The organism is Venatorbacter sp. C2-1 (assembly GCF_022832715.1).
Lineage (GTDB): Bacteria > Pseudomonadota > Gammaproteobacteria > Pseudomonadales > Oceanobacteraceae > Venatoribacter > Venatoribacter alkanivorans.
Window position 1 is genome coordinate 2960001 of record NZ_CP094879.1, and the last position, 922746, is coordinate 3882746.

The window sequence follows — 922746 nt, forward strand, 5'->3', positions numbered from 1 at the left end:
GCGACAAAACAGAGATCCTTGCTGACGGTCTGAAGATGGGCCTGAATTACGGTAAGTCCTGGACCTGCTACAACGGTCGTGAGAAAGCCTGCGGCAAGTGCGGCTCCTGCGTCGAACGCCTGGAAGCCTTTGCCCATAACCATGCCACCGATCCACTGGCGTACGAGAACAGCTGATGGCCGACCGCTACCGCGTTAAGGAAGTTTTTTACACACTGCAGGGCGAAGGCGCGCAAGCCGGTCGCCCTTCTGTGTTTTGTCGCTTCAGTAAGTGCAATCTGTGGAATGGCCGCGAAGATTCACGCAGTACCGCCGTCTGCGATTTCTGCGACACCGATTTTATCGGCACCGATGGTGAAAATGGCGGAATCTACAGTGCAGCGGAACTGGTCAGCCTGATCAGCAGCCTGTGGCCAGACCCCGCTCAGGGAGTTCCCTATGTGGTCTGCACCGGCGGTGAACCTTTGCTGCAACTCGACGAACCTTTAATAGAAGCACTGCACAATGCGGGCTTCGAAATCGGCGTTGAAACCAACGGCACACTACCTGCACCGGCAGGCATCGACTGGCTTTGTCTGAGCCCCAAAGCCGATGCCGGGATTGTTATTACCGCGTGTGATGAACTGAAGCTGATCTATCCGCAGAGCAAAGCCATGCCGGAACGCTTTGCTTCTTTTAATGCGCGGCATTTCTATCTGCAGCCGATGGCCGATTATCAGGCCATGATTCTGGCAACGGATAAGAATGAAGGTGCGAAAGAAGGCTTATCAACCAGCAATATGCGCAAGGCCGTCGAATATTGTCTTGCTCACCCGCAATGGAAGCTGAGCCTGCAGACGCACAAATGGCTGGGGATCGACTGACCCCCGGCGGATGCTCCTTATGCCTGACTCCTGTTGATTCAGAAGTCGGGCAGCATCACCGCCTTAAACGGTAATTCTCCGGCTTCATAACGGGCATGAATCTGTGCCACTTCAGACATAGCAAAACGCCGCACAGGCAGACCTTTAAGCTCACCGGCTTCAATGCCGGCTGTCAGAGTTCTCAGGCACTCCCCATGGACCGCCATATTTTCCTGCCGCAACAGTGGCAACAGCATAAAAACAGCATGCAGGGTCAGCGCTTTGGCATGTGCCTTGGATAAATCGTACTGATTACGGGCATTGATCGTCGCCACCTGCGCATAAGGTGCTGCCAGTTCAAGAGCGGTTTGTAGACCCACCCCACCAAAGGTGTCCAGCACTCTGGCGAAACTCTCCCCCTGCGCCACCAGCTCACTGCACTGGGAATGCAGCCAGCCACGGCCACCAAAGGCTTCAACCTGAGCGATACGTTCGCGACTGCCGGCCGAGCCTTCAACCAGCGCACCCAACTGATGCGCAATCTGCGTCATCATCAGACCAACAGCACCGGAAGCGCCCACCACAAACAAGCGCTCTCCGGCCTGAAGCTGCAGGCGCTGTACTGCGTTGTAAGCCGTAATAGCAGCAATGGGCAGACCAGCGCAGTCTTCCAGCAGCAGATTATGAGGAGCAGGGGCCAGTAAATCGGCATCGGCGACCATATATTCAGCCAGCGCACCATGATGTCCTTTAACCCCGCCGGCGCAGCCATAAACAGCATCGCCCGGAGAAAATGCACTGACGCCTTCGCCTGTTGCTTCTATATAACCGCTGACATCACAGCCCAGCACACCAGACTGTGGCGCAATGGCCGCAAGCCCGGCGCGGATTTTGGTATCTACCGGATTGAAACCGGCAGCCACCACACGAATCAGTACCTGGCCGATGCCCGGTTCAGGTAATTCAATCTCAGCTTTCTGTATAACCTCAGGCCCACCGGTCTGTGTCATAACCCATGCCTGGCAACGGATACTCATCTGGATTCCCCCTGTGGCGATGCCAGTGCAGCCGCGGCAGTGACATTGGTTGCAATCTGTTCGATCACTTTATTAATCAGCTCTTCACGGCCACTGCTGGCATGAAAGCTGGCATAAACCGTACGGTTGATGACCGGCGCATCGGGCACAACATGCATTTGCCCGCTGTCGAGGTACGGCTGAATCAGACTCGAGGGCAAATACGCCGAGCCGCCATTGCTGAGAATACAATCCAGCGCAATCCGTCCGGTGTTGGTTTGTAATACCGGTGGTTTTGCCCCTTTGAATTCCTGCGCGTGCTGAATCTGAAACGACGTTCCCCAGTCCACCAGCACATAATCCTGCGCCAATGCATCCTGCCAGCTGTCACAGGGTTCAGCGGAAACCAGATACAGAGGGATGTTCATCACTTCAATGGTGGTCAGTTCGTCCACTTTGGGAGCATCGAAGACAAAGGCCAGATCCAGGGTGCGTTCAATAATCTGCCGCACCAGATTGCCACTGCTGTGCGCCATGGCGTTCAGGGCAATCCCCGGAGAGCTGCTCATAAACAGGCGCAGTTGCTCCTGCAGAAAGGCATCCCAAAGATTCGGGGTCGCTCCGAGTGACATCTGCTGGCTTTTGCCATCCGCCATCGCCACTTCCTGGCGGATACGCTGTTCCAGCAGAACGCTGCTTTCAGCCAATGGCATGAGTTTTTCACCTGCCGGGGTCAGCTGAATGTTATTGCGCTGGCGGGAGAACAGTTCCACCCCCAGAAGTCCTTCCAGCTGGCGCACCCGGAAGCTGACGGCAGACTGCGTCAGATACAGGTTTTCTGCCGCCCGTCCGAAGTGCCGCGTACGTGAGACTTCCATAAAAGTTTTAAGCAGTTCTGTGTCCATATCGACCAAAGAAAATTTTCGTTACGATAAGTTTTTTTTGTTTTACCGACGAATCATGGCTGACCATACTCCGCCCAAAATTACCTCATCGGGATAGTAGGTGCAGAATGGACAATAGCCAAGTGAAGAGTTTTGACTGCGATAAAAAGTTCTTTGACGACCGCAATTTTCCACGTGGTTTCCAGCGTTCAGGGGATTTCACCCGTATTCAGGCGCAGATTCTGGAAACAAAAGGTGTGGCCATGAAAGCGCTGCACGAAGGCAGCCGCGCGCCACAGAATGACGAAGAAGAGCGCTTTGTTGCCACCTGTCACGGTAACGAGAAGCCAGCCTCTGATGTCGAGAAAACCTGGGCCATTTACCTCAATGCATTACGCCGTAAGCAGATCTACTTCACGGCTTCTTCCGCTGCTGTGGCTGAAACCGGCTCGGACAGCATAGACAGCGATGATTAAGCCTGTACTCGGCTACATAGAACAAGTCTCTCTCCCCGACTTTGGCATTCAGTGTCTGGCCAAAGTCGATACCGGGGCCTGCACCAGCAGCCTGCATGCTGAACGCATTGAGCCCTTTAAACGGGACGGAAAATCCTGGGTTCGCTTCCATGTGTTGTTTGATAACGACACCGCAACCCTGGATCAAATCTGTGAAGCCGAGGTGGTCGACCGTCGTGTGATCGCCAGCTCCAATGGCCAGCGCAGCCATCGCTACATTATTAAAACTCAGCTTTTTGCTGCCGGGAAAACCTGGACCATCGAACTCAGCCTCAGCCACCGCGGCAGCATGAAATACCCCATGCTGATTGGCCGCCGGGCCATCAGCGGGCGTTTTCTGGTCGATGTCGAACGCCAGTATCCAGGAACAGATTCCCTATGAAGATTGCTATTCTGTCGCGTGACGCCAACCTCTACTCCACCCGTCGTCTGGTGGAAGCCGGCGAAGCGCGCGGACATGAAGTCAGTGTTCTGGATACCCTGCACTGCTATATGAATATCAACAGTCTGGATTCCAGCATTCATTATCAGGGCCACGAGCTGGATGATTTTGATGCTGTTATCCCGCGTATCGGTGCTTCCATTACCTTTTACGGCACTGCAGTACTGCGCCAGTTTGAGATGATGGGCGTCTATCCGCTGAACGAATCCGTCGCCATCAGCCGCTCACGCGACAAGCTGCGCTCTATGCAGTTAATGGCGCGTAAAGGCATTGGTCTGCCGGTTACCGGTTTTGCCCACAGCCCGGATGATATTCCCGACCTGATCCGTATGGTCGGTGGCGCCCCACTGGTGATCAAACTGCTGGAAGGCACTCAGGGCATCGGCGTGGTACTGGCGGAAACACGCAAAGCCGCCGAAAGCGTGATTGAGGCTTTTATGGGGTTAAAAGCCAACATAATGGTGCAGGAATACATTAAAGAAGCCGGCGGTGCTGATATCCGCTGTTTTGTGGTGGGCGATAAAGTCGTGGCCGCCATGAAACGTCAGGCGCAGGAAGGCGAATTCCGCTCTAACCTGCACCGTGGCGGCAGCGCTTCTTTAATCCGTATTACCCCGGAAGAACGTGCCACCGCGGTGCGCGCCGCACGCACCATGGGCCTGAACGTTGCCGGTGTGGATATTCTGCGCTCCAACCACGGCCCGGTGGTGATGGAAGTGAACTCATCTCCCGGCATTCAGGGCATTGAAGAAGCAACCGGTATCGACGTGGCCGCCAAAATCATGATCTTTATTGAGAAAAATGCCCGCGCTAACCGCACCCGTACCCGCGGACGCGGCTGACCACGGTTTACAGGCCGTATTGCTGCAGACATAAACGTACGTAATCGGCCCGGTCGGACCCTTCCAGCTCCATTGACGTCGCCTGGGATTCACATTCCTGCTGAATCTCACGGCGATAGGCTTCATCACCGTCATCCACAGTTGCCGCTACCGGCTCATCAGGGTCCTCTGCCGGTTCTTCAGCAACACATAGAGTGCCACTCAGTCCCCAAAGCACGGCTGTTATGTACAACCAGCTTCTCCCCTTGTTCAGTTTCTGCATACCAGCCTCCGTAAATAGTCACATTCTGCGAAGTGCGGTGGCCGTCAGCCAGCAAAGGATTTTTGTGGCGACGATCAGGGGTTCTGACCGATTCAGCTCAGCGGAGCTGCAATATCTCCTTCCAGTGAGCGCTCGGCAAAATCGGCGGTTTTCACCAGATGCGGATAAGCCGCTGCAACCTGAGCGACAATAAAATCAACCGGTACATCAGCAAAGGTGCCATGATCGTTCAGATATTCCATATGCGCCCGGCCCTGTTCATCAAACGGCTGAAACACCGAATCCTGCTCGCCATCGAACTCCAGCACACCCACGCCCATTCGCTCACACAATGCTTTATTGAAGGCCGGTGTCGCTTTTACCCAGCGCTCATTCAGCCACAGCTCGATATAGCCATGCATCACAAACACATCGGAACGCAGAAAAGCCAGCAATTGTGGGGAGGACAGGTGATTGCGCACATCCGCTAATCCCAGCCGGGAAGGAATACCCAGCGCCCGCGCCATAGTGCCGAGCAATACCGCCTTGGGAATACAGTATGACTGACCCGCAGCCAGACAATGACTGCCGCTGAAACTCTGCGGATCATCACTGAAGGTATAAGGGTTGTAGCGCACACCATCGCGCACCCCAAGATACAGGCGGCGGGCAATCTCCAGCGGATCAGATGCATCACCAGCCAGCGCGCGCGCCTGTGCCACAACCTGCGGATTGGCTGCGTCAAAATAGCGGGTGCTTTGCAGATACTGCTCCATACGGCGACCTTTCATTAAAAAGAGAAGCCTTCACCCTACTCAGCTCCCCCGGCACTGACAATGATCACAACGCCGCAGGCGATTGGCCAAAATGCTCAGCCGGAATGGGGATTAGCCTGTCAATCGGGCAACATTTACAAAGTTACGGCCCTTTCGTATGATGCTGACCCTTCCGGGGCAGCCAAGGCTGCCTTTTTGCGTTTCAGAGGATTTGAGTGATATGCAAGCCATCATGAATACCTACGGGCGGTTACCCGTGACGTTTGAAAGTGGACAAGGCAGCTGGGTTATTGATACTCAGGGCCGACGCTATCTGGATGCGCTCAGTGGTATTGCCGTATGCGGTCTGGGCCATGCCCACCCGGCGGTCACGGCGGCTATCCGTGAGCAGGCTGACAAGCTGATTCACACCTCAAACCTGTATGGCATCAGCAAGCAGCAGGCGCTGGCTGAAGCGCTGGTACGTGTCTCCGGTATGGAAAACGTGTTTTTCTCCAACTCCGGTGCCGAAGCCAACGAAGCGGCGATTAAAATTGCACGTAAATACGGTCACGACCGCGGCATCCATGAGCCCGTCATCATTGTTATGACCAAGGCCTTCCACGGCCGTACCATGGCCACCCTGACCGCTACCGGTAACACCAAGGTACAGGAAGGTTTTGGCCCGCTGCTCAATGGTTTTATCCGTGTGCCTTATCAGGATCTGGATGCCATTAAAGCCGTCGTCAAAGCCAACCCGAATGTCGTTGCGGTAATGCTGGAACCGGTACAGGGCGAAGGCGGTCTGGCGACTGCCAGCGCCGACTATCTGACCGGCGTACGTGCCCTGTGTAATGACCACCAGCTGCTGATGATGCTCGACGAAGTACAAACCGGTAACGGCCGGACCGGCACCTATTTCTGCTACCAGCACTTTGGTTTCCGCCCGGATGTCGTAACCACCGCCAAAGGTCTGGGTAACGGCGTGCCTATTGGTGCCTGTCTGGCTCAGGGCAAAGCGGCTCAGGTACTGCAGCCAGGCAATCATGGCTCAACCTATGGCGGTAACCCGCTGGCCTGTGCGGCAGCACTGGCGGTCGTTGAGACCATTGAACAAGAGAATCTGTGTGATCACGCCCGCACTATGGGCGATTACCTGCGTGACGGTTTCCGTGCGCGCCTGAACAACAGCGAGCGTCTGCTCGAAATCCGTGGCCACGGCCTGATGATCGGTCTGGTGCTGAACCAGGACTGCCCGTCACTGATGGCCACCGCTCTGGAACAGGGTCTGCTGCTGAATGTGACCTCCGGCAATGTGGTGCGTCTGCTGCCACCGCTGAATCTGTCACAGAGCGAAGCTGACCAGATCATCGAAACCGTGTCCGCCCTGATTGAGGCGCTCGGTTGAGTTTGAATAAGGAACTAACGTGAGACATTTTTTAACCCTGTTAGACCATTCTCCGGAAGAGCTGAACTGGCTTATCCAGCGCGCCATCGAGCTGAAGCAGATGCACAAACGCGGAGAAATCTACGAGCCTCTGCGCAACCGTGTACTGGGGATGATTTTTGAAAAATCCTCCACCCGCACCCGTGTTTCCTTTGAGGCCGGTATGGCACAACTGGGTGGCCATGCCATCTTCCTGTCGCCGCGCGATACCCAGCTGGGCCGTGGTGAGCCGGTTGAAGACAGCGCCCGTGTGCTGTCACGCATGGTCGATGTCGTCATGATCCGTACCTTCGAACACGAAACCGTCGAACGCTTTGCGGCGTTCTCCGAGGTACCGGTAATCAATGCCCTGACGGATGACTTTCATCCCTGTCAGCTGCTGGCCGATATCCAGACCTACGTCGAGCACCGTGGCTCCATTCAGGGCAAAACCGTGGCCTGGATCGGCGATGGCAACAATATGTGCCAGTCGTACATCAACGCGGCGCAGCAGTTTGATTTCAAACTGAACATTGCCACGCCGGAAGGCTTTGAACCGTCACAGTTCCTGGTTGATGAAGCCGCTGACCGTGTAACGCTGATGCGTGATCCGAAAGAAGCGGTACGCGGTGCCGATCTGGTGGCAACGGACGTCTGGGCGTCTATGGGTCAGGAAGATGAACAGGAACAGCGCCTGCGTAAATTCCGCGATTATCAGGTCTCACGCGAGCTGCTGGATCTGGCCAACAAAGACGTGCTCTTTATGCACTGCCTGCCGGCGCATCGTGGCGAAGAGGTAAGTGAAGACTTACTGGATGACCCGCGTTCGGTGGTGTGGGACGAAGCAGAAAACCGTCTGCATGCACAGAAGGCCCTGCTCGAATTCCTGCTCTGTCAGGAAGACTGAAAGATAACAGGCTCACTCTTGTAAGCCTGAACTTGTAGGCCTGAACAGCGCATCAGAAACAGCGCCTCAAAAGCCCCGTAACCTTCAGGTTCGACGGGGCTTTTTTTTGCTCAGGAAGACTGAGCTGAGGTTTGCTCCAGCGTTTCGGTGCGTACGCGGTTGCGTCCGGCGCGCTTTGCTTCATACAGCAAACGGTCAGCACGGTTGAGCAGCTCATCGCCCTCCTCACCGGCATGATATTGCGTCACACCGATGGATACCGTCAGCGGCAGAGAAGACTCGGAGAAATTTTCTTCCATCACGGCGATGCGGATACGGTTCAGCGCATTCTCAGCAGTAGCCAGCGTCAGGCCACTGAGCAGCAGCACAAACTCTTCACCACCATAACGTGCGGCAAGATCGACTTCCCGTACCGACAGCCGCAGCAATTGCGCCAGTTCCACCAGTACCTGATCACCGATACGGTGACCATGCTGATCGTTAATCTGTTTAAAGTGGTCAATATCGACAAAGGCCAGCACAAAGGGCAGCCCTTCACGATTTGCCAGAGCCCGTTGTTTTTCCAGCGTACGCAACAGATAACGGCGGTTGTATAAGCCGGTCAGTTCATCGGTAATGGCCAGCTCTTCTATACGCACCATCGCACGGCGCAACTCGCGGTTCTTCTGGCGGTAGGCTTCACGCAGCAAAGCCACTTCACGCCCAAGAAAACTGTATGCCAGCAGGCTGATAAAGAATGCAGCCCCCAACAAAGCCTCCTGGCTGGCTTGCCACTGACCGGCATTCTGGTGATGCAGCACCAGCATCACCAGGGTGTAAGACGCCATGGTAAACAGCGCAACACCGAGAAAACCGCGCCAGGTCAGGCGGAACACCCCATACGGCATCACCGCCAGATAGCCCAGCATCACCACGTTGCGGTTATCACTGCACAGATAAAGAATGATGGAGACAAAAGAAATGGCCCAGACCATAAAGAAAGCGGTCAGGCCGGGGTCCTGATAATTCAGGGTGCGGCCCGAACCAACCCAATACAACAGTAATGCCTGTCCAAACCAATAAACCGCAATGGCAGAATACAGAACAGCCGCATCCGCGGGGTCGCCCCGCAGTTGAAAGCCCGCCATAAAAAGCAGCGTAAACAGCAGCGCTCCACTGCTGGCCAGCCCATGACGGCGAAGAATGTCACGTTGTTGCTGTCTCATGGCGGCATCCCGTGCACTGAGAACAAAGCGCACGATTATAGAGACTATTTTTTCGCCGGCTATGTCAATTCGCGTAATCTTCGTAACAGAAACTGGCGTAACTGACATCCGCCAGTTCTGTTACCCGGCTACAGCTCAGGCGCCGCAGCGTACCCGCTGAACCGCATTCAGCCAGCCATCGTATAAATGCTGACGCTGACTTTCTTCCAGCTTGGGTTCATAAGCACGATCGTGTACCCAAAACGCTTCCACATCATCCAGGTTCTGATAAACCCCGGCCTGCAAACCCGCCAGAAACGCAGCGCCCAATGCTGTGGTTTCCGTGACTTTCGGGCAGGCGATAGGAATACCCAGAACATCGGCCAGAAACTGCACCAACCAGCCATTCACCACCATGCCGCCATCAACCCGCAGCTGCGCCGGCTCAACGCCATCCAGTGCCATAGCTTCGAGCAGATCACGGGTCTGATAACACACGGCCTGCAAGCCTGCCGTTACGATTTCTTTAATACCGGTATCACGTGTCAGCCCCATAATGGCGCCACGCGCCTGCGGGTCCCAGTACGGGGCGCCAAGACCGGTAAAGGCCGGCACCATATACACCGGGTTTTCGTAACCTGTCGCTTCCGCCAGTGACTGCGTCTCACAGGCGCTGGAAATCAGGTTCAGGCCGTCGCGAATCCACTGAATCGTGGCACCCGCCATAAAAATGGAACCTTCCAGTGCATAGGTGGTTTCGCCATTAATACGGTAGGCCACGGTGGTCAACAGACGGTGGGTGGACTTCAGCGCCTCGCGGCCGGTATTCATCACCATAAAACAACCGGTGCCGTAGGTGCTCTTGGCCATTCCCGGACGGAAGCAGGCCTGACCCACCAGCGCCGCCTGCTGATCACCGGCAACACCACCAATGGCAATCTCAGCACCAAACAGACTGGCATCAATACGGCCATAATCGGCAGCGCTGTCTTTAACCTCAGGCAGCAGTGCGGCCGGAATGCGGAACAGCTGCAACAGTTCCTCGTCCCATTGCTGGGTATGAATATTAAACAGTAAGGTGCGCGAGGCATTACTGGCGTCGGTCGCGTGTACTTTGCCGCCGGTCAGACGCCAGAGCAGAAAGGTATCGACCGTACCAAACGCCAATTCGCCGCGCTCTGCCCGCTCACGCGCACCATCGACGTTATCCAGAATCCAGGCCAGCTTGGTGGCAGAAAAATATGGGTCCAGCAGCAGGCCGGTTTTCTCGGCGATACGCGGCTCAAGCGCCGCATCTTCTTTCAGCTGCTGACACAGTGCCGACGTCCGGCGGTCCTGCCAGACAATAGCGTTATATACCGGCTTACCGCTGGCGCGTTCCCAGACAATGGTTGTCTCGCGCTGATTGGTAATGCCAGCCGCGACAATATCACTCAGCCCGCAGCCGGAAGCCGCCAGTGCCTCCCGGGTACTGACAAGGGTGGTTTCCCAGATTTCTTCCGGGTCATGCTCGACCCAACCCGGCTGTGGAAAATGTTGAGTAAACTCGCGCTGACCAGTGGCCAGAATATGACCTTCGGTAGAAAACAGAATGGCGCGGCTACTGGTGGTTCCCTGATCGAAGCTCAGCAAACAGCGTGGCATAGAATGTTATCCTCATTATTTTTTGCGGCAGTTTACTGACTGAAACGAAGATGACCAAGGCCCGAATGGAAATGTAGCGAAATCCGGCAGAATACGCTGACTGAACTATAGTTATCCAATTAACATAACAGCCTTGATAACAAAATGCGTAATAACCAACCGGTAACCCAACGTGAAGTAACTTTGTCCGCCGATAACCATCTGGTGTCGTCCACAAATCTCAAAGGGGTTATCACACACTGTAATGACCACTTCATCCGCATCAGTGGTTTCACCAAAGAAGAACTGAACGGCAGTCCGCACAATCTGGTCCGCCATCCTGATATGCCCACCGCCGCGTTTGCCGATTTGTGGAATACCGTAAAAGCCGGACAACACTGGATGGGCCTCGTTAAAAACCGCACCAAAAACGGTGATCACTACTGGGTCGATGCTTACGTCACACCTCTGTACGAAGGCGATCAGATTGTCGGCTATGAATCCGTGCGCATTGCTCCCAGCCGCGAGCAGATCAGTCGTGCTGAAAAAGCCTATAAACTGCTGAACAGTGGTAAGAATCCGCTGCAACGCTGGGGAGCTCTGCGGGCCATGCTGCCTCAGGCACTGCCCTGGCTGATTGCCGCAGGTGCTGCGTTGTACTGGTCTGATAATCTGATACTGCAGGGTATCGTTGGCCTGAGCGCCGCCTTCAGCCTGTTCCGTCAGTATCAACAGGAAGAAGCCTTCACCCGCTATGGTCAGGATGTTATCAACAACCGTCTGATGGCCTGGATTTACACCGGCCGTGACGATGCTCATGGCCAGCTCGCGTTTGCCCAGCATGCCATGCGCCGCCGCCTGCAGACCGTATTGGTGCGCATTGCCGACAATACCAGCTCACTGGTCAGCGCCACCAGCAATACCCTTAATCTGTCACAGAACACACTGGAGCGCGTCCGCCGTCAGCACAGCTATACCCAACAGGTCGAACAGGTCAGTACCGACATTCAGCATACCGCATTACAGCTCAATGAAAACAATCAGCAGTCACAACAGGCCAGTCAGCAGGCCGTTGGTAATGCCACTTCCGGTGAGAATGACATCAAAGTAATGATGACTCAGACCGAAGCCCTGCAGGTTGAACTGAAAGGTACGGCCGAAGCCATCAGCCGGCTGGCAAGCGAAACTCAGGGCGTTGACCGCTTTCTGCAGGCTATCAGCGATATTGCCGAGCAGACCAATTTGCTTGCCCTGAACGCCGCCATCGAGGCCGCACGCGCCGGGGAACAAGGGCGTGGGTTTGCAGTAGTCGCTGATGAAGTACGCAATCTGGCACAACGCACTCAGGAATCCGCTGCCGAAATTCAGCTGATCGTAACCGGCCTGAATGAGCACAGCGGTCAGGCTGTGGAGGCTATGAACAAGGGGCAGCATTCGACCGAGCAGACTCTGGAGCGGGCCCGTCAGGTGAATGGCGTCTTCTCCACCATCCGCCATGAGCTCAGTGAAATTCAGGCTATGACCAATGCTAATTCACGCTCAGCTTCCGAGCAGAACCTGGCGGCCGATCAGATCCGTGATCATCTGACACAACTGGAGAGTCTGGCTCAGGAAGCCGAGCAGCTGGCCGGCAGTATGAACAGCGAGTGCGAGCAACTGGCACAATTGATGGATGAGCAGAATCGCATCATTCAGCGCTTTCAACAAAGCCTATGAAAAGCTAACATTCAGAACTCAATGTCTATGAATTTCATTCATGCTCGATATCAAACATCTGCGCACCCTCGCCGCCCTGCGTGATGGCGGCACTCTGGTGGAAGCCGCCAGACGCATGCACCTGACCCAGTCTGCGCTCTCCCATCAGTTAAAAGATCTGGAAGAGCGCCTGGGCGTATCGTTGTTTCTGCGTAAAACCAAACCTTTGCGCTTTACCCGCGCCGGGCTGGAGTTGTTACAGCTGGCAGATGATGTGCTGCCGTTACTGCGTCAGTCTGAACGTAATCTGCAGAAAATGGCCGGTGGGCATAGTGGCCGCCTGCATATGGTGATCGAGTGCCACAGCTGCTTTGACTGGCTGATGCCAGCCATCAACAGCTTCCGTGATCACTGGCCTGAGGTTGAGATTGACCTCAGCACCAGTTTTCACTTCGAGCCCATCCCCGCCTTAATCCGCGGGGACGTAGATCTGGTGGTAACGTCCGATCCGGGACCGCATAACGAAATTTATTATCAACCACTATTCCGCTATCAGTCTGTTCTCGCGGTCGCTAACCAACATCCGCTGGCTCAGCAGGACTGCATACAGCCTGCCGACCTCAGCAGCGAAACCCTGATTCACTATCCGGTCGACCGCAACCGGCTGGATATATTTGAACACTTTCTGTCACCCAGCGGCATTGAGCCACGGGCGACCCGCCAAACCGAGTTAACGCTGATGATGGTGCAGCTGGTTGCCAGCGGACGGGGCGTCGCCTGCCTGCCAAACTGGGCACTGCAGCCCTATATTGATGCCAATCTGGTTGCTGCCCGGCCTTTGGGCAAAGAAGGGGTATGGCCAACACTGTATGCGGCTGTGCGTAAAGATCAGCAGGACAGTGCCTATATTCAGGATTTCTTTCAGCAAGCGCTGGAGACCTGTTTCCGCCACTTACCGGGAATTCTTCCGGTCAGCTAAAGGCCTGTCGCGGCCATTTCCCCGGATTTCAGGCAAAAAAAAGGGCTCTGAAAGAGCCCAAAAAAGCGAATAATTTCGCTACATTCTCACCACGTCTCCTAGGGATACGCGGGACATATAATGATCCTGCCATGCTTTTCAGTCTGTAGTGTAAAAGTGTCTTTGTGTAACGCTTTGTATACACTTTTGATATAAGGCCATCACGTTATTCGTGATGACGGCGCGGCCAGATCAGACTGAATTTTGCACCGCCAAGCGCCTCGCTGCGGCTGACCATTGCCCGCCCACCATGCCAATACGCAATACGGCGAACAATTGATAATCCCAGACCATAGCCACCGGAGCTGCGGGTACGGCTGTCATCCAGGCGGGCAAAGGCTGTGAATACGCGATCCCAATCCTCTTCCGGAATACCAGGACCATCATCTTCCACATCAACCCGGCAGGTATCCGTTCCAATGGTACAACTGACCCGGACACGGGAACTGGCGTAGCGCCCGGCATTACCCACCAGATTCTGAATGGCACGATGAATATAGCGCGGCTCCACCTCGGCATAGTGGGCATTCTCCGGCGAAGCGCCGGCATAGCTGACGCTGACATGGGCCGGTGGACGCGCTTCTTCAACCACCTGCACCGCCACATCGGCCACATTAACCTTCTGGAAGTCGAGCAGCGGCCCACCTTCCTCCAGACGCGCGTACGTCAGGATCTCATCAATAAGCTCATCCAGCTCCTGAATATCCGAATCCATGCCAGTCAGCTGCTTACTGACGTAAGCATCGTCGACGCTGTCTTCAATAATCTGTAAGCCAAAACGGATACGGGCTACCGGAGTACGTAATTCGTGGGACACGGCACGCACCATCTCGCGCTGAATAGAAATCAGGCGCTGGATGTGCTCTGCCATTTTGTTAAACGCCTGACCGAGGCGACTGACCGGGTCGGTACCGGAAATCGCTACCCGCGCACTCAGATGTCCCTGCGCCAGGCGACTGGTGGCCTGTTCCAGCTTACGCAAGCGGATCTCAAATGAGTTCACAACCCAGTAAACCCCAAGACCCAGCAACATGATGCCGATGGCTGTAATGACGAAGATAGCCTGCCAGGAGTAGGGGTTGAACGCATCAATAGGCCCGAGCCGCAACGCCCGTGGCTGACCTGGCAGCTTCGCCAGCGCTTCAGCCTGCTGACCTTCAATGGAAATTCTCACCAATACATCGCCGTACTGCATCCGGGCAAAATCGGAATCTGACAGGAAGAGTTTGTCGATATCCACCACCGACAACGGAAAACCAAAGCGCGGCTGCATGCGTTTGATAAAGACTTCGATGCTCTCTCCGGAACGCTGCCAGTCTTCGAGTAACAGATAGGCCGAGGCCTGCGCCTGAACCTCTGTCACCGTACTGAGCTGCACATCGAGTAATTCAGACTCAGACATCTGATACAACAGACGCGCGGTGCGTCCTTCATTGGTGGTATCGACCAGCAACTGCCCGCGAGCCAGACGGTTCTGCTGATATTCGTCCACCGGGCCTTCAGCCAATGGCAATATCCGGATATCAGCATCAAAACGTGCGGATAACTCAGATAAAGCACCAGGATCCTGACGCAGCCGCTGGGCAAGCAGCGCAACACTGCCGCCCACCATGTCTTCATTGAACTGCGCGCTGCGCACAAAGTTAACGAGCTGCAAAGCGACCGTGCAGATGATTCCCACCATCAGCAAAGCGCCCAGCAGCCCTGAATAAACCCGGATAAAAATGACGATGTCTCCTGACGTCAGATTTCTTTAACGAACAGGTAGCCTTTACTGCGTACGGTTTTGATACGCTTGGGATTCATCGGATCATCGCCCACCTTAGGACGGATACGTGACACCCTTACGTCAATAGAACGATCCTGGCCGTCATATTCAATACCCCGCAACTGATGGAAAATTTCTTCCCGGGTCAGTACACGTCCGGCGCTGCTGCTCAATAACCACAGCAGATCAAATTCGGCACTGGTCAGATCAATGCTCTTGCCTTCGAGCCAGGCTTCACGCATGGCGTTATCGACAACCAGATTGCCAAAGGTCAGACGGTTATCAGAACCGCCTTCAACAACCTGCTCTTCCGGTACTTCTTTAACCCGGCGCAATAAGGCGCGGATACGGGCCAGTAAGACACGCGGACGAACCGGTTTGGCAACATAATCATCTGCCCCCATTTCCAGCCCCAGTACCTGATCGAGATCTTCGGTACGGGCGGTCAGCATCAGAATCGGGCCTTTGTAGTAAGGACGGACAATACGGCATACCGCCAGGCCATCTTCACCCGGCAACATCAGATCCAGGACAACAAGGTCAGGCTGCTCCGTTTTAATACGTTCAATTGCACGGCTGCCGTCACCTTCAACCGCGACTTTCAGACCGTTACTTTCCAGATAATCCTTGGTAAGAGTCGCCAGGCGTTCGTCATCTTCAACGATGAGAATGCGCCAGTTTTCTTCAAGGCTTTGACCATTTTCTTGCTTCAACATGGTTCCTTACCATTCCTTAAACAGGTTCGTACCCCGGAACATTGCCACAGGCATCTGATATTAACTCTAGACCGAGTTACGCTTTGTTGCATAGTAACCAATCTATTCATTATTTGGTAAAAATCAGAGGGCATAACGACTTAGAAAAAACAGCCACATCCTGTCCACCAACTACACACAAGTTATCCACATGGCAAAACCGATAACCCACTATATCTTGGGGTTGAATTCATAGGTATACCGCATTATCTTGTGGATCGACTTAAAAATATGTCGGTAACTCAGTTACTTACACCGGCACCTACAGACTATCAGGCCAGCCGTCAAGCGTTTTACGGAACCCATACCGATCAAGGACAGATGGAGTAGTTTCCCTTGGATACAGGCACAGAAGAGATGAACAGCGAGCTAAAAGTCACCAAACGTGACGGCACCCAGGAACCTTTAAATCTGGATAAAATCCACAAAGTAGTCACCTGGGCTGCCGAGGGTCTTGATAACGTATCTGTGTCTGAAGTGGAGCTTAAGGCCCACCTGCAGTTTTTCGACGGCATCCAGACGTCTGAGATTCATGAAACCCTGATCAAAGCCGCCGCCGATCTGATTTCTGAAGAAACACCCGATTATCAGTATCTGGCCGCGCGCCTGAATATTTTCCATCTGCGCAAAAAAGCCTACGGCCGTTTTGAGCCACCGGCCCTGCTTGATCATGTGAAGCGCATGGTTGAGTCCGAGCGTTATGACCGCCATCTGCTCGAAGATTACACCGCTGAAGAAATCACAGCGATGGACGCCTTTATCGATCACAGCCGCGACCTGACCTTCAGCTATGCCGCGGTTAAGCAGCTGGAAGGCAAATATCTGGTACAGAACCGTGTGACCGGCGAAGTCTATGAAAGCGCCCAGTTCCTCTACGTGCTGATCGCCGCTTGCCTGTTTGCCGGCTACGACAAAGAGCGTCGCCTGGAATACATTCGTCGTTTCTACGATGCGGTATCTACATTCAAACTGTCACTGCCAACGCCAATCATGGCCGGTGTCCGTACTCCGACCCGTCAGTTCAGTTCCTGCGTACTGATCGAAGCCGGCGACAGCCTGGATTCCATCAACGCCACCGCCAGTGCCATTGTTAAATATGTTTCCCAGCGTGCCGGTATTGGCATCAATGGCGGCCGCATCCGTGCCCTCGGTAGCCCGATCCGCGGTGGTGAAGCTTTCCACACCGGTTGTATCCCGTTCTACAAACACTTCCAGACCGCCGTTAAATCCTGCTCACAGGGCGGTGTGCGCGGTGGCGCAGCTACCCTGTTCTACCCGATCTGGCACTACGAAGTTGAAAACCTGCTGGTTCTGAAAAACAACCGCGGTGTTGAAGAAAACCGTGTACGTCACCTCGACTACGGCGTACAGATCAACAAGCTGATGTACGAGCGTCTGATCAAGAACGGTAATATCACGCTGTTCTCACCATCCGATGTTCCGGGCCTGTATGACGCCTTCTTCGAAGATCAGGAGCTGTTTGAGCAGCTCTATGTTAAATACGAGCAGCAGGACGGTATCCGTAAGAAAACACTGAAAGCGGTCGACCTGTTCTCCAGCATGATGCAGGAACGCGCCAGCACCGGCCGTATCTACATTCAGAACGTTGACCACTGTAATACCCACAGCCCGTTCAATCCGAAACTGGCTCCGGTGCGTCAGTCCAACCTGTGTCTGGAAATTGCGCTGCCAACCAAGCCGCTGAAAGACGTGAACGATGATTCCGGTGAAATCGCGCTCTGTACTCTGGCCGCATTTAACCTCGGCACACTGAACAATCTGGATGAGCTGGAAGAACTGGCTGATCTGATCGTGCGTGCCCTCGACAGCCTGCTGAGCTATCAGGACTACCCGGTTCCGGCCGCCAAACGCGCCAGCCTGAGCCGCCGCACCCTGGGTGTGGGCGTGATCAACTATGCCTACTATCTGGCGAAAAACGGTGTGAAATATTCCGACGGCAGTGCCAACGGCCTGACCCACCGCGCTTTTGAAGCCATGCAGTACTGGTTGCTGAAAGCATCCAACAATCTGGCCAAAGAACAGGGTGCCTGCGAAGCATTCAGCGACACCACCTATGCCCAGGGTATCCTGCCGATCGACAGCTACAAGAAAGAAGTCGACAAGTTCTGTGAAGAACCGCTGCAGTACGACTGGGAAGCCCTGCGCAAAGATATTCTGGCCCACGGCCTGCGTAACTCCACGCTGTCTGCCCTGATGCCATCTGAAACATCCTCGCAGATCAGCAACGCGACCAACGGTATTGAACCGCCGCGCGGATATATCAGCGTGAAGCAGAGCAAAGATGGTATCCTCAAGCAGGTTGTTCCTGAGTTTGAACGCCTGAAGAAAAACTACGAGTTGTTATGGCAGATTCCGAACAACAATGGCTATCTGCAGCTGGTCGGTATCATGCAGAAATTCGTCGACCAGGCGATCTCCGCTAACACAAACTACGACCCGTCACGTTTTGACGGTGGCAAGGTACCGATGCAGCAGCTGCTGAAAGACCTGCTGACCGCGTACAAAAACGGCCTTAAGACGCTCTATTACCATAACACCCGCGATGGTATGGAAGATCCGCAGAAAGACGCTGTGATCGAAGAAGACGATGACTGCGCAGGCGGCGCGTGTAAGATTTAATTATTTCAGACCTGTCGCAGCCACCTCTCGGTGGCTGCTTTGAGAAAGAACCCCGTATGGCCTATACCACATTTAACCGCAACGAATTTGATACCTTTTCCCAGCCCATGTTCTTTGGCGAACAGGTCAACGTGGCGCGCTACGATCAGCAAAAACACAAGATTTTTGAAAATCTGATCGAAAAACAACTGTCTTTCTTCTGGCGTCCGGAAGAGGTCGACCTGACCAACGACCGCAAGGATTTCCTTGATCTGCCAGAACACGAGAAGCATATTTTCGTCAGCAACCTGAAGTATCAGACGCTGCTGGATTCCGTTCAGGGCCGTTCACCGAACATCGCCCTGTTGCCGGTTGTTTCTCTGCCGGAGCTGGAAACCTGGATTGAGACCTGGTCATTCAGCGAAACCATTCACAGCCGTTCGTACACTCATATCGTGCGTAATATCGTGCCTAATCCGGCGCAGATTTTTGACGATATCACCCGTAATGAGCACATCACCCGCCGTGCTATCTCGGTTACCGAGTACTACGACAGTTTTATCAATCTGAGCAATTACTACATCCAGCTGGGTGAAGGCACGCATCAGGTAAACGGCGAAACCATCGAAATCACTCTGCACGAACTGAAACGCCGCATGTACCTGATGATGGTGTCGGTGAACGTGCTCGAAGCGATTCGCTTTTACGTCAGCTTTGCCTGCTCTTTTGCCTTCGCCGAGCGCGCAAAAATGGAAGGTAACGCCAAGATCATCAAGCTGATTGCCCGTGACGAAGCTCTGCACCTGACCGGCACACAGCATATCCTGCAGATCATGGCGCGCGGTAAAGACGATCCGGAATTTGCCATCATCGCCGAAGAATGCCGCGATGACGTTGTACGCATTTTCAGCGAAGCCGCACAGCAGGAAAAAGAGTGGGCCGAATATCTGTTCAAAGACGGTTCCATGATCGGTCTGAACAAAGACATTTTGTGTCAGTACGTTGAGTACATCACCAATCAGCGTATTGCTGCTCTGGGTTTTGATCCTGTTTTCCCGCCGCGCAACAACCCGCTGCCTTGGATTAACGCCTGGCTGAACAGCGATAACGTTCAGGTAGCACCGCAGGAAGCTGAAATCAGCTCTTATCTGGTAGGCGCCATCGACAGTGAAGTGGATACCGCCGATCTGGGTGATTTTGACCTCTGATGTCTGCTGCTTTGAAAAAACTGCCTGACACCCCGGACAACGATTTCGAACTGACCGGGGACAATCAGCCCGACAGCAATTTCGAACTCGAAGCCCTGCAACCTGAAGCTGAGCAAGCTGCTCCGCTTCAGGCTGAGCTGTTTCTGCCGGAAAGCAATCCGGAGCAACCGGAAACCAGCCCGCAGATCGAATTCGATGGCATGCAAAAGCCACTGTTCAATGTATTGCTGGACGATGGCCGTGAAGTTCACTTCCAGCATGCAGCCACCCTGCTGGAGTCACTCGAAGCTCAGGACGTTGCCGTACATTATCAGTGCCGCGAAGGTTACTGTGGCAGTTGTCGTGTGCAGCTGCTGGAGGGCGATGTCCACTACGCAGAAGAGCCTATGGCCTGGCTTAACGAGGGCGATATTCTGCCCTGCTGCTGCATTCCTAAAAGCAATATCAAAATTAAGCTGTAAAACCTCCCTGTCCTGCGCTGAATCAACATTTTTGCCGCACGCCTCCCCTACTATCAGGTGGCAGTTATAACAATACGCAAGGTCAAGGAGTTCAGCGATGGCTTACATCTGTATTACCCCCAATGTTGCAATGGTACGCATGAATGCCGGCGATCATCTGGAAGAGATGCCCGGCGATTTTTACATCAACCTGGACACTCTGGTTGAAGCCCGGATGCGCAAAGTGCGTAAAGAACACGAAGGGGATTTCTGCTCTGACGTTCTGCTGGTACTGCAAAATAAAACCCATGAGTTTATTTTTCGTAACAGCCCGGCCGGCAATAAAGCCCGTGAAACACTGGAAAAGTACCTGTCCGAACGCAGTATTAATTGTTGAAGTGAAATCAACGTGGCTTGATTTATCAGGCCGCTGCGGTAGCCTTGGTGCTTTTGCACCGAGGCATAAACATGAGTCTGAATTTCCCCCCACTGGAGCAATCTGCTCCCGACTTTACCACCCCTGATCAAAACGGTAATAACGTTACGCTGAGTGCACTGAAAGGCAAAAACGTTGTACTGTACTTTTACCCGAAAGCCATGACCCCCGGCTGCACCGTTCAGGCCTGCGGCATCCGCGACACACGCAGCGAATACGAAGCACTGAATACTGTAGTACTCGGCATCAGCCCGGATGCTCCTTCACGCCTGCAGAAATTCATCGATAAATACGATCTGAATTTTGATCTGCTGTCGGATGAAGACCACAGCATTGCTGAACAATATGGCGTCTGGGGCCTGAAAAAATTTATGGGCAAAGAGTTTATGGGCATCCACCGCGTAACCTTTATTATTGATGCCACCGGGAAACTCCGGCATGTGATGGCTAAGGTCAAAACCAAAACCCATCATGATGATGTGATTAATATTCTGAAAACGCTCTGACGCCTGAAAAAGCCTCAATTCCTGTCCCGGGCGGCCGATACAGGCTGTATGAAAATCCCTGAATTTTTTCTGCTGATCAGCAGTATTCTTTCTGCCGCACCGGCCCTCGCCGGGGCCGGCCATTATGCCGGCTGCTCCGGCGGTTTTGTGCATGCGCCTTATGCCGGAATTCCTGCCCTGCAGGATGAGGGGGATCAGTATGCCGCTGTCGAATGCCACCTTCTGCCACAACCAGCCCAGCATGGGCGACACTGGCTGCCAGCGCTGCCACAACTGGAATGGACTCAGGGTCTGCGCACTGAAATGTCACGCAGCAAAGGCTATAGCGAATTCAGCGACTGGCGCATCAGCCTTCCCCTGTACCGGATCGATATGATGACGGTCGCCTTCAGCGCACAGCAGCAAAAACTGCAGCAATTACACCAGCTGCAGCAACCACTGATCATTTCTGCTCAGTCCTACCAGCAGGGACAGACTCTGTTGCTGAACAGTACGACAAAACAGTGGGGACTGGAGCTGGATACCCGCCGCAGCGGCAGCCCGATAAGCTCAACCGGGCTGGAACACATACAACAATGGCAACCACTCAGTGTCCATCTGCAGAACACTAACCTTGAGACCTTAATACCAGCACAGTTTGATTACTGGCAACTGAACATTAAACACCAGCCATTACTGCCTGGCTTGCGGGGGATCTGGGCATTCAGTCTCGGGCACGGTCAGGTATATGACGACGGTAACGCGGCATTACTGGATGAATCAGCGCTGGCCAATGATTTTATCAGCCTGAAACTACTGCTCGGCAGTGTATGGCGAGTGCGCATTACGCCCAATCTGCACTGGCAGAACAGCCTGTCCGCCGAAAGCCAGAACTTCCTGTTTGTCAGCCGCCGTGATGACGACAGCCTGCGTATTGAAGATATTAACCTGCTCAGTTACCGCTTTTTCAGCGGCATCGAATGGCGGTTTTAGGAGGTGGAGGATTTATACTGCTGGCGGTACTCCAGCGGTGCCACGCCTTCCCAGCGTTTAAAAGCCCGCGTAAAGGTGCTGCTTTCTGAAAAGCCCAGTTGCTCGCTGATCTGAGTCAGAGGCAGACTGGTTGTGGTTAACAGAATCAGAGCCCGCCGCTGACGTTCTGCATCCAACAACTGCTGAAAGCTTGTCTGATCCTCCTGCAATTTACGCTGCAGAGTCCGGCCGCTCATATGCAGACGCTGGGCCAGCTGATCACGATCAACCGATAAATCCGTGCTGTTACGCAGAAAGTGCTGGACCAGCCCGGCAGTATCGGGTTGTTGCAGCAAGGCCAACTGCTCTTCCAGCATCTGCTCATGCATTGCCGCCAGCTTTTCATCACCTAATGCCAGGGGTTCTGCCATAATTTCCGGCGCAAATACCAAGGCGTTCCGCGATGCCTCAAACTGCAAGGGGGCGGCAAAGATACGTTGGTAATTATCCAGATTTTCCGGCTGTTTATGCATAAACTCTGCACGCTGCAGAGCAACCGGTTTACAGGCCAGCCAACTGGCAAAACTGCGTAATAAAACCAGAACGGCATCTACCTGATGGCGGCTGAAATTATCGGCCTGAGGTTCGTAGCAAATCGCAGCTTCCTGCTCATTGAGTTGCAGAAAATAACGCCCGCCATCACTCAGAAGCCGGGTGTAACGGACAGACTTTTCGAACGCTGAACCAAGATCCGGACTGTGCATCAGTGTCAGGGCAAACAGCTGAAAATGTGCCGGTTTAACCAGTTCTCCCATCAGCAAACCAAAATCTTCGGCCGGACACAACGCTTCCGCTGCGCGCCATATTTTTAAGGTTTGTTGCAGAGATACCCGGGCGTAGGAAGTATTCAGTAACTCATGGCTGATGCCGGCCGCCTGCAGCAACGGGGCAGCAGCAATCCCCTGCTGTTCCGCGCCCTGCAGTAAGGCTTTTATCCAGAGAACAGATACTGTTTTTTCCGCGTTATTGTATGGTGTATTCATTAACTGACTTCTGCGGTTAAACCCGGTGTCCTGCGGGGACAATTTTTAATACCGGCATTTGCGCTACATTATGAGCATCTGACAACCGATAACAATAAAACAAAGAGAACTCCGCTATGAATAAAAAAACAGCCGATCAATGGTTTGAAGAGTATGGTGCCAGCCACCAGAACCCGCTGAACAAACTGATTCATTGGATCTGTGTCCCGCTTATTTTTATTGTCATCATGGGGTTGCTGTGGGAAATACCGGTACCGGCAACCTTCACGCAAGTACCCTACCTGAACTGGGCCACCCTGTCAGCCATTGTTGTAGTGGGGTTTTATGTACGGATGTCATTCAGCCTGTCGGTCGGCCTGACCGCTTTTACCATTGCAACCTATGCTCTTATTGCCTGGTTTGAGCAACTGAATCTGGCACCACTCTGGGCCATCTGCGCTGGCAGCTTTGTTGTATTGTGGATTCTTCAGTTTATTGGGCACTACATTGAAGGGAAAAAGCCGTCATTCTTTAAAGACATTCAGTTTCTGCTGATTGGCCCTGCATGGCTGATGGGATTTATCTATCGCAAACTGGGCATTCCGTACTCCTGATCACGTTATGGCGGTACTCAGTACCGCCATTTTCACTGCGCCCCCCCTGAGCAGATAATGCTGACGCTATTTCGGCACACTCCAACCTCGTGCAACCTCCGCTAACAAGCTAAAAATGCAGCGCAGCTTTTACAAGCTCTCTATTTCATCTGAATACAGGAAAGACTATGACTATCGGATATTGGTGCGTCCTGATCGCCGCTTTATTGCCTTATGTATTTACCGGGCTGGCCAAAGCTGGCGGACGTCGTTACAACAATTACTCGCCACGCGAGTTTCTGGAGAAGCAGGAAGGTTATCGCAAACGCGCACACTGGGTGCAACTCAACAGCTTTGAAGCATTTCCGGCATTTGCCGCAGCGGTAATTATTGCTCACCTGAGCGGTGGTAATCAGGAACGGATTGATATGCTGGCTATGGCTTTTATCGCGATCCGGGTGCTGTATGGCGTGTTATACCTCAGCAATCATGCAACCCTGCGCTCCCTGGTCTGGACGGCGGGCATTGGCTGCACCGTTGCCCTGTTTGTCAGCGGTGTTTAAACCGTCATCATATGTCCATTGCGTTTGTAGCAATAAGCTGAATTGCAGTAGATAACAATTTGCCGGCCTTTATCTGACGTCTGGATAATATAAAGGTCGGTAAATTCCGGCGTTTTCTCCATAAAAGTAGCATTACGGATCAGGCTGGCGTGAGCATCCTGCATATGATTGTTCTGTGCTGGCAGTTCTGCAGCAGGCAACAAACCCAGCAAAGTAAATAATCCGATAATCATGAGGTGCAGTGAAGGTTTCATAGCCCAACTCCTGACAACATACTTAAACCAAGTATAGGAAGAGGGAGGGATCGGAGATGGATTGTTTTGTTATAAAGAGTTACCTGCAGACAGGCTTGTTACTTCACACAGAAGATCCCTGCGCTGTATTGGCTGAACCATCACAGCCTGTTCAATACGACCGGCACCGGAGGCATAAAAAAACAGGCTCAGGGCCTGTTTTTTCAATCAATCAGTATTTTAATGCGCTGTCTGCCGTTTCAGCGAAACAATCAGCTCCGCTTCTCCCCGCGCGACGCCACAACTGTCAACCAGATCGCTGGCTGTTGCTCCGAGTCCAACCAGGCGTGATGCCTGCAAAAAGGTAGCCTCGTCTGTTGTAGGCAAAACTACCTTGCGTTCAGCCTGCTGCAGGCGTCCATCCATTTGTTTGAGCTTTCGTCCCATACCAATGGTGCTTTTGCTCATCGCCTGATGTGCCTGTTGTAAGCTGCCAACCGCCTGATCCAGCCGGCTGGCATCCTGATTTTGCTGCCGTTTAAGCGACCACATAAAAGCGCCGACCAATAACAGCAAACCCATATTACCTATCAATAACCAGTGCATCAGTGACAGAGACGCCATGACAGACTCCTATAAACCCTGGATTTCTGTCCACTCCTCGTCGGTCATCAGTTTCTCCAGATCCACCAGAATAAGCAGTTCATCATTTTTATGACAAACCCCCTGGATGAATTTGGCGCTTTCCTCATTGCCGACGTTCGGGGTGGTTTCAATTTCTGACTGACGCAGATACACCACTTCAGCCACCGCATCGACGAGGATACCAACCACCTGACCTTCCGCTTCGATAATAACGATACGCGTCTGATCAGTGGTGTCAGCTGTTGGCAGGCCAAAACGGAGTCGGGTATCGATCACCGTTACAACGTTGCCACGCAGGTTAATAATGCCAAGTACATACGGGGGAGCACCTGGAACCGGTGCAATCTCGCTGTAACGCAAGACTTCCTGCACCTGCATCACATTGATTCCGTACGTCTCGTTTTCCAGACGGAAGGTTACCCATTGTAAGACGGGATCTTCCGCACCTTTATTTCCGGCAATCGCTGACATAAAACATCCTCGCTAAGAAAGGCCGATGCCTGACTGTGTCAAAAAACATGACGAACCTTTCTTAACTATAGAACAGAGCACAAAGTGTACCAGTTAAAACAGGGAATTTTTTCCGGGGCTAAAAGCTGTAATCCATTGAACAGAAAGGATATTGCAACGCTGAAATACCGGAGGGCTTTACGCCTGACGCGCAACCCGGCGATTTTCTTCCAGCAGTTTTAATAACCCCGGTACATCCAGTAAAGCACACATTTCAGAGATCACCGTTCCTGCAAGCCACGGGCGCTTACTGCCATCCCCACGCCATTTAATGGAATCATGTACCAAGGTTACGGTATCGCAGATTTCCTGACACGCCAGCGCCCAGGGCGAGCGGTCCAGCTGAATAAAAAAGCTGTAGCCGTCGTCATTAAGACTGATACGCCTCTCAGGCATGATCAGTTGAGCGCTGTCGATGATAGTAAGCTTGGCCTTATCGCCCTGCCAGACGCCCAGCGACCAGCTGGCCTGGCCAAACAGCGGCGTCACCTTGTCTGTTACGTTATGCACACCGCCAAGCAGTGGCAACGGAATGGCGAGCTTAAGACCAGCGACTTTAAAAATAAGACAATCAATACCCTGGCTGGATTGCCAGTTTAATGAGAGCGTTTGCATTGCCTCGTTAGTCAATTCATTGACGTCATGAGCCCTGCTACTGCTCTCATCCTGGATATCTGACGGAGTTTCGACATCCGTTTCGATAGTAAATGCCGGCATTGGCTGCTGCGGTATAACCTCAGCAAAGGCGGCACGCGCAGGACTCACCGTGCGTGACGCTGTCTTTACCTCTGCTGGCGAAGAAGGCAGCTCTTCGCTGATGGCGACAGAAGGCGTTTCTGCAACAGGTTCAGTCACCTGAAGACTGGCAGATCCGGATTTAACAGAAGTAACAGGAGTCACTTCTGTGGCACTAACCAGAAGCTGATCAAGATAGTCCTGCAAGACAAAGTCGACCTGATTTACCAGATCTGTCTTAGAGTTAGCATCAGCCATTAAGCACGGTCTCCGCAGCAACGGGCAGACACGCCGCTAACATACAGCGACGCAGCGATGATTCCGGTAAATGGCGTATCAACCCCAGTGCAGTCAGCAGCTGGGTGCGCTGAGCTGCTTTACCTCCCTCACCTAACGGACGTAAGAGCACAGGGGCATAGCCACTTTGTAACGTGCTGCTGGCCAATGCTTCCTGCAGATGATGAGGACTGACGGCAGAACGCAGTAAGTCATCCCAGTTCACTCCCTGATCTGCTACTTCGCCATCAGCAGCCAGCAGATGATCAAAATAGTCGTCCAGCGGATGGCTGACATTGGCCGGTAACGGTGGAATATAACTAGCCACGACCCGGGTCCGCCACATCCAGTTCACTCAACAGGTGACGATATGCCCGCACCCCACGGCCCTGCTCATCCATCTGATGTGGAAACACACCTTCATGACTGGCATCACGCAGACGGGTATCCACCGGAATTGCCTCCTGCCACAGTGAATCCTGATACAGACGGCGCATTTCTTTCAGCGTGGTCACAGAGGCAAGCGTCCGACGATCAAATAACGTCGGTACGATCATAAAAGGCAGATTACGGTTCTGCGAGCGCATCACCATTTTCAGGGTATGGATCATTCTTTCCAGACCTTTCATTGCAAGATGCTCTGTCTGGGTAGGAATCACCAGGCGCTGACAGGCAGCCAGCGCATTGACCAGCAGCACGCCAAGAATGGGTGGCGTATCCAGTAAGGCGTAATCGTATTCATCCCACAACTGAGCGAGCGACCGTGCCAGAACCAATCCCATACCATCCTGCCCACTGACCTGACGTTCAAGTGTGGCCAACGATGTCGTCGCAGGCAGCAAAGATACATTGGGAAGACTGGTGGGCTTGATGACGGTCTGAATAAAAGCTTTGTCTTTGTAGCGTTGCTCAAAAAACAGATGATAAAGACTGCGTTCCAGATTATCGGGATTCTGCCGGAAGTAACTCGTCAGGGAACCATGAGGATCAAGGTCCACCAACAATACGCGTTTTCCCTGTTCAGCCAACAGACCTCCCAGAGCAACCACGCTGGTTGTTTTGCCAACCCCACCCTTTTGATTTGCTATCGACCAGATCCGCACTAGTTTCACCCTGTTCTCTGTGAGCACATGACCCGCAAGGGTCACTAAAAGTACTTTTTGCTGTAAAACATTGATTAAGCAAAAAGTATGTCAATTCTTTGCAGCAGGACGGGACCAGGGTGCAGCTTCGCTCGTTTGCGTCATAAAAATCACAACACGACGATTCTCTGCCCGTGCTTCTTCGGTATTTTCAGTATTCAACGGGTGGTAGTACGAAAGCCCCATAGCGGCCATACGCTGCGGTGCTACGCCATACAACACCAGATTCTGTACCACCGATGCTGCCCGTAACGCTGAAATTTCCCAGTTGGTAATGCCTTTTGCCGGTGTATCGTCCGAATGCCCCTGAACATTGATTGGAAACGGAAAATCCTTCAGTTCAGCGGCAATAGCCTGCATCAGCGGCAAAGCTTCGTCACGGATACGTGTTTCACCACGGGCAAATAAAAGATCGGCATTCAACGATACGGTAATCCAGTCTTTGTCCCCTTCTATTCTTATATCGTCCGATTCCGGAATAAATTGAGCAACCTGACGGATATCCGCCAATAAAGGTAATAATCCATTGCCCTTTTCCAGGGGCGTGGAAAGCGTTGGCGGAGTGACGGGCTCGGGGGGAAGTACCGTAGAAAAGACACCTTCAAGCTCGCTGCGGATTGCTGAGCCCTGCTCATCATCAATCAGTTGCACCGCATACAACATGATAAAAAAGACGCACAGCAGCGTCATATAGTCGGCATAAGAAACCAGCCAGCGATGCGGATCAGGACCATGCCGTCTCACAACACAATTCCCTGCATGCGATAACGCAGCGCCATCGGGTTAACCCCATTTCTTAATGCCACAACACCTAACATCAATGCTTCATAATACCGGCTGCGGATAGCCAGACGCTGACGCAACGTGCTGCTCAGGGGAATAACAATAAGATTCGCACTGGCAACGCCATAAAACGTTGCCACAAAAGCGGTGGCGATTCCTGCGGCAAGAGCTTCCGGCTGTTTGATACTCGACAAAACCTGCATCAAACCCAGTACCGCGCCGACAATTCCCAGAGTGGGTAAATAACCGGCAAAATTATCCAGTACAGACAATAAGTCCTGATCACGTTCTTCCCGGCTTTTCAGCTCCAGATGGAGTGCAGACTGCATGGCTTCAACATCATTACCGTCAGCCAGTAATAGCAACGCTTTACGGAAAACAGGGTCGGTTTCTGACCCTGCTACTTTTTCCAGAGCCAAAGGGCCATCACGGCGCAGAGCATTGCCGCTGACTGTTAACTTACTGATGAGTACATCAAAGGAGTATTGAGGCGGAGCAATCAGCCAAAACAGCAATTCACCCAAAGGGCGGTATTGGCTTACGGGAAGTTGGGCAAGAGTGGCCAGAATACCGCCACCAAAAACAATCAGAGCTGCCGGAGGATTCCACAACGCTGTGAGGTTTCCTCCTTCAAGGGAAAAGCCGGTTAATACTGCAATAACTGCCAGTAAAACAGTGACTAACGCCCAGCGATCCACTAGCCGACCTCTTCAACCAGCCTCGGTCCGATATCTTTAAGGGGTAATATATCGTCACTCAACCCTTCCTTGATAACGGCCAGCGGCATGCCAAAAATAACGCAGCTTTCCTCATCCTGGGCCCAGACAGTTGCCCCACCTTGCTTCAGCAGGCGGGCACCTTCACGACCGTCAGCTCCCATTCCGGTAAGGACAATCGCCAGTGTTTTATTACCGTAATGTTTAGCCGCTGAAGCAAACGCAATGTCAACGCTCGGGCGGTAGTTGACCCTTTCGTCGCTTTCCCGGATATGAATAACACCGCCGGCACGCCGATCCACCATCAGCTGCATACCACCAGGAGCAACATAAACATGACCTGCTTCAATTTTATCGCCATCAGCCGCTTCTTTAACAATCAGGGGACTGAGAGAATTCAAACGCTCAGCAAAAGCTTTGGTAAAAGATCCCGGCATATGCTGCACAATAATAATCGGTGTTTTGAAACTGCCGGGGATATTTTTAAACAATGTCTGCAGAGCTGCAGGTCCGCCGGTTGATGTGCCGATAACAACCAGCTCCGTCTGAGTCAGACGCCCGCGCACCGCAGGCCGGACAGCCTGAACCGTTGTCACTTTAGTCTGGCTGCGCGCAACGGCAGCAATTTTATCGGTCAGTGCCCGCTTAATCTGAACTGCATCTTTAGCAATCTGATCAAAATTCTTGGGCAAAAAATCTAATGCACCAGCATCCAGAGCATCCAGCGTAACCCGTGCGCCTTCGAACGTAAGTGAAGAAAACATCAAAACAGGTACCGGACGCCGCTGCATGATATTACGCACCGCGGTAATGCCATCCATGACCGGCATTTCATAATCCATGGTAATAACATCAGGCTTCAGAGATTCATTCATCTCAATGGCTTCAAGGCCATTAGATGCGACCCCGACAACTTCCATACGGCCGTCTGCATTAATGATGTCAGTTACACGGCGGCGAAAAAATCCGGAATCATCGACGACCAGAACACGGATACTCATGAAATCAACTCTTCCTTAGTCCTTGTAGACTTTATGCTGCACTGGAATGCCGGGAGGATGCATAGCGGGTAAGCATACTCGGTATATCCAGAATAAGTGCAATCCGACCGTCACCTGTAATCGTTGCTCCCGCCATACCTGCCGTACCGTGCAACATTTTACCCAAAGGTTTAATAACAACCTCTTCCTGGCCAATCAGCTGGTCAACTACAAAACCGACACGTTTCGTACCCACCGAAACCACAACAACATGCGCTGTTTCATCGGCTTTGGCATAGGCTTCACCTTTAATAAGCCAGCGTTTCAGATGAAATAACGGTATTGGTTTTTCGCGTACAACCACCACTTCCTGGCCATCAACAATATTTGTTTTAGTCAGATCGAGGTGGAAAATTTCGTTGACGCTAACCAGTGGGAAAGCAAAAGCCTGATTTTTCAGCATGACCATTAACGTCGGCATAATAGCCAGAGTCAGTGGTACTTTAATCCGGATTCCTGTACCTACACCGGGACGGGAATCAATATTAATAGTGCCATTCAGCTGAGAAATTTTTGTTTTAACAACATCCATACCGACACCACGGCCGGATACATCAGATATCTGCTCTTTGGTGGAAAAACCCGGCGCAAAAATCAGGTTAAAGCATTCGTTTTCGGTCAGACGATCAGCGGCATCCTGATCCATAACGCCTTTTTCTACCGCTTTCCGGCGCAGAACATCGGCATCCATACCGCCGCCATCGTCCTGAATAATCAGCAGAATATGGTCCCCTTCCTGCTCTGCAGAAAGAACAACAGTACCGACCCGTGGTTTACCATTCTTTTCACGCACGTCCGGCATTTCCACACCATGATCCACTGCATTTCGCACAAGGTGAACCAATGGATCGGCCAGAGCTTCGACCAGGTTTTTATCCAGATCCGTTTCTTCGCCGCGTAATTCCAGATTAATTTCTTTTTTCAGTTGGCGGGCAAGATCGCGGACAACCCGGGGAAAACGGCCAAATACTTTCTTGATTGGCTGCATCCGGGTTTTCATGACGGATGCCTGTAAATCACCGGTTACCACATCCAGATTAGCGACCGCCTTAGCCATCGACTCATCGGTACTTTTCAGTCCCAAACGAACCAGACGGTTACGAACCAGCACCAACTCGCCAACCATATTCATGATGTCGTCAAGACGTTTGGTATCCACACGTACCGTTGCTTCTGATGCGGCAGCATCTTTATCCTGACGCTTGCTTTCTTCAACCGCTGCCGGTGCCTTCGCAGCAGCCGGTTTTGCTTCTGCTTTTGGCGCAGGCTTAGCCTCTGCTTTTGCAGCTGGCTTGGTATCTGCAGCGGGCGTGACCGGAGGTTTTGCAGCTTCTGGTTTTTCCGCCGAGGCTGCAGGTGCTGACTCGGCTCCCGGGGCATTTGAATGCTTGCCTTTGCCATGCAGACGATCAAGTAATTCTTCAAACTCCGAATCACTGATCAGATCATCCCCACCTGCTGCATTAGCAGACGCAGCGACAGGCTCAGCCTCTGTTTTTTCTGGCTCTGCAGTTCCCGATGTCTGTGCACCAGCATGCTTACCTTTACCATGAATCTGATCAAGCAGTGCCTCAAATTCATCTTCGGTAATTTCGTCACTATTGTTATCTGTGCTGTCGGAGCCTATATCAAAGAAATCGTCATCTGCTGTTTCTGCCGCAGCTGCATTCGCTTTTTCTTCGTCCAGAGCATCCAGCAGTTGCTCGAATTCATCGTCTGTAATATCACCACTGTCTTCTGCGGGCGCTGCTTCTGCAGGGCCGGACTCGCTGACAGGCTCCTCTGCGACAGAGTCAGTAGCAGCAGGTTCCGGATCGCTGCTCTGAACTTCATCTTCTGATTCAGGTAATGCCAGTTTATGCAGCCGCTCAATGAGTTCCGGATCTGCTTCTTCAGGTGCAGCACCGGAGCGAACGCTTTCAAACATTTCATTAACGCTGTCTAACGCCTGGAGTACCACATCCATAAGATCTGAATTGACAGTACGATGGCCGTTGCGCAGCGTATCGAAGACGTTTTCCGCTGCATGGCAGCAGTTCACCAGAGGATTAAGTTGCAGAAATCCAGCCCCACCTTTAACGGTATGAAAACCGCGAAAGATAGCATTCAGCAGGTCTTTATCATGTGGGCGTTGTTCAAGATCGACCAGTTGTTCAGAGAGCAGCTCAAGAATTTCTCCGGCTTCAACCAAAAAATCCTGGAGAATCTCTTCATCAGCATCGAAACTCATCCGTTAGCTCCTTTAAAAACCAAGACTGGACAGTAAGTCATCAACATCATCCTGGCTGGCAACTACGTCTTCACTGGACTTATTAATCTGCGGTCCCTCCGCAGCGATATTGGCGCCTTCCGTCGGCTTCTCTGCCGATTCCATATCGGCATGAACAATTCCGGTAATCGAATCCACGTTGCCGGCCATGGCAACAAGCTGTACCAGCCGGCTTTCTACGTCTGTTACCAGCGCAGCCACTTTGTGAATGACCTGACCGGTTAAATCCTGAAAATCCTGAGCCAGTACGATATCGGATAACTGTCCCTGCAAGCGCTGGGACTGACTCGCACTGTCAATCAGAAACTGATTAATGTCTTTGGTTAAAGCACGGAATTCATCCGGCTTTAATTCTTTATTTAAAAACCGTTGCCACTCAACAGATAACGCTTTGGCCCGGTCATGAATGTCGGTTGCCAGCGGCATACCGGCATCAACCAGATCCATGGTGCGGTTGGCCGACTTATCGGTCATTTCCAACACGTAAGCCAGCTTATCCGTTGCATGGTCAATTTCCGATGCAGCACCGACAGAATCAACCCGCATATTTTTAATAGCTTCATGCAGGGCACGGGTCAGTCTGCCGATTTCGTTGTACAACGTGCGGTCTCTAACCTCATTGAGATTATTAACCAACGCTACCGCCTTACTGAGATCACCAAGCTCCAGCTGCTTGAGCATGCTTTCTGCTAGGTTTTTGATTTCAGTGCCGACAGCGCTGTTATCGGTATCCAGATTGATCCCGGCCATCAAGTTGTCTTCCTGGTTAACCTTCGACACGTTCAAAGATCTTATCGATCTTTTCTTTCAGTACCGCAGCAGTAAAAGGTTTCACGACATAGCCGTTAACCCCTGCCTGAGCAGCGGCAACAATCTGGTCGCGCTTGGCTTCCGCTGTCACCATCAGTACCGGCAGACTTTTCAGGCGATCATCGGCTCTCACTTTCTTCAGCAAGTCGAGACCTGTCATGCCAGGCATGTTCCAGTCCGTCACCAAGAAGTCGAAATCACCATTCTGCAACATGGGAAGTGCTGTTGTGCCGTCATCTGCTTCCTGAGTATTGGTAAACCCCAGATCACGCAACAGATTTTTGACGATTCGTCTCATCGTTGAGAAATCATCAACGATCAGAATTTTCATGTTTTTGTCCAAAACGACCTCCAGTAATCGACTCTCTATATTCCAAGTCGTTCCTAAGGTTTAGTGTAGACACAGTTATCGCTTTATCCAGAAACAAAGCGCTCAGAAAAGATTTTTTTCAATAACAGGAAGGAGTTAGGACAACCAGCCGCCAAGGCGGGCACGCAGACGATGAGCTGCCTGACTGTGCAGCTGACTGACCCTTGATTCGCTGACACCCAATACGGCGCCAATTTCTTTCAGGTTCAGTTCCTCGTCGTAGTACAGGGCGAGTACCAGCTGTTCCCTTTCGGGTAAATGACGGATAGCGTCGGCGAGTTGACGCTGAAAGGATTCACGTTCGATACCGTCCAGTGGATTGGGGGACTCTTCTTCAAAGACGTCGAAGCCTGACTCGCTCTTTTCAACAACTTCTTCAAAACTGAACAGCCGGCAGCCGGCGCTGTCTTTCAGGATGGCATGGTATTCATCCTGACTGATGCCCAGAAAACCGGCGACTTCGCTGTCTTCAGCATCACGGCCTTTTTCACTTTCAATCTGTTTAATAGCATCGCTGATACGACGGGAATTACGGTGTACCGAGCGTGGTGCCCAGTCACCTTTACGGATCTCGTCCAGCATCGCGCCACGAATGCGGATACCGGCGTAGGTTTCGAAGCTGGCACCTTTGCCACCATCGTATTTACGCGCGGCTTCCAGCAAGCCAATCATGCCGGCCTGAATAAGGTCATCAAGCTGCACACTGTCAGGCAGACGGCCAATAAGGTGGTGTGCAATGCGCTTTACCAGCGTCGCATGATCACGTACCAGCTGTTCATAATCGTGTTTTTGTACGTCGGAATACACCAGACAACTTCCTACTGACACTCGTTATGCCCCGGCTTCCTGAACCAACCGATCTACAAAAAACTCCAGATGCCCCCGGGGTGTTGAAGGCAGTGGCCATGAATCCACTTTTTTAGCCAGTGCACGGAATGCTGTCGCCGCTTTAGAGCGCGGGTAGGCATCGATCACCGCTTTCTGGCGCTGCACGGCACGCTTAAGCGCATCGTCCTGAGGTATAGCGCCAACATACTGCATAGCCACTTCCAGGAAACGATCTGTCACTTTGGTAAGTTTGGCAAATAAAGCGTTTCCTTCCTGTGGTGTGCGGACCATGTTGGCAACAATGCGGAAACGGAACAGCCCATAGTCACGATTCAGAAGTTTGATCTGCGCATAGGCGTCGGTGATTGAGGTTGGTTCATCAGTGACCACCATCAGTACTTCCTGCGCGGCACGGACAAAACTCATCACACTGTCGGAAATTCCGGCCGCGGTATCAATAATCAGCACATCGATATCATCACCGATATCACTGAAGGCCTGAATCAGGCCGGCATGTTCAAGTGCGTTCAGCTGCGATAATTTTTGCGTACCAGAAGATGCCGGCACTACGCGGATACCTCCCGGCCCTTTAACCATTACGTCACGCAGATCACATTCACCCGCCAGAACATTTTCAATGGTTTTATTAGAGCTGATACCCAGCAGAATATCGATATTTGCCAACCCCAGATCCGCGTCAAGAACCACTACTCTGCGCCCCATTTCGGCCAGAGCGATAGCCAGATTGACCGAGACATTGCTCTTGCCGACACCACCTTTACCGCCGGTGACCGCGATGACCTGCACAGGATGCCTTGCCATTAGTCGTTATACTCCGTGTTGAATACTGGAATGCTGAGTGGCGAAGCTCATGGCTTCGGCGGCCTGCCAGCGGGTACGCGCCATGCGCGCCATCTGCTCCGCCAGTTTCACCAGTTTTTCAGCATCCGGATAATGCACATCATCGGGGATGTGCGGTCCATCAGTCACCAGGGTGACCGGCAGCTGAGTCAGCGCCGAGACACTCATGGCAGGCCCAAGACTGAAACACTCATCCAGCTTGGTAAACACACAACCCGCCAAACCTGCCGCTTTAAAATGTTCATAGTTTTCCTGCAGGCAACGTCCCTGACTGGTCAGAGGTAATACCAGCAGCTTTTTCAGACGCGCTCCGGCCTGTTTAAGCATAGACAATTGCGCAGCAAAATGTGGATCCTGACTTGCCAGCCCGGCGCTATCAACCAACACCAGTTTTTTGTCACGAACACCATCAAGCGCCTTGTTCAGATCACCATTCACCGGCACAACATGCAGGGTTACCCCTAATATGCGGGCAAAGGTCCGCAGCTGATCATGCGCCGCTACGCGGTAATTATCGAGGGTGATCAAAGCCACCGATTCCGCTCCGTGGCGTATCACAAACTGTGCGGCCAGCTTGCCGATGGTGGTCGTTTTTCCCGCCCCGGTCGGGCCAACCAGTGCATAAATACCACCGCGATCAAGCAATCCATTCGGGGCTACCGGCAAGTCTGAAGCAATCAGCTTCAATGCTTTTTTCCAGGCGTCTTCGAGCGGTACATCGCCATCAATACGACTGGCTACACGATCCGCCCAGGCCGCCTCCAGCCCGACATCCTGACAGCGCTGCCACAATTGCGACTGCTGCCAGGTCAGTGGCCGGTGAGTATCCCAGGCACTGCCCTGATGGCTGACCATCCAGTCTTTCAGCTCACGTAATTCTCCGCTCATTTGCTGAATAACGTTGTTGTACCACTCGCCTTCCTGATCCGCGCGGCGACGCAACATGCTGTCTTCAGTGGCGTCGCGGCCGTTATCCGGGCCGGTTTTGCCCGAACCTGCCGGGGCGGCGCGACTGAAATCATCATTTTTCAGGCCACTCAATACCGCCGACAGCGATTCTGTGCTGGAAAGATCACTCTTTCCGGCAAACGCCATACGTTCTTCATAGCGCTCATCACGTTTTTTCAGCGCTGGCTGTGGTTCACGGGATGCCGCTTTCGCTTCCTCCAGTTCCTGCTGCAGGCGCAGCTGGCGTTCGATTTCCGCCCGTTCCTGCTCATGGCCCGGCTGATAGTCCAGAGCGGCGACCACTTCAAATCCGTCCGCTACTTTCTTGCTCGACAGAATGACCGCATCCGCTCCCAGTTCCTGGGAGACCAGACGCAGTGCCAGCTGCATATTGGCTGCGGTGAAGCGTTTAACTTTCATAGTCAGCACTCATGATTCGTAAGGGCCTATTTGCCGCCAATACTGGCGACAATGGTAATACTCTTGTTGTCCGGAACTTCCTGATACGCCAGCACCTGCAGTTGCTCGATGCTGTTGCGTACAAACTGGGCCATCGCCGCACGCAGCTGGCTGGTTACCAGCAGCACCGCCGGATTGCCTGCCATTTCCTGCGCCTGTACTGCTTCGGCCAGAGAGCGTTGCAGGGTATCGGCCATTCCCGGTTCCAGCACCAGACCATACTGTCCGGCCTGTTGTCCGCTTTGCTGAAGGGTTTTAAGCAACAACTGTTCCAGCCCCGGATCCAGCGTCATAACCACCAGCTCATCCGCATTACCAAAGATGTTCTGGACAATCATCCGGCTAAGGGCAAGGCGTGCAGAAGCTGTCATAGCGGCGGTATCTTGACTCTGACTGCCACTATTCGCCAAAGACTCGGCAATAGAGCGCATATCGCGGATAGGTACATGTTCACGCAAAAGATTCTGCAGAACCGCCAGTAACTGACTGATACTTAAAGTATTAGGTACCAGCTCTTCGGCCAGTTTCGGTGATGCTTTGGCCAGCATATCAACCAGCTGCTGAACATCTTCATGACCCAGCAACTCATGCGCATGGCGCTGTAATTTCTGATTCAGGTGGGTCGCGACTACTGTGCTGGCATCCACAACGGTGTAACCAAGGGTCTGCGCCCGGTCTTTCTGGGTTGCATCAATCCAGAAAGCATCCAGCCCAAAGGCCGGATCTTTGGCAGCCAGACCGTCTATTTTGCCGAACACCTGACCCGGATTAATCGCCATTTCACGCTCCGGATAAATTTCGGCTTCCGCCAGAGTGACGCCCATCAGAGTGATACGGTATTGATTGGGCAGCAGATCAAGGTTGTCGCGGATATGTACAGAAGGCATCAGGAAGCCCATTTCCTGCGACAGTTTGCGGCGAACGCCTTTAATCCGGTTCAGCAGCTGGCCGCCCTGATTTTTATCAACCAGAGGAATCAGGCGGTAGCCTACTTCTAGGCCGACACGGTCAACCGGCTCGACGTCATCCCAGCCAAGTTCTTTGACTTCCATTTGCTTGATTGCGGCTTCGGCTTTTTCTTTTGGCGCTGCCAATGCGTTACCACTGCCCGCTGGCAGCGCTTCTGCCGCCTTCGGCTGAGCGCCGATACGCTGGGCGATCGCATCTCCGAGCTTACCGCCGTCTTTGCGCCAGTGAATAAAGTAAGCAACGCTGGCAGCAATCAGGGCGGCGCCAAGAAATACGCCATGCGGCATACCAGGCACGATGCCCATCATAAACATCAGCCCGGCAGCAACCGCCAGAGCACGCGAAGACGCGAACATCTGGCCGAAGATCTGCTGCCCCATATCTTCGTCACCACCATTACGGGTCACCATAATGGCAGTTGCCGTTGACAGCAGCAGCGACGGAATCTGAGCAACCAGGCCGTCACCTATCGCCAGCAGGGTATAAGCGGACACAGCGTCACTGAAGCTCAGGCCATGCTGAGCCATACCGATGCCAAAACCACCGACAACGTTAATGATCAGAATCAGGATACCGGCGACCGCATCACCTTTTACGAATTTGCTGGCACCATCCATCGAACCATAAAAGTCTGCTTCTGCAGCAACATCCGCACGACGGATCTTCGCCTGATCCGCATCGATCAGACCGGCGTTCAGATCAGCATCAATCGCCATCTGTTTACCGGGCATCGCATCCAGGGTAAAGCGGGCGCTGACTTCCGATACCCGGCCGGCACCTTTGGTGACCACCACAAAGTTGATGATCATCAGAATCATAAAAACCACCAGACCCACGGCATAGTTACCGCCGATCAGCACTTCACCAAAAGCCTCGATCACCTTACCCGCAGAATCGCCACCTTCATGACCGTACAGCAATACCACCCGTGTCGACGCCACGTTCAGCGCAAGACGCAGTAATGTCGCGACCAGCAGAATGGTCGGAAAAATAGCAAAATCCAGCGGCCGGCGGGCGTAGACACTCACCAGCAGCACAACGATGGATAAAGCAATATTGAATGTAAAAAAGGTATCCAGCAGGAACGGCGGCAGCGGCAGCGTCATCATGCCCAGCAGTACCAGCAGCATCACGGGAATGCTTAAATTCCCCTGAGCCAGCAGCGACATACCGCCCTTAAGCTGACCCATTACCTGATTTTTTGAGGCTACTGCCATGACCACATCCGTCAGAAAAACATCATTGGCAGAGGGTATTGCAAAAACCTTTCCTATTTTTCCAAAGGCAGGAAAATAGCGATAAAAAAAGCCGGTATTGCCGGCTTTTAAAGGAATTATTGTGGCTCAGGGTCAACCCTGAGGTCGCGCGGAATCGGCATATCCGGTTTACGTTCGGGTCTGGGCCCACGCCCTTTGATATACAGATCCATCTGATAAATGTACGCCAGCACCTGAGCTACTGCTACATACAGACCTTCGGGAATTTCTTCACCGATTTTACCGTGGGTATAGAGCGCCCGTGCCAGTGGCGGTGCCTGCATCTGCGGCACGTTATTTTCTTTGGCGATTTCACGGATTTTCATCGCCACCTGATCAGAGCCTTTAGCTACTAAGGTTGGGGCACGCATCATGTCTGATTCGTATTTTAAAGCGACAGCGAAATGTGTCGGGTTGGTAATCACCACATCAGCTGTCGGTACGTCCGCCATCATACGGCGCTGCGATGCTTCCCGTTGCAACTGTCTGATACGCCCTTTCACTTCGGGACGACCTTCGCTCTCTTTATATTCGTCTTTAATTTCCTGCATTGTCATACGCAGTTTTTTGGTATGACTGTATATCTGCCAGGGAACGTCGGCGATGGCGATAACCACGGTAGAGAGGCAAAGAAAAATAACACTCCAGATAATAATATGAACGGCGCCACTCACCGCCGGCTCAGCTTCTTTATGCTGCAACAGCATTGCATCTTCAAAATAGGCCGACAGCACCAGCCAGGCCATAAGCCCGACCACCAGAACTTTGGCCCAGGATTTCACCAGCTCGACCAATGAATTCATAGAGAACATGCGCTTAAGACCACTTAACGGATTAAGGCGATCAAGCTTGGGGGCCAGTGCTTTAGTGGAAAAAATCCAGCCGCCAACACCGAGCGGTCCAAATAAGGCCGCCAGAAGAACCAGTATCAGCCAGGGGGTCAGCGCCAGTGTCGCCTGCCATAATGACGCGCCAAGATGAGCGTACATAATGCTCTGGTCAAAGGCTGCTTCACGTTCGAGAGAAAAACTGAAGCGGGCAATATGGTTAATATGCTCGGCCATCCAGGGACCAAAAGCCAATAATCCCAGAGCGCCCAATAACAAAACCATGGTGGTATTCAGCTCTTTCGAACGGGGAGCCTGACCTTCCTCACGGGCTTTGTCTAACCTTCGCGCCGTGGGCTCTTCACTTTTTTCCTGACCGGAATCTTCCGCCATATCAGGACATCTCCGTCAATTTTTTGATGAATTCAAACAGCGTGTCCATATAGACTTGAAAACTCTGTGCCATCTCTCCCATGCTGAGCCATAAAATAAATAAACCAACAATCATGGTGACCGGAAAACCCAGTGCAAAAATATTCAGCTGTGGTGCTGCACGGGTCATAACGCCAAATGCCAGGTTAACAATCAGCAGGGCTGTCATTGCCGGCAAAGCAATGACCAGCGCCGCCGCAAACATCCAACCGCTCCAGGTTACCACCAAACCCAGTTCTTTCTGCGTCCAACCATCAAAGCCTATCGGCATGGTATAAAAACTGTCGATCAGGATTTCGATAAGCACCAGATGCCCGTTCAGTGACAGAAACACCAGACTGATCATAAATAACAGCCATTGGCTGATAACAACCACCGATGCGCCCTGCGACGGATCGACCGTCGTCGCAATCCCCAGACCGGTTTGCATCGCAATCAGTTGTCCGGCGATAACAAAAACCTGCGTCAGTAATTCGACGACAAAACCGAGAAGAATCCCAATCAGCAGCTGCTGCAGAATAATAATCAGCGAAGCGAGTGACAGCGCATCGACTTTGATAAAAGGAGGCAGTACAGGAACAACCACCAGCGTGATGGTAATCGCCAGAATCAGACGTACGCGCTGCGATACCATACGCGTACCAATCAGCGGCATAACCATTAACAGTCCGGAAATCCGCGCGAACGGATAAACATAACGACTTATCCAGTGACTGACATCCAGCGCATCCAGTTCCAGCACAGGTTATCCGATAATAAAGGGAATATTGGTGTAAATTTCTTTGGTGAAATCCAGTACAGCATTCACCGCCCAGGGACCAAAAGCAATAATAGCCAGCAGCGTAACGACCAGGCGCGGCAGGAAGCTCAGGGTTTGTTCGTTGATCTGGGTAGCGGCCTGAAAGGTACTGACGATCAGACCAACAATCAGACTCGGAACAATGATTGCAACAACAATCGCCAGAACCAGATAAAGCGCATGGGTAAACAAATCCCCAATCTCTGATGGTGTCATAGCGCCTCCTAAACCGTTCCGAAACTGTTGGCCATGGTGCCCATAATCAGGACCCAGCCATCAATGAGTACAAACAACATTATCTTAAATGGCAGAGAGATAATAATGGGTGACAGCATCATCATACCCATCGCCATCAGAATACTGGCCACCACCAGATCGATAATAAGAAAGGGAATAAATATCAGAAAACCGATCTGGAAAGCCGTTTTCAGCTCACTGGTAATAAATGCAGGAATTAAAATATGGATCGGTGTTTCTTCCGGGCTGGCAATATCATCGCGACCACTGATTCGTATAAACATCTGCAGATCATTTTCCCGGGTTTGCATCAGCATAAATTCATGCAATGGTTTAATTGCCCGCTCTGCAGCTTCCAGTGGTGTAATCGTTTCGGCCAGATAGGGCTGTACGGCTTCCGCATTAATCGTCCGGAAGATAGGCATCATAATAAAAATAGTCAGAAACAAAGACAGCCCTAACAACACCTGATTTGACGGTGTTTGCTGCAAACCAATGGCCTGCCGGAGAATAGCCATTACGACGATAATACGGGTGAATGACGTCATCATAATCAGCAGAGACGGCAACACCGACAGCATGGTCATAATCGCCAGAATCTGAATGGTGACCGTATATTCGCCACCACTATCCGTCGATTTATACACAACCGCCGGAATGCCCAGATAAGATGGTTGCGGATCAGCCGCCATACTCAGCAACGGAAACATCAGCAGGCTGCTGCCCAACAGGATTCTGATCAGTGCTGTTATTTTCATGAGCGTATCGCTTTTTTCAGCAGATCCTGAAAACTGACAGAGCCAGCGCCCTCATCCAGCGTCAATGGCTCATCCAGTTCCGCCAGGGTGGTTATTTGTTGCGGTGTAATCCCCACCAACAGTTGCTTATTACCGACCTGAACAACCGCAATCTTTTCTTTCATTCCCAACGGCAGAACGGCAACCATTTTCAGTTTTGCATTGCCTCCCCCAAGCCGCTGCCCCTGAGTCTTATTGACCAGCCAGGCCAAAAGCAGAATCAAGCCCACAATAAGCAGCAAAAAAATGACGACCTTACCAACTGACGATAACGGATCGGGAGCTGCCGGCAAAGCCGGTTCAGCAACCGCAAGCGCTGTACTCAGAAATACCGGGGTCATTAAGCCCGCTTTAACGCAGGCGCTGAATACGTTCACTTTGGCTCACCACATCGGTCAGACGAATACCAAACTTATCGTTCACCATTACCACTTCACCGTGAGCGATCAATGTGCCGTTGACCATAACATCCAGAGGCTCCCCCGCCAGACGGTCAAGCTCTACCACTGAGCCCTGATTCAGCTGCAATAAATTACGGATCGGAATCTGTGTTGCGCCAACTTCCATTGAAATACGGACCGGAATATCCAGAATGACATCCAGTTCAGGGCCAATGCCGTTGTTATCGCCGGGTTTGCTGTCATCGTGCAGTTCATCCAGCTCAACCTGGCGAATATCGGAAGCGGCATCAGCGCCGTCATCCCCATCCAGTTCACCAGCCTCTTCCATCGCTGCCGCCCATTCATCCGCGAGTGCTTCTTCATCATCACCCGCATCGGAAACACCGGCCGCGACTTCATTCGCCAGAGCATCAGCATCAAGTTCAGAAGACTCTTCTTCTGGCAGGTCTTTTTCGTTGTCATCACTCATATTACTCTCCTGTCAGCGCCGTCTGCTTTTCAGCTGATCAATAATTTTGACCGCTAAATTTTCATCTGAAATACCCATTTTCCCGCGGAAAATCGGTACGCCATTGGCTTGCAAAATAAATTCTTCTGGTAAGTCCACGGGAATAACATCACCGGCTTTCAGTGCTGCAACCTCGCGCAGTGTGATATAGCGGTCTACCAGCGTGCCATGTATCGGAACACGGGCATCCAGAATATCTTCACGTAATGACTGCAGCCAGCGCTCATCGACGTCGTCCACATCACTCTGCACACCGGCATCCAGCACTTCGCGGATGGGCTCGATCATGGAATAAGGAATGGTCAGGTGCAGATCGCCGCCGCCGCCGTCCAGTTCAATATGAAATGTGCTGACCACGACCACTTCACTCGGGCTGACAATATTAGCCATTGCCGGGTTTACTTCGGAGCCGACATATTCAAATTCCAGTTTCATGACCGGCCCCCAGGCCTCGATCATATCACTGAACATCTGGCTCAGAACCAGCTGTACCACACGCACTTCCGTTGGTGTAAATTCGCGTCCTTCAATTTTGGCGTGACGGCCATCACCGCCAAAAAAGTTATCAACCAGTTTAAATACCAGCTTGGCATCCATAATAAATAATGCAGTACCACGTAACGGCCGCATTTTTACCAGATTAAGACTGGTTGGTACGTACAGGGTGTGTACGTACTCACCAAATTTCATAATCTGAACACCGCCGGATGCAACATCAGCACTGCGGCGTAAAAAGTTAAACATGCTGATGCGGGTATAGCGTGCAAAGCGTTCGTTGATCATTTCCAGCGTTGGCATACGACCGCGTACAATACGGTCGTTGCTGGTCAGGTCGTAGGCTTTGACCCCTGCAGCATCAATGTCATCTTCCGGCTCAATATCGCCTTCGTCGACACCGTGCAATAACGCATCAATTTCATCTTGCGACAGTAAATCTTGCACGCTCTGTGTTCCTTACTGCATTACAAAATTGGTAAATAAAAGAGCTTCTACGCCCTCTATACCCGATTCCCGCTGTACGATCTGACGAACCTGCTGCAGCAATAACTCCTGCAGTTCGACCCGCCCTTCCGCCGTCCGTAACCGGTCAAAATTCTGTTCGCCGATGACCCGGATAATATCGTTACGTATCATCGGTTCATGCAAATTCAGCGCATCAACAACTGCTGGTTTACGGGTCATAACATCAATACTGACCTGCAGGTAGCGCTGACGTGAGCCGACCTGAAAACTCACCACAAACTCTGGCTTCAGAATCACATACTGAGCCGGTAGCAACGGCTCTTCAGCAACGGTTTCTTCCGTGTCAGCACTGTTTTCATCTGTACTGCTGTCATCGCCGCCGACCAGAAAAAGCGTCACCCCAACCGCCACTGCAATCAACAGGACGGCAGCGGCAATAATCAGAATCAGCTTCTTTTTACTGCCCCCGGCAGGTGCTTCTGCTGCGGTATTGCCACCATCTAGTTTCAGATCTTGTTCTGCTGCCATGTCGGAAAATCTCCCAGTAAATGTCAATTTAGCAATAGCTGTGCCATAGATTTCCGTCAAAAATCCATCGCATCACGACCAATAACCCGTGAAAGCTGCTGTAAGTCTAGAAGGTTCTGCCGCAGGTGCCGGAATTACGGCGATATAGAAGAGGATTGTGCTCAGCACGGGTAATACGCTGAACTGTTTACACACTCAGCGCATTGCCTGAAAAATTCTGAGCCAATAAGCGGCGTGTTTATCAGTGTGTATAAAAACTGATTAAACACGCCTTAGGGCCACCAGGGCATCGATAGCCACCGGCGGGGAAAGATCAGGCAAAGGTATCCAGAAGATTATTGCTGCTTACCTGTGGCTGTGGCTTATCATCCACAACACCGTCTTCAGCAAACCAGTCATCACCGCCCTGTGCTCCCTGTCCATCGCCGGACTGACCAGAGCCCTCATTTCCCTGACCACGCTCACTGACATCAAAGCCATTCAGCGTAATCCCCTGGGCTGCCAGAGCATCGCGCAACCGGTGAGCATTCGCTTCCAGAACCTCTCTGACATGAGCATGCTGCGCCTGAACCTGCACACTGGCCTGATCCTGACTGACATGCAGTTTAATTTCCAGACTGCCCAGCTCCGGTGGATCAAGCTGGATTCTGGCTTTCTGCACATCTTCGGCCACCATGGTCATAATGCGGGCACCCAGTGCACCACCCCACTCGCGACGATCCTGGCCAAACTCAAGCTTCTCACGGCTACTGTGCAGCCGCTGCGCCTGCAGCTCGGTATCCGTCAGCGTATCTCCACTTTCACTGACAAAACTACTGGCGCTGCTGTTATCTTCCGTACTTGCAGCAGTCATTGCCGCAGTACTGGCTGGCGGAATAAGGGTGCTCCCACTGCTCGGTGATGGCTGAACCGCCCCTTGCTGCCCCTGCAGGCTTAGCCCCTGTCCCTGAAGGCTTTGCGCAACTGGCCGGTCTTCGCCCGGCAGTAAGAATCCAGCGCCTTCATCCGCGACCGTGGCGGTGTCATCAACAGTTGTCGCTACAGCGATGCCTGACAACGGCTCACTTGCCGGCTTTCTGGCATGATCTGTTTTCTGCGTCTGACCAGGCGCCATCATGCTGGCGACAGCGCCCGGCTGCGGCGCCCCCTCACTCTGTGGCACAGGCTTCATCGCTCCGGCTTCCGGATCACTGACAGGTACACTTGTCGCCAGCAGCATCGCGGCTGCCGATGCATCGGCATCCGGTGTTTCAGAATCGTCCTCCGGGTGACTGTCCGTTACAGATAATGCTTTCAGGCTGCCAGCCAGCACCTGAGCTGCAGGTACTGCATCAGCCCTGACGGCATCTGTATGAGCAGCCATTTCCAGACCCAGACCGATTTGTCCCAGCAGATCGTTAACATCTGCGCCACCGTCTACAGCAGCTGACGACAGCATAAGCGGCAAGGTTTGTTGCTCCGGCGGCAAGGTCTGTGCGCCATCAGCCGAGGGGAGCAGCAAAGCGTTCTGGCCTGCGCCAGCGCCCGGCATTAGTTGTGACAGTAAGGATGAAAAACCCTGATCCCCGGCCTCTCCGCCGAGGCCAGACAGCCCGCTGTCGCCGGTCATACCCAGCGACAGCAGAATACTTGTTGCGTTGGAGGTTGATCCCGTCGCGTTCATTCCAATCTCCGTTACTCAGGCCTGCAGAAGGCTTTACCTGTAGCTATAGGCAAAGCACGGGCCAAATTGCCGAAAAGAGGAAAGAAAAAGGAATGGTTGTTACGGAAGAGCGCTGTACATCAGACATAATTGGCACAGCGGCCACAACAGGCACTGCAGCCAGTAACCTACAGCATGTCCTGCAGCAAGGTTTCTACGGCGTAATACTCAGCTTCAATCTGCGCAATCAGCAAATCGGCTCCGGCAAGCTTATCCTCCCGGGCTGCCGTTTCCAGCTGATAACATAACTGCGCCAGAACATTAGCACTGATATTACTGCTGGCACCTTTAAAGCTGTGCGCCAGCTCACGCAGCTGCTGCGCATCCTGCTGCTGCAGCGCCTGTGCCAGCAATGGCAGACGTTGCCGGGAGTCGTCGATGTAGACCTGCATCAGATCTGAAAATTCATCGTCCATAACTTCCCGGAGCATATCCAGTGACTCGGGGTCAAAGTGCTCTGCCAGTGACATCATAGTCTCCCATCCAATATTTGCGGCCATCGTATCACCGCTTCGACGACATTGCCTCTGCCCTTATATTCCAGCGATTCACAGATTTGATCAACCAGAGGAATTCCCCGACCGCAATATTGGGCAGAAGCCGGATCTTTTGGCTCATCAAAAACAGGGGCGAAATCAAACCCCGGGCCACTATCTTCAACCGTCAGGACTAATCGTCCGCTGCGTCCGTCTCCCTGGTGTTTCATGCTGATAATGACATAGCCTTCATTCAGCCCTGCAAGCCGGGTTTCGCGTTCCTGATAGTACTGCATAAAGCCATCCGATGAGCGTTTCAGCTCAGATTTAAGCCCCAGTACGCCATGTTCAAACGCATTGGAAAACAGTTCTGCCATCACGGTATACAGCTGCCCGCCCATTACCCGTAGTCCGGGTACTTCCATCATGATATGAATCATCAGCGGCAACGGATTAAAGTTTCTCAGGGTTTCATGCCCAAGATAATAAGACATCTCCCAGTCTACCGGACCGGATAACGGCCCGGACGCCAGCTGCAGAGCAATATCTTCCAGCTCATGCTCAGCAATCATCCGCAGCTCAAGCAGCGTGGTGTCATCATCACGGGCACTGTCAGCAACAAACTCCGCTAACGCATGCTGAATATCATCAAATACGTGATGCGGATCTGAGGCCTTGCTGAAGACATTCTGCAGACGCTCTTCGCCAAACATCTCGCCTGCCGGATTACGGGCTTCAACGATGCCATCGGACCACAAAAACAGACGGTCGCCATCACTCATAGGATATTCCGTCAGGGTATCGCTGAACTGTTCGTTATTGAGCACGCCAAGTGGCAGATGTGTCGACTTCAGGCTTTCAACCCTGGCACCATCCTGGCGCAGCATATAGCAATCCGGTACGCCACCCATCCAGACACTTGCCGATTTACGGTCAAAATTCAGATCAACAACGACAGCACAGCAGAAAAAACCAACAGGAAGAATGCCTTTCAGCTTGAGATTAATTTCCCGCAGAATATCGCGCAGAGCAAAGCCCTTGGCCGTCATACCATAAAATATTTCTGCCAGTGGCATAGCACCAATCGCAGCGGGCAGACCATGCCCGGTAAAGTCCCCGAGCAAAACGTGCATGCCTCCCGCAGGTTTGCGCGCGGCCAGTAACACGTCGCCATTAAAGACGGCCAGTGGGGACAACATATAACGGATATTAGGTGCCGAAAGGCAGCCGGCATGAGCCACGTTATCAAACACGGCTTTGGCCACATGCTGTTCATGCAGGAGGTGTTCATTATTACTGGCAATCGTATCACGCTGATGCTGCACGGTTCGGTGCATCTCACGCATACGATAAAATGAGCTTATTTTTGCCTGCAGAATAATGTGATTGTAAGGCTTACTGAGAAAGTCATCGCCCCCCGACTCCAGACAGTCTGCAAGGCTTTGCGCATCAGTAAGAGAGGTCAGAAAGATAACCGGAACAAAATCCTCTCCAGCATCAGCTTTGATACGGCGGGCGGCCTCACGACCATCCATCACCGGCATCATAACATCCATCAGGATAATATCCGGACGGTGCAGGTCGAAAGCACGAACAGCCTCTACACCATTCTCAGCTTCCAGTACCTGATAGCCCTGATTGCGCACTATGCGTGACAGCACCATCCGGTCAATCTGATTATCATCCGCAATCAGAACTTTAATGGCATCCATGCAGTATTGGCTTACTGTATCTTGAACAACTGTTCGAAGTTAGAAATGGTCAGTATTTTCCGGACATCCTGATTACAGTTAACAATCCGGACATCGGCCCCATCGCCACCGGCGTGATCTCTCAGCAGCAGCAACATTCCCAATGCCGAACTATCAAGGTAAGAGGTTCCACCCAGATCCACAACGTAGCTCTGAACATCTGCAGCCATGCTTTCATAGGCATCGCGGAATTCCTGATGCGCACTGAAATCAAACCGCCCATCTACTTTAATCGTCAGTTCCCGCCCATTCCCTGCGAGAGATGCTTGTACAGTCATCTGTTCTTCTCCACCGGATAATAATTATTCCTTCAACCAAACGGGACGATTCCGTTTTTGGTCGTGCACCAAGAGAGTTTTCTCTGAGTGTCTGCAAACCTTACTTAACTACAATTTACAGGACTTTCTGATTCTGTCGTTATCCTGTCAGTCCTTCAATAGGTTTAGCACAAAGATGTCTTTTGTCATTGTTGCCATCTGCCCGCAATCTATCACACAGCAGCTTCCAGCATCAGCTCAGCAATCCGTCCCAAAGGAGCTATTTTATCAACCGCTCCAAGATCAACTGCTGCTTTCGGCATTCCCCAAACGACACTGCTGGCCTCATCCTGAGCCAGCGTATAAGCACCCGCATCATGTAATCGTTGCATAGCTCTGGCGCCATCTGCGCCCATACCGGTCAACATCACTGCAACCAGATGCTTGCTATCCAGCTTTTCTGCCAGATCATCAAACATCACTTCAACCGACGGCCGGTGCCGGTTTACTTTTTCTCCGTCATCCAGCACACAATAATAGCTCTGGCCTTCGCGGCGGAAACGCAGGTGATAGTCTCCATGGGCAATAATTGCGCGGCCAGGTCGGACCTCAAGACCGTTACAAGCCTCACGAACTTCAATTGCCAGAGTACGATCAAGACGCATCGCCAGTGAAGCACTGAATACTGCAGGTATGTGCTGGGTGATCACAATGGGCGGACAATGAGCCGGCAAGCGGCTCAGAACTTCTCTTATTGCTTCTGTTCCACCGGTCGAGGAGCCAATAGCAATCCAGCGGCGGTAACTGACCGAGGCCTCGACTACCGGTAAAGGCCGCAACATTTTCGTGCTTTTCAGAGGCTGCACTCTGGCATTAGCGGCCATCCGTACCTTTTCTGTCAGCGCTGCAGCAAAAGCCAGAAAACTTTGTTCATTCTGAGCCTGAGGTTTGGCGATGTAATCAACCGCTCCCATTTCCAAAGCATCCAATGTAGCCGGTGCTCCAGCCTCTGTCAGCGTTGACACCATGACAACCGGCATTGGCCGCAGCCGCATCAGATTATTCAGGAACTGCAGGCCATTCATGCGTGGCATTTCAACATCCAGTGTCAGTACATCCGGATTCAGCTGCTTAATTTTGTCCCGGGCAATAAAAGGGTCTGCTGCCATACCGATTACTTCAATGTCAGCGGTAGAGTCAAACACTTCCTTAAGCATTTTTCTGATGAGTACAGAATCATCAATGATTAACAATCTGATCTTAGCGCTCATAATTCCTCTCAGAACAGATCAATAGAACCAGCATCAGATACTGCTGGTTGAGATACCGCCTTTTGATACGCCTCTTCACGAGCAATCAATGTATCATTCTGCAACTGTTTAATGCGGCGAACTTTCACTGAACCGGTATCGGGGAAATAAAGCACCTTACGGGCGAATACATCACCGACATCCGCGGCTGCCACGGTGATTTTTTCATTGGCGAGATAACTGTAAGCAAACAATATATTACGCTGCCCAATGTCACTCATCGATGCAATCATCTGCCCGCCACCAAACAGTTTTACTTCCAGATTTTCACGCCGCCCCCCACGTTTCAGAATTTCGTTAATCAAATATTCCATTGCCCAGTTGCCATAACGTGAGGCATGAGTCGAGGGGTTGCTACCCCAGACATCGGATGAATGCTCGCCCTGCTCCGGCAACATGAAGTGGTTCATACCACCAATTCCGCGGACACGATCACGAATGCAGGCTGCAATGCAGGAGCCAAGTACGGTGACGATCATTTCCCCATGCGTGGAGACATAAAATTCTCCCGGCAAAATTTTTGCAGCCCAGGTCTGATGAACATTATCCCAGTAGCGGTTAACGTGTTCAAAACCTGAGCTGGGAGGGGGCTGTACAGGACGTCCAGGCTGGATAATGCTCATTTAACCTTCCTGTATATGGTATTTCCCAACGATTCAAACCGATCCGTTATTCCGGATATGTTTTCTGAATGCCCGATCATAAGATGTCCTCCGACAGGCAGAAGGTCGGCGTACCGGTCAAACAGAATCCGCTGTGTATCCTTGTTAAAGTAGATCACAACATTACGGCAGAAAATCACATCGAACGGACCTTTTAAAGGCCAGCTTTCTAACAGATTAAGACGTTTAAAATAGACAAGATCCCGGAGTTCATCCTTCACCTGAACAGAACGTTCATCACGGCTGCGCAAAAAGAAACGCTTCACTACTGACGGTTCCAGCCCCTCAACATGAGAGGCCGGATAAATTCCGGCCCGTCCGGTATCCAGAACACTGGAGTCCAGATCCGTAGCCAGGATTTTCACATCCCAATCGGATGGAAAACCGACCTGACGCAGAGTAATCGCAATCGAATATGCTTCCTGACCAATAGAACAGCCCGCCGACCATATACGTAGGCGCTTGCGGTCTTTATTGGCAAACCTCAGTTGCGGGAAGAGCGTATCCTTTAAAAAACTGAAGTGATGTCCTTCACGGAAAAACGAAGTCAGATTGGTTGTCAGTGAATTAATAAACTCGGTGGATTCCGCCTCCAGATTATTTTCAAGATAGTCCAGATACTGACGGAAGGTCGAGTAACCATGCGCCCGGACACGACGGGCGATACGGCTGTAAACCATATTCCGCTTATGATTCCCCAAAACGATGCCGGTCAGATCTCCTGCCAGATGAGCAATCTGTGCAAAATCTTCATCCGTCATCAAAAATTCGCGGACTTCACTATCTTTATCGGCCGATACCGTTGGAGTTGTCATATCGGTAGAAATCAGAACTCTGCCCATTCATCGTCGTCATCCTTCACCGATAAGCCGGTACTTTTCTGCCCGTGGCTGTGCCCACTGCTTTTCGCGGCAGGCTTAGCTGCAGGAACAGAGGAAAGCACAGGCGCAGACTGGCGCTGATGACCATCGATACTGAAAAACTCCATCATCTGCAGCATCGACTGAGCCTGCTCGGCCATTGCTTCCCCTGCTGCAGAGGCTTCTTCAACTAATGCGGCATTCTGCTGAGTCATTTCGTCCATTTGTGCAACAGCACTGTTAACCTGTTCAATACCGGACGATTGCTCTCTGGCTGCCGTGCTGATTTCCTGAATCATCACCGACACCCGATCCACAGCCTGGATAATTTCATTCAGTGTTTTCCCTGATTCGTTAACCAGCGATGTACCTGCATCAACTTTATCAACGCTGTCACGAATCAGATCCTTAATCTCTCTGGCAGCTCCGGCTGAGCGCTGAGCCAGATTACGGACTTCGCCTGCAACAACAGCAAACCCCCGGCCCTGCTCTCCGGCCCGGGCGGCCTCAACGGCAGCATTCAAGGCAAGCAGATTAGTCTGGAAGGCAATTTCATCAATCACACTGATAATGTCTGCAATCTTCTTACTGGCTGCGTTAATTTCGTCCATTGCAACCACGGCCTTGCTTACAACGTCGCCTCCCACCTGAGCTTTTTGTTTCGCAGAGCTGGCCAGCTCATTGGCATGCACTGAATTTTCGCTGGTTTGTTTTACCGCACTGGTCATCTCTTCCATGCTGGAAGCAGTTTCTTCCAGGCTGGATGCCTGCGATTCTGTCCGCTTACTCAGATCGGCATTCCCCTGAGCGATTTCACTGGCACCGGTTGAGACCGTTGATGCCGCTTCACGGATACGCGTAATAATATCGGTCAGACGATCAACCGTGGCGTTAGCATCCTGTTTGAGCTTATCGAATGCGCCCTGATAATCATCGTCAATTTTTCGCGTTAAATTACCGTGTGCAAGTGCATCAAATACACGGATTGTATCGCTGATAACACTATCGGCGATGGTCAGCAGACGATTCAGCCCCTGACCAAGATTCAGGAAGAACCCTTCTTTGCCGCTCAGATCAATACGCCGGGACAAATCACCGGAAGCTGCAGCTTCTACAATACGATCAATTTCCTGTTCCGCTGATACCTCATCAGTACGGTCTTTCCACTCAACAATTGTGCCGATGCGTTCTTTTTCATCATTGAAAATGGGGTTAGCGATGAGGCCAAAAGTGCGGCCACCAACAGTGATCTGGGTTTTATACGTATTCTGTAAGGCAGCCAGCATAGTGCGCTGGTGCTCTGGCCGTTTGTGGAATACATCAATATTCTGTCCTTCCAGACGGCTGGCATCAAAGCCGGGAATATCCCGGCGAAGGTCTGCCTCCGCGTGTTTCATCATGTCTTTCACGGCCTGGTTCATATACACGATGCGAAGATCATTATCTGCAATCATGGCATTGGTAGTGACGACATCAAGAGCCTGCTTAACCCTGGCATTAGCATTGCTGATATCACGTTCTCGTTTTTCATGAGCCAGTTCGTTAGTTTTATCAAACCATTCGACAACTGTACCAATCCGCTTTCCGGAAACGTCCAGCCAGGGAGTTGCAGTTAATGAAAACGTAAGATCAGAAACTTTGATATTGGTTTTATAAGGCTCATTCAGAGCAGCAATCATCTTACGCTGATGACCCGGCTTCTTGTGAAAGACATCAACATTAGTCCCGACCAGAGAACTCATATTAAAATCGGGAAGTTCCTTTCTGATTTCTTCCTCCCTTTCTTCAAGCATCTCTCTCAGGCTTTGATTAATGTACGTTATTTTCATATCGTTATCGGCCAACATAACATTTGCCTGGCATATCCCCAGTGCACCGGCCATGTTTGCATTAACTTTATTTTCCCGGTCTTTCTTAACACGCTCGGTTATATCAGTGGCATACTTAACGACTTTAAATGGTTTGCCACTATCGTCCATAACCGGGTTATAAGTGGCCTGAATCCAGACTTCACTGCCATCTTTCCTGATTCTCAGGTAATCTTCCTGGTGAAACTTCCCCTGATTCAAAATAGTCCAGAAGTCACGGTATTCATCACTTTCACGATACTCCGGAGTGACAAATATCCTGTGATGTTTACCAACAACTTCATCCAGCCGGTATCCGAGCAAATCAAGAAAGTTACTGTTAGCATTAAGAATAACACCATCCATAGAAAACTCGATTCTTGCCATACTGGAATCGAGCGCTTTTAGTGTTGATTCCATTTCACGCGCTCTTGCGGAGCTTCCGGAACTAAAGATATTATTCAAAATACTCATCTCACTCTCCTTTTCTGCACTGCCCGGACTCAGTCCTGACAATGAAGAATTATTATTGGTGGCCTGTTGATATTAATTAAACAGGCTCTGATTATCTGTAAAACCTGAATGATATTTATCTTCAGAAATATTCAGCAGATCATCCACATCAAGAAGAATGACCATTTTTTCGTTAACATTAACCAGCCCCTTAATAAATCCGGAGTTTTTATCTTCGGTAAGTTCCGGCGGTTTCCGTGTGGATGCATCGGCAATGGTATAAACATCAGAGACTGCATCAACTACAATCCCCATTACCCGCTCACCATTTTCGCGTTCTACCTTAAGAATAATAACAACGGTTACTGGGCTGTATTCAACACGTTTAAGGCCAAAGCGGATACGCAAGTCCATAATGGGAACAATAGTACCGCGAAGATTAATCACTCCCCGGATATAATCAGGAGCATTGGGTATCAAAGTCGACTCTTCCCAGCCACGGATTTCCTGTACAGCAAGAATATCGACCCCATATTCTTCATCAGACATCATAAATGTCAGATATTGCTGATCATCTGAACTACCCGGTTCTTTTTTTTCTTCAATTGCTAGAGCATCCATAAGATTTCCTATGCAGCCTGATCTGATCGGGACTGGCCTTTTGCAGATTTGTCCAGATTTTTACCAACATCTGAAACATCAATAATGAGTGCAACGGTTCCATCACCAAGAATAGTTGCGCCCGATATTCCGGTAACACGTTTATAGTTCTGTTCCAGACTTTTAATTACGACCTGCTGCTGGCCAAGAAGATCGTCAACAACGATGCCGACTTTTTCATTATCCCCTTCAACCACAACCAGCATTGGATTTTCAAATTCATCATCACTTGCACGCAGGTTAAACAGCTCGTCAAGACGGACAATAGGAATGTACTCGTCCCGCAATTTCATAACGTACTGGCTTCCCGTTACATGATTCAGTGAGCGTTTCTGCAGCTGAATGGATTCGACAATAGAAACCAGCGGGAAAATATAGGTTTCGTCCTTAACCTTAACCAACTGTCCATCGAGAATAGCCAGCGTCAGTGGCAGACGGATGATAAAAGTAGAACCTTTACCGCGTTTGGATTTAACTTCGATGCTGCCATTAAGTTCGGCAATATTACGGCGGACAACATCCATGCCTACACCGCGGCCGGAAATATCACTGACCACATCGGCGGTGGAAAATCCGGGAAGAAAAATCAGCTGGTGAATTTCTTCGCTGCTGAGTTCCTGAGTTTCAGGCACCAGGCCCTTTTGTCTGGCTTTATTCAGAATCCGTTCTTCATTGAGGCCGGCACCATCATCTTTAACTTCGATCACGATATTGCCGCCCTGATGATAGGCATTCAGAGTGATGGTTCCCTCACCCGGCTTACCTGCAGCCAGACGCTGTTCCGTTGTTTCCAGACCATGATCCAGAGAATTACGCACCAGGTGCACTAACGGATCACCGATTTTCTCCATCACAGTTTTATCCAGCTCGGTATTTTCACCCAGCATGACCAGATTTACCTGTTTGCCCAGCTGTCCTCCCAGATCCCGGACCAGACGAGGAAAACGACTGAAGGCAAAGCTGATCGGCATCATGCGGATTTTCATCACGCTTTCCTGCAGCTCGCGGGTATTCTGTTCTAACTGTGTCAGTCCTTCCTGCAAGCGGGCAAGACGACTCATATCAAAGTCCTGCCCAAGCTGGCCAAGCATGGATTGCGTAATTACTAATTCGCCAACCATATTGATCAGACTGTCGACTTTATCGATCGATACCCGGATAGAAGAGGGCTCGTTAGATTTTCCTGCTGTACGGGCAGCCGGCTTGGCTTGCTGCGCGGCCGATGCGCTGAGTGCTTCTGAAACTTTATCCGGTATAACAGCAGAAACCGGCTCGGTGCTGTCGGTGCTGACTGCAGACTCAGCCACCTCTGTCACTGCAGTATCAGCAGTCGGGATATCAGGAGCAGCAGCAACAGCTAATGGTTGATAATCGATATCACAATCGTCAGCTACCCACTCGAAAACAGCGGCAATATCATCACGATTCACATCACTGCGGACTTCCAGAACCCAGCTGAGATAACAGTTTTCAGGATGCAGGCTGGTAAATTCCGGAAGGTTATCGGTTAACGGGATAACGGTCAGGTTGTCAGCACCGACCAGTTCCTGCAGCTCTCGGAACATGCGGAATGGCTCGTTACCGGTTTGCAGAATATCTTCTGCCGGACGAAAGGTTATACGCCAGCCGTTACTGCAGCCCTCATCAGCAACAGTGGTTTTTTCTTCTGTCACCTGGAAATCGCTATCGGCTGATTGTTGCAGAATTTCTTCAAAGCTGGCTTTTAAGGTCGCCGCACGCTCACCATCAGGTTCTGAACCGGATTGCAGACTGCCAAGCATGGCTCTCAGACAATCAACAGATTGCAGAAACAGATCGATGTAGTTGCGTTGCATACTGCGGGTACCACTGCGGATTTCATCCAGCAGGGTTTCCACTACATGGGTAAATTCCGATACCTGCATAAAACCAAAGGTACCGGCACCGCCTTTGATTGAATGGGCAGCACGGAAAATAGTATTCACACTTTCTGCATCGACCTCCTGCGGCTGCAGGTCGAGTAACTGGCTCTCCATCACATCAAGGCCTTCGAAACTTTCTTCGAAGAATATCTGATGAAACTGCGAAAGATCGATGCTCATACCGGTTACCCCAGAACGCGTTTAATCGTGCTCAGAAGCTGCTCCGGATTAAAAGGCTTGACGATCCACCCTGTTGCTCCGGCCTGCTTTCCCTGTGCTTTTACATCGCCTGCAGATTCAGTTGTCAGCATAAGCACAGGCACAAACTTGTAATCGGCCAGTTGGCGCAATTCCTTAACTAATTCGATGCCATTCATGTTGGGCATGTTCACATCGGACAGTACAAGGTCGTATTTTTTTTGACCGGCAAATTCAAGGGCCTGAACGCCATCACAGGCCTCCTGTACATCATGCCCGGCACCACGCAGTGTGAAAGACACCATCTGTCGCATGGATGCAGAGTCATCGACAGCTAAAATACTCGCCATATTTACAGCTCCTGTTGTTTAAAATAGCTCGTTATCGGGCTGATTAATCTTGTTCACTAAGATTTAATGCTTGTGTCAGGCCAAGATAACCGGATATTTCCCGCACCGAATCACTGACACTTTGCCAGTAAATTCTGTGGCCGGTTTTTTCCAGTGTTTTTTGCAAAGCCAGAACCAGCTGCAGGCCGGCACTGTCACAATACTGAACCTGACCCGCGACCAGACTGATATCTCCTGCGGTGGCCAGCGCCTGCTCTGCACTGGCATATAGCTTTTCTACCTGCTCAATACTGAGCCGTTCTCCGCAGTCAATAATGACGTTATCAGTCATAGCAAAGCCCTGTTTAATGTCTGATAACTAAGATTAGACGCTGATTACAAAGCTGCTAGAGAATCTGTGAATAACAACCCGTTCAGCGTTTATATGTTGCGCGATTCAGGAATTGATTGGGGGCAAGTACGACAGGATGATTCGTATAAACCCGCAGGTAAAAACACCGGTCTGCAGGAACACGGAGAGGGGAATCGTAAAATTATCAGACTTTAGTATCAGTACGCGCCATTCATGCGCTTAAATGAAATTACTTCTGGTTGCTGCGGGAATTTTGAAAGGCTGCACGGTTAGCCCACTCATCAGACTGCTTCTGCAGTTCTTTATCAGCTTGCTGATCGTGCTCATGATCCAGCCGGTCCATCAATCCGGATAGTGCTTTAACCTTGCCATGATGCTCAAGATAATGACTACGGGCCGTCGCTACACGCTCCTGCAGCAATTTGATCTGCTCATTCTGAGTCTGCAGCGCAGCTTCTATCTGGCCAATAAAGCCCAACGTGTTATGCAGAAAGCCAGAACTCAGAGCCTTATCCGTGGGGGATGAAAGCTGCTGTTGGTATTCATTGGCATAACCCGTAAGTTGCGCCCGTTGCTGCTCTTCCTGTTGCAATTTCTGTTGCAGTTTTCCCCACTCCTGCAGCGCCTGTTGCTCGGCTTTTTCAGCCATATCCAGCAGTACCTGCAAACGGCGCGCACGCGGGTGCTTTCTCATGACTTAGCCTGGGGCGGGGACGGGAATAAATCGTTCAGCTGCTTTTCGCTCGACGCCATGTCAGCACCTTCGTGCAGACTCTGACGCAGCATCGCTTTGATTTTTGGCAGTCGTTCAATCGCCACATCCAGCAGGTTGTCGCTGCCGGGCTGATAGGCGCCGACACTGATCAGATCCTGGTTCTGGCGGTAATGCGACATCAGCTGTTTACACAATTGCGCCTTACGCAGCCATTGCTCACTGACAATCTGTGGCATAACCCGGCTGACCGATGCTTCAACATCAATGGCGGGATAATGGCCTTCTTCAGCCAGCTTACGCGACAGCACAATATGGCCGTCAAGAATTGCCCGGCTGGCATCGGCGATCGGGTCCTGCATATCATCGCCTTCGCTCAGTACGGTATAAAACGCAGTAATAGAACCGCCGCCTTCCTGACCATTACCAGTGCGTTCAACCAATTTAGGTAATTTATTAAACACCGACGGTGGATAGCCTTTGGTCGCTGGCGGCTCGCCTACCGCCAGGGCAATCTCACGTTGTGCCTGGGCATAGCGGGTAAGCGAATCCATCAGCAGCAGAACGTTCTGCCCCTGATCACGGAAGTATTCGGCAACGGAAGTGCAATACTGCGCGGCACGTAAGCGCATTAATGGCGAATCATCCGCCGGAGAAGCCACCACGACTGAGCGGCTCAGGCCTTCTTCACCAAGAATTTCGTCAATGAATTCTTTTACCTCACGGCCACGTTCACCGATCAGGCCGACCACAATAATGTCGGCCTGGGTAAAGCGCGTCATCATACCGAGCAACACGCTTTTACCGACGCCGGAACCGGCAAATAAACCGATACGCTGGCCGCGGCCAACGGTCAGCAAGGCGTTGATAGCACGGATGCCTACATCCAGGGTTTCGCGGATCGGGGCGCGGTGCAGAGGGTTTATCGGGCGGCCCTGCAGGTTGCCCTGATCAACATCCTGCAGCGGTCCTTTCTGATCCAGTGGCCGCCCTGTGCCATCCAGCACGCGGCCAAGCAGGTTAAAACCCACCGGAACATCAGCAGCAACCGACAGAGGCCATACCCGTGCTCCGGCACGCAGGCCATCGACCTGCTCAATCGGCATCAGAAAAATACGCTCACGGTCAAAGCCAACAACTTCGGCCTCGATATCCTCCGCCTGCTTGCGTTCGACCATACAGCGGTCACCCACCCGCACACTCAGCCCGACCGCTTCCAGGGTCAGGCCGACCATCCGGACAAGCCGTCCGGCGACTTTCGGCTGATAGGGTTTATCCGGTAACTGAATATGTTGCCAGCGCTCACTCAGGCTCATGTCCGTCGCCCTCAGGCCAAACGTTATCCGTCTCGTCCTTATCTATTGGAAGCGAATCGGGTGCCGGAGCTTCATTGTCAGACTCAGCAGGGACAAGTTCAGCCGCAAAATCTGCTGGCGAATCGATATCCATAACCGCAGCACTGACAACGGATTCGGGCTCCTGCCACCCGGCCTGCTCATCCTCATCCGGGAAACTGGCGGCCTGATGCATCAGTTGCGGCAGCACGCTATCCAACAACTGATTCAGATATTCGGCCGATGAATACTCGACCAGTGAGTGTTCACTCTCGATACGGCAATTACCCGCCGGAAGCTTATCGTCAACGCTGTAGTGCAATTCCTGACCGCTGACTTCCAGACTGGCCTGCAGATGGCGGGCATCATCCGGACCAACAAACACTTTGACCTCTTCCTCACCTGACGGTAATTCGGCGAGCGCATGCTGCACAAAGCGGTGAATATTCACGGCGCCATCGGCAAGCTGTGTACCGATGACCCGCTCACAGATTCCCGCGACTAACGCTGCCAGAACTTCCGGCAATTGCTGGTCACGTTCAATCAATCCGCTCTGCAGTTGTTTCACAACCCGTTCAAGACGCCCGACCACGGCATTGATATCCGCCTGACCTTTGCGTTTGCCATCGGCTTCACCGGCGCCGAACCCTTCTTCCCGGCCTTCGGTATGGCCCTGATCAAAAGCTGCTTTATAACCTTCGGCATGTCCGGCGTCATAACCTTCGCGCTGCCCCTGCTGGCGCCCCTCGATCAGCCCCTGCTCAAGACCCGCGTTATAGGCATCGCGGCGGATATTCTCCAGCTCTTCAGCCGTCGGCAGGCTGACATCAGCAATATCATCGCCCTCGTCAGAGGACTGTTCTGCCGCTGCTTTCTCAGCGGCTTCTTTCTCCACCAGCCAGGCCGGAGGCTCGGTCCAGAATGGCAGGCGCCAGGGTTTTACCTCCCTGGCTTCTTTCGCAGGAATGGGCGGCAGATGATGCTTCTGATGAAGTTCTGTCATGTTACATCATGGCCTCACCGCCACCGCCCAGCACGATTTCGCCGGCATCGGCCAGACGACGGGCGATGGTGAGAATTTCTTTCTGTGCGCCTTCCACTTCGCTGACTTTGACCGGCCCTTTAGCCTCAAGGTCATCACGCAGCAGCTCGGCCGCACGCTTCGACATATTTTTGAAGATTTTTTCCTGTACCAGCGGATCGGCGCCTTTCAGCGCGACCACCAACAGATCGGTAGAGACTTCGCGCATCAGCGCCTGGATACCACGGTCGTCGACATCCACCAGGTTGTCGAACACGAACATAAGGTCCTGAATCTGAATACCCAGATCTTCATCAACTTCTTTGATCTGCTCAAGCAGATCACTGGCCATAGTACTGTCGACGAAGTTGACGATATTGGCCGCCACTTTGACACCACCAATACTGGTGGTCTGTGCGCCCGCTTTGCCGGAGAACTGACGCTCAAGAATATCGTTCAGTTCGTGCAGCGCTGCTGGCTGTACCGCTTCCAGTGCGGCAACACGCATGATGATATCGAGACGTACTTTTTCATCAAAATTGGAGAGGATTTCTGCCGACTGATCGGCATCCAGATACGAGACAACAATGGCCTGAATCTGCGGGTGTTCGTGACGGATCAGGTCAGCCACCTGGCGCGGCTCCATCCATTTCAGGGAGTCCAGACCAGTGGTATTACCACCCAGCAGGATGCGGTCGATAAGCGCACCGGCTTTATCATTACCCAGTGCCTGAGTCAGCATATTGCGGATGTAATTATCAGAGCCCAGCCCCATACCGGTCTGGCCGCTCACCGCTTCGAGAAACTCGGCCACCACACCCTCTACCTGGGTCTGATTAATGTTATTCAGGGTCGCCATCGCGGTACCGACGCGCTGTACTTCTTTCGGCCCCATATGCTTCAGGATTTCGGCCGCATCTTTTTCACCCAGACTCATCAGCAATACGGCGGCACGTTCCAGCCGGCTGAGTTTGGTCAGGCCGCCATCAGCTTCCGCTGGTGTGTTCTCATTTGCCATGATCTTCGTTCACCCACTTGATTACGACCTGAGCTACCCGCGCCGGATCTTCGGCAATCAGCCCTTTCAGTGCATCCAGCTGGCGCTCAAAACTTTCTGACGCCCCCGGCAGCAGGAATTCATCCATACCCGCCAGGGTTACTTTGTCATCGTCCAGACCGGCTTCAGCGTCTTCCAGCTCATCCAGCAGGATCGAAGCTTCGTCGCGGCCACGGTTGGCAATACTCTTGATAGTAGGCCTGATCACACCAAAGATCAGCACCAGAATAAACAGGCCGGCAAGAATTTGTTTCATGATTTCCCAGAACCATGGCTGGGTCCAGAAATCCGGATCACCCAGTTCAATCTCGCCTTTGCCCATAAAGGGTGAGTTGATAACGTTGACGCTGTCGCCACGGGAGGCATTAAAACCAACGGCATCTTTTACCAGTACTTCCAGGCGTTGCAGGTCGTTATCCGTCCAGGGGGTATAGACCGTTTCGCCTTCGGCATTCACACTGGCGCGATCATTCACCACCACCGCAACGGTCAGACGGCGGATACGGCCAATCTGCTGTTGTTTATAACTCAGAGTGCGGTCAATTTCGTAATTACGGGTCGATTCCGAGCGGCGGTTAACACCTGCGCCAGCGCCTCCGGCACCACCGTTAGCCACTTCCGGTGCATTCGCCGCAGCCGGCGGCTGATTGGACAATGCTCCCGGAATTCCGCCATTGGTTTTATCGGCATTTTCTTCGTTGAGTAATTGCTCGCTGCGCAGGGCAATTAAGTCCGGGTTGTACAGTTCTTCACTCTGTTCCTGTACGGTGAAGTCGACATCGGCCGAGACTTCTGCCTTATAGTTTTCGCTGCCCAATACCGGTTTAAGAATATTATTCACGGCCTGGGTAATAGAACTCTGAACTTTTTCGGTATATTCGAGCTGTTTATGAGCCAGCATTTCGCCGCTCTGCTCTTCTATTTTTGACAGCAGATTACCCTGCTGATCAACCACCGACACATCAGCCCGGTCCATTTCGCTGACACTGGATGCCACCAGATTAATAATAGCTTCCACCTGATCGCGGGATAAATCACGGCCGGCATATAATTCAATAAAGACCGACGCCCGTGGCTTGCGCTGGTCGCGGACAAAAACCGATTGTTTGGGCAATGCCAGATGTACACGGGCATTACGCACCGATTTCACACTGGCAATAGTGCGCGCCAGCTCACCTTCCAGGCCACGGCGGTAACGGGCATTTTCAATAAACTGGCTGGTCCCCAGCGTGCTGTCTTTATCCAGCACTTCAAGACCAACGGTTTTATCGTCAATTAAGCTGGCGGCGGCCAGTTTCATTCTGGCTTCATGCAGATCGCCGGCCTGCACCATTAATATCTGGGTAGTGGGATCAATTTCGAAGGGAATACTTTCACGCTGCAGAACTTCGACAATATCCTGCGCATTGTGATCCTGCAGACGATGGATCAGTGGCTTATAGGTTGGTTCGCGCGACCACATTAAAATGGCAATCGCCAATGCGATAACCAAAGCAATACCGGCAATAACACCGATCTGACGAACGATGGACAGACGATTAAAACCTGATAAAACCGGATGCCCGGCTTCTGCTGTTTCCTGCTTTGCCGGCGGAGAAACTTCCAGATCGTCGGTCGTTGATGCGGCTGCGTTATCCATAAGTCAGTACCAGAATTAAACCGGCATATTCATAACGTCTTTATAGGCTTCGACCAGTTTATTACGTACCTGGGTCATAGCCTGAAAAGAGACGCTGGATTTTTGCAGAGCAATCATCACTTCCGGTAAATCAACGGAAGGATCACCCTGCTCAAAACGGGTTGCCAGGTCACCGGCAACTTTCTGGTTGGCATTGACGCTGTCGATGGCATTTTTAAACATGCTCTGAAAATCCGGTACAGTATTGTCACCCCGTACCGCAGTTTCATTCTCACTCAGCTTTGCCTGCCGTACCTGATTCAGAGTGGCTTGTGGATTGACTGACTGCGGTGCATTGGCACTCTGGCTGCGCAGCTGGCTTTTCACCTGCCGCATCTGCATCAGAACCGAATTAATATCTACGCGATCAACCATGTTTTTACCCTCAGCACTGCAATGATGGTCTGCCTGTTACTTCAGAAATTTGACGCTTTTAGTCACTTTTCTTACTCCTTTTACTGACACTGCAATAGCCTTGCCAGTTTACAAAGGAGAATCAGGAAACCAGCATGGCCTCGACATCCACACCTTCATCACGCAATTTCGCCATTTTATAACGCAGAGTACGCGGGCTGATTCCCAGGCGGTCGGCTGCTTCTTTACGGCTTGGCTCTTCTTTTAAAGCACGCACAATCAATTCCACTTCACGGTGGCGCAGATCATTCCCCAGCTCACCATCATCCACCATGACTTCCGTCATCACAGGAGTTGCCACACTGATATTTTCCTGACGGTTTTTCGGCACCGGAGTCAGAATAAAATCATTGGCGAATAATTGCGGGCCGGTTTGCATAATCAGTGCACGCTGCATGGTGTTATCCAGCTCACGGACGTTGCCCGGCCATGGATGCGCCAGCAGTTTCTGTTCGGCATCTGCCATCAGACGCGGCACCGGTCGTTTCATTTTACGCGCGTGGTGTGCCAGCAAGCGTCCGGCAAGTGGCAGGATATCGTCTTTACGTTCACGCAGTGGCAGCCACTGCAGTGGGAAGACACTCAGGCGGTAATATAAATCTTCGCGGAATTTTCCTTCGGCAACGTAGTCGGCCAGCTCACGGTTGGTGGTGGCGACAATACGCACATCCAGATCGAGCACTTTTTTTCCGCCAAGACGCTCAACCTGACGTTCCTGTAATACACGTAATAATTTGGCCTGCAGACCAAGGTCCATTTCCGTGATTTCATCAAGCAATAAGGTGCCACCTTCTGCCTGCTCGAATTTACCCGGCATGGCATTATAGGCGCCGGTAAACGCGCCCTTTTCATAACCAAACAGCATGGCTTCCAGCATGTTTTCCGGAATAGCCGCACAGTTAATGGCAATAAAAGGTTGGTGACGACGGTCTGATTGCTGGTGAATATAACGTGCCAGAACTTCTTTACCGGTTCCGCTTTCTCCACTGATTAATACTGTGGAATCGGTCTGCGCAACCCGCTGCGCCAGCTGGAATAACTGCTGCGATGCCAGCGCTTCACATACCGGTTCGGAGTCATCGGCCACCGGCGCATCGTTATTAAACGGACGCAGCAAAGCATCCAGTTCCTGTAATTCGAAGGGTTTCATTAAATAATCATTGGCCCCGCGCTGCATGGCTTTAACCGCCTGCCCAACATCTCCATAGGCCGTCATCAGTACCACCGGCAACCAGGGATGCTCCTGCTTAATGGTCTGCAGTAATTCCAGTCCATCCATGCCCGGCATATTGATATCCGACAGGACCAGGTCAAGATTCTGACTGCGGACAATGGCAATCGCCTCAACACCATTCGGCGCTTCACACACCTCGTGGCCTTTCAGCATCAGGGTATCAACAATGGCTTCGCGCAGACGCGGATCATCTTCCACTACCAATAAACGCATAATCATTTCCTCCGTTCTGACGGCTTAAACCGGCAAAATTAATTCCGCCGACACGCCACCGGCCGGACTGTCAGTTAATAAAAAGTCTGCCCGATGGGCACGGGCAACTGCCTGAACGACAGCCAGGCCAAGACCTGTACCATTGGCTTTAGTGGTATAAAAAGGCTCCATAATTTTCTGCTTCTGCTCCGCGCTCATACCCGGGCCGTTATCCATTACCTGAATACGGACACGGCCTTCGCGGGTGGCACTGACCAGAATTTCCAGATGCACAGGACTGCTGCTGGATTCCAGCGCGTTATTCACAAGGTTCATCAGCGAGCTGATTAATGCATCACGGTTGCAGATAATGCGGACATGCGGAATCTGATTGTCGATATGGCAGGTCGCAGCAAAATTCGCCAGCGGCACCTCCATCGCAGCGGAGACCCCCTGCATCAGTTGCTCAAGGGTCACTTCATCATTCAGCGGGGCTTCGCCACGGGCAAAAATCAGCATGTCGCGAACCTGATTTTCCAGGTGACGCAGACGCTCCTGCAGCTTTCCGGCAAAGCGGATACGGGTATCTTCGGCGATCTGCTCACCGGCCAGATGCCCGGCGTACAGCGTGGCTGCAGCCAGTGGCGTACGGATCTGATGGGCCAGCGATGCCACCATCTTTCCCATCGCCGACAAACGTTCATGCTGACTCAGCTGCGCCTGCAGGGCACGGGTTTCGGTCATATCCGTTAACAGAATCAATTGCCCCGGCTCATTGGCCATTGGTGCTGTACGCAGGTGTACACGGCGGCCATCAACCAGAGAAATCTCATGACCATCATCCCGGCGGGGCTTAAAGCACTTCTGAATTAACGTGCGCCAGCGCTGACCACACAGAGACTCGGCTCCGGAAGCGGCTAACAGCAGCTCGTCCGCGGCGGGATTGCTCTGACGGACATAGCCGTTTTTATCCAATAGCAGAACGCCGGCTGGCAATAACTGCAACAGGCTTTCCAGACGATGCGCGAGCCGTTCTTTTTCCGCCAACTCCTGCATACGCTGCGCCGAGACATTGGCTAATTCACCACTGAGCTGCTCAACTTTATTTTCCAGAAAGCTGTAAGAATCCGTCAGTTGCTGAGACATTTCACTGAACAGCACAAAGGCCTGGCGTAACTCTGCCTGATCCATATGCCCTGACGCTGGAGGAAGATGCTCTCTTACCTGACTCAATGCTGCATTTGCCATGTCCACCTCAGTTGTTTGTCGAAAAACCGACAAAAAAACAGTCTGAACAGGGGTTGAGCAATTAGCGTGCCGTTTTTCTAGCGCCAACCCCTAAGGAAAGCGTCAACAAAACAGACAGGAAAGCAGAACGGAATACAGAGAGAAAAAGAAACGCCGCGCAAAGCGCGGCGTTTCTGTGGGCGGATCAAAAAAGAAGACGCTCTCAGGCGAAATCTTTTTCTTTGCGCTGCAGATTATACTTGCGCATTTTTTCGACCAAAGTCGTACGCCGGATATTTAATTTCTCAGCGGCGCGGGCAACGATGCCGTTAGCATCATCCAGCGCCTGCTGAATTAATGAACACTCAAGATCCTGCAGATATTCACGTAAATCCAGACCATTAACCGGCAGTAATGCCGGAGAGTCGATACCCGCCAGGCGGCCATCATTCTGGGTTACATCAGCAATAACCGGCACCGACAGGCTTTCATCATTGTCATCCACATGGCGGAATTTCTTCGGCAGTTCATTAACCCCGATCACGCCATAGGGATGCAGAATCGCCAGCCGCTCCACCAGATTGGCCAGTTCCCGAACGTTACCGTGCCAGTCATGACGGCACAGAGACATAATGGCAGCAGAATTAAAGCGGATAGAACCGCGTTTTTCGTTTTCCAGGCGGGAAATCAGCTCATTCAGCAATAACGGCAGATCTTCGACACGTTCCCGCAGGGAAGGCATATCAATCGGGAATACATTGAGACGGTAGTACAAATCCTCGCGGAAAGTACCATCTTCAATCATCTGTTCGAGGTTTTTATGGGTAGCCGCAATGATGCGCACATTTGTCTCGATGGTTTTATTGCTGCCCACCCGCTCAAAGGTATGCTCCTGCAGAACACGCAGTATTTTTACCTGCATATTCAGCGGCATATCGCCGATTTCATCGAGAAAGAGCGTACCGCCTTCAGCCATCTCGAAACGCCCGGGGCGGCTGTTAATGGCTCCGGTAAAGGCGCCTTTTTCATGACCGAACAGTTCACTTTCCAGCAATTCAGCAGGAATAGCGCCACAGTTAACCGGCACAAAAGGTTTATTTCGACGATGGGAATGGTAATGCAGATTGCGCGCAACCACTTCTTTACCGGTGCCGGATTCACCCTGAATCATCACGCTGACGTCTTTATCCGCAACCTGCATAATCAGTTCACGGACATGCTGAACCTGACGGCTGGTGCCTACCAGACTGCGGAACAGCTGTACCTCTCGGCGCTCTCCGCGACTGCGGTTATGCGTATATTGTTCGCGATATACCTGGCAGCGATGCAGGCTGTCGAGCAATTTGTTGTAGCTCGGAGGCATCTCCACATTAGCTAATAAAGCACGGTGAATATGCTCAGGCATACTGTCTGGCAATGAGCTGTCGCCCATAAAAAGAATCGGGATGCCTTTATCCCAACTCAGTAAACCTTCTATTACATCTTCCAGCGCAATGGAACTACTGTCACCAAGAAGGACGGCGCTGATTTCTGTACTGTCTTCGATTTTACCTTCCACCTCCCTGCGCCAGTCGGTGGTCTGAGCAACAATTGCTTCTTCGCCAAGAAAATCAAGAATGACTTTCATGTCGTGTCGCCGCTGCGCATCATCGTCTACCAGCAGTACTTTAATTTCTCTCCACATGGTGGTCAGCCTTTCCTTCCCAATGTGACTATCGGTCAATTCTTCTTTTTATAACGTCATAAGATTGACTGGAACTACGTAAGTTAAGTAGCAATCCATAAGCAAGTCAAACTTCTGACGTTAAATAATAATTTGTTGTTAAGCATTCACGCTGGGGGCATTTATAGCTGAAGGTGTCGTCAAAAGACAAGGCACAATCTGTCCACCGTGAACAAATTGCGCCGGGATTCCGAAGGGAAATGATTAAATTTCAGACAGAAATATGGCTTTCCAGGCGAACATCGCTGACAGAATTAACAGAAGGTGATGCAGTTGTGCCATTCAGACTTTGCAGATATTCCTGACGGATACCATCCCAGCCCTGTTTAACTTCCAGTAACAGGCTCATCACTTCATCAATCATCGCCAGGTTGTTCTGACTGGTGGCTTCCAATAGTCGGCGATTCATATAGTCATAAAGACGGTCAAGATTCTGCGCCAGTTCACCGCCGGCCGAGTGGTCCAGACTGCCCTGCAGAGTCTGGATAATTTCCATTACCCGTCCCAGCAGATTGGCTTTGGTATCCATCTCTTTACGCTCAATCGCTCCTTTCGCCTGTGACATACGCGTCAGCGCTGCCTCCATCAGCAATTGAATCAGGCGATGAGGGTCTGCATCCAATACTTCGGAAGTCACATTAACCTGCTGATATTGCTTAGCACCGCTCTTATACATGTCACGTCTCCTGAATTCGCAAAAGCCTGTTACCAATGTTACGGCCGCATGGAGAATATCTTTAGCCTCTGTTTCATTCCTTACACACCAACAGAGCCACTCCAGTATTCCATAAAAACGGCAATGCCTCGCCGGACGGCAACCATAGCCACCCATTGTTGCCGCTATAAAAATAGACAAACCCCTTACTATTCAATCACTTACAAAATGGCACACATTATGCTGACAGAGAAATTGTCAGTGCATTTTTTAACGAGGCTTTATTATGGCTAGCGCACAACTACAGACCGTCGCCCGCAGTGGTACAGGGGAACACCGCCACCTGTACGAACTGGCGAGCAAGCTGTACAGCGATGCTGTTGCACAGCAGGATGAGCACCTGCTGCAGGAAGCCTGTGCTCTGGCTGAAGCAGCACAGCAGCTGCGGCCTGACAACCTTGCCGGATTAAACCTTCTTGCCCGTATCGAACTGCAGCGTCAGCATGTCAGCGCTGCAGAGTACTGGGTTAATCGCGGCCTGAGCATAAAGCCTGACAGTGCCAGCCTGCTGTACAGCGCTGGCCATATCGCTCTGAACCAACATCAGCTCGATAAAGCCGAAGATTATTTCACCCGCTCCTGTCGTATATCGCGGGTGGCCACTAAAGCAGCTAATTTCCTCGCCCACGTAAAATTACTGCAGGGAGATTATGTTGAAGCTTTCCGCCATTACCGTGAACTGATCAAAACCCAGTCACGCGACAAGCAGATCCGCAGTAAATTATTTGAGTCTGCTTCCCACGTTATAGCGGACTTTTATTCAGAGGAGCTGGAACAGGATCTGTTACGCTACTTCGATTTTACCGATAGTGATCACAGCCAGTTACGCAGTCTGACCACATCACTGCTGAAACATAAATTACGCTTATCTGAAGCCGGGTGCCCGCTTGAACTGGAAACCATTGCCAACGACAACCTATTACTACAGGCACTGACGCGCTTTTATTTTTGCGATCCATTAATTGAGCGCTTGCTGCTGACTCTGAGAAAGTCTTTGTTACTGTCCTGCAGCAGCAACCTTGCTATTAAAAAAGATCTGCTGCCACTGGTCTCAGCATTGGCATACCAATGCTCATTAAATGAATCTGTCTGGTATATAACCTCACAGGAAGAAGCTCTGGTACAGCAACTGGAAATACTGTGCACAAAGATGCTGAGTATTGATGAGCTGACAGCAGATGACATCTATCCGGCTCTGTTGCTGCTGCAAATGTATAAACCATTAATTCAGTGCGAATTTTTTCCGGCGTTAAGCAGTAAAAAACTGCAGTGGCCAAAAGTAATGGATAGCCTTATACGTCAGGCGATTACTGAGCAACAGAATCTGAACAGCATTATTAACAGTATTCCGGCGTTAGGGGAAAGTGCCGACAACACCTCACGAAAAGTGCAACAGCAGTACAATCAAAACCCCTATCCCCGCTGGACAGACATCGGGTACAGCCAACCGGGTAATTACCGGGCGGCTTTACAGGCAGCATTCCCTGAGCACGGACTGCTCGCTCAAGCTGACGGCGGCTCCCTTGATATTCTGGTTGCCGGCTGCGGCACTGGCCGCCATGCAATCCGTCTTGCACAATATTTCACGCAGGTAAAAGTCTGCGCACTGGATCTGAGTTACAGCGCACTGGCTTATGCGAAATATCAGGCAGAAAAGCGCCACAAACGTAATATTCAGTTTATTCAGGGGGATATTCTGCAGCTTGATAAGCTCCACGAAACCTTTGATGTAATTGAATGTTCCGGCGTTTTACATCATATGCACTCTCCTGTCACTGGCCTGCAGGCACTGACACAGAAACTGAAATCCGGTGGAGTTATTAAGCTTGCCCTTTACAGCGCAACTGCACGCCGTCAGATCAGTGAATTGCGCAAACTCTGGGGAAATAAACAACCAGGAAAACCTGCAGAAATGCGTCTGGTACGTGAAGCTTTATTACAAAGTTCGATTGAAGGTGACTGGACTGAGATCTATAACTCACCGGACTTTTACAGTCTGAGCGCCTGTCGCGACCTGCTGTTTCATGAGCAGGAGCATGTGTTTGATGTACTGGAATTAGAAGATTTTCTGGCCAGTGCCGGACTGGAATGGATTGGCATGCTGCCGCCCCCTGAATCGCAGGAATTACTCAGCCTTACAGGTAAACACAGCAGCCGGCTTACCGCCGCAGAATGGCACACACTGGAGCAGAATAATCCGCAGTTATTTGCCGGTATGTATCAGTTTTATGCGCGTAAACCATAAAAACGGCCAGATGACAGCAGAACCTGAGCTGCCATCTGGCCGCGCTCCCTAAATCCTGCGTTTTATTTTCCTGCGCTTAAAGCTGCCACTGTATCGGTGCTTCACCACGGGAAATAAGGTAATCGTTAATACGTGAGAACTGGCGATTACCAAAAAAGCCGCGGTGCGCAGATAACGGTGAAGGATGCACCGACTTCAGCACCAGGTGCTTTTGCGGATCAATCACGGCACCTTTTTTCTGCGCATAACTGCCCCAGAGGACAAATACCAGCCCTTCACGCTGCTCATTCAGCGCACGGATAGCAGCATCAGTAAACTGCTCCCAGCCCTTACCCTGATGTGAACCGGCATTGGCCTGTTCCACCGTCAGCGTTGCATTCAATAATAAAACGCCCTGATCAGCCCATGGTGTCAGATCACCACTGCCGCTCATACGCAGCCCCAGATCACCTTCAATTTCTTTAAAAATATTCACCAGTGACGGTGGAATTTTTACCCCGGGCTGTACCGAAAAACTTAAACCATGGGCCTGCCCCGGACCGTGGTACGGGTCCTGGCCAATAATCACCACACGCACCTGCTGAAACGGCGTGTGATTAAATGCATTAAAAATCTGTGGACCCGGAGGGAAGATAACCTTACCCGCCGCCTTCTCTGCCTTGAGAAATTCACGCAGATTATGCATATAAGGCTGCTCCAGTTCAGAACCAAGCACTGCCTGCCAGGATGGATGTAATTCTCCGGCTTTTCCCATGATTAATATCCTTAAAAACTGTCTGTTAACTGTCCGGGTTGTCTGTGGCAACAGGCCCTAACAAAACAGGCAGCCGAAGCTGCCTGTTGTTATCGTCTGCTCAGTGTTAATCCGCCAGAGGCTTCATGTGCGGGAACAGAATAACGTCTTTAATGGTGTGGCTGTTGGTAAACAGCATCACCAGACGGTCGATACCAATACCTTCACCGGCCGTTGGTGGCAGACCGTATTCCAGCGCGCGTACGTAGTCTTCGTCGTAGTGCATCGCTTCATCGTCGCCGGCGTCTTTTTCTTCAACCTGCTTACGGAAACGGGCAGCCTGATCTTCAGCATCGTTAAGCTCGGAGAAGCCATTGGCCAGCTCACGTCCGCCAACAAAGAATTCAAAGCGGTCGGTCACAAACGGGTTGTCGTCATTGCGACGCGCCAGTGGTGACACTTCCCACGGATATTCGGTAATAAAGGTCGGCTGATCCAGCTTCTCTTCGGCGGTGGCTTCAAAAATTTCACACACCAGCTTACCGGCACCCCAGCCTGCTTCTTTCGGCCCCAGATGGATACCCACGCTGCGGGCATACTCTTTCAGGATTTCGATGTTGTTTTCAGCATCGCGCAGAACAGCCGCGTCCATTTCCGGATTATATTTGAGAATGGCATCGACCATGCTCATACGGGTAAATGGCTGGGCAAAGTCGTAGGTCGCATCACCGTATTCCAGCGTGGTGGTACCGAGTACGCTTTCCGCCAGGAAGCGCAGCATGGCTTCGGTGGTATCCATCATGTCGCGGTAATCGGCATAGGCCTGATAGAACTCGATCATGGTGAATTCAGGATTATGACGGGTGCTCAGACCTTCGTTACGGAAGTTACGGTTAATCTCGAACACGCGGTCAAAACCGCCCACCACCAGACGTTTCAGGTACAGCTCCGGCGCAATACGCAGGAACATATCGATGCCCAGTGCATTGTGGTGAGTTTCAAACGGCTTGGCCGAAGCGCCACCGGGAATGGTTTGCAGCATCGGGGTTTCCACTTCCATAAAGCCGCGCTGCGACAGGAAGTAACGGATACCTTCAATAATTTTTGAGCGGATCAGGAAGGTACGACGGGTATCTTCGTTAATGATCAGGTCAACATAACGCTGACGGTATTTCATTTCCTGATCGGCCAGGCCGTGGAATTTATCCGGCAGCGGACGCAGTGCCTTGGTCAGGATGCGGAAGTTGCTGAGCTCGTCGATATCGACATACAGCTCGCCTTTACCGGACAGGTGTAATGTACCGGAGCCGGCAACGATGTCGCCCAGATCCAGAACCTGCCAGGCTTCGCTTTCTTTCTGCATGCCTTTGGCCATGTAAATCTGGATCGAGCCGGTGCTGTCCTGAATCCCCACAAAAGGACCACCGCGGCGCATCACTCGACCGGCAACAGCAACACGGATACCGGCAGCGGCCAGTTCTTCCTGACTCTTGCTGCCATGTTCGGCTTTCAGTTCACCGGCCAGATGTTCACGACGGAAATCGTTCGGGTGAGCATTCGATTTGCAGTTGCTGCGCAGCTGTTCGAGCTTGGCGCGGCGCTCGGCGATCAGTTTGTTCTCATCCTGAGCTGGCTGCTCGGTCACTTTGTTGTCTGTCATGGTGTTACCCTAAAAATTAGATGATACGAAGCGTGTGGTTACAGGCCTTTTTTCAGGCTGGCTTCGATAAACTGGTCAAGGTCGCCGTCCAGTACCGCCTGGGTATTGCGGGTTTCAACCCCGGTACGCAGGTCTTTGATACGGGCATCGTCAAGCACGTAAGAACGGATCTGGCTGCCCCAGCCGATATCCGACTTGGTATCTTCCAGCGCCTGAGCCTCAGCATTACGTTTCTGCATTTCCAGCTCATACAGCTTGGCTTTCAGCTGTTTCATCGCCTGGTCTTTGTTCTTGTGCTGCGAACGGTCGTTCTGACACTGAGTCACAATATTGGTCGGCAAGTGAGTAATACGCACTGCAGATTCTGTCCGGTTAACGTGCTGACCACCGGCACCGGAGGCGCGGTAAACGTCGATACGCAGGTCGGCCGGGTTAATCTCGATGTCAATGTTATCGTCCACTTCCGGAGATACGAACACCGATGAGAATGACGTATGGCGACGGTTGCCTGAGTCAAACGGGCTCTTACGCACCAGACGGTGTACACCGGTTTCGGTACGTAACCAGCCGTAGGCATACTCACCTTCGACGCGGATAGTGGCGCCTTTGATGCCCGCGACTTCGCCTTCAGACACTTCCATCAGCTCGCCTTTGAAGCCATGCGCTTCGATCCAGCGCAGGTACATACGCAGCATCATATTCGCCCAATCCTGGGCTTCAGTGCCGCCGGAGCCGGACTGGATTTCAACGTAGCAGTTGTTCGGGTCCAGTTCGCCGGAGAACATACGGCGGAATTCCAGCACTTCCAGTTCTTTCTGCAAGGCAGCAAGTTCGGCGCGGATATCTTCTACCGAGTTTTCGTCATTTTCCTCAACAGCCATGTCCAGCAGGTCACGGGCGTCACTCAGGCCGGTATCCAGGGTATCAATGGTTTTGACCACATTTTCCAGAGCTGAGCGTTCTTTGCCCAGCTCCTGCGCACGTTCCGGGTTATCCCAGACGTCGCCCTGTGACAGTTCCTGTTCTACTTCTTCCAGACGCTCAAGCTTGTTGGCGTAGTCAAAGATACCCCCTAAGCACGTCGGTGCGCGCTTTCAGGTCTTTGATGGTTTCGAGGATCGGATTAATTTCCAATGTAATACCCTGTTGTCATCCGGCAGACAGGCCGGTCGGAGTCAGTACGGCCGGCGCTCAGGGCGCTGGCGACAAAAAAGAGGCAGCATTTTACAGAAGTCAGGAGCCAGATGCGAGTGTGTTTCAGGCTGAGACCGCGCAGCAAGACAGCTCAGCCGGGGCCTGAAGAGCACAGCGGCTACAGGTGGTGATTGAAACCATGGCTGCTCTGGATGTTGCTACTGCTTATGACGTAGATAGGAAATATCTAATAAGGCTATTGCAAATCCTTCGCATTAAGATTAAATTACAAATCAAAGTGATTCGCATCCGGATTTGATTACCATGTACGTATGTTTGTGCAAAGCCGTTACCCAGCAACAGATTGAGCAGGCTGTCGAGCAAGGCGACAGTTATGCCCAGATCCGTCAGAAGCTGGGCGTTGGTACCGACTGCGGCTGCTGCGGTCAGAGCGCTAAGCAGATGATCCGTGAGCATACATCCCGCCTGCCACCCTGCGAGTTCGCAGTAGCCAGCTGAGAAAACAGCCATTCAGATGCAAAAAAAGAGCGCCCTGGGCGCTCTTTTTTATTGGCTGACAATCACGACACAAAGCTTTTATCCGGCTGCCCGTACCGGGCCGTTTCCCCAGTCCTGAGCCATCTGACGCTGCAGCCCGGCCAGATCGACCAGCGTATTCTGGCTGCAGACTCTTCCCCGGCGAATTTCCCAGGTAGACACCGCACTGAAGCCAATAACTTTATTATTTGGGGGAAAACCAAACAGTGGCTTCTGAAAAGATCCACTGAATGTCGATATCGTTATAACGCGATCACCTTCCGCCATGATTTCTTCAATGGAGACATCAAGATCGACGATGGAAGTGCGAATTTGTTTGACGTATTCGACGAAGGAATCAATGTTCTTAAACCCTTCAGCAAACGTCGTATGGTAAACAAAATCGGGGGTGGCAATCTGACGCAACAGACTGAAACGTCCGGTATTCCAGGACAGATTAATAAAATGCTCTACGAGTTGTTTATTATGGTCTGACATGGCACATCCCTGCCCTAAAAGTGGAACTCCTGCCGAACCGATGTGACCGGTTCAACTAAGTACTCAGGCATTCTGTACCAGGGTGGCGCAATTTGCCAATCTAATCTTATGTGCGATATATCTCACATTCAGGTATAGCCCGCGACGTCCCTGTCCGGGTCAGGGGTTATTTCTTGGAGTTATTCATTGCTTCAAACTGCTGCTTCACATAATCCAGCGTGGTATTGAGCGTCTGAATGATGGAATCGTTGTACAGGAACTGGGCTTTAAGTCTGGCTTCCTGCGCAGAAATACGTGCTTCCATCCGGTCACGGTCTTTATCCACCGCTTCCAGTTCATCATCCAGCCCCGACTGTTTAACCCCGATGACGCTTTTCTGGCCATTAAGGAAACTGTCCATAATATCTTTCAGCTGATCGCCAAAACCGGTGATATAGGTAACGCTACCGCGCTCGCCGATATTGCCACCGGTAATTTTCAGACGCAGACCGGAAGCATCATCGATCGTACCCACCTGATCTTTACCCGGCTCACCATCCCCGGCACCGCGAACAAAACCAAAAATGGCCGCCGCTTCATTGGAGAAATCCGTCATTTCAACAGATGACGATGCACCGGTTGAAGCTGAAATAATGCCGAATTTATTATTTGCAAAGGATGCCGGATCGCTGGTGAATTCCACTTTGACGGCAATGCTTTCATCTTTAAATGCCGCGGTATCATTAATCGCCTGTTGCAATGCCTGCGCCAGCGTTGCGCCACTGTTATAAGTCGCAGGCTGATTTAATGTCACCTCGGCTTCAACACCATCGATCTTGATCTTAAAAGTGTTATTGGTTGCATCGATATTCACCGGGGTCGAAAAGTCCGCCGCTTCATTACCGATGTAATAACCGTTACTGGCTTTCACATTACCATCAACGGCTCGCAGGAACTGGCCGTTACCCGTTGCTTCTATGCCGTTAATGGTACCGGCAACGTCTTTGCCTTTAGCCGTTGAGGGCGAGTACTGGCTGACATCCTGCAGACCGAGGAAAGCAATAGACGAACTGTCCAGTCCGGTAAAACCAACGGCTGTGCCCTGACCACCAATGGTGATATTCAGGGAGCCAAGATCTGATTCCGGATCGTAAACATAATCAACCACTGCATCCAGATCGTAGCCAAAGGTTCTGGAGGTGTCGGTCAGGCCAAGTCCATCATAACCATTGCTGACAGTTTCAGCCGCAAGACCCAGTGAGCTTACGGCGGTGCCACCCAGATTTTTAATTTCCAGAGCAGCTCCGGAGCCAAAGGTCGCCGCGGTTTTAACACCGTCTTTACTCTGGGTTTCAAAGTACAGCTGGCCACTGCCATCAACACGGGCTTTCACATCTCCGGCAGCAAATTGCCCGGTCGCAGCCAGTGCAGTATCCAGCGCCTGCTGGATAACGATCAGATTGGAGTCGGCATTATTACTGCCGGTTGTGCCATCGCCGTTTACATCCACATTGATATCGACGCCATCCAGCGTCAGGGTGAAGGTTGCATTCTGCCCGCCACTGAAATCAATACCGGCAGAAATATCAGCAAAGCTGCTGCTTTGCGCGCCGCGGCCGTCGCTGACAACTTCAATATATTCTTCGTGCCCGGTTGCTACCGTAGTTAATTTCAGCCCGGTTCCATCCAGACTGGCACTGACCACTCCAGCACCAAAAGCATTATCCAGTGCGGTCTGAATATCCACGATATTGTCACCGGAATCGCTGTTAACCAGCACATCTTTTTCCACACCCGACACATTCAGACGAAAGCCGGCATTAGTTGTGGAAAAATCAATATTGGTGCTGATATCACGGGTTGCCGTTGCGGTTTCCGCACCTTTAACCGCACCGGCAAAATTAGCATCACCGGCCAGCGTAATATTTAACTGATTCTGAATTTCTGCTGCTAAGGCATCGCCTGTCGCATAGGTACCGGCCGGCACAGAAACCTTGGTAGCACTTTCGATCCCATCGACCTGTACATTAAATTCAACCGGTGAGCCAAAGGTCAGGCCCGGATCTTTACCGTTAGTCTGTACGCCCTGAGTACCATTAAGACCCAGCTGTACATCCGTGGTATTACTGCCAACAGCTGTCAGCTCAATACTGCGTGCAGTGCCCTCAGCAACGGTCTCAAAAATCAGATAACCGTTATCATCAAACGACGCCGTTACCTGACCATTCAGAGCGGTTGCATCGATGGCAGTCTGGATAGCCTGCAGGGTATCTTTTCTGTCACCAAATACCCCGTCACCATTCAGATCCTGGCCATTGGCATTCTGATTAACCACCACTGCTACCGGACCATTTCCATCAACATCAAGAGAAAAGGTGGCGTTGCTGACCGAAAAATTGATTCCGGTACTGGCTGACACTGACGTATTGCCGATCTGAGTCGTGGCGCCTTTGCCATTAAAAGCTTCGGCATTCAGTGTGGTCAGTTCGACGCCTTTATAGGTCCCCTGACCGAGCTTATTAAAGCCCAGTGTGTTGGCCAGATTAGGATCGACAGCCGCAAAATACACCTGCGACTCAGAGCCGTATTTGTTTGAGGTAATGGAAAAATTTTTATCCGTGGCACTGTAATCAACAGAAACACTGTGCCCATATTTAGACAGGGTTTCACTGCTGTTAATCTGCAGCGCCAATTGCTTAGCCAGATCCTCACCAGAGCTGTAACTGCCATGGGTAAGTTCAATACTGGCTGTCTGGCCATTTACGTTAATACGGAAATTATCGTTGCTTTCGTCAATCACAACCGGTGAAGAAAAATCCAGCGAAGACAGTGATCCACCAACGTATTTAGCCTGACTCGCTAACTGAGTAATGTTGACGTCATAGGTGCCTGGCTTGGTATTGATAGAGTCGTTAACGTAGGTAATCTGGCTGTCGGTGGTGGTACCGGATTTAGCCAGCAGGCCCACAATAGACGCCCGGTCTTCGGCCATCGCTTTTTTGAATTTGGTGGTATTAAAATCCAGCTGGTAGTCATTATCCCGGTTAGTATCAACCCCAAGCTCAGTCAGCGAACGGTATTTACCGGTTAAGCCAACAATGGGCTCACTGATCATGGCGCGGATCTGCGACATCATGCTGCGAATTGTCGAATCCCCCAGCAACAGCCCCGCCTGTCGTTTATCAGCATCATAACCGGACAGATCATCGACAAAGCTTTTCAGCTCGTTATAGGCATCGACAAAGCCCTGAATACTTTCGGCCAGCTTATCGGTATCGGCACTGACTGTAACGCTTATGTTTTTACCGACATCGGCATTTTTAAGATTAAGGGTCACCCCTTTAATCACTTCATCTACGGAGTTACTGCTGCGGGTAATGGTCAGGCCGTTAACATTCAGCTGCGCGTCTTCGCCGCGGCTGGTCTGGCTCATATTGGCAGCAGTGTTCTGGTTTTCATTAAATGCCAGCGCTCCCAGCCCGCCACTGAGCATGGCGCCAGACTCGTCCAGCGCGACAATACGCATGGCATTTTCAGCCCCAGTTTCTTCCGAGGTCATCAGCAGACGATAGCCGCTTCCATCGTTGATGATACTGGCGGTTACACCCATATCGGCATTATTGATCGCGTCGCGGATACCACTGAGGGTGCGGTTGGAGTCGTCAATGGTAATGGTTTTGCCGAGACGATCCGGATTCAGGTCCTGGCTGACAAAATTTCCGCCGGCGCCATAGGTGATATCACCAAAGGTGAATACCAGTTTTCCGGTGCCAATAATTTCGTCAAAGCTGCTGTAGGTTTGTGTTGCCAGGGAATGGGATTTAGCCGTGTTCAGCACTTCGACGTTATAAGTGCCCGGCTCAGACAGACTGGAAGTTGTTGCGGTCAGAATATCTTCATCAGACGAAGTCGCCGTGGTTGAACTTACCAGACTCGGGCTGGATAAGCTGTTGGCCGCAGACTGTACCTTCGCCATCATCGACTGAATTTCACCATAGGCGGTGATTTTGGCTTCCACCAGCTGCTGACGGCTATCCAGACGCAGCGAGGTCGCTTCTTTCTCTGCACTGATGATTTTTTCCACCAGATCAGTGGTCAGAACTCCAGACCCTAATCCCAGTGATTCTATGGACGCCATACCTGTTCCCCCGTGTTACCGAACCATCCGGTCTGTATCAAGCGTAGATGGCCCTGAAACAAAAAACCCTGTACTGGCTTTATCGGCCAATGCAGGGTTTTCTGAAGGGTTGTTTACCTAACCCATACACTGATCACCTAAACTTGTGCGCTGAACAATAAAGATGGTTCTTCATCATTCAATTTCTGCGCCAGTTCCAGAGCCAGCTCACTGGGAATCTGTCGGATCAGTTCCGATGACGCCCGGTCATAGACGCGGATAATGGTCTTGCCGCTATCTTCGTCCAACTGGAAATCCAGTGTTCTTTCAGTTTGCTGTACATACTCATTGATACGGGAAATTGCTTCTCTGACCTGGTCCTTATTCAGTTCCGCAACTTTCTCAGTTCCAACCGGCAAAGACTTGCCGCTATCGGAACCTGCAACCGGATCACTTGCCGCCTTGGCGTAAGCTTTCTTTCCGGCTGTAGCTGAGGGTGATACAGCTGTATGGTCTACCACATTCAATTTCAGCTCGTTCATAAGTCACCTCTCAGGTTCTTGGTTAAGCAGCCTGGGGAAGGCTGGCCTTCCCCATCAGTCCGCTATTATCCCAGAAGAGACAGAACCTGCTGACCGGCAGCGTTCGCCTGAGCCAGAACCGAGATACCTGCCTGCTGCAGTACCTGAGTACGGGACAGCTCGGCGGTTTCAGCCGCGAAGTCCGCATCCTGAATCCGTGAGTTCGCGGAGTTCAGGTTCTCAGAGGTCACCTGCAGGTTACTTACAGTAGAGCTCATACGGTTCTGGATCGCACCGAGGTCGGCACGCTGGCTGGCCACCTGACCAATCGCGTTGTCGATCGCAGTGATCGCAGCAGTCGCACCTTCGAAGGTCGAAATATCGATCTCTGTCAGGAACTGACCGTTTTCGCCACCACCGTAAGTACCGGTGTTGAAGCCCAGAGCTTCAAGCTCGGTATTACCGTTGCTGCCGACGTTGACTTCAATTTCTTTCGCAGAAGTCAGTTTCACGGTTGAGTAAGTAGTTTCGTAAGTATCTGCTTCAACAGAAGACTTAGTACTTGTACCACCCTGACCAAAGGTCGCTTCACCGATACCCTCTACCGCAGAGTCCAGACCGAATACACGACCGATTGAAGATGAAGAACCAGACTTATCATCAATCGCGATCGAGATGTTGCGGCCATCGGCAGCGGTCAGAGAGATAGACTCACCGTTATCGATTGCAGTAACACCGGTCTGACCTGCGCTCTGATTGATCAGTGCAATCGCATCAGCACGGGATTTAGCGTAATCAATGTTACCGCCGGAATCAGTCTGCAGGGTTACCGAACCAAGAGACACACCGTTGATGTAGATACCAGCCTGATCACCATTCTCGAAGGCATTCGCCTCTGCCTGGGTCACCGCAGTACCACCAACAACTTCGGTTGGATTCACAGTCGCCTGCACACCAGTCTCATCCGATACTTCATTGATCGCGGCGGCGACAGCGATACCGGACAAGGTTTTGTTGGACGACAGGATACGGGAACCGTCAGATGCAAACTCGGCACTCGCCTTATCTTCGCTGGTTTCTGCAGCTTTGATACTGACGCCGTTAATGGTCAGGTCACCGTCTTTCAGACCATTCACACCATCATAAGCAGTGGTCACACTGGTGGTGCCTGATGCCAGTAACTGGCCGGCATCATCCGGATCAGACAGAGCAACAGTCACTTTAGTACCGTCGTCAGACTGGAAGGCCAGAGAGCCCTGTACAATATTGTTAGTACCGGAAGCCTGGAATGCAGCAGCAGCGTTAGTGCCCACCGCTACGTTACCAATCGCGCCTGAAGTATCGAATACCACCAGACCCGCAGAGCCTGCTGTGGTTGTGGAGAAGTTCTTCACATCCAGAACCAGTGCACCGGCAGAGTTTACGGTAGCGCTTACATCCAGATTCTCAGCAGAGAAGTCACGGGCGTTGATTGCATCAGCAGCATTCTGTGCAGCAACGGTTGCGGTTGAACCCGCAGTGAAGCTGATCATCGCACCACTGGTACCGGTACCCAGCTCAATGGCTGTCGCGGTAGTTGCCATAGTGACAGTCAGTTTGACGCTTTCATAAGCGGTCACACCGGCCACATTGGAGATGGCTGCTGCCAGGTTGTTCACGAAACCACCACTGGCCATAGTACCGATGGAAGTAGCACCGTTAACGGTTACTTCATAGCCAATAGAAGTGGTGGTATCGAAACCGGATGCTGCTGCGCTGGCAACACTGACGAAAGTACCGGCAGGGGTTGCGTTCGCGGCAGAGATATCCTGAGTCTGGGCATCGCTGACCACACTGGCCTGACCTGATTCATAAGTACCTGCAACCAGACCAGCATTGGACAGGTCGCCGTTACCGGTACCGTTACCACCTTCGATCACGATTTCTTTCACGTCACCATCGGCGATCAGAGTGAAACCACCTTCGTACACGCCGGTAGCAGCCAGACCAGTCTGAGCGGCACTCAGAGTGCCCAGGTTGATGTCAACGTTACGGCCATCAGCGGCAACCAGCTGCACACCACCTTTATCGAAGCCGGTATCAACCGCAACAACACCGGTCTGATCAGACACAGCGTTAATCGCTTCCAGTACCGAGGCACGGGTAGTAGAGCCATCGTTAGAGGTTTGAATATCAATGTTCACACCGTTCAGGCTGATGGTTCCGCTGGCAGCAGAAGCCGTCATTTCAGAACCGGAAACAGTGTTTTCATTCACCTGCGCAGACACACCGGTCTCTGCGGAGTGACGGTTTACTGCAGCCGCTTTGGAGATAGCGGAAGCATCCGCACCACTGGTGGAAGCAGAATCGTCTTCTGCACGGGAAGCGGTAATCGCTACACCGTTAATGATCAGGTCGCCGTTAGCCAGCGCGTTGTCAGTACCGATGGCACTGATACCGCTTTCTTTGCTGGAACCCAGCTTGCTGGCCGTCAGTTCGGCAATGGATACGTCCACAGTCTGACCAGCGTTAGCACCGATCTGGAAGGTTGCTTTGAAAGAACCGTCCAGCAGTTTACGGCCGTTGAAGTCGGTTTCATCAGCAGTACGTGAAATTTCAGCAACCAGCTGATCAACCTCAGCCTGAAGAGCTTCACGGTCAACGTCGGAGTTGGTGGCGTTAGCAGACTGTACCGCCAGTTCACGGATACGCTGCAGGTTGTCGTTCATAGAACCCAGCGCACCTTCAGCCGTCTGAGCCAGTGCGATACCGTCACCGGCGTTACGCACGGCCACATTCAGACCTTTGATCTGAGATGTGAAACGGGTAGAAATCGCCAGACCCGCGGCGTCATCTTTGGCACTGTTAATACGCAGACCAGAAGATAAACGTTGCAGAGCCTGTTGGTTGGCAGACTGGGATTTATCCAGATTGCGCTGCGCGTTAATAGAGGCAATGTTGGTATTAATAATTTGAGGCATGGTGTTTCTCCTGTACCTGCGTTACAGAGCCAGCGCTGTGCTGTAGTAGCAACGTTGCTGCACTCCCTCTGTCTTTGTCATACCTTTTAACGGCACACCCGGCAGGATCTTTAGAATTTTTTTTGCGCCAATATCACGACACAATTCCAACAAACACAGAACACTTAAACGCTTGAAACCATTGGAAATTATTCTGAATGTCAAAAAAACGACAAAAAATCAGCCAGAATAAAAACAGCGACACATCACTCCCGGAACGATGGCTCCCAGGGCTTCACAGGCATGTATATTGCTTTGTTCAATGAAAAGAGAGGCTTTTATGACGCACCCTGCCGAAATCAGATTCAACAAGAACATCGCTTACCTGCAGCAGCACTACCCCTATCTCTACAATCTGGCGCAGAACACGCCCCTGCGGAAGCTGACGCTGGATATGGACGATCATGGCCGGGTCGATATTCACAGCGGTAATGCTTACTTTTATAACGGTGATGCCAGAGCGTTCGCCCGGCAAGAGGCCGAACAGTTCAACACTATCGTCGCTCCGGGTAATGCCATCCATGGTCTCAGGCCCCATGGCGCGAACGCCTTTAAGGCACAACGCTATTTCTCCCGCTCAATCACCCGCCTGTACCAGGACACACAGGTTGATCAGAGCGAGGATTACCAGATCCCGGACTTCCTCGCTCTGGTGGCCATCATGGGGATTGGCGCCGGTTTCCATATAGAAGAGCTGGTCAACCGGCGGGAAATACTCGCCCTGATTATTTACGAAACCGATCCGGAAGAATTTGTCACCTCTCTGTACTGCATCGACTGGGAAGCCATTTTCCTGAAATTCAGCGAGCGCGGAAAATCCATCCAGCTGGTCATTGGTGACTTTAAGCTGGCCACCGATCAGTATGCGGTGCTCTGGAATCAGCTGATTGATCATCCGCCCAGCTTTTCTCTGTGTACCTATTTATATAATCACCGCAATCAGGATAAGTACCGCAAGGTCATCAAAAAAATCCAGAAAGATCTGAAAGTGTATCTCTCGCTCTGGGGTTATTACGACGACGAAATCAATCAGATGAATAACGCCCTGCATAATTTCCGCGCAGGGAACGAACTGCTGCCACTGGCCGATAAACAAGCCATGAACTGCCCGGCTTTTATCATAGGTTCGGGGCCATCCCTCGATGACCGCATCGAAGATATCCGCAAATATCAGGGCAAAGCCGTGCTCTATTCGGCCGGGACAGCACTGCGTGCATTATACAAACAGGGCATTAAGCCGGATTTCCATATCGAGATTGAATCCCACTATGAGCCTTTCCGGGTGATCAGTGAAATTAATGATCCGGAATATCTGCAGGACATCACCCTGATCTGCTCGGCGCAGACAACGCCGAAAATTCCGCCGATGTTTGGCAGGGTAATGCTTTTTACCAAAGACTCCACCGCCATTCACGAGCTGAGCAAAGACTTAACCGACCAGATCCGTGGCACAACCCCGACCTGCACTAACGCCGCGCTGGCTATCTGCTATCACCTGAACCACCAACAGGTATTCCTGTTTGGTACGGACTACGGTTTCCGTAATGCCGGTTCACACCACTCCAAGAATTCGATTTATTACAGTGAGCAGCGCTCTGATCTGGTGAAGCAATCCACCAATTACCAGCAGCAGGATCTGATTGAGATTGAATCGGTTGATGGCTTACCAATGCAGACAACCATGATTTATAACGCCTCCAGACGCCGGCTTGAATCAGACATCAGTTATTTCCTGAAAAACAGAACGATTGAAGTTTATAACTGCGCTAATGGTGCAAAAATCGAAAACGCTGAGTACATGGAGCAATCCCGATTCTGTTCGCTGATGGAGTCATCGGCAGCGAAAAAGGAAAACGATCTTCAGCTTATGTCAGACAGAAAAAGAGCTGTCTTTTCACCGGAATTCCTGCAGCAACGGACTGATGAACTGGAAAGTAATCTGAGAAAGATCGCCGATGATATTCTGAATATGATGGGCAGTGGCCAGAAAACCCTGACACAGCATTATCAGAATCTGCATATCGTCGGTCAGTATCTGTCCTTTGGCCTGAGCCGCTATGGTGCTCTGCAGTTCTTAATCCGCGGAGCCATATGGCATTACCTGCATGCCGGTGCCTCTGTTGCCCTTAAACTGCAGAATTCACCGGAAAAAATGGCGGAATATATAGAGCGCTGGGAAACCAATTTCCGTCACTTTATTAATACCGTACCGGATCATGTGCACAACGTCGTCAGCAAAGAATTTAACGACTCAGATCCATGGATTCATACTGCGATTGATGACCCGGATTGTCCGGAATATGAACCATAGCCACCGGGCTATGGTTCACAGCTGAACTATTCCAGCATAAGTATTAATAACGATAAGGATAAGTTGCATCGCCATGCCAGCCATAAGCCTGTAATGACTGTGCAATTTCATCATAGAAGGACGACGCGACCACCATAATCCACTGGCTGGCGTCGTCTTTATTCTGAGCAATCCATTCTTCGGCCGGCTGAATCCGGCATTGTTCATAACCGGCAAAAATTCTTTCTGATTTATTCGGGTTACCATCAAGAATAACGTCCGGGACAAAATCCAGAAAACTCATTAATGCCCGGCCGCCGGCACCCGCTCCCCACATTGCAATCTTCCGTCCGGAAATCTGCTCAGCCAGCCGTTGCTTCTGCGCATCAATACCCTGCTGAAAATGACCAATATTCTCTGGTACCGAAAAACTCAGTGCCTGCTCACGGTCACGGGTACAGAATGCAATCAGGTTACCAACATCGGAAACCTGATATTTCTGAATAAACCAGCCATGCCGGGCCAGCAGAACCTGCAGCGAATGCTTGCAAAACAGACTTACATGTTCAACATGAAAAGGCGCCCGGCTTTCATGTTCGATTGCCCAATCCAGACCCGGAGTTTCAATAAACATTGCCCCGTCGGGATTCAACAGCATGGATGCTGCAGCGATATAATCATCGAAGTCAAAGACGTGTTCGATCACATGGCGGCTGTAAATAATATCCACTTTCCGCCCCAGTGCTTCTGCAAATGAGCGGTTGAAAAAACTGTTATAAACGCAGAACCCCTGCCCCTCGGCTTGTTCCCGTGTTTCATCATTTGGCTCGATGCCCAGATACTCCATCTGCGGATACAGTGTGCGAATCTCACTCAGCACCTCTGCAGCAGAACAACCGATTTCCAGCACGCTCTGAAAGCGTTGCTCCTGCCCGGCGACACATTCCTTGAAAAAGCCGACAAAATCCTGAGTAAATTTTGTTCCTATATGGCCTGGTCGTGGCGTGTAGTAATGCTGTTTATACAGGTTTTCCAGCACAGATTTATCATAATGCCGCTGATAAGCCTGACCGCAATCACGGCATAATCCATATTCAATATCGACCTCAAAAGGTGGCTGCAGTGTTGCACCGACCGGAACCGGATGCTGATACACCGGAAATTTTTTCAGTGTTAACAGAGTTTCTGACTGTTCGCCGGCACACACCGGGCAGATAGTTTTTTGATCCGTCATACTCAGTTCTCCAGCCAACGTAAAATAGTTAATGCCTCTGCCCGCTCAACCCCCGCACTGGCTCCGCGCATCTGCGCCAGTGCATCGATCGCCTGATAGGAACGATAATGAGGATAAGCCCGCATTTCCGCATCGTAACATTGCAGAGCTTCCTGTTTTTTATTCCAGTCCTGCTCACTCAGCGCGATATAGCAATTGGGATTAAAAGCAGCACTGGCCGGATTCCAGCCGGTTGCGCTCACCACCTCGAAGCTGGCAATTCGCCGCACCGGATGATCGGGTAAAGGCCGGCAAGCTGTCAGCGTTGCCTCCAGTGCCCGGCGGTGATCAGCATTAAGATCGGCGGCAGAATGGGTCAGTACCGTATCCGGTGCATAAGCGGCAATATGGGGTTCAATTGCCTGCACAATATCCAGCAAAGGAACCTGGTCAAGCCGGTTATCGGGAAGGTTCAGCGTTGCCAGAATCTGATGACCCAGTACAGCAGCGGCCGCCTCTGCACCACAGGTCCGCTGGCCGATGCGCTCTTCGCCACCGGCACGCGATGTCTCACCATCAGCAAGAAATAAACAGCCAACGTCTTTACCTTCCCTGACCCAGCGATGGATTATTCCTCCGGCACCCAGCACTTCATCATCGGCATGGGCGGCGATAATCAGTATCCGTTTCATTCCAGTCATTCCAGAAGCTCCCAGCTCATAGCCGTACCACGCGCAATATCGGCGCGGGCTTTTTTACCGATCACATCAGGTAAATGCTTCGGCTTAAGGCCAAAACCCGGGCGAATGACGCGCACATTATCCGCGCTTATATACTCACCGGCTTTAATATCTTTAACACAATAAACCGAACGTGAATGCTGATTGCCCTGACGGGATGGGGCATCAATAATACGGTCGCTGCCCAGCGCCTGAAATAATGCCCGCGCCTGCACTGCCATCGATTTAAATTCCTCTGGCTCAAGAGAAAACTCCGCATCCGGGCCACCATCGCTGCGCTGCAGGGTAAAGTGCTTTTCAATGACTCTCGCCCCTAAAGCAACAGCACCGAGTACCGCAGTATTGCCCAGGCTGTGGTCAGATAAGCCGGTAATAACCGGTAAAGTGGCCAGACGCTTAAGAACATTCAGATTCATATCCGCTTCGCTGGCCGGGTAACTGCTGATGCAGTGCAGAAATACCAGATCCTGCGCCCCGGCCTGCCTGAGCCAAAGCAGCGTTTCCTGAATTTCATTCCAGTTGCTGACCCCGGACGATACCAGCACCGGTTTTCCGGTTCTGGCGACATGCCCGAGCAACTCAGGGTCCTGCGCCTCAAATGAGGCAATTTTATAGGCTGGGCAGTTAACCTCTTCAAGAATCCGCACGGCTTCTTTATCAAAAGGTGAGCTGAATAAGGTTACGCCCTGCTTCCGGGCGTAACGGAATAACTCCTGCGTCCAGGATTTTGGCGCAGCAATATTTTTATAAAGCTGATAATAACTCTGCCCGGCCCAAAGCGGATCTTTAATAATAAAATCATCCAGATCACACTCGATGGTCAGGCTATCGGCATCATAGGTCTGAATTTTTACCGCATCGGCACCGGCATTCATCGCCGCGTCAATAATGGCTTTGGCACGATCCATATCCTGCATATGATTATTGGACATTTCCGCAATGATATAGGGCGGATGGTCGGCACCAATGATCTGATTATTAATGTTCATAGGAATACTCAAAGCGGTAATAGTCGATGCCCGCATTACGGGCAAAACCACCGTCTATTGCCGGAGAATCTCCGACGTACAGCGGATGGCTGAACTGGTAATCCGCAAGCAGCCTGTCCCAGGCCCAGCGGGAAGGCTTCAGTTGCTCCGGACTGTGTTTATCACAATAAACAACTTTGCTGGCCAGAGAATCCAGACCAAGACACTTCACTTTATGCTGCTGTAGTGCCGTGTGTCCGTTGGTTACGATAAACAAAGGCCGCCCCTGTAAGTTAGCCCTGATCTGTGCAATCAGGTTATGTTTGCTGACGAAGGCCGGTCGCTCATCACGGTAAAACTCAATCGCCCGGCTGACAATATCCGGACTGAGATTAAAACCGGCGAAAACGTCATCGAAAAGATGCGGGTAGCTCGGCCCTAATCGTAATTTTTCGGCGGACATTTTTCTGGCCAGTCCGGAAACCGCCTCTCCCTGCTGCCTGAGCCAGTTCTCCAGCGCAGTAAAGATGCAATGGTCGTACTCCGCCTGCGCGTACAGGGTATTATCAAGATCAAACAACCATTCCTGATAAGGCTCCAAATGGATAAATAACTGCCTGATATTATCGGCAAGATCAGTAGACATACTCACTCCAGTAACGGCAGAAGGTTTTTTCGGAGAGAGTAAATGCCGGTGGTTGTTCATCATTCAGCCAGAGACGGATAGCAGCATCGGCCAAATCAGCGCCGGCCAGTATGGTAAACATCAGACTTCCGGATAAGCGCGGATTAATTTCGATCAGCTTAGGTCCTGCATCTGTCAGCATAATCTGAATATTCACCAGCCCACGGAAATTCAGTTTCTTACTGACAGCGGTCACTAATTCAAGTACCTGTGGATTCTGATCAATGCGGCCAATGGTCGATACACCGGCTGCCAGAAGACGCTGACGGGCAACCGCAGACAACAGTGCCGAGTCCTTGCCGAACAGACAATCAACAGTGTACTCAACGCCTTTAAGCTGCTGCTGCAGAATACCCTGCTCTTTTGCAGAAAGAAGTGCAAAAACAGCCTCATCATCAACCAGCATCACACCTTTTCCGCCACGACCGTTACGTGGCTTATATATCGCCGGAACACCAATGGCCCGCGGAGCAATGGCTAAATCATTATTCTCACAGAAAGTCTGAAAATTCAGTTTATCCAGACAAATGTTCATGCTCTGATCGGCAGACAGCATTATTTTGCTCTTCTGAATCCGTCCGGCGCCGGCATTGACAATCGCCAGCAGCTCTTCATCGATAAACGGCAGGAAAAGATCACAGTGATCAAGCTGCTTTGCCAGAAATGGCAGATAACCACTGTCTGTCGCCATGGGCGAAAGTACAAAATCATCGCACATAGCCGCCCCCAAAGGCGCAGCATATTCATTGGCATCCATTCCGATAATGTAATAGCCCTTTGAGCGCAGATGCTGCACCAGCGAGGCGGCGGCAGGTGAAGCGGCGGCACTGATCAGAATACGGGGTTTATTACTGATGTCTGACATACATTTCTTTTCCTGATGGCCGGAATCCGGCACGGCGAAAACTGCGGCGCGATGCATAATTGCCATTTTTTATAGCCGCATATAAACAGTGTTCTGAATGCATAGAGGCACAGAGATTCAGGGCAATTCCAGCCAGACCAAGTCCCTGAAACCTGCGCGTTACAAGTACCGATATTTCAGCATCCCGGCGATTATGAATATCCAGACGGATATAACCCGCCGCCATTCCGCACAGCATGATTTTATAAAGAATAACGGCGTGGCTGCGTAAAACATTCAGATACCATGAGCGGTGATCAGACCAGACCGGTACCTGTGGATTACGGAAAAAGCGTCTGGCACCGGGCTCTTTCTGCCACTGATAAAACAGAGTGCAATCCTGTGGCTGTGCTGCTGTTAATTGCAAATCCTGGCAGCTTTTACGCAACATTTCCCGCACAATGCGCTCTGGCCCACAGCCATCAAATAATGCAGCTGCACACTGACTCATATGCTGTAACTGCTGAGGATTTTTCAGAACGTCAGCCAGTGCAGAAAGGTCGAGCTTTGCTGAACAGGTAAAATCACCAATTTTGACTGCCATTCCCGCACTGACCGCAGCCTGTGCCGTTGCCTGCTGATTATCCGCGATGACAACCAGCGCTGCTGGTAAACCACGGCTTGCTCTCTCCCAGGTTGAACTGCCGCCGGCACCAATCGCCAGATCGACGCTGTCATAGAGCGAACACATATCCTGACAATAAGATTGCAATTGCACTGCGAAGGGGTAATACCCTGTGGTTATTTTTTCTGCGATCTGCGTATAGGAGACCGAGCGCTGATTGACCAGAACAACCAGCTGCAGATTCAGGCGTTGCGCCAGAGGCATCAATTGCTCAACGATGTCGGCGCTGTAACCCGGTAAATCGGCACCACCAAGGTTAATCAGGATTTTCAGCTGATTATTCTCTGAATAAATACGGTTTACTTTTTTGCGCATAAATTCCGGGCGCAGCAAAGAGAAACAGGCGCCGGTTAAGATCCGGCAAGTGTTGTCAGTCCAGGCTGAATAAGCCTCTGCATCGGCGGCCAGATTCTGATCCAGTAACAGATCACTCTGATGTTCCCTGTGCGGCCAGTCATCCAGAGCCAGCAAACGACAACCAATGCTTTTAAGCGCAGACTGCCACTCCGTATTCAGTTCATAATGATCAACAACGACCCAATGGGGTTGCCATAATCCTGCGAACTGCAGTGTAAGCTTTGCATCTTCTGCAATGGCTTCAGCAGAAGAAAGCTCAGAACCCGGAATCAGATTAACCGGGAAGCCATAGCGGCTGATTAACGCCTGAGCGTGCCCCGGTAGTTCGCGGCAGATAAAATGGCATTCAGCTCCGGCTTTGGCTAAAGCAGCGGCCAGAGTCAGACAGCGCATGATGTGCCCATGGCCTATGGCCTCAGAAGCATCGGCCCTGATTAATACTCTCATACGGCTCGTAACAGGCGTACTAATCGGCGGATTCATCAGCGTATTCAACCCTGCGTTCCGGAAAAAGTCTGCATTTCCTGCATGGCACGGAACAGGTACTCCGCTCTCTGCCAGTCTTCCTCGGTATCAATGTCCTGTACCCGGTAGCGGGGAATAACCAGTGGCACAGAATCGGTGGAAAAAATCATTTTTTCCTGCAGCCAGGCTTCTGCTTTTCCCCAGTAAAACTGAGCGGCATCATGATAAGCCTCTTCAAGTTCCTGCGAGCGCTTAACAAACAACTCCGGATTAAACATCTCACCCCGCCCGGAAGGCAGAATTCGGAGAGCACGCTGTACCGGAGAGGGAAAACTGGCAACAGGAAACACATAGCTGACGCTGCTATCGCGTAAAATAGTCTCCGCCTGCTGAATGTCAGTGGCAGAAATAAAAGGCGCGGTAGCATAAATACAGCAAACCTGTTCCGGCTCTTCACCCTGTTGCTTAAGCCAGTTAATAGCATGAGCGACTACCGGAATGGTCGCCGCCTGATCCGTTGCCAATTCCTCCGGGCGGGTAAAAGGCACTTCGGCGCCAAGAGCCCTGGCAACAGCCGCGATTTCCGCATCATCGGTCGACACAATAATGCGATCAAAGCAGCCACTGGCACGCGCCGCTTCAACAGACCAGGCCATTACCGGTTTTCCGAAAAATGGCCGGATATTTTTTTTAGCAATCCGCTTGCTGCCACCACGGGCAGGAATTACAGCTACCCTCATAGCAAAGCTTCAGAAACAGCCTGGATTACTTCATCCTGCTGTTCCTCGGTCAGAGTGTGATACATAGGCAAGCTGATTGCTTCCCTGTAATATTCTTCTGACAAAGGATAGTCCCCCGGGACAAATCCCATTTTTTGATAAAATGGTTGAAGATGCACTGGAATGTAATGTAAATTCACTCCAATTTCAGCGCGCTTAAGGTATTCAAACACTTCAAGATGAGTCTTTTTAATTTTTCCCAACTGAAGACGAATCACGTAGAGGTGATACCCTGAATAACTGTCAGGATGCTGCCAAGGTGTGATTACCGGAAGAGCTTTTAGTTTCTGATCATAACGCATGGCTATTTCATGACGGTGAGCAACGAAATAGTCCAATCTTTGCATCTGACTGACTCCCAATGCCGCCTGAAGATCGGTCATACGGTAATTAAAACCTAAACCAATCTGCTGGTAATACCAGGGGCCATCTGGCTTATGTGTCATCTGATCCGGATCGCGGGTAATACCATGACAGCGTAAAAGAATCATCTTCTCTGCTAGCTCTGAAGAGTTAGTCAGTGCCATCCCCCCCTCTCCAGTCGTAATTATTTTTACAGGATGAAAACTAAAAATTGTTATATCGCTGTATGTACAGCAACCAATAATTTTACCTTTATAACGACCACCAACAGCATGGGATGCATCTTCAATAACCCGGAAGCCATAACGTTCGGCCAGCCGGCTGATTGCAACCATATCACAGGGTTGACCGCAAAGATGAACAGCTACGACAACTTTAGGTAAGACGCCATTTTTTTCAGCCTGAATCAACTTTCGTTCCAACGCATCCGGACAAAGGTTGTATGTTCTTGGATCAATATCAACGAAATCAACCTGAGCACCGCAATATAAAGCACAGTTGGCCGAAGCAACGAAGGTAACGGGAGAAGTCCATAAATAGTCTCCTGGACCAAGCTCCAGAGCCAGACAAGCAATATGCAACGCCGAAGTCGCACTGTTAACGGCAATCGCATGAGAAGCTCCGGTATATTGTGTAAAAGCTTCTTCAAACAGTGGCACCTTAGGCCCTTGCGTCAGAAAATCTGATGTTAATACCTCCACAACGACATCGACATCTTGCTTATTTATATCCTGGCGGCCATATGGAATCATAATTATATACTCCCTATAATATCCCGGTGTTTATCAATCCAGTCAGAGAGTTCCTCATCCGTCATCCATTCCTGATTATTATCGCTGGCATAGACAAAACCTTCAGAAACTTTAACGCCATTTTTAATCCGGCTTGGGCAGTGATCCCAGTCGTTGATTGCCGGTAAAATTTTAAAGTGCTCATCATACTCATAGGTATGGTAAGAATCTTCAACACCAATCATCTGTTCATGCAGTTTCTCACCCGGACGAATGCCAACGAACTCAATATCGGCTTCCGGTGCTACTACTCTGGCAATATCAGTGACTTTCATTGACGGAATTTTTTTAACGTAAATTTCACCACCAATCATGTCTTCGAAGGCATGCCAAACCAGCTTTACCGCTTCATCCAGAGAAATCATAAAACGTGTCATGCGTTCGTCGGTAACCGGCAGCGTTCCCTTATCACGTATGGACATAAAGAATGGAATCACTGAGCCACGGGACCCCATTACGTTGCCATACCGGACCACGGAAAACCGCGTGCCATGCTCACCAGAGTAGGAATTGGATGCGACAAACAATTTATCGGATGCCAGTTTAGTCGCACCGTATAAATTAATCGGCGAACTGGCTTTATCGGTCGACAGAGCAACACATCCTTTAATATCATGATCGATACAGGCATCAATGACATTCATTGCGCCATTAATATTGGTCTTGATGCATTCAAAGGGGTTGTATTCAGCGGTTGGTACAATTTTCGTCGCAGCGGCATGAATCACATAATCAACACCATCCAGCGCCCTGTATAACCGGTCTTTATCCCGCACATCACCGATAAAAAAACGTACCCGCTTGTCACCGGCAAACATCTTTGCCATTTCCCATTGTTTCATTTCATCACGGGAAAAGATGATGATCTTTTTCGGGTTATATTTTTCCAGAGTCATCGGCACAAAAGCATGGCCAAACGACCCCGTTCCTCCGGTGACAAGCAATACCTTGTTATCAAACATTATGACTCTCCTGGAACGCTATAGCGGAACCGGTGACTATAAGTACCAAGCTACTACAGCTGATTGAACAATGACAACCTTGAGATGGTGGTATAGCTTTGCTGCGCCGCTTCCAACAGAAAGCTCTGCAGTGACAGGCGGCTTACCGCCTCAGCAAAATCAACATCCGACAGTTTTGACAGTACTTCTTTGTTAACCAGACCAACATCCGCCGACAGGTTGCGGGTGTTATCCACAACATTCAGCCGGGCGCCGACCTGACTGCGGATTTCTGACACCGATGACTGGGCAAATGCCAGGTTGGTCAGTGTATCTTCAATCAGAATATCCAGTGTTTCCGAATCCACCACATTATCTTCCAGCGTATTCAGACCAGCGGTCAGACGGAAGATAGTGTCAGTGATACTCTGTTTGGGCGTCGAATTAGCCAGCACTTCATCACCCGGTTCCGGGTCACCATTCAGGGTAATGGTGAGACCGGCAACCACCACATCGGTACCCGGGCTGTATGCCTGATTACTCATACCTTCAACAACCCGGTTATCAGAAGCGCGGCGCACGGTGTAATTGGGACCCGCTGGTGTAATAGCAGACTCCGGATTAAAAGTGATGATCAGGTCATCAGGATAAAACTCTGCATATTTTTCTTCATCAATCACAAATCCGGGACTGATGCGCATGGTGCCCTTATTGAGCGGATTCAGCTCAGCAGTAAAGGTATTTTTAGCTGCTTCCACATCGACAAAAAGACTTTTACCGTTATCCCCGGTTGCAACATTGGTAGAAGCGCCAATGGTCAGAAAGCGTTGTCCTTCATCACCTTTGTAGTCATAGCGTCCACTGTCGTTTTTAACAAAAGGCGCATTGCCGCCTTTAAAACCAGCAAACACATATTCACCATTGGCATCACGGGTATTGAATAAATCGACCAGACCTTCCTGAATCTGATAAACCTCAGCGGCAATCGCCTGACGGTCAGTCAGGGTCAGAGAGCCGCCACCGGCTTTAACCGTGAGTTCTTTCAGGCGGGTCAGGTTATCGGTAATAGACCCAAGGGTTGCATCCTCAAGTTTCAGGCGGTTATCGGCCGCTGTCATGTTGCGGTCATACTGATCCCGCAATGCCTGGTCCTGCTGTAGTTGAAGAATTTTTGTAGCAGCAATAGGGTCGTCGGCCGGCGTCAGTACGCGCCGGCCACTGGAAACCTGCTGCTGGGTTTTATTAACCGAAGACTGGTTATCCAGAATGCCATTAAGACCGGTATTAAAACTCTGCAATGTTGCTATACGCATCAGTAATCTCCTGCCAAAGCCTTAACGGAAGGTCGAAATCAAGGTATCAAAAATACTGCGTGCAACCTGAATTACCTGAGCACTGGCGTTATAGGCCAGTTCATATTTAATCAGGGCTGCCGCTTCTTCATCGAGGTTGACGCCAGACAGGCTGGTTACTGCTCCCTCAGAATTCCGCAACAATACCTCGCTGGAATCACGGTTAATCTGAGCGCGGCTGGTTACAGAGCCAATTTCTTCGACCAACCGGGAGTAAGATTCCGAATAACTGGTATTTCCGGCCACCGTGTCTTCATTCTGCAGTGCTGCCAGAGCCACACCATTACGGCTGTCTGAAGTACCATCAGTATTAAATCCAACGGTGAATTCGTCACCTCTTTGTGCCAGGCCACTGATTTCAACATCAAAACCAAAGTGTACTGGTTCGCCCACCGGATTCTCGGCGAACAAATTATTACCCGGTGGTTCGATATCCAGACTGTAACCGGGATCGGCAATCACTTTGATCTGTCCGCCCATGGATATTTTGGATGAGCCATGCACACCGGTGGCATTCATCGGCAGACGCGGCTGAAAACTGATGGTGCCACGCTCATCAATATCCACATCCAGATTGCCGGAAAAAGTAAAACCAGAATTTTCCAGCTGGGTACGGATAGCATCGACAACCTCAGCTCCCGTTGCATAGGTATCATTCAGCTCGATATTAAAGGTGCCCTGTCCCGGTACATCAAATTCGTAGGTGTAAGGGCCACCCTCACTGAAGTCATAGCCATCGTACTCAGTCAGTGGCGTAAATGGCGCTTCGCCGGTTTCACGCAGAATAATGTCCTGACCATTACTGACGTTGAACCCGTCGCCATTGTCACCGGATATTTCCAGATTAATATCGTCACCATTCAGTGCGGTGATCACGACTCTGCTGCCATCACTGCGCGCAACGATCCCCAAATCCTGCAGATCACGATTGCTGTTAATACGGTCGGCAATAAAATCCGGCGTTACCGGGTCGGGTACTTCTTCCGGGTAATTGGCATCGTATTTCGTCTGATTCGGGCCAAGGGTATCGGTCAGAACAATTCCGTTCAGGCTGAATGTCATAGGCTGAAAAGGATTCGCATCGCTGCTGAAATCACTCAGCTCAACCGTTGTCCGTGCCAGAGCTTCAATCCCTTCACGCTTGCTCAATTGCTCTGCAATTTCTTTTGCCGAGGCATTTGCCTTGGTAATTAATGTTGGCTGTGTAGTCACCTTGCCACTGACCGGGTCGGTATGGCTGATGACAATGCGTTCCGGGAAAAAGCCATTCTTCGGTGTCACATTAGTGGCCGGTGGTGGCGCCTGATAGGTTGTATTAACCGGCAGATAACCACCAAAGCTGGTAAAGGCTGTTTTGCCTTCATCAGCTGGCAGAATCGAATTACTGATACCCGGCACGTAAGTCTGATTCATCAGCGGCGGAAACAGCGGAATAGGCTTCCCCGGATCGGTGTTATCCAGCACATCGTAAGTGGTTGGCGAAGTGAAGCGGATCAACAGCGGTGGTGTCAGTTCACCTTCACGGGAAAAATAAGGCGTATTAATGTCATAAACACCACCCTGAGATATCGCTGCATTTCCCTGATTACCAATAGCGGAATCGGTCACAATCGGAGAAGCAACGGCAACCTGCTCGGGACGGGTGATATTAACCTGAACCTTAGTCGACTCATTACGCGTCGGCATGATGCGGAAGTCATCGCCCGCCTGAAAACTACCGGCTTCAAAGCGGATTTCAAATCCATCGACCTCTACGGAATCCGGAAAACTGCCGGTCAATGCTCCGCTGCTGACGATTTTATCGTCATCCAGGCGTTTAATACGGTAGGTGTAATCATCCGGACCGGGAAATTCCACCTGATACTCACTGGTGGTTAACGCTCCGGCATCTTTAATATGAACACTCAACAAGCGGTCATTCGGGCGGGCATTCTGACTGTCACCCAGAACACGTGTGTAGGTTTTTTCCGGTGCGTTAATATCGGCAAAAAAGTTCTCGCCCATTTTACCGTCGTAATCGATGCCCAGCTTGTGTTGTTCGTTAAAGGTCTGATTTATGACCAGCGCCAGACGTCCCAACCCACTGAGTACCGGATCCAGAACTTCATTACGGAACTCCAGTGTTCCCCCCAGCTGACCACCAACAATTTCGTCGGTGACATTCTGAATCACATCGCCTTTACGGAAGTACAGATCGGAGCGGGATGGATCAGAGCCGCCGGCATCGGCAAATACTTCGTTGTAGTCATTACCAATAACCAATGCCTGGCCATTGCCGATAAAAACGTTCCAGACCGAATCGTCTTGTTCTACAACATTTACTTTTACCAGTTCGGAAAGGTCTTTAACTAATTTATCACGGGCATCCAGTAAATCGCTGGGTTCGATACCATTGGCCGATGCGGTGGCAAACTGAATCTGCTCATTCAGCTCAGCGATGCCTTCTGCAATGGTGGTAATCTGCCCGGCCATGACATCCATCTGGCCATTAATAATATCGTTCTGTGCGTACAGGCGGTCACTGATCGAGGTAAAACGATCAACCAGACCATTACTCTCTGAAATTAATACTGCCCGTGCCGGCAATGAAGCCGGATCATCCACCACGGCCTGCAGGGATGAAAACATACGCTCCAGACCCGGCTGCACACCAGTGCCGGAATCGGCCAGTAAACTGTCAATCTGTTCTGCGTTTAAAGCCAGCGTATCGAAGCCATTAAAGGTTGAGGTATCACGCCAGAGTTGCTCAGTCAGAAACTGATCATAAACACGATTAACGGTATCGACATTAACGCCTGAACCTACCCAGACACCGCCTTTATTCTGCGGACTGACTGCACTCTGGCCAATCACCTGACGGCTGTAACCCTCTGTGCCGGCATTGGTAATATTGTGGCCGGTAATGGTTAATGCCGTCTGGCTTGCGCGCAGGCCGGAAATACCAATTTCAAGAATACTAGCCATCGTTGCGATCTCCGGTCAGCGGCGCTGACGAACGCAGTTGTTCCAGTGCAGAATTCAGGGTTGTACTTTGTGAAATACGCTGAATTTTTGCTCCATATTGTGGATCGGTGGCATAGCCGGCCTGCTGCAGGGCATAGCCATAATGTCCGGCGCCCAGATTCTGACCAATGGCCTGCTGATAACGCTCGGCGCCCTGCAGGAAGTCGGCATAGTCGCGCACACCTTCTTCCATCGACGAGTAAGAGCGGAACGGTGCCCGTTCCTTTACTGCCAGACCGTCGCGGTATTCGTGGGTAACCACGTCGACCCGCTCACCCTGCCAGCGGCTGTCGGCTTTAATACCAAAAAAATTAAAACTGTTACGACCCTGATCATCGCTGATCATATATTTTCCCCAGCCCGTTTCGAGCGCAGCCTGGGCAACGATGGCTTTTGGTTCGACCCCCAACTCAGCGCCGACTTTTTCTGCCAGCGGATAAAGAGCGGCAACGAACTCTGCCGGAGTGGCAAACTGTTGCCCTTTATTACCGCTGCCGCTGGCTGCTACAAGCGGTGTTGTATCCGCAGCAACAGAATGTTCACTGGCTGTGACCGCTGCCTGAGGCCGAGGACGAAGCTGATGCAGTTCAGCATCAACGGCATCCATCGTCGCATTGAGGGCAGTAACATGAGAGGGAGAAACCATCGGTAACGGTGAACGTGTGCGACGGTCAAATAATTTGCCCTGATCCAGCTCTTTGGCTTCGTTATTGTTGTCACCGTAGCTGGACATCAGCTGGCGATAGATAACCTGAGAAAGCCCCATGCCCTGCTGGCCGGAGAGCGACAGCGCCATCTGATCGTCATACATTTTGCGGTAGAAATCGGTTTCCGGAGAATTGAACATCGAGTCTTCTTCGAACACCTTGTTGGCGTCACGCATGGACGACATCATCATGTTCAGAAACATCGATTCAAACTGCTTGGCAACTTCCATCAGCGCGGCGTTTTTATCGTCTTTTCCCAACGAACGAATACCCTGCAGGGCATTCAGGTCGGTATAAATCTGGGCGCTCTGTGGTTGTGTCTGGATCATAGCAATCTCCTTTGTTAGGGAAACTGCAAGATGTTTGCCAATTGACTGATTAAGCGAGTGTAAAGAGAGAAGAAAAAATCCGGACAAAAGCCCGGATTTTGAGTTTGAATAACATCAGCATCTGAGCCATTTCTGCCAGTAAAGTCTGATGGGCTGAACAGGCATTGCCTCAGTGTGACAATTGTTCGTATTCAGAAGGTTTTTTCTTTTTCTCGTTCCCAGGCTCTGCGTGGGAATGCGACGGTGTCAGCAAAGACTACCACACAGCGTGGGAACGAGATGTACGCTTTCAATGCGGCAACTGTTCGTATTGGGAAAGCTTTTTCTTGCCGCTCTGACGGCTGGCAATGCTTTTCTGCTCCTGCTGCAGATCGGCCAGCAACTGCTGCTCTTCCTGCAGCAAACCTTCCAGAAACTCCTGCTGCTCATTGGTCATATCAATCAGCTCACTGATCTGGGCAAACCACTGCTGCAGTAATTCGTTGCGCCGCTGAATCCGCTCATCGACACCCTCACGAACCCCCTGACGAATCAGCGAGCGGAGTTCCAGGGACAGGTTTTTTACCTGCTCAAACAATTCAGCACTCATATTCGTGTTCTCTTATGTTTATTAGGGCCTGTTAACACTAATTAAACAGGTCTGTTATCGGCCAAAAATTCCTCAGACAAGGCGCTGAGAGTGTGGGATGTTCAGCACATCCCTGTGCTTCACCCCTTCTGGGTTGGCACGCCAATCTGTTCCAGACAGATTGGTAACGGGTTAAGCAAACGAACAGCAACGCAGGATGAGGGATTTTTAGCCATAACCCTTCGGGCTGAGGCCAGTTTTCCCCATTAACGTCGTCGTTCGTCATTCATTTAGCACACTACCCATCTGCCCGGAGCAGATGGGCGCGAAGCCCGAAGGGTCAGGAACATGGATGTTCCTGACAATATCACTCCTCTCTCCTTGTTCTGAGAAAAACTGGCTCTCAGCAGGCCCGATTCACTTAGTGTTAACAGGCCCTAGTATCAGATAACAATCAATTCAGCCTTTAACGCACCGGCCTGCTTCATTGCTTCAAGAATAGCCATTAAATCACCGGGCGCAGCCCCTACTTCATTAACGGCTTTAACAATACTGTCGAGGGATACACCAGGACCAAATTTAAACATGCGGTTATCGCCGCCGTTATCGATATTAATATTGGTCTGCGGTACGACGACGGTTTCGCCATCAGCAAGGGCATTGGGCTGGGAAACCTGAAAATCTTCGGTAATGGTTACCACCAGGCTGCCGTGGGTAACCGCCACCGGCTCAATCATTACATTCTGACCGATCACAATAGTACCGGTGCGGGAGTTGATAATAACCTTGGCCCGTTCTTTACCGGTTTCAATTTCCAGATTTTCAATGATGGATAAATAACTGACACGTTGACTGGTATCACGCGGTGCACTGACGCGGATCGACGTTGCGTCCAGCGCTTCAGCGGTTCCTGGTCCGAGTAAGGTATTGATGCGCTCAACCATCGCACGGGCCGTGGTAAAGTCCGGCTGGTCGAGGTTAAAAATCAGGCTGTCACCACGGGAAAAATTGCTGGGTACGGTTTGCTCCACAGAAGCACCGTTAGGAATACGGCCGACACTGGGTACATTCACGGTAATTTTTGAACCATCATTACCTTCAGCGCCAAAACCACCAACCACCAGATTACCCTGGGCAACCGCGTAAATATTTCCGTCGGCACCTTTGAGCGGCGTAAACATCAATGCGCCACCACGCAGGCTTTTGGCATTACCTAATGAGGCAACGGTGACATCCACCCGTTGTCCGGGCTTGGCAAAGGCCGGTAATTCTGCAGTAACCGATACCGCCGCCACATTTTTTAATTTCGGATCAACACCGGCCGGCAGGGTAATGCCGAATTCGGCCATCATGTTGCGGAAAGTCTGAGTGGTGAACGGTGCTTTATCACCGGTACCATCCAACCCCACCACCAGACCATACCCCACCAGCTGGTTGGTACGCACACCGGAAATACTGGTGATGTCTTTAATCCGTTCAGCCTGTACGGCCGGTGCCAGAAAAACCGACACCACAAACAGACAACTCAGAAAACGTAACATGGTTTTTCTCCTCGGCCGGCTTACAGTGGCCACCAGGGCGAATTAAGAATACGGTCAAACCAACCCTGCTTGGTGGCATTATTAAGATTACCGCGACCACCGAAGGAAATACGGGCATCGGCCACTTTACTTGATGAAACGGTATTGTCCGGCGTTATATCCTGCGGGCGGATCAGGCCACTGATGCGGATATATTCTTCCCCTTCACTCAGGGTCAGCCATTTTTCACCGCGGATGCGTAAAATACCGTTAGGCATAATTTCCGCGACCGATACCGATATCTGGCCACTCAGACTGTTAGAGCGATCAGCTTCGCCCTTGCCGTTAAATTTACGGTCAGCCGAGGTATCGGAATCCAGACCCAGATTTTTCCAGCCTGGCACCGTCCCCATCACACTGTTAGGCACAATACTGTTGCTGGAGGTTTTATCCGACTTGGTTTGCGCCGATTTTGATGACTGATACTGCTCATCAAAAATCACCGTAATAATATCGCCGACACGACGTGCCTGCTGATCGGTGTACAAACCAAAACTGTAGCGCGCCTGAAATAAAGAACCATTGGCCATTGGTGGTGGCTGCAGGCTTTCGGCGGATACCGGCGCGTAATCCGGATCATCCGGATAAACCTCAGGCTCCAAAGGTACTGAAGTACAGGCCTGCAATGTTATAAGCATCAGCGCGGCCAGAGATAAACGGGATGAAAACAGCGTATTCATAACAACCTCCTTACACGTTCTGCGTCAGGAACTGCAGCATCTGATCGGCGGCGGATACAACCTTCGAATTCATTTCGTAGGAACGTTGCACGGTAATCATTTTTACCAGCTCTTCCACCACTTCAACGTTAGAGTTTTCCAGTGCTCCCTGCTCCACCGTACCAAAGCCTTCTTCATTCGGTACGCCTACCTGCGGCGCACCACTGGCGGCGGTTTCATAGAACACGTTACCACCCACTGCCTGCAGACCGGCCGGGTTAATAAAGTCGACGGTTTCAATCTGGCCCAGCTCCTGCGGCGTCGGATCACCAAACAGGGTGGCCTGCACAATCCCGTCTTTACTGACGGTGAGTTTATTGGTCTGCTCAGGAATGGTTATCTGCGGCTCCAGCGGATAGCCGTTAACGTTCACCACCACCCCTTCATTATTGATATGAAAGGTACCGTCACGGGTATAACCGATGGTGCCGTCCGGCATTGTGATCTGAAAAAAACCACGGCCGTTAATGGCCATATCCAGTGGCTGATCGGTCAGCTGCAGAGAACCTGTGGTGAAAATCTTTTGCGTACCCGCAGTACGTACACCGGTACCCAGCTGCAGACCCGACGGCAAACGGCTGTCAGCCGAGGAGTTGGCACCGGGCTGGCGCTGGATCTGGTACAGCAGGTCTTCGAATACCGCGCGGTCCTTTTTAAAGCCGGTGGTTGATACGTTGGCCAGGTTGTTAGAAACCGTGGTTAACGCCAGATCCTGTGCTTCCAGTCCGGTTTTACTTACCCAAAGTGCATTTAACATAGGTCAGCTCCTGTTACTGGTTGGCCAGAATTTGTGTGGTTGCGGCGGTATTTTCATCCACCCGTTTCATCAGCTTTACCTGCATTTCGTACTGGCGGTTAAGGGCAATCAAACTGGTCAGCTCGCTCACGGCATTGACGTTACTGCCTTCAACAAAACCGTTAACCAGTGTGATATTGGGGTCGGCAACCGCTGGCGGTGTGGCCGGATCACGGAAACGGAACAGGCCGTCTTCGCCTTTTTCCAGCGCCTGCAGATCCGGGCGCACCAGCTTAAGCTGCACCGGTTCGGCGACCGCCGCCGGGTTTTCCCCCAAAGGCTGGATCGTCACGATACCGGCGCGGCTGACTTCAATACTCTGAAACTCTGGCAGCACCACAGGCCCGCCATCGCCAATCAACTGCAGACCACTGCCATTCACCAGACGACCATCAGCATCGACGCTCAGATCGCCGGCACGGGTGTAAGCTTCCTGGCCGTCGGGTCCCTGCACCGCAAACCAGCCATCGCCTTCAATGGTCACGTCCATACGGTTGCCGGTTTCCATCAGAGGGCCCTGACGAAAATCACTGGCCGGGCGTTCAGTCATGGCATAAGCACGGGTTGGAAAATGATCGCCAAATACGCCCATCGCCCGGCTCTGGGTGTAATCGGAGCGGAAGCCTGTGGTACTGGCATTGGCCAGATTGTTGGCGTGTGCGGCCTGCCCCAGCGTATTTTGCTTGGCACCTGACATGGCAATGTATAAAGCGCGGTCCATAGTTCTGCCTCTGTTCTTGCGGGTAAGACGGAAAATCCACCTTACCGAATGAGTTACAGGAAACATTGCAGAGGACGTGCCAAAACCATAAAAGTCATTATTTTCAATAACTTATGATTTTTTGACGGTATCAGACGGGAAAAAGCGCGGAAAAAACGGCAGCCTCTTCCGCCAGAGGGGAAGAGGCTTGCCGCCAGGCAGTCATCAGATATTCAGAATGGTCTGAGTGACCTGATCGGTAGTTTCAATGGTTTTGGCACTGGCCTGGAAGTTACGCTGGGCAATGATCAGCCCGACCAGCTCTTCCGATAAATCCACGTTAGAGTCTTCCAGTGCCGATGAGCGCACCTGACCAAAGGAAGCCGTGCGTGGAGAGCCAACCGTCGGATCACCCGATTCAAAAGACTCGGCCCAGGATGTGTCGCCCAGCGGGGTCAGACCTTCCGGGTTGCGGAAGTTGGCCAGAGCCACCTGCCCCAGCGTCTGTGCCTGACCGTTGGTAAAGCGGGCGAAGATAATCCCTTCCTGATCCACTTCCAGTCCGGTCAGACGGCCGGTGGTGTAACCATTCTGGCTCACTTCGTTAACCGCAAAAGCACTGCCGAACTGAGTAGAGCCACTCAGGTCAATCTGGAAGTTGGAGTTGCTTGGCGGATCGGACAGAGGCAGACCACCTTCCAGCACGTTCACCGAACTCAGGGCACCGGTCGGATTACCATCGGCATCCTTAGGGTCCCAGTTGGTAATGTAGATATCACCTGTCGATACCGGATCAAAGCTGCCGTCCTGATTAAAGAACAGTTCAAAACGTGCCGGCGTTGGCTCCAGATTCTGCGGGAATGGCAGAGTCGGATCAGGATCCCCCACATCGAAGCCATCCACCTGAACATACATTGCCCACAGGTTGGCCTCGTTCGGACGGCTCGGATCAACCGGTTCCTTAACGAAATACTGTGTCATGACATGGGTATTACCCAGACTGTCATAGATATTCATCGAGGTGGCGTGGTTGTAGGTGTCCTGATCTTTCGGATCAAAAGCATTCAGGGTGTAAGGGGTAAACTCATCCGGTGTCAGCGCACCGAAAATACCGGATACCACCGGATCAGGCTGACTCAGGGTGTAGTTCTCGTTCAGGATAAAGGTCACCACACCACCCACCGCCGCAGACAGGTCAGCACTGGTACTGCCGCCCAGTACCACCGGACCGGTGTTATCGGCGCCCTGCACCACCAGCGAATCGGAAGTGACCGGACTGGAAATACTGAGCTTGATATCGCGGCCAATTTCGTTGGTGATGACCAGATCACCGGCAGCGGTAATTTCGGCGTTGAAACCCGGCAATGTCGTGCCGCGGTAGGAGTTAATTTCGTCGGCAATATCTTCCAGCGAGGTAGAGGTTAATACCTGACCATTCAGCGTCAGCTTCATATCATTGCCAGGGCTGTTATAACCCGACAGCGGAATATTCATGGTGGTCAGTGCCGATGCCGTGACCCCCGGCTGCTTGTTGAACAGCGCAACAATGGCATTGGCCTCACTGCGTTCAGGAATAACGATTTCAGTTTCTTCACCGTCCGGATCAGTCAGTACGACCGTCTGGCGCGGATATTCATTATTCACACCCTCAATACCGGTGGTCAGCAGCGTACCGTCAGACGGGTTAGCCTGCAGCAGACCATAGAGATCGGCAGCGGTAATATCCGGGCCTGAGGCACTGATATTACTGATCGAAATAATCGACGCTTCACCGGCTTCAGTGGCACGCAGTTCCAGCTGATACTGTGGCGGCACCACATTCGGTTCGATTTCGACTGCGGCCGCCTGCACACCGATGTAACCATCGGCATCCTGGCTGTTCAGCTGGCGGTTAATACTGGCCGCCAGTTGCTGCACCGAACGATATTCTTCATCCAGCGTAATCAGCACAGAGCCACTGCGGTTTTCGTTATCCGGAGCCGGTACTGTCAGGTTAATACGGAAGCTGTTGGATTTATCCACCTCGTCTTCACCGGTAACCACAAACAGACTGTCAAAGCCCAGTGCTGCAACCGCCTGCGGTTCAGCTACGGTTGGTGTCACCGAGATACCTTCACCGGAGCCCACATTGGTGTTGGTAAACACCAGCTGACCGCCCACCGCATCCACGGTGACCTTACCGGCGATACCCGCAGCACCGATATACACATCAATCTGTTGCTGAATGGCCACTGCCAGATCGTCCAGCGAGGCATAATTCGCCGGCGGAATGGTAATGTTGAACGGACCGCCACCATTACCGGTTGTGCTGGTGACTTCCAATTGGAAAACGTTATTGGCCTGAACCGGTTCAACGCCATTGTCGAAGCGGTTACCTGTCAGGAAGCCAATGCTGTCCAGACTCAGACCCACAGAAGACACCGAGTTATTGGCAATCTGCAGATAGTCACCCTGTGTTGCCGGAGCCTGAACCTGAAACTCAATACGGCCGGCATTATTAACAGCCAATACTTCTTCGTTACCTGCCCCCGCAGTCGCAGTGATCTGCGTATTAATCTGCGCCACGGCATCAGCAATACTTAAAGTGGCATAACCCGAACCCGGAGCCGCGCCCTGCCAGGCTGCCTGACTCAGGTTAATCGGATAGGTAGCACCGGTTTCGGTAGCGATGGTAAAGGCCAGTACGTTACCGCTACCGGCACTGATATCCAGCGCGCCATAGAGGTTACTGGCGGTCAGCTGGGCAAATTGCCCGGGATCAGAAGCCACGATATTCAACGATGGTGTGGCGGTAGTACGGGTCGTCGTAGATGTGCCGGGAATGCTGCGGAAGTCAGCGGTCAATGCACCGGAACCTACAAAGAGCAGTGAGCCCTGAGTACCTGCGGTCACGGCACCGGCCGCACCAAAGGCCGCCATAGTGGCGGAGTTGGTAAAGGCAAAGCTGGAACCATCCGTTGCGCTGTAGCCAGCACGCTGGAACACCAGATTGCCGGTGCCATCAGTTGTCGCTGTCAGCTGCTGGGAACCCAGCACGGTATCAATCGACTGCTGAATCAGAGTCAGGGCTTCTGCCTGAGTAGAACCGGCCGGAATCGCCTGCAGCGTTATGGTCTGCACGCCGTTGCCGTCACCAAGGTCAACATCAAAGGTTTCACCACCGGCGGTACCGGCAGTGGCCACGTTGGCGACGGTATTACCACCACCCAGCGCACCATCAAAAGCCACCGCTGCCGGCGTGCCGCCGGTCGTTGGCTGACCGGCAGAATCCAGAATACTGCGGGTCGACTCGGCAATACCGGAATCTGCAGCACCGATTGCCAGACCATTGGATACCAGCTGCAGACCCTGCTCCTGCAATACCTTTTCACTGGCATTCAGGTTCAGAATGGCCGATGCCAGATTGGTCAGTCGCGGTGGCTGATTGGCAACCTGAATACGGATGTCGCCCAGTACACCATTAACCACACCATTCTCATTGGCAGCGTAGCCCTGTAAACGGGAGCCGTTATTGGCCACCACATAGCCATTTTTATCGAGAGAAAAAATCCCGGCACGGGTGTAAGACACACTGCCGCGATCTTCCAGAACAAAGAAGCCGTTACCGTCAATGGCCATATCCAACGCACTTTCAGTGCCGCTGATATTACCCTGGCTGAACTGCTGACGGACGTTATCCACCATAACCCCACTGCCAACCGGTTTAACACCGGTACCCAGCAATGTGGTGGTGTACACGTCGGAAAATTCCGCCCGTGATTGCTTAAAGCCGGTGGTGCTGGCGTTGGCAATGTTATTACCTGTTACCTCAAGGTCGGTCGAGGCAGCCCGAATACCACTTAAACCAATATTAAAAGCCATAATCTAGTCTCCGTTGCCCGTTCCGAACTACTCATCCAGAATCTGTTTAATCTGATCCAGCGAGGCACTGCGACCGCCCGCCAGATTCAGAGTGACCGTTCCACTGCCGCTCATGGTGACGCTGTCAACCCGTGAGCTCATCTGCATTCCTAACTCTTCTGATTTGCCACCCATAGTGCCAGTGACTTTGAACACGTACTCACCAGCCGGATAAGGCACAGGAATCTTGTTACCTTCAGCATCGAGGACCAGCTCACCGTCTTCGTCTTTGTAATATTCCTGACGGTTAAGCTTATTCACATCGATGTCGATAATTTCACCATCGACCATCATATTCAGACCGTCCCAGCGAACGGACATCGAGCCGGCGGTACGGTTACCCAGTGGAATCTGTTCCAGCAGAACGCCATTTTCGTCTTCGATGCTCAGCTGCAGATTGCTGGCACTTTCCGGCACCTCGGTGTAGCCACTGACCACCCCGCCACTGAGCAGCAGACCGGTTTCATTGCCTTCCACAATGACCGACTGGCCGACAAGGCTGGATGCCTGTAACGCCGAAGCCGAGTTAAAGCGCGACATCATGCTTTCGCTGGTGGTATTGAGTTTGTCGATCCCTTCTACCGTGGAAAACTGTGCCAGCTGTGCCACAAAGGCCTGGTTATCGGTCGGTTCCAGCGGGTTCTGATTGTTCAGCTGAGCAACCATCAGCTCCAGAAACGCATCACGTCCCAGTTCGTTATCTTTTGGCTCCGCACTGTTGCTGGGCTTGCGGTACTGATCCAGCGCAGCAGTGTTATTACCGACTTCATTAATTGCCATAACCTGCTCCTTACTGTCCCAGAGTCAACGTACGTTGCAGCATCTGTTTTGCGGTCTTCAGCACCTCTACATTCATCTGATAGCTGCGCGATGAAGACATCATATCGGTCATTTCTTCAACAATGTTCACGTTCGGGTAGTACACATAACCATCTTCATTTGCCATTGGGTGATCCGGCTGAAAACGCTGCTGCAGCGGCGCATCCTTCTCCACAATTCCCATCACCTGAACACCGGCTCCGGTGCCATCTTCAATGCTTTGAAACTCGTTATTAGCATTCACTTCCATAAAAGTTTTATGCATCACCGCAAACCAGGGCTTACGTGCACGGTAGGTTTCATCGACCGAGCTGGATGCACTTTCTGCGTTGGCGATATTACTGGCGGTCGTGTTAATCCGGATCGACTGAGCATTCATGCCGGAACCGGCGATATCAAATACGTTGGATAACGACATAATTATTCTCCCCGGATCGCACCTTTCATGCCTTTGAACTTGCCACTGAGAAATTCAAAGCTGGCGTTGTAATTCATGCTGTTACGGCCATACAGCGCCTGCTCCATCTGCGAGTCGACAGTGTTGCCATCAATGGAGGGCTGAATCGGATTGCGGTACAGCAATTCATCATCGCGCTGGCTGTGACCACCGAGATGACCGGAGTGAGTGCGCTCCAGCGCTACGCTGTTACGGGAGTTAATCTCTCCCGCCAGTACGGCCTGAAAATTGATGTCACGTGCTTTAAACCCCGGAGTGTCGGAGTTAGCCAGATTATTCGCCAGAATTTCTGCCCGCGCCGCGCGCAGCTGCAGTGCAGAAGGATGAACGCCGAGAGCGTTGGTGAAATTGATAGAGGCCATAATCTGATTCTCTTACGTGACTATGACTGGAAGATAGCAACCCCTGTGCCAAAAAAAATAATCCTTATTTTTCAATAGGTTGAAAATAAAAAGCCGCCCTTTAAGGCGGCAATGGAGCGGCAATTCAACGGCAACGGCAAACCTTTACCGACCGGCGGCAAACAGGTTATACACCTCCGATCTTCTTCGCCCGGTACACAATCCCCGGATGGCATTGCACCATTTCGAAATAATCGCTCAGGTTATTCATTGCCTCTGAAGCTCCCAGCATCAGGTAACCACCAGGATTCAGGCTGCCATGCATGCGTCTCAGAATGTCGTGCTTCAGATCGGCAGAAAAATAGATCAGTACGTTACGGCAGAAAATAATGTCGAATTTTCCCAGCAGAGAGAAACTCTGCTGCAGATTCTGGGCACGGAAATCCACCCGGCTGCGCACCTGGCTGTTGATACGCCAGCGATCTGAATCCACCTCATCGAAATACACTTTAAGATGCTGATCGTTCATACCACGGCGGATAGCCAATTGTTGATACACCCCCTCTTTAGCTGCAGCCAGAGAACTGGGGGAAATATCCGTTGCGGTAATACGCTCGCCGGTCATCAGCTGACCCGGATTCTTTTTTCTGAACTCTTCAATCTCAATACTGAGAGAATAAGGTTCCTGGCCGGTAGAACAGGCTGCCGACCAGATTTTCAGCGGACGCCGGTGTTGTGCCAGTTCTGGCAACAGCTTCTCACGAAAAATACGGTAAGGGTGTTCGTCACGGAACCACAGGGTTTCGTTGGTGGTCATCGCATCAATAACACTTTCCTGCAGGCTGCGGTTGCGCTCCATAGCAACCAGCAGGTCTGAAATACTGGCAACCGATTCCCGTTCCATCATGCGCCGCAAACGACTGGTAACCAGATATTCTTTGCCTTCGCCCAGCATAATACCGCTGCTTTTTTCCAACATCTGACGGAAGCGGTTATATTCATCCACTGACATGTCTTTGGTCATAATTTCATCCACATAGCCTAACCGGCTGCATTCACTTGTCGTACTACCCGTTCAGCCAGAATGTCCGGATCAAACTTGGCAATAAAATCGTTGGCTCCCACTTTTTCCACCATCGCCTTGTTAAAGACACCACTGAGAGAAGAGTGCAGCACAATGAAGAATCCTGCCATACGGCTGTCACCACGCACACGCGTGGTCAGGGTATAGCCGTCCATCTCCGGCATTTCGATGTCAGAAATCATCATCATGTAATGATCACTGATGTTTTCTCCGGCCTCGGCAATGGCATACAGATGCTCCCAGGCTTCACGCCCGTCATTCAGTGCAACGACTTCTACACCGACATTTTCCAGACAACGGCTTACCTGTTTACGGGCAATTTTAGAGTCATCAACAATCAGCACTTTTTTGGCTTTCGCCTTGGCATGAACATCCTCGCTGACCACCCCTTCACTGATCTGTTCATTAACCGGCGAAACTTCCGCCAGAATTTTTTCCACATCAATGATTTCGACCAACTGCTTATCCACTTCAGTAACCGCCGTCAGATAATGCTCACGACCGGTTCCCTTTGGTGGCGGATGAATATCTCCCCAGTTCATATTGATGATGCGTTCCACACCAGCCACCAGAAAGCCCTGAGTTTTCAGGTTGTATTCGGTAATGATGACGAAAGCATTTTTCAGATCCTGCAACGGCGTATTCCCCGTTGCCATGCTCATATCCATGATCGGAATCGTGCCCGAACGGATATGCGCCACACCACGGACCACCGGGTTACTGCCCGGCAGAATTGTCAGTTTCGGGCATTGCAGCACTTCTTTAACCTTAAAGACGTTGATGCCATAAACCTGCCGTCCATTGACGCGAAACAGCAGCAGCTCAAGCCGGTTTTCACCAACCAGCTGCGTGCGCTGATTCACTGTGTCTAACACACCTGCCATAACAAGCTCCCAAAAAATCGATCCGGCATGACCTTTGCTGTACCTGCTGAACCCACAGATTTAACGCCAGATAAATGACATTCAGTATTACGTGTTTATGAGCATAGTAGAGAACCAGCGCCGTTGTCGGATATTTGCTGCAATTTTCCTTGCTGCAATTCCGCTGCTGTACGCACCGGCGATCCAGGCTTCCGGTTGGCAACAGGATGTTGAACAACGCCTGCTTATTCGCTGGCAGGAAATCAGTGGTCATGAATCTGACAGTGCACTTTCCTTCCCGGGGCTGCCGGCAGACTACCAACTTCCCGATTGCGAGGGAGGCTTCGATCTGGCTCTGGTCAAACCTCTGCAGGCCGGGCGCAACGGACTTGAACTCAGCTGTAATACGCCCTACTGGAAGCAGCACCTGGCCGTACAACTGCACATTTACAAAGCGGTTGCCGTACTACGGAAACCCGTCAGCGCCGGCCAGCCCCTGACCGCAGATGATATTTCCATGGTGCGCCATGACACCGGAGAACTGACCAAAGGCTATTACCTCCATCCGGAAGATGTTCAGGAGCAGATCAGCCGCCGCAGCCTGCGCGCCGGCACCGTACTCAGTCCGGACATGCTCGATCCTCCCGTCATCATAAACCGTGGCGAGAGGGTCAAAATCCGCGTCAACCGCCCGGGTATCCGCATTGAAATGAACGGTACCGCGCTGGAAAATGGCCGGCAGGACGAACGAATCCGGGTGCGTAATGAGCAGTCACAGAAAATCGTTTATGGCCGGGTGGCCGGACGGGGCTTAGTACAGGTCGAATAAAATTTCAAAAAATTGCTAAAGTTCCAACTATGGCCGCCGATAACACCTATGCAGGAGTGTAAAATGCCTAACTGGCTCGGAGATTTGTCTATGAATATCAATAAGTTAACCGGTGGTGTAGATAACAGTTCACGCACCCGTAACGAACCGGTAAATAAAGACCCGGCACCAACCGCCAAAGCGCAGGAAAGCGCAGTCTTTACCGATCAGGTCAAGCTGAGCGCCAGCAGCAAAAGCATTCAGCAGGTTGAAGCGGAAATCCGTGAAATGCCTGACGTCGATGACGCAACCGTAGAACGCATTCGCGGAGCCATCGAAAAAGGCGAATACAAGATCGACTATGAAAAGCTGGCAGGAAAAATGCTTGATTTTGAGGATCGTCTCAACTGAAGCAGTGAACTCCCATGAGCACAGACATCGCGCAATTCGCAGCTTTCCTGCAAACCGAGCTGGAATTAACCACGGGAATCCACGCGATTCTTAAACAGGAACGGGATGCTCTGGCCAACAACGACCTGCAAGGCCTGCAAACACTCCAGCAGGAAAAAACACTCTGCCTCCGCCAGTTACAGGATCACGCCGAACAACGCCTTCTATGGATGAAAGCATCGGGCCTGCCACAATCTGCGCAATGCCTTCAGCATCCGGATATTGCCGCTGCGGCAAACATCCGCCTCCTATGGTCCAACCTTGAAAACCAGTACAAACAAAACCAGAAGCTATCGGTTCAGCTCTCCGATATCGTCCTTCACGCCCGTCATCGCACCCTGCAAAAACTTAAAATCTTGCGTGGTCAGCAGAATGATCCACACTTATATAACGATAAAGGGAAAGCAAGCAGCCTGAAGCAGGGACAAGGGTACATTCAGGTCTGATCATGTCTGGGAACCAAGGGCAATGTCTGAGGAAAAAAATCAAGAATACCTGCTCGATGAACCGGAAGATATTTACGGAGCATTGCGCAAAATCGTCCTGATGGGCACACCGGTTAAAGTACGGATTGACGGCAGCGACGAAGAGTTCACCTCCGCCATTCCACAAACAGACTTTAAAAGCCGCAGCTTTTTCATGGACAAAGTCATTCCGCAACATGGCAATGATCTTATCCGGGCGGGAAAACGCTTTCATATAGAATGCGACAGCCAGGGGGTGCGTATTGAATTCCGCATGACCGGCCGGCTGAAGTACCAGCCCCAGAAAGAACAATACCGTGCGGAGTTTCCTGAACAGGTTCTGTATCTGCAGCGCCGTACTGCCTATCGCGTCGCCGTTCCACCTGCGCACAACATTTTGCTGAAAATTAAAATGAACGATGGTGAAGGCGATTTGCTCGGTCGTCTGCTTGATCTGTCATCAAGCGGCTTCAAAGCTCACTTCAGCGCTAATGTTAAAAAACGCCTGGAAGAGCAGCGTGATTTTCCTATCGCGCGGGTAAGATTTAACAAAGAAAACACCATGGACTGCAGCCTGGAAGCCCGCCATATCATCAATGATGACGAAGGCAATACTATCTGCGGCTTTGCCTTCACCATGATATCGGCCATGGCACAGCGCTACCTCGACCGCCTGATCACCGAATTTCAGTGGGAAGAGCGCCACCATAAAGACCTCGAAGAAGAATCTCTGGGCGACGTTTAACAACAAAGGCTGACAGCACCGCTGTCAGCCGTTAAAATGCCCGCCTCTCCCTATAGTTCAACCGGATAGAACGGATGCCTCCTAAGCGTCAGATTCAGGTTCAAGTCCTGATGGGGAGGCCACAACCTGTTTTTGTATAACCTTTAAACATCCCCGCCTCGCCGCAACCCCACATAAAATCTAAGATCCACAGCCATTAACGTCCATAGCGACATTAGACAACCATTACTCTCTGGGAAGGGCTGCTATGAGGAAGGCAATCCCCGAAATCAGCTTTATAAATCGCTTGAAAATGAAAACCATCACCTGATCCCCCTCAACGATCAGCCCATTGACGTTCTTAAGTAACTTCGCACACTGACCTGCCATACCCGCTCTATTGTCAGAAGCCCCAACACTATCGACAAACCGCTGTCAGAAAACGCTTTTCTGGTGCTGATCAAGCGGATAGGCTTTCAGGAATACACCACCGCCCAAAGACTACGCGCAACAGTTTCTACTGTCCTGAATGAACATGGATTCAGGCCGGAAGTGATTGAAAAGCAGCTAGCCCATGAAGAACGCAATCAGGTACGCAAAGCCTACAACCGGGTGGATTATCTGGAAGAATGCAGGGAAATGTTGCAGTGGCGGGCGAATCAATTGGAGTCACAGGAATGACGGGGAAGGATGCTCAGAGCCATGATGAGTGGCTAGAAGAAAATTTTAGGCTCGCTAAAACTCAAACTTCCGAATGGGCCAAAAAAGAGAACGCGGAACTCAAATATCAGTCCCCTGATGGGAGTATAGAAATATATCAATTTGGAAAATCCAAAAGTCGAAGACTCCAGACATTCTATTACCGCAGTGCTATTGATACACACTGGCAAGGCATTGAACCCGAAAGTATTGAAAAAGAGGCCATCAAAGCAATTAATTTTGCATCTCGCAGACTGCTTGACGACTACAACATTTCCCCAGCTTCACATAAAGGATATTGTAATACCCTGTTTCGTTATCTTACTTCTACAGCCAAAGGTTTTCCTAGATATAAGAGCGATGACCCTCCAGCGCTTTTGGCAGAAATAATCATGTATGCTGAACAAATCCTTGATAAAAGTAATAGCGAAGAATTCAGGTTGTGGAGAGCCTTCTTGCTGGGCCAAAGAACAATGCTTCATGACTTCTATCGTCGCTCCAGCGAAGATAATCAGAAAAAGGCTCGACAACCAAGAAATCCCCTTATCACTGCAATCCTAGACAAACTTGCAAGAAAAGAAGATGCCAAAGCGGAAGAGTCATGGGAGGAATTCAAAAATCAGCTTCGTAACGATATCGAAGTAGATTTTGAGGATAAAACAACGAACCTACACAACAAGGAAACATGGGAAGTTGAATATAAGTATTCAGTCGACGGTATCAAGGAGACCAAATCTCACACGATGAAATACAGTACCTTCAAAGAAAAATTATCAAAAGCACGGAAGAAGTTTAAACGTTAGTGTACCCGCGGCTACGCTAACACCTGACGTTCACTGGGACTGTTCCTTTCAAAGACGCCCCAGGAGGCCTAGCATTGAACAGCACTAACCAGCAACCCTACACTACCGCCGCCAAATCGGTTCACCGTCCATCGGCGGGCCCCCAGACAAGAGAATTAACGCAATCTAATACACTCTGCTTAATGCGGCGCTGGCCTAAAGTCCACCACCTCACCGGCCTTTGCCGTTCTCATATTCACTCAATGGCCGCCACAGAGCTTTTCCCGAATCCTGTAAAGCACGGAGCGCGGGCCAGCGCTTGGCTGGAATCTGAGATCAGCTCATGGATAGCTGACCGTATTCAGGAAAGCCGATCCATCAATGTTAAACAGGAGAGCGAAGCATGATTCTCCCAGCATCGCTCAGTTCTGAAGAAACTTGCGTGTTATCTCAGAAGCGCTGCCAAAGTCAGTGCAACTACAACGCTGAAAAACAATGTTTAACCAATGTTAAACCTATTGCATGTCCAGCACTGGCTATATGGCTGTTATCCAAAAACACCAAAGGGAAAACACCATGAAAAGCAAAAAATGGCGCAAAGCTCTAAAATTTATCACCTATATAGTTTTGAGAGTTATTCTGGAGTTGATAGGGTATGAGAGAGATAACAACTGCTAGACCTGAGAAGCAACTATCAGTTGTAGTCGTTTCAAAACCAAACGACAGATCACTGAGAATACAGTAATTCCCGTGATATTCAGGCTTCCTCCCTGGAGGCCATTCTCCTTACTATTTCCTGCATCACCTTTAATTCTCCTGTGTCGTGTTACACTGCCGCCTGATTACAGGAGGTACAACATGAGCAAACAAATCCGTTCCCTGCTGCTGTTTACGTGCATGGTATGGCTGCTGTCTGGCTGCAGTAATCTGCAGAACATGGCCAAAGCACAGAAGCCCCAGGCGCAGATTTCATCGGTAACCGTCAGTCAACTGTCCTTAACAGAGGTTACTCTGCTGGCTAAAGTGACAGTTAAAAACCCTAATCCCATTAAGCTACCGGGGGTTGGCCTGACACTGGATCTTAATATTGGTGGCAAAAAGATCGTAACCGTCGCGCAGCCGGACAGCAGTATTTCGTTGCCTGCCAAAGGCCGTCGTGACATCACCTTACCGGTCACGCTTAAATTTACCGATTTATATAAAACGGTGTCGGGCATTAAAGATACATCATCCGTTGCTTATGAAATAACCGGGCGCATTAACATGAAGGTGCCATTACTGGGTGACGTCAGCCTGCCTCTGAGCCACAAAGATACACTGCCGATTCCGCAGTTACCGGATGTCAGCCTGCAAAAAATCAGCGTACAGGAAGCCAGTTTTACCTGCCTGCGTCTGACGGTCGATATTGCCATCAGCAATCCGAATGCTTTTGCGCTGAATATAAACACGCTGAATTATCAATTATCGGCTGCTGGTAAAACCCTGACCAGCAGCAGCATTAAACCGCTGAAGCTGAATACGGGTGAGCGTAAAATGCTGTCGGTGCCGTTGTCGCTGAGCTTGTCTGAGGCGGGCAGCAGTGTGCTGCGCTTGCTGACCGGAAAAGCCGCTGTCACGTACACACTGAACGGAGAAATGGGAATTGCACCGGATTTAAAGGCGTGGAAACCCAAACCGCTGACGTTTAAATCGGAGAAAAGCCTGAGCCTTTAACGCTCAGGTAATAGGATAAAACGGATATTCCTGTTTAAACAGCTCCAGCGAGAATTGCTCTCTGATCTGTTCAGAAAACTCCGCACGCCGTAAGCGGCGTGCGTCCACGCCCTGATATTGCAGCACAGACAAACACTCAAGGCATACGCCTTCGGTCTTTTTAGCCGACAGCGCTCCGGTGCCAATCTGTAAACGATCCTGATGATGGCGCAACGCCTGCACTTTCTGACAATAGGCAAGATGATAATCCTGCTCATAAAAAAGCCAGACACGGGTGTTTTTAAAGGCCAGGGTTTTATCTTTTAAGATACGTAATGCCTGCCCTTCGGCGGTCAGCATGCCGTTATCGAGCGCTTCACGCTCGGCATAGGTCAGCTGACGGGCGGGATCGAATAATTCAAAGTTGCCCAAGGCATCGGTTCCCATGCGTTCACGCAGACGGTTAAAGCCTTCATCCTGAAAAAAGTCGGTAATCTTCACGGCAATACCCGATCCAGAATGGTGGCAATCCGCCCTTCTGCATCAGTGCGGACTTTAAACTCCACCCGTCGTGAGCGCTCGTCATTTTCCACACCGTTATCGTCGCGCACAACTTTGGCTGATGACAGGCCATTCGCTGTCAGGTGAGATTTAAGCCAGTCTTTATTGGCGCTGACATCCGGTAATTCGAGCACGAAACCCAGAGCAGAACGCGTACGCTTTTGTGATAAATCCATATTGCGGATATAGGCATCATCATCACTCAGTGCACCGTACCAGGCGCTGGAGGTATGGCCCTCTATACGCACCTCGAGAATATCGTCACGGTATTTTTCACGGGTAATAATACCGATATAACGAGGAAAAAAGTCCGCCAGTATTGACTGAAATTCCGGCTTAAGATCAGCGGCACCTTTATCGAACAGCACTTCGGTATTGTTAAAACGGAAGGTCAGGTCTTTATCCAGTTCCGCTCCCCAACGCTGCATATCATCAGCAAATTCGCTTTTTAAATCTTCGTATAACTGCACACGCAGATGATCGTACAGAATGGCGACGTCGCGTATTTTATCGCGTTCCTGTTCGACATTAATCATGAAGACGATGGAAATCAGCATAAACACCATCATCAGGCCAGCCATTAAATCGGAAACGGCAACCCAGTGCCCTTCCTGCTCTTTCAGCTGCTCCAGTTCATTTTCATTCATCGATCTGTTCTGCCATTTGCACCAGTCGTTGCAGTTTCTCAGTCAGTGGTGAGTAATCACTGACAAATTTTTCGGACAACGCGGTCAGCTGCATACCAAAGGATTTCAGGGCTTTATTCAGCTCCTCTTCCATACTCTCATCCAGCACCACCACCTGACGTTCAACCCGCTCGCCGATACGCTGCAGTTGCTGCAGACTTTGTTGCTGCTGATCCTGTAAACGCTGGCCACTGTCAGTCAGATTCTGTTGCAGTTGCTGCTCAATGCTCTGCTGCATTTTACCCAGTTCATCAACCGCCCAGCGCTGCTGCATCTGCACGGCATCGGCCATTCCCTGAGTTAATGCAACAATACGGTCTTCAAGCTTCGGTAAACCATCGGCGGCGTGATTAACCAGATCGGCCAGACTGCCAAGCTGTGACTGAAGATTCGCGCGCTGGGCCTCCAGGCCGTTCAGCAGATCCTGCAACGACTCAGAAATACCATTGAACGCATTGGCATGTTTCACCATATATTCGAACGCCTGACTGGCTTCCTGCATAGAACCCGAGGTGCGCTCCTGCTCGGTAATCAGGGTATTTAACTGGTCTTTGTAATTCTGTTGCCACTCAAGCATGGCAATAACCGACTGGTTCAGGCGTTTGAAGTTATCGCCATACTGCTCATTAATTTTGGTATTGAATTCACGCATTACGGCTTCAATCGCATTAACCAATGCTTTAGCGTTGGCTTCTGCCATGCGTTCCTGATAACTGTCGAGGGCACCAATCACCTGATTCATACGCTCCAGAGTCTGCAGATGCTGACGCTGTAATAAATGCTGCAAACCGTTTTCCTGCTCCGGATTCATCTGGTCGGCAATATGCTTCAGTGAAGCATCCAGATCGTCGATGGTTGCCACCCGGGTCTGATTGACTTCACGCCGTCCGGTCTGTGCCAGAGCAGCGCGGATTTTCAGTGTCAGAGCACCCAGCAACCCCACAATGGATGACCAGAACGCGGTTTTCAGACCGTCCATCAGCTTCGGTACACTGCCCTGAATATCAGTCGTATCAAAATGCCATAAGCCAAGAGCCACACCGAGGAACGTGCCGAAAATACCAATACTGGTCAGAATATTGGGGGCAATTTCAGCGGTGCGGTTGGAATAACGGTAAAAGTGGAAGAACAGGGACAGCGCCGCTATTGCGATCATCAGCCCCAGTGTCCATCCGGAAAACTGCTCCATCATGAGTATCTGCTCTCTGGCCAGAGTGAGGTTTATTCCCAACAAGTCTAGTTCATGTTGGTTGTTTTGCTTCCCGGCTATAAAAACCGCCATATTCCCTTTTTCTGCCCCACAGGGCTTAATAAGGCGACCAAACACAAGGAGCCAGTATGCTGATCAGTAATATGGAAGTCGTCCCCGGTAAAAAAATCGCCACCCATCTCGGACTGGTACAGGGCAGCACCGTGCGTGCCAAGCATGCAGGCCGTGACATTATGGCAGGGCTGAAAAACATCTTTGGTGGTGAACTCAAAGGCTACACCGAGCTGTTATCCGAATCCCGCGATGAAGCCCTGCAGCGTCTGAGCGAACAGGCCCGCGCTCTGGGCGCCAATGCGGTAGTCAATGTGCGCTTTTCTACCTCATCCATCGCCGCCGGAGCATCCGAAATCTTCGTCTACGGTACGGCGGTGATTCTGGAGGATCGCTGATGGGTCAGCTGATTGTCTTTCTGACGCTGCTGGCGCTGGGCTATGGCTTTGGCCGGCTGGCAGAATCACGTCATTACCGCAGCATTATTGCCCGCGAAGACGCCCTGCGCAGTCTGCTGGTACTACCAGACCGCATGCCACCCATTCAGTTTCAGAACCATGCCAGCACGCTGGTCACCGGCTCAGTGGTTATTTCGGTGGATTACTTTAAAACCGTTGCTGCAGGCTTACGTGGTTTATTTGGTGGCCGTGTGGGCGCCTATGAAAGCCTGCTGGATCGCGCCCGCCGCGAAGCCATTCTGCGCATGCAGGAAGAAGCGCAGAGCCTGGGAGCTGAGGCGGTGTTTAACCTCAAGTTCGAAACCAGCCGCATCGGCCAGAATGCCGGACAGGGGTTAGGGTCAGTAGAGGTACTGGCATACGGAACGGCTCTTATTCCAACACCGGTTTCTGCTTCTGCTGCGTCGGCAGTGGCACGCTGAGATGAGCGTCCCTCCCTTACACAACCATGCGCCCAACCATGCGCCAAGGCAGAGCTCACCTCTGCCACAGGGCAACCCCAAACTGCCCGAACAGATCAATAACCGTAACGAACATCCGCTCAAGGACTTTCTGCTGCTGGCCGGCGCACTGCTGGCTTTGATGTTCGTGCTGACCCTGCTGCTGGGCTGGAGTGCCCAGTGGCTGGGGCCTAAGATTCCTTATTCCTGGGAAAGCCGCTGGTTCTCTTCCGCCCCGGAAGCCGTCTCCGACGCCCTGCAGCCCACCACTCAGGACGCGCACGCTGCTGATACAGAACGCCAGCAGGCACTGCAGCAATTGCTGGACAACCTGCTCAGCCAACAAAGCGCGCCATTAAAGGTGCGGCTGCACTGGTTAGCGAATGAAGACACACCCAACGCCTTTGCCACACTCGGTGGCCATATCTTCGTGACCCGTGGCCTGTTAACTCAGGTGTCGTCGGAAAATGCTCTGGCCATGGTGCTGGCCCATGAATATGCCCACGTGGAGCAGCGTCACCCAATGACTCTGGCGCTGGAACAACTGGCAATCACTCTGCTTGGCAGCGTCATCGGTGGTGAAGGGGCGGCCAGCATGATCGGCCAGCACACCAGTCTGCTGACGCTGTTAAGTTTCAGCCGGGATATGGAGCGCAGCGCCGATCAGCGCGCACTTGAAATACTGCAAAGCCATTATGGCCACAGTAGCGGAGCCGATGAGTTCTTCCGTAATATGTTCGCAGAACACGATGAAAGCCGCTGGGCGCTGATGTTCCAAACCCACCCATTAACCAGCGAACGCCTGCAACAGATCAGTCAGAGCGGTTCAGTCGCCGTGCCTGTAACGACCAGCCAGCTGACGCCACTACCGGCTCTGCTGCAGCTGAATAGCGCAGCAGGCAGCAAAGACGCTCAGATTCCGCAGCCATAAAAAAGCCCGGACAATGCCGGGCTTTTTTATTCGGTCAGAAACCAGAATTACTTCAGGTTATCCAGGTAACGCTCGGCATCCAGTGCGGCCATACAGCCGGTACCGGCCGAGGTAATGGCCTGACGGTAGATGTGGTCGGACACGTCACCGGCCGCAAACACACCTTCAACACTGGTTTGGGTTGCATTGCCGTTAGAACCGCTCTGCACGACCAGGTAGCCGTCTTTCATTTCCAGCTGGCCTGCGAAAATGCCGGTGTTTGGTGAGTGACCAATAGCCACGAAGATACCTTCGAGCTCAATATTCTGGGTCTCACCGGTTTCACGGTTTTTGATGCGCATACCGGTTACGCCCATGTCGTCACCCAGCACTTCGTCCAGTTCACTGTTCCAGTGAATAGTCACGTTACCGTTAGCCGCTTTTTCCATCAGTTTATCGGCCAGGATTTTCTCAGAGCGGAAGCCTTCACGACGGTGAATCACCACCACCTCAGAAGCGATGTTCGACAGGTACAGCGCTTCTTCCACGGCGGTGTTACCACCACCAATCACGGCGACGCGTTTTTTGCGGTAGAAGAAACCATCACAGGTCGCACAGGCAGAAACACCTTTACCTTTAAAGGCTTCTTCACTTTCCAGACCCAGATACTTGGCGCTGGCGCCGGTAGCAATGATCAATGCATCGCAGGTGTATTCACCGCTGTCGCCTTTCAGGCGGAAAGGACGCTGCTGCACATCAACTTCGCTGATCTGATCGAACACAATTTCAGTTTCAAAGCGCTCAGCATGGGCTTTCATACGCTCCATCAACTCTGGCCCCTGAACGCCCATGGCGTCACCCGGCCAGTTGTCCACTTCAGTGGTGGTGGTCAGCTGACCACCCATCTGCATGCCGGTGATGATCACCGGATTCAGGTTGGCGCGCGCGGCATAAACCGCAGCGGTGTAACCGGCAGGACCGGAACCCAGAATCAATAACTTAACGTGGCGTGCTGCGCTCATGCTGATGCGTCTCCAATGTCAGAATTCGGTGTCAATGGCGGCCATTATAGGGAGCAATGCCGCCGGGATAAATCGATGGACGATTTAAATGCCCGATAATGCCCGATACAGAGTGTTTATCCGGCAACAACAGCCTGCCGTTTACGGACCAGCCACGACAATTGCCCGCAGAGTAGCGGTAAAAAGCCCAGGGGGTAAATTAATATTGTCAATCTGCTCATCCATCCTGCCTATCACTGGGTTCCAGACCTGCAGCCCTGACATTCCTGTCTATACTCGCAGTGTGGGGAAAATATCCAGTCCCCGGCAACGTTCAGTTACAAATTGGCCTGCTTTTGTATTTCCGTTTAATTTCAATGAGTTAAAGAGGCCAGATGACAAATAAACGGTTTCCGTCAAAGTCCTTTTGTTGTTCCCTTTGCGCCACTGGGGCAGCATAACCGGACACGGAATAACAAGAACCCATAAAAGGTCGGCTAGCATGCAAAAGCGGCAAGAAATACAACAGCGCTCACGTCTGGGCACCCTGCTCATTCATAAAGGACTGATCACCCGCCAACAACTGGACGAAGCACTCACACTGCAGGCCCAAAGCGGCATGCGCCTTGGTGAAGTACTGGTTAACAACGGTTGGTTAACCGAACGTCAGCTCAGCAAAGCACTGAAGAAACAATCCCGTTATCGTCTGATTGCCGCCATCAGTGCCGTCCTGCTTGGCCCTATTCAGCCATTTATGGCCAACGCCAATGCCGCAACAGATAACAGCGCCATTGCAGAGCAGCAGATTACCGAGCGCAGTGGCATGCAGATGATGTCCGACAGCGCAATGTCTGATATTACCGCTCAGGGCGCAATGACCAACTATGAACGCCTGCTGGATATCGTAAACAGTGATCTCGACAGCGATGATGCAGCCATTACCACGCTGGAAAGCCTGGCGTCATCATTGATTCCCGGCACCAACCTGCTGGATGCTGAAATGGAAGTGTCCGGTGTTGAATACGAACCCGGTCCACGTACCACCATCAATGCCGACGGTTCACTGGAAGTACAGATGCCGACCACCATCAAGCAGATTGCCTTCCGCAACGTAAGAGTCGCTGGCTCTGAAGGTCAGCATATGGGCGATGTTATCATCCGCGATATCAGCTTTGGTGCCGGTACCAGCGTCAAAATTCAGCTGCGATGAATTACTGCTGCATTAGTGCACAGAGAAATAAAAACGCCGTATACACGGCGTTTTTTATGCCTGTTATCTGCATTACTGAGCAAGAAAGCGCTGAATTAACATCGCCTTATCGGCATCAGCGCTGTCGCTGGCGATCTGATCCAGCTGACCACGTTGTGTCTGACTGAGTTTACTCACATCCATATTGGCCAGAATAGCCTGACTCACCAGGTTGGAGGTTTCCCCCTTCAGGTGTTCCAGCAACAGCGGATAATGCTGCGGATTACGGCTCAGGGTCATCCCGGCGGCATAACGCTCACGACTCGACGATGAACCCAGATGAGCGATGATTTCAGGCTCCAGATTGGTCAGTCCGGCGTTATTGGCCGCCATAATGGCTGAGGCTGCCTGCGGGCCGTCCAGACGCTCACTTAACAGCTGTGTCAGTTGTTGCTCCTGACTGCTGTTATCGCTGCCCTGCCGTTCGAGCTGACGCACCATGCTGCCCATGCTGATCAGGGCATTAGCCTGAACGTTAACGCTTTCCTGTGTATTGCGCGCCAGTGCATCCAGTGCGGAATACGCCCGCGGCGTAACCTGCCCTGAGGCAGACAGGGCCACCATCAGGCGTACTTTCTGCATATCCACCGCTTCACCGGCGCCCTGTGGCAGGGTCTGCAATACGTCGAGCATAAAGTCCTCAGCCTCCGGCCGACCACTGATGCCGAGCGCAAAAATCAGATCACGCCCGGCCTCATCACTGAGTTCCATCCCCTGACCCTGCAGAGCGTCGGCCAGTTCATAAGGCGAGAGGTTATCCAGCAGATATTCCGCGGCACGGATCAGGCGGGCGGTATTACGTTCTTTGGCAAAACCGGCAAACACTGCCCACATATCAGCGGCAGAATTCACCGGTGAAGCAAACTCGGCGGTACTTACCTGACGCATCTGCCAGCGCTGTGCAGCATTGGCACCAGCATTAAAGGTGTAACGGCTCAGATCGGCATACGACGGAATAGCTTCAGCCTGGATACGGAATTCGATATAGCCCTGCTGCCCCGCCACCTGCAGCGCCTGACGCTCGGTGGATGTCAGCTGCTGCGGCAGACAACCACCATCGCTGACAATACGCCAGTCGCTGCGGTTAGCGGCAAAATCCCGGCTGAGCAGCGATAAATCGCTATCCGCGCGGAACACCGCCCGTTCACTGCCCGCGGCCGTCTGGCGGTAACGGTATAAGCGCTGCAGCGAGTCATAGGCATAACGGTAGGTTTCGCCTTCATGACCGACCGACAGTCCTTTCAGCAGCTGGCTGATCACCGCCAGCGGGTGCTGCTCCATCAGTCCCAGATCATTAAACGCCACAAACACTGCCCCCTGGGCACTTTGTACGCGGCTGAGATAGGGCAGATCCGGCAAGGTCTTCGCGCCATCGCCTTCATCAACCCGGATATCCGTGGCCACTGCGCGCACAAAATCACCATTGGCCTGCTGCAGCTGAGTGCGGAAACTCACATTAGAGGCATACACCTGCTGACCATTCAGGCGCGACAGCACCTCAACCCGCACCCGGTACGCAGCCTGCAGTGGCTGACCCGCCGCACATTGCAGTGGTTGTGCAGTCTGGCTCTCATCAAGATCGGCCGCACTGACAAAGGCCGGTGGTTTGGTTGGCAGGGTCTGCAGATAAAGATAAAAGCCTGCTCCGCTCAGCATCAGCAAAGCCAGCAGTGACAACAGAATTCGTAGCAACCAACGCATGATGATCAGGGCTCCGTTTTTGAGCAGTCTGTCTGTAAAAGCAAAAGGCCCTTCACAGGAAGGGCCTCGGGTTTACCGTTCAGGCAGCGTTACTCAGAAACTGAGCGGACGGCTGGCCTCTTTATCGAACAGTGTTTTGTCTTCGTGGTAACCGTCCCACTGCACATCGGCATTATCACCGAACGCGTTGGTTTCGATACCGAAAACACGCAGGAAAGTATCCACATAACCACGGCCGGAAGACAGCAGGCTGTGCAGGGATTCCTGCTTGTACATTTCGTAGCCTTCAGCACCGTTACGCATACCTTCTTCCAGCTGATAAGGCATTGCCAGTTCCAGAACCCAGACTTTGAATTCTGCGCCCAGCTGCAGCAGATCCGGAATAAAACTCAGGATGCTGGTAACACGCAGATAAGCTTCCGCCGACAGCCACAGATCCATGCCCGGAGTCACCGCCAGCGCGGTGCTGTTGGCATGCTGTTTACCATCGATAATCAGCGGTGGCATGCTGCGGTCAACCACAGAGGTCAGGGTCGCATCGGTGCTCATGGTGCTGCCCACAGTGCCGTACACACGGAACGGAATCAGCTCATAAACAGAGACGCTCATAATACCCAGATCCACACCGGCCATATTGTGCAGCACACTGTCGAACATGCGGGTGCTGGCTTTTACCGTTACGCTGGGCTTGAAATTCAGAGACGCTTTGGCCACTACGCCATCGTCTTCACAACCGGCCTGAGCCGAGAAATCCAGTACAACGGTCTGTGCCAGACTCGGTACAAACCAGGCGCCGCTGCTCACCGAATCCGAAATCGCGTTGAGGATGGCATCACCGGTCGCATCCACTGCCAGACCGCCAATGTTCACCGGGTCCGGTACCGGCAGACCGAAGGCACCTTCAACTGCTTCCAGGCCGCAGACAATCGGCGCAAAAGACATATCGGTCTTCAGCTGTGGCTGCTGACCTTCCGGCACCACAATGCCGCTTTCGCCCAGATTGGCCAGAACATCAGCCTGCTGTTCAGCGGCCTGCTGGCGGATACGCTCGGCACTGTCGTTATTGGCAAAACGGCCAAAGCACAGCGGGCCAACCCCGGTAAAGGTATCGGCACAAGGCTCGTAGCACAGACCAGCCTCATTCACGGAACCCGGCGCACACTGCATAGCGATGCGTGGCTGAATCCAGGATTGTTTGGCACGGGTTTCCGGCCACCATTTCCACTGGGTACACAGGGCACCACCATCCGACCAGCCTTCCGGGCACTGTTCCCAGCACACGCCGGCAACGGAATCAAAACCCGCCGGGCATTGCTCAGCACACAGGCCGGCATTGGCGTCATAGCCGGCCGGACAGGTATTGGGAATGGTACCGACACCACGGTTGTAGCTCCATTCAAAGAAGCTTGCCTGTACATCGGCAACGGTGGTGTTGATAGCCGCTTCAACCGCGCCAAACACATCGGCAGTTACCGACAGAAACTGGTTTCCGTCACTGCTCTGCCCGGTCACAGTCTGAATATTCATGGGGAATTGCACACCGGCATCGGCATCAGCCGCCAGTGTCATCGTTTCGGTCGCCGCCTGAACAGTCATAGCCGTCAGGAACAGCGGAGCCAGCAAACAGCGGATCCATTTCATTGTTATAGTCCTCAGGTGAGAGCGCCTGAGATTAGACAATACTGGAACCATAGTACAGCGTGAAAAGTGAACGATTCGCGCCGATGTGGTACTCAATTGCCAACTGGCCTGAAGAGCCACCTGAAGCGCAGAATCAGATGACAAAAGCGCGACTGACAGATGAATTTTTCATGGCTGTTTGCAGCCGGATTACCTGACCTGCGCAGACACAGGAGGATAAAAAACGGGAGCTGCTGCTCCCGTTTTTCTGTTCTTGATTATTTACAACTCACCCTCAGTCGTAACCAATAGCCAGCGGCACAAAGGCAACAATCGCCAGCGCAATAGCCATGGTGGTCAGCGGCAGAAGAATACGCTCATGGCGATACCAGAAGCTCATACCGGCGCTTTCTTCTTTCGCCAGACGAACCTCTTCTTCGCCAACCACCTGCCGGGTAAGCAGATGGTTAAGCGCCACCGGCGGACTGAGATAACCCAGCTCAAAGGCCACCAGCGTTACCATCCAGAAATGCACCGGATCAATGCCGCTGTCATAAGCGATAGTGGCAATGGTTGCGCTGACCAGAATCACCGCACCGTATGGGTCCATGACCATACCAATCACCACCAGAATCGCGACCAGCAAGGCCATTGCCAGCCAGATCGAATCGAAGGTTGTGGGCACCATGCTCATCAGTTCGGCACGTTCGACCACACCACCGATGCTCACCGACAAGCCCATCAGCATCAGTAACGCACCAATGTGACCGGTGGTTTCAGTGGTGGCTTCACGGATGGTTTTTTCGATGGAATCGTTACCGCGGCGCAGATCACTCCAGGATTGCTCCAGACGGTTTTCAACGTAATCAATATTCAGGTTTTCACGTTTCAGTGCGGCTTTTTCCTGCCCCAGACGTTCATAAACCAGAATCACCAGCAGCAGCACCGGCAGAATAAAAGGCGCAGAAAACTCATCCAGATACGCATTCAGAGCCACGGCATAAATCGCCAGCGTAATACCGATGATAAATACATAAGGAATCAGCGGCTTCAGTGCCCGTAAAAACTCAGGGAAAACATTGTCCGGTGTTTCCAGACGCATCGGACCCTGGCGTGTTGCCAGCGCCATCAGGGCAAACAGCAGCGTGGTCAGGAAGAAGACTTTAACGCCCCAGCCAAACAGCTGATCGGTGGTTACTTCGTTATTCAGTGCGGCGATGATCACCACCAACAGACAAGGACGCAGAACCACACCCAGCGAGCCCGACATCGCCGTGGCTGCCAGTGACAGCTGACGACGCGCGCCGGCGCGGCGCATCTCGTTATAAATCAGACCGCCAACAGCGATTACAAAAATACCCGAGGCACCGGTGTAAGCGGTCGGAATAGCCGCCACCGCAACCACCGCTACTGCCAGCATTTCCGGTGGCAGTTTGAACGGACGGAACAGGTTAAACACCACCTGAGCAAGTTCAGTACGCTTCAGCAGCATACCGATCCACACATACAGCCCCACATTCAGGAACAGCTGTGATAGTTCCATCATCTGGTTCAGGTAGATACCAATACCGGCACTGTGCCCCGCCGAAATAAAGTACACCCCGGAAATAATGCACATGGTGGCATACAGTGGTACAGCCAGCTGTGCCTTCAGGAAGCTGCCGCCGGGCTTGGCATCTTTAGGAATAAACAGGAACTGATAGAGACTCAGCAGCAGAATAAAGGCAAAACCGATAATCCACAGATGATGCAGAATACTGTGCTGGGTGGTGACTTCCACACCGGCAGAGAACGCGACTTCACGGAAGCTGTAGACCGAATAAAACAGAATCGCACTGGCCAGCAGCTGAGCACCGGAAGCAACGCGGTAATCCATCACCGTTTCCATCGGACGCAGCGCAATGTGATGGCGGCGGAATAACGCGGTCAGGCCGCAGATAAGCACCAGTACCGCCAGCATAATACGCTGGGCACTTAAGCCGAATTCGCCGAATTCGGCCACGCTTAATTCAATAGCACGGAATACACGGACGGCCGGTGTTACCCGGTCAACGGTGCTTTCATAAAGGGCATGTTTTTGCTGGCACTGTTCCTGCGCGGCCAGTAACGACTGACGCATAACCGCAGGATCGGCCGGCTCTTCTTCAAATAAATCCCACTCATCATCCTGCTGAGCATTGGCTTCTGCCACCAGACGCGCTAACTGCGCATCAATATCCATGGTCGGGTTACAGGAAGGCTGTACCGGGTCGGTGCGCAGCTGGAAATAACCATCCCAGACACCCTCACCCAATTGCAGCAACTGAGCATGCAATGCGTGACTGCTGTTGAGGATGACAACAAATACCAGCACCAGAAATGCGGGTAGAGCGGCGAGCCATTCGTACGCCGTGCGGTTGCCTACACGTACTGTCTGCTCCATGGAAGAATACCTCTGAAAATTACTGCTGCCGGCGCGCAGGGTATCCGCAACCGCAGCTCCGGACGGAACCGCGGTGTTGCCGGCTGTTTATTGTTATTCGAGTTTTTCGACACACTCTGCGGCGGCCGGTGTTTCGGCACAGCGCAGTTTACGCATCAGGCGCAGCATATTGCCGTCGTAAACGCCTTCATCACGCAGAGAGATGCGTACATTGCGCAGCATCTGGTTGTATTTATCATGATCATCCTGTGTCAGATCGACCCAGTATTTCTGATCAATTTCGGCAGTGTCTTTATCGATATATTCGCGCATGCGATCGAATACGCTGGCGATTTTCAAACGTGATTTCTGGCCGAATTCTGCCGGGAAACGGTCTTTATGCAGAATCAGCTGGAAGTCCAGATAGGCCAGATTAAAGCGCAGGATACCGCCCTTATTACCCAGGCCCTTGTACATTTCCAGTGGTTTGTAAGCCACCGCCGGCGCGTAAGCCGCATCCACACTGCCGTTATTGAACTTACCGGAGAAGTTAGCCGAGTTGGACGGTACCACCGAAGCACCGACATGATTGACCAGCTTCATCGATGGCTCATCGTATTCAATGGTGGCAATACGCTTACCCGACAGCTCTTCGACCGAATCGACGGTGCGGTCGCGCAGGAACAGATAAATAGGCCCAGCCGGCAGAATACCCGCTACTTCATAGCGGCCTTCAGTCATAAACTTCGCGGCTTTCGGTGAGGCAATGGTGTTCACCAGATTACGCATCACGTCATCACTCGGCACACCGCCAATGGCTTCAACCGTAGCGGTAAACTTGTTGAACGGACGCGCACGCGCGCCGGTCATCAGCACCGCGTCACATTGCTCGGCTTTAAAGTCATCGACCGCGATTTTTTCATCGGTATAGGCGCGCAGGTGGAAATCCACACCCCATTCCAGAGCAATGGTGCTGTAATCTTTGGTCATGCCATAGATTGAGCCATTGGCGCCCAGTGGGTCATACACACAGAATGTACGTTTTTCCAGTGCTCCGAAAGCCAGTTGACTGGTACCCAGAGCCATCAGCAGTAATGCCCGTAACATATTCAGTCCTCCAGCAGATCGTCGATATCCAGGGTGTTCGCTTTTGGCTGAACATCATCCCAGAAAGTACCCAGACCACCGGTCGGTGTGCGGGCGCCGGTTGCTTCCGTCCACAGACGGTCGGATACAGCCATAATCTGACGGCTGGCCATAATATCCATCATGCGGTAGTCCGGATTGCTGGAAGTGGTCTTCAGCGAAGCTGCATGGCGGCGAATAGCATCACGCAGCTGCTCGGTGTTGCCTGAACCGTCGGCAATCACCACTTCGATGGCATGGGCCATACGCACACCGGAGGCCGTGGCAATACGGCTGGCGTTAGCCATTTCCTGCCATGGGTCGGTGCCCTTCGGAGCGGTGTCCGGCATCATTACCCAGATACCAGCCTGCAACGCCTGCGGCAGGCCCCACCAGCGCACGTTATCCACACACTGCAGACCACGAACGGCTTTCATGGCGATGTCTTTCGGTACGTTAACGCTGCTCTGTGAACGCAGGTCACTCATTACCGACTGCATACCGGCAATAGAGCCCAGTACCCAGTAAATTTCTTCATCTTCACTCAGATCAGGACACTTATCGCCCGGCTCGCCAAACTCGGCCACCATGTGCTGATACGCCATGTACTGGCGGCTGGCTGCCACAGCAAAGGCGCGTTTTTCGCGGATACGGGCATCTTTGGCTTCGGCAATGTTCTGGCTCTTAAAGGCCCGTACGTAGGTCAGTGCTTCTTCATGGGCTTTTTCTTCGGCACAGGAGCCGGACATCATGTACATGGTCACCGCCGCGCGGTCCGGAGCAAAAGTGACTTCAGAGAACGACATCAGCGTCGGAGCCATAGCCGTGGTCATGCCGCAGGCCATCTCCGGGTCGCTGCTTTTCATGGTATAGGGAATCGCATACTCTTCGGTGTAATCGTATGCAAACCAGCCGGTTGTTTTGTAGATCATGCTGCAGCCGGACATGCTGCTGATCGCCAGCACTGCCAGCGAAATACGCGCGAGGAAAGACATGACGCCCCCATTTTCTGATGAGTAATTTTTTTTATTCTGTTCAGGATAACGGTCATCCTGATGGGTCTTACCTGAGTGTCTGGCACTGTGGTTAAGCCCGGCCCCAGTCTAACGCTTAAGCCGCCAAAAAGCTTGGCCCAGTAGTCATCGGGCCCGCGACAATAGAGTCAATCAAGGGTCTTAGAAAGGTTAAAATGCGCCAACAGCCAGCATCTCCGCACCGTCAAAAGCGTGCACAAAACGACACGTTACCGGCTTCAGAACACAGCCGGGCGCTGCAGCAACTGCTCGACCAGCATTTCGCGCTGGCCAGTCAGCGTGTGGATACGGTCTATCGCCGCCACTTTGCTCCGGCCAGAGCGGTTTTTGCCCGCCACTGGCGCCACCGCCGCGATATTCCCGGCGATCTTCTCGCCTTGCCGCGCACGCTGCTCGGTCTGCTGCACCGCCGTCCGGGAGGCATTGCCAGCCCCAGCGGCAAGCAACAGGAAATGCGCCGTATTCTGGAGCAGGAGCTGCTTGATCTGCCCGCTCTTGAAACCAGCCTGCAGCAATACTGTGAGCGTATCATCGAGCATTACCGTCATGATCTTGAAGACCAGCAGGCACTGACACCGGCACAACGGCAGGAATTCGAGCGCTATGTTGAACATCAGCTGGTACGCCTGCATCTGCCCAGCGAAGGGCTGCGCGAAGGCATGCTGGCACTGACCATCATGCTCACCGGCCGCTTACTGGGCGATAAAGCCATGCTCAGCAGCGCCGCCAGTCTTGGCGGCACCGTCGCCGGCAGCGTGTATCTGGGCCAGCAGAGTTGGTGGGGAGCGTTCTGGGCCGGCTGGTTCGGTGTACCGGCCTGGGTCAGCTGGGTCGGAATCGGCAGTGGTGTTCTCTCCGCCCTGCTGTTATCGCCATTACTGGCACCGGGAGTTGAATGGGGCATGAACCGCCTGCGTGCACGCCGGGTGCTGCAGCAGACCGTACAGCAGGCACAGGAAAAACTGACCAGCAAAGACGGTGTACTGCTGGCCAGCCGGCTCGGCGTTTATCTGCAGTTATTGCCGGATCTGGCACAGTTTCTGGCGCGGCTGAAAAGCTGACTCAGGCCAGATCCGCTGACCATTGCCGACAAAGCGTTGTCATAAAACAAACACTTGGCAAGGAGTCTGCGTAACGCCATAGTAACTGAAGGCGTGTTTTTGCTGTCGCATAAGTGACACATGCATAGCGGCGGCAAAGCGTACCGATCACCCACGGAGGGAGGGTAAGTTGCTACCCGAGAGCAGTATCAACCTGCCAGGATATGGCAGATTCAGAGTGCAGGCAGGCCACACAGACCTGTGCACACAGAGTATGCAACCACCGACGCTGAACCTCAGTTGCAACGTCCACTCCCCTTCCATCGTTGTTCACCCCCTTGTCGCTCAACCCGTTAACCCTTTCGTCGCAAAAACCATCGTACTGCAATCCGCTCGGCCACACCCAACCAGACCTCAACCCACCAGCCAAGCCATTGACGACCGCAAGCCCGACCCATTGCGCGCGCTGTGCGCACCGTGGCATTCCGCCATTTCTGTATCTGATCAGCCCAACCTGCAACCAGGAGAGTGCTTATATGGCCGCAAGTAAATCCGCAACCAAGCTGTACGTTCTGGACACCAATGTTCTGATTCATGATCCGGCCGCGATCCTGAATTTTGAAGAGCATCAGGTGGTGATCCCTATGACCGTTCTGGAGGAGCTGGATAAACTGAAAATGGGCAAAGCGTCCATTGCCACCGACTGCCGTGAGGCAATCCGCAAGATCGACCATATCATCGGCGATGCCACCCCTACCGAAATCGCCAAAGGCGTGCCCATTGCCCGCCCGGATGGCTCGGTGCAGGGTCATTTATCGATTCTGCTGGATAATTTCGAGGCGCCGAACCGCTCGCTGCCGCCCGACCTGAACGACAACAAGATCATTAACAGCCTCGTAGGGCTGCAGGAAAAATACCCGCGCCGGGAAGTTGTTCTGATTACCAAAGACATCAATATGCGTCTCAAGGCCCGCGGCTGTGGCGTCGGCGCACAGGACTACCAGAACGACCAGCTGCTGACCGACGTATCCCTGCTGGAAACCGGCTATCACGCCTTTGCCGATTCGTTCTGGGAAACCCAGTCACAGGTTGAAACCTTCCACGATGAAACCGGCACCTACCACCGCGTACCACTGGAAAACCTGCCCGACGAACTCTATGTGAACCGCTTTATCGTCGACGAGAAGGGCTTTATCGGCCGCGTGGTGCTGATTGAGGAAGGAACCGCCCTGCTGCAGGATCTGCCGGCCGAGCAGCTGTTATCGCAAAGTGCCTGGGGGCTGACACCGCGCGATATTCCGCAGGCACTGGCCCTGCATCTGCTGATGGACCCGGAGGTACATTTGGTCACCCTGACCGGCCAGGCCGGTTCCGGTAAGACCATTCTGGCACTGGCTGCAGCCATCGAAATGACCGTCGCCACCAAACAGTTCCGCCGCATTATTGCCACCCGCTCAACCCGCGGACTGGATGAAGATATCGGCTACCTGCCCGGCACCGAAGCGGAGAAAATGGAGCCCTGGCTGGGCGCCATCACCGATAACCTTGAGGCACTCCACAATGACGATGAGCACGCCACCAGCAGCGTTGACTACATTCTGCAGAAAGTGCCGCTGCAGTTTAAATCGCTGAACTACATCCGCGGACGCAGTTTTCAGCACAGCCTGATTCTGATTGATGAATGCCAGAACCTGACCCCGCATCAGATGAAAACCATCATCACCCGTGCCGGCGCCGGTTCAAAAGTGGTTTGTCTGGGAAATCTGGCGCAAATCGATACGCCTTATCTGAATCCGATCAGCTCAGGTCTGACCTATCTGATTGAGCGTTTTAAAGAATTCAGCAGCGGCGGCACCATTCATCTGGAAGGCTCACCAAGATCCATTCTGGCGGAATATGCAGAGACCCATTTATAACGGTTATTAAGGAGTTGCTGAGTATCAGATCTTTGACGATATAAGAAGTCTGAACTATATAACTAACAGGGCTTTGAACATGCCAGCATGATTCAAAGCCTTTTTTATCGCCCCTAAATTCACCATCCCGGAGAGATCCACGGAAGGTTCATATTATGAAAGCACTTGTATTCGCCGCCCTTACTGCCCTGTCCGCCAGCGTTGTTGCTGCGCCGGCAGAAGAAACAATCTACGAACTGGAATTTGAAACCGATTCCAACTGGACCAGTATTGAAATCCGCGACGATGCGGCCTTCGTTAATGCGCCCGCCGGCGAAAGCATGAATGTGACCGCCAAAGATGGTTTGCGCTCGTTTACGATTTCGCCGAAAAAAATCCACCTGCGCTCGCGCACCCGTGGTCTGGTAAACATGAATCTGTTTGTAAAATCCAAGAATAACGTGCTCGGCCTGACCATCTGTAAAGGCTCACCCAGCAGCTATACCTGGATCAAATCCGGCCAGTCAAAGCAGAAAAACGATCTGAAAGAAAAAGATCACTGCGAGCAGGCTGCACTGGTACTGCAGCTGTTCTGATAACAGCCATCCGGAAAATAGCCCCGCCACCTGAAACGCCAGACGTTTCTGCCAAGCTGCGGGGCTTTTTTATGCCCGTGCCCTGCCGTCAGTGTTCCAAAATATCGCGCCGGAAATCCCCTTTAAACATCGGGATCTCATGCAACTCCTGCTCCCCCTCCATGCTGAAGTACATCGCACTCTGCTCCGGCGGAAAGATTTTCACATTGCCCTGAGTACTGATCGGACGCGCTCCGTGCATCATATCTTTCAGCATCAGATAAATTTCTTCGTAACTGTCACCACGCAGCTCAACTTCTACTTCAGTGGTAAAACGGAATGACATCTTAGCCATGGCGCGGCCCTCCTCTTCAGGCTGTTTTCTGAGCCTAACCCAGAGACAGGAAAAAGCCGCGTGAAAGCCAGCACATAGACACATACAACCTAATCAACCCGGGCAAAAGAGCAGGAAGCTATAAAACAGCGCTGTTACACTTTGCAGGACAATGATGAGGAGAGGTTATGCAACGAATTGCCATTTACTGCGGTGCGCGCAGCGGTAACGACCCCAAATACGCTAAGGCTGCCAGGCATCTGGCGCGCTATCTGGCAAAACAGGGTATCGGTATTGTCTATGGTGGCAGTAACAGTGGTCTGATGGGCATTATTGCCGATACCGCCCTGGCCGAAGGTGGCGAAGTCATCGGTGTGATTCCCGACTCACTGCACAAGCGGGAAGTGGCCCACCGCGGCCTCACTACCCTGCATCACGTCGCCGGTATGCATGAACGTAAGGCGCTGATGGCTGATCTGGCCGATGCTTTTGTTGCCCTGCCCGGCGGTATAGGCACACTGGATGAGCTGATTGAAATCTGGTGCTGGGCCGGCATGGGTGCACACAGCAAACCCTGCGCCTGCTATGAGGTGGATAACTACTGGCAGCCACTGTTTGATCTGCTCAGCCATGTTCAGCAGGAAGGCTTTGCCCACGGCGAACGGCAACTGCTGCGCGCCAGCACTCCGGAGCAACTGCTGGCCAGCCTGCAGGCCGGCCACTGACTCTGACAACGATCCGGGCTTAAACCTGTTGCGCGACGTCCAGCGGCTCGCCTTCATTCAGCAGGTGACGGCTCTCTGCCGCAAAGCCCGCGCCAACCTCGGAGTAGTAGTTAAAAGCCACATCCACGCCGAGTTGTAACAGCTCGGCACGCTCATCTTCATAGCGCGCAACCGCAGCGACTTTGCCCTGATAACCGGCAAGCTTCAGCATTTCCAGCGTGCTGCGCATTTCGGTCTGGGAAGGCAGTGCCAGCATCACCAGACGCACGCCCTGAGTACTGACTTTCTGCCAGAATTCCATATCATCGGAGTCGCCGACCACCACATTGAAACCTTCGGTTTTCAGCGCAGCGACACGCTCAGCATCCGACTCCACCCCCCAGACCCGGCTGCCGTATTCACGTTCCAGTGCACAATAGGCACCTTTACCGACACGGCCCATACCAAGAATCAGTACTTTGGCTTCTTTCGGTTGCTCAAATCCCTGATGGGTTCCCGGCCGTTCGAAACGGTTAATGCTGTCTTTCCGCAACGCATAAATATGGTGCGCACGACGGTAAATAAAGCTGCTGAGAATAAACGACAGCGACATTACCAGCGCGATAATTACCAGCCAGTCTTCACTCAGCCAGCCACGGTTCACGCTGAGACTGGCCACAATCAGTCCGAATTCGCTGTAGTTGGTCAGCGCCAGTGCGCTCAGATAAGACGAACGGCCAGACACACTGAAGCGCGCCAGCAAGGCAAAAAACAGCACAAATTTCACCGCCAGCAGAGCGGTCAGAAGTAACGCCGTCATCGCCATATCAAGGCTCGGCAAGGCGGTAAAGCCAATGGACAAAAAGAAGCCGATCAGGAACAGGTCTTTGAAGTTCATCAGCACTTTATACAGCTCGGCTGATTTGGCATGGGACGCCAGTAACATGCCGACCAGCAAGGCGCCCAGGTCGCCCTTCATATTCACCAGGGTAAACAGTTCAGAGCCGCCCAACGCCAGGAAAAACCCCAGCAACGGCAGTAACTCGCCGTGTCCGGCCTGACTGACCAGACGATGTAACAGCGGTTTGATCAGAAACAGACCGAACAGGCCGAAAGCCCAGACCGATGGCGTTTTACCGGTTGAAGCCACCAGAAACACCACCGCCAGAATATCCTGAATCACCAGAATACCGACCGCGATCTTGCCATGACGGGTTTTCAGCTCGGAGGCTTCCTCCAGCATTTTCACCACACAGACCGTGGACGAAAAGCTCAGGGCAAAGGCCACCAGCAGCGCCGCTGTCAGCGGAATATCAAAATAATGGCTCAGTCCCAGCCAAGCTGCCAGCAACAATACACCCGCCAGTAACACCACCCAGACACCGGTATGCAGCACACTGGTCAGCCACACTTCCTTTTGCATCAGCGCACGGATATTCAGCTTCAGGCCGATGGTAAACAACATCAGGGTAATCCCCAGATCGGCCAGCGCCTGCAGGCTGCCAACCGGTTGCACGCCCATCGCATGCAAACCAAAACCGGCCAGCAGGTAGCCGACCAGGGGCGGCATTCCCAGTTGCTTGACGACGAAGCCACAAAGGAACGCCACTAATACCCACAAATAATCCATGCAAAATCCTGTTACTGATTAAGTCTCGCGCCCAGTATAGCGCGGGCGGAAAACCAGCAGCCTGACCGGTGTCAGGCCCTGTGTGCACAGTGCCAACTGTTTCCGGAAGGTAGCACGATGTCAGAAGAAGACGGCGGTACGCAGATAACCTTTGGTCTCCCCCAGATCCTCATCCAGACCGCGGGCTACCCCGAGAGAGACGGGTAACACCAGGTTGTAGCCCAGCACCACATCAATGCCAAGCTCAGCGCCAACGGCACTCAGCTCTGGCCGCTGCTGACCGCGGAACCAGGCACTGGCTGTCTGCGCCCAGGCGCCGAGGGAGATGTCACCCAATCCCAGCGGAATCATGCCCCAGTTACGTTCAACCCGGGTCAGGAAGCGGTTAACACGCAGCACGCCGTTGTAGTATTTATGGCCAATCTGCACATTGTCCTCATAGCCCGGCAAGGCAAACTGATCGCGGCCAAACAGCAGGGCTTCCTCGCCATTATTACCGCCCAGAGTAAAAGGCTCCGCCGTGCGTTCTGCCACACCACCGGCCAGACCCAGACTCAGCGTATTACGCCCGGGCAGGTCGAAGGTGTGCTTCACACTAGCCTGCCACTGATAACCGTCGTAATCGCTGTTCAGCACATCATTGGTTTCGTACACCAGATCGGCATAGGTTCCCCAGCCGATGCCCGGTACATTGCGGTACAGTTCGCGGTTATCGAAACTCAGCGCAACACCGGCGAGGGTTTCTTCATAGCCTTCACCACGATCAATTCCCGCGGGCGCCCGTTCGATTTTTTCATGATCGGCAACCAGCCCCAGATGCAGCTGCAACTGATCTTCAAAGGCATCCAATACATGGTCACGGCGGACGATCAGCAAATCTTCGCGCTTGGCATAATAATCATCGTCCAGCCCGGTATTCAGGTCGGTGTAGCTGTGAGTACGGTTCCAAAGCAGTGACCAGCGGTTGTCATACAAGTAGCTGGCGGATACATCCGCCCAGTCCTGTTTAAAATCCCATAAGGCGGCAATGCTGTAGGTATGACGGCCAACAGCATCATTGCCACTGGTGGCCAGGCCCAAAGCGGAAGAGTAATCGTCGAAGCTGAATAACGGCAGCCAGTACTTAGGCGCCAGCGTCGGCCAGGGGGAATAGTCACTGCGCTCAGAAGGCACCACGCCGCTGACCGCCGGCGGATAATCATAGCGCCCCTGCCGGCTGGCAATACTGAAACTGGCCAGCGCCCGCGGTGTCAGGATTTTCAGCTGATAACCTTCGCTGGTGTAATCCTGATAAGCCACCTGATCACTCAGCCAGCGCGGCTGAAACGCACCGCCGACCACCTGTGTCCATTGATCTACCATGCCGGTTGCCGGCTGCAGCACATAGAGGTTAAACACGCCGTCGTAGTCGGCGCTGTAGAGAATACGGCCATCGGGCAGAAACTCCGGCTGATGCTCAGTCGCCCGAGTGTCCGTTAACGCCTGCCAGCGCAATGTGCCCAGGTCGAGACGCTCCAGATTCCAGCCCTGCTGTGGCCGCTTGACCGACGCCACCAGTGATTGTCCGTCCGGCGCCACATCGAAGCTGCCCAGCACCGTCTGATCTCCGCCCTGCCATAACATGCTGGCATCACCATCGCGCTGCAATCGCCATAATTCACTCAGGCCATGCACCTTGCGGCTGCCAATCAGCTGCTGTCCGTCTGCCAGCCAGCGGATTTTACGCAGGCGCAGATCTTTGCTGATGCGCTTCCAGCCGCTGTCCGTCGACCAAAGGAAGACATCATTCAGGTCACGGCCACTGGCATGGCTGATCAGGCGTGAAACCGCCAATGTGCCATCGGCGGCGATATCGGCATCGGTTACGCCTTTTGTTGCTGTCAGCGGCTGTACAGACCAGCCATTACCAGCCGGGCCGTCCGGCTGCCAGCGGCTGATCTCCGCGCGGTCTTCACCGTTATCAATCACCTGCAGCAGCGAACCCTGTGCTGCGGCGGTCACCTGCTGCGTATTGCTCAGTACCGGCAAAGCATCGCCGGAGATTTCCCGCGCTCGCAGCGTTTCTGTGGCTGGAGTGAAGCTGGCCAGCAGCCACTGCCGGTAGTCATTCCACAGCGCCGGAAAGGATTTGCCAAACACCTTTTTGGCGACGTAGTTCTGCATCACATAAGGAATCAGCTGACCGCTGAACTGGTTGAGATAACGGCTCATCGTCTCTTCACCGTATGTTTCCGCCAGGTACTGCCAGAAATAGGCGCCGTATAAGTAGTGTTTGCCGCGTGGCCAGTCGCGCAGAGGCACCACCACCTGATTCAGGTCGTCGCCCTGATGACTGTCCAGTTCCATGCGCATCTGCATGGCATAGACACTGCCGTCGAGACGGCCATATCCCAGCTTGCGGTTGGTTTCCAGATAGACCGCCAGCCCTTCGGTAAACATCGACGGGGTAAACACATGCGGGAACAGCCAGAACAGACGGCCAAACACTTTACGGCCGCTGCGGGTCACGCCACGGCTCATATTCATATGCAGAATATGCACATACTCGTGACGGATCAGACCGTGCAGCCATTCATCCATATGTTCGAGCCCGGCAACATCCTCAGCCGGGCTGGCAAACAGGCGAATCTGCACAAAAGGAAACGGCGTGGCCCAACCGTTGGAATAGTCGTAATCATCCACCAGCACCATCTGCGTGCGCTCGTCCGGCTGCTGCTGAAAAAACGGCACCAGCTCATCGTGCACACGCTCGGCAATGGTCAGCGCGCGTTGCGCCATCTGATCGTAGCGGGCCGGATAATGCAGCTCGAAATGCGCTGACGTGCGGGTCTGCCAGTTGGTATCCGTGCGGTCCCAGGCGGCCGGAATAGCCAGTCCCTGACGACTCAGCAGAGTGAATAACAACAACAGTATTGCACGACAGATAACAGCTCCGTTCATGGCCCGGCTTCCCTGAAAAATGGTTGCCCGAAAATAGCGGATTCGTATGACAACAACAACCGCAACAACAGGCACAACAACAACCGTCCCACGCTGCTTGCCGCATGGTTCAGGCTGACATAGAGTAGAGATCTGCAGGCATTTACCAATGCGCCTGACAGCAGGGAAAAACCGGTCACCGATTGCGATAAAAAACCTGTTCACAGCCGGGAGAAATATCATGTCATGGTCAGACATTTATCGTCGCTACGCCCGTTATAACCGGACAATGAATCAGCAACTGCTTGAGGCCTGTATGCCCTTAAGCCGTGAACAACTGGAAAAATCCTGCGGTCTTTATTTTGACTCACTGCTTGGTACCTGGAATCACCTGCTGGTAACCGACATTCTCTGGCTCAAACGTTTATCTCTTATCTTTCCCATCCTTGAAGAGCTGCATGATCTGCCCACTCCGGGCGCATTAAACGTGATCCTCGCCCCCGATCTGAACAGCCTGCGTCCACTGCGCGAACGCCTCGACGATACCTATATCCGCTGGTGCGATCTGCTGCGTGCCGATGACGCCCGCGATGTATTGCAATACACCAACAGCCGCGGTGAAGAGATGGCCAAACCACTGGATCTGGTGCTGCAGCATATATTCAATCATCAGACTCACCACCGCGGTCAGATCACGGCTGAACTGAGCCGCCTGGGAGTGGACTTCGGTATTACCGACCTGCTGCTGACTGCGGATCTTAATGACTGAGTACCGGCGGAGCGGACCGGTGAAAATAATAACAATAATAAAAAGTTGCTAAGGAGCAGCCGTGCTTAACCCTAATATCTGGCGCAGTCAGCAACGTGATTTTCATTGGCAGGGACTGCGTGTCGGCTTTCACGATGAAGGGCAAGGTCCGGCACTATTGTTATTGCATGGTCTGCCAGGCAGCAGCTGGGACTGGCACCGTCTGTGGCCGATGCTGGCCGGACAGTTCCGCCTGATCTGCCCCGATCTGCCCGGCTGTGGTGACTCAGATAAACCCACCGAATACAGTTACCGCTTACAGGATCAGGCTCAGCTGGTGAGTGATTTACTCGGCCACCTTAATATCCGCCAGTGCCAGATTATCGGCCATGATTACGGCGCCAGCCTTGGCCGCCAGCTGCTTAAGTCCCCCGGCGATATCGAATTTGGCCGCTGCAGCTGGATTGCCGCTCGCCGCGGCGGCGAAGCGCGCTACTTTCTCTGGCGTGAACTCTGGCTCGCCGGACCGCTGGGCCCACTGCTCAGTCACTGCATCAGTGAAGGTCTGTATGGTCGTTATCTGGAAACCCTGAGTGGTCCTTTCACTCCGATAAGCAGTCAGACCCGGCAGGACCTGTGGCAATTATTATGTGCCCATCAGGGGCTGCAGGTTTTGCCGCAGCTGCTGCACTATCGTTATGAACTGCCACTCAGCAGCGAAACCAGTATGGCCTGCAGCAATACACAGCAGTACATCGACGGCGAATATGATCCACTGAGCAGACACAGCAAAAGCAACGGCGCGCTGCGGGTAAAAACCGGTCACTTTCCGCATCTGGAAGATGCTGAACATCTGGCCATGCTGTTAACGGACTTTCATCGTGATAATGATGCCGGCAGTCAGGCGGTCTTTCAGAACCTGCTCAAGGGTCAGTAACAGTAAGCAGCAGGAAATCAGAGAAAACGCAGACTTTCAGCGGCAATAATGGCCAGCAACGCCAATACAAACCAGCCCCAGTGACGGAACACCGGCTGCGGCAACGGATCGGTGATGGCATTGGCCTGATCGTATTCCAGCATCAGCCGCCGCCCCGCCTCGTAATCAACGTCGTTCACCAGAACCCGTACATAATTCTGCACCGGCAGCTCACCCAGACCACCCGTCAGGTGAGCCCCTTCGATAAATCCCTGAATACGGTGCTGCTCAAGCAGCCCGAGCACCAGATGGGCTTCCAGTGTATCCGCAGCCTGGTAAACACACTTCATTCATCGGCCTCATACGTCAGGGATTCAGATAGGATTCTGCCCTGCTCAGCGAAAAACGGTAAATCGGATAAGGTCCGGCAGCGAGAATCTCTTCACGACTGTGGCCGATCACCTGATGCAAAGCGGAACAGGTAACATAAAGATAGTCGCCCTGACGGCTGAAGCCATCCGGCCAGCGCAGATCCACACTGCGCAACAGCGTCTGTAATTCACCATCCGGCGTGCGGCGCACAATCGCTGAATGTTCCAGATCAGACAGATAGACATTACCGGCGGCATCCATTGCCATACCATCGGTCATGGTTTTCGCACCCAGGCTTTCCACGCGGGAGCTCAGCGTTGCATGGGGCAACTCTGTATCAACAAGATCCGCCACCCGGATACGGTACAGCTGGTCAGCCGCAACGGCGGCAAAGTACAGCCACTCATTGGCGTCATCCAGTGCGATGCCATCCACCCCCGGATTAACCGTAAAAAGCCCGTACAGGGTCATCGCCTGACCCTGCACCACGGGTTCAAACTCTCCGGCGCGAACGCTGACATCGCTCTGCAGCAGGCGGCGGCTGCTGTTGCTGATCCGGTCGTACACCACCAGAGCAGGGGTGCGCGCCAGCAGGCTGGCATCGGTGATAAAGAAATAGCGGCCATCGGCGCTGATGCGGAAATCATTGGCGTGGGCGCCCAGCGGAAACACATCGCGTGGAAAACGGTAGCTGTGCAGCAACTCGCGGCTGTTAATATCAAAGGCCAGCAGACGTACGCTGTTCAGCGCATGACGGCCATTATCCAGCAACCACAATTCATTGTTATGCAGACGCAGCGACAGTACTTCATTCAGCGCACCTTCTTCGCTGCCGCCGGGTTGCCATTGTAACGACGGGAAAGCACTGACTTCGCCATCCGCCCATAAAGCGACGTTGGTTTTTGGTGAGGCTTCCGGGTGAAAGGTGAAGAAGATCCGCTGATCAGCGGCCACTGCCAGATTTCCGGGAGGTTCAGGCAGGCTGGCGACCAGCTCCAGCTCGGTCGATGGCAGACGCGGTGCGCCACTGCGATCCGGGAATGAAGCACTTTCTACATACACCTGACGCAGCGTGCCAAACAGCAGGACCAACAACAGCAATACAGCAATAATCCAGCGACTGATCATGACGACTCCTTTGTTATTTTTAATCTGGACGGACAGTCATTCGCGGAGCACAAAGTAGCAAAGTTTGCCGCCCAATGGAAAACCTGCGCCATATAACCGCGCAAGACCACTCCCGGTAATCCAGCTGTGCTACCCGCACTGCAGCACATAGGGTAAAGTGCCGCGTTTTATCCGGGGGCCGGTGATCACGCCGGGCATGCAGTGGATCTCGATATTCTTTACCTCGATAACGAACTGGTCGTTATCAACAAACCCAGCGGCCTGCTGGTACACCGCAGCGAAATTGACCGCCATGAAACCCGTTTCGCCCTGCAGCTGCTGCGTAATCAACTGGGGCAACGGGTATACCCGGTACATCGTCTGGATAAACCCACATCCGGTGTTCTGGCTTTTGCCCTAAGCCAGGAAATGGCCAGCCTGATTACCGACCAGTGGCGCCAGCGCGCCGTAGATAAACGTTATCTCGCCATCGTCCGTGGCTGGATGCCCGACTTTATCCATCTCGATAAGCCCATGGCGCCACCAGTCGATAAATACGCCAAACATGAAAGAATCAAACCCGAGCAGGAAGCCATCACCGACTTCCGCTCGCTGGCCCATGCCGAAATTCCGGTCTTTATCGATAAATACCCGCAGTCGCGTTATTCACTGGTCGAGTGCATTCCACACACCGGACGTAAGCACCAGCTGCGCCGTCACCTGAAACACCTCAGCCATCCGATCATCGGTGACGCCCGTTATGGCAAAGGCCGCCACAGCCGCTATTTCCGCGATCAGTTGCAGGCGCCACGCTTACTGCTGCACGCCTCGCAGCTGACCATGAGCCACCCTATCAGCGGTGAAACGCTGGTGTTCAATGCCCCATTGGATGGCATCTGGCGACGTCTGGTTCAGCACTTTGACTGGTACGACGCCCTGCCAGAAGCATTGCGTTTCAATGAACAGGATACGCCGCATCCATCGCTGGATTGTTTCCTGAATGTCACGGATGAGGACGACGAGGAGAGCGTCTGAAAGGCCGGAAAAACCATCCACAACGGCGCAGGGTCGCGCCGTTTCTGGTTTTCTTTGGGTTATCAACAAAAACTGTGGATAATTCTCTGGGTAAGTTTCTGATAAGTGCCACAAATCCAGTATTCATGCGGCCTCAGGTCAGATTGGCTGAAATAACAACAACAGCCAAATCTTATATAATTCAATGGCTTATATACTCCCTCCCGATTTGTTTCAGTTTTTTGACTTTTGAATGTCCGTTCAAAAAGAGAGACCCAGCGATGTGCATAACCACTCGGAGGTATATTTTTTAAGTCAAGAGAAAAACAATGCCAGTTGCGCTGAAAATGTCCTCAGTGCCCAGCAGGAAGGGCTGCCAAAATGTCCACAATTTCTGTGTATAACTTTGTGAGTAAGCTCTTGGAAAGTATCCCTGTTTCGCATAAACAGAGGCCCCACCTTAGATTGATCACTTTTTAACCAATATTAAAAATCCTTATTTTTCAATGGCTTATAAAAATCAATAGTCATTTTGCCTATTTTCAGGCCAAATTTCTCCGGAATGAACAAGCCTATGGCCCAGTGTGCATAAGATGCATCATCTGAGTTCATCCTGCGCCAAAATAGAGCCCCCGGTTGCACCAGACCCGCCCCCGTCACTCAGCCTGAGAATAAAAGGCCTAGACGGTAAGTAATCACTTCCCTTAAAAATCTGTGGATAATTCAGGGGGTAAATTCTGAAAAAAGCCGCTGCCATCTGAGCGATGGAATGAAGAGTCAGCTCAGGGGCTGCAATCGGTCAGAAAATATCCATAGAAAACAGACTGTTATGGTTTTAATACAAAGGTATTAATTTAATAGACTGAATGTGAAGTAAATCGGTGCGCTGTGCATAACCTTGCAAAAAGGTATAAAAAAACCTCCCGCAGGAGGTTTTCAGGTATTCCAGTAAACGATACTGAAATTACATCACGCCGAGGCGACGGGCGAGATCATCTGCCGGCATATAACCGGGGAACAGACGGCCATCATCAACCACGATCGCCGGAGTACCGGTTACACCCACTTCCTGGCCAAGATCGTACTGGGCAGCAATAGGAGCACCACAGTCTTTGCTCTTGTCCATCATCGCCACAACCTGTCCCTGCAGGGCACGGTACTGGTCTTCCAGTTCTGCTGAACCACCAGACTGGCGCAGACGCTGACCCAGCATATTCATGTCACGCTGGGTGTTCTTCATGCTGGTCATTGCGGACTTGCGATCAGCCTGACACCAGACATAGTTAATCTTGCGATAGGAATCGGTCAGCTCGCCATTGCGCGGATCTTTGATACCGGCACGTGGATAAGCCAGATAACGCACAGTGATACCCAGCTCGTTCAGACGCGGGATTTCCTGATGCAGCTTCTGGCAATAGCCACAGTCAATATCGGTAAAGACGTTGATCAGGGCTTTCTGTTCGCCCTTGGCTTTGAATACAACCGTCTGACTGTCAGTGACGGCCGCCAGGCGCTCAGCACGCTTCGGATTGTTACGGTTCTGGGTGATGTTCTGCGGGCCTTCGGCACTCAGCTCATACAGCTCATCACGGTAAATAAAGTGGCTCAGATCCGGTGTCATATGCATCACAGAACCGTCAATCAGGACCACTTCCAGAATCTGGTTGCCAGCCAAAGGCGCAACTTCACGTACCTGCAGACGCGGACCGAAAGCCTGCACCAGTTTGGCTTCGACCTGCTTGTCGAGCGGCAGCGCTTTGTCAGCGGCGGCGCCCATTGCCGGTAACGTCAGGCTCAGGCCCAGCGCGGCGGCTAAAAGTGTTTTCTTCATTACTGCAACCTTTACGTCATCATTCAGGCTTGGAGGCCCAGAGCCCTTGTTTGTTCCGGGCCCTACCCTTTCAAATGCGCCTGCCAGTGTCAAGAAAGTAAGTGTCAAACCAGACAGCAGTATATCAGCCGGACGTGCTTTTCTGATGACAAACACTGCACAGATATAACAACAAACATAAAAACGGGCATAAAAAAACGGGCCAGAGGCCCGTTTTTTCTGCAAGAGAAGGATTAAACCTTTTCTTTGATACGTGCAGACTTACCGCTACGCTCACGCAGGTAGTACAGTTTCGCCTGACGCACGTCACCGCGACGTTTAACAGCCAGGCTGTCAATCATCGGGCTGTGAGTCTGGAAAGTACGCTCAACGCCCACACCGTGGGAGATTTTACGTACAGTGAATGCAGAGTTCAGGCCACGGTTACGCTTACCGATAACTACGCCTTCGAACGCCTGCAGACGCTCACGGTTACCTTCTTTTACTTTAACCTGCACAACAACGGTATCACCGGTGCTGAATGCAGGGATGTTGTCTTTCAGCTGCGCATTTTCAATCTGCTGAATGATTGGGTTCTTGTTGCTCATTGTTCGCTCCTTAACAGTCTGCTGAGTTCTGTTCTAGCTCTTGCAGATACTCTGTCAATAACCTTTGTTGCTCGTTTGTCAGTTCCAGCGCTTCCAGTAAATCCGGTCTGCGCTGCCAGGTTCTGCCCAGTGACTGCTTAAGGCGCCACTGGCGGATCTTTTCGTGGTTGCCACTCAGCAACACGTCCGGTACGGCCTGCCCTTCGTAAACTTCCGGGCGGGTGTAATGTGGACAATCCAGCAAGCCTTCCATAAAGGAGTCCTGCTGTGCCGACTGGTCATGCCCCAGCACGCCGGGTACCAATCGGATCACGGCATCCATCAGCGTCATGGCAGCCAGTTCGCCCCCACTGAGAACAAAGTCGCCAAGAGACCACTCTTCGTCGACTTCGCGCTCAATCAAACGCTCATCAATACCTTCGTACCGTCCGGCCACCAGAATCAGTTTGTCGCGCTGAGCAAGCTCTAACACGCCGGCCTGATCCAGCTTGCGTCCCTGAGGTGATAAATAAATCACCTTAGCGCCCTCCCCCGCGGCCGTTCTGGCTGCGTGGATGGCATCCTGCAGAGGCTGAATTTTCATCAGCATGCCGGGGCCGCCGCCGTATGGACGATCGTCCACGGTCTGGTAGTTATCGTAGGCAAAATCACGCGGATTCCAGCATTCGATACTCACTTTTTCCTGTTTGACTGCCCGCCCGCTGACACCATGGTCGGTGAGTGCGCGGAACATGTCAGGAAAGAGGGAAATAACCCCAAACCACATAATTACAACACCGGGCTTAAAAATCCGGGTCCCAGTCAACCTGGATTTCACCGTTATCCAGATCAACTTCAAGAACGATTGTTTCTGCGTATGGAATCAGACGTTCGCGCTTATCAATGCTGCCTTCGCAACCTTTTACGCTCATCACCTGATTGCCGCCGCCGGAATCAAACAGTTCTTTCACCTGGCCCAGCCACACGCCGTCGGTGTTAACCACCTTCAAGCCTTCGAGCTGGAACCAATAATGTTCGTCTTCTTCGAGTTCCGGTAACTCCGAAGTAGGTACACCGATTTCAATCTGGGATAACGCCAGAGCGGCATCCCGGTCGGTAATTCCTGCCAGAGCTACAGCCAACCCTTTTGGCTGGAGTTTGCTGTCGGTCACCTTGAATTCACGCCACTGTCCGTTAATACGTAACAGCCAGGTCGGGTAATCCAGGATGTTGGTCATGGGATCTGTGTACGAATACACCTTCACCCAGCCTTTAATACCAAATGCGGTGGTTACTTTACCGAGGACGGTGATTTCCTCACCCGCAATCTGGTCGTTCAACATCAGAACTCCGGTCGTCGCCAATTAAGCCTGAGCTTTTTTGGCTTGCTTCAGTAAGCTAGCTACGCGATCAGTTGGCTGAGCACCTTTGGCCAACCAGTATTCAACGCGTTCCGCATCGATGCGGAAAGCAACTTCCTGGCCGCGAGCAACAGGGTTAAAGAACCCAACGCGCTCGATAAAGCGACCGTCGCGAGGGCTACGCGCGTCAGCTACGTTAATGTGATAAAAAGGACGTTTTTTAGAGCCACCACGGGCCAAACGGATTACTACCATAGTTTCAGATCACTCCGATCGTTTATCAAGGGACAGGTTTTGGGATCGCCTGCCGTTCATCAACTCATCTGCCCCAACACCATTACAGCGGCATGTTATGCACGCAAACATGGCATCCAGCCAGACGAGACCTAATAAAAGGGCGCGTAGTGTATAAAATCTGCCCTGTCGCCACAAGCATTCATTCACGCCTCAGACAGCACTGTCTTTGAGTTTGTTACGGTACAACCACTGTTTAACCAACAGCGCGGTCAGCGGGAAGGTCAGAATGTACAGGGCCACCACCGTCCAGCTCAGATCCAGCCACCAGCCAAGTATCAGAGCAACGCCAACCGCCGAGTCGATCTGATCAAGGGCGATAAACCAGTAACGCTGATCCTCAGGCACCTGCCCCGGCGCAATGCCCAGCCGGCGCTTAAACCAGGAATTGGGCAATTCGCCGAGAATATAGCCAGCGCCTGCAACCGCACCGGCCAGCAGCAGTGAGTAACCACTCCACACGGTCGGCCAGCCCAGCGCCTGAAATATCAGTTCCAGTGGCCACAGACAGAGCGCGCCCAGCGCCGTCAGCAGCGGCACCAATAAAACGCCGCGCCAGGTTTTGTTGGCACCAAAGGCCGACTTCGACACCGGCCGGGCAAAAGAAGGCAGCACGTCATTGCTGACACACCACATATGCGCCACACCGCCAATCACCACCGGCACCTGCAGGTACAGCGCCATCAGCAGCGGATGCAACGGCGCCTGTGCGCCCTTAGCTGCCAGCGTGGTGGCGCACAGCAGTGAGAAACCACCCAGCGTAATCCACAGCATCTGCGCCAGTGAGGTGAACTTAAAGAACGGCCGGGCGCGCAGCATCTGCACAGAAAACCACAGCAACACCAGCACCAGCAGACCTTTGATAAAGGCAGTCCAACCCAGCCAATACTCCAGCAATACCAATGGCGCAATAATCAGCAGGCTCCAGAATACCGGCATGCCCAGATAGGCCGGACGGGCGCTGCCCTTACTCGCATCCTCGATATTGCCGGTCTGATTGAATACCGACAGACGGATACAACCCGCGGCGACCATAGTCACCAGCGCCACGGCATAAGCACCATCAAAACCCCACTGCAGTAAAATCAGCGCCGGACTGACCAGATAAATCAGCACGTCCATAAAACCATCGAGGTAACGACCAAACTCACGGGTCAGCCCCCAGCGCCGGGCCAGCAAGCCATCCAGCGCATCGGCGGTCATCGCCAGAAACAGCAACGCCAGCGCCGTCAGCAGCTCCTGTTGCAAGGTAAAAAACAAGGCCAGCAAGGTCAGCGGAACACTACTCAGGGTGATCAGATCAACCCGGTTCAGGCGGATAATCCAGCCACCGGCCGGTAAACTGCTCATATTGATGTACTCTCCGTTTTGTTCCAGGTAACCACCATGTCGGTACGGCCTGCAGCCGCCATCTGACGCAGCAGCGGACGGTCAATCTTGCTGTTGTGGCGACCATCCACCGGCATGTACTTCAGCCGGGCAACCTGCCATTCACCGGCCGGCAGCAAAGCCAGCAACGCACTTTTCAGGTTTTCCAGAGGCTCGTCACAGCACAGAAACAGCCAGCTCTGCTGTTCATAGCCAATCAGCGCGCTGCGCTGTACACCCGCCAGCGCATCCAGCTGTTGTTCCAGCCAGAGCGGCTGCAAACGGCGCTGGCTGCCAAGCTGCACAGCATCTTTTACCCGGCCACTGAGCCACAATCGGCCCTGTTCATCGAGCCAGCCGGTATCGCCGGTACGGTGCCAGACCAGGCCATCGGCGCGCGGGATTTTGTTTTCCGCATCGGCCTGAGGGTTGTGGTAATAACCACGCAGCACATGACGGCCGGCAACCAGAATTTCGCCCTCTTCGCCCACATCACAACGGCCATCCCGCACATGATGTTCATTAACAGGGCTTTCGTTAACCAGACTTTCATTGAGAAGGGCATCGTTGTTTGCAGGCAGATTGCAGATCAGCACATCGGTGTCTTCGGCAATGTCCCCCACCAGTAAACCGGCCACACCGGGCTGCTCGCCACTGTGCAGATAATCCTGCAGCAGCAACGAGGCAATGGGCTCAGCTTCGGTGGAACCATAGGCAATGCGCGCATAGGCATTGGGGAAAACCTGCAGCAGATCGCGCGCCAGCAGCTGGCTGACCGGCGCACCGCCAATTACCAGACTGGTGATCTGCGGTAAGGTCGTCTTACGCAGTAACAGCTCATCACAAAGGGCGCGGAAATAGGCCGGCGCACCACTAATGCGGGTAACACCCTGCTGCTGCCAGCGTGTCAGAACCGCTGCCGCATCCACCTGTGCCGGAGCGGCCAGATCCACCTCTGGCAAACAGCTGCTCATGCCGCAACTGAGGTTATGCAGCACCATCACCGGGAAACACGGGCTGTCACGCTCGCCATCGGCATCCGGCCAGTGATGACGGATCGCTGCATGCTGGGCATCCAGACTGGCATGAGTCCGGTCGGCGCCTTTCGGCCGCCCGGTACTGCCGGAGGTAAAGGAAATAAGACAGTGATCGCCTGTGGGAGGCGCCGCCAGCTGCGGCCATGTGCCGCTATCAACAGACGCCAGTTTGCCCTTAAACGCCGCCAGCGCTTTACTCAGCGAACGACTTCCTAACGTTGTCCGGTCAATACTGAAGCGCTTTAAAGACCAGAGTTCAGGGATCAGCCAGAACCAGCGCAACAGCACCTGCATACTGACAATCGCCACCGGGCGGGCATCGGCCAGTGCCATGCGGATTTTCTTGCGGCCCATGCCGGTATCGATAAACACCGCCACCAGACCGGAGGCCAGCAAACTCAGCACCACCGCATACAGATCAACCGACGGCCGGGCGATCACCACCACCCGCTCGCCGGGCTGCAATCCCTGCTGCTGCCACAGTAACTGCAACGCACTCACACGCTGCATCAGCTCACCATAGGTACATTGCTCAGCGCCCAGACAACGACGCCCCTGCATTAATGGAATATCCAGCGCCAACCGCTGCGGATTACGCCGTGCCTCCTCAAGCACATGACGGCAGAAATTCAGCCCGCTCATATCAGCCTTCCTGAGCAGCCGCGCTGCCTTCCTGAACAGCCGCGCTGACCAGCTGTTTGGTAAACAGACCATATACCCGCACTTCTTCGCCGTTGTGGGCATAACGCAGTGACGGGTTATCTTCACGCACCAGGGCTGCAGCCACACGCTGATAGTGTGGTGCCGCCCAGCAGGTCAGCTGCATCGACATCAGGGTGAACAGACCAGCCTGACGATAATCGGGATGAATAGCCCCGGTTTTCGCCAGCGCCAGACGCGGTTCAGGCAACAGTGCCGCATGCTGGGCGTAGCTGATATCCGCAGCCTTCATCAATGAGCCAGCAACCTGTAGCGGACTGTAATCCGGATAGCACAGGAAAAAGCCAGCAATAGCACCGCTTTTATGCCGTACCAGTACCGACGACTGCGGGCAGAGCTTGCGCGCAAAAGGCTCACCACAGGCGGCGACAAACTGTGCTTCGCTGATCGGGCTGTAGGCAAAGTTCTGGCGGAACATGCGGTCGATTAGCGGATACAGCTCCGGCAGATTATTCATCCAAGTGTCGCCATCCAGACGGCTGACAATAAATTCACCCTGCAATTGCTGTAACGCCTGCGCCAGTGGTTTTTCCATCTGTAGCGCCAGTGCCGGTAAATTATTATTAATGCGGGTGTAATAGCGGTAATGAATGTCGTAACCCAGCGCCTGTAATTGCTCGCCATAACTGAGCGGATTATAGGGTTCGCCGGCAAATACCGGCCCCGGCATACCGCCCTGCTCATCAGCTAAGCGCAAACGGTACGGGCCGTAGGTATTAAAATTAATCGGCCCGTAAATACGCTCCGCTCCCTGCTCCGCGGCCCAGCGCTCAAAGCGGGCGAATAAATCCCGCTGCGCATTCAGTACCGCGTCGGTGTCGCCGCTGTTTTCCCAGAAACCGAAATAGGCAACGGCTTCATCATTAATACGCTGCTCGGGATTAAAAAAACCGGCTAAACGACAACCTTCTGCGGTTTCTGCCCAGGCACGGCCAGTGCGGAAATAATCATTTTCCGTACTGAACTGACGGCGCACTGCGGCTTCGTCTTCACCCAGCCAGAAGGCATCGTCGCTGTAACGCTCACGGGCAATACGAAAAAAATCATCACTCAGTTCCGGGATACTGTTCATGCCACCGACTCCTCGGCCGCAGCCACAGACTCAGCGGCATTAAATTCCAGCCGTTCTACCCGGCCACTGGAACCATCCATGCGCACCAGCTCCTGGTCTGCCAGTAATTTGGTTAAGCCCGGAATGCCCACCACCGCAGGAATTCCCAGCTCACGGGCCACCACCGCCGAGTGACTGAGGGTTGAGCCACGCTCCACCAGAATACCGCCAGCGGTCGGGAATAACGGTGCCCAGCCCGGATCGGTACGTACGGTGCAGAGAATCTGACCATTTAAATTCAGCTCATCGTCCGGCGAGAAAATCAGCCGCACTTTCTGCTCAACAATACCCGGATAACAACCGGTGCCCTGCAGACTGCCATCGGCGGCTGCGGTTTCTTCCTGAGCATGCGGATATTCAAAGCGGTTATTGCAGTACAGTGGCCCACGGGTGTGGAAATGATGCGGCGGTTCATCCGCTTCGTAAGACGCAAACTCCGCACGACGGATTGCCACCAGCGGTTTTAAATCAGCGGTCACTGAACGTCCGTCGGCATAGGCGTAGATTTCTTCCAGAGTCAGATAAAAAATATCCCCGGCCTGCTCAAGCTGTGAATAAAACGCCAGCTGCTCACCGAGCTGACGGAAAATATCGCGGTACAGACCAAACATCCGGGTACGCGCCAGACGCATATTTTCGCGGTTGCGGATGGCATCGCGCAGACGGCTTAAATCACGCTGGAATTTTTTTAAGCCACGGCGACCAAATTGCTTCTGCAACGCTGGTAATACGGCCTGCTCTGCTTCGGCACGGAAACGGGCTTCGTTTTCGGCCAGTGTCGCCAGGGTCAGATCGTCACGGCTTAAAAAGTTTTTCAGCACCGCAAACATAAAGGATGCATCCTGACGCAGCGTTACCGACTCCAGTTTCAGCTCGCCCATGGTGCGGTCGCCGTACAGTTCAATGTACTGCAGACAGCGGCTGTGGAAATCCGGGAATTTTAATTGCAGCAGAACCAGAAGCTGATCGTTTGGCTGATCTTTTAAACACGCCAGCAATTCCGGCTGCGTGCGCGCTTCATCGCATAAACGCAGCAGGAATTTGGTAGGTTCAGTACTTTCGATGCCTTCTTCACCGGACAGCAGGTTGTTCTGTACCAGCGCCGGATTTTCTACGCCGAGTTTTTCCAGCCAGCGGTGTACCTTGCCATTCATCATCATTACGTAAAAATCGTTAACGATGGGCGTGGTCCAGTTATTCAGCAGGGTTTTATCCAGCGTACGGCTGAGGCTGATTAATGCATCCATGCTCAGGCTGTGCAATTTATTGCGCTCGACCCGGGCATATTCAGCGGCAAAGTGCGCGCGGAATTCAGCCACCAGATCATCCATACGGCGGAAACGGCTGAGCATGGCAAACAATGCGCGCAACATCTGCGGCAGGCGTGCCAGTTTTTCGCGGCCACTCAGTTCGCGATCCTGAATCAGATCTACCGGATCGGTCAGGCCCATCATGCGTTCCATATCGGCTTTATTGGTACGGAAAGATGGCAGGAATAATAAACCGCGATACCAGTTATTAATGTTGTAATACACCCGGCCACGAATCAGGCCGAGCATATTTTCCAGCATATCCTGATGCTGCTGTACCACATTTTCACGTACACCCAATAAACGCAGGGTCTGCTCGTATACGGTTTTATAAGCGCGGTTGGCAAAGCTGAAGGTCAGCGGTGTGGTTACCCCACAATAGGATTCCTGAATATTGGAATTATCCCAGACCTGCAAACGGTCGGTATCGGGGTTCTGTTCCGGTAAACGCGTCACCGGACGCGCCTGCAGAATATAAAACGCACCGTCTTTCAGACACCATTCAATATCCTGTGGTGCGCAATAGGCTTCCGCAATGCTGCGCCCCAGATCACGCAGGGCAAAAATCTGTGTGTCGGTTAAACAGGCAACCGCACGTTTATCGGCGGCCACTTCCTGTTCACGGGTACCACCCTGCTCAGCATCCTGCACCAGACACAGGTCTTTATCGTTGACCTGCACGCTGAGTTCATTGCTGTTTAAACGCACACTGATTTCATCGGCATTGCAATGGCCGGAAACCAGACCTTCGCCACAACCCCAGGTAGCCGAAATAAAGGCCTCGCCGCGATCACCATTGACCGGGTTGGCGGTGAACATCACACCGGCCACATCGGCATCAATCATGCGCTGAATAATCACTGCGGCATTAATATCGGTCAGGCCCAGACCTTTCTGGATGCGATAAGCCAGAGCGCGGGCATTAAAGGCACTCTGCATCACGGTAATAATGGCCGCGGCAATCTGCTCTTCACCACGCTGATATAAGCAGCTGTCCATCTGTCCGGCAAAAGACGCGCCTTCAGCATCTTCACCCACCACCGATGAGCGCACCGCCCACCAGCCATGTGCCAATGCATCGCTGCCAATGGCTGTGCGAACGTCGTCGGCAATGGCAATTAATAAACCGCCATCACGGATTTTCTGCTGAATTCCCTGGGCAACCTGTTCCAGCGCACTGCTGTCGGGCTTATCGCCCAGTGACGCCAGTTCGGTTTCAATCCACTGCTCAAGATTCAGCGAGCGTAACTGTGCACGGAAAGCCGCAACGGGTACCACCCACCATTGCGGCACCTGAAGACTATTAATCGCCAGAGTCTGGCGGCTTAAAAATGCCAGATTAAAGGCTTTGCCACCCACCTGATCAGCACTCAGCGCTGCGGCCTGCAGCGCATCCAGACAATAATTAGCCGGGCTGTTTACAGTGTCTTTTTTCACAGGCTTTGATCTCCGTTTTCCAGACGCTGAATTTCCAGATCCAGCAGACGACGGAAGGTACGCACCACCCGCTCCATAAACGGATAATGACGGAAGGTATGTGCCATCACATACATAGGTACACGGTTAACAACCAGATCCCACAGTGTCAGGGTAAAGCCATAACGCCATTGTGCAGCATCCAGCGTAACGCCAGCGGCCTGTTCCAGTTGCACACGGTGACGCTCAATTAAGGCTTCCACCAGCTGCGGATCAAAATCCGGATTCAGGGTAAATACCAGCAATTCAGCCAGATCGTGTTGCGGTGCCTGAACGGTCGCCAGTTCCCAGTCGTAAGCGCAGAGTGTCAGTTCACTACCCTGACGACGGAAGGCAATATTGCGCGGATTAAAATCGTTATGGATCAGGGTTTTCGGTAAGGCATCCAGCTGCGGATACCACTGCTCCATGCTGTACACGCGATCGCGGAAGCGCTCCATATCACCGGCACTGAACCACTCCGGGAATTCCTGCTGGGCGTGGGCACCAAGCATTTCCCACAGGCGGGTTTTTTCCAGCATATTGGCGGTATTCGGTGCGTCGCAGATCCAGTCCTGAGTCAGCAGTTCGTCTTCGCGGTTCAGCCAGATACTGTGCACCTGAGCAATGCCATCAACGGCGGCATTAAAGTGTTCGGTCGTCCAGCCGGAAGTGTCATCAGCGGAATCCATTAATTCCAGACCGTCGAGATATTCCTGCACCAGAACATAGGCTTCACGTGAGGCATCCGCCCAGGCCATATAGGTGGTCGGAGCAACGCGGCGGAAACGTTCATCCTGCTGCGCCATCACTTCCAGCTCACGCACATGACAGCCACGGAAACCAACATGCTTGCGGAATTCGTTATAGGCGTGCGCCAGACGGGCATCACACATCGACGCCATAGAGTTAAGCATCAGGATAACTTCATCATCCAGAGGCTTTACTTTGACCATTACATCCAGCGTCTGATCGGCATCGTCCAGTGTCAGGCGGAACGGATAATGACCAACCAGTTTATTGATTTTATGCGCCGTCAGTTCGGTAATAATACTGCTGCCTTTACCCGACAGGCTCAGGCTCTGCTGCGCACTGACCTGCACGTTGCGGTTTAAACCCTGTGATAATGCACGGCTGAAAAACTCCGGATTTAAATCACCGAGTTTTAACCATTCTACCGGGCGGTTACGGCCAAGTTTTTCGTGAGCGCGGGCAAACTGGTCGCTGGCAATGGCCGACAGCGTGGATAAATCCAGCGCCAGACAGTAACCGGCAATCACTTCAGCCAGTTTATGCGCACAGCCGGGGCCCGCACAGCCAATCATCTGCAGGCATTCTTTCTGCTGCGGCAGACTGGTGCCGCCGCCAACCGTACCGACCACCAGACTTGGCAGGCGCAGCGTGGCGTAAATCGCATTATCATCGGTCATTTCCATATGCAGCTGGCCGATGGCCGACTCGTGAACACAGGCGATGTCCTGACCGGTGGCAGTAAACATCGCACCGATCACGTTGGCGATATTAATATTCAGACCGACCATACCAGCCGCAATACTGCCGCCAACAAAATGGTTATAGGCGGTGAACAGTTCGCGCGCGCTGACTTTTAATACTTTACGGCAGACATCATCGCTGAGTACGGCTTCTGCCAGTACGCGCACACCACGGCCACGCAGGAAAGAGTTATAGGTAACTTTTTTATCGTTGGAGAGGTTGGCCTCAACCATAAAGTTTTCAAACTCAATCCCTTCGAAAGCACGCATTTCGGCCAGAATCCACTGGCACGCCTGCCAGGTGCAGGTGGTGGTCATATTCTGACCCGCAGCATCACCGGTTTCATACACAAACTGTACGTGCACCGTGCGGCCCATTAATTCGGTATGCACTTCCACCAGATTGGCATAGTTCGAATATTTACGGGTTTGGGCGGCAATTTCGTTCTGATGGTCTTTTACCCATTCGGCAAAAAATAACGCCGAAGATAAATCGCTTAATACGAACACCGGTACACGCAGCATACGCTGACCCAGTACCCGAACATTCACACCACCGGCACGGGAAATCGCTGTGGCACCACGGGTAGCCGATGCCACCAGTGCACCTTCAGAAGTTGCCATAGGTGCATAAAATAAACCGTTCGCGTGTTCGCCACGGATATGCAATGGCCCGGCCACACCCACCGGAATTTCGACCGTACCGATTAACGCTTCGATATTACTGACCAGCGCTTTCGGATCGAGAGTAATGTCCGCTACCCGCTCCATCGCCGCACCGGTTTCTGCGCGGACAAAACCCAGACGCTCCTGACGGGCCTCTTCGGTGTATAAACCACGCGCCGGTACTTTCGGCAACGTCAGTTCGTCGTATAAACGACCATCATCTTCTGCCGCACGCTGACGCAGTGCATAACTGATCTGCCACAGCTGCCGGCTGTTTTCGGCGGTGTTTTCACCATCGGTATCGTTACGCAATACCAGACGCCATAATTTAGAATTCTGCGCGACTTCCAGTTTGCTGATAATTAAATCGCGCAGCACATATTCTTTGTCGGCCAGAACCAGAGTCACCGTGGTAAAGGCAGCATCCAGCTGCCATTGTTCGCAGGGCTCAGCCAGCACGCATAAATGGCTTTTGGAAACATCCACGGCTTCGGCATTGCGCCAGTTATCACCGCACTGCAGACGTACGCTGGCGTTCTGTTCAGGGCTGAATTCATAACGGGCTTGAGTAGTATAAACGCGGGCCTTTTTCATACGGCAGCTCCCAGCAGGTGAATGTTTAATGCAGCGGCGATAATCACCACCAGATAGCCCAGCAACATCGTCAGGGCGACGGCTTTCTCGTTATTTTCACGGCCGCGTTCATGGGGGGATTGTTTGAATTTGAAAACAGCTTTAAGAGCCAGTACCAGAACCAGTACCAGCAATACGGCATAAACCACTAATACTGCGACATCCAGCAGCCACAGTAATACCAGCTGGTTCACCACCATGGCGCAGACCAGCGCAATGACCAGATTAGCGGCACCCTGCACGCCAAGGATGCGCGAGTAAGAATCGACCGTTTCGCGCTCTTCTTCCGGGCCACGAGTTTTACGGGTAATTTCAAAACAGAAGCCGCTGATAAACGCCAGGCTCATCATGGCCATTAAGGGTGCAGAATTCAGTAACTGCATCACCGGCAGTTGTGGTTGTGCCATCGCCGCCAGCCAGAGCACGATCAGCGGCATAATCGCCATATGACTCAGGGCATACAGCAGCAGACGTTTTTCCAGCCAGGCGCCACAAAAAAACTCGGCACCCATTAAACACAGATAAACAAACATCACGGCCCAGACGATCAGGGTATCGGTACCCAGAAACAGGCTCCACAGCAGCTGGGCAATGACCGCAATAATGCCCAGACCTTTCAGGTGCGTCAGAGTAATGCGGCCACTCTGCAGTACACGTTGCGGGTGGTTTTTAACATCCAGCTCGTAATCTTTATGTTCATCAAAAATACGGATGGTTAAAAACAACGACCAGGTAATCAGGCAGGAAACGATATCGCTCCAGTTAAAAAACCATTCGCCCTGACTGGCACGAACAACACTGGCGGTGACCAGATAAAGAATAAAAAACAGCAAGGCATTGGCGAACGGAAAACGTTCGTCCATCCAGGCGCGGATACGGCGCAGCAACGGCTCGCCGGCAATAACAGCAGAGTTAGTCATAGAGAGGTCTCATTAATTGAATAAATCAGAAAAATTCAGTCGCGATCCAACAGCATCAGCAACAAAGGTAAAAGAATAAGATCGGCCAGTAAGGCAACGATAACCGTCAGAGCCATCAGCCCACCCATGCCCCAGGTGGGCGAAAAAGGTGACAACAGCAACAGTGCAAAACCGGCGGCCAGTACCAGGCTGGTAATAATCATGGCCACGCCAACGGTAGAAAATGCGTATTCGATAGCCGCTTCGGTGCTTTCACCTCTGGCCCTGGCGCTGCGGTACTTGGCAAGAAAATGCACGGTGTCATCAACCACCAGACCAAGACTCATACAGGCAACAATACTCAACCCCAGATCAACATGGCCGCTGATATAACCCCAGATACCGTAGGCCAGCAGTGCCGGCAGTAAATTCGGCACCAGACTGATCAACCCGAGGCGTACCGAACGCAGTACCAGCATCATCACCGCCGAAATTAATACCAACGCCAGTAATGTGCCCTGAAACAGGCTGATGCTGTTACGGTCAGAAATCTGGGCGAACACCATATCCAGACCACTGCCCGGAGCGATACTCAGCGCCGGAGTATGTTCTGCCGCCCAGTCGAGTAACGCCTGATCAAAGGCCACTAATTCACGCGATGTACGCTTGAATAAGTGCACGGTAAAACGGCTGGCGGTCTGATCAATAGTAAGACGCTCATTCAGGCCCATGCCAAAAGGCAGAGACATTTCGTACAACAGCATTGCCTGAGCGACCTGCTCATCGGAAGCGGGAATGCGGTAGTAATCTTTATCGCCATCATGCAGTGCCTGATTCAGTGTCAGTAATGGCTGATGCAGACTGTCAACAAAACCGACTTCGGCAAAGGTTTCCAGATGCTCAGCCAGTTGCTGCAACTGTTGCATAGGTTCGGTACGGTACAGCGAGCCACCATCCTGTGCCGCGATGCGGTACTGAATAAAATTAACGCCGTTAAGTTTATCGTTCTGCAAATCCAGTGCCTGGCGAACCGCAAAGGATTCATCGTAATACTGATGCCACTGCTCATTGAATTTCAGGTGGCTGACACCTGCTGCCAGCATCGCTGAAACAATGACCGCCCCCAGCAGTAACGCCCGCGGATGCGGCTGTAATACCCGCTGCCAGAATGTCAGCAATAAACCACTGAGCCATTGTCCGGGATGCGCCAGCGTCCGGCCCGGCTGTATTTTTGGCTGTGGTAAAACACGCAATGCAGCAATAAACAGAGTCAGACTCAGCACCGCAGCTAACAGCGCGGCAAAAGCGACTAAATTGCCCAGGTCGCGATATGGCGGAGACTCACTGAAATTCAGGCACAACAAACCAAGCGCAGTAGTAATCGAAGTAATCCACACCGGACGGATATTGGATTTAACCGCTTCCGCCAGTGCAGGTACTTTGCTCATACCGGCACGCAGCCCATGCTGATAGGTCGCCAGAATATGCAGACAGTCAGCAATTACGATAATCATAATCATCGATGGCACAACACCCACCACCGGAGTCAGGCGTGCCGTTGTCAGTCCCAGCGCACCGGCCCACCCCAGAGCACCAAAGGTCGCCATTACACTCAGCAGCGTCAGGGTTAATGCCAGAAAAGTACCGGCCAGAGAGCGGGTCAGAAAAAAGATACCGGCGAAAATCAGTAAATAACTGGCCGGAATCAAGGCTCCCATATCGCGCTCTACGGCTTCAGCCAGCGCCAGATTAATAATCGCCGTACCAAACAGCTGCACATCCAGATACTGCAATTCTGTGGCGGCGAGTAATTCACGGGTATAGGCGACCAGTTCGGCGGTTGCTTTTTCGTCACCGTCCGGTAATGAAAGGCTGACAATAATTAATGCCAGATCGCCGTCTTTATTGACCAGACGATTCAGCAGATCGGGCTGAGTCCGGATATATTCCAACTCACCCGCAATATCCCAAGCAGACGCTTGCTCGGGCCGATAGAAATCATCGATATTAATATTGTCATCAGCAGACTGAATACGCTGATAATTGGTAAGAGAATCTACCCGACGGGCGTAGGGAATTTCCCAGGCGGCCTGGGTGAGTTGCGCAATTTCATTCAGCGCAAGGGGATCAAGCACAGTGGCTGACGATGACGGCTGCAACAGAAACGTCAGCGTATCCTGTTTATTAAAATCCTTTTCAAGCTGCTCAAAGCTCAGCAGCTGCGGATTATCAGCACTGAAATAAACCCGGAAGTCTGACACAAATGACAGCTTTGTCGCCCCTGTTGTCAGACTTATTATTAGTATCATGGCGGCAACAATAACCAGCCACGGATAACGCAGTGAGAATGACACGATAAAATCCTTTTAGCCTTGCTAAAAAAAACTGGCACATCGTTTGCCATCAGCGGCTTTAGAATAATCGTTGTAACAATGCCCGGAACGGCCGCGGATATTACCCAGAGCATTCCCTTAAGGCCAGAGACAGGAACAGAAAAAATAAGAATTAATGCAACTTATCCGACAATTTTTTACTGAGGACAAATAGCATCCGGAATGCAATCACGCATCCGGACAATATTACTCACCAATCAGGACAGCTGCGCAATATCTCAGACGTTGTTAACAAATTTATAAATCTAATAATAAAGAATTATATAAACAAATTCGGGATGGATAATTGACGCAAAACGGGCCGCAGGAAACTTTCGGAAGCGGGCAGGTTTACCGGCCAGTTGCAGAATCGGCAACAAAAAAGCCGCAGCCGGAAAACTCCGCCTGCGGCTTTAATAACAACCGGCAATATTAATGAACAGCGGCTTCAGCCCCTGCTGCCTGCTTATCAGCCGAACGGATTGCCAGCGATGCCAGGGCAGCAACCATCAGGGTCAGCCCGAGCACAAAGAAAGCCTCGTTATAAGACATCATCATGGCCTGCTGAGTTACTTCCTTCATCAAGACACCATAGCTCTGATCGGCACTGCCCCCGCCACTCTCCAGAGCGCCTCCGAGCAGGCGCAGGTATTCCGCCAAATTCTGACTGCCACTGACCAGCGTCTGCTTAAGCTCAGCCAGATGGTAATCGGTGCGTTCCGACAGCAGGGTTGCCAGCAGAGCAATCCCCACAGCGCCGCCCAGATTACGCATCACATTAAACAGCGTAGAAGCCGAGGGAGCATCTTTGGGGTCGAGATTCTGCGACGACATAATCGACAGCGGCACCATAATAAATGGCTGCCCCAGAGCACGAACCAGCAGTGCCGGAATAAGATAAGAGCCGTTGTAATCGATGCTCATATGCATATTCATCCACATACTGCCGCCAACCACAAAGAAGCCAAAAGCCACCAGATATTTGGCGTCAATAAATTTCAGCAGACGGGGAATCAGCGGAAAGAAAGGCAACTGTGGAAAGCCGACCCACATTAATACCAGGCCAATATCCAGCGCTGTATAGTCATGTACCGATGCCAGATATAACGGCACCAGATACACCGAGCCGAATAAACCTGCACCAAGAACAAAGTACGCCACACAGGCGAGAGAAAAATCGAGACTGCGGAACAGGCGCAGGTCCACCAGCGGATGTTCCGTAGTCAGCTGTTTGCGCACAAACAGAAACAGGCTCATGGCCGAAACCAGCCCCAGCCAGCGGATATATTCGGCGTCGAACCAATCGTCGCGCGCGCCTTCTTCCAGCATGATCTCCAGACAGCCCAGGCCGAGAGCCATGGTCAGCATGCCGAAAAGATCGATTTTTTTAAGCTGTTCCGGATCACCTTCTTCTTTATCCAGACCCGCCGCCAGCAACATTAATACGGCGATACCGGGAATAACATTCAGATAGAAGATGTAATGCCAGCTGAAGGCTTCGGTCAGCCAGCCGCCCAGCGTCGGGCCAATGGTTGGCGCGAAGGTCGCTGTAACACCAAACAACGCCATTCCCAGAGGACGCTTATCCAGCGGCAGCAGGGTAATAATCAGGGTAAAGGCCATCGGAATCAGCGCGCCGCCACTGAAGCCCTGCACGGCGCGGAAGACAATCATCGACTCCAGATTCCAGGCAAAAGAACAGGCCAGTGAGGCGAGAATAAATATCGTACCGTTCCACAGCAGATAACGCCGCGGCGATAGCCAGGCAGCAAAGAAACCACAGAGCGGAATAGCGATCATCTCGGCGACCAGATACGAGGTCGCAATCCAGGACGATTCTTCCAGCGTCGCACCCAGCGCCGCCTGAATATCCTTCAGCGATGAGTTGGTAATCTGGATATCGAGAATGGCCATAAAAGCGCCCAACAGAGCGCCACTGATGGCCAGCCAGTGCTTGGGAAAGCGCTCGCTCATTCAGTAAAAACCGTCACTTCCAGCGACATGCCCGGACGCACCGCGCTCAGATCCTGATCGTCATCAAACAGAATTTTTACCGGTAAACGCTGAATCACCTTGGTGAAATTGCCGGTCGCATTTTGTGGTGGCAGCAACGCAAATTCAGAGCCGGTGGCAGCAAAGAAGCTGTCAATATGGCCTTTCAGTACTTTGCCGCCCAACGCATCCACATGAATATCGACGGCCTGACCCACCACCATAGCGGCAACCTGGGTTTCTTTAAAATTGGCGTACACCCAGATCGGTTCAGTCACCAGACTGAGCAGACGAATACCCGGCTCAACACTCTGCCCCACCTGCACCTGACGACTGGTTACAATCCCCGCACGCGGCGCACGGATGGTGGTGTAATCCAGCTCCAGCTGCGCCCGCTGTACCGCCGCCGCAGCCTTGGCCACCTCGGCAGCCAGCTGTGGCTTTTCACCACTCAGCGTCACCAGGTTGGCCTGCTGTGCAGCCAGCTGAGCCTTGGCCTGATTGAGGCGCGCCTGCGCCGCTGCCTTATTCAGTTCGGCCGCATCCAGATCATCCTGCGACACATATTGTTTACCCATTAACTGCAACAGGCGATCAGCCTGCTGCACCGTACGGCGCCATTCGGCATCGGCGGCAGCCACGCTGGCACGGGCGGCGACAATCTGCGATTGCTGAGCGTTCTCACGGTCGGCCAGATGCACCAGACGCGCTTCCGCCTCAGCCTGCACAGCCTCCGCCTCCGCCAGCTTCGCCTGATACAACGCCGGGTCCAGCTGCAGCAGCACATCGCCTTCGGCTACCAGGCGGTTGGCCGGTGCGGGAGTCGCCGTTACCGTCCCCTGAATACGGCTCATGACCGGTACGATATCGGCTTTTACATAGGCGTTATCGGTATCTTCACGGCCCTGATGCCACCACCACCAATAACCACCGGCCAGCAGCAGAATGACCAGTAACACGCTTAGTTTTTGTTGTTTAGACATGTCAGACCCAGAAAATACTACGAAAATCGTAGCAGTCTAACGGTAATGTGTTCAGTGTAAACAGAGGTTTTGTAGCCAAACTGTTTCAATATTCCGACCAATTCTGGCGAATTAGACACCTCAGCGGATGAAATAAGACAATTCCGCGCAATATTCCAGCAAATAAGCCCACACCAACAGGATACTCCCCCTCCTTTAACTGGCGGCGCAGTCAGTTAAGCAGGTTAATATCGGCCATTTTTCTTGTATCTCGCCAATATTCTGCTATAAAGCGCCCCTCTGGAGTCTGACGGACGCCCGACTCCCGCTCTGTGAGCAATGAAATAATCCCGAGTACCAAAGGAAGGATCCATGAAAACACTCTTATTTATATCAGCCCTGATACTCCCGGCCTTGTCCCTTGCTGACGGCATAAACTGCAGTAATCTCAGCGAGTGGAGTACTCCAATAGAAGGCATGCAGGTTAACCAGCATCATATTTTTTGTGGTGAACCAGCAAAAAGCGGTAATGCCAAAGGCTTTCATTCCATGCCGCAAAACCAGCCGCCCAGTGACTACCTCAGCTCACAAAAAGGGGACTCCCCGAATGCCTCCGGCATCTACACCCTTAAAAAAATTGCCCTGAGTTTTAATAAAAGTACTCACATTAAATCTTTCAGCTCCATGTTCCCGGATCACTGCACCCAGGCTCAGGTCAATGCTTCTATCGTATTTGCACAGCAAAACGCCAGCGGCAACTGCGCCAATCCGAGCTGGGCAAAATGCGGCCCGAACGCACCGGATAACGATAGCGAAAATAAATACTGCAAAGGATTTCCGGCTAAGCACTTTGAAATTGCCACAGCGGTTCTGCCGGACGACAGCAGCAAAATCAACACGGGCTTCCCGATCTACACGACAAATACTTATCCGTGAGTACAGAAAATTTTCGCTGGAGCAGCTATGACGCCAGCCCCGCGCATCAGGCATTACAGGGTTTTCTGGTTCTGGACGTACAGCATTCAGCCACACAGGCAGAAGAACTGATTACTGGTATCCGGCGCTATACCACAGGAAACATTAAAGAATTTTCCGGCTGCGGTAACGGCTATGAATTCGAATGCAACGCAGAAGGCTTTCTGCTTGATTGCTTATATCCGGGTGACAACCTGACCCCGGTTACCCTGCCCTTTCCGCTGGTGCTGACAGCACTGGAGGAATGGGCAGCGTATTGCCGCCAATAGCTATTAACCCGCTAAAACAGATACTCCAGGCCAGCCATTGTCACTTTTGCAGGATTATGGCTGCCACTTCCATGAACAAAAGACGCGTACACAGACATCCGGTAGGTAAGATAGGCGCCACCCTGTAAAGCAATCCCCTGATTAAGACCACGGGAATACTCAGTCTTAATGTAGGAATAACGATTGGGGTACCAGGTTGCATAGTAACGCCAGAGCTCTTCGTCAGAGGATCGCTTTACCGACACTTTGTTGACTAAAGCACCCGGGAAATCCGGATCACTACCCAGCATTAATGGTACGAAATAATTCAGATCTGATATTTCCTCATTAATATCAGAAAAAACCAGGCTCATACCCGCCGAAAAATACGTTCCATCCGACATGCGGTCAGTATACATCACTGCCAGTTCATCAGATGTTTTCCTGCTATCCACCTGTAAGTAATAATGATCACCTGCAATGGGAGACAATCCAGAAATATGTATGCTCTCGCCATATTTGTACTTCAGCATTGAATCCAGCTCAGTGCGACTGAAACGCACAAAGAACTCATCAATATATATTCCCAGAGACTTAGTATCTGCCGCCTGATCCGCCATCGCATCCTGACGACCAGAGAAGCTTACCAGCGCATTTACATCGGCATCCTGCGTCTCCAGTTTTGACCAGCTGAATACAAGGGGGCTTTGCGCTGAAGCCAGTGTCAGTCCTTTACCAAGATGATGACTGCTGGCATTAATGACTGATTCCTGAGTGGCGGCGGTACGGCTCAGATACACCGAACTGCTGCGGTTAAAATACTCCTGCAGCTCCATAGGGTAGTCATTACGGGTATTCACTGGCGAAAAAAATAATTTCCCTCTCAGTTTGCGGCTATCGGTCTCCATACTGTCTGAGTCGGAAGAACGTATATCAAAACCAATAAGGGCACGGTATTCTGACAAGCCATCTGCAGTGGCAAAATGGGCGAATATAACGCTGCCCAGCAGGGCAATACGCAAAGCAGAACGGAAATCCTTCAATGTAGTGCGCTCCTTAGTCCTTCAAGTCGGCGCGCATTCTATAAGCAATCCATTGCAAAGAATACTATCAATGATTGCAGCACTGACCAGCCAAAGCCTCAGTGCCGTGCTGCAGTCATATAAATTACAGGTCCTTAAGAATATCCTGACGCTTTAACTGGTATTCCGTATCCGAAATCAGGCCTTTGGATTTCAGTGATTCCAGCACCAGTAAACGCTTCTCTACGGTGCTCCAGCCCTCAGAGTCTTTTACTACAGTTTCCGCAACAATTTCCGCAACACTGACCGCTGCAGCACAACGGTAATAATCTGCCGACACTTTGGTGGTAACCACGGTTTTCATACCGGTCAGCGAAGGCTTATTACGGCGCGAGTCTTCTGACCCACGAATCAGCAGGGCATCAGCACCGGCATCGGCTGCCTGCTTTTTATGCCAGGCCAGACATTCTTCGGCCGGATTCATACTGGTGGTTGAACACACCTGCTGGGATACCAGCTCACAGGATGCTTCATCCCCCACTGCCAGAACTCTGATTTTATCTGCCGCATAACCACTTAAAGGCAGCAGCAGAGCCAGCATCATTACACCTGGTCTGATCATGTTTATTTCCACCGTTAGAGAATCACTGGCAAAACTCTACCACAAATTGACAGGCAGATTGTTGGCTTCGTTAAGGTGTTTTTAACCGCGAAAAAATCAGGGCACCTTGTTTCCTGAAAGCTTATCGTCCGCTACAAAAAGCGGACAGACTCAAGGCGGTCAAACGACTCTCCCATACTGTAGGTAAAGGGCCGCCCCAGCTTCTCTGCAGCCATTTTCCGGCATGTGTCTTTAAGAGCAAAAATCGACATATTATTCATTTTGCCAAGCTGATGTTTCACTTCTTTTATCGGCCCTACCTGAATTTCCAGCGTTTTAATTTCACCACGGTTTAACGGCGACTGATCACTATTGGTCAGTTCAGTGGAAATAAGGGCTTCTTTATCATCGAGTTTTGTCTGTAACAGCGGATAATCCACATGGATATCCGCCGGAATATCGTAGCTGGCAAAGCCACGGTTCATCGGCTTAACCAAAGCAAATCCGGTAACCTGATTATCCTGCGACACAATCTTAATATCGCGAAAAGGCAGCAATGGCGACAGCGTCATACTGACGGTACATAATGCCTCACCGCTGCTTTCTCTGTTGCCCTGCAGCGCAGCCATATAGGTATCACTCAGGCTATATGCGATACCAATGATCACATCATCCAGTGTCAGCTCAGTATTATATTCTGCCTCAAGCGTGGCGACAGCCTCACGGTAGCTCTCGTTTTCTGTGTCCGCTATCTCACTGTCCGGCGCTTGCGGATGCAGGATAAAGCGTGCATTAAGGCTGTTGCTTCTGCCCGCGACTACGCTATCCAGTGCGGTTTTAATGGCTGTTTTCTGCTCTGTTGTAATACCACCAAACATCGGTGTGCTGAGCAATATGGTCTGGCCACGGTAATCATCTTTATCGTGGTGTATTTTTACCAGATCCGGATCGGCGCCGGCTGCGGTGAGAATACTCTCAATCTCCTGGCGGTATACCGGTCTGATCCAGCTGCCGTTACTGTAATCGACCTTATCGGCCACCACCGGGCTGCCGAATTTAAGCTCAGCAAAATCGCTGTCACAGCCGGTTAAAAGGACAACCAGTGCAATTAATGCAATCTCAGAAAGCCTGAACATTTGCTATCCCGTATTGATAAGTTCGCCCGGAGTTTAAAGGTTGCAACTGATAAAGGTAAAGATAAGATCAGGTAAACGCTGCACTCACCATGCAGTTTGCGATGGCCGTCGCACTTACTATCGACACCTGCTGGCATAATCACGCAGGCCTGTTAATACCCATTAAGCCAACCTGACAGCAAACCGGATTTTCCGTAGTTTCCTGTATATCCAGATCCGGTTTAAACGGCGTTCGGACAATACGACTAACATTCAGCCAAGAACACAACAATGAACAGCAAAGCCCCTGAGCCACAGAATCATCCGCAAGACCAGAACGGCACCGATTTGCGCATGCTCCCACCGGTCAGTTATATCACCGGCTTTTGCAACCGGGTGCTGGGCAGGATTTTTATGGCCATGCTTAATGCTCCGTGGGCCAGCCTGATCACTCTGCTCAGCCTTTATCTCTGTGCGCTGATTATTGTCAATATTCCGGCACTGGATATTGCCCGCGAAAATATTTTCCTGGTCGTTATCTCACCGCTGGCGATACCGGTGTTTTTATCACTGGCGTATCTCGGCATCAGCCTTGTTCTGCTCGCTCTTTTTGCACGCAACCCCGGTACCCGTGTCAGCTGCGCCGTCATTCTGGAAGTTCTGCTTATTGCTCCCATGCTGTTGATGGCAGTCAGCGACACACGCTTATTTTTGATGCTGGGCGATACGGTGTTATTTGTGCTGCTTGTTGGCAATATGGTCGCCGTTCCCTGGCTGGCTTTTCGTTATAGCAAAGCCGTATTGCACCATGCTTACCTGTGTTTGCCGCTGCTGGTGCTGTTAACCCTGTTTATCTGGTTTGAAAGTACCGCCGGGCTTTCATATGAAAAAATAAGCCATGAACATATCTCGGTGATCGACTGCGAATGGGTAAGAGCCAAAAGCAAAAGCGGCGCCCCCAGCGGCCCACCAATAAAAATATGTGATGTACTGGTGGCATACCGCGGTAGTGATCACCGCTTTTATGGTATGCCCGCGCCGAATGGAAATATTAACTATATGGAAGTGCGGCAGGCGCTGTTCAAACATTTCAGGCTGCAATAATGAATCTGCACTGTCGTATCGCCAGAAGCCAACAAATAAACAAACTGCAAACACACCCGGCCATCTGAAAAAGCAGGTCTGAGCACCTGCGCGGCGGCATGCAGCCACACACCAGAGCGCGCTATAGAGGTAGAATCTACTGTCAGAGTTCTCTTGCAACAAAACCAGGCAAGACGAGCAAACAGCACAGCCGTACATCACCCTGCCGCCCCGCACTGGAATAATGGTCCTTTCTGTGAAGCCTTTGTCATTGTTACAACGTAATTCTGTGAGCAAGGCCGCAATAATAGCTGAATGGCAGTTCAGCCAAGCTGCTAGTATTTTCCCATCAGCGGATAATTCCGAAAGATCCGTACCCGGGTAAAAATCCGTAAACAAAAGATACAAAGCGTTGCAAATAAGGAGTGCTCATGAGCATCGAAAACTGGCTTCACCTTCTGGCAAAACACGATGGCTCTGACCTCTACCTGAGCAAAGGTGCTCCACCTTGCGCGAAATTTCAGGGACAGTTAAAACCCATCAGCCGTGACGTGCTGGGGCCAGGCGACATTGAAAAAATTGCCTATTCCATTATGTCGGAGGCACAACGGCAGGAATTTGAAGAAGAAATGGAACTGAATATGGCCATGTCCAATTCATCCGGCCGCTTCCGTATTAACATATTCAAACAGCAGCACGAAGTGTCACTGGTGGCACGCAATATCAATACCGAAATTCCCGATATTGCCCAGCTGAATCTGCCACCGGTTCTGAAAGACGTCATTACTGCCAAGCGTGGTTTAATTCTGTTTGTTGGCGGTACCGGTTCTGGTAAATCCACTTCGCTGGCGGCACTGATTGATCACCGAAATGCCACCACTTACGGCCATATTATTACCATCGAAGATCCGATTGAATTTGTGCACAAGCACAAAAAGAGCGTGATTAACCAGCGCGAAGTTGGCACCGACACCAAGAGCTATGCCGCAGCATTAAAAAATACCCTGCGTCAGGCACCGGATGTCATTCTGATTGGTGAAATCCGCGACGCCGAAACCATGGAACATGCCCTCGCCTTTGCCGAAACCGGTCATCTGGCCATTTCCACTCTGCATGCGAACAATGCCAACCAGGCCTTTGAGCGTATTGTGAATATGTTTCCGGAAGAGCGCCGCAATCAGATTTTATTGGGCCTTGGCCAGAATGTACGCGCGATTATTTCTCAGCGTCTTATTCCCACTGTTGATGGTAAACGCGCTGCCGCCGTGGAAGTACTGTTGGGTAATAAAACCGTAGAAGATCTGATTATTAAAGGCGATTTCCCATCCATCAAAGAGATTATGAACAAGTCCGAAAACCTCGGCATGCAAACCTTTGATGGCGCACTCTACCATCTGTATAAACAGGGCAAGATTACCCTTGAACAGGCACTGAAAAACGCCGACTCAGAAAACAACCTGCGCCTGCGTATTAAACTGGGAGACAACAAACCAGAATCCAAGCCAGCAGCAATAAAACAAACAGCCCCAAAAGCCGCAGCTCCTGCAGCATCCGGGCTGGAACTCAGCCTGATGGATGACGGTGAGAAGAAAGAAGCGTACGCCTGATAAGGCGATGTTTCTGGAAATAAGAACGGGCCTTAAGGCCCGTTTTTATTGTTCGTTATTCAGACTGAAGAATCAGCCAGGCTCCCGCAAACATTGCAGCCAAAAAAAGAAAAATACGATATTCTCGACTCCCGCACATTTACAGGAGTTTACTATGCAAAGGATTCTGATTCTTCTGATCGCCGCCGGCGCTGCTTACTACGTGCTCAACCCTTCATCTTCCGGAACAACGCCATCAGCGGCGTCCGGCAGGGTGTATATCGAGCCCGGTGCCTACCGTAATGTTCAGGTTGAGCTGTATGCCACCGACTGGTGCCCTTACTGCAAGCAAGCGCGGGCCTTTATGGATAAAGAAGGCATCTCGTATATTGAGTACAACGTCGAGCAGGATGTGGCAGCACTGCAACGGCAAAAGGCTTTACTGGGTGAAAAATACAACCCGAGCAAAGCCAACGTTCCCTTTTTTGTTGCCAACGGTCACACCAAAAAAGGTTACAGCGAAGCACGTTTTATTAAATTTCTGCAAATCGCTGCCGCTGCGCCAAAATAAGCGCGCGGCAAGCTATGGCAGAAAAGGCAAACATTAAACGCTAAAACTCTCTCGATTTAATCATCCAGGCTGGTTCCGTTGCCTGACTCTCATGGTTCGAAGCCAAGCGACGCAGCCGTTTGGCTCATTTACAGGATCACTGAGGTGGCACTGAGGTGGCACTGAGGTGGATGTCCTATTAGAGCCCCCGGAACAGGGCCAGCCCTGTTCCGGGAGTCCGTCAGAACACATCAGCGGCGCGTACTACCGGAAAATCGATATCGGTTCTGGCTACCTCATTCAGATAATTGGTAAAAGTATTTTCGGCAACCAGCGCCACGATTTCGATGATCTGTGCATCGCTGAAACCAGCCGCCCGGACAGCCTCCAAATGAGACGGATTCACGTGCCCGCGCTCCCCGGCCACCAGTGCCGCAAAAGACACAGCAGCCGCGGCCTTGCTGTCATCTGACGTGCCCAGACGATTACGGGAAATCTCTTCCTGACTCAGCTTCGCCAGATTCAGCCCCAGATAAGCGTGCGCCGACAGGCAGTAATCACAGCGGTTAACCTGAGCAACCGCCAGGGCAATACGTTCACGGGTTTTCACGTCCAGAGTGCCGGACAGTGCCGCGTTAAAACCGCTGTAAGCCTGCAGTGCTGCGGGGCTGACACCGATCAGACGGAACAGGTTAGGCACCGAACCCAGTTGCCGGTTAACAGCCTCCAGCAGAGGGCGGGAATCGGCAGCGGAATTTTCCAGAGTGGGAATATCAATAAGGGACATAGCATTTTCCTCAGTTAAGTTCATCGGGCCCGTTGGGATACGGACCAGAACCAGTCTAAGGTCTTCCAATACCGACAATAACCAGACAATATTGACTAACACCCTCTCAGAAACTGGAAGAGTATATGGATCGCCTGGAAGCCATGGCCCTGTTTATCAAAGTGGCCGAGTGCGGCAGCTTTTCGGCTGCCAGCCGTGCACTTAAGGTACCGCTGGCCACAGTCAGCCGTAAGGTATCCGATCTTGAGAATCACCTGGGTACGCGTCTGCTGGTACGTACCACCCGTAAGCTGACGCTGACCGACAGCGGGCAGACGTATCTGGATTCCGCCTGCCGGATTCTGGAACAGGTCGACAGTGCCGAGCGCCTGGCAGCCGGTGAAAATGCTGAACCACGCGGTGAACTGGTGATTGCCGCACCGGTGATGTTTGGCAGCCGCCATATCACCCCGCTGGTGTCTGCGTTTCTGCAGCAACATCCGGCCATCACCGTCCGTCTGCTGCTGTCTGACCGCAACATTGATCTGGTGGATGAACATGCCGATCTCGCTATCCGCATCGGCAAACTGCCGGACAGCTCCATGATTGCCACTCAGGTCGGGGTTATGCGCACGGTCATCTGCGCCAGTCCGGCATTACTGCAACAGACCGGTGTTCCGCAGACAGCAGAAGCACTGGAAAAGCTGCCGGCAATACTGGTCGAATCCCCGTTTCAGTCTCCTTCCTGGCCGGTATTTATCGCTGGCGATGGCAGTTACCGCGAAATCCAACCATCCCCGAGACTCAGGGTCAGCACAACCGAGGCGGCACTGGCCGCGGCCTGTCTGGGAACCGGTGTCGTACGTCTGCTGCATTATCAGGTGGCCGATGCCGTCGCCGCCGGCCAGCTGAACATCCTGCTGGCCGGCGCTGAACCTGAACCTGTGCCGGTCAGTATCCTTTACACCTCGCGCCGCCACTTACCGGTTAAAGTCCGCTATTTCCTAGATTATGCCGTCCCCCAGCTACGCCAGTTACTGCAATTTAAGCGCCGCTGAATGCGCAGCACTTCCCGTCGGCGCTCAGCAGAACAGGCATGCAGTAACGGAATTATGCCAAAGGTAAACGCAGCAGCGGCAGCGATGCAGAACATCTACAAAATGTTAAGCCGCTGATCAGGCAGGAGCATTATCAGAGACTCCGGGAGTGGGTGTCCTTTTAGACTGGGTATCCTGTGCATCTCTTTATAAAAATCAATTAATCACAATAATTCTGGATATTTAAAATTTCCGACTTTCTATTTCATAAAAAATAATGGCTGAAGGAATTACAAAAACCAGAAAATTACCAACATTTATCTTCCAGTTACGTTTACACCTGAGAAAACCAGTAGCAACCAGAAATGTCTCACGATAAGTAAGATCATTTACTCTCCGTATATACAGAGAAAGAGCAATAACTTCTACAAAAAACACCACAACTGCAAGATCCATCATACAACACCTCCTGCACAAGAATTTCCAACCTATTCAATATTGAACAAGCCACATTCTATCAGTCAGAATCATCTATTAATCATAGTATGAACACATGAGAAATTTTCGCGGGGCCAGCACTGATCTGAGAATTCCCAGGATTAAGCACCATCACCCCTTACCCTTCCGACTACCAACAATATCGCCATACAATCGTTTAGTGATTGAAAAGTTTCCTTTCACTACACTTTCAGCATCCTTACCACAACTCCTGTACTTTTCCATTTTTGAGACCTGCTCACCATTTCTTTGCATGGTATAGAGGTGTGCGAGAGGAGCAATTTGTTCTTTTTGTGCAACCTTATTCAGCTCTCCCACATAGAACTCATATTCTCTTGTTTCTTCGTAAGACAAGATGAAACACTGACTATTTATAAACCAGGTAACTGTCATTGATTGGTAGTGATGGAGAAGAATCTTAAGCAGCTGCTTCCTATCGAAATCAGGATTTTCAACAGGTTTTTCTTCATCAGATACTGCTGAGAATGAAATCAGCGCTGTAGATAACAGGATAATATTTATTAATTTTTTCATGACATTCCATTGCAATCATATATCTGTTTTTTAAAACCTAATGAGCGACCGCGTTTAAATTTCAACCACAGAGTAGTCATATTGTAACCAGCCTCTACAATACTCATCTTTATACACTGAAAACCGTCAATATTGCTGACAATCATCCTTAAACGAGATATGCACAAAAACCGTATACTTCTCAGCCCGGTCAGCTTCTGCACCGATATACTTCACATTCATCCCCTTGACCAGGGTAAGCAAAAGCTGATCTGTATTGTCATCACCAATCGATTTATAAGTCACCGGATTCGTTACTTGTCCATCTGCTGTCAATGTGAATTCAACAGCCCCTTCACCTTCTTTATCTAACGTGACATAGCGCCCCCCCTGAAAATCAGGTGGCACGGACAGCGTAATATCCGGACTGGAGAAACCAAGGCCCAAAGACAGCGTACGCTGACAGACCTCGACTTTAGACTCAATGGTAACTCCCCCAGCTCCGGTAGTCCCACTCAGGCTGTCATCGGCGATCGGCTCAAGGGCATGCAGTGAACCGCTGATAAGACAGAACACCGACAAGATTAATCTGGCAAGCATCAAAACGTTCCTTGTGGCTTATATGTTATTTTTTAATGGCGAACGAAGTACCAATTCTAACATATTGAGCAGATCTGGCGCTCACCATAAACAGCAGATTGAGCAATGCTTCAGCACCTTTGCTGGTAAAGAAGATAAGTCTCGGTCGGCATACAAGAATAGATTGCCAAAGATCATCCGGTTTTGGGTCGATGTAAAGCAGCCTCTGGCCAGAACTGCGTCCTTATTTCAACAGCTGATCAGGCAAACCTGAGAAATAGATATATCTGAAATCCAGCCTTCAAATCAGAGAATCTAAGGGTAGGCGTCCTACTTATTGGACATATAAACGCCCGGAATCAAGGCATAGCTAGCCTATGACACCGGCGGGGTCTCTATACATGTCATATTATGCCCGTAAATTTAACAGCGAAAAGTCGATATTAATTCGGGTCGAGCTACTCCAGCCTGGGTTAGCTGACTTCATCAGGTAAGTATTCTCCACCTTCCCGCCAAGAGCCTTGTATACAATTAAATCTCCACTGGGGTGCATTGCTACAGGAATTGCGTTTGAGCAATACTCTCGAAATTTATGTGCGTGATACATATCCAAGGCCATCTCTGCACTGAATAACATTATGATATCAGAGCTATTGATATTAGGTGCTGCAATCCCATTCTCCTGAAGCAGAATGTCTTTCAGCTCTTCTGGCATTGCAACACTAAAGAAAGACTCCCATTCAGTTATTTCTAATTGAGTTACTGGCTTTTTCCTTTCTTCAAGTTTTTTCCAGGCATTCTTTCTTTCCTCTTCCTTCTTATACATTTTCTTAGCCAGACATGAGAAAAGATATGACATGCCGCAATGACGGCAATAAATTGTAAACTGCCCTATCTGAACCGAATCGCTACCGCACGCACTGCATATAAAAGGATTGGCAATTTTGTAGTTTACATACACAGCAATACAGAGTGATAGCGGCGGGATAGCAACCCAAATAATGTGATTATAGTGATCGCTCAGTATTTGACCAATAAACAAACCTGCCAAAAAGAGAGAAACAAGTATAGCGATGGCTGCAATATGCTTAACCCACCATTTAAAGTAAGCCTTTCTCCGAAAGCCTTTGTCAGTTTTATAAAGGGACTGTGCTTCGTCAGCTGTCAACGTCTTATGAATTTCCATCTTCTGATTCGCGATCCAGACTCTAAAAACTGCTGTCATCTTATTGCCACAGACAAACAGCATCTATTCGGAAATCCACCTTATCACAGCCATCGCCGATGGCAAACGCGCTGACTCCGTTGAAGTGTTACTGGGCGATAAAACCGTAGAAGATCTGATTATTCGCATTGACCTCCCATCTTAAAAAGATCATAAGTAAATCCGAGAAGCTCGGTATACAGACCTTTGATGGCGCGCTCTACCACTTGTAAAAATAGGGCGAGATCACACAGGAACAGGCGCTGAAAACACTGACTCAGAAGCAGTCTGCGTTGCACATTACACTGATCGATAACATGCGGTAAGCCAAACCGGCGACTTCGAAACAGGCCGCACCGGAAGAGACTGCGGCAACGACCGAGCTCCCACTGAACCTGGCGGGAGAAGGTTCTGCTGATAAAACGGGCCTGATGACCCGTTTATTTTCCAGACTAATCAACACAATCTGGGGAAGATATCCAAATTAAAACTTGCCTGTTTTTTCAACCGATATTAATCGGGTCAACTGATTGGATATATCCTCCATAGATAGAATATGATCGTGCTCCACACAAGTAATCACATCCCATCCTGAAGATATTGAAAGGCGCTTATATGCAGCATAGACTTTGGCCATATAAGTATGATCAGACTCATGAAGATCTTCGGCATCTGCTGTGTAGACGCGCTGTTTTTTTCTCAGGACCAAATCTTTAGATACACTAACAGGAACATCCAAAAATATAACTTTATCTGGCCTAGGAAGACCAAATATTTCATACTCTAATGTTTGAACCCATGTTGCAAAATCTTCAAAATCAGCATCCTTTAACTTGGCAGCTTGATGTGCAACATTGGAACCGACATAGCGATCACAAATAACATAAAAACCATTGGCTAAATCTTCCTCAATGCATTTTTTTAATTCCAAACGATCAGAAGCGAAAAGTAGCGCTGCCAGCTTAGGATGCACAGCATTTAATTGGCCATACTCCCCTCTCAAAAAAGCACCTATTTCTTTTCCAAAAAATGTGGAGTCATAGGCTGGAAAGCTATATAACTTTGCCTTAAATCCACTTTTATTCAGAGACGAAACCAGCATTTGAGATTGAGTACCCTTTCCGCTACCATCAATTCCCTCAATAGCTATCAACCTACCCATTAAGATCACCAATTATTTAAAATGTGATTATACAAATCTTCAGTAAGACCTATTTCACTTATTGCAGAATTTATTTCTCGCTCTCTCATGTCTTGCGGCAAATAGCAAAATGCAGAAAACTTAGTTTCTATCAAATAAAGGGCTCTATAAGTAACACTGAGTAAATCAACATAAGCCCCCCCACATTCAAAAGTTTTTAAATTTACAATAAGAACATTTTCTAATTTTCCCTCAATATGGCCAGCCCAAACATTAAGATTACCTACCTCAAAATTCGAACTAACATACGGAAAGCCATTCGCTTTTAAAAGCGCCCCAATACAATTGCACAAAACATCAACGTTACTAGACGCCAATCCAGCAAGCATAGCGTGAAAATCCACGTACTGCTGGGTTTGAAAAATTTCCTGTAACGCATTCTTTCCATCACGAACGTTCATTATACGAAACCTCACCTACGAATTTATGAAGCCTATAGCACTGCCCCATCTACTGACACGCCCCACACTTAACACAATAACCGTCCGGATCATGGTTAAAGTAATTAGCTGGATTATTTCGACTTAAAATATATGCGCTAACACAACTGGATTTTCTAAAAACTTTAACCCCATACCGACCCAGTTCTCGCTCAAAATTCACAAAGCCAGACTTATCAGCAACTTCATATTTATTCCCTCCGGAACAGTCAAGCGACTGCCGCCCCCCAGACGAACATAGAACACCAGGTAAGCGATTAGCCTTAAATACCCTAGAAACCCTACTATCAACAAGTAAGTCACCGACAACACAGCAATCAACTAGTGCTTCCTTCAAAGCAATAGCTATATCATGTGACTCACAATCTGTCACTCCAGACAAATAAGGCTTAATCATCACATTTACAGCAAGGCCGTTCATCTTCAATTGCTTTAATGATGACAATCTCATCGCAGGACTATCCGCAAATGGCTCGAGCTTACCTGAAGAAGCGACTGAAGTTATTGAGGTAGAGTAAAGTATGTGGCCAAAATATTTATTAGCCTTTGACAACGAATCAATAACATAATCTGAAAGTTTATATTTACTCATTATCTGAATAGGATTCCCTAATTCAGAGAGCTCCATAAGCCATTCCAAGGTATAATGACAGGCCTTTTCGTCATGGCTCGGAAATGGGTCCCCCCATGCACCTATTGCCAATATAGATCCATGAACTCCAGAGACAAAAGCTTTTGACTCTGTTAAGTAACCTACGCACCCTGAAGCGGGACGCTCATTCAGCTCGACATTCGTTGTCAATCCACAACCATATATATAGCAATAATGGCAACGAGCAGCACACCCCAAAATTGGACTAAAAAAGTATCTACCTTCGTAATATTCTGGAAGCCTACTCACTGGCAGAATTCCAATTTTTTTCAAAATATGCTTTCCAGTAATTCACCCCTTCACCACCTACGTATTCGTAGGAAATAGCATACTGGCTCTGCATATTTTTTAGATAAGGCCCAACAAAAACACGATCAGCCACGCGAAAATAAAACTCTAGCGGTAAGGAATCGTAATACCTGATACAAACTGCTTCACGACCAAGCTCTTTATTTATCTTATCCGCCCAAGACTTTAAATCTTCAATTGACTTTCTAGTCGCCCCCTCGACCAGGGACTCACTTTCATCAATATTCTTAAGCATTGCACTACCAGGCGCCAAGCTCAAAATCCTAAATGTTGCACCACGAGATAATAAAGCATTAATCTCTAATTCACGCGCCTGTCTAAATCCGCTAAGGCCAAATGCAATAATATCGACGCGGCCGCAGTAGTTTCTTAAAGCTTCATTTGTAGATTGGTTCATCTCAGCCCTTGTTCTATAAATGGCCTCCAACCCCCAGATATCAACAATCTGCTCTTTGATTACATTCCTAATAATATATTCAGATGTAATATAAATAATAAAAACACTCGAGACCAATGAACCCGACACACCTAGCAATACACTTTTAACATTTGCATAAGAATCAGATAAACACAGAGCAACCACGAATAAAGTAATCGTTACCAATGATGTTATGACTAGAACATTACGTGTATTCCAACGACTCCTATCCTTTATTATTGCCATTTTTCTTTTGTAATCATCCATAATCAGGACTCACTGTTTATCCACTCAAATATTGATTTAGAAAATTTATTAGTAGTTAAACAAGGCGCCCATATTCTTATAAGCGCCTTAGGTGTCTGTAATTTCAGCTGTTCTCCTCACACCACACCCGCGCATTGCGGAACATCCGCATCCACGCGCCATCTTCATCCCAGCTCTCCCCTTCAGGACCAGCTGGCACGTAGGAATTCTGAATCGCGCGGAATACCCGCTCTGGGTGCGGCATCATAATGGTCACACGACCATCGTTGGCGGTCAGACCGGTAATGCCCTGTGGTGAACCGTTCGGGTTCGCCGGGTATTGTTCGGTAACGTTGCCGTAGTTGTCGACGTAACGCAGGGCGATCTGGCCAGCCAGTTCGTCAATGGCGCTGTCGTCGGCAAATTCGGCGCGGCCTTCGCCGTGGGCGATGGCAATCGGCATACGTGAACCAGCCATACCAGCGAGGAATACCGAGTCGGATTCCTGCACTTCGACCATGGCAACACGGGCTTCAAACTGCTCGCTCATGTTACGCACAAAGTGCGGCCAGTGTTCGGCACCCGGAATCAGTTCATGCAGGTTTGACAGCATCTGACAGCCGTTACACACGCCGAGGGCGAAGGTGTCTTCACGTTTAAAGAAGGCTTCAAACTGGCTGCGCGCCTGGTCGTTAAACAGGATGGACTTGGCCCAGCCTTCACCGGCGCCCAGTACGTCACCGTAGGAGAAACCGCCACAGGCAACTAAGCCGCGGAAGCCTTCCAGGGTTACGCTGCCCGACAGAATGTCGCTCATATGCACGTCAACCGAGGTGAAACCGGCGCGGTCAAAGGCGGCGGCCATTTCGATCTGACCGTTCACACCCTGCTCACGCAGAATTGCGACTTTCGGGCTGTTTTCAGAACCGGAAGCCGGTAAATCGGCGGTGATATCGTCGTTAATATCGAAGGTCAGCTCAGCGTGCAGGCCCGGGTTTTCAGCGTCCAGCAGGGTGTCGAATTCCTGCTTGGCGCAGTCGGCGTTGTCACGCAGCGCCTGCATTTCGTAGCTGGTCTGGCTCCACAGGCGCTGCCAGTTCACACGGCTTTCGCTGAGGAATTCTTCGTCCTGGAAGCTGAAGGTAATCTGGTCGTCGAAGTTCGGCTTACCGATCACGGCGGTGCAATCGCCCAGACCGGCGGCTTCAAACTGGGTCAGCACTTCTTCCAGATCGTCGCGGCGAACCTGCAGCACCGCACCCAGTTCTTCGGCGAACAGTGCAGCGGCCAGACCGGCTTCGTCATCGGCCAGCAGATCCATGGAGATATCCACACCGCAATGCGCAGCAAAGGCCATTTCGGTCAGGGTGGCGAACAGACCACCGTCGGCACGGTCGTGGTAGGCCAGCAGTTTATTGTCGCTGTTTAAGCCCTGCACCACGGCGAAGAAGGCTTTCAGGTCTTCGGCGTCGTCGAGGTCGGCCGGTACATCAGCCACTTTGCCGAATACCTGAGCAAAACAGGAAGCACCAATACGGTTCTGGCCACGGCCAAGGTCAACCAGAATCAGGTCTGTTTCACCACTATCCAGTTTCAGCTGCGGCGTCAGTACACCACGGGCATCGGTTACCGGAGCAAAGCCGGTAATAATCAGCGACATCGGCGAGGTAACGGCTTTATCGGTACCGGCATCGTTCCAGCGGGTTTTCATCGACATCGAGTCTTTACCCACCGGAATGGTCACCTGCAGCTCAGGGCAGAGTTCCATACCCACGGCTTTTACCGTGGCGTAGAGTTTTTCGTCTTCACCGTCGTGGCCTGCCGCACACATCCAGTTAGCCGACAGTTTAATGTCAGCCAGTTTGGCAATCGGCGCCGCCGCCAGGTTGGTGATGGCTTCGGCCACCGCCAGACGACCGGACGCCGGAGCATCCAGCAAGGCGACCGGCGTACGCTCACCCATCGCCATGGCTTCGCCGGCATAGGTGTCATAAGAAGAGGTGGTTACGGCAACGTCAGCCACCGGCACCTGCCATGGGCCAACAAACTGATCACGCGCCACGGTACCGGTAATAGAACGGTCGCCGATGGTGATCAGGAAAGATTTGCTCGCCACGGTTGGCAGCTTGAGTACGCGCGCAGCGGCATCGGCCAGATCGACACCGGCACCATTAAAGGCATCGCCTGCGGCGTTGCGGCGGCTGGCTTCACGGTGCATACGCGGTGGCTTGCCGAGCAGTACCTGCAACGGCAGATCAACCGGCTTATTATCGAAGTGGCTGTCGGTGACGGTTAAATGCGGCTCTTCGGTGGCGTAACCCACTACCGCATAAGGTGCGCGCTCGCGGGCACAGATGGCATCAAAGGCCGCCATATCTTCCTGCGCCACGGCCAGTACATAACGTTCCTGGGATTCGTTTGACCAGATCGCCAGCGGGCTCATGCCCGGCTCATCGTTCGGTACGTTGCGCAGTTCAAACTTACCGCCACGGCCGCCATCGTTCACCAGCTCCGGGAAGGCGTTGGAAATACCGCCCGCGCCGACGTCGTGAATAAAGGCAATCGGGTTTTTATCGCCCAGCTGCCAGCAGCGGTCGATCACTTCCTGACAGCGGCGTTCCATTTCCGGGTTTTCACGCTGTACAGAAGCAAAGTCGAGGTCGGCATTCGACTGGCCAGAGGCCATAGAAGATGCCGCACCACCGCCCAGACCAATCTGCATGGCCGGGCCACCCAGAACGATCAGGCTGGCGCCTACCGGGATTTCGCCCTTCTGTACGTGTTCGCCACGGATGTTGCCGTAACCACCGGCAATCATGATTGGCTTGTGGTAACCGCGGACTTCACCGTCGTGCTGCAGTTCGAAAGTACGGAAGTAACCGCACAGGTTCGGACGGCCGAATTCGTTATTAAAGGCAGCGCCGCCCAACGGGCCGTCGATCATGATATCGAGGGCCGACACAATGCGGTCTGGCTTGCCGTACTGGCTTTCCCATGGCTGTTCAAAGCCCGGAATTTTAAGGTCGGATACGGTAAAACCGGTTAAGCCGGCTTTTGGCTTGGAACCACGACCAGTCGCGCCTTCGTCACGGATCTCACCACCGGAACCGGTAGCCGCACCGGAGTGTGGTGCAATGGCGGTCGGGTGGTTGTGGGTTTCGACCTTCATCAGGATGTGCATATCTTCCTGATGGTAGGTGTAGGCACGGCTGTCAGGATTCGGGAAGAAACGACCGGCTTTATGGCCAACAATCACCGAGGCGTTGTCTTTATAAGCCGACAGAATGTTTTCGTTGTAACACTCGTAGGTGTTTTTGATCATCTGGAACAGGGACTTGTCCTGATCCTCGCCATCCAGCGTCCAGGTGGCGTTAAAGATTTTGTGGCGACAATGCTCGGAGTTCGCCTGAGCGAACATCATCAGCTCTACGTCGGTCGGGTTACGGCCCAGAATGTTGTAGTTCTCGACCAGATAATCCACTTCGTCGTCAGCCAGTGCCAGACCCAGGTTCTTATCGGCTTCGATCAGCGCCTCACGGCCACCGCCCAGAATATCGACGGTGCTCAGCGGCGCAGGTTCTGCGTGGGAGAACAGGTCAGCCGCAGCCGAGCTGTTATCCAGCACCACTTCGACCATGCGATCGTGCAGCACAGCCGCAGCCGCTGCACGCTCAGCGGCACTGATGCCCTCTACATAGTAAGCAATACCACGCTCCAGACGCTGTACCTTGTTCAGGCCGCAGTTATGAGCGATGTCGGTAGCCTTGGAAGACCACGGCGAGATGGTGCCGAAACGCGGCACCACCAGAAAGAGTTCGCCCTTACCTTCTTTTACCTCGGCTTTCGGGCCGTAACGCAGGATACGCTGCAGTACCGCCAGCTCGTTATCGGCCAGAGCTTCGTGCAGCTCGGCAAAGTGCATAAATTCGGCATACACGCCGCTGACCTGTGGCAGCACTTGCTGCAGTTTGTTCAGGACTTTGTTCTGACGGAATTCGGAAAGCGCCGGTGCGCCACGCAGCTCGAGCATCGGGGGAAAACTCCAACGTAAGGAGGTGGGTCAAAATGAGCGCGAATGATACCGGAGAGTGCCTGTTCACACCAGATTTGTGCGGCCGACCGGCCAGAGTGGCACGCCGGGCAAAGGCACCACGCGGCCGCCGGGCAAACGGGTTGCTGTAAACATATCAGCGGCCACGAAAAAGCGCTTATCGTTGCAAAATCAGCAACAGTGCGTTGCTGACCAGCCCGGATTCCTGAGGCCTACAGAAAAAACAGAAGCGTTTCAACAGGTTAGGTCACTATAACGACACGAAATAGTCATCATTTTGCAAACATAGCCCGCCTTTCGGTTGTTTTTTAAGCGATCAGCACGCTACAATGACCCCAGATTTCAGAAAATGCACCATATTGGTGCGCATTTACGGAAAATTTGCATGCGATCTGGCATAACTCGTCTACTATCAACTACCGCGATGGCGGCCCTGTGCTTAACCGCACTGACCGGCAGCGTGCGTCCGAACAACCTGGAGCAGGTGCGGATGCATGGTGAGATTGTGATGGTAACGCGTAACAGCCCGACCAGCTTTTATGAAGACCGCAGTGGCCCGGCGGGCTACGAATTTGAACTGGCCCGCGCCTTTGCCGACCACCTTGGCGTTACCCTTAACGTTGTGGTGGCCGATAATCTGAATGACATTTTCAGCACCCTAGAGACAGGAAAGGCGGCCTTCGCGGCCGCCGGTCTCACTCATACCGCCGAGCGTGAACGCTGGTTCCGCTTCTCACAGCCTTATATGCAGGTTACCGAACAGGTTATCTACCGCCGTGGCGCCCTGCGCCCGCAGCAGATTAACGACCTGGCCAGTGGTCAGTTAGTGGTCGCTTCCGGCTCAAGCCACGCAGAACGCCTGCGCACTCTGCAGCACAGCCAGATTCCGGAACTCACCTGGAGTGAAACGCCCGATCTGGAAGTCGCCGATATGCTGCAGATGGTGGCCAGCGGCAATATCGATTTTACCGTGGTCGATTCCAACGAATTTGATGTGCTGCAGGCTTATTTCCCCAATCTGGCCATTGCCTTCGATTTAAGCGAGCAGCAGAACATTGCCTGGGCTTTCAGCCACAGCCGCGATGACAGCCTGCATCAGGCCGCGAATCAATTTTTCGGCAATAAAGAAAATGCCGCACTGCTGGCCGGTCTTGAAGAACGCTACTACGGCCATCTGGATAAGCTCGACTATGTTGGCGCCAAGCGCTTCCTGCGTCAGACCAGCAATAAACTCGATACCTACAAGCCGCATTTTGAAAAAGCCGGTGCCGATCACGGTTTCGACTGGCGCCTGCTGGCTGCCGTCGGCTATCAGGAAAGCCACTGGAACCCAACCGCCAAGAGCTTTACCGGCGTACGTGGCCTGATGATGCTGACCCGTAACACCGCACGCGAACTGGGTGTAAAAAACCGCCTCGATCCTAAGCAGAGTATTTTTGGCGGCAGCCGCTATCTGGCTAAACTGCGTGAACGTCTGGGCAGTGATGTGCAGGAGCCAGACCGCACCTGGCTGGCACTGGCCGCTTATAACGTCGGTTTTGGTCACCTGACCGATGCGCGTAAAATTACCGAACAGATGGGCGGTAACCCGAATTTATGGCTGGACGTTAAAGAAGCCCTGCCACTGCTGAGCCAGAAACGTTACTACCGTCACACCCGCCACGGTTTTGCCCGTGGTCAGGAGCCGGTTGATTACGTACAGAATATCCGCCGTTACTACGACGTCCTGGTCTGGAATGAAGAGCAGAGCCCAACCTTCAGCGACGACGAAAATGCTATGCAGTTATCGTCATCACTGATCACCGTTATTCCTCCACTCCTATAGCAATAGTGAGTTTCGCGGATAAGTTTTTATCCGCTTTTTTTATTCCCCGTTCTGAGCCGTCTGCGACGGTTGCAGGAGTTGCTGCTGAGGCGGCAATTCCTGCAGGAATGTGCGCACCACCTGTGCGCTGTCATCCGGCACTTCCAGCATCGGCGCATGGCCGACATTGGCAAAAATATGGCTCTGGCTGTGCGCCAGGTGCTGCTCAAACACGCCCACCGAACTGACATCCAGCACGCGGTCCTGCTCACCCCAGAGAATCAGTACCGGTTGCTGAATCTGCTGCAGTAAACGCAGGTTATCGTCACTGTGGCGTGCGGCTTCGGCCACCGCATGAATATCGGCAAAGATGTCGGTATTAATCGCATTGCGTGCCATCGCCCGGCGCGCCAGAACATCCGGCGCCGGCCACGGCAGGAACGGCTGCTGCACCATGGCAAAGTTACGCAGCGCGTCGTAGTCGTCCATGTTTTCGACCACCAGCGGATTGCGCCCGCCGTTATCAATAATCTGCTGGAATTCACTCAGATGCGGTGGGTACACACCAGCGGCATCAATCAGCGTAATAGAAGCCACCTGCTGCGGATGCGCAGCGCTGTACAGCAGGGCAATGCCACCGCCCATGGAATTCCCCAGTACATGTACGGGTTGCGGCAGTTTAAGCGCGTCGACAAACTCCGCCAGCCAGCCGGCCTGAGCAGCGAAATCGTAGGTCACCTGCGGGTTATAGGAGCTTTCACCATGGCCGGGTAAATCCGGCGCGATCACCCGGTAATCTTTAAAATGGCGGGCAAAACGCAGCCAGTTATCTTTATCGACGGCAAAGCCATGCAGCATCAGCAGCACCGGCGCATCGGCGGTTTCTGAATCGAGATACACCCAGTGATGACCCGCCACATCCAGCTCATGGCGGTTAAGCGCCGACATCGCGCGCTCGGCTTTCAGGCCGGTTTCAAAGAGGGTGTCCTGCATTTTGGCGCAGGCGAGTAATTGCAGTGACAGCAGTGCCAGAAGCACTGAACGTAAAACAGGCATAAACGTATTCCCGGTAAGCGTTTTAATTGTTCTTTTTGTTTCTTATTATTGGTACGGGTCGTCGTGATCAGGAATGGTTGGTCGTTTTTTTATTATTTTTGTTCTTACTTTTTATTATTTTTTGCCCAGACGATCAGTCTGCCGCCGGAGGCACCGCCTGCTTCAGACGCTTTTTCGCTTCGCGGCGCATGGCAAAGAAGGATGACATCATAGCGGAGCATTGCTCGGCAAGCACCCCACCCTCAATTTCCATCACATGATTATAAAAAGGCTGTGCCGGTAACTGCAGCGCGCTTTCAACAGCACCTGCTTTCGGTTCGGTCGCACCATAAACCAGCCGTGCAATGCGGCTGTGAATTAATAAACCGGTACACATGGTACAGGGCTCCACGGTGACATACAGCGTAGCGCCCGGCAGGCGGTAATTACCGATATTTCTGGCGGCATCACGCACGGCAACCATCTCAGCATGAGCACTCGGATCAAGGCTGGTAATGGGCTGATTAAACCCACGCCCTACCACCTCGCCATTCAGCACCACCACCGCACCCACCGGCACTTCACCGGCATCGTAGGCGCGCTGCGCTTCGGCCAGCGCCAGCCGCATGCCCTGCTCGTCGTTAACAATCTGTATGGCTGAATCTGGCAAAGTGGCCTCGTATTATCTGACTGAAATCGTGAATGGATGGCTCAGGGCGCCGGGCATCTTGTACTCTTTGCCATTTTATACTCTTTGCCAGTACCGCTGACAGACTCAGCAGGTACAATCAGTGACCTACTAATAACAGGAATAATATTATGTGGACGCACCACCTGAGCCCGCGCTTTGTTGAAACCGATGCCCTGGGTCATATCAACAACACCGTTTTACCGGTCTGGTTTGAAGATGCCCGCACGCCGCTGTTCCGCCTGTTTACTCCGGATCTGGATATCAACAACTGGCATCTGATCATCGCCAAAATCGAAGTCGAATTTGTCGGTGAACTGTTTTACGGCAAAGATGTGGAGATCCGCACTTACCTCACCAAGCTGGGCAACAGCTCGATGGTGATTGCCCACGAAGCCTGGCAGGAAGGCCGTATGGGCGCCCGCGGCTCGGCGGTGATGGTGCATTTTGATCACGACGCCAAGCAGTCGGTGACGATTCCGGAGCCTATCCGTGCCCAGCTGAGCGAGCACTTACAGGCGCTGTAAGCGCCTGTTTTATCGCGTCATTCAGATACAGCCTGAGATACAGGCTAGTCCCGATCCCAGGCCTGATCACCACTTTCGGCATCGACCTTCTGGTCGTTTTTCAGTACCTGTTCCAGATCGACGGCATGCTGGCGCGCGCGGTTAATAAAGGCCGATTCATCGTCCAGCACTTCGCCCAGCGAGCGCACATTCAGCTCATCATGGTGGCGGAACAGTTCCGCCGCACGCTGCGCCTGATAAGCGCGGAAGCCAAGCGAACGCAGTGCTTCGCGCCCCAGCGCCAGCGCTGAGTTAAAGGTTTCACGCTCCACATGATCAGCCCCGGCACGCAGCAGTTCCGCCGCCTGACGACGACCTCGGGCACGGGCAATAATGCGCAGCTGCGGGTAATGGCGGCGCACTACTTCGACGATTTGCAGACAGCGTTCATGATCGTCGATGGCGACGACCAGCAGCTCGGCGTCGGCCAGTCCGGCGGCTTCGAGCAGATCGAGGCGCGCGGCATCACCGTAAAATACCTTATGGCCAAAACGGCGCACGGTATCGACCTGAGTCGCGTCGTGCTCCAGAACCGTAATGGCAAAGCCGTTCATACGCAGCAGACGGCCAACAATCTGGCCGAAACGGCCAAAGCCGACAACGATAGCCCGCGCCTCTTCCGATTCGATCTGATCGTGCGGGCGCGTGCTGTTATTGCCCGACAGCCGCGGCAGAATCAGGCGCTCGTTAAGGATAATCAGCAGCGGTGTCGCCGCCATGCTCAGCGCGACCACCAGCACCAGCGGCTCAATCATCGTCGCCGGTAAAATCTGGTTATTACCGGCAAAGGTGAACAGCACAAAGGCAAACTCGCCACCCTGAGCGAGGGCAAAGGTAAAGATACCGTTGCTCTGCGCCGACAGACCAAACAGCCGCGCCAGCACAATCAGCACCAGCATTTTGATGATGATCAGCCCCAGCACCAGTTCCAGCACCAGCCAGGGGTTCGCCGCCAGCAAGGCGAAGTCGATGCTGGCACCAACGGAAATAAAGAACAGCGCCAGCAGCAGACCTTTGAAGGGCTCAATCTCCGCTTCCAGCTCGTGGCGGTATTCACTGTTGGCCAATACCACCCCGGCAACGAAGGTGCCCAGTGCCGGTGACAGGCCGACCAGCTCCATCAGCAGCGCAATGCCGACCACCAGCGCCAGTGCGGTGGCGGTAAAGGTTTCGCGCATACGGGTGTTGGCAATAATGCGGAACAGATGGCGGCTGACCCAGCGGCCAACAATCACAATGGAGGCCACCACCGCCAGTACCAGCAGGGTTTTCTGCCAGCCGGACAAACCGGTGTGCGAAGCCGCAGCCACCAGCGAGCTGTCCAGTGCCAGCAGCGGCAGAATGGCCAGCATCGGAATCACGGCAATATCCTGAAACAGCAGCACGGCAAAGGCCGATTGCCCGGCTTCGGTTTTCAGCAGTGATTTTTCATTCAGGGTCTGCAACACAATGGCGGTGGATGACATCGCCAGAATCATGCCCACCGCCAGACTCTGCTGCCAGGGAAAGCCCAGCTGCACACCGACCAGCAGAATCAGCACACTGGTGACCACCACCTGCAGGCCGCCGAGTCCTAAAATAGGCACGCGCATACGCCACAGCAGCGATGGGTCGAGTTCAAGACCGACCAGAAACAGCATCATTACCACGCCGAATTCGGCAAAGGCCATCACTCCTTCAACGTCGTTACCGATTAAACCCAGCGCAAAGGGGCCGATCACCGCACCGGCACAGAGATAACCCAGTACCGAACCAAGACCAAGCCGCTTGGCCAGCGGCACCGCCACCACCGCCGACAGCAGAAAAACAAAAGCCTGCTGCATTAAGCCACTGTCATGCATCGGCATTCTCCTGTGACGGGCGGTTGCTGAGGTCGCGCAGGTGCTGCAACAGCGCCGCACGGTATTCTTCGGCGCGTTCCTGCAGATAAGGTTTGGTCAGCTTGCGGATGCGGTACACAGCAAACGGCTCCAGATAACGCATATCGCACAGTGCGGCACTCTGCTCAAAAGGCAGCAGATAGTCGCTCAGCGGACGGCGGCTGATGCCTTCTTCGCGGAAGGAGTTCACCGGCCCACCGGCGGTAACCGCCAGCCACAGCGCCTTACCCGCCAGCGCCTGAGATTGCTGTTCCTGCTGCACGTTCTGGCCATAGGCAAAGCCAAAGTCGAACACCCGGTCCTGCCATTCTTTCAGTAAGGCCGGGGCGCTGTACCAGTACAGCGGAAACTGAAAAATAATCAGGTCGTGGGACAGCAGCAGCGCCTGCTCGCGCGCCACGTCGATATGAAAATCGGGATACTCTTCATACAGGTCATGCACGGTGACCTGCTCCAGCCCCTGCACGGCCGCCAGTAATTCGCGGTTGCCGTAGGAATGCTGATGCTGGGGATGGGCGTAAACGATCAGCGCACGCGGTGCTGCGGAGTCTTTCTGAGCGCCAGCAGAAGTGGCCTGCATCTCAGCCACCTGCTTTTTTAACGGTGAAACCGCGCTTGCTCAGCTCGCTGACCAGCAGGTCACGCTGATCGCCCTGAATTTCAATCAGACCGTCTTTTAACGCACCGCCGACGCCGCATTTCTGCTTCAGCTCTTTCGCCAGCGTCTTCAGCTCGGCGCCTGCCAAAGGCACACCGCTGACAATGGTCACCACTTTGCCGCCACGGCCTTTGCTCTCGCGGCTGACACGCACAATACCGTCTCCGGCGGGTACTTCTGGTTCGCCGCAACGACACTGACCCTGGGGTTCGCGACACTCAGGACAGGCACGGCCAAACTCGGTTGAATACACCAGACCACCGGAAGAAGATTTTTTTGCCATGGGAACACTCACACTGCTATGCGACAGAACTGGCCAATAATGACCGTAAAGAAGCGGCAAACTAAACCATCCACCGCCCTGACGCAATCACGGATTTCAGCGTGCCGGAGCGGATTCCACCGTGCTTTTCTGCCTGCAGGTTGCTGCTTTCAGCAGAGGTGAATCCGCCGCCAGTAACAGGCCATACCCCAGCAGTAACTGAGCGCTGATATAGATGCTGACGATCACCGGTGTGGAGTGCTCAAACGGCAGCCAGAAGCGGTTTACGCCGATCAGACTGTCAGCCAGCATAAAGAGCACACCGCCGCCGGCAATCCAGCGGTTGCCACTGCGTAACGCCAGCACCGCCATGCCCCATAAACACAGCACATAGATCAGCACCGGCCACCACAGCGCGCCGGTATTAGGGTAAAACTGACACAGCAGAAAGGCCGCAAACAGCGCCGGCAAGCCGGCCCTCAGCGCATCCCCACGGCGGCTCTGCCGCAGTGGCCACAGCAGCGCGATATAACTCAGCTGCGCCAGTAAAAACGCCGCCAGCGCCTGCTTTAAATACAGGCTGCGGTCGAAGTCGAGAAACACATCCCCCGCGGCTGAGGTCAGCATCGCCAGCGCGTACAGCCAGGCTGCCCGTAAACTGATTTCAGCGTTCCTGTACTGCAGCCAGGCAACAACCGCCAGCAGCAATACCGGGCTGGCTTTCAGGACATAGCTGAGCGGATAGGGATGCAGCGGCCACAGCAGGATATAGAGCGCGCCGAGAATCACGGCCAGGCCAAACAGTGTCTGTTTCATCGGTTTTTCTCCCCGGATGTCGCCCGATTGCCCGGTGCGCGCCAGTACAGTGTGCCCAGCAGCCAGTCGAATAACGGCAGGGTGATATTGAAATTGCACTGCGCCATACGCTCGCGTTCATGATGCAACTGATGCAGATGCCGTAGCCGCCACCAAATCGGCGTGCGCTCAACAAAACTGCCTGCCGGCAGGTGGTAACTGAAGTGCATCACCTCATAAAACAGATAACCACACAGTGCCGCAGCGGCATAAATCCAGCCGGCGTTATCCGACCACAGCCATTGCAGCAGCAAAGTACCGGGAATAATCAGAAATACTAAAAACACATAAATAAGCCAGGCCGGAAACAGCACCACGCGCCAGTCGCGCACACTTTCAAAGGGCATCGCCGACTCAATAAAAAAGCTGTGGTGATCGCCGGTATGGCGCGAATAAAACAGCCGGCCAATACGGGTTTTACGGTGCCCGAGCCAGCGATGGGTCGCGTATTCGCCGAAATTCACCAGCACCATGGTCAGCGGTAATAACAGCCACTCAGCGACAGTGCCCTGCTCAACCTGACTGAAGCTGTACAGGATCACCCCCAGCCCGGTAGCCGCCACCACCAGCGCATGCAGACCACCGGAATAAAAACGTGCAATGGAGGCACGGTAACGGGCGCGGAAGGCCAGATGATCAAAGGCCATAAGCATCTCCTGTCGTTATTACAGTTGTTATTATTTTTAAGTTGTCTCCACTCTATCGCCGGCGGCTAAATAAAGGCCAATCAATAATTAAAAAATGTATTATCACCATTATGAATAATGCGTGAGAAAGCCATGAGCCTGCGTTCCCTCGATCTGAATCTGCTACCGCTGTTTACCGCCTTAATGGAAGAACAGCACCTGACCCGTGCCGCCGCACGTCTGCACCTCAGTCAGCCGGCGGTCAGTAACGCCCTGAAACGGCTGCGTCTGCAGCTGGGTGATGATCTGTTTGTGCGCACCGCCAGCGGCCTGAAACCGACCCCGCGAGCACTGCAGTTGTACGCCAAAGTGCGTGACGGGCTGGAACTGATTGAACAGGGCTGGGCCGATCAGCAAAGCTTCGATGCCGCCACCAGCCGCCGGCATTTCCGTCTGTGTGCCAATGGCGCAGTGGAATATCTGGCTGCGCCCTGGCTGATGCAGCAGCTGCGCCAGCGCGCGCCGGGTGTGGCATTGCAGATAGAAACCGACCAAAGCCCGGATATTGTGCAGCGCCTGCAGGATGGCCGCCTCGATCTGGCCATCGATTATGTCGACCAGCCGCAACCGGGTCTGTGCCATGCGCCGCTGCTGCAGGAATCGTTGGTGGTGATTGCCGCGCGTAACCATCCGCAGTTCCACTCCGATCTCAGCTACGACGAGTTTATCCACCTGCAACATGTCAGCCTGTCGCCACGCAACCGTCAGGGCACGCCGATTGAGCAGTTGCTGGGACATAAAGACCTGCCACGTCAGGTGCAGCTCTGGGTCAGCAGTTTTGTATCGATTCCGCCGGTGGTCGCCAGTACCGACCTGATTGCCGTGGTACCGCAACAGCTGGTCAGCCACAGTCTCTGGCAGCAATTACTGCAGACCGCCCCCCTGCCCTTTGCCTGCCCACCGGTTGAACTGCAGCTGATCTGGCATCAGAGCCGTGAGCGCGATCAGGCACACCGCTGGTTACGGGAATTATTGAAGGAATTGGTAAATCTGACGGGAGCATAAAGCCCCGCAAAGAAAGAACGGGAGGATATTCAGAGCCTGCTCAGTGCCTGTTAACAGGCACTGGCGACAGGCTCTGTCAGCTGCGTGGAAAACGCAGGGTAACCACGGTGCCCTTACCCGGAGAGCTGTCGATCAGCAGCTCACCGCCATGATTGACCATCACGTTGTACGCCACGGTCAGACCAAGGCCGGTACCCTGACCGATTTCCTTGCGGGTAAAGAAGGGATTAACCGCACAGCTCAGGTCTTCTTCGCTCATACCTGTGCCGGAATCTTTGACCATGACCGCTACCCAGTCATCCTGCAGATCGCCGGCAATTTCAATGGTGCCGCCATCGGGCATCGCATCGGCGGCGTTGTGCAGAATATTGTTAAACACCAGCCGCACCTGTTCCGGGATGCACGACACCTGCGGCAATTGCTGCAAATAGCTGTAAACCCGTAAATCGTTACGCGCACTGATGTTTTGCTCGGCCAGCGCCTGCTGCATCAGCTCATCCAGTGCGGTGATTTCTTTATGCTGATGCTCGGTATCGGCAAAGGTACGCAGCTCGCTGACAATATTACGCACGCGCTCCAGACTCTGCTTGGAAGTACGCACCAGATCCGGGGCGTCGTCGCGTACAAAATCCAGATCAATAGCGGTGCGCATCTGCACCAGCGCCTGTGTCAGGGCTTTATCGGCAATACCATGTTCGGCGGCCTGATACTGATCGGCCAGGCCAATCAGCTCGGTCAGATACTCGCTCAGCGTGGCGATATTGGAGTACACCACCGCGATGGGATTGTTGATTTCATGGGCCATACCCGCCGCCAGATGACCCAGCGACGCCATACGCTGCGCCTGCAGTAACAGATCCTGCGTGCGCTGTAATTCGTTCAGGCTGCTCTGCAGCTGGCTGTTGCTGTCATGCAATGCCTGAGTACGGGCTTTTACCTTTTCTTCAAGTTGTTCATTCAGCTGACGGATACGGTTTTCGGCCTGCTGGCGCTGGCTGATTTCGCCTTCCATTGCGCGTAAAACATCGTTCATTTTGTGCGCCAGATCGTCCAGTTCACTGTTGCGCAGCGAGCCTTCCACCACCAGCGGTGCGGTTATTGGCTGGCGCGGGTCAATGGCCATCAGGCGTTCCATCAGACGTTTCAGCGGGCTGGTCAGACGCGCACGGAACACCAGAATCAGCACCACCGCCAGCGTGATATTGCGCAGCACATCCAGCAATAACGTAATACCGGCGCGGCGTTCAAAGCCCTGGCGGGTCAGACGCTCATCCGACCAGACTGTCAGATGGCCAATCACCCGTGGATTTTTGGAATAGATCGCCGGTTCCAGCAGTTCGACATCGTGGGCACGGTAATAAAAGGAATTAGCGGTATCGCTCAGCTCGCGCTTGCTCAGACCGGCACGTTTCTCGAAGCCGGTCTCGTTTTCCACAATCACGCTGGCCACCACCGCCGGGTTCATCAGCAGACTGTCGAGAATACTCTGCATCGAACTGCCATCGTAGTTATAGAGTGTCAGCGCCGCCGGGCCACTCTGTCGCTCCAGCAGTTGCGCAGTAAGCTCATGATAACGGCGACTCTCGGCGGTATAGTCAAAACCAATCTGCGCGGCACTGAACAGCACCCCCAGAAAAATACTGAAGCTCAGCACATAAAAGGTCAGCTTACTTTCTATCGATGACAGACGACTGGTCAAAGTTGGCCCCTGTTGGTTGGCAACGCAGCGGTCCGGCTGCGATGGAGATAGGCTCTGATCATTATAGCGAAGATCCTCCTGCCGGCATGACAACACTGGCCGGTTGACGCAAAACCCGGCGGCCAATCAGCAGCAGTGCCGGTATATTCATCAGGATGCCATAAAACAACGCCACCAGTGCCAGGTCCGGCCGCTGCAGGATGGTCGCGCTGATCAGCATGGCGGTACCGGCATTCTGGATACCCACTTCGATCATCAGCGTCAGCGTATGCCGTTCGCTCAGGCGCAGCAAACGACTGATTAAAGCGGTCGCTGCCATCGCCAGCACACACAGCCCCAGACACACCAGTGTCGCCTGCGACCATAATTGCGGCAGGCGCTCGCTGTTGGCCACGGCCATGGCGATCACCAGAATAATAAACAGCAACAATGACAAACGGTTAAACCAGGGTAACGCCCGTAATACCGGCTGCGGATAACGCGCTGCCAGCACCATTCCCAGCAACAGCGGTACTACCGTCACCAGTAATAAAGGCATTAATGTCGGCAGCCAGGGCAGATACAGTTCAAGCTGATCGAGGCTCAGCCAGTGCAGCTGGGTATTCACCCACAACGGTAACGTCAAAGGTGCCAGCAAGGTAATAAGAGCCGTCAGGGTGACCGACAGCGACGCATCGCCACCACTTAAATGGCTGATAATATTTGAGGTGGCACCACCGGGACAGGCCGCCAGAATAATCAGGCCGATGGCCAGCGTGGCTGGCAAAGAAAGCATCATAACCAGCATCAGCGCCAGCGCCGGTAACAATAATAATTGCAGCGCCAGACCAAGCAGAATCAGCTTCGGCTCACGCGCCACCGCGATAAAGTGCACCGGGCGCAGGCTCAGCCCCATCACCAGCATCATCATGGCCAGAGCCAGTGGTAAAGCAACCTGGGTTAACACATCATCTCCTTACAGAAAAATCATCCCATCAGCGCGTTGCTAATGGCAGCGCCGTGCGGTCGATGACTTTACGCATTACAAAGCTGGAATGCACTCCGCTGACGCCTTCAATACGGGTCAGGGTGCCAAGCAGAAACTGCTGGTAGGCATTCATATCACGCACGATCACTTTTAATACATAGTCGGCCGACTGGCCGGTAATCAGGTAGCACTCCAGCACTTCCGGACAGGCCGCGACCTGCGATTCGAAGTTATCAAAACGCTCCGGCGTATGGCGATCCATGCTGATCGAAATCAGCGCCAGCAGATCCAGCCCCAGACGCCGGGCATCCAGATGGGCACGGTAGCCCTGAATCATACCGCTTTCTTCCAGCGCTTTTACCCGGCGCGAGCACGGCGAGGGCGACAAGCCGACTTTATCGGCCAGCTCCAGATTGCTGAGACTGCCATCCTGCTGCAGTAATTCGAGAATGCGCTGGTCAATACGATCAAGCCGGGCCATACCATCGGGCATATCTGAGTTCATAAAACGACCTTCTGTTGAGCTGATACAAGTCGTTGCCGGTCAGGGCAATCCGTGCCACGAACAGACATTGGCACAAATCGCCAAAGACAATAAACATCGCGCAATATTGTATCAAAATTAAGGGTTATCAATAGCAACTTTGCAATCATAAATGCCAGCATGCCGCATATACTGTGCACATACTGTTAACCAGATCTCTTCCTTACCGGAAGGCATCTGAACGCGCTGTTCACAAGACACCGCGTCCGCCCAGCCACCAAAAGTGGCCAGGGCCAGAGAGGACTCACAAGGTCTGAGCAAAGACAGTCAGAAAGGAAACACGAACAAGCTCAAAAGGCTTAAAACACGCAATCAATGACCAGTTTTTATAAAATCTGAGCAAGGACCGGATATGAATACCCCGACCACCGCCCGCTTTAACCATCGTAAGTACCGCCCTGCAACCGTTATCGCCAAAACCGATCGCCGCTGGCCGGACCAGACTCTGACCACCGCGCCGCTGTGGTGTTCAGTTGATCTGCGTGATGGTAACCAGGCGCTGATCGAGCCCATGTCCGTTGCGCAGAAACAGCAGATGTGGGCGTTGTTGGTCAACATGGGCTTCAAAGAGATTGAAGTTGGTTTTCCTGCCGCCTCACAGCCGGATTTCGACTTTGTACGCTGGCTGATCGAAGCCAACCAGATTCCGGAAGACGTTACCATTCAGGTATTGGTGCAGGCGCGTGATGAATTAATCGAACGCACCTACGAAGCCCTTGCCGGCGTACGCCGCGCGGTGGTGCATGTGTATAACTCCACCTCACCGGTACAGCGTCAGCGTGTCTTTAATCTCGACAAACAGGGCATTATCGACATCGCCGTGAACGGTGCGCGTAAAGTTGCCAGCGAAGCCAAACGCCATCCGCAGACCGAGTGGGTATTCCAGTATTCACCGGAAAGCTTCTCAACCACCGAAGTCGATTTTGCCGTTGAAGTCTGTAACGCCGTGATCGATGTATGGCAACCGACTGCAGAGAAAAAAGCCATCATCAATTTACCGGCCACCGTCGAAAGCAGCATGCCCAACGTGTTCGCCGACCAGATTGAATGGTTCTGCGACCATGTGAACAAACGCGACAGCCTGATCATCAGCATTCATACCCACAATGATCGTGGTTGTGGAGTAGCCGCCGCCGAGCTGGCGATGCTCGCCGGTGCCGACCGTATCGAAGGCACCCTGCTCGGCAATGGCGAGCGCACCGGCAATATGGACATCGTGACCATGGCGATGAACCTGTACAGCCAGGGCGTTGATCCTGAGCTGGATATCAGCATGGCCGATGACATCATCGCCACCGTAGAAGCCTGTACCAACATCAAGACTCATCCGCGCCATCCGTGGCTCGGCGAGCTGGTGTATACCGCCTTCTCCGGCAGCCATCAGGATGCCATCCGCAAGTGTCTGAGCAAGCAACAGGACGACGAGCCATGGGATGTGGCTTATCTGCCAATCGACCCGCGCGACCTTGGCCGCAATTACCAGTCGGTGATCCGCGTCAACAGCCAGTCGGGTAAAGGCGGTGCTGCTTATCTGCTCGAGCAACAGATCGGCGCCACATTGCCACGCTGGATGCAGATCGAACTGGCGCAGCCGATTCAGCGCCGCGCCGAAATGCAGGAAGGCGAACTCAGCCCGGAACAAATTCTGAGCGTATTCCGCACAGAGTTTATGAACAGCGATGGTCGCTACTCGCTGGCCGGTTACCAGATCGACAAACAGGGCAGCCAGTATCATGTGCAAGCGTCTATTAATGACGGCAGCCAGTTAATGCTGATTCATGGTCATGGCAACGGTGCCATCAGCGCCTTTGCTGACGCCATGCACAAAGCCACCGGCGTGGACGTGCAGATTGTCCAGTTTGACGAGCAGGCCATCAGTGAAGGTTCCGATGCCACCGCCATGGCCTTTGTGCAGGCCAGCATCCGCGGCAGCCGTTATACCGCGGTCGCTCAGGATGGTGACACCCTCTCGGCCAGCCTTAATGCCATCCTGTTTACTATTAACAAGGCAATCATTGACAGCCGGGCCGTCGCCTGAGAACCAAGAAAAGCAGCGCGGCAAAAAAACCGCTCTGCTAGTCTGAAGGTAATCCAATGCAACGGAACTGCACCGCCGGCACGATGCCGGCGGATGCATTTATGCCGTTGTCTTTACTGACACGACGGGGGAATTTCTTATGACGTTACTGGCTATGCGTTTTGAAAACCACGAAATCCGTATTGCACTGCGCCGCACCCCAACTGCTCAGGCCATTCTTAAGGCAGTGCCTTTTACCGCCACGGTACAAACCTGGGGGCAGGAAGTTATTTTCGACTGCCCGGTACGGGTAAGCTATGAAGATAATGCGGTGAATATCGTGCAACCCGGCGATATTGCCTTCTGGGCCGATGGCAGCAGCATTGTCATTGGTTTCGGGCCAACACCTATTTCCCGCCACGGTGAAATCCGCCTGTCCAATGCCTGTAATATCTGGGGCGATGCCCTTGATGAAGTCAGCGCACTGGCCGATGTAAAAGCCGGTACCGTCGTTGAAGTGGATATTGCCGAACCACTGGATCTGAAAAAAGCCAGCGGACAATAACCAGCCGTTATTTTTTAAGCAGAAATAAATATCCGCAAAAATAAATTAAAAATGCATAAAAAAAGCCGGCGATAAGCCGGCTTTTTATTAAGTATTTTACCCTTGGGCAAATACTCAGTGGTGATGACCGCCTTCACCGTGAACATGGCCATGAGCCAGTTCTTCTTCGCTGGCGTCACGGATAGATTCAACTTTAACGCTGAAGCTCAGAGACTTACCGGCCAGAGGGTGGTTGGCATCAACAGTAACGATGGCTTCATCAACTTCGGTCACGATCAGGTTGATCGGGCCGTGTTCAGTCTGAGCGGTAAAGGCCATACCAGGCTCAACTTTTTCGACGCCTTCGAACGCTTCCATTGGTACCTGCTGTACGCGCTCTTCGCTGTACTCGCCGTACGCATCGGCAGGAGCAACAGTGACTTCAAATTCATCACCAACCTGCTTGCCTTCCAGAGCCTGTTCCAGACCCGGAATAATATTCTGTGCGCCATGCAGGTAAGTCATTGGCTGACCACCTTCAGATGAATCGATAACTTCGCCGCTGGCAACATCAACAACTTTGTAGTGAATGGTTACGATTTTGTGTTGTGCAATGGTCATAAGGTGTTGTCCTTGTTGGGCCCGGCATCACCGGACTGAAATATAACCGCCCTGTCTGAACAAGGCGTTGTGGCGTTACGCAAAGGCGACCCGGATAAACCTGTACGACCGATCTCTACGAAAGCGCTCAGTATAACAACTGGCTATCTGAGTACCACCCCCTGCCGCGCACCCAATCCTGTCATCAGTAATAGTGCGTGGTGAAATGCCCGTCCTGTAACCAGCGGGCGTAGCGCCCGTTTACCGCCGCCAGCCCACCGGGGTAGGCCTGATTAAAGAATTGTGACGGTATAAAAGGTGCACAGGGATGCTGCGCATAATGGCCCAGAGTCTGCCGCAACCAGCGCTTACCATCGTCATGGTCAATCAGAAAAAACACCATCGCTGCCGCACGGGCGTAATTCTCATCCTGCGCCATGCCGTTAAACTCAGCATGGCTGCGCCCGGCCAGCTCGCTGAAACCGGTCAGTCCCTGGGCGCTCAGCCGGTTAAAACCTGCGGCATCGGCTTTTATCTGGCCGGCATTCATCTGCCACTGCAGACCTTCAAGATATTGTGCCATCCCTTCGCTGAGCCAGATCGGTGTTGTGCCCAGCATGCCGGTCATCATCGCGTGGGTCATTTCATGGCGGGCAATACGCAGTGTCCATTCGTCACGCTGCTGGCGGGCAAGATATGCCTGATTATGGCCGCCACTGTAATACGCCATCCAGCCACTGTTTGCCCCCTGCTGCTGGCGGAATTCATCAAAGGCGCTCTGACTGGCAAACAGCACCAGATTCAGGTTGATCTGACGCCAGGCTTTCTGCGGAATAAAGCGCGTTAATACCCGGTAGAGTAAATCGGCTTCACGGCGCAGCTGAAATTCGAGCTGGGCGTCACCGGCCCAGCCCGGGTATTCCATCACCAGACGCACACCCTGAGTCGCCGCGGCGTATTTTTTACTGAGATCTTCCGCGCCGTTCTGTTGTGGCCGATCACCAAAGTGAACCTTGCCTTCGCTATCGGTCCAGCGATAGACCGCACCGCGTTCAACATCACGGATATCCTGTGTCGGTGGACGCACACATTCCGCGCCACCATGATTGCGGTAACCTGTGGGCATGCTGTCCGCCAGACTTTTGGCCGGCGCGGCGCTGGATGAGGAAGCCGCTGGGGCAGTATCAGACCAAGACTCATAACGGCCCGGAGCGCGCTCAGAAGCGACACCCGGCCCCGTCGTCACAGAAGCCGCTGTATGTGCATTGAATAATTGCGGTAACAGCCAGCCGTTGGGCTTAATGTCCAGTGGCTGCGGACTTAAACTCAGCCAGTGCTGACGCTGCTCAGGCGTGCTGTTCAGCCAGAACAGTTCCAGCGCCAGCGCTGCTATAAAGGTAACAAACAGCGTGGTCAGCATAATGCGCAGCAATGACTTCATGTCTCTTTTCTCCTGCAGCTTGTCGGCCTGTTTCAAGGGCTATAAACCGATCAGGCCGGTTATTCATTTTCCATAAAAGCACTGGCAGTTTTTTTATCCAGCGTACGCGCCTGAGCTTCGCCATCGAAACGGATTTTAATATAACGCTCATCTTCCGCCAGCACGACCCCTGCCCCGAGTGTGTCATGGCGGATACGGCGCTGTTCTTCTGCGGCCGAATATTTACGTTCGATAATATAATCCGCCGGCGCTTTGGGATAACCCGGTGCCGCCCGCCGCGGTGTACGTTCTGCCGATGCAGGCGCAGAAGTATCCAGGGTAAACGTCAGGTTAATATCCAGCTGGCGGCAATAATCCTGCAACCAGGATGCGGGGCTGCCATGGGGTATTTTTAACGCAACAGAGTCCGATTTCGTTTCAATAGCGCGGGCAATATCAACGCTGCGTTCAACCATCAGCTCCTGCTGAAAGCGGCTGCTCCAGTCGCGGGCGGAAGTTTGCCCGCCACCACGTTTCTGATCTTTAAACGGATCTGGCGCAATTAAGTGCAGTTGCTGTTTGGCGCGGGTCATCGCCACATAGAGCAGACGCCGCTCACTTTCTTCGCTGGCTGGCGTGGTGAATTCACCTTCGGGGGTATAAGGATAATAGTGGGCATTTAAACCGGGAATAATCACCACCGGCCACTCCAGACCTTTGCTCTTATGTATCGAGGTTAAATGCACACCGCCTTTTTTCTCACGGCTTTGCTGCAGACGCTGCGCCTTTAATTGCTGCAGATAATCCAGCGCGTTGCGGCTGTTCTGTTCCGACTCACGCATAAAATGAACAAAGGCTTTAATGGTTTGCAGCCGGTCTTCAATCTGCTGCGCCGAGAAAGCACTGTCGGCAATGCCGTCTTCCAGACCCGACTGATCAATATACTGCTGTAATAACCGGTGCGCCGGCATCGCCACATGTTCAGCACTGGCCAGCACTTCAGCACGGGCATCCAGCTGCTGACGCTGCCATTTACTCATATCGTCCGGCACCGCCGCCTGCAGCGCCTCACCAAAGTCGGCATCGGCCTGCGCCATCGTGCGTGCAATCTGCTCCAGCGTTGAGCGTTTAATCTTCGGGTATGGTGTGGTCAGTAACTGCAGCCAGGCATCGGTACGCTGTTCGGTATTACGCGCAGCAAAACGCCCGGCCGATATTTCCAGCAATATCCAGAAAATCTGCAATTCCCAGCGATCCAGTACCGACTGTGAATTATGCAGCTGATAAGGTATACCGGCCTGCAGAAGCCCCAGCTCAATCGGCGCACATAGCGCCCATAAGCGGTTAATAACGGCGATATTTTCCAGCGGCTGCTTTTCTGCCTCGCTTTTAATCAGGGTTAAAATCAGCGCTGGTTCATAACGGGCAAAATGCAGTCTGGCTTTCGTCTGCGGCGTGGACGGATGCGACAGGCACAGCACCGGCTCACGCTCTTTATTATGGGTAATCAGATGATTGGCCAGCAGCGACAGCGCATGACCATAGCGAAAGGTGTGCGGCAATTGGTAAGTGCTGACCTGCTGCATCTGCTGATCAAATTTCTGCACAATAAATTCCGGCTTCGAACCACGGAATTCATAAATCGTCTGATCCGGATCACCGATTACCATCACCGAACCGCGGCCACCGTACAGCACTTCCAGCAGATGCTGCTGAATGGCATTAATATCCTGATATTCATCGACCAGAATCCACTGCATATGACCGCCAAACTGTGCGGCGATTTCCGGCTGATAAATAAAGGCCATTACCGGATCGTGAAGCATATCGGCATAACTGATGCGCCGTTGCTGACGGCGCCAGTCTTCAAACAGATCAAACAGGTCGATAAAAATTTTGCAGCTGTCGGGCAGTTCCAGCGCGGCAAACACCTCAGCCGGCGGCTGCAGACCGGATTTCACCAGATCAATAAAGGCCAGTGCCGGTTCGACCCATTTTTTCCGCTGTGACAGAATTTCCTGACGGGTATCGTCATCCGCCAGCTGCTGCAGTAAACGCCAGACAATGGGCTCCATTTCGCCATCGGATAACGGTTTACCCTGAAACGGCGGCAAGACACCCTGAGCAATTAAGCGCTGATAAATACGCAGCCCCAACGAATGAAAGGTACGTACTTCCGGCAACGCCTGACGAGGCAATAAGCGACCTAATTTGGCCTCAAAATCCTCCCGTGCGGCGCGGTTATACATCAGCACCAGCAGACGCCGTGGGCTTACGCCCTCGCTCAGACGGGCAGCAATAAAGTGCGTCAGCGTCGTGGTTTTACCCGCACCCGCCACCGCCACCACCTTGGCATGACCCTGCTGATGCGCAATCACCTGTGCCTGCTGCGGTGTCAGCTGCGCCTGCTGCGGTGCCCGGCTTACCTGCGCCGTTTGCTGTTCCTGTGCAGAAGACACAGCAAGCGCATGGCTGGGGGGCGTATTGGGAGGTAAGTTACTGTTGGTCAAAGCGGGCACGGGCCTCTGGAGTTCAGTCGCCGGATTCTAACAGATTGGCGACACAGATTGATGCAGAGAGTGCCGCTCTTCGGCCAGACACGGTTCTCTGGTAACGGAACCTATCCATAATCCGGATAAAGAAACGCAGAACCGGCATACCTGCAAGCACCCCGCAGGTTCAATCCAGCCCAGCCTCTCCTCCCACGCATTGACTACCCACTCAACAACAGACAATATGGGCAGCGATAAACACGCCTGATAATGGTGTAAAAGGGGCGACTGACTGTTTGTGCGATGAAACCGGCCCGGCATTAAATGACCAACTGTCAGAGGGAATTTAAACGTGCTTAGCGTTATTTCTTACACGGGAATCATTGCTTCCATCTGGATCGTAGCAGGCGTTATTATTGCCTCATTGTTCTATCCGAACTACAGCCATTCCAGGCAATTTTGCAGCGAGCTGGGTGCTGCTGGCAGTCCAACCCAGAAACTCTCACCACTTATTAACAATTACCCTTTAGGCCTCTTATTTATCCTGTTTGGATATTACCTGATCAGCACCCACGCCGAGAGCACAGCAACCGTTGCTATCGGCATTATGGTTGTCATTCATGGATTAAGTACGTGGATTTGTGGCCTTTTTCCTATGGATGCAGATCCATATACAACGACCCCGACCATGCCTTGCCAGATTCATTCATGGTCGGGAATGGTTATGCTGATTTCGTTTATTGTTGCCCCGGCAATTGCTGTATTTTCAGATACCTACCCGACAGCCATCCGGGTCTTTTCATTTATCTGCTTGCTCGGCTGCTTTTATTTTTCATACCGGCTGAGCGTATCCTTTAAAGAAAGAACCAACCCGGGCACTCACCAGCGGCTGAGTTACGGATTCCAGATTCTCTGGCTGTTTGTTTACTCTGCCTTCATGATCGCATGAACATTAAAGCCTTAACGCTGTTCGTACTGCTCATCTCTCAGGCGCTGTACTCCCGAAGCTTACCTGCTGCGGAATCATTTAAAATAGCCAGAAGCGATGGTACAAACATCACCTACTATCTGCTTACTCAGGATAATCCGGAGAAGACACTGCTGGTATTAATACAGGGTTCCGATTGCAACAGCGTCCGCCACAATAAGCGGATTAACAGCGAGTTCCCGGATGTAGTGCCGCAAGCCAGTATTTTAACGGTTGAGAAATATGGCATTACCGCCGAATTCCCCTGGAGCAACACTTCTGAAGGGGATGACTGCCCTGTGGCCTATATCAAAAATGACTCACCAAAGCAGAGGGTGAAAGACTACACCCAGGTGTTAAGCACCTTACGAAAAGAAAGAAAATATAAAAGAATCGTCCTGCTCGGAGGGAGTGAAGGTGCTGTCGTAGCCAACCTGCTCGCGTCAGAATTGAGTTACATTAATGCCACCGTATCACTCAACGGTGGTGCCCCAAGATTTATAGACGATGTTCTGCACAATATAAAATCCCAGTCACCATCCGCTGAGGCATACCAGGAAGCCGAAAATGGCTTTACCGGCTTTTATAAACATATCCTCAACAGCGAACCCTTTGAGCTTAGTATGAGCGGGCATGGTTACCAGTGGTGGCGAAACATGTTTGAAATTGACCAAAGGGCAATACTTTCCAGAGTAGAAACTCCACTGTTACTCATTCAGTCGGGGCTGGATAAAAATGTTTCCGTACGTCTGGCTCAGGAGCAAGCAGCAGAACTCGCTAAAGACCAGCCCAATATTGAATTTAAGATGTATAACAACCTTGATCATTCATTTAATATGCCCGACGGAAGCAGCAGGGTTGACGACGTTATACAGGATATAAGGTTATGGCTGGACGGTTCTCATAAACAGCTTAACAGCGATTTTTAATAAAAACTGAAGTGTGGTACCAAATTGACGATTCAGAGCAGGGAAGAACTCATTGACCATATCGGTCACGGTAACCCTGTGACCTATGTTTTCTTTTGGGGCCACCAAAAGCCCAAAACAGGTGTCTCAAAATCCTGTTTCAGTCAGTGGTACGAGTCACCATTTGTCGATGAACAGCAGACATACCTGACGGCAGAACACTATATGATGGCCAAAAAGGCTGAGCTTTTCAGCGATAACAGTGCGCTGAAAGTAGTGCTTGCCAGCAAGACACCGAACGAAGCAAAAAAAGCGGGACGTGGCATACCTGGCTTCGACGAGGATAAATGGCTACAACACCGCTTTGAAATCGTGGTATCAGCTAACTTTGCTAAATTTTCGCAAAACCCGGAGCTGAAGGAATTTCTGCTCAATACCGGGGACAGTATTCTGGTAGAGGCCAGCCCTGTGGATTCGATATGGGGAATTGGCCTGACGGCCGACGATCCGGCAGCCTCTGAGCCACATAACTGGCAGGGCCAGAATTTGCTGGGTTTTGCCCTGATGCGGGTACGTGACCAGCTGAAATGCTAAACCACTACCATTCCAGCCTATTACAATGCCAGGCCACTACAATTCCAGACACTAAAAAGCCTTGCTAACCGTTGCCATCTTATCCCTCCGGCATCCCTCACCTATACCTATACCCTGCCCCCGGCCAGACCGTTCCGGATAGCGGAAGCCAGTTGTGACTATTTCTATCAATTATTGAACCCATCCTAAAACTTCAGTACTCTCAAACCACAGCAGGGATGCCGCCATATCGTACGAACACACCGTCCAAACAACCGCCCTCCCCGCTAACAATCCCGAATGATAAAGCCACGCGATTCCTGCCCTGCGTATATAAGGATGGGCGGCAGCGTGTCTGGAATACAAGCAGACTTGAGTGATTTTCACGGCCGGAAAAGCACTGAAAATGACCAGAGAAAATAATGCCACAAACAACCAGTATATTTTACTGTTTACAGAATCTGATGCGCGTTTACGCTCCGGTAGCAAAACACGCATGCGCGGATTGACACTTTCGGCCTAGGAAGAATGTAAGAAAATCAATCACTTAGGATTCTACAAAAAGTGATAACGCGCAAAATGTAAAGAACACTTCAGGGTAAAAGCGCGCATGCGCGTTTATATCCTGACAAGAAAGAAAATAACGATGATTTTTACAGCCCGGACAATGGGTTAGGCTGGAAATCTGAATAAAGGCTTAGGTGTGTTAATGAGCATGCCTACTAAGAAACTGTTAGGCTCCATTAAATTCACAACTCATGGTTAAAGGGAAGCTAAAAAGTGAGTAGAAAAAATCCATGGGATGTACCTGAATGGCACGCTCTTGGCCGAGAAGCGTCATTAGTTAGGCATTTAATTGGCTCTGGTGCAACGGCTATAGGCAGGGCAAATTATGCAGATAAGATGGGCGAATATTACACGGCTTTTTTTGGCCTATCGGTTGGGTTAGAAAGACTTTCAAAGCTAATACTGGTTGCGCATTATGCTATCGAAAATAGCGGGAAGATGCCTGATGAGAAAGTGGTTAGGAAATTTGGTCATAAGTTAATTGACCTAGCCAATGAGGTTGAGAGTATTTCCGAAAGGATGCAGCTATCGCTTCGCTATTCTCGTCCTACACAAGAAATTCCACAAAAAATTCTTGAGTGCTTAGATTCATTTGCTGACGCTAGACGAGGTAGGTATGCAAATTTTGCTTCACTAGACAATCCTAATTTAACTGCAGATGAACCAATAAATAAGTGGTGGGGCGAGGTAGCTGAGTGCATATTAGAAAAGCACTATTACGGAAAGGCTGCGCAAAGGCGAGTTGAAAGTAGAGCAAAATTAATAGATTCGATGATTTCACCATTTACGATGGTAATACATACGAATGAAAGTGGGCATACCATGCAGGACGTTGAGTCTGCCTCTATACGTACCGGCCAGAATGAAATCGTGCAAAAGTGGGGTAGGTATCATTCTTTGGCTATCTCTAGGTGGCTTTCAACTGTTCTGTCTGAACTTTCTCATGTCGCTTGCTATACACATGGCATAGATGGTTTTTTTGGCCTGAATGAATATTTTTATAGTTACACTGTCGACGATAGTTTTCTAAAGACGAGAAAAGTATGGCCTTTGTAGCAGTGAAAAGCCTAACAAATCAATCAACTTCGCGCCTACGGCGCCGGACGCAGCAAAGCTGCGCCGGTTATTGAGGCGTTATGTTTTAGGAGATAGCGAATAACTATGGAAATACAGCCAAGGCATGTTGTTTGTATCCTGAACAATGATCAGGATGTCATTAGAAATCTGTGCAAGGAATACCCGGGGTTTGAATATGACGAGGAATATTCTCATGGTAATTTCCAAGAAGGAATGAGTACAGCTTTTGCGGCCTCTATGGAGTGCTTAATACCGTCCTTTGTACTTGAAGATCAGGAATCTATATACAAGCATACAGCTGTAAACTACGTCCTTTCTCCGAGAATGCATAAACAAGATGCGGTAGATATATCACAAAAAATGCTGTCATTTGTTGCGGAGGCATTTAAATTGGGGGCACTAGCTGTCAAAGGAGAGAGTTCAGGTATAGCGCATGGGAAGTTACGGTGGCTGGAGCTTTCAGAGCGCTCAAAAGAACCTGAAAACCAATTAAGTTCCCTATACCGAGCATGGGTACGATTACCAATTTCTGACGATAGTAAACTCTATTCCGTTGGAATGCATTTAATCGGAATGAAAGATGTTGAAATAAACAACTGCGATTCCGCAATTGATGATTTGGATATGTTCCTATTGTACCTAGTCGTAGATCGGGCTGAACCTAATATCAAGAACGGGCAAACGTTTAGTAAAGACAATGAATCAATGGTTTATACAATTAATGGCATTGACTGTAATCGATATGAAAGCGATGACTTTTTCTATAATCCATATGGATTGTGGTCACTTACAAGTAAATAAACATAACAAAAACAGCCAAGGCGACGCCAAAAAACGGCGCGCTTGCTGTTGGCGTTATGTGTCAGTCTAATAAGTGAGTACAGTGAACGATAAAGTAAATGAAAACCCTGAGTGGGTTACTCGTGGAAAGACAATCAAGCAGCTAATTAAAGAGCTGCAAACATTCGAAAACCAAGATCTCGAAGTTAAAGTGTCTACTGACGGTGGTGAAACATTTAAGTGTATTAGTCTGGTCGGCAAACACAATGATAATGGCACACCAATATGTGGGCTAGAGAACTGTGAGTAAACACATAACAAGCAAAGGCAGCATCGCCCTGCGGGCTGGACGCGCTAACGCGCGCCGCTGCTTTGGGCGTTAAAAGGCACCCACGGAAATGAGTAAGTTCAAGCATCATAGTAACTTTCCAAAGGAGAAACATATACAAAGCTACCTCTTTCCAAACTTGTGCTTTGAATGCTGCAAGAGCTTTAAAAAACCGCAAGCGCCGGAATTAAGAAAGTGTCCTGAGTGCGGTGGGGTTCTAATTGAGGTGGGTCAAAAATTTTCTGCGCCCAAAGCCACTGATAAGGCTCAGTGGGAGAAAGTTAGATTTTTAGTGGAGCATGGTTTCCTGTTCCAATCAGTCTACGAACAAAGGGAAGATGGTGGCTTTTATCATGTCGCATACCCAGCGTCGCTCAAGGAGGCAAAAGAGTTTGTAGTAAAGTATAAGGAGCAGGCCGTTGACTCTACCTTTTAACAAGTCAATCAACTTCGCGCCTACGGCACCGGATGCAGCAAAGCTGCGCCGGTTATTGAAACGTTAAATTTACGAGAAAATGATGAGCTACGACTTAAATTTCTGGAATGAACCGGCAGGTTTTAAAGCCGCACCTGTGGATGTTTATCGCAGCCTGTCAGAGGGAGTTCCTTTTGATGGCCTATCCCAGATTGATGTTACTGGCTTCTATAAGAGAATCATTCAAGAATTTCCAGGTACTGAAGAAGCTAACGGGGTTCTAAATTGGGAAGGTGAAGAGAATTCTTTTCAAGCTTCTTCAAGCGCGCAACATGTCAGAATTGATTGTTATGGTCAGCCCGGAGAGTGGATGAACGTATTCATAGACATAGGTAAAGAGTTCGGGTGTCGATTGTATGATCCACAGACTAATGAACGATTTACCGGATAAAAAGTTAACAAGGCCATCATAGAGCCTCAACACGAGTCTTTTTACCCATGACCTTCGGCCCGAAACCTGCCGGTACCTGGACCGGCCATAAAGCAGCAAACTGCGGTGATAATCATAATTTTCTGCGCGCCGGTGAGCGTTATGAGGTTATTCAGGAATTTTCCGATTACGATCAGCATCTGCACGCCGTTGGGGAAAGCTGGGTATTTCTGGGTTATTCATTTCTGCCGTACGACGACGGCATGTCATTTTTCGTGTCGTTCGACGGCGAACAGGAGTGGCATATCCGTCTGCAGTGGCGCCCGGAGGAACAGGGCCAGCTGCTGGACAACTTAGAGCAGTATATCCGCGCTCTTTAGTCCGTGCGCTCTAGTCCGTCCGTGAACTCTAGTCCGCACGTTGTCAGCGGGCAGTCGGCCTGTATGTGTTACGACATACCGTTAGAAAAGTCCGCCAGTCCTGCACACAATCTGTCGCGTACCGGTTTCAGGGCTTCGGTGTAGGTCATCAGTAAGTCCAGCGCGTAACGGGTGCGCTTTTCCAGATAAACATCACTCATACGCCCTTCCTGGCCCATCCAGAGGTCATTCACATCACGCAGCAGCAGATGCTCAGGCAGATATAACAGGCGCGAGTTTTTATAGCCGCTGTGGCGTAACTCGGCAATCACAAAAGCGCCACCGGCCGAAGCCGATACACCAACCAGTAATACCGGTTTATGCGCCAGTTCTTTCATCCCGCACCAGAGCAGAAAATTTTTCAGTCCTGCCGGCACCATGCCGTGCCATTCGGGCACGATAAATACAAAAGCATCGGCGGCTGCAGCACGGGCTTTTACCTGAGCCACGTCCTGCTCTTCTGTACTGCCTGCGGCCAATGGCTCGCCATCCCAGAGTGGCAGCTTACTCTGATACAGGTCGATCAGACTCGCCTTACCGGCCAGAAAATGCTGATTCATATAATCGGCAATACGGCGACTTTGTGAATTGGCACGATGGCTGGCCACCACCAGACAAATATTAAGATCGGTATTCATAACAACCTCCCTGCGCAATGGTAATCCGCCAGGCGGCTGCCCGGCGGACTGAGACTGTTATGCAGTATAGGACGGACGCGCTTTCATTTGCGCGTGCCAGCGCTGAATAGCCGGAAAATCTTCGGTAATACGCAACTGAATCACCTTACCGAACTCCAGCGAGCAAAGAGCCGTGATGTCTGCCACAGAGAAGTGATCACCCGCCACAAATTCATGCTTTTGCAGCTGCTGTTCCAGAATGGGTAAGAACGCAGCCGCCAGCTTACCGGCTTCTTCGCCCCAGGCGGCAACCGGTGTCATACGGTCTTTGAAAAAGCCGGTCGTATGCTGGAAGCAATGGCCAATCGGCATTAATAAGGCGTTGTCGAGGCGGCGATCCCACATCTCAATCAGCGCTTTCTCTTTGGCATCGCGCCCCATCAGATTCGGTTCCGGCTGAATTTCTTCCAGATAACGGTATATGGCTGCGGTTTCAGCAATACAGGTGCCGTCATCAAGCTCCAGTACCGGTACTTTCGCCAGACGGTTACGCTCGCGGAATTCAGGCTTGAGGTTCTCGCCTCCGGCAAGATCGATATTAATCACCTCGACACCGGTAATACCCTTTTCTGCCAGAGCCATACGGCTGCGACGCGGATTGGGTGCCATATTGGCGCTGTACAGTTTCATACGGATTCCTTGATTGACGGGTTAGCGGATCAGACTCTTTTATTTTCAGAATGACCATTCTGGATTACACTAGCCAATATCAGAATGATCAGTCAAGAAAGAATTCGCTTAGCTGCCTGATCCTGCCGGCAATCTTCAGAACATACAGGTAATTCAATGGCCAGAACCAAGTCATTCGATCCCGCTCAGGTACTGCATCAGGCCATGCTGCTGTTCTGGCGCGAAGGATTCCGCCAGCTATCGATGGAAAATCTGGTGCAGAAACTCGGGGTTAACCGCTACAGCCTGTATCAGACCTTTGGCAATAAACAGGATTTTTTCCATCAGGCACTGGTGCTCTATACCGATAATATTTTTAACCGTATGCTGCGGCCACTGCAGGAACAGCAGGGAAAAACCGCCATAATTGCTTACTTCCGCCTGATACAGCAGCAGCTGCAGCACGATCAGGCCAGCGCCGGTTGTATGCTGCTGAACGCCAGCCTGAATGCGGGACAATTACATGAAGAAAGTCTGAACCTGATTAAAAACGGCCTGCGTCGCCAGGAAGAAAGCCTGAAGAAAGCCCTGCAGCAGGCAATTGATAATAACGAGCTCAGCCGCCCGCGTGACCCGCTGACCGCCTCACGTTTTCTCGCCAGCCAGGTACATGCCATGGTGCTGTTACGTCAGAATGCCGGAAAAAAACGCGTGCATGACGTACTGGAATTTATGCTGGCCGAGCTCGAAGCCTGGTAACAACTCAGGGCCTGTTAATTCACGCTCTAACAGGCCGTTGATTTTCGTTTTCGAGGCAGTCAATGCAAGGCAAAAACCGGCGAAAAAGCGCAGTTTACAGGTCGTAAATGAGCATTTTGAGTCGGTTTTTAACACTGCAGTGGCAACGCAGATAGGAAATCAACAGCCTGCTAATGGTTAACCGCCAGTACGCCAAGGCTGACTGCTGCCGCCGAGGTGCGGTTTTCTACTCCCAGCTTACGGAATACCTGCTCCAGATGTTTATTCACCGTACGCGGGCTCATGGTCAGAATCTGGCCAATATCCTGATTGCTTTTTCCCCGCGCCAGCCACAAAAGTACTTCTGATTCACGCTCGGTAAGGCCAAACTGCTGACGTAAGTCCTGACACAGCAAGGTATCATCCTCCTCCATCAGGCGCAGTAAAAATTCTCCCGGATAAGGCTGCCCCAGCAAGCGTAAGGTCAGCGTCTGTTCACCCAGCTGTAATTTAAACTGGCTGTGTTTTTGTGGCGCGCGACTCAGCCAGCCAATTGCCTGCTGCTGCAATGCCTGCGCTAAGGCATCACCGTTGTAATTCAGTGCCGCCAGTAATTCCTGCGCACGGTTGGTAGACCACAGTATTTCGCCATGCAGTGAGCAGGAAAATGCCGGCTGTGCCAATTCATTTAATGCGCCGCGGGCACTCTGGGTTTTACGGGCATTATTAATATGTACCTGCGCACGGGCGAGTAACTCATTCAGCCTTACCGGCTTGGTAAGGTAATCCACACCGCCACATTCCAATCCGCGGATAACATGTTCGCTGTCACTCAGACCTGTCATAAAAATAACGGGAATATCCTGCAAATCGACGTTGTCCTTTAACGCTTTACAGGCTTCAAAGCCATCCATATTCGGCATAATGGCATCCAGCAGAATTAAATCCGGTGCCATTCGTTCGGCAATATTCAGTGCCTGTATGCCATCCATCGCCACCAATACGGTGTAACCGGCAGTGCTTAATGCCTCATTCAGCATGGTTAACGATTCGGCGGTATCATCGGCGATTAATACCAGCCCTTTGCTTTCAGCCCGGATCATTGGCAAGTACCTTCTGGCTGATGGAAATAACGGATGCAAACTGATAGTTACGCACATATTCACGCAACTGATTAATACAACGCTCATCGGCGCCTGCACTGGCCATACGCTGTAATACCAGCTCTATTCCGCCGACATAACCGATCTCGGCCATTGCCTTAAGTTCACGCGCCTCTGCTGGCGGAATATTCTGCCAGTTAAGGCTGTCGCTCGTGGCGGCTATAAAACGCTCGCCGCTGGTCGTTTCACTGTGGTAATACCATTCCAGTTCCAGCACGGTGGCAATTTTATCCAGCAGCGCCTGATCACGGATGGGTTTAATCAGGTAGGCATCGTTTAATTGTCCGGACGCCGGGATGGCACCGCCCTGATTCGCTGCCGATTGGCGATCTTCGGCATCCGCTGACACCATAATAACCGGCGCTTTAACACCACGGCTGCGCAATTGCCGCAATAATTCCCAACCGGTCATTCCCGGCATGGAAATATCCAGCAGAAAAACATCCACCCCGGCACCGGCAAATGACTGCAGGCAGGAAAAGCCATCCGGCGCTTCCAGCACCACAAAACCGAGCGGCATTAATATCTCGCTGATAAGGCCACGATGAGAAGCATCATCATCAACCACCATGACTGTTTTTTGCGCACCTTTTAAGCCACTGATTTGCCGGGCCGGTGATGATCGTTTAGAGGATCTGGCAAGGCTGGAAAGCATCATCGACAGGCGGAACACACTGCCCTTACCCGGCTCGCTGCTGAGAGTAATTTCTCCCCCCATAATATCGGCCAATAACTGACTGATGGTCAGCCCAAGGCCCGTCCCCGGCATTTGCGGCAAGCCGGGTTTGCGGATGCGCTCAAAGGGCTGAAATATGCGTTGGCACTCAGCTTCTTCAATCCCGACACCGGTATCAATGATGGTAAATTCGGCAACCTGACTGCGATAACGCACCGCCAGTGTCACCGAGCCCTGCTGAGTAAATTTAACCGCATTGGATAGCAGATTAATCAGAATCTGGCGCAGGTGTTTTTCATCGGTGGCGACCATTTCCGGTAAATGAGCACAGGACAGATAAATAAACTCCACACCTTTGCTTTCTGCCTGCAGGCGGAACATATCCACCAGTTCCTGTAATAAATGGCCGATGGCGACTTCATCGCGGCGGATTTCCAGACGCCCAGCTTCAATTCTGGAAATATCCAATAAGCCTTCAATCAGATCCGCCAGATGATCACCACTGCGACGGATAAGGCTGATTTTATTACGCTGACCCGGCAGTAGCTGACTGTCTTTTTCCAGCAGCTGTGCATACCCCAGAATAGAATTCAGCGGGCTGCGTAATTCATGACTGATTCCACCAAGATAACGGCTCTTGGCCTGATTCGCAGCCTCAGCCAGTTCTTTGGCCTGCTGCAATGCCCGATCGGTTGCTTCGTGGGCAGCGATCTCGCGGGTTAATAACTCTGTCTGCCGCACCGACTCGTCCAGAGCAAACTGGCGGCTTTCGTTGGCCAGAACAAACAGCCAGATTAAAACGCCGACAATAATCAGTAATAACAGGTACACCTGTATTAATGTTGCCCCGACCAGATGCTGACCGGAATCGGCAGCCGGTACCTGCACATACACCAGCCAGAACAACACCGCGACAATACCGGCAATTAATAACAATAAACCGCTGAACTGCATCAGACGCGGATTCATTTTCTGTACCAGCCAGACAGGCAACAGGGTTTCCAGCAGGGTCTGCATCTGCTCGCTTAAGCGCGACCTGTCTTTGCACTGATCATGGCAGCGGGATTCCAGCGTACAGCATAAAGAGCAGATATGGCCTTTATAGGCCGGACAGCTGGCAATATCTTCACTGTCAAAATGGTTATCACACACCACGCACTGCAGCGGTGCGGCGGCCACAGCAGATGCCGCTGTCTCTGAATTTTCCTCTGCTGTTTCTTCTGCCGCTTTTTCTGCCAGGGGAATAATATCGCGCGCCAGATAAAAGCGGCCACGGGTAATAATGGCCAATAAAGGCGATGTAATAAAAGCCGTCGCCAATGCCAGATAAGGTGACAAAGCCTGCGGTAGCTCGCCTAAAACGCCGACATAACAGACGATACCAATCAGCGATGCCAACAACATAGCGCCGAAGCCGACCGGATTAATGTCGTATAAATAGGCTCGTTTAAACTCAATATGCTTAGGGCTTAAGCCCAGAGGTTTATTAATGATCAGATCGGCGACCAGAGCCCCCACCCAGGCCACGGCAACATTGGAGTAAATACCCAGAATATGTTCCAGCGACTGATAAACCCCCAGCACCATTAACAGCAGTGCAATCATCACGTTAAACACCAGCCAGACCACCCGGCCCGGATGACTGTGCGTTAAGCGCGAAAAGAAATTCGACCAGGCAATAGAACCGGCATAAGCATTGGTTACGTTAATTTTTACCTGACAGAGAATGACGAAAATACCGGTCAATGCCAGCACAGCCATAGGCGAATCGCTGATATAACCAAAAGCTACACGGTACATCTGGGTTGGGTCTGCGGCATCGAGCACAGATAAACCATGCTGCACCGCGAGCACCGCCAGAAAAGAACCCGCGAGAATTTTCAGTGCTCCCACCAGAATCCAGCCCGGACCGCCACCAATCAGGGCCAGCCACCAGCGCAGTTTATGCCGGGGTTCTGGCTCCGGCAGAAAGCGTAAAAAATCGACCTGCTCACCGATTTGCGCAATCAGTGAAAAAACCACCGCTGAGGCTGCACCAAAGTAGATCAGATTAAATTTTCCGCCACTTTCCGGTGCATCTTCTGTGCGGTTGCCAATACCGGGAAACGCAATCCACTGCTCTGCAGCGGACCACTCGTGCCAGAGAATAAAGATAAACGGCAGCAACTGCAGAATCAGCCACAACGGCTGACTCCAGAGCTGAAAGCGGCTGATAAAAGTAATGCCATGGGTCACCAGCGGAATCACAATCAGTGCGCTGAGCAGGTAACCTGCGGCCAGGGGCAGGCCGAATAATATCTCCATCGCCGAGGCCATAATGGCTGATTCAAGGGCAAAAAAGATAAAGGTAAACGAGGCATAAATCAGCGAGGTAATGGTTGATCCGATATAGCCGAAGCCGGCACCGCGACTGAGCAGATCAATATCAACACCATAGCGTGCAGCGTAGTAACTGATGGGAATCGCGGTCAGAAAAATAATGGCTGACACCACCATAATGGCGCTGACGGCGCTGTTAAAACCGTACATCAGCGTAATTGCCGCACCGATGGCTTCGAGCGCTAAAAAAGAAATGGCTCCCAGCGCCGTATTGGAAACACGCGCGGCCGACCAGCGCCGCGCCTTTTTGGCGGTAAAGCGCAGGGCGTAATCTTCCAGTGTCTGGTTTGCTACCCAGCGGTTGTAACTGCGCCGGGTTTTGTACACCACTTGCTCAGACATAGTCTGTTCTGCCTCTCTCAGCTTATTGTCAGCTGACCTGTCGCCACCGCGGTGACGCCGATAGAAAGACATCCTGTCCACAACACCTGCTTAAGCGCAGAAAAATCCATCTTGTGCCGGCCCGCAGGCTCTTCCTCTCAGGCCTCAGGACTCTAATCACATCCCATGCCAACTGCTATGCGTCAAATGACGTAGGTGACTGGAGCAATTGGCGAATTCTTACAGGAAGCCCACTGACGCATTCTGAGCAGGCTTAAGTTCAACTCAAAAACGTACTCAATCAGTCATCAAGAGGCCTGACTATGCACTCCAAATCCAAACCTTTTAACGGCAGCGTCCGCCGTCGTTTTTTACAGAACCTGCTGGCAATACCTGCAGCCGTTATGCTCGCCAATGCCAGCCTGCCAGCTTATGCCGACAGTGCTAACAGCACAGGTCTGGCCGTTACCGATAAAACTGTAAAGGTCGGTATTCTGCACTCAGTAACCGGCACCATGGCCATCAGTGAGACCGGTTCGGTGCAGGCAGAAAAGCTGGCCATCGAACAAATCAACGCCATGGGCGGTGTGCTGGGCCGTAAAATCGAATTTATTCAGGAAGATGGCGCCAGTGACTGGCCGACCTTTGCTGAGAAATCAAAGAAACTGCTGATTAACGATAAAGTCGCGGCAGTATTTGGCTGCTGGACCTCAGCATCACGTAAAGCCGTACTGCCGATTTTCGAACAGTATAACGGCATGCTGTATTACCCGACCTTTTATGAAGGTCTGGAACAATCCCCTAACGTTATTTATACCGGCCAGGAAGCAACCCAGCAGATTCTTGCCGGTATCGACTGGGTAGTAAAAGAAAAAGGCGCTAAATCTTTCTTCCTGCTCGGCTCAGATTACATCTGGCCACGTACCTCCAACAAAATCGCGCGTAAGCATATCGACAAACTCGGCCTGAAAGTCAGTGGCGAAGAGTATTACCCGCTGGGTCACACCCAGTTCAACTCGGTCATCAACAAGATCAAGCTGAAAAAACCGGACGTGATCTTTGCCTCAGTTGTGGGTGGTTCCAACGTTGCGTTTTATAAGCAGCTGAAAGCCGCCGGTATTGATATGACCAAAGAAAAACCACTGGTACTGACTATCTCCGTTACCGAAGACGAGATTCTGGGTATTGGTGGTGAAAACATCGAAGGTGCTTACGCCTCGATGAAATACTTCCAGAGCCTGACCAACGACAACAACAAAAACTTTGTTAAAGCCTTTAAAGAACGCTGGGGCAAAGACATCGTTATTGGTGACGTAACCCAGGCAGCTTACCTTGGCCCATGGCTGTGGAAAGCCGCCGTTGAAAAAGCCGGTTCCTTTGATATCGACAAAGTTCGTGCGGCCTCTCCGGGCATTGAACTGAAAACCGCTCCGGAAGGTTATGTACGGGTTCATGAAAACCATCACTTATGGTCAAAAACCCGTATTGGTAATGCCCAGGCTGATGGTCAGTACAAAATTGTGTACGAAACCAAAGACCTGATCGAACCAGACCCATTCCCAGCCGGTTACAAGTAAGACATTAAGCGGCCTGCGGGCCGCTGCTTACCCGCTTTATTCACCGGAGAATTCATTATGTTTGCTGATTACACCATGACCGAGCTGACCTCGATCTTTGCCATGCAGGGGTTTGCCGGGCTGATTTTATTTTCTGTATTTGTACTGATGGCGCTGGGTCTTGCCATTATTTTCGGCCAGATGGGCGTTATTAATATGGCGCACGGCGAATTTATGATTCTCGGTGCCTACGTTACCTACCTTACCTCAACCCTGTTTGCCGAATATCTGCCATCCATTTATGGCAGTTACTTTTTTATCGCAATGATATTTGCCTTTATCGTCACCGCGGCCCTTGGCGCCCTGGTCGAATGGGCGATTATCCGCCACCTGTATAAGCGTCCGCTGGATACCCTGCTGGCTACCTGGGGTCTGAGCCTGATTTTGCAGCAATTGTATCGCAGCGTATTTGGTGCCCGTGAGGTCGGTGTCACCCTGCCTGACTGGCTGATGGGTTCTTACGCACTGAACGACAGCATTGAAATTCCGATTAACGGTTTATTCGTTATGGGCCTGACCATTGTCATCACCGTTGGTGTTGCCTTAATGATGCAGAAATCCCGCCTCGGCAAACAAACCCGCGCGGTCGTACAGAATCGCCCGATGGCCGCCGCAGTCGGTATTAATACCGAAAAAGTCGATCGCATGACCTTCGCTCTCGGTTGCGGTATTGCCGGTATCGCCGGTTCTGCCTTCACCATGATCGGTTCGACCGGCCCAACCTCCGGTCAGCTTTATATTGTCGATACATTCCTGGTCGTTGTGTTCGGTGGTGCATCCAGCCTGATTGGTACTGTTGCCTCCGCATTTACCATTTCACAGGCGCAGTCGACGATGGAATTTTTCCTCAGCGGCTCGACAGCCAAAGTTCTTACCCTTCTGACCGTGGTTGGCATTCTGATGCTGCGTCCACAGGGTCTGTTCTCTCTGAAAATCCGCCGCTAGGAGTTTGTTATGACAAAAATCAAAGATTTTATCGGGCGTTATCAGCTCAGTCATTTACTGATTCTCGCCGTTATATTGTTAGTCGTTATGCCACTGGCGATGGATATTTTCCGCCTGAATCTGGTAGGTAAATATTTAACCTACGCCTTTGTCGCACTGGGTCTGGTTTTATGCTGGGGTTATGGCGGCATTCTCAGCCTGGGTCAGGGTGTATTCTTTGGCCTGGGTGGTTATTGCATGGCGATGTTTCTGAAGCTGGAAGCATCTTCACCTGAGCATACGGCTATTCAGTCAACACCGGGAATTCCTGATTTTATGGACTGGAATCAGCTGACTGCTTTGCCATGGTTCTGGGAACCTTTCCACAGTTTTGGTTTTACTTTACTGGCCGTTGTTCTGGTGCCAGCCCTGTTCGCATTTATCATTGGCGTGGCAATGTTTAAGCGCCGGGTCAGCGGTGTGTACTTTGCCATTATTACTCAGGCCATTGCCGCTATTCTGACAATTTTAATTATCGGTCAGCAGGGCTATACCGGCGGCGTTAACGGCATTACCGATTTACGCACACTGCACGGCTGGGATATCCGCACCGACAGCGCCAAATACATTCTGTATTTTATTAATGCGTTCCTGCTGATCGGCTGCCTGATTGCTGCACGCTACATTATCAAAAGCAAACTTGGACGGTTACTGGTTGCCATGCGTGAACGTGAAGACCGCGTGCGTTTTTCCGGTTACGACGTGTCCAGCTTTAAGATTTTTATCTACTGCGTTGCCGCTGTGTTTTCTGCCATTGGCGGAGCCATGTTTACCCTGCAGGTTGGCTTTATGTCACCTTCGTTTGTCGGCATCGTGCCTTCCATTGAAATGGTTATCTTCTGCGCCGTTGGTGGCCGCCTGTCGATTCTGGGTGCGGTTTACGGAACCTTACTGGTGAACTGGGCCAAAACCAGCTTTTCAGAATCTTTCCCCGAGTTATGGCTGTTTGCCATGGGCGCGCTGTTTATCGGCGTAGTAATGGCTTTCCCTAATGGCCTGGCAGGTCTGTATCAGACCTACGTTGAACCACGCCTGCAGCGTTTCAGAAAACCCGCACCGGCTGCCAGCCAGTCTCAGGTCGTCAGTCTTGAAGCCGGCAAAACCGCAACCACAACCAATTCTGCAGACAAGGAGTACAGCCATGCTGGAAACCAATAAATCCATTCCGCAAAAAGAATTTGTGCTGAGTATTGAAGGTCTGACAGTTTCTTTCGACGGTTTTAAAGCAGTAAACGATTTATCGCTGTATGTCGAAGAACAGGAAATCCGCGTCATTATCGGCCCAAACGGGGCCGGTAAAACCACGGTACTGGACCTAATCTGCGGACGTACAAAAGCCACTGAAGGCTCAATTAAATTCAAGGGCACGGAGCTGACCCGCCTGAATGAACACCAGATCGTGCATGCCGGTGTCGGGCGTAAATTCCAGAACCCGTCTATTTATGAAGACCTTACGGTATTCGAAAACCTCGAACTGTCTTTTCCCCGCGGTCGTAATGTCTGGGGGGCACTGACCTTTCGCCGCGACACTGAAGTAGTCGCCAAGGTTAAAGAAATTGCCGACATGATTTTCCTGGGTGACAAGCTCGATATGAACGCCGACCTGCTCAGCCACGGCCAGAAGCAATGGCTGGAAATCGGCATGCTGCTGATTCAGGACCCGGAGCTGTTAATGCTGGATGAACCTGTAGCCGGTATGTCGGTATCGGAACGCAAACAGACCGCCGAATTATTGCAGCGTATTACCAAAGACCGCTCGGTGCTGGTTATTGAACACGACATGCAGTTTGTCGCCGATATCGCCGACCGGGTAACGGTACTGCATCAGGGCCAGGTTCTGTCAGAAGGTTCCATGGAGCGGGTGCAATCCGATCCTAAAGTCATCGAAGTTTACCTCGGTCACTGATCTTAAAAGCGGAGTTATTTTATGTTCCAAGTATCCGATTACAGCGTTGCCTATGGTCAGAGTGATGTTATCCGCAATCTGAACCTGAGTATTAAACCCAAAGAAATTGTTGCCATTCTTGGCCGTAACGGCATGGGTAAAACCACGCTGATGAAATCATTAATCGGCATGATTCCCAGTAAAGAAGGCAGCCTGACACTGGCGGGCAAAGAATTATCCGGCCTGAAAAGTCACGAGCGCGTTGGTGCCGGTATTGGTTTTGTGCCGCAGGGGCGGATGATTTTCTCCACCATGACGGTATCAGAAAATATCGAAACCGGATTGACCAGCACAGGTGAACGCAAGATTCCTTCCGATCTGTACAGTTTATTTCCCGTTCTGGACGAAATGAAAAACCGTCGTGGCGGTAATTTATCCGGCGGACAACAGCAGCAGCTTGCCATTGCCCGCGCTCTGGCAAGCAATCCCAGCGTGTTACTGCTCGACGAACCGACTGAAGGTATCCAGCCATCCATTATTAAAGAAATGGCACGCACGCTGAAACAGATCCGCACTCAGCGCAATTTATCCATTCTGGTATCCGAGCAGGTGCTGAGCTTCGCCCTTGATATTGCCGACCGCATTCTGGTGATTGAAAAAGGCGCCATTGTGCTCGACGTTCCGGTCGCCGAGGCCGACCAGGCAACCATCAGCCGTTATTTATCCGTTTAAAAGAATATGCATGACGCCTGTTCAGCACATCACTGACAGGCATAAAAACTTTAACCGGCGTTTTCCAATTTGCGGTAATACGCTGAACCAAGAGGCTGTTAAGGCCACTCAAGGAGCAAACCATGACTGATACCATCATCAAGATTGATCTGAATAAATCCGCTTATGAGCACGACAATGTGCACAACCGCTGGCACCCGGATATTCCGATGGTTGCTACGGTAAAACCGGGCGATGATTTTATTGTTGAGTGTTTCGACTGGACCGGCGGACAAATTGAAAATAACGATGACGCCTCCGATGTCCGTGACGTTGACCTGACCAAGGTGCATTTTCTTTCGGGTCCGATTGCCGTAGAAGGCGCCGAACCCGGCGATCTTCTGGAGGTCGATATTCTCGATATTGGCGCCTTTGCTGAACAGCAATGGGGCTTTAACGGCTTCTTCTCCAAACAGAACGGCGGCGGTTTTCTGGATAATCATTTTCCGGAAGCGCAGAAATCCATCTGGGATTTTAACGGTATTTATACCAAGTCCCGTCATGTTCCCGGTGTCGAGTTCGCCGGTATTCTGCATCCCGGCCTGATTGGTTGCCTGCCATCCCGTGACATGCTGGATATGTGGAACACACGGGAAAAAGAACTGTTTGATACCGACCCGGAAAGAACACCGCAACTCGCCTGCCTGCCGTATGCAGAAACCGCACATATGGGCCGAATGAAAGGCGACGAGCGTAATTCCGCTGCGGCAGAAGGTGCCCGTACCGTACCTCCGCGTGAACACGGTGGTAACTGCGACATTAAAGATTTAACCCGCGGAGCCAAAGTGTACTTCCCGGTGTATGTTGACGGTGCCGGTTTATCCGTTGGCGATCTGCACTTCAGCCAGGGTGATGGTGAAATCACTTTCTGTGGTGCCATCGAAATGGCCGGCTGGATTCACATGCGGGTTAATCTGATTAAAGACGGTATGGCCAAATATCAGATTAAGAATCCGATTTTCAAACCGAGCCCGATGGTACCGAAATACGATGACTACCTGATCTTTGAAGGTATTTCGGTGGATGAAAATGGCAAACAGCATTATCTGGATACCAGTATTGCTTACCGCCAGGCCTGTCTGAATGCGATTAAATACCTCACCCAGTTTGGCTACAGCGAAGCACAGGGGTACGCGATTATTGGCTGTGCGCCGATTCAGGGCCATATCAGTGGGGTGGTGGATATTCCGAACTCCTGCGCCACCCTGTGGTTGCCGACGGATATTTTTGAATTTGATATCCAGCCGAATGCCAACGGGCCGGTTAAACATCTGGATGGTTCGGTTGATATTCCGAAAGCTCCGGATCTTAAATAAGGAGGAAGCCGCATATGCCACTGTATGACTACAAATGTCCGCAGCATGGTGTGTTTCAGGAACTGGCGAGCATGGAAAAGCATGATCAGCCAGCCGCCTGTCCACACTGCCAGACGCTGTCGGCGCGCATTATTATGCTGCCGCCACAGCTGGCCAGAATGCTGAAAGAAACCAAAGAAGCCATGGAGCGTAACGAAAAAGCGCAGCATGCACCGGAGGTTATGACCAGCAGCCAGTATCACGAACGTGAACAGGAAAAGCTGGCGCGCCATCAGCATAAACATCGTAATGGTTGCGGCTGCGAGCCTAAACGCCGCAGTAATCTGATGTATACCGCTGACGGCAATAAGATGTTCCCCGGCATGCGGCCATGGATGATCAGCCACTGATAATCCGCACACTTTCGTCTGTCCTTTTCCCCGGCTTTGCCGGGGCTTTTTATTTCTACGGGGAAAATATTGGTGTGGGGAAAAATACTGGCGCAGGAAATATTGGCAGATATAAAAAAACCGGCCAGTGGCCGGTTTTTTTATTAACGTTGCGCAGTCTTAATTAAGCTTCGCGACGCTTACGTGGAGCACGGGTACCCGGTGCCGGAGCGCCGTTATCGCGTGGCTTGCCACGGTGTGGTTTCTTGGCGAAACCGTCTTTCTGGCCTTCGGTACGACGCGGAGCACGGCGTGGAGCACCAGCACCACCCTGCGGTACTTCAGACTCTTTGTAGACTTTAATTTCCAGCGGACGACCACAAACGCGTGCTTTACGCAGTTTACCCATGGTCGGGGCCGGCATACCTTCCGGTAAATCGATCACGGCGAAATTATCAAAAATTTCGATATGGCCGATGTAATCACTGTCGAGGTCAGCTTCGTTAGCAACCGCGCCAACCAGGTTACCCGGCTTCAGACCGTCGTCATAACCAATGCCAACCATATAACGGGTCATTTCCACTTCCGGATGACCTTTTAATGGCTTCGGACGCTCTTCCGGCAGAGCCTTGCTGCGCGGACCACGCTCGCGTGAATCACCACGGGAATCACGGTCGCGGGACGGACGCTCACTGCGGCTTTCGTTACGCAGTTCACGCTCACGGGCGTCGGCCATACGGGCATCAGTCTGTTCATTAATAAACAGTGATTTTTCACCCTGCAGCAGAGCGGCCAGTGCGGCAGCAACGTCCAGTGCATCGACCGGGTTCTGACTGAGAATGGTCTCAATCATTTCGCGGTACTGGTTATTACGCTCAGGATGAATGGCATCCAGAATCTGTGCCTGGAAGCGTTCACGGCGTTTTTCGTTAACCATTTTGGCGGTCGGCAGTGGCATTTCTTCAATGCTCTGACGGGTCGCTTTTTCGATATCGCGCAGCATGCGTTTTTCACGGCCACGAACAAACACAATGGCTTCACCATTACGGCCCGCACGACCGGTACGGCCAATACGGTGAACGTAGGATTCGGTATCCTGCGGAATATCGTAGTTGATTACGTGGCTGATACGTTCAACGTCCAGACCACGGGCAGCAACGTCTGTCGCAACAATAATATCGAGCTGACCGGCTTTCAGTTTTTCTACCGCTTTTTCACGCAGCGCCTGTGGAATGTCACCGTTTAGTGGTGAACATTTAAAGCCGTTAGCCTGCATAAAATCAGCGACTTCTTCAGTTGCCTGTTTGGTGCGGACAAACACCATCATGGCGTCAAATTCTTCGGTTTCGGCAATACGCAGCAGTGCATCATTTTTATGAGCACCGGCAACAAACCAGTAACGCTGACGAATTTTATCGTTGGTGGTGGTTTTGGTCTGAATTTTTACTTCAACCGGATCTTTCAGGTGTGTTTCAGCAACGCGCTGAATTTCACGCGGCATAGTCGCGGAGAACAGAGCCACCTGACGGGTACGCGGCGTGTGTTCCAGAATCCAGTTCACGTCGTCGATAAAGCCCATGCGCAGCATTTCGTCGGCTTCGTCCAGAACCACGGCTTTAATATCGGCCAGGTTCAGGGTGCCGCGACGCAGGTGATCCATGACACGACCCGGAGTACCCACAACCCACTGCGGACCACGCTTCAGTTCACGCAGCTGGCTGCCGTAATCGGAACCACCATAAATAGCAGTAACACCAATACCCGGAATGTATTTGCTGTAGGTTTTGATGGCTTCAGCCACCTGTTGTGCCAGCTCACGGGTAGGCGCCAGACACAGAACCTGTGGCGAATTAAAATCAGCCTGGGTGCGGCTCAGCAGTGGCAGTGCGAAGGCAGCGGTTTTACCGGTACCGGTCTGAGCCATGCCCAGAACGTCTTTGCCTTCCAGCAGTGGGGGAATACTTTCGGCCTGAATCGGAGACGGAGCTTCGTAGCCCAGCTCTTCCAGAGTACGAAGAATAGAAAAAGGTAAACCCAGGCTCGCAAAGCCTGTAGGAGTAGAATCGGTCATATTGTACCTGTGTAGTAGAGGAAGGGCTTGGCCGTTCTGGTTCGCACTCTACTGCTCACACGGCTAGGCCCGACTCGTCGGTTTTCTTAAGGGGGGCGTACTATATAGGAAACCCTGCCCGCTCGCCTTAATTATTTTGTCCCGGTGTAACAATTGTCTGGTTGTAAAGGGAGCAATTGTTCCTCTTCTGCAGCAGCCGGACACAGGTTCAGATGTGGCCACACGTGCCAGTTATCTGCATGCGGCTGAATTTAAAGCCCTTTCAGTGCTGACGGGCGGGCATCTTATTGTGAATAGTGTCAGAATTGACGCTACGCAAGCCGCACAGTTACTGCTAGTCTGGCTTTAGCGCTGATTCAACAGGCTCAGGTGTCAGCAGGCCCAAGATTGGTATCAAGATGTAAAACATGAATATCAAAAACCGTATTCTTCTGTGTGTCATCATTCTGCAGATTGCAGGCTTTACTGCCCTGCTGCTGCATTACAACAGCCGCGCCAGCAACTCCGTTCTGGAGTTCAACCGTCAGCAGATAATGTCAGCCGTTGTGGCCAGTGTTCACCATCTGGATGCAACCGCCGCACAAATGGAGCGCACCGCTCTCGGGCTGGCACGCAGCGGCGAGCATCACCAACAGCAGCATCACCGTACACATCCGGCAGAGGTTCGCGCTGTCCTGCAAAAATTACTGGTGCGCACCTTTCAGTCATTCGATCAGGCACTGGGTGGCGGCATCTGGTTTGAGCCTTACACCATTGATCCGGATGCCCGCTACTTTGGCCCTTACGCCTACCATAACGGCCAGGATGTTATGGCCACCTGGGATCTGAGCAGCGAGCGTTACGATTACCTTAACCAACCCTGGTACAGACTGGCGATTCCTGCCGACTGGCCGCGCGACCAGCCACGTAATGCCGATCTTTTCTGGAGCCCGCCTTACGTAGATAACGCCGGCACTGAAGCTCTGATCATGACCGTGGATGCGCTGATGTACGACAACCAGCAACAGCTGATCGGCATTGCCACCGTCGACTGGGCTATGGATGAACTGCGTCAGCAGGTACGTGAACTCAAACTGACGCCGGGCACGCGCCCTTTTCTGCTGCATCAGAGCAGCGGCCGCTATCTGGTTGGCCCGGAGCAAAACAGCGAATTAAACACCATCGTTAACAACAGCAATCTGCTGAACCTGAAGACCAGTAACGCCAGTGAGCTGCAGGAAAAAGACGGCGAATATCTGTTTGCCGCCCGCAGTCAGACCGGTCTGGTGCTGGGCGTGCGCATCCCCTATGCCGACCTGGCCCTGGCCGTACAACAACGGCTGGCTGACGGTATGACCATCAACATCGGCATCGCCGTGCTGTTTATTTCCATTATGGCGCTGGTACTGGAAGTGCTGTTCCGTCCGTTCGAACAGATTCTGAACCGCCTGCAAAGTACAGTGGCCTACAACCGTGAGGCCAGTCAGCCGTCGTTCCGTCCGCTGCAATACGATGCCGACAACGAGTTCACACCAATCGTTAACGCCTTTAACACCCTGGTCGGCCAGGTTGATCAGTTCACCCGCCGTCTGTCAGACAGCAACAATCAGCTGCAGGCTGAGCAACAGCGGGTTGAAGAGCTGAACACCACCCTCGAATCCAAAGTAGAAGAACGTACGCGCGAACTGGAGCAGAAAAATGCCGAGGCCAATGAATCGCTGCGTAAATTGAAGCTGACGCAGCAACAGCTGGTGAATCTGGAAAAACACGCGGCATTAGGCGAAGTCGTCGCCGGTCTGGCGCATGAAATCAACACCCCGCTGGGTATCAGTGTTACTGCGGTCAGCGCACTGGAAGACCAGCTGAAAGAGATTGCCCAGCAGTTCCGCAACGGACAACTGAATAAAGCAACCTTTGATGATTTTATTCAGTTCTCGGAAGAAGGCGTGCAGATTACCGCCGATAACCTGCGTCGTGCTGCTGATCTGGTGGCACGCTTCAAACAGGTGGCCGTCGACCAGTCAAGCGAACAGCGGCGGGATTTTGAGCTGGGCGATTATCTGCAGAGCATCATTGTCTCTCTGCGGCCGAATTATAAATACCGCCCGATTGATGTCAGTGTTGAATGCCCACAGCGTATTTTTATCAGCGGTTATCCCGGTGCTGTGGCGCAGATATTCACCAATCTGATGATGAACTCACTGACCCACGCGTTTGATGACAACAGCTCAGAGCGTGGCCAGATTCATATAGAAGCACAGCAGCGCGATCAGCAGGTAGAAATCACCTTCAGTGATAATGGCCGCGGTATGGATGAAGACACCCTGAAGCAATTGTTTGATCCGTTCTTTACCACCAAGCGCAATCAGGGCGGCAGCGGTATAGGTGCCTATATTATTCAGGATCTGGTCAGCCACCAGCTGCATGGCTCGCTCGAAGTCAGCAGTGCTCCCGGACAGGGTACACGCTTTGTTATCCGCTTCCCGCTGAGCCGGCAGAGCGCCGACTGAGCAGAGCGCTGATTGCCGCCCGGCAGCGGATGCGTATAATCGCCACTCCAATTCACGAGGAGTGCTTAACTGTGCTGAAAGTAAACGAATATTTTGATGGCAAGGTAAAGTCTATTGCCCTGCAAACCGCGACTCTGCCAGCGACTGTTGGCGCAATGGAAGCCGGTGAATACGAATTTGGCACCAGCCAGAAAGAAGTGATGACTGTCGTTTCCGGCAGCATGGACGTACTGCTGCCAGGCGCCAGCGAATGGCAGACCTTCGCTCAGGGCGAATCTTTCGAAGTGCCGGCCAACGTTAAATTCCAGGTAAAAATGGCGACTCAGACCGCCTATTTCTGTACCTACGAATAAGCGACTGGCACGCAAGCGGCCAGCCCTGCTGGCCGCTTCAGTGCTGTAACAACAGTGCCAGTTCAGCCAGCGGCAATGGCCGGCTGAAATAAAACCCCTGATAGGTTTCACAACCGTTACTGCGTAAAAACTCCAGCTGCGGTGCCGTTTCCACCCCTTCTGCCAGAATCTGCAAACCCAGCCCGCGCGCCATATTAATAATGGTGCTGGTGATCACCCGCCCTTCTTCTTCACGCTCAACACTGTTAATAAAACTGCGGTCAATTTTCAGTTTATCGACCCGATAACGGTGCAGATACGCCAGCGACGAATAGCCGGTGCCGAAGTCATCCACCGCCAGCATCACCCCCAGCGCTTTAAGTCCGGCAATGGTCGACAGCACCTGCGCGGTCGGTTCCAGCAAAGCCCCTTCGGTGATTTCCAGTTCCAGCCAGCTGGGATCAAGCTGATAGATATCCAGCAAGGCTTTAAGGCGCTCCACCAGTCCACCGGCAACAAAGGTCGGCTGAGTAATGTTGACCGCCAGAATCAGCGGAGCAATCCCCTGCTGCTGCCAGAGAGCAAGCTGCCGGCAGGCTTTATTCAGCACCCAGCTGTCCAGTTCCGGCATCAGGCCGTTGTCTTCTGCTACCGGCAGAAAACGTCCCGGCTGAATCATGCCTTCCTGTTCGTGCTGCCAGCGGATTAAAGCTTCAACACCGGTCACCCGGCCGCTGCGGATACAGACCTGTGGCTGATAATGCAGCTGCAGCTCGTCATCGCGCTGTAACGCATGACGCAGTTCATTACCCAGCTCCAGCCGGTCAGTCGCCGCCTGAGTCAGGTCATTGGTATAAAACTGATAATGGTTACGGCCTTTGCTCTTGGCCTGATACATCGCCACATCGGCATTACTGATCAGCTGGGTAACATCACGGCCATGATCGGGAAACAGCGTGATACCCAGGCTGGCGCCAATAAACAGTTCGCGGCCGATACCCACATCAAAAGCACTGGCGAACAACTGCTGAATAATCTCAGCCACGCGTCTGACCTGATCCTCGCTGACGATATTTTCCAGCACCACCACAAACTCATCACCGCCCTGCCGTACCACGGTATCAGAGTCACGCAGGCGTTCACGCAACCGCCGGGCACACTCCTGCAGCAGACGGTCGCCGGCCGGATGGCCAAGGCTGTCATTAATGTGTTTGAAATGATCCAGATCGATGGTGATCACGGCGACTTTACGCCGTTTCTGAGTTGCCAGATCAATGGCAGTCTGCAGCTTAACCAGCAGCGAGCTGCGGTTGGGCAGACCGGTGAGTGAATCGTAATGGGCCAGATAATCCAGCTGCTGCTCGGATTCTTTCTGACGTGAAATATCGGCAAACACCGCCACATAATGGCTGATTGCCTGACGCTCATCACGGACACTGGTTACCGTTAAAAACTGCGGAAACACCTCGCCGTTCTTACGCCGGTTCCACACCTCGTCACGCCAGAATCCCTTTTCCTGCACTTCACGGCGGATATCCTGCAAAACGTTACGCTGTCGCCGCTCGGGGTTGAGCATATCCACAGACCGGCCACGAACTTCCTCTTCACTGTAACCGGTAATGGTGCTGAAGGCCGGATTGACCGCTTCAATCAGACCATCCGGATTGGTAATCACCACCCCTTCCATGGTGGATTCAAATACCCGCGCCGACTGCTGCAACCGCTGCTCACGGGCATGAGCCTCGGTAATATCCTGCACGGTACCGACCCGTGCCACAGCAATGCCGTTTTCGTTTACCAGAATTTCGCCGATGCCGTGAATCACTTTGACCAGCCCTGACGGCGTGCAGATGCGATAAGTCATATCAGAGGGTTGCAGCGTTTTCAGGCTGTGCTGCAACGTGCTGATAACCCGGTCCTTATCTTCCGGATGCAGATAGGCAATGTAATGTTCAAGGCTGACCTGAGTGATCTGTGGGCTGAGCTCAAAAATTTCGCCCGCCTGAGGGGTAAAGGTGATGCAGTTGTTGAGTACGTCATCGTACCAGCTGCCGATTCTGGCCAGACGTTCAGTCTGCAGCAATGAGCGCTCACGCTGCTCAAGATGATTCATAACCGCCAGACGGTCGACCACCAGAAAACAAAGCTGGGTAAAGGTTGAAAGCAGCGAGCGCTCACCTTCACCCGGTACCGGCGTGGCAGCATTAAAGCCCAGCAACATACAGCCAGCGGCATTATGACCGCCGGTAACCGGCAACAGCAGCACCTGATCACAAGCCATCGCCTGCAGCACCAGGCGTTCATCCTCACCCGGCGCTTGCGCTGCTGACAGCAACCGTGGCTGCTGGCCATTAACCAGCCCACACCATTGCTCCCGCTGCGCGACAAGCCCGTGTAATTTTCCTGTGCTGGCTTCATCCTGACTGGCCAGAATGCACAACGGCTGCGTATGAACACCTTGCGGGCATAACAACAGAGCGATCTGAGAAGCCTGTAAATGGGCAGCAATCCGCTGTAAAGAGGATTGCAGATCGGCGCTTAAGGTAGCGGAGCGACTGTGTAAAAAACGCTGCGCACTGCTTTCCAGCAACGACTCCAGCCGCGCACTGACAACCAGGGCCGGTTTCTGCAACCCGTTATCAGGCGCTTTGCCGCTGATCAGATCTTTCCAGATCTGACTCCAGTGGTCCTGCCGGTCGGCAGAAAATGACATACCAGTCATGCAACTACTCCAGAACTGGAAAACGGCTACTGCCGGTGGATATTGGAAAGCACGTAAGCGTGCAATGTGATGCGATCAGAATCACTCATAGCCTGAAACTGCAGCCCAACGCCGACGCCGCCGGTTTCTTTCGTAATCGCGCGGACAATAGCGTCGAGCTTAATAATGCGTTCAATACCACTGACCGCCACCTGCGCCGTGAGCTGAACATTTTCACCAACCTCGACCGGCAGCATCTTTGCTTCCAGACGCGCACCACCCAGGCTCAGGTCTTTAATCATGGCTGAACATTTCTGCGCGAAGTTATCGCCGTAATGTACCGACGTAATCAGCGCGACCTTGGCCCGGACCGAGCTGCGTACTTCACCCAGCACCAGAGAAGATGGCATTGCCAGATGCAGGTGCGGATAAGGTGCACGGGAAATATGCGTAATTTCGGTACGGAAGGCACAGGCACAATTCATTTGCGTGGCAAATAAACGCACAGCCAGTGGTGCTCCGAGCTTAAGCACCATGGGTGAGCCATTAACAAGTGGTGTGGTAACAACAATGCTTTGTCCGGCGCGATAGCCAATAAGAACGGACCTGTCACGTTCCGTGGTATAGCCCTCAAAATCCAGCTGCAACGGCTGGCCCGGCGTCAGCCGCAGATCCTCAAATCGTGTATTTTTTTCTTCCATGCCCGGTACATCTGGCCAAAGTGGTTATTGATACTTTAGTGTAGACCAGAAAAATGCCTGACAAAGTGCCCAAGCGTTTTGCAGCACTTGCAGGCTGCGCGACCACCGCTCATCATGTCGATGGTCACACCACAAACTGATGGGAATGGCCCCTTTTAACAGCATTCTGAGGTAGCCTGTGTTTGATAAATCCGACCTGCTCCGTCTGGTCACCATGACCATGCCCTTTGGCAAATATCAGGGGCGGGTGCTGATCGATATTCCCGAAGAATACCTGTTGTGGCTGAATAACAAGGGCATGCCGGCCGGCCAGCTGGGCATGCTGCTGGCATTAGCGCTGGAAATTAAAATCAACGGTCTGGAAGATATTCTCAAACCGTTACGCGGCCAGTCAGCGACTGTACTGGTCAACCCTGCTTCCGACACTCTGCACTGACGACACACGCTATGAAAACGCTGGGCCTGCTGGAAACCGATACCCTCTACCCCGATTTGCTGGACGAATACCGTTCGTACGGCAATATGTTCACGCAATTTTTTTCCCGTCTGGGCATTCCCCTCGAATACCGCTTTTATCAGGTACAACAAGGGGAATTACCGCAGGATATAAAAGAATGCGACGCTTACCTGATTACCGGCTCCAAAGCCGGTGTCTATGACGACCTGCCGTGGATTGCACCGCTGCAGGACTGGATCAGACAAGCCTACGCCCAGCACAGCAAAATGATTGGTATCTGCTTTGGTCACCAGCTGCTGGCGCACACCCTCGGCGGTTATGCTGCGCGCAGCGATAAAGGCTGGGGCATCGGCGTGCACACCACCCGTATTGAACAGCGTCCGAGCTGGCTCAACGATGACCTGTCGCATTTACGTCTGATATACAGCCACCGTGATCAGGTACTGACCCTGCCGCCTGAAGCACGGCGTCTGGCCAGCAGTGAATTCTGCGAAAATGCGGCGTTTTATATCGACCAGCGGGTGCTGACCTTTCAGGGGCACCCTGAATTTACGGTGGACTACACCCAGAAATTACTGCCACGGCGGGAAAACTGCATCGGCCCGGAGCTGTTCCGCGAAGGGATGAATACCCTCGCCCAACCTACCGATGCCGATAGCGTTGGACGCTGGCTGGCAGAATTTATCCGCCTATAAATTTATTCGCCGTTAAAAAAATTCTGAAAAATATCTGCTGGCCAGAACAGCCATCAGAGAAACTTACGCACATACCAGCAGCTGGCCTGAATGTCATACCCCTGACCCTTTGCCCAGGCCAGCCCTTCTTTTACCAGCTCTTCGGCCAGACCTTTACCGCGCAGACGGAAAGGCACATAGGTGTGGGTAAAATCAATCTGTTTGCCTTCAACCACATAGTCCAGCACACATTCGTGGCCGTCCTGTTCAATAATAAAACGCTGCTGCTCTGCCTGATGAATAACCATACAACCTCCGCCTATCAATAACCCGGCTTTAAATCTCCTGATCCTGAAATACCTGTCAGTACATTCCCGGATCAGTGAATACGATGCGCCTGTAACTCCAGCTTTGCCACCCGCCGGCCAATCAGCGTCAGCAGTCCCTGATAACGTTCATCACCGGTAGAAGAAAATTCGAAACGGTAAGTCCTTACCAACCGCCAGCCGCCGGGCTGACTGCGGCCCTCGCCTTTTACCAGCTGCAAAGATGGAATGCGGCGGATGCGTATCCGCTCCAGCACCAGGGTATCGTCCAGCAGCTGTACATCTTCCTGCTGACAATGACGACGCACCGACTGCAGCGCCAGAAGCCGCGCCTGCTGTTGCCGGTTCCAGAAAAGATACGCCAGCGCTACGCAGGCAAAAAAGAAAATCCAGCCAAGCATCATAATGTCCGCCTTTAATTCCGCCCTTGCGGACATAAATTACCGATGGGCAGAATATGGAGGCAAAGCGGGCAAATTAAAAGCCCGGATCAGCACCACTGTTGTCCCACGGCTTGGAATGAGATCGTGTCACTCCAGGCTGCAGCTTCATCGATTATTGTTTTTCAATCTGAAACGCCTTTCCGGGGCTCCGCCCCTGGCCCCCTGTAAGGAGAGGTATCTCCTTACGATCCTCTCTTTTCGGCGCGTCCGGCTTTATCCAGCCAACGGCAATAATTATGCGGCACGCAAAACAATTCGCCCCGGAACGACATTTTAAAATACCAATAATTTGTATCGTTCCGGGGCAGGGTTTTGCTCTGAAGGCCGCAGAATCATCTGGTTGTCTGGCGCCGCACGATCGCCGGTTACAGTAACCCGCTCAGCCGTATTTCATAGGAAACCGTGTTTGAGACATGATATTTAAAAGAATGCGTTTGATTTGAAAAACGGCATTGCGGTGACGGTTTTCTGCGCCTCTGGGGCCGCCGCAGAAACCGCTGAGATGTCTGGCCTGTCCGCAGGGATGCGGACAAGCGGCTCCGGCCATGGATGGCCGATGAGGCGCGCGGCCAGTAAATATCAAGGTTTCAAGGGTGACGGCCCAGAAAGCGCGAAGCTGGGGTCGGCCCGCCGGCAAGGGGATAAGTTCCCCTGGGAGGCATCGGCCTGGATGTTAAAAAATGCTGTTTTTATCAGTTATGGTGCTGATTAAAAACGGTGGGACGGTTGTGAGACAGCGACATAAAAAAGGCGGAAACCCACAAAAGGTTTCCGCCTTATTGGCCGCACGCATCAGCGCGGCGGCTTACACCTATGGTTCCTTACTGACTACGCCTCTGGCTCTTCCGGCATTTTACCCAGAAAACGGTACAGCACCGGCACCACTATCAGGGTCAGCAGGGTCGAAACCAGCAGGCCACCAATGATGGCCCAACCCATCGGCGACCACATGCTGGAGCCGGATAAGGTCAGCGGCAATAAACCACCAATAGTGGTCAGCGTGGTTAACACAATAGGTACAAAACGGGTTTGCGCCGCAGCGGCAATGGCTGCCAGTTGTTCCATACCTTCGCGCCGCATCTGGTTGGCATAATCCACCAGAATAATGGAGTTATTCACCACGATACCCACCAGCGAGGTCAGGCCGATAAAGGCGGTAAAACTGAAGGTATAGCCGGTAATAAACAACGCCAGCAAAGCGCCGATTAAGGCAAAAGGAATGGCGGCAAAAACAATTAATGGCTGCACAAAAGAACGGAACTGCAGCACCAGTACGGCAAAAATCCCGAATACCGCCAGAATCAGAGCCTGGGCCATACCGCCGAAAGCTTCTTTGCGGTTGGCCTGCTCACCGCCAATAGTAAAGTGCACACCTTCCGGCCAGGCATATTGCTGCAGTTGTTCAACCACGGCGTTAGTCACGGCTTCGGTGGTAAAACCCGGTAACACATCCGAGGTTACCCGTGCCATACGCTCGGTATCAAAATGCTGGAAGCGGGCAATGCTGGTTTCCAGTTCCAGACTGGCAACCTGCAAAAGCGGCACTAGTTTTCCCTGCGCGGTGGTGATCTGAATATCGTCAAAGGTCGCCAGCTCCGGACGCGGATATTCCGATAAACGCAGCACTAAATTGTATTCTTCACCGTCATCATCGCGGTAAACACCCATAGGTAAACCCACCAGTGCGGTACGGATGGTACGGTCGATGGTGCTGAGCGGAATACCCAGCATGGCGGCTTTATCACGGTTAATCTGCACATGCAGATCCACCTTATATTTGCCGACCGGATTATCCACACCAACGACGCCCGGGGTCTGCTCCATAATACTGGCGACATCCAGCGACACCCGCTGAATCTGCTTCAGCTCTTCACCCATAATGCGGATTTCAACCGGCGCCTCGACGGGAGGCCCCTGCATAAATTCCTTAACCGTAATCTGTGCACCGGCAATCCGGCCCAGCTCATCACGCAGGGATGAAACCAAAGGTTCGACCTGTGCCAGCTCATGCGCACTTAAGGTGACAAATAATTGCGCAAAATTCACCGTCTGCCGCGATGGCATAATGTTGTAATAAATCCGCGGATTACCGCGGCCAACGTTCTGCGCAATATCCACCACTAAAGGCTGTTTACGCACCAGCGCTTCAACCCGTTGTGCCATGGCTTCGGTCTGTTCAAAGCCACTGCCTTCCGGCATATCAATATTCACCAGAATCATTGGTTTTTCGGCTTTCGGAAACAGGCTGACACCGATTAACGGAAACAGCGACAACGAACCGATTAATAACGCCAGAGAAATACCCAGCACCCGCTTAGGTTTGGCCAGCGCGCGGTTCAGCCAGCGCAGATAAAAACCATCGGCGATTGCTTCCAGTTTTTTCTGGCTGCGGGTGGTGGTTTTTGCGGCTTTACCTAATTTACTCGCCAGTAACGGCGTTAAAGTCAGGGCAATTAATAACGATGCAAACAGGGTTAATACCACGGTAACCGGCATAGCGCGCATAAAAGTGCCGGAGCCATTCTGCATCAATAACATGGGTAAAAAAGACAGTACGGTGGTCAGCGTACCTGAAGCCACAGCCCAGGCTACCTGTGAACTGCCTTTAACCGCGGCTTCGGTCGGACTGTCGCCGTCACGTAAATGACGGGCAACGTTTTCCACCACCACGATGGCGTTATCCACCAGTAAGCCCAGCGCAATCACCAGCCCGACAATGGACATCTGCTGCAGACCAAAGCCGGCTAAATCGACCCAGCCAATGGCAATAAAAATCGATAATGGAATCGCCGCGACCACCACCAGCGCCGGACGCAGGCCCAGCACGATCAGTGACAATACAGCGACCAGAATCAGGCCCTGATTTAAATTATCAAAAAAACCGTCAATCTGACGCTCAACACTGAGCGACTGATCCATGACGGTTTTTAACGCAATATGCTGCGGCAGACGCTTATCAGTGTAGGTATCCAGCACCTTCTGAATGCCCTCGCGTACCTGAAAAATCTGGCTGCCTTTACGCTGCACCACAGAAATAAATACCGCTTTTTCGCCATTTAAACGCGCACGGTAACTGGGCAGACTTTCGGTTAACGAAATCTGCGCAATATCACGCAGATAAATCAGACGCTGGCCCTGACCGCGCACGGCTGTATCGCCGATAGCATCCAGCGATTCATAATCGCCACTGGTACGCACGGTAAAGCGCCGCTCACCGGCATTGGCGTGACCACCGGGTAAATTCTGCGCGGCACTGGCTACCGCCGCCTGAATTTCATTCAGGCTGATGCCCAGACCATTTACCTTGCGCTGATCGACCTGAATCTGCACTTCCAGTGTTGGCAGTGCGGCAATATCCACCCGCTTAACACCGCTGACGCGCTCCAGTTTTTGTTCCAGGGTTTCAGCGTGCTTTTTTAATTCCGGATAATCCGCCTGCTCTGATACCAGTGCCAATTGCAGAATACTGACATCGGCCGGGGATATTTTGTCGATATCCAGATCGACAATACTGGCCGGCAGCTGATCGCGTACCTGCGATACCGCGCCAACCACATCATCGTATTTATCATCAGGATCGGTGCCGTATAAAAACTCCACACGGATCACCACCAGACCATCTTCCACGCTGGTTTTAATTTCGCGCAGGTCATCCAGTTCATTCAGTGCTGCTTCCAGCGGATCAACCACCAGCTTTTCCATATCCAGCGGCGTTGTTCCCGGATTCACCACTTTGATTACGGCGGCAGAAAAATCGAATTGCGGGTCTTCTGAGCGCGGCATGGTAAAAAATGACACCACGCCAAGCAGCACCAGCAATAAAAACATTACCCAGGTGAACTGGTGATTGCGGATCGCGAGTTGAGGTAATTGCATAACCCGCTCCTTATTCAGCCACAGCCGGTACCGGCACAGCAGGTGCCGCTTCCACCAGCGCAGACTCCGGCAGCGTCACCACACGGCCATGGCTCAGATAAGACGCACCCGCCACCACAACCTGTTCACCATCCTGTAAACCACCGGTAATCACCAGCTGATCATGATCCAGCGCCAGAAGCGGCAGACGGCGTAACTGCGCCTGATACTCACCGTCGTTGTTCTGCACCACAAACACTTCCACTTCGGCGCGAGCCCCCTGATGACCGCCCTGATGAGCACTCTGGGCCGCAGGCTGTTTGTTATAGGTCCGGACCATAGCACCAACCGGCAGCAACACCGCCGGACGGGTCTGTGCCGGCATAATCACCGCATGGCCAACAAAACCGGCCAGCAACGGCTGCTCAGGTTTAGCGCTCACACGTAATTCGATCTCAAAGGTCTGACTGGCATCGGCGCGTCCGGCCAGCTCGCTCAGCTCCGCCTGAAATATTTCACCGGGGTAAGCATCAAAGGTTACTTCGGCGTGATCCTGCAGACGCAGACGAACGATATCTTTGTCGGTCACTCCGGCACGCAGCACCCAGCCACTGGTGCGGGCGGCAAACAGAAACACCGGCTTGCCATTGCTGACCATTTCATTGGCTTCTACCGAACGCTTCAGCACCCGGCCATCAGCCGGTGCACGGATAACCGCATGGCGCTGATTAAAACGCGCAACGGTCAGATCGGAACGGGCAACATCCACCTGGGTTTCGGCACTCTGTAACTGCTCCACCGACAAGGCATCCAGCCCCTGTAATGACTGAAAACGTGCCAGATTACGCTCGGCATTGGCCAGCACCGATTCGGCCTTGGCCACCTGCGCGTCGATTTCTTCCAGATCAAGGGCCGCCAGCACCTGTCCGGCTTTTACCCACTGGCCTTCATCCACAGCGACGCGGCGTACCAGGCCATTGATTTTAAACGCCAGATTCTGTTCAGACTTATTTTCCAGCACACCGCTGATACGTAGCGGCCGGGCATATTCCTGCCATTGCACACTGACGGTTTCGACCGGTAAGGCCGGTTGTGCCAGAGCAGATCCGGCCAGAAAAAGGCCAATTAAGGTAAAAAGAAAACGGCCGGAATGACGACCTTGCAGACGCAGAAAAAACATAGGGCGCTCCTGTTGTAATTATGCAAACCCATTGATCACGACGAACACCGCCGGGCGCATTAACAACACCGGCATGTTTACAGTGAAAACATACTATGACGACAATGTGAGCATCGTCAACACAACAAAAATGTCCCATCCGGAAAATCTTTGGGTGGTTACAGGCCATTTCTGGGTAGATGTCTGCCAGATAACACATTGTTAAACGTTTGTTTTGCCGTACAGTTCTGCACTCTCACCACATAAAAAAAAGACACACCATGGGCCCTTTAAACTGTACTGCTAACTCACTGCATATTTTGCTGCGCCTGTTGGCCAGCAAAGGCATTAAAAATCAGCAACTGCCGCCAATGGATTTGCCGGCCGATGCATTGTTTAACAGCCGCAGCCGCGTTGCGGTCAGCCAGATCCTGAACCTGCTCGACTGGGCACAGGAACAGCTGCCGCAACAGAATCTGGCACTCGACTACGGTCTGGCGCTGGCACTGCATCAGGAAACGCTGTTTAACACTCTGGCGCAGGGCTGCGCACTGCTGCGTGAAGACAACCTGCTGACGCGACTGTTTGGTCTGTATCAGGAAGACGATGGCGAAACCTGCCATATCGAGCTGCGCTGGCGCGCCAATCCGACGGTGGCCGAGCAACTGCCGGCCAGTGTGCTGGATGTACTGGTTGCCTGGCTGCACGCCACCTGCCTGCCACTGACCGCCACCAGCCACAGCGATATTCAGCTGTTCCTGCCGCAAGGCTGCGAACAACCACAGCGTTACGCCGCTTATGTGCCGCTGAAGATTCATTTCAACGCACCGTACCTGGCCATCCGCCTGCCGACACGCCTGCTGCACAACGAGGCTGACCCGCATAATCTGCCGCAACTGCAGCGCGAACTGCCACCGCGGCCGAGCATGCTGGTCGCCAGCAAAGCGGCCAATCTGCTGCGCGCTGAACTGCCGGAGCCGCCATCACTGGAGCAGCTGTCACAGGCGCTCAGCCTGAGTGAACGCACCTGTAAACGGCGCCTGCAGGACAGTGGCACGCACTACCAGAAGCTGCTGTCCGAACTGCGCCTGATTCAGGCCCGCGACTGGCTGCAACGACGGGTTTATAACGTCACGCAACTGTCCGCTGAACTGGGCTATTCCAGCGTTGCCAACTTCTCCAAAGCGTTTAAAAAATGGTGTGGGTACTCTCCCAGCCAGGCGCATCTGGCGAAAAACGGCAGCGTCAGCGGCACGCCGGCGGAACAGAATAAACAGCTCAGTGAAGTTGACGCTTAAGGCGTAACTGGTTTGAATAGCGGGAATCTTTTATGGATCTCCCGATGACCAGCGTCGCCTCAAACCAGAACAACGCCAGCACCAGCTACCACCACGGTAATCTGCGTGAGGCTTTGCTGAGCGCAGCGGTCGACAGCATCCGTGAACAGGGCGCCGAGAATCTCAGCCTGCGCGCCCTGGCACGGGTGGTCGGCGTTTCACAAACCGCCCCCTACCGCCACTTTGCCGATAAAAATGGCCTGCTGGTCGAACTGGCACGCCAGACCTTCGATGAACTCAGCGGTATTACCAGCGACTGTATAGACCCCAGCCTGAGCAGTGCCGATAACCTGCTGCGGGCCGGCGAGGCCTACCTGCGTTATGCCATTGCCAACCCGGAAAAGTACCGTCTTATTTTCGGCAGCAGCATCACCAACCGCGAACAATATCCGCAACTACGCACATCCGCCCACAGTGCCTTTAATGTGTTGCTGCAGCTGATGGCTGAAGGGGCGCAGCGCGGCGAATTCCTCAACACAGAGCCGATGATTCTGGCCAATAACTGCTGGTCGTCGATCCACGGTTTTGCCCTGCTGACCATCGACGGCGTGTTTGCCCGCAAGGAACAACCGCTGGGCTTTGACGATATGCTGCGCACACACCTGCAGCTGACCCTGCGCGCAATTCAGTACGCCCCACAGCACATCCCGCAAAACCTGCCCGGTGCCATACCTTTTTCTGACTGAACAGTCAGATTTCCACCATTTAAGGTAACAGCATCAACCCAGCGGCCATGCGGCCCGCAGGCTTAAACAGGCCAATATTTACAAAATGGAACCATAGTCCAGCTATTTACAGATTGGAGGGTGCCTAAGTCCGTTTTAGGCGCTATACTGCCGCCCTTTTTTACGATCTGAAACAAAGCATTCGTCCGCTTTTACAGCAGACAAAGCACCCTCCGCCAGAGCGCTGGCGGGGCAGAATAAAGACAGCAAACGATCACATCACGACTGACTACAGCAGGACATAACATGGCCAAGCAAACCGCTCTGTACGCCAAGCACCTCGAAGCCAACGGCAAAATCGTCGACTTTGGTGGTTGGGATATGCCCATCCATTACGGCTCGCAGATTCAGGAACACAAAGCTGTGCGCGAGCAGGCCGGTATGTTCGACGTATCGCATATGACCATCGTCGATGTGCGCGGCCCGGATGCCACCGCCTACCTGCAGAAACTGCTGGCCAACGATGTCGCCAAGCTGCAGGAAACCGGCAAAGCCCTGTACTCCGGCATGCTGAATAACGAAGGCGGTGTGATCGACGACTTAATCGTCTACAAGATGGATGGCTGGTACCGCACCGTGGTGAACTGCTCCACCCGCGAAAAAGATCTGGAGTGGATGTCACGTCAGAGCAAAGGCTTTGAAGTCAGCCTGACCGAACGCCCGGAACTGGCGATGGTTGCCGTGCAGGGCCCGAAAGCTATTGAGCTGGTAAAACAGGTAAAAGCCGACGCCGCCGAACTGATCGACAGCCTGAAAATTTTCCAGGGCAAAGGCAAAGGCGAGTGGTTCTACGCCCGCACCGGTTACACCGGTGAAGACGGTCTGGAAATCATGGTGCCGGAAGCCGAAGTGGCTGATTTCTGGCAGCAGCTGCTGGATGCCGGCGTTGCTCCGGCCGGTCTGGGCGCACGTGATACCCTGCGTCTGGAAGCCGGTATGAACCTGTACGGCAACGATATGGACGAAAGCATTTCGCCACTGCAGGCCGGCATGGGCTGGACCATTGCCTGGGAACCGGCAGAGCGTGATTTTATCGGCCGTGCCGCACTGGAAGCCGAAAAAGCTGAGCGCGCAGCTAACCCACAGCAGGCGCTGAAGCAGGTTGGCCTGGTACTCGAAGAGCGCGGCGTGATGCGTTCGCACCAGAAGGTTGTGGTTGAGGGCGTTGGCGAAGGTGAAATCACCTCCGGTACCTTCTCCCCGAGTCTGGAGTATTCCATTGCCATGGCGCGCGTACCGGTTGGCACCGCAGACAAGTGTCTGGTGGAAATGCGTGGTAAATTAGTGCCCGCACGCGTGGTTAAGCTGCCATTCGTCCGTAACGGCAAGCAGCAGTTCTGATACCTTAACGAATTCGTTTTACGCTTTTTATTTTTGAGTGGAGATCAACATGAGCAATATCCCAGCCGAACTGAAATACGTGACTTCCCATGAGTGGATCCGTCTCGAAGCCGACGGCACCGTAACCATCGGTATTACCGATTTTGCCCAGGCTCAGCTGGGTGACGTGGTATTCGTTGAACTGCCGGAAGCCGGTACCGAAGTGGAAGCCGAGCAGGACATCGCCGTGGTTGAATCGGTGAAAGCCGCTTCCGACATCTACGCGCCACTGGCCGGTAAAATCATCGCCGTTAACGACGCGCTGGTTGATACTCCGGAAATGGTTAACGAAGATCCGTACGGCAACGCCTGGTTCTTCAAAATGGAACTGGCTAACGCCGACGACCTGAACAACCTGCTCGACGCCGACGCTTACGCGGCTGCCTGCGAGTAAGACGACACCACTGGCGCCTGCCGCAGCGCAGGCACAGTGATTAAGAAGTGCCGTTAAGACGTGCTGTTAACTCCGTTAGCAGCACTGCCTCACCAGCTTAACTTTTTTGAGTTCTCCCATGACCACACTGTCTCTTAAAGATCTGGAACAACGCGATAATTTTATCGGCCGTCACATTGCCTCCAATGGCGCAGGCCCGGACAGCAACGAAGAAGCCGCTCTGCTGGCTGCCGTTGGTGCCGACTCGCTGGAAGCCCTGAGTGCCGAAATCGTGCCTGCTGATATTCTGCGCCCGCCTTTCCTCGACATTGCCGACGGTAAAAGCGAATACGATGCGCTGAATTATTTAAAGTCGCTGGCGGCGAAAAATAAGATCTTTAAGAGCTACATCGGTCTGGGTTACCACGACACCATTATTCCGCCGGTGATTCTGCGCAACGTGCTGGAAAATCCGGGCTGGTACACCGCCTACACCCCTTACCAGCCGGAAATTGCCCAGGGCCGCCTCGAAGCCCTGCTCAACTTCCAGCAAATGGTGATCGACTTTACCGGCATGGAACTGGCCAACGCCTCGCTGCTGGACGAAGGCACCGCCGCTGCCGAAGCCATGGCGATGGCCAAGCGCTCGGTGAAGAAAAACAAATCCAACACCTTCTACATCGATGAAAACTGCCTGCCGCAGACCATCGACGTGGTGAAAACCCGCGCCGAAGCCTTTGGCTGGGACGTACTGGTTGGCCCGGCGGATGCCGCTGCCGACGCCGATGTATTCGGTGCCCTGTTCCAGTACCCGGGTAAAAACGGTGATGTACGTGACTTCACCGATGTGATTACCGCCCTGCACGCCAAAGACGCACTGGCTGCGGTGGCCACCGACCTGATGGCGCTGGTGATGCTGAAAGCACCGGGCGAAATGGGTGCCGACATCGTTCTGGGTAACGCCCAGCACTTCGGCGTGCCGATGGGCTTTGGTGGCCCGCACGCGGCGTTCTTCGCCACCCGCGATGCTTACAAGCGTAATATTCCCGGCCGTATTATCGGTGTTTCTATCGACGCTCAGGGCAAACCTGCGCTGCGTATGGCACTGCAGACCCGTGAACAGCATATCCGCCGCGAGAAGGCCAACTCCAACATCTGTACTGCGCAGGTGCTGCTGGCCAACTTAAGCTCGTTCTACGCCGTATACCACGGCCCGCAGGGTCTGAAGACCATTGCCGGCCGTATTCACCGTTTAACCGATATTCTCGCTGCAGGTCTGCAGGCTAACGGTATTGAACTGGTCAACAACCACTGGTTCGACACCCTGACCTTTAACGCCAGCGACAAAGCCGCGGTTCTGGCCCGTGCCGAAGCGCGTGAAGTGAACCTGCGCGACGACGCCGCTCTGGGTATGGCAGCAAACACTCTGGGGGTCAGCCTGCATGAGAAAACCTCCGCCGCCGACGTTCAGGAACTGTTCGATATTATTCTTGGCGAAGGTCACGGTCTGGACGTGTACGCACTGGATGCGCAGATTGTTGCCAACGGCTCCAACAGCATCGACGCCGGTCAGGCACGTAACACCGCCTTCCTGACCCACCCGACCTTCAGCCGCTACCATACCGAGCATGAAATGCTGCGTTATATGAAGCGTCTGGAGTCGAAAGACCTGGCCATGAACCACAGCATGATCACGCTGGGTTCCTGCACCATGAAACTGAACGCCACCACCGAAATGATTCCGGTCACCTGGCCTGAGTTCTCCAATATTCACCCGTTCGCGCCTAAGTCACAGACCGTTGGCTACGAACAGATGATTGCCGAGCTGGACGACTACCTCAAAGCCGTTACCGGTTTTGACGCCATCTGTATGCAACCGAACTCCGGTGCGCAGGGCGAATACGCCGGTCTGCTGGCGATCAAGAAATACCACGAGAGCCGTGGCGAAGGTCACCGTAACGTCTGTCTGATTCCGCGCTCTGCCCACGGTACTAACCCGGCGTCGGCGCAAATGGCCTCGATGCGCGTTGTGGTCACCAACTGCGATGACGAAGGTAACGTCGACTTTGACGACCTGAAGAAAAAAGCCGAAGAAATCGGCGACCAGCTGTCATGCCTGATGCTGACCTACCCGTCGACCCACGGTATTTACGAACAGGGCGTGCGTGAAATCTGCGATCTGGTACACAGCCTCGGCGGCCAAGTGTATATGGACGGCGCCAACCTCAACGCACAGGTGGGCATTACCCAGCCGGCCTTTATCGGTGCCGACGTATCGCACATGAACCTGCACAAAACCTTCGCTATTCCACACGGCGGCGGCGGCCCGGGCATGGGCCCTATCGGCGTCGCCAAACACCTGGCGCCATTCGTGGCCAACCACGCGGTACGCCCGCTGGAGAACGAAGCCAAAGGCAATGGTGCGGTATCGGCTGCACCATACGGCTCCGCCAGCATTCTCACCATCAGCTGGATGTACATCACCCTGATGGGCGGCAAAGGCCTGCGCCGTGCGACCCAGAACGCACTGCTGAAAGCCAACTACCTGGCTAAGCGTTTATCGGCCCACTACCCGATTCTGTACTCCGGCCAGAACGGTCGCGTAGCGCACGAATGTATCGTTGACCTGCGTCCGCTGAAAGCCGAAAGCGGCATTACCGAAGTGGATATCGCCAAGCGCTTAATGGACTACGGTTTCCACGCGCCGACCATGTCGTTCCCGGTTGCGGGCACCTTTATGATCGAGCCGACCGAATCCGAATCCAAAGCCGAAATCGACCGCTTTGCCGACGCCATGATCAGCATTAAAGGTGAAATCGACGCGGTACTGCGCGGTGAACTGGATGCGGAAAATAACCCGCTGAAAAACGCTCCGCACACCGCACCGGTCATTGCCGGCGAATGGGATCGTCCGTACAGCCGCGAACTGGCCGCTTACCCGGTTAAAGAACTTGGCGCACATAAATTCTGGCCAACCGTTGGCCGTATTGATGACGTGTACGGCGACCGGAACCTGATTTGCTCTTGTCCGGCGATTGAGAATTACGAAGAGTAATTCGTAGGGTGCGCACTGCGCACCATCTCCTCGTTCCCACGCTCTGTTTCTCGTTCCCACGCTCCGCGTGGGAATGCAGTGGACGATATAAAACATCAAAGCCCGCAATTGCGGGCTTTTTATTGCTCAAGAATTTAACGCCAAATTCAAATAGATGATTCTTTAATCACCGAGACAAAATGCTCACGGTCCTTACCACGTTTCAACTCAATATTTAAAAGTTTATTTAAATTATTTTTATCTAGAAACCTTCTACAATAACCAATAGCAACTTCAGCTTTCTCAAAAAGCTCTTCAATCTTTCCCGACCACAACGCCATATCTTTCAACTCTTTAGACGTAGCAGAATCAATATCCATTTCACGTAATCGAGAAAAATTCACTTTCAAATCGCTAATAAGTATTTTTTTGAGATCACTATCTCCATGCAAAGATTCAATCCCATCAACTACACATATAGGCTCACTAACATAATATGGGCGTTGAACACGCCTTCCGATTAGAGCCTCCTCTATGGCAACCTCATCAGCAGTAGCAACCCTACTGTGGTAAATCACCGAGTCTCTAGTTCTAACTGCACTCCTTAAGAAATCTCCCACCTCCCTAGGAATCCGATAGTTAGATCCTTTAAATGCTCTCAATTTCCTTTCAAGCGCTACCGCGCCCGCATTCCCATCGAGAACTCCAGCCAACCTTTCATCATATCCATCCAGCTGGTTTCTTATTAACCATAATTTCTCTCTATTACCAGAATCAGCCAAATCCCTATCAAATATTTTTTTCTTCTCCTTAAATTCAACGTTAAATATCTTACGACCACAAACATTTCCAATATTAGTAACAGAGCCGCTAACTGTTTTGACAATATAACCTTTATTATGCTGTTGATGACATGTAGATATCCCACATCTAATTTTAAGAGGAAAATCATAAACACCAATGACTTCACTGAGTTTTTCATCGTCTGAAATATGCAGATCTTCGGTATATCCAGGGATAGATTCAATATCATCCCAGCTATCAACCCTAACAAATCCAATGCCGTCAACATTAAGCTGTATCATGCATTCTCCATTTTAAAATCCCTACCGAGACACCCACTATATTTGAGCATGGACTATCTGGAAATCCACTTTAATGTACGACCTGTACTATCGGGCACCCACATTAATGATCAATTGATAACAGAAAACTCAACTTCACCATCTAGATATAAGGTACTGGTTTTCGCAAAAATGGGGAAGGAGCATGGTGATTTATTATTCCCACGTACTAGCGTGGGCTAGCACACGAAGCATGGAAGCCAGCTACGCTACAACTTCTTCTGCTTCACGCGTAATCGCCAAACTCTCCCGATACTCCGCTGCTTCCGCCTTCATAGTCCAGTGCACTTCTTTCATGCCCATCTGATCGACTTTCTGCCGGATAACTGGTAGCGATACGCCAAAGAATTCTTTGCGCGGATTCACTTTGTTAACGGAATCCTTATCGAAATGGCGGTGGAGTTCTTTTTCCAGTTTTGGCGCATCTTCACTGAAGATCATGGCATGCACATCAAATTCAAACGGTACTGAGGCATCACCCAGCTCTTTCACCCGATCCAGCGGCTCTAAGCGGCGGGTCATTCCGATTTTAAAGACGTTTTCGCCAAAGCTGCCGATATTGGAGATCACATAAACATGACCCCGACGGGTTTGCTCGGCCATGGAAATGGCACGCTGGCCACGTTCTTCTGCCGCCAGCAACTTATCCTGCAGTTCAGCCAGCTTGGCTTCATACTCCGCTTTCTCATCACCATGTGCAGCCGCCAACTGGGCTTTTGCTTCTTTCAGCGCTTTTGCTAACAACCGCTCTTCTTTTTCAGCCTCTTTGATGGCTTTTTCGATTTCACGGCGGGCTTTTTCTTCTTCGCGCATTTGTTCACGAATGGCCCGCTGCTCTTCCTGTTCAAGACGCTTCAGCTCCTGCACTGCTACAGCCCAGCGCAGTTCCTCCAGACGGGTTTTAAGATATACAGCTTCAATGCGGGCATTACGGAAAGCGCCGCCATTATTGTTAACCAGAGCAAAGGCATCTTTAATTTCCTGCTCCAGCTTGCCGTAGTTATCGTGTTTAACTCTGGACAGTGCCGAATCCACTTTGCCGTTAAAGGCATCCAGCACAAAGTGAATGGCTGTTGTACGGCGATTGATCTCCGCATAGTCACAGGTTGCCGCCTGCTGTTCTTTCACCAGCATTTTTACTGTCTGGCGGGTTTCTTTGAGTTTTTCACCGGCTTCTTTATGGCTGAATTCTTCGGCCAGATCATCAACCGCAGTGTGATTGGGGATTATGTAATCATCGCGATAACCTTCGATCTGATTACGCATTGCAGTAATTGCTGCTTTATAGGTATCGGCTTTTTCTTTGGCTTCTAAGGCATCGCCAGCAATACGCTGAGCTTCTTCACGGGCATTACGCAGCAAACTATCAGCCTGATCTTTGGCGAGCGTAATAATTGAGTCGCGTTTTTCTTCTGTTTTCTGAGCAAATTCATCTGCTTTGCGCTTGCGCTCTTTTGCTTCTCCTACAATGGCAGCGGCGGTTTGCTCAGCTTCCTGACGGCTGGTCTGTAAAATTCCTTCACGGGCATCAACCGTCTGCTGCGCAAAGTGGTCGGCTTCCTGCCGCAAGCGCTGGGCATCCGCCAGAATGGATGCGGCATGCCCCTCGACATCGAGGATGGGGCCATATTTGGTTTTGAGTTCATTCGCTTCGGCAACGGCAGCATCACGTTCGCGCTGCATGCGAATACGGCGTACACGGGAAATAAACGCCAGCAAAAGTGGCAGGCCAAAAACGACCGCAACTATGATCAGCGGCCAAAGGCTGCTTTCCTGTTCCATCAGACATCCCTGTTGATATTAAAAAAGTTATTAACGCATCCTAACGGAAAGGCGTTGATTGTCCAGCCTAATAACAGGCCAAACCCTCGCCAAGAGGACTACCACGCAGAGCGTGGGAGCCAGAGGTAAAGACGGAGTGACTTCTCGTTCCCACGCTCCGCGTGGGAATGCAACGGTGCCAGCAAGGGCTACCACGCAGGACGTGGGAGCCAGAGGTAAAGACGGAATAACTTCTCGTTCCCATGCTCCGTGTGGGAATGCAACTGTGCCACCAAGGGCTACCACGCAGAGCGTGGGAGCCAGAGGTAAAGGCGGAGTAACTTCTCGTTCCTATGCTCTGCGCGAGAATGCAACTGTGCCAGCAAGGGCTACCACGCAGAGCGTGGGAGCCAGATGAACGTGGAGCCGGATGAGCGTGAGAGCCAGTCAGACCTATTCTGACCACCAGCTTTTATCCACCGCCAGCAATCCTTCGCTACCTGCGTAGTCTCTGGCACTGGAGTAACGCCAGTGTTCGGCGTGATCAACATAACCCCGCTTGACCGGGTTCTGATGAATATATTCGATCTTTTGTCTCATCATGTCCGAACTGCCGCTCCATTCAGGATGAACACCTTCTTGCCAGAACTGCCATTGACGGTCGGTTTTATGGGCCAATTTCAGTTGCTGAAGTTGGTTCAGCAACGTCGTGGCTTTTCGCTGCTGTAAGTAACCCAGAAGCTGACGGGCGGTGAAGGATTTGAACCGGGCGATGTCATTATCAAGCTGCTGACTTTGGGCTATCAGGTGCAGGTGGTTTTCAAGAATAACCCAGGCGTGAATGCGCAGACCTTCATTCATCAGAAAGCGAAACGATTGCAGCAGAATGTCCACAGACTCAGGTCGGGTAAAGACAGGCAACCACCCCTGCACCGTCAGGGTCATAAAATGCGGTTGATCGGGATAAATAAATTTGTAACGACTGCGGCCCATGAAACACTCCTTGTTTCTTGCTTACTCCCACGCTCCGTTTGGGAATGCAACTGGCTCAGCAAGACTACCACGCAGAGCGTGGGAGCCAGATGTTAAGTAAAGACTACCGCGCAGAAAGTGGGAGACAGATGTTCATCACAATTTATAGCTTATTGTGCATTACGGTTTATAGCTTATTGTGCTGCTCGCTGTTTTTCTCGTTCCCATGCTCCGCGTGGTAATGCAACTGTGCCAGCCCGGGCTACCACGCAGAGCGTGGGAGCCAGATGAGAGCGTGGGAGCCAGATGCTCAGCCTTCCACCCGTCGCCACAGATTAAACACCGCATTATCTGCGGAGCCCATAGCCATAATAAACGTCTGAAAATCGATACCGGCAAAGTGCTTTTCCAGCACGAGCAGTATCTGCTCTTCCCCTTTAATGCCCTGCGGTAAATACACCGGCTTCTCTTCATTGCTCAGGTAAAAACACCACCAGACATCTTCCCGCCACGGGCCCTGATCAGTGGTGATAATGTCGATCTGTTCTACGGCGCTGTAAGCAATATCCCGCTCACCGCAATTGCCCTGGGTTATATGCATACTGCTGTCAGTGAACTGCACGCTCTCCTGCGCACTCTTCGGCACTATCTCCTGTAAACCAGACTCGCTCACCGCTTTACCATTAACCGCGCGCTGCCAGCCGTTGCTGATTTTTTTAAAAAGGCTCATAACCATTCCTCCAGTTCCCAGTGAATATTGGCGCGGGCAACCTGCTCGCTGTGCTGTCTGAAATACGGGCTGGAGAAGATCCATTCACGCTCTAAAAATTCCTGCAGAAAGCGCCGGCGGCCAAAGCGGTAAACAAAGTCGGGCAGAAAATATTCTTTGCGGCACTGGCTGGCATAAGCACGGTAAGCCGCAGGTTCCGCGGCCAGTATCGACAGGTCGATATCCATAAACAGCTGCACATCACTGTCAGCCTGATACTGATGAGTTCGGGTTGCCAGAATCAGTTGTTCGGCTTTGGCGATCACCGCTTCAGGAACCGCCAGTGGCTGCAGATATTCACGCGCCAGTGCCGCACTCAGCTCTTCGTTATTGCCTTTGTTCTGCTGAATCAGATCGTGAAACCAGATGGCAAAGAAGAACGCGGGCCAGTCTGCTATCGCCGCGCGCTGTTGCTGCGCCAGCTCCAGCATCTGCCGGATATGGCCAATGCCGTGGTAGAAGCGCTGCGCGCCGCTGTAGCTGCTCTGCAGCAGGTTAAACACCTGCTGGCAGGCCTGACTGTCGGCCCCCCACTGCTGCGCCTGTTGCTGCCATTGCTCGCTGAGTTGTTGCATCGCTGTTCTCCTTACCATTCTCTCTGGCGTGTTCTCTCTGGCGCTTTCGCTCTGCCAGTCACACCTTATAAATTGGTTGGTCAACCAACTTAAGTCCAAGATAGGTTATCCACTTCCCTGTCGTCAAGTATTTTGGTTGAATAACCAAAATACTTATCCGGGACCCACCATGGCCAGACCTTCCAATACCGGGCACCGCCGCCAGGAAATCGTCAACGGCCTGATGCAGGCCATGGCCGACAAGGGCTACGAAAAGGCCTCCATTCAGAGCATTGCCAAAGCGGCGGGCTTATCGCCGGGGCTGATTCATTATCACTTCAAAACCAAGCAGGAGATTCTGATTGCGCTGATTCATCAGATCAGCGAGCAGGCCGCGCAGCGTTTTACCCTGCTGGCAGACGCCGCCGGGAATGCCCAACAACAGCTCGATGCCTATATCGACGCCGCACTGGCGTTAGGTGATGGCAGCAACCCGGAGGCGGTAACCGCCTGGGTCATTATTGGCGCAGAGGCTGTGCGTATTGAGGAAGTGCGCGCGCTGTATCAGCAGATTATCCGCCAGCACAGCCAGCAGCTCAGCGAATTATTACAGCAGGCGGCGGCAGAGAATGGCGTAACGCTTAGCCCGTCACAAACGGCAGATATCGCCACCTTTGTGATCGCCAGTATCGAGGGCAGTTACCAGCTGGCCACCACAGCCCCGGCAGCTAACCCGGGTTATGCGGCCCGTTTACTGAAACAGGCGCTCACAGGTATGTTGCAGGCAAATAATTCATAAGCCGAACCACTCAGCGTACGGATGCGCCAATATACGCCTGAAGTTATATTGCAGTAATATGCACTGCGGCGTTTTATTGCAGAAAATCTGCGAAAAATACTGTTCCGGAATTTTGCATGCTTTTTATTAATATCATCATCAACCCTTAACAATCAGGTGATTTCCAGTAAAAAAACGGCCATTAATGACCGGATTGAAATACTACCGACCCGCTCAATAAAAAAACCATCTGCTTAGAAATAATAGCAAGCCATTAACGGAGCCATTCTGAAACCATTTGAAACCTGAAGAAAACATTATTTCGCTGAGATTTTGTTTATATTAAAACTGTCACGCCATATTAATAAACAAGCCTCTCAATGCGTCCTTCAATTAAGAAGGAGTCCACCTGTGAAATCACCCCACTTACTTATCCCGCTGGCGCTGATAGGCAGCAGTTTGCTGACTGGCTGTAATGACGATTCATCCAATAAACCGGACACCACCGCCGTCGTTGTCGATGAAAAACACTACCAACCTTTTACCATTGGCCTGCTGCCTGACACTCAGGGTGGCAGTGATGCCTCCGGCCAGGCCCATGTAGCCCTGCACCCATTGCGTGAAGTATTAAAGCATCAGTCAGCGGCAGGCGCTGATATGGTTATTGCGTTAGGTGATCTGACCGATAAAGGATCGGCCGTTGAATGGCAGGAATGGACATCCGTAGCCAAAACCTATCGTGATCAGGGTATGGAGTTTTTACCGGTTATGGGTAATCACGAAATGAACTACAGCTACACCCACGCCTGGGTGGAAACAATGCGGGATTATATTCCTGAAGATGCGGTTCATATGCCAGGCTACGAGTGGATCAATTATTATGTCGTGCGCGAAAATGTTCTGGTTATCGGCCTTGCTTATTACAACCTGCCGATTGCTATCGACTGGATTGAAGAAACATTAGAAAAAACCGCCGGGCAAGTCGACCACGTGGTGGTTGCCAGCCACGATGGTCTGATTGGTGCAAAATACGGCCTCACCCGCGAACAGATTGTTGAAGGCACCAAAGACGATGACTGGGTATATGCTGTTGCTGATCAGATCCGTGCGCTGTTTTCACAACACGATGTTATTTATGTACAAGGGCATGAGCATCAATATCAGCGCTCATTAATTGCCAAAGATACAGCGCAAACCACTTTTCCGTCCGGCTCAACACCTTCCGGTGGTAATTACCGGATGAACGCTTACACGCAGATCATGGCGGGCAATGCATCCTATAAAGGCTACGAATTCCGCTATGGCGAACGTGAATTGGTGCAGATGATTATTGCGCAGAAAAATGCAACCCAAAGCGGTGGTTCAACCCACTTTGACGTAAATTCCGGGCTGCTGCATTTTGATAACGACCGGGTTAATTATCAGGGATATTTTGCCGAACATACCGCCACCAGCAATAACAGTGATCAGGCCTTTACCGCCGACTGGCAATTGCATGATCAGTTCACCCGCACCGGCAACCGCTGTGAAACCGTGGTGTATCCAAACAGCATTCCTGACGGCACCCGCTCGGTAATGGTTTTCCAGCCAGATTACATCACGGATATTTGTCTGGCAGATGACGGCTCTGTGGCACGCCTCGCCGGTGGTGTGAATAACACCTTTAACCGTACCGATACCCGTGGCCGGGATATGGAATATATGCCCGGTTTTTCACGCGCAGAAACGCTGACCGATCTTACCCGCCTGGCGTATCAGTGGATGTATCAGTTTCATGAGAGCTGGACTCCTAACCTGAACGGTGAACAGCGGATTATTCCTAATACCGTTGATAATGTGCTGGATATCCCGGAAACCACTATTGATCTGAAAGAGCATGTAACCCTGAGCTGGACACCGGCAACCGCTGATACCCTGTCCGATATTCTGATTGTCAGTGGTACGCAAAACCAGACCGGCGTTTATCAGGGCGATTATGGTGAAACCAAAGATATCCTCACAGACGCAGGCCTGCCCGGTTCGACCACCGATGCATCATCCGCTAAAACACCGGTTGTTCTGCCAGCGACGGCAACCCGTAGCTGGAATATCAGCGATGCCGTTGCCGACGCTTACGCGGTTGAATTTAAAGGGGCAGAAAATCTGACCGCTGATAATGCTCAGCTTGCCAGCCTGAAAGCCAGCCAATGGCAACCCCTGACCAGCGGCAATTGTGTAACCGCTGGCCGTTGGCTGAAAAGCTACCTGCAAACGCCACCGGTCCGCCCGGCAGAATGCGCCAATCAACCACTGGTAGGCTACGATGCCGGCGAAAATACCTGGTGGACGGTTCTGAACCGGGATGCCGAACTGGCACTGATCACTCTCTGATATCTGTATCTTGCACAATACAGAAACAGATCTCAGCGGCCCGCCGCTGAGGTCTTTTTTTTAATTCGTTTCCATGCTCCGCGTAGCTCGTTTCCATGCTCCGTATAACTCGTTCCCATGCTCCGTATAACTCGTTCCCATGCTCCGCGTGGGAATGCACTCCGGGCAAAGACTACCACGCAGAGCGTGGGAGCCAGGTGATACTCCGCGTGGGAGCCAGGTTATGTATTTTTCGCTGTATTATCTGACACCTGTTTTATAGGCTGGCAAAAAATACCCCATCCGCTAACATGGCCGATTGTTTAATCACTGCGCTGTTTTATGTCTTCGTTACGCCCCGCTCTCATAACCGATATTCCGGAAATTCTGCGCATTCAGGCGCTGTGCTACACCAGCATCGAACCTGAGAGAGCCGAATCTTTTATTAATAAATTACAGCAGGCACCCGGCTGTGCTTTTGTTGTTGAAGATAAAAACGACATTATTAAAGATACGGGCAACAATAGTGATGCAGAGATAAAAGAAAACAGAAAATTACTGGCCTATTTATTTGCCCTGCCAATCCGCACAGAACAGCCACCCGCGCTGGATGCCGATGATTTTATCGTGCCACCGGAGGCTGATTGTTTGTATCTGCATGATTTAGCCATTGATCCCTCCGCGCGCGGCCTGGGTTTAAGTTCACCACTGCTGGAGGCATTTTTTAATACTGCCAGAGCGCGGTGTTTTACCCAGACCAGCCTGATTGCCATTCAGAATTCGGTGCCGTTCTGGCAGCGTTATGGTTTTCATAACCGCCATCCGCTGTCACAGCAGCCGGAGCTGCAGGCCAGAATCAGCGTCTATGGCGAAGCCGCTTATCTGACCTGCGCGCTTTGATATAACCGATACCGGATTAAGCCGGATTAAGCCGGATTAAGCCGGATTTACGCTTCGGCTTTAAGGGTCGGTTTGCGGTTCGGTTTGCGGATCAGAGTGACACTCGGAACAGGATTCCTGCAGCCAGACATCATCCGTCTGCTGATCCTTGTCAGATACCGGCTGATCGTTATCTGCACCGGGAAATGCAACCCCATACAACGCCTGCAGCACAGAGAAATCCATAAACATATCCGAGCGGTTACTGCTGACTGAGCGCCGGCTCTGCGAGCGCATGGAATATTCCTCGCCTCTTACCACCAGTGGCAGCCAGTGCGCCTGCTTACCATCAGAAATAACCCTGTTGCGCTGCAGATCAAAAATCTGTGCCTGCCCCTGCTCATCCTGAACCCAGTAAATATCGCTGCCGGCAAACGGCAGGCTGAGCGGAAACGCCCAGCCGCCATTATCATGATTAATCAGGCTGTGTAATTCATTCACCGTCGGCAGGCGCCACTGATCCTGGCCACAGAAATGCTGCTGCGATAATGCATCCAGACGCTGCTGCAGCGCATTCAGAGTCAGCGCGGTGGCCGATTCTTCACTGACCAGCCAGCGCTGTCCCAGCTGCAGGTAATCGACACAGCCCCAGGCCTGCTCCTGATACGGGCGGTGCTGCCAGCGCAGTGGGGTGCCCCAGCGGTCGAGGCGCACCATACGTTGCTGTTCAGATAAATCGCCATGGCCAAAATCCGGCCGCTGATGCAGCAAGGCAAAACTGTCGGCCAGTGCCTGCTGATGACGCAGCTGAAAACCAATACGGTGTACCGGGCTGCGCGCCAGCACCTGTGCCAGTTGCCAGCTGCTCTGATAGTGCGTCAGCAGCGGTCCGGCAGGATGAGCCGCCGCTGTATCCGCACCGTCACTGATACCCTCCAGCAAGACGGCATGCAGAATATTATGCAGAGGTTCCAGCTGTGGATTGGCCGGTTCGGCACGGCTGCCATTACTGAGGGCCGCACGGGCAGTGCTCAGAGCACTGAGCTGCAACTGCCCGTGCTCGTCCGGGCGACCACGTAAACGGTAAGCGCCGGACCAGGCTTCAGCCCAGAGTCCGGCCGGAGCATCCTGTACTGGTCGCGGCAGGCGGAAGTGGCCGTCAGCTGCAACGCTTACCGCCTCACCCACAGGTTCATCATCAAACAGCCACTGCACCCGAAAACCAGACCAGTCGACCGTTGTTGCCGTCAGTATCAGCTGTCCTTCAACCAGTGCACGCTCATGCAGTTGCGGAATCGGCGGCAGGGCCGAGAAGCCCAGACGCGGTTCAGCAGCGGATTTTACCTGCGGGGTTTTATCGGCCCGAGTGTCACTATCGCAACCTGTCAGCCCCGGCAGAGAAAGGGCACACACAGCCATAACAGCCGGAAACCGGACAGAAGATGAAGGAAAATAACGACTGAACATAAGAAAACAACGACTTATGGAAAGCGCGCATTATTGCACGAATAAAAACCAATATTGCAGAACTGACTCTCGCTTACGGGTAGTGAAGACCATTTTACGGTTATCAGATCAGCGGGCCTGAAAGCGCCTGCTCACCCAGCCTTCCAGCTGCAGTATCAGTAACAGTACGATGCCACAGCCCGCCGCCACCAGCAGCGCTGCAATATCCGGCGCGCTGCTGTTAAAGGTACGCTGAAACAGCGGCAGCCAGTTAAATAAAGACTGCATCACAATCAGCGCCGCAATGGCCGCCCAGATCACCCGCGTACCTTTAAAACCCTGTAAGCTGATGGCCTGCCCCGGCGGGTAACGCACCGCAAACAGATAGAATAACTCCATCGCCACCAGCGCATTTACCGCCACGGTACTGGCAAAGGCTTCGCTGCCGGAATGCGCCATCCCCCAGTGCCAGGCGGCAAAAATACCGGCCAGAAACAGCAACGACACCTTCAGTACCTGCCAGGCAAGACGCCGGCTGAGCAGAGGCTCGAAGCGGGCACGGGGTGGCTGCTGCATCATGCCGGGTAAGGCCGGTTCAAACGCCAGAGTCATGGCCAGAATCACCGAGCTGATCATATTTACCCACAGAATCTGCAGCGCTGAAATCGGCAGGGTATGCCCCAGCAACAGCGCCACCACCAGGCTGATGGATTCACCGCCGTTAATCGGCAGCATAAAGGCGATGCCTTTTTTCAGGTTCTGATAAACCGTGCGGCCTTCCTTAACCGCAGCCACCAGACTGGCAAAGTTGTCGTCCAGCAACACCACCGCCGAGGCTTCACGCGCCGCCTGTGAGCCTTTGTGTCCCATGGCAATGCCTACGTCGGCGGCTTTCAGTGCCGGCGCATCGTTCACGCCATCGCCGGTCATCGCCACCACGGCGCCGCCCTGATCATTAGCGCGCTGATTGCCACGGTCATTCCCGCGATCATTGCCAAGATCAGTGCTGCTCTGCAGCGCCTGCACCAGCCGCAGCTTATGTTCCGGGCTGGTGCGGGCATAAACATTCACCCGCCCGACGCAATCCTGCAGCGCCTGATCATCCAGCTCGTCCAGTTGTTTGCCGGTCAGTACCTCACCGCTGTTACTCAGCCCCAGCCTTGCCGCAATGGCACTGGCGGTCAGCGCGTGATCACCGGTGATCATTTTCACCGCAATACCGGCAGCATGGCATTCAGCCACGGCGACGATGGCTTCGGCGCGTGGCGGGTCCATTAAACCGACCAGACCGATCAGCTGCAGCTCATTCAGGTCGGACATTTCCAGCTCACTGCCGCTGTATTCTTTGCAGGCCAGAGCCAGCACCCGCTGGCCATCGGCGGCCAGCCGCTCAATCATTTCAAGCCAGTATCCGGTTTGCAGAGCCACGCTGTTACCGGCGTCATCCAGCTGCTGGCGGCAACGCTGCAGCAGCGCTTCCGGCGCGCCTTTTACCCACAGCACATGCCGCCCCTGATGGTTGTGATTCAGCGTCGCCATCAGGCGGTATTCGGCATCAAAGGGAATTTCGTCACGCCGTGGCCAGTGCTGCGCCAGACGAACCGGGTCACCATCCAGCCGGTGCACCAGTACCTGTAACGCGGCTTCCATCGGGTCGCCGTGAATTTTTACCGCGCCTTCGGCGGCCTGCAGACTGGCATCGTTACACAGTGCCGCCGCCAGCATCAGGGGGGTCTGCAGCGCTTCCGGTAAGGGTTTATCCAGTCCGCCATCGAGGGCGTAGCCATCGCCACGCACCTGGCGGTAATGAGCGCCACAGGCCAGGGCCGCCACCATCATTTCGTTGCGTGTCAGGGTGCCGGTTTTATCCGAGCAGATCACCGACACCGCACCAATGGTTTCAATCGCCGGCATGCGCCGCACCACTGCCTGACGTTTGGCCATACGCCGCACCCCCACGGCCAGGGTAATCGACAGAATGGCGGGTAACCCTTCCGGAATAGCCGCCACCGTCAGACCGACAACGGCAATAAATAAATCGGCAAATGGCAGCCCGCTGAGCCAGTGGCCAAGCAGCAGAATCAGTAAGCCACCGGCCAGCACCAGCGTTGCCATCAGCCGCGCAAAGCGATCCATCTGTGCCAGTAACGGGGTTTGTAAGCCGGTTGTTTGCTGCAATAAGCCTGAAATGCGGCCGATTTCTGAACGGCTGCCGGTCGCCACCACCACGCCGCGGCCGGTACCGCGCACCACCAGCGTGCCGGAAAAGGCCATATTGGTCTGATCCCCCAGCGCACTAGCAGCGGCCAGAGCCTCTGGCTGTTTTTCCACCGCCAGCGATTCGCCGGTCAGAATGGCCTCATCCAGACTCAGACTGTGGCAACGTTCCAGACGGATATCCGCCGGCACCCGGTCGCCGGGCTCAAGCAGCACCGTATCGCCGGGCACCAGATCGGCGGCGGCAATGCGCTGGCTGTGACCATCGCGGATCACACTGGCCGCCGGTGCCAGCATATGGCGGATAGCCGCCAGCGCCTGTTCTGCACGGCCTTCCTGCACCAGCCCGATCAGCGCCTGGGAAATCACCACCGCCAGAATCACCACACTGTCGAGGGTGTGGCCAAGCAGCGCGGTAATCACCACCGCCGACAGCAGCACCAGAATCAGCAGATTACTGATCTGTGCCCATAAGCGCTGCCACCACGAACGTCCGCGTGCCTGCGGCAGACTGTTGCTGCCCAGTTGCTGTAACCGTGTTGCGGCTTCGCTGCTGCTAAGACCCTCTTCCGGTGCCTGCAGCCGGGCGCGAATCTCGGCCACAGCAAGCTGACTGGCCGCCATAGTAGTGGGGTCATCAACAAGCCGATCGGCGGTTTTGCGGTCGCGGGCAAGGGTCATAGCTTCGTCCTGAAATTAGGCTGTTCAGTGTGCCGTTTCTGCAGGCAGGAGGGGTTGCGGCGGGTCAAGATTAAGGCGGGCAAGTTACGCCAGCGGCGATTACGGGCCTGCACAGGCCAGAAACCGCCGCGGCAGCGGATAACTCAGGCGCGGCTCATCGCCAGTGCGGTATCCAGCATACGGTGGGCAAAGCCCCATTCATTGTCGTACCAGGCCATCACATGCAGCAGATGGCCCTGTGCATGGGTATGGTTAGCATCAAAGATGGAAGACGCCGGATTGCCGTTAAAGTCGACCGATACCAGCGCACGGTCGTTATAGTCCAGTACGCTGCTGGCCGCTGCGGCAGCGCGCATCACCGCGTTCACTTCATCGCGCGACGGCGTGTCGTGTACGCGCAGCACCAGATCCACCAGCGACACATTAGCGGTCGGCACGCGCACCGCCATACCGGCAATTTTGCCATCCAGCCCCGGCAGTACCAGACCAATGGCTTTGGCCGCACCGGTACGGGTCGGGATCATCGACAATGCAGCCGCACGCGCACGATACAGATCATCATGCCCCAGATCGAGCAGGTGCTGATCGTTGGTGTAGGCATGGATGGTGGTCATGCTGCCTTCTTCAATGCCGAACTGCTCGTGCAGTACCCGCGCCACCGGCGCCAGGCAGTTGGTGGTGCAGGAAGCGTTGGAGACAATGCGGTCGCTGGCCTGCAGCACGTTATCGTTAACGCCGAACACCACCGTGGCATCGACATCTTCCGCCGGCGCTGAAATCAGCACTTTGCCGGCACCGGCATCCAGATGCGCCATGGATTTCACCGCACTGGTCATACGCCCTGAGCATTCCAGCACGATGTCGATATCCAGCTCGCCCCAGGGCAGCTTCAGCGGTTCGGCTTCGCGCAGCAGAATAATGGCGTCGTCCCCCAGCGCCAGCAGGCCGTCTTCGAGACGGATACCGGCATTAAAATGACCATGCACTGAGTCGAACTCCAGCAGGTGCGCACAGGTTTCGGCATCGCCCAGATCGTTGATCGCCACCACCTGTATCTGCTCGCGGAAACCCGACTGATACAGCGCCCGTAAAACATTGCGGCCAATACGGCCAAACCCGTTAATTGCTATCCGCAGCATAGTGACTCCGCACTGATGTATGTTCTGTCAGTGTAGTTGCTGCGGCGTAAATGCCCGCTTGATCTGGCACAAAAGAACAACCTGTTGCAGGATCAATGGTTTGACCATGCAGGCCGTTTCCGGTATTTTTCGCGGCCTTAAACGTCGCTGTGTTTGTGGTAAGACCGAGGTCTTCCGGAAACTGACATTCCTGCTGAAACACCTTGCCCTATGCGGCAACCAATCTGTTTCAGCCAGTCAGCGGAAGCCGGCCCCGGCACAGCCACTCCTTACCCCGCCATCCGTTGTTCTGCCGCCCGCTTCTCCGGCGGTGACCGTCATACCCAGCTATGGCCGGATTGGTAACTGATTTTGTGCATGACGATGCCTGCTACCAGTGCTCAGCCAGTACGGAAAGTCACGGGATAAACCCGCGCAGCGCTTGAAAGTTAGCGCCCCGGCGACTGGAATATACATTAGTAGTAGCTGTCTCATTAGCGGTTGTAAGCCGTTAGGGCGCTGTGTATAAAGCGTCGATTTATCCTTCCCCGCTGCCCCGGCCACAAGTCCCGGCAGAGTTCAGGCCATAAGGCTATAAGCCGATGCCCATGGGGACGCCAGTTGTCTGGCATGCACGCAGATTTTGATTTTCTGATTTAAAGGCGAAATCCATGACTATACAAAAGGTCGATGTGCTCCTCGTCGGAGGCGGGGTCATGAGTGCTACTCTGGGAACCCTGCTTACCAAGCTGGACCCATCACTCAAAATCACCATGGTCGAACGTCTGGACCATGTGGCTCACGAAAGTACCGACGGCTGGAACAACGCCGGTACCGGTCACGCAGGTTACTGCGAACTCAACTACACCGCCGAAGATGCTCAGGGCAACGTTGCCATTGACCGCGCGCTGGTGATCAACGCCAACTTCGAAGTGTCGCTGCAGCTGTGGGCGCACATGGTGGAAAACGGCGTATTGCCGGAACCTACCCAGTTCATCAACCCGACACCGCATATGAGCTTTGTCTGGGGCGAAGACAACGTTGCTTTCCTGCGTCAGCGTCATGCCAAAATGAGCGCTCACCATCTGTTTAAAGAGATGGAATACAGCGAAGACCCGGCGGTGCTGCGTGAGTGGATGCCACTGGTGATGGACGGACGCGATCCGTCCGAAAAAGTGGCGGCTACCCGTGTGCTGCACGGTGCCGATGTCGACTTCGGCTCACTGACCCGCAATCTGGTAAAACGCCTGCAGGAAAAAGAAAGCTTCACCCTGCTGCTGAACCATGAAGTGGATGATTTTGACCATTCCCACGACGGCAGCTGGTTTGTCCGCATTAATGACCGCAAGAGCGGCAAAGCTTCAACAATTAATGCCAAATTCGTCTTCCTCGGTGCCGGCGGTGGCGCTCTGCCACTGCTGCAGGCTTCCGGTATTGACGAAGCCAACGGCTATGGCGGCTTCCCGGTTTCCGGCCAGTGGCTGGTGTGTAAAGACCCGGCCATCGTCAGCCAACACCACGCCAAAGTGTATGGTAAAGCCGCTATCGGTGCGCCCCCGATGTCGGTTCCGCATCTGGATACCCGCATCATCAATGGCGAGCCTGCCCTGCTGTTCGGACCTTATGCCGGTTTTACCACCAAGTTCCTGAAAGCAGGCTCCAAGCTCGACCTGCTGAAATCGGTCAGCATCAGCAACCTGTTGCCGATGATGTCGGTTGGCATTAACAACATGGATCTGACCAAATACCTGATCAGCGAAGTGATGCAGTCACACGAAGACCGCGTAGCAACCCTGCGTGGTTACTTCCCGAGCTGCAAAGATGAAGACTGGACCCTGGCCGAAGCCGGTCAGCGTGTACAGGTCATCAAGAAAGATGCAGAAGGCCGCGGTAAGCTGGAATTCGGCACCGAACTGGTCGCCGCCAAAGACGGCAGCTTAGCCGCTCTGCTGGGGGCTTCTCCGGGGGCATCGGTATCGGTACAGGCGATGATCGAAGTACTGGAACGCTGCTTTAAAGACAAAATGCAGAGTGAGTGGAAAGCCCGGTTAAAAGAGATTATTCCGTCCTATGGCGAAGATCTGAAAACCAACGAAGGCCTGCTTAACAGCATCCGCGAACATACGCTAAGCACGCTGAAGCTGAAGTAATTTCAGCTTCAGTCAGCAGGAATAAAAAAACGGCGTCTGTGCAAACACAGACGCCGTTTTTTTATGGCTGAATAATGTTAAATCATCAGAATTTAAAGACCTGACTCAGGCATAAGCTCCGATATACTGTCGTCACCAGAACAAGGAGTTATCTGATGCATACTATTCAGCTGCTGGCGCTGTGTGGCAGCCTGCGCCGGCAATCCTATAACCGCGCGGTGATTGAAGCCTTACAACAACTGGCACCGGCGCATATTCAGATTGTTAGCGCCGACATGATGGCTGATTTACCGCTGTTTAATCCCGACCTTGAAGACAGCGGCATTGCAGCTGTGGATGCTTTTAAACAGGCAACGGCACAAGCCGATGGTTTTATTATTGCCAGCCCCGAGTACGCCCACGGCATCAGCGGCGTATTAAAAAACGCACTCGACTGGCTGGTCAGTGGCCCTGAATTTGTCGATATGCCGGTGATGCTGGTGAATACCTCGCCACGCGCTTCCCACGCACAGGCAGCCCTGCGTGAAGTCATTACCACGATGTCAGGTCATCTGGCTGAGGAGGCCTGTTTGGCCGTGCCATTACTGGGCAGCGACCTAGACAGCAGCGGCATTGTTGCCCGGCCGGATCTGGCCGAACGTCTGCACAGTGCACTGCAGGCGTTTTATCTGAGCATTGGCACCCGCACGGCAACGGTATAAATACCCGTTAAACCCGTTCATAAAAAAACAGGCATAAAAAACAGGCATAAAAAAAACGGCATCTGTGTAGCACAGACGCCGTTTTTTATTGGCTGCATATGGCGGGCAAAGCCCGCAATAATGCTTAGCCGAAGTAGGAAATCATCACCCCGGCAGCCACCGCCGAACCGATAACACCAGCCACGTTCGGGCCCATTGCGTGCATCAGCAGGAAGTTCTGCGGGTTGGATTCCAGACCCACTTTATTGGATACGCGGGCGGCCATTGGTACAGCCGATACACCAGCAGAACCAATCAGCGGGTTGATAGGTTCTTTGCTCAGCTTGTTCATCAGTTTGGCCATCAGAACACCGGCTGCAGTACCCACACAGAAAGCCACCAGACCCAGCGCAATAATGGCCAGCGTGCTGCCATTCAGGAAGGCATCGGCACTCATTTTGTAACCAACAGACAGACCGAGGAAGATGGTCACAATGTTGATCAGCGCGTTTTGCGAAGTATCGCTCAGACGCTCAACCACACCGGATTCTTTCATCAGGTTACCGAAGCAGAACATACCCAGCAGCGGTGCTGCAGAAGGCAGCAACAGTGCCACCAGAACCAGTACCGCAATCGGGAAGATAATCTTCTCGGCTTTGCTCACAGTACGCAGCTGGCTCATGGCAATCTTACGCTCGCTCTCTGAGGTCAGCGCCCGCATGATTGGTGGCTGAATCAGCGGCACCAGTGCCATGTAAGAGTACGCCGCAACCGCAATTGCACCCAGCAGTTCAGGCGCCAGCTTGGAAGCAATAAAGATCGAGGTCGGGCCGTCAGCACCACCGATGATGCCAATCGCCGCCGCCTGCTGCATGGTGAAGTCCATCAGGCCGATATCGGTCATCCACACGGCACCGAACAGCGTACCGAAAATACCAAACTGTGCGGCAGCGCCGAGCAGCAGGGTTTTAGGGTTTGCCAGTAACGGACCAAAGTCGGTCATAGCGCCCACACCCATAAAGATCAGCAGCGGTGCAACACCACTGGCAATAGTGACCTTATAGAAGGTGTACAGCATGCCGTGTTCAAAACCGGCCGCCGCGCCCATGCTCAGCGCTTTGTTGTATTCGGCCACACCAGCGTGGTGATAAGCCTCCAGCATCGCGCCGATGTCGGCATTTGCCGCCAGGCCAAACAGCTCGCGGAATTGCGCCAGCAGCGCCGCATCACCACCACGGATAGCGGCTTCGGCTGCAGACCAGCCCATACCCGCACCCGGAATGTTTACCATCAGCGTACCAACGGCAATCGGCAGCAGCAGCAAAGGCTCAAAGCCTTTCTTAATGGCCAGGAATAACATAACGAAGCCAACCAGCATCATAATGATCTGGCCCAGCTCGATATGATAAAGCCCTGTATCGTGCCACAGGTTAATCAGACTATGCATGACAGCTCCTTACCCGATTGTGTACAGAGTGTCGCCCACTTTGACAGCGCTGCCTTCTTTAGCGCTTACGCTGCCAATGGTGCCTGCCTTCGGTGCACGGATTTCGGTTTCCATTTTCATGGCTTCAAGGATGATCACCAGATCACCTTCAGCAACCTGATCACCAGGCTGAACCATCACTTTGAAAATGTTACCCGCCAGTGGAGAACCCACCGGATCACCGCCACCGGCTGCAACCGGAGCAGCACCAGCGGCTGGCGCAGCACCACCCAGTGAAGTTGGTGCGCCGTTAACAGCCGCCAGCTGAGTGACATCGCCGCCCTCATCGACTTTAACAACGTATTCGTTGCCATCGACGGTGATGGTGAAGGTATCTTCAGCGTCGCCTTTCGGAGCCGGTTCAAAGGCATCCGGGTTGCCACGGTTGGCCAGGAACTTAGGCGCAACCTGCGGGAACATGGCGAAGGTCAGGGCGTCGTCGATCTTGTCAGTAGCCAGCTTGAAGCCTTTTTCGGCCGCCAGTTTTTCAACATCAGCAATCACTTTGTCCAGCTCGTTTTCGAGCAGGTCTGCCGGACGGCAGGTAATTACTTCAGCGCCATCCAGAACACGGGCCTGCAGTTCGGCGTTCATTGGCGCAGGGGCTGCACCGTATTCGCCTTTCAGGATGCCCTGGGTTTCTTTCGAGATAGACTTATAACGCTCGCCGCTCAGTACGTTCAGCACCGCCTGGGTACCCACGATCTGAGAGGTAGGAGTAACCAGTGGGATAAAGCCCAGATCTTCACGCACACGCGGGATCTCTTTCAGTACTTCATCAAACTTGTCAGAAGCACCCTGCTCGCGCAGCTGGTTTTCCATGTTGGTCAGCATACCGCCAGGAACCTGAGCCACCAGAATGCGGCTGTCGGTGCCTTTCAGGGCGCCTTCAAACTTGGCGTACTTCTTACGTACGTTACGGAAGTAAGCAGCAATCTCCTCCAGCAGCAGCAGATCCAGACCGGTATCGCGCTCAGTACCTGCCAGTGCAGCAACCACAGACTCAGTGGCGGTGTGGCCGTAAGTCATGGACATAGAAGAAATAGCGGTATCCACACGGTCAATACCGGCTTCTACAGCTTTCAGAATGGTCATATCCGACAGACCAGCGGTCGCGTGAGCGTGCAGCTGAACTTCAAGGTCGGTTTGTGCTTTTAAGCGGGAAACCAGTTCAAAAGCAGCATAAGGGGTCAGCACACCGGCCATATCTTTAATGGCGATAGAGTCTGCGCCCATATCTTCGATCTGCTTGGCCAGGCTTACCCAGGCTTCCAGTGTATGTACCGGACTGGTGGTGTAAGACAGAGTGGCCTGCGCGTGTTTACCCTGTTTTTTAACCGCTTTTAACGCGGTTTCCAGGTTGCGCGGATCGTTCATCGCGTCGAATACGCGGAATACATCAACACCGTTGGTGGCAGCGCGTTCAACAAATTTTTCAACCACGTCATCGGCGTAGTGGCGGTAGCCCAGCAGATTCTGACCACGCAGCAGCATCTGGTGCTTGGTGTTCGGCATGGCTTTTTTGAATTCGCGGATACGGTCCCACGGATCTTCACCGAGGAAACGAATGCAGGAGTCGAACGTAGCGCCGCCCCAGGATTCGAGAGACCAGTAACCAACCTGATCAAGTTTTGCAGCGATTGGCAGCATGTCATCAATGCGCATGCGGGTAGCCAGAATGGACTGATGGGCGTCGCGCAGAACGACGTCGGTAATTCCTAAAGCTTTCTTAGAATCGGACATGGGTGATGGCCTTTTCTTCCGTTAACGTTGTAAACGTTTGGGTTGTTATTATATCGCTCGCTACTTTTGGCGCGCGCGATGCTCTTTTACCGCTGCTGACAGTACTTTCAGCAATTGCGGGTCCACACCCTGAGGCTTGGCGGCACGCACGGGGGCGGCGACAACTTCCTGCTCAGGCGCGAGTTTATTTACCAGCTTGGACATGAATCCGGTTACGAACACCAGCATCGTCAGGAAGACGAATACCACGCCCATACCGAAAATCATCAGCTCCAAACCCTGTGATACGAGACTAGGCTCTGACATCAGGGGCTCCTTTGAATGATTGGTTCTGTGCTCCCCACCCGCCACACGGCTACAAAATCACCTTCCGGGCTGGGCGGCAAAACCGACGTAGATTACTGAAAAGGCTATACCAGCGCAACCAGATCCCCCCCAATCCTGACCCGCGTCAGGTATTGCAGCCCTCCAGACTTAAGCCCAGATCTGGTGCAGCCTGAGCTGACCATCCGGTCAGAAAATGATCTGCCGCAGGGCCCCGCGCTGGAGCTGCCACAGCGCCACCGCTATAATGCCGGCCCGATCACCAAGACCCGCCGCCATGTTTACAGGCCAACTGCCTTTCAGCACCCACGCAGACCGTCCATATATTGCCCTCGCACCGATGGAAGGGCTGATGGATCACCACCTGCGCGACCTGTTAACCCGCGTCGGCGGCATCGACCACTGCGTGACCGAATTTATCCGCGTAACCCAACAGGTGTACCCGGCCAAAGTATTCCGCCGTTATTGCCCGGAACTGCTTAATGGCGGCAAAACTCCCGCCGGCACACCGGTGCATGTGCAGTTATTAGGCTCCGATCCGGAATTAATGGCCGCCAACGCACGCAAAGCCGCCATGCTGGGCGCCCCCGCCATCGACCTGAATTTTGGCTGCCCGGCAAAAACCGTTAATAAAAGCCAGGGCGGCGCCGTACTGCTGCAATACCCGGATTTACTCGCGCGCATTACCAGCGCCGTACGCGCGGCCGTGCCCGCGCATATTCCGGTCAGCGCGAAAATGCGCCTCGGTTTTGCCGATAAAGAACTGGCGCTGGACAACGCCCGTGCGCTGGCCTCCGGCGGCATACAGTGGCTGACCGTTCATGCCCGCACCAAAACCGAAGGCTATAAACCACCGGCCTACTGGGACTGGATTGCACGAATAAAAGAAACAACCGACATCCCAGTGATTGCCAACGGTGAAATCTGGACGCCACAGCAGGCGCGTCAGTGCATGGCCGAAAGCCACTCCGACCTTATTATGATTGGCCGTGGTTTAGTCGCCGTGCCCGATTTAGCGCTGCAGATTAAAGCTGACCATGGCTTACTTAGTCACAACGCCCACCACTGGCAGCAGCATCTGGAGATGATGCAGGCATTAATACCCTGCCTCGCACACCTGCCGGAAAAAGCCCAGACCGACCGCTTAAAACAGTGGCTGCATTATTTCTCACTGCAATCGCTCGAAATCCGCGCCGTGTTTGAACAGGTAAAACGCCAGCGCAGCCTGCAGGACTTTTTCAACAGCCTGGCCGAAACCAGCGCCGACGTTGCCGCTAATCCACCAAATGCCTCCGACTACAAGGCTTACCAGCATCAGGGATTCTGATAGTCTGGTCAGCAGTTAGGGCCTGTCACACTAATTAAATAGGTCCTGCTGAGAGCTAGTTTTTCTCAGAACAAGGAGAGAGGAGTGATATTAGCGGGCTAAATGAATGACGAACGACGAAGTTAATGAGGAAAACTGGCCTCAGCCCGAAGAGTTATGGCTAAAAATCCCTCATCCTGCGTTGCTGTTCGTTCGCTTAACCCGTTACCAATCTGTCTGGAACAGATTGGCGTGCCAACCCGAAGGGGTGAGGCACAGGGATGTGCTGAACATCCCACACTCTCAGCGCCTTGTCTGAGAAATTTTTAGCCAATAACAGGCCTGTTTAATTAGTGTCGACAGGCCCTGGTAAGGAGGATAACCATGACCACATCGTATAAAGGCTCCTGCCTGTGCGGCGCCGTACAATTCACCGTAACCGGCGACTTCCAGAGTTTTTTCCTGTGCCACTGCCAGCACTGCCAGAAAGACACCGGCTCGGCCCATGCCGCCAACCTGTTCTCCACCAGTGCCACCCTGAACTGGGATCGCGGCGCAGAACAGGTAAAGGTGTTTAACCTGCCCAACAGCCGCCATTGCAAAAGTTTTTGCCGCGAATGTGGCTCTGCCCTGCCCACCCAGCAGATGGACGGCCAGTTACTGGTGGTGCCCGCCGGCAGTCTGGATAACAGCCTGAGCATGCGCCCCAATGCGCATTTATTTATGGCGAGTAAGGCCGACTGGGATCACGATTTAGAGGATGTGGCCAAACTGGATGGTTTGCCGGGGTGATGGGCAGCCTTACCGATACGACTGAGTAGGAACGGGCAATGCCCGAGAGGCTGCAGAAACAGCTTTCAGTTGTGAAGCGGCTTTCTGTCGTGGCAGCGACTTTCAGTTGTGGGAGCAGCTTTCAGCCGCGATATTGCTCGTCCTGAGCCGCGAGCCATTCGATAAACTCAAGAGAGTGTGTCGAAAGGCTTATTGCCGCTACGCGGGCTGGCTTTTGTAGTTGAATTAAAGCCAATGCGGGGCGAGCCCCTGCGCCCCATGCAAGGAGAAGTATCTCCTTCCGATTCTCTCTTGCGGCTGTCCGGTGCTGTTCAGCCAACTGCGTGGCCAATCCGGTCCGCACAGCAATGACTTCGGGCGTCCTGCCCTTCGCCCTACGGGCCTGCCTGCGGCTGTTGAAATGGCTCCTGCCATTTAGCTCGCCCGGAGCTTGATACTGTAAAACATTGAGAAGAAAAAGCTCCGGGCCGTACTGTGCTTTCCACCGGATTGCCTGCCTGGTTGACTGGCACCGCACAAATGCCGCGTTCATTCAGACGCAACGCCGGATTTAAAAACAAACTCCGAATGGTAGGAGCGGATCTTATCCGCGACCTGAATCAGCAAGTACGTTTTTATTAAGACGCAAAGCGGTTTTTCAGAATAAATATTTCACTTATGAAAAACCGCTTCCCTTTATGCGTATGTAAATAAATACGGCAACAACGCTGTTATTACTCTCGCTGCAACTGCATGGTCGCGACATATAAACCGCTGCTGCGGTGTACGCCGTTATTAAAATCGGTATCGCTGACATCACTGCTTAACAGACGGATAATGCCATCGCCACCGTCACTGTCGGCACTGGTAAAGGCAACACCAAGATCGGTGCCGGCATCGTACAGCGCCAGATTAAATGTCGCCGACTCAAGCCACTCACCACCCTCACGCAGATTCACATCACGCAGGCCAACAAACCAATCCGGGCTCGGTGCGATCATGCTGATAATCGACAACAGCGGAAATTGCTCGCTGGCACGGAAGCGCAGCACGGTTTCGCCCGGACTGCCCACACCACCACCGGCCAGCAGAATATTCTGCACATAGCCCTGGGTTTTACGCTCCTGTAACTCAGCCCGGAACAGCGAAGTACCACCGGTTTCCGCAACCTGCTCAATGCCTGCGCTTGATTGCTGATCCAGCGGTCGCCAGATCACCGTTTGCTCATTATGAGTGGCGCCGACCAAAGGCGAAAAATGCGGATTGGATGGAAAGCCCTGTGGAAAATCCTCTGCATTCCACAATGTGGTAAAGGTCAGTTTGTACTGCACCTCACCCTGACCCTGCGGGTCATTATCTGAAGAGTCAGAGTCGTTTCCGCCACAGCCCGAGAGAGCCAATGCCAGAAGTGCTGCAGAAAATGAAGTCGTGAGAAAGCGGTTCATAGCGTTATCCTTTTTTTGAGATAACCCGGTAGTCGTGTGGAGGGGAGGTTTCTTACAGAGCACAGCTCGCTACTACAGCTCACTACGACGCTCTGCGTAGTAGCGCCTGCCGCTTTGTTGGTTCAGGAAAGAATTGCGCTCTGAGTTGCAGCCGCTGGGCGGGCTGGCTTTTTGGGCTGCCACCCGGCCCAATGATTTCTTCTGTTCGCGATAAAGCTGGGACCTGTGGGAGCGGCTTTCAGCCGCGATAGCTGGTTTGTTTTGTGGCCGCTGGGCGGGCTGGCTTTTTAGGCTGCCGCCCGGCCCTATGACCTCTTTGAGGGGTCTTACCCCTCACGCCGGTCGGGCAAACTCCCCGCTTCTCGCTGTGCAGGACTTCATCCGCCCTGAATAATCCTGCGGTCGCGGTAGCGCGAATAATGGGCCGTCCATGGCCCTATTCGCTCGCCCGGCATCCATGCCGGGACGTACCGGCGCAGCATTATTCAAACCGGCGTCCTGCAGGCGCACAAACCATCAATCACGCAAGGCCTTATATAAAAGCAAACGCCCAACTGTGGGAGCGGATTTTATCCGCGATACCGTGAACTGCAGACGCAGAAACTCAGACGCAAAGCCGAATATGAAACAAACGCCGAATTGTAGGAGCGGGCCATGCCCGCGAGACTGCAGGAACAGCTATCTGTTGTGGGAGCGGCTTTAAGCCGCGGTAACACCGTGACCACCACCATCATGCGAGGCAATCAACCTAAGCTATCCACAGCCATTTAAAGAGATTTCCGCGTCGCTGCGACTCCTCGCAATACAGCACTTATAAAAACACCGCACTGTAGGAGCGGATCTTATCCGCGACATCAGATGAACATAAATTCAGGCTGAAATGCCGATAGGTAGGCTGGGCACCGCCCACAGACCACCGCTTTCATTATCAGGAAGAGCCAAAGCAATACCTGTCGCCATTTGCCACTTGTAACCAAATTTATCAACAGATTGAACCCAACTCCGAACTTCAGTAATCTCAAACCATCGCAGGGATGCCACCATATCGTACGAACACACCGTCCGGACACACGCCCTCCCCGCTTACAATCCCGAATAAGAAAACCACGCTATTCCTGACCCGCGCTTATAAGGACGGGCGGTAGCGTGTCTGGAATACAAGCAGACCTGAGCGATTTTCACCGCCGAAAAAGCACTGAAAATGAACAGAGAAAACAATGTACAAACAACCAGTATATTTTACTGTTTGTGGAATCTGATGCGCGTTTACGCTCCGGCAACAAAACGCGCATGCGCGGATTGACACCTTCGATCCAGAAAGAGGGCAAGAAAATCAATCACTTAGGATTCTGCGAAAAGTGATAACGCGCAAAATGTAAAGAACGGTTCAGGGTAAACGTGCGCATGCGCGTTTATATTCTGACAAAAAAGAAAATAACGATGACGTTTCCAGCCCGGACAATGGGTTAGGCTGGAAATCTAAATAAGGGCTTAGGTGTGTTAATGAGCATGCCTACGAATAAACTGTTATGTGCACTAGTGAGACTTGGCCTTAAGTCGGGAGTTATAGTGAAGATAAAAGAAGTCAAATTAAATCGATTTAAACGGTTTACAAACCTTACCCTAAAGGGGATGCCTGAAACCGCGAAGCTTATAGTTTTAGTCGGGCCGAATGGGAGTGGAAAAACATCTCTTTTTGAGGCGTTAAACCACTGGTATAAGTTCAGGGGCTTTAATAATCTAGGTGCTCAGGACTATTTGGAAAAGAACGACGGTGAGATATCCAGTCCGCAAAACTGGCGCCATATTTCACAAAATAAAGTAGAAATTTCATTCCATAATAATCAACAGTTAAACCAAGAACAAATTAAAGGTAAGTTCTATTTTCGTACTGCCTACAGAAATGAGGCAGACTTTACTGTTTCCAATCTAAATAAGCAGAATAACCCCGTGGAAACAATTAAGCTTCAAAATTTAATGCAGAACGACCAAACTGTTTCTGAAAACTATCAGCGACTAGTCGCTCAAACTTTAGCTGGTGTTTATCAACCTTCAAACAATACGAAGACAGTTGAACAGCTAAGAAATGAACTTGTTGGAAAGATAAAAAGTTCACTGTCTAATATTTTCGATGATTTAAATTTAAGCTCTATAGGTGATCCACTTTCAAACGGAAGCTTCTATTTCGAAAAAGGGTCAGCCAAAGATTTTCATTATAAAAACCTATCAGCCGGCGAAAAGTCAGTTTTCGATTTGGTGCTTGATATGATAATTAAGTCGAGCTTTTATTCAGATGCGATATTCTGTATTGATGAGCCAGAAGCGCATATGCATACAAGGCTTCAGTCTAAGGTGCTGAGAGAACTCTACAATTTAACCCCAGAAAATTCTCAACTTTGGGTTTCAACCCACTCAATCGGAATGCTCAAAGAAGCAGAGGATATTGAAGATGAAAATCCTGGTACTGTAGTTTTCCTTGATTTCGATAATAGAGATTTTGATCTTACAGAAGTTATTCAACCAACGCAGATCAGTAAAGCTATTTGGGATCGATTCTTTGATTTGGCATTTGCTGATTTCTCAAAACTAATTTCTCCTCAAAAAATCGTTTTCTGTGAAGGCACCAGCCAAGGTAGGAAATACAAGGATTTTGATGCATTTATTTATGGAAAAGTCTTAGGTGAGAAATATCATAGCGCATCATTTGTTTCCGTGGGATCGTGTTCAGAAATAGAAAATTTAGAAAATACATCTGTCAAGATTGTTTCCAGCATTTTGAAGTCTTCAGAAATTATCAAGTTTGTAGATAGAGATGATAAAAGCGACGCTGAAGTAAAGGAACTTTTGGAAAAGGGAATCAAGACCTCTATTAGAAGACACATTGAATGCTACTTACTCGATGATGAAATAATTCGCAAACTATGTATTAGTTCAGGGATGGAAGATCGTATAGATGAGTGTATAGAAGCTAAGACTTTAGCTATTCAGGAAAGTGTAGAGCGTGGTAATCCAAGAGATGATATTAAGTCAGCAAGCGGAAAGATATTCACTGAAGTCAAAAGAATTCTTGGTTTAACTCAATGCGGTAATAATAAGTGTGCATTTCTTAGGGACACTGTAGCGCCGCTAATTACCGAGGATACTCAGGTATATAAAGAAATCGAGAATGAGATATTTGGTTAGTATGAAAACACATAACAAGCGGCAGCAGACGGAATCGGCAAAACTGTCACCTTTTGTGCTTTTCGCACAAAAGCCGCCATTTTTACCTCGCCGCTGTGCCGGGCGTTAGGCATTCCAATAGACATCGAGATGGAAATTAAAGAACAATTTTGGGCTCTATGTGATCGAGTCCAGATAGAGGATGATAAGGATTACGGAATAACACCGGAGTTCGGTGAATTGCTATTTGAGATTCTTGATTTCGTAATGTCAAACCCAGAGAGTGAGGAAATCTTCAAAGAGTGTTTTGTTGAACTTGGTTTGCATCCAGAAAGATATACTGAATGGATTCTTTTGTATTGTATGAGGGATTTGCGCTATCCCGAGGTACAGATGGCAATAAACAAGAACTTTGATGACCTGGGTGGAGTCAATGGTGCGCCCCGTTTAATGAATTTTGTCAGCCATGTAAACTGGGCATACGACAATACTCCCTGGGAAGATGCGGATTTTTTTAAATACCATTGGGAAAAAGAGCATCCAGGTGAGCCGTGGCCATTGGAGCCAAAAAATGCCTAACAAAGCCAACCAAGATAACCCCAGCAAGCTGGGGTCGGACCTCCGTTCCGGTGCTTCGCGCCTACACTACGGCCCGTGTTGGCGACGTTAAATGCTCATGAACTATGTAGCTAATATCGAAGAAAAGATTGAGTTCATTCGTAACCAGTTTTCGCCGTTGATTGGCAGAAAGGTGCGTGGGTACGAGCTAGCACAGTTGTGGTGCGAGGATGAATGCGGGTGGGATTTCTGGATGGATCTCCCAGTTTTTCTATCATTTGATGACGCAACACTTTCAATCTCTTGGAAGAATTTTGATGAATTGGCGATTGCGTATGATAGATGTCTTCCATTTTCTCTAGAAGGCTCAACTGTTCGCTGGGTATGTGAAGGAGTGTCGTCGCTTGATAGCGCAATTGGAAAAACATTGTCGTTTGTTTCCATTGGCAGAGGCGAGATGAGTATTGAAGAAAAAGAAGTTGAAATATGGACCCGGCTTCTCATTGGTTTTGAAGGCGGCAATGTATTGGAGATATACAATGCCCTTGATGAGAACGGCATCGAATTTCACCAAAAGGGAGTTTTGGGAGAGTCGCGAAAATGCATTTAACAAGCCCAAGCAAGGGACCAAACTACGCTCCACTAATTTGTGGTTCGCTGCGCTCACTCTACCACAAAATTAGTTCCACTACGTTTGGCCCCTATTGGGGGCGTTATGCGTAAGGACCCTCTGACTCAAAGGCATAGAGAGAAATATGGCTATACATACTAGAACACCGGAAGTAAAAAAATCCCATGGGGAGTCTTTGGTGAAATTAGGTGAAAGACTTCAAGAGAGTGTCATATACTCTTGTTTCCTAACACCTTTTCTTTATTTTGGTAAGGCGCTCTTTGAGGGAGATAATGAAAAAATTTCAAACTATATAGCGGTAGTTGTTGATGGTTCTGATTTTCTAATAGTGTTGCTAATCCTAATGGCAGTCGCAATTTGTTTTGGAATTTGGTTTAAAAATAAAGGCTACGACCTAATTGAGGCTGCAAACCGTGAATTACTCAGATAACAAGGCCATTAAATTCGCTCCCTACGGTCGCTGGACGCTCGCAAGCTCGCGCCATTTATGGCGGCGTTAGGCAAACAGGATAATTTATGGGCAAACGCACCCAAGTGTTCGTTAGTTATAGCCACGCTGATAGTGAGCATCTTCTTCGGCTAAAAGTTCACCTGAGGCCCTATGAGCGAAATGGGCAGGTTGACCTTTGGGTCGACACCAAGATCAAAACAGGCCAAAAATGGCGCACAGAAATTGAAGGGGCCTTAGAACGCACCGCGGTAGCTGTGCTACTAGTATCAGCGGACTTTCTTGCGTCTGACTTTGTAGTGGAAAACGAACTTCCTCCACTGCTCTTAGCAGCACAAGAAGAAGGCGTCACCATTTTACCGGTTATCTTGAAACCATGCGCCTTTAACGCGACGAAAGAAATTTCGTAGTTTCAAGCCGCAAATGCACCGTCGAGCCCGCTGATATCTTGTAGCGAAGCAGAGCGAGAAGCTATTTGGGTTAAGGTCGCTGAAGCTGTAGGTGAGGCTGTGGATAGGCTTAGCCTAGTGCCCGACGAAGAAGATAAACCTGTAATCCCATACTTTGAGACGTTCGACTGGGCAACTGAAATCATCCGTTCGGAAATAAGCGATCCATCTGTCATTGATGAGTATTCAGTTTACGAGTACCAACATATTGATTGCTTGGAATTCATGCCTGCCGCTGCTGCGGTTCTCCAAGGTATTCCTAATCAAAGCGAAGTTTTGAAAGCAGTTCGAGCCAAGTTTCTATCCTCTGGCTGGGAAGGTGATGGAGAAATTCAAATCATGTGGATTCCTCCTTTCATGGGAGCAGGAGTTGAAGACACGTGGGGACTTGCGGTCTGGTTTGTAAAGCAAGCGAACAACGGAACTGCTTTCTTGGCGTCGCCAGTCAAGTTGCCGTTCTCACGACTCCTGGATCAGCAATGGTAAGTTCGCCTAACAAGTCAATCAACCGGAAGCTGCTAAAGCGAGCCGGTTATTTCCAGCGTTAGCTGCCGAAGGAAGATATGACCGTAAATTGGATTACCGCATATAACCGACTATTTAAAATCATCAATACTGATGGTGATTACTACTATAGCGGTTCTGCGTTCATACAAATGGCGCAGCAAGTTGATGATAGCGTCCCAAGCTACAATCAATATATACAGCTTAGAAATCAGCAAGGGAAAAGTACTTCACGTAAAGATTTCTACTGGGACAGTATAAATAGCTTGGAAGAGCCGCAGAAGTATCAGCTATTCCGAATTTTCATAGAGGCATTGGAGCCTTACGTTAAAGATGAAGTTGAAGGTGTTCGTTCAGTTATTTTCGGCGGAGGCTCTGCGGTACCAACAACAGTTATTCCACAGAAACTGTGGAGCTCAGAGAAACTTAACTTATCTCTGAAAGATATTGATAAGGCCATTGATGCTCAGCAATTTAACCGAGCAGTTACATTGGCATATACATGCCTGGAAGGCTTATACAAAGCTTACGTCCGTGAGAACATCCCTGACCAAGCGCACGTAACCAGTTTAATTCCTCTGTCAAAGCTGGTGAAAAATGATATTTCAGAAAAGCTGAAGGCAAAGGGTAATTTCCCGGAAGAAATTGTTAATACCATACCAACATTAACTAATGGCATCGCTAATTCTCGGAATAGCTTTAGTGAGTCACATTTCGCTAAAGATGCGAACAAATGGCTTGCCATTTATGCCAGAGACTTAACTAATTCAATAGGTAGGCTGTTATTGCACTTCGTATAGCAGCTAACAAGACAAGGCAAAATCGCCCTGCGGGCTGGACGCGCTAACGCGCGCCTTTGCTTGCGGCGTTACCAAAAACCAAAAAGCCTGCCGGTTTCCCGGCAGGCTTTTTTATTTCACGCTTAATCTAACAACCATCTCAGGCGTAGAAGGATTTTCCTTCAGCCGCCATTTCCCGCAGCATTCCCGGGATTTTGTAGCGGTCGCCAACATTGGCGGCCAGCTGGTCGGCATTGGCGATAAAGGTATCGATGCCTTCCATGGTTTCTACAAAGGAGATTACGCCGCCGGTCTGTGGCGCAAAGCCCCAGCCGAAAATGGAGCCGATATCGACTTCATGGGCGCGGGTAATTACGCCTTCGGCCACACAGTGCAGGGTTTCTACCGCCTGTGCGTACAGCAGACGCTGTTTTACGTATTCCACCGATGGCTGTTCAGCCGCCAGCGGGAAGCGTTCTGCCAGTCCGCTCCACAGGGATTTTTTGCCTTGTGGGTCTGCGGGGTAATCGTAGAAACCAACACCGGCTTTTTTACCAATGCGCTTGGCTTCGTGCACCATGTACTGCACCACTTCGTCAGCCGGGTGCGATACATAGGCGTCGCCCAGGTCTTTCTGGGTCTGGCGGCCAATGCGGTCCATCAGTTCCAGCGTAACTTCGTCGCTCAGCGCCAGCGGGCCGACCGGCATACCGGCCAGTTTGCCTACGTTTTCGATCAGCGCCGGTGATACGCCTTCTTTCAGCAGGGCCATACCTTCGAGCACGTAGGTTTTAAATACACGCGAGGTGTAGAAACCACGGCTGTCGTTAACGGTAATCGGGGTTTTCTTCAGTTGCTGCACATAATCCAGCGCCCAGGCCAGGGTATGCTGCGAGGTTTTTTCGCCCATAATAATTTCCACCAGCGGCATTTTGTCGACCGGTGAGAAAAAGTGCAGACCAATAAACTGCTCAGGGCGTTTGCTGGCTTCGGCCAGACCGGTAATCGGCAGGGTCGAGGTGTTGGAAGCAAAAATAGCATCATCACCCAGCACGGCTTCGGCTTTGGCAGTAACGTCGGCTTTAATAGCGCGGTCTTCGAATACCGCTTCGATCACCAGATCACAACCTTTCAGGTCGTTATAATCAGTGGTGGCAAGAATGCGTGCCAGTGTGGCATCGGCTTTTTCCTGCGCCATTTTGCCGCGTGATACACGTTTTTTCAGCAGGCCTTCAGAATAGCTTTTGCCTTTATCGGCGGATTCCTGCGCGGTATCCAGCAGCACCACTTCCATACCGCTCATGGCGGAAGAATAGGCAATACCGGCACCCATCATACCGGCACCTAAAATACCGACTTTGTTAAACTGTTTTTTCTCCACTCCTTTGGGGCGGTTTTTCAGTTTATTGGCATCCTGCAGCGCCACAAAGAAGGTGCGGATCATGGCTTTTGCCTGATCAGACAGCAGCAGCTCGGTAAAGTAACGCGCTTCAACATCCAGAGCCTGATCAATTGGCAGCTGACAGCCTTCAAACAAGGCCTGCAGAATACGCTGTGGTGCGAGGTAATTACCCATGGTTTTCTTGCGCAGCATGGCTTCTGCGCCCATAAATACCTGCGCTACCTTTGGTGACTGTACTTCGCCACCCGGTAATTTAAATTTCTTCTCATCCCACGGCTGTACACAGGCTTTCGGGTTATCCAGCAGCCATTGTTTGGCCGCTGCAATCAGTTCTTCCGCGGCAACCACGTCGTTAATCAGACCGGCAGCTTTGGCTTCTTTCGCTTTGGCCTGAGTCGCCTGCAGCAACCACGGCATCGCCGCCTGAATACCCAGCATACGTGCCAGACGCTGAGTACCACCGCCACCCGGCAGCAGACCCAGATTCACTTCCGGAAAACCGAACACGGCTTTTGGATTATCGGCAGCAATGCGGTGATGACAGGCCAGCGCGATTTCCATACCGCCACCCAGTGCGGTGCCGTTTAATGCAGCCACAATCGGCTTACCGCCCTGTTCCATACGGCGCATAATCTGATGCAGGCTGCGCACAAAGCCGATAATGGTTTCGGCATTTTGCGGCATGGTCTGAATTTCTTTTAAATTCGCGCCGACAACAAAATCGGATTTACCTGAGGTTAATACAATGCCTTTTACCGCATCGTTGGCCAGCAAAGTTTCGAGTGCTTCGTTCAGTGCAATTACTGCACTCTGTGCCAGTGAGTTTACCGGCCCGTTCTGATCGTCCCAGGTTAAAACCGCAATACCTTGAGCGTCGATTTCATGCGTAAATGTAGTCATAACATATCCTTTAATCTGTCAAAGCCTGCGCTTTTAAACCCGTTCGATAATGGTGGCAGTCCCCATACCGCCGCCCACGCACAGATTGATTAATGCGGTGTTCAGGTCGCGACGCTCCAGTTCATCCAGCACAGTGCCAAGAATCATGGCACCAGTTGCCCCCAGCGGATGGCCCATGGCAATGGCACCGCCGTTGACGTTGATTTTGCTGTGGTCAATATTCATATCTTTCATAAACAGCAGAACAACCGAGGCAAAGGCTTCGTTCAGTTCCCACAGGTCAATATCGCTAGCCTGCATCATGCCGTTTTTCAGCGCTTTACGCGCAGACGGCGCCGGACCGGTAAGCATGATGGTTGGTTCAGAACCAATAGACGCTGCCGAGCGGATACGGGCACGTGGTTTTAATCCCAGCGCCTGACCCATTTCTTTGGTACCGATTAATATCGCCGAAGCACCGTCAACAATACCGGAGGAGTTACCGGCGTGGTGCACGTGATTAATGCGCTCAACCTGCGGATACACCTGCTGGGCAATGGCGTTAAAACCCAGACCGCCGTGCATTTCGAACGATGGCTTCAGACCCGCCAGCGATTCAACCGTCGCTTCCGGGCGCATATGTTCGTCACGGTCGAGCAGGGTTAAACCGAGCTGGTCTTTCACCGGAATAATGGAATTTTTAAAGTAGCCATTATCCCAGGCGTGTTTGGCGCGACGCTGTGATTCCACCGCGTAGGCGTCCACATCGGCACGGGAAAAACCATTCAGGGTGGCAATTAAATCAGCGGAAATACCCTGAGGTACAAACGACAATTTATTGGTTACCGCAGGGTCGGTGTAATAAGCGCCACCACCGGCACCCATCGGAATGCGTGACATACATTCCACACCACCACCGATGGTCATCTGTGCTTCACCGGCTTTAACTTTGGCGGCAGCCATATTCACCGCTTCGAGGCCTGAAGCACAGAAACGGCTGACCACAGTACCGGCACAGGTTTGTGCATAGTCGGCCATTAATACCGCGGTACGGGCAATATCGGCACCCTGTTCCATCACCGGTTCCACACAACCCAGTACCACATCGTCAATCTGAGAAGTATCCAGATCGTGGCGTTCCTGCAGGCCACGCAATAAACCCGACATCAGGCTGACCGGTGTTACTGTGTGCAGGCCGCCGTCTTTTTTACCACGACCGCGCGGTGTGCGTACCGCGTCGAAAATATAGGCATCAGTCATTTAAAAACTCCTTGTGCGCACAGGCTTAAATAGTACGCGAAATAATTTCTTTCATAATTTCAGAAGTACCGGCGTAAATACGCTGTACTCGCGAGTCGGCGTAAGCACGGGCAACCGGGTATTCCCACATATAGCCGTAACCGCCGTGCAGCTGCACACACTCGTCGATAATGCGGCACTGTGCTTCGGTGGCCCAGAGTTTGACCGAGGCCGCAGCGTCGATGCTCAGTTTGCCTTCGCAATGCAGTTCCAGACAGCGGTCAACGTAGCACTGGGTTACTTCCAGTTCGGTGCGGATTTCGGCCAGTTTAAAGCGGGTGTTCTGGAAAGAAGCCACCGGCTTACCGAAGGCTTTACGCTCTTTCACGTAGGTAACAGTAGCGTCGTAGCAGGCACGCGCCGCCGCGGCGCCAATAATGGCCACGCTCAGACGTTCCTGTGCCAGTTCCTGCATCAGATAAATAAAACCGGCGTTACGCTGGCCGAGCAGGTTTTCTTTCGGAATGCGTACGTTGTCGAAAAACAGCTCAGAGGTATCCTGCGCTTTCATACCGACTTTTTTCAGGTTCTGACCGCGGCTGAAACCGGCACGGTCGGCTTCGACCAGAAACAGGCTCACGCCTTTGGCGCCGGCGCTGGTATCGGTTTTTGCGACCACAATATAGAGGTCGGCCATCTGACCGTTGGTGATAAAGGTTTTGGAACCGTTAATCACATAATGATCGCCGTCTTCGGTGGCGGTGGTACGCACACCGGCAAGGTCGGAACCGGTGCCCGGCTCGGTCATGGCGATGGCGGTAATCACTTCACCGGTACACATTTTTGGCAGCCATTTCTGTTTCTGCTCTTCGCTGCCGTAATGCAGGATATACGGGGCAACAATATCGGAGTGCAGGGAGAAACCCGGGCCTGAAGCAAACACATAACCCTGCTCTTCGATGGCAATAGCCGAATAACGGAAATCCACACCGGCACCGCCGTATTCTTCCGGAATATGGGTGCATAAAATGCCGGCTTCACCGGCTTTCAGCCAGGCTTCACGGGAAATATGACCCTGTGCTTCCCACTCTTCCCAGTGTGGCTGAATTTCGCGCTGCATAAATTTGCGCACGCTGTCGCGGAACATGTTGTGCTCTTCGGTAAATACACTGCGTGGGATCATACCGTGGTCTCCTTGGTGCTTGGTGTCGATGATTTGTTATTACTGTTATCGGTGGATGTGGCCATTTCGTGTCCGGCCTGACGGATTACTCCGCGGCTCAGCAGTTGCTGAATATCGGCCTCGGCCAATGCCAGCTCCTGCAGAACGCTGAGTGTGTGTTCGCCCTGCTCCGGGCCGGGTTTATCGGTGATGTGTTTTTGTTCGCCAAACTGAATGGCCGGTGCCGGACAACGGATTTTCTGCCCCTGGGCGGTGGTTAATACCTGCACCATTTCCCGCGCCAGTAACTGCGGATGCTCGAACGCCTGCTGTGGGCTTAAAATCGGCGTGACGCAGCAATCGGTATCGGCAAACACTTCGCGCCAGTGGCTTTGTGGCTCAGAGGCAAAAACCTCTGCCACTTCAGCACGTAATAATTCGGCTTTGGCGCCCATATCCCAGTACCGGTTTTGCCACTCCGGATGACCCAGAACTTCGCAGACCTGATTCCAGAATTTTTGCTCCAGCGAGCCCACCGCCATATACAGATCGTCGGCGGTTTTATAAATGCCATAACAGGGGCGCGCACCGGTCAGCATGTCCTGTCCGCGCGGTAATGATTTACCCATTAAATTCATGGTCGCCAGCGGAATCACATTGTGCGCAAAGGTGCAGTCGGTCATGGAAATATCGAGGTAACAGCCTTCGCCCGCGCCGCCATTTAATTGCGAATTCAGGCGGCCAACCACGCCGCCTAAAATAGCCATGGCGGCACTGAGTGAGCCACCGGCCAGATCGGCAATCTGGAAATTACTTAAGGTCGGCGCACCACCGGCTTCACCGACCTGATCGAGCACACCGGCGGTGGCGCAGTAATTCATATCGTGACCGGCTTTTTCAGCCCAGGGGCCGGTCTGGCCGAAACCGGAAATGGAACACACCACCAGCCGCGGGTTAACCGCTTTCAGTTGTTCATAAGCCAGACCAAGTTTTTTCATCACGCCGGGGCGGAAACTCTCAAGCAGGATGTCGGCTTTGGCCACCAGCTTCATCAGCAGTTCATGACCTTCTGCCGTGGTGAGGTCGAGGCTGATGGATTCTTTACCACGGTTAAGAATATGAAACGCCGGGCTGACAAAGCCTTTTGGCATGCCCAGTGAGCGGGTGTAATCGCCGGCGCCGGTGTCTTCCACCTTAATAACGCGCGCGCCCATATCGTGCAGGTGCATCGAGCACATGGGTCCTGGCAATAAACGCGACAGATCCAGCACCAGCATGCCGGACAGGGGTAAAGTCATGTTGCGCCCTCATTATTGTTATCTGCAGGCTTGTGCCCGTTTTACGGCGGTGCTGTTGTCCATTAACCGCCGTTCGTCGTGAGCTTGCAAGGTATTCCGGCCGGGCCGGAACAGGGGCTAGTGCCGCTGAGTTACCTTAACGTAACTCAGACTACCGGGGGGAGCTGTGGGGGGTCAATGTGCAAATCGCTCAAGCGGATTGACAGATTTGCACTTATGAGAGGAAAAATCGTGACGAAAAAGATCAGCCTGGCTGGTCGTCTGACAATGGCAGGCGCTGCAGAAACTGCTGGTACGCCTCTTCCGGCGCAATATCGAGCTGGCTGAGATCGGCACCGGCGGCCTGCTCGACGTTCTGCAGCTCGGCGATGGTGGCATCGAGATCGCGGCGCTGGTCTTCCAGCTCCTGCAAACGCGTGCGGCACTGATGCATTAAGCCCAGCAGACGTTCCGGATTGGAGCGGTCGGCGTCATACAGATCGAGGTAGGATTTGGTGTCTTCCAGCGAGAAGCCCACACGTTTGGAGCGCAGCACAATTTTCAGCCGCGCGCGCTGGCGGTGATCGTAAATCATGGTGCGTCCGACGCGGCGCGAGGTAATAAGCCCCTTGCTCTCGTACAGACGGATGGCACGGGGGGTAATGCCGAACTCAGCGGCCAGATCGGCAACGGTGTAATAGTTATCGCTCATGTGCATCGGCAACAGGGAAAACGCGCAGTCTACCACTGCGTGAACGGATTCCCAGCATCTGCCCCAGAATCAAGCCCACCATCACCCCCACCATCAGCGGATAACACGGCCTCATGCTATCGGCGTATAATCGGGCGGATTTTTATGTTTCGCCTGCGCTAATAGGTCAATACGGGACAAAAACTGACTATAATCTGACCGTCTGTTTACCCTCTGTCCCGGCTGCAGTTCTGGTTTTCAGCAAGGCCGCGGCGAACAAACAACCCCCTTTTCAACATTTCAGGAGTTCTGTATGGATCTGCAAAACAAAGTGGTCGCCATTACCGGCGCGGGCCAGGGTCTGGGTCGTGCGATGGCGGTTTATCTGGCAGCAAAAGGGGCACGGATTGCCATTATCGACCTCGATCAGGGTCACATGGATGAAACAAAACGCCAGGTCGAAGCGGCCGGCAGCAACGGCAACACTTACCTGTGTAACGTTGCCAATGAAGAACAGGTAGAAAGCACCTTCGCCGCCATTGCTGCAGATATGGGCGGTCTGCACGGTCTGGTGAATAACGCCGGCATTCTGCGCGACGGTCTGATGGTGAAAGTAAAAGACGGCGAAGTCAGCAAGATGAGCCTGGCGCAGTGGCAGAGCGTGATCGACGTGAACCTGACCGGCGTGTTCCTGTGCGGACGCGAAGCGGCGGTACAGATGATTAACGGCGGCGAAGGCGGCTGCATCATCAATATCTCCAGTATTTCCCGCGCCGGTAACATGGGTCAGAGCAACTACTCTGCCGCCAAAGCCGGTGTTGCCAGCATGGCCGTTGTCTGGGGTAAAGAACTGGCGCGCTACGGCATCCGTGCCAACGCCATTGCACCGGGCTTTATCGCCACCGAAATGACCGCCAGCATGAAACCGGAAGCACTGGAAAAAATGACCGCAGGCATTCCGGCCAAGCGTATGGGACAGCCGGAAGAAATCGCCTCGGCCGTCGCTTTCCTGCTGGAAAACGATTATATGTCGGGCCGTATTATTGAAGTGGACGGTGGTCTGCGTCTGTAATCCGCCAACCCGGGTTACTCCGGGGATATTTCCGCAAAATAAAAAACGGCAGCTTTGGCTGCCGTTTTTTATGGCGGCTGAGTGTAATAAAACAGAAATATTTCTGCGGCCATGAATTGGCTGCTTAACAACAACGTATTGTTGCAATAAAGGCTCTGGTTATCGGCAGCGGAGTATTTATTCTGGATCATCTTATTTCATGGATGATGCAGTTTACTTATGCCGACATTAACAGAACGTGCCTCTGCTTTTATGGTTCTGGCAGCCAGCCTTTTACTCACCGCCTGCGCCACCAACACCACGCCCTACTCTTATGTGTCGCTGGAAGATGAATATCGCAGCGATGCTTTTTTTACTTCTACCTTCAATAATAAAAGAGTACTGATTGCCGGTTATCACAAAGGAGACGATGCGGACGAGGCTGAATTAATCCGTTTAATTTCCACCTCGCTGGCCGACCAGCTTAAACGCAGCCGCAATGTCGCCAATGCCACGTCTTTTATTCTCACTAAACCAGCAGCTGCAGCTGACACCACCACAGTATCAGACAGCGAACAACAGGAAGCGCTCAGCGCCGATAAGGAGATTAAAACCACGGAGATGCCTGCGCGCTCTGCCGTCGTCAATAACCTGCTGGTAAATCAGCAACAGCAGTTTGATTATCTGATCGACTTCCGCGTTCTTGACTGGCAACGAATGAAACACGCCGAGCGTACCAGCAGCCGCTGTCAGCATGCCGGAACCAACCTGCAACTGAACATGGTGCTGTGGGATATGTCACAACGGACGATGCTGTGGAGCAGCACCCCGGTTGGAAAAATCGGCGTACATAAATGCGTTGAAGAGCAGGACTCCAACAGTACCCATGAATATCAGTCGGATAATCCCGTCGGTCTGATTGCCGAAGGGTTAATGTATATTCTGATTGATTCCACCACCGATGCCATTGCCACCGGCATCAGTTATAACAGCATGTCACCGGTAAGAGCGCCGCAGATGCGCGAATTAGTCGAACAACTGACCGGCATGATCGCCTTACAGATGAACCGCTACTGACGCTGCTTCACTAACTTCCACGACGGCACCGGGCAGGCATCAGCCTGCTCCCATGGCCTGTACCGCCAGATACTGCTGATTCTCGTGCTGGGCAATGGCTTCACCACCGCCCTGCACCTTCCCACCTTTCCAGCTCAGATTACTTTCCTCGGCCGTTACCGCTTTGGTGGCATTTACCAGCCATTGATTGGCCGTCTCTTCGGGCATACCCGCCGCCAGTTTCTGCAGCCACTGATCATGCAGGGCGCCAATTTTCCCGAAGGTCTGCGCCATCTGCGCCCGCACCAACCCCTGCTGTAACTCGCGCTCGGCAAACAAAGCTTCGATGCGCTCTTTCTGCGGGTGATCATTTGCGACCGTCACACTGCCATCGCTTTCTATCTGCAATTCAATTTCCTGGCTGTTGTCGATACCGGCCTCTGCCAGAGCCTGATTAAACTGCTTTTCAAAACTGCGGATATCGCCCGGCCCCGGCAGCTTCAGCAGCCCAAGATCCAGACTCTGTAAAGTGGCTATCAGTTGCTCATCACGGGCTTCGGCCTGCTGCTGAATTTCGGCGGAGGGCGTATAGCCATCGGCCGGCAATGCCTTGCCACTGGCGGCAACGGCTGTTGTCTGTGGCTGCTGACTCAGTAACGGGCTGACGCTGCCGGACTGGGGATGAATGCGCATATCCATAGGTTTCTGCTCCTTCATGTGACTCTGCGTTCTTGCTGAGAGTTTTGGTTATGAGCAGATGTATCAGCAAAAAGCTTTCCACTTTTCCGGTTCTGCTCCCACGTATAAAGCGAGACTGTTATTATCTGCCCATGCAATCGGATTCCTACGAACGACTCTACACCGCACTGGCAGGCATTCCTGCCGGAAGCGTCGTGACTTACGGCCAACTGGCGGCGCTGGCGGGTATGCCCGGACGGGCGCGCTGGGTCGGGCGGGTGTTGTCACAACTGCCGGAAGGCTCTCAGTTGCCCTGGTACCGGGTTATTAACGCTCAGGGGCGGCTCAGTTTTCCGCCAGGCAGCGCTGCTGCTGCACGCCAGCAGGCGCTGCTGAACGGTGAAGGCGTTGAATTCAGTGCCAGCGGGCGTATCAATCTGAAACGCTTTGGCCTGAACTAACCCCCTTACCTCCGTCATATACGCCCCCGTAAGCCAGATGGCAGGGTTTCACCCGCTGTTCCCCTGTTTACTGCTCCTGCCTCTGCCTTACCCGGCTAAAAGCCCATGCCAACAGGCTTTACAGCTTCGCCGGGACTGATGTTTCCTGCGGTGATCTGGCGCCTGACAGCATTACTTTCCGATCAGGCCAAAGACTGCGACATTACCGCCGGAGCACCACCCAACCCCGAATAAGTGAAAATAAAAGCCGCAAACATGACAGGGGATCACCTGTTTTTTTACACGCCGATAAGAGAAAGTGATCATCAGAACAACGAATAACAATAACGATCACCTCTGAAAAGCGGAAATCACCATGGCTACTGAATATTTTGATGTACTGATTATTGGCGCAGGCCTGTCTGGTATCGGCGCCGGCTGTCACCTGAAAAAAGAATGTCCGGGCAAATCCTTTGCAATCCTTGAAGGGCGTGACGCCAGCGGTGGTACCTGGGATCTGTTCCGTTACCCTGGCATCCGTTCCGACTCCGATATGTTCACCCTGGGTTATGAATTCAAACCCTGGACCAATAAAAAAGGCATCGCCGACGGTGCCGATATCCGTAATTACATCCGTGAAGCATCAGCCGAAAATAACGTTGATCCGCATATCCGTTATGGCCACAAAGTAAAAGCTGCACGCTGGAGCAGTGCTAACGCGACCTGGACTCTGGATGTTGAGCTGGCCGACGGCAGTAAAAAAGAATACTGCTGTAATTTCCTGCTGAGCTGTACCGGTTATTACAGCTATGAAGAAGGCTTTACACCGGAATTTGAAGGCCGTGATGATTTTAAAGGTCAGGTGATCCATCCACAGCAATGGCCGGAAGATCTGGATTACAGCGGCAAGCGCGTTGTTGTTATCGGCAGTGGTGCCACTGCAGTTACGCTGGTACCTGCGATGACCGATAAAGCCGCTCATGTCACCATGCTGCAGCGTTCACCCTCTTATGTATTAAGCGTTCCGCAACAGGATGCGATGGTTGCCCTGCTGCGCAAAATTCTGCCGCAAAAACTGGCTTACCGCATTATCCGCGGCCGTAACGTTTCTATTACTCTTGGTCTGTACCGCTTCTGTAAGCGCTTCCCGAATGCGGCCCGTAAACTGCTGCAGTGGACAGTAAAAAAACAGTTACCGGCTGATTTCGATATGACGCATTTCACGCCGAAATACGCGCCATGGGATGAGCGTCTGTGCGCCGTACCCGAAGGCGATATGTTCAAGGTGATTAAACAGGGTAAAGCCTCTGTTGTGACCGATCATATTGAGCGTTTTGCTGAAGATGGAATTCAGCTGAAGTCCGGTAAAAAACTGGAAGCCGATATCATCATTACCGCTACCGGCCTGAAAGTGCAGATGCTGGGTAATATGCAGGTAACCATTGACGGTGAACCGCTGAAGCCAAATACAAAAATGAGTTACCGTGGCGTGATGTTCGAAGACCTGCCGAATATGGGCATGGTATTCGGTTACACCAACGCATCCTGGACATTAAAAGCCGATCTGATTTCCAGCTATGTTTGCCGTCTGCTCAAGCATATGGATGACAAAGGTGTGCGCCAGGTTACCCCGCGCAACCATAACCTGACCATTAAACGCCTGCCGTTTATTGATATGCAGTCGGGTTATATTTCCCGGGTTAAAGATCAGATTCCGCAACAGGGTGATGAACGTCCATGGAAGCTGTATCAGAACTACTTCCTGGATATGACACTGCTGAAAATGGCCAGCCTGGATGATCCGTCACTGGAATACGCCAACCCGGTCATTGAAGAGAATACAGCTACCAGCGGAGCCGTTTAAGCAATCACGATAACGCTACTCTCACTCCGAACTCCGGATTCATTTTAAGGAGATCGTTTGCGCCGCTACTGCGGCGCTTTTTTTTGCCCGCCGTTTAGTACTGCAACATAAAAGCCCCTCACAACCGGCAATATTCTGTATCGACAAAGGCATCACTTGCCGCCACAGCCCGGTAAGGGCAAAGTAGCTGCCATTGCAATTGTTAATAAGAGTATTATTTTATGAACGCGCGCTCCACGCTGCTGAACATCAGCACCATGGCACTGGCTTTTTCTCTCAGCGCCTGTACCACTCCCACCACCGTCAACCAAGAACCCCGTTTTGTCTGGGATTTACCGGTCAGCGAGTTTTCCCGCTACCACGAATACCACTATCTGTTCGAATTACCCGTGGGCAAAGCAGCACCACTGGATATGTTTGTCAGCTTCTGCACCAATGACGAGGGCCTGCTGATGATTGGCGGTATGTCCGGCATCGGTGAAGGAAACATGCTGGTTCGTCGGACAGACGAACAGAGTGTGGATATTGCTGCCGACGACGTTGAAGAACTGATGGAAATGCTGGTAATGAGTAACGCGCATTTAAGCTGCGACTGGCAGATTGCGCCGGGCAGTAAAACTATTCCGCGTGAAGCCTTGTATTATGTGCGCCATATTAATGGTAAACGCAGTGTGCGTGAGCTGGGTGAGAGTCTGAAAAAAGCAAAATAGTCGTCATTAAAAAAGGGAAGCTATGCTTCCCTTTTTATTACGGATACGGATGCTTAATCACATCGTACGGATCACCTTCGCCACGAATAGCGGCCCACTCTTCTGCACTTAGCCATTCCAGCGGATCACGCTGACTCAGTCTGGCCAGCGCTGCCAGGGCATCGGCCCAGGTGCAGCGGTTGGCAAACAGCAGGCCTTCGGTATCCAGCGTGCCGCCCTGATTAACATAACCCAGTGCAACAGTGCGCTGCGGTCCCAGATCCAGCATACGGCAATGCCCCAGAATAACTTCCGGACGGGTATGCACCATAAACACCCGCTGCTGTACCCGCGCCGGGAATAATGAATCCAGAACCTGCGGGTCGGCCTGCATATTCTGCTCAAATTCATCACGCGCAATACGGAAGCGGCCCGGCTCCAGCAGATAAATCAGCGAGTGAGCCACGCCTTTTTCTTTTAACCGGTCAGACGCTTTTAATGCCTGCTGTAACTGGAATGCACCACAGGCCACCAGCTGCAGATCTGAAGCACAATTTCCACGTACACAGATGGCTCCGTCCTGTACCAGAGCGGCGGCCTGTTTGCCATCAAACACGGCTGGCATGGTGGATTTGGGAACTACCAGATTCCAGATAGTACCCAGATCGCCATAGCAGGCTTTTAAACAGGCCATCGCAGAATTACCGTCGGCCGGGAAAACCACACGCGCCATGTCGGCCATTTCTCCCAGCAGGCTTTCGGCCAGGCTAGGGTCCTGATGGCTCTGTTCGTTTTTACCGTTTTCCCAGACATGCGAAGTCGAAATAACCGGAATACCCAACCACGAAGCGGGCTCATCCGCTTCTTTCTGATGACGGGAAAAAATAATACTCTGACGTAAGGCACCCAGCATTTTGGTGGCAAAGGCTTCGTAAGAAACCACCATATTCAGACCCGACTGATTGGCCAGACAGGCACTGACCACAGCCTCTTCATTGAGTGCGGTAATAACACAACCGTCGACCGCTTCGGCGACGCCTTCTTCCGGATCGGTGACGCGGTGTTTTAATAAATCCAGCGTCTGGTTCATACGGTTGGAACGCAATTCATCCGGATTTCCGACACGCACCCGTAAGTGCGGATTCACTTCCACCAGATCGACAAAGTAATTATCGATGGCAGCCATTGGTGCCAGTGATTCTTTTAACCAGTGCGGGTCATGGCGGTTAATGGTTACGGCAACCGGTTGCAGCGGTGTTTTTGGCTGGGTTAATTCGGCCACCGCAGCACGCCATTGATTTTCTTCCTGCCACAATGCTTTGGCACCACGGTGGAAAAAATTCAGTGCTTCGTTATCACGGCGCGGATTGCTGCCCAATGGTAAACCGTGGGCGGCGTTGGTTCCGGCTCCGGGAAAACCGTAGCCTTTAATAGTTTCGGCAATACAATAAGGCAGAGGCAGCGGATAGCTCGCGGCACCACTGGCAACGGTAGCAGCAGCATGGCTTAAATGCTGTTCCATAAAATAAATGGCACAGACAAAGGCAGCCGGATCGCGGCCATCAATAATAAAAGGCGCAAATCCCTGATTACTCAGGTGCTCCATAAACCAGGCACTGCCGCCCTGCTGCGCCACCGTTGTGCGCTGATCAATACGGCGGCCATTGGCGATCATCACCGGGCTGACCAGACCACTGTCTTCTGCCCGCCACCAGCGTGCCGCCCAGTCGCTGCCGCGCTGTTCTTCAAAGGCACCGTCACTTAAAAAAGCGACCAGGCGCTCGCCCGGTAATGGCTGATGCACATACTGCAAACCGGCAAAACCTAAATAACCACCTTCGATTTTTGCCCCGGCAGTATTAACGTTAACGTGGCTGCCCAGTGGTGATAAAGGTTTGCCATCGGCGCGTACACGGTAATTATAAAAATCCTGTGCGAAACGGCTTAAGCCTTCATCGGTTAACGGATATTGTTTTTTCCGTTCCGGCAAGGCAGTACCGGATAACAACTGCACGGCATCAATGGCCGCGACACAGTGACCCTGCCCCATCAGCCAGTCACGGTGCTGACCGGTTAAACTGTTAACAGCCAGCAACGCAGCATAAGCCGGAACCATATTCAGCGAGCCACCGGTATGTCCTTGCGGATCACGTTTAAAATCATCGGCGGTTAAGTCACGGCCGTCGAGAAAAACATGTTTGGCGTAGGTCATATGCACAACCAGCCACATTGCCTGATTGGTCAGCTGATCAAGAGCCGTCAGTTTGCGGTAGCATTCTGCTTTATGTTCAATCAGACCGGCTTCCAGCAGGGTGGTCGCCAGCTCAAATACCTGTAACTGGGTAGCTGCGGTATGTTTAATAACACCACACCCGGCGGCCCAGGCGGCAAAGTCTTTATCGTATTCACGATGACTGCGTGCTTCCGCTTCGATTTCCTGAGTTTTATAGCGTTCACTCAGTTTCTGATACAGATTCAGACTCATAATGTCTCTCCTGAAGCAGCCGCAACAGTCAGCATATTCTGAATGGCCGGCACGAGTAACGGGCTGATATCAATGCCGTTGGTCGCATGAGGAATGCAGTTGCAGGTAACAATGCCGGCGATAGGACCGGCGCGCATTTCTTCATCGGCCGACGGAACACCAGGCCCGCCTTCGGCAAACACCGCATGCACGCCAATGCACAGTGGCTTATTCAATCCCTGCGCAATCAGTTCATCGGCGGTACGCAGCATGGTACGACCGGTTGAAATAATATCGTCCACCAGAACCGGCTGATGACCGGCATAGGTTTGTACATCCGGTATATGAATGGCGACATCACGGTCACCACTGCGGGTTTTACGCAGTACCAGATAATCACATCCGGCTATATGGGCAACGTCTTTTGCCCATTGCTCACTCTCTTCATCCGGGCCGATCACCAGTGGTTTATTCACATTCTGTTTCAGGTACTGGCCGATGCTGTCGGTGGCATGCAGGGCCTGCGCCGGAATGGAATAAATTTCACTCAGGCTGTGGTAACGATGCAGATGCGGATCAATGGTAATTAAGTAATCAAAATTCTGATTAATAAGCTCAGCAAAGTATTTTGAAGTTAAACACTCACCCGGCTGAAAGCGGATATCCTGACGCATATAAGCGAGATAAGGCGCTACCAGACCAATTCGGCGCGCGCCGAATTCGCGCAGATGGCGTGCCATAAACCACAGCGCCAGAGCCTTATCGCTGGGCTGGTGCAGCTGACAAAGTACGATAACATCGTCACCCTGAATAATATCCGGCAAATTAAAATAGAGTTCACCATCGGGAAAATGCCGGCTTTCCAGAGCCAGCAGCCGGGTTTCTGTACCTGCCTTGCTGAGTTGTTGCGCCAGCGACTCCGCCAGCGACTCATGCCCGTCAAGGCAGAGGAGATGTGTTGTCATAATATTTCTGCCTGTCGTTTTATTATCAGGAAACCGGTGAACGCTGAGGTTCTCCGGCTCCTTTGTTTTTTTAAACCATTTGCTCTTCGATGCGGATAACATCGGTATGGCCATCAAGAAAATCCAGCGCATACGCCAGCTCACCCGGCGCCTCTGCATGCAGGGTAAATAACGGTGCTCCGGCTTCCACCTCATCACCCAGCGTCACATGCAATTCAATACCAGCGGCCTTGGCATTCGGTGCTCCGGCAAGGGATGCCAGACGGGCAATAAAGCGGTTATTGAAGTAGGCAACCACACCGCTGTGCGGGGCGCGGATACAATGGGTAAATTCGGCGACCGGTGGTTCGCTGAAACCGCCCTGCGCCATACAGATGGCTTCGAACTTTTTCATCGCGCTGCCATCCAGCAGCGTGCGTTGCGCCAGAGCATAACCCTGACCGGCAGCGGCTTTTTCGCCCATTTCCAGCAGAATACCGGCCAGTTGCAGGGATTTTTCCCGCAGGTCCTGCGGTGCATGGCCGTCATTGCGCAGCACCTGCAGAATATCCCGCGCTTCCAGCGCAGGACCTATACCACGACCAATAGGCTGATTACCGTCGGTAATAACCGTGCGCACATCCAGTCCCAGTGCCGCGCCGGTTTTTTCCAGCAATTGCTTCAAGGTCTGCGCCATGGATTGCGAACGCACCTTGGCGGTTGGGCCAACAGGAATGTCGATCAGCACCTGTCTGGAACCCGCTGCGACTTTCTTGGAAATGACTGAAGCCACCAGCTGGCCTTCGCTGTCGAGATCCAGTGCCCGCTCTACGCGGATAACAATATCGTCGGTCGGGCTGAGGCTGACCGAACCGCCCCATGCCAGACAGCCACCTTCCTGCTCAACCACTTCACGCATATGCCCGAAGCTCATCGCTACCGTGGTCATGCTCTCCATGGTGTCGGCGGTTCCTGCCGGTGAAGTAATGGCACGGCTGGAGGTTTTTGGCATCAGCAGCCCATTGGCAGCCACAATGGCGACTACAATCGGCGTGGTACGGTTACCTGGCAGACCGCCCACGCAATGTTTATCCATCACTTTGTCGGATGACCAGTCAAAGCGCTGGCCACTGCCAACCATTGCGCGGGTAATGGCAATGGTTTCATCAAGGTCAAGGCGGTCGCCGGCGCAGGCGGTAACAAAGGCTGACAGCTGAATATCGCTGTAGTGGCCGGCTTTGATATCTTCGATAATGGCTTTTGCAGACTCGTCATTGAAGCGCTGGCCGTAGAGCTTCCCACGTACAAAAGACATGGACTCGACCGGACGGGCATGATGAAAGCGCGCTGGCACGCCATCGGCAGGGCAATCCAGCCGGTGCCATGCGGCTTCCGACAGGCCGGCTTCTTCGTGGGATAATAAATCGCTGCACACCAGAACCAGAGTGGCGATAACGCTCTGTTCGCCACAGTGCACTTCTACCCGGCTATGCGCATAAAATCCCTCTGAAATTGCCACCTGACAATCCTGACGCATATAAACCACCGGCTCCTGATGCGTGTTAATTCCGAGCCGTCGCAGATGTAAGAAGTCGAGCTGAGTATCCATAAATACACCCTATTTAGCAGTATGCAGTGTAGGCCCGTGCGCAGCCCATCACCTTGCGGTAAATCAACGATTGCTCTGACAGCGTTTCCCATGCTTCGTTGTATCTGCCAGAATGATTTTTCACTTCACTCATGATAAAGGAAACACTGAGAAATTCGTGGGTAAAAAACCGTCACTGCGGTGCCTTGCCTGTTAAAGAATGACCTCGTGTTCCGCAAGGAATATCCCTATGCAGAGTCCGTTTCAGGTTCAGTTTATCGGCGCTACCGGTACCGTTACCGGTTCCAAGTATCTGGTTAAATATGATCGCTACAAAATTCTGATCGACTGCGGTTTATTTCAGGGAATAAAAAATGTCCGCCGCCGTAACTGGAATGAGCTGCCTTTTCCGGCCGACCAGGTTGATGCCGTATTACTTACCCATGCTCATATCGATCACTCCGGTTTTTTACCGGCATTGATGAAGCGCGGTTTTCACGGCCCGGTTTATTCATCCGAAGCTACTCATGCACTTTGCAAAGTACTGCTTCCGGATGCCGGTTTTCTGCAGGAAGAAGATGCGCGTTATGCCAACAAAAAGAAATTTTCAAAGCATGATCCGGCAGAACCGCTTTACACCGAAGAAGACGCACGCAAAGTTCTGAAGCAATTTAAAGATGTTCCTCAGGGAGAAACCCTGACTCTTCCCGGCGGTATGACCGCACAGTTTATTCCCGCCGGACATATTCTTGGCGCGACCTCTATCCGTCTGGAATTTCAGGGAAAAAGCATTACCTTTACCGGTGATGTCGGCCGCAGTAACGATGCCATTATGTATCCGCCACAGCCACTTCCGGCAACCGATTATCTGGTGGTGGAATCAACCTATGGCGACCGCCGCCACGAAGAAATTGATGCCGAGGAAGCCATTGCCGATGTAATTAACCGCACCTATAAGCGCGGCGGTATTGTATTAATGCCGGCTTTTGCCGTGGGTCGTGCACAGCTGGTTTTACATTACCTGCAGCGCCTGCGTGATCAGCAACGTATTCCATCATTGCCGGTGTATCTGAACAGCCCGATGGCAATCCGTGCGACCTCTATTTTCTTCAGCCATCACGATCTGCACAAGCTGACAGAAGACGACTGCAGCCGTATGGATGATATGACCATCTATGTAAAAACCACCGAAGAATCCATCGCTCTGGTGGAAAAGAAAACACCGGCCATTATTATTTCCGCCAGCGGTATGGCCAGCGGTGGGCGTGTTCTTCACCATCTGAAGGCTCTGGTATCTGATCCGCGTAACAGTATTCTGTTTCTTGGTTATCAGGCAGCCGGTACCCGTGGCGACAGTCTGACCAAGGGGGCGGACCATATTAAAATTCATGGCCAGTACTGTCAGGTTCAGGCTGAGATAGCCAACCTCCAGGCTTTATCCAGCCATGGGGATTATGTGGAAATATCGGACTGGCTGAAGAAAATGCCCGGCAAACCACGCAAAGTCTTTATTACCCACGGTGAAAGCTGTGCCGCCGACGCCATGCGCCGGCATTTAAAAGACGAGTTTAACTGGGAGGTGGAAGTACCTGAATATCTGGATATTGCCTTGCTGGATTAATCCCTGATAAAGCAGCCGGGAAAACCGGCTGCTTGCCATTATTTTATAGCAACTTGTCTCTCCCATATCGCTGATACGCCTGTTACTATCGGTAATACACTCATCGCCGGTAAGCCTCCATGCGTTATTCTGTTTACAAAATTGATGCCTTTATCCGCCAATCTGTTAACGGTTTCAGTGGCAACCCTGCCGCCATCGTACCGCTGGAAGAGTGGCTGAATGAGGAGCAGATGCAGGCCATTGCGGCCGAAAACAATCTGTCTGAAACCGCGTTCTTCGTTAAAAACAGCGACGGTATTTACCATATCCGCTGGTTCACTCCGACGACAGAAGTGGATCTTTGTGGACATGCGACACTGGCGGCCGCCTGGGTTATCCGTAATGAACTGCAGGATTTGCGCGAGATTATCCCATTCTCGACTCAGGAAGCCGGCAATCTGACCGTGCGCGCACTGCGCAGTAATGGCGGCGACAATACTGTGCTACAGCTGGATTTTCCGGCGCGCCCGGGAGAGATGATTAACAATCCGCTGCTGCAGCAACAGCTGGAACAAGCCCTTGGTCAGAAGGTGGTCGCCATCTGTAATGCCCGCGATATGTTGGTTGAGCTGGAAAGTGAGCAGGCTCTGCGCAACTGCCGCCCCAACCAGGCACTGCTCAGCCAGTTAGAAACCTTTGCCGTCATGGTAACCGCCCGCAGTGACAGCGAAGGCTATGATTTTGTCAGCCGCTTCTTTGCTCCGCGTCAGGGTCTGGATGAAGATCCGGTAACCGGTTCCTCGTTCTGTACACTGACCCCTTACTGGAGCGAAAAGCTGGGCAAAACCCAGCTCAACGGCTGGCAGTGCTCAGCCCGTGGCGGAGATGCCATGCTACAGCTGGAACACGATCGGGTGCTGATTGCCGGACGTTGCTTTGCCTATATGAAAGGTGAGTTCTGCCTGCCGGATGAAACCGCCTGAGGCGATAAAAGAACGGGTTAATGACGCTTTTATAAGGTGATAATCCGGCATATTTTTGTCACGATCCGGTAGCGCTACGCTCACAGGGGATCGTGACAGGATATTCCGCCGATTAAATCAGCCACACATCTGACGCTGCATAAATCTGCCGCTATAGTAGCTCTTACGCGCTCAGAATCTGTGAGATTTCCTGCATGAACATCCTGCCTTCATCCGGCTTAACTGGCTATAACAGCAGCCCTGTCAGTCCGCTGAAGGCTTCTGGCACTTCTGCACCTGCCCTGGCGAAAAAGCCGGACAGTCTGGCAGCGGAGGCTGTTGAAAAGACAGCAAGAATTAACAGCCGGGATGACAGTCAGCGTTCCCGCACTCAGGCTGACAGCAATCCGCCTAACCCTGCCGCTGAAGCAGCAGCAATAACAACCGCAACAACTACAGCAACAACTACAGCCACAGCGGAATATCTGCCTGTGCGTGACGAGTACAGCGAGAGTCCCGGCATCAGCACACGCAGTCTGGTCAGTGATCCGCAGCGCCCCGAAATACAGGCATTCCTGAATACCTCAGCAAGCGACGGCACATCCCGTCGCGGTCGCTTTATTGATATTCAGGCCTGAGCTGAGCCCCGCAAAGAACTCAGTTTTCTGACTTAGGCCTGCCCTTAGCCAGAGCCTCAGCTGTACGCCCGCCCTCTATAATGGTTGCTCCTTTTGAAATAATGGTTGAGGTCGTTTGCAGACCAACCGCCACTGCCGTCATAACAGCTCCGGAAATAACCTCACCTTTTATCAGATTACTGGCAATGATCACACAGATCGTTGCCGCGACAGAAATCAGGCTGCCAACCCCCGAAGCAGCTTCAAGGCCAATTCCCCACAAATGCTCATCGTTGCCATTGTTACCATGGGAAATCGCATGCTCGACGATGTTATAGACAGCGTATCCCAGCAAGCCAACACCGGCGATAATCGATAATACATTCAGTATCGTATTCACAACGTAGCCTGGTATTTTGAGTATTATTTTGACGACAACACCGATAATAGCGATCAGCATTGCAACGGCGATAATGGCAAATATCAATATTACCAGACCAGTATTTTTAGCCTTCTCATCCGCATTTAAAGACTCGCCAGATGGAATACGTATTCCCTCATATATTTCATAAAACAGCGTAACAATTTTCTGTGTAAGAACGAGCAATACCGGTATCAGTGTCATAATCATAACAACGACTCCTGCCGGACCGGAACTTGTGGTGGTAATCTCTGCAACCGTTGCAACAGGCTGGGCCGTCATTCCAACCAGAATACCGGCAAGTGCAGCAATAATAGTCAGTGCGGCCATTATCTCCAGAAAACCATAGATATTCTTAAAACTGTCCGAAGGATCTGTGGATTCATCAGAAACAGCGGCAGCACCAAGCGATCTGTGTTTAACTTTCTTCCTGGGTCCCCCGACTGAAGAAAAATCCATTACAGCAGGAAGGTTATCGACCCACGGTATATATTCCTCGTTCATTTCGGATGTCACAATTGCTTTTCCTGAAACAATTTTCCAGATAGCAGTACCGATAAAAGCAAATGGTAAGGTAATAATGTCAAAGTAAGAAAGCTTCCGTTCATTATCGCCAGACCAAAGCTGGACCAGCGTATTCAGAACGGGGATATCAATTTTACTTTCAAATGCTTCAAACAAACGGGAAAGAAGAATATCAATCAGTTTAACAGCCGCTTCAAGAACGTCTCCTGCAAGCTTAGCGATCGTTTTTATAACACCTTTTAATAACCGGATAATCTCCAGTGGCATGGAACTCAGCTTTTCAAGAAACGAGCTGTCCGAGCTGAGTTTATCGCCGATATCACGAATCACTCCAGCCACATCTTTTTCATAGTTTGAGCGGAGTTTCTTCAGTAAATTATTGATTACATCCGCTTCAGTTTTCTCTGCACTGACATCAGGACTCGCTTCATCAAACTTACCCTGATTTCCGCCCATAATGTCACTACCCGCTCTGTTGGTTTTAACCAGAGCTGAAGGTGCAGGAATATCAACCCCGCCAAAAGACATCCCCTGCTCAGCACTTGCTGAGCGTACATTTTTTGCTTTTTGCGACTGATCGATCAATGAATCAAGGTGTTCATCAATAATATCAATATGCCTTTGATACTCCGAGTTCATCCTCGTCCCAAGCTTCACAAGATTGGAAGAAGTTGTCATAAATCCGGATTTGATAGTACTTTGTAAAGCATCGTTGGCAGCAAAGACGTCTTTGCCACCAAAAACAAAACTGACGGCATCAAGGATTTTTTTCCCTATATCCTTTACCACGTCGCCCAGTTTTTCGAACACCTCTGAGAGAAAGTCTGCCAGAGCTTCAAAACCATCTACGATGCTGTCAAACACACTGTTGGTAAATTTCAGGATTTCATTACCGGTCTGAATCAGGAATTCAACACTGGCATCAAAAACCCGAACCACCATTTGCTTAATATCATTAAATCCCTGGCGGATATGATTCAGTATATCTCCGGCAAACCCTTCCAGCGGTACGGCGCTCAGTGTATTTCCGGCTGAGGTTTCATCGACAAACAAACCATTCCCCTGCGAGCTGAGCCGATACTGTTTCCGCAGCGTTCCGTCACAGTTCACTCCCCGCTTCGATTTACTGGCTGCATCACCATAGCTCTTAATCAGTTGATTAACTGCCGTGCGATGCTCCGCCGGAGCAAGCTCGGCGATACTTTTACTGACATTAAAGCCTTTGGCATTACCGGCAAGGCGTTCACTGAGACGGCCATTAGGATAAACCCTGATGGCCGCAGCATCCGCCGTATTCACTGTAAATACCGGCGCTTTTAAACCATCAGCCGGAATAACGCCGCGGATACGACCATAACCATTACTGGTAAGAGTTAACGGCAGTCTTGGTCCCACGCGATAGGTCACACCATCGATATACAGCAGACAAGGGGTATCGCTGGTTAATGTAATTTCCCGGTGTGGACAGGGAATAAAGTTCGCATCTGTAACCTCAATATCAACGACGTGCGCATTTATCGGGGTTACTCCTGCTAAATCGGAGGTTGCTACCGCAAGCTCATTGGTCGTCCAGCTGTAAGTCTGGGGATGCTGACGCTTGAACTCTATTTTTCCGGCCTGCGGCGAAACCTGAAACAGCTCCGCACCGTCAGGCATAATTCTCGGACAGGCAATGTCGCTGACCTGATCACCCAGACATACCCAGGAGCTCTGAGACGCATGGGCATCCAGACGTAACAGCCACAGCGTATTCTGACCTGCCGGTGTCGCAAAAATGGCAAGGCTGGCATCAGTGCTCCCCGGATGCCCTACGACACCGATACTTAAGCGGTCAATGTCAGCGGGGCCTGCCTCCTGCAGAAGCGAACGATAACCCGGTTGGGCTGAGTGAATGTTTTCCAGAATCCCCAGATCACCAGAAGGCTGATGAACCAGCAGGGCATCCTCAGGTCCGGCAGGAACAGAAAAAATTCGGGCTGAAGATAAATCGACACCCTGACTGTCAACCAGTACAGAACCACGGTCAAAACTTAAACGTGGCTGCGCATAAAAGCGGCTGACAGGTAATACTCTGGTAGTGTGGAATTCAATTTTCCCGTTACGCAACCGCAGCAATGTGTAGCGGTTTTCATCACGATCAGCTTCACCGTCCAATGGTGTTGCCAGCTGATAGATACTGGCATTTTCAATACCATCCCAATTCGGAATTTCATGATCGCTGTCGTGCAGGGTATCAAAGGCAATATCCTGATGAGTGATTGCCGACAGATCAGCCGGTTTCCGCGGAATAATCATGAAGAATTCTTCTTCTCCGCGCGCTAACTCCGGATCGCCAAATCCGCGGGTAACTCCGTACAGAATGTGCTGTCCGTCATTGCGGCGATGAATGGACAGCTGACGAACCGAGGACAGTACGGAACGTGCATCATCTCCTCTGTGATCCCATTTTTTTTCCTGCCAGACGGGCCGACCATTCTCCATAACTGACCAGAGGATTTTAACGCTGTAGCTGTTCTGCGATGACGGTGACTGATACTGAACAAATAAATAGGTAATGCCATTCTGATGAAAACCGCTCAGCTCACGCACACCGCTGAGCAGCTTTTCTTTACTGCCCGGATCATAAACGTCTTCCAGCGGAGTTTCTTCATGTGACCAGCCTGAGGCGCTGGTATCATCTTCAAAGTAATGCATCAGAATAGTCTGAGTGGCATTTTTTAAATCCGGATGAGGCTGCTGGCGTACACCGATAAGATCGGTTTTATGGCGAATGTCATTATCCTGAGAACGGTGAATAGCAATAAGCTTATTACGCGAGTCGGCAGCTACCGGAGTCCGCTTGATAGCAAGATGCTCCATCATGGTATCGACGCTGGCATTAATAGATAGCGGTAATTTATAAACTGAATGTGCGGGATTCATAGGCTTGGCTCCTTGCAGGGGCCTGCTGCAACAGGCCCTGATTATGTGGGTAATATCCGTTTATTCCTGAACCTTGCAAAACTTAAGCTGTACATAAGAGAAAATCATCGACGCGTATTCGGTCTTTCCTTCTACTTTCGAAGAGCCTTTGCTCAGTCCCTTCAAATGATCTTTGTAGGGCAGAAAAGTCGAGGTATCCATATCCCAGGTATTCAGGGAAACAGGAATATCAACTCGGTGGAAATGCTCCGGCTTTCCTTCTGACTTTAATGGCTCAGCTCCGAATGCTGTGCCACTTAGAGGTTTTTCTGAACCCGGCTTTTGCTCAGGCAATCCGACAAGAAAACGACCGGCGGAAGACGCGACATTGTATAGTCCCGTTGGGCAGGAAAAGCTCTTTGAAAATACTCCCATACCGGCCGGAAGTTCAGCCACATTAACGGTATTGCTTTCTTTATGACAGGGACGCAGATAGACATAGGGCATCAGAATTTCAAACGATTTTGCGGGAACATCGGTGCGGACCGCATCATCGCTCAGGCGCTCAATTTCCCGCAGAGATGACTTGGCCACATCGGTTTTATGAAAGGGGTTTAAAAAATAAGGATCATCCGTGTGGTTAACTTCAAGGCTGATGTTGTTTTCTTTACCCGGCATATTAAAAAATAATTTATGCGCATGGTTAACCCAGTTCGGGTCTTCATCAACCACAGCAGCAACACTGGTTGCCACTGCATCCCTTGGCAAGGGCAACGCAGTACGTCCTTTATTGCCAATCAAAGGTTCATACAGTGCCCAGCCTGTAGGACAAGAACCACCGGTAAACCACTGCACGGTGTTGCGCGGGAGGAAAATACTCTGCGATGGTTCTCCGGCTTTGGGAACGTCTTCCTGACAAATAAGGTACTGGATATAGGGCATCGCACCGTCAGAGGTATCACTCCAGCCATTAACATTAACGCTACTGTTGTCTACCCTCGCGTGGGGACCACTGATTAAACCCAGCCCTTCTCTTGCCAGAGGGAGATCAGCCTGTATTTTATGACGATGAAGGGGGGCTTTGGCGTCAGCAATAGCATCACCTTTGCGGGTTCCGATCAGTTTTGTATTGTCGGTGCCACGAATCAGATAGCCTTTGGCTGGTTTATATTCACTCCAACCAGTAGGACAGACTTCAGATTCAACAGGAAAAAATGCGACCATCCGTGCGTCACTGGCATTAGCCGACGCGATAACCGGATTAATAAAGAAAAGTACAGTCAGTATTCCTGGCAGGATATATTTCATTTACAGCTCCATTTGTAATCCTTTACGGTAAAAACCATAAAGAGGTAACCACGGGGCTTTAGAAATACACCAATATCGCTCCCCTAACATCCTCCAAAAGGATGGAGCGATTGATCATTTAAAGACAATGACAATGAACATTATCTATCCGGGTCAGTGAGCGGATTTTCAGTCTATAAATATCAGAAATATGGCTTAGATTCTGATTGGTAATTAAACGACTGAAACACAGAGCAACGTATATTCTTTACGGAATCTAAAGCATTAGTGCTTAAGATAAAAAAGGAATGATATTGAATATAACTGGCCGGCTTCGGCTCAGAAAATAATTTTATTATTCAGAAACGCCAACCCAGACCCAGCCAGTATTCCTGCTCATGACTCTGCGTTTCCGGCTCGTGCAGGCTGATGATGTTCAGGCCATTACTCTGTTTTGTGGCCTTGCTACGGGGAAAGTAACGATACCGCTGACTGTGACCCAGCTGTATAAAGCTGATCTCATTCAAAGCAAAACGATAACTCAGTAATAACCCATACTCATAGCCGGCAGGCAGTACAAGAGCCGGGCGACCAAACCCTGAATTCCGCAAATCAACTATCAGCTCACTATCCTGCCAATATCCGGCTTCCGTAGCCAAAGCAAGTTCACCGCGCGATAAAGCCCAGCGGTAACCGAGCTGAGCAACCGGCCCGGACCAGCGGTAATATTCGTTCAAACCCGAAACGGTATTATGGGGCTGAATACGCCGCTGCCAGTCATGCTGCTGCCAGGCCAGCGAGGCTTGCAATCCCTGTTCTGAAGACCATTGCCCGCCAAGCCGGTAACGCTGACGAGCCTCATCGGTTTTTGTCGTGTGAGGCTGACCGGTTTGGGTATAACCGATATATGACAATTCCCCCTGCTGCTGCCCATATTCCAGCAGCACAGAATACCGGGCAGATATATTCAGATCTGCCCGGATTTCAAATGCAGGAAGATAACCCTGCTCCCGATCCAGCTCAGAGCCATCCTGCGAAAATTCCTGATAAAACCAGCGGCTGGTACCTGCCTGGAAATAAACTTCGTGGGCAGACAGCAGCTGAGGAGAGGCAATAAGGAATACACATAAAAAACCGGATACCGCGAAGCGGTATCCGGAGTTTTTTATATAACAATAGCTTGGCATAAAGCGGTTAATTCTGAACTTCCAAAGCCTCAGCAACACCGGAGAACTCGATTGTTGCATCAATACCACAACCACTGAAAGTTACAGTCAGAGCCTGCTCATTTTCATCAGTCAGTGTAATAACACCTGAAGCAATGTTGCCATCATCACACAGGGTTATGTCTTCGGCATTTAATGACACATAGCCGTAGTCTGGATGATAAAAGTTTGCTGTTACATCATAACCACTACCATCATCTGAAACCGACAGGCTACCTGTTTGGTAGATAGTTCCATCAGAGCCAGAAAACTGACCCAGATATTCACAGTTATCTATAGACGTGCATACCAGTCTACCAGCCCAGCTACTGCTAATACCATTTACCGTAAGAGTATAATTCCAGCTGCTTTCTGTAATGACAAAGGTACCAGTGTTAATGGTAGTAACCTGCGTCCCATTCAACACGCTCGTTTCATCATCAGTACTCATGCTGAAGTTTGTGTATTTCATCGTAATGGTTTGCAGGTTAGCATTAGTACTAATGCTAACGCTGACTGTACCATTGAACACAATTTCTCCGCCGTCGAGATTGAGGCAGTAGTTTGAGTACTTAATTGTAGAATTCTTTTCAGTGCCAGAAAACGATGCCGATCCTCCACAACTGACAGAATCAACCTGAGATTCATCGATTGCCACACCTGTCGGAATTTGTCCTATCTGATCCATGACTGTGTCAATGGCCTGCTGCGCCCACAGAGCCTGCTCTGGTTTATCAGAAGCAATGGTAATGCCTCGTGGTAGGTTGCCTACTGCATCTTGAGATTCATCAGAGGTAATAGCTAATGCAACAACCTCTGCGGAACCCGAAGCAAAATCAGCTTTGTTGCTGTCACTCAGAACTGCTGCTCCAGACTTTCCCTTATAAGTCGGAATATCATTTCCTCCTGAACTGCTTCCTGAACCACCACCACAAGCAGTAAGCGAAGCAATCAGAATACAAGATGAGATAAAAGTAACTGGTTTAATCATTTCCACTGTCCTATGAGAAGTTCCTGCCAGACACACTGATATGTGCAAACTCACATACTAATAAACAGACTTCCTTTTGAGCAAATCCAGACCACGAAATTGCTACTTATTTCATAAAATATAAGTGCTATTGAAGAAATCGTGACAGAACATAAATAGAAAACAGTTATATCTACGGATAAATGTCCACAAAAAAAACCGCCGCGGCTTGCACCGGGGCGGTTTTTTTTTAACTCAGAAAGAATTAAGCAGGCTGCTCAATACCTTTCATGGTCAGCTTGATACGGCCTTTAGGATCAACGTCGGCAACGTGTACGTTCACGATCTGACCTTCGGTCAGGAAGTCAGACACGTTCTCTACGCGATCTTCGCTGATCTGGGAGATATGCAGCAGACCATCTTTACCAGGCAGAACGGTAATAAAGGCACCGAAATCAACGATCTTGCTTACTTTACCGGTGTAGGTGGTACCTACTTCGATTTCAGCAGTGATGGCTTCGATCATCTGACGGGCAGCATCAGACGCTTCTTTGCCAGCAGCGAAGATCTTGATTTCGCCGTTGTCGTTGATGTCGATAGAAGCACCGGTCTTCTCGGTGATATCACGGATGGTCGCGCCACCTTTACCAATCACGTCACGGATCTTGTCAGACGGGATCTTCATGGTAGACATGGTCGGAGCATTTTCCGCCAGTTCTTTACGTGGCTCAGCAATCACGGTGTTCATCTGCTCAAGGATGGTAAAGCGCGCAGCTTTGGCCTTCTCCAGAGCGATTTCCATGATTTCTTCAGTGATACCTTCGATCTTGATATCCATCTGCAGAGCAGTGATACCTTCGTCAGTACCGGCCACTTTAAAGTCCATATCGCCGAGGTGATCTTCGTCACCCAGGATATCGGTCAGAACGGCAAACTTGTCGCCCTCCTTGATCAGACCCATAGCGATACCGGCAACCGGCGCCTTGATCGGTACACCGGCGTCCATCAGAGACAGGGAAGCACCACACACAGAAGCCATGGAAGAAGAACCATTAGATTCAGTGATTTCCGATACCACACGAATGGTGTACGGGAATTCATCATGGCTTGGCATCATCGCCTGGATACCACGACGGGCTAAACGGCCATGACCGATTTCACGACGGCCAGGAGCGCCCAGACGGCCAGCTTCACCCACAGAGTATGGAGGGAAGTTGTACTGGAACAGGAACGGATCGTCTTTGGCACCGTGCAGGAAGTCGATCATCTGCGCATCACGGGTTGAACCCAGAGTGGTGACAACGATGGCCTGAGTCTCACCACGGGTGAAGATGGCTGAACCGTGAGTGGTTTTCAGCACACCGGTTTCAATGGTCAGCGGGCGCACGGTGTCGTTATCACGACCGTCGATACGCGGCTGGCCTTCGATCACGCGGTTACGCACTACTTCATACTTCAGCTCGCCAACCATTTCAGCGATTTCGTCAGCGGAGAAACCTTCTTCGCCTTCACCAGCAGCCAGTTTTTCAACGGCGGCTTTTTTCACTTCGTCCAGACGGGCGTAACGGGCCATTTTGTCGGAGATGGTGTAAGCCTCACCGATACCAGCGGCCGCTTCGGCTTTAACCGCTTCGTACAGCGCGGTGTTTTTGGCTTCTGCAGTCCAGTCCCACTTCTGTACACCCAGCTCTTCAACCCACTCGTTGATGGCGGTGATGGCAGACTGGAAGCCGGTGTGGGCGAACAATACGGCACCCAGCATTTCGTCTTCGGTCAGTTCCTGAGCTTCGGATTCAACCATCAGCACAGCGTCTTTGGTACCGGCCACAACCATGTCCAGCAGGGAATCCTGCATCTGGGTCTGGGTTGGGTTCAGCATGTAGCCGTCTTCTTCAGTGAAGCCAACGCGGGCGCCACCGATAGGACCATTGAACGGCACACCGGATACTGCCAGAGCAGCAGAGGTGGCGATCATGGCGCAGATATCCGGGTCCACTTCTTTTTCAGAAGACATAACGGTCAGGATAACCTGAACTTCGTTCATGAAACCTTCCGGAAACAGCGGACGAATAGGACGGTCAATCAGACGGGAAGTCAGGGTTTCTTTTTCTGAAGGGCGGCTTTCGCGCTTCAGGAAGCCACCAGGAATACGGCCGGCGGCGTACATTTTTTCCTGATAGTGAACAGACAGCGGGAAGAAATCCTGGCCTGGTTTAGTGCTTTTGGCAGCAACAACAGTGGCCAGCACCTGGGTTTTACCCATGGTTGCCAGTACTGCGCCATCGGCCTGACGGGCTACACGGCCGGTTTCCAGGGTGATGGTGTCGTTACCGAATTGAAAGGTTTTGGTCTTAGCAACAGGTTTTGTGCTCATGTATTCGTATTTCCTTAAATTTACCGATAAACCTGCTGACTGCCGGTACTTCTAAATATTAACTCTGCTCTGACAGACGCTGTCTTGCCGGAGCAGAACGATGCGTGTGCAAAGCCAATATTTAGAAGCACCACCACATTCCTGTGAATAGTGGGGTTGGCACCACAGCTTGGCAGGTAGTTGTTATTCCGCAGAAGCAGAACAGAATAGCCTGACTGGCCAGATACAACAAAAGCCCCGTAGGGCTTTTGCTGCAAGCTTGAGATCTTAGCGACGCAGACCCAGACGACCGATCAATGCGGTGTAACGGGCAGCATCTTTACGCTTCAGGTAGTCCAGCAGCTTACGACGCTGGTTAACCATGCGGATCAGACCACGACGTGAGTGGTGATCTTTACCGTGTTCTTTGAAGTGGCTCTGCAGACCAACGATGTTGTGGGTCAGCAGTGCAACCTGAACTTCAGGAGAACCGGTATCGCCTTCAGCAGTTTGATACTCTTTTACAATCTCAGCTTTAGTAGCAGCAGTTAATGCCATCTTTACTTACTCCATGAATGTGCGCGGACATCTGTAGAAGTCCGGGATTATATGATCATCGTCACCGTGCACATTAACAGTGAGATGCGTGCCGCCTGATGGCGACGGTTGAAGCAAAACTTCCGGTTAGTGCAGAGTTACCTGCAGCAAACGCTGTGGTTTTACCTTGCCTTCTTCAATGCGGCCAATGCCAAGCAATTGCCGGACGCCTGATTCAACGGCCCACAATTGTACAGAAGGACTGGCGGGCAGGCCAGTACTGACTGGCTGTCCATGCAGGATTTTATCCGCTTCCGCCAGTGTCAGAGCCACTTCCGGCCAGTCGGGCAAAGCGGTTTCGGTCGGCAGCAGTAACGCATCCAGTGCGTCATGCCCCTGCTCGGCCGCTTCCTGCACCTGCTCCAGCGTGACCATCTGCCCGGCGTGGTAAGGCCCGCAGAGAGTACGGTGCAGCTTACTGACATAAGCACCGCAACCAATCGCCTGACCGATATCTTCCACCAGTGTGCGGATATAGGTGCCTTTCGAGCAGCGCACCGACAGATCCAGCTCGGTGGCGCGCTGCTCGCGCAGCAGCAGTTCATAGATGGTGATGATACGGCGCTTTTTCTCAGCGACCGCACGGATATCTTCTTCACTCATACCCTGACGCGCCAGCTCATACAGCGGCTTGCCATCGAGCTTCAGCGCTGAAAACATCGGCGGCACCTGCTCGACAGCGCCACGGAAGCGATCGAGCACCGCTTCCACTTCAGCATGGGTCAGCAGCGGCACTTCGGCGGTCGCAATCACCTCGCCTTCGCCGTCACCACTGGAGCGGATTTCGCCCAGCAGCGCGGTGGTGTCGTAGCCTTTGTCAGACTCCAGCAACAGCTGTGAAAACTTGGTGGCCTCGCCCAGGCAGATCGGCAGTACGCCGGTTGCCAGCGGGTCCAGCGCGCCGGTATGCCCGGCTTTCTGGGCGCCGAACAGGAATTTCACCCGTTGCAGCACCTGATTGGAAGACAGTCCCAGCGGCTTATTGACCACCAGAATGCCGCTGACCGCACGGCCTTTTTTTCCACGCGCCATGTATCAGCCCTGATTGTCAGATGAGTCGGCATCATCCTGATGATGGGCTTTATCTTCTTCCAGCGCTTTCTTGATCAGGCCGGTCAGGTGGTGACCACGGTCCATGCTCTCATCGTAATGAAAACGCAGGTGCGGCGTAATGCGGGTGCGCATGATACGCGCCAGCTCGTTACGCAGGTAACCGGCCGCATCGTTCAGAATGGCTGAAGTCTGTTTGCGGATTTCGGCATCGGTTTCGCCTTTGGCGCCCATCACAGTGAAGTAGATGTCGGCATAGCCCAGGTCTTTGGCAACTTTTACGTAGTTCAGTGTGACCATACCCAGACGCGGGTCTTTCATCTCAAACTGAATCATATGAGCCAGGTCGCGCTGAATCTGTTCACCCAGGCGCGAGGTACGGCTGTAATCTTTTGGCATATTTAAATCCTCTGTTACCCAGCGTCAGGCATGTGTACAGCTCTGGCGCTGGTCTGTCAGAGACAGCAAAGCCCGACACGGAGCCGGGCTTTGCTGTCGGGGCCCGGAGGCCCGTTACAGGTGCTGGTGCAGATCAGAGTGTACGGGCAATTTCACGTACATCGAACACTTCGATCTGGTCGCCCGGACGGACGTCCTGATAGTTCTTCACACCGATACCACATTCCATACCCTGACGTACTTCGGCAACGTCATCTTTGAAGCGGCGCAGGGATTCCAGCTCGCCTTCATAGACCACAACGTTGTCGCGCAGTACGCGAATCTTCTTGTGACGGTAGACAACACCATCAATCACCATACAGCCGGCAATCTGGCCGAATTTCGGTGAGTTGAAGACATCACGGACTTCAGCAATACCGGTGATTTCTTCACGCAGTTCCGGCGCCAGCAGACCAGCCATGGCCTGTTTAACGTCGTCCAGCAGATCGTAAATCACGCTGTAGTAGCGCATATCCACGCCGTTATTCTCGACCACTTTCTTCGCTGCGTTATCCGCACGAACGTTGAAGCCGAACATAACCGCACCGGAGGCAACCGCCAGGGTCGCGTCAGTTTCGGTGATACCACCAACACCGGAAGATACGACGTTTACGCGTACTTCGTCGGTCGCCAGTTTCTGCAGGGAGGCCACAATGGCTTCCAGCGAACCACGCACGTCGGTTTTAACAACCACGTTGAGGTTAGCAACCTGACCTTCACCCATACCGCTGAACAGAGCATCCAGTTTGGCTGCCTGCTGACGCTGCTGTACCAGTTCTTTCATTTTGTTTTCACGGAATTCAGCCACTTCACGGGCTTTCTTCTCGCTTTCAACAACCATGAAGTTGTCACCGGCTTCCGGTGTACCGTTCAGGCCGAGAATCTCAACCGGAATGGACGGACCAGCATCGTTCACCTGCTGACCATTTTCATCCAGCAGTGCACGGGCGCGACCGTAACAGGTACCCGCCAGAACGATGTCGCCTTTTTTCAGCGTGCCGTTCTGTACCAGCAGGGTTGCAACCGGACCACGTCCTTTATCCAGACGGGACTCAACCACAACGCCCTGACCAGGACCGGTGAAGTGCGCTTTAAGCTCCAGAATTTCAGCCTGCAGCAGAACCGCTTCAAGCAGATCATCAATACCCTGACCGGTGTGCGCAGATACCGGGATAAACGGAACGGTACCGCCCCAGTCTTCCGGCAGTACGTCACGGGCGGACAGTTCGCTCTTCACACGCTCAGGGTCGGCGGCTTCTTTATCCATTTTGTTGATGGCAACCACGATCGGCACATCAGCGGCTTTCGCGTGCTGGATGGCTTCTTCGGTTTGCGGCATCACACCATCGTCCGCAGCCACCACCAGGATGACAACGTCGGTAGATTGAGCACCACGGGCACGCATCGAAGTAAACGCGGCGTGTCCCGGAGTATCCAGGAAGGACACCATGCCGTGATCGGTTTCTACGTGGTAAGCACCGATGTGCTGAGTGATACCACCGGCCTCACCGGATACCACGCGGGTACGACGGATATAGTCGAGCAGCGAGGTTTTACCATGGTCAACGTGACCCATTACGGTAACCACCGGTGCACGTGGCTGTTCATCACCTTCGTAAGAAACGGATTCGGTAACGGCCACTTCCAGCGCGTTATCGGCAATCAGCTTGGTCACTTTGTGACCCATTTCTTCAACCACCAGGGTGGCTGTGTCCTGATCCAGAATCTGGTTAATGGTCGCCATAACGCCCATTTTCATCAGGGTCTTGATCACTTCCCCGGCTTTAACCGCCATTTTCGATGCCAGATCGGCAACGGTAATGGCTTCCGGCAGTTCAACTTCGTGAACAACAGGCGCGGTAGGACGGGTAAACGCGTGCTCATTGGCAGACTGCTGACGGCCACGGCCACCTTTCATCTTGCCTTTGCCGCCACGACGTGAACGGTTGCGGTCGTCTTCACCACCATCGGTGAAGCGGCTGTTTTCACGCAGATCAACACGTTTTTTGTCGACGGTTTTATTCGACTTTTTACGGTTTTCTTCCTGACGAGCCTGAGCAGCTTCAGCTTCAGCACGTTTCTGTGCTGCGTCTTCTTCGACGGTCGCAGGCTTGGCCTTAGCGGCAGGCTTGGCATTAGCGGCTGGCTTTTCAGCAACAGCAGCGTCTGCGGCCGGCGCTTCTGCTGCGGCAGGGGCCTCAGCAACAACGGCTGCCGGAGCTTCTTCTGCAACCGGAGCGGCAGGAGCTTCTGCAGCAACCTGAGCGGCGGCTTCAACACGTGCAGCTTCTTCTTTCGCTTTTTCAGCTTCCAGATCCAGCTCTTCGCGTTTTACATACGTGCGTTTTTTACGAACTTCAATGGCGACGGCTTTCTTGCCACCCTGACCCGTTTTCAGGGTCGTGGTGACTTTACGCTTCAGCGTAATTTTGTTCGGCGTTGCCGCTGCTTCACCATGGCTTTTCTTCAGAAAAAGCAGCAAAGACTGTTTCTGATCATCAGAAACAGACTGACTGGCTGCGGTTTGTGGCAACCCCGCTTCTTTCATTTGGGACAATAAGCGCTCAACGCTTGTCCCTACCACGTCGGCGAGTTCTTTAACTGTTACATCTGCCATACGTTTCTCCTATGCCGAGCAGTGGTTAGTCGTTGCCCTCAAACCAGGGCTTGCGTGCGGTCATAATCAATTCCGCCGCTTTTTCTTCAGTCATCTGTTCAATGTCCAACAGGTCATCGATGGATTGCTCGGCCAGATCTTCCATCGTACAAATGCCTTTACTTGCCAGAACCAGTGCCAGGTGTTTCTCCATTCCTTCCATGTTCAGCAGATCGTCCGCCGGCTGGGAATTTTCCAGTTTTTCTTCGGAAGCAATGGCCTGAGTCAGCAGTACGTCTTTCGCGCGGTTGCGCAGTTCGGTAACCACTTCTTCATCCAGACCGTCGATGCTCAGCATCTCTTCCATTGGCACGTAAGCCACTTCTTCCAGCGTGGTGAAACCTTCTTCAACCAGCAGGGTGGCGAAGTCTTCGTCCAGATCGAGGGATTTCATAAATCCTTCGATAAAGCCGGAGGCTTCTTCATTCTGTTTCTCGGATGCTTCTTCTTCGGTCATAACGTTGATTTCCCAGCCGGTAAGCTCGGAAGCCAGACGTACGTTCTGACCGCCACGACCAATGGCCTGGGCCAGATTGTCGGAGGCAACAGCAACATCCATAGTGTTGGTTTCTTCATCCATAATGATCGACGCTACATCGGCCGGAGCCATGGCGTTAATCACCAGCTGTGCCGGATTGTCATCCCACAGCACGATGTCGATACGCTCGTTTCCACCCAGTTCGTTGGTCACTGCCTGAACACGCGCACCGCGCATACCCACACAAGCACCAACCGGGTCGATACGTTTGTCGTTGGTTTTTACCGCAATTTTTGCACGGGAACCCGGATCACGGGCCGCACCTTTAATTTCGATAACTTCTTCGGCAATTTCCGGTACTTCAATGCGGAACAGTTCGATCAGCATTTCCGGAATGGTGCGGCTCAGCATCAGCTGCGGACCACGGTTTTCCGGACGTACGGCATGCAGGATGGCACGCACACGATCACCCATACGCATAATTTCGCGACCAATCAGCTGATCTTTCGGCAGCAGACCTTCAGCGTTATTACCCAGATCGACGATAACGTTATCGCGTGTCACTTTTTTAACAGTACCGTTAATCAGTTCACCAACGCGGTGCTGGTACTGATCAACAATCTGCGCACGTTCTGCTTCGCGGACTTTCTGTACGATAATCTGCTTCGCAGCCTGAGCGGCGATACGGCCGAAGTCAGGGTTGTCGATTTCGATTTCGTAAGTGTCGCCAGGTTGCAGATTGGTATCGATTTCGTGGGCTTCCTGCAGGGTCAGCTCATCGCCCAGCCCCGGAACCACATCATTGCTGACCACCAACCAACTGCGGAAGGTTTGGTAATCACCGGTTTTACGGTCAATATCCACACGGATAGTGGCTTCTTCATCTTCGTAGCGCTTCTTGGCGGCCGCTGCCAGGGCTGACTCAATTGCTTCAAAAATAATTTCTTTTGAAACGCCCTTTTCGTTGGATACCGCTTCCGCGACCAGGAGAATTTCTTTGCTCATCTTCTAGCCTCGCTCTGCAACCTTAGTCCTTGAATTGTGGAACAACATTGGCTTTATCAATCAGTTCAATCGGCAGTAAATATTCGTGATCGTCAACGACGAGTACGACATCTTGCTGCTCGACACCAATTAACTGGCCTTTGTATTTTCGGCGCCCTTCAAAGGGCATACGCAGACGCACATCAATAATGTGGCCGGCATATTGTTGGAATTGTTCGAGTGTGAATAGCGGACGATCCATCCCCGGGGACGAAACTTCCAGCGTGTAATCCTGCGCGATCGGATCTTCTACATCGAGTACGGCGCCCAGCTGTCGGCTGACTTCCGCACAATGGTCGACAAGAATGCCATCGGCATGGTCGATGAAAACACGCAACAGGGAATGACGTCCCTGGGAAATAAACTCCAGCCCCCAATAGGTAAACCCCATGGATTCCACTACCGGTGCCAACAGCTCTGCTAATTGCGTATCTTTTGCCAAAAACTACCCCCACCACAAACAAAAACTGGGCAACGTTGTGCCCAGTCCGCTACTGCTTTATGCAGACCGGAATCCACGTTTACCGCAGATTCCTGTGAGACTCACACATGGCATTGCCGGCGTGAATCGCTTCTGAAAAGCAACTACTAAAAAGCCCCTGACTCGAGGGGCTTTTTAGTAGTGCTCTCTAAAAGCACGCGCATTATAGGCGCTTTAAACAGAAAAAGCGAACCATGTTCGCTTTCCCGGAATAAATTGGTGCGGATGGCGAGACTCGAACTCGCACGAGCTAGGCTCACCACCCCCTCAAGATGGCGTGTCTACCAATTCCACCACATCCGCACTAAAACTGATTTACCTTAATTACCAGTGGTTTCCACGGCAGGTTCATCAGAGGTTGATGCATCCAGTTCAGGTGCATCAGAGGAAGGCGCGTATTCTTCCACAAGTGGGGTATCTTTCTCAAGCTTTTCAATCACTTCCTGACTAGGAATTCCTAAATCAGTGAAACCTTCAGCTTTTTGCTTGGCATAAATACCCAGACCAAGACTGGTTACGAAGAATAATGTCGCCAGAATTGCGGTGGTACGACTGAGGAAGTTACCTGAGCCACTGCTGCCAAAGACAGTCTGGGAAGCACCGCTACCGAATGATGCGCCGGCGTCGGCACCTTTACCCTGCTGCAGCATCACAAAACCAATGATGCCAAGAGCCAGCACGATATGAACGATCAGAATAATGGATTCCATAATTTACCTTATGCCCGACAAATACCCAGAAATTCAGTGGCGTCGAGCGATGCACCGCCGACCAGACCACCATCAATATCAGGCTGCGAAAAAAGCTCCGCAGCATTAGCAGCTTTTACGCTGCCGCCATACAAAATTCGTGTCGCCTGTGCGACGTCCGCACCCAGCACCTGCAGCTGCGAACGGATAAACGCATGAATCGCCTGCGCCTGTTCCGGCGTAGCGGTTTCACCCGTACCGATGGCCCACACCGGCTCATAGGCAAGAATAATACGTTGCCACTGAGCAGTATTCAGTTGCTCCAGTAACAGCTTCAGCTGCTGAGCAACCACAGCCTCGGCCTGACCCGCCTGACGCTCAGCCAGCGTCTCACCCACGCAGACAACTGCCGTCATGCTGTTATCCAGCAGTTGCCGGGTTTTGGCCAGCACAGTGTCGTCAGTCTCACCATATAAAGTGCGGCGCTCTGAGTGACCGACCAGCGCCATGGCGCAGCCTACATCGGCCAGCATCGGCGCGGAAACTTCGCCGGTAAAAGCACCGGACTCTTCAGCTGCACAGTTCTGCGCACCCAAAGCGATGTCACTGCCTGACAACAGTTCGCCAGCCTGTGTCAGATAAGGAAACGGCGGAAATACCGCAACATCACACTGGTCAATCTGAGCGGCGCGGAGTTCCGACAACAGACTCTGGGTCATCGCCACAGAGGCATTCATCTTCCAGTTTCCGGCAACCAACAAACGACGCATGACGTCTCCCTAAATTCAAAGAGCGCAGATACTATCTAAGAAGCCCCGGCGAGACAAGCAACAGCACGCCTGCCGGGCAATTCAGCAGACTTATGCCAGGGCCTGTTCAACCACTGCAGCCAACTCTTCAGCCAGTGTCTGTACCAGTACCGCGTCTTCGCCTTCGACCATTACCCGCACCACCGGCTCAGTGCCCGACGGACGCAGCAGGACACGACCGCGACTGGCGAGCTTTTCTTCGGTAGCAGCAATAGCCTGAATAATTTCCGGCAAACTCATGACATCAGCCTGACGGCTGCGTTGTACATTAATCATTACCTGCGGCATTTTACTCATGCGTTTCTGCCATTCATGCAGAGAGGTGCCACTGTCTTTCAGTGCCTGCAGCACCTGCAATGCGGCAACAATACCGTCACCGGTCGTGTTGGCATCCAGACACAACAGATGGCCGGATGATTCTCCACCGAAGCGCCAGCCGTTTTCGTTCAGCATCTGCATCACATAACGGTCACCGACTTTGGCACGCAGAAAATCGACACCCAGATCTTTCAGCCCAAGTTCCAGCCCCAGATTGCTCATCAGCGTACCGACCACTCCACCATTCAGGCGGCCCTGATTTTTGGCGTGGGTCGCGATAATAAACAGCAGCTGATCACCATCAACCAGTTCACCACGGTGATCCACCATCATTACCCGGTCACCATCGCCATCAAAGGCAATCCCAAGATCAGCCTGTTCCTGCAGCACCCGCGCCTGCAGCGCTTCAGGCTCAGTAGAACCAACGCCTTCGTTGATATTCAGACCATCCGGTTGGGCACCAATAGTAACAACTGTCGCACCAAGTTCAGCAAAAACCGCGGGCGCAATCTGGTAGGTCGCACCATGAGCGCAATCAAGTACGATTTTCAGACCACGCAGATTCAGTGAGCTGACCGTGCCTTTGCAGAATTCAATATAACGGCCGGCGGCATCATTAATACGCACCGCTTTACCCAGCTGAGCAGATTCAACACAGCTCATGGGTTTATCCAGCCAGGATTCAATTGCCAGCTCGGTTTCATCCGGCAGTTTTTCGCCATTGCCGGAAAAGAATTTAATGCCATTATCGTAATACGGATTATGTGAGGCACTGATAACGATACCCGCCTGAGCGCGGAATGTCCGGGTCAGATAAGCAATGCCCGGCGTAGGGATAGGCCCCAGCAGACCAATATCAACACCCGCCGAAGACAAACCGGCCTCCAGTGCGGACTCAAACATATAGCCTGAAATACGGGTGTCTTTACCAATTAAAATACGGCTTTTCCCCTGCTGGGCGAAAACCTTCCCGGCCGCCCAGCCTAATTTCATAACAAACTCCGGGGTAATAGGGTATGCACCCACCCGGCCACGGACACCATCAGTGCCGAAATATTTTCTAGACATGCCCTTCCCTCTGTGTGGCAATCACTACACGCAATGCTTCTGTTGTTTGTTTTACGTCGTGTACGCGGAGTATTTTCGCACCTTTTAAAGCACAGATCACGGCACCGCTCACGCTTCCTGCAATCCGTTCGTCCGCAACCGAATTTCCCGTTGCTTCACCAATCATACGTTTACGCGACAACCCGGTCAGCAGTGGCAGTCCCAGTTCATGCAAACGCTCCAGCCGGTTCAATAGCCGGAAGTTATGCTCAAAGGTTTTGCCAAAACCAAAGCCCGGGTCCAGCAGCAATTTCTCCCGACCAATGCCTGCATGCTCACAGGCTGTAATACGCTGAGCCAGATACTCAACCACTGCATCCTCAATCGGACGATCATAACGTGGGGCCGCCTGCATCACCTGTGGCTCACCATTCATATGCATCAGACATACAGGCAAACCAGAAGCCGCTGCAGCCGCCAACGCTCCGGGCCTTGTCAGTGCACGCACATCATTAATCAGATGAGCACCTGCCTGAGCACTGGCGCGAATAACTTCCGCGTTACTGGTATCAACGGAAACCGCCACATCCAGACGCTGCACGATGGCTTCGATCACCGGAACGACCCGCTCAAGCTCTTCAGCTTCGCTTACCGGTGCAGCACCCGGACGGGTCGACTCACCACCAACATCAACCAAGGCTGCACCTTCATTCAGCATCTGCTCGGCATGACGCAATGCATTATCCAGCACAGTAAAACGGCCACCGTCGGAGAACGAGTCAGGAGTAACATTAAGAATCCCCATCACCCGGGGAACAGAAAGATCAAGCTGGCGATTACCGCAAACAAATTTCACGCAGAGATCCTGTAGACAAATGGAAATACGAACAGAAACAAAAAGGCGGCTTGCGCCGCCTTTTTGTTATGCATAAGCCAAGCGAATCAGTTGCGCTCGCCGGCCGGATCACCCACCGCATCATCATCGGCATCGCGGGCCATATCGCGGCTTTCTTCTGCCGGTGCCGCAGGACCAGAGCCATTATCCCCCCAGGACTTTGGCGGACGTGGCTTTTTACCAGCCATAATATCGTCGATCTGATCCGCATCAATGGTTTCATATTCCATCAGCGCGTCTTTCATCAGTTCGAGTTTATCGCGGTTTTCTTCCAGAATTTTCGCCGCACGCTGATAACAGCTATCCAGCAAGCCCTTTACCTCGGCATCAATAACACGTGCAGTGTCATCCGACAGATGCGACATCTGACCGCCACCGGAAGAACCCAGATAACCATTCTGCTCCTCTTCGGTATATAACTGCGCGCCCAGTTTTTCCGATAAGCCCCACTTGGTGACATAGTTGCGGGCATATTTGGTCGCACGCTCAATATCGTTGGAAGCACCGGTTGTCACACCATCTTTACCCAGCGTCATCTCTTCGGCGATACGACCACCATAGAGCGAGCAGATATTACTTTCGATACCACGCTTACTGATGGAATGACGATCTTCTTCCGGCAGGAACATGGTGACCCCCAAAGCACGGCCACGGGGAATGATCGATACCTTGTAAACCGGATCATGTTCCGGCACCAAGCGGCCGACAATAGCATGACCCGCTTCGTGATAAGCCGTGTTGGTCTTTTCTTTTTCAGACATCACCATGGTCTTACGTTCGGCGCCCATCAGGATCTTATCCTTGGCTTTCTCGAACTCTTCCATAGTGACCAGATTACGGTTTGAACGGGCCGCGAAGAGTGCCGCTTCGTTTACCAGGTTAGCCAGATCAGCACCGGAAAACCCCGGGGTGCCACGGGCAATAATGGATGCATTCACATCATCTGCCAGCGGTACTTTACGCATATGCACATTCAGAATCTGCTCACGACCACGGATATCCGGCAGGCCAACAACAACCTGGCGGTCAAAACGACCAGGACGCAGTAACGCCGGGTCCAGTACATCCGGACGGTTGGTTGCAGCAATAACAATGATGCCATCGTTAACTTCAAAGCCGTCCATCTCAACCAGCAACTGGTTCAGAGTCTGCTCGCGCTCATCATTACCACCGCCGATACCCACACCACGGGAACGGCCAACCGCATCAATCTCGTCAATGAAGATGATACAAGGCGCCTGCTTCTTCGCCTGATCAAACATGTCACGTACACGTGATGCACCAACACCGACAAACATCTCAACGAAATCCGAACCGGAAATGGAGAAGAAAGGCACACGCGCTTCACCGGCAATGGCTTTTGCCAGCAGGGTTTTACCGGTACCTGGCTGACCAACCATCAGTACGCCACGTGGAATTTTTCCGCCCAGACGCTGGTATTTGCCCGGATCACGCAAGAACTCAACCAGTTCTTTTACGTCTTCTTTAGCTTCATCACAGCCGGCGACGTCTTCAAAAGTGGTTTTAATCTGATCTTCGCTGAGCAGCTTGGCTTTGCTTTTACCAAAAGCCATCGGGCCGCCTTTACCGCCACCACCGCCCTGCATCTGGCGCATAAACAGCATAAACACGGCAATGATGATCAGAATCGGCAATGACGCCAGCAACAACTGCGTGAAGAAACCCTGTTTCTCAGGTTTTTCACCCAACACCTGAACGTGGTTATTCAGCAGGGTATCCATCAGCTTGTCATCATAGACAGGCAGAATAGTTTCAAAAGCTTCGCCACCGCTGTTAACACCGGAAATGGTCTGACCAGAGATAGTAACTTTTTCCACCTGCCCGCTTTCCACGGCAGTAATGAACTCAGAGTAGGAATATTCCTTACCCCGGCCCACACTCTGGAAATTGTTGAACACCATCATCAGAACGGCTGCAATCACCGCCCATAATATGAAATTCTTCGCCATACCCGGCACCACCTCATTGGCTGCGGAGTCGGGCCATATCCCGACTTCCCATCTTTTAACTGTCTAGCTTAGCAAGCAATGGCTAAGCGCGGAAACCTTTCCCAACGACGTAAACCTCACGTGAGCGCGGACGCGACGCCTTGGGCTTACGAATCAAAACTTTTGTAAAGGATTGTCTTACATCCTTTACGTACTCATCAAAACCATCACCCTGGAACACTTTGGCGACAAACTGACCGTTAGGGCGTAACACCTGTCGCGCCATATCCAGCGCCAGCTCTACCAAATACATGGAACCGGGCTGATCAATGGAAGCTACTCCACTCATATTGGGGGCCATATCGGAGATTACAAGGTCCACAGGGCGGCCATCGACAATTGCCATCAATTCGTTAAAAACGGCCTCTTCAGTGAAGTCACCCTGAATAAACTCGACGTCAGCAATCGGATCCATAGGCAGAATATCGGAGGCAATGACAACGCCTTTGCCATTCAGCTTGCGCCCGACCACCTGTGACCAGCCACCCGGGGCCGACCCCAGGTCAATAATGGTCATACCGGGCTTTATGAGCTGGTCTTTTTCATCAAGTTCAATCAGCTTGTAACTGGCACGCGTGCGGTAGCCATCCTGTTGTGCTTTCTGCACATAAATGTCATCAACATGCTCTTTCAGCCAATCGGCACTGGTTTTTGAACGCGCCATGCAGGTACTTGCTCCAAGGTCAGGTATACTAGGGTCTGTTTAACTCGTGGAAACAAGCCCAAGGGTCTACGCCGTATAAAACGGTAAGTTTACCACCGAACCACTTTACTACCGAACTACAGAGCTTCCGAACCTATATGGCATTATCAAACGAACAGAAAAAGGCCTATCGTGCCATCGGCCACACACTGAATCCGATTGTCACCGTTGCGGCCAATGGCCTGACCGAAGGCGTTATTGACGAGCTGAACCGCGCCCTGAACGATCACGAACTGATCAAAATCAAAGTGTCGGTCGGTGACCGCGATGTAAAAAAAGAAGTTCTGGCCGAAATTCTGCGCATCACCGGTGCAGAAATGCCGCAACAGATAGGTAACACCGCGTTGTTACTGCGTCGCAACCCCAAAGCGAATCCAAAGCTGTCCAACCTGAAGCGCTGATCGTTTTATCGTTCCGCCGGCGTAACATCCCGGCGGATAACCGTTAGCGGCGCAATCAGCAGCCAGACCAATCCTAAAAGTGATATGGCATGTACCAGTATCATTTGCAGCTTCCACCATGGCATAAATGCGAAATACACCAGTGACAGAAACGTCATAATCAATACCAGCTGCACAGGTAACTGACGCCAGCTGAGAGCACGAAACAATAATCCCAACAACAGAATAAGCCCTCCGCTGACCGCGCCAAGCCCTACCATTACATGCATGACATCCATACCGTGCTGCGGAAAAAAGCCGCGGTGTTCCAGCAATGGCCTGACCACATACGCACAAGCCCATAACCCACCCAACCAGAACGTGCGGAATAAAATCAGATAATGCCGGACCATGTTAATGACTCCGTCCGGATACTCCGGATAAGTGCAGGGGAAAGATAAATCCGTGGCCTGACTGCCCATATCAGACCTGTGTTAACAAGCTTACACCAAAGGGGAGTTGGAAGACCGGACCGTTCCGGTGATAATAGCGAAAAAAGTAAGGTTTCAATGCTCATGTCCGATATCGTAATTTCCGGCTCCGGCCTGTTCATCCCGCCTTTTACCATCACCAACGATGAACTGGTAGAAGCCTACAATGCCTACGCAAACCGCTTTAACGAAGAGCACGCGGACGCCATTGCCAGCGGCGAAACTGAAGCACTGCCACTGTCCAGCAGCGAATTTATTGAGAAGGCTTCCGGTATCAAAGCACGCTACGCCATGTACAAAGATGGCATCGTCAACCCGGACATCATGCACCCTGTATTTCCGATGACACAGGAAGGCGCCACCCCGGAAATGGTTACCATGGGTGTTGCTGCTGCACGTGAAGCCATGGAACAGGCCGGTAAAACCGCTGACGATATTGATATGGTCATTGTATCCAGCACCTTCCGCCAGCGTGACTACCCGGGTATGTCGGTTGAAATTCAACGCGAACTGGGAATTAAAGGTTTTGCTTATGACATGGGCATTGCCTGCTCATCCGCAACCTTCGGGCTGATCAATGCTTACACCGCGTTAAAAGCCGGCACCGCCAAATGTGTGTTATTTGTAAATCCGGAATTCACCACCCCGGGACTGGATTTCAAAGATCGCGACAGCCATTTTATTTTTGGCGACGTTGCTACCGCAGCGATTCTGGAGCCTGCCGAGACGGCAACTTCAGAACATACTTTCCGCATTCTGAGCACCAAACAATTTACCCAATACTCGGATAATATCCGTTGCGATGCCTCTTACGCCGATTACTGCTTTGAAAACGTACCGGCCAACCGCTACGCCTTCAAACAACAGGGCCGCAAAGTATTCAAAGAACTGCTGCCTCTGGTCACTAATTTTATTGAAAATCTGCTGACCGAAAACCAACTGGAAGCTTCTTCACTGAAACGTATGTGGCTGCATCAGGCAAACGTTAATATGAACCTGTTTGCCGTTAAAAAACTCCTCGGCCGCCTGCCTGAAGGTAATGAAGCACCAGTGGTACTGGACGAATTTGCCAACACAGCGTCATCCGGCTCAGTGATTGCTTTCCACCGCTATAAAGATGATTTCAAGGCTGGCGATAAAGGCCTGATCTGTTCTTTTGGCGCCGGTTATTCCATCGGCAGTCTGCTGGTCGAAAAACTCTGATCAGAAACCGGTTTCCCGGCGCAGCCTGCGCCGGAAATACTACCCATTAATTCCTTTTATTCAAAAAACCTTCATTGGCTATCATGCTGTAAATATGTCAGTGTACCGGCATACTTATAATGACCCTAAAGACCAAGACCAGAAGAGGAAACTGCATGACTCACCCAAACTCCTTTAACCGTGAACAACTGCTGGCCTGCGGCCACGGTGAACTGTTTGGTGAAGGCAATGCACGGCTGCCACTGCCTAACATGCTGATGATGGATCGCATCGCGCACATCAGCAGCGAAGGTGGCGCTTACGGTAAAGGCGAAATTATTGCCGAACTGGATATTGATCCATCGCTGTGGTTTTTTGACTGCCACTTTGAAACTGACCCGGTAATGCCTGGCTGTCTGGGCCTGGATGCCATGTGGCAGCTGGTTGGTTTCTTCCTTGGCTGGCGCGGTAACCCTGGCCGTGGCCGTGCACTGGGCTGTGGCGAAGTGAAATTCCGTGGCCAGGTGTTACCAACCGCGAAAAAAGTGACTTACCGTATCGACATCAAGCGCGTGATGGAACAGAAACTGGTGATGGGTATCGCCGACGCATCCATGGAAGTTGATGGCCGTGAAATTTACACCGCCAAAGATCTGCGTGTAGGGCTTTTCACCTCCACCGAAAATTTCTGATTTTCTTCTCCCGTTCAAATAATTAGTGATCAGACTCTGTCATTGTTGACAGAGTCTGATCCTGAACATATTCCCCCGTTCTCTCTGCACCGATTTCCGTTAAACTGGCTTTATCATTCAGTGAGGAATCTTTGTGGGACAGATCATACAAACCGAGATGACCGTACTCGTCACTCCGGATATGGCTAACTTTTCCGGCAATATGCACGGCGGCGAATTACTCAAGCTGCTGGACAAGGTTGCCTACACCTGTGCCATGCGTTACAGCGGTCATTATGCTGTGACCCTCTCCGTTGATAACGTTCTGTTCAAACAACCCATTCTGATCGGCGAGCTCATCACCTGCCTTGCTACGGTAAATTATACCGGTCGCACCTCTATGGAAATCGGCATTAAAGTAGTCGCCGAAGATATTAAGCAACGCACTGTGCGCCATACTCATACCTGTTTTTTCACTATGGTTGCCATGGATGACAACAACAAACCAACCCCGGTACCGGAACTGGAATTAAAAAATGAAGTTCAGATCCGCCGCTGGAACAAAGCACTGAAACGCCGAGAAGCGCAGAAGAAACTGCAGGCAATGATGCGTGCGATTGAGCGGGATGATGGCTCAGATGATTTTGACGATTTACCGCTGATCCCCTGCCCCTGATCAGCTACCAATCGGGCATAAAAAAACCGCGTATAGCGCGGTTTTTTTATGGACTGAAAAGCAGAAATCAGGCGTGTCTTACTTCGTCAATTTCATACTCAACGGTACCGCTCGGAATCTGAACCGTAACCACATCCCCTTCTTCCTTACCGATCAGCGCACGCGCAATCGGTGAAGAAATAGAGATACGGTTAGCTTTAATATCCGCTTCGTCTTCACCAACAATGCGGTATTCCACTTCTGCATCAGTATCCACATTAATGATACGCACCGTAGTACCGAACAAAACCTTTCCGCTATGCGGAATGGTTTTAATATCGATAACCTGAGCATTAGACAGCTTACCTTCAATATCCTGAATACGGCCTTCAATAAAGCCCTGCTGTTCGCGGGCGGCGTGGTATTCAGCGTTTTCTTTCAGGTCGCCGTGCTCACGCGCCTCTGCAATCGCCGCAATAACGCGCGGACGATCAACTGTTTTCAGGCGCTGAAGCTCTTCACGCAGTGAGGCTTCGCCTTCAACAGTCATTGGATACTTTTGCATATATTCTGACTCCCTAATTGAATGCGACCATTAAATGGTCGCATGCAGTTCCTGCAGACGACGAACTTCTTTCAGACCTTCTGAACGCAGCGCTTCAACCACCGCTTCAGCACCGGCCAGAGTCGTTGTGTAATACACCTTGTGCTGCAGCGCGCTGCGACGGATGTCGGCAGAATCTGCAATGGCCTGTGGACCATCGGTGGTATTCACAATCAGAGAAATCTCGTCATTTTTAATCATATCCACAATATGTGGACGACCTTCGGTCACCTTGCTCACGCGTTCAACGGCTACACCAGCAGCCTGCAGCACTTTGCAGGTACCTTCGGTAGAGACCAGTTTAAAGCCGCGCTCGATCAGACCTTCAGCAACGGCAACCACACCGGCTTTATCGGCATCACGTACCGATACAAAAGCCACACCGCTGTCCGGCAGTTTGGCACCGGCACCCAGCTGTGCTTTAAAGAAGGCTTCGCCGAAGGTTTTACCGGCACCCATTACTTCACCGGTGGATTTCATTTCCGGCCCAAGAATCGGGTCAACACCCTGGAATTTATTGAACGGGAATACCGCTTCTTTTACCGAGAAATACGGTGGAATAATTTCCTTGGTAAAGCCCAGTTCAGACAGTTTCTTGCCGGTCATAACTTTGGCCGCAACCGCCGCCAGAGAGGTACCAATACACTTGGACACAAACGGCACGGTACGGGAAGCACGCGGGTTAACTTCGATCACGTAGATCTCGCCATCCTGCCATGCCAGCTGCGTATTCATCAGGCCAACAACGCCCAGCTCCAGCGCCATCGCTGCAACCTGCTTGCGCATTTCATCCTGAACATCAGCCGGCAGGCTGTATGGCGGCAGAGAACAGGCTGAGTCACCGGAGTGAATACCGGCCTGCTCGATGTGCTGCATGATACCGCCAATCACAACCTGCTCACCGTCACAGATCGCGTCGATATCCACCTCAACCGCACGATCCAGGAAGTAATCCAGCAGTACCGGAGAATCGTTGGATACTTTTACCGCTTCAGTCATGTAACGACGCAGCGAGGCTTCGTTGTTGACGATTTCCATCGCACGGCCACCCAGAACATAAGATGGACGAACCACCAGCGGGTAACCGATTTCTGCAGCTTTAATTACCGCTTCTTCAGCCGAAGTAACAGTGGCGTTAACCGGCTGTTTCAGACCCAGACGCTGGATCATCTGCTGGAAACGCTCACGGTCTTCGGCACGGTCGATCGCTTCCGGAGAAGTACCGATGATCGGTACACCCGCAGCTTCCAGCTCGTCGGCCAGTTTCAGCGGAGTCTGACCACCGTACTGTACGATTACGCCTTTTGGCTTTTCACGGTCAACGATTTCCAGTACGTCTTCCAGAGTCACAGGCTCAAAGTACAGACGGTCGGACGTGTCATAGTCGGTAGAAACGGTTTCCGGGTTACAGTTAACCATGATGGCTTCGTAACCTTCTTCTTTCGCTGCCAGTGCGGCGTGCACACAGCAGTAATCGAATTCGATACCCTGACCAATACGGTTCGGACCACCACCGAGAACAATGATTTTCTCGCGATCAGACGGATTCGCTTCACACTCTTCTTCGTACGTGGAGTACATATAAGCCGTGTCGGTGGCGAATTCAGCCGCACAGGTATCCACACGCTTGTACACCGGACGGATACCCAGTTTCTGGCGCTGTTTGCGGAAGGTTTTTTCGGTCACGCCCAGCAGTGCTGACAGGCGCGCATCGGAGAAACCTTTACGCTTCAGACGGAAGATGCGGTCGGCATCCATTGACGTCAGACTGCTCTGCGCAACATTGCCTTCTTCTTTGATCAGATCTTCAATCTGCACCAGGAACCACGGATCGATACCGGAGTGCTGATAAATTTCGTCAACGCTCATACCGGCACGGAAGGCATCGCCCACGTACCAGATACGGTCGGCGCCAGGTACACGCAGTTCAGAGATAATTTTGTCTTTGCTGCCGGCATCGTTCAGATCCACTTTCGGATCAAAACCGGTAGAACCGACTTCCAGGCCGCGCAGTGCTTTCTGCAGAGATTCCTGCTGAGTACGGCCAATCGCCATCACCTCACCGACAGATTTCATCTGCGTAGTCAGACGACCATCGGCTTGTGGGAATTTTTCGAAGGTGAAACGTGGAATTTTGGTAACCACGTAGTCGATCGACGGCTCAAACGATGCCGGCGTGCGACCACCGGTAATATCGTTCTGCAGTTCATCCAGGGTGTAACCCACAGCCAGTTTGGCCGCCACTTTAGCAATCGGGAAACCGGTTGCTTTGGAAGCCAGTGCCGAAGAACGGGATACACGCGGGTTCATCTCGATCACGACCATACGGCCGGTTTTCGGATCCATACCGAACTGCACGTTAGAACCACCGGTTTCCACACCGATTTCACGCAGTACCGCCAGAGAGGCGTCACGCATGATCTGATATTCTTTATCGGTCAGGGTCTGTGCCGGAGCAACGGTGATAGAGTCACCGGTGTGCACACCCATGGCGTCGAAGTTTTCGATAGAACAGATGATGATGCAGTTGTCGTTTTTATCACGCACAACTTCCATCTCATATTCTTTCCAGCCGATCAGGGATTCGTCGATCAGCAGCTCGTTGGTTGGCGACAGGTCCAGACCACGGGTACAGATTTCTTCGAATTCTTCTTTGTTGTAAGCAATACCGCCACCGGTGCCGCCCATGGTAAAGGACGGACGGATGATGCACGGGAAGCCCAGAGTTTTCTGTACTTCGCGGGCTTCTTCCATACTGTGCGCAATACCGGCGCGCGGACACTCAAGACCGATCTTTTTCATCGCCTTATCAAAGCGGTTACGGTCTTCAGCTTTGTCGATGGTGTCGGCGTTTGCACCGATCATTTCCACGCCGAATTTTTCCAGTACACCAGCCGCTTCCAGACCCAGCGCACAGTTCAGTGCGGTCTGGCCACCCATGGTTGGCAGCAGTGCATCCGGACGCTCTTTCTCGATGATTTTGGCAACCGCTTCAACGGTAATCGGCTCGATATAGGTTGCATCAGCCATCGACGGATCGGTCATGATGGTCGCCGGGTTAGAGTTCACCAGAATTACACGGTAGCCCTCTTCACGCAGAGCCTTACAGGCCTGAGCGCCGGAGTAGTCAAATTCACAGGCCTGGCCGATAACGATAGGGCCGGCGCCAATGATCAAAATACTTTTTATATCAGTACGTTTTGGCATAACTCAGTCTGTCCTGTTATTGGGCGGCCTTGGCAGCAACAATCAAATCAATAAAGTGGTCGAACAACGGCGCGACATCGCGCGGGCCAGGACTGGCTTCCGGGTGACCCTGGAAACTGAAGGCAGGCTTATCAGTGCGGGCGATACCCTGCAGCGTGCCATCGAACAGCGACTTATGGGTCGCCTTCAGGTTGGCTGGCAGAGTGCTCTCTTCTACCGCAAAACCATGGTTCTGTGAGGTAATCATCACCTTGCCGGATTCAAGATCCTGCACCGGGTGGTTACCACCGTGGTGACCATGACCCATCTTCATGGTCTTGGCACCGGAGGCCAGAGCCAGCAGCTGGTGACCCAGACAGATACCGAACACCGGGATATTGGTTTCCAGAATCTCCTGAATCGCTTTGATGGCGTAATCACAAGGCTCCGGATCGCCAGGGCCGTTGGACAGGAAAACACCGTCCGGATTCATTGCCAGCACTTCAGAAGCCGGAGTCTGTGCCGGAACAACAGTCAGCTCACAACCACGCTCAGCCAGCAGACGCAGGATATTGCGCTTAACGCCGAAGTCGTACGCCACGACTTTGAATTTTGGTTCGCTCAGCTCGCCATAACCCTTGCCCAGCGTCCAGTCAGTCTGAGTCCAGCTGTAAGCTTCTTTAACAGTCACTTCTTTCGCCAGATCCATACCTTTCAGGCCCGGGAAAGCTTTGGCTTCGGCCAGCGCCTTCGCCACATTCTCTTCAGAATGCGCATCTGCAGCCGCCAGAATGCAGCCATTAAGGGAGCCTTTTTCACGCAGAATACGGGTCAGGCGGCGGGTATCGATATCGGCAATGCCCAGCACATTGCGCTCTTTCAGGTAAACATCCAGTGCCTGTTCACTGCGGAAGTTGGATGCGATCAGCGGCAGGTCGCGGATCACCAGACCTTTGGCATAAATGCCATTGGATTCTTCATCTTCGCTGTTGGTACCGTAGTTACCAATGTGTGGATAGGTCAGAGTGACGATCTGGTTGGCGTAGGAAGGGTCGGTCAGAATCTCCTGATAACCGGTCATGGAGGTGTTGAAAACAACTTCTCCCACTGACAGGCCTTCGGCACCGATGCTGGTACCTTTGAAGATACTGCCGTCCTCAAGAGCTAGAATGGCTGGCGTAGACAAGGCTAAATCCCCGAACAAAGAATAAACTTGCAGACTACCGCACCGGGCCGGAGGAGGTCAGAACCAGAATCTGCAGTCGTAAAAAAGCGGAATGGCGACAAATTGACTCCATCCCGCTTATGACTCGCTATGGACTGATAGCGGATTCCGGCGACAAAAAACGATCACCGCAGTGCGTGTATAAACTAACCCTAAATGATACTGAAAACAGGGTCTTGTGTCCATTAAAGGTGGTGGATTGTACGTTAACAGTGCACCAGCCGGCTGCATTCCGTATTTCCCCCATCCCTCACCTGCAAGCTGAGCCAAAAGCAAGCCAGACCGAGTACTCCCCGAAGGTCAGCAACACCAGGCAAGGCCCCTGAAATTTACTGATAACTCTGGTACTAAATAGCGAGTTACATAAGATTACATTCTGTAACATACAAATATACACTTAATATTACTTCACTCAGAATCAAATGAGTCATTTCATTGTTATCTATTGAGAGGGAAAACTACTGCCTGGCTTATTAACAGTTAAAGATATTTTTAAACAATTAAATATCTGACTGATAAGTCAAAAAATAAGGACAACAACAATTAAAACCAAAATGAAGAGGTCTGCCCCATGCCTGTAGCCGTAGATGGTCGTCGTCGTCTGCAACCGGAAGAGCGTAAGCGCTTATTATTAACCAATGCTGTTGAAGTATTTGCCCGCCGCGGAATCGGCCGGGGCGGTCATACAGAGATTGCCGAGATCGGTGGAGTATCCGTAGCAACGGTATTTAATTACTTTAAAACCCGCGAAGCTCTGGTTGAAGCCGTTCTGGAAGAAGTAGAAAACTTTCTGCTGAATCTGGCCGAGTCCGTTTACGCAGAAGAAGACAACCCTCTGGAAGCCATCCGTTCACACGTTAAAGCATTCCTGAATGCCTGCGAAGAAAACCCGGATTACATTAAAGTCTGGCTGGAATGGAGCGCTTCGGTACGTGATGAAATCTGGCCACAGTATTTGGAATTCCAGAATAAATTACTGGAGCTGATTGCCAAGCAAATCGACAAAGGCATCAAGAAAGGTATCCTGGAGCAGGGGCTGGCGCCGAAAGAACGTGCCCGCTGGGCGCTTGGTAATGCCCAGATGCTGGTATCGATGGTATTTGATCCGAACGGCAAACCGCGCGGCATGGAAAAAATGGTCGAGCGAGGTTTCGATCATATGCTGGGCGTTAAAGCCTGAGGCCTGCCCCCCAGCCATAAAAAAGCCGCTCATTGAGCGGCTTTTTTATATTCAGAAAGGTATCAGAAGCCCAATACATCCTGCATGTCGTACAGACCATTTGGCTGAGTGCTGACCCACTTAGCGGCACGCACTGCACCTTTGGCAAAGGTCATACGGCTTTGTGCTTTGTGCGTCACTTCCACACGCTCACCTTCGGTAGCAAACATCACGGTATGATCACCGACCACATCGCCGCCACGGATGGTTTCAAAACCAATCTGCTTCTGCGGACGGGCACCGGTGTAACCTTCACGACCATAAACCGCGACTTCTTTTAAATCCCAGCCGAGGGTTTCTGCGACCACTTCGCCCATACGCAATGCGGTACCGGATGGTGCATCCACTTTGTGACGGTGATGCATTTCCACCACTTCGATATCGCTGTCTTCACCCATAACTGAAGCAGCCATGCGCAGCAGATTAAGACACAGATTCACACCAACCGAATAATTTGGCGCAAAGACAATGCTCATATCCGCTGCTGCAACTTTCATCTCAGCTTTCTGTTCGTCACTCAGACCGGTGGTGCCAATCACAATACTTTTACCGGCCTTACGGCACAGTTCGATATTGGCCATGGTGGCCGCTGGTGCGGTAAAGTCGATCAGCACATCAAACTGATCCAGCACGGCTTCAACAGAAGTTGCCGCAGCAACATTAAGCGTAACGCCCAAACCAGCAATAGCACCGGCATCAACACCCGCCAGCGGATCATCAGCCAGAACGATGGCTGCTCCAAGTTCTGCGTCGTCAGCATTACGGACTGCTTCGATCAGCACCCGTCCCATACGTCCGGCAGCACCGGTAATTGCAATGCGTGTCATGTAAAAATACCCAGACAGAATTTCAGAATGGCGCTAAGGATATAGCGATTCGGCAGGAGATGCGAGGCGCAGCCCGAAGGCCACGCCTGCAGGGTTTAAAGCCGCTCAGATTTCTTCAAAGAACTTCTTCACGCCTTCAAACCAGCTCTTCTTCTGCGGCGAGTGTTTCTCACCGGTCAGAGAAGCCTGGAACTTCATCAGCAGATCTTTCTGCTCAGTATTGAGGCTGACCGGAGTTTCGACCTGCACACGGCAGAGCAGATCACCCGCCGGGCCACCGCGTACCGGCAGCACACCTTTGCCGCGCAGACGAAACTGTTTGCCACTCTGGGTCTCTGCCGGGATTTTCAGTTTTACCCGGCCATCCAGCGTTGGTACTTCCAGTTCAGCACCCAGTGCCGCATCGACAATACTGATCGGTACTTCGCAATACAGGTTACGCCCATCACGATGGAACAGCTTATGCTCCAGCACACTGACCTGCACATACAGATCACCGGCCGGACCACCCATGGCTCCCGCTTCACCTTCACCGGACAAACGGATACGGTCGCCGGTATCAACACCAGCAGGAATTTTCACCGACAGGGTCTTGGTTTCTTCTTTTACGCCACGGCCATGACAGCTGGTGCAGGGATCATCAATCTGCGTACCCTGACCACGACAGCTCGGACAGGTCTGCTGTACCGAGAAGAAGCCCTGCTGCATACGCACCTGACCGGCACCATGACAGGTATTACAGGTTTTGGGTTTAGTGCCTGGCTTGGCGCCACTGCCGTCACAGGTGGTACAGGCGGTCAGGGTTGGAATGCGGATCTTCTTCTCCACACCACGCACCGCTTCTTCCAGTGTCAGCTCCATGGTGTAACGCAGGTCAGAACCACGCTGCGGACCACCACGCGGGCCACGGCCACCGCCGCCAAAAATATCGCCAAATACATCACCGAAAATATCGCTGAAGTTAGCACCGCCACCGCCAAAGCCGCCGCCAGCCTGACCATCAACTCCGGCATGACCGTACTGGTCATAGGCACGGCGCTTCTGCTCATCGCCCAGCACTTCGTAAGCTTCGGTTGCTTCTTTAAATTTGGCATCCGCATCTTTATCGTCCGGATTGCGGTCCGGGTGATATTTCATCGCCAGCTTACGGTAAGCTTTTTTCAGTGTTGGCCCATCGACGTCCTTACTGACGCCCAGAACCTCGTAATAATCTCGCTTAGACATACTTCACCTGTTTTTTTGTCTGCCGCCACAAGCTGATTAACGCTGGCGACAGGAACAAACCCAGCACGCGCACAGGCGTTTCTGAGGTGTGATAACAAAGCAAAACGCGACAGCTTCCGAAAGAAAACTGCCGCGTCCGCTTAACGACTGATGCAGCCGTTAATTACTTGTCTTTAACTTCTTCGAACTCGGCGTCAACAACGTCATCGTCCTGATTACCGGACTGAGCTTCCGCACCACCCTGCTGGGCCTGAGCCTGCTCGGCATACAGACGCTGAGCCAGAGAGCTGGATGCTTCAGTCAGAGCCTGAGTCTTGGCTTCGATTTCTTCTTTATCGGTGCCTTTGATCACAGCTTCCAGATCGGCGATGGCTTTTTCGATGGCGGTTTTCTCGTCATCGGTTACCTTGTCTTTCGCGTCTTCCAGAGTTTTCTTGGTTGCGTGAATCAGACCATCGGCAGTGTTACGTGCCTGCACCAGCTCTTCGAACTGACGGTCAGCATCCGCATTCGCTTCTGCATCAGCAACCATTTTTTCGATCTCTTCATCGCTCAGACCAGAAGAAGCCTTAATGACGATCGACTGCTCTTTACCGGTAGCCTTGTCTTTCGCACTCACGTTCAGAATACCGTTAGCGTCGATATCAAAGGTTACTTCGATCTGTGGCATACCGCGTGGTGCCGGCGGAATATCGGCCAGGTCAAAACGACCCAGTGATTTATTCTGCGCAGCCTGCTTACGCTCGCCCTGAACCACGTGAATGGTTACCGCAGTCTGGTTGTCATCGGCGGTTGAGAACACCTGAGATTTCTTGGTCGGAATCGTGGTGTTTTTCTCAATAACCGCAGTCGCAACGCCACCCATGGTTTCAATACCCAGAGTCAGCGGCGTTACGTCGAGCAGCAGAACGTCTTTAACATCACCGGACAGAACCGCGCCCTGAATCGCAGCACCAACAGCCACCGCTTCATCCGGGTTCACGTCTTTACGTGGTTCTTTACCGAAGAAGTCAGCAACGCTCTTCTGCACCAGAGGCATACGGGTCTGACCGCCCACCAGAATTACTTCGTCAATTTCACCAGAGCTCAGGCCGGCATCTTTCAGTGCGATACGGCAAGGCTCCAGCGAGCGGGTTACCAGCTCTTCAACCAGAGACTCCAGCTTGGCGCGGGTCACTTTCACGTTTAAGTGCTTAGGACCAGTCGCATCGGCCGTGATGTACGGCAGGTTAACGTCAGTCTGCTGAGAAGAAGACAGCTCAACCTTGGCTTTTTCTGCGGCTTCTTTCAGACGCTGCAGAGCCAGTGGATCGTTGTGCAGATCGATGCCGCTTTCTTTCTTGAATTCAGCCGCTAAATATTCGATCAGACGCAGGTCAAAGTCTTCACCACCAAGGAAAGTGTCACCGTTAGTTGCCAGTACTTCGAACTGTTTTTCACCGTCAACGTCAGCCACTTCGATAATGGAAATATCGAAGGTACCACCACCCAGGTCGTATACTGCGATGGTGCGGTCGCCGCCTTCTTTATCCATACCATAAGCCAGAGCCGCAGCGGTTGGCTCGTTGATGATACGCTTAACTTCCAGACCAGCGATTTTACCGGCGTCTTTGGTTGCCTGACGCTGAGAGTCGTTAAAGTAAGCCGGTACGGTAATAACCGCTTCGGTTACTTTCTCGCCCAGATAATCTTCTGCGGTTTTCTTCATTTTCTTCAGAATTTCAGCAGAGATTTGTGGTGGCGCATATCTTTCGCCTTTTACTTCTACCCAGGCATCACCGTTATCGGCTTCCATGATTTTGTAAGGAACCATGGAGATATCTTTCTGTACTACGTCGTCTTTGAAACGACGACCGATCAGACGCTTAACCGCAAACAGGGTGTTGTTCGGGTTGGTGACGGCCTGACGCTTGGCTGACTGGCCAACCAGCACTTCGTCGTCAGCATAAGCAACGACGGAAGGAGTGGTGCGATCGCCTTCAGCGTTTTCAATCACTTTGGTTTTGTCGCCATCCAGGATTGCCACACAGGAGTTGGTGGTGCCCAGGTCGATACCGATAATCTTACCCATTTTTCAATTCTCCATTCATGGCAGCTTACGCTGCGTGAACTATTAACCGTTGTATTTGTGTTGCTTTCTATATAAGTCCGGGAAACAGGCTTTCAAGGCCCCCGGTAACAATAAAATCAGGCGCTTTCGTCGATTTGTGGTGCGCCTTTACTCACCACCACCATTGCCGGACGCAACAGACGTCCCTGCAGGGTGTAACCTTTCTGCATCACCGCAATAACGGTATTCGGTGCGGCATCCGGATTCTCAACCATGGCCATTGCCTGATGGAATTCCGGATTAAACGCAGAACCAACCGGATCTACACTTTCCACCTTGAATTTTTCCAGACCGGCAACCAGGCCGCTCAGGGTCATTTCCACTCCTTTGCGAATCGCTTTTGTCGCTTCATCATCGGCAACAGCCGCAGCCAGCGCGCGTTCCAGATTATCGACGGTCGCCAGCATTTCGTTGGCAAACTTCTCAACGCCAAACTTATGGGCCTTTTCCACATCCAGCTCAGCACGACGGCGTACGTTCTGCATTTCCGCCTGAACACGCAACACCTGTTCTTTCAGCTCGGCCACTTCCTGCAGTGCGCCGGCAAGCTGATCATCAGCAGATTCTGTGGCAGTGGCATCCGCCGCATCCACCGGAGTTTCAGTGTCCAGTTGTTCCTGGAGTTCTTCTTGAACCTTCTGCTCTTCCGACATCTATCTTTCCTCGGTCACTATTTTCGAAACTGTCGGCTATATGGGGGACGAACGGATGAGATTCAAGGGCAGAGCTGCAACATTCTCTTGACAGAATCTTATACTGTATATAAAAACACTGTATATCCATTCAGATACGGAGCATGACCATGCTGGCTCATCTGTCCATTCATCAGTTTGCGTTAGTCGATCAGCTGGAACTTGAACTGCAACCCGGTATGTCGGTGATTACCGGCGAAACCGGTGCGGGTAAATCGATTCTGCTTGATGCGCTCGGGCTAACGCTCGGCGAGCGGGCCGACGCCGGCTGTGTGCGTAACAATGCCGAAAAAGCCGAAGTGTCCGCCTCATTCACACTGAACGAACAGGCGCGGTTATGGCTGCAACAGCGGGATATTCCCGCCGATGATGACTGGGTAATCCTGCGCCGTATTATTTCCGCCGAAGGCCGTTCACGCGGCTATATCAATGGTCGCCCCGCATCCGCCAACGACCTGAAAGACATCGGTCAGTATCTGATCGAAATTCACTCCCAGCATGCCCATCAGCGCCTGCTGCAGAAAGACACCCCGCGCCAGCTGCTGGATGCCTTTGGCGGGCTGCAGCTGCAGGCAACCGAGGTCGCCCTGGTCTGGTCCGAGTGGCAGCAACACGCCAAACGCCTTGCCATGCTGCAGGAAGAAAGTGCCGAAGTAACCGCCCAGCGCCAGCTGCTGACCTATCAGGTTGAAGAGCTGCGCCAGCTGGCACCGGGAGAGACCGAGCTGGACGAGCTGGAAGCCGAACATAAACGTCTGGCCAATGCCGAAAGTATGCTGCTTAACGGCCAGTATGCGATGGCTGCCTGTTATGGTGACGACAACGGCGAGCTGGCTGCAACCCAGCTGACCTATCAGGCCATTACCCGCCTCGATAATATCGACGACCAGCATCCGCTGCTGAACGAAGCCCGGGATTTGCTGCAACAGGCGCAAATCCAGCTGGAAGAAGCCGGTCGTTCGCTGCAGCACTACCTTGAGCTGGTCGATATCAATCCGCACCGGCTGCAACAGGTAGAAAGCCGCCTCAGTGACCTGTACAGCATGGCGCGCAAGCATCAGATTCAGCCACAACAACTGCACTCTTACTGGCAGGAGCAGGAAGAAGCGCTCGCCAGCCTGAATCTCAGCGACGAAGATCTGGCCGAACTGGAACAGCAGGTACAGGAACTGCAGGCAGAATACAGCACACTGGCACAACAGCTCAGCAGTGCCCGTCAGACCGCCGCTGCGCGCATGGACAGAGAAGTTGAATCACACTTTGAAGCACTGGCTCTGGGTCGCGCCCGCTTTATCACTCAGGTTGAAGCCGGCAGTACCGAGCACGGCAACAAACATGGCATCGACCAGATCGGCTTTTTTGTACAGACCAACCCGGGCATGCCCGGCGGCCCACTGGCCAAAGTCGCCTCTGGCGGTGAGCTGGCCCGTATCAGTCTGGCCATTCAGGTGGTAACCGCTGCCGTCAGCGAAACACCTTGTCTGATTTTTGATGAGGTCGATGTGGGTATCGGTGGCGGTACCGCCGAGCGCGTTGGCCGCCTGCTACGGACACTGGGCAAAGACAGCCAGGTGCTCTGTGTCACCCACCAGCCGCAGGTCGCCGCTCAGGCACATCAGCATTATCAGGTAAGCAAAATCAGTGGTGACAGCGCCACCCACACCCAGCTACGTGAACTGAGTGAGAAACAGCGCTCAGAGGAAATTGCGCGGATGCTGGGCGGCGTCGATATCACCAAACAAACCCTGGCGCATGCGCAGGAGATGCTGGCACTGGTCAGATAGACCGGTGCCAGCACGGCGATACTGATACGCAGAAGCGGTAACCGACAGACATAAAAAAAGCAGCCAATGGCTGCTTTTTTTATGTCTGTCGCGCAGGATTATTTTTTCTTGCGTACGTACAGCACCAGACTGTGCTCAACCAGATCAAAGCCGTGTTCTTCGGCAATTTCATGCTGCAGGCGCTCAATCTGCGCATTGGTAAACTCAATCACGGTGCCGTCATCAACGTTTACCATATGATCGTGATGCTCGCCACGCGCCAGCTCAAACACCGAGTGACCGCCATCAAAATTATGGCGTGTTACCAGACCCGCACTTTCAAACTGGGTCAGTACGCGGTAAACCGTCGCCAGACCAACATCTTCGCCTGCTTCGATCAGAGATTTATAGACATCTTCAGCACTCATATGTGCGTCGATATTGGTTTCCAGAATGCTCAGGATTTTCACTCGTGGCAAAGTGACTTTAAGGCCTGCTTTACGCAACTCCACGTTCTGATCGGACATTGCTTTCCTCGAATATTTCACAGCAACTTGAATTATCGGGTATTATCGCGGGTCTAAGTCACAACGCAACAACTATGCAACTACAAACGCACTCAGAGACAACACCAATTATTATGCGAATCCCAATTCTGACCCTTTTACTCGGTTTTGCAACCCTTTCCGGCTGTGTCTTCCCTGGCGTCTATAAACTGAACGTGCAGCAAGGCAACATTGTGACTGCGGATATGCTGGAACAACTGAAACCCGGCATGAATTCCCGTCAGGTGGCTTATGTGATGGGCAATCCGGTGGTTCGGAATCCTTTTGAGCAACAGCGCTGGGACTATCTGTATACCCTTGAACAGCGCGATAAGGTTATCAAAAATTACACCATCAGCGTTTACTTCGATGCTCAGGGAAACTACACCCATTACACCGGCACTCTGCCAGAGCAGGCTTTCAAAGAAGAAGATCAGCTGAAAACCCTGCCGACAGAGGAAAAATCGGTTAACACCGTGCCAACCGATATCTGAGATACACTCTCTTAAGCACAAAAAAGCCAGGCATCGCCTGGCTTTTTTGTGCTCTGTTTCTGCACTCTCTGGCGTGGCGAGTAAAGCGCTTACTTCTGTGCCTTGGCCGCCCGGTTAGCCCGCGCCTGCTTGGGGTCAATCAGCAGCGGACGATAAATTTCTATACGATCACCATCCCGCACGACATCCGTTTCCGGTGCACGCGATGCTTTGCCAAAGATACCGAACTTCGCCTCCGCCAATACTAACTCCGGGAACTCAACTTCAATTCCCGACTGGCGAGCCGCATCAATCATGCTCGTACCTTCTTCAACCTCAACACTGAGGATTTTTTGCTTATGTGGTAAGGCGTACGCTACTTCTACACGAATCATGTCAGCCATAAATTTCTTTTGCTCGCTTAACAAAGGCATCCACCATCATATTGGCAACCTGTTTAAAAACTGCCCCCAGGGCCACACCCGCCAGTTTATTACCGACATCAAAATCCATATCCAAAGACACCTTGCAGGCTTCATCGGATAACGGATAAAAATGCCAGACGCCATGAAAGTGCGTAAATGGCCCATCCACCAACCGCATTTCCATTCGTTCCGGACGTTGCAGTGTGTTGCGGGTACTGAAGCTCTGATTAACACCCGCCTTGGCAATGGTCAGCCGGGCTTCAATAAAATCCTCACCTTCAGCCAGCACTTCTGTTGCCTGACAACCCTGAAGAAATTCAGGGTAGCGGCGCACATCATTTACCAGATCAAACATCTGCTCTGCGGTATGCATCACCAACGCACTGCGCGTAATACTGGTCATTCGCACTCACTCTCTGCCGTCTCAGGAAAGGCCTTCAACAAAGATAATAAAGATCGCAACCGGCGAAATATAACGCACCATAAATCGCCAGATATTAAACAGCAGTGGGCTTTTTACCCGGGCTTCGGCAGCCACCGACTCACGCGACATAAACCAGCCGACAAAGATGGCGATAAAGACGCCACCCAGCGGCATCATGACGTTGGCAGTAATAAAGTCGAGCAGGTCGAAGAACGTCTTGCCCTTCACGCTGCGCTCAGCCCCGTCCGCCAGCGGCTCAGCATTCAGTTCTGTCGTGTTGGCGTACAGGTGGAATACAGATTCACTGCTCTGGATTTCTTCGCCGGTACTCGCGTCAGCCACGGTCGTGGCGATGGTTTCGGTTACGAAGAACTGTTCATCGCCCCAATCATTGAATGACAATACCGAACCAATCCCCAGCAACCAGGCCAGAAAGCAAACACCAAAGGTTGCCTTGGCGCGGCTGAAACCATTCTCTACTGCCCAGGCTACCGCCGGTTCGGCAATAGAAATCGCCGAACTCCAGGCCGCAATGACGACCAGAACAAAGAATACAGTGCCAATTAACGTCCCGCCCGGTAATGCGCCAAAGGCGATAGGCAGTGTCTGGAATATCAGGCCAGGGCCGGATGCCGGCTCCAGTCCATGCGAAAATACGATAGGAAAAATAATCAGACCAGCGACCAGAGCGACCAGAGTATCCAGAAACGCAACCGCCAGAATAGTTTTACCCAGCGAGGCCTGAGCCGGCATATAAGCGCCGTATGCCATGATCGCGCCCATCCCCAGACTCAGGGTAAAAAATGCATGACCCAGAGCAACCACAACACTGTGGGTCGTCAGTTTGCTGAAATCAAAGGTAAAGAGAAAATCCCAGCCCTGTACAAAACCCGGCGTCGTGATGCTGTAGCCCAGCAGCAGAATCAGCATCAGGAACAGCATAGGCATGAGCAGGCGAACACTGTCTTCAAGTCCGTGCTTAACGCCACGGGCAATAACAAAGCCGGTCATCAGCATAAAAAAGGTATGCAATCCGAGCAGCATCCACGGATCACTCAACAATCCACCAAAGGACGCCTTTGCCACTTCCCCCGTTGCTCCGGCAAACTCGCCCGAGGCTAACTTACCGACGTAAGCGAGCGTCCAGCCAGCAATGACACTGTAAAACGACAGAATAAAGAAACCGGATACTGCCCCCATCCAGCCAATACCGGAAAACAGCCGTGGGGCATTATTCTCGCGCGCCAGCGCCTGCATGGTATGAATAGGGCTCATCCGGCCTTTGCGGCCCAGCAATACCTCGGCCATCATCACCGGAACACCAGCAATCAGAATACAGACCAGATACATCAGAACAAAAGCGCCGCCGCCGTTTTCACCCGTGATATATGGAAACTTCCAGATATTCCCCAACCCGACAGCCGATCCGGTGGCGGCCAGAATAAATGTCCAGCGGCTACCCCAAATACCGTGCATTCCGCGTTTGTCTGCGCTCATCGTTCTTTTTACCCAATCTTCAGTTCGGCGTATTGTCCGGGATTTGCCCCCTCGCCTCAACCCAAAGCAGCGCTACAGCTACTGCCTTTTCTACACTTCGTCAGTTATACTCGCGGCCATGAGTACCAAGAAAAAACCCAAAACAAATGGCGGCACGATCGCCCTCAACAAAAAAGCCCGTCACGATTACTTCCTGGAAGACAAACTGGAAGTAGGACTGGTGCTGACTGGTTGGGAAGTAAAAGCGCTGCGCGAAGGTAAATGTCAGCTGGTCGATTCCTATATCGTCATGCATAAAGGCGAAGCCTGGCTGAGTGGCGCCCTGATCACACCGCTGAAGCAGGCGTCTACCCATATCGTTACCGAACCGCGGCGTGAGCGTAAACTGCTGATGCACCGCCGTGAAATCGACCGCCTGAATCAAAAAATCCAGGCCAAAGGTTACACCTGCGTCTGCACTGCAATTTACTGGAAAGGCCCCAACGTCAAAGCAGAAATTGCTCTGGCCAAAGGTAAGCAAAGCCACGATAAGCGCGATGCATCCAAAGACCGCGACTGGGCCAAGCAGAAAGAACGGATCATGAAGCACACCACACGCTGACAGATGTCAGACAACTGTGGTAAGCTGACTCATCTTGTTTGCGGGCAGACAGGGGTTGAAAAACACCAGACTGCCCTCATATAAGACACTAAGACCTGAGCAAGTAGCAGGCGACGAATTCGGGGATGATTAGGATTCGACGTTGATTACAAAGCTATGGGTGCATGCCGAGAGTGTATAGCGATCTCGTAAATAAACGTTATACATAGTTATAGTCGCAAACGACGAAACTTACGCACTAGCGGCTTAAGCCCGCTTACCTCCGAACTCGGGTTCCTGTAGCCGGGGGACGAGGGCGACGTCTTACAGGATCGCCCGGATGCTTCGCTCGGAGCTGAAAGGTTAAACTTAATCGAGCTCGTTCTGAACGGCCTGCCCCTCGGCCCGTGACGAACTAAATCAATAGAGACGGCTAAGCATGTAGATCCTCTAGTGGAGGATTGGCGGACGCGGGTTCAAATCCCGCCATCTCCACCATACAAATAGAGAAGGCCCGACGCGAAAGCGCCGGGCCTTTTTTACTTGCTGAAGCGGGGATTCTGCACCTGCCACAGTTGGGTTCCAAAAAAGGCTGGACAGCCGTTTTGCACTGCGAAGCAGCCCGAAGGGCGAGGTACATTGATATACCGAGTGCAATCCCCCATAGAACTCGCACCAGGGGCTTTTTATTTTCTTGATTATATTTATGAAATCTAGCAAATGAATAGAACCTGACGAGTCAAACTTGATGATAATTTTTAATTTAAATATCTCGATGCAGCCCCAATAACTCTCCTGCCCAATTGCGAATCTAAGCGAGCTGACGCATCATCCTTGTTTAAAAGAAAATGCGAATACAGTACCGCAAAAGGGATAGTTGATGCCTTTCAAAATTTTCCAACGCGTTTCTGCTGCCCCCACCAATCCGCAACGAGTCACCCGACCGAAGCAGTTTGATGTGGCGGATCTCTATCAGGGCCCTTTGCAATCCGAGTTTGATCCGGCACCAACTGCCATCGCTCTGGATGAGAAGCTGCGTCAGGCGTATTTCTGGATTGTGAACAGTGCGATCATCAGTCCGCACTACGACATTGAATATAACCTCACTCCACCACAGAGTTTCATTGTCGGTGACAGCAAAAGACGCCTTACACTGCCGTCAGCACAGAGCTATTCAAGTTACGTGTTACTCCCTCTGCTTACCTTCGCTACCCGGCGTAAGTGTTTGTTTGTCGGCGGTCCGGGGCGCGGTAAAACAGCCAGTGCCATTCTCATGGGCATACTCGCCGGATACCCGGTAAAAGAAGTACGCAGGGCCATGCAGCACGGCCATCCACAAATGACTATCGCGGATCTGCTGGGAAATCCTCTACCCGCGGATCTCGTCGGTGCCCAGCGTATGGAAGACATCCGTATCGCCTGGCGCAACTGGCTGGGCATGCGGGTCAAGATCATCGACGAATATAACCGCATCCCAACCCGCACTCAGAGCGCGCTGCTAACGGTCATGGGCGACAACTACGCCGAAGTGCTGAACCATGTTTTCGAATGCCCGGATTCCGCCTGGTATCTAACCGCAAACGACGATCAGGGTGGCGGCACCTATCAGGTAATTGAGGCACTGCGCGACCGTATTGACGTGATAGTACAGGCACTGGCGTTCAATCCACGCTTTCTTGGCGAACTACTGGTGCGAATAGAAGAAGGATTGCGACCAGAAGAAGTGGTTCCGAAAGACATTGTGTTCACTGAAGCCGAAATTGATCAGATGAACGCGGATATTCTTAAGATCGAACTGCCGCCACCGCTGCGCCGCCGTCTGGAATTTTTCTCCAGTCAGTTTGAATTGTCAGAAGCCGCCGGTGCTCAGTTCGAGTACATGACCAAAGACACTGCCCGATTAGCGGCCATCGATTGGGCACAACTGGTCGCGGCCGATAACGGTCGTGACCGTCTCAAAGACCTCGGCTGCCAGACCCTGAATGGCCTGTCGGTGCGCAATCTGATGACGCTTATTATTTACGCTAAGTCGCTGGCCTATTTCCGCGGCAACACCTCTGTCGAGCTCGAAGATCTGCGTCAGATTCTGCCGTTCGTTTTGAACGACAAATTGACGCCCGACCTGGATGCACCGTTTTTCGCGTTACCTCAAAATGCCGCCTTCCGTTCAGACAGCATAAGCTGGCTACGCCATCTGTTTGATCTCTCCAATGCAGAATTTGAACGTCTGGGCCTGGATCACGATGATCCGGTGCAACAACTTGATCTCGAGTTTTCTGCTGGGTTAGATGGGCTCACGGAAAGTGAAGTCCGGACAAGAATAGGCAGAATCGAGCGACTGGTCGGAGAATGGTGTAAAGGCCGGAAGCTCTATGGCCATATCTACGATGACTTACTCAAACTGAAATATCTGCACCAGCGTTACACCAATTATCTGCATTGGCTGCAGTTGCAACGATGAGTATTTCTACCGAATTTGCTGAACTGCTGCGTGCTGGCAGGCCGCAGTTTAATGCCCGGGTCGCCGAAGCTCGCCACCGCTACCGCGGTTTTAATACCGATGTATTCAGCCTGTTTCTGCAAGAGTGCGTCGATCCGGTGATCGTCAGTATCGACGCGGCAAACCGCGGTGCTTTTGCCAGCTCGGCGTTCGACATTGCGCTGGATCTCGTGGGCCGCGAACTGACAGGCGCTCACCCCCGGGGGAAGTTACTCGCAGCGTTATGGCAAGACACCCTACCAACCCTGACATCGGCTATGGCTGACCGCCCTTCGAGATTGATCAGCGCCTTGTGCAATGCACTGCTCAATCTCGAAGCTCTGCCCGCTGCCCGCCCTAATCAATGGCTGGAACTACTCAAAAAATACGGTAGTAGCCTTACCGCTCCCGATGATCTGCTGCAACTCGGAGTGCTCGCGGCCTGGCGCGCTGGTGCAGCTCACTTCCGCTTGCCTGCATTACAAGCGGCAGCACGTCTTCCACATATCGGTTGCACGCTGCTTGATTTGGCGCCAGAGCGTGACGTGCAGGAACAACTGCGACTTGCAGAACAGAATCCCTGGCTGATAGCGCGCTCAGACAAGGCTCTTGAGGTAGGCGCGTTCACCGGGCTTGGAGGACAGTTTGCAGAGCCACCCGAAGTACGTGCAAACCACGATGGCTTTATCGTCAAAAGCAGCGACCGTTGTTTCCAGCTGATCGCCGATGGCTTTGGTGCTGTATTGCTACCGGCGACCCTGGCTGAATTTGTCAGTGCCGGACATGCGGCAAGGGAAGGCAGATCACCCAAGCTAAGTGCCAATACTCTGATCTATGCGAATTCTTCGATTGTCATTCCGCTACCTGCCGATGGGTTACAACTGGCCTGGAATGCATACACTGCTGCACTGACTTCGCCCTACAGTTTTTCCATCAGTATCGTGCCCTTATTATGACTGGATCTGCAAAGCCCCTTTCACTGTTGGAACGTTGGCAATCAGCATGGCCGCAGGCTCTGGCCGTCTGGAGTCAATTCACGCGCTTGTCTGATCCTAACCTCTGTCAATCGTCCGTAACTGCAGCCAAAGAAGGATTAACCAGCAGTTTCGCCATGATCCGGCTATCCGATCAGAGTGTGGTCGTCGATCTCGAAGGCATAGAAAGGCTGAAACTGGAAGATTATGCAGTAGAGGTTCTGGCCCACGAAATCGGCCACCATGTATTAGCTCCGGCCAACGCCAGTGATCACTATCGACTGCTGGCACGAATCCGCCAGGGCCTGCCAACACTTGAGCAACACGCGCCAATGGTGGCGAACCTCTATACCGACCTGCTGATCAACGATCGCCTGCAACGACAAAGCGGGCTGCGTATGCACGCCATCTATCAACGCCTGGTCGATCATGACGATCCTATACGGAAGCCAGGTGTATGGGCCCTCTACCTGCGGATTTACGAAGTTTTATGGCAACTTGATCGCGGTGCGCTCGGCGTAATGGTCGAAAACAGTCTGTTCAATACTCATGCGTGGCTGGGAGCGCGTCTGGTGCGGGTGTACGCCAATGACTGGTTGACCGGTGGAGCGCGATTTGCCGCGTTACTGCTGCCCTATCTACATGCGGCAGAGCAGGAAAAAGAAGCGCAGGAAAAAGCTCTTCAACAACTCATGGATACTCAATCAGCAGGTCAGGACTGCGAACCCACAGGTCTGATTGATTTTGACGATGATGAAAAGGTGCCGCAGTTACACCCGTCGGAAGACCCTCTGATCACAGGCATTGAACCCGATGAAGAAGCAGCATCAGACACTCCACGGGATGAACAGATAATTCCCGGCCGGGGACAACGCCGGGAACCGTTCGAATATGGCGAAATTCTGCGTGCAGCAGGCCTGAAGCTCACCGACCATGAACTGGCTGTCCGCTACTACCGCGAAGCCGCTTTACCCTATCTGATCCCATTTCCTAAACGTGCGGCACCACAGACTCTGGAGCCACTGATGGAAGGACTCGATGTATGGGAGATGGGTGACGCTCTGGACGAAATCGACTGGCTACAGAGCCTCAGCTATTCACCACAGCCAGTGCCAGGAATTACCACATTGAAACGCCGGTATGGCATGGTGGCGGGTGCAGAACCTGCGACACGCCCAGTGGATCTGGATATCTATGTCGACAGCTCAGGCTCTATGCCAACCCCGCAGCAACGTATTTCTTATATGGCTCTCGCGGGAGCCGTTATCTGTCTGTCGGCTCTACGCAGCGGAGCGCGCGTGCAAGCCACGTTATGGAGCGGCAAACACCAGTGTATCTCCACCACAGGATTCGTTCGTGACGAAGACAGCATTCTGAGTATATTAACCGGCCATTTCGGAGGGGCTACAGCGTTTCCGATTCACAAACTGCGCGACACCTTTGCCCAGCGTGATGTCCAGGATCGCGACTGTCATATCCTGCACATATCCGATGACGGTATCACCACCATGTTTGATCAGGATGAGCGGGGCAACAGCGGTTGGGATATCGCTGCAATGGCTCTGGAAAAGGGCCGTGCCGGCGGCACCATGGCTCTGAACCTGTATCGCGAATGGACAACACAGAACGCCACCTACGCAAACGACCTGCGCAAGGCACGGGATCAGCAAGGTTGGGAGATTTATGCCGTGACAGATCTTGCTCAATTGCTCGAATTTGCCCGTGAATTCTCCCACCGGCACTATGGTCAGCGCTCAGTTACTCTCCCATCAGCCAAATTTAACGCGGAATAATCCCGGTGAACTCAATGACAAGGATTTCAGCGTGAATAACATTGGACCAGATCTGCAACACCTGTTGCGCCGGATATCTGCCACACCAGCAGATTTTCTGGATGATCCGAAGGTGCATGGCCGTGGCGACCTCGCAGTTGCCGCGCTGGTGCACGATATTCTCCGCCAGGTCGGCCATCAGGCCACTGTTGAACAACTGCAGAGATTCATTGGCAGTCATTCAGAAAAGGATCACAACCGACTGAGGTTGGTAGCATTGGCCATCTGGGTACTGAACGATGAGTGGTTTAAGAGCACATTACATGATGCCGATGCACTGCTGTCCCTGCTCGATAAGGCGATACAGCAACTCGCCGATGTCTGTACGGCAACCAAATACATTAATGACAGTGATCGCCGTGAAGAATTTGCGCGTTTCCTTCTGGCGCGTCTCGACTACCGCCCCGCTGGCGAAAGTATTACACAAGCGACAGATCGTCTCAGTGCCCTGAGCACGACTGAGCGCAATCGTCTGCTGCAGGAAAGTCGCGAAGCAGAAGCCCGCGCACGGGCTATCCGTGAAGCTCTCGCAAAGCAGGCGGCTGCAGAATCTGCCGACAAGTGGACACGGGAATGAATTCGTATTTCGACCCGGAACGTTATCCTACTCTGAGCGAAGACGGCGCCCGGATGCTCAAATTTCTTCGCGAACATCCGCAGGCACCAATCTACCGCAATAGTAGCGGCAATAAGCTGACCTCCGACGACCTGAACCTGCTGGCTGACTACGAGCGAAAACTGAATAACAGCAGCGTCGACTGGAATGATCGTCAACTTCCACAATGGCTGAATACATTTGTTGATAACGTGTATCACGACGTCCCATTTTACCGGTCGCAGGGACAAGTGCCCCAATTTACCGACATAACTCCAGTGACCCGAGCGGATTTCAGTCGCGACATTACCGCCTTTGTGCCTGACAGCGCCCCACTCGATCGCATGATCAATTTTCAGACCACAGGCACCAGTGGCAATCCATTATTGTTACCTTCACATCCCCGTATCGCTGCGACATATCTGTGCTTTCATCGCCGGGCACTCCGCCGGTTCGGAATTGAACTAAGCGAAGGACCTGAACAAGTAGGGGTTGTTCTGGTTGGTCATCAACGTCGTTGCTTCACGTATATTTCTGTCACTCCACAATTGGGCGAGTCGGGCCTGGCAAAGATCAATCTGCACCCAGACGACTGGACTAGCCCTTCTGACCGTGAAGCCTATCTTGATGCACTGAACGCCGAAATATATACGGGTGATCCATTGTCCCTGAGCGCGCTGAAAACTTTGCCATTAAGTACCCGTCCGAAGGCGCTCATTTCCGTTGGAATGATGTTATCGCAAGGCCTGAAGAATGAATTTGAATCCCATTTCAGCGCCCCCGTGCTCGACATTTATTCGCTGAATGAATCTGGTCCAGTCGCAGTATTTGATGCAAATCTCAATGGACATCTCTTACTCCAGCCGGAATTGTATGTCGAAATTCTGGATACTGAAGGTAAACCCGTCCCCCCGGGTCAACGCGGCGACATTACACTGACCGGTGGATTTAACTTCTGCCTGCCACTACTGCGTTATCGTACTGGCGATTACGCTTCACTCGCCTACTCGCCAGAAGGCCCTTTGCTTACAGGTCTTAGCGGACGTAGTCCGGTGAGATTCCTTACGCAAAGCGGAGATTGGGTCAACAATATCGACATCACTCACGCATTAAAATCACTGCCATTGGCTCAGTTCGGATTGCATCAGGACGCGGACGGCTCACTTTGTTTATCCCTAGCACCGGTCTCTATGCATTACTCAACCGCCAGCCTTGACGCTTTAGCGTCTGTCTTTGGAAACCAGCCGATTTCGGTAAAGTCCATTGGGAGCGAAGACAAAATTATGCAATACACAAGCAACCTTAAAGAAGGAACACTGCAATGAGTGCGCTGGAAATCGCCTGCAATCTGATAACCACCATTTCTATTCTGCTGGCTGGGCGTAACAGCGTACACACATGGTGGACCGGCATTATTGGTTGTGTATTGTTTGGGCTACTGTTCTTTCAGGCTCAGCTTTATGCCGATGTAACGCTGCAGATATTTTTTGTTGCCACCAGTGCTTATGGCTGGATGCATTGGCGACGCGGAAATAATGGTCAGGCAAGGCCAGTCACCCGTGCAGGTCTGCGCCATGTTGCACTAATTGCACCGCTTGGTCTGCTTGTCGCCTCGTTATACGCACTAATACTCCACCGTTTCACTGACGCCTATGCACCACTTCTAGATTCACTTGTCCTGACATTCAGCGTTATTGCACAATGGTTACTGATGCAGCGCCGCCTCGAAGCCTGGTGGTTCTGGCTTCTGGTCAACACCATTGCAGTGCCCCTTTTCGCTAGTCGCGAGCTGTATCTCACGTCTTTCCTGTACGCTTGCTATTGGGTGAATGCCATCATCGCATTCTTCTACTGGCGCTCACTGTTCACAAAAGATATAGACGCAACGACATCAGCCAATGCCCCAGCTTAACCAGCAACGCTTTATCAACGGTCTGGTGGTCGGAAAATTCAGTCCTTTGCACTTAGGTCACGAATTTCTGATCACTCAGGCTCAGGCGGAATGTGAAAATCTTTATCTGATTTCGTACAGTGAACCCGAGCTGCCGGAATGCAATCGCTCCCGTCGCGAATCCTGGCTGCGCCAACGCTTCCCAAAACTGCCAATATTGGTTCTGGATCAAAGCGAATTAAAACGCGCCGCCACTAGCCAGGGTATAGACAACCCGCCGGATATCCCTGACAACGATGCCCCTGACAACGACCACCGCTACTTCTGCGGCTGGCTATGTCAGCACCTGTTTAATACTCACATAGACGCAGTATTCACCAGTGAAGATTACGGAGATGGGTTTGCAGCCGAACTCACGAAGTACTTTCGCCAAACAGATCCTCAAGCTCCAGAGACGGTACACCAAAGTGTCGATCGCTATCGACAGAAGATTCCCGTATCCGGGACACAGCTACGCGCTGGCCCGCACAGTTTGAGGCACTTTATGGCACCTGAAGTCTACGCCGATTTTGTAGAACGAATTCTGCTGCTTGGTGGCGAGTCCACGGGTAAAACGACGTTGGCAGAAGCACTGGCTTCGGAGTTAGCGACACAATGGGCACCAGAATATGGTCGGGAGTGCTGGGATGAGCGCAATGGCAAACTTATATTCGAAGATATGCTCCATATCGGACAAACTCAGGTCGCTCGTGAACAGGCTCTCGCACAAAAAGCCAATAAATGGCTCGTATGCGATACCAGCCCACTCACCACAGCTCTATATTCCCAGGTTTTGTTTGACCGCGTAGATCCAGCGTTAGAAGTGCTAGCCACCCGACACTATGACCACGTATTTCTGTGTGCCGCAGATTTTGACTTTGTTCAGGATGGTACGCGGCAAGATCCGGCGTTCCGCCAACGTCAACAGGAGTGGTACGAGAAAGAACTTAACCAGCGTGACATTGCTTACACGGTTGTGAAAGGTAAGGTTTCAGATCGCGTAGAATATATATCTAACCAATTAGGGTTTAACAAATAGCATCGATTTTTACAGAAAATACGATATATCCGAAGTTACATATTCCAATTACGACCTAAAATGAAGTCGATGAAAGCGCGCAAGATCATACATCAACGCCATCGACTTTTTAGGGGTGCAACTAGTGTAATGGTCAATTGTTTCCGGTCCCACTCAGGACCAAAGCTGCCAATGTGGCAAGCCTGCAGCGCGGTTTATCCGTAAACCGGGCATCTACGGAAGTTGCTACCAGGATTATCAGTATTACTACCTATCCAACGGACAGCTGATATGAGCGCCCAACGAAAACTAATCATTGCTTCTGCCCTTCCGGCCCTACTGACGCTGTTTGTGATCATCACGAAAGCGGTCATCGACATGCTTGCCCAACGCGATTACCTGGTCGACAGCCTCAGCCGCAGATCGTCGCTATGCCAGCGGTTCCGGATGAAGACGCTTTGCGCAAGCTCATCAGCCGCGAATTGGAGACAATTTTTTATGAAAAAGCCGAAATCGCGATTCCGGTTCTGGTTTTCGTTGCGCTGACCAGCGTTAAACGCATTACCGCCGGTCTGAATAATCTGGCTGAAGGTGTTATCCGCATCGCCGATCCCGCTACCCCGCTCTCCTATCGCCTGCAGGCACGGGATATGAACGAACTCAGCGCGCTGGGAAATGGCCTGAACCATTTTATGAATCGCATTGAACCCACAGTAAAGGGATTAATGAGGTATCCGACGGACTGAATAACAGCACTTCGGTGCTGAAGACAAATGCCGACGGTAATTTAACCCAAGCAGCAAATCTGAGCTGCATTATGGTGAATGTTACCTCCGCCACCAATGAACTGATCACGGCTTCCAGCGACATCGCCCGGAATGTGCAGGAAGCGCACAATCAGGTTTCCGACGTTGATCGTGATGGTAAAATCCTGAGCAACGATATCCGCACCCTGAATGGCCAGTTTAATGATCTGACCGGCATTATCGCGACGTAGGCAACTTGAGTGCTCAGGTCGACGGTATTTACGGCATTCTGCAGACAATCCGTGGCATCGCCGAACAAACCAATTTGCTGGCGCTTAATGCAGCCATCGAAGCGGCAAGGGCTGGTGAACAAGGCCGGGGGTTTGCCGTAGTCGCCGACGAAGTGCGCAACCTGGCCAGTAAAACCCAGAGCAGTACCGGAGAAATCCAGGGGCTGATTGAAAACCTGAAACAAAGCGCCAGTCGTTCAATTGAGGCCATGACCAACAGTACGGAAGCCAGCGCATCCATGGCCGTATCTTTTGCCAAAGCCAACGAACAGATTCTGGGATTATTCGGCAGCCTGAACACCGTTAACGATCTGAACTCTGAAATTGCTGCCGCCAGTGAAGAGCAAAGCACCGTTATCAGTGGAATTAATCAACACCTGCAGGAAGCCAAGGAAATTGCAGTCTATACCCGCGAAGCCGCCCAATCGACCGGCAGTAAATCGTCGGAGCTGGCAAATATCGCCGACAAATTAAAAACCATGATTCTAAGCTTTCGTCTGAGCTGAATACCCGCCAATGCCGATCATCAGTTACTCAACGGAAATCGCTCCCGTACAGGCACATCCTCCCGGTAAAAAGAACGCCGGGGACAGACGCCTGCTGATGTAATAAAATACGCGCTGTTATCGCTCACGGAATCCGGCAATAACATGACGGATTAACATCAGGCAAGGGACTAAAAATCAGGAACTGGCAATGCGGGTCAATGATCACTCACCGCTGGCAGAATTGCTGCAGCAACATCACTTAAGCCATGGTTGCCCGGAATCGGCACAGGCGGTATGGCAGGCCTATGGCACAACCGCGGCGGTATTAATTACCGATATGAGCCGCTTCTCGGCCATTACCAAAGAAAAAGGCATTGTTTATTACCTGACATTAATTCAGCGTATGCAGGATATCGTTGAAGCCGTTACCACACAGTTTAATGGTACGCTGATTAAATACGTGGCTGACGATGCCTTTGTATTATTTGCCGACAGCGCTTCTGCCCTGAATGCATTGCGCGAAATCCGTCAGCGTCTGAAGCAGGATAATCAGCAATTTCCGCAGCATCACGATATTGAAATTGCCGCAGGTATTGCCTTTGGTGAGCTGCTGAATTTTCACGACCGCGAAATTTTCGGCGACCCGGTTAATGAAGCCAGCAAGCTGGGAGAAGACACCGCCGCTGCCTGGGAAATTCTGCTGACCGAAGCGGCCTACCATAATCTGCCAGCCGATATGCGGGTACACGAAAAAATGTGTGACCATGCCTTCGGAAAACTGACGATCCGCACCTATTATATGAGCTGAAAAACAACACCCGTCCTTTTCAGACAGACATAAAAAAAGCTGCCGGAGCAGCTTTTTTTATGCACGCAAAAACCAATCAGTTTTTTGCACGGCCTTTGAATTCACCGGTACGGGTATCGATTTCGATGGCATCACCGATTTCAACGAACGCAGCAACCTGCAGTTCATAACCGTTTTCCAGAGTGGCCATTTTCATCACTTTACCAGAGGTGTCACCACGAACCGCAGGCTCGGTGTAAGACACAGTACGGACGATGGTGGTAGGCAGCTCGATGCTGATGGCTTTGCCTTCGTAGAAAACCGCTTCACATACGTCGGTCATACCGTCGGTCATGAAGTTCAGGGTGTCACCCAGGTTTTCTTTTTCCACTTCGATCTGGTTGTACTCTTCATCCATAAACACGTACAGCGGATCTGCGAAGTAAGAGTAGGTTACCTGGCTGCGTTCCAGAATGATGGGTTCCAGCTTGTCATCAGCCTTGAAAACCGGCTCCTGCGACGCACCGGTCAGCAGGTTCTTCAGTTTCATTTTTACAACAGCGGCGTTACGGCCGGATTTGTTGAATTCAGCTTTCAGGACAACCCATGCCTGACCGTTCAGGCTCAGTACCTGACCGGCACGAAATTCGTTAGCAGTTTTCATAGAGAATTACCGGATATCAGTCGTTAAAAATGCGCTGCACTATACCCGATCCGTGGCGTAATGCACGAGATTTGATGCAAGGTCGCCAAGCGCCTGTAGCTGCTGTTGCCAGGCAACAGCATGGGTCTGCCATGCTGGCAGCTGTTGCAGCAGCCCGTGCCAGTGTTCATGCGCCTCAGCGCCTGCTGTCAACGCACTCTCCGGTGCCTGATTCCAGTGCCGGAATGCCCCCACCAGATGCTCAGCCAGCACGCGGTCTGACAGGTTATTGCGGTCACAATACAGGCCAAGAAAGGCCTCCAGTTTATCCAGATGCGCATCTTCTTCCTGGCGGTAGATATGCCACAACATAGGCTTGCCCAGCATCTGCGCACGGACAAAGGATTCCTCTCCGCGCACAAGATTCAGATCACACATGGCCAGCAGCTGGTCGTATTGTGGCTGTGACATAAATGGCAGCAGCGAAATACTCAGTCTGCCGCGCTGATAGGTGTGCCCGGCCCGCGTCGTTTCACCCAGCCAGTCATCCAGCCCCGCCGATACCCGTCCTGCCGGAACCAGCAGGTGTACTGTCTGCGGCCAGGCCTGCAGCGCATCCAGCAAACCGGCCAGGGCCGGATTTTCGTAGGCAAACAGGCTGATCTGCAGCGCACAATCTGCCAGAACAGGCGCCAGACCAAAGCTGCTCAGAAACGCCTGACGTGCCGCACTTTCGGCCATCTGTTGTGGCAATAGTGCCAGTTCCGGTTCGCACAACAGGCCGCCGGTGCCCTGAACAAAACCGGGAAAGAAGAAGGTTTTGCTCAGCCCGTGTACCGGCGACTGACTGAGGTGAAAACCGGGCACCCAGTCTTCGGCGCTCAGGTATTCCAGATTGATCCAGCAGGCCGTGCGCTCACGCTGCTGCATGGCTGCGATATAGCTTTCCGGCAACTCACAGGCAAAGGCTTCAATCACCACATCACCGGTCTGCTGCGGGCTGAGCAGTGGAAAATCTTCAGCCCAGTGCCGGATCACAATCCCCTGCTGTTGCTGCTCTGCCAGAGAGCAATCCAGCGCCGGGCATAACGCGCGGAAACTGCTCAGGTCATCCACCCAGAGCGTTACCTGCTGACCATGTTGCTGGTGCAGTTGCCGCGCCAGACGCCAGCACACGCCAATATCGCCAAAGTTATCGATCACCCGGCAGAACAGGTGCCAGTGGCGTTGTGAAGTCGAGTCGGGCATCAGGCTCATGCAAGGGTATCCGGCAGGAAAAAGGCCAGCATCATAGAAGGCCACACAGGGCGAGGAAAGTCCGTAAGTACAGACGGTGGCGATTGGCGGATTAAAGTCATGCTCAGTTATGAGTCCGGACACATATTTCTGCTAATCTTCTGATACATTGGCTAACAAATAACCAATATATGAATACTGTTTTGCATCTGTGCCTGCTCATACTGAGCTGCCTGACACTGACCGCTACCGCCGGGCCGCTGGCAGGCAATCAGGCGTTCGCGCCGGTATCGGCAAATGCAGCACCGGACACCCTGCTGATCGGCGTAGAAACCACCGACTACGCTCCCTATTACCATATGCAGGATGAGCGCTACAGCGGCATGGCACGTGATCTGCTGGATGCTTTTCTCGCCGATGCGCACCTGTTAGCCGACTATCACCCGTTACCGGTGCCACGCCTGTTTCTGCAGTTCACTCATAACCAGCTCGACTTCAAATTTCCCGATAATCCACAGTGGTCAGAAAACCTGAAAGCCGGCCTCACCATTCACTACAGTCAGCCGGTATTCCAGGTCAGTGAAGCCGTAATGATACTCAACGATCACCAGGGACCGGTGCGCAATGTCGGCACCATTATGGGATTTACCACACCGGGCATCAGCTCTGCCCTGAGTCGGGGAGATATCGCCCTGACCGAAGTCACGGGGATGGAGCAGCTGCTGAAAATGCTCGAATCCGGTCGCATCGACGGTATCTACTTCAACGTCCGGGTAGCACAGGAAGCAGCCGCCAGGCGTACACAACCGCTGCAACTGACCATGCTGAAAGACATTGCCCCCTACCGTTATGCTTACCACCTTTCCAGTATCCGTCATCCCCGCCTGATTGAACGCTTCGACCGCTTTATGCGTGAGAACCCGGAAGTGATCCGTGCGATCCGCCAGAGTTATGATCTGCCCTGATGGCTGTCGACTCCTAACAACGGGTCCAGTTCATCATTCAGTTCAAACCCTTCTTCTTTCAGCCAGGCCAGAGCCACATCAACACTGCTGAACGCCCGGCGCTGAAAACCTTGCTCAGAGCCGGTGACCAAATCCTCAAGCTGCAGTTTTTTCAGTAGCGATGGTTGGTACACATGAGCTGCGCGCCGCAGACCATTATCAATACACCAGTGCACCAGCGCCTCAATCACCGGCCCCATTTCCGGCACGCCTAACTGCCAGTCATCGAGTAAAACCATATGTCCCCAGGGCGCAGAGGCCAGCCCGGCGGCATGTTCGCGGAAGTGACGGTCAAAGGCTCTGGCCGCTTCTTCATTCCAGCTGCCGGACAAACGGGCAACCAGAATATTACCGTTGGTACTGAGTACAAATTCGCCATGCTGAATACGTGTGTTGAGCATATAAACCCCCGATATGCCGCTGCCCGATAAGCATAGCTGAGCCGCTGCAGCGCCCTGATGGCCAACAAAAAATAACCTGCAGCGGATGAGTCTCCACTGGCAATACACATAAAAAGCTATACACTAATTATACATAAACAGATTTTTGTATAACTAATGAAATATCTGGGTCTTATCCTCGCCGATCAGCTGAGCTCATCACTGGCCAGTCTGCGCGCACTGAATCCGCAGCGGGACGTGCTGTTAATGGCCGAGGTCGCTGAAGAAGCCACCTACGTTGCCCACCATGTGCAGAAAATTGCCCTGCTGTTCTCGGCTATGCGCCATTTTGCCGAGGAGCTGCGCCGTGCCGGCTGGACCGTAATCTACCGTCCGCTGGATGCACCGGATAATGACCACAGCCTGCTCGATGTCGTTCGCCGAACCCTGCAGGAACAGCAATGCAGTGGCCTGATGCTGACACGCTGCGGAGAATATCGCCTGCAAACAGCGATGGATAATCAGTGGTCAGCAACGCTTGGCGTCCCGGTAAGCGTATTTGAAGACGACCGTTTTATCTGCCCGCCCGCCGACTTCGCGCACTGGGCTGCCGGCCGCAAACAGCTGCGTATGGAATACTTTTACCGCGATATGCGGCGCAAAACCGGTCTGCTGATGGACGGTGACAAGCCCGTCGGCGGGCAATGGAATTTCGATGCCGATAACCGCGCGGCCTATAAGGGCGAAATACCGGTACCGGCGCAGCTCAGTTTTACTCGCGATGCCATCGATAGCGACGTACTGCAACTGGTAAGCACCCGCTTCTCCGGGCCAGACAACCGCCACCCCGGCCAGCTGCAGCCCTTCCGCTGGGCGACTACGAGGAAGCAGGCACTCACTGCGCTGCAGCACTTTATTCAGCACCGTCTGGCGCACTTCGGACGTTATCAGGACGCCATGGTCAGCCACAACAGCCTGGGCGAACGCGCCGATTTTATGTTTCACAGCCTGCTGTCGCCCTACCTCAACTGCGGCCTGCTGACCCCGCTGGAAGTGTGCAAAGCCGCCGAAGCCGCTTATTACCATGGTCAGGCGCCGCTGGCGGCGGTGGAGGGTTTTATCCGCCAGATCATCGGCTGGCGCGAATACGTGCGCGGTATTTACTGGGCCTTTATGCCGGAGTACGCCACCCGCAACAGCCAGCACAACGAGCGTGCTCTCCCCTGGTTTTACTGGACTGGAAAAACGCAGATGCACTGCATGAGTGAGTGCTTCCGCACCACCTTCGCTAACGCCTACGCGCACCATATTCAGCGCTTAATGGTGACGGGTAATTTCGCCCTGCTGGCCGGAATCCGCCCGCAAGAGATTTGCGACTGGTATCTGGCCGTGTACGCCGACGCCTACGACTGGGTGGAATTACCGAATACGCTGGGCATGATGATGCACGCCGACGGTGGCCTTTTGGGCAGCAAACCCTACTGCGCCTCCGGCAGTTACATTGCCCGCCAGTCAGACTACTGCGGCCACTGCCGCTACAACGTGAAAACCAGCGAGCAGCCCGACAGCTGCCCGTTCAACAGCCTGTACTGGCACTTTTTAATCCGCCACCGCGGGCAATTCGCCGCCAATCCACGCATGGCCATGATGTACCGCAGTTACGACCGCATGGCTGCGGCCAAACAACAGGCGATTCTGGCCCGGGCGGAACACTGTCTGATCCATCTGGAGACTCTGTAACCATGGGCCTGCTGAATGGCTTCCGTAACCCCCATAACCTGCCGGTCAAAGCCTGTGCGCACTGTGGCCGGCCGTTCTGCTGGCGGCGTAAATGGGCGCGCAGCTGGGACTACGTGAAGTACTGCAGCAAAGGTTGCAAACACAGGGCACAAAAAACACCGGCCAATATATGCGCCGCCGCTTCCGTGGAGGATGAATTCTGATGACGTCCCGCCCCATCAATCTGGTGTGGCTGCGCAACGATCTGCGCCTGCACGACCATCCTGTTTTTCAGCATCTGGCCGCTCAGGGCGAATGCCCGGGTATGGCGGTGGTGTTTATTCTGCCGCAACACTGGCAGCAGCCGACGGCAGAATATCCGGGCCTGACCCGGCTGGGACTGGCCAGGGCCCGCTTCCTGCGCGCCTGTCTGATTGATGTGCAGCGCAGCCTGTATCAGCAGAATATCCGCCTCAGCCTGCTCGGCGGTGACCCGGTCAGCCTGCTGCGTGACTGGTATGCCCAACAGCCGTTTCACCTGCACACCAGCGTCGCCCAGGCGCCGGAAGAAGAACACTGGCTGAATGCCATTGCCGCTTTTGCACCGGTCAGCACCTACGAAACCCAGACGCTGTTCAGCCAGCAACAGCTGGCGGAATTGCTCAGCTCAGACAACTGGCCCGACAGCTACAGCGCCTTCAGCCGCTGGCTCGATAAGCACGGCTTACCCGGCGCTATAGCCGCGCCGCTGCCGCCCACCATGCTCAGTGCCAATCCCCTCGAAGCACCGCTCAAAGCCGCCGTGCAGTGGCCGGATCATCAGCTGCATCAGGTGCCGTCCTGGGCCGGGCGCGTTCCGGCAACAACCTTTCATGGCGGCGAAGACGCCGGATTACGCCATCTTGCGGCCTATCTGGGGCGGGAAAATGCCATTCGTCACTACCGTGATACACGCAACCAGCTCTGCACGGCGCCGCTCAGTCAGGCTGACAATCCTTACGCCGGCAGCCGCTTTGCCAGCCAGCTCAGTCCCTGGCTAGCCTGGGGCGCATTATCGGTGCGTAAGGTATGGGCCGATATTGTGCGCTGGGAGAGTCTGCATGGCGCAAGCGAACACAATAGCTGGCTGAAAAAAGAACTGCTGTGGCGCGAGTATTTTCACTGGGCGCTGCGCCTCAAAGGATCTGCGCTGTTCCGTAACCCCGCACCTCAGCCGTTCGCTGACACACGCTGGCAAGCCTGGTGTGAAGCGCGCACCGGCTATCCGGTGATCGATGCCGGCCTGCGTGAGCTGATCCACACCGGCTACAGCTCCAACCGTATGCGTCAGTGGCTGGCGAGCTTTTTTATCCATGAACTGAAACTCGACTGGCGCCTTGGCGCACGCTTCTTTGAGCAACACCTGATCGATGCTGATGTCGCCAGTAACTGGGGCAACTGGGCCTATATCGCCGGTTGCGGCCAGGACCCGCGCGGCGGGCGCTGTTTTAACCTCAACAAACAGCTGGAACTGTATGACCCGCACCTCACGCACCTGCGGCAATGGCTGCCGGAACTGAGCAGCGTAACCCTGAGTCAGGTGCAGCAACATCAGAGCGGTGGCCCGACGCTGCCTTTGTGGCCAGCAGCAACCTGTGCAGCGCCAGCCGCTCCGACTCATAGTTAAAAACTTATGAACGTATCATTTTAATAAAATAGCTTCTATGAATAGCCACTCTACAATAGGGGGATTCAAACAACAGACTCCGGCTCAGTGAGGTTTTCATGGACATAAGCCAACGCTCCAGCAACCAATGGCTGGCGATTTTCCGCCAGCATGCGATTGAGCACCCTTATATAGCCGCAGCACTGGCGGCGGCACTGGCACTGGTCAGCGTGTTGCTGGTGCAGAGTCTGATTCAGGTATTGACCACCGACAGCAGCCTGTTCGGCCGTTATGCCTTGTTGGGTGGCAGCGCCGGCTTTATCGCCACCGCGCTGGGCGCTTTACCCGCCTTAATGCTGAAAAGAATCCCGCAGGCTGCGGAAGATGCCATGCTCGGCTTTGCCGCCGGCATGATGCTCGCCGCTTCAGCATTTTCGCTGCTGTTACCCGGCATTGAAGCCGGTACGGAGTTATTGCAAAGCGCCACACAGGGCGGACTCATTGTGGTGTTCGGCATGTTTATGGGCGTGGCGCTGATGCTCGGGCTGGATGAATTTACCCCGCATGAGCACGACAAAACCGGCCCCTGTGGCCCGGGCCATGAACGTTGCGGCAGAGCCTGGCTATTTGTGTTCGCCATTGCTCTGCACAATCTGCCGGAAGGCATGGCCGTAGGTGTCAGCTTTGCCCAGGGCGATTTAACCGTGGGTCTGCCACTGGCGACGGCCATCGCCCTGCAGGATATTCCCGAAGGTCTGGCGGTTGCGCTCACACTGCGCGCCGCCGGCTTCAGCCCACTGTTTGCGGTATTGGTTGCCGCAGGCAGCGGTTTGCTGGAACCGGTCGGAGCATTATTGGGCGTAAGCCTGGGCGGCGGGTTATTACTCGCTTATCCGATCGGACTTGGACTGGCCGCTGGTGCTATGTTGTTTGTGGTGTCCCATGAAGTGATTCCGGAAACACACCGCAACGGCCACCAGACCGTCGCCACACTGGGATTAATGACCGGTTTTGCCTTAATGATGATTTTGGATACCACGCTCGGTTAAGAGCGAGGCAAAAAGACTACTTTTATCAAAGCAACCGCAGGAGCAGCTTATGACCACCGTCAATATTGGCATCAGTGCCGAACACCGTGAAGCCATCAGCCAGGGACTCGGCCGCTTACTGGCCGACACCTATACGCTGTACTTAACCACCCATAATTTTCACTGGAACATTACCGGGCCGATGTTCAACAGCCTGCACGCCATGTTTATGACCCAGTACACCGAACTGTGGAACGCCGTCGATCCGATTGCCGAACGCATCCGTTCGCTTGGCCATGTGGCACCGGGTTCCTACGCACAGTTTGCCAAGTTGGCATCATTGCCGGATGCCCCACAGGTGCCGCCAAAGGCCACAGAGATGATCCGCATTCTGGCCGATGGCCACGAAGCCACCGCCCGCACAGCACGCAGCCTGTTTAAACTGGTGGAGGAAGCATCCGACGAACCGACCGCTGATTTATTAACCCAGCGGCTGGCCATTCACGAGCAGACCGCCTGGATGCTGCGCGCACAGCTGGAAGAATAATCACTCAGGCCCATAAGGCTGGCTGTGTTATTGCAGCCAGCTTTCAATATCCTCACGGTGTGGAATCGAGCCGCTGTGTACCAGCTGCTCATCCACCACCACCGCCGGTGTACGCATAACGCCATAATTCATCATGGCTTCCGGGCTGGTTTCTTTAATTAATTCAATTTCTGTTTGTTTTTCTGCGGCGATAGCGCTGATTGATTGCGCAGTTTTTTCGCATTTACTGCATCCTGAGCCCAGCACTTTAATCACTTTCATTATTGCTCCTTAGCCACGACTATGACTTTTTACAGATAGGGAGTGAGCGCATTCAATACCCAACCAATCAGGGTGAAAGCCACCAGCAGCATGAGAAAAATCAGCGCCAGAAGACGGATTTTCATGACCTGTTTCAGCAGGATAAATTCGGGAAAACTGGCGGCAACCGTGCTCATACAAAACGCCAGCGTAGTACCCACCGGCAGGCCTTTGGTAATCAGACTCTCCATCACCGGAATCACCCCGGTGGCGTTGGAATACAGCGGAATACCCGCCAGTACCGCAGCCGGTACAGACCACCATTCTCCCTGCCCCAAGGTGTCAGATACCCACTGATCGGGCACAAAACCGTGCAATCCGGCGCCCAGCCCCACGCCTAAGATGACCCACTTCCATACGCGGGAAAAAATATCGGTCATTTCTTCTTTGGCAAATTCATGACGTTCTTTCAGAGTCATACTGCCGGCGGTCGCGATTCCGGTATAACCGGCCTGTTGCGCCTGATTGTAAGCACGGGCGGCAAAAGGCTGCAGCCAGCGTTCGGCTTTTAACAAATGCAATACCAGACCACCGGCTACGCCGACGGCCATGCCGGTAACGATATACAGCAGCGTGAATTTCCAGCCGAGCAGGCTCATCAGCAACAGTACGGCCACTTCATTAATCAGCGGTGACGTCAGCAGAAATGCCATGGTAATACCCACCGGAATACCGGCAGAAGTAAATCCGAGAAAAACAGGAATGCTGGAGCAGGAGCAGAACGGCGTAATGGCACCAAAGGCCGAGCCCAGTAATAAGCCCAGCCCGGTATGTTTGCGCGCCAGATAATCGCGCACCCGCTCAACATTCAGCGAGGCTCTGAGCAGCGCGATGATATAAATCATCAGCAGTAACAGGGCAAAGATTTTACTGACGTCTTCAACAAAGAAGTGCAGCGCATCGCCCCACTTACTCTGGGCCGACAAGCCCGCTAAATCGAATACCAACCAGTCGGCCAGACGGGTGAAGATTTCCAACATATCAGTCTCCGCTTATCGTCAGCTAAGCTGTGCCCGACAGAGCACCACACCAGTAACGTTAAGCGCAGTGTAGCGGAAAAGTGCTGCCGGCCTCTTGATCTGCGGCATCAGGATCAGACAGCGGCGCGAAACAGACTGACAATGTATACCCGGCCTTAATCAGCCATGGTTTGCTGCTTTTTCCGCGTTTGCTCCATGGCTTCGCACAACTGACGGGTACCCAGTAAAAAACGCGGCGTCGGCCGGTGCAATAAATCCGGATGAATATGATAAAGACTGCTGGTTTTAACCGCCGTCAGATGCTGGTACTGCCCCCAGGCGTCTAACCAGTCGGGGCGGCTTTCGCCCATGCCGCTGGCTACAATCACATCCGGGTTCATTTCCAGCACCGACTCGATACTGACCTGAGGCGCTTTAATATCCAGATCGGCGTACACGTTACGGCCACCGCAAAGTTCAATAGCACGGGAAATAAAGGTATCGCCATTCTGAGTTAATAATGGCTGATGCCAGACCTGATAAAAAACCGTTAATGGCTTTTTATCGGAATACTGCGCCCGTAACTGCGCCACCTGATGGCGGAAATCGGCCGCTACCTTTTCGCCTTCTGCTTTATGGCCAGACGCCGTGGCAAAGTTTTCCAGATTACGGGCGATGGTTTCGTAGGTATTCGGATCACTGACGAATATTTCATAGCCGAGTTGCTTCAGGCGCGACAAATCGCGGGTCGGATTGCCTTCCGGCCAGGCGATAATCAGATCAGGCTCAAGGGCCACAATGGCTTCGATATTCAGGGCCGAATAGCCACCAACGCGTGGAATACTTTTTGCGTCTTCCGGGTAATCCGAATACTGCACGGCTCCGACAATGGCATCACCACCACCCACCGCAAACAACAGTTCGGTGCTGTGCGGAATCAGGCTGACAATGCGCTGTGCCGGCTGTGAAAAATGATGCACCGTACCGGCATCGTCGGTCAGACTGAATGCTTTGCTGTGCATAGCAACCGGACTTTCCGGATTTTTCTCTGCCGCAGCAAACAGCACAGAGCTGCAGAAAGACAGCACGATTAATGTAGCTGGTATCCGTAATGTATTCAGTATCATAAAAGGAATTCTCTCAGCTCATTCAGCGCTTGCTGTAGCTGTTGTTGTTTACAGGCATCATCGCCCACCAATCCCAGGCGGATTAACTGCTGCTGTTTAAAGCAGCGGCTCCATATATAGCGTTCGGCTAAAAAAGTCTGAACCCGCTCGGCATCGGAAAATTTCAGGGTAAAAAATAAATCACTTTCCCCTGCCAGAAAAAAACCGTTCAGCCACTGCGCCATTAATTCATGATTTTTTTTCAGACGCACACGCTGCCGGGCAATCCACTGATGATCACTCAGCGCCTGCTGTGCCAGCCACAGACTGTGTCCGGCCACCGGCCAGGGGCCGAGTCTGTTGGCCAGATTCTGCAGCACATCGGCCGCGGCAAACACCACACCAATACGCAGCCCCGCCAGACCAAAAAATTTCCCCAGCGAGCGTAATACCAGCATATTATCCGTCAGCGTCCGGGTTAACAGGCTGTCGTCTGGCGTACAATCCATAAAGGCTTCGTCACACAATAACCACCCCTGGAGTTGGTGTTGCTGTAACTGTTCAGCCCAGCCGTGCAATTCAGCAGTACTGAAGCGTTCACCACCGGGGTTTCCCGGATTAACCAGCACCAGCATATCGGGTAATTCGTGGTCGTTATCGGTAGCCGCATTAAATGCCTGACGAATATCGTCTGCGGTTTTTTCATACACAGAATGCCCGGCTTTTTTCCAGCACAATGCATGTTCACCATAGGTACCGGCCAGAATCCACACATTGCCACGACTGAAACAGCCGGGTAATTCCGCAATGGCGCGCTGGCTGCCGGGAACCAGCAAACCGTCATGGCTATAATAGGTGCGGACTGCACGGTTTAAGTCAGGCTGAATGCCGGGTAAATCGTGAATAAACTGCGCCGGGCAGGATAACCCCTGCCCGCGTTCAGACCACCAACAATAAGGGCTGACCGCACTGGATAAATCCAACCACTGCTGTGGTTCACCGCCAAATTGTTTGATTGCGCGCTGCAGATCGGCACCGTGAACAACGGTTTCGGCTACGTTAATTAATTGCATATCAGCCCCCGAAAACCATCTGAATAATGGCGTTCAGCAGCAGAGTGACAAACAGCCAGAACAGGAAAAACAGAGACAGACTGCGCTTAACCAGCTTCACCGCCGGTACAATATGCTGTGGCTTCGCGGCGATACCGCAACCCATCGGCGGCTTATTCTTCCACTCGCCGTGATAACAGGCACGCTCACTTAAGCGGATATTTAATGCGCCGGCACCGGCGGTCATTACCGCGCCACCATTCGGACTGGCGCAGTGTTTTGCCTGTGTACGCCAGCAGCGCCAGGCATCTTTTCTGTTCGGCCCGGCGAGCATAAAACACCAGGCGGTAATACGCGCAGGCCAGTAAGCCAGCACATCATCCAGCCGTGCGGCCGCGCGGCCAAAGTAATTAAAACGCGGATTACGGTAGCCCCACATCGCATCCAGCGTATTTACCCAGCGATGCAGAAGAGCAGGCAATGCACCACCAACAGCAAACCAGAATAATGAGGCAAATAAGGCATCGGATGAATTTTCCAGCAGGCTTTCAATATCGGCCTGAGCAATTTCATCGGCCGATAACTGCGCGGTATCACGGCTGACAATCCAGCCGAGTTTTTCCCGGGCAGAGGCAATATTGTTCTGTTCCAGTGCACTGGCTACGGCCAGTACATGCTGTTGCAGACTTTGCCAGCCAATACAGCTGTACAACACCAGCACCTGTACGATTACCCACAGCAGCAGGGATTGCTGCGCCAGCCAGATAAACAATAAGGCCAGTGGCAGCAGAGGCAACAAAGCCATCAGCAGCGCCAATAAGCCACGCCCGATCGTGGCAGGCTCAGTTACTTTTTCAGGACGATTAAAACGCGACTCCAGCCAGGCGGCCCAGCGGCCGAACGCGACCAGCGGATGAAAACGCGACGGTTCGCCGAAAAGACGATCACACGCTAATGCCAGCAGCATAAGCCCGCCCATAAAGAACAACAGCAACAACGGGGGAAGATGGCTAACGCCGGCGGGAAAAAATCCACTGAACAGGGGAATCATGTCATACAATGGCCGGTAAATTTCAGACGCCAAGTGTACCAGATGTCCGACTTCTCCGCTGTTATGCCAACGCTTCCCTCACACCAGACCCTGATGGTACAGGGCACCACGTCCGATGCCGGCAAGAGCACACTGGTCTGCGCACTGGGGCGTATTCTGGCTGATGCACATATCCACACCGCACCGTTTAAACCGCAGAATATGGCACTCAACAGCGCAGTAACGGCCGATGGTGGTGAGATTGGCCGCGCGCAAGCATTACAGGCACAGGCCTGTCGTCTGGCCCCCACCACTGATATGAATCCGGTATTGCTTAAGCCCAACAGCGACACCGGCGCCCAGGTGATTATTCAGGGCAAAGCGGTCGGTAATCTGCCCGCGCAGGATTATCACGCCTATAAAAAAACCGCCATGAATGCGGTACTGGATTCGTACCAGCGTCTGCAGCAACACTATTCATGGGTGCTGGTCGAAGGTGCCGGCAGCCCCGCGGAAATTAATCTGCGCGCCAATGATATTGCCAATATGGGTTTTGCCGAAGCCGTCGATTGTCCGGTGATTCTGATTGCCGATATTGATCGCGGCGGTGTCTTTGCTCACCTGCTGGGCACACTGGCCTGCCTAAGTGACAGCGAACGCGCGCGCGTGGTTGGCTTTGTGATTAACCGTTTCCGCGGTGATATTGCCCTGCTGCAGGATGGCCTCGACTGGCTGGAAGAAAAAACCGGTAAACCGGTATTAGGGGTTCTGCCTTACCTGCACGGTTTATACCTGGATGCCGAAGATGCCGTCAGCCAGCAACAGGTAGAGCAGGATAAAAATAAAGTCATTAATGTGGTGGTGCCGATTTACCCGCGCACCAGCAACCACACCGATTTCGACGCATTGCGCGTACATCCGCAGGTAAATTTAATTCTGGTCGGCCCGGAACAAACACCACCGCCGGCGGATTTTGTTATTTTGCCCGGTTCTAAAAATACCCGCGCCGATCTTAGCTGGCTGCAAACCCAGCCCGGTAACTGGCCACAATATCTGCAGCGTCATCTGCGTTATGGCGGCAAACTGCTGGGAATCTGCGGTGGCTTACAGATGCTGGGAGAAAGCATCAGCGATCCGCATGGCATTGAAGGAACAGCCGGCAGCAGCGCGGGTCTGGGGTATCTGCCATTAATCAGCGAATTAAAAGCCGATAAAACCCTGCGTCTGGTCAGCGGCGAATTGCGCTTGCCGGATCAGCCCGTTGTTGCGGCTCAGGGCTATGAAATTCATGCCGGAATTTCACTCAGCAACGACGATATTCAGGATATTGGCTGCGGCTGGCTAAGCGATGATAACCAGATTATGGCTACTTACTGGCACGGTGTATTTGATACGCCGGAAGCCCTGCAGCAAATATTACACTGGGCCGGATTGTCCGATGGTCAGACCATTGATTTCAATGCTATCCGCGAACAACAAATCGATCGTCTGGCTCTCAGCGTAAAACAGAATATCGACTGGCAAAAATTTAATGCAGCTCTGCAGGCATTTAACCCGTCAGGGGCGTAACACAATGTCACAGCATTAAGACTAAAGCGCCTTTGCAATTTGCGCCAAAAATCCGTACCCTGCGCCGCTTTTTCACACTCCATAATAGCGCTATCAACAAGGTACAGAATCATGGGCGATGCCGATAAGGTTTTTCAAAGCTATGGGCGCAGCTGTAATAACCCTGTTTTTTATGAGGATTTTTACAACGCATTTATGAATAAGTCCGCCGATATCCGGGCCATGTTCATTAACACCAACATGGAATCTCAGCGTGGCTTATTACGTGGCGGTATTATGTGGCTGGTGATGCACGCACGCGGTATGTCTGACAGCAAAATCCGCGCGCTGGGTGAAAGCCACAGCCGCAAAAATATGAACATTAATCCGGCACACTACAGCCTGTGGATGGACGCGTTGATGGAAACGCTGAGCAAACACGATCCGCTGTTTGATGCCGAGCTGGAACGTATCTGGCGTGCCACACTGCGTCCGGCAATTGAAATGATTCAGAGCATGTACGACCAGTAAAAACTGTGCTCCGACAAAAAAGACCGGAACCGCAGCGCAGTTAACTGGTGTTTTAATCGACAGCCCGGCATCTGCCAGCCCCATAAACCCTGGCGCTGACAGACAGCGGGCCCGTTCTGGCCTGCCGGGCCCATGTTTACTTTTCAATATCCGAGTTCCTGCTGATCACCAGGCAAAACGTTTCTCATTGAGGAATTATGGATTTATTACAGGGCTTATTGCTGATTACTTCCATCCATCTGCTCGCGGCCGCCTCTCCCGGCCCTGACTTTGTATTGGTCAGTCAGCAAACACTGCGCCACGGACGTAAAACCGGGCTGCTTTGCAGTCTGGGTATTTCACTGGGATTATCTGTCCATATCCTGTATTCGGCCGTTGGCCTGGCAGCACTGATTGCCAACTCGGTATTCGCACTGTTGATACTGAAAATTGCCGGTGGCTGTTATCTGGTATATCTGGGGATTCAGGGACTGAAAAGTAAAGCCGGCAGCATAGACAATGCTCCCGCAGAAGCAATACCGGCAAAACCAAGAACGGCCACGCACAGTATTGGCAGCGGTTTTTTATGCAATGCGCTGAATCCTAAAGCACCGGTGTATTTTGTTTCATTATTTACGCTGGTTTTATCGGCCGATATGCCGCTGTATCAGTTAGCGATTTACGGCGTGTGGATCATGCTGATTCAGATGGCATGGTTTTCTGCGGTAGTGATGATGCTGTCCCGTCCGGCGGTGTCAGCGTACTTTAAACGCTTCGGTCATTGGATTGACCGTATTTTAGGCGGAGCCATGATTGCACTGGGCATTAAGTTACTGGCCAGCCGCCAGTAACTTAATAATCCTGGCTCTCGTTAAGCCATTCACTGAGCGGTAACAGCAGCAGGCGCAGACTTTTGCGTTTCACGCGGGATATAGACAGAAGACCCCACCGGCTCACCGACTTTACGGATAATTTCCTGTACCGAGGAATACTTATCCATCGTGTAATAATTCCCGAATGCCAGAGAATCCACTTCGTCTTTATGCGGGTCTTCAGCCTGTTCACTATTGGCTGATACAGCGCTGTCGCTGCCGTAAACAATATCATCCTGCCCATCAGCACAGGCAACGGCTGACAGCAGCAAACATAACGCTACCGGCAAGTATGTCTTATGCACCATCATTCCACTCCCCATATATAATCATTACCGCAATCGATAGGGACATCTTTCTGAATAACATCATCCGCATTAATACGGACAACTTTCAGTGTGTAGGTTTTTCCACATTCAATGCCGCTGATTTCATAGCTCTGGCCGGTAGAAATTAACTTGCCCTCAATCTGGTTCGGGCCATAACCGGTACCATCTGAAATATAAAAGCCGTTCAGGGTAGCAAAGGCTTTATTCTGAATAAAAATCGACGAGGTTGTACCAACGGGCTCATCTGTATCATCGAGTTCCGGGCCACAGCCCAGCAAACAAAACGCTAAAAAGGGGATTAATAGATTACGCACAAAAATATTCCGGACAGTTGGTTTTTATAATAATCAGCAGAATAACATTGCCTTCTGCCAGCGCAAACGATGTTAAAGGGCGACGTTAAAGCGCAATAGCCGCCAGCAGCAGTGCTTCCTGAATTTCAATGGTGGCGCCCAAAGTATCGCCGGTACAGCCACCCAGACGTTTTATCATAGCCGCACGCGCCATCATCAGAATGGTCAGCCACAGGGCGAGAATAAACAGCGCCTGGGTCTGTAAAAACACACCGGCCAGCAACGCCAGCAGCGTTCCGGTAATACCCACCACTAACGGCGTTGCCCCCGCCACCAGCGCACTGGCCAGTCCTTTTTTACGTACATAAGGTGTGGTTGCCAGTAATCCCGGCACTGCGCCACGGGCAAGCATTGGCACCAGCATAAAACCGGCGATTAACAGCCAGATATTCCAGCTGCCACTGCCGCTCTGAGCTTTATCCAGCAGCGCATAAATGGCGGCAAATTTAACCAGCAGGATAACAGCAATAACGGTTACACCCATCGGGCCGCTTTGCGGATCTTTCATAATTGCCAGCGTGCGTTCTTTATTGCCCAGCCCACCCACCCAGGCGTCGGCGCTGTCAGCCAGACCATCAAGATGCAAAGCACCACTGAATACGACCCAGATAAATAACAACAACGCCGCCAGTAACGGCAGCGAAACCTGCGGATTATAAAAAACGCAGGCGGCGGTAAAGGCCAGCAGGCTAAGGCCGAGCAGGCAACCAATAAGCGGATAAAACACCAGTGAGCGGGCGGCTACAGCCTCATCCACACGTTTTAAATACGGCGTCGGCAGACGCGTCAGAAAAGCCATGGCATACCAGAATGCCCACCAGTGCAGATTCACACAGCCTCCTGATCGTCCGGACGTAAGACCGAGCCGTCCATACCTTCGAGGCTGACCCAGACCTGTTCTTTACCCTGATATTCGCTGTGATCAATTTTAAAACGCAGCAAGCCGGCATACGGGATGGCCAGCCGGTTCATGGCTTCCGGCGCCAGACTCAGCAGCTGCTGCGCCAGCACCCGCATCACGCCACCGTGGCTGACCAGCAGCAGATGTTCACCACGATGATCATTGAGCAGCTCCTGCCAGGCTGCGCCGACCCGCTGCTGCAACTGTGGTACCGGCTCGCCATTAGGGGCGCAGAAATTCAGCGGATCAGCCCACAGGCGGCGCGAATCATCGGCATATTCAGCCATCACTTCGCTGACATCGCGGTTTTCCCAGTCGCCGTAATCAATCTCCGCCCAGCGCTCATCACACAGCAGCGGCAGATTACGGGCGCTGGCCAGTTGTTCTGCCGCACTATGGCAGCGGTTTAGCGGCGAGCTGATAATCCGTGTCCAGCGGCTGTCAAAGCGGCGCACCCGTTCGGCAAACTGCCAGCGGCCAAGCTCTGTCAGGGCATGGTCGGTACGGCCACGGAAGACGTTGCCACCTTCCGGTTCGCCATGGCGGATAAGATCGATACGGGTGGTGCTCATCAGCGACTCCCTTATGTCAGTTACCGGACTGTACCGCGGCTTCGGCAAAGGTCGCCATCTGGTTATGCAGCGCCAGCGCCTGTTGCACCAGACCCACCGCCACCGCCGCACCGGAACCTTCGCCCAGACGCAGACCCAGCTGTACCAGCGGCTTGCCATCCAGCGCAGTCAGTAAGGCGCGATGACCCGGTTCGGCTGAACTGTGACCAAACAGCATCCAGTCACGGGCGCCGGCATTCAGCTGCACCGCCAGCAAGGCTGCAGAGCTGGCAATAAACCCGTCCACCAGCACCGGTATACCGAGCTGCGCAGCACGCAGATAAGCACCGGCCATGGCGGCAATTTCCAGTCCGCCCACCTGCTCCAGTGCGGCCAGTGGCGAATCCGCCAGCGCACGGGCACGCTCACAGCTTTGCGCCAGAATCTGCTGTTTATGGCTGAGGGCTTCGCCCTGAACACCGGTGCCCGGGCCAACCAGTGCATTCACATCCTGTTTGAGTAACAGCGCACTCAGGCAGCTGGCTGCGGAGGTGTTACCAATGCCCATTTCACCGGCAATAAACAGGTCACAGCCTTCGCCATGCAGACGGTCGATCTGCTCGGCGCCAATCTGCAGAGCCTGCAGCGCCTGAGCGTTGCTCATCGCGGCCTGCTGTGAAAAATCGTTGGTGCCCGGCATCACCGCGCGCTGAATCACGCCGCTGAGCTGATCGGCCGGGAACGCCGTGCCACAGTTCACCACTGACAGTCCCATCTCATGGAAGCGTGCCAGTACCGAAATCGCCGCACCGCCAGCAACAAAGTTTTTCAGCATCTCAACCGTAACCGCCTGCGGAAACGCCGATACACCCTGCGCGACCACGCCATGATCACCAGCAAACACCACGCACTGCGGGTTATTAATCTGCGGTTTAACCTGCCCCTGCCAGGCGGCAAAAGCCACGGCAACGTCTTCCAGCTGGCCCAGAGAACCCGGTGGCTTGGTTAATTGTGACTGACGCTCCAGCGCCTGTTGTTGGGTTTCAGCAGAAAGAGGAGCGGTGGCCTGTTGCCACCAGAATTCAACGGTCATAACACCTGTCTTATTGATTACATTATGAAAAAAAGCGGGGTACCTTAACTGCGCTTAACCGCCATGGGAATACCCGCAACAACCAGCGTTACATCATGCGCCAGCCGGGCAATGTCCTGATGCAGCCGCCCGGCTTCATCAACAAAGCGCCGGCTCAGCTCGCCCATCGGCACAATGCCATAGCCCACTTCGTTGGACACCAGCAGCAGCGGCTGCTGTAGCTGTTGCAGCTCATCCATTAACGCTGCTTTCTGCCGTTCCCAGTAATCGTTCTGATCACTGAGCAGGCAGTTGGTCAGCCACAGGGTCAGGCAGTCGACCAGTATCACCGCCGCCGGATGCTCTTTACGCACACGCTGCAGCGCGGCGGCCAGCTGCCAAGGCTCTTCCAGCGTCAGCCAGTGCACCGGGCGCTGCTCGCGATGATGGATAATGCGTTGCTGCATCTCGCCATCCAGCGCCTGTGCGGTGGCAATATACACCACCTCTGCGGCCTCACCGGCCAGTTGCTCTGCCTGAGCCTCGCCGTAACGGCTTTTGCCGGAACGTGCGCCGCCCAGAATCAGTTCAAGCCTGTTCATGTTGTTTACGAACCTTGGGTCTACACTAAAAAAATGGAAACTTACCAGAGAAAGATCAATGAGTACGAACTCTGACCACGAACAACGTATGCATCCACGCTGGATTCTGAAAAGCAACGTCAGTGTATTCGAACGGCAAAGTAAGGAATACCTCGGCCTGCTGGTCGACTGTTCAGAACAGGGGGTGATGATTTCAACTTATGAACAACTGCAGCCCGGCACTCAGCTGCAGCTCGATCTGGTGGATATCGCCCCCAATGTGAATGCCCGCCGTACCGGACAGTGCAGTGCAGAGGTTGTCTGGTGCGATAAAATAACCCCCAGCCTGTATGGCAGCGGTTGCCGCATCAGCCAGCAGGACGACATTCTCGGTGTGATGCTGAAAAGCTACAGTCACGCGCACGATTAATTCTTCTCTTAATTCTTCCTCCTGACAGTCTGTTGGCCTGCGCCTGCAGACTGTTACACTGCCGCCAGTTTCTTTCTGATGAGCCTTCACCATGCTGCAATTCGGCATCGACCTGGGTGGCACCAAAACCGAAATCATTGTTCTCGATCCGCAGGGTAACAGCCTGCTGCGTGAGCGCAGTGCTACTCCGGCACAAAGTTATGACGCCATAGTCGCCAATATCGCGGCCATGGTGGAAAGTGCGGCCGGTCGTCTCGGCTGCAATGACTTTTCCCTGGGTATCGGTATTCCCGGAGCGGTCAGCCCCACCAGCGGACTGATCAAGAACGCCAACACCACCTGCCTGATCGGCCGCGATTTACAGGGTGATCTGCAAAAGCGACTGCACCCTCTGCTGCAACGCCCACTGGTACTGGCCAACGACGCCGACTGTTTTGCCCTGTCCGAAGCCAGCGATGGCAGCGGCGCCGGTTTTGCCTCGGTGTTTGCGGTGATTATCGGCACCGGTTGTGGCGGCGGCTGGGTGATCAACGGCCGCCTGCTCAGCGGTCCCAATGCCATCGCTGGCGAATGGGGGCACAACCCGCTGCTGTGGCGTGAAGCCTCTGACAGTGAAATTGACTGTTACTGCGGCCAGAAAGGTTGCCTCGAAACCCTGTTATCCGGCCCCGGACTGCGCCAGCAGGCCGCACAGGAAACCGGCCTCAGCCTCAGCGCGCAGGAGTGGAACACGCTGGCCGGGCAACAGGACCCACAGGCGCAGGCGGTGCTTGCACGCTACTACCGCCGTCTGGCCAAAGCCCTGGCCGGTGTCATCAACCTGATCGACCCGCACGTGATTGTACTGGGCGGTGGTGTCTCCAACCTGCCCGGCATTTATCAGGAAGTTCCCAGACTCTGGGCCGACTATGTATTCTCCGATACCGTCAGCACGCCGCTGAAACAGGCGCTGCACGGTGATTCCAGCGGTGTACGCGGGGCCGCCTGGCTGGGAGCGGCGGCATGCTGATCGGCGCGGCATCAAAACAGACCGGGCTGAGCCAGAAAGCCATCCGCCTGTACGAACAGCAGGGACTGATCCGGCCGCAGCGGATCGGCCGTTACCGCCACTTTTCGGCTGCCGATATCGATCTGTTGCTGCTGATCCGCGAAGCCCGCGCTCTGGGTATTCCGCTGCAACGGCTGAAAGCCGCCATCCGTTATCAGAATCAGCAGCCTGACTGGAGCACACTGCGCACGTTTTTGCTGCAGTTCCGTGGCGAAGTCGAAGCCGAAGTGGTGCGGCAGCAACAACGCCTGCAGCAGCTCGACCATTGTTTGGACAGCATCAGCGATTGTCCGCTGGTGCCAGCAGAAAGCATATAACCCTGCCGCTTAATCCGGCCCACTCTTGACTCTGCCCTTAGGGGCAGACCCGATACTTGAAAACCCAAACATACTTATCGGAGTTTTCTGTTTATGCCTAAACACATTCTGATCCTGAACGGCCACCCGGATCGTAACCGCCTGTGCGGGGCGCTGGCTGACGCTTACCAGAACGCGGCGGCCAAGGGGGCCGAGAGGGCTGAGAAGGCTGAGATTCAGCGCTTTGATCTGGCCGACATGCAGTTTAATGCCAACCTCAGCCAGGGTTATGCTAAAGAAGCTCCGCTGGAGCCCGATCTGCTCAGCTTTCAGCAGGCATTGCGTGATTGCGATCACCTGCTGCTGGTCGCTCCCGTCTGGTGGGGCAGTGTTCCGGCCCGCCTGAAAGGCCTGTTTGACCGCACCTTACTGCCCGGTTTTGCCTTCCGCTATGAAGCCGGACAAACCCTGCAGGAAAAGCTGCTGAGCGGCAAAAGCGCCGAAGTCTTTCTGACGCTGGATACCCCGCCCTGGTATTTCCGCTGGTTTCAAAAAGCTCCGGCCATTTATCAGCTGAACCATGCCACCCTGGGATTCTGTGGTTTCAAACCGGTCACCACCACGCTGTTCGGGCCGGTGATCAAATCCAGCGCGAAACAACGCGAACAGTGGCTGCAACAGGCTGCCAGCAAAGGCCGGAAAATCGCATCTGAGAGCAAGCGGACAGCAGCTCACTCTATGTAGACCTTGTCGCGGCAGCGCCGGGCTGATAGAACTGAGGCATACACCCGTTTCAGGAGGAAGCCATCATGACCAGCCCGGATACCATTCAAAGCAATACCCACCACGGCCATTGCCTGTGCAAGGCCGTGACCTTCAGCGCCAGAAATCCCAGTGAACATATCGGCGCCTGCCATTGCACCACCTGCCGGCGCTGGGGCGGCGGCCCGTTTATGTCGGTCGACTGCGGTCAGGATATTGAATTTCAGGGGCAGGAACATATTGGCGTGTACCAGTCATCCGACTGGGCTGAGCGCGGTTTCTGCAAAGAATGCGGCAGCCATCTGTTTTACCGCCTGAAGCACAATCAGCAATATATTGTGCCGGCGGGCTTATTCGACAGCGGCCCGGAAGCGACCTTCGATCATCAGGTGTTTATTGACGAGAAACCGCACTATTACTCCTTCGCCAACGACACCAAAAACATGACCGCAGCGGAGATGTACGCGCTGTTTAACAGCAGCTCAGACAGATGAAATGAAGAGAGCCGGAAGCGTCAGGGCGCTTCCGGTATTGAGTCAGGATTCTGCTGCTCGCGCTTATGATGGCGCATCAGCACCAGCACCAGCACAATCGCCGGCAGGCCCAGCGCTGCCGCCAGCACGAAAAACTCGGCGTAACCTGCCACATCCACCACCCAGCCGGAAAAGCCGGAGATAAATTTACCCGGCAAGGTCATCAGTGAACTGAATAACGCATATTGCGTAGCGGTGTAGTTTTTATTGGCCAGGCTCGACAGATACGCAATAAAGGCCGTACTGGCAATACCACCACTGAGGTTGTCAGCACTGATTACCAGCGCCAGAGCAGGCAGTGGCGGCGTTCCCAGATCACCGACCATGGCCAGCGTGGCAAACAGCAGATTGGTAACCGCCACCATCACCGCGCCCAGCAGCAAAGGCCGGAAAATACCGTACTTCACCACCAGCACACCGCACAACACCGAACCGAAAATCGTCAGAAAGAAGCCGAACACCTTGGCCACACTGGCGATCTCGGGCTTGCTGTAACCCAGATCCAGATAAAAGGGGTTGGCCATAATGCCCATGGTGATATCACTGAGACGGTACAGCGCAATAAAGCCCAGAATCAGCAGCGCAAAACGGCCGTTACGCTGGAAAAACTCCAGCACCGGGCAGATCACCGCACTCAGCAACCAGCGCTGCCAGCGCGGCCGCTGCTGCAGATGCATCGGCCGGCCCATGATGTCATCGACCAGCAGAAGTTCATTACGCATCCGCTCAGCATCACTCTGATGCGGCGGTTCATCGGCCCAGAGAATGGCCAGCATGCCGACCACCATCAGCAACGCCATCACCAGATAGGTGATATGCCAGTTGGTAAATTCGGCGATATACAAAGCTCCGGCGCCGGTAACCAGCAAAGCCAGGCGATAGCCAAAGACATAGGCAGCCGACATCGCGCCCTGCTGTTCATCGGCGGCAGATTCGATGCGCAGTGCATCCAGTGCCACGTCTTGCGTGGCTGCCGAAAACGCCACCAGCAAGGCAGCCAGGGCAATCAGTAATAAGGAATTCTGCGGATGGGCGATGCTCATCAGCATCAGACCGGCGGCGATGCCGCACTGGCCGAGTAAAATCCAGCTGCGGCGCTGCCCCAGCCGCTGCAGCACTGGCAGACGCAGGCGGTCGACCACCGGCGCCCAGAACACTTTGACCGAGTAGGTAATACCGACCCAGGCAAAGAAACCGATGGTCGTACGTTCTATTCCTTCATCCCGCAGCCAGGCCGTCAGCGTGGTAAACACCAGCAGATAGGGCATCCCGGCGCTGAACCCCAGCAAGGCGATGACCAGAACCGGCTTTTGCCGGTAAATGTCCCAGGCCTCTTTCAGCCAGCGCTTTACCTCCGGCGGGATGCGGAAATAAGGGATGATCATCAGTCTTTAAAGTTCTTGAACGCCAGTGGCATATCAATGCTTTCATCGCTGCGGAACATGGCCATCACGGCCTGCAGATCGTCGCGGGCTTTGCCCTGTACGCGCACGGTGTCGCCCTGTACAGAGGCCTGCACTTTGATTTTGCTGTCTTTAACCATCTTCACCATTTTACGCGCCAGATCGCTGTCGATGCCCTGACGCATGGTGGCTTTTACTTTGACCTGCTTGCCTGCACCTTCGAGCTTACCGAACTCCAGACAGGTGACTTTAATGCCGCGCTTGGTCATGGCGCCGGTCAGCATGGATTTCATCTGATCAATCTGAAACTCATGATCAGCGGTCATGGTGACCACCAGTTCTTTCAGCTCGAAACTGGCGCTTACGCCACGGAAATCGAAACGGGTGCTCAGCTCACGGTTGGCCTGATCGACCGCATTCTGGGCTTCGTGCTTATCGACTTCAGATACGACATCAAATGAAGGCATAGAAAATTCTCCTGCTTATGGCCTGACGGCGGCCGCTAAAAAATCTGTGTCCGGTATGCCTGCCGGCGCAACAACACAACCGGAACAGCACTGCCGAAATAATGAAAGTGCCGCATTGTATACCGTCCGCCGCCGATAAAGCCAAAGTCTCGGAGAGCAGTGCTGGCGGTATGTCCTCACTGGCGACTATACAAAAGTCAGCTAAAATTTTTGCTATGCAAACCAAAATGACCCTGCACGGCGCCGGAGTGTATTACTTCGCAGTGACCGGAGCGAAAGACCAGCCCATCTTCAACTCGGTATTCGAGTACGAATATGGCCTCAGAATTCTGTCCAGAGTGACCGGAACCCGCCTGCTTGCCTACGTGCTGGACGAGCGTCAGATGCAGTTTGTGCTGCGCTGCCAGCGCGACTGGACCGAGGTGATGGACGATATTCAGGCCGCCTTCGACAGCATGCACGAACGCTGCTGGCACAAGCGCCGTCAGGTGTTATCCGATCAGGGCGTAGTATTGCTGGTCGACGAACGTGTCGCACTGACCGAACTGATACTGCAGTTGCATCACTCTCCGGTGCACAAGGGTAAAGTGGCCGATGCCAGCCTCTGGCCCTGGAGCAGTGACCGCTACTATCGCGAACCGACTCCGCCGGCCTGGCTGGATACTGAATCCATGCTCAATCTGCTGGTAAATGGCCGCCGTAACCGCGCCCAGCATTATATTGACGTAATGAAGGCACCGTTCAGCCCTAAGCTCGATCTGAGCCACGGCAGCCACCCGCTGTATCAGGCGCTGGCCCGCGATCAGTGGGTGGATCAGCACCTGAAAAGAGAAGCTTTAACTCAATCTGCCTACTCACGCAGTGATGTGCAGCGCCTGTTCGACGATGCCTGCCAGCTGGTTGCCCGGCAATTTAATCTGACCACCGCCGAGCTTTGTGACAAACATAACCGTCGCCGTTTTCATCACCTGATGCCTTTGGTGATCTGGCTGCTGCGTGAACGCGGTGTGCATCTGGATGCCATGACCAAACTGGTCGACGAAGACGAAGTGCGGCTGCAGCTCTGGTTACGCAACCTGCCCGCCGACCATACCCGCAATATCCGTGACAAACTGGCCCGCCAGTGGTCACCATCGGCGCCGGGACTGACGGCCATAGCGGCAGCCGGCACGGTAGCTGAAGAACCTGAAGCTGAGCCAGAATCAGGATCAGAATTAGAAAACGCCGATAACTCAGCTGCTGATCCTGCGGCAGCGGACAACAGCGCCGGGCCTGATAATCTGAACGCCGTCGAAACCGAAGCCGCCAGCGTCACGCCGCAGTAATCTCCAACCTGCAGGCTGAGGCTGCTTTCCGCGCCCGGCCTGCCTATAATCGCGCGATGACGATTTCATCACCTTCTGCTCAGAACATATCCCGGCAATCCCCGCTCAGCATTGGTCTGCTGGGTACAGGGGCGGTTGGCACACTGATGGCCAGCCACTGGCGCCAGCACAGGGTATTTGCCCTGCCGCGCGATAAGGCGTCTGCAGTAACCCTCAACCTTTATCTCCCCAACAACGAAGCGGGAGAACAACAGCTGCAATGGGCGCTGCCGTGCTGGCAGGGAGAGGCCCTCGACTGGCTGGTAGTCACCACCAAAGCCGCCGATACCCTGAGCGCTCTGCAACCCTGGCTTGGCCGTCTGCCGCAGGTGAAAAACCTGCTGTTACTGCAGAACGGAATGGGGCAGCAGCAGCAATGCGCCGACTGGCTGGCACGGCAGCAGCTGCCGGTCAGACTCTGGGCCGGCATCTCCACCGCCGGAGGCTACCGGCGCACAGCCAATAATGCTCAGGGCAGCGAAGTGGTCTATGCCGGAGCCGGACAAACCATTGCCGGACGCTGGTGCGGAAATGATAGCGAAGACACACAACTGCCGCCGGACATCGAAGCCGTCAGCGATATCCACAACAGAATGCGCGAAAAGCTTGCCGTAAACGCCGTGATCAATCCGCTGACGGCCATCCTGCGTTGCCATAACGGCGAGCTGGTCAGCAACCCGCTTTATCTGCCACAGTTACAGGCACTGGCAGCAGAAGTGGATAACCTGTATCAGCAGCTGCACTGGCCGTTGTCACAGGATCTGACCGGCCGGGTAGAACAGGTCGCCCTGGCGACCGCTGCTAACCGCTCCTCGACCCTGCAGGATATTCTGGCCGGCAGAACAACCGAGCTGCCCTATATTTGTGGCTACCTGCAGCAACAGGCGCACAATCTCGGCCTGTCTTTACCGCTGACCGACCGGCTGATGCAACAGCTGCAGGTCTGAAACAGGAGTAATAGGATGTATCCGCACAGGAGGTTGCAGTCACCATGTTATTAGCACGGCAAAAAACCATGCTCGCCACTGTGACAGTCTGTGCGCTGATTATTATCCTCACCACACTGGCCTACATTGCCGCCGCTGACCGTGTAGGACGCGAACAACTGGCCCCCGAAATCAGCGATGCCTTTGCCGATATCCTGCAGATTCAGCTGACCCATAACATCACTGACCTGCCGACCCTGCAGTCGATGCTGGAGCGTTTTACCCGCCACTTTCAGATCCGTGAAGCCGCTTTATACAACAACCACGGAGAACGCCTGAGCCACAGTTATCGCAATTCGCCACTCTTGTCGGCACGTCTCGAAGACAGCCTGCTGACCGACAAACTGCACCAGTACCGCCTCAGCAGTCCGCGCGGGGAACTGCAATTACTGGTGATCAGCGACCGTTCCCTGCCAGGCTTTTTTATCCTTGATACATTAACCACCACGCTGTTTGTGGTCAGTATTTCTGCCCTGCTGATTTTTGCACTCTATGCCCTGACCCGGCGCTGGCAGAAACGCCCTTACCTGCAACTGTTAAGCAGCGTGCGCCGTGCCACCCGCGATGGCGAAAAAGAAGAAGCCATTACCATCCGCAGCGATGACCCCGATGTACAGCCGCTGACCAATGCCCTGAATGATCTGCTCTGGCAGTATGATCAACGCACCCTGAATTTACGTAATGCTCATCAGCAGGCCGAAAGTGCCCGTCTGCGTGCGACACGTCTGTCGACTGAAACCCGTCAGATTAACGAAAACCTGGCGCAGGAAATTTCGGTGCGGCGTGGCATCGAAACCCAGCTTAAAAATACCCAGACCCTGCTCGACGGTATTATTAATGCCATGCCGTCAGCCCTGTTCACTCTGGATGCCCAGCTGCGCATCGTGCAGTGCAACCAGCAAGCCGGAGACTGGCTGGGTAAGCAACGCCAGCAATTAACCGGCCGCCATCTGTTGCAACTGATTCCGGAGCTTGCTCCCCATGCCGATCTACTGAACGCCGCCGAACAGAACAGTGCCGTCCATAAACTGGAAAGACTGGCGATCAGCAGTTTTATTCAGCCACTGATGACCGACACCATGATCTATCCTCTGCCGGAACAACAGCAGGCCAAACTGGTGCTGCGTATTGATGACGTATCACAGCGTCTGCAGCTGGAAGAAATCATGGTACACAGCGAAAAGATGATGACGGTTGCCGGACTGGCGACCGGCATCGCACATGAAATTAATAATCCTCTGGGAGCCATTCTGCAGAACCTGCAAAATATCCGCCGTCGCCTGCAGCCCGGCCTGAGTGCCAATGAACGCGTAGCAGCAGAAACCGGCCTGCCACTGGGCAATCTTGAGCTCTATCTGCAGCAACGCGATATCCTGCAATTTATGGATAATATCCAGCAGGCCGGCGAACGTGCCGCCAATATTATTGCCAATATGCTGCAGTTCTCGCGCAGTGATAAACAGCAGAAACAGCGTACCGACCTTAATGCACTGATCAACAACACCCTGAGCATTGCCCGGGGTGATTTCGGCTTGCGTCATATTCAGCTGCAGTTCTCCCCAACAGAAACACCGGCCTGGGTCGAATGTCTGCCCGGTGAAATAGAACAGGTTCTGCTGAATTTACTGAAAAACTCGGTCCAGGCGCTGAGCGAGTACCAGCCTGACAATTCTCAGTGGCAGCCCAATATTCACCTCAGCATCGAACAGCGCGATCAACAGCAGGTAATTGTGCTGGAAGACAATGGACCGGGCATCCCCTCCACCATTGCTGCGCATATTTTCGAGCCTTTTTACACCACCAAAGACGTCGGTGAAGGCACCGGCCTGGGCTTATTTGTTTCCTATTTTATTATCACCAGTCATCACCATGGTCAGCTGCGTTACCGGCCTGGCAGACAACATGGTGGCGCCTGCTTTGAGATTGCCCTGCCTGCCGGCGATTGAATCCGCTATGCAACCCCTTACCTCAAAACCTAAGTGAATTATTTTCAAACCAACCATGTGGATAATTCACTGCCTTTTGTGCCAGCGCTATTGACCCATCGCACAGGGCTCTATACCCTTCGCGCTTTCAGGTGCCCTCAGCCTTTTTACTGACGAGGGTTAAACGGGAAGTCTGGTGTCGTGTGTTCTTACCGCCAATCCAGCGCTGCCCCCGCAACGGTGATCGACCATACTGATAACAAATGCCACTGTGCTCTGCATGGGAAGGTGTTGTCAGCGAGCTAATGCTCAGGTCGTAAGCCCGGATACCGGCCTGAATAACGATACTGACGTTGCGGTGGGCGACGGAGGGTGATCGCAAACCGTTGCCTTACTGCAGCGCACTTTGCTTTTTGCACCTCCGCCACTGCAACCCTGTTTTGGGTTTGCGGGTGAGCACTCTGAATACTGCTTTATTACAACGCTGCAGATTGAATTCCCTGATGACACTGACTTACCTGCTCAGTGGCTTTGCTATGCCCGCCTTTTCGACGACCGAACTGAACACTGTTGCTGTTTACGGGCACAACGATTCCGGCTTTTCTCCTGATTTCCTCAGTGGCCACCATCAACGGATTGAAAGAGAAGAATTTACCCGTAAATTTATTCTGCTACCTGAACTGCTCGGGCAGCAAAGTGGCATAGACATTCAGAGCATCGGTGGTATCGGTCAGTATTCCAGCCCGGTAATCCGCGGTTCAAGCGGACAGCAGGTACTGGTATTCTGGGATGGCCTGCAGATTAACTCACTCAACGGCGGTGGTGCTGATTTAAGTAAAATATCACTATCACAGGCTGAAACTGTCGATATATACCGTAGCATTGCCCCGGTAGAACTATCATCGTCGGCCGTCGGCGGAATTATCCATATCCGCAGTCGCAGTCTTGCCGGAGAAATAATAAATCAGGGAGAAGCTCACGCAACCCGTGGCAGCTACGGAACCCGGCAGTACACGCTCAGCCAGAATTTTGGCAGTGCAGAATCTCAGTGGCTGCTCAGTGGTGATTTACTGCAGGCAGATAATGATTTTACCTATCTCGAACCACAACCTGTCGATAACCCGCAACAACCGGGATATGAAAAACGTTACAACAACGAAAGTCAGCAACATCAGTGGCTGATTAAAGGACGACAGGCTCTGGGAGACAGCTACCTTAACATTGCTGTTCAGTCTGGCCGGGGAAAACGTGGATTAACATCACGCATCAACTTTCCAGCCAACCATGCGCAATTAAAAACAGATTCCGACAGCCTGCAATTAAACTGGCAAAAAACATGGGGCAAAGAGCAAAAAACAGAAATATCCGGCAACATTTATCGTCAGGATCAGCTTTATGATGATCGTGACTCTAATATCGGTCTGGGTGCACAGCTGAATCGCTATATTACCGATGGCCAGAAATATCAGATTAACCACTATATGTGTGGCGACAATTTCAATGCCGTTTTTACCAGTCGGTTACAACAGGAAGAAACAGCAACAGATTTCCGCTTACTGAATGAAAGCGAGAAAGAACAGCAATGTCTGAATGGTAACGGTTGCGAAACCACTTATAAGCGACAACAGCTGGATAATGGCGGTCGTTTACAATACACACTGAACAGCCTTGAGTTAACTGCGCAATTCAGCCATATACGTCTATCCGACAAAGATCTTCAGAGACTGGGAAATAACCGTCAGGATAATGTTAACACCTGGTCTATGGGCATCGACCAGCGCCTGCCATCCGGCATTATTATCTACGCCAATATTGCTCATCAGGTGCGCCTGCCAACCACTAACGAATTATTCGGTGATCGTGGTACCAGCATGGGAAACCCAACCCTGCTGCCCGAACAGGCTGAGCACTATGAAACAGGCCTGCGCTTCCAGAACAGTAAGATAGCGCTGACGACCAGTTTGTATCTGCGCAATATCAGCGACGCTATTATTTCCGAAAGCGACAGCCGGGGCGTTATTCATTTTGACAACCTTGGACGAACACGCCATACCGGGCTGGAACAAGACATTCGCTGGAATATCTGGTCAGCGTTATCGCTTTCAGCAAGCATTACATTGCAATCAAACAAAATCATCGAATACACCCCAATACCCTATTACGAAGGGAATCAGGCAGCCGGGTACAGTCAGTTCTCAGGCTATTTCAGTGCATCCTGGACAAAAAACAACTGGGATTTCTCTGTCGGAAATTACCGCCAGAGTGATGGTTATTACAACAATTCGAATTTACTCGAAAAAGATGCTGAAAACAGCTGGAATGCATCCGCAGGCTACCAGAGAAAAAACTGGCGGGTCAGCATGAACGTAACAGATGCAACCAGTAATTCCGCCCGTGACTACCCTTACTATCCTGAACCTGGCCGCATGTTCTTTCTGCGTGCCCACTACCAATGGTGAAAAATCTGATGTCTAAAATTAATTCTCCCGTAATAGCGGCTATCATTTCTTCCGCGTTATTGTTAAGCGGATGTAACGATAAAGACAATAAATCTGAAGAAATCACGTTTACCGATATTGCCGTCGTTCAATCAAAAGGTAAAAGTGAAAGCATGATTGAATTTACCGATGGCAGTACCGATGTTGCCAGCAACTATAATTCAAAGACAGAAACCGATTACGGTATCGCAACAAGAGGCGAATACATCTACCATATTGGCCGTAAAGACATCGATACCATTCAGAAGTATCACATAGATAACCCGCAGCTCGGTTACTACCCTGGTGAAGGCTACTCCATGCGTTCTGCTGGTGAAACAACATCCGCCAATCCATATAATATCAGCTTCATTACCGATGATACCGCAGTGATCACACGCTACGGTCAAGCTAAGGCCTGGGTCGTCAATCTTGCGGCAAAAAACGCGGGGGACTTTCTTATCCGTGAACTGGATATCAGCCATCATGTGAGTGGTGAAAATGATGAAGTACCTGAAATGGATATGGTATTCACCCATAACAACAGAGTGTATATCACTCTGCAGAACCTGACGTCCTGGGCGTCATCCGGCAACGAAAAAGTGGTTGTTTTTGATGCCACCAGCTGGGAAGAAATTGATACGGATTCAGTAACCCCTGGTACACAGGCGATTGAACTCAGTCTTGCCAACCACCAAAGCGGTGTGGTCTATGGCGATACAATGTACCTTGGATCGCTCGTTTACTATCCGCTCTCCGGTGGTATTGAAGCCGTTAACCTGAATGACTTTTCAACAGAAGTTCTGACTGATGAATATGCCGTTAATCGCATCACTGCAACGGAAAGCGGCAAGATTTTTTTCACGACCTACGAAGGCTGGAACGGTGATTTAGGTTCTTCGGTTGACACGCTTTACTCACTGAATGCGGACAACTCTGTCTCATTAGTCAGCAATGATCTTGCTTCCGGTAATATCTCAGCACTGGCCAGCAAAGGAGAAGTACTGTGGCTGGGCCTTCCCGGCTCCGCAAATAAGATTATCCGCATTGATGCGGCCGCTGATTTTTCAGCACCGAAGCCTCTGAACGAAATACAATTAAGTTCCGTTGAAACAGCATTAAAACCGGTTCAGATCGAGTTTCTGACCGTTGAACAGAATATCGGTGACTTCTGAGCCTCCGGGTACGACAACAACTAACATGGTGATTATATGGGCAACCGTTTATCCAAAATCGTAACCAAAACCGGCGACGGTGGTGAAACCGGTCTGGGCGACGGTTCCCGTGTCAGTAAAAGCAGCGAGCGTATCCATGCCATCGGTGATGTGGACGAGCTGAATTCCTGGATGGGATTACTGCGCGCCGAACTGAGTGCTGATGACGACCTGCAGCCATTGCTGCATCAGATTCAGCATGATCTGTTCGACCTTGGCGGTGAACTTTCAGTACCGGGATTTTATGCCCTCAGCGAAGAGTTACTGCAGGATATTGAAGATAATCTCGAAGCGCTGAACGATTCTCTACCAGCGCTGAAGGATTTTATTCTTCCCGGAGGCAACCGTTGCGCCGCCTGTGCCCATATGGCACGTACCGTTTGTCGCCGTGCTGAGCGCTCTCTGGTTGAAATGGCCCGCACTGAAACTGTCAGCTCGCTGGCACTGCGTTATCTCAACCGTTTATCAGATCTGCTGTTTATTCTCGCCCGGGTTCTCGCCCGGCGCGATAATGGTCAGGAGGTTATCTGGCAAAGCCGGCATAAGCGTAACGACGATAATTCCTGATACCGTAGTCTGACGCACCATAAACAACGCCCACTGTATCGTGGGCGTTTTTTATGGCATATCGCTGGTATTTATCGGACCTTAAATTGCTCAACCCGCTGCGCAAGTGAATCGGTAATGGCCTGAGTCTGACGTACGGCCTGCACGGTTCCTTCGGCGTTGCTGGACGTCTGCTGGCCACTGTTACGGATTGCTTCCAGGTTATGTTCGAGATCAGCTGCGCTGCGTTTTTGCTCGTTGGCGGTCACGACAATATCAGTCGTCTTCTTCTGAATATCACCCATACTGATCTGAATTTCATTCAGCGTGGTGCTGACCTGTTCAGAGTGAGAGACGGTGCTTTCGACCATTTTGCGGTTCACTTCCATGGTATCCACTGCACTGACAATATTTTTCTGCACTTCACTGATCAGACCTTCAATTTCCTGTGCTGATCCCTGAGTGCGGCTGGCCAGTGTGCGTACCTCATCAGCAACCACAGCAAAACCACGGCCCTGTTCACCGGCCCGGGCTGCTTCAATAGCCGCATTCAATGCCAATAAGTTGGTCTGCTCCGCAATACCTTTAATGGTCGCCAGAATACTGCTGATGCTGGAAGAATTCTCTGCCAGACGGTTCACCGCCTCCATTGAGTTAGCCATTTCATCGGCCAGACTGCGTACCTGATCCATCACCCGGGTAACAACCTGTCCGGCTTCATCCGATTTTTTATGGCCACTGTGCGCCGCTTCTTCTGCCTCTTCGGCCAAGTGGGTTACCGTAACAGCACGGTCTGCCATATCACTGATAATCTGTGAAACCTGATTGGTTTGTTCAAGCTGAATCTGTACGGCCTGACGGCTGCGGTTGGCAATGCTTTCTACTTCATTAACATTGGCGCTGACCGAGCCGGCACTGTCTTTTACTGCGGTCAGGGTATTACGGATATTGCTGATCATTTCATTAAAAGCGTCACGTAGCTGCCCCATTTCATCACGGCCATTGAAGCTGATTTCATGGGTGAGGTCGCCATTGGCAATATCACGGGCAGTGCCGGAAAAACGCTTAATGGTGTAACGGATAGACATAAAAAATGCGAGATACAGGTAAACAATAATGGTCAACGCTGACAGCAGAACCAGAGCCAGTATTCCGATGCGTTTTTGCTGCCCGTCCAGACGCGACTGTAATTTACGGCTGATCAGCGGGAAGGCTTTATTTTCTATGTCTTTTAATACCTGTAGCTGACTCTGATAGAACTTATCATAATCCTGCCAGCTGGATTCGATGGTCGCTGCCGCAATAATTTCTTCATCTATTTTCATACGGATACTGTCAACTGCCTTAACAGCAGCCTGAGCTGCAGTCAGCAAATCAGCATCACCAACCGCTTCCGCACTGCTGACCATCAGCTGCATATTAGGGTGCGCGGCCAGCAGCTGGTCGTAGACAACGTTCATCAGGTCATAGGTAGCTGATTGCAGATACTGTTCTACAAAGGCATACACCCCTGCAGCATGCCCCATACCGCCGACAAGGTGAGCTTCTGGTAATGTCATAACAATGCCGACAAGGCGCTGAATATCACCATCAGAATCCAGTGAAATACCGGACGACTGGGTGTACTGGCGAATAACCAGATACAGCTCGTCAATTACAATCTGATAATACTTATACTGATCACGGAAGGTCGGCTGACGATGCTCACCGGTCATTTTCAGGCGATGGGCATACTTTTTCTCCCAGCCTTTTAACAGCGAGAGCAGCTCTTCATCGTCAGTACTTTGCAGTAACTTCTGAATCTGCTGGGGAATATCGTTCATGCGCTGTTCTGCACGGGCGCGGAGTTCAGCATTATTCTGATGCGGAACCACCGCAGCCAGATCACGGAATGCTTCAAGCTCATGGGCAAAATTAAATAATTGCTGAGTGCTCTGCAGCCCGCTTAATTCCAGCTCCGTTTTTTTCATCGATTCAAATGCAGCAAGAAAAACCTGCCCGCTCAGAACCACCAGAGGCACCATAAACAAAAAACTGATCAGGCCGAATTTGGCAGCATAACTCAGCTGCCCCATAAATTTGATTGCCGGCCACATTAGTGCTTTCAGCATAGACTCCTCACACCCTTACTTATGCTTGTTATCTGGAGATCCGCCGGTGTAAGAAAACCTTTCACCGACGACGCTCTGGGTACCCTTAATTTATAAAATATTATCTGTCTACAACGTCTTACTCTGGCAACGCCTGACAGTGTCTGCGATATCACTACATCAGAACATTACGTAAATCCTGCAGGTACATTACCAGGTGCTGGCTGAATCGGGCCGCCTCGGCGCCATCAATCACCCGATGGTCGTAAGACAGAGATAAAGGCAGCATCAGGCGAGGTATAAAAGCCGTACCATCCCATACCGGTTGCATCGATGCTTTCGATAAGCCAAGAATGGCAACTTCCGGTGGATTCACAATAGGGGTAAACGCTGTACCACCAATACCACCGAGACTGGACAGACTGAAACAGCCACCCTGCATATCAGCTAATGGTAGCTTACCCAGTCGGGCCAATTCGGCCTTATCGGTAAGCTCTTGTGTGATTTGTGTAACCGATTTCTGATTCACGTCGCGAATGACAGGCACCAGTAATCCTTTCGGCGTATCGACCGCCACGCCGACATGCACATAGTGCTTCAGAATCAGCTTTTCGCCATCGGCACTGAGCGAGGCATTAAAAGATGGAAAATCTTCCAGCGCCTTGGCAATCGCTTTAAGCACGAAGGGAACAATAGAAAACTTTATTCCCTGCCGCGCATAACGTTCGTTCTGTTGTTTGCGATAATTTTCCAGGTCAGTAATATCGGCCTGATCAAATTGCGTGACTTGTGGCACATTCAGCCAGGCCGTTGTCATCGCCCGCGCGGTTGCCCGTTTAATATTATTCAGCGGACTGTCACTGACGGCACCGAATTTGGCAAAGTCCACCACAGGCACCGCAGGTATACCTGAACCACCCGACACGGAGGCTGGCTCACCGTTCAGCCGTTGTTTTACATAACGCTGGATATCATCTTTGGTGATACGTTGTTTTGGCCCGCTACCGCTGACCTGTGCCAGATCGACACCAAATTCGCGTGCCAGCTTGCGTACTGACGGGCCGGCATGAACTTCCGCAGCGGAAGAGCGCACATCAGCAGCAGGGGTCGTTGCTGCAGCTGTTGCAACTGTTGCTTTTGGCGTTGTTGCCTGTGCTGCAGTTTTTTCTGCTGGCGCCACCTCAGCCGCTGCAGATTCAGCGGCGTTGTTTTCCGCAGACACAGCATTACCAGCAGCCGGCTGTAATTTAAGCATGACATCACCGGCACTGACTTTATCACCGGTTTTAACGGCGACACTGATTACAGTACCAGCCTGACCGGCCGGAATTTCCATCGACGCTTTATCCGATTCCAGCACCAGCACTGTTTGTTCGGCATCAATATCATCACCGGCACTGACCTGAACCTCAATCACTTCCACCTGCTCAGAACCGCCAAGATCCGGGATAGCAATATCAACGGCTGCAACAGGTTCAGCACTCGGTGACGGCGCATTTTCTACAGCAGGTTGTACCGGAGCTTCGGTCGTTTTCTGTTCTGCAGCAGGAGCGTTTTCAGCGTTTTTTTCTTCAGGTTTGTTTTCTTCAGTGGCTTTTTCTTCAGCACCTGAGGCATCACCACCCAGCTCGCCGAATACATCACCGCTGCTGACTTTATCGCCCACTTTAACACTCAGGTTTTTAATCACGCCGGCGGCTTCGGCCGGAATTTCCATCGTTGCTTTATCGGTTTCCAGAACAATTAATGCCTGTTCCATTTCGACCGTATCGCCGGGGCTGACCAGAATTTCGATCACTTCAACCTGACTGGCACCACCGAGATCCGGGATTTTTAAAGTCGTCATGCATCCATCCTCAGCTGTACAGTGGGTCAGGTTTGGCGGCATCGATATTCAGTTCGCTGCGCCATTGTTCGAGATCAGCGGCTTTTAACGCACCGCTCCTGACCAGTTCGCTTGCCGCAGCCCAGGCTACGTGTTGCCAGTCCACCTCAAAGAAGCGGCGTAAATTTTCACGCGAATCGCTGCGGCCAAAACCATCGGTACCCAGCGTGCGGTAACGCCGTCCTTCAGGAATAAAGGCGCGTATCTGTTCGGCATAGGTTTTCATATGGTCGGTTGTGGCAACGATTGGGCCTTCGCTGTCTGCCAGCTGACGGGTAACCCAGGGAACCGGAGGCTGTTCCGTCGCGGACAATAACGCTGTCCGCTCACAGGCCAGACCATCACGGCGTAATTCATTAAAGGACGTTACGCTCCAGACATCGGCAGCAATGCCCTTACCTTCCAGCCACTGCGCCGCCTGTTCAACCTGGCGTAAAATAGAGCCGCTGCCCAGCAGCTGAATACGCGCCGGCTTCTTGTTTTTCGCGCCTTTAATTGCCGATTTTTTCAGGCGATACAGCCCGCGTTTAATCCCCTCTTCCACACCTTCCGGCATCGGCGGATGAACGTAGTTTTCATTCAGGCTGGTGATGTAATAGAAGACTTTTTCTTTCTTCTCATACATGCGCTTCAGGCCATCCTGAATAATCACGGCCAGCTCATAAGCATAAGTAGGATCGTAGCTGACACAGTTGGGAATGGTGGATGCAAGAATATGACTGTGACCATCCTGATGCTGTAAACCTTCACCATTCAGGGTTGTCCGCCCTGAAGTTGCACCAATCAGAAATCCCTGACACTGCATATCACCAGCTGCCCAGGCCAGATCACCGATGCGCTGAAAGCCAAACATCGAGTAATAAATATAAAACGGAATCATCGCCAGTCCGTTGGTACTGTACGAACTGCCCGCTGACATCCAGGCAGCAAAAGCACCGGCTTCGTTAATGCCTTCCTCCAGAATGCGGCCTTTTTTATCCTCGCGGTAATACATCACCTGGCCCTGATCGACCGGCTCGTATAACTGACCTTCGGATGAATAAATACCCAACTGGCGGAATAAACCTTCCATGCCAAAGGTGCGCGCTTCATCCGGCACGATTGGTACTACGCGGTCGCCCATGATTTTATCTTTCACCAGGTGCGACATAATGCGCACAAAGGCCATGGTGGTGGATATTTCACGTTCACCGCTACCTTCGGTCTGGGCTTTAAAAAACTCCAGATCCGGTGCGATTAATGCCGTCCAGTTTTCTGTACGCTGTGGTAAATAGCCGCCAAGCTTTTCCCGCTGTTTACGCATATAGGTCAGCTCCGGACTGTCTGCCGGTGGCCGGTAAAATGGCATATGCGGAAGATCCTCATCACGAACCGGAATATCAAAACGGTCGCGGAAGGCTTTAATGCTTTCTATATCGAGTTTTTTAACCGAATGCGCCTGATTCTGCCCTTCAGCTTCGGCACCCATGCCGTAGCCTTTAATGGTATGAGCCAGAATAACCGTTGGCTGTCCTTTATGATTTACTGCCGCATGATAGGCAGCATAAACTTTATAAGGATCATGGCCACCACGGTTCAGGCGGAAAATATCTTCATCGGATAAATCTTTAATTAATTCCGTCAGCTCCGGGTATTTATCAAAGAAATGCTCGCGGGTGTATTTTCCACCTTTGGCTTTGTAATTCTGGTATTCACCATCAACGGTTTCGTCCATGCGCTTCTGCAGCATGCCTTTACGGTCTTTTGCCAGCAGTGGGTCCCAGTGCCGCCCCCACACGACTTTAATCACATTCCAGCCGGCACCGCGGAACTGACTTTCAAGCTCCTGAATAATTTTACCGTTGCCGCGAACCGGGCCATCAAGGCGCTGCAGGTTGCAGTTAACAACGAAGATTAAATTCTCGAGTTTTTCCCGTCCGGCCAGACCAATAGCTCCCAGGGTTTCCGGCTCGTCACATTCGCCATCACCAAGGAAAGCCCATACCTTGCGACCTTTACGCGGCACCAGTCCGCGCGCGGACATATAACGCATAAAATGCGCCTGATAAATTGCCTGCAATGGGCCAAGGCCCATAGACACAGTCGGAAACTGCCAGTAATCCGGCATCAGTTTCGGGTGTGGATAAGAGGATAAGCCCGGTGCTAACGCTTCACGGCGAAAGCGCTCCAGATCGGATTCCTGAAAACGGCCTTCCAGATAAGAACGGGCATAAATACCCGGTGCCACATGGCCCTGGTAATAAATCAGATCACCCAGTGGTGATTCGTCACTGCTGGCGTTGGGTGCACGGAAAAAATGGTTAAAGGCCACATCATAAAGTGTGGCACTGGAAGCAAAACTGGAGATATGACCACCTAAATCGCCCGCGCCTTCTTTGTTGGCGCGCAGAACCATGGCCAGCGCATTCCAGCGTACCAGCGAGCGGATGCGGCGTTCCATAAACAGGTCACCGGGCATCGGCGCTTCATTTTCCGGAGCGATGGTATTGCGGTAAGGCGTATTCAGCGCATAAGGCAGCGGCATGCCATCACGGGTGGCACGTTCGGCGATACGTTCGATCAGAAAATGGGCGCGTTCGACCCCTTCGGCACGGATCACAGAGTGAATGGCATCGACCCACTCTTTGGTTTCCTGTGGATCAGGATCGACCGTAACATCCTGATTTAACTTGCGTTCATCCATTGTGCATTCCCGGTTCAGGCGATGGTTGTAATCCAGTATAGTTAAGGACTGAGTGAACACCCGTTAGCCAGCGGAAATCCCACCTTTCAGGAATCACAAAAAAGTATGAGTAACAGCGAGCAAACAGCCAATACCGATCGCCACCAGCAGAAAATGCAGAAGCATAAAGAGAAGGTCGATGCCGCCATCGCCCGTGCTCAGGAAGAACGTGGCGTTATCATCGTGCTCACCGGAAATGGTAAGGGGAAAAGCAGCTCCGGCTTCGGCACCGTTATCCGCACGCTGGGCCATGGCTATAAGGCTGGGCTGGTGCAGTTTATTAAAGGCACCTGGGACTGCGGCGAAGCCAAAATTCTCGCCACCCTGCCGGGCCTTACCCATGAAGTGATGGGCTCAGGTTTTACCTGGGAAACACAGAATAAAGAGCAGGATCAGCGTGCCTTTGATGCGGTCTGGCCAAAAGCCAAAGCCATGCTCAGCAATCCAGAACTACGCACCGTGATGCTGGATGAAATCACTTATATGCTGGCGTACGATCTGCTGGATTTTGACGAATTAAAAACCGCGCTGGAAAACCGCCCGCCGGAGCAGAATGTAATTCTGACCGGCCGTGGTGCGCCAACGGCTCTGCGCGATCTGGCCGATACCGTCACCGATATGAAAATGGAAAAACACGCCTTTAAAGCCGGAGTGAAAGCTCAGGCCGGTATTGAGTGGTAATTCCGCAATCAGGCCTCGCGGATCATCACCAGCGCAAAACCGCTTTCCGCCATCAGGCTCAGTGACTGTCCGCTGAGCCTGAACAAATCCCCGCGCTGTAAACGCTGCCCATCGGCACTGATGGCCGTGCCACGGAATACATAACCCAGCGCATCATCGTCAAGCGTCCACTCATCGCCTGCCGCCAGTTGCAGCACATCCACCCGAGTTGAAGCCGCAAACAATTCGCCACCGTACACACAGGTCAGGTCGGACGGATTGAGCTCAATAACCTGATAACACGCCTCGCCTTCATGGCTCTGCGGCAGCAGCCAGATCTGCACCATAGCCGGATAATCCGCGCCCGGATTCTGCTCGTTATGACGAAAACCTTTGATGCCACTGCGCTGTAACTGCACCTGGCCAGCCTGCAACACTTCACCATCACCGATACTGCCCTGATGATGCAGCTCACCACGGGTCATCACACTGACGATATCAATCTGCTCATGGCTGTGCAGTCCGGTCGAACCACCGGGTAAAAACCAGGCGTTAGCCAAGTAGGTACAGGCGCCGAAGCCGGGCCAGCATTCTTCGCGCACATGATGACCAAACTGGCGCGGGTCCATTACCAGCACCCGTTCGCGGATGCCGCCAAAACCGGAAATCTCAACCTGCTCTTCAGCCAGCAGCTCTAATGCCACGTTCTTTTCTCCGTTCTGCACCACTACATAGCAACGCTGCGTTACACCACGACATTACAGCGCTGCGTTGCGCTACGACATTACAGCGCTGCGTTGCACCGCCATCGGCTGTTTACACCACTTACGCCAGCCATGCGAACAATCGGGCCAAGGTTGTAAAACGCGCCTTGTAAAACGTAAGTACCAAAGTTTCAAAAAACTGTCACCGCGCTGACACAGAGCCTGCCTAGACTCGCGCATTCTTTAGCACGCACCACACTCACCCGTCGCGTGGATTGTATGCCGATCCACCTATAAAAAAGGAGTCCGACATGGATATCAGCCGCCGTAAATTTCTATCCCGCACCGGCGCCGGCGTTGCCGGTATGGGAGCCCTGAGTCAGTCCGGCCTGAGCATGGCGATGAGCAGCCCGACGCCAATTGAAGCCAATGACCCCGGCCATTTTAACTACGGCGTTGCCAGCGGCGACCCGCGCGCCGACCGCGTCATCCTCTGGACCCACTTTCTGCCGGAAGTGAATATGCCACTGACCGTCAGCTGGAAGGTCGCACTGGATGAAGGCATGACTCAGGTGATACGCAGCGGCGACTTCCGCACCGACGCCAGCCGCGACTTCACCGTTAAAGTCGATGCCGACGGCCTGCAGCCCGGCACCACCTACTTTTATCAGTTCAGTGCTCTGGGCAAAGATTCCGAAATCGGCCGCACCCGCACCGCCCCGGAAGGCGATATCGACAGCGCCCGTTTTGCCGTGGTGTCCTGCTCCAGCTACCCGCACGGTTACTTTAACGTGTACCGCGCACTGACCAACCGCAACGATCTGGATGCCGTCATCCACCTCGGCGACTACATCTACGAATACGCTCAGGACGAATACGGCGAACTGCTGCTGCGCGAAAAACGTGCGCTGGCTCCGGCTCACGAAATTGTCAGTCTGTCGGACTACCGCCGCCGCCACGCCATGTACAAACTGGATGAGGATTTAAAAGCCGCCCACCAGCGTCATCCGTTTATCACCGTCTGGGATGACCACGAGTTTGCCAACGATGCCAACGTTTATGGCGCCGAAAACCATAACGACGGCGAAGGTGACTGGAACGAGCGTAAAGCCGCCGCCAAGCAAGCCTATTTCGAATGGATGCCGATCCGCGAAAACAGCAACGGCAGTATCAGCCGCAATCTGCGCTACGGCGATCTGCTCGACCTGCTGATGCTCGATACCCGTATTGAAGGCCGTGATGAAGCACCATCTGGCAGCGATAAACAGCGCGAAGCTAAAGACGAAAACCGCACCCTGCTTGGTTTTGAACAGGAAGCCTGGCTGCATCAGCAATTACAGAGCAGCAGCGCACGCTGGAAGATCGTCGGTCAGCAGGTGATGATGGCGCAGCGCTACTTTATTAATCTGCCGGATCATTTTGGCGGCGGGGCGTCACTCTGGCTCGACAGCTGGGACGGCTACAGCGCTACCCGCGACCGCTTACTGGCGCTGCTGCGCAACGAACAGATTGATAACGTGGTGATTCTCACCGGCGATGTACACAGCTCTTTTGCTGCCGACCTGAGTGACAACCCTTACGACCGCAACAACTACAACCGCTACAGTGGTGAAGGCTCTCTGGCGGTGGAATTTGTCTGCCCATCGGTCACCTCTCCGGGTTTCCCGCCGGTGATTGCCGAAGCCGGCGCACAGACCATTATGGATGCCAGCCCGCACATCAAGTTTGCCGAACTGCGCCAGCACGGGTTTATCCTGCTGAGCGCCAGCCGCGAACAGGTTCAGGCCGACTGGTACTACGTGCCACAGATCCTTAAGCGTTCTGCCGACACTTACCATGCCCGCAGTTACCGCACCCTGAGCGGCGATAACCGCCTGCAACGGGTGGCAGAGCCTCTGGCCTGATTCACTGAACAGGGTCATGCAACTGAAAACGCCGCTGTGGTTTCCCGCAGCGGCGTTTTTTATGGAGCACAATTTAACCGGCCAGCGCGACCGACTTAACCTGCGCCCAGACGGACATGCCCGCCTGTAAACCCAACTGAGTCACCGAACGCTGCGTCAGCCGGGCACGCAGTAATTCACCATCCGGCAAGCGCAGATTCAGCAGTACCGAGACGCCACTCTGATTGAGGCTTTCAACCCTGACCGGCAGAATATTGAGGATACTGCTGTCGTCCGCACGGCTGAGGCTGATACTCACATCCCGCGCCAGAACCCGTGCACGTAAGTGATCACCCACAAGCGCCTGAGGCGCACTCAGTAACAGCTCTGCGCTGCCAGCGGCTGTTCCGTCTGCCGTCAGAGCCAGCCGCGCCAGCCCGTCCGTTTCCTGAGCAGCCACGGTACCTTCAAGCACCACCCCGGTTTCATCGCCCAGGCTGAGCCTTGCCAGTACATCGGCCAGCCTGCCCTGATCTTTCAGCGTACCTTTTTCCAGCACCAGCAGCTGATCGGCCAGTTGCACCACCTCTTCCAGCGCATGACTGACATAGAGTATCGGCCCCTGATAGACCTGATGCAGGCGACGCAGATAGGGCAACACCTCCTGCTTACGTGCGCTGTCCAGTGCCGACAGCGGTTCATCGAGTAATAACAGCCGCGGATTAATCAGCAGTGCCCGCGCCAGCGCCACCCGCTGCTGCTCGCCGCCGGACAAACGCTGCACCGGACGCTGCAGCAGGGGAAGCAGATCGAGCAGTTCCAGTACCTGCCGGGCCTGCTCTGCTGGTAAGGGGGTTAGCCCACGTTTGCGCGCGCGCTTAACGCCATAATCAAGATTGCCCTGCACATTCAGATGACGCAGCAGACCGGCATCCTGAAACACCAGTGCCAGCGGACGTTTATGCGCCGGCAGGCTTTGCCGCGCACTACTCCAGATTTCATCCCCAAGACGAATCTCGCCGCCCTGCTCCAGTCCGGCAATGCAGCGCAGCAGCGTGGTTTTACCACAACCGGAGGGGCCAAATACCGCCGTCACCCCCTGCCCGGCCAGTGCCGTATTGAGCTGCAGGCGGAAGTCGCCACGGCGAAGATCAAGATTCAGGTGCAGATCGGTCATGGGCGGCTCATGGAAAAATTCAGGCGGCTGTGGCGGTTCAGGCTGTACATCAGCAGCAGCACCACAAACGAAAACAGCAGCATCATCAGCGACAGACTGTGCGCCTGAGCGTAACTCAGGGCTTCAACATGGTCGTAAATCTGTACCGAGATCACCCGCGTTTCACCGGGAATATTGCCGCCAATCATCAGCACCACGCCAAACTCGCCGACGGTATGGGCAAAGCCAAGCACGGCCGCAGTAAGCAGGCCCGGTTTAGCCTGCGGCAGAACCACGGTAAAGAAACGGTCCCAGGGGCCTGCACCCAGTGTCGCGGCGACTTCCAGCGGTCGCTCGCCCATGGCTTCTATGGCGTTCTGTACCGGCTGCACCACAAAGGGCAACGAATACAGCAGCGAGGCCAGCACCAGTCCGCTGAAGCTGAACGGCAACAGCCCCAGCCCCAGTGTCTGCGTCAGCTGGCCGAGCGGACCGTTTGGTCCCAGCGCCAGCAACAGATAAAACCCCAGCACCGTCGGCGGCAGAACCAGCGGCAAGGCCACCAGTGCCGATACCGGGCCGCGCCAGACAGAGCGGGTACGCGCCAGCCACCACGCCAGCGGCGTGCCGATTAACAACAGCAACATGGTGACCAGTGTCGCCAGCTTCAGCGTCAGCCAGACCGCCTGCCAGTCTGCTGCAGTTAACAACATGCGTTACTCCCGGTGATAACCATAACCACGGATCAGTTCCGTTACTTCCGCCGATTGCAGAAAAGCCAGAAATGCTCTGGCCGCCGGATTCGGTTCGCCTTTCTTCAGCTCGCCTTTCTTCAGTAGTACTGCATCCTGACGGATCGGCTGGTACAGAGTGTCGGGCACAATCCAGACGCTGCCATGATGAATATCGCCGCCACTCATCACCTGCGACAGCGCAACAAAACCAAGCTGGGCATTACCACTGGCAACAAACTGCCAGGTCTGGGCGATGTTTTCCCCCATCACCTGCCGGGCGGCCACGCTGTCGGTCAGCGCCAGGGCTGCCAGCGTCTGCTGTGCAGCGGTGCCGTAAGGCGCCAGACGCGGGTTGGCCAGCGCCAGCTTGCGGAACTGGCCGCTGTGCAGCTGCGCGCGCACATCCACATCGGGTGAGGTTGTCCACAGGGCCAGACGCCCCAATGCATAGGTAAAGCGGCTGTCGGCACTGGCCAGGCCAGCACGGATCAGGGCTTCGGGCTTGGCCTGATCCGCCGACAGAAAGACCTCAAAGGGCGCGCCATTGTGAATCTGGGCGGTGAATTTTCCGGATGAACCAAAGGCCATAACCAGCTGATGGCCGCTGTGCTGCTGAAAGCGTTCGGCGATATCTTTCATCGGTGCAGTAAAGTTGGAGGCCACCGCCACCATGACTTCGGCCGCGATGGCCTGGGACGGTACTAACAAACAAGAAAGCAGCAAACAAGAAAGCAGCAAAGAAGAAAGCAGCATACCGATAAACGCCAGCGGAGCTTTGCCATACCGGTGGAGTCTGAACATTCGGGAACCTCTTCAGTGCTGATGTCGTATAAACAGCGCTGTTTATACCTGATTCTCTGCTCGGGAGCATCTTAGCACCCCGGACAAAACAGAGAGATAAAAAGACAGCGTACGCCATTTGCTGTTTTTGTCCGGACAAAACCATATTCTACCCCGGCAAAAGGTCGGCGCCTCACCTGCCTGACGTAAAAATAACCAGCGCCAGAGTTTGCGCCAGCGGTAAAATGGCGGCTCACGCCGATGAAAGGAAGCATCAGGAGCACATATGCATCGCCAGCGCGAACACATCATCGAACAGATGGAAAAGCAGCAGAGCGCCAGACAGCTGTGGCAATGCCTGTTCCGTTCGTTCTCCGATGAAGGCTTCGACCGAATAATCCACCTCTCCGGTACGACCCGCCGTATGCAGATCGTGTCCAACTTTGATGCCAGCTGGAACGAATACTATGTAGAAAAGGGCTTTATGGAACGCGACCCTTTTCTGCGTTACTGCACCACCAGCTACCGCACGGTACGCACCGGCATCGATCATATCCGCGAGCATCCTTATCTGAATGACGCTGAAATGCAGGTTATTGAAGAGGCCTCGGAATGTGGTTTCCGCTCCGGGTTTTCCAGCACCCTGCAGCGTTTTGATGGTAATCAGGTCAATGCCTGGAATATCGGCTCGCACCTGAGTGCTGCCGAGGTCACACGTATTCTGCAGGAAAAACTGCCCTACCTGCAGATGATCAGTTACTACGGCTCCATGTTCGCCAGTAACCTGCACGCCCCCGCTGCCGACAACGACAACAGCCGCCTGCTGACCGCACGCGAACGGCGTTGTCTGGAACTCAGCGCCTGCGGCCTGCGCACCCGTGATATTGCCGACCTGCTGAAACGCTCGGAAGCTACCGTTGAGTTTCACCTGCGTAACGCGCGGGAAAAACTCGGCGCCCGAACAAGGGAACACGCGATTTACCTGGCAATAAAGCTCGAACTGATCTCGCTTTAACAAAACCTAAGGAAATCCTCAGTTAAGTCCCTGCGTCTTTTCTCCCATTATCAGAGTGAGAAACACAGGCAATCGCCTGTGGCTGTCATCCATAAAAGATGCTTTAGGGAAAGACTTATGAAGGGCCTCGACACTCGCTCAGTTTATTTACCGGCGCTGCTCTGCAGCAGTCTGCTGCTCACGGCCTGCGGTGGTTCATCCGATGCCACAGATACCGGTGGCGACAATAATAACGGCAACAACAACCAAAACAGTATCTGCAGCCGCATTCAGCAGGCCGGCATTCCGCTGCCGGAAATTAATGATGGTATTAACGGTAAATTTGCCAATACCTTCGATGGTAATTGCGCGGCGTTTCAGCAATACAGCGGTAGTGAATACCAGAGCTCGGTCAACGGTGTCACCACCACCATCCGCCAGGAAAATAACGGTGATTTCGTGCTGATCAAAAACGGTACATCAAATACGGGCGGCAGCAGCTTCAGTAACTGGGTGGCTTTCCGTTATCAGTCATTCGACAGCGGCGATATTGAGGGCATTTTTTACTATTACGCCGCGGGCAGCACCGATCTCTTTTCTCAGACCACCTATTACCGTGACGGCCGGGCGCACTATGATTTCAGCAGTTCTGCGCCGGATACCTATTATTTTCCCGGCCAGAATGACCAGCGATTTATTACCGACTTTGGCTATATCACCATAGGTTCCAACCAGATCCATAACGGCTATACCGTCGTTATTATCAACAACCGTATCGCCACCAGCTACATCGGCTGTGAAGGCAACCTGACAACATTACAGAACGCTGCAGCCGCCACGCTGAACAGCGCCTGCGACAGCAATTCTGCCGAAAATCTGTGAGGAAATATTTATGAAAAATTCATGGTTATTCACTGCATGTTTCTGCCTGTCAGCGTTATTAAGCGCCTGTGGTGGTGGCGACAACGGATCAGACAGCGGCAGCAATAACAGCAAGACGCTGTCATTACCCAGTGTTGGTAACAATGCCTATGCACAGGCATTTAATCTGGGTTATGCCTCCAGCTCAGCTTTTTCTGCCGTTGATGGCTTTCAGGTTACCGTCGGCGGACTGACCCAGACACTGCACATATCCTCTGGCAATGGCAGCTGGTACGTCAGCTGGGACGGCGAATATGAAGGTGATGTTTTTTCTGACTGGACCGCCTTCGGCTATGAAGAAACGCCAGCCAGTAACGACCTGATCGGGCGCTTCTATTTTTATCATTACAACAGCGATGTGATTAACAGCGAGCTGAGCTATTACCGCAATGGTCGTATTTTTCTGAACGTTCAGGATGACAGCGGTACAACGGAGAGCACTGCGCTGCTGGTACCAAAAAGTAATGGCGGCATCCGCATTATCAGCAAAGATGCCAGCGAAGCATCGGCAACCATCGTTGACCTCAATGATGCCAACGGCAGCAGCGGTACAGGTTATGAAGGCTGTACAGACGACCTGTTTACGCTCGCATCGGATAGCAGCAGTTGCACCAGCGCGGTTGCATTTTAACCCGCATCTAAACGTTAAAGGCCAGCGGCTAACAACCCTGGCCTTTTCTGCCGATTTCTCAGGAGACCGTTATGTCAGCTCTGACCCGCAGTGCTATGCACCTGCCCTCCGTATTATTAATCGCCTCCCTGCTTTGTGCCTGTGGTGGCGATAACAGCAACAACGATGAAACCAACAGTGCAAATAGCAATACAGATAACAACACCGACAACAGTGCTCCGCTCAATATTCCGTTTCAGGCCAAAGGCGGCGATTATGGCTCGGTATTTAATGCCTGGCAGTTTCCTTATTTGCTGTTTCCTGCAGAAGCAAACAGTTTTATTGCCAACGGCATCACCTACACTCTGACCCGTTCGGACCCCGACGGCTGGAGTATCACTATGCATGGCCGTCATACAACGCTGAACACCCAGTACAATCATTTTCTGGCCCAGCGCTGGCGCTACAGCACAGAGCCCGGAACGGCGGGTGTGTTCGAAATGTTCGGCGAAAACGGCAGCCCGGCATTACGGCTGACATACCTTGATAATGGCCGGGTACATCAGCAGCAACTGACTGACGATAATCAGCTGATCAGCGAAAAGTGGTATCTGGATAACGGCAGCGAAATACGCATCGCCTACGATGCGCCGGAGCTGAACAGCGAACTGACCATCACCAACAACGACGGCAACAGCGCGCTGATTTATTACGAATGTGCTTCTGCCGCCACGGCGATATTAACCATGACGGTGCAGGAACTGAATCTGGATTGCAGCAGTAACAGGATGGAATAACAACGACGTTACCAGTTGCTGTTCAGGGCCTGTCAGCCTTTATCTGACAGACTCTGAGGATAATTCACCTTCAAAGACCGGCTCAGTTCCCGGGTGAAACTGATCACTGCCATACAGTTCTGACAGTAATTTTGCCTCGCCATTAGGCTGTACCATACGCGCATGATGGCGGGTTAACTTACGCGGTTCATCAACACCACAGGAGTGGGCAATAATGCCAACCTCCTGATTCAGGGTTTCAACAAAATGCGCAACCCGTGCGGCTTTATCCGTTGGCACCAGCCCACGCTGCAAACGTGGATTATGGGTGGTAATGCCGGTCGGGCAGGTATTTTTATTACACTGCAACGCCTGAATACAGCCGAGGGCAAACATAAAGCCACGCGCGCTGGTAACAAAATCGGCACCCACGCACAGCGCCCAGGCGACGCGGTCGGGAGTAATTAATTTACCCGAGGCGACAATGCGGATACGCGGCCGTAATTTATATTCATCCAGCACATCCACCAGCATCGGCAACGCCTGAGCCAGCGGCAGGCCCATATAATCCATTAACGATTGTGGTGCTGCACCTGTACCACCTTCAGCACCGTCGAGGGTGATAAAATCCGGTGCACACTCAACACCGCGCACCTGAATAGCCCGGCATAAATCCCGAATCCAGCCAATATCACCCAGTACCGCTTTAAAACCGACCGGCTTACCGGTGATGGCCCGAACCTGACCGATCATGTCGAGCAAATCGTCAACCGAACGAACCTCCGGATGACCATTAGGAGAAATTGAATCTTCGCCCACCGCAATATGACGGATCGCCGCAATTTCAGCCGTTACTTTTTTTCCGGGTAAAATCCCGCCTTTACCGGGTTTGGCGCCCTGACTGAGTTTAATTTCAAACATACGTACCTGTTCATGGGCGGCAATCGTACGTAATTTTTCCTCATCCAGTTCTCCGAACTCATTACGCACACCGTATTTTGCGGTGCCAATCTGGAAGACGATGTCGGCTCCGCCTTCAAGGTGATAGGGCGACAGGCCCCCTTCGCCGGTATTCATCCAGCAACCGGCCAAACTGGCACCTTTGGACAAGGCCAGTACCGCCGGACGGGAAATAGCTCCGAAACTCATACCGGAAATATTAATCAGCGAAGAGGTGGTGTAAGGGGTGCGGCAATGCTCACCCAGAGTAATCGGACCGGTATCGGCAAAGTCATGCTTAAGTGCCGGGAAAGCACTGTTAACAAACAGGATGGTACCGGGCACATCCAGCCGGCGGGTGGAACCAAAGGCTACTGTCGTATTTTCTTTTTTTGCAGCCCGGTAAACCCAGGTCCGCTCAGCCCGGTTAAAGGGTAACTCTTCCCGGTCCAGTGCAAAAAAGTACTGCCGGAAAAACTCACCCAGATGTTCGAAGAAGTAACGGAAACGGCCAATAACCGGAAAGTTACGGCGAACGGTATGGCGGGTCTGGGTAATATCCACCACATAGGCCACCAGTATCCAGCCTGTAACCGCCAGCGCCACCAGCCCCAATAAACCAACTAAAACGATGACGCCATAAGCAGCAATCAGGAATACTTCATCAGACATTATCCATCTCCGGCAATTGAACTGAGCAGACTGAGGTCACAGCTTAGAGGCTGGAGGTTTAACTGTCATTACTGTCATGTAAAACGCTGTAGTGCGCTGAAGGATCAGACTCGACAATTTAAAAAAGACAGGCAAAAAAAGAGCAGCCAGGCTGCTCGGAGAACGAAGTTTGATCGGGTGCTGTGATCAAAGGATCATTAGGGTGCTGAATCGGTTAGTGCCAGGACGTTTCTGCCCGCCTCCTGGCTGGCGGTATCCGTACCGCAGGCTTACGCCGTTGGCGTAATGTTTTTCACGTTTTTGGCGGTGAAGTAAGAGAACCCACCTTCTATATCGCCCACTTCCACCCGGTTAGGAGCAAGCGGTGAACTTTTGATCGCGGCAATATACAGGCCGTGGCAGGCAATCAGGTTTTTATCGACATCGTTAAAGTGCGGCTGAGAAAAAGCAAAAGTCTTACGTTCACAGCCACGTTCCAATGTGAGGATAAGTTGGGCATCGGTCAGCTCGTTAGCCCGTGAATAATTCACGTAGGTTACACGATACGCCTGATCGAATTCGTACAGATATTGATCGAGTGTTTGGCGGCTGATACTCATGAATAAATAAACCTATATCGGTGACTGGCGAGTTACCTTTAGGTTTAGTCGTCGCGGGGAGGCATCGCAATGCGGAATAACACAAATCTACAGATATTTTGTAAGTGTCATTTTTCAGTTAAAAAACGACGTTATTTACCTGCGGATGGAGAGCATTGATAGGAAAGTCAGGCGTCAATCTTTTGTTGTGTTACAGGAGATGAACAGAATATTACAAAGAGGATAAATACCCATTTTTTTGCTGTATTTACCCTCGGCTAAAAACCCCGTTATTGTCCGCTACCAGTGGCGGACAATATCTTTGAGTGCGTCACGATTGTCTGCAAAGTCATAGCTGAAGCCCAGTTCCTGAAGCCGCAGCGGCCGTACATCCTGACCTTTCAGCAGCAGCTCACCCATTTCGCCAAACAGCAGTTTAACCACCATCGCCGGCATGGGTAATAACGCCGGACGATGCAGCTCGCGCGCCAGGTTCAGGGTAAAGTCGTGATTGGTCACAGGATGTGGTGCCGTCATATTGATGACGCCATTAATAGTGCTATCAGCATCATGACTGAGCAATAAATCAACAGCCCGGCAATAATCGTGCAGATGAATCCACGACAGATTCTGGCGGCCATCGCCAATGATGCCTCCCAGTCCCAGACTGAACGGCAGCCATAAACGCTTCAGCATGCCGCCATGCACACCCAGCACAATACCCGTACGCAGGATGAGAAAACGCTCAGTGAGAGGCCGCAGGGGTTCTGCCGCCGCTTCCCAATCCGCACAAAGCTGCGCGGAGAAATCACTCCCCTGTGCATCCTGTTCTCCATACGGTCTGTCATCTGCGCCACTGTAGCCACCGTAATAGCCAATGGCTGAACCACTGAGCACCACGCGGAAACGCTGCCCGCTGCGGCTGGCCCAGGCTGCCAGATCGCGGGTCAGAGCGATACGGCTGTCCTGCAGTACCTGCTTACGCGCACGTGTCCAGCGTTTATCAGCAATGCCCTCACCGGCCAGATTGATTAACACATCAAACTGACCGCTGAGTTGCTCAAACCCAGACACCGATTTCACCCTGCCGCCCCAGCGCCGCTGCACCCAGGCCGGGCGGCGGCTGAGCACGGTAATAACCGCACCCTGTGCCAGCCAGCGGTTAATCAGTGTCTGGCCAATAAAGCCGGTGCCACCGGTAATCAGAATGCGTTGTTCTGTCATCGTGTTCTCCTTACCGGTGGTTTGCCTGATCGAATCAGAACTGGCCGACGGCCATTTCCATCAGGCTGTCTTTACCGGCTTCAATTTCACTCATCAGAGCTTCGGTTTGCGGCAGCAGTTTGTCCATAAAGAAGCGGGCACTGTGCACTTTTGCCTGATAGAAGTCGGTTTCGGTTGAACCGGCATCCAGCTGCTGTTGTGCAGTCAGGGCCATACGGCTCCAGAAATAGGCGACCACCGTCAGAGCAAACAGACGCAGATACGGCGTTGCAGCTGCGCCGGCTTGCTCACGGTCACTCATGCCATTCTGCATCAGCCACATAGTGGCTTTCTGCAGGCGACCAATGGCCGCTTTCAGCTGTGGCAGGTGCGGAGCCTGTGGGTTGTCGTTGATAAAACCGTCGAGCATGGCAAAGAAACGCTTCAGCGCCCGCCCGCCATTCATGCCGATTTTACGGCCCACCAGATCCAGCGCCTGAATACCGTTGGTACCTTCGTAGATACGGGTGATACGGGCATCACGCACCAGCTGTTCCAGCGGCCAGTCCTGAGTAAAGCCGGAGCCACCCATTAACTGCAGACCATCGTTGGCACAGAAAAATCCTTCATCGGTGAGGAAGGCCTTAACCACCGGCGTCAGCAACTGCACCATGTCATCGGCATGTTCACGCTCGGCCGGATCTTCTGCGGTATGGGCAATATCCAGATTCAGTGCGGTGAAGTATGCCAGCGCGCGGCTGCCTTCAATGGTGGCTTTCTGACGCAGCAGCATACGGCGTACATCAGGGTGTACGATGATCGGATCGGCTGGTTTATCCGGCGCCTGTGGACCCGCCAGTGAACGGCTTTGCAGACGGTCTTTGGCGAAGCCCAGAGATACCTGATAAGCCGCTTCAGCAACCCCCAGCCCCTGCAGACCGACCATCAGACGTGCGCTGTTCATCATGACGAACATTGCCTGCAGACCTTTGTGCGGCTCGCCAATCAGCCAGCCTTTGGCTTCTTCAAAGTTCATCACACAGGTCGCAGAACCCTTGATACCCATTTTGTGTTCCAGACCGCCACAAAATGCCGGGTTACGGCTGCCGTCTTCCAGTACTTTAGGCACCAGGAACAGGGAAATCCCCTTGGAGCCCGCCGGCGCATCCGGCAGTTTGGCCAGCACCAGGTGAATGATGTTATCGACCAGATCATGCTCACCACCGGTAATCCAGATTTTGGTGCCGGAGATCGCATAAGAGCCATCCGCCTGCGGCTCTGCTTTGGTACGGATCAGGCCCAGGTCGGTACCACAGTGCGGTTCGGTCAGACACATGGTACCGGTCCACTCACCGCTGATCAGGCGTGGCAGGAAGTAATCTTTCTGTTCGTTGGTGCCATAGCCAATCAGCGCATTCACTGCACCGTGGGTCAGGCCCGGATACATACCCAGCGACAGGTTAGCCGAACACATCATTTCTTCGGCCAGCGTGTTCAGCGTATGCGGCATACCCTGACCGCCGTATTCCACCGGAGCAGACAATGCCGTCCAACCCGCTTCAGCAAACTGCTTATAAGCCTCTTTAAAACCATCGGGCGTGGTGACGCTTTTGCTTTCCGGGTCGTAATGACAACCCTGACGATCGCCGTTGGTGTTGGTTGGTGCGATAACATTCTGTGCCAGCTTCGCACCCTCAGTCAGCATGGCGTCCATGATGTCGCGGGTTGCGTCTTCATAGCCTGGCAATGCGGGTAAAATTTCATCACCTTTCAACAGTTCATACAGTACAAATTGCATGTCACGCAGGGGAGCCTGATAACTCATGGGGTATCCTCGTTGTTCAACGGGCCGCTAACGGCAGTTTATTTTCATACAGCTATGCAAGGCATCTGAAACGATGCAAAGCATTTCCAAAGCTATGCAATAGTTATACATCACAAGGAAAAGAGCTACAATGGAAAACTTATACAGAGCCGATAAGGATTTTATATGGCCCGCATAGCAATCATTGGCGCCGGCATGGCCGGACTGAGCGCACTGCAACTTCTTGCCGCACAGGGGCACGAGGTGACGGTATTTGATAAAAGCCGCGGTTCCGGCGGACGCATGGCCACTAAAAAAGTTGGCGATGCCAGCTGGGATATGGGGGCGCAGTTTATCCGTGCTCACAGCGCTGCCTTTACCGCGCAACTGCAGCAATGGCAGCACTACGGCTGGGTTGAGGAATGGAATATGACTCCCTGGATTGCCGATGCCAAAGGTCTGCACCCTTCGCCGGATACTGTGCTGCGCTATGTCGGCATGCCGCGCATGACCGGCCTAAGCCGCTCGTTGCTGGAGCCTGCGGCGGCCTTTATCGCCAGCACCCGCATTGTCAGCGCCAGCCGCGGGGCAAGCACGGGTCAATGGTCACTGAGCTGCGATGATGGTAAGACATTCGGCCCGTTCGACGGCCTGCTGATCAACACGCCACCACAACAGGCCATACCGCTGCTGAGCGCCGCGCCACAACTGGCAGCGCAATGTGAACAGGTGGATATGCTGCCCTGCTGGACACTGCTGCTGACACTACCAGAGGCAATGAACTGCGCTGCAGATGCCGTTTTTGTTAAACAGGGCCCGGTAAGCTGGATTGCGCGCAACAGCAGCAAGCCCGGGCGGGACAAGAAACAGGCCTGGGTGATTCAGGCCAGCCACGAATGGAGCCGCCAGCAGATCGATGCCCCGCGTGAGCTGGTGCAACAGGAACTGCTGAGCGCCTTCTTTGCAGCACTGCAACAGCCGCAACAACAACCCGACACGCAGTGGCTGCACCGCTGGTTATACGCAATACCAGCCAATAGCCTTACACTGGGCGCCTTAAGTGACATCGGGCAGCAACTCGTTGTCTGCGGCGACTGGTGCCACAGCCCCAGCCTTGAAGGTGCCTGGCTTAGCGGCCAGCAGGCTGCACGAACATTACTGACCACACTCCCGAATACGGCAGAAGAACCACTATGACACTGAAAACCGCTTCGATTCTGCTTGCCCACGGCAGCAGCGACCCGCACTGGCTGGCGCCATTCGATCAGTTATTACAACGCATCCGTGACAGCCTGAGTGACCCGGAGGCAAGGGCCGAACTGGCCTATATGGAACTGGCAGAACCTTCACTGCAAAGCCAGATAAGGCGTCTGGCTGAAGAAGGCTATGACCAGATCGATGTATTACCGCTGTTTTTTGCCGCAGGCCGCCATTTGCGTAAAGACGTACCGGCCATGCTGGATAACATGCAGCAGCTGCTGCTGCAGGAAGGCATGCATATCAGTATCCACTTACACCCCCCGATTGGCCTGGAACCTGAAGTCGCCAGAGCCATCAGTCAGGTCGTACTGCGCCAGCTGCAATAGCATCCCCACGGGCAGGCCTCCTGCCCGCATTTCCTGACTTCCGAAGATCCCCACCACGATATTGCAGCCAGTCTTTCTGCGCGCTGTATAACGCCACTCTGTACCACCCCATCCGCCCTGACAGACAAATTCCTTAACAATCATAGCCTTATACAAAAGTGAAAAAATATTATACAAAGATGATTGACTTGTAGAACTTATCAGAGCCAGAATGAACTTATACAACAAACGATGCATAGGTTATACATATGGCTCAGCAGCATCCCTTCAAGACCACACACAGCACCATTGGCTCCGACCGCATCCCGGTTGGTATCAGCGCTTGCCTGATGGGTCAGGCGGTACGTTTTAACGGTTCGCACAAGCGCTCACGTTTCTGTACCGACACTCTGAGCCAGTACTTTGACTTTGTATCTATCTGCCCGGAAGTTGCCATTGGTATGGGCACACCACGCGAGCCTATCCGCCTGGTCAGCGAACATGCCGCCGACAACAACGTCCGTGCCGTCGGAGTGACTGACAGCAGCATCGATGTTACCGATGCACTGGCAGAATACGGCGCCCGTCAGGCACAGCAACAGCAGCAACTCTGTGGCTACATCTTTATGCAGAAAAGCCCAAGCTGCGGCCTGTTTGGCGTTAAGCGCTACCTCGCCAATGGCCATCCTGAAGGCAGCACCCGTGGCATTTATGCCGATGCTTTCTGCAAAGCTCACCCGCTGTTACCGGTTGAGGAAGCCGGACGGCTGAATGATGCGGCGCTGCGCGAGAACTTTATGACCCGTGTATTCGCCTATCACGACTGGCAGCAGTTTCAGGCAGCCGGTATCAGCCGCAAAGGTCTGATCAGCTTTCACTCGCGCTATAAATATCTGGTCATGGCGCACAGCATGCTGCACTACAAGAGCATGGGACGCCTGCTGGCCAATCTGCGGGAAGGTAATCTGAAAGTGCTGGCGCAGGATTATTTTGTGCAGTTAATGACAGCGCTGGCCAAACCTGCCAGCCGTAAAATGCACACCAATACGCTGATGCATTTGCAGGGCTATCTGAAGCAGCTGATTTCTGCCAGTGATAAAGCGGAACTCAGTGAGATCATTGACCAGTACCGCCAGGGGATTATTCCGCTGGTCGTGCCACTGACATTACTGAAGCATCACCTCAACCGCTATGGCGAAAGTAACCAGTACGCCTGTCAGCAGGTGTATCTGAATCCGCACCCTTATGAACTGGGTTTACGGAACGCGATATGAATCGCCTCGATGATCGTGGTACCTACCCTATCCGGGAATTTGCCCGCCTTACCGGAGTTAATCCGGTAACGCTGCGTGCATGGGAAAGGCGCTACGGCATTATCCGCCCGGAACGTACCGAAAAAGGCCATCGCTTTTACACCGATGAGCATATTCAACACGTGCGCCACATTCTGTATTGGCTGGATCAGGGTTACCCGATCCGCCAGGTAAAGTTACTGCTGAAAGATGGTCAGGAAAACAGCGGCAATAATAATGACGACTGGCTGAACCAGCAGCAGCAGGTTATCCGTGCCGCACAGCATCTGAATACACAACATCTCGACGAGCTGTGGAATGCCGGTTTTTCCAGCTATCCACTGGCCGTTTATTACGAACGCTGTCTGTCACCGGTACTGCATTTTCTGCGCAGCAGCAGTACCCCCCTTATTGTGACACATGCATTCGAACATCTGCTGAAGCGCAAATTTGGCGCCATGCTGTTGCAGCAACAACGCCATAATAAAGGCCCGGTATTGTTACTTGCCACCAATCACGAGCATGCCGAAATAGAAACGCTTGCCTGTGCCTGTGCATTGGGAGCTGCAGAATTCCGGGTTGAATACTTTGGCCCACAACCAACACCTTCCGATCTGGGTTTAACCCTGACGATGATCCCCGCAGCCAATGTCTGGATTCATTTTCATCCGTTAATTCCGGCTCACCAGCAACAGTGGCAGGACTACTTCAGCCATTGTCATGTGACACATTTTCTTTCCGGTGCTGCTCCGGATACACAAGTACAGCATAAAACACTGATCAGATTACCTGATCAGTTATCCCGTCAGGTAAGAACCTTTATTACCGGCAACAACACTGAAAAAAACACTGACAACAATGCAGAGAAACATACTCATAACGGAGGTTTCCATTGACTCAGTTAGTCTGGTTCCGTACCGATTTGCGCAGCCGCGACAATCCTGCACTGTGGCATGCCTGCAAACATATTGAAGAAGGTGTCGTCGGCGTCGTTTTTGTTACCCGTCAGCAATGGCTTCAGCATGGCTTAGGCGAGCGAAAAATACAGCTGATGGAAAACACCATGCTGGCATTGAAGGCTGAACTGGAGTCTTTGAATATTCCTCTTCTGATTCTCACGGCTAATACATTTGCTGACTGCAATCAGATTCTTCAGCGCATCATTATTCAGCTGAATATCCGTTCGGTAGCTTTTAATATCGAATATGAAGTCAACGAGCGCCGGCGCGATATTGAGTTTGGCCGCTGGTGCCGTGAGCAGGAAATATCACTGTATAAATTCCATGACCAGTGTGTAGTTCCCCCAGGTGAAGTACGCACTAAACAGGATCTTCCGTTTAAAGTTTTTACGCCATTTAAACGCGCCTGGATTCAGCAGGCAGAAAGCGTTATAGCAGCACCGCTGCCACGGCCAGAGCAACGCGATCAGAAAATACAGTCAGCGTTAACAGATCTGATTAAGGCGCAATCCGGTTTATTACTCAGTGCTCCACCAATAAAAGCCGTTGCCGATCCGCTCTGGCCCGCTACGGAAGACGAAGCTCACCTGCGTCTGAACCGCTTTGCGGAAGAGCGTGGCTGTGCCTATAAACAACTGCGCGATTTTCCTGCCGAAGATGCAACCAGCCGTTTATCGGTTTACCTGTCATTAGGTCTGATTTCTGTGCGCCAGTGCCTGCATGTCGCACTTGATCATAATAATGGCCGCTTTACCGGTGGCAGCCCTGGTTTTGACAGCTGGATCAGCGAGCTGATCTGGCGCGAATTTTATCGTCATCTGCTGGTCGCATTTCCACAACTGTGTAAGCACAAAGCCTTTAAACCCGATACCGAGCAGGTTCCATGGCGCAACAGCGAGGCGGATTTCAAAGCCTGGTGTGAAGGTCGTACCGGTTATCCGGTTGTTGATGCAGCACAAAAACAACTTATTGCAGAAGGCTGGATGCACAACCGGCTGCGCATGATCAGCGCCATGTTTTTAACCAAACATCTGCTGATTGACTGGCGCAAAGGCGAAGCCTTTTTTAATCAGTGGCTGCTTGATGCTGATCTGGCTTCCAATAATGGAGGCTGGCAATGGAGTGCATCAACCGGTGCCGATGGCGTGCCGTATTTCCGTATATTTAATCCAACCACTCAATCACAACGCTTTGATGCCTCGGGTGATTTTATCGCCCGCTATATTCCGGAATTAATCAATCTTCCCGGCGCATCACGTCACCAGCCAGACAACCTGCAACGTCAGCGTTGCGGTTATCCACCGCCATTGGTAGAGCATAAATTTGCCCGCCAACGGGCGCTGGACGCTTTTAAAAAGACGCTAACCACGGCCAATGCCGGAGATGAGCATGAATAACAATGACGGCCTTTCATCATCCACAGGATCACCACATAACGGGAACCTGTGGCGTAACATCATGCGCTGGTTCGATTCTGAAAGCGGTCAGGATGACGACATGCACAGTACAGAATTTAACTGGCTGAGGGTTATGCCATTTATTATTCTTCATCTGCTGTGTTTACTGGCGTTTTTTCTTCCGTTAAGCAGTACGGCATTAGCAGTGTGTTTTGCGCTTTACTGGTTAAGACTGTTTGCTATCACAGCCTTTTACCACCGTTATTTTTCTCACCGGGCTTATAAAACCAATCGTTTCTGGCAGTTTATTTTCGCCTTACTTGGCAATATGGCAGCACAACGCGGACCACTCTGGTGGGCTGCTCATCACCGTGCTCATCACCAGCATGCCGATACCGATGAAGACCTTCATTCACCGGTAAAGCGTGGTTTCTGGTGGAGTCATGCCGGCTGGTTCACCTGTGATGCATCGTTCAACACCCAGTATCAGCGCATCAAAGACTTTGCCCGCTTTCCCGAATTACGCTGGCTGAACCGTTATGACAGCGTTGCTCCCTTACTGCTTATTGTACTGCTGTTTCTGGCCGGCGAATGGATAGCAGTAGCGGCACCGGAATTAAACACCAATGGTCTGCAACTGGTTGTCTGGGGTTTCTTTATTTCTACGGTATTACTGTTTCACTCTACCGTTACTATTAATTCTCTGGGTCATATCTGGGGAAAAAAGCGTTTTGCAACGAAAGATGAAAGCCGCAATAACGCATTTCTGGCCCTACTGACTCTGGGCGAAGGCTGGCATAACAATCATCACCGCTGGGCGGTATCAGCCCGCCAGGGATTTTATTGGTGGGAGCTGGATATTACCTACCTGATTCTGAAACTCATGAGCTGGATCGGAATTGTGTACGACCTAAGCCCGGTTCCACGCCATGTTCTTGAGGAAGGCCGTAACACCTCTCTGCAAACATCGCAGGAGAAATCACTGTGAATATGCTTACCGCAGTTTCCGGCAGTAACAGTGCTGAACGCTTTCAGGCGCTATACCACCACCTTAACCGCGATACCATTTCTCGTGAGCTGTTAAGCACCTGCTATGCCGACAATATTGTGTTCAGCGATCCCTTCCATGAAATCCATGGTATCCGCGAACTGACAGACTATTTTATCGGCATGTACAGCAACGTTAACCATATCGATTTTATTTTCACCAGCAGCTGGCATCAGGATGAGCGCAGTATGTTGCGCTGGACCATGAATTTCCGTCACCCGCGACTGCGTAACGGTGAGTTGATTACCATCGAAGGCTGCAGTGAACTGCGCTGGGAAAATAACCGCATTGTATATCACCGCGACTTTTTTGATGCCGGTGCCATGCTGTATGAGCATATTCCTCTGCTTGGCTGGGTTATCCGTAAGCTGAAGGAGCGCATGCAATGACACTCAGAAATATAAAGAACAGACAAAACCCTTTGCCCCTGACAGATCAGATCATCTGGTTAACCGGAGCATCAAGCGGTATTGGTGAAGCTCTGGTGCATAAATTACAGCAACAGTGCCGTCACCTGATAATCAGTGCACGCAATGCGATAGCTCTGCAAAAACTGGCTGAAAATTACAGTAATGTCAGCATTCAGGTTGCTGACATTACTGATGCCGCACAAATGTTGGCTGCGGCAGCGGCTATTAAGGCCCAGTTCGGCTATATCGATACCTTAATCGCGAATGCCGGCACCTGTGAATATGTCGATGTCGACCATTTTGATGGGGCATTAATCCGGCGCGTTCATGAAACCAATTTCTTCGGTCTGGTCAATACCGTTCAGGCCGCACTGCCCCTGCTGGAAAAAAGCCAACAGGGTTATATTGCCGGCATGAGCAGCAGTGTAACCTGGCTGGCGATGCCACGTGCTCAGGCCTACGGTGCCAGCAAAGCAGCTGTACGCCACTTTCTCCAGTGCATGCAGGCGGATCTGAAACACAAAGGGATTGATGTTGGCATTATATCTCCCGGGTTTGTTCAGACCCCCCTGACAGATCGCAATGACTTTCCAATGCCTGGAAAAATCGATGCTGAAAGTGCTGCAGATATCATTATCCGGGGACTGAAAAAACGTCGCCTGGAAATCCGGTTCCCATTTTTATTCACCCTGATACTGCGCCTGACAGGTGCATTACCCGCCCGCCTGCGACTGAAAATAACCAGCGCTATGGCACGTAACAATCCACAACCTGAAACCGGAGACCATCACCCATGAAAGAACGTATTGCGATTATCGGTTCCGGAATTTCCGGCCTGACCAGTGCCTGGCTGTTACGTGAAAAATACGATGTCCATCTGTATGAAGCCGGTGATTATCTCGGCGGGCATACTCAGACCAATGATATTGAGGTCGCAGGAAAAACCTATCCGGTTAACAGTGGATTTATTGTCTTTAACAACTGGACCTATCCTGACTTTATTCGTCTTATGGACCGGCTGGGTGTTGCCGCTGAAAACTCGGATATGAGCTTCAGTGTTAAATGCGAGCGATCGGGAATGGAATACAACGGCCATTCTCTGGACTCTCTCTTTGCCCAGCGCAGTAACATTTTCAACCTGCGTTTTCTCTGGATGATCAGGGATATTCTGAAATTCAACAAAGAAACCCGCGCAGAACTCGCATCCGGCAGTGTAAGCAACAGCGAAACACTGGGGGAATACCTTATCCGCAAAGGCTACAGCGATTACTTCCGCCGCTATTACATCATCCCCATGGGCGCTGCGATCTGGTCAGCCAGCGAAGCTATGATGATGGACTTTCCTCTGTATTTTTTCCTGCGTTTTTTCAACAACCACGGCATGCTCAGCGTGGATGAAAGGCCACAATGGCGGGTAATCAGTAATGGCTCACGCAGTTACGTACGTCGCATAGAGCAGGATCTGGAAGCGGGCCATATCTATCTGAATACGGAAGTTACCCGGGTAGAGCGTGATGATCAGGGCGTTATGCTCTATTCATCACGGGGAGCTGAGCGCTATTCCCAGGTTATTTTCGCCTGTCACAGTGATCAGGCGCTGAAGATGCTTGCCCATCCGACCGCAGATGAGCAGGAAATTCTGGGGGCAATTCCTTATAAAATGAATGATGTCGTATTGCATACCGACAGCAGTATTCTTCCGGAAAACAAAAAGGCATGGGCGGCCTGGAATTACCATATCGGTCAAAAAGATCAGGATACCGTCGCGGTAACCTACTATATGAACCGCCTGCAGAACTTTGATGATGCTCCGGTTGATTTCTGCGTTACGCTGAATAAGACCAGAGATATTGACCCGAAAAAAATCCTGCGATCTTTCCGTTATGCACACCCGGTGTTCACTCTGCAAGGTATGGCGGCACAACAACGTCATGCAGAAATCAGTGGTCATAACCGCAGCCATTTCTGTGGTGCTTACTGGTTTAATGGTTTTCACGAAGACGGCGTTAAAAGTGCTTTGCGCGTTACTGAATCACTGGGAGTGTCGCTGTGATATTCCAGCAGCAAAAGCCTTCAGGCCGACCATCCGCTCAGATCCGGCACAGCGCGATTTATACTGGCTGGGTTCGCCATCGCCGCTTTACTCGGACAGATAACGCCTTTAAATACCAGGTTTTTATGGTACTGCTTGATCTGGATGAAGCAGAACAGGTACTTGCACGGCATCCGCTGTGGAAATGCGGCAGTAAAGGTATGGCCTTGGTCCGCTTCTGTCGTGATGACTATTTTGCTGCTGAACATAAGATCTGTGACCAACCGTCGGATCTTAAACGTTTATTGGTCAATACTTTTTATCAGGAGTTAAATGAACGGGTCGAGCGGGTTTCCATGCTCACCAACCTGCGCAGCTTTGGTTACCTGATAAACCCGGTTACATTTTATTTTGGCTACCGCAGCGATGGCAGTCTTGCCGGTATTCTTGCAGAAATTACCAATACCCCCTGGGGCGAGCGTTTTCACTACACGCTATCAACCAGCAATAAAACGACCGCCGGTAACACAACTGCCGATAACACAACGATAGAGAAACAGCAGGGTATCGTACCTGTCCGTCATTTGGTTAGTGCTTCTTTTAAAGGATTTCACGGCTACGAATACCGCTTTAATAAAGACTTTCATGTATCACCATTTAATCCAATGGCCATGGAGTACCGCTGGGTCATTCAGAATCCGGCTGAAGAACTGCTGATTCATATGGATACCTTTAACCTTGCGAACCAGGGTCATAAAGATTTCGATGCAACGATGAAGCTGGAAAGGCGGGAGTTTTCCCGTGCCATGATGAGTAAAGTGCTGTGGCGTTTTCCATTGATGACTCTGAAAGTTGTCGCCGGTATTTACTGGAATGCTTTTAAGCTTTGGCTGCGCCGTTCACCTTTTTACGATCATCCGGGTAAACCCTCACCTGAAACCGAACTCAATAACAAGTCTGAGGCCAGCTCTGGCCGGGAGCAAATGCGATGAAAACTCTGACCATGAATCCGGAAAAAATGCACTGGCTCGACCGCTTATGCCGGAATGCACTGTTAAATACACTGGAAAACCTTCATACCGGTTGTATACGCCTGCAAGAAGGAGATCAGAAGCATATTTTTGGCAATCCGGCCGCTACAGAATTCAGTGCTGCAATTGAAATACTGGATGCAGAGGCTTACCGCAACATTGCTCTTAACGGCAGCGTCGGAGCGGGTGAGTCTTATATGACTGGTGACTGGACAAGTGAAAACCTTCCTATGCTGATCCGGGTGCTCGCACGCAACAAAGACGTGGTTGACAGCATCGACGGCGGACTGGCCAGCTTTGGGAAATTACTACTGAAAGGCTTTCATTACCTTAATCGCAATACAGAGAAAGGTTCACGCCGGAATATTGCTGCTCACTATGATCTGGGCAACGAAATGTTTGAGCTGTTTCTGGACCCGACCATGATGTACTCCAGCGGTATATTCCCTGCCGAAACATCCAGCATGGAAGAAGCGTCGGTGTACAAGCTGGATCGTATCTGCCAGAAGTTGCAGCTCACAGCGGCAGATCATCTGGTGGAAATCGGTACAGGCTGGGGCAGCATGGCAATTCATGCAGCTAAACACTATGGCTGCAAAGTCACCACAACCACCATTTCTGAAGAGCAGTATGCCTGGGCTGAACGGCGTGTGCGCGAAGAAGGGCTGGAAGATAAAATCACGCTGTTAAAAAAGGATTATCGTGCGCTGGAAGGCCAGTACGATAAGTTAGTTTCTGTTGAAATGATTGAAGCCGTTGGACATCAGTATCTGGATACCTACATAGCAACCTGCAGCCAGCTGCTGAAAGATGACGGTATTGCCCTTATTCAGGCGATCACTATTGATGACCAGCGCTATGATCAGGCCAAAAATGAAGTCGATTTTATTAAGCGCTATATATTTCCGGGCAGCTTCATTCCCTGCGTCACGGCCATCAGTCAGGCTGTTACACGCGCAAGTGATATGAAAATGATTCATATGGAGGATATTACTCCCCATTATGCGCGCACGCTGGATGCATGGCGTAAGCGTTTTCTCAATAACCGTGAGCAGATTATGACCCTTGGCTATGATGAAACTTTTATCCGTTTATGGGACTTTTATTTTGCCTACTGCGAAGGTGGATTTGCCGAGCGGGTAATCGGTGATGTTCAGCTGGTATTCGCCAAACCATTAAATCGCCGTCCGCCACTATTGGGTAATCTGAGCTGATATGAACCTGCCAATGAATGCAATGGTAAGCAGCAAAAAAATGGCTCTTCTGCTGAATATTATCGGTTTTCAGCTGTGCTGGATTGCCTGTGTCATTGGCGGAAACTTATGGGCTTCTCTCTGCGTTTCGCTATTTATGTTTTGGCACTGGTGGCAGCTTAAAACCGGAGAATTGTGGCTGATTATTACGATCACACTGGGAGGAACGCTGTTTGACAGTTTATTACTGAATCTTGATTTGCTGACATTTCCTTCTTACGAAGGCCCACTGATACCACTGTGGCTGATTCTGCTGTGGACAGCTTTTTCAGCAACCCTGTATCACTCGATGGCCTGGTTGCTGAAAAAGCCATTATTGGCCGCAGCCTTTGGTGCTGTTGCAGCCCCCTGGAGTTATTACGCAGGCTCACTGTTTGATGCGGTACAGCTGACATCACCAGCGTTACTGCTGATAGCTTCCGCCTGGGCATTATTGTTGGGGGCGGTTGCCCTTTTTCGTCGGGAGCGATAATCATGTTAACCACTTCAGTTAAAGTATTGTTGGCAGGACTTATCCTTAATGCACAGGCAGGCGTCACTGAGGTTATGATCTATTCCGGAAAGGCTTATGCACCGGACAACCCCCGGCAGCTGCTTTACTGTGAAAAGCACCGTTTGCAGCTGCGCGCTGATAAACCTTACCGGCGTAACGTCAGTTACTTTAATGCCGATGGAAAGCTGATAGCACAAAAGGAAAATCAATACTTCAGTAACCCGGCAGCACCCGACTTCCGCTTGCAGGACTTACGCCATCATTATCATGAGCAGGCCAGATATAATGATGATGGCAGCCTGCTATTGAGCCTGCAGGAGAATTCTGCAGCAGAAGAGCAGAAGACTCTCCTTACAGAATTACCGGAAAACCTGGTCATTGATGCCGGATTTGACGAATTTGTACGTCTTCATTGGCAATCGTTACTGTCAGGTAAAGAGGTGAGCTTCAGTTTTGCTTCTGCAGCCCGTCAGGATCTTGTTAATTTCCGGCTGGAGAAGACATCGCTGGATGATCGTCAGCTGGTCCTCAGCATGCGCCTGAAATCGCGCCTGCTGGCCTGGTTGCTGGATCCGATAGAGCTGACCTATGAGCGCGACAGTCAGCGCCTGCTGCGTTATCGTGGCCTGAGTAACATTATGGATTCCACTGGTAATACCTATCACACAGATATCCGTTATGAATATCCGGGGGATTGTCCGAACTGATGGCGCCGTCCGGCTTGTTTCTTCAGGCCGCGGCGCAGACGACAGCAAAACCTCTCAATGGTTCACCTTGCATTCATCTTTACCTGCTAACATCACCTCTATTATGACTATATCTGTGAATTATCAACAGGGAAAACGTCCGATGAAATCACCGATGGCATTGCCTAAACGCACCGCACTCTCAGCACAGGTACAGCTGGCTGGCCTGCTGATCTCCGGCCTTCTTTTTGCTGCCCCGGCCAGTGCTGATGAAACTGAAGCTATTGAACTGGATACAGTACAGATCAGTGGAAAAGAGGAGAAACTGACCGAGATTTCCACAGAAAAGCTGTTAAAGATTCCCGGTTCAGGTAATGACCCTTTGCGCGCAATTGAGAGTCTTCCCGGTGTGACCTTTACCGGAGGAAGAACATCGGCACCGGCCGTGCGTGGTTCATCCCCGGATGACAATGCTTATATTATTGATTTTATTCCCGTTGGTTATATTTTCCATACCGACTCGTCCAGTATTCTCAGCGATAACGTCGTTGAAGATTTTACCCTCGAAACTGCAGCGTTTCCGGCGCAATACAACAATGCAACCGGCGCGGTTATTGATGCAACATCACGTTCTCCCTACTACGACCGCAGCCAGTTTATTATTGACGCAAGCCTGCTGAAGGCCGGTATTTTTATCGAACAACCTCTCAGCGAAAATCAGAGTTTTTACATTGCTGCGCGGCAGAGTCTGTTTCAGTACTACATCGAGAATTTTCTCGATGACGAAGACTTCGAATTCACAACCGTTCCGGAATATTACGATTATCAGGGAAAATACGAATACCGTATCAGCGCTACGGAGACCCTGTCATTCCAGGCCATTGGTTCCCGCGATAAAGCCGGACTGGTCTTTGCCGAAGACTCTGACACTGTGTTGCAGGACCCGGGGTTATCCGGCGGACTGGCTTTTGAAGCCTTTTTCAACAGCCAGGGGCTGGTCTGGGAAAAGCTGTATAACAGTGGCATGTCCCATAAAATCGGTCTGTCGCAAATGGAGCAAAAACTTGGTTTCCGAGTTGGCCCCGACAACAAAATCGACGTGAAAGTAAATGACTATAACCTGCGCAGTCAGTTCAGCTACCCGCTGAATTACCAGCATGAATTACGCTGGGGTGTGGAATTAACGGAAAGCCAGATCAGTTACAAAGGCCGTTTTGAAGCTCCGCCCTGTGATGAATTTACGCCGGATTGCCGTATCGTAGATGGCACCGAAGTATTGGAAGGTGACGGTAAACCTACAATTTATCACTACGATGCACACCTTGCAGACGCTTGGGACGTAACCCAGAACTGGACACTGACCCCTGGTGTTGCGCTGTCCTATGATGATTATACCGAGCAGTATTTCGGTGAACCTCGCCTGCAAAGCCGCTGGCAGTTTACCAATAACTGGTGGTTTACCAGTGCCTATGGTCGCCACCATATTCTGCCGGATAATTTTGGTGATTATGTCGCACCTTTCGGTAATCCGGATCTGAAACAGCCAACCGCTACGCACTACGAGCTGGGTATTGAAAACCAGCTGGCCAATGACATGCTGTGGAAATTCGAAGTTTATTATAAAGACCTGGATAACATCATTATCGGCCGCCCGGGTCAGGCCTATTACAGCAGCCTGACAGATGATGAATATAACGACCTGCCACTGTATACCAATGATGCTGATGGCAAAGCCTGGGGCATGGAATTTTTCCTGAATAAAAACCTGACCGAGCGCTGGTATGGCTGGTTGTCGGTGGCTTACTCACGCACCTTCCGCACCAATAATCTGACCGGAGATGACTTCAGTTATAACTACGACCAGCCGGTTATTATCAACAGCGTGGCGAATTACAAACTGAATAAAGACTGGCAGATTGGTTTTAAATGGCGCTATCAGAGTGGCCAGTTAATTACACCACTTGAAGGTTCCGTACAGGATGCCGATGATCCTGCACTGTATAACCCGATCTATGGCAATCTGAATTCCGAACGCTTACCGGCCTATCACAAACTGGATGTACGTGCTGACCGCACCTACCGCTTCAGTGGCTGGGAAATGGACTTTTACGCAGAAATCCTGAACCTCTACGGACGTGATAACGTCACCGGCTATGAATACAAAGGGGCGGATTACAGCGAAAAAGAAGAGGTTACCGATTTACCGACCATTATCTCGTTCGGTATTAAAGCCAAAATCTGAGAACGACAGCCAGACAAGCCCATCAGACGATGGGCTTTTCCATATATTCATGGCTGCCAATGCCGCCGAAAGCAGACTGAAAACCTCCGTGACGAATGACCCGTGGCTTAAAGCCCAAGCGCAGATATAACGCCCGCGCCCGCGGATTATTATCGGCGACATCCAGAGCAACATGGGTCAGACTCAGAGTCTGCGCACGGAGAATCAGTTGCTCTACCAGCTGCTCACCAATACCACGACCACGCATTTCCGGCTTGACGCCCAGCTGATAGATTAAGCCCCGGTTTGCCTGTGGCGGACGGATCACCCGCTCAGTGCGCAAGCCGCGGAACATGACTCCCGGCACTTGCCGGGCAGCATAAAAGCTGCCGATATCACGTATCGCCGCCAGCATAAATCCCGCACTTTCCGACTGCGTGCGCAAGGCGCCGACCCCCACCACTTCGCCATCGATCACCGCTGCCAGATGCTGCTGAAAACCAAACTCGGAACGACCATTGCTGAATGCATGGTGGAGAAAATTCTGCGCCTCCTGTTCATGACGACTGCAGAACACGTAGTTAAAAGCTCCGGGACCAGAACTGTAAATCAGCGGCACAGCGGCACGGGCATCAGCTGCCACACAGGGACGGAAACTCAGATCACGCATACAGAATTCCTGATCTCTTATTATTTTGGTACCAAGGTACATTTTTGAGTGATCGACGTCCAGAGGCAGGCAAGCCACTAAAGACAGCAATTTTTAGCTAATCATGTTTTTTTTATAGCTATTGTTCCAAAATCACCTTTAAAATTCACAAATAGCCCCCATACTGAATCCATTCGCAAGAGGAACTGTCCCATGTTGATTGGTAAGCGTGAAGAATTTGACCTGAACGAGATGGCTATCTTCGTTCATGTTGTAGAAGCCGGCAGCTTTACCGGAGCCGCCAAAAACCTTGGTCTGCCCAAGTCCACGGTCAGCCGCAAGATCACCCAGCTGGAAGAACGCCTCGGCGTACGTCTTATCCAGCGCACCACCCGCAGCCTGCGCCTGACCGATACCGGCAACGCTTACTACAACCACTGCGCACGCATTCTCAGCGAAATTGAAGAAGCCAATATCGCCGTTACCCAGATGCAGAGCACGCCAACGGGAACCCTGCGTATCACCGCACCGGTCCTGTTCGGCTCGACCGTATTATCGAGTCTGGTGGCCGAATTTATGGAACAACACCCACAGGTGATGGTTGATCTGGTCTTGTCTGATCAGCGTCTGGATCTGGTGCAGGAAGGGATCGACGTCGCATTCCGCATTGGCCAGCTGGAAGATTCATCCCTGATTGGCCGTTATCTGGGGGATGTCCGCGCAATCCTGTGTGCCAGTCCGGAATATCTGGAACGTCACGGCATGCCGAACCATCCGGAGCAACTGCACGAACACCGCCTGCTGACCGGCTCCCAGTGGCTGCAATGGCCAATGAGTGGGCCAAGAGAAGAGCAGTACACCGTTCAGGTTAAACCACGGTTGCAGGTTAATGATTTTGCCAGCCTGTATGCCCTGACGCTGTCGGGCGCCGGTATTTCCCCGGTGCCAATGCTGATTGCCGCTCCGGCTATCCGTGCCGGTAATCTGGTACCGGTGCTGTGCGACTGGCCGTTTGAAGCCAGCCCGATTCATGCGCTGTACCCCAGCAACCGTCATTTGTCAGCCAAAGTCCGCAGCTTTGTCGATTTCGTTATCGACAGCATCCGTCCAAATCCACCCTGGGAAGTGGAGCTGCTGGAAAGCGCTTGTCCAAACGGAGACAAAAGCAAAGCAGACGACGTACAGAAACCGGCCGTGCACTGAGCACGGCCCCACCCGATCCGACACACTTGCACAGGGATGTTTTATGCTGGCCAGGAATGCTTTATCCACCACCCTGCTGATCACATTCAGTGCAGCATTAGCGGTTTCGCTCAGCGGCTGCAGCAGTCCGGCCGGTAACCCAAATGCCGCATCCCTGAGCAGCAACACCGTCGCCACACAGGTCAACAGCAGTGTCCGGCCAGCAGCAGACCGTGCCCGTGACCGTTATCGCCATCCGGCCGAAACACTGACTTTTTTTCAGCTCGAACCCCATCACACGGTGGTGGAAATCTGGCCGGGCGCGGGTTGGTACAGTCGCATTCTGGCACCTTATCTGCGAGATAAGGGCCGGTTTATTGCCGCCCACTGGGCAGCGGATTCTCCGGTCACGTTTTTCCGTAACAGCCGCGCGGCGTTTGACCGGGAGTTTGTACAATCAGACCAGCCATACGGGCCGGTTCATGTGCGAATGCTTGAGCCGCCACGCCAGAACCAGTTAACCGCTGATATACAGGCCGACCGTATTCTGACATTCCGTAATGTACATAACTGGATGCGCAACGATCAGGAGCAAGCGATATTTAACAGCATGTTTGTTGCTCTTAAAGCAGGAGGGGTTCTGGGCGTGGTTGAACACAGGGCACCACCGCAGTTCAGCCGTGCACAGATGATTGAGTCCGGCTATGTCAGTGAAGCCTACGTGCAGAAACTGGCTGAAAAGGCTGGATTTATTCTGGACGCAAGCAGTGAAATCAATGCTAACCCCGCCGACAGTAAAAACTATCCTGCCGGGGTGTGGACCTTACCACCGACACTGCGGCTGGGTGAAACCGATAAAGCCAGATATCTGGCTGTTGGTGAAAGCGACCGCATGACGCTGCGTTTCCGTAAGCCTCTCTGAGAGGCCGTCGGTTTAATGATTATGATTCGGTGTCGTCATTTTTCGGCATCATATCCAGCAGAGCCTGTACCTCCTGCGGATCAACATGGTCGGCAGAAAAGACCCGGTCAACCTTCTGCAGAAACACATTAAGCCCTTCATCCACCCGGATACCCTCGTTAAAAACGCGGTTGGTTTCAGCGATGCCGGTTTCCATTATCTTCTGCATTGCAGCTTCCTGACGCTCATCCATTCCCAGAAACTGCAGGCTCTGCTCTACCCCATCGGCCATGTTTTCAACCACATCGGCGATATCGCGCATCACATTCTGATAAGACACATCCACCGCTGACATCATATAGCTCATCTGGCCACTCAGGCGCTTTACCAGGCGGCTTTCCAGCGCCAGCGACTGTAAGTTATCCAGTGCCTGAATACGCGCATCACAGCCCTGCAACAGCGAGAAAACATTATCTTTAATGGCGCCGTATTTTTTCTCGTCATCCACCGGCATATTTTTCACCAGCAGCGACACGCCACCATAATTCATAATGGAGCGGCGGCCAAAATCGACATAACGGCCTTTGTCTTTGCATTCGCTCATCAGCACAGATTCCATATCCTTGGCCATGCCGTTGGCTTCCATATTCTTTACGCCATAACGGCTGCGCATCTGCAGACTGCAGTTAATGCCGTAACTCTGCAGCGCCTGAAACAGACGCATACCCAGCTCATCGATATTGCTGCAGCGGTTTACATCGAGCAGAAACTGGATATTCACGCCCAGATCGGACGTATCAGACATGGCGATAAAGGCCATTTCGTTGGCTTGTTTCAGCTGCATCTTCAGCTGATCGTTGGCAATTTTATTGAACAGCACCCGGTCGAGACGGGCTTTCAGTTCAAACATCATCGACGGCGACAGGTAATCATCGCACCCGGCGTCATAGGCATCGAGTTTATGCTGCAGCGTTTCTTCGTTTTCCAGCACAACAACCGGAAGCTCGCTGTTGTCTTTCAGCTGACGACAGGTATCAATGACAGCATCCGAGGGAATGCTGTTGCCATCAATCAGAATCAGTTTGAGGTCGTGTTCCTGCGCCAGCTGCTGCGTCTGAGAGACGCTGTCGGCCTGCAACAAATGGTATTTTTCGTCCAGCAGGTTACTCAGCTGTTCATTAGGCTTTTTGCTGAGTACAACTGCTTTATATCGCGTCGTCATAGTCGGTCCATCAAATCCAGTCCTTCTCAATGTTTAGTCGAGGAAGACACATCCCGCCAGCCTGCGGGATGATCTAGGGCCACCAGAATGAGTCTTCATTCCGGCAACGGAGATAACAACAGATATAACAACAGAGAAAGGAAATGACCGGGACGGTCAGATAAGTTGCAGTTCTTTGGCGCGATGAATAGCCTGGGTACGGCTCTTGGCGGCCAGTTTGACGTTAATTTTGCGGGCGTGGGTTTTAACTGTATGCAGGGAAATAAACAGCTGATCGGCAATTTCCTGATTGGACAACCCCTGGGCAATCTTGCGCAGAACTTCCAGTTCACGTTCACTGAGACTAACACTCAGCTCCGCCGGCTCACTGTCCGGACGCTGTGGCAGAGAATCACTGAGATTCGGCACCCAGACCAGCAGATCCAGACCAATTCCCTCACGCTGCAGCACACGACCCGACTGCAGGAAAATCTGCTGGCTTTCGGTGTGCTGATTCTGGGCGCGCAACGCGGCACCACGCAGTAATTGCAGCAGCATCATGCTCAGGTTGTTATTACGCTGGCGCAGCCAGCTGTCGATTTCGTGCAGGCACTCAGCGGCTTTACCGGCCAGCAGATATAACCGGGCCTGGGTCGCAACCGCCAGTCCCGGCAGCATAGGAAATAACTCCGGCCGTGGCAGCTGCGCGCAGCTCTGCCCCTGTAACAGCTGATCAATACAACTTTGTGCCCGGCTGAGCTTACCCTGAGAAATCCAGACATTGGCTTTCACCATGATCAGCCACTGGTAGCTGTCCACTTCGACCTGCCAGCGCTGCATAAGCCGCTCTGCACTGTCGAGGGCATTCAGTGCCGCAGCATAATCTCCGGCAGCGGTAAAACGCATCGCCATAATGGCATAGCCGTAACAGACGCACACATCATGAACTTGGGTACTGGCCGAAATGCCCTGCTGCAGGGTTTCATCCAATAAGGTGTCATCATGACCGCCAAGCCAGCGCAACACGGCACGGTAGAGCAGTAAACGACCGCGCGGTAAACGTTCGCCGTGCTCACCATAGCCACTCAGCAGGGCCAGGCCACGCTCAACGATTTCGCGGCTGTGAGCAATATGACCGCGATTCAGTTCAATGCGGGCGTAATCAAACAGTGCCAGCGCTTCCATCGCCGGAGCGTTATTCTGCCGTGCCAGATCCTGCGCCAGCCGGTTCCAGATACGCGCGCCATCGGCATCGTGCTGTGCCAGACGCAGCTGCGCCAGCGTTGAACTCATCAGAATCCGCAGGGTAAAACGAGCCGGCGGCAGGTTTTCCAGAGCCTGCTTACACAAAGGTTCGGCCTGGCTTAACTGACCTTTTAACCGCGCCAGATAGCCCTGCAAGGCAGCCTCTTCAAAGCTGGCCAGACACTGGCGTTGCAGCAGGCGGCTGATCATATCTTCGGCTTTTTCACGCTGATGGGTCAGCAACCACGACCAGGCGGCAATGGCCATCAGACGTGGCGAGGAGTACAACAACTCGTCGCCCAGTAATTCAAACCATGACAACAGACCGGCGATATCCAGATTGGCCAGAATGGTTTCGGCCTCATGTTCAACCCAGTCCTGTACTTCCTGGCTGAGGCCCGCTGCACGGGCATGATGCAATGCAGCAACCGGCTGCTGTTGCTGACTGAGCCAGTCATAAGCCAGACGATGAAGATGACTGCGCTCCTGCTGGGGCAGCTGTCGCGCCAGCAGGTCAGCCATCACCGGATGCATGCGGAACCAGCCCGCACGGTGCAGTTGTGGCTCAATAAACAGGTTCAGGCGTAAAGCCTGCTGCAACGGCTGATGGTAATCCGCCGAGCCGGTGCAATGCTGCAGCAGCTCTTCATTAAAACTGCCCAGCACCGCAGCCTGCTGCACAAACTGCTGCACATCTGCGGGTAAACGATGCAGGGTTTCACCCAGCAGATAATCGCTCAGCTCCTGTTGCGCCAGCTGTGCCGCCGGCTCTAGCGGTCGTCCGGCGGCGCGGTAACAGGCCAGCCATATCGCCAGTCCGGCGGGCCAGCCAGCCAGTCTCCGGATCAATTGCTGAATCTGTTGCGGACTGATATCCACACCATGCAATAACAACAGCTGTTGGGTTTCATCATCGCTGAAAGAAAGCTCGCCGACGCCCAGCCAGCCCAGCGCAGAGTTCAGCCGCAGACGGCCAAGGTGATTGGGGATATAGCGCGATGCCAGCACCATGCTGACACCAGCAGGCAACTGCTCAACAATCAGGTTCAGCACCTGCCAGCTGTCGCTGTCCTGCAGGCAGTGCACATCGTCGAAGCACAGCAGCAAAGGCCGCTCGAAGCTGGCCAGTTCCTGCAGCCACAGCAGTAACACCTGTTCAACGTCGACGTGCCCGCGGCGGCCGGTTTCGTGCCAGTGCGCCAGGGCATCGGTCGCCACACCGGGCAGCTGGCGTTCAGCCGCTTCGAGGAAATGGCGCAGAAAAAAGGCATCGGGAGTATCGCGACTGTCGAGGGTCAGCCAGATAACAGAGGTGCCGTTACGCTCGGCCGCTCTGGCGGTATCGCCCAATAAGACGGTCTTACCGTAACCGGCGGGCGCGTTAACCCACACTACACGGGTCTGCTCCAGCGCGTTCAGCAGCAGCGGCGCACGGTCGAGTGCGTGTACCGGCGCATCCGGGCGACGGCCTTTGAGCAGCACCCAGGCGGCTACCGCTTTCTGATCGAGGGATTCCAGCCAGGGCGACTGTGACGCGTCGGGCTTTGCTGTAAACACCATGAAAACTGTCTGACTCGGCTAACGGATCAAAAACCGCCGTCACAGGCTGATTGCAGCGACATAGCGGCGGCTAAGTTATGCAGCATATTACACGAAGTGGCGCATCTGTACTCATCAGCGATGGCGATGACCATTCTTTACCGATCAGCTGTGATTCTGCGGTTCAGAAACCACGCTTGCGGCTGAACCAGATCCAGGCTCCGGATAATGCCAGAAACAGCAAAATCAGCGCGGCAACATCAACCACCCAAACACCCCAGCTGCCAAACCAGCGGCCGGAATGCAGATCCAGCAACACCCGCTGCCAGCTGATGGACTCATTACGTGCTGTGGCCAGTTCTGGCGGTAAAACCTGCAGCACTGCCGCAGGTTCGGCAGGTGCTGTCGCCGCCGTCAGCTGATAGCTGAGCAGGTCCAGCGCAAACCAATCCTGGCCAATCTGCAGTTGGTAAGCATCGTCCTGCCAGACCACCGCAGTGACCAGCTCTTCACTGAACAGCGAGGGTTCGAGCACTTCCAGCAGCTGATGGTTGTTATCCAGCAACAGCCACTGGCTGCTGCAATCGACAAACTGCGAATCATCACTCCGCGCATAGCCCTGCAGCTGGCGACACCCGGTTAACACCTGCTGATCCAGGCGCAACTGACCATCGGCACTCCACAACCAGTGAGCGTCCACAGCAAAGCCCAGTGGGCGACTGAGTGCATGCTGGTAAGGCGTAAGAATCAGTGAGTTCTGAGGATAAAGACGATCGAGGCCGGTGGCGGCAATATGATTCAGCAACAGACCGGTCAGGGTGACCAGAATAACAATCAGCGCCGCCAGCAGGCCGGCACGGCGATGCCATTTATGCAGCCAGAAACGGAGTTGGCGTCTAGTGGAGGTTTTCATCCGGGGCGGCTGTCCAGCGATCGAGAAGGAGCGCGAGTTTAGCAACTTTCTCCATACTGCGCACCGAGTAGGTGGCACCGGAAATACCGTCGATATTACCACTCAGCTCACCATTATCGGTTAACTGCAGCCTGGCAAACTGCGCGGTAAACGCCGGCAAACGGATCTCATCACCGCGGATTTCGCGGAACACCATAACTTCAATCCGCTCAATCACACCGTTGTGGGTCAGCACCGCAAAGGTAATGGGTTTTTCTTTGCCGATTTCACTCAGCACCCATAAGTTGTGGCCGTTATGCGTCCAGTATTTAACCCGTGCCTGACGCAAATCGTAACGGATATGCTCACGGGCCTGATCTTTCTGCTCAGCACTGAGCCATAATGTGCGCGCTTCCTGCCCTGCCGGAAACCACTCGGTGAGCAGCTGCGGCAGGGTCAAATAAGTGCCTTTGCCCAGCGCAACAGCGCTGGACAGCAGCAATATCAGAGGCAGAAAAACGCGCAGTAACCGCATATCAGAAGCTGTAGCCTACGCCCAGGTTGTAACCGGTGGCCGCCAGATCACCGGCCGCTTTTTCGCGGTAGTAATCAGCTTTGAATACCACGGTCTCAGCCAACCAGTAGTTCACACCCACATCGTGGCGCTCGGCTTTGGAATCGGTACGGTCGCCAGCCTTGGTATCCCAGCCGCTGTTACGGTAGAACACACCGACATCATTCATGCGGTAAGACGGCTCAACATAGAAACCGGTCTGCTTGGCGGCACCGGCGGTGATGGCATTGATATCTTTATCCAGATCCCATTGCGCATAGAGTGCACGCAGTTCAAAACCATTGTTCTGATACACCGCATGGGTTTCGATCAGACGGGCGCCGATTTCTTTGGTGCCACTGCCCTGCAGCAGGTCGTCCTGATACTGCAGAGTCGCAGCCAGTTCCAGACCCGGTACCGCGGTGTATTTAACGCGTGCGGTGTAGGCCGCTTTATTCGCTGGTGCTTCAGCAACCTTCTGACGGCCTTTACGTAACTCACCGGTAGCCGTATTCAGACCGGAGTGCATCGCTACATCGTAGCTCAGGCCGTCAGCGATTTTACCGCTCAGACCAGCACCGCCTTCCCACCAGGTGGTCGGGATGATTTTGTTCTCAACGCTGTTACGCTCAACGCCGTAGAAGGTATCAGGCTCATGGGTTTCGTTGAGGATACCGACAGGAATCAGGAACAGACCGGCTTTGGCGCGGGTATTGGCGCTCAGGTCATGTTCGATGTAAGCCTGCTCCAGCTCAACCTCACCCGGCTTACCATCGCCAGCCAGACTGTGCTCCAGCTCAAATTCAGAGAAGAAGCGGGTACGCTCGTTGAATTCTTTGCTGAAGAACAGCACAAAGCGGTGGTAATCAATTTCGTTGTCAGTGCCATTAGCCAGGTTCAGGTGCATTTCACCGTAACCACCGATATTTACACCACTGTTCTGGGTTGCGGCACCTTGTTGTTCAACGGTATCGGCCAGACTGTTCAGCTGAGATTTCAGCGCTTCAATTTCGGCTTTCAGTTGAGCGTTATCGTCGGCCAAAGCCAGATTGGATGAGGTGATGGCAGCAGCCAACAGCAGAGCACGGGTTTTCATAGCGTTAAATCCTTTGGGATAAATGGCAATAAAATCGGCGTGCAAGATAACATAAACAGGAATCACTTCAATATTTAAACGCTAATTATTATTGTTTATAAATATAACAAAATACGCCTGCCTATAACGGGATACCTCTTACGGAAATACCTTCCTATATCTTTATTCCCTGTACTGCAGACATAAAAAACCAGCCCGGAGGCTGGTTCGTCATGCTGCAAAAGGGCTTATGCCTGTGGCGCCGCTTCTTCCAGCAAAGGCTTGAGTTCACCTTTGGCGTGCATCTCGGTGACGATATCGCAACCGCCAATCAGCTCACCCTTTACCCACAATTGTGGAAAGGTTGGCCAGTTGGCATATACCGGCAGATTGGTGCGGATTTCCGGATTGGAAAGAATATCCACATACGCAAACTTCTGACCACATTCCATAACCGCCTGCACAGTACGGGCAGAGAAGCCGCACATCGGCTGGTTTGGTGAGCCTTTCATGTACAGCAGAATGTCGTTGCTTTCGATCTGGTCTTTGATGACCTGCATGATATCCATAGGTCTTCTCTCTCAAACGTTGAATGGAAATTGCGGCGATTCTAACACAAAGCAGCAAAAGCCTGACAGCGCCACTGGGGTATCAGCCATCGGCGGTACTGCCAAAACCACCACCACCCGGGGTGTGGATGCAGAACAGGTCACCGGCTTCCAGCTCGACACAGGCGCAGCCGGATAAGCGCTGCATCCGCCCCTGATGGCGCAGCACAAAGTTCACGCCAGGCTTGCCGTCACCGCCGCCCTGCAGGCCGTGCGGCGCAACCTGGCGGTGGCCACTGATGATATTGGCACGCATCGGCTGCAGAAAACGGATATGCCGCTCCACACCATGACCGCCAGCATACTGCCCGTCGCCACCGGACTGTGGCCGCACATGAAACCAGTCGAGCACCACCGGAAAACGCTGTTCCAGAATCTCGGGGTCTGTCAGGCGCGAATTGGTCATATGACTGTGCACCGCGCTGGCGCCGTCACCCTGCGCACTGGCACCGATACCGCCACACAGGGTTTCGTAATACTGCAGCTGCTGATTACCGAAGGTGAAATTGTTATTGGTGCCCTGACAGCCGGCCATTAAGCCCAGCGCCCCCATCACCACATCCACCAGATACTGGGCCGTCTCGACATTGCCCGATACCACCGCCGCCGGATATTGCGGCGCAATAATGGAAGCCTGTGGCACCTTAACCGTTAACGCGCGGAAAAAGCCGGCATTCAGTGGCATAGGTTTGGCGACCAGCGCGCGGAAGCTGTAAAGCACCGCTGCCATCACCACCGAGGTCGGCGCATTAAAATTGCCGGGATGTTGCTTCTGTTCTGCACTGTATTGCGTACCGGAAAAATCGACCGTGGCATGGCGATGCTGCCGGTCAACCTCAATGCACACATTAAAGCAGGTACCATCATCCATTTGCGCGCTGAATTCACCGGACGGTAAATCCGCCAGACAGTCACGCAACGTCTGCTCGGCGTTATCCATCACATGCTGCATATAAGCCGTCACCTGTGGCAAACCATAGGCCGCACATAAGCGCTGTAATTCCGCTGCACCTTTTTCGCAGGCGGCCAGCTGAGCCATTAAATCGGCAATATTCTGATCCGGATTACGCGCCGGATACGTAGCCGCCGCCAGAACCTTACGGATCTCCTGCTCTTTAAGCTGGCCATCGCGCATTAAAATCAGGTTATCGAGCAGTACGCCTTCTTCGTCAATATGGGTACTTTCTGCTGGCATCGAGCCCGGTGTAATACCGCCGATATCGGCATGATGACCGCGCGCGGCGACATAAAAATCGGCTTTATTACCCGCCGTAAATGGCCGGATAAAAACCGGCTTAACCACCGTGACATCGGGCAAATGCGTGCCGCCGTTATAAGGAGTATTCAGCACAAAGGCATCGTCAGGGCGCATATCCGTATGCCCCTGCATCACCACTTTAATGCTTTCGCTCATTGAACCTAAATGCACCGGAATATGCGGCGCATTAGCGACCAGCTCACCATGGCCATCAAACAACGCGCAGGAAAAATCCAGCCGCTCTTTAATGTTCACACTGCTGGCGGTTTTCTCCAGCACAAAGCCCATCTGTTCGGCGACCGACATAAACAGATTATTGAATATTTCCAGCGTCACCGGATCGCGCTGAACCAGGTTACTGGCAGCCGCCGGTAGTTCTTCACCCTGATCACTCAGCAATAAAGCCCCGCTTTTTAACACTTCAAGCTGCCAGCCGGGTTCCACCACAATGGTGCTGTTGGCATCGGTTAATAACAGCGGGCCTGGTGCAATAAAACCCGCCGACAGCTGCGTACGCGCCAGTACCGGAACGCTGTGCCATTTCCCGCCCAGATATAATTGTGCATTTTCCTGTGCGGCTTGTTCGCCGCTGGCAAAAGGAATTGCCGGAGCGCTGTTTCCGGCGGCTACCAACTCCAGCTGTACCGCATCTAAGCGCAGGGATTTATGAGCGGCAATAAAACCAAATAATTGCTGGTGCTGCTGTTCAAATTCGGCACGCATAGCAGCAGCGTCGGCAAAGCTGACCAACAACTGGGTATCGGACCCCTCATAACGCAGATAGGCACGGCGCAATTCCTGAACGGGGTTTTCTTTGTCCGGTGTGAAATCGGCCTGCTGCATTAACGCCGCGAATTTTTCTTCTGCGCGGGTCAGCGCCGCAGCATCGGTTAATGGTATTTCTACCGCGTCTTCGCCCAGCCAGCGCTGCTCAGCCAGACCGATACCAAAGGCCGATAACACCCCCGCCAGCGGATGCAGATACACCTGTTTAATATTCAGCTCGGCCGCCACCAGACAGGCATGCTGGGCGCCGGCACCACCAAACGCATTGAGCACATAATCGCGGATATCATAACCACGCTGCACCGATATTTTTTTCACCGCCGCGGCCATATTATTCACCGCAATGCGCAGAAAACCGGCGGCTATTTCTTCCGGCGAATATTCCTGACCGCTGTCGTTGCGGATCTGTACTGCAAGCTCGCTGAATTTCTGCCGCACAATATCGGCATCCAGTGGCTGATTCTGTTCAGGGCCAAATACATGGGGAAAATGCTGTGGCTGTAATTTACCCAGCAACACATTGCAGTCGGTGACGGTTAACGGCCCGCCATTACGGTAACAGGCAGGGCCGGGATAACTGCCGGCGGATTCCGGCCCGACCTGAAAGCGGCCATCAGAAAAATGCACCAGCGAACCGCCACCGGCGGCCACAGTGTGAATATTCATCATCGGTACGCGTAGTTTTACGCCGTTAACCTCGGTCAGGGTTTCACGCTCCAGATCATTATTCAGTGTGCCGTTAAAATGGCTGACATCGGTCGAGGTTCCGCCCATATCAAAACCGACAATGCGGTTAAAACCATCGGCCTGGGCGGTACGGACCATACCGACCACACCACCGGCCGGGCCGGATAAAATCGCATCTTTCCCCTGAAAATTCTGCGCCGCACATAAGCCACCATTGGATTGCATAAACTGCAGTACCGTCGGCGGCAACGCCTGCTCCACCTGATTAACATAACGGCGTAATACCGGCGACAAATACGCATCTGCCACCGTGGTATCACCACGCGGCACCAGTTTAATTAACGGACTGACGCGGTGACTTAATGAAATCTGTTTAAAGCCAAGCTGGCGGGCAATATCACCGATTCGGATTTCATGCTGCGGATATTTATAGGCGTGCATCAGCACCACGGCGATGCTGTCGTAACCCAGTGAGCGCGCTTCAATTAACTGCACCAGCAGGGTTTCTTCATCCAGCGGATAATCCACCGTGCCGTCGGCCAGTATACGTTCCGGTACTTCGTACACCCGTTCGTATAATGGTTCTGGCTGATCAATATGAATGGCAAAAATATCCGGGCGGGTCTGATAACCGATGCGCAGCTGATCGCGCAGACCTTTACTGATGCACAGTAAAGTGCGCGAACCTTTACGTTCCAGCAACGCATTGGTGGCCACCGTTGTGCCCATTTTTACACTGGCAATGGCGCTGTCGTAGTGCGGATAACGGGCCTGCAGCTGACGGATGCCTTCAACCGCCGCATCGGCATAATGCTGCGGATTTTCCGACAGTAATTTATGGGTAATTAATTCACCGGCCGGAGTCAGGGCAACGATATCGGTAAAGGTACCGCCGCGGTCGACCCAGAATTGCCATTGCCCGGAGTGCGCCGGCCTCTCAGCAGAAGAACCGGTGGCAGAAGAATCCGCGGCCGAAGAATCCACAGAGGAAAAAGAAGAAACTGAAGACATGATTCCACCCGTAATTTACTGCCAGCGATCATACCAGCAAACAGCGGGATTCTTCAGAAACTGAACAGCGCTGCCGCCACAGGAATCAGCAACAGTAACAATGCCCGTCCTAACCAGCGGCGGGCACTGAGTAACAACAGACGCAGTGCTTTTTCCTGCCCCAGACGCCGTTTATGGGCTTTTTCTCCGGCCGCAGGCGGCTGCTGCAACAGCTGGCGTAATTGCCAGAACAGCACCACCGACCAGCTGCCATACAGCACAAACAGGCAGATCCCCAGCAGCATCAGCGCCAGAATCAGCAACGGCAGTAAACTCATGAGCGCCGCCTCTGCCACAGTACAATGCCACCTGCCAGCAACAGTCCGCCCGTCAGTAATAATGCCAGCGCCCACAGCAGCACACCGGGCAAGCCGAACACAAAGCCGGTGTGCAGACCGTATTGCAGAAAACGCAGACTGATCAGCGCCTGTGCTCCGGCGCTTTGTGATACCTGCGGCTCTGACGAGGGCACCGGCCAGATATCCACCTGCTGCAACAGGCTCAGATCGGCCGGGTGCAGAAAGAGATAGTGTTGCGGCACCAGACTGAGGCCATCGCGGGCAACCATTCGCAACTGATAGTTAAAGGCCGGAGGCCGTGGCGTCACAATACCGGTCAGCTGATAGCCCGGCAGCAGAGCTTCTGCCCGGCTCTTTAAGGCCAGAAGATCGGGCACTGCCGCAACAGCATCCGCCGTCATGCCGGTTGCCACCGGACCTGCCATCACCGTTTTCAGCGCCGGCTGATCGAGTTGCCCGGCGCTGAGCAGGCTGTACAGCGGCGCGCGCCAGGGCCAGCAGATACCGGTAATCACCATCACAATCAGCAGCGGCGTGATATACAGGCCGCTCAGCGCATGCCAGCGGCGCAGGCCATCGGCTTTGCCACTCAGTAAACGCTGCGGCAGAAAATGCTCGCGGCTGAGCTGAATCCGGTCGCCACGCACCAGCCAGAGTAACAGGCCAAGCAGACAACTGAGCGCCAGCAGCACGCTGCTGATCGCCACCAGCTGACGTCCGCCCTCACCCAGTAACAGCGTGCGGTGCAGTGACAGTACCCAGTTGAAAAAACCGTCACTCAGGGGGCTGGCGCTGCCATCGGCGGCCAGCTCATACGAGCGGAAGCCGTCGGCGCAGCGCAGATACAGACGCGGCTGAGCAATCAGAGGTGAAGAAAGCCCCAGATAACTGACCGCGCAGCCGGAATGCTCAGCCTGCAACACCTCCATGCGTTGCTGCAGCCTTTGTGTCGCTGCCGGAGGCAGAGGCTCCGGCGCACGCAATCCTGTCTGCAATACCGGCTCCAACAGCAACAGCAGCCCACTGAGCAGAATAATCAGCAGCGGCAGGGCCAGCACCAGGCTGCCCCACAGATGCAGGCGGCGAAACCAGTAATAAGCGGTCATTCAGAGACTCGTTGTCAGAAGCTGTGCTCGTACGCCAGCATCAGACTGCGGCCACGACCTTTGTAATAGCGCGCAGTATTACCGAGATCGGAGGTCTGTGCGTAGTAATCAAAGTAATCGCGGTTCAGCAGGTTACCGAGCGACAGGCTGGTCGTGCTGTTGTTGCCACGGTAGCTGACGCTCATATCCACCAGCGCATAGCCATCAAAAGACTCGGCATTGGCGTTGGCCTGACCGTGGAAGCTGCGGTCAAAGTAGTAAGTGCTGGCCAGACGCGCACTGGTGCGGCCATTCAGCTCGTAGCGGGCATAGGCCGAGAGTTTATCCGGGCTGATATTAGCCGCACCCAGGTCGCTGTCGAGACTGCCGTTTTTATCGGAGTCGACGCGGCCAAACAGCTTCGAGTAGTAACCACCGATTTCCAGATCGTAACTAAACATATAGGCGGTCTGCAGTTCGTAACCGTGGGTGCGGGTTTTCTCGCGGATCACTTCGTAGCTGCCATCGCCATTGGTGTCGGCCAGGCGCGAACCAAAGGCCGAGGTCGAACGGAAGTAACTGGCTTTCAGACTCAGCGCTTCGCCCTGATAGTTGAAACCGGTTTCGTAGTTATCGGTGATGATCGGCTTGATACGCACCAGATCATCGACATCCTGACCGTCGGTGTTAATACCACGCAGCACCAGACCCACATCCGGCATATTGAAGCCTTCGCTGTAGGAGATATAAGCGTTCAGGCCATCACTGATGCGGTAGGTAAAGCCGAGGTTGGTCAGCAGTTCGGAGAATTCATCATCACCACCAGCCACATCGCGCGAGCCGTAGTTATACAGCGTGGTGAAATCATCCACCTGCAGTTTGGCGGTCTCGTAACGCGCACCACTGGTCAGTTGCAGACGATCGGTCAGGGCGTAATCAAGTTGGGCAAAAGGCGCGTAGTTATCGAACTTCATTTCCGGCACCCAGGTACGGCCGGTCATCGCCAGGGTCTGTTTCGATTCATCACGCACCCAGTCAAAGCCCAGCACCCAGTCGAGTTCATTCAGCAGGAAATCGTCACGGTTCCAGCTCAGGCGTACACCACTGCGCTGCACTTCAATCTGCGACTGATCGTAGATGCTCTGCGTCAGCGCACCACTGCCATCGTACTGGCTGCCGTAAGCCGGGTCCTGAAAGGTTTTGGTCTGGGTTGCGCCGTACAGCGAGGTACGGTCGAGGTAATAGAACTTACCGCTGAAGTTACCACCGGCCAGATCACGGTCGCTGTAGCTCAGCGCGGCGGCGGTGGCTTTGTTGCGGTTCGGATCGCCCACCTGCTTGCCTTTTTCGGTGGTGGCGGCAATGCCCTGATCGCGGTCACCCGGTACGTTGCGGTAATCACCGCTGTTTTCCAGATCGTAACGGTTGAGCATCAGCTCCACCCGGCGGGTAGCCGACAGATCCATACCCAGTTTCAGCAGCAGATCAAGGGATTCAGAATCCATCAGATCGCCGTGGGTTTCGTTCACGGCAATTTTGTCGCCGTTGGCATCGTAGTACAGCCCGCTGTTCTGATACTGCGCCGAGGCCAGCACATCGTAAGCGCCCTGCTTGCGCTGCAGCGAGCCACCCAAGCGGTATTCAAAACCGTCGCCGTCAAAATCGTTGCTGCTGGTCAGCGCGGTATTCAGACGGATTTCGTTATCGCCGTCGGCGGCACTGCGGGTAATAAAGTTGATGATGCCGCCGGTTGCGCCCAGACCCATGGAAGCGTTGGCACCATGTACCACTTCAATCCGCTCAATCAGCGACGGGTCGATGGTGAAGCCATCACGCGAGCCATCTCGCAGCGGGTTGGTCTGCGGAATACCATCCACCAGAATCAGCGGCGAACGGCCACGGAAACTTTCGGAAGAACCGGTCATTTTCTGGCGCGACGGCGCAAAGCTTGGCAGCAGGCGGCTCAGTGCGCTGGTCAGATCGCCGCTAGCACCAAGAGTGGCCTGCAGGGTTTCACGCTCGATGACCGTCACCATATGCGGGATGGTAGCGACATCACGCTCACCACGAACGGCGGAGATCGTAACCCGGTCCAGCGTTACTTTTTCCGCTGGCGCAGAAGCGTCAGGCGGAAGCTGTGTGTCTGCGGCATAAGCCACCGGAGCCAGCAATGCTGGAATCATCGCAAAAACAGCAGTTTTCATGGGCATGTCCTGATACGGATTGGTAATTAGCAATACGAAAGGACGCGAATGCTACTGAGTCTGAGAATGATTATCAACAAATAATAAGAAGAATTCCTGAACTTACGTGGACGATGCTGGTCGTCAGAGTTCCGCTTCGAGCGGCAGAACGCCCAGCAGCCAGGATTGCAGGCGCCGCCACAGGCTGGCCCGGGGTTCGCTGTCATAGCTCTGCACAGAGCCATCGCCGTACAGCTCCTGCCAGCGTACTTCCCCCTGATGTAGCTGCAGGTGATAACTTTCGAATGGCAGGTTTTGCTGCAGATCCCGGCTGGCTTCCTGACCCAGTTGCGCCTGCTCAAACAGCACACCCATTTCGGTATTCTCGCGGATGGAACGCGGATCAAGATTCATTGAGCCGACGTAAAAGTAGCGCTGATCGATCACCAGCATTTTGGCGTGCAGACTGGCGGAAGAAGAGCCGGTCCAGCGGCGGTTCTCACGCCCAGAGCTGGCATCCGGGCGCAGCTCATACAGTTCGACTCCGGCACGCAGTAACGCCGCGCGGTAATGTTTATAAGCCGAATGCACCGCGGGCACATCGGTGCTGGCCAGAGAATTGGTCAGCACCCGCACCTTAACACCACGCGCGACCAGTGCCGCCAGAAAGGCAACCCCCTCATCGCCCGGTACAAAATAGGGCGAAACCAGCAGCACTTCCTGCTGCGCATTTTCCAGCAGAGTGAGCAGATTTCCCAACAACGGCGACTGGTAACGGCGGCTGCGGATTTTATCCGGTGCATCAGCCACTACGTACGCCTTTCCCCAGAACAGCCGTGGTTCATAGTGCGCCGCCAGGTTCTGGGCCCGTGCCTGTAAAGCCTGCACATAAGGGTGCTGCTGATTACTCTGCAGCCAGCTCTGCAGTTTCTGGCTCAGTCCGTTCAGCGGTTGCTGGTCATGCGGATCAGCATCCTGCAGCACATGCTCCACCGGCACCGCCAGCTCGCTGTTCCAGTAGCGGTCAAACTCGGTTGAGGCGTCATCGACCACCGCCCCCAGTGTCAGTACATCCAGATCACCGAACACCACCGCATTACGCGCGGCATCAAAGTACTCATCACCGATATTGCGCCCACCGGTAATCGCCAGAGTGTTATCGGCAATCATGGTTTTGTTATGCATGCGCCGGGTCGATACCCCATAACGGGTCAGAAACTGCATATCGCGCGGATAGTCACGCAGAAACGGATTAAACAGGCGGATATCAATATTGGGATGACGGTTCAGCAGCCGCAGCTCATTATCGGCGCCGCGGGTTGCCATATCGTCCAGCAGCAGCCGCACGCGTACGCCGCGCTCGGCGGCCTGCAGTAAGGCCCAGGTAAAAACCTTGCCGGTCAGATCCTGATGGTAGAGATAATATTGCAGGTCGAGACGGTCATGAGCATTGGCCGCCAACAACAGGCGGGCAAGAAAAGCATCAGTTCCGGAGGCCAGCAACACCAGCCCGGCCTGACCGGGATGTTGCTGTAACAGAGGCTCCGCCCAATCCGTCAGCGGACTGTGCGGCGGAGCCTGAGTATGAACTTCAGAGGTGGGATGCGGATAGTCCGGCAGACGGGCACAGCCGGCAAACAACACCGCCAGCAGATACATACAGCACGGCAGTATCTGCCATGCGCGTTTATGGCATATGGGCGATATAGGCGGCCACATCACGCAGCTGCTGCTCATCCATATTCTGCACCACGCCGATCATCGGTGAGTTTTTACGCTCCGGATCGTTATGCAGGAAACGCATCAGGGTTTTGGTCAGATATTCATATGGCTGACCGGCGATACGCGGGTACAGGCTGCTGCCATGGCCGGCGTTGCCATGGCAGACAAAACAGGTGGTTTTATAAATCTGTTCGCCTTTTGCACTTGTGGGTACGGGTTGTTCGCGGCTAACCACCGGCTTGTGAGCAAAATAAAGCGCGATATTAATGCGGTCTTCTTTACTCAGCGTGGTGGCCAGTTTGCTCATCACATAATCTTTGCGCACACCATCGGCAAAATGCTCAAACTGGGTAAAAAGATAAGCGGCATTCTGACTGGCCAGATTCGGGATATAGTCACGCTTGCTGTTGCCATCATCACCATGACAGCGGAAGCACAACTGCGCACGCTCAACACCATCTTCAATAGCGGCCTGTAACAGCGGTGTATTTTTTTCGATGATGGCCATTTCCTGCAGCATGGACTCCACACTTTCGGCCTGCACCTGGCTGCCCAGTAAGAGAAGCAATCCTGCCAACGTACTGCTTAATCTGTTCATAGTGTACTTTTCTGTTCTTTTGCTGTTATGGAGTTATTCAGGAGCGGCTGTTTTCGCGGACAAAACGCCCTGAAGACCCTGATCAACTTATTATTAGGGAGTGAAACATACGCGTCTGCTCTCGTCAGGCCAAGAGCCAATCGCCTTTCGTATTAGCCTTTTCTAAATAAAGGCTGACCTGTATCAAGCGCTAACCGCGAACTCCGGCCAGAGTTGCCCAAATCCGCTTCCCGCACCGCCAGGCTTATGGATAAGGGGCTGTGCCCTGCACCTGCATTCAGGTACACTTCCCGCCTTTCTAACTGCGCTCAGATTCAGACCATACGCCATGATGCAAGAGACTTATCAGCCCCATATTATCGAACCTTCCGTACAGACTCAGTGGGAAGAAAATCAGGTATTCAAAGCCGTTGTCGACAGCAATAAAGAGAAATTCTATTGCCTGTCCATGTTCCCGTATCCAAGCGGCCGGCTACATATGGGGCATGTACGTAACTACACCATTGGTGACGTGGTTTCGCGCTACCAGCGCATGCAGGGCAAAAACGTCATGCAGCCAATGGGCTGGGACGCCTTCGGTCTGCCGGCAGAAAACGCCGCCATCAAGCATCAGGTTGCTCCGGGCAAATGGACCAAAGAAAACATCGCCTACATGAAAGGCCAGCTGAAATCGCTGGGCTTCGGTTACGACTGGAACCGCGAACTGGCGACCTGTGACCCGGAATACTACCGCTGGGAACAGTGGTTCTTCACCAAGCTGATCGACAAGGGTCTGGCCTACAAAAAAGTCTCCGCGGTTAACTGGTGTCCGAATGACCAGACCGTTCTGGCCAACGAGCAGGTCATCGACGGCTGCTGCTGGCGCTGTGACTCTGTGGTTGAGCGTAAAGAAATTCCACAGTGGTTTATCCGTATCACTGATTACGCCGAAGAACTGCTGAACGACCTCGATCAGCTCGACGGCTGGCCGGATCAGGTAAAAGCCATGCAGCGCAACTGGATTGGTAAATCCCGTGGCGTACAGATGCGCTTTGGCCTGAAAGACCGCGAAGACGCACTGGAAATCTACACCACCCGTCCGGATACCCTGATGGGCGTGAGCTATGTTGCTGTTGCTGCCGGTCACCCTCTGGCGAAAGAAGCCGCAGCCAACAATCCTGCGCTGGCCGCATTCCTCGAAGAATGCTCCAAATCCGGTACCGCCGAAGCCGATCTGGCCACCGCCGAGAAAAAAGGTATGGCAACCGGCTTTACTGCCATTCACCCGATTTCCGGTAAAGAAGTACCGGTGTGGGTCGCCAACTTTGTGCTGATGGAATTCGGTACCGGTGCGGTCATGGCCGTTCCTGCACACGATCAGCGCGACTGGGAATTCGCGCAGAAATACGGCATTGAAATTCATCAGGTCATCGCCGCCAACGAAGGCGACGAGTGCGACCTGAGCAAAGCGGCCTATACCGAAAAAGGCACCCTGATTAACTCCGGCGAATTTGACGGCCTGAGTTTTGACGCCGCCTTCGACGCCATCGCCGCCAAACTGGCGGCAGAGGGCAAAGGCGAGATCAAAGTGAACTACCGCCTGCGCGACTGGGGTGTGAGCCGCCAGCGTTACTGGGGCGCACCGATTCCGGTGATCCGTACCGCCGATGGTGACTCCATTGCTGCACCGGAAAGCCTGCAGCCGGTAATTCTGCCGACTGAGGTTGTGATGGATGGCGTGAACTCACCGATCAAGAACAACCCGGAATTCGAAAACATCGAATACAACGGTCAGCCGGCATTCCGTGAAACCGATACCTTCGACACCTTTATGGAGTCGTCCTGGTACTACGCGCGCTACTGCTCACCGCGCGACGATACGCAGATGCTGAATCCGGAAGAAGCCAATTACTGGCTGCCGGTCGATCAGTATATCGGCGGGATCGAACACGCCATTCTGCACCTGCTGTATGCACGTTTCTTCCACAAGCTGCTGCGCGATGCCGGTCTGGTGAACAGCGATGAGCCGTTCAAAAACCTGCTGTGCCAGGGCATGGTGCTGGCCGATGCGTTCTTCTACACCAACGAACACGGCGCCAAAGAGTGGGTTAATCCGACCGAAGTGAGCGTTGAGCGCGACGACAAAGGCCGCCTGACCGCTGCCAAGCGTAAGAGCGACGGCAAAGAACTGCAGTACTCCGGCATGAGCAAAATGTCGAAGTCGAAAAACAACGGTGTCGATCCGCAGGAAGCCATCGAACTGTACGGCGCCGATACCGTGCGTCTGTACACCATGTTCGCAGCGCCCCCGGAGCAAACCCTGGAATGGTCTGACTCCGGCGTACAGGGTGCCCAGCGCTTCCTGCAGCGCGTCTGGCGTTTAAGCTACGAACTGCTGCAACAGGCAGATCGTGGTGATGCGGCGAACCTGTCCAAAGATGAGAAAGACGCCCGCCGTAAGGTGCACGAAACCATTCAGAAGGTGAGCGATGACGTTGGTCGCCGCTACAACTTCAACACCGGTATCGCCGCCATTATGGAACTGATGAACACCCTGCAGAAAGCCGATATGGCATCTGCCGGTGGCCGTGCAGTGGTGGCAGAAGGTCTCGATGCGGTGATCCGCATGCTGTCGCCGATTGCGCCACACATTACCCAGGCTCTGTGGATTGCCTTTGGCAACGACGGCTTGGTAATTGATGCACCTTGGCCTGTGGTTGACGAAAGCGCCCTAGTGCGTGATTCCATCGAAGTGGTGGTTCAGGTGAACGGTAAGCTGCGTGCCAAGATCGAAGTGGCGGCTAATGCCTCCAAAGACGATCTGGAAGCCGCCGCCAAAGACGCCGTTGCCCAGCAACTCGAAGGTGTGACCGTACGCAAGGTGATTGTGGTACCGGGTAAGCTGGTTAATATCGTCGCTAACTGATCCGGAGCTGCCTGCGTTGCCGGTACTGTGTTAAAAATACGTTCGAAATGCTCATTTATGACTTATAAACTGCGCTTTCTCACGTATTTTTGCCTTGTTCCGGCGGCCTCGCCAACGCTCCGCCCACATTGAACAGCTGATAGGAAGCCTATGCGCCCTCTTGCCTGGATTCTCACGTTATCATTACTTTCTGCCTGCGGCTGGCATCTGCGTGGTGTTACGCCGCTGCCGCCGGAATACCGGGTGATGTATCTGCAGAGTCAGGCCAGCAACAGCTTTAACCAACAGTTAAAGCTGCAGCTGGAGTTCAACGATGTCGTGCTGACCGCCAGCGCCGAAGACGCCCCGGCCATTCTGCGTATTGAGCCGGTGGATATCGAACGGCGTACACTGTCGGTCAGCAGCAGTGGTCAGGTGGGCGAGTTCGAACTGAACGGCCGTCTGACCGCTCATATCCTGCACATTGGCCGCGACACCGATGTCGAAATTGAACTGAAAGCACGCCGCACCCTGACCAACGATGTGAACAACGTCGTCGGTACCGCCAGCGCCGAAAGCCAGCAACGGGCTGAGCTGGAGCGCGAACTGGTTAACAAGCTGCTGCGCCGCCTGCAGAGTCTCGGCAAGAGCAGCCAAAGCGCTGCCACAACCCAAAGCGCTCCTGCTGCAACAGGCACCCAGCCGTGAAAATCCGCCAGGACCAGCTCAGCGGCCTGCTGGCCAAAGGACTGGCACCCTGCTATCTGGTGTCCGGTGACGACCCTTTACTGGTGATGGAAGCCTGCGACGAGATCCGTGCCGCTGCACGTAAGGCCGGTGTCGAGGAGCGTGAGCTGTTCCATGCTGAAGCCGGCTTTGACTGGCGCCATTTGCTGGAAGAAGCCAACGCCATGTCGTTATTTGCCAGTCGCCGTATTCTTGAAGTACGCATTGGTAACGGCAAGCCTTCCGATAAAGGCGCGGCTATTCAGCAGATCCTTGATAATCCCAACCCGGATAACCTGCTGCTGATTATCTGCCCGCGCCTCGACAGCACCATTCAGCGCAGCGCCTGGTTTAAAGCGGTGGATAAAGCCGGTGTTTTCCTGCCGATCTGGCCCATCGAACGCTCGCAGTATCCGGGCTGGCTGAAACGCCGCCTGCAGATTGCCGGCCTGCAGATCGAACCTCCCGCCCTGGCCGCTCTGGCGCATCAGACCGAAGGCAACCTGCTCGCTGCCGTGCAGGAAGTTGAAAAGCTACGCCTGCTGGGCACGGCCACCATCAACGAAGAGATGATTAACGAAGCCATTGGCGACAGCTCCCGCTTTGACGCCTTTGGTCTGGCCGATACCTGCCTGCTCGGTAACCTGGCCGAAGCCAGCCGCATTCTTTCGCATTTAAAAGGTGAAGGTGTCGATGCGCTGATGATACTTGGCGCCCTGACTCGCAAGATCCGCCAGCTGATTGCCATGCAGGATCTTGGCGGACAACAGCTGAGTGAAGCCTTCAAGGCACAGAATATCTGGCCCAAACAACAGCCTCCCTACAAAAAAGCTCTGCAGAACCTGCGCGCCCCACAGCTCCATGCCGCCCTGCGTAAGGCCGAAAAAATCGATGCAGCCATTAAAGGCAGCGGTGATGATCCCTGGCTTCTGTTAAGTGAGTTAACTGTACTGTTAACAGGTGTAAGGCTGACGACTGGTTAACAGTTTCAGCACTACCGCTGTCACAGAAATCCCAACATTTAACTGAGATACTGCTGTGGTAATGGCGGCAATTGCCGTATTCGGATGACAATTTTTGTCACATTATGCCTTTTAACGTTAAGCGTCGTGGTAAAAACGTTAAAATATAATAATATGACGTAATGCTAAGCTGAGTATGCAGACTAAGAGGATGTTCGTTATGAGCGCCGTAAACAAACAACAAAATTCAGATCTGGTCTGGGACCTGGAGAAAATCCACCAGCACCAGCGCGCTATGAATTTCGTTAAGCAGTTTGAAAACCGCTTCTGCGTATTCTCCGGCTCCGTACGTCAGCTGTATACCAACTACAGTATTTTCTTCCCCGAAGAAGCCAACCGTCAGATGGTTATTCTGCCCGACCCTTACGCCTTCCACGATACGTTCAGCCATCTGAATCCGGATGCGGTACAGTCAACCGGTCTGCATGTTATCCCCGGCAATCTGATCGGTAAAACCGGCCTGTATCTGGTGATCTCACATAAAGACAAAAACGTGCGCTCGGTACCGATTCCTTTTCAGGAAGGTATCCGCCAGATTCTGCGCCGTTCCAATACCGAAGATCCGTTCCTGCCGGTACTGATGAAAGGCGACCTGCGTGAATTCAATGATCAGATGCCTTGTCTGCACCTGAACCGTCTGCGCCTGAAAGAGCTGACTTCGCTGTCCGGCCTTGAGCGCGAAGGTATCCGCACTATCATTACTGACAAGCTGATGAAACTGTATCAGGAATCATCGGCCCTGAACCTGGCCTGATTTCCAGGCCAGATCTTAACGCCCTGCAACGGTCTCCCGCACCACTAGCCTTCGGCACGATAATAACGGCGGATCAGGCGACTTAACCCCTTACGCCAGGCTTTCGGCTTGATGCCAAAGGTGTGAAACAGCAGCGTATTATCGGTAACCGGTGCCCAGACCGCCGGCATCAAGCCGCCTTCCTGTGATTTCAGCTCCACGCCACTGAGATTTTCATACTGACCGGCTTCCGCCAGCAGCGCCTCTGCGAAGGCATATGAAGAGATCGGCTCCACACCACAAAAATGATAGGTACCCCATAAATCGTCGCTGCAGGCTGCCTGTTTAAGCATCGCCAGAATCACTTCGGCAATATCATCAGCAGGCGTCGGACTGAACTTACGCTGCATATCGAGGCTGAGGGAATGCTCATCACGGATAGCCGTCAGCAGGCGGTTGGCAAAATCGTCAGCCATCAGCGAAAACCCCTGGCCAATGCGCAGGATCAGATGACGACGGTTATTACGGGTCAAGGCTTCCAGAGCCAGTAAATCCAGCGCCAGTGGATGATCGGCATAATCCTCATCATTTTCCTGGTAGACAGCATCCGCGCGGGCACGGAAAACAGCGCTGGAGGACAGCAATACCACCGGGACATCCTGCTCTTCCGCCTGTTCCAGCCAGAAAGGAACATGCGCATAGTCATCCGGATGGAACAGTGATGGCACCAGTACAAAAAAAGGTTTGCCAACGGCCGCCATAGCCAAACGCTCACGGCTTTCCAGGCCAAAGCCTTTATACATAAGATCCTGAGAAGCCAGACTGCGGGTAAGAAAGTGTCCCACCGGGCGGTTAGCGCCGATGATAAAGCTGTGAAAACTGCTGATAGCCAAGACTCCGGGTCTCCTGTGCGCTGGGGCCAGACTGAGGGCCACTGATATTACAGCCTGCATAATACCCTGCCGCCGGGCCAATCACGACGTGCATTTGTACGACCCGTCTATACTCAGGGGATATTGCTGCCTGTTGTACTTATGTCTTTATATTATCGTTTGTTCATACTCGCACTGTTTCTGTTCGGCGGTGCTTTTGCGACTGCCCGTTATGCGGGCGGCGAAACGGATGCTCCTGCCCCGCTGATGGCTCAGGTTTACCAGGCTGCAGAGTTCTCCAGCCTGCAACAGGTTGTGGGCTTAAACGACGATATGTGGCGGGACATGCCGGCTGCCAGCATCAACCTTGGCTTCAGCGATGACCACGTCTGGGTACGGATGCCGCTGAGTCAGCTGCCCTTTGATTATCAGCGGCAGCCCTGGATTCTGGAACTGGGATATCCACTGCTCGACCATATCGAACTTTATATTATGCACGGTGATGTTGTACTGCTGCACACCGATGCCGGCAACGACCTGCCCTATTCTTCCCGCCCTCTGGCTGTGCCCGAATTTGCCTTTCCAGTGCCGCCACTCAGCCAGGCACAATGGTTGTATCTGTACGTGCATTCGGAGTCATCGGTGCAGATTCCCATCCGCACCTTTCCGGAACAGAACTACTGGCAGCAACGGGTCGGCGAAGTTACCTTTGATGCTGCATTTCACGCAATCCTGTTCAGTATGCTGGCCTATAATCTGCTGATTTTTTTACTGAGCCGCGATCTGATTTTCTTCCTGTATTCGCTCAGCATCGGCGCCTTTGCCATGATGATGGCCGCTCTGCATGGCTGGACTTATGCGTTACTGTGGCCAGAATCTCCACACCTGAACGACCTGGCGATTCTGCTCAGTCTCGCCCTGTCTGAGGCCTTTCTTGCACTGTTCGGGGTTTCATTCCTGCGTCTGCGTAAACTGCATCCCCGTGCCTTTATGCTGTACAGCAGCTACGTGGTCAGTGCCCTTATCTTTGCCGTACTGGCCTTCTATCTGCCGTATCACACCATGATTCGTTTGCTTACAGGTCAGGCTGTGCTGATGAGTCTGTCAGCGCTGGCATTGGGCCAACTGCTCTGGTGGCAAACCCGTTCACGGGATGTGTTCCTGTTTTTCCTTGCCGCCTTCTCACTGCTGATTGGCCTCTTCCTGTATGCAATGCAGAAGTTTGGTGTCATTCCGGTCAATGTCGTTACCGAACATGCCGCCGAGCTGGGCAGTATCATATTGGTTGTACTGCTGGCACTGAGCATGGCCGAGCGCCATAACCGCGAACGTCAGGCACGGTTAGCGGCTCAGGATGTCATCATCAACATGCAGCGCGAAGCCAATGCAGTGCTGGATCAGAAGGTCCGTGAGCGTACAGAAGATCTGGAGCTGCTGAACCAGCGCCTGCGGGAAGAATCCACCACCGATGCCCTGACCCGGGTACGTAACCGGCGTTACTTCGATCAGCGTTTCTATACCCTGTATCAGGATGCCTTCAGACAACAAACGCCACTCGCATTGCTGTTGATTGATATTGACCACTTCAAGCAATTTAACGATACCCATGGTCATCAGCTGGGCGATACGGTACTGCAAAAGGTTGCGCAAACCATGCAGCAGGCCATCAAGCGTCCACAGGACAGCGTTTATCGTTACGGCGGGGAAGAATTTGCAATTTTACTGCCTAACACGGATGAAAGCGGAGCCATACAGGTCGCCGAGCTGGTACGCCAACGCATTGAGCGCCTGCGTCTTGAACACGAAGGGCAAATACTCAGCCTGACCGTCAGTGTCGGCCTGTGTGCTGCAATCCCTCCCCAGCGTGATCAGCAGGAGGTACTTTACCAACAGGCTGATAAAGCGCTGTATCTGGCCAAAGATCAGGGCAGGAACCGCAGCTGTGCACTGCCTTTATCCATTCCCGATAGCCAGCAGCAAAGCCGCTGAACATTGCTGTTATTAATCTCAGAGCCATCCGTATTCCTATCCTGAACTGGCACCTGTGTCTGCAGTACGGGATTGTCAGACAAAATTTCAGTTTGGCAATCACCCGGCATTTATGTACCTTAGTCCCGATATTGAATTGCTAATAAAAAGACCAATATTGGATGGAGACGAACATGAAACGCCAACCCCTTGCTAAAACCATCGCAACAGCCTGCGCCGGTTTGGGTACTCTGCTGGCCATCAGCCCGGTATTCGCCCAGGGCTACTATGTCGACGAACAATCCGCCCTGCGCCTGGGAGATGCTTTCTCCGGTGGTGCAGCCTCAGCCAGCGATGCTTCTGCCGCTTACTACAGCCCGGCGGCTATGCTGCTGGTACGTGACGAGCTGGCCATCAACCTGGCGGCTATTTCTGTACGCTCAGAACTGAAAGGCAGTGCTGAAACCGGCGACGGCAGCATCCCGATTAACGGCGAAGATGCCGAAGCGGATAACCTCGATTTTCTGCCAACCCTGTATTTTGTCCGTAGTCTGAGCGAAGGCTTCTCTGCCGGTGCTTTTATTAACGCTCCATACGCTACCGGCACCGACTTCGGTGATGACTCCATCGCCCGTTATCAGACAACTGAAAGCGAAATCACCGGTATCGACGCCGGCCTGTCACTGGCCTTCCGTGTACACGAAAAAGTCAGCATTGGCGGCAGTATTATCGCTCAGTATATGAATGCCAAAACGGCCCTGGCGGTCAATACTGCAGCCCTGTGTTTAGGTGGGCTTGATGCCTCCACCTGCAATAGCCTGGGCATTAACCCTGCGGAGCTGGGCAACAATACCTACGACGGCAGCTTCGTGATGGAAGGCCACAACACAGCCTTCGGTTTCAGCCTGGGTACTCTGGTTGAGTTCACCCCCAACAGCCGTCTGGGTCTGAACTACCGCACCCGTATCGCCCATGAGCTGACCGGCAGTGCAACGGTGGAATTCCCGGCCGCCGCTTCAGGCTTCACCGGTCTGGCCGGCCTTGAGAACACCAAAGCCGATGGCCGTGTACAGTTTGTCACGCCGGAAAGCGCCAACATCAGTTACTTCCACCAGCTCGGCGACCTGTCGCTGCAGGCGGATGCCTCCTGGACCAAGTGGTCGCGCTTCGACAAGCTGCAGGTGGAAAGCAACAACAGTACCGTCGCAGCTCTGGCCGCTGAACCACAGGTTTACGACTGGAGTGAGTCCCAGCGCTTTGCTCTGGGGGCTAACTACAAACTGAGCCCACAGCTGACGCTGCGTGGTGGTTTTGCTCTGGATATGACGCCGATCGACAAAGACAAAACCAAGATCGATTTTGCCTTTGATGATTACAAAGCCATCTCTCTGGGTATGAGCTACGGACTGACCGAAGCCATGACTCTGGACGTGGGCTATCAGCACACCCTGACGCAGAAGCGTGATATTGATCAGAACGATCTGCTGACGGCGGGTGCCCGCCTGCACGGCGAAGTCACAACCGAAGTGAACTCCTTCGCTGCCGGTCTGCGCTGGGCACTGTAAGCCAGGGCTGCTGCAACCTGAAAGCGGGCGCCTGGCGCCCGTTTTTTTATTCTGCCCACACTGCGGCTTGGGCCTGTCGGCATCCTTGGTTATGCTGAGCATTCACCACTACCCGCCGACAGCGAAACCATCATGTCACTCTCTGCTCTGTTACACAGCCTGCTGCTGCAGCCAGTTGCCAATGATAATGGCCTGATCCTGCCCTTCCGCACACGCATGCCACAAAGCCTGCGCCGGGTGCCTTTTGCCGAGCCCTGCCTGATGCTGATACTGCAGGGCGAAAAGCAACTGCAACCGGCTCCTGGCCAGCCGCTGAATCTGCCTGCCGGACAAATGTTGCTGATTCCGGCCGGCTGTGAGCTTACCTTTACCAATCAGCCCGACGAGCATTGCCGGTATCTGGCCTGGGTGATCAGCCTGCCGGCGGATGACTTACTGCCACTGGGACGCGGTCCGGTGCGCCGTGAGTTGCAGCATTTCAGCTCAGACCCGCTGCTGCTGACCCTGATGCAACAGTGGCTGCAGATACAGCCGCAACTGTCTGACCCACAACAACTGCTGCAGGCGCGGCGTCGTGAAATCACTCTGCGTTTGCTTGAGCTGGGCTACAGTGCAGAACTGCGCAGTGGTCTGCAGCAACATTTCAGCCGCCGCGTACAGGCTGTGGTCAGTGAAGACCTGAGCCACGACTGGCAAATAAGCGATGTTTGCCAGCGTCTGGCGGTCAGTGAATCGACCCTCAGACGTAAGCTGTCCGACGAGCAGCACAGCTTCCGCGACCTGCTCAGCCAGCTGCGGCTGGTACAGGGCCTTAACCTGCTGCAAACCAGCAGCCTCAGTGTCCAGCAGGTCGCTGACGCCTGTGGCTACCGCTCGGCATCGCGTTTCAGTGAGCGCTTCCGTGAACGCTTTGGTACCAGCCCGGCCGAGCTGCGCCACAGCCAGACGGCTGACACCCTGATCCGGCAAACGACGGTTTCAAGCTCAACCTTGACCGTTTGAGGCGTACTGCAGCCTCGCCTCTGACGTAAGCTGTGAAGCATCCAAACAGACTCAAAGGAGATTACGATGAAGCCGATATTAATACTGCTGTCTGCCGCCACTCTGTGGAGCCAGAGTGCTCTGGCCGAATTCCGGGTACAGAGCAGCGATATCAGCAACGGCACGCCGATGCCCAAAGCACAGGAATTCAATGGTTTTGGTTGCGAAGGCGGCAATCTGTCGCCACAGCTGAGCTGGAGCGGAGCCCCGGAGGGCACCAAAAGTTTTGCCATCACAGCCTATGATCCGGATGCCCCAACCGGCAGCGGCTGGTGGCACTGGCTGGCGTTTAATATTCCGGCGGATGTCACCAGTCTGAAAACCGGTGCCAGTGGCAATACCATGCCAGAAGGCAGCACCGAAAGCCGTACCGATTACGGCGTCCCTGGTTTTGGTGGTGCCTGCCCGCCCAAAGGCGATAAAGCTCACCGTTATCAATTTACAGTATTTGCTTTAAACACAGACAAGCTGGATCTGGCACCAGACAGCTCCGGTGCACTGGTTGGTTATTACCTTAATGGCCATGCGCTGGCTAAAACCACGCTGGAAGCGCTGTATCAGCGTCCGTAAGCGCACACAACCTGCCGCTGAGCGGCGGCAGGTTCACAGCTGTTTTCAATGAGCCAGCGATAAACGGGCGATTTCATTGCGGTTACGCAAAGCATCCTCTTTGCTGCTGAACAGCTGCACATCGTTCAGGGTAATTAACAGCACAAAGCCGCCCGCCAGCCCGACATAACCGGCGCGGTGCTCCAGCACAAAGCAGCCGTTTTCTGCGGCCAGGGTACATGGCAAAGTAACACTGGCAATCAGACCATTCCCCAGAGCATCCCCCACGGCTTCGAACGAACGATACAAAGCCAGGGCATCCGCACCGATAGCGAGCACCGTACCATTCTGCAGGCCAGCCAGATCCACAGGCACTCCCGATGGCAACTGGCGCTGTTCCGTACGGACAATCAGATCCGAGGTATTTTCAATCAACATCACACTCTCCGGCAGCCAGTGAACAAGGGGGGGGCAATTATACACATCCTGATACGCCGGAACCTGCCCTGCGATCTCCGCCAGCAGCGACACAATCCCTTGCGCAAAACGATCAGGCAGATCCTAAAAAGTAATCTAACATTAAGTTCTCACCTTTCCCGCCCAGCCATTCTATTAATACCAATCTGCGGCCTGGACGGTTCATTACTTCAGAGAAAACGGAGAACACGATGTTAAGAAATATGCGCGTTGCCAAACGTGCAATGCTTTTCTTTGGCCTTCTGGGCCTTATCACCCTTGCACTCGGTCTGTTTGCCACCCAACAACTCAGCCAGCTGAACAACAGCATCAACATGCTGGGTAAGGTAAGCCTGCCCAAGGTTGAAGGGATCGGCGAGATGCGCCGCGATTTCCTCTACACCCGTCTGTATGCCGTCAACCTGGTCAACAGCCAGACGAAAGAGCAAAGCGACCAGTTCAGCCGCCGTCTGGCCGAAGTGACCACAAGCTATAAAGCCGCCGAAGCGGATATGAAAGGCCGCGCAGATACGCCCGAAGCCAGACAAAAATTAGACGGCATCATCGCTGATAAAAACGAATACGATCAGCGCCTGCAGCAGCTGCTGGGTCTGGTTGCCAGGGGTGATATGGAAGCCGTGCAGCGCTTGCGCGTACAGCATATTGATGCCCTGAGTATCGGCATTACCGAAGCCCTGAACGATCTTGCCCGCTACGAAGGTGAGGTAGCCAACCACGCTGTAACCAATGCAGCCACAACTTACAGCACGTCCAGCATGGCCATTTATATTGCTATTGGTGTGGCGTTGCTGGCGGTGATTATTCTCGCCAGCCTGTTCAGCCAGAGCATTGTTACCCCACTGGAAAACGCCGTCAGCGCGGCACAGCGCATCGCCAGTGGCGATCTGAGCCACCGCATCAGCGACCATGGGAGTGACGAAGCCGCAGACATGATGGCCGCCATGCATCAGATGCAGGAACAACTGCGCAACACGCTGAACCATATCGCCGATTCTTCACAGCAGTTATCCACCACCTCGGAAGAACTCAGTGTAGTGACTAACGAATCCAGTGAAATCGTCCACCAGCAGAGCGCTCAGCTGGAGCAGGCAGCCACGGCCGTTAACGAACTGACCGTAGCCGTGGATGAAGTGGCAAACAGTGCCAGTACCACGTCATCCAATTCCGAGCAGGTCAATGACAAGGCTCGCCAGGGGCAGAACACGCTGGATGAAACCATCCGCACCATTGATCAGCTGGCGGGTGAGATCAGCAATACCGCTGATGGCATTTCGGCACTGGCAGGTAACGTAAAAGACATTGGCCAGGTGATTGATGTTATCCGCGCCATCGCTGAACAGACTAATTTGCTGGCACTGAATGCCGCCATTGAAGCAGCCCGTGCCGGAGAGTCAGGCCGGGGCTTTGCTGTGGTCGCTGATGAAGTCCGGGCTCTGGCGCACCGTACTCAGGAATCCACCAAAGAAATCGAACGCATGATCCAGACGGTACAGACTGCCACCGATGCTGCGGTCGTTAATATGGAAAACAGCAACCGCTGGGCCATGAATACACTGAAAATGGCCAACGAAGCAGGAACATCATTAGGAGAAATTACCGGCCTGATCAGCAACATCAACGAGCAGAATCTGAACATTGCCAGCGCGGCCGAAGAACAGGCAATGGTTGCCCGTGAAGTGGATAAGAATCTGGTCGCTATCCGTGATTTGTCGTTCCAGACATCGGCCGGTGCCAACCAGACCCATGCATCCAGTCAGGAGCTGGCGCGGCTGGCAGAGCAGCTTAACGCGCTGCTGTTAAAGTTCAGGCTGTAGCCCTGATCCTGACCTTGTCCGCTTAAAACAGCTCAATATCATCGCCGTCAGGCTCATTCTGGCGGCGACGATCATTCTCTTCGGCCAGCACCAGATCCTTCAGATCCCGTAATTCATCATCATTCAGCGCGGTAATATCCAGCTTCTGAAAGGTGCGTTTCAGCACGTTGTACGCCTGAAAACACTGTTGATGGGCCGGTCCCTTCAGCGGAACCGTCAATCCACCCAGACCAAAGACCGGTTTATTACAGAACACACAATTGAGCGACATGACCTTTCCCTGAAAAATGCTGAAACACATGCCAGAGGCATCTGTTTCAGCCTAGCCCAGTCTGCGCCGGGCTAAACGTCGGTCTTGTAGTTTATTGTAGTGATAGGCAGGCAGAACAATCGGCCTCAGTCGCTGCTGCCCAGCCACTGTTCTGTCTGATTTCCTGCCTTATCTTCCGCCAGCAGCTGCCAGCGTTCACTGTTTGCTTTAAGCGCACAGGGCACGCGGAAGTGGCCGGTGTAAATAATTTCACCTTCGCAGATATCTCCGGCCGGGCTTTGCAACCAGATACGCGCCAGCCCCATACCGTCGTCATAGGCCATACCCTGCACCAGAGTCGGCTCCGTCGCAGACCAGCGCACGTAATCGAGAACCGGCGGCTCGTGGTCAGGGAAGCTGGTCGCAGACCATTCGTCTGTACCTTCCTGCTGTTCGACGGTGTTGGCATAGCCATCACCGTCGCGGTCCGGATCGCGGTTATCGCCGATACCATCACCATCCAGATCCGCCCATTCTCGGCGGTCATCCGGGAAAATATCGGCCTCGTTAAGATGACCATCGCCATCCCGGTCATCGTCCAGCGCATCGGGAATGCCATCGCGGTCAAGATCGGCCGGCGTGCTGCGTGCATCGTGCGGATCGGTGTTCAGCGCCACTTCGTAGTCGTTGCTGATGCCATCGCCGTCAATATCGTCATCGCTGTTATCGCCAGTACCATCACCGTCCATATCGGCCCATTCGCTGACGTCACGCGGGAAAGCATCGGCGGCGTTAGCCACCTCATCGCCATCCATATCGCTGTCGAGCACGTCGGGAATGCCATCATCGTCAAGATCAGCCGGTTTGCTTTGCGCATCACGCGGATCGAAGCCTAACTGCACTTCCCAGTCATTACGGATGCCGTCACCGTCGATATCGCTGTCGCTGTTGTCGCCCGTGCCATCGCCATCCAGATCAGCCCATTCACGTGGGTTGCGCGGAAAGACATCCGCCTCGTTCAGATGGCCGTCACCGTCCATATCGTCATCGATGACATCCGGCAGACGGTCGCCATCAAGGTCGGCAGGCACCGAGGCAGCATCCGCCGGATCGGTACCGGCCAGCAACTCATGATCATTGCGGATACCATCACCATCGCGGTCCGGATCGCTGTTATCGCCGATGCCGTCGTTGTCGATATCGTTCCACTCCAGCGGGTCACGCGGGAAACGATCGATGGCATTGCCTAAGGTATCGCCATCAAGGTCGCTGTCGAGGGCATCGGGAATGCCGTCGCCATCAAGGTCGAACGGCACACTGGTCGCATCCATCGGATTAAAGCCCAGCGTGCGTTCGTATTCGTTGTCGATGCCATCGTTATCCTGATCGGTATCGCTGTTATCGCCGACACCATCGCCGTCAAAGTCGGCCCACTCGCTGCGATCCAGCGGGAAAGCATCCAGTTCATTGGCAATGGCATCGCCATCGATATCAGCATCAACCACATCGGCTATGCCGTCCTGATCCAGATCCGCCGGTTTGTTCCGCGGGTCAAGGTCATCGCTGCCGGCCTGTTGTTCAATGTCATTACTGAAGCCATCGTTATCACGATCAGGGTCGGCGTTATCGCCTATGCCATCGCCATCGGTATCACGCCATTCGTTTTTATCATCAGGGAAGGCGTCAAAACGGTTTTCGGTACCATCACCGTCGCGGTCGGTATCAAAGGTGTCCGGCATGGAGTCGTTGTCGGCGTCCGCCGGTTTGCTCGAAGCATCCAGCGGGTCGGTGCCCAGATGCATCTCAAACACATTGGGAATACCGTCGCCATCGGCGTCCACATCCTGATTATCCGGTACACCATCACCATCGGTGTCCGCTGATTCACGCGCATCCTGCGGGTACAGATCCTGCGCATTGGCAACGCCATCGCCATCCATATCATCATCGAGTGTATCCGGAATACCGTCGCGGTCGAGATCCGGCGGCACCGAGGCGCGGTCACGCGGGTCAGTACCGGCCCTGAGTTCCAGCTCGTTACTCACGCCATCGTTATCCAGATCAGGGTCGGCGTTATCGCCGATACCATCACCATCCAGGTCGGCCCATTCTTTGGCATTCAGCGGAAAGGCATCTTCGGCGTTATCAACACCGTCGTTGTCCATATCGGTATCGAGCAAATCCGGCCAGCCGTCACCGTCACGATCAACCGGAGTCGAGCGGCTGTCGCGCGGGTCGTAATTCAGCTGTACTTCGAGGTCGTTACGGATGCCATCGTTATCAATATCGCGGTCGGCATTATCGCCAACACCATCGCGGTCGGTATCCAGCCATTCGCTGCCGTCCTGCGGGAAGTCATCCTTGCGGTTCACCACCCCATCGTTATCCCAGTCGTCGTCAATGGCATCCGGAATACCGTCATTATCCACATCGGTCTGGTCGGCAACGTCGGGGTCTGTCCCCGCCGCCTGTTCCAGGAAGTTGGATACGCCATCGCCATCGCGGTCGGTATCGAGATGATCGGCAATACCGTCGTTATCGAGATCATTCAGTGCGGCAAGGCTGTGATTGCTGCCCAAGACCGCGCCGCATAAAACAGCCGCGCAGAGCATATGGCGCGCGCGCGCCTGACAGAAAGAACAGACCCGCACGAAAGAAGGTGAGAAAAGAGAATGCATAATTTATCTGCTGAGTATTATTTTTATTATTGTGCCGTGCTGGTCTCGCCCGGGGCTGCTTCAGTATCGCTGACGGCGGTATTGTCGGCGGCCGCATTACTGCCTGCAGTGTCACGGTCGGTCTGGGCATTCATGCTGTGACGGCAATGAATGCCACGGTTTTTCTGATCAACCAGAATGCCGGCTACTTCTTTACCATTATCCGGACGCAGCAACAGGTAACCACCAACGCAGAATGCTGTTTTACCAGAGTCTTTCTGGGAAATTTTCAGATCGCTTTCCGGCGTAATCGCCAGTAAGCGGAATTCATCCACCACCGCACTGTCCTGCTCGGACGGATGAGCAATGAAACCATAATATTCCAGCGCCAGCACGGCGACGACAATACCGGCAATAAAACCCAGGCCAATCCATTTCGGGTAATCCACTTCCTGTGCCTCTGGTTGTTGCTCGTTCATGCTTACTTCCCCAATCACTGATAATTAAACGTTCTGAAATGTATCCCGGTGGTCAGCGCCCAGCACGCACCGGTTTGCCGGATAATGCCACTACTGCGGCACGTTATCCTTGCCCCAGGCCGGCATCAGCTGCTGTTCGATGCCCAACTGGTTGAGAATACGCGCGACAATAAAATCGATTAAATCCTGAATGCTCTGCGGTTCATGATAAAAACCCGGACTGGCCGGCAGAATTACCGCGCCCATGCGCGTCAGCGTCAGCATATTCTGCAGGTGAATTTCTGAATACGGCGTCTCACGCGGCACCAGAATCAGCTTGCGCCGTTCTTTCAGCGCCACATCGGCGGCACGCTCAATCAGGTTATTACTGGCACCGGTAGCAATGGCTGACAACGTACCCGTGGAGCACGGACAGATCACCAGCGGGCCAGGCTGACCGGAACCTGAAGCCCAGGGCGCCATCCAGTCTTCGCGGCCAAACACCCGCAGCTGCGTATCATCCACCTGAAAATACTGTTGTAAAAAAGTTGCCTGAGCGGCGGGATTGCCCGGCAGGGCCAGCGGCGTTTCGGTGGCGAATACCAGCTGCGCGGCTTTCGACACAATCACATCCACCTGCCCGCCAGCAGCCAGCAAGACCTCAATCAGCCGCAACGCATACAGGCTGCCGGAGGCGCCGGTAATGGCGACACAAATGCGCGAATTCATACACTGCCCTCACGCTGCTGCAGCGCTGCCAGCAATTTACGCGGCATACCGGCGAAGCTGCCGTTCGACATCACCACAATACGGTCACCGGGGCGGGCCGCGGCGACAACCGCGGAGATCAGCGCCTGATGATCGGTAAAACTCTGGCCGGCAATGCGGCTGGCGGCAGCCACCTCAGCCAGTGACCAGTCAATGTTGTCCGGCTGAAACCAGAACGCCAGATCCGCCGCAGCAACCGACGCCGCCAGCTCGGATTTATGCACCCCCAGTTTCATGGTGTTGGAACGTGGCTCCAGCACCGCCAGAATGCGGCCCTGCGGATTTTCCTGCTGCAGACGCGCACGGGCGCCTTCGAGCGTTGTGGTGATGGCCGTCGGATGGTGAGCAAAATCGTCGTAAACCTGAATGCCGGAAGTCTCACCCACCAGCTCCATACGGCGCTTCACCGAGGCGAATTCACTCAGCGCAGCCGCAGCGATTGGCGGTGTAACGCCCATATGACGGGCGGCGAGCATTGCGGCGATGGCATTACTGACATTGTGTAAACCGGTGAGATTCCAGCGCACCTGAGCCGCCTGATCGCCGGCCCCGCTCTCTCCGCTCCCAGCAGCAACGTGACGCAGACTGAACACCGAGGCATCGGCAGCATCCAGACGCCATTGCCAGTCGGCGTCGTCCTGTTCACTGAAGCGTACTACCGGCGTCCAGCAGCCCTGCGCCAGCACCCGTTCCAGAGCGTCTTCACCGGCAGGCAGCACAATCTGGCCATTGGCCGGCACTGTACGCAGCAGATGATGGAACTGGCGTTCAATGGCGGCCAGATCCGGGAAGATATCGGCGTGGTCAAATTCGAGGTTGTTCATAATCAGCGTACGTGGCTGGTAATGAACAAATTTCGAGCGTTTATCAAAAAACGCAGTGTCGTATTCGTCGGCTTCGATGACGAAAAACGGCGAATCACCGAGACGGGCTGACACCGAAAAATTCTGCGGTACACCACCAATCAGGAAGCCGGGTTTCATCCCGGCGTATTCCAGAATCCAGGCCAGCATGCTGCTGGTCGTGGTCTTGCCATGGGTACCGGATACCGCCGCTACCCAGCGGCCACGCAGCACATACTGCCCCAGCCACTGCGGGCCGGACATATAGGGCAAACCACGGCTGAGGACATGTTCAACAGAAGGGTTACCGCGCGACATGGCGTTGCCGATAATCACCAGATCGGTATCGGCGGGAATATTAGCCGGATCAAAGCCTTCGCTCAGGACAATGCCGGCGGCTTCGAGCTGGTCGCTCATGGGCGGATAAACGCCGGCATCACTGCCGGAAACCTCATGCCCGAGCTGTTTGGCCAGCTGTGCCAGAGAGCCCATAAAGGTGCCGCAGATACCAAGAATGTGCAGACGCATAGTTTCTGTCGTTTCCAGATCAACCAGTCAGGCGGCTAGTGTACTGATAACGCTCTCTGTACCCAAGCACCAAGGGCTGTTCTGCGCTAAAGCATCCGCTAACGGCGATAATTTACCTGCAATTCCGCCAACGCCGGCCGGCTTTTCCTGACAGCAGCGCTGAAATCCGCTGGTAATTAAGGTAGTATGCGCCGCAATTTGAACAGATTCCGACCTTTGGGGAAGACAAGATGCAGCGCTTACGGACTTTTTTAGACCACCACTGCGATGATCAGGCTCTGGTGGCCGTCATCGATGGACTGATGGTGGCCTGTAAAGATATCGCCTACCGTTTACATATGGGCTCTCTGGCCGGTGTTCTCGGCAGTGCAGAGCAGGAAAACGTACAGGGTGAGTGCCAGAAGAAGCTCGACGTTATCTCCAACGATCTGATCAAGTACTGCCTGAAAGGCATGCCGGAAGTCAAAGGCATGGCCAGTGAAGAAGAAGCCGACCCAGTCGCCTGCAACCCGGACGGTGAGCTGCTGGTACTATTCGATCCGCTGGATGGTTCGTCCAATATCGATGTGAACGTCACCGTCGGCACCATCTTCTCCATTCTGAAAGCATCAGCCAATGACGATGCCACCCACGAAGCCACTTACCTGCAAAGCGGTAAACAGCAGGTTGCTGCCGGCTATGTTCTGTACGGCCCCTCTACTCTGCTGGTACTGACCACGGGGAATGGCACTCATACCTTTACCCTTGATCCGCGCGTTGGAGAATTCTTCCTTCAGCGCGAGAACGTTCAGATTCCGGTCACCACCAAAGAATTTGCGATCAATATGTCCAACCAGCGTTTCTGGCTGCCGCAAATGCAGAACTACGTGGCAGATCTGCTGGCCGGTGAAGAAGGTCCGCTGGGCAAGCGTTACAATATGCGCTGGATTGCTTCCATGGTTGCCGAAATTCACCGCATCCTGACCCGTGGCGGTATTTTTATGTACCCTTACGACAGCCGTGAACCACAAAAGCCCGGTAAACTGCGTCTGATGTACGAAGGCAATCCGATGAGCATGCTGGTCGAGCAGGCTGGCGGTAAAGCATCGACCGCCTTTGAAGATATTATGGCGGTCGAGCCAACCAGTATTCACCAGCGCGTTTCGGTAGTAATGGGATCGGCCGATGAAGTGGAAACCGTTGTCCGTTACCACGCCTGATCTGAGCCAGACACAGACAGAAAAAAGCCCGCACCAGCGGGCTTTTTTTATAGCTGCAATCCTCTGTTCAGCATTCCTGGCTGGTACGCTGCAGCCATTTATTAACCATCGCCTCTACCGTGGCAACTTTCAGCGGTTTGGCCAGATAATCATCCATCCCTGCTGCCCGGCATTTGTCCTGAATCTGATCAGTGGTATTGGCGGTGCAGGCGACGATTGGGGTGGTTAGTCCGGATTCGCGCAGGCGCCTGGTTGTTTCAAAACCGTCGAGCCCGGGCATCTGGCAATCCATCAGAATCAGATCGAACTGCTGGGTTTTTACCCGTTCCAGCGATTCCTCCCCGGAGCTGACTTTGTTGATCTGCATCTGCGGGCAGACTTTCAGCAGCATTTTTTCCGCCACTTTGGAATTAACCGGGTTATCTTCCACGATCAGGGTGCGTAAGCCATGGGCTACTCCCTGGGGTTCAACGGCTTCACTCACTGGCGAGTGCCCCAGAGGAAAATCCACCAACACCCGGGTGCCGCCGTTAATGCCATCGCTGATTTCTATATGGCCACCGAGAATCCGGCTGATATGGTGAGTAATAGTCAGGCCAAGACCGACACCGGCATGGCGCCGGTTAAAAGAAGAGTTAACCTGGGCAAACGCTTCCAGCACGCGCTGTTTATGATCTTCAGGAATACCAATACCGGTGTCTGTGACACTGATGCTGAGCCAGTCATGGTTATTATTTTTAACCAATTGCAACTGCACAACGACCATACCACTGTCAGTAAACTTAATGGCGTTATCAACCAGATGGCGCACAACCTGGCGCACCAGCGAAGGATCAAAGCGAATTGCATTCCGTTGTAACTCGGTGTCGTAATCAACCACCAGCGACAGCTCTTTATCCAGTGCACGATGTGAAAAATCCTGAATCAGGTTATTCAGCACATCAGGTAATTTCTGTTCTTTAAATACTACCGGAAGTTTATTTTTCTCGGTGTCGACCACCACCAGAACATCTTCCAGCAGTTGCGTCAGGTGCGTCAGCGATTGATCGGCTGTACGTTTATAGTCATTAAACTCTTCCCGGCTGATATCCTGATCCAGCAGCTGCAGCATACCGATAGCACCATTTAATGGCGTGCGTAATTCATGGCTCATCATTGCCAGAAACTCACTCTTCGCCCGACTTGCCTGCTGGGTTTTCTGCTGTTCGCTCATCAGTTGCCGGGTATAGCTTTGCTGATCTTTTTCGGCCTGTTGCAGTGACTGTGCTAACTGGTTGGCATTCACCTGAAGGTGGCCGATTTCAGCACCGTCATCAACTTTTATACGCTCATTGGAATTGCCATTAGCCAGTCTGGCAATAAACAGTGACAGTTTTTCCAGAGAAGGAATGATCGACAGAGAGGCAGCACGGCCGATGAAAAAAGCCAACAACACAACGCCAAGCCCGACCAGTAATGACTGACGCAGAATGGATATTTCGCGGTCACGGGTAAAGGTGTCTGCCATACCCAGACGGATATAGCCCAGTGTTTTAGCCTCGGTAGAGCCATCACCAAATTCAGAAAACTCATCCAGACTCTGCACCTGACGGACAATGTCATAGCGCAGATAACGGATATCTTCTGCAGGTACTTCAGCAAACCGTTCTGTCTGATTATCCAGCAACACCCGCCCGGCAGCGTCGTGAATCCGGATCGAGACAATCGCCGGTTGTGATAATGCGGCGTGCACCAAAGGGAAGAGTAATTCGTAATTGCCGGAAATGATCGGGTATTCCGCCGTAACACCGATATTCTCCAACACGATACGGGCAATACTCTGATTTTCTTTGCGGATATCCGACCAGCGGTTAACCATGTGATAAGTGGTTAACAGCAGAACAACAATGAGAGCCGGCACGGTCCCTACCAGCAGGATTCTCCGCCGGATTGACCACTGCCTGAGGCTCATCAGTGCTCCCTCTCATCTTTTGTCAGTTGCGACGCCAGAGATTCCGCATCGGGCAGCAGCAGATTCAGGGAGCGACCAACCTGCTGGTTATAACGGACTTTAAAGTAGGGATTATAATCTGCGTCAGGCCATACATGTTCTTTCAGGCCGGTCAGAAGCATTTCACTGAGGCGATGTGCAACATCATCAATATCGCTGTATGTCGTCGCCAGAGCCCCAGCCTTGATATAGGCACTGGAGGGACCGATTAAGGGTTTATTCTGCCGGTAAGCCGTAATCAAAATATTTTTGATATTGGTCGAGCTGTACAGTTCGGTATCGTACGTACCAATTAATGCGTGGCTGTTTTTTAACAGATCCAACAAAGCACGATTAAGATTCTCGTATTGATCAACGAAGTACGGTGTAACCAGTGATTGCTGTAAAGGCAGCGAGGATAGCCCGGAGTTTTTCCACTCCGATTTATCCTGCATCAGAACCCCCAGCGGGCGATCTGCACCAAGAATACTTTTAGCCAGAGCGATCTGTCGCTTCAGCGGAGGTTCGAGGTACAACGCGGAAGCCAGCTTCGAACTGACGGCTGCAACCGCATCACGGCTGACAAACACTGCAACCGCAGGAGGGCTTTCAGCAAAAGACCAGGCTTCCAGAGCCTGAGGACCAACCAGAACAACCGCAGCATAAGATTGCCAGCCAGTGGGTGGCGGATTATTCAGCAGACGTAATTCCGCTGTAATATCCAGACGCTCAGCCGTTTTTTGCAGTAACTGTTCAACGGAGGGCAGCTTCTCATGAACAACAAATGCAATCTGGGTATTGTCAGCCTGTACAGGAAGCGCCAGCAAACATGTGAGTAAACATGCCGCAAGCCAGCGATAAAGTTTGTGTGCATCCTTGCAACAGAAATCCATTAAAAATCGAGCCCTACCTGAAAGTAATACAAGTCGCGGGTTGAATAACGCTGATCGGCATAAGTCAGGGAATTATCATCGATCAGATGCTGTACAAAAAAACCGGCCCACGGATGATAACGCCCGATCGACCATGTCTTTCTGGTATTAATTTCATAACGCCGATAACGATTAGAGCCGTTATAAGCATCCAGCCAGAAATGCGAAGCGGTAAGACTCCAGTCTTCACCCTGATGATGCCAGCTCATCACCAGATTATCTTTCGCAGTCTGCCGCAGCTCGACCACGGACAGTGAGCGACGCTGTTTTTCTGTCAGTTCGGAGGTATCGCCAAGAGTTACATCCGCATCAATATAAGCTGCAGTCATCCAGAACCAGTTATGGCTGTCAGCCTGCCATTGTAACTGCATTTCGGCGCCATTGACATTCATCTTAGTATCCGATTCAACCGATAAAGAATTCAGGGCAATATGGTCAGAAATAAGCTGTGTCAGTTTATCCTGATAGACTTTGACATCCATCTCCAGATTAAGGTCAGAAAATTTTCCGTAGTAGCCAATCTCGGTGCTGGCAATTTTTTCATGCTGAAGATCGCGTGAATCAGGTGTCTGATTCACGAAAATTCTGCTGTCACTCAGGTTAAGGTAATTACTCTCCAGATTCCTTACACGAACGGAATATTCCGGGTCCTGTTCCAGCAGGTCAGGTGAACGTACCGCTTCGGAATACACCAGTCGGATACTGTGCTGTGGCGCCAGCAACCAGTTAAGGGCTATTCGCGGTGAAAATGCGTTGTCGTTGGTATCTTCCATTTCGTACATACCGCCGGCATTCAGCAGCAGGTATGACGTCATCCGCCATTCAGCATTGGCAAACAAACGGTAGGTATCGTTATGTACTTTACCGTTGAAATAGGTTTCTGAATCGACCTGATCGCGACGGAAACTGGCGCCGGAAACGGTACGGAAAGTGTCACTCCACTGTACAGTGTCCTGCCATTCAATATCGTAGCGCTCTTCGCGCATTTCCCGCCGGGTATCGCCACATGCAGTCTGTTTCAGCTGAGAAAAATCACTGCCATTAAAACCACGCAGATAAATCGCTCCGGCACTGTCCAGCTGTTCCTGGGTTATGTCCAGTTCCGTTCCCTGACTGGCCAACACAGCCGCTTCAACCTGATCCGGTGTAACTGCTCCGGTGGCGATCCCGCCAATCAGCTGGTCACCTGGGGTCGTACCAACCAGCGTCGAAATACCGAATACAGTATTCGCCCACTGCGGGTTCTCCTGATACAGCGCGAATAATCCCGGATCGAGCGATATCGTAGGCAAGCAAGCCGCACTCAGCTGCTGGCGATTATCAACCTGCCAGTAGGCCTGCAGGTGAGAGCTGTGATCGGTGCTGAACTCTTTACGCAGCCGGGTCCACAGATACCCCTGATGAGTATCCTGATCCGGCGCATCCAGTTCATAAGATTCGCGGCGGATATCAGTATGCCCCTGCTTCAGCGATGCCTGTATATTAAGTTGGGTTGTGCTGTCCACCGGGCGGTTGAAGTAGGCGGTTATAAAGCCATGACGTTTACTGTCACGGTAGTCATCATCACCATTGCGGGCATAACGTCCGTCATAACCATCATCGGCGCGAATCTGCGCGGTAATGCGGTAGCTGTTCTGATTACTCTCCCCCGAGTAGCTGACAAAAGCATCGTCCACGCCATTATTACCGTTGCGGTAGCGCACACGGGTGCCCAGAGTATCTCCCGGATGCTTGGTGACGATATTGATCACACCCAAAAAGGAGTTTGCACCGTAACTGGCCGCGTTCGGGCCACGGGTGACCTCAATACGCAGAATATCCTCCATGGCCACCGGAATATCGTCCCAGACAACCGAAGCAATACCCGCCTTGAAGACCGAACGACCATCCACCAGCACCTGCAGACGACGCATAATGCTGGGGTTAGAGGCGTGATAGGCGATGGATGCATTATTCTCATCATCGCCATGGCCCATGCTCATGCCCGGCACAAAGCGCATCAGCTCCGGCAGAGTACGGACGCCCCAGGCCGCAATCTGGGCGGCCTCAATTACCGTAACACTGGCGGGCACCTCTGCACGCGGTTGCTTAAGGCGGGATGCGGTCAGCACCACCGGTATATCGTCATCCAGGACAAAAGGCGCATCCAGCTCAAAATCGTCGTACTCATCCGCCAGCAGTGCATCTGACACAAGCAGCGCACCACACAGACTGATAATTCTTGAAATTTTTGACATGGTTATTTGGGTCATTCCACACACCAGAAATCCCGGCAAGCACTTGGCAGCTGCAGGTCCCATCGGCCAAAACCGGCATCGGACCGTACATCTGAGGTAACAGAAACAGGCACGGGCTTATTTCAGAAGCTTTAAGGGAGTTTAGGCGCCAGAGTCTCATCGGTAAACGTCGGACGCGCTTTATACTTATGGCAGACTGACAGAGCAAGGCCCAGCCGATATAATCCGCGCATTCTGTTCATTAACCCCTGGGAAACTCCTATGAGCTACAACTCCATTCCGGCCGGTAAAGACCTGCCTAACGATTTCTACGTTGTTATCGAAATTCCGGCCAACCACGCGCCGATCAAATATGAAATCGATAAAGACATGGACTGCCTGCTGGTTGACCGTTTCATGGCTACCCCTATGTTTTATCCGGCCAACTACGGTTACATCCCAAACACACTGGCCGACGACGGTGACCCACTGGATGTACTGGTGATCACTCCTTACCCGGTACAGCCAGGTTCTGTTATTCGTGCCCGTGCGGTTGGCGTACTGAACATGGAAGACGAAGCCGGCGGCGATGCCAAGCTGGTTGCGGTTCCACACCAGAAGCTGACTCAGATCTACAACGATGTAAATGACATCGACGATGTTCCGCAGCTGCTGCGTGACCAGATTTCTCACTTCTTTGAAAACTACAAAGATCTGGAAAAAGGCAAGTGGGTTAAGGTTCAGGGCTGGGGCAACGCTGAAGAAGCCCGCGGCATGATCGTTAAAGCTGCAGAAGCTGCCAAATAAGCGCTACCGCACTTATTCACAGCCATAAAAAAGGGAGCACAGGCTCCCTTTTTTATATTTGCACTAACGGCTTACCAAGCACTGACCACTCAGCGGCCCTGCGCACGCAGCTCAGCAAGTGCCTGCTCTGCCTTAAGAGCACGCTCTTCAAACTCTACCTGAGCCGTTACATCTTTCTGAATACCGATGTAATAAGTCAGCTGATCCTCACTGTTATAAACCGGAGAGATACTCAGCTCGTTCCAGAACAGACTGCCATCTTTGCGATAGTTACGCAGAATAACCCGTGAGCTTTTGCCATCACTGATTGCGCTGCGGATAGTGGTCAACCCTTCCTGATCACGGTCACCCGCCTGCAGAAAACGGCAATCCTGATAAAGAATTTCATCGGCACGGTAGCCAGTCAGGCGCTCAAACGCTTTATTCACATAAATCAGAATATTGTCATCACCTTCCTGCTCTGCGATAACAATTCCGTCATTGGACGCATCAACGGCCTTCTTCAACAATTCCAGACTGATAGGGCCCTGCTCGTCGTTCAGGTCATTGACCATGGTTGCCTCCATTTTTTAGTCCGCCCAAGGTAATTTCCAGGCCGCCTGCGGTCAAGTAGGCGCTTTATTGCATTGCTCTTTTTTACTTTGTGTATAAGTACTTATAGAATCTGAACAACTTTGCACAGCCACACTCCGGCACGCTATAACCCCGGAATCAGTAACACCAGAGCCAGCGGAGAACCACCGGCGATGTCAAACCCCGCAAGCGATTCACAAATGGCCTATTACCCGATCCGGATCGTCTCCAGTGAGACCGGAGTCAACGCCATCACTCTGCGTGCCTGGGAACGGCGCTATGGCCTGATTACACCCAAACGCACGGCGAAGGGGCACCGTCTCTACACAGAGCAGGATATCCGCCTAATCCGTCAGGTCGTAGCTCTGCTCAACCGCGGCATCCCCATCTCCCAGGCTCAGGCCATGATCAATAATGGCGAAGAGCTGCCTGAAGCACCAATCAGCACGCCGGCCAGACCTTCACAGTGGCAGCACTATCGCGAACGGCTGCATAAGTCCGTACAGGATTTTGACGATCAACAGGTAGCTGACTTATTCCACGAAGTTGGTCAGTTCTTTCCCGTTGATGTGGCGATGCGTTTCCTGTTTATACCGCTGTATCACCATCTGCGCGACAACAGCAGCCAGACACTGGGAGTGGCCAGATTGCGGTTTTACTCTGCAATTCTGCAGTCCCGTCTGGCAGCGCGGCTAAGTGACAACACCGGCGATGATCCGGACAGCGGGCAGTCACCACTGATACTGATAGCAAACTGCACCTGGGAAGACGATATCCAACAGTTACAGTCAGCCATACTGCTGAAACAGCTGGGCCTGCATCCGGTCTGGTTCAGCGGCATGCTGACCCCGGATCAACTCACGGAACTGCTGCAGGCCAGACCCTGGCAGGCGGCAGTGCTTCACATTGGCAATGACCAGAACGACATGCAGCTTGGTCAGTTGCAGCGCCTGGCCCGCGAAGGCGGTTTGCCGGTATTTGTCAGCGGGCATAACACGAACCATCAAAGCGCCCTGCTCGCCCATGGTCTGATAACCCTTGGCGATGACATCCACCAGGCGGCCCTGACCATCCGCGACCTGCTGACGAGCCTGCCCGAATGAGCACTGCTGTATACGAATTACTGTTACGTCATCCCGACCTGATTACCGCCGACACTCTGATTATTGGTGCGGAAGCCGATTTACCCGCCGGCTGGCAAACACTGCTGAAAACCACAGGCGCTCAGGTTCTGACCTGGGACTGGCTGACCGCTCAGGCATACCGGCCGCTGGGGGAACCGCAGGTGCGTTTTGCCATTCCGCAGCCACAGGATATTACGGACAAACAGGTCATTCTGCTGTGGCCGAAAGCCAAGCAGCAGGCCCTGGCACTGCTTCAGCTGGTTGCCACTCAGGTACAGGAATGCTGGATCGTCGGCGCTAACGACGCTGGTGGTAAAAGCATCGGTAAAGCCTGCGCGGCACTGAGCGAAAGCAGCGAAAAAACCGACTCGGCCCGCCATTGCAGCCTCTGGAACCTGCAACTCCGGGTCAACAACGAATTTAACTGGCTGAAGCAGGCCCAGTCGTTTAACTGGCAGGAGCAGGCCTACCTGACCCTGCCGGGGGTCTTCAGCCATGGCAAACTGGATACCGGCACCGCGCTGCTGCTGGAGCATGTTCCTGCACCAGCCCACGGTAAGCTGCTGGATCTTGGCTGCGGTTCCGGGGTTATTGGTCTGAGCATGAAAGCTGCCGAACCGGCGCTGGATATAACCCTCGCCGATATCGATGCCTTTGCCATCCGCAGCAGCCAACTGAACAGCGTACGTCTGAACCTGCCTGCCGCAATTCTGGCCAGCGATGGTCTGAGCAGCATCGAAGGTAAGTTCGATTACCTGTTCAGTAACCCACCATTTCATCTCGGCAAAGAAACCGACTACGAATTTGCCCGCCGCTTGTTCAGTGAAGCCCGCCAGCATCTGACCCGGGATGGCCAGATGTGGATTGTTGCCAACCGCCACCTGCCATACGAAGACTGGGCGGCCGAGCAATTCCGTCAGGTTGAAATTATGGTGCAGGATAAAGGCTTTAAACTGCTCTGCGTACAGAACGGTTGAACTCATTCAGGGAGATAGCAGCATGCGGGAAGGTGGCATGACCACTTGGCATTTAAAGCCTTTATTGCTGGTTGCCGCCCTATTGGTCACCCATCATACCCGGGCGCTGCCACAGCCGCTCAATACCGTTGCCTATCCGCAGGAAATCTATCTGGCTGAGGATTTCCGCTACTACGCACCGCAAACCCTGTTCGACCTGCTGCAGCGTCTGCCCGGTGTCAGCCTTGGCTGGCAGCCGGATGGCGAGCTGGAAATTCAGCTGCACGGATTGTCTTCGCAGTATCTGGCCCTGCTGATCAACGGCCATCCACTGCTCGGCGGGGCCGGCAACAGCAGTCTTAACACCCGTCAGATTCCGGCCAGTCTGGTGCACCACATTGAAATTGACCGCAATTCCCGCGCCGATCTCGACGCCGGCGGAGGTGCTGCCGGAACCATCAATGTCGTGCTGCACGATGCTTATAGCGATAACCGGATACAGGTCAGTGGCGGTGGCGCAGCATTAAATGCCCAGCTGGCCGCCTCAGCACAATTGATTGGTGGCGACTCGCCACTGCACCTCAGCGCCGAACGCCGCCTCGCCCGTCAGGACAGTGAAGGCTTCAGCCGCACACCAGCAGGCAACGACGACTGGCGCGAGTACAACCGTGAGCTGAGCCGCAGTCTGCTGCTCAGCTTCGACACGTTATTCAATGACCGCCATCCATTACACCTCTATGCCCTGTACCTGCAGGCCGACAACGACGACCAGCTGCGCGGATTGCACCCGCTGAACAGCCCAAGCAGTCAGCAAACGCCACAACTGACGGACACCAGAACGGAACGCGACAGCGAGCGTGTTACACAACGCTTAGGCGGCAACATGCGCCTCAACTGGCAACACCTGTCGCTTGATGCTTTTTTTGTTGCCGAACAGTTTGATCAGGATACCCGCCTGAGCCAGAACAACCCGACCAGCATCGCTCAGACCAATCAGATTGATGACAGCCGTTACCAGTTCGGCTGGCAGCTGAACGAGACCCGTAACGAACACCGCTGGAGCATCGGCCTCAGCATGCAGCAGATGAAGCGCGTAAGCGGCAGCCTCAGTAATGCCATCCTGACCAGCAACAGCGACCGCAGCGGCCTGCCCTACAACTACGATTACAAAGAAAACCGCCTCAGTGCCTTTGCTCTCGACCGCTGGCAGCTGACCCCCAATACACTGTTTGAGGCCGGAGTTCATATGAGCACCTATGAACTCAGCCAGGATTCCTTCAGCGCCGAAGGCGATTCCGGCATCTCAACCGATACTCACTGGTTACCCAGCTTTCACCTGCTGCATCACCTCGACAGTAAACGCCGCCTGCGTCTGAGCATGAGCCAGAACACGCGCGAGCCGGAGATTACGGACCGCATTCCCCATGAGTTCCGCCAGGGCAACACCATCTGGCGAGGCAACGGTGAACTGGAGGCTGAACTGGTAAGCAATATTGATATCGGCTACGAGCACAATTTCCGCGCCAACAGCAGCAGTCATGCCGACCGTCACAGTGGACTTTACCTGCGGGCTTTCCAGCGCATCATCAATCAGGCCATCCTACAGACCAGCAGTCAGGAAAAAGACAGCGACGGCATTACAGACATTTATGTACTGAGACCTAAAAACAGCAGCGGCAATGCCGTATTAAGAGGTGCAGAGCTGGATATGGAATTTCCACTCAACGATCATCGCTTCAGTCTGGAACTGGGCGGCGGCGTATACCGCTCTGACGTACAGGCCACCACCGAACTGCCCCACCGCCACCGCCTCTCCAACCAGCCGGATTACATGGCCCGCATCGGCCTGCAACAACGCGTTAATGACACATGGCGGCACGGTATCTGCTGGCGCGTACAGGGTGGCAGCGAACAAACCCTGCCAGCCCCACTCAGCGCCGATGGCTACATCACCCAGGACACCAGCGACGCGCAAAATCTCGATCTGTATACCGAGTATCAATGGAATCGCCGCTGGCGCGGACTTGCAACCCTGAACCTTACTCCGGGCGCCAGCCCTTTTGTCCGTCAGGATGGCATCCGCCAGTATCAGAATCTGAAACCTTTGTGGTACCTGACCATTCAGGGACAATTCTGACCTGAACACCCAGGCCCCAGCCGGTTACAAAAAAGTTTTCCGTTTTAAAACAGAGAATTAGAGAAAAAAACTGGCAACAGACAGCCACACGGCAAACATCCGGCGGTCAGCAAACCAGCAGGGGAACTAGGCTTTACTCGTTGTTTCAGAGACGACCTGACAAGCCAACTCACCCGTCATACCAGCGAGGACACCACCATGATTACATACAGCCTGCTCGCCGGCTTACTGCTTGCCGGTTGCCTGTACGCCTGCCTGCAGCGGATTGGACGCTCACCTGTTCCACAGGAAATAGCCATCGATCCTGCAGAACGCCATCAGCGCAAACACTGACCAGACAACCCCTGGTTATGTGGACAAGGACGTCCGCGGCATCCGCAACAGCACCACCAGTAACAGCAACAGTGCAGGCACCGTGGTCAGCAACAGTCCCTGCCAGCCGATCAGCAGTACCACCGCTCCCGACGCCAGAGCCCCCACCGCCTGAGCACCAAACACCGCCAGATCATTAATGCCCTGCACGCGGGTTGCCTCGGCGGGCCGGTAACACTGGCTCAGCAATGAGGTGCCGGCAACAAACAGCAGGTTCCAGCCCAGTCCCAGCAACACCAGCCCCAGCCAGTAGTGCAGCAGAGTCTGATCAAACCAGGCGATAAGCAGGCACACCACCATCACCAACAGACCGGTCATAATCATCCACCAGTGACCCGCCCAGCGGATCAGATGGCCAGAGATCAGCGACGGCAGAAACATGGCCGCGATATGGCTCTGAATTACCCACTTGGCATCACTCAGGGCATAGCCCATTCCCTGCGTCATGCTCAGCGGCGTTGCCGTCATAATGTAGGCCATAACGCCGTAAGCGCAGGCCGCCGACAGCATCGCCAGCCATAGCAGTGGCTGCTGCAGTAGCTCCTGCAGAGGACGGGCATCATCGTGCTGCTGACTGCTTTCTGCCTGCTGACGCGGCATGAACCACCAGAGCACCACACCGGCCAGTACAAAAAAGATTGCCAGACCGGAGAAGGACGCCGCAAAGCCCCATTCAGGTAACCACGTTGCCAGCCGGGTGAGCTCAGGGCCGAGAAATGCAGAAGCAATACCCGCCAGCAGCAGGCGCGCAGCGACCAGTGGTGTCTGTGCCGCAGGTACTGCTGCCATCGCCACAAAACGGAATTGCTGTACGACAGCGCCAACCGCCCCGAAGCTGAGAGCACTGAAGGTAAATGCCCAGAACGACTGGGCATGCACCGCCCAGGCTGCAGCAACAGCCGCTACAGCACCAAACAACATCGCAGTTAAAAACAGAGGGCGGCGGCCAAAGCGGCCAGCCAGTTGTGACGCGGGCAGCACGGCCAGAGCCGTACCAATAATCATGGCGGCGACTGGCAGTGTGGAAAAACGCGGATCGGGCTGTAACTGACTGCCGATGATGCCACCGGCAAAGACCATCAGCGGGGCGGCACTCAGTGCCAGCGCCTGTGCCAGCATCAATCCCCAGATTAAAGCCGGCACAGCGACCTCCTTAGGGCATATTGCGGGAGTAGAAAATTTCCAGCATTTCTTTGCGCAGCTTGGCTTCCACCTCAGCGCGTTCGTCGGCATCCATGGTTTTTACACCTTCGCCAAACAGATAATTATCCAGTTCAAAATCCTTCAGCAGCATTTTGGTGTGGAAGGTATTTTCCTGATACACATTCACGTCAATCATCTGATAGGCGTTGCGGGTATCTTCGGTCAGATACTTCTGGATAGAGTTAATGTTGTGGTCGATATAGTGCTTCACACCATCAACATCACGGGTAAAGCCACGCACACGGTAGTCGACGGTAACGATGTCAGAATCAAAGCTGTGAATCAGATAATTCAGCGCTTTCAGCGGTGAAATCAGACCACAGGTAGAGACGTCGATATCGGCCCGGAAAGTAGAGATACCACCATGCGGATGGCTTTCCGGATAAGTGTGTACAGTTACGTGGCTTTTATCCAGATGCGCAACGACGGTATCACGCAGCGGACCCGGTTTTTCCTGCATAAGGTCTTCGCTTGGCGGCACTTCATGCTCAGCCACCAGAATGGTTACGCTGGCACCCTGCGGGTCATAATCCTGACGCGCAATGTTAAGGATATTCGCGCCGATGATATCAACTACGTCTGTCAGAATTTTTGTCAGACGATCTGCACTGTACAACTCATCGATGTACTCAATATATTCCTGACGCTCTTTTTCTGTTTTGGTGTAACAGATATCGTAAATATTAAAGCTCAGGGATTTGGTCAGATTGTTGAAACCATGCAACCGCAATTTATTGTTCAATAGTTCATCCTCACACAACCGCACGAACGGATTTGGTTTTACTCAGATTCAATCACAGCGAAACTGTGAGTGATTTCAACACCACCCTGCTCCAGCATAATGGAAGCCGAGCAATACTTTTCTGCTGACAGCTTCACTGCCCGCTCTACTGCCGACTCTTTAAGAGCGCGGCCGGTCACCTTGAAGTGCACGTGAATTTTGGTAAAAACACTGGGCACGGCATCAGCACGTTCAGCTTCAATTTCAGCAACACAGTCACTGACCGCCAGACGCTGTTTGGTCAGAATGCTCATCACATCAAAGCTGGTACAACCACCCAGCCCCAGCAGCAGCATTTCCATCGGGCGGATACCCATGTTGCGACCACCGTGATCTGCAGGGCCATCCATAACAACGGCGTGACCGCTGCCGGATTCACCAAGAAACATGGCATTATCAACCCATTTAACCGTTGCTTTCATTCTGGCCTCTGAGGTCTGACTGGAAAAAACGCGGAGATTACCATACCCGGGGGGCGGGGATAAATCGTAAGAGGTCAAAAAAGCCCGATAGACAGCCAAAGAGGCCGTCGCGGCATAACAGTTCACCTTCGACGGCTAATGAGTGATAATCGGAGGTCGATTACACGGAATCGGATGCCCGAGCATGAGCCTTCCCCACGCGCCATCGAAACACCAACATCTTTTCGACTTCCTGTCGCATTGCCACAAGAGGCGTTACCCTGCCCGCTCGACACTGATTTATGCCGGTGAAGAGAGCGACACCCTGTTTTACCTGATGAAAGGCTCTGTCACCGTCATTATTGAAGATAGTGACGGTCGCGAAATGATCATGGCCTACCTGAACGAAGGCGACTTTTTTGGCGAGATGGGCCTGTTTGACGATCAGCAACCACCCCGTACCGCCTGGGTAAAAGCCAAGACCGAGTGTGAGGTCGCTGAGATCAGTTACGCCAAGTTCCAGGAACTGGTCAAACAAGACCCACAGCTGATGTTCCATATTTTCCGCCAGATGGCCAATCGCCTCAGCCGCACAACGCGCAAAGCCGGCGATCTGGCCTTCCTCGATGTGACCGGCCGGGTGGCAGGTACCCTGCTCGACCTGTGCAAACAACCGGACGCCATGACCCATCCGGATGGTATGCAGATCAAAATCACCCGCCAGGAAATCGGCCGCATTGTTGGCTGCTCGCGCGAAATGGTAGGCCGGGTTCTTAAAGATCTTGAAGAACAGGGGCTGGTTTCTGTTAAGGGTAAAACCATGGTGGTATTCGGCACCCGCTGATTGACCGGCGGATGAAGAAAAAACCACCCGCGGCAGCGAATCCCGCCACCCTGTTCTAAACTCAGTTAATTACTCATGTTACGGAGCCGGTTATGGCCGACGATTCCCTTTTTGCCGACGATGACCTCTTCAGTGAGGACAACGCCGTCAGCACTCCGGAACAGACCTGGCGCGTACTGGTGGCCGACGATGAACCCGATGTGCACCGTATTACCCGCATGGTGCTGTCCGGATTTCAGTTTGATGGACGCCGGGTAGAACTGCTCAGCGCCTACAGCGGCGAAGAAACCCGCCAGATCATGGCCGAACACGATGATATCGCCATGGTTCTGCTTGATGTGGTGATGGAAGAAGACCACGCCGGTCTTAACGTTGCCCGCTACATCCGCGAAGAATTGCGTAACCGCTACACCCGTATTGTGCTGCGTACCGGGCAACCGGGTCAGGCTCCGGAACACGAAGTTATCCGCACTTACGACATCAACGACTACAAAGACAAAACCGAGCTGACCACCACCAAGCTCAATACCCTGATGTACGCCACCCTGCGCAGCTATCGCGATATCTGCACACTGAATGAACACCGCCGCGGTCTGGAGCGGGTTATCAAAGCCTCCGCTCAGGTATTCAGCACCGGCGCTATCAGCCAGTTTGCTTCGGCGGTTTTATCCCAGGTCACCAACCTGCTTGGTTTGGAACAAAGCGCCCTGTACTGCTCCAGCAGCAACCATCAGGATCAGCTGCTCGGTGTCCGCCGCTTCCGCGTACTCGCCGCCACCGGAGAGATGCAGAAGCTGACCGATCTGGAATCCTTCGACAGCATTCCCGAGCATGTGCGCGAAGGCTTTGAAAAAGCCATGAACAGCCGTGAAAGCCAGTATTACGAAAACTACTATATTGGCTATTTTGCTTCCGAACGTGGCAGCGAAAGCCTGCTGTACGTGACCTACCACCGCGAACCTTCAGAACTGGATAAGCAGTTGCTGGAAATTTACGCTACCAATGTCGCCATCACTTACGAAAACCTGTTAATGCGCGACGAAATCATCGAAACCCAGCGCGAGCTGGTATACATGCTGGGTGAGGCGGTTGAGAAACGATCAAAAGAAACCGGCGCCCACGTTAAACGCGTTGCTCAGATTTCACGTTTGCTGGCTGTGGCTTATGGCCTGCCGGAGCAGGAAGCAGAACTGATCAAGATGGCGGCACCACTGCACGATGTCGGCAAAATTGCCATCCCCGACAGTATTCTGAATAAACCCGGAAAACACGATGCCGCGGAATGGAATACCATGCAGACCCACGCGCAGATCGGCGCTGATATTCTGAGTAAGTCTGACCGCCGCATTCTGCAGCTGGCCGCTATTATTGCTGGTCAGCATCATGAGCGCTGGGACGGTACCGGCTACCCGCGCGGTTTAAAAGGCGAGCAGATTCATATTGCCGGACGCATTACCGCGCTGGCCGACGTATTTGACGCCCTTGGCAGCAAACGCTGCTACAAAGAGCCCTGGGACGATAAAGATATTATCGATCTTATAACAAAAGAATCAGGGCATCAGTTTGACCCGAAACTGGTTGAGCTGCTGCTGGCCAATCTTGACGAAGTTCTGGAAATTCGCGCTAACCATCCGGATTAATTTCTGCGGTAAATAACATAAAAAAAACCGGCAACTGCCGGTTTTTTTTATGTCTGACGGTATTACAGCCTCTGCAAATTTCTCAGAAAAACAGAGCCTGCAGTGCCTCACCCGGCTCATCAGCGCGCATAAAGGCTTCGCCAACCAGAAATGCGTTCACATTACGCGCACGCATCAGCGCCACATCATCCGGCGTCAGAATGCCGCTTTCGGTTACCAGTAATTTACCTGCAGGCACCTGTTCCAGCAGGCCGAATGTTGTCTCAAGCGTCAGCTCAAAGGTATGCAGATTGCGGTTATTAATACCCAGCAGCGGAGTCTGCATGGTCAGAGCCGTCTGCAGTTCTTCTTCATCATGCACTTCAACCAGCACATCCATACCCAACTCATGGGCAATGCCTTCCAGATCCTGTAACTGCATCTTGCTCAGCGCTGACACGATCAGCAGTACACAGTCAGCATTAATGCTGCGCGCTTCATAAATCTGATAAGGATCGACCAGAAAATCTTTACGGATAACCGGTAAAGAACAGGCACTGCGGGCCGCTTTAAGAAAATCTTCATGACCCTGAAAATAATCACGATCGGTCAGTACCGACAAACAAGCCGCTCCGGCCCGCTCATAGGACTCAGCAATAGCCTGCGGAATAAAATTCTCCCGCAACACGCCTTTAGACGGTGAGGCTTTTTTAATTTCGGCAATAACCGCAGGTAAGCCCGCATCTACCTTGGCCTGCATGGAGCGATAAAATCCACGCAACTCAGCAGCATCCATATCCAGCGCCTGAGCTTTCAGTTCATTCAGCGGTAATGTTTTACTGCGGCTACGGACTTCTTCTGCCTTGGTTGCCAGAATTTTTTTCAGAATGGTTGGAGTATTCATGATTTATTTCGCTTCATCTTCGGCCAGATACTTGGAGAAGCTGACCAGTTCATTCAATTTTTCCAGCGCCAGGCCGGTGTAGATAGCATCCTGAGCCATCGCCACACCGTCTTTCATACTTTGTGACAGACCTGCGACATAAATCGCAGCGCCGGCATTTAATGCCAGAATATCCGCCGCTTTATTACCGGCCGCAGTTTCCCGCTTACCGAGAGCATCTTTAATTAAAGCCAGACTCGCTGCCGGACTGTCAACATCCAATCCGGACAATACCTGAGGTTCAATCCCTAAATCTTCGGGGCGGATAATAAACTCGCGCAACTCACCATTTTTTAATTCGCAGGCGTAGGTTTCCGTCGCCAGACTGATTTCATCCAGCCCGTCTTTGGAATGCACCACCAGTACGTGACCACCGTTCATACGCTGCAGTACTTCCGCCACCGGGCGCACCAGTGCTTTGGAAAACACGCCAATAACCTGGTTGGTAACACCAGCCGGATTGGTCATTGGTCCGAGGATATTAAAGATGGTGCGCATTCCCAGCGATTTACGCGGCCCGATCGCATGTTTCATCGCGCTGTGATGAGATGGTGCAAACATAAAGCCCACCCCCAGCTCATCAATACAGCGCGCAACCTGCGCCGCGGTCAAATTAAGATTAACGCCAGCGGCTTCCAGTAAATCAGCGCTGCCGGATTTGGACGACACGCCACGATTACCATGTTTGGCAACGGTACCGCCTGCCGCCGCGACAATAAAAGACGAGGCCGTTGAAACGTTAAATAAGTTAGCGCCATCACCACCGGTACCGACAATATCAACCGCGTGTCTGGCGTTGATTTTCACACCACTGGCCAGCTCACGCATTACGGTAACTGCACCGACAATTTCATCAATGCTTTCGCTCTTCATGCGTAAAGCAACCAGAAAACCACCAATCTGCGCTTCATCACACTGGCCGGTCATAATCTGGCGCATAACATCGGTCATTTCACCAGTGGTTAAATCCTGACGTTCAACAACACGGGCCAGGGCGGTACGGATATCCATTATTTATCTCCAGTCAGTGGCGCTTGCCGTTGTCAGTTCAGGGTCATCTGCAGGAAATTTTTCAGCAGATCATGCCCGTGCTCGGTAAGAATAGATTCTGGATGGAACTGCACACCTTCAATCGGTAATTCGCGGTGACGCACCCCCATAATTTCTTCCATGCTGCCATCCGGATTTTCTGTCCAGGCGGTAATTTCCAGACACTCAGGCAGGTTGTGCTTATCAATCACCAGTGAATGGTAACGGGTGGCATTGTAGGGATTACTCAGGCCACGGAAAACGCCGCTGTCAGCGTGATGAATCTGAGAAATTTTTCCGTGCATCACCTGACCGGCGCGGATGATATTGCCACCGAAAACCTGACCAATACTCTGATGACCTAAACAAATTCCCAGAATCGGTAATTTACCCGCGAAGTAGCGGATAGCTTCCATGGAGATACCGGCTTCGTTTGGTGTACACGGCCCTGGAGAAATCACCAGATGATCCGGTTTTAATGCTTCAATTTCTTCAATGGTAATTTCATCGTTGCGGAACACGCGCACATCGGCACCGAGCTCGGCAAAATACTGTACGACGTTGTAGGTAAACGAATCGTAATTATCAATCATGACTAACATTGCTGTGACTCCTGCGACGCATTCTGTACGCGCCGTAATGATGCTGTGGTTACTGGTCCAGTCCGGCTTCTGCCATGGCAACGGCACGGAACATTGCCCGGCCTTTATTCATGGTTTCTTTCCATTCCAGTCGCGGAACAGAGTCCGCTACCACCCCGGCACCTGCCTGAATATTCAGCATGCCGTCTTTAATCACTGCAGTACGGATGGCAATTGCCGTGTCCATATTGCCATTCCAGCTTAAGTAACCCACGGCTCCGCCATAGACACCGCGTTTGGTCGATTCGTATTCGTCAATAATTTCCATCGCCCGGATTTTTGGGGCGCCGCTCAGTGTTCCGGCAGGATGCACCGCACGCAGAACATCCATAGCGGTTACGCCATCTTTTACCTGGCCGGTCACGTTGGAAACGATATGCATCACGTGGGAATAACGCTCGACCACCATCTGATCGGTAACCTTAACTTCACCGGTTTTGGCAACCCGGCCAACATCGTTACGGCCCAGGTCAATCAGCATTAAATGCTCGGCAATTTCTTTCGGATCGGATAATAATTCCCGCTCCAGTGCCTGATCTTCTTCCACCGTTTCGCCGCGATAGCGCGTACCGGCAATCGGACGCACCGTTACTTCACCATCTTCAAGACGCGCCAGAATTTCCGGTGACGAGCCCACAACATGAAAATCGCCAAGGTTCATACAATACATATAAGGCGATGGATTCAGCGTGCGCAGCGCACGGTAAATATTGACTGGATCACCGCTGTAAGGCACCTGCATACGCTGAGAAATAACACACTGCATAATGTCGCCGGCCAGGATGTACTCGCGGATATTTTCAACCGCATCCATAAATTCCTGTTCGCCGAATAATGAACGGAAATCTTCTTCTTTTACTTCAACGGTATTTTCCAGTGGCCGGCCAACCGTGCCGCTGTACGGCTGACGCAGTTGCTGACGCAACTCATCCAGACGCGCTTCCGCTTTGTCAAAAGCATCGGTTTCCGCCGGATCGGCCATCACAATAAGATGTAATTTACCGCTGAGGTTATCGAATACCACCACTTCTTCGGAAATCATCAGCAGAATATCCGGTGTATTCAGCTCATCGGCAGGACAGGATTTCTGCAGGCGCGGTTCAATATAGCGCACGGTGTCATAACCGAAATAACCAACCAGCCCACCATCAAACTTAGGCAGGCCATCAATTTGAGGAACCCGGAAACGCTGCTGAAACTGGCTGATATATTCCAGCGGATCAGCCACTTCATGCTCTTCGATCACCTCGCCATCACGCTGCAGCACAACCTGCTGTCCGCGCACGATCAGTACATCACGGCAAGGCAGGCCAATCATAGAATAGCGACCCCATTTCTCACCGCCCTGTACAGATTCCAGCAGATAGGTATAAGGCGCAGCAGCCAGTTTCAGATAAGTACTCAGAGGAGTGTCGAGGTCAGCCAATACCTGACGCGATACCGGGATACGGTTAAAACCCTGCTCAGCCAGAGCAGCAAATTGGTGCGGAGTCATAAAGAACCTTCAAGATTAATAAGCGCAAAAATACATGGCCATGCGGCCGGAAAGGTTGGCAGCTGCGCTTAACACCATCGACAGGTCAGATGCTGACCCTGTTGCAGGGGGCGGTTATATTGAAAAAACACCGCGGGGCTCCGTTGAATAATCAGGGAAGAGATAAGACTGAACTATAACGGCATGCTGGACGGGCAGCAAGAAGCAGATGTCCATCGCTGGCGGACTATTCCGCCCGCCAGTCCAGACAGGGCCAGCCGCGCTGCTGTGCGGCCAGACGTAACTGAGGATTAGGATTCAGCACCACCGGTTGCGCAACCATTTCCAGCAGCGGCATATCGGAATGGCTGTCGGTATAAAACGCAGCATCGGTGAAACTCAGGCCTCGTTCCGTAAGAAAACGCCGTGCCAGTTCGACTTTTCCCGGGCCATAGCACATGGGCCGTTCCAGTCCGGTAATGCGCTGCCCGTCGGTACTTAAACGATTGCTGATCACATGAGCAAAACCCAGAGCCTGACCATAAGCACGGGCAATCACATCATCAGAACCGGTAATCATCACCAGTTGAGCGCCCCGCTGCTGATAAGCAAACAGCAGTGATGCCGCCTGCGGATAGATGTGCAGCTGGCCGCGCTCATTAAAAAAGCGCTCCACCCGGCTCTGATACTCTGCCAGGCTCATTCCACGGGTCCGGGTGCGATAATAATTAGACAGGCGCCAGTGGGTAACCCGGCCTTTTTTGTAAGCCCGATAAAGGGAAGCCAGCGCCAACATCGCCTCAACAACAGCCCAACGCTCACGACGGAAGCGCCACTTAATCCACAGACTGTTGGCATCCTTGTTGATCAGGGAATCGTCAAGATCGAAAAAGACAACAGGAACATCATAGACCTGCATTGGTGCATCCGTTTCAGCGGTAAAAACAAGTTACCCAGACTATCACAAGGGGCTGTCCAGCCCCATAGCCGCCAACCGCCAGTGAGTAACGGTCGCTGAGGAAATGGCCTGCGGATGCGCCACCGCCAGTTTCTGCAGCCCCTGCCAGAATGCTGTCACATGGGCGTCCAGCCCCAGTATTTTCAGGGATGCCAGCATGCGGCTGATGCGGCGGTGATTGTGATTATCGGGTGTCATCCAGTGATAATTGTCCACATCGGCGGGAATCAGTAATTCAAATCCCTGCGGCGTTTCACGCATAACAATTCCATAAAATTGCAGCATCCGTAATAAGGATTGGTGCAGACGGCTCTGCAGATCATGGGAAGAGTGAAAGGCTTCGATAACGGCCGTATTCACCACAGGCGCTTCAGGGTTGTAGGGACTGGGATCGCGCAGAGGAAACAACCATTGAATGTAATCATGGCAGCTTTCCAGCTCATTATTGGAGAACGCCAGAATGCCACTGAGCGTGCGTCCGCGATGGTCTGTTCCCTGGCCTGAGTAGAACGCAATAATGGGGTGCATACACCTGCCTGTTATGAAAAACAATAGCGATACACCTCAGTATAGCCCTAAGTCAGGATCCGGCGTGATCGCAACTCAAGGTTACGAAATTTGTTCGAAATCGTTTGACGTTACCTGCCGCTGATGTAGTCTGAGTTAACCATCCTGAAGGAACTTCCCGACGGAAAAGCGTCCGAAGTTCCTGAGTCAATCAACAAAAGGAGCGACTATGAAAGGTTTGGAAATCAGCTTCCGAGACATCGGTCATTCTGACGCCATCGAACAGCATATCCGCGAAAAAGCCGGAAAATTAACCTCCACATTTGACGACATTATTGGCATTCGCGCTGTCGTTGCCATGCCTCATAATCACAGCAGCAAAGGTAAACTCGCCCACGTTTCTCTGGAGGTTGGCCTGCCCGGTCAGACCGTTGCCATTACCCGCGATCACCACGACAACCCGGAGCATGAAGACATGTATCTGGCGGTCAGCGATGCATTTGAGAAAGCACAGCGTAAGGTGAAAAAGATTCACGACAAGCGCAGTGATAAAAACCGTCGCGTCACCACCATGGCTCCGGCGGAGTAAACGCAGGAAGGAATAAAAAAAGAGCCCAATGGGCTCTTTTTTTATTCCTTCTCTTTCAGGTTTAAGCGTTACAGCTTGCCACTGAGTAAAACCTGCAACAGTCCTGGCCGCACAAGGTTGGCATAAAGCGCACCGATTTCTTTGGCATCCACCGGAAAACCATCTTTAACCCAGCGCACAATGACCATAAAGGATGCCCCGGCAAGAAAGTCGATCACATAATTCATCAGGCTGGTATCTTTTATCGGCAAAGAGTGAGCGCCGATATAGCGCTCCATTATGCGTCCGACATAACGCTTAAATTCGCTCAACATCAAAGCTTCAATATCTGCCTCAATCAGCAACCGGGCGAACGTGGCATTATCAGACCATTGCCGGAACATAATCTCTGCAATAATCGGATCGGCATTCGGAGACTGCGTCAGATAGGTATCAATCTGTTCATAAAACTGCATGAACATGCTTTCGATGTACCCTTTAAGCAGGTCATCCTTGGAACGGTAATGAAGGTAAAACGTCGGACGGGCAACCCCTGAACGTTCACAGATATGGGCAACTGAAATTTTGCCATAAGGTTCTTCCGCCATCAGCTCCAGCAGTGTATTCATCAGTAGCCGCCGCGAGCGTTCAACGCGCTTATCGAGATCTTTACTCATAGTATGGTCGCCACGGGTAAGGCCGTTACCCGGATTTATTATTGTATTTATGCTTCAGCATACGCCGTTGAATGTTATAGACAATCGTCTATCTGTGCCAGAACCGGTCACGACTGACGCTGCAGCATCACATTCAGAAATCCGGGCCGGCTCAACTCACTGAACAGATCTGCCAGCTTATCTGGTGGATAACGGAAGTCATTACGCACCCAGCGGTCCAGCATCATCCAGGAAGCGCCAGCCAGATAATCGATCATAAACCCCAGCTGCTCGGCATCACTGACAGCAATCTGGTGTTGGCGTACATACAGACCCAAAACCCGGGCAATGTAGTTCTGAAAGCGTTTGATCAATAAAGACTCAAGCCCCGCATTAAAGATCAGACGACTGAAGTCACGATGGCGGTCCCATTGGGCAAACAGGCGCTGGCTGATATCACGGTTAAGTTCCGGCGATTCCCCCACCATTCCAGCAATATCGTCATAGAATTCAGCAAATACCATATCGACATAGTCCAGCAGCAGCTCCTCGCGGCTGCGGTAATGCTGATAAAAGGTCTGCCGTGCCAGCCCCGCATGACGGCTTATCTGCTGAACGGTAATAGAAGAGAAAGGCTGGTCAGCCATCAGCGTCAACAATGCTTTCAGCAGTTGAGCACGGGTAGGAGATTCAGCAGCAACAGCAGAAACGGATAAGGTCATAAACAACTCCCGGGGGCGGATCATGCTAACAGCGCCCGGGCCTGACCGCAAAAACGAAAAAACCGCCCGGAGGCGGCTTTTTGCGGAGAGCAGAACTTACGCAGTCGCGAACAGTTCTTCGTCCAGTTCGAACAGTGGCTCAGAACCACCTTTAACTGCAGCACTCAGGCCAATGTAACGTGGCAGCAGACGCTTCATGTAGAAACGTGAAGTTGCCAGTTTGGCTTTGTAGAAGCCGGAAGCGTCATCTGCTTTTGGCAGAGACACAGCAGACATCTTGGCCCACATGTAAGCCAGTGCGGTGTAACCAAACACGTGCAGGTATTCAACAGAAGCCGCACCAATTTCGTTCGGGTTGTTAGCCGCTGCATCCATAACCCACTGGGTCAGGTCGTTCAGGTTTTCCAGAGCGGCTTTCAGTGGCTCGATGAACTCAGCCATCGCTTCGTTACCGGCCTGAGAGGCGATGAACTCATTGATGTCGGCTTCGAACAGTTTGTAGAAAGCGCCGTTGTTGGCAGCGATCTTACGGCCGATCAGATCCAGAGACTGAATACCGTTGGTGCCTTCGTAGATCTGAGTGATACGGATATCACGCACATACTGCTCCTGACCCCATTCACGGATAAAGCCGTGACCACCGAATACCTGCTGACCAGCAATAGCAGATTCCAGAGCGTTGTCGGTCAGGAAAGCTTTGGCAACCGGAGTCAGCAGAGCCAGCATCGCATCAGCATGCTGCTTCTCTTCGGCATTATCAGAGAACTTGGCAATATCCAGCCACTTGGCAACGTAGGTAGAGAATGCACGACCACCTTCGTTGAAAGCACGCATGGTCATCAGCATACGGCGTACGTCCGGATGAACGATGATCGGATCAGCGGCTTTATCCTTAGCCACAGCACCAGTCGGAGCACGGCTCTGGATACGGTCACGGGCGTATTCAACAGCGCTCTGATAAGAGGCTTCTGCCGCACCGATGCCCTGGATACCCACACCCAGACGCTCGTAGTTCATCATGGTGAACATACAGGCCAGACCTTTGTTCTCTTCACCGACCAGCCAACCTTTGGCGCCGTCGAAGTTCATCACACAGGTGGCAGAGCCTTTAATACCCATTTTGTGCTCGATAGAACCACAAGACAGAGTATTAGCCTCACCCAGAGAACCATCTTCGTTCACCAGGAACTTAGGCACCAGGAACAGGGAGATACCTTTAGGACCGGCCGGAGCGTCAGGCAGCTTGGCCAGCACCAGGTGGATAATGTTTTCGGCCATATCATGCTCACCCCAGGTGATGAAGATCTTGGTGCCGGAAACAGCATAAGAACCGTCAGCCTGTGGTTCAGCTTTGGTACGGATAATGCCCAGATCGGTACCGGCGTGAGGCTCGGTCAGATCCATGGCACCGGCCCAAACGCCGGAGTACATGTTAGGCAGATATTTTTCTTTCAGCTCCAGAGAACCGTGAGCGTTCAGAGACAAACAGGCGCCGGCAGTCAGCATTGGTGCCAAACCGAACGACATGTTCGCGCCCTGCACCATTTCTTCAACCTGACCAACCAGAGTTTTTGGCATACCCATGCCGCCGAAATCCGGGTTACCACCCAGACCGTTCAGACCGGCATCAACGTAAGTCTGGTAAGCTTCTTTAAAACCAGGAGCCGCAGTCACAGCACCGTCTTTCCAGGTAGAACCGACTTCGTCACCGTTGCGGTTCAGCGGCGCCAGCACTTCGCTGGCAATCTTGCCGCACTCCTGCAGAATGGCATCTGCCGTTTCCGCATCAACCGCGCCCTGCAGACCAGCCAGAGAAGCCCACAGTTTGTCTGCTTCAAAAACTTCATTCAGAACAAAGCGCATATCGCGCAATGGTGCTTTGTAATCAGCCATGTTTCACCTCATGTTAGCTGTGGCTTACTGTTACCCACGCTTACAACCAGCCACCGGATAACAAAATGCCGCTATTGTACTTACTCTGACCCGCTTGCCCAGCCCAGAATACGAAAAAACCGCGCCGAGGCGCGGTTTTTACTGATGTGCCTTTTGCGAACAGGCGCTCAGACTCAGAACGCGAAGTGTTCTTCAGCCAGATCCATCAGAGTGTCTGCACCAGCAACCATGGTAGCTGCGTGAGCTTTGGTGCGTGGCAGAATGCGGGCGAAGTAGAAGCGCGCAGTAGTCAGCTTGGCTTTGTAGAACTCTTCTTCAGAAGTGCCGTTAGCCAGAGCATCCTGAGCGATTTTCGCCATACGGGCCCACAGGAAGCCCAGTACTGCGTAACCGGAGTACATCAGGTAATCAACGGATGCAGCACCAACTTCGTCGCGGTTCTTCATCGCAGACATACCGATTTTCATGGTCAGATCGCCCCACTCTTTGTTGACTTCAGTCAGAGCAGCAACCATCGGAGCCAGTTCAGCGTTGCCTTCTTCAGCCTGACAGAACTTGTGGATCTGCTTGGTGAAGTTACGCAGAGAAGCACCCTGAGTCATCAGAACTTTACGGCCCAGCAGGTCCAGAGCCTGAATACCGGTAGTACCTTCATAGATGGTAGAGATACGGGTATCACGAACAATCTGCTCCATGCCCCACTCAGCGATGAAACCGTGGCCACCGAATACCTGCATACCCAGGTTAGCAGCTTCAGAACCGGCTTCAGTCAGGAAAGCTTTAGCGATAGGAGTCAGGAAGCCCAGCAGCTCATCAGCGGCTTTACGTGCTTCTTCACTCTCGCCTTTCTTAACGATGTCGTTCTGCTGTGCAGTCAGGTATACCAGCGCACGGCCACCTTCAGCGAAGGCTTTCTGAGTCAGCAGCATACGGCGTACGTCAGGGTGAACGATGATCGGGTCAGCCGCTTTTTCAGGTGCTTTAGGACCAGTCAGGGAACGCATTGCCAGACGGTCTTTGGCATAAGCCAGAGCGCCCTGGAAAGAAGCTTCAGCAGCGGTAGAACCCTGCAGAGCAGTACCGATGCGGGCAGTGTTCATGAAGGTGAACATGCAGTTCAGACCTTTGTTCTCAGGTCCGATCAGCCAGCCTTTGGCGCCGTCGAAGTTCATCACACAGGTCGCGTTGCCGTGGATACCCATTTTGTGTTCGATAGAACCACAGATCAGGCTGTTGCGCTCGCCCGGAGTACCGTCAGCGTTTGGCAGGAACTTAGGAACGATGAACAGAGAGATACCTTTGGTACCTTCTGGTGCACCTGGCAGACGAGCCAGAACGATGTGGACAATGTTGCCCGCCATGTCGTGCTCACCGGCAGAGATAAAGATTTTGCTACCAGTGATGGCGTAAGAACCATCAGCGTTTGGCTCAGCTTTGGTTTTCAGGATACCCAGGTCAGAACCACAGTGGGATTCGGTCAGACACATGGTACCGGTCCACTCACCTGAAACCAGCTTGGTCAGGTAAGTTTCTTTCTGCTCAGGAGTACCGTGCAGTTCGATGGTGTTCATCGCACCATGAGACAGACCCGGGTACATACCCCATGACCAGTTAGAAGAACCAACCATCTCAGACATAACAATGCCCAGAGACTCTGGCAGGCCCTGGCCGCCGTGATTTTCTTCATGAGCCAGTGAAGGCCAGCCGCCTTCAACGTACTTGGCATAAGCTTCTTTGAAGCCGGTCGGAGTAGTAACAGAACCGTCGTCATGACGGGTACAGCCTTCGAGGTCACCAACGCGGTTCAGCGGAGCCAGTTCCTGTTCGCAGAATTTAGCGCCTTCGCTGATGATGGCATCAACCATGTCAGGAGTAGCAACTTCAGCGTAAGCCGGCAGGCTGGCATAGTGGCTTGGCATATCCAACAGTTCGTCCATGACGAACTTAATTTCACGCAGGGGAGCCTTGTAATCTGGCATAGGAAAGACCTCGTAGCCTGTTATGTTCTTGCAGCAATAAGCTGCTGTTGAGTTTAGGGTAGTATGACACTACCAATTCAAACAAGTGTTTGAAACATACGTTCGCCACCGGTTAATGTCAACCCCATGGGCACGCTTCCCCCAGAAATGGCAGGTAAAAGCTTAGTCCGTCAGGCCATATTCGAGGCGAAAAAAAACCGGCAACCGCCGGTTTGACCATAAAAACAGGCTTCAGACCACATCGTTCAGCAATTGGCCGGCACTGACAGGCTGAGGCAGGCTTATCTGCAGCAGCACTTCGTTAATCTTCCGCAACCGGGCATTATGCTCAGCAAAGCGCTCAGCTGCTGAAATCTGCTCTTCGTCCTTCAGTTTTTTGTCCGCCTTTTCCTGCTTCTTATGAGCTTCATCCATTTCAGCGCGGGATTTTTCCTGCTCGCTCTTCACCTTTTCAAGTTCAGCGGCCCGAACCTCACGCTGCTGCTCTGATAATTCATTCAGTGCCTGAGCGGCAATCTGACCAGCCTGGGCAGCAACTTGCCGGTCCTGGGAGGAGGGTTCAGCCGGAGCCAGCGCGGCACGCTGCACCTGCTCCATTTTGGTAAGGGTTGCAGCCGGATCGTTAGCTACTTTACTCACATCAACCGGTACCTCGCCGCCAACGGCATAGCGTACGCCATCCGGCCCCTGCTGATAGGTGAAGTTAGCGCTGCCTGCATAACTGCCGCCGGTACTGGCATGAGCCTGCTCGTGGGCACGTACTTCCTGATCTCGCTGCTTCAGTTCACGAATCTGCTGTAACTCAGCATCGGCCAATGCCTGATCCTGTTCGTTGCGCTGCGCTCTGCTGGCGATAACCTGTTCTTCCGCCGAACGGCGCTGTTGTGCATCCTCCACCTGTGGTTCTGCTTCCTCTGCGGAGTCCTGATTTAACGGAGGTGTAGTGGTATCTGCGTTACGGCGCGGACGGGAATATATCTCAGCGGACGCTTGCGACTTACGCATCCCTGCATCGGTAGCAGCTGCACTAAGGGACACCTCTTCAACCGGAGCAAAAACGGTGGAAGCTGCATTTTCTCCTTCTTTTGCCAATATCTGCACAGCCGCACTTCCGCTGGGAAGCGCGCTGCTCAGAGTGGGCGATGAAGTAGGAGAAACTTGCATGATTAGGTTCTCAGCTCTCAGGCCTGAGTATCAATCAGGGTGCCAAGCTGCTTATCCGCAGCTTCAAGTACTTTGCTGCCAGCAGCAACCGTTTCTTCACCCTGTTTCAGATCAGTCATCGCGGAGGACAGATTGCCGACACCTTCAACCGGGCGGCTGGTGGTAGCATCCACGACATCCTGAGCGGCACGTTTGACCTGAGCATTACCCTGATCGACGGCATATGCCCCCGAAGTAAATGCCGAGCCTGTAGTTGATCCTATGTTCATAAGCACCTCGCGATGGTTTTAGGGCTATTGATCACAATTTAACCAATATCCACATTTTTTACCAGCACCATGGCACCAGACCATTAGACGGATTCGTTATATTCAAACCTGAACGGCATTATAAAATAACACTTGTTCATCAGAATTGGGCGTCACCAGTAAGGCTTCCAGCGACTCTGGTTCACGAGTCACCCGGTGCTCGCTGTTAATACCCAGCTTACGGAACAGAGCCTGATCTTTATTTGCCGCCGGATTAGGGGTAGTAAGTAAACACTCACCGTAAAATATAGAATTGGCACCGGCAAAGAAGCACATTGCCTGCATTTCTTCACTCATCTGTTCGCGGCCCGCACTGAGACGTACATGAGATGCTGGCATCATAATCCGTGCTGCGGCGATCACCCGGACAAAATCCAGCGGATCGAGATCCTGCTCACTTTCAAGCGGTGTACCGGTAACTTTCACCAGCTGGTTGATGGGCACCGAATCCGGCTGCGTTGGCAGATTCGCCAGCTGCACCAGCAATCCTGCACGATCCTGAGTACTCTCCCCCATCCCCAAAATTCCGCCGGAGCAGACTTTCATTCCGGCATTACGCACGTTCGCGAGTGTACCGAGACGATCGCTGTAGGTACGGGTAGTGATAATTTCGCCATAGTACTCCGGCGAGGTATCCAGGTTATGGTTGTAATAATCCAGCCCTGCAGCCGCCAGTTGCTGTGATTGTTCTTCATCCAGCATGCCCAGAGTCATGCAGGTTTCCAACCCAAGTTCTTTGACCCCCTTAACCATCGCCAACACATAGGGCATATCCTTCTTGCGCGGCGAACGCCAGGCAGCTCCCATACAAAAACGGTCAGAGCCGGCAGCCTTTGCGGCTTTGGCCTTTTCAATAACCGCTTGAACCTCCAGCAGTTTCTCTTTTTCAAGACCGGTATCATAGCGTGCGCTTTGCGGACAATAAGCACAATCTTCCGGGCAGGCGCCGGTTTTAATCGACAATAAAGTGCTGACCTGAACCTCATTGGGATTGAAATGGCGACGGTGAATCGTCTGCGCACGAAATAACAGCTCATTAAAAGGCAGGCTCAGCAATGCCTGAGCTTCATCTACCGTCCAGTTGTGACGGATATCCTGCGCTTTTTCAGCCGACAGACTCATAGTGGTATTCCTGAATATTGATAACATCAATGCAACAGAGGCGATCATAGAAGGCGGCGCCATGTGGTCAACCATTGCCAAAAAAACAGTAGACTATTGGTTAAAATCAATACGAAGGTTAACCCCACCAGGGGAATGCGAGCTTTGTCTGCAGAACGCCGGGGGATTATTTTTCCTTTGTAACCACTGCCTGCAGGAACTGCCACATACTGTATTTGCCTGCTCCCAGTGCTCAGAACCGATGACCAGCCCGGGACGCTGCGGGCGATGCCAGCAGAAACCACCCGCATTTGATTACAGCTATTGTCCTTTTCTCTATCAGCAGCCCATCAGTCTTTGGATAAAATCCTGCAAAGACAGTCATCAGTTAATCTGGCTGTCACGCCTTACCGGGCTGATGGAACGAAACCAGCCCGACAACCTGCCACAGGCGGATGCTATTACGTTTATTCCCAGCAGCCGGCGGAAGCTGTTTCGCCGGGGCTTTAACATCACGGAAATCATGGCACGCCGCCTGGCAAAACAACTGGGCATTCCACTCATCCCAAATGCATTATGTAAGACATCAGGTAACGACCAGCGTGGTTTAAGCGCAAGCCAGCGGCATAGAAATCTGCGCAACTCGCTGCAGCCAGGAAAGCAGGATTTGCGCGGTAAACATATTGTGATTATTGAAGACGTGATGACTACCGGAGCCACAGCAAATGCTGCAGCCTCAGCGCTCAAGCAACAGGGAGCCGGCATCGTTGGTATCTGGGCTCTGGCACGCACACCGCCACCGCAGTGGCAGCACACATAACGACCGCACAACAAACCCTGATCCGCGCCAGAGTCATTGGTTGATGACAGCGATACGGGCATAATGCCGCCACTTTCAGGAGAGCGGCCATGATATCCACACACCCATATACCCAGCTGACCCCGGAGCGCGTAATGGACGCGATTGAAGCTCAGGGGTTTGTCTGCGACGCACGGATATTCCCTCTCAACAGCTATGAAAACCGGGTTTATCAGGTTGGGATTGAAGATCAGCAACCTCTGATTGCTAAGTTCTACCGCCCCGGGCGATGGAGTCGCGAAGCCATTCAGGAAGAGCACGATTTTCTGCTTGAACTGCAGCGCGAAGATCTGCCGGTCGTTGCACCTATCGCCGTTAATGACCAGACGCTGTTTTTCAGCGATCCGTTTTTCTTTGCCCTGTTTCCACGTCGTGGCGGTCAGGCGCCGGAACTCAGCAGCGATGATGATCTTGAATTACTGGGTCGCTGGCTGGGGCGGCTGCATCAGGTCGGCGCCAACTGTGCTTTCGAACACCGCCCGCTGATTCGTGGGGCCGATGATATGGTTCTGGCCAGCGAACAGGTTTTACGCTCAGGGCTGATGCCTGTCGATTACCACGCCAGCTATGAAAGTCTGGCCACTGCCCTGACCGATTGGGCGCAGAAACTCTATCGCGCGGAAGACATCCGGACGTTGCGCCTGCACGGCGATCTGCATCCCGGCAATCTGCTGCTGCGTGATGAAACACTGTACATGGTAGATTTCGACGATTGCGTGCAAGGCCCGGCAATGCAGGATATCTGGATGCTGCTCAGCGGTTCAGAGCAGGAACAACGCCAGCAATTACTGGTCATTAAGGAAGGCTACGAGATGTTTCGCCCCTTCCCGCAGCATGAGCTGGCACTGATGGAAGTTCTGCGTAGTCTGAGGGTAATGAAATACGCCGCATGGCTTTGTTCTCGCTGGGATGACCCTGCCTTTCCTGCAGCTTTTCCGTGGCTCGACAGTCATCGTTTCTGGTCAGAGCACATTATCCTGCTGCGCGAGCAGCTGGCTGCCCTGCAGGAAGGCCCCCTGGTTCTGCCACAATTCTGAGTCTGATATCACGATTCTATAACCAACAGGATGATTACAATGAAAAAACACATTCCTTTGTTACTCGCCTTAAGCTCACTGCCACTGATGGCGCAAGCCGACAATCATGGTAAGGGCTTTCAGCCTGAGCGTCTGCAACTGGGCGCCAGCGTGTCACAGAATGTTGTCGACAGTCCCTTTGGCGGCAGCCATGTCGATGCTGCAGGCCTGAGCATTTTTGCTGGCTATGAACTTGATAACGATATCGATCAGGTAAAAACAACGGTCGAAATCGGCTACAGCCAGACCGATGACTTTTTTAAAGGCCCGAACAGTGATATTTCAGGCTTTTGGGTCGCCGGAGTCGCCGAAAAACAGCTACCGGAAATTAACCCTAACTTATTTGCAATTGCACGACTGGGGCTGGATATCGGTGATGATGACGGCATTCTGCTTGGTGCAGGTGCTGGCTTTCACCTGACTCCGAAAGTCGATGTTCGCGGTGAGTACATCAATAAAGATGCTTCTTCGGTGTATCAGGCGAGTTTCGTGCTGAATTTCTGATCATCCGCAGCGGGTATTGCCACCAGACTTACCGGCAATATTTAAAAAAGCGTAATAAAAAAGGGGCCGAAGCCCCTTTTTTATTACGCAGATCTAACTCAGATCAACGCTTACCTTCACGACGCAGAGCGGCCGGAGTGTAATCCTGCTGGCTGCGCTCGAAACCGAACTCGTAAGAGCCCTGCTCTTCGTTATCCAGACCCAGAGCCAGGTAACGGCCAGAGTTCAGATCGTACAGCGTTTCGATAGCATACCAAGGTACCAGTGTATCGTAGTACATCAGGTTATGTGCTTCAGCAACGCGCCACAGTTCACCACGACCGTCATAGTGGTCGATTTCAGTTGCTTGCCAAGTATCTTCATCGATATAGAAAACACGCTTGGCATAGATATGGCGTTTACCTTCTTTCAGGGTCGCAGTCACTTTCCATACACGATGCAACTCGTAGCGGGCCAGATCCTGGTTGATATGGCCAGGCTTGACGATATCAGCGTACTTCAGATCAGCACTTTTCAGTTTGTAAGAGTTGTAAGGAATATAGATTTCCTTCTTACCTTCCAGCTTCCAGTCGTAACGGTCAGGTGCACCGTTGAACATGTCGAAGTTGTCAGAAGTACGCAGACCATCTGCTGCAGTGCCCGGACCATCGTAGGCAACCTGTGGCGCACGGCGCACACGACGCTGACCAGCGTTATATACCCAGGCCTTACGCGGTTCTTTTACCTGATCCAGAGTTTCGTGAACCAGCAGTACGTTACCCGCCAGACGCGCCGGAGACAGTACATCCTGCTTGAAGTAGAACAATACGTTCTTATCCGCGTTAGGATCATAGTCTTTCAGTTTGTCACGGAAGGTGAACTCGTCCTGGAAACGAACCAGAGTAAAGTCACCATTCACCTGTGGAGTTACCTGACCAACCACGCGACGTACACTACCGCCACGATAACGGACGATATGGTTCCAGATCGCTTCCATACCATTTTGTGGGACAGGGAAAGGCGCGCCTTCTACATAATTTTCCAGACCGTTACCACCTTCCAAAAGCTTGGTCTTGGTAGCATTTTCTTTGGTCTTGTCGTAGATAGCCTGAGGGTAGGCAGATGAACGACGGGTCTGATAAACCGGCATTTTATAAGTATCAGGATACTTCTCAAACATCGCTTTCTGACCTTCGGTCAGGTTTTCTGCGTACTGCTTGTAGTTAGCACCTGTAATTACAAATTTCACCTTATCAGCGGCATATGGATCAACCGGCTTGCCGCCAGCAACGTAACCAGCAGGAGGCGTGGTAATACCACCGGTCCAGGCAGGAATTTCGCCTTTGCCAGCCATTTCCGCGCCCATTGGCGTCAGTTCTTTACCAATTTTCGCCGCTTCTGCAGGAGAAACAGCCGCATTTGCTGCGCTTACCATCAGGGACAGCGCAATTGCGCCGCCCCAGGTTTTATAATGTTTTTTCAACATGGTTCATAGACCTCTGTAATTCTTGTCTGAGCCAGTAAATTAGAATGAATATTTTGCAGACAGACTGACGTTGTCACGATCAACCATCTGATTGTAGTCACCACCAGAAAAGTTGGTGTATGAAAGATCAACCGATGTTTTGTTCAGGTAAACAAAGGACACACCCAGACCAGTAGTCAGGCGATCATCCAGGAACTGGGCACCTGGCTCAGGACCATTGCCTTTGTCATACGCAACAGACAACGTTGGTGTTACGTTCACACCCGCAAACGCGTTATTGAAATCCATCGAGGCACGCAGACGGATACCACCAGAAAGCTCGGTTACGTAGCCATCATCAGTACAATTTTTAGCCTGAGCGTTAGCAGCTGAACCACCATCCAGACAGTAGTTAGTACTATTGATCACACCATCATTGTTACCGATACCATATGCACCGGAGCGGCCATAACGTGCTTTATCGGTATCAGGCAAACCATCGACATAAGTCATACCAATTTCAGAAACCAGCGCAAGGCGATCTGCACCTAATACACGGTCGTAGAATTTGATAAAGGTCATCTGTGCCTGCCACATATCAAACTTGTCGTAACCTTCAGCAAGCTCGCCATACAAAGAACTGGCTCCACCTGCTTCTGCGGCACGCTGCTGATACAGGCGACTGAACGGAGCACCATTACCGGCCAGAATCAGCTCAAACGCGTTCCACTGCAGTGGCATATCAGGCTTATAGCTGATTTCACCAGAAATAGAGGCTCCACCTTCAGTACTGGTCGCAAAGCTGATACCGGAAATCTGAATATCTTCCGGATAAGCAATCTGATACTGAGGACGATAGCTATCGTAGGTTGCCGTTGGATTAATCTGAACCCCGCCGTCACTTTTAGCTTTCGTATAGTTCGTCACCGAACCGTTAATGTAAGGAACACGGCTATGAATATTCATATGGTAGAAACCGAATTCGGTATCTCCCAGCGCTTCAGAATACCAACGCAACGCCAAACCATACTGACCGGAATCTTTAGGCTGATCATCAGCTAAGCGAGGGGTAATTGGCAGTTCACGATCAGAGTTCGGGATATTGTCATCAATATCTGCCTGATGACCTTCGAGATAGAACAGTTCTGACTCTGTACCTCCCAAAATAACCGGCCCACAGCCATCAGCAACAAAATCCACTGTCGAGAAGAAGGTACCACATGGGTCTGTACGGGTTTTTTCCCACTCCAGCTGATAGAACGCTTCCAGCGTAACATCCGCGCTCAGGCCAATAGAGGTGTACACCATATTAACCGGCAGCAGACCTTCTTTTACTTCAGCACCTGGCTTACGGAAAGCAGAAGCATCCACCGGGTTAATGCTATTAATACCCCCCTGGATAAAGGTACTTTCACCCCAGCTAACTACCTGACGACCTACACGCAGGTTAACCGGTGTTGCACCCAACTCCATATCAGCCCAGACGTAAGCATCCATTAATTCAGCACCCTTACCGGCTGCATCTTTAGTGGCGTCATTCAGTGGTTTGAAATCGGTATCTTCATCCATCAGGGCCGTATCGTAGTAAGCGCGGGCACGGAAGAAACCACCAAAATTCTGGTAGTTAATTTCCAGGTCACCGCTCCATTTCACGGCGTTGGTATAGATATCACCCTTGCTGTAGTTCAGAGTGCCATCGTCATAGTTGTACGATGACCCGGTGCCCGTTTCGCCTACAAGAGAGCCGTTACCAGGCATAATCTGATCAGAATCACGCCCTTCAACACGCCAGGCAACACCGTAACTGATCGTGTTATCCAGCTGCACACCAAGATCACCAAAATTAAACTCAACCGCATTGGCAGAAGCAACAGAAAGAGCAGACACTGCAAGTGCTAAAGGAATTTTCTTCATCGGGTGCAATCCCTTATTTGTTATTTTCATAATATGTACTCCGCTCAGATGTTATTGCTTCACGACACTGGTATTAGTGATGGTTAAGCTTTTACCATCAGCAGCGAAAAAGCTGATAACTTCACTAAGCATTTCCCCAAAAACAGCTCCACCATTATCAGTTGGGTCACCATCGGTAGGTGTTCCAAATGAACTATGGGTTCCATCGGTATAGCTAACGATACGACGTAAATACTCAGAGCCATCTCCCACAGACTGGGTCGCTGCAGTCATACCAGCAACCGCGGCCAACGGCGTTGCACCAGCGAGAGGCGCAGCAGAGGTGCCTGCCAGTTTGTTATTTGAGCCATCTTCTCCTGTAATACCATCATCCAGCATTACTCGAGGTGGAATGCCATTGTCAGCAAATGCAGCTGGCGGCACGACCAAGTCCGGAGCATTAGTAGTTCCGTTACCAACAACTTGGAACATTAAGACCCCTGTGGATGATGCAGATGATTGCAGCATACCGGCAAAGTTAATCGGATCTGCAGAATCAATCGTGGCCTGGAATATGTGCATAGTCAGCTCAAACAATGAAGAGCCCTGCGACAAAGTCAAAGGGGTTGGTGCCTGTCTACCCATCTCTTCAAAGCCAGCAATAATATTCGGGCCAAAAGCGAATGAGTTTTCGATCATTTTAGTTACATGACCAGCACCATTAGCCAAAACCCCAGCCTCGACTTTATTCAGATAAATATTTTCACCTGAACTGCCACCCAGAGCATTGGAAAGAGCAAGGAACGGTGTACCAACAATCGCCCCCAAAGAATGCCCCGCAAACTTAACAGGCTCACTTGTATTGATGTCGACCCCGGCAGAACCATCAAAGTCAAGGAAACCCAGACTGGCGTTCAGATTCAGAAGATCAACCACTGCCTGACGCATATTGTCACGGGTATTCTGGAAGTTCAGGATATTGATAAACAATGTGCCTGATTTGGCCGCATCATAAATACCATCTTGCGGACTAGTATCACCAGCACCGCCAGCAGGTACCACAAGCATACCTGTAGGAGTGCCAGCGGCAGACTGAGTCAAACCAAAGTGACGTTGTTGCAACAAGCCATAGATGAAGTTATCCGCAGCATTAACAACCGAGTCGCCATTCATATCAGCCGGCGCTGTGTATAACCCTGCCAGCATCGCCTGATCAGAAGGCTCCAGACCATGCATTGGTAAATCCATAGCAATAACAGCAGAACAAGAATCTGCTGCCACAACCTGCGCAGCAAATGGGATAGCTGCTGTGCGTTTAGTCGTAATGCCATGCTGGTAGATCACAGGAGAGTAACCAGAAGAGCAAGTAGCTGAACTATTGTAGAAAACCGAAACAGGAACGTTTACATAGCCAAGCGGATTACTTTCACTGGTATGCAAGCCTGTTTTAGCCAGAGGGAACAGGCGAGTGACGTTTGTCGAAGGAGGAGTTACTGCTGACGCCGACAACCCGACTCCAGCCAACAAAGCGGACAGATCCGAACCTAAAGTATCATCCGCCTGCCAGAATCCAGCGAAAGAGCGCAGCGCTGTATTCGCCAATGCGGATGTATCGGGTGCTGACAAGTAATACGGCAACTTAATAGAGCCATTTGACATGCTCAAACCAGTGCCAGAGATACCGAATGCATTAAGGTCTATACCGGTTGCGGTAAAGCTGGCAACCCGAGGAGCCGGCTGCGGCAATGCAGCGGCAAGAGTAACAGCAGCGCCGGCATTCATTTGCCATGCCTGATCTCCGCCTAATGCAGTAATAATCGCAGTCTTATTCGCCTCAGGTAAGCTGTTAACATAACCAATAAAGCCTGCCGTTGCAGCACTGATATCACCATCATTGCTTACCAAGTTGCTCTCTACAACATAGCGCAGGCTGGCCGGCAAGGATTGTTTGACCGCTGCGTTTACGAGTCCAGGAGCTGCCATTGCCGACAAAATCTCAGTGCCGCCACCAGTTGTGAAGGTTGTGGCGTATGCAATGTCTTTGGTTTCCAGTGCCTGTCCGAGTCCACCAGCAATGCCCTTCGCAAGCCCAACCCAAGAACGGATTGCACCTTGTAACTTAGCCGCAGTCGGCACTTGCGCATCAGCGGTTGCTGTTGCAAGCAAACTGAATGTAGTACTTGAGCGAACACCTACGCCTTCAGAATCCTTCAGGCCATCAGTTACAACTACCAGATAACGGGTTTTAGACGCCAGAGGCTCTTTCGGCATGATTCGCAGAACATTGTTTGCGTTATCTGCAGAATCAGAATAAGTAACAACGCTTGCTTCAATAGATACAGGTGTGCCAAAAGGATTGGCCGCGTTCAGCGCTGGTGCATCATTGTTCAGTGGCTTGCCACCTGCAATCGGATCATTGGTGTAATTCAGCGGAACCAGGAGTACGTTGGTTGTCGGTCCTGGAGTGGTCACAATGGACGTAGCGTCTAAAGCGCCATCAAAGGCAACATCAATTGCTGATACCGTAGAGAAACCGTCCAAATCGCCCACAGCAGAGAAAATCGGGTTGTAACCTGCACCACCAAGAGCAATATCACCACCCGGAAACGGAATGGTACCGTCCAAACAGGTAGCCGTGTCTTCCGATGCGCAATCGCTGTCAGCACCGGCCAACCCCTGAATAAGCAAATCGGTGATCAGAGGGATATTGGGAAGTCCAGCTGCATTGGTAGAACTCGGGTTATAAATAACGCGGGTAATCTCTGTAGCCTGACCGCCGTTACCAACTGTTCCGGACGTCACCGGCGTGGTATCGACATTGTCATTGTGTTTTTCAACGCTACTGATATTACAGCCGGCGAGGCCTGCGGTCGTGGCTGCGATGGCCAGACTGAGAAGGGTCTTCTTCACCATATTGCTACCTGTCTGTGTTTTTATGGTTATTGGTGCACTTTTGGGGCGTGCGTGTATCCATACCCCCAAAGAGATGCCCATGACTATAATCTGGCCGTCACGCACCCTCATCACTCAAAAGTATGATTCCTTGCTAATCCCCCTCTCATTTTGTATCTGTACGTAACACTACCTTCGTAGCAGGCATGTAGTTGCTGCGACTTTGTCGCGAGCAGCTCCCCAATCGCCTGGCAATTGTTAAAAAGCGCCCTATTCCTCTAGAATGGCGGCCGATTTCAAGATATCTGACTCAGGAGCAGCACATGTCAAATCAAGATTCCGTGGTTATCGTCGCCGGCGCCCGCACCCCGATGGGTGGTTTTCAAGGCAGCCTGGCCAGCGTCAGCGCAACCGATCTGGGCGCACTGGCCATCGCTGAAGCCGTGAAGCGTGCTGGTATCGATGCCGCCGACGTGCAGGAAGTGATAATGGGTAACGTGCTGCCAGCCGGCCTGAAGCAGGGTCCGGCCCGTCAGGCAATGCGTAAGGCTGGCCTGCCGGATGCAACCGGTGCTACCACCATTAATAAATTGTGTGGTTCCGGCATGAAAGCCACCATGATGGCGCACGATGCCATCAAAGCAGGTTCTGTGGAGATTGCCGTTGCCGGTGGCATGGAATCCATGTCTAACGCACCTTACGTTCTGGAAGGCGTGCGCACCGGGTTCCGCATGGGTGCAGGCAGCGCACCACAGGATCACATGTTCCTGGATGGTCTGCAGGATGCCGAAACAGGCCGCCTGATGGGTTCTTTTGCACAGGATGTCGCCAACCAGAAAGGCTATACCCGTGAGCAGATGGATGAGTACGCCATTATGTCTCTGACCCGTGCCAAAGACGCGATTGAAAAAGGCCTGAACAGCGCTGAAATCGTGCCGGTTACCGTTACCAGCCGTAAAGGTGAAACCGTTGTTGAGCAGGACGAGCAGCCATTCAATGCCAACATCGAGAAGATTCCTACCCTGCGTCCGGCTTTCGCCAAAGACGGCACCATCACCGCCGCTAATGCCTCTTCCATTTCAGACGGTGCCTCTGCTCTGGTTCTGATGAGCGAATCTGCAGCCGCAGCCAAAGGCGTAACTCCGCTGGCACGCATCGTTGCACACAGCACTCAGTCTCAGCATCCATCTGAGTTCACCATCGCTCCGGTTGGTGCGATTGAGAAAGTTCTGGCCAAAGCCGGCTGGAATAAAGACGACGTGGATCTGTTTGAGATCAACGAAGCTTTCGCCATGGTTGCCATGATGCCAATCGATGAACTGAAGCTGGATATCAACAAAGTGAACATCTACGGCGGCGCCTGTGCTCAGGGCCACCCGGTTGGCTCTACCGGATCACGCCTGATCGTCACTCTGATGAACGCGCTGAAAAACACCGGCGGCAAAAAAGGTGTTGCCGCACTGTGTATCGGTGGTGGTGAAGCGACGGCGGTTGCTATCGAACTGATCTGATCCCAGACCAGTAACAGCACATAAAAAAACGGGAGCGACTGAAAAGCCGCTCCCGTTTTTTATGTCTGTAACCCGCCCATCCCTGAAGCGTTATCGAAGATGGCAGATAGCTTCAGAAGACGATGGTCTTGTTACCGTGCAACAACACCCTGTCTTCCAGATGGCTGCGCACACCGCGCGCCAGCACCATCTTCTCAACGTCTTTACCCAAGCGCACCATATCTTCCACGGTATCGTTATGGCTGATGCGGATCACGTCCTGATCGATAATCGGGCCGGCATCCAGCTCAGAGGTTACATAGTGACAGGTTGCACCAATCAGTTTCACCCCACGCTCTGCCGCCTGATGATAGGGTTTGGCGCCAACAAAAGACGGCAGGAAGCTGTGGTGAATATTGATTACCTGGCCGTGGTAACGCTCACAGAGTTCCGGCGGAATAATCTGCATATAGCGCGCAAGCACAATGGTATCGGCTTTGTGTTCTTCGACGATGGCGTTAACGCGGGCAAAGTGCTCAGCCTTATTCGCCGGATCAACCGGCACATGGAAGAACGGAATTCCGTGCCACTCAACCAGCGAGCGCAGAGTGTCGTGATTGGAAATAACGCAGGGGATATCACAGACCAGTTCTTTGCTGTGCCAGCGATGCAGCAGATCCACCAGACAGTGGCTTTCTTTGCTCGCCATCAGGATCACTTTCTTCGGCACGCCCGAGTCGTTCACCTGCCAGTCCATATCGAACTCTTCGGCAATCGGCGCAAACTCTGCTTTCAGCGTTGCCAGATCAAAGGGCAGTGAATCAGCACGGATGCAGTGACGCATAAAAAAGCGCCCGGTAACCGGGTCAGAATAATGGTTTGCCTCAACAATCCAGCCACCATGTCCGGAAAAGAACTGGCCAACTTTCGCTACAATGCCCACCCGGTCCGGACAGGAAATCGTTAATCGGTATACTCGTTCCATAGAAATCCACTACTGGCTCATACAGCTGCTACTCTGGCCCGAAAGGCTATTGCACCTGCGCGGGGGAAGTGATCAACTGAAGCCAACTAAAAAACAATAATAAGTATCGGAGAGACGCCTATGTTACTCCTTAGATCCCTGATTCTCACCCTGTTTGTCGGCTTTTCAGCCCAGGCGAGCAGCAATTCTCTGGAACAGAATGTTTTCGACCTCAGTGTCGGCGTCAAGACACTGCTGCTGCGTTACTACCACCTGCAGGCCGATGAAGGTAATCAGCAACTTCTGAACGAGCTGAACCGTTATCTGCTTGTCGTCGGCGAGCAACAGCAGAACGTCAGCAATGAGTTACGCAACCTCAAGCTCAATAATGACAGCAACCCTCAGCAGAGCGTCGACAGCCACTGGCAAAAGTTCCGCTCACTGATGCAGCAGAACATTCATGAAATTGAAGTGAATGACTTTCCTGAACTTCAGGTCGTGGCCATGATGCGTGATGCATCCAGTGCCATGATCAGCGAGCTGGAAAAAATCGGCGATGAATTACGCCAGAATGGCGAGTTCTCCGTTTCCGCTATAGAAGACTGGACCCGCAGCCAGAAGCGGCTGCTGCTGGGTATTACGGAACGCTATCTGGAACGTGCCGCATCCTCAATGGGTGCCCCCCTCAGCAATGGTCAGGATATCAACCAGCTCTGCCAGGAATTCTCCGCCGGGCTTAACAGTCTGAACAGTGCCGATCTGAATGCCTCAGCCCTCGCCTCACTGCAGCGCATACGCAGCCAATGGTTGTTTATAGAAAAATCCGCCACAAATGTCGAAGCCAAACTAGTCCCCTTTCTGGTAATGCGTTACACCAGCACCATGGTTGACCAGCTGAGCCGCATTGCCGCCAGCTGACTCTGGTTTATTTTTCCAGAAGCTGGCGCGGGTCTGTGGCAGCATTCCGGTTAACCTCCGCTGCCGACCGTATACTCAGGCTTAAAATCCGGTCGGCATCCACCGGTCCCAGACATTCACAAACGCCGATATAAATAAAATTCAGCAAGCGTTTTAAATCAACAAGAGCTGAATCACCAAGCACCAGGGGATGCTTGTCATCCCCCCACAGATTAAATGAGTAAGCCAGTTCCTGCGAAATACTGTGACGCAAGGATTGCTCCATTGCATAGCGCTTAACAACCCTTGCCGTATCCGAGCGCAGCTGACCAAACAATGTCGTCAGTACCACCTCATAAACATCCGTCCAATCCTGCGCCGGAAACAACTCCATTTCATCCAGACTGCCACTGCGCTGCTGAGCAGACTGATATTTCAGCATTTCATCCATAGGGTCTGGCTTTAACCGGGCCCCGTCATCCATCAGAATACCGATTAATTGCCGGTATAACTGAGAACGGTTATTTGCGACTTCCGGGATATCTTTACAGTCAGACAGAAAACCATTCAATTCAAACTGTGATTTCTGCGCATAATGATTCTGCCAGCGCCACATGGCACGCCATAATCCATCTCCTTGCAGGGTTTCCTGCAGAACCGTAAATACCGCCCGTCTTTTTGCTTCGATCGTCATTGTCATTATCGGCTACTCATGATTCACGATGATAAGTAACGTTCTGATGAAACTCCGGATAACCCACTTCATCATGCTCGGTAAAATCAAGACCCTGTTGTTCATGCTGGGTACTCGCACGCAAACCGATCACGCGATCAATCAGGAAAAACAGAATAAGCGATAACGGAAAGGCCCAGAAAAACGCCGAGAAAATGCCCACTAACTGCACCGCAATCTGCGATAAATCAAACATATTATCTTTCAGGAAAAGCCCTGCAGCCAGTGTCCCCCATGCCCCGGCAAAGCCATGCACAGGAATAGCACCCACCACATCATCCAGACGACGGCGTTCAAGCCAGGCTGCCCCATAAACCGATATCGCTCCGGCAATAAGACCAGTAAGTGCAGCGAACTCAGGTGCCATTGATGCACAACCTGCCGTAATTCCGACCAAACCGGCAATGCTGCCGTTAATTGTTGAAGTTAACAGCACCGGACGTCTGGTTATACGGCTGAACAGCAAGGCTCCCGTTGCACCAGCCGCCGCGGCCAACTGAGTATTGAGTACAATCAGACCGATTTCCGGACTGGCCGCCAGCGTACTGCCACCGTTAAAACCAAACCAACCCAGCCACAGAATAAAACCACCCAAAGCGACCAGCGAAAGATTATGGCCCGGAATACTTCGCGCAGCACCGGTGGTGCGATCAAAACGTCCGGTACGTGCCCCCAGAACGATAATGCCAGCTAATGCGCACCAGGCCCCCACGGAATGAACAACTGTCGAACCGGCAAAATCGATAAAACCCAGCTTAGCCAGCCAGCCTGAACCACCGTACATACCACCCCATACCCAGCTGCCAAATACCGGATAAATAAATGCAGTAATTACACAGGTGGCGATCAGGTAGGCATCGTATTTTGTCCGTTCCGCCATAGCTCCGCTGCAGATAGTTACGGCTGTTGCGGCAAACATAATCTGGAATAACAGCACGGTATAATCCCAGGATTGGCTTTCTGCTGAAGTATTAAAAAGCGCAAAATGACTGGCACCAAAAAAGCCGGTAAAATTTTCACCAAACATCAGGCCATAACCAACCAGCCAGAAAATAAGGCTGCCAAGACACACGTCCATATAGTTTTTCATCATCACGTTAACGGCATTTTTTGCCCGTGACATGCCACTTTCCAATAAAGCAAAACCCGCCTGCATAAAGAACACGAGAGCAGCAGCCATGACTACCCACAATGTGTTGATACTCAGCTCAACCGATGTTTCTCCTGCCATAACAGGAACACTCAGAGTGCTTAATACTGTCCACATAATCCATTTCATAACATTACCTGTTAACTGCCGGGACGGAGTTTAAAAACGCTCTACTGCTTCGCACGTTCTCACCTGAATTGGTTATCAGCAAAGGCTGTGCCAGATAAAAACAGATACGATTCGCCCCAGATCCGGAACAGGCCATCACAACAGAAGCACTCCCGGCACCACGAAAGTGCATATCCATTCTGAAGCGCACCAGCTTCAGGCTGACAGAACAACAAGCGCACTGCTATATTGCAGAGAAGGAACTTCAGGCAATGGTCAAAAGCAATGTCATTAATCGTGTTCGACATGGGCATCCGGGTTGAAACCCCTTTGCGGCCAGATAAAAACCGGATAAAAGCCACCGCAGCATCGTCTGCAGTGCAAAAGGTCAGGCCCGGGGATTCTCAGTCTCCAGCGGAGCGGCAGGCTCAGCAGGTACTGGAGCATTATGCGCATCCGCAAAAAACACCGGATTCAATCGCCTTTGCAGCCGATATCATGCATACACCGGTTCTCACCCTGACACCGGACGATACCGTTCAGGATGGCTGGAATAAGCTGGCAGAGAGTGGCTATCACCACCTGCCTGTCGTTGACCAAGAAAATAAAGTCCTGGCGATCATCTCTGATCGCGATCTGATGCATGCTTTAATGCAACAAAACATCCGGCCGGGGAACAGTGAAGATATATGGGAAAATAATATCCTGAATTACGCTATTCACCCGGTAATTTGCGTGATGAAAAATGCCGACATCCGACAGACCAGTAACATTCTTTTTGAATACAACATCGGTGCCCTGCCCGTTATCGATGACAATCAAATCCTTTGCGGCATTATTACCCGCACCGATATTCTGAAACTACTCCGGCATTACGGCCCAATGGAACTCTGGGCGTAGATATCATACGGAGGTAAGGAGAAACCATGACAAAACACTATGAGCTGATTCACCCTAAAACCCATCTGCGCGTTTTATCACGTTATGAAATACAGCAATTACGGGAAGTCGGAAGTGAAATTCATGAACTGGTACGGCGTTGCTGCTATGCCGTACTCAGCGCTGGCAGTCAGTCAGATAACTATCTCGAACTAAAGGAAGAATTCCGCAACTTTAATATTCAGGTTCAGCAGGAAGACCGCGGTATTGTTCTCAGTCTGAAAAACCCTCCACAGAGTGCGTTTGTCGATGGCGAAATTATCCGTGGTGTGCGGGAGCAATTATTCTCTGTTTTGCGTGATGTACTCTATGCACAGGAATCGATTCTTAAGGCGCATCGTTTTGATCTGAATAATGGCGACGACATTACCAATGCAGTGTTTCACTTACTGCGTAACGCCAACGTACTGAAACCGGATCGGTTACCGAACCTGGCGATCTGCTGGGGAGGCCATTCGATTCCGCGCAATGAATACCAATACACAAAAGATGTTGGTTATCAGCTCGGACTACGCGGCTTAGATGTCGGCACAGGCTGCGGCCCGGGTGCAATGAAAGGTCCAATGAAAGGTTGCGCTATTGGCCATGCCAAACAGCATAACCGCGATGGCCGCTATATCGGTATTACTGAACCGGGCATTATTGCGACCGAAGCCCCGAACCCGATTGTGAATGAACTGGTGATTCTGCCGGATATTGAAAAACGTCTTGAAGCTTTTATCCGTCTTGCCCATGGCATTGTAATTTTTCCGGGAGGGCCTGGTACGGCCGAAGAACTTCTGTATTTACTCGGCGTACTGTCACACCCGGACAATCAGCAAATTCCGTTTCCGATTGTGATTACCGGCCCAAGCGAAACAGAGGATTATCTGCGCGCCATTGATCGTTTTATTGGCACAGCGCTTGGAGCCACAGCCCAGCAGCGTTATCAGATTATTATCCAGGATGCAGAAGCAGTTGCGCGGGCTATGAAAGCTGGGATCGCCGAGGTTGAACAGTATCGTCAGTCCAGCAACGATGCTTATTTCTTCAACTGGGCTCTGACCATTGCCGAAGATTTTCAGCTACCGTTCGATCCGACCCATGAAGCCATGAGCAACCTGTGCCTGAGCAAATCACTGCCTGGCCATGAACTGGCTGCTAATCTGCGCCGGGCCTTTTCCGGTATTGTTGCCGGTAATGTGAAGGAAGTGGGGATAACCCGCGTACAGGAGCATGGGCCGTATCAGATACAGGGAGATAAAAGTATTCTGGAAGGCATGGATGTGCTGTTAACCGCGATGGTAAAACATGGTCGAATGAAGATCAGCGGCGACTATACGCCCTGCTATGAAATCGTGGCCCGCTAAAGAAACAAAAGAAAGCGGCTGGTGATCAGCCGCTTTCTAGCACTCAGTAATAACTGAGAATATCTTTAATACCGGTATCCTGCTCAGCCTCGACCGTTTTATGTACCGTTGTTACCGGTTTAATCACGGCGTCACGTCCCAGTCTGTAGCTTTGCTCTTTTACCACAACCTGATATGCCTTATTCAGCATCAGAGCGCGCTCTGCGCCCGGCAGCAATAAATGACTGATATCCTGCGATAACTTTGAGAATTCCTGAACTTTAGGGCTGCGGTCAGAATTAAAAAACTTATTCAGTACCTCTTCATTATCACGGAATTCATTACCGGTTGGATTATGTTCAAGATAATAAGCATATTCTCCACGGCCATCCTCACGTAAAGGGTCTGCTATACCTTCAAGTCCTTTTTCCAGCCAGTGATACCAGCCATCACGGAAACTGCCATGATCGAATTTACGGGCAAATGAAATAGTAGTGTCATTGGAGGAGCCGATATAACCATGACACCCGGTACAGAAATACGTTTCTTCATAGGTTTGCGGCCGCAACTGACCAGCATCATCTTCAATAAACCCCTGGTACGTCCATCCCTGCGCAACGGTTAATCCGGACTCCATATCCCCCAGCGCCACTTTCGTGCGGGATGGAAAGTCGTGACGCTCTTTGATTTCGTCATCAACAATCCCCCGTAACTGGTAATAGTTCCTCCAGGAGTTCTTTTTCGAATAGCGTACTTCTTTCATACGCTTAGCCATTTTCACTTTGCCATCCGCCACATCAAGATAACGTACGGTATGTAGAAATTCGGTGCCTTCCGGGTACAAACGCGCCGCCAGATGCACGATACCTTGTTCCTGTAATGCTTTGGCTTTTCCGACATAACTCATCAGGCGATTTTCTTTTGGCATCCAATCATACTTTACATGCTGAGCTATCGACAGAACGCCATTTTTATCCAGATCGACGCCGTAAGCATTTTCATCAACGGCAGTAATCGGGATGTCTTTTTCTTTAATCAGTGCTTCAACAATAGCGAGATTAACAGCGTAAGTAACAGGATCGAATTGTCCATCACTGTTTTTACGGAATGCTTCAGGCAGACGAATCATGACATCATCCGTCGAACCATTGGTTGGCATAAAGGTTCCCAGAAAAGGGTAATAGGCAAAGACACGCCAGCCGGTATATTCACCGGCAGGTGAAATATCAAATCCCTGTGCATTAAAGGAGAAATAAGCATCCGGTATATAGCCATCCCATTGGCCGTTTTGGTTCCGGTCCCATTCTGCTGGTGGGTTTGCCAATTTGGCTGACAGAATAATTCCGCCATTATCAGAGAAATAGTTGTCCTGCCTGACGTAAGAAAGTATTTCCTGATCTGACACCTTAGCAATGGCTTCTGTACGGTCTTTAAACAGGTTATCCCAATTATTTTTCAGGCCGGTTTCAGGAAAATTATAAGCAGTCTGAACATCAGTATCATTGAGATAGTTTGGCCGTTTGCTTTCTGTATGACAGGCATAGCAAGGATTCTGGATGCCCTGATCGGATACCGGGTCGGTATAACACTGGGGCGGAATATAAGGCACAGGATTTATAGTAGTATCATCCGTTATATCAACCACCGTTCCGAACGAATAACCGGAGGCAACCGGATTCACTTTGCTGGCTGTCGGTATATTTTGTGCCGTCCCGGCCTCAGGCGCGCTGGAATGATCACTTTCAGAGGCGGTGAAGCACCCGGACAATACCGAGGACAACATAGCAACAATAAACAGAGGGTATGCTTTCATAAATCTACCAGAAACAAAAAGGGGCAGCCGTAGCTGCCCCTGATCTTAAGCGCCGAATATTACTGTACGTTTACAGCCGGGAAAGGCCCAACGTAACCGGTGTAAGCACGGGCTTCACCAGCACCAGTATTTTTATCTTTGTCAGACTCGCCATAAGGGTGCTGAACAACAGTGGTCAGGTAAGACCAGCCATTGATGTTCGGGTACCAGTATGGAGAGGTGGTTTCTGAGCCATATGGAGTGGTCAGAATACGGGTCAGTTTTTCAGTAGCAAAGTCATACGCCCAGATAGCATCATTCTGGTGAGTAGAACCTGCATCTTCACCAATAACCAGCATGTCGTAGCCCGAGATATAGGTAACGTTATCTGGCTCGGCAATACCATCAATATGGCAGCTGTTCTTGGCTTCAAAACCAGCAACCTGTGGATCAGAAGCAGTAACCGGGCGACCAGCAACCAGACCATACATATTGCGGGCGACATAGTTGGAGCCGATTACTGAATCCGGGCCCAGATCCATCTGATAAACCGCACCACACTTGTTCTCAGCATCCAGCTGCATATGGTCAGGACCACCAACATCACCAGAAGTACCAGCCAGCATAGCTTTGGTAACGTTAGACATGCCTACGTACATTTTATGACGCTTGCTGTCGTAGGTAATACCTTCTTCCTTACGGAATTCTGTGGTTGCACCCAGCATTGCGGCATAACGACGGGTTTCCAGACGTGAAGCCACTTTCTCCATACCGGCTTTAACTTTCAGACATTCCTGACCGACACCGTTAGCACTGATAGAAGTAAAACCAGCACTACATGCATTCGCAACAGGAGCTTCAGATTCAAAGATATCGTTGAAGGTCACTTTCGTTTTACCGTTAGTACCATGCACGTAATCGCTGATTTCAGTATTGGTAGCGTGACCCAGGCTGATCCAGGTCAGATCCGCTGCACCAACACCGGTAGAATCTGTCTGATTCCATTTAGCAGCATAAGTAGTACCAGCACTCAGATCACCGGCAGTATCAGCCACAAACATATACAGACCAACGTTAGTACCGTCATCAGTCATATAGGCTGTTTTTGAATCAGGCATAACGTAAGACAATTCAAACGCCAGACGACCCATGGCATAGTGTTTTTCTGTAGTGACAGCAGCATTTTCTGCAACTGTTACTTCAATATTCCAGCCGTAGAAATATGGGTTCCATTCGGTCGCATCGGCATAGTAATCGAGCATCGAAGCAGAGTAGCCATTAGCAGCCGCTTCAACGCTTGTTGGCTGTGATTTCGCATCTGGCTCATATTCTTCTGATGCCAGGTGAGTAGTCCACGGAGTAACAGAACCTGCACAGTGAACCCAGCCACCGTCAACACCAGACTGATCAATCTGAGTTAAATTGGTAACACTCAGCTTGCCATTGTCTTTATTCTGATCCAGTTCCAGCAGGAACATCGCACCAGGACGGTCTTCAAACTGGGAAACAGAATACAGCTTATTGCCGATTGGCAGCAGGGAAGTAAATTCGTTGGAATCAGAAATACGTGTGGAACCGTCATCTTCTTTCAGTACGGTACCGGCTTTGTCTACCAGCTGGCCAAAGGCAACACCGCTGATAACATCACCAGAGCGTGCGAATACATTATATTCGCCGCCATAAATTTTGCCGTTTACGATAGCCTGAGAAACGGATACTTCACGTTTTTCTGCATCAGTGGCGGGAGCATTGACACCAACAAATTTCATAAATGCCGGGCTGCCGTTATTACCGTCCTGACCATTGCTACCGTCCTGACCGTTACAAACCTGTTGAGTGCTGTCTACCTCAGCATCATCCAGCACGCCATTGCGGTTATCATCGATACCACTTTCAACTGTAATACCACCATTGGCACAAGTTTCGTTCGCCGCAAAAACGGTGGAACGGGTAACGGAAGATGAAGATTTTGGAGTGTTATTATCTTTGTTATTGTTATCACCACCACAGGCAGCCAGAGTGGCTGCAGAAGCAACGATCATCGCCTGAAACAAGCGCTTCTTTTGAAAAAGTTCCATAGTCATCTCTCTCTAAGACTATCTGATTAGGAGTTATTTCCTGAGGCGCTAGGCTAGTAGAGAAAAATGACAGTAAGCGTGCAGTTTTATGACAGATATACGACAGTTTTATTGCAGCTATCAGTAACGTCTGACCTGAACCACCACCCGGCGGTTAGCAGCGCGTTGTTGTTCAATTGTCTGGGCGGGATCCATTTCTTTTGGCCGGCTGTCGGCAAAACCCGAGGCCTTCAGACGCTCCTTGGCAACGCCCTGACTCATCAGATATTTAACAACATGAGTCGCTCTGGCTGCTGACAGCTCCCAGTTGGAAGGAAATTGCTCATTGGCAATGGGGATATCATCGGTATGACCTTCCACTTCAATCATATGTGTTTCGTGACTGGTGTCGCGGATAATGGCAGAAACTTTTTCCAACAGAGGAACCGCACCGGCTTTTAAATCAGCAGATCCAGAGTCATACAGTGCAACATTCGCAAACTCCACCTTAACGCCGCGCTGATCCAGAACGACCGACAACTGATCCTGCAGACCATTCTGTTCGATATAATCATCCAGCGCTTTTTTAATATCGGTAAAGGGCGTTGTTTGCTGACGGTCAGTCATTACCGTCGATAACCCTTCCTGCAGTGCTTCTACTTTTCCCTGATCAATATCAGATACCGACAGAATCATCACAAAGAAAGCCAACAGCAACGTAATGGCATCGGAATAAGTGATCAGCCAGGAACTGGAAGAATCGTCAAAATTAGGCCGGCGACGGCGCAGGCCACGGCGCTTTACGGCCTCATCCACGGCATGCCTCCGGGTATATCAGCTCAGAGTTCTTCATCGGAAAACTGCAGACGAACTGACGGTTTAAGAAAGGCGTTCAGCCTGTCCTGAATAAACAGAGCATCACGTTTTTCCGCCAGCATCACGAAACCTTCAGTAATCAGCTGATGGCGGTAATAAAGTGCTTCCTGCTTTTCTGTAACCTGATTGGCTGCCGGTTTAAAGAATAAATTCGCCAGTACCACACCATACAGAGTGGTAATTAATGCCAGTGCCAACCCCTGCCCTAACCCGGCCATATCGCCGTTCAGGTTATCCAGCATGATAATCAGACCAATAATAGTACCGACCATACCAAACCCCGGGGCATAGGTTGCCATGGTATTCAGCACCTTGGATTCCAGCGTATGCCGCTGCCAGGTGGCATCCATGGCATCACTGAGCATAATGCGGATTTCGTGGTTTTTATAACCCGAGCCAATCAGCTCCATCGCATGACACAGATACTCATCTTTGCTTTCTTCTTTGCTCAGACTCTGCTCAAGGGCACTGATACCTCCCTGACGATACAGGTTGCTCCAGTCAACAAAGCGGCTGACCAGTGTGCGCAAATGCTTTTGCGATGTGGGAGTATGGAAAAAAGTCTGCACCATACTGCGCATGGCAATCAGAACATCACCGCTGCTGTAGCTGATCAGTGAAGCCGCTAACGTACTGCCAAGCACCAGCGCCAGACTGGAAAGGCTCATAAAAATCTGGTGATGATCGGTACTGCTGATAATGGCAAATGCAAACAGGCTGATACCAGCGCAAAAGCCAATCAGGGTGCTGAATGAAAACATCATTTATTCCTGCCCCTGCGACTGTTTAGCAATAGGCGCCAGCTCTTCCATAGAGAAACGTCCGGCTTTCAGTACATCACGCATTTTCTGCACAACCTGTTTGCGTCCGGCTTCTACCGTTTCCTGCGCAATGTCAGCTTCGGTTGTTTTCAGTTCAGCAATAACGGCTGCGCGCAATTTAGCAGGCAAGGCGGCCAGCACATGGCGTTTAAATTCAGTTGATGTATGACATAAGGCAGCGGCCAGAACACCGCGGTCTATATCGCGCAGCTCATTCGCCAGTACCCGCTCCGGAGCGCGGGCCATGTCAGCAAAAGTAAAATACACCTGACGCAGACGGTAATAGGTTTCCGGCTTTTCGCCTTTTAAGGTTTTCAGTAAGCGGGTTTCTTCCGCACTGTTCATATTATCCAGCATGCGGATCAGCACTGATAAACCATCGGCGCTTATGTTTTCAAAGGTCGGTACCGATAACGAAGCATGCGCCAGACGATCAGCTACGTCGCGGAAAGCGGATACCGGCAGAGTGTCGAATTGTCCGAGTTCATAGGCTACAGAAGCCTGATCTTTTTCTTTCATACGCTGAATAATATCCGCCGCCCGTTCAGCCGGAAGCTGCGACATAACCAAGGCTTTAATGCGGGTGTCCTCATCTTTAATCAGATAAAGCACCTGCGAATCATTGAGTTTTTCCAGAAACGAAAACGGTGAATTGCCCGCAGAGTTATCTGCCAATCCCTGCTGCAGGCGCTGCTGGAAAGCACTGAGGGATTGCAGCAGCATCTCATTATTCCAGTCCGTTTCGCTGCGCTGTTGTTCCAGCTCCTGCCACTCGGTGCTGGTTAATGCAGGAACAAGGCTGCGCAACAAAGGCTTACCCATTACTTCAAGCATTGCCGTTGCTTCGGAATACTGTTGTCGCTGCAGTCCCTGCTGAACCAGCTGCTGAAAAAGCTGTGGCTGAGACAATCCGGATGACACCAATGCCTGACGCACCTCATTAACCTGACGCTTCAGTTCAACCTGCTGATCATTTTCCTGTGCAACCACGGCACGGCTATCGCTATATCCGTTATCGGAACTTGTGGATACAGGAGTACCTGCGGCAGGAATCATCCGGCGGCCTAATGCGCGCATTCCTAAAGCTATGACCAGTAAGACAAGCAGCAATGACGCCAGCCAGAACCAGAGCGCATATTCCTCCCACAGGCTGAGAGCAGCAGGTTTGTCATTCTCCAGACGTTTAAATTCGGTACGGACAATATTCAGCGTATCACCACGCAATTCATCCAGCTGAGATTTACGGGTAATCAGGTTGCGTAAGAATTCAACCTGTTCATCATTCAGCGTACGGTCAACAACCAGAGTAATGGTCATTTTTTTAATGCTGTTGCGAAAGCCCAGTGTTTTTTCACGAATGGTCTGAATCTTGGTTTCGGCTTCCTGTTTCAGCTGATCGGCATAATTGAGTACATCGGTACGTTCACGCTCCAGCTGCTGCACTTTATTTTGCAGTGCCTGAATTTCCTGTTCGTTTTCTTTCAGCAGAGGAAGTTCGTTAACCGGCAAACCGGGCAATGCCTCCAGTTCATCCGCAGCAAAGGTTTTTACCGTACGTGGACGGATTTCGGTAATGGGTTGACGGGCAGGCGGTTTAGGCAAAGAAGTGGCAGGTGATGCCGGCTCATTGTTTTTCACCATGGTCCGGGTTTTCTGCAGTGTCGCTTCAACCTGAATAATAAAGCGGTTATCACCCAGATAAGATTTGATATCCCGTGCCAGGCGCGCTTCCATTTCATTCTTAAAGCGCGCCTCTTCCAGATCATCTTTCTTAACCGGAACTTCATAGGCCTGTTCTTCAGCAGCGACCAGCAGTGAGACGAAGCACAGTAATACAGTAAGAATTCTCATCGGCATCTCCTACTGCTTCAGCCGGTCAAGGCTGGCTTTGACCTGATCAAGACTGGGATCAAGCTTAAGCGCCTGCTCCCAGCTGGAGCGGGCTTCCGGCAACAGGCCCATCTTGTAATAAATACTGCCTTTTAATGCATGCGCCTGAGCTGAATCCGGTAAGTTATCGAGTGCCGCATTGGTTTCATCCAGTGCCTGCCAGTACTGCTTTTTATAAAACAGAGATTGGGCATTAAGGATGTGCTTGGTGGTATTTTCTACCTGCTGATTTTTAGTTTTTTCCTGTTGCTCTGCATTATCATTCAGTTTCTCATAAATTTTTTCAGCTTCATTGTCATCCGGATAATCGGTTGTATCCTCATTAATCTCAGATACTGCTTCGTCTTCTGATGCAACAGCCTTACCCGGAAGATCCATAATAAACTTCACATCGCTGTCACCGGCATCCAGTGTCAGCAGTACATCATAACCATCACCATAACGGTGAATATGCATCAGGCCATGCTGTTTTTTGGCTTGCTCAGCGATTTCAGATTTTTTCTGAGCATCTTCTTCTACAACCTCTGTTTCAGATACCCAGCCGGAATTACCGTATCCTTTAACGACTTCATTGGTTCGCTGATAGCTGCAGGCCGTCAGCAATAACAGAGTTGCCAGAGTCAGCATTCTGAACAGTGGGTTTATGTATCCTGTTGCTTTAAATGCCGCCATCAGAATCTTACCCCCAGCGTCAGGTCATAGCTTGAACCACCGAATTTTCCGACTTCTTCATAGCCCACCTTTTTATCCCAGCGGGCATCGCTCTCCGGTAAGTAAGTAACGCCGAAATCCATAAAACCGTCACTGAAAAACGGGAACTCAAAACCAAAGCGGAAAACCAATGAATTAGCATCGTTAAAGAATGCCTGCCCAATCCCCAGATACACCTTGGTATCAATTAACTTATCCATACTCGGAATATCGGCAATAATCCGTCCTTCGAGGTTAATACCCGATACATCAAATAAATCGGTATTGGAGAAGTTACGGAAGTATTCAATCGCCAGCGTGTACTCAAGGCTGTCATCAATACTGGTGGTTTCACGGCGACGAAGACCAAACACAGTAACACCGTTAACTTCTTCTGCGCTGTTGGTCGTCTGATTTTCACGGCTGCCATCAATTCCCCAGGCGCCTACCGTCAATTCATAATTTACAGAATCAAAGCCTTTTTCTTCCTGCTCCCGTGTGGTTTTCTTCGAGTACTCTTTCAGCCACAGAAGCTGATTATTACGCCCATCAACCATACGCAGATTAATCGTAAACTTTTCATCGTGAACCGATGCATTCCAGAAGATAAAAGCATCTGCCCGAACTTTTTTAGCCAGAGCACGAAGTGCCTGATTGGATTCTGCTGCGTGAGAGATTTCCAGCTTATCTGCACGCATAGCCACCTGTGTGGTGCGGCATTCGATGCACTGAATGACCTCAAAACGACCGCTTTCCATCACACGGTGCATTAACTTGTTTTCGATCATCAGATGCACCTGTTTGGGAATCTGACGATGCAGGCGATCGCCATTGTGATAGAGAGCAACGCGGCGGATATTGCTGTCCAGATCGATCAGCTCTTCCATCACCAGTGTTTTATCGTCATCCAGCAACTGCTCAAAGCCGGTATATAAAGAGGGGGCCTGAATATTTGATGAATCTTCGTTTTTATTGTCCGCACAGGCCAAAGAAGCGAACAATAGTGTGCTGACTGCAATCAGCAATGATCGGAACGGAGTCGGGGATTTCATTCAATTTCCTTGCGTCAGGAATCCTGATTTTTCTTCCCCCAGCTTAGTTCATATTTCAGGAACTGAAGTTGTAAGCAATGCTTATGCACTTTTAATTAACTACTGTTAAGCGAAATACCCGTCGTTTGTTCAGTTAATGCGCCAAATTTTTTACGGTAAAGACGGAAGATGAAATAAGAAATTCAGTTGTTGCTAAGCATTAGCGGGTCAGAGCTAAAAACATCTGCGCCAACTGACTTTTTTACGGCACGTATTAAAGAAAAATACGGCGAAAAACCATCAGATCGTTTTTGTTCGTACAGATATAAGAAAAAAGCGCAGAGCAGCGCTTTTGTCTTCTTATCCATGTTTTTGAACAACGGTTTCCAGCCATACCGCATAACCCGACGGCCGGGTTATGCGGTAATCAGACCGGACTGCGACGCTGTGTTTCGGCCACTTCACGGTCGGTCTGTGCAGCCAGGCGCAGGTCACGGGCTGAAATTCCCTGCACATCGTGGCTCCACCACAAAACCTCCAGCTTCCCCCAACTTAACGTCAGCTGTGGATGATGATTCTGCTGTTCAGCATGCACGGCAATACTGTTAGCCAGGTGCAGAGCCGCGCTGAAATTGTTCAGCGTTATGCTGCGCTGCAATGCCGGAACACCTGCAACCATAACAGGCGTCCAGTGCGGATGCTCTGCCAGCCAGCTCTGCAGTCGCGCGTCATCAATGCGGTCATCGCTCATCGTCTGTATCCTCAGGCGGAACATTCACATTAGCGGGAAAATCCGGCTTTGCAGAGTCTTTTCTGCGCCAACATCATTCATACGATGGCTTTACGACAGGCACAAAAAAAGGAGCCGGAGCTCCTTTTTTTGTAACCACTAACGCTGATCCGTCTGTATCAGACTTCGGTTGCGTTAATCTTGGCGTACCAGGTTTGCGGGCCGGTCTTATGTACCGACTCACCTTTGGTATCCACAGCTACGGTTACCGGCATATCTTCGACTTCAAATTCGTAGATAGCTTCCATGCCCAGATCATCAAAGCCAACAACCTTAGCGCCTTTGATCGCCTGAGATACCAGATAAGCAGCACCACCAACGGCCATCAGATACACAGCTTCGTTATCCTTAATGGCTTCGATGGCGATATCGCCACGCTCAGATTTACCGATCATGCCCAGCAGACCGGTTTTTTCCAGCACGGTACGGGTGAACTTATCCATACGGGTCGCAGTCGTCGGGCCAGCCGGACCAACCACTTCTTCGCGTACAGGATCAACCGGGCCCACGTAATAGATAAAGCGGCCTTTCAGATCGACCGGCAGCTCTTCACCTTTAGCGATCATATCGACCATACGCTTATGCGCCGCATCACGACCGGTCAGCATCTTGCCGGACAGCAATACGGTTTCACCGGTTTTCCAGTCTTTTACGTCTTCCGGAGTGATGGTGTCCAGATTCACACGGCGTACGGAATCACCCACTTCCCAGGTGATCTGTGGCCAGTCTTCCACTTTCGGCGCTTTGAGAACTGCCGGGCCGGAACCATCCAGCACAAAGTGAGTGTGACGGGTTGCCGCACAGTTAGGAATAATCGCCACCGGCTTGTTCGCCGCGTGAGTCGGGTAATCGGCCACTTTGATGTCCAGTACGGTGGTCAGACCACCCAGACCCTGCGCACCAATGCCCAGTTTGTTCACTTTTTCGAACAATTCCAGACGCAGTTCTTCCGCGCGGTTCTGTGCGCCACGGGCCTGCAGTTCCTGAATGTTGATTGGCTCCAGCAACGCTTCTTTGGCCAGCATCATGGCTTTTTCAGCGGTACCACCGATACCAATACCCAGCATACCCGGCGGACACCAGCCAGCACCCATTTTAGGTACCTGTTCCAGTACCCAATCAACGATGGAGTCAGACGGGTTCAGCATAGCGAACTTGGATTTGGCTTCGGAGCCACCGCCCTTCGCAGCCACATGCACGTCCACGGTATTACCCGGAACCAGCTTCATGTGGATGATGGCTGGCGTGTTGTCTTTGGTGTTGGCGCGTTTGCCATCCGGATCAGCCAGAACAGAGGCTCGCAGCACGTTGTCCGGGTGGGTGTAAGCGCGGCGTACGCCTTCGTTACACATATCTTCAACGCTCATGTCACCTTCGAACTTCACGTCCATACCAATGGTCAGGAACACGGTAACAATACCGGTGTCCTGACAGATCGGACGGTGGCCCATGGCACACATACGGGAGTTGATCAGAATCTGCGCCATGGCGTCTTTCGCAGCCTTGGACTCTTCGCGCTCATAGGCCGCATGCACGGCATCAATGAAGTCTTTCGGGTGATAGTACGAGATGTACTGCAGTGCATCAGCGACGCTCTGGATCAGGTCTTCTTGCTTGATCACAGTCATGACGGGTTCTCTCTCATAGGCTCGCGGGTGTAAAAACGCCCACGTCGGTGGGCGTTACAGTCGGCCTATTGTACCCCAACTACTGCCGGTCTAGAACGGCCACCATTCCTCGGCTTTAGTTCTAGGCTTGGCTTTGGCGCCGGATTCATCGACGGCACCGTCATCATCAGCGGAAGAACCATCGAAAACCTTATCGGCCATTTCTTCTTCTGCCACCGGACGCGGCTTCAGACGATCACGACCATGGTGAATCATTTTGGTTACCGGCAACTCTGACAGGGCAATACTTGGCGCCACCAGCTGTAAAGGGCCATCCCCGAGAGGGATATCTTCCAGATCCGGCTTCAGCGCTGGCGGGTCAATTTCGGAATAGCGCAGGTAATACACTTTGCCTGGCTTAACATCGAGCCTGAGCTGCGCCACGCGTTTGATAACAAACTCACCAACCCCTTCCAAGCCCAACAGGCCACGGCGAATAATAATATCGTACTCACCTGGCTCCATTTCATACCAGGTGTAACCGCCGCCCTTGATATTGAACAGACGCTCACCGTCAACATTGAAACTTGGGGTTTCCAGCTCATCCATCGACCATTGGGTCGCCGGGCGGTAAACATAGATCAGGGCCGTATTTTCGTAATCCCAACGGTAACCAACGGCTTTGAAATTCTGGCCATCCGGTTCGGAGACATACGAGCCGAAGCTGTCGCCGACGGATTGATGGATGGTGCATCCGCCCAGCAGCAATGAAAGCAGCACAGAAGAAAGACCAAGTGACACGATTCTTATCATTATTATTTTCCTGCCCGTGTTGGGTAAAAGCAGTACCTGACGACATACGGCGCCCACTCTGTAATGCTGTCTGCCGGAGCCTCGTGCCCGACAAAATTTACACCACAAAACCGGCTGGCCAGTGTACATAAAAAACTCAGCTTGCTATGATGACATAATTACAAAAAATAACAAAAACAAAAGGGGTCAACTCATGGAAAGATCCTGTTACATCACCGCCTGTATTCTGCTGACACTGACTGCTGCCCACACACAGGCTGCACCAGTGAATGAATCCTATTATTCCACGGACCTGGAAGATGCGGTTGCAGATGCCAAGCGCAATCCGGTTAACAGCGAGTATGTTGGCCGTTCCTGGTATAACCGCACCACATCAAAAAGCTTCCCTCTGCCTAAATTACTCAACACCGAAATGGATGCTGAAGTGGTTGAAGGTGCGATGGGCCCGACCGCTGCTGGTGAAGCGGCCGCGCTGGAAGCTCAGCAACCTGTGCGCGATATTGCTCAGGGACGCAAAAGTAAGCAGGAAACCCTGGCCGAAGCCAAGAAAAAGCAGGACAAGCCTGACGATGAGACCGTCGTTGAACGCTCTCAGGAAATCTACGTACGCGAAGCCCGCTCAGAAAACAGCCGTGTCACAGACATCCGCGCAACCGTGACCATCAAGGCCAGTTACAAGCCCTGAGCGTAACGGAGGTGATCATGAAAACAGTGATGACGGGCCTGTCAGGTATTCTTGCTGCCACGCTGAGTTTCTGCGCGGCGGCGGTTAATCCTCATGACGAGTACTACTCAAACGATATATTCACCGCCATCGAAGAAGCCAGGCAGCGCACCCACCATTACGATTACAGTCATGCACAGCGCTATAACCGCTCAACCTCGCAAAGCATTCAGTTTTCACGACTGCTGAATAAGGAGATGGCGCAAACGATTGTCAAAACCCCTGACAGCATTGACGTCGATCCGCATACCCAGAACACCGACAATCTGGACAGCGAAACACTGACTGCCCGCGACAGCGAGAAGATGCCGGCAATAGAAACCGCTCCCCTGTCCCTGCCAACCAACGTCAGCACCGGCGCCGCATCTGTGACCATTACCGTCCGTTAAACGCTGGCTTGCGCGGCCATCAGAGACGCACGGATCTTTCCCCGCAAAGGCACTGCAAGCTGCAGCAAAATACGGTCACGTAACCACAATGCTCTGACATCATCGGCTAACAGCGGCAGCAGCTCATCCTGACAAGCCAGTACATCCTCCAGCGCATCCAGAGCCGCCAGAGAATAATCCCGTGGCCGGGCAGAGAAGATATCGGCCAACCGCCCCGCCGCAGCGACCAGCGAATGCGTGTTGTCAGCATCAGCATTAGCCATTAGCCAACCACTGAATGCCAGTGCCACGTGCACATCTTCCCAGTAACGGAAGGGCTTGTTCAGCTGCTGATGGGCATGAAGGAAACGATAAGCAGAGGTAACAGTTACATTACTGAAGTGCACCGGCGTATGGGGAACATCCGGCAGAAAGGGCTGTTCTTTACGCGCCTCCAGAGGTTCAACCCCTGCCGCATCCGCCGTTACCTGCACACACACCAGATCATCAGCGCAGGCTGCAACAACATACAGCAGGTCGAGCCCACGGCGGGCCAGCATGACATGGGATTTTTCGCCATTCAGGCAGGAAGTTTGCTCATCAAAACGGGTCTGCATCTGCCGCAAAGAACGTAACCCGGCTTCAGAAATACAGAATGCCGCCCAGGCGTCGGCTGCAAGTTGTGGATCGAGCTGGCGCATTGCCGCCTGATAACCACAGAAAAATGCCGTTCCCGGCGTAGCCGCACGCTGACCATGCTGCCAGGCGACTTCAACGGATGTCAGGGTACGAAAAGAAGTGGCAAGTTCACGACGCAGCAGCGCCGCATCCTGCTCAAGAGACAGACGTGGTGCCGTGGCACCACGCTGACATAACGCGGACAGCGACATTACTGTGCGCTGCCACCCAGAGCGTTCTGGATACGATCCAGACGGATCTGAATATCTTCAATTTCCAGCTTCATATCGGCCAGGTTACCGCCAGCACCACTCTGACGCATCTTGGTCATTGCCGCTTCCAGAGACTGAATGGACTCAGTGTTCTGCGCCACCCGCAGCTCGGTTTCAGCCGGCATTGCCAGAACCTGAGCTTCGACCTTGGCAATCTTCTTCTTCATATCGGCGAGACTGGCATCCAGTTTTTTCTGCAACGCAGCATCGTTTGCCGCCAGAGCTTTCTGCTGTTTGTCATTACTGGCCTTCAGCTCTTTATCCAGACCGGCCAGCGATCCTTTTAACGCCGTAATGGCTTTTTCATTGCTGGCGATATCAGCCTTATTGCGCTTATTCGCCACATCCCACAGCTTACGGATTTCGGCATCGTGCTCTTTGATAATCACTTTCAGAGCATCCAGCGACAGGTTGGCATTCTCACCAGTAACCGACAGCTTTTCATTCAGCACATTAATATTGGCAGCCTGACTTTTCAGCAGGGTTTCAGCGTTGGCAAACTGCCCCTGCAGAGTCTGCAGCTGCATAAACAGAAAGCCTGCCAGCCCTCCCATTCCCAGAGCGACCACCAATGCCACAACAGCCAGCGTCTGTTTCTGCGCCGGAGCTGCTGCAAGCGCTGCTGCCGATGGGCCTGCTTTTGCTGCTGCAGCACGCTGAGCGGCAATACGGCGGGCCTGCAATTGTTTCTGGCGCAGAGCAATATCTTCCTGCGATGGCTTCATATCCGGCACCAGCGGTTCTTTTTCTTTATCCATTTTTTTGCCCCTACGAAAACGTCGTCATTATTATTGCGCCCAGTATAACGGCATCTGCCGTCAGTATAAATTCTGAACGCTGTTATTCTGTTCTGGCTGTCATACGCCTTGCCAAAGGCTTATAGCATGTAACAGAGACAGTCTGTTCAATACCCCTACAAACCGCATGAATAGCACCCCAAATACAGTGGTGCTATGATTCGGGCTCTAAAGAAGTTCTGCCGGTTTAGCATTGTAATGGCCGATCCTTACAGAGCTTTGATAATCCCGCAAGATATGCAACCCGACTCAGTAATGAATGGAGAGACACCATGGCATTTGAATTACCTGCCCTGCCGTACGCAAAAGACGCACTGGAACCGCACATTTCTGCCGAAACCCTGGATTTCCACCACGGTAAGCACCACAACACCTACGTGGTTAAGCTGAATGGTCTGATCGGTGGCACTGAGTTTGAAGGCAAAACTCTGGAAGAAATCATCAAAACCTCTTCCGGTGGCGTATTCAACAACGCAGCCCAGATCTGGAACCACACTTTCTACTGGAACAGCCTGAGCCCTAACGGCGGTGGCGAACCTACTGGCGCAGTAGCAGATGCTATCAACGCAGCATTCGGTTCTTTTGCTGATTTCCAGGCCAAGTTCAACGATATGGCTGTTAACAACTTCGGTTCAAGCTGGACCTGGCTGGTGAAAAAAGCTGACGGTACTCTGGATATTGTTAACACTTCCAACGCCGCCACTCCGATCACTGAAGGTCTGACTCCACTGATCACTGTTGACCTGTGGGAACACGCTTACTACATCGATTACCGCAATGTACGTCCTGATTACCTGAAAGGTTTCTGGGCTCTGGTTAACTGGGAATTCGCCAACGCGAACTTCGCTGCTTAATCGGCCTTTGTGGTAAAAAGAAAACCGGGTTTTTACCCGGTTTTTTTATATCCGCATAACTGTGAAAACGGTAAAACTATGAAGCTACTGCTCGCCTCCGGTTCACCCTACCGCCGCGAATTACTGACCCGCTTACGTATTCCTTTTGACTGCGCCAGCCCGGATATTGACGAAACACCATCAACAAACGAATCGCCGCAGGATTACGTCGCCCGTCTGGCGTACGAAAAAGCCCGGGCACTGGCCGCACAATATCCGCAGCACTGGATTATTGGCAGTGATCAGACCTGCGTATTGAATAACCAGATCTGCGGCAAGCCCGGCAACCACGACAACGCCATTGCACAACTGCAACGCGCCAATGGCCAGCGCGTCAGTTTTTATACCGGTCTGTGCCTGCTTAACAGTGACAGTGGCGAATATTATTCGCTGACCGAGCCTTTCCATGTGTATTTCCGCAATCTCAGCGAGGCAGAGATCGAACGTTATGTCGCACTCGAGCAGCCTTATGACTGCGCCGGCAGTTTTAAAGTGGAAGGGCTGGGCATTAATTTATTTGAAAAACTGGAAGGCCGTGATGGCACCAGCCTGATCGGTCTGCCATTAATCGGCCTGATTGATTTAATGCGCAAAGCCGGAATCAATCCACTGAAACTTGCTCAATAATTTAAAAGAGCGATAAATAAAAAGCCCCGTAAAACGGGGCTTTTTTATCGGTAACACTGCAGGTGTTGTTAATCTTTCTTACGATTACCCGGTAATCCCTGGAACAGTTTTTCCAGCTGGGCATCAACATCTTCCCGGCCCAGTTTATCCGACAGGCTGAATTCCCAGATGCCGTTGTATTTATCTTCCGTCAGCTTACGCGCAACGCCGGTATTGTTCACGATGGTCGGACGCAGGAACACCATCAGGTTGCTCTTCACCTGTGTCACCGACTTCGATTTAAACAACCAGCCCAGCAGGGGAATATCGCCCAGCAGTGGTACTTTACTTTCCACTTCACGGATATCGTCACGGATCAGACCACCCAGTACGATGGTTTCTTCGTTCTCTGACAAGATCATGGTCTTGATAGAGCGCTTGTTAGTAATCAGGTCCGCACTGCCATCAATAGTGGTCTGCGATACCGACTCAGCCGTCGCTTCCACTTCCAGGCGAATAGCTTCGCCATTATGAATATGCGGCTTAACTTTAAGAGAAATACCGACGTCTTTACGATCAATCGTGGTAAAGGGGTTGGTGTTGCTGCTTGAAGCCGTAGAGCCGGTACGGAAAGGAACGGTCTGGCCGACAATAATTTCTGCTTCCTGGTTATCCAGCGTCATGATGCTCGGCGTCGACAGCAGGTTGGTCAGACTGTTGCTGGCCAGCGCCTGCAAAATCACACCAAAATCCACTTCGCCGTTTACTTCATGATAACCACCAATGGTCAGGCCGCTGCCCAGGGCCGAAGCCGGATTACCGGTAGCAATGCCGGTAGCAATCGTACTCAGTGACGGGCCGGAATTAGAGAAGTTGGTGCCTGCCACCGGCGCATCCAGGTTACCGGTTGCCCACTGCACGCCCAGCGCATCGGTGATATCACCGGTAACTTCGACGATGGCCGATTCAATCAGCACCTGTGCACGGCGTACATCCAGCGCTGCCACCAGCTCTTCAATTTCTTTCATCAGTGATGGCTCAGCGCGAACCACCAGTGCGTTCAGCTCTTCATCGGCATGAATACCGGCTTTTCCTTTAGCTTGCGAGGCATCTTTATCAGCGGCAGAAGACGCGTCCGACAGCAGATTTTTCAGCAGCTCAGACAGTTTTTTCGCGTCAGCATACTGCAGGCGGATAACCTTGGCGCTGCCGGAAAAATACGATGGCTGATCAAGCTCTTCAATCAGTTTGCGGATACGTTCGCGGGCGCTTTTCTCACCTTTAATAATCAGACGATTGCTGCGCTCATCGGCCACCACACGGATAGAGCCGGCGGTATTTTCGTTAGCATTGGCAGCTGTACCCTGTGATACCTTGGCCGGATCGAGGCTCTGCAGCATGGTAACCACGTTACCAACCCAGGCTTCTTTCAGCTGGATCACTTCCAGCTCTTCACTGCCGGATTTATCCAGGCGGTCAATAATTTGCTCAATACGCTGAATGTTGGCGGCATGATCGGAAATAATCAGGGCATTGGCGGATTTCACCCCGGCCAGATGACCATATTTAGCCACCAGCGGACGCAGAATCGGCACCAGATCCAGCGCCGGGGTATTTTTAATCATGATGACTTTGGTCAGCAGTTCCTGACTGTCGACAGCGACGCTTTCATCCAGATCACGTCCCTGCTGTTTAACATCGTTCTGTTGCACAATCAGAATGACATCGCCGGCTGGTACAGCCACATAGCCCTGAACCTGCAACACCGATAAAAACAGCTCGTAAACGCCTTCTTTGTTCATCGCTTCGCTGGAAAGCACGTTTACTTTGCCTTTAACCCGCGGATCGATGACAAAACTTTTGCCGGTAATATCAGCGACCTGACTGATAAAGGCACCGATATCCGCTTCCTTCAGATTAATCTGCCAGCTGTCCTGCGCGGCCTGTGTTACGGCGCTGACCAACAGCATGATGACGAATGCCCACTGCTTTAACACACTCAATATCCTTTAATTAATCTTGTGATTAACAACAAAACGGCTGTTGCCACGCTGCACTTCAATGCGCGCGTTGCCTTCACTGCTTACCTGTTGCAATAACTGCTGATCGCTTTGCGGATCACCCAGCGCCTGGCCATTAACTGACAACACGATATCACCGGGTTGCATCTGCAAGGCTGTCAGCACCGATCCGGGCTGCACACGGTATCCCTGACCTGAGCCTATGGCTTCCAGCCCCATTTCCTGCATGGCGCCTTCCGCATCTCCGGCAACCTCTTCGGTAACCATATTCATAAATTCTGACGGACTGCGAACCTGCTTAAAACGCTCGCGCAGAGAACCACTGCGGTTAACCTCCGGGCGTGGCGCAGCAACCGCTCTGGCCGTGATACCGGCGGTGGATTCTTCGTCAAATTTCAGGGTTTCCAGCTTGCCGTTAGTGTCGAGGATGACTTTATCGTCATAGACACCGGCCAGACGTGTACGTCCCTGCACCGCATCACCGATGCGGTAAAACTCTCCCTGACCACCTTTCGGCGCAATGATGGCACTGGATGCTTCATTGCTGGTGCTGCGGGTCACACCCAGCAACTGCAGTCGCAGGCGTGTATCCGGAGCATCTACCTCTTTGGCAACAGCCTCAACAGGTTGTGCGGTAACATCCCCGAACAAATGATATTGGCCTGTCCCTGCCACTGTCCCGCCGTTCTGTGCATCACCGCGGGACTGCGATGGCGCCTTCAGCAGCAGCGGTTCCGGCGCCACAATCAGCCAGGTCAGATGCGCAAGCTGCCAGGATAACAGGACGGTCAGGGCTGTCTTCCCCAGCACCAGCGTCCAGCGCTGCCAGCTCATTAACTCAGCCACCTTGTCTGCCAAAACGTTCTTACTCCGTAAACGAAGCGCCCAAGGTTACAGAACCTTATGAGACACTTCAAAAATTACTGTTTCTTCTGTGGCTTCGGCTGGCCACTTCTGCCCTAACACATCCAGAAAGCGCCGGCGGATAGCGATCCCGCCCCAGCCGTCCTGCTGCATAAAGCCCTGGATTAATGCCTGGCCTTCCGTTGTTTCAATATTCAGCACGGCTTTTTCCGGTTCCATTCCCAGCGTGCCGATCAGCATTGGCATGGTTGCGCGGATAGGCTTGTTATCTACCGGGAAGCCAACCTCTCCTCCGCTGTACACCAGTCGGCCGGAGACATCGGAGAATTGCCGGGTCTGCAGATTCACACTGGCCAGCAGGCGGCTCAGTTCAAACTCGCCGGCAACCGACACCCGGTTGCGGGTCAGCAGCGGCTGGATTTTATCAGCATTGAGATAACCATCGGCACCGAGAATCTGCAATTGCTGATCGAGGCCAATACGGGCGGCGCTCTTTAAACGCACACCATCGCCCAGCACGCTTAAATCAAAATCAGCGCGGCCAGCCAGCAACGCCAGAGGGCTAAGCTGCCAGCGGGCATCGAGACTGCCCAGATCCCGCAGTTGCGGAACAGCAAAACGCAGACGTCCATCCCATAACGTGCCGGACACCTGCTCAATTTTTAACGGCAGACGTCCTGCCTGTGGCTCAACATAGCGCCAGACAAAATGCAGCGGTGTATTGATGACAAGAACAAAAATGAAGGTTAAAACGCCCAGCACTACAAACCAGCGGGCCGCCCAAATGGCTTTGAACATGGTATTTGTTGTTATCCCTGGAAATATCAGCGGGTCATTCTACTCAACGGGGGCGCCAAATCTAAAGGAGCAATGTGACATTACTGTAAAAAAGCCGGAGATTCTTGCAGAAACTCCGGCATCAGGCGTCAATTCCGGCGCTGCGACGGGGTTATTCCACCACGCCACAGCCCAATTCAGGCGTTATTCAGCTAAGGCAACACCTGCACTGCCACTCCCGTAGGTAAAGCTGGCCGATGTTATCTGCGGCTGATTGTCCCGCGCTTCGATGACAAAACGGTATTCTCCCCCAACCACCGGGTTATACCAGCGGCTTTCGTATTCCGCCATACCGTTGTCGCTGTCATCGAGATAACGCACTTCGATATCGTAGCCGTCATCGTGCACGGGTTCGCCATTGATCACCAGCTGTTGCCACTGATCACCGACTTTATGTTCAACACGCACCAGACGCTGATCAAAGGCTATCTGATCCGGGCCGAGATCCAGCCATTGTACTGCTACGTAGTTTTCTTCATTGGGCTCTTCAGCACTTACCTCATGCGGAAGCTGCAGCCACTCGCGCTTGCCGTTGCTGACAACAGCCTCCGGCAGGAAGTGGTTAACCTTCAGCTCATAACGCCATTCCGGTTTTAATTCCTGCACGCGGCCATTCTGCAGAAAATCCTGCGCCAGCGTACCCAGCTGTGCTGCCAGATAAGGCGTAGTGTACTGGCCATACAAGGTATGACCGCCTTCGTAATTCTGGCGGGAGTATTCTTCCGGCGTGGTGGTGTAGCCAAAATAACCGTTGGCGTTGCTGGCCACCCAGACGTATTTCACATCCTCACCGGCAGCAGCAAAAGTGTCACTGACGGCGGCCGAAATCCGGCGACCGGATTCAGTCGTGGTTTCAAACGGTAGCGGCAGAACCACCATGTCATTAATGCGCAGCAGCTGGAACATCACGGTATTCGGGAAGCTGTCTTTGGGCTCCAGCAGCGGCTGCAGGAAAGAGAACCCCAGATGGCGCTTGTTACCCTGACAACCATCTTTAAAGAACCACCAGCGACGCGCCATCACATTGCCACCATGGAAGAACGGAATCGCGCTCAGCCACGGCGTACGGCGTTCATAAGCACCGGCCGCTACGGTATTGCCCACCGCCGCATCATGACAGATTTCTACGTCACCAGCCTTGGTATGCTCACGGATATTCAACTCGCGCGCGGCGCTGGCCAGCTGAATATCGCTGCTCAGCTCTGAGCCCAGTGCTTCAAACAGACTGATGGCTTCACCACCGATGCCCTGACCCAGTTTTTTCGCGGCCTTCCAGTCGACATCGAAATGACCGAAGTAGTTATCACCATGTTCTTCCAGTGCCGGTGCCATATCGCCCTGAGTACCGGTGCTCAGCGCATGCACGACTGGCCAGGAGGTTTTGTAGCGGTCGCGGATTTTCCATTCCAGATCTTTCTGCGCGTAGGCAAACAGGTCTGCGTTATACACCTCAACCGGTACGCTCAGCGCCGTGGCGTGTACTGAAAAACTGGAGAAAGCACCCAGTGGTTTATATTTTCCGTCATCATCGCGCACATCCACCCGCACCATATACAGCGATGGGTTAACGGCCTCAAATTTAGCCTGCGGATCATCAAGCTCCACACCCTGTACATCGTTATTCAGCACATAAGAATCAAGGGAGCGGTTACGGTTGTAGCCGTAAATATCTTTTTTGCCGGTGGCGATTTTAGCCGGACGACGCGACTCATAAGCCTGAATAATGCCGGCACTGATACGACTGGCGGCAAATTCCAGAAAATCCGGTTCGAGCCACTGGCCACTGGACATATGCTTGTTATAAAAATCGTTATCAAAGAAATTCACCGGCGCCGAGTGGCTGTGGGAAGCCGTAATGGCAATATCACCCGGCTTGAGCCCGGTTTTTTCCGCCACCCGCGCGGCTACTTCATGCTGCAACAACAGCGAAGCAGCCGTCAGGTCGGTCTGCACCAGCGCCACTGACTGCCCTTTACCATCATTGATATACACCACCCGCGCCTTGATACGGGTACGGAAGCCCTGGCCACGGTTCGCCATCACCGAATAGCCACCCATCGGCATACCCGGCGGCGGCGTAATATCGACCGATACCGCACCTGCCGTCGGCACTTTTTCTGCCGCGATGCTATGAGCTGAAGGTTGCTGAACAAAAATTTCCTGAGTAGCTGCGCAGCCCGTCAGCGAGACGAACACCAACAGCGAGAGAAGAACACGCATGAGAACGACCTTTATTGTTATTGTCTGGCAATTGTGTACTTTTGTACCACACCCGCTTTAAGTGGTCACTATCCAAATCCGCCAGAGTCGATCGGTGGCTTATGCAGGGCACAACCCATGGCCTGAGCTGTTTCATCAGAGGAACAGTGAAATCGGTACATTTTTGATTTTTGTATCAAATTGTATCCATTATCATTCCGTTTTTGAGAACAGGACGTCCGGAGCCGTTATGCGTTTAACCCCCTTCATTCCCGCCCTGCTGGCCTTTGCCTCGGCACTCAGCATTGCTGCACCCCGAGATATCTATGACAGCGACCACAATGGTCTGATTGAAATCGAAGACCTGCAGGATCTGAATGAGATCCGCAATAACACATCGGCCGAACACCCGGCAGAAATTCAGGGCACCCACCTGTACGGTGCCAATGGCGGTTGTCCGGCCAGCGGCTGTAATGGCTACGAGCTGACCCGCAACCTGAATTTCGATACCAACAGCAATGGCCGCTTCGATGAGGGGGATCAGTTCTGGAATGAAGGCAAAGGCTTTGAGCCGATTGGTAACTGGAACCTGAAATTTATTGCGCAATTCAACGGCAATGGCTTCGGAATATACAACCTCAACATCCAGCGGCCAGGCCAGTCTTTTGCATCCCTCTTTGGATATGCCGAACAATCCTACATCCACAGTTTAAAGCTGACCGCAGATCTGGCAACCGGTAAGGAATCCGGTGCATTACTTGGTTATGGCTGGGAGACACGGGTTGAAAATATTCAGGCTGATGTGCGGGTTTCGTCCCCGGGGCATGAGTATATCGGTGGTTTGATTGGCGTGGCAGATAACATGCTGCTGAGTAATATTCGCCTGAAAGCGGTAATACAAAGTGGCGATAAAAGCGGTGGGATGGTCGGACAAATGCAGGACTCTACTCTGAACAAAAGCGCGCTGTTTATCAGAATCAGTGGAAACAAAACGGTCGGAGGCCTGACTGGCACGACCAGCGATAGCGAAATACACGATGTATTTGTCGCCACACAGGTAAACGCCGATGTTTGGGCTGCAGCACTAAGTGGCGGTTCATCTGACAGCCAATACCAGAATATCCGGACATCGGGTCAGGTCACCATTGCTGATAGCAAGTACGCTACCGCAGGTGGCGTCGTCTCCTCGACCCAGAATGATATTTTCAAAAATATTCTGGTGACCGTTGCTCTGCCACCAGACAGCGAAACACAGCGTTTTATCGGAGCTTTATTCGCCAGCCGGGATAATTCGAAAGAGCAGCAGGTTTACTGGGCCAGCGATTACGCTGGACGGCATGATTCCAGTGCCCGGGGATATAGTTATGAGCAACACTTCGACCTGATTGATCTGCGTTGTACTTCCCCCACTCACAATTGCAATGGTTTGCAGCTGACACATTTTAATGACACAAACTGGGACTTCGGCTCGACGGATAATTTACCTACAATCAAACTGGTATCGGGTATTTACCGCGATGATAACGCTGACGGTGAAGTAGAAAACTGGCCTCAGCTTTCCATGCCAACCGATCCTGATCCAACAGAACCAGGCAAAAAATCCGGCTCCTCCGGTGGCGCCCTGATCTGGCTACTGGCACTGGCTGCGGTTGCCCGTCGTCGCCGTTAATTATTGCCAGGCAGTCACAACTCCCTTGCCCAGGCAGACTTCAGGGCAAGGGACGCTCTCCGCGTACCAGCTTCTCTTTTTCCGCCTTAGGCAGTTTTTTTACCCGCATTTCCGCTCGCAATGCATCACCATGAGCACCTACCGCCGTCTGATAAACCAGCGCCAGAGGTCCGCGGCCACGCAGCGCGCGCGCGGTTTTAGCGCCATTGGCGCAATGTTCGGCGAAGCGCCGCTCAACATCAGTACTGATACCACAATACAGCTGACCACTGGCCATACGAACCAGATACAGGCTCCAGCAGGGGGAAGAATCCGCAGGCACGTTAATCCTCAGACAGACAGAGCCTGTACAGTCTGATTTAACAGGCCCGGAAAAAAACCCGTATCATACGCAGCTCTCACCCAAACCATAAATAAGTTGTAACGCTATGCATGCTGTTTTCCGTGATCCCATCAGTGGCCTGACCCATCTGGCCGGCGCTGTTTTTGCCATTGTCGCCCTCTGTATTCTCGCCGCTCAGGCTGCCATGTACGGCGGTGTCTGGCATATGGTGTCCTTTATGATTTTTGGTGCCACGCTGCTGCTGATGTTTGCCAGCAGCACGGTGTATCACATGATCCATGCTTCAGAAGAAGTCATTCAGTGGCTGAAGCGCATCGATCATATGGCGATTTTTCTGCTGATTGCCGGCACTTACACACCGATTTGTCTGGTGCCACTGCACGGCAGCAGCGGCTGGTGGTTATTTGGCGTGGTCTGGGGACTGGCACTGACCGGTGTCATTCTTAAACTGGTATGGATCAGCGCACCACGCTGGTTCTCCACCGTCATTTATGTGCTGATGGGCTGGCTGGTGGTGTTTGTTTATCCGCTGCTCGACCAGATTCCCGCTGGCGCACTGGAATGGATTACGTACGGCGGCCTGAGCTACACCATTGGTGCGGTGGTCTACGCCACCAAATGGCCAAACCCCTGGCCGAAATGGTTTGGCTTCCACGAAATCTGGCATTTATTTGTGATTGGCGGTGGCTTCTGTCACTTCTGGGCCATTGCCTTTCATCTGGCCAAGGTACCTGTCTAAAGGCACCGGTTAAAAGCACGGATTAAAACCAGCCATTAAAAAAAGGCGACGTTAAAGCAACGCATGAACGATATTACCGACCCGCTGTTTATCAGCCACAGCGTCAGCATTCCCTGGTCTGACATCGATATGACCGCGATACGCGCCCAGGGCGCCGGCGGTCAGAACGTGAATAAAGTGTCCAGCGCCATTCATCTGCGTTTTAACGTTCAGGCATCCAACCTGCCGGAATTTTATAAAGAAAAACTGCTGGAACTGCGTGATCAGCGCATCACTCAGGACGGCGTTATTATTATCAAGGCGCAGCAATACCGTACTCAGGAACAGAACCGGCTGGATGCCCTGACCCGCTTACAGCAATTAATTCAGAGTGTGAGTAAAGTTCAGGCCAAACGCATCGCCACCCGTCCGACCCGTTCTGCGAAAAAGAAACGGGTCGACAGTAAAACCAAACGCGGTGCGATTAAAAATATGCGCGGCAAGGTGAAGGATTACTGAGAATTACAAATGCCCATCAGAAAAAAACTGCCGCCAGGCAAAGGCCCCTGGGAGTTCCTGCTCAATATAGTCAGCAAAGTGCTGCTCTTGGTTACCGCGCTCTATGCCATATCCTGGATTCTTCCCAGCCGCTGGCCAGTAATCGGCTTTGCCCTGCTGCTGGTCAGCCTGATTATTGCCCATCAGGAGCTGCTCCGGCTTGGACGCTGGCTGGATAAAAAAGCCACCGAGCGCTTCACCCGCCCTGGTCGCTAGCAGGCATAAAGATTAAGCCCGCGCTTTGCGCACCAGGTCGTAAGCGGTCTGGATTTCCTGGGTTTTTTCTTTCGCCAGTTTCATCATTTCTTCCGGTAAACCTTTGGCCACCAGCTTGTCGGGATGATGCTGACTCATTAAACGGCGGTAGGCTTTTTTCAGTTCATCGTCCGTTGCCTCAGGAGTAACGCCCAGCACGGTGTAGGCATCGCGCAACTGACTTTGTGGCTGCACACCCGGCCGCGACTGCTGCTGGCGCTGACCGGCACCGCGCATCGCCGCCTGCACCCGGCCATTAATCCATTCAAACTGAAAAGCACCGATATCCAGCGCGCGGCAGATGCGGTCAAACAAACGCCGCTCTTCAATCGACAGGCGACCATCGGCATAAGCCACACTGAGCTGAATTTCGAGAAACATCTGCGCCAGTCCGGCACGCTGGGCGAACAGCTCACGCAGCCGGTTCAGATCCGGCATTAAATCCACATCCGGGTCTTTGCCTTCGGTAAAAAACTGAATGGCATTATTACGCTGCGGCCCGGTCAGCCCCATCTGATCCATGATATGGCTGGCGGCATCAATTTCCTGCTCGCTGACCCGGCCGTCGGCCTTGGCCAGCCTTCCCATCACACGAAAAGTCGCGCGGAAGAACACCTGCTGCACCTGTGCCCGTTCGTTGCGACTGCCAGAAGCCGCTGAGGGCTCGTGGCCGAGCAACACCTTCCCCAGTGTCTGATCAAACAGATGCCCGGCAAAGGCGCCGACCAGCAAACCAAAAGGGCCGCCGCTGAACAGGCCAATCACCGCGCCCATGGCTTTACCAAACCAGAAATTCATAAAGCCGTCGTCCGCAGATAATCATCCAGTTCTGCCAGTCGCTGTGGCGTACCGACATCCACCCAGCGCTGGCGCAAATGAGTGCCGCCCACACGGCCGGCGTCCATTGCCCGGCGCAGTAACGGTGCCAGCGGAAAAGCCCCCGCTTCCTGAGCGTCAAACAATTGTGGCCGCAACACACTCAGACCACTGAACGTCAGGCGATCGTGGTGAATATTCCCGCCACTCAGAACCCGACCATCACGCAGGGCAAAATCACCGGCGGGATTATGATCCGGGTTATCCACCAGCCATAAATGCGCCAGATCATTTGCCAGTGAAACCTGCAGCGCCTGCCGGTAATCCCAGTCGGTCCAGACATCACCGTTAACCAGCAAAAACGGCTCCTGCCCTGTTGCGGTTAATAATGGCAAGGCCTGCAGAATACCGCCGCCGGTTTCCAGCGCACTGGCCTCCGGCGAATACTGAATCTGTGCACCAAAGGCCGAGCCATCGCCCAGCTGTTGCTCCAGCATATGGCCACGCCAGGCGTGATTGATCACCAGCCCGGTAATGCCAGCGGCCACCAGTTTTTCGATATGGTGAACAATCAGCGCTTTACCCGCCAGCGGCAACAGCGGTTTGGGGCAGTTATCGGTCAGCGGCGCCATCCGGGTGCCGCGACCGGCGGCGAGAATCATGGCTTTCATTCAGCGCTGCTGTCACGACGCTGGTCAGTACCCGCAGCCGGCAGTTTATCCAGCTGCGGGATAAAGACCTCAGCCAGCCACTGATGGAAGGCGGCACATTCTTCATAACGGCCACTGATTTCCAGCAGGTACTGACAGGTGTTAGGAATATCCGCCAGATAACCGCTCTTACCGTCACGCAGATTCAGCCGCGCAAAAATACCGGCGGCCTTTAAATGACGCTGCATTCCCATAAAATCGAAATCGCGCTGGAACTGGTTCCATTCGCCCAGATAAATACCGAGCGGACGTGCCTGCTGCCAGTAAGACGCGGCCAGCTCATCAACCAGCGCCGCCGGCCAGCGCACATAACAGTCACGCAGCAGAGACACCAGGTCGTAGGTGGCCGGACCTGCTACTGCATCCTGAAAATCAATCACACCGAGCGAACCGTCAGCGCGCAGCATCAGATTGCGTGAATGATAATCGCGGTGCACAGCCACCACCGGTTGCGCCAGCGCATTGGCTTTTAATAAGGCAAAGGTGTCGGCCAGCAGCTGTTCTTCAGCACTGCTCAGTGTCATACCCAGCTGCTGCACGCAGAGCCAGTCGCGGAACAGCGCCATTTCCTGATCAAGCAGTGCCGCATCGTAAGGTGGCAGATTATCGGCCGGTAAATCCTGAATATGCAGCAACTGGGTAATGGCCTGTTCATACAGCCCCTGTACCGTCGCGCTGCTGACACCGTCAGCATGCAGCGCCGGCCACAGCATCTGGTCGCCGAAGTCTTCCAGCAGCATAAAGCCCTGGTCAAAGTCGTATGCCAGCACCTTAGGTACGGCCACATCGTGTTTGTACCAGGCCTGCGCGATACGCACAAAACGCGGGTTGTCTTCTTTATCGGCCGGCGCATCAACTGCAATCCAGCTGTGGTTCAAACAGCGCAGACGAAAATAGCGCCGGAAGCTTGCGTCTCCGGATACCATGTCCATTTCTGCGGTCACATCAAAATCGGAATGCTGGCGAATCATCGCCACCGCCCATTGAGCGAGATTGTCCCGCCGCTGATCCATGCTGGCCTCTCAGGGTTAGTCGTTCTAGAATTGGGCGCCTTGCGCGGCACCCCGGTTAATAAGTTACTGTGCGCGTTAAGATAACATACTCAATATGGATAGGCGCTACAGCCGCTCATGACTCAGATTTGTCCTTACATTCAGCGCCTGGTTCCCTTTTTCCTGCGCCCCGCCGCCCGCTTCAGCAAAGCTCTGCTGCCTGCTCCGCTGCTGGCAGGATCTGTACTCAGTGCTCTGGCCATTATGCCCGTACAGGCAGAAGAACAGGCCAGCGCCGCGCCGGTCATTAACACCAGCACGCATCCACTGAGCTGGTACGACCGCGCCGAACTGACAGCAGAAGAGCAACAGGCTCTGCCGGAATTCTGCAGTGGTAATTACCGTATTCCCGCGATTACGCCACTGGACTCAGAGCGGATCGAAGCGGAAGCCGACAGCTCCACCCTGAATAAAAACGGCGACACCGAGATGAGCGGTGATGTGCTGCTGCAACAGCAAGACCGTCTGCTGCGTGCCGACCGTGCCAGCTGGTACCAAAGCCGGGGTTACGGCGAGTTTCATGGCAACGTGTCACTGCAGGCCCCTCAGGTTGTGCTGCAGGGTGAATCGGCCAGCATCAGCCAGAGTGATGGCGAAGTGCATTTTTACGAAGCCGAATATTCCGTACCGGAGCGTCATTTCCGTGGCTCCGCCGGCCATATCGAAACCCTAGAAGCCGGCCAGATTAATTTAACCGACGCCACCTTCACCTTCTGTGAGCCCGGCCAGAACGACTGGGATCTGGCGGCCAGTGAACTGCACCTCGACCAGAACAAAGGCATCGGCAGCGCCTGGCATACCCGTGTACGCGTGGCCGAAGTACCGGTGCTGTATATTCCTTATTACCGCTTCCCGATCGGCGACCAGCGCATGACCGGTTTTCTCGATCCGAAATTCACCCTGAATGAATATGCTCAGGCGGAAGATATTCAGTTGCCGTTTTACTGGAACATTGCCGCCAATGCCGACACCACCATCGTGCCGCATCATATCCTCGACCGCGGCATGCTGTGGGAAAGCCAGTTCAGACACAAAACCCGCTGGTTTGGTGACGGCGAACTGAACTACGGCTACCTCAATAAAGACGCTACCGAAGGCGAAGAACGCTGGCTGGTGAATTATCAGCAATCCGGTGAACTCGGCGCTGGCTGGCAGCACCGCTGGGTATACAACAACATCAGCGACAAAGATTACCTCAGCGATATGCGTCCGACTGCGGCCATCGACCGCACCACCCACCTGCCACGCCGCGGGGAAATTCTCTGGGATCAGAACAGCTGGCATTTTGATATTACCGCCGAGAGTTTCCAGACCATCGACGAAACCATCGCCCTCGGTAACCGTCCCTACCGCCGTCTGCCACAGCTGAACCTGAGTTATCAGCCACTGGTGATCAATGCCCTGCAGATTCAGCAACGCCTGCAGGCCACCCGTTTTACCCGCGAAGACGAAGCCATTATTAACGACAGCGAACAAACCCTCAGCGGCTTTGCCGCCCTCAACGGTGACCGCCTGCTGTCCGACACCAGCATTGCCTACCCGCTGGAATGGCCATTTGGTTTTCTCCTCCCCAAGGCCGAATTCCGCCAGCGCAGCTATAAACTGACCAACGCCGACGACACGCTCACCGACCCCAAGCTGGACGTCAGCCAGGGAACCGGCCGCTACAGTGTCGATGCCGGTCTGTTTTTTGAGCGCGAATTCGACTGGTTCGGCAGCGACTATCAGCAGACACTGGAGCCGCGCCTGTTCTGGGTGAAAAGCCCGTATCTGGCCGGGCAGGATCAGATTCCTAATTTCGACAGCACCAAAACCACCGTCACCTACGCCAGCCTGTTTAACGGCGACCGTTTTACCGGTGGCGACCGCCTGGCCGACCTTGATCAGGTCAGCGCCGGTCTGACCACGCGCTTTATCCGCGATGACGGTCTGGAACAATTCCGCGCCAGCGTCGGTCGTATCTGGTACAACCAGGACCGTCTGGTACAGCTGAACGGCAGCACCGTGCCTGACGCGGATACTCAGGCCACATCCAGTACGCTGGGCGAAGTGGAATGGAACCCGGATGAAAAGTGGTCGCTGTACCACACGCTGGAATGGGACACCTACGAAGACTTTGCCCGTCAGCGTCGTTATGGTGTGCGCTTTGAAGGGTTGAATAACCGCTTCCTGAACCTTGCCACCAACACGGTGCAAAGTTACAACAACACAACCGACAAAGTGCTGACCAGCACCAAGCAGCTGGATGCGGGCTTCTTCTGGTCGCTGACCGACCGCTGGGCACTGGTTGGACGCCAGCTGCGCGATTTGCGCTCTTATGACAGCAACAGCACCGAGAAAAAGCCGGTCAGCCCGGTGCTCGAATCCCTGGCCGGTCTCGAGTACCAGAACTGCTGCTGGCGGGTACAGATGCTGTACCGCGAAACATCGCCCAAAGATACCGATGCTGATGCCGAATTCAGCACCGACAAACGCTACGGCTTTATGCTCAGCATTCAGCTCAAAGGTCTCGGCAGCTTCGGCAGTGGCACCGACGAAATTATCAGTGAAGGCATAACCGGATACTCAAGACGACAATACCATGACTATTAAAACCCTCCTGCTCAGCAGTATTTTTGCCCTGGCAAGTCAGCACGCGCTGGCTGCTCCGGTACCCATTGATGAAGTGGTCGCCGTTGTCGATGACGACATCCTGATGGCCAGTGAACTGACTGAACGCATTGACAGCGTAAAACGCCAGAATGCCGGTGGCGCTCTGCCGCCGGCCGATGTGCTGCGTGCTCAGGTGCTGGAGCGCATGATTCTGGAAAGCATTCAGCTGCAGATGGCTGACCGCGGCGGTATCCGTATCAGCGATGCTCAGCTGAACGAAGCATTGGGACGCATTGCTGCACAGAACAATATGACGCTGCCGCAATTCCAGAAAGCGATGGAAAAAGAAGGTGTGTCCTTTGCCAGCGCCCGCCAGCAGATTCTGAATGAAATGCGCATATCCCGCGTACAACGCTTTCAGGTCGGTGAGCGTATTCAGATCACCGATCAAGATGTCGATTACTTCCTCGCCTCCGATCTGGGCAAAATGGCTTCCGCCGCGGAATACAATCTGGGCCACATCCTGATTGCCGTGCCTTCTGAAGCCTCACCGGCCGATCTGCAGGCCGCCGCTAAAAAAGCCGAAATGCTGGTGAAGAAACTGCGTAATGGCGCCGATTTCCGCCAGATGGCCATTGCTGAATCCAGTGGCCGTACCGCCCTCGATGGCGGTGATCTGGGCTGGCGTAAAGAAGCCCAGCTGCCGGGCATCTTCGCCCCGGTGGCACCTAAGCTGCAGGTGGGTGGCATTTCCGATCCGATCAAAAGCGCCAGCGGTTATCACATCATCAAGCTTAAAGATAAACGCGGTGGCAACACCCAGTTGATTACCCAGACCAAAACCCGCCATATCCTGATCCGCACCAACGAGGTACGCGACCAGCAGCAGGCAGAAGAGCTGATTAATCAGCTGTATCAGCGCCTGCAGGCCGGCGAAGACTTTGCCGCTCTGGCACAGGAATTCAGCGATGACCCGGGCAGCGGCGCCAGTGGCGGTGATCTGGGCTGGGTGAATCCGGGCGATATGGTGCCGGAATTCGATGCCACCATGCAGCAGACCGGTGCCGGAAAAATCAGCGCGCCATTCGAGAGCCAGTTCGGCTGGCACATTCTGCAGGTTGAAGACCGTCGCCAGACCGATGTTGGCGCCGAGAACCAGCGCAATCAGGTGCGCCAGATGCTGTACGGCCGCCGCTTTGAAGAAGAGCTGCCAATCTGGCTGCGTAAAATCCGCTCCGAAGCCTATGTTGATATCAAGGAGCGTCCATGACGCTGCGCCTGGCCATTACCGCCGGAGAGCCTGCAGGCATTGGTCCGGATCTGTGTATTCAGATTGCACAACAGCCACATAGCTGCGAACGCGTCGTTATTGCCGACCCGGATCTGTTAATGCAGCGCGCAGAGCAGCTTGGCCTGCCACTGCGCCTGCGAGAGTTTGACCCGGCTGCTGAAGCCATTGCCAGCGCCGCCGGCGAGCTGACCGTCTGTCCGGTCAGTCTGCGTGCTCCGGTACGTGCCGGACAGCTCGACAAAGCCAACAGCGCCTATGTGCTGGAAACCCTGCGCGTCGCCGTACAGGGCGCACTGGATAAACACTGGGCCGGTATGGTGACCGCCCCGGTGCACAAAGGCATTATCAATGACGCCGGCATCGCCTTCAGTGGTCATACCGAATACTTCCGCGACTACTGTGGCGTTGAAGAAGTGGTGATGATGCTGGCCACCAGCGATCTGCGTGTGGCTCTGGTAACCACTCATTTACCACTGCGCGCCGTCGCCGATGCCATCACCCCGGATCGCATCAAACGCGTCACCCGTATTCTGCATCACGATCTGCAAACCTTCTTTGGTGTCGCCAAACCGCGCATTCTGGTTGCCGGTCTGAATCCGCATGCCGGAGAAGATGGCCATCTTGGCCGTGAAGAGCTGGATATTATTATTCCGACCCTTGAGCAGCTGCGCGATGAAGGCATGGATCTGATTGGCCCACTGCCCGCCGATACCCTCTATACTCCCAAGCATCTGCAACAGGCGGACGCAACCCTGGCCATGTATCACGATCAGGGCCTGCCGGTGCTCAAGTTTCACGGCTTCGGCCGCGCCGCCAATATAACCCTGGGACTTCCCGTAATCCGGACTTCGGTCGATCATGGTACGGCGCTCGATCTTGCCGCTACCGGACAGGCTGACAGCGGCAGCCTGCTGACCGCCATCGAAGTCGCACTGCAAATGGCAAACTGACATGACAAGACATAACTCCAAAGCTCAGGGTCACGTTCCGAAAGCCCAGGGCCATAAAGCCCGTAAGCGCTTTGGTCAGAACTTCCTGCACGACCATCATGTGATTGATAAGATCGTGCGCGCCATCAACCCGAAGCACAGTGATGCGCTGGTCGAAATCGGCCCAGGTATGGGCGCCCTGACCGAACCACTATTAGACGCCTGCGGTAAGCTCGACGTGGTTGAACTCGACCGCGATCTGATCCCGATTCTGCGTACCAAGTTTTTTAACTTTCCGGAATTCCGTATCCACGAAGGCGACGCGCTGAAGTTCGATTTCCGCCAACTGCTGCAACCGGGTCAGCAGCTGCGGATTGTCGGCAACCTGCCGTACAACATCTCCACACCGCTGATTTTCCACTTCCTGTCCCATCACACTATCGTGCAGGACATGCACTTTATGTTGCAGAAAGAAGTGGTTGATCGCCTGGCTGCCGGACCGGGCACCTCCGACTATGGCCGTTTGGGCATCATGGCGCAGTACTACTGTAAGGTGGAGCCGCTGTTTATCGTTGGCCCGGGCTCGTTTAATCCGCCACCCAAGGTCGATTCCGCCATCGTGCGTATGAGCCCCTACGATGTACTGCCTTTCCCGGCAAAAGACACCAAAACACTGGAACGCGTGGTGCGCGAAGCCTTCAGCATGCGCCGCAAAACCCTGCGCAATACCCTGAAAAACCTGATCAGCGCCGAACAGCTGGAAGCCATTGGTATTGATACCACGCTGCGCCCGGAGCGTCTGACGCTGGAAGAATACGTGCGCATCGCCGATGCCGTTTACGAACTGCTGCAGGCTGCGCCTGATGCAAACGCGGACGACAGCGGAGAACAGGCATGAGCCTCGACGACAGCATTGTGGTCAGCGTGCAGTGTGAATACCTCGAGCAGCAGTCGGTGCCGGACGAGAAGCGCTTTGTCTTCGCCTACCATATCGATATTCATAACCGCGGCGAGCAGGCCGCGACACTGCGCTCACGCCACTGGTTTATTGCCGATGGCAACAACGATGTGCAGGAAGTCAAAGGTGAAGGCGTGGTCGGCGAACAGCCGACCATCGAGCCGCATGAAAGCTATCGCTATTCCTCCGGCGCCGTACTCGCCACCCGGGTTGGCAGCATGCGCGGTTACTATGTGATGGAAGCGGATGACGGCACCCTGTTTCACGCCACCATTCCGGTGTTTACCCTGGCGACACCCAACGCCCTGAACTGACATTCGCCCACAACGCCTCGACGAGAAGATTGCTAGATGTCAACATACGCAATTGGTGATATTCAAGGTTGTTACGAACCTCTGCAGCGCCTGCTGGCACTGGTGCAGTTTGATCCGCACAAAGATCAGCTGTGGCTGGCCGGCGACCTGGTTAACCGGGGTCCGCAATCTCTCGAAGTCCTGCGTTTTGCCAAAAGCCTCGGCCACCGCGTGCGCTGCGTGCTGGGTAATCATGATCTGCATCTGCTGGCCATGCACTATGGCGGCCACAGCAGTCGCAGCAGCGATACCCTGACGCCGGTGCTCAATGCTCCGGACCGCGATGAATTGCTCGACTGGCTGCGCTTTCAGCCTCTGGTCGTACTGGATGAAGCGCGTAACTGGTGCATGAGCCACGCCGGTATTCCGCCCGCCTGGAGTGCACGCAAGGCACGCAAACGGGCACAGGAAGTCGAAGCCGTGCTGCAGAGCGAAGATTGCACTGAGTTCTTCCGCCAGATGTACGGCAACCTGCCCGACCAGTGGCAGAAAGATCTGCAGGGCATGGAGCGCCTGCGCCTGATCGTCAATTATCTGACCCGGATGCGCTTTATCAGCCCGGCCGGCCAGCTCGACCTGCTCAGCAAAGAAGGTCTGGATCAGGCGCCGCCGGGTTACCTGCCCTGGTTTGAAGCAGAAAACCGCGCCGCAGCAACCACCCGTCTGCTGTTTGGCCACTGGGCGGCGCTGGAAGGCAAAGCGAATGGCACCAATGTTTATGCCCTGGATACCGGTTGTGTCTGGGGCGGAGAATTATCAGCCCTGCGTCTCGAAGACCAGCAATGGTTCCGGGTGCCGGCTCAGACCGTATAACACAGCCCCATACAACAGCGGGGCCAAGCGAGGTAATACATGAGTGCGTTTAAACATATTACAGCCGGTGATGCCAAAGCCCTGTTTGAGCAGGGCAATGCTGCCATCGCCGATATCCGGGATGCCATGAGCTATTCCGCCGGCCATATCCGCGCGGCAAAGCGGGTCGATAACCAGAATCTGACAGAATTCATGGCGGCCACAGCCAAAGATCAGCCGCTGGTCGTCTGCTGCTACCATGGCAACTCCAGTCAGGGTGCTGCACAGTTCTTCGGCGAGCAGGGCTACACCGATGTCTACAGCCTCGATGGCGGCTACGAGATGTGGAAACTGGCATTCCCGGAGTGGTGCGAGCACAGCTGATAACACCGGCCACAGCAAACGCTGTGGTCTCCTCTCTCTTTTCCCCCTCCCTTGAATCTGAGCCATACCCGGCGTTACTGAAGCAGCTCTTCTATTCCGTTCAGTAATAAGCGGCACGCTCAATGCATAATTAAATTCAGGCTGATCAGGGCGACAAAAAACAGTCACCCCCGATCTGAAATCCAGCCTTAAAAAAGCGTGTAATAAAATTATTTAGTGGCACGACTCAACCAAACTGAACCATACTGGTCTGAGAGAAACAGGCATTAATTAACGGAATTTTATGTAACCGAAAAAAATTACAAGACCGAACAGTTGCTACCGGAGAGGTGAACTATGAGCGTATTCAGCCGATACAAAGACAGGTACTCCGCCACGCAGGAAGAAGTCATGAGCCTGCAGGAATACCTCGAATTGTGCAAACAGGACAAAAGCGTATACGCCACAGCCGCTGAACGCATGCTGATGGCCATCGGCGAACCGGAATTAATCGACACCGCCAAAGACCTGCGCTTAAGCCGCATATTCTCCAACAAAGTGATTAAGCGTTATCCGGCCTTCTCCGAGTTCTACGGCATGGAAGAAGCGGTGGAAAATATCGTCTCTTATTTCCGCCACGCCGCTCAGGGTCTGGAAGAACGTAAACAGATTCTCTACCTGCTTGGCCCCGTAGGCGGCGGTAAATCCTCTCTGGCCGAACGCCTCAAGCATCTGATCGAACATATTCCGTTTTATGCCATTAAAGGCTCTCCGGTTTTTGAATCACCTCTGGGGTTATTCGACCCGGAAGAAGACGCTCAGATTCTGCAGGAAGATTACGGAATTCCGCGCCATTATCTCGGCCATGTGATGTCGCCCTGGGCGGTCAAACGCCTGCATGAAATGGGCGGCGATATCAGTAAATTTGAAGTCGTTAAACTTTATCCATCCATTCTGGATCAGATTGCCGTTGCCAAGACCGAACCCGGCGATGAAAACAACCAGGATATTTCTGCTCTGGTGGGTAAAGTTGATATCCGCAAGCTGGAAGATTACTCCCAGGATGACCCGGACGCTTACGCCTATTCCGGAGCGCTGAACCGCGCTAATCAGGGCCTGATGGAATTTGTTGAGATGTTCAAAGCACCCATTAAAGTGCTGCATCCACTGCTGACCGCCACGCAGGAAGGTAACTACAACGGCACCGAAGGCATGGGCGCTATTCCTTATCAGGGAATTATTCTCGCTCACTCCAATGAGTCGGAATGGCAGACCTTTAAAAACAACAAAAACAATGAGGCTTTTCTTGACCGGGTTTATATCGTCAAAGTGCCTTACTGTGTACGTGTTAATGAAGAAGTCAAAATCTACGAAAAACTGCTTTCCGGCAGCTCATTAGCCAACGCCCATTGCGCCCCCGACACACTGAAAATGCTGGCTCAGTTTACTGTGCTTTCACGTTTAAAAGTGCCGGAAAATTCCAGTATTTATTCAAAAATGCGGGTCTATAACGGTGAGAATCTGAAAGACACCGATCCGAAAGCAAAATCCATTCAGGAATACCGTGACGCCGCTGGCGTTGATGAAGGCATGAGTGGGATTTCCACCCGCTTTGCTTTCAAAATTCTGTCCAAAGTCTTTAACTTTGATTCAACCGAAGTGGCAGCTAACCCGGTTCACCTGCTCTACGTTCTGGAGCAGGCCATAGAGCAGGAGCAATTCCCGGAAGAAGTGCATAACCGCTACCTGAATTTTATTAAAGAGTATCTGGCGACCGAATACGTTGGCTTTATCGGTAAAGAGATTCAGACAGCTTACCTCGAATCCTATGCTGAATACGGTCAGAATATTTTTGACCGCTACGTAACCTATGCCGACTTCTGGATTCAGGATCAGGAATACCGCGATCCGGAAACCGGTGAAATGCTTGACCGCGCTTCGATTAACGAAGAACTCGAAAAAATCGAAAAAGCGGCTGGCATCAGTAACCCTAAAGATTTCCGTAACGAGATCGTCAACTTCGTACTGCGGGCACGTGCCAATAACAATGGCAATAACCCGTCCTGGCAGTCGTACGAAAAAATGCGCTCCGTTATCGAGAAAAAAATGTTCTCCAACACCGAGGATCTGTTACCTGTTATTTCCTTCTCGGCAAAATCGTCATCCGACGACCAGAAGAAACACGACGACTTTGTAGCCCGTATGACCGAGAGAGGATATACCGAGAAACAAGTACGGCTGCTGTCTGAGTGGTATCTGCGCGTGCGTAAATCGCAGTAGACGACGACAACAGCAATCCTGTCGGCTGATAAGGAGTGAACCATGTCTTATATTATTGACCGTCGCCTGAACGGTAAAAACAAAAGCATGGTCAACCGGGAGCGGTTTTTACGCCGCTACCGGCAACACATAAAAGAAGCCGTGTCGGAATCCATCAATCGCCGTTCCATTACCGATATGGAGCGCGGCGAACAGATCAGCATTCCGACACGTAATACCCATGAGCCCAGCATCAGCCATGGTTCCGGGGGGAAGCAGCACAGAGTATTTCCTGGCAATAAAGAATTTCATGCCGGAGATCAGCTGGACAAGCCCCAGCAGGGAGGAGGCGGCAGCGGCTCGGGCAAGGCCAGCAATCAGGGCGAAGGGGAAGATGAGTTTTCCTTTTATATCACCCGCGACGAGTTTCTGAATTATCTGTTTGATGATCTGGCTCTGCCCAACATGATCAAAAAAACGCTGAGCCAGTCCAAAGAGTTCAAAACCCGGCGTGCCGGTTTTGTCTCCGAAGGTACGCCCAATAACCTGTCGGTTGTCCGCTCACTGCGTAACGCCCATGCCCGGCGCATTGGCATGAGCGTAGGCAAACGCAAGAAATTAAAAGAACTGCAGGCGGAACTTGCTGAGCATCTGGCGAAAAACGCCGGCGATACTGCCGAAGTTCTGGCGCTGAAAGAACAGATCACGGAACTGGAACGGCGCCTGAAAACCATTCCGTTTCTCGATGATCTCGATCTGCGCTATCGCAGTCAGGTCAAGGTTCCAACTCCCAGCAGTAAGGCCGTTATGTTCTGCATTATGGACGTATCAGGCTCTATGACTCAGGACATTAAAGATATCGCCAAGCGCTTTTATATTCTGCTGTACCTGTTCCTGCAGAAAAACTATGAGCATATTGAACTGGTATTTATCCGCCACCACACCAGTGCGCGGGAAGTCAGCGAAGAGGATTTTTTCTACTCGCGCGAAACCGGTGGCACCATTGTGTCCAGCGCTCTGAAACTGATGCAGCAAATTGTCGAAGAACGCTACCAGAACACCGATTGGAATATTTATGCCGCCCAGGCTTCAGACGGTGATAACTGGGACGATGACTCGCCGCTGTGCGCCAAAATTCTCGGGGACTCCCTGCTGTCGATGGTGCAGTACTTCGCCTATATCGAAATTACGCCTAATCAGCATCAGGCACTCTGGGAGTCCTATACCGGCCTTAGCCGTCAGTTTGCTTCGCGCTTTGCCATGGCTCAGATCCGTAATCCCGGTGATATTTATCCGGTGTTCCGCGAGCTGTTTGCCAAGGATCGTTACCAGGAGGCTGTATGAGCGAAAAGGCCAGAGAATACCTGTCGACCGACTCCGACTGGACCTTCGAACTGCTTGAAGTTTACGACCGCGAAATCGCCCGCATCGCCAAACTTTATAAGCTGGATACCTATCCGAATCAGATAGAAATCATCAGCGCCGAGCAGATGATGGATGCTTACTCATCGGTTGGTATGCCCATCGGCTACAACCACTGGTCTTATGGCAAACAGTTTCTGGCTACGCAAAAGGGTTATAAGCGCGGCCAGATGGGACTGGCTTATGAAATCGTTATTAATTCCGATCCCTGCATTGCTTACCTGATGGAAGAAAACACCATGCCGATGCAGGCACTGGTAATCGCCCATGCTTGCTACGGCCATAACTCCTTTTTCAAAGGCAATTATTTATTCCGCACCTGGACAGACGCCAGCTCAATTATCGATTACCTGCTGTTTGCCAAAAATTATGTACGCCATTGCGAAGAGCGCTATGGTCAGGAAGAAGTTGAACAGGTGCTGGATGCCTGCCACGCGTTGCAGAATTACGGCGTCGACCGTTATCGCCGGCCAAAACCTATTTCTGCGGCAGAAGAAAAAACCCGGCAGAAGGAGCGGGAGAATATCCTGCAGCAGCAGGTGAATGACCTCTGGCGGACACTGCCAGCTTCACTGAAAGCAGAGAAGAATAATAAGAAACGGAAATTCCCCAGCGAGCCGCAGGAGAACATTCTGTATTTTCTGGAAAAAAATGCGCCGCTGCTCGCGCCCTGGCAGCGCGAAATTATCCGTATTGTACGTAAAATATCTCAGTACTTTTATCCACAGCGTCAGACCCAGGTAATGAACGAAGGCTGGGCAACCTTCTGGCACTACACCCTGCTCAATCATCTTTATGATGAGGGCAAGGTTACTGATGGCTTTATGATGGAGTTTCTCACCTCACATACCAACGTTGTTCTGCAGCCGGGCTTCGACTCACCTTACTTCAGTGGCATAAACCCTTACGCGCTTGGCTTCAATATGTTTCAGGATATTAAACGTATTTGCGAAAATCCGACGGATGAAGACCGTGAGTGGTTCCCTGATATTGCCGGTTCAGACTGGCTGGAGACCCTGCACTTCGCCATGAACAACTTCAAGGATGAGAGTTTTATCCAGCAGTTTCTGTCACCCAAGATGATGCGTGACTTTCATTTGTTCAGCATTTATGACGATGACGAGAAAAATAAATACCTGATTGAAGCCATCCATGATGAGCGTGGCTACCGTACTCTGCGGGAAATGCTGGCCCGCCAGTATGACCTGTCGGTGCGTGAGCCGAATATTCAGATCTGGTCGGTTGATCTGGAAGGTGATCGCTCACTGACCCTGCGTCATACCATGCAAAATGGCACGCCGCTGTCGACCGACACTCACGAAGTGCTTAAACACCTGCATTTTCTCTGGGGTTTTGATATTCATCTGGAAACCTATAAGGATGAACGCATGGTAAAACGCCAGAGCTGCCCATCCGTAGCTATCGAAGAATAAACCAGAGGCATAAGCGATCACCATCCGGCGTAACTGGCAGATATTTTTACCTCAGTTACGCCGGTATTCCGCCCGCAGGTTCAGCAGGTTGCCGCTGAACATTAATACGGCACCTGCCAGCACAAACAGATCAATACTTTCCTGATAAAACAGATAGCCCACCACAGCAATTAATGGCAAACGCAGAAAATCCATGGGCACAACCACGGTTGCATCCGCCAGCCGGAATGCATGTGCCATGCAGAAGTGCGCACTCATTGCAGTAATACCCACCAGTAAAATCCAGGGCAGAGTCTCAGCCGCAAGCGTTGTCCAGTTCAGCACTGAGGGCACCAGTCCGAACGGCAGCTGCATCAGCGTCATATAAAACAGAATGCACAGCGGAGTATCGGTGCGGGTCAGGGACTTGGTCTGAATATAAGAAAAGGCATAACCCAGCGCGCCGCCCAGTACCGCAAAAGCCGCAGGCTGCAGAACACCGGCGCCGGGCCGAAGAATTAATAACAGCCCGGCAATACCCAATACCAACGCCTGCAGGCGTGCTCCGGTCAGACGCTCTTTTAACAGGAAAAAAGCCAGCAACGCGGTCCAGACCGGCGTGGTAAATTCAATGGCGATCACCTCTGCCAGTGGAATAAAAGCCAGTCCGTAAAACCAGCCGTACTGGCCAGCATAATGGGCAATATTTCTCAGCCAGTGAGTTTTGAGACGCTGCGTACGGATCTGTTGCCAGCCACTGCGACTGAGCAGAATGGAGATAACCAACACGCCAATCACACTGCGGAAGAACAGGATCTGATAAGTGGTCAGCGAGTGTGACAATTCACGCCCGGATATAGCCATCAGCATAAAAGAGAGCAGCGCACCCGACATCCAGAGTGCAGCGAGGAAGGCTGGGTGACGATTGGTCAGCATGAAGATTTCCGCTCAGGGAGAAAGGCGGCAGGGTAACACAGCTGACACAGGTATAAATAAGAGCAAAGGCGAATACAATTCGCCCCGCTCTTATAAACGACTACCAGGCGATGACCATATCGTCACGCTGAATCGCCAGATGCTCTGCCGTCAGCTTCATCTCCGCGACCACAAACTGTGGCTGCACCTGTTTGATTACCACTTCAGTGGCCATATCGCTGAGCTCGGTGCGCGGTTCAAGATCGAGGTTATAGAAGGTACCGGTACGATAAACCTGAAACTTATCACCCGGACGAATACCAGCTCCTGCACTGGCTTCAATATGCAGGCGGTTACCTTTGGCTTTTACAATACGGGCCATAAACGGCTGGCAGCGCAAAACTTCATCCACATCATCCACCACGCCACCGAGTAACTCACGCACTTCCGCGCCATACGGCGTCTGCCAGAAATGCGGCGAGGCAAAAGGCACCCGCTCCCGTGCCGGACGGTCCCAGGCACCATGAGCAGAATAACTGCGCTGGAATAGCATGGCACCGCTTAACCCATCATGTACAAACACATCCATTACAAACTGCCGGTCACGGTTGTTATCTTCCAGCCCAAGTAAATCCAGCCAGCTGTCCGCACCCGATGCACGGCGACTGTCGTTCCCTGCCTCACCCATCATCGAAAGATCACGCACCACACCGGACACCACATACTGTGCCCCCAGCTGGGTAGCCAGAGCCACGGAGGTGGTTAAACGCTGCTGTGCGGTTTCCATTGATGGCGCACGGCGTGGGTCCTGATACAGGCTGGTACGGGTCGCATCCAGTGCATGAATGGCACCGCGGTTATTCAGCGTATTAACCAGCACACGGGGCAGATCCTGTTCGATATTCTGCAACTGCCCAAGCGTTGCCTGCTGTGGACGGGCCAGACCAAAACCAGCCACCGCCACCGCTTTACGATAACGCTGAGTGCTGGCCGGACACATCGCCTGCGGAGTAACATCAGCGCGTATCGCGACCTGATATAAGCCACCAGCCTGATCTTCCCACAGCACTTCAATATTCTTCAGCTGTGCATTCGAGCGCACCTGCACATCATCCTGTTGCACAACCCCCTGACTCATCAGCTGCGTACTGCTGACCTGAGCACCGGCACGCAGACTGGCCTGACGCATAGCATCCTGCAGCGCCTGCTCACGGGCGTGGGAAATGGCACCGCTCAGTGGCGCTTCTCCGGTTACTTCCACCGTCAGAGCAGAAACCGGCAGAGAACACAGAGTCATCATTAAAATGTTCAGGATACGCATACAGCCTCCTCGCCAGACTGGCCGTTACTCAATAAAGTAAAAGCCGGTTTCCGGAACACTGGCTTCGCCCTGCACACGCTGGCGCTGGCTGGATGCAAAGTTATTGCTGCCGGAAGGGCTGCCCAATGATGCGCGGCAATCAACATTAAAGCGCTGACTGTCGGCTGTCTGCAGACAGTTACGGAAGCCTTGATCGATCACCATTTCCAGCACCGTTTCCACGCTGCCATCCGGCATAACATCGGATGACACTACCCGCGCACCGTGCATATAGGTTTCGACGTAGCTGCGGAAACGGTCATTCAGCACAACCATATCGCGCACCGTGGTACTGCCCTGAATCGAGGTGCCATACACCCGCTCAGCCATCGAGCGGTAAGCATCCATCTTCGATGCGCGGATCGCCATCAGGCGGCGCTGTACGTCGCTTTTCTTTTTGTCCGTGTCCATAGCGCCATAACCAACTACACGCAGTACCATCGGCGCAATCGGATCAATTTCCTGCTCTACCGGCTGAAAATAAGCCTCGGGTTCTTCGTTCAGATTACTGTCTTCAATCAGGGCGCTGGAACATCCCTGCAACATCAACGACGTAATGGCAGTGCCTGCCACAATAAAAGGCCACTTCATAACAATCTCCCGGACAACTGAGGCGCAGGAATCTGCTCTGAATCATTGCCACGCTAAGCAGCATTGTTTACAGACAGAGATTCCCCTTGATGCACTTATCGGCCGCAGCAATAAAAAATTAAGCTTTTTTTATCCCCCGGGAGAAAGCCAGTAAGCCACGCAGTTTACGGTCAGGCCAGACATGCCACTGATACAAAGCAAGCCCTGCAAGCAACAACGCGGCGCCTAATACCGAACTGGCGGCGAGTCGTTCGTCCTTAAGCCAGAATCCCCAGAACACCGCCAATACAGGTGCGATAAGCGTAATCAGGGTAACCCGCGATGCCGGCAGATGCTGCAGCACCAGGTAATACAACATGAACCCAAGCAGCGAACCGAACACCACCAGATAGCCCAATCCCAGCTGGCTCACCAACGGCCACTCATCCGGCAGATGCACCCCGAATAATGGCAGAGTCAGCATATAAGCAAAGGATGACAGCCACAGCGTACCGCTGGTCTGAACCATAGGATGCAGACCGGCATTCACCTGCTTTACCCATACCGCACTGGCAGCGAAACAAAGTACCGACACCAGCGTACCGAGAATGCCACGCCAGGCACCGGCATCCAGCGCCAGCCGGCCGGCCACAACAAAAGCCAGACCCAGCAAAGCCAACAGCAAAGCCAGTACCCGAACCGGTGTCAGCTCCCGCTCATTCAGCCAGAACCAGGCTAATGCACCGGACAACATCGGACTAAGCCCGTAGAGCACAGAAATCAGCCCGGATGGAATATAGAGTGACCCCCAGTACACCGACATCATCGCGCCATATACGCCAAGGCTGCCGGCCAGGTAGCTCATTAATGCAGCCCGGTTCAGGCGCAAAGGCTGACGTAATAGCAAAAGAATGGGCAAAGATAACAGAGCGCTGAACCACATTCTCAGCGTCAGCGCGGTAAAAAAATCCAGACCATCCTGACTGAACTGGATGGCGATCGGTGTGGTGGACCAGATAAAGACCACCAATAAATAAGCAACAATAACAGGCATAACACAGACCCCGGAGAAGCAGAACACCGCCGGCGGCCCACAAAAAAGGCCGCGGGAGCGGCCTTTTAATGCAGAACAGATGTACTGACTAAAACGACCGTCGGAAACGGGCACGCACAACCATGGCGCGGCGGATTCGCTGCGGCGCGGCCATAATGGCGGAAGCTTGTTTCGGACAGATGACGTTTAACATTCAGATCAGCTTATTCTGTTAATGAATCAGGGCCTGCTCATACGAGTCAAACAGGCTCTAGCACAATCGGCAGGATAGACTTGCCATATTCGTTATGCAAGCGTGGCGAAAGATGACTATCATTGGTGGACAATCAACAGGCTTGCATGTGAAATTTGCTAAGACAATCACAGATCGGGAATAATTCCCGGCAATGCATTTTTTATGTGCAGCCAACCAGGATCATCTGTTTAACAATAATTCAGGAATTCCAGCCATGACCAAACGTTCACTATTGGCAGTCGCCATCGCAACCCTCGGCATTCAGTCAGTCCAGGCAGCACCTTTTCTGCCAATGGATGCACGCGGTCTGGCAATGGGTAACACCGGTGTTGCCAGCGCCAAGCGCGCACATGCTCCGGCCTACAACCCATCACTGCTGTCCCAGGCATCTGAGGACGATGACTTTGCCCTCATTTTTCCACAGGTCGGGGTGAATTTGGCCGATGAAGAAGAGCTGGTCGACAGTGCTCAGGATATTAACGACGATATCGTGCCGCGGTTCGAAGATTTGTTTGATGACGGTCAGGCTGGCAACTTCAGCGACAACGTAGAAGCCCTGGCAAATGCCGCCGATGCTCTGGCCTCACAAATCGCCAACATCGGCGTAAACGATGGGCGGACAAACCTGCAAAAAGCTGATGACCTGCGCGCAGCTGCCAACAGTTTTGACACAAATCTGAACAGCGTGAACAACCGTCTTGCGGAAGTAAACACCGTAACCTCCGACCTGACAAAATCACTCAACAGCATTTCCGGGGATCCATTACGCGGCCGCCTTGGCATTGGTGCCGCACTGGCGATTCCAAGCAAGTCTTTTGCCGCAGCATTAAGCCTGAGTGGTGACGTTACGTTTTCTGGCCGGGCCTTCTTTACCCAGGAAGATCAGAATCTGATCAACGCTTACGGACAGGCAGCATCTGGCTACGTACAGACAGCGCTCAATGAGAACATCAGTGACCAGATCAATACGATTGCCCAAAACGTAGAAAATGGTGCTATGCCCAATGCCTCTCAGATTACAGCGATTACCAACAGCGTCGATCAGGTTGCCAACTACACCTCTCCGGATACCGTAACAACCGCAGCCGGGGACATCCGGATTTTTAACAATGGTGAGCTTTCAGCAGAAGCTAAAGATGCCGACCTTAACTCTCAGGTTCAGGTTGTTGCTGTCGCCGTTGCAGAGCTGGCCTTATCTTTCTCCCGCGAATTTGAAATTTACGGCGAAAACGTTGCCATTGGTATCACACCAAAACTGCAGAAAGTGTCTACCCTGCACTACGCCTCCGAGATGGATAACGAAGACGATATCGAAACAGACGATATCGAAGACTCCCGCGAGGACTACAGCAAAGTTAACCTGGATATCGGTGCATCCTATCGTTTTGGTAGTGAAGGCAACTGGATGATTGGTCTGGTGGGTAAAAACCTGCTTGGTGGCGAATTTGATTACGCTGATGCCGAAGTAAAAGGTTCTCCGGTAAGAGATTACGACAATAACCCTGCCACCCCTGCCACTCCTCTTTATCTGAAAGGTGGCTCCATTGCCCTGGATCCACAATACCGCGCCGGTGTTTCTTACAACAGCGACTGGTTCAATATCGCAGCCGACATCGACCTGACAGAAAATGATCCTGTCGCCTTCGAAAATCCAACCCAATACGCTGCTATCGGTGCTGAGCTGGATATTTTCAGCACACTGCAGCTGCGTCTGGGTTACCGCACCAATATGAGCGTGGCGGATGCAGACATGGTATCCGTTGGTTTTGGCCTGTCACCATTTGGCATCCATCTGGATATCGCCGCCATGGCAAACCCAAGCGATCCTGAGAAAGAAGCAGGCGTAGCGCTGGAAACCGGTTTCTACTTCTGATTCCGGTCAGGCAGAACCCGGCAAAGGTTCTGCTCTGATGCCTGAAAGGCTAAACTTAAAAGCCGTCACAGTTTTGTGACGGCTTTTTTTATTGATGGAACATTCGTTATGCAGATTTACCTTGTCGGCGGCGCGGTACGCGACCAGTTACTGAATCTCCCGCTGAAAGACCGTGACTGGGTTGTGGTCGGCAGCACACCGGACGAGTTGCTGGCTCAGGGTTTTCAGCAGGTCGGTGCCGACTTCCCGGTTTTTCTGCATCCGCAAAGCCACGAAGAATACGCTCTCGCCCGCACCGAACGGAAAAGCGGTCAGGGTTATCAGGGTTTTGATTGCCGCTTCAGTCCGGACATCACGCTGGAAGAAGATTTACTGCGCCGCGACCTGACCATTAATGCCATGGCGCAGGACGATCATGGCAATATTATTGACCCTTACCATGGCCAGTCCGATCTGCAACAACGCTTGTTGCGCCATGTATCGCCGGCGTTTGCTGAAGACCCGTTACGGGTGTTACGCGTCGCCCGTTTTGCCGCCCGTTTTGCTCCTCTGGGGTTCCGTGTTGCCGACGAAACCATGACCCTGATGCGTAATATGGTAAACGCTGGCGAACTGGATCATCTGGTCGCGGAACGGGTCTGGAACGAAACTCAGCGGGCACTAGGCGAAAAGCAGCCAGAAGTGTATTTTCAGGTACTGCGCGACTGCGGTGCATTAAAGGTATGGTTCGCTGAAATTGATGCTCTGTTCGGCATTCCGCAACCGGAAAAACATCATCCGGAAATTGATTGCGGTATTCATGCACTGCTGTCGTTAAAAGCCGCAGCACAACTCAGCGACAGCATGGCTGTACGCTGGGCAGCCTTAAGTCATGATCTGGGTAAAGCACTGACACCAGAAGAAGAATGGCCACGCCATATTGCCCACGAAGCGCGCGGTAAAAAGCCGTTAAAAGCCCTGCATCAGCGCCTGAAAGCACCGCGGGATGCAGCGGAATTAGCCGTGCTCAGCAGTGAATTTCATACCCATGTACACCGTGCGTTTGAACTGAAAGGCAGCACACTGAATAAAGTCTTTAATCAGCTTGATGCCTGGCGCAAAAGTGAGCGTTTTGAACAGTTTTTACTGGTCTGCGAGGCGGATGCCAAAGGCCGTACCGGGCTGGAAAATGAGCCTTATCCACAGGCCGGTTACATGCGTGCGGCACTCAAAGAAGCGCTGAGTATTAATGCTCAGGATATGATCGCCCAAGGGCATCAGGGCGCAGCAATAAGAACCGCACTGAACGAAGCGCGGGATAAACATCTGCAACACTGGAAAACACAGCAGCAACTAAGCGCTGAATAAAAAACGCTGTTAAAACCCGTCTAGCCGCGGGCAATAGAATTCTGGCTGGCGCGTACCGGATACAACGGCTGGTCGGTTAATGCCGGCCAGTAATGCGTCAGTGGTGTTCCGTCGGCAGGATCAACACCGTCAGGAAAAATATCCAGCAGCGGGCGTAAAACAAAAGCAAATTGCTGAATATCAGAGCGCGGCAATTGCAGCCCGGCAAACTCGCCGGCCAGATCATCAAACAATAAAATATCGATATCCAGCGCACGGGATGAATATTTCACCGCATCCGCGCTGCGGCCAAAATCAAATTCCAGCTGTTTTAAACCGGCCGCAAGTTCCGCCAGAGAACAGGCGCACTCAATTTCAACCACCAGATTAATAAAATCCGGGCCGTCGAAACCCATGGCCGGGGAACGATACCAGGGCGACACACGCAGCAATGAATACTGCTGACTCAGGCGCGCAATACCAGCCGCCAGATTCTGCTCAGCATCGATATTGGAACCTAAACCAAGGAACACCCGCGACATCAGCGCTTGTCTCCTGCCGGCTGGTCACCGCGTTCGATATACAGACCAACCGCACGTGCCTGCGGCACAACCGCCGGTTTTTCTACCTGAATGCCCAGCCAGGGCATACCAAACTCTTTACGCAGAGCCTCAGCCAGACGCTCCAGCAATGACTCCAGCAGCTGGAAATGCTGCTCGCGCACAAAGCGCTCAATAAATTCGGTGACGGCCTGATAATTTAACGCGTGCATTAAATCGTCGGTGGCAGCTGCCAGACGAATATCCCAGGCCATTTCCAGATCGAAAATCAGCGGCTGGCGCACCTGTTTTTCCCAGTCGTAAACGCCGATAACGGCATCGACTTTTAAACCGCGGATAAACACCTTATCCATGTTCAGCACCACTTTCTGCGTTAGCGTCAGGCGCAACACAATCAACCGGCGTCAGACTGGTCATCGGCCAGCGCGGCACCACCGATACCGCCAGATCCGACTGCTCGCCAGCCACTAAACGCTGGGTTCCGGCATAAGCAATCATGGCGCCATTGTCGGTACAGAGTTCCGGCCGCGGGTAAAATACCGCGCCGCCCAGAGCTTCTGCGGTGGTACGTAATTTTTCGCGCAGGCGTTTATTAGCACCGACACCGCCGGCAATAATCAGTCGATTGATACCGGTTTGCTGCATCGCCCGTTTGCATTTAATCGCCAGCGTATCGACCACCGCCGCCTGAAAACAGGCAGAAATATCTGCTTTATCCTGATCCGCCAATACACCATCGACGGCACATTCAAGAATGGTGGTACGTACCCGGGTTTTTAAGCCACTGAAGCTGAAATCCAGACCAGGACGATCGGTCATCGGGCGCGGGAATTTAAAGCGTTTATCATCGCCCTGAGCAGCCAGAGCACTCAGCGCCGGACCGCCGGGATACGGCAACCCCATCATTTTTGCGGCTTTATCGAAAGCTTCACCAGCCGCATCGTCAAGGGATTCGCCCAGCAGGCTGTAACGACCAATACCATCGACCTGCACCAGCTGGGTATGCCCACCTGAAACCAGCAACGCAATAAAAGGGAATGGTGGCGGATTATCTTCCAGCATGGGTGCCAGCAGGTGGCCTTCCATATGGTGAACACCAATCGCCGGCAGATCGAGTGCCCAGGCCAGGCTGCGGCCCAGACAGGCACCAACCAGCAAAGCACCAACCAGACCCGGGCCTGAGGTGTAGGCCACACCATCCAGATCTTTCAGTGTCAGGCCGGCTTCATCCATCACTTCACGGATCAGCGGTAATGCTTTGCGCACATGGTCACGGGAAGCCAGTTCCGGCACCACGCCGCCATATTCGGCATGCAGTGCAATCTGAGAGTAAACCCGGTGCGCCAGCAAACCCTGCTTGCTGTCATACAGGGCGATGCCGGTTTCATCACAGGATGTTTCCAGACCTAAAACCCGCATAAATAATCTCTTCTCACACGATCTAACGAAGGGGCGCATGATACTGCCGCACCCCAGCCTGCGCCAGCCGCAATTCCCCGATCGGCCGGGATGCCCCGCCGGGCGCGCAGGAAAGACAGGATAATCTCCGCTACTCATCGGCCAGAACCCAGCAAATACGCGGGCTGCCGGTTGCCCGGGGTCAATCTGCAAACTACTCTTTGCAATCCACGGACAAAGGATTTAGAATGCCCGCCCTCTAACTGGGGCCTGTGGTTTCCCCATAAACAGACTGATTTAAAACGTAGGTGATTGGATGCCAGCTGTAAAAGTTAAAGAAAACGAACCGTTTGACGTCGCACTGCGTCGCTTCAAGCGTTCTTGCGAAAAAGCAGGCGTACTGTCTGAAGTACGTCGTCGTGAGCACTACGAGAAGCCAACCTGGATCCGTAAGCGCAAAGCGGCTGCCGCTGTTAAGCGTCACTTGAAGAAAGTGCAGCGCGAACAGCGCAAAATGACCCGCCTCTACTAAGAGCCGGGTTACGGGAAGGAAGGAGACCGCATGAGTACTCTGGTTGCTACCATTAAAGACGCTGTTAAAGCGGCAATGCGCGCCAAAGAAAAAGAGCGGCTGAATGCTCTGCGTTTAGCGCAGGCAGAATTCAAACGCGTAGAAGTCGATGAGCGAATTGAAATCGACGACGAGCGTGCTCTGGCTATTCTCGACAAAATGACCAAACAACGTCGTGACTCCATCGCGCAGTATTCTGCCGCCGGACGCGACGACCTGGCAGCGGTCGAGCAGTACGAAATTGATGTACTGAGCGAATTTCTGCCGGAAGCCTTGAGCGAAGAAGAGTTGGCCAAACTGGTGGCTGATGCGATTGCACAGTCCGGTGCTGCTTCAATGCAGGACATGGGCAAAGTCATGGGCATCCTGAAACCACAAGTGCAAGGTCGTGCCGATATGGCACAGATCAGTCAACTGGTGAAGTCTCAACTGGGCTGATTCTGCTCTGCAGGCAATAGAAGCGCTACCCATCCCGGTGTGTAGCGCTTTTGTCGTTTATACGGCTTAATCAAATATACGCTCAGCAACAGGCACCGCATTTATGGCAGGCCGCATACCCCAGTCTTTTATTGATGATCTGCTCGCCCGCGTCGATGTAATCGATGTGGTGGACAGTCGTGTCAAACTGAAAAAGACCGGCAAAAACTACTCCGCCTGTTGCCCTTTCCATAACGAAAAGTCACCGTCGTTTACCGTCAGCCCGGACAAACAGTTTTATTACTGCTTTGGCTGCGGCGCTTCCGGCAGCGCGCTCAAATTCGTGATGGAATTCGATGGTCTGAGTTTTCCCGATGCGGTGGAAAAACTGGCCACCCAGGCCGGCATGGAAGTACCAAAAGAACAGGTCAGCTTCGAAGCCCGCCAGGAACAACAACACCAGCCACTGTTCGACCTGATGCAGAAAGCCGGTGACTATTTTGAAAAAATGCTGCGCAGCCATGAACAGCGCGGCAAAGCTGTCGATTATTTAAAAAACCGTGGTTTATCCGGCAAGGCAGCCAAATTCTTCGGCATCGGCTACGCCCCGCCCGGCTGGGATAACCTGCAGAACTTTCTCGCCGCCAATGGCGAACGCGAGCTGATTAAGCAACTGATCAGCTGCGGTATGCTGATTGAAAAAGAAGACGGCCGCACGTACGACCGTTTCCGCGACCGCATTATGTTTCCGATACGCGACGCCCGTGGCCGTTATATCGCCTTCGGTGGCCGCGTACTGGGTGACGAAAAACCCAAATATCTGAACTCACCGGAAACGCCGATCTTCCAGAAAGGCCGCGAACTTTATGGCCTGTACGAAGCACGGAAAATCCGCCAGAAGCTGACCCGTATTGTCATCGTCGAAGGCTATATGGATGTGGTCGCGCTGGCCGAATTCGGCATTCATTACGCCGTGGCCACCCTTGGCACCGCCACCAGCGAGCACCACCTGCGACGCTTATTTAAAGTCGTGCCGGAAGTCATTTTCTGCTTTGACGGCGATCAGGCCGGACGCACCGCCGCAGCGCGGGCGATGGAAACCGTATTACCGGTACTGGAAGACGGCGTACAGGCACGCTTTCTGTTTCTGCCCGATGGCGAAGACCCGGACACACTGGTTCGTCAGGAAGGCAAAGATGCCTTTGAACAGCGCCTGAATCAGGCCGTGCATCTGCCAGAATTTCTGTTCGACCACCTGAAAGAACAGGTCGACTTCGACACTCTGGATGGCAAAGCACGCCTTGATCAGCTGGCCGCCCCGTTAATTAATAAACTGCCGAAAGGCATGTTGCGCAGCCTGATGCGCAATAAACTGCGTGACGAACTGGGCGCCGACAGTGTCGCCCTCGACCGCCTTGAGTCATCACCACCAGCAACAGCCGCCGTGGCGGAACAGGCACAATACGAAGAGCAGCTGCCTTCTTATCTGGATGATGAGCGGCACGAACCGCAGCCGCCGCATCAGGATCACAGTGCCGATACCCTGGCGCCACTGGTGCATAAAGCGCTGACCGCGCTGGTCAAGCAGCCATCACTTTCAGCCGAACTCGAACTCCCCGACACCGAGCCGGAGAGTGAGTACGAACGCCTGCTGATTGAAGTGCTGCGCAAGCTGAAACAGGCACCGCAACAAAGCAGTGTTGGTTTGCTTATTCAGTGGATCGGTTCGCCCTATCAGGCAGAACTGCAGCAACTGGCCGACAACCCCAACAGCCAGATGAAACCGACCGCGGCCGATATCGCCGTGGTGCTGAAACAGATGAGCGCGCGTAAACTCAGCGCCGAACTGCGCACTCTGACCAGCAAATTTGAACGCGGCGAGAAACTCAGCGACGAAGAAAAAGCCCGTAAACGCGAACTGCACCAGCAACTGCACAGCATTAACAAAAAGCGTGCGCGCATTTACGCCCGGCACTGAAAACAGACACTGAACAAAAAACAGACAAAGTGGCCGCAAGACAGCAAAGAAAACGGCCGCAGGGGCTTGAGATTTAACCAACAGCCCTTATATACAAAGAACTTCTGAATCCGGACAACAGCCGCTTTATAATGCTGCCGGATTCAATAAACGACTGCAGCAGCGCAGCAACCAACGTGACAGAGCCAAGAGGCCAGCATCGGCACATCCGGGCATATTTTCGCCAGGCCGATTTCCCACGTTAACTGACCTTGCTGAAGATAGTGAAGCAAGCAACCGAACCCTGCGGTTACAGGCACCGGCATCCGCAAAAACAGCGGAACCTAACGTCGTGCCTATGGCCTAAAGATCGGTTAAAAGTTATACTTCGGCGTTTTTCTTCCGCCTTAAAAAACGGAACACAGGGCTTCTATGTCAGCGAACACGCAACAATCCCGTCTTAAAGAACTTATCGCCAAAGGCAAAGAGCAGGGTTACCTGACTTATGCCCAGGTAAACGACCACCTGCCGGACGATATTGCCAATCCGGATCAGGTCGAAGACATCATCCGCATGATCAACGATATCGGTATTCCGGTATCTGAAGTTGCGCCCGATGGTGACTCACTGTTTATGTCTGATGCCGCCGATGACGCCGCAGCAGAAGAAGCGGCCGCTGCCCTGGCTCTGGTTGAATCCGACGTTGGCCGCACCACCGACCCTGTGCGTATGTATATGCGCGAAATGGGTACTGTGGAACTGCTGACCCGCGAAGGCGAAATCGTGATCGCCAAGCGTATCGAAGAAGGTATCCGCGAAGTGATGTCCGCCCTGGCTTACTATCCGGGCGCTGCGGAAACCATTCTGAACGCATTCAGAGAAGCGGAAGAAGATCCGAACCGCGTTGGCGATATTTTCTCCGGCTTTATCGATCCGTCCGATGTTGATCCTGAGCCAGGCCCACAAGCCGGTCCGGAAGCCGCTGCTGCCGCAGAAGAAGCCGACGATGACAGCACCGATGACGACGACAGCACCGATGACAGCGAAGACAGCGGCATCGACATGGCCGAAGTTACCCGTCGTTTCGATGAAATCCGTGCAGCCCATGACGCCATGGAAAAATCCCTGGCCAAAAATGGTCGTGCACACAAGAAAACCGAAGAAGCCCTCGCCAAACTGGCCGAGCTGTTCGCACCCATTAAACTGACGCCAAAATACTTCGACTCACTGGTTAACAGTGCACGCGATGCGCTGGATCTGATCCGTACCCAGGAACGTCAGATCATGGTGATGATGACCCGTAAGTGCGGCATGGACCGTAAAGACTTCATCAAAGAATTTCAGGGTAACGAAGTCAGCAACGAATGGATCGATGGCCTGATCGCTGCCGGTCACAGCTACTCGAAAAAACTCGACACCTACCGTCTGGAAATTTTCCGTTCGCAGAAGAAAATCCGCGCCGTTGAAGAACGCGTTGGTCTGAGCATTCCGGAAATTAAAGAAGTTAACCGTCGCGTATCCATCGGTGAAGCCCGCGCCCGTCGCGCCAAGAAAGAAATGGTTGAGGCTAACCTGCGTCTGGTTATTTCCATCGCTAAAAAATACACCAACCGTGGTCTGCAGTTCCTCGATCTGATTCAGGAAGGCAACATCGGTCTGATGAAAGCGGTAGATAAATTCGAATACCGTCGTGGTTATAAATTCTCCACCTACGCAACCTGGTGGATTCGTCAGGCGATTACCCGCTCTATCGCTGACCAGGCGCGCACCATCCGTATTCCGGTGCACATGATCGAAACCATCAACAAACTGAACCGCATCTCCCGTCAGATGCTGCAGGAGATGGGTCGTGAGCCAACGCCGGAAGAACTGGCTGAGCGCATGGAAATGCCGGAAGACAAAATCCGCAAAGTACTGAAGATCGCCAAAGAACCAATCTCCATGGAAACCCCGATCGGGGACGATGAAGATTCACATCTGGGCGACTTCATCGAAGATACTCACTCCGAGTCTCCTCTCGATGTTGCTACCTCTGACGGCCTGACCGAAGCCACCCGCTCTGTGCTGGCCGGTCTGACCGCAAGAGAAGCCAAAGTACTGCGTATGCGCTTCGGTATCGATATGAATACCGACCACACGCTGGAAGAAGTCGGCAAACAGTTCGACGTAACCCGTGAGCGTATCCGTCAGATCGAAGCCAAGGCTCTGCGCAAACTGCGTCACCCTTCACGCTCCGATCACCTGCGCAGCTTTATCGACGAGTAATCGTCGCGCATAAAAAAACCCGCCACGTGCGGGTTTTTTTATGTTCTTTTATTAGCCAGCCGAACATCAAACAATGGCCAACATCAAACAACGGCAGCTGCCGGCTTTGTTTTGCTTTGCCAGCGTCCCCACGCCTTATCAAATACCCAGTTATAGAGCACGGTGTAAGGCAGAATAAAGACGAAGAATGCCAGCTCCACAAAAAATGCCTGCCACAGTGTCAGATCCAGCATCCAGGCCGCCAGTGGCAGACACAGCACCACCAATCCGGCTTCAAACGCAAAGCCGTGCAGCAAACGCACGCGGAAACGCCACTGTTGCCGGTCGGTTGGCCAGTAACGGTCAATCAGGCCGTTGTAAACCATGTTCCACAGCATCGCCAGCAACGACATCATTACCGTCAGAGCACCGGTCGTAGCGACCTCAGCATTCAGTGCCCAGGCCATTAATGGGGTAAACAGCAGAATGGCAATCAGCTCGAAACCGGTGGCGTGAATAATTCGTTCTTTGTTCAGGATGGTCTTCATGGTCTGTCGTCTGGCAAATAAAGTGGATTGCTATGATCTTTCATAAAACAGATACTTAAAACATAGCTTCCATCGGTTTTATCAATACATGCGCTACTCTCCGGAATCTCTGAAAGCCTTTGTTGAAGCGGCCGCCAGCGGCTCCTTTTCCGCCGCCGCACGGCGTCTGGGCAAGAGCCAGTCGACCATCAGCATCGCCATTGCCAATCTGGAAACGGATATTGGCTGCCCACTGTTCGACCGCAGCGGCCGTCAGCCGCAACTGAACGAAGCCGGTCGCCAGGTGCTGGTGCAGGTGGAAGCCATTCTCGCCGCCAGCGAACAACTCGATGCCCTGGCCCAGCGACTGGCGGCCAATATTGAACCCTTGCTGTCACTGGTGATGACCGATATCTACAGCGTCGTCTTTCATGGCGAAGTGATGGCCAGTTTTGCCGAACGCTTTCCGCACACAGAGCTGCGCTGTGGCCCGGCGGAAGGCGCCGATGTCATCGATATGATTCAGAAGGGCCAGGTGCATATGGGTATCCTCGCCGCGCAAAGTCAGTACCCGGCCGACGTCGCCACCGCCCGCCTGCCGGATAATGCACAGTTCAGCCTGTATGTGCACCGCGACCATCCGCTGGCCCAGCTGCGTAACCCGCGCCGGCAGGATCTGGAAAATGAACGTCAGCTGCTGATCCGTACCTATGCTCCCGGCAGCCAGCCAAGCCATGGACAGGTCTGGTCGGCTCCCGATTATCTGACCTTAATGGAATTTGCCGAACGCGGTTTCGGTTGGGCAGAGTTGCCCAGAGCACTGGTGCAGCGCTTTGGCAAACAGCTGCAGGAACTGTCTGTCAGCGGTTATCCGCGCGGCGTGGAAATCGATGTTGCCTGGTCACGCCGCACCGCACTTGGCCCTGCCGGGCAATGGTTACTGGAACAACTGCAGGTTCGTCGCGCTCCGCAGCGGAAAACCTGAACCTCAACAAAGCATTCTCTACATAAACCCAGCACAACAAGTCTGTGCAGCACGACTACGACTAAATCCAGATTGTGACGTCGTAGCCACCCCACTATGCTGACAGCGTACTCAATGCCGTAGCACTAAAATGTCTTTTATTCTCAATACCCTGACGCCTATTTTTGGCCTGATCCTGCTCGGTTTTATTCTGCGCAAAACTCACCGTCTGGGCGAAAGTGCCGCTTCCGAACTGAACCGTCTGGTGGTCTGGCTGTGCCTGCCGGCGCTGCTGTTTAACCTCACCGCCAAAGCTCAGCTGGCCGATATCTGGCACAGCGGCTTTGTGCTCACCTTTACCCTCGCCACCCTCGCCACTTTTGTACTCACGCTGCTGTGGCGCTCCCGGCGAGGTGCGCCGCTGTCTGCCGCTAGTCTGGAGGCACTGGGCGCTTCCTATGCCAACACCGGTTACGTTGGTATTCCACTATGCCTGTTTGTGCTCGGCGACAACGGCCTGGCACCGGCCCTGATTGCCACTCTGGTGGTGGTCAGCCTGTTGTTTGCCATCGCCGTTATCTGTGTCGAAGTCAGCCTGCAGAAAGGCCGGGGAATCGGTCAGGCAATGCTCAAAGTAGGAATCGCCCTGCTGAAAAACCCGCTGGTGATTTCGCCACTGATTGGTATCGCCTGGAACCTGCTGAATCTGGATGTACCGGCGGTGGCCGGTGCTCTGCTGACCTTACTCGGCGACGCCACTGTGCCCTGTGCCTTAATCTCACTCGGTGCTTTTCTCGCCCATAAACAACCCGGCAATACCCGCGGCGCCGGCACACTGGTGGGCATTAAGCTTATTGCCCACCCGCTTTTGACCTGGCTGCTCGCCACCTACGTGTTTGCCCTGCCGCCGCTGTGGGCCAGTGCCGCGGTACTGCTCAGCGCCCTGCCGACGGGCACCGGCCCCTATATGCTGGCCGAGTTTTATCAGCAGGATGCCGCGGTGGTGTCACGCACCATTCTGCTCAGCACCCTGGGGTCAGTACTGACGTTATCCGCACTGCTGATCTGGCTGTAAGCCAGACGGCGGCTACAGCAACCAACACAACCGCCGGCACAGCAATCTATACAACAATCAATACAACAGCCCGGCCAAAGCCGGCAATCAGTGGCCTCACCCGACACTTTTCTTATGCAAATCAAAGAGGTGGCACTCACACTGAGAGCTGCTTATAATGCAGCCTCTTTTCAAAGCTGCAGGACTGCAGCCACTGCCGGATTTGCTGCAGACAAGCAGCGGATAGCGCACAAGGGCCTTTAGCTCAGTTGGTTAGAGCATGCGACTCATAATCGCCAGGTCCCCGGTTCGAGCCCGGGAAGGCCCACCATTTTTCCCTTTAAAATCAAAAACTTAAAATAAATACACCCTGTTGTGCGGTGATGCTCCTGATGAGCACATTTCCAGATAACCTGAGCAGGCCTCTGATCAGAAAATCCCAGACTTATTCCTGAACAGTGGCCGGATCAGCAACCGACAAATCACAGGCTTTGCCCTGTCTGCGCACGTTGGTTGCGTTGCGTGCGCCAAGCGCTGAAGCGTTCCTGTGTGCCAATAACAAAGACAAAGAAAGCCGGTACAAAGAACACCGCCAGCACAGTGCCACTGAGCATGCCACCGAATACTCCGGTGCCGATGGCGTGCTGGGTTTCGGCACTGGCGCCGGAGGCGAGCATCAGCGGCAGCACACCGAGGGTAAAGGCCAGCGAGGTCATCAGAATCGGACGCAGGCGCAGGCGCGCGGCGGTCACCGCTGATTCGATCAGCGATGTTCCCTCTGCATGCAACTGACGGGCGAATTCGACGATCAGGATGGCATTCTTCGCCGACAGGCCGATGATGGTGATCATGCCAACCTTAAAGAACACGTCGTTGGGCATACCACGCAGCATCACCGCGGCCACTGCACCCAGCAGGCCGAGCGGCACCACCAGCATCACCGACAACGGAATCGACCAGCTTTCGTACAGCGCCGCCAGTACCAGAAAAACCACCAGCGCCGACAACAGCATCAGCAGCGGAGCCTGCGCCGCCGACTGGCGTTCCTGTAATGACGCCCCCGTCCAGGCTGCGGCATAGCCTTTTGGCAGCTGCGCCACCAGACGTTCCATTTCGGCCATCGCAGCACCGCTGGATACACCGGGCGCTGCACCTCCGGAAATACGCATTGCCGGAAAGCCCTGGAAGCGCAGCAACTGTTGCGCCGATTCGCTCCACACCGGCGTTACCACCTCGCGCAGCGCCACCATACCGCCACTGGTATTGCGCACGCGCAGATCAAGTACATCGTCCAGCTGCATACGAGCCGGGGCATCAGCCTGCAGGATGACCTGCTGCATACGGCCGGCATTGGGGAAATCATTAACGTACAGCGAGCCCATCGCCGCCGACAGCGTGTTGCTCACGTCAATAAAAGACAAACCCATGGCCGCGGCTTTCTGCCGGTCAATTGCAAGATGAATACTTTCACCGGGCGGCAGACCATCCGGATAAACGTCACTGACGATCCCGCTCTGTGCAGCCAGCTCCAGCAGCTGTGCCTGCGCCGCCAGCAAGGCAGCCTCGCCACGGTTAGCCCGATCCTGCAGGAACAGACTGAAACCGGAAGAGGTACCCAGCTCATCGATGGCCGGTGGCATCAGGCTCATCACCGTACCTTCGACGTTACCGGCCATAGCCTGCTGCGCCAGTTCAGCTTCTTCCGCTGCACTAGCACCATCTCGCTGATCCCAGTCTTTGAGCATGGTGAACGCCATCGCGGCATTGGGGCCGGAACCGGCAAAGCTGAAACCAAGCACCACCATGTTGGCATCGAGCGCCGGACGTGAAGCGACGTGTGCCTCATAGGCCTTCACCACCTCCAGCGTACGTTCGCTGGTAGCGCCGGTGGGCAGCTGAATAGAGGTCATAAAGTAGCCCTGATCTTCATCCGGCAGAAAGGATGAGGGCAATTGCTGAGCGGCAAGAATCAACACCATACAGAGCACAGCAAACGCCGCCATCATCCGTCCGCTGCGCCCGACCAGACGCGCCACCTGCGCACCATAGCCTGCGGTAAGACGCCCGAATCCCCGGTTAAAGGCACCGAAGAAACCGCGTTTTTCATGGTGGCCGGGGCTCACCGGACGCAATAGCGTGGCGCATAACGCTGGTGTCAGGCTCAGAGCAAGGAAGGCCGAGAACAGGATCGACACCGCCATCGACAGGGTGAACTGCTGGTAAATTACACCGACCGAACCGCTGCCGAAGGCCATGGGAATAAATACAGCGGTGAGTACCAGCGTAATGCCGATGATTGCCCCGGTGATTTCATTCATTGCCCGCATGGTCGCCTCTTTCGGTGACAGCCCCTGAGTGGCCATCAGCCGCTCGACGTTCTCCACCACCACGATGGCGTCGTCAACAATGATGCCGATGGCCAGCACCATACCGAACATGGTCAGCGAGTTGATCGAGAACCCGGCCAGCAACATCACGGCGAAGGTGCCGAGCAGCGCAATGGGCGCGACGATGGCCGGAATCAGCGTATAGCGCAGGTTCTGCAGGAACAGGAACATCACCAGAAACACCAGCACCATGGCCTCGAACAGGGTATAGATCACCTTTTCGATGGACACTTTGACGAAAGGCGCAGTATCGAACGGTACCGAATAAGCCATGCCCGCCGGCATGCCCGGCGCCAGCTCAGCCAGACGTTCGCGCACGGCTGCAGCGGTACGCACGGCATTGGCACCTGGCGATAACTGAATAGCCGCACTGGTCGCCACCACGCCATTTTCGCGGTTAGAAAACCCGTAAGACTGCGCCCCCAGCTCGACCCGTGCTACGTCACCGAGCAGCAGTGCTGAGCCATCGCTTCCGGCACGCAGAACAATAGCCGCGAACTGCTCCGGGGCCGTCAGTTGTCCCTGCACGGTCAGCGGTACGGTCAGGCGCTGGCCCGGCAGTGCGGGTTCGTCGCCAATGCGTCCGGGAGCGATCTGCACATTCTGCTGCTCAATGGCCGAAGCCAGTTCGTTCATGGTCAGGCCATAGGTGCTGAGCTTATCCGGGTCGACCCAGACGCGCATGGCCTGTTCGGCACCGAACAGCTGTACCCGCCCCACGCCATCGATGCGGCGCAACTCTTCGACGATATTGCGCGCCATGTAGTCGTTTAATGCGACTTCATCGAACTGGCCGCTGGGCGATGTCAGGCCGACCATCATCAGAAAGCCCGAAGACGCCGACTCGACCTGCAGCCCACTCTGTCGCACCGCTTGCGGCAGTCGCGGCTCGACAGCTTTGATGCGGTTCTGCACATCAACCTGCGCCAGTTCGGCGTCGGTACCGGGTTTAAACGTTGCCGTGATCTGTGCACTGCCTGAAGCATCGGTGGATGACTCGAAGTACAGCAGATTCTTTACCCCCGACAGCTCGCGCTCGATCAGGCTTACTACCGAGTCGTTGAGCGTCTGCGGTGTAGCCCCCGGATAAGAGGCATAAATACTGACCGACACCGGCGCCACCGGGGGATAGCGGGAGACCGGTAATTGCGGGATTGCGATTACGCCAATCAGGATGATGAATAAGGCGATTACCCAGGCAAACACCGGACGATTAATAAAAAACCGGGACATAACTACGCCTCCAAATTCAGTGCGCGTCAGCGCTGAGCTGCTGACTGCCCGCGGCGTTTTGCCAGGGGCGTGCGACAACCTGCGCGGCCGGGCTCAGGCGTTCGATACCCTCGATGACCACCTGCTGGCCTACACTCAAGCCGGATACCACGCGGTAATAACGCCCGCTCAGCTCGCCAACCTCGATGGCGACAGGCTGCACCTGTCCTTCAGCATCCAGCACCCACACGCTGGCATCACCCGCCGCACGGGTTACCGCTTCCTGAGGAACAGTCAGTGCAGCAGGATAGTAAGCACGGGGAACCCGGGCACGGACATAAAGACCCGGCAGTAAACGATGTTGCGGGTTTTCGGCCAGCACACGCAGCAGTACGTCGCCGGTACCGGCATCCACTTCAATACCCGAGAACAGGATATGGCCCTGAATGCCAAGCGGCTTACCATCGCTGTTGAGGATTTCCACGGCCGGTTTCGGGCCGTCTGGGGCGGTCTGCTGACGTATATATTCCAGCATTGAAGCTGGCAGACGTACGTCCACATACACCTGATCAATTTGCTGGATTCTTGCCATGGCGGTGGTGTCCGTCGGCGAAACCAAAGCACCTTCACTGACCAATGCCTGATCGATACGCCCGGAGATAGGCGCTTCAACACGGGCAAACTGCAAATTCAGTTTATGCCGTGCCAGCGTTGCTTTAGCCTGGGCAACGTCAGCCACAGCCTGATCACGTTGCGCCACCGCATCGTCATATACCTGACGGCTGACCGTACCGGCACGCATCAGCGGGGCAAGGCGATTCACTTCATGATGAGCCCTTTTCTGAACGACCTGGGTACGCTCTAAAGCAGCGGCTGCGCTATCAACATCGGCCTGAAATACCGCCGGGTTGATTTGAAACAGTACGTCTCCCGCCTTAACCTCAGCCCCCTGTTCAAACAGACGACGTTGTACAATACCGCTGACCTGCGCCCGTATTTCAGCATTACGGACAGCCTTTACCCGGCCGGACAGGTCTTTGGATAGCAGCAGTTCTCCTAGCTCCAGAGTCATCACCGACACCTCCACCGGAGGAGGCGTTTCCTGAGCCGGTACCGCCGGATCACAACCGGCCAGTCCGCACATGGCAATTACGGCTACCGACACAATGCTTAAGTGCCGTTGCTTGAAATACATAAATATTCTCCTCAGCCTCGCTGAACAGCGCTCTCCCAAATGGCGCGTTATCACGCGCCTGAGAACCAGAACGGAATTATGACGGGCAACTGTTGCGATGAACTTGAGGCTTTGTGGAGAACTTATGGAGAGAGTGATAATGTTCGGCCGTTTCAGTGTCAGAGCAATCCATGTCCAACACTAATACTCCTGCAGGCCCGGCAACTCCGGCACTCGTGTTGATTGCCGAAGATGAAACCGAGATTGCCGATATCCTTATTGCTTATCTGCAACGCAGCGGACTGCGCACGCAACACGCCACCGATGGCCATCAGGCGCTGGCCATGCACCAGACATGTAAGCCGGATCTGATGCTTCTTGATGTACAGATGCCGCAACTGGATGGCTGGAATGTTCTGAACGAAATCCGCTCCCGGGGCGATACACCGGTAATTATGCTCACCGCCCTCGATCAGGATATCGATAAGTTAATGGGACTGCGTCTGGGAGCAGACGACTATGTGGTTAAGCCATTCAACCCGGCCGAAGTGGTCGCCAGAGTACAGGCCGTGCTGCGGCGTACGCGGAATCATACGCCTGCCACGGCACAGGTGTTGCGCGTCGGGCAGTTCCAGATCGACCTGGACAGCTACGAAGCAAGCATCTTCCTTAATCATCAGCAGCAGAAACTCGATCTGACACTCACGGAATTCAAGCTGCTCGCCTGCCTGATGCGGGCGCCGAAACGTGTTTTCAGCCGCGAAGAACTGCTGGTCAGCTGCCTGCCCGAAGGCGACAGCCTGGAACGCACGGTCGACAGCCATATCAGCAAATTGCGTAAGAAACTTGAAGCCGCAGGGATTCAGGGAGTTCCCCTCAGTGTCTGGGGGGTGGGTTATCGTCTGGGGGATGATGTATGAAGCCAGTGGCCGGGTTACGCAGACAAATTATTCAGTCGCTGGCGCTGATGGCACTGGGCATCATTTTCCTGTCGGTGTTTGGTTCTTACGTATTCTATGCCATTGCGATGGCCTACCTGCCGGACAGTATTTCCGAAACCTGGGTACCTTCACGGGTGGAAATGATCTGGATCGTCTGCACCATCATTGCCGCTCTGGTGATGGCGTTGTTCGTCGCTGTTCGTTTGTCACGGCGGATTCTTACGCCACTGAACTCGGTGGCGGAAAGTCTGCGTGAACTGGCGGAGGGCAAGCTGGACGCCCGCGCTTTTATGGGGCGTTATTCTATGGGTGAAACCGCTCAGCTGGTGTGCGATTTCAATGCCATGGCCGAACGCCTGCAGAATATGACCCGCGAGCGCGAGTTCTGGAATGCTGCCGTGGCTCATGAGCTGCGCACTCCGGTTACCATTCTGCGTGGTCGCCTGCAGGGTTTGGCGGAAGGCGTATTCACTCCCAGCAGCGACCTGTTCCAGGGACTGCTGCGGCAAGTCGAAGGGCTGAACCGCCTGATCGAAGATTTGCGTGTGCTGAGCCTCAACGATAGCGGCCATCTGGAGTTACATCAGACCGAAGTGAAGCTGGCAGAGGAAATCAATGCGGTTATTGATTCTTTCGCTCCCCAGTTACACGCCAAAGGATTCAGGCTGAATCCGCTGCTCGATAGCACAATGCAGGTCTGGTGTGATGCCGTACGGATACGTCAGGCGCTCATGGCGCTGCTGGAAAATGCCTGTCAGCATGCCGACCCCGGAACCCTGACCATACATCTTCATCACGCAGAAAATACATGTTATCTGAGCGTGACAGACGAAGGCCCGGGCATCCCCGACGACGCTGCAAACCATATATTCGAAGCATTCCACCGGGTTGAACCATCGCGCTCACGGAAAAGTGGCGGCAGCGGTCTTGGCCTTGCCGTCGTCAAAGCCATCATAGAAGCCCACAACGGCCATGCCCTCTGCCAGCGCACAGCTCAGGGAGGAACAACCTTTACTCTTGCCTGGCCGGTTAGTGCCGCACCGGTGAGCCATTGATTCAAACAGAGTTATTACCATGACGGGCAACAAAATGCTCAGCGTTACCGCATCTGCTTTGTAGTCACGCTTCTGAAAAATAAATATCCGGATAACCTGCTCCGGTTACCGCCGCATCATCGGTCCGGCTTGGCTCACTGATTTCCCCTTACGGAATTTTTACGGCAACCCGCGCTTTGCTGTCTCGAATTTTTACAGCCTCCGGCCGGACAATAGCGTTGTTGCCTGTCCGCTGGGAGATGTGCTGCGTGTTAAGGCTTTTTCGTCCGGTTTTATTTGTCTGTGGTCTGCTGGCCTTTGTGATAGCCGCCCTGTTGCTGGTACCGGCCCTGTATTCTTTATTCTGCGGTGACGGTGAGTACCGCGCGTTCTTTCTTGCTGCCTGCATCGTTACGTTAATTGGCTGCACGCTGGTGGTGCCGGGCCTGAACCGTCCCTTTGCCTTAAACGCGCGCCAGTTGTATCTGCTGACCAGTCTGAGCTGGCTGATGCTGTCACTTTACAGCGCTCTGCCGCTGATTCTCGCCAACCATCCGCTAAATTTTTCCGATGCCGTATTTGAGGCGGTGTCAGGCATTACCACGACGGGTTCTACGGTATTGTCGCAGCTTAATACCCTGCCGCCCTCTATTCTGTTGTGGCGCTCAATGCTGCAGTGGATTGGGGGTTTTGGTGTGATTGGTATGGCGGTGTCGATTCTGCCGTTTCTGCGCGTCGGTGGTATGCGTCTGTTTCAGACTGAATCCTCCGACTGGTCGGATAAATCGCTGCCGCGTTTCCACGATCTCGCCCGCGCTCTGCTGTCGGTCTATTGTGGTTTTACCCTGCTCTGTGCATTTTGCTACTGGCTGGCAGGTATGACTCCCTTTGATGCCATCAACCACGCCATGACCACCGTTTCAACCGGCGGTTACGCTACCGATGACAGTTCCATGGGACGTTTTAACAGCACCATTCTGTGGATTTCGGTGGTGTTTATGTTGCTAGGGGGAATGCCGTTTACGCTGTTTATCCGCTTTGTGTCACAAAAGCGTCTGAGCGCACTGCGCGATCAGCAGGTATATGGTTTTTTACTGGTGGTACTGGTGCTGGTTTTCCTGCTCACCCTGCAGCTGTCACTGACTCAGGAACGTGATTTTTTTACCACGCTCACCCACGTTGCTTTTAATATTGTGTCGGTAATTACCACCACGGGTTATGCCTCACAGGATTACACCATGTGGGGCGTATTCAGTGTTTGTCTGTTCTTTTTTGTCACCTTTATTGGCGGTTGTTCTGGTTCAACCAGTGGCGGCATGAAGATATTCCGTTTTCAGCTGTCATGGCTGTTTCTGCGTGATCAGATGAATAAACTGGTGCATCCGCGCGGTACCTTTTCTATCCGCTACAACGGGAAAACCGTCTCCGACGATATTATGGTGTCGGCCGTCGCGTTCTCATTTTTATTCTTTCTGACCCTGACCATTACCAGTCTGGCGCTGGCGGCCACCGGACTGGATTTTGTTACCTCGTTTACCGGCGCCGCCACTGCACTGAGCAATGTCGGCCCGGGTTTAGGTGATATGATTGGTCCGGCCGGTAACTTTGCTCAGGTAACGGATGGCGCAAAATGGATTCTCAGTTTTGCCATGATTCTGGGGCGTCTGGAGCTGCTTACCGTCATGGTGCTGCTGAGCCCGGTATTCTGGAGAGGATGATTGTATGCTGCTGAACGATAATAGCAGGTGGCGCTGGTCACACTGGCTACTGGCCCTGGCCGCGCCGTTACTGGCCACGCTGGTATGCTGGTTTTTTTCCGACCTTTTACCGGCCGCCAGCCTTGCCTTATTTTATCTGGCAGCGGTACTGCTCACGGCCGTCTCCACCGCCATCCGCCCGGCATTGCTGAGCGCGGTTGTTTCCTTTCTGTCGTACAACTTCTTTTTTACCGCGCCACACTTCACCCTGTTTATTCTGCATCGCGAAGATATTCTCACCGCCTCTTTGCTGATTCTGGTCGCGCTGGTTACCGGCCAGCTGGCCGCGGGTTTACGGGAAAAAGTCGATGCCCTGCAAAACAGCGAACGCTGGACTAAACAACAGATGATGCTGGCACAGTCACTGGCTTCCTGTGTGCAGGCCGGAGAACTGATTGATATTTTTCTGCAGGAAGTACAGGCCCTGTTCCGACCCGATTTATTGGCACCAGACACTCAGTCCGTTGTCCACACCCGCGCCAGCAACGAACGCAACGGTGTTAAGAAAGGCAGTTTAAGCAGCCACTGGAATAATCATTGTTTTCATATCGTGCTGTGCGACAACGATCAGCATCTGCACGAAATTCAGTTACCACTGAAAGCGCCGGTGAATGCCTGGCTGAAAACCCGTATTGAAGCCACCGCCGAAATTCTGCGCCTCGCCTGGAGCCGGGTATTACTGGTCGAAAATCTGCAACAGGAAACCGTGATTAAAGAGCGCGAACAATTGCGCTCGGCCCTGTTGTCATCCATTTCCCACGATTTACGCACACCACTGGCCACCATGATTGGATCGGTCAGCAGCCTGTGTGATTTGCGCCCAAGCCTGAGCGAAGCACAACAGGATGAACTGTTAAAAAATACACTGTCGGAAGCACGCCGCCTCGACCGTTATATTCAGAAATTACTGGATATGACCAAGATCGGTCAGGGTGAATTAAAACTGGAGCGCGACTGGGCCGGCATCGACGATATACTCAGCGTTTCTCTTAAACGCCTGCAGCCGTTACTCGACGGCCAGCAGATTATTACCCGGATCGATCCGGAATTACCCCTGCTCTACGTCCATGCCGCGCTGCTGGAACAGGCCACCTTTAATGTGCTGGAAAATGCCGTACGCTACACCCCGGCCGGTAAAAATATTCAGATTAATGCCCATGCCAGCGGCAACCGTCTGCTGATTGATATTGCCGACTCCGGGCCGGGTATTCCGCCGGAACACTGGCCGCATATTTTTGATATGTTTTTTACCCTCGCCAAAGGTGATCAGCAGACCGGCGGCACCGGCCTCGGCCTGACCATCTGTCAGGGAATTCTCGCCGCCCATGGTGGCAGCGCCAATATTCTTTACAGCTCCACAGAACAGGGCACCTGTTTCCGCCTCAGCCTGCCTGTGGATAATGCCGTACCTGGAAACAATGCTGAGCCTATGGATAACACCAACCGGGGAACGCTATGACGCGCATTCTGATCATTGATGATGAACCGCAGATCCGCCGCTTTTTAACCATCAGTCTGGAATCGCAGGGCTATCAGCTGAGTGAAGCCGATACCGGCCGCCGCGGGCTTGAACAGATTGCGCTGGAGCAACCGGATCTGATTATTCTTGATCTTGGCTTGCCCGATATCGATGGCCAGCAGGTATTGCGTGAATTACGCACCTTCTGTGAAACGCCGGTCATTGTGTTATCGGTGCGCAACAGCGAGCGGGAAAAAGTGGAAGCGCTGGATAATGGCTGTAACGACTATGTGGAAAAACCCTTTGGTGTAAAAGAATTACTGGCCCGCATCCGTGCTGTTTTGCGCAGCGCCAGTGGTAAAGAACAGGCGCCAATGGGCTACGACGACGGTCATTTAAAAGTGGATTTACCCTCACGCACCGTCAGCGTCGATGGTGAACGCATCCGCTTTTCGCCGCGGGAATATGAATTATTGCTGGAGCTGATCCAGCACCCGGGGCAAATACTGACGCAGCAATATCTGCTGCGAAAATACTGGGGTGACAGTCATATTGAAGACAGCCATTACCTGCGTATTTTTATCCGCCAGATCCGTAATAAACTCGGTGACGACCCGACCAGACCGGCTTATATCGAAACCGATGCCGGCGTTGGCTATCGTTTTATTGGCGAATTAAAAAGCCTCTGAATTCCGGTAAGCTGGACCTGCTGTATCAGCGTCGCCGGTATTGCTGAGGTGTCATACCGCTCCAGCGTTTAAAGGCTTCGCGGAAACTGAGCAGATCTTTAAAGCCACAGGCGCTGGCAACAGAGCTGACTTTCTGTTGCTGGTCATCCAGCAGCAACATGGATTTTTTCAGTAATTCTTCATCGCTGATCTGGCGGAAGGTCAGCCCCGCTTCCTGTAATTTTCGTCTTAATGTGCGCGGCGAAAGATTTAAACCGGCAGCAACATCATCTAATGCCAGACGTTGTTCGCTGCCCTGAATCAATGCCCGCACCTGCCAGCCGATATCACCCTTCTGTACCTGCAGCACCCGTTTCAGTTCGGCCTCGGCCACCAGCATGGCCTGTTGTTTGGCTGCCGGATTCGCCAGAGGCAGGGGCTGATGCATGGTATCGCGGTCGATGCAGAAACCACTGACCGGTGAATTAAACTGCACCTTAGCGGCAAAATAACGTTCATAGTCTGCCGCGTGAGGTGGTGGCGGATAATTCAGACGAATTTCAGTGAAATAAAATTCGCGGCCCAGTAATTGAGCAATCTGTACCTGCAGGCTGGTGAACAGCATTTCATGGGCAAACACCGAATTCAGCGGATATTCCATGCCCTCGCGTTTGCGCACTTCAATATCATAACCACCCTCACGCATCGCGGCCGTCAGGGTAAAACGGCTGCGCAATAACACCCGCAGCTGATTGGCAGTAGCCAGTGCATCGCCCAGGGTTTTGCTGCTGAACAGCGCCGCCGACAATAACCCCCAGCGCGACAGATTAAGCGCCTGCCCCAGTGCCAGACCAAAATCCGCACGCGCCGCCAGACGGTACAGATTGCGGTAAATCCGGTCGAACTGCTCCGACGATACCAGCGAGCCGGCCCGGCTCAGCTGTGCTTCATCCAGCCCGGTACCAAGCAGCGCCTGCGCCGGAACAATACCTTCGCGGCGCATAAACTGCTTCAGCAGAAACAACTCTGCACCGGGGTAGATTGCCTGTTGCTGTAGCTGGCTCATCATCTTTCCTGAGTGGTGTGCGGACAATAAACGGGGTCTTTCGGACAAAAACCATAGGGTTTAAGGCCATTTAACGCTTTTAAGGTAGCCTTAACAACCAGATTAGCGGCTAATGTATTCTGAACCGGTGGCCATTTGCACTGCTTTACCGCAGCCGCCGGAGTGACAGGATTATCTGCAACAGGAAACAGGTTATGAGCATAATAAAAAAATATATCCCGGATTCACCGGCATTCGGAAAAGATACGCTACAGCAGTCCGATGCGCAGCGTATTGAAACCATCCGCAGCGTTATCCGTACTGCCGGTGATGATGCCCGCCGCCGCTACCCGATTCTCGCTAATCAGAATCTTATTGGTATGAGCGTTTTTCTGTTTGCCATCAGCGCTATTCTGCTGACGGGCTTTGCTTACTGGCAGGGCATGATCAGCGCCTGGCTGTGTATTCCGACGGTCGCTTTTTTAACCTCGCTGCTGCATGAGCTGGAGCACGATTTAATTCACTGGCAATACTTTAAAAACAACAAACTGATTCACCATTTAATGATGGCCGGTGTGTGGATTTTCCGTCCGGGAACAATTAACCCCTGGATTCGCCGCCACCTGCATTTTCTGCATCATAAAACCTCAGGTACCGAGGCCGACATCGAAGAGCGCGGTATCGGCAATGGCCGCACCTTCGGACCACTGCGCTGGCTGATTATGCTGGATACCTTTGTTGGAAATTTCACCCGCGCCCTGGTCGAAGCGCCAAAGGGTAAAAAGCTGTATCACGCTGCCCGTGTGCTGGCCGCGAACTTTCCCCTGCCATGGATCACCGCCAGCATCTGGTACAGCGTACTGGGCTACCATGCGATTAATCTGATTGCGCCTTATTTTGGTGTTATTCCGGCGTGGTCGGCCGAAACCCTGGCGCGCTTTGAACTGCTGGATAAATGGGTGGTGGTATTAATTGCGCCGTTCTATCTGCGTTCGTTCAGCATTAACTTTATCAGCTCGAATATGCACTACTACGGCAACGTTAATTCCGTACTACAGCAAACACAGGTATTAACCAACCCACTGTTCTGGCCGCTGCAGGTATTCTGTTTTAATTTCGGCAGCACCCACGGCATTCACCATTTTGTGGTTGGCGAGCCCTTTTATATCCGCCAGCTGACGGCCAGAGCCGCGCATAAAGTGATGAAAGAAAATGGCGTGCCGTTTAATGATCTGGCGACCTTTAAGCGCCATAACCGTTATCAGCCAGCGGCTGGCCGTGTGGTTGGTGAGCAGGTTAATGCAGGGGTCTGAATAACGTGCAGCCAGCCAGGCTACCACGCAGAGCGTGGGAGCCAGATAAATGCTGGTGTTTAAGAACAAGCCTTAGAGACACTGCTATCCCACAGTTTTTAATCAGCACCGTAGCTGACAAGGACAGCATTTTTTAACATCCAAGCCCAATGCCTCCCAGGGGAACTTATCCCCTTGCCGGCGGGCCGACCCCAGCTTCGCGCTGTGCAGGCCTTTTTCCTCCATTCAGACCACCTCGGTCACGGCAACGCGGATAATGGGCCATCCATGGCCCTATCCGCTCGCTCTGCATCCATGCAGAGACGTACCGGCTCAGTGCTCTTCATTCCGGCGTCCTGCAGGCGCATTGATTATTCCGCCAAGCGGCTTTTCAGAATGGACATTATTGTTCGATAAAAACGGCGTTGCGGCTGAGATAAACCGCGCCTCTGGGCCCGCCGCCATGAGCGATAGTTTTTAAGATCTGTCTGGCATGGATGCCAGACAAGCGTATGTGGCCATGGATGGCCAATATACGCGTGGTCAGTAAAAACCGAGTGAATAAGGATCACGGGCCAGAAAGCGCAAAGCAGGGGCCCGGGGAGAAGTTCCCCGGATTGGGGCGCAGGGGCTTGCCCCGCAAGGGCTGTTCACATGCAATCAACCGGCTGGTTAGTGAACCGTATTTTGCCTCTGCAGGGCTTTTACTTAATCAGGCAGCAAACTCAGTTCGCCACCCACTTACCTTCCTGTGCACGGTCAGAAGCATTCAGCCACACATGGCTCATACCACCTTTAACCGCTTTCAGCGCTTCATTGGCCTTGCTGTTGGTCGGTACAGCAAAGTGGTAGCTGCCACCTAACTGTGAACAGGCTTGCGCACCATCGGTCCAGCGACCAGCCCAGGCGCTGATCGCCCAGTTGCCGTTGTTGTCTTCACAGGCGAAGTGATGGTTGTTGTTACAGTCTGCGTCATCCCAGCGGCCATTACCCCACTGCACGGCGCAATCCTGATTGCCGTTGTAGTTATTTGGCTCACCGTTATCCCATGACCAGACACCGGCTGCCATACGGCCGTCGTTATAGGTCAGCTTGTCGAGGTTGACGATATTCACGCCGTTTTTAAACGCCTGAACCACGTCGGCACTTTCGATACGGCTCACAGCACCACCGGTAAAGAAGGCACCAATGGCACCCACGGCGGTGCGGTCTTCCCAGGTACGGCCAATGTCACCCAGCCCGGTAAAGGCGAGGTTTTTCATGCCGCTGTTATCCGAGCAACCACCGTCTTTCCACAGCACAACCTGTTTACCGGCGGCACGCACCTGAGCTTTGGTCAGGTTGGATGGGATGCTCTTACAGCCATTGCTGGCGTAGATTTTTCCGTTCAGTTTGCTGTTCAGAATGTTCAGCAGTTCCTGATGATGACCATCGGTGTGATCTTCAAAATACAGAATGATCACTTCCTGCGGATTGTCGTTCAGCCAGTTCGCCACTTCCTGCACACCATCGCTGACGCGGCGGTCAGTCAGGCTGCAACCCACATGCAGATCGCCCCATTCGGTGCCGATACCGGAGTGACACAGCAGCAGGTCAGTACCCCACTCCCACGGCCAGCCATGGGTATGCGCGGTCCAGTGTGCATCCAGCTCAACAAAACGTGCGCCGATACGCAGCTGATCGTAGATTGAGTGCTTCTGCTGCGGATCGAGATAACGGGTCGGGTCGCTGTAGACCGAAGAGTTATAGGTATTGTGCGAGCCAAGCATGCTGTTATCCGCCAGCGGCGAGTTCATATCGATACTGCGCTGATGAGCCAGTGCTTTGCCTGCCCAGCTGTTCTGAAAATCGGTAATAGGGTCGCTTGGCGGGGTTGAGCTCATGGCTAGCGCACCGGCAGAAGCCAGCATACCAAGGGAAAATGCGAGGGTTGTTTTCATAGGGTCACCTGTGCAGAGAACGAGCGACCTCAGCTTCAGAGAAGTCAGAGGTTATTATTATTTTTACCAGCAATATAGAACCATCGTTCTATGTCGTTGGCCTGTTTTTACAACAAGCTCTGCACCGCTGTCAGCCCTCTTTTCCCCGAGATGCAGGAACTGGCACGGATTGATCCACCACAGACCAATCATGGCCCGATTCGCCCTGTTTTATACCTCCGGCTCTTCACCGCTGCGCGCCAGCCACAACTGCACATCAGGGTAAGCCAGCAATGCCTGCTTACCCTGTGGTGTGGCAGCAATCGCCTGTAACTGTACGGCCACAGCAATATCAGCCAGCGTTATCTGCTCGCCCACCAGCCAGTCGCGCTCATATAACAAGGCATTCAGCATCTGCAGGTGCTGATCGAGCTCCGTCAGTACCTGCGCCAATGATTTACGCCCCATGCCCTGGGCTTTCAGCTGTTTCATCATGGTGGCCGGCACTATCGGCCGGGCAATGGCGGAAAACCAGGCCGGGTCAGCAGCACAGACACGCCCTGCCCAGTAGCTGCGGTTTTCTTTCACCGCAAAGCGCAGGTACACCTCAAGGAAATACAGACTCTCATCGGCCCAGTCTTCCCACAGATGCACCTGTGCACGCTGCTGTTCATCGTCTGGTATCAGTGGCACAACCGCCGGAAAACGCCGCTCCAGTTCACGCACAATCAGGCTCGAATCCGCCAGACGCTCACCACCGAACTCCAGTACCGGCAACTTACCCTGCGGGCTGAGACGTTTGACCTCGCCCAGCTGTGAACCCAGCGCGCCGATATTGTGAACCTGATAATCCAGCCCTTTGAGCTGCAGCACGCGCCGGACTTTGGCGCAGAATGGGGATATTTCGTACTGGTGCAGCAGGGTATTGTTCATGGCTTAACCTTGTTTTTATTGGATGGCGAGACTCACAGCCGCGGCAATCCGTCGCGCTGAGCACTGGTCAGTGCAACGGTGCATTTCAACTATTTACTGATGTTAATTCAGTGGTAACCTTGGGTCACTTAGAGTTTTACCCATCCGAAAAATAAGCGACAGGCAGGCAACCATGATCAGGCTGACCGTAAATGGTGTGGAACACACACTGGATGTTGAGGGCGATACCCCACTGTTATGGGTGGTACGCGATGTTCTGGGCTTAAAAGGCAGCAAGTTTGGCTGCGGTGCGGGCCTGTGTGGCGCCTGCACCATGCATCTGAATGGTCAGCCAATCCGCACCTGCATTATGCCGCTGTCGGCGGTTGCCGGGCAAAACATCACCACCATCGAAGGGCTGAGCCCGGCCAACGCCACGCCACAGCAGCTGACGCCGGTACAACAGGCCTGGCTGGAGCTGAACGTACCGCAATGTGGCTACTGCCAGTCCGGGCAGATCATGGCCGCCACTGCGCTGCTGGCCAGTAACCCGAATCCCAGCGATGCCGATATCGACAACGCCATGAGCGGCAATATCTGCCGCTGCGGTACTTATCCGCGCATCCGTTCTGCCATTCATAAAGCGGCGGGCATGATGAGTGCTGTCAGCCATCCGCAAGCCGCGCGCAACGGCGAACTGTTCAGTGAAGTCACTCTGCCGCAAGCGACCAATTCAGAGGAGCTGAGCCATGGATAAGTCCTTACGCACCAGCACCAATACCAACACCGGTCTCAGCCGCCGCTCCTTCTTAAAAGCCAGCGCCCTGTCATCCGGTGGTCTGCTGCTCAGTGTTGCCCTGCCCGGCTGTACCGCCATCGGCATGAAAAATCAGGGCATGGTCAGCGCCGGCGAATGGCAGAGCAATGCCTGGCTGCGCATCGACACCGATAACCGCATTACCTTTATCCTCGACCGCGTTGAAATGGGTCAGGGCACCTATACCGGTCTGGTCACCCTGCTGGCCGAAGAGCTGGAAGTCGACCCGACGCTGGTACAGGTCGAGTTTGCCGGCGTCGGCAGCGCCTACGATAACCCGCTGTACAAACTGCAGATCACCGGTGGCTCCACCAGTGTGGCCAGCAGCTTTAAGCGCATCCGTCTGGCCGGTGCCAGCGCGCGTGAAATGCTGAAGCAGGCCGCCGCTCAGGTCTGGGCGCTGGAGAACACCAGCACCCTGCACTGCGACAACGGTCAGGTGATTCACAGCAGCGGAAAAACCCTCAGCTACGGCGAACTGGCGAGCATTGCCGCCACCTTCTCCGTGCCGGAAGACACCGCACTGAAATCGCCGGATGAATACCGCTATATCGGTAAATACAACAAGCGTCTGGATGCCCTGCAGAAAGTAACGGGCCAGGCTGTCTATGGCGTCGACGTTGAACTGCCGGGCATGCTCTATGCCGTAATCAGCCGCGCGCCGGCCTTTGGTGGCACGGTCAAAACCCTCGACAGCAGCGCGGCCAAAGCCGCCAGCGGTGTAGTTGATGTATTCCAACTACAAGCCGCCGGGCGCTCAGGAGTCGCCGTAGTCGCCCGTTCTTACTGGCAGGCGCGTAAGGCACAGCAATTACTGCAGATCGAGTGGCAAACGCCGGAGATCGCGCCCAGCAGCGACGCCATTTTTGCTCAGTACGCCCGCGATCTGGATAACGAAGACGGTGAACAGGTACGCGACGACGGCGACTTCGACGCTGCCGCCGAACAGGCCGCCAGCACCTTAACCGCCGAGTATCAGTTGCCCTATCTGGCCCACGCCACGCTGGAACCACAGAACTGTGTGGTGAAGGCCGACGCCGATGGTATGGAAGTCTGGGCGCCGACCCAGTCCGCCAGCATGGCGCGGGTCGCGGCCGGTAAACACAGCCGCTACAGCCTCGATGACATTGTGATTCACACCACCTGGATTGGCGGCGGTTTTGGCCGCCGTATCCTGCAGGATTACGTCGCCGAATGTGCGGTGATTGCCGACCGCCTGCAACAGCCGGTGAAGCTGATCTGGAACCGTGAAGAAGACACCGCCCACGACTGGTATCGCCCGGCCAGCCTGCATCGTCTGCAGGCAACGATTGGCGCCGATGGCAAAGCCAGCGGCTGGCAGCACCGCATTGCTCACCCGAAAGTATTCGAGTGGTTTGTCGGCGATGCCGCCCCGGCGCAGTATCCCTTTATGCCGAAACTGATGTTCCCGATGCTGGCCGGTGCCGGCAAGCTGGGCGAAGGCATTCTGGCGCCGAAAGACAGCTCCGGCTACGAAGGCGCCAACGACGTGCCTTACGCGCTGGGCAATATCGACGTGCGCTTTATCCACAGCGAACCGGGAGTACCCGTTGGTTACTGGCGCTCGGTGGGCTTCTCGCACAATGGCTTTGTGACCGAGAGCTTTATCGACGAACTGGCCCACCAGCAGAAGCAGGACCCGCTGAACTTCCGCCTTGAGCTGCTGGCACAGCATCCGCGCGCGCAAAGCCTGCTGCGCCGCGTGGCGCAACTGGCCGACTGGGGCCGGCCGCTGCCGGGTTGCCATCAGGGCGTGGCGATTCATAAAAGCTTTAACACCTGGGTCGCACAGATTGCCGATGTGCAGGTTGAGGGTAAAACCTTCAGCGTTAAGCGTGTGGTCTGCGCCGTCGACTGCGGTCAGGCGGTTAACCCGGATATGATCCGCGCGCAAATGGAAGGCGGCATTAACTTTGCCCTCACCGCCGCACTGTACGGCAATATCACGCTGAAAGACGGCGCCGTACAGCAGAGCAACTTCCACGACTACGCCCTGCTGCGTATGCCGGAAGCGCCGGCCATTGTGGTCGATATTGCCGACAACCAGTACGATCCGACCGGTGTGGGTGAACCGGGCGTGCCGCCACTGGCACCGGCGGTGGCCAATGCGCTGTTTTCCGCCACCGGCCAGCGTCTGCGTCGTCTGCCGTTGCACCTGGCGTAAGGCTCAGAGGACGTATGCAGCCGTCTGCTCCAGCCACTGAGCACATAGCGCGTTTCGAGCTGAATAGCGCGCCCAGTACCGATCAGCACGTACTGCACTCAGCCGCGCAATGGCTGAGTGCCGGCAGCCCGGTCTGGCTCGCCACCGTGGTCGCCACCTATGGCAGCAGCCCGCGTCCGGTGGGTTCGCTGCTGGCCTGGTCGGCCGACTTCGGTATGGCCGGTTCGCTGTCGGGTGGCTGCGTGGAAGAAGATCTGATTGCCCGGCTGCGCGCCGGTCAGGTGAATGGCAGCCAGCCACAGCTGCTGCTGTTTGGTGATAATGCCGCCGAGCAGGCGCGTTATCGCCTGCCCTGCGGTGGTCATCTGCAGATATTGCTGCAGCGGCTTGGTAAAGATGATCTGGCCGGTATTCAACAGATGCTGACCTGGCTGAGTTCACGCACGCCCTTTGTGCGCGAGGTGAGTTTGCATGCATCAGAGCAGCGCCTGACACTGTTGCAGCATGATTCTCCGCAAACATGCCGGTTAACCTCTGAATACTTTATCCAGCCATTTCAGCCGTCGTATCAGCTGTTGATTGTCGGTGCCGGCGAAGTCACCCGTCACCTGGCGGCACTGGCACAACCGGCCGGTTTTGCCGTGACCATCTGCGACCACCGTGAAGAGTTTCTGCAGGGCTTCGACGCCCCCGGCGCCGAGCTGCTGTGCGCCATGCCCGATACCCTGATCAGCCAGCGCTTTGCCGATTCGCACAGTGCCATTGTCGCGCTGGCCCACGACCCGCGCCTCGACGATATGGCCATGCTCGATGCCTTCGACACCCGCGCTTTTTATATCGGCGCTATGGGTTCGCTTGCTACCTCCGCCAAACGCCGTGAGCGCTTAACCGGGCTGGGTGTCAGCAGCACACAGCTGCAGCGCCTGCATGCGCCTATCGGGCTGGATATCGGCAGTAAAACGCCATACGAAATTGCCCTGTCGGTGCTTGCCCACCTGCTGGCAGAACGTCCGCAGCGCAGCTAATACGGCGTATTCCCTTTGGGCCTGCTGTGGTACTGTCATCAGCCTTCGATTGTGCGGAGCACTGTCTGAATATGAGCAACACCGATGCCCCGATTGGCGTGATTCTGCTGGCCGCCGGTAAGAGCGAACGCTTTGGCGGCGACAAGCGTCTGGCCGAAATCCGCCAGCCACAGGGTACACAGCAGCCGATGCTGCTCACCACGCTGCAGCAGATCCGCGCCAGCGGTTTACCGCTGTTTGTGGTACTGCGCCCCGGTGACCAGCAATGGGGCGATGCTCTGGATAAGCTCAGTATCGATTGGGGCATCTGCCCGGAAGCGGCACAGGGCATGGGCCATAGTCTGGCCTTTGGTGTACACGCCACCCAGCACTGGAATGGCTGGCTGATTGCGCTGGCCGATATGCCCTTTATCCAGCCAGCCACCTATCAGCGCGTGGCAGCAGCCCTTAACCAGCACAAAATTGTACGCCCGATACTGCAGCGCACAGACACAGCTACAGGTGCAGACACAGGCAAAACCTTAAACGGCCACCCGGTCGGCTTCAGCCGCAGCTACGCCTGCGCACTGACTCAGTGTCAGGGTGACGAAGGCGCCCGCCGCCTGCTGACCGACAACCCGCAGGATGTATACCTGCTGCCACTGACGGATAAAGGCATAGTGCAGGATATCGACCGGCCGCAGGATTGCTGAGCTGCTATCTCTAGCCACCGATCCCTCCCCGATCCCCGCCTCCTACTCGAAAAACCAGTACTTTATACCTAGTCAGCAATGCTGATTTTTCTGTTATTAATACGATCTGCCTATCTGGCCCGGTGAAGACTGGGGTAAAGGCAGCGGTGACTGCAGCAGTGAAGGCGGGGAGTGAAGGTAAACGGCAAGCGCTGTTGTCTGCCCGCTCAGATGTAAAGAGGTGCTGAGCACACAAAGCGCAGATTTTTCAGTTCATACGAGATCCGGCACGTTTTGCATTTGTGTATGTGCGCTTTGCCAGCCCAGACGAAGAAAAATCTGTTAATAATCCCGGGGTTGAAAATCGGATTTGCAAGTTTACAAAAACAGAAAAACCTGATTAACATGCGTGCGCGTTTTTCCGGGAGGGATTTTTGAATTTTTTGGCAATGATTTATTCGGGTATTTTCGAATGATTTTTTCGGAATTAATGCGCATGCATACTAATAAACTTTTGGACGTCATGAGAGCAAAGTGCTTTGTAACAGGAACTGTGATGATATTTGGACTCTTCGGCGGGAAAGCGTCAGCATCGAGCGAGGATTTGTTCTGGAAATGGTTCGTCAAGAACGAGGCTGCGCTTTACGCGATGGAGCAACCCAATGAAGCCCTATTTGACGAGCTTTCTGCGAAATTCGAAGCAATCAATGAGGACCTCGCGTTCGAATTTAGCCCCGTTAAGGGAAACGGAAAGAAAGAATTTGTTGTTAGCGCCGGTGGCATAAAAGCATCTTTCCCAGCTGTTGAAGCGGTGATTGATGCTGCTCCAAAGCTAGAGCGTTGGGAGTGGGTGAGATATCGTCCACGCCGTTTGCCGCTGAACAATATTAGCTTTGGAGGCATAGATGTAAACGTCGAGGACGTTCGATATGTTATGGGCAAGGATGGAAATAAAGTCGGAATAATCCTGTTCATGCCTGGGTATTCAGATGAACAGCACAGTCTATTCGGCCAAATTGGATACCTACTGCTAGATGAAGCTTTGGGAGAGTACACAGTTGCAACTAAGGTCGGATTTATTCAATTTCAGGCTCCCGACACCGCGTACTTCGATCAGTCGTCTCCATTGCCTCAGTTGCCCGGGCATTTTGATGAGTATCACGGCATAGGGCGGGTGCAATGACGCCCAACAACACGTTGCAGGTGAGTAATGAGCGATAACGAATTCACAGAGAAGATGCTTGACGAATGGGCTCACGACACAAACCTTGCTTTTATAGTTAAATTTCATAATGAAATTAGGCGCTTAATCGGTAATGAAGTGTTTAAATTCAACAATATACTTGAGAAGGAGGTAGACCCTAATTCAGAAACTTCTCAGTCATACAGATATGCAAAAAACTTATATATCGAAACAATTGAACCAAATTTATGCACTGCCACTTATTTAATGATGTTTAGTCACCTTGAGGAGTGGCTGCTTAATATTCAGAAATCAACTAATAGAAAGGTTGATTTAAATATAGAAAAGGGCTGCATTTCGAGATTCAAACCAGTCTTAAGAGATGGTTTAGGCATTGATCTTTCATCGTGTAATTCATGGAATTGGATAGTAAATACTGAAAATATCCGCAATTGTCTACTACATGCAAATGGTCGAATTAATCACACGAAAGATCCTAATAAGGTCAAGAACTTAGTCAAAGCTTCCAAAAAAGCATTGGCTATAAAAAACAACCGCATCTGCATTTCAGGCGAGTATATTTCTCAGTTCAGGGCCAATATTTTAGATTTAGTAAAGTTGGCTTATAACAAGCAAGCCATCTAACAAGTACAAAAAACCGGATGCTGATCTTGCCCCACCTTAACGGACACCAACGTCAAACTGACGAGGTGTCCAACGCTCCAATTTAAATAGCCGGGCACGATCCGGCAGTATTTAAATACGTTTAAAACCAGGCACCTCCCTGAAACCTTTCTGTCACCAGCCCTAAGGCCGGTGCTGCTTCTGCCACGCCCGTGGCGATATTCCCGTCCAGTGGCGGAAATGCCGGCTGAATACCGCCACCTCGGCATAGCCCAGCTGCAGCGCCAGCTCGGTGATGGTCTGGGCGCCATAACGCAGTTGCTGCTCGGCCAGACTCTGGCGCACCTGCTGTAATAAGCCACGGTAACTCTCACCATTCTGCTGCAGCCGGCTTTGCAGTGTGCGTTCATGCATGCCCAGCGCCGTCGCCACCCGTTCGATACAGCATTCGCCGGTGGGCAGCAGGCGGCCAATGATGTCCCGTGCCTGATCGGCCAGATTGCCGGGATAGCGGCTTTGCAGATAGTGCAGATGCTCCTGCAGATGGCGGTTCAGCGCTTCTTCATCCTGATGATTACGACTCGCCAGCTGAGAGCTTTTCAGCACCACACCGTCAAAAGGCTCAGAGAAACGCAGTGGCGGTAATGTACTGCTGCGCTCATCTGCGCCCTGCCCGGCCGGAGCGGGCTGGCGCAGGTGCAACGTCAGGGCGGTGCTGCTGATATTGAGCAGGCTGCAGACAAACATGGCCAGCTGCGCCACGCTCAGCTGCATCAGTTGCTGCATTCCATGAGGGGACTGCACATTGATCGACAGCGCCAGCCGCACCTGCTCGCCCTGCGGCTGCACTTCCAGCGCTACGCCCGCCGCATGCAGATACAGATTCTGATTCACCCGCGCCAATGCTTCGGCCACCGTCGCCTCGCGCGATACCAGCATCGGCAGATCGCCGAGCACATGCAGCGTCTGCCGCTGGGCCAGCACAACGCCGAACAGTGGCTGGGCACAGCGCTGGGCGGCTATTTCCAGTAATCCGGCCAGACGCGGATAGGCGATATAAGTATTCGGGTCGCGGAACTGCGCCTGACGCAGGCCTGCCTGCTGCATCAGTTCTATCGGGTTTTGTCCGTATTCCAGCACCAGTTGCTCGAACTGGGCGGCTGCACCACTGCGTACCAGATACATCCTCAGACCTTCCGCTATTCCACCTTCAATACTCGCAATATATCAACTTAAGCTCGTAAAAGGTCAAGAATCTGTGCAATTAACCACCTACATTGGTGCTTAACAACAATAACAAGCAAGGTAAAACGTATGCGCTTAACAGGTAAAACCGCGGTAGTCACCGGCGCCGCAGGTGGCATTGGTCAGGCCATTGTCAGCAAGTTACTGGAAGAAGGTGCACGGGTTCTGGCTGTGGATCTGTCGGCCGAAGCCCTCGGTGTTTTTAAAAATCTGAATACCGACCGCGTACGTACGCTGGCGGTTGATGTTACCGACTACGCCCAGGTTGAAAAGATGGTGCGCCATGCCGCCGAGCAGTTCGGCCGCCTGCACATTGTGATTAATAACGCCGGTATCGGCCTGGCCAAACCTCTGTTGCAACATGATCCAAAAACCGATTTTGACCCGGTTACGCGCGTCAATCAGCACGGTGTGTATTACGGCATTCTGGCCGCCGCCCGTCAGTTTCAGGCACAGGGCAGCGATGGCGTAATTATTAATACCTCATCGGTCTACGCCAGCATCGCCTCCGAAATGACTTTTGCCTACAACGTCAGCAAGGCTGCGGTCGACATGATGACCAAATGCGCAGCGCTGGAGCTTGCAGGCCTGGGTATCCGCGTCTGTGCTGTAGCACCGGGACGGGTGGATACGCCGATGCTGCGCCAGTACGAAGCACTGGGCCTGTGGGACCATATCCGCAAAGAGCAGATGCGTCAGACCTTTACCCAACCGGCCGAAATCGCCAACGTCGTGGCCTTCCTCGCCAGCGACGAAGCCAACTGCATTAACGGCTGCACCATCAGCGCGTCCGATGGTTTCGAAAACTTTAAATACCCCCTGCTGGGTCCTGCTTAAACAATAAACAGAATCCGGAATTAACGCCCATAACCAACAATAAACATAAAACCGTGAGGTACTAACCATGGCATTACCCGACGTTATCCAGCATCAGGATTTTTTACTGACCCTGAACACCAACGAAGAAAATTTAATTAAAGATGCCCTGCCCGGCGTTGATGTATACCCGCTGTTTCTCGATCCGGAAAACGGCACCTGGGTTATCCGCGCAATATTCAAAGCCGGCGTCACCCTGCCTAAGCATTTTCATACCGGCGTAGTGCATTTTTATACCCTGAGCGGCCGCTGGAATTATCTGGAATATCCCGATCAGCCACAGACCGCCGGCAGCTATTTATATGAACCGGGTGGTTCCATTCATACCTTCCATTGCCCGGAAGAATCCGGTGGTGCCGATGGCTTTATGGTGATTTCCGGCGCCAATATTAATTTCGATGCCGACGGTAATTTCATGAACATCATGGATGCCGGCTGGATCGAGCAGATGATTATTGCCGCCGCCAAAGCACAGGGTGTAACCCCACGCTATATCAAACCCGGTGCGATTGCCGGTTTCAGCAACGACTGAGCAGGAACAACACTATGGCAACCATGAATGCTGTTGTAATGCAGGACGGTGCGCTGAGTGTGCAGCAGATGCCTTTGCCCGAGCCGCAGGCCGGGCAGGTACTGGTGCGCAGTCTGGCCTGTGGAATCTGTGGTTCCGATCTGCATATTACCCGCCACACCGGTGAGGTGTTTGATTTTTACCGCAAGCTCGGTGTGATGCCGGACAGTCTGGATAATCATACCCCGCTGTTACTCGGCCACGAATTCTGTGCCGAAATTGTCAGCTACGGCCCGGCCACAGAAAAGAATCTGCCAATTGGCAGCCGGGTTACTTCGGTGCCGATTCTGCTCAGCCAGAACGGTGCCGGTGTGGGCGTTACGCCGGGGTTAAGCGGTGCTTATTCTGAATATTTTATTCTCGACGAAGCTCTGCTTCTCCCAGTGCCCGATAACGTACCGACCGAAGCCGCGGCACTGGCCGAACCGCTTGCCGTTGGTTTGCATGCGGTTAACCGCAGCAATATAGGCGCAGAAGATACTGCTTTGGTGGTCGGTTGCGGGCCTATTGGTCTGGCGGTTATTTCTGCGCTGAAATTACGTGGCATTAAAAATATTGTTGCCGCCGATTTACAGCAGGACAAACTGCAGATCGTGCAGGAATTTGGCGCTACGGTCAGCGTTAATCCGGCACAGCAGGATGAAGTAGCTCTGGCCACAGAGATTGCCGCCGGTCAGCGTCTGGTTATTTTTGAGTGCGTAGGCCTGCACACATTAATTGATGGCTTTGTGCAGCGCGCACCGGCCAATGCCACACTGGTTATCACCGGCGTGCATACCGCGGTGTCGGCCATTAATTATGCCTACGCCACGGTCAAAGAGCTGGATATGCGCTTCTCGTATTATTACCAGCCGGAAGAATTCAGCGAATGCCTGAATACTATTGCCGCCGGCAAAGTGCCCTGGAAAAAGCTGCTGACCGGTAAAGTCGGGATGGACGGTGTGGCGCAGGCTTTTCAGCAGTTACTGAAACCTAACCCGCATATCAAAGTGGTGATTGAACCCTGGCGTAACGGTGCACTGGAAAGCACGCACTGAGCATCTTTCCATGGCGGTGGTTTATTTTTAATAAGCCACTGCCCGCTTTAAAGGTGCCTGTTAACACTAATTAAACTACCTGCTAGAGAATACCCGGTGACTGACCAATATGAGGTTCACCATCATAGTCCAGCGCGATACCGTGCTTACCACCACGCTTAACCTGATACATAGCTTCATCCGCGCAACGCAGCAGTGTGCTCATCGTTTCGCCGGATAAGCGCCGCAGACAAATGCCGATACAGGCACTGACAGCAACGGTCTTACCATTATTCAGCTGAAAAGGTTCACTGACGGATAACAGTATCCGGTTGGCATGCTCATACACCACCTGCGAACTTTTCACATCACGCAGAATAACGACAAACTCATCACCACCTAAACGCCCGGCTGCATCATTTTCGCTGACCGAAGCCCGAAGACGACGGGCAATTTCCTGTAGTAACTCATCGCCAGCCCCATGCCCATAGCGATCATTTACCGGTTTGAAATCATCCAGATCAATCAGCATCACCGCGGCACTTTCATTATCCGGGGCGTATTTTTTTATCTGCGCAAAAATACGCCGCAGACCATGACGGTTATTTAATCCGGTTAAAGCATCTTCGGTTGCCTGACGCTCCAGCTGGTTTTTAGCTTTTTCCAGTTCAGCGGTACGTTCCGACACCCGGCTTTCCAGTATCCGTTCCTGCTCCCGCAATGTGTCCAGCAAGGCCTGCTGAGCTTTTTCCTTTTGCCGTTTTAAATCGTTAAAGCGTGCGGCAAGTGCAAACGACAGCAGCAACATTTCTGCTGCTGAACCTAACTGCATGCCATACACGGTAAAAAAATTAGACGGAATCAGGCCAGCGTTGCGCACCGATAACAATGCCGTGCCAATCAGCAATAATGCCCAGGCCGTGACAAAAATACGTGCCGCCGGTATTTTACGCCGCACCGCCGCGCCTCCGGTGACCAGCAATGTAACGGTTGTCATAATGCCCATCACCGACATGATCTGTAAGGCATGCTGAACACTGCTGATCAGTGTCAGTGCCGCCCCGGCCCACCACAGCGGAATGGCCATACCGAGAAAACGATGCCAGCGCGGAGCCAGCGTCTGCATCTGCAAAAAACTGCGGGCAAACATCATTGCCAGTGCCGTTGCCACGCTGAAGCCGGTCGGAACAATACGATCAGCCAAACCTGTCAGCGCCATATCCGGCCAGAAAATTAACGACCCTATGCCATTCATGCCGGAAGCGGCAAAGCCAAAGGTAAAAACAAAAGCCGAATATAAAATAAAGGTTTTCTGACGCAGTGCCAGAAACAGCAAAAAATTATAACAACCCAGTGCGATCAGCATGCCAAAATACAGCGCCAGAATAATGACCGTCTGGGTATTATGCAGAGAATATTCACGGGCTGATAATAAACGGGTATTAAGTGCCATTCCCGCATGGTTAACAATGCGTATATAAAGTTCGGTTTTTTCTCCCGGATTCAACTGCAGCGGAAAAGCAGGTTTACGCCCGGCTAACGGCCATTGATCAACAGGAATATAACGCCCGGCACGCAGTGTTTCGCGGCCATCTGCACGGACAATGTACAGGGTAACGTCGTCAAGATAGGCATACTCAAATTCCAGAATCCACGCCTGTGATTCCTGCAGCTGTGGCTGTATTTCAATATGCAGCCAATATGCATCATGGGTATAACCAAAATTCAGCTGACGGCGGTCACTGACGGCAGAAAACCCACCAGCACGGGCCAGAATGTCATCTAATCCGGCCTGTGCTCCCTCATCAATCAGGTAACGGCTGTGCTGATCAAGCAGAATTTCCTGATCATTGTCTGTTACCGTTAGCGCCGCCGCTGTCTGCGACAGACACAGCAGCAGAGAAAAGATGAACGCCATAACAAACGGCGGTTTATGGTTATTCAAGTATGTTCCTCATTCTTTCAGGAGACAGGCGCGCAACATTGCCGCGCAGCCAACGATCTGCTGAAGCTCTTAATCACGGATAATAAATATCAGGCAGTATAGCCGTTACAGGATGATGAACAGGAGGACGTTAATCGGGCAGCTGTTCGTCCGCGCTCAGACAGATCACTTCATCACCAACCTGAATTTTTCCGGCACGTAATATTCTGGCGCACAAACCGCCGTGCCCGAGCATCGCCGCATGACCACCAGGGCCAAGCACTTCATCCATGCGCGAACAGGGGTGGCACAATGCCGTTGCCTGAAATATGGCATCACCAATACGGAACTGCTGGTAACGTAAGGCCTGCAGGTTAATACCACTGATCATCAGGTTACGCCGTAGCAGTGCCGGATCAATGCTCTCACGTTTAAGCAGTTTTGCCACAACATCCAGATGCTCAGCATTAATCAGTGTTACCTGTCGTGCCGACCCCGGCGTTCCCTGACAACGGCGGTCGCCTTCAAGGCCGAGATCCGCAATAGCATAGGTCTGCGCCACACTCAGCAGTGCCGCTCGCCGCGCAGGGTGCAGACCAATCCAGTCAAGCCTGCCCTTCTCCAGAACGCCGCTGAAGCGATCAAATAATGTGTGTTGACGGCTCATAAAAATCACTCACAAATGACAGGACCGAACGCGGGCATAGTACTACGTCTGCGCCGCAGCATGGATTATTCCTGCGTAAACAAAAGCCTGGCATCAATTTCATAACATAAGTTAACTGAACCCACATGGCCGGCACAGATCATACGAACTAGACTGAAAGTATCCTCTCAGTCAGGTCACCGGAGACGGCTCCCAGATGTTGCGTACGTTGCTCTGTTGTTTACTGTTGCTTAGTCCGGATTCCAGCCCGCTGGCCGGGGTATCTGCAACAGCCGGCAACAGTTCACCGGATTCATTACTGAACATCGACAGCAGCGGCCAGCAAAGCATCGCCGATAGCAGCCACGGCGATGACCCACTACTGACCCACACTGGTTCACCTGCATTATTTATCCCTGATGGTTACAGCCGGACTCCGGTCTGGCAGTCATTCAATGTTTACTACCTGCCTTTATCCCCCATACGTGCCCCACCAACAGCCTGATAGCAATTTAACCTTTCAGATTTTTGCACGTTTGCTGCCCTTGAATGATCAGGAGATTACTATGCCTAAACTCACTCTTTATCCGGTTGTCAGTGTGGATGAACTGGTATATCCGGAACAGTCCCCACGCTACACACTGGAAAGCCGTGCCATGCAGTTCTTTACCGATTTTTATACCATTGAACCTCTGGTAATTGATTCCACCGTATCAGCGATTGAAGCCCGCAACACGATGATTAAAACCCATGTGCGCATGAAGCTGGTAGTGGATGAGAATGAGCACTTTGTTGGTGTTATCAGTTCACGGGAGTTATCGGAACAGAACATTATGGCCAAAGCCGCTCAACTGCATCACAGCCGTGAAGATATTCAGGTTACCGACCTGATGATCCGCAAAAAAGATTTACTGGCACTGAATATTGATGAGGTTAACCGTGCCAGCATCAGTGATGTTGTTAACTTCCTGAAGGATAATCACCAGCAGCATTGTCTGGTGGTGGATGAGCAGATGCATCAGATCCGCGGGATTTTTTCAGCCAGCGATATCTCACGCAAACTGCAGTTGCCCATTGATATTAATGAGCAATCCAGCTTCAGTAAGGTATTTGACGCGGTATCCTGATTCTTTGACCGTTCAGCAGACAATAAAAAACCCCGCTATGCGGGGTTTTTTATTGTTCTGCCAGGACCTGAATCAGACATCTGCCGTTGCCAGAAGATGATTTTCATACTCTTTGCGCAGATCCACTTTGAGTAATTTACCGGTCGCAGTATGCGGCAGGGATTCAACGAAAATAATGGCATCCGGCATCCACCATTTGGCAATTTTATCGCTGAGGTAATCCATCACATCTTGTTCTGTCAGGTTGCTGCCCTCTTTACGAATGGCCAGCAGTAACGGACGCTCATCCCACTTAGGATGACGGGCGCCGATCACACAGCATTCAACCAGTTCAGGATGACCAACGGCGGCGTTTTCCAGATCGATCGAGCTGATCCATTCACCGCCGGATTTAATAACGTCTTTGGAGCGGTCAACAATGGTGAGGTAATTATCCGGACTGATGGTTGCCACATCACCGGTATCAAACCAGCCATCAACGAAATTACTGCGGTCATCATTTTTATAATAACCACTGATAATCCACGGACCACGCACCAGCAGGCGACCGAAGGTTTCACCATCCCGTGGCAATTCTTCGTTCTGGTCGTTAACAATTTTCATCTCAACACCATACACAGGACGGCCCTGTTTGGCCTGCAGCAGATAGCGCTCTTCCAGCGGCAGCTTTTCCATATGGTTGTTATGCGCGTTGACGGTACCAATCGGGCTCATCTCGGTCATGCCCCAGGCATGAATCAGGAAGGCATCGTGTTTTTCCTGGAACGCACGGATCATGGACAGCGGTGCTGCAGAACCACCAACAACAACGTTTTTAACCGATTCGAGTTTTTTACCGATGCTGTCCATATGATTCAGCAGCATCAGCCACACGGTTGGTACGCCGAGTAATAAATCCGGTTTTTCTGCATCGATCAGTTCCCACAGGGATGCGCCATCCATACCTGGTCCCGGGAATACCTGTTTGGCACCGGTAATTGCAGCAGAATACGGAGTACCCCAGGCATTAACGTGGAACATTGGAACAACCGGCAGGAAGCAGGATGTGGAAGCCAGACCCAGCGCTTCTTCACCGATGGATGCCATAGCATGAATAACCGTTGAACGGTGGCTGTACACAACACCTTTCGGATTACCGGTGGTGCCGGAGGTGTAACACATACTCGCAGCACTGCGCTCATCAAATTCCGGCCAGGTAAATACATCCGATTCTTTGGCCAGCAGGGTTTCATAACACTGTGCATTAGGCAGTGCTGTCTGTGGCATTTTGTCTTCATCACAGAGCACGACAAAACCTTCGACGCCGGTAATCTGGTCTTTAATACTTTCCAGCAGTGGCACAAAGGTTAAATCAACAAAAATCCAGCGGTCTTCGGCATGATTAATAATAAATGACAGCTGCTCGGCGAATAACCGCGGGTTGATTGTATGCAGCACGGCACCTGAGCCCGACACACCAAAATACAGTTCAAAATGGCGATAACCATTCCACGCCAGCGTAGCAACACGGTCACCTTGCTGAATCCCCATACGAGCTAATAAATTAGCCACTTTACGTGCACGCTGTGCGGCATCGCGCATGGTGTAACGGTGAATATCGCCTTCACAGCGACGGCTGACGATTTCGCTGCCGGGGTGGGTTTGTTCGGCATGCTCCAGCAAACCGGAAATCAGCAGCGGACGATCCATAATCTGGCCAAGCATAATTAGTCCTCGTTATTTATTTTTATCGGATATCAACATACGACACATTAAGAGGATTAGAGTAATGACTCAAGGTTCTTTCGTGTTACGAATTGTCAGGAAAATAACGATAAAACAGATGTTCATCTTTTTTCGGGCCGGTGATGTGCCAGGTCAGCTCAAAGCCATTAGCACTTTCGCGCAACTCTCCGGAATATAAGTCATTAATACAAACGTGATCTTGCGCACTTTTCCATAATCCATCAGTCGTTGGAATGAGTTCGAACAAAAAGACCGGCTCACCACGGCGTCCATGAGAGAGGACAATTCCGCTGGTTGTCTTACGCCAGATAAACCGGTTATGCATCTCAACAATCTGGCCATTCTGCAGCTGAAACTCGCCCTGCTCGATAAAATGCCGCTCATCAGCGTTGCTGTCGTCTATCTGCACCTGACCGCGCCCTTCTCCCTGCCAGCCGGTCAGCGAGCGTGGCCCGGGACGGGATTCGTATGTAAAACCACCAATGGTTGCCAACCGGTTCCACAGGTGCTGGATTCGCTCCGGTGTTTGCTGCATGCTGCCGCCTTTACTGCTTCTGTATGGATGTTCGGGTATGCCAATTCTGTGGGCCGTTACCCTGCTTTGGGCCTTTTCCTTCTCGCTGATCGGGGTTTATCTGGCCGGTCAGGTCGACAGTTATTTTGCCGTATTAACCCGGGTTGTGCTCGCTTCTCTGATATTTATTCCCTGGCTTGTCAGAAATCCCATTGCTCCAGCTCTGGCCGTGCGTTTAATGGCCATTGGTGCCGTCCAGCTAGGGTTGATGTATCTGTTTTATTACCAGTCTTTCCTGCTGCTCAGCGTACCTGAGGTGTTGGTTTTCACCATTTTTACGCCGGTATACGTGACTCTGATTTATGACCTGCTGGCGCGGCGTTTCCGCGCGGCTTATCTGTTCAGTGCCATCATTGCCATTCTTGGCGCCGCGATCATGCGCTATAACCAGCTCAGTCAGGATTTCTGGCTGGGTTTCCTTGTGGTGCAGGGCGCCAACCTCTGCTTTGCCAGCGGTCAGGTGCTGTACAAACGTCTGCTGGAAACCTGGCCTTCTTCACGGCCGCTGGTTCAGCATCAGAGTTTTGGCTGGTTTTATCTGGGCGCACTGCTGGTTGTGCTGCCGGCCTGGCTGCTACTGGGCGGGGATAAATACCCGGCCAGCTCACTGCAGTGGGGCATTCTGTTATGGCTGGGGATTGTCGCTTCAGGGCTGGGGTATTTTTTCTGGAACCTGGGTGCGACCAGAGTCAGTAGTGGTCAGCTGGCGATTATGAATAATGCGCTGATTCCGGCGGGTTTGATTGTTAATCTGCTGATCTGGAACCGCGATACCGATGTGTTACGGCTGGCAGCGGGCGCTGCGGTGATGATGCTGGCGCTGTGGCTGGTCAGCCGTTATCAGAAAAATAACGGCTGACACGAACGGACTATTCGTCGGCGGCAAACAGGATTTCGGTTAAGGCTTTAACGTAACTTTCCGGCGGCTGAGCGCCGGAAATCAGGTATTTCTGATTAAGAATAACCGCCGGCACCGAGCGGATACCCACTTCCTGCCACTGCTGCTGGGTGGCACGGATGGTGTTGGCATAGCGCTCTTCCGCCAGTACGGCAGCCGCTTCTCCGGCATCCAGCCCGGTTTCTGCCGCAATCGCACATAATTCTTCAGTGTTACTGACATCGCGTCCATCACGGAAATAAGCCGTAAACAACGCCATCTTCAGCTCGGTTTGTTTGCCCTGCTCCGCCGCCCAGTGCAACAGTTGATGTGCGGCAAAAGTGTTGAGAATGCGCTGTTCATCGCGGAAATTAAAGGTAAAGCCCAAACCGGCACCCATCTGCGTAATACGCTCACGGTTAGCGCGGCTTTCCTCGTCGCTGCTGCCGTATTTTTCTGCCAGATGTTCACGCAGGTTCTGCCCTTCGGCCGGCATATCCGGGTTCAGTTCAAAGGGTTGCCAGTGAATATCGGCGACAATTTTGTCCTCCATTGCCGTCAGCGCCTGACGCAGACTGGCATAGCCAATCGCACACCACGGACACATAACATCGGAGACAATATCAATACGGAGAGTGGTTTTCATACGGGATTCCGCCACAGAAAAGCGGCCAGTATGACCGTCTCTTCTGTGCCTGACCAGTCATGCCAGTGCAACAGTTTTACCTGTTGGCCGCTGTTTTCCGGGCATTAATCAATATCGACGCCATGACGCTTTTTCAGTGCAGCGACCAGGTCCGCCTGGTCACGCAGAAAGGCGTTAAATTCGTCGATAACCTGCGGATGGGCCATCGTCGATAAACTGAAATCGGCATCGGCATAAGGCAGTTCACGGTCAAACACCAATGCCCCCGCCTGACCATTTTCTTGCAGACGTTTGGCAGCAACCACCACATTGCCATAAGCCCCTTCGGCACGGCCAGCCAGCACGCTGCTGAGTGCTGCATCCAGATCATTAACCTCCTGCAAGGCGATGCTGCCCTTACCAATGGCATCCATATACACCCAGGGTGTAAAGCCACGAATGGTGACCAGTCTGGTCAGGGTTTTACCCGGCTCGCGTGCCGCAGCCACCATGACACCATCAGTGGCCACCAGCGTTACCTCGCTGTAATACAGCGTTTTATCACCGCGTTCCGACGCAGCCCATTGCGGGTTATCCGGATATTTAAAGTCGAGCTTACCGCCTAAAAAATCAGCAAAAAGACGTTTTACCGGTAACGGACGATAGCTGAAGGTATGCCCGGAAGCTTTGCCAAACGCATCAAGAAGATCGCGGGCGTAGCCCTCATATTTGCCATTATTGGTGGCATAAATCGGGCTGTATTCCAGGTTCTCTACGCCGACCACGTAATCACGGGCGGCAGCGGTCGGGATAATGCACAAACTGAGTAACAGCAGAAAAGCAGATTTCATATCGGGCCTCCGGCGCAGCCAAAAAAATACGGCACCACGTATTCAACCCGCCAGAGAGAAGGCAGGAGAACGGCATGATCCGTTCTCCCTCAGCGTAGCCTGTCAGGCTATCGCCCGATGACCCATTTTGTAACCCTGCAGTGATTACGCCCTGTAAAGAATCCCCGGCTGCAACTTATGCCGGCTGAGGATCTTCGCGGCGCAGTTCATTCTGCCACTTTTCAATCAGAGCACGGTTGTCGTGATCCCAGGGGTGAAAACTTTCCTTAAAGAAATCACGGTATGGCTGGCGGATATTCGTCAGCATTCCTTTGTTACCGTACATAAAGCGACGGAAACCTTTGATATCGCTCCAGGAAGGAAATTTACGCGCCCACCACAGCAATGCCACCATGTATAACGCGATACGCACATTAAACATAAAGGTCGCCAGTTTCAGTACACGGCGCAGATATTTGCGGTCGCCTTCCATCTGCATATACACATCAAAAGCCACGGCTTTATGTTCAATTTCTTCAACGGCGTGCCAGTACAGAAGATCTCGTACAGACTCTTCCAGTGGCTCCAGTACTTCCGGATTCTGCAGCACGAATTCCGCCATAATCGCAGTCATATGTTCCATGCCCACTGTCATAGCCAAACGGAATTTCGGTGTTGCGAATTTGCGCCGGGTAAAACGCTGAAGATCACGCTCCAGATGATGCTCCAGCTTAACCGCCTCAATCCCCAGGTTCCGCAGCGCTTCATTAATCTGCTTGTGCTGATGGCTGTGGTGGCCTTCCTGACCGATAAATCCACGGATCTGTTCTTTTAATGAGGGATCGGTAATACGGTCACGATACTGCCGCACCGATGCAATAAATTCTGCCTCCCCCGGCGGAAAGGTCGAAGACAGTGCACCAAAAAATACGGATAAGAGAGAGTTTCCGGCAAAGAAAAAACGCTCTTTGATATTGCCAAAAGGAAAATGCATGCGCCGTGGTTTAATTTCCACATCGGCCGGAGTACGGGTAGTTACAGATGTATTCATCAGCGGATCCTCATCTGAAATGTGAGAGCATTTATTGTTATGTTTACAAGCAGCTCTGGTGCATTTACGCGTTGCTGTTTTGTTGTGTGCGGTTAAAACTATGCCCTCACCCGCTTAACGCACAGGTGAATAAACGCCAAACTGGCCTGATCCCACACAGATTGGCACAATACTCCCGCCTGATTGGCCCAATCAGAAAATAATGACTATTCGCAGACTAAAGGACACTCTTTATGCCCACCATCTGGGTTGATGCCGACGCCACACCACGCCCTGTTCGTGATGTGATCTGCAAAGCCGCTGTCCGTACCGGCATGACGGCGTATTTTGTTGCCAACCATGCCGTGCCACTGCCGCCATCTCCCTTTCTTAAAGCAGTGCAGGTAGAAGCCGGTTTCGATGTTGCCGACAACCTGATTGTGCAGCGCTGCAGTGCCGGCGATCTGGTGATTACCCAGGATATTCCACTGGCCGCAGAAGTTATTGAAAAACAGGCACTGGCTCTCAATAACCGCGGTGAAACCTACACTCCGGAAACCATCCGCCAGCGCCTGAATATGCGCGATTTTATGGAAACCCTGCGCTCCAGCGGCATACAAAGCGGAGGCCCGGCAGCGTTCTCCGAACGCGATAAAGCCCAGTTTGCCAATGCCCTCGACCGCTGGCTGGTAAAACAAAAAAAAGCCTGAAAAGTGCGAACCAGTTCACACACTCATTACTTGTTAGACAGTAGTAAAGCAACGCACACTGCAACTCCCGCGATGAAGAGATCCGTTTATGCACATTGTTGTTTATGGTGCCGGTTCCATCGGCTGCTATCTGGGTGCAGCCCTGCATCTTGAAGGACTGTCGGTTACCCTGCTGGGCAGACCCCGTATTCAGGAAGAAATAAAACAGGCCGGCGGTATTCATATCAGCGACTATATCGGTGGTGATCAGCTGGTTAGCGGCATTTCCTTCGAGCATAAAGAAGCGGCACTGGCTCAGGCCGATATCGTTCTGGTGACCCTCAAATGCCTGGCCATGGAGCAGGCTGCCGCCGCGCTGGCGCACTATTGCCGTCCCGGTACCCGGGTTATCTGTCTGCAGAATGGCCTCGGCAGCGACCGCGTGGTGCGCGAACAATGTCCGCAACTGCTGGTGTCTCAGGGGATTGTTGGCTTCAACGTACTGCATCAGGACAACGGTCACTTTCACCGCGGTACCGACGGCGCAGTTCATCTGAGCGACGACGATGCCTTTATGCCGATCCGTGATGCCTTGCTCGAACAGCAGATTCCCTGCCTGCTGGAACGCGATTTCCAGTCGGTTGCCTGGGGCAAACTGCAGCTTAATTTAAACAATGCCATTAATGCGCTGGCCGATATTCCGCTGAAGCAGGAACTGGAACAGCGTGGTTACCGCCGCGTGCTGAGTGGTGCCATGAAAGAACTGGCAGCCGTCGCCGCCAAAAAAGGCATCAGTCTGGCACGCATGACCGCACTGCCACCGGCATTATTACCCGGCCTGATTAACAGCCCGGATTTTATCTTTCACCGGCTGGCGAAAAAGATGCTGGAAATTGATCCGCAGGCGCGCTCATCGATGTGGGAAGACCTGCAGCAGAAGCGTCTGACCGAAATTTATTTCCTCAATGGCGCCGTTGCCGCCGAAGGTGAAAAGCTGGGCGTGTCTACGCCGGTAAACCGCACCCTTTGCCGTCTGATTCACGAAGTGGAAAGCGGTAAACGCCAGCAGGGCTTAAGCTCCCGCGAACTGGAGCTGGAGATTCGCAGGGGTGGATAAAGGCGCGGGTAAGTAAAAGAGTGGATAGGTAAAGGGATGGATAAAATAAAGGCCTGCACCGCAGGCCTTTATTGTGTCAGACCGATGCGGGTTCTGATTTCTTCTCTTTACCGGCACTTTTCTCCGTTTTATCTGCCACCACTTCGGTTTTCTGAGCCGCAATACTGACCCAGTCAAAATGCGGTGCAAATACCTTTTTCGTGCGCGCACGGTATTCCAGCGTGGAGGATGGCCAGATGGTAAAGTTTTTGCCGTCCGCCTGCTGATACCAGCTCTTACAGCCGGAGGTCCAGACCGTATTTTTCATCCGCCCCTGAATTTCAGCGTTGTATTTATTCTGCTCTTCGATTTTAACATTAAAGTAATCAACGCCTTTTTCCTGAACCTTTTTAATACACTGGATAATGTAATTCACCTGAGATTCGATCATAAAAATAATCGAATTGTGGCCCAGCGCCGTATTAGGGCCAACCAGCTGGAACAGGTTCGGAAAACCGGATACCACAGTCCCCAGATAGCCTTCGGCACCATCTGCCCAGTCTTTCATAATGCTGTGCCCCGGCAGTCCGTCCAGCGTAAAGTCCTTCATAAAACCACGCGGATCAACGATAAACCCGGTGCCGAGAATAATGGTATCGCAGGGACGTTCAACGCCATTGCGGTCGACAATGCTGTGCTCACGGATTTCCTGAATACCGTCGGTAATCAGATCGACATTACTGCGGTTAAAGGTCGGGTAATATTTATTGGAAATCAGAATGCGCTTACAGCCAATGGTGTAATCCGGTGTCAGCTTTTTACGCACCGCCGGGTCTTTTACTTTCATGCGGATAAACAGCTTCGCCAGACTCTGTAAGGCAACGGCAAGACGCGGATGGAAAATCGGCCAGACCCGCATTTCATTGGTGATATATAAACGCGCACGGTGCAGCTTGCGCAGCGCGGGAAAGTTGCGGAACAGGGTCTTGCGGATTTCACCATAGCGGCGCTCATCACGTGGAATAACCCAGGCCGGAGAACGCTGATAAACATCCAGCTGCTGCACCTGCGGCGCAATTTCCGGCAAATACTGCACCGCGCTGCCACCGGTACCAATGGACGCGACGCGCTTGCCGTTGAGATCATAGCCATGATCCCAGCGTGCAGAATGCATGACCTTGCCTTTAAAACTGTCCAGGCCGGGAATATCCGGAATCGCCGGGTGATGCAGCGGACCCGAGGCCAGTACAAAATAACGCGCGCGGATTTCTGCACCGCCTTTGGTGTCGATGGTCCACAGCCCGGTTTTACTGTCAAACTGGCTGCGGTTTACCTCATGGCCAAAGCGGATAAAAGGGCGCATCTGATAATCGTCGGTAGTTTTTAAAATGTAATCCTGAATTTCATGCCAGGACGCATATCGTTTGCTCCACTCCGGATTACCGGCAAAGGAGTACGAGTACAAATGCGACTGCACATCACAGGCACAGCCCGGATAGGTATTGTCACGCCAGGTGCCGCCAACCTCATCGGCTTTTTCCAGAATAATAAAATCCCTGATGCCCGCTTCTTTCAGCTGAATGCCCATACACAAACCACCAAAACCGGCACCGACAATGACAACGTCGGTGGTTGCCGGTAAAGCCTGCTGAGAATCCTGGGTATGTTTTTGCTGCGTCATGATGTTCACCTTTATTGTTATTCGCTCAGGCCGCCGGAGAGGGCTTTTCCTGCAAAGCGGCTGCGGCCATGATCTGAATCTACGTTTCCGGCGGTCGCTGTGGCTATGCTGGAAAAAACAATAAATTGATAAAAACGGCCATTATGACCCTGCGCTCCATTCTCGCCCTGACCTTTACCGTCGAACAGCTGCGCCAGCATTACCAGCTGGATACCGAAGCCATCCTTGCCCGTCATGGCTTACAGCAGGCGCATCTGGATGCCAATGCCACCATCAGTCAGGCCGATGAGCTGGCGATTCTGGCCGAATTTGCCGACCGGATTCAGCACGATCCGCTGGCGGCCATCACCATCGGCTCTACCTTTGGACTGTCGAGTTATGGCGCTTTTGCCATGATGCTGATGAGCTGCAGTTCGGTGTATGAGGCCTTTGCCCTGGGCATTAAATATCAGCAGCTGAGCTACCTGTTCAGCGAGCTGGATTATCAGCTCGATGGCGATACCGTACTGTTAAAACTGAAGCCCTATCCTCTGCCCGATCATCTGCAGCGTTTTATTGTTGACCGTGATGTGGCCGGTACCTGGCATTTTCTTAATATCATGCAGACCATGCTGGGCCGTAATCTGAAACCGCTGGCCATTCGCATGCCTTATCTGCAGCCGGCAGAAGCCGCAGCCTACCGCGAAAAATTCCAGTGTCCGGTAGAGTTTGGCTGTGATGAGGCAGCCTTTGTGCTGCCGCTGGAGGTATTGCGCCTGCCCTTTCCCGGCGCCAATGCCACGGCACTGGAACTCTATCGTGGTCAGTGCGAAGAAATCATAAAGCAACGCAGCCAGGTGCGGACAGAAGCATTAAGCGAACGCTTAAAACAGTATCTGACGATGTTCAGCCAGCGCTTTCCTGCCATTAAAGACTGTGCCGCAACCTTTGGTTTAAGCGAGCGTCAGTTCCGCCGTTTATTAAGCGACGAAGGGCTGAGTTTTCAGCAGATTCTGGATAACGTGCGGGCAGAAAAAGCCTGCCATTTACTCAGACATTCATCCCACAGTGTGGAAAAAATAGCGTTATTATTGGGTTATTCTGAGGCAGCAGGATTTATTCATGCCTTTAAAAAATGGCAGAACATTACTCCGGCACAGTACCGCAAACAAACAGCAGAAAAGACAGAGCCCGGCGCCTGAATTGCGCTGCTATTCCGCAGGCCAGGCGCTGTCGTCGGCGGCCATAAATTCTTCGCCATCACCGATAAAGTCGTCAGCATCATCCTGACTGTCAGCACCGCCGAATAAATCGTGCAGCAGGCTTTTTTCATCTCCACTGACGGCGGTTTCAGCCATATCCGGATGTTCAAAGCAGACCTGATTACGTCCCTGACGTTTAGCCTGATACAGGTAATGATCGGCTCGGCCAATCAGGCTGCTGGCGCTGTGCGGCTGCTGGGCACTGTGTAATGCCAGCCCGATGCTGGCAGTAATCTGCAACTCACCACCATCAATGCGCACCAGTGTGGAAGCAATATTCTCCCGTAATCGTTCAGCCACCTGCACCGCCAGCATCAGCTCGGTGGAAGGCAGAATAATGACAAACTCTTCACCGCCATAACGGCACTGCACATCCAGTTTGCGTGTACTGTCGCGGATTAAACGCGCGGTCTGTTTCAGTACTTCGTCGCCAGCGGGATGGCCCCAGGTATCGTTAATGGATTTAAAGTGATCGAGATCGACCATCATCAGCGCTGTCGACATCAGGGTACGCTGGGTACGTTCCAGCTCCTGTTCCAGCGCTTCACGGAAATGCCGCAGATTATAAAGCCCTGTCAGCGGATCGGTTGCCACCTGTTCGCGCAGCAACTGCACTTCATCAATAAAGGGGCAGCTCAGCTCCCCGACCGGACATGCGGGGATCGTCTGATTACTGCTTTGCGATTGTCCGGATGACGTTGCGTCGCTCATCTGTCCACTTATGTTTGTTGTTGTGACACGCTAAAAGCGCACGGCCCCGGGCCGGTTAACGCTCAAAGTTTAGCCGAAGATCAGCCATTTGCCGGATGTTGGAGTGACAAATATGTCAGAAGTCATCCGGCGCCCGCAGCCCCGCCCCCAGCTCGTCCACATCCGGTTCCAGACCCGCAGCACCCACCCCGTCGAGCCTGCCGTTGAGGGTTGGTAAGCGCACACTGAACTGCACGCCACGGATATCGAGCGGCATAAAACTGAGCAGGTCGGCTTTGCGCCCGCTCAGGCTGATCAGCCATTGCGGCTGCGCCGGATTGTGCGGATCAAACCACTGGCTTGTGCCTTCCACCAGCGTCAGGCGCGCAACCTGCGGATTACTGCGGCTGCTGACCTCAATACTGTGCAGCCGTTTTTCTGCACGCAATTCCCATTGTTTTTCGGCCTCGGCATTACTGTCAGCCAGGCACACCTGTGGTTCACCGGCAGCGTTCAGCGTCACCTCCAGATTCAGGTTCTGCACTTCGCCACCGGCCAGTTCGATGCGCAGGTGGTACAGCTCGCTGTGGTTATGAATATTGTCGAAACCGATATCACCATCAAAGCCCTGCACAATCTGCTGAGCAAAATACAGTCCCAGACCTTTACCGTTATGTTCTCGCGCACGGCGGGTGGAAAAGCCCAACTGAAAAATCTGCTCACGGGATTCATCACTGATATGCGGGCCACGGTTATAGATACTCACACATAAGCATTGCTGTGCTTCCCACAGGCGGATAGCAATCGGCGCAAAGCGGCTTTTGTACTGACGTTTGGTGGCAAAGAACTGGGCATTGCGCAGCAGATTTTCCAGCAATAAAACAATGTGATTGGCGTTACCCAGCAGCTCGTCACAGGGCTGTAACTCAATGCGGTAGAGGCCTTCGCTGTCGGTGAGTAATAACGGTTTGTTCTGTTGTGCAGACAACTGCGCCAGAGCGTCGGCGTCGTATAAAAATGCCGGCTCCGGATTGCCCTGTTCATCGCACAGGGTGACGCCCAGATGCAGCGTCAGGGTATCCAGCAGCGCCCGCTGCGGATCGAAAGTGGGCACCAGTGGCAGCTCACTTAAGGCGCTGCCCTGTAACTCCGCCTGAAATAATAATTCTTCACAGCGACTGACATTGGCACCGATATGCAGCGCCATATTGTCGGTGGTGGATAAATCGAGTAAATCCCATAAATAGCGCATGCCCACCAGCGCCTGCTGATACAGCAGCGCATTATTCCCCTGCTCATCCGGCAGGCTGTGACTGGCGGCATAGGTGAGAGCCGATTGCACCTTATCGAACGAAATGACACCGTTATGACGTACCTCAGCGGCGATGCTTTTAAAGTGCAGGTATTTTTCGTCGTACTCCATATATTCCAGCAATTTATCGCTGATAAAGAGTTTCAGCTTGTCGGTATGACTGGCCGAGGTCTGCGCCCGCTGCTGCAGCTGACGTTTGCTGTTCCACAATTGCTGCAGACTCGCTTTGACCTTGCGCTGCTGACGGCTGAAATGGCGAAAATCCAGCCAGGCAAGAATTAAAAAGGCAGCAAAGGCAGCACTGAAATACTGTGTACTGAAAATAAACGCCGGTATTTTCAGCATATCGGCCAGCGCTGGTGACAACAGCAACAAGGCATAAAACAGCAATAATTTCGCTGCCAGTAAGGTGCGCCACGGATAACGGATACGGAAGATAAATTTATCGCCGCGGTCTTCCGTCTGCAGAGTCTCTTCCGCGCTGTTGCTGTCTTTCATTGCTGCTCCGTTTAACTGTTTTACGCAGATATCAGTCTTTAGCGGCTGGCCTGAGCCTGTTTATCTCAGGCCGGTGCTTTCCATAAATAGGCGCCTTCGGCGCCAAAGGTGGCAATACCCTGCCCGGCTTTGCATAAATTCATAAAGGCTTCTTCATCACCATGAGCCAGTGCCAGCGATTTACGCAGGGTTTTAATATGCTGGCGATAATTGGCGTAGGAAAATTTTTCCAGATCGGCATCCAGCCATTCCGCCATTTGCAGTGTAGTGACCGGACGAGGTGACGCCTCCACCAGAAAGCGCAGAATCTTGCGCGGTGTCGGCGCCAGAGGCCGGGCCTGATTGGCCGGATTCATTAATTTCTGGCCCTTCCACCATACTTCCCAGCTGACCAGATCAATGCGTAATTCGCCGCTGACCAGCTGAGATTTTTTATTCGCCGCCGGAGTCAGGCTCTGGCGTAACAGAGCTTTCATGCGCCACAGTAAAACCCCTTCGATATTTCGCTGATGCTTGGCAATAAAATCCTGGGTTACGCCCTGTTCAAAGGCTTTCTGCTCAATACCGGTGCCGGAGTGCTCGGATAAAAACACAATCGGCAGTGCCGGCCACTTTTTCAGCAGCGCACGCGACACACTGAAACCGCCATCGTCGTTACCGTTCAGGCTGGCATCGAGAATCGCGATATGCGGCGCATCGGCGTCATCGGTCTGGCTGATACGCGCCAGTGCCGCTTCAGAAAACTTAAACACCTCAAGCTTATTGTGCTCAGCGTCCGGCAGATCGGCTTCGGCACCGGGGGCAAAGTCGGTACGCTCCAGCAAGGCCCGGAACTTGTCGATCCAGTGGCTCTGATCTTCGACCCAGAAAATTTTGATCATCTCTTCCTCTCCTGCAGGGCCTGTTAACAGGCCGGTTCCGAGCATACCACCAGCCGCCGCCGGTGCAGACGCCCGGACACAACCGGCGCGACAGAAATCACATTCTTCTCACCGATTTTTCACCGGCATAACGCAATCTGTATTCATCGGCTCTCCGCAGCCACCTTTTCCGAGCAACACGAGGACAGAATCATGAATGACCTACTCACTCTCTGGTCCGCCAACAGCGCTGTATCCGCCGCCATCTGGCTGGTGCTGGCGATGACCCTGCTGTATTTCGGCCGCAACCCGGCACACCGTATCCTGCTCAGCAGTGGTCAGGGTCTGCGTCATATGCTGCGCATGGCCAGCCGTGCTCTGAGCCAGCTGGAACGCCAGCTGGGTAAGCGTAACCGCGAAGTATTACTGGCCGCCGCACGCAACGATGCCGAACGCCGTATCGAACGCGAATTTACCCGCATCCAGACTCTGGTGGCGCGCGATTTATCCGGCTATCCGGCACTGCACCGCCAGATCAGCACCGCCATCGACAATGTCGAGAACAGCTACCGCGAAGCCGGCGACAGCGCGCCGCTGCCACCGGCCTGGGGTGAAGTGGTGAATACCATTGCCACGCTGCCCAGCCATGGTGATCCTGCGGTCGCCAAGATTCTCAGCAATATTAAAGACGCGGTGCACGACACCCATAAAGAAACCCTGAAAACCTGGCAGGCCAGCGCCGATCAGCGCCACAAACTGCTGGCAAAAATGCAGCCGGAATGGCGCACGCTGAACGGCAAAATGGACGAGGTGGCACGCACTATCGATAACCTCGATAACCGTACCCACCAGCTCGACAAGCAGATGCAGCACTATGAAGAAGTGCGCCGCGGTGAAGATGCGGCGGTACGCAGCCTGACGTCCAGCTCGCTGACCCAGTTCTTTATTGCCGGTCTTGTGCTGACCATTGCCCTGCTCGGTGGCCTGATCAACTTCCAGCTGATCGCCATGCCGATGTCGGAAATGGTGGGTGGAACCAGCTATATCGGTGGCGTAAAAACCTCAGATATTGCCGCACTGGTGATCATTCTGATTGAGATTGCGATGGGCCTGTTTTTGCTGGAATCACTGCGCATTACCCGTCTGTTTCCGATCATCAGCAGCATGGATGATCAGATGCGCCGCCGCATGATGATTATCAGCCTCAGCATCCTGTGCATTCTTGCCGGTATCGAAGCTTCACTGGCCTATATGCGTGACCTGCTGGCGCTGGATAAAGAAGCCCTGCAGCAATCACTGAGCATGGCGGCGAATGCTTCCGGCGTAGCAGCCAGCAATGCGGAATTCCGCTGGATTCCATCCATCGGGCAAATGGTGATGGGCTTTATCCTGCCGTTTGCGCTGGCCTTTATCGCCATCCCGCTGGAGTCCTTTATTCACTCGCTGCGCACCGTGCTGGGTCTGGCACTGGTCGCCATGATCCGCCTGGTCGCCATTGCCACCCGCCTGCTCGGTAACCTGGCCGGTGACAGCGCTACCCTGCTGACCCACGCCTACGACCTGCTGATCATGCTGCCGTTAAGCATCGAGCGTCTGTTCAGTCGCAAGCGCGAAGCGGCAACTGCGGTGCAGTTTGACGACAGCCAGACCACCGATGAGCTGGCCGATGTCATCCCGGATGTGGCCGCCGAAGAAAAACGCAGCCGTAAAGGCCGCAGCAAAAACAACAGTGGCGACGCGGCTGTAGCTGTCGCCTGAATCAGAGGAGTGACGATTATGAATAGCTTCAAACGCCTTGTTGCCACCGCTGCCCTGCCCCTGAGCTTACTGCTCAGCGGTTGCGGCGAGCAGGCACCACAGAATAAAGCGGTCTATCTGCTGATCGACACCTCGGGCACTTACACCCAGGAGCTGAACAAAGCACAGGCCATCCTCAACTACCTGCTGGCCAACCTCGACAGTGGCGATTCCATTGCCGTGGCCCGTATCGACAGTGGCAGTTTCAGCGAGAAAGACATCATCGCCAAAACCACTTTCGATATGCGCCCCAGCACCGCCAACGATCAGAAACGTCAGTTCAAGCTGGCCATGGATGAGTTCGCCGCCAACCTGAAAAAGGGCAGCGCCAATACCGACATCACCGGCGGTGTGCTGCAGGCCACGCAATATCTGAACGAAACCGGTGCCGGTAATAAATACGTCTTTATTTTTTCCGATTTAGAAGAGGATTTACCCCATGATCACATTAGAAACTTTCCAATTAGTCTGGATAACATTCACGTGGTTGCTCTCAATGTCACTAAGCTACGCAGCGATAACATTGACCCGCGGGACTACCTCAACCGACTCGCAAACTGGCAGCACCGGGTCATAGAAGGTGGCGGTGACTGGCGCGTGATTAACGATCTGGAACGTATGGATAAGCTGATCGTCGCTAACTGACCCAATTACCTGGTCATAGAAGGCGGCGGTGACTGGCGCGTGATTAACGATCTGGAACGTATGGATAAGCTGATCGTCGCTAACTGACCCAATTACCTGGTCATAGAAGGCGCGGTGACTGGCGCGTGATTAACGATCTGGAACGTATGGATAAACTGATCGTTGCCAATTAATAATCATGGTTAAGAACCTCATCTTCTCTCAATAAGTTCTCCCCCTTGCCGGCCTCAGTGCCGGCTTTTTTATGCAGCTTATCTCTGCCTGCGGCGCCGCGGCTGTTATGATCGGCACACTGCCACACAACGAAAAACGCCATGAGCACCAAAGACACCGATACCCGCCCCGACCGTAATTTCGACGATCTGGCCGCACGCTTTGCCCGCACCATTTATGCAACCCCCAGAGGCCAGCTGCGGCTGATGGCGCTGCGTGCCGATTTTGCCGATCTGAAGATTACACTGCAGGACGCCAGCGTACTGGATATCGGCGGCGGCCAGGGGCAGTTCAGTCTGGAGCTGGCGCAACAGGGAGCACAGGTCAGTCTGTGTGATATTTCCGCCGAAATGCTGCAACTGGCGCGCGATCAGTTTGCCGCTCAGCAACTGCCGTTAACGGTAAAACAGTGTGCGCTGCAGGACGTTGCCGCAGAATTTCCGCAATCCTTCGATATTGTGCTTAATCATGCGGTACTCGAGTGGTTAGAAGATCCCTTTGCCGCACTGCCATTACTCGCCGACCGGGTAAAACCCGGTGGCTGGCTGTCGCTGATGTTTTATAACCTGCACGGCCATCAGTGGCGGCAACTCATGAATGGCCGCACCCATGCACCGCAATCGGCCAACCCGCGTTTACGCGACGAAGGCAATGCGCCGCAGCACCCGCTCGACCCGGATGCCATAGAACAGGCGCTGAATACCCTCGGTTTTCATATTGAACGCCGGCGCGGCATTCGTTGTGTGCACGATCATATGCATCAGAAAATCCGTGACCGTATTGGTCAGGATGCGGTGAATAAAGCCGATCTCGAATTCGGAACGCTGGAACCCTACCGCCAGTTTGGGCGCTATGTGCATTTTCTGGCGCGCAAACAGGAGTAATTTATGTCTGTAAAAATTCTGATCAGCGCCTGCCTGATGGGCCAACCGGTGCGCTACGATGGCCGCGCCAACGACGACAAGACCGACAACTTCCGCCACCAGTTACAGCGCTGGCAAGAGGCGGGGATTCTGATTCCTGTTTGTCCTGAAGTCGCCGGAGGTTTACCGACGCCTCGTCCGGCTGCTGAAATTTATCAGGGAGATGGTGAGGCGGTTTTGCAGGGCAAAGCGCGCATCATTTCACGCGACACCGAAGATTTTACCCGCGAGTTTATCGATGGTGCTCAACAGGCTCTGGCCAGTGCCCGCCGTCACGGCGCGATTGCAGCCCTGCTGGCGGCACGCTCTCCATCCTGTGGCAGTGATGGTATTTATAATGGCGAGTTTAATGCCACTCTGCGCAAAGGTATGGGCGTAACTGCAGCCCTGCTGAGCGGGCACGGCATTCCCTGCTTCAGCCCGGAAAAATTTCCTGACCTGCTGCAATGGCTCAGGCAGCAGCATCCGACATTCGCCCGGCAATTTATTGATTAATTATAAGGTCATCTCACTATGCCCGGCTTAATTGCTTTGCGCTTACATCTCCGGCCAGTGCTTGTTTGCCTTCTGTTTTTATCTGCGGCTTCTCCTGCCCAGGCTTTTTTGAACACTCAGGTTTATCAGGCAGGCAAAGACAGCCAGGGATTACGCATTGGCTGGCATAACGAAAATCCGGATTTTTTCTGGCGTACCTATATCGGTATTCAACAGGATGCCCGCTACGCCGGTGATTATTATCCGGCCGCGGGAGCTGACTGGGTAATTCCCGTGCCTGGCACACTGTCGACCTTATTTATTGGCCCACGGCTGCAGTTTGATACAGATAAAGTTGCAGGTATTCATGCCGGACTGACGCTGTTTAAAGCCATTGAACTGGGCTGGCAGCGCGATGTGAAAAACCAGAAAATGCAGATGTATGCAGGATTAAACTGGAGTTTTTAAGCATCACAGCTTAAGCAGAAATTCTGGGATGCATAACGTTGATTAATTGCGGATACTTTGGACTTCGGACGAAGCTTTAAGAAATGGCGCGCTCGGGAGGATTCGAACCTCCGACCGCCTGGTTCGTAGCCAGGTACTCTATCCAGCTGAGCTACGAGCGCGCATCAGGTATAACAATTCACGAAGTGGCATTCTGTCTTGGGGAAAGAATGGCGCGCTCGGGAGGATTCGAACCTCCGACCGCCTGGTTCGTAGCCAGGTACTCTATCCAGCTGAGCTACGAGCGCGCATCGTGGGGCGCGTATTATAGGGAGTCAGTGCTAACTGTCAACGCTTTTAATACACATCTGCGGGAGCAGAAAACGTGGCGGAGAGAGAGGGATTCGAACCCTCGATAGGGGTAAACCTATACACCCTTAGCAGGGGTGCGCCTTCAGCCACTCGGCCATCTCTCCAGTTCACGGCGCGCATGATACCACGTTCCCGCAAAAATCAAAGGAAAAATTTTAACAAAATTAAGGTGTTAGTAATTCCCGTGACTTTCGTCGTGACCATCGTCACCATCTTTCTCGCGCTGGATGCGCTGGTAAATCTCTTCACGGTGTACGGCAACTTCTTTTGGTGCGTTAACACCAATGCGTACCTGGTTTCCTTTAACGCCTAAGACAGTCACAGTGACTTCGTCACCAACCATCAAAGTTTCGCCTACGCGACGGGTTAAAATAAGCATAGGAGTTCTCCTGACATTCCTGTTCGGTTCTAGGGTGCTTTGGCGGTTAAGCCGATATTCTCACGTCCCAATGCTCAGTATTGACCACTATGGTCAGAAATGAAGCCAAGGCGAGGCGTTATTGAGAATATTTAGTTATTAGGGGGCTCTCAGTCATTGAGCGCCCCCTAATGAGGATCGGAAAGGACGGAGGGTTATTCTGCCTGCTCTTCTGCATCCAGGCCAAAGGCTGTGTGCAGAGCGCGGACCGCCAGTTCCAGATACTTTTCTGCAATCACAACAGAAATCTTAATTTCGGAAGTGGTGATTGCCAGGATATTAATATTCTCGTCAGCAAGAACTTTGAACATTTTGCTGGCAACGCCGGCATGAGAACGCATGCCCACACCAACCATAGACACTTTACAGATGTCATCGGTTCCGGTGGCTTCACGGGCATTCAGTTCAGTAGCCAGGCTGCTGAGAATTTTCAGCGCTTTCTGATAGTCGCCACGGTTTACGGTGAAAGTGAAGTCGGTAGTACCGTCTTCGGACACGTTCTGAACAATCATGTCCACTTCGATATTCGCGTCGCTGATTGGCACCAGAATACGGGATGCCACACCCGGAACATCGGGTACACCTTTCAGGGTAAGTTTTGCTTCGTCGCGATTGAATGCAATGCCTGAAATAACTGGATTTTCCACGGAGCTCATCTCCTCCATCGTGATCAAGGTGCCGTTACCTTCCTTAAATGAGGAAAGTACACGCAGGGGAACTTTGTACTTACCGGCAAATTCGACCGAGCGAATCTGCAGAACCTTTGAACCCAGGCTGGCCATTTCCAGCATTTCTTCAAAAGTTACTTTATCCATACGGCGCGCAGCCGGAACAACACGCGGATCGGTGGTATATACACCATCGACGTCGGTATAAATCTGACACTCGTCTGCACCCAGTGCCGCAGCCAGTGCAACACCTGTGGTATCAGAACCACCACGACCCAGCGTGGTGATATTGTTGTCGTCATCGATCCCCTGAAAACCAGCCACAATCACCACGCCACCGCTGTCCAGCTGCTTACGCATGGCGCTGGTGTCGATATCTTCAATACGGGCTTTCATGTAAGAGCTGTCGGTTTTGATACCAACCTGCCAACCGGTGAAAGAACGGGCATCCACACCGCGTTTCTGCAGAGCCATCGCCAGCAGGGCAATCGTCACCTGCTCGCCGGTAGATACCAGCACATCCATTTCGCGTGGAGTCGGATTTTCGGAAATGCCTTTCGCAAGACCAATCAGGCGATTGGTTTCACCGCTCATCGCGGAAACGGCAACAACAAGTTGATGGCCGGCGTCGTGGAAAGACTTAACTTTATCGGCAACGGCCTCGATGCGTTCAATAGAACCTACGGATGTACCGCCGTATTTCTGTACGTATAGCGCCATGATGTGTCTTTACTGGGATTGACTGGTTGAAGGGGCGCTCATTAAACAACAAATGTCCACAACAAGAAAGATGGCCTATTGGCTTAAAACGCAACAGTCTGATGCCTGACCAACGTTTATTACCGGGGATAAATTACCGCAGCCGGGAAAAGTACATAAAGCGTCAATCTGCAGATAAAAAAACAGCGGGCAATGCCCGCTGTTTTTCAGCCAGATCTGACGATCAGGACAGCTGAGCCTGAGCCCAGTTATTAAAGGCGGCCAGAGCGTCGTCAATGCCTTCCGGCTTCTGACCACCGGCCTGAGCCATTTCCGGCTTACCGCCACCGCGGCCATCGACATAAGGTGCGCATTCTTTAACCGCATCACCGGCCTTGGCTTTACCAATCAGGTCTTTGGTCACACCGGCCAGCAGTGTCACTTTGCCTTCGGTTTCTGCTGCCAGCATAATAAGCGCAGAACCCAGCTTGTTTTTCAGCTGGTCCATGGTGGTACGCAATGCTTCCACATCGGCACCATCCAGACGGGCTGACAGCACTTTCACGCCGTTAATATCCTGCGCATTGTTAGCCAGATCGGAACCGGCACTGGAAGCCAGTTTGGATTTCAGCGCATCCAGTTCTTTTTCCAGCTGACGGTTACGCGCCATCAGTTGCTCAACTTTGTCGCCAACGTTATCGGCCGAACCTTTCAGGTTGCGGGCAATACCGTTCAGGGTGGCTTCTTCGCGGGCAATAAAGTCCAGCGCTGCCTGACCCACGACCGCTTCAATACGGCGGATACCGGCGGCAATACCGCTTTCGCTGCTGACTTTCAGCACGCCGATATCACCGGTGCGTTTGGCGTGAGTACCACCACAAAGCTCGACCGAGAAGTCATCCACACCCATAGACAGCACGCGCACTTCGTCGTCGTATTTTTCGCCGAACAGTGCCATCGCACCGGAGTTACGGGCATCGTCGATGTTCATCAGACGGGTCGTTACTTCGGTGTTAGCGCGGATCTGGGCGTTAACGATGTTTTCGATCTCAGCCAACTCTTCTGCTTTAACCGCTTCCAGATGAGAGAAGTCGAAACGCAGTTTGTCGTAAGTCACCAGCGAGCCTTTCTGACTGACATGCTCACCCAGTACTTTGCGCAGGGCAGCGTGCAGCAGGTGAGTGGCCGAGTGATGAATGGCCGTCGACTGACGCTTTTCCGCATCAACCGTTGCGGTCAGCTGGTCACCGACTTTGACTGAGCCTTCAACCAGCACGCCTTTGTGCAGGTGGTTTTTGCCTTCTTTGCTGGTGTCTTTCACCTGGAAGACAACGCCGTTGGCTTTCAGGAAACCGGTATCACCCGCCTGACCGCCGCTTTCGGCATAAAAGGCGGTTTCATCCAGCACCAGTACGGCTTCATCACCGGCGTTCAGTTGCTCAACCGCCACACCGTCTTTAAACAGGGCTTTCACGCTGCCGGTATTTTCCAGCTGGGTGTAACCAAGGAATTCAGTTGTTCCGTCGATTTCCAGACCTTTGCCGTAGTTACCGGCAAAGTTACCGGCTGAGCGGGCCATTTCGCGCTGCTTATCCATTGCTGCGTTGAAGCCGTCTTCGTCGACTTTCAGGTCGCGCTCACGGGCAACGTCGGCGGTCAGATCCAGTGGGAAACCGTAGGTGTCGTACAGTTTGAAGGCCGTTTCACCGGGAATGGTGTCGCCTTTCAGATCAGCAATAGCATCGTTCAGAATCGCCATGCCTTTATCCAGCGTTTTGGCGAATTGCTCTTCTTCCAGACGCAGCACTTTTTCGACGTGCGCCTGCAGTGTGCGCAATTCCGGATACGCTTCGCCCATCTGTTCAACCAGCGCGCCCACCAGCTTGTGGAAGAAACCAACCGACGCCCCCAGCATATGACCATGGCGTACAGCGCGGCGGATAATACGGCGCAGCACATAACCACGGCCTTCGTTGGATGGCAGCACGCCGTCAACAATCAGGAAGCTGGTTGAGCGGATATGGTCGGCGATTACGCGCAGAGACTTGTTCTCGGTATCTTTGCAGCCGGTCAGTTCGCCGGCCGCCGCCAGCAGTGCCTGGAACAGATCGATTTCGTAGTTGCTGTGCACGCCCTGCATGATTGCCGAGATACGCTCGAGGCCCATACCGGTATCAACAGAAGGCTTCGGCAGTGGGATCATCTCGCCATCAGGCTGACGATCAAACTGCATAAATACGTTGTTCCAGATTTCGATAAAGCGGTCGCCATCTTCTTCCGGTGATCCCGGAGGCCCGCCCCAGATATGTTCGCCATGGTCGAAGAAAATTTCAGTACACGGACCGCACGGGCCGGTATCACCCATCGCCCAGAAGTTATCGGACGCGTAGCGGGCGCCTTTGTTATCTCCGATACGGACGATTTTTTCCGCCGGAATGCCCATCTGCTTGTTCCAGATGTCATAGGCTTCGTCGTCTTCGGCATAAACCGTAACCATCAGTTTTTCTTTCGGCAGGTTCAGCCACTGCGGTGAGGTCAGGAATTCCCAGGCAAACTTAATCGCATCATCTTTAAAGTAATCGCCAAAGCTGAAGTTACCCAGCATTTCAAAGAAGGTGTGGTGACGCGCGGTATAACCGACATTTTCCAGGTCGTTATGCTTGCCACCGGCACGCACGCAGCGCTGAGACGAGGCCGCGCGGGTATAGCTGCGCTGGTCCTTACCAAGAAAACAGTCTTTGAACTGCACCATACCGGCATTGGTAAAGAGCAGGGTCGGGTCGTTACCGGGAATCAGCGGGCTGGATGGCACCACTTCATGGCCTTTGGAGGCAAAGTAATCAAGGAATGCCTTGCGAATGTCTGAGCTTTTCATACGGCTGCGGGTATCCGGAAGCGGTTAGTCAAAGTTAAAGGAGAAGGAGTATAGCGGTTTGCGCGCTTCAGGCCGAGTCCCCGCAAGCGTGTTCCTGGCAGTAAATATCAGCCACACAATAAATGGAGCACAGGATTTTGCCCGGAGATCCGCATTGATAAGCGAGAACAGCACGGGAATAAGCTGTCAGATCTGACGCCCACCGCACCGGCAGGAAAAATTGCTTGACGATAGACACAACAAAGATAACTATATAAGCATATTCTAATTTAGAAAAAGGTGATGTTATGAATGTCGATCGCATGATTTTCGCAATTGCCGGCCTGTTTATCCTGATCAGCGTTGGCCTGTCTCAGGTTCACAATATTAACTGGCTGTGGTTTACCGCTTTTGTCGGCGCCAACATGTTTCAGGCCGCATTCAGTGGTTTCTGCCCGCTGGCAATGATTCTGAAGAAACTGGGGATCAGCACCGGTAAGGCTTTCCAGTAATACTGCCGGCAGCGAGCTCTGGCAGGAATCAACCCTTGTAAATTGGCCGGAATTCACAGGTTCCGGCCACCTTCCGCCGCTATAATCCCGCCCTCATCCGGAGGGTTTATGCGTTATATCCATATTTTATTATTGTCTTTCTGCGCTCAGGTGTCGGCTGCCGACTGGCAACCCTATCCAGCTGAACTGCCCCAGTTCGATTACAGCGCTGACCGCCTGCTGGAATTCTGGCCACAACTGAATCAGGGGCCCGGTCTGCCCTATCCGGACGAAACCTTTCTCCGCGACATGATGGCGAAATATCCGCAACTCGCCGAATTTACCTTAACCCTGGCACGCCAGCCCGATGCCCATCCTGCCCTGCAGGCACTACTCAACGACAACCTGCAGCCATTGGCACAAGCCTGTCAGCAGGTCTGGCGTCTGCATTACGAAGGCCATTTTCAGCAGGCTTATGAATTGGGCAAACAACTCGGGCCTGCGGGCTCCATTCCTGCGCTGTACTCCAAGCTGATGTATGCCGCACTGATTGTGCAGGACAAAGACACCAAGCTTACAACCTTCCGTGAAGCCGCAGCCGAGTCTGAACGCCTGCTGCCTCTTGCCCCTGATTATGCCTTCGCCGAATTTGGTCTGGCTTATGCCCATGCCCGGATTCTGGAACTGCTGGATACCAGCGCCGCCACGGCCACCGGTTTTCTCGGTGACACCCAGGACGCGATGGCAGAGTTGCAGGAACGCTATCCGCAGCAAGCCCTGTACCCGGCGATGCTGGGCGGCTTACATGCCGGCGTGGTCGAACGTGTCGGCTCCTTTGTTGGCCGCATCACCTACGGCTCCACCGAAAGCCGGGCTCTGGAAGCATTCAAGCGCGCACTGGAATTACAGGACAAGCTGCCGGTGATCTACAACGAATACGTCAACGCCCTTGCCCGACTGGATAAAGACAAGTATCACGACAGAATGATCACACTGCTGCAGCAATGCGTTAGACTGCCGGTACTGAGTGCAGAAGAAGCCCTGAACCGTCAGGTCTGCGCTGATCACCTGCAACAATGGCAAGTGGCCGACTGAGCACAGCCATCACCGGATATAACAATGATTACTGCTCTGCTGATTGCCATGGTTCCGGCCATGGTGCTGCTGATGCTGCATCTGGCCATCGGACCTTTCGGCCATGTTCGCTTCCTGCACTGGCATCTGCGCTGGAAAAAAATGCCGGTCTGGCTGCAACAGAGCCTGTTAGTGCTGGCAACAGGCATTTTACTCGCCGGCGCCAGCCACCTGCTCGGCATCTGGCAACAACCCACGCCCCTTCCTGCCCGCTGAAACACAGCGTTCGCAGACATACTCCGCTAATGTGAAATTCTGATGAATAAAAGCGGCCAATCGTGACAGCTTTGTCCGTATAATGGCGGCAGTTTTTTCACTTACCGGAGTCTCACCATGCAACGTATCGTCATTATTGGCGGTGGTGCAGGCGGACTGGAACTGGCAACCCAATTAGGGCGCAAGCTCGGACGGCGCGGAAAAGCCGAAGTCGTCCTTATTGATGCCAACCCCACCCACCTGTGGAAGCCCCTGCTGCACGAAGTCGCCACCGGCGCACTGGATTCAGGGATAGACGAGCTTAACTACCGCGCCCACGGCAAGGTACACGGCTTTAGTTTTCAGCTTGGACGCATGTCCGGCCTGCAACGCGAACAACGCGAAGTGGTGCTGGCACCAATTCACGACGAACAGGGCGAGCTGATCGTTCCGCAGCGCAGCGTCAGCTACGACACGCTGGTGATCGCCATCGGCAGCGTAACGAACGATTTCGGCACGCCCGGCGCTAAAGATCACTGCATTTTCCTCGACAGTCGCCAGCAAGCCGAACGCTTTCACCGCACATTACTCAACGAATTCCTGCGTGCCAGTAACAGCGAAAATCCACGCAATCTGGAAATTGCGATTGTCGGTGCCGGTGCAACCGGGGTGGAATTGTCTGCTGAGCTGTACAACACCGCCGAAGTATTGAGCAGCTATGGCCTGAAGAACGTTTCCCCAGAACAGCTGAAGGTTACCTTAATCGAAGCAGGCGAACGCATTCTGCCGGCACTGCCACCAAGAATATCCGCCGCCGCAACCCGTGAACTGGAAGCGCTGGGCGTATCGGTTCGTACCGGTACCCTGATTACTGAAGCCACTGCCGAAGGCTTTGTTACCAAAGATCAGGGCACCATTCCGGCACGGCTGAAAGTCTGGGCCGCCGGGGTAAAAGCACCGGAGTTTATGAAAACACTGGGACTGGAAACCAACCGCGCCAATCAGCTGATCGTTAATGCCAGCCTGCAGACCGAAGACACGAATATCTTTGCCCTCGGAGATTGCTGCAGCGTAATGCACAGCGATGGCAAGCCGGTACCGCCACGCGCTCAGGCTGCTCACCAACAGGCGAGTCATCTGGTTAAAGCTTTGCGCGCACGTCATCAGGGACAACCACTACCGGAATTTGTTTTCCGCGATAAAGGTTCGCTGGTTTCTCTCAGTCGCTACAGCACCGTAGGCAGCCTTATGGGCAACCTGACCAGTGGTTCGATGATGATTGAGGGAAGATTGGCGCGGATTGTTTATGTGTCACTGTACCGGCTGCATCAGATTGCCCTGCACGGTTACTGGCATACCCTGCTGCTGAGCCTGGTAGGTCATATCAACAAGGTTATCCGGCCGCGCCTGAAGCTACACTGAGCTATCAGGCTTCATTTGTCTCTGCACTTAACGCCTGGCGGTAATCGCCGGGCGTTGCATCCGTCCAGCGCTTGAAAGCTTTATAAAATGCACTCGGCTCGGCATAGCCGACCATAAAAGCAATTTCATATAACGGGATACTTTCATCGCGGATCAGACGCATGGAAAGCGCCTGCCGGCTTTCGTCCAGTAAAGCCTGATAGGTTGTACCCAGCGCTTTCAGTCGACGCTGCAAATTACGCACACTGATGCCCAACTGGGCAGCCACATCTTCCTGTGACACCTGGCGCTTCAGCAAGCACCCCTGCAGAATGCGCTGCAGTTCATTGTACAACCTTACTTGTTCCTGAAATTTATCGGCGTTACGCTCAAAGTCACGCAACAGGCTGGCATACAGAATAGGCTGCTGTCCCGGATTCAGACGCTGCCAGGCAGCTGCTGATATATCCAGAGCATAATGCTCACCTGCAGTAACAGCCGGAACAGAAAAGGCGTTCAGTTCAGTAATAACATCAGGCTCCAGAGGTACCCGCAGAGTCAGATCCTGATCGGTATAGCATCGGCCCAACACCTGGTAACAGGCCTCAGACAATGTTAACAGGCCCTGCAACAGCTGCTGCGGCAGCAGTTGCAGGCTGCTCTGGGGCTCAGCCCGTACAACCACTTTGTGCTCACCCGGGCTGACAACAAAATGAATATTGCCAACGGACAGATGCATAAAACGCAATGCAGAAACCAGCCCCTGGGACAGGTTCTCAGAATATTTTAATAAGCGACTCAGCGGTAAATCACGTTGCGCCAGATAACGACCGGTACGGGCAGGCAGCAGCCTGTCGCTGCTTTGCGAGGCAATATACTGGTGGGCAAGCTTCAGCTTGTCAGCATCGACCCATGGCGGCATAGGCTCCGCTGGCGTCATGCTAAGTAAACTCCAGACAGGAGTGATATCAATACCTTGACTGTCCCAGAAACTCAGCAGGTGCTGCACCAGTACGATATCGACCTGTAAAGTTGGGCTCATATCCCTCCCCAACGATCTTATGATTATTAATTGCCGGTCTCCACCGGAAATTGAACATTCGTTCTATATTTAAATATATGATTCCGATCATGGTTAGCGGTGAGGGGAGTGTCAATAGACTGAGGCGACAGTGAAAATAATGTCGTCAAAAAGGCAGCTTAGTCAGGAAAATTCACTAGATGGTGACAAGAACTTAATCGTTGTCCGAATGTTCAGCCATGGCCAGCTGCTCAAGGGCATAACTGGTTTGCTCACCCGTAAAACCACGATAGGCCAGAAAACGATATAAACGGGCGCGTTCACGCATATCCTGTGGCGGTAGCCCGCCGGGGCATTTGCGTTGTGCCAGGTCCAGTGCCAGCTCATACCAGTCGACACTGAGACTGGCGATAGCACTCTGAATCTGCTCTGCGTTCAGGCCTTTTTCACGCAACTCCTGTTGCAGGCGCACAGGACCATAACGCTGACAGCGGCTGTTGAGGAAAGACTCGGCAAAACGTTCATCGGATTGCCAGTGACGCTCGGCGAGGTCATCAAGAACCGTTTCCACATCGTCAGGGTCAGCGGCTTTCGGGGAGAGTTTACGCGTCAGTTCGCGGCGGGAATAATCTCGCCGGGACAGCAGATCAACAGCCGCCCGGCGTAATTCAGCCTGCGTCAGCTCAGGCTTCGGTTTCTTCATCCACTTCACTGGTAATGTCAGATGCTACGGCTACCGTCAGCATCTGGCTGCGGATACCGGCTTCAATTTCTGCAGCCATTTCAGGGTGATCCTGCAGGAACAGTGCAGCATTAGCTTTACCCTGCCCAATCTTGTCGCCTTTATAGCTGTACCAGGCACCGGATTTATCCACCAGGCCACATTTAACGCCCAGGTCGATCACCTCACCCATGTGGTAAATACCCTGACCGTACATGATCTGGAACTCGGCCTGCTTGAACGGTGGCGATACTTTATTTTTCACCACTTTAACGCGGGTTTCGTTACCAATAACTTCGTCGCCCTGTTTAACCGAACCGATACGGCGGATATCCAGACGTACAGAAGAATAGAACTTCAGCGCGTTACCACCGGTCGTGGTTTCCGGACTGCCGAACATAACGCCGATTTTCATCCGGATCTGGTTAATAAAGATCACCAGACAGTTGGCGTTTTTAACGTTACCGGTAATTTTACGCAGAGCCTGAGACATCAGACGCGCCTGCAGGCCAACATGGCTGTCGCCCATCTCGCCTTCAATTTCAGCTTTAGGAACCAGTGCGGCAACGGAGTCGACAACGATGACATCCACTGCGCCGGAGCGTACCAGGCTGTCACAGATTTCCAGTGCCTGTTCACCGGTATCCGGCTGCGATACCAGCAGGTTGTTGAGATCGATACCCAGCTTCTCGGCATACAGCGGATCCAGAGCGTGCTCGGCATCGATAATGGCAACGGATTTGCCCATTTTCTGCGCCTGCGCCATCACCGATAAACACAGTGTGGTTTTACCTGAGCTTTCCGGGCCGTAGATTTCAACGATCCGGCCCTGTGGCAGACCGCCAATGCCCAGAGCGATGTCCAGCCCCAGAGAACCTGTGGAGATAGCAGGAATGGCTTCGCGCGGCTGCTCGCCCATCTTCATAATGGCGCCTTTACCAAACTGACGTTCAATCTGGCTCAGTGCCGCATCAAGTGCTTTCTGTTTGTTAGCATCCATCGCTCTGTCCTGTCTGTGTTTAATCTGGTTAGTCTGTCTGACCGGTCTGTTACCTGCCCATGACCAATCACTGTAAATTTAACCAGTATTTAAGCACAGCTTATTCTCAGCGCCAACCCTTCTTTTTTTGTCAGCAGGACAGCCAGCGGCATAAGCCCTGAATACCATGCACAACCGCCAGTGCGCGCACTTGTTCGCGGTTACCGGGAAAGTGGCAGCATTCCGTAATCTGCTGCTCGGCGTTTCCCCAGGCAAACCAGACGGTACCCACGGGTTTATCTTCGGAGCCTCCGCCGGGTCCGGCCACACCACTGACCGCTACCGCCAGATCACCCAGACTGTTATTGACGGCACCGGCCACCATGGCGCGCACCGTCTCTTCGCTGACCGCACCAAACTGCTCAATAATCGCCGGTGGTACGCCGAGGTAGCGGACCTTGGCTTCGTTGGAATAGGTTACAAAACCACATTCAAACCAGTTCGAACTGCCGGCCAGATCGGTCAGCGCACTGGCAATACCGCCGCCGGTACAGGACTCCGCGGTGACCAGCCGCAGATTACGGCTCTGCAGAATTTCAGCCAGTACGGCAACAGAAGCATTCAGTTCAGGGCTCATTTCTGTATCCTCGCGGAATCACTTACAATCTGCCGTTTACATTAACACGCCCGTTTTTTAAGGACACTCGCCCGATGAGCCAGGCAACCGCCCAGCACACGCCGATGATGCAACAGTATTTCCGCATCAAAGCCGAATTCTCCGACACTCTGCTGTTTTATCGCATGGGCGATTTTTACGAATTATTTTACAGCGACGCCAAACGTGCGGCACAGCTGCTCGACATTACCTTAACCGCCCGCGGCCAGAGTGGCGGCGAGCCGATTCCGATGGCCGGTATTCCATACCATGCTGCCGAAAACTATATCGCCCGGCTGGTAAAGCAGGGCGTATCGGTGGCGATTGCCGAACAAATCGGCGACCCGGCGACCAGCAAAGGGCCGGTCGAACGCAAAGTCGTGCGGGTGATCACACCAGGCACCCTGACCGATGAAGCTTTTCTGGATGAACGCTCCGACAACCTGCTGGTTGCCCTCTGCTCCGAACAGCAGCGTCATGGTTTAGCCGTACTGGAAATCAGTTCCGGTCGTTTCTCGGTGCTGGAGGTCGACGGTGAAGACGCCTTACTGGCCGAGATCGAACGTCTGCGTCCGGCAGAATTATTACTTAACGAAGATCAGCGCCAGCCTGCCGGGCTGCGTGAGCGTCAGGGCGCTAAATTACAGGCGCCCTGGCACTACGAATCCGACACCGCTTTCCGCCTGCTGACCCAGCAGTTAAAAACCCGCGACCTGCGTGGCTTTGGCTGTGAGCATATGACGGTGGCTATCCGTGCTGCCGGCGCTCTGCTGAATTACGCTCAGGAAACCCAGCGCAATAATCTGCCGCATATCCGCTCGCTGCAGATCGAGCAGCCGGATGACGCCATTATTATCGACCCCGCCAGTCGCCGGAATCTGGAAATCGACATCAACCAGAAAGGCGACAGTCAGCACACGCTGGCCTGGATCATGGATAAAACCGCCACCGCGATGGGCAGCCGTCTGCTCAAACGCTGGCTGAACCGCCCGCTGCGCGACCAGGCTCTGCTGCAACAACGACAGGGATTCATCGCCCAGCTTATTCAGCATTACGCCGCCGAAGAATTGCACAGCAGCCTGAAACAGGTCGGCGATATTGAACGTATTCTATCGCGCGTAGCACTGGGCTCCGCCCGCCCGCGCGACCTCGCACGGCTGCGTGATGCGCTGGCCATCGTGCCCGATATCCGCCAGCAGCTAACCCGCCTCGACAGCACACTGGCCGAACAGTTACTGGAACGGGCGCAGGAATTCCCGCACTGGGTTGAACGCCTGAGCAAAGCCATTATTGAAAACCCGCCGGTCATTATCCGCGACGGCGGTGTGATCGCCGAAGGCTACGACAGCGAGCTGGACGAACTGCGCGCACTGAGCGAAAACGCCGGCGATTATTTAATTAAACTCGAAGAGCAGGAAAAAGAACGCACCGGTATCAGCACCTTAAAAGTCGGCTACAACCGCGTGCACGGCTATTACATTGAAATATCCAAAGCCCAGTCCGATGCCGCGCCTACGGAATATATCCGTCGCCAGACGCTGAAAAACGCCGAACGTTTTATTACGCCGGAGCTTAAAACCTTCGAAGACAAAGCCCTGAGTGCCAAAAGCCGGGCGTTAAGCCGCGAAAAAGCACTGTACGATGAACTGGTACAGGCGCTGGCCGAAGAGCTGATTCCGTTACAGGTGTGCGCCGCGGCGCTGTCTGAACTGGATGTACTGTCGAATCTGGCCGAGCGTGCCGAAACCCTGCGTTTTGTTCAGCCACAACTGGTCAGCGACGCGGTGGTTGATATTCAGCAGGGGCGCCATCCGGTAATCGAAAATCTGATCGTCGATCCCTTTGTCTCCAACGATACCCGCCTCGATGCCCAGCAGAATATGCAGATCATTACCGGTCCGAACATGGGCGGTAAATCGACCTATATGCGTCAGGTTGCACTGATTGCCCTGCTGGCGCATATCGGCAGTTATGTGCCCGCCGAGAGCTGCACCCTCGGCCCGATTGACCGGATTTTTACCCGCATGGGTTCTTCCGATGATGTCGCCGGTGGCCGTTCGACCTTTATGGTGGAAATGACCGAAACCGCGAATATCCTGCACAATGCCACCGCCCAGAGCCTGGTATTGATGGATGAAGTCGGCCGTGGCACCAGCACTTTTGACGGTCTGTCTCTGGCCTGGGCCAGTGCCGCACATCTGGCCGAACATATCGGTGCATTTACCCTGTTTGCCACCCATTATTTCGAGATGACCGCCCTGCCGGAAAACCACAGCAATGTGGTTAACGTGCACCTGAAAGCCACCGAACACGACGACCGTATTATCTTCCTGCACTCGGTAGAACAGGGCCCGGCCAGCCAGAGTTATGGTCTGCAGGTCGCTCAGCTGGCCGGCGTACCGGACAGCGTGATTCAGCAGGCCAAAGCGCAGCTGCTGCATCTGGAGCAAAGCTCCGGCGTCAACCCTGCAGCCATACAAAAGTCTTTTACCAGCGGTGCGGACAACACGGCACCAGTGACGCATAAAGCGGCAAAAGCCGATCTGCCGCTGCAGAATGATCTGTTCGCCGCCCTGCCGTCAGCCGTTGAAGAGCGCCTGGCCGCACTGAATCCGGACGATTTGTCCCCACGGGCGGCACTGGAATTGATGTATGAACTGAAGGCGCTGCTGTAAAGCAGCGGCCTTCTTATAGCCAGCGTGCAGGTTTTTACGACTTCGTTAGAACCATTAGGCCGTTGGCTATAACCCATATTTATAGCGGACGAACTTGCCCACTTGCCCGCTCCTACCTAGAATGGCGGATTACTAAACACCCGGAGACTGAGTATCTTATCAGTCTGCCAAGAACCGGGGGAAAGCGCCGATGATTTGCGAGATTAGGAGATACCCCAGATGACGTTCGTCGTTACTGATAACTGCGTGAAATGTAAGTACACCGACTGTGTGGAAGTCTGCCCGGTTGACTGTTTCTACGAAGGTCCGAACTTTCTGGTGATTCACCCGGATGAGTGTATCGACTGTGCACTGTGTGAGCCTGAGTGCCCGGCAGAAGCGATTTTCTCCGAAGACGAAGTACCGGCCGGTCAGGAACAGTACATTGAACTGAACGCAGAATTGGCCGAAGTATGGCCGAACATCAGCGAGAAAAAAGAATCGCTGCCGGATGCCGAGGAGTGGGATGGCGTTCCGGACAAACTGCAGCATCTTGAGCGCTGAGTTTTCCAGCTCAGCATCCGGGTTAAACCCCGGGCAATAAAAAAGCGGCCAATGGCCGCTTTTTTATTGCTGCTGTTCAGTGATCAGGCATCACCAAACAGAGTGGCTGCGTTCAGTCCCTGCTTTTCCATGATCTCACGCAGACGCTTAAGGGCTTCCACCTGGATCTGACGAACACGCTCACGGGTCAGACCGATTTCGCGACCCACATCTTCCAGAGTGCTGGTTTCATAACCACGCAGACCAAAGCGGCGGGATAATACTTCACGTTGCTTCTCTGGCAGTTCTTCAATCCAGCGATCCAGGTTGGACTGAATATCCTGATTCTGCAATTCCTCACCCGGATCGGTTACACGTTCATCAGCAATGGTATCCAGAATGGATTTATCGGATGACGGTCCCAGTGGGGTATCAATCGAGGTCACACGCTCATTCAGTTTGAGCATGCGTTTTACATCTTCTACCGGTTTTTCCAGCAGAGCTGCGATTTCTTCTGCGCTTGGCTCATGATCCAGCTTCTGGGTCAGCTCACGGGCTGCACGCAGGTAAACGTTGAGTTCTTTGACCACGTGAATCGGCAGACGGATGGTACGGGTCTGATTCATAATCGCCCGTTCGATGGTCTGACGGATCCACCAGGTGGCGTAGGTAGAGAAGCGGAATCCGCGTTCCGGATCAAACTTCTCAACCGCGCGGATCAGACCAAGGTTGCCCTCTTCGATCAGATCCAGCAGTGATAAGCCGCGGTTAACGTAACGGCGTGAAATCTTCACCACCAGTCGCAGGTTACTTTCAATCATGCGACGGCGACCCATCTCATCACCCTTGCGGGCCAGACGTGCATAGTGCACTTCTTCTTCCGCAGACAGCAGTGGGGAAAACCCAATCTCATTGAGATACAACTGAGTAGCATCCATCGTTTTGTAGGATGTATCTGCCGCAAAGCGTTCTGTGGTTTCGTCTGCCGAATCCTGTTCAGACTCAGACTCTTCCACCAGTGCCAGCGCTTCTACATCATCAAAAACGTCTTCTTCGCGTAGTTCTCGTTGTTGTACTGCCATGTTCATTCCCGCCTTTGGTTATCGTCCTGAACCTGAACCGAAACAGGTTTTATGCCAGAACGACTGATTAATTTCCGACCGCTCTACCCAGGCCGGCTGGGTAAGTATCTGAGCGGATCAACCGGCTTGCCGTTTCTTCGGATCTCAAAGTGAAGTTTCACTTTGTCGGTACCAGTAGATCCTATTTCGGCAATCTTCTGGCCAGCTTTAACGACTTCTTGTTCGCTGACCAGAATGCGGCTGGTGTGGGCGTAGGCGCTGAGGTAAGTATCGTTATGTTTGACGATGACTAAGTTGCCATAACCGCGTAAGCCCTGACCCGCGTAAACCACGGTTCCTGCCGCTGCTGCCAAAACAGATTCTCCCAAAGCACCGGCGATATCAATCCCCTTGTTTACGGGCTTTTTGGTTGAAAAATAACCAATCAAACGGCCGTTTACCGGCCATTTCCAGTCAGTATCGGCTGCATTGTCGCTATTTTTTGGCGTGTTATGACTTGTTTTGACAGGAGGCTTAGCTGGCCTCTGACTTTTTGGCAGCGGTTTTGACGGATTTTCGACGGCAGTAACCGTGACCGGAGCAGAACGGCGGGCGACATTTCTTATGTCAATCTTTTGACCAGGATAGATAACATAGGGGCTGGCTATTGAGTTAGCGCTCGCCAACTCCCGATAATCGATTCCGTAACGCCAGGCGATAGAAAACAGCGTCTCACCCCGTTCGACAAGATGGAAACCCGTCGCGGTTTGTCCTTTACTGAACTTCTCTTCAACTGAGACAAATTCTCGGCCAGAAAGACACCCTGTTAATAGTGTAGCTATCGTGACTAATATGACAGTGGTCAGTGCTTTCATCGTCGTCCGTCGGTGGTTGTTTTTTGACACTCAAAAATGACAGCTTTTTGAGCCCTGCGGCGCGCCTGATTGTTTTTAACCAAAGACACTTAAAAATAAAATACTTATTCTAAATAAGTCTAAAAAATTCAAAGTTTTTATCAGATTTGCGGCTTATATACGGAACTCTACCCGTTTTCACAAAAAACCCGTATTGCTTACTTGCAGATTTTTATTTTTAGTTAACACTTGTTCTCTCTGGGCGAACGAAAACTACTGCGCCGTTCTGGACGCAAAACGCTCAAGTCCAAGAACCAATAAAGCTCCCGCCAGCATCAATCCCAGCGCCAGCAATAAGGATAAACCACTGTCCGGCAGGATATTGCTCTGGATAAAAGGTACCTCTGCCCCATGGCTGTTCAGGCGCGTACTCAGGGTTTCTTTCCAGGGCCAGACTTTCAGCAGGGAACCCGCCATAAAGCCCGTCAGCAATGCAAACATGGCATCTTTATAGTGATGCAGTAACCAGCTCAGCAGACGCGAAAAAGCCATCAAACCGATAGCAGCACCCACCGCAAAGGTGCCCAGCAGTTGTATATCCAGTTGCCGCACGGCACCGAGAACCGGCTCATACAGCCCCATCAACAGCAAAATAAAGCTGCCTGAGATCCCTGGCAGGATCATGGCGCAGATCGCAATGCTGCCGGCCAGCAGAATAATCAGTGGTGTCGGCGTGACCGAAGTTGGCGATGCAGTGCTGATAAAGCCGGCGATGATGGCGCCCAATACCAGCAACACCAGTTGTGCCAGGCCCCAGCGTCCGATTTCTTTGCCGATATGCCAGCAGGAGGCCAGAATCAGGCCGAAGAAGAAGGCCCACAGCCACACCGGATAGTTCATCAGCAGATAGTGAATTCCACGCGCCAGCGACAACAGTGCCAGCAGGATGCCGCTGCCCAGCACCAGCAGAAAGGTGCCGTTAATGCTTTGCCAGAAAGCGCGCGGGCCGTCTTTAAACAGCGTTTTCAGTGCCTGCAGGTTGATATTTTTGATGGAGTCCAGCAGCTCGGTATAGATGCCGGTAACAAAGGCGATGGTGCCGCCGGAGACACCGGGCACCACATCGGCAGCCCCCATTGCTATGCCTTTGAGGAACAGCCAGAAGTGTTGCATCGCGTCCTTGTCCTTATAGATGAAGAGTTATCAGATATCAGCAGCGGTACTGTCATTGCTCTGAGATTAACGCTGTACGCCGGGTAAAAAAGGTACAAAGCGCACGCTTTCGAGGGTTTTACGGCTGAAGTGTTCCCCATGACGGGTAATCAGCACCAGTTTTTGCTCCTGTGTACCGACCGGCATAATCAGCCGTCCGCCATCAGCAAGCTGTTGCAGCAACGAATCAGGAACGTCTTCAGGGGCAGCGGCGGCAAGAATACCGTCATACAGGCCATGCTCGGGCCAGCCCCAGGTACCATCAGACAGCTTCAGCGTCACGTTGCGGTAATTCAGTTGCTGCAGACGCTGGCGGGCACGCTGGTGCAGGGGCTCAATGCGTTCCACACTGAACAACTTGCCGACCAGTGGGCTGAGAACCGCGGTCTGATAGCCGGAACCGGTACCGATCTCCAGCACCCGGTTAAGCGGCCCGGCAGCGAGCAGTATTTCAGTCATGCGCGCCACGGTATAAGGCTGACTGATGGTCTGGCCATTGCCGATCGGCAAAGCCGTGTCTTCGTAGGCGCGGTGTGCGAGCGCTTCGTCCACAAATAAATGACGCGGCGTCTGGGCGATAACCTCCAGCACCTCTTCATTCTTAATACCGGCTTCACGCAGGCGCTGCACCAGACGGTTGCGGGTGCGTTGCGAAGTCATTCCTATGCCGGTCAGCTGCTGCTCGTTCACTCAGAGATCCTGCTCAGTTCAGAAGCTCAGCCATCTGCTCAAGTGCAGTATGCTGGGTCATGTCCATCTGGATGGGGGTAATCGAAACCTTCCCCTGTTCAATCGCGTGAAAATCAGTGCCCGGACCGGCATCGGCAACGTCGCCGGCGGCGGAAATCCAGTAGCATTCTTTGCCCCGCGGATTGGTGGTCAGCACCGGATTATCGGAGCGCTGACGGTGGCCCAAACGGGTAATTTCAAAGCCGTTCAGCTCGTCGTAGACACGATCCGGCACGTTGATATTGATCACCGAGTTGGCCGGCAGACGCAGCAGCTCCAGCTTCGGCAGTAATTCCAGCAATACCCGCGCGGCCGTGGCAAAGTGTTGCTTGCCAGTCAGCGACACCGCAATCGGTGTCTTTGCCAGAAAACGCCCCTCCATTGCGGCGGCAACGGTGCCGGAATAGAGCACGTCGTCACCTAAGTTGGCGCCTGCATTGATACCGGCAATCACCCGCTCACAGCGGTTTGTGTAAAAGGCATTAACGCCCAGATGAACACAGTCGGTCGGCGTGCCATTGACGCTGATAAAACCATTATCCAGATGCAGCGGATGCAGCGGCCGGTCAAGGGTCAGCGAGTTGCTGGCACCGCTGCGGTCACGGTCGGGCGCAACCACCAGGACGTCTCGCCCGGCATCGGTCAGCGCCTGCGCCAAGGCGCGCAGCCCCGGAGCATGAACTCCATCATCATTCGACAGCATCAGCGTCATGCGCATTCACCCTTCGAGGGCCTGTTAACACTAATTAAACAGGCCTGTTATTAACTAAAAATTTCTCAAACAAGGCGCTGAGAGTGTGGCCTAACGGGTTAAGCGAGCGAACAGCAACGCAGGATGAGGAATTTTTAGCCATAACCCTTCGGGCTGAGGCCGGTTTTCCCCATAAACGTCGTCGTTCGTCATTCATTTAGCCCGCTAATATCACTCCTCTCTCCTTGTTCTGAGAAAAACCGGCTCTCAGCAGGCTCGATTCAATTAGTGTCAACAGGCCCTAATTCCTGTACCTGCATCAGTTCACGGATTACGGAGGTCGCATAATACCCGGCGGCCAATGAAAAAGTGAGCACTAAATCGGTCGTTCCGGCGTCTTCCTGCCACTGCCAGCTGAGATTGGCAGGCAATGCGGCCAGAGCCCGGCGCTCCTGCTTCAGACCGGCGTGTTCCATACCATCGCACAGCTCTGGCTGCTCCGCCGCGACGCGGCTTTCCAGCGCTAAGGCATCACCTGTGCTGTTCAGGCGGCCACGGCCCCATAATGGCCCGGTGCTTAAGCCGCTGTCGTCGGCGATATCACCGGCCAGCGTTTGCCCCCAGAGCCCGGCACGGATACGTTCGGCCAGCACATTATTGAAAATCAGCGAACGGATGGCTGACAGATAAATGCTTTTCTTGCCCGGATTACGCACACGGATTTCACCGGCCAGCATGGCGCGGCCGGATTCAATATTGCCGCCACCATGACCAAAGCGCTGCTCGCCAAAATAATTAGGCACGCCCAGTGTTTTGATCTGCTCCAGATTGCTTTCAATCAGCGCGCGCTCACCCTGCACCTGACGCAGACGGATGGTAAAGCGGTTACCGAGAAGATCGCCACGGCGCAGCTTTTTAGAATGGCGGCTCTGACTCAGTACCGTCATTTCGGCATCATTCAGAGCACTGAAATCCGGCGCTTCGACCCTTGGCAGATAAATACTGAACCACTGGCGGGTGATGGCGTTGCGGTCTTTCAGGCCAGCGTAGCCGACATCCATTTCCTTAACTCTCGCATGGGCTGCCAGACGTTTGGCAATCCAGGCGGTGTTGGCCCCGTTCTTCTCAATATGCAGCCAGACGTGCTCGCCTTCACCACAGGGCAGCGCCAGCGGAATTTCTTCCACGCAGAAATCGTCATTCTGTTGTTTCAACAGGGCGCTGGCACCGGTGTGCGGATAAGCGTTGGGCCAGTCAGGCAGGAGTGTTGTTGTCAAAAGGGCTCTCGTTTTTCAGCGTTAAAATTCAAATCAGCGGGCGGCAGTGATCAGTAAAGCCACCGCGTGTACGGCAATACCTTCTTTACGCCCCACATACCCTAGCTTTTCGGTGGTGGTGGCTTTGACGTTCACATCATCCAGACGCACATTCAGATCGGCGGCAATGCACTCGCGCATGGTCTGAATATGCGGTGCCATCTTCGGCGCCTGAGCAATGATGGTGATATCCACGTTACCCACCTGATAGCCTTTATCGCGGATCAGCCCGACCACATGGCGCAGCAGTACACGGCTGTCAGCACCGGCCCAGGCATCATCGGTATCGGGAAAATGCTGGCCAATATCGCCCAGCGCTGCCGCGCCCAGCAGTGCATCAGCCAGCGCATGCAGAGCCACATCACCATCGGAATGGGCTTTCAGGCCGTGGCTGTGCGGAATCTGCACGCCGCCCAGAGTAATAAAATCGCCGTCTTCAAAAGCATGTACATCGAAGCCATGACCAATGCGCATAACAACTCTCGTTCAGGAATGTGGAGATAAAGAGGTGGATAAAAACAGCTCAGCCAGCGCCAGATCTTCGCGCCGCGTCACTTTAATATTGTCGGAGCGGCCAGCCACCAGCAATGGCTGACAACCCTGCTGCTCCATCGCGGACGCTTCATCGGTGACCGTCAGACCCTGTGCCAGACAGGCGGTTAACGCCTGCTGCAGCTGACCATAACGGAATACCTGCGGCGTTAATGCATGCCACAGCTGCTCACGCTCAACGGTATGCTCAATCACAACTTTGCCGTCGCGCAGCACCCCACGCTTCATGGTGTCGCGGGTTGGCGCAGCCAGAATGGCGCCGGGGTCGGCCAGCTCGCTCAGCAGCTTATCCAGATCGCCATGGCGCAGGCAGGGCCGGGCGATATCATGCACCACCACCCAGTCCTGCTCTGTTGCAATGCCCTGCAGTGCGGCCAGACCGTTCAGTACCGAATCGCAGCGCTCACGACCACCGGCAGCGCGGATAATACGCTCGTCACTGGCGTATTCACTGTCCGGCCAGTAAGGATCATCGGCCGATAACACCAGCACCGCCTGCTCAAATTCGGGGTAACTGAGAATCGCATCCAGGGTGCAATCCAGCAGAAAGCGTCCCTGAATCGGCAGATACTGCTTCGGCCGGTCGGCCTGCATACGGCTGCCAACACCGGCGGCGGGCAAAATAGGAAAGTAACGCGCAGTGGTCATTATTGTTTGCCGGCAGGAGGGTCTACAAAAAGGATAAAGGTTTCGCCATCGCGCACCAGACCGAGATCTTCGCGGGCTTTTTCTTCCAGCAGCGTCTGGCCGTGGCGCAGATCTTCAACTTCAGCCAACAGAGCGTCATTTTCACTTTGCTGCACCTCGTTATCCTCGCGAAGCAAAGCAATACGCTGCTGCAACTGGCGGCTGGCAACCACACCGCTGTCATCCAGCCAGATGCGGTATTGCAGCACCAGCAACAGCAGTACCGGCAGCACAAGCCAGATCAGCAGGCGAAAATGAGGCATAAGTTTGTCTGACATATCCGTTTCCCGGTCAGGGTAGCATCGCTCATGGTGTCGTCGTATGGCTCTTCATTAACAAAAAACGGGCAATTAAGCCCGTTTTTTGTGTTCAGCCAGTATTACTGACCTTTGATCTCAGAGCGACCTTTGTACGGTGCTTTGGCACCCAGTTGCTCTTCGATACGCAGCAGACGGTTGTACTTGGACACACGGTCTGAACGGCACAGGGAACCGGTCTTGATCTGACCCGCCGCAGTACCTACCGCCAGATCGGCGATGGTGCTGTCTTCGGTTTCACCGGAGCGGTGAGAGATCACAGCGGTGTAGCCTGCATCTTTCGCCATTTTGATGGCGTCCAGAGTTTCAGACAGAGAACCGATCTGGTTGAACTTGATCAGGATGGAGTTACCAATGCCCTTCTCAATACCTTCTGCCAGAATCTTGGTGTTGGTTACGAACAGATCGTCACCCACCAGCTGCACTTTGGCACCCAGTTTTTCAGTCTGGTATTTCCAGCCAGCCCAGTCAGATTCGTCCTGACCGTCTTCGATAGAAACGATCGGGTACTGGTCGCACAGTTCAGCCAGATAGTCAGAGAAACCTTCAGAGGTGAAGACTTTGCCTTCGCCTTTCAGGTCGTACTTGCCGTCTTTGTAGAATTCAGAAGACGCACAATCCAGTGCCAGAGTCACGTTGTTGCCCAGCTCGTAGCCCGCAGCAGAAACGGCATCTTTGATCGCAGCCAGTGCATCGGCGTTAGAGGCCAGGTTAGGTGCGAAACCACCTTCGTCACCCACGGCGGTGTTCAGGCCCTGAGAAGACAGTACTTTTTTCAGCGCGTGGAAGATTTCGGCACCGCAACGCAGCGCTTCAGCGAAAGACGGCGCGCCAACCGGCTGCACCATAAATTCCTGAATGTCGACGTTGTTATCGGCGTGCTCGCCACCGTTGATGATGTTCATCATCGGTACCGGCATAGAGTAAACGCCCGGAGTACCGTTGATATCGGCAATGTGAACGTACAGTTCAACACCTTTGGCCGCAGCAGCCGCTTTGGCAGCCGCCAGAGAAACCGCCAGAATGGCGTTGGCGCCCAGTACAGACTTGTTGTCAGTACCGTCCAGCTCCAGCATCTTGTTGTCCAGCGCACGCTGGTCCAGAGCATCCATACCAACCAGGGCAGGCTTGATGGTGTTGTTTACGTTGGCAACGGCTTTCAGTACGCCTTTGCCCAGGTAACGGCTTTTGTCGCCATCACGCAGTTCCAGTGCTTCGCGGGTACCGGTAGAAGCGCCGCTTGGTGCACAGGCTGTACCGAAAAAACCGCCTTCCAGGATAACGTCCGCTTCAATGGTCGGGTTACCGCGGGAGTCCAGCACTTCACGTGCTTTGATATCAACAATCTTTGCCATAGTTGGTTGTCTCCAGAAAACAGAGGCTTTCTATTTTTAAATTAATGGGAATCTTTGTAATCAAACGCCGCAGCGATAAAGGCCGAAAACAGGCCGTGTCCATCACGCGGAGTCGAGGTAAATTCTGGGTGGAACTGACAACCCACAAACCATGGGTGATCCGGTACTTCCACAACTTCGACCAGCTCGCCATCGACAGAACGACCGGCAATACGCAGACCGGCTTTTTCCAGTTCCGGCACCAGTGAAGAGTTCACTTCGTAACGGTGACGGTGGCGCTCAACAATCAGTTCTTTACCGTAGGCTTTGGCGGTGGTTGTTTCCGGAGTCAGCACACATTCCTGACCGCCCAGACGCATGGTGCCGCCGAGGTCAGAATCTTCGCTGCGGGTTTCAACATTACCGGAAGCGTCCTGCCATTCAGTGATCAGGCCAACCACCGGATGCTTGGTATCGTTGCTGAATTCGGTTGACTGTGCATCGTCCCAGCCGACCACGTTACGGGCGAATTCAATAACCGCCACCTGCATACCCAGACAGATACCCAGGTATGGGATTTTGTTTTCACGGGCGTACTGCACCGTGCGGATTTTGCCTTCAACGCCACGGTTACCAAAACCACCCGGCACCAGAATGGCATCAACGCCCGCCAGAACATCAACGCCTTTACGCTCAACGTCTTCGGCATCGATATAACGGATGTTTACTTTGGCCTTGTGGTGAATACCGGCGTGATCGATCGCTTCGATCAATGACTTATAGGCATCCAGCAGATCCATGTACTTACCGACCATGGCGATAGTGACGCTTTTCTCCGGATTCAGTTTGGCATCAGCCACAACATCCCACTCGGACAGGTCTGCTTCGCGACAGGTCAGATCGAATTTCTCAACAATCAGATCGTCCAGGCCGGCATCGTGCAGCATGCGTGGGATCTTGTAGATGGTATCGGCGTCTTCCAGCGGGATTACGGCACGCTCTTCAACGTTGGTGAACAGTGCAATCTTGCGCAGTGCAGAGGCGTCGATCTTATGGTCGGAGCGGCAGATCAGTACATCCGGCTGCAGACCGATGGTGCGCATTTCTTTAACAGAATGCTGAGTCGGCTTGGTTTTCGTCTCGCCCGCGGTAGCGATGTACGGAACCAGAGTCAGATGCAGCGACAGAGCGCGCTTGGAGCCCAGCTCGACTTTCATCTGACGCACAGCTTCAAGGAATGGCTGGGATTCGATATCACCTACGGTGCCACCGATTTCCACCAGCGCCACATCAGAACCTTCGGCGCCTTCGAGTACACGGCGTTTGATTTCGTCAGTGATGTGCGGAATCACCTGCACGGTACCGCCCAGATAATCACCGCGACGCTCTTTCGCCAGCACATCGGTGTAAATACGACCGGTAGTGAAGTTGTTGCGGCGTGACATGGTGGTACGGATAAAACGTTCGTAGTGACCCAGATCGAGGTCAGTTTCCGCACCATCGTTGGTTACGAAGACTTCGCCATGCTGGAACGGGCTCATAGTGCCCGGATCGACGTTGATGTACGGGTCCAGCTTGAGCATGGTGACCTTAAGGCCACGGGCTTCCAAAATGGCAGCCAGAGATGCAGAAGCGATGCCTTTCCCCAATGAAGAAACAACACCACCTGTGACGAAGATAAATCGTGTCATAGAAGGTCCGCGAGACAGAAATGGATACAAAACGGAAGGCACAGAACCTTCGCTCAAGATGGGGGGGCAGAATACCAGAAGAGGCTATCCGGGTAAAATCAAAAGGCGCTTTCCAGCAGCCATTTTTCTCTGTTAGTCTGACAGCTTACAAAGAGTTACCGGAACTGACCGGAATTTATCATGACTACAACCCGCTACGCTTTCCGCAGCCAACAGATGCACAAACATCTGCACGCCGTCTCTGTATCCCTGAGCAAGGGTAAACAGTGGTGGCTATCTGCCTGCGCGGCCGTCGGGTTAACAGTCTGATTTTAAACTGATTTACCCACCGGCTGCGGATCTCCGTCGCCGGGAAGCCCCCTTATACAAGCCAGCCCCCTCCGACCCAGACCGCAGCCTCTTTTACCATCAGGGAGAGAACCATGGCTGCCACCGAGCCCGCCACACCCATACCGGCATCAACAACCGACACAGACACAACCCCAGCCCGCTTCGGCCTGATGCTGGCACTGTGCGCTGCATTTCTGTTTTCTACCAAGCCCATCATCATCAAATGGCTGTACGACCTGGGCATGACCGCACTGCCATTAATGTGGCTGCGTATGATGCTGGCGATGCCGGTCTATGTTGTTGTCGGCTGGCTGGCCTGGAAGCGTCTGCCGGTAAAACCGACTGCGCTGCAGCTGTTAAAAGCCGCCGGCACTGGCCTGCTCGGCTACTGGCTGGCGTCCTATCTGGATTTGCGCGGGCTCGAATATGTCAGCGCCCAGCTTGAGCGGCTGATGCTGTACGCCTATCCGACGCTGGTGATTATTCTCGGCGCGTTATTTTTTGGTCAGACGTTTCAGCGCCATCATATTGTTGCGCTGATTCTGACCTACGTTGGCCTGATACTGGTATACGGACAGGATCTGCAGTTTGCCGCCGACAATATCGCCACCACCAAAGGTACATTGCTGATACTCGCCAGCGCCCTGTCGTTCTCGCTGTATATTCTGTTCAGCAAAAACGCCATCGGCAATATGGGCAGCCTGTTGTTTACCAGTATTGCGATGGGATCGGCGGCGCTGGCCACCATGCTGCATTACGGCATCAGTTATGGCGTCAGCCTGCCGGAAATGGACAGCACCCGCTGGTTGGGCACCATTGTGCTGGCCATATTCGCCACCGTTTTACCTTCGTTTTTAGTCAGCGAAGCTATTAAACGCATCGGCCCGGCGAAAACCAGCGTCAGCGGTACGATAGGCCCGGTGGCCACCACACTGATGGCCATTATTTTTCTTGGCGAACCCTTTGGCTGGCTGACCGCCGCCGGTATGGCGCTGGTGATGTTTGGTGTCAGCCGGCTACAGCGTTAACAACCCCTTTTCCAGATCAGAATTGCAACGTATTGCAATAAAGCACAACAGCTGCGACAGAAATATTCTTAACGATTCTGATAATATGACAGTCGCAGATTCGGATTTGAAGACAGTCAACAATAGCGGTAAGACGATCCGCCGATCAGGAGAACACAATGAACAAAAATGAAACGCTCCAGCAACTGCGCCAGGCGCGTACCGGCCATCTCCGCTGGCAGGCTCATGCACAATCAATTCTGTCTGCACCCAACCATCTCGATAATATCAGCGAGAAAGCCCCCATGAATCACACTGATTGCCAGTTCGGGCAATGGTACTTCGGGCAGATGCAGGCGCTGAAACACATTCCGGGCTATCAACAGATTGATCCGTTGCATGAACGGCTGCATCAGCTTTACCGGGAAATTTTCGACATTATGCTGGAGAAGAAGTCGGGTACGTTCAGCTGGCTCTTTGGCAGTGACGCCCGCCATCGCCAGCGCTGCATTGATAAAGCACGCCCGGTCATGGATCAGCTGAGCGCCACCTCAAAAGAATTGCTCGCCGCAATTGATGAACTGCAGAAAACCATCGAGCAAATGCCGGAGCCGGCATAAATCAGCGCGGGTAACAAAGATTCTCCATTGCGCCAAAAGCTGTTGTTACCCGCACACAATATGAAATATCACGCTTAATTTTAACCGAAGCCGGCAGTTGAGCTGGCTTAACCTTAATGTTTAAGCGGCAGCAAAATCTTTTTCGCCTCCGCTACAACCGCCGTGCGCAGATTTTTTAACAGCGAACTTTCGGTCTGCCAGTAATGCCAGTACAAAGGCACATCCAGATGATAGCCCGGCACCACATCGCGTAATTCGCCCGACTTAATATGCTCCGCCACCTGTACCTGCGGAATCATACCGTAACCGATCCCCGCCAGAGCCATGCGCACAAAACCACCGGATGATGGACATTGATGCGTGCGCTGTGGTTCAGCATGCTCGGGCGAAACGCTTTGTAAGAAACGATGCTGCAAACGGTCGTCACCGCTGAAAATCAGACAGGGCAGCTGTGCAATCGCTTTCTGGCTGCGCTTCAGCTGATGGCGGCGGATAAACTCAGGACTCGCCAGTGCGCGATAACGCATCACCCCCAGGGGTTGACTCAGGCCGCCATTCACCGGGGCCGCAGTGGCACAAATGCAGGCCATCACCTCGCCGTTACGCATACGTTTAAGACCAACATCCTGATCTTCAACAACAAAATCAAAATCCATCTGCACATAATCATCGCAGCGCAATAATGCTGCTGCCAGCCAGGTATCCAGCGTATCGGCATTCACCGCCAGTCGGATTTTTACCGATTCTGCGCTTTCCTGCGGCAGCAACAGTCCCTGCTCCAGCTGCTGCACCTGCTGCAGATGATTGGTCAGGCGCTGGCCAAGATCGGTCAGCCTTGGTGGCGAGGTGCGCAACAATACCGGCTGCCCCAGACGAAATTCCAGCTGGCGGATACGCTGGCTCACCGCCGACTGGCTGACGTTCAACCGCTGTGCTGCGCGCTCAAAACCACGGCATTCAAGTACGGCCACCAAAGCTTCCAGAGCACGATAATCCATCATAAGGACGCCTTATATCCCATAAGATTTATTACTTGGAATGATAATAAGCAAAAGCTTATTGTGCGCGCCATCACTTTATAAAAGCTTTCGGGAAACCATCGTGGAACACCTGCCCATCTACCTGACTTCAATGCTTACCGGTTTTGCCGTGACCATGGGCTTAATTGTTGCCATCGGCGCTCAGAATGCCTGGGTACTGAATAAATGCCTGCGCAATGAAAACCCGCGCGCGGTCGCAGCCGTCTGTATCAGTCTGGATACGTTACTGATTTTTACCGGTGTATTTTTTATGCACTACGTGCAGGATCTGGTACCGGCACTGGTACCATTATTTACCTGGTTTGCCGTCGGCCTTTTGCTGTGGCTGGCCCTGCAGGCTTTTATCCGGGCATGGGGAAATCAGGGCGGAGCCTTAGTCGCCGCCGGTGCAGCAAGCACAGAAAGTGCCTGGCGCAGCGCGGGTCAGGCGATGCTTATTTCGCTGATTAATCCGCATGTATATCTGGATACCGTCGTACTAATCGGCAGCGTAGGGGCACGTCAGGAATTACCACTGCTGTTTGCACTCGGCGCATCCTTCGCCTCCTTCCTGTGGTTTTCTACGCTGGTGCTGGGAGCAAAAAAACTGCGGACTCATCTGAGCTCGCCGCAACAGTGGCGGATATTCGACAGCGTGATTGGTGTTGTGATGTTGCTGGTTGCAGGCTCACTGGTCAGCCATCAGTTTGGATAAGGACTGTAAATATTCCAGCTTAATGACCAGCTTTTGTCACGACGATAAACGTGGCTATATTCCATCCGAAAGCACAAAAAAGCTGGAGCAACCGGGAATTAACGAAGATCAGTGGCTGACGATGACGCGACAGTTCGAACAGTGCTTCAGCACCTTCGCAGGCAATGAACATCAGCTGCGCTATGCCTGTGAAAAGCTGGATTATCAACGACCGTCTGGACTAAACCGGTGCAAAGCAGCGCTTGGTTAATAAGAAAGCGCAACCACGCGCATAAATCAGGTATAACCTGAGTTTTTTCGTTTCCGACATTCATCAAAAACACGCAAACCCTCCCAGCTTAGTCAACCAATGAACTTTAGTAAGCTCATTATTTTAATCGGCCCATTTCCTCCAATTAGCTCCTAAGATGGGTGTCCTATTAGTCCTGAGACTCAGGCATAGAGAGTTTCCTTTGTTGAGATATTGATTCGACACCATTATCAAAACGGGAAACCTTCTTCTTTTCAATCAGAAGTGTCAGATCAGGTCTGAACTAATTCACCACAGGCGAGCTTTGCCTTGACACCGAGGGAGCATCTATATATGTCCTATTAGTCCTTTGTATTTCGAGCCTTAATAGCCTTGATTACAATACCTTCAACACCCTCATATGAACCAGTTAATTTAGGGTAGGACTTAACTACCTCTATAGACGCTAAGTCACCAACTCCTCTTAACGCACAAAAAGCGGCACACCTTGAGCTGCCTTCCTCACCATACAGAGATAAAAACTTATGAACAAAAGCACCCAAAGCATTCTTATCCTTACTATCAATTTCCATTAAAGGAGGGAATGATAACAATAGATTGATCGCATCTACCAACCTTAAAGAAAGTGAATAATTGATTTCAGGATTTTCAATGAGCTCATCAAACAACGTAATCATTCCCTTAATTGTTTCCTTACTTTTTATATCACTCAACACAGCAAGAACAAATTCTGATGTCTCTAAGTATTCACCCGAATCCGAGCTTACATATTGCTTAAGCCCATCAAATCCACCCTCTAAATAAGCAACCACAACAGTTGCCCATGTTGCTAAAGGCACCTTATTTGAGGTTTTTGCCGCCACCACATCATCCCATTGATATTCCTCAACGGCCGCCCTTAAAAAAGGAATTGCATCGGTGTTTTTAGCAACCGCCAGCTCAATTAAGTCCTCAACCTCAAGCAAGTGATTTTCTGCTTTTTTCTTTAATTCATTAAACACGCTTATTCTCGCCTCTCCAGTCTAATTTCACAGTCAATTGGTATTATACACTCTGTATCCCTATCTTTAACAAAATTACCTCCTTGCTCAATTATGCGATCTTCTTTTGCCTTCTGAGCATCTTTTTTGGCTGTTAAACTGGTTGTTTCTACTGCGTCCGTAACACGCCCATCTTCAATAACTACATGGTCAACCCTTCGGCGCTCACCTGTAATTCTGTCAACGACAATGTGACCGTTTTTATCACGCAAGAACTGCTCGCTTTGAACGGAGGCATTAGGGTTAGCTTCTTTTAGTTCGGCCTCAACCTCAGCCTCTCTTCGAGAACCATCTATTCGATTCTGGACGACTTGGGCATCACTACTGCCACCGTTCGGGTACGGTGAGTTAACCGTCTGCTGGGTTCCATTTTCGGCGGTGGTATAATAACCGCCACTCTCACGCCGCATAATCTCATTCTTGGTCTCAATATCATACTGACCAGTTGGCGTTGCGACCCCATCTCTTGGGCCAGTAACTGTACCATCAGCATTTCGTGTATAACCCGATGGTAAACTGCCTGAATCCAGTTTTTCGCCAAACGCCTGCGTTACTTCCTGAACATCTGAACCATCTGTCTTGCCTGCCTTACCGGCTACACTTCCCAGTATATCCGCACCATCTTTTATCAGCTTGCTAGGGTTGCCAACCATCATTCCAAAATCAATCGCTGTGTCATACTGATGATCGGTAAGTTCTTTCGCGCCCTCACCTAAAACATCGATAGGCAGCAATGATCTCGATTGTGGTATTTCGTCCAGGTTATCGTCCGGAGAGGGTCCATTCGCACTTGGAATGTCGCTTGCAATCATGGCTCCAGCGGCAATTAAAGGAGGGATAAATTGAAGAAAATCATCACCTTTACTCTTATCCAGCTGGTTATAACTTTCTGTCTGGCCTCTTACTTTCTCGCTGTTGTTGCCCACATGCTGGTTGTTACCCGCCATGCTGCCGTTGCCGGTGACGGCCATGGCAACGTGGGTATAATCACCAAAGTTATTCCCATACTGGGTGGCGTAAATTTCGTTATCTTGTTCGCTGTGCTTCGCCTCAGTGCGATCATCCATCGCGTGTGACAGCTCATGCCCCGCGGTGGAGACTAACCCTTGCGTGTCGCTGATAAACGCATCGTTGATGTAGGCATTTTGGGTTTCTTCTGAATAAAACCCATGGCGCTCGTACGTTGCGCCATCTTTAACAACATGATCCTGTTCGTTGGCTACCAGTACATTCTGGTAATCGCCTGTGCTGTAACCCAGTTCAACCATAACGCTGTGCGTCAGTTCGTTGAGCATGGCTTCTTTTTCAGCCGGTGCTAAATCATCACGGGTGAGTTGTGCCGCTAATTCTGGGTTGTTGGCAATTTCGGATTTGATGGCTTCGTACGTTGTGTGGGATTTGCCGGTTTCTTTAAAGAAGTCGGTAATGCCAACACGGTCGGTGGTGGCGATTAATGCCACTGTGTCGACGATCATGCCCGACTTGGTAACATCTTCCTGAATTTGTGCGCGGCCTTGTTCCGAGGTTAACCGGTGATCCACCGTCACCGTGGCATCCAGCCCACCGGTTTGCTGGTCGAGGGTGATTTCCTGGGTGTTGCTCAGGTCGTTATTTACATCAGCAATATCGTGCGCCGTACCGTCTTTTTTCTGCACGGTGCCGCCGCCAAGGGTGGCGTAGCTGGTTTGTTCGGTGTTGTGGCCGTTGTTCGTTAAGCCAACGGTGGTAGTTCCGCTGCTGCTGACTCCGGCACTGATGTTTACGCCACTGCTTTCGCTGGTGTTGTGGTCGTAGAGGTTGGTAACGGTCAGCTCGTCGGTAATCAGCGTGAGGTTGCCGTTGTCGGTCAGAGTGCCGTCTTCATTACGTGTAGCACTGGCAACGGTGGCACCGGTGATTTCGGTTTTATCGGCGTTGATGGTGACTTTGCCGTTACCAGATGCTCCGCCGATAAGGGTGGTCTGGTTGTTTACCCACTTGCTGTCGCTGCTGCTGTCGTTCTGGTTACCGCCGATGTTGCTTGGGTCGATAGGCAGACTGCCACCCACGCTGCCGCTAACGTTATAGCCTTCGCTATGACTGCTGGAACGGCTTTCGTCCTGCAGACTGGCAATGGTGAGCTGGCCGGTGGTGATGTCAATATCGTTCTGAATTTCGATATTCGCACCGGCAATGGTGAGCTGGTCACTGGCGCTGGTTAAACTGCCGGCATTAATGCTGCTGTTAACGTGGGTTTTGGAGTAGCTGTCAGACTCACTGCTGTTAGCGCTGGCGTTGGCACTGAAAGAATCATTACCACCGCTGTTGCTGAAGCTCATGCCGGCGCTGTATGTCTGCTCGCTGGAGCTGCTGGTGCTTTCTTCGGTTCCGGCGGTAATGGTGACGCTGTTGCCGTTAAGTGCCAGCTGATCCTGCACATTAACCGATGAGCCAATAATGTTGAGGGCGTCGGTGGCATTAAAGGAAGCATTGCCACCCACATTAATATTGGAGCCAACATAAGTCTGGCTGGTGCTGGTGCTTTCTTTTTCGGTGGTGGTGGTCTGGGCACTGGCGCTGGCATAAAAACCGCCGGTGCCGGTCGATGCAGCGGCGGTACCACCGGCTGCGGCAAAGTTCAGCGTAGCCTGTGCCAGCTGAGTGGTGGCGGCAGCAAGGTTCGCTTTGTAGTCATCCAGTGCACTGGCCGCCAGACTGCCATCTTTAATACGGCGCTCTGCATCAGCGAGAGCATTTTTGGCAGCTTCAACATCGGCTCCGGCCTGAGCGACGGCATCGGCGGCGTAAACGGCATCGACGTAGGCGTTTTTAACGCCCAGCGAAGTGGTGCTGACTTCGGTTTTTTCGGTATGAGTGGTGCTGCTGTTTTCGGTTACGCCTTCGACGTTAATATTTTGCGCAGTGAGGCTGGCATCGCCACCGGCACTGAGATCAGAACCGAGGAGATTAATATCGCCTTCGCTGTTCATAATCAGATTGCCACCCACATTAAGGCCCGCGGTAACGGCGGTTTCCTGGGTGGTGGTGGTGGTTTCGGTATGGTCGGTAGCGGTTACACCAGCGACCGTTACTTCCTGCTTGCCCACTGCAGGCTTGGTAGAAGCAACCGTTTGCTCGCTGCTGCTTTCGGTGGTGGTGGTGCTGTCCATCACGGCAGTAACCGTGGTACTGCCGGTTTCAATGTAGCCATTACCTGCGGCATTGATCTGGCTGCCGTCAACCTGCAGGTGATCATCCACCCGCACAATCAGGTTGCCGCCAGCATCCACGCTTGAGGTGGCATTATGGGTGGTTTCAACCCGCTGTTCTTCGCTGTGGCCAACGGTGAGGGTGGTATCAACACCCAGGGCTTCGAGTTGAGAGGTAACGCCCATGCTGCCGGCAACAAACATAGCGGCGGAGGCGAGGTTTTTCAGCGGGCCTTTGAGGCCGGATTGTTTAACGTTCCATTCTTCGTCTTTTAATTCCACGGTACCCACGGTGAGGTTACCAATGCTGCTGCCATCGGCGCTGATAAACTGGCCATTATCATCCAGTACCGGTGCGCCGTTTTCGTCGCGCAGCAGGTTGGTGTCGCCGAGGGTGATGTTGTTGTCGGCAGAGATTTGGGAAGCGAGTATCGCAACATCACCACCGTTGCTGTTGATCTGTAAATTGCCACCACTGTTGATGGTACTGCCAACAGCTTCTTGTTTTACGTGGCCTTTTTGTTGCGCACTGGTGGTCGCAACACCACTGCCACTTTTCTCTTTGCTGTAACTGTCCTGATTAATACCAGCGGTAATCAGGATGTTATTTTCGGCATTCAGTGTGGCATTACCACCGGCACTGACATCAGCTCCGACCAGAGTCATATCATTACGGGCATTCAGTAACAGATTGCCGCCTGCGCCAAGTTCAGTTCCCTGAAAGGTCAGGGTTTCCTGTTGCGTGGTGGTTTTTGACGAGCTGAAGGTGCCTTTTTTCTCACTGTAGCGCTGCTGATAATCGCGCTCGGTTACACCCTGAAGATTAATATTTTCTGCATCGACCAGAGCATTGCCGCCGATGTCAAATTTGGCGGCCTCGGAGTTAAAGTCGCCACCGGCATGGAAGCTGGCATTACCGCCACTACGGATCTGGCTGGTGAGGAATTCGGTATGTTCATCAATGTTTTTACCACTCTGACTGCGTCGATCCAGTTGCAGGGCATTGAAGTTAATATCACCACCGGCCTGCAGATTCATATCGCCAGAAGTGGTCAGGCTACCTCCATTGTTGTTTATGTCATTACTGGCAACAACGCTCAGGCTGCCCGCTGAGATATTCCCCCCGTTACCGGCAATGGTGTTGTAGTTGGTGCCATCGCCAAAGCGCATAACATTGCGCTGGTTTTTAAAGCTTTCGGCATAGATATTTGCGCTGTTTTTAACATTAATATTGCCGGTATTTGTAAAGTCACCCACGCTGATATCTATGCTATCAGCCACAATACTGCCCGCTGCCGGGGTAGTAATTTGCTCAAGCGTAGCCTCAGGCAGATAAACGGTAGGAACCAACTGCTGAGTTCCACCAATGTTCATGCTGACATACCAGATCATCGGTGCTTCGAGCTGGGCAATCTGATCCCGGGTGAGTGCCTGCCCCACCTGAAGGTTGCCATTGCTCTGGTGCTGCTCAAGATAACTGACGGTGTTGTCATACAGCGCCTGACGTTGCTCTGCCGAGCTGGACCAGTCGGGCGAGAAGTAGGCTGTACCGGTTTGTGCCAGTGCCGCCTGGGTAATAGCCTGAGCTTCCTGATACGGGTCAAGTAAGAATACCGGCTCTGTATCGGGCAGCTGAGTATCTGTAAGCCGTTTAAAAATGTAGTCAGGCTGCAGCTCATACTCGGTGTCGGCAATAATTCTGCTGAGGATATCAGGATCAAGATCAAACAGGCTGGCGCGGCCGTTATTCATGCTGCGGTCCTGACCTTTATTCAGACTACTCCGTGCCTGGTTAAGCTCAGCACGTGTTGCACTCAGATCGGGGGCATTGATGCTGTTAATCCAGTCCGTTGTGTCAGGTAGGTTAACTGATCCGGTAGTGACGTTCTGTATTTCAGCCAGACTGGTTGTTTTATTTTGCCATTGCGGAGTGCCATCCCCCAGTACTGGAGTTAAAGACTGATACTGGAGGCCTTCAATTGAAACATCAGCCCCCTGCCAATTATTGAGGCGCGGAGGGTTGTTACCTACACGGGTATGTTTTTCAACCTCTGGAGTGTATTGGCCTTTGTCCTGCCAATAGTTGCCGGATAATTTCCACCCTGATCCCCCGGCACTAATTCCACTCAGTTGTTGCTGAAGTGCAGCTTGTGCTGCTAATTCTTCGGCCGTTTTATCACCTGCTACAGAGGCGGCATTGAGGGCACTGTAATCCAATCCAGGTAAAATGAAAGACAGCAAAGAAACAGATGATGATGGTTCACCACTGGCTATATCGATAACAACGCTATCAGCACCATTTATAAAGCTACCTTTCTTAGTTGTATCTTTCCCTACAGCATTCGTTGCATTAACTGCCGCAGCATTACTGCTGAATTTATTTGTTGTCGTAGTGTGATCAACAGTATCTACACCATTGCTTTGCTCAATATCATCGGCATCATAAATATTACTTAGCGGATCAGCTGTATGTTCTTCAATGCCTCCGGCTATCAAATTACCAGTGTTCCTGAAATATTTTCCACCATCATACTTGATCTTTCCGCCAGCATATACAAGCCCAATGGTTTCGGGATTGATAACGTCAAACGTACTATCTGGCAGTATTTCTGTTGCTTGTACCAAGCCTGTTTCATCTCTGGCCCAAGGGCCATCCCAGTAATAGGTAGAACCTGAAGCTGATATCTGACCTACGAGATGATCAACAATTTCATTATGCTTTTCTGGATCGCTTGAATTAAATCCTGCCAGCAACCAGCCTTCACCATAAATATTTGTCTGGGGTTTACTGTTATTTGTTTTTCTTTGCCAACGAAGATTTTTAACAAGCACATCTTTAATTTCTTCACTAGTATTACTCAGTCCGCCATCTATATCGATAAGACCAACGACACTGACATCAGACATATGATTAATCAGATCACCATCAGCAATATTTAAATCCCCACCGACACTAATAAGACTACGTTCATTTGAAGCATCAAGAGAAATATTTACATAACCAACATCGTGTCGAAAATAATATCGGGTTTTCCTGTTGAGTTTATTCCCTTCTTTACGATCCCAGCTTTTATAATTATATGAAACAATGGTTTCATAGTTCTTTTTAGCCGCCCCCGCATCTTTATAACCTGTATTAAAAACATCCCCTACAACAGTCAAGCCACTATTTGTTTTGATGATACCCTTAAGGCCATCAAAGCCATTATGAATATCTCCCACGATAGAGTTAGTATTAACCTTCGAAAAGCTTGATAATTCCCCGCCATTATTCAGCCGACCATTCATACTGAAAACATCATTTGCAAATAGGAAATTTTTATTCTTAATACTATCAGCACTAATAATTAATTGACCAAGCCCTTCATTTGCACTCCCTGCTGCAACCACAACACCATCATTAGTGAAAGAAGAATATTGCCGGGCATTTACTGTTCCACCATAGATTTCTCCAGAGTTACTAAAGCCCACGCCGTAACACCAATATAAGCATACGGTTCCCTCAAAGGTCAGAACGCCATCTACATTAACAAATCCACTAGCCTGGTTATCGAATCTCGCCACGTTAAAGTTTGCATCACCTGCAGCCTCAACATTCCCGCTATTTGTTAATGAATAAGCAGCCAGGCTTAGATCACCAGCAGATAAAATCTGCCCGGCATTGGTTGCAAAACCGCTGCCTCCCCGAATATTCATATCACCCTGAGCTGTTACAATCAGGCCATCTGCCTGATTGGTAAGATTGGAAGTTGTCAGCGTCATATCACCTGTTACATGGATACTTCCGTTATTGAGCAGTGCAGGAGCAGTTAGTGTCATATCAGCTGCTGAAATCAGTTCAGCATCTTTATTATTGCTAAGCGTTGCAGATGCCAACTGAAAATAACCGGAAGATGCCAGCGTACCACTATTAACAACAGAGACAGCGTTATCATCAACCAGTGCACGGTCAGCGCCGGATACACTCAGGTAACCAGAACTCTGAATACTTGCCCCTGCGGAGTTAGCTAGTGTCGCTAAGTCAAAACGCAATCCATCAGCCAGAACACCACCATTATTGGTCACATTATTCGCTGCAATCTGTAATTCTGAGGCTGATTTTATTGAACCGTTATTCGTTAATTCGCCAGCAATATCCCAACGACTGACCTGAGTGCTCTCACCAATAAAAATCTGTGCAGTATTATTAAACGCTGCACTGTCTGCATGAATATTCACTTGCTGACTGGCCAGCATATCACCAGAGACTGCCAGGCCATGGCCGCTGGCAACGTCAAGATTCAGAACTTTGGCCTGATAAATATTGTTTAAACTACCACTGCTATAATAGTTCAGTTCATTAGCAGCGACTAAGCCTTGTTTTACACCTGATGAAAAATTCCGAACTCCGGCCGCTGCTGATTCCACAACATACTGTCCATTGCTGCCGACATTAAGATTACCGCCATAAATCAGGCCCCGGTTATCAAGCTCATCGATATTAAGCGACGTAAGTGCATTCCCACTGATTGTATTACCATTACTCAGAATCCGAGTATTAATCGTCAGATCATTTGCACTATTAATACTGCCGGCATTACTCAGAACAGAATCTGCAGTAATTATCATATCCGCATGATTGTTAACCGTGGCAATCACACCGTTATTGTTATTGTTTAAAACATCAACATTCAGGCTTACGGCATTCTGCCCCTGAATCAAACCCTGGTTTGTCAATACGCCATCAACAAGAATGGCAACGTTGTTGCCAACAAGATTTCCATCATTAACCAGATCTCCGGCAGAACTCAAAGCCAGGTTATTTTGCGCCTGCAGTGTGCCGCCCTGATTATTAAAGCTGGAAATATTATTGGCACTGATTCCATTGGCCTTAATGGTACCTTCTGCGTTATTAATATTAGCGCCATCAGTAAATGCCAGGTTTGTATTCAGGAGAATCTGACCATTATTAATAAGATTTCCAACACCTGTTATGAATAATGTATCGCCCGGTACAGCACCAGCCGATTGCTGGATACTCCCGCTGTTTTTTAGTTTCGAGGTATGAATAGCGCCGTTATCTATATTAATCAGAGCATCGTTACCCTGATTAATAACAGAGACTGCGGTGAGCATTATTGCCGTACCATCGGTCAATCCAAGTTCTGCACGCTGGGTGGATGAAAGCTGATCAGTGCTTTGCTTGATTTCTCCCTGATTAACAAGGGTCGCAACTTTAATATCTGCTTCTCCTGCAGACAGCTCTCCCTGCTCAGCATTCAGGAACTGATCGGCCTGTAATACAAGACCAGAAGCCTTTATTAATCCGGCATTATTCAGTGTATTGAGGGAAGAATCGGTCCGTCCCGACAGCCTCATGATTCCCGCTGTCGATATTTCTGCATTTTCGGTATTTGTTATATTGCCGGAAAACAGATTGATCTGTTTGTCTGCATGAAACAGGCCGCTATTTAGTACTGTATCGGCATTTATTGTCGCATTGCTATCCAACAACGTTGTTCCGGCATTAGTGAAACTGATTAAATCAGTACCGGCCAGGGAGACCGCATGTAGATAACCTCCTTCCTGATTCACAATACTGCCACCAGTAACGACCAGCTCAGTATCCAGATCAATATCCCCACTATTAGTCAGATTCTTCATACCGGAAATCAATAAGGTGTCATTGCCGCTGCCTGAGTCCTGTGCCTGAATCAAACCAGTATTGATCAGGTTTCCATTACTCAACAGTAAATGGCCATTGCGGATTTCAATACTGCCTTTGCCATCAGCTGAACCATTTTTTAAACCAAAGCTCTGAATATCGAACTGACCCGCAGTACTGCCAATGATATTGGTGAGCGAAGGTGAGGTACTTCCTCCGGTCTGATACAGATACCCCTGATTATTCAGTGTACCGTCAACCGTGATTTTGGCTTCATCAGCACCGATGATTCCGGTATTAAGCATATTTGTCACAGATGTGTTAAGCGCATTTACACTGATGGTGCTGTGGTTATTGAATGTACCTATCTGATCAGCCAACAGCCCGGATGCTACAATGCCCTGCCCTGAGGAAGCGTTATTAACCGTCTGGATCATCCTCAGTTCAACCAGGTCATCCGCTTCGATTTTTCCGGTATTATTCAGGGTCCCAAACCCAGTAACGGTTACACCATGATGTGTGCCACTTCCCGCACTCTGAATCAGACTACCGCTATTGCTGAATACCTGGGAACCATTACCGGTGAAGGCTGCATTATTAGTTTCAATATTCCCTTGGTTGTTAATTGCTCCATTAATGATAGTCAGATTTTCACTACTAAAGGTTTTGGCAGCATTATTAATGAAGGCCGCGTCAGCGACAAAGGATATCTCAGAATTATCCGCTTCTATGATGCCATCATTGATAAAATCAGCGTCTGATCTGGCATTCAGGCTGGCGACGCTTATGTTTCCCTGATTAGAAAAAGATTCTTTATTATTACGGTCAATACGTAACGTTCCAGCCGTAATTTTTCCCTGTTGGACAAATTTTTCACCTCCAATGCCCAGTGTACCTTTAACAGCCATATCACCAGTATTACTGACGTTAGCAAGACCAGAAAAATTAACATCATGGCTACCTTGCAGCGTGCCGGCATTGATATATGTTCCGGCAGATCCACCCTCTGACTGCCAGCTGACGGTTCCGGTGATCGTCTGTGTTCCATGATTATTAAATAGCGCAGTATCAGACTTTGCGGTATAGACCGTATTGCCTGATACCAGATCAGCTCCGGAATTATTAGCCAGATTCTGATAAGTTAGGTCTAAATACTCAGCCCCCAACTGATTATTATTAATTACATCACTGCCACTCAGAACAAGACTATCAGCGGTAAGGACACCATTATTTTCAAAGACATTTGCGGCCTTAATTACTGCATTGGCAAAAGAAGCCACACTACCGTTATTGCTAATATTGCTACCGATTACGCTTAGCTCATCAGCCGCCAGAATGTTTCCTGAATTTTCTACCCTGCCTGCAACATTAATATCAACATTGTCTGCACCAAGCTCACTGTCAGCATCTAAAATCAGGTTATTACTGCTGATTTCAACAGAAGCGCCATTCAGAATACTATTTTTAACATTAACATCATCTGCAATTAAGTCGGTACTTGTAGTTATGATGCTGCTATTTTTAAGTAGTGCTTCGCCATCACCGACTTTGAACTCAAGATTTTTTGCCGCAACATCACTGTTATTCAGTACCGCATGAGTATCTGTAGTCAGCGACAACGTATCAGATAAGTCAAACTGCCCCTGCAGCGAAGCAGTATCTGCAGTTACGGTGAGGGATTCTCCGGCGATAGCAGCGACCAGATTCAGCTGTTGAGCAGCGGTCAACTGAATTTCGTCTGCATTCACACGGCTTGCGGAAACATTAACGTTATTCCCTGCCACGCTCAGCTTGTCTGAATTGATATCTGTATTGTTTAGCCCCAGATCATTACTGGTCGTTATCGCCAGACTATCCGCCAGCTTATAAGTACCGCTAACAGAGGCATCGGCCGCGGTCAGATTAAGACTGGTCGCATCAACCCGCCCCTTGAGATCAAGTTGTTGAGCTGTGATTATCGTTGCGGTATCTGCTAATAATTCAACACTATGTAATTGTGCATTGTTACCAGCATTCAACATCTGATTGATTGCTGCTGAAACCATATTATTGATAACAAGGTTATTACCTGCCGATACCGAAAACTGATCTGACCACTGGTAATCATCATCCAAACTAGCTGTTGTCGTATTGGCAGTTATTGTCTTCAGCTCAATATCGTTATCAGCAACCAGACTGGCTGTGTCAGTCGTTAAACTTACATTATTCATGACCAAGTCGTCTGCCTTCAGAGCAAGCGCACTGGCAGAAAGGTGGGCATCATCGATGAATAATTCGTTATCGGTTATTACGGACAACGTGCTTGACAGATCAAAACTACCACTTATTTCAGCCTGGTCAGCGGTGACAGTCAGGTTATTACCGCTAATATCGCCATCTAAACTCAGTTCATTATTTGAATTCAGTTGTGCCTCATTTACTTCCAGAGTCACACCATGAGCACTGATACTATTGCCTTGCAGCAAGATGTTTACAGAACTAGCGACAATATTGTCGACATCCAGATCATGACCTGCGGTTACCGACATATCACCTGCCAACAGGTAGCTACCCGTTAAAGTAATATCAGTACCAGCATTTACTGATAAATGGTCGCCACTGATAACGGGGGCAGAACCAGTTCCAGTCAGACTAATATTTTTATCTGCATTTAAGTAGCTGCTACCAGCAGAAACTTCGAGATTATCAAGCGTAATATTATCAGCTTTGAGGTTCAGGTTGTTGGCATTAATGCTGACAGTCGTGGAAGTTATGTCACTTTGAGCTATCACTGACAGTTGATCTGCCAGAGAATAGGAGCCATCTATTTCAGCAAAACCCGCCTGGACAATTAAATCGTTACCACTGACACTGCCTGAAAGATTAAGATTCTGTTTAGCTATCAGAGAGGTTGCTTCTGCATTTATATCGATATTTACTGCACTTATATTATTGCCAGCCAAGTTAAGATCACTTGTTGTAAAATCAGCATCAGTTGCAGTCAGCTTATCTGCAACAACAATATTGAGGTTATCGGCAAGTTTATAATCACCCGCCACATTAACATTGCTCGCAGTTAAATCTAAAGAATTACCGGTTAACGAACCAGAAATTGTGAGATTCTGATTCGCCATCAACTTAGCCTGATCTGCGCCAAGCATTACATTATGGGCCTGTAGGTTATCGCCGTTCAGCATAAGATTAACGGCTTGCGCGACAACCCCATCAATAATAAGGTCCCGACCAGTTGTAACTGATAGCGTGTCTGACAGAACGTACTCACCTGATAGTTGTGCATCACTACCTGACCGAGCAGTCAGCGAGTTACCTTTCATCGTACCTGACAAACTCAGATCCCTGTCTGCCACCAATTCAGTACTGTCCGCAACAATATTGGTTTCAGTCAGCACAAGATCTGCAGCAGTTAATATTAAACTGGCAGTGGTTATATCAGCATTATTGGTACTCAGCTGATTTTCTGCCCGGGCAGTGATATTATCAGAAAACTGATACTGCCCACTTAAATCGGTATTTTGCGCAGCAATCGTCAGGCTATTACCGCTAGCTGATCCTGAAATTTTTATATTTTTATCAGCTACCAGATGGATATTATCTGCTGCCAAGTCGGCACTGGTAAGGATTATATTCTGACTGCCAAGACTAATATTTTTGGCAGAAGCACTCACATCTTGACCTGTAAGTTTATCACTGGCGATCACAGACAGTTGATCAGACAGCTGATATTGACCTGACAGATCTGCATTGGCTGCACGAACAATTAAATTATTTCCTTTAACTGCCCCTGACAGCTGCATATCCTGACGACTGGTCAAATATAAAGAATCTGCAGTTATATCGGCATTGGTTAATACAAGAATCTGCCCATCAAGTTTCAGCTGATCGGTTACAGCAATCATATTATCGGCCGTTAACTGATTTGTCGTTGCAACAGACAGGCTATTACTCAGGCCGTACTGACCGGAAATATCTGCATTGGCAGCATTGATTATTAAATCATTACCGACAATGGAGCCCGACAATATCAAATCATTCGTTGCAGTCAAAACTGTCTGATCAGACTCCAGCACAGCACTATCGGCACTGACTCTATCTCCCGCCAGCATCAGATTAACAGCTTCAGCTACAATACCATTCACTTTCAGCTCATTGCCTGCTGCAACGGATAATACATCTGATAAAGCATAGTTCCCGGTAAGGCTGGCATTGTTACTCGCTTGTACACTCAAGGAGGTACCAACCACACTGCCGGAAAAAGTCAGATCTTGTTTTGCCGTTAACTGACTGTTTACTGCACGGATATCCGTCTGCGAAAAAGTCAGGTCAGTAGCTGACAATACCAAATCTGCCGTATTAATTTCAGCATCATCTGTTGTCAAACGATTCTCAGCACTGATCTGTACATTACCGGCCAACTGGTACTGTCCGCTTAAGTTAACATTTTGTGCATTGATGCTCAGACTGTTCCCGGTAACGGAAGCCGAAAGAGAAGCATCATTCATTGCCTCCAATTTTGCATTTTCAGCAAAAACAGTTACTTCAGATGCTTTAAGATCATTACCAGACAAACTGAAATTTTTTGCTGTAATATCACTGTCATTAATCGTCAGTTGATTTTCGGCAGTTACCGACAGGTTATCGGCCAGATTGTAATGACCAGAGATATCTGCATTTCGTCCATTAACAAGTAAAACCTTGCCTTTCACCGATCCGGATAACTCAATATCCTGTTGTGCTTCAAGAGATATATGACTGGCTGTTAATTGGTTATTATTAATTTCCAGATTGTTACCAGTAAGCATCAGGTCTATAGCTTGTGCCACTATACGATCAGACTTCAGGCGATTGCCTGCTGTTACCACCATAGTGTCTGACAATGCGTAATCACCACTAACCTCAGCATTATCAGCAGTCAGAGTTAATTCATTTGCAACAATGGAGCCGGAAAGCTTTGCATCTTTATTTGCATGCAACTGGATTGCACCAGTCTGAATATCTGCCTGATTTATACTTAACTGGCTGGCTGTAGCAGCAAAATCATCAGCTGTAATTAGTATGGAATTTGCCGACAAAGCATTAGTGGCGGTCAGCTGTGCGCTATTTTCAAGCTGCATCTGGCCTGTAATGTCAATATTCTGAGCACTGATTTTTAAGTCTTCAGCACTGACACTTCCAGAGAAAGAAGCATCATCATCTGCAGATAAAACAACATCCTGAGCATTGATTTGTGTTGCATCAAGAGCCAAATCCCGACCGCTCACTGCTAAGCTTCTGGCCGAGATAACAGAATTTTTTGTCGCCAGCTGACCAGAGGTTATCGACATATTATCAGCAGCCTCATACCGCCCGGATAATGCTGCATCGGCAGCTTCGACACTCAGATTACCGCCATACATTTGTGCATTGGCAACAATAGTATCTGAAACAACGGCTAACTCATTTGTCGCGACAATCCGGGCCGATTCTTTTGCCACAAACGAAGAGGATGTAACGAAAAGATCTGAGGCCAGCATCTCCCCTGCTGACAGGGTCAAATTGTTGCCCGTAAGGTTAAAACGTTCTGTGCGGATATTTGTATCAGAGAAGTCAGCATTACCAGCATTAATATCCAGGGTTCCGGCATCAGACTCTCCGATCTCGCCACCAAAAGACAGTATCTGAAAGGTATCACCCTGACTGGTAAAATCAGCACCAGCTCTAAATTGTAATACTTCACTATAATAGGATGAGTTTTCCGAGATCAGCACAGCCGTATTCAGATCAGTACGATAAGACATCAGCAATGCTTGCTTAAGATTCAGCGCTTCCGTTTTGGCGTCAATATTATTAAATAACCAGGAAGAATCTGTCAGGCCAAGACTGGATCCCTGAAAGCGCATATCAAGCCCACTCATTCTTGAGTCTGTTACGACCATACTTCCAGCGTTAACATCCAGCTGATTAACAAGTATAAATGCGTTATCGATATAACTCTCGTCTGTCGCTAATGTCAGATCAGACACTTCAAACCGGCTATTATTTATACCCCATTGATGCGCATTGGCATTTAAAATATTGATGGATAACACACTATCAAGAAATCCGAACTTTCCACCGACCAGAGACGCCGTATTTATCCTGATGTCACCATCCTGAAACAGAGCATTATCTACAGTCTGTATATCTGCTTCATTGAGAACCAATAAGTTGGCACTAGATCTCAGGTTATTTGAACTCAACAATAAGTTCAGCGATTTGGTCTCACCATTTAAATCAATCTCAGAGTCAGCATTAATTGTCAGATCCTGAGTGATAATGGATGTAGTATCTCCTGTAGAAACAACATTACCGGAAACAGATACTGAGAGATTGGCAATCAAATCATCTGTAATATTCAGTTCATCTTCAGCGACAAGCGTCAACTTTTTGAAAGCATCAGCATCTGATACCGTCAGCCCACCAGCAGAAGAAATAAACAAATCATCTGCATGAGAAAACAGATAACCATCAGCCTTTACCCCCAAGCCTTTCTCTGTCCCCATAATATTGATTTTTCCGGCCTGCATTGCGCCAAAAACACTCGCGTCAATTGCCAGTGCCCGGTCAGGAGTTCCTCCCGGACTTTTAACCGTGACTGCAGTTGCAGAATTATCATCTGAGATCAGAGCGTCATAATTAAGGTCATAGGTTCCGGCAATAATATTCAATGAATCAGGCACATCGACTTCACCATGAATACCAATGTAACGCCCTAAAAGATCAAGCGCTTTTGGTTTATAACGGTAACTCAGACCTTCACCTTCAATACGAACAGAGCCATCCCGAATATCAAAGTTAAGCTGATCGTCGCTGTAGAAGGACCGGCCAGTAATCATAGAAGCGCGATCAGTATTAATAAAACCACAGCCATCACAGGTAATGCCGTTAGGATTAGCAATAATAATATTCGCTTTATCACCAAACACCTCCATCAGACCATTCAGATCCGAATCGGATGCCCCGGTTACTTCATTCAGAATAACCGAAGCACTGCGCCCACCGAGTGCTGGGTTAGCAAGCAGCTGGCCGGCCAAAAATGAATGGCCATTAACCAGAGAGTTATTAAATACCAGGCCATTCGCATCGACGTCAAAATCCTGATACTTATTATGAGATACCCCGTTATTGCCAGGGCGGACAATATTAACAACCGGAACCCCCTGGCTATTATTGATAACTGGCCGGAACTGAACATCTGCGCGAGGGTCGGTAATCAGTTCTGCCATCACCGGCTGAATCAATGCAACTGGAAAAACCAGCTGCATAACCAACAGAGCCGTCAGTGCTTTATAAAATGGATGACGCTGCCCGTTTCTGAATGCTGCGATCATTATGTTTCTCTCCCTGGACTAACTATTCAGAACAGTTTCAGTCCGACATTCATTGAAAAAATATTCTGCCCGGCGAATTCCTGCCGGGATTGTACCAATCTTGCCCACCAGAGATCGGCGGTTAACCGGCTATAACGATATCCTGCTCCGGCACCTGCTCCCATGCCATTTTCAGCATGATCAGCGGCTAATTGCCGCACATAGCCATAATCAGAAAAAAGCCGAAAGCTCAGGCCATTTAACCATTCTTGCTGACCGCCAAACCATGCCGACAAACCGCGCCCTGAGACCGAAAGAGTGTTCTGCATGTAAAACCCACGATCTCCGGATGCAAATGTTGTATCACTGCCACGCACACTGCCTGCATCTCCAAGATGAATCTGTTCTGAGCTGTACAAAGAGTCATCGCTATACTGTCCGGCAATAACCGTTTGCAAGGAAAAAAAAGAAGACAGCGGGACACCTATTGTCAGGCGGATGTCCTGCTTCTGAAATCGGGCAAGAGGACTGTATTCTGGAGCAGAACGCTCATCTTGTGTTGCTCCAAAAAGCCCCGTCCCCTGAACGTGACCAAATTCACCACTGAGATACCCCCAGCTACTGTTTCTGGAATAGTTCATAGCTACCCGTACAGGCACCAGTTTCTGTGGCGTCAGCTGAACCCCCAGAATATGACGTTCTGAACGACGTACGGTAAGAGAGGTCAGCAACCCAATACGGGTAGAAGTATTACGATAAAATAAATACCTGCTGTTCAATGAAGAGGTATTCGATTGACCAAACAGGTCGGTATTCTCCGGCAGAATATTCAGGTATTCAGAGTAGCTGTGTGATGCATCAAAGCTCCACCAGCGATAGGGAAAGCCTCCGCTTAGTGTGACAGCATTGGTGTTGGTGCTGGTAATAAGGTTCAGGGATATGTTGTCATTAATACCCAACAGATTGTCGGCTTCCAGTCCCAGCCGGGTTTTCATTTTTCCGGTATCTTCCTGACCATCATTGGATACGCTGATATCACTACGAAATTCGTCATCTGTCTGATTAACAATCTGAACGTGAGTTGAGCCTGTTTTCTGACCCGGCCAGAGCTTCATTTGAGCATTCGCTGAAGGCACCCGATTAATCTGATCCAAAGCCTGTTCAATTTCAGGAAGCCTTAGATGTTTTCCCCAGGCAGGACTCATTGCCCACCAGAGCTTCTGACGATCTTCACTACTGTTATTGTTAATGGAGATAGCTTCAACATAACCCTCTATAACAACCAGCTCCAATGTACCGGATGTCAAATCCTGAGGTGGGATATAAACGCGGGAAGTGATGTAGCCAAGGTCAATATACTTGGCAGAAAGCTCCTGCATAAGTTGATTAATTGCATCTTTACCAAGGCATTTATTCCGGTACTTTTCAACCGATTCCCCAACATCGGATTCAGAAAGAATACTGTTACCGGAAATAACTATCTGGTTTACCTGAAAACAGGCATCATTTTCTGGCACAGAGGCGAACTTAGGAGCAGGCTGATAAGCATCCTGACGCTTATTCAGGCGTTCGATTTCATCCTGACGCCTTTTATCTTCCAGATACTTTTCACCGACCTCCGTCACAGGATCCGCTGCGTATACAAAAAAGGGGATTATTAGCAGAGCCAGATGCAGTAAATATTTCATCAGAAAACATCGACCCCGAGTCCGATCCGCCTGCGCAGGAGTAATTCCTGAGTGGTCGGTTCACGAACGATGGCATAGCTCCCATTAACATCCAAAGCGCTTTCAACTCGTCCGCCGACAATCTGTAATTCGCTGCCGTCTATATTTAAGCGCCCCATATTGGAGATAACGGCTCCCCCCTGATCAACAGCCACCCAAAGGGCATCATTTTTCAGAAGTAGTCCACGTAAGCCTTTATTCCGGGTAAGAACATCATAGACCTCAATGCCTTCGGTTCGAGAGTCCGGTGATGTCAGAGATACATCGCCAAGCGCTTGCAATACACCGCCACGATTAAGCAACTGTTGGTTTGCCGTAATATCCAGTGTTGTGCTGGCCTGTATATTTCCGCCCAATAACTCGACATCAGATCCGCCACGCTCATCGCAACCGCCCAGATTGCAACGACTGGACATCCAGGCTTTACCAACGATAGCAGCCTCGTTGGTAAAAACATCGGACGTTATATTGATGCTGCCGTCATTTGCAATAATATCGGCACCAAGCCCATGGTATTCATCTGCTGTAATAGCAATATTACCTTGTCCTGCCAGGATCTCAGATGTAACCCTGCCGGCTTCCGGCTCGCCGAAGCGGATTTCCCGCTGACGCTCCCGCTCTCTCTGCAGAAAAGCCGTATACCAAAGACGCTTCCCCTCTCCGTCTGACGATACAATCAAGCCTTGTGAATCAAACGAATCAATCAGTACTTTATTCTCAAATAAAGACGCCGTGATATTGAGTCCTGCATTGGCGACCATACGGCTGCTGTGGCTGTATAAATTTTCACTGTTCAGTTCAAGATCCTGTAACGAAAATAAAATGCTTCGTTCTTCAGCACTGCGTGATAACAAACGGATGTTATCATTGGCGGTCAGCCGCAAAGCAGCTTGTTCTGCCTCAGAAGAAGAGTTGGCACTGACCAGAGTAGATTCCAGATGGATGCTGGACTCAGAATTGAGGTGAACAGAGGAATATTGTGATTCGATTGTATTCTGCTTGCCGGAATCTGCACGACTATATATATCACCCGCCTTGATACTTAATGCAGAGGCAGACTTGATATCACCGGACAATTCCACTTTACCATCGGCCTGCAAAGTAAAGTCATTAGCACTGGCGTAAAGGTTACCCGCCGCTTTAACACCAGCCCCAAGGTCTGTAACCATCAACTCAACCCGGGAGGAATAAAAGTTTGCGCTACTACTGATATCAATAGCAATGGCAGTAGTCTCTCCAGCCCCCGGTGTCATTATCGATGCAACCCAACCTCCTGCTGGGTCTGCAACAGACAGACCTGACGCAAATTCATGAGTACCAGCACCAGCCCGAATGCTGAGTTCCGCAAATGCGGATTCGTCGTCATTATTAATATCCCCGACCGCAGTCAGGCTTCTGGACAGCAGTTCAAGGCGATTCAGACTGCCGGACAAACCAGCCTCTCCGATAGCAATATTGCCGCCATCGACGGTTACGACCGGATTCTGATACGTTGAGCCAAACGCATCGGTACGCTGCTGGTAACCTACCTTACCGGTGGCCAGTGCCAGTGAAGCCATGTTGAATACTTCTGCACCGTTGACCGAGATACCGTTGGGGTTAGCAAGAATAACGTGCGCCCGGGTTCCCTGAACCCGGAGCTCTCCGTTAATGGAGGAAGGGAGCTGACCGGTAACTTCATTAATAATGGTGCGGGCGCCCGCAGTACGGTTGTTTAAAATGGCACCATTGCTGCCAACATCAAACCTTGTATAACGATTGTGGCTGATTCGGTCTGCGTCGGCTGGTGCAATATCAACCACCTCACGCTCACGTGAGTCAAGACTGACAGACGTTGCCGTGCTGCCATCGGGCACTATTTCTGCGTGCGTAAAGACCGCCAGGCCGGCGATAAGCGTGAATTGAGCTCCCTGCTTAAGCAACGCAACATCCTCTGTGCAAAATTCAGCCAAAAATGAGCGCGAATCATAGCTCAGAAAATGATTTTTTCAATATTTCTCACGTTAAACATAAGGACAAGTCAGATACCACGACCTCACCGCCCTAATCCGGCCTCCGCTTTCCGTGCAGATGGTAACGCCACCTTACCGTTAAACACCAGCACTCCGCACAACACCAGCACCAGCCCCCCAACCTGTAACGCATTAGGCATAACGCCCAGTATCAGACTGACCAGCAAGGTAAAAACCGGTACGAGGTTAAAGGCGATGGCTGATTTATCCGGCCCTAACTGCTGTACGCCTTTCAGCCAGAACACATAGGCCAGCACCGAACCGCACAGCCCCATGTAGAACAAAATGCCATGTGATTTCAGCGTCAGCTGCGGAATCGTCAGCTGCGGCTGTTCAACCACCAGCGCCAGTAAAATCAACGCCACGGCACCAATACTGACCGTCCAGCGGGCAAACTGCAGCGGCGGAATATGCGGTGCGTATTTTTTCGAGCCCACGCTGTACAGACTCCAGACCAGACAGGCCAGCAACATCCATAAATCACCACTGGCAACATTCAGCTGGCTGAAATCACCACCGGTAATAACCAGACTGACGCCGATAAAAGCCAATATCATTCCGGCTATCTGCACCGCTTTCATGCGGGCATTCAGCAGCACCACAGATAACAGCACAGACACCAGCGGCGACAACGCCATAATCAGCGCGGCGTTAAGCGGTGTTGTGCTGTGCAGGGCGATAAAAAACGCATAGTTAAAACCGAACACACCAAGAATACCGAGCGGCGCAAGTACCAGCGCATCACGCCACTGTAACTGCGATTCTGCTTTCCCCGACCACCAGCGAAACAACCAGAAAATAACCAGTGCAATAAAGAAGCGTTCGGCGGCGGCCGTCAGGGGCGGCACAACGCCGGCTATTTCATGAGCAGCATTAAAATTACTGCCCCAGAACAGGGTGCTGAAAACAATCAGTAACCAGATGCTGGCATTTGAATTCACAACAAGACTCCGGATAAAAACTGCGACCCGGTATGGATCGCCGATACAGGGATTAGCCTATTGATTTCATATATGTTAATAAATAGCGACATCTGGCAACTTAAATTCCATAAATGAAATCAAGATTCTCTCTGGATGATCTCTGGTTATTTCAGCAGGTGGTACAGCATGGCGGTATCGCTGCTGCTGCCACGGCCACCGGCATTCCACAGGCAACCCTGAGCCGTCGCCTGAAGGGGTTAGAGCAGACACTGGGAGGCCGGTTACTGGAACGCAGTGCGCATTATTTTTCGCTGACCGAGTTGGGCGAACACTATTACCAGCGTTGCACACCACTGCTGGCCGAGCTGCGCGAGATCCGTAATCAGCTGGACGATCAGCACACCCGTCTGTGTGGGCGCCTGCGTATCACCGCGCCGGTCAGCATGACGCAAAGCTGGCTTGGCCAGTGCTTCTTTGCCTTTATGCAGCAGTATCCGGGGATTCAGCTCGATCTGGTTCTGTCCAATCAATATGAAAACCTGATCGAACAACATATTGATGCAGCTTTCAGGGTCGGAGAGCCACGCGACAGCAGCTGGATTGCCCGACCGGTATGGTCTACCCGTATGACACTCTGCGCATCCGCACAGTACCTGGCAAACGCGGAACCGGTCAGCCATCCGCAACAACTGCATCAGCATCCGCTGTTGGCTGCCTACCCGATCAATGAATGGTTGCTGCAGAACAAACGCAACCAGGAGTATTTTCGTCTGGCTCCACAATCACGCCTGCGCGTTAACGATATTGATGTTGCCGCCAACGCCGCCAAAGCCGGGCTCGGCATTGCCCTGATTCCAACCTACTATCTGGCCAGCAACACATCGGCCGAAGGTTTACAGGCGGTATTACCCGATTGGCAAGGGCAGCAGCGACCGGTCTACCTCTATTACCGCGACCGCGATGTAATGCCGGCACGGCTTAAGGCGTTTACTCAGTTTGTGCTGGAGTGGGTAAGTCACCAGCCGATGCCCTGACAGGTGTACCGGCTGGCAAACAGATAAATGCTGATACAAACGGCATTTAATGAGGGCCTGTTAATGGATATCAGGGGCTGTTAACACTAATTAAACAGGCCCCAGAGCCCGGGGAAAGGAACGGATCAGAAGCCTTCCAGATCGCTCACCAGAACACTGGCAATCACTTCCAGATCGCGCGGCTCATCTTCATGGTCCCACTTACCGACACCAACTTCAGCATTCACCAGGGCATCGGTAAAGCCGCCAAATTTCGTTGTGGCCTTGGCAAAAGAGCGGGAACCCAGACGTTTGGAGCCATGATCAACATAGATACTGCCGCTGAATTCCGGCTTAGCGATTGCGTCGCCGTAGCTGAACTTACGGAAGTAGTTCAGTTTAACCGTTGTGCTCAGACCATCTGCCGCATTTTCGATGTAAGTAATCGCGTTATTTTCCTGCAGCAGACGAATCATGTCGGCACGTACGGTTTCGGCGATTTCAGATTCTGTCAGATAGCCCTTTGGTTGCTTGGCCGAATCCAGTCGTACCTCAACCTTAACCGCTGAAATCACCAGCGGTTTATTACGATATTCCTCAGAGCCTGCACTGTACTGGAAGGTCGAAGCACAACCGGCAAGAAACATGGCAGCAACCGCCAGAAAAGCCGCTTTAATATTCATAAACAAACAAGTCCTTTTTAAGGTATATGGAGGCGCGGATAATACGGTTTTTTCAGTTGCCATTCGCCGCACTTTTTGCCGAAAAGCGGGCTGCGTCACAATCCATTTACGTCCCGAAGGATACAGATCAAAATAACGTCAATCCCAAGCCTGCATAGCCTCCACGGTCAAACCAACCACCTGAAAGTCACCCTCTGCAGACCTCCGCAGTATCTCTGCCAATAGGCCAATGCCTGCACATCGGTTAGAATAGCGTCCTGTTTACCCCCGTTTCCCAACCTCTGCCGGAGTCACCGGCCAGGAAGTCTTATGATCCGTATTACCGAACTTGCCCTGCCCCTTGATCACCAGCAGGAAGCGCTGCGCGCGGCCATCCTTGAACGCCTGAACATTCAGGATGCCGACCTGCTGAACTTCACGGTATTTAAACGCAGCTACGATGCGCGTAAGAAAAACACCGAGATCAAATTTGTGTACATCATTGATCTGGAAGCACGCAACGAAGACCAGCTGCTGGCGCGCTTTGAAAAAGACGTGCATATCCGCCCGGCGCCGGATACCAACTACTACCCCGTCGGCCATGCCCCGGAAGGTCTGAGCGAGCGCCCGGTAATTATTGGTTTCGGTCCCTGTGGTCTGTTTGCCGCGTTAACACTGGCGCAGATGGGCTTTAAGCCGATCGTGCTGGAACGCGGTAAAGAAGTACGTCAGCGCACCAAAGACACCTGGGCACTGTGGCGTAAGAAAACACTGACGCCGGAATCCAACGTGCAGTTTGGTGAAGGCGGTGCCGGTCTGTTTTCCGACGGCAAACTCTACAGCCAGATCAAAGATCCGAAATTTTACGGCCGCAAAGTCATGCACGAGTTTGTCCGTGCCGGCGCGCCGGAAGAAATCATGTACGTCAGTAAGCCGCATATCGGTACCTTCCGTTTAACCGGAGTGGTATCGACCATGCGCGAAGAAATTAAAAAGCTCGGTGGCGAAGTGCGCTTTGAAAGCAAGGTCACTGAAATTCTGCGCAATGAAGATGGCCAGACCGAAGGTGTTGTACTGGCTGATGGCGAAGTAATTCACAGCCGTCATGTGGTGCTGGCGCTGGGTCACAGCTCGCGCGATACCTTCCGTATGCTGCATAAAAAAGGTGTGTACGTCGAAGCCAAACCTTTTGCTGTGGGCTTCCGTATTGAACATCCGCAATCGTTAATCGACCATGCCCGCTTAGGTAAATACGCCGGTCACCCGGAGCTGGGTGCCGCCGATTATAAGCTGGTCTATCACGCTAAAAATGGCCGTGCGGTGTATTCGTTCTGCATGTGCCCCGGCGGTACCGTGGTTGCTGCCACGTCCGAGCCGGGCCGTGTGGTTACCAATGGTATGAGCCAGTATTCCCGTAACGAGCGCAATGCCAACTCCGGTATTGTGGTCGGTATTAATCCGGAGCAGGATTTCCCCGGCGGTCCGTTAGCCGGGGTTGAGCTGCAGGAAAAACTCGAAGAAAAAGCCTACGAACTGGGTGGCAGCGATTATTGCGCACCGGGCCAGCTGGTCGGTGATTTTATTCGCGGTAAAGATTCCAGCGAATTCGGTGAAGTTGAGCCGTCATACAAACCCGGCGTTAAACTCGGCAGCCTGTATCCGTCACTGCCTTCCTATGTGATTGAAGCCATCCGCGAAGCTCTGCCGGAATTCGGCAAACAGATCCGTGGCTTCGACCGCGACGATGCGATTTTAACCGGTATCGAAACCCGCACCTCATCGCCCGTCCGTATCGCCCGTGACCGCGACTCTTTGCAGAGTGTGAATACCAGAGGTTTGTATCCGGCCGGTGAAGGCGCAGGTTACGCCGGTGGTATTTTATCCGCCGGTGTCGATGGTATTAAAGTTGCCGAAGCCGTGGCACTGGATATGATCGCCCAGGCCGGAAAACAGGGCTGAAGCCATGAAAGTTGATGACGTTAAAAAACTGCAGCACAGAAAATACCGTGAAGAACTGCACCACTTTTTAGTGGAAGGTGAGCACCTGATTCTGGAGCTGCAGAAAGCAGCGGCGACCCAGCCACACCTGGCACAGTCGCAGCTGTTTATTACCGAGCAATATCAGGGCTGGGTGGCGGAGAATATCAGCCTGAATCTGCGCACCACAGTCGTCGGTCATAAAGCCATGAGCCAGATGTCCGACACCAAAAGTCCGCAGGGCATTATTGCCGCCGTGCCTTTTGCGCCGGCGAGCAGCGCCCACCCGGCCGTTGCACAACCAGCAAAAAACGAACGCGCTGTTTATTTATATGAAATTCAGGACCCGGGCAATTTAGGGACGATTTTGCGCACCCTCGCCTGGTTTGGTGGTTTCCGTTGTCTGCTCAGTGCCAACAGTGTTGACCCTTACAACCCTAAGGTTGTGCGTTCCAGTATGGGGGCGATTTTCCACGTCGCGCTGGAGCAATATGTGGCACTCGAAGTGGTGGCCGAACGCTATACCCGCATTGCCTGTCTCGATATGCAGGGCAAGGCGTTAAGCGACAGCAGCTTTAAAGAGTTTGATTGCTATGTATTCGGCAACGAAGCCCGCGGCGTGCCGCGTGAACAGCTAGAAGCCATGCAGGCTCAGCCGTTTACCATTAACGGCAGTGGCGCGATTGAATCGCTGAATTTAGCTTCAGCAGTGAATATGTGCGTGTATGAACTGGTGCGCTGACGGGGTTTAATTATTATTTATGTTGGCCAGAGAACGTCTGGCCAACATAAAACAGGCCTACGCGGTCAGCAGACCACCATAAATAGTCCCGCCAACAATGGCTCCGGCCACCAGCAAACGCGCCAGCGATGGCATCACGCCATGGGCCAGCTGGAAGCGGTTCCATAAATCCAGTTTACGCTGCAGCTGATGTTCAGCACCGGGCAACAGCACCGGATAATAACCGGCCAGACCACCGGCTTTAGGTGCCTGCAGAGTGTTATCCACCGCATCCGGTTGCTGCACCGACTGCGCCAGATAGCGCTCGGTCACAATGACATCTTCCAGCAATAAACCGCTCATATGCTCCAGTAAACCGGCAATGCCACCCATGCGCTCATAAGCCGCCGGACACCACTCGTTCCAGTTCTTTTTATCGACATCGGGTAAGCCCAGTTGCGGGTTCTGTTCCTGCCAGTTTTCCACCCCCAGTGCTTCGGCCAGTTTATCGGTCAGCTGCATATTAAACAGTGCGGCAGACACTTCGGTCATACAATCCTGTACCGCACGGGCAACATTGAGCATGCGGCGTTTTTCAAAAAAGCCGATCTGACCATCGGCAGTAATCACCGCCCAGGTATTGCCCAGCAACGCCTGTTCATTACGCACCACCGCCGCCAGATGCTCGCAGGAATGCAGCAGGCTGAGCAGGCCATGCAGATAAGCTTCCCAGCCACGGCCAAGTTCGGCAGCGGCCTGCAGATGCGCGCGGTGACAGCTGGCATCGTGTTCCTTTAACACCTTCGTCAGTTCCGCACGCTCCAGTGACAGCTGATCCAGAACCTGTGGAATATCGGCTTTCTGCACTTCCTCTCCACGATGGCGAATCACGCCGCCGGAAGGTTTCAGATCTCCATCCTGCAGGGCTTTTAATGTACTGATTTCACTTTCCAGACTGCGCGCGGCGGCCAGCTGTTCTTTTAATTCCAGCGGGTAAACCTTGCTCAGAGACTGAACTGCCGTGGCCTGAATGCTGCCGCTTTCCAGCAACTCAGCCAGCGAAGAAAAATTACGCATCACATCGCGGTTAAGGTAATTGCCACGATATTGCGGATCTAATGAGCTGTGCGAAAAGTGCCTCATGACCGCATCGTCTTCCGTCACGGCTTCCAGCTCATCCTGTTTTTCGGCGTTATAAAAACTGCTGCTGATTTGCGCACGCAGAACATCCGGCTCGGCAAAAATTTCCCAGGCGCTGCGCGGATCAATGTCTGCAGCAATGTAACGTGCCTTGGCATTATCTTCGCGGTCACGGTTGGCCGGGTGTGTTGCCCACATTTGTGGCGGACGTGCCATCGACTCGGTAAACACCCGGTGGCTGGCAGCGTTTTCCGGCTGATCCACCGGCGCAGGTACACCATACTGCGGATCGTCGAGCACTTTGCGCATGGCTTCCATGGTAATTTTCTGAGCGTTGAATAAATCGCTTAAGCGCTTACCGGAACCGGCCTCAGTCTGAGCAACATTCAGCGCCGTCTGCCAGGCATGGTCTGCAGCCTGCAATTTATGCAAAGCATTAATTAAGGCATCGCTGCCGGTTACGGAGACAGCCACCAGATCGGCGTTAAATTCCATTTCGCGGCTGAGCGCGCGCTCGGCCATAATCACCAGACGGAACATGGTGTCGACCACCGCGCGGATCGACCAGATAATCAGCGACAACAACCAGCCCAGCCAGGCAATACGCAGATCGGTACGACCCAGACCACGTACCAGATTATCCAGCCAGTCACGGGTGGCCAGCATATGGCCAATAATCTGCTGTGCGATATACACCCAGCGCCCTACCAGCATCGAACGCTGGGCAAAATGGCCAAATTCATGGGCCAGCACTGCTTTTAATTCACCCAGCGTTAATACATTCACCAGTCCCAGACCAATAATCAGATTCTTTTTCGACGGGAAAATCAGGTTCAGTAACGACAGATCATAAAAAACAGCGGCATTAACCTCTGGTGTCAGAAATACCCGGTGCGGACGTGGCGCGCCGATTTCATCCGCCAGACGATAAATAAAAGAAAATAATTGCGGCTGGTCTTTTTCGGTAATTTCGATCCCCTGCGGGTCTCCGGATTTACGCACTGCAAACAGTGATTTACCGATAAATAAGGTAAGCAAACCGGCGCAAACCGTAATCGTCAGCCGCAGCAGGTCAAAACCCCAGTCCTGCAGATGCACAACACCATTAAAGGTAATCACCGCAAAACAAATACCCAGTGCGATATACCCCAGCATAAACAACATCAGACCAGCCATCGCCAGCCAGGCCTGACGCTGATAGGAACCGCGGGGTTTGGTCAGATCCGCCGGAACCTGCTGCGGACCAGCGGGATAAAGTACAGGTGTTTCCATTAACAACCTCCTTGTTAAACGTGCCATATGGCGAAGATGAAGCGGTCTGCTGTAAAGCTCACTCCTGAAAGTGAGAGGAATATTATCAGCACGGGCCAGACATCAACAAGAAAGGCTGAGCGGTTTTGTGAACGGGCCTGAGAAAAAAGGAAGGAGAGAGCGGCTACGCTGTGCGGAAGAAGAAAAAGAGCGGAACAATAAAAAAAGCGAAACAATAAAAACGGGAGGCAGGCCTCCCGTTTTTCTTAATGCTCAGAGCACCGCATCGTTATCAGGCGTTTTTCGCCCGTTGCGCGGCTTTTTTCGACTGCAGCTGTACAGCTTTGGTGAAAATCCACTGATAAGTGGCCGGCAGCATACGCACCAGCAGGTCAAACATACGCGCATCCGGGCCAATCAGAATACGGCGGCTGTTTTTACGCACACCATTGAGAATGGTCTTGGCGGCTTTATCCGGCGTGGTGATAAACAGCTTTTCAAATTCTTTGGTCGCTTCTTCTTCAGATGTACCTGTTACCTGTGCACAGCTGGCATCCATACGCGCAGATTTGGCGATATTGGTTTTAATGCCGCCCGGGTGTACACAGCTGCAGCTGACCGGAGAGCGGGAGATTTCCAGATCCTGGCGCAGAGATTCGGTCAGTCCGCGCACCGCAAATTTACTGGCGTTATAGCCGCTCATTAATGGCTGTGACGCCAGACCAAAGATACTGGAGGTGTTAATAATATGGCCTTCGCCGGCCGCTTCCAGATGGGGCAGGAATGCCTTGGTGCCATACAGCACGCCGTTAAAGTTAATGTCCATAATCCACTGGTAATCTTCCAGACTCAGAGCACCCACAGTACCGGACAACGCCACACCGGCGTTGTTGAAAATCATATTTACTTTGCCGTGCTCGCGGGCGGTTTTATCGGCCCATGCGTAGACCGCTTCACGATCTGACACATCGAGAATATCGGTGGTTACTTTAACCCCATAGCCCTGCAGCATCTGTGCAGTTTCTTCCAGACCTTTGGCACTGACATCGCTTAACGCCAGATGACAACCCTGCTGCGCCAGATTAATGGCCAGCGCACGACCAATGCCCGAACCTGCACCGGTAATCGCCGCTACTTTATTTTTGAAGTCTTTCATCTGAGTCTCCTGTGCCTGCCTGCTGCGGCAGTCTGCTGGCGGTTACAACCACCGGCTGTTGTTATTTTAGGTACTATTTTAAGTGTTATTTTCAATACTCTGGCCTGCGCGACGGCGGCTGTTGCTGTCGCAGCGGTTACTGCGGTCGCCGTAGTGAGGCGCACAGTGTGTCAGAACTCCCCCTGATTTTCCGGGTTCAACTCAGCCAGATTCGGGCGGCAGAGTTGCAGGATATAGCCGCAATCTACCCCTGTTTACACCGCTAACCCCCGCTTCTGCCCACTGGTTCTGCCGCTTGCCAGCCCCTGAGTGCGGCTCAGAGGCCGGTACGACAGAAAAGCCCGCCACGAAGTTGTCATAATCCGCCGTTCCGGCCCCCTTCGCCATTGCTGAACACCGGGATCTGCGCGACAATAGCGCCCCTTTTTTAACCCGCTGAATCCGTTGCGGCGCATATCCGCTTAAGTAACGGCAGCAATACAGAATTCAGATTCAGGAGTCGTTACATGACATCTCGTACCGAACTGGCGAACGCCATCCGCGCACTGAGCATGGACGCCGTACAGAAAGCCAAATCCGGTCACCCGGGCGCCCCTATGGGCATGGCCGATATCGCCGAAGTACTGTGGAACGACTACCTCAAGCACAACCCGAACAACCCTGAGTGGGCCGATCGCGACCGTTTTATCCTGTCCAACGGCCACGGCTCCATGCTGATCTACTCCCTGCTGCACCTGAGCGGCTACGATCTGTCTATCGACGATCTGAAGAACTTCCGTCAGCTGCACTCCAAAACTCCGGGCCACCCGGAATACGGTTACGCACCGGGCATTGAAACCACCACCGGTCCACTGGGCCAGGGTATTGCCAACGGTGTGGGTATGGCGCTGGCCGAAAAAGTACTGGCCGCCCAGTTCAACCGTGACAAGCACAACGTGGTCGATCACCACACCTATGTTTTCATGGGTGACGGCTGCATGATGGAAGGTATCTCCCACGAAGCCTGCTCTCTGGCCGGTACTCTGGGTCTGGGCAAACTGATTGCGTTCTACGATGACAACGGCATTTCCATCGATGGTGAAGTCGAAGGCTGGTTCACCGACGATACCGTTAAGCGTTTTGAGTCTTACGGCTGGCAGGTGATCCCACGCGTTAACGGCCACGATCCGGAAGAGATCAAACAGGCCATCGAAACCGCCCGCGCCAACACTGAGCAGCCAACCCTGATCTGCTGCAAAACCATCATTGGTTTCGGTTCACCGAATAAAGAAGGCAAAGAAGAATGCCACGGCGCCCCACTGGGTGACGACGAAATCGCCCTGACCCGCGAGCGTCTGGGCTGGAAACACGGCGCCTTCGAAATTCCGGAAAACGTTTACGCTGGCTGGAGCGCGAAAGAGAAAGGTCAGGCCGCAGAACAAAGCTGGGACGAAAAATTCGCCGCTTACGCTGCCGCTTACCCGGAACTGGCTGCCGAATTCAAACGCCGCGTAGCCGGTGATCTGCCTGCCGATTTCTCTGCTCAGGCACAGGCTTATATCGAAGAATGTCAGGCCAAAGGTGAAGTGGTTGCTTCACGTAAAGCCTCACAAAACACCCTGAACGCCTTTGGCCCGCTGCTGCCTGAATTCCTCGGCGGTTCTGCTGACCTCGCCGGTTCCAACCTGACACTGTGGAAAGGTTGTCAGGGCGTAAGCGAAACCGATGCCTCCGGTAACTACGTATTCTACGGCGTACGTGAATTCGCCATGAGCGCGATGATGAACGGTATCGCCCTGCACAAAGGTTTTGTACCTTACGGCGCCACCTTCCTGATGTTTATGGAATACGCCCGTAACGCCGTGCGTATGGCCGCGCTGATGAAGCAACGCTCTATCTTCGTTTACACCCACGACTCCATCGGTCTGGGCGAAGACGGCCCGACGCACCAGCCGGTAGAACAGGTTGCTAACCTGCGTAACACCCCGAATCTGGAAACCTGGCGCCCATGCGACACCGTCGAAGCAGCCACCGCCTGGAAATCGGCGATTGAGCGTAAAGACGGCCCAAGCGCGCTGATCTTCTCCCGTCAGAACCTGCAGCATCAGCCACGTTCTGCCGAACAGGTTGCTGCCGTTGCCCGTGGTGGTTACATCCTGAAAGATTGTGCCGGTACACCGGACGCCATCATCATCGCCACCGGTTCCGAAGTGGAACTGGCGACCGCTGCCGCCGCACAACTGGCCGGTAAGAACGTACGCGTTGTCTCTATGCCGTGTGCTGAAGTGTTCTGCAAGCAGGGCGCTGAATACATCGAATCGGTACTGCCTGCGTCTGTGTCTGCCCGCGTTGCGGTAGAAGCACTGCACAAAGATTACTGGTACAAATTCGTTGGCCTGAACGGCAAGATCATCGGTATGGACACCTTTGGTGAATCTGCACCGGCGCCACTGCTGTTTAAAGAATTCGGTATTACCACCGAAGCGGTGGTCGAAGCCGTAAACAGCCTGCTGTAAACGGCGCGGCCGTTAAGGCTGCCGCCACACCATTGCCGGACTTTTGCATTATCAGGCAAAGCTCCGGCAATTTTATTTCCGGCTCTGAAAAATTGGTGAATTCCCGGTACTGCCATGCTGAAAAAACACCAGCTCGAACTGTTAAGTCCCGCCCGCGATGCGGCCATTGCCAAAGAAGCGATTCTGCACGGTGCCGATGCGGTGTATATCGGTGGCCCCGGCTTCGGCGCACGCCATAACGCCAGCAACTCGGTGGCTGATATTGCCGGCCTGGTGGAGTTTGCCCGTTTATTCCACGCCAAAGTATTCGTCACCCTGAACACCATTCTACACGACGACGAAGTCGAACCTGCGCGCCAGCTGATTCACCAGCTGTACGACGCCGGTGTCGATGCGTTAATCGTGCAGGACATGGGCGTGCTGGAAATGGATATTCCGCCGATCGAACTGCACGCCTCCACTCAGTGTGATATCCGCCGGCTGGAAAAAGCACAGTTTTTATCCCGCGCCGGTTTCTCGCAAATTGTTCTGGCACGGGAACTTAACCTCGCTCAGATTAAAGAAATTTCCGACAGCGTTGATGCCGCCGTGGAGTTTTTTATTCACGGTGCGCTGTGCGTGGCATTTTCCGGTCAGTGCAATATTTCCCACGCCCAGACCGGACGCAGCGCCAACCGCGGTGACTGCTCACAGGCCTGCCGCCTGCCCTACACCTTAAAAGACGAAAACGGTGGCGTGGTCGCCTACGACAAGCACCTGTTGTCGATGAAAGATAATAATCAGACCGCCAATCTGCGCGATCTGGTGGATGCCGGCGTCCGTTCCTTCAAAATTGAAGGACGCTACAAAGACGTCAGCTATGTAAAAAACATCACTGCCCATTACCGTCAGCTGCTGGATGATATTCTTAATGATCGTCCGGATCTGGCGCGTGCTTCCAGCGGTTATACCGAACATTTCTTTGCCCCGAACCCGGATAAAACCTTTCACCGTGGCAGCACCGATTACTTTGTCAGTGAGCGTAAAATTGATATCGGCGCCTTCGATTCGCCTAAATTCGTTGGCCTGCCGGTCGGTGAATTAATTGGTGTTGGCAAGAGCGAACTAACCGTACAGACCGATACCGAACTCACCAACGGCGATGGCCTCAACGTGCTGGTCAAACGCGAAGTGGTGGGCTTCCGTGTGAATAATGTTTACCCGATTGCGGATTTTGACCTGGAGAATGATCAGGGTGAAATGCAGCACGTCTGGCAATACCGCGTAGCACCCAACGAAATGCCGGAAGAATTAAAAAAACTGCGTTTACCGGCAAAGCTGAACCGTAATCTGGATCATAACTGGCAGCAGGCACTGCTGAAAAAATCCGCCGAGCGCCGCGTGCTGGTTAACTGGGATATTCAGGCTACACAGGATGCTCTGAGCGCGACACTTACCAGTATTGAAAATGGTAGCGAAAAAGGCAGCAGCGTAACGCTGACATTAAAAGGTCCGTTCGAGCCTGCCAACAACGCAGAGAAAGCACAGCAGCAACTGCAGGATACCTTTGGCAAACTGGGTAACACCATTTATCACGCCGACCGGATTCAGATAAACGGCGAGGCCTGGTTTATTCCCGGCTCGCAGTTAAAAACCCTGCGCCGCGATGCCATTGATGCACTGACCGCCGCCCGTATTGCCGCCCATCCGCGCGGACAGCGCAAGGCCGTCAGTGAACCCGCGCCTGTTTATCCGGACAGCCAGCTGACCTTCCTCGATAACGTTTACAACGAAAAAGCCCGTGCCTTTTATAAACGCTTTGGCGTTGAACTGATTGAACCGGCCTACGAAGCGCATCAGGAAACGGGCGATGTGCCGGTCATGATCACCAAGCACTGCCTGCGTTTTTCTTTTAACCTTTGCCCGAAACAGGCCAAGGGCGTTACCGGGGTGATTACCAAGGTCAAAGATATGCAGCTGGTTAACGGTGACGAGGTATTAACCCTGAAGTTCGACTGCAAACCCTGCGAGATGCATATCATCGGAAAGATGAAGAATCATATTCTCAGCAGCCCGCAACCCGGCAGTGTGGAAAGTGGTGTTGGCTTTTTTGATCCGGCGAGTCTGATTGTCAGCAGCAGAGACTGACTCATAAAAAAACCGGCTAATAGCCGGTTTTTTTATGTTTAATATAGGTCAGAGGTTAGGCTTATAGTCAAAACCATCTTGCGCCTCAGCATCGGTAAAACTCTGTACCGGCTGCTTGTGGTTCAGTAAAGAGTTCACCAGTGAGCCGGGGAACATCTGAATCGCATTATTAAACTCTTCAACATTACGGTTAAAGATGCGCAGCGCAGCACCAATCTGCTCCTGCTGCTCCGATATTTCTGCCATCAGTTTCATATACAGATCAGAAGCCTTCAGCTCCGGATAAGCCTCGACAGCCACTTTAAGTCCCTGCAACAGACTGGCCGTATGTCTTTCAGCCTCAGCCAGCCTGACGGTATCAGGTGCGGCAGATGATTGCTTACCAAGCTCGTCAATGCTGTTACGCAGACGGGTAACATCCGCCAGAACACTGCTTTCATGCAGTTTGTACTCTTCAACCAGCTTTTCAACATGGGGAATAATTTTATTCTTCTGCCGCTCCTGGGTCAGAACCGAAGCCCAGGCACGGTCAACGGCATTAAACTTTCCAATAATGCCGTTATAGATAACAACCACAGCGACCAGCAAAATCACGGGTAACAGTAAAAAATAAAAATCGCTCATAAAGCCTCCATCAAGGCGTACCGGACGCCCGGTTAAAGTTGAAAATTGTTGTCAGTCAGGCGCATCAGGTTGTGTATCTGAAACAACAGGCCATTGAGCTTTTCAAGCTCATCGTGTTTAGCAATTTCGCTGGCAAATTCAACGGGACTTTCCAGATTATAAGTGCGCTTATGTTCCAGAATATCGTCGTTGCTGAAAGCAAAACAAAGATCGCCACCGGCGTTTATTTCCAGCACAGGACGTGAGTACTCAGCCGCGATCGCTAGCATTGCTTCAATCACAGCGGGTGATAAAAAGCGCGCCGCTACAATCTCTTCATCAGCCCGGATGCTGAATACCCGGTTAAATTCATTTGACGCCGTCGTGTACTTTTCACCACTGAAAGATATGCCGCTGCCAGCGTTAAGACTCAGCCCTCTGGAAAACGGGAAGTGCAACAGCAGGCCATGACGGTAATAGCTGTTTCTTACTACCCGGGTACGGGTATTCCCCTTGGAGTCGGTGTAAGTTTCGCTACGACGGACAACATAATGAAAACGGTAGAGGCGGTAATCAAAACGATGCAGCTCGCCCTCATAATGTCCCTGATACAGGTGCTGAATTTCGCGCAGATCATTGCCGCGGATAAATTCCTTAAACTGCTGACCCAGCTCTTTGGCTTTCTCTTTCCCGTTGAAAGGCAAAGCCTTCAGGCCGTTATTAAACAGAATATCAAGCAGACTGATCCGTTCTGACAGCGGCCTGCGCCAATGCTTACGCTGATACAGACGCCAGCAGACAATGCCACCGATAACCAGCAGCAACAACGGCAACCCCACTTCAGAAGAGGCAAAGCCGCCACCGGAAACAAGCAGCGTCAGTGTTTGCAACCCTTCCCAGTAAACCAGCCCCCAGAACGGCATCAGCACCACAACCAGAGTTATTCCGCCGGCGGCGGCCATGCGTTGCGCCGGCGTTTTAAAGTATCTGGATAAAAAGCCTGCTTTTCCTTTTTCCTCACGCCAGAGCTGCCAGAAAACAACGATTGCTACCGGTAACCAATACTGGCTGTAGTACAGAACAACACTGAGAAAATAATCAAACTCATAGGGCAGACTCCGGCTGAAAACACTGTAGAGCGCCAGCCCGCCTAACCCCATAAACAGCAAGCCGATCACCTGCCAGGGCTTATCTTTGTAATCCAGAGGGCCCGGATGATGTTCCAGCGAGCGGATCGTAGCGACCAGATCATGCTGGCTGGTCGCAGCTTCAATTTTTTCCTTCAGGCGGGTGATATTGGCACTCACCTGCTGGTTGTGCGTCATAAACGATCCTTAACGTTCCTATATAGCTCCGCCATTTTATCATTACTGAGAAGTAAGACAGTAAAATCAGGTTACAGTAATGAACGATACACGCCACATTACCCCTTTTAAAAACATGGTTTTATTAGCATTAACGAACTCTGTTCGGACTGGTAATCCGTAGCGGAATACGCTATCAGATACACGGGAGTGCTAATGGAGAGCGTTAATGTCGACACGGAAGATATGCCTGCTGTTTATCTGTTTGCTATCACACAGCGTCATCGCTGATGGCCGGGAATTCGCCCTGATTGCCAAAAGCACCAGCGATCAGAACTTTATTGAAGTCTGGCGTGGCTGTGAGGCTGCAGCACAAAAAAATAGCGATCATTGTGTATTGCTCGGCCCGGAGCAGGAAACCAGCGCCCGTATTCAGGCTAAAGCCATCGAAAGTGCAATCAATAGCCGGCGCTATAGCGCCATGGCAATATCGGTGACCAAATCGGATGTTATTGCGCAGGCCGTATCTCAGGCAATAATTCCGGTCATGACTTTTGATTCGCCATTCGCTGAGCGAGAACAAAATCTGAGCCTGAGCTATGTCGGCACCGACAACCAACAGTTCGGGCGCGATCTCGCCCGTCAGGCAAAAGCAATTTACCCCAATGGCGGTTCTGTATGTTTAATGACCGCGGAACACGATACCAATCTCGCTTTGCGGGTTCTGGGTATAAGACGCGAACTGAGCGGCAATCCGGCATTGATCGACGCTCAGCCGTTGCGTGGTGAGGGTGGCTGGTATGAGCCGGAACGTTGTCTTTGGGACAGCGGCGACAGCAACAAACGCGCATTAGCTGAAATACGTATCAGCCTGACTGAAATTAAACCCGATGTATTTCTGTCTGTTGGCAGCTGGCCTCTGATTGATCCCCAGGCATACCAGAACATCCTGCTGCCTTTTCAGGAAAACCTGAGAAAAAAGAAGCCACTGATCATTATCGGAGTTGGCAAAGTACTGCCCGAATACCACCAGCTGCGGCAGGAACAGCTGGTGCACTCATTGGTCAGCATCGACTTTTTCCGTATTGGTGAGCTGACCTATAAAAATATGCTCAACAGTATCAATAAAAAACCGCTGAAGGCGGTTATCTATACACCGAACACCATCATCCCGCCCGAGCCAGAACGTTCCAATTAAAATACTGTGCCAGGGCCTGTTAACACTAATTAGCCTGCAGCCAGACAATCAACTGCGCCCGCTCGTCTTCAGTCATGGCAGTGATATTGGCCAGTGGCATATAGCCGGTTTGCAGTGCGCTGAGCATACGGTCCTTGTACTGCAGAAGTTGCGCTTCAGACTCGAGGATAATACCCGCCGGCGGCGTTTTAAACATATCACTGGTCGGAGATTCCGCGTGACATTCGGCGCAACGCAGATGGGTAATATGCAATGCCTGGTCGGCATTAATGACGCTACCTACCGTTGCAACCGGTTTGGGCGCCATCCAGAAAGCCAGAGCAACAGTAAGAATAAAGGCGCTGATTAAATAACCCGGTTTTACTCCGGCACCCTGGGTTTTTAAATTCAGGAAATGACGCACCAGACCGGTAATTACCGCAATCATAGCCAGTACCAGCCAGGCATATTCATGGCCATAGGTCATCGGATAATGATTACTGATCATGATAAAGACCAGCGGCAGGGTCAGGTAGTTGTTATGGGTTGAGCGTAGTTTGGCCAGCATAGCATAACGCGCATCCGGGGTTTCACCGGCAGTTACCGCACGTACCAGTTCACGCTGCGACGGCATAATGCCGAAGAACACGTTACCGGCCATAATCGAGCCGATTAAAGCACCGACATGAATATAAGCCGCACGGTCAGCAAACAGCTGATCAGCCATCCAGGCCATAAACACCAGAAATACAAACAGAACAGAAGCAAAGCCTTTATTGCTGTTGCGCAATGGGCTTTTAATCAGCAATTCATAAACCGCAAAACCCACGGCCAGAAACAGCAGACTGCTGCCAATAGCCGCCGCCGGTGAAAATGCCACCTTGGCCGGATCAATCAGATATTGCTGCGCACCCCAGTAATACATCACCGCCAGCAACGAAAAACCGGTCAGCCAGGTGGTGTAGGCTTCCCACTTAAACCAGTGCAGATTAGCCGGCATCACCTGCGGCCCGAGCTTGTATTTCACCACCTCGTAGAAACCACCACCATGAATGGCGGATAACTGGCCTTTAATACCGCGCGCTTCATTTTCGTCGCTGGGTTTTTCCAGGCTCAGATCGAGCCAGACAAAATAAAAGGATGCACCGATCCAGGCGATACCGGCCAGCACGTGAAACCAGCGCAGAAAAAGATTCAGCCAGTCAAAGATATAGCCTTCCATTAATGGGCCTCCGGCTTGGTCCAGACCGAACGGCCGGCAACGAAGGTTTCGCGTACTGCACGGTCATCGCCGAGGATCATCAGGCTGAACAGGGTTTCGTCCAGGGTTTTACAGATTGACTGACGACGCTTCATCAGATCGGTACCCGCCAGATCCAGCACAACAAAATCGGCTTCTTTACCGCTTTCGAAATTACCGATTTTATCGTCCACCGACAGCGCTTTAGCGTTACCCAGCGTCATCATATAAAAGGCGCGTTGCGGCGCCAGTTTACTGCCTTTTAACTGGCAGATTTTGTAGGCTTCATTCATGGTTTGCAGCATCGAAAAACTGGTACCACCGCCGACATCGGTTGCTACGCTGACGTCCACCGGGAACGGCTGATCATCCAGCTGGAATAAACCACTGCCGAGAAACAGGTTCGACGTCGGGCAGAACGAAATTTTGCTGCCGGTTTCGCTCATACGCTGATAATCCTCAGCATCGAGGTGCACACAGTGCGCAAATACACTGCGTTCGCCGAGCAGGCCGTAATGATCGTACACATCCAGATAGCTTTTACGCTCCGGGAACAGCTCTTTTACAAAAGCAATTTCATCCAGATTTTCCGCCAGATGGGTCTGCATATAAACACCCGGATTATCGGCCATCAGTTGTCCCGCCGCCGCCAGTTGTTCCGGCGTGGAGGTAATGGCAAAGCGCGGGGTAATGGCGTAAAGCTGACGGCCATTATTATGCCAGCGGTCGATCAGTTCCTGAGTATCAGCGATCGAGCTTTCTACCGTATCGCACAACGCTTCCGGTGCATGACGGTTCATCATCACCTTGCCGCAGATCATACGTGTATTCAGGCGCTGACTGATTTCGAAAAAGGCATCCACCGCACTCTTATGCACAGTACCGAACACCAGTGCCGTAGTCGTACCGTTTTTCAGCAGTTCCTGCAGGAAAAATTCCGCTGCATTATTGGCGACGTCGGTGTTGGCGAAATTCACTTCCGTCGGGAAAGTGTAATTATTCAGCCAGTCGAGCAGCTGCTCGCCGTAGGAGGCAATCACATCCACTTGCGGATAATGAATATGGGTGTCGATAAAGCCCGGCATAATCAGGGCATTATCGTACTGAGTCACGTGGATATCCGGATACTGAGCCAGCATGGTGGCGGCATCGCCACAACCAATCACGGTGCCGGCATCGGTGTCGGTGATCAGCAGACCATCGGCAAAATACTGGGGAGTCTGTTCATCGAGGAAATGCAGCACGCGTCCCCGGTAGCCCTGATAATTCATGTTCTTTCTCACAAGTTTATTCGGATATTCCAATCGTCCGGAAAGAAAAACTCTTCCAGATTATTGCCCGGACCAACGCGGTCGACGATCCAGAAATCACACACACGGTTTAATGCCAGCAACGGATGATGCCAGCAATTGGCTTTGTAATTCACGCCTTCCTCACCACTGGCGAGAAACAGCTTAAAGCTGGATGGGTCTGGCACCTCATCGCCATTAACAATATGGCTCAGGCATACCAGCACCAGATAAGGTTCATCCGACGACGGCAGAAATGCCTGACTGCCCAGTGGATGACGTTCCATCATGCCAATGCTCATCGGCAGGGTACGTGGCTGGGCGCGGAAAATACTGATAATACCCTGCCCGCTTTGTGGCTCTGCCCCCACGGTAACCTGCGCCAGATTATGGTAACGCTCGGTGGTGCCGTTATTAATCATAACCGGCTTACCACGCACGCTCACCAGCTCACCGAAGGGCGCAAAACTTTCGGCGGTTAAAGGCTCAGGTTGCAGAATTAATTCCATCACTGAATTCCTCAGGAACCACGGTAAGTCGAGAAACCATTGGCCGACAGCAACAGCGGCACGTGGTAGTGCTCGGTTGGCGTATCGATTTCAAACAGGATATCCACCTGCGGATACAAAGTGCTCAGACCCTGTGCGGCATAATAGGCCCCGGTCGCGAATTCCAGTTTGTACAGTCCGGACTCACGCTCACGGGTTCCCAGCCAGTCAATAATACGGCCATCTTCGTTGGTCGCGGCACTGGCCATGCTTTGCCATTGCGGGTCAGCAACAGAAGCGGTTGCTGATTTAAATAAACGCACCTCAACCCCAACCGCCGGACGGCCGCGCTGGGTGTCGAGGATATGCGTGGTAATTACACTTTTACTCATTATTACTCCACGGCATTGTTATACCTGCTACGTTCGCAACAATCTGACAGCGCCTTATCTGTTCAGACTAAGCCAAGAATCTTTTTAATGCGCAAATCGGTAATCATCATCTGATTCTCAGCGGCATTACGGATTTCCTGCTCACGGCTGTTCGGCAGTCGCTGCTCCAGCAGTGCCAGCATCTGCCCGGCACTCTTGCCGGTGGCAAATACGATAAAAATAAAGCCAAACTTTTCTTCATAGGCACTGTTACCAGCCGCCAAAGCCTCCAGTACGGCCTCGGTCGCACCCGTTGCTCCGCTCTGTTCGTGCGAGGCGATGGCTTTGGTATTGGCGTATTTAGCGCGCAGTGAGTTTACATCACCGATTTTCGGATGGGCGGTAAAAGCCTGCAGAAAATCAGGCTCTTCCATTGCCCACCAGAATTCATCCGCCTTCTGCAGCAGCTCATCCACCGAGGCATAGGGGCGCGCGGCAACCACTTTTTCCACCCAGCGTTCTGCCGCACAGCAACTGGTAAAGGCGGCGATGGCCTCCGCCACCGTCAGGTTATTCAGTTCATCGAGTGTCATTGGGCATCCTTCAGGAATCCATTATTTATCTGTATTCAGAAAACCGACTATTTATCTGTGTTCAAAAAACCGAACACGCGTAAACGGCTGATACCGCCATCCGGGTACATATTCAGTTTGATATGAGTAAAGGTCTGCTCGCCACTGATCACTTCGTCTTTGTAGAAATGTTCGGCATCGGCCGTCAGTTTCTCACGTTCAATCACTGGTACCCACTCAGAAGTTTCCTGCGGATGCTCACCTTCCGGCATGGTAATGCCCAGCAGTGAGAAACCATCCGGATAATTACCTTTAAAGTGCGCGGTATCGACCACGACTTTTTTAATGCTGCCGGTACCGGCCAGCTTAATAATAATCCAGTCGCATTCACGGCCACCGCGACGACGCTTGGTTTCCCAGCCGTCTCCCATATTGACGCCACGGTCGGGCATGATCAGGTTGCTCATCGAGCTGAAGAACATATCGCTGCACTCCACCGGGCGCGCACCGTTTTTAACGAAGGCCAGATCCACAGGCTCACCCGGCAGGAACCAGTTACTGTCCATCACCGCTTCGCCGTACACACGTAAACGGGCTATGCCACCATCGGGGAAACTATTGATACGCAGGTGAGTCCACACACCAGCGGAATCACAATCAATAAAATTATTGCTGTCCGGATTTACGTCCTGCTGCGCGACGATCATGGTCCACTCAGTGCTGTTATCCGGTGCTGTTTTGCTGTTACAGGCTTCAATCGATACCTGCTTCGGCGCGTTACCGGCAAAGTGCGTAGTGCATACGTTAAAGCCCTTGATGCGGCCCTGGGTTCCCAGTTTAAGAATGGCCCAGTCGTAACCGGCAACACGCTTACGGCGGCTTTCCCAGCCATCCATCCATTTACCGCGGTCGGTGTATTTACCGTCAATAAAGACCGGGGCTTCCGGCTTGATCAGGTTTTCCATTTCAGCAAAGAAATCATCACTGCAGCTCAGCACCTGACCGCCCAGACGACGGTTTGCCAGATCAATCCACTCACTGTAAGGATGCACTTCGTTTTTCATATTCTTCTCAACATTATCAGACGGATAATTCTGACGATGATCGGATCGTCAGGTTATTAGGGCCTGTCGACACTAATTAAACAGGCCTGTTATTGGCTAAAAATATCTCAAACAAGGCGCTGAGAGTGTGGTCTAACGGGTTAAGCGAACGAACAGCAACGCAGGATGAGGGATTTTTAGCCATAACCCTTCGGGCTGAGGCCAGTTTTTTTCATTAACTTCGTCGTTCGTCATTCATTTAGCCCGCTAATATCACTCCTCTCTCCTTGTTCTGAGAAAAACTAGCTCTCAGCAGGACCTATTCAATTAGTGTCGACAGGCCCTAAGGATGACTTACAGGCTGATGTTCTGATGACGTCAGTGCGTCACCGGTCAGCCCTTCCTGCAATTGTTTCCAGCTCAGGCCTTTGCGCCGGGCTTTGTCTTCTGTATCTGTCGCAGCCGCTGAAGTTTTCCGTGCCAGCAGCTGGGCGGCGACCGATACCGCCACTTCCATCGGTAATTTCCCGCCGACCTGTGGCAGGCCGATGGGCATGGTCAGTTGCGCCAGTTGCTCAGCCGTTAACCCGGCATGTTGCAAACGCAGGGCAAAGCGCTCGGTTTTGGTTTGCGAGCCGATGCAGCCTATAAAACGGAAATCTGTACGCGCCAGTGCCGCCTGTAATAATTCAAAATCCAGCTGATGATTATGGGTCAGAATCACCAGCTCACTGCCTGCAGGCAGTTTTGCAATCATATCGACCGGTTCAGGCTGGCAAACACAATCAATATTGGCGGCCAGTGTATCTGCCGGCGGAAATTGTTCCGCGCGGTTATCCACCCAGATAACCGGCTGCTCCAGCCCGCCCAGAATATTCATCAGGGCTTTGGCCACATGACCGGCACCAAAGACCACCAGTGGTGCAGTCTGCAGCTGAAATAATTCCAGCAGTACGCTGACACTGCCGCCACAACACTGCCCGGCTTTGGCTGCCAGCGGGATTTTTTCCATTTTCTGCAAGGCAAGCGGGCCTGTTTTACTGAGCTGCGTACTGACTGTTCCGGCGGTTTCAGCCAACCATGCCCGCGCTTTCTGAATTAACTGAAATTCAAGCTGGCCACCGCCCAAAGTGTCAAACTGATCCTGAGCGGTGATGACCATCTTACTGCCGGGATCGCGCGGTACAGAGCCAGCACTGCCCATTACTGTGGCAATGACATAAGAGTCGCTGCGTTGCTGGCAGCGGGCAATTGCATCGTACCAGCGCACAAATTTCATGCCTTGCTCTCCTGCTGACAGAACATCAGCGCATTTAATACCCGCTCAGGGGTTGCCGGGGTATCCAGCGGCGGACTGATTTTATAATCCGCCACACTGGCGACCGCATCACGCAGAGCACACCAGACGGCAATGCCATGCATGAATGGCGGCTCGCCAACGGCTTTGGAGTTATAAATGGTATCTTCAGCGTTAGCGCGGTCGAACAGCTGCACATTAAAGTGTGCTGGAATATCAACCGATGTCGGAATTTTATAGGTCGCTGCGGAGTTGGATTGCAGACGGCCTTTATCGTCCCACAATAACTCTTCCGTGGTTAACCACCCCATGCCCTGAATAAAACCGCCTTCTATCTGGCCAATATCAATCGCCGGATTCAGCGAACGGCCAACGTCGTGCAGAATATCGGCACGCAGTACTTTATATTCACCGGTCAGGGTATCAATTTCGACTTCGGCGCAGCAGGCGCCAAAGGCAAAATAAAAGAACGGACGCCCACTGGCAGTGTCACGGTTGTAATGAATTTTTGGTGTGGCGTAATAACCGGTGGTCGAAAGGGATACGCGGTTCTGGTACGCCAGAGTGACGAAGTCGGCAAAGGAGATCCATTGCGCGCTGTTCTCATCGGCACCGATAACCACATGATTATTAATAAAGCGTACGTCGCTGGCATTCACCTGATAATGCTGTTGCGCAAACTGCACCAGCCGCGACTTAAGAATCTGGCAGGCATTCTGCGCGGCCTTACCATTTAAATCCGAGCCGGATGACGCCGCTGTTGGCGAGGTATTCGGTACCTTATCGGTCGCTGTGGCACTGGCCTGAATCATATCAATATCAAGATCGAACTCATGGGCAACGACCTGGGCCACTTTGGTAAATAACCCCTGCCCCATTTCTGTACCGCCATGATTCAGGTGAATCGAACCATCGGTATAGATATGTACCAGCGCACCGGCCTGATTTAAAAACTGAATGGTAAATGAAATACCAAAACGCACCGGTGTTAATGCCAGGCCGCGTTTTTTCCAGCGGTTAGTACGATTAAACTCGGTAATGGCGGCACGGCGTGCACGGTAGTCACAATCCTGTTCCAGCTGTTCAACCAGTTCGGGTAAAAAGAAATCCTCAACCGGCTGGCCGTAATGGGTACTGCCGCCGTCGCGGTAAAAGTTGGCCTTACGTACATCCAGCGGATCTTTACCCACTTTACGGGCAATATCGTCCAGCATGGCTTCGGCAAAAATCATTCCCTGCGGCCCGCCAAAACCACGATAAGCAGTATTCGATACGGTATTGGTTTTACAGCGATGACCGATGACACGGGCGTTATTCAGATCATAGGCGTTATCCACATGGAACATCGCTCGATCAACAATGGCATCGGATAAATCCGGCGAGTATCCGCAAAAACCGGCCAGCTCAATATCAGCACCGAGAATTTTACCGTTTTCATCAATGCCCAGCTGATAACGGTTATAAAAATCATGGCGCTTGCCGGTTAATACCATATCGTCCTGGCGGTCGAGACGCATTTTTACCGGACTGTTCTGGCGCCGGGCAAAAACCGAAGCGATACAACCCCACTGTGCCGCCTGGGTTTCTTTACCACCAAAACCACCGCCCATGCGCCGCACCTCAACCTGCACATGGTTGATTGGCAGATCCAGCACTTCAGAAACCAGCTTCTGAACTTCCGTCGGATGCTGGCTGGAGCAATATAATTTAATACCACCGTCTTCGGCTGGCAGGGCGTAGCTGATCTGGCCTTCCAGATAAAAATGCTCCTGCCCTTTTACATACAGCTCACCACTCATCTGTATCGGCGCTGCGGCAATAGCGGACGCAGCATCACCTTTCTGCATACTGTGTGCAGGGCGAACAAAGGCATTCTGCTGCAACGCATCTTTAATGGTTAACAGTGCCTGCTGTTCTTCATAACTGACCTGCGCCAGCAACACTGCACGCTTGGCCTGCTCAAAGCTTTCCGCCAGCACGGCAAATAGTGCCTGACCGTGAAATTCCACCACGCCATCGGCAAATATCGGGTCGCCTTTAAAGACCGGGCCAATATCTTTTTCACCGGGAATATCATCCAGTGTAATCACATCAACCACACCCGGCGCATTGCGCACGGCGGTTAAATTGAGCGACAGGATTTTTCCATGGGCAATGGTACTTTTTCCGACAGCAGCAAATAAGGTTCCGGCCAGTTCTGGCATATCATCAATATAGGTTGCCGTACCCAGTACGTGTTTTTCAGCGCTTTCATGCGCCAGCTTACTGCCGCTTTTACCTTTTACCGGACGCTGGCGACGTGCTTCCCAGGGCGTTACTTTTGAAGAAACCTGGCTCATGCTGCATCTCCTGCCTGTCCGGCGGTTAATTCCAGATAGCTTTTCAGCATCAGATTACGCGTAACCTGCAGACGATATTCTTTACTGGCGCGAACGTCCGACAGCGGCTGATAATCCTGCCCGATGAAGTTCGCAGCCTGTAAAAACGTACTTTCAGAAAACGGCTGGCCAATTAATGCCTGCTCGGTTTTCTGTGCCCGTAATGGCGTAGCCGCGACACCACCGCAGGCCAGACGTGCATTTTTTATAATGCCGTTCTGCACATCCATAAAGAGTGCAAACATAACCGCAGAAATATCATCATCGTAACGCTTACTGATTTTATGCAGCGTCAGCGATTCGCTGCTCTGTAATTTATTAATGCGTATGGCGCGTAAATATTCACCGGGTTGCAGCACGGTCTGTTTATAACCCAGATAAAAATCATTAATGGCAACCTCACGGCGGCCATGGTTTCCGTCAATTTCCAGCGTCGCATTTAACGCTAAAAAAGCGGGGGGCGTATCGCCAATCGGTGAAGCATTAGCAATATTGCCCCCCAAAGTGCCCATATTGCGGATCTGGCGTGAGCCAATTCGATGCAAGAGCTGAGCAAACGAAGGAAAAAGATCAGCCAGCTCATGCTCAGCCTGACTGTAGGTAACACCGGCTCCCAACCATAACTGCTCGTCCAGAACCTGTGTCCGGGCAAGCGTGCTGATACGGTTAAGGCAAATAATGGTGTCGAATTGTTTAAAGCGCTGGGTAATTTCCAGGCCTACATCGGTACCACCGGCCCACAGGCAGGCATCCGGATAGTCGCGCAGCAACGCTTTCAGTTGCTTTTCAGTTAATGGCATAAATAAACGGCGGCCATCAACATCCTGCAGCGCCGCCGGAGAACCATCGGCCGGTACATCGCTTTGCGGGTTAAAGGTTTGCACGCCATTGCGGGCTGATACCTCGCTGACATCACAGGCTGGCAGTGCCGCCATTTTATGTGCGGCTTCGATAATCGGACGATAGCCGGTACAACGGCACAGGTTTCCGGAAAGAGCAGCGTGAATCTGCTCATCCGTTAACACGCTTTGCTGCACGTGCAGGCCCGTCTGCTGATACAGATTAGCCAGCGACATAACAAAGCCCGGAGTGCAGAATCCGCATTGTGAACTATGGCAATCAACCATCGCCTGCTGTGCCGGATGCAATTGTCCGGCGCGACCAATACCAGAAGGGGTTAACAGATAGCGTTCGTGCACATTAGCCATTAACGCAATACAGGCATTCAGTGTGCGGTATTCAATACCACGCTCTGTCATTTCACCCAGCATCAATGTGCAGGCTCCGCAATCTCCCGCTGCACAACCTTCTTTTGCATCAGGTTGCATCATCGTGGTGCGCAGGTATTTCAGAATGGTACAATTTGGATCAATTTTATTGTCTTCAATCCAGCGACCGTTTAGGTTAAATCGAATCACGCTTACACCTGTTTTCTGCCCGACAGCTCTGTTTATCCGTGCGGCCTGTACGCCCTGAAAGCGTATTCGCGGCGGCATCGCCCGACAGAGCTGAATTTCAGTAGAGAATTCTGTCCGGGGAATGCGTTGCAATTTCCTGACCAACTGGTCAAGCATATAACAAAACATGCTGAGATGCGTAGCTGCAGCATGTGGCAAGCTAATTGCTAACGATTTGTCCAAGTGGTCAGCTTTTAAATTTGAGGAATCTTAGTGCCAGCACAAGAATCAACCATGCGCCTGCATCTGAGCGGTATCCGCAAAGAGTATCCGGGCTGCCTTGCCAACGATGATATTGAATTGTTGGTGAATGCCGGCGAGACCCACGCCTTACTTGGGGAAAACGGCGCCGGCAAAAGTACCCTGATGAAGATTATCTACGGCGTAATCAAACCCGACGCCGGTAAGATTGCCTGGCAGGGTGAAGCCATTCAGATGAACGGCCCGGCTCATGCGCGCCAGCTGGGTATTGGTATGGTGTTCCAACATTTCTCACTGTTTGAAACCCTCACCGTTGCCGAAAATATTGCCCTGAGCCTGCCGGCAGACGAAAGCCGGGACATGGAAGCACTGAGTCAGCGCATCCGCGAGATTTCCACGCACTATGGAATGGCACTGGACCCTGACCGCCATGTACATACGCTCTCGGTCGGTGCACAGCAGCGGGTCGAAATTGTCCGTTGTCTGTTGCAGGACATTAAGCTGTTGATTCTCGATGAACCCACTTCGGTTCTTACCCCGCAGGAAGTACGCGAACTGTTCCGCACCCTGAAGACCCTCGCTGCTGAAGGCTGCTCCATTCTGTTTATCTCCCACAAGCTCGACGAAGTGACCGAGCTCTGCAATGCCGCTACCGTATTGCGCAACGGCCGTGTTACCGGACGTTGCAACCCACAGGAAGTCAGCAGTGAAGATCTGGCGCGGATGATGGTGGGTGAAGATACTCCGCTGAATCAGAATTATCAGAAAGCCGAGGGCGGAGAGACCGCACTCAGCCTGAACAACCTCAGCTTTACCCCGGAAGATCCGTTCGGCGTTACCCTTAACAACCTGAACCTTAAGGTAAAAGCCGGCGAAATTCTCGGCATCGCCGGTGTTGCCGGCAATGGTCAGGACGAACTCTGCGCACTGCTCAGCGGCGAAGAAACCACCAGTCCTGAAAGCATCGAATTGCTCGGCCAGAATATCGGTGCCATGAGCCCCGATCAGCGCCGTCGGCTGGGTTTTGCTTTTGTACCCGAAGAACGTCTGGGACGTGGCGCCGTCCCAAATATGTCGCTGGTCGAAAATACGCTGCTCAGCAGCAGTCATCGTGATTTGAAAGCCAATGGCTGGATTAACTACCGCAAAGTACGCGAATTCGCCCGCGATATTATTGAAAAATATAACGTTAAATGCGCCAACGAATATGCTCAGGCGAAAAGCCTGTCCGGCGGTAATCTGCAGAAATTTATTATCGGCCGTGAAATAGAACAGCAGCCGAAATTGCTGGTGTGTTCCCATCCAACCTGGGGTGTGGATATTGGCGCTGCGATTTTGATCCGCCATGCACTGATCCAGCTGCGCGACGAAGGCGCCGCTATTATTGTGGTATCCGAAGATATTGATGAGCTGTATCAGATTTCTGACCGCATCGGCGCCATCTGTGACGGGCAACTGAGCCCGGTAAAACCAACCCAGGACGTGGGTATCGAAACACTGGGTCAGTGGATGGCCGGTCAATTTGGTCACGACAGTGCCAATCCATCCTCGTTGGAGAGCGCACATGCTTAAGCTTGAAAAACGTCAGGCCGATTCCCGCCTGATGAGTTATGTATCCCCTCTTATCGCTATTGTGCTGACCCTGCTTGCCGGTGCGTTGCTGTTTTCTGTACTGGGTCATGACCCGCTGCACGCTCTGTATACCTTTTTCATTTCACCACTGACCAATGCCTATGGCTGGACCGAACTGGGAATAAAAGTAGCGCCATTGTTACTCTGTGCCATGGGTCTGACACTGTGTTACCGCGCCAAAATCTGGAATATCGGTGCCGAAGGCCAGTTTATTATGGGGGCACTGGGCGGCAGTATGGCTGCGCTGCAGTTTCTTGATGCTGAAAGCCGCTGGGTCCTGGTGCCGATTCTGATTGCCGGCAGCATCAGTGGTTTATTGTGGGGAGCACTGGCGGCGTGGCTGAAAACCCGCTTTAACGCCAACGAAATCCTGACCACCATTATGCTTAACTACATCGCCCTGAACGCTCTGCTGTACGCCGTACACGGGCCTCTGCGCGATCCGGCCGGATTCAATTTCCCGGAATCTGCCATGTTTGCCGATGCCGCGCTGTTACCCCTGTTCAGCGACGATTACCGCCTGAATATTTCCATTCTGTTTGCTCTGTTCTTTACCGTGGTTATCTGGACGGTGATGGCGCGCAGCTGGGTTGGTTATCAGATTCAGGTACTGGGTGAAGATGCCAAAGCAGCACGTTATGCCGGTTTTAATACCAACCGTCTGACCTGGTTTGCCTTGTTAGTCTGCGGTGCTCTGGCAGGCCTCGCCGGTGTTGCCGAAGTGACCGGACCGATTGGCCAGTTAATTCCTCACGTATCACCGGGCTATGGTTACGCCGCCATTATTGTGGTGTTCCTTGGCCGTATGCAGCCATTCGGTATTTTGCTGGCCAGTATGCTGCTGGCTCTGACCTTTATGGGTGGAGAAATGGTACAGATCGAAATGAGCCTGCCAAAATCCCTGACCGGATTATTCCAGGGCATGCTGCTGTTTTTCCTGCTGGCTGCGGATCTTCTGATCAGCTATCGCATTGTCTTTCAACCTCGTACAGCCCGGGCCTGAGTCATGGATATCGATTTAATTACAAATATTTTATTTGCCACGTTCAAAACCGGCACTCCGCTGATTCTGATTGCACTGGGTGAGATGGTCTGCGAAAAGTCCGGTGTTCTTAATCTGGGTCAGGAAGGCATGTTACTGGTTGGCGCCGTCGTCGGCTTTATTGCGGCATCCGTTACCGGCAATTATTTTCTGGCAACCTTCTGCGCCATATTCGCCGGTATGGGTATGGCCTTTCTGTTTGGCTACCTGTCTATCACACTGGCTTCCAATCAGGTTGCAACCGGCCTTGCGCTGACCATCTTTGGTGGCGGTCTGAGTGCATTTCTGGGTACAAATTATATTGGTATTGGCCTTGAGGGCATTCAGGTCTGGTCGGTGCCGCTGCTGAGCGATATCCCGGTGATTGGCAAAGTACTGTTTCAGCACGACCCACTGGTGTATTTAACCCTGGCGTTATTCGCGCTGGTTTTCTGGGTATTCCGCAGCACCCGTCTGGGGTTAAAAATCCGCGCTGTAGGTGAAAATCCGGAAGCGGCAAACGCCATCGGTATTAACGTACAGCAGATCCGTTTTATGGCCGTGCTGTTTGGTGGCGCCATGACCGGTCTGGCCGGCGCTTACCTGTCACTGGTTTACACCCCGATGTGGAGTGACGGCATGTCTGCAGGACGAGGCTGGATTGCATTGTCACTGGTTGTTTTTGCCAGCTGGAAAGCCGAACGTATTCTGCTGGGTGCCTATCTGTTTGGTTTTGCCAGTATTCTGCATCTGGTGTTGCAGGGAACACGTTTTGAAGTTCCGCCAAACATTATGGCGATGCTGCCTTATGCGGCCACCATTATTGTATTGGTCTGGCTTTCATCCGATGCGATAAAAACGAAAATGAGTGCACCAAAGTCTATTGGTCAGCCGTACCGGCCACTGGCTTAAAAACTAGGGCCTGTTGACACTAAGTAAATCCGGCCTGCTGAGAGCCAGTTTTTCTCAGAACAAGGAGAGAGGAGTGATATTGTCAGGAACATCCATGTTCCTGACCCTGCGGGCTTCGCGCCCCTCTGCTCCGGGCAGATGGGTAGCGGGTTAAATGAATGACGAACGACGATGTTAATGGGGAAAACTGGCCTCAGCCCGAAGGGTTATGGCTAAAAATCCCTCATCCTGCGTTGCTGTTCGCTCGCTTAACCCGTTACCAATCTGTCTGGAACAGGTTGGCGTGCCAACCCCGAAGGGGTGAAGCACAGGGATGTGCTGAACATCCCACACTCTCAGCGCCTTGCCTGAGAAATTTTTAGCCGATAACAGGTCTGTTTAATTAGTGTCGACAGGCCCTAGAAGATACTGGCCTGATCTGCTGTTTACAGAACCGCAGACAGGCCCGATTCTCTGGGATTAAGTCAGACGAAAATTATTTCTGAATAATGCCAAACCATTACCCGGCTAACGTTCCGGAAATGATAAAAAGACCAAAATGGTCAATGTTAAAAATAACAGGGAATTCATCTTTTAACGGATGAAATAAACGGAATTGATTGATAGATTGAGTGCGTTGATTAAACCAAATTCAAGCAACCTATTAGAAATAACACCTTGTAAAATCTGGAGAGAAAAAATGAAAAAGCAACTTCTGGCCATGGCCGTTATCGCTGCTGCTACCGGCACAGCCCAGGCAGAACAATTCTGGGCTGATAACAGCGTATCGTTACTGTACGGCGAAGACTACACCATGACCCCTAACAATGGTGAAAAAAACGCTGTAACCAACATGACTCTGGAACACGTTTCCGGTCATAGCTGGGGCAGCCTGTTCTTCTTCGTTGACCGTCTGGTTGGTGAAGGTGACTACAGCGAGACTTACGGTGAGTTTTCTCCAACGTTCACGCTGAAAAAATTTGAAGAAGGCAGCTTTGTAAAAGCTATTAATGCTGCTTTTACCTATGAATTCGGCTCCAGCACTACCAGCAAGTTTTTCCTGCCTGAAGGTGGCGCATATAGCCAAGATAACTACCTCTACGGTATTGGTGCTGACCTGAACATTCCTGGCATGAATTACTTCAGCACAACGTATTATTACTCTCAGCGTAATAACACTTTCACTAATGGTGATAACGACCATCAGCTGACTTTTGTTTACGGCTGGTCATCAGGCAACCTGAACATCGATGGTTTCCTCGACTGGTCTACAGGTACTGATCAGCATGATTCCGAGCTGAACTTCACCCCACAGCTTACCTATAACGTTGGCCCTGCTCTGGGTGTCAGCAACAAGGTAAAAGTAGGTGTTGAGTACAGCTACTGGAACAACAAATTCGGTGCTAAAGGCATGGAAGACAAAGACCGCGATCAGAACGCGATCAGCCTGCTGCTGAAAGTACACCTGTAATCATCCGGGTGTGATAAGGGGAGCCAGGTGCTCCCCTTATTGTCTGTCAGCGGATTTATCACTACCCATGCCGGATATGATACTCTTAGGCCCTCACAGACTATGTTATGCCAGATTCTGTTCTTACTGGCGGGAAGTGATATGAGCACACAAAAATACAAGACCGGCGCTATTCGTGAGCGCAACAATGAAAATATTCTTGCCGCAGCCGAGCAGGAGTTTGTATTACATGGTTTTAAGGGTACCAGCATGCAGGCCATTGCCGACCGTGCCGGCGTTCCCAAAGCCAATATCCATTATTACTTTAAGAACAAGGGCAATCTGTATCGTGCCCTGCTGGAAAATATCCTGACCACCTGGAACGAAGTACTGTCCGATATTAATGCCGACAGTGATCCTGCTCATATTCTGAGCCTGTTTATCCGTACCAAGATTCGTCTTTCCTATACCCATCCGAATGCATCTAAAATTTTCGCCATGGAAATCATTCAGGGCGCACCTTACCTGAAAGATTATATCAGTGGTGCAATGCGCTTATGGGTCAGAGAGAAAACTCAGGTAATTCAGAGCTGGATTGATGCCGGTAAAATCCGTGCCGTAGATCCGACCCATCTTATTTTTATGATCTGGTCATCAACTCAGCATTACGCTGACTTTGAAACCCAGGTACTCGAAGTAACCAACAAACGTCAGTATGAAGAAGAAGATATTCTGCGTATTGGTGATTTTCTTGAAGATATGATTCTGCGCGGCTGCGGCCTGACACCGCCAGGGCGTGCGGCCTATCTGGCGACAACAGATAATACAGAAACCAGCACAGAAGATACTGCTGCGGTTTAACCCATGCACTCACAGAACCCGCTCCGGGATTCTGTGAGTACGTTTCAGTGATTATTAATCACCAGCTTTAAGCCCTGCTCAGTCATCGTCCGATCATATCGGTCGAGATCCAGCGGTATGCGCAGGTGGATTTCTGCGCCCTGGTTTTCCGCACCCTGACGGCGTTCACAGACTTCGATACTGCCGTGCAGAATGCGTGTAACCAGATTATACGCCAGATGCATTCCCAGACCGGTTTTGCCCCGGTGCCGGCCCGTGGTAAAAAACGGATCAAAAATACGCTGACGTACCTCATTGCTGATACCAATACCATCGTCTTCATAGATCAGCGTCAGAAGGTTTTCTGTTACATCTATACTGCCATGTATCTGAATATGACTGTCACCACCGTCCGGATAGCCATGATCCAGCGAGTTACCAATCAGTGCTCCCATTACCAACCCAAGCGTCTGCCGGCAGGTGTTCAGAATAACCGGCTGGCTGAGGTTATATTCGATACGACAGGTGTTGTCTTCAACAAAAAAGTCATCATTGTTACCGGCAAATTCCTGCAGAAATTCTTCCAGTGAAAAGCGCGAGCGGAAATCACTTTCTTCATCAACTGCCAGCGATTTAAAGGTACGCACCAGGCGGTGCGAGCGGTTCAGGTTTTCATCGATCAGTAACAAACCTTCTGAAATATTATTAATCTGTGCTGAGAAAGTATTTTTATCCAGCGTGCCATTTTTAATCCGTTCCTGAATTAATAATACTGAATCTTCGATATAACTCCGGGCCGTTACACAGATCCCCAGTGGAGTATTCAGTTCATGGGCAACCCCGGCGACCAGACTGCCCAGCTGGGCCATTTTTTCATTTTCGACCTGCTCATGCCGGTCTTCCTGCAAGGTATCAATTAAACGATTAAGGGAATTGATGGCGTTATTCAGCTCTCCCGTGCGCTCTTCTACTTTTTGTTCCAGCCGGTTGTTGAGCTGTTGCAATTCATGGTCGGAATAATCTCGCTCAGCCATTACCTGCTGAATCTGCTGACATAAGTGATTAATGGTACGGCCAATACGGTTCAGCTCGTCATTCTCTCCACCATCATCCGGCAACTGTACCGGTGCACGAATATCACCACGCTCCGCCCAGTCAGAAAGGGAACGCAGCTGAGAGCCGGCATAACGACTGAACAGCCGGATCAGCGCAAACAGAAGTAAAGCCGCTAACAGCAGAATAATAACCAGATGCTTGAGCAGCACGACCGGAGCCGTAGCCATAACCTGTTGCCGCATGGCCACTAAATCCAGCTGTAAACGTAAACTGCCGACCAGAATACTGCGCTCGCCATTGTCGTAGTGCAGATCAAATTGCCGCTCCTGCAGAATCCTGTCACCAGACCCTGCCTCTTCTGCCTGACCGGCAGAGAAGTATTCGCCATTACCGGCATCCAGCATGGCATAGCGGATATAAGGGAACTGCACCAGAGCAGCCAGCTGAGATTCAACCTGCGGAATATCAAAGCTCCACACACTCTGCGCCAGGGCATTCAGGTAGCCGCTGCTGATCTGTTGCAGCAGAGCTTCGTTGTTACGGTATTCCGTGCGGTAAGCGCTGTACAGGGCCACTGCAGACGACAACAGAGCAAGCAGCAGGCTGGACAGAAACAGATGGATCAGCAACCGTCGGCCGGAAGCACTGCGCCAGTAAAATGCACTCATATTCCCTCCCTGCATATTCCCTTGCTTAGCGTTCCGTGAGCACAGGTTCTATGAGTGTAGAAAAGCACTAGCTGATAGCCAGCCCAACAGGAATGAGAATAGAAAACAGTCTGTAGGCGAACTGCGATAGACCTGTTATTTATAAATCGCATCACAAAGTGGCCACTAACCTCGCCACATTACTTGCCCGTCTGATACAGCCTGTTATCATCAACGCCGGCAGATTAACACCTGGTCACTGCTAACGATCCGCCGCACGCCTGTGCGGTTTATTCTTATTCGTTAGCGACCGGTGCCCAGTCCTTCCTGTCTGCCACCGCCGCAGCGAAACTTTGCGGAGCACAATCATGAACACTCTCTGGATTAAACATCCCCGCGCCGTATTTACCAGCAACCAGCTGGACGCCAGTGGCGGGCTGGTGATCGCCGATGGCCGTATCCTTGAAGTGCTGGCCGCCGGGCAGCAACCCTCCGGCCCTGTCAGTCAGGTATTCGATGCCAGCGCGCACGTTGTCTTGCCCGGGCTGGTGAATACCCATCATCATTTCTACCAGACCCTGACCCGCGCCTGCCCTCCGGCACTCAACAAGCGCTTATTCCCCTGGCTGCAGACGCTTTACCCTATCTGGGCCGGGCTGACCCCGGCACAACATGCGCTGGCCACGGAGCTGGCAATGGTCGAGCTGTTGCTGTCTGGCTGCACCACGGTGGCCGACCATCATTATCTGTTTCCGGCCGGGCTGGAAAACGCCATCGATATTCAGGCCGAAACCAGCTTAAAACTGGGCATGCGCGCCACCCTGACCCGTGGTTCGATGAGCCTGAGTGTGGATGATGGCGGCCTGCCACCGCGTTCGGTGGTGCAGACCGAACAGGTAATTCTGGATGACAGCAAACGCCTGATTGAACACTGGCACCAGCGTGATGATCAGGGGCTGCTGGAAGTCGCTCTGGCGCCCTGCTCGCCGTTTTCGGTGACCCCTGACATCATGCGTGCCAGTGCGGAGCTGGCAGCACAATACGATGTCGGCCTGCATACCCATCTGGCGGAAACCGAAGATGAAAATGCTTTCTGCCTGAAGATGTTTGGCCAGCGGCCACTGGATTATCTGGACTCGGTCGGCTGGCTGAATAACCGCACCTGGCTGGCGCACGGCATTCATTTTAACGATGAAGAAGTGCAGCGCCTCGGAGCGGCGGGCACCGGTATCTGCCACTGTCCGTCATCCAATATGGTGCTGGCATCCGGAATCTGCCGGGTAAATGAATTACGCGCCGCCGGCAGCCCAGTCGGGCTCGGTGTGGATGGCAGCGCCTCCAACGACCACAGCAATTTAATGCAGGAAGTGCGGCAGGCATTATTAATTCAGCGCCTGCGCTATCAGGCCGATGAGTTCACCCATCTGGATGCGTTACATCTGGCCACCAAAGGCTCGGCTCAGGTGTTACGGCGCGATGATATTGGCGAACTGGCGCCCGGTAAGCGTGCTGATATTGCTTTCTTTAAACTCGATGAACCGCGTTTCAGCGGCGCTCATGACCCACTGGCAGCGCTGGTGCTGTGTGGTGCAAGTCAGGCTGACGCGGTGATGATCAACGGGGACTGGAAAGTACGCGATAAACAATGGCTGGGCGGCGATATCCACCAGCTGATGGCCAACCACCAACAGGCGGCCAAGCAGTTGTTCAGCGGACACTGAATCCGGAAAGCGGTCAGCAGGACAATTTTCTGCCTGCTGACCAGCGTTATCTTTATGCTTTTTCTCAGCAGGCCAGCGCTGCTCACATCCTCTTACACAACCGCTGATTTTGTTTACCATTTTGTCATCTGCAGGTCATGCAAGCGCCGCACTATACGCTGACTTTTTCTGTTTGGTTTTGATATGGCGCCCCATCTTCTGCAACGCAGTCTGGACGAGCTGATCAGCAAGGAAGCCATTCATACCGTGCTGCAACCCATAGTCGACCTGAGCCGCAACCGCGCTCTTGGCTATGAAGCACTCACCCGCGGAGCTTCGGGTCATCTATTACAGCGCCCGGATCTGATGTTCCAGGCGGCCCACCAGTTTGACCGGATTCCGGATCTGGAGATTCTCTGCATCCGCTCGGCTATCCGTCATTTTTCGCGGCAGCAAAGCGACGGCCTGTTATTTATTAATATCTGCCCGCAAAGCCTGCTCAACTATGGTGAGGAGATCAGCGAGCTGACCGAGCGTCTGACCCACAATGGTCTGCAGCCAACCGATGTTGTGCTGGAAATTTCGGAGCGCTTTCCGATTGAGAATACCGGTCAGTTCCTGACGCTGATCGGCCATCTGAAAGAACTGGGTTATGGCATTGCTATTGACGATCTGGGCAGCGGCTATTCCGGCTTAAAACTCTGGTCAGAGATCCGCCCCGACTACGTCAAAATCGACCGCCACTTTATCGACCGTATTGATCAGGACACGGTAAAGCAGGCCTTTGTTACCTCGGTGGTGCATCTGTGCGAACAGCTGCAGTGCGAAGTAATTGCCGAAGGTATTGAGACTCAGGGCGAGCTGAATTTAATCCGCAGCATGGGCATTCATATCGGTCAGGGTTATCTGCTGGGCAAACCACAGAGCAAAGCCGAATTCCAGACTCCGGAGCACGGCCTGAGCCTCACCAGTCCGGTGCATGCCAATGGCGTCGAGCAGCCAATCGGCAACCTGTGCCAGCCGCTGGAAACCATTGCCGCCTCGCTGCCGATGCGCGAAGTTGATGAACTGTTCCGTGAAAATCCGCTGTTAATGTCACTGCCGGTACTGGAGGAGGAGCGCCCGGTCGGATTGCTGCACCGGCGCAAACTGCTGGAATTATTCGCCCAGCCATACGGCCGTGCGTTGTTTGAGCGTAAAACCGTCGGCCATTTTATGCAGCAGAATCCGCTGATCGTCGATTGCGCCATGACCCTGGAAGCGGTCAGTAAAGTACTCACCGATGACGACGACGAAGACCTGCGCCAGCACCTGATTGTTACCTGCGAAGGTCGTTATCAGGGCGTGGTAAACAGCAAAGACCTGCTCAAACACATTACCGACAGTCAGATTCAGAAAGCCCGTTACGCCAACCCGCTAACCCTGTTGCCGGGCAATGTACCGATCGACGAACATGTGGAACAACTGCTGCGCCAGCAGAGCCACTTTTATCTGCTGTACCTCGATCTGAACCATTTTAAGCCCTATAACGACCAGTACGGCTACCGTCAGGGCGATGCGGTATTACGCTGGCTCGGCCGCTTGCTGCAACAGCACAGTTCAGCACTTAATTTTGTCGGCCATATTGGTGGCGATGATTTTGTACTGATCAGTCAGGAAGCGGATTTTTATCCGCTGTGTGAGCAACTGCTGCAGGCGTTTAATCAGCAATGTTCTGAGTTTCACCGCAACGACGACTGGAGTCGTGGCTATCTTAACGCCCATGACCGCAGCGGCCAGCTGAGCCGTATTCCGCTGCTCGGTTTAGCCATTGGCGTGGTGCCCTCAACGCTGATTGAAAATCAGGACCCGCAGAGTCTTGCCCAGCTGGCAGCACAGGCAAAACAACAGGCTAAACAAAAAACAGGCAGCGCCTGGCATTGCCTGGGACAGGAGATGCAACCCATCCTGCCGGTTGCCATTAAAGCCGCAGGCCACTGATCAGCGACGGTAGTCGGCGGCAATTTTGTAGCCGTCACGGGTCGAGTGTTTTACTTCATACATCGCCTGGTCAGCCGCGTTCAGCAGCTCTTCGCCATCGGTTTCTCCCAGACGGCCGACGGCGATACCGGTACTTGCACTCAGGTTATGAATCTGCGGCCAGTCCGGCACCTGCAACTCACGCAACTGTTGCTGCAGACGCCGGGCAAAGGTTTCCGCGCCCTCGGCTCCGCAATCAAGCAGCAGCACCGCAAACTCTTCCCCGCCCAGCCGTGCCAACCGGTCACGGTCACGCCCAAGGCGGCGCAACAATGCACCAAACGCCGCCAGCACGGCATCACCGGCGGCGTGACCAAAACCATCGTTAATACGTTTAAAGTGATCCAGATCGATCCACAAAACCGCGACACTGCCCTGCCACTGTTTCAGTTGCTGCAATTGCTCCAGCAAAGCACGACGATTCAGCAGGCCGGTCAGACCATCCACATCCGCCAGCACCTGCAGCTGCTGGTTGGCATCCAGCAGGGCGTTGGCTTTTTCCGCCAGCGCCTGAGTACGCTCCGCCACCCGCTGTTCCAGCTCGCGGTTTATCAGCCGCAGTTCTTCGCTCAGGCGTACAATTTCCTGCCGTGACCAGACCCGGTTCAGCAGGAAGTTACAGATCATCGACACAATAAAAATCAGAAACCCCAGCGGCGACCAGTACTGTCCGCTCAGCAGCTGATTATTCAGCAGCACATCGTGAATAACCGCCACACCCAACAGCATCGTCCCCGGCAGAATCAGCCAGGCACCACGACGGCCTAGATACACCATACGCAGCAATACCGATGTCGCCACCACCACGCCCAGCAGCAGCAAACCACCAAAGATTCCCAGTAATGCGGTAAACCACAGCGGCGGTAACAACAGACAGAGCAACGCGGCTAACAGGAAAGGCAGGCTGAACAGATTACGCAGACTCCGGCTGAAATCGGTACCGAAAGCAGAGTGCAGCCAGCCAAACAACAGCACCGGGCTGACCAGCATGCTGATATAAATCACCCGGATATGCAGCTCCCAGGGTGGATTAAGGCTCAGCATCCAGTACAGCGGGGCAAATGAGGTGGTACCAAGGCGTACACCCAGCATCAGGGTAAACAGCCCCAGCCACAGTCCGGTGCGGTCTTTACGGTCTACCGTATATTCCATCACCAACAGCAGACCAATCAGCAATAACAGCAGCAGGATAACGGCTTCATAAATCACATGCTGGGCGTAGCCTCGGGTAATCTGATCTTCCGGGCCCAGTAACAGTGGCTGCCAGGGCCCGGCACTGTGATGGTGATAATTAGCAACCTGCAGCACCAGCTGCAGACGGCCATCAGCGATACCTCCCAGTCTGACCCAGCGATTGCCCTGATAGGGTTGTACCTCCTGACGGGCAGTACCCACGCGGCCGCCATGCAGAATATCGCGGCCATTGGCTAACAGGCGGAAACTGGTGGCTATTTCCGGCACAAACAACGCCCAGTCAACCTGCGGATCAAGGCCCTGAATATCCAGCACGAAGGTGGCGTAGCCCTGCCCCGGATACTCATATCCGGCCTGACCATTTTCATCCCAGGTTGAGGGCATGGTGAACAGTGGCCAGTCATGGCTGCCGGTGCCATCACTCAGCTGCTGCCAGGCAAAACGCCACTCTCCCGCCAGAGCCAATGGCTGCGTTACCGGCCTGCCGGACAGATTCATCACGCCCTGCTGCGCCCGGAACTCTTGCGCTATTTCCGCCTGCAATTCTGTGGCAGATAAGATCAGCAGCCAGGCTAATATCAAACAAATACGCCGCCGCATTATTCTCCGTCCGAAACAATATCCGTGCTGAAACTATGGGTGGCATGATGGCCAGCGTCAAATTCCGGCAGGCCGCCAAAGCAGCATCCTGCGCAAATGCCTGTATAATGCCGCGCAACTGAAATTCCGAACTCCGGTGGAAGGCATGAATCCCGATCTGAGCAAATTACAGCCCTATCCCTTTGAGAAACTCGCTAAGCTGAAAGCCGCCGTTACGGCGAATGCACAGCTGCCACATATCGCGCTGTCCATCGGCGAGCCTCAGCATCCGTCTCCGGCCTTTGTACAACAGGCGATGATCGACAATATCAGCCGTCTGGAAAACTACCCGACCACCAAGGGCCTGCCACAGCTGAGCGAAGCCATTGCCAGCTGGCTCAAAGGCCGCTTCAGTCTGGATAACATCGACCCGGTGTCGCAGGTGATTCCGGTCAACGGCACGCGCGAAGCGATTTTTGCCTTTACCCAGGCGGTGGTTGACCGCAGCCAGCCCGATGCCCTGGTGGTCAGCCCGAATCCGTTCTATCAGATTTACGAAGGCGCAGCCTATCTGGCCGGTGCCACACCGCATTTCCTGCCTTGTCTGGCCGATAATGATTTCCACCCGGATTACAACGCCGTGCCGGCGGATGTCTGGCAGCGCTGCCAGTTATTGTTCCTGTGCACACCGGGCAACCCGACCGGTGCGGTACTGAGCTTCGAACAGTTTCAACAGCTGATTGAACTGGCCGACCGTTACAACTTCGTACTGGCCAGTGATGAGTGCTATTCCGAAATTTATGTCGATGGCAAAGAAGCGCCGATGGGCCTGCTCGAAGCCTGTGCCCGCTTAGGCCGTCACGATTATAAAAACTGCGTGGTGTTTCATTCGCTGTCCAAGCGCTCCAATCTACCCGGCCTGCGTTCCGGTTTTATTGCCGGTGATGCCGCGCTGTTAAAACCTTTCCTGCTATACCGTACTTACCACGGCTGCGCGATGCCGCTGCAGACCCAGCTGGCCTCCATTGCCGCCTGGAATGACGAACAGCACGTTGCCGATAACCGTGCGCTGTACACACAGAAATTCCGCGCGGTAATAGAAATTCTTAATCCGGTGATGGCGGTGGAGCAGACCGACGCCAGTTTTTATTTATGGGCAAAAACCCCGATTAATGAAGAAACCTTCGCCCAGCAGTTATTTGCCCAGCAGAATGTGACCGTGCTGCCCGGCTCCTATTTATCGCGCACCGTCGATGGTATTAATCCCGGTGAAAACCGCGTACGTATGGCACTGGTGGCTGGTGTTGATGAATGCATCGAAGCCGCTCACCGCATCCGCCGTTTTGTTGAATCTCTGTAAGGACTGATTATGGCTTTAGTACAGAACCCGTTCGGCGCAGACATCAGCACCGACGATATCCTCGACACCCTCGGCTTTTTTGACGACTGGGAAGAGCGCTACAAATACATCATCGATCTGGGTAAACAATTACCGGCGATGAGTGATGACAAGAAAAACGATACCTACCTGCTGCGCGGCTGCCAGAGTCAGGTGTGGATCGACAGCGAATTAAATAACGGCGTGCTGACCTTTGAAGCCGACTCCGACGCCCATATCGTGCGCGGTTTACTCGGTGTGGTGCTGGCCGCATACAACCATAAAACCCCGGCGGACATTATCGCCTTCGATATCGACGATTATTTCAGCAAGATTGATCTGGTCAAACACCTGAGTCCGACCCGCGGCAATGGCCTGCGCGCCATGGTACAGCGCATTCAGGACACCGCGCGTAACGCCTGAGTGCTTCTGCTAATAACAGCGCCCCGGCGCTGTTATTATTTCCGGAGCTATTTTCCCCTTCAGGTCCGCACGGCGGATGTTCACCTTGCTCTGGCTGGTACTAATCGCTAGCCTGAAGCACATCCTTTTATACAAAGACCTCTCCGATGCTGCGCTGGCTCTGGCAATTTATCCGTCCTTACAAATTCCGTTTAACCATTGCCATCATTGCCCTGGTCGCCACCGCCGGGCTTACCCTGGGCCTCGGTCAGGGTGTGCGCTTAATGGTCGATAATGGCTTTGCCGCACAATCCACTCAGGGACTGGCCGACGCCCTGCAGTTGTTCGCTGTACTTGTTGTACTGGTTTCTACCGGGGCTTATTTCCGCTTTTATATGGTGTCGTGGCTCGGTGAACGGGTCGTGGCCGACATACGCAAGCAGCTGTACCAGCATCTGGTCAGCCTGCCTCCCAGCTTTTTTGAAGATAATCTGGCCGGTGAAATTCAGAGCCGGGTAACCACCGACACCACTCTGCTGCAGACGGTGATAGGTTCCTCGTTTTCCTTTGCCCTGCGTAATTCGCTGACCTTTATCGGTGGCATCACGCTGATGTTTTTAAGCAATTTAAAACTCAGCCTGATTGTTCTGGTCGCCGTGCCTTTAGTTGTTTTTCCGATGATTTATTTTGGCCGCAAGGTGAAAAAACTGTCCCGTGACAGCCAGGATAAAATTGCCAGTGTCGGCGCCTGGGCCGGTGAAAGTCTGCAGCATATTAAAGTGGTTCAGGCATTTACCCGCGAAGATATTGTTACCCAACAATTCGCCCTCGCCGCTGAAGGTGCTTTTGACGTAGCCCTGAAACGAATCCGCCAGCGCGCCTGGCTGATTGCTCTGGTAATGGTGCTGGTGATGGGTTCTGTGGCCGGTATGCTGTACATCGGCGGTAGTGATGTGATTGCCGGAAAACTGTCAGGCGGTGATCTGGCTGCCTTTGTGTTTTACGCCATTATGGTCGCCGGTTCGCTGGCGGCGGTAACCGAGGTCTATGGTGAAGTACAGCGTGCTGCCGGTGCCGCTGAACGCATCCGCGAGTTGCTGGCGACCGAAGCTGAAATTCAGTCACCACAGCAAAACACAACAATTCCGCCAGAGGAGCAGACCGGTCAGCCTCTAGTGAGCTTCCTCGATGTGCATTATCACTACCCCAGCCGTCCGGACAGTAAAGCCATCAGCCATTTAACACTGGATATTCAGCCCGGCGAGCGTATTGCACTGGTTGGCCCATCCGGGGCCGGAAAATCCACATTATTTGATTTATTACTGCGCTTCCGCGACCCGCAACAAGGCGATATTCTGCTGCATGGAAAATCGTTACGGGACTGGGATTTACAGCAACTGCGCAGCCAGTTTGCTCTGGTGCCACAGCAACCTGTGCTGTTCAGCGCCAATGTGCTGGATAACCTGCGTTACGGCAAACCCGATGCCAGTGAAGACGATATTCTGGCCGCTGCCAAAGCCGCCCATGCCGATGAATTTATTCAGCAATTACCGGATAAATATCAGTCATTTTTAGGTGAGCAAGGGGTGAAATTATCGGGCGGACAGAAACAACGGCTGGCCATTGCCCGTGCTATTTTGCGCGATCCGGAAATATTATTGCTGGATGAAGCCACCAGCGCCCTCGATGCCCAGAGCGAACATCTGGTGCAGCAGGCTCTGGATGTATTAATGAAAAACCGCACCACCTTTGTTATCGCCCACCGCCTGGCAACCATCACCAATGTTGACCGTATTGCGGTATTTGATCATGGGCAACTGGTGGCGATAGGAACACATCTGGAGCTGATGCAACATTCGCCACTGTACAAACGCCTGGCCGATCTGCAGTTTAAAAACACCCAGTTTAAAAACACCGACGATCAGCCAGCCCGGTGACCCTGAATTTAAACCCGGAAGCGGCTGACCAGCGCTGACAGATCATGCGACAGATTACCAAGGGAATCAGAGTTCTCTTTCAGCTGTCGCGAGCTGTCGTTGGCATTGGTCGCTTCGGTATTAATGCGGATAATATTCTGGTTAATTTCTTCCGCCACCAGATGCTGTTCTTCAGCGGCAGCGGCAATCTGGGTCGCCATATCACGGATACGGGCGACGGATTCTTCGATGGACTCAAATACCGCACGGGTCTGCTCGGTGGTTTCTGCGGTTTCCCGTGAGTGATCCAGGCTGCTGGCCAGTTTGCCCGACACTTCACTGGTGCGGTTAATCAGCGAGGTAATCATCTGATCGATTTCTTCGGTTGATTCCGCAGTGCGCCCGGCAAGAGTCCGTACCTCATCGGCCACCACCGCAAAGCCGCGCCCCTGTTCACCGGCGCGGGCCGCCTCAATAGCAGCATTCAGTGCCAGTAAATTGGTCTGTTCGGCGATACCACGGATGGTATCGAGAATGGTGGTGATATTGCGCGACTCCACGGCCAGGGTCGACATTGCCTGGTTGGAATCTTCAATGACCTTTTCAAGAGCCGTTACCGCACTGGTCGTTTTCTGAATAAATTGCCGCCCGTCTTCAACATGATGCTGACTTTGGTCGGCGGCAATCGCCGTTTCGCTGCAATTTTTTGCCACCTCATTGGACGTCGCCACCATTTCATTAAACGCTGTCGATACCTGTTCTATCGAATTGGATTGCTGATCAGAAATACCCGCCAGCTGATCGGAAATAGCCTGTGCAGCCAGAGCCTGATTTTTTACATCTGCAGCCCCTTCATTAATATCGGATACCAGTGAATGAATCATGGTGATAAAGCGGTTAAAGGCGTTGGCCATCTGTCCGGATTCATCTGAGCTGAGCACTCTCAGTCTGCGCGTCAGATCCCCTTCGCCACTGGCAACCTCTTCCAGACCCCGGGTAACCGCACCAATTGGCTTGGCGATCAGGTTGCTGATCCAGTAGGCCAGCACAGCAAAAATACCCAGCAACACCAGACTGATCAGCAGAATGGTATTACGTACTTTAGTGGCAACAGCAAACACTTCATCAGCCGGAATAACGCCGATAAATTTCCAGCCCAACGCCGGTGACGTGTAGGCGGTTGCAAACCAACTCTGGCCATTCAGCTCGGTTTCAAACAGACCTTCGCGGGCAAAAAACTGCTGATAGGCTTCGTCCAGTTCTTTTATATTTTTAAAGTTATTTGCTTTATTGCCACTATCGGCCAGCACCGTGCCGGTTTCTTCCACCAGAATCAGATAGCCGGCTTTGCCGAACTGCACTTGTTTCACCATATCGGTCAGCTTACTCAGGGTGACATCCACTCCGACCACGCCCTGCAGACCACTGTCGGTGGTGAATGTATGCAGATAATCAAGCAGCGGGGCTCCGGTGTTTACGTCTTCATAGGCGGCGGCACGTACCGACTTGCCGGGGTCAGCCTGAGCGGCGATATACCAAGGGCGCTGACGCGGGTCATACTTCCCCAGATCACTGCCCGGCCACTGGATATAACCACCACTGCTGAGCCCCAGAAAAACATAGGCCAGATCCGGCCGTGCTTTACCGAAATCGTCCATCAGTGCATAGGCATCAGCCTCAACACTGCCACTGCGCTGAGCAAAGGTCGGTTTTGCTGCACCACGATAATCCGACACCGACTCATCCAGAGCTTTCAGCGCCTGGGTCGAAGCCAGAAAAGCGGCATCTTCTGCCAGGCCATTAAGGTAGAGACTGAATGCGGTATCAATATGACGGATTTCAGCACTGCTGCGGGTTTCAAAGCTGTTCAGGGCGCTGCTGCGCAACTCCATAACAACCAGAACGGTAATGATCAGCAAAGGGATAATGACAGCTGACAACAGTGCAACGGTCAGGCGGGTACGGATAAGCATGCAATGACTCCGGCGTAGGTAAACGACAGTCTTATTTGCAGCTTAGCCCGTTTTTTGATCAACACTTTTGTTAATAACAAACATTACAGCGCCAGGCCTGCGTACGCCGGGTGTACCGTCCCGGCGTGCGCGCAGGTGCTGGCCGGGCACGGGTACTGCTGCCAGATCAATACCCAGAGACCTTTACGACAACCGCAGAGGGTGGAAGGATAAGTAAGTTGAACTAGGCTCCAAGTAAACATCCGTTCATAAATTAAATGGGGGGGCAGCTCAGGCAATTGCTATGGAGTCCGGATCACCCTATATCCACCATGCCCTGGCTGTTTTCCGGGACCCGGAAATGGAAAGCCTTTTCCGCCAGGAGGAACTTCCCAGACAGCGTCGCTTAGTCTTCGGGCTTTGTGCGTTTGTAATAATTTCAATGCCTGTTTTTATGCTTTCTGATGCCATGGTCGTCAAACCCGGGCCATGGGGTTCTTTTCTGCTGGCACAGAGGCTGGTTCATATTGCGGCGTGTATTATTTTTTTATTAACCATACCCCGCATCCGGCGTTATTCCTCTTACGATGTACTGGTATTCAGCACGTTATTGCTATTTTTTGTACTTCTGGAACTGGGCTCGTTTACCTTTCTGGACGACTACGCCCTGTATGCCCTGTTTGATCTTATTATCATGCTGTGCCTGTATGCTTCCGGAATTCTGACCGTAAAACTGTCAACAATAATATGCCTGTATCATTCTTCAGTGGCCATCCTGATTATTCTGACCTTAAAAGATCTGAACTTACATGCTCAGATAATGATGATCATTGGTTATAGCTTCAGCAATGGTGCAGGCATACTGCTATCGATCACTCACCATAAAAACACCAGGCAACAGTATTTATTGCAGCAGTATTTACGCGAGAAAACACTTCAGCTTAAGCACCTGGCATATCGTGATTCGTTAACCAATGCATTAAACCGGAGATCTTTTCAGGATCATTTCAGGGATATTGAAAAAATGGCGTTAAGGCTGGAGAAGAGCGATAAAAGCTTATTCCTGATCGCCGCCGACATTGATCACTTTAAAAAGATTAACGACAACTTTGGTCATGATATTGGTGACAAGGTATTGCTGGCTTTTGTGAAGCTGGTTGAAGCCAATATCCGTCCTGTCGATAAGGTATACCGCTTTGGCGGTGAAGAATTTATGATTTTACTGCAGGAATGCAGTATGGATACGGCCATTAAAAGAACAGAAAAAATAATGCAGCTGCTTAATTCAGGCGCCCTTGGTGTTGAAGAGCTGGAGCAGCCGGTCACATGCAGTTTTGGGATTACACCGGTTCTGGCCAGCGATACCATTGATTCCGTTTGTATCCGGGCCGATGAAGCCCTTTATAACGCGAAACATAACGGCCGCAATCAGTATGTTTTTGCCCCAGCACCCGATAAATAAAACCAGCAACACAATAATTTATCTAAGGCAGCACAGGGAGCAATCCATCTGGCCCTGAAAGAATATCCAGGGCATAAGCAAAAACATTAGCGGCGATTCTCTGCACTCATGGCGCAGGCAGTATCCAGCATACGGTTGGCAAAACCCCATTCGTTATCAAACCACACCAGCAACTTCAGCAGCTGACCGCCGCTGACGCGGGTCTGGGTGGCATCAACGATTCCTGAACGCGGATCATGATTAAAATCGATGGAGGCATGCGCATCATGGGTGATACCGATAATCCCCTTTAATGCACCGCTACTGGCTTCTGCCAGCAGTGCATTAACCGCATCTGCTGTGGTTGGCTGCTGTAATTGCAGACTGATATCCAGCGCCGAGACATTAATGGTTGGCACGCGCACATGCAGACTTTCGATTTTACCGGCGAGTTTCGGCATTAAACGCGCAATGCCCAGCGGCAATCCGGTATCGACCGGAATAATACTTTGTCCTGCAGCGCGGGTGCGGCGTAAATCGGAATGGTAGGCGTCGATCACCGGCTGATCGTTCATCGCCGAGTGAATGGTGGTGGTTACCCCGGCTTCGATGCCAAAGGCGTCATCCAGCAAAGTCAGAATCGGCAGCAGACAATTGGTTGAGCAGGAACCGTTGGAAACGATGTGCTGATCGTCACTCAGCGTGTGCTGATTAAGACCAAAAATAATGGTGTTATCCACCGCGCTGTCGGCAGGGTTAGAAATCAGCACTTTATGCGCGCCACCAGCCAGATGCTGTTCGCACTCTTCGCGGGTTTTTATCTGGCCGCTGCATTCCAGCACCAGATCAATATTCAGCGCAGCCCAGTCGAGGGCGGCGGCATCCGCTTCGTGGCGGATACAGATACGGTCGCCATTAACACTCAGATGACGTTCATCCACCACCTCAACCTGCCCCGGAAAGCGCCCGTGGGTACTGTCGTAGCGCAGCATGTAGCTGATGGTTTCAATATCGGCCAGCTCGTTAATGGCCACCACCTGCAACTGCCCGCGATAGCCATTTTCGTACAGAGCACGCAGTACACAGCGGCCGATACGGCCGAAACCATTGATAGCAATACGGGTGGTCATAAAATACCCGGCCTCCGGGCCAGAAAAATCAGATCGTTATTCTCGCGGATTTAACCGGTGCTGGCAAAGCCGCACCGTTTTTGTCACAGGCATTTGCGCAGATCAGCAATCAGCTTCTGTTGCTGTTCGCCGTCCAGCTCACTGATGGTTATGCGCAACGCACTCTGTGGCTGACGCACACTGAATACCGCCGCATCGCGCACCAGCCAGCCGTAGCGGGCAAGACGATGGCTGATTTGTTCTGCATCCAGCCCCGGCAATGGCAGCCAGAAATTAAGACCATCCGCCGGTGCGCTGAGCACTGGCAGTCCGGGTAATTCTGCCGCATTCAGCGCCGCCGCCAGTGCGCTGTGCTGCGCCCGGTAATAATCCGCCGCCTGTGTCAGCTGTTGCTGTACCTCATCGCTGGCCAGCAACAGGCTGAGCAGATCCTGCAGCAGATGGCTGACCCAGTTGCTGCCCGGTGTGAGACGCAGCAACAGACGCTCACGGGTTTGGGCATCGCTGTGAATAAAGGCACAGCGCAGGTCCGGGCCATAACCTTTCGAGACCGAACGCACCAGCGCGTGATGACGATGGCCTGCGGGCATGATGCTGTAATACGCCGAGCCGGCAACGGTGGCGAAATGGTCATCCTCGATCAGCAATACATCCGGGTATTGCGCCAACAAGCTGCGGATTTCTGTCGCCCGGGTCTGGCTCAGACTGCAACCGGTCGGGTTATGACCACGGGGTGTACAGATCAGGGCCTGCACGCCGGTTGCCAGCGCCGCCGCCAAAGCCTCTGTCTGCAGACCTTCAGCATCAACACTGACGGCAACGGCTTCCAGCCCGGCCTGATTCAGGGTGTTGATGGTTCCCAGAAAACAGGGATCTTCGACGATGACTTTGTCACCGGGCTTCAGATGCGCCAGTAACAGACGCTCAACCGCGTCCACCGCACCATGGCTGAGCACCAGCGCATCCGCTTCCGCCTGATCGGCAAACAGCCGGCTCTGTGCCAGCGCAGCAAGCTCCGGATTCAGCAGCGGCTCACCATATAAGCGCGGAGTACGGGCAGGCAGCTGCGCTAAATAACGGCTGATATCGGGCAGCCAGTGCAGTGCCGGATTACCACTGGCCAGATCAGTCAGCGGCGAATCCGGCATCGCGCCTTCCTGAAACCCACCTTCCGCCTGGGTGCGGATCATCGTGCCACGCCGCCCCTGACTGACCGCCAGGCCAGCGCTGACCAGCCGCTGATAGGCAGCCGCGACGGTATTGCGGTTTACCCCAAGTTGTTCTGCCAGCTCGCGGATAGGCGGCAATAACGCGCCTTCTTCCAGCTGTCCGCTCTGCACCAGCTGCCGGATGCTGGCGACGATATCTGCAATGCTCTTGCCGGTAATATTCATAAATAGGACAAAATTATTTTTGACATAGGACAAAAACCGAAAGCATACTGGTTACCCGGTCAGTTATCCACCGCCGGCAAGAATATCAGACAGCAGGAGCAAAGGCTTGAACCATACCGCGACCACCAGCCAGGGTTTCCGCCCGGTTTTCAGCAGTGACGATCTGCAGCGCAATCTGGCGGCCGTAAACGCCCGTATCCGGCAGGCCTGTGAACACAGCGGACGCCAGCCCGACAGCGTCCGTCTGCTGCCGGTCAGCAAGACCGTGGATCTGGCACGTATCCGTATGGCCCACGCCGCTGGCTGCACCCTGCTGGGCGAAAACAAGGTGCAGGAAGCCTGGAGCAAAGCGCAGAGCACCACCGATCTGACGGATCTGCACTGGGCAGTCATCGGTCATCTGCAGACCAATAAGGCCCGTATTGTTGCCCGCTTTGCCAGCGAATTTCAGGCTCTCGACAGCCTGCGTCTGGCCGCCGAACTGGATAAGCGCCTGAGCCGTGAAGAACGCTGCCTGGATGTACTGGTGCAGGTTAATACCTCCGGCGAAGCCAGCAAATACGGCCTGGAGCCGGCACAGCTGGAAGCCTTTATGCGCCAGCTCAGCGCCTTTCCGACCCTGCGGGTAAAAGGCCTGATGACGCTGGCCGCGCTGACCACCGATCAGCAACGTATCCGCCGCTGCTTTGTTTTGCTGCGCCAACAGCTGCAGCAGATGCAGCAACAGCTGAGCTATGGCGATCAGCTGTATGAATTATCCATGGGAATGTCGTCCGATTTTGAACTTGCGATCCACGAAGGCGCGACCACCGTCCGGGTTGGTCAGGCCATCTTTGGTCCGCGGGCACTTCCCGACAGCTACTACTGGCCTGAACAAACAGGAGCCTGACATGATGAAACGAGCCTGTGTTATCCGCCACCTGGCCTTTGAAGGGCTGGGTATTCTGGAAAGCGTGCTGATTGAGCGCGGCTATCTGATTGACTACTACGATGCCGGCGTTGATTTTCTTGATGACGATGCCCTGTTGCAGGCGCATCTGCTGGTCGTACTCGGCGGGCCAATCAGCGCCAATGACGGTCAGGATTACCCATTTCTGGCGCGTGAGACAGAGTTGCTGCAGCAACGTCTGACCCTGCAACGGCCAACGCTGGGCATCTGTCTTGGCGCCCAGCTGATGGTCAAAGCGTTGGGCGGCACGGTACAGCCGATGGGGCACAAAGAAATCGGTTATGGCGATATTCAGCTCAGTGCTGAGGGACTGGAGTCGGCACTGGCTGTGCTTAAGGAGTGCCCGGTGCTGCACTGGCACGGTGAGCAATATTCGCTGCCTGCCGAAGCCCGGTTACTGGCCTCTTCGGCGCTGTGCCCACAGCAGGCATTTGCCCTCGGCGACTATGGTCTGGCGCTGCAGTTTCATCTGGAAACCGATTACCGCCGCATTGAGCAGTGGCTGATTGGCCATTGCTGTGAGCTGCAGCAGGCCGGCATTGCGCTGGCCGATATCCGCCAGCAGGCACGCCAGCACGGGCCGCGCCTGCAGATGCTGGGGGTACGTATTTTTCATACCTGGCTGGGCCAGGCCGAAGCCTTTGATCAACACAGACATTACACCCATGAGCCAGTTTAAGATCCTGCTCTGGCAGAACCAGAGCCTGCTGGGCCAGTTTGAATCGGCAGCCAATACCGGGCATGAACTGATACAGCAGATCCGCAGCCGCTTTCCACAGGAGGCCGGTTTCCGCACCGAAGTGATGGTCGCCAGCGACGAAAAACGCATTATTGAATCCTCGCGTCAGGGTATCCGCCTGATCAGCCGGGAAGTGATTTATCAACCTTACAATGAAGACGAAACGGATCAGAAAGTATGAGTTCAGCCTGTTTAATGCCGGTGTATGAGCGCCTGCCGGTTCATTTTGTGCGCGGCGAAGGCAGCTGCCTGTGGGACGATCAGGGCAATCAGTATCTCGACAGTCTGGCCGGTGTCGCGGTAACCAATCTGGGGCACTCTCACCCGGAAATTACCGCAGCCATCAGCGCTCAGGCCGCCACCCTGATGCACAGTTCCAACCTGTACGGCGTAACCTGGCAGGAAACCCTCGCCGCCACACTGTGCAGCCTGACGGGTATGGAGAAAGCGTTTTTCTGTAATTCCGGTGCCGAAGCCAACGAAACCGCCATCAAGCTGGCACGCCTGCATGCCCGCCAGCGACAGATTACAGCACCGCAGATTGTGGTTATGGACGGTGCATTTCATGGCCGCACCCTGGCCACCCTGACCGCCAGCGGAAATCCGGCAGCGCAGCAGGGTTTTGAGCCTTTAGTGCCGGGCTTTCTGCGTCTGCCACTGAATGACAGCACGGCCCTGAATGCACTGGATGGCAACCCTCAGATCTGTGCAGTACTGCTGGAAACCGTGCAGGGCGAAGGCGGCGTGCGACTGGCAGACAGTCATTATTTACAGGCGCTGGCGCGCCTGTGCCGGGCCAATAACTGGCTGCTGATGATCGACGAGGTGCAGACCGGCATGGGCCGCACAGGGCGCCACTTCGGTTATCAGCATGCCGATATCCAACCGGATGTGATCACCCTTGCCAAAGGTCTGGGCAATGGTCTGCCGATTGGTGCCTGCCTCGCCCGTGGTGCGGCAGCAAACCTGTTTGCGCCGGGGCAGCACGGTTCAACCTTTGGTGGCAATCCGCTGGCCTGCCGCGTCGGTCATACCGTGATAAGTATCATGCAGCGTGACCGGCTGGCCGAACGGGCGGCAGAGCTGGGCAGGCAACTGCTGGAAGGATTAACCCAGGCGCTGGCCGGCCATCCTCAGGTCGCCGCCATCCGCGGACGCGGACTGATGGTGGGTATTGAGCTGAAAGAAGCGATTCCGGATCTGACCAGACGTGCGCTTTTGGAAGAGCGCCTGCTGATTAATGTCACACGGCAGAAAGTTATCCGCCTGTTACCGGCACTGACGATCAGTCCGGAAGAAATCCGTATCCTGATCGCCGCACTGAGCCGGTTACTGCACAGCAACCAGCAACTGCGCAGCGCCTGAGAGGTAACACCCCCCCGGCCAGAATGCCCTGGCCGGGGTTTATATTGTTCCCTGCGCTTCGCCATTAATGCACTTAGTCATCACAGCGCTTCGCCATCGCCGCACTCTTGGCGCAGTGTTATATTGCCGCCCGCCTCCCTGCCAAAGCGCTCTCTCAAACCGAAGGAATCCGCATGAATCAACCCTGCACCCAGCCCTGCCCCCTGTGCTCTGATCAGGGTCCGCACCAGCAACTTCAGGGTGCAGATAAACGCCGTTACCTCAGCTGCAGCCAATGCTCACTTGCCTTTGCCGACCCACAGCAATGGCTGAGTGCGGATGACGAAAAAGCTTATTACGCCACCCATGAAAACAGCATTGAAGATGCCGGTTATGTGCAGTTTCTGCAGCACCTGCTGACCCCCCTGCTGCCATTATTAACACCGGGCATGCAGGCACTCGATTACGGCTGCGGGCCGGGGCCGACATTATCAAAACTGCTGGCAGCTGCAGGTATTGCCTGCGATGACTACGATCCGTTTTTCTTTCCTGCCCAGTTACGCAGTCAGTACGATGTTATTACCGCCACCGAGTGCTTTGAACATTTTCATAATCCGCACGCTGAGCTGAGCAGGCTGAGTGGCCTATTACGTGAAGGTGGTTATCTCGGTTTAATGACCAGCCGCTGGACAGATGCAGAATATTTTTCGCGCTGGCATTACACCCGCGACCCGACTCATGTGGTGTTTATGCAGGAAAAAACGCCGGACTGGATTGCCCGGCATTATGATCTTGAGGTTGTCTGGCGCGACAGCCCGCGAGTAGTGATTTTCCGTAAAGTGGCTGTCAGGCCCTAGATAAAAGATTTCAGGCGGAGATCATGTTAATCTGATGCTGTTTTAAATAATCTCTGGGCGACACACCATACTGCTGATGAAAACGGCGGGTAAAGTGACTGGCATTCACATAGCCGACGTCATAGCAGACTTCGGTAACAGAACGGCCGCTCTGCAGTAATTCCCGCGCCCGTTCAAGGCGGCGCTGCTGGATATATTCCATCGGCCCGGTCCCCATCACATGCCGGAACTGCTGATAAAACTTACTGCGCGACATGCAGGCAACACGGCACAGTTGCTCAATATCGACGGTTTCCGCCAGATGATCATCAATATAACGAACCGTTTCCGTCAGACCATTTAATGTCGGGTCATGGCGCGCGCAATTCAGTAAAAAGCTGCGTCCCTGCTGGCGCAGCATACGGGTTAGTAATTCAGTAACACCCAGGTTCAGTACCAGATCACGGTCATCATCGTTATGCACAAAACTGCCGACTATACGTTCCAGCAATTGTTGCGTTGCCTCGGTATGAAACAGATGCAGCACATGATCATCATGCGGGCGCCAGCAACCCAGCTCTTTCGGTAACGGGTTCTTCTGGTTGAGCTGATCACAGACATCACGCAACCGCTCACGGCTGATACCCAGGGTTAAACAGCTGGTTGGGTTATCGAGAGTGGCCTCGGGGAAATCAATGGCAACGGTTTCACCTGGCGCCATGACAAAAGATTCATGGGGTAAAAAAGCCGAATTAAAATGATTTTTACCGTGCAGTACTTTTTTGCCGCTGATCATGCCGCAGTAAAGAATTTCTTCCGCATCGAGGCGGACTTTTTCTGCAGAGGCAAAAGTGTCGTAGATTGACAGTTCAGCGCCATGACTGGCAAAGACCGTGCGGTTTTCCACCAGCTGCTGCGGGCCAGAACCACGAACAAGATTACGACGGTTAAACGCCGCCTGAGCTGCCAGACCTGAATCGCGCATTCTGACCTCCTGTTACCGCTGACATTTGTGCGGTATCTCTTTGTTTTAATTATTTTTTATCTGCTTGTTATGCGGGCCTGCCGGCCATGCCTTATGTCTGTCGCTGACAAAATTTCCGGCTGAGACTGAGCAGCATGGACGCTCAGCACAGTCATTCAGACGCTCAGGCAAGTGGTTAATCATCAGATCACATAGCCTGAACTCACACAACCCGCTAAGCCCAGACAAAAGTCCAAGGCTTGCGTGTGAACAATAACAAGGAGAACGCCATGATTTATGCCAACCCCGGACAGACCGGCTCGGTCGTCAGCTTTAAAAGCCAGTATCAGAACTATATCGGTGGTGACTGGGTTAAACCAGTTAACGGCCGCTATATGGACAACATCAGCCCGGTCAATGGTCAGGTGTTCTGTCAGGTGCCACGTTCCGATGGCGCCGATATCGAACTGGCACTGGATGCAGCCCACAATGCGGCAGCGGCCTGGGGCAAGACCTCCGCTACCGAACGCTCCAATATTCTGCTGCGCATTGCCGACCGTATGGAACAGAATCTGGAAATGCTGGCCGTAGCCGAAACCTGGGATAACGGCAAAGCGGTACGCGAAACCCTGGCCGCCGATATTCCGCTGGCGGTGGATCACTTCCGTTATTTCGCCGGCTGTCTGCGTGCGCAGGAAGGCACCATGGCCGAAATCGACGAAACCACCGTGGCTTACCATATTCATGAACCACTCGGGGTTGTTGGTCAGATTATTCCGTGGAACTTCCCGCTGTTAATGGCCGCCTGGAAACTCGGCCCGGCACTGGCGGGCGGTAACTGTGTGGTACTGAAACCGGCGGAGCAAACCCCGGCATCCATTCTGGTATTAATGGAGCTGATCGGCGACCTGCTGCCACCCGGCGTACTGAATATTGTCAATGGCATCGGCGAAGAAGCCGGTCAGGCGCTGGCCACCAGCCAGCGTATTGCCAAAATTGCCTTTACCGGCTCCACTCCGGTGGGCCAGCATATTCTGAAATGTGCCGCCGATTTATTAATTCCAAGCACCGTAGAATTAGGTGGAAAATCACCGAATATTTATTTCTCCGACGTGATGCAGCACGAAGATGATTACCTGAGCAAATGTGTTGAGGGTATGACTCTGGCTTTCTTTAATCAGGGTGAAGTCTGCACCTGTCCGTCACGTGCATTGATTCAGGAGAGTATTTATAACGATCTGATTGAAATGGTCGTGGCCCGTGCCGGAAAAATCATCCGTGGCAATCCGCTGGATACCGACACCCAGGTTGGTGCTCAGGCCTCGGAAGAACAGTACGAACGCATTATGAATTACATTGCCATTGGTAAAACTGAAGGCGCCAAAGTGCTGCTCGGCGGTAATGCCGAAGCGTTAAACGGCGATCTCAGCAAAGGCTATTACATTCAGCCAACCATGCTGTACGGTAAAAACGATATGCGCATTTTCCAGGAGGAAATTTTCGGCCCGGTAATCAGCGTCACCACCTTTAAAGACGAAGCCGAAGCACTGGCCATCGCCAACGATACCGAGTTTGGTTTGGGTGCCGGCGTCTGGACGCGTGATATGAATCTGGCTTACCGCATGGGACGTAATATTCAGGCCGGCCGGGTCTGGACCAACTGCTACCATGCCTATCCGGCACACGCCGCCTTCGGTGGTTATAAAAAATCCGGTATCGGCCGCGAAACCCACAAAAAAGCGCTGGAGCATTATCAGCAGACCAAAAACCTGCTGGTCAGCTACAGCACCAGCCCGCTGGGTTTCTTCTGATCTTACCTGCGGCCTGCGGGCCGCACTTCCACTCTCACTATACCGCTGGCTGATCATTTACAGCATTGCCCGCTTCCCGGCGGGCACTTTTTTATCAAGTCATCTGCTCCGGCTTTTTCACACAGCCTTCATTTGCGACTCCGGTAGTGAATTAAAAAGCCAAAAGACTCTTTTTAATTCTTATAAATAGCGGGTAATAAGCCATACGGAAGCGATGATCATAACAAGGCCATTGATTGATAACGCTAGCTGGCGGAACAGCAAAGGCTCTTTCACCTGACTAACACCGTAAGCGTGAAACAGACGTCCAATCAATAACGCAAGACACAATCCATGAACCCATACCGCACTCATCCCCAGTGATTCCGCGGCAAAAATCAGAATCAATGCCAGCGGTACGTATTCCGCAAAGTTGCCATGTACCCGGATGGCTCTTCTGAGAGCTTTGTCTCCCCCATCGCCAATGGCCACCCGGGCAGTCTGCCTCAGGCGAATCACGCGAAAACTTAACAGGGTAAACATCAGTGAAAAAATGGCTATATACAGTGGAGCAATCATAGGAAACCTTGGCTATCAATTCGGCAGAAAAATATATTCTATTGATAACAAGCCGGCAAACAGCAAATAATAGGCTTTTGGAAAAGAATAAATTTTCTATAGTATGCACTATCGCCAGACACCGCCGATCCAGTATTTACCCGTATTCGAGGCAGCCGCCCGTCATCTGAGCTTTAAACGGGCAGCTGATGAGCTGTGCGTAACGGCCCCGGCGGTAGGACAACAGGTGAAGGCATTCGAAGCCTGGCTGGGCAAGCCACTCTTTCATCGTCATACCCGGCGCCTCAGCCTCACACGCGAAGGCGAGTATTATTTTGCTCTGGCCAGCGACATCCTGAACCGCCACCAGCAGGGCTATATTCAGTTTAAACGTCAGTTTGATGACAAAGTGTTTCACCTCAGTGCTTCGTTGTTTGTGGCACAGGAAGTCATCATGCCGAATTATCTGCGGTTTTCTCAGTATGTTCCCAATACCGAACTGCGTCTGGATGCCCGCGTATCATACGTCGACTTCGCTCTCCATCAGATGAATGCTGCGGTGCGCTTTGGTGAAGGTAACTGGCCCGACCTTGAGGCCCGGCTGTTGGCGAAGGGGTCGGTGTCCCCCGTGTGCAGTGAGACCTATTTATCTCAGCATGCCGATATGTCTCCGGATACTTTGTATCAGAACCGCTTGCTTTATTCTCTGCCCGATATGGATACATGGGGGCCCTATTTCTGGGGTTCTGATCGCTTACCAGAGCAGGAACCTGTTCTGTGTGACTCCTACCTGGCTGCGATCAAACTGGCGTGTGAGGGGGTCGGGGTCGCCTTGGGTATTTTTCCAACGATCAATAAGTGGATGGCGAAAAATGGCCTGGTACAGCCGTTTGATATTCGGGTAAACCTGAACCGGTCATTCTGGTTTGTGTACCTGAAAGGCAGCAACGACCCCAGACTCGATCAGGCTTACCAGTGGCTAAAATGCTTATTCGAAGAAATGGAACGGTAGCAAACCCAGTACATCCCAATAGCGGCGAACGTGCTGCCCGGCGAATCGTTCGAAGATAAATACCCTGTTTATGGGGTGTCAGTTGGACGCATCCATCCCTCCATACAGACAGACACTCTGCTGTCACACCACCGTTGCCTGCATGCAACAAAGCTTTCCCGGATAACACGCTGTGCCTACCCTGCGCCTGTGGCACTCTGTGAGCCTTTCATTGCATTCATGGCGGGCCACATTATGACCTCACTGGCAGATATTCCTTTTTCGCTGCTGGAGCTGGCATCGGTGCCACAGGGTTTTACGGTCGCGCAGACGCTGGCCTCTATGCTCGATTATGCCCAACATGCCGACACGCTGGGCTTTAACCGTTTCTGGCTGGCCGAGCATCACAATATGGAAGGGGTCGCCAGCAGCGCCACCGCGGTGCTGATTGGTCAGGTCGCAGCACGCACGCAACGTCTCCGCGTTGGCTCCGGGGGCATTATGCTGCCCAATCACCCGCCGCTTATTGTCGCCGAACAGTTCGGTACACTGGATGCGCTGTACCCCGGCCGTATTGACCTTGGCCTTGGCCGTGCTCCCGGTACCGACCCGCTGACCAGCCGCGCCCTGCGCCGTGACGATATGCGCGCCGAACATTTCCCGCAGGAAGTGGAAGAATTACAAACCCTGCTGGGAGCCGATGGCGCACACAAACGCGTTAAAGCTTACCCCGGCGCCAACAGTGCGGTAGAAATCTGGCTGCTGGGCTCCAGCCTGTTCAGCGCCCAGCTGGCCGCCGAGCGCGGTTTACCTTATGCCTTTGCCGGGCACTTTGCTCCGCGTCTGGCGCGTGAGGCGATCGCCCTTTACCGCCATCGTTTTCAGCCTTCCGCCACATTGCAGAAACCACATGTCATTCTCTGCCTGCCACTCATCGCTGCCGCCAGTGACGATGAAGCGCGTTTTCTCGCCACCAGCAGTCAGCAGCGGATTATGGCGTTAATGCAGGGACAACCACTCTATCTGCCACCGCCGGTAGAAAGCATGGAAGGTCTCTGGAATCCGCAGATTAAAGCTCAGGTCGATGCCTTTCTGGCACTGTCAGTCACAGGTGGTGCCGCCAGCATTAAGTTCAAGCTGCAGACTCTGGTCAGCCAGATACCCGCAGATGAATTAATGTTCACCAACGATATTTTTGACCGGGAAAAACGTCTGCAGGCACTGCAGATTCTGATGGATGCAAAATCTTAAGGAGCTTCAGGACAGCGGCAGAATAACGGCTTAATCCATACGCCTGTCATACCCGGACGGGTTTAATCTGCTATACCTGATGCAGGCCATAAAACGTCATCAGGAGGCGGTATGCGCAAAGGATGGTTAATACTGACGTTGTTCTTACTGAGTGCCTGCGATAACTCTCCGATTGCCGACAACCAGTTTTCGCCACTGCCCCAGACTCGCGGCGAAGCCGAACAACTGCGCCAGCTGAGTTTAAACACAACCGCAGGCGAGCGGCGCTTAAGCGACTTTGATAATCAGCTTCTGCTGCTGTTTTTCGGTTTCAGCCATTGTCCGGATATTTGCCCCACCACGCTGATGAATGTCAGCAAAGCACTGCAGCAATTACCACCTGAAACCGTGCAACTGGTACAACCTCTGTTTATTACCGTTGATCCGGAGCGCGATACGATCGACGTACTGCGCCCTTATACCCGCCACTTTCATGCCGCCATTCTTGGCGTTCAGCCTGATACCGAACAACTGCTGCAACTGACAAAGTTTTTCGGGATTTATTACCGTAAGGTCGTACAGGAAGGGGCACTGGAGTACAGCATGGATCATTCTGCGCAATTATTACTGAGCAGCAGTTATGGTCAGGTACTGGGAGTCCTCGACCCACATATGCCTGCCGATGAACTGGCGCTGTGGATCCAGGGGGCGGTTGCCCGGCTGCAGGCGCAATAATCTGAGATGCGCCCGGATATTGAACAACGGCCTCAGAAAACCGGCAGGCAATGATCCAGCAACAACGCCGCAAAGCAGTAAAGAATATAACGGATCGAAAACCAGAACGCCTGAATCGGCGCCTGCACCGAGGTGGCACGCCATACCCGCCAGTTAATCTGCATAAAGCGGATATTTAACGGCACAATCAACAACAGATACACCAGCCCCGACATACCACTGACGTAAGGCATCAGCGTCATAACCACCGTCAGCCAGGCATACAGCCATATCTGCAAACGGGTAAAACCTTCGCCATGGGTAATGGGCAACATAGGTACTCCGGCACGGCGGTATTCATCCTGTTTATGAATCGCCAGCGCCCAGAAATGCGGTGGCGTCCAGGCAAAAATAATCAGCACCAGCAGCAATGCATCGGCTTCCACACGATTGGTGATTGCCGTCCAGCCGAGTAACGGTGGCGCCGCTCCGGCCAGTCCGCCAATGGTAATATTCTGTGGAGTGGCGTGTTTTAAAAAGCGGGTATAAATCAGCGCATAACCCAGCAATGCGGCCGCTGTCAGCGCCGAGGTCAGCGGGTTCACCTCAAGCCATAACAGACTCAGTCCCAGCAGTGACAACAGGCTGGCATAAAGCGCTGCTTGCCAGGGCGGAATACGTCCCTGTGCCAGCGGACGTTTTGACGTACGCAGCATTAAACGGTCAAGCCGCTGATCCAGCAAATGGTTAAAGGCCGCTGCTCCCATCGCTGCCATAGCGATACCCAGCGTGGCATATATCACCCGCCCGATATCCGGCAATACCGGTGTCGCCAGCACCATGCCGACTAAAGCACAAACCAGCATCACCAGTACCACTCGTGGCTTACCCAGCTCCCAGAAATCCCGCCACTGCGGGCGGGTTAACTGCCGGCTGCTTTTTTCTGCTAATACCAGGCTGCTCATATTACTTCCTCCGCCAGATGCCAGGTTTTCTGCCGTTGATTTACGGGCTCTGTTTGCCGCGGCCAGATCAGGCCGCAATACACCACAGCCAGCAGCAATAACGCCGCACCGGCGGTATGCAGCAGCGCCGGTGGAAACGGCAATGACCAGACCACCAGTACAATTCCAAGACCCACCTGCAACAGATACAGACCGAGACAACAGAGAACCGCACGCCTCTGCTCACTGCGCTGCGCCTGCCAGTACAGCGCCAGCAAGGTCAGCCCCAGCGCCAGCGCCACCAGCCGGTGTGTCCACTGGATCGCACTGCGCGCACTGGCATGCAGCTGGCCATATAAATAATCCGGGCCGATCGATTGAGTAAGATGAAAGGCGCTGGAAAAATCCATCTCCGGCCACCACTGGCCATTACAGGTGGGGAAACCAATACAGCCAATGCCGGCATAATTACTCGATGTCCAGCCACCCAGAGCAATCTGCAATACCAGTAACAACAACGCCAGCCACAGCATCCGCGGCCGCCGCACCGTCGGCACCTGCGTCACTGCGCGGAACACTGCAGCAGCCTCAGGCTGATGCACCCGCCAGGCAATAAAACTGAGTAACAGCAGGCAGCTGAAGCCCCCCAGCAGATGCAGGGTCACCACCTGGGGCCAGAGTTTCAGCGTTACCGTCCAGGCACCAAAAGCGCCCTGCACAATGACCAGACCAAGCAGTAACGATGTCCAGCGCAGCAGACCCGGTGCCTGAGTGCGGGCACGCCAGCTGAAGAACACCAGCAACATGGCCATCAGCCCAAGGGAAGCTGCCAGATAACGGTGAATCATCTCCATCCAGGCCTTTTCTGCTTCCAGCGGTGCGTGGGGTGCAAATTGCGCAGCGATATGAGCCTGCGGGACGACTAAGCGGCCATAACAACCCGGCCAGTCAGGACAGCCCAGACCCGCATCCAGCAAACGGGTTGCCGCGCCCAGCATCACCACGGTAAAAGCCATACAGGCGGCCAGCAGCGCCAGCGTGCGCACTATTTTCAGATTATTCATAGCGCTCCTCCGGCAGGAGATGGCTGTTGTGGCCGGCCGATTGCAGCGCCAGAGTTTCCGCCTGCATGCTGCTGAACGGATTGCGCCTGAACAGATAGCGCACGTCCCGCAGAATGTCTTTGATGCTGCTGTCAGCGCTATAGGCCAGCACGATATTGCCTTGCGGATCGGCCAGCCAAATATCCTGCGTCAGAGCGGCCGGAGCCTGCCAGACAAGACGCTGACCACCGGGAGGTAAGGTGTTCTTCGCCTGTGTGCTGCTCAGCTGCCAGCGTTGCAGACGCGGAGCATCGCGCCCCAGTGTGCGGTGTAAGCGCCATAAACTGTCATCCAGATCACAGGGCTCCGCCGCACAGCGATACAGCAAATGCCAGCGCCCATCCTGCAGCGCCGGGGCCGGAGTCAGCGCCCACTGACTCAGCGGCGGAATATCCGGTACCAGCTCACCATGCGCGACGCGTGCTTCAGGAATGCCAATCTGCCAGTACCACATCGCCAGTGCCGCCGGCACGGGAGCCATTAATAATCCCAGCAATAACAGTAATTTTACGCGGTTACTCACAGCCACCTCCTTTTTGCCTTCAGAGTGCAGACCCGCACCCGCGGAGCTTTCAGCTTTGGCCGGTAACGCCAGGCCAGAGCAAGTGCCGCCAGCGCCAGTAACAGCCATTGAGCGGCGTAACCCAGATGCCGCTCACGGCTGACGCCAAGCGGCTGCCACCAGCGGCCACTGCTGCCGTTATCCAGATGCAGTACGCCGGGTTGCAAATCCAGTTGCGGCCAGACATCGGTACGCAGCTGCTGAATACGCTGACCATCATCGTTAGCACCGAGCAATAACCCCTGCCGCCCATCAAGCGTCTGCCAGTGCCCCTGCAGATGCTGCAGCGTTAAGGCGGTATCCGGCCAGGGCTGTGGGGCTCGGCTGCCAGCCGTTGCCACAAAACCACGATCCACCAGCCACCAGCGGCCATCAGTACTTTGCAAAGGAGTAATCAGCGCCAGTCCAACCTGACCATTCAGTGTGCGGTTATCCAGCCAGCGGTTAAATTGCGGATAAAAAATACCCTGTAATTGCAGAGCCTGATTCATCTGCGGCAGGGTTTGCGGATTAACTTCAGTTATCCGCGGCGCCGCCTGCCATTGGCGTTTTTCCTCCGCCCGTTGCCATTGCCAGTTGGCCAGCCCCAGCCCCAGAGCAAACAGCAGTAACCAGCCGCTCCACCAGCCATAAACGCGTCGGCGCTGTTTGCTGTGCGCGCGTTTATCTGCTGTGCTGAGTACTGTTGTTATCACAACCTGAGGAATCGCCATGCTTAAGCTTGCCATCCTGTTGTTATTTGCTGCCATGCTGGTCAGCCTGCTTGCCGCCGCCGGATTTCTGGTGCGTGACGGCTCACGTTCACAGCGGGTACTTACTTCTCTGACCTGGCGGGTCTGTATTGCCGTGGTGTTATTAGCCCTGCTGTTTTACGGATTTTATTCCGGGCAATTACCCGACTGAGCGTCATGTTGCTGAGGCAATGCCTCAGACAACGTAGACAAAAATAAATAATCCCAGCCACACCACATCGACAAAGTGCCAGTACCAGCTGGCCGCCTCAAAACCAAAATGCGAGCGTGGCGAAAAGTGGCCACGCCATAAACGCAGCAGAATAACCGTTAAGATGCAGGCCCCTAACGTAACGTGTGCGCCATGAAAACCGGTGAGTAAAAAGAAGGTGCCGCCATACACCCCGGCCTGTAAGGTCAGACCCAGCTGGGTATAGGCTTCAACATATTCAATACCCTGCACAACCAGAAAACTGAAACCCAGAATCAGAGTAAGCAGCAGCCATAATTTGGCATTATTACGCCGGTCTTTTTTCAGGGCATGATGGGCGATGGTCAGCGTGATACTGGAGCTGACCAGCAGCAACGTATTTAGCAAGGGCAGGTGCCAGGGGTCGATAACTTCTGCCGGGCCGGTAAAGGCATCTGATGGTGTTTTTAACAACGGCCAGCTGGCGCTGAAATCCGGCCATAAAAGTGCACTGATACCTTTTTCACCTTCGCCGTCCAACCAGGGTAAAGCAAACACACGGATATAAAATAAGGCGCCGAAAAAGGCGGCAAAAAACATCACTTCGGAAAAAATAAACCAGGCCATTCCCATGCGGAATGAGCGATCCATTTGCGCATCGTACAGGCCACTGCGTGATTCATGAATGACATCGCGAAACCAGACAAACATCATCACCAGTACACCAGCGACTCCAGCCAGAAAAATACCGAAGCCATGGCCAAAGCTGAGACTGGATGCTGCGCCGACAACCAAAAAAGCCAGCACAACCACCATCAGAATCGGCCATTTACTGCTGGCCGGTACGTAGTAGGAACCACTCATTGCAACCTCCCGGTCCTGATTTCAGGGGCCAGTTTGCGGATACAGGGTATAGGCCAGCGTCAGCCGGTGCAGATCTTCGGGTAAATCCGATCGGATCTGAAAGACCACCGGCACTTCCAGGCTTTCTCCGGCAGCCAGCTGCTGGTCGTTAAAACAAAAACACTCGAGTTTCAGAAAATAATTTGAGGCCTCCGCCGGACTGAGACTGGGCACGGCCCGCGCCCGCCCTGTCGTACTGCCCAGATTCTGCATACGGAACCACATCTGATGAATCTCTCCCGGATGTACCGCTTTATGGCTCAGCGTTGCAGAAAAATGCCAATCCATTCCCGCAGCAGTGCGGGTAATCATCTGTACCTCAATATTGCGTTGCTGGTCGATGCCCGTAGATTGCAATACCCGGGCAGAATTAACGCCTTTGCCATTAAGACCTGTCAGTTCGCAGAACACATCGTAAAGTGGCACCAGTGCGATGGTAAAAGCCACACTGCCTGCCAGCATCAGCAACAACCACCACAGGGTACGGCGTACGCCCTGTTGCTGACGGTTTAAAGGCAGGCTGTTCATGCTTATGCCCGTCCTGGCGAATCACGTTCCGGAATAAATTCCGGTGGCGTGGAAAAGGTATGCAGCGGTGCCGGACTGGGCACCTGCCATTCAAGCCCTTCTGCACCTTCCCAGGCTTTATCCGGTGCCGGCTTGCCACCACGCACGCAACGCACCACAACCCAGATCAGCAATAACTGCGAAATACCGAACAGGAAACCACCAATGGAAGACAGCAAATTAAAATCAGCAAACTGCAGGGCGTAATCCGGAATGCGCCGCGGCATACCCGCCAGTCCGGAAAAGTGCATCGGGAAGAAGGTTAAATTCACACCAATTACCGACAGCCAGAAATGCCAGCGCCCGAGGGTTTCGTCCGGGTAGAACCCGGTCCACTTCGGCAGCCAGTAATAGACACCGGCAATAATAGCGAAGACCGCGCCGGGAACCAGCACATAATGGAAATGTGCCACCACGAAATAGGTATCGTGATACTGATAATCCGCCGGCACTATCGCCAGCATCACACCGGATAAACCGCCAATCGTAAATTGCACAATAAAGGCGAGGGTAAACAGCATGGGGACTTCAAAACTGATAGAACCATGGAATAACGTGGCCACCCAGTTAAATACTTTTACCCCGGTCGGTACCGCAATCAGCATGGTCGCGTACATAAAAAACAGTTGCGCCGCCAAAGGCAGTCCCACGGTAAACATATGGTGTGCCCAGACCACGAACGACAGAATGGCAATGGATGCGGTGGCATAAACCATAGAGCGGTAACCAAATAAACGCTTACGGGCAAAGGTCGGTACGATCATAGAAGCGATGCCAAAAGCCGGAAGAATCATGATGTACACTTCCGGATGGCCAAAAAACCAGAACAGATGCTGGAACAGTACCGGATCACCGCCACCGGCAGCATTAAAGAAACTGGTGCCGAAATTAATATCCAGCAGCATCATGGTTACCACACCGGCCAGCACCGGCATCACCGCCAGTAATAAAAAGGCGGTGATCAGCCAGGTCCAGACAAAGAGTGGCATATCCATCAGTTTCATCGCCGGAGTACGCATATTCAGAATAGTGGCTATGATATTGATGGCCCCCAGAATGGAGCTGATACCAGCCAGATGGATCGACAGAATAAAAAAGTTAGTCGATGGCGGTGCGTATGTTGTCGACAGCGGCGCATAAAAAGTCCAGCCAAAATTCGGGCCGCCACCTTCCATAAACAGGCTCGACAACAGTAACGAGAACGCCAGCGGCAGTAACCAGAAAGAGAAGTTATTCAGACGTGGCAAGGCCATATCCGGCGCACCGATCTGCAACGGCACCATCCAGTTAGCCAGCCCGACAAAGGCCGGCATCACCGCACCAAACACCATGATCAGACCGTGCATAGTGGTCATCTGATTAAAAAATTCCGGCTGTACCAGTTGTAAACCCGGCTGAAAAAGTTCAGCACGGATGACCAGCGCCATAGTGCCGCCAATAAAAAACATGGTCAGGGAAAAAATCAGGTACAGGGTGCCGATTTCTTTGTGATTGGTTGTCAGCAACCAGCGTTTAAGTCCACTGAGCTGTGGCGCATGGGCGTGCTCTGTTGCGCTGCTGTAACTGTTGCTCGTCATGACTCACCTCATCAGTGTTCCATCTTTTTTATACCGCGTATCGGCCTGCGTGTTATCTGCGGATTATTCCGTTGGTTTAAGCTTCTGTTTTATCTCGGCGGGTTGCACAACATCACCGGTGTTATTACCAAAGGCGTTGCGTTCATAGGTAATTACGGCAGCAAGATCGGCGGCCGATAACGTACTGCCGAAGGCCGCCATTGCAGTACCCGACTTGCCGTAAAGTACCCGCTCGATATGCGTGTCGCGGCCTTCCGCGGTTATCGCAACCTGACTGCCGGCCAGTGCCGGAAATGCCGGAGGAATACCTTGCCCGTTAACCATATGACAGGCAGCACAATAAGTGTTGTAAACCGTTTCGCCCTGAGCCATCAGTTCAGGTAACGTCCAGTCCCGTTCATTACCGGCGGCTTTTTCTGCAGCCTGCTGTTTTTGTTCACTCAGCCAGAGCCGGTAGTCTTCTTTGCTTACGGCTTTAACCGTAACGGGCATAAAGCCGTGCAGACGACCACAGAGTTCGGTGCACTGCCCACGGTAAATTCCGGGTTCGTCTATTCTGGTCCAGTTTTCATTCACGAAACCGGGAATTGCATCTTTTTTAACGGCCAGTTGTGGCACCCACCAGGAATGAATTACATCGTTTGAGGTCAGCAGCAGACGGATTTTGGTATCGACCGGTAACACCAGCGGCTGATCAACTTCCAGCAGGTAGTTCTCGCCTTTCTGCTCACGGCCATCGATCTGCTCAGGCGGAGTCGCTAAGTTGGAAAAGAAGCTGATGTCTTCCCCTAAATATTCATAATGCCAGCGCCACTGATGACCGGTGATCATCACGTCCATTTCTGCTTCGCTGGTATCGTAAATTTTCCGCAGAGTGGCCGTTGCCGGAATCGCCATCACCACCAGAATAACCAGCGGAATCGCCGTCCAGAGGATTTCTACCAGAGTGTTTTCGTGGAAGTGAGCAGCCTTTGCGCCCTTGCTTTTACGGTAGCGGATCAGTGACCAGAACATCACGCCGAACACAACAACGGCAATTACCACACAGATCCAGAAGATGATCATATGCAGCGAATACACTTCGCGGCTCATATGGGTAACGCCAACGGGAAGATTAAGATTGCTGTCGCCGTAAAGATTTTTGGCCAGCAACGGATGACTGAAAAAGACGACAGGTATCCATAACACGGCATGCCAAATCCGGTTGAGCCAGACTCCCGTCATAACCACCTCCGCCACAACATCCATTTATACAGGGCCGGTCACACGTTGCTGCTGTTATTGATTTCTGGTGCAGCAAGGCGCGACCAGTCCCTCGTTGTTTTTTATACAGTAAAGACGTTAAGCCGAAATAAGCTCAATAAGACAAAATACGCTGCAGGCTGATATTTCGCCCGGATTAATAACCATTGGCGCTAAATAAGGCTTGGTTATCTAGATTCATTCTATGACGTTTCCGGCCAACTTATTCAGCCGGAGAAAAACCTGAGTAAAATCATCGGATTAATATACAGACTGGATAGTAAAGAAAGTAAAGATCAGGAATAAAACTGAAGGTGGCGAAAGAATCAGAAGAGATATAAGAGAATTTATCAATCCAAAAAATTATATAGAATCCTGTCATAACCGACATGCAGAGCGCCTGGATTTATGACAAGTCTATTAAGAACGACAATCAGGAGACAGGTATCCGGCCACTCAACGGCCGGATATTTTACAGCGGCAGAAGGTTATTTCTGCGCTTCAGCAGCCTGAACGGCAGCAAAGTTGGCGTTAATGCGCTGCAGCAGATAGTCACGGGCGGAAATCGCTTCGTACTTTTTCTCCGGCCCCTGGATCATTACATCCTTATTGGCCTGACAGAAAAACGCCATACTGTAACGCGGCCCACGGGCTTCATCGGGTTTTGGCATACGCACCCGGTGCAGGGTTGATTTCAGCTTGTCATCACTCCAGCGCATCAGCATATCGCCGATATTGCAGGTAATGATGTCATCCTGTGGAATCACGCTGGTCCATTCCTGATTCTGCAGCGCTTCTTTGCCCGGACAAACCTGCAGGCCGCCCTGCCCGGTTTTCTGAAAGACCATGGTCAGGCAGTCAAAATCGGTATGGGCACCGGCACGCCAGATGCCCGCCTCGGCAACCGCACCCTCAGCCAGCGGTAAATAATGCAGCAGCCGCAACGTGCTCTGATATTCGGCCGAGTCGCGGCGATGAGCCTGAGTAAAAAAGTCCTGAGCAAATCCCAGTTTCTCGGCAAAGCAGGATAAAACCTGCATACCCAGCTGCCAGGAGCGCTGTTCAAAATCAAGAATCACCCGCTGAAATTCAGGCACCAGCGTCTGATCCGGCCACAGATTATCCATATGTGGCAGCGTAACCTGATACGACTCTTTCTGATCGGCGGTGCCGGTCGATGGGCGAACCTGCGCCATAAATTCCCAGCCGGCGTTCAGACCATCCTTTAACGGAAAGCGGGCTTTGTCTTCTGCACTTAACGCAAAAAACTGCTCCGACAGCGCAAAAGCCTCGCGCACTTTTTCAACATCGATACCGTGATTAATCAGCTGAAAAAAACCAGTATCCGTTGCTGCCAGCCACAGCTGTTCACGAATTTCAGCACGGCGGATTTCAAAATCAGTTAAATCAATGAGCGGAATGGTGCGTTCATTATTCTCCAGCCCCATACCACCGATGGTACGTTCAAAATTCAGTTCCTGAAGACCATAACGGCTGTCAGTTGTCGTGATTGTATTGCTGGTTGAATTATTGATTACGTTATTCATATTTGATTATCCAGAGTCAGTTAACTGCAGCAAACGGCGGAATATTCCGCTGTCTGCGCAGAGACCATGGAGCAATGCCGGGACAGCATGAGCAAAAAGCTTGCTGTCCTGCTGCTTATACTCCAGATTAAAATTGTTTATTCAGCACTGCTGAGGCTGGTTTCCGGGATAAAACCCCGCTTAATTGCCTGCTCAGGATCAAAACTGTTGATATCCAGCCCCTGTGCTTTGGCCGTCCAGCTCCAGGTTGTTGCCAGCCGTTCGGTATCAAACTGCCCGAGCCCGGCCTTCTTACTGGCATCGTTATAGACCAGGCCATTAATTGAGCGAATGGTTGCTTCCGCCACCACGGCATCCACTTCTGGTACTGCAGCCTTAACCGCAGCCGCACTTTCTGCCGGATGTTTAAAGGTAAAATCAATGGCCTTGGCATAGGCTTTTATAAAGCGCTTAGCAACATCCGGACGCTCCTGTAAAAAGCGCTCGGAGGCAATCAGGGCGGTGGAATAAAATTCCAGCCCAGCGTCGTACCAGGGCAGTACATTCAGGGTTTTTCCGGCCTCTTTTGCCTGAGCTTTATAGACTTCGGCATCGGTAATCCAGGAAATCACCACATCGGTGTTTCCGGTCAGCAGCATCGGATTCAGCGCTCCCGGATCGGCTTTCAGTAACTTGATGGAAGTTTCATCCACCTTATTAACATCCAGCAGTAACGGCAGAAACACATTGGATGAGGTAAAAGGCGAAGTGGCTATTTTTTTACCGGCAACATCGGCGACGCTGTTAATACCGGAATCGCTGCGTACATAAAACGCATGTGGTGCTTCGGAAAATACCGAATAAACCGCCGAAACCGGAACCTCTTCCGCCGCTTTTGCCTGCAATAAAGCCACCAGATCCGATAAACCAATATCCGCATTGCCGGTTGCCAGCTTGGTAATGGCATCGTGGGAGCCACGCCCCTGTGCAACCTTAACGTCCAGTCCCTGCTCCGCAAAGAAGCCCTGCTGCAGACCAACATAAACCGGCGCTTTATCGCCACCCGGCAACCAGTCCAGCTGAAAGCTGACCTTATCTGCCGCCAGCGCTGTCATGCTGGTTAACGATAAAGCCAGCCCCAGCAGCGGTAACAGGCGCTGCCGTACAGTCGGGGATTTAATAGGATTATTCACTGTTTTTTTCATCGTTCACTCCTGAGTATGAGAGCAAACAGCCACTGCTGCTTGCCGGACCGATCAGGCAGTTATCGATGGAGAAGATGTAACGCCGGGGGCGGGCAGAAAAGAAAAGGCGTGATCATGCTGAGTATCTGCGTAATCGTTATTGGCTGAGTACAATTATCCGGACTTAACCTGCAGACTTTTTTTATTACTACTGTCGTCATCGCCACTGTCTTCACTGCGCCGGCAGCCCTGCGTCCGTCTTCGTCCACAGATAACTATCCGCCGTACAGTGAGCAATGACCCGTGGATTGACGTTGTCTTCAACCCCTGACTGCTTCTACTCAAAACATGTACAAAATATTTTTAGCAACCGTTGTGCCAACCGTCCTTATCGCGTGAATACTGAGGTTAAGCGCAAAGCCCGCGCCGGATTTGCACCAAAGACAGGCAACAAAAAGACGGATGCTTTATTTATGCGCACAAAAATGAAACATCCTGATATAAAAAAATGAACAGAAAAATCTCATAAAAAAAGTTGGAAAAGCACAGGGATTGCGATAATTTTAACCGGGTAATAAAACCATTCTGTTAAAAATTTAAAAAACGTTGCCGTAAAAGTTTCAAGAGTATAAGCGGTCAGGACAGGCATCAGCCTCCGGGACATTGCTCTTTGCAGTTTAAAGGAGCCCTAATGAATACCCTGATCCGTAATGCCCGCGCTATTTTCTTTGCGCCCGACTCATCCTCCCCGAATACAGCTCATACCGCTGCTGGCAATAAAAGCCAGCAGGCCGCAGGCGATATCCGTATCCGCGATGGCCTTATCTGTGAAATCGGCACACAGCTGCTGCCCGCAGATGACGAACAGATTATTGATGCCACCGGCTGTGTGGTCTGGCCGGGGCTGGTGAATACCCACCACCATCTGGCGCAGTCGGTTTTAAAAGGTGTGCCCGAAGGTTTAAATCAGGCGTTAGGCGATTGGCTGGGGTCAGTGCCCTATCGTTTCTGGCCGAAAATTTCACCGCAATTAATGTATCACGCCGCGCGTCTCGGTCTTTATGAGTTGCTGCGCTCTGGCGCAACCACCTGTGCCGATCACCATTATCTGTACCATGCCGGCTCCAGCCCGGAAGTGGAAGACGCGGTATGGGCCGCGGCCGACGAGTTAGGAATCCGTTTGGTACTTTGCCGTGGCAGCGCCACCGTACAGGGCAGCCATAAAGGTATGCTTAAACACGGTATTCAGCCGGAAAATGTTGAGCTGGTGATGCAGCGGATGGAGCGCAGCTACCGGCAATATCATCAGGCCGGCGATAACGCCATGCGCCGCTTAGTTGTTGCTCCCACCAGCCTGGTACATTCCGCCACAGCCGATGATTTACGCACGCTGGCGGCCTGGGCACGGGAGCGGCAATTAAAACTGCACTCGCATTTACTGGAGGTCAGTTTCGACGATATTCAGGCGCAGGAAAAATATGGCCAGCGCGCCATCGATTACGCCGCCCGCTGCGACTGGTTAGGGAACGATGTGTGGTTCGCGCATCTGGTCAAAAGCGACGAATACACCATTCAGCAACTGGCCGCCAGCGATACCGGCATTGCCCATTGCCCGACCTCCAACTGTCGTCTCGGCAGCGGTATTGCTCCGGCGCTGGCAATGGAGAATGCAGGAATGAACATCACCCTCGGCGTGGACGGCTCAGCATCGGCCGAATCCGGCTCTATGATTCAGGAGCTGAATCTCGCCTGGCTTTTACACCGCGCCGTTAACGGTGCCGATGCGACTCATGCCGAACAGATTATCCGCTGGGGCAGTCATAACGGTGCGCAATTATTAGGGCTGAATAACTGTGGCGATATTGCCGTCGGCAAAGCCGCCGATCTGGTGCTGTACGATATCGGCTCGCCGCGTTTTGCCGGGGTACACAGCGAAGTGATTGCACCACTGCTATGTGCAGAACCGGTGAGCGTAAAGTATTCGCTGATTAATGGCCGCATGGTGGTAAACAACGGTCAGGTCTGCGGCCTTGATGAGGCCGAACTGGTCGCCGAAGTCCGCGCCGGTGTGGCCGATTTACTGCGCAGTGCGGGTTAACCGTTCTTGACTGCCAGGCTGCTCTTCAGGTTCCGCAGGGCAGCCTTTTAATAGGTGATTACTGACTTGTGAAAACCATCCGCACACTCTACCCTGCATTCATCTGATGATTAACGCGGGAATAACAGCATGAGTGAGTGGGATGCATATGCAGATCAATGGGATAGCGATGAGCGTGTTATCCATTATTCGCAGCAGGCTTATCAATCTCTTACTCAGGCAATAAACTGCGACGGCCTGACCATACTGGACTTCGGTTGTGGCACCGGCCGCTTAACCGAACTCCTGCATCCACAGGCCAAACGTATTGTCGCCGTTGATTCTTCCGAAAAAATGATCGGTGTTCTCGCCGCTAAAAACCTGCCCAAAGCAGAACCTCTGGCCATCGGCCTGAACAGCAGCAACAGCCAGCCGATGCACAACACATTCGATCTGATTGTTGCATCGTCCGTCTGTGCTTTTCTGCCGGATTATCAGGCCAGCCTTGTACTGTTCAGGCAGCTGCTGAAACCACAGGGATACTTTGTGCAATGGGACTGGCAGAAAGAAGCCGGAGATCCGGCACCAGGATTTACTGCAGAAGAAATACAGGCCGCGTTCGATCAGTGTTTATTCAAAACCATCAGCCTGCAACAGGCTTTCACCATGCAACAGGGCGAAGATGAAGTGCCGGTCATTATGGGTATTGCACAAAAGCGCGACCAGACAGGGGGATGCCTGTAACTGCTAATTGCAGTAATCAGTACCTCTGCACCCCACCTTCAGATTATACTCAGTCACCTGAATATAATAATGACAAGCCATGATGGCGTATGACTGATCGGAAGGAAAACCGTTGAATACCGTAAAGCTCCCTGTTGTATCTATTATAAAAGAAGCATCACTTTTGCCATTCAGGCATTTCCCCATGCTGCTGAGAGCAGGGTTACCTTTGCTTATCGTTGCTGGTATTGCAGGCCTGCTCAGCCCTTATATGCCGCCGGAAAAAAATACCGCATTATTCATGATTACGGCTCTGTCTGTTGCTCTTATTATTCTGACCAGTCTTATCGCCGCGATTATCGGTTGTCACCGTATATTTTTGCTGGACAACAATGATGTGATGAACACCCGCTTTTTCCCGTTAAGCGGTCAGGAACCGTATTATATTGGCTGGGCTATTCTGATCGCACTCTGCTGTGCATTAGTCAACATGCCACTGTCGATCGTTCTCGCCCCGATCATGGGAACATTCGCAACGGCAGCGAAAGATTCCGCTAATACGATACCGTTAATGTTCATTATTTTTGCCGTTACGCAATTGCCTCTTTATTACCTTGCCTCACGCTGGTCACTGGCGTTACCTGCAGCAGCCGTTGGTTTGCGCGGCAAAGGGCTCAGCTGGGCCTGGCAATTATCGGCCGGAAACGGCTGGCGCCTGCTGCTGTTGACGGGCTTTCTGCCATTACTGATTAATCTGTCGCACACCTTGCTGCCCAGCTACGATTCTGTTGCTTATACTCTTTTGCAATTTGCACTCTGGTTGCTGCTCGGTGCAATTCAGGTGGGGTTGTTATCGCTGAGTTTTTCTTATTTGTATAAACATCGCGAAGCGCAGGTAGCCAGCACCGGCGACCCGGCTCTGCGCTGAATTTACAGAATGCCAGCCTGCGCGCGGATAAACTCAAGCTCCGGGCTTAAACGCACAATGGTATTAAATTGTGCGCTGGTGATACTGTCCATCGCGCCGCAATCGCAGGCCCAGAACCAGGCCTGCTGATAGACCTCATCTTCCAGCAGTGGCAGCAAGCCACGCTCGGCACGGGCCTGATCCAGCGGGTAAGGCCCACTGAACTGAAAACGGTAGGCCGCACGGGCAAAGGCCAGCGGCATATAATCGGCCCAGCATTCTGCGCTCTGTGAATTTAAGCCGGTTTTTGCCAGTAATTGCAGGCAGTGATCACGATCATTTGCTTCGGCAAGAATCGCGGCCAGCTCAATCAGGGTTGGATGAGGTAAGTCAGTCATCACGTTCTCCGTTTACTGCTGTTTATTCAGGCTCTTTTATGTTCTTTTATTTTGCTGCGCTGAGCTCACCACAGAGTGGCACTTCCATTAAACGCCGGGCTTCGCTGATTACATGACTGCGTTCTCCGGGAGCACTTAATAATACGTGCAGCTTGGTCAGCGTTGCTTCCAGTGTCATATCAGCGGCCGATACAAAACCGGCTTCGCGCAGGGCATGCCCCCCGGCATAGCTGTCCATATCCACCCGCCCGCTTAAACACTGACTGTGATTAACCAGCACCACGCCACGCTCGCTGGTCTGTTTAAACGCTGCCATTAAGGCTGGATTTTGCGGTGCATTACCGCTGCCAAATGTCTGCAGAATAACGCCATCCAGTGGTTGTTCCAGCAGGCGTTGCAACAGCGAAAAATCGATCCCCGGATACAGGGTTACCACCGCCACCGCCGCACTTTTCAGGGCGTTAAATTGTGGTAGTTTATTATGCAGCGGACGCAATTCCGGCAGGCCGGCTTCGATACTGATTCCGGCATGCAGCAACGCATTGCAGTTGGGTGAATCAAAGGCATCAAAGCCCTGACTGTTTATTTTGGTCGCCCGGTTACCACGCAATAACCGGTGATGAAAAAACAGGCCCACTTCGGCACGCGGATAATGCGCGGCAATATAGAGCGCGTTGAGTAAATTATCGTGGCCGTCGGAGCGTGGCTCGCACAGCGGAATCTGTGAACCGGTCACAATCACCGGCTTGCCCAGATCGGGCAACATAAAGGACAGGACTGAGGCGGTATAGGCCATGGTGTCAGTGCCGTGCAGCACAACAAAGCCATCGAAACGGTCGTAATGGGCAAGAATATCGGCAGCAATCTGCATCCATTGCGCCGGCGTCATATCCGATGAGTCGAGCAGCGGCTGGTATTCATGCAGCTCAAATTCCGGCATTTCGTCACGGCTGAATTCTGCCAGGCTGCGGATTTTATCTTCCAGAAAGCCGGCCAGCGGCTGAAAACCACGCTCAGTACGGGCCATGCCAATAGTGCCGCCGGTGTAGGCGATGTAAATGCGTTTGCGTGCTGACGTCATACAGAACTTTTATCCGCGCTGATATGCCTGCATGATGGCACAAACATAATGAATTGAGGAATGACCATGACGTTATTGCTGGCCGGACTACTGCTGTTTATCGGCGGACACTGTACCAACCTGATCGCGCCGCAATGGCGTAACGCCATGGTCAGCCGTCTGGGGCTGCTGCCGTGGAAGGGGCTGTATTCTGTGGTCGCCATCGGCGGCTTTATTTTGCTGGTGATTGGTTACGGCGAAGCCCGTATGAACCCGACCTGGCTGTGGACACCACCGCTATGGACACGCCATCTGGCGGCACTGATCACCCTGCCCGCCTTTATTCTGCTGTTTGCCAGCCAGATTCCCGGCAACCGTTTGCAGGTTAAGCTCGGCCATCCGATGTATCTGGGCATCAAGCTCTGGGCCTTTGCCCATTTAATCGCCAATGGCGGTCTGCACGATCTGGTGTTGTTCGGTGCTTTCTTAATCTGGGCTATTGCCGGATTTGCGGTATCCCGTCGCCGTGACCGTATCGCCGGGGTGAAGAAAGAGTATAAAGGGGCGGTACGCGACGTACTGACGCTGGTTGTGGGTATCGGCGCCTGGGTTGCCTTTGCCCTGTGGCTGCATGGCATGCTGATTGGCGTGAAGCCGTTTGGTTAAATAATCTTTCTCCGTTTTACTGCGCATCACCTGACAGCGATTATTGATTCTGAACAGCAGTCAGGTGCTGCATCCCCCAGCCGCGTAATGCCTGTATGACCGACTCCAGAGTACGGCCGTACTCTGTCAGGCTGTACTCCACCCGTGGCGGCACTTCGGCATAAACCGTGCGCGAAATCAGCTGGCAAGCCTCCAGCTCCCGTAACTGCCGGGTCAGCATTCGTTGGGTAATGTCCGGCATAATCCGGCGTAATTCATTGAAACGATGTGTTCCATCCAGCAGGTGATAAAGAATTACGCCTTTCCATTTGCCACCAATCAGCTCAAGAGTCGCTTCTACCGGGCAACCGAGGTTGCAATCATAGTCTGAGTGGTTCATTTCATATCGTCCAAGGGTATACAAAAGGGTACTGAGTATCAGAAATGTGCATTCTTATGCGCACGATTTTCATCGTCTAAGATCGCCGGACATTCACAAAGAGACACATAATGAAAACCTTAATGATCCTGGCACATTCCAATATTCAGAACTCGCTTGCCAATAAAATAATTGCTGACCAGATCGGCCAGCTGGCGGATACCGAAGTGCGTAATCTCGGCCAGCTTTATCCGGATTTTCAGATCGATATTGCTGCAGAACAACAGGCATTACTGCAGGCCGATCTGATTATCTTCCAGTATCCGTTTCATTGGTACAGCGTACCGGGAATTTTAAAGGAATGGATGGACCGTGTATTTCTTTTTGGCTTTGCCTATGGCCCGGACAGTCAGTTGCGTGGCAAAAACTTACTGGTATCAACCACCATCGGCGGTCCACTGAACAGCTATGCAGCCGGTGGCCATAACCACTTCACCACTCAGGAGCTGCTGCGTCCGCTGGAACAAAGCGCGAACTTTACCGGCATGGTCTTCCTGCCGCCGCTGATTTCCCACGATATGGTGTATAAAACCGGTGGCGATAACAGCCGTGAAGATATTACACAAAGAGCCCATGAACATGCAGAGCGGTTGTGCAGACTGATTCAACAAAAGTCAGCCAGCTTTATGCAACAGGGCGCGCCTTCTGCGGCCTGAAGCGCTGGCAAGACGGTCGCTGCCGGAATATCCTAGGGTCTGAACAGCCCCTAACACACTTATTTATTCCGGAAGCGCCGTGTCTATTTCCCTGCAAATACCGTTCAGCAATGCCTACGCCGCTCTGCCCGATCGTTTTTACGCACGGGTGCTGCCAACGCCGGTCAAAAATCCGGCGTTAATCCGTTTTAACAGCGCTCTCGCGCAGGAATTAGGCATAGAGTTTCATGCCGCCAGCACCAGCGACAACAACAGTGACAACGAACTGGCACAGATATTTTCCGGCAATCAAATTCCCGACAACGCCGCCCCTCTGGCGATGGCTTACAGCGGCCATCAGTTTGGGCAGTTAAACCCGCAATTAGGGGATGGCCGCGCTATTCTGCTCGGCGACCTGCTCGATATTCGGGGTCTGCGCCGTGATATTCAGTTAAAAGGCAGTGGCCGCACGCCATTTTCGCGCAGCGGCGATGGCCGCTCTCCGCTGGGGCCTGTGCTGCGTGAATATATTCTGTGCGAAGCCATGCACGCATTAGGTGTACCCACCACCCGTGCACTGGCTGCGGTCAGCAGTGGCGAATGGGTGATACGCGACGGGCGCGAACCCGGAGCGGTATTTACCCGCGTTGCCGCCAGCCATATCCGTGTCGGCACCTTTCAGTATTTTGCCCTGCGCCGCGACGGCGAGGCCGTTAAACAATTAGCCGACCATGTACTGGCCCGTCATTATCCGCACATTAACAGCAACGACGACGATGCCTATCTGCAATTATTCGAAGCCATTTGCCGCAAGCAGGCCGAATTAATTGCCCAGTGGATGCAGCTCGGTTTTATTCATGGCGTTATGAATACCGATAATATGACCGTCAGTGGTGAAGCCATCGATTATGGCCCCTGCGCCTTTATGGATGCCTATCACCCGGAAACGGTATTCAGCTCCATCGACCGCCATGGCCGTTACGCTTATCAGAATCAGCCAGCCATCGGCCAGTGGAATTTAGCGCGGCTGGCAGAAACGCTGCTGCCGTTATTTAACGACGACGAGAAAACTGCGGTCGAAAAAGCCACCGCCATTCTGCAGGATTTTGCCTTATGGCAACAACAGGCCTGGCTTGAACATATGCGCGAAAAAGTGGGTTTTTCCGCACTGAAAAACAGTGATCAGGCACTGATTGAAAACCTGCTGGCACTGCTGGCCGAAGGACGTATCGACTATACGCTGTTTTTCCGCCGTTTAAGCGACTGCAGTCAGCCAGACAATGAACGCCAGGCGTTACTGCAATTACTGAATCTGCCGGAATGCCGCAGCAGCGCAGCACTGGTGCAGAATATTAACAACTGGCTGGACGACTGGCAGCAGCAATTAATTCAGCGTGGCGACAGCGATAGCGCCGGGCAACGTATGCTGAATAAAAATCCGGTGTATATTGCGCGCAACCACCGCGTTGCCGAAGCCATTGCCGCTGCTGAAGAAGGTGATTTTTCGGTCTTTGAACAACTGTTGCAGGTACTGGCCGAGCCATACCGCAGCAAGGCAGAATATGCCGACTATGAACAACCGCCAAAGCCGGATGAAAAAGTGTTACGCACCTTCTGCGGCACCTGAGGAAAACTGACATGGATTTATCGGTATTTGTGAATGGCCATGCCCAGACAGCATTTCAGTTATTCATTGCTTTATCTCTGGGTGCGTTAATCGGGCTGCAACGTGGCTGGGTATCACGCGAACAGGAAGCCGGCGCACGGGTTGCCGGTATCCGTACCCATACGCTGACCGCTCTGACCGGCTGTATCAGCGTGCTGTTGTCAGAAAGTATTTCGCCCTGGTTTTTACCGGCAATGCTGCTGGTAATGGCTGCTCTGGCCATCAGCGGTTACCGTACTTATGCCGCCAATCATCAGAACGTCAGCATTACCGGTGTGGTGGGTTTATTACTGACCTTCTGTTTTGGTGCCATGGTGGCCGCAGGTCAAACCGTGATCGCTGCTATGGCGGCCGTGGTTACCACCATTATTCTCGATAACAAAAGCGAGATTCACAGCGCCCTGCGCAAATTACGCGAAAACGAACTGGATGCCGCGCTGCAATTATTGCTGATTTCTGTGGTGATGCTGCCACTGCTGCCGGATAAAGGCTTTGGCCCCGGTGGCGTGATCAATCCGTATGAAATCTGGTGGATGGTGGTACTGATCGCCTCGATTTCTTTTGTTGGCTATTTTTCGGTACGCATTCTTGGTGAGCGCCGTGGCCTGCTGTTTACCAGTCTGTTCGCCGGTTTAAGCTCATCAACCGCACTCACACTGCATTTCTCACGCCTTGCCCGCTCATCACCGGCCAATGCACCGTTATTAACGGCCGGTATTCTGCTGGCCTGCGGCACCATGTTTCCGCGCATTTTACTTTACTGTCTGGTGATTAACCGTGAGCTAATCACCCTGCTCTGGCTGCCGGTATTACTGATGACCCTGTCTTTATATCTGCCCGCCATTGTGATGAATCTGCGTCATACAAAAACCAACGTCAGCCATCCTGATCTGGCCAAAAATCCGCTGGAATTAAGATCGGCTTTAATTCTGGGTGGCCTGCTGGTCATTATTTTATTACTGACCGAATGGCTGCAGCAGGAAATGGGCAGCACCGGGGTTTATCTGCTGGCGGCGATTTCCGGCATTACCGATGTTGATGCCATCAGCCTGAGTTTATCGCGTATGTCACTCGGCGACAGCCTGACGCTGACCGTCGCAGCCACCGGTATTCTGATTGCGGTCACTGTTAATAATTTATTTAAGGCAGGCCTTGCTATGGTTATCGGCAAACCGGCGCTGGGCATCCGCGTCAGCCTGGCAATGCTTTTATCTCTGATCATTGGCGCTCTGAGCCTTTGGCTTATGGCGCCCTGAATCTGCAGGGCATACAGCAGGAAAACATCCATAAAAAAACCGGCCTGTTGGCCACTACTGTCCCACAGTTTTTAATCAGCACCGCAGCTGGCAAAAACTGTATTTTTTAACATCCAGGCCCAATGCCTCCCAGGGGAACTTATCCCCTTGCCGGCGGGCCGACCCCAGCTTCGCGCTTTCTGGACCGTCACCCTTGAAACCTTGATATTTACTGGCCGCGTGCCTCATCGGCCATCCATGGCCGGAGCCGCTTGTCCGCATCCCTGCGGACAGACCAGAAATATCATCGGTTTCTGCGGCGGCCCCAGAGGCGCAGAAAACCATCACCGCGATTCCGCTTTTCAAATCAAACGTATTCTTTTAAGTCTCCTGTCTCAAACACGGTTTCCTTTGAAATTCGGCTGAGCGGATTGCTTAAACCGGCGATCGTGCGGCGCCAGACAACCAGATGATTCTGCGGCCTTCAGAGCAAAACCCTGCCCCGGAACGATACAAATTATGGGTGTTTTAAAGCGTCGTTCCGGGGCGAATTGTTTTGCGTGCCGCATAATCATTGCAGTTGGCTGGATGAAGCCGGACGCGCCGAAAAGAGAGGATCGTAAGGAGATACCTCTCCTTGCAGGGGGCCAGGGGCTTGCCCCGGAAAGGCGTTTCAGACTGAAAAATAGTCGTCAATTAATGCTGCAGTTTGGAGTGACACAATGTCACTCCAAACTGTGGGGCAGCAGTGGCCTGTTGGCCGGTTTTTATTTTATCACCCGAATGTCATTACAACGGCCAGACCGCTGCACCATCAATAGCTACCGGCGTTTTATCCAACCCTTTACAGAACTCGGCGCCGCCGGAGGCATAAAAGGTTTTGCTCATCGCCGGTAATGCCAGCGCAGCAACCTGAGCACTGGCAGCAGAGCCTGCCGGGAAGCCCCACATGGTCAGATAATCGCGCATATCCAACCCGGTGACTTTCGACAGCGCAATGTTCAGCCAGTCATTATTATTCAGGGCGCTGGCGTCACTGCGGTTAAAGTCAGAAAAACCCAGTGCCGCTTTTTTCGCTGCCCAGTTGTCATCGTTGCGCGTCGCACTCCAGAATTCGCGCTCCAGAATATGCAGACGTGGCAGCAGCATCCAGCCATCGGTTAACGTACCCTGCGCCTGGGCAGCCATCATCATCTGAATATAAATAGCTGCACCATTGCTCCAGCCATTCAGTGCCTGTTCCTGCATATAGGCAACCGGATCAGCCTGATTACGGCTGGTCTGCAGGGTATTAAACAGACTTTCAAAAGGTAATGACTGGCATTGCGGATCTTTACCTGTATCGAGGAAATAATGATATTTGCTGTGGTAAGAATAGAAGTTAGTCGATGCATGACCTTCCCAGCCGGCAAAGCGGAATTTGCCTTTTTCCAGCCCATGGCCCAGTTCATGGATATCACCATGACCGGTCGGTGAGAAGCTCCAGCCGGCATCGTAAGGATTGCCGGAGCAACCCCAGCCACAGGTTGGCTGGTCGGCGTTCATGTGTTTCACGATATCAATATTCTGCACGGTAAAATTATTGGCACTGGCAAAATCATGTATCTCGGCCACTACATCAATTCCCGGCCCTTCAAATCCGGCCAGTACATGAGGCAGGTTGGAAACATAACGCTCAGTTGCCACGGCCATATCGGCCGCTGTACCGCCCCATTCATTCATGGAAGTACGCATTTTTTCCAGCTGTGAATGCACCTCAAAACCGGCGGTGGATAATTCCGCCCAGTCAAACTCACCGGCACTCAGACGGGCTTCAAAATCGGCATTATCTTCGGCGCCGTTCCAGTATGGGTGCAGGCCAATATTCTCGACCTTAAAGCTGACGTTCTGATCATTGGCATCAAAGAAAATCTGCAGCGGCCCGCCATAAGGTGAGGTGAATTCAATGCTCTCGCCACTGGCCAGAGGAATCTGGGTGCTCTGCAGATATTTAGGGCGGTTATAACTATTATTGGTGGCAAACCAGTGCGTCGATGCAGCACGCTGGGTATTCACCGCTACGCTGGTATTTACCGGGCTATTATCGAGACGGGTTACGCGCACAGTTTTTCCGGGCAACACATACACACCGGCTGCGCGGAAATAATTTTTACTCACCAGATTAATGGTTTTACTGACCGGCGTAATATGGGAAAAATCGGTGCGGCTGAAATTACCCAGATCGGCCTGTACCGGATTCAGGCTGCGGTAGTTATACACCGACATATCCGCATAGATGGAATGCACCAGAGCGGTCGCGTCTGTTTTATCGCGGCTCATCGGAAACACAACCTGCTGACGGTAGCTGTCACCCAGCAGGGCCAGTAATTTTTCCAGGCGGTATTCATCACCGCTGGCAGCAGCAAAAATATTACGCTTTTCCCGGTCGAAGTCAGCCATCAGATTGCGTACACGGGTAGCACCGTTCATAAAATTCTGGTTAAAACCCGTTACTGTGCTGCAATCTTCTTCATCGCACTGGTTAAAATCGAACGTTATTGGCGCAGCCAGCGTGCTCAGCATTTGCTGGATGTCAGCAACATATTCTGGCAACTGATTAAAATACGGGCGCATATCCTGCGCATTCATATAATATTTTGACCAGTAGTTATCACCGCTGTACGTCACATGAAAATGCTCCAGCAGGGTTTTGCCCAGAGCATCCAGCCCGCCATCATAGTGCATATACAGCACACCGGTACCACGCGCCTGCGCCGCTTTTACCGCCGCCAGAATCTGTGGATTTAATTCTGTGCTGCCACCTACCTGAGAAATCATCAGCACATCGGTATCCGCCGTTAAGCAACCTGCCAATGCCGCTCCATCACAGCTTGCAGCCGCGTTATAACTGACAGAGCTCTGGTAATGCGCATCCAGCCAGCTGCGGGTAGCGTTACGGTCGGGGAAGTAATAGCTCTGATCCATCTGCGCAATCACCACCTTTAAAGGTGTGACCGAAAAATCACTGCGCCCGGCCAGCCAGCCGATGCTGTTTTCCAGCAGCTGATCCATTTGTGCGTTTACCGAGGCCGCATCACGCTGCTGAGTACGCATCGGATTACTGCCCAGAACCAGATAACGCTGGCCCTGCTGCTCTTCGCCAACAACAGCAAAAGCAGCACTGCCTGCTGTTGAAGAATTGCTGGCATTACTGATCAGCAGGCTGTCGTTATAACCAAATTGCGGACTTAGTTTGCCAGCGTCGTGGGTTACATCCCAATGCACCGCGGTCAGGCTTTTGCCATCGCTGCGCGCACTGCCATTGGCATTCAGTTGCAGCAGCTGCGCCTTAACCGGCTGATAGGCCGTACGTTGTGCATTAATAGTGGCTAATGCCGCATCACGCAGCTCAGCGGCAGTGACCAGCGAAGCATCGCCTTTGCTCAAAGCCTGGGTCAGCTCCGGAGTCTGATTGCTGCTCCCGCCATCATTTTCATTGCCGGAAGGGAAGCTGCCACCGGAGCCGCCACCGCAAGCGCTCAGTAGCAGAGAAAGGGAAAGCGCCAGAGTGTGTTTGTGCCGTACCTGATTCATCGTCAGCCTTTATTGTTTTATGTTGCCTGACAGGAATAATACTTTGGCATGAAATCCAATGCCGTGCGCGCTTCACAACCTGATCATATGGCCGGATAAGAGGAATCCCCGCCAGGTACTGATCCGCCGCAAATTACGCCAGCATTTTGTAATCGAATGTAGCGTTTAGTTACGGGAGTTTTCTGAGCAATATGACCTGACAGGACAACTAATGCATAAGATTCAGCAATCATGTCAAACGTGTGCTTTTCTCTCACAGAAGAAAGGTTATAGAGGAATATTCGCGCCAGACTGTCAGATGCGTCAATAGCAAACCTACACCAAAGTACCAGTCCATAATTTTTCAATCAGGCCGCCTTGCTCTAACGTGTCCGGCACAATAAAAACAACCGGAACACCTCTCATGAAAGTCTGGATACCTCTGATTGCCCTTGTTCTGTTAGTGGGCCTGTTACTGGGTCTGCGCCAACAGCCTGTGGCCATGATCAGCCAGGAATCCTTACCTGCCGTTGCCGCCAGCGTCAGCAGCGAGCCTGTGAAAGCCCCCGTGATTCAGGCTCCGCAGCCTCTGCCAGCCGCCATGCAACAAGCCATGACGCAGGTCGCCGCCGCCTATCAGGTCAGCAGCCAGTATCCGTCTTATTCCATTCCGCTGGGCAGCCAGCAAACCGAGTTGCTGCAGCCAAACGCCGGCGCTCACAGCGTACGCGACCTGAATACGGTCGGTCTGCCCGGCCAGCTGAGCATTCAGTTGTCGGCCTACCGCTACCGTCAGGAAGAACCGATAGAAGCCGACATTACCCTGTCCGGAGACGATGCGCTGTTCAGCCAGCTGAGCGGCCTGACCCTGAGCGTGCGCGATAACAACAATGCCGTGCTGCTGATGCCACAGGCCCAGATACAGAACAACAGCAACGAACAACGCCTGCAAACCCGCTTCAGCAGCAGCGACAACTGGCCGACCGAACTTAATCTGGTGGCTGAGCTGCAGCTGAGCGATGGCTCAACCCTGCGCCAGAGCGCGCCGTTTCAGGTCTTTACCGCCGTCGCCGAAATTACCGGTACCGGCACGCCCTATGTCGACGACAACGAACTGGTGATTCCGGTCGAAATTGAAAAAGCCGCCGCCGGTTACTACAAGCTCGCCGCCAGCCTGCACTATGCCGATAAAAAGCCACTGGCTTATTTACAGGGCAAAGGACGGATAGGCAGCAGCGGTACGCTGGAACTGCGCGTACACGGCTCGCTGCTGTACAACTTAGACGGCATTCAGAATTTATGGATCGGCAATCTGCAACTGCGCAAGATGCCGGAAAAACCCGGCCCTGAGGTGCAGTGGGGTTTCAGCCGCGATGATTTTTACGCGGTTAAAAACGTCGATCCCTCGCGCTTTTCACCTATTCCTTTTCAGGATGAGCAGACCTTATCGCGTCTGCAATTTCTGCAATCGCTGGGCTCACCCCAGTAATTAAAACCACAGGAGAGACTGAATGCTGACGATAAAAATAAAGATGGCAATCACCGCTGTATGTTTAACCGCAGCCACCTTGCTGAGCGCCCAGGCGCAGGCACAGATGGCTGGTAAAAATGTGATTCTGGTACACGGCTTACAGCCGTCCCAGCTGATGCGCGACAGCGTAACCCCACAGGAAGTTACCAGCGACGGTGCCAATTACTGGTCGGCGTTCTGGGGCCAGTATGCCGATGACCGCCTCGACTGGAGTTCGAAAAGCCGCCTTAACGCCGACACTGCACAACGTGCCTACAACAAGGTAATGCAGTGGGCGCGCACGGGTTTCTGCAATAACGGTTGTGTGCTGGTCACCCATTCCACCGGCGATCTGGTAACGCGCTATATGCTCGATCAGCAGGATGTCTGGACCGAAGCCGCTGGCCTGCAGCCGCTGAATATTCTCGCGGTGTTCGACTTTGCCGGTGCCGGTGGTGGTTCTGAACTGGCCGATCTGGCGCTGGATGTGGCGGGCAGCAGCAGCTGGCTGACCGCCCCTATCCGTGCCGCGGTTAACGCCTGGCTGGGTTTTACCGTAACCCCGGAAAAACTCGGCGTACTGCGTGACCTGCGTCCGGCGGTTGCCCGTCAGACCGCGATGGCACCGAACAGCGTACCACGTCTGCGTTTTGTTGGCGGTGGCAGTGAATATCTGGGCGCTACCGGCGGCTTCCTGCCGGGTACCGATGATGGCGTTGTGTCCCTGCATTCTTCCTGCGGTGGTAATGCCATTAAAGCGGTCGACAGCTGTGTGGACTACCGCGCCCTCGACGGTGAGCAGACCAGCGTCAGCGCTCCTGACGCACTCTGGTACAACCACTATCCGGTGCTGATGGGCAGCGATACCCACCACGGCGGCACCATCGGCAATCAGAGCGGCGTGCTGCTGAGCTATGTAAACAACAACCTGAATCCGGGCGTGAATGTATCTTTTGCTACCCAAACCACCACCAGCGGTTGGTGGCTGTGGAAGAGCACCTACAACACCGTACCGGGTTCGGATAACCAGACCATGTCGAATCTGGTATTCAACTCCGTTAACTAATGGTTTGCAGACAGGCTTTGCGGCCTGTCTGCTTTTTTATTTCAGGATTTCGCCGCAGACAGCCTTCAGGCAATGATGGCCGGATCAATATTCAGCACCGACTTACCCACCACCTTCTGACTTTCCAGATGACGATGCGCAGCCTGCACCTCGGCTAACGGAAATACCGAATCCAGCACCACCTTAAGTTTTCCCTCATCGGCCAGGCGGCCAAGTTCCTGCAGCTGCGCACCATCGGGGTGAACCCACATACGCTGGTAATGCACACCAGCGGCCTGCGCCTGAGCTTCGTCCATTTCATCGAAGGTGGAAATCAGGTGACCACCACGCTTAATCAGCGCTAAAGAACGCGGCAGTACGTCATTACCGCCGGTGGCAGCAAACACCAGATCAAAGGCTTCCTCAGCGGCTAACTGTTGCTCGAACGGCGCCTGGGTGTAATCAACAAAACGGTCAGCGCCCAGCGCCAGCACCAGATCACTTTTGCGTCCGGAGGCCGTGGCCGTCACATGGGCACCCACGGCTTTCGCCAGCTGTACAGCAAAGCTGCCTACACCGCCGCTGGCATTGTGAATCAGCACACGCTGACCGGCCTGCAGCTGGCCATCAACCATCATCCCCTGCCAGGCAGTAAGTCCGGCCAGAGGCAGCGCCGCCGCCTGCAGCAGAGTCAGACTGGCCGGCTTAGCAGCCAGCAGGCTGGCATCGGCCACAATGTATTCACTGTAGGTGCCCTGCAGGCTAATCGGCGTGTGCACCATCACCGCATCACCCACCTGCCAGTTCTGTACACCACTGCCCAGGGTTTCAATCACTCCGGAGGCATCCCAGCCCAGCACCAGCGGCAGCTGATGGGTATCAGTACCGGCCAGCATGCCGTTGCGGACGTGGAAATCGACCGGGTTCAGGCCTGCGGCGGCGACGCGGATCAGCACCTGACCTGCGGCCGGGGTTGGTTTGTCCAGCACAGCAGGCTGCAGGTTGGTGGCGTTTCCGTATTGGTTGATCACGATGGCTTGCATAGTCGTTCCTCATTTCTGATGTCGTTGGGCAGACACGTTGTCTGTTTGATGAGGTCATTATGCAAAGCCACTTTCATAGCGAATAATTTATTAATAACATACGAATCATTGATATTTATGATGAATTAAAGCGCAGCACAGGACCCGCTATGGCCCGTACCGATCTTAATCTGCTGGTGATTTTTGACTGCATCATGCAGGAGCAATCTGTCTCAGCGGCGGCCCGTCAGCTGGCGATGACCCAGCCTGCGGTATCCAATGCCGTCTCACGTATGCGCCACCAGTGGCGTGATCCGTTATTTATCAAAGATGGCCGCGGTATCCGTCCGACGCCGGCCGCCGAGCGCCTGTGGGCGCAGATCCACCAGCCGCTGGAAGTCATCAGTAGCGCGCTGAATGAACAGGATTTCGACCCGGCGAGCGCCAGCGACACCCTCCGCATCGCCATGACCGACGGCACCGCCGCCTTTCTCTGGCCACGCCTGCGCGCCCGCACTGAACAGCTGGCGCCCCTGCTTAACCTGCACGCCGTGCCTTTCCGCGGTGATGGTATGACCCAGCTGCTGGAGGCCGATGCCGATCTGGTATTCGATTACTTTGCCGGCTCACACCGTCAGGTTCACCAGCAGCGGATGTTTCACAATCATTTTGTCTGTGTGATGAGCGCCAGCCATGCACTGGCACAGCAGCCGTTAACGGAAGAAGCTTTTCTGCAGGCTGAACACCTGCTGGTATCACTGTCGGGCGACGCCCGTGGTCAGGTCGATACGCAGCTGGCGGCCCGTGGTCAGAACCGGCGTATCGCCATGACCGTCAACAGCTTCGCCAGCGCCTTAATGCTGTTGCCCACGACCCAATTGCTCTGCACCCTGCCCTGGCCGGTGGTTGCCGCCACTGTACGCAGCGGCCAACTGGTGGCTAAACAACCACCGCTGGCCATACCGCCGGTGCCGATCAGTATGGCCTGGCATCAGCGTAATCATCAGCGGCCCTTGCAGCGCTGGCTGCGTGCCCAGTTGCAGGAGATTGTTGATCAGCATCCTGAGCAGTTTATACCGCCACAAAGCTTCAGCTGAGCGGCGGCCTAATTAACGACTGGCGGAAAACTGCACGTACAGCAGGAAACAGGCGGTCAGGATTAACAGACCACCCATCAGACGATTAAACAGCCGTAAACGGGCTTCGCTGTTAAGCAGCTGCGCCGCCCGGTCGCCAAGCAATGACCAGCTGAACAGCGAGGCATAACACACCAGAAAATACAGCAGCAGAAAGCTCAGAAACTGCTGATATCCCTCTGGCGCTGAGAATAACGACACCCCCGACATGCAGGCCATCCAGGCTTTTGGGTTAAGCCACTGCAATAAAAAGCCCTGAATAAAGGTTGGCCGCTTTTGCTTTTCGATGCTGAGCCTGGGTGCCGATGACGCAATCAGATAACCGAGATAAATAATGAAGGCCGCCCCGGCAAGTGCCAGATAGCGCAGAAAATCCGGGAACAACTGTACGACCTCATATAGCCCAAGACCGATACAGAGCAGCAGCAGCGTGAAGCCCAGAGTGGCACCGGAGACAAAAGGAAAGGTCTGGCGGACGCCGTAACTGGCACCGGAAGAGAGAATCACCATATTCACCGGCCCCGGTGATATCGACATCACGAACGAGAAAGATAACATCGCCAACAACAGAGACATGATATTCCTGAATAAACCGCGAAAGAGGCGCAATATGCCTGTGCTGATCTGCGAATATCAATAATTACTTTATCAACAGTCTGTTCGCCAGATTTCCGGATCGCTGCGCGTCATCCATAAATGCTCACTTTGCCCGCTGCCAAGTCGCCGGGTTTAGCGCTAAACTCAGCTGACTAATCAGTCAGCTTTTCAGGTGTTTCATGACCTACCCCCGCGACATGATCGGTTACGGCGCCGATATCCCCAGCGTAAAGTGGCCGCACAAGGCCCGTATCGCCGTGCAGTTTGTGATTAATTACGAGGAAGGCGGCGAGAACTGCATCCTCCATGGCGACAAAGCCTCAGAAGCCTTTTTATCTGAAATTGTCGGCGCTCAGGCCCTTGAAGGCGTGCGCCATATGAATATGGAATCCATCTACGAATACGGCTCACGCGCCGGCTTCTGGCGTCTGCACCGCATGTTTACCGAGCGTGAACTGCCGGTAACCGTATTCGGTGTAGCCACCGCCATGGAGCGCAATCCGCAGGTGGTGGATGCCATGCTGAAAGCCGACTGGGAAATCGCCTCCCACGGTCTGAAGTGGATCGACTATCAATACGTGCCGGAAGAGGTTGAACGCGCCCATATCCGCGAAGCGCTGGATATTCATAAACGCCTGACCGGCAGCTTCCCGGAAGGCTGGTATACCGGCCGCATGAGCCCCAATACCCGCCGCCTCGCCTGTGAAGAGGCCGACCTGTTATACGACGCCGACAGCTACGCAGACGATCTGCCCTACTGGGTGGAAGAAGGCGGCAAGCCGCATTTAATTGTGCCCTACACGCTGGATGCCAACGATATGCGTTTTGCCACCAGTCAGGGCTTTAACAGCGGTAAGCAGTTTTATCAGTATTTAAAAGACAGCTTCGACGTGCTCTACGCCGAAGGCAAAGACAGCCCGAAAATGCTCAGCATTGGTCTGCACTGCCGCTTAGCCGGTCGGCCGGGACGCGCGGCCGCACTGGCGGATTTTCTCGATTATATTCAGCGCCACGATAAGGTCTGGGTATGCCGCCGCGCAGATATTGCCCGGCACTGGAGAAAGCATCATCCGTATGGCGCTGAGGAATAAAAGTTAAGCGCGGGTATTACTTCGATAACGGCCGTGAATATCATGATGCTGTTCACTTAACGCTTTAAATCATTTTGAAACGCCCAATGCCTCCCAGGGGAACTTATCCCCTTGCCGGCGGGCCGACCCCAGCTTCGCGCTGTGCAGGCCTTTTTCCTCCATTCAGACCACCTCGGTCACGGCAACGCGGATAATGGGCCATCCATGGCCCTATCCGCTCGCTCTGCATCCATGCAGAGACGCGCCGGCTCAGTGCTCTTCATTCCGGCGTCCTGCAGGCGCATTCATTAATCCGCTAAGTGGCTTTTCAGAACGGACATTGCTGTTCGATAAAATAAGACTGTGCGGCTGGGATAAGTCGCGCCTCTGGGCCCGCCGCCATGAGCGATGATTTTTACGATCTGTCTGGCATGGATGCCAGACAAGCGTATCCGGCCATGGATGGCCGATATACGCGTGGTCAGTAAAAACCGAGTGAATAAGGATGACGGGCCAGAAAGCGCAAAGCAGGGGTTTGGGGATAAGATCCCCAAGTTGGGGCGCAGGGGCTTGCCCCGCAAAGGCTGTTCAAGTGCAGTAAGCGCTGGTTGGTTGCTTAAGTGAACAGCATTACGTAAATATCAGCTTTTTAAGGCAGCAGAATAAACGACTACCTCAACCCGACTGGCGCAGGGACTCCAGCTTCTGCGTCAGCGTCTGGCTGAGCGCGGCATTCAACTGCGCCAGCTCGTCCAGCAACATCTGACGAGCCTGTCGGGTGGTATCGGCTTCCTCGCCTTCGCTTGCCACAGCATCCAGCGCCTGTAACTGGCGCTGCACTTCGGCAATACGTTCCTGTAAGTCTTTAATAATACGGTCGAGCGGATGCTCTTCACTGGCCTGGGTATCACTCTGTTCGGCACGCAGCTGATTCAGCGCAGCAGCCGATAAGTGCACAGCTTCACCCTGCGCATCAGTACTGGCAGACGCGGTTTTCGCCGGTTTTTCCGCCTGAACCTGTTCACTGCTCACGGGCTTATTGACCGAACCGGCAGCGGATATACGAATATCTGACATAGACACAACCCTAAGCATCAGGGACTGTTAACAGGCCACTACGAACAGGTAGCAGATAACAAACCACAACCGTGCTTTTTATGAAGGTAATATTAATATCGGCCGTCAACGGCAAAGCTGAAGGGCGGTGACATTTCCTGACGCCTGCACAGTAGACGCCGGTTAAACACCGCTCTACTATGCGCAGTATCTACTGATAAATCTGCTGTTTATTTATGCGCAATAACCGCCTGTTAAATATCGCCTTATTACTGCTGACCCTGTTTCAGTCGGTTGTGGCGTTGGCGGATGTGCATGAAACCTTCGAGCGTTCTGCTGCCGATCATCTGAGTGAACACCAGCCCGCGCACCATAACGATCTGGCGGATACCCTCGCCAATGACTCCCATAGCCTGAACAGCGACAGTCAGGCCCAGCACGACTGCAGCCACTGCTGTCATTGTCATGCTCATACGCCGTTATCTTTACCGGTTAACGATGCGCTGGCGGCTGCCAACCAGGCTGGCAGCCTTCACAACGATTACACCCGTACCCTGATTGTGCGTACGCTCAGCCCACACCTGCGCCCTCCGATTGTTTCCTGAATAACCACGTTTAACAGCCTCCGGTAATACACGTCAGCTAATGGCTGCGGTGCCGTTGGCTTATCGTATTTTTTATTCAGGAATAACGCATGAATATGATCCCTGTAATGGCGTTTGCTATCGCCAGCACCCTGGCCATACCTGTGTATGCGTCAGACAGTATGAACACGCACAGCCAGACCGAAGTACCTGACAGCAGCCAGAGCCATAAAGCTGCACGCCTCTGGCTGCAAAACCGCATCGCGCAGACACCGCAGGTAAAAGCAGCTTCTGCACAAAAAAACAGCCGCGCATTATGGAGCCAGGCTGCCACTCAGCCGCTGTATAACCCGGAGTTACAAACCCGGCTGGAGCAGGAAGGCAGTAATAATAATTACGCGCTGGAAATCAGCCAGAAAATAGACTGGTGGAATCAGCGTGAAGCGCGCAGCCAGCAACAGCAATTACTGCAACAGCAGGCGGAGCAGCAGTATCAGCAAAGCCTGCAGCAAACCACCGCCGACGCCTTAGCGGCCATTGTGCGTTACCAGAGTGCGCAGCAGCGTGATCAGTTAATGCAGCGTTTACAGCAACAACAGCAGACACTGACCCAGCTGATTCAGCAGCGTCGCCGCCTCGGTGATTTAAGTGCACTGGATGCCGAACTGGCGCTGCTGGCGCAAAGCTCACTGCTGGCCGATATTGCCGCCAGCCAGGCGGAATTAAGCGCCGCTGCCGCGCAATTATCCAGCCTCTTACCCGACTGGCAGCAACAGCCGCAATACCTCAGCGCACTCATTCAGCAGCTGGATAGCAGTGCGCAACAATTACCAGCGCAGCCATTAAATAATGCGCAGCTTAAGCAACTGGCGCTGTCGCATCCGCAGAGTGAAAGCGCACGACTGTTCTGGCTGGCCGAACAGCAGCGCGCGCAACTGAGCCGCGACAGCCTGCGCGCCGAACCAACGATTGGTATCAGTGCCGGGCGCAGTGGCGAGGAAGATGTATTAGGGCTGGCCCTGTCTTTACCGCTCAATGTACGCAGCTCTTACCGCCAGGCCGCGGCCGCAGCCGATGGCGAAACCCTGCAGGCCGAAGCGGAGTTCTATGCCAGCCTGCAACAACAGCAGCAACAGCTGCGCGCCAGCCACAGCCGGGTTCTGGCGTACCGCCGTCAGGTTGAACAATGGCATGCGCTGATGCCCGATGGCGGCCAGCGCAGTGCGCAACTGCTGCAACAGCAATGGAGCAACGGCGACCTCAGCACCAGTGCTTATATTCAGGCCTCCGCACAATGGGCCGCCAGCCTGCAGGCCGGTATTGAATTAACCGGTGATTATCGTCAGGCACAGATCCAATGGCTGAGCGACAGCCAGACTATCCGCAGTTTTTTAAGCGCTGCAAACACCAACAGCCAGAATGCTGCCACAGGCAGCAATCGCCGGATTTCAGAGTGAGAAATATTATGCTGCCACTGTATTCAGTTAATAAATTATTTTCAGATAATCAATCAGACAACAAACCAGCCATGGCACAGCGCCTGATGCTGACGCCAATTCTGTTACTAGCCCTGGTTTTACCGCTGCCCGGTTATGCCGGTGACGACCATGACCACGAACATGCCTCCAGCCAAAACCAAACGCTCAGCGAACCGGGCAAAGAGTATGAACATGAACAGGACGAACATAACGACAACGAAAACAGCGTGCATTTAAGCGCAGAACAGATACAGCAGGCCGGCATTATCAGCCGGATAATTCCTGCCGAAAAAACCGATATTCCGCTGCGTGCACCGGCCGAAATCCGCGCCAACGGTTACCGCAGTTTTGTTGTCTCGCCACGGGTCGATTCGGTGGTGATTACCCGCCATGTCGCACTGGGCGATCACGTACAACCCGGGCAGCCATTGCTGACCTTATTCAGCGAAGGTGTTGCCAGTGCTCAGGCGGAATTACGCAGTGCCCGCTCTGAATGGCAGCGGGTAAAAAATCTCGGTAAAAATGCCGCCGGTGCCGCCCGTTATAATCAGGCCGAAAATACCCTCGCCGCTGCGCGTGCACGCTTAACGGCTTATGGCCTGAATGCCGATGCAGAATTAACCCCGGCCAGCTTCGGCGAATATCAGTTAACCGCACAGACTGCGGGGCTGGTATTAAGCGATGATTTTCAGCAGGGTCAGCGTGTAACCGCCGGCAGTGCCTTAATGCAGATCACCGACGAAACCACCCTCTGGGCCGAAGCGCGTTTACCGGCAGAATCTGAGCTGCATTTAACCCGCGATACCCGCGTTATGCTTAATGTCGCCGGACTGAATATCAGCGCACAGATAAGCCATGAATCCCATACCATTGATCCGTTAACCCGCACCCGTATCGTGCGCTTAACCGTCGAAAATCCCGATCACCGTCTGCACCCCGGATTATTTGCCAGCGCCGATTTTTATACCCGTTCAGAAAATCCCATCACCCTGGTGCCGGAAACCGCACTGGTGCGTGGCAGCGATGGTGACTGGCAGATTTTTATTGAAAGCACACCCGGCGAATTCAGCGCACTGGAAGTGGAGCGCGGACGGACTATCCGGGCAACCCAGACAACCCAGACAACCCAGACAACCCAGACGAACGGACGCACTGCCGATAAAGCAGGAGAAATCCTGATAGAAATCAGCAGCAAAGATTCTGCTGCACACTCTGTATCTCAGTACCCCATCGTCGTCGCCGGTGCTTTCTTTATTGCTTCCGAGCAGGCGAAAGGCGGCTTTGATCCGCATAATCACTAAGGGTTGGGGATAAAACTATGTTTACGTTACTGACCCGCTGGGCGGTCGCTAACCGCCTGCTGGTGCTGATTGCCATCACCAGTTTATGTATTGCTGCCGCTTTCGCTTTGCCGAAGCTGAACCTCGATGCCTTTCCCGACGTTACCAACGTGCAGGTAGCCATTAATACCGAGGCGCCGGGACTGGCCGCCGAAGAAGTGGAAAAACTCATTACCTACCCGATTGAGGCGGTAATGTACGCCCTGCCCGGCGTGGCCGAAGTGCGCTCCATTTCCAAAACCGGGCTGTCCGGAATTACCGTGGTGTTTAACGAAGGTACTGATATTTATTTTGCCCGCCAGCTGGTGTTCGAGCGCTTGCAGGCCGCGCGCGAATTTATTCCGCAGGGCGCTGGTATTCCGGAAATGGGGCCGAATACCTCCGGTCTGGGGCAGATATTCCAGTATGTACTGCAGGCCGAACCCGGCTCAGGTTACGACCTGATGCAACTGCGCAGCCTGAATGACTGGCTGGTAAAACTGCTGTTAATGCCGGTTGATGGTGTGACCGATGTGTTGTCCTTTGGTGGCGATGTGCGCCAGTATCAGGTGAATTTAAATCCTGACCGTTTGCTGGCGTTTCAGTTATCGCAGCAGGATGTGATCGATGCACTGGAAGCCAATAACCGCAATGTCGGCGGCTGGTATTTAAACCGTGGTCAGGAACAACTGGTGATCCGTGGCACCGGCTGGCTCGACAGTGGTGAACAGGGTTTAAAACAATTAGCGCAGATTCCGTTGCGGGTAATTGATGGCGTCGCCGTTACCGTAGCTGATGTGGCCGAGGTCAGCTTCGGCAGTGAAATCCGTCAGGGTGCTGTCACCTTCAGCCGCAGCGATGATCAAAATAACAGCGCCCCAAATAACAGTGAGCGGAATAACGGCGGCGAGGTTGTGTCCGGTATCGTACTTAAGCGTATGGGCGCTAATACCAAAGCCACCATCGACGGTATTCACCAACGGATTGCCCTGATTAACCGGGCATTGCCCACAGGCGTCAGCTTTGAGGTTATTTACGATCAGGCCGGATTAATCGAACAGGCCGTCAGTACGGTAGTCAATGCACTGGCACTGGCCTTTGTGTTTATTCTGATTGTACTGGCGCTGTTTATGATGAATCTGCGCGCCACGGTACTGGTATTAATCTCGATTCCAATATCGGTCGCCATCGCCCTGATGCTGATGTCCTGGTATGGCTTATCGGCCAACCTGATGTCACTCGGCGGAATTGCCGTTGCCATTGGTATGCTGGTCGATGGTTCAGTGGTGATGGTGGAAAATATGTTCCGCCATCTGCAACACAACCCCGATGCCGACAAGGGCAGCATCAGCCTGCGTATTCAGGAAGCCGCTGCCGAAGTGGCGCGCCCGGTATTTTTTGCCACCGGTATTATTCTGCTGGTGTTTTTACCGCTGTTTGGTTTTGAGGGAGTTGAGGCCAAGCTGTTCCAGCCTATGGCCATTTCCATCATGCTCGCCATGCTGGTCGCCGTTCTGGTCGCCCTTATTGTTGTTCCGGCACTGGCGACCTTTATGTTCCGCACAGCGGTAACCGCCAAACCCAGCCCCTTACTGCAGCCACTGGAAAAACTGTATCGCCACCTGCTCACTCAGGCGCTGCGTTTTCCACGGCGGGTGATGTTGCTGGCCGGAGTATTATTGCTGGCCGCCGTGATTATTGCCCCGCGCCTTGGCACCGAGTTTGTTCCGGAACTGGAAGAAGGCACCATTAACCTGCGCGTTACTCTGGCACCCTCGGCCAGCTTAGAAACCGCACTGAGTGTTGCGCCGAAACTGGAAGCCTTATTACTGCAGTTTCCGGAAGTAAATTACGCCATGAGCCGTATCGGCCGGCCGGAACTGGGCGGCGATCCGGAGCCGGTCAGTAATATCGAAATTTATATCGGCTTAAAACCCCGTAGCCAATGGCAGTCGGCCGATAACCGTCTGGCGCTGCAGCGGTTAATGGAAGAAAAACTCGAAGTTTTCCCCGGTCTGTTATTTAACTTTTCCCAGCCGATCAGCACCCGCGTCGATGAATTACTGTCCGGTGTACGGGCTCAGCTGGCCATTAAATTATTCGGCCCGGATCTGGACGTTCTGGCACAGCAGGGACAGCAGATCGAAACCCTGGTAAAAACCATTGCCGGTACCCGTGATGTCGCTATGGAACAGATTGCCGGTGAATCACAACTGGTTATTACGCCCAAACGCGATGCCTTATCGCGCTACGGCCTGTCGGTGGATAACGTACTGACTCTGGTACGCGATGGCTTAGGTGGCACAAGTGCCGGACAGATTATTAACGGTAACGAACGTTACGATATTTATGTGCGCCTGCAGCAGGAGTTCCGCGACAACGCCGCCGCTATTGCTGATTTACGCCTGCGTTCACCCTCCGGTGCCATCGTCCGCCTTGGTGATGTTGCTACGGTGGAATTTGCCTCCGGGCCGCCACAGGTGCGGCGTGATGACGTGCAGCGGCGACTGGTGATTCAGGCCAACGTTGAAGGCCGCGATATGGGCAGTGTGGTGGCCGATATCCGTAACGCCATCGACACTCAGCTGCAATTACCGCCGGGTTACGCCGTCAGTATTGGCGGCCAGTTTGAAAATCAGCAACGAGCGCAGCAACGCTTAATGATGATTGTACCGCTGTCATTAGGATTAATTGCCCTGTTGCTGTATTTCGCCTTTGGCTCGGTCGGCCAGGCGCTGCTGATTCTGCTGAATGTGCCGCTGGCGGTTATTGGCGGAATCTTTTCGCTGTGGTTATCCGGCCAGTATTTATCGGTGCCCGGCTCGGTCGGATTTATCACCCTGTTTGGCGTGGCAGTGTTAAATGGTGTGGTGATGGTCGAGAGTATTAACCAGCGCTTTGCCGCCGGACATACCTTGCAGGATGCCGTATTTAACGGTGCCCTATCACGCCTGCGTCCGGTATTAATGACCGCACTGACCTCAGCGCTGGGGTTAATTCCGATGCTGATGTCAAACGGACTGGGAGCTGAAATTCAGAAGCCGCTGGCCAGTGTGATTGTCGGCGGACTGGTAACGGCAACCTTCCTGACGCTGTTTGTATTGCCGCTGTTGTATCCGTTTTTCTCGCAGTGGAAACTGCGCGAACATTAATAACCTCTGATCCTGCATCCCGGTTTACCGGGATGCATTGCTTTATATTCTGCTTTCACCTGGCTCCCACGCTCTGCGTGGTAGCCCTTGCTTGCACAGTTGCATTCCCACGCAGAGCGTAGAAACGAGAAATTACTTTATATTCTGCTTCCGCACCTACCACTCTGAACCCGCCACTCAAAACCTGCCCGGATATTCTGATCAGAATGATTCTTATCCCGCGCAGATAATTAAACAAAATCACAAGGGCCTGTTAACACTAATTAAACAGGCCTGTTATCGGCTAAAAAATTCTCAAACAAGGCGCTGAGAGTGTGGCCTAACGGGTTAAGCGAACGAACAGCAACGCTGGATGAGGAATTTTTAGCCATAACCCTTCGGGCTGAGGCCAGTTTTCCCCATTAACATCGTCGTTCGTCATTCATTTAGCCCGCTAATATCACTCCTCTCTCCTTGTTCTGAGAAAAACTGGCTCTCAGCAGGCCCGATTCACTTAGTGTTAACAAGCCCTAACATCCCTGACACTGCTTTACATGAAAAGCGGCCTTTTTCAGTTTCGTTTCAGCTTGTGCCGCTATGTTGCCTCCGGTATTCAGCGGAGAACACTTTATGGAGCAGAAGAATATTCAGCCGCAGCGCTTTCTCGCTGCCCTGCTTTTATTGCCATTAGCCATCGGGGTTCAGGCTGGGGGTAACTTTCAGCAAAGCCTCGAAGCAGCCTGGCAACAGCTGCCGGAACAACAGTATCTGCCGACAGAAAACGACATTAACAACCGGCGCCTGCCCGGCTGGCTGGCTGCAGCCCCGTCCATTGCCGTCGATTATCAGCAGGGCAATGATGCCAGCGGCAGTGCCGAAGAATGGCAAACCCGGCTGGAACTTCCCCTCGCTCGTCCGGGCTTAATGCAGAGTCAGCGCGATTATCAGCAAGCAGCAGGCAATGAAACCCTGGCTTATCAACAATTGCTGCGCTGGCAGCTGGCGGGGAAATTACAGACCTGGTGGTGGGACTGGCAGAACCTCAACCTGAGTCAGCAACGAATTCAGGACCGCCTGGCAGCAATGCAGCAACAATTGCAGTGGCTGGATTTATTAATCCGTCAGGGCGAACGCCCGGCTGCCGATCGCCTTACCCTGCAGGAGCAATATCAGCAGCTTAAAAATCAGCAGCTGCTGAATCAGCGCCAGCAACAGACTCTGCAGCAGCAGTGGCAACAGTGGACAGCGCTGACAGAATTACCCGGCGACTGGTCTTTCACTCTCCTGCCGGAACAACCGCTGGATAACCATCCGTTACTGCAGTTATTGCAGATACAAAAACAACTATCCGATGCGCAATTACGCAGCCAGCAGAAAAATACGCTCAATCCGCGTTTAAGTCTGGGCGTAAAACATCAGCAGGCGGTTAATGCTCAGCCCGCCAGCGATGCCCTGCAAGTCGGAATAAGCTTTGATTTTGGCGGCAGCAATTACAGCGAGCGCCGCAACGCAGTACGCGAACTGAGTAATCGCCACAGCGAGTGGCTGCGTACCCGCCAACAGCTTGAGAACGAGCGCAATGTTCTGGCGGCAACCCTGCCGCAGCAACAACAACGTATGAACGAATTAAAAGACATGAGCCAGCAGGCCAGCGCGCAATATCAGAGCCAGTATCAGGCTTACCAGCGCGGCAGCCTGTCAGGTTTTCAGTGGTTGCAGATTCAGGCCAGCATCTGGCGCCTGCAACAACAGGCCGATGAAGCGCGGATTGAATATCTGCGCAATATCAGCCAGTGGAATCTGTTACAGGGATATTCGCTATGAACCTGTTCAGCACAACCGTTGTTAATTTATCTGCTCAGTTACAGGAGCCCCTGTTATGAAATTCTGCTGTCTGTACATTAATCCATTACTGGCCGTCAGTCTGTTACTGGCCAGCACTCAGACCAGCCTTGCTGAAAATATGCCCGTTACCACGCAGCTGACCATCAGTAACGAGCAGCTGGACAATCTGGGAGTACGCTTTCAGACACTGGGAAAACAGGATCAGGTGGTGCTGGCATCCCTGCCGGCAATCAGTACTGTTGCTCCCGGTCAGGCGGAAAATATCAGCCTGCCCTTCGAAGGACGACTGGAAGAATGGCAAGCCACAACGGGTAATTTTATTGCTGAAAAAGAACCTCTGGCATTACTGCACAGCCACGATGTACTGGATTTTTTTCAGAGCAACCAGCGTTTACAGCAACAGGCCAGCCTGTGTAATCAGCGTCTCAGTGATATGCGGGAGCGTAATAAAAGTGGCCTGACCTCTCGTCTGGATTTACAGGAACAACAACTGCAATGCCAGCAGCTGAATGATCAGAAAAAACTTAACGCACAGATTCTGAAGCATCTTCCTGCGCAATGGCAAAACGCCAGCGATGCCGATTATGCTCTGCAGGCGCCGGAAAGTGGCTGGCTGATTACCATTAAACATCAGCCCGGCGAGCATTTTATGGCCGGTGACTCCCTGGCAGAATTCTGGCCGGAAAGTGCGCTGCGCTTACGCCTTTGGGTGCCTCAGCATTTGTTGCATAATCTGAGTATTGGCCAGCACCTTAATATTTCTGCCACACAGCAACAGACGACGGTTCAGAGTATCGGCAGCGTACAGAATGCAGCAGCGCAGACTGAAGTATGGCTTAAGGCAGATAATCTGATACCGGGCAGTAGTCTGATTATTGATATTCCATCAAAGGTTTCCGGCTGGCCAACAGAAGCTGCCGCCCGGGTACGCCATAACGATAAATCCTGGGTATTTATCCGTACACCTGATGGCCTGCAGGTAACCGAACTGCAGCAGTTCATCGCCGGTAACCGTGGTTTATTACTGCAGGACATGGCACTGGAAAACCGTGAAATTGCCATCAGTGGTACGGCGGCGCTGAAAGCTCTCTGGCAAAGTATGGAGAGCGAATAAATGTTATCCGCATTATTACAGGGCGTATTAAAACAGCGCATTCTGATTATTGTTATCAGCGTTGCGGTTTTTCTGGCCGGGCTGAATACCTTTCAGAATCTGCGTATTGATGCCTACCCGGAGATTTCTCCGACTCAGGTAAAAATTATTATTAAAGCACCGGGGCTGGCACCGGAAGAGCTTGAAACCCGCGTCACACGGAAAATCGAAGTCGAACTGCTGGGTATTCCCAACCAGAGTATTCTGCGCTCGGTGGTAAAATACGGCATCACCGATATTACCGTCGACTTTACCGGTGGCACCGATATTTACTGGGCCAGACAGCAGGTTGCCGAGCGTTTGGCGGCAATATGGCCGGATTTACCTCAGGGTATCAGCGGTGGCATTGCCGCCATGAGTACGCCACTGGGCGAATTATTTATGTTTACTCTGGATGGCCCGTTATCGCTTGCCGAAAAACGCCGTATCCTCGACTGGCAGATCAGACCGTTGCTGCGCACGGTGCCCGGTGTGGCCGATATTAATGCCCTCGGCGGCCGGGTCGAAGCCTATCAGGTGGCACCGGATACACTGGCACTGGCGCGCGCCGGAATGACATTACAGGATCTGCACAATTTTCTGCAAAGCAATAACCGTAACGACGGCGCCGGACGCATCGACAGCGGTGAAGAATCCATTATCGTTTCCAGTGGTGGCCGCATTCAGAGCCTGCAGGATCTGGAAAACCGCATTATCCGCTGGCATAACGGCAGCGCCATTCGTCTTGCTGATGTTGCCACCGTTTCGCTGTCATCCATGACCCGTTATGGCGCGGTTACCGAAGACGGAAAGGGTGAAACAGTTCAGGCCTTAGTCGTCGCACTGAAAAACGCTGACGCCCAGAAAGTAATCAGCGGTGTACGTGAAGCCCTCGACACTCTGCGCCCCAGCCTGCCAGCAGAACTCAGCATTAATGTGTTTTACGACCGCAGCAACTTAATTGAACGCGCCGTTAATACCGTATCAGAAGCCTTATGGATTGCCGTTGCTCTGGTAATAATTCTGCTCGGTTTATTTATTGGTAACGTGCGGGTAGCCATAGTGGTGGCGGTTAACCTGCCGATGTCTGCCCTGATGACCTTTATTATCATGGATTACTTCGGTATGAGCGCTAACCTGATGAGTCTGGGCGGACTGGCAATTGCCATTGGTATGCTGGTCGACGGTGCTGTTGTCGTGGTTGAAAATACGGTCACGCAATTACAGCAGGGCTCGCGCTCGTTGCCGCGTATGCATGTTATTTTCCGCGCTATTAAAGAGGTGATGGTGCCTATTATTTCCGGCACCCTGATTATTCTTCTGGTATTTTCGCCATTGGTGACCCTGCAGGGGCTGGAAGGTAAATTATTCGCGCCGGTAGCGATGACCATTATGTTTGCCATGGCCAGCAGTCTGCTGGTATCACTGACACTGATTCCGGTGTTATGCACCCTTGCCATCAACGAAAACAAGGTAAGCACCCCAGGCTGGATCGTGCATCTGCAAAGCCGTTATGAATCCAGCCTGTCGGCTGCCTTACAGAATCCCAAACCTATTATGCTGGGACTGGCGGTTGCCATTGTACTGGCCATACTGGCTTACCTGCAGACCGGCAAAGCCTTTATGCCGGAAATGGATGAAGGCGATTTAATTGTACAGCTGGAAAAAACACCCACCATTAACTTACAGGCGTCCGCCGCCATCGACCTGAAAGTTCAGAGTGCCATGCTGGCAGCAGTCAGCGATATCGAGCGGATTATTGCCCGCAGTGGTTCCGACGATCTGGGTATGGACCCGATGGGGTTGAATGAAACCGATATGTTCCTGCAACTGAAACCACGCGATCAGTGGCAGGCAGAAAATAAAGACGCCATTAAAGACCAGATCCGCACCGTGATGGAACAGTTTCCCGGTGTTGATTACGGCTTTACCCAGCCCATTGATATGCGCGTATCAGAAATGATTTCCGGTTCCCGTGGTGACGTTGCCATTAAAGTGTTTGGCAGCGATCTGGCCGAACTGCAGCGTCTGGCCGACCAGATCGGTAATGAAATGAAAACTCTGACCGGCGTCAGCGAGGTTATGGTTTCACAGGCCGATGGCATGCACTATCTGCAGCTGGAAAATAATTACCCGCGTATTGCTCATTTTGGCTTTAACGTTGAAGACGTACAGCAAACCCTGCGCAGCTATCTGGAAGGTATTAACAGCGGCGACGTGGTCTTCAGCGACCGCCAGGTTCCGTTACTGCTGCGTCAGCCAACCCGGCTGCAGGTTGAGCAGTTACTGAATGAGCTGACGATGGCCAGCGCCGATGGTCAGGCAGTTCCCTTATCGGCACTGGTCAGCGCACGAGAAGTTCAGGGGCCGGTATTAATTAAGCGCGAGCAGGGTCAGCGATTTGCACTGGTTAACGTTAATGTCAGCGGCGTGGCCCTGAGTGATTTTGTTGCCAGCGCACAGCAGCGGGTTGCGGAAAACATCAGGCTGCCGGCAGGTTATGTGTTGTCCTGGGGTGGCGAATTTGAAAATCAGCAACGGGCCAATGCCCGCCTCGGGTTAATGGTACCGGTCGCCATTGCCCTGGTATTACTGGTGTTATTCACCACCTTTGGCCGGCTGGATGAAGCGCTGCTGATTCTCGCCAATATTCCTTTCGCATTAATCGGCGGCATTATTGCCCTGTGGTTAAGCGGTGAATATTTATCGGTACCGGCATCGGTTGGCTTTATTGCCCTGCTGGGCGTCGCCGTGATGAATGGAGTGGTGCTGGTTGATCAGTTCCGCCATTTACTGAACCTTGGGCAACAGGGATTACAGGTAGTACGGGATGGTGCGGTGCGCCGCCTGCGCCCGGTATTAATGACTGCAACCACCGGTGCTGTTGGTCTGCTGCCATTATTATTCGCCACCGGCCCCGGCAGTGAAATTCAGAAGCCGCTGGCCATTGTGGTGATCGGCGGTTTATTTACCTCAACCCTGCTGACCCTCTATGTGCTGCCGGTGTTATACCGCCGCTTTATTCTGGAGCAGAAATAAGATGACTGATGTATTGCTGACCCTTTCTACCCGGCCACAGCAGGCAGAAGCGATTTCTGACTGGTTACTGGAACAGAACCTGCCTGGCTTTACCTCGTGGCAGGCTTTTGGTCACAGTAACCGCAACGAGCAGTTAAGCCTGAGTGAGCAGATTCAGGGAAAACAGAAACGCACAGTAATCAGCCTGCATCTGCCGCCGCAACGGGCAGATACTCTGCTGCAACAGCTGGCCGCTGCTTTTCCACAGTACGATATTCATTACTGGTTGCAGCCACTGCTGGCCTGCGGCGCATTAAACCCGTATGTCAGTACGGCAGAGTAACCGTTACCTGCAAACCTCCGCGGCCGTTATTTAACGGCCGGTTGTTTAACTGCAGCCTGCCCTGATACTGCGCCACGATATCACTGACAATGGCCAGACCAAGACCATAGCCTTTAACCGATTCGTCCAGTCTTTCGCCCGGATTAATCAGTCCGGGAATTTTTTCTTCTGCAATTCCCGGCCCGTCATCACAGATACAGACCCGCAGCTGCCCCTCAGCCACACGGATATCCACGTCGACAGCGGTCTGTGCCCATTTGCAGGCGTTATCCAGTAAATTACCGAAGAGTTCGATAATATCTTCACGGTCACCGGGATAACGGATTGCTGCCGCCATATGACACTGTAACTGAATATGCGGATAGAGCTTTTTCAGGGTCAGCAGCAACTGATCAAACATTTCATTCAGCTCAATTTTCGGTGCCCGGCTCATCAGCCCGGCGATACGCGCGCGCTTCATTTCGTTATCAATCTGCTGCCCCATGCGCTCGACCAGTTCCCGCGCCTCAGTCAGATTCTGCTGCTCAGCACCGCCGTTCTGTTCCTGCATATCGCTCAGGCGGTTAGCCAGAATTGCCAACGGGGTTTTTAATGAATGGGATAAATTGCCCGATGCCAGACGGGCACGGTTAAGCCGTTCACGGGTGCGCTCACCCAGCGCATTAATTTCATTTACCAGCCCGGTCAGCTCCTGCATATCCGGTGGTGGCAGCTGATCAATATCCTGCTGCGCCAACTGTTTAAGCTGATTACTGATCTGGCTGAAAGGCTTAAGCGTACGCATCAGCAAACGCCGCTGCCACAGGAACAACCCTGTCAGCAGCAATGAGAATAAACCGGCAAGCCAGAAAAACGCATGCAGAAAAGCATTAATAATTGGCTGAAAATCCTCACCCACCTGCACATGCAGGTGGCGCTCACCCTGCTTCAGGGTCTGGCTCAGAACATATAAATACTGGTTATTTTCAAACGGCTGCCAGTGCCATTGTGGCTCGCCTTCTTTCACATCGTGAATATGTTCGTCATGCAACCTTATGCCCTGCAGCGAAACCGACAGCAGTAAATCATCGTCACTGTTGATCTGAAAATAATGACCGGAAAAGGGCTGGTTAAAGACCGGAGTTAAATGCTCATGCTCAATTTCGGGTACCGGGCCGGTCCAGCTCAGCTCATTCAGCAATAAGTCACGGTCATGTTCGAGGCGGCTTTTAAAGTAATCCTGTGCGGCAATATTCAGTGCAATACCGGCGGCCAGCAACATAAACAACAGCACCAGCATCTGACCGCTGACCATATAGCGCAACAGACGCGCCGACAGAGACCACATCAGTTATCCCCCTGCTGTAATACATAACCCTGACCACGCAGGGTGCGGATACGCTGCTCGCCGATTTTGCGCCGCAGACGGCGGATATAAACCTCCACCAGGTTGTCATCTTTTTCTTCCTGCCAGCCATAGTGGCTGTCGAGCAACTGCTGTTTGGAAACCGGTTTTCCGGCTTTTTGCATTAACAGGCGCAGCATACTGAACTCGGTGGCGGTCAGCTCCTGCTCCTGCCGCTGCTCGTTCAGCATAACTTTTTGCCGCTCTTCATCCAGTGTCAGCCCATAAACGGTTAAGCGTAACTGGCCATCCTGCTGCAGACGGCGGCGCATGGCTTCCAGGCGCGCCAGCAGTTCTTCTTTGCGGAAGGGTTTACCCAGATAATCATCGGCACCGGCATTCAGGCCATCGACCCGCTCCTGCCAGCTGTTGCGCGCAGTCAGAATTAATACCGGCATCAGAATGCCCTGTGCACGCCAGTGCTGCAAAACCTGCAACCCCGGCGCGCCCGGCAGACCAAGATCCAGCACGGCCAGATCAAAACGGCCGTTATGCACATCCGGATGGCTCATCGCCCAGTCGCCACGGTCAATGGCTTCAACCTGATAACCGGCCTGGGTTAAATAAAAAGCTACATCGCGGCTTAATTGCGGGTCATCTTCTACCAGTAAAACCTGTGTCATATGAGCGCCATCTGTTGCTGATACCTGCCTGCTGCTGTTTTTTATCCACGGCCACGTTTATTTTCTGCCATAAGCGTCCTGCAGCCGTTCGATATCATCTTCAGCAAGATAATCTCCGGACTGCACTTCGATCATTTCCAGAAGAATATCGCCGTTATTTTCCAGCGAGTGAATATCGCCCAAAGCAATAAACGTAGATTCGTTAGCGTGCAGAACTTCGCTTGTGCACACACCCGCTCGCTCACGGATAACCGTTGCTTCACCGCGCACCACCACCCAGTGCTCGGCGCGGAAACGGTGACGCTGCAGCGATAAACGCCCACCGGCTTTTACCCGCAGACGCTTGATTTTATAACCCTCGCCCGGATGCAGTACTTCATAACTGCCCCAGGGGCGATACACCAGTCGTGGTTCTGTTTTACCCGCATTGGCGACAGGTGCCAGTGAACCCACCTGTTGGGCCTGATCTTTATGCGCAATCAGCAGTGCATCGGCGGTATCCACTACTAATAAATCCTGCACACCCAATAACGCAATATCGCGTCCGCTGCTGCTGTGCAGATAATTATTGCGGCTGTGCTCAAAACGTCCGTGAGCGGCTGCGCTGTTATGCACAATATTTCCCTGTGCATCGGCCTCGCCCAGTTCGCCCAGTCCGCTGAGAACCTGCCAGTTACCAATATCATTCCAACCGCTGTTAACCAGTGGTGCCGCAACCACCGCCTGCGCAATCGCACTGAGCGGTTCAAGCAGGGCAATATCCACGGGTAAATGCGGGCATTGTTGCAAAGGTCCGGTGGCCGGACGGATAAAATCGAGATCCTGCTGCGCCTGTGCCATCGCTTCCTGCGTTGCAGCAAACAGCGCTGGCTGATATTCGCTCAGGCGCTGTAAAAAAGCCTGAACCTGCCAGAAAAAAATACCACTGTTCCATAACCAGCCAGCCTGTTGCCGGGTATTAGCCGCCAGCCATTGTGCAGCGGTGTGCGCATCGGGTTTTTCGCGGAATTCCACAACATGCCCGCCCGCATCTTTACGTAAATAGCCAAACCCCGTCGCGGCATATTCAGGCTCAATACCAAAAATACCGGCGGCGCCCTGACTGACCTGTGCCTGCAACGACACAATTGCATGAGCCAGTACCGCGTTATCGCTCAGCGTCTGATCGGCGGGCATCGCCAGCATCAGCGTCTGTTCACGATGTTCCCTGGACTTCTGTGAATTATGCGCAAGGTGCTGTGAATTGTGCGCCAGATGCTGCGCCGCCAGCGCCAGAGCCTGTGCGGTATTACGCCCCTCGTCTTCCAGCACAATCTGCGCACGGATATTCAGCGCCCGGCATTGTTCGGCGGCGAGAAAACGCTGCGCCTCATGGCAGACAATAATGGGCTCAACCGCTGGCTGGCCGAGCCGCTGTAACAGATCCTGCGCGCGCAGCAGGGTTTGCTGCAGCAGCGACCGTTCAGGATCGAGCAGCGGCAGAAACTGCTTGGGGCAATCACGGGTAGACAGTGGCCACAGGCGCGTGCCTGTACCACCGGCAAGAATGACAGGAATGATCATGGCGGAATCCGGGTCATCGTCTTTTGCATTCTGAAGCCGGCATTGTATGCTGCGCACCCGGTCTTTACGACCCGGACAGCAGCAACGGCCTGTCGGCTCCTGCTATTCCTTTTATTACCGGTTCCGCTTTCTGTCATGCTGATTCAGCCACGCCTGCTTCGTTTAGGTAAAAATGCCAAAGGCCGCGACTTTGTTGTCGGCGACCTGCACGGTTGTGTGCCTGCGCTTCACGCCCAGCTGCAACGTATGGGGTTTGATAAAAATCACGACCGTCTGATCTGCACCGGCGATCTGGTCGACCGTGGGCCGCAATCACCCGAAGCGCTGGCACTGCTTGATGAACCCTGGTTTTTTGCGGTTATCGGCAATCATGAGCAGCTGCTGTACGAAGCCTTCCGCGAAGATAATGCCACCTCACGCGAGCTGATTTTACAGCACGGTGGTGACTGGATTCTGCAACATGACAAAAGCCTGTGGGATGACTGGTTCCGGCAGATAGAACAGCTGCCGCTGGCAATTGAATTAATCAACCACCACGATGAGCATGTCGCCGTTATTCATGCCGACTTTCCCCTCGCTGACTGGCAGGACTTTGACCAGCTGGATAATCATCTGGCCGAGCGTGCCATCTGGGCACGCGAGCCGTTTAAACAGCAAACGGCTGGCGATATTGCCGGAATCGACTGGATTATTTACGGCCATAACGTAACCGAGCACGAGCTGCGTATCGGCAACCGTCTGTATATTGATTCCGGGGCGTTTTTACACCGCGATTTTATTATTAAAGATATTGATCAGCTCTGATCAGCTTAAGACCAGAGCGTTTTTAACGAGAAGTGCGGTTTTAAAGAGAAGCGCGGTTTTAAAGAGAAGCGCCTTGCAGATAAGGCAGCCAGGCTTTGGGATAGTCTTTATCATAAATCACCACCTCATCGCGGTGATCGCCCGTCGCGGTATTCAGCTGTAATTCAAAGGCATGCAGTAAATGATGCTCAGCCCCCAGCTGGGCATAATCGTCTGCGCTTAAATCCTGCTGCAGACGCTTTAAATAAAAGCGGCCGTTATGGCTGTAGATTTTATCGCCAATAATCGGATACCCCAGATGTGCCAACTGGGCACGGATCTGATGTTTACGCCCACTCAGCAATTCACATTCAATCAGGCTGTAGCCATTAAAGGTTTTTAATACACGGAACCGGGTGGTTGCCAGCTTCGGGCTTTTGACTGTATCGGCTTCATCTTCTGCCACCACATGCATCTGCGAGCGGATAGCACTGTCGGTTTTTTCTGCCAGAAAAGTCTGACACTCATAATGCTGCCAGTCGGGAACGTCATAAACCAGCGCGTGGTAAACCTTGCGCTCAATTAATCGCTCCAGTTTTTTCTTCCACTTTTTATCGGCATGGGCATAGTTAGCCAGCAGAATAATGCCCGAGGTTTCGGCATCCAGCCGGTGCAATAAATGCGCGTCTTTATGCGCTGTAGCCCGGCGGAACAGGCTGATCAGGGTATTAAATAAATTACGTGTAGTACGCGATACCGGCAGCGCTGCCGGTTTATGCACGGCCGTTAATTCCTGATTTTGCCAGAGTATTTTCCAGCCAGTATCAACCGCCTCTTCCTGATGATCGGGCAACATCAGGCTGATGTTATCGCCTGGCTGTAATTCAATATCGCCGTACTCAGCCACGCCATTAACACGCACAGCCCCCAGCGCCTGCGCTGCCGCCACCTGCGCCTCTGACCAGTGGTGATAGGCCAGCAGCACCGAGGCACGCAGGCTGATCGCCTGATACTCGTGCCAGCACAGCTCAAAGCCTTTGTCGGGGGCGGTTTTACTCACCGGTGTGTCCTCGTTAATACAGGTGGTGATTAAAGCATGAAATGGTTAACCGGCGCAGCGGATGAGTAGCCAATGCGTGGACTGAGTAGCCGCTGCGCGGGCTGGCTTTTTGGGTTACCGCCCGGCCCGTTGACCTCTCGCTCCCACGCTCTGCGTGGTAGTGCCCGCTGCTGAAACGACTCGCTCCCACGCTCTGCGTGGTAGTGTCCGTTGCTTTGTTGGTTCTGAAAATGATTGTGTTCTGAGTTGTAGCCAATGCGTGGACTGAATAGCCGCAGCGCGGACTGGCTTTTGGGCTGCCGCCCGGCCCTATGACCTCTTTGAGGGGCCTTACCTCTCACGCCGGTCGGGCGCTCACTCCTGACCGCCATGGATGGCGGAAATGCAGATTGTGCAGGAGCACACAATCGGCTCGCTTCGCGCTTTGTGGCCCGTAACCCCTTACTCACTCGGTTTTTCTGACCACGCGCCCGTGCGACATCCCTGTCGCTGCGCGCTCGCCGGGCATCCATGCCCGGCAGATCAGAAAAATCATCGTTCGCTGCGGCGGCCCACTTGCGCATAAAAACCATAACGCCAAGCCAAGCTTCAAAGCTGGCGGAGTTTCTTTTGAAAAGCCGCGTTGCGCCTGAATGAACGCGGTATTTGTGCGGTGCCAGTCAACCAGGCAGGTAATCCGGTGGAAAGCACAGTACGGCCCGGAGCCCATTCATTTAAATTATCAAACGGTATAAGGCTCCGGGCGAATTGCTGTGCGGGCCGGATTGGCCACGCAGTTGACTGAATAGCACCGGACAGCCGCCAGAGAGGATCGGAAGGAGATACCTCTCCTTGCATGGGGCGCAGGGGCTTGCCCCGCATTGGCTCAGAGGCGACTACAAAAGCCAGACCGCGTAGCGGCTAAAGCACCACCACTGTCGCCCTTTGCCACTTGTAACCATTTTTATCAATTATTGAACCCATCCCAGAACTTCAGTACTCTTCAGACCAGCAGGGAAGCCGTATTCGCACGATATAACAACACCAGAACTCAGACCGTCAGGTCGGTTTATCTGACTCAGTACCGATACCCTCCCCGCCCGAAATCCGAAAGCTTTACCCACGCGATTCCTGACCTGCGCTTATAAGGACGGGCGGCAGCGTGTCTGAATCATCAATCAGTGTTTTTTGTGGGTAATGGCAAAACGTTGAATGTAAAGAAGTACTGATATACATACTGTATATTTCCGGATTTTAACGAAACCTGGCACGCTTTACATTCGTGTCTGCTCGTTTTGCCGGCGGCCAGTAACTTAAACACGAAGTGAGTCAATAACTTACAACGTTGGTTGACAAGTTTATGTGCGCTGGAAATTGGAATTAACAGGCACGCACGTTTTTCTGGAAGAGATTTTTAAGTTATGGAAGTTTTCTCAGCTTGGTCAATGAGTTATATGGGGTTTCTCGAAAGAGTCACCCGGAATAAATGCACACGCACACTAATAATCTGTTATGCCTAAAGAGAACATATGCCACGCCTGAGTCTAGAGAAAAAATTTGAAAACCTGACACCTGCCAACTTATTCAAATGGCTTGCATGGATACTAGCCTTTGCAGCAGGAATCGTAGGGGTCGTATTCACTTTCTACTTCATGGAGTTCCACGGAGAATTTAGTAGCCAAAACGCCGACTGGGGTACTTTCGGCGACTTCATAGGCGGAACACTGAACCCATTACTTAGCTTTCTTGGCCTAATTGCCCTACTACTAACAATTGTCCTGCAAAGCAAAGAGCTTGAGTCCACGAGAAAAGAACTGGAACGCTCAGCATTAGCTCAAGAAAAAACCGAATCAGTGCTAAGTGAACAGGCGAAAACTCAAGTAAAGCAACAATTTGAAGGCACCTTCTTTTCACTGCTTGATCAACACAATAAAGCGCTAGAAAAAATAGCAACACCAACAGGTAAATGGACCAACGGCCGATCAGACATTGATATAGTAAGGGAAGCTGTTTTTGAAAGAGCCGCCTCGAACCTGGCAGGAGCCAAAGATGCTCTTGAGAAGAAAAATGGATTGTGCGGCCACTATTTCAGAATCTTGTATCAAATCTTAAAATTTATTTCCACTAACGTGCCAGACGGCAACATTGGAATAAATTTTGACGGCGAACATATTAAAAATAGCCCACTCGCACCAAATGAAAAAATGTACAGCAATATACTCAGATCCTTCTTGAGTTATGACATAACTCAACTTCTAGCCATAAATTGTCACTGCATCAATTCTCAAGACACTTATTGGAAATTCAAACTATTAATAGAGCGCTATGCTTTTCTTGAGCATATGCCCTTCGAGATCGACAGCGAAGCACATCAGTTGCTTTTAAGTACCGCCGAGTTTTACGATCAATCGGCTTTTGGTAAAAGCCAATTTAAGGGCACTCCGAGTGACGAATAACAAGTCGCTCAAATCGCTCATTTCGTTCGCTGGGATGGGCTAAAGCCCGCCCCTTAGCTTATCGTTAGAGCCCTGGGCACACAAATGTCAGATCACTATATTTGCTTTATTCCTGCTGAACCCGACTTTATTCCAAACGAAGAATCTCAGGCAGCCGCTGCTGCACTGATTCAAAAAACATGGAATCTGGAAAAATCTGAGATCACGCCCGAAACCGATACACACATTGTATTCAGGGACTGTGGCGAAAACTTTGAGTCTGTCCATTGTCCGCACTGCCGTGCTGAAATGGAGATTGGGCATTGGCAAGCCCTTATGGATCAAAGCTACTCAGATGAGTACGGCTTCACGATCAGTACAATACAAACTCCCTGCTGCGGAAAGTCCACCACGCTGAACGATCTTTCTTATAAGTGGCCTATGGGTTTCAGTCGGTTCGTTCTGCGCGCTGCCGACCCCGGATGTGAGATTTCCGATCACCTGCTTATCGAACTGGAATCCGCTATAGGTTCCAAATTGCGCGTTATTCATCAGATGTACTGAGTGCACAACAAGAGTATCTATATAGCCTCAACAGCTCGACGATTTTTTTGTTTTGCGACCAAGTAAGACTTTGCGTTGTATATCTGACACCTGCTTCAAACCGTTTGCGACATCACATGGTCGGCCTCTCCCTTTAACCAGCGTTATAAATTTTCATGAGTAAAATATGAATACAGTCACGTGTTACCGTCCTCTCGGAGAAAAGGAGTTAGAGCTGGTAAAAGAGAGTGGTTTTAAAAAATGGCCACCCAGATTACCAGAGCAGCCTATATTCTATCCTGTTACAAGTGAGGAATATGCTGTCGAATTGACCCAGTGGAATATTACAGACTTCGGTAAAGGATACGTTTCGAAATTCGAAGTAAAGAAGGATTTCATGGATAAATATCCCATTAAGACTGTTGGCGCTAAGCGCCACACAGAATGGTGGGTACCTGCTGAAGAACTGGAAGAGCTGAATGCCAATATCATAGGTGAAATATTAATAATCGGTGAGTATGGCAATTCATAACAATAAGCCGTTAAATTCACTGAAATCTTGGCGGTACGATATACAGCAAGATTCGGGTCGAGTATCAGAGAAAGAGTCTTTAGAGTATTTATAGCATTTCGCTATCAAATATCTTAAGAGGTCGGTATGAATATTTTACAAGACAAAGTTGCACTGGTTACTGGTGCCAGCTCTGGAATTGGCCGGGCTACGGCAAAGCTGTTTGCTAAAGAAGGGGCAAAGGTTATCGTTGCCGCCAGACGACAAAAAGAGCTTGATACGCTTGTCGATGAGATTATAAAGGAAGGAGGAAGTGCCAAGGCATTAGCAGGTGATGTACAAGATGAATCCTATGCTAAAGCATTGGTGGATCTTGCCATTAAAGAATATGGTGGTCTCGATATTGCTTTTAATAATGCAGGAACGCTGGGTGCTTCTGGCGCAACATCTGAGATTACGCTGGAAGGGTGGAATGATACTGTCAACACAAATCTAACCAGTGCTTTTCTGGGTGCTAAGTATCAACTGCCGGCAATGGTAAATACAGGTGCCGGTTCCATTATATTTACTTCTTCTTTTGTGGGTTATACGATTGGCCTGCCTCAAATGTCAGCTTACTCTGCAAGCAAGGCTGGGATTATTGGCTTAACGAAGGCATTGGCATCTGAATATGGATCAGAAGGAATCAGGGTTAATGCTTTATTGCCCGGAGGTACTGATACGCCAATGGGACGTGAATCGTCAAATACGCCAGAAGCTATAGAATTTGTAAAAAGCATACACGCATTAAAGCGTTTAGCCTCACCAGAAGAAATTGCAAAATCTGCATTATACCTTGCATCTGATGCATCCAGCTTTACAACGGGTACAGCCTTGCTAGCCGATGGTGGCGTTTCTGTTTGTAAAACATAGTTTAATTGCGGCTATAAAAAATAAAGGCATGGACGCGAAAATCCGCGTCCATGCTTTAAGCGCCAGATAAATTTGAGCCTGTGCAGTCGTGACTGACAAGACTAAAACCCTACTCTGCAAGCTACCACTGTTTATAATCAATTTTCATAAAATCGGCCACCTGCTGCGCAGTTGAATCCGGCATTAAGGCTTACTAATGAATATTTACAAGGGTAATTAAATGCTGGGGTTTTATCTGGTGCTTACATTGTTAGGAATTTTACTTCCCTACGGAGCGTTTGTTCCCTGGTTGCTGGCTAATGGTTTAGACATTACCCTCTTATTTAGTGAAGCGGTGGCTAATCCTATCAGTCTGTTTGCCTGGCTTGATGTTTTGGTAGCGGCTGTTGCGTTATTAGGCTTTATCGTTGCAGACGGTCAGAAGCATCAGGTGCAATATCGATATTTCGCTGTGTTGGGAACGTTGTCGGTTGGAGTCTCATTTGGTCTTCCGCTGTATCTTTACCTTAAAGAAAAGCAGTCTCTAAAGCCAAAGCCCTGACAAACACATGCTGCCTGGCTAGTATCCACGCCGTTTCAGCAGAAAGAATAGTGCCTGTTCGAAAGGCTGTAATATCAACAAAAACCGGGAGATAGATATGTTATCTTTATTGAATATAGGTCTGGCGTTCTTTGTAATTGCGGTATCACCCGGGCCTGCGAACATCTCGAATGCAACAATTGCAATGAGTCTGGGAAGAAAGATCAGTTTAATCTATGGCGCAGGGCTGTCGGTTGGTCTGGTATTCTGGGGGTTGGTTGCTGCAAGCGGCTTTGGGGTGATTCTGCAAAGCTCTGTTTATTTATTGATGACACTTAAAGTTTTTGGCGGGTTATACCTTTTATGGCTGGCTTTTTTGTCTGCTAAAGCCGCTGTTAACCCGGATAGCCAATCAGTTCAGGCAGAAAGCAGCTCAACGTCGTATGCCGGCTGGTTTGTCAAAGGGGTCGTGCTTAATGTTTCGAATCCTAAAACGGTCGTCGCGTGGATGGCGGCTCTTTCTGTCGGACTTGGAGCAAACGACAGTACGGCTTTTCTGATGTCAGGTGTGCTTGTTTGCATAGGCGTCGGTTTTGCTACCAACGCGCTGTACTCCATAATTTTTTCTTTTAACGGCGTGATGGCGTGGTATCAGCATGCCAGTCGTTGGATTAACGGCGCGGTTTCTGGTCTGTTCGCAGTGGCCGGTGCCGGGCTGATTCGTTCAGCGTTCAGCCGGGAGAACGCATCATAAAAGGGGTTAACCTTTTTCAGAGCGTTAAATTTTCTCCGCTTTAGCAATCCTCCTCACCCCATCATATAATCAAACCCCGCTACTAATACGGCGTAGCGGGCGGCCTTGCCGATGGCGACCAGTAGTAAAAATAATGGGAAGTTAGCACGCAATACGCCTGCAACCAGCGTCAGTAAATCACCTACTACTGGCAGCCAGGCCAGCAGCATGCTCCAGATACCGTAGCGGCCAAACCAGCGTTCGGCCTGTTGCCAGCGGCTGATATTTGCCTGCGATTGTTGCCTGGCTATAACCCGGTCGGCTGCATAGTAGCCAATGGCATAGTTCAGCACACTGCCGAGGGTATTACCGGCACTGGCGACCAGCCACAATGCCAGCGGGTCCAGTTGCTGGCTGAGCAATACCAGCAGCAACCACTCAGAGCCAAGCGGTAACAGACTGGCAGCCAGCAAGGCGAGAATAAATAAACCACCGTAGCTATACAGCCAGGGCCATTCACTGAGCATCATCCAATCGGGCATAGGGGCTTTTGAGGGCTTAATAAAAACCGGATTAAAGCATGAATGGCCGGGGCTATACATGCTATTCAACAGCGACCCAATAAGCAGCAGCCAGACCAGCAGCGATCTGGCCCTCTGCAACCGGTCCGGCAGCACCTGATCCAGCAGTAACCAGGCCGACAGAGACCAAACCAGTACGAACAGGGCATTGCAGAATAAACGCTCAGCCTTTTATGCTGACGGTCAATTAATACAACTCAAAGTGAACCAGCAATGAAAAGTACTGTAAGCATAGGAAAAATTGAAGACGTTGAAATACCCGCAGACCTGCCTTATGCCGGTGCGCTGAAGCAACTGGTAAAAGATGCCACCGGAACCGGCGTTACCATTAATGTTGATTCTTTTTATACGAATGAAGCAACGGAGCTTCACAACTTCGTTGATACCATCACCTATCGTTTTGTTACCGACGGCGATGAGGAGTTTCTGGCTTATTGTGTCTGTTCCAGACCGGTGGAAATTTACCGCGAAGTAAAGTTTGATGGCACGATCTGTGTTTCCAATGCAACAGACATCGAAGTATCAAATACAGCCATCAGTACAGAGCAAATTTCTGTCAGAATGAAAAAGTTTCTCAGCATCGGTTAGCACAATCTTTTATGATCCTTAAGACTAAAATCATCAGACACATGCCGTACAATTAAAAACCAATAATTGACCGTGTTTACCGATAATTAATTACAATCTGGATGTAACATGAATACAGACTATTTGCTTAACATCATTACTGCTCCGGTAGCGGATGACTACTTTCCTGAACAATTTATCGAAGAATGCAATAATTTCAAAAACATTAACTATTTTAAATACTCAATACCAGAGAGCGAGTCATTACTTCGGTTCAAACACGTTATTCCTGAGCAATGGCACCGCTGGTTTGAAACTTACATCCAATTGAATAAGGACGGTCAGTTTCCATCCCTTTGGCCCTTTACCCAGGAAGCCATTGCTTTCGATTTCAGACAACAGCTGGATGACTTCAACAGCGATACAGAACTCTTCGCTCTGGGATCAGACCCTTCAGGCGATTGGTTTGTCATGACCCAGAACAGTGGCTCAATGGTTTACCTGTGCGACCAGTATGCCCACAATCTGTATGATGGCTGGAAAGATCCAAACCACTTACTGGCATGGGCATGCCGCTCGGCGTTAGCCGATGAAAACAATCTGACAAAAGAAGCCGTTCTTAATTACTGGACGACCAGAAATGAGAAGGCGGACCAGGCAACCATCGAACGTATCGCCGACAATCTGAATTAAGCACAGAGAAATATCACCGGAACAGATAACGCCCTGTTCCCACCATTAGGGCCTGTCGACACTAATTGAATAGGTCCTGCTGAGAGCTAGTTTTTCTCAGAACAAGGAGAGAGGAGTGATATTAGCGGGCTAAATGAATGACGAACGACGAAGTTAATGAGAAAAACTGGCCTCAGCCCGAAGGGTTATGGCTAAAAATCCCTCATCCTGCGTTGCTGTTCGTTCGCTTAACCCGTTAGGCCACACTCTCAGCGCCTTGTTTGAGATATCTTTAGCCAATAACAGGCCTGTTTAATTAGTGTCGACAGGCCCTAAGACACTGACAGAGAATATTGTATGCAAGAGCAATGGGAAAAGATGACCACCATTTTTAATGCACGCGGTGGTTTTAATCTGCTTGAGTTAAACAACGGCGCAACAGCCGAAGAGATCGCCCAGCTTGAACAGCATACCGGGCTTGAATTGCCGCAGGCGTTCAGAAACTTTCTGTCTGTGCACAATGGCCAGGAGCCGGGGAATGGCCGTGGTTTCTTCTTTGGTATCCGCTTGTTGTCGATAAAGGAAATTATGCGCCAGTGGGATACCTGGGTGGCACTGGAGAATGATGGCCTGAATGAAGATCTGGCCGATTCTATGGAGTCTTCTCCGGAGGGGGTTATCAAGCCCCTCTACCTGAACAGAAAATGGCTGCCGATTACCCATGACCATGGTGGTAATCATATCGGTATCGATTTTGATCCTGATGTTAAAGGCAAGATGCATCAGATCATTTCATTCGGGCGTGATGAAGATACCAAGAAACTGAAGGCCGATTCGTTTGAAGAATTTATCGGTAAATTTATCGGCTATCTCGAAAGCGTTAACTGGGAATTAAACGCCGAACGCTGGGATATTAAAGACAAAGAATACGACATGCATTTCCACGACTGGAATGCGTTCTGATATGAGTGCCTGGCTGCCAGTAACCGGAGATAGTAAGCAGATGACTATGAAAAATTATCTGAGCTGTTTCGTGCTGTTATTGATCAGCGGCTATGCCAGCGCTGACAGATCGTTAAACCAGGCACAGATTGAAGCCATAAGCCCATATTTACTCAGTGCCGTTGCAGAAACGCCCTACTCCGCTGTTATCAGGCACACGGATGCAAAGGTAATCGAGGGCACGGATGGCAGCCAGCATATTTATTATGCCGAGGTTGTCGATACCATTCGTGGGGAGCACAGAAACCGTATTCATTACGTAATGTCGGCAGAGCCTGACGAGGCGGTCAGCCTGGACGATGCAGAGGTTCTGATAACGCTTTGCATAAATAACGACGGCTATTACTGGCCGGGAACAGGTGCACAGTTCCCGGCAGATAAGCAGCTGATTCAACGGGCGAAAAACCACGTATTGAGTGCCAGCACCAATCAATCCCATTTTTCTCAGTGTGACGATTGAGTTGGCCACCTGCGTCTGGTTGAAACCACATAATGGCAGAATATGAAAGTCCTGCGGAATATAGCCTCAATTGTTGTTATCGTCAGCCAATTAACCGGCTGTGTGGGTCTGGATATCGTTCATAGCCAGAAAACTTACTCGGGTGATCCGGCAAAGACTGAGGGTGCAACAAAGACCACCTATTATCGCAGTGATTATAAGTGGATTGGCCTATACCTGTCCTTTATCATTCCCATACCTCTGATTATTCCATACGGTAAAGAGTCACAAACCCTGTGGATTAAAAATCAGGAGCTGATTTATCAGGAAGATATAAAAACGACCACGACTGGTTATGGCTGCTCCATCTGGATGGAGTGCGGTGAGTTAATGACCTGGGGGAGTGTTTTGCTGGAGCCCGAGTCGTACCATTAATACCTGCTCCAGGCTTAAGCCTTATTTTATTCGAAATAATCGGAGCCTCATTATCAGGGCCTGACCTCAGAGCATCGATAACACAATGATCAGACTTGTACCCAAAGACAAATTTGACGATGAAGCCTGTGCCAATCTGCAGGCCGCCTCCAACGAAGATCTGCTTCCTTATATTGCTGATCTGCTGGAATGTCTGCAGGACCTTAACTGGCCTATCGCCGGGCCGGTTGCTGAGCGCTTATCGTTACTGGGCAACGAGCTGGTACAGCCGGTATTAGATATTCTGAACAGCGACGACGAGATGTGGAAATACTGGATCATTTCCCATTTTCTGTATCTGGTAAGTGATGAGGTATTTCAGGCACTGCGTTTTAAACTGAACAGTATCCGCCTGCATCCAACCGCCAGCGAAACCGCAGAAGAAGTACAGAGTGCTGTCTGTGAAGTTTTATTTTCACGGCGTAACGCCTGACGAAACTTTATTCCTGCGGTAAAGCCATACTCCGGCGCTCTATAAACCTGCGCCGGATAGTACACTGATTCGTCGGACGTAACCTTTTACAGTAAATAACCGCCATCAACTTCCAGCACCGCACTGCGCATCGCCAGTGACTGATCAGAGAGCAGAAACTCGATTGCACCAATCTGATCCTGCGCCGTCATCACCCGCCCCAGCACTGTATCCTTCATCGATTCAAACAGAGCATCCTGTTGCTCCGCATCCATCCCCGCCTTGCCCTGAATGGCTGTTGCAGTTACGCCCGGGCGAACCGAATTAATACGGATACCTAAGTCTGAAAATTCCAGATTAGCCACCCGCGCAATGGCTTCAAAAGCCGCTTTGCTGGCAGCATATACCGCCGCTTGCGGGAAGGCTTTGGTCACCACAATGCTGGATACAAACACCACACTGGAGGGGTTCTTCAGCAGCGGTTGTAACTGCTGCAGGGTAATAAAGGGGCCTTTGGTATTAATGGCGATGGTCTGGTCAAAGTCTTCTTCGCTGCTGGTTGCAATAGCCTGCGGATAAAACACACCGGCATTCAGCACTAAACCATCCAGTTGAATATTGTCTTTTTGCAGGGCTGCGGCCAGTTGTTTCAGCGCCGCGCCGTCAGCACTGTCAGCAACAAAGCCGCTGCAGCCAATTGCAGCACTTACCTGATTTACTTTGTGCTGATCACGGCCGGTAATAATCACATGATTGCCGTCGGCTGCCAGTTTCTCTGCCAGCGCCAGGCCGATGCCTGCGGTGCCACCCGTAATCAGAATTGTTTTACCATTCATATCCGTTCTCCTCGTTGTTTGTTGTACGGCAGATTAGCAACTTGTCAGGTAGCCCATAAGGCATCAATATACGCACTTACTGGTTCTTATCTGGCAACAAAGTACTTTCTGCAGGCCCTCTCCGGCCATTGTTCATCAGAGGTTTTATGTCTTATCTCAATCTGCCGCTGCTGCATGTTTTTCATCTGGTTGCGGAACGTGGCAGTTTTCAGGCGGCGGCCAGCGAGCTGAACCTGCCGCGCTCGTCGGTCAGTAAGAAGATTCGTCAGCTTGAGGAGTTTGTCGGCCAGCCGTTATTACAACGCTCAACCCGGCAGCTGCAGTTAACCGATGTCGGCCGTAATTTATTGCTGGGAACCGGTGAGCTGAACAAGGTACTGAGCAATCTGAGTAGCCTGCTGGATGATATGCAGACCTCTCCGAAAGGCCGGGTAAAAATCAGTGCCAGTGTACTGATGGGTCAGGCCCGGCTGGTGCCGGTACTGAAGAAACTGCGCGGACAATTTCCCGATATTGAACTGGAATTAAATCTCGATGACCGCAATGTAGATTTGCTGGCAGAAAACGTGGACATTGCCATCCGTATTGGCCAGCTGCCCGATTCTTCTTTAATTGCGCGCAAGATTGGCGAAAAACACTGGGGCTGGTTTGCCTCGCCACAGTATCTGGCCGAACGCGGTCAGCCGGACACTCCTGCCGATCTCGCCCGGCACGATTGTCTGGTGTTCGGCTCCCTGAACTTCTGGCCTTTCCGCAACCGCGCGGGGCAGACGGAGAATATCGAAGTCAGCCCCGCCATAAAAACCAATAACAGCCGTGCTCTGGTGGATATGGCCAGCGCCGGGCTGGGCATTATTATGCTCGATCCGGAATTTATCAGAGCGGAGCGGGAAAGCGGCCATTTAGTACCGGTACTCAGCGACTGGCAGCACCCGGAAAACAGTCCGATTAATCTGGTGTGTGTCGGTGAACGAACCAAAGCCGCCCAGGCGGTATGGCAGTTTTTGCTGGATGAATTGCAATAACAGGTAGCGCAGGATAAAGACAACGAACATATTCTATGGCAGGGTTCACTTTAAGAATCTCACTTACAGGAAGCCAGATATGGATATCATTGAAGCAATACTCCGACAGTCTTCACTCTGGGAAATAACACTCCTGGCTGTATTAATTTATCTTTTTATACAACCTGATTTCCGCAAGCGCATAACCAAAATAAAGCTGGGCAATTTTGAGCTTGAATTGCAGGAGCTGAAAGATCAGGTACAGAAGGGCCAGGAGAAGATTCAGGAACTGGAAGAAGAGGTTGAAAACGAACGGCGGTTCTTTGAAGATTTTCTTGAAGATTTTGACCCTAACACCCCCATCAGCGAGCTGGCTAAGGTACGACAATCGATACGGTCTCAGGCAAAAAACCTGACTGAACTTGAATCGCTGAAAAGCCGCCTGAACCTGCAATCATCGGCGGAAGAGCTTTATTTCACAGCCGTTGCACTACGGGAAAAGCGTCCGGTATCGCTTTTGCCCGACCTCATCTCGTTTCTGCAGGAGCTTTCTGCCGACAAAAATCTTGGCGGTTATCGCTTAAATACGATCTGGACACTGACCAGTGCTCTGCACCTCACGCTGATTGCCTGCATACGCGATAAAGTTGGGCCAATGCCGGATAAAGAAATTCTCGAACAGGCGCAACGTACCCTAAATGCTCTGGAGCAAAACCCGCGAGTACAGCAAGACCGGCCGGATAATCCATCCAAAGGTATCAGGGGACCGTTAAAGCATGCCTTAACCTGGGTCGGAAAGGGGCTAGAAGCGAATAAAAAAGCATAGATACAAGACATTCATATTAACCGCGTGTCGTTAAATTATGGAAAATGCATACGGAAAACTGGCTGCCTGGGTATATCACCTGGATAAACCCATCGGCCATTCATTTGGTGATCTGGAGTATTACCGTGAGCGTCTCGCAGGCTGCACGGGGGCGATACTGGAGCCCGCAACCGGCAATGGCCGCATATTAATTCCTTTGCTGGAATCCGGTCTGGATATAGAAGGTTTTGATGCTTCAGAAGAGATGCTGCATTACTGCCGTCAGGAATGTCTGCAGCGGAATCTTAACCCCAGACTTACTCGTCAGAAATTTCAGGATTTTACCGGCCCACGGCGCTATGAAGCCATTATTATGCCTGCCGGATCTTTCCAGTTGATTACCGACACGGCATCGGCACTGGCACTGCTGCAGCGCTGTTATGATAACCTTCTGCCCGGCGGACGTTTGATTCTGGATACAGATAACAGCAAAGAGATTATCCAGAGCAAGGGCGCTCTGCGCAGCTGGAAAGTGTCTGATAACGAACGGCTGACACTCTCCAGCTCAGATCCTGACATTAATTATGTGCAGCAAACAACGCTCACCTACCTGCGCTATGAGCACTGGCAAGATGGGCTGTTAACCCACAGCGAACTTGATCTGTTTTGCCTGCGTTGGTGGGGAATTCATGAACTGACATTCGCTCTGCGGGCAGCCGGTTTTACCGACGTTATCGTATCCGGCGGCTATCAGCATGGCAGAGCACCCGGTAACGACGATGCAATTATCAGCTTTGAAGCGCGACGGCCATAATTCAGATTCTGAAACGGAAGCGCAGAAGCCTCTTTGAGACTTCTGCACTGGCTTATTTTTTTCCCGGAGATTCAGCGCTTCAGCAAAAAATTACGCGGGCTTAAAGCGTAGTGACCATCACCGAGCAGGATATGCACAACGGATGCAACCAGCAGAAACAACGGATATTCCCAGCCTCCTCCGGCACTGGTATGTACCCAGCCATTACCGGCGTGGGTCCAGGTTGCGACCAGTAATACCGGCACTAACACGGCTGATGCATAGCGGCCATAAAAGCCGGTTAAAATCATCAATCCGCCGCACAGCTCAAGCAGAAATACCGGCCATGCCATAAATGCTGGCATTCCCTGGCTGGACAACCAGGCAGCAAAGCCCGGAATGGTAAACACACACCATTTCAGTAACGCGTGAGAAATCCACATACTGCCCAATGCCAGCCGCAATAAAGTGGCACCAGAGCTACCGAAGCGTTCATCAATAAAATTCATACTTCGGCTCCTGTGTTGGCCAGTTCCAGCGGATAACCAGCCTCCTCCCAACCCTGCTTTCCATCGACAAATTCCCGCACATTAACGTAACCCATTTGCGCGAGAATTTTTGCCGCCATTTTTGAGTTCTGACAGCTACTGCTGGCGCAGTACACAACAATCAGCGCCTCGTTATCCGGCAGCTGTTCAGCGGCGCGTGCTCTGATTTCGTCATGGGGAATATTCAGCGCACCGGGTAAATGTCCCGCTGCAAAGTAGCGTTCGGGCAGAGCTTCAACCAGTGTCATAGGTATTCCCTGGTCGAGGTTTTGTTTTATCTGTTCAGACTTAATGGTGTTGTTCATATGCTTTCTCCTTTGCACCTAGTTGCAATTGCAACTAAAACAACATTAAGCACAACTGGTTGCAATTGCAACAACTTGCTTCTAATATTCTCGGCATGAACAAAACACCATCACCACAAGCGATTCAGGCCTGGATACAGCTGCATCGTACCCAACGTCAGTTACTGAGCACCGTCGAGACTGCGCTGAAGAGCCAGGACCTGCCCGCTCTGGACTGGTACGACGTTCTTCTGGAGCTGCATAAAGCCAAAGGCGATGGCCTGCGCCAGTTTGAAATTGGCGAAAAAATACTGCTGAACAAGCATAATCTGTCACGACTGATCGACCGGCTGGAAAAGAACCTGCTGGTAGAGCGTCATCAGTGTTCAGAAGACGGGCGTGGCAACCGTATTAAAATCACGAGCGAAGGCAGCAGCATGGTGAAGGCGATGTGGCCGGTATACAGCCAGGCTATTCAGCAGAATTTTGCCGCTAAGCTGACGGAAGAAGAAGCGCAGACACTGTCAGAACTGCTGGCAAAAATACTGCCCGCAGCACAATAAACAGCCGGCTGCTAATACAAGGATCAGAGAGACATGAACACGGATGTCAGAAAGACCGTACTGGGCTGTATAAAAATATGCGACAACCCTTTTGTGCGCAGTGATCCGTCATCCACCGATCTGACGCTGAGCGCAGTGGATGCACTATGCGAGAAATATTCAGTGGATGATATTTTAGCGATTCTGCAGGCAGAGTTTGAACGACTGGAAATCGTTATTAAGGGTCGGGTCGGCAGCGGCACCGCCTATGAATTTATGCTGCTGAATCAGGATGCGCATTACAACTGCAAGGCAGCCATTGCTCATTTGCGTCAGCGGCAAGCAGCGGATTCATAAACTCCGCCCATAAAAAAGCCTCCGCAGAGGCTTTTTGATTTTCCGGAAATCACTGTCAGTCGGTATTTTCCAGTGGTTTAACCCACAGCACACCAACATCCACTTTAATCACCTCTACCATGGTGCCTTTGGCAATAGGTTCAAAGCTTTTCAGTTTCCAGCGAATACCGGAATAGGCGTACTCGGTTTTCCCGGCACCATCGACATCCTCCTCCAGCATAAATGGCTGACGGGCAAAGTCGCTTCTGATGCTGTCCTTCTGTACTTTGTTCTGCATCCGTTGCAAGGGTTTCCACAGCGCCAGAGCCAGTACCGCTGTCAGAACAGTATTACTCCACAGCGCTGCGGTTGCGGTTGCAGGCAACAGATCCAGACTCATTGCAAAACCGGTAATCAGCAGCGATGCGCCGAAAAACAGCAGAATAAAGGTAGCAAACCCGAGTACGGCCACTTCAATAATCAGTGCGGCAATACCAGCGACCATCAGCGTCTGGGGAAGATTCTGTTGCAGCAATTCCATAATTTATTCCTTTTTATTATTCAGAGAATTGATGATTGCCATTGACTGGGCCACCAGCGAGCTGGCATCTGTACCTGCATCCGGCAGCAGCACAACCGAGGATTCTTTGGCGATGGCTGCTTTGGCTTCAATCGCTTTGGTTGCCAGATCCAGCTGAATGGCTTTCTGACCTTCGGCGGTATTAGCCGCTTCACCAATTTTACGCAGCGCTTCGGCTTTTGCTTCAGCAACGGCCAGAATGGCCTGGGCCTCACCTTCGGCGTTTAATACCTGTTCGGCTTTATCGGCCTCTGCCGCCAGAACCTGAGCCTGTTTACGGCCTTCGGCAACGTTAATGGCTGCCTGACGGTCACCTTCAGATTCAAGAATCTGGGCACGCTTAACCCGTTCGGCTTTCATCTGCGCTTCCATCGATTCCATCACCGATTTAGGCGGCACAATATCTTTAATTTCGTAACGCAGTACCTGAATACCCCATGGCTCGGAGGCTTCGTTAATTGACGATACAATATTGGTGTTCAGCACGCTGCGCTCTTCGAAGGTGCGGTCGAGTTCCATTTTACCCAGTTCAGAACGCATAGTGGTCTGTGCCAGCTGGGTAACCGCAAATACGTAATCGTCCACACCGTAGGTGGCTTTATACGGATCAAGCACACGGAAATAGAGCACACCGTCGACCGACAGGGTGATGTTGTCTTTGGTAATGGCTGACTGGCTTGGTACATCCACGGCCTGTTCTTTCAGACTGCGGTCGGAGGCAACGCGGTCAACAAAAGGAATTACAAAGTTCAGACCGGCTTCTTTGGTGCCCTGATATTTGCCGAAACGTTCGACCAGCCAGGCACGGTTTTGCGGAACAAAGATGATGCTTTTTTTCAGCACCACCAGAATAAAAATCAGCGCAAAGGCTTCGACAGAAAAGAGCTTACTCAGCAGATATTCCATGAATAGTGTTTCCTTGTTGAATTAAAGGCCAGTTTAACACCAGCCTCTGGCATGGCGCAGCAGCCATTGGCCTGATTTTACAATTCCATGCATAGGCTGCGACAGGGTTCGCATAAGTGCCTGTGCATATTCCTGATAAAGAACATTCTTTGATCATATCGGCAAATGCGGTCGGATTACGGCACCTCAGCACCCGTTTGTGCCTGAAATCTGGCGTAATGTTCCCTTACCAAATACAAAACCTGCCCGCACAATGACTGCCAGCCTGTACCTTGTACCCATTACTCAGGAATACCCCATGCTGATGAATTTCTGGCAGACCATGCAAGACGGTTTTAAAAGTGAAGTTGGCGCGGTTTCGCTGGAGGAAATGCTGGCACGCCATACCACAGCCGAATCTCAGTTTATTGAGCTGCAGGGGATGAACGTACATTACCGTGATGTCTGTCGCTGTGCCGAACCGGAAAAAGCACCGGTGCTGATTCTGCTGCACGGTATTTTTTCGTCGCTGCATACCTGGAATGACTGGACCGATATTCTCAGCAAAGATTTCCGCGTTATCAGTATCGACAGCCCGAACTTTGGCCTCACCGGCGCACATCCGCGCGGCATGTTTAAATACATCTACAGTGATTTTCTCAACGAATTTACCGACGCATTAGGTATTAAGCAGTGCTCGCTGGCCGGTAATTCTCTGGGCGGCTGGATGAGCTGGGAGTTTGCCGGCCGTTATCCGCACAAGGTTAATAAGGTTATTCTGCTCGACAGTGCCGGTTTCTTTTTTGTACCACCACCGGTATTGCTGAGCATGGGGTTGCCGTTAAGTGGCTGGATGGCGTCGATGATGCCGGTGCCGCGCAAAGCCATGTATGCCACCATCCGCACCACTTACAGCCGCAAAGAACGGCTGAGCAAAGAGGTAATGGACCGCTATTACGATTTATTTATGCGTTCCGGCAACCGGGGCGCCGGGGCGGCGGTGTTACGCTTTATCCGTAATCGCGCCGGCTTTGACACCGCTCCACTTAAGAAGGTGACGCAGCCGGTATTGATTATGTGGGGCCGCAACGATGCCTGGATTCCGCTTTCCCATGCAGAGAAATTTGCCATGGCCCTGCCTCAGGCGCGCACCATTATTTATGATGATTGCGGCCATATGCCGATGGAAGAGTTACCGGCCGAAAGTGCCGCCGATGCGCTGGCTTTTTTAAAGCAATAAATAATGACCCGGAGCACCTCTGAGTAATTCAGAGGTGCTCCAGTTAACGGGAGCAACGCGTTCAGCGCCCGTTACCTTTCATAAATAAGCGCAAATTTTTCATCGCCATCGTCTGTACTTTATTCTTAAGCAGCGGCGTCCAGCCCAGTAATAAGCCCGGCAGTCCCAGCGCCTGACGGCTCCAGCTCCAGAAGTTAAAGCGATCGTCGTGGCGGATTATTTTGCCGTCGCGAAATTCAAAGCTGGCATCGATTTTATTGTGCACCCGCCGGCCGGTCTGGCTGAAGGTGTACAGCGCCTCCCAGTGTGCAGTTATCCGGCCGTTGTCTTCACTGACGGAAAAGCTCAGCTGCATATCTTTGCCGCGCTCGCACAGCATCTGCCACATGGCGCCGATTTCTTCTGCGCCATTCAGCCCGAAAGCTTCATCGCGGAAGGTCGCCTGCGGGTGATAGCACTGCGCCATGGTCTGATAATCCTTTTGCTGAAAGGCGCGATAGAAGCGTTCGATCAATGCTTTGTTGCCGGATTCAGTCATGTCCTGCTCCTGTTCTGATAATTAGCCTTATCATTCTGGCGCAATATCCGGTACGTCAGAAGGTGGCACATATGACCAACATGGTAGACAATCAGGTCATAACATCCGGAGATGCCCTATGCCACGCTGCGTTATTCTCGCCCTTGATCACAGCCCCCTGTCATCCGTTTCCGGGCCGCTGGAAATTCTGCTGCTGGGCGCACGCCTGGCTGCCGCCCACGACTGGCAGATTGAGGTCGCGGCAGAAAACACAACGCAAATCCGTGGTCAGGGGGGGATCTGCCTGAGTGCCCACACCCGTCTGGCCGATGTCAGCCAGGCCGATTTACTGATCGTCGCCGCCATCGGTGATCCGCGTCTGCGCAGCGACGCCCTGCAGGCCAATACCCTGCAACAGATACACACTCTTCATCAGCGTGGCACCCGCATGGTGAGCATCTGCACCGGAGCTTTTGTGCTGGCGGCGGCGGGCATACTGGAAGGCAGACAGGCCACCAGTCACTGGGCGGTTACCGACTGGCTGCAGCAGCAGTTTCCCGCTGTTTTATGGCAGAGAAACGCCATGCTGACCCACGATGGCAATATCAGCTGCTCCGGTGGAGCCAGCGCCTATCAGGATATGAGTCTGCAACTGGTGCGCGATTATTTTGGTGAAAGTGTCGCCCTGCAGGTGGCGCGTACGGTGCTGATTGATTCCGACCGCCACAGCCAGTTGCAGTACAGCGGTTTTATGCCTGAGCGTCAGCATCAGGATGAACGTATTCTGGAAATTCAGGACTGGCTCGATCAGCATGGCTGTGAGCCTTTTAACCTCGCCGATCTGGCCGCGCAGATTCACCTCAGCGAGCGCCAGTTCAAACGCCGTTTTACCCAGGCTGTGCGGCAATCGCCGCTGGCCTATATTCAGGCCTTGCGTATGGAAAAAGCCCGGCAGGCGCTGAGCGGCAGCCGCCGTCAGGTTGAACAGATTGCACGAGCGTGTGGTTACGACGATGTGCGTTTTTTCCGCGAACTGTTCCGCCGCAGCACAGGTCTGACACCACAGGCTTACCGGCAAAAATTTGCTCGTTGGCAGCCGTAATAACACCGGTCAGAATAGAAACAATCAACACGCGAAGGATCACCATGAATAACACCACCACAGCCACAACCCTGCGCCAGCAATTTATAGAGGAAGCCAAACAACGGCTGCTGACGATGTTTAACAACAGCAAACAACGCATTAAAGCCACCGATGCTGAACGCTTCCGTTTGCAGGGTTTTATGCAGGCCGGTGTTTTTCTCGGATTAAGCAGCAACAGCGAGTTGAAGCAGTTAATGGAAGAGATGCACCAGCAGGTATTTTCTATGAGTATCCGCGAGCGTCGTCTGCAGCAGGAAGCCGGCCGGATAGCCGAAGGCATTGATTACAGCCTGTACGACCAGCCGACCTACAGCCGCTGAGTACTTCGCCGCTCAGTAGTGCAACGTAACCCCTTCCTGCGGTAAATCCAGCTGGTAGTCTTCACCAGCACTGGCCTCCGCCAACACACTGATTGGCTCCAGATACAGCGCATAACTGGAATGATGAATGGGTAACAGGCGCTCAGGCTGCAGCGCCCGCGCCATATCCACCACATCAGAAGCCCCCATGCTGATCTGTCCCAGCGGGCCGGGAGTCCCTACCCGGCCAAGATGCGGAACAAGAATATCCAGCGCCCCACGGCTATCAGCCAGCGTCTGCACCTGAGTCAGCACAGCACCAACCGGCATAGTGTCACCCGTCCAGTACAAACGCTTGCTCCAGCTTCCCTGAGAAAATTCCAGCCAGTAGCCATTGCCGGCACCCAATAAGGTATCAATAGCGGGATCTGCCGAATGGTGTGCCGCAACCGCAGTAATGCGTATATGACCGGCACCGGCCTGATATTCCAGACTCTGTTGCCAGGCCAGACTCTGCGCGGCCGTAAAGCCTTTCGCCTGCAGTGCGCCAAGATCATGTTCCGGAACAAGCAGCGGCAGACCTTTATCCAGCTGGCTTTGTGCCTGCTGATCAAAATGATCTTCGTGAGCATGGCTGAGCAACAGCAGATCCAGCTGGCTGAGATCGGTCTCAGGCAGCGCCGTTAAACGGGCATGTTCTTTAATGTTCGGCCCGCGCTTCAGGTCAAAGGGCTCGTTCGGATCGCCCATGATAAAGGCATGCTGACCACTGCCCAGCATGGGGTCAGTCAGCAGACGAAAGCCGTTAAATTCCAGCAGCATGGTCGGGCCGCCCAGCCAGGTAATACTGAGCTGAGGAGGGGGGCTGACCGCACCCGCTTCCGTGGTCGCGGGCTCTGCGGCCAGCAGATCAGCCGAGCCCAGAAAGAGGCTCAGACACAGCGCACTAAGGTAATGATGCATAACGATCTCCCCGGTTGTTTATGAGTCCGGCGGAGAATATCATCGCGTTTTATCCACATAATCAGGCTCATAATGGATAGTCTGTCCGGGATTTTGGGATAGTGAAAAACTTAGAGCACATTCAGACCTTTATTGAGGTCGCCAGCAGCGGTAGTTTTGCCGAAGCCAGCCGGCGTCTGGCGGTATCGACATCCGCGGTCAGCGCCCGGGTTCAGGCACTGGAAAAGCACCTCGGCGTACGGCTGCTTAACCGCACCACCCGTTCCGTCGGCCTGACCGACGAGGGCCGGTTATATTTCAGTCGCTGCAAAGAAGTTCTGGATCAACTGCTGGATCTGGAAGACAGTCTGATTCGCCCGCAGGATCTGACCGGCCGCATCAGAATCAGTGTTCCCCTTGATCTGCCCATGGCCCCGCTTGCCGCTCTGCTGCAGGCGTTCAGTGCCCGCTATCCCAAACTCAGTGTTGAGGTGCACAGCACCGATGAAACCGTCGACTTTATTAACAGCCAGGCAGACGTTGCGATTCGCGGACGGGCGCCGGGCTCACTGAGCCTGATTGCGCGTAAACTGGGCGATGTACAGCTGGGCTTTTTCTGCGCGGCCAGCCCCCCCGCCCGGAACGAAACTCCTGTTAACTGGCAGCATTACCCAATCGCAGACCCGCTGAATATCCGCCCACTGTTAACCACTGACCTTAACTGGCGCGAAAGCCAGCTGCTGACCCACAACCTGACGCTGGCCAAACAGCTCTGCCAGCAGGGTCAGAATCTGGCCATACTGCCGGTTGGCTTTTGCGCAGCAGAAGTGGCCGCCGGAACCTTGCAGGCCCTGCCCGACCCGGCCGGATTGCCACTGCTGCCACTCTTTCTTGTTTATCCCGCACGTAAACACATGCCCAACCGGGTGCGCGTATTTATCGACTTTTTTCTGCAGCACCAGCAGGAATATCCACTGATCTGATGCCGGTTCGCTATCAGACCAGATAAGCCTTCCGGTCTTTTCTGTTTATTCATCGTTCCCGAAAAATCTGCTTTGAATGGATACAGAGCAGTAACACTGGTTTTTATAACAGGTGGTCAGTGTTGAGATATTCCATCTGAATCATGCTATTTGCTCTCAGGTTCCGCGCCTTCCAACAGCTCTTCCCTTTCTCTCTGATATTCATCAAAGGACTTATCTGCGCGTTCAAGGCATTCGAAGTAATCTGATGGTGGCTCCTTAGCACAGTCATTACGCTGATTTATCTGAATGTTGTCATAGACAGCCCTGCTGCTACATCCAGCCGCCGTTATCCCAAAAACGAGTAAAAGCAAAAATCTGTTCATTGGCCGCAACCACCCTGTTGCTCAAAGTAATCAATAAACAGAAGCATAGCATTCCGCTGATCATCAACGCCTGCCCCCTCCTCCATAAAACCAATGATAGTCGGCACATCAAACAGCGCTAACGGCGCTTTACAGTAGATCTTTTCCAGATAACCAGTTTCCTCCTGAAGGGTTGCCAGCAGGTCCAGCGCCCCTCCAACATAGGCATGCATAACGGGATCATCACTGCATTTTACCGTGCCTGACCGGCAGATTTCTGAAAATTGCTGAGCACTCAGTGGAAACGCATTCATTGAAAAAAACAATAAAAATCCCGATAACATTACATTCCAAGAAAAACAGATATTCATAGAATTTATTCCGATGCGATTCATTCAGGGTTCTGAGAATTTATTTATACCGGAGAAAAACAGCCCCGAAGATTTATCAGATGTCAGCGCCGAGATAAGAAGCTGTTTATAAACCGGATCATAGTAAGCGACGCCGTCCAGAGTAATATCACCCAGTAAACAGTCAGGACGAAGAAAGGAAATACTCACATCAAAGAAGTTATCTGTAGTGCCTGGCTGGATAGTTCCTTCGAAACCACACCCAGAGATCCTGGGTCTGCTCCCGACCAGCTTGCCGTTAATATCAATAGTAATTAAAGCCGGCTCAGACTCGCTGGAATCACCGGAAAAACCTTTATATTTTCCCTGAAATGCACCAGAAATATTTTTCAGATCCGGAGGGTATTGATAGTTACTGTCAAAGTAAACGGTAAAACCGGAACCAGTCCCGTCTTCCGGTCGCTCCAGAATTCCTGTGATATTCTCACCCGCAACATAAGATGCAGAGAGATTCCGGCTTAAGGTACCGCCGCCACTGAATGATCTTAAGATCGTATCTGTTGAGGTGATATCGCCATTCTCAGCCGTGACAGTACCGAAAATAGCATTTGAAAAGTCGTCTCCTCCGCTGTCAGGAGCCTGAGTCAGAATATAATACTCACCATTGCTACGAATAAAAACATTCCAGTAACTGGAGCTATCGGTCACTCCTTTGTAAAACCCCTGAACCTTAGTGTCCGGAACTTCAGGGCTGGTTGATGTTGAACCACCACAGGCAACAAGAGCCAGAGTGGCGATTACTGATACTACGTGTTTCATCAGACTATCTCTCATGTCTCAGAGGTCATTTAAATAAAGAAGTAAGCGTTCATAAATGCTTAATTTAATTCCTGACATCCATTCTATCTCTACACATCTGCTGCTAGTATCACCATAATTCTATTCTTGGTATTCATATCTGAATGAACTGGCAAGCCATTAAATTCGACTGGAACCGGGCCAGAGCTTTTCTGGTTACCGCCGAAGAAGGATCTCTTTCTGCTGCGGCCAAGGCTCTCGGTGTTTCACAACCCACTCTTGGCAGGCAGGTCGCAGCGCTGGAGGAGGAACTTTCTACTGCACTTTTTGAGCGTGGAAACCGGGGGCTGGAATTAACACAGAATGGGCTGGAACTGCTTGCTTATGTGCGTGCGATGGGCGATGCCGCAAGCAATCTATCGCTTGCAGCAACGGGTCAGGCAACATCAATTGAAGGTGACATTGCGATTTCGGCATCGGAAATTACCGCCGCTTATATTATGCCTCCGATTATCCAAAAACTGCGTAGCCAGTATCCGGGGATTCACATCAATCTCGTTGTATCCAACGAAGCCAGTGATCTTCGACGCCGTGCTGCGGACATTGCGATCCGGAATTTCCGCCCAACCGAACCCGACCTGATCGCCCGCAAGGTAGGAGAGTTTTCCGCAACCCTTTACGCCACACCAGAAATTATCTCGACCTTGCCATTACCTTTAAGCGATGGTCTTTGCAAAGGGCCCTTTATCGGTTTCCTGTCAAATAATCCGGCCTATATGGGAGCACTGGCACAAAGTGGTATAAAACTACTGGAAGACTATTTTGTTGCCAGAACAGACAGTCATCTGGTGAATTGGCAAATGACCCGTGCAGGTATCGGCGTTGGCATCATGCCCATAGAACTGGGTGATGCGGAGCCTGCGGTTAAAAGAGTCTTTGCAGATAAAATATTCGGTGGTGATGTGTGGCTCGTTTCGCACCGGGAGCTGAGAATGAATCTTAGGGTGCGGACAGTCTTCGACTTTCTGGCTACCGAGCTTGGTCAGTACTTCAAAAACCCTGAAGCCTGATCAGGAATGGGTAACAATATTTAATACCTGCGGCGTACTGATTCTGACCAGCAAGGCTGCAACCAGACTCAGAAACCGCAGGTATTAAATACAGAAATTCAGTAACCTTTCAGCCCGGAAAAGAACAAGCCACTTGAGCGATCAGCATTGAATACCGCCACAAACAACTGATTCACATCTTCATCATAGTAAGCAATCCCGTTCAGTTCCTCAGCGCTCAGTAAGCATTCATTGTCCGGGAATGAAACAGCGACATTGAAAAGGTGACTGCCACTACGCGGAGACAAGGTTCCGGAAAAACTGCAGAATCCTGAACTTAGCATACGGCTAAAAACCCTGGAAGCGGACAATGAACCATCGACCTCAACCTGAACCGCCACATAGATGGATTCTACGGTAGTGTCTGATACCCCCTTATAAAGGCCAGAAAAGTATTCTCCGGAAAGCTTTTCCAGATCCGGATCACTATCATCATCTGTTCTCGAAGAAACCGTAAAACCAATACCGCGACCACTCGATACATCGGTGATAATTCCGGTCAGGTAATCGGCAGCAACATAGGAAGCTGTCACGTTGTATGCGCGGCTTTCTCCGCTGTCGAAGTTTCTGGCCAGCGCATTATCAGAAACAAAATTTCCTTCCGCTGCAGTCGCTGTTCCGGAGATCAGGCCAGAAAGATCATCTCGTCTGCCATCGGATTCCTGAATAAAAATATAGAACTCTCCATCACTTCGAATAATTGCAGTCAACTCCTTACCGGAATCCGTCAGGCCGGTATAAATACCCTTGGCTTCATTTTCGGATGTAGCGGAATTCCGGGAGTCCGAGTTGCTGCCGCCGCAGGCAATGAGCGCAAGGCTCATCATTAATAAAACGATATTTCTCATGCTGTTTCTCATATTTTCCGGGGTATCAGGGTTTGCTTGCGATAAGAAAATAAACATCTTCAGAGTCTTCAGGAATCCATCGGTGCCTGATGATAAAGCCTGCTCCTTCCATCTCTTTTTCAAGGTCACTGCGGGACAGAAACTTTACGAAAGGTGCAAGGCGAAGAATTCTGGCGACCAGTGCGACGGGCCTGAGGTATGGACGGGTATCCTGCAGACAGGCAGTATTGCTGATAAAAACTCCGCCTGGCTTCAGCATATTGAAAACCTGCTGTATCGCATATTCCGGGTCACGCAGCAGATGCAGGATATTCAGTCCCAAGATTGCATCGAACGACTGCTGCCGGCGTTGAATATCATCAAGTGTGGCAACCTCAAAACGAAGGTTATTACCTACATCATCCGCCTGTCTTTCGCGGGCGATATCAATCATCCGTGGGGATGCATCCGTCGCCAGATAACTGCGGACTCTGGGGGCGTGAATTCGTGCGGTTGATCCTGTACCACAGCCAAATTCCAGCACATCCATTTCCGGGCGAAAGTATTCCTGAGTGAGCGCAATTTTCTTCAGATAGGCGCCATGATCAGTAATAGGGCGCCGGGCATAGCGCTCGGCACTGCGATTCCAGAAACGGATGGATGAATTCATAAATACGCCTCTCGGGCCGGTTAATGTTATTCCTGAAAATAATTCTATCCCTGCATTTCTGTTGGCAATACCGCCATAAATTTATTTCAAATATTCATATTTGAATGGACTGATGACCACCAGCTTCAATCTGAGGGGGGTTACTGGCATGGAGTCATCATGGTGACTGCCAATGGCACCGGCTTTGGGCATAAAAAACGGGAGCCTGAGCTCCCGTTTGTTCTAACCCGGTTAAATTACTGACCGTTGGCCGTCGCATGCCAGCGCTGATTCGCACCGCCATGTACGCCATACATAATCAGCGTCGACGAGCTGCCACCGGAAACGTCCAGTACCTGATTACTGTCGATGCGTGAACGCAGCAGTTTACCGGCATAGTTAAACTGCTGAGCCGGATTACCGGCATCACAGTCGGCCAGCTGCAGTAAGGTATGGTCGTAAATCAGACCATCCGGCACTTCCAGACACTTGGCTCCGGCGACACCGTTAATCATCAGACCGGTAGCCGTATCAAAACGCCACAGCTGGTTGGCACTGGTATTACAGGCTTCCATCGCCACCAGCGCACCGGTATGACTGCCACCGGTTGCGCTGATGCACTGGCCGGTGGATTCGCTGCGGTATTGTGCATAACGGTTTTCCGCCGACATTAAGCGCAGTTCCCACTGCTGGTTGGCACCACCGTGGTAAGTCCACTGGCCAACGTTAGCGTCATTACCGTTACCATAAGCATCCGCCACGATATTGCTGTTGTGCTTGCTGGCCAGTTTATTGCCGCTGTAAGTCCAGCGCAGGTTGTCGGAATCCACACAATCCCAGATCACCACACCACCGTTGTTATAGGCCTGACCGCGGTTATCCAGACATTTTTCCGGATTCGCCTTGTTGCGGAACATCTGGTTGGCGGCATCGTAACGCCACTTCTGATCCTGTGAGGTCAGCTGACAATCCCACAACTGCACATTGCTGCCGTTGTTCAGATTATTGTCGTTACCGGGAATATCCATACAACGGCCACTGGCACGGTTAACAATGGAGAACCAGTTTTCATCCGAGCTGGAATACTTCGGCGAATCATTGGCAATCGCCCGCTCCCACATCTGCAAATAGGCTTCCGCCGAGTTCATCACCGACTCATAAATGCGTGAGTTGGAATGGGTGCGGATATCCTGAATATGGTCAGCCACCAGACCGTAATGAGCCAGGCCTTCGTTATTCAGATCAAAGATACGGTTACCGGTTTTCTGTTTATCGATCACCACACCGGCTTCGGTTTCAAACGGATAAATCAGCGGATCGGTGTCGGTGTTATCGCGCGGATAAGCCTGCGAGCCAATACCACCCATATCGGTAGCAAACGGCACACCGACCAGATAACCGGTTGGCTCAATCAGGTCGATAAATTCACCGATGCTCCAGTTCAGGCTGTTGGCGCTGCTGTTATACGGCGACATCATACCGCCGGCACGGGCAATACGCTGGTGCACTTCGTGCGCTGAACCATCCGGTTTGCGGTGCATATGGCTGTGACCGGAAATTACACCGGAATAATTACGCGACTCGACGATATCCATAATGGCGCGTGCGCTCTTCACCGAGGTGTGATCAATTTCGATGATCATGCCTTTATCGATCATACGCTGCACCAGATACTCACCATTGGCACTCAGACCATGCTGGTTGCAGTGACGGCGGCTTTCATCGTATTGCGGATTCAGGCCAATACCAGCAAGAATATCTTTGATCACCGGCACGGTGCCCAGCAGCGGGAAGCCACTGGTCATACGGGAGCCATCGGTTTCGGCATCACAGACTTCGGTTTCAAAGAAACGGCCACTCGACAGCCACTGGCCGACGTTGATAAAGCCATCTTCCATACGTGTACCACCGAGCTGGTTGTCAAAGCGGTGAACCGGGAACAGCGCACGCACGCCGGCGTCGTACACTTCCTGCAGCTGACGTTCGATGCTTTCTTTGCTGCAACCGTCTTTCAGACCACAGTTAAACAATTCAGACGCTTCAATGCCCATCAGCACCGCCAGCTTGCCATCGGCAATCACCTTGCGGGCTTCCTGCGGTGTTTTCACCAGACGGAAGAAGCCTTTGCCCGGCCCGCCCTGCTGCGCGTCGATATAATCCTGCATCTGCTGCAGGCGACGGATCTGCAGATGAATACTGGCCATGGTGTTGCAGTTATTCGGGTTGATCCAGCTGGCCGGGTTGACGGTTTTCTGCACATTACACAGAACCTCGTTTTCCACCAGATGGCTGACCATCATCTGCATACCACCCTTGTGCGCACGCTCGATCCACTTGTAGTAGTACTGCATATGCGACACCTGCTTACGGTTCGGCCAGAACGGGAAGTCCGGCCAGCCGCGGGTATCGTAGCGGTGGTTTACATCGTCATAACCCATCAGGTTACCGATGATATCGAGCGAGCCCCAGGGGCCATGAATATCGGAACTGTCGCGCAGCGCGGTTTCAACACCCCAGCGGTGGAAAGGCTCACCATGCAGGAACTTACCGCCCATAAACTCATAGGAGGTGATATGGGTGTGCGGGTCGATGGCACCACGAACCGGAGTGTTCACATCGCTTTTCGGTACCTCACCCACAGTGTTCAGCTCGGCTTCCGGGAACGGCTTACAGTCGCTCTTCGGCACCAGATTGAACTCGGTTTCCGAACCGGCATTGGTCGGGTTGAGGATATCAATCACGTACAGGCCACCATCGGCGTAATAACCGGTGCCACCGTAGTTATGGCGCAGAATTTTGGCCAGCTTAGGGCCATAAAAGCTGAAGCGGTAAGTGCCGTTATCCTGGCTGTGAGCGGTGATCTTGAATTCGGCAAACTCACCGGCATAACGCCCGGCCGAAATTTCATTCGGCAAATGGGTTGCCAGATAGCGGCCGTCTTTATCCGTCAGCATATAGTGGAAAAACGATGTCGGCTTAAAGTAAAAACTGGCTGCCGAATCCAGATCGGTCGCCTTTAGCTGCCAGCCAAGACCATTATCAATAGCACCGCCTTTGGTATAGCGGTTCATATATTTGCCGTTGGTCGGTGACTGAATGGCATAACAACCCTGGGCCAGTTCATGTACCGCCATTTCGGCATTCTGCCGCTGCTCTACCGGAGCAGGTGCAGGGGGTGGTTGCGAGAAAGCAGCAGCCTGCTGTGCGCAAAACAGCGTGCTGCCAAATAATGCTGCGCCACCGACCATGGAGGTCAGCAGCCAGCGCTGCGTATGTGCTGAGTTTTTCATTATTATGTGTCCATGCGAACCGGCCGCAGTCACACTGCGACCGAATAAAGTTCCGCGACGGCTGGCGACTGACTCCTCTCCCTGCCTGCCGTAAACGGGCCGTTTGCAGCATGGTCATGGAGTTCAGATGCAACCTATGGCAATACGGGCCGCACACTGTGCAAAACCTCGATTGCAGGAAACGATAAGACGAATTACGACGAGGGTAATCACCGTTCGGGACGGCTCAGGCACTAATAAGGACGTTATTATTTACACCATCGGCGCCTGACTTCTGACGCCAGTCAACCGGCGATATTCAGCCGCCGGGTAACGTACTGCCAACACCACTTTGGGAAGCCAGCATACCGTCCAGCAGATTGCCCGCCGGATCACGGCGCCAGTGACGCAACCAGGCAAAGCCCGGAGCAAAATCCGGCGCCGGTGCGGCGGCCAGCTTACTGGCTGAAATCGCAGGCGCCGGGCGAAGAACAGACTCACCGGACGGCACCACCAGCGCCCGTAAGCACTCACTGACATAGCGATGGGAATCGATATTATCCACCACCCACCACTCCGCCTGCAGGCGCTCATGGGTGATATCCAGCAGCACATAGCCGCGGTAATAAAAATCGACAAAGTTAAGATGTGGCAGCAAGGCCTGCAGCGAACGGCTGGCCAGTTGCGCCTGGGTGTAGTTATCAATACCGGGCGAGGTTACCGCCGGAGTCACCAGCTCGATGCCTAACGCCTTACCCGGCTCAGCGGCAAACGGATCATCGTGCAGTTCCATCGCCCAGCTGGAGTGAATATCACCGGTCAGCACCACCCAGTTATCGACTCCGGCGTTGCGTACCGTATCAAACAGACGCTGACGTGCCGCAGGATACCCATCCCACTGGTCATAATTAAACGGCGTGTCGTTGGTGCCCAGCTGGCCGACCATTACCTGCTGACCCAGCAGTTTCCAGCGGATATTTTCCTGCTGCGCACTGGTCAGCGTTTCTGCCAGCCAGCTTTCCTGTTCATAACCGAGCAGCGTGCGCTCTTCACGGTTGCGGTCGGCATTGTCGGCGGCCTGGGCATCACGCCCGGCCAGACGGGTATCGAGCAGGCTCAGGTCGAGCAGGTTGCCAAAACGGAAGTTACGGTAAATGCCCTGCTGGCCGGCCCGCATCTCACGGATCGGCATCCATTCCATATACGCCTGTACCGCGCCGCGCAGGCGATCCTGCCAGCGCCCTTCTTCACCCTCAGTATGGTTATCCGCACCGCCGGGCCAGGCGTTATTCGCCACTTCATGATCGTCCCAGATCACCATAAAAGGATGCTGGCGGTGCACCTGCTGTAAATCAGCATCGGTTTTATAGCAGGCGTGGCGCTGACGATAATCTTCCAGCGTGATGATTTCGCGCGGCGGCTGATTGATACGGCCACTGCTCAGGCTGGCATCGAGATTAGCGTACTCATAAATGTAATCACCCAGATGCAGCACCACATCCAGATCGCTGCGCTGTGCCAGCTCTTTATACACATTGAAATAACCACGGGCGTAATTCGAGCAGGAGGTAAAGGCAATGCGCAAATGCTCCACCCGGCCCTGCGGCAAAGTACGTGTGCGGCCGATATCCGACATCTGCCCCAGGGCTTCGAACACATAGTAATAACTCTGCCCGGCCTGCAGACCATCGGCATCAATCTTAACGGTGAAATCACGGCCGGCATCGGTATAGCCAAAGCCTTCGTTAACCAGCTCACGCAATTGCGGATCACGGGCGATGCGCCAGCGATAAGGAATACTGTAGGTTTCGGCCAGTGCCGGAGGGGTTATGCGGGTCCAGAGAATCACCCGGTCGGTGAGCGGATCACCACTGGCAACCCCGTGCTGAAACGGGAAAGCACTGGAGCGTGGCACCGCCATCAGATCATCCTGCTGCGGCAAAAATGAGTCGGCCAGACCCGTGCCTGCCAGCGCCGGGCCAGCCGCTGCAGCCATTCCCAGAGAGGCCGCAGAGCGGGACGAATTAAGCAAAAAATTCCGGCGCGTCAGGGTCATGGTGCTTTCCGCAGCAAAGACTGAACGCGGTCTATTTAATGAGCAGAGGATGACAGCGCGGTTGCGCTTTGCTGACCATATGGTTGCAGAAAAGTGGCGGATTGATGACCAGCGGATGACCGGATGATGACAGCAGAGAGTTACAGCGAATACAGAATAACAGCCGGGATCTGAAAATTATCAGATCCCGGCTGTGGTATTACAGATAAATAAGACTTAACAGGATTATGGCGTTACTGACAGGTTTTTGATGGTCACCGTAACATTACGTCCGCCGGTAGCAGAACCAGCCTTTTTCAATGGAATATGAATAAACCCATCTTCCTCTGCAGTAAAGGTACAGGTGTAGTTACCAGGTGTCAGCGTGACCTGTTTTTCAAATACACAGTTGGTATCAGAAAACTCTGCGCCTTCAAGCAACTCATCATTGGGTAAAGCCGAAATACTGCCTGAGACTTTTAATTTCAGGCCATTCTCGACCAAAACTTTCTTATTGTTATTCGTGCCACCGCCAATAGCCAATGTAACTTCGTAAACATTATTTTTTAAGGCAAGAGGCGTCCACTGCTCGGTGATACCCTGTGAATTTACCCGTGAGACAAAAGGTTTGAATATATTACTACCCGTCAGAGTCAGACTTTTGGTAACTGTCAAACAAGTATCAAGAGGATTGTAAGAAGAGGAATCTCCTGCAGTATCGCAATGGCGATCCGCCGGACGGGCATGCCGGAGCTTGACACTGCGATCAGTCGCTTTTTTAAACTTCACACGCATAACGTATGTCCTGACTTCCTCCGTGGTCAGGACATTGCTGCTGTCCCTCGTCGTCAGCGTCTGCATTGGAAGAAATTCACACACTTTAGTGAGGCTTTCCACAAACCCGGAAGCCGTATCGATATCATCACCAGCCACGCTGTCACGGCATGAAAAACTGGCATTATTGGCTGATAACTGATCAGGCTGAAATGCAGAAGGCTGACCATTGTTTTCGAACATTACCTGAATCGTTGCGGGTGCACCGTATAAATTTGCTGAATACATTTTATCCCGAACCACCACCTGACGGTTAATCGTTTCCCAGGCAGACGGAACCAGATCTGCAACAAATTGACTGGCATTGACGACAGACGATGACAGCAATCCAATCAGTGTCATGCTTACCGCTGTTTTAAAAGGGATCGATCTGATCTTATCTGACATATTTATAATCCTTTATTAAAATCGATTACTTATCAGTGCCCCCCTGAATCATTCAGCGGTGCAGAAATAAATTCATAAAAACGAATCCCTGACACATCATTTCAGCGCCAACACTCATCCGCTAAAACGAACTGCATGCGACATGGCGAAGCCAGCGTATTCTATTTTGAATAACATGCAATGAAATTAGTTATTGATAGCTGCTTCTGTTCTCAATAGCAGAGGTTGTATTCCATTCAGGATAAAGAACCCGGTACTTATATCTTAGGGCAGGCAGTGGATTTAATATTCATTAAAAACTTATTTGAAAAATGAATACTCGATAAGCAGTCTTTCCCTCCCCCGACAAAATCAATCACGTCAAATATTCAATACCAGCTTTCTTATTGCCAGACGCATCACAATAAACATCGCCGCATAAATTTGTAACATGAGCTGCTGTCGCAGAAGCCGAGTAAATCGGCCAGTTCGGTGGCATTCAGCCCCTGAGCCTGCGGACTGCGTGCCAACCGCAAACGCTGCTGATTCAGCAATTCGGTAAAGCTGGTGTGTTCCGCTTTCAGGCGACGGAACAGCGTCGAACGGCTGAGGTGCACGGCGGCGCACACCGCCTGAATCTGGCTGAAGGTGTGAATATCCTGCTCCAGCAATGCCAGCACCCGCAGACTGAGCGGTGCTTTTGCTGCCGTCTGCCCGGCGCTGTTTGCCTGCGCTCCCGCCGTCAATATCCCGGCCGCTGGCAGCTGCTGCGCCCGCGCCGCCAGTAAATCGCGCAGATAGACATCCGCCGCAGGCAATGGATGCTGAAGCAGCGCAGCATCCAGCCACAAACGGTTAACGCCACCAGGCGCCCCGGTAAAACGTATTCCGGGGCCGAATGTCTGATAAAACAACTTGCTGTCGGCCGGCCCGGTACGGGCAAGTTCGGCTTTGCGCACCGGCAGCAGGCGGCTGGCATGTTCGGTACCTGCTGTAGCCTCGCCCCCAAAAACCTCACCGCCCAGAACCGCGCCCCAGGCAAGCATCGCCGCCATGCTGCGCTCAACCGCAATCTGTGGATATGGCAGCAGAAATTCAAAGCGGATTTCTACTTCATCGCCGGCCGGCAACAACTGCCAGCGTTCGGCCGGGTTCAGTAACTGAATATGATCGATAAAGGTGGTGAGTGCCTCGCCCAGCGTGGCGCAATGCGCAATCCAGCGCGCCAGTAAACCGCGGGCAGCGGGATTAACCTGCAGGCCAATCTTCAGCCCCAAAGCGTCATCGGCGCTGTTGTTACGGGCTTCCGTCCACAGTGCACGCAACGCACTTTCGGCCTGACGCAGTTCGTGCATTTCTGCGCCTGCCGCAACCGCTTCTGCCGCGCTATCAGCTGACATCTGAGCGGGCGCCAGCACGCCACGGCGCTGCAGCTCTTGCGCCAGATCTTTTACGGCTACCGCCGAAACGGTCAGTTTATTGCGGGACATAACCACTCAACCAACAACTTAACACCCTTCTGTCAATGCACTTCATACTGCCAAGAATGCCCGAAAGCCAGGCAAAAGTACCCTGTCTGCAACCAGATTCCATAACTCTGCAACCAGCTGCCTGAGCTGACGCTCGCAAGCGGATTAGGATAAAGAGACCTACGAATAACCCAGAGCCCTGCAGGAGAATTTTATGCAGCACCGCATTCAGAACGAACAGCACTTGCGGCAACTTATTTCTGCACCACCAGCGCTGCTGGAAAAGCGCGTACAGACGCAACTCGATGCTTATTGCTTTGAGGTGATTAACCACGCCCGGGTGATGATAATCGCCAGCGAAAGCGGTACACCGGCATTACAACCCGTAAGCCTTAGCCACTGCCAGCTGGATGTTACCGCTAACAGCGTGCGCTTCAGCCTGCCCGAAGCGGACGAACAGCCAGGCGAGCAAACGGACAAGCAAGCAGACAGGCAAGCAAATCATGGCCACAGCGGCCAGAATGCCAGCCTGTATTTTCTGATACCGGGTGTCGGCCATGCCCTGCGGGTCAACGGTCGTCTGACCCGGCAGTTACCACAAGGACACTGGCAACTGCAGGTTAAAAGCGCCTATCTGCACTGCGCGCGTGCTGCTGTGCGCTCAGGTCTGTGGGACAACGAGACAGAACACAGCGCTGCGGTACTGACCGACAGCACCCGGTACCTGCAGCAGGCAATGTATCTGTTGCTGAAAACCTGCGACGCCCAGGGCATCACCTCCGTTTCACCACGCGGTGACGAAACCGGTGTCATCCGTATGCTGCCCGATGGACGTTTATTTATGGCGGAGCGGCCGGGCAATAAAGTGGCGCTCAGCCTGCGCAACCTGCTGCAGAACCCGGCGCTGGAGTTGCTGTTGCTGATTCCCGGCCAGCCACAACTGCTGCATATCTGCGGCAGTGCGCAGCTGACAACCGAACCGCAGTTACTCGCCGCCTGTGCCATTGGCGATAAAGTACCGAAGCTGGGGTTACTGATTGAGCCGCAGACTATCCGCTTTACCAGCGCCAGTGCCCTGACCGATGCCGGCGTATTTAACCCGGAGCACCGGGTAGAGGCCAAACAGCTGACGCCTTTTGCCAAAGCACTGTCGGCGCATATGAGCGGCGAGGGATTAATGGGTAAGGCCACCCATCTGGTGGTCGATCAGGTGGTAAAACACGATCTGAAAAATCTGTACTGAAGGCTAAACATAATACGCAGAACAGCTGAAACAGGTGCGGTGGTACTCACCGCTCCTGTCGGCGAACGCAATTGTCAGGTTTTCACTCGCAGGTGGCTGATGATTCATAACCGAGATAATAATAACCATCCCAGACCTGACCACCCGGCGAATAGGCACTAAACACAATACCTTCGCTTGTCATACAGTACGCCAGCGTAAAATCTGTAGGGTCGAGATCAGCGAAGCCAAGCGCAAAATTATCTGAAGGCTCACCATCAATCCGATAAAAATAATAACCGGCGCTAAGGTTCACCTGGCGCCGATCATCGCTCAACGCATGGCAGCCATCGGCGGAATTGGTTCGGCCAGTGATAAGTACGGTGCGGTATACCGGTTTCTGATCGAAACTGACCAGTCTGATTTTTTCAGAAACCCCGATATCCGGATTTTTAATTGCCAGACAATTCCCGTGCAACCAACCAATATGCTGTTCAAGCGCGCCCTGCGGTACTGAAGCACAGCCTGCCAGCACGATGTACAAACTCATCAGAACAAGGGTTTTTATCGGATATGCGGACACCGGTTTCCTCCATGATGCATTTCAGGCGCGCCGGATGACGGCTCTCCCTGCCCGTTAATGGCAGGAGCACCTCACCCACGGGGCTGCTATCAATAATGTGCTCCCTTCTCAGGACCTTAGAACCGGCAAATACATGCGTGGTGAAAAGACCGATAGCCGGGAGATGGCATTTCGCCTGAAGGGTAAAACGACCAGCCCCGCATGAACAGGTTTCTTTATTGATTACCCGATTGCCGACCCGATTGCCGACCCATGACCATAGACGCATCCTGCGACAACCTGTCGCAGCGACAAAATAACCGCCAGGGCATATTCTGACAGCCTGTGTTCGGCAGTGCGCTATGAGGGTGGCAAGCTGCCGTCCGCCGGGTTTACCGGAGTGTTTGTGGTGCTGTCGTCTGATCAGAGCGGCGGCTGTCAGTCAGTAACTCCCGGCACAACTTAACGTTTCCACGCTTTGACAGGCGCAGCGTTTCCGGTCTGTACACCCCGTCCGCTGCGCCTGTTTTTTCTTATTCCCTTTTTCTTATCTTTTCCTTTTCCCTGTTTTCTCTCTGTACCCCCACTGCTTTGTCTTCCCACCACCCTGCCCCGCGGTTAGCATGACAGACTCTGAAAAAGCAGACCTGAAAAAGCCCCGTGCAGAATAGCGGGCTAATGGATACCGAATGAGCGAACAAGAAAAGAAAAACACCGGCCACAGCGCCAGCGAATGGCGCCACCTGTACTTTACCGGCATCAGCCGTGTGCCGCCGCAGGACATCAGCCTCAGCAACGAACAGATGCAGGCACTGCTCGGTATGGTGAACGCACCAGCGGCCATCTCCTGCCCGCGTGCCATTGACCCGCAGTATTTGATTAATGAAAAGGGCACCACGCCCTGGCTGGCACTCTATGCCCTGCTCGCCACCCGTGATCCGCAGGCGTTAACCGCCGTTGCCGAAGGCCAGAGCGCTATTCAGGTGCCGGCCGAATTTCTTGCCGGCACTTTTCACAGCCATGTGAACTGGCCTGCGGAAATGCTGGCGCGCTACGACCTGAATCTGGATGGTTTTTACCTGTTTGCCATTCCCTTCCTGCTGCATCGTGATGCACCGGCCGTAACCGATCTGAGTCAGTCGGCCAAATCACCGGACGGCCAGCTGGAGATTTTTAATATTCAGGAATTCCGTGATGAATTTCCGGAACAGTGCCTGCTGGAATTCGGCATGCTGGTGAAGTTTATTCAGACCAAGCGTCCGGATATTGTTGCTGCCCAGCCTTCCTGAGCGGCACCGGCAACCGTACAGGTTCTGGCTTTGGCCTGTACGGAACGGCCAGTTCCTGACAAATCACGGCCGTTTTCTCCCTCCCGGACACTGTCATAAAACAGTAAACTGGCTGCTTCTGATAACAACAAAAACAATAAGCTGTACAGAACCATGATATCCCATGAATTAAAGCCGCGTGGCTGGTCGTATTCCCTGCAGCGGATGCCTTACTCTCTGCGCCAGTGGCCACTGGATAAACAGCTGACCCTGCTGTTTCCCGCCGGCATTCTGCTGTTTGCCCTGCTGTTTGGTGATATCCGCCAGTGGCTGCCCGGTGAAAATAAAGCGGCGCTTACCGGTGCCGGTATATTTTTCCTGCTGATTGTTCTTACCCGTCTGGCACTGGCACGCCATACCTTAAGCCCGCGTTATGAATGGCTGCTGCGCGAACTGTGGCCTGTACCGGCGATGCTGCTGGGTTATCTGCTGATGCGGCTGTTACGGCTGGAGCTGGCCATTGATGCCCTGGGCATTGAACTGATGGACCCGCAAATGATTGCCTTTGATACAGCACTGTTCGGTCAGCCGCTGCCGCTGCTGATTCAGCACTGGGTCAGCCCGGCCATGACCCTGCTGATGGAAAGCGCCTACCTGCACTTTTATTACGCCGTACCCATCGGCTCGTTACTGTGGCTGTTTTATTGCCGGGCAGAACAGCCAGCGGCGTTTATTCATGTGCGTCAGGGAATTATTTACACCCTGGTTATTGGCTGGCTGCTGTATCTGCTGGTGCCGGTCATCGGTCCTGGTCAGTGGCTGGAAAGCGCGTTCAGTGTCAGCCTTGGTACCCAGGATGGTCTGGTCTATGACGCGGTAAACAGTTTCCGTTATGCCTACGACTGCTTTCCCAGTCTGCATACCGCCGTACCCTGGGTAACACTGCTGGTCTGCTGGCGCTGGTATTCCTGGCCATTGCGCGTTCTGGTGTTGCTGATGACCCTGAGCATTACCCTGTCTACCCTGTATCTGCGTTACCACTATGGTGCCGACGTGCTCGGCGGCATAGCTCTGGCCGTGATCGTCGCTCAGTTGCGCCTGCCAAAAACAACAACCCGATACGGGCATTAAAAACCTGCTCTGGTGGGTCATATCAAGGCAACATTGCCAACAGAAATGACCGCTTTATCCGGGTGACTCAAGCAGACTGTGCATTGGGTAAGAGTCACTCGTGCAAAAAGGAATGCATTGAATATTCCTTCCTGAAATCCGGATATAGTCATCCTGATTTAGTCATCCTGATTTAGTCATCCTGATTTAGTCATCCGGATTCCATACCGGCCAGGGTCATGGCAAAACGTATAACCGTCGCGACCACGAAAAGCGCCCCTACACCGAGGGCCCAATAGATTAAGAGCCACTTCCATTGATGAAGACTTTTTTTCATCCCCTGTTCCTCCGGATTTACGTTTTACAGCAGAGATAAGCGCCCGGTAAATGCTTGCCCCGTTGCAGCCTTTTTCCAGGGCCTAACACTAAGTGAATCAGGCCCTAATGATAACCATCGGTATCAACGACTTTTCCCCGGAATACCCGGTAAGACCAAAAGGTATAAATCAGAATCACAGGAACGATGAGCACAACACCCACCAGGGTAAACCGGAGACTGGATGCCGGAGCCGCGGCCTGATAGATCGTAATACCGGGCGGAATAATGTTTGGCCAAAGACTGACACACAGCCCCAGATAACCAAGAAACAGCATGCATACAGCACACATAAAAGCCCGGCACTCGTCTTTGGAATGCGCAGCCCCCATCAGCAAAAAAGCAAAAGCAGCAGTAAGAATGGGCAAAGGTGCCAGATACATGATATTTGACAGGTTAAACCATAAATCCCGCACGCTTTCGTTAACCATCGGTGTATAGATACTGATAATAAACATACAGGTCGCTAACAGCAGCGTTAATGGCTTAATAAGTACGCGCATTTTCTTCTGCAAACCGTGTTCTGTTTTAATAACCAGCCAGGTAACTCCCAGCAACCCATAAGCAAACAGCAAACTGAAACCCGTAAACAGACTGAACAGACTTAACCAATCCAGTCCGCCACCGGAAAATTCACCATTTTCAACCTGAAAACCAAGAATCACAGCCCCCACAGCAACACCCTGAGAAAAGGTTGCCATTAAAGAACCAACAAAGAACAACTTATCCCACACCGGACGATGAGACTCAGTGGCTTTAAAACGAAACTCAAAGGCCACACCACGAAGAATCAAACCAAACAACATGAGCAGTATCGGCCCATACAAGGCAGACAAAATCACAGAATAAGCCATCGGAAAAGCCGCCAATAAGCCAGCACCACCCAGCACAAGCCAGGTCTCGTTACCATCCCATACGGGGGCAACCGAGTTCACCATAATATCCCGTTCATGCTTGTCTTTTATAAAAGGAAACAGCAAGCCAATCCCCAGATCAAAGCCATCCAGGATCACATACATCATCAGGCCAAAGCCGATAATAAAAGCCCAAATAGTCGGTAAATCAAAATGCATGACAGGGTCTCCTAAATTTCTACGCCATCTGCGGCGGATAGCGGACGGGCCGGGCGTTTATTCAGGTGTTCATCATCCTCCAGTGAGTAGTCTTCTGCCGGCCCTTTGGCAATCAGCGCCAACATATAACGCACACCCACGCCAAAGACACAGACATACACCACTACAAACGCCAGCAAAGACAAACTCATTGCAGTAACGCTGTTGGGCGACCCTGCATCCACGGTGCGCTGCAAACCATATACAACCCAGGGCTGACGACCGGCTTCCGTCACAAACCAACCGGCCAGCATGGCGATCAGACCGGATGGTCCCATGACAATACAAAAATTCAGGAACCATTTTTTCTCATAGAGCTTGCCTGTTTTACGCAGAATCAACGCAGCAAGCGCCAGCACAATCATCAACATGCCAAGCGCAACCATAATTCGGAAACTAAAAAAAACGACGGGCACATTAGGGCGATCTTGCGGGGCAACGGAAGTTAATGGCGGAATAGAACCATCCATAGAGTGGGTCAGAATCAGACTGGCCAGATTGGGGATTTCTATCGAAAAATCGTTTTGTTCTTTCTCCATATCTGGCCAGGCGAACAGAACAAGCGGCACACCTTCACCAGGCTTAGTTTCATGCCAATGAGCTTCTATTGCGGCCACTTTGATTGGCTGATGCTCTAAGGTATTCAGACCATGCAGATCACCAACCAACACTTGTAATGGCGCAGAAATAAGCAGCATCCACATCGCCATGGATAACATTTTTTTCGCTACGTTAATATGGGAGCCTTTAAGCAAATGCCACGCACCGGAAGCACCGACCAACAACGCCGTCGCCAAAAATGCAGCCAGCCCCATGTGCACTAAACGGTAAGGAAAAGAGGGATTAAATATAATTTCGAACCAGTCCAGCGGCACAACCCGCCCATCAACAATGTCGTAACCCTGAGGGGTTTGCATCCAGCTGTTTGATGCCAGAATCCAGGTCATTGAGATCAGGGTGCCGATGGCAACCAGAATAGTGGAGGCAAAATGCAGCCGCTCTCCAACTTTTTTCCAGCCAAACAACATAACCCCCAGGAAGCCAGCCTCAAGGAAGAAAGCCGTCATCACTTCATAGCTGAGTAACGGGCCTGTAATCGCCCCCGCAAAGTTAGAAAACTGGCTCCAGTTAGTACCAAACTGATACGCCATAACAATGCCAGAAACCACCCCCATGGCGAAGTTAACGGCAAATATCTTCATCCAGAACCGGCACAGAGTCATATAGACCGGCTTTCTGGTATACAGCCATAAGCCTTCTAACACAGCCAGATAACTGGCCAGACCGATCGTTATCGCGGGAAAGATAATGTGGAACGAGACGGTGAACGCGAACTGTATCCGCGCCAGATCAACAGCACTTAAATCAATCATTGTGTTCTGCCTACCTTCTGCACGGCCAGAAAGCCGAAGCTAAAAATAACAACCGCGTTGAGTGTACGACTAAAAAAAATACAGAACAGGCACAATAAACTAATTTAGAATAGGTACAGTTTGTTGATCAGGGTGTCGCCATGAATCAGTTTAAGTACCTAGAGCTGGAACACTTGTTACGGAAAGATATACAAGCCAATCATTTCTTACCGAGTGGAAAACTTCCTTCCGTCCGGGAAATGTGCCAGAACTTAGGCTTTTCCAAAGCCACTGTATTACACGCCTTACACAGGCTCGAAGCAGAAGGCCTGATCTTTTCCAAGCCAAAATCCGGTTACTTTGTCAAAACTGAGACACACCATGACCGGCTGCCGCCAAAACGCATTAACCCTCCGGCGGCGCCCAGAGACGTAACGGTTCCGGCTATTTTAAGAGACATCATGGCGCGCAGTGCCGCTTTTGATATTTTGCCAACCGCCGGCACTGCCAACGATGCCAGCCACCTCATTACACTGAACCGGCATTTGAGCAAAGCTTTACGCTCCAGACCGACTCAGAAAGCTCTTTATTACAATGATTCAAGCGGCGACATGCGCTTGAAAGACGCCATTGTGAGTCATTACCGCCATCGCGGTCTGAATCAGGACCCATCACAGGTTTGCATCACCGGAGGCTGCCAGCATGCGTTATTTATTTCGCTTATGGCGACATGCTCACCGGGCGATACCGTAGCGGTGGAATCACCAGCGTTTTATGGTGTTCTGCAGATCATGGAGCAGCTGAAGCTGAAAATTATCGAGGTTGCGACGGATCCTTCAGAGGGTTTAAGCATTGAGGATTTAGCCGGAAAAATAACCGAATGGCCGATAAAAGCCTGCATAACATCCCCGAATTACGCTACCCCTACCGGGGCCTGCATGCCAGAAAAAGCCCGCCGGGAATTGATCAATCTGGCGATAGAAAAAGATTTTTGCATTATAGAGGATGACATTTACGGCGATCTTTCCTTCCCGCCGTTTACGGCCGAACCGCTAAAAAAACTCGACCCTGACGGGCGGGTTATTCTGTGCAGCTCGTTTTCAAAAAGCTTATCAAGGGATTTAAGGATTGGCTGGGTGTTTGGCGGAAAATGGCACGACAAAATCGCTCAGCTCAAACTGGTCACCCAGTTATCTTCCAGTGAATCCACTCAGCAAGGGCTTGCAACATTTCTGGAAGAAGGACATTACCGCCGCTATCTGGCTCAACAGGTTAATACGCTGAAGCAGCAACAAAGGGAACTGATGACCTTATTGAGCAACCATTGGCATGATGAAATTCGTTACACCCACGCCCAGGGCGGAATTTCTATGTGGGTAGAATTAGACGAAACCATTAATACACAAAACAGTTACAACAAGGTACTGGAGCAAGGTGTGATTATGACACCCGGCTCGCTTTTCTCAGCTTCGGGACAATATAAAAACTTTTTACGTTTGAGTTATATCCATCCCTTAACAGAAAAAAGGCAAGCCGCGGTCAAAAAGCTTTTCAGCGTGCTGCTTGGGCATTAAAGATTAAGTCTATCGACGAACCCGTTTATAAAGCGGGTTAGGTTGCGACACGCTGCTGCTGTAGGTAACGGAAAGTCCTTTGAGGCCTTTCATCGCATCGTACGGGTCTTTGCCTTCTTTAATAGCAAAGCTGTCGAAACCACACTGACGCATCAGGCTCAGCTGATCCCGCAACACATCACCAAACGCCCGTAAATCGCCCTGATAATTTAACCGCTTTCGCAGTAAATACGCCGTTGAGTAGCCACGTCCATCCTTGAAATCTTCGAAGAAAACGCCGATAAACGAGAGCTTATCAATCACGCTCTGTAATTCCATCGGATCATCATTAACACCAATCCAGACTGCTGGCGTTACCTCTTCGCCCTGCTCAACACGCGCTAACCAGACTGCCATGGGTAAAACGTCATGGGGATCTGGCGTGTCATGAACGTCTTCTGCAATAACCCAGTCATCTGACTTAATAACAGCAGCATCACCAGAATGAATGCGGATAATATTCTTCATACTAAGCTCCTGCCGGGCCATAAGCGGCCAACTTAAAAGGCTCCAGCCCTATGCGCAAAAAAGTTTCATGGAAGGTTTCGTGATCATTACGATTGGCTAAATATGCATTGGTGATATTTTTTACCACTCCGGGTAACACCTCTTCACTCACCGCCGGACCAATAACCTTACCGATCTGGCTGTCTTTTCCCTGAGCGCCGCCAATGGTGATCTGGTAATAGTCTTTACCGGATTTATTCAATCCTAAAATTCCTATATTTCCGATATGGTGGTGAGCACAGGCGTTAATACAACCCGATAAGTTAATACTGATATCACCGACATCCAGTTGCTCTTCAAGGCTGTAAGCCTCAGCGACTTTCCTGGCGACAGGAAAGGAATGGGCCGTCGCCAGATTGCAGTAGCTTGCTCCGGGACAAACAATCATATCGCTGACTAAACCCACGTTAGGTAATGCCAAGCCCACTTCACATAAACTTGTCCAGACGCTGAACAGGTCTTGTTTCGGGATATCCGGCAATACCAGGTTTTGTTCATGGGCAACCCGAATCACCCCAAAACCATATAAATCGGCCAAATCGGCAATGCGTTGCATTTGTTCTGCGGTTAGATCGCCCGGCGTATTGGTGGGAAATTTGGTAGAAATTGCCACGGAGGCATAACCTTTCACCTTGTGTGGTTTCACACTGCGTGATGCCCAGGAAGCAAATTCGCTATTGCTTGTTAAGTGATGACCATATTGAAGGTCAGTATCATCTAACGCTTTATAAAGCGGCGATAAAAACTGAGAAGCTACACGACTCAGCTCATCTTCAGTAAGCGTCGAAAAACTTCCGCGAATCTGTTGCCATTCGGCTTCTGCTTCTTCACGAAAAGCGCTTATGCCCAGTGAATTTACCAGAATTTTAATACGTGCCTTGTACTTGTTATCACGCCGGCCATAGCGGTTGAATACCCGCAGAACCGCTTCGATATATGACAAAACTTCCGACCAGTGCAGATTGTCTTTTACGAGCTGATTAAGAAAAGGCGTACGACCCAACCCTCCGCCAACCATAACCTGAAAGCGCAGCGTTTCTTCTTCATCACGATACAAATACAAACCGATATCGTGCATACGCACCGCTGCCCGGTCTTCCTGACTGGAGCTGACTGCAATTTTGAATTTACGGGGCAGGAACAAAAACTCGGGATTTACGGTAGCCCATTGACGAATAATCTCGGCAAAAATACGCGGGTCATATTCTTCATCGGGGGCAACGCCCGCGTAGGCTTCGGTAGTCACATTACGCACGCAGTTACCCGATGTTTGAATCGCGTGCATATCAATAGACGCCAGATGCGCCAGAATATCTGGCGTATCGGCTAATTCAATCCAGTTAAACTGAATATTCTGACGGGTAGTGAAATGCCCATAACCACGGTCAAACTTATTGGCAATTGCCGCCAGACCGCGCATCTGATCACTGGATAACGCCCCATAGGGAATAGCGACCCGCATCATATAAGCGTGTTTCTGCAAATACAGACCGTTTTGCAAACGCAGCGGCAGAAACTCTTCTTCTGTGAGTTCACCACTGATCCGGCGCGCAACCTGATCGCGAAACTCTTCTACCCGCTCGTTAACCAGCGTCCTGTCATATTCATCGTACCGATACATCCGTATCACTCTCCCCTCTGTCTGTCAGGCGGGGGAAAATATCAATCAGACAGTGTCTCTGACAGGACAAGAAAAAAGAAAAACGATAGGTACAGATGGCAGTAGCCAACCTGCAGGCTGGCGCACAGGCGATCGCAACCGCTTCACCTGCCGGGCGATATCAATAAGGCAACGTCTCGTCACTACCGGCAAACACAGAGAAAAAAGCGCCGTCAAGCATCATCTTCGATTTGTGCATAAGTTCTTTCTGTCAACCCTGAAGTTTTGCACAGAAGCTGTGGATATTTCTGTGCATATTCTTTTGAGAACTCCCCTGAATGCAGTAAATACGCCAGCCGGTAAAAACCGTGCGTTTTTTACACAGCCAGAAAAAACTAAAAATTTCTTTATTTTTCAAGGCATGGCAAGGGTTGCAGCAGGATCACAAAAAAATCGGCACGGCAAGCACAGAAGCATCAGGCATTCTCCGCCAGACGGATAAGACGCCCGGCGACATGGGGACAAAGCTGACATTGAATCCACAGATTCTGTGGATAACTAACTGGATAAGTTGGCGATAAGCAGGCCGGAGCCATAGTCCGTGGGGGTTGCTGAAAAGCGTTGGTTTTTTAGACGATTGCGGGCGGTACACACCACCCGTACAAAGAAAAAGGCATAAGGCTGTGCCGGGACCGGCTCAGAAACAACTCTCCTGTTATTCCTCCACCGGTAACGACGGTAAAGCCTTAACCGCCACTAACAGAGCCTGTGGCCGCGCCATGCCCAGAGCCTGCAGCAACATCGCCGCCACAGTGCTGTCATCCCCGTTTTCATAGCGACCTTCAACAATCGCAATCATCGCGCTGATCACGCCGGAGACCAGCAGGCGGATGGCAAGATCTTCACTGCTGTAATCAAACTGTCCCTGACTGAGCCCCGTGCGCACATCATGGCGCACATAATCGCCCAGAGCCGAACGCATTCCCTCGGCATAGCGTACGATATTGATCAGGGCACTGGCCCATTCACGATCCTGTGCTGCACGGCGGATAAACGCACGGATACCGATTGCAACCCGCTCGGCACCATCAGCAACGCCACGGCTGATCAGCGCAACCTCATGAGACAAGGCTTCCGCCTGTGCCAGGCTGACGGCATCCAGCACCTCTTCTTTGGTACGGAAGTAGTTGTATACCGTTCCGTTGGATACCCCTGCTTCCTGCGCCAGTTCGTTCAGTGCCAGTTCCCCGGCACCTTTATGGGCGTAAATCTTCAGCGCCGCATCCAGCAATTGCTGGCGTGTACGGGCTTTTTTCTTGTGACCACGGGTCAGTTTTTCATTCTCGGCAGACGAGGTCATGCGGATCGCACCAGTCTCTGAAGGGAACAGAGCGCCAGTGTACCACATTGAAACCGTCTCAATATTGAGATGGCAGCTACTTTCCAAGCAAGCCAAGTGTCTGCTGTAGCAGCTCCGCAGCACAGCCTGCCGGGCCGGAGCACAGAATAAAGCGATCCGGACGCACCACCGCCAGCGCCGCAGACGCCGGAGCCGATAATGACTGTGCCAGGTCTTCCAGCAGCTCGGTTGTTTCCGGACTCTGATTCTGTACCCCAACCTGCAGAAAGCCACCACCGGCAGCCTGCCAGCGCGACCGTAAAGCGGCGCTCAGCCCTGCCTGCGGATTGGTATTGAAGCCCACCAGCAGCAACCGTTCTCCCAACACATCATCACTGAGGCGAACCTCCCCGCCACTGCGTACCCATCCCTGTCCCAGCTGGCTGCCCGGAAGCAGATGTTTCAGCCCCTGCCCGGCGCAGAATAAACCCTGGCGGAAACGGTTAGCCGGCTTAATCCGTAACTCTTCCAGATGGCGCCGCAGCGGCGGCAGCAAGCGCGACAGGCGCATCAGACCATGCACCATAAATGCAGAGACTGCATGACGGGTCATTACCAGATGGCCCATAAAGCGGGCGAGGTTGATCATGCTCACAGCATGCGGACGCCGTTCCTGATCATAACTGTCGAGAATCTGCGGCTGCGCCTGGCCACGCAGCACCCAGGCCAGTTTCCAGCCAAGGTTCGCCACGTCACGCAAGCCGGCAACCAACCCCTGACCGACAAAAGGCGGCGTGATATGCGCAGCATCACCGACCAGAAAAACCCGGCCCTTACTGAAACGCTCGCAACAACGGGCATGAAAACGGTACACCGCCGTCCGCTCAATCTGCAGATCGCTGCTGCTGATCCAGGGAGCCATCAGCTCTGCCACTTTGTCCGGGTGCTCCATCTGCTCACGGTTTTCACCACGGCGCAGCATAAACTCCCAGCGCTCACGACCACCGGGAGCCGGCATATGGGGAACTGATCGTCTGGGATCGCAGATAAACTCAACATGGTCGATGGCCTGCTCTGCCCGCTGCCGGGCATCAACAATCAGCCAGTCTTCGCCATAGGTTGTGCCCTGAAAATCCTGACCGATCAGGCTGCGGACAAGGGAGCTGGCGCCATCGGCACCAATCAGATAACGGGCGCGGATTTCTTCCTGCCGGCCAGCATCATCACTCACCACCACACTGACAACATCGCCCTCATCGTGCAGTGTTACTAACTCCAGACAGCGACGCACCGTTACCGACGGCAGAGCCGCCAGCCGTCCGGCCAGCGCCTGCTCCAGTTCCGGCTGATAAAAAGTAACCAGCTTGGGATGGCCATCCAGACTGCCGCGGGTATTCGCTGTAGCAAAGCGCCCCATAACCGGACTGTGCATCTGCACCTGCGGAATCGGAATACGGGCAAACGAGTCTTCGCTCAGACCGGCCATCTGCAGAACCCGCAACGCTTCATTATCCAGTGCAATGGCTCTTGGCATCAGCAGTATGTCCGGCGCTTTATCGATCACCAGCGTATTGATGCCATAACGCCCCAGTAAGGCTGCCAGGGTTGCTCCCACAGGGCCGCAGCCAACAATCAGAACCTCTGTTGTTTCTGCTTTTTTTCCGCCACGTTCTTTGCTCATTTTTATTCTCCGCTAACGGCATCCTGGCGACGCCAACGAATGAGATTAAAACCAATATTGAAATATGTTTCAATATTGGTTTTAATCTCATAACAAAATAACAATGATCGTTCCCAGCAACGGAGTCCGCCATGATTGAACTCTCTACCCAGCAACCCCAACGGCATCCCTCGCCCACCAGCAAAGCCTGCCGGCTGGCCTATCTCGTGTTTGAGCGGCCGGAACCAGAGAAAGCCGAACGCTTCCTGCATGACTTTGGCCTGCAAACGGCCAGCCGCAGTGAAGAAGCCATCTTCCTGCGCGCCGCCGACAATGCCCCTTTCTGCTACTGCATCCGTAAGGCAGCAAAAGCAGGGTTTGCCGGATTTGGCTTTGAAGTCGCGGATATAGCCGCCCTGCAGGCGTTGAGTGAGCTGGACGGAGCATCGGCGATTGAAGAAGCACCTTATCCCGGCGGTGGCCAGCGGGTGTGTCTGCGCGATCCTTCCGGTTTCCGGGTAGAAGCCATCTGTGGCCAGAACAGCGTCGCGCCTCTGCGGCACCGTGCGCCCCTGCAGTTCAATTTCAATAACGAACATGTGCGCGTGAATGATTGCCAGCGTCCGCCGGCCACAGCGCCGGATGTACTGCGTCTCGGCCATCTGGTTCTCGAAGTAGCCGATTTTCAGCAGACCAGCGCCTGGTACACACGCCACTTCGGCCTTATTCCGAGTGATGTTCAGGTTCTGCCCGACGGCTCACCAGCCGTGGTCTTTTTCCGTCTTGATCTGGGAGACACCCCGGCCGATCACCACACGCTGGCGATGGCACAGGGCTTTATGCCGGCATACAGTCACAGTGCTTACGAACTGGTGGATGCCGATGCGGTCGGCATGGGACAGCGCGTCATGCGCGAAAAGAAATGGCAGCACGCCTGGGGAATCGGCCGCCATATTCTCGGCAGCCAGATTTTTGATTACTGGCAAGACCCCTGGGGAGCCAAGCATGAGCATTACTGTGACGGTGATTTATTTACAGCAGAGCGGCCCATGGGCGTGCATCCTGTCAGCCGCAATGCCATGTCACAGTGGGGGCAGGTGATGCCAGTCAGTTTCACCAAACCCAAAATCACGCTCAGCGCTATCCGTGGATTGCTCAGAAGTCTGCGTTACAGCCCGGACGTCACGATAAAAAAATTAAAAACACTCGCCAGAATCTTTGGCTGACAGGAGCCCTATTATGCCTTTAGCAATTGTCCGATTCCGTCATAACAACCAGATTCGCTGGGGCCTCAGCGCCGATAATCTTATTCATCCGCTGCCCCTGCCCTGCACCACCACCGCCGGGCTGATTGCGCTGGGTTATCAGGCTGTCGCCGATGCCTGCAATAACGCCAGCGAAGCTCTGGCAGACAACAGTGTTGAGTTGCTGTCCCCTATTACCGGAGACGCCAAGGTGCTGTGCCAGGGAGCTAATTATCGCCAGCATATGCTCGATTCCGGTGTTGATCCGGACGCCAAAGCCTTCAATATGTTTTTCACCAAATCGTCTGCGTCGATTACAGCCCCCAGCGGAGAAATTATCCGCCCGCCCCATGTGCAACTGCTGGATTATGAAGTTGAGCTGACACTGGTACTGGCCCGGGAAACCCGCCAGAGCGTGCAGGTAACCACCGATAATCTGCACGAATATATTGCCGGTATCTGCATTGGTAATGATGTGTCTGCACGCGATGTTCAGATTCCGCAAATGCAGTTTCATAAAGGCAAAAGCTACCGTACGTTTTGTCCGCTCGGACCGGTTTTATGCCTGCTGAACCGGCAGGAAATGAAATACCTGAACGACCTGCAGCTGACCCTCAGCGTTAACGGTAAAGTCCGCCAGCACGACAACAGCGGCAACATGGTATTCCGTCCGGCAGAAACACTGACCGAGTATTCTCAGATCACCGATTTTAATCCGGGCGATGTCATTATGACCGGCACGCCCAGTGGCTGCGCTCTGGCTTTGCCTTCTGCCTTTCTGGTGCGGCTGGCAGCTCTTCTCCCGGAGCAGAAAAAGTGGGAGCTGTTTATGAAAAAGCAACGCGCAAGACCGCAGTATCTGCAGGATGGTGATCTGGTCGAAGCCGTTATCCGCAGCACTGACGGCGTAATCGATCTTGGCCGGCAGCAGCACCGGGTTGTGCGGGGAGCCGCCTGATGGAAGGAATTGCAAATTACCGCGATGTACTGGCAGCAGAAGCCATGGCACCCGCGCCATTGCCCACCAGCACTTATCAGCTGCTGCACGATGCCGCCGTAAAATATGCCAGCCAACCGGCACTGTCTTTTTTTCTGCAGACCGACGACCACCATAAACCGGAAGTGTTCAGTTACCAGCAGCTGCTGGAACAGGTGCACCGTACGGCCAATATGTTCCACCATCTCGGAGCCGATAAAGATACGGTCATTGCTTACATACTGCCTAACCTGCCGGAAACGCATTTTGTTATCTGGGGCGGACAGGCCAGCGGAATCGTAGCCGCCATTAACCCACTGCTCGAAGCGGAGGCGATGGCCGAACTGCTTAATGCTGCCAACGCCAGCATTCTGGTAACCCTGGCCCCTTTTCCGGGAACCGATCTGTGGCCAAAAGTGCAGCAAATACTGCCGCAATTGCCCGCACTTAAGCATTTGCTGCTGATCAATATGGCTGACCATATAAGCGGCCTTAAAGGTCTCGCTGCCCGCCTGCTGCAAAAAAAAGAAGCGCGTTCACAATCCGGCTGGCGCGGTCTGCGGCACGGCTTACCGGCCACGCTTCAGCTGCATGATTTCAGGCGTTTATGCCAGACCCAGAACGCCACAGAACTGCTCAGCAAGCGTCGTTTTGACGGTGACGATTATTCTTCTTTTTTCTGTACTGGTGGCACCACCGGCCTGCCGAAAATTGCTATGCGCCGTCATCGTAATGAAGTGGCCAATGTGCATTCGGTTGCACAGTTTATGGGAGCCAATATCGGTCCCGGAAAAAATGTGTTCTGCGGCTTACCACTGTTTCATGTCAATGCGGTCCTGATTACCGGGCTGTTGCCATTCTCGCGCGGCGCCCATGTGATTCTCGGCACCCCGCAAGGTTACCGTGGCGACGGTGTGGTAAAGCGCTTCTGGGAAATCGTCGCAACACACCGGATTCATTTTTTCAGCGGTGTACCAACCCTGTATGCCAGCCTGCTTGATGTACCCATCGGCAATCATGATATCCGCTCGCTGGAGTATGGACTTTGTGGTGCCGCCCCTCTGCCGGTAGAAGTATTCCGCCGTTTCCAGCAATGCACCGGACTGAAAATTCTCGAGGGTTACGGACTGACAGAAGGCACCTGCGTCAGCAGCGTTAACCCGCCTGCAGGTGAACGCCGCCTGGGGTCTGTTGGCCTGCGGGTGCCCGGACAACAGATGAAAGCCGTTGCCGTAGATGAGCAAGGTGCTTACCTGCGCGATTGTTCTCCAGGGGAAAGCGGTGTGCTGGTTATTTCCGGAGCCAATGTTTTTGCCGGCTACCGTATCGACAGCCAGAACAAAGATTTGTGGCTCGACTGCCACGACACACATCGCTGGATGAACACCGGCGATCTTGGGTATCAGGATAACGATGGGTATTTCTGGCTCACCGGACGCCGGAAAGAATTGATTATCCGTGGTGGTCATAATATCGACCCGGCCATGATCGAAGAGCCTTTACACCGTCACCCCGCTGTTCAGCTGGTTGCCGCCGTCGGCCGTCCGGATGCTCATGCCGGTGAACTGCCTGTCGCCTATGTACAGCTGAAACCGGGAGCGCGGGTCAGTACGGCTGAATTACAGCATTTTGCTGCCACTCATATTTCTGAACGGGCCGCGCAGCCGAAATATATCCGCCTGACCGACGCCATCCCCCTCACCCCGGTCGGCAAAATTTTTAAACCCGCCCTGAAAAAACTCGAAATTCACTCAGCATTAATCGAAGCTCTGGAGCAGGCCGGTATTGCCTGTGCGCAATTACTGGTGGAAGACACCAAACAAAAAGGTATGCAGCTGCTGATTTATCTTGAGCAGGACAGTGACTCACAACGCCGGGCCGCAGAAAAAATACTCGGTCGTTTTCCGTTTGTATTTTCTTTTGCCCGGCAAGAAGCAACCGCCTGATACAGCGGCTGCGGCTACTCCTCAGCCGCCAGCCGCAGCCGTTCCCAGCTCTGCATAACCTGCTTGCGCAGCGGCCCCCAGCGATAACCGCCCAGCGCCCCGCTCTGCTGAATTACCCGGTGACAGGGAATCATAAAAGCCACCGGGTTGGCGCCGACCGCATTACCAATCGCCCGTGCCGCCGTTGGCTGACCCAGCTGCGCCGCCAGCTGGCCATAGCTGAGCGCATGGCCGGCAGGAATGGTTAATAACGCGCGCCAGACCGCCAGCTGAAAATTGGTACCGCGCACATGCAGCGACAACGGCGCGCCAGCATCACTGCGCTTGCGGGCAAACAGCGTGGCGACCAGCTGTTGTGCCACGGCGTTATCTTCGTGCCAGCCGGCCGCCGGCCATTCAGCCTGTAACGCGGCCAGTTCTTCGGCGGCACTGAGTTCCTGATGCTGTTGCTGATGTTGCTGCTGTGAATCTGGTTCATCTTCTCCTGTTGCAATAAAAGCAGCACGGCATAAGCCACGGGGTGTTTGTGCAATAAACATCGGGCCAAAGGGCGTGTCTGCCACACCGTAACGGATGGTCAGCCCGGCGCCGGCGCGCTGATATTCACCCGGCGTTACCGCTTCCAGCTGAACAAAATGATCGTGCAGCCGGCTGCTGCCGCTTAAGCCCAGCTCATCGGCTGCTTCCAGCAACGGCAATTGCTGACGCAGCAGGAATTTACCGCGCTCCAGTGTTAATACCTGCAGAAAACGCTTGGGGCTGGTGCCCGCCCACTGACTGAACAGACGCTGAAAATGAAAAGGGCTGAGATTAACCGCCGCGGCGATATCCTCCAGTGCTGGCTGCTCGCGGGCATGTTCCGTAATAAAACGGATAGCCGTTGCGATTCGTTGATAGTCAGACATAAGCAGCTCCGCGCCGGTTGATTCACTTCATCATAAAAATCCGGGCCACGAACACAACCCGGATCTTGCGCTTAACGGATACCCGCGCGGCGGATTTTTCTGACATTGATATTCATCAGATGGCGCAGCAGATAACGGTACAGAATACGTTTGAAGCCGCGCAGGTTAGTGCCCATCGCCGCGTAAAATTCATCCGGCGTGTTGTAAACACCGTAGTCGTCGGCAATACCTTCCTTCTGAATATAGGTATTGCCGCCCTGCCAGTCGTTCTGTGGTTTTTGCAGACAAGGCGTGGCAATGCCATAACCACTGAAGGCTTCACACTCGCTGGCAAAGGCTTTCTGCACCTGCTGCAAATACGGCTGGTCGATAATATAACCCTCTATTTCCAGCCAGCGGCCATCGTAATAGATTTCGACCCAGCTGTGCAGAATACGCGCGGGTGCAAAAGCGAACATCCACAGCGGAATTGCGCCCTTCTGCAGCTCGTTATAAATGGTAAAACCGTGAAAACGGGCAGGAATGCCCAGCGCCCGCAACAGCGCCATCAGCAGCGTGCCTTTGGTATTGCACTGGCCGTAACCATCACGCAACACCTTACTCGCGCTGAGGCTGTCATCGGCGTTGTAGCCAAAGCGGATATCGTCGCGCACAAAACGATAAACCTCTGCAATCTGCTGGCGGGTATCCAGCTGGCGCCAGCCCCGTTGCTGAATCAGCTGCTGAATGGCCGGATGCCGGTAATCCAGCATGCGGGTTGTGGCCAGATAGCTATCTGCTGTGTTTGTTGTGTTGTCAGCCATGGTGTACCTCCTGTTTTTTACCAGACTAGCGCCGGTACAGGCTGATAACTTGAATAAACTGGCTGACTTGCTCGTGTGATTTATGGTTGTGATTAATGGTGGTGATTAATTGCGGGCCAGCTGCACTGCCTCACGCACCGATAACCCAAAATGACGACGGAAAGTCCGGCTCAGATGAGCACTGTCGGCAAAGCCCGCATCCTGCGCTGCAGTGGTCGCACTCTTCCCCTGATGTAACGCCTGCACCGCACAGAGCAGGCGGCGCCATAACAGATAGGGCCGCCAGGGCATGTGCATCTGCTCACGGAACAGATGCAGAAAACGGCTCTCCGACAACGCCAGTCCGGCGGCAATATCCCGCGCACGCCATTGCGAAGGTTTGATGCAGCCGCCGTTAAAACACTGATCCAGTTGCTGCTGCAGTCGCAGCAGGCGGCTGTCGGTTATTTGCAGATTAAATGCCTGTTTATCCAGCCCCAACAGATGGCTTAACGCCGCCAGTAACTCAGTGCTGTCAGCCGCAGATGCCGGGTCAGGCAGGGATACCGACAGCTGGCCGTTCATCTGTTGCAAAGCATGTTTACCGGCGACAGACAGAGGCTCCAGCAAAATAATCCAGCAGTGTTCAGCAGCCAGATCGTGCTCCGCTTGCGGTGCAATCAGCAATGGGCCAGTGCCTTTTTCAGTGTTCAGTTGCCAGTGCCCCTGCGTTCCGGGCCACACCAGTTGCAGAGCCGCATGCTGGTGCTTATCGGCGAGTATATGCGGGCTGTAAAAGGCCAGAATGCCGGGTTTAATAATCAGCACGGGAATTTTTTACCGCATTGATTAAATCATTAAACGCCATATAAACGCAGCGCTTCGGCAATGGCGGTATGGTCAGGCGTAATATCCAGCGCCCCCAGTTCCGACAAGGGTTGCCAGAATACGGCTTCAGCCTCGTGGGCCTGAATATTGCCGTGCCATTCGGTAATTAAATAATAATGCAGCAGCTGCAGTTCGTCGGTGGGGTGCAACAGCGAACAGACGTAGCGGGCATTCAGCGGCCGGATGCCCAGTTCTTCATCCAGCTCGCGCAGCAGGGTGTCGTGCTGATGTTCGCCCTCTTCCATATGCCCGCCCGGCACCATCACCAGACCCGGATCGATTTCTTTATCGTCGCGGCGTTTTTCCAGCAATACACAATCATCGCGCAGCAGAATAAAGGACACACAGGGCGCAAAGGGCTGAAGAGTAATAGCAGCGGACATGGCGATATCCTGAAGATTAAATGGTGCATTGTTATAACCAGCCTGCGCTCCGGGTACAAGCTCCGCATCACAAGCCGGACAGACCGCATGTCCGTTTTATCGGGGCAAGATCAGGTGCGACAAGTCGCCGCAGGGGAAGGCCGGGAACTTTCTGCTATCGTCGCGCAAATTTTCAGATATGGAATGCTGTAATGGCTCAGCCGACGTCAATCGCTCCTGCCCGCCTGCTGGCAACCACACCCCTGCCCTTGTTATTCCCCCTGTTATTACCCCTGCTGTTCGCAGGCAAGAATGTATCTGCCGCTGATGCCGAGCTGGAACCGCAGGTCAGCCGTGCCAGTGGTATGCCACAAAATGTCAGCACCCCGCTGCGGGAAATAACCCGCGAGCAATTACAGAGCATCAACTTTATTAATACCGAAGATGCCGTACGTGACCAGCCCGGTATTATCGTACGTAAACGTTACATCGGTGATCCGAATGCCACCCTCGGCATGCGCGGCAGCAATATGTTCCAGACCACCCGTTCGCTGGTTTTTGCTGATGGTATGCCACTGCATTATCACCTGCAGACACGCTACAGTGGTGCACCGCGCTGGTCGGTTGTTGCACCGGCCGAAATCCAGCAGGTGGATATTCTGTACGGCCCTTTTGCAGCGGAATATTCCGGCAACGCCATGGGCGGGGTTGTTAATATTCAGACCCGTCTGCCCGACGAGCGGGAAATCAGCATTGAAGGCAGCAGCTTTGTGCAGGACTACGACCGCATCGGCCGTAAACAACAATTATCCGGCCAGCGTCTATACACCAGCTGGGGCGAGCGTTTTGGTAACCTGCAGTTACTGGCTGGTTTTCAGCGTTTGCAAAATGATGGTCAGCCACAAAGCTTTTATTACAGCGCCGAAAAACCAACCACCGGCAGCGCAGCCAGTGGCGGAATTCAGGGGCGGGACAGTAAAGGCAACCCGGTGCTGTATTACGGCGATGCCGGTATCGCCGATACCCTGACTGATTTATATAAAATCCGCGCACGCTACAATTTGCCCGACGGCGAAGTCCGCGCCAGCCTGGTCTATGAGCAACGGCAGAATAATAATACCGATGCCCGCAGCCTGATACGTGACGCCGACGGTAATACAGTTTACAGCGGCAATGTCAGTCAGGATGGTCATAACTACAGCCTCAGTGGCAGCAGTTTCCGCCACAGCCGGCAAGACCGCCATTCGCTGCTCAGTGCGCTGGGCGTGACTCTGCCAATAGCGGGCAGCTGGTATTGGCAGGCGGATATCAGTCAGTTTGATATTTTAAAAGACGAGCAGATACGCTCGGCCAGAAACCCGGCTGATCCTGCCTGGGATGGCAGTGGTGATATTCAGAATTTCCGCGATACCGGCTGGCAGACGGCGGATATTAAAAGCGGCACACAGAGACTGTTTGGCCGCCGCGATATGAACCTGTTGCTCGGTTATCACTATGGTGATTATCAGCTTGAGCTGGAAAAAGGCGCCTACGATTATGCCGCCGGACAAAGTGCCGGACAGACACCGTTATCGGGTGGTGAAACCCGGATACAGGCAATTTTTGCCGACTATGGCTGGCAATTTACCAATACACTGGATCTGACACTGGGCCTGCGCCATGAGCGCTGGCTGGGGCTGAACGGCTTTAAAGGCAATGATGAAAATCCGGACCGCAACGAAAGCGCCGTATCACCCAAATTTTCCCTTGGCTGGCAACTGGCTCCGCTGTGGCACAGCCGTTATTCCCTTGCCCGCGCGGTACGTTTTCCTATCGTTGAAGAGCTGTACGAAAATGCCAGCAACGACGATGTCCAACAAATTGCCAATGCCAGTCTGAAGCCCGAAACCGGTATCCACCATAACCTCAATATTCAGTTCGATGATGGCCGGCAAAGCCTGCAGATTAATCTGTTTTACGAAAAAATCCGCGACACTATTTTTAACCAGAGCGGCATTTATGCCGATGCTTTCGGTAATCCGCTGACCATCAGTTCGTTTCTGAATATCGACCGCGTATCAACCCGCGGAGCAGATATCAGCCTGCAGCGCCGCGCGCTGTTTATGCCGCAGCTCGATGTGCGTTTTAATGCCACCGCCCTGCGTTCCCGTATTGATAAAAACGACGGTGTGGCTGACAGCGAAGGCAAAGATATGCCACGTATTCCGCGCTGGAGTCAGAATCTGACTCTGACCTGGCATCAGAGTACAGCACTGGATTTCAGCACCAGTGTGCGCCATATCAGCGACAGCTATAACGAACTGGATAACAGCGACCACGAGCAGCGCGTATTCGGTGCGATTGATGCGTACACCTTTATCGATGCCAGGATGCGTTACCAGTTTAACCGCCATGCTCAGCTGTCAGTTGGTGCCGATAATATTACTGACCGGGTAGCCTACGTTCATCACCCTTATCCGTCACGCACACTCTATCTGGAGGGCGGTTACCGCTTCTGATAATGAACCATAATCTCTACCGGAAAATCTGGCGCTGGCATTTTTATGCCGGATTATTTGTACTGCCCTTTATGCTCATTCTGGCCCTGAGCGGAATTGCCATGTTGCTGCAACCACAGCTGGAACAATGGCAGTTTGGCGATTATTTAACCGTTAGCCCCAGCGCTCAGCAGCTATCTGCCGACGACCAATACCAGGCCGTAAAAACAGCCTTTCCGGACGCAGCGATTGAACAGTACCTGCCGGCCAGAACACCACACAGCAGTGCACGTTTTCATATCCGTGAAGGTAACAGCAGCCGTATTGTTTTTGTTGATCCTTACCGGGCCAGCATCATTGGCAGTATGGCGTTAGCGGATACCTGGTATGCTATTGCCGATGATATTCATGGCACCCTGCTGGCCGGATGGTTTGGTGATGCTTTGCTCGAAGCCTCTGCAGGCCTGTGTATTTTTTTATTAATATCCGGGCTCTACCTGCACTGGCCACGCAGCCGTAAAAGTTCTTTATGGCATATTCCGCTACAACTGAATAATAAACGCTCACGCTGGCGCCAGCTGCATGGCGCGCTGGGATTATGGCTGAGTCTGCTACTGGTATTTTTTGCCTTAAGCGGCCTGGCCTGGAGCGGCGTATGGGGGCAAAAAATCGTACAACCCTGGGGCAGTTTTCCCGCAGAAAAATCGGCCCGGTTCTGGCAGCCGGAGAAAAATTCAGCGGTTAATCCTCATGCCGGGCACCACAGCGCCATGCCGGATACCGCGACGTTAAACAGTGGAAATCTGAATGAAATATCATGGAGTGCTGAGCAATTGCCGATTCCTGCAGCAGAACCTGCCGCCGCGCATCCGCTTACAGCGCAACAGATTATAAATATCGGCAAACAACTTCTGCCCGGTTATTTCCGCATCAGTTTTCCGCGTGGCGAACAAGGCGTATACACCCTGATTGCCTCAACCAGCAGCGGTGATATTACCGATCCGATGCAGGACAGAACGGTACATATCAACCCGGCGGATGGTCGGGTGTTAGCCGATATTGGTTGGGATAATTACAACCTGCTGGCAAAAAGCATGGCCGCCGGAATTGCCCTGCATAAAGGTCAGGCGGGGCTGTGGAATCTGTGGCTCAACATTATCGCCTGCCTGTTATTAATGTTGCTGGCACTGGCTGGTCTGGTGTTGTGGTGGAAGCGCCGTTCGCCAAATAAAGGCAGCCTGTTACGCCCGCCGGCTGCGGATAAAACATTAAACCCGTTATGGCTGTTGCTGCTGATCAGCTTTGCGCTACTTTTCCCGTTAAGCGGTCTGGCATTGCTGGGCTTTGCCTTACTGGACTTTGCGCTGCCAGACAGATTAACGGGCAACTTAACGACGGCAACACAGCTGAACAGCTAAACAGCTAAACAGCTAAACATCTGATCCTGACTCAGGCACAGACTCAGACCCGGGCTCAGGCCATAGCAATGGCCTGAGCTACCGTTGCCGGCGTGCTTAATAACGCGGTATCGAACACGCCCTGCCGCCGCGCCGGATCAAGCAGATTCCAGCCAAAGGCGTGCAGGTCATCTTCGTTCGGTTCAATGCGGATAACCCGTTTACCGGCAGCGCGCAGCATGGCTTCTTCACGGTCTACTATGCGTGTCATCCCCCGCCGGGCATAACGTTCAACGGCATTAAAAAGACTGCCGGCTTTACCCGGCCAGCGTGATGCCATCGGCGCGATAATAATGACTTCATCGACGTCTTCGTTAACCAGTAAATCCGCCGACGCCGGTGACATAATGCCGCCATCCAGGTAGGTATTCCCCTGAATATTGACCGGCGGACAACAGCCCGGCACCGCATAGGATGCACACACCGCACGCGATAATGGCACCTGAGTAAAATCATCGGCCTGGCTGCCAATGGCACGGCGCTCGGCGGTTTTTGCATCCACTGCCATCAGCCAGAGTTTTTTCTGTGTTTGCTGTCCGGTCTGTAGTGCTTGTGGCCAGAGATCACCAGCCGATGCCGACTGAATAAGACGCACAAAGCCCGACATATCGGTACGGCCGCGGGGCAAAATTCCGCAGAGTCCGGTTAGTAAACTGACTTCACGGTTTAAGGCTTTTTTAAATAACGCCGGGCCACTGAATTTCCATTGTGGCCAGGGCGGTAATTTACCGCCGGAGTCGGTCGCATGGTTCCAGTAACAGCCTTGCTGCGGCTCATTATTTTGCGCGGCGACTAAGCGCTCCAGACTGACACCACTGGCAAGCAGTGCAGCCAGCACTGCACCCACCGAAGTGCCCACCAGAATATCGGCATCGGCCGGATTCCAGTTCAGCTGTTTGCTCACCGCCTGCAAAGCAGCAATGCTCCAGGCACCTCCGGCGACGGCACCACACCCCAACACCAGCGCCCGTTTTGGCTGACTCATACGCTGACCTCCGTGGCTTTTTTCCGCCGCGCTGTTGTTTTTTTCGTACTGTTGGCTGTTATGTTCTGAGCCACCCAGTCGACCTTAGCCAGACCAACATAAGACGCCATATCAAAACGGCTTAACAGCTGGCGCATACGGTAAGTACTCCAGGGAAAACCGATACTGTTTTTACCATTCTGATCGAGGTAATAACTGGAGCAGCCACCGGTATTCCAGACCGTTCCCTGCAGTTCCTGCTGCACCCGTTGGTTATAACCCTGCTGCACCTCAGCTTTTACTTCCAGCGTCTGCAGCTGATTACGCTGCATGGTTTTTATTGCGCCCATAATGTAATTAATCTGAGCTTCGATCACGATAAAGGCCGAGTTATGACCAATCGCCAGATTAGGACCAAGAATTAAAAAGAAATTCGGAAAATTATGAATACAGGTGCCACGGTAAGCCTCCGGACTGCCCTGCCAGACATCATCCAGCGAACGGCCATCGCGACCGTGCACATGGCGGGCAATAGGCACATCGGACACATGAAAACCCGTGCCAAGAATAATCACATCAACTTCGGCTTCGCTGCCATCCTGACCTACCACGGTATTGCCACGGATTTCTTTAACACCGGTGGCCAGCACCTCAACATTGCTTTGTGCCACCGCCGGATAATAATTATTCGACAGCAATACACGCTTACAGCCCATGGTGTAATCCGGGGTTAATTTACGGCGTAATACCGGGTCTTTAATCTTGCGGTTAATGTGCGCGGTGGCGATTTTTTGCATCCACTTTAATAACAGCGGTTTGCGGAAACCAACGCCAAAGGCTTCAAAACCGGTGTAAATGAGTTTACGCCAGCTGTTCAGGGTTAACGGCAAACGGAAAAATGCACGCTCAACGGCCGGAATACGGTGATCGGGTTTGGGCAGAATCCACTGTGGCGTGCGCTGGAAAATACTCAGCTTGCCAACTTTGGGCTGTATTTCCGGCACAAACTGAATGGCCGAGGCACCGGTACCGATCACCGCCACCCGTTTGCCGCTTAAATCGCAATCGTGATTCCAGCGCGAGGAATGGAACACCTCACCGTTAAATTCCTTAAGGCCCGGCAGCTTCGGCATAATGGGCTCATGCAGATAGCCTACCGCCGAAATGATTTTGTTGGCCGTCAGCTCGGTTTTAACATCGCCCTCTGCGGTTTTAATTAACCACTGCTGTGACTCTTCCTGCCAGAAACTGTCTTCCACCGCGATGCCATAGCGGATAAAAGGCGTTATACCAAAACGCTCTGCTGTGCTGCGCACATAACTGAGAATTTCCGCCTGCGGTGCAAAGGCACGGCTCCAGTCCGGCTTTTGCGCAAACGAATACGAGTACAGCGCCGAGGGTACATCGCAGGCACAACCCGGATAGGTATTGTCGCGCCAGCAACCACCCAGATCCGGGTATTTTTCCAGAATCAGAAAATCGCTGAAGCCCTGTTCCAGCAGTTTAATTGCAGCGCCAATACCACTGACGCCGGCACCGATGATGATGGTATCCCAGTGTGTTTTTTTCATTGTTATTGTTCCCGGCTCAAAGCTGATTACCCATTCCGTTTTAGTGCAGACTACCCAAAGCGGAATAGCTCGTCAATTTTGATAGGGACGCCCAGGTCGTCAGGCAACAGCAGCCACACTTCGCGCCAGAGCCGCGCCGTCTCTGGTCTGGCGGATAATGGCCGCCTGCCTGCGGGTGGATTCGTGTCAGCTCCTTTGTTCTTTGCCACGGTATATTGTCCGCAAAGCACAGGTGCCCACCGTAAAACCCAGCCCTGCTTTGCGCTCCTGCCCCCTGTTTAATAGCTCCGCTGCGGCAGAAACTGGCATTTTTGCCATAAAGACTGCGCCATAAGGCTATTAACCCCGGTCTGTTTTAAATCCATACTGCCACTTCAAAAATAATAACGACGCCAGGGCAACTCTGACCATGCCGATACGCAAAGAATACCGTTACGACAATGGTGAACATTCCGTTACCGGCACCCGTGTCGGTCGTTTTAATCTGGGGATTAATACCACCTTTATTGTCTATCGTATTGGCGACACGCTGATTGATACCGGCCCGTCCAACCAGTGGCGTGAAGTAAAGCAGGTACTGGAGCGCAGCCAGCAACACACGCCGCTGCGCCAGCTGTTAATTACCCATCACCATGAAGATCACAGCGGTAACGCCCGCCGTATCAGTCAGCTGACCGGTGTTCTGCCTTATGCACCGGTTCAGGGGCAGGAAAAACTGGCGCGCGGTTATCGCACCCCGTTGTTGCAAAAAGTCATCTGGGGCAGCCCCCGGCCGGTAGCGACCCAGGCTTTACATAACAACCTGACGCTGAGCGATGGCAGCCCGGTTATTCCTGTGCATACTCCCGGCCACGCCAAAGATTTAACCTGCCTGTTTATGCCAGCGCAGAAATATTTATTCAGCGGCGATATGTATATTTCCAAATCACTGAAATATCTGCGCAGCGATGAGCATCTGGGCGATCTGATTCACAGTCTGGATAAACTACTGGCGCTGGATTTCAGCGTCTTATTCTGTCCACACCGTGGCATTGTTGAAGATGGCAAAGCCGCACTGCAGGAAAAACGCGACAACCTTTACCGGCTGTGTGAACAGGCGCAGCAATTGCAGCAACAGGGGCTGAAAGAAGAGGATATTGTTGTCCGCATACTGGGGCCGGAAGATTTTCTGGCCAAAGCATCGCGTTACAACATCTCTAAAAGTAATCTTATCCGGCAGGCGCTGATCTATCCGCTGTAATCGCTCCATATAACAAATCATTGTGATCTGTTACAAAAAATCCTTACCCATATACCCTTTCGGCGGCTGACAGGATTGCAGCCCGCCGTTGATTTCGTTATAAATTGCGGCCCAATCAAACAAGGACGTATCCGGATGAATCCATCTGTTTCTTCTGCCAACAGCAATGCTGGCGAAACCCGCATCCTGCCGGTTATTTTTTCCGGTAAAAAAGGTGAATACCTGAAACTCTGGCTGGTGAATATGCTGCTCAGCATTCTCACTCTGGGCATTTACAGTGCCTGGGCCAAAGTCCGCAATACCCAATACCTGTATGGTCACACTCAGGTTGAAGGTCATCGTTTACAGTATCTGGCTACTCCACTGCAGATTCTGCGCGGCCGTATTATTGCGGTAATTCTTTTTGGTTTATATGTGATTGTTTCCAGCCTGCATCCGGTTGCCAACCTGGTATTAATGCTGCTGTTACTGATTGCATTGCCATGGCTGCTGATTCAGGGACTGCGTTTTACCCTGCGCATGACCGCCTACCGTAATGTGCGTTTTTCTTTTGATGCCAACTACGGCGGCGTATTACTGCACTTTATTCTGCTGCCTGTTCTCGGCGCTCTGACCTTTGGTCTGGCTATGCCGTGGGTAATTCAGCGTCTGCAAAAATATATTCATGACTCCATCAGCTTTGGCGGTCATAACTTCAGCCTGAATTCTTCGGCCGGTTACTACTACAAAGCCGTTCTGGTCTGCATTGGTCTGTCTGTTCTGTATTTTATTGCTCTGGCCCTTCTGGGTGGTGGCGTATTTGCCGCTCTGGCTGCTGAAAACCCTGCGGCACTGGGCGGCTTGGTCATTATCGCAATCAGCTATTTCATGTTTGGTTATGTAATTGGTGCGGTGTATCAGAGCATGATCCGCAACCATGTAATGAACAACCTGAGCATTGATGGCGTGGTGTCTTTTAATTCCAGTGTGGAAGTGAAGCCTTATATCTGGCTGATGCTGTCCAACTCACTGCTGCTGATCTTTACTCTGGGTCTGGCCTATCCGGTAACCCAGATCCGTAAAAACAAGTTTCTGGCGGATGCCACACTGGTTAATCTGCAACCAGCCGCAGATCATCTGGTAAATACGGTTGATGATAAATACTCCGCCTTTGGCGAAGAAGCCGCCGGTCTGTTTGACGCGGATCTGTCACTGACCTGATTAATCAGTAAACCCAAAGGGAGAAGCCCGCATGGCAACCGATAGCTCACCCATTGCGGGCACCTTCCAGCTGGCCGGTCGTGCAGAAGCACACCCGGCCATTGCCCGTATTAATGATAATGGCAGCGTACAGATTATCGCCGCCAATGATCAGCGCCCACTGCATTACAGTAACGCTCAGGATATGCAGTATGGCGATATTATTCCTGGCCTGCCGGCCGAATTAATCTTTGCCGACGGCGCCCGTTTTATTCCCACCGATGCATCCTATCGCTGGCCGGGTTTATCCGGTGCCAAACGTTTACCGGCCTGGCTTGAAACCCACTGGGTAGCTGTACTGGCCGCAGTTATTCTGGTTCCGGGTTTTATCTGGCTTATGGTACACAAAGTGATTCCTTCCGCCGCCAGTGCCAGCGTGCAGTATTTACCCGAATTTGTTGCCACCGAACTGGGTGAACAAACCCTGGACCTGCTTGACCGGTTTTATATGGAACCCACTCAGGTCAGCAACGAACAACAGGAAAAGATCACCGCCGACTGGCATGCCATTCTGCAGCGACTGGAACTGCCAGAGGATAAATTCCGCTTATATTTCCGTGCCAGCAATATCGGCGCCAATGCCTTTGCCCTGCCCGACGGCAGCGTGATTCTGACCGACGGAATTGTTGAGCTGATGCAGGATCACCCGGAGCAGCTCAATGCGGTTCTGCTGCACGAGATTGGTCATGTTGAACATAAGCACAGCTTGAAAACACTGGCGCAGGCCACGGCGACCACCATGATGTTTGCCATGATGTTCGGCGATATCGACGGTGCCGGAGAAATGATTATTGGTGCCGGCACCAGCTTGCTGCAAAGCGCATTTTCGCGCGATATGGAACGTGAAGCCGATGCTTATGCCTACACCCAATTGCATAAAATCGGTCATTCGCCGGTGGATTTTGCCAATGCTATGCGCGCACTGATGAAATCCCACGGTGCCAGCGATGAACAACTGCAGGGCAATGGGAACGGTGAAGACAATGGTAAGGAATTACTGGAATATCTGAGCTCACACCCGGATACATTAGAGCGGATTAAAGCTGCTGAAGAATGGCAGCCAGAAACAAAATAATGCTCTGATTGCGGTGAAGAAAAAAGCGATACCGGTAAACAGGTATCGCTCTTTCGCAGTTTACTGCGCTCTCTTGCTGCTTATTGCGCTCTCTCTGTTTATTGCGCGGCAATGACGGCCATGGTCAGACGTGAAATACAGCTCAGCTTGCCTTCGGCGTTATTAATACGGATTTCCCAGACCTGAGAGCTGCGGCCTTTGTGTACCAGTCTGGCGATACCGGTTAATTCACCGGAGCGTACGCCACGCAGATGGTTGGCATTAATTTCCTGCCCCACCGCATATTCCTTACTGTTATCCAGACACAGGTTGGCCGCCATGCTGCCCAGAGTTTCGGCAAATAATACGTTGGCGCCACCGTGTACCAGCCCAACCGGCTGAAAGGTGCGCTCATCGGCAGGCATAGTACCGGCAACATAATCATCACCCACTTCGGTAATAACAATGCCCAGATTACTACAGGCGGTATTTTCCATCTGGCGGTTCATATCCGCGATGTCGGGGGTGGCAAACCAGATACTGCTCATCAAAACCTCTGCTTCTGTGTGTTTGTTGTATTTCTGCAGATAAGTTTTTTATCAGAAAGCCCGGGGCCATGCACCCCGACTTTAGCGGCTATTGAAGAACAATCTGTATCAGGCCTGCATCCAGCCCAGATTTTGCTGCGCATAACGCTGCGCCAGCGGCATATCCAGCGCATAAGCTTCGGCCAGTAACTGCGCATCCGCCAGCAACTCCACCGCGCCGCAGGCCAGTACTTCGCCATGGCGTAAGATCAGCACCCGGTCAGCCCAGCAGGCCGCCAAGCTGATGTCGTGCATCACCGCCAGTACGGCCACGCCCTGCCCGGCAAATTCACCGACACGCTGCATAATGCTGTGCTGATGGGCCGGGTCGAGGGCCGAGGTGCATTCGTCGAGCAATAAATAACGCGGCAGTTCGCGGCCATCGCTGTTTTTCTCCGCTTGCCAGATCTGCGCCAGTACCCGTGCCAGCTGCACCCGTTGCTGTTCACCGCCGGATAACCCGGAATAATTGCGCCGGCGCAGATGCCAGACATCAGCACACTGCATGGCCGCCCGCTGCAGCGCGGTGCTGTGCAGTTCGTCACCGTGGGGAGCGCGCCCCAGAGCCACGACCTGATCAACACGGAACGGAAATGCCAGCTCCACTTTTTGTGGCATCACCGCCATCTGCCGCGCACGTTCAGCGCCGTTCCAGAATTTAAGCGATAAATGATCCAGAATAATATCGCCCTGATAATTGCTGAATTCACCACACATGCACTTCAGCAGCGTCGATTTACCAGCCCCGTTAGCACCCAGTACCGCCAGTTTTTCTCCATAACCCAGATGCAGATTAATATCGTTCAGAAGTGTTTTTGATGATCGGCCTGCAGCGCTTCCCAGATTCACACTCAGGTGTTTAACATTCAGCATTATCTGCTCCTGTTGCTGACAGCTCCCCGTTCAGCCACGGTTGTGTTTTACCTGCTGCAACAGCAGGCTTAAAAATACCGGTCCGCCAATCACCGCCATAACCAGCCCCACAGGTAAATCAGCCGGTGCCAGCCAGGTACGGGCAATCATATCGGCAATCAATAACAACGAAGCGCCCAATAACACAGAGGCCGGTAATAACGCACGGTGATCCGGCCCGATTAACAGACGCAATAAATGCGGCACCACCAGACCGATAAAACCAATCATGCCGGCCACCGCAACACCGGCACCAACCATTAACGCGGCTGCCGCAATTAACCAAAGCTTGGCCTGTTGCACGCGATAACCAAGATGGGTTGCTACCGCTTCGCCCAGTAATAATGCATTTAATAACCGCGCAAAACGCGGCAGAAAACATAAAGGCAAAATAATACAGACACTGAGGGCCGCAATTTCCGGCCAGCGACCGTGAGCCAGACTACCCATTGACCAGAACGTCATAGAACGCAATGCCTGATCGTCGGCCATGTAGGTAAGAATGCCGGTTAATGCTCCGGTTAATACGTTAATGGCCACGCCTGCCAATAGCAGCGTTGCTACCTGCGTCTGACCATTACGGGTACCTAAACGGTAAATCACCAGAGTAACTGCCAGACCGCCGAGAAATGCAGCAATCGGTAAGGCCAGAGGCCCCATAACCACGACCCAGAACGCCAGCAGAGAATCTTTTAAAACAATAACGGCAACCGCCGCCAGTGCCGCGCCACTGGCAACACCGATTAATCCGGGGTCGGCCAGCGGATTACGGAAAACTCCCTGAGTAACCGCTCCGGCCGCCGCCAGACCCGCACCGATAAGCACCGCCAGAAGAGTGCGCGGCAGGCGTAATTCACGCACCACCCAGTCGCTCTGTCCCTGAATGTCGGCAAAGGTCACGGCGTTCCATAACGACTGCAGCACCTGGGCATTGGTTAATTCTACCGGGCCGGTACGCAGCGATAATAAAATCAGCAAAAACAGTAACCCGGCGGCGGTAAAAATTAACAGCGCCTGACGCAACGCCGCAGACTGCAACAGGGCCAGGCGTGGCCCTTGCAAACGTATTGCCGCGCCGGGCATCAGGGTTGCTCCGCAGAAGACAGCGTCTGCATTTCAGGCGGATAAAGCAGCGTCACTAATTGCTCTAAAGCGCTACCAATACGCGGCCCAAAACCCAGCACCAATGAAGTATCCAGGGTATGAATACGTTGCTGACGGAAGGCCGGCGTCATCGCCAGTTGTGTATTTAATGCCGCACTCTGTGCCTGCGATGTATCCGCCGCGGCTTCTGTGTTGGCAATAAGTACAACCTCTGGTCCGGCCTGCAATACCGCTTCAGCGCTGACGGGTTTATAGCCGTTGTAAGCCATAACGTTGCGCGCATTTAACAGTGCCAGCATGGCATCGGCCTGGGTTTTACTGCCTGCCGCCATTAACCCGCGATTACCAGCACCGAGAATAAATAACGCAGCAGGCGCTGCTGCATCTGCAGGAATACTCGCCAGTGCTGCATCGGCCTGCTGTTTAATACTGCCCGCCAGTGCGCGTCCTGCGTCCGGTTTATTCAGTGCGTCAGCAACAGCCTGTATTTTATTCAGCACACCGTCGACGGAGTAATGATTACGGACACGTACAATCTTCACACCCGCCTGCTGCAGTTGCTCAAACACGCTGTCAGGTCCGGCATCGGTGCTGGCTAATACCAGTGTTGGCGACAGCGCCAGAATGCCTTCCGCCGATAACTGCCGCATATATCCCACGTCCGGCAGTTCTGTTGCTGCCGGTGGGTAACGACTGGTGGTATCAACCGCAACCAGAGCATCCTGCGCATTCAGCGCGTAAATAATTTCCGTCAGCGAGCCATCAATACTGACCACCCGCTCGGCAGAAAGCACAACGGAACTGAACAAGGCAAACGAGAACAGTCCTGCTGAAAATACCGCTATTCTGCGGAGTTGAATAAAATAACGCATGGTTATTCTCCGCCGGCCACGGACTGAACAGCATCTGCATCAACAACAGAATTAACAGCCAGTGCATGCTTTGCCAGTAATTTATTTAACAACTCGCGCCAGCCTTCAAGCTCCCGCTTACCGGGCTTGCGTTCACCAAATAACAAAGCAACCTGTTTGCCTTCGGCATCAAACATTTCCAGGGCACTGACAACGCCATCCGTTGTGGGTTTACGTACCAGCCAGACCTGATCCAGCAATTGGGTATTGGCGTGCAGATTAAAATCAGGATCGAGGACGTTAAACCATGGGCCGGTACGCAGCAGGGTTTTAACCGGGCCGGTATGAATCTGCACCATGCCTTCACTGCCGACAAACACCATAATCGGCAGCTCACTGGCTGCAGCCTGCAGCAGCGCATCTTCAAAGGCCTGCTTATCCAGCTGCTGGGCATAATCGGCACCGATAGCTCGGTATGCCGGGATGCGTTCCAGCTGATGTTTTTTCAGCATCGCCTGAAAATGATGTACATCTTTCAGTTCGCTCCAGTCTTTACGCAGCTGCTGTACATTAAGCTGTGCCGGTGCCTGCAATAATGCGTTATCCTTTTCTGCCTGATCACCTTCCGGCAGATTTCTTTCCAATACAATAAATGCGCTTTGCTCTGCCGCACGATAACGCTCCACCAGAGCACGGAAGGCCTGCATATCCGTATGAGTGTTGGCATAAATTTTATGCACAGCCTCACCCTGAGCATTAAAGAACTGCAGGCTTTCACGCATACTGTTACCCGCACCCTCCTGTACCGCAAAGCCATAAACAAAACGGCTGAAGAAAATACGCAGATCAATCACGCCCAGCGCCAGACCCATATTGCCGTGAATACTCAGGTCTTTATATTGGCCGGTTTTTTCGTGCACCATAGCGTCATTACGGGTCAGCGCCATAACAGAGCCAAGGCTTTCTACTTCGGTGAACAGTTTTTTAAAATCGCTGTTGAGGCGGGTAACGCCATTACCTACCCTGGTAGCCAGCAATTCCGCTTCGCTCACCCCCAGCTGCTCTGCGGCATTGCGGATACGCAGTTTTTCATTTTCATCACGCAGTGCCTGCCAGCGCCGGGCAAGGTCAGAAAAAAACTGAACAATATCTGCGGCTGTGCTGCTGGCCGATACCGAATTAATAGTTGCTGTTGTCATAATATGTCTCCGGCAGAGTTACTGGGTGATTTTCTTAAAGCGGATTTCCGGGCTGCCAGAGCCGCCCAGGCTGTAGTAGTTACTGATCTGTACAGCGAACTTTTCGCTGTTCTCAGTATTGCTGTCAGCATCGACGATATAAGTACGGAAATTTGGCCAGAGTTTATGAGCGCCACTCAGGTTGTAAGCGTACCAGCTGGACTCGCTGAAAATACTGCTGGCAGAATCGGCACTGTAATGAGCGGCAATACTGGTACTGTCGACCATGGTGGCACTGGTGTAGGCCGCCAGTTCAGCAGCGACGATTGCACCAAAGGCGGCGCCGTTACCGTCGCCATAAACACCACCGTTACTCCATAAATTAATTGCCCGTGCGGCAAGGTTTATTTCATAACGCAGATCCCAGTCAGAGCCGCTGCAATCTGCTGCAGCCTGAGCATCAAAATCCAGACAGAGTTCGGTGGCTCCGTCTGCAACAGCGGCGGTCAGTGTTTTTTCACCACCGGCAAACTGTGTGGTATCCGTTGCCTGAGTTTCATAACGCACAGTGATTTCGCTGTAGCTCACCGCATCAAGGACGAATTTGCTGTAGGTGGTGCCATCGGCATGGCGCAATAACCAGCCATTAGCGCTGTTGGCGCTAATCTGATGGTTGGCCGGGTTATAGATATACCAATCCTGAATGGCCGGAACATAGCTGTCGGCTTTAAACGTCAGGTCAGCCAGATTATATTCCGCACTTAATGCCTGAGCCTGAATGTCCGCATCGGCATTGGTAAATACCGAAGCAACGGCATTACCTTCTGCATCGTAAAAACCATCCGGAGTCGCTGCGAGCGCGCCCTTGCCGTTACCACTGCCGGAGACACCGCCGTTAATTTTGACTTCGGTACGACGCAGAGCAATATGCCAGTCGGTTGAAGTGGCCGCCTGTTCCGCCGTTAAAGTTACCAGCTCGCCACTGCTAAGATTAACGTACTGCCAGTCGGTATAGCTGGCGGCATTAATTTTCAGGCTGGAAAAGCTGTTGCTATCCGTATTGCCATTACTGCTGTCACCATCATCACCGCCACAACCGCTCAGCAATAAAGCACTGCCCGTCGCCAGTGGCAGCATGAGACGTTTAAATGATATTAATCCTGATGGTTTCATATTCTTTTCCTTGGTTAGGGGTGGTTAAAACTGATAAGAGAGACCGGCATAAGGCATACGGCCAAATACCGGGCGGCGGTCATAGGCATCTGCACTGTCGCGTACGGTATCGAACAGATTATTCACACCGCCGTAGACACTGGTGCGTGCGTTTAAAAGCCAGTTGCCTTTAATATCCCAGCGGCTGTACGCCGGACTGACATTCAGCTGGCTGCTGCCACTGTCTGCTTCACTGATACTGCTGATGTGCTCACCCTGATATTCACCGCTCAGCGTTAATTGCAATCGATGGCTGATATCCCACAGCCACAGAGCTTTAGCGTGATGACGGGCACGGTTAATTAATGGCGTATCCAGATCCAGATCGCGGGCATCGAGATAGCCAAATGACAGACGCTGCTGCAGCCCCGGCAGTAATTGCCATTGCAGGCTGAGGTCATAGCCACGGGTCAGGGCATTGGCAAAATTGGCGTAACGATAAATAGCCACACGGCCGCCATCTTCACTTTCGCCGGAATCCTGCGCCTCGATTAAATCCTGAATGCGGTTATTAAACAGCGCCAGTTCGGCATGGAAGTGTTCGTTATCTGTCAGGGAAAATGACATCTGTAAACTGCGGGATTTTTCCGGGGTTAAATCTTCGCTCCCCAGAACTTTGTAGCCGTTTACACTGTGGTCAAAAATAAAATAGCGGTTTTTTAAATTCGGTACGCGGTAACCCAGACCGGCGGATTGCCGCCATTGAAGTTGCAGGTTATGCCACTGAAATATTTGTCTGACACTGATTGTTGGTGAGAAAAATCTTCCGAAATCACTATCGTTCTGCCAACGACCTCCAGTAGAAATATCGCCGTTAACCCCCAGAGGAATAATCAGCTGGGTGAAAAATTCGCCGCTTTTACGCTGCGCATAGGGCACTTCATTGGTGCTGACATCATAGGTACCGTCCGGACGCTGGCTGACCTGATCATTTTCTCCAAGGCCTTCATCGGTCAGTTTAATTTCGTTTTTATCCTGCTCCATGGACTCACGGAAACCTTCGACACCGGCCACCATTTCAGCGCCATAGCCCAGTGCCGAATCCAGACTGTACTGCCATTGCAAAGCGGCTTTCTGCTGCTGATATTGGGTGTCGCGCCACAGATTACCGGCCGGAATTGCACTGTCGTTGTTCAGCTGATCTGACTGGTCATCCTGCATTTCATGCAAAGCCTGCAACTGCCACTGGCCAATACGGCTCTGCCATTCGCCCTGCAGCGCCAGACGATTACGCTGTAATAATTCGTGCTTAACACCATCGCTGCCGCTGCTGCCGGCGCGACGGGTTTCACTGTCTTCCTCAAAACGCTCGGCATTTAATCGCCACTGACTATCACCAAAATGCCGTGCCAGCATGGCGCTGAGATTACTTTTCGAGCCGCTGAAACCATCGCTGCTCCAGCTGTCGGGATTCAGGTCGTAGCCGGAGGAATAGCGCTGATCAAGACCCAGACGCAGCTCACTCTGCCCCAGCCGTTGCGTTACGCTGGCATTCAGATGCTGCTCACCGGATACCCTGCTGTCGTCCAGCTGGCGCGAGCCATAGGTGCCCGAATCCAGAGAAGCATGGCCACTTAAGCGCCGCTCTGAATTCTGGTTTTTACGGGTAATAACATTAATAACGCCGCCCATCGCCGCGCTGCCATACAGGGCCGAAGCCGCACCGGGCACAACTTCAATATGGTCTATATCCAGCATCGCCAGCTGCGAAGTATCCACCGTCGAACCCGTACTGGCGGACACCGGCAGACCGTCAACCAGAATTAATACGCGGTCGCCATTAAAGCCCTGCAGATAGACTTCTTCGCCGCTCTTGCCGTGAATCTCACGTAATTGCACACCGGGCAGAATACGCAGGGCATCGCGCAGATCACGGCTGTGCAGACGCTGAATGGTGGCCTGATCGAGAATCTGGGTACGCACCGGCGTATCGGCCAGCGGCCGTTCGCTGCGGCTGGCCGATACCACCACATCGCTGAGATTAAATACCGCACCGCCCTGAGCTCCGCTGGCATGAGCCGCAGACATAGCCAGCAACAGGCAGCCACAGAATGCATAGCGCCACCACCGCAGATGGCAAAAAACCGGTTCTGCTCCGGCGACCAGACAGCGTGTCATACAAACACCAATTGAGAATCATTATCTTTTGGATAATAAACACAAATGATATTTATTCGCAACAATGCGAAGTGCAAAGTTATGCCAGCTCACACCGCAGCCACGGTTTTGCTATGCTCTGCCGGTCGACAGGAGATCATAAATGGCTGAAAACAAAGGGACTGCGCTGCTGCGCTGGCTGCAGCACAGGGCTGAGCAGGACCGCGCCAATCTGCGCTTATTTGTACTGGGAGCCGCGGTGTTCTTTGCCGGGCTGGGGATTATGCTGATGGCACAAAAGTATCTTCTGCCTTCACTGGTACAGGAAATTATCAGTCTTGCAGGCCTGATATTGGCAGCAGTGGGTGCTCTGTGTGCCGCTCTCGGTTATATTGCGCTGAGCATTCTGCGCATCATAAGGCTGACCCGGAAAAATGACTGAACACTTCCCCGATATTGAAATTTACATCATGAAAGCTGACCCTGCGGCGGTACGCCAGTGGCTGCAGGATGCGCTGCAACAGCCTCTGCAGACGCTGAAAGAGAACGCCGGCAGCCACCACTGGCAGGTGCAGGTGAAAGACAACAGCATGGATATTTTTCTCAACGAAAATGCCGAGAAAAATTTTGCCAGCCTGTGGTTTAAACAGAACCTGACGCCATGGGCAACCGACCTCGACTGTGGCCGCGCTGCCCACGCAGCACTGAGCAGCGAAGTACGCTGCTCTGACAGTGGCTGGCAGGAAGAACATGATGGCGATGAGCCAGGCTGGATTAAATTAATCCGCGGCGAAGAAAAACCCTTCGACTGGGTGTAAAAACCCGCTTTATTGCAGATATTGCTGCGCTTCAACATTGCCCAGATCGACGGATTTCTGGGCATAAAAGCGCATTTTTTCTTTGTCTTTCATATGATAATAAGTCCCGGCAATCTCCAGCAGAGCCTTACTGTCATTCGGTTTTAATTCAAGATACTGCAACCAGTATCTGGCGATCTGGGCAAAATCTTTATTCTTCCGGATCAGGGCATAATCCAGCTGGTAATAGTTGTCGAAATCTTCAGGGTCCAGCTCAATGGCCTTTTTAAGATCAATCTCGGCATTGCGCCAGTCTCCCTGATGACCATAATAAAGTGCGCGGTAGTAATACACTTCATCATTATCCGGGGCTAACTGCAGTGCTTGTTCATAGGCCGCAACCTGTGCACCGGGTAACATCTCTGAGCGTTTTTGATAGGTCTTTCGCGCCAGACTCAATGAAATATCTTTACGCAGGTTCTGATATTTTTCGTTCTCCGGATTCAGCAGGCAGGCCTGACGTATTGCTTTACCGGCAGCACTGTATTCCTCTCGTTTATATTCACTCCAGGCCAGTTGCTGGTAATAGCTGCTTTCATAAGGATACAGAGTGATTGCCCGCTGATGCGCCTGTGCCGCCGCGGAATATTCTTTTTTGTCGTACAGCGTCCGGCCCTTACCATCGAGCGCTTCATCGTTATCACCCAGCTGCAGCGCTGTATCATAATATTTCAGCGAATCGTTATAATGATTCGCGATGCGTGAATCTTTGCCCGCTTCCTGCAGTATAAATCCGGGAATCTGCGCCAGCAGTGAATTGTTGTTTACCTCTGAGACTGCCGCTTCAGCGATAGCCTTCATGCTTTCATAGGAGCCACCCCAGCGTGGAGCCTGAGTGATAATAAAATTACGATAAAGCGTATAGCTGGCCGGTTGTAACTCAATGCCCTGTAAAAAAGCCTGCTGGCTACCCTCGTTATTGCCTAATAATTTTTCTGTCCAGATTAATAACGCATAGGCCGGCAACATATCGGCCTTACGCTGAATAACCCGCTGTAAATCAGCACGGGCCAGTTCTGCATAGGATGTCATACCCTGAATCTGCTGATCACTGGTTTCGGAGCTGACATTACCGCCACGACTGGCCCAGGCCATCGCGTAATAATAATTTGCCCTTGCCATATAGGGCTGCACATTAACCGGGCTGCTGTTCACCCAGTCGTTCAGTTGCTGGAGATAATTTTCGCGGATTACCCGGAAAGCAGCATAGGCGGCAACTTCACTGCGCTCACTGCGAATATCTTTTTCACGCAAACGGCTCAGAGCCTGAAGACGCAGATTCAGGCTGGTGTAATTTTTTTCGGCCAGCATCTGGCGTAAGGAAACGATGAACTGAATGGCATCAGAAGAGGATGAAGAAACAAACTGCGCAGCTGCGCTATCAGGAGCAGTCGACAAATGACTGTTACGCTTCTGAGCTCCGGGATTAACGGTTTCGACTTTAGCAGGCGCTTGACTGGTTGCCGGAGGCTTGTCGCTGAAATGCACCTGACCTTTATCGTCGGTCCATTTATAAACCTGAGCCTGCGCGCTGGCGACCCATAATGAAAACAGCAGTAACGACAGCGTTATGCGCATATAACCCTCCTTGTTATCCTTCATCCGTTATCGTGAAGAGTAACAGTTTGAGGGTTACATGTAACCGCTGCCTGCAGATGAATCAGAGCCAGATAGACCAGGGTCTGTTAACACTAATTAAACAGGCCCGAAGCCTAAGGAATCAGCAGGCGTACCGGGCTGTCTTCCATCTGCAGATGCAGCGGCAGCTCGGCCAGCGAATCGCCATCGGCCTGCACCGGCTCGCGTTCGGTACCGGCATTCAGTAATTCAATCTGCACATGACGGGCGGCAACAGATTTCATACCCGGCATTTTTTCCATAATACCCAGCGGTAAACCCAGCAGAATACCCAGGAATTTCAGCGGATTTCGGCCGGAAATCATCAGCACCTGAGTAGTCGCTTTGCTTAAGTCGGCCTGACGCGAAAGTACAAAAGATCCGGCATAATAACGGCCATTGGTAATCACCACAGAATTGGCCTGATAACGTTCACCATCCACCGTCAGCTGATAGGTTTTCTTACCGAAGTGACGCAGTTGCTTAAGCATCGATAACACATAAGCCAGCTTGCCGACTTTCTTTTTTAACGCCAGGTCAACGTTATCCACCACCCAGGCGTCGTAGCCAACACCAGCCATCAACACAAAACGACGGCCGTTAATATCACCCAGATAAATCGGCTTTTCGCGGCCATTAATAATAATGTCGGCGATCTTATCCGGCGCCTTACCGATACCCAGTTCAGCGGCCAGCACATTGGTCGTACCGGTCGGAATCAGCGCCAGACGATAGCTCTGGTTATCACGCTGGCGCAGACCATTGACCACTTCATTTACAGTACCGTCACCACCGGCAACAGCGACCACATCAAGCGGGCCAGTATATGCAGACAGGTAATGAGTGGCATCGCCAGCACTCTGTGTCGGATACAGGCTGACATCACAACCACGGTTGCTCAGCGCCTGCTGTACAGCTTCAACAATGCGGCGGTTACCGGAGCCGGAAACCGGATTAAAGACGATCAGAACCTGTGTTGCGGCCACGCGGCATACTCCCCATCGGCGCACTGGCGGCAATAAACAGAGGTGGGGCCAGCGCGGCGCGGATTATAGCGGAATGATGACAGCCAGCCTATTGATGGCACTCTGAATGCCTGCAGGAAAAACTTGCAAATGATAATTGTTATCATTAGATTGTTTTACCAGCACCAACAAGGAGGCTGCTATGCCCACTTCTCACTGCGAATCTGCTGCCTGCAGCCCCTGTGCTCTACCCAGTGCACGGGTTATCCGTCCACAACAATTCCGCTCAGCGCAGACCCCACAGGGTGGCAGTCTGGTACCTGTGCATGAGCAGCAGCGACTTGCCCAGCTGGAATTGCAGATACGTTCCCACCGGGGCAACGAACTGCACCCGGAATGGCTGAATGAATATCTGGATCTGGGGCTGGAGCTGGCCTGCCGCGCCGGCGAACGCCAACTGCAGCCGTTGCAGGAAAGCTGGCTGACGCGGCTGTATAACACGCTGCGCGATGCCACGTTCAATAGTCAGGCGGCCAGCTGCTGGCGCTGTCAGTGCCTGGATTATCTGTACCAGCCATTCTTTGCTTTGCAGCATCTTTACCGCAGCCAGCCAGAACGCCGGAATCATCTGAGTGCCATCGTGCATGAATTTTCGCTGGCCAGCCGTTATCTGAATTAAAAACGGGCAGGAGCGCCCGTACCGAAATGGACTGAGGGTAAGCAGGGATGCACTTATCCGCATAGAATTCCCGGTAAAATGACTCAGAGATGCTTTCAGGCACACGGCACTTTCGCCGTTTATTGCTAGGCTGAGGTTATCTGTAAGGATTTCTGAAACTCATGCCTGTTATTGCCAATATTTATCTCAGCGATGCCGACAGCGAAAAGTGTCTGCAACAGATCACCCGGGCCAAAAGCGCTCACTTACGCTGGCGGGCATACGCCCAGGCTCTGCTTGCCGGTCAGGAAATAGAAGAAGGTCAACTGCCGCTGGAGCATACGGAATGCCAGTTTGGCCGCTGGTATTATGGTGCCGGTCAGGCTCTGTCCACGCTTCCGGCCTTCCGCGCCATAGAATCTCCGCACCGGCAACTGCACCAGATCAGTCTGGATTTATTTCGTTTATTAGAACACGGTGAAACACCGCCGTTCTGGCAACAGCTGCTGGGTCTTAAGAAAAAAAGCGATGCCAAGAAAACAGCGCTGATACAGCAGCAGGCAACACAGCTTACCAGGGTGTCGGCTGAACTGTTAAAGGCACTGGATACGCTGGAGCAACAACTGAAATCCGCCGGATAATTCATTTCTGAACGACTTAATTACCGCCAACGGTGCAATAAAAAAGCCCCGGCGATAAACGCCGGGGCTGATTTTACATCCTGTATATTTCTCCCTTAAGATCCCTCAGCCGCGACGACGCAGCGCTGCAATCATTGCCAGCACCAGCAGAGTCAACGGATGCAACGGGCCACCGTTGTTATCATCGTCGTTGTTATCGCCGCTGTTATTATTGTCTCCATTATCTGATCCGTTATCCGGATTTTCGGGATCCGGTTCCGGTGCTTTTTTATCGATACGCAGTGCCACCACAATAGGATCATGATCCGAAGAGCGGTAAGCATCAGCATTGGCATAGTTATCGATTGAGTCGTAATCCTGACCCGTTGCTTCAGTCTCATAATCCATCAGACTGTCTTCTACCGAGTTGATATGCCAGGCATCAACACTGACCACATGGGCATAAAAATCAGCGGTCGCCAGTGCGTGATCCAGGCTGCCAAGGAAACCACCAAAGGAATAGGAATACGGCTGAGTTTCTGTCGATTTTTCGCTGTATTTCAGATTGCTGAAACCGGCATCCAGAATCGTATTAATCGGATCTTCTTTGCTGTAAGCATTCAGATCACCCAGCACCAGCTGCGCACTGCTGTTAACCCCGGTTGGCTGGGTTGCCAGATATTGCACCAGTGCCTGTGCCGCACGATTACGGGTCTGATTACAGTTACCCTGACCATCGGCGCCTTCATTGTCTTCGTTACAGGCGGAGCCTTTGGATTTCAGATGATTAACGGCAACCGTAAAGACTTCATCATTCATACTGAATGACTGAATCAATGCCGGACGGTTTTTAGTATCGAGGAATAATGGCTGATCATTTTCATCTTTGGCTGAATTGCTGCTGTCGAGAATGGCAGCAGTACCAACGGCGGTCACTTTTCCGGCGCGGTAGATCAGCCCCACGGTAATGGCATCGCTGCCAATGGTACTGACGCCCGGATTAATCAGGCTGTATTCATTGCCCGCGGTTTGCTGTTTATTCAGTTCGTTAACCAGAGTCTGAATCGCACTGTGCTCACCGAAACCGTCATTTTCGATTTCCATCAGGCCGATAATATCGGCATTCATGGCGGTTAACGCTGCCACAATTTTATCGCTCTGCATGGTGAAGGCATCATAGGTTTTGGCGCCACGACTGGTAGGAAAGCCACCACCCTGTCCATCACCATTAAAATAATTCAGCACGTTCATACCAACAATCACCAGGTTGGCATCGGCGGCAATCGTGGGGGCGGCTGTACGCGGGTGCGTCGGATCAATGGTCAGTGCAGAAGGAATCACGGTGTAATTATTTTTATAAGCATGCATCACACCATCGAAGGTGCTGACGCTGTCACCGATACGCAGCGGGTTCAGCGCGCTGAAACCACTGTCATCAGGAAACGGAATAAACGCCGGATAGGCCGCGGATACACCATCGTCGATTAATAACACATCCAGTGCGCGGGCAGCGATGGCCGCCTGTGCTTCTGCCGATTGTGGTGCAGCAATTTCGGTACTCTGGAAATGCAGTGCCGATGACACAACAAACTGGCCGTAATTGCCAAAGCCATAACCGGTGCCAAACAGGTCGCTGACAATCAGGTTCTGCGAGCTGTTAATACGCATGCCTTCCAGCGCTTCCAGCTGTTGCAGATTATCAACCGGCAGAGTGACGGTTACCGCGGCCGGCAAGGCATTGGCGGAAGAACAGATCACCAGCTCCTGCACATTTTTCAGCTGGGTAACCTGCTGGTATTCAGCAACCTTGGCCATTACCCGGACTTTGTCTCCGCTGCTAACGGCATTTTTATAGTCATAAATAAAAATACCTTCAGAGGTCATGGCATCGTTATCAGCATCGGTGTCTTCTTCCTGCAGCCAGAAACCACTGTACTGGTAAGAGCTGTCACCGTTAGCCAGCAAACCGCCCTGCTTATCCAGTGTGACGATACCTTCGACAATCACAGTTTCGCCCAGCAGCGGACTGGCATCAGCGCTGACATCAGTAATGCTGCCCTGCACCGCACTGATTAAACGAAATTCTGGCTGGCTGGTTTCTCCGCAGTTACCCAGCACAGGTTCCACGACAACATTACAGGCCGATGCAGCCCCCGGAGTCGGAGTTGCGCTGATAAAACCGGCGCTGTTACGTGCACCTCCGGCACCATTTTCACAGCGCTGCAGCGACTGGTTGTCTTTATCACTATTGGCATTTTCATTTATTTGCGGCTGACCGGCATTCAGCAGTACCAGCAGACCAGAGTCATCATTATCGTCGGTGTCGTATACCAGCGCATCAATCAGGTTGGTGGTGGTGACCGCAGTATTATTCGGGAAGTCAGCGACAGCGGCCTGATATAACGCAACCGCATCGGCACCGTTCTGAATCAGGTTGCTGTCGGGGGAAGTATCCAGATCACAGCCAGCAACGTTAGCGGCATCGCCACAAATAACAAAATAACCCTGAGCGTCGGTACTGTGGCCGCTGAGATCGATCGTCAGATAACTCTGATCATTAGAGCCATTAAATAACACCACAACATGGCCATTCAGAGAGGTATTGCCAGTACCGCCATCATAAAGCTCGATAAATTCGGCAGTATCCGTACCTGTATTATCAGAATCAACTTCGTTAATCAGCAGCGTACTGTCAGCCCAGCTGCTCAGACTGAGCCCCAGCAGACTTATGGTAAAAAGCGCTTTCATCGTATTCCCCGGCCGCAAATGAATGTATTCAGCGGGGCATTAAAGAGGAGGAGTGTTGCAGATAAGATACGGATTATTGACAGATTTATGTGCGTTATATGACAACGCGAAAATCCGGCTAGCGATCGTAAAGGCCATTCATTATGCGCTGATATTCGCCACTGCTTTTCAGCATTCTCAGACCTTCGTCCAGCATTTTGGCATAATTCTGAGCATTGGCATTCTGACGGCTGAAGGCAATATAAATATTGCTGGTATGATTTTCTTCACCGCGGCGAATCAGTGAACGGTCATAGTGGCTGTTCGCCATCGTGTAATCAAACACCCGGTCAAAAAAGATCGCGCCTTCAACCCGCTCATTCAGCAGCATGGCAATCATCTGCTGCTGTTTGGAAACCTCAATCAGTTTTAACCGGTGGCGGTGCTTTTCAAATTCGGCGCCGTATTCATAACCATTAATAACCGCCAGTTGAGTGCCGTCGGGAATATCGGCAGGGCTATGCCAGTTTTTTTCTTTACCCGCTTTAAAATAATAAGAGGCTCTGGCAGTAAATAATGGCTCGTTACCAAACAGATATTGCTCTTCAGTGCTGGGCTGACGGGTCACATTCCAGCAACCATCGGCTTTACCAGCCAGCGTGAGGTTTAATGCGCGCGCGTAAGGCACGGCCTGAATATTGAGTGTGACACCACTGTGGGCAAAAGCCGCAATGGCGAGATCCCGGGAATAGCCGTTGCCCTGTGAATCAGAAAAGGGAGGCCAGGCATCTTCGGCTGCCAGACTCAGCGTCAGCGCATGACTGCCGGCGCTGAACAGCGGAGCCAAAAAAACAGCAAGCCGGAGGCACATTAAAAACACAGGACGCACAATCATCTCCGTCTATTCCGTACAGACCCATGCCTGTGATGTATTTATCTGCGGATTATTGCTCAGCCTTGCAGGCCAGCAATGCCTGCTGCAGCTCCGCAGCTGTTAATGGTTGCGAGTGCAGTAATTCCAGCCGGCTTTCGTCCGGCATGCGCGTTGGCATTTCACTTAACACTGCATCGCGCATATTAAGCACCAGCGGCCCTTCGTCGGTCAGTATAATACCTTTCACCCGCTGCACATCGAGGCTGTTCAGCCAGCCACGTAAAGCCCGTGCCGAAAAGACCCAGTCAGCGCTGATTAACCAGCCAACGGAGTAATACCCCTGGCCATGATTTTCCAGCAGGCGCAGTTTTTCACCGTCGGCCAGTGCATTCTGTGGTGCCAGATCCTCGCGGGCATGCTGATGCGCATGGGCGTCAGGATGCAATGCCAGGCGCTGCGGCTGAGTCCCACCCGCCAATAATTCCAGCGGTATTTCACCATTCACCACCCAGGCGCTGGCGGTTTTAGCCGGCTCAGCGCGCTGCAGTAATTGCTCAAACGCGTTGCGGTCAGCGTCTGTTGCCAGATCCGTTTTGTTTGCCACCAGCACATCGGCCAGCTGAATCTGATCGGCAAAGACGTCATTATCCAGATAGCGCGGGTCACTGAGATGACGCGGATCAAGCACACAGAGACTGGCGCCCGGCTGCAGAATGTCGCGGTAGTGTTCATTACGCAGGGTTTGCAGGATATTGCGCGGATGCCCCAGCCCGGTTGGCTCGATCAGCAGTACATCGGGTTTTTCCCGCGCAATCAGCATATTCAGACCAATCTGGAACGGCAGGCCGGAAACACAACACAAACAGCCGCCGGGCACTTCTTTAACCACTGCACCCTGGCTGGCGAGAATGGCGCCGTCGACCCCGACTTCACCAAACTCGTTGACCAGCACCGCCCACTTTTCGCCGGCCGGCTTTTGTTTCAGCAGGTGCAGGATAGCCGTTGTTTTACCAACGCCAAGAAAACCGGTAATCAGGTGGGTGCGGATCATGACAGGATCTCAAAAACAGTATTGTTACATAATAACACTACTGTCCACCCGCCTGTCACTCCACCAGCTCACGCAATACGGTCAGTGGCGCCACCGTCACGGTGCGCCGCATCAGCCACATACCCGGCAGCGCCAGTAACAGCGCCGCCAGCGGTGGCAGCCATAACCACACCCAGCCCAGACCATCGTATGGCAGCGACAGCAGACCGCGGTACAGGCCAAAGCAGATCGCTTCGGCACCGATAAGCGCCAGCAACGAGGAAATAAAACCGAGCAAAGCAAATTCCGCCAGATGCCCGCGGCGCAATAACGCGGTACCGGCGCCCAGAGTGCGCAACACCGCGCCTTCGCGCAGACGCTCCGGTAACGCCGCCACCAGTGACGACAGCATCACCAGCAGTGCCGCCACCAGCACAAACAGCAGAATCAGCTCCACCGCCAGACTGACCTGACTGAGTAGCGCCTGCACCTGGCCCAGCACCACCTGCATATCCAGCAGGGTAATTCCCGGATACTGACGAATCAGCGCCGTCAGCTGCGCCTGAGATGCCGGTGGCACATAAAAACTGGTGAGGTAATTGGCCGGCAGCTGCGCCAGCACATCGGCGGAGAACATCATGTAGAAGTTCGGCGTCATGGTGCCCCAGTCAACACTGCGGATACTGCTGACCACCGCACTGAATTCCACCCCACCGGCACTGAATGCCAGAGTGTCGCCCAGACCAACACCCAGCCGTCCGGCCAGACGCTGCTCCAGCGATACCTGCCCGCTCTCATCCAGCAGCGTTTGCCAGCTGCCCTCTTCAATCACATTAGCAGCCGGTAGTTGCTGATCCGACGTCAGCGCCAGATCGCGGTTAATCGCCGGGTCATCGGCCACCGCCAGCTCCTGCACGCTGACATCATTAATGCGCAACAGGCGGCCGGGCACCATCGGGTACAGTTTCTGACTTTGCAGTCCGGCGTCCTGCAGTGACTGGCGGAAGTCATCCACTTCATAGGGCTGGATATTAATGGCGAACACATTGGGCGCATCGTCCGGCAGGCTTGCCTGCCAGTCGGCCAGCAGGTCGTTGCGCAGTGCGCCGATCACCAGCATCACCATCATGGTCAGGGCAAAGGCAAGAATCTGCCCGGCACTCTGGCGACTGTTGCGGCTCAGATGCTGCCAGGCAAAACGCCACATCAGGGGTAAATCACGCTGTGCCAGCAGACGACGCAGATACTGAATCAGACCATTCAGCGCCAGCAGCATAATCACCACCAGCAGACTGCCACCGCCCATCATGCCCAGCGTCATCGGCAGATCATGGGTAAACAGGAACAGCAGCAGGGTCAGCGCAATCAACGCCAGCGAGGTAATCAGCCAGCCGGATAACGGCACCGGCTGCAAATCACGGCGCAGCACCCGCAGCGGCGTCACCCGCGCCAGCGGTAACAAATAAGGCAAAGCAAAGCCGAGTAAAGTCAGCAACCCGCTGCTGGCACCCAGCAGCCAGGCCGACCAGGGCGCCGCCGGTAACGGCTGCGGCACCAGTTCACCCAGAACCGCCAATAAGCCCGCCTGCAGCCCAGCCGCCAGCGCCAGACCGGCCAGCGTCGCCACCAACCCCAGCTGCAACAGCTGTAAGGCGTAGATATTCCACACCTGTGCCCGCGCCAGACCAAAGGTACGCATCAGCGCGCTGATATCAAAATGGCGGCTGGCATAGCGCTGGGCACTGATCGCCACCGCCACACTGGCCAGCACCACCGCCAGCATCGCCGCTAAGCCAAGATAACGCCGCGCCTTATCGAGGGCATTGGCCATCGCCTGATTGCTGTCGGCCAGTGATTCAAATTTCTGATTGGGCGCCAGATCGCGGAAGGTCCGCAGCTGCGCCAGTGCCTGCTCATCGCCGAGCAACAGCAAGCGCCAGTTCAGGCGGCTGCCGGCAGCGGTTAAGCCACTGCGTTCCAGATCGGCCCAGTTCATCATCAGCCGTGGTGACAGGTTATAAAAATTTCCGCCACGGTCACTTTCTTCAACGATGACCGCACTGAGGCGCAGGCGGGTCGTACCCAGCTCGACCTCATCGCCCAGTTGCGCATTCAGCAATGCCAGCAGACGCGGCTCCACCCAGGCCTCACCGGGCAGCGGCCCCTGTGTTGCATCCAACGTGGCGGCGTCATCGCCTGCCTGTTCACGGATGCGCAGAATACCGCGCAGCGGATAGCCTTTATCCACCGCTTTGATCGCCGCCAGCGACATATCATCACCATGCAGCACCACCGAGGGGAATGTCAGGGTCTGGCTGGTACTCAGCCCTAACCTCTGCGCTTCTTCCTGCCAGGCCGGATCAATCTGGCTGGTCGACTGCAGGCGCAGATCAGCACCGAGTAAATCGTTGGAGCGGGACTGCATCGCCAGATCGAGACGGGCACTGAACAGGGCAATGGCGGTGGTGGAGGTGACGGCAATCAGCAGGGCCGCGAGAATCAGGGTCAGTTCACCGCTGCGGGCCTCGCGCAACAGCAGGCGCAACGCCAGCAGCCATTGACGGTACAGCGTCATAACGCCTCCAGCCGGCCAGCGTTCATATGTACCCGGCGCTGGCAACGTTGCGCCAGACGTTCATCGTGGGTCACCAGCACCAGCGTGGTGCCGCCGGCCTGATTCAGCTCAAATAACAGATCTTCGATCTGCGCGCCGGTTTTGCTGTCGAGATTACCGGTGGGTTCATCGGCAAACAGAATCGCAGGTTTGCCGGCAAAGGCGCGGGCAATAGCAACCCGTTGCTGCTCGCCGCCAGACAATTGCGTCGGGTAATGCAGCTGCCGTTCGCCCAGCCCCACCTGCGTCAGCAATTGCCGGGCTTCGTCACGGGCGTTACGCACACCACGGATCTCCAGCGGCAGCATCACGTTCTCCAGCGCCGTCAGCCCCGGTAACAGCTGGAAGTTCTGGAACACAAAGCTGACACCCTGCGCCCGCACCGCAGCACGCTGATCTTCATCCAGCGCGCCCAGCTCATGCCCCAGCAGCTCCACACTGCCCGTGGTCGGCAGATCCAGCCCGGCCATAATGCCCAGCAGGGTTGATTTACCACTGCCGGAGGCGCCGACAATGGCCACGCTCTCACCCGACTTGATCTCAATATCCACAGCCTGCAAGATGGTCAGCCGCTGGGCGCCGGTATCCACCACTTTGCCCAGCTGCTGAATACGGAGAGAAAACCCGGTGTCTGCTTTCTTACTGTCTGTCGCTGTTCGGTCACGCCCGCTGGCATCGTCTGTCGTTGCGCGATTCAGGCTGTTGCTCACACTGTCCGTCAAAGTCACTCTCCCTTTGCCGTTATTAATACTTCTGGCTCTGCCCATGAGTGTACAGGCAGAACCGCGGATTCTGGTCGTTGGTGACAGCATTAGTGCCGGATTTGGCGTGCCGGTGCAACAGGGCTGGGTCGCTTTATTACAGGAATCGCTGCAACAGCGCGTTCCCGCGGTTCAGGTGATTAACGCCAGCATCAGTGGTGACACCACCGGCGGCGGCCTGACACGCCTGCCTGCACTGCTGCAGCAGCACCAGCCGGATCTGACCATTATCGAGCTGGGCGGTAATGATGGCCTGCGCGGCACTCCGGTGCGTGTCATCGAAAAAAACCTGCAACGCATGATCATGCTTTCCAATCAGGCAAACAGCGACGTTCTCTTACTGGGCATGCAGATTCCGCCTAACTATGGTGCGCGATATGCCAGCGCCTTTCAGGCGGTGTTCGCTGAATTGGCCACACAACAAAACACCCTGCTGCTGCCATTTCTGCTGGAAGGTATCGCCACCAAAGCAGAGCTGATGCAGCCTGATGGCATCCACCCGACCAGTGCCGCACAACCTCTGATGCGCGATGCCGTACTGTCAGTGCTGAACGGTTGGTTAAGTGAGTATCTGAGCACTAACAACGACTGACTTCTATACTCCATTCCTGAGGGGCCTGCGGCATTCTGCCTGATGCTCCGGATAATCAGGGATCGATGCTATGTTCAGCCGCTATTTGAGCAGACTGCGAGCCATACAGGCACGGCAAACCTACTTGCTGCCAGGACTACTCCTGCTTGCCGTATTGCTTCTGCTCTACCTGTCCGGCAGCTGGGAAACCAACCGCCAGCGCACTCTGGCTCAGCTCGAAGCCCTGGCGACTGTCGCCCAGAGCAACACCCGCCTGCTGCAACAACAGCTGACCTCTCAACTGGTTAGCCTGCAACAGAACCTGCCAGCACAGAGTCTGCAGGACTGGTCACTGTGGGTCCGCCAGCAACATAAACCGCGGCCGTTATACAGCCATATCGCCCTGTATTCTGCCGACGGCCAGCTGCTGGCAAGCTCCTTTGACAGCACAGACATCCAGCAGTCACCACCGGATATCGGTGCTGAGGATCTGAATCTGCTGCAACAACAGCAGAATCCCCGTTTTATCAGCACCATGCTGATTAATAAGGGCCGTTACCTGCCCTACTGTTTACCCGTGTCACAAAAGGTTGCACGGGTTATCTGCCTGCTGACCTCAACCAGTAACAACAACCTGCAGTGGCCAGCTTCCGGCAGTCTGGAACATTCAGCACAGCGTCTGCTCAGCCCTGATGGTATTTTACTGCTCGCATCCCCGTTACCTGTCAGCCGCCAGCAAATCATCGGTACCCGTATCAGTGACCGGCAACAAAAGAACCTGAATATCCCCGCGCCGGGCACTTCAGGTTTTACCTATTTTTCCAATAAGACCGAATTTGATGGCAGTAAACGCCTGGGGGTGGTCAGCTTCGATCCGCAGTCACAACTGCTGCAGATTATCTCACTGCCCATGGCCTCATTGCTCACCCTGTGGCTGGAAGACATCGCCTGGCCGCTGTTGTTTTTCGGCATACTGCTGGCAGCAGCCTGGCGCAGTTACCGCCATACCCTTAAAAATACGCAGCAAAATGAACGCCGCTACTCGCAGGAAGCCCGCGCGCTCAGCGAGAAAGGGAAAATCATCGATATGCTGATGAGTAATATTCCCGGAAGTATTTACCAGATCAGTCTGCCTGAGCATCTGCTTGATTTTATCAGCAATGGAGACCTGCAGATCTTCAGTGATACTGCCAATGAACACGCCGGACGCCACAGCCTGCTCGCGCTTATTCATCCCGATGATCAGGAAAAATACCTGCAGGAAATTGACAGCCATTGCAGCAGTGGCAAGCCCTATAAAATCATCTACCGCATTCAGACGCGGCAACATGAACTGAAATGGATTATGGATCGCGGTCAGGTTGTCTTTAGCAAACAAAATCCCTGCCAACTGGAAGGGCTGTTAATTGATATTACCGACCATACCCTGTCACAGCAGCATGTTGAGTATCTCGCTACCCGAGATCCTCTTACCGAACTGTTCAATCGTTATTATTTCAATGACGAGCTGATGAACTCAATTGAAGAGCTGACCCCAGGCAGCGGAAAAATTGCCCTGCTGTTTATTGATCTTGACCGCTTCAAAACCGTTAATGATTCGCTCGGCCATCAGGTCGGTGACCGTTTATTAAAACTCGTCGCAGATCGTTTACGTCATCTGGTTGGCCCCAAACACATGGTGGCAAGACTGGGCGGTGACGAATTTATTGTCATGATGAACGAGCCGGAAAGCTCGCTGGAAATTGAACATCTGGCGGAACGTATTATCAGTGCGGTCAGCCAGACGTATCAACTTGACCACTATAAATTATCAACCAGTTGCAGCGTTGGCATCAGCGTTTGCCCCGATGACTCCAACGAATCTTATATTCTTCTGCGCAATGCCGACACCGCCATGTATCAGGCAAAATCCCGCGGCGGCAATTGCTATCAGTTTTATACCGAAGAAATGAACCAGAAAGTAAATTCCCGTCTGACGCTGGAAAATGAACTGCGCCGCGCAGTTAAAAATCAGGAATTCGAGCTTTATTATCAACCTCAGGTCAGCACCTTTGATAATCGCCTGCTGGGTGCCGAAGCACTGATCCGCTGGATACACCCAAGTGCCGGTATAGTGTCTCCCGCCGATTTTATTCCGATTGCTGAAGAGACTGGCCTGATCCGGGAAATTGGTGACTGGGCATTACTGGAAGCCTGTAAGCAATTCCGCGAGTGGAATAACACCTTCGCTCTGGATATGACTATTTCAGTTAACGTTTCTGTACGCCAGTTAGATGATGCCTTTGTGTTACGCACACAGGAAATTCTGAACATCAGCCGGCTGGAGGCGAAATATCTGGAGCTGGAAATCACCGAGAGCTTACTGCTGGATAATGTTCAGGAAAATCTGAGGATTCTGGATAACATCAATAAGTTGGGTGTGCGCTTTGCGATGGATGATTTTGGTACAGGCTACTCATCGCTGAGTTATCTGAAGCAGTTCCCGATCAGTAAGCTGAAAATCGACCGGGCTTTTATCAACGAAATTAATAATGACCCGGAAGATGAAGCGATCGTCCGGGCCATTATTGCACTGGCCAAAACCCTGCGGCTTGAACTTGTGGCGGAGGGGGTTGAAAACCACCAGCAACTGGCGCTGCTGCAGGCGCTGGCCTGTGACAGTTATCAGGGATACTATTTCAGCAAACCGATACCAGCGGATGTTTTCCGCCAGCGTTATCTGGAACAGAAACCGCCACTGCAGAAATCATTACAGCAACAGTAGTGTTTTGTGCCGGCTAAAATATCCGGCAGCGGCAAGCGGTTTTAATTATCAATATGAGAATTCCTGAATGGATCAGTCCCAGATCGACAGTCAGACACTGTACGATACGGCCCTGCAGCTTGCGCAAAAGGCCGGCAACGCAATCGCCCAGCAACGCCACCAGCTGGATATTCAGTTTAAACAGGGAACAGAGCTGGTAACTCAGGCCGACGTTGCCGCGGATCAGATTATCCGCGATGGCATTCTTGCTCACTTTCCGGACCACCAGATTCTGTCCGAAGAACTGGCTCCGGATAATCCGACCGACTGTGAGCATCTGTGGGTAATCGACCCTATCGACGGCACGGTGAATTACGCCCACCTGCATCCACAGGTGGCTGTTTCCATTGCCTATTATCATCAGGGCAAAGCTCAGGTCGCGGTTGTGCATAACCCCTTTCTGAACGAGACATTCAGTGCCGTTAACGGTCGGGGGGCATGGCTGAATCAACTCCCGATTCAGTGTGCAACAACACAGGATATGCGCCGGGCACTCATTGCGACCGGCTTTCCTTATGATAAACACGATATTCCCCAGCTGATTCAGCGCCTGCAGGTGGTTTTGACACAGTGTGCGGATATTCGCCGTCTGGGCTCAGCGGCACTGGATATCTGCTGGGTGGCCTGCGGCCGGCTGGACGCTTATTACGAAACGGTTAAGCCCTGGGATTTTGCCGCCGCACAATTAATTGCACGCGAAGCCGGCGTACAGTTCGGCCATATTCATGCCTTACCTGAGGGAGTAAATCCGCAACTGTGCGGAGAGAATATTATATTGGCAGTGCCGGCGTTATTCAGCCCGCTGCAGCAACTGCTGCAACAGGCCGATATGTTATTCGCCAGCGAGAAGCGTTAGGGCCGCGTTCAGGCGTTTTTGCTCAGTATCCGAAAAGTGACGACTGCGATAGGTTCTGAGCAACATCTCACGGTCCTGATTATCCAGCCCCTGCAAAGCCAGTGAATCACGGTATTGCTGGTAATCTTTTAACCGCTGCTGCCACTGCTGCTGTTGCTGATCAACACCGGCCAGTCGCTCGGCGGCCTCTTTGCCATATTGTTGTTCGCGCCATTGCTGAACGACGGCAGCCGAAGCTCCCTGCTGACGCAGCTGTTGCTCCTGCTGTTGTAAGCTCAGCACCTGTTGTGACTGCTCACGCATGTGCTGTAACTCTGGCGGCAGGCTGCTGTCGAGTGCAGCCAGCTGTGCTTCATCGGCACCCTGTGCGCGCAGCTGCTGACGCGCCAGAGTGTAGTTGTCCATAATTTCGTCGGCGTGAAAGAATGCTTCCACGACGTTGGGTTCCAGCCATTCCCGGCGCAGACGCTGTTGCCAGGCAACCCGCGCGGCCAGCTCATCCATACCCGACTGGCTGACACGCTTTTCCGCATCCCGGTCGTAATCACCCAGAGCCGCCAGATATCCAAGATATTCGTCCATGATTTTTAATGCCTGCGCCTGCCCGGGCTCAGGCAGACCTGCAATCTGACTGCGCATGGTCTGCAGCAGATCATCCAGCGGCACTTCTCCCTGAGCCGACAGATAAAAATCCATCCAGTGACGCAGCTGAATATCAACAACCAACTGCCCACGGTGGTCGGTACGCAGATAACCATCCACACTGGCACCGCGGAAGGTCATTACATTTTTGGTATCGACAGTACCTGCCTGCGGTAAAACCAGAGGGGTAGCAATAGCCTGATCGTTTTCCGCTGCAGCGGGCTGAAATTCAGCCCGCTGCACCAGATTGCCGTCCTGCACGGCATAAACCAGCAGGACGACCGCCACTGCCGACAGTGTGATACCCAATGCACCGTGAAGTGGCTTCATGATTTACAGCCCGATGCTTTTCAGACGGTTGGCGTGAGTACGGAAAACGGTCAGCGGATCGGTTTCAGTCAGATCATGCAGACCCAGAGTCTGGTTTACTTCATCCAGATGGTTCATGCGGAAATCATCACGGATCACCATCCCCAGACGACTGGAACAGGAACCCACCAGACCATCGTTTTTCTCTCCCGCCGGGAAGAACAGGCTGGTCGTACCGGTCAGCAGATCAAGCGGGTCGAGTACGTTGGTCAGCGGCTTGGCACCACTCCAGGAGTAATAGCGCACTCCATTGTACTGATAGTCCCCTTCACCACAGGCCGTGGTCGGAATGCCGCCCGGATGCTGCTGGTTAAAGGCTGCGGTTTCCGCAAAGGTCATGGAACGCATAGACATCAGGATATCCTGGTCGTAATCACCGCCGGACAGGAAGTTAATGGTTTCCGCCAGAGCGTTACCCAGTGCCGAGATCAAACCTTCGAACGCCGTCGAACCATTGGCCCAGTCATTCAGGGTTTCAGCCACTGGAGTACCGCGGTTAACCCCCGCAATGGTGGTTACCGAAGCAATCAGATCCGGGCGCACAGAAGCCACATAACGGGTGGTCGGGCCACCATGACTGTGACCGATCAGGTTAACTTTTTCAGCACCGGTAATGGCCAGAATCTGCTCAATCTGCGGAATCAGCTGTTCGCCGCGGATCTCCGGTGAATTGGAGTTAGACACGGTGGTGACAAACACCCGCGCGCCATCCTTTTGCAGGGTTTCCGGGACTTTATACCAGTAATCAACACCCAGCAGACTGTCGAAGCCATACAGGCCATGAGTCAGAACGATGGGGTATTTGGTGGCGGTGTAACCACTTTCCGGGGTTGCCGACATTGCCGACACCTGGGCCGAAAACAGCACGGCAGACAGTGCTGCCACAGAGAGTATTTTGCTTAGCATGAGCGTTCCTTGAATTTGTTATTTTTGTTGGAAACCGCACTTCTGCCCGTACTGCGCTGAACGGGAAGGTTCCCTGATACTGCAAAAGCGAACTCAGTGTAGGTCAGCACCACAAGAGCGGTAGGGCAAGACGGGTCAGCCACAACACCCGAGGCTATGGTCGAAGACGGAGAAGGCCAGCATAGACAAATTGCGCCCAGAAAATTGTTCTATCGTTCCAGACACCCTCAAAAGCAGTCAGGAAAGTCAGGTTAAGGGAAAAGTGTCAGACTGTCCGCGGATGCTGTTTGTCGTGATACATCGCCATATCCGCCACCCGCAACAGGTTGCGCAGATCATAGCCATGAATCTCGGTAAAAGCGCAGCCCAGGCTGGCTGACAGAGGGTAACGTTTGCTGTGCTCGTAGTGGGTATTGGCTATCAGCCTGTGCAGCTTATCGATCACGCTGTTCAACTGATCGTTGTCAGAAATCGGGTCGACGAGTACGACAAACTCATCTCCCCCAAGGCGGGCAGCCATATCGCCACGGCGTATCAGCTTGTTCAGCGCCGCGCCTACGGCAGCCAGCACGCTATCTCCGGCGGCATGCCCCATCTCATCATTGATGCGTTTAAAGCCGTTAAGGTCGATAAACAGAATAGCCAGATGCGTACCGCTGCGCTCGGCACTGGAGAGCAGCCGGCTGGCATAATCTTCAAAATGGTAACGATTGGGCAGACCAGTGAGTTCATCGTAATTGGCTTTGCGGTACAGCAGCTGATGCTGATACTCCAACCCTTCCGCCTGGCGACGATGCACCCGGTACAGCCGCCAGCACAGCAGTAATGACAACGGCCAAGCCAGCACCAGCAAAACCAGCCAGCCCCAGTTAATATCGGTTATGCCAAGCGGACGCTCATACTCCACCAGCAGCTGAAAGCCGGTAAACGGCAGCGTCTGCTGCTGGCGTAATTGTGCCAGCGCGAGGCCGGCAGATGGCAGCGCATGGCTCAACAGCGGAAATGCATCTCCCTGATCCTGCGCGACCTGCAGGCGGAACGACATCCGGCTGTAATAAGATTGCTCCGGCGGCAGCAGGTTGGAAACTTCAACCACCAGCAGGCTCAGATAAGTAATGCCCTGTGCATTACTGACCGGCAGCATCATGACCACGACCGGGTTCTCATCAAGCAGGGTAAACGGCTCAGACAGAGTAATCCTGCTTTGCTGCTGCGCAGGAAGACGACGGGCAATAAAGTCCACCGTAAACAGATCCAGCCCCACCACCAGACTTTCGGCGTTATCCGGAAAAACCATAATCACCGGCAAAGCCTTATGTTCCGACGGGCTGATACTTTCCAGATACCGTCCGCGGCGCAGGCTTTTAACGTTATCCGGTAATTGTTGTTCCTGCATTATCTGGCGGAAGACCTGCAGCGATGATCCGTTCTGCAGATACAGCGCTGACTGAAACATACTGACATGGGGAAAGCGTTGCTGCATGGTCGCGGCATAGCGCTGCACTGCATTTATATCGGGCGATTGCGTGCCGGAGAAGTAGGTCGATAACGCCAGCAACAGCGTCTCATTCTGCAGCATTTTCTCACGGACAAACTGACTGACCACCGAAGTGTCAGCACTGAACTTCTGCTGCAGCCTGCGCCACTCACTCTGCCCGGCTGCCAGCAGCAACAGCAGTAAAGCCAGAGAGGTGAGTACCGCAAACAGCACATAGCTGTATTTCAGGCGCTTGTGTTCCCGGGAGAAGGAGTTAACCATAAATGCCGTAACGTAACGAAATGACTTCAGTGTAGAAGCTTCGTTACGAAACGGCACAAATCCTCACTGCCAGAAGCGTTGTTGCTGCTGATGGATTTCTTCAGCTTCACGCAGCACACGCTGCACGATCTCTTCAACGCCCGGCATATCATGAATCAGGCCCTGAGTCTGGCCGATAAACTGCACGCCCTGCTGCAGGTCACCGTCAATGGTTGCTGCTTTCAGACGCGGCACGCTGGCGCCGAAATAGGCCAGCAGCTTGACCTTATCCATCATCGCCAGCATACCAATCATCACTTTCCATACCGGCTGCTTGACCATACGTGCAGCGCGCGTCGCTTCCCAACAGGCCAGCAGGAAATTCATCGGTTTACGGGTCGCTTTGATCGAGCGTGGTGTGCGCATTACACGCGCCGGAATACCATCAAAGTTTTTCGAATAGATAGTGTCCTGCTCGCTGCGTGCAACCACGGCTTCTTTGGTCTTCTGATGCAGCGGACTTTCTGCACTGGTGGCAAAACGTGAGCCCATGGCTACTGCCTCGGCACCCAGCGCCAGCGCCGCCAGCAGGCCGCGACCATCGGCAAAACCACCGGTAGCAATTACCGGAATACTGACTTTGGCCGCGATGGCAGGCACCAGCACCAGCGAGGTAACGTCACCACCATGGGCCGCTGCTTCATGGCCGGTAACCAGCAAAGCATCGGCGCCAATCGACTGAGCCGACAGCGCATGTTTTTCACTGACGACGGTAGCAATCACCTTGCCGCCATATTCATGGGCGCGCTTAACCAGCCAGTCGCCTTTGCCCAGAGAGAAGTTGATGACCGGTACTTTTTCTTCCAGCGCGACTTCGGCGTTTTCTTTCGCGCCCGGCATCAGCAGGGTAACGCCGATACCAAAAGGCCTATCTGTCAGTTCGCGGATACGCTGAATAGCCGCACGGGTTTCACCGACCGTCAGCGGACCACTGGCAAGAATTCCCAGGCCACCGGCATTGGAGACAGCGGCCACCAGCTCAGGGGTAGAAATCCAGCTCATACCAGGCAGCAGCAATGGATGCTCAATGCCCAGCAGTTCAGTAATACGCGTTTTCATAACCAGATCCGGAAAAATAAAAACACGCATTCTAATGCCTGACCCGCCAACTGGCGACCTGCGCAGATAATCCGGAAAGAGATTGGGAAAAGAAGAGGATCAGCGCCCGGGGGCAAGCTGCTGTTGCTGAACGAAGTTGAGGAATTGTTGCTGACGCTGCTCAGGCGACATGCCGCGCAGCTGTTCGATGCGTTGCTGGCGTTCCATACGCTGTATGGCCTGCTCCTGCACCTGCATGTTCTGTATTGAGCGATAGAAATTATCGAGGGCCTGACGCTGCTCCGGGCGGCTGTTGTTCCATTCCAGCTGCAGTCCGGGATGTTGCACAGGAGGCTGAACAGAGGCGGGTTCTGCTGGCAATATGTGTACATCAGGCGCGGCATGAGCCGTCCAGACGCAACAACATAACAATAAGCCCGATAACCTCACAGACAAACCCCGTAACAAGAATTCATGGATTTTAACGGCAGCCTGCCGCAAATACCCAGCCCTGCAGGCGTAAAAGGGACGTAAAGTGCCATTTCAGCCATCTGCCGCTGACCTCTGCCGGAGCCTGATAGTAACCACCAACCCACCCTGCTCATGATTACTCAGGCGCAGGTCACCACCGTGGTGACGGATAACACGATCAGCAATTGCCAGGCCCAGGCCAAAACCGCGGTGCCCACTGTTCAGGCTGTCGGGGCTACGTTCGCGGGCCTGTTCACTGCGAACAAAAGGTCTTAATAAATCGGCCAGCAGATGCTCCGGCACGCCGGGCCCATGATCACGCACCGCAATCTGTATCTGGCCATCCCTGCTGCTCAGATCAATATCGACCGATGTACCGGCTGCGGTATGCAGCAATGCATTACGGACAATATTTTCAACCGCCGATGTCAGCAGGCGGGGATCACCCTGCACCCTGACGGCATCTGCCGGCACATTCAGTTGCAAGACATTCTGTGGTCGCTCAAAGCGTGCATCAGCGGCGACCTGCTGCAGCAACGCAGTACAATCGACCGTTTGCCAGTGGCTGTAATCCTGCACAGTTTCAAGCCGGGCCATACTCAGCAGGTCTTCAATCAGTTCGTTCAGGCGCTGAGTTTCCAGCTCAATACGGTCCAGATATTCCACCTGTTCCGGTAGCGCATCCAGCCGCGCCAGTTCCAGCGCCACGGCAGTGCGGGCAAGCGGCGAGCGCAGCTCATGGGAAACATCGCGCAACAGCTGGCGCTGATCGGAAATCAGGCGCTGCAGACGCTCGGCCATCTGCCCGAATTCGCGCCCCAACTCGCCGATTTCATCACGCCGCAGTAATAACTTCGGCGCAATCCGCACCGGCCACTGGCCATCGGCAAAGGCGCGCACACTGCGCTGTAAAGACAGTAATGGCCGCGCCATATAGCGCGACAGCACAAAACCCCAAATGGCAAATAACAGCAGCGATGCCAGAAAACCCCAGCCGAGATAGGCCGGCAGGTTAAACACCGCGAGCGGATGGAGGAATTCCACCACCAGCAGATAAACCCGGCCGTCATGACTCTGCAGCGGTGCTTTCACCAGAATTTCAGTTTGCCCAAGCGGGTTAACCCGCGCCTGATAAGAGTCAGAGGCAAAGGCATATTCCAGCACGTCAGCCGGCACATTGGGCAGCAGGCTGATGCCCTGATCATCAAACACATAAGCGTTCACACTGGGATGACGCTCGAAGGTTAACAGCCATTCGAGCAGCAGAGGTTCACCGCCACGCTGCAGAATCAGTTCAGCTGCGGAGATATACCCGCCGGTTGGCGCAATCAGGTTAACGGAGTCGTTCGACCACTGGCGGTAATACATTGCCAGTAACAGGGTCACCAGCGTGGCCACCAGACTGGTGACCATGAAGGCGAGATAGATCCGGATAAAAATGCCGCGCACGAATCAGGCCTGAGCCATCTCCTGTTCCGGAGCGTACATGTAGCCAACGCCACGAATGGTACGGATACGGGCATCGCCGTTACGGTTGGGTCCGAGTTTTTTACGCAAATTGCTCAGATGCATATCCAGACTGCGGTCAAACAGCGTCAGAGAGCGTTGCATGGACTGCTCTGCCAGACGGTTCTTTTCCACCACTTTGCCGGCATCACGGGCCAGCACACTGAGGATATTAAATTCCGTCACCGTTAATTCGACCGCTTCGTTGTTGCGCAATACCTGATGCTGGTCGAGATCAATCACCAGCTCATCCAGCTCAATGTTGGCAGATACCACTTCGGCGGAGCGATTACGGCGTAAGACTGAACGCAGGCGGGCGGATAACTCACGCGGGTTACAGGGTTTGGGCAGATAATCATCGGCGCCGATTTCCAGCCCCTCGATACGGTCCAGTTCGTCCCCTTTGGCCGTCAGCATAATAACCGGCAGGTCACTGCGCTGACGGATACTGCGCAGAATCTCCAGGCCGTTACCACCCGGCAGCATAATATCCAGAATCACTGCCTGGTATTTGCCGGTCAGTGCTTCACTCAATCCTTCGTCTGCGGTGTGTACCGTTGTCACTTTAAATAATTCACGCTCAAGGTAGCGGCGCAGTAATGCGCACAGCTCCTGATCGTCATCAACTAATAACAGATTCATACGTCCCCCCGGGTCCGGGGTCCAGTGTCGGAGAAAAAGTGCTGTAGTTTCAAGCAGCTGGAGTGTTTCTTTACATTATGTAAAGAAAAGGTCACTACTCGTCTTCTTCACGCCGGTGTTTTTCGACGAAAGCGATAGCCTCCGTGACGGCCTCGGTGACACTGTTATTGGTTTTCACCAGTTCATCCGGAGTCATAAAAAACGCCATATCCACCTCAAAGCGGATATAGCGGGGAGGAAGTCGGTTAAGAGCAACACAGGCGATATCAGCCATATGTTCGATGCTGACCGCTGGCGACTGGCCATGTAAACGACGCAGGATCTCTTCGGCAACCAGCTGTTCATAGTAATTACGAATGTGATTATTGATGCTCATACCACCCTCCTTTGAATAGTTTCAGCATAGCACTCCGGCTATTTCCTGCTTTACTGATAAATAATACACAACCACACCGCCGTAGCGGCTGCTCCGTCCGGCGTACTTTTACAGGAACATGCTATGAAACTGGTCAGCGACCTGATGACCCGCGAACTGCTTACTCACCTGCCCGACGATACCCTGCAGGATGCTGAACAAACGATGGGGCGCCATCAGGTTCGCCACATTCCGGTAGTTGATGCAGAAGGGAAAATATTCGGCCTGCTCAGTCAGAAAGAATTTTTAACCGAAGCATTCCGTATTACCGATAAATTTGGCGCGCATAATCTGCAGACGTATCTGGCACAAACCAAACTGAGCTCCTGCATTAATACCGATGTTCAAACCATTCCGGCCGATATGCCACTGACCGTCGCCGGTCAGCAGTTACGCAACAGCCGTCAGGGTTGCTTACTGGTTACTGATAGTGAAAATCATCTGATCGGTCTGCTCAGCTCCAAAGACTTTGTCCGTCTGGCGATTGAATTGCTGGAACAGTCCTGAGCAGACTCAGGACGGGTAGCGTCGCTGAATATCATCAACCTGTTGTGGATGCTTTAACACGGCATCCACACAAGCCTGATCGAGCTCGTTGTGCGCCGCCATTTGCTGTAATTCAGCGAAGACTTTGTCCTGTGGCCAGGCTTCCTTGTAGCTGCGCCGGTTTAACAAGGCATCAAGAATATCGGCCACCGCAATAATCCGCGCTTCCAGCGGTACGTCATCGCCTTCGGCCCCCAGATAACCACTGCCATTCAGTTTTTCATGGTGATACTGAACAATGTTGCGCAGCATTTCGGTGTGCTCCATATCGCCGAGCGCAAAATGCTCCAGAGCCTGGTCGACAATATCGCGCCCGACTTTCACATGGGATTTCATTCGCTCGAATTCGTCCGCCGTCAGCGGGCCGGCTTTGTGCAGAATACTGTCGGGGATGGCAATTTTACCGATGTCATGCAGAGGAGCAAACAGCGCCAGATATTCGATAAAGGCATCGCTTAACTGCAGTTTTTTCTGCAGGGCGCGGGCAATCATGCGCGCATAGGCAGCCATGCGCCGCACATGGGCATCGGTTTCTACCGAACGGCGACCGCTGACGTCGGTGGCAAATTTTACCAGCGCCTGCATACGGGCAACCGCATCATGTTCGCGCACCAGCAACTGGCCAACCAGATGCGCCCACAGGTTGCAGTAGGCAATTTTCTGCTCAGAAAAATAATGCCGCTGCAGTGAGTTCAGAAACAGAAATCCCAGCAAAGCACCATCATGGAATACCGGCATGGTGAGGCTCGCCCGGTAGCCCTGAGACAACAACGCTGCGGTATGAACAGATAAACTCTTATGACGGAAGCAGCGCATGTCATTAACCACCCGCAAAGCCGGTTTATCGGCCAGAGCCTGCAGTGACGGCACGTCATCCAGCCGCACGCTGTAACCTAACAGCGGCGAGGTGTCATCGCTTTCATAAACAAAAGTCGACAGCAGCCCATCTTCAGGGTTGTACAGCACCAGCGCAAAACGCTGCACGCCTTCATACTGCTCGCGCAATACCCGGTAAAGACGCTCCAGTCGCTGCATAAAATGCATTTTCTGTCCCAGAGCCTGATAGGGATCATTCAGATAGAGTGGATCTTCCATAACATGCCTCTCCGCCGTTTGGCACAGTGTAGGCTAAGCCATCCGCCCTCAGCGCAGGAAGTTGCCAGCTTCCTGATGCACATCAAGGAGAAAAACCCTCCTCTGGCCTAGCCTGAAGTAAAGCTAACAAAGGAAAGTGATATGGATACCAGCGCCATCAGACAAGTGTTAACACAGCGTAAAGCCATGCTGGAAAACCGCGCCAGTAAGGTTGAGCGTGATGCCAGTCACCGCGATGAGCCTTTGTCCGCAGATTTTGCCGAACAAGCGGTAGAGCGGGAAAATGACGATGTACTGCATGCCATTGCCGGTGAATCTTTACACGAGATCACGATGATCAATCAGGCACTGGCGCGTCTGGATGCAGGAATTTATGGCGAATGCAGCGAATGTGGAAATACGATTGACGAAAAGCGCCTGCAGGCCGTTCCTTACACAACCCAATGTATCCAGTGCGCAGAACAGACTGATTAACGCTCGCCACCATCCAGGTCGCGTCCCTGTTCACGGCGTTGCTGCTCAGCTTCCAGGGCAATGGTCAGCAGCTGATCCAGTTTGGTTTCCAGCTGCTCCATACGGCTTTCCATTTTAGCCAGCCGGTCAGCATTCGCCGTTTCTTTGGCAATCAGGTCTTCTTCTTCCTGCTGCATAAAAAACGCAGAAAAGCTGGCGGTCATCATCGAAAATAAACCAATTCCCATCAGAATCAGTACCGACCCGAATAAACGCCCGGCGGTGCTGCCCGGCACAATATCACCATAGCCCACGGTGGTTACCGTTACCCAGGCCCACCAGATACCATCCATCGGTGTCTGCACATTGGGATCAATCACCGCCATTAAGGTGCCGGCCATAATGATGATGATAAAACTCACCATCAGGGTCGGCCCGAGGTGATTTCTTCCCATAATTTTCTGGAACGAGCCGGACATATTCATCAGCATGGTGAACATCGCCAGCAATCGCAGTGCACGTAAGCCACCGGCGTGGGGAAAGGCCTGCCAGAGCAACGGCATACCGGCAATCACAATCACCAGATTGCTCCAGTTATTACGTAAATAGCGCGCCTTATCGTCCACCACCGCAGTCAGCACCAGGGTTTCCAGCAAAAAGAAAGTCCATAAAAACCAGTCGGTAATGTAGGTGTACGGCAGTGGGCCATCGGCGCGGGCTTCGAGATACCACTCGAATACAATCCAGAAGGCGATCAGAATCATCGGCCATTCAAACATACGGCCAATGCGCCGGGCGCGGGCATTTTCGTTGTTATCAACGCCGGAGAGGCCGACCATTTTAGAAAAGGAGAGAATCATCAAAGCTCAGTTCAGCACCGTCAGGTAAACCACTTGATAAACATTGGTTACGTAAAAGAGTAGCTGAATCTTAACGGTAAAAGGCGACGCAGATCACCCATAAAGGCAATCGGCGCCGCTTACAGCACTCAGAACAGCGGGTTAACCTGAACGTCGCTGGTAGTGGAGTTAGCAATAAAACAATGCTGGTGTGCTTTATCGTGCATGGCGATCACCGCCGCTTCATCCGGTTGTTTATCGCCGCTGAAAACCACCTTCGGATTCAGACGGATACGGGCAACCCAGAACTTTCCATCGTCGCGCTGCTCCATTTCCGCCACCGCCGAATCGTCATACGACAACACCTGCAGGCGCTTTTTCGCCGCCAGTGCCAGAAAGGTCTGCATATGGCAGCTGGCCATCGCCGCCGCCAGCATCTGTTCAGGGTCGGCACCGAAATCGTTACCGGCCCCGCCTGCGGTCAGACTGAGCTGAGGTAAAAACTGAATACTATGGCGGCGCTCAAATCCCTCATGGGAAAACTCACCCTGTTTTTCCCAGCGAATATCAATACGGTGTTCCGACACGTTATTCCTCCAGTGTTTTACGCAAAGTGAAAGCACCACGCAGATCGCCGGCATTAAAGCCGCGTGCCTGATCGGCAGGATACAACTCGTCCAGCCTGGCGGTTACCGCCGGTGCCAGTTGTGAGCCATGACAGGTCAGACACAGCGGCGCCGTTGGAATGGCTTTCATATAACGGAATTCGCCATCGGCAACGGTCGTCGCTTCAATGCCCGCCGGGTCTTCACCGGCCTGCAGCCGGCGGGAAAAATCTTCCAGCGTCTGCAGTTCCCAATCATCGGCAACATTATCCGGGTTGCGGATTTTTGTTGAGGTGCGCGCCACCTGCCAGCCATTCTGGCTCAGCCCGGCGGCAATGGCCGGAGCTTCGGTATTGCACAGCTGAATCGCCGCTTCAGGGCCGCTCGCCTGAATCCCCTGCTTCAGGGTTTTCTGCAATGCCTGAGCAAAGGCTTTGGTCTGTTGCCGGGCTTCCTGAGTCAGCTGAGTATTATCGGCAGCCACCACCCACACCGGCGCCAGACCAAGCATTGCCGTCAGCAACACACTGCGTTTTAACATTCCCATGGCCTGCAACTCCTCAGCGATACACGCTTGGGTCAACTTCCACTTTATGCACGGTGCCGCTCCAGCCATCGAAGCCACCCACCAGCATTTTCACCTGCTCAAACCCCATGCGTTTCAGGGTGTAGGCTGCCAGTGTGCTGCGGCCGCCATTTTTACAATACAGCAGAATCTCGGCCTGGGGATTGGTCAGCGCCGGGTGATCACCCACACGGAATTCCAGCACACCGCGCGGGACGTTAACCGCACCCGGCAGGTGGCCCATATCAAACTCCGCCGGCTCACGTACATCGAGTACCACTGCGCCGTTCGCCAGCAACGCCTCAGCGGCGGCGGCATCAACAGGATTCACCGCAGAGCGGGCTTCGGCCAATAAATCGTCTTTGCTTAATGCCATGTCAGTTCTCCTTTTACATTTCCGAATAAGCATACAGAAATACAGCCGGTATGGCAGCCCCGACACTCAGACAACAGCTGTCAGACGATCCACCACCAGCCACAAACCAGCATCAGTGGCCAGCCGATATAAGGGCTGAACACCAGGCGCCAGATTTTCATTTCCGGCACATAGCCAACACCATGCACAAAACCAGCGCTGATGCCCCACAGGCACAGCGACAGCAGGCCATGGTCAATATTCATGGTTTCGCTGGCAACCACATGCGGCACCGCCAGCAATAATCCCGATAAACCGAGCGCGGCCAGTAATGACAATGCCCGGGCCCAGCCCGCATACAGCGGGCCGTAAGCTTTGTAATCCACCGGTGCGTTCATGGCTTACTCTTTCAGATCCGCATCGCGGTCAAAGTTTTCGTTCATTTCCAGCCACATGGCGTTAATCAGACCAAAAGAACAGGCCAGCAACACCCCTAAAATCCAGGCGAAATACCACATAAATCGTCTCCTTTCTCAGTAAGTGCTGTATTTATTGTCTTCAATAAAAGCCGTGGTCAAACGACCGCGCATTTTGTAATAGCCCCAGGTGGTATAGAGCAGAATAATCGGTACAAAGAACATCGCCACCCAGAACATAATGCCCAGCGTTTTCTGACTGGAAACCACATCCCATACCGTCAGGCTGAACGAAGGGTCCAGGCTTGATGGCATAATGAACGGAAACAGGCTGAACCCTGCGGTACAGATAATACCGGTCACCGCCAGCGAGCTGCCGATAAAGGCCAGAGCACCACGGTTAGCAGCTGACATCAGCACGGTAATTAACAGGCCAGTAAAAGCGATTACCGGTGCGCTGATCATGAGCGGATAACGGGAATAATTTTCCAGCCAGCCACCCGCTGCGACGTCTACGGTTTTATCCAGTGGCGTCATGGCCGCGGCAGTATTAATCGTACTGGTAATCACCAGCCCGTCGATTCCCGCATAAATCCAGATGCCAGCCGTGGCAAAAAGTACGGCAACGATAATCGCCAGCAGCATGGAGATTTTCCGCGCGCGCTCGTGCAGGTCACCATCGGTACGCATCTGCAGATAGGTTGCACCGTGCATGGCCAGCATACCAAGACTGACCAGACCGGCCACCAGCGCAAACGGATTCAGCAGCGCCCAGAATGAACCGGTATAGGTGGAGCGCATAAATTCATCCAGAGTAAATGGCACGCCGAGGAATAAATTGCCGAAGGCCACACCAAACACCAGTGCCGGAACCGCGCCGCCAATGGTCAGGCCCCAGTCCCAGGCACTGCGCCAGCGCGGATCTTCCATTTTCGAGCGGTACTCAAAACCCACCGGACGGAAAAACAGCGCAAATAACACCAGCAACAGCGCCCAGTAAAAACCGGAAAATGCGACGGCATACACCACCGGCCAGGCCGCAAAAATGGCACCACCGGCGGTAATAAACCACACCTGATTACCATCCCAGTGCGGGCCAATGGTATTCAGCATCACGCGGCGCTCGCTGTCAGTTTTACCGAGCACACGTAACAAGGCACCTACGCCCATATCGAAACCGTCGGTCACTGCAAAACCAATCAGCAGCACACCAATTAATACCCACCAGATTAATTTAAGGCTTTCGTAATCCATGTTCTGCTCCTTATGCCTGATCGGCGACAGCTTGCTGGGGCTGGGCGATAGCCGCACCGGCACCGTGATTCTGTTCAAAATGATAACGTCCGGTATGCAGACTGGATGGCCCCAGTCGGGCAAAGCGGATCATCAGGTACATTTCGACAATTAACAGCAGCGTATAAAAACCGATAAACCCTGCCAGACTCATATACAGATCTTCCACCGAACGGGTTGATACAGATAAATGCGTTGGTAACACTTCGGCAATCGACCATGGCTGGCGACCGAATTCAGCGACAAACCAGCCGACTTCACAGGCAATCCACGGCGCCGGCAACGAAATAATCAGGGCTTTTAACAACCAGGTTTTGGTTTCTACGTTGTGCTGTGTGCTGTAGTAGAACGATAGTGAAATCAGAATCAGCATCAGGAAGCCAAGGCCAACCATAAGACGGAATGCCCAGAACATAGGCGCTACTTTCGGAATGGTATCCTGTGCCGCCTGCTTGATTTGTTCTTCGGTGGCATCGACCACATTGTTGGTGTATTTCTTCAGCAACAGGCCATAACCAAGATCGTCTTTCAATGCATCAAAGGCTGCAACCGTCGGATCGGACTTATCGCCATGACGCATTTTTTCAAGCAAAGCATAAGCTTCGATACCACGACGAATGCGCAGCTCGTGTTCCTTCAGAAGATCTTTAATACCGACAATTTCTTCATCCACCGAACGGGTAGCAATTAACCCCAGTGCGCCCGGAATTTTAACCGCGTAATCGGTTTCCATGGTTTCCTGATTCGGGAAGCCAATCAGGGTGAAATCTGCCGGTGGTTCCTGGGTATGCCATTCGGCTTCAATCGCCGCCAGTTTGGTTTTCTGCACATCACCAATTTCGTAACCGGATTCATCGCCGAGAATAATCACACTGATAATAGAGGCAAAACCGAAGCTTGCGGCAATGGCAAACGAGCGGCGGGCAAAAGGAAGGTCACGTTTTTTCAGCATGTAATACGCTGAAATTGCCAGCACAAACATCGCCCCGGTGACATAACCGGCAGATACGGTATGTACAAATTTAACCTGCGCTACCGGGTTAAAAATCACCTCAGCAAAGTCAGTCATTTCCATGCGCATGGTTTCGTAATTAAATTCTGCCCCCACCGGATTCTGCATCCAGCCATTGGCAATAAGAATCCACAGCGCCGACATATTGGAGCCAATCGCCACCAGCCAGGTCACCATTAAATGTTGTACGCGGGTCAGGCGGTCCCAGCCAAAAAAGAATAAACCAATAAAGGTCGATTCGAGGAAGAACGCCATCAGGCCTTCAATCGCCAGCGGTGCACCGAAGATGTCACCGACATAATGCGAGTAATACGCCCAGTTCGTACCGAACTGGAATTCCATGGTCAGGCCCGTGGTTACACCAAGGGCAAAGTTAATACCAAATAACTTGCCCCAGAATTTCACCATATCCTGATAGACCTGTTTACCGGTCATCACGAAAGCAGATTCCATAATCGCCAGAATAAATGACAGACCCAGCGTTAATGGTACAAACAAAAAGTGATAAAGCGCGGTGATAGCAAACTGCAGCCGCGATAAATCGACGAGACTCTCACTGATCATTGCTGATCCTCCGATTGCGAGGGGGTAATAGTTGAAAGACCGAATTGTTGCGAAACAGCATCCTGCGGATTGGTCATGTCCACAGGGTCAGAAAACCAGAAAATGCGGATGGCAAAAATCAACACCAGCTTGATCAGCAGAACGACCATCAGCTCGCGCACCAGAGGTACAGAAAACAGGGATTTTTTTGCCATAAACGTTCTCTTGCAAAAGTGACACACCGTAGGCCGGCAATGGCCGGCAGACCCTCTGCAGCGCGACAGAAACATAAAACGCCAAAATAACTTCATCAGCATAAAGCAATATATCAGTAGCAGCACTGCGATGCTTTGTCGCAGGGATGCTGACTATCCATATGCCGCGCCGGGCGGCACAGAGCAGAGCAAGGAGCAGGCCAATCCGGATAAACGTGCTAAAAGGCCCGCACCGCAGGATAAATCCCAGGCAATGCTTTACAAATTACTGACGGACTGCCAGATTTGACACACCACCTGCCACAGGCGTCATGTTATGTTCAGCAATCCACATTACCGCTCTCTGCCTGCCATCTCTTCTTTGCTGGATGCCATTGCCGCACCTGCCGTACTGCTCAGTCCGGATTATGAAATCTGTGCTGCCAACGAAGCCTATCGCCACACATTCGCCGGTAATGATGATGTGGTCGGCCGACACTGCTATGACGTATCCCATGGCTACAAGGTGCCCTGCGATCAGGCTGGTGAAACCTGCCCGCTGCGTCAGTGCTTCGAAAGTGGCCAGCGTCAGCGCATTCTGCATATTCACAACACGGCCCGCGGACGTGAGCATGTGGATGTTGAAATCAGCCCGATCCGTGATGAGCAGGGCGAAATCCGCTTCTTCGTAGAAATTATGAATCCGGTGCAGCATGGCGACTGCCCGTTTGAACAACAGATGGTTGGTTACAGCCCAGCTTATACCCAGATGCTGGAACTGCTCAGTCGTGCATCCGCCAGCGATATCAGCGTCCTGCTGCTGGGCGAATCCGGCACCGGTAAAGAACTGGCCGCACAATATCTGCACGGTCACAGTCCGCGGCGTAACAGCCCCTTTGTTACCGTAGAATGCTCAGGACTGACTGAAAGCCTGTTTGAAAGTGAATTATTCGGGCACGAAAAAGGCGCTTTTACCGGCGCCACTCACCGCAAACCCGGACTGGTAGAAGCAGCCCGTGGTGGCACGTTATTTCTGGATGAAATCGGCGATATTCCGCTGCCAATGCAGGTTAAGTTATTGCGTCTGATCGAATCCGGCAGTTACCGTCCGGTGGGCAGTATTACGCCGCGCCATGCCGATTTCCGTCTGATTTGCGCTACTCACCGCCAACTGGGTGATATGGTTGCCGCCGGCACCTTCCGCCAGGATCTGTATTACCGCATCAGCCCTTTCCCCGTGGTTTTGCCCTCCCTGCGCGAGCGGCCGGAAGACATCATTCCACTGGCAACTCACCTGTTGCAGCAACTCAGCCAGCACCGTGTTCTGCAGCTTTCAGAAGAAGCCTGCGACTGGCTGATACAGCAGGATTTTCCCGGCAATATCCGCGAGCTGCGCAACCGCATAGAGCGCGCCATCCTGCTGTGTGACGGCTCACAGATTGAACCCGAACACCTGCGCCTGAATCTGCACCAGTTCAGCCAGCATCAGCATGCTGCAGATAACAATCCTGCAGCCCTGATTGCCCACAATGGCCTGCCGGATATCATGCCACTGGATCAGCTCGAGAGCGCTTATCTTACCCAACTGGCCGCCCGTCACCCGGGAGACAATGCCAGACTGGCTCACAAACTGGGCATCAGTGAACGCACGCTGTACCGCAAACTGAAGCAGGCGCGGGCAGATAATCACCGCAATACGGGGTCTGCTGACAGCGATTAAACGGGTGTCTGTACGCCGTAACCTTCTGATACTTTGGCCGTAATAACAGTAGGCGCAGCCATGGATTCAGATAAAATATGCGTTTACAGATATATTCCTGCCGGCCCCCTATACTGCCACTGCACTGGCTGGTATTCGTGCGCCCGAACGCAGGTAATGCCGGGATATAACAGCATTACTGCACAGAACAGGAAGGGATGGAGCGACGGACTATACTGATAATCCGGGCTCCAAAACCGGGGTCAGCTCAAGCTGCCCCGCATAAATGGACTGAAACATGGCTGTCGAACTGAGAGAACACCCGCGATTTTCCACCTACGTTAACGCACGCCTGTTATTTGCCGATGGCACCGAGCTCGACTGTCAGGTACTGGACTATTCGCAAAGCGGCATGCACCTGCTCTGGCCACACGGCCAGCCACAGAATACCAATGGCACCCTGACACTGGAGCTGTCACTGGATCAGCAAAAAACCAATGTCAAAGTAGAATGGGTATTCTGTAACGAGCAGCACGCCGGAGTACGCCTGCATCAAGCAGACGACCGTCTGTTTCTGCAGCTGCAGGAGTTCAACCAGAATCACCGCAATGTAAAGAAGCTCAGCCCCGAGCAGCGCAAAAAATATCTGGAGCTGTTCCATCAGGAAGCCAACGCCCTGATAGACCGCCTGCCCAAACTCTGGCTGCCGGAATTTCTTGAAGGCACCTTTACCAAAGCCAACATGGCGCGCAACACCACTGAGCAGCAACAGTGGCTGCGACTGGAAAAACAGTCGAAAGACAAAGCTGCGGCACTGCATCAGAAATTTACCCAGAACCTGAAACGTCAGCTTGAACTCTGGTCCGAAGGCAAGCCGGAATACAGCGCCGAAAATCAGCAGGCCAGTGGCGATATGCGCCTGTCGCTGGTACAGCAGGCAGAATTTGAAGACTGGTTACTGGCCAAAGTAACCTCCTCCCACCTGCAGTCACGACTGGCCCACATGACCTTCGAGCTGCGTCAGCTGCTCGACACACTGTCCGACGCCAGTATCGAAAACTGCTTTAACCCGATTGGCCCGGGCACGGTTACCGAAGCCTTCCGCGATGCGCTGGAAAAACTGCAGCTGCCACAGGAAGCACGGGCACTGGCCTTTGAAACCTTTGAACAGATTGCCGGTGGCAACCTGCAAACCACGTATCAGAATCTGGTTAAACAGATCGATATTCCACTGACCTTCCGCTACCGGAGACCCACTCCGGAAAAGCAGGAAAACTCCCCGCAACAGAACCAGAATAACGGCGGAGGAAGTGGTTCCGGCAACAACGGCTCCGGTAACAACGGTTCTGGTAACAACAGCGGTTCCAGTAACAGCGGCGCAGGAAATATCTCTCCCATCAGTAGCTCCGCTGGCTCAGGTCCAGCTGCGCGTAATATGCAGCCGGCTCACTATAACGAACAGACCCTGCAGAACTTCCAGCGCCACCAGGAAGAAGCCCGCCAGGCCTATTCCAATATTCAGAATCTGCTGCAATTGCGCTACCAGCGCTTTGAACAGGCGGCTCTGGCACAGGATGCCTTACCGGCAGCGGAGCCTGAACTGATCAGCAATGTTCTGAACCATGTCGCCCAGCAGCAGAGCCTGGCTCAGGGACATGTACGCGAGCACGTTGAAAAAGCCCTGGCCGAGAAAGACGTCAGCCTGCCAGCCGAATCCCGTGACGCCATCGACACACTGGAACACGTCACCCAGCACCTGCTGTCGAGCGATCAGGTTGCCGAATTTATCAAACCCTTTATTGAACGTCTGGGCTGGCCATTACTGCAGCTGATGCTGAAAGACGCCAGCCTGCTGTTCAACCCTGACCATCCCGGCCGGCAGGTACTGAACCAACTGGCCAAGCTGGGTCAGCTCACCACCAGCGGCGAAGCTCAGATAACAGCCCGTCTGCAAAGCCTGGTTGACCCGGTTGTGCACAACATCAGCAATGATGAAAGCTCACTCGACGAATTACTCGAAAGCCTGCAGGGGCTGGTCAGCGGCGCAGAACGCAAAGCCCGGCAAAATGCCGAACGCGTCGCTCAGGCTGCTGAGGGCGAGCATAAATTACAGAAGGTCCGCCGCCAGATTGAACATCTGGTCGGTAAAGACAGCTCCGACCGGACGCTGCCATCCTGTGTCGTTGAATGGCTGCAGCAGGGCTGGCAACAGATACTGGCATTGCTGCTGTTGCGCGAAGGTCCGGACAGCAAGCGCTTTAAAGGTGCGGTTAAGCTCTACCGTCAGGTGCTTGCGCTGTTTAATCCCGACAACAGTGGCCGGCGGGAATTACTACAGCGCTTTCAGCCGATGATGGAGCTGGCCCGCGCCGAGCTTGATCGGCTGAATGGCAGCCTGCCGGAGCACCAGCGCTGGTACGACGAAATTATGGCCGCCGCCGAAAGCCATCTGAATCAGGGCGAAATCCGTGAAGCCATCGACCTGCCAACCTTCGTCGCCAAGCCCGCCGAAGTGGTGCCCGAAGGTCGCGGTGTGCGCCGCGCCATGAATCTGCAGATTGGCGACTGGCTGTTACTGGTGGAACAGGATCAGGCGGTGTCTGTGGTGTGGATTGCGCAGGATGCGTCCAAGTTTGCCTGTGTTAATCACAGCGGTATGAAAGTGATCGACTTCACGCTGGCCGAACTGGCCCGCGCCTTTGATGAAGGCCGGGTGAAACGGATGTACGAACAGGACGAATCAGCGGTCGATCAGGGCGTTGATAAACTGGTGCAACAGATTTACCGCGATCTGTCTGAGCAGGCCAATATCGACGCTCTTACCGGCCTCACCAATCGTCAGCATTTCCTGCGTCAGTTACAGGAACGCTTCCAGGCCAGCCTGCGCAACCCGGCACCCTGCACTCTGGCCATGATCGATATCGACCAGTTCAAACTGATCAACAAAAACTACGGCGTCGATGGCGGGGATACCTGCCTGCAGGCCGTAGCGACCATGCTGGAAGAAGAGTGCAAAGACGCGTTGTGCGCCCGTATCGGCAGTAACGAGTTTGCCGTACTGCTCAATCACGCGGATATGGAGCAGGCCGAAGCCAGCATCAAACTACTGAAGAAAAATATAGAAGGCACTGCCATCAGCAGTGGCTCAGACAGTTTCCATATTCATATCAGTGTCGGCCTGGCCGCCATGAATGCCGATATCACCGACGCATCCGATCTGGTTGAGCAGGCCGAATCTGCCTGCCTGATTGCCAAAGAAAAAGGTGGCTCACGTATCGTTCAGTACGAATTCGATGACGCCGGCCGCCTGCGTCACGATGAGTTTATGGCCTGGGGCAACAAACTCAATCAGGCGCTGGCCAACAACCAGTTACAGGTGCTGTGCGTACCGATCACCGCCATTCAGGAACGCCACAAAGGAACCCGTCAGTACGAAATCATTATCAGCATCCGGGATAAAAATGGTGCTCAGATTCCGCCACTGGAATATCTGCAGGCTGCTGAAAACTACAACCGTATGTATATGCTCGACCGCTGGACGCTGGAGCAACTGGTGCAGTGGCTGCATGATCACCCCAATGCCGCCCAGAGTATCAGCCGTTTTGTGCTGCGCCTGTCGGGTCATGCCATCAATGATGAAAGCCTGCTGGCCTATATTTTTGAGCAGGCGCGTGAAAAAGATGTTCCGGTGAAGAAACTCTGTTTTGAGCTGAACGAGACATCCGCTATCCGCAATCTGGAAGATGCCGCCGACTTTATGCATGAAATGCGCAGTCTCGGCTGCCAGTTTGTGCTGTCGGATTTCGGTACCGGACAATCGTCATTCGAATACCTCAAAGCCCTGCCGGTTGACTATGTGAAGATCGATCACAGCTTTATTGACGGGCTGCATACCAGTTCAGCCGATTATGCGCTGGTGAAATCCATCCAGGAAATCACCCATTTTATGGCCAAAAAAACCATCGCCGAATACAGCGCCAACAATAACGTCTGGGAAATTCTGCGTTCCATTGGTATCGACTTTGTCGTCGGCGCACCCGCTGAATATCAGCCGCTGGAGAAGCTTGGCTGACACACCCGGGGTTTATGGCCTGAGCAGGTAATGAAACCGCAAGGATAACCAGTGTACAATCCGCGCTCCTGAAAGCAGCGCTCTGGTTCTGAAAGCGGTATGAAAACACTAGTCAGTCTTATGTTATTCGGGTTACTCAGCGCCTGCTCGGTGAGTAACCTGCCCGGCAACCTCTCCCGTTCAATGATGAACCAGGATGACCCGGCCATCGTCGCCGCCGGTGCTCCGGCCTATCTGTTGTTACTTGATGCCCTGATTCTTACTTACCCCGAAAACGAAGACTTCCTGCTCGCCGGCTCCCGCCTGTACGGCGCTTATGCCGGCGTCTTTGCTCAGGACCCGGATCAGGCCAAACGCATGGCCGACAAGGCCATCGGCTACGCCCGCCGCGCCCTGTGCGAATACGATGAAGATGCCTGCACCTTAATCGACGGCCCACAGAATGATCTGCTGGCCGGTCTGGAAGAAGACTACGACGCCGACGATATCGCCGTGTTCTACGCCATGGCTGCTGCCTGGGCCGGCTGGATTCAGGCCAACAGCGACGACTGGAATGCCATCGCCCAGCTCGGCAAGGTCAAAATTCTGATGCAATGGGTCGCAACCCAGGACCCCGCCTACGATCACGCGACCGTGCAGGTTTACCTCGGTGTACTGGAAACCCAGCTCCCTCCGTCACTGGGCGGTAAACCGGAACTGGGACGGGAATATTTTGAACGCGCCATCGACATGACCCGGGGCGAAAACCTGATGGCCAAGGTGCTGTACGCCAAGCAATACGCCCGCCTGATGTTTGAACAGGAATTGCACGACCGCTTATTACAGGAAGCTCTGGATGCCGACCCGCACAGCGAGGGGCTCACCCTGATTAACCGTCTGGCCCAGCGCCAGGCAGCCGTTCTGTTAGCCGAATCCTCTGAATACTTTGAGTGAGATCCTATGAAACTGATCACCGCCCTGGCGCTGACCCTGAGTCTGCTGAGTCCTCTGGCTCAGGCTGCCACCACCCTGAAAATTGCCACTCTGGTTCCTGATGGCACCAACTGGATGAAACTGATGCGTCAGGCTGCTGATGACATCAAGCAGGAAACCGACAGCCGGGTAAAAATCAAATATTTCCCCGGTGGCGTACAGGGCAGCGATAAAAGCGTGCTGCGTAAAATGCAGATCCGTCAGCTGCAGGGTGGTGCCGTTTCTACCGGTGCAATGTCACACATTACCAACGTGACGCAGTTGTACAGCCTGCCATTTACGTTCCGCAATCTCGATGAAGTACGTGCTGTGCGCGCCGAGTACGACCAGTACATCGCTGCAGCGCTGCAGGAAAAAGGCTACATCCTGCTGGGCCTGTCAGAAGGTGGTTTTGCTTATCTGATGTCCAACAAGCCACTGAAATCATCGGTGGATGTTCGCAGCCAGAAAGTCTGGGTGCCGGAAGGCGACATCATCAGCCAGACCACTTTTGAGAATGGTCAGGTAGAGCCGATCTCCCTGCCGGTATCCGATGTTTATACCAGCCTGCAGACTGGTTTGATTGATACCGTTGCCGTCAATGCCACCTCGGCGATTGCCCTGCAATGGCACACCAAACTGAGCTATGCCACCGATTTTCCACTGGCCTTTATCTTCGGCATGCTGGTCGTTGACGAACGCGCCTTCAGCAAAATCGACGCTGCTGATCAGGCCGTTGTGAAACGCATTATGGCTGCAACCTTCCGCGCGATGGATGTACAGAACGAAAAAGACGAGCAGGGTGCACGTGCGGCACTGGCACAGAATGGCATGCAGTTTGTCGAGCTGACCGAAGAAGATAAGCTGGCCTGGCGCAAGATGGCGCAGGACAGCATTAACACCCTGCGCGAGAAATCGGTTTACCCGGTTGAGCTGTACAACAAGCTGAAGCAGAGCCTGAACAACAACCGTCAGGCGGCTGCGCAGTAATGAAGAAATGGCTGTCTACCCTGCACCGCATCGAAGATGCTGTACTGGTGCTGTTACTGCTGGCGATGATTATTCTCGCCGGCGTCGATATTCTCGCCCGTACACTGTTTGGTGGCGGGGTGGTCTGGGTGCAGCCATTGCTGCGGGTTATGGTACTTTGGCTTGGCCTGCTCGGTGCCCTGCTTGCCACCCGCTCACGCGAACATATCGCCATTGATCTGATCAACCGCCTCGCTGGTCCGCAAACCAAACGCTGGCTGGCAGTACTGACCTCGGCCTTTGCGGCCTTTATCTGTCTGGTTGTAGCCTGGAATGCTCAGGCCTTTGTGCGCTTTGCTTTCGAGTTTGGCGATATCGCATTCGGACGTGTGCCCGCCTGGCCGCTGCAACTGGTGATTCCGTTAAGCTTCGCGCTGATGGGATTACGTTTCAGCCTGCAGGCCGTGCAGGAACTGCTCGGGCAGACCCGGGAGGCTGAAGCATGAGCATTCTGGTTCCGCTGTTACTGTTATTTCTGGCACTGGCCGGCGCGCCATTGTTTACCGTGATCGCCGCCAGTGCGATGTGGGGCTTCTGGCAAACCGATGTTGATCTGCAGACCATGGCTATCAGCATCTATCAGATTGCTGAAATGCCAGTGCTGATTGCAATTCCGCTGTTTACCTTCGCAGGTTATCTATTGGGCGAAAGCAAGGCTCCACAACGCCTGGTACGCATTACCGATGCCTTCCTTGGCTGGATGCCCGGCGGTCTGGCAATTGTGGCTCTGGCAGCCTGTGCACTGTTTACCGCCTTTACCGGCGCCTCCGGGGTGACCATCGTCGCTCTTGGCGCGCTGCTGGTGCCTGCGCTGCAGAAAGCAGGCTACAAAGAGTCGTTTAATCTGGGTCTGGTTACCACTTCCGGTAGTCTGGGTCTGTTATTCGCACCATCGCTGCCACTGATTCTGTACGGTGTGGTTGCTCAGCAAATGGCGCTGGACACGCCGGTCAGCATCGATGACCTGTTCCTCGCTGGTCTGCTGCCAGGCCTGCTGATGTTGTTTGCCCTGTCGCTCTACAGCGCCTGGCAGTCACGAGGTATTGAGCGCGATCATCATCCTTTTGATAAAGCAGAAGCCTGGGCGGCGATTAAAGACAGCGCATGGGAAATTCCGCTGCCTTTTGTAGTATTGGGCGGTATTTACAGCGGCTTTTTCGCGGTATCAGAGGCGGCTGCGCTGACTGCCTTTTATGTACTGATCGTCAGTGTGGTTATCCGCCGTGAAATCAGCCTGACCCGGCTGCCGCTGGTGATGCGCGACTCGATGAAACTGGTGGGCGCGATTCTGCTGATTCTTGCTGTCTCCATGGCTTCAACCAATTACATGATTGACGCCGGCATTCCGGAGCAGATCTTTGCTTTTATCCAGCAACATGTCAGTGATTCCTTCACCTTTTTGCTGCTGCTGACGATCTTCCTGCTGATTCTGGGCATGATGCTCGATATTTTCTCAGCCATCGTCATTATGATTCCGATCATTCTGCCGATTGCCATTGAGTACGGCATTCATCCGATTCATCTGGGCATTCTGTTCCTCGCGAATATGCAGCTGGGCTACTTTACGCCGCCGGTTGGGATGAACCTGTTTATTGCCAGCTTCCGCTTTAATAAGCCGGTTATGACGCTGTACCGCGCCACCATCCCGTTCTTCTTTATTCTGCTCGCCTGTGTGCTGATTATTACCTATTGGCCTGGCCTGAGCCTCGCACTGCTGTAAAACATGATCACAGACGCTCTGCGGAGCGTCTGACCCTTCTTTACAGCTGCTTGCCCAATCTGACATGGCCCCGGGTTATGGTAGTAACTCATGATCGTGCTCATGGATGAGTATCCTTCCTAAGACGTTGTTTGCGGGTTAATCTTGACCCGCTTTTTTTTTATTCCCATCAGTAAAATCAATAAAAAATCACAGGAAGGCTTATGGCCAGTCTGACCGCCCGCCTGACACGCACTCTTCTGCGTGCTTTGGTGCAACCGACATTCACACCCGAATTCGGCCTTAAACGCCAACGCCAGCGTTTAAATGCCCTGCAACAACTCATGCCGATGCCTTTTGGCGTACGCAAACAGATTACTCCCTGTGGCGGCGTTCCCGCCTGGCGTCTGACACCGGCGACCGTACATGACGTCGGCAGCGCACAAAATACCGGTGCGAGTGTGATGCTGTATCTGCATGGCGGAGGCTATGTCGTCGGTTCTCCGACCAGTCATGGTGAAATGGTCGCCCGTATCGCCCGCCAGTGCAGTATTGATACCTGGCTTATTGATTACCGCCTTGCTCCTGAACATCCGGCACCAGCCGCCCTTGAGGACGCACTCAGCGCTTACCGCACTCTCAGTGCTCAGGGGCCGGTGATAATTGCCGGTGATTCTGCCGGTGGAGGTCTGAGTCTGGCCCTGACTGCGGCTGTTTTGGAACAGCAGCTGCCACGCCCACAGGCTCTGGTTTTATTCTCGCCCTGGTGTGATCTGAGCTGCAGCGGAGCTTCCATCAGTGAAAGGAAAGAACGGGAGGTATTACTGCAGACAGACTGGATTCTCTTCGCAGCGGAGCAGTATGCCGGGCAGCAGGATCTGGACAATCCGCATATATCGCCACTGCATGCCGACTTCAGCGATTTTCCACCTACCCTGATTCAGGTTGGCAGCGAAGAAATTCTGTACGATGACAGCGTGCGCCTCGCTCAGCGTATGCGCCATGCAGGCGCTGAGGTAACCCTGAGTGAATATCCTCAGATGTGGCACGTATTTCAGCTGCACGCCGGTTATATGCCTGAAGCGCGCCAGGCACTGAATGAAATTGCGGCCTTTACCAGACAGCAGCAAAAGCGCGAATAACGGCCAATAAAAAAGGCCAATAAAAAGGCCCGCAGTCTTACGACGGCGGGCCTTTTTATTTAACTGCCGAAATTACTCAGCGGCTTCATCCTGAACTTCAACAACATCCGCTTCTGCTACTGCAACCGGACGGTCTACCAGTTCAACATATGCCATTGGAGCGTTATCACCAGCACGGAAGCCACATTTCAGAATACGAATGTAACCACCTGGGCGGGTTTGATAACGAGGACCCAAATCGCTGAACAACTTACCTACTGCTTCTTTGCTACGGGTACGAGCAAAGGCCAGACGACGGTTAGCAACTGAATCTTCTTTTGCAAGAGTGATCAGTGGCTCAGCTACGCGACGCAGCTCCTTCGCCTTTGGCAGGGTAGTCTTGATAATTTCATGCTCGAACAGGCTCACCGCCATGTTTTTAAACATGGCTTGACGGTGTGCGCTGGTACGATTGAAGTGACGACCACTTTTACGATGACGCATGGTTTTATTCCTTAACTAACTGAACGCTCTGCTCAGGCTAATACTTTGTCGTCGTTACGGAGGCTGGCAGGTGGCCAGTTCTCCAGATGCATTCCCAACGACAGTCCGCGTGAGGCCAGAACGTCTTTGATTTCAGTCAGAGACTTCTTACCTAAATTAGGAGTCTTCAACAGCTCTACTTCTGTACGCTGGATCAGATCACCGATGTAGTAAATGTTTTCTGCTTTCAGACAGTTGGCAGAACGAACGGTCAGTTCCAGATCGTCCACAGGACGAAGCAGGATCGGATCGATCTCTTCTTCTTCGCGGATCTGTTCAACGACTTCGTCGTTCTCCAGATTTACGAAGATAGCCAGCTGTTGCTGCAAGATGGTCGCGGAACGACGGATCGCTTCTTCCGGATCGATGGTACCGTTGGTTTCGAGATCGATAACCAGTTTGTCCAGATCGGTACGCTGTTCCACACGAGCGCTTTCAACGCTGTAAGAAACACGCTTAACCGGGCTGTAGGTAGCATCAAGCTGCAGTTTGCCAATGGCCTTGGTTTCTTCATCGTTCTGGTTACGGGACTCAACAGTCTCGTAGCCACGACCGGAAGCAACTTTCAGGGTCATTTTCAGTTCAGCGCCTTCACCCAGATGGGCGATAACGTGAGCTGGGTTAGCAACCTCAACACCATGATCCAGTTGAATATCGGCAGCTGTTACTGTTGCCGGGCCAACTTTCGCCAGGCTCAGAATCGCTTCGTCACGTTCATGTAATTTGACCGCAACACCTTTCAGGTTCAGCAGGATTTCAATTACGTCTTCCTGTACACCTTCGATCGCGCTGTACTCATGCAGAACGCCATCGATTTCGCATTCAACGATTGCAGCACCCGGCATAGAGGAAAGCAGGATACGACGCAATGCGTTGCCTAAAGTGTGGCCGAAACCGCGCTCAAGCGGCTCCAGAGTCACTTTAGCGTGGGTATTGTTTACCTCATCCACCTGGATGTGACGAGGTGTCAAAAATTCATTAACTGCACGCTGCATAGCTGCCCCTTAAGTTCCTCTATTACTTAGAGTAAAGTTCCACGATCAGGTTTTCGTTGATCTCTGCTGGGAGATCAGCGCGCTCAGGAACTGCTTTGAAAGTTCCTTCCATCTTACCTGCATTGACATCAATCCACGCACAATCAGTGCGCTGTGCTGCCAGCTCAAGAGCAGTTTTGATACGATCCTGATTTTTCGCTTTCTCACGAATCGTAACCACATCGCCGCTCTTAACGTTGAACGAAGGAACGTTCACAGTCTGACCATTCACAGCGACTGCTTTGTGAGTGACCAGCTGACGTGATTCAGCGCGGGTAGAGCCGAAGCCCATGCGGTATACAACGTTATCCAGACGAGATTCCAGCAGTTGCAGCAGGTTTTCACCGGTTGCGCCTTTACGACGCGCTGCTTCTTTGTAGTAGCTGCGGAATTGCTTTTCCAGGATACCGTACAAGCGACGTACTTTTTGCTTTTCGCGCAGCTGCAGACCGTAGTCAGACAGACGACCGCGACCAGCACCGTGTACGCCAGGCTTGGTTTCCATTTTGCATTTAGTGTCTAATGCACGAACGCCGCTCTTCAGGAACAGGTCAGTTCCTTCACGACGAGACAGCTTACACTTAGGACCAATATAACGTGCCATATTTCTGCCTCCTTATACGCGACGCTTCTTAGGTGGACGACAGCCGTTATGTGGGATCGGAGTAACATCAGTGATGTTAGCGATCTTGTATCCACATGCGTTCAGAGCGCGGACTGCTGATTCACGACCTGGACCTGGACCTTTAACTTCCACGTCGAGGTTTTTCAGACCGTACTCTTTTGCTGCTTCACCAGCACGCTCTGCTGCTACCTGAGCGGCGAAAGGAGTGCTCTTACGAGAACCACGGAAACCTGAACCACCGGCGGTTGCCCATGACAGAGCATTACCCTGACGGTCGGTGATGGTTACGATGGTGTTGTTAAAAGAGGCGTGGATGTGCGCAATGCCATCGACTACCGTCTTTTTAACCTTTTTCTTGGTTGATCTTTGTGGCTTAGCCATTTTTAAATCCTGCTTTTAATATCAACACTGCAACAAGTCGAATGCAGCTACACTAAAAGACCGACCGTAAGATTACTTACGGATCGGTTTGCGCGGGCCCTTACGGGTACGAGCATTCGTTTTAGTACGCTGACCACGAAGTGGCAGGCTGCGACGGTGGCGGATACCACGATAGCAAGCCATATCCATCAGACGCTTGATGTTCATTTGCACTTCACGGCGCAAATCACCTTCAACCGTATGTTTAGCTACTTCGTTACGAACAACATCCAGCAACTCTTCGCTCAGATCACCGATTTTGGTGGTCTCAGCAATGCCAGTAGCGGCACAGATCTGCTGGGCAGTAGTACGACCAATGCCATAGACATAGGTCAGAGAAATCACTGCATGCTTGTTGTCAGGAATATTGACACCGGCAATACGGGCCATGTCTAACTCCGTTACACTTTACTTGATGAAAGGGCGCGAGATACTACAGGCAGCTCAAAAATAAATCAAGCCATCTGTAATATTCACACCCGACCTTGTCCGGGGATTAACCCTGACGTTGCTTGTGCTTTGGATCTGAACAGATCACGCGCACACTACCGTTACGGCGAATAATTTTGCATTCACGGCAGATTTTTTTAACAGACGCACGTACTTTCATGACAGTCTCCTAAATCTGGCTCAGCGGGCTGAGCCAAAATTCTTCAGATTTGCTTTCTTCATCAGCGATTCGTACTGGTGTGACATCAGGTGCGATTGAACCTGAGCCATGAAATCCATTACGACCACAACCACGATCAATAACGATGTGCCACCGAAGTAGAAAGGTACATCTGCAGCGACTACCAGGAACTGAGGCATCAGACACACCGCGGCAATGTACAGCGAACCGAACAGAGTCAGGCGTCCTAAGACAGCATCAATATACTTGGCAGTCTGAATGCCCGGGCGGATACCCGGAATGAAAGCACCAGACTTCTTCAGATTTTCGGCAACATCTTTCGGGTTGAACATCAACGCCGTATAGAAGTAGCAGAAGAAAATAATACCGGCAGCGAACAGTACGATGTACAGCGGCTGGCTTGGCGCCAGAGCCATACTGATGTCCTGCAGCCACTCCATACCCTCACCCTGGCCAAACCACGTTCCCAGAGACGCAGGGAACAACAGCAGGCTTGAAGCAAAGATCGCAGGAATTACACCGGCCATATTAAGTTTCAGCGGTAAATGACTTGTCTGTGCCGCAAACATCTGACGACCCTGCTGACGTTTTGCGTAGTTAATGGTGATGCGACGCTGGCCGCGCTCAACAAAGACTACGAAACCGATCACCACGACTGCCAGGGCAGCAATAACCAGCAATACCAGAATATTCAGGTCACCCTGACGCGCAGACTCGAAAGCCTGACCAATTGCACTCGGCAGACCAGCAACAATACCGGCGAAGATCAGGATAGAGATGCCATTACCGATACCACGTTCGGTAACCTGCTCACCCAGCCACATCATGAACACTGCACCTGCCACGAAGGAAGGTACGGCTGCGATGTAGAAATCAATGCCCGAAGAGAAAGTAACGCCCTGGCCGGCAAGGCCGGCCGAGACGCCGAAGGCCTGAATCGTTGCAAGCAGTACAGTACCGTAACGGGTGTACTGGGTAATCTTGCGACGACCGGCTTCGCCTTCTTTCTTCAACTGTTCCAGCTGCGGACTCACCGCCGTCAGCAATTGCATGATAATGGAAGCAGAGATATAGGGCATGATGCCCAGCGCCAGAATACTCATGCGCTCCAGTGCACCACCGGAGAACATATTGAACATTTCCAGGATTGTGCCCTGGTTCTGCTCGAATAAACGTGCCAATGCTTCCGGATTAATACCTGGCACCGGGATATGGGTGCCAATCCGATATACTACAATCGCCAGGAGCACGAAGCGGATGCGCGACCAGAGTTCAGTCAGTCCGCCTTGCATGCCCTGTGGGAGTCCTTGCCTAGCCATTAGTCTTCGACCTTTCCACCGGCTGCTTCAATAGCAGCTTTTGCGCCTTGAGTGACTTTCAGACCTTTGATGGTCAAAGCCTTCTTGACTTCACCAGACAGAATCACGCGAGCTTCTTTGATCTTCTCGCCGATAACGTCTGCAGCTTTCAGTGCTGCCAGATCTACAACATCGCCTTCAACCAGAGCCAGTTCGTTCAGACGGATCTCTGCAACGTACTGTGCTTTGCGTGAAGTAAAGCCAAATTTTGGCAGACGACGGTGGATTGGCATCTGACCGCCTTCAAAGCCCGGAGCCACTTTACCGCCTGAGCGTGATTTCTGACCTTTGTGACCACGGCCACCAGTCTTACCCAGACCGGAACCGATACCACGGCCAACACGCTTAGGAGCAGGCTTCGAACCAGGAGCTGGGCTCAATTCGTTGAGACGCATATTACTCCCCTTCTACCTTAACCATGTATTGAACTTGGTTGATCATGCCGCGTACAGATGGAGTATCTTCCAGCTCAACGGTATGACCAATACGACGCAGACCCAGGCCTTGCATGGTTGCACGGTGCTTTGGCAGCTTGCCAATTGTGCTCCGTGTCTGGGTCACTTTTACGGTTTTCTTAGCCATAACGTATTACCCCAGGATCTCTTCTACGGACTTACCGCGCTTGGCAGCTACTTCTTCCGGAGACTTCATTTGTGCCAGACCATTGAAGGTTGCACGAACAACGTTTACCGGGTTGGTAGAGCCATAGCACTTAGCCAATACGTTTTTAACACCAACCATCTCCAGAACGGCGCGCATTGCACCGCCGGCGATGATACCGGTACCTTCAGAGGCCGGCTGCATGTAAATCTGTGCGCCAGAGTGACGGGCACGGACAGGATACTGCAGAGTGTTGCCGTCCAGCTGAACATTGACCATGTTGCGCTTAGCCTGTTCCATCGCCTTTTGAATTGCCAGAGGCACTTCACGGGACTTACCACGACCAAAACCAACACGACCATTGCCGTCGCCAACCACGGTCAGAGCGGTAAAGGCGAAAATACGACCACCTTTTACCACTTTGGCTACGCGGTTTACCTGAACCAGCTTCTCTTGCAGTTCACTTTCGTTACGTTCTACACGTTCATTATTTGCCATGATCTTTACCCTTAGAATTCCAGGCCGCTTTCACGAGCCGCGTCAGCCAGAGCTTTAACACGACCATGGTATTTAAAACCAGAACGATCGAACGCAACTTTGGTGATGCCAGCGGCTTTCGCACGCTCAGCAATCAACTGACCAACTTTGGTCGCTGCATTAACGTTACCAGTAGTGTCACTACGCAGATCCGCTTCAACGGTTGAAGCTGTCGCCAAGACGGTAGCGCCATTGGCAGAGATGATCTGAGCGTAAATGTGTCTGGGCGTACGATGAACGCACAGACGAACCGCGCTTTTCTCACGGATGTTCATCCGTGTTTTGGTGGCACGGCGCAAACGAGCTTTTTTCTTCTCATTCATGGCCTAGACCTTACTTTTTCTTGGCTTCTTTACGACGCACATTTTCATCAGCATAGCGAACACCCTTACCTTTATAAGGTTCTGGTGGACGGTAGCCACGGATCTCAGCAGCAACCTGACCTACTTTCTGCTTATCAATACCTTTGATAACCACTTCGGTCTGGCTTGGCGTCTCGACAGAAATGCCTTCCGGCAGTTCATAGTCGATTGGGTGAGAGAAGCCCAGAGTCAAATTTAATGACTTGCCGGATGCTTTGGCACGATAACCAACACCCTGCAGAATCAGTTTCTTTTCGAAACCAACGTTAACACCGGTAACCATATTGTTTACCAGGGCGCGGAAAGTACCGGCCAGAGCGTTGGCTTGCTTGTCGCCAGTTTTAGGAGCGAAGGTCAGTACATTTTCTTCCTGTTTGATTTCAACAGAAGAATGCACATCCAGTTCTAACTGGCCTTGCTTGCCTTTGATGGCGATTTTGTCTGCAGCCAGTTTAACTTCTACGCCGGCTGGGATTTGTACAGGAGCTTTTGCTACGCGAGACATCGTAATTCCCCTTAGAATACGGTCGCAATAACTTCACCGCCCACGCCCGCAGCACGAGCAGCGCGATCAGTCATAACGCCTTTAGAGGTGGATACGATAGCCACACCCAGACCTGCTTCAACTTTAGGCAGCTCTGTGGTGCCACGGTACTGACGCAGACCAGGGCGGCTAACGCGCTGGATACGTTCAATAACTGGCTTACCTTCGTAGTATTTCAGATCGATGGTCATGGTCGGCTTGACCGCTTCATCGATAGAAAAACTGTTGATGTAACCTTCAGCTTCGAGAACCTGGGCTACAGACTTCTTAATTTTTGAAGACGGCATGCTTACATTCTTATGACCAGCTTGCTGGGCATTACGAATGCGGGTGAACATGTCCGCCAACGTATCTTGCATACTCATTAATAGTTACCTCTGTTGTACAGCGCCCCCCCTCCGGTTCTACCCGAAAGGGGGAATTGCTTACCAACTAGCTTTTTTCAGGCCTGGCACATTACCCTTCATGCCTTCTTCGCGCAACTTAATACGTGAAAGCTTGAATTTACGGTATACGCCGTGTGGACGACCTGTCATTTGACAACGACGCTGCAGACGGCTCGCGGATGAATCGCGTGGCAGTTTCTGCAGAGCTTGTTGTGCATTCCAACGCTCTTCGTCAGAAGAGTTAACGTTGCTCACGATCGCTTTCAGTTCAGCGCGCTTGGCGGCAAACTTGGCAACCAGTGCTTCACGCTTCAGTTCACGATTCTTCATGCTAATCTTAGCCATGCTTAACTCCTTAGTTACGGAACGGGAACTGCAGCGCTTTCAGCAGAGCGCGGCCTTCTTCGTTGGTTTTTGCGGTAGTTGTGATGGTCACATCCATACCACGGACCTTGTCTACTTTATCGTATTCAATTTCCGGGAAAATGATCTGTTCCTTCACACCCATGCTGTAGTTACCACGACCATCGAAAGACTTAGGGTTGATACCACGGAAGTCACGAACACGTGGCAGAGCCACGTCGATCAGACGATCCATGAATTCCCACATACGCTCACGACGCAGGGTAACTTTACAGCCAATTGGCCAGCCTTCACGCAGTTTAAAAGCTGCGACAGACTTACGCGCCTTGGTGACAACAACTTTCTGACCGCTGATGGCTTCCATTTCGGCCACAGCGTTGTCCAGCAGTTTCTTGTCGCCCAGTGCTTCACCAACACCCATGTTCAGGGTGATTTTGGTGACTTTAGGCACTTCCATAATGTTTTTGTAACCAAACTCTTCTTGCAGCTTGGCTACTACTTCGTTTTTATACAGTTCTTGTAAACGTGACATAGTAGTATCCAACTCCAATTAGGCGTCGACTTGTTCGCCTGTGGATTTGAAGATACGTACCTTGCTTTCGCCTTCAACTTTGAAGCCAACGCGGTCAGCTTTCTCAGTTTTCGGGTTCCAGATGGCTACGTTGGAAACCTGAATACCGGTTTCTTTTTCAACGATGCCGCCTGGCTGCTGCAGGTACGGGTTTGGTTTCTGGTGTTTTTTCACCACGTTAATGCCAGATACCAGCACACGGCCATCCTGCAGAACTTTCTGCACTTTGCCACGCTTGCCTTTATCTTTACCGGCAATAACAACTACTTCGTCATTTTTGCGAATCTTTAACATATCTCGTCCCCCTCCCTTAGAGCACTTCTGGTGCCAGGGAAATGATTTTCATGAACTGCTCAGAGCGCAGCTCACGAGTCACAGGGCCAAAGATACGGGTACCGATTGGCGCCAATGAAGCATTCAGCAGAACGGCAGAGTTTACATCAAAACGGATAATAGATCCGTCCGGACGACGTACACCTTTACGGGTACGTACTACCACGGCGTTCATTACCTGACCTTTTTTCACTTTACCGCGAGGAATTGCTTCCTTAACGGATACTTTAATCAAATCACCGATGCCGGCATAACGACGATGAGAACCGCCCAGTACTTTGATGCACTGTACGCGCTTCGCGCCGCTGTTGTCGGCAACGTCGAGCATTGATTGAGTTTGAATCATGCCTCTCGCTCCTAACTAACTGCGCCCGGTCCTCAGACCTTGGCGGCGCGCTCGTCGATATTTACCAGCGCCCAGGTCTTGTTTTTAGACATTGGGCGTGACTCTTTTACTGTAACGATATCGCCAATCTGGCATTCGTTATTTTCATCGTGGGCCATCACTTTGGTAGAGCGTTTCACGAACTTTTTATAGATCGGATGCTTAACAAAGCGTTCAACCAGAACAGTGACGGACTTGTCCATCTTGTTGCTCACGACACGACCACTCAGGGTACGAACGGTTTTTGTGTTCTCAGTCATGATTATTCACCTGCCTTGCTAGCCAGCACGGTTTTTACGCGAGCGATATCACGACGGGTCTGGCCGATCAGATGAGTCTGACCCAGCTGACCTGTCGCTTTCTGCATACGCAGTTTAAATTGATCGCTCAACAGTTCTTCCAGCTGAGATTGCAGCTCAGCCACTGATTTATTTTTCAGTTCACTTGCTTTCATCACAGCACCGTCCGTTTAACAAATGCGGTTTCAAAAGGCAGTTTCGCAGCAGCCAGAGCAAAGGCTTCACGAGCCAGCTCTTCTGGTACGCCTTCGATTTCGTAAAGAACGCGACCTGGCTGAATCTGGCAAACCCAGTACTCAACGTTACCCTTACCTTTACCCATACGAACCTCAAGAGGCTTCTCGGTAATTGGCTTATCCGGGAAAACGCGGATCCAGATTTTACCACCACGCTTAACTTTACGAGTCATCGCACGACGTGCTGCCTCAATCTGACGAGAAGTCAGACGACCACGTCCAGTAGCCTTCAGAGCGTACTCACCGAAGCTCACTTTAGAGCCACGGATCGCCAAACCGCGGTTGCGGCCGGTCTGAACTTTACGGAACTTTGTACGTTTTGGTAACAACATAACTAATTCCCCTTATGAACGACCGGTTTTCTTTTTGCCCTGGTTCTTAGCGCGGTCACGTACCTCTTGGATACCACCGAGGATCTCGCCTTTGAAGATCCATACTTTTACGCCAATAACACCATAGGTAGTGTGTGCTTCATAAGTTGCGTAGTCGATGTCTGCACGCAGTGTGTGCAGAGGAACACGACCTTCGCGGTACCACTCGGAACGAGCGATTTCAGCACCACCCAGACGGCCACTCACTTGGATCTTGATACCTTCGGCACCACCACGCATTGCATTCTGTACAGCACGCTTCATAGCGCGACGGAACATCACACGACGCTCCAGCTGACTTGCAACGCTCTGGGCTACCAGCTTGGCATCCAGATCCGGTTTACGAACTTCTTCGATGTTGATGTGTACCGGGATACCCATCAGATCGCTGAGATCTTTACGCAGAACTTCTACGTCTTCACCTTTTTTACCGATCACGATGCCTGGACGGGCAGTGTGAATGGTTACTTTGGCGTTTTGCGCTGGACGCTCAATAACGACCTTGCTCACTGAAGCCTTTTCCAGGCGCTTTTCGATCAGAGATCGAACAGCAATGTCAGTCAGCAGGTTGTCGGCGTACTTATCCTTACCGGCATACCAGATCGAGTTATGATCTTTAGTGATACCTAAACGGATACCGGTTGGATGAACTTTCTGACCCATCTGACCAACTCCTATTTTTCTGAAACTTTCACAGTGATGTGACAAGTGCGTTTCATGATGCGATCGGCACGACCTTTCGCACGTGGACGAATACGCTTCATTGTCATACCTTCGTCAACGAACACGGTAGAAACCTTGAGTTCGTCTACGTCGGCACCGTCGTTGTGCTCAGCGTTGGCGATGGCAGATTCCAGTACTTTCTTGATGATGTCTGCGCCTTTCTTACCTGAGAAGGAAAGAATGTTCAGAGCTTCATCAATCTTCTTGCCGCGGATCTGATCCGCAACCAGACGTGCTTTCTGTGCAGACAAGCGAGCACCACGTAATACAGCGGCTACTTCAGACATATTTCACCCCTTATTAACGTTTGGCTTTCTTATCCGCCACATGACCCTTGTAAGTACGGGTCAGCGCGAATTCGCCGAGTTTATGTCCTACCATGTCTTCAGTTACGAAAACTGGCATGTGTTGTTTGCCGTTATGAACAGCGATTGTCAGCCCCACGAAATCTGGAAAGATTGTGGAGCGGCGAGACCAGGTCTTGATCGGACGTTTGTCGTTCTTCTCAAGAGCAGCCTCTACCTTCTTCATCAAGTGATGGTCAATAAATGGACCTTTTTTCAATGAACGTGGCACAGTTCTATCCTCTCTAATTATTTCGCAGAACGACGACGTACGATAAGTTTATCGGTACGCTTATTCTTACGAGTCTTGTAGCCCTTGGTTGGAACGCCCCATGGAGTAACAGGATGACGACCACCAGAGGTACGACCTTCACCACCACCGTGTGGGTGATCAACAGGGTTCATTACCACACCGCGAACGGTAGGACGAACACCGCGCCAGCGCGAAGCACCAGCCTTACCCAGTTCACGCAGAGCGTGCTCATTGTTGCCAACTTCACCGATAGTGGCACGACAATCAGACAGAACCTTGCGCATTTCGCCAGAGCGCAGACGCAGAGTGCAGTATGCACCTTCACGCGCTACCAGCTGAGCAGAGGTACCTGCAGAACGTGCGATCTGACCACCTTTACCAGGCTTCAGTTCTACGTTGTGAATTACGCTACCAACCGGTACGTTGCGCAGAGACATCGCGCTACCTACTTTGATCGGTGCATCTTCACCAGACACAATCGCATCGCCAGCACTCAGGCCTTTAGGAGCCAGAATGTAACGACGTTCGCCGTCGGCGTACTTCAGCAGTGCAATGTTTGCGCTGCGGTTAGGATCGTATTCCAGACGTTCTACAACTGCTGGGATACCGTCCTTGTCACGTTTGAAGTCGATCAGGCGATAATGCTGCTTATGACCACCACCAATGTGACGGGTAGTAATGTGACCGTTGTTGTTACGACCACCGCTTTTTGACTTCTTCTCAACCAGAGCTGCGAAAGGCTTACCTTTGTGCAGTTCGTTGTTGACGACTTTCACCAGATGGCGACGGCCAGGAGAAGTCGGTTTAGTTTTCACCAATGCCATGACTTAAACCCCTTATTCCGCGTCTGCGAAGTCGATGTCCTGACCTTCAGCCAGGCGAACGTATGCTTTACGCACATCGTTACGTTTGCCTGTACCGCGAGCAGTACGCTTGGTTTTACCTTTGATGTTGACGGTCTGTACGGAATCAACTTTCACTTCGAACAGAGCTTCAACAGCCTTTTTGATTTCAGGCTTGGTGGCATCCGGAGCAACACGGAATACATACTGGCCGTGCTTTTCAGCAACCAGAGTTGCCTTCTCGGAAATATGCGGAGCTACCAGCACTTTATAGATACGTTCACGGTTCATGCGTAGGCCTCCTCAAGTTTCTTCAGGGCGGGCACAGTCACCAGTACCTTTTCAAAAGCAATCAGGCTTACAGGATCGATAGCTGAAGCTTCGGTAATACCAACATGAGGAACGTTACGGGCAGCCAGATACAGCTTTTCGTCGATCTCATCGGCAACGATCAGGACATTGCTCAGTTCCATCTCTTTCAGCTTGGCAACGAATTCTTTGGTCTTGTGGGATTCCACAGCAAAAGAATCAGCAACAACCAGGCGCTCCTGACGGACCAGCTCAGACAAGATGGACTGCATCGCCGCGCGATACATTTTCTTGTTTACTTTCTGCTCGTAGTTACGTGGTTTGGCGGCGAAAGTTACACCACCTGAACGCCAGATAGGGCTGTTAGAAGTACCGGAACGGGCACGGCCTGTTCCCTTCTGACGCCATGGCTTAATACCACCACCGCTAACTTCAGAGCGGGATTTCTGTGCTTTGGTACCCTGACGGCCACCGGCCATATAGGCGGTAACGATCTGGTGAACCAGAGCTTCATTAAATTCACGACCAAATGCAGCTTCAGAAACAGCTACTGCGGTACCAGTGTTAGTTTTCAGTTCCATTGCTTACCCCTTAGCCTTAACAGCTGGTTTAACAATCACATCGGAACCAGTAGCACCTGGCACAGCACCTTTGATCAGCAGCAGATTGTTTTCTGCGTCCACACGAACAACTTCCAGGTTCTGAGTAGTAACCTGTTCAGCGCCCATGTGACCTGCCATCTTCTTGCCCTTCCAAACACGACCAGGAGTCTGACACTGACCGATAGAACCAGGGGCACGATGAGACAGGGAGTTACCGTGGGTAGCATCCTGGGTACGGAAGTTCCAGCGCTTAACGCCACCCTGGAAGCCTTTACCTTTAGATGAACCAGTCACGTCAACTTTCTGACCAGCTTCGAATTGCGCAACGGTCAGCTCATCGCCATTGGCCAGAGCTTCTTCGGTACGGAATTCCATAACGCCACGACCTGCCTGAACGTTTGCTTTCGCAAAGTGGCCTGCCTCAGCTTTAGTTGTGCGAGAAGCTTTCTTCTCACCAAATGTAACCTGCAGAGCACTGTAGCCGTCAGTTTCAACGGTTTTCACTTGTGCAACACGGTTAGGTGTTACGTGAACTACAGTAACAGCAACAGATTGACCTTCTTCGGTAAAGACACGAGTCATGCCCGCTTTCTTACCGACAATACCAATTGCCATTTTCCAATTACCTCTCGTGTACGGGGCTTAACCCACTATGGCCGCCCTCTTCTCCGACATGGACAAGGGCGTTACACAGAGCCTTACGGATAAATCCTGACGGATTAACCCAGGCTGATCTGAACTTCCACGCCGGCAGCCAGATCCAGTTTCATCAGCGCATCAACTGTTTTTTCAGTTGGCTCAACAATGTCGAGCATGCGCTTGTGTGTACGGATTTCGTACTGATCACGCGCGTCTTTATTAACGTGCGGGGAGATCAGAACGGTATAACGCTCTTTACGAGTAGGCAGTGGGATAGGACCACGTACCTGAGCGCCCGTACGTTTGGCAGTATCAACAATTTCCTGAGTCGAGGTATCGATCAGTCGATGGTCAAATGCCTTCAAACGGATACGGATTCGTTGGTTTTGCATTACCAAACTCCAAGTTTATGTGCAAGAGCTCACTTTCCCCGGATTAAGGGGACGCGAATTGTATGCGGCTGTACAAAAAGTGTCAACCACGGAATAACAGACGACTTCCGAAGCCGACAAAGCAGGCCGACACCGGAATCAAACTGACAAAAAAGCCCGCACAGAGCGGGCTTTTCAGCACAGACCCTAAGGCCTGTAATTTGTATTCAGATCACTCGATGATCTTGGCTACAACACCAGCACCAACAGTACGACCGCCTTCACGGATCGCAAAGCGCAGGCCTTCATCCATCGCGATAGGAGCGATCAGAGTGATGGTCAGCTTAACGTTATCACCTGGCATTACCATCTCAACGCCTTCTGGCAGCTCACAAGCACCAGTTACGTCAGTGGTACGGAAGTAGAACTGTGGACGGTAACCTTTGAAGAATGGAGTGTGACGACCACCTTCATCTTTACCCAGTACGTATACTTCAGATTCGAACTTGGTGTGAGGAGTGATAGAACCTGGCTTCGCCAGAACCTGACCACGCTCAACTTCGTCACGCTTGGTACCACGCAGCAGAACACCTACGTTCTCACCGGCACGGCCTTCGTCCAGAATCTTACGGAACATCTCAACACCGGTACAGGTAGTCTTGATGGTCTCTTTGATACCAATGATGGACAGTTCTTCACCAGTGCGAACGATACCACGCTCAACACGACCGGTAACAACAGTACCACGACCCTGGATAGAGAATACGTCTTCGATTGGCATCAGGAAGGCACCGTCGATAGCACGCTCTGGCTCAGGGATGTAAGAATCCAGAGTTTCTACCAGCTTCTTAACAGCGGTAGTACCCATTTCGTTCTCATCTTCGCCGTTCAGGGCCATCAGAGCAGAACCCGGGATGATTGGAGTGTCGTCGCCTGGGAAGTCGTATTCAGACAGCAGGTCACGCAGTTCCATTTCAACCAGTTCCAGCATCTCTGCGTATTCTTCAGAATCGGCACCGCCGCAATCTTCAGCCAGCAGGTCAGCTTTATTCAGGAATACAACGATGTAAGGTACGCCAACCTGACGGGACAGCAGGATGTGTTCACGAGTCTGAGGCATTGGGCCGTCAGTAGAACCACATACCAGGATCGCGCCGTCCATCTGCGCAGCACCGGTGATCATGTTTTTAACATAGTCGGCGTGGCCCGGGCAGTCTACGTGTGCGTAGTGACGGTTCGGAGATTCGTATTCTACGTGGGAGGTAGAAATGGTGATACCACGCTCACGCTCTTCAGGAGCATTGTCGATACCGTCGAACGCTACCGCTGCACCGCCCCATACTTCGGAACATACGCGGGTCAGAGCCGCAGTCAGAGTGGTTTTACCGTGGTCAACGTGACCGATAGTACCAACGTTTACGTGGGGTTTTGAACGTTCAAACGTTTCCTTTGCCACAGCCAAGTCCTCATAAAAGTCTGATGATCCGGCGGGCAGGATCCGTAATCCTGGCACGCCCATAAGGGCCGCAATCATACCCCGGAAGGCAAAACTGTCAACTCCCGGCCTGTTATTTCACAGCAGATACGTCAGCCGATGGACCCGGCAGCGGCGCAACACGGATAACTGAGCGGCTGAAATTGCTTATTTTTCAGTCTGCAGCGCAAATTTCTTGGTAAAACCTGCCTCTGCAGATCAAAAACGACGAGAAAAAGGAGGAGAAAACAGGTAAAGTAGCGCGCGAATTTTGTCTCTGCTAACCGAGTAATGTTATGACAGATCTTTCCTTATACAGAAACATTGGTATTTTCGCCCACGTTGATGCGGGCAAAACGACCACCACCGAACGTATCCTGAAGCTGACCGGTAAAATCCACCGTCTGGGCGAAGTACACGATGGCGAATCCACCACCGACTTCATGGAACAGGAAGCTGAACGCGGTATTACCATTCAGTCTGCGGCGGTAAGCTGTTTCTGGAACGGCCACCGTTTCAACGTTATTGACACCCCTGGACACGTTGACTTCACCGTTGAAGTATATCGTTCCCTGAAAGTACTGGACGGCGGTATCGGCGTATTCTGTGGTTCCGGTGGTGTTGAGCCACAATCTGAAACCAACTGGCGCTATGCGAACGACTCAGAAGTATCCCGTCTGATCTTCGTTAACAAACTGGACCGTCTGGGCGCTGATTTCATGCGCGTTGTTGACCAGGTACGTAACGTACTGGGCGCAAACCCGCTGATCATGGTTCTGCCTATCGGCCGCGAAGATGAGTTCGTTGGTGTTGTTGACCTGCTGAGCCGCAAGGCGTTTGTATGGGACGATTCTGGCCAGCCAGAAAACTACACCGTACAGGACGTGCCAGCCGACATGGTTGACGACGTTGAAATGTACCGTGAACAGCTGATTGAATCTGCTGTTGAAATGGACGACGACCTGATGATGGCTTACATGGAAGGCGAAGAGCCATCTATTGAAGACATCAAGCGCTGCATCCGTATCGGTACCCGCGACCTGAAATTCTTCCCGACCTACTGTGGTTCTGCCTTTAAGAACAAAGGCATGCAGCTGCTGCTGGACGCGGTTGTAGACTACCTGCCGGCTCCTACTGAAGTTGAGCCTCAGGATCTGACCGACGAAGAAGGTAACCCGACTGGCCAGAAAGCTATCGTTTCTGCTGATGAGCCACTGCGCGCCCTGGCGTTCAAGATCATGGACGACCGTTTCGGCGCCCTGACCTTTATCCGTATTTACTCTGGTGTAATGCGTAAAGGCGATACCGTACTGAACAGCTTCACCGGTAAAACCGAGCGTATCGGCCGTATGGTTGAGATGCAGGCTAACGAACGTAACGAAATCGATTACGCTCAGGCTGGTGACATCCTTGCCGTTGTTGGTATGAAGAACGTTCAGACTGGTCATACCTTGTGTGATCCTAAGCACGAATGTACTCTGGAAGCCATGGTGTTCCCTGAGCCGGTAATCTCTATCGCAGTACAGCCTAAAGATAAAGGCGCTGTTGATAAGATGGGTATTGCGATCGGTAAAATGGTTGCTGAAGATCCAACCTTCCAGGTTGAGACTGACGAAGACTCAGGCGAAACCATTCTGAAAGGTATGGGCGAACTGCACCTGGACATTAAAGTCGACATTCTGAAGCGTACCTACGGTGTTGAACTGATCGTTGGTCAGCCACAGGTTGCTTACCGCGAAACCATCACCAAGCCAATCGAAGACAGCTACACCCACAAGAAGCAGTCTGGTGGTTCTGGTCAGTACGGTAAGATCGATTACCGCATCCGTCCTGCTGAGCCAGGTACCGGCTTCAAGTTCACCTCTTCTGTTGTGGGCGGTAACGTACCTAAAGAATTCTGGCCTGCGGTTGAGAAAGGCTTCCGTCTGATGATGGCTGAAGGTCCTCTGGCCGGCTTCCAGGTTCTGGACGTTGAAGTTGAACTGTTCGACGGTTCTTACCACGCGGTTGACTCCTCGGCGATCGCGTTCGAAATCGCTGCGAAAGGCGCTTTCCGTCAGTCCATGCCAAAAGCTGGCGCTCAGCTGCTGGAACCAATCATGAAAGTGGACGTGTTCACTCCGGAAGATCACGTTGGTGATGTTATCGGTGACCTGAACCGTCGTCGCGGCATGATCAAGGATCAGGAAGCTGGCGTGACTGGCGTTCGCATCAAGGCAGACGTACCGCTGTCCGAAATGTTCGGTTACATCGGTCACCTGCGTACCATGACTTCTGGCCGTGGCCAGTTCTCCATGGAATTTTCTCACTACATGCCATGCCCGGCTAACGTAGCAGAGAAAGTGATTGCTGAAGCCAAAGCACGTAAAGAAGCAGCTAAGTAATTAGCCGCTGAATAAAGAACCCGCCCGGCGTAAGCCGTGCGGGTTTTTTATTGCCTGCGCAGCGAAGCAAAAAAACGACGAAGCGACAAATCACAGGCATAAAAAAGCCCGCATAATGCGGACTTCAGACCTACTATGCCAGCCAGCCTACAGACTCGGGCGGTCACAGATAATCCGCTCAGATTCCAGAGGCAGGCATAAAAAAACCGGGCAGAGCCCGGTTCTTTTTATAGCAGGATATCGAATTATTCGATGATCTTGGCTACAACACCGGCGCCAACGGTACGACCGCCTTCACGGATCGCAAAACGCAGACCTTCATCCATCGCAATAGGAGCGATCAGAGTGATGGTCAGCTTAACGTTGTCGCCTGGCATTACCATCTCAACGCCTTCTGGCAGCTCACAAGCACCAGTTACGTCAGTGGTACGGAAGTAGAACTGTGGACGGTAACCTTTGAAGAATGGAGTGTGACGACCACCTTCATCTTTACCCAGTACGTATACTTCAGATTCGAACTTGGTGTGAGGAGTGATAGAACCTGGCTTCGCCAGAACCTGACCACGCTCAACTTCGTCACGCTTGGTACCACGCAGCAGAACACCTACGTTCTCACCAGCACGGCCTTCATCCAGGATCTTACGGAACATCTCAACACCAGTACAGGTAGTCTTGATGGTCTCTTTGATACCAATGATGGACAGTTCTTCACCAGTGCGAACGATACCACGCTCAACACGGCCGGTAACAACAGTACCACGACCCTGGATAGAGAATACGTCTTCGATTGGCATCAGGAAGGCGCCGTCGATAGCACGCTCTGGCTCAGGGATGTAAGAATCCAGAGTTTCTACCAGCTTCTTAACAGCGGTAGTACCCATTTCGTTCTCATCTTCGCCGTTCAGGGCCATCAGAGCAGAACCCGGGATGATTGGAGTGTCGTCGCCTGGGAAGTCGTATTCAGACAGCAGGTCACGCAGTTCCATTTCAACCAGTTCCAGCATCTCTGCGTATTCTTCAGAATCGGCACCGCCGCAATCTTCAGCCAGCAGGTCAGCTTTGTTCAGGAATACAACGATGTAAGGTACACCAACCTGACGGGACAGCAGGATGTGTTCACGGGTCTGAGGCATTGGGCCGTCAGTAGAACCACATACCAGGATCGCGCCGTCCATCTGCGCAGCACCGGTGATCATGTTTTTAACATAGTCAGCGTGGCCCGGGCAGTCTACGTGTGCGTAGTGACGGTTCGGAGATTCGTATTCTACGTGGGAGGTAGAAATGGTGATACCACGCTCACGCTCTTCAGGAGCATTGTCGATACCGTCGAACGCTACCGCTGCACCGCCCCATACTTCGGAACATACGCGGGTCAGAGCCGCAGTCAGAGTGGTTTTACCGTGGTCAACGTGACCGATAGTACCCACGTTTACGTGGGGTTTGGAACGTTCAAACGTTTCCTTAGCCATAGAACACCTCGTTCAATATCGTAAATGATTAAGCTCTTGTAATAATTGCTTCGGCCACACTGGATGGTGCTTCCGAATATTTTTCAAATTCCATGGAATAGGTCGCACGGCCCTGAGAGGCGGAGCGCAGATCGGTTGCATAACCGAACATCTCTGCCAGTGGCACGCTGGCATCAACCACCTTGCCTGAAGGGGTATCGTCCATTCCAGAAATCAAGCCACGACGACGATTCAGGTCGCCCACCACATCACCCATGTAATCTTCAGGGGTTACAACTTCAACTTTCATCATTGGCTCAAGCAGCACGGCTTTGCCCTTCTCTGAAAGTTGCTTTGTGGCTTGTGAGGCAGCAATTTTAAATGCCATCTCATTCGAGTCAACGTCATGGTATGAGCCGTCGATCAGCGTTGCTTTCAGGCCCAGTAATGGGTAACCCGCCAGAACACCGTTCTTCATCTGCTCAGCAATACCTTTTTCAACCGCCGGGATGTATTCACGCGGAATAGCACCACCAACGATTTCGTTAACAAACTCCAGCCCTTCCTGATCGGATGGCTCGAATCTGATAACAACATGACCATACTGGCCACGCCCACCGGACTGCTTGGCGAACTTGTTGTTGATCTCTACCGTGGCAGTGATCTTTTCACGGTAAGCAACCTGAGGCTTACCAACGTTCGCTTCCACTTTGAACTCACGACGCATACGGTCGACGATGATGTCCAGGTGTAACTCACCCATACCGGAGATAATGGTCTGGCCGGTTTCTTCGTCGGTTTCGACACGGAAGGACGGGTCTTCCTGAGCAAGCTTGCCCAGTGCAACGCCCATCTTTTCCTGGTCCGCTTTCGACTTAGGCTCAACCGCAACCGAAATTACCGGATCCGGGAATTCCATGCGTTCGAGGGTGATGCGCTTGTCCTGATCACACAGGGTATCCCCGGTAGTGACATCTTTCAGGCCAATCAGTGCGGCAATATCGCCGGCACGCACTTCTTTAATTTCTTCACGGGCGTTGGCGTGCATCTGCACCATACGGCCAACACGCTCGCGCTTACCTTTTACCGGGTTATAAACAGCATCACCGGAATTCAGTACCCCGGAATAAACACGGATAAATGTCAGGGTACCAACAAAGGGATCGGTGGCAATTTTAAATGCCAGCGCAGAGAACGGCTCTTCATCAGATGCTTCACGAACCGCAACGGTTTCGGCCGCATCATCGAGAATACCTTCGATCGCTTTAACTTCGGTAGGGGATGGCATGAACTCAACAACAGCGTCCAGCACCGCCTGCACACCTTTATTTTTAAAGGCTGAACCACAGGTGACCAATACGATCTCGCCGGCCAGCGTCTGTTGACGCAGCGCAGCTTTAATTTCGTCCTCGGAAAGCTCTTCGCCTTCGAGGTATTTGTTCATCAGCTCATCATTGGCTTCGGCTGCTGCTTCAATCAGCTTCTCGCGCCATTCGGCGGCGACATCAGCCAGTTCTGCAGGGATCTCTTCATAACTGAAGGTCATGCCCTGATCAGCTTCACTCCAGCTGATGGCTTTCATTTTGATCAGGTCAACAACGCCACGGAAATTGTCTTCCGTACCGATGTTGATCTGAATAGGTACAGCATTGGCGTTGAGACGATCTTTAAGTTGCTTAACAACCATAAAAAAGTCTGCACCGGCGCGGTCCATCTTGTTCACGAAGACCATACGCGGTACTTCGTACTTGTTGGCCTGACGCCACACAGTCTCAGTCTGAGGCTGTACGCCCGAGGATCCACACAGCACCACCACCGCACCATCCAGAACCCGCAGGGAACGTTCTACTTCAATAGTGAAGTCAACGTGTCCCGGAGTATCGATGATGTTGATACGGTGTTGCTCGAACTGTTGCGCCATGCCCGACCAGAAACAGGTGGTAGCAGCAGAAGTAATGGTGATACCACGCTCCTGCTCCTGCTCCATCCAGTCCATTGTGGCTGCGCCATCATGCACCTCACCAATTTTGTGAGAAACACCGGTGTAAAACAGTACTCGCTCCGTGGTTGTGGTTTTACCCGCATCCACGTGAGCACAAATACCAATGTTGCGGTAACGCTCAATGGGAGTTGTGCGTGCCACTGTGCAGTCCTCGAATCAATTAAAAGCGGTAGTGAGAGAAAGCCTTGTTCGCTTCAGCCATGCGGTGAACATCTTCACGCTTCTTAACGGCTGAACCTTTACCTTCACAGGCTTCCATCATTTCATTAGCCAGGCGCTGAGCCATGGACTTCTCACCACGCTTACGTGCTGCATCTACCAGCCAGCGCATTGCCAGCGCCTGACGACGTGAAGGACGAACCTCCACAGGTACCTGATAGGTTGCACCACCAACACGGCGGCTTTTAACTTCAACCAGTGGCTGGATGGATTCTAATGCTTTTTCAAACATTTCCAGCGGATCGCCACCTTGTTTCTGAGCCATGGTATCCAGTGCGCCATAAACGATTTTCTCGGCGATGGATTTTTTACCACTGATCATTACGTGGTTCATAAATTTTGCCAGTGTAACGTTTCCGAACTTCGGATCTGGCAGGATCTCGCGCTTCGCAGCGACGCGTCTTCTTGGCATGATAAGCCCTCTTAGGTCTTCAGGTCAGTCTGAGCATCCTGATTCAACGATCAACTCAGCCTTACTCTTATCCAAGTCTTAAGAAATTATTTCTTAGGACGTTTTGCACCGTACTTAGAACGGGCTTGTTTACGATTCGCAACACCGGAAGTATCCAGAGAGCCGCGAACAGTGTGGTAACGAACACCTGGCAAGTCTTTTACACGACCGCCACGGATCAGAACAACACTGTGTTCCTGCAGGTTGTGACCTTCACCACCGATGTAGGAAGACACTTCGAAACCATTCGTCAAACGCACACGACATACTTTACGCAGTGCCGAGTTAGGCTTTTTCGGAGTGGTAGTATATACACGGGTACATACGCCACGACGCTGAGGACACGCCTGCAGTGCAGGTACGTCACTCTTAGCCACTTTGCGTTTACGAGGCTGACGAACCAACTGGTTGATTGTAGCCATTTAGCAAACTCCAATTATCACTAACAAAAACGCCAGAAAATTCTGACGCAATAAAAGGGGCCGGAAGGATAATCCTCCCAGCCCCAGTCGTCAAGCCATTGATTGTTTTACAACCAACGACTTACTTATCGCTGAAAGCTTCGCTGAACTTAGCTTCCATTTCGTCGGCCGATACATTCATACCAGCCGGCGTAGTCTTGAGGCGATCGTTCTCACGGGTCTGACGCTTGCGCTTACGCTCAGCGTGATAAGCAAGACCAGTACCCGCAGGGATCAGTCGACCCACAACCACGTTTTCTTTCAGGCCGCGCAGGTGGTCAACCTTACCGGTTACCGCACCTTCAGTCAGTACACGGGTAGTCTCCTGGAAGGAGGCCGCGGAGATGAAGGATTCGGTCGCCAGCGAGGCCTTGGTGATACCCAGCAGCACACGTTCGCCTTTCGCAGTGATCTTACCGGCTGCTTCCAGTTTCTCGTTTTCTTCGAGGAACGCAGAGTATTCAACCTGATCACCCGGGATAAAGGAGCTGTCACCGTTTTCGGTGATCAGAACCTTACGCAGCATCTGACGCACAATCACTTCGATGTGCTTATCATCGATGCCTACACCCTGGAGGCGATAAACTTCCTGAACTTCGTTGGTGATGTACATCGCCAGATCGCCCACGCTCTTCAGACGCAGAATATCGTGCGGGTTCATTGGGCCGTCAGAGATAACCTCACCCTTCTCGACCTGTTCACCTTCGAACACGTTCATGTGACGCCACTTGTGGATCAGCTCTTCATATGGCTCGCCGCCATTGTTCGGAGTGATCACCAGACGCTTCTTACCTTTAGTCTCTTTACCGAAGCTCACAGTACCGGTGATCTCCGCCAGAATGGCAGGTTCTTTCGGCTTACGGGCTTCGAACAGATCCGCTACGCGTGGCAGACCACCGGTGATGTCCTTGTTACCGGACGATTCCTGAGGAATACGTGCGATAACGTCACCCACGGCCACTTCGGTACCATTTTCATGGTTCACCAGAGCGTTGGCTGGCAGCATGTACTGCGCCGGAGTATTGGTACCCGGCAGGATCACGTCTTTACCGGACGCATCCACCAGTTTCACCATCGGGCGGATGTCCTTACCAGCCGCCGGACGATCTTTAGGATCGATGACTTCGATATTGGACAGACCGGTCAACTCGTCGGTCTGACGGTTGATGGTGATACCTTCTTCCATACCCACGAATTCGATACGACCTTTTACTTCGGTCACAATCGGGTGAGTGTGCGGATCCCAGCTGGCCACTTTCTGACCGGCTTCAACTTTCTGGCCATCCTGGACGCTGATCACAGCACCGTATGGCAGTTTGTACAGTTCGCGCTCACGGCCGTGCTCATCGGCAACAGCAATGGAACCGGAACGGGATACGGCAACCAGATCGCCGTTTTCTTTAACAACGGTCTTCAGGTTATGCAGACGGATGGTACCGCTGTTTTTCACCTGAACACTGTCAGCTGCAGAAGAACGCGATGCCGCACCACCAATGTGGAACGTACGCATGGTCAGCTGTGTACCTGGCTCACCGATCGACTGAGCAGCAATAACACCAACCGCTTCACCTACGTTCACCTGATGTCCGCGACCCAGGTCACGACCGTAACAGGAAGAACAGATACCGACACGGCTCTGACAGGTAATGGCGGAGCGCACACGCACTTCGTCGATACCTTCAGATTCAATGGTCTGTACCCAGGCTTCGTCGATCAGAGTACCGGCTGGCACAACGATGTCGCCTTCAGCACCCGGCTTGTATACGTCAGTCGCAATGACACGACCCAGGATACGATCACCCAGTGCCACAACCACGTCACCGCCTTCGATCAGCGGAGTCATGATCAGACCCTGTTCGGTACCACAATCCTGCTCGGTAACCACCAGATCCTGCGCTACGTCAACCAGACGACGGGTCAGGTAACCGGAGTTCGCAGTTTTCAGAGCGGTATCCGCCAGACCTTTACGCGCACCGTGAGTCGAGGTGAAGTACTGCAGTACGTTCAGACCTTCACGGAAGTTCGCCACAATCGGCGTTTCGATGATGGAGCCGTCCGGCTTCGCCATCAGACCACGCATACCGGCCAGCTGACGGATCTGAGCCGGGCTACCACGAGCACCGGAGTCAGCCATCATGTAGACGGAGTTGAAAGATTCCTGATCCACTTCGTTACCGTCGCGGTCGATCACTTTCTCTTTACCCAGGTTATCCATCATCGCCTTCGCTACCAGTTCGTTAGCGCGCGACCAGATGTCGATAACCTTGTTGTATTTTTCGCCGTGGGTAACCAGACCGGAAGCAAACTGGCTTTCGATCTCTTTTACTTCAGCGTCAGCGTTAGCAACGATTTCTGCTTTCTCATCCGGAATAACGAAATCGTTCACACCGATAGAAGAACCGGAACGGGTTGCATACTGGAAGCCGGTATACATAACCTGATCAGCGAAAACGACGGTGTCCTTCAGACCCACACGGCGGTACGCGGTGTTGATCATGTTGGAGATCGCTTTCTTCTTCATCGGGCGGTTGATCAGTTCAAACGGCAGACCTTTTGGTACGATGCGGAACAGCAGTGCACGACCGATCGTGGTATCAACCACTTTGGTTTCAGACTGCTCGTTGCCCTGCTCGTCAACCAGAGTTTCGGTGATACGCACTTTAACCTTGGCCTGCAGGTGTGCAGAACCGGTCTGATAAGCACGGGTCACTTCGTCCAGGTCAGCCAGGAACATACCTTCGCCTTTGGCGTTGATACGCTCACGGGTCATCCAGTACAGACCCAGTACCACGTCCTGAGAAGGAACGATGATTGGCTCACCGTTAGCAGGAGACAGTACGTTGTTGGTTGCCATCATCAGCGCGCGGGCTTCCAGCTGCGCTTCGATAGTCAGCGGTACGTGTACCGCCATCTGGTCACCGTCGAAGTCAGCGTTATAAGCCGCACACACCAGTGGGTGCAGCTGGATCGCTTTACCTTCGATCAGCTGAGGTTCGAACGCCTGAATACCCAAACGGTGCAGTGTTGGTGCACGGTTCAGCATGACCGGGTGTTCACGGATAACGTCAGCCAGGATATCCCAGACTTCTGCGGTTTCGCGCTCAACCATTTTCTTCGCAGCTTTAATGGTTGTCGCCAGACCACGGTGTTCCAGTTTGCTGAAGATAAAAGGCTTGAACAGTTCCAGAGCCATTTTCTTTGGCAGACCACACTGATGCAGGCGCAGCTGTGGACCAACGGTAATTACCGAACGGCCAGAGTAGTCAACGCGCTTACCCAGCAGGTTCTGACGGAAACGACCCTGCTTACCTTTGATCATGTCAGCAAGAGACTTCAGCGGACGCTTGTTGGAACCGGTGATGGCACGGCCACGACGGCCGTTATCCAGCAGCGCATCCACAGCTTCCTGCAGCATACGCTTTTCGTTGCGTACGATGATGTCCGGAGCATTCAGCTCCAGCAGGCGCTTCAGACGGTTGTTACGGTTGATCACACGACGGTACAGATCGTTCAGATCGGAGGTCGCAAAACGGCCACCATCCAGCGGTACCAGCGGACGCAGATCCGGTGGCAGTACTGGCAGTACAGACATGATCATCCACTTCGGATCGTTACCGGAGTGGTGGAAAGCTTCCAGCAGCTTCAGGCGCTTGGACAGCTTCTTGATCTTGGTTTCAGAGCTGGTTGTCGGAATTTCTTCACGCAGACGCTGAACTTCTTCGCCCAGTTCGATCTGGCCGAGCAGTGCCTGAATAGCTTCCGCACCCATTTTGGCTTCGAACTCGTCGCCAAACTCTTCGATCGCTTCGTAGTACTGTTCGTCGCTCAGCAGCTGACCCACGTCGAGAGTGGTCATGCCAGGCTCGGTCACTACGAATGATTCATAGTACAGAATGCGTTCGATATCGCGCAGCGTCATATCCAGCATCAGACCGATACGGGATGGCAGCGACTTCAGGAACCAGATGTGAGCAACCGGGGAAGCCAGCTCAATGTGACCCATACGCTCGCGGCGTACTTTGGCCTGAGTTACTTCAACGCCACACTTTTCACAGATTACGCCGCGGTGCTTCAGACGCTTGTACTTACCACACAGACATTCGTAATCTTTGATAGGACCAAAGATACGCGCACAGAACAGACCGTCACGCTCAGGCTTGAACGTACGGTAGTTAATGGTTTCCGGCTTTTTAACTTCGCCGAAAGACCAGGAACGAATCATCTCTGGCGAGGCGAGTCCGATGCGGATGGCGTCAAACTCGTCAGCGTTGTTCTGATTACGCAGAAAATTGACTAAGTCTTTCATATTTTGCTCCGTTTGGAGTCAGGCTCAGGCGGCTTCCGCCACCTGAACACTGCTCATCCGCTTATTCGTTTTCCAGTTCGATGTCGATGCCCAGTGAGCGGATCTCTTTAACCAGTACGTTAAAGGATTCCGGCATACCGGCTTCCATACGGTGGTCGCCATCCACGATGTTTTTATACATCTTGGTACGGCCGGCCACGTCATCGGATTTAACAGTAAGCATTTCCTGCAGAGTGTAAGCGGCACCGTATGCTTCCAGTGCCCACACTTCCATCTCCCCGAAACGCTGACCACCGAACTGTGCTTTACCGCCAAGCGGCTGCTGGGTAACCAGACTGTAAGAACCGGTCGAACGGGCGTGCATCTTGTCGTCAACCAGGTGGTTCAGTTTCAGCATGTACATGTAACCTACGGTTACCTGACGGTCGAAGGCTTCGCCTGTGCGACCATCGTACAGCGTCATCTGACCGGAATCAGGCAGATCGGCCAGACGCAGCATACGCTTGATTTCGGCTTCTTTGGCGCCGTCAAACGCTGGTGTTGCCATTGGCACACCGCCACGCAGGTTGTTACCCAGTTCCAGGATTTCAGCATCGCTGAAGCTGTCAAAGTCTTCGACGCGGCCATCACCACCGTTGTAGATCTCGTTCAGCAGTTCACGCAGCTTGGCGATTTCCTGCTGTTCTTTGATCATGCGGTCGATTTTCTCGCCCAGACCTTTGGCTGCCAGACCCAGGTGGATCTCCATGATCTGACCCACGTTCATACGCGACGGTACACCCAGCGGGTTCAGACAGATGTCCACGGCCACGCCGTTTTCATCGTATGGCATATCTTCGATTGGCTTGATCGCAGAGATAACACCTTTGTTACCGTGACGACCCGCCATCTTGTCACCAGGCTGGATCTTACGTTTGATTGCCAGGTAAACCTTAACAATCTTCAGTACGCCAGGAGCCAGGTCATCGCCGGTCTGCAGCTTACGCTTCTTGTCTTCGAACTTGTCATCCAGCTGCTTGCGACGCTCGGCCAGAGATTTCTCGGCCACGTCCAGCATTTCCGCCAGTGCTTCGTCCTGTGGCAGGATCTTGAACCACTGATCGGCTTCCAGAGACTGCAGGTACTCTTGAGTCAGGGTATCCCCTTTCTTCAGGCCAGGAGCGGCATTCACTACAGCACCATTCAGGGCACGCTGCAGACGCTCGTAGGTAGCACCTTTAACGATACGCATTTCTTCGTTCAGATCTTTGCGGACTTCGTCCAGCTGCATCTGTTCGATTTCCAGCGCACGCTGATCTTTTTCCACGCCATCACGGGTGAAGACCTGTACGTCGATTACGGTACCGGTGGTGCCGGTCTTAACGCGCAGAGAAGTATCTTTTACGTCAGAGGCTTTTTCACCGAAGATCGCACGCAGCAGTTTTTCTTCCGGAGTCAGCTGGGTTTCACCTTTAGGTGTTACCTTACCAACCAGGATGTCGCCAGGCTTAACTTCAGCACCGATATAAACGATACCGGACTCATCCAGTTTACCCAGGGCAGCTTCACCCACGTTCGGAATATCCGACGTGATTTCTTCTGCGCCCAGTTTGGTGTCACGCGCCACACAGGTCAGTTCCTGAATGTGGATGGTGGTCAGGCGGTCTTCCTGAGACACACGCTCGGACAGCAGGATGGAGTCTTCGTAGTTGTAACCGTTCCACGGCATGAAGGCGATGCGGAAGTTCTGGCCCAGAGCCAGCTCACCCAGGTCAACGGACGGACCGTCAGCCATGATATCGCCACGCTCAATGCTGTCACCGGCTTTCACCAGCGGACGCTGGTTGATGCAGGTGTTCTGGTTAGAACGGGTGTATTTGGTCAGGTTGTAGATGTCGACACCGGCTTCACCAGCAACGGTTTCGTCATCGTTCACTTTTACCACGATACGGGATGCGTCAACGGAGTCGATCACACCGCCACGTTTGGCCACCACACACACACCGGAGTCAGCCGCTACAGAACGTTCCATACCGGTACCCACCAGAGGCTTCTCTGATTTCAGGGTCGGAACGGCCTGACGCTGCATGTTCGATCCCATCAATGCGCGGTTGGCGTCATCGTGTTCGAGGAACGGGATCAGGGATGCGGCGATAGACACAACCTGCTGCGGAGATACGTCCTGCAGGGTTACGTTGTCCGGAGACATCACGGTGAATTCGTTCTGATGACGAACAGAAATCAGGTCGCCCTGCAGCTTGCCGTTTTCATCAGTTTCAACCGAGGCCTGTGCAATAACGTAATCCGCTTCTTCAATAGCAGATACGTAGATGATCTCATCGGTCACAACACCTTCAACAACACGACGGTACGGAGTTTCGAGGAAACCGTATTCGTTGGTGCGGGCATAAGATGCCAGAGAGTTGATCAGACCAATGTTCGGACCTTCAGGCGTTTCAATAGGACATACGCGACCGTAGTGAGTCGCGTGAACGTCACGCACTTCGAAGCCTGCACGTTCACGGGTCAGACCGCCAGGTCCAAGAGCAGAAATACGACGCTTGTGAGTTACCTCAGACAGCGGGTTGTTCTGGTCCATAAACTGAGACAGCTGGGAAGAGCCGAAGAATTCTTTAACGGCTGCCGCAACCGGCTTGGCGTTGATCAGATCCTGAGGCATCAGGCCTTCAGATTCTGCCATAGACAGACGCTCACGTACTGCACGCTCAACACGTACCAGACCTACGCGGAACTGGTTTTCGGCCATTTCGCCCACAGAACGGATACGACGGTTACCCAGGTGGTCGATGTCGTCAACGATGCCTTTACCGTTACGGATATCGATCAGGGTTTTCATAACCGCGATGATGTCTTCTTTATCCAGCGTGCCGGCACCGGTGATTTCTTCACGGCCGATACGACGGTTGAACTTCATGCGGCCAACCGCAGACAGGTCGTAACGCTCGTCACTGAAGAACAGGTTTTCGAACAGCGCTTCGGCACTTTCTTTTGTTGGTGGCTCACCAGGACGCATCATGCGGTAGATTTCAACCAGCGCTTCCAGAGCGTTACTGGTCGGATCGGCACGCAGGGTGTCAGACATGAACGAACCGCAGTCCAGTTCATTGGTGTAAATGGTTTCAAACTCTTTGATGCCGGAAGCAGCCATTTTGGCCAGCAATTCAACAGTCACTTCACTGTTGGCTGCAGCCAGAACTTCACCGCTCTTCTGATCAATGATGTCTTTTGCCATGGATTTACCCAGCAGGTAATCCACAGGTACTGCCAGCTCTTCAACGTTAGCTTTTTCCAGCTGACGGATATGGCGGGCAGTAATACGACGGGTGCCTTCAACGATCACATTGCCGTCATTGTCTTTGATATCGAACGCAGCAGTTTCACCACGCAGACGCGCCGGGATCAGCTTCAGCATGGCACCGTCATCGGTCAGACGGTAGCTGTCGTTTTCAAAGAAGGTCGCCAGGATTTCTTCAGTAGAGAAGCCCAGAGCGCGCAGCAGAATAGATGCAGGCAGCTTACGACGACGGTCGATACGAACGAAGACCAGGTCTTTCGGATCGAACTCGAAGTCCAGCCATGAACCACGGTAAGGAATAACGCGGGCGTTATACAGCAGCTTACCGGAAGAATGGGTTTTACCTTTGTCGTGATCGAAGAACACACCAGGTGAACGGTGCAGCTGAGACACGATCACGCGCTCGGTACCGTTAACGATAAAGGTACCGTTGTCAGTCATCAGGGGCATTTCACCCATGTAGACTTCTTGTTCTTTAATGTCTTTGATGGCTTTGGTCGAAGATTCTTTATCGTAAATAATCAGACGAACCTTGACGCGCAGCGGTGCAGCGTAGGTAACACCACGCAACATACACTCTTTTTCATCAAAGGTAGGGGTACCGAGGCGGTAGCTCACGTACTCCAGAGCCGCATTCCCGGAATAACTTACAATTGGGAAGACAGATTTAAATGCTGCATGAAGACCAATATCGATACGGTCCTCAGCGAATGCCCCCTCTTGCAAGAATTTGCGATAGGAGTCGATTTGAATGGCCAACAGGTATGGCACATCCATGACACTCGGTAATTTACCGAAATCCTTACGGATACGTTTTTTCTCAGTATATGAGTAAGCCATCAGTTATCCCCGGACTGTTTCCTCGATTGGGCGTTACACCCATGGCTCAAGGACTTGCCTTGCGTTTGAACCCAGCAGTATGCCAGCGTGCTCACGAATTCCATAACGTGAAAAAGGCCGACGGGAAAAACCCGTCAGCCGGTTGCCGCGCTCAGAATCTGGCGCGGCAAAAGCATCTTTGCAATGAATTGCAAATTACTTGATCTCGACCAGAGCACCAGCCGCTTCAAGAGTTGCTTTAGCAGCTTCAGCGTCTTCTTTAGAAACGCCTTCTTTAACAGTTGCTGGAGCACCATCAACCATTGCTTTAGCTTCTTTCAGGCCCAGACCAGTCAGTTCACGTACTGCTTTGATTACGTTAACTTTCTTGTCGCCAGCACCGCTCAGGATTACGTCGAATTCTGATTGTGCTTCAGCAGCACCAGCGTCGCCGCCAGCAGCTGGACCAGCAACTACTGCAGCTGCAGCAGATACGCCGAATTTTTCTTCCATCGCAGAAACCAGTTCTACAACGTCCATTACGGACATTTCAGCGATAGCGTTGATGATATCTTCTTTAGTCAGTGACATGAGACTATTCCTAAATTTAATGGAGCAAAGTGCTCGTTAAATCGTTGTAAGATCCACCTGAAATCAGGCAGCTTGTTCTTTCTGGTCGCGGATAGCAGCAATGGTACGAACCAGTTTGCCTGCAGACGCTTCTTTCATGACGCTCATCAGTTTCGCGATAGCTTCGTCGTAAGTCGGCAGAGTTGCCAGCATGTCGATAGAAACTACGGAACCTTCGAAAGCACCGGCTTTCAGCTCAAACTTGCTGTTCTGCTTAGCGAACTCTTTAAAGATACGGGCAGCCGCACCTGGGTGTTCGGTAGAGAAAGCAATCAGGCTTGGGCCAACGAGGACGTCAGTCAGACACTCGTATGGGGTACCTTCAACAGCACGGCGAGCCAGAGTGTTACGGACGACTTTCATCCAAACACCAGCTTCACGTGCTTCTTTACGCAGAGCGGTCATGGCGCCTACTGTTACGCCGCGGGAATCCGCAACAACAGCAGACAGAGCACCTTGAGCTGCTTCCTGGACTTCGGCGACAATCGCCTTCTTATCTTCGAGTCCTAAGGCCACGATTAACTCCTAAAAAGTTAAATTGAGCTCAGATGAGCCAGTCTCGGTGTGACAATTCAGAATTCTGAAGGGGCCACACACCATCTACGCAGGAAATATTAAGTGAGGACAAACCAGAGGCTCATCCTCACTCCTGCGGTCTTTGACAGCTGCCGCCTGAATAATGTATCCGGCGACAACCCCAAAGATCGTTTGGCTAATCAGTCAGCCCGGATTAAAAATCCAGAGAAGAGTGATCAACCACCAAACCAGGACCCATCGTAGTGCTGATGGTCACTTTCTTCATGTAAACGCCTTTGGCAGAAGAAGGTTTGGCTTTTTTCAGGTCAGCCAGCAGGGCTGTCAGGTTTTCCTGCAGAGCCTGAGCGGTGAAATCCACTTTACCGATGGTGGTGTGGATAATACCGTTCTTGTCATTGCGGTAACGCACCTGACCTGCTTTGGCATTTTTAACGGCGGTAGCAACGTCTGGAGTTACAGTACCTACTTTCGGGTTTGGCATCAGGCCACGTGGACCCAGTACCTGACCCAGCATACCTACAACGCGCATTGCATCCGGAGAAGCAATAACAACGTCAAAGTTCAGGTCGCCGCCTTTGATTTTTTCAGCCAGATCGTCCATACCCACTTCATCGGCGCCTGCAGCTTTAGCAGCTTCAGCGTTTGCGCCCTGAGTGAATACAGCAACGCGCATGGTCTTACCGGTGCCGTTTGGCAGCACGGTAGAGCTACGAACGTTCTGATCGGATTTACGTGCATCGATGCCCAGGTTTACGGCAACGTCTACAGATTCTTTGAACTTAACGGTGGACAGTTCACCCAGCAGAGCAGCTGCATCAGCGAAAGAATATACTTTGCCGGCTTCTACTTTCTCTGCGATTGCCTTCTGGCGCTTAGTCAGCTTAGCCATTACTCAACTCCTTCCACGTTCAGACCCATAGCGCGGGCAGAACCAGCGATGGTACGTACCGCTGCATCCATATCGGCTGCAGTCAGGTCTTTCATTTTAACGTTGGCAATTTCTTCCAGCTGAGCACGGTTAACAGTACCGACTTTCACAGTGTTCGGACGAGCAGAACCACTGGTCAGGCCAGCTGCTTTTTTCAGCAGGTAAGATGCAGGAGGAGTTTTCAGTTCGAAGGTGAATGAACGGTCACTGTATGCAGTGATGATCACTGGAACTGGCATGCCAGCTTCCATACCCTGAGTCTGAGCATTGAACGCTTTACAGAATTCCATGATGTTCAGACCTTTCTGACCCAGAGCCGGACCAACTGGTGGACTTGGGTTCGCTTTACCAGCTGCAACCTGCAGCTTGATGTAGCCTTCGACTTTCTTAGCCATGTGTTTTCTCCGAATGGGTATTAACGCACTGACACACCAATGGGGTTCAGCGCTCCCCGACCGGAAATCCGGTCATTCAACAAATGCTCAACCTGCTTTTTCGACCTGGGTAAATTCCAGTTCGACCGGCGTCGCACGTCCAAAAATCGTTACCGCAACCTGCAGACGGGACTTCTCGTAATCCACACCCTCAACCACACCGTTAAAGTCGGCAAACGGACCATCGGTCACGCGCACAACTTCACCTGGCTCGTAAATGGTTTTATGGGTAGGACGATCCGCACCATCACGCACACGCTGCAGAATGGCATCCGCTTCACGATCAGTGATCGGAGCCGGCTTATCGGCAGTTCCGCCAATAAAGCCCATGACGCGAGGAGTCTGTTTAACCAGGTGCCAGCTCTCGTCATTCATTTCCATCTGAACAAGAACGTAGCCCGGATAGAATTTACGCTCGCTCTTACGCTTCTTGCCTTCGCGAACTTCAACTACTTCTTCAGTAGGAACCAGAATATCGCCGAAAAAATCCTGCATACCATGCAGCTCGACGCGCTCTTTCAGAGCATTCTGTACGCGTTTTTCGTAACCTGAGTAGGCGTGTACTACATACCAGCGCATAGCCATTTAAAGCTCCTCAGCCTACCAGCAACGAAACAAGCCAGCCCAACAGAGAATCAAGTCCCCACAGAACCAGCGCCATCAATACCACAACTACCACAACAATCATGGTGGTCTGCGTCGTTTCCTGACGCGTTGGCCACACAACTTTGCGGCGCTCCACATTGGCTTCTTTCAGCAATTGCATAAATGCTTTGCCCTGAGAACTGGTCAGTGCAAAACCAGCACTGATCGCCATCAGAACAATAACACCCAGAACCCGGTACAGCAGGGGCATGTCAGCGTAGACATAGTTACCCACAACGGCAGCAGCGAGAAAAGCTGCAGCCAGCAGCCACTTCAATATATCCAACGGTGATTTACTTGCTTTGCTATCGGTACTCATCACAATTCCCTGAAGCCAAAAATGGCAGCCGAAGCTGCCATTCAAGAATTTGGCAGGCCAGGAGGGACTCGAACCCCCAACACCCGGTTTTGGAGACCGGTGCTCTACCAATTGAACTACTGGCCTAAAGACACTCAATTAGGGCGCCGTAAGTTACAGCACCCCGATTGAATAATCAAGCCTTAACGGTTGATTATTCAATAATTTTTGCTACAACACCAGCGCCAACGGTACGACCGCCTTCACGGATCGCAAAGCGCAGACCTTCATCCATCGCAATAGGAGCGATCAGAGTGATGGTCAGCTTAACGTTGTCACCTGGCATTACCATCTCAACGCCTTCTGGCAGCTCACAAGCACCAGTTACGTCAGTGGTACGGAAGTAGAACTGTGGACGGTAACCTTTGAAGAATGGAGTGTGACGACCACCTTCATCTTTACCCAGTACGTATACTTCAGATTCGAACTTGGTGTGAGGAGTGATAGAACCTGGCTTCGCCAGAACCTGACCACGCTCAACTTCGTCACGCTTGGTACCACGCAGCAGAACACCTACGTTCTCACCGGCACGGCCTTCGTCCAGAATCTTACGGAACATCTCAACACCGGTACAGGTAGTCTTGATGGTCTCTTTGATACCAATGATGGACAGTTCTTCACCAGTGCGAACGATACCACGCTCAACACGACCGGTAACAACAGTACCACGACCCTGGATAGAGAATACGTCTTCGATTGGCATCAGGAAGGCGCCGTCGATAGCACGCTCTGGCTCAGGAATGTAAGAATCCAGAGTTTCTACCAGCTTCTTAACAGCGGTAGTACCCATTTCGTTCTCGTCTTCGCCGTTCAGGGCCATCAGAGCAGAACCCGGGATGATTGGAGTGTCGTCGCCTGGGAAGTCGTATTCAGACAACAGGTCACGCAGTTCCATTTCAACCAGTTCCAGCATCTCTGCATATTCTTCAGAATCGGCACCGCCGCAATCTTCAGCCAGCAGGTCAGCTTTGTTCAGGAATACAACGATGTAAGGTACACCAACCTGACGGGACAGCAGGATGTGTTCACGGGTCTGAGGCATTGGGCCGTCAGTAGAACCACATACCAGAATCGCGCCGTCCATCTGTGCAGCACCAGTGATCATGTTTTTAACATAGTCAGCGTGGCCCGGACAGTCTACGTGTGCGTAGTGACGGTTCGGAGATTCGTATTCTACGTGGGAGGTAGAAATGGTGATACCACGCTCACGCTCTTCAGGAGCATTGTCGATACCGTCGAACGCTACCGCTGCACCGCCCCATACTTCGGAACATACGCGGGTCAGAGCCGCAGTCAGAGTGGTTTTACCGTGGTCAACGTGACCGATAGTGCCAACGTTTACGTGGGGTTTTGAGCGTTCAAACGTTTCCTTTGCCATGACCCTGTCTCTTTGTCAGTGTGGTTATCGTTTCTTTGTTACATACACAAAAAGGCAGGCCGCCGGCCTACCTTTTATCTGAATAATGGTGCTGATACCCAGAATCGAACTGGGGACCTCATCCTTACCAAGGATGCGCTCTACCGCCTGAGCTATATCAGCGAAATTTGGAGCGGGTAGCGGGAATCGAACCCGCATCATCAGCTTGGAAGGCTGAGGTTCTACCATTGTACCATACCCGCTTATTCAGAAGACTTGCCGGGACAATGGCCACACAGCTCGCCTGCTGGCTCCAACAACCCATTCCTGCGAGTTGTTAAAAGTGGTGGTGGGGGCTGGATTCGAACCAGCGAAGCTTTCGCGTCAGATTTACAGTCTGATCCCTTTGGCCGCTCGGGAACCCCACCGAAGTGGCGCGTATTATGTTGATGGGAGGAATAC

Annotated in this window: 836 protein-coding genes, 10 tRNA genes, 1 other RNA gene, 1 pseudogene and 1 riboswitch (1 of these 849 cut by a window edge); of the genes and pseudogenes, 351 read left to right on the forward strand and 497 right to left on the reverse strand. The window is 52.6% G+C overall.

The features are described from left to right. Together queC and queE are read left to right on the forward strand one after the other, a co-directional pair. A protein-coding gene (gene queC, locus MT343_RS13235; RefSeq protein WP_255449001.1) for a 7-cyano-7-deazaguanine synthase QueC crosses the window boundary here: on the forward strand, positions 1 to 176 show its end. It extends 511 nt beyond the left edge of the window; only the last 176 of its 687 coding nucleotides appear in the window; the start codon falls outside the window, past its left edge; the stop codon is at positions 174 to 176. Next, on the forward strand, positions 176 to 862 hold the full coding sequence (queE, locus tag MT343_RS13240; RefSeq protein ID WP_145465745.1) for a 7-carboxy-7-deazaguanine synthase: 687 nt from the start codon (positions 176 to 178) through the stop codon (positions 860 to 862). The genes queC and queE overlap by 1 nt, the downstream gene beginning before the upstream one ends. Before the next feature lie 38 nt (positions 863 to 900). Here queE and MT343_RS13245 read toward each other — a convergent pair whose 3' ends face one another. After that, positions 901 to 1851, reverse strand: coding sequence for an alcohol dehydrogenase catalytic domain-containing protein (locus tag MT343_RS13245; protein ID WP_243989402.1), 951 nt, complete (start codon positions 1849 to 1851; stop codon positions 901 to 903). Positions 1852 to 1874: 23 nt separating this feature from the next. Then, positions 1875 to 2762, reverse strand: a complete 888-nt coding sequence (gene hdfR, locus MT343_RS13250; RefSeq protein ID WP_145466726.1) for an HTH-type transcriptional regulator HdfR — start codon at positions 2760 to 2762, stop codon at positions 1875 to 1877. 107 nt (positions 2763 to 2869) lie between these two features. Here hdfR and maoP point away from each other — a divergent pair, with 107 nt between their 5' ends. Genes maoP through rimK form a run of 3 tightly spaced genes read left to right on the forward strand, consistent with a single transcriptional unit; the run spans position 2870 to position 4540 of the window. After that, complete coding sequence (gene maoP, locus MT343_RS13255; RefSeq protein ID WP_145465747.1) at positions 2870 to 3217, forward strand: DUF413 domain-containing protein; 348 nt, start codon at positions 2870 to 2872, stop codon at positions 3215 to 3217. Next, positions 3210 to 3638, forward strand: coding sequence for an ATP-dependent zinc protease family protein (locus MT343_RS13260; protein ID WP_145465748.1), 429 nt, complete (start codon positions 3210 to 3212; stop codon positions 3636 to 3638). The genes maoP and MT343_RS13260 overlap by 8 nt, the downstream gene beginning before the upstream one ends. Next, complete coding sequence (rimK, locus tag MT343_RS13265; protein ID WP_145465749.1) at positions 3635 to 4540, forward strand: 30S ribosomal protein S6--L-glutamate ligase; 906 nt, start codon at positions 3635 to 3637, stop codon at positions 4538 to 4540. The genes MT343_RS13260 and rimK overlap by 4 nt, the downstream gene beginning before the upstream one ends. Before the next feature lie 7 nt (positions 4541 to 4547). On the opposite strand, the gene MT343_RS13270 is transcribed toward rimK, so the two are convergent. Together MT343_RS13270 and MT343_RS13275 are read right to left on the reverse strand one after the other, a co-directional pair. Then, positions 4548 to 4802: a hypothetical protein gene (locus MT343_RS13270; protein ID WP_145465750.1), complete on the reverse strand. Its 255-nt coding sequence runs from the start codon at positions 4800 to 4802 to the stop codon at positions 4548 to 4550. A 92-nt stretch (positions 4803 to 4894) separates the two neighbouring features. After that, on the reverse strand, positions 4895 to 5572 hold the full coding sequence (locus tag MT343_RS13275; RefSeq protein ID WP_243989403.1) for a transglutaminase-like domain-containing protein: 678 nt from the start codon (positions 5570 to 5572) through the stop codon (positions 4895 to 4897). Positions 5573 to 5777: 205 nt separating this feature from the next. On the opposite strand from MT343_RS13275, the gene MT343_RS13280 reads away from it, so the two are divergent. Together MT343_RS13280 and argF are read left to right on the forward strand one after the other, a co-directional pair. Next, positions 5778 to 6944: an aspartate aminotransferase family protein gene (locus MT343_RS13280; RefSeq protein WP_145465751.1), complete on the forward strand. Its 1167-nt coding sequence runs from the start codon at positions 5778 to 5780 to the stop codon at positions 6942 to 6944. Between the two features lie 19 nt (positions 6945 to 6963). After that, entirely contained in the window at positions 6964 to 7869 is a 906-nt protein-coding gene (argF, locus tag MT343_RS13285) for an ornithine carbamoyltransferase (RefSeq protein ID WP_145465752.1), read from the forward strand. Between the two features lie 110 nt (positions 7870 to 7979). Here the strand turns inward: argF and MT343_RS13290 are convergent, their stop codons facing one another. Together MT343_RS13290 and glpK are read right to left on the reverse strand one after the other, a co-directional pair. Continuing rightward, the gene (locus MT343_RS13290; protein ID WP_186435725.1) at positions 7980 to 9074 is read right to left on the reverse strand and encodes a GGDEF domain-containing protein; all 1095 of its coding nucleotides are present in this window, start codon (positions 9072 to 9074) and stop codon (positions 7980 to 7982) included. A gap of 135 nt (positions 9075 to 9209) precedes the next feature. After that, positions 9210 to 10697: a glycerol kinase GlpK gene (glpK, locus tag MT343_RS13295; protein ID WP_145465754.1), complete on the reverse strand. Its 1488-nt coding sequence runs from the start codon at positions 10695 to 10697 to the stop codon at positions 9210 to 9212. A gap of 144 nt (positions 10698 to 10841) precedes the next feature. Here glpK and MT343_RS13300 point away from each other — a divergent pair, with 144 nt between their 5' ends. Together MT343_RS13300 and MT343_RS13305 are read left to right on the forward strand one after the other, a co-directional pair. After that, positions 10842 to 12392 (forward strand): methyl-accepting chemotaxis protein, encoded by a 1551-nt coding sequence (locus MT343_RS13300; RefSeq protein ID WP_145465755.1) that lies wholly within the window; start codon positions 10842 to 10844, stop codon positions 12390 to 12392. A 40-nt stretch (positions 12393 to 12432) separates the two neighbouring features. Then, on the forward strand, positions 12433 to 13350 hold the full coding sequence (locus MT343_RS13305) for a LysR family transcriptional regulator (protein ID WP_145465756.1): 918 nt from the start codon (positions 12433 to 12435) through the stop codon (positions 13348 to 13350). Positions 13351 to 13555: 205 nt separating this feature from the next. Here the strand turns inward: MT343_RS13305 and MT343_RS13310 are convergent, their stop codons facing one another. Then, positions 13556 to 15073, reverse strand: a complete 1518-nt coding sequence (locus MT343_RS13310; protein ID WP_145465757.1) for an ATP-binding protein — start codon at positions 15071 to 15073, stop codon at positions 13556 to 13558. Positions 15074 to 15132: 59 nt separating this feature from the next. Then, positions 15133 to 15873 carry a response regulator gene (locus MT343_RS13315; RefSeq protein WP_145465758.1) on the reverse strand — a complete coding sequence of 247 codons (741 nt, stop codon included), beginning with the start codon at positions 15871 to 15873 and terminating at the stop codon, positions 15133 to 15135. A gap of 396 nt (positions 15874 to 16269) precedes the next feature. Between MT343_RS13315 and nrdA the strand changes: the two genes are divergently transcribed. The 6 genes from nrdA (at position 16270) to MT343_RS13345 (ending at position 22093) form a co-directional block, all read left to right on the forward strand. Next, a complete protein-coding gene (gene nrdA, locus MT343_RS13320) occupies positions 16270 to 18552 on the forward strand; it encodes a class 1a ribonucleoside-diphosphate reductase subunit alpha (protein WP_145465759.1) in 2283 nt (760 codons plus the stop codon). A gap of 56 nt (positions 18553 to 18608) precedes the next feature. After that, positions 18609 to 19739, forward strand: coding sequence for a class Ia ribonucleoside-diphosphate reductase subunit beta (nrdB, locus tag MT343_RS13325; RefSeq protein WP_145465760.1), 1131 nt, complete (start codon positions 18609 to 18611; stop codon positions 19737 to 19739). 11 nt (positions 19740 to 19750) lie between these two features. Further along, positions 19751 to 20200, forward strand: coding sequence for a class I ribonucleotide reductase maintenance protein YfaE (yfaE, locus tag MT343_RS19595; RefSeq protein ID WP_286719439.1), 450 nt, complete (start codon positions 19751 to 19753; stop codon positions 20198 to 20200). Between the two features lie 97 nt (positions 20201 to 20297). Beyond that, positions 20298 to 20576 (forward strand): hypothetical protein, encoded by a 279-nt coding sequence (locus MT343_RS13335; RefSeq protein ID WP_145465761.1) that lies wholly within the window; start codon positions 20298 to 20300, stop codon positions 20574 to 20576. Positions 20577 to 20647: 71 nt separating this feature from the next. Further along, entirely contained in the window at positions 20648 to 21121 is a 474-nt protein-coding gene (gene bcp / locus MT343_RS13340) for a thioredoxin-dependent thiol peroxidase (RefSeq protein ID WP_145465762.1), read from the forward strand. Positions 21122 to 21169: 48 nt separating this feature from the next. Then, entirely contained in the window at positions 21170 to 22093 is a 924-nt protein-coding gene (locus tag MT343_RS13345) for a hypothetical protein (RefSeq protein WP_145465763.1), read from the forward strand. Here the strand turns inward: MT343_RS13345 and MT343_RS13350 are convergent. Next, entirely contained in the window at positions 22090 to 23115 is a 1026-nt protein-coding gene (locus MT343_RS13350; RefSeq protein ID WP_145465764.1) for an AraC family transcriptional regulator, read from the reverse strand. The two genes, MT343_RS13345 and MT343_RS13350, sit on opposite strands and share 4 nt — an antisense overlap. Before the next feature lie 116 nt (positions 23116 to 23231). Here MT343_RS13350 and MT343_RS13355 point away from each other — a divergent pair, with 116 nt between their 5' ends. Both MT343_RS13355 and MT343_RS13360 read left to right on the forward strand, forming a co-directional pair. Beyond that, entirely contained in the window at positions 23232 to 23708 is a 477-nt protein-coding gene (locus MT343_RS13355; protein WP_145465765.1) for an Mpo1 family 2-hydroxy fatty acid dioxygenase, read from the forward strand. A gap of 167 nt (positions 23709 to 23875) precedes the next feature. After that, positions 23876 to 24250 (forward strand): MAPEG family protein, encoded by a 375-nt coding sequence (locus MT343_RS13360; protein WP_145465766.1) that lies wholly within the window; start codon positions 23876 to 23878, stop codon positions 24248 to 24250. Here the strand turns inward: MT343_RS13360 and MT343_RS13365 are convergent. The 46 genes from MT343_RS13365 to fliS form a co-directional block, all read right to left on the reverse strand. Continuing rightward, positions 24247 to 24504, reverse strand: coding sequence for a hypothetical protein (locus MT343_RS13365; RefSeq protein WP_145465767.1), 258 nt, complete (start codon positions 24502 to 24504; stop codon positions 24247 to 24249). The two genes, MT343_RS13360 and MT343_RS13365, sit on opposite strands and share 4 nt — an antisense overlap. Positions 24505 to 24723: 219 nt before the next feature. Beyond that, entirely contained in the window at positions 24724 to 25107 is a 384-nt protein-coding gene (locus MT343_RS13370) for a DUF2802 domain-containing protein (protein ID WP_145465768.1), read from the reverse strand. A 9-nt stretch (positions 25108 to 25116) separates the two neighbouring features. Beyond that, on the reverse strand, positions 25117 to 25599 hold the full coding sequence (locus MT343_RS13375) for a chemotaxis protein CheW (RefSeq protein ID WP_145465769.1): 483 nt from the start codon (positions 25597 to 25599) through the stop codon (positions 25117 to 25119). A 177-nt stretch (positions 25600 to 25776) separates the two neighbouring features. Further along, a complete protein-coding gene (locus MT343_RS13380) occupies positions 25777 to 26631 on the reverse strand; it encodes a chemotaxis protein CheW (RefSeq protein ID WP_145465770.1) in 855 nt (284 codons plus the stop codon). Continuing rightward, positions 26624 to 26977: a hypothetical protein gene (locus MT343_RS13385; RefSeq protein ID WP_145465771.1), complete on the reverse strand. Its 354-nt coding sequence runs from the start codon at positions 26975 to 26977 to the stop codon at positions 26624 to 26626. Before MT343_RS13385 ends, MT343_RS13380 begins: the two co-directional genes overlap by 8 nt. Continuing rightward, complete coding sequence (locus MT343_RS13390; RefSeq protein ID WP_145466729.1) at positions 26970 to 27752, reverse strand: ParA family protein; 783 nt, start codon at positions 27750 to 27752, stop codon at positions 26970 to 26972. The genes MT343_RS13385 and MT343_RS13390 overlap by 8 nt, the downstream gene beginning before the upstream one ends. Positions 27753 to 27842: 90 nt before the next feature. Beyond that, positions 27843 to 28535, reverse strand: coding sequence for an OmpA family protein (locus tag MT343_RS13395; RefSeq protein WP_145465772.1), 693 nt, complete (start codon positions 28533 to 28535; stop codon positions 27843 to 27845). Further along, on the reverse strand, positions 28532 to 29272 hold the full coding sequence (locus MT343_RS13400; RefSeq protein ID WP_145465773.1) for a motility protein A: 741 nt from the start codon (positions 29270 to 29272) through the stop codon (positions 28532 to 28534). Before MT343_RS13400 ends, MT343_RS13395 begins: the two co-directional genes overlap by 4 nt. Continuing rightward, positions 29272 to 30291 carry a protein-glutamate methylesterase/protein-glutamine glutaminase gene (locus tag MT343_RS13405; RefSeq protein ID WP_145465774.1) on the reverse strand — a complete coding sequence of 340 codons (1020 nt, stop codon included), beginning with the start codon at positions 30289 to 30291 and terminating at the stop codon, positions 29272 to 29274. Before MT343_RS13405 ends, MT343_RS13400 begins: the two co-directional genes overlap by 1 nt. 31 nt (positions 30292 to 30322) lie before the next feature. Beyond that, the gene (locus MT343_RS13410) at positions 30323 to 32560 is read right to left on the reverse strand and encodes a chemotaxis protein CheA (RefSeq protein WP_145465775.1); all 2238 of its coding nucleotides are present in this window, start codon (positions 32558 to 32560) and stop codon (positions 30323 to 30325) included. 12 nt (positions 32561 to 32572) lie between these two features. After that, a complete protein-coding gene (locus MT343_RS13415; RefSeq protein WP_222428422.1) occupies positions 32573 to 33349 on the reverse strand; it encodes a protein phosphatase CheZ in 777 nt (258 codons plus the stop codon). A gap of 16 nt (positions 33350 to 33365) precedes the next feature. Then, positions 33366 to 33740, reverse strand: a complete 375-nt coding sequence (cheY, locus tag MT343_RS13420; RefSeq protein WP_444875578.1) for a chemotaxis response regulator CheY — start codon at positions 33738 to 33740, stop codon at positions 33366 to 33368. A 135-nt stretch (positions 33741 to 33875) separates the two neighbouring features. Further along, a complete protein-coding gene (locus MT343_RS13425; RefSeq protein ID WP_186435726.1) occupies positions 33876 to 34607 on the reverse strand; it encodes an RNA polymerase sigma factor FliA in 732 nt (243 codons plus the stop codon). Between the two features lie 3 nt (positions 34608 to 34610). Continuing rightward, entirely contained in the window at positions 34611 to 35429 is an 819-nt protein-coding gene (locus MT343_RS13430) for a MinD/ParA family protein (RefSeq protein ID WP_145465777.1), read from the reverse strand. Between the two features lie 6 nt (positions 35430 to 35435). Further along, positions 35436 to 36836 carry a flagellar biosynthesis protein FlhF gene (gene flhF / locus MT343_RS13435; protein ID WP_145465778.1) on the reverse strand — a complete coding sequence of 467 codons (1401 nt, stop codon included), beginning with the start codon at positions 36834 to 36836 and terminating at the stop codon, positions 35436 to 35438. A 26-nt stretch (positions 36837 to 36862) separates the two neighbouring features. Then, the gene (gene flhA / locus MT343_RS13440; RefSeq protein WP_145465779.1) at positions 36863 to 39061 is read right to left on the reverse strand and encodes a flagellar biosynthesis protein FlhA; all 2199 of its coding nucleotides are present in this window, start codon (positions 39059 to 39061) and stop codon (positions 36863 to 36865) included. A 116-nt stretch (positions 39062 to 39177) separates the two neighbouring features. Beyond that, on the reverse strand, positions 39178 to 40320 hold the full coding sequence (flhB, locus tag MT343_RS13445) for a flagellar biosynthesis protein FlhB (RefSeq protein WP_145465780.1): 1143 nt from the start codon (positions 40318 to 40320) through the stop codon (positions 39178 to 39180). Position 40321: 1 nt separating this feature from the next. Next, entirely contained in the window at positions 40322 to 41101 is a 780-nt protein-coding gene (gene fliR, locus MT343_RS13450; protein ID WP_145465781.1) for a flagellar biosynthetic protein FliR, read from the reverse strand. Between the two features lie 3 nt (positions 41102 to 41104). Then, complete coding sequence (gene fliQ, locus MT343_RS13455) at positions 41105 to 41374, reverse strand: flagellar biosynthesis protein FliQ (protein ID WP_145465782.1); 270 nt, start codon at positions 41372 to 41374, stop codon at positions 41105 to 41107. A gap of 8 nt (positions 41375 to 41382) precedes the next feature. After that, positions 41383 to 42153 (reverse strand): flagellar type III secretion system pore protein FliP, encoded by a 771-nt coding sequence (fliP, locus tag MT343_RS13460; protein ID WP_145465783.1) that lies wholly within the window; start codon positions 42151 to 42153, stop codon positions 41383 to 41385. Beyond that, complete coding sequence (gene fliO, locus MT343_RS13465) at positions 42150 to 42533, reverse strand: flagellar biosynthetic protein FliO (RefSeq protein WP_145465784.1); 384 nt, start codon at positions 42531 to 42533, stop codon at positions 42150 to 42152. Before fliO ends, fliP begins: the two co-directional genes overlap by 4 nt. Before the next feature lie 10 nt (positions 42534 to 42543). After that, complete coding sequence (gene fliN, locus MT343_RS13470; protein ID WP_145465785.1) at positions 42544 to 43062, reverse strand: flagellar motor switch protein FliN; 519 nt, start codon at positions 43060 to 43062, stop codon at positions 42544 to 42546. Between the two features lie 12 nt (positions 43063 to 43074). Continuing rightward, entirely contained in the window at positions 43075 to 44043 is a 969-nt protein-coding gene (gene fliM, locus MT343_RS13475) for a flagellar motor switch protein FliM (RefSeq protein ID WP_145465786.1), read from the reverse strand. A gap of 12 nt (positions 44044 to 44055) precedes the next feature. Beyond that, positions 44056 to 44592, reverse strand: coding sequence for a flagellar basal body-associated FliL family protein (locus MT343_RS13480; protein ID WP_145465787.1), 537 nt, complete (start codon positions 44590 to 44592; stop codon positions 44056 to 44058). Positions 44593 to 44905: 313 nt separating this feature from the next. Continuing rightward, positions 44906 to 46255, reverse strand: coding sequence for a flagellar hook-length control protein FliK (locus tag MT343_RS13485; protein ID WP_145465788.1), 1350 nt, complete (start codon positions 46253 to 46255; stop codon positions 44906 to 44908). Positions 46256 to 46422: 167 nt separating this feature from the next. Further along, positions 46423 to 46767, reverse strand: coding sequence for an Hpt domain-containing protein (locus MT343_RS13490; protein WP_222428423.1), 345 nt, complete (start codon positions 46765 to 46767; stop codon positions 46423 to 46425). Beyond that, positions 46764 to 48482, reverse strand: coding sequence for an ATP-binding SpoIIE family protein phosphatase (locus MT343_RS13495; RefSeq protein WP_145465789.1), 1719 nt, complete (start codon positions 48480 to 48482; stop codon positions 46764 to 46766). The genes MT343_RS13490 and MT343_RS13495 overlap by 4 nt, the downstream gene beginning before the upstream one ends. 11 nt (positions 48483 to 48493) lie before the next feature. Further along, positions 48494 to 48799, reverse strand: a complete 306-nt coding sequence (locus MT343_RS13500; RefSeq protein WP_145465790.1) for an STAS domain-containing protein — start codon at positions 48797 to 48799, stop codon at positions 48494 to 48496. Between the two features lie 212 nt (positions 48800 to 49011). Continuing rightward, the gene (locus MT343_RS13505) at positions 49012 to 50049 is read right to left on the reverse strand and encodes a protein-glutamate methylesterase/protein-glutamine glutaminase (protein WP_145465791.1); all 1038 of its coding nucleotides are present in this window, start codon (positions 50047 to 50049) and stop codon (positions 49012 to 49014) included. 8 nt (positions 50050 to 50057) lie between these two features. Further along, on the reverse strand, positions 50058 to 50711 hold the full coding sequence (gene cheD, locus MT343_RS13510) for a chemoreceptor glutamine deamidase CheD (protein WP_145465792.1): 654 nt from the start codon (positions 50709 to 50711) through the stop codon (positions 50058 to 50060). Further along, a complete protein-coding gene (locus MT343_RS13515; RefSeq protein WP_225693522.1) occupies positions 50708 to 51592 on the reverse strand; it encodes a CheR family methyltransferase in 885 nt (294 codons plus the stop codon). Before MT343_RS13515 ends, cheD begins: the two co-directional genes overlap by 4 nt. After that, positions 51577 to 53877 carry a methyl-accepting chemotaxis protein gene (locus MT343_RS19600; protein WP_274704277.1) on the reverse strand — a complete coding sequence of 767 codons (2301 nt, stop codon included), beginning with the start codon at positions 53875 to 53877 and terminating at the stop codon, positions 51577 to 51579. Before MT343_RS19600 ends, MT343_RS13515 begins: the two co-directional genes overlap by 16 nt. 126 nt (positions 53878 to 54003) lie before the next feature. Next, on the reverse strand, positions 54004 to 54531 hold the full coding sequence (locus tag MT343_RS13530; protein ID WP_145465794.1) for a chemotaxis protein CheW: 528 nt from the start codon (positions 54529 to 54531) through the stop codon (positions 54004 to 54006). An 8-nt stretch (positions 54532 to 54539) separates the two neighbouring features. Further along, positions 54540 to 56651: a chemotaxis protein CheA gene (locus tag MT343_RS13535; RefSeq protein WP_145465795.1), complete on the reverse strand. Its 2112-nt coding sequence runs from the start codon at positions 56649 to 56651 to the stop codon at positions 54540 to 54542. 5 nt (positions 56652 to 56656) lie between these two features. After that, entirely contained in the window at positions 56657 to 57019 is a 363-nt protein-coding gene (locus MT343_RS13540) for a response regulator (RefSeq protein WP_145465796.1), read from the reverse strand. Positions 57020 to 57062: 43 nt separating this feature from the next. Further along, positions 57063 to 57350, reverse strand: a complete 288-nt coding sequence (locus tag MT343_RS13545; RefSeq protein ID WP_145465797.1) for an STAS domain-containing protein — start codon at positions 57348 to 57350, stop codon at positions 57063 to 57065. A gap of 250 nt (positions 57351 to 57600) precedes the next feature. Then, positions 57601 to 58065 carry a flagellar export protein FliJ gene (gene fliJ, locus MT343_RS13550; RefSeq protein WP_145465798.1) on the reverse strand — a complete coding sequence of 155 codons (465 nt, stop codon included), beginning with the start codon at positions 58063 to 58065 and terminating at the stop codon, positions 57601 to 57603. Next, complete coding sequence (fliI, locus tag MT343_RS13555; RefSeq protein WP_145465799.1) at positions 58062 to 59399, reverse strand: flagellar protein export ATPase FliI; 1338 nt, start codon at positions 59397 to 59399, stop codon at positions 58062 to 58064. Before fliI ends, fliJ begins: the two co-directional genes overlap by 4 nt. Further along, positions 59386 to 60420 (reverse strand): FliH/SctL family protein, encoded by a 1035-nt coding sequence (locus MT343_RS13560; RefSeq protein ID WP_145465800.1) that lies wholly within the window; start codon positions 60418 to 60420, stop codon positions 59386 to 59388. The genes fliI and MT343_RS13560 overlap by 14 nt, the downstream gene beginning before the upstream one ends. A 1-nt stretch (position 60421) precedes the next feature. Further along, positions 60422 to 61456 (reverse strand): flagellar motor switch protein FliG, encoded by a 1035-nt coding sequence (gene fliG / locus MT343_RS13565; protein ID WP_145465801.1) that lies wholly within the window; start codon positions 61454 to 61456, stop codon positions 60422 to 60424. Further along, complete coding sequence (gene fliF, locus MT343_RS13570; RefSeq protein ID WP_145465802.1) at positions 61446 to 63134, reverse strand: flagellar basal-body MS-ring/collar protein FliF; 1689 nt, start codon at positions 63132 to 63134, stop codon at positions 61446 to 61448. The genes fliG and fliF overlap by 11 nt, the downstream gene beginning before the upstream one ends. A gap of 15 nt (positions 63135 to 63149) precedes the next feature. Further along, positions 63150 to 63548 (reverse strand): flagellar hook-basal body complex protein FliE, encoded by a 399-nt coding sequence (gene fliE / locus MT343_RS13575; protein WP_145465803.1) that lies wholly within the window; start codon positions 63546 to 63548, stop codon positions 63150 to 63152. Between the two features lie 121 nt (positions 63549 to 63669). Beyond that, positions 63670 to 65034, reverse strand: a complete 1365-nt coding sequence (locus tag MT343_RS13580) for a sigma-54-dependent transcriptional regulator (protein WP_274704276.1) — start codon at positions 65032 to 65034, stop codon at positions 63670 to 63672. A gap of 24 nt (positions 65035 to 65058) precedes the next feature. Beyond that, positions 65059 to 66261, reverse strand: a complete 1203-nt coding sequence (locus MT343_RS13585; RefSeq protein WP_243989404.1) for a sensor histidine kinase — start codon at positions 66259 to 66261, stop codon at positions 65059 to 65061. A 202-nt stretch (positions 66262 to 66463) separates the two neighbouring features. After that, the gene (locus tag MT343_RS13590) at positions 66464 to 67924 is read right to left on the reverse strand and encodes a sigma-54 dependent transcriptional regulator (RefSeq protein ID WP_145465806.1); all 1461 of its coding nucleotides are present in this window, start codon (positions 67922 to 67924) and stop codon (positions 66464 to 66466) included. Between the two features lie 250 nt (positions 67925 to 68174). Next, on the reverse strand, positions 68175 to 68639 hold the full coding sequence (fliS, locus tag MT343_RS13595; RefSeq protein ID WP_145465807.1) for a flagellar export chaperone FliS: 465 nt from the start codon (positions 68637 to 68639) through the stop codon (positions 68175 to 68177). Positions 68640 to 68904: 265 nt separating this feature from the next. Here fliS and MT343_RS13600 point away from each other — a divergent pair, with 265 nt between their 5' ends. Continuing rightward, positions 68905 to 70923, forward strand: a complete 2019-nt coding sequence (locus MT343_RS13600; RefSeq protein ID WP_145465808.1) for a class I SAM-dependent methyltransferase — start codon at positions 68905 to 68907, stop codon at positions 70921 to 70923. 76 nt (positions 70924 to 70999) lie between these two features. On the opposite strand, the gene ung is transcribed toward MT343_RS13600, so the two are convergent. From ung to prfB, 3 genes are all read right to left on the reverse strand, one after another. Further along, entirely contained in the window at positions 71000 to 71677 is a 678-nt protein-coding gene (ung, locus tag MT343_RS13605; protein ID WP_145465809.1) for a uracil-DNA glycosylase, read from the reverse strand. 106 nt (positions 71678 to 71783) lie between these two features. After that, positions 71784 to 73316, reverse strand: coding sequence for a lysine--tRNA ligase (lysS, locus tag MT343_RS13610; protein ID WP_222428424.1), 1533 nt, complete (start codon positions 73314 to 73316; stop codon positions 71784 to 71786). A 38-nt stretch (positions 73317 to 73354) separates the two neighbouring features. Next, a protein-coding gene (prfB, locus tag MT343_RS13615; RefSeq protein ID WP_145465810.1) for a peptide chain release factor 2 occupies positions 73355 to 74450 on the reverse strand; the annotation gives its coding sequence in 2 pieces (ribosomal slippage) (positions 73355 to 74377 and positions 74379 to 74450; 1095 coding nt in all). 324 nt (positions 74451 to 74774) lie between these two features. Here prfB and MT343_RS13620 point away from each other — a divergent pair. Continuing rightward, the gene (locus MT343_RS13620) at positions 74775 to 74969 is read left to right on the forward strand and encodes a (2Fe-2S)-binding protein (RefSeq protein WP_145465811.1); all 195 of its coding nucleotides are present in this window, start codon (positions 74775 to 74777) and stop codon (positions 74967 to 74969) included. A 78-nt stretch (positions 74970 to 75047) separates the two neighbouring features. Here the strand turns inward: MT343_RS13620 and MT343_RS13625 are convergent, their stop codons facing one another. From MT343_RS13625 to MT343_RS13640, 4 genes are all read right to left on the reverse strand, one after another. Beyond that, a complete protein-coding gene (locus tag MT343_RS13625; protein ID WP_145465812.1) occupies positions 75048 to 75485 on the reverse strand; it encodes an ester cyclase in 438 nt (145 codons plus the stop codon). Between the two features lie 166 nt (positions 75486 to 75651). Beyond that, on the reverse strand, positions 75652 to 79602 hold the full coding sequence (gene fliD, locus MT343_RS13630) for a flagellar filament capping protein FliD (RefSeq protein ID WP_145465813.1): 3951 nt from the start codon (positions 79600 to 79602) through the stop codon (positions 75652 to 75654). 137 nt (positions 79603 to 79739) lie between these two features. After that, entirely contained in the window at positions 79740 to 80123 is a 384-nt protein-coding gene (locus MT343_RS13635) for a flagellar protein FlaG (protein WP_145465814.1), read from the reverse strand. 65 nt (positions 80124 to 80188) lie between these two features. Continuing rightward, a complete protein-coding gene (locus tag MT343_RS13640) occupies positions 80189 to 83062 on the reverse strand; it encodes a flagellin N-terminal helical domain-containing protein (RefSeq protein WP_145465815.1) in 2874 nt (957 codons plus the stop codon). A 319-nt stretch (positions 83063 to 83381) separates the two neighbouring features. Here MT343_RS13640 and MT343_RS13645 point away from each other — a divergent pair, with 319 nt between their 5' ends. Then, the gene (locus MT343_RS13645; RefSeq protein ID WP_186435727.1) at positions 83382 to 85412 is read left to right on the forward strand and encodes a motility associated factor glycosyltransferase family protein; all 2031 of its coding nucleotides are present in this window, start codon (positions 83382 to 83384) and stop codon (positions 85410 to 85412) included. A gap of 43 nt (positions 85413 to 85455) precedes the next feature. Here the strand turns inward: MT343_RS13645 and MT343_RS13650 are convergent, their stop codons facing one another. The 23 genes from MT343_RS13650 to MT343_RS13760 form a co-directional block, all read right to left on the reverse strand. Continuing rightward, positions 85456 to 86625 carry a class I SAM-dependent methyltransferase gene (locus MT343_RS13650; RefSeq protein WP_145465817.1) on the reverse strand — a complete coding sequence of 390 codons (1170 nt, stop codon included), beginning with the start codon at positions 86623 to 86625 and terminating at the stop codon, positions 85456 to 85458. Between the two features lie 2 nt (positions 86626 to 86627). Further along, entirely contained in the window at positions 86628 to 87296 is a 669-nt protein-coding gene (locus MT343_RS13655; protein ID WP_186435728.1) for a PIG-L deacetylase family protein, read from the reverse strand. Between the two features lie 5 nt (positions 87297 to 87301). Continuing rightward, complete coding sequence (gene pseI, locus MT343_RS13660; RefSeq protein WP_145465819.1) at positions 87302 to 88333, reverse strand: pseudaminic acid synthase; 1032 nt, start codon at positions 88331 to 88333, stop codon at positions 87302 to 87304. Further along, positions 88323 to 88958, reverse strand: coding sequence for an HAD family hydrolase (locus tag MT343_RS13665; protein WP_186435729.1), 636 nt, complete (start codon positions 88956 to 88958; stop codon positions 88323 to 88325). The genes pseI and MT343_RS13665 overlap by 11 nt, the downstream gene beginning before the upstream one ends. Further along, positions 88948 to 89862: an ATP-grasp domain-containing protein gene (locus MT343_RS13670; RefSeq protein ID WP_186435730.1), complete on the reverse strand. Its 915-nt coding sequence runs from the start codon at positions 89860 to 89862 to the stop codon at positions 88948 to 88950. The genes MT343_RS13665 and MT343_RS13670 overlap by 11 nt, the downstream gene beginning before the upstream one ends. Continuing rightward, a complete protein-coding gene (pseG, locus tag MT343_RS13675) occupies positions 89846 to 91366 on the reverse strand; it encodes a UDP-2,4-diacetamido-2,4,6-trideoxy-beta-L-altropyranose hydrolase (protein ID WP_145465822.1) in 1521 nt (506 codons plus the stop codon). The genes MT343_RS13670 and pseG overlap by 17 nt, the downstream gene beginning before the upstream one ends. A gap of 8 nt (positions 91367 to 91374) precedes the next feature. Beyond that, positions 91375 to 92088, reverse strand: coding sequence for a pseudaminic acid cytidylyltransferase (pseF, locus tag MT343_RS13680; protein WP_145465823.1), 714 nt, complete (start codon positions 92086 to 92088; stop codon positions 91375 to 91377). Further along, complete coding sequence (pseC, locus tag MT343_RS13685; protein ID WP_145465824.1) at positions 92085 to 93242, reverse strand: UDP-4-amino-4,6-dideoxy-N-acetyl-beta-L-altrosamine transaminase; 1158 nt, start codon at positions 93240 to 93242, stop codon at positions 92085 to 92087. Before pseC ends, pseF begins: the two co-directional genes overlap by 4 nt. A gap of 2 nt (positions 93243 to 93244) precedes the next feature. Beyond that, positions 93245 to 94243 (reverse strand): UDP-N-acetylglucosamine 4,6-dehydratase (inverting), encoded by a 999-nt coding sequence (gene pseB, locus MT343_RS13690; protein ID WP_145465825.1) that lies wholly within the window; start codon positions 94241 to 94243, stop codon positions 93245 to 93247. 53 nt (positions 94244 to 94296) lie between these two features. Next, positions 94297 to 95535, reverse strand: a complete 1239-nt coding sequence (flgL, locus tag MT343_RS13695; RefSeq protein WP_145465826.1) for a flagellar hook-associated protein FlgL — start codon at positions 95533 to 95535, stop codon at positions 94297 to 94299. 21 nt (positions 95536 to 95556) lie between these two features. Continuing rightward, a complete protein-coding gene (flgK, locus tag MT343_RS13700; protein ID WP_145465827.1) occupies positions 95557 to 98538 on the reverse strand; it encodes a flagellar hook-associated protein FlgK in 2982 nt (993 codons plus the stop codon). Next, positions 98531 to 99613, reverse strand: coding sequence for a flagellar assembly peptidoglycan hydrolase FlgJ (gene flgJ, locus MT343_RS13705; RefSeq protein WP_145465828.1), 1083 nt, complete (start codon positions 99611 to 99613; stop codon positions 98531 to 98533). The genes flgK and flgJ overlap by 8 nt, the downstream gene beginning before the upstream one ends. A gap of 289 nt (positions 99614 to 99902) precedes the next feature. Continuing rightward, on the reverse strand, positions 99903 to 100202 hold the full coding sequence (locus MT343_RS13710) for a hypothetical protein (RefSeq protein WP_145465829.1): 300 nt from the start codon (positions 100200 to 100202) through the stop codon (positions 99903 to 99905). 422 nt (positions 100203 to 100624) lie between these two features. Beyond that, positions 100625 to 101722: a flagellar basal body P-ring protein FlgI gene (locus tag MT343_RS13715; RefSeq protein WP_145465830.1), complete on the reverse strand. Its 1098-nt coding sequence runs from the start codon at positions 101720 to 101722 to the stop codon at positions 100625 to 100627. A gap of 20 nt (positions 101723 to 101742) precedes the next feature. After that, the gene (flgH, locus tag MT343_RS13720; protein ID WP_145465831.1) at positions 101743 to 102441 is read right to left on the reverse strand and encodes a flagellar basal body L-ring protein FlgH; all 699 of its coding nucleotides are present in this window, start codon (positions 102439 to 102441) and stop codon (positions 101743 to 101745) included. Between the two features lie 10 nt (positions 102442 to 102451). Then, the gene (gene flgG / locus MT343_RS13725) at positions 102452 to 103237 is read right to left on the reverse strand and encodes a flagellar basal-body rod protein FlgG (protein WP_145465832.1); all 786 of its coding nucleotides are present in this window, start codon (positions 103235 to 103237) and stop codon (positions 102452 to 102454) included. Positions 103238 to 103250: 13 nt separating this feature from the next. Continuing rightward, the gene (gene flgF / locus MT343_RS13730) at positions 103251 to 103997 is read right to left on the reverse strand and encodes a flagellar basal-body rod protein FlgF (protein ID WP_145465833.1); all 747 of its coding nucleotides are present in this window, start codon (positions 103995 to 103997) and stop codon (positions 103251 to 103253) included. Positions 103998 to 104201: 204 nt separating this feature from the next. Continuing rightward, positions 104202 to 107837: a flagellar hook-basal body complex protein gene (locus MT343_RS13735; RefSeq protein WP_145465834.1), complete on the reverse strand. Its 3636-nt coding sequence runs from the start codon at positions 107835 to 107837 to the stop codon at positions 104202 to 104204. Positions 107838 to 107864: 27 nt separating this feature from the next. Beyond that, the gene (locus MT343_RS13740; protein ID WP_145465835.1) at positions 107865 to 108656 is read right to left on the reverse strand and encodes a flagellar hook assembly protein FlgD; all 792 of its coding nucleotides are present in this window, start codon (positions 108654 to 108656) and stop codon (positions 107865 to 107867) included. A 10-nt stretch (positions 108657 to 108666) separates the two neighbouring features. Then, entirely contained in the window at positions 108667 to 109113 is a 447-nt protein-coding gene (flgC, locus tag MT343_RS13745; protein WP_145465836.1) for a flagellar basal body rod protein FlgC, read from the reverse strand. Between the two features lie 2 nt (positions 109114 to 109115). After that, positions 109116 to 109514: a flagellar basal body rod protein FlgB gene (flgB, locus tag MT343_RS13750; protein WP_145465838.1), complete on the reverse strand. Its 399-nt coding sequence runs from the start codon at positions 109512 to 109514 to the stop codon at positions 109116 to 109118. 166 nt (positions 109515 to 109680) lie between these two features. Further along, positions 109681 to 110517 carry a CheR family methyltransferase gene (locus MT343_RS13755; protein ID WP_274704275.1) on the reverse strand — a complete coding sequence of 279 codons (837 nt, stop codon included), beginning with the start codon at positions 110515 to 110517 and terminating at the stop codon, positions 109681 to 109683. Positions 110518 to 110534: 17 nt separating this feature from the next. Next, positions 110535 to 111461, reverse strand: coding sequence for a chemotaxis protein CheV (locus MT343_RS13760; protein WP_145465840.1), 927 nt, complete (start codon positions 111459 to 111461; stop codon positions 110535 to 110537). A gap of 97 nt (positions 111462 to 111558) precedes the next feature. On the opposite strand from MT343_RS13760, the gene flgA reads away from it, so the two are divergent. From flgA to MT343_RS13800, 9 genes are all read left to right on the forward strand, one after another. Further along, positions 111559 to 112269: a flagellar basal body P-ring formation chaperone FlgA gene (gene flgA / locus MT343_RS13765; RefSeq protein ID WP_145465842.1), complete on the forward strand. Its 711-nt coding sequence runs from the start codon at positions 111559 to 111561 to the stop codon at positions 112267 to 112269. A gap of 63 nt (positions 112270 to 112332) precedes the next feature. Next, on the forward strand, positions 112333 to 112659 hold the full coding sequence (gene flgM, locus MT343_RS13770) for a flagellar biosynthesis anti-sigma factor FlgM (RefSeq protein WP_225693468.1): 327 nt from the start codon (positions 112333 to 112335) through the stop codon (positions 112657 to 112659). A gap of 14 nt (positions 112660 to 112673) precedes the next feature. Next, positions 112674 to 113144, forward strand: coding sequence for a flagellar export chaperone FlgN (flgN, locus tag MT343_RS13775; RefSeq protein ID WP_145465844.1), 471 nt, complete (start codon positions 112674 to 112676; stop codon positions 113142 to 113144). Positions 113145 to 113166: 22 nt separating this feature from the next. Beyond that, a complete protein-coding gene (locus tag MT343_RS13780; protein ID WP_145465846.1) occupies positions 113167 to 113907 on the forward strand; it encodes a flagellar brake protein in 741 nt (246 codons plus the stop codon). 46 nt (positions 113908 to 113953) lie between these two features. After that, positions 113954 to 114029, forward strand: a tRNA-Arg gene (locus tag MT343_RS13785). A 289-nt stretch (positions 114030 to 114318) separates the two neighbouring features. Next, positions 114319 to 114567 carry a tyrosine-type recombinase/integrase gene (locus tag MT343_RS19635; protein WP_368666030.1) on the forward strand — a complete coding sequence of 83 codons (249 nt, stop codon included), beginning with the start codon at positions 114319 to 114321 and terminating at the stop codon, positions 114565 to 114567. Beyond that, entirely contained in the window at positions 114516 to 115388 is an 873-nt protein-coding gene (locus tag MT343_RS13790) for a hypothetical protein (RefSeq protein ID WP_145465848.1), read from the forward strand. Before MT343_RS19635 ends, MT343_RS13790 begins: the two co-directional genes overlap by 52 nt. A 182-nt stretch (positions 115389 to 115570) precedes the next feature. Continuing rightward, positions 115571 to 115774, forward strand: a complete 204-nt coding sequence (locus MT343_RS13795) for a helix-turn-helix transcriptional regulator (RefSeq protein ID WP_145466738.1) — start codon at positions 115571 to 115573, stop codon at positions 115772 to 115774. A gap of 451 nt (positions 115775 to 116225) precedes the next feature. Beyond that, positions 116226 to 117080, forward strand: a complete 855-nt coding sequence (locus MT343_RS13800; RefSeq protein ID WP_145465849.1) for an NDR1/HIN1-like protein — start codon at positions 116226 to 116228, stop codon at positions 117078 to 117080. Between the two features lie 3 nt (positions 117081 to 117083). Here the strand turns inward: MT343_RS13800 and MT343_RS13805 are convergent, their stop codons facing one another. From MT343_RS13805 to MT343_RS13815, 3 genes are read right to left on the reverse strand one after another with little or no spacing between them, the layout of a single operon-like run. Next, a complete protein-coding gene (locus tag MT343_RS13805; RefSeq protein WP_145465851.1) occupies positions 117084 to 117560 on the reverse strand; it encodes a hypothetical protein in 477 nt (158 codons plus the stop codon). Beyond that, on the reverse strand, positions 117557 to 118267 hold the full coding sequence (locus tag MT343_RS13810) for an OmpA/MotB family protein (RefSeq protein WP_145465853.1): 711 nt from the start codon (positions 118265 to 118267) through the stop codon (positions 117557 to 117559). The genes MT343_RS13805 and MT343_RS13810 overlap by 4 nt, the downstream gene beginning before the upstream one ends. Further along, the gene (locus MT343_RS13815; protein WP_145465855.1) at positions 118260 to 119498 is read right to left on the reverse strand and encodes a hypothetical protein; all 1239 of its coding nucleotides are present in this window, start codon (positions 119496 to 119498) and stop codon (positions 118260 to 118262) included. The genes MT343_RS13810 and MT343_RS13815 overlap by 8 nt, the downstream gene beginning before the upstream one ends. Positions 119499 to 119644: 146 nt before the next feature. On the opposite strand from MT343_RS13815, the gene MT343_RS13820 reads away from it, so the two are divergent. Genes MT343_RS13820 through MT343_RS13830 form a run of 3 tightly spaced genes read left to right on the forward strand, consistent with a single transcriptional unit; the run spans position 119645 to position 121396 of the window. Further along, positions 119645 to 119965, forward strand: a complete 321-nt coding sequence (locus tag MT343_RS13820; RefSeq protein ID WP_145465857.1) for a YbjQ family protein — start codon at positions 119645 to 119647, stop codon at positions 119963 to 119965. After that, a complete protein-coding gene (locus MT343_RS13825) occupies positions 119965 to 120447 on the forward strand; it encodes a YbjQ family protein (RefSeq protein ID WP_145465859.1) in 483 nt (160 codons plus the stop codon). The genes MT343_RS13820 and MT343_RS13825 overlap by 1 nt, the downstream gene beginning before the upstream one ends. A 1-nt stretch (position 120448) precedes the next feature. Further along, entirely contained in the window at positions 120449 to 121396 is a 948-nt protein-coding gene (locus MT343_RS13830; RefSeq protein WP_145465861.1) for a M48 family metallopeptidase, read from the forward strand. A 47-nt stretch (positions 121397 to 121443) separates the two neighbouring features. Here the strand turns inward: MT343_RS13830 and trxB are convergent, their stop codons facing one another. Next, the gene (gene trxB, locus MT343_RS13835; protein WP_145465863.1) at positions 121444 to 122397 is read right to left on the reverse strand and encodes a thioredoxin-disulfide reductase; all 954 of its coding nucleotides are present in this window, start codon (positions 122395 to 122397) and stop codon (positions 121444 to 121446) included. 481 nt (positions 122398 to 122878) lie between these two features. On the opposite strand from trxB, the gene MT343_RS13840 reads away from it, so the two are divergent. After that, positions 122879 to 123586, forward strand: coding sequence for a hypothetical protein (locus tag MT343_RS13840; protein WP_145465865.1), 708 nt, complete (start codon positions 122879 to 122881; stop codon positions 123584 to 123586). Between the two features lie 72 nt (positions 123587 to 123658). On the opposite strand, the gene MT343_RS13845 is transcribed toward MT343_RS13840, so the two are convergent. The 5 genes from MT343_RS13845 to MT343_RS13865 form a co-directional block, all read right to left on the reverse strand. Then, entirely contained in the window at positions 123659 to 125326 is a 1668-nt protein-coding gene (locus MT343_RS13845; protein WP_145465867.1) for a hypothetical protein, read from the reverse strand. Between the two features lie 93 nt (positions 125327 to 125419). Next, entirely contained in the window at positions 125420 to 126967 is a 1548-nt protein-coding gene (locus MT343_RS13850; protein WP_145465869.1) for a hypothetical protein, read from the reverse strand. A gap of 274 nt (positions 126968 to 127241) precedes the next feature. Beyond that, positions 127242 to 129368, reverse strand: coding sequence for a TRAP transporter large permease subunit (locus MT343_RS13855; protein WP_145465871.1), 2127 nt, complete (start codon positions 129366 to 129368; stop codon positions 127242 to 127244). Positions 129369 to 129461: 93 nt separating this feature from the next. Beyond that, entirely contained in the window at positions 129462 to 130454 is a 993-nt protein-coding gene (locus tag MT343_RS13860) for a putative solute-binding protein (protein WP_145465873.1), read from the reverse strand. A 2-nt stretch (positions 130455 to 130456) separates the two neighbouring features. Further along, positions 130457 to 131467: a hypothetical protein gene (locus tag MT343_RS13865; protein ID WP_145465876.1), complete on the reverse strand. Its 1011-nt coding sequence runs from the start codon at positions 131465 to 131467 to the stop codon at positions 130457 to 130459. Between the two features lie 194 nt (positions 131468 to 131661). On the opposite strand from MT343_RS13865, the gene MT343_RS13870 reads away from it, so the two are divergent. From MT343_RS13870 to MT343_RS13880, 3 genes are all read left to right on the forward strand, one after another. Continuing rightward, complete coding sequence (locus MT343_RS13870; RefSeq protein WP_145465877.1) at positions 131662 to 132567, forward strand: hypothetical protein; 906 nt, start codon at positions 131662 to 131664, stop codon at positions 132565 to 132567. Between the two features lie 515 nt (positions 132568 to 133082). Then, on the forward strand, positions 133083 to 134462 hold the full coding sequence (locus tag MT343_RS13875; protein WP_145465878.1) for a PhoH family protein: 1380 nt from the start codon (positions 133083 to 133085) through the stop codon (positions 134460 to 134462). A 155-nt stretch (positions 134463 to 134617) separates the two neighbouring features. Further along, a complete protein-coding gene (locus MT343_RS13880) occupies positions 134618 to 135037 on the forward strand; it encodes a hypothetical protein (protein ID WP_145465880.1) in 420 nt (139 codons plus the stop codon). A gap of 88 nt (positions 135038 to 135125) precedes the next feature. Here the strand turns inward: MT343_RS13880 and MT343_RS13885 are convergent, their stop codons facing one another. Beyond that, positions 135126 to 135371: a hypothetical protein gene (locus MT343_RS13885; RefSeq protein WP_145465882.1), complete on the reverse strand. Its 246-nt coding sequence runs from the start codon at positions 135369 to 135371 to the stop codon at positions 135126 to 135128. A gap of 167 nt (positions 135372 to 135538) precedes the next feature. On the opposite strand from MT343_RS13885, the gene MT343_RS13890 reads away from it, so the two are divergent. Next, complete coding sequence (locus MT343_RS13890) at positions 135539 to 136075, forward strand: LOG family protein (protein WP_145465884.1); 537 nt, start codon at positions 135539 to 135541, stop codon at positions 136073 to 136075. Between the two features lie 19 nt (positions 136076 to 136094). Here MT343_RS13890 and MT343_RS13895 read toward each other — a convergent pair whose 3' ends face one another. Together MT343_RS13895 and MT343_RS13900 are read right to left on the reverse strand one after the other, a co-directional pair. Further along, the gene (locus MT343_RS13895) at positions 136095 to 137684 is read right to left on the reverse strand and encodes a cation:proton antiporter family protein (RefSeq protein ID WP_145465886.1); all 1590 of its coding nucleotides are present in this window, start codon (positions 137682 to 137684) and stop codon (positions 136095 to 136097) included. A gap of 120 nt (positions 137685 to 137804) precedes the next feature. After that, positions 137805 to 140624: a hypothetical protein gene (locus tag MT343_RS13900; protein WP_145465888.1), complete on the reverse strand. Its 2820-nt coding sequence runs from the start codon at positions 140622 to 140624 to the stop codon at positions 137805 to 137807. 220 nt (positions 140625 to 140844) lie between these two features. Between MT343_RS13900 and MT343_RS13905 the strand changes: the two genes are divergently transcribed. After that, positions 140845 to 141372, forward strand: coding sequence for a DinB family protein (locus tag MT343_RS13905; RefSeq protein ID WP_186435732.1), 528 nt, complete (start codon positions 140845 to 140847; stop codon positions 141370 to 141372). Between the two features lie 61 nt (positions 141373 to 141433). Further along, positions 141434 to 142288 carry an alpha/beta fold hydrolase gene (locus MT343_RS13910; protein ID WP_145465892.1) on the forward strand — a complete coding sequence of 285 codons (855 nt, stop codon included), beginning with the start codon at positions 141434 to 141436 and terminating at the stop codon, positions 142286 to 142288. 17 nt (positions 142289 to 142305) lie between these two features. On the opposite strand, the gene MT343_RS13915 is transcribed toward MT343_RS13910, so the two are convergent. Then, on the reverse strand, positions 142306 to 142617 hold the full coding sequence (locus MT343_RS13915) for a putative signal transducing protein (RefSeq protein ID WP_145465894.1): 312 nt from the start codon (positions 142615 to 142617) through the stop codon (positions 142306 to 142308). 16 nt (positions 142618 to 142633) lie between these two features. Continuing rightward, a complete protein-coding gene (locus tag MT343_RS13920; protein WP_145465896.1) occupies positions 142634 to 143767 on the reverse strand; it encodes an SMP-30/gluconolactonase/LRE family protein in 1134 nt (377 codons plus the stop codon). A 201-nt stretch (positions 143768 to 143968) separates the two neighbouring features. Between MT343_RS13920 and MT343_RS13925 the strand changes: the two genes are divergently transcribed. Continuing rightward, positions 143969 to 144781 (forward strand): pseudouridine synthase, encoded by an 813-nt coding sequence (locus tag MT343_RS13925; RefSeq protein WP_145465898.1) that lies wholly within the window; start codon positions 143969 to 143971, stop codon positions 144779 to 144781. 943 nt (positions 144782 to 145724) lie between these two features. On the opposite strand, the gene MT343_RS13930 is transcribed toward MT343_RS13925, so the two are convergent. The 14 genes from MT343_RS13930 to MT343_RS13995 form a co-directional block, all read right to left on the reverse strand. Beyond that, positions 145725 to 146591: a thioredoxin fold domain-containing protein gene (locus tag MT343_RS13930; protein WP_145465900.1), complete on the reverse strand. Its 867-nt coding sequence runs from the start codon at positions 146589 to 146591 to the stop codon at positions 145725 to 145727. Positions 146592 to 146824: 233 nt separating this feature from the next. Then, positions 146825 to 147178 (reverse strand): 50S ribosomal protein L19, encoded by a 354-nt coding sequence (gene rplS, locus MT343_RS13935; protein ID WP_145465902.1) that lies wholly within the window; start codon positions 147176 to 147178, stop codon positions 146825 to 146827. Positions 147179 to 147188: 10 nt separating this feature from the next. Then, positions 147189 to 147944 (reverse strand): tRNA (guanosine(37)-N1)-methyltransferase TrmD, encoded by a 756-nt coding sequence (trmD, locus tag MT343_RS13940; protein WP_145465904.1) that lies wholly within the window; start codon positions 147942 to 147944, stop codon positions 147189 to 147191. Positions 147945 to 147960: 16 nt separating this feature from the next. Next, positions 147961 to 148500, reverse strand: a complete 540-nt coding sequence (gene rimM, locus MT343_RS13945) for a ribosome maturation factor RimM (protein WP_145465906.1) — start codon at positions 148498 to 148500, stop codon at positions 147961 to 147963. 21 nt (positions 148501 to 148521) lie between these two features. Further along, entirely contained in the window at positions 148522 to 148773 is a 252-nt protein-coding gene (gene rpsP, locus MT343_RS13950; protein WP_145465908.1) for a 30S ribosomal protein S16, read from the reverse strand. Positions 148774 to 148965: 192 nt separating this feature from the next. Then, a complete protein-coding gene (locus MT343_RS13955; RefSeq protein WP_145465909.1) occupies positions 148966 to 150162 on the reverse strand; it encodes a CDP-alcohol phosphatidyltransferase family protein in 1197 nt (398 codons plus the stop codon). Then, on the reverse strand, positions 150159 to 151859 hold the full coding sequence (locus MT343_RS13960; protein ID WP_186435733.1) for an AMP-binding protein: 1701 nt from the start codon (positions 151857 to 151859) through the stop codon (positions 150159 to 150161). Before MT343_RS13960 ends, MT343_RS13955 begins: the two co-directional genes overlap by 4 nt. A 1-nt stretch (position 151860) precedes the next feature. Further along, on the reverse strand, positions 151861 to 153009 hold the full coding sequence (locus tag MT343_RS13965) for a hypothetical protein (RefSeq protein ID WP_145465913.1): 1149 nt from the start codon (positions 153007 to 153009) through the stop codon (positions 151861 to 151863). Then, a complete protein-coding gene (locus MT343_RS13970) occupies positions 153006 to 155795 on the reverse strand; it encodes a phosphoenolpyruvate synthase (protein ID WP_145465915.1) in 2790 nt (929 codons plus the stop codon). Before MT343_RS13970 ends, MT343_RS13965 begins: the two co-directional genes overlap by 4 nt. Beyond that, positions 155792 to 158566, reverse strand: a complete 2775-nt coding sequence (locus tag MT343_RS13975; protein WP_145465917.1) for a phosphotransferase — start codon at positions 158564 to 158566, stop codon at positions 155792 to 155794. The genes MT343_RS13970 and MT343_RS13975 overlap by 4 nt, the downstream gene beginning before the upstream one ends. Then, a complete protein-coding gene (locus tag MT343_RS13980) occupies positions 158563 to 159525 on the reverse strand; it encodes a UbiA family prenyltransferase (RefSeq protein WP_145465919.1) in 963 nt (320 codons plus the stop codon). Before MT343_RS13980 ends, MT343_RS13975 begins: the two co-directional genes overlap by 4 nt. 35 nt (positions 159526 to 159560) lie before the next feature. Beyond that, complete coding sequence (locus MT343_RS13985; RefSeq protein WP_145465921.1) at positions 159561 to 161858, reverse strand: efflux RND transporter permease subunit; 2298 nt, start codon at positions 161856 to 161858, stop codon at positions 159561 to 159563. Positions 161859 to 162308: 450 nt separating this feature from the next. Further along, positions 162309 to 163850, reverse strand: coding sequence for a DHA2 family efflux MFS transporter permease subunit (locus MT343_RS13990; protein ID WP_145465923.1), 1542 nt, complete (start codon positions 163848 to 163850; stop codon positions 162309 to 162311). Further along, complete coding sequence (locus tag MT343_RS13995; protein WP_145465925.1) at positions 163847 to 164851, reverse strand: HlyD family secretion protein; 1005 nt, start codon at positions 164849 to 164851, stop codon at positions 163847 to 163849. Before MT343_RS13995 ends, MT343_RS13990 begins: the two co-directional genes overlap by 4 nt. Positions 164852 to 165202: 351 nt before the next feature. Here MT343_RS13995 and MT343_RS14000 point away from each other — a divergent pair, with 351 nt between their 5' ends. After that, positions 165203 to 165766: an EndoU domain-containing protein gene (locus tag MT343_RS14000; protein WP_145465927.1), complete on the forward strand. Its 564-nt coding sequence runs from the start codon at positions 165203 to 165205 to the stop codon at positions 165764 to 165766. Beyond that, entirely contained in the window at positions 165763 to 166074 is a 312-nt protein-coding gene (locus MT343_RS14005; RefSeq protein ID WP_145465928.1) for a hypothetical protein, read from the forward strand. The genes MT343_RS14000 and MT343_RS14005 overlap by 4 nt, the downstream gene beginning before the upstream one ends. A gap of 11 nt (positions 166075 to 166085) precedes the next feature. On the opposite strand, the gene MT343_RS14010 is transcribed toward MT343_RS14005, so the two are convergent. The 3 genes from MT343_RS14010 to MT343_RS14020 all read right to left on the reverse strand — a co-directional run bounded on the left by MT343_RS14010 (position 166086) and on the right by MT343_RS14020 (position 168812). Next, on the reverse strand, positions 166086 to 167096 hold the full coding sequence (locus tag MT343_RS14010; RefSeq protein ID WP_145465929.1) for a hypothetical protein: 1011 nt from the start codon (positions 167094 to 167096) through the stop codon (positions 166086 to 166088). A 124-nt stretch (positions 167097 to 167220) separates the two neighbouring features. Continuing rightward, positions 167221 to 167697, reverse strand: a complete 477-nt coding sequence (locus MT343_RS14015; protein ID WP_145465930.1) for a hypothetical protein — start codon at positions 167695 to 167697, stop codon at positions 167221 to 167223. A gap of 131 nt (positions 167698 to 167828) precedes the next feature. After that, positions 167829 to 168812, reverse strand: coding sequence for a hypothetical protein (locus MT343_RS14020; protein WP_145465931.1), 984 nt, complete (start codon positions 168810 to 168812; stop codon positions 167829 to 167831). A gap of 270 nt (positions 168813 to 169082) precedes the next feature. On the opposite strand from MT343_RS14020, the gene MT343_RS14025 reads away from it, so the two are divergent. The 3 genes from MT343_RS14025 (at position 169083) to MT343_RS14035 (ending at position 172031) form a co-directional block, all read left to right on the forward strand. Further along, entirely contained in the window at positions 169083 to 169895 is an 813-nt protein-coding gene (locus tag MT343_RS14025; protein WP_145465932.1) for a hypothetical protein, read from the forward strand. Positions 169896 to 170305: 410 nt separating this feature from the next. After that, entirely contained in the window at positions 170306 to 171481 is a 1176-nt protein-coding gene (locus MT343_RS14030) for a PilT/PilU family type 4a pilus ATPase (RefSeq protein ID WP_145465933.1), read from the forward strand. A gap of 154 nt (positions 171482 to 171635) precedes the next feature. Continuing rightward, complete coding sequence (locus MT343_RS14035; protein ID WP_145465934.1) at positions 171636 to 172031, forward strand: glutaredoxin family protein; 396 nt, start codon at positions 171636 to 171638, stop codon at positions 172029 to 172031. Positions 172032 to 172251: 220 nt separating this feature from the next. Here the strand turns inward: MT343_RS14035 and MT343_RS14040 are convergent, their stop codons facing one another. Then, positions 172252 to 172797: a carboxymuconolactone decarboxylase family protein gene (locus tag MT343_RS14040; protein WP_145465935.1), complete on the reverse strand. Its 546-nt coding sequence runs from the start codon at positions 172795 to 172797 to the stop codon at positions 172252 to 172254. Positions 172798 to 172922: 125 nt separating this feature from the next. On the opposite strand from MT343_RS14040, the gene MT343_RS14045 reads away from it, so the two are divergent. After that, positions 172923 to 173834, forward strand: coding sequence for a LysR family transcriptional regulator (locus MT343_RS14045; protein ID WP_145465936.1), 912 nt, complete (start codon positions 172923 to 172925; stop codon positions 173832 to 173834). Positions 173835 to 174056: 222 nt separating this feature from the next. Here the strand turns inward: MT343_RS14045 and MT343_RS14050 are convergent, their stop codons facing one another. The 9 genes from MT343_RS14050 to purL all read right to left on the reverse strand — a co-directional run bounded on the left by MT343_RS14050 (position 174057) and on the right by purL (position 183903). Beyond that, positions 174057 to 174272, reverse strand: coding sequence for a hypothetical protein (locus MT343_RS14050; protein WP_145465937.1), 216 nt, complete (start codon positions 174270 to 174272; stop codon positions 174057 to 174059). A gap of 150 nt (positions 174273 to 174422) precedes the next feature. Beyond that, positions 174423 to 174845 carry a hypothetical protein gene (locus MT343_RS14055; RefSeq protein WP_145465938.1) on the reverse strand — a complete coding sequence of 141 codons (423 nt, stop codon included), beginning with the start codon at positions 174843 to 174845 and terminating at the stop codon, positions 174423 to 174425. Between the two features lie 126 nt (positions 174846 to 174971). Beyond that, on the reverse strand, positions 174972 to 175424 hold the full coding sequence (locus tag MT343_RS14060; RefSeq protein ID WP_145465939.1) for a hypothetical protein: 453 nt from the start codon (positions 175422 to 175424) through the stop codon (positions 174972 to 174974). 388 nt (positions 175425 to 175812) lie between these two features. After that, entirely contained in the window at positions 175813 to 176589 is a 777-nt protein-coding gene (locus tag MT343_RS14065) for an SMI1/KNR4 family protein (protein WP_145465940.1), read from the reverse strand. A 502-nt stretch (positions 176590 to 177091) separates the two neighbouring features. Then, on the reverse strand, positions 177092 to 177769 hold the full coding sequence (gene tmk, locus MT343_RS14070; protein ID WP_145465941.1) for a dTMP kinase: 678 nt from the start codon (positions 177767 to 177769) through the stop codon (positions 177092 to 177094). 5 nt (positions 177770 to 177774) lie between these two features. Further along, a complete protein-coding gene (locus MT343_RS14075) occupies positions 177775 to 178209 on the reverse strand; it encodes a hypothetical protein (RefSeq protein WP_145465942.1) in 435 nt (144 codons plus the stop codon). A 49-nt stretch (positions 178210 to 178258) separates the two neighbouring features. Continuing rightward, positions 178259 to 179173 carry a hypothetical protein gene (locus MT343_RS14080; RefSeq protein WP_145465943.1) on the reverse strand — a complete coding sequence of 305 codons (915 nt, stop codon included), beginning with the start codon at positions 179171 to 179173 and terminating at the stop codon, positions 178259 to 178261. Continuing rightward, positions 179142 to 179894, reverse strand: coding sequence for a hypothetical protein (locus MT343_RS14085; protein ID WP_145465944.1), 753 nt, complete (start codon positions 179892 to 179894; stop codon positions 179142 to 179144). The genes MT343_RS14080 and MT343_RS14085 overlap by 32 nt, the downstream gene beginning before the upstream one ends. Positions 179895 to 179997: 103 nt before the next feature. Beyond that, positions 179998 to 183903 (reverse strand): phosphoribosylformylglycinamidine synthase, encoded by a 3906-nt coding sequence (purL, locus tag MT343_RS14090; protein WP_145465945.1) that lies wholly within the window; start codon positions 183901 to 183903, stop codon positions 179998 to 180000. 406 nt (positions 183904 to 184309) lie between these two features. Here purL and mltF point away from each other — a divergent pair, with 406 nt between their 5' ends. Then, complete coding sequence (gene mltF, locus MT343_RS14095; protein ID WP_145465946.1) at positions 184310 to 185749, forward strand: membrane-bound lytic murein transglycosylase MltF; 1440 nt, start codon at positions 184310 to 184312, stop codon at positions 185747 to 185749. Positions 185750 to 185788: 39 nt separating this feature from the next. On the opposite strand, the gene MT343_RS14100 is transcribed toward mltF, so the two are convergent. Together MT343_RS14100 and tadA are read right to left on the reverse strand one after the other, a co-directional pair. Then, on the reverse strand, positions 185789 to 186784 hold the full coding sequence (locus MT343_RS14100; RefSeq protein ID WP_145465947.1) for an alpha/beta fold hydrolase: 996 nt from the start codon (positions 186782 to 186784) through the stop codon (positions 185789 to 185791). 133 nt (positions 186785 to 186917) lie between these two features. After that, positions 186918 to 187433: a tRNA adenosine(34) deaminase TadA gene (gene tadA, locus MT343_RS14105; RefSeq protein ID WP_255448992.1), complete on the reverse strand. Its 516-nt coding sequence runs from the start codon at positions 187431 to 187433 to the stop codon at positions 186918 to 186920. Positions 187434 to 187582: 149 nt separating this feature from the next. On the opposite strand from tadA, the gene MT343_RS14110 reads away from it, so the two are divergent. After that, positions 187583 to 187978, forward strand: a complete 396-nt coding sequence (locus MT343_RS14110; RefSeq protein ID WP_145465948.1) for an acyl-CoA thioesterase — start codon at positions 187583 to 187585, stop codon at positions 187976 to 187978. Between the two features lie 44 nt (positions 187979 to 188022). On the opposite strand, the gene MT343_RS14115 is transcribed toward MT343_RS14110, so the two are convergent. The 5 genes from MT343_RS14115 to MT343_RS14135 all read right to left on the reverse strand — a co-directional run bounded on the left by MT343_RS14115 (position 188023) and on the right by MT343_RS14135 (position 192319). Beyond that, positions 188023 to 189858: a monovalent cation:proton antiporter-2 (CPA2) family protein gene (locus MT343_RS14115; protein ID WP_145465949.1), complete on the reverse strand. Its 1836-nt coding sequence runs from the start codon at positions 189856 to 189858 to the stop codon at positions 188023 to 188025. Further along, positions 189851 to 190477, reverse strand: coding sequence for an NAD(P)H-dependent oxidoreductase (locus MT343_RS14120; RefSeq protein WP_145465950.1), 627 nt, complete (start codon positions 190475 to 190477; stop codon positions 189851 to 189853). Before MT343_RS14120 ends, MT343_RS14115 begins: the two co-directional genes overlap by 8 nt. A gap of 1 nt (position 190478) precedes the next feature. Further along, positions 190479 to 190838 carry a translation initiation factor Sui1 gene (locus MT343_RS14125; protein WP_145465951.1) on the reverse strand — a complete coding sequence of 120 codons (360 nt, stop codon included), beginning with the start codon at positions 190836 to 190838 and terminating at the stop codon, positions 190479 to 190481. A gap of 96 nt (positions 190839 to 190934) precedes the next feature. Then, positions 190935 to 191633, reverse strand: coding sequence for a lysoplasmalogenase (locus MT343_RS14130; RefSeq protein ID WP_145465952.1), 699 nt, complete (start codon positions 191631 to 191633; stop codon positions 190935 to 190937). Next, positions 191630 to 192319: a sterol desaturase family protein gene (locus tag MT343_RS14135; protein ID WP_145465953.1), complete on the reverse strand. Its 690-nt coding sequence runs from the start codon at positions 192317 to 192319 to the stop codon at positions 191630 to 191632. The genes MT343_RS14130 and MT343_RS14135 overlap by 4 nt, the downstream gene beginning before the upstream one ends. Before the next feature lie 132 nt (positions 192320 to 192451). Between MT343_RS14135 and MT343_RS14140 the strand changes: the two genes are divergently transcribed. Next, positions 192452 to 193363: a LysR substrate-binding domain-containing protein gene (locus MT343_RS14140; protein ID WP_186435734.1), complete on the forward strand. Its 912-nt coding sequence runs from the start codon at positions 192452 to 192454 to the stop codon at positions 193361 to 193363. Between the two features lie 76 nt (positions 193364 to 193439). Here MT343_RS14140 and MT343_RS14145 read toward each other — a convergent pair whose 3' ends face one another. From MT343_RS14145 to MT343_RS14155, 3 genes are all read right to left on the reverse strand, one after another. Then, a complete protein-coding gene (locus MT343_RS14145; RefSeq protein ID WP_145465955.1) occupies positions 193440 to 195062 on the reverse strand; it encodes a sensor histidine kinase in 1623 nt (540 codons plus the stop codon). A gap of 61 nt (positions 195063 to 195123) precedes the next feature. After that, positions 195124 to 196008: a bile acid:sodium symporter family protein gene (locus MT343_RS14150; protein WP_145465956.1), complete on the reverse strand. Its 885-nt coding sequence runs from the start codon at positions 196006 to 196008 to the stop codon at positions 195124 to 195126. A gap of 28 nt (positions 196009 to 196036) precedes the next feature. Further along, entirely contained in the window at positions 196037 to 196534 is a 498-nt protein-coding gene (locus MT343_RS14155; RefSeq protein WP_225693373.1) for an Lrp/AsnC family transcriptional regulator, read from the reverse strand. 391 nt (positions 196535 to 196925) lie between these two features. Between MT343_RS14155 and leuA the strand changes: the two genes are divergently transcribed. Continuing rightward, the gene (gene leuA / locus MT343_RS14160) at positions 196926 to 198611 is read left to right on the forward strand and encodes a 2-isopropylmalate synthase (protein ID WP_145465957.1); all 1686 of its coding nucleotides are present in this window, start codon (positions 196926 to 196928) and stop codon (positions 198609 to 198611) included. A gap of 139 nt (positions 198612 to 198750) precedes the next feature. Further along, entirely contained in the window at positions 198751 to 199155 is a 405-nt protein-coding gene (locus MT343_RS14165) for a cyclophilin-like fold protein (protein ID WP_145465958.1), read from the forward strand. A 114-nt stretch (positions 199156 to 199269) separates the two neighbouring features. Here MT343_RS14165 and MT343_RS14170 read toward each other — a convergent pair whose 3' ends face one another. From MT343_RS14170 to MT343_RS14180, 3 genes are all read right to left on the reverse strand, one after another. Continuing rightward, on the reverse strand, positions 199270 to 199755 hold the full coding sequence (locus tag MT343_RS14170; RefSeq protein WP_145465959.1) for an FKBP-type peptidyl-prolyl cis-trans isomerase: 486 nt from the start codon (positions 199753 to 199755) through the stop codon (positions 199270 to 199272). A gap of 184 nt (positions 199756 to 199939) precedes the next feature. Continuing rightward, a complete protein-coding gene (locus MT343_RS14175) occupies positions 199940 to 201175 on the reverse strand; it encodes a DUF4124 domain-containing protein (RefSeq protein WP_145465960.1) in 1236 nt (411 codons plus the stop codon). A 59-nt stretch (positions 201176 to 201234) separates the two neighbouring features. Then, positions 201235 to 203613, reverse strand: a complete 2379-nt coding sequence (locus tag MT343_RS14180) for an ATP-dependent helicase (RefSeq protein WP_186435735.1) — start codon at positions 203611 to 203613, stop codon at positions 201235 to 201237. A gap of 385 nt (positions 203614 to 203998) precedes the next feature. Here MT343_RS14180 and MT343_RS14185 point away from each other — a divergent pair, with 385 nt between their 5' ends. The 8 genes from MT343_RS14185 (at position 203999) to MT343_RS14220 (ending at position 210071) form a co-directional block, all read left to right on the forward strand. Continuing rightward, on the forward strand, positions 203999 to 204595 hold the full coding sequence (locus MT343_RS14185; RefSeq protein ID WP_145465962.1) for a DUF998 domain-containing protein: 597 nt from the start codon (positions 203999 to 204001) through the stop codon (positions 204593 to 204595). Further along, the gene (locus MT343_RS14190; protein ID WP_145465963.1) at positions 204592 to 205542 is read left to right on the forward strand and encodes an alpha/beta hydrolase family protein; all 951 of its coding nucleotides are present in this window, start codon (positions 204592 to 204594) and stop codon (positions 205540 to 205542) included. Before MT343_RS14185 ends, MT343_RS14190 begins: the two co-directional genes overlap by 4 nt. Before the next feature lie 24 nt (positions 205543 to 205566). Further along, entirely contained in the window at positions 205567 to 206115 is a 549-nt protein-coding gene (locus tag MT343_RS14195; protein ID WP_145465964.1) for an NADAR family protein, read from the forward strand. Positions 206116 to 206874: 759 nt separating this feature from the next. Continuing rightward, on the forward strand, positions 206875 to 207717 hold the full coding sequence (locus MT343_RS14200; protein ID WP_145465965.1) for a hypothetical protein: 843 nt from the start codon (positions 206875 to 206877) through the stop codon (positions 207715 to 207717). A 105-nt stretch (positions 207718 to 207822) separates the two neighbouring features. Next, positions 207823 to 208539: a hypothetical protein gene (locus MT343_RS14205; protein WP_145465966.1), complete on the forward strand. Its 717-nt coding sequence runs from the start codon at positions 207823 to 207825 to the stop codon at positions 208537 to 208539. A gap of 377 nt (positions 208540 to 208916) precedes the next feature. Continuing rightward, complete coding sequence (locus MT343_RS14210) at positions 208917 to 209282, forward strand: hypothetical protein (RefSeq protein WP_243989406.1); 366 nt, start codon at positions 208917 to 208919, stop codon at positions 209280 to 209282. Positions 209283 to 209361: 79 nt separating this feature from the next. Beyond that, entirely contained in the window at positions 209362 to 209712 is a 351-nt protein-coding gene (locus tag MT343_RS14215; protein ID WP_145465968.1) for a hypothetical protein, read from the forward strand. A 47-nt stretch (positions 209713 to 209759) separates the two neighbouring features. Next, complete coding sequence (locus MT343_RS14220) at positions 209760 to 210071, forward strand: DUF3601 domain-containing protein (protein ID WP_145465969.1); 312 nt, start codon at positions 209760 to 209762, stop codon at positions 210069 to 210071. A 68-nt stretch (positions 210072 to 210139) separates the two neighbouring features. Here MT343_RS14220 and MT343_RS14225 read toward each other — a convergent pair whose 3' ends face one another. Together MT343_RS14225 and MT343_RS14230 are read right to left on the reverse strand one after the other, a co-directional pair. Further along, positions 210140 to 210748 carry an NADPH-dependent FMN reductase gene (locus MT343_RS14225; protein ID WP_145465970.1) on the reverse strand — a complete coding sequence of 203 codons (609 nt, stop codon included), beginning with the start codon at positions 210746 to 210748 and terminating at the stop codon, positions 210140 to 210142. Between the two features lie 57 nt (positions 210749 to 210805). Beyond that, entirely contained in the window at positions 210806 to 211417 is a 612-nt protein-coding gene (locus MT343_RS14230; protein WP_145465971.1) for a glutathione S-transferase family protein, read from the reverse strand. Between the two features lie 156 nt (positions 211418 to 211573). Here MT343_RS14230 and MT343_RS14235 point away from each other — a divergent pair, with 156 nt between their 5' ends. Further along, positions 211574 to 212155 (forward strand): TetR/AcrR family transcriptional regulator, encoded by a 582-nt coding sequence (locus MT343_RS14235; protein WP_145465972.1) that lies wholly within the window; start codon positions 211574 to 211576, stop codon positions 212153 to 212155. Between the two features lie 170 nt (positions 212156 to 212325). Here MT343_RS14235 and MT343_RS14240 read toward each other — a convergent pair whose 3' ends face one another. Then, the gene (locus tag MT343_RS14240; protein WP_145465973.1) at positions 212326 to 213237 is read right to left on the reverse strand and encodes a response regulator transcription factor; all 912 of its coding nucleotides are present in this window, start codon (positions 213235 to 213237) and stop codon (positions 212326 to 212328) included. After that, a complete protein-coding gene (locus MT343_RS14245) occupies positions 213224 to 216694 on the reverse strand; it encodes an ATP-binding protein (protein WP_145465974.1) in 3471 nt (1156 codons plus the stop codon). The genes MT343_RS14240 and MT343_RS14245 overlap by 14 nt, the downstream gene beginning before the upstream one ends. A gap of 302 nt (positions 216695 to 216996) precedes the next feature. Here MT343_RS14245 and urtA point away from each other — a divergent pair, with 302 nt between their 5' ends. The 8 genes from urtA to MT343_RS14285 all read left to right on the forward strand — a co-directional run bounded on the left by urtA (position 216997) and on the right by MT343_RS14285 (position 223801). Continuing rightward, on the forward strand, positions 216997 to 218250 hold the full coding sequence (gene urtA / locus MT343_RS14250; protein ID WP_145465975.1) for an urea ABC transporter substrate-binding protein: 1254 nt from the start codon (positions 216997 to 216999) through the stop codon (positions 218248 to 218250). Positions 218251 to 218307: 57 nt separating this feature from the next. After that, positions 218308 to 219234, forward strand: coding sequence for an urea ABC transporter permease subunit UrtB (gene urtB / locus MT343_RS14255; RefSeq protein ID WP_145465976.1), 927 nt, complete (start codon positions 218308 to 218310; stop codon positions 219232 to 219234). 9 nt (positions 219235 to 219243) lie between these two features. Further along, complete coding sequence (gene urtC / locus MT343_RS14260) at positions 219244 to 220431, forward strand: urea ABC transporter permease subunit UrtC (protein ID WP_145465977.1); 1188 nt, start codon at positions 219244 to 219246, stop codon at positions 220429 to 220431. Next, positions 220415 to 221179, forward strand: a complete 765-nt coding sequence (gene urtD, locus MT343_RS14265; protein ID WP_145465978.1) for an urea ABC transporter ATP-binding protein UrtD — start codon at positions 220415 to 220417, stop codon at positions 221177 to 221179. The genes urtC and urtD overlap by 17 nt, the downstream gene beginning before the upstream one ends. 21 nt (positions 221180 to 221200) lie before the next feature. Next, the gene (gene urtE / locus MT343_RS14270; RefSeq protein ID WP_145465979.1) at positions 221201 to 221890 is read left to right on the forward strand and encodes an urea ABC transporter ATP-binding subunit UrtE; all 690 of its coding nucleotides are present in this window, start codon (positions 221201 to 221203) and stop codon (positions 221888 to 221890) included. 122 nt (positions 221891 to 222012) lie between these two features. After that, entirely contained in the window at positions 222013 to 223245 is a 1233-nt protein-coding gene (gene fmdA, locus MT343_RS14275) for a formamidase (RefSeq protein ID WP_145465980.1), read from the forward strand. A 14-nt stretch (positions 223246 to 223259) separates the two neighbouring features. Then, on the forward strand, positions 223260 to 223634 hold the full coding sequence (locus MT343_RS14280) for a zinc ribbon domain-containing protein (RefSeq protein ID WP_145465981.1): 375 nt from the start codon (positions 223260 to 223262) through the stop codon (positions 223632 to 223634). Beyond that, complete coding sequence (locus MT343_RS14285) at positions 223616 to 223801, forward strand: hypothetical protein (RefSeq protein ID WP_145465982.1); 186 nt, start codon at positions 223616 to 223618, stop codon at positions 223799 to 223801. Before MT343_RS14280 ends, MT343_RS14285 begins: the two co-directional genes overlap by 19 nt. Here MT343_RS14285 and MT343_RS14290 read toward each other — a convergent pair. Next, positions 223798 to 225684, reverse strand: coding sequence for a DEAD/DEAH box helicase (locus MT343_RS14290; protein ID WP_145465983.1), 1887 nt, complete (start codon positions 225682 to 225684; stop codon positions 223798 to 223800). The two genes, MT343_RS14285 and MT343_RS14290, sit on opposite strands and share 4 nt — an antisense overlap. A 407-nt stretch (positions 225685 to 226091) precedes the next feature. Between MT343_RS14290 and MT343_RS14295 the strand changes: the two genes are divergently transcribed. Then, positions 226092 to 228173 carry an ATP-binding protein gene (locus MT343_RS14295; protein WP_145465984.1) on the forward strand — a complete coding sequence of 694 codons (2082 nt, stop codon included), beginning with the start codon at positions 226092 to 226094 and terminating at the stop codon, positions 228171 to 228173. 71 nt (positions 228174 to 228244) lie between these two features. After that, positions 228245 to 228526: a pyrimidine/purine nucleoside phosphorylase gene (gene ppnP, locus MT343_RS14300; protein ID WP_145465985.1), complete on the forward strand. Its 282-nt coding sequence runs from the start codon at positions 228245 to 228247 to the stop codon at positions 228524 to 228526. A gap of 37 nt (positions 228527 to 228563) precedes the next feature. Here ppnP and MT343_RS14305 read toward each other — a convergent pair whose 3' ends face one another. Continuing rightward, positions 228564 to 231227: a putative bifunctional diguanylate cyclase/phosphodiesterase gene (locus tag MT343_RS14305; protein WP_145465986.1), complete on the reverse strand. Its 2664-nt coding sequence runs from the start codon at positions 231225 to 231227 to the stop codon at positions 228564 to 228566. A gap of 26 nt (positions 231228 to 231253) precedes the next feature. Beyond that, on the reverse strand, positions 231254 to 231907 hold the full coding sequence (locus tag MT343_RS14310; protein ID WP_145465987.1) for a flagellar brake protein: 654 nt from the start codon (positions 231905 to 231907) through the stop codon (positions 231254 to 231256). Positions 231908 to 232085: 178 nt separating this feature from the next. On the opposite strand from MT343_RS14310, the gene MT343_RS14315 reads away from it, so the two are divergent. Both MT343_RS14315 and MT343_RS14320 read left to right on the forward strand, forming a co-directional pair. Beyond that, positions 232086 to 232343 carry a DUF3820 family protein gene (locus MT343_RS14315; RefSeq protein ID WP_145465988.1) on the forward strand — a complete coding sequence of 86 codons (258 nt, stop codon included), beginning with the start codon at positions 232086 to 232088 and terminating at the stop codon, positions 232341 to 232343. An 11-nt stretch (positions 232344 to 232354) separates the two neighbouring features. Beyond that, positions 232355 to 233059, forward strand: coding sequence for a glutamine amidotransferase-related protein (locus tag MT343_RS14320; protein ID WP_145465989.1), 705 nt, complete (start codon positions 232355 to 232357; stop codon positions 233057 to 233059). A 53-nt stretch (positions 233060 to 233112) separates the two neighbouring features. Here the strand turns inward: MT343_RS14320 and MT343_RS14325 are convergent, their stop codons facing one another. Together MT343_RS14325 and MT343_RS14330 are read right to left on the reverse strand one after the other, a co-directional pair. After that, the gene (locus MT343_RS14325) at positions 233113 to 233346 is read right to left on the reverse strand and encodes a GNAT family N-acetyltransferase (protein WP_145465990.1); all 234 of its coding nucleotides are present in this window, start codon (positions 233344 to 233346) and stop codon (positions 233113 to 233115) included. A 71-nt stretch (positions 233347 to 233417) separates the two neighbouring features. Further along, the gene (locus tag MT343_RS14330) at positions 233418 to 233768 is read right to left on the reverse strand and encodes a DUF3301 domain-containing protein (RefSeq protein ID WP_145465991.1); all 351 of its coding nucleotides are present in this window, start codon (positions 233766 to 233768) and stop codon (positions 233418 to 233420) included. Between the two features lie 478 nt (positions 233769 to 234246). Here MT343_RS14330 and MT343_RS14335 point away from each other — a divergent pair, with 478 nt between their 5' ends. Then, the gene (locus tag MT343_RS14335; protein WP_145465992.1) at positions 234247 to 234519 is read left to right on the forward strand and encodes a hypothetical protein; all 273 of its coding nucleotides are present in this window, start codon (positions 234247 to 234249) and stop codon (positions 234517 to 234519) included. A 116-nt stretch (positions 234520 to 234635) separates the two neighbouring features. Here the strand turns inward: MT343_RS14335 and MT343_RS14340 are convergent, their stop codons facing one another. Both MT343_RS14340 and MT343_RS14345 read right to left on the reverse strand, forming a co-directional pair. Beyond that, on the reverse strand, positions 234636 to 237683 hold the full coding sequence (locus tag MT343_RS14340) for an efflux RND transporter permease subunit (protein WP_145465993.1): 3048 nt from the start codon (positions 237681 to 237683) through the stop codon (positions 234636 to 234638). Positions 237684 to 237693: 10 nt separating this feature from the next. Then, the gene (locus MT343_RS14345; protein ID WP_145465994.1) at positions 237694 to 238842 is read right to left on the reverse strand and encodes an efflux RND transporter periplasmic adaptor subunit; all 1149 of its coding nucleotides are present in this window, start codon (positions 238840 to 238842) and stop codon (positions 237694 to 237696) included. A gap of 260 nt (positions 238843 to 239102) precedes the next feature. On the opposite strand from MT343_RS14345, the gene MT343_RS14350 reads away from it, so the two are divergent. The 5 genes from MT343_RS14350 to gcvP all read left to right on the forward strand — a co-directional run bounded on the left by MT343_RS14350 (position 239103) and on the right by gcvP (position 245691). After that, positions 239103 to 240119, forward strand: a complete 1017-nt coding sequence (locus tag MT343_RS14350; protein WP_145465995.1) for a helix-turn-helix transcriptional regulator — start codon at positions 239103 to 239105, stop codon at positions 240117 to 240119. 32 nt (positions 240120 to 240151) lie between these two features. After that, on the forward strand, positions 240152 to 240844 hold the full coding sequence (locus tag MT343_RS14355) for a TetR/AcrR family transcriptional regulator (RefSeq protein ID WP_145465997.1): 693 nt from the start codon (positions 240152 to 240154) through the stop codon (positions 240842 to 240844). A 285-nt stretch (positions 240845 to 241129) separates the two neighbouring features. Further along, entirely contained in the window at positions 241130 to 242224 is a 1095-nt protein-coding gene (gene gcvT, locus MT343_RS14360) for a glycine cleavage system aminomethyltransferase GcvT (protein WP_145465998.1), read from the forward strand. A gap of 49 nt (positions 242225 to 242273) precedes the next feature. Further along, entirely contained in the window at positions 242274 to 242657 is a 384-nt protein-coding gene (gcvH, locus tag MT343_RS14365) for a glycine cleavage system protein GcvH (RefSeq protein ID WP_145466000.1), read from the forward strand. A 118-nt stretch (positions 242658 to 242775) separates the two neighbouring features. After that, the gene (gene gcvP, locus MT343_RS14370) at positions 242776 to 245691 is read left to right on the forward strand and encodes an aminomethyl-transferring glycine dehydrogenase (RefSeq protein WP_145466002.1); all 2916 of its coding nucleotides are present in this window, start codon (positions 242776 to 242778) and stop codon (positions 245689 to 245691) included. Positions 245692 to 245837: 146 nt separating this feature from the next. Here gcvP and MT343_RS14375 read toward each other — a convergent pair whose 3' ends face one another. From MT343_RS14375 to MT343_RS14395, 5 genes are all read right to left on the reverse strand, one after another. Next, a complete protein-coding gene (locus tag MT343_RS14375; RefSeq protein ID WP_145466003.1) occupies positions 245838 to 246755 on the reverse strand; it encodes a hypothetical protein in 918 nt (305 codons plus the stop codon). 243 nt (positions 246756 to 246998) lie between these two features. Then, positions 246999 to 248576, reverse strand: coding sequence for a GIY-YIG nuclease family protein (locus MT343_RS14380; protein ID WP_145466005.1), 1578 nt, complete (start codon positions 248574 to 248576; stop codon positions 246999 to 247001). Between the two features lie 432 nt (positions 248577 to 249008). Beyond that, positions 249009 to 249548 carry an REP-associated tyrosine transposase gene (locus tag MT343_RS14385; protein WP_145466007.1) on the reverse strand — a complete coding sequence of 180 codons (540 nt, stop codon included), beginning with the start codon at positions 249546 to 249548 and terminating at the stop codon, positions 249009 to 249011. A 289-nt stretch (positions 249549 to 249837) separates the two neighbouring features. Beyond that, on the reverse strand, positions 249838 to 250257 hold the full coding sequence (locus tag MT343_RS14390; protein WP_145466009.1) for a hypothetical protein: 420 nt from the start codon (positions 250255 to 250257) through the stop codon (positions 249838 to 249840). Further along, positions 250254 to 250871 carry an HD domain-containing protein gene (locus MT343_RS14395; protein WP_145466011.1) on the reverse strand — a complete coding sequence of 206 codons (618 nt, stop codon included), beginning with the start codon at positions 250869 to 250871 and terminating at the stop codon, positions 250254 to 250256. The genes MT343_RS14390 and MT343_RS14395 overlap by 4 nt, the downstream gene beginning before the upstream one ends. A gap of 169 nt (positions 250872 to 251040) precedes the next feature. Here MT343_RS14395 and MT343_RS14400 point away from each other — a divergent pair, with 169 nt between their 5' ends. The 3 genes from MT343_RS14400 (at position 251041) to MT343_RS14410 (ending at position 254877) form a co-directional block, all read left to right on the forward strand. Next, complete coding sequence (locus tag MT343_RS14400) at positions 251041 to 251649, forward strand: TetR/AcrR family transcriptional regulator (protein WP_145466013.1); 609 nt, start codon at positions 251041 to 251043, stop codon at positions 251647 to 251649. A gap of 390 nt (positions 251650 to 252039) precedes the next feature. Continuing rightward, positions 252040 to 253998, forward strand: a complete 1959-nt coding sequence (locus MT343_RS14405) for a metallophosphoesterase family protein (RefSeq protein WP_243989408.1) — start codon at positions 252040 to 252042, stop codon at positions 253996 to 253998. 321 nt (positions 253999 to 254319) lie between these two features. Beyond that, positions 254320 to 254877 (forward strand): GNAT family N-acetyltransferase, encoded by a 558-nt coding sequence (locus tag MT343_RS14410; protein ID WP_145466015.1) that lies wholly within the window; start codon positions 254320 to 254322, stop codon positions 254875 to 254877. A gap of 60 nt (positions 254878 to 254937) precedes the next feature. Here the strand turns inward: MT343_RS14410 and MT343_RS14415 are convergent, their stop codons facing one another. From MT343_RS14415 to gap, 3 genes and pseudogenes are all read right to left on the reverse strand, one after another. Then, positions 254938 to 256275 carry an Lcl domain-containing protein gene (locus tag MT343_RS14415; protein WP_186435738.1) on the reverse strand — a complete coding sequence of 446 codons (1338 nt, stop codon included), beginning with the start codon at positions 256273 to 256275 and terminating at the stop codon, positions 254938 to 254940. 156 nt (positions 256276 to 256431) lie between these two features. After that, positions 256432 to 259122 (reverse strand): annotated as a pseudogene (locus MT343_RS14420) (cation-translocating P-type ATPase); the annotation flags it as partial. 221 nt (positions 259123 to 259343) lie between these two features. Beyond that, the gene (gap, locus tag MT343_RS14425; protein WP_145466021.1) at positions 259344 to 260339 is read right to left on the reverse strand and encodes a type I glyceraldehyde-3-phosphate dehydrogenase; all 996 of its coding nucleotides are present in this window, start codon (positions 260337 to 260339) and stop codon (positions 259344 to 259346) included. Positions 260340 to 260989: 650 nt separating this feature from the next. On the opposite strand from gap, the gene mqo reads away from it, so the two are divergent. After that, complete coding sequence (gene mqo / locus MT343_RS14430; RefSeq protein ID WP_145466023.1) at positions 260990 to 262468, forward strand: malate dehydrogenase (quinone); 1479 nt, start codon at positions 260990 to 260992, stop codon at positions 262466 to 262468. A 155-nt stretch (positions 262469 to 262623) separates the two neighbouring features. Then, positions 262624 to 263169 carry an NADPH-dependent FMN reductase gene (locus MT343_RS14435; RefSeq protein WP_145466025.1) on the forward strand — a complete coding sequence of 182 codons (546 nt, stop codon included), beginning with the start codon at positions 262624 to 262626 and terminating at the stop codon, positions 263167 to 263169. A gap of 124 nt (positions 263170 to 263293) precedes the next feature. Here the strand turns inward: MT343_RS14435 and MT343_RS14440 are convergent, their stop codons facing one another. Genes MT343_RS14440 through MT343_RS14450 form a run of 3 tightly spaced genes read right to left on the reverse strand, consistent with a single transcriptional unit; the run spans position 263294 to position 266683 of the window. Beyond that, positions 263294 to 264595, reverse strand: a complete 1302-nt coding sequence (locus MT343_RS14440; protein WP_145466027.1) for a sodium ion-translocating decarboxylase subunit beta — start codon at positions 264593 to 264595, stop codon at positions 263294 to 263296. 9 nt (positions 264596 to 264604) lie between these two features. Continuing rightward, positions 264605 to 266377, reverse strand: coding sequence for a sodium-extruding oxaloacetate decarboxylase subunit alpha (gene oadA / locus MT343_RS14445; RefSeq protein ID WP_145466029.1), 1773 nt, complete (start codon positions 266375 to 266377; stop codon positions 264605 to 264607). A 60-nt stretch (positions 266378 to 266437) separates the two neighbouring features. After that, a complete protein-coding gene (locus MT343_RS14450; protein ID WP_145466031.1) occupies positions 266438 to 266683 on the reverse strand; it encodes an OadG family protein in 246 nt (81 codons plus the stop codon). Positions 266684 to 266978: 295 nt separating this feature from the next. Here MT343_RS14450 and MT343_RS14455 point away from each other — a divergent pair, with 295 nt between their 5' ends. Further along, positions 266979 to 268028 carry a tRNA dihydrouridine synthase gene (locus MT343_RS14455; RefSeq protein WP_145466033.1) on the forward strand — a complete coding sequence of 350 codons (1050 nt, stop codon included), beginning with the start codon at positions 266979 to 266981 and terminating at the stop codon, positions 268026 to 268028. 363 nt (positions 268029 to 268391) lie between these two features. After that, on the forward strand, positions 268392 to 268799 hold the full coding sequence (locus tag MT343_RS14460) for a GFA family protein (RefSeq protein WP_145466035.1): 408 nt from the start codon (positions 268392 to 268394) through the stop codon (positions 268797 to 268799). 713 nt (positions 268800 to 269512) lie between these two features. Here the strand turns inward: MT343_RS14460 and MT343_RS14465 are convergent. Together MT343_RS14465 and MT343_RS14470 are read right to left on the reverse strand one after the other, a co-directional pair. Next, positions 269513 to 270223, reverse strand: coding sequence for a spondin domain-containing protein (locus tag MT343_RS14465; protein WP_145466036.1), 711 nt, complete (start codon positions 270221 to 270223; stop codon positions 269513 to 269515). A gap of 870 nt (positions 270224 to 271093) precedes the next feature. After that, a complete protein-coding gene (locus MT343_RS14470; protein ID WP_186435739.1) occupies positions 271094 to 271267 on the reverse strand; it encodes a hypothetical protein in 174 nt (57 codons plus the stop codon). Between the two features lie 102 nt (positions 271268 to 271369). Between MT343_RS14470 and MT343_RS14475 the strand changes: the two genes are divergently transcribed. The 8 genes from MT343_RS14475 (at position 271370) to MT343_RS14510 (ending at position 276775) form a co-directional block, all read left to right on the forward strand. Next, on the forward strand, positions 271370 to 271585 hold the full coding sequence (locus tag MT343_RS14475) for a hypothetical protein (RefSeq protein WP_145466038.1): 216 nt from the start codon (positions 271370 to 271372) through the stop codon (positions 271583 to 271585). Positions 271586 to 271792: 207 nt separating this feature from the next. Continuing rightward, a complete protein-coding gene (locus tag MT343_RS14480; RefSeq protein ID WP_145466040.1) occupies positions 271793 to 273406 on the forward strand; it encodes an ATP-dependent nuclease in 1614 nt (537 codons plus the stop codon). A 129-nt stretch (positions 273407 to 273535) separates the two neighbouring features. After that, positions 273536 to 273964, forward strand: a complete 429-nt coding sequence (locus tag MT343_RS14485) for a hypothetical protein (RefSeq protein ID WP_145466041.1) — start codon at positions 273536 to 273538, stop codon at positions 273962 to 273964. Between the two features lie 97 nt (positions 273965 to 274061). Further along, positions 274062 to 274553 (forward strand): hypothetical protein, encoded by a 492-nt coding sequence (locus tag MT343_RS14490; RefSeq protein WP_145466043.1) that lies wholly within the window; start codon positions 274062 to 274064, stop codon positions 274551 to 274553. A gap of 145 nt (positions 274554 to 274698) precedes the next feature. After that, complete coding sequence (locus MT343_RS14495; protein WP_145466045.1) at positions 274699 to 275004, forward strand: hypothetical protein; 306 nt, start codon at positions 274699 to 274701, stop codon at positions 275002 to 275004. 86 nt (positions 275005 to 275090) lie between these two features. After that, the gene (locus MT343_RS14500; protein ID WP_145466047.1) at positions 275091 to 275432 is read left to right on the forward strand and encodes a toll/interleukin-1 receptor domain-containing protein; all 342 of its coding nucleotides are present in this window, start codon (positions 275091 to 275093) and stop codon (positions 275430 to 275432) included. A gap of 117 nt (positions 275433 to 275549) precedes the next feature. Continuing rightward, positions 275550 to 275957: a hypothetical protein gene (locus MT343_RS14505; protein WP_145466048.1), complete on the forward strand. Its 408-nt coding sequence runs from the start codon at positions 275550 to 275552 to the stop codon at positions 275955 to 275957. A gap of 77 nt (positions 275958 to 276034) precedes the next feature. After that, positions 276035 to 276775, forward strand: coding sequence for a hypothetical protein (locus MT343_RS14510; protein WP_145466051.1), 741 nt, complete (start codon positions 276035 to 276037; stop codon positions 276773 to 276775). 139 nt (positions 276776 to 276914) lie between these two features. Here the strand turns inward: MT343_RS14510 and MT343_RS14515 are convergent, their stop codons facing one another. The 5 genes from MT343_RS14515 to MT343_RS14535 all read right to left on the reverse strand — a co-directional run bounded on the left by MT343_RS14515 (position 276915) and on the right by MT343_RS14535 (position 283425). Next, positions 276915 to 279056 carry a 3-hydroxyacyl-CoA dehydrogenase NAD-binding domain-containing protein gene (locus MT343_RS14515; RefSeq protein ID WP_145466053.1) on the reverse strand — a complete coding sequence of 714 codons (2142 nt, stop codon included), beginning with the start codon at positions 279054 to 279056 and terminating at the stop codon, positions 276915 to 276917. 33 nt (positions 279057 to 279089) lie between these two features. After that, positions 279090 to 280295, reverse strand: a complete 1206-nt coding sequence (locus MT343_RS14520) for an acetyl-CoA C-acetyltransferase (protein ID WP_145466055.1) — start codon at positions 280293 to 280295, stop codon at positions 279090 to 279092. A 25-nt stretch (positions 280296 to 280320) separates the two neighbouring features. Then, the gene (locus MT343_RS14525; protein ID WP_145466056.1) at positions 280321 to 281457 is read right to left on the reverse strand and encodes an acyl-CoA dehydrogenase family protein; all 1137 of its coding nucleotides are present in this window, start codon (positions 281455 to 281457) and stop codon (positions 280321 to 280323) included. Beyond that, positions 281454 to 282734 (reverse strand): CaiB/BaiF CoA transferase family protein, encoded by a 1281-nt coding sequence (locus MT343_RS14530; RefSeq protein ID WP_145466058.1) that lies wholly within the window; start codon positions 282732 to 282734, stop codon positions 281454 to 281456. The genes MT343_RS14525 and MT343_RS14530 overlap by 4 nt, the downstream gene beginning before the upstream one ends. Before the next feature lie 244 nt (positions 282735 to 282978). Next, positions 282979 to 283425 (reverse strand): MerR family transcriptional regulator, encoded by a 447-nt coding sequence (locus MT343_RS14535; protein WP_145466060.1) that lies wholly within the window; start codon positions 283423 to 283425, stop codon positions 282979 to 282981. 292 nt (positions 283426 to 283717) lie between these two features. Between MT343_RS14535 and MT343_RS14540 the strand changes: the two genes are divergently transcribed. After that, the gene (locus MT343_RS14540; RefSeq protein WP_145466062.1) at positions 283718 to 284476 is read left to right on the forward strand and encodes an SDR family oxidoreductase; all 759 of its coding nucleotides are present in this window, start codon (positions 283718 to 283720) and stop codon (positions 284474 to 284476) included. Positions 284477 to 284695: 219 nt separating this feature from the next. Beyond that, a complete protein-coding gene (locus MT343_RS14545) occupies positions 284696 to 285532 on the forward strand; it encodes a hypothetical protein (RefSeq protein WP_145466064.1) in 837 nt (278 codons plus the stop codon). A gap of 39 nt (positions 285533 to 285571) precedes the next feature. Here MT343_RS14545 and MT343_RS14550 read toward each other — a convergent pair whose 3' ends face one another. Continuing rightward, entirely contained in the window at positions 285572 to 286228 is a 657-nt protein-coding gene (locus MT343_RS14550; RefSeq protein WP_145466066.1) for a hypothetical protein, read from the reverse strand. Positions 286229 to 286341: 113 nt separating this feature from the next. Between MT343_RS14550 and MT343_RS14555 the strand changes: the two genes are divergently transcribed. The 4 genes from MT343_RS14555 (at position 286342) to MT343_RS14565 (ending at position 289203) form a co-directional block, all read left to right on the forward strand. After that, positions 286342 to 286650, forward strand: a complete 309-nt coding sequence (locus MT343_RS14555; protein ID WP_222428426.1) for an MGMT family protein — start codon at positions 286342 to 286344, stop codon at positions 286648 to 286650. Positions 286651 to 286755: 105 nt separating this feature from the next. Beyond that, the gene (locus tag MT343_RS19550) at positions 286756 to 286884 is read left to right on the forward strand and encodes a hypothetical protein (protein WP_255448993.1); all 129 of its coding nucleotides are present in this window, start codon (positions 286756 to 286758) and stop codon (positions 286882 to 286884) included. A 121-nt stretch (positions 286885 to 287005) separates the two neighbouring features. Further along, positions 287006 to 288493, forward strand: a complete 1488-nt coding sequence (locus MT343_RS14560; RefSeq protein WP_145466068.1) for a flavin-containing monooxygenase — start codon at positions 287006 to 287008, stop codon at positions 288491 to 288493. A 221-nt stretch (positions 288494 to 288714) separates the two neighbouring features. Next, positions 288715 to 289203 (forward strand): hypothetical protein, encoded by a 489-nt coding sequence (locus tag MT343_RS14565; protein ID WP_145466070.1) that lies wholly within the window; start codon positions 288715 to 288717, stop codon positions 289201 to 289203. A 37-nt stretch (positions 289204 to 289240) separates the two neighbouring features. Here the strand turns inward: MT343_RS14565 and MT343_RS14570 are convergent, their stop codons facing one another. The 3 genes from MT343_RS14570 to MT343_RS14580 form a co-directional block, all read right to left on the reverse strand. Next, entirely contained in the window at positions 289241 to 291667 is a 2427-nt protein-coding gene (locus tag MT343_RS14570) for a xylulose 5-phosphate 3-epimerase (RefSeq protein WP_145466072.1), read from the reverse strand. Further along, on the reverse strand, positions 291664 to 292611 hold the full coding sequence (locus MT343_RS14575) for a ribose-phosphate pyrophosphokinase (RefSeq protein WP_145466074.1): 948 nt from the start codon (positions 292609 to 292611) through the stop codon (positions 291664 to 291666). Before MT343_RS14575 ends, MT343_RS14570 begins: the two co-directional genes overlap by 4 nt. 70 nt (positions 292612 to 292681) lie before the next feature. Then, positions 292682 to 294199: a thymidine phosphorylase family protein gene (locus MT343_RS14580; RefSeq protein WP_145466076.1), complete on the reverse strand. Its 1518-nt coding sequence runs from the start codon at positions 294197 to 294199 to the stop codon at positions 292682 to 292684. 229 nt (positions 294200 to 294428) lie between these two features. Between MT343_RS14580 and MT343_RS14585 the strand changes: the two genes are divergently transcribed. From MT343_RS14585 to MT343_RS14595, 3 genes are all read left to right on the forward strand, one after another. After that, the gene (locus tag MT343_RS14585; protein ID WP_145466078.1) at positions 294429 to 295799 is read left to right on the forward strand and encodes an MBL fold metallo-hydrolase; all 1371 of its coding nucleotides are present in this window, start codon (positions 294429 to 294431) and stop codon (positions 295797 to 295799) included. 119 nt (positions 295800 to 295918) lie between these two features. Next, a complete protein-coding gene (locus MT343_RS14590; protein ID WP_145466079.1) occupies positions 295919 to 296761 on the forward strand; it encodes a PhzF family phenazine biosynthesis protein in 843 nt (280 codons plus the stop codon). Between the two features lie 194 nt (positions 296762 to 296955). Then, positions 296956 to 297378: a hypothetical protein gene (locus MT343_RS14595; protein WP_145466081.1), complete on the forward strand. Its 423-nt coding sequence runs from the start codon at positions 296956 to 296958 to the stop codon at positions 297376 to 297378. A gap of 19 nt (positions 297379 to 297397) precedes the next feature. Here the strand turns inward: MT343_RS14595 and MT343_RS14600 are convergent, their stop codons facing one another. From MT343_RS14600 to rlmE, 18 genes are all read right to left on the reverse strand, one after another. Beyond that, on the reverse strand, positions 297398 to 301225 hold the full coding sequence (locus MT343_RS14600) for a hypothetical protein (RefSeq protein ID WP_145466083.1): 3828 nt from the start codon (positions 301223 to 301225) through the stop codon (positions 297398 to 297400). Between the two features lie 60 nt (positions 301226 to 301285). Then, on the reverse strand, positions 301286 to 302512 hold the full coding sequence (locus tag MT343_RS14605; RefSeq protein WP_145466085.1) for a hypothetical protein: 1227 nt from the start codon (positions 302510 to 302512) through the stop codon (positions 301286 to 301288). Positions 302513 to 302850: 338 nt separating this feature from the next. Beyond that, positions 302851 to 303678, reverse strand: coding sequence for a hypothetical protein (locus tag MT343_RS14610; RefSeq protein WP_145466087.1), 828 nt, complete (start codon positions 303676 to 303678; stop codon positions 302851 to 302853). A gap of 7 nt (positions 303679 to 303685) precedes the next feature. Next, a complete protein-coding gene (locus MT343_RS14615) occupies positions 303686 to 304687 on the reverse strand; it encodes a hypothetical protein (protein ID WP_186435740.1) in 1002 nt (333 codons plus the stop codon). Positions 304688 to 304931: 244 nt separating this feature from the next. Continuing rightward, a complete protein-coding gene (gene pnp / locus MT343_RS14620) occupies positions 304932 to 307040 on the reverse strand; it encodes a polyribonucleotide nucleotidyltransferase (protein WP_145466091.1) in 2109 nt (702 codons plus the stop codon). Between the two features lie 267 nt (positions 307041 to 307307). After that, entirely contained in the window at positions 307308 to 307577 is a 270-nt protein-coding gene (gene rpsO, locus MT343_RS14625; protein ID WP_145466093.1) for a 30S ribosomal protein S15, read from the reverse strand. Between the two features lie 126 nt (positions 307578 to 307703). Then, on the reverse strand, positions 307704 to 308648 hold the full coding sequence (truB, locus tag MT343_RS14630; RefSeq protein WP_145466095.1) for a tRNA pseudouridine(55) synthase TruB: 945 nt from the start codon (positions 308646 to 308648) through the stop codon (positions 307704 to 307706). Positions 308649 to 308651: 3 nt separating this feature from the next. Next, positions 308652 to 309065 (reverse strand): 30S ribosome-binding factor RbfA, encoded by a 414-nt coding sequence (gene rbfA / locus MT343_RS14635; RefSeq protein WP_145466097.1) that lies wholly within the window; start codon positions 309063 to 309065, stop codon positions 308652 to 308654. A 133-nt stretch (positions 309066 to 309198) separates the two neighbouring features. Next, entirely contained in the window at positions 309199 to 311721 is a 2523-nt protein-coding gene (gene infB / locus MT343_RS14640) for a translation initiation factor IF-2 (RefSeq protein ID WP_145466099.1), read from the reverse strand. Between the two features lie 25 nt (positions 311722 to 311746). Beyond that, positions 311747 to 313243 carry a transcription termination factor NusA gene (nusA, locus tag MT343_RS14645; RefSeq protein WP_145466101.1) on the reverse strand — a complete coding sequence of 499 codons (1497 nt, stop codon included), beginning with the start codon at positions 313241 to 313243 and terminating at the stop codon, positions 311747 to 311749. Between the two features lie 22 nt (positions 313244 to 313265). Then, positions 313266 to 313724 (reverse strand): ribosome maturation factor RimP, encoded by a 459-nt coding sequence (gene rimP / locus MT343_RS14650; protein WP_145466102.1) that lies wholly within the window; start codon positions 313722 to 313724, stop codon positions 313266 to 313268. Between the two features lie 256 nt (positions 313725 to 313980). After that, a tRNA-Leu gene (locus tag MT343_RS14655) sits at positions 313981 to 314066 on the reverse strand. Between the two features lie 17 nt (positions 314067 to 314083). Continuing rightward, positions 314084 to 314473: a preprotein translocase subunit SecG gene (gene secG, locus MT343_RS14660; RefSeq protein ID WP_145466104.1), complete on the reverse strand. Its 390-nt coding sequence runs from the start codon at positions 314471 to 314473 to the stop codon at positions 314084 to 314086. 8 nt (positions 314474 to 314481) lie between these two features. Further along, on the reverse strand, positions 314482 to 315222 hold the full coding sequence (gene tpiA / locus MT343_RS14665) for a triose-phosphate isomerase (protein WP_145466106.1): 741 nt from the start codon (positions 315220 to 315222) through the stop codon (positions 314482 to 314484). A 90-nt stretch (positions 315223 to 315312) separates the two neighbouring features. Further along, positions 315313 to 316647, reverse strand: coding sequence for a phosphoglucosamine mutase (gene glmM, locus MT343_RS14670; RefSeq protein ID WP_145466108.1), 1335 nt, complete (start codon positions 316645 to 316647; stop codon positions 315313 to 315315). Further along, positions 316640 to 317482: a dihydropteroate synthase gene (gene folP / locus MT343_RS14675; RefSeq protein WP_243989409.1), complete on the reverse strand. Its 843-nt coding sequence runs from the start codon at positions 317480 to 317482 to the stop codon at positions 316640 to 316642. Before folP ends, glmM begins: the two co-directional genes overlap by 8 nt. Before the next feature lie 86 nt (positions 317483 to 317568). After that, entirely contained in the window at positions 317569 to 319491 is a 1923-nt protein-coding gene (ftsH, locus tag MT343_RS14680; protein ID WP_145466110.1) for an ATP-dependent zinc metalloprotease FtsH, read from the reverse strand. Between the two features lie 82 nt (positions 319492 to 319573). Next, on the reverse strand, positions 319574 to 320194 hold the full coding sequence (gene rlmE, locus MT343_RS14685) for a 23S rRNA (uridine(2552)-2'-O)-methyltransferase RlmE (protein WP_145466112.1): 621 nt from the start codon (positions 320192 to 320194) through the stop codon (positions 319574 to 319576). Positions 320195 to 320331: 137 nt separating this feature from the next. Between rlmE and MT343_RS14690 the strand changes: the two genes are divergently transcribed. Next, entirely contained in the window at positions 320332 to 320634 is a 303-nt protein-coding gene (locus MT343_RS14690; RefSeq protein WP_145466115.1) for a YhbY family RNA-binding protein, read from the forward strand. 5 nt (positions 320635 to 320639) lie between these two features. Here MT343_RS14690 and MT343_RS14695 read toward each other — a convergent pair whose 3' ends face one another. Continuing rightward, entirely contained in the window at positions 320640 to 321026 is a 387-nt protein-coding gene (locus MT343_RS14695; RefSeq protein WP_145466117.1) for a hypothetical protein, read from the reverse strand. Positions 321027 to 321188: 162 nt separating this feature from the next. On the opposite strand from MT343_RS14695, the gene MT343_RS14700 reads away from it, so the two are divergent. The 3 genes from MT343_RS14700 to MT343_RS14710 all read left to right on the forward strand — a co-directional run bounded on the left by MT343_RS14700 (position 321189) and on the right by MT343_RS14710 (position 323633). After that, complete coding sequence (locus MT343_RS14700) at positions 321189 to 322307, forward strand: beta-ketoacyl-ACP synthase III (protein ID WP_145466119.1); 1119 nt, start codon at positions 321189 to 321191, stop codon at positions 322305 to 322307. Positions 322308 to 322462: 155 nt separating this feature from the next. Next, positions 322463 to 322978 carry a 3-hydroxyacyl-[acyl-carrier-protein] dehydratase FabA gene (gene fabA, locus MT343_RS14705; RefSeq protein WP_145466121.1) on the forward strand — a complete coding sequence of 172 codons (516 nt, stop codon included), beginning with the start codon at positions 322463 to 322465 and terminating at the stop codon, positions 322976 to 322978. A gap of 133 nt (positions 322979 to 323111) precedes the next feature. Further along, positions 323112 to 323633: an acyl-CoA thioesterase gene (locus MT343_RS14710; RefSeq protein ID WP_145466123.1), complete on the forward strand. Its 522-nt coding sequence runs from the start codon at positions 323112 to 323114 to the stop codon at positions 323631 to 323633. 67 nt (positions 323634 to 323700) lie between these two features. Here MT343_RS14710 and greA read toward each other — a convergent pair whose 3' ends face one another. Genes greA through carA form a run of 3 tightly spaced genes read right to left on the reverse strand, consistent with a single transcriptional unit; the run spans position 323701 to position 328588 of the window. Beyond that, positions 323701 to 324177: a transcription elongation factor GreA gene (greA, locus tag MT343_RS14715; RefSeq protein WP_222428427.1), complete on the reverse strand. Its 477-nt coding sequence runs from the start codon at positions 324175 to 324177 to the stop codon at positions 323701 to 323703. Between the two features lie 30 nt (positions 324178 to 324207). Further along, complete coding sequence (carB, locus tag MT343_RS14720) at positions 324208 to 327423, reverse strand: carbamoyl-phosphate synthase large subunit (RefSeq protein WP_145466125.1); 3216 nt, start codon at positions 327421 to 327423, stop codon at positions 324208 to 324210. A 16-nt stretch (positions 327424 to 327439) separates the two neighbouring features. Next, positions 327440 to 328588 (reverse strand): glutamine-hydrolyzing carbamoyl-phosphate synthase small subunit, encoded by a 1149-nt coding sequence (carA, locus tag MT343_RS14725; protein ID WP_145466126.1) that lies wholly within the window; start codon positions 328586 to 328588, stop codon positions 327440 to 327442. Positions 328589 to 329198: 610 nt separating this feature from the next. Here carA and MT343_RS14730 point away from each other — a divergent pair. Then, positions 329199 to 329807: a TetR/AcrR family transcriptional regulator gene (locus tag MT343_RS14730; protein WP_145466128.1), complete on the forward strand. Its 609-nt coding sequence runs from the start codon at positions 329199 to 329201 to the stop codon at positions 329805 to 329807. 62 nt (positions 329808 to 329869) lie between these two features. Here the strand turns inward: MT343_RS14730 and dapB are convergent, their stop codons facing one another. The 4 genes from dapB to grpE all read right to left on the reverse strand — a co-directional run bounded on the left by dapB (position 329870) and on the right by grpE (position 334660). Then, a complete protein-coding gene (gene dapB, locus MT343_RS14735) occupies positions 329870 to 330673 on the reverse strand; it encodes a 4-hydroxy-tetrahydrodipicolinate reductase (protein WP_145466130.1) in 804 nt (267 codons plus the stop codon). Positions 330674 to 330778: 105 nt separating this feature from the next. After that, complete coding sequence (gene dnaJ, locus MT343_RS14740) at positions 330779 to 331897, reverse strand: molecular chaperone DnaJ (protein ID WP_145466132.1); 1119 nt, start codon at positions 331895 to 331897, stop codon at positions 330779 to 330781. Positions 331898 to 332060: 163 nt separating this feature from the next. Beyond that, positions 332061 to 333968, reverse strand: a complete 1908-nt coding sequence (gene dnaK, locus MT343_RS14745) for a molecular chaperone DnaK (RefSeq protein ID WP_145466134.1) — start codon at positions 333966 to 333968, stop codon at positions 332061 to 332063. A gap of 116 nt (positions 333969 to 334084) precedes the next feature. Next, the gene (gene grpE, locus MT343_RS14750) at positions 334085 to 334660 is read right to left on the reverse strand and encodes a nucleotide exchange factor GrpE (RefSeq protein WP_145466136.1); all 576 of its coding nucleotides are present in this window, start codon (positions 334658 to 334660) and stop codon (positions 334085 to 334087) included. 149 nt (positions 334661 to 334809) lie between these two features. Here grpE and recN point away from each other — a divergent pair, with 149 nt between their 5' ends. Continuing rightward, positions 334810 to 336483, forward strand: a complete 1674-nt coding sequence (gene recN / locus MT343_RS14755; protein ID WP_145466138.1) for a DNA repair protein RecN — start codon at positions 334810 to 334812, stop codon at positions 336481 to 336483. A gap of 98 nt (positions 336484 to 336581) precedes the next feature. Here the strand turns inward: recN and fur are convergent, their stop codons facing one another. Continuing rightward, positions 336582 to 336989, reverse strand: coding sequence for a ferric iron uptake transcriptional regulator (gene fur / locus MT343_RS14760; RefSeq protein WP_145466140.1), 408 nt, complete (start codon positions 336987 to 336989; stop codon positions 336582 to 336584). A 113-nt stretch (positions 336990 to 337102) separates the two neighbouring features. Here fur and MT343_RS14765 point away from each other — a divergent pair, with 113 nt between their 5' ends. After that, entirely contained in the window at positions 337103 to 337501 is a 399-nt protein-coding gene (locus tag MT343_RS14765) for an outer membrane protein assembly factor BamE (RefSeq protein WP_145466142.1), read from the forward strand. A gap of 89 nt (positions 337502 to 337590) precedes the next feature. On the opposite strand, the gene MT343_RS14770 is transcribed toward MT343_RS14765, so the two are convergent. The 3 genes from MT343_RS14770 to MT343_RS14780 are packed head-to-tail and all read right to left on the reverse strand — an operon-like array spanning position 337591 to position 339826. Continuing rightward, entirely contained in the window at positions 337591 to 337884 is a 294-nt protein-coding gene (locus MT343_RS14770; RefSeq protein WP_145466144.1) for an RnfH family protein, read from the reverse strand. Beyond that, the gene (locus MT343_RS14775; RefSeq protein ID WP_145466146.1) at positions 337877 to 338308 is read right to left on the reverse strand and encodes a type II toxin-antitoxin system RatA family toxin; all 432 of its coding nucleotides are present in this window, start codon (positions 338306 to 338308) and stop codon (positions 337877 to 337879) included. Before MT343_RS14775 ends, MT343_RS14770 begins: the two co-directional genes overlap by 8 nt. 21 nt (positions 338309 to 338329) lie before the next feature. Continuing rightward, complete coding sequence (locus MT343_RS14780; protein WP_145466148.1) at positions 338330 to 339826, reverse strand: sodium-dependent transporter; 1497 nt, start codon at positions 339824 to 339826, stop codon at positions 338330 to 338332. 118 nt (positions 339827 to 339944) lie between these two features. On the opposite strand from MT343_RS14780, the gene smpB reads away from it, so the two are divergent. The 13 genes from smpB to MT343_RS14845 all read left to right on the forward strand — a co-directional run bounded on the left by smpB (position 339945) and on the right by MT343_RS14845 (position 351566). Then, on the forward strand, positions 339945 to 340427 hold the full coding sequence (gene smpB / locus MT343_RS14785; protein ID WP_145466151.1) for an SsrA-binding protein SmpB: 483 nt from the start codon (positions 339945 to 339947) through the stop codon (positions 340425 to 340427). A 121-nt stretch (positions 340428 to 340548) separates the two neighbouring features. Next, positions 340549 to 340904, forward strand: a transfer-messenger RNA (tmRNA) gene (gene ssrA / locus MT343_RS14790). Positions 340905 to 341286: 382 nt separating this feature from the next. Next, the gene (locus MT343_RS14795; protein WP_186435741.1) at positions 341287 to 342867 is read left to right on the forward strand and encodes an AAA family ATPase; all 1581 of its coding nucleotides are present in this window, start codon (positions 341287 to 341289) and stop codon (positions 342865 to 342867) included. Continuing rightward, positions 342864 to 343841, forward strand: coding sequence for a hypothetical protein (locus MT343_RS14800; protein ID WP_145466155.1), 978 nt, complete (start codon positions 342864 to 342866; stop codon positions 343839 to 343841). Before MT343_RS14795 ends, MT343_RS14800 begins: the two co-directional genes overlap by 4 nt. A gap of 155 nt (positions 343842 to 343996) precedes the next feature. After that, entirely contained in the window at positions 343997 to 345652 is a 1656-nt protein-coding gene (locus MT343_RS14805) for a hypothetical protein (RefSeq protein ID WP_222428428.1), read from the forward strand. 31 nt (positions 345653 to 345683) lie between these two features. Next, positions 345684 to 346268, forward strand: coding sequence for a hypothetical protein (locus MT343_RS14810; RefSeq protein ID WP_145466159.1), 585 nt, complete (start codon positions 345684 to 345686; stop codon positions 346266 to 346268). After that, positions 346265 to 347611, forward strand: coding sequence for an AMP-binding protein (locus MT343_RS14815; protein WP_145466161.1), 1347 nt, complete (start codon positions 346265 to 346267; stop codon positions 347609 to 347611). Before MT343_RS14810 ends, MT343_RS14815 begins: the two co-directional genes overlap by 4 nt. Further along, complete coding sequence (gene pnuC / locus MT343_RS14820) at positions 347608 to 348198, forward strand: nicotinamide riboside transporter PnuC (protein ID WP_145466162.1); 591 nt, start codon at positions 347608 to 347610, stop codon at positions 348196 to 348198. Before MT343_RS14815 ends, pnuC begins: the two co-directional genes overlap by 4 nt. Continuing rightward, positions 348185 to 349255 (forward strand): AAA family ATPase, encoded by a 1071-nt coding sequence (locus MT343_RS14825; RefSeq protein WP_145466164.1) that lies wholly within the window; start codon positions 348185 to 348187, stop codon positions 349253 to 349255. The genes pnuC and MT343_RS14825 overlap by 14 nt, the downstream gene beginning before the upstream one ends. Before the next feature lie 410 nt (positions 349256 to 349665). Then, entirely contained in the window at positions 349666 to 349980 is a 315-nt protein-coding gene (locus MT343_RS14830; protein WP_145466166.1) for a methyl-accepting chemotaxis protein, read from the forward strand. Positions 349981 to 349994: 14 nt separating this feature from the next. Continuing rightward, positions 349995 to 350231, forward strand: coding sequence for a hypothetical protein (locus MT343_RS14835; protein ID WP_145466167.1), 237 nt, complete (start codon positions 349995 to 349997; stop codon positions 350229 to 350231). A gap of 5 nt (positions 350232 to 350236) precedes the next feature. Continuing rightward, complete coding sequence (locus tag MT343_RS14840; protein WP_186435742.1) at positions 350237 to 350776, forward strand: methyl-accepting chemotaxis protein; 540 nt, start codon at positions 350237 to 350239, stop codon at positions 350774 to 350776. A gap of 190 nt (positions 350777 to 350966) precedes the next feature. Then, the gene (locus MT343_RS14845; protein ID WP_145466169.1) at positions 350967 to 351566 is read left to right on the forward strand and encodes an adenylate/guanylate cyclase domain-containing protein; all 600 of its coding nucleotides are present in this window, start codon (positions 350967 to 350969) and stop codon (positions 351564 to 351566) included. 76 nt (positions 351567 to 351642) lie between these two features. Here MT343_RS14845 and efp read toward each other — a convergent pair whose 3' ends face one another. Together efp and earP are read right to left on the reverse strand one after the other, a co-directional pair. Then, complete coding sequence (gene efp, locus MT343_RS14850; RefSeq protein WP_145466170.1) at positions 351643 to 352209, reverse strand: elongation factor P; 567 nt, start codon at positions 352207 to 352209, stop codon at positions 351643 to 351645. 39 nt (positions 352210 to 352248) lie between these two features. Further along, entirely contained in the window at positions 352249 to 353445 is a 1197-nt protein-coding gene (gene earP, locus MT343_RS14855; RefSeq protein ID WP_186435743.1) for an elongation factor P maturation arginine rhamnosyltransferase EarP, read from the reverse strand. Between the two features lie 170 nt (positions 353446 to 353615). Here earP and MT343_RS14860 point away from each other — a divergent pair, with 170 nt between their 5' ends. Then, positions 353616 to 354389, forward strand: coding sequence for a transporter substrate-binding domain-containing protein (locus tag MT343_RS14860; RefSeq protein ID WP_145466172.1), 774 nt, complete (start codon positions 353616 to 353618; stop codon positions 354387 to 354389). Here MT343_RS14860 and MT343_RS14865 read toward each other — a convergent pair. Continuing rightward, the gene (locus MT343_RS14865; protein ID WP_145466173.1) at positions 354374 to 354829 is read right to left on the reverse strand and encodes a hypothetical protein; all 456 of its coding nucleotides are present in this window, start codon (positions 354827 to 354829) and stop codon (positions 354374 to 354376) included. The genes MT343_RS14860 and MT343_RS14865 overlap by 16 nt on opposite strands. Before the next feature lie 156 nt (positions 354830 to 354985). Here MT343_RS14865 and MT343_RS14870 point away from each other — a divergent pair, with 156 nt between their 5' ends. The 5 genes from MT343_RS14870 to MT343_RS14890 all read left to right on the forward strand — a co-directional run bounded on the left by MT343_RS14870 (position 354986) and on the right by MT343_RS14890 (position 359747). Beyond that, positions 354986 to 356548, forward strand: coding sequence for a cryptochrome/photolyase family protein (locus MT343_RS14870; RefSeq protein ID WP_145466174.1), 1563 nt, complete (start codon positions 354986 to 354988; stop codon positions 356546 to 356548). Positions 356549 to 356550: 2 nt separating this feature from the next. Continuing rightward, positions 356551 to 356751, forward strand: a complete 201-nt coding sequence (locus tag MT343_RS14875; protein WP_145466176.1) for a DUF2256 domain-containing protein — start codon at positions 356551 to 356553, stop codon at positions 356749 to 356751. Continuing rightward, positions 356751 to 358193, forward strand: coding sequence for an FAD-binding domain-containing protein (locus MT343_RS14880; RefSeq protein WP_222428429.1), 1443 nt, complete (start codon positions 356751 to 356753; stop codon positions 358191 to 358193). Before MT343_RS14875 ends, MT343_RS14880 begins: the two co-directional genes overlap by 1 nt. A gap of 98 nt (positions 358194 to 358291) precedes the next feature. Next, complete coding sequence (locus MT343_RS14885) at positions 358292 to 359221, forward strand: ZIP family metal transporter (protein WP_145466177.1); 930 nt, start codon at positions 358292 to 358294, stop codon at positions 359219 to 359221. Between the two features lie 49 nt (positions 359222 to 359270). After that, positions 359271 to 359747, forward strand: coding sequence for a Dps family protein (locus tag MT343_RS14890; protein WP_145466179.1), 477 nt, complete (start codon positions 359271 to 359273; stop codon positions 359745 to 359747). A gap of 27 nt (positions 359748 to 359774) precedes the next feature. On the opposite strand, the gene MT343_RS14895 is transcribed toward MT343_RS14890, so the two are convergent. The 5 genes from MT343_RS14895 to cbiB form a co-directional block, all read right to left on the reverse strand. Then, positions 359775 to 360008 carry a thioredoxin family protein gene (locus tag MT343_RS14895; RefSeq protein WP_145466180.1) on the reverse strand — a complete coding sequence of 78 codons (234 nt, stop codon included), beginning with the start codon at positions 360006 to 360008 and terminating at the stop codon, positions 359775 to 359777. A 29-nt stretch (positions 360009 to 360037) separates the two neighbouring features. Then, positions 360038 to 361027, reverse strand: coding sequence for a permease (locus tag MT343_RS14900; RefSeq protein WP_145466182.1), 990 nt, complete (start codon positions 361025 to 361027; stop codon positions 360038 to 360040). Positions 361028 to 361182: 155 nt separating this feature from the next. Further along, positions 361183 to 362133 carry a cobalamin-binding protein gene (locus tag MT343_RS14905; RefSeq protein WP_243989411.1) on the reverse strand — a complete coding sequence of 317 codons (951 nt, stop codon included), beginning with the start codon at positions 362131 to 362133 and terminating at the stop codon, positions 361183 to 361185. Then, the gene (locus tag MT343_RS14910; protein WP_145466183.1) at positions 362130 to 363185 is read right to left on the reverse strand and encodes an aminotransferase class I/II-fold pyridoxal phosphate-dependent enzyme; all 1056 of its coding nucleotides are present in this window, start codon (positions 363183 to 363185) and stop codon (positions 362130 to 362132) included. The genes MT343_RS14905 and MT343_RS14910 overlap by 4 nt, the downstream gene beginning before the upstream one ends. Position 363186: 1 nt before the next feature. Continuing rightward, entirely contained in the window at positions 363187 to 364248 is a 1062-nt protein-coding gene (gene cbiB / locus MT343_RS14915) for an adenosylcobinamide-phosphate synthase CbiB (protein WP_243989412.1), read from the reverse strand. Positions 364249 to 364257: 9 nt separating this feature from the next. Here cbiB and MT343_RS14920 point away from each other — a divergent pair, with 9 nt between their 5' ends. The 3 genes from MT343_RS14920 (at position 364258) to MT343_RS14930 (ending at position 367103) form a co-directional block, all read left to right on the forward strand. Next, complete coding sequence (locus MT343_RS14920; RefSeq protein WP_243989413.1) at positions 364258 to 365763, forward strand: cobyric acid synthase; 1506 nt, start codon at positions 364258 to 364260, stop codon at positions 365761 to 365763. 111 nt (positions 365764 to 365874) lie between these two features. Beyond that, positions 365875 to 366273, forward strand: a complete 399-nt coding sequence (locus MT343_RS14925) for a globin (protein ID WP_145466185.1) — start codon at positions 365875 to 365877, stop codon at positions 366271 to 366273. A gap of 197 nt (positions 366274 to 366470) precedes the next feature. Further along, positions 366471 to 367103: a LysE family translocator gene (locus MT343_RS14930; RefSeq protein WP_145466186.1), complete on the forward strand. Its 633-nt coding sequence runs from the start codon at positions 366471 to 366473 to the stop codon at positions 367101 to 367103. 29 nt (positions 367104 to 367132) lie between these two features. On the opposite strand, the gene MT343_RS14935 is transcribed toward MT343_RS14930, so the two are convergent. The 6 genes from MT343_RS14935 to cobU form a co-directional block, all read right to left on the reverse strand. After that, the gene (locus MT343_RS14935) at positions 367133 to 367435 is read right to left on the reverse strand and encodes a hypothetical protein (RefSeq protein ID WP_145466188.1); all 303 of its coding nucleotides are present in this window, start codon (positions 367433 to 367435) and stop codon (positions 367133 to 367135) included. Beyond that, positions 367432 to 367767, reverse strand: a complete 336-nt coding sequence (locus MT343_RS14940; RefSeq protein ID WP_145466189.1) for a hypothetical protein — start codon at positions 367765 to 367767, stop codon at positions 367432 to 367434. Before MT343_RS14940 ends, MT343_RS14935 begins: the two co-directional genes overlap by 4 nt. Positions 367768 to 367852: 85 nt before the next feature. Then, the gene (gene cobS / locus MT343_RS14945) at positions 367853 to 368638 is read right to left on the reverse strand and encodes an adenosylcobinamide-GDP ribazoletransferase (protein ID WP_145466191.1); all 786 of its coding nucleotides are present in this window, start codon (positions 368636 to 368638) and stop codon (positions 367853 to 367855) included. Beyond that, positions 368635 to 369279 (reverse strand): histidine phosphatase family protein, encoded by a 645-nt coding sequence (locus MT343_RS14950; RefSeq protein WP_145466192.1) that lies wholly within the window; start codon positions 369277 to 369279, stop codon positions 368635 to 368637. The genes cobS and MT343_RS14950 overlap by 4 nt, the downstream gene beginning before the upstream one ends. Positions 369280 to 369295: 16 nt before the next feature. Next, positions 369296 to 370351 carry a nicotinate-nucleotide--dimethylbenzimidazole phosphoribosyltransferase gene (cobT, locus tag MT343_RS14955; RefSeq protein WP_145466194.1) on the reverse strand — a complete coding sequence of 352 codons (1056 nt, stop codon included), beginning with the start codon at positions 370349 to 370351 and terminating at the stop codon, positions 369296 to 369298. Between the two features lie 44 nt (positions 370352 to 370395). Then, a complete protein-coding gene (gene cobU, locus MT343_RS14960) occupies positions 370396 to 370932 on the reverse strand; it encodes a bifunctional adenosylcobinamide kinase/adenosylcobinamide-phosphate guanylyltransferase (protein ID WP_145466196.1) in 537 nt (178 codons plus the stop codon). Between the two features lie 58 nt (positions 370933 to 370990). Here cobU and MT343_RS14965 point away from each other — a divergent pair, with 58 nt between their 5' ends. From MT343_RS14965 to MT343_RS14985, 5 genes are all read left to right on the forward strand, one after another. After that, complete coding sequence (locus MT343_RS14965) at positions 370991 to 371341, forward strand: PilZ domain-containing protein (RefSeq protein ID WP_186435744.1); 351 nt, start codon at positions 370991 to 370993, stop codon at positions 371339 to 371341. 91 nt (positions 371342 to 371432) lie between these two features. Beyond that, positions 371433 to 372350: an ROK family protein gene (locus MT343_RS14970; RefSeq protein ID WP_145466200.1), complete on the forward strand. Its 918-nt coding sequence runs from the start codon at positions 371433 to 371435 to the stop codon at positions 372348 to 372350. Continuing rightward, positions 372344 to 372706: a MerR family transcriptional regulator gene (locus MT343_RS14975; protein WP_145466202.1), complete on the forward strand. Its 363-nt coding sequence runs from the start codon at positions 372344 to 372346 to the stop codon at positions 372704 to 372706. The genes MT343_RS14970 and MT343_RS14975 overlap by 7 nt, the downstream gene beginning before the upstream one ends. A 93-nt stretch (positions 372707 to 372799) precedes the next feature. Then, positions 372800 to 373429: an NAD(P)H-dependent oxidoreductase gene (locus MT343_RS14980; RefSeq protein ID WP_145466204.1), complete on the forward strand. Its 630-nt coding sequence runs from the start codon at positions 372800 to 372802 to the stop codon at positions 373427 to 373429. Positions 373430 to 373494: 65 nt separating this feature from the next. Then, entirely contained in the window at positions 373495 to 373941 is a 447-nt protein-coding gene (locus tag MT343_RS14985; protein WP_145466206.1) for a GFA family protein, read from the forward strand. Positions 373942 to 373961: 20 nt separating this feature from the next. Here the strand turns inward: MT343_RS14985 and MT343_RS14990 are convergent, their stop codons facing one another. Together MT343_RS14990 and MT343_RS14995 are read right to left on the reverse strand one after the other, a co-directional pair. Beyond that, entirely contained in the window at positions 373962 to 375365 is a 1404-nt protein-coding gene (locus MT343_RS14990) for an AmpG family muropeptide MFS transporter (protein WP_145466208.1), read from the reverse strand. Next, entirely contained in the window at positions 375365 to 375850 is a 486-nt protein-coding gene (locus MT343_RS14995) for a YajQ family cyclic di-GMP-binding protein (RefSeq protein ID WP_145466210.1), read from the reverse strand. The genes MT343_RS14990 and MT343_RS14995 overlap by 1 nt, the downstream gene beginning before the upstream one ends. A 215-nt stretch (positions 375851 to 376065) precedes the next feature. Between MT343_RS14995 and MT343_RS15000 the strand changes: the two genes are divergently transcribed. From MT343_RS15000 to MT343_RS15025, 6 genes are all read left to right on the forward strand, one after another. Continuing rightward, on the forward strand, positions 376066 to 377175 hold the full coding sequence (locus MT343_RS15000; protein ID WP_145466212.1) for a hypothetical protein: 1110 nt from the start codon (positions 376066 to 376068) through the stop codon (positions 377173 to 377175). A gap of 56 nt (positions 377176 to 377231) precedes the next feature. After that, positions 377232 to 378161: a ketopantoate reductase family protein gene (locus MT343_RS15005; RefSeq protein WP_145466214.1), complete on the forward strand. Its 930-nt coding sequence runs from the start codon at positions 377232 to 377234 to the stop codon at positions 378159 to 378161. Between the two features lie 44 nt (positions 378162 to 378205). Further along, a complete protein-coding gene (locus MT343_RS15010; RefSeq protein WP_145466216.1) occupies positions 378206 to 380146 on the forward strand; it encodes a two-component system sensor histidine kinase NtrB in 1941 nt (646 codons plus the stop codon). Between the two features lie 111 nt (positions 380147 to 380257). Then, positions 380258 to 380477: riboswitch (cobalamin riboswitch) on the forward strand. Positions 380478 to 380628: 151 nt separating this feature from the next. Next, positions 380629 to 382584 carry a TonB-dependent receptor gene (locus MT343_RS15015; protein ID WP_145466218.1) on the forward strand — a complete coding sequence of 652 codons (1956 nt, stop codon included), beginning with the start codon at positions 380629 to 380631 and terminating at the stop codon, positions 382582 to 382584. A gap of 8 nt (positions 382585 to 382592) precedes the next feature. Then, positions 382593 to 383777 (forward strand): hypothetical protein, encoded by a 1185-nt coding sequence (locus tag MT343_RS15020; RefSeq protein ID WP_145466220.1) that lies wholly within the window; start codon positions 382593 to 382595, stop codon positions 383775 to 383777. Between the two features lie 36 nt (positions 383778 to 383813). Next, positions 383814 to 384383, forward strand: a complete 570-nt coding sequence (locus MT343_RS15025; RefSeq protein WP_145466222.1) for a cob(I)yrinic acid a,c-diamide adenosyltransferase — start codon at positions 383814 to 383816, stop codon at positions 384381 to 384383. Between the two features lie 71 nt (positions 384384 to 384454). Here MT343_RS15025 and MT343_RS15030 read toward each other — a convergent pair whose 3' ends face one another. The 3 genes from MT343_RS15030 to aceE form a co-directional block, all read right to left on the reverse strand. Continuing rightward, complete coding sequence (locus MT343_RS15030) at positions 384455 to 386473, reverse strand: methyl-accepting chemotaxis protein (RefSeq protein WP_145466224.1); 2019 nt, start codon at positions 386471 to 386473, stop codon at positions 384455 to 384457. Between the two features lie 154 nt (positions 386474 to 386627). Beyond that, positions 386628 to 388298 (reverse strand): dihydrolipoyllysine-residue acetyltransferase, encoded by a 1671-nt coding sequence (gene aceF, locus MT343_RS15035; RefSeq protein WP_145466226.1) that lies wholly within the window; start codon positions 388296 to 388298, stop codon positions 386628 to 386630. 10 nt (positions 388299 to 388308) lie between these two features. Further along, a complete protein-coding gene (gene aceE / locus MT343_RS15040; protein WP_145466228.1) occupies positions 388309 to 391020 on the reverse strand; it encodes a pyruvate dehydrogenase (acetyl-transferring), homodimeric type in 2712 nt (903 codons plus the stop codon). A gap of 105 nt (positions 391021 to 391125) precedes the next feature. Between aceE and cobO the strand changes: the two genes are divergently transcribed. Continuing rightward, a complete protein-coding gene (gene cobO, locus MT343_RS15045) occupies positions 391126 to 391740 on the forward strand; it encodes a cob(I)yrinic acid a,c-diamide adenosyltransferase (protein ID WP_145466230.1) in 615 nt (204 codons plus the stop codon). Between the two features lie 8 nt (positions 391741 to 391748). Here the strand turns inward: cobO and MT343_RS15050 are convergent, their stop codons facing one another. After that, positions 391749 to 392423: a pirin family protein gene (locus tag MT343_RS15050; protein WP_145466232.1), complete on the reverse strand. Its 675-nt coding sequence runs from the start codon at positions 392421 to 392423 to the stop codon at positions 391749 to 391751. Between the two features lie 311 nt (positions 392424 to 392734). On the opposite strand from MT343_RS15050, the gene MT343_RS15055 reads away from it, so the two are divergent. After that, positions 392735 to 394327: an alkaline phosphatase D family protein gene (locus MT343_RS15055; protein ID WP_145466234.1), complete on the forward strand. Its 1593-nt coding sequence runs from the start codon at positions 392735 to 392737 to the stop codon at positions 394325 to 394327. A gap of 73 nt (positions 394328 to 394400) precedes the next feature. Here the strand turns inward: MT343_RS15055 and modC are convergent, their stop codons facing one another. From modC to modA, 3 genes are read right to left on the reverse strand one after another with little or no spacing between them, the layout of a single operon-like run. Then, a complete protein-coding gene (gene modC / locus MT343_RS15060; RefSeq protein WP_145466236.1) occupies positions 394401 to 395483 on the reverse strand; it encodes a molybdenum ABC transporter ATP-binding protein in 1083 nt (360 codons plus the stop codon). Beyond that, on the reverse strand, positions 395480 to 396175 hold the full coding sequence (gene modB / locus MT343_RS15065; protein ID WP_145466238.1) for a molybdate ABC transporter permease subunit: 696 nt from the start codon (positions 396173 to 396175) through the stop codon (positions 395480 to 395482). Before modB ends, modC begins: the two co-directional genes overlap by 4 nt. Before the next feature lie 3 nt (positions 396176 to 396178). Then, positions 396179 to 396997: a molybdate ABC transporter substrate-binding protein gene (gene modA, locus MT343_RS15070; protein ID WP_243989414.1), complete on the reverse strand. Its 819-nt coding sequence runs from the start codon at positions 396995 to 396997 to the stop codon at positions 396179 to 396181. 265 nt (positions 396998 to 397262) lie between these two features. Between modA and MT343_RS15075 the strand changes: the two genes are divergently transcribed. The 4 genes from MT343_RS15075 to MT343_RS15090 all read left to right on the forward strand — a co-directional run bounded on the left by MT343_RS15075 (position 397263) and on the right by MT343_RS15090 (position 400298). Further along, positions 397263 to 397991 carry a helix-turn-helix transcriptional regulator gene (locus MT343_RS15075; RefSeq protein ID WP_145466240.1) on the forward strand — a complete coding sequence of 243 codons (729 nt, stop codon included), beginning with the start codon at positions 397263 to 397265 and terminating at the stop codon, positions 397989 to 397991. Positions 397992 to 398108: 117 nt separating this feature from the next. Next, a complete protein-coding gene (locus MT343_RS15080) occupies positions 398109 to 398852 on the forward strand; it encodes a hypothetical protein (RefSeq protein ID WP_145466242.1) in 744 nt (247 codons plus the stop codon). A gap of 10 nt (positions 398853 to 398862) precedes the next feature. Beyond that, a complete protein-coding gene (locus MT343_RS15085; protein WP_145466244.1) occupies positions 398863 to 399522 on the forward strand; it encodes a hypothetical protein in 660 nt (219 codons plus the stop codon). 71 nt (positions 399523 to 399593) lie between these two features. Beyond that, complete coding sequence (locus MT343_RS15090) at positions 399594 to 400298, forward strand: hypothetical protein (protein WP_145466246.1); 705 nt, start codon at positions 399594 to 399596, stop codon at positions 400296 to 400298. A gap of 39 nt (positions 400299 to 400337) precedes the next feature. Here the strand turns inward: MT343_RS15090 and MT343_RS15095 are convergent, their stop codons facing one another. The 4 genes from MT343_RS15095 to MT343_RS15110 all read right to left on the reverse strand — a co-directional run bounded on the left by MT343_RS15095 (position 400338) and on the right by MT343_RS15110 (position 405494). Next, positions 400338 to 401888, reverse strand: coding sequence for an FMN-binding glutamate synthase family protein (locus MT343_RS15095; protein WP_145466248.1), 1551 nt, complete (start codon positions 401886 to 401888; stop codon positions 400338 to 400340). Between the two features lie 269 nt (positions 401889 to 402157). Further along, positions 402158 to 402487 (reverse strand): hypothetical protein, encoded by a 330-nt coding sequence (locus MT343_RS15100; RefSeq protein ID WP_145466250.1) that lies wholly within the window; start codon positions 402485 to 402487, stop codon positions 402158 to 402160. 279 nt (positions 402488 to 402766) lie between these two features. Further along, positions 402767 to 403690: a TIGR01777 family oxidoreductase gene (locus MT343_RS15105; RefSeq protein WP_145466252.1), complete on the reverse strand. Its 924-nt coding sequence runs from the start codon at positions 403688 to 403690 to the stop codon at positions 402767 to 402769. 34 nt (positions 403691 to 403724) lie between these two features. Beyond that, positions 403725 to 405494, reverse strand: coding sequence for an acyl-CoA dehydrogenase C-terminal domain-containing protein (locus MT343_RS15110; protein WP_145466254.1), 1770 nt, complete (start codon positions 405492 to 405494; stop codon positions 403725 to 403727). A 165-nt stretch (positions 405495 to 405659) separates the two neighbouring features. Here MT343_RS15110 and MT343_RS15115 point away from each other — a divergent pair, with 165 nt between their 5' ends. The 14 genes from MT343_RS15115 to MT343_RS15180 all read left to right on the forward strand — a co-directional run bounded on the left by MT343_RS15115 (position 405660) and on the right by MT343_RS15180 (position 419881). Next, positions 405660 to 406670, forward strand: coding sequence for an NAD(P)/FAD-dependent oxidoreductase (locus MT343_RS15115; RefSeq protein WP_145466256.1), 1011 nt, complete (start codon positions 405660 to 405662; stop codon positions 406668 to 406670). Continuing rightward, entirely contained in the window at positions 406667 to 407059 is a 393-nt protein-coding gene (locus MT343_RS15120; RefSeq protein ID WP_145466258.1) for a sirohydrochlorin chelatase, read from the forward strand. The genes MT343_RS15115 and MT343_RS15120 overlap by 4 nt, the downstream gene beginning before the upstream one ends. Positions 407060 to 407307: 248 nt before the next feature. Next, positions 407308 to 408312 carry a YbgA family protein gene (locus MT343_RS15125; RefSeq protein WP_145466260.1) on the forward strand — a complete coding sequence of 335 codons (1005 nt, stop codon included), beginning with the start codon at positions 407308 to 407310 and terminating at the stop codon, positions 408310 to 408312. Further along, a complete protein-coding gene (locus tag MT343_RS15130; protein ID WP_145466262.1) occupies positions 408309 to 409226 on the forward strand; it encodes a MerR family transcriptional regulator in 918 nt (305 codons plus the stop codon). The genes MT343_RS15125 and MT343_RS15130 overlap by 4 nt, the downstream gene beginning before the upstream one ends. After that, positions 409223 to 410686: a deoxyribodipyrimidine photo-lyase gene (phrB, locus tag MT343_RS15135; RefSeq protein ID WP_145466264.1), complete on the forward strand. Its 1464-nt coding sequence runs from the start codon at positions 409223 to 409225 to the stop codon at positions 410684 to 410686. Before MT343_RS15130 ends, phrB begins: the two co-directional genes overlap by 4 nt. Next, positions 410679 to 411674 (forward strand): acyl-CoA desaturase, encoded by a 996-nt coding sequence (locus MT343_RS15140; protein WP_145466266.1) that lies wholly within the window; start codon positions 410679 to 410681, stop codon positions 411672 to 411674. The genes phrB and MT343_RS15140 overlap by 8 nt, the downstream gene beginning before the upstream one ends. A 2-nt stretch (positions 411675 to 411676) precedes the next feature. Then, positions 411677 to 412123: a nuclear transport factor 2 family protein gene (locus tag MT343_RS15145; protein ID WP_145466757.1), complete on the forward strand. Its 447-nt coding sequence runs from the start codon at positions 411677 to 411679 to the stop codon at positions 412121 to 412123. After that, the gene (locus tag MT343_RS15150) at positions 412120 to 412941 is read left to right on the forward strand and encodes an SDR family NAD(P)-dependent oxidoreductase (RefSeq protein WP_145466267.1); all 822 of its coding nucleotides are present in this window, start codon (positions 412120 to 412122) and stop codon (positions 412939 to 412941) included. Before MT343_RS15145 ends, MT343_RS15150 begins: the two co-directional genes overlap by 4 nt. After that, the gene (locus MT343_RS15155; RefSeq protein ID WP_145466270.1) at positions 412938 to 414197 is read left to right on the forward strand and encodes an NAD(P)/FAD-dependent oxidoreductase; all 1260 of its coding nucleotides are present in this window, start codon (positions 412938 to 412940) and stop codon (positions 414195 to 414197) included. Before MT343_RS15150 ends, MT343_RS15155 begins: the two co-directional genes overlap by 4 nt. Then, the gene (locus MT343_RS15160) at positions 414194 to 415168 is read left to right on the forward strand and encodes a DUF1365 domain-containing protein (protein ID WP_186435745.1); all 975 of its coding nucleotides are present in this window, start codon (positions 414194 to 414196) and stop codon (positions 415166 to 415168) included. Before MT343_RS15155 ends, MT343_RS15160 begins: the two co-directional genes overlap by 4 nt. Then, the gene (locus MT343_RS15165) at positions 415165 to 416421 is read left to right on the forward strand and encodes an SAM-dependent methyltransferase (RefSeq protein ID WP_145466273.1); all 1257 of its coding nucleotides are present in this window, start codon (positions 415165 to 415167) and stop codon (positions 416419 to 416421) included. Before MT343_RS15160 ends, MT343_RS15165 begins: the two co-directional genes overlap by 4 nt. Before the next feature lie 13 nt (positions 416422 to 416434). Then, a complete protein-coding gene (locus MT343_RS15170) occupies positions 416435 to 416932 on the forward strand; it encodes a DUF2878 family protein (protein ID WP_186435746.1) in 498 nt (165 codons plus the stop codon). 74 nt (positions 416933 to 417006) lie between these two features. Then, complete coding sequence (locus MT343_RS15175) at positions 417007 to 417660, forward strand: hypothetical protein (RefSeq protein WP_145466277.1); 654 nt, start codon at positions 417007 to 417009, stop codon at positions 417658 to 417660. A gap of 142 nt (positions 417661 to 417802) precedes the next feature. Next, entirely contained in the window at positions 417803 to 419881 is a 2079-nt protein-coding gene (locus MT343_RS15180) for a TonB-dependent receptor plug domain-containing protein (RefSeq protein ID WP_145466279.1), read from the forward strand. A 22-nt stretch (positions 419882 to 419903) separates the two neighbouring features. Here MT343_RS15180 and MT343_RS15185 read toward each other — a convergent pair whose 3' ends face one another. Then, positions 419904 to 420530 carry a GNAT family N-acetyltransferase gene (locus tag MT343_RS15185; protein WP_186435747.1) on the reverse strand — a complete coding sequence of 209 codons (627 nt, stop codon included), beginning with the start codon at positions 420528 to 420530 and terminating at the stop codon, positions 419904 to 419906. 192 nt (positions 420531 to 420722) lie between these two features. Here MT343_RS15185 and MT343_RS15190 point away from each other — a divergent pair, with 192 nt between their 5' ends. Together MT343_RS15190 and MT343_RS15195 are read left to right on the forward strand one after the other, a co-directional pair. After that, entirely contained in the window at positions 420723 to 421712 is a 990-nt protein-coding gene (locus MT343_RS15190; RefSeq protein ID WP_145466283.1) for a LysR family transcriptional regulator, read from the forward strand. Between the two features lie 43 nt (positions 421713 to 421755). After that, positions 421756 to 422613, forward strand: a complete 858-nt coding sequence (locus MT343_RS15195; protein WP_145466285.1) for a class I SAM-dependent methyltransferase — start codon at positions 421756 to 421758, stop codon at positions 422611 to 422613. Between the two features lie 19 nt (positions 422614 to 422632). On the opposite strand, the gene MT343_RS15200 is transcribed toward MT343_RS15195, so the two are convergent. From MT343_RS15200 to MT343_RS15260, 12 genes are all read right to left on the reverse strand, one after another. Continuing rightward, entirely contained in the window at positions 422633 to 423814 is a 1182-nt protein-coding gene (locus MT343_RS15200) for a response regulator (protein WP_145466287.1), read from the reverse strand. 156 nt (positions 423815 to 423970) lie between these two features. Continuing rightward, the gene (locus tag MT343_RS19605) at positions 423971 to 426598 is read right to left on the reverse strand and encodes a LuxR C-terminal-related transcriptional regulator (RefSeq protein ID WP_145466289.1); all 2628 of its coding nucleotides are present in this window, start codon (positions 426596 to 426598) and stop codon (positions 423971 to 423973) included. Positions 426599 to 426761: 163 nt separating this feature from the next. Beyond that, complete coding sequence (locus MT343_RS15215; RefSeq protein WP_145466291.1) at positions 426762 to 427490, reverse strand: PepSY-associated TM helix domain-containing protein; 729 nt, start codon at positions 427488 to 427490, stop codon at positions 426762 to 426764. Then, the gene (locus MT343_RS15220) at positions 427474 to 428004 is read right to left on the reverse strand and encodes an FMN-binding protein (RefSeq protein ID WP_145466294.1); all 531 of its coding nucleotides are present in this window, start codon (positions 428002 to 428004) and stop codon (positions 427474 to 427476) included. Before MT343_RS15220 ends, MT343_RS15215 begins: the two co-directional genes overlap by 17 nt. A gap of 1 nt (position 428005) precedes the next feature. Beyond that, positions 428006 to 429118: a porin gene (locus MT343_RS15225; protein WP_145466296.1), complete on the reverse strand. Its 1113-nt coding sequence runs from the start codon at positions 429116 to 429118 to the stop codon at positions 428006 to 428008. A gap of 227 nt (positions 429119 to 429345) precedes the next feature. Beyond that, positions 429346 to 429666 carry a Grx4 family monothiol glutaredoxin gene (grxD, locus tag MT343_RS15230; protein WP_145466297.1) on the reverse strand — a complete coding sequence of 107 codons (321 nt, stop codon included), beginning with the start codon at positions 429664 to 429666 and terminating at the stop codon, positions 429346 to 429348. A gap of 82 nt (positions 429667 to 429748) precedes the next feature. Beyond that, complete coding sequence (locus tag MT343_RS15235) at positions 429749 to 433447, reverse strand: hydantoinase B/oxoprolinase family protein (protein ID WP_145466299.1); 3699 nt, start codon at positions 433445 to 433447, stop codon at positions 429749 to 429751. A 53-nt stretch (positions 433448 to 433500) separates the two neighbouring features. Beyond that, positions 433501 to 433764 (reverse strand): hypothetical protein, encoded by a 264-nt coding sequence (locus MT343_RS15240; RefSeq protein ID WP_145466301.1) that lies wholly within the window; start codon positions 433762 to 433764, stop codon positions 433501 to 433503. Continuing rightward, a complete protein-coding gene (locus MT343_RS15245; RefSeq protein WP_145466303.1) occupies positions 433761 to 434891 on the reverse strand; it encodes a PepSY-associated TM helix domain-containing protein in 1131 nt (376 codons plus the stop codon). The genes MT343_RS15240 and MT343_RS15245 overlap by 4 nt, the downstream gene beginning before the upstream one ends. A 14-nt stretch (positions 434892 to 434905) precedes the next feature. After that, positions 434906 to 437074, reverse strand: a complete 2169-nt coding sequence (locus MT343_RS15250) for a TonB-dependent receptor (RefSeq protein WP_186435748.1) — start codon at positions 437072 to 437074, stop codon at positions 434906 to 434908. 123 nt (positions 437075 to 437197) lie between these two features. Beyond that, positions 437198 to 438712, reverse strand: a complete 1515-nt coding sequence (locus tag MT343_RS15255) for a phospholipase D family protein (protein ID WP_186435749.1) — start codon at positions 438710 to 438712, stop codon at positions 437198 to 437200. A 28-nt stretch (positions 438713 to 438740) separates the two neighbouring features. Further along, complete coding sequence (locus MT343_RS15260) at positions 438741 to 439373, reverse strand: c-type cytochrome (RefSeq protein ID WP_145466309.1); 633 nt, start codon at positions 439371 to 439373, stop codon at positions 438741 to 438743. Between the two features lie 331 nt (positions 439374 to 439704). Here MT343_RS15260 and leuS point away from each other — a divergent pair, with 331 nt between their 5' ends. From leuS to MT343_RS15280, 4 genes are all read left to right on the forward strand, one after another. Further along, positions 439705 to 442278 carry a leucine--tRNA ligase gene (gene leuS / locus MT343_RS15265; RefSeq protein ID WP_145466759.1) on the forward strand — a complete coding sequence of 858 codons (2574 nt, stop codon included), beginning with the start codon at positions 439705 to 439707 and terminating at the stop codon, positions 442276 to 442278. A gap of 150 nt (positions 442279 to 442428) precedes the next feature. Next, positions 442429 to 442965, forward strand: a complete 537-nt coding sequence (locus MT343_RS15270) for an LPS-assembly lipoprotein LptE (RefSeq protein WP_145466310.1) — start codon at positions 442429 to 442431, stop codon at positions 442963 to 442965. After that, positions 442962 to 443966, forward strand: coding sequence for a DNA polymerase III subunit delta (gene holA / locus MT343_RS15275; protein WP_145466312.1), 1005 nt, complete (start codon positions 442962 to 442964; stop codon positions 443964 to 443966). The genes MT343_RS15270 and holA overlap by 4 nt, the downstream gene beginning before the upstream one ends. Positions 443967 to 444165: 199 nt before the next feature. After that, a complete protein-coding gene (locus MT343_RS15280) occupies positions 444166 to 444759 on the forward strand; it encodes a hypothetical protein (RefSeq protein WP_145466314.1) in 594 nt (197 codons plus the stop codon). A 44-nt stretch (positions 444760 to 444803) separates the two neighbouring features. On the opposite strand, the gene MT343_RS15285 is transcribed toward MT343_RS15280, so the two are convergent. Next, positions 444804 to 445631 carry a sugar nucleotide-binding protein gene (locus tag MT343_RS15285; protein ID WP_186435750.1) on the reverse strand — a complete coding sequence of 276 codons (828 nt, stop codon included), beginning with the start codon at positions 445629 to 445631 and terminating at the stop codon, positions 444804 to 444806. A gap of 141 nt (positions 445632 to 445772) precedes the next feature. On the opposite strand from MT343_RS15285, the gene MT343_RS15290 reads away from it, so the two are divergent. From MT343_RS15290 to MT343_RS15305, 4 genes are all read left to right on the forward strand, one after another. Then, positions 445773 to 447599 (forward strand): sensor domain-containing diguanylate cyclase, encoded by a 1827-nt coding sequence (locus MT343_RS15290; protein ID WP_145466318.1) that lies wholly within the window; start codon positions 445773 to 445775, stop codon positions 447597 to 447599. Positions 447600 to 447772: 173 nt separating this feature from the next. Then, positions 447773 to 449143: an OmpP1/FadL family transporter gene (locus MT343_RS15295; RefSeq protein WP_186435751.1), complete on the forward strand. Its 1371-nt coding sequence runs from the start codon at positions 447773 to 447775 to the stop codon at positions 449141 to 449143. Between the two features lie 132 nt (positions 449144 to 449275). Continuing rightward, the gene (locus MT343_RS15300; RefSeq protein WP_145466322.1) at positions 449276 to 450145 is read left to right on the forward strand and encodes an AraC family transcriptional regulator; all 870 of its coding nucleotides are present in this window, start codon (positions 449276 to 449278) and stop codon (positions 450143 to 450145) included. Between the two features lie 66 nt (positions 450146 to 450211). Then, positions 450212 to 450754 (forward strand): YbhB/YbcL family Raf kinase inhibitor-like protein, encoded by a 543-nt coding sequence (locus MT343_RS15305; RefSeq protein WP_145466324.1) that lies wholly within the window; start codon positions 450212 to 450214, stop codon positions 450752 to 450754. Positions 450755 to 450799: 45 nt separating this feature from the next. Here MT343_RS15305 and MT343_RS15310 read toward each other — a convergent pair whose 3' ends face one another. Then, positions 450800 to 451171, reverse strand: a complete 372-nt coding sequence (locus MT343_RS15310) for a hypothetical protein (RefSeq protein WP_145466326.1) — start codon at positions 451169 to 451171, stop codon at positions 450800 to 450802. Between the two features lie 230 nt (positions 451172 to 451401). On the opposite strand from MT343_RS15310, the gene MT343_RS15315 reads away from it, so the two are divergent. Then, complete coding sequence (locus MT343_RS15315) at positions 451402 to 453024, forward strand: methyl-accepting chemotaxis protein (protein WP_145466328.1); 1623 nt, start codon at positions 451402 to 451404, stop codon at positions 453022 to 453024. Between the two features lie 22 nt (positions 453025 to 453046). Here MT343_RS15315 and MT343_RS15320 read toward each other — a convergent pair whose 3' ends face one another. From MT343_RS15320 to mpl, 5 genes are all read right to left on the reverse strand, one after another. Then, positions 453047 to 453295, reverse strand: coding sequence for a DUF2175 domain-containing protein (locus MT343_RS15320; protein ID WP_145466330.1), 249 nt, complete (start codon positions 453293 to 453295; stop codon positions 453047 to 453049). A gap of 125 nt (positions 453296 to 453420) precedes the next feature. Then, positions 453421 to 455853 carry a thrombospondin type 3 repeat-containing protein gene (locus MT343_RS15325; RefSeq protein WP_186435752.1) on the reverse strand — a complete coding sequence of 811 codons (2433 nt, stop codon included), beginning with the start codon at positions 455851 to 455853 and terminating at the stop codon, positions 453421 to 453423. Positions 455854 to 455978: 125 nt separating this feature from the next. Further along, complete coding sequence (locus tag MT343_RS15330) at positions 455979 to 456410, reverse strand: hypothetical protein (protein ID WP_145466333.1); 432 nt, start codon at positions 456408 to 456410, stop codon at positions 455979 to 455981. 90 nt (positions 456411 to 456500) lie between these two features. Then, on the reverse strand, positions 456501 to 457118 hold the full coding sequence (locus MT343_RS15335) for a flavin prenyltransferase UbiX (protein WP_145466335.1): 618 nt from the start codon (positions 457116 to 457118) through the stop codon (positions 456501 to 456503). Then, positions 457115 to 458527 (reverse strand): UDP-N-acetylmuramate:L-alanyl-gamma-D-glutamyl-meso-diaminopimelate ligase, encoded by a 1413-nt coding sequence (mpl, locus tag MT343_RS15340; protein ID WP_145466337.1) that lies wholly within the window; start codon positions 458525 to 458527, stop codon positions 457115 to 457117. Before mpl ends, MT343_RS15335 begins: the two co-directional genes overlap by 4 nt. Before the next feature lie 230 nt (positions 458528 to 458757). Between mpl and MT343_RS15345 the strand changes: the two genes are divergently transcribed. Then, complete coding sequence (locus MT343_RS15345) at positions 458758 to 459726, forward strand: class 1 fructose-bisphosphatase (protein WP_145466339.1); 969 nt, start codon at positions 458758 to 458760, stop codon at positions 459724 to 459726. Positions 459727 to 459793: 67 nt separating this feature from the next. On the opposite strand, the gene MT343_RS15350 is transcribed toward MT343_RS15345, so the two are convergent. From MT343_RS15350 to MT343_RS15360, 3 genes are all read right to left on the reverse strand, one after another. Further along, positions 459794 to 461626: an ATP-binding response regulator gene (locus MT343_RS15350; protein ID WP_186435753.1), complete on the reverse strand. Its 1833-nt coding sequence runs from the start codon at positions 461624 to 461626 to the stop codon at positions 459794 to 459796. A gap of 50 nt (positions 461627 to 461676) precedes the next feature. Further along, positions 461677 to 462522 carry a hypothetical protein gene (locus MT343_RS15355; RefSeq protein WP_145466343.1) on the reverse strand — a complete coding sequence of 282 codons (846 nt, stop codon included), beginning with the start codon at positions 462520 to 462522 and terminating at the stop codon, positions 461677 to 461679. A gap of 65 nt (positions 462523 to 462587) precedes the next feature. Next, entirely contained in the window at positions 462588 to 464879 is a 2292-nt protein-coding gene (locus tag MT343_RS15360) for a TonB-dependent receptor plug domain-containing protein (RefSeq protein WP_186435754.1), read from the reverse strand. A 246-nt stretch (positions 464880 to 465125) separates the two neighbouring features. On the opposite strand from MT343_RS15360, the gene ppa reads away from it, so the two are divergent. Beyond that, the gene (gene ppa, locus MT343_RS15365; protein ID WP_145466347.1) at positions 465126 to 465650 is read left to right on the forward strand and encodes an inorganic diphosphatase; all 525 of its coding nucleotides are present in this window, start codon (positions 465126 to 465128) and stop codon (positions 465648 to 465650) included. A gap of 89 nt (positions 465651 to 465739) precedes the next feature. On the opposite strand, the gene MT343_RS15370 is transcribed toward ppa, so the two are convergent. Next, positions 465740 to 466204, reverse strand: a complete 465-nt coding sequence (locus MT343_RS15370; RefSeq protein ID WP_145466349.1) for a PAS domain-containing protein — start codon at positions 466202 to 466204, stop codon at positions 465740 to 465742. Positions 466205 to 466396: 192 nt separating this feature from the next. Here MT343_RS15370 and MT343_RS15375 point away from each other — a divergent pair, with 192 nt between their 5' ends. The 4 genes from MT343_RS15375 (at position 466397) to MT343_RS19555 (ending at position 470773) form a co-directional block, all read left to right on the forward strand. Further along, positions 466397 to 467326, forward strand: a complete 930-nt coding sequence (locus MT343_RS15375) for a MerR family transcriptional regulator (RefSeq protein ID WP_145466351.1) — start codon at positions 466397 to 466399, stop codon at positions 467324 to 467326. Further along, positions 467323 to 468324 carry a class I SAM-dependent methyltransferase gene (locus MT343_RS15380; RefSeq protein WP_145466353.1) on the forward strand — a complete coding sequence of 334 codons (1002 nt, stop codon included), beginning with the start codon at positions 467323 to 467325 and terminating at the stop codon, positions 468322 to 468324. Before MT343_RS15375 ends, MT343_RS15380 begins: the two co-directional genes overlap by 4 nt. A gap of 37 nt (positions 468325 to 468361) precedes the next feature. After that, on the forward strand, positions 468362 to 470440 hold the full coding sequence (locus tag MT343_RS15385; protein ID WP_186435755.1) for a TonB-dependent receptor plug domain-containing protein: 2079 nt from the start codon (positions 468362 to 468364) through the stop codon (positions 470438 to 470440). A gap of 198 nt (positions 470441 to 470638) precedes the next feature. Continuing rightward, the gene (locus tag MT343_RS19555; protein WP_255448995.1) at positions 470639 to 470773 is read left to right on the forward strand and encodes a hypothetical protein; all 135 of its coding nucleotides are present in this window, start codon (positions 470639 to 470641) and stop codon (positions 470771 to 470773) included. Positions 470774 to 470788: 15 nt separating this feature from the next. Here MT343_RS19555 and MT343_RS15390 read toward each other — a convergent pair whose 3' ends face one another. From MT343_RS15390 to MT343_RS15400, 3 genes are read right to left on the reverse strand one after another with little or no spacing between them, the layout of a single operon-like run. Continuing rightward, positions 470789 to 471955: an MFS transporter gene (locus MT343_RS15390; RefSeq protein ID WP_186435756.1), complete on the reverse strand. Its 1167-nt coding sequence runs from the start codon at positions 471953 to 471955 to the stop codon at positions 470789 to 470791. A gap of 10 nt (positions 471956 to 471965) precedes the next feature. Beyond that, positions 471966 to 472757 carry an adenosylmethionine decarboxylase gene (gene speD, locus MT343_RS15395; RefSeq protein ID WP_145466357.1) on the reverse strand — a complete coding sequence of 264 codons (792 nt, stop codon included), beginning with the start codon at positions 472755 to 472757 and terminating at the stop codon, positions 471966 to 471968. A gap of 38 nt (positions 472758 to 472795) precedes the next feature. Further along, positions 472796 to 473218 (reverse strand): OsmC family protein, encoded by a 423-nt coding sequence (locus MT343_RS15400; RefSeq protein WP_145466358.1) that lies wholly within the window; start codon positions 473216 to 473218, stop codon positions 472796 to 472798. Positions 473219 to 473402: 184 nt separating this feature from the next. Between MT343_RS15400 and crp the strand changes: the two genes are divergently transcribed. After that, complete coding sequence (gene crp / locus MT343_RS15405) at positions 473403 to 474041, forward strand: cAMP-activated global transcriptional regulator CRP (protein ID WP_145466359.1); 639 nt, start codon at positions 473403 to 473405, stop codon at positions 474039 to 474041. A gap of 92 nt (positions 474042 to 474133) precedes the next feature. After that, complete coding sequence (locus tag MT343_RS15410; protein ID WP_145466360.1) at positions 474134 to 475681, forward strand: DUF3369 domain-containing protein; 1548 nt, start codon at positions 474134 to 474136, stop codon at positions 475679 to 475681. Between the two features lie 82 nt (positions 475682 to 475763). Here MT343_RS15410 and trpC read toward each other — a convergent pair whose 3' ends face one another. The 6 genes from trpC to MT343_RS15440 all read right to left on the reverse strand — a co-directional run bounded on the left by trpC (position 475764) and on the right by MT343_RS15440 (position 481233). After that, complete coding sequence (gene trpC / locus MT343_RS15415) at positions 475764 to 476564, reverse strand: indole-3-glycerol phosphate synthase TrpC (protein ID WP_186435757.1); 801 nt, start codon at positions 476562 to 476564, stop codon at positions 475764 to 475766. 3 nt (positions 476565 to 476567) lie between these two features. Beyond that, on the reverse strand, positions 476568 to 477614 hold the full coding sequence (gene trpD, locus MT343_RS15420; RefSeq protein WP_145466362.1) for an anthranilate phosphoribosyltransferase: 1047 nt from the start codon (positions 477612 to 477614) through the stop codon (positions 476568 to 476570). A 32-nt stretch (positions 477615 to 477646) separates the two neighbouring features. Beyond that, on the reverse strand, positions 477647 to 478234 hold the full coding sequence (locus tag MT343_RS15425; protein ID WP_145466363.1) for an anthranilate synthase component II: 588 nt from the start codon (positions 478232 to 478234) through the stop codon (positions 477647 to 477649). A 49-nt stretch (positions 478235 to 478283) separates the two neighbouring features. Next, positions 478284 to 479768 (reverse strand): anthranilate synthase component I, encoded by a 1485-nt coding sequence (trpE, locus tag MT343_RS15430; RefSeq protein ID WP_145466364.1) that lies wholly within the window; start codon positions 479766 to 479768, stop codon positions 478284 to 478286. Between the two features lie 226 nt (positions 479769 to 479994). Beyond that, on the reverse strand, positions 479995 to 480666 hold the full coding sequence (locus tag MT343_RS15435) for an HAD family hydrolase (protein ID WP_145466365.1): 672 nt from the start codon (positions 480664 to 480666) through the stop codon (positions 479995 to 479997). 42 nt (positions 480667 to 480708) lie between these two features. Then, a complete protein-coding gene (locus MT343_RS15440; protein ID WP_145466366.1) occupies positions 480709 to 481233 on the reverse strand; it encodes an opioid growth factor receptor-related protein in 525 nt (174 codons plus the stop codon). Positions 481234 to 481441: 208 nt separating this feature from the next. Between MT343_RS15440 and MT343_RS15445 the strand changes: the two genes are divergently transcribed. Continuing rightward, on the forward strand, positions 481442 to 481801 hold the full coding sequence (locus MT343_RS15445) for an HPF/RaiA family ribosome-associated protein (protein WP_145466367.1): 360 nt from the start codon (positions 481442 to 481444) through the stop codon (positions 481799 to 481801). A 68-nt stretch (positions 481802 to 481869) separates the two neighbouring features. Here MT343_RS15445 and MT343_RS15450 read toward each other — a convergent pair whose 3' ends face one another. The 7 genes from MT343_RS15450 to bioB form a co-directional block, all read right to left on the reverse strand. Continuing rightward, a complete protein-coding gene (locus tag MT343_RS15450; RefSeq protein ID WP_145466368.1) occupies positions 481870 to 482457 on the reverse strand; it encodes a TetR/AcrR family transcriptional regulator in 588 nt (195 codons plus the stop codon). Between the two features lie 107 nt (positions 482458 to 482564). Then, positions 482565 to 483158, reverse strand: coding sequence for a TetR/AcrR family transcriptional regulator (locus MT343_RS15455; protein ID WP_186435758.1), 594 nt, complete (start codon positions 483156 to 483158; stop codon positions 482565 to 482567). Between the two features lie 96 nt (positions 483159 to 483254). Next, a complete protein-coding gene (locus tag MT343_RS15460) occupies positions 483255 to 485051 on the reverse strand; it encodes an acyl-CoA dehydrogenase C-terminal domain-containing protein (protein WP_145466370.1) in 1797 nt (598 codons plus the stop codon). Between the two features lie 173 nt (positions 485052 to 485224). Then, positions 485225 to 487030 carry an acyl-CoA dehydrogenase C-terminal domain-containing protein gene (locus MT343_RS15465; protein ID WP_145466371.1) on the reverse strand — a complete coding sequence of 602 codons (1806 nt, stop codon included), beginning with the start codon at positions 487028 to 487030 and terminating at the stop codon, positions 485225 to 485227. Between the two features lie 231 nt (positions 487031 to 487261). Then, positions 487262 to 488131, reverse strand: coding sequence for a putative metalloprotease CJM1_0395 family protein (locus MT343_RS15470; RefSeq protein WP_222428431.1), 870 nt, complete (start codon positions 488129 to 488131; stop codon positions 487262 to 487264). Positions 488132 to 488211: 80 nt separating this feature from the next. After that, positions 488212 to 488463, reverse strand: a complete 252-nt coding sequence (locus MT343_RS15475) for a hypothetical protein (RefSeq protein WP_145466373.1) — start codon at positions 488461 to 488463, stop codon at positions 488212 to 488214. A 102-nt stretch (positions 488464 to 488565) separates the two neighbouring features. Further along, positions 488566 to 489624 (reverse strand): biotin synthase BioB, encoded by a 1059-nt coding sequence (gene bioB / locus MT343_RS15480; RefSeq protein WP_145466374.1) that lies wholly within the window; start codon positions 489622 to 489624, stop codon positions 488566 to 488568. A 1-nt stretch (position 489625) separates the two neighbouring features. On the opposite strand from bioB, the gene MT343_RS15485 reads away from it, so the two are divergent. From MT343_RS15485 to MT343_RS15495, 3 genes are all read left to right on the forward strand, one after another. Then, positions 489626 to 490423, forward strand: a complete 798-nt coding sequence (locus tag MT343_RS15485) for a ComF family protein (protein ID WP_243989415.1) — start codon at positions 489626 to 489628, stop codon at positions 490421 to 490423. 89 nt (positions 490424 to 490512) lie between these two features. Further along, entirely contained in the window at positions 490513 to 491499 is a 987-nt protein-coding gene (locus MT343_RS15490) for a serine/threonine protein kinase (protein ID WP_145466376.1), read from the forward strand. Between the two features lie 39 nt (positions 491500 to 491538). Beyond that, positions 491539 to 492042: an outer membrane beta-barrel protein gene (locus MT343_RS15495; protein ID WP_186435760.1), complete on the forward strand. Its 504-nt coding sequence runs from the start codon at positions 491539 to 491541 to the stop codon at positions 492040 to 492042. 103 nt (positions 492043 to 492145) lie between these two features. Here MT343_RS15495 and MT343_RS15500 read toward each other — a convergent pair whose 3' ends face one another. Genes MT343_RS15500 through MT343_RS15510 form a run of 3 tightly spaced genes read right to left on the reverse strand, consistent with a single transcriptional unit; the run spans position 492146 to position 498292 of the window. Then, positions 492146 to 493507 carry a DUF1329 domain-containing protein gene (locus MT343_RS15500; protein WP_145466378.1) on the reverse strand — a complete coding sequence of 454 codons (1362 nt, stop codon included), beginning with the start codon at positions 493505 to 493507 and terminating at the stop codon, positions 492146 to 492148. Positions 493508 to 493546: 39 nt separating this feature from the next. Continuing rightward, a complete protein-coding gene (locus MT343_RS15505) occupies positions 493547 to 495430 on the reverse strand; it encodes a DUF1302 domain-containing protein (RefSeq protein ID WP_243989416.1) in 1884 nt (627 codons plus the stop codon). A 21-nt stretch (positions 495431 to 495451) separates the two neighbouring features. Further along, positions 495452 to 498292 carry a hypothetical protein gene (locus tag MT343_RS15510; protein ID WP_186435761.1) on the reverse strand — a complete coding sequence of 947 codons (2841 nt, stop codon included), beginning with the start codon at positions 498290 to 498292 and terminating at the stop codon, positions 495452 to 495454. Between the two features lie 302 nt (positions 498293 to 498594). Here MT343_RS15510 and MT343_RS15515 point away from each other — a divergent pair, with 302 nt between their 5' ends. Next, positions 498595 to 499782: a thiolase family protein gene (locus MT343_RS15515; RefSeq protein WP_145466380.1), complete on the forward strand. Its 1188-nt coding sequence runs from the start codon at positions 498595 to 498597 to the stop codon at positions 499780 to 499782. 112 nt (positions 499783 to 499894) lie between these two features. Here MT343_RS15515 and purU read toward each other — a convergent pair whose 3' ends face one another. After that, positions 499895 to 500746 carry a formyltetrahydrofolate deformylase gene (gene purU / locus MT343_RS15520; protein WP_145466381.1) on the reverse strand — a complete coding sequence of 284 codons (852 nt, stop codon included), beginning with the start codon at positions 500744 to 500746 and terminating at the stop codon, positions 499895 to 499897. Positions 500747 to 500866: 120 nt separating this feature from the next. Here purU and MT343_RS15525 point away from each other — a divergent pair, with 120 nt between their 5' ends. Continuing rightward, positions 500867 to 501643 (forward strand): hypothetical protein, encoded by a 777-nt coding sequence (locus MT343_RS15525; protein ID WP_145466382.1) that lies wholly within the window; start codon positions 500867 to 500869, stop codon positions 501641 to 501643. A 7-nt stretch (positions 501644 to 501650) separates the two neighbouring features. Here the strand turns inward: MT343_RS15525 and MT343_RS15530 are convergent, their stop codons facing one another. Next, positions 501651 to 502316, reverse strand: a complete 666-nt coding sequence (locus MT343_RS15530; protein WP_145466383.1) for a hypothetical protein — start codon at positions 502314 to 502316, stop codon at positions 501651 to 501653. Positions 502317 to 502332: 16 nt separating this feature from the next. Beyond that, positions 502333 to 503634: an ammonium transporter gene (locus MT343_RS15535; protein WP_145466384.1), complete on the reverse strand. Its 1302-nt coding sequence runs from the start codon at positions 503632 to 503634 to the stop codon at positions 502333 to 502335. Positions 503635 to 503898: 264 nt separating this feature from the next. On the opposite strand from MT343_RS15535, the gene MT343_RS15540 reads away from it, so the two are divergent. Together MT343_RS15540 and ppnN are read left to right on the forward strand one after the other, a co-directional pair. Continuing rightward, the gene (locus MT343_RS15540) at positions 503899 to 504513 is read left to right on the forward strand and encodes a CBS domain-containing protein (RefSeq protein ID WP_145466385.1); all 615 of its coding nucleotides are present in this window, start codon (positions 503899 to 503901) and stop codon (positions 504511 to 504513) included. Between the two features lie 26 nt (positions 504514 to 504539). Then, entirely contained in the window at positions 504540 to 505901 is a 1362-nt protein-coding gene (ppnN, locus tag MT343_RS15545) for a nucleotide 5'-monophosphate nucleosidase PpnN (RefSeq protein ID WP_145466386.1), read from the forward strand. Between the two features lie 43 nt (positions 505902 to 505944). Here the strand turns inward: ppnN and MT343_RS15550 are convergent, their stop codons facing one another. The 10 genes from MT343_RS15550 to MT343_RS15595 all read right to left on the reverse strand — a co-directional run bounded on the left by MT343_RS15550 (position 505945) and on the right by MT343_RS15595 (position 518247). Next, positions 505945 to 507693: a hypothetical protein gene (locus tag MT343_RS15550; RefSeq protein ID WP_222428432.1), complete on the reverse strand. Its 1749-nt coding sequence runs from the start codon at positions 507691 to 507693 to the stop codon at positions 505945 to 505947. 59 nt (positions 507694 to 507752) lie between these two features. Beyond that, positions 507753 to 509750 (reverse strand): PhoX family protein, encoded by a 1998-nt coding sequence (locus tag MT343_RS15555; protein ID WP_243989417.1) that lies wholly within the window; start codon positions 509748 to 509750, stop codon positions 507753 to 507755. Between the two features lie 120 nt (positions 509751 to 509870). Continuing rightward, positions 509871 to 510545 (reverse strand): OmpA/MotB family protein, encoded by a 675-nt coding sequence (locus MT343_RS15560; RefSeq protein WP_145466387.1) that lies wholly within the window; start codon positions 510543 to 510545, stop codon positions 509871 to 509873. A gap of 23 nt (positions 510546 to 510568) precedes the next feature. Further along, positions 510569 to 511369: a motility protein A gene (locus MT343_RS15565; RefSeq protein ID WP_243989418.1), complete on the reverse strand. Its 801-nt coding sequence runs from the start codon at positions 511367 to 511369 to the stop codon at positions 510569 to 510571. Continuing rightward, the gene (locus MT343_RS15570; protein WP_186435762.1) at positions 511370 to 513277 is read right to left on the reverse strand and encodes a FliG C-terminal domain-containing protein; all 1908 of its coding nucleotides are present in this window, start codon (positions 513275 to 513277) and stop codon (positions 511370 to 511372) included. A gap of 9 nt (positions 513278 to 513286) precedes the next feature. Then, complete coding sequence (locus MT343_RS15575) at positions 513287 to 513943, reverse strand: tetratricopeptide repeat protein (protein WP_186435763.1); 657 nt, start codon at positions 513941 to 513943, stop codon at positions 513287 to 513289. A gap of 44 nt (positions 513944 to 513987) precedes the next feature. Further along, complete coding sequence (locus MT343_RS15580) at positions 513988 to 515058, reverse strand: hypothetical protein (RefSeq protein WP_186435764.1); 1071 nt, start codon at positions 515056 to 515058, stop codon at positions 513988 to 513990. Positions 515059 to 515464: 406 nt separating this feature from the next. Then, the gene (locus MT343_RS15585) at positions 515465 to 515788 is read right to left on the reverse strand and encodes a 4a-hydroxytetrahydrobiopterin dehydratase (protein ID WP_186435765.1); all 324 of its coding nucleotides are present in this window, start codon (positions 515786 to 515788) and stop codon (positions 515465 to 515467) included. Positions 515789 to 515946: 158 nt separating this feature from the next. Beyond that, the gene (locus tag MT343_RS15590) at positions 515947 to 517455 is read right to left on the reverse strand and encodes a fumarate hydratase (protein ID WP_145466391.1); all 1509 of its coding nucleotides are present in this window, start codon (positions 517453 to 517455) and stop codon (positions 515947 to 515949) included. Positions 517456 to 517545: 90 nt separating this feature from the next. Continuing rightward, complete coding sequence (locus MT343_RS15595) at positions 517546 to 518247, reverse strand: DUF2846 domain-containing protein (RefSeq protein WP_186435766.1); 702 nt, start codon at positions 518245 to 518247, stop codon at positions 517546 to 517548. Between the two features lie 193 nt (positions 518248 to 518440). Between MT343_RS15595 and MT343_RS15600 the strand changes: the two genes are divergently transcribed. After that, positions 518441 to 518932 carry a hypothetical protein gene (locus MT343_RS15600; RefSeq protein WP_145466393.1) on the forward strand — a complete coding sequence of 164 codons (492 nt, stop codon included), beginning with the start codon at positions 518441 to 518443 and terminating at the stop codon, positions 518930 to 518932. A 17-nt stretch (positions 518933 to 518949) separates the two neighbouring features. Beyond that, on the forward strand, positions 518950 to 519360 hold the full coding sequence (locus MT343_RS15605) for a hypothetical protein (RefSeq protein ID WP_225693073.1): 411 nt from the start codon (positions 518950 to 518952) through the stop codon (positions 519358 to 519360). Here the strand turns inward: MT343_RS15605 and MT343_RS15610 are convergent. Both MT343_RS15610 and MT343_RS15615 read right to left on the reverse strand, forming a co-directional pair. Further along, positions 519357 to 520229: a hypothetical protein gene (locus tag MT343_RS15610; RefSeq protein ID WP_145466394.1), complete on the reverse strand. Its 873-nt coding sequence runs from the start codon at positions 520227 to 520229 to the stop codon at positions 519357 to 519359. The genes MT343_RS15605 and MT343_RS15610 overlap by 4 nt on opposite strands. Continuing rightward, entirely contained in the window at positions 520229 to 521047 is an 819-nt protein-coding gene (locus MT343_RS15615) for a hypothetical protein (protein WP_145466395.1), read from the reverse strand. The genes MT343_RS15610 and MT343_RS15615 overlap by 1 nt, the downstream gene beginning before the upstream one ends. Positions 521048 to 521358: 311 nt before the next feature. Here MT343_RS15615 and sodB point away from each other — a divergent pair, with 311 nt between their 5' ends. Continuing rightward, positions 521359 to 521940 (forward strand): superoxide dismutase [Fe], encoded by a 582-nt coding sequence (gene sodB, locus MT343_RS15620; RefSeq protein WP_145466396.1) that lies wholly within the window; start codon positions 521359 to 521361, stop codon positions 521938 to 521940. A 78-nt stretch (positions 521941 to 522018) separates the two neighbouring features. Further along, on the forward strand, positions 522019 to 522606 hold the full coding sequence (locus MT343_RS15625; protein ID WP_145466397.1) for a Maf family protein: 588 nt from the start codon (positions 522019 to 522021) through the stop codon (positions 522604 to 522606). Between the two features lie 68 nt (positions 522607 to 522674). Here MT343_RS15625 and gspD read toward each other — a convergent pair whose 3' ends face one another. The 4 genes from gspD to MT343_RS15645 form a co-directional block, all read right to left on the reverse strand. Next, positions 522675 to 524582 (reverse strand): type II secretion system secretin GspD, encoded by a 1908-nt coding sequence (gene gspD / locus MT343_RS15630; RefSeq protein WP_145466398.1) that lies wholly within the window; start codon positions 524580 to 524582, stop codon positions 522675 to 522677. Between the two features lie 12 nt (positions 524583 to 524594). Then, positions 524595 to 525440 carry a type II secretion system protein N gene (locus tag MT343_RS15635; protein ID WP_145466399.1) on the reverse strand — a complete coding sequence of 282 codons (846 nt, stop codon included), beginning with the start codon at positions 525438 to 525440 and terminating at the stop codon, positions 524595 to 524597. Between the two features lie 57 nt (positions 525441 to 525497). Continuing rightward, positions 525498 to 526268, reverse strand: a complete 771-nt coding sequence (gene gspN, locus MT343_RS15640) for a type II secretion system protein N (RefSeq protein WP_145466400.1) — start codon at positions 526266 to 526268, stop codon at positions 525498 to 525500. Between the two features lie 183 nt (positions 526269 to 526451). Continuing rightward, positions 526452 to 528527, reverse strand: a complete 2076-nt coding sequence (locus MT343_RS15645; RefSeq protein WP_145466401.1) for a neutral/alkaline non-lysosomal ceramidase N-terminal domain-containing protein — start codon at positions 528525 to 528527, stop codon at positions 526452 to 526454. A 229-nt stretch (positions 528528 to 528756) separates the two neighbouring features. Here MT343_RS15645 and MT343_RS15650 point away from each other — a divergent pair, with 229 nt between their 5' ends. Then, positions 528757 to 530175 (forward strand): hypothetical protein, encoded by a 1419-nt coding sequence (locus tag MT343_RS15650; protein WP_145466402.1) that lies wholly within the window; start codon positions 528757 to 528759, stop codon positions 530173 to 530175. A gap of 40 nt (positions 530176 to 530215) precedes the next feature. Here MT343_RS15650 and MT343_RS15655 read toward each other — a convergent pair whose 3' ends face one another. Continuing rightward, positions 530216 to 530497 carry a GIY-YIG nuclease family protein gene (locus tag MT343_RS15655; protein WP_145466403.1) on the reverse strand — a complete coding sequence of 94 codons (282 nt, stop codon included), beginning with the start codon at positions 530495 to 530497 and terminating at the stop codon, positions 530216 to 530218. A 106-nt stretch (positions 530498 to 530603) separates the two neighbouring features. On the opposite strand from MT343_RS15655, the gene trhA reads away from it, so the two are divergent. The 3 genes from trhA (at position 530604) to MT343_RS15670 (ending at position 532010) form a co-directional block, all read left to right on the forward strand. Continuing rightward, the gene (trhA, locus tag MT343_RS15660; RefSeq protein ID WP_145466404.1) at positions 530604 to 531257 is read left to right on the forward strand and encodes a PAQR family membrane homeostasis protein TrhA; all 654 of its coding nucleotides are present in this window, start codon (positions 530604 to 530606) and stop codon (positions 531255 to 531257) included. A gap of 63 nt (positions 531258 to 531320) precedes the next feature. After that, positions 531321 to 531755: an alternative ribosome rescue aminoacyl-tRNA hydrolase ArfB gene (gene arfB / locus MT343_RS15665; protein ID WP_145466405.1), complete on the forward strand. Its 435-nt coding sequence runs from the start codon at positions 531321 to 531323 to the stop codon at positions 531753 to 531755. A 9-nt stretch (positions 531756 to 531764) separates the two neighbouring features. Further along, a complete protein-coding gene (locus MT343_RS15670) occupies positions 531765 to 532010 on the forward strand; it encodes a hypothetical protein (RefSeq protein WP_145466406.1) in 246 nt (81 codons plus the stop codon). A 12-nt stretch (positions 532011 to 532022) separates the two neighbouring features. On the opposite strand, the gene djlA is transcribed toward MT343_RS15670, so the two are convergent. Genes djlA through MT343_RS15685 form a run of 3 tightly spaced genes read right to left on the reverse strand, consistent with a single transcriptional unit; the run spans position 532023 to position 534588 of the window. Then, a complete protein-coding gene (djlA, locus tag MT343_RS15675) occupies positions 532023 to 532847 on the reverse strand; it encodes a co-chaperone DjlA (protein ID WP_145466407.1) in 825 nt (274 codons plus the stop codon). Further along, positions 532844 to 533536: an N-acetylmuramate alpha-1-phosphate uridylyltransferase MurU gene (gene murU, locus MT343_RS15680; protein WP_145466408.1), complete on the reverse strand. Its 693-nt coding sequence runs from the start codon at positions 533534 to 533536 to the stop codon at positions 532844 to 532846. Before murU ends, djlA begins: the two co-directional genes overlap by 4 nt. Continuing rightward, positions 533533 to 534588 (reverse strand): aminoglycoside phosphotransferase family protein, encoded by a 1056-nt coding sequence (locus tag MT343_RS15685; RefSeq protein WP_145466409.1) that lies wholly within the window; start codon positions 534586 to 534588, stop codon positions 533533 to 533535. Before MT343_RS15685 ends, murU begins: the two co-directional genes overlap by 4 nt. Before the next feature lie 117 nt (positions 534589 to 534705). On the opposite strand from MT343_RS15685, the gene MT343_RS15690 reads away from it, so the two are divergent. The 10 genes from MT343_RS15690 (at position 534706) to MT343_RS15735 (ending at position 547019) form a co-directional block, all read left to right on the forward strand. Further along, on the forward strand, positions 534706 to 537219 hold the full coding sequence (locus tag MT343_RS15690) for an LPS-assembly protein LptD (protein WP_145466410.1): 2514 nt from the start codon (positions 534706 to 534708) through the stop codon (positions 537217 to 537219). Continuing rightward, entirely contained in the window at positions 537209 to 538489 is a 1281-nt protein-coding gene (locus tag MT343_RS15695) for a peptidylprolyl isomerase (protein WP_145466411.1), read from the forward strand. The genes MT343_RS15690 and MT343_RS15695 overlap by 11 nt, the downstream gene beginning before the upstream one ends. After that, on the forward strand, positions 538486 to 539460 hold the full coding sequence (gene pdxA, locus MT343_RS15700; RefSeq protein WP_145466412.1) for a 4-hydroxythreonine-4-phosphate dehydrogenase PdxA: 975 nt from the start codon (positions 538486 to 538488) through the stop codon (positions 539458 to 539460). Before MT343_RS15695 ends, pdxA begins: the two co-directional genes overlap by 4 nt. Position 539461: 1 nt before the next feature. Further along, a complete protein-coding gene (rsmA, locus tag MT343_RS15705) occupies positions 539462 to 540337 on the forward strand; it encodes a 16S rRNA (adenine(1518)-N(6)/adenine(1519)-N(6))-dimethyltransferase RsmA (RefSeq protein WP_145466413.1) in 876 nt (291 codons plus the stop codon). Then, positions 540334 to 540711: a Co2+/Mg2+ efflux protein ApaG gene (gene apaG / locus MT343_RS15710; RefSeq protein ID WP_145466414.1), complete on the forward strand. Its 378-nt coding sequence runs from the start codon at positions 540334 to 540336 to the stop codon at positions 540709 to 540711. Before rsmA ends, apaG begins: the two co-directional genes overlap by 4 nt. A gap of 36 nt (positions 540712 to 540747) precedes the next feature. Beyond that, entirely contained in the window at positions 540748 to 541563 is an 816-nt protein-coding gene (locus MT343_RS15715) for a symmetrical bis(5'-nucleosyl)-tetraphosphatase (protein ID WP_145466415.1), read from the forward strand. 39 nt (positions 541564 to 541602) lie between these two features. Then, positions 541603 to 541926 (forward strand): thiosulfate sulfurtransferase GlpE, encoded by a 324-nt coding sequence (glpE, locus tag MT343_RS15720; protein ID WP_145466416.1) that lies wholly within the window; start codon positions 541603 to 541605, stop codon positions 541924 to 541926. A gap of 336 nt (positions 541927 to 542262) precedes the next feature. Further along, the gene (locus MT343_RS15725; protein WP_145466417.1) at positions 542263 to 544185 is read left to right on the forward strand and encodes a PrkA family serine protein kinase; all 1923 of its coding nucleotides are present in this window, start codon (positions 542263 to 542265) and stop codon (positions 544183 to 544185) included. Between the two features lie 42 nt (positions 544186 to 544227). Further along, positions 544228 to 545508: a YeaH/YhbH family protein gene (locus MT343_RS15730; RefSeq protein WP_145466418.1), complete on the forward strand. Its 1281-nt coding sequence runs from the start codon at positions 544228 to 544230 to the stop codon at positions 545506 to 545508. Beyond that, the gene (locus tag MT343_RS15735; protein WP_145466419.1) at positions 545505 to 547019 is read left to right on the forward strand and encodes a SpoVR family protein; all 1515 of its coding nucleotides are present in this window, start codon (positions 545505 to 545507) and stop codon (positions 547017 to 547019) included. The genes MT343_RS15730 and MT343_RS15735 overlap by 4 nt, the downstream gene beginning before the upstream one ends. A 51-nt stretch (positions 547020 to 547070) precedes the next feature. Here the strand turns inward: MT343_RS15735 and MT343_RS15740 are convergent, their stop codons facing one another. From MT343_RS15740 to MT343_RS15755, 4 genes are all read right to left on the reverse strand, one after another. Continuing rightward, positions 547071 to 547934, reverse strand: a complete 864-nt coding sequence (locus tag MT343_RS15740) for a DMT family transporter (RefSeq protein ID WP_145466420.1) — start codon at positions 547932 to 547934, stop codon at positions 547071 to 547073. A 100-nt stretch (positions 547935 to 548034) separates the two neighbouring features. Then, positions 548035 to 549234 carry a flagellar assembly protein FlgT gene (locus tag MT343_RS15745; RefSeq protein WP_145466421.1) on the reverse strand — a complete coding sequence of 400 codons (1200 nt, stop codon included), beginning with the start codon at positions 549232 to 549234 and terminating at the stop codon, positions 548035 to 548037. A gap of 24 nt (positions 549235 to 549258) precedes the next feature. Continuing rightward, positions 549259 to 549864: an LPP20 family lipoprotein gene (locus MT343_RS15750; protein ID WP_145466422.1), complete on the reverse strand. Its 606-nt coding sequence runs from the start codon at positions 549862 to 549864 to the stop codon at positions 549259 to 549261. Positions 549865 to 549982: 118 nt separating this feature from the next. After that, positions 549983 to 550897, reverse strand: coding sequence for a DMT family transporter (locus MT343_RS15755; RefSeq protein ID WP_145466423.1), 915 nt, complete (start codon positions 550895 to 550897; stop codon positions 549983 to 549985). Positions 550898 to 551346: 449 nt separating this feature from the next. On the opposite strand from MT343_RS15755, the gene traF reads away from it, so the two are divergent. Together traF and MT343_RS15765 are read left to right on the forward strand one after the other, a co-directional pair. Next, the gene (gene traF, locus MT343_RS15760) at positions 551347 to 553005 is read left to right on the forward strand and encodes a conjugal transfer protein TraF (RefSeq protein ID WP_186435767.1); all 1659 of its coding nucleotides are present in this window, start codon (positions 551347 to 551349) and stop codon (positions 553003 to 553005) included. A 108-nt stretch (positions 553006 to 553113) separates the two neighbouring features. Further along, a complete protein-coding gene (locus MT343_RS15765; RefSeq protein WP_145466425.1) occupies positions 553114 to 554352 on the forward strand; it encodes a multifunctional CCA addition/repair protein in 1239 nt (412 codons plus the stop codon). Between the two features lie 20 nt (positions 554353 to 554372). Here MT343_RS15765 and folK read toward each other — a convergent pair whose 3' ends face one another. Genes folK through tsaD form a run of 3 tightly spaced genes read right to left on the reverse strand, consistent with a single transcriptional unit; the run spans position 554373 to position 556310 of the window. Next, on the reverse strand, positions 554373 to 554873 hold the full coding sequence (gene folK, locus MT343_RS15770; protein WP_145466426.1) for a 2-amino-4-hydroxy-6-hydroxymethyldihydropteridine diphosphokinase: 501 nt from the start codon (positions 554871 to 554873) through the stop codon (positions 554373 to 554375). Beyond that, entirely contained in the window at positions 554873 to 555244 is a 372-nt protein-coding gene (folB, locus tag MT343_RS15775; RefSeq protein WP_145466427.1) for a dihydroneopterin aldolase, read from the reverse strand. The genes folK and folB overlap by 1 nt, the downstream gene beginning before the upstream one ends. After that, a complete protein-coding gene (gene tsaD, locus MT343_RS15780) occupies positions 555237 to 556310 on the reverse strand; it encodes a tRNA (adenosine(37)-N6)-threonylcarbamoyltransferase complex transferase subunit TsaD (RefSeq protein ID WP_145466428.1) in 1074 nt (357 codons plus the stop codon). Before tsaD ends, folB begins: the two co-directional genes overlap by 8 nt. Positions 556311 to 556605: 295 nt before the next feature. On the opposite strand from tsaD, the gene rpsU reads away from it, so the two are divergent. The 4 genes from rpsU (at position 556606) to rpoD (ending at position 561499) form a co-directional block, all read left to right on the forward strand. Beyond that, positions 556606 to 556821, forward strand: a complete 216-nt coding sequence (gene rpsU / locus MT343_RS15785; protein ID WP_145466429.1) for a 30S ribosomal protein S21 — start codon at positions 556606 to 556608, stop codon at positions 556819 to 556821. A 30-nt stretch (positions 556822 to 556851) separates the two neighbouring features. Next, positions 556852 to 557298 (forward strand): GatB/YqeY domain-containing protein, encoded by a 447-nt coding sequence (locus MT343_RS15790; protein WP_145466430.1) that lies wholly within the window; start codon positions 556852 to 556854, stop codon positions 557296 to 557298. 103 nt (positions 557299 to 557401) lie between these two features. After that, positions 557402 to 559255 carry a DNA primase gene (gene dnaG / locus MT343_RS15795; protein ID WP_145466431.1) on the forward strand — a complete coding sequence of 618 codons (1854 nt, stop codon included), beginning with the start codon at positions 557402 to 557404 and terminating at the stop codon, positions 559253 to 559255. 411 nt (positions 559256 to 559666) lie between these two features. Further along, on the forward strand, positions 559667 to 561499 hold the full coding sequence (gene rpoD, locus MT343_RS15800) for an RNA polymerase sigma factor RpoD (protein WP_145466432.1): 1833 nt from the start codon (positions 559667 to 559669) through the stop codon (positions 561497 to 561499). An 83-nt stretch (positions 561500 to 561582) separates the two neighbouring features. Here rpoD and MT343_RS15805 read toward each other — a convergent pair whose 3' ends face one another. Then, positions 561583 to 562026 carry a multidrug/biocide efflux PACE transporter gene (locus MT343_RS15805; protein ID WP_145466433.1) on the reverse strand — a complete coding sequence of 148 codons (444 nt, stop codon included), beginning with the start codon at positions 562024 to 562026 and terminating at the stop codon, positions 561583 to 561585. Positions 562027 to 562114: 88 nt separating this feature from the next. Between MT343_RS15805 and MT343_RS15810 the strand changes: the two genes are divergently transcribed. The 3 genes from MT343_RS15810 (at position 562115) to MT343_RS15820 (ending at position 564354) form a co-directional block, all read left to right on the forward strand. Then, entirely contained in the window at positions 562115 to 562990 is an 876-nt protein-coding gene (locus tag MT343_RS15810; RefSeq protein ID WP_145466434.1) for a LysR family transcriptional regulator, read from the forward strand. 130 nt (positions 562991 to 563120) lie between these two features. After that, entirely contained in the window at positions 563121 to 564044 is a 924-nt protein-coding gene (locus tag MT343_RS15815; RefSeq protein WP_145466435.1) for an AEC family transporter, read from the forward strand. Between the two features lie 233 nt (positions 564045 to 564277). Then, a tRNA-Ile gene (locus MT343_RS15820) sits at positions 564278 to 564354 on the forward strand. Positions 564355 to 564505: 151 nt separating this feature from the next. Here the strand turns inward: MT343_RS15820 and MT343_RS15825 are convergent. Then, on the reverse strand, positions 564506 to 567643 hold the full coding sequence (locus MT343_RS15825; protein ID WP_145466436.1) for a multidrug efflux RND transporter permease subunit: 3138 nt from the start codon (positions 567641 to 567643) through the stop codon (positions 564506 to 564508). A gap of 16 nt (positions 567644 to 567659) precedes the next feature. Then, complete coding sequence (locus MT343_RS15830) at positions 567660 to 568817, reverse strand: efflux RND transporter periplasmic adaptor subunit (RefSeq protein WP_145466437.1); 1158 nt, start codon at positions 568815 to 568817, stop codon at positions 567660 to 567662. A gap of 170 nt (positions 568818 to 568987) precedes the next feature. Here MT343_RS15830 and MT343_RS15835 point away from each other — a divergent pair, with 170 nt between their 5' ends. From MT343_RS15835 to MT343_RS15855, 5 genes are all read left to right on the forward strand, one after another. Beyond that, positions 568988 to 569716 carry a response regulator gene (locus tag MT343_RS15835; protein WP_145466438.1) on the forward strand — a complete coding sequence of 243 codons (729 nt, stop codon included), beginning with the start codon at positions 568988 to 568990 and terminating at the stop codon, positions 569714 to 569716. Then, entirely contained in the window at positions 569713 to 570792 is a 1080-nt protein-coding gene (locus MT343_RS15840; protein ID WP_145466439.1) for an ATP-binding protein, read from the forward strand. The genes MT343_RS15835 and MT343_RS15840 overlap by 4 nt, the downstream gene beginning before the upstream one ends. A gap of 239 nt (positions 570793 to 571031) precedes the next feature. Further along, positions 571032 to 572489 (forward strand): TrkH family potassium uptake protein, encoded by a 1458-nt coding sequence (locus MT343_RS15845; protein WP_145466769.1) that lies wholly within the window; start codon positions 571032 to 571034, stop codon positions 572487 to 572489. Between the two features lie 4 nt (positions 572490 to 572493). After that, positions 572494 to 573987, forward strand: a complete 1494-nt coding sequence (locus MT343_RS15850; protein WP_145466440.1) for a sensor histidine kinase — start codon at positions 572494 to 572496, stop codon at positions 573985 to 573987. After that, positions 573984 to 574676 (forward strand): response regulator, encoded by a 693-nt coding sequence (locus MT343_RS15855; RefSeq protein WP_145466441.1) that lies wholly within the window; start codon positions 573984 to 573986, stop codon positions 574674 to 574676. The genes MT343_RS15850 and MT343_RS15855 overlap by 4 nt, the downstream gene beginning before the upstream one ends. A 25-nt stretch (positions 574677 to 574701) precedes the next feature. Here MT343_RS15855 and MT343_RS15860 read toward each other — a convergent pair whose 3' ends face one another. Continuing rightward, complete coding sequence (locus MT343_RS15860) at positions 574702 to 575721, reverse strand: AraC family transcriptional regulator (RefSeq protein ID WP_186435768.1); 1020 nt, start codon at positions 575719 to 575721, stop codon at positions 574702 to 574704. A gap of 194 nt (positions 575722 to 575915) precedes the next feature. On the opposite strand from MT343_RS15860, the gene MT343_RS15865 reads away from it, so the two are divergent. After that, on the forward strand, positions 575916 to 577013 hold the full coding sequence (locus tag MT343_RS15865) for a fatty acid desaturase (protein ID WP_145466443.1): 1098 nt from the start codon (positions 575916 to 575918) through the stop codon (positions 577011 to 577013). 704 nt (positions 577014 to 577717) lie between these two features. Here the strand turns inward: MT343_RS15865 and MT343_RS15870 are convergent. Next, complete coding sequence (locus tag MT343_RS15870) at positions 577718 to 578932, reverse strand: phosphatidylinositol-specific phospholipase C domain-containing protein (RefSeq protein ID WP_145466444.1); 1215 nt, start codon at positions 578930 to 578932, stop codon at positions 577718 to 577720. Between the two features lie 210 nt (positions 578933 to 579142). Then, positions 579143 to 579844, reverse strand: a complete 702-nt coding sequence (locus MT343_RS15875; RefSeq protein ID WP_145466445.1) for a glutathione S-transferase family protein — start codon at positions 579842 to 579844, stop codon at positions 579143 to 579145. 172 nt (positions 579845 to 580016) lie between these two features. Here MT343_RS15875 and MT343_RS15880 point away from each other — a divergent pair, with 172 nt between their 5' ends. From MT343_RS15880 to MT343_RS15905, 6 genes are all read left to right on the forward strand, one after another. After that, positions 580017 to 580580 carry a (2Fe-2S)-binding protein gene (locus tag MT343_RS15880; protein WP_145466446.1) on the forward strand — a complete coding sequence of 188 codons (564 nt, stop codon included), beginning with the start codon at positions 580017 to 580019 and terminating at the stop codon, positions 580578 to 580580. Then, positions 580573 to 582825 carry a xanthine dehydrogenase family protein molybdopterin-binding subunit gene (locus tag MT343_RS15885; RefSeq protein ID WP_145466447.1) on the forward strand — a complete coding sequence of 751 codons (2253 nt, stop codon included), beginning with the start codon at positions 580573 to 580575 and terminating at the stop codon, positions 582823 to 582825. The genes MT343_RS15880 and MT343_RS15885 overlap by 8 nt, the downstream gene beginning before the upstream one ends. A gap of 14 nt (positions 582826 to 582839) precedes the next feature. Continuing rightward, positions 582840 to 583850: an XdhC family protein gene (locus MT343_RS15890; RefSeq protein WP_145466448.1), complete on the forward strand. Its 1011-nt coding sequence runs from the start codon at positions 582840 to 582842 to the stop codon at positions 583848 to 583850. 71 nt (positions 583851 to 583921) lie between these two features. Further along, complete coding sequence (locus tag MT343_RS15895) at positions 583922 to 584542, forward strand: nucleotidyltransferase family protein (protein ID WP_145466449.1); 621 nt, start codon at positions 583922 to 583924, stop codon at positions 584540 to 584542. Between the two features lie 388 nt (positions 584543 to 584930). Then, complete coding sequence (locus MT343_RS15900; protein WP_145466450.1) at positions 584931 to 585704, forward strand: hypothetical protein; 774 nt, start codon at positions 584931 to 584933, stop codon at positions 585702 to 585704. Positions 585705 to 585731: 27 nt separating this feature from the next. Further along, complete coding sequence (locus MT343_RS15905; protein ID WP_145466451.1) at positions 585732 to 586349, forward strand: hypothetical protein; 618 nt, start codon at positions 585732 to 585734, stop codon at positions 586347 to 586349. A 162-nt stretch (positions 586350 to 586511) separates the two neighbouring features. Here the strand turns inward: MT343_RS15905 and MT343_RS15910 are convergent, their stop codons facing one another. Continuing rightward, on the reverse strand, positions 586512 to 587513 hold the full coding sequence (locus MT343_RS15910) for a helix-turn-helix transcriptional regulator (RefSeq protein WP_145466452.1): 1002 nt from the start codon (positions 587511 to 587513) through the stop codon (positions 586512 to 586514). A gap of 129 nt (positions 587514 to 587642) precedes the next feature. Here MT343_RS15910 and MT343_RS15915 point away from each other — a divergent pair, with 129 nt between their 5' ends. The 3 genes from MT343_RS15915 (at position 587643) to MT343_RS15925 (ending at position 590057) form a co-directional block, all read left to right on the forward strand. Next, positions 587643 to 588410, forward strand: coding sequence for an SDR family NAD(P)-dependent oxidoreductase (locus MT343_RS15915; protein ID WP_145466453.1), 768 nt, complete (start codon positions 587643 to 587645; stop codon positions 588408 to 588410). A 67-nt stretch (positions 588411 to 588477) separates the two neighbouring features. Further along, entirely contained in the window at positions 588478 to 588981 is a 504-nt protein-coding gene (locus MT343_RS15920) for a 2,4'-dihydroxyacetophenone dioxygenase family protein (protein WP_145466454.1), read from the forward strand. A 14-nt stretch (positions 588982 to 588995) separates the two neighbouring features. Next, positions 588996 to 590057, forward strand: a complete 1062-nt coding sequence (locus MT343_RS15925; RefSeq protein WP_145466455.1) for a zinc-binding dehydrogenase — start codon at positions 588996 to 588998, stop codon at positions 590055 to 590057. Between the two features lie 82 nt (positions 590058 to 590139). Here the strand turns inward: MT343_RS15925 and MT343_RS15930 are convergent, their stop codons facing one another. Then, on the reverse strand, positions 590140 to 591981 hold the full coding sequence (locus tag MT343_RS15930; RefSeq protein WP_222428437.1) for a diguanylate cyclase: 1842 nt from the start codon (positions 591979 to 591981) through the stop codon (positions 590140 to 590142). A 130-nt stretch (positions 591982 to 592111) separates the two neighbouring features. Beyond that, positions 592112 to 592627 carry an MOSC domain-containing protein gene (locus MT343_RS15935; RefSeq protein WP_145466456.1) on the reverse strand — a complete coding sequence of 172 codons (516 nt, stop codon included), beginning with the start codon at positions 592625 to 592627 and terminating at the stop codon, positions 592112 to 592114. 196 nt (positions 592628 to 592823) lie between these two features. Between MT343_RS15935 and MT343_RS15940 the strand changes: the two genes are divergently transcribed. Together MT343_RS15940 and MT343_RS15945 are read left to right on the forward strand one after the other, a co-directional pair. Then, the gene (locus MT343_RS15940; protein WP_145466457.1) at positions 592824 to 593111 is read left to right on the forward strand and encodes a hypothetical protein; all 288 of its coding nucleotides are present in this window, start codon (positions 592824 to 592826) and stop codon (positions 593109 to 593111) included. Positions 593112 to 593172: 61 nt separating this feature from the next. Further along, a complete protein-coding gene (locus MT343_RS15945; protein WP_145466458.1) occupies positions 593173 to 593733 on the forward strand; it encodes a CBS domain-containing protein in 561 nt (186 codons plus the stop codon). Positions 593734 to 593805: 72 nt separating this feature from the next. Here the strand turns inward: MT343_RS15945 and MT343_RS15950 are convergent, their stop codons facing one another. Then, positions 593806 to 595437, reverse strand: a complete 1632-nt coding sequence (locus tag MT343_RS15950; protein WP_145466459.1) for a long-chain-fatty-acid--CoA ligase — start codon at positions 595435 to 595437, stop codon at positions 593806 to 593808. 85 nt (positions 595438 to 595522) lie between these two features. Further along, complete coding sequence (locus MT343_RS15955) at positions 595523 to 595993, reverse strand: DUF6314 family protein (RefSeq protein WP_145466460.1); 471 nt, start codon at positions 595991 to 595993, stop codon at positions 595523 to 595525. 37 nt (positions 595994 to 596030) lie between these two features. Between MT343_RS15955 and MT343_RS15960 the strand changes: the two genes are divergently transcribed. Beyond that, positions 596031 to 596891, forward strand: a complete 861-nt coding sequence (locus MT343_RS15960; protein ID WP_145466461.1) for an EamA family transporter — start codon at positions 596031 to 596033, stop codon at positions 596889 to 596891. Positions 596892 to 596901: 10 nt separating this feature from the next. On the opposite strand, the gene MT343_RS15965 is transcribed toward MT343_RS15960, so the two are convergent. From MT343_RS15965 to MT343_RS15975, 3 genes are all read right to left on the reverse strand, one after another. Then, positions 596902 to 597555 (reverse strand): DsbA family oxidoreductase, encoded by a 654-nt coding sequence (locus tag MT343_RS15965; protein ID WP_145466462.1) that lies wholly within the window; start codon positions 597553 to 597555, stop codon positions 596902 to 596904. A 104-nt stretch (positions 597556 to 597659) separates the two neighbouring features. Continuing rightward, positions 597660 to 598385, reverse strand: a complete 726-nt coding sequence (locus MT343_RS15970; protein WP_145466463.1) for a substrate-binding periplasmic protein — start codon at positions 598383 to 598385, stop codon at positions 597660 to 597662. A 175-nt stretch (positions 598386 to 598560) separates the two neighbouring features. Then, the gene (locus tag MT343_RS15975; RefSeq protein ID WP_145466464.1) at positions 598561 to 599415 is read right to left on the reverse strand and encodes a metal-dependent hydrolase; all 855 of its coding nucleotides are present in this window, start codon (positions 599413 to 599415) and stop codon (positions 598561 to 598563) included. A gap of 233 nt (positions 599416 to 599648) precedes the next feature. On the opposite strand from MT343_RS15975, the gene MT343_RS15980 reads away from it, so the two are divergent. Both MT343_RS15980 and MT343_RS15985 read left to right on the forward strand, forming a co-directional pair. Beyond that, entirely contained in the window at positions 599649 to 600104 is a 456-nt protein-coding gene (locus MT343_RS15980) for a YaiI/YqxD family protein (RefSeq protein WP_145466465.1), read from the forward strand. An 88-nt stretch (positions 600105 to 600192) separates the two neighbouring features. Then, positions 600193 to 601200 (forward strand): 2-dehydropantoate 2-reductase, encoded by a 1008-nt coding sequence (locus MT343_RS15985; protein ID WP_145466466.1) that lies wholly within the window; start codon positions 600193 to 600195, stop codon positions 601198 to 601200. Positions 601201 to 601276: 76 nt separating this feature from the next. Here the strand turns inward: MT343_RS15985 and MT343_RS15990 are convergent, their stop codons facing one another. Continuing rightward, positions 601277 to 602860, reverse strand: a complete 1584-nt coding sequence (locus tag MT343_RS15990; protein WP_145466467.1) for a flavin-containing monooxygenase — start codon at positions 602858 to 602860, stop codon at positions 601277 to 601279. 143 nt (positions 602861 to 603003) lie between these two features. Here MT343_RS15990 and MT343_RS15995 point away from each other — a divergent pair, with 143 nt between their 5' ends. Beyond that, positions 603004 to 604041 (forward strand): AraC family transcriptional regulator, encoded by a 1038-nt coding sequence (locus MT343_RS15995; protein ID WP_145466468.1) that lies wholly within the window; start codon positions 603004 to 603006, stop codon positions 604039 to 604041. 9 nt (positions 604042 to 604050) lie between these two features. Here MT343_RS15995 and MT343_RS16000 read toward each other — a convergent pair whose 3' ends face one another. The 3 genes from MT343_RS16000 to MT343_RS16010 all read right to left on the reverse strand — a co-directional run bounded on the left by MT343_RS16000 (position 604051) and on the right by MT343_RS16010 (position 607482). After that, positions 604051 to 604812, reverse strand: coding sequence for a GGDEF domain-containing protein (locus tag MT343_RS16000; RefSeq protein ID WP_145466469.1), 762 nt, complete (start codon positions 604810 to 604812; stop codon positions 604051 to 604053). Between the two features lie 115 nt (positions 604813 to 604927). Then, positions 604928 to 606601, reverse strand: a complete 1674-nt coding sequence (locus MT343_RS16005; protein ID WP_145466470.1) for a sensor histidine kinase — start codon at positions 606599 to 606601, stop codon at positions 604928 to 604930. Positions 606602 to 606666: 65 nt separating this feature from the next. Beyond that, the gene (locus MT343_RS16010) at positions 606667 to 607482 is read right to left on the reverse strand and encodes a response regulator transcription factor (RefSeq protein ID WP_145466471.1); all 816 of its coding nucleotides are present in this window, start codon (positions 607480 to 607482) and stop codon (positions 606667 to 606669) included. 192 nt (positions 607483 to 607674) lie between these two features. On the opposite strand from MT343_RS16010, the gene MT343_RS16015 reads away from it, so the two are divergent. The 5 genes from MT343_RS16015 (at position 607675) to MT343_RS16035 (ending at position 611981) form a co-directional block, all read left to right on the forward strand. Continuing rightward, complete coding sequence (locus MT343_RS16015; protein ID WP_145466472.1) at positions 607675 to 609219, forward strand: hypothetical protein; 1545 nt, start codon at positions 607675 to 607677, stop codon at positions 609217 to 609219. Positions 609220 to 609237: 18 nt separating this feature from the next. Continuing rightward, positions 609238 to 609903: a vWA domain-containing protein gene (locus MT343_RS16020; RefSeq protein WP_145466473.1), complete on the forward strand. Its 666-nt coding sequence runs from the start codon at positions 609238 to 609240 to the stop codon at positions 609901 to 609903. Positions 609904 to 610217: 314 nt separating this feature from the next. After that, positions 610218 to 611000 (forward strand): methyltransferase domain-containing protein, encoded by a 783-nt coding sequence (locus tag MT343_RS16025; RefSeq protein ID WP_145466474.1) that lies wholly within the window; start codon positions 610218 to 610220, stop codon positions 610998 to 611000. Positions 611001 to 611003: 3 nt separating this feature from the next. After that, entirely contained in the window at positions 611004 to 611534 is a 531-nt protein-coding gene (locus MT343_RS16030; RefSeq protein ID WP_145466475.1) for a DUF523 domain-containing protein, read from the forward strand. Positions 611535 to 611642: 108 nt separating this feature from the next. Then, positions 611643 to 611981, forward strand: a complete 339-nt coding sequence (locus tag MT343_RS16035; RefSeq protein WP_145466476.1) for a hypothetical protein — start codon at positions 611643 to 611645, stop codon at positions 611979 to 611981. 84 nt (positions 611982 to 612065) lie between these two features. Here the strand turns inward: MT343_RS16035 and MT343_RS16040 are convergent. The 6 genes from MT343_RS16040 to alaS form a co-directional block, all read right to left on the reverse strand. Continuing rightward, a tRNA-Arg gene (locus MT343_RS16040) sits at positions 612066 to 612142 on the reverse strand. A 49-nt stretch (positions 612143 to 612191) separates the two neighbouring features. Next, positions 612192 to 612268: transfer RNA gene (locus tag MT343_RS16045), tRNA-Arg, on the reverse strand. A gap of 78 nt (positions 612269 to 612346) precedes the next feature. After that, positions 612347 to 612436, reverse strand: a tRNA-Ser gene (locus tag MT343_RS16050). Between the two features lie 68 nt (positions 612437 to 612504). Continuing rightward, positions 612505 to 612711, reverse strand: a complete 207-nt coding sequence (csrA, locus tag MT343_RS16055) for a carbon storage regulator CsrA (protein ID WP_145466477.1) — start codon at positions 612709 to 612711, stop codon at positions 612505 to 612507. Between the two features lie 194 nt (positions 612712 to 612905). Further along, positions 612906 to 614138: an aspartate kinase gene (locus MT343_RS16060; protein ID WP_145466478.1), complete on the reverse strand. Its 1233-nt coding sequence runs from the start codon at positions 614136 to 614138 to the stop codon at positions 612906 to 612908. Between the two features lie 223 nt (positions 614139 to 614361). Beyond that, on the reverse strand, positions 614362 to 616992 hold the full coding sequence (alaS, locus tag MT343_RS16065) for an alanine--tRNA ligase (protein ID WP_145466479.1): 2631 nt from the start codon (positions 616990 to 616992) through the stop codon (positions 614362 to 614364). Positions 616993 to 617279: 287 nt separating this feature from the next. On the opposite strand from alaS, the gene MT343_RS16070 reads away from it, so the two are divergent. From MT343_RS16070 to MT343_RS16085, 4 genes are all read left to right on the forward strand, one after another. Beyond that, positions 617280 to 617483: a YgaP family membrane protein gene (locus MT343_RS16070; RefSeq protein WP_145466480.1), complete on the forward strand. Its 204-nt coding sequence runs from the start codon at positions 617280 to 617282 to the stop codon at positions 617481 to 617483. 108 nt (positions 617484 to 617591) lie between these two features. After that, the gene (locus MT343_RS16075) at positions 617592 to 618557 is read left to right on the forward strand and encodes a hypothetical protein (RefSeq protein ID WP_145466481.1); all 966 of its coding nucleotides are present in this window, start codon (positions 617592 to 617594) and stop codon (positions 618555 to 618557) included. Positions 618558 to 618581: 24 nt separating this feature from the next. Further along, positions 618582 to 618812: a hypothetical protein gene (locus MT343_RS16080; protein ID WP_145466482.1), complete on the forward strand. Its 231-nt coding sequence runs from the start codon at positions 618582 to 618584 to the stop codon at positions 618810 to 618812. 117 nt (positions 618813 to 618929) lie between these two features. Further along, a complete protein-coding gene (locus MT343_RS16085; RefSeq protein WP_145466483.1) occupies positions 618930 to 620213 on the forward strand; it encodes an NAD(P)/FAD-dependent oxidoreductase in 1284 nt (427 codons plus the stop codon). A 4-nt stretch (positions 620214 to 620217) separates the two neighbouring features. On the opposite strand, the gene MT343_RS16090 is transcribed toward MT343_RS16085, so the two are convergent. The 4 genes from MT343_RS16090 to MT343_RS16105 all read right to left on the reverse strand — a co-directional run bounded on the left by MT343_RS16090 (position 620218) and on the right by MT343_RS16105 (position 623550). Further along, a complete protein-coding gene (locus tag MT343_RS16090) occupies positions 620218 to 621234 on the reverse strand; it encodes a helix-turn-helix domain-containing protein (protein WP_145466484.1) in 1017 nt (338 codons plus the stop codon). A gap of 193 nt (positions 621235 to 621427) precedes the next feature. After that, positions 621428 to 621916, reverse strand: a complete 489-nt coding sequence (gene recX, locus MT343_RS16095; RefSeq protein WP_145466485.1) for a recombination regulator RecX — start codon at positions 621914 to 621916, stop codon at positions 621428 to 621430. After that, on the reverse strand, positions 621897 to 622934 hold the full coding sequence (gene recA, locus MT343_RS16100) for a recombinase RecA (RefSeq protein ID WP_145466486.1): 1038 nt from the start codon (positions 622932 to 622934) through the stop codon (positions 621897 to 621899). The genes recX and recA overlap by 20 nt, the downstream gene beginning before the upstream one ends. Positions 622935 to 623064: 130 nt before the next feature. Further along, positions 623065 to 623550: a CinA family protein gene (locus MT343_RS16105; protein ID WP_145466487.1), complete on the reverse strand. Its 486-nt coding sequence runs from the start codon at positions 623548 to 623550 to the stop codon at positions 623065 to 623067. 74 nt (positions 623551 to 623624) lie between these two features. Here MT343_RS16105 and mutS point away from each other — a divergent pair, with 74 nt between their 5' ends. Beyond that, complete coding sequence (gene mutS / locus MT343_RS16110) at positions 623625 to 626243, forward strand: DNA mismatch repair protein MutS (RefSeq protein WP_145466488.1); 2619 nt, start codon at positions 623625 to 623627, stop codon at positions 626241 to 626243. A gap of 219 nt (positions 626244 to 626462) precedes the next feature. Further along, a complete protein-coding gene (fdxA, locus tag MT343_RS16115; RefSeq protein WP_145466489.1) occupies positions 626463 to 626786 on the forward strand; it encodes a ferredoxin FdxA in 324 nt (107 codons plus the stop codon). 83 nt (positions 626787 to 626869) lie between these two features. Here fdxA and rpoS read toward each other — a convergent pair whose 3' ends face one another. From rpoS to MT343_RS16170, 11 genes are all read right to left on the reverse strand, one after another. Then, entirely contained in the window at positions 626870 to 627847 is a 978-nt protein-coding gene (gene rpoS / locus MT343_RS16120) for an RNA polymerase sigma factor RpoS (RefSeq protein ID WP_145466490.1), read from the reverse strand. A gap of 83 nt (positions 627848 to 627930) precedes the next feature. Next, a complete protein-coding gene (locus tag MT343_RS16125; protein ID WP_145466491.1) occupies positions 627931 to 628701 on the reverse strand; it encodes a peptidoglycan DD-metalloendopeptidase family protein in 771 nt (256 codons plus the stop codon). 252 nt (positions 628702 to 628953) lie between these two features. Then, a complete protein-coding gene (locus tag MT343_RS16130; protein WP_145466492.1) occupies positions 628954 to 629853 on the reverse strand; it encodes a DUF368 domain-containing protein in 900 nt (299 codons plus the stop codon). A 66-nt stretch (positions 629854 to 629919) separates the two neighbouring features. Then, a complete protein-coding gene (locus MT343_RS16135) occupies positions 629920 to 630552 on the reverse strand; it encodes a protein-L-isoaspartate(D-aspartate) O-methyltransferase (protein WP_145466773.1) in 633 nt (210 codons plus the stop codon). 43 nt (positions 630553 to 630595) lie between these two features. After that, positions 630596 to 631333, reverse strand: a complete 738-nt coding sequence (gene surE / locus MT343_RS16140; RefSeq protein ID WP_145466493.1) for a 5'/3'-nucleotidase SurE — start codon at positions 631331 to 631333, stop codon at positions 630596 to 630598. Between the two features lie 260 nt (positions 631334 to 631593). Then, positions 631594 to 632589 (reverse strand): tRNA pseudouridine(13) synthase TruD, encoded by a 996-nt coding sequence (gene truD / locus MT343_RS16145; RefSeq protein ID WP_222428438.1) that lies wholly within the window; start codon positions 632587 to 632589, stop codon positions 631594 to 631596. Positions 632590 to 632622: 33 nt separating this feature from the next. Further along, on the reverse strand, positions 632623 to 633102 hold the full coding sequence (ispF, locus tag MT343_RS16150; protein WP_145466494.1) for a 2-C-methyl-D-erythritol 2,4-cyclodiphosphate synthase: 480 nt from the start codon (positions 633100 to 633102) through the stop codon (positions 632623 to 632625). Between the two features lie 12 nt (positions 633103 to 633114). Continuing rightward, positions 633115 to 633828, reverse strand: coding sequence for a 2-C-methyl-D-erythritol 4-phosphate cytidylyltransferase (gene ispD, locus MT343_RS16155; RefSeq protein ID WP_145466495.1), 714 nt, complete (start codon positions 633826 to 633828; stop codon positions 633115 to 633117). Further along, positions 633828 to 634145 (reverse strand): FtsB family cell division protein, encoded by a 318-nt coding sequence (locus MT343_RS16160; protein WP_145466496.1) that lies wholly within the window; start codon positions 634143 to 634145, stop codon positions 633828 to 633830. The genes ispD and MT343_RS16160 overlap by 1 nt, the downstream gene beginning before the upstream one ends. Positions 634146 to 634246: 101 nt before the next feature. Then, positions 634247 to 635539 carry a phosphopyruvate hydratase gene (gene eno / locus MT343_RS16165; RefSeq protein ID WP_145466497.1) on the reverse strand — a complete coding sequence of 431 codons (1293 nt, stop codon included), beginning with the start codon at positions 635537 to 635539 and terminating at the stop codon, positions 634247 to 634249. Positions 635540 to 635580: 41 nt separating this feature from the next. Continuing rightward, complete coding sequence (locus tag MT343_RS16170) at positions 635581 to 637209, reverse strand: CTP synthase (RefSeq protein ID WP_145466498.1); 1629 nt, start codon at positions 637207 to 637209, stop codon at positions 635581 to 635583. Between the two features lie 422 nt (positions 637210 to 637631). Here MT343_RS16170 and MT343_RS16175 point away from each other — a divergent pair, with 422 nt between their 5' ends. Beyond that, a complete protein-coding gene (locus MT343_RS16175) occupies positions 637632 to 638567 on the forward strand; it encodes a DMT family transporter (protein ID WP_145466499.1) in 936 nt (311 codons plus the stop codon). Between the two features lie 158 nt (positions 638568 to 638725). Beyond that, on the forward strand, positions 638726 to 639166 hold the full coding sequence (locus MT343_RS16180) for a CZB domain-containing protein (RefSeq protein WP_145466500.1): 441 nt from the start codon (positions 638726 to 638728) through the stop codon (positions 639164 to 639166). A gap of 113 nt (positions 639167 to 639279) precedes the next feature. Here the strand turns inward: MT343_RS16180 and MT343_RS16185 are convergent, their stop codons facing one another. Further along, entirely contained in the window at positions 639280 to 640167 is an 888-nt protein-coding gene (locus MT343_RS16185) for a LysR family transcriptional regulator ArgP (RefSeq protein ID WP_145466501.1), read from the reverse strand. A gap of 100 nt (positions 640168 to 640267) precedes the next feature. On the opposite strand from MT343_RS16185, the gene MT343_RS16190 reads away from it, so the two are divergent. Both MT343_RS16190 and MT343_RS16195 read left to right on the forward strand, forming a co-directional pair. After that, positions 640268 to 640900, forward strand: a complete 633-nt coding sequence (locus MT343_RS16190) for a LysE/ArgO family amino acid transporter (protein WP_186435769.1) — start codon at positions 640268 to 640270, stop codon at positions 640898 to 640900. 22 nt (positions 640901 to 640922) lie between these two features. Then, positions 640923 to 641150, forward strand: a complete 228-nt coding sequence (locus MT343_RS16195) for a hypothetical protein (protein ID WP_145466503.1) — start codon at positions 640923 to 640925, stop codon at positions 641148 to 641150. A gap of 341 nt (positions 641151 to 641491) precedes the next feature. Here the strand turns inward: MT343_RS16195 and MT343_RS16200 are convergent, their stop codons facing one another. The 5 genes from MT343_RS16200 to MT343_RS16220 form a co-directional block, all read right to left on the reverse strand. Beyond that, a complete protein-coding gene (locus MT343_RS16200; RefSeq protein ID WP_145466504.1) occupies positions 641492 to 642151 on the reverse strand; it encodes a hypothetical protein in 660 nt (219 codons plus the stop codon). A 2-nt stretch (positions 642152 to 642153) separates the two neighbouring features. Further along, positions 642154 to 658368 carry a two-partner secretion domain-containing protein gene (locus tag MT343_RS16205; RefSeq protein WP_145466505.1) on the reverse strand — a complete coding sequence of 5405 codons (16215 nt, stop codon included), beginning with the start codon at positions 658366 to 658368 and terminating at the stop codon, positions 642154 to 642156. Positions 658369 to 658394: 26 nt separating this feature from the next. Beyond that, on the reverse strand, positions 658395 to 660035 hold the full coding sequence (locus MT343_RS16210) for a ShlB/FhaC/HecB family hemolysin secretion/activation protein (RefSeq protein ID WP_145466506.1): 1641 nt from the start codon (positions 660033 to 660035) through the stop codon (positions 658395 to 658397). Then, a complete protein-coding gene (locus MT343_RS16215) occupies positions 660035 to 661996 on the reverse strand; it encodes a filamentous hemagglutinin N-terminal domain-containing protein (protein ID WP_145466507.1) in 1962 nt (653 codons plus the stop codon). The genes MT343_RS16210 and MT343_RS16215 overlap by 1 nt, the downstream gene beginning before the upstream one ends. Positions 661997 to 662109: 113 nt before the next feature. Then, positions 662110 to 663027: a DMT family transporter gene (locus tag MT343_RS16220; protein ID WP_222428439.1), complete on the reverse strand. Its 918-nt coding sequence runs from the start codon at positions 663025 to 663027 to the stop codon at positions 662110 to 662112. 113 nt (positions 663028 to 663140) lie between these two features. Here MT343_RS16220 and MT343_RS16225 point away from each other — a divergent pair, with 113 nt between their 5' ends. Then, positions 663141 to 664043, forward strand: a complete 903-nt coding sequence (locus MT343_RS16225) for a LysR family transcriptional regulator (protein WP_145466508.1) — start codon at positions 663141 to 663143, stop codon at positions 664041 to 664043. Positions 664044 to 664168: 125 nt separating this feature from the next. Here the strand turns inward: MT343_RS16225 and MT343_RS16230 are convergent, their stop codons facing one another. Beyond that, positions 664169 to 664705, reverse strand: coding sequence for a hypothetical protein (locus MT343_RS16230; RefSeq protein WP_145466509.1), 537 nt, complete (start codon positions 664703 to 664705; stop codon positions 664169 to 664171). A 309-nt stretch (positions 664706 to 665014) separates the two neighbouring features. Between MT343_RS16230 and MT343_RS16235 the strand changes: the two genes are divergently transcribed. Together MT343_RS16235 and MT343_RS16240 are read left to right on the forward strand one after the other, a co-directional pair. Further along, positions 665015 to 666643 carry an NAD(P)/FAD-dependent oxidoreductase gene (locus MT343_RS16235; protein ID WP_145466510.1) on the forward strand — a complete coding sequence of 543 codons (1629 nt, stop codon included), beginning with the start codon at positions 665015 to 665017 and terminating at the stop codon, positions 666641 to 666643. Positions 666644 to 666647: 4 nt separating this feature from the next. Continuing rightward, entirely contained in the window at positions 666648 to 667403 is a 756-nt protein-coding gene (locus MT343_RS16240; protein ID WP_145466511.1) for a TrmH family RNA methyltransferase, read from the forward strand. Positions 667404 to 667460: 57 nt separating this feature from the next. On the opposite strand, the gene MT343_RS16245 is transcribed toward MT343_RS16240, so the two are convergent. Both MT343_RS16245 and MT343_RS16250 read right to left on the reverse strand, forming a co-directional pair. Next, positions 667461 to 669794, reverse strand: coding sequence for a M48 family metallopeptidase (locus tag MT343_RS16245; RefSeq protein WP_145466512.1), 2334 nt, complete (start codon positions 669792 to 669794; stop codon positions 667461 to 667463). A 271-nt stretch (positions 669795 to 670065) separates the two neighbouring features. Next, positions 670066 to 670929, reverse strand: a complete 864-nt coding sequence (locus MT343_RS16250; RefSeq protein WP_145466513.1) for an SDR family NAD(P)-dependent oxidoreductase — start codon at positions 670927 to 670929, stop codon at positions 670066 to 670068. 506 nt (positions 670930 to 671435) lie between these two features. Here MT343_RS16250 and tkt point away from each other — a divergent pair. Then, positions 671436 to 673424, forward strand: coding sequence for a transketolase (tkt, locus tag MT343_RS16255; protein ID WP_145466514.1), 1989 nt, complete (start codon positions 671436 to 671438; stop codon positions 673422 to 673424). A gap of 114 nt (positions 673425 to 673538) precedes the next feature. Next, positions 673539 to 675551: a peptidase U32 family protein gene (locus MT343_RS16260; RefSeq protein ID WP_145466515.1), complete on the forward strand. Its 2013-nt coding sequence runs from the start codon at positions 673539 to 673541 to the stop codon at positions 675549 to 675551. A 48-nt stretch (positions 675552 to 675599) separates the two neighbouring features. Here the strand turns inward: MT343_RS16260 and MT343_RS16265 are convergent, their stop codons facing one another. Together MT343_RS16265 and MT343_RS16270 are read right to left on the reverse strand one after the other, a co-directional pair. Further along, on the reverse strand, positions 675600 to 676175 hold the full coding sequence (locus MT343_RS16265) for a LemA family protein (protein ID WP_145466516.1): 576 nt from the start codon (positions 676173 to 676175) through the stop codon (positions 675600 to 675602). A 32-nt stretch (positions 676176 to 676207) separates the two neighbouring features. Further along, positions 676208 to 677479, reverse strand: coding sequence for a DUF3137 domain-containing protein (locus tag MT343_RS16270; protein ID WP_145466517.1), 1272 nt, complete (start codon positions 677477 to 677479; stop codon positions 676208 to 676210). Between the two features lie 208 nt (positions 677480 to 677687). Here MT343_RS16270 and MT343_RS16275 point away from each other — a divergent pair, with 208 nt between their 5' ends. Beyond that, positions 677688 to 678656, forward strand: coding sequence for a substrate-binding domain-containing protein (locus MT343_RS16275; protein ID WP_145466518.1), 969 nt, complete (start codon positions 677688 to 677690; stop codon positions 678654 to 678656). 25 nt (positions 678657 to 678681) lie between these two features. Here MT343_RS16275 and MT343_RS16280 read toward each other — a convergent pair whose 3' ends face one another. The 9 genes from MT343_RS16280 to xdhA all read right to left on the reverse strand — a co-directional run bounded on the left by MT343_RS16280 (position 678682) and on the right by xdhA (position 688731). Continuing rightward, a complete protein-coding gene (locus MT343_RS16280; RefSeq protein WP_145466519.1) occupies positions 678682 to 679857 on the reverse strand; it encodes a urate hydroxylase PuuD in 1176 nt (391 codons plus the stop codon). Next, the gene (guaD, locus tag MT343_RS16285) at positions 679857 to 681158 is read right to left on the reverse strand and encodes a guanine deaminase (RefSeq protein ID WP_243989420.1); all 1302 of its coding nucleotides are present in this window, start codon (positions 681156 to 681158) and stop codon (positions 679857 to 679859) included. The genes MT343_RS16280 and guaD overlap by 1 nt, the downstream gene beginning before the upstream one ends. Beyond that, positions 681155 to 681673: an ureidoglycolate lyase gene (locus MT343_RS16290; RefSeq protein WP_145466520.1), complete on the reverse strand. Its 519-nt coding sequence runs from the start codon at positions 681671 to 681673 to the stop codon at positions 681155 to 681157. Before MT343_RS16290 ends, guaD begins: the two co-directional genes overlap by 4 nt. Before the next feature lie 11 nt (positions 681674 to 681684). Continuing rightward, positions 681685 to 682044, reverse strand: coding sequence for a hydroxyisourate hydrolase (uraH, locus tag MT343_RS16295; protein ID WP_145466521.1), 360 nt, complete (start codon positions 682042 to 682044; stop codon positions 681685 to 681687). A gap of 62 nt (positions 682045 to 682106) precedes the next feature. Then, on the reverse strand, positions 682107 to 682616 hold the full coding sequence (gene uraD, locus MT343_RS16300) for a 2-oxo-4-hydroxy-4-carboxy-5-ureidoimidazoline decarboxylase (protein WP_145466522.1): 510 nt from the start codon (positions 682614 to 682616) through the stop codon (positions 682107 to 682109). A gap of 47 nt (positions 682617 to 682663) precedes the next feature. After that, positions 682664 to 683659, reverse strand: coding sequence for an allantoicase (gene alc, locus MT343_RS16305; RefSeq protein ID WP_145466523.1), 996 nt, complete (start codon positions 683657 to 683659; stop codon positions 682664 to 682666). Positions 683660 to 683981: 322 nt separating this feature from the next. Continuing rightward, positions 683982 to 684917 carry a xanthine dehydrogenase accessory protein XdhC gene (gene xdhC / locus MT343_RS16310; RefSeq protein WP_145466524.1) on the reverse strand — a complete coding sequence of 312 codons (936 nt, stop codon included), beginning with the start codon at positions 684915 to 684917 and terminating at the stop codon, positions 683982 to 683984. Further along, complete coding sequence (gene xdhB / locus MT343_RS16315) at positions 684914 to 687274, reverse strand: xanthine dehydrogenase molybdopterin binding subunit (protein ID WP_145466525.1); 2361 nt, start codon at positions 687272 to 687274, stop codon at positions 684914 to 684916. Before xdhB ends, xdhC begins: the two co-directional genes overlap by 4 nt. Next, positions 687271 to 688731: a xanthine dehydrogenase small subunit gene (gene xdhA, locus MT343_RS16320; RefSeq protein ID WP_186435770.1), complete on the reverse strand. Its 1461-nt coding sequence runs from the start codon at positions 688729 to 688731 to the stop codon at positions 687271 to 687273. Before xdhA ends, xdhB begins: the two co-directional genes overlap by 4 nt. A gap of 273 nt (positions 688732 to 689004) precedes the next feature. Here xdhA and MT343_RS16325 point away from each other — a divergent pair, with 273 nt between their 5' ends. The 5 genes from MT343_RS16325 (at position 689005) to MT343_RS16345 (ending at position 694826) form a co-directional block, all read left to right on the forward strand. Further along, positions 689005 to 690543, forward strand: a complete 1539-nt coding sequence (locus tag MT343_RS16325) for an ABC transporter ATP-binding protein (RefSeq protein ID WP_186435789.1) — start codon at positions 689005 to 689007, stop codon at positions 690541 to 690543. After that, entirely contained in the window at positions 690536 to 691606 is a 1071-nt protein-coding gene (locus tag MT343_RS16330; RefSeq protein WP_145466528.1) for an ABC transporter permease, read from the forward strand. Before MT343_RS16325 ends, MT343_RS16330 begins: the two co-directional genes overlap by 8 nt. Positions 691607 to 691609: 3 nt before the next feature. Then, complete coding sequence (locus tag MT343_RS16335) at positions 691610 to 692536, forward strand: ABC transporter permease (RefSeq protein ID WP_145466529.1); 927 nt, start codon at positions 691610 to 691612, stop codon at positions 692534 to 692536. Between the two features lie 679 nt (positions 692537 to 693215). Beyond that, the gene (locus MT343_RS16340; RefSeq protein WP_145466530.1) at positions 693216 to 693986 is read left to right on the forward strand and encodes a DUF5020 family protein; all 771 of its coding nucleotides are present in this window, start codon (positions 693216 to 693218) and stop codon (positions 693984 to 693986) included. A 141-nt stretch (positions 693987 to 694127) separates the two neighbouring features. Further along, complete coding sequence (locus MT343_RS16345; protein WP_145466531.1) at positions 694128 to 694826, forward strand: TetR/AcrR family transcriptional regulator; 699 nt, start codon at positions 694128 to 694130, stop codon at positions 694824 to 694826. Between the two features lie 44 nt (positions 694827 to 694870). Here the strand turns inward: MT343_RS16345 and MT343_RS16350 are convergent, their stop codons facing one another. Beyond that, complete coding sequence (locus MT343_RS16350; RefSeq protein WP_186435771.1) at positions 694871 to 696529, reverse strand: sensor histidine kinase; 1659 nt, start codon at positions 696527 to 696529, stop codon at positions 694871 to 694873. 347 nt (positions 696530 to 696876) lie between these two features. On the opposite strand from MT343_RS16350, the gene MT343_RS16355 reads away from it, so the two are divergent. Continuing rightward, positions 696877 to 698229 carry an 8-oxoguanine deaminase gene (locus MT343_RS16355; protein WP_145466533.1) on the forward strand — a complete coding sequence of 451 codons (1353 nt, stop codon included), beginning with the start codon at positions 696877 to 696879 and terminating at the stop codon, positions 698227 to 698229. Between the two features lie 183 nt (positions 698230 to 698412). Further along, positions 698413 to 700188 carry a GGDEF domain-containing protein gene (locus MT343_RS16360; RefSeq protein ID WP_145466534.1) on the forward strand — a complete coding sequence of 592 codons (1776 nt, stop codon included), beginning with the start codon at positions 698413 to 698415 and terminating at the stop codon, positions 700186 to 700188. Here the strand turns inward: MT343_RS16360 and MT343_RS16365 are convergent, their stop codons facing one another. Then, positions 700189 to 702003, reverse strand: a complete 1815-nt coding sequence (locus MT343_RS16365; protein WP_186435772.1) for a sensor domain-containing diguanylate cyclase — start codon at positions 702001 to 702003, stop codon at positions 700189 to 700191. Between the two features lie 163 nt (positions 702004 to 702166). Here MT343_RS16365 and dapC point away from each other — a divergent pair, with 163 nt between their 5' ends. The 3 genes from dapC to MT343_RS16380 all read left to right on the forward strand — a co-directional run bounded on the left by dapC (position 702167) and on the right by MT343_RS16380 (position 705717). Further along, the gene (gene dapC, locus MT343_RS16370) at positions 702167 to 703360 is read left to right on the forward strand and encodes a succinyldiaminopimelate transaminase (protein WP_145466536.1); all 1194 of its coding nucleotides are present in this window, start codon (positions 702167 to 702169) and stop codon (positions 703358 to 703360) included. Positions 703361 to 703369: 9 nt separating this feature from the next. After that, positions 703370 to 703801 carry a SufE family protein gene (locus MT343_RS16375; protein ID WP_186435773.1) on the forward strand — a complete coding sequence of 144 codons (432 nt, stop codon included), beginning with the start codon at positions 703370 to 703372 and terminating at the stop codon, positions 703799 to 703801. 146 nt (positions 703802 to 703947) lie between these two features. Then, the gene (locus MT343_RS16380) at positions 703948 to 705717 is read left to right on the forward strand and encodes an ABC transporter transmembrane domain-containing protein (RefSeq protein WP_145466538.1); all 1770 of its coding nucleotides are present in this window, start codon (positions 703948 to 703950) and stop codon (positions 705715 to 705717) included. 8 nt (positions 705718 to 705725) lie between these two features. Here the strand turns inward: MT343_RS16380 and MT343_RS16385 are convergent, their stop codons facing one another. Further along, on the reverse strand, positions 705726 to 707669 hold the full coding sequence (locus MT343_RS16385; protein ID WP_145466539.1) for a methyl-accepting chemotaxis protein: 1944 nt from the start codon (positions 707667 to 707669) through the stop codon (positions 705726 to 705728). Positions 707670 to 708102: 433 nt separating this feature from the next. Here MT343_RS16385 and MT343_RS16390 point away from each other — a divergent pair, with 433 nt between their 5' ends. Beyond that, the gene (locus MT343_RS16390) at positions 708103 to 709110 is read left to right on the forward strand and encodes a GGDEF domain-containing protein (RefSeq protein ID WP_186435774.1); all 1008 of its coding nucleotides are present in this window, start codon (positions 708103 to 708105) and stop codon (positions 709108 to 709110) included. A gap of 86 nt (positions 709111 to 709196) precedes the next feature. Here the strand turns inward: MT343_RS16390 and MT343_RS16395 are convergent, their stop codons facing one another. Together MT343_RS16395 and MT343_RS16400 are read right to left on the reverse strand one after the other, a co-directional pair. After that, positions 709197 to 710219: a type I glyceraldehyde-3-phosphate dehydrogenase gene (locus MT343_RS16395; RefSeq protein ID WP_145466541.1), complete on the reverse strand. Its 1023-nt coding sequence runs from the start codon at positions 710217 to 710219 to the stop codon at positions 709197 to 709199. An 83-nt stretch (positions 710220 to 710302) separates the two neighbouring features. Beyond that, entirely contained in the window at positions 710303 to 711613 is a 1311-nt protein-coding gene (locus MT343_RS16400; protein ID WP_145466542.1) for an aminotransferase class I/II-fold pyridoxal phosphate-dependent enzyme, read from the reverse strand. A gap of 106 nt (positions 711614 to 711719) precedes the next feature. Here MT343_RS16400 and MT343_RS16405 point away from each other — a divergent pair, with 106 nt between their 5' ends. The 5 genes from MT343_RS16405 to MT343_RS16425 all read left to right on the forward strand — a co-directional run bounded on the left by MT343_RS16405 (position 711720) and on the right by MT343_RS16425 (position 715502). Beyond that, a complete protein-coding gene (locus MT343_RS16405; protein ID WP_145466543.1) occupies positions 711720 to 712502 on the forward strand; it encodes a YggS family pyridoxal phosphate-dependent enzyme in 783 nt (260 codons plus the stop codon). 1 nt (position 712503) lies between these two features. Then, a complete protein-coding gene (locus tag MT343_RS16410; RefSeq protein ID WP_145466544.1) occupies positions 712504 to 713241 on the forward strand; it encodes a glutamine amidotransferase in 738 nt (245 codons plus the stop codon). Next, positions 713228 to 713482, forward strand: coding sequence for a hypothetical protein (locus MT343_RS16415; protein ID WP_145466545.1), 255 nt, complete (start codon positions 713228 to 713230; stop codon positions 713480 to 713482). Before MT343_RS16410 ends, MT343_RS16415 begins: the two co-directional genes overlap by 14 nt. Then, positions 713479 to 714666 (forward strand): aspartate aminotransferase family protein, encoded by a 1188-nt coding sequence (locus MT343_RS16420; protein ID WP_222428440.1) that lies wholly within the window; start codon positions 713479 to 713481, stop codon positions 714664 to 714666. Before MT343_RS16415 ends, MT343_RS16420 begins: the two co-directional genes overlap by 4 nt. 173 nt (positions 714667 to 714839) lie before the next feature. Next, a complete protein-coding gene (locus MT343_RS16425) occupies positions 714840 to 715502 on the forward strand; it encodes a class I SAM-dependent methyltransferase (protein ID WP_145466546.1) in 663 nt (220 codons plus the stop codon). A gap of 10 nt (positions 715503 to 715512) precedes the next feature. Here MT343_RS16425 and MT343_RS16430 read toward each other — a convergent pair whose 3' ends face one another. Next, complete coding sequence (locus MT343_RS16430; protein WP_145466547.1) at positions 715513 to 716466, reverse strand: helix-turn-helix domain-containing protein; 954 nt, start codon at positions 716464 to 716466, stop codon at positions 715513 to 715515. 269 nt (positions 716467 to 716735) lie between these two features. Between MT343_RS16430 and exaC the strand changes: the two genes are divergently transcribed. Continuing rightward, positions 716736 to 718256 (forward strand): acetaldehyde dehydrogenase ExaC, encoded by a 1521-nt coding sequence (gene exaC / locus MT343_RS16435; protein ID WP_145466783.1) that lies wholly within the window; start codon positions 716736 to 716738, stop codon positions 718254 to 718256. A 180-nt stretch (positions 718257 to 718436) separates the two neighbouring features. On the opposite strand, the gene MT343_RS16440 is transcribed toward exaC, so the two are convergent. Continuing rightward, entirely contained in the window at positions 718437 to 718814 is a 378-nt protein-coding gene (locus tag MT343_RS16440) for an MAPEG family protein (RefSeq protein WP_145466548.1), read from the reverse strand. Positions 718815 to 718917: 103 nt separating this feature from the next. Between MT343_RS16440 and MT343_RS16445 the strand changes: the two genes are divergently transcribed. From MT343_RS16445 to MT343_RS16455, 3 genes are all read left to right on the forward strand, one after another. Further along, a complete protein-coding gene (locus MT343_RS16445) occupies positions 718918 to 719805 on the forward strand; it encodes a LysR family transcriptional regulator (protein WP_145466549.1) in 888 nt (295 codons plus the stop codon). Positions 719806 to 720039: 234 nt separating this feature from the next. After that, on the forward strand, positions 720040 to 721035 hold the full coding sequence (locus MT343_RS16450) for an LLM class flavin-dependent oxidoreductase (RefSeq protein WP_145466550.1): 996 nt from the start codon (positions 720040 to 720042) through the stop codon (positions 721033 to 721035). A gap of 111 nt (positions 721036 to 721146) precedes the next feature. Further along, the gene (locus tag MT343_RS16455) at positions 721147 to 721749 is read left to right on the forward strand and encodes an SCO family protein (RefSeq protein ID WP_145466551.1); all 603 of its coding nucleotides are present in this window, start codon (positions 721147 to 721149) and stop codon (positions 721747 to 721749) included. A 32-nt stretch (positions 721750 to 721781) separates the two neighbouring features. On the opposite strand, the gene MT343_RS16460 is transcribed toward MT343_RS16455, so the two are convergent. Genes MT343_RS16460 through MT343_RS16475 form a run of 4 tightly spaced genes read right to left on the reverse strand, consistent with a single transcriptional unit; the run spans position 721782 to position 725050 of the window. Beyond that, a complete protein-coding gene (locus MT343_RS16460) occupies positions 721782 to 722693 on the reverse strand; it encodes a heme o synthase (RefSeq protein WP_145466552.1) in 912 nt (303 codons plus the stop codon). Beyond that, on the reverse strand, positions 722690 to 723736 hold the full coding sequence (locus tag MT343_RS16465; protein ID WP_145466553.1) for a COX15/CtaA family protein: 1047 nt from the start codon (positions 723734 to 723736) through the stop codon (positions 722690 to 722692). Before MT343_RS16465 ends, MT343_RS16460 begins: the two co-directional genes overlap by 4 nt. After that, a complete protein-coding gene (locus tag MT343_RS16470; RefSeq protein WP_145466554.1) occupies positions 723729 to 724298 on the reverse strand; it encodes a hypothetical protein in 570 nt (189 codons plus the stop codon). The genes MT343_RS16465 and MT343_RS16470 overlap by 8 nt, the downstream gene beginning before the upstream one ends. Next, positions 724295 to 725050, reverse strand: coding sequence for an SURF1 family protein (locus MT343_RS16475; protein WP_186435775.1), 756 nt, complete (start codon positions 725048 to 725050; stop codon positions 724295 to 724297). The genes MT343_RS16470 and MT343_RS16475 overlap by 4 nt, the downstream gene beginning before the upstream one ends. Here MT343_RS16475 and MT343_RS16480 point away from each other — a divergent pair. Next, entirely contained in the window at positions 725049 to 725240 is a 192-nt protein-coding gene (locus MT343_RS16480; RefSeq protein ID WP_145466556.1) for a DUF2909 domain-containing protein, read from the forward strand. The genes MT343_RS16475 and MT343_RS16480 overlap by 2 nt on opposite strands. Before the next feature lie 24 nt (positions 725241 to 725264). On the opposite strand, the gene MT343_RS16485 is transcribed toward MT343_RS16480, so the two are convergent. The 6 genes from MT343_RS16485 to MT343_RS16510 form a co-directional block, all read right to left on the reverse strand. Continuing rightward, positions 725265 to 726122 (reverse strand): cytochrome c oxidase subunit 3, encoded by an 858-nt coding sequence (locus MT343_RS16485; protein WP_145466557.1) that lies wholly within the window; start codon positions 726120 to 726122, stop codon positions 725265 to 725267. 21 nt (positions 726123 to 726143) lie between these two features. After that, positions 726144 to 726689: a cytochrome c oxidase assembly protein gene (locus tag MT343_RS16490; RefSeq protein WP_145466558.1), complete on the reverse strand. Its 546-nt coding sequence runs from the start codon at positions 726687 to 726689 to the stop codon at positions 726144 to 726146. Between the two features lie 2 nt (positions 726690 to 726691). Continuing rightward, positions 726692 to 728305, reverse strand: a complete 1614-nt coding sequence (gene ctaD / locus MT343_RS16495) for a cytochrome c oxidase subunit I (RefSeq protein WP_145466559.1) — start codon at positions 728303 to 728305, stop codon at positions 726692 to 726694. 63 nt (positions 728306 to 728368) lie between these two features. Further along, positions 728369 to 729457, reverse strand: a complete 1089-nt coding sequence (gene coxB, locus MT343_RS16500) for a cytochrome c oxidase subunit II (protein ID WP_371736701.1) — start codon at positions 729455 to 729457, stop codon at positions 728369 to 728371. Between the two features lie 578 nt (positions 729458 to 730035). Beyond that, a complete protein-coding gene (locus tag MT343_RS16505; protein WP_145466561.1) occupies positions 730036 to 731094 on the reverse strand; it encodes an isopenicillin N synthase family dioxygenase in 1059 nt (352 codons plus the stop codon). A 137-nt stretch (positions 731095 to 731231) separates the two neighbouring features. Continuing rightward, positions 731232 to 732278, reverse strand: a complete 1047-nt coding sequence (locus tag MT343_RS16510) for an ABC transporter substrate-binding protein (protein WP_145466562.1) — start codon at positions 732276 to 732278, stop codon at positions 731232 to 731234. Between the two features lie 670 nt (positions 732279 to 732948). Here MT343_RS16510 and MT343_RS16515 point away from each other — a divergent pair. From MT343_RS16515 to MT343_RS16525, 3 genes are all read left to right on the forward strand, one after another. After that, positions 732949 to 734355: an amidohydrolase family protein gene (locus tag MT343_RS16515; protein WP_145466563.1), complete on the forward strand. Its 1407-nt coding sequence runs from the start codon at positions 732949 to 732951 to the stop codon at positions 734353 to 734355. Between the two features lie 129 nt (positions 734356 to 734484). After that, positions 734485 to 735078, forward strand: a complete 594-nt coding sequence (locus MT343_RS16520) for a class I SAM-dependent DNA methyltransferase (protein ID WP_145466564.1) — start codon at positions 734485 to 734487, stop codon at positions 735076 to 735078. A gap of 184 nt (positions 735079 to 735262) precedes the next feature. Beyond that, positions 735263 to 735985, forward strand: coding sequence for a hypothetical protein (locus tag MT343_RS16525; RefSeq protein ID WP_145466565.1), 723 nt, complete (start codon positions 735263 to 735265; stop codon positions 735983 to 735985). Positions 735986 to 735987: 2 nt separating this feature from the next. On the opposite strand, the gene MT343_RS16530 is transcribed toward MT343_RS16525, so the two are convergent. Further along, on the reverse strand, positions 735988 to 736362 hold the full coding sequence (locus MT343_RS16530; RefSeq protein WP_145466566.1) for a hypothetical protein: 375 nt from the start codon (positions 736360 to 736362) through the stop codon (positions 735988 to 735990). A gap of 46 nt (positions 736363 to 736408) precedes the next feature. Then, positions 736409 to 737443, reverse strand: a complete 1035-nt coding sequence (gene ansA, locus MT343_RS16535; RefSeq protein ID WP_145466567.1) for an asparaginase — start codon at positions 737441 to 737443, stop codon at positions 736409 to 736411. 66 nt (positions 737444 to 737509) lie between these two features. Between ansA and MT343_RS16540 the strand changes: the two genes are divergently transcribed. Next, positions 737510 to 738088, forward strand: a complete 579-nt coding sequence (locus MT343_RS16540) for an NnrU family protein (RefSeq protein ID WP_145466568.1) — start codon at positions 737510 to 737512, stop codon at positions 738086 to 738088. Between the two features lie 40 nt (positions 738089 to 738128). Here MT343_RS16540 and MT343_RS16545 read toward each other — a convergent pair whose 3' ends face one another. Continuing rightward, positions 738129 to 738467 carry a winged helix-turn-helix transcriptional regulator gene (locus MT343_RS16545; protein ID WP_145466569.1) on the reverse strand — a complete coding sequence of 113 codons (339 nt, stop codon included), beginning with the start codon at positions 738465 to 738467 and terminating at the stop codon, positions 738129 to 738131. Between the two features lie 110 nt (positions 738468 to 738577). On the opposite strand from MT343_RS16545, the gene MT343_RS16550 reads away from it, so the two are divergent. The 3 genes from MT343_RS16550 to MT343_RS16560 all read left to right on the forward strand — a co-directional run bounded on the left by MT343_RS16550 (position 738578) and on the right by MT343_RS16560 (position 742063). Beyond that, positions 738578 to 739162, forward strand: a complete 585-nt coding sequence (locus MT343_RS16550; RefSeq protein ID WP_145466570.1) for an NAD(P)H-dependent oxidoreductase — start codon at positions 738578 to 738580, stop codon at positions 739160 to 739162. 79 nt (positions 739163 to 739241) lie between these two features. Further along, the gene (locus MT343_RS16555) at positions 739242 to 740768 is read left to right on the forward strand and encodes a protein adenylyltransferase SelO (RefSeq protein ID WP_145466571.1); all 1527 of its coding nucleotides are present in this window, start codon (positions 739242 to 739244) and stop codon (positions 740766 to 740768) included. 11 nt (positions 740769 to 740779) lie between these two features. After that, entirely contained in the window at positions 740780 to 742063 is a 1284-nt protein-coding gene (locus MT343_RS16560; RefSeq protein WP_145466572.1) for an MgtC/SapB family protein, read from the forward strand. A gap of 768 nt (positions 742064 to 742831) precedes the next feature. On the opposite strand, the gene MT343_RS16565 is transcribed toward MT343_RS16560, so the two are convergent. After that, on the reverse strand, positions 742832 to 745615 hold the full coding sequence (locus MT343_RS16565) for an ImpA family metalloprotease (protein WP_145466573.1): 2784 nt from the start codon (positions 745613 to 745615) through the stop codon (positions 742832 to 742834). Between the two features lie 403 nt (positions 745616 to 746018). Here MT343_RS16565 and MT343_RS16570 point away from each other — a divergent pair, with 403 nt between their 5' ends. Beyond that, on the forward strand, positions 746019 to 747083 hold the full coding sequence (locus tag MT343_RS16570; protein WP_145466574.1) for a hypothetical protein: 1065 nt from the start codon (positions 746019 to 746021) through the stop codon (positions 747081 to 747083). 22 nt (positions 747084 to 747105) lie between these two features. Then, a complete protein-coding gene (locus MT343_RS16575; protein WP_222428441.1) occupies positions 747106 to 748170 on the forward strand; it encodes a hypothetical protein in 1065 nt (354 codons plus the stop codon). A gap of 65 nt (positions 748171 to 748235) precedes the next feature. Here the strand turns inward: MT343_RS16575 and MT343_RS16580 are convergent, their stop codons facing one another. Next, on the reverse strand, positions 748236 to 749192 hold the full coding sequence (locus MT343_RS16580; protein ID WP_145466575.1) for an NADP-dependent oxidoreductase: 957 nt from the start codon (positions 749190 to 749192) through the stop codon (positions 748236 to 748238). Positions 749193 to 749341: 149 nt separating this feature from the next. Here MT343_RS16580 and MT343_RS16585 point away from each other — a divergent pair, with 149 nt between their 5' ends. Continuing rightward, on the forward strand, positions 749342 to 750268 hold the full coding sequence (locus tag MT343_RS16585; protein WP_145466576.1) for a LysR family transcriptional regulator: 927 nt from the start codon (positions 749342 to 749344) through the stop codon (positions 750266 to 750268). A gap of 12 nt (positions 750269 to 750280) precedes the next feature. Here MT343_RS16585 and MT343_RS16590 read toward each other — a convergent pair whose 3' ends face one another. Next, positions 750281 to 750883, reverse strand: coding sequence for a LysE family translocator (locus MT343_RS16590; RefSeq protein WP_145466577.1), 603 nt, complete (start codon positions 750881 to 750883; stop codon positions 750281 to 750283). Between the two features lie 200 nt (positions 750884 to 751083). Here MT343_RS16590 and puuE point away from each other — a divergent pair, with 200 nt between their 5' ends. After that, entirely contained in the window at positions 751084 to 751995 is a 912-nt protein-coding gene (puuE, locus tag MT343_RS16595; protein WP_145466578.1) for an allantoinase PuuE, read from the forward strand. A 654-nt stretch (positions 751996 to 752649) separates the two neighbouring features. Here the strand turns inward: puuE and MT343_RS16600 are convergent. Then, on the reverse strand, positions 752650 to 753051 hold the full coding sequence (locus tag MT343_RS16600) for a hypothetical protein (protein WP_145466579.1): 402 nt from the start codon (positions 753049 to 753051) through the stop codon (positions 752650 to 752652). 215 nt (positions 753052 to 753266) lie between these two features. On the opposite strand from MT343_RS16600, the gene MT343_RS16605 reads away from it, so the two are divergent. The 8 genes from MT343_RS16605 (at position 753267) to MT343_RS16640 (ending at position 765880) form a co-directional block, all read left to right on the forward strand. After that, positions 753267 to 753635 (forward strand): hypothetical protein, encoded by a 369-nt coding sequence (locus tag MT343_RS16605; protein WP_145466580.1) that lies wholly within the window; start codon positions 753267 to 753269, stop codon positions 753633 to 753635. 89 nt (positions 753636 to 753724) lie between these two features. Next, the gene (locus MT343_RS16610; RefSeq protein ID WP_145466581.1) at positions 753725 to 755071 is read left to right on the forward strand and encodes a TolC family protein; all 1347 of its coding nucleotides are present in this window, start codon (positions 753725 to 753727) and stop codon (positions 755069 to 755071) included. Next, positions 755068 to 756393 carry an efflux RND transporter periplasmic adaptor subunit gene (locus tag MT343_RS16615; protein WP_186435776.1) on the forward strand — a complete coding sequence of 442 codons (1326 nt, stop codon included), beginning with the start codon at positions 755068 to 755070 and terminating at the stop codon, positions 756391 to 756393. The genes MT343_RS16610 and MT343_RS16615 overlap by 4 nt, the downstream gene beginning before the upstream one ends. 17 nt (positions 756394 to 756410) lie before the next feature. Beyond that, a complete protein-coding gene (locus MT343_RS16620; protein ID WP_145466583.1) occupies positions 756411 to 759563 on the forward strand; it encodes an efflux RND transporter permease subunit in 3153 nt (1050 codons plus the stop codon). A 609-nt stretch (positions 759564 to 760172) separates the two neighbouring features. Next, entirely contained in the window at positions 760173 to 761366 is a 1194-nt protein-coding gene (locus MT343_RS16625; protein WP_145466584.1) for a TolC family protein, read from the forward strand. 55 nt (positions 761367 to 761421) lie between these two features. Next, complete coding sequence (locus MT343_RS16630; RefSeq protein ID WP_145466585.1) at positions 761422 to 762501, forward strand: HlyD family efflux transporter periplasmic adaptor subunit; 1080 nt, start codon at positions 761422 to 761424, stop codon at positions 762499 to 762501. Continuing rightward, on the forward strand, positions 762502 to 765558 hold the full coding sequence (locus tag MT343_RS16635; protein WP_145466586.1) for an efflux RND transporter permease subunit: 3057 nt from the start codon (positions 762502 to 762504) through the stop codon (positions 765556 to 765558). It abuts the gene before it with no gap. A 1-nt stretch (position 765559) separates the two neighbouring features. Beyond that, entirely contained in the window at positions 765560 to 765880 is a 321-nt protein-coding gene (locus tag MT343_RS16640; protein ID WP_186435777.1) for a DUF3240 family protein, read from the forward strand. On the opposite strand, the gene MT343_RS16645 is transcribed toward MT343_RS16640, so the two are convergent. Genes MT343_RS16645 through MT343_RS16655 form a run of 3 tightly spaced genes read right to left on the reverse strand, consistent with a single transcriptional unit; the run spans position 765864 to position 769450 of the window. Beyond that, on the reverse strand, positions 765864 to 767207 hold the full coding sequence (locus MT343_RS16645) for a sensor histidine kinase (RefSeq protein WP_145466588.1): 1344 nt from the start codon (positions 767205 to 767207) through the stop codon (positions 765864 to 765866). The genes MT343_RS16640 and MT343_RS16645 overlap by 17 nt on opposite strands. Further along, positions 767207 to 767887, reverse strand: a complete 681-nt coding sequence (locus MT343_RS16650; RefSeq protein WP_145466589.1) for a response regulator transcription factor — start codon at positions 767885 to 767887, stop codon at positions 767207 to 767209. The genes MT343_RS16645 and MT343_RS16650 overlap by 1 nt, the downstream gene beginning before the upstream one ends. A 57-nt stretch (positions 767888 to 767944) precedes the next feature. After that, positions 767945 to 769450, reverse strand: a complete 1506-nt coding sequence (locus MT343_RS16655; RefSeq protein ID WP_145466590.1) for a mannose-1-phosphate guanylyltransferase/mannose-6-phosphate isomerase — start codon at positions 769448 to 769450, stop codon at positions 767945 to 767947. Between the two features lie 135 nt (positions 769451 to 769585). On the opposite strand from MT343_RS16655, the gene MT343_RS16660 reads away from it, so the two are divergent. Further along, complete coding sequence (locus MT343_RS16660; RefSeq protein WP_145466591.1) at positions 769586 to 770254, forward strand: metallophosphoesterase; 669 nt, start codon at positions 769586 to 769588, stop codon at positions 770252 to 770254. 58 nt (positions 770255 to 770312) lie between these two features. Here the strand turns inward: MT343_RS16660 and MT343_RS16665 are convergent, their stop codons facing one another. After that, the gene (locus tag MT343_RS16665) at positions 770313 to 771293 is read right to left on the reverse strand and encodes an RluA family pseudouridine synthase (RefSeq protein ID WP_145466592.1); all 981 of its coding nucleotides are present in this window, start codon (positions 771291 to 771293) and stop codon (positions 770313 to 770315) included. 1508 nt (positions 771294 to 772801) lie between these two features. Here MT343_RS16665 and MT343_RS16670 point away from each other — a divergent pair. The 6 genes from MT343_RS16670 to MT343_RS16695 all read left to right on the forward strand — a co-directional run bounded on the left by MT343_RS16670 (position 772802) and on the right by MT343_RS16695 (position 776947). Next, entirely contained in the window at positions 772802 to 773728 is a 927-nt protein-coding gene (locus MT343_RS16670; protein ID WP_186435778.1) for a putative phage abortive infection protein, read from the forward strand. Between the two features lie 84 nt (positions 773729 to 773812). Then, positions 773813 to 774271 (forward strand): hypothetical protein, encoded by a 459-nt coding sequence (locus MT343_RS16675; RefSeq protein WP_145466593.1) that lies wholly within the window; start codon positions 773813 to 773815, stop codon positions 774269 to 774271. A gap of 166 nt (positions 774272 to 774437) precedes the next feature. Beyond that, positions 774438 to 774782: a hypothetical protein gene (locus MT343_RS16680; protein WP_145466594.1), complete on the forward strand. Its 345-nt coding sequence runs from the start codon at positions 774438 to 774440 to the stop codon at positions 774780 to 774782. A 126-nt stretch (positions 774783 to 774908) separates the two neighbouring features. Beyond that, the gene (locus MT343_RS16685) at positions 774909 to 775673 is read left to right on the forward strand and encodes an SDR family oxidoreductase (RefSeq protein ID WP_145466595.1); all 765 of its coding nucleotides are present in this window, start codon (positions 774909 to 774911) and stop codon (positions 775671 to 775673) included. A gap of 220 nt (positions 775674 to 775893) precedes the next feature. Continuing rightward, positions 775894 to 776214 carry a DUF2834 domain-containing protein gene (locus MT343_RS16690; protein WP_145466596.1) on the forward strand — a complete coding sequence of 107 codons (321 nt, stop codon included), beginning with the start codon at positions 775894 to 775896 and terminating at the stop codon, positions 776212 to 776214. Positions 776215 to 776311: 97 nt separating this feature from the next. Next, on the forward strand, positions 776312 to 776947 hold the full coding sequence (locus MT343_RS16695; RefSeq protein ID WP_145466597.1) for a LysE family translocator: 636 nt from the start codon (positions 776312 to 776314) through the stop codon (positions 776945 to 776947). Positions 776948 to 777000: 53 nt separating this feature from the next. On the opposite strand, the gene MT343_RS16700 is transcribed toward MT343_RS16695, so the two are convergent. Then, positions 777001 to 777468 (reverse strand): YqaA family protein, encoded by a 468-nt coding sequence (locus tag MT343_RS16700; RefSeq protein ID WP_243989422.1) that lies wholly within the window; start codon positions 777466 to 777468, stop codon positions 777001 to 777003. Positions 777469 to 777720: 252 nt separating this feature from the next. On the opposite strand from MT343_RS16700, the gene MT343_RS16705 reads away from it, so the two are divergent. The 6 genes from MT343_RS16705 to MT343_RS16730 all read left to right on the forward strand — a co-directional run bounded on the left by MT343_RS16705 (position 777721) and on the right by MT343_RS16730 (position 781094). Beyond that, positions 777721 to 778095, forward strand: a complete 375-nt coding sequence (locus MT343_RS16705) for a hypothetical protein (protein WP_145466598.1) — start codon at positions 777721 to 777723, stop codon at positions 778093 to 778095. A 108-nt stretch (positions 778096 to 778203) separates the two neighbouring features. Then, positions 778204 to 778767, forward strand: a complete 564-nt coding sequence (locus MT343_RS16710) for a hypothetical protein (protein ID WP_145466599.1) — start codon at positions 778204 to 778206, stop codon at positions 778765 to 778767. Positions 778768 to 779103: 336 nt separating this feature from the next. Continuing rightward, positions 779104 to 779709, forward strand: a complete 606-nt coding sequence (locus tag MT343_RS16715; RefSeq protein WP_145466600.1) for an SMI1/KNR4 family protein — start codon at positions 779104 to 779106, stop codon at positions 779707 to 779709. Positions 779710 to 779755: 46 nt separating this feature from the next. After that, positions 779756 to 780208 (forward strand): hypothetical protein, encoded by a 453-nt coding sequence (locus MT343_RS16720; RefSeq protein ID WP_222428443.1) that lies wholly within the window; start codon positions 779756 to 779758, stop codon positions 780206 to 780208. 42 nt (positions 780209 to 780250) lie between these two features. Beyond that, the gene (locus MT343_RS16725; protein ID WP_145466601.1) at positions 780251 to 780622 is read left to right on the forward strand and encodes a hypothetical protein; all 372 of its coding nucleotides are present in this window, start codon (positions 780251 to 780253) and stop codon (positions 780620 to 780622) included. Between the two features lie 85 nt (positions 780623 to 780707). After that, positions 780708 to 781094 (forward strand): DUF5071 domain-containing protein, encoded by a 387-nt coding sequence (locus MT343_RS16730; protein WP_145466602.1) that lies wholly within the window; start codon positions 780708 to 780710, stop codon positions 781092 to 781094. 86 nt (positions 781095 to 781180) lie between these two features. Here the strand turns inward: MT343_RS16730 and MT343_RS16735 are convergent, their stop codons facing one another. After that, entirely contained in the window at positions 781181 to 781909 is a 729-nt protein-coding gene (locus tag MT343_RS16735) for an SDR family oxidoreductase (protein WP_145466603.1), read from the reverse strand. Positions 781910 to 782055: 146 nt separating this feature from the next. Here MT343_RS16735 and MT343_RS16740 point away from each other — a divergent pair, with 146 nt between their 5' ends. The 3 genes from MT343_RS16740 (at position 782056) to MT343_RS16750 (ending at position 784532) form a co-directional block, all read left to right on the forward strand. Further along, entirely contained in the window at positions 782056 to 782934 is an 879-nt protein-coding gene (locus tag MT343_RS16740) for a LysR family transcriptional regulator (RefSeq protein WP_145466604.1), read from the forward strand. A gap of 79 nt (positions 782935 to 783013) precedes the next feature. Next, positions 783014 to 783739 carry a hypothetical protein gene (locus tag MT343_RS16745; RefSeq protein ID WP_145466605.1) on the forward strand — a complete coding sequence of 242 codons (726 nt, stop codon included), beginning with the start codon at positions 783014 to 783016 and terminating at the stop codon, positions 783737 to 783739. Positions 783740 to 783776: 37 nt separating this feature from the next. Beyond that, positions 783777 to 784532, forward strand: a complete 756-nt coding sequence (locus MT343_RS16750; RefSeq protein ID WP_145466606.1) for a class I SAM-dependent methyltransferase — start codon at positions 783777 to 783779, stop codon at positions 784530 to 784532. A gap of 71 nt (positions 784533 to 784603) precedes the next feature. Here the strand turns inward: MT343_RS16750 and MT343_RS16755 are convergent, their stop codons facing one another. Beyond that, positions 784604 to 785020, reverse strand: a complete 417-nt coding sequence (locus MT343_RS16755) for a DoxX family protein (protein ID WP_145466607.1) — start codon at positions 785018 to 785020, stop codon at positions 784604 to 784606. After that, positions 785017 to 785364, reverse strand: coding sequence for a rhodanese-like domain-containing protein (locus MT343_RS16760; RefSeq protein WP_145466608.1), 348 nt, complete (start codon positions 785362 to 785364; stop codon positions 785017 to 785019). Before MT343_RS16760 ends, MT343_RS16755 begins: the two co-directional genes overlap by 4 nt. Positions 785365 to 785423: 59 nt before the next feature. Between MT343_RS16760 and MT343_RS16765 the strand changes: the two genes are divergently transcribed. Further along, positions 785424 to 785906 carry a MarR family winged helix-turn-helix transcriptional regulator gene (locus MT343_RS16765; protein ID WP_222428444.1) on the forward strand — a complete coding sequence of 161 codons (483 nt, stop codon included), beginning with the start codon at positions 785424 to 785426 and terminating at the stop codon, positions 785904 to 785906. 33 nt (positions 785907 to 785939) lie between these two features. Beyond that, positions 785940 to 786242 carry a hypothetical protein gene (locus tag MT343_RS16770; protein WP_145466609.1) on the forward strand — a complete coding sequence of 101 codons (303 nt, stop codon included), beginning with the start codon at positions 785940 to 785942 and terminating at the stop codon, positions 786240 to 786242. 55 nt (positions 786243 to 786297) lie between these two features. Here the strand turns inward: MT343_RS16770 and MT343_RS16775 are convergent, their stop codons facing one another. Continuing rightward, positions 786298 to 786762, reverse strand: coding sequence for an NfeD family protein (locus tag MT343_RS16775; protein WP_145466610.1), 465 nt, complete (start codon positions 786760 to 786762; stop codon positions 786298 to 786300). 3 nt (positions 786763 to 786765) lie between these two features. Further along, positions 786766 to 787707 carry an SPFH domain-containing protein gene (locus tag MT343_RS16780; protein ID WP_145466611.1) on the reverse strand — a complete coding sequence of 314 codons (942 nt, stop codon included), beginning with the start codon at positions 787705 to 787707 and terminating at the stop codon, positions 786766 to 786768. 298 nt (positions 787708 to 788005) lie between these two features. Between MT343_RS16780 and MT343_RS16785 the strand changes: the two genes are divergently transcribed. Beyond that, on the forward strand, positions 788006 to 788926 hold the full coding sequence (locus MT343_RS16785) for an alpha/beta fold hydrolase (RefSeq protein WP_186435779.1): 921 nt from the start codon (positions 788006 to 788008) through the stop codon (positions 788924 to 788926). A 61-nt stretch (positions 788927 to 788987) separates the two neighbouring features. On the opposite strand, the gene MT343_RS16790 is transcribed toward MT343_RS16785, so the two are convergent. Beyond that, a complete protein-coding gene (locus MT343_RS16790) occupies positions 788988 to 789464 on the reverse strand; it encodes a nuclear transport factor 2 family protein (protein ID WP_145466613.1) in 477 nt (158 codons plus the stop codon). A gap of 118 nt (positions 789465 to 789582) precedes the next feature. Here MT343_RS16790 and MT343_RS16795 point away from each other — a divergent pair, with 118 nt between their 5' ends. Both MT343_RS16795 and MT343_RS16800 read left to right on the forward strand, forming a co-directional pair. Further along, a complete protein-coding gene (locus tag MT343_RS16795) occupies positions 789583 to 790545 on the forward strand; it encodes a GlxA family transcriptional regulator (protein WP_145466614.1) in 963 nt (320 codons plus the stop codon). A 44-nt stretch (positions 790546 to 790589) separates the two neighbouring features. Continuing rightward, on the forward strand, positions 790590 to 790907 hold the full coding sequence (locus MT343_RS16800; protein ID WP_145466615.1) for a hypothetical protein: 318 nt from the start codon (positions 790590 to 790592) through the stop codon (positions 790905 to 790907). Positions 790908 to 790919: 12 nt separating this feature from the next. On the opposite strand, the gene MT343_RS16805 is transcribed toward MT343_RS16800, so the two are convergent. Beyond that, positions 790920 to 791849, reverse strand: coding sequence for an MBL fold metallo-hydrolase (locus MT343_RS16805; protein WP_145466616.1), 930 nt, complete (start codon positions 791847 to 791849; stop codon positions 790920 to 790922). 101 nt (positions 791850 to 791950) lie between these two features. Here MT343_RS16805 and MT343_RS16810 point away from each other — a divergent pair, with 101 nt between their 5' ends. Next, a complete protein-coding gene (locus MT343_RS16810; RefSeq protein WP_145466617.1) occupies positions 791951 to 792811 on the forward strand; it encodes a LysR family transcriptional regulator in 861 nt (286 codons plus the stop codon). A gap of 361 nt (positions 792812 to 793172) precedes the next feature. Here the strand turns inward: MT343_RS16810 and MT343_RS16815 are convergent, their stop codons facing one another. Beyond that, a complete protein-coding gene (locus tag MT343_RS16815) occupies positions 793173 to 793550 on the reverse strand; it encodes a hypothetical protein (protein WP_145466619.1) in 378 nt (125 codons plus the stop codon). Further along, a complete protein-coding gene (locus tag MT343_RS16820; protein WP_145466620.1) occupies positions 793551 to 794324 on the reverse strand; it encodes a hypothetical protein in 774 nt (257 codons plus the stop codon). It lies immediately after the preceding gene. Positions 794325 to 794467: 143 nt separating this feature from the next. Here MT343_RS16820 and MT343_RS16825 point away from each other — a divergent pair, with 143 nt between their 5' ends. Further along, positions 794468 to 795373, forward strand: coding sequence for a LysR family transcriptional regulator (locus tag MT343_RS16825; RefSeq protein ID WP_145466621.1), 906 nt, complete (start codon positions 794468 to 794470; stop codon positions 795371 to 795373). A 98-nt stretch (positions 795374 to 795471) separates the two neighbouring features. Here MT343_RS16825 and MT343_RS16830 read toward each other — a convergent pair whose 3' ends face one another. From MT343_RS16830 to MT343_RS16855, 6 genes are all read right to left on the reverse strand, one after another. Then, positions 795472 to 796260 carry a hypothetical protein gene (locus MT343_RS16830; protein ID WP_145466622.1) on the reverse strand — a complete coding sequence of 263 codons (789 nt, stop codon included), beginning with the start codon at positions 796258 to 796260 and terminating at the stop codon, positions 795472 to 795474. 25 nt (positions 796261 to 796285) lie between these two features. After that, positions 796286 to 796909 (reverse strand): class I SAM-dependent methyltransferase, encoded by a 624-nt coding sequence (locus MT343_RS16835; RefSeq protein WP_145466623.1) that lies wholly within the window; start codon positions 796907 to 796909, stop codon positions 796286 to 796288. Between the two features lie 236 nt (positions 796910 to 797145). Further along, a complete protein-coding gene (locus MT343_RS16840) occupies positions 797146 to 800178 on the reverse strand; it encodes a ricin-type beta-trefoil lectin domain protein (protein WP_145466624.1) in 3033 nt (1010 codons plus the stop codon). Positions 800179 to 800476: 298 nt separating this feature from the next. After that, on the reverse strand, positions 800477 to 802213 hold the full coding sequence (locus MT343_RS16845) for an alkaline phosphatase D family protein (RefSeq protein ID WP_145466625.1): 1737 nt from the start codon (positions 802211 to 802213) through the stop codon (positions 800477 to 800479). Positions 802214 to 802438: 225 nt separating this feature from the next. Beyond that, positions 802439 to 803413: a hypothetical protein gene (locus MT343_RS16850; RefSeq protein ID WP_145466626.1), complete on the reverse strand. Its 975-nt coding sequence runs from the start codon at positions 803411 to 803413 to the stop codon at positions 802439 to 802441. Positions 803414 to 803811: 398 nt separating this feature from the next. Then, positions 803812 to 804882 carry an AraC family transcriptional regulator gene (locus MT343_RS16855; protein WP_145466627.1) on the reverse strand — a complete coding sequence of 357 codons (1071 nt, stop codon included), beginning with the start codon at positions 804880 to 804882 and terminating at the stop codon, positions 803812 to 803814. Positions 804883 to 805075: 193 nt separating this feature from the next. On the opposite strand from MT343_RS16855, the gene MT343_RS16860 reads away from it, so the two are divergent. Further along, a complete protein-coding gene (locus MT343_RS16860) occupies positions 805076 to 806104 on the forward strand; it encodes a pyridoxamine 5'-phosphate oxidase family protein (RefSeq protein ID WP_145466628.1) in 1029 nt (342 codons plus the stop codon). A gap of 82 nt (positions 806105 to 806186) precedes the next feature. Here MT343_RS16860 and MT343_RS16865 read toward each other — a convergent pair whose 3' ends face one another. Beyond that, positions 806187 to 806618, reverse strand: a complete 432-nt coding sequence (locus tag MT343_RS16865) for a hypothetical protein (protein ID WP_145466629.1) — start codon at positions 806616 to 806618, stop codon at positions 806187 to 806189. A 716-nt stretch (positions 806619 to 807334) separates the two neighbouring features. Between MT343_RS16865 and MT343_RS16870 the strand changes: the two genes are divergently transcribed. Both MT343_RS16870 and MT343_RS16875 read left to right on the forward strand, forming a co-directional pair. After that, positions 807335 to 807934: a hypothetical protein gene (locus tag MT343_RS16870; RefSeq protein ID WP_145466630.1), complete on the forward strand. Its 600-nt coding sequence runs from the start codon at positions 807335 to 807337 to the stop codon at positions 807932 to 807934. A 153-nt stretch (positions 807935 to 808087) separates the two neighbouring features. Then, complete coding sequence (locus MT343_RS16875) at positions 808088 to 809044, forward strand: phosphatase PAP2 family protein (protein WP_145466631.1); 957 nt, start codon at positions 808088 to 808090, stop codon at positions 809042 to 809044. Positions 809045 to 809234: 190 nt separating this feature from the next. On the opposite strand, the gene MT343_RS19640 is transcribed toward MT343_RS16875, so the two are convergent. From MT343_RS19640 to MT343_RS16885, 3 genes are all read right to left on the reverse strand, one after another. Next, positions 809235 to 809360 carry a DUF2474 family protein gene (locus MT343_RS19640; RefSeq protein WP_145466632.1) on the reverse strand — a complete coding sequence of 42 codons (126 nt, stop codon included), beginning with the start codon at positions 809358 to 809360 and terminating at the stop codon, positions 809235 to 809237. Positions 809361 to 809464: 104 nt separating this feature from the next. Beyond that, the gene (gene cydB / locus MT343_RS16880) at positions 809465 to 810472 is read right to left on the reverse strand and encodes a cytochrome d ubiquinol oxidase subunit II (RefSeq protein WP_145466633.1); all 1008 of its coding nucleotides are present in this window, start codon (positions 810470 to 810472) and stop codon (positions 809465 to 809467) included. Between the two features lie 11 nt (positions 810473 to 810483). Further along, positions 810484 to 811884, reverse strand: a complete 1401-nt coding sequence (locus MT343_RS16885; RefSeq protein WP_145466634.1) for a cytochrome ubiquinol oxidase subunit I — start codon at positions 811882 to 811884, stop codon at positions 810484 to 810486. Positions 811885 to 812024: 140 nt separating this feature from the next. Here MT343_RS16885 and MT343_RS16890 point away from each other — a divergent pair, with 140 nt between their 5' ends. Next, positions 812025 to 813437, forward strand: coding sequence for an aminotransferase-like domain-containing protein (locus MT343_RS16890; RefSeq protein ID WP_145466635.1), 1413 nt, complete (start codon positions 812025 to 812027; stop codon positions 813435 to 813437). A 9-nt stretch (positions 813438 to 813446) separates the two neighbouring features. Here MT343_RS16890 and MT343_RS16895 read toward each other — a convergent pair whose 3' ends face one another. Then, positions 813447 to 813944, reverse strand: a complete 498-nt coding sequence (locus MT343_RS16895) for a DUF934 domain-containing protein (RefSeq protein ID WP_186435781.1) — start codon at positions 813942 to 813944, stop codon at positions 813447 to 813449. 1 nt (position 813945) lies between these two features. Continuing rightward, positions 813946 to 815604, reverse strand: coding sequence for a nitrite/sulfite reductase (locus tag MT343_RS16900; RefSeq protein WP_145466637.1), 1659 nt, complete (start codon positions 815602 to 815604; stop codon positions 813946 to 813948). Positions 815605 to 815656: 52 nt separating this feature from the next. Between MT343_RS16900 and MT343_RS16905 the strand changes: the two genes are divergently transcribed. Next, positions 815657 to 816085, forward strand: a complete 429-nt coding sequence (locus tag MT343_RS16905) for a hypothetical protein (protein WP_145466638.1) — start codon at positions 815657 to 815659, stop codon at positions 816083 to 816085. Positions 816086 to 816298: 213 nt separating this feature from the next. Here MT343_RS16905 and MT343_RS16910 read toward each other — a convergent pair whose 3' ends face one another. Then, positions 816299 to 816943: a TetR/AcrR family transcriptional regulator gene (locus MT343_RS16910; RefSeq protein ID WP_145466639.1), complete on the reverse strand. Its 645-nt coding sequence runs from the start codon at positions 816941 to 816943 to the stop codon at positions 816299 to 816301. Between the two features lie 76 nt (positions 816944 to 817019). Continuing rightward, positions 817020 to 818603: a bifunctional 3-(3-hydroxy-phenyl)propionate/3-hydroxycinnamic acid hydroxylase gene (locus tag MT343_RS16915; protein ID WP_145466640.1), complete on the reverse strand. Its 1584-nt coding sequence runs from the start codon at positions 818601 to 818603 to the stop codon at positions 817020 to 817022. A gap of 131 nt (positions 818604 to 818734) precedes the next feature. Between MT343_RS16915 and MT343_RS16920 the strand changes: the two genes are divergently transcribed. Genes MT343_RS16920 through MT343_RS16930 form a run of 3 tightly spaced genes read left to right on the forward strand, consistent with a single transcriptional unit; the run spans position 818735 to position 822748 of the window. Beyond that, positions 818735 to 819808 carry a VOC family protein gene (locus MT343_RS16920; RefSeq protein ID WP_222428446.1) on the forward strand — a complete coding sequence of 358 codons (1074 nt, stop codon included), beginning with the start codon at positions 818735 to 818737 and terminating at the stop codon, positions 819806 to 819808. 13 nt (positions 819809 to 819821) lie between these two features. After that, positions 819822 to 820784 (forward strand): fumarylacetoacetate hydrolase family protein, encoded by a 963-nt coding sequence (locus MT343_RS16925; RefSeq protein WP_145466641.1) that lies wholly within the window; start codon positions 819822 to 819824, stop codon positions 820782 to 820784. Continuing rightward, the gene (locus MT343_RS16930; RefSeq protein WP_145466642.1) at positions 820784 to 822748 is read left to right on the forward strand and encodes an acyl-CoA synthetase; all 1965 of its coding nucleotides are present in this window, start codon (positions 820784 to 820786) and stop codon (positions 822746 to 822748) included. The genes MT343_RS16925 and MT343_RS16930 overlap by 1 nt, the downstream gene beginning before the upstream one ends. 14 nt (positions 822749 to 822762) lie before the next feature. Here the strand turns inward: MT343_RS16930 and MT343_RS16935 are convergent, their stop codons facing one another. From MT343_RS16935 to MT343_RS16950, 4 genes are all read right to left on the reverse strand, one after another. Next, positions 822763 to 823653 carry a methylated-DNA--[protein]-cysteine S-methyltransferase gene (locus MT343_RS16935; RefSeq protein ID WP_145466643.1) on the reverse strand — a complete coding sequence of 297 codons (891 nt, stop codon included), beginning with the start codon at positions 823651 to 823653 and terminating at the stop codon, positions 822763 to 822765. A gap of 71 nt (positions 823654 to 823724) precedes the next feature. Further along, complete coding sequence (locus MT343_RS16940; protein ID WP_145466644.1) at positions 823725 to 824456, reverse strand: transglutaminase-like domain-containing protein; 732 nt, start codon at positions 824454 to 824456, stop codon at positions 823725 to 823727. 105 nt (positions 824457 to 824561) lie between these two features. Beyond that, entirely contained in the window at positions 824562 to 825263 is a 702-nt protein-coding gene (locus MT343_RS16945) for an AraC family transcriptional regulator (RefSeq protein WP_222428447.1), read from the reverse strand. A gap of 29 nt (positions 825264 to 825292) precedes the next feature. Then, entirely contained in the window at positions 825293 to 825706 is a 414-nt protein-coding gene (locus MT343_RS16950; RefSeq protein WP_145466645.1) for an NUDIX hydrolase, read from the reverse strand. A 191-nt stretch (positions 825707 to 825897) separates the two neighbouring features. Between MT343_RS16950 and MT343_RS16955 the strand changes: the two genes are divergently transcribed. Together MT343_RS16955 and MT343_RS16960 are read left to right on the forward strand one after the other, a co-directional pair. Beyond that, positions 825898 to 828183 carry a TonB-dependent receptor gene (locus tag MT343_RS16955; protein ID WP_186435782.1) on the forward strand — a complete coding sequence of 762 codons (2286 nt, stop codon included), beginning with the start codon at positions 825898 to 825900 and terminating at the stop codon, positions 828181 to 828183. Between the two features lie 2 nt (positions 828184 to 828185). Continuing rightward, on the forward strand, positions 828186 to 829580 hold the full coding sequence (locus tag MT343_RS16960; RefSeq protein ID WP_145466647.1) for a PepSY-associated TM helix domain-containing protein: 1395 nt from the start codon (positions 828186 to 828188) through the stop codon (positions 829578 to 829580). A gap of 55 nt (positions 829581 to 829635) precedes the next feature. Here the strand turns inward: MT343_RS16960 and MT343_RS16965 are convergent, their stop codons facing one another. Together MT343_RS16965 and MT343_RS16970 are read right to left on the reverse strand one after the other, a co-directional pair. Further along, positions 829636 to 830604, reverse strand: coding sequence for a patatin-like phospholipase family protein (locus MT343_RS16965; RefSeq protein WP_145466648.1), 969 nt, complete (start codon positions 830602 to 830604; stop codon positions 829636 to 829638). Then, on the reverse strand, positions 830601 to 832154 hold the full coding sequence (locus MT343_RS16970) for a flavin-containing monooxygenase (RefSeq protein ID WP_145466649.1): 1554 nt from the start codon (positions 832152 to 832154) through the stop codon (positions 830601 to 830603). Before MT343_RS16970 ends, MT343_RS16965 begins: the two co-directional genes overlap by 4 nt. A 409-nt stretch (positions 832155 to 832563) precedes the next feature. Here MT343_RS16970 and MT343_RS16975 point away from each other — a divergent pair, with 409 nt between their 5' ends. The 3 genes from MT343_RS16975 to MT343_RS16985 all read left to right on the forward strand — a co-directional run bounded on the left by MT343_RS16975 (position 832564) and on the right by MT343_RS16985 (position 835708). Further along, complete coding sequence (locus MT343_RS16975; RefSeq protein WP_145466650.1) at positions 832564 to 833394, forward strand: MBL fold metallo-hydrolase; 831 nt, start codon at positions 832564 to 832566, stop codon at positions 833392 to 833394. A 135-nt stretch (positions 833395 to 833529) separates the two neighbouring features. Continuing rightward, positions 833530 to 834594, forward strand: a complete 1065-nt coding sequence (locus MT343_RS16980; protein ID WP_145466651.1) for a YjgN family protein — start codon at positions 833530 to 833532, stop codon at positions 834592 to 834594. Between the two features lie 31 nt (positions 834595 to 834625). Then, on the forward strand, positions 834626 to 835708 hold the full coding sequence (locus MT343_RS16985) for a M48 family metallopeptidase (protein WP_145466652.1): 1083 nt from the start codon (positions 834626 to 834628) through the stop codon (positions 835706 to 835708). Between the two features lie 98 nt (positions 835709 to 835806). On the opposite strand, the gene MT343_RS16990 is transcribed toward MT343_RS16985, so the two are convergent. The 7 genes from MT343_RS16990 to MT343_RS17020 form a co-directional block, all read right to left on the reverse strand. Continuing rightward, complete coding sequence (locus MT343_RS16990; RefSeq protein ID WP_145466653.1) at positions 835807 to 836235, reverse strand: hotdog fold thioesterase; 429 nt, start codon at positions 836233 to 836235, stop codon at positions 835807 to 835809. A 108-nt stretch (positions 836236 to 836343) separates the two neighbouring features. After that, complete coding sequence (locus MT343_RS16995; protein WP_145466654.1) at positions 836344 to 837147, reverse strand: heme ABC transporter ATP-binding protein; 804 nt, start codon at positions 837145 to 837147, stop codon at positions 836344 to 836346. A 30-nt stretch (positions 837148 to 837177) separates the two neighbouring features. Next, a complete protein-coding gene (locus MT343_RS17000; RefSeq protein ID WP_243989423.1) occupies positions 837178 to 838248 on the reverse strand; it encodes a FecCD family ABC transporter permease in 1071 nt (356 codons plus the stop codon). 20 nt (positions 838249 to 838268) lie between these two features. Then, the gene (locus MT343_RS17005; RefSeq protein WP_145466656.1) at positions 838269 to 839162 is read right to left on the reverse strand and encodes a heme/hemin ABC transporter substrate-binding protein; all 894 of its coding nucleotides are present in this window, start codon (positions 839160 to 839162) and stop codon (positions 838269 to 838271) included. Between the two features lie 2 nt (positions 839163 to 839164). After that, positions 839165 to 840340, reverse strand: coding sequence for a hemin-degrading factor (locus MT343_RS17010; protein WP_145466657.1), 1176 nt, complete (start codon positions 840338 to 840340; stop codon positions 839165 to 839167). Between the two features lie 18 nt (positions 840341 to 840358). Next, on the reverse strand, positions 840359 to 841492 hold the full coding sequence (locus MT343_RS17015; protein WP_145466658.1) for an HmuY family protein: 1134 nt from the start codon (positions 841490 to 841492) through the stop codon (positions 840359 to 840361). Positions 841493 to 841516: 24 nt separating this feature from the next. Continuing rightward, complete coding sequence (locus MT343_RS17020; RefSeq protein ID WP_145466659.1) at positions 841517 to 843649, reverse strand: TonB-dependent receptor plug domain-containing protein; 2133 nt, start codon at positions 843647 to 843649, stop codon at positions 841517 to 841519. A gap of 142 nt (positions 843650 to 843791) precedes the next feature. Here MT343_RS17020 and MT343_RS17025 point away from each other — a divergent pair, with 142 nt between their 5' ends. Together MT343_RS17025 and MT343_RS17030 are read left to right on the forward strand one after the other, a co-directional pair. Beyond that, complete coding sequence (locus tag MT343_RS17025; RefSeq protein ID WP_145466660.1) at positions 843792 to 844070, forward strand: hypothetical protein; 279 nt, start codon at positions 843792 to 843794, stop codon at positions 844068 to 844070. Further along, positions 844063 to 844446, forward strand: coding sequence for a hypothetical protein (locus MT343_RS17030; RefSeq protein ID WP_145466661.1), 384 nt, complete (start codon positions 844063 to 844065; stop codon positions 844444 to 844446). Before MT343_RS17025 ends, MT343_RS17030 begins: the two co-directional genes overlap by 8 nt. A gap of 9 nt (positions 844447 to 844455) precedes the next feature. Here the strand turns inward: MT343_RS17030 and MT343_RS17035 are convergent, their stop codons facing one another. Together MT343_RS17035 and MT343_RS17040 are read right to left on the reverse strand one after the other, a co-directional pair. After that, entirely contained in the window at positions 844456 to 846063 is a 1608-nt protein-coding gene (locus MT343_RS17035) for a DUF4124 domain-containing protein (protein WP_186435783.1), read from the reverse strand. A 134-nt stretch (positions 846064 to 846197) separates the two neighbouring features. Further along, entirely contained in the window at positions 846198 to 847088 is an 891-nt protein-coding gene (locus MT343_RS17040; protein ID WP_186435784.1) for a diacylglycerol/lipid kinase family protein, read from the reverse strand. Positions 847089 to 847269: 181 nt separating this feature from the next. On the opposite strand from MT343_RS17040, the gene MT343_RS17045 reads away from it, so the two are divergent. Continuing rightward, positions 847270 to 847746, forward strand: coding sequence for a hypothetical protein (locus tag MT343_RS17045; protein ID WP_145466664.1), 477 nt, complete (start codon positions 847270 to 847272; stop codon positions 847744 to 847746). A 161-nt stretch (positions 847747 to 847907) separates the two neighbouring features. Beyond that, positions 847908 to 848366, forward strand: a complete 459-nt coding sequence (locus MT343_RS17050) for a CZB domain-containing protein (RefSeq protein ID WP_145466665.1) — start codon at positions 847908 to 847910, stop codon at positions 848364 to 848366. Between the two features lie 105 nt (positions 848367 to 848471). On the opposite strand, the gene MT343_RS17055 is transcribed toward MT343_RS17050, so the two are convergent. From MT343_RS17055 to MT343_RS17075, 5 genes are all read right to left on the reverse strand, one after another. Continuing rightward, the gene (locus MT343_RS17055) at positions 848472 to 851093 is read right to left on the reverse strand and encodes an ExeM/NucH family extracellular endonuclease (RefSeq protein ID WP_145466666.1); all 2622 of its coding nucleotides are present in this window, start codon (positions 851091 to 851093) and stop codon (positions 848472 to 848474) included. A gap of 118 nt (positions 851094 to 851211) precedes the next feature. Continuing rightward, positions 851212 to 851919, reverse strand: coding sequence for a substrate-binding periplasmic protein (locus MT343_RS17060; protein WP_186435785.1), 708 nt, complete (start codon positions 851917 to 851919; stop codon positions 851212 to 851214). Positions 851920 to 852016: 97 nt separating this feature from the next. Beyond that, on the reverse strand, positions 852017 to 852997 hold the full coding sequence (locus MT343_RS17065; protein WP_145466668.1) for a CobW family GTP-binding protein: 981 nt from the start codon (positions 852995 to 852997) through the stop codon (positions 852017 to 852019). Positions 852998 to 853052: 55 nt separating this feature from the next. Then, positions 853053 to 855551 (reverse strand): ABC transporter permease, encoded by a 2499-nt coding sequence (locus MT343_RS17070; RefSeq protein ID WP_145466669.1) that lies wholly within the window; start codon positions 855549 to 855551, stop codon positions 853053 to 853055. Then, positions 855548 to 856312, reverse strand: coding sequence for an ABC transporter ATP-binding protein (locus MT343_RS17075; protein ID WP_243989424.1), 765 nt, complete (start codon positions 856310 to 856312; stop codon positions 855548 to 855550). Before MT343_RS17075 ends, MT343_RS17070 begins: the two co-directional genes overlap by 4 nt. A gap of 43 nt (positions 856313 to 856355) precedes the next feature. Between MT343_RS17075 and MT343_RS17080 the strand changes: the two genes are divergently transcribed. The 3 genes from MT343_RS17080 (at position 856356) to MT343_RS17090 (ending at position 860581) form a co-directional block, all read left to right on the forward strand. Continuing rightward, positions 856356 to 856943, forward strand: coding sequence for an arylesterase (locus MT343_RS17080; protein WP_145466671.1), 588 nt, complete (start codon positions 856356 to 856358; stop codon positions 856941 to 856943). Positions 856944 to 857013: 70 nt separating this feature from the next. Continuing rightward, positions 857014 to 859686: a putative bifunctional diguanylate cyclase/phosphodiesterase gene (locus tag MT343_RS17085; protein ID WP_145466672.1), complete on the forward strand. Its 2673-nt coding sequence runs from the start codon at positions 857014 to 857016 to the stop codon at positions 859684 to 859686. A gap of 67 nt (positions 859687 to 859753) precedes the next feature. Continuing rightward, a complete protein-coding gene (locus tag MT343_RS17090) occupies positions 859754 to 860581 on the forward strand; it encodes an inositol monophosphatase family protein (RefSeq protein WP_145466673.1) in 828 nt (275 codons plus the stop codon). Here the strand turns inward: MT343_RS17090 and MT343_RS17095 are convergent. From MT343_RS17095 to MT343_RS17130, 8 genes are all read right to left on the reverse strand, one after another. Next, positions 860558 to 861553, reverse strand: a complete 996-nt coding sequence (locus tag MT343_RS17095; RefSeq protein WP_145466674.1) for a lipase secretion chaperone — start codon at positions 861551 to 861553, stop codon at positions 860558 to 860560. The two genes, MT343_RS17090 and MT343_RS17095, sit on opposite strands and share 24 nt — an antisense overlap. Before the next feature lie 3 nt (positions 861554 to 861556). After that, positions 861557 to 862498 carry a lipase family alpha/beta hydrolase gene (locus MT343_RS17100; RefSeq protein ID WP_145466675.1) on the reverse strand — a complete coding sequence of 314 codons (942 nt, stop codon included), beginning with the start codon at positions 862496 to 862498 and terminating at the stop codon, positions 861557 to 861559. 265 nt (positions 862499 to 862763) lie between these two features. After that, positions 862764 to 864314, reverse strand: a complete 1551-nt coding sequence (locus MT343_RS17105; protein ID WP_145466676.1) for a GGDEF domain-containing protein — start codon at positions 864312 to 864314, stop codon at positions 862764 to 862766. A 6-nt stretch (positions 864315 to 864320) separates the two neighbouring features. Continuing rightward, positions 864321 to 865355, reverse strand: coding sequence for an NAD(P)H-dependent flavin oxidoreductase (locus MT343_RS17110; RefSeq protein WP_145466677.1), 1035 nt, complete (start codon positions 865353 to 865355; stop codon positions 864321 to 864323). 99 nt (positions 865356 to 865454) lie between these two features. Then, positions 865455 to 865715: a DUF3106 domain-containing protein gene (locus MT343_RS17115; RefSeq protein ID WP_243989425.1), complete on the reverse strand. Its 261-nt coding sequence runs from the start codon at positions 865713 to 865715 to the stop codon at positions 865455 to 865457. A 162-nt stretch (positions 865716 to 865877) separates the two neighbouring features. Beyond that, on the reverse strand, positions 865878 to 867254 hold the full coding sequence (locus tag MT343_RS17120; protein WP_145466679.1) for a sensor histidine kinase: 1377 nt from the start codon (positions 867252 to 867254) through the stop codon (positions 865878 to 865880). Positions 867255 to 867257: 3 nt separating this feature from the next. After that, on the reverse strand, positions 867258 to 867953 hold the full coding sequence (locus MT343_RS17125) for a response regulator transcription factor (RefSeq protein WP_145466680.1): 696 nt from the start codon (positions 867951 to 867953) through the stop codon (positions 867258 to 867260). Positions 867954 to 868047: 94 nt separating this feature from the next. Further along, positions 868048 to 868329, reverse strand: coding sequence for a late competence development ComFB family protein (locus MT343_RS17130; RefSeq protein ID WP_145466681.1), 282 nt, complete (start codon positions 868327 to 868329; stop codon positions 868048 to 868050). Between the two features lie 123 nt (positions 868330 to 868452). Here MT343_RS17130 and MT343_RS17135 point away from each other — a divergent pair, with 123 nt between their 5' ends. Continuing rightward, positions 868453 to 868875 (forward strand): CBS domain-containing protein, encoded by a 423-nt coding sequence (locus MT343_RS17135; RefSeq protein ID WP_145466682.1) that lies wholly within the window; start codon positions 868453 to 868455, stop codon positions 868873 to 868875. A 6-nt stretch (positions 868876 to 868881) separates the two neighbouring features. On the opposite strand, the gene MT343_RS17140 is transcribed toward MT343_RS17135, so the two are convergent. After that, entirely contained in the window at positions 868882 to 870009 is a 1128-nt protein-coding gene (locus tag MT343_RS17140) for an HD domain-containing phosphohydrolase (RefSeq protein WP_145466683.1), read from the reverse strand. Between the two features lie 141 nt (positions 870010 to 870150). On the opposite strand from MT343_RS17140, the gene MT343_RS17145 reads away from it, so the two are divergent. Continuing rightward, entirely contained in the window at positions 870151 to 870483 is a 333-nt protein-coding gene (locus MT343_RS17145) for a TraR/DksA family transcriptional regulator (RefSeq protein WP_145466684.1), read from the forward strand. On the opposite strand, the gene MT343_RS17150 is transcribed toward MT343_RS17145, so the two are convergent. From MT343_RS17150 to cydP, 9 genes are all read right to left on the reverse strand, one after another. After that, positions 870480 to 871322: a potassium channel family protein gene (locus MT343_RS17150; RefSeq protein WP_225693558.1), complete on the reverse strand. Its 843-nt coding sequence runs from the start codon at positions 871320 to 871322 to the stop codon at positions 870480 to 870482. The two genes, MT343_RS17145 and MT343_RS17150, sit on opposite strands and share 4 nt — an antisense overlap. A gap of 128 nt (positions 871323 to 871450) precedes the next feature. Continuing rightward, positions 871451 to 871888: an OsmC family protein gene (locus MT343_RS17155; RefSeq protein WP_186435786.1), complete on the reverse strand. Its 438-nt coding sequence runs from the start codon at positions 871886 to 871888 to the stop codon at positions 871451 to 871453. A 1-nt stretch (position 871889) separates the two neighbouring features. Next, positions 871890 to 872453 carry a Tll0287-like domain-containing protein gene (locus tag MT343_RS17160; RefSeq protein ID WP_243989426.1) on the reverse strand — a complete coding sequence of 188 codons (564 nt, stop codon included), beginning with the start codon at positions 872451 to 872453 and terminating at the stop codon, positions 871890 to 871892. Between the two features lie 13 nt (positions 872454 to 872466). Beyond that, a complete protein-coding gene (locus tag MT343_RS17165) occupies positions 872467 to 872847 on the reverse strand; it encodes a rhodanese-like domain-containing protein (RefSeq protein ID WP_145466687.1) in 381 nt (126 codons plus the stop codon). Positions 872848 to 872927: 80 nt separating this feature from the next. Then, a complete protein-coding gene (locus MT343_RS17170) occupies positions 872928 to 873224 on the reverse strand; it encodes a cyd operon YbgE family protein (RefSeq protein WP_145466688.1) in 297 nt (98 codons plus the stop codon). 3 nt (positions 873225 to 873227) lie between these two features. Further along, positions 873228 to 873344: a cytochrome bd-I oxidase subunit CydX gene (gene cydX / locus MT343_RS17175; protein ID WP_145466689.1), complete on the reverse strand. Its 117-nt coding sequence runs from the start codon at positions 873342 to 873344 to the stop codon at positions 873228 to 873230. 15 nt (positions 873345 to 873359) lie between these two features. Beyond that, positions 873360 to 874496 carry a cytochrome d ubiquinol oxidase subunit II gene (gene cydB / locus MT343_RS17180; protein ID WP_145466690.1) on the reverse strand — a complete coding sequence of 379 codons (1137 nt, stop codon included), beginning with the start codon at positions 874494 to 874496 and terminating at the stop codon, positions 873360 to 873362. Positions 874497 to 874506: 10 nt separating this feature from the next. Next, positions 874507 to 876111: a cytochrome ubiquinol oxidase subunit I gene (locus tag MT343_RS17185; RefSeq protein ID WP_145466691.1), complete on the reverse strand. Its 1605-nt coding sequence runs from the start codon at positions 876109 to 876111 to the stop codon at positions 874507 to 874509. Next, positions 876108 to 876305: a cytochrome oxidase putative small subunit CydP gene (cydP, locus tag MT343_RS17190; protein WP_145466692.1), complete on the reverse strand. Its 198-nt coding sequence runs from the start codon at positions 876303 to 876305 to the stop codon at positions 876108 to 876110. The genes MT343_RS17185 and cydP overlap by 4 nt, the downstream gene beginning before the upstream one ends. Before the next feature lie 316 nt (positions 876306 to 876621). Between cydP and MT343_RS17195 the strand changes: the two genes are divergently transcribed. The 7 genes from MT343_RS17195 to MT343_RS17225 all read left to right on the forward strand — a co-directional run bounded on the left by MT343_RS17195 (position 876622) and on the right by MT343_RS17225 (position 886876). Further along, on the forward strand, positions 876622 to 878004 hold the full coding sequence (locus MT343_RS17195) for a sigma-54 interaction domain-containing protein (protein WP_145466693.1): 1383 nt from the start codon (positions 876622 to 876624) through the stop codon (positions 878002 to 878004). Between the two features lie 277 nt (positions 878005 to 878281). After that, positions 878282 to 882055: a DUF1631 family protein gene (locus MT343_RS17200; RefSeq protein ID WP_145466694.1), complete on the forward strand. Its 3774-nt coding sequence runs from the start codon at positions 878282 to 878284 to the stop codon at positions 882053 to 882055. Between the two features lie 99 nt (positions 882056 to 882154). After that, positions 882155 to 882988 carry a TRAP transporter TatT component family protein gene (locus tag MT343_RS17205; protein ID WP_225692821.1) on the forward strand — a complete coding sequence of 278 codons (834 nt, stop codon included), beginning with the start codon at positions 882155 to 882157 and terminating at the stop codon, positions 882986 to 882988. A 6-nt stretch (positions 882989 to 882994) separates the two neighbouring features. After that, positions 882995 to 883996: a TRAP transporter substrate-binding protein gene (locus MT343_RS17210; protein WP_145466695.1), complete on the forward strand. Its 1002-nt coding sequence runs from the start codon at positions 882995 to 882997 to the stop codon at positions 883994 to 883996. After that, a complete protein-coding gene (locus MT343_RS17215; RefSeq protein ID WP_145466696.1) occupies positions 883996 to 884481 on the forward strand; it encodes a TRAP transporter small permease in 486 nt (161 codons plus the stop codon). The genes MT343_RS17210 and MT343_RS17215 overlap by 1 nt, the downstream gene beginning before the upstream one ends. Further along, positions 884478 to 885755: a TRAP transporter large permease gene (locus tag MT343_RS17220; RefSeq protein ID WP_145466697.1), complete on the forward strand. Its 1278-nt coding sequence runs from the start codon at positions 884478 to 884480 to the stop codon at positions 885753 to 885755. Before MT343_RS17215 ends, MT343_RS17220 begins: the two co-directional genes overlap by 4 nt. A 203-nt stretch (positions 885756 to 885958) precedes the next feature. Continuing rightward, a complete protein-coding gene (locus MT343_RS17225; RefSeq protein WP_145466698.1) occupies positions 885959 to 886876 on the forward strand; it encodes an alpha/beta hydrolase in 918 nt (305 codons plus the stop codon). A 72-nt stretch (positions 886877 to 886948) separates the two neighbouring features. Here MT343_RS17225 and rplQ read toward each other — a convergent pair whose 3' ends face one another. The 29 genes from rplQ to tuf (MT343_RS17370) all read right to left on the reverse strand — a co-directional run bounded on the left by rplQ (position 886949) and on the right by tuf (MT343_RS17370) (position 901992). After that, positions 886949 to 887359, reverse strand: a complete 411-nt coding sequence (rplQ, locus tag MT343_RS17230; RefSeq protein WP_145466699.1) for a 50S ribosomal protein L17 — start codon at positions 887357 to 887359, stop codon at positions 886949 to 886951. 32 nt (positions 887360 to 887391) lie between these two features. Then, the gene (locus tag MT343_RS17235) at positions 887392 to 888393 is read right to left on the reverse strand and encodes a DNA-directed RNA polymerase subunit alpha (RefSeq protein WP_145466700.1); all 1002 of its coding nucleotides are present in this window, start codon (positions 888391 to 888393) and stop codon (positions 887392 to 887394) included. 22 nt (positions 888394 to 888415) lie between these two features. Continuing rightward, a complete protein-coding gene (gene rpsD, locus MT343_RS17240) occupies positions 888416 to 889036 on the reverse strand; it encodes a 30S ribosomal protein S4 (protein WP_145466701.1) in 621 nt (206 codons plus the stop codon). Positions 889037 to 889048: 12 nt separating this feature from the next. Further along, positions 889049 to 889438 carry a 30S ribosomal protein S11 gene (gene rpsK / locus MT343_RS17245; RefSeq protein WP_145466702.1) on the reverse strand — a complete coding sequence of 130 codons (390 nt, stop codon included), beginning with the start codon at positions 889436 to 889438 and terminating at the stop codon, positions 889049 to 889051. 72 nt (positions 889439 to 889510) lie between these two features. Further along, entirely contained in the window at positions 889511 to 889867 is a 357-nt protein-coding gene (gene rpsM, locus MT343_RS17250; protein WP_145466703.1) for a 30S ribosomal protein S13, read from the reverse strand. A gap of 106 nt (positions 889868 to 889973) precedes the next feature. Beyond that, a complete protein-coding gene (rpmJ, locus tag MT343_RS17255) occupies positions 889974 to 890087 on the reverse strand; it encodes a 50S ribosomal protein L36 (RefSeq protein WP_145466704.1) in 114 nt (37 codons plus the stop codon). A 20-nt stretch (positions 890088 to 890107) separates the two neighbouring features. Beyond that, on the reverse strand, positions 890108 to 891427 hold the full coding sequence (secY, locus tag MT343_RS17260) for a preprotein translocase subunit SecY (RefSeq protein WP_145466705.1): 1320 nt from the start codon (positions 891425 to 891427) through the stop codon (positions 890108 to 890110). Further along, on the reverse strand, positions 891427 to 891861 hold the full coding sequence (gene rplO / locus MT343_RS17265; RefSeq protein ID WP_145466706.1) for a 50S ribosomal protein L15: 435 nt from the start codon (positions 891859 to 891861) through the stop codon (positions 891427 to 891429). Before rplO ends, secY begins: the two co-directional genes overlap by 1 nt. A 1-nt stretch (position 891862) precedes the next feature. Further along, complete coding sequence (rpmD, locus tag MT343_RS17270) at positions 891863 to 892048, reverse strand: 50S ribosomal protein L30 (protein ID WP_145466707.1); 186 nt, start codon at positions 892046 to 892048, stop codon at positions 891863 to 891865. 6 nt (positions 892049 to 892054) lie between these two features. After that, positions 892055 to 892564 (reverse strand): 30S ribosomal protein S5, encoded by a 510-nt coding sequence (gene rpsE, locus MT343_RS17275; RefSeq protein ID WP_145466708.1) that lies wholly within the window; start codon positions 892562 to 892564, stop codon positions 892055 to 892057. Positions 892565 to 892575: 11 nt separating this feature from the next. Beyond that, positions 892576 to 892926: a 50S ribosomal protein L18 gene (rplR, locus tag MT343_RS17280; protein WP_145466709.1), complete on the reverse strand. Its 351-nt coding sequence runs from the start codon at positions 892924 to 892926 to the stop codon at positions 892576 to 892578. A gap of 10 nt (positions 892927 to 892936) precedes the next feature. After that, entirely contained in the window at positions 892937 to 893470 is a 534-nt protein-coding gene (gene rplF / locus MT343_RS17285) for a 50S ribosomal protein L6 (RefSeq protein ID WP_145466710.1), read from the reverse strand. Positions 893471 to 893481: 11 nt separating this feature from the next. Further along, positions 893482 to 893874 (reverse strand): 30S ribosomal protein S8, encoded by a 393-nt coding sequence (rpsH, locus tag MT343_RS17290; RefSeq protein ID WP_145466711.1) that lies wholly within the window; start codon positions 893872 to 893874, stop codon positions 893482 to 893484. A 60-nt stretch (positions 893875 to 893934) separates the two neighbouring features. Beyond that, positions 893935 to 894240, reverse strand: a complete 306-nt coding sequence (gene rpsN / locus MT343_RS17295; RefSeq protein WP_145466712.1) for a 30S ribosomal protein S14 — start codon at positions 894238 to 894240, stop codon at positions 893935 to 893937. A gap of 10 nt (positions 894241 to 894250) precedes the next feature. Next, entirely contained in the window at positions 894251 to 894790 is a 540-nt protein-coding gene (gene rplE / locus MT343_RS17300; protein ID WP_145466713.1) for a 50S ribosomal protein L5, read from the reverse strand. Positions 894791 to 894808: 18 nt separating this feature from the next. Beyond that, a complete protein-coding gene (gene rplX / locus MT343_RS17305) occupies positions 894809 to 895123 on the reverse strand; it encodes a 50S ribosomal protein L24 (RefSeq protein WP_145466714.1) in 315 nt (104 codons plus the stop codon). 16 nt (positions 895124 to 895139) lie between these two features. Beyond that, the gene (gene rplN / locus MT343_RS17310; protein ID WP_145466715.1) at positions 895140 to 895508 is read right to left on the reverse strand and encodes a 50S ribosomal protein L14; all 369 of its coding nucleotides are present in this window, start codon (positions 895506 to 895508) and stop codon (positions 895140 to 895142) included. Positions 895509 to 895540: 32 nt separating this feature from the next. Next, on the reverse strand, positions 895541 to 895807 hold the full coding sequence (gene rpsQ, locus MT343_RS17315; RefSeq protein ID WP_145466716.1) for a 30S ribosomal protein S17: 267 nt from the start codon (positions 895805 to 895807) through the stop codon (positions 895541 to 895543). 2 nt (positions 895808 to 895809) lie between these two features. After that, a complete protein-coding gene (gene rpmC, locus MT343_RS17320; protein WP_145466803.1) occupies positions 895810 to 896001 on the reverse strand; it encodes a 50S ribosomal protein L29 in 192 nt (63 codons plus the stop codon). Then, complete coding sequence (rplP, locus tag MT343_RS17325) at positions 896001 to 896414, reverse strand: 50S ribosomal protein L16 (RefSeq protein ID WP_145466717.1); 414 nt, start codon at positions 896412 to 896414, stop codon at positions 896001 to 896003. The genes rpmC and rplP overlap by 1 nt, the downstream gene beginning before the upstream one ends. A gap of 12 nt (positions 896415 to 896426) precedes the next feature. Further along, positions 896427 to 897116, reverse strand: coding sequence for a 30S ribosomal protein S3 (gene rpsC, locus MT343_RS17330; RefSeq protein ID WP_145466718.1), 690 nt, complete (start codon positions 897114 to 897116; stop codon positions 896427 to 896429). An 11-nt stretch (positions 897117 to 897127) separates the two neighbouring features. Then, a complete protein-coding gene (gene rplV, locus MT343_RS17335) occupies positions 897128 to 897463 on the reverse strand; it encodes a 50S ribosomal protein L22 (RefSeq protein ID WP_145466719.1) in 336 nt (111 codons plus the stop codon). A gap of 13 nt (positions 897464 to 897476) precedes the next feature. Then, positions 897477 to 897752: a 30S ribosomal protein S19 gene (gene rpsS, locus MT343_RS17340; protein ID WP_145466720.1), complete on the reverse strand. Its 276-nt coding sequence runs from the start codon at positions 897750 to 897752 to the stop codon at positions 897477 to 897479. Between the two features lie 17 nt (positions 897753 to 897769). Continuing rightward, on the reverse strand, positions 897770 to 898597 hold the full coding sequence (gene rplB, locus MT343_RS17345; protein ID WP_145466721.1) for a 50S ribosomal protein L2: 828 nt from the start codon (positions 898595 to 898597) through the stop codon (positions 897770 to 897772). Between the two features lie 12 nt (positions 898598 to 898609). Beyond that, complete coding sequence (gene rplW, locus MT343_RS17350) at positions 898610 to 898906, reverse strand: 50S ribosomal protein L23 (RefSeq protein ID WP_145466722.1); 297 nt, start codon at positions 898904 to 898906, stop codon at positions 898610 to 898612. Further along, positions 898903 to 899505, reverse strand: coding sequence for a 50S ribosomal protein L4 (rplD, locus tag MT343_RS17355; protein WP_145466723.1), 603 nt, complete (start codon positions 899503 to 899505; stop codon positions 898903 to 898905). The genes rplW and rplD overlap by 4 nt, the downstream gene beginning before the upstream one ends. 3 nt (positions 899506 to 899508) lie before the next feature. Next, a complete protein-coding gene (rplC, locus tag MT343_RS17360) occupies positions 899509 to 900141 on the reverse strand; it encodes a 50S ribosomal protein L3 (RefSeq protein ID WP_145466724.1) in 633 nt (210 codons plus the stop codon). 104 nt (positions 900142 to 900245) lie between these two features. Beyond that, positions 900246 to 900557, reverse strand: coding sequence for a 30S ribosomal protein S10 (rpsJ, locus tag MT343_RS17365; RefSeq protein ID WP_145466725.1), 312 nt, complete (start codon positions 900555 to 900557; stop codon positions 900246 to 900248). Positions 900558 to 900768: 211 nt separating this feature from the next. Continuing rightward, a complete protein-coding gene (gene tuf / locus MT343_RS17370; RefSeq protein WP_230332379.1) occupies positions 900769 to 901992 on the reverse strand; it encodes an elongation factor Tu in 1224 nt (407 codons plus the stop codon). 314 nt (positions 901993 to 902306) lie between these two features. Between tuf (MT343_RS17370) and fusA (MT343_RS17375) the strand changes: the two genes are divergently transcribed. Continuing rightward, positions 902307 to 904394, forward strand: coding sequence for an elongation factor G (gene fusA / locus MT343_RS17375; RefSeq protein WP_145471124.1), 2088 nt, complete (start codon positions 902307 to 902309; stop codon positions 904392 to 904394). 245 nt (positions 904395 to 904639) lie between these two features. Here the strand turns inward: fusA (MT343_RS17375) and tuf (MT343_RS17380) are convergent, their stop codons facing one another. From tuf (MT343_RS17380) to MT343_RS17460, 17 genes are all read right to left on the reverse strand, one after another. Continuing rightward, the gene (gene tuf, locus MT343_RS17380; RefSeq protein ID WP_230332379.1) at positions 904640 to 905863 is read right to left on the reverse strand and encodes an elongation factor Tu; all 1224 of its coding nucleotides are present in this window, start codon (positions 905861 to 905863) and stop codon (positions 904640 to 904642) included. Positions 905864 to 905891: 28 nt separating this feature from the next. Continuing rightward, a complete protein-coding gene (gene fusA / locus MT343_RS17385) occupies positions 905892 to 907985 on the reverse strand; it encodes an elongation factor G (RefSeq protein WP_145471123.1) in 2094 nt (697 codons plus the stop codon). Between the two features lie 19 nt (positions 907986 to 908004). Continuing rightward, positions 908005 to 908475: a 30S ribosomal protein S7 gene (gene rpsG / locus MT343_RS17390; protein WP_145471122.1), complete on the reverse strand. Its 471-nt coding sequence runs from the start codon at positions 908473 to 908475 to the stop codon at positions 908005 to 908007. A gap of 86 nt (positions 908476 to 908561) precedes the next feature. Next, a complete protein-coding gene (rpsL, locus tag MT343_RS17395; RefSeq protein ID WP_145471121.1) occupies positions 908562 to 908936 on the reverse strand; it encodes a 30S ribosomal protein S12 in 375 nt (124 codons plus the stop codon). 121 nt (positions 908937 to 909057) lie between these two features. Then, complete coding sequence (gene rpoC / locus MT343_RS17400; RefSeq protein ID WP_145471120.1) at positions 909058 to 913281, reverse strand: DNA-directed RNA polymerase subunit beta'; 4224 nt, start codon at positions 913279 to 913281, stop codon at positions 909058 to 909060. Between the two features lie 61 nt (positions 913282 to 913342). After that, positions 913343 to 917416 (reverse strand): DNA-directed RNA polymerase subunit beta, encoded by a 4074-nt coding sequence (gene rpoB, locus MT343_RS17405; RefSeq protein ID WP_145471119.1) that lies wholly within the window; start codon positions 917414 to 917416, stop codon positions 913343 to 913345. A gap of 195 nt (positions 917417 to 917611) precedes the next feature. Then, positions 917612 to 917986: a 50S ribosomal protein L7/L12 gene (gene rplL / locus MT343_RS17410; protein WP_145471118.1), complete on the reverse strand. Its 375-nt coding sequence runs from the start codon at positions 917984 to 917986 to the stop codon at positions 917612 to 917614. A 63-nt stretch (positions 917987 to 918049) separates the two neighbouring features. Then, positions 918050 to 918541, reverse strand: a complete 492-nt coding sequence (rplJ, locus tag MT343_RS17415) for a 50S ribosomal protein L10 (protein WP_145471117.1) — start codon at positions 918539 to 918541, stop codon at positions 918050 to 918052. A gap of 214 nt (positions 918542 to 918755) precedes the next feature. After that, positions 918756 to 919451, reverse strand: a complete 696-nt coding sequence (gene rplA / locus MT343_RS17420) for a 50S ribosomal protein L1 (protein WP_145471116.1) — start codon at positions 919449 to 919451, stop codon at positions 918756 to 918758. Then, the gene (rplK, locus tag MT343_RS17425) at positions 919451 to 919885 is read right to left on the reverse strand and encodes a 50S ribosomal protein L11 (protein WP_145471115.1); all 435 of its coding nucleotides are present in this window, start codon (positions 919883 to 919885) and stop codon (positions 919451 to 919453) included. Before rplK ends, rplA begins: the two co-directional genes overlap by 1 nt. Positions 919886 to 919972: 87 nt before the next feature. Then, the gene (gene nusG / locus MT343_RS17430) at positions 919973 to 920509 is read right to left on the reverse strand and encodes a transcription termination/antitermination protein NusG (RefSeq protein WP_145471114.1); all 537 of its coding nucleotides are present in this window, start codon (positions 920507 to 920509) and stop codon (positions 919973 to 919975) included. A 10-nt stretch (positions 920510 to 920519) separates the two neighbouring features. Continuing rightward, the gene (gene secE / locus MT343_RS17435) at positions 920520 to 920888 is read right to left on the reverse strand and encodes a preprotein translocase subunit SecE (protein ID WP_145471113.1); all 369 of its coding nucleotides are present in this window, start codon (positions 920886 to 920888) and stop codon (positions 920520 to 920522) included. A gap of 50 nt (positions 920889 to 920938) precedes the next feature. Further along, positions 920939 to 921014, reverse strand: a tRNA-Trp gene (locus tag MT343_RS17440). Positions 921015 to 921081: 67 nt separating this feature from the next. Beyond that, complete coding sequence (tuf, locus tag MT343_RS17445) at positions 921082 to 922305, reverse strand: elongation factor Tu (protein ID WP_230332379.1); 1224 nt, start codon at positions 922303 to 922305, stop codon at positions 921082 to 921084. A gap of 86 nt (positions 922306 to 922391) precedes the next feature. Then, a tRNA-Thr gene (locus tag MT343_RS17450) sits at positions 922392 to 922467 on the reverse strand. Positions 922468 to 922473: 6 nt separating this feature from the next. Continuing rightward, positions 922474 to 922547: transfer RNA gene (locus MT343_RS17455), tRNA-Gly, on the reverse strand. A gap of 81 nt (positions 922548 to 922628) precedes the next feature. Beyond that, a tRNA-Tyr gene (locus tag MT343_RS17460) sits at positions 922629 to 922712 on the reverse strand. Positions 922713 to 922746: the final 34 nt, after the last annotated feature.

Excerpts from the sequence above, each read along its gene's own strand:
- MT343_RS15085 (WP_145466244.1), top strand. The coding sequence starts at position 398,863 with ATGAAAAATTCATGGTTATTCACTGCATGTTTCTGCCTGTCAGCGTTA.
- MT343_RS15250 (WP_186435748.1), bottom strand. The coding sequence starts at position 437,074 with ATGAAAACTGCTGTTTTTGCGATGATTCCAGCATTGCTGGCTCCGGTG.
- MT343_RS16195 (WP_145466503.1), top strand. The coding sequence starts at position 640,923 with ATGACCAGCTTTTGTCACGACGATAAACGTGGCTATATTCCATCCGAA.
- MT343_RS16760 (WP_145466608.1), bottom strand. The coding sequence starts at position 785,364 with ATGAACAACACCATTAAGTCTGAACAGATAAAACAAAACCTCGACCAG.
- glpE (WP_145466416.1), top strand. The coding sequence starts at position 541,603 with ATGAGTGCGTTTAAACATATTACAGCCGGTGATGCCAAAGCCCTGTTT.
- MT343_RS19555 (WP_255448995.1), top strand. The coding sequence starts at position 470,639 with ATGATTACATACAGCCTGCTCGCCGGCTTACTGCTTGCCGGTTGCCTG.
- MT343_RS13645 (WP_186435727.1), top strand. The coding sequence starts at position 83,382 with ATGACGCACCCTGCCGAAATCAGATTCAACAAGAACATCGCTTACCTG.
- MT343_RS17085 (WP_145466672.1), top strand. The coding sequence starts at position 857,014 with ATGTTCAGCCGCTATTTGAGCAGACTGCGAGCCATACAGGCACGGCAA.
- MT343_RS15985 (WP_145466466.1), top strand. The coding sequence starts at position 600,193 with ATGCACATTGTTGTTTATGGTGCCGGTTCCATCGGCTGCTATCTGGGT.
- MT343_RS16130 (WP_145466492.1), bottom strand. The coding sequence starts at position 629,853 with ATGCAACACTTCTGGCTGTTCCTCAAAGGCATAGCAATGGGGGCTGCC.
- MT343_RS15645 (WP_145466401.1), bottom strand. The coding sequence starts at position 528,527 with ATGCGTGTTCTTCTCTCGCTGTTGGTGTTCGTCTCGCTGACGGGCTGC.
- trxB (WP_145465863.1), bottom strand. The coding sequence starts at position 122,397 with ATGAGCGCAGCACGCCACGTTAAGTTATTGATTCTGGGTTCCGGTCCT.
- dnaJ (WP_145466132.1), bottom strand. The coding sequence starts at position 331,897 with ATGTCTAAGCGAGATTATTACGAGGTTCTGGGCGTCAGTAAGGACGTC.
- MT343_RS15110 (WP_145466254.1), bottom strand. The coding sequence starts at position 405,494 with ATGAGTTATCAGGCTCCCCTGCGTGACATGCAATTTGTACTGTATGAA.
- MT343_RS14400 (WP_145466013.1), top strand. The coding sequence starts at position 251,041 with ATGGCCAGACCTTCCAATACCGGGCACCGCCGCCAGGAAATCGTCAAC.
- MT343_RS15130 (WP_145466262.1), top strand. The coding sequence starts at position 408,309 with ATGAATCGCCTCGATGATCGTGGTACCTACCCTATCCGGGAATTTGCC.
- efp (WP_145466170.1), bottom strand. The coding sequence starts at position 352,209 with ATGAAAACTGCTAACGAATTTCGTGCCGGTCAGGTACTGAGCCTGAAC.
- pseI (WP_145465819.1), bottom strand. The coding sequence starts at position 88,333 with ATGAACATTAATAATCAGATCATTGGTGCCGACCATCCGCCCTATATC.
- MT343_RS15670 (WP_145466406.1), top strand. The coding sequence starts at position 531,765 with ATGCCCATCAGAAAAAAACTGCCGCCAGGCAAAGGCCCCTGGGAGTTC.
- MT343_RS15320 (WP_145466330.1), bottom strand. The coding sequence starts at position 453,295 with ATGTCGCTCAATTGTGTGTTCTGTAATAAACCGGTCTTTGGTCTGGGT.
- MT343_RS15970 (WP_145466463.1), bottom strand. The coding sequence starts at position 598,385 with ATGAAATCTGCTTTTCTGCTGTTACTCAGTTTGTGCATTATCCCGACC.
- MT343_RS16080 (WP_145466482.1), top strand. The coding sequence starts at position 618,582 with ATGATTACTGCTCTGCTGATTGCCATGGTTCCGGCCATGGTGCTGCTG.
- MT343_RS16985 (WP_145466652.1), top strand. The coding sequence starts at position 834,626 with ATGGCAACCGATAGCTCACCCATTGCGGGCACCTTCCAGCTGGCCGGT.
- pnp (WP_145466091.1), bottom strand. The coding sequence starts at position 307,040 with ATGAGCACAAAACCTGTTGCTAAGACCAAAACCTTTCAATTCGGTAAC.
- fliP (WP_145465783.1), bottom strand. The coding sequence starts at position 42,153 with ATGAAAATAACAGCACTGATCAGAATCCTGTTGGGCAGCAGCCTGCTG.
- MT343_RS13585 (WP_243989404.1), bottom strand. The coding sequence starts at position 66,261 with ATGGCAAATGCAGCATTGAGTCAGGTAAGAGAGCATCTTCCTCCAGCG.
- flgJ (WP_145465828.1), bottom strand. The coding sequence starts at position 99,613 with ATGATCCAGACACAACCACAGAGCGCCCAGATTTATACCGACCTGAAT.
- folK (WP_145466426.1), bottom strand. The coding sequence starts at position 554,873 with ATGTCGCGGGTGTTCCTTGGTTTAGGTTCCAATATCGATGCTGAGCAG.
- MT343_RS14040 (WP_145465935.1), bottom strand. The coding sequence starts at position 172,797 with ATGTCCCTTATTGATATTCCCACTCTGGAAAATTCCGCTGCCGATTCC.
- MT343_RS13535 (WP_145465795.1), bottom strand. The coding sequence starts at position 56,651 with ATGAGCATCGATCTTTCGCAGTTTCATCAGATATTCTTCGAAGAAAGT.
- MT343_RS14515 (WP_145466053.1), bottom strand. The coding sequence starts at position 279,056 with ATGACTACATTTACGCATGAAATCGACGCTCAAGGTATTGCGGTTTTA.
- MT343_RS16690 (WP_145466596.1), top strand. The coding sequence starts at position 775,894 with ATGCTGGGGTTTTATCTGGTGCTTACATTGTTAGGAATTTTACTTCCC.
- MT343_RS14530 (WP_145466058.1), bottom strand. The coding sequence starts at position 282,734 with ATGACTTTACCCCTGTCCGGCATGCTGGTGCTGGATCTGTCGCGTTTA.
- MT343_RS14115 (WP_145465949.1), bottom strand. The coding sequence starts at position 189,858 with ATGCATGACAGTGGCTTAATGCAGCAGGCTTTTGTTTTTCTGCTGTCG.
- MT343_RS16380 (WP_145466538.1), top strand. The coding sequence starts at position 703,948 with ATGCTGCGCTGGCTCTGGCAATTTATCCGTCCTTACAAATTCCGTTTA.
- smpB (WP_145466151.1), top strand. The coding sequence starts at position 339,945 with ATGAGTACCAAGAAAAAACCCAAAACAAATGGCGGCACGATCGCCCTC.
- MT343_RS15600 (WP_145466393.1), top strand. The coding sequence starts at position 518,441 with ATGGAAAGATCCTGTTACATCACCGCCTGTATTCTGCTGACACTGACT.
- MT343_RS15830 (WP_145466437.1), bottom strand. The coding sequence starts at position 568,817 with ATGTATTTCAAGCAACGGCACTTAAGCATTGTGTCGGTAGCCGTAATT.
- MT343_RS16755 (WP_145466607.1), bottom strand. The coding sequence starts at position 785,020 with ATGAATTTTATTGATGAACGCTTCGGTAGCTCTGGTGCCACTTTATTG.
- MT343_RS13270 (WP_145465750.1), bottom strand. The coding sequence starts at position 4,802 with ATGCAGAAACTGAACAAGGGGAGAAGCTGGTTGTACATAACAGCCGTG.
- MT343_RS13825 (WP_145465859.1), top strand. The coding sequence starts at position 119,965 with ATGGGTCAGCTGATTGTCTTTCTGACGCTGCTGGCGCTGGGCTATGGC.
- fusA (WP_145471124.1), top strand. The coding sequence starts at position 902,307 with ATGACAGATCTTTCCTTATACAGAAACATTGGTATTTTCGCCCACGTT.
- nrdA (WP_145465759.1), top strand. The coding sequence starts at position 16,270 with ATGAACAGCGAGCTAAAAGTCACCAAACGTGACGGCACCCAGGAACCT.
- MT343_RS13815 (WP_145465855.1), bottom strand. The coding sequence starts at position 119,498 with ATGATGGAGCAGTTTTCCGGATGGACACTGGGGCTGATGATCGCAATA.
- flgG (WP_145465832.1), bottom strand. The coding sequence starts at position 103,237 with ATGTTAAATGCACTTTGGGTAAGTAAAACCGGACTGGAAGCACAGGAT.
- MT343_RS13830 (WP_145465861.1), top strand. The coding sequence starts at position 120,449 with ATGAGCGTCCCTCCCTTACACAACCATGCGCCCAACCATGCGCCAAGG.
- MT343_RS15515 (WP_145466380.1), top strand. The coding sequence starts at position 498,595 with ATGTCAAATCAAGATTCCGTGGTTATCGTCGCCGGCGCCCGCACCCCG.
- MT343_RS13545 (WP_145465797.1), bottom strand. The coding sequence starts at position 57,350 with ATGACTGATAACGTCATTATTGACTGCGGAGAACGGCTCAGTATTGAG.
- flgA (WP_145465842.1), top strand. The coding sequence starts at position 111,559 with ATGAGCATAGTAGAGAACCAGCGCCGTTGTCGGATATTTGCTGCAATT.
- MT343_RS16655 (WP_145466590.1), bottom strand. The coding sequence starts at position 769,450 with ATGATCATTCCTGTCATTCTTGCCGGTGGTACAGGCACGCGCCTGTGG.
- MT343_RS17030 (WP_145466661.1), top strand. The coding sequence starts at position 844,063 with ATGACTGAACACTTCCCCGATATTGAAATTTACATCATGAAAGCTGAC.
- csrA (WP_145466477.1), bottom strand. The coding sequence starts at position 612,711 with ATGCTTATTTTAACCCGTCGCGTAGGCGAAACTTTGATGGTTGGTGAC.
- MT343_RS15995 (WP_145466468.1), top strand. The coding sequence starts at position 603,004 with ATGACCCTGCGCTCCATTCTCGCCCTGACCTTTACCGTCGAACAGCTG.
- MT343_RS16685 (WP_145466595.1), top strand. The coding sequence starts at position 774,909 with ATGAATATTTTACAAGACAAAGTTGCACTGGTTACTGGTGCCAGCTCT.
- MT343_RS17070 (WP_145466669.1), bottom strand. The coding sequence starts at position 855,551 with ATGACGCTGTACCGTCAATGGCTGCTGGCGTTGCGCCTGCTGTTGCGC.
- MT343_RS13715 (WP_145465830.1), bottom strand. The coding sequence starts at position 101,722 with ATGTTACGTTTTCTGAGTTGTCTGTTTGTGGTGTCGGTTTTTCTGGCA.
- MT343_RS14565 (WP_145466070.1), top strand. The coding sequence starts at position 288,715 with ATGAACGCGCGCTCCACGCTGCTGAACATCAGCACCATGGCACTGGCT.
- MT343_RS15105 (WP_145466252.1), bottom strand. The coding sequence starts at position 403,690 with ATGACAGAACAACGCATTCTGATTACCGGTGGCACCGGCTTTATTGGC.
- cydB (WP_145466633.1), bottom strand. The coding sequence starts at position 810,472 with ATGCATTTTGATTTACCGACTATTTGGGCTTTTATTATCGGCTTTGGC.
- MT343_RS19600 (WP_274704277.1), bottom strand. The coding sequence starts at position 53,877 with ATGGAATCAACACTAAAAGCGCTCGATTCCAGTATGGCAAGAATCGAG.
- nusA (WP_145466101.1), bottom strand. The coding sequence starts at position 313,243 with ATGAGCAAAGAAATTCTCCTGGTCGCGGAAGCGGTATCCAACGAAAAG.
- flhF (WP_145465778.1), bottom strand. The coding sequence starts at position 36,836 with ATGAAAGTTAAACGCTTCACCGCAGCCAATATGCAGCTGGCACTGCGT.
- ispD (WP_145466495.1), bottom strand. The coding sequence starts at position 633,828 with ATGACCACTGCGCGTTACTTTCCTATTTTGCCCGCCGCCGGTGTTGGC.
- MT343_RS13260 (WP_145465748.1), top strand. The coding sequence starts at position 3,210 with ATGATTAAGCCTGTACTCGGCTACATAGAACAAGTCTCTCTCCCCGAC.
- MT343_RS15125 (WP_145466260.1), top strand. The coding sequence starts at position 407,308 with ATGGCTCAGCAGCATCCCTTCAAGACCACACACAGCACCATTGGCTCC.
- rpsK (WP_145466702.1), bottom strand. The coding sequence starts at position 889,438 with ATGGCTAAGCCACAAAGATCAACCAAGAAAAAGGTTAAAAAGACGGTA.
- MT343_RS14775 (WP_145466146.1), bottom strand. The coding sequence starts at position 338,308 with ATGACCAGTATTACGCGCAGTGCGTTGGTGATGCATACCGCAGAGCAG.
- MT343_RS14075 (WP_145465942.1), bottom strand. The coding sequence starts at position 178,209 with ATGAACGTTCGTGATGGAAAGAATGCGTTACAGGAAATTTTTCAAACC.
- rplA (WP_145471116.1), bottom strand. The coding sequence starts at position 919,451 with ATGGCTAAGCTGACTAAGCGCCAGAAGGCAATCGCAGAGAAAGTAGAA.
- MT343_RS15100 (WP_145466250.1), bottom strand. The coding sequence starts at position 402,487 with ATGAGTATCAGCCGCCAAACACTCGATCAATATCTGTACGAATTCGAT.
- MT343_RS14320 (WP_145465989.1), top strand. The coding sequence starts at position 232,355 with ATGAAAACGCTGGGCCTGCTGGAAACCGATACCCTCTACCCCGATTTG.
- gspN (WP_145466400.1), bottom strand. The coding sequence starts at position 526,268 with ATGTTCAAAGCCATTTGGGCGGCCCGCTGGTTTGTAGTGCTGGGCGTT.
- MT343_RS15090 (WP_145466246.1), top strand. The coding sequence starts at position 399,594 with ATGTCAGCTCTGACCCGCAGTGCTATGCACCTGCCCTCCGTATTATTA.
- MT343_RS15380 (WP_145466353.1), top strand. The coding sequence starts at position 467,323 with ATGAGCACTGCTGTATACGAATTACTGTTACGTCATCCCGACCTGATT.
- pdxA (WP_145466412.1), top strand. The coding sequence starts at position 538,486 with ATGACGCTGCGCCTGGCCATTACCGCCGGAGAGCCTGCAGGCATTGGT.
- MT343_RS16475 (WP_186435775.1), bottom strand. The coding sequence starts at position 725,050 with ATGGCGATTCCTCAGGTTGTGATAACAACAGTACTCAGCACAGCAGAT.
- MT343_RS15255 (WP_186435749.1), bottom strand. The coding sequence starts at position 438,712 with ATGTATCTGCTGGCGGTGTTGTTTGCCGGCTGTGCCCGTCTGCCGGAC.
- MT343_RS16060 (WP_145466478.1), bottom strand. The coding sequence starts at position 614,138 with ATGGCGCTATACGTACAGAAATACGGCGGTACATCCGTAGGTTCTATT.
- MT343_RS16280 (WP_145466519.1), bottom strand. The coding sequence starts at position 679,857 with ATGGAAGGCTATATCTTTGACTGGCTGAATCTTTTTCTGCGCTGGTTT.
- MT343_RS16105 (WP_145466487.1), bottom strand. The coding sequence starts at position 623,550 with ATGAGCCCTGAACTGAATGCTTCTGTTGCCGTACTGGCTGAAATTCTG.
- MT343_RS14555 (WP_222428426.1), top strand. The coding sequence starts at position 286,342 with ATGCAATCGGATTCCTACGAACGACTCTACACCGCACTGGCAGGCATT.
- MT343_RS15935 (WP_145466456.1), bottom strand. The coding sequence starts at position 592,627 with ATGAGCCGTCAACACACATTATTTGATCGCTTCAGCGGCGTTCTGGAG.
- MT343_RS16675 (WP_145466593.1), top strand. The coding sequence starts at position 773,813 with ATGTCAGATCACTATATTTGCTTTATTCCTGCTGAACCCGACTTTATT.
- MT343_RS15220 (WP_145466294.1), bottom strand. The coding sequence starts at position 428,004 with ATGCGGTTACTGCGCGTTTTTCTGCCTCTGATATTGCTGCTGTCCAGC.
- MT343_RS15815 (WP_145466435.1), top strand. The coding sequence starts at position 563,121 with ATGTCTTTTATTCTCAATACCCTGACGCCTATTTTTGGCCTGATCCTG.
- MT343_RS16420 (WP_222428440.1), top strand. The coding sequence starts at position 713,479 with ATGAGTTCAGCCTGTTTAATGCCGGTGTATGAGCGCCTGCCGGTTCAT.
- MT343_RS15805 (WP_145466433.1), bottom strand. The coding sequence starts at position 562,026 with ATGAAGACCATCCTGAACAAAGAACGAATTATTCACGCCACCGGTTTC.
- MT343_RS14700 (WP_145466119.1), top strand. The coding sequence starts at position 321,189 with ATGTCCGATATCGTAATTTCCGGCTCCGGCCTGTTCATCCCGCCTTTT.
- MT343_RS14140 (WP_186435734.1), top strand. The coding sequence starts at position 192,452 with ATGAGCCTGCGTTCCCTCGATCTGAATCTGCTACCGCTGTTTACCGCC.
- MT343_RS14930 (WP_145466186.1), top strand. The coding sequence starts at position 366,471 with ATGGATTTATTACAGGGCTTATTGCTGATTACTTCCATCCATCTGCTC.
- MT343_RS13655 (WP_186435728.1), bottom strand. The coding sequence starts at position 87,296 with ATGAAACGGATACTGATTATCGCCGCCCATGCCGATGATGAAGTGCTG.
- MT343_RS15870 (WP_145466444.1), bottom strand. The coding sequence starts at position 578,932 with ATGAAAACAACCCTCGCATTTTCCCTTGGTATGCTGGCTTCTGCCGGT.
- MT343_RS14885 (WP_145466177.1), top strand. The coding sequence starts at position 358,292 with ATGGACATAAGCCAACGCTCCAGCAACCAATGGCTGGCGATTTTCCGC.
- MT343_RS16460 (WP_145466552.1), bottom strand. The coding sequence starts at position 722,693 with ATGAGCAGCCTGGTATTAGCAGAAAAAAGCAGCCGGCAGTTAACCCGC.
- MT343_RS13710 (WP_145465829.1), bottom strand. The coding sequence starts at position 100,202 with ATGAGTGCTGAATTGTTTGAGCAGGTAAAAAACCTGTCCCTGGAACTC.
- MT343_RS15570 (WP_186435762.1), bottom strand. The coding sequence starts at position 513,277 with ATGAGAATTCTTACTGTATTACTGTGCTTCGTCTCACTGCTGGTCGCT.
- MT343_RS16715 (WP_145466600.1), top strand. The coding sequence starts at position 779,104 with ATGCAAGAGCAATGGGAAAAGATGACCACCATTTTTAATGCACGCGGT.
- rpsL (WP_145471121.1), bottom strand. The coding sequence starts at position 908,936 with ATGGCTACAATCAACCAGTTGGTTCGTCAGCCTCGTAAACGCAAAGTG.
- purU (WP_145466381.1), bottom strand. The coding sequence starts at position 500,746 with ATGGAACGAGTATACCGATTAACGATTTCCTGTCCGGACCGGGTGGGC.
- MT343_RS16995 (WP_145466654.1), bottom strand. The coding sequence starts at position 837,147 with ATGCTGAATGTTAAACACCTGAGTGTGAATCTGGGAAGCGCTGCAGGC.
- MT343_RS14990 (WP_145466208.1), bottom strand. The coding sequence starts at position 375,365 with ATGATCATCCCTTATTTCCGCATCCCGCCGGAGGTAAAGCGCTGGCTG.
- MT343_RS16565 (WP_145466573.1), bottom strand. The coding sequence starts at position 745,615 with ATGAATCAGGTACGGCACAAACACACTCTGGCGCTTTCCCTTTCTCTG.
- MT343_RS15730 (WP_145466418.1), top strand. The coding sequence starts at position 544,228 with ATGTCTTATATTATTGACCGTCGCCTGAACGGTAAAAACAAAAGCATG.
- MT343_RS14540 (WP_145466062.1), top strand. The coding sequence starts at position 283,718 with ATGGATCTGCAAAACAAAGTGGTCGCCATTACCGGCGCGGGCCAGGGT.
- MT343_RS14590 (WP_145466079.1), top strand. The coding sequence starts at position 295,919 with ATGCGTTATTCTGTTTACAAAATTGATGCCTTTATCCGCCAATCTGTT.
- MT343_RS15755 (WP_145466423.1), bottom strand. The coding sequence starts at position 550,897 with ATGCCTGTTATTGTTGCTTATTTATTGGTGGTCTTTATCTGGTCCACC.
- MT343_RS13410 (WP_145465775.1), bottom strand. The coding sequence starts at position 32,560 with ATGAGTTTCGATGCTGATGAAGAGATTCTCCAGGATTTTTTGGTTGAA.
- MT343_RS14970 (WP_145466200.1), top strand. The coding sequence starts at position 371,433 with ATGCTGCAATTCGGCATCGACCTGGGTGGCACCAAAACCGAAATCATT.
- flhB (WP_145465780.1), bottom strand. The coding sequence starts at position 40,320 with ATGGCGGAAGATTCCGGTCAGGAAAAAAGTGAAGAGCCCACGGCGCGA.
- MT343_RS16375 (WP_186435773.1), top strand. The coding sequence starts at position 703,370 with ATGGCTTTAGTACAGAACCCGTTCGGCGCAGACATCAGCACCGACGAT.
- ftsH (WP_145466110.1), bottom strand. The coding sequence starts at position 319,491 with ATGGCGAAGAATTTCATATTATGGGCGGTGATTGCAGCCGTTCTGATG.
- MT343_RS16355 (WP_145466533.1), top strand. The coding sequence starts at position 696,877 with ATGAACACTCTCTGGATTAAACATCCCCGCGCCGTATTTACCAGCAAC.
- MT343_RS14965 (WP_186435744.1), top strand. The coding sequence starts at position 370,991 with ATGAGTACGAACTCTGACCACGAACAACGTATGCATCCACGCTGGATT.
- MT343_RS13920 (WP_145465896.1), bottom strand. The coding sequence starts at position 143,767 with ATGATCAGTCGCTGGATTATTGCTGTATTGCTGTTGTTGGTCCTGCTG.
- MT343_RS16640 (WP_186435777.1), top strand. The coding sequence starts at position 765,560 with ATGACTGATGTATTGCTGACCCTTTCTACCCGGCCACAGCAGGCAGAA.
- MT343_RS15450 (WP_145466368.1), bottom strand. The coding sequence starts at position 482,457 with ATGAGTAAAGATCTCGATAAGCGCGTTGAACGCTCGCGGCGGCTACTG.
- MT343_RS14615 (WP_186435740.1), bottom strand. The coding sequence starts at position 304,687 with ATGATTAAACCAGTTACTTTTATCTCATCTTGTATTCTGATTGCTTCG.
- MT343_RS14280 (WP_145465981.1), top strand. The coding sequence starts at position 223,260 with ATGCCACTGTATGACTACAAATGTCCGCAGCATGGTGTGTTTCAGGAA.
- MT343_RS14375 (WP_145466003.1), bottom strand. The coding sequence starts at position 246,755 with ATGATACAGCTTAATGTTGACGGCATTGGATTTGTTAGGGTTGATAGC.
- MT343_RS16425 (WP_145466546.1), top strand. The coding sequence starts at position 714,840 with ATGAATCAACCCTGCACCCAGCCCTGCCCCCTGTGCTCTGATCAGGGT.
- MT343_RS13355 (WP_145465765.1), top strand. The coding sequence starts at position 23,232 with ATGAATAAAAAAACAGCCGATCAATGGTTTGAAGAGTATGGTGCCAGC.
- MT343_RS15435 (WP_145466365.1), bottom strand. The coding sequence starts at position 480,666 with ATGCAGGTCTATGATGTTCCTGTTGTCTTTTTCGATCTTGACGATTCC.
- MT343_RS15145 (WP_145466757.1), top strand. The coding sequence starts at position 411,677 with ATGCTTACCGCAGTTTCCGGCAGTAACAGTGCTGAACGCTTTCAGGCG.
- aceF (WP_145466226.1), bottom strand. The coding sequence starts at position 388,298 with ATGACGACTTTAAAAATCCCGGATCTCGGTGGTGCCAGTCAGGTTGAA.
- MT343_RS14900 (WP_145466182.1), bottom strand. The coding sequence starts at position 361,027 with ATGTTGGAAATCTTCACCCGTCTGGCCGACTGGTTGGTATTCGATTTA.
- MT343_RS14175 (WP_145465960.1), bottom strand. The coding sequence starts at position 201,175 with ATGAAGTCATTGCTGCGCATTATGCTGACCACGCTGTTTGTTACCTTT.
- lysS (WP_222428424.1), bottom strand. The coding sequence starts at position 73,316 with ATGACAGACAACAAAGTGACCGAGCAGCCAGCTCAGGATGAGAACAAA.
- ppa (WP_145466347.1), top strand. The coding sequence starts at position 465,126 with ATGAGCTACAACTCCATTCCGGCCGGTAAAGACCTGCCTAACGATTTC.
- MT343_RS17110 (WP_145466677.1), bottom strand. The coding sequence starts at position 865,355 with ATGAAAACGCGTATTACTGAACTGCTGGGCATTGAGCATCCATTGCTG.
- sodB (WP_145466396.1), top strand. The coding sequence starts at position 521,359 with ATGGCATTTGAATTACCTGCCCTGCCGTACGCAAAAGACGCACTGGAA.
- MT343_RS16890 (WP_145466635.1), top strand. The coding sequence starts at position 812,025 with ATGAATCAGTTTAAGTACCTAGAGCTGGAACACTTGTTACGGAAAGAT.
- MT343_RS15175 (WP_145466277.1), top strand. The coding sequence starts at position 417,007 with ATGATCTATTCCGGAAAGGCTTATGCACCGGACAACCCCCGGCAGCTG.
- MT343_RS14030 (WP_145465933.1), top strand. The coding sequence starts at position 170,306 with ATGAGCATCGAAAACTGGCTTCACCTTCTGGCAAAACACGATGGCTCT.
- MT343_RS13875 (WP_145465878.1), top strand. The coding sequence starts at position 133,083 with ATGGCCGCAAGTAAATCCGCAACCAAGCTGTACGTTCTGGACACCAAT.
- rplQ (WP_145466699.1), bottom strand. The coding sequence starts at position 887,359 with ATGCGTCATCGTAAAAGTGGTCGTCACTTCAATCGTACCAGCGCACAC.
- MT343_RS16680 (WP_145466594.1), top strand. The coding sequence starts at position 774,438 with ATGAATACAGTCACGTGTTACCGTCCTCTCGGAGAAAAGGAGTTAGAG.
- MT343_RS15860 (WP_186435768.1), bottom strand. The coding sequence starts at position 575,721 with ATGAGCCAGCTACAGCAACAGGCAATCTACCCCGGTGCAGAGTTGTTT.
- MT343_RS14000 (WP_145465927.1), top strand. The coding sequence starts at position 165,203 with ATGAAAACACTCTTATTTATATCAGCCCTGATACTCCCGGCCTTGTCC.
- MT343_RS15555 (WP_243989417.1), bottom strand. The coding sequence starts at position 509,750 with ATGGAACTTTTTCAAAAGAAGCGCTTGTTTCAGGCGATGATCGTTGCT.
- MT343_RS16445 (WP_145466549.1), top strand. The coding sequence starts at position 718,918 with ATGCACTATCGCCAGACACCGCCGATCCAGTATTTACCCGTATTCGAG.
- MT343_RS15360 (WP_186435754.1), bottom strand. The coding sequence starts at position 464,879 with ATGACCCAAATAACCATGTCAAAAATTTCAAGAATTATCAGTCTGTGT.
- MT343_RS15605 (WP_225693073.1), top strand. The coding sequence starts at position 518,950 with ATGAAAACAGTGATGACGGGCCTGTCAGGTATTCTTGCTGCCACGCTG.
- urtE (WP_145465979.1), top strand. The coding sequence starts at position 221,201 with ATGTTCCAAGTATCCGATTACAGCGTTGCCTATGGTCAGAGTGATGTT.
- MT343_RS14295 (WP_145465984.1), top strand. The coding sequence starts at position 226,092 with ATGAATATCAAAAACCGTATTCTTCTGTGTGTCATCATTCTGCAGATT.
- MT343_RS14440 (WP_145466027.1), bottom strand. The coding sequence starts at position 264,595 with ATGCATAGTCTGATTAACCTGTGGCACGATACAGGGCTTTATCATATC.
- fliI (WP_145465799.1), bottom strand. The coding sequence starts at position 59,399 with ATGAGCCTGAGTGAGCGCTGGCAACATATTCAGTTACCGGATAAACCC.
- MT343_RS13430 (WP_145465777.1), bottom strand. The coding sequence starts at position 35,429 with ATGGCAAGGCATCCTGTGCAGGTCATCGCGGTCACCGGCGGTAAAGGT.
- pnuC (WP_145466162.1), top strand. The coding sequence starts at position 347,608 with ATGAGTGCGCTGGAAATCGCCTGCAATCTGATAACCACCATTTCTATT.
- leuA (WP_145465957.1), top strand. The coding sequence starts at position 196,926 with ATGAATACCCCGACCACCGCCCGCTTTAACCATCGTAAGTACCGCCCT.
- dapC (WP_145466536.1), top strand. The coding sequence starts at position 702,167 with ATGAATCCCGATCTGAGCAAATTACAGCCCTATCCCTTTGAGAAACTC.
- MT343_RS13930 (WP_145465900.1), bottom strand. The coding sequence starts at position 146,591 with ATGAAGAAAACACTTTTAGCCGCCGCGCTGGGCCTGAGCCTGACGTTA.
- MT343_RS16455 (WP_145466551.1), top strand. The coding sequence starts at position 721,147 with ATGCGCAAAGGATGGTTAATACTGACGTTGTTCTTACTGAGTGCCTGC.
- MT343_RS17210 (WP_145466695.1), top strand. The coding sequence starts at position 882,995 with ATGAAACTGATCACCGCCCTGGCGCTGACCCTGAGTCTGCTGAGTCCT.
- MT343_RS15650 (WP_145466402.1), top strand. The coding sequence starts at position 528,757 with ATGCGTTTAACCCCCTTCATTCCCGCCCTGCTGGCCTTTGCCTCGGCA.
- MT343_RS16815 (WP_145466619.1), bottom strand. The coding sequence starts at position 793,550 with ATGAATCGCATCGGAATAAATTCTATGAATATCTGTTTTTCTTGGAAT.
- tsaD (WP_145466428.1), bottom strand. The coding sequence starts at position 556,310 with ATGCGGGTTTTAGGTCTGGAAACATCCTGTGATGAAACCGGCATCGCC.
- MT343_RS14435 (WP_145466025.1), top strand. The coding sequence starts at position 262,624 with ATGCATACTATTCAGCTGCTGGCGCTGTGTGGCAGCCTGCGCCGGCAA.
- MT343_RS16975 (WP_145466650.1), top strand. The coding sequence starts at position 832,564 with ATGCCGATACGCAAAGAATACCGTTACGACAATGGTGAACATTCCGTT.
- MT343_RS15950 (WP_145466459.1), bottom strand. The coding sequence starts at position 595,437 with ATGCTTGGCCAGATTATGGATCGTCCGCTGCTGATTTCCGGTTTGCTG.
- MT343_RS14870 (WP_145466174.1), top strand. The coding sequence starts at position 354,986 with ATGAAATATCTGGGTCTTATCCTCGCCGATCAGCTGAGCTCATCACTG.
- MT343_RS16930 (WP_145466642.1), top strand. The coding sequence starts at position 820,784 with ATGGAAGGAATTGCAAATTACCGCGATGTACTGGCAGCAGAAGCCATG.
- MT343_RS16925 (WP_145466641.1), top strand. The coding sequence starts at position 819,822 with ATGCCTTTAGCAATTGTCCGATTCCGTCATAACAACCAGATTCGCTGG.
- MT343_RS13855 (WP_145465871.1), bottom strand. The coding sequence starts at position 129,368 with ATGGAGCAGACAGTACGTGTAGGCAACCGCACGGCGTACGAATGGCTC.
- MT343_RS13600 (WP_145465808.1), top strand. The coding sequence starts at position 68,905 with ATGGCTAGCGCACAACTACAGACCGTCGCCCGCAGTGGTACAGGGGAA.
- MT343_RS15565 (WP_243989418.1), bottom strand. The coding sequence starts at position 511,369 with ATGATGTTTTCATTCAGCACCCTGATTGGCTTTTGCGCTGGTATCAGC.
- MT343_RS14205 (WP_145465966.1), top strand. The coding sequence starts at position 207,823 with ATGGAAATACAGCCAAGGCATGTTGTTTGTATCCTGAACAATGATCAG.
- MT343_RS15270 (WP_145466310.1), top strand. The coding sequence starts at position 442,429 with ATGCGCCCTCTTGCCTGGATTCTCACGTTATCATTACTTTCTGCCTGC.
- xdhB (WP_145466525.1), bottom strand. The coding sequence starts at position 687,274 with ATGAGCCAGGTTTCTTCAAAAGTAACGCCCTGGGAAGCACGTCGCCAG.
- MT343_RS14410 (WP_145466015.1), top strand. The coding sequence starts at position 254,320 with ATGTCTTCGTTACGCCCCGCTCTCATAACCGATATTCCGGAAATTCTG.
- MT343_RS16990 (WP_145466653.1), bottom strand. The coding sequence starts at position 836,235 with ATGAGCAGTATCTGGTTTGCCACCCCCGACATCGCGGATATGAACCGC.
- MT343_RS15180 (WP_145466279.1), top strand. The coding sequence starts at position 417,803 with ATGAAATCACCGATGGCATTGCCTAAACGCACCGCACTCTCAGCACAG.
- pseF (WP_145465823.1), bottom strand. The coding sequence starts at position 92,088 with ATGAGGGTAGCTGTAATTCCTGCCCGTGGTGGCAGCAAGCGGATTGCT.
- MT343_RS17010 (WP_145466657.1), bottom strand. The coding sequence starts at position 840,340 with ATGACAACAGCAACTATTAATTCGGTATCGGCCAGCAGCACAGCCGCA.
- MT343_RS16465 (WP_145466553.1), bottom strand. The coding sequence starts at position 723,736 with ATGAATAATCTGAAAATAGTGCGCACGCTGGCGCTGCTGGCCGCCTGT.
- mltF (WP_145465946.1), top strand. The coding sequence starts at position 184,310 with ATGCGATCTGGCATAACTCGTCTACTATCAACTACCGCGATGGCGGCC.
- MT343_RS15925 (WP_145466455.1), top strand. The coding sequence starts at position 588,996 with ATGGCAACCATGAATGCTGTTGTAATGCAGGACGGTGCGCTGAGTGTG.
- MT343_RS13810 (WP_145465853.1), bottom strand. The coding sequence starts at position 118,267 with ATGAATGAAAATGAACTGGAGCAGCTGAAAGAGCAGGAAGGGCACTGG.
- MT343_RS15550 (WP_222428432.1), bottom strand. The coding sequence starts at position 507,693 with ATGAAAGCATACCCTCTGTTTATTGTTGCTATGTTGTCCTCGGTATTG.
- rplF (WP_145466710.1), bottom strand. The coding sequence starts at position 893,470 with ATGTCTCGCGTAGCAAAAGCTCCTGTACAAATCCCAGCCGGCGTAGAA.
- MT343_RS13405 (WP_145465774.1), bottom strand. The coding sequence starts at position 30,291 with ATGAGTATCCGTGTTCTGGTCGTCGATGATTCCGGATTTTTTCGCCGC.
- flgM (WP_225693468.1), top strand. The coding sequence starts at position 112,333 with ATGCCTAACTGGCTCGGAGATTTGTCTATGAATATCAATAAGTTAACC.
- MT343_RS14780 (WP_145466148.1), bottom strand. The coding sequence starts at position 339,826 with ATGAGCGCAGACAAACGCGGAATGCACGGTATTTGGGGTAGCCGCTGG.
- MT343_RS14055 (WP_145465938.1), bottom strand. The coding sequence starts at position 174,845 with ATGAAAAAATTAATAAATATTATCCTGTTATCTACAGCGCTGATTTCA.
- fliO (WP_145465784.1), bottom strand. The coding sequence starts at position 42,533 with ATGACCCCGGTATTTCTGAGTACAGCGCTTGCGGTTGCTGAACCGGCT.
- ctaD (WP_145466559.1), bottom strand. The coding sequence starts at position 728,305 with ATGACGAGCAACAGTTACAGCAGCGCAACAGAGCACGCCCATGCGCCA.
- rplR (WP_145466709.1), bottom strand. The coding sequence starts at position 892,926 with ATGAATGAGAAGAAAAAAGCTCGTTTGCGCCGTGCCACCAAAACACGG.
- MT343_RS16575 (WP_222428441.1), top strand. The coding sequence starts at position 747,106 with ATGCTGACGATAAAAATAAAGATGGCAATCACCGCTGTATGTTTAACC.
- MT343_RS15120 (WP_145466258.1), top strand. The coding sequence starts at position 406,667 with ATGACACTGAAAACCGCTTCGATTCTGCTTGCCCACGGCAGCAGCGAC.
- alc (WP_145466523.1), bottom strand. The coding sequence starts at position 683,659 with ATGAAAAACGAAGTGCATCCTTACAGTGAGTGGATTGATCTGGCAAAC.
- glmM (WP_145466108.1), bottom strand. The coding sequence starts at position 316,647 with ATGTCTAGAAAATATTTCGGCACTGATGGTGTCCGTGGCCGGGTGGGT.
- MT343_RS17055 (WP_145466666.1), bottom strand. The coding sequence starts at position 851,093 with ATGAAAGCGCTTTTTACCATAAGTCTGCTGGGGCTCAGTCTGAGCAGC.
- trpE (WP_145466364.1), bottom strand. The coding sequence starts at position 479,768 with ATGACTCCGCACCAATTTGCTGCTCTGGCTGAGCAGGGTTTTAACCGT.
- MT343_RS15580 (WP_186435764.1), bottom strand. The coding sequence starts at position 515,058 with ATGAAATCCCCGACTCCGTTCCGATCATTGCTGATTGCAGTCAGCACA.
- MT343_RS13275 (WP_243989403.1), bottom strand. The coding sequence starts at position 5,572 with ATGAAAGGTCGCCGTATGGAGCAGTATCTGCAAAGCACCCGCTATTTT.
- MT343_RS16870 (WP_145466630.1), top strand. The coding sequence starts at position 807,335 with ATGAGCGAACAAGAAAAGAAAAACACCGGCCACAGCGCCAGCGAATGG.
- MT343_RS15835 (WP_145466438.1), top strand. The coding sequence starts at position 568,988 with ATGTCCAACACTAATACTCCTGCAGGCCCGGCAACTCCGGCACTCGTG.
- MT343_RS14995 (WP_145466210.1), bottom strand. The coding sequence starts at position 375,850 with ATGCCTTCATTTGATGTCGTATCTGAAGTCGATAAGCACGAAGCCCAG.
- MT343_RS16185 (WP_145466501.1), bottom strand. The coding sequence starts at position 640,167 with ATGATGGATTATCGTGCTCTGGAAGCTTTGGTGGCCGTACTTGAATGC.
- MT343_RS16820 (WP_145466620.1), bottom strand. The coding sequence starts at position 794,324 with ATGAAACACGTAGTATCAGTAATCGCCACTCTGGCTCTTGTTGCCTGT.
- MT343_RS15790 (WP_145466430.1), top strand. The coding sequence starts at position 556,852 with ATGAGTACTCTGGTTGCTACCATTAAAGACGCTGTTAAAGCGGCAATG.
- pseG (WP_145465822.1), bottom strand. The coding sequence starts at position 91,366 with ATGAATCCGCCGATTAGTACGCCTGTTACGAGCCGTATGAGAGTATTA.
- bcp (WP_145465762.1), top strand. The coding sequence starts at position 20,648 with ATGAGTCTGAATTTCCCCCCACTGGAGCAATCTGCTCCCGACTTTACC.
- MT343_RS17100 (WP_145466675.1), bottom strand. The coding sequence starts at position 862,498 with ATGCTAAGCAAAATACTCTCTGTGGCAGCACTGTCTGCCGTGCTGTTT.
- MT343_RS15750 (WP_145466422.1), bottom strand. The coding sequence starts at position 549,864 with ATGAAGTGGCCTTTTATTGTGGCAGGCACTGCCATTACGTCGTTGATG.
- MT343_RS13740 (WP_145465835.1), bottom strand. The coding sequence starts at position 108,656 with ATGGCAATTAATGAAGTCGGTAATAACACTGCTGCGCTGGATCAGTAC.
- MT343_RS16265 (WP_145466516.1), bottom strand. The coding sequence starts at position 676,175 with ATGAGCGATTTTTATTTTTTACTGTTACCCGTGATTTTGCTGGTCGCT.
- MT343_RS13790 (WP_145465848.1), top strand. The coding sequence starts at position 114,516 with ATGCAGGGAAATGTTGCAGTGGCGGGCGAATCAATTGGAGTCACAGGA.
- MT343_RS16125 (WP_145466491.1), bottom strand. The coding sequence starts at position 628,701 with ATGAAAGCACTGACCACTGTCATATTAGTCACGATAGCTACACTATTA.
- flgH (WP_145465831.1), bottom strand. The coding sequence starts at position 102,441 with ATGAATACGCTGTTTTCATCCCGTTTATCTCTGGCCGCGCTGATGCTT.
- MT343_RS15535 (WP_145466384.1), bottom strand. The coding sequence starts at position 503,634 with ATGAAATGGATTATGTGGACAGTATTAAGCACTCTGAGTGTTCCTGTT.
- flgF (WP_145465833.1), bottom strand. The coding sequence starts at position 103,997 with ATGGACCGCGCTTTATACATTGCCATGTCAGGTGCCAAGCAAAATACG.
- MT343_RS19550 (WP_255448993.1), top strand. The coding sequence starts at position 286,756 with ATGCCAACAGGCTTTACAGCTTCGCCGGGACTGATGTTTCCTGCGGTG.
- MT343_RS15020 (WP_145466220.1), top strand. The coding sequence starts at position 382,593 with ATGTCTAAAATTAATTCTCCCGTAATAGCGGCTATCATTTCTTCCGCG.
- MT343_RS16410 (WP_145466544.1), top strand. The coding sequence starts at position 712,504 with ATGATGAAACGAGCCTGTGTTATCCGCCACCTGGCCTTTGAAGGGCTG.
- MT343_RS13335 (WP_145465761.1), top strand. The coding sequence starts at position 20,298 with ATGGCTTACATCTGTATTACCCCCAATGTTGCAATGGTACGCATGAAT.
- MT343_RS14390 (WP_145466009.1), bottom strand. The coding sequence starts at position 250,257 with ATGAGCCTTTTTAAAAAAATCAGCAACGGCTGGCAGCGCGCGGTTAAT.
- MT343_RS17020 (WP_145466659.1), bottom strand. The coding sequence starts at position 843,649 with ATGACACGCTGTCTGGTCGCCGGAGCAGAACCGGTTTTTTGCCATCTG.
- MT343_RS17185 (WP_145466691.1), bottom strand. The coding sequence starts at position 876,111 with ATGATCAGTGAGAGTCTCGTCGATTTATCGCGGCTGCAGTTTGCTATC.
- MT343_RS14825 (WP_145466164.1), top strand. The coding sequence starts at position 348,185 with ATGCCCCAGCTTAACCAGCAACGCTTTATCAACGGTCTGGTGGTCGGA.
- MT343_RS16020 (WP_145466473.1), top strand. The coding sequence starts at position 609,238 with ATGAATAGCTTCAAACGCCTTGTTGCCACCGCTGCCCTGCCCCTGAGC.
- flgB (WP_145465838.1), bottom strand. The coding sequence starts at position 109,514 with ATGGCCTCTATCAATTTCACCAACGCTCTCGGCGTTCATCCTTCTGCA.
- recX (WP_145466485.1), bottom strand. The coding sequence starts at position 621,916 with ATGAAGAAACCGAAGCCTGAGCTGACGCAGGCTGAATTACGCCGGGCG.
- MT343_RS16730 (WP_145466602.1), top strand. The coding sequence starts at position 780,708 with ATGATCAGACTTGTACCCAAAGACAAATTTGACGATGAAGCCTGTGCC.
- MT343_RS15445 (WP_145466367.1), top strand. The coding sequence starts at position 481,442 with ATGAAAGGTTTGGAAATCAGCTTCCGAGACATCGGTCATTCTGACGCC.
- rpsE (WP_145466708.1), bottom strand. The coding sequence starts at position 892,564 with ATGGCAAATAATGAACGTGTAGAACGTAACGAAAGTGAACTGCAAGAG.
- MT343_RS14035 (WP_145465934.1), top strand. The coding sequence starts at position 171,636 with ATGCAAAGGATTCTGATTCTTCTGATCGCCGCCGGCGCTGCTTACTAC.
- MT343_RS15585 (WP_186435765.1), bottom strand. The coding sequence starts at position 515,788 with ATGAGCGATGACCGCATTGATGACGCGCGACTGCAGAGCTGGCTGGCA.
- MT343_RS15525 (WP_145466382.1), top strand. The coding sequence starts at position 500,867 with ATGTTACTCCTTAGATCCCTGATTCTCACCCTGTTTGTCGGCTTTTCA.
- MT343_RS15610 (WP_145466394.1), bottom strand. The coding sequence starts at position 520,229 with ATGTCGCTGTCCGCGTTATGTCAGCGTGGTGCCACGGCACCACGTCTG.
- MT343_RS16330 (WP_145466528.1), top strand. The coding sequence starts at position 690,536 with ATGCTTAAGCTTGAAAAACGTCAGGCCGATTCCCGCCTGATGAGTTAT.
- MT343_RS14910 (WP_145466183.1), bottom strand. The coding sequence starts at position 363,185 with ATGCAATTAATTAACGTAGCCGAAACCGTTGTTCACGGTGCCGATCTG.
- MT343_RS14730 (WP_145466128.1), top strand. The coding sequence starts at position 329,199 with ATGCCTGTAGCCGTAGATGGTCGTCGTCGTCTGCAACCGGAAGAGCGT.
- MT343_RS16955 (WP_186435782.1), top strand. The coding sequence starts at position 825,898 with ATGGCTCAGCCGACGTCAATCGCTCCTGCCCGCCTGCTGGCAACCACA.
- MT343_RS13905 (WP_186435732.1), top strand. The coding sequence starts at position 140,845 with ATGTCATGGTCAGACATTTATCGTCGCTACGCCCGTTATAACCGGACA.
- mpl (WP_145466337.1), bottom strand. The coding sequence starts at position 458,527 with ATGCGTCTGCACATTCTTGGTATCTGCGGCACCTTTATGGGCTCTCTG.
- MT343_RS13650 (WP_145465817.1), bottom strand. The coding sequence starts at position 86,625 with ATGACGGATCAAAAAACTATCTGCCCGGTGTGTGCCGGCGAACAGTCA.
- ppnN (WP_145466386.1), top strand. The coding sequence starts at position 504,540 with ATGACAAAACACTATGAGCTGATTCACCCTAAAACCCATCTGCGCGTT.
- MT343_RS15375 (WP_145466351.1), top strand. The coding sequence starts at position 466,397 with ATGTCAAACCCCGCAAGCGATTCACAAATGGCCTATTACCCGATCCGG.
- MT343_RS15305 (WP_145466324.1), top strand. The coding sequence starts at position 450,212 with ATGAAGCCGATATTAATACTGCTGTCTGCCGCCACTCTGTGGAGCCAG.
- MT343_RS15460 (WP_145466370.1), bottom strand. The coding sequence starts at position 485,051 with ATGGCTGATTACAAAGCACCATTGCGCGATATGCGCTTTGTTCTGAAT.
- MT343_RS14220 (WP_145465969.1), top strand. The coding sequence starts at position 209,760 with ATGACCTTCGGCCCGAAACCTGCCGGTACCTGGACCGGCCATAAAGCA.
- MT343_RS15300 (WP_145466322.1), top strand. The coding sequence starts at position 449,276 with ATGTCACTCTCTGCTCTGTTACACAGCCTGCTGCTGCAGCCAGTTGCC.
- MT343_RS13840 (WP_145465865.1), top strand. The coding sequence starts at position 122,879 with ATGCAAAAGCGGCAAGAAATACAACAGCGCTCACGTCTGGGCACCCTG.
- MT343_RS14470 (WP_186435739.1), bottom strand. The coding sequence starts at position 271,267 with ATGGTGGCATCCCTGCGATGGTTTGAGATTACTGAAGTTCGGAGTTGG.
- MT343_RS13880 (WP_145465880.1), top strand. The coding sequence starts at position 134,618 with ATGAAAGCACTTGTATTCGCCGCCCTTACTGCCCTGTCCGCCAGCGTT.
- MT343_RS15920 (WP_145466454.1), top strand. The coding sequence starts at position 588,478 with ATGGCATTACCCGACGTTATCCAGCATCAGGATTTTTTACTGACCCTG.
- MT343_RS17225 (WP_145466698.1), top strand. The coding sequence starts at position 885,959 with ATGGCCAGTCTGACCGCCCGCCTGACACGCACTCTTCTGCGTGCTTTG.
- pseC (WP_145465824.1), bottom strand. The coding sequence starts at position 93,242 with ATGATTCCATATGGCCGCCAGGATATAAATAAGCAAGATGTCGATGTC.
- MT343_RS13960 (WP_186435733.1), bottom strand. The coding sequence starts at position 151,859 with ATGAGCGGGCTGAATTTCTGCCGTCATGTGCTTGAGGAGGCACGGCGT.
- rpmC (WP_145466803.1), bottom strand. The coding sequence starts at position 896,001 with ATGAAAGCAAGTGAACTGAAAAATAAATCAGTGGCTGAGCTGCAATCT.
- MT343_RS13890 (WP_145465884.1), top strand. The coding sequence starts at position 135,539 with ATGCAACGAATTGCCATTTACTGCGGTGCGCGCAGCGGTAACGACCCC.
- rplN (WP_145466715.1), bottom strand. The coding sequence starts at position 895,508 with ATGATTCAAACTCAATCAATGCTCGACGTTGCCGACAACAGCGGCGCG.
- MT343_RS16965 (WP_145466648.1), bottom strand. The coding sequence starts at position 830,604 with ATGAGTCAGCCAAAACGGGCGCTGGTGTTGGGGTGTGGTGCCGTCGCC.
- secG (WP_145466104.1), bottom strand. The coding sequence starts at position 314,473 with ATGGAATCCATTATTCTGATCGTTCATATCGTGCTGGCTCTTGGCATC.
- urtC (WP_145465977.1), top strand. The coding sequence starts at position 219,244 with ATGACAAAAATCAAAGATTTTATCGGGCGTTATCAGCTCAGTCATTTA.
- MT343_RS17090 (WP_145466673.1), top strand. The coding sequence starts at position 859,754 with ATGGATCAGTCCCAGATCGACAGTCAGACACTGTACGATACGGCCCTG.
- MT343_RS14490 (WP_145466043.1), top strand. The coding sequence starts at position 274,062 with ATGAACTATGTAGCTAATATCGAAGAAAAGATTGAGTTCATTCGTAAC.
- MT343_RS14905 (WP_243989411.1), bottom strand. The coding sequence starts at position 362,133 with ATGATACTGAATACATTACGGATACCAGCTACATTAATCGTGCTGTCT.
- MT343_RS15475 (WP_145466373.1), bottom strand. The coding sequence starts at position 488,463 with ATGAACATAGGATCAACTACAGGCTCGGCATTTACTTCGGGGGCATAT.
- rpmD (WP_145466707.1), bottom strand. The coding sequence starts at position 892,048 with ATGGCTAAGAAAACCGTAAAAGTGACCCAGACACGGAGCACAATTGGC.
- MT343_RS16430 (WP_145466547.1), bottom strand. The coding sequence starts at position 716,466 with ATGCGCGATTCAGGTCTGGCAGCTCAGGCGGCGTTTAACCGTCGTAAT.
- MT343_RS14210 (WP_243989406.1), top strand. The coding sequence starts at position 208,917 with ATGAGTAAGTTCAAGCATCATAGTAACTTTCCAAAGGAGAAACATATA.
- MT343_RS14865 (WP_145466173.1), bottom strand. The coding sequence starts at position 354,829 with ATGCTCAACACACGTATTCAGCATGGCGAATTTGTACTCAGTACCAAC.
- MT343_RS16630 (WP_145466585.1), top strand. The coding sequence starts at position 761,422 with ATGAAATTCTGCTGTCTGTACATTAATCCATTACTGGCCGTCAGTCTG.
- rpsC (WP_145466718.1), bottom strand. The coding sequence starts at position 897,116 with ATGGGTCAGAAAGTTCATCCAACCGGTATCCGTTTAGGTATCACTAAA.
- MT343_RS16440 (WP_145466548.1), bottom strand. The coding sequence starts at position 718,814 with ATGATTGCTCCACTGTATATAGCCATTTTTTCACTGATGTTTACCCTG.
- MT343_RS13980 (WP_145465919.1), bottom strand. The coding sequence starts at position 159,525 with ATGACTAACTCTGCTGTTATTGCCGGCGAGCCGTTGCTGCGCCGTATC.
- MT343_RS17195 (WP_145466693.1), top strand. The coding sequence starts at position 876,622 with ATGTTCAGCAATCCACATTACCGCTCTCTGCCTGCCATCTCTTCTTTG.
- MT343_RS13590 (WP_145465806.1), bottom strand. The coding sequence starts at position 67,924 with ATGTGGAGAGAAATTAAAGTACTGCTGGTAGACGATGATGCGCAGCGG.
- MT343_RS13955 (WP_145465909.1), bottom strand. The coding sequence starts at position 150,162 with ATGAGCAGTTTACCGGCCGGTGGCTGGATTATCCGCCTGAACCGGGTT.
- MT343_RS16340 (WP_145466530.1), top strand. The coding sequence starts at position 693,216 with ATGAAAAAGCAACTTCTGGCCATGGCCGTTATCGCTGCTGCTACCGGC.
- MT343_RS15140 (WP_145466266.1), top strand. The coding sequence starts at position 410,679 with ATGAATAACAATGACGGCCTTTCATCATCCACAGGATCACCACATAAC.
- MT343_RS16775 (WP_145466610.1), bottom strand. The coding sequence starts at position 786,762 with ATGGAATTGCTGCAACAGAATCTTCCCCAGACGCTGATGGTCGCTGGT.
- rpoB (WP_145471119.1), bottom strand. The coding sequence starts at position 917,416 with ATGGCTTACTCATATACTGAGAAAAAACGTATCCGTAAGGATTTCGGT.
- MT343_RS16400 (WP_145466542.1), bottom strand. The coding sequence starts at position 711,613 with ATGAATATTACCGGCAAGAGCATTGCAGATATCGTCGCCAGCATCCGG.
- MT343_RS15290 (WP_145466318.1), top strand. The coding sequence starts at position 445,773 with ATGTCTTTATATTATCGTTTGTTCATACTCGCACTGTTTCTGTTCGGC.
- MT343_RS14600 (WP_145466083.1), bottom strand. The coding sequence starts at position 301,225 with ATGAATCCCGCACATTCAGTTTATAAATTACCGCTATCTATTAATGCC.
- MT343_RS13505 (WP_145465791.1), bottom strand. The coding sequence starts at position 50,049 with ATGAGCGCTAAGATCAGATTGTTAATCATTGATGATTCTGTACTCATC.
- MT343_RS17200 (WP_145466694.1), top strand. The coding sequence starts at position 878,282 with ATGGCTGTCGAACTGAGAGAACACCCGCGATTTTCCACCTACGTTAAC.
- MT343_RS16390 (WP_186435774.1), top strand. The coding sequence starts at position 708,103 with ATGCTTTCTGATGCCATGGTCGTCAAACCCGGGCCATGGGGTTCTTTT.
- MT343_RS15940 (WP_145466457.1), top strand. The coding sequence starts at position 592,824 with ATGTTGCGTACGTTGCTCTGTTGTTTACTGTTGCTTAGTCCGGATTCC.
- MT343_RS15625 (WP_145466397.1), top strand. The coding sequence starts at position 522,019 with ATGAAGCTACTGCTCGCCTCCGGTTCACCCTACCGCCGCGAATTACTG.
- MT343_RS15385 (WP_186435755.1), top strand. The coding sequence starts at position 468,362 with ATGACCACTTGGCATTTAAAGCCTTTATTGCTGGTTGCCGCCCTATTG.
- MT343_RS13760 (WP_145465840.1), bottom strand. The coding sequence starts at position 111,461 with ATGGCAGGTGTGTTAGACACAGTGAATCAGCGCACGCAGCTGGTTGGT.
- MT343_RS16830 (WP_145466622.1), bottom strand. The coding sequence starts at position 796,260 with ATGAGAAATATCGTTTTATTAATGATGAGCCTTGCGCTCATTGCCTGC.
- MT343_RS14765 (WP_145466142.1), top strand. The coding sequence starts at position 337,103 with ATGCGAATCCCAATTCTGACCCTTTTACTCGGTTTTGCAACCCTTTCC.
- MT343_RS15245 (WP_145466303.1), bottom strand. The coding sequence starts at position 434,891 with ATGACCGCTTATTACTGGTTTCGCCGCCTGCATCTGTGGGGCAGCCTG.
- fliF (WP_145465802.1), bottom strand. The coding sequence starts at position 63,134 with ATGGATAACGCAGCCGCATCAACGACCGACGATCTGGAAGTTTCTCCG.
- MT343_RS13800 (WP_145465849.1), top strand. The coding sequence starts at position 116,226 with ATGAGCAAACAAATCCGTTCCCTGCTGCTGTTTACGTGCATGGTATGG.
- MT343_RS15335 (WP_145466335.1), bottom strand. The coding sequence starts at position 457,118 with ATGAATTCGCGCATTTGTGTCGCCATTACCGGCGCCTCCGGCAGCCTG.
- MT343_RS16950 (WP_145466645.1), bottom strand. The coding sequence starts at position 825,706 with ATGTCCGCTGCTATTACTCTTCAGCCCTTTGCGCCCTGTGTGTCCTTT.
- MT343_RS16490 (WP_145466558.1), bottom strand. The coding sequence starts at position 726,689 with ATGAACAGCCTGCCTTTAAACCGTCAGCAACAGGGCGTACGCCGTACC.
- MT343_RS15235 (WP_145466299.1), bottom strand. The coding sequence starts at position 433,447 with ATGTCTTCAGTTTCTTCTTTTTCCTCTGTGGATTCTTCGGCCGCGGAT.
- MT343_RS16850 (WP_145466626.1), bottom strand. The coding sequence starts at position 803,413 with ATGTCAGATAAGATCAGATCGATCCCTTTTAAAACAGCGGTAAGCATG.
- ispF (WP_145466494.1), bottom strand. The coding sequence starts at position 633,102 with ATGCGCATTGGTCATGGCTTCGATGTACATGCTTTTGAAGACGGCGAT.
- oadA (WP_145466029.1), bottom strand. The coding sequence starts at position 266,377 with ATGTCCGATTCTAAGAAAGCTTTAGGAATTACCGACGTCGTTCTGCGC.
- MT343_RS16560 (WP_145466572.1), top strand. The coding sequence starts at position 740,780 with ATGGATTTATCGGTATTTGTGAATGGCCATGCCCAGACAGCATTTCAG.
- MT343_RS13495 (WP_145465789.1), bottom strand. The coding sequence starts at position 48,482 with ATGGATGCCATTAAAGTTCTGATTGCGGATGATAATCAGATTGACCGG.
- MT343_RS16070 (WP_145466480.1), top strand. The coding sequence starts at position 617,280 with ATGAATGTCGATCGCATGATTTTCGCAATTGCCGGCCTGTTTATCCTG.
- MT343_RS17220 (WP_145466697.1), top strand. The coding sequence starts at position 884,478 with ATGAGCATTCTGGTTCCGCTGTTACTGTTATTTCTGGCACTGGCCGGC.
- MT343_RS14395 (WP_145466011.1), bottom strand. The coding sequence starts at position 250,871 with ATGCAACAACTCAGCGAGCAATGGCAGCAACAGGCGCAGCAGTGGGGG.
- MT343_RS13540 (WP_145465796.1), bottom strand. The coding sequence starts at position 57,019 with ATGGCGAGTATTTTAGCTGTCGATGACTCTGCATCCATGCGACAGATG.
- MT343_RS14415 (WP_186435738.1), bottom strand. The coding sequence starts at position 256,275 with ATGGCTGTGTGTGCCCTTTCTCTGCCGGGGCTGACAGGTTGCGATAGT.
- MT343_RS16090 (WP_145466484.1), bottom strand. The coding sequence starts at position 621,234 with ATGAGCCCAACTTTACAGGTCGATATCGTACTGGTGCAGCACCTGCTG.
- MT343_RS16570 (WP_145466574.1), top strand. The coding sequence starts at position 746,019 with ATGAAAGTCTGGATACCTCTGATTGCCCTTGTTCTGTTAGTGGGCCTG.
- flgL (WP_145465826.1), bottom strand. The coding sequence starts at position 95,535 with ATGCGTATAGCAACATTGCAGAGTTTTAATACCGGTCTTAATGGCATT.
- MT343_RS14125 (WP_145465951.1), bottom strand. The coding sequence starts at position 190,838 with ATGGCAAAAAAATCTTCTTCCGGTGGTCTGGTGTATTCAACCGAGTTT.
- MT343_RS15840 (WP_145466439.1), top strand. The coding sequence starts at position 569,713 with ATGAAGCCAGTGGCCGGGTTACGCAGACAAATTATTCAGTCGCTGGCG.
- rpsJ (WP_145466725.1), bottom strand. The coding sequence starts at position 900,557 with ATGCAAAACCAACGAATCCGTATCCGTTTGAAGGCATTTGACCATCGA.
- MT343_RS16805 (WP_145466616.1), bottom strand. The coding sequence starts at position 791,849 with ATGCATCATTACCTTAGTGCGCTGTGTCTGAGCCTCTTTCTGGGCTCG.
- MT343_RS16720 (WP_222428443.1), top strand. The coding sequence starts at position 779,756 with ATGAAAAATTATCTGAGCTGTTTCGTGCTGTTATTGATCAGCGGCTAT.
- flgK (WP_145465827.1), bottom strand. The coding sequence starts at position 98,538 with ATGGCTAGTATTCTTGAAATTGGTATTTCCGGCCTGCGCGCAAGCCAG.
- rplW (WP_145466722.1), bottom strand. The coding sequence starts at position 898,906 with ATGAACCGTGAACGTATCTATAAAGTGCTGGTAGCTCCGCATATTTCC.
- pseB (WP_145465825.1), bottom strand. The coding sequence starts at position 94,243 with ATGTTTGATAACAAGGTATTGCTTGTCACCGGAGGAACGGGGTCGTTT.
- MT343_RS16005 (WP_145466470.1), bottom strand. The coding sequence starts at position 606,601 with ATGAAAGACAGCAACAGCGCGGAAGAGACTCTGCAGACGGAAGACCGC.
- MT343_RS13360 (WP_145465766.1), top strand. The coding sequence starts at position 23,876 with ATGACTATCGGATATTGGTGCGTCCTGATCGCCGCTTTATTGCCTTAT.
- MT343_RS15025 (WP_145466222.1), top strand. The coding sequence starts at position 383,814 with ATGGGCAACCGTTTATCCAAAATCGTAACCAAAACCGGCGACGGTGGT.
- fliQ (WP_145465782.1), bottom strand. The coding sequence starts at position 41,374 with ATGACACCATCAGAGATTGGGGATTTGTTTACCCATGCGCTTTATCTG.
- ansA (WP_145466567.1), bottom strand. The coding sequence starts at position 737,443 with ATGACGTCAGCACGCAAACGCATTTACATCGCCTACACCGGCGGCACT.
- MT343_RS15490 (WP_145466376.1), top strand. The coding sequence starts at position 490,513 with ATGATATCCACACACCCATATACCCAGCTGACCCCGGAGCGCGTAATG.
- MT343_RS17160 (WP_243989426.1), bottom strand. The coding sequence starts at position 872,453 with ATGGGAATGTTAAAACGCAGTGTGTTGCTGACGGCAATGCTTGGTCTG.
- MT343_RS13370 (WP_145465768.1), bottom strand. The coding sequence starts at position 25,107 with ATGGCGTCTCTGTCACTGATGCACTGGTTATTGATAGGTAATATGGGT.
- cydP (WP_145466692.1), bottom strand. The coding sequence starts at position 876,305 with ATGGCAAAAAAATCCCTGTTTTCTGTACCTCTGGTGCGCGAGCTGATG.
- MT343_RS13885 (WP_145465882.1), bottom strand. The coding sequence starts at position 135,371 with ATGGCTAAGATGTCATTCCGTTTTACCACTGAAGTAGAAGTTGAGCTG.
- rpsM (WP_145466703.1), bottom strand. The coding sequence starts at position 889,867 with ATGGCCCGTATTGCCGGTGTCAATATTCCTGACAACAAGCATGCAGTG.
- MT343_RS15095 (WP_145466248.1), bottom strand. The coding sequence starts at position 401,888 with ATGTCTGATGAAGTATTCCTGATTGCTGCTTATGGCGTCATCGTTTTA.
- MT343_RS15810 (WP_145466434.1), top strand. The coding sequence starts at position 562,115 with ATGCGCTACTCTCCGGAATCTCTGAAAGCCTTTGTTGAAGCGGCCGCC.
- MT343_RS15240 (WP_145466301.1), bottom strand. The coding sequence starts at position 433,764 with ATGAGTTTACTGCCGTTGCTGATTCTGGCGCTGATGCTGCTGGGGATC.
- rpoS (WP_145466490.1), bottom strand. The coding sequence starts at position 627,847 with ATGGCAGTACAACAACGAGAACTACGCGAAGAAGACGTTTTTGATGAT.
- MT343_RS14165 (WP_145465958.1), top strand. The coding sequence starts at position 198,751 with ATGACGTTACTGGCTATGCGTTTTGAAAACCACGAAATCCGTATTGCA.
- MT343_RS16650 (WP_145466589.1), bottom strand. The coding sequence starts at position 767,887 with ATGACACAGGTTTTACTGGTAGAAGATGACCCGCAATTAAGCCGCGAT.
- MT343_RS15080 (WP_145466242.1), top strand. The coding sequence starts at position 398,109 with ATGAAGGGCCTCGACACTCGCTCAGTTTATTTACCGGCGCTGCTCTGC.
- MT343_RS14305 (WP_145465986.1), bottom strand. The coding sequence starts at position 231,227 with ATGACTGGTATGTCATTTTCTGCCGACCGGCAGGACCACTGGAGTCAG.
- MT343_RS16740 (WP_145466604.1), top strand. The coding sequence starts at position 782,056 with ATGTCTTATCTCAATCTGCCGCTGCTGCATGTTTTTCATCTGGTTGCG.
- MT343_RS16900 (WP_145466637.1), bottom strand. The coding sequence starts at position 815,604 with ATGTATCGGTACGATGAATATGACAGGACGCTGGTTAACGAGCGGGTA.
- MT343_RS14495 (WP_145466045.1), top strand. The coding sequence starts at position 274,699 with ATGGCTATACATACTAGAACACCGGAAGTAAAAAAATCCCATGGGGAG.
- fliG (WP_145465801.1), bottom strand. The coding sequence starts at position 61,456 with ATGGCAAATGAGAACACACCAGCGGAAGCTGATGGCGGCCTGACCAAA.
- MT343_RS15310 (WP_145466326.1), bottom strand. The coding sequence starts at position 451,171 with ATGTTGATTGAAAATACCTCGGATCTGATTGTCCGTACGGAACAGCGC.
- rsmA (WP_145466413.1), top strand. The coding sequence starts at position 539,462 with ATGACAAGACATAACTCCAAAGCTCAGGGTCACGTTCCGAAAGCCCAG.
- MT343_RS14045 (WP_145465936.1), top strand. The coding sequence starts at position 172,923 with ATGGATCGCCTGGAAGCCATGGCCCTGTTTATCAAAGTGGCCGAGTGC.
- MT343_RS14110 (WP_145465948.1), top strand. The coding sequence starts at position 187,583 with ATGTGGACGCACCACCTGAGCCCGCGCTTTGTTGAAACCGATGCCCTG.
- rpsQ (WP_145466716.1), bottom strand. The coding sequence starts at position 895,807 with ATGACTGAGAACACAAAAACCGTTCGTACCCTGAGTGGTCGTGTCGTG.
- nrdB (WP_145465760.1), top strand. The coding sequence starts at position 18,609 with ATGGCCTATACCACATTTAACCGCAACGAATTTGATACCTTTTCCCAG.
- MT343_RS16260 (WP_145466515.1), top strand. The coding sequence starts at position 673,539 with ATGCTGAAAAAACACCAGCTCGAACTGTTAAGTCCCGCCCGCGATGCG.
- MT343_RS16585 (WP_145466576.1), top strand. The coding sequence starts at position 749,342 with ATGGCCCGTACCGATCTTAATCTGCTGGTGATTTTTGACTGCATCATG.
- MT343_RS13990 (WP_145465923.1), bottom strand. The coding sequence starts at position 163,850 with ATGAGCGAGCGCTTTCCCAAGCACTGGCTGGCCATCAGTGGCGCTCTG.
- MT343_RS14130 (WP_145465952.1), bottom strand. The coding sequence starts at position 191,633 with ATGAAACAGACACTGTTTGGCCTGGCCGTGATTCTCGGCGCGCTCTAT.
- MT343_RS13245 (WP_243989402.1), bottom strand. The coding sequence starts at position 1,851 with ATGACACAGACCGGTGGGCCTGAGGTTATACAGAAAGCTGAGATTGAA.
- MT343_RS15540 (WP_145466385.1), top strand. The coding sequence starts at position 503,899 with ATGTCATTAATCGTGTTCGACATGGGCATCCGGGTTGAAACCCCTTTG.
- MT343_RS16725 (WP_145466601.1), top strand. The coding sequence starts at position 780,251 with ATGAAAGTCCTGCGGAATATAGCCTCAATTGTTGTTATCGTCAGCCAA.
- MT343_RS16745 (WP_145466605.1), top strand. The coding sequence starts at position 783,014 with ATGGATATCATTGAAGCAATACTCCGACAGTCTTCACTCTGGGAAATA.
- gap (WP_145466021.1), bottom strand. The coding sequence starts at position 260,339 with ATGCTGCGGATAGCAATTAACGGGTTTGGCCGTATTGGCCGCAATGTT.
- MT343_RS14610 (WP_145466087.1), bottom strand. The coding sequence starts at position 303,678 with ATGCCAAGCTATTGTTATATAAAAAACTCCGGATACCGCTTCGCGGTA.
- greA (WP_222428427.1), bottom strand. The coding sequence starts at position 324,177 with ATGCAAAAGTATCCAATGACTGTTGAAGGCGAAGCCTCACTGCGTGAA.
- trmD (WP_145465904.1), bottom strand. The coding sequence starts at position 147,944 with ATGTGGTTTGGGGTTATTTCCCTCTTTCCTGACATGTTCCGCGCACTC.
- eno (WP_145466497.1), bottom strand. The coding sequence starts at position 635,539 with ATGGCAAAGATTGTTGATATCAAAGCACGTGAAGTGCTGGACTCCCGC.
- MT343_RS15500 (WP_145466378.1), bottom strand. The coding sequence starts at position 493,507 with ATGTTGAAAAAACATTATAAAACCTGGGGCGGCGCAATTGCGCTGTCC.
- MT343_RS16515 (WP_145466563.1), top strand. The coding sequence starts at position 732,949 with ATGAATACCCTGATCCGTAATGCCCGCGCTATTTTCTTTGCGCCCGAC.
- rplB (WP_145466721.1), bottom strand. The coding sequence starts at position 898,597 with ATGGCATTGGTGAAAACTAAACCGACTTCTCCTGGCCGTCGCCATCTG.
- MT343_RS15975 (WP_145466464.1), bottom strand. The coding sequence starts at position 599,415 with ATGAATACATCTGTAACTACCCGTACTCCGGCCGATGTGGAAATTAAA.
- leuS (WP_145466759.1), top strand. The coding sequence starts at position 439,705 with ATGCAAGAGACTTATCAGCCCCATATTATCGAACCTTCCGTACAGACT.
- trhA (WP_145466404.1), top strand. The coding sequence starts at position 530,604 with ATGCATGCTGTTTTCCGTGATCCCATCAGTGGCCTGACCCATCTGGCC.
- MT343_RS14925 (WP_145466185.1), top strand. The coding sequence starts at position 365,875 with ATGGGCGATGCCGATAAGGTTTTTCAAAGCTATGGGCGCAGCTGTAAT.
- MT343_RS16980 (WP_145466651.1), top strand. The coding sequence starts at position 833,530 with ATGAATCCATCTGTTTCTTCTGCCAACAGCAATGCTGGCGAAACCCGC.
- purL (WP_145465945.1), bottom strand. The coding sequence starts at position 183,903 with ATGCTCGAGCTGCGTGGCGCACCGGCGCTTTCCGAATTCCGTCAGAAC.
- rplL (WP_145471118.1), bottom strand. The coding sequence starts at position 917,986 with ATGTCACTGACTAAAGAAGATATCATCAACGCTATCGCTGAAATGTCC.
- MT343_RS15890 (WP_145466448.1), top strand. The coding sequence starts at position 582,840 with ATGCAGCCGTCTGCTCCAGCCACTGAGCACATAGCGCGTTTCGAGCTG.
- MT343_RS17135 (WP_145466682.1), top strand. The coding sequence starts at position 868,453 with ATGAAACTGGTCAGCGACCTGATGACCCGCGAACTGCTTACTCACCTG.
- MT343_RS14535 (WP_145466060.1), bottom strand. The coding sequence starts at position 283,425 with ATGAGCGATAACTATTACACCGTTGCCGATCTGGCCGCTGAGTTCGGC.
- MT343_RS16695 (WP_145466597.1), top strand. The coding sequence starts at position 776,312 with ATGTTATCTTTATTGAATATAGGTCTGGCGTTCTTTGTAATTGCGGTA.
- MT343_RS15740 (WP_145466420.1), bottom strand. The coding sequence starts at position 547,934 with ATGCTGACCAATCGTCACCCAGCCTTCCTCGCTGCACTCTGGATGTCG.
- glpK (WP_145465754.1), bottom strand. The coding sequence starts at position 10,697 with ATGCCACGCTGTTTGCTGAGCTTCGATCAGGGAACCACCAGTAGCCGC.
- MT343_RS15825 (WP_145466436.1), bottom strand. The coding sequence starts at position 567,643 with ATGTCCCGGTTTTTTATTAATCGTCCGGTGTTTGCCTGGGTAATCGCC.
- MT343_RS14240 (WP_145465973.1), bottom strand. The coding sequence starts at position 213,237 with ATGATCCGGGCTGAAAGCAAAGGGCTGGTATTAATCGCCGATGATACC.
- MT343_RS14570 (WP_145466072.1), bottom strand. The coding sequence starts at position 291,667 with ATGAGTCTGAATCTGTATCAGAAACTGAGTGAACGCTATAAAACTCAG.
- MT343_RS15115 (WP_145466256.1), top strand. The coding sequence starts at position 405,660 with ATGGCCCGCATAGCAATCATTGGCGCCGGCATGGCCGGACTGAGCGCA.
- MT343_RS15425 (WP_145466363.1), bottom strand. The coding sequence starts at position 478,234 with ATGTTAGTCATGATTGATAATTACGATTCGTTTACCTACAACGTCGTA.
- MT343_RS14695 (WP_145466117.1), bottom strand. The coding sequence starts at position 321,026 with ATGGTCCGGCATTATCTGATTTTATTCCGCACGTTCTGGTTGGGTGGG.
- MT343_RS13310 (WP_145465757.1), bottom strand. The coding sequence starts at position 15,073 with ATGGTGGGAATCATCTGCACGGTCGCTTTGCAGCTCGTTAACTTTGTG.
- MT343_RS14155 (WP_225693373.1), bottom strand. The coding sequence starts at position 196,534 with ATGAACTCAGATATGCCCGATGGTATGGCCCGGCTTGATCGTATTGAC.
- bioB (WP_145466374.1), bottom strand. The coding sequence starts at position 489,624 with ATGAGTCTGTCGGCTGAAAAAGCGCAGGATATCCGTCACAACTGGACG.
- MT343_RS14460 (WP_145466035.1), top strand. The coding sequence starts at position 268,392 with ATGACCACATCGTATAAAGGCTCCTGCCTGTGCGGCGCCGTACAATTC.
- MT343_RS16620 (WP_145466583.1), top strand. The coding sequence starts at position 756,411 with ATGTTTACGTTACTGACCCGCTGGGCGGTCGCTAACCGCCTGCTGGTG.
- MT343_RS16230 (WP_145466509.1), bottom strand. The coding sequence starts at position 664,705 with ATGAATATTAAAGCGGCTTTTCTGGCGGTTGCTGCCATGTTTCTTGCC.
- MT343_RS13845 (WP_145465867.1), bottom strand. The coding sequence starts at position 125,326 with ATGCGTTGGTTGCTACGAATTCTGTTGTCACTGCTGGCTTTGCTGATG.
- grpE (WP_145466136.1), bottom strand. The coding sequence starts at position 334,660 with ATGTCGGAAGAGCAGAAGGTTCAAGAAGAACTCCAGGAACAACTGGAC.
- MT343_RS16835 (WP_145466623.1), bottom strand. The coding sequence starts at position 796,909 with ATGAATTCATCCATCCGTTTCTGGAATCGCAGTGCCGAGCGCTATGCC.
- MT343_RS14920 (WP_243989413.1), top strand. The coding sequence starts at position 364,258 with ATGTCCGACTTCTCCGCTGTTATGCCAACGCTTCCCTCACACCAGACC.
- MT343_RS15370 (WP_145466349.1), bottom strand. The coding sequence starts at position 466,204 with ATGGTCAATGACCTGAACGACGAGCAGGGCCCTATCAGTCTGGAATTG.
- MT343_RS13915 (WP_145465894.1), bottom strand. The coding sequence starts at position 142,617 with ATGAAGTGTGTTTACCAGGCTGCGGATACACTGGAAGCCCATCTGGTG.
- MT343_RS14595 (WP_145466081.1), top strand. The coding sequence starts at position 296,956 with ATGAACATCCTGCCTTCATCCGGCTTAACTGGCTATAACAGCAGCCCT.
- truB (WP_145466095.1), bottom strand. The coding sequence starts at position 308,648 with ATGGCGCGTGGAAAAAAAGGCCGTGCGGTCAGCGGCATTCTGGTGGTC.
- MT343_RS16290 (WP_145466520.1), bottom strand. The coding sequence starts at position 681,673 with ATGGAATTAATTCTGCAACCTGAGCCTTTAACCGCCGAAAGTTTTGCG.
- MT343_RS13280 (WP_145465751.1), top strand. The coding sequence starts at position 5,778 with ATGCAAGCCATCATGAATACCTACGGGCGGTTACCCGTGACGTTTGAA.
- MT343_RS16600 (WP_145466579.1), bottom strand. The coding sequence starts at position 753,051 with ATGTCAGATATTCGTATATCCGCTGCCGGTTCGGTCAATAAGCCCGTG.
- MT343_RS16635 (WP_145466586.1), top strand. The coding sequence starts at position 762,502 with ATGTTATCCGCATTATTACAGGGCGTATTAAAACAGCGCATTCTGATT.
- MT343_RS13500 (WP_145465790.1), bottom strand. The coding sequence starts at position 48,799 with ATGACTGTACAAGCATCTCTCGCAGGGAATGGGCGGGAACTGACGATT.
- MT343_RS15280 (WP_145466314.1), top strand. The coding sequence starts at position 444,166 with ATGAGCGCCGTAAACAAACAACAAAATTCAGATCTGGTCTGGGACCTG.
- MT343_RS14575 (WP_145466074.1), bottom strand. The coding sequence starts at position 292,611 with ATGACAACACATCTCCTCTGCCTTGACGGGCATGAGTCGCTGGCGGAG.
- MT343_RS14585 (WP_145466078.1), top strand. The coding sequence starts at position 294,429 with ATGCAGAGTCCGTTTCAGGTTCAGTTTATCGGCGCTACCGGTACCGTT.
- MT343_RS13305 (WP_145465756.1), top strand. The coding sequence starts at position 12,433 with ATGCTCGATATCAAACATCTGCGCACCCTCGCCGCCCTGCGTGATGGC.
- MT343_RS17130 (WP_145466681.1), bottom strand. The coding sequence starts at position 868,329 with ATGAGCATCAATAATCACATTCGTAATTACTATGAACAGCTGGTTGCC.
- MT343_RS14520 (WP_145466055.1), bottom strand. The coding sequence starts at position 280,295 with ATGACTGATGCCTATATTTTCGACGCGGTACGCACACCGCGCGGTCGT.
- rbfA (WP_145466097.1), bottom strand. The coding sequence starts at position 309,065 with ATGCCAAAAGATTACAGCCGTACCTCGCGCCTGGGTGAACAGATTCAG.
- MT343_RS16550 (WP_145466570.1), top strand. The coding sequence starts at position 738,578 with ATGAAAACCTTAATGATCCTGGCACATTCCAATATTCAGAACTCGCTT.
- MT343_RS13635 (WP_145465814.1), bottom strand. The coding sequence starts at position 80,123 with ATGAACGAGCTGAAATTGAATGTGGTAGACCATACAGCTGTATCACCC.
- MT343_RS16875 (WP_145466631.1), top strand. The coding sequence starts at position 808,088 with ATGATATCCCATGAATTAAAGCCGCGTGGCTGGTCGTATTCCCTGCAG.
- MT343_RS15155 (WP_145466270.1), top strand. The coding sequence starts at position 412,938 with ATGAAAGAACGTATTGCGATTATCGGTTCCGGAATTTCCGGCCTGACC.
- MT343_RS15905 (WP_145466451.1), top strand. The coding sequence starts at position 585,732 with ATGAGCGATAACGAATTCACAGAGAAGATGCTTGACGAATGGGCTCAC.
- fmdA (WP_145465980.1), top strand. The coding sequence starts at position 222,013 with ATGACTGATACCATCATCAAGATTGATCTGAATAAATCCGCTTATGAG.
- MT343_RS15960 (WP_145466461.1), top strand. The coding sequence starts at position 596,031 with ATGCCAATTCTGTGGGCCGTTACCCTGCTTTGGGCCTTTTCCTTCTCG.
- earP (WP_186435743.1), bottom strand. The coding sequence starts at position 353,445 with ATGAGCCTGATGCCCGACTCGACTTCACAACGCCACTGGCACCTGTTC.
- MT343_RS15990 (WP_145466467.1), bottom strand. The coding sequence starts at position 602,860 with ATGACGCAGCAAAAACATACCCAGGATTCTCAGCAGGCTTTACCGGCA.
- modB (WP_145466238.1), bottom strand. The coding sequence starts at position 396,175 with ATGTTGTTAACTGCAGCAGACTGGCAGGCGGTCTGGCTGACGCTGAAG.
- MT343_RS13870 (WP_145465877.1), top strand. The coding sequence starts at position 131,662 with ATGCGCCAACAGCCAGCATCTCCGCACCGTCAAAAGCGTGCACAAAAC.
- MT343_RS15695 (WP_145466411.1), top strand. The coding sequence starts at position 537,209 with ATGACTATTAAAACCCTCCTGCTCAGCAGTATTTTTGCCCTGGCAAGT.
- gcvP (WP_145466002.1), top strand. The coding sequence starts at position 242,776 with ATGACCACACTGTCTCTTAAAGATCTGGAACAACGCGATAATTTTATC.
- MT343_RS13380 (WP_145465770.1), bottom strand. The coding sequence starts at position 26,631 with ATGGCTGATGCTAACTCTAAGACAGATCTGGTAAATCAGGTCGACTTT.
- MT343_RS13820 (WP_145465857.1), top strand. The coding sequence starts at position 119,645 with ATGCTGATCAGTAATATGGAAGTCGTCCCCGGTAAAAAAATCGCCACC.
- MT343_RS16580 (WP_145466575.1), bottom strand. The coding sequence starts at position 749,192 with ATGCAAGCCATCGTGATCAACCAATACGGAAACGCCACCAACCTGCAG.
- MT343_RS13530 (WP_145465794.1), bottom strand. The coding sequence starts at position 54,531 with ATGGATGCTCTAGCAATTGAAGAAAAAAAAGAACCGGGTAGTTCAGAT.
- MT343_RS15440 (WP_145466366.1), bottom strand. The coding sequence starts at position 481,233 with ATGCACCCCATTATTGCGTTCTACTCAGGCCAGGGAACAGACCATCGC.
- MT343_RS16160 (WP_145466496.1), bottom strand. The coding sequence starts at position 634,145 with ATGTCAGACAAACTTATGCCTCATTTTCGCCTGCTGATCTGGCTTGTG.
- MT343_RS16135 (WP_145466773.1), bottom strand. The coding sequence starts at position 630,552 with ATGACTTCGCAACGCACCCGCAACCGTCTGGTGCAGCGCCTGCGTGAA.
- MT343_RS15955 (WP_145466460.1), bottom strand. The coding sequence starts at position 595,993 with ATGCAGCAAACACCGGAGCGAATCCAGCACCTGTGGAACCGGTTGGCA.
- MT343_RS14485 (WP_145466041.1), top strand. The coding sequence starts at position 273,536 with ATGGAAATTAAAGAACAATTTTGGGCTCTATGTGATCGAGTCCAGATA.
- MT343_RS16520 (WP_145466564.1), top strand. The coding sequence starts at position 734,485 with ATGAGTGAGTGGGATGCATATGCAGATCAATGGGATAGCGATGAGCGT.
- MT343_RS14550 (WP_145466066.1), bottom strand. The coding sequence starts at position 286,228 with ATGAAGGAGCAGAAACCTATGGATATGCGCATTCATCCCCAGTCCGGC.
- MT343_RS14860 (WP_145466172.1), top strand. The coding sequence starts at position 353,616 with ATGAATACTGTTTTGCATCTGTGCCTGCTCATACTGAGCTGCCTGACA.
- MT343_RS15685 (WP_145466409.1), bottom strand. The coding sequence starts at position 534,588 with ATGGATCAGCGGCGGGACAATCTCGCTCAATGGGCGGTGGCGATGATT.
- MT343_RS17215 (WP_145466696.1), top strand. The coding sequence starts at position 883,996 with ATGAAGAAATGGCTGTCTACCCTGCACCGCATCGAAGATGCTGTACTG.
- MT343_RS17080 (WP_145466671.1), top strand. The coding sequence starts at position 856,356 with ATGAGTGTACAGGCAGAACCGCGGATTCTGGTCGTTGGTGACAGCATT.
- MT343_RS16845 (WP_145466625.1), bottom strand. The coding sequence starts at position 802,213 with ATGACCCTGACGCGCCGGAATTTTTTGCTTAATTCGTCCCGCTCTGCG.
- puuE (WP_145466578.1), top strand. The coding sequence starts at position 751,084 with ATGACCTACCCCCGCGACATGATCGGTTACGGCGCCGATATCCCCAGC.
- MT343_RS15885 (WP_145466447.1), top strand. The coding sequence starts at position 580,573 with ATGGATAAGTCCTTACGCACCAGCACCAATACCAACACCGGTCTCAGC.
- cheD (WP_145465792.1), bottom strand. The coding sequence starts at position 50,711 with ATGAGCATTATCCAGCCTGGACGTCCTGTACAGCCCCCTCCCAGCTCA.
- rplO (WP_145466706.1), bottom strand. The coding sequence starts at position 891,861 with ATGCGTCTCAACGAATTGAGCCCAGCTCCTGGTTCGAAGCCTGCTCCT.
- rpmJ (WP_145466704.1), bottom strand. The coding sequence starts at position 890,087 with ATGAAAGTACGTGCGTCTGTTAAAAAAATCTGCCGTGAATGCAAAATT.
- MT343_RS14895 (WP_145466180.1), bottom strand. The coding sequence starts at position 360,008 with ATGAAAGTGATTAAAGTGCTGGGCTCAGGATGCAGTAAATGCGAAAAA.
- crp (WP_145466359.1), top strand. The coding sequence starts at position 473,403 with ATGAGCCTTCCCCACGCGCCATCGAAACACCAACATCTTTTCGACTTC.
- MT343_RS16030 (WP_145466475.1), top strand. The coding sequence starts at position 611,004 with ATGTCTGTAAAAATTCTGATCAGCGCCTGCCTGATGGGCCAACCGGTG.
- MT343_RS17125 (WP_145466680.1), bottom strand. The coding sequence starts at position 867,953 with ATGAATCTGTTATTAGTTGATGACGATCAGGAGCTGTGCGCATTACTG.
- MT343_RS16530 (WP_145466566.1), bottom strand. The coding sequence starts at position 736,362 with ATGACTGACTTACCTCATCCAACCCTGATTGAGCTGGCCGCGATTCTT.
- MT343_RS17045 (WP_145466664.1), top strand. The coding sequence starts at position 847,270 with ATGCCCACTTCTCACTGCGAATCTGCTGCCTGCAGCCCCTGTGCTCTA.
- MT343_RS16350 (WP_186435771.1), bottom strand. The coding sequence starts at position 696,529 with ATGAGTGCATTTTACTGGCGCAGTGCTTCCGGCCGACGGTTGCTGATC.
- MT343_RS13665 (WP_186435729.1), bottom strand. The coding sequence starts at position 88,958 with ATGTCTACTGATCTTGCCGATAATATCAGGCAGTTATTTATCCATTTG.
- MT343_RS15915 (WP_145466453.1), top strand. The coding sequence starts at position 587,643 with ATGCGCTTAACAGGTAAAACCGCGGTAGTCACCGGCGCCGCAGGTGGC.
- MT343_RS14845 (WP_145466169.1), top strand. The coding sequence starts at position 350,967 with ATGCGGGTCAATGATCACTCACCGCTGGCAGAATTGCTGCAGCAACAT.
- MT343_RS17065 (WP_145466668.1), bottom strand. The coding sequence starts at position 852,997 with ATGATCCGCACCCACCTGATTACCGGTTTTCTTGGCGTTGGTAAAACA.
- urtD (WP_145465978.1), top strand. The coding sequence starts at position 220,415 with ATGCTGGAAACCAATAAATCCATTCCGCAAAAAGAATTTGTGCTGAGT.
- MT343_RS15910 (WP_145466452.1), bottom strand. The coding sequence starts at position 587,513 with ATGTATCTGGTACGCAGTGGTGCAGCCGCCCAGTTCGAGCAACTGGTG.
- nusG (WP_145471114.1), bottom strand. The coding sequence starts at position 920,509 with ATGGCTATGCGCTGGTATGTAGTACACGCCTACTCAGGTTACGAAAAA.
- MT343_RS16395 (WP_145466541.1), bottom strand. The coding sequence starts at position 710,219 with ATGACCACCCGTATTGCTATCAATGGTTTCGGCCGTATCGGCCGCTGT.
- MT343_RS15855 (WP_145466441.1), top strand. The coding sequence starts at position 573,984 with ATGACGCGCATTCTGATCATTGATGATGAACCGCAGATCCGCCGCTTT.
- MT343_RS15330 (WP_145466333.1), bottom strand. The coding sequence starts at position 456,410 with ATGAACGAGCAACAACCAGAGGCACAGGAAGTGGATTACCCGAAATGG.
- MT343_RS13795 (WP_145466738.1), top strand. The coding sequence starts at position 115,571 with ATGCGGCGCTGGCCTAAAGTCCACCACCTCACCGGCCTTTGCCGTTCT.
- MT343_RS14605 (WP_145466085.1), bottom strand. The coding sequence starts at position 302,512 with ATGAAATATATCCTGCCAGGAATACTGACTGTACTTTTCTTTATTAAT.
- MT343_RS14805 (WP_222428428.1), top strand. The coding sequence starts at position 343,997 with ATGATCCGGCTATCCGATCAGAGTGTGGTCGTCGATCTCGAAGGCATA.
- MT343_RS13995 (WP_145465925.1), bottom strand. The coding sequence starts at position 164,851 with ATGTCTAAACAACAAAAACTAAGCGTGTTACTGGTCATTCTGCTGCTG.
- exaC (WP_145466783.1), top strand. The coding sequence starts at position 716,736 with ATGATTTATGCCAACCCCGGACAGACCGGCTCGGTCGTCAGCTTTAAA.
- gcvH (WP_145466000.1), top strand. The coding sequence starts at position 242,274 with ATGAGCAATATCCCAGCCGAACTGAAATACGTGACTTCCCATGAGTGG.
- MT343_RS15495 (WP_186435760.1), top strand. The coding sequence starts at position 491,539 with ATGAAAAAACACATTCCTTTGTTACTCGCCTTAAGCTCACTGCCACTG.
- MT343_RS16170 (WP_145466498.1), bottom strand. The coding sequence starts at position 637,209 with ATGACACGATTTATCTTCGTCACAGGTGGTGTTGTTTCTTCATTGGGG.
- MT343_RS14690 (WP_145466115.1), top strand. The coding sequence starts at position 320,332 with ATGGCATTATCAAACGAACAGAAAAAGGCCTATCGTGCCATCGGCCAC.
- MT343_RS14560 (WP_145466068.1), top strand. The coding sequence starts at position 287,006 with ATGGCTACTGAATATTTTGATGTACTGATTATTGGCGCAGGCCTGTCT.
- MT343_RS13620 (WP_145465811.1), top strand. The coding sequence starts at position 74,775 with ATGTACGTATGTTTGTGCAAAGCCGTTACCCAGCAACAGATTGAGCAG.
- gcvT (WP_145465998.1), top strand. The coding sequence starts at position 241,130 with ATGGCCAAGCAAACCGCTCTGTACGCCAAGCACCTCGAAGCCAACGGC.
- MT343_RS13865 (WP_145465876.1), bottom strand. The coding sequence starts at position 131,467 with ATGTCTTTCCTCGCGCGTATTTCGCTGGCAGTGCTGGCGATCAGCAGC.
- MT343_RS15765 (WP_145466425.1), top strand. The coding sequence starts at position 553,114 with ATGCAGATTTACCTTGTCGGCGGCGCGGTACGCGACCAGTTACTGAAT.
- MT343_RS16625 (WP_145466584.1), top strand. The coding sequence starts at position 760,173 with ATGGAGCAGAAGAATATTCAGCCGCAGCGCTTTCTCGCTGCCCTGCTT.
- MT343_RS14230 (WP_145465971.1), bottom strand. The coding sequence starts at position 211,417 with ATGAAACTGTACAGCGCCAATATGGCACCCAATCCGCGTCGCAGCCGT.
- MT343_RS17050 (WP_145466665.1), top strand. The coding sequence starts at position 847,908 with ATGCCTGTTATTGCCAATATTTATCTCAGCGATGCCGACAGCGAAAAG.
- MT343_RS15845 (WP_145466769.1), top strand. The coding sequence starts at position 571,032 with ATGTGCTGCGTGTTAAGGCTTTTTCGTCCGGTTTTATTTGTCTGTGGT.
- MT343_RS17235 (WP_145466700.1), bottom strand. The coding sequence starts at position 888,393 with ATGCAGCGTGCAGTTAATGAATTTTTGACACCTCGTCACATCCAGGTG.
- MT343_RS16940 (WP_145466644.1), bottom strand. The coding sequence starts at position 824,456 with ATGGCTGACAACACAACAAACACAGCAGATAGCTATCTGGCCACAACC.
- MT343_RS15590 (WP_145466391.1), bottom strand. The coding sequence starts at position 517,455 with ATGACTGTGATCAAGCAAGAAGACCTGATCCAGAGCGTCGCTGATGCA.
- MT343_RS14015 (WP_145465930.1), bottom strand. The coding sequence starts at position 167,697 with ATGATCAGACCAGGTGTAATGATGCTGGCTCTGCTGCTGCCTTTAAGT.
- MT343_RS14800 (WP_145466155.1), top strand. The coding sequence starts at position 342,864 with ATGAGTATTTCTACCGAATTTGCTGAACTGCTGCGTGCTGGCAGGCCG.
- MT343_RS15005 (WP_145466214.1), top strand. The coding sequence starts at position 377,232 with ATGACGATTTCATCACCTTCTGCTCAGAACATATCCCGGCAATCCCCG.
- MT343_RS17150 (WP_225693558.1), bottom strand. The coding sequence starts at position 871,322 with ATGATTCTCTCCTTTTCTAAAATGGTCGGCCTCTCCGGCGTTGATAAC.
- MT343_RS14235 (WP_145465972.1), top strand. The coding sequence starts at position 211,574 with ATGGCCAGAACCAAGTCATTCGATCCCGCTCAGGTACTGCATCAGGCC.
- tuf (WP_230332379.1), bottom strand. The coding sequence starts at position 922,305 with ATGGCAAAGGAAACGTTTGAACGCTCAAAACCCCACGTAAACGTTGGC.
- MT343_RS16960 (WP_145466647.1), top strand. The coding sequence starts at position 828,186 with ATGAACCATAATCTCTACCGGAAAATCTGGCGCTGGCATTTTTATGCC.
- MT343_RS15690 (WP_145466410.1), top strand. The coding sequence starts at position 534,706 with ATGACTCAGATTTGTCCTTACATTCAGCGCCTGGTTCCCTTTTTCCTG.
- rpsH (WP_145466711.1), bottom strand. The coding sequence starts at position 893,874 with ATGAGTATGCAAGATACGTTGGCGGACATGTTCACCCGCATTCGTAAT.
- MT343_RS16485 (WP_145466557.1), bottom strand. The coding sequence starts at position 726,122 with ATGAGTGGTTCCTACTACGTACCGGCCAGCAGTAAATGGCCGATTCTG.
- MT343_RS17005 (WP_145466656.1), bottom strand. The coding sequence starts at position 839,162 with ATGCGTTATTTTATTCAACTCCGCAGAATAGCGGTATTTTCAGCAGGA.
- MT343_RS16345 (WP_145466531.1), top strand. The coding sequence starts at position 694,128 with ATGAGCACACAAAAATACAAGACCGGCGCTATTCGTGAGCGCAACAAT.
- MT343_RS16750 (WP_145466606.1), top strand. The coding sequence starts at position 783,777 with ATGGAAAATGCATACGGAAAACTGGCTGCCTGGGTATATCACCTGGAT.
- MT343_RS14310 (WP_145465987.1), bottom strand. The coding sequence starts at position 231,907 with ATGGAAGAAAAAAATACACGATTTGAGGATCTGCGGCTGACGCCGGGC.
- rplV (WP_145466719.1), bottom strand. The coding sequence starts at position 897,463 with ATGTCTGAAGTAGCCGCTGTATTACGTGGTGCTCGCTTGTCTGCACAG.
- rimK (WP_145465749.1), top strand. The coding sequence starts at position 3,635 with ATGAAGATTGCTATTCTGTCGCGTGACGCCAACCTCTACTCCACCCGT.
- MT343_RS13375 (WP_145465769.1), bottom strand. The coding sequence starts at position 25,599 with ATGTCAGCGATTGCCGGAAATAAAGGTGCGGAAGATCCCGTCTTACAA.
- secE (WP_145471113.1), bottom strand. The coding sequence starts at position 920,888 with ATGAGTACCGATAGCAAAGCAAGTAAATCACCGTTGGATATATTGAAG.
- MT343_RS15715 (WP_145466415.1), top strand. The coding sequence starts at position 540,748 with ATGTCAACATACGCAATTGGTGATATTCAAGGTTGTTACGAACCTCTG.
- MT343_RS13290 (WP_186435725.1), bottom strand. The coding sequence starts at position 9,074 with ATGAGACAGCAACAACGTGACATTCTTCGCCGTCATGGGCTGGCCAGC.
- MT343_RS16895 (WP_186435781.1), bottom strand. The coding sequence starts at position 813,944 with ATGAAGAATATTATCCGCATTCATTCTGGTGATGCTGCTGTTATTAAG.
- MT343_RS13345 (WP_145465763.1), top strand. The coding sequence starts at position 21,170 with ATGAAAATCCCTGAATTTTTTCTGCTGATCAGCAGTATTCTTTCTGCC.
- apaG (WP_145466414.1), top strand. The coding sequence starts at position 540,334 with ATGAGCCTCGACGACAGCATTGTGGTCAGCGTGCAGTGTGAATACCTC.
- hdfR (WP_145466726.1), bottom strand. The coding sequence starts at position 2,762 with ATGGACACAGAACTGCTTAAAACTTTTATGGAAGTCTCACGTACGCGG.
- MT343_RS15945 (WP_145466458.1), top strand. The coding sequence starts at position 593,173 with ATGCCTAAACTCACTCTTTATCCGGTTGTCAGTGTGGATGAACTGGTA.
- MT343_RS16935 (WP_145466643.1), bottom strand. The coding sequence starts at position 823,653 with ATGTCTGACTATCAACGAATCGCAACGGCTATCCGTTTTATTACGGAA.
- MT343_RS15725 (WP_145466417.1), top strand. The coding sequence starts at position 542,263 with ATGAGCGTATTCAGCCGATACAAAGACAGGTACTCCGCCACGCAGGAA.
- MT343_RS15170 (WP_186435746.1), top strand. The coding sequence starts at position 416,435 with ATGAATGCAATGGTAAGCAGCAAAAAAATGGCTCTTCTGCTGAATATT.
- carB (WP_145466125.1), bottom strand. The coding sequence starts at position 327,423 with ATGCCAAAACGTACTGATATAAAAAGTATTTTGATCATTGGCGCCGGC.
- modA (WP_243989414.1), bottom strand. The coding sequence starts at position 396,997 with ATGTTCAGACTCCACCGGTATGGCAAAGCTCCGCTGGCGTTTATCGGT.
- MT343_RS14190 (WP_145465963.1), top strand. The coding sequence starts at position 204,592 with ATGAACATTAAAGCCTTAACGCTGTTCGTACTGCTCATCTCTCAGGCG.
- MT343_RS16415 (WP_145466545.1), top strand. The coding sequence starts at position 713,228 with ATGAGCCAGTTTAAGATCCTGCTCTGGCAGAACCAGAGCCTGCTGGGC.
- MT343_RS15225 (WP_145466296.1), bottom strand. The coding sequence starts at position 429,118 with ATGAAAACCCGTGCTCTGCTGTTGGCTGCTGCCATCACCTCATCCAAT.
- cheY (WP_444875578.1), bottom strand. The coding sequence starts at position 33,740 with ATGAAAATTCTGATCGTTGATGATTTCTCAACGATGAGACGAATCGTC.
- MT343_RS15165 (WP_145466273.1), top strand. The coding sequence starts at position 415,165 with ATGAAAACTCTGACCATGAATCCGGAAAAAATGCACTGGCTCGACCGC.
- rpsD (WP_145466701.1), bottom strand. The coding sequence starts at position 889,036 with ATGGCACGTTATATTGGTCCTAAGTGTAAGCTGTCTCGTCGTGAAGGA.
- MT343_RS16705 (WP_145466598.1), top strand. The coding sequence starts at position 777,721 with ATGAAAAGTACTGTAAGCATAGGAAAAATTGAAGACGTTGAAATACCC.
- MT343_RS16510 (WP_145466562.1), bottom strand. The coding sequence starts at position 732,278 with ATGAAAAAAACAGTGAATAATCCTATTAAATCCCCGACTGTACGGCAG.
- maoP (WP_145465747.1), top strand. The coding sequence starts at position 2,870 with ATGGACAATAGCCAAGTGAAGAGTTTTGACTGCGATAAAAAGTTCTTT.
- tpiA (WP_145466106.1), bottom strand. The coding sequence starts at position 315,222 with ATGCGTCGTTTGTTGGTTGCCGGAAACTGGAAGATGAATGCCTCTGTG.
- rplC (WP_145466724.1), bottom strand. The coding sequence starts at position 900,141 with ATGGCAATTGGTATTGTCGGTAAGAAAGCGGGCATGACTCGTGTCTTT.
- MT343_RS13965 (WP_145465913.1), bottom strand. The coding sequence starts at position 153,009 with ATGAACAGTATCCCGGAACTGAGTGATGATTTTTTTCGTATTGCCCGT.
- MT343_RS14060 (WP_145465939.1), bottom strand. The coding sequence starts at position 175,424 with ATGCTTGCCAGATTAATCTTGTCGGTGTTCTGTCTTATCAGCGGTTCA.
- MT343_RS16610 (WP_145466581.1), top strand. The coding sequence starts at position 753,725 with ATGAATATGATCCCTGTAATGGCGTTTGCTATCGCCAGCACCCTGGCC.
- flgC (WP_145465836.1), bottom strand. The coding sequence starts at position 109,113 with ATGTCGTTATCCAACGTATTTGATATCGCCGGTTCCGGCATGAATGCT.
- fdxA (WP_145466489.1), top strand. The coding sequence starts at position 626,463 with ATGACGTTCGTCGTTACTGATAACTGCGTGAAATGTAAGTACACCGAC.
- MT343_RS14385 (WP_145466007.1), bottom strand. The coding sequence starts at position 249,548 with ATGGGCCGCAGTCGTTACAAATTTATTTATCCCGATCAACCGCATTTT.
- MT343_RS15215 (WP_145466291.1), bottom strand. The coding sequence starts at position 427,490 with ATGAAAACCTCCACTAGACGCCAACTCCGTTTCTGGCTGCATAAATGG.
- MT343_RS14345 (WP_145465994.1), bottom strand. The coding sequence starts at position 238,842 with ATGTTTTTTCTGCGTCTGCAAGGTCGTCATTCCGGCCGTTTTCTTTTT.
- MT343_RS14065 (WP_145465940.1), bottom strand. The coding sequence starts at position 176,589 with ATGGAAATTCATAAGACGTTGACAGCTGACGAAGCACAGTCCCTTTAT.
- MT343_RS14770 (WP_145466144.1), bottom strand. The coding sequence starts at position 337,884 with ATGGCTGACATGATTCGTGTAGAAGTAGCGTACGCCTTACCACATAAG.
- MT343_RS16525 (WP_145466565.1), top strand. The coding sequence starts at position 735,263 with ATGCTGCTGAGAGCAGGGTTACCTTTGCTTATCGTTGCTGGTATTGCA.
- uraD (WP_145466522.1), bottom strand. The coding sequence starts at position 682,616 with ATGACACTCGATGAACTGAATAACCTGACGGTGGCGGAGGCCATCGCC.
- MT343_RS14980 (WP_145466204.1), top strand. The coding sequence starts at position 372,800 with ATGCCTAAACACATTCTGATCCTGAACGGCCACCCGGATCGTAACCGC.
- folB (WP_145466427.1), bottom strand. The coding sequence starts at position 555,244 with ATGGATAAGGTGTTTATCCGCGGTTTAAAAGTCGATGCCGTTATCGGC.
- flhA (WP_145465779.1), bottom strand. The coding sequence starts at position 39,061 with ATGGCAGTAGCCTCAAAAAATCAGGTAATGGGTCAGCTTAAGGGCGGT.
- MT343_RS16545 (WP_145466569.1), bottom strand. The coding sequence starts at position 738,467 with ATGAACCACTCAGACTATGATTGCAACCTCGGTTGCCCGGTAGAAGCG.
- MT343_RS16240 (WP_145466511.1), top strand. The coding sequence starts at position 666,648 with ATGAAAGTTGATGACGTTAAAAAACTGCAGCACAGAAAATACCGTGAA.
- MT343_RS16270 (WP_145466517.1), bottom strand. The coding sequence starts at position 677,479 with ATGACGCACAACCAGCAGGTGAGTGCCAATATCACCCGCCTGAAGGAA.
- rplE (WP_145466713.1), bottom strand. The coding sequence starts at position 894,790 with ATGTCACGTTTACAAGAACTGTATAAAAACGAAGTAGTAGCCAAGCTG.
- MT343_RS16915 (WP_145466640.1), bottom strand. The coding sequence starts at position 818,603 with ATGAGCAAAGAACGTGGCGGAAAAAAAGCAGAAACAACAGAGGTTCTG.
- MT343_RS15635 (WP_145466399.1), bottom strand. The coding sequence starts at position 525,440 with ATGAGCTGGCAGCGCTGGACGCTGGTGCTGGGGAAGACAGCCCTGACC.
- MT343_RS16825 (WP_145466621.1), top strand. The coding sequence starts at position 794,468 with ATGAACTGGCAAGCCATTAAATTCGACTGGAACCGGGCCAGAGCTTTT.
- MT343_RS15575 (WP_186435763.1), bottom strand. The coding sequence starts at position 513,943 with ATGCTGACTCTGGCAACTCTGTTATTGCTGACGGCCTGCAGCTATCAG.
- MT343_RS16335 (WP_145466529.1), top strand. The coding sequence starts at position 691,610 with ATGGATATCGATTTAATTACAAATATTTTATTTGCCACGTTCAAAACC.
- cydB (WP_145466690.1), bottom strand. The coding sequence starts at position 874,496 with ATGGATTACGAAAGCCTTAAATTAATCTGGTGGGTATTAATTGGTGTG.
- MT343_RS16605 (WP_145466580.1), top strand. The coding sequence starts at position 753,267 with ATGCGCAATAACCGCCTGTTAAATATCGCCTTATTACTGCTGACCCTG.
- MT343_RS14325 (WP_145465990.1), bottom strand. The coding sequence starts at position 233,346 with ATGGTTATTCATCAGGCAGAGCAGCAGCGTTTTATTATTGAACAGGAC.
- djlA (WP_145466407.1), bottom strand. The coding sequence starts at position 532,847 with ATGAATTTCTGGTTTGGTAAAGCCATGGGCGCGGTGATTGGCCTGTTC.
- MT343_RS15615 (WP_145466395.1), bottom strand. The coding sequence starts at position 521,047 with ATGGATAAAGAAAAAGAACCGCTGGTGCCGGATATGAAGCCATCGCAG.
- MT343_RS15295 (WP_186435751.1), top strand. The coding sequence starts at position 447,773 with ATGAAACGCCAACCCCTTGCTAAAACCATCGCAACAGCCTGCGCCGGT.
- MT343_RS14890 (WP_145466179.1), top strand. The coding sequence starts at position 359,271 with ATGACCACCGTCAATATTGGCATCAGTGCCGAACACCGTGAAGCCATC.
- fliE (WP_145465803.1), bottom strand. The coding sequence starts at position 63,548 with ATGGTTGATCGCGTAGATATTAATTCGGTTCTGATGCAGATGCGGCAG.
- rplK (WP_145471115.1), bottom strand. The coding sequence starts at position 919,885 with ATGGCTAAGAAAGTCGAAGGCTACATCAAGCTGCAGGTTGCAGCTGGT.
- MT343_RS15030 (WP_145466224.1), bottom strand. The coding sequence starts at position 386,473 with ATGCTGAAAGCACTAATGTGGCCGGCAATCAAATTTATGGGGCAGCTG.
- MT343_RS16855 (WP_145466627.1), bottom strand. The coding sequence starts at position 804,882 with ATGTCCCGCAATAAACTGACCGTTTCGGCGGTAGCCGTAAAAGATCTG.
- MT343_RS14830 (WP_145466166.1), top strand. The coding sequence starts at position 349,666 with ATGCCAGCGGTTCCGGATGAAGACGCTTTGCGCAAGCTCATCAGCCGC.
- MT343_RS14950 (WP_145466192.1), bottom strand. The coding sequence starts at position 369,279 with ATGAGCACCACCCGTATCGATCTTATCCGCCATGGCGAACCGGAAGGT.
- rimM (WP_145465906.1), bottom strand. The coding sequence starts at position 148,500 with ATGTTGAACGACCAGATTGCGGGTGAGGAAATCACCGTCCTCGGTAAA.
- aceE (WP_145466228.1), bottom strand. The coding sequence starts at position 391,020 with ATGGATGAACGCAAGTTAAATCAGGATGTTACGGTCGATCCTGATCCA.
- MT343_RS13780 (WP_145465846.1), top strand. The coding sequence starts at position 113,167 with ATGTCTGAGGAAAAAAATCAAGAATACCTGCTCGATGAACCGGAAGAT.
- MT343_RS15880 (WP_145466446.1), top strand. The coding sequence starts at position 580,017 with ATGATCAGGCTGACCGTAAATGGTGTGGAACACACACTGGATGTTGAG.
- MT343_RS14500 (WP_145466047.1), top strand. The coding sequence starts at position 275,091 with ATGGGCAAACGCACCCAAGTGTTCGTTAGTTATAGCCACGCTGATAGT.
- MT343_RS17140 (WP_145466683.1), bottom strand. The coding sequence starts at position 870,009 with ATGGAAGATCCACTCTATCTGAATGATCCCTATCAGGCTCTGGGACAG.
- MT343_RS13560 (WP_145465800.1), bottom strand. The coding sequence starts at position 60,420 with ATGACAGAACTTCATCAGAAGCATCATCTGCCGCCCATTCCTGCGAAA.
- MT343_RS16540 (WP_145466568.1), top strand. The coding sequence starts at position 737,510 with ATGACGTTATTGCTGGCCGGACTACTGCTGTTTATCGGCGGACACTGT.
- tmk (WP_145465941.1), bottom strand. The coding sequence starts at position 177,769 with ATGGGTAGGTTGATAGCTATTGAGGGAATTGATGGTAGCGGAAAGGGT.
- fliD (WP_145465813.1), bottom strand. The coding sequence starts at position 79,602 with ATGGCGTCCATAGAATCACTGGGATTAGGGTCTGGAGTTCTGACCACT.
- fliJ (WP_145465798.1), bottom strand. The coding sequence starts at position 58,065 with ATGAGAAAGCACCCGCGTGCGCGCCGTTTGCAGGTACTGCTGGATATG.
- traF (WP_186435767.1), top strand. The coding sequence starts at position 551,347 with ATGACCAAACGTTCACTATTGGCAGTCGCCATCGCAACCCTCGGCATT.
- MT343_RS13315 (WP_145465758.1), bottom strand. The coding sequence starts at position 15,873 with ATGTTGAAGCAAGAAAATGGTCAAAGCCTTGAAGAAAACTGGCGCATT.
- MT343_RS14050 (WP_145465937.1), bottom strand. The coding sequence starts at position 174,272 with ATGATGGATCTTGCAGTTGTGGTGTTTTTTGTAGAAGTTATTGCTCTT.
- urtA (WP_145465975.1), top strand. The coding sequence starts at position 216,997 with ATGCACTCCAAATCCAAACCTTTTAACGGCAGCGTCCGCCGTCGTTTT.
- MT343_RS15510 (WP_186435761.1), bottom strand. The coding sequence starts at position 498,292 with ATGGTGAAGAAGACCCTTCTCAGTCTGGCCATCGCAGCCACGACCGCA.
- MT343_RS17015 (WP_145466658.1), bottom strand. The coding sequence starts at position 841,492 with ATGAAACCATCAGGATTAATATCATTTAAACGTCTCATGCTGCCACTG.
- cobO (WP_145466230.1), top strand. The coding sequence starts at position 391,126 with ATGAGTAACAGCGAGCAAACAGCCAATACCGATCGCCACCAGCAGAAA.
- trpD (WP_145466362.1), bottom strand. The coding sequence starts at position 477,614 with ATGGATATCCGTACCGCCCTGGCCCGTGTTGTTGAACGTCAGGATTTA.
- MT343_RS16710 (WP_145466599.1), top strand. The coding sequence starts at position 778,204 with ATGAATACAGACTATTTGCTTAACATCATTACTGCTCCGGTAGCGGAT.
- MT343_RS16360 (WP_145466534.1), top strand. The coding sequence starts at position 698,413 with ATGGCGCCCCATCTTCTGCAACGCAGTCTGGACGAGCTGATCAGCAAG.
- MT343_RS17170 (WP_145466688.1), bottom strand. The coding sequence starts at position 873,224 with ATGAACGCACCGGTGGATTACAAAGCTTACGGCCCGCTGTATGCGGGC.
- fabA (WP_145466121.1), top strand. The coding sequence starts at position 322,463 with ATGACTCACCCAAACTCCTTTAACCGTGAACAACTGCTGGCCTGCGGC.
- MT343_RS16505 (WP_145466561.1), bottom strand. The coding sequence starts at position 731,094 with ATGAATAACGTAATCAATAATTCAACCAGCAATACAATCACGACAACT.
- uraH (WP_145466521.1), bottom strand. The coding sequence starts at position 682,044 with ATGAGTAAAAGTGTAATTACCACGCATATCCTCGACACCCAGCGCGGC.
- rpsG (WP_145471122.1), bottom strand. The coding sequence starts at position 908,475 with ATGCCAAGAAGACGCGTCGCTGCGAAGCGCGAGATCCTGCCAGATCCG.
- MT343_RS16970 (WP_145466649.1), bottom strand. The coding sequence starts at position 832,154 with ATGAAAAAAACACACTGGGATACCATCATCATCGGTGCCGGCGTCAGT.
- MT343_RS14815 (WP_145466161.1), top strand. The coding sequence starts at position 346,265 with ATGAATTCGTATTTCGACCCGGAACGTTATCCTACTCTGAGCGAAGAC.
- MT343_RS13415 (WP_222428422.1), bottom strand. The coding sequence starts at position 33,349 with ATGGCCGGGATCAATCTGGATACCGATAACAGCGCTGTCGGCACTGAA.
- MT343_RS14510 (WP_145466051.1), top strand. The coding sequence starts at position 276,035 with ATGACCGTAAATTGGATTACCGCATATAACCGACTATTTAAAATCATC.
- MT343_RS16325 (WP_186435789.1), top strand. The coding sequence starts at position 689,005 with ATGCGCCTGCATCTGAGCGGTATCCGCAAAGAGTATCCGGGCTGCCTT.
- murU (WP_145466408.1), bottom strand. The coding sequence starts at position 533,536 with ATGAAAGCCATGATTCTCGCCGCCGGTCGCGGCACCCGGATGGCGCCG.
- MT343_RS16885 (WP_145466634.1), bottom strand. The coding sequence starts at position 811,884 with ATGATTGATTTAAGTGCTGTTGATCTGGCGCGGATACAGTTCGCGTTC.
- cydX (WP_145466689.1), bottom strand. The coding sequence starts at position 873,344 with ATGTGGTATTTCGCCTGGATTTTAGGGGTGTTGCTGGCCTGTTCTTTT.
- rpsO (WP_145466093.1), bottom strand. The coding sequence starts at position 307,577 with ATGGCATTAACTGCTGCTACTAAAGCTGAGATTGTAAAAGAGTATCAA.
- MT343_RS13755 (WP_274704275.1), bottom strand. The coding sequence starts at position 110,517 with ATGACCAAAGACATGTCAGTGGATGAATATAACCGCTTCCGTCAGATG.
- MT343_RS15530 (WP_145466383.1), bottom strand. The coding sequence starts at position 502,316 with ATGACGATCGAAGCAAAAAGACGGGCGGTATTTACGGTTCTGCAGGAA.
- MT343_RS15505 (WP_243989416.1), bottom strand. The coding sequence starts at position 495,430 with ATGAAAATAACAAATAAGGGATTGCACCCGATGAAGAAAATTCCTTTA.
- MT343_RS14020 (WP_145465931.1), bottom strand. The coding sequence starts at position 168,812 with ATGTTCAGGCTTTCTGAGATTGCATTAATTGCACTGGTTGTCCTTTTA.
- rpoD (WP_145466432.1), top strand. The coding sequence starts at position 559,667 with ATGTCAGCGAACACGCAACAATCCCGTCTTAAAGAACTTATCGCCAAA.
- MT343_RS15965 (WP_145466462.1), bottom strand. The coding sequence starts at position 597,555 with ATGAAAACCACTCTCCGTATTGATATTGTCTCCGATGTTATGTGTCCG.
- rplS (WP_145465902.1), bottom strand. The coding sequence starts at position 147,178 with ATGAGCAACAAGAACCCAATCATTCAGCAGATTGAAAATGCGCAGCTG.
- MT343_RS17205 (WP_225692821.1), top strand. The coding sequence starts at position 882,155 with ATGAAAACACTAGTCAGTCTTATGTTATTCGGGTTACTCAGCGCCTGC.
- MT343_RS16385 (WP_145466539.1), bottom strand. The coding sequence starts at position 707,669 with ATGCTTATCCGTACCCGCCTGACCGTTGCACTGTTGTCAGCTGTCATT.
- MT343_RS13860 (WP_145465873.1), bottom strand. The coding sequence starts at position 130,454 with ATGTTACGGGCATTACTGCTGATGGCTCTGGGTACCAGTCAACTGGCT.
- MT343_RS14245 (WP_145465974.1), bottom strand. The coding sequence starts at position 216,694 with ATGTCTGAGCAAGTGGTGTACAAAACCCGGCGCAGTTACAACCGCTGG.
- mutS (WP_145466488.1), top strand. The coding sequence starts at position 623,625 with ATGAGCCAGGCAACCGCCCAGCACACGCCGATGATGCAACAGTATTTC.
- MT343_RS13580 (WP_274704276.1), bottom strand. The coding sequence starts at position 65,034 with ATGCGTTTATTGGTAGTGGAAGATGATCCGCGTCTGCGCGAAGCCATT.
- MT343_RS16025 (WP_145466474.1), top strand. The coding sequence starts at position 610,218 with ATGAGCACCAAAGACACCGATACCCGCCCCGACCGTAATTTCGACGAT.
- MT343_RS15015 (WP_145466218.1), top strand. The coding sequence starts at position 380,629 with ATGACACTGACTTACCTGCTCAGTGGCTTTGCTATGCCCGCCTTTTCG.
- fliS (WP_145465807.1), bottom strand. The coding sequence starts at position 68,639 with ATGTATAAGAGCGGTGCTAAGCAATATCAGCAGGTTAATGTGACTTCC.
- MT343_RS14935 (WP_145466188.1), bottom strand. The coding sequence starts at position 367,435 with ATGATGGTGCATAAGACATACTTGCCGGTAGCGTTATGTTTGCTGCTG.
- dapB (WP_145466130.1), bottom strand. The coding sequence starts at position 330,673 with ATGACACGCATTGCAATTACCGGTGCTGCCGGACGTATGGGACGGGTG.
- MT343_RS14330 (WP_145465991.1), bottom strand. The coding sequence starts at position 233,768 with ATGATGCTTGGCTGGATTTTCTTTTTTGCCTGCGTAGCGCTGGCGTAT.
- MT343_RS14985 (WP_145466206.1), top strand. The coding sequence starts at position 373,495 with ATGACCAGCCCGGATACCATTCAAAGCAATACCCACCACGGCCATTGC.
- MT343_RS15895 (WP_145466449.1), top strand. The coding sequence starts at position 583,922 with ATGAGCAACACCGATGCCCCGATTGGCGTGATTCTGCTGGCCGCCGGT.
- MT343_RS16480 (WP_145466556.1), top strand. The coding sequence starts at position 725,049 with ATGCTTAAGCTTGCCATCCTGTTGTTATTTGCTGCCATGCTGGTCAGC.
- cobU (WP_145466196.1), bottom strand. The coding sequence starts at position 370,932 with ATGAACAGGCTTGAACTGATTCTGGGCGGCGCACGTTCCGGCAAAAGC.
- dnaK (WP_145466134.1), bottom strand. The coding sequence starts at position 333,968 with ATGGGTAAGATTATCGGTATCGACCTGGGCACCACCAACTCCTGTGTG.
- MT343_RS15980 (WP_145466465.1), top strand. The coding sequence starts at position 599,649 with ATGCCCACCATCTGGGTTGATGCCGACGCCACACCACGCCCTGTTCGT.
- MT343_RS16910 (WP_145466639.1), bottom strand. The coding sequence starts at position 816,943 with ATGACCTCGTCTGCCGAGAATGAAAAACTGACCCGTGGTCACAAGAAA.
- MT343_RS15195 (WP_145466285.1), top strand. The coding sequence starts at position 421,756 with ATGCTGGCCAGGAATGCTTTATCCACCACCCTGCTGATCACATTCAGT.
- MT343_RS13490 (WP_222428423.1), bottom strand. The coding sequence starts at position 46,767 with ATGATGTCACTGGCAGAGCACTTTGACCCCGAGTCACTGGATATGCTC.
- MT343_RS16700 (WP_243989422.1), bottom strand. The coding sequence starts at position 777,468 with ATGCCCGATTGGATGATGCTCAGTGAATGGCCCTGGCTGTATAGCTAC.
- MT343_RS13485 (WP_145465788.1), bottom strand. The coding sequence starts at position 46,255 with ATGAACGCGACGGGATCAACCTCCAACGCAACAAGTATTCTGCTGTCG.
- MT343_RS15075 (WP_145466240.1), top strand. The coding sequence starts at position 397,263 with ATGCATCGCCAGCGCGAACACATCATCGAACAGATGGAAAAGCAGCAG.
- MT343_RS16275 (WP_145466518.1), top strand. The coding sequence starts at position 677,688 with ATGTCGACACGGAAGATATGCCTGCTGTTTATCTGTTTGCTATCACAC.
- MT343_RS13895 (WP_145465886.1), bottom strand. The coding sequence starts at position 137,684 with ATGGATTATTTGTGGGTATTAGTGGCGTTCCTTTGTGGCTTCGTCGTC.
- MT343_RS15410 (WP_145466360.1), top strand. The coding sequence starts at position 474,134 with ATGGCCGACGATTCCCTTTTTGCCGACGATGACCTCTTCAGTGAGGAC.
- MT343_RS14350 (WP_145465995.1), top strand. The coding sequence starts at position 239,103 with ATGGGCCCTTTAAACTGTACTGCTAACTCACTGCATATTTTGCTGCGC.
- MT343_RS16085 (WP_145466483.1), top strand. The coding sequence starts at position 618,930 with ATGCAACGTATCGTCATTATTGGCGGTGGTGCAGGCGGACTGGAACTG.
- alaS (WP_145466479.1), bottom strand. The coding sequence starts at position 616,992 with ATGAAAAGCTCAGACATTCGCAAGGCATTCCTTGATTACTTTGCCTCC.
- MT343_RS14100 (WP_145465947.1), bottom strand. The coding sequence starts at position 186,784 with ATGCCTGTTTTACGTTCAGTGCTTCTGGCACTGCTGTCACTGCAATTA.
- rplD (WP_145466723.1), bottom strand. The coding sequence starts at position 899,505 with ATGGAACTGAAAACTAACACTGGTACCGCAGTAGCTGTTTCTGAAGCT.
- fliN (WP_145465785.1), bottom strand. The coding sequence starts at position 43,062 with ATGAGTGATGACAACGAAAAAGACCTGCCAGAAGAAGAGTCTTCTGAA.
- recA (WP_145466486.1), bottom strand. The coding sequence starts at position 622,934 with ATGGATGCTAACAAACAGAAAGCACTTGATGCGGCACTGAGCCAGATT.
- MT343_RS14450 (WP_145466031.1), bottom strand. The coding sequence starts at position 266,683 with ATGTCAGAGCCTAGTCTCGTATCACAGGGTTTGGAGCTGATGATTTTC.
- MT343_RS14875 (WP_145466176.1), top strand. The coding sequence starts at position 356,551 with ATGGGCCTGCTGAATGGCTTCCGTAACCCCCATAACCTGCCGGTCAAA.
- MT343_RS16210 (WP_145466506.1), bottom strand. The coding sequence starts at position 660,035 with ATGAAATATTTACTGCATCTGGCTCTGCTAATAATCCCCTTTTTTGTA.
- MT343_RS16785 (WP_186435779.1), top strand. The coding sequence starts at position 788,006 with ATGCTGATGAATTTCTGGCAGACCATGCAAGACGGTTTTAAAAGTGAA.
- MT343_RS16590 (WP_145466577.1), bottom strand. The coding sequence starts at position 750,883 with ATGTCTCTGTTGTTGGCGATGTTATCTTTCTCGTTCGTGATGTCGATA.
- tuf (WP_230332379.1), bottom strand. The coding sequence starts at position 905,863 with ATGGCTAAGGAAACGTTTGAACGTTCCAAACCCCACGTAAACGTGGGT.
- MT343_RS16225 (WP_145466508.1), top strand. The coding sequence starts at position 663,141 with ATGAAATCAAGATTCTCTCTGGATGATCTCTGGTTATTTCAGCAGGTG.
- rpsP (WP_145465908.1), bottom strand. The coding sequence starts at position 148,773 with ATGGTAGTAATCCGTTTGGCCCGTGGTGGCTCTAAAAAACGTCCTTTT.
- MT343_RS14380 (WP_145466005.1), bottom strand. The coding sequence starts at position 248,576 with ATGGAACAGGAAAGCAGCCTTTGGCCGCTGATCATAGTTGCGGTCGTT.
- arfB (WP_145466405.1), top strand. The coding sequence starts at position 531,321 with ATGAACGATATTACCGACCCGCTGTTTATCAGCCACAGCGTCAGCATT.
- secY (WP_145466705.1), bottom strand. The coding sequence starts at position 891,427 with ATGGCTAGGCAAGGACTCCCACAGGGCATGCAAGGCGGACTGACTGAA.
- MT343_RS14285 (WP_145465982.1), top strand. The coding sequence starts at position 223,616 with ATGGATGATCAGCCACTGATAATCCGCACACTTTCGTCTGTCCTTTTC.
- MT343_RS16015 (WP_145466472.1), top strand. The coding sequence starts at position 607,675 with ATGAATGACCTACTCACTCTCTGGTCCGCCAACAGCGCTGTATCCGCC.
- MT343_RS16000 (WP_145466469.1), bottom strand. The coding sequence starts at position 604,812 with ATGAGCGACGCAACGTCATCCGGACAATCGCAAAGCAGTAATCAGACG.
- infB (WP_145466099.1), bottom strand. The coding sequence starts at position 311,721 with ATGGCAGATGTAACAGTTAAAGAACTCGCCGACGTGGTAGGGACAAGC.
- tkt (WP_145466514.1), top strand. The coding sequence starts at position 671,436 with ATGACATCTCGTACCGAACTGGCGAACGCCATCCGCGCACTGAGCATG.
- MT343_RS16450 (WP_145466550.1), top strand. The coding sequence starts at position 720,040 with ATGACCTCACTGGCAGATATTCCTTTTTCGCTGCTGGAGCTGGCATCG.
- MT343_RS14340 (WP_145465993.1), bottom strand. The coding sequence starts at position 237,683 with ATGCAATTACCTCAACTCGCGATCCGCAATCACCAGTTCACCTGGGTA.
- MT343_RS15400 (WP_145466358.1), bottom strand. The coding sequence starts at position 473,218 with ATGAAAGCAACGGTTAAATGGGTTGATAATGCCATGTTTCTTGGTGAA.
- ung (WP_145465809.1), bottom strand. The coding sequence starts at position 71,677 with ATGGGAAAAGCCGGAGAATTACATCCATCCTGGCAGGCAGTGCTTGGT.
- rpsU (WP_145466429.1), top strand. The coding sequence starts at position 556,606 with ATGCCAGCTGTAAAAGTTAAAGAAAACGAACCGTTTGACGTCGCACTG.
- MT343_RS17165 (WP_145466687.1), bottom strand. The coding sequence starts at position 872,847 with ATGGCATTAAGCAAAGACGATTTATTGGCCGAAGCCCGCTCTGCGGTG.
- MT343_RS16660 (WP_145466591.1), top strand. The coding sequence starts at position 769,586 with ATGCTGATTCAGCCACGCCTGCTTCGTTTAGGTAAAAATGCCAAAGGC.
- MT343_RS17025 (WP_145466660.1), top strand. The coding sequence starts at position 843,792 with ATGGCTGAAAACAAAGGGACTGCGCTGCTGCGCTGGCTGCAGCACAGG.
- MT343_RS15735 (WP_145466419.1), top strand. The coding sequence starts at position 545,505 with ATGAGCGAAAAGGCCAGAGAATACCTGTCGACCGACTCCGACTGGACC.
- flgN (WP_145465844.1), top strand. The coding sequence starts at position 112,674 with ATGAGCACAGACATCGCGCAATTCGCAGCTTTCCTGCAAACCGAGCTG.
- MT343_RS14225 (WP_145465970.1), bottom strand. The coding sequence starts at position 210,748 with ATGAATACCGATCTTAATATTTGTCTGGTGGTGGCCAGCCATCGTGCC.
- MT343_RS15055 (WP_145466234.1), top strand. The coding sequence starts at position 392,735 with ATGGATATCAGCCGCCGTAAATTTCTATCCCGCACCGGCGCCGGCGTT.
- queE (WP_145465745.1), top strand. The coding sequence starts at position 176 with ATGGCCGACCGCTACCGCGTTAAGGAAGTTTTTTACACACTGCAGGGC.
- modC (WP_145466236.1), bottom strand. The coding sequence starts at position 395,483 with ATGACCGATCTGCACCTGAATCTTGATCTTCGCCGTGGCGACTTCCGC.
- grxD (WP_145466297.1), bottom strand. The coding sequence starts at position 429,666 with ATGGATATCATGCAGGTCATCAAAGACCAGATCGAAAGCAACGACATT.
- MT343_RS14580 (WP_145466076.1), bottom strand. The coding sequence starts at position 294,199 with ATGGATACTCAGCTCGACTTCTTACATCTGCGACGGCTCGGAATTAAC.
- MT343_RS19640 (WP_145466632.1), bottom strand. The coding sequence starts at position 809,360 with ATGAAAAAAAGTCTTCATCAATGGAAGTGGCTCTTAATCTATTGGGCC.
- MT343_RS14880 (WP_222428429.1), top strand. The coding sequence starts at position 356,751 with ATGACGTCCCGCCCCATCAATCTGGTGTGGCTGCGCAACGATCTGCGC.
- MT343_RS16670 (WP_186435778.1), top strand. The coding sequence starts at position 772,802 with ATGCCACGCCTGAGTCTAGAGAAAAAATTTGAAAACCTGACACCTGCC.
- MT343_RS13975 (WP_145465917.1), bottom strand. The coding sequence starts at position 158,566 with ATGAAAAAGGCCCGCGTTTATACTACTCAAGCCCGTTATGAATTCAGC.
- MT343_RS14085 (WP_145465944.1), bottom strand. The coding sequence starts at position 179,894 with ATGGATGATTACAAAAGAAAAATGGCAATAATAAAGGATAGGAGTCGT.
- MT343_RS14025 (WP_145465932.1), top strand. The coding sequence starts at position 169,083 with ATGAACAGCAAAGCCCCTGAGCCACAGAATCATCCGCAAGACCAGAAC.
- MT343_RS16250 (WP_145466513.1), bottom strand. The coding sequence starts at position 670,929 with ATGAAAGACTTCAAAAATAAAGTAGCGGCGATTACCGGTGCAGGTTCG.
- MT343_RS16010 (WP_145466471.1), bottom strand. The coding sequence starts at position 607,482 with ATGATCAAAATTTTCTGGGTCGAAGATCAGAGCCACTGGATCGACAAG.
- MT343_RS15150 (WP_145466267.1), top strand. The coding sequence starts at position 412,120 with ATGACACTCAGAAATATAAAGAACAGACAAAACCCTTTGCCCCTGACA.
- MT343_RS13625 (WP_145465812.1), bottom strand. The coding sequence starts at position 75,485 with ATGTCAGACCATAATAAACAACTCGTAGAGCATTTTATTAATCTGTCC.
- cobT (WP_145466194.1), bottom strand. The coding sequence starts at position 370,351 with ATGACCGTTGAATTCTGGTGGCAACAGGCCACCGCTCCTCTTTCTGCT.
- MT343_RS14975 (WP_145466202.1), top strand. The coding sequence starts at position 372,344 with ATGCTGATCGGCGCGGCATCAAAACAGACCGGGCTGAGCCAGAAAGCC.
- MT343_RS13900 (WP_145465888.1), bottom strand. The coding sequence starts at position 140,624 with ATGAACGGAGCTGTTATCTGTCGTGCAATACTGTTGTTGTTATTCACT.
- MT343_RS14135 (WP_145465953.1), bottom strand. The coding sequence starts at position 192,319 with ATGGCCTTTGATCATCTGGCCTTCCGCGCCCGTTACCGTGCCTCCATT.
- MT343_RS16780 (WP_145466611.1), bottom strand. The coding sequence starts at position 787,707 with ATGGAATATCTGCTGAGTAAGCTCTTTTCTGTCGAAGCCTTTGCGCTG.
- MT343_RS16235 (WP_145466510.1), top strand. The coding sequence starts at position 665,015 with ATGATCCGTATTACCGAACTTGCCCTGCCCCTTGATCACCAGCAGGAA.
- MT343_RS15000 (WP_145466212.1), top strand. The coding sequence starts at position 376,066 with ATGCAAACCAAAATGACCCTGCACGGCGCCGGAGTGTATTACTTCGCA.
- MT343_RS16180 (WP_145466500.1), top strand. The coding sequence starts at position 638,726 with ATGAACAAAAATGAAACGCTCCAGCAACTGCGCCAGGCGCGTACCGGC.
- MT343_RS16245 (WP_145466512.1), bottom strand. The coding sequence starts at position 669,794 with ATGGAAACACCTGTACTTTATCCCGCTGGTCCGCAGCAGGTTCCGGCG.
- MT343_RS14290 (WP_145465983.1), bottom strand. The coding sequence starts at position 225,684 with ATGACCGATTCTACTCCTACAGGCTTTGCGAGCCTGGGTTTACCTTTT.
- MT343_RS16175 (WP_145466499.1), top strand. The coding sequence starts at position 637,632 with ATGGCTGCCACCGAGCCCGCCACACCCATACCGGCATCAACAACCGAC.
- dnaG (WP_145466431.1), top strand. The coding sequence starts at position 557,402 with ATGGCAGGCCGCATACCCCAGTCTTTTATTGATGATCTGCTCGCCCGC.
- MT343_RS14120 (WP_145465950.1), bottom strand. The coding sequence starts at position 190,477 with ATGCAGGCCACTTCTGCTGGCGCTCAGAAAGACTCCGCAGCACCGCGT.
- MT343_RS16840 (WP_145466624.1), bottom strand. The coding sequence starts at position 800,178 with ATGAAAAACTCAGCACATACGCAGCGCTGGCTGCTGACCTCCATGGTC.
- MT343_RS14465 (WP_145466036.1), bottom strand. The coding sequence starts at position 270,223 with ATGAACCGCTTTCTCACGACTTCATTTTCTGCAGCACTTCTGGCATTG.
- MT343_RS13365 (WP_145465767.1), bottom strand. The coding sequence starts at position 24,504 with ATGAAACCTTCACTGCACCTCATGATTATCGGATTATTTACTTTGCTG.
- MT343_RS17035 (WP_186435783.1), bottom strand. The coding sequence starts at position 846,063 with ATGCGCATAACGCTGTCGTTACTGCTGTTTTCATTATGGGTCGCCAGC.
- MT343_RS15875 (WP_145466445.1), bottom strand. The coding sequence starts at position 579,844 with ATGAACAATACCCTGCTGCACCAGTACGAAATATCCCCATTCTGCGCC.
- MT343_RS16920 (WP_222428446.1), top strand. The coding sequence starts at position 818,735 with ATGATTGAACTCTCTACCCAGCAACCCCAACGGCATCCCTCGCCCACC.
- MT343_RS13640 (WP_145465815.1), bottom strand. The coding sequence starts at position 83,062 with ATGCCTCAAATTATTAATACCAACATTGCCTCTATTAACGCGCAGCGC.
- MT343_RS16795 (WP_145466614.1), top strand. The coding sequence starts at position 789,583 with ATGCCACGCTGCGTTATTCTCGCCCTTGATCACAGCCCCCTGTCATCC.
- MT343_RS13850 (WP_145465869.1), bottom strand. The coding sequence starts at position 126,967 with ATGAAATGGATCCGCTGTTTGCTGGCTCCGCTGTTCCTGACGGCTATG.
- MT343_RS15190 (WP_145466283.1), top strand. The coding sequence starts at position 420,723 with ATGTTGATTGGTAAGCGTGAAGAATTTGACCTGAACGAGATGGCTATC.
- rplP (WP_145466717.1), bottom strand. The coding sequence starts at position 896,414 with ATGTTGTTACCAAAACGTACAAAGTTCCGTAAAGTTCAGACCGGCCGC.
- MT343_RS14545 (WP_145466064.1), top strand. The coding sequence starts at position 284,696 with ATGCCGACATTAACAGAACGTGCCTCTGCTTTTATGGTTCTGGCAGCC.
- MT343_RS15745 (WP_145466421.1), bottom strand. The coding sequence starts at position 549,234 with ATGCGTATCCTGAACATTTTAATGATGACTCTGTGTTCTCTGCCGGTT.
- trpC (WP_186435757.1), bottom strand. The coding sequence starts at position 476,564 with ATGAATACTCCAACCATTCTGAAAAAAATTCTGGCAACCAAGGCAGAA.
- surE (WP_145466493.1), bottom strand. The coding sequence starts at position 631,333 with ATGACGCTGATGCTGTCGAATGATGATGGAGTTCATGCTCCGGGGCTG.
- MT343_RS14525 (WP_145466056.1), bottom strand. The coding sequence starts at position 281,457 with ATGATCCCACGCAGTGTATTTACCGAAGAGCACAACATGTTCCGCGAC.
- MT343_RS15465 (WP_145466371.1), bottom strand. The coding sequence starts at position 487,030 with ATGCCAGATTACAAGGCTCCCCTGCGTGAAATTAAGTTCGTCATGGAC.
- MT343_RS13300 (WP_145465755.1), top strand. The coding sequence starts at position 10,842 with ATGCGTAATAACCAACCGGTAACCCAACGTGAAGTAACTTTGTCCGCC.
- recN (WP_145466138.1), top strand. The coding sequence starts at position 334,810 with ATGCTGGCTCATCTGTCCATTCATCAGTTTGCGTTAGTCGATCAGCTG.
- MT343_RS14355 (WP_145465997.1), top strand. The coding sequence starts at position 240,152 with ATGGATCTCCCGATGACCAGCGTCGCCTCAAACCAGAACAACGCCAGC.
- MT343_RS16645 (WP_145466588.1), bottom strand. The coding sequence starts at position 767,207 with ATGTGGTCTCTGTCGGCGCGTCTGTTGCGCTATATGGTCAGCGGTCAG.
- MT343_RS15200 (WP_145466287.1), bottom strand. The coding sequence starts at position 423,814 with ATGACGACGCGATATAAAGCAGTTGTACTCAGCAAAAAGCCTAATGAA.
- MT343_RS15315 (WP_145466328.1), top strand. The coding sequence starts at position 451,402 with ATGTTAAGAAATATGCGCGTTGCCAAACGTGCAATGCTTTTCTTTGGC.
- MT343_RS15010 (WP_145466216.1), top strand. The coding sequence starts at position 378,206 with ATGTTATTAGCACGGCAAAAAACCATGCTCGCCACTGTGACAGTCTGT.
- MT343_RS15455 (WP_186435758.1), bottom strand. The coding sequence starts at position 483,158 with ATGACCTTATCCGTTTCTGCTGTTGCTGCTGAATCTCCTACCCGTGCT.
- MT343_RS13670 (WP_186435730.1), bottom strand. The coding sequence starts at position 89,862 with ATGTCAGACATCAGTAATAAACCCCGTATTCTGATCAGTGCCGCCGCT.
- MT343_RS17095 (WP_145466674.1), bottom strand. The coding sequence starts at position 861,553 with ATGAAGCCACTTCACGGTGCATTGGGTATCACACTGTCGGCAGTGGCG.
- MT343_RS15345 (WP_145466339.1), top strand. The coding sequence starts at position 458,758 with ATGCAGCGCTTACGGACTTTTTTAGACCACCACTGCGATGATCAGGCT.
- MT343_RS15185 (WP_186435747.1), bottom strand. The coding sequence starts at position 420,530 with ATGCGTGATCTGAGTTTCCGTCCCTGTGTGGCAGCTGATGCCCGTGCC.
- MT343_RS15850 (WP_145466440.1), top strand. The coding sequence starts at position 572,494 with ATGCTGCTGAACGATAATAGCAGGTGGCGCTGGTCACACTGGCTACTG.
- MT343_RS14455 (WP_145466033.1), top strand. The coding sequence starts at position 266,979 with ATGTTTACAGGCCAACTGCCTTTCAGCACCCACGCAGACCGTCCATAT.
- xdhC (WP_145466524.1), bottom strand. The coding sequence starts at position 684,917 with ATGAAATTTGTGCGCTGGTACGATGCAATTGCCCGCTGCCAGCAACGC.
- rplX (WP_145466714.1), bottom strand. The coding sequence starts at position 895,123 with ATGTTAAAGATTCGCAAAAATGACGAAGTAGTTGTTATTGCCGGTAAA.
- MT343_RS13515 (WP_225693522.1), bottom strand. The coding sequence starts at position 51,592 with ATGGGCAGAGTTCTGATTTCTACCGATATGACAACTCCAACGGTATCG.
- MT343_RS13480 (WP_145465787.1), bottom strand. The coding sequence starts at position 44,592 with ATGGCAGCAGAACAAGATCTGAAACTAGATGGTGGCAATACCGCAGCA.
- MT343_RS16205 (WP_145466505.1), bottom strand. The coding sequence starts at position 658,368 with ATGATCGCAGCATTCAGAAACGGGCAGCGTCATCCATTTTATAAAGCA.
- MT343_RS14215 (WP_145465968.1), top strand. The coding sequence starts at position 209,362 with ATGATGAGCTACGACTTAAATTTCTGGAATGAACCGGCAGGTTTTAAA.
- rpoC (WP_145471120.1), bottom strand. The coding sequence starts at position 913,281 with ATGAAAGACTTAGTCAATTTTCTGCGTAATCAGAACAACGCTGACGAG.
- MT343_RS16735 (WP_145466603.1), bottom strand. The coding sequence starts at position 781,909 with ATGAATGGTAAAACAATTCTGATTACGGGTGGCACCGCAGGCATCGGC.
- rpsN (WP_145466712.1), bottom strand. The coding sequence starts at position 894,240 with ATGGCTAAGATTAGCATGAAGAATCGTGAACTGAAGCGTGAAGCACTG.
- mqo (WP_145466023.1), top strand. The coding sequence starts at position 260,990 with ATGACTATACAAAAGGTCGATGTGCTCCTCGTCGGAGGCGGGGTCATG.
- MT343_RS17145 (WP_145466684.1), top strand. The coding sequence starts at position 870,151 with ATGGATACCAGCGCCATCAGACAAGTGTTAACACAGCGTAAAGCCATG.
- MT343_RS15260 (WP_145466309.1), bottom strand. The coding sequence starts at position 439,373 with ATGAACAGATTAAGCAGTACGTTGGCAGGATTGCTTCTCTTACTGGGC.
- MT343_RS14795 (WP_186435741.1), top strand. The coding sequence starts at position 341,287 with ATGCCTTTCAAAATTTTCCAACGCGTTTCTGCTGCCCCCACCAATCCG.
- MT343_RS19605 (WP_145466289.1), bottom strand. The coding sequence starts at position 426,598 with ATGGTGTTTACAGCAAAGCCCGACGCGTCACAGTCGCCCTGGCTGGAA.
- MT343_RS16075 (WP_145466481.1), top strand. The coding sequence starts at position 617,592 with ATGCGTTATATCCATATTTTATTATTGTCTTTCTGCGCTCAGGTGTCG.
- MT343_RS15595 (WP_186435766.1), bottom strand. The coding sequence starts at position 518,247 with ATGATAAGAATCGTGTCACTTGGTCTTTCTTCTGTGCTGCTTTCATTG.
- MT343_RS16800 (WP_145466615.1), top strand. The coding sequence starts at position 790,590 with ATGAATAACACCACCACAGCCACAACCCTGCGCCAGCAATTTATAGAG.
- MT343_RS14170 (WP_145465959.1), bottom strand. The coding sequence starts at position 199,755 with ATGACCATTGCACAACACAAAATCGTAACCATTCACTACAAAGTTGTT.
- MT343_RS16770 (WP_145466609.1), top strand. The coding sequence starts at position 785,940 with ATGAACACGGATGTCAGAAAGACCGTACTGGGCTGTATAAAAATATGC.
- MT343_RS16860 (WP_145466628.1), top strand. The coding sequence starts at position 805,076 with ATGCAGCACCGCATTCAGAACGAACAGCACTTGCGGCAACTTATTTCT.
- MT343_RS15865 (WP_145466443.1), top strand. The coding sequence starts at position 575,916 with ATGAGCATAATAAAAAAATATATCCCGGATTCACCGGCATTCGGAAAA.
- MT343_RS13735 (WP_145465834.1), bottom strand. The coding sequence starts at position 107,837 with ATGGCTTTTAATATTGGTTTAAGTGGTATTCGGGCTGCCTCGACCGAC.
- MT343_RS16790 (WP_145466613.1), bottom strand. The coding sequence starts at position 789,464 with ATGACTGAATCCGGCAACAAAGCATTGATCGAACGCTTCTATCGCGCC.
- fur (WP_145466140.1), bottom strand. The coding sequence starts at position 336,989 with ATGTCCGATCAGAACGTGGAGTTGCGTAAAGCAGGCCTTAAAGTCACT.
- rlmE (WP_145466112.1), bottom strand. The coding sequence starts at position 320,194 with ATGGCGCGTTCAAAAACCAGTGCCGATTGGCTGAAAGAGCATGTTGAT.
- MT343_RS13350 (WP_145465764.1), bottom strand. The coding sequence starts at position 23,115 with ATGAATACACCATACAATAACGCGGAAAAAACAGTATCTGTTCTCTGG.
- urtB (WP_145465976.1), top strand. The coding sequence starts at position 218,308 with ATGTTTGCTGATTACACCATGACCGAGCTGACCTCGATCTTTGCCATG.